The sequence below is a fragment of the Phyllobacterium sp. RCAM01083 genome, assembly GCF_055685835.1.
On the sequence record NZ_JBVFZN010000005.1, the window covers coordinates 229,587 to 1,134,644 of the forward strand.

859 protein-coding genes, 12 tRNA genes, 2 other RNA genes, 3 pseudogenes and 5 riboswitches (2 of these 881 running past the window's edge) are annotated in these 905,058 nt (G+C 60.0%); of the genes and pseudogenes, 505 read left to right on the top strand and 371 right to left on the bottom strand.

Going from position 1 to position 905,058, the window contains the following annotated elements; genetic code table 11:
- The 4 genes in view from ACZ25R_RS07840 to ACZ25R_RS07855 are tightly spaced (at most 1 nt apart) and all read right to left on the bottom strand, a layout consistent with a single transcriptional unit that may run on beyond the window.
- Positions 1-747 carry the 5' end (the start) of a hypothetical protein gene (locus tag ACZ25R_RS07840; protein ID WP_472460645.1) on the bottom strand. The gene continues 1,335 nt to the left of window position 1, outside the view, so only the first 747 of its 2,082 coding nucleotides appear in the window; it begins with the start codon at positions 745-747; its stop codon lies off the left edge, out of view.
- A 1-nt stretch (position 748) separates the two neighbouring features.
- The gene (locus ACZ25R_RS07845; RefSeq protein WP_472460646.1) at positions 749-3,580 is read right to left on the bottom strand and encodes a DUF4159 domain-containing protein; all 2,832 of its coding nucleotides are present in this window, start codon (positions 3,578-3,580) and stop codon (positions 749-751) included.
- Entirely contained in the window at positions 3,580-4,494 is a 915-nt protein-coding gene (locus ACZ25R_RS07850) for a DUF58 domain-containing protein (protein ID WP_223612562.1), read from the bottom strand. The genes ACZ25R_RS07845 and ACZ25R_RS07850 overlap by 1 nt, the downstream gene beginning before the upstream one ends.
- A complete protein-coding gene (locus tag ACZ25R_RS07855; protein ID WP_472460647.1) occupies positions 4,494-5,501 on the bottom strand; it encodes an AAA family ATPase in 1,008 nt (335 codons plus the stop codon). Before ACZ25R_RS07855 ends, ACZ25R_RS07850 begins: the two co-directional genes overlap by 1 nt.
- Before the next feature lie 134 nt (positions 5,502-5,635).
- On the opposite strand from ACZ25R_RS07855, the gene ACZ25R_RS07860 reads away from it, so the two are divergent.
- The 3 genes from ACZ25R_RS07860 to ACZ25R_RS07870 are packed head-to-tail and all read left to right on the top strand — an operon-like array spanning position 5,636 to position 8,153.
- Entirely contained in the window at positions 5,636-6,244 is a 609-nt protein-coding gene (locus ACZ25R_RS07860) for a DUF1285 domain-containing protein (RefSeq protein ID WP_472460648.1), read from the top strand.
- Positions 6,241-6,882, top strand: a complete 642-nt coding sequence (locus ACZ25R_RS07865) for a CoA pyrophosphatase (RefSeq protein WP_472460649.1) — start codon at positions 6,241-6,243, stop codon at positions 6,880-6,882. The genes ACZ25R_RS07860 and ACZ25R_RS07865 overlap by 4 nt, the downstream gene beginning before the upstream one ends.
- Positions 6,883-6,884: 2 nt before the next feature.
- A complete protein-coding gene (locus ACZ25R_RS07870; RefSeq protein WP_472462456.1) occupies positions 6,885-8,153 on the top strand; it encodes a CCA tRNA nucleotidyltransferase in 1,269 nt (422 codons plus the stop codon).
- On the opposite strand, the gene ACZ25R_RS07875 is transcribed toward ACZ25R_RS07870, so the two are convergent.
- Together ACZ25R_RS07875 and hemF are read right to left on the bottom strand one after the other, a co-directional pair.
- Entirely contained in the window at positions 8,150-8,332 is a 183-nt protein-coding gene (locus ACZ25R_RS07875; RefSeq protein ID WP_105732019.1) for a DUF1059 domain-containing protein, read from the bottom strand. The two genes, ACZ25R_RS07870 and ACZ25R_RS07875, sit on opposite strands and share 4 nt — an antisense overlap.
- A gap of 124 nt (positions 8,333-8,456) precedes the next feature.
- Positions 8,457-9,371, bottom strand: a complete 915-nt coding sequence (gene hemF, locus ACZ25R_RS07880; protein WP_472460650.1) for an oxygen-dependent coproporphyrinogen oxidase — start codon at positions 9,369-9,371, stop codon at positions 8,457-8,459.
- Between the two features lie 147 nt (positions 9,372-9,518).
- On the opposite strand from hemF, the gene ACZ25R_RS07885 reads away from it, so the two are divergent.
- Both ACZ25R_RS07885 and ACZ25R_RS07890 read left to right on the top strand, forming a co-directional pair.
- Positions 9,519-9,791 (top strand): hypothetical protein, encoded by a 273-nt coding sequence (locus ACZ25R_RS07885; protein WP_223612567.1) that lies wholly within the window; start codon positions 9,519-9,521, stop codon positions 9,789-9,791.
- A 238-nt stretch (positions 9,792-10,029) separates the two neighbouring features.
- Positions 10,030-11,133: an ABC transporter substrate-binding protein gene (locus ACZ25R_RS07890; protein ID WP_288192683.1), complete on the top strand. Its 1,104-nt coding sequence runs from the start codon at positions 10,030-10,032 to the stop codon at positions 11,131-11,133.
- 48 nt (positions 11,134-11,181) lie between these two features.
- Here ACZ25R_RS07890 and ACZ25R_RS07895 read toward each other — a convergent pair whose 3' ends face one another.
- On the bottom strand, positions 11,182-11,655 hold the full coding sequence (locus ACZ25R_RS07895) for a tRNA (cytidine(34)-2'-O)-methyltransferase (RefSeq protein ID WP_288192695.1): 474 nt from the start codon (positions 11,653-11,655) through the stop codon (positions 11,182-11,184).
- A 410-nt stretch (positions 11,656-12,065) separates the two neighbouring features.
- Between ACZ25R_RS07895 and ACZ25R_RS07900 the strand changes: the two genes are divergently transcribed.
- From ACZ25R_RS07900 to ACZ25R_RS07925, 6 genes are all read left to right on the top strand, one after another.
- On the top strand, positions 12,066-13,916 hold the full coding sequence (locus ACZ25R_RS07900) for an ABC transporter ATP-binding protein (protein ID WP_472460651.1): 1,851 nt from the start codon (positions 12,066-12,068) through the stop codon (positions 13,914-13,916).
- 179 nt (positions 13,917-14,095) lie between these two features.
- A complete protein-coding gene (locus tag ACZ25R_RS07905) occupies positions 14,096-15,946 on the top strand; it encodes an ABC transporter ATP-binding protein (protein ID WP_472460652.1) in 1,851 nt (616 codons plus the stop codon).
- 235 nt (positions 15,947-16,181) lie between these two features.
- Positions 16,182-16,745, top strand: coding sequence for a ubiquinol-cytochrome c reductase iron-sulfur subunit (gene petA, locus ACZ25R_RS07910; protein ID WP_105732026.1), 564 nt, complete (start codon positions 16,182-16,184; stop codon positions 16,743-16,745).
- A gap of 21 nt (positions 16,746-16,766) precedes the next feature.
- On the top strand, positions 16,767-18,065 hold the full coding sequence (locus tag ACZ25R_RS07915) for a cytochrome b (protein WP_346306282.1): 1,299 nt from the start codon (positions 16,767-16,769) through the stop codon (positions 18,063-18,065).
- 20 nt (positions 18,066-18,085) lie between these two features.
- Entirely contained in the window at positions 18,086-18,955 is an 870-nt protein-coding gene (locus tag ACZ25R_RS07920) for a cytochrome c1 (protein WP_472460653.1), read from the top strand.
- Between the two features lie 113 nt (positions 18,956-19,068).
- Positions 19,069-19,614 (top strand): adenine phosphoribosyltransferase, encoded by a 546-nt coding sequence (locus ACZ25R_RS07925; protein ID WP_464661347.1) that lies wholly within the window; start codon positions 19,069-19,071, stop codon positions 19,612-19,614.
- Between the two features lie 20 nt (positions 19,615-19,634).
- Here ACZ25R_RS07925 and ACZ25R_RS07930 read toward each other — a convergent pair whose 3' ends face one another.
- The 5 genes from ACZ25R_RS07930 to ACZ25R_RS07950 all read right to left on the bottom strand — a co-directional run bounded on the left by ACZ25R_RS07930 (position 19,635) and on the right by ACZ25R_RS07950 (position 23,277).
- Positions 19,635-20,105: a MaoC family dehydratase gene (locus tag ACZ25R_RS07930; RefSeq protein WP_472460654.1), complete on the bottom strand. Its 471-nt coding sequence runs from the start codon at positions 20,103-20,105 to the stop codon at positions 19,635-19,637.
- The gene (locus ACZ25R_RS07935) at positions 20,102-20,572 is read right to left on the bottom strand and encodes a MaoC family dehydratase (RefSeq protein ID WP_464661345.1); all 471 of its coding nucleotides are present in this window, start codon (positions 20,570-20,572) and stop codon (positions 20,102-20,104) included. The genes ACZ25R_RS07930 and ACZ25R_RS07935 overlap by 4 nt, the downstream gene beginning before the upstream one ends.
- Before the next feature lie 210 nt (positions 20,573-20,782).
- The gene (ychF, locus tag ACZ25R_RS07940) at positions 20,783-21,886 is read right to left on the bottom strand and encodes a redox-regulated ATPase YchF (protein ID WP_288192688.1); all 1,104 of its coding nucleotides are present in this window, start codon (positions 21,884-21,886) and stop codon (positions 20,783-20,785) included.
- Between the two features lie 12 nt (positions 21,887-21,898).
- Complete coding sequence (pth, locus tag ACZ25R_RS07945) at positions 21,899-22,612, bottom strand: aminoacyl-tRNA hydrolase (RefSeq protein WP_472460655.1); 714 nt, start codon at positions 22,610-22,612, stop codon at positions 21,899-21,901.
- Positions 22,613-22,638: 26 nt separating this feature from the next.
- Entirely contained in the window at positions 22,639-23,277 is a 639-nt protein-coding gene (locus ACZ25R_RS07950) for a 50S ribosomal protein L25/general stress protein Ctc (protein ID WP_223612577.1), read from the bottom strand.
- A gap of 272 nt (positions 23,278-23,549) precedes the next feature.
- On the opposite strand from ACZ25R_RS07950, the gene chrA (ACZ25R_RS07955) reads away from it, so the two are divergent.
- Positions 23,550-24,857 (top strand): chromate efflux transporter, encoded by a 1,308-nt coding sequence (gene chrA, locus ACZ25R_RS07955; protein WP_472460656.1) that lies wholly within the window; start codon positions 23,550-23,552, stop codon positions 24,855-24,857.
- Here chrA (ACZ25R_RS07955) and ACZ25R_RS07960 read toward each other — a convergent pair.
- From ACZ25R_RS07960 to lgt, 6 genes are all read right to left on the bottom strand, one after another.
- Positions 24,854-25,786, bottom strand: coding sequence for a ribose-phosphate pyrophosphokinase (locus ACZ25R_RS07960; protein WP_223612579.1), 933 nt, complete (start codon positions 25,784-25,786; stop codon positions 24,854-24,856). The genes chrA (ACZ25R_RS07955) and ACZ25R_RS07960 overlap by 4 nt on opposite strands.
- 133 nt (positions 25,787-25,919) lie before the next feature.
- Positions 25,920-26,576: a hypothetical protein gene (locus tag ACZ25R_RS07965; protein WP_472460657.1), complete on the bottom strand. Its 657-nt coding sequence runs from the start codon at positions 26,574-26,576 to the stop codon at positions 25,920-25,922.
- 69 nt (positions 26,577-26,645) lie between these two features.
- On the bottom strand, positions 26,646-27,797 hold the full coding sequence (locus tag ACZ25R_RS07970) for a M24 family metallopeptidase (RefSeq protein WP_464663327.1): 1,152 nt from the start codon (positions 27,795-27,797) through the stop codon (positions 26,646-26,648).
- Complete coding sequence (gene pgeF, locus ACZ25R_RS07975) at positions 27,797-28,594, bottom strand: peptidoglycan editing factor PgeF (RefSeq protein WP_472460658.1); 798 nt, start codon at positions 28,592-28,594, stop codon at positions 27,797-27,799. Before pgeF ends, ACZ25R_RS07970 begins: the two co-directional genes overlap by 1 nt.
- A 66-nt stretch (positions 28,595-28,660) precedes the next feature.
- Positions 28,661-29,743, bottom strand: coding sequence for a class I SAM-dependent methyltransferase (locus ACZ25R_RS07980; RefSeq protein ID WP_472460659.1), 1,083 nt, complete (start codon positions 29,741-29,743; stop codon positions 28,661-28,663).
- Entirely contained in the window at positions 29,740-30,591 is an 852-nt protein-coding gene (lgt, locus tag ACZ25R_RS07985) for a prolipoprotein diacylglyceryl transferase (RefSeq protein ID WP_223612584.1), read from the bottom strand. The genes ACZ25R_RS07980 and lgt overlap by 4 nt, the downstream gene beginning before the upstream one ends.
- Before the next feature lie 162 nt (positions 30,592-30,753).
- Here lgt and ACZ25R_RS07990 point away from each other — a divergent pair, with 162 nt between their 5' ends.
- The 3 genes from ACZ25R_RS07990 (at position 30,754) to ACZ25R_RS08000 (ending at position 32,435) form a co-directional block, all read left to right on the top strand.
- The gene (locus ACZ25R_RS07990; protein ID WP_346304959.1) at positions 30,754-31,077 is read left to right on the top strand and encodes an accessory factor UbiK family protein; all 324 of its coding nucleotides are present in this window, start codon (positions 30,754-30,756) and stop codon (positions 31,075-31,077) included.
- Positions 31,078-31,564: 487 nt separating this feature from the next.
- Complete coding sequence (locus tag ACZ25R_RS07995) at positions 31,565-32,065, top strand: type III secretion system chaperone family protein (RefSeq protein ID WP_091877999.1); 501 nt, start codon at positions 31,565-31,567, stop codon at positions 32,063-32,065.
- Positions 32,066-32,099: 34 nt separating this feature from the next.
- Positions 32,100-32,435, top strand: coding sequence for a tRNA-binding protein (locus tag ACZ25R_RS08000; RefSeq protein WP_223612586.1), 336 nt, complete (start codon positions 32,100-32,102; stop codon positions 32,433-32,435).
- 72 nt (positions 32,436-32,507) lie between these two features.
- Here the strand turns inward: ACZ25R_RS08000 and ACZ25R_RS08005 are convergent, their stop codons facing one another.
- From ACZ25R_RS08005 to ACZ25R_RS08015, 3 genes are all read right to left on the bottom strand, one after another.
- Entirely contained in the window at positions 32,508-34,079 is a 1,572-nt protein-coding gene (locus ACZ25R_RS08005; RefSeq protein WP_464661338.1) for a GMC family oxidoreductase, read from the bottom strand.
- 48 nt (positions 34,080-34,127) lie between these two features.
- Positions 34,128-34,703 carry a gluconate 2-dehydrogenase subunit 3 family protein gene (locus tag ACZ25R_RS08010; protein WP_223612588.1) on the bottom strand — a complete coding sequence of 192 codons (576 nt, stop codon included), beginning with the start codon at positions 34,701-34,703 and terminating at the stop codon, positions 34,128-34,130.
- Between the two features lie 87 nt (positions 34,704-34,790).
- Complete coding sequence (locus ACZ25R_RS08015) at positions 34,791-35,186, bottom strand: VOC family protein (protein ID WP_472460660.1); 396 nt, start codon at positions 35,184-35,186, stop codon at positions 34,791-34,793.
- 230 nt (positions 35,187-35,416) lie between these two features.
- Between ACZ25R_RS08015 and ACZ25R_RS08020 the strand changes: the two genes are divergently transcribed.
- Positions 35,417-35,728 carry a ribbon-helix-helix domain-containing protein gene (locus ACZ25R_RS08020; protein WP_223612590.1) on the top strand — a complete coding sequence of 104 codons (312 nt, stop codon included), beginning with the start codon at positions 35,417-35,419 and terminating at the stop codon, positions 35,726-35,728.
- 3 nt (positions 35,729-35,731) lie between these two features.
- Here the strand turns inward: ACZ25R_RS08020 and ACZ25R_RS08025 are convergent, their stop codons facing one another.
- The 3 genes from ACZ25R_RS08025 to ACZ25R_RS08035 all read right to left on the bottom strand — a co-directional run bounded on the left by ACZ25R_RS08025 (position 35,732) and on the right by ACZ25R_RS08035 (position 38,479).
- Positions 35,732-37,027, bottom strand: coding sequence for a sensor histidine kinase (locus ACZ25R_RS08025; RefSeq protein WP_374042724.1), 1,296 nt, complete (start codon positions 37,025-37,027; stop codon positions 35,732-35,734).
- A 175-nt stretch (positions 37,028-37,202) separates the two neighbouring features.
- Entirely contained in the window at positions 37,203-37,913 is a 711-nt protein-coding gene (locus tag ACZ25R_RS08030) for a response regulator (protein ID WP_223612591.1), read from the bottom strand.
- A 62-nt stretch (positions 37,914-37,975) separates the two neighbouring features.
- Positions 37,976-38,479 carry a MarR family winged helix-turn-helix transcriptional regulator gene (locus ACZ25R_RS08035; protein WP_403183865.1) on the bottom strand — a complete coding sequence of 168 codons (504 nt, stop codon included), beginning with the start codon at positions 38,477-38,479 and terminating at the stop codon, positions 37,976-37,978.
- Between the two features lie 362 nt (positions 38,480-38,841).
- Here ACZ25R_RS08035 and ACZ25R_RS08040 point away from each other — a divergent pair, with 362 nt between their 5' ends.
- The 3 genes from ACZ25R_RS08040 (at position 38,842) to ACZ25R_RS08050 (ending at position 40,974) form a co-directional block, all read left to right on the top strand.
- Complete coding sequence (locus tag ACZ25R_RS08040) at positions 38,842-39,732, top strand: branched-chain amino acid aminotransferase (protein WP_464661336.1); 891 nt, start codon at positions 38,842-38,844, stop codon at positions 39,730-39,732.
- Positions 39,733-39,910: 178 nt separating this feature from the next.
- Positions 39,911-40,222, top strand: a complete 312-nt coding sequence (locus ACZ25R_RS08045) for a hypothetical protein (RefSeq protein WP_472460661.1) — start codon at positions 39,911-39,913, stop codon at positions 40,220-40,222.
- 107 nt (positions 40,223-40,329) lie between these two features.
- Positions 40,330-40,974, top strand: a complete 645-nt coding sequence (locus ACZ25R_RS08050) for an MBL fold metallo-hydrolase (RefSeq protein WP_403183863.1) — start codon at positions 40,330-40,332, stop codon at positions 40,972-40,974.
- Between the two features lie 56 nt (positions 40,975-41,030).
- Here the strand turns inward: ACZ25R_RS08050 and ACZ25R_RS08055 are convergent, their stop codons facing one another.
- The 4 genes from ACZ25R_RS08055 to ACZ25R_RS08070 form a co-directional block, all read right to left on the bottom strand.
- Positions 41,031-41,447 carry a BA14K family protein gene (locus tag ACZ25R_RS08055; RefSeq protein ID WP_223612596.1) on the bottom strand — a complete coding sequence of 139 codons (417 nt, stop codon included), beginning with the start codon at positions 41,445-41,447 and terminating at the stop codon, positions 41,031-41,033.
- A 365-nt stretch (positions 41,448-41,812) separates the two neighbouring features.
- The gene (locus tag ACZ25R_RS08060) at positions 41,813-42,028 is read right to left on the bottom strand and encodes a cold-shock protein (RefSeq protein ID WP_105732051.1); all 216 of its coding nucleotides are present in this window, start codon (positions 42,026-42,028) and stop codon (positions 41,813-41,815) included.
- Positions 42,029-42,456: 428 nt separating this feature from the next.
- The gene (locus tag ACZ25R_RS08065) at positions 42,457-43,284 is read right to left on the bottom strand and encodes a transglycosylase SLT domain-containing protein (protein WP_472462457.1); all 828 of its coding nucleotides are present in this window, start codon (positions 43,282-43,284) and stop codon (positions 42,457-42,459) included.
- Between the two features lie 124 nt (positions 43,285-43,408).
- Positions 43,409-44,308, bottom strand: a complete 900-nt coding sequence (locus tag ACZ25R_RS08070) for a lipid kinase (protein ID WP_472460662.1) — start codon at positions 44,306-44,308, stop codon at positions 43,409-43,411.
- A 149-nt stretch (positions 44,309-44,457) separates the two neighbouring features.
- Between ACZ25R_RS08070 and ACZ25R_RS08075 the strand changes: the two genes are divergently transcribed.
- Positions 44,458-45,156 (top strand): HAD family hydrolase, encoded by a 699-nt coding sequence (locus tag ACZ25R_RS08075; protein WP_223613453.1) that lies wholly within the window; start codon positions 44,458-44,460, stop codon positions 45,154-45,156.
- Here the strand turns inward: ACZ25R_RS08075 and ACZ25R_RS08080 are convergent, their stop codons facing one another.
- Together ACZ25R_RS08080 and ACZ25R_RS08085 are read right to left on the bottom strand one after the other, a co-directional pair.
- Positions 45,157-46,674: a helicase HerA domain-containing protein gene (locus ACZ25R_RS08080; protein WP_472460663.1), complete on the bottom strand. Its 1,518-nt coding sequence runs from the start codon at positions 46,672-46,674 to the stop codon at positions 45,157-45,159.
- Between the two features lie 72 nt (positions 46,675-46,746).
- Positions 46,747-47,811, bottom strand: a complete 1,065-nt coding sequence (locus ACZ25R_RS08085; protein ID WP_472460664.1) for a Rossmann-fold NAD(P)-binding domain-containing protein — start codon at positions 47,809-47,811, stop codon at positions 46,747-46,749.
- A gap of 107 nt (positions 47,812-47,918) precedes the next feature.
- Between ACZ25R_RS08085 and ACZ25R_RS08090 the strand changes: the two genes are divergently transcribed.
- Positions 47,919-48,506 carry a TetR/AcrR family transcriptional regulator gene (locus ACZ25R_RS08090; RefSeq protein WP_472460665.1) on the top strand — a complete coding sequence of 196 codons (588 nt, stop codon included), beginning with the start codon at positions 47,919-47,921 and terminating at the stop codon, positions 48,504-48,506.
- 175 nt (positions 48,507-48,681) lie between these two features.
- Here the strand turns inward: ACZ25R_RS08090 and ACZ25R_RS08095 are convergent, their stop codons facing one another.
- Positions 48,682-49,572 (bottom strand): alpha/beta fold hydrolase, encoded by an 891-nt coding sequence (locus ACZ25R_RS08095; RefSeq protein WP_472460666.1) that lies wholly within the window; start codon positions 49,570-49,572, stop codon positions 48,682-48,684.
- Positions 49,573-49,693: 121 nt separating this feature from the next.
- Here ACZ25R_RS08095 and ACZ25R_RS08100 point away from each other — a divergent pair, with 121 nt between their 5' ends.
- A complete protein-coding gene (locus tag ACZ25R_RS08100) occupies positions 49,694-50,248 on the top strand; it encodes a CGNR zinc finger domain-containing protein (RefSeq protein ID WP_472460667.1) in 555 nt (184 codons plus the stop codon).
- A gap of 3 nt (positions 50,249-50,251) precedes the next feature.
- Here ACZ25R_RS08100 and metE read toward each other — a convergent pair whose 3' ends face one another.
- On the bottom strand, positions 50,252-52,561 hold the full coding sequence (metE, locus tag ACZ25R_RS08105) for a 5-methyltetrahydropteroyltriglutamate--homocysteine S-methyltransferase (protein ID WP_472460668.1): 2,310 nt from the start codon (positions 52,559-52,561) through the stop codon (positions 50,252-50,254).
- 105 nt (positions 52,562-52,666) lie between these two features.
- Positions 52,667-52,883, bottom strand: a riboswitch (cobalamin riboswitch).
- Positions 52,884-52,945: 62 nt separating this feature from the next.
- Positions 52,946-54,250, bottom strand: coding sequence for an MFS transporter (locus ACZ25R_RS08110; RefSeq protein ID WP_472460669.1), 1,305 nt, complete (start codon positions 54,248-54,250; stop codon positions 52,946-52,948).
- A gap of 109 nt (positions 54,251-54,359) precedes the next feature.
- On the opposite strand from ACZ25R_RS08110, the gene ACZ25R_RS08115 reads away from it, so the two are divergent.
- Positions 54,360-54,938, top strand: a complete 579-nt coding sequence (locus tag ACZ25R_RS08115) for a TetR/AcrR family transcriptional regulator (protein ID WP_472460670.1) — start codon at positions 54,360-54,362, stop codon at positions 54,936-54,938.
- Positions 54,939-55,120: 182 nt separating this feature from the next.
- On the opposite strand, the gene uvrB is transcribed toward ACZ25R_RS08115, so the two are convergent.
- From uvrB to ACZ25R_RS08135, 4 genes are all read right to left on the bottom strand, one after another.
- Complete coding sequence (uvrB, locus tag ACZ25R_RS08120; RefSeq protein ID WP_472460671.1) at positions 55,121-57,880, bottom strand: excinuclease ABC subunit UvrB; 2,760 nt, start codon at positions 57,878-57,880, stop codon at positions 55,121-55,123.
- Positions 57,881-58,003: 123 nt separating this feature from the next.
- Positions 58,004-58,261, bottom strand: a complete 258-nt coding sequence (locus tag ACZ25R_RS08125; RefSeq protein WP_223612606.1) for a SemiSWEET family sugar transporter — start codon at positions 58,259-58,261, stop codon at positions 58,004-58,006.
- A gap of 139 nt (positions 58,262-58,400) precedes the next feature.
- Positions 58,401-59,570: an alpha/beta hydrolase gene (locus tag ACZ25R_RS08130; protein WP_346307430.1), complete on the bottom strand. Its 1,170-nt coding sequence runs from the start codon at positions 59,568-59,570 to the stop codon at positions 58,401-58,403.
- Between the two features lie 140 nt (positions 59,571-59,710).
- Positions 59,711-60,907, bottom strand: coding sequence for a mandelate racemase/muconate lactonizing enzyme family protein (locus tag ACZ25R_RS08135; RefSeq protein WP_472460672.1), 1,197 nt, complete (start codon positions 60,905-60,907; stop codon positions 59,711-59,713).
- Between the two features lie 226 nt (positions 60,908-61,133).
- Between ACZ25R_RS08135 and ACZ25R_RS08140 the strand changes: the two genes are divergently transcribed.
- Positions 61,134-61,478 (top strand): acyl-CoA thioesterase, encoded by a 345-nt coding sequence (locus ACZ25R_RS08140; protein WP_105733051.1) that lies wholly within the window; start codon positions 61,134-61,136, stop codon positions 61,476-61,478.
- 10 nt (positions 61,479-61,488) lie between these two features.
- Here ACZ25R_RS08140 and ACZ25R_RS08145 read toward each other — a convergent pair whose 3' ends face one another.
- Positions 61,489-61,905 carry a VOC family protein gene (locus tag ACZ25R_RS08145; protein ID WP_403183830.1) on the bottom strand — a complete coding sequence of 139 codons (417 nt, stop codon included), beginning with the start codon at positions 61,903-61,905 and terminating at the stop codon, positions 61,489-61,491.
- Positions 61,906-62,103: 198 nt separating this feature from the next.
- Between ACZ25R_RS08145 and ACZ25R_RS08150 the strand changes: the two genes are divergently transcribed.
- Positions 62,104-63,288, top strand: coding sequence for a low temperature requirement protein A (locus tag ACZ25R_RS08150; protein WP_472460673.1), 1,185 nt, complete (start codon positions 62,104-62,106; stop codon positions 63,286-63,288).
- Between the two features lie 6 nt (positions 63,289-63,294).
- On the opposite strand, the gene ACZ25R_RS08155 is transcribed toward ACZ25R_RS08150, so the two are convergent.
- Together ACZ25R_RS08155 and ACZ25R_RS08160 are read right to left on the bottom strand one after the other, a co-directional pair.
- Entirely contained in the window at positions 63,295-64,272 is a 978-nt protein-coding gene (locus ACZ25R_RS08155; protein WP_472460674.1) for an extensin-like domain-containing protein, read from the bottom strand.
- Between the two features lie 120 nt (positions 64,273-64,392).
- The gene (locus ACZ25R_RS08160; protein ID WP_223612612.1) at positions 64,393-65,280 is read right to left on the bottom strand and encodes a DMT family transporter; all 888 of its coding nucleotides are present in this window, start codon (positions 65,278-65,280) and stop codon (positions 64,393-64,395) included.
- Between the two features lie 288 nt (positions 65,281-65,568).
- Between ACZ25R_RS08160 and greA the strand changes: the two genes are divergently transcribed.
- From greA to ACZ25R_RS08175, 3 genes are read left to right on the top strand one after another with little or no spacing between them, the layout of a single operon-like run.
- Positions 65,569-66,042 carry a transcription elongation factor GreA gene (greA, locus tag ACZ25R_RS08165; RefSeq protein WP_112526015.1) on the top strand — a complete coding sequence of 158 codons (474 nt, stop codon included), beginning with the start codon at positions 65,569-65,571 and terminating at the stop codon, positions 66,040-66,042.
- The gene (locus tag ACZ25R_RS08170) at positions 66,014-67,114 is read left to right on the top strand and encodes a glycosyltransferase family 4 protein (protein WP_472460675.1); all 1,101 of its coding nucleotides are present in this window, start codon (positions 66,014-66,016) and stop codon (positions 67,112-67,114) included. The genes greA and ACZ25R_RS08170 overlap by 29 nt, the downstream gene beginning before the upstream one ends.
- Positions 67,111-67,839, top strand: coding sequence for a glycosyltransferase family 25 protein (locus tag ACZ25R_RS08175; protein WP_472460676.1), 729 nt, complete (start codon positions 67,111-67,113; stop codon positions 67,837-67,839). Before ACZ25R_RS08170 ends, ACZ25R_RS08175 begins: the two co-directional genes overlap by 4 nt.
- On the opposite strand, the gene ACZ25R_RS08180 is transcribed toward ACZ25R_RS08175, so the two are convergent.
- Together ACZ25R_RS08180 and ACZ25R_RS08185 are read right to left on the bottom strand one after the other, a co-directional pair.
- Positions 67,836-68,306: an Lrp/AsnC family transcriptional regulator gene (locus tag ACZ25R_RS08180; protein ID WP_223612615.1), complete on the bottom strand. Its 471-nt coding sequence runs from the start codon at positions 68,304-68,306 to the stop codon at positions 67,836-67,838. The genes ACZ25R_RS08175 and ACZ25R_RS08180 overlap by 4 nt on opposite strands.
- A gap of 113 nt (positions 68,307-68,419) precedes the next feature.
- On the bottom strand, positions 68,420-69,820 hold the full coding sequence (locus tag ACZ25R_RS08185; protein ID WP_464661315.1) for a TrkH family potassium uptake protein: 1,401 nt from the start codon (positions 69,818-69,820) through the stop codon (positions 68,420-68,422).
- A 277-nt stretch (positions 69,821-70,097) separates the two neighbouring features.
- Between ACZ25R_RS08185 and trxB the strand changes: the two genes are divergently transcribed.
- Together trxB and ACZ25R_RS08195 are read left to right on the top strand one after the other, a co-directional pair.
- The gene (trxB, locus tag ACZ25R_RS08190; RefSeq protein WP_346307438.1) at positions 70,098-71,072 is read left to right on the top strand and encodes a thioredoxin-disulfide reductase; all 975 of its coding nucleotides are present in this window, start codon (positions 70,098-70,100) and stop codon (positions 71,070-71,072) included.
- 60 nt (positions 71,073-71,132) lie between these two features.
- Positions 71,133-72,029: a LysR family transcriptional regulator gene (locus ACZ25R_RS08195; RefSeq protein ID WP_105732078.1), complete on the top strand. Its 897-nt coding sequence runs from the start codon at positions 71,133-71,135 to the stop codon at positions 72,027-72,029.
- 339 nt (positions 72,030-72,368) lie between these two features.
- Here ACZ25R_RS08195 and msrP read toward each other — a convergent pair whose 3' ends face one another.
- On the bottom strand, positions 72,369-73,349 hold the full coding sequence (msrP, locus tag ACZ25R_RS08200) for a protein-methionine-sulfoxide reductase catalytic subunit MsrP (RefSeq protein WP_472460677.1): 981 nt from the start codon (positions 73,347-73,349) through the stop codon (positions 72,369-72,371).
- 140 nt (positions 73,350-73,489) lie between these two features.
- A complete protein-coding gene (locus tag ACZ25R_RS08205; protein WP_288193566.1) occupies positions 73,490-74,692 on the bottom strand; it encodes a pyridoxal phosphate-dependent aminotransferase in 1,203 nt (400 codons plus the stop codon).
- Positions 74,693-74,929: 237 nt separating this feature from the next.
- Here ACZ25R_RS08205 and ACZ25R_RS08210 point away from each other — a divergent pair, with 237 nt between their 5' ends.
- Positions 74,930-75,556 (top strand): glutathione S-transferase family protein, encoded by a 627-nt coding sequence (locus tag ACZ25R_RS08210; RefSeq protein ID WP_472460678.1) that lies wholly within the window; start codon positions 74,930-74,932, stop codon positions 75,554-75,556.
- Here the strand turns inward: ACZ25R_RS08210 and ACZ25R_RS08215 are convergent.
- Positions 75,545-76,471 carry a LysR family transcriptional regulator gene (locus ACZ25R_RS08215; protein WP_472460679.1) on the bottom strand — a complete coding sequence of 309 codons (927 nt, stop codon included), beginning with the start codon at positions 76,469-76,471 and terminating at the stop codon, positions 75,545-75,547. The genes ACZ25R_RS08210 and ACZ25R_RS08215 overlap by 12 nt on opposite strands.
- 123 nt (positions 76,472-76,594) lie before the next feature.
- Between ACZ25R_RS08215 and ACZ25R_RS08220 the strand changes: the two genes are divergently transcribed.
- Complete coding sequence (locus ACZ25R_RS08220) at positions 76,595-77,626, top strand: zinc-dependent alcohol dehydrogenase family protein (RefSeq protein WP_472460680.1); 1,032 nt, start codon at positions 76,595-76,597, stop codon at positions 77,624-77,626.
- A 212-nt stretch (positions 77,627-77,838) separates the two neighbouring features.
- Positions 77,839-79,260 carry an amidohydrolase gene (locus ACZ25R_RS08225; RefSeq protein WP_472460681.1) on the top strand — a complete coding sequence of 474 codons (1,422 nt, stop codon included), beginning with the start codon at positions 77,839-77,841 and terminating at the stop codon, positions 79,258-79,260.
- Positions 79,261-79,349: 89 nt separating this feature from the next.
- Here the strand turns inward: ACZ25R_RS08225 and ACZ25R_RS08230 are convergent, their stop codons facing one another.
- Entirely contained in the window at positions 79,350-79,562 is a 213-nt protein-coding gene (locus ACZ25R_RS08230; protein WP_027233379.1) for a cold-shock protein, read from the bottom strand.
- A gap of 333 nt (positions 79,563-79,895) precedes the next feature.
- Here ACZ25R_RS08230 and ACZ25R_RS08235 point away from each other — a divergent pair, with 333 nt between their 5' ends.
- Complete coding sequence (locus ACZ25R_RS08235; RefSeq protein WP_472460682.1) at positions 79,896-81,680, top strand: ABC transporter ATP-binding protein/permease; 1,785 nt, start codon at positions 79,896-79,898, stop codon at positions 81,678-81,680.
- A 187-nt stretch (positions 81,681-81,867) separates the two neighbouring features.
- Here the strand turns inward: ACZ25R_RS08235 and ACZ25R_RS08240 are convergent, their stop codons facing one another.
- Positions 81,868-82,743: an NAD(P)H-binding protein gene (locus ACZ25R_RS08240; protein ID WP_472460683.1), complete on the bottom strand. Its 876-nt coding sequence runs from the start codon at positions 82,741-82,743 to the stop codon at positions 81,868-81,870.
- A 218-nt stretch (positions 82,744-82,961) separates the two neighbouring features.
- On the opposite strand from ACZ25R_RS08240, the gene ACZ25R_RS08245 reads away from it, so the two are divergent.
- Positions 82,962-83,309, top strand: a complete 348-nt coding sequence (locus ACZ25R_RS08245) for an ArsR/SmtB family transcription factor (RefSeq protein ID WP_223612626.1) — start codon at positions 82,962-82,964, stop codon at positions 83,307-83,309.
- Between the two features lie 46 nt (positions 83,310-83,355).
- On the opposite strand, the gene carB is transcribed toward ACZ25R_RS08245, so the two are convergent.
- Positions 83,356-86,838, bottom strand: a complete 3,483-nt coding sequence (carB, locus tag ACZ25R_RS08250; protein WP_472460684.1) for a carbamoyl-phosphate synthase large subunit — start codon at positions 86,836-86,838, stop codon at positions 83,356-83,358.
- Positions 86,839-87,207: 369 nt separating this feature from the next.
- Between carB and ypfJ the strand changes: the two genes are divergently transcribed.
- Positions 87,208-88,152 carry a KPN_02809 family neutral zinc metallopeptidase gene (ypfJ, locus tag ACZ25R_RS08255; RefSeq protein WP_403183775.1) on the top strand — a complete coding sequence of 315 codons (945 nt, stop codon included), beginning with the start codon at positions 87,208-87,210 and terminating at the stop codon, positions 88,150-88,152.
- 182 nt (positions 88,153-88,334) lie between these two features.
- Here ypfJ and ACZ25R_RS08260 read toward each other — a convergent pair whose 3' ends face one another.
- Complete coding sequence (locus ACZ25R_RS08260) at positions 88,335-89,057, bottom strand: aspartate/glutamate racemase family protein (RefSeq protein WP_472460685.1); 723 nt, start codon at positions 89,055-89,057, stop codon at positions 88,335-88,337.
- Between the two features lie 146 nt (positions 89,058-89,203).
- On the opposite strand from ACZ25R_RS08260, the gene ACZ25R_RS08265 reads away from it, so the two are divergent.
- Together ACZ25R_RS08265 and ACZ25R_RS08270 are read left to right on the top strand one after the other, a co-directional pair.
- Positions 89,204-89,668, top strand: coding sequence for an Lrp/AsnC family transcriptional regulator (locus ACZ25R_RS08265; RefSeq protein WP_223612630.1), 465 nt, complete (start codon positions 89,204-89,206; stop codon positions 89,666-89,668).
- A gap of 160 nt (positions 89,669-89,828) precedes the next feature.
- Positions 89,829-91,100, top strand: coding sequence for a TCR/Tet family MFS transporter (locus ACZ25R_RS08270; RefSeq protein ID WP_472460686.1), 1,272 nt, complete (start codon positions 89,829-89,831; stop codon positions 91,098-91,100).
- On the opposite strand, the gene ACZ25R_RS08275 is transcribed toward ACZ25R_RS08270, so the two are convergent.
- Both ACZ25R_RS08275 and ACZ25R_RS08280 read right to left on the bottom strand, forming a co-directional pair.
- Complete coding sequence (locus ACZ25R_RS08275) at positions 91,095-91,649, bottom strand: TetR/AcrR family transcriptional regulator (RefSeq protein ID WP_472460687.1); 555 nt, start codon at positions 91,647-91,649, stop codon at positions 91,095-91,097. The two genes, ACZ25R_RS08270 and ACZ25R_RS08275, sit on opposite strands and share 6 nt — an antisense overlap.
- A 2-nt stretch (positions 91,650-91,651) precedes the next feature.
- Positions 91,652-92,125, bottom strand: coding sequence for a nuclear transport factor 2 family protein (locus ACZ25R_RS08280; RefSeq protein ID WP_472460688.1), 474 nt, complete (start codon positions 92,123-92,125; stop codon positions 91,652-91,654).
- Between the two features lie 158 nt (positions 92,126-92,283).
- Between ACZ25R_RS08280 and ACZ25R_RS08285 the strand changes: the two genes are divergently transcribed.
- Positions 92,284-93,204: an aldo/keto reductase gene (locus ACZ25R_RS08285; RefSeq protein ID WP_472460689.1), complete on the top strand. Its 921-nt coding sequence runs from the start codon at positions 92,284-92,286 to the stop codon at positions 93,202-93,204.
- A gap of 130 nt (positions 93,205-93,334) precedes the next feature.
- On the opposite strand, the gene carA is transcribed toward ACZ25R_RS08285, so the two are convergent.
- Positions 93,335-94,573, bottom strand: a complete 1,239-nt coding sequence (gene carA, locus ACZ25R_RS08290) for a glutamine-hydrolyzing carbamoyl-phosphate synthase small subunit (RefSeq protein WP_472460690.1) — start codon at positions 94,571-94,573, stop codon at positions 93,335-93,337.
- 283 nt (positions 94,574-94,856) lie between these two features.
- Here carA and ACZ25R_RS08295 point away from each other — a divergent pair, with 283 nt between their 5' ends.
- Positions 94,857-95,306: a GatB/YqeY domain-containing protein gene (locus tag ACZ25R_RS08295; protein ID WP_223612634.1), complete on the top strand. Its 450-nt coding sequence runs from the start codon at positions 94,857-94,859 to the stop codon at positions 95,304-95,306.
- A 580-nt stretch (positions 95,307-95,886) separates the two neighbouring features.
- Here ACZ25R_RS08295 and ACZ25R_RS08300 read toward each other — a convergent pair.
- Positions 95,887-97,557 (bottom strand): Na/Pi cotransporter family protein, encoded by a 1,671-nt coding sequence (locus ACZ25R_RS08300; protein WP_288193545.1) that lies wholly within the window; start codon positions 97,555-97,557, stop codon positions 95,887-95,889.
- A gap of 383 nt (positions 97,558-97,940) precedes the next feature.
- On the opposite strand from ACZ25R_RS08300, the gene dnaG reads away from it, so the two are divergent.
- Entirely contained in the window at positions 97,941-99,911 is a 1,971-nt protein-coding gene (gene dnaG, locus ACZ25R_RS08305; RefSeq protein ID WP_346306725.1) for a DNA primase, read from the top strand.
- 305 nt (positions 99,912-100,216) lie between these two features.
- The gene (gene rpoD, locus ACZ25R_RS08310; protein ID WP_105732097.1) at positions 100,217-102,241 is read left to right on the top strand and encodes an RNA polymerase sigma factor RpoD; all 2,025 of its coding nucleotides are present in this window, start codon (positions 100,217-100,219) and stop codon (positions 102,239-102,241) included.
- A gap of 458 nt (positions 102,242-102,699) precedes the next feature.
- Here the strand turns inward: rpoD and ACZ25R_RS08315 are convergent, their stop codons facing one another.
- Together ACZ25R_RS08315 and ACZ25R_RS08320 are read right to left on the bottom strand one after the other, a co-directional pair.
- On the bottom strand, positions 102,700-103,224 hold the full coding sequence (locus ACZ25R_RS08315; RefSeq protein ID WP_403177294.1) for a TIGR00645 family protein: 525 nt from the start codon (positions 103,222-103,224) through the stop codon (positions 102,700-102,702).
- 130 nt (positions 103,225-103,354) lie between these two features.
- The gene (locus ACZ25R_RS08320; RefSeq protein ID WP_472460691.1) at positions 103,355-105,694 is read right to left on the bottom strand and encodes an OmpA family protein; all 2,340 of its coding nucleotides are present in this window, start codon (positions 105,692-105,694) and stop codon (positions 103,355-103,357) included.
- A 263-nt stretch (positions 105,695-105,957) separates the two neighbouring features.
- Between ACZ25R_RS08320 and ACZ25R_RS08325 the strand changes: the two genes are divergently transcribed.
- The 3 genes from ACZ25R_RS08325 to ACZ25R_RS08335 all read left to right on the top strand — a co-directional run bounded on the left by ACZ25R_RS08325 (position 105,958) and on the right by ACZ25R_RS08335 (position 107,736).
- Positions 105,958-106,422 (top strand): YcgN family cysteine cluster protein, encoded by a 465-nt coding sequence (locus ACZ25R_RS08325; protein WP_472460692.1) that lies wholly within the window; start codon positions 105,958-105,960, stop codon positions 106,420-106,422.
- A gap of 117 nt (positions 106,423-106,539) precedes the next feature.
- On the top strand, positions 106,540-106,893 hold the full coding sequence (locus ACZ25R_RS08330; RefSeq protein ID WP_346306722.1) for an antifreeze protein: 354 nt from the start codon (positions 106,540-106,542) through the stop codon (positions 106,891-106,893).
- 111 nt (positions 106,894-107,004) lie between these two features.
- Entirely contained in the window at positions 107,005-107,736 is a 732-nt protein-coding gene (locus ACZ25R_RS08335) for an SIMPL domain-containing protein (protein ID WP_404928101.1), read from the top strand.
- A gap of 70 nt (positions 107,737-107,806) precedes the next feature.
- On the opposite strand, the gene ACZ25R_RS08340 is transcribed toward ACZ25R_RS08335, so the two are convergent.
- Positions 107,807-108,478 carry an HAD family hydrolase gene (locus ACZ25R_RS08340; protein ID WP_472460693.1) on the bottom strand — a complete coding sequence of 224 codons (672 nt, stop codon included), beginning with the start codon at positions 108,476-108,478 and terminating at the stop codon, positions 107,807-107,809.
- Positions 108,479-108,654: 176 nt separating this feature from the next.
- On the opposite strand from ACZ25R_RS08340, the gene ACZ25R_RS08345 reads away from it, so the two are divergent.
- From ACZ25R_RS08345 to ACZ25R_RS08360, 4 genes are read left to right on the top strand one after another with little or no spacing between them, the layout of a single operon-like run.
- Entirely contained in the window at positions 108,655-109,974 is a 1,320-nt protein-coding gene (locus tag ACZ25R_RS08345; RefSeq protein WP_472460694.1) for an NAD(P)H-dependent oxidoreductase, read from the top strand.
- Between the two features lie 46 nt (positions 109,975-110,020).
- The gene (gene pdhA / locus ACZ25R_RS08350) at positions 110,021-111,046 is read left to right on the top strand and encodes a pyruvate dehydrogenase (acetyl-transferring) E1 component subunit alpha (RefSeq protein WP_223612645.1); all 1,026 of its coding nucleotides are present in this window, start codon (positions 110,021-110,023) and stop codon (positions 111,044-111,046) included.
- Positions 111,047-111,058: 12 nt separating this feature from the next.
- On the top strand, positions 111,059-112,057 hold the full coding sequence (locus tag ACZ25R_RS08355) for an alpha-ketoacid dehydrogenase subunit beta (protein ID WP_472460695.1): 999 nt from the start codon (positions 111,059-111,061) through the stop codon (positions 112,055-112,057).
- Positions 112,058-112,060: 3 nt separating this feature from the next.
- Positions 112,061-113,395 (top strand): acetoin dehydrogenase dihydrolipoyllysine-residue acetyltransferase subunit, encoded by a 1,335-nt coding sequence (locus ACZ25R_RS08360; RefSeq protein ID WP_472460696.1) that lies wholly within the window; start codon positions 112,061-112,063, stop codon positions 113,393-113,395.
- Here the strand turns inward: ACZ25R_RS08360 and ACZ25R_RS08365 are convergent.
- Entirely contained in the window at positions 113,376-114,026 is a 651-nt protein-coding gene (locus tag ACZ25R_RS08365) for a hypothetical protein (RefSeq protein WP_288194650.1), read from the bottom strand. The genes ACZ25R_RS08360 and ACZ25R_RS08365 overlap by 20 nt on opposite strands.
- Positions 114,027-114,197: 171 nt before the next feature.
- Between ACZ25R_RS08365 and ACZ25R_RS08370 the strand changes: the two genes are divergently transcribed.
- The 5 genes and pseudogenes from ACZ25R_RS08370 (at position 114,198) to ptsP (ending at position 118,915) form a co-directional block, all read left to right on the top strand.
- Positions 114,198-114,632: a transcriptional regulator GutM gene (locus ACZ25R_RS08370; protein WP_223612649.1), complete on the top strand. Its 435-nt coding sequence runs from the start codon at positions 114,198-114,200 to the stop codon at positions 114,630-114,632.
- Between the two features lie 55 nt (positions 114,633-114,687).
- The gene (gene srlA / locus ACZ25R_RS08375) at positions 114,688-115,446 is read left to right on the top strand and encodes a PTS glucitol/sorbitol transporter subunit IIC (protein WP_223612650.1); all 759 of its coding nucleotides are present in this window, start codon (positions 114,688-114,690) and stop codon (positions 115,444-115,446) included.
- Positions 115,447-115,468: 22 nt separating this feature from the next.
- Positions 115,469-116,485: a PTS glucitol/sorbitol transporter subunit IIB gene (gene srlE, locus ACZ25R_RS08380; protein WP_223612651.1), complete on the top strand. Its 1,017-nt coding sequence runs from the start codon at positions 115,469-115,471 to the stop codon at positions 116,483-116,485.
- 29 nt (positions 116,486-116,514) lie between these two features.
- Positions 116,515-116,892: a PTS glucitol/sorbitol transporter subunit IIA gene (locus ACZ25R_RS08385; RefSeq protein WP_472460697.1), complete on the top strand. Its 378-nt coding sequence runs from the start codon at positions 116,515-116,517 to the stop codon at positions 116,890-116,892.
- A gap of 51 nt (positions 116,893-116,943) precedes the next feature.
- Positions 116,944-118,915: pseudogene (ptsP, locus tag ACZ25R_RS08390) on the top strand (phosphoenolpyruvate--protein phosphotransferase).
- Here ptsP and ACZ25R_RS08395 read toward each other — a convergent pair.
- Entirely contained in the window at positions 118,912-119,673 is a 762-nt protein-coding gene (locus ACZ25R_RS08395; protein ID WP_472460698.1) for a hypothetical protein, read from the bottom strand. The pseudogene ptsP and the gene ACZ25R_RS08395 sit on opposite strands and share 4 nt — an antisense overlap.
- A gap of 158 nt (positions 119,674-119,831) precedes the next feature.
- On the opposite strand from ACZ25R_RS08395, the gene ACZ25R_RS08400 reads away from it, so the two are divergent.
- From ACZ25R_RS08400 to ACZ25R_RS08415, 4 genes are all read left to right on the top strand, one after another.
- Positions 119,832-120,860 carry a sugar-binding transcriptional regulator gene (locus ACZ25R_RS08400; RefSeq protein ID WP_463012064.1) on the top strand — a complete coding sequence of 343 codons (1,029 nt, stop codon included), beginning with the start codon at positions 119,832-119,834 and terminating at the stop codon, positions 120,858-120,860.
- Positions 120,861-121,023: 163 nt separating this feature from the next.
- A tRNA-Ile gene (locus ACZ25R_RS08405) sits at positions 121,024-121,100 on the top strand.
- A 65-nt stretch (positions 121,101-121,165) separates the two neighbouring features.
- The gene (locus tag ACZ25R_RS08410; protein ID WP_472460699.1) at positions 121,166-121,762 is read left to right on the top strand and encodes a DUF6538 domain-containing protein; all 597 of its coding nucleotides are present in this window, start codon (positions 121,166-121,168) and stop codon (positions 121,760-121,762) included.
- Positions 121,732-122,130, top strand: a complete 399-nt coding sequence (locus ACZ25R_RS08415; protein ID WP_472460700.1) for a hypothetical protein — start codon at positions 121,732-121,734, stop codon at positions 122,128-122,130. Before ACZ25R_RS08410 ends, ACZ25R_RS08415 begins: the two co-directional genes overlap by 31 nt.
- A 195-nt stretch (positions 122,131-122,325) precedes the next feature.
- Here ACZ25R_RS08415 and ACZ25R_RS08420 read toward each other — a convergent pair whose 3' ends face one another.
- Entirely contained in the window at positions 122,326-124,011 is a 1,686-nt protein-coding gene (locus tag ACZ25R_RS08420; RefSeq protein WP_472460701.1) for a DUF262 domain-containing protein, read from the bottom strand.
- A gap of 398 nt (positions 124,012-124,409) precedes the next feature.
- Between ACZ25R_RS08420 and ACZ25R_RS08425 the strand changes: the two genes are divergently transcribed.
- Positions 124,410-124,547, top strand: coding sequence for a hypothetical protein (locus ACZ25R_RS08425; RefSeq protein WP_464661284.1), 138 nt, complete (start codon positions 124,410-124,412; stop codon positions 124,545-124,547).
- Between the two features lie 83 nt (positions 124,548-124,630).
- Here ACZ25R_RS08425 and ACZ25R_RS08430 read toward each other — a convergent pair whose 3' ends face one another.
- Positions 124,631-124,846, bottom strand: coding sequence for a DUF4287 domain-containing protein (locus ACZ25R_RS08430; protein WP_223612656.1), 216 nt, complete (start codon positions 124,844-124,846; stop codon positions 124,631-124,633).
- 259 nt (positions 124,847-125,105) lie between these two features.
- Between ACZ25R_RS08430 and ACZ25R_RS08435 the strand changes: the two genes are divergently transcribed.
- A complete protein-coding gene (locus tag ACZ25R_RS08435; protein ID WP_472460702.1) occupies positions 125,106-125,747 on the top strand; it encodes a class I SAM-dependent methyltransferase in 642 nt (213 codons plus the stop codon).
- 199 nt (positions 125,748-125,946) lie between these two features.
- Here the strand turns inward: ACZ25R_RS08435 and ACZ25R_RS08440 are convergent, their stop codons facing one another.
- Together ACZ25R_RS08440 and ACZ25R_RS08445 are read right to left on the bottom strand one after the other, a co-directional pair.
- Positions 125,947-127,080 carry a porin gene (locus ACZ25R_RS08440; RefSeq protein ID WP_464661281.1) on the bottom strand — a complete coding sequence of 378 codons (1,134 nt, stop codon included), beginning with the start codon at positions 127,078-127,080 and terminating at the stop codon, positions 125,947-125,949.
- A 401-nt stretch (positions 127,081-127,481) separates the two neighbouring features.
- Entirely contained in the window at positions 127,482-127,694 is a 213-nt protein-coding gene (locus ACZ25R_RS08445; protein ID WP_472460703.1) for a hypothetical protein, read from the bottom strand.
- Positions 127,695-127,787: 93 nt separating this feature from the next.
- Here ACZ25R_RS08445 and ACZ25R_RS08450 point away from each other — a divergent pair, with 93 nt between their 5' ends.
- Positions 127,788-128,351 (top strand): TetR/AcrR family transcriptional regulator, encoded by a 564-nt coding sequence (locus ACZ25R_RS08450; RefSeq protein WP_472460704.1) that lies wholly within the window; start codon positions 127,788-127,790, stop codon positions 128,349-128,351.
- Positions 128,352-128,367: 16 nt separating this feature from the next.
- On the opposite strand, the gene ACZ25R_RS08455 is transcribed toward ACZ25R_RS08450, so the two are convergent.
- Entirely contained in the window at positions 128,368-129,123 is a 756-nt protein-coding gene (locus ACZ25R_RS08455) for a DeoR/GlpR family DNA-binding transcription regulator (protein WP_472460705.1), read from the bottom strand.
- A gap of 88 nt (positions 129,124-129,211) precedes the next feature.
- Between ACZ25R_RS08455 and ACZ25R_RS08460 the strand changes: the two genes are divergently transcribed.
- Entirely contained in the window at positions 129,212-129,796 is a 585-nt protein-coding gene (locus ACZ25R_RS08460; RefSeq protein WP_464661277.1) for an NUDIX domain-containing protein, read from the top strand.
- A gap of 26 nt (positions 129,797-129,822) precedes the next feature.
- Positions 129,823-130,197: a DUF4406 domain-containing protein gene (locus ACZ25R_RS08465; protein ID WP_223612663.1), complete on the top strand. Its 375-nt coding sequence runs from the start codon at positions 129,823-129,825 to the stop codon at positions 130,195-130,197.
- 3 nt (positions 130,198-130,200) lie between these two features.
- Here ACZ25R_RS08465 and ACZ25R_RS08470 read toward each other — a convergent pair whose 3' ends face one another.
- From ACZ25R_RS08470 to ACZ25R_RS08495, 6 genes are all read right to left on the bottom strand, one after another.
- The gene (locus ACZ25R_RS08470; RefSeq protein WP_472460706.1) at positions 130,201-131,421 is read right to left on the bottom strand and encodes an MFS transporter; all 1,221 of its coding nucleotides are present in this window, start codon (positions 131,419-131,421) and stop codon (positions 130,201-130,203) included.
- Positions 131,422-131,466: 45 nt separating this feature from the next.
- Positions 131,467-132,084, bottom strand: coding sequence for a TetR/AcrR family transcriptional regulator (locus ACZ25R_RS08475; protein ID WP_472460707.1), 618 nt, complete (start codon positions 132,082-132,084; stop codon positions 131,467-131,469).
- 64 nt (positions 132,085-132,148) lie between these two features.
- Entirely contained in the window at positions 132,149-133,447 is a 1,299-nt protein-coding gene (locus ACZ25R_RS08480) for a c-type cytochrome (RefSeq protein ID WP_472460708.1), read from the bottom strand.
- Positions 133,448-133,458: 11 nt separating this feature from the next.
- Positions 133,459-135,756, bottom strand: coding sequence for a xanthine dehydrogenase family protein molybdopterin-binding subunit (locus tag ACZ25R_RS08485; RefSeq protein ID WP_472460709.1), 2,298 nt, complete (start codon positions 135,754-135,756; stop codon positions 133,459-133,461).
- 19 nt (positions 135,757-135,775) lie between these two features.
- Entirely contained in the window at positions 135,776-136,228 is a 453-nt protein-coding gene (locus ACZ25R_RS08490; RefSeq protein ID WP_223612668.1) for a (2Fe-2S)-binding protein, read from the bottom strand.
- A 595-nt stretch (positions 136,229-136,823) separates the two neighbouring features.
- Positions 136,824-139,001, bottom strand: a complete 2,178-nt coding sequence (locus ACZ25R_RS08495) for a sensor histidine kinase (protein ID WP_464661272.1) — start codon at positions 138,999-139,001, stop codon at positions 136,824-136,826.
- Positions 139,002-139,171: 170 nt separating this feature from the next.
- Here ACZ25R_RS08495 and ACZ25R_RS08500 point away from each other — a divergent pair, with 170 nt between their 5' ends.
- Together ACZ25R_RS08500 and ACZ25R_RS08505 are read left to right on the top strand one after the other, a co-directional pair.
- Positions 139,172-139,678 (top strand): peptide deformylase, encoded by a 507-nt coding sequence (locus ACZ25R_RS08500; protein WP_472460710.1) that lies wholly within the window; start codon positions 139,172-139,174, stop codon positions 139,676-139,678.
- A gap of 145 nt (positions 139,679-139,823) precedes the next feature.
- The gene (locus ACZ25R_RS08505; protein ID WP_472460711.1) at positions 139,824-141,221 is read left to right on the top strand and encodes a sensor domain-containing diguanylate cyclase; all 1,398 of its coding nucleotides are present in this window, start codon (positions 139,824-139,826) and stop codon (positions 141,219-141,221) included.
- Between the two features lie 6 nt (positions 141,222-141,227).
- On the opposite strand, the gene ACZ25R_RS08510 is transcribed toward ACZ25R_RS08505, so the two are convergent.
- Positions 141,228-142,277 carry a LacI family DNA-binding transcriptional regulator gene (locus ACZ25R_RS08510; RefSeq protein WP_472460712.1) on the bottom strand — a complete coding sequence of 350 codons (1,050 nt, stop codon included), beginning with the start codon at positions 142,275-142,277 and terminating at the stop codon, positions 141,228-141,230.
- 165 nt (positions 142,278-142,442) lie between these two features.
- Between ACZ25R_RS08510 and ACZ25R_RS08515 the strand changes: the two genes are divergently transcribed.
- The 5 genes from ACZ25R_RS08515 (at position 142,443) to ACZ25R_RS08535 (ending at position 149,757) form a co-directional block, all read left to right on the top strand.
- Positions 142,443-143,471 (top strand): ABC transporter substrate-binding protein, encoded by a 1,029-nt coding sequence (locus ACZ25R_RS08515; RefSeq protein WP_472460713.1) that lies wholly within the window; start codon positions 142,443-142,445, stop codon positions 143,469-143,471.
- 86 nt (positions 143,472-143,557) lie between these two features.
- Positions 143,558-145,786, top strand: coding sequence for an ABC transporter permease (locus tag ACZ25R_RS08520; protein ID WP_472460714.1), 2,229 nt, complete (start codon positions 143,558-143,560; stop codon positions 145,784-145,786).
- Positions 145,783-146,844 carry an ABC transporter ATP-binding protein gene (locus ACZ25R_RS08525; RefSeq protein ID WP_288194058.1) on the top strand — a complete coding sequence of 354 codons (1,062 nt, stop codon included), beginning with the start codon at positions 145,783-145,785 and terminating at the stop codon, positions 146,842-146,844. Before ACZ25R_RS08520 ends, ACZ25R_RS08525 begins: the two co-directional genes overlap by 4 nt.
- 23 nt (positions 146,845-146,867) lie before the next feature.
- Entirely contained in the window at positions 146,868-147,668 is an 801-nt protein-coding gene (locus ACZ25R_RS08530) for an inositol monophosphatase family protein (protein ID WP_289015085.1), read from the top strand.
- A 292-nt stretch (positions 147,669-147,960) separates the two neighbouring features.
- Positions 147,961-149,757 (top strand): acyl-CoA thioesterase, encoded by a 1,797-nt coding sequence (locus tag ACZ25R_RS08535; RefSeq protein ID WP_403177145.1) that lies wholly within the window; start codon positions 147,961-147,963, stop codon positions 149,755-149,757.
- A 44-nt stretch (positions 149,758-149,801) separates the two neighbouring features.
- Here the strand turns inward: ACZ25R_RS08535 and ACZ25R_RS08540 are convergent, their stop codons facing one another.
- A complete protein-coding gene (locus ACZ25R_RS08540; protein ID WP_426136929.1) occupies positions 149,802-152,144 on the bottom strand; it encodes a putative bifunctional diguanylate cyclase/phosphodiesterase in 2,343 nt (780 codons plus the stop codon).
- A 346-nt stretch (positions 152,145-152,490) separates the two neighbouring features.
- The gene (locus ACZ25R_RS08545) at positions 152,491-152,793 is read right to left on the bottom strand and encodes an ArsR/SmtB family transcription factor (RefSeq protein ID WP_223612679.1); all 303 of its coding nucleotides are present in this window, start codon (positions 152,791-152,793) and stop codon (positions 152,491-152,493) included.
- A gap of 110 nt (positions 152,794-152,903) precedes the next feature.
- Between ACZ25R_RS08545 and ACZ25R_RS08550 the strand changes: the two genes are divergently transcribed.
- The 5 genes from ACZ25R_RS08550 to ACZ25R_RS08570 all read left to right on the top strand — a co-directional run bounded on the left by ACZ25R_RS08550 (position 152,904) and on the right by ACZ25R_RS08570 (position 159,176).
- Positions 152,904-154,001 (top strand): NADH:flavin oxidoreductase/NADH oxidase, encoded by a 1,098-nt coding sequence (locus ACZ25R_RS08550; RefSeq protein ID WP_472460716.1) that lies wholly within the window; start codon positions 152,904-152,906, stop codon positions 153,999-154,001.
- Between the two features lie 211 nt (positions 154,002-154,212).
- On the top strand, positions 154,213-155,520 hold the full coding sequence (locus ACZ25R_RS08555) for an O-acetylhomoserine aminocarboxypropyltransferase/cysteine synthase family protein (protein WP_472460717.1): 1,308 nt from the start codon (positions 154,213-154,215) through the stop codon (positions 155,518-155,520).
- Positions 155,521-156,666: 1,146 nt separating this feature from the next.
- Positions 156,667-157,707, top strand: coding sequence for a methionine ABC transporter ATP-binding protein (locus ACZ25R_RS08560; RefSeq protein ID WP_464663320.1), 1,041 nt, complete (start codon positions 156,667-156,669; stop codon positions 157,705-157,707).
- Positions 157,697-158,362, top strand: coding sequence for a methionine ABC transporter permease (locus ACZ25R_RS08565; RefSeq protein WP_472460718.1), 666 nt, complete (start codon positions 157,697-157,699; stop codon positions 158,360-158,362). Before ACZ25R_RS08560 ends, ACZ25R_RS08565 begins: the two co-directional genes overlap by 11 nt.
- A gap of 31 nt (positions 158,363-158,393) precedes the next feature.
- A complete protein-coding gene (locus ACZ25R_RS08570) occupies positions 158,394-159,176 on the top strand; it encodes a MetQ/NlpA family ABC transporter substrate-binding protein (protein ID WP_472460719.1) in 783 nt (260 codons plus the stop codon).
- Between the two features lie 58 nt (positions 159,177-159,234).
- Here the strand turns inward: ACZ25R_RS08570 and ACZ25R_RS08575 are convergent, their stop codons facing one another.
- From ACZ25R_RS08575 to ACZ25R_RS08615, 9 genes are all read right to left on the bottom strand, one after another.
- On the bottom strand, positions 159,235-160,305 hold the full coding sequence (locus ACZ25R_RS08575; RefSeq protein WP_464661263.1) for a sn-glycerol-3-phosphate import ATP-binding protein UgpC: 1,071 nt from the start codon (positions 160,303-160,305) through the stop codon (positions 159,235-159,237).
- A gap of 6 nt (positions 160,306-160,311) precedes the next feature.
- Positions 160,312-161,160 carry a sn-glycerol-3-phosphate ABC transporter permease UgpE gene (ugpE, locus tag ACZ25R_RS08580; protein ID WP_346305246.1) on the bottom strand — a complete coding sequence of 283 codons (849 nt, stop codon included), beginning with the start codon at positions 161,158-161,160 and terminating at the stop codon, positions 160,312-160,314.
- Positions 161,161-161,171: 11 nt separating this feature from the next.
- On the bottom strand, positions 161,172-162,062 hold the full coding sequence (ugpA, locus tag ACZ25R_RS08585; protein WP_464661262.1) for a sn-glycerol-3-phosphate ABC transporter permease UgpA: 891 nt from the start codon (positions 162,060-162,062) through the stop codon (positions 161,172-161,174).
- Positions 162,063-162,127: 65 nt separating this feature from the next.
- A complete protein-coding gene (ugpB, locus tag ACZ25R_RS08590; RefSeq protein WP_403177107.1) occupies positions 162,128-163,438 on the bottom strand; it encodes a sn-glycerol-3-phosphate ABC transporter substrate-binding protein UgpB in 1,311 nt (436 codons plus the stop codon).
- A gap of 162 nt (positions 163,439-163,600) precedes the next feature.
- On the bottom strand, positions 163,601-164,200 hold the full coding sequence (gene pncA, locus ACZ25R_RS08595) for a bifunctional nicotinamidase/pyrazinamidase (RefSeq protein WP_472460720.1): 600 nt from the start codon (positions 164,198-164,200) through the stop codon (positions 163,601-163,603).
- An 81-nt stretch (positions 164,201-164,281) separates the two neighbouring features.
- Positions 164,282-165,451, bottom strand: coding sequence for an N-acetylglucosamine-6-phosphate deacetylase (nagA, locus tag ACZ25R_RS08600; protein ID WP_472460721.1), 1,170 nt, complete (start codon positions 165,449-165,451; stop codon positions 164,282-164,284).
- Positions 165,448-166,458 (bottom strand): SIS domain-containing protein, encoded by a 1,011-nt coding sequence (locus tag ACZ25R_RS08605; protein WP_223612689.1) that lies wholly within the window; start codon positions 166,456-166,458, stop codon positions 165,448-165,450. Before ACZ25R_RS08605 ends, nagA begins: the two co-directional genes overlap by 4 nt.
- A gap of 17 nt (positions 166,459-166,475) precedes the next feature.
- Positions 166,476-167,264, bottom strand: coding sequence for a GntR family transcriptional regulator (locus ACZ25R_RS08610; RefSeq protein WP_223612690.1), 789 nt, complete (start codon positions 167,262-167,264; stop codon positions 166,476-166,478).
- Complete coding sequence (locus tag ACZ25R_RS08615; protein WP_472460722.1) at positions 167,257-168,150, bottom strand: glucosamine kinase nucleotide-binding domain-containing protein; 894 nt, start codon at positions 168,148-168,150, stop codon at positions 167,257-167,259. The genes ACZ25R_RS08610 and ACZ25R_RS08615 overlap by 8 nt, the downstream gene beginning before the upstream one ends.
- Before the next feature lie 191 nt (positions 168,151-168,341).
- Between ACZ25R_RS08615 and ACZ25R_RS08620 the strand changes: the two genes are divergently transcribed.
- The 8 genes from ACZ25R_RS08620 (at position 168,342) to ACZ25R_RS08655 (ending at position 177,358) form a co-directional block, all read left to right on the top strand.
- Positions 168,342-169,253 carry an N-acetylmuramic acid 6-phosphate etherase gene (locus ACZ25R_RS08620; RefSeq protein WP_472460723.1) on the top strand — a complete coding sequence of 304 codons (912 nt, stop codon included), beginning with the start codon at positions 168,342-168,344 and terminating at the stop codon, positions 169,251-169,253.
- Between the two features lie 34 nt (positions 169,254-169,287).
- A complete protein-coding gene (locus ACZ25R_RS08625; protein ID WP_472460724.1) occupies positions 169,288-170,547 on the top strand; it encodes an ABC transporter substrate-binding protein in 1,260 nt (419 codons plus the stop codon).
- A gap of 209 nt (positions 170,548-170,756) precedes the next feature.
- A complete protein-coding gene (locus ACZ25R_RS08630) occupies positions 170,757-171,707 on the top strand; it encodes a carbohydrate ABC transporter permease (RefSeq protein ID WP_223612693.1) in 951 nt (316 codons plus the stop codon).
- Positions 171,708-171,719: 12 nt separating this feature from the next.
- Entirely contained in the window at positions 171,720-172,559 is an 840-nt protein-coding gene (locus ACZ25R_RS08635; RefSeq protein WP_223612694.1) for a carbohydrate ABC transporter permease, read from the top strand.
- Entirely contained in the window at positions 172,556-173,623 is a 1,068-nt protein-coding gene (locus tag ACZ25R_RS08640; protein ID WP_472460725.1) for a Gfo/Idh/MocA family protein, read from the top strand. Before ACZ25R_RS08635 ends, ACZ25R_RS08640 begins: the two co-directional genes overlap by 4 nt.
- Before the next feature lie 28 nt (positions 173,624-173,651).
- Positions 173,652-174,653, top strand: coding sequence for an ABC transporter ATP-binding protein (locus ACZ25R_RS08645; RefSeq protein ID WP_346305241.1), 1,002 nt, complete (start codon positions 173,652-173,654; stop codon positions 174,651-174,653).
- A gap of 168 nt (positions 174,654-174,821) precedes the next feature.
- Positions 174,822-175,883: an L-glyceraldehyde 3-phosphate reductase gene (mgrA, locus tag ACZ25R_RS08650; protein ID WP_472460726.1), complete on the top strand. Its 1,062-nt coding sequence runs from the start codon at positions 174,822-174,824 to the stop codon at positions 175,881-175,883.
- A 155-nt stretch (positions 175,884-176,038) separates the two neighbouring features.
- Entirely contained in the window at positions 176,039-177,358 is a 1,320-nt protein-coding gene (locus tag ACZ25R_RS08655) for a UDP-glucose dehydrogenase family protein (protein WP_472460727.1), read from the top strand.
- Between the two features lie 153 nt (positions 177,359-177,511).
- On the opposite strand, the gene ACZ25R_RS08660 is transcribed toward ACZ25R_RS08655, so the two are convergent.
- The 6 genes from ACZ25R_RS08660 to ACZ25R_RS08685 all read right to left on the bottom strand — a co-directional run bounded on the left by ACZ25R_RS08660 (position 177,512) and on the right by ACZ25R_RS08685 (position 184,151).
- Positions 177,512-179,197, bottom strand: a complete 1,686-nt coding sequence (locus ACZ25R_RS08660; protein ID WP_472460728.1) for an ArnT family glycosyltransferase — start codon at positions 179,195-179,197, stop codon at positions 177,512-177,514.
- 25 nt (positions 179,198-179,222) lie between these two features.
- Positions 179,223-179,543: a lipid-A-disaccharide synthase N-terminal domain-containing protein gene (locus ACZ25R_RS08665; RefSeq protein ID WP_223612700.1), complete on the bottom strand. Its 321-nt coding sequence runs from the start codon at positions 179,541-179,543 to the stop codon at positions 179,223-179,225.
- Complete coding sequence (locus ACZ25R_RS08670) at positions 179,536-180,282, bottom strand: glycosyltransferase family 2 protein (protein ID WP_374042744.1); 747 nt, start codon at positions 180,280-180,282, stop codon at positions 179,536-179,538. The genes ACZ25R_RS08665 and ACZ25R_RS08670 overlap by 8 nt, the downstream gene beginning before the upstream one ends.
- Positions 180,283-180,356: 74 nt before the next feature.
- Positions 180,357-182,006, bottom strand: a complete 1,650-nt coding sequence (locus ACZ25R_RS08675) for a thiamine pyrophosphate-binding protein (RefSeq protein WP_472460729.1) — start codon at positions 182,004-182,006, stop codon at positions 180,357-180,359.
- Positions 181,990-183,177: a CaiB/BaiF CoA transferase family protein gene (locus ACZ25R_RS08680; RefSeq protein ID WP_464661252.1), complete on the bottom strand. Its 1,188-nt coding sequence runs from the start codon at positions 183,175-183,177 to the stop codon at positions 181,990-181,992. The genes ACZ25R_RS08675 and ACZ25R_RS08680 overlap by 17 nt, the downstream gene beginning before the upstream one ends.
- A 5-nt stretch (positions 183,178-183,182) precedes the next feature.
- Entirely contained in the window at positions 183,183-184,151 is a 969-nt protein-coding gene (locus ACZ25R_RS08685; protein WP_472460730.1) for an alpha/beta fold hydrolase, read from the bottom strand.
- Between the two features lie 681 nt (positions 184,152-184,832).
- Here ACZ25R_RS08685 and ettA point away from each other — a divergent pair.
- The 3 genes from ettA to bluB all read left to right on the top strand — a co-directional run bounded on the left by ettA (position 184,833) and on the right by bluB (position 188,232).
- Positions 184,833-186,482 carry an energy-dependent translational throttle protein EttA gene (ettA, locus tag ACZ25R_RS08690; RefSeq protein WP_346306675.1) on the top strand — a complete coding sequence of 550 codons (1,650 nt, stop codon included), beginning with the start codon at positions 184,833-184,835 and terminating at the stop codon, positions 186,480-186,482.
- 119 nt (positions 186,483-186,601) lie between these two features.
- Positions 186,602-187,210: an MOSC domain-containing protein gene (locus ACZ25R_RS08695; protein WP_472460731.1), complete on the top strand. Its 609-nt coding sequence runs from the start codon at positions 186,602-186,604 to the stop codon at positions 187,208-187,210.
- A gap of 26 nt (positions 187,211-187,236) precedes the next feature.
- Positions 187,237-187,412, top strand: a riboswitch (cobalamin riboswitch).
- Between the two features lie 67 nt (positions 187,413-187,479).
- Complete coding sequence (gene bluB, locus ACZ25R_RS08700; protein WP_472460732.1) at positions 187,480-188,232, top strand: 5,6-dimethylbenzimidazole synthase; 753 nt, start codon at positions 187,480-187,482, stop codon at positions 188,230-188,232.
- On the opposite strand, the gene ACZ25R_RS08705 is transcribed toward bluB, so the two are convergent.
- Positions 188,165-188,482, bottom strand: coding sequence for a DUF2293 domain-containing protein (locus tag ACZ25R_RS08705; RefSeq protein WP_472460733.1), 318 nt, complete (start codon positions 188,480-188,482; stop codon positions 188,165-188,167). The genes bluB and ACZ25R_RS08705 overlap by 68 nt on opposite strands.
- 142 nt (positions 188,483-188,624) lie before the next feature.
- Between ACZ25R_RS08705 and ACZ25R_RS08710 the strand changes: the two genes are divergently transcribed.
- Positions 188,625-189,632: an ArsR/SmtB family transcription factor gene (locus ACZ25R_RS08710; protein ID WP_223612709.1), complete on the top strand. Its 1,008-nt coding sequence runs from the start codon at positions 188,625-188,627 to the stop codon at positions 189,630-189,632.
- The gene (gene metF / locus ACZ25R_RS08715) at positions 189,632-190,555 is read left to right on the top strand and encodes a methylenetetrahydrofolate reductase [NAD(P)H] (RefSeq protein ID WP_346306672.1); all 924 of its coding nucleotides are present in this window, start codon (positions 189,632-189,634) and stop codon (positions 190,553-190,555) included. Before ACZ25R_RS08710 ends, metF begins: the two co-directional genes overlap by 1 nt.
- A gap of 777 nt (positions 190,556-191,332) precedes the next feature.
- Here metF and ACZ25R_RS08720 read toward each other — a convergent pair.
- The gene (locus tag ACZ25R_RS08720; protein WP_472462458.1) at positions 191,333-192,232 is read right to left on the bottom strand and encodes a DMT family transporter; all 900 of its coding nucleotides are present in this window, start codon (positions 192,230-192,232) and stop codon (positions 191,333-191,335) included.
- A 179-nt stretch (positions 192,233-192,411) separates the two neighbouring features.
- Between ACZ25R_RS08720 and ACZ25R_RS08725 the strand changes: the two genes are divergently transcribed.
- The gene (locus ACZ25R_RS08725; protein WP_472462459.1) at positions 192,412-193,650 is read left to right on the top strand and encodes an alanine racemase; all 1,239 of its coding nucleotides are present in this window, start codon (positions 192,412-192,414) and stop codon (positions 193,648-193,650) included.
- A gap of 273 nt (positions 193,651-193,923) precedes the next feature.
- Here the strand turns inward: ACZ25R_RS08725 and ACZ25R_RS08730 are convergent, their stop codons facing one another.
- Positions 193,924-195,018, bottom strand: coding sequence for a lytic murein transglycosylase (locus ACZ25R_RS08730; protein WP_403177755.1), 1,095 nt, complete (start codon positions 195,016-195,018; stop codon positions 193,924-193,926).
- Positions 195,019-195,255: 237 nt separating this feature from the next.
- Positions 195,256-196,083 (bottom strand): glycoside hydrolase family 25 protein, encoded by an 828-nt coding sequence (locus tag ACZ25R_RS08735; RefSeq protein WP_472460734.1) that lies wholly within the window; start codon positions 196,081-196,083, stop codon positions 195,256-195,258.
- Positions 196,084-196,329: 246 nt separating this feature from the next.
- On the opposite strand from ACZ25R_RS08735, the gene ACZ25R_RS08740 reads away from it, so the two are divergent.
- On the top strand, positions 196,330-197,352 hold the full coding sequence (locus tag ACZ25R_RS08740; RefSeq protein WP_472460735.1) for a Tle-like phospholipase domain-containing protein: 1,023 nt from the start codon (positions 196,330-196,332) through the stop codon (positions 197,350-197,352).
- A gap of 155 nt (positions 197,353-197,507) precedes the next feature.
- On the opposite strand, the gene ACZ25R_RS08745 is transcribed toward ACZ25R_RS08740, so the two are convergent.
- The 6 genes from ACZ25R_RS08745 to ACZ25R_RS08770 all read right to left on the bottom strand — a co-directional run bounded on the left by ACZ25R_RS08745 (position 197,508) and on the right by ACZ25R_RS08770 (position 203,359).
- Complete coding sequence (locus ACZ25R_RS08745; protein WP_472460736.1) at positions 197,508-198,164, bottom strand: class I SAM-dependent methyltransferase; 657 nt, start codon at positions 198,162-198,164, stop codon at positions 197,508-197,510.
- A 5-nt stretch (positions 198,165-198,169) separates the two neighbouring features.
- Positions 198,170-199,423: a BtaA family protein gene (locus tag ACZ25R_RS08750; protein WP_472460737.1), complete on the bottom strand. Its 1,254-nt coding sequence runs from the start codon at positions 199,421-199,423 to the stop codon at positions 198,170-198,172.
- Positions 199,424-199,570: 147 nt separating this feature from the next.
- Positions 199,571-200,608, bottom strand: coding sequence for an HlyD family secretion protein (locus ACZ25R_RS08755; RefSeq protein ID WP_472460738.1), 1,038 nt, complete (start codon positions 200,606-200,608; stop codon positions 199,571-199,573).
- Positions 200,609-200,612: 4 nt separating this feature from the next.
- Positions 200,613-202,304, bottom strand: a complete 1,692-nt coding sequence (locus ACZ25R_RS08760; protein WP_472460739.1) for an MFS transporter — start codon at positions 202,302-202,304, stop codon at positions 200,613-200,615.
- Positions 202,301-202,744: a MarR family winged helix-turn-helix transcriptional regulator gene (locus tag ACZ25R_RS08765; protein WP_223612719.1), complete on the bottom strand. Its 444-nt coding sequence runs from the start codon at positions 202,742-202,744 to the stop codon at positions 202,301-202,303. Before ACZ25R_RS08765 ends, ACZ25R_RS08760 begins: the two co-directional genes overlap by 4 nt.
- 108 nt (positions 202,745-202,852) lie before the next feature.
- Complete coding sequence (locus ACZ25R_RS08770; protein WP_472460740.1) at positions 202,853-203,359, bottom strand: GNAT family N-acetyltransferase; 507 nt, start codon at positions 203,357-203,359, stop codon at positions 202,853-202,855.
- Between the two features lie 212 nt (positions 203,360-203,571).
- Here ACZ25R_RS08770 and ACZ25R_RS08775 point away from each other — a divergent pair, with 212 nt between their 5' ends.
- The 22 genes from ACZ25R_RS08775 to lpxC all read left to right on the top strand — a co-directional run bounded on the left by ACZ25R_RS08775 (position 203,572) and on the right by lpxC (position 227,774).
- Positions 203,572-203,961: a hypothetical protein gene (locus tag ACZ25R_RS08775; RefSeq protein WP_288192394.1), complete on the top strand. Its 390-nt coding sequence runs from the start codon at positions 203,572-203,574 to the stop codon at positions 203,959-203,961.
- A 131-nt stretch (positions 203,962-204,092) separates the two neighbouring features.
- Positions 204,093-204,812 carry a J domain-containing protein gene (locus ACZ25R_RS08780; protein WP_223612722.1) on the top strand — a complete coding sequence of 240 codons (720 nt, stop codon included), beginning with the start codon at positions 204,093-204,095 and terminating at the stop codon, positions 204,810-204,812.
- Positions 204,799-205,563 (top strand): N-acetylmuramoyl-L-alanine amidase, encoded by a 765-nt coding sequence (locus tag ACZ25R_RS08785; protein WP_464661240.1) that lies wholly within the window; start codon positions 204,799-204,801, stop codon positions 205,561-205,563. The genes ACZ25R_RS08780 and ACZ25R_RS08785 overlap by 14 nt, the downstream gene beginning before the upstream one ends.
- Before the next feature lie 213 nt (positions 205,564-205,776).
- On the top strand, positions 205,777-206,499 hold the full coding sequence (locus ACZ25R_RS08790) for a lytic transglycosylase domain-containing protein (RefSeq protein WP_472460741.1): 723 nt from the start codon (positions 205,777-205,779) through the stop codon (positions 206,497-206,499).
- Between the two features lie 92 nt (positions 206,500-206,591).
- Positions 206,592-207,023, top strand: an RNA gene (rnpB, locus tag ACZ25R_RS08795) — RNase P RNA component class A.
- 507 nt (positions 207,024-207,530) lie between these two features.
- A complete protein-coding gene (gene mraZ, locus ACZ25R_RS08800; RefSeq protein ID WP_463012101.1) occupies positions 207,531-207,995 on the top strand; it encodes a division/cell wall cluster transcriptional repressor MraZ in 465 nt (154 codons plus the stop codon).
- Entirely contained in the window at positions 207,995-209,002 is a 1,008-nt protein-coding gene (gene rsmH / locus ACZ25R_RS08805; RefSeq protein WP_403176967.1) for a 16S rRNA (cytosine(1402)-N(4))-methyltransferase RsmH, read from the top strand. The genes mraZ and rsmH overlap by 1 nt, the downstream gene beginning before the upstream one ends.
- Before the next feature lie 3 nt (positions 209,003-209,005).
- Positions 209,006-209,446 (top strand): cell division protein FtsL, encoded by a 441-nt coding sequence (gene ftsL, locus ACZ25R_RS08810; RefSeq protein WP_288192400.1) that lies wholly within the window; start codon positions 209,006-209,008, stop codon positions 209,444-209,446.
- 64 nt (positions 209,447-209,510) lie between these two features.
- Positions 209,511-211,172: a peptidoglycan D,D-transpeptidase FtsI family protein gene (locus ACZ25R_RS08815; protein ID WP_288192470.1), complete on the top strand. Its 1,662-nt coding sequence runs from the start codon at positions 209,511-209,513 to the stop codon at positions 211,170-211,172.
- Between the two features lie 13 nt (positions 211,173-211,185).
- On the top strand, positions 211,186-212,655 hold the full coding sequence (locus ACZ25R_RS08820; RefSeq protein WP_403176960.1) for a UDP-N-acetylmuramoyl-L-alanyl-D-glutamate--2,6-diaminopimelate ligase: 1,470 nt from the start codon (positions 211,186-211,188) through the stop codon (positions 212,653-212,655).
- Complete coding sequence (locus tag ACZ25R_RS08825; protein WP_223612729.1) at positions 212,652-214,085, top strand: UDP-N-acetylmuramoylalanyl-D-glutamyl-2,6-diaminopimelate--D-alanyl-D-alanine ligase; 1,434 nt, start codon at positions 212,652-212,654, stop codon at positions 214,083-214,085. The genes ACZ25R_RS08820 and ACZ25R_RS08825 overlap by 4 nt, the downstream gene beginning before the upstream one ends.
- Before the next feature lie 25 nt (positions 214,086-214,110).
- On the top strand, positions 214,111-215,193 hold the full coding sequence (mraY, locus tag ACZ25R_RS08830) for a phospho-N-acetylmuramoyl-pentapeptide-transferase (RefSeq protein ID WP_105732193.1): 1,083 nt from the start codon (positions 214,111-214,113) through the stop codon (positions 215,191-215,193).
- Positions 215,194-215,203: 10 nt separating this feature from the next.
- Positions 215,204-216,604: a UDP-N-acetylmuramoyl-L-alanine--D-glutamate ligase gene (murD, locus tag ACZ25R_RS08835; RefSeq protein WP_472460742.1), complete on the top strand. Its 1,401-nt coding sequence runs from the start codon at positions 215,204-215,206 to the stop codon at positions 216,602-216,604.
- Entirely contained in the window at positions 216,604-217,761 is a 1,158-nt protein-coding gene (ftsW, locus tag ACZ25R_RS08840) for a putative lipid II flippase FtsW (RefSeq protein ID WP_105732195.1), read from the top strand. The genes murD and ftsW overlap by 1 nt, the downstream gene beginning before the upstream one ends.
- 7 nt (positions 217,762-217,768) lie before the next feature.
- A complete protein-coding gene (gene murG / locus ACZ25R_RS08845; protein ID WP_472460743.1) occupies positions 217,769-218,878 on the top strand; it encodes an undecaprenyldiphospho-muramoylpentapeptide beta-N-acetylglucosaminyltransferase in 1,110 nt (369 codons plus the stop codon).
- Between the two features lie 51 nt (positions 218,879-218,929).
- Positions 218,930-220,330: a UDP-N-acetylmuramate--L-alanine ligase gene (murC, locus tag ACZ25R_RS08850; RefSeq protein ID WP_464661236.1), complete on the top strand. Its 1,401-nt coding sequence runs from the start codon at positions 218,930-218,932 to the stop codon at positions 220,328-220,330.
- Positions 220,331-220,386: 56 nt separating this feature from the next.
- Positions 220,387-221,361 carry a UDP-N-acetylmuramate dehydrogenase gene (gene murB / locus ACZ25R_RS08855; protein ID WP_472460744.1) on the top strand — a complete coding sequence of 325 codons (975 nt, stop codon included), beginning with the start codon at positions 220,387-220,389 and terminating at the stop codon, positions 221,359-221,361.
- A 279-nt stretch (positions 221,362-221,640) separates the two neighbouring features.
- A complete protein-coding gene (locus ACZ25R_RS08860; protein WP_472460745.1) occupies positions 221,641-222,567 on the top strand; it encodes a D-alanine--D-alanine ligase in 927 nt (308 codons plus the stop codon).
- Entirely contained in the window at positions 222,555-223,496 is a 942-nt protein-coding gene (locus tag ACZ25R_RS08865; RefSeq protein WP_472460746.1) for a cell division protein FtsQ/DivIB, read from the top strand. Before ACZ25R_RS08860 ends, ACZ25R_RS08865 begins: the two co-directional genes overlap by 13 nt.
- Complete coding sequence (gene ftsA, locus ACZ25R_RS08870; protein ID WP_472460747.1) at positions 223,493-224,815, top strand: cell division protein FtsA; 1,323 nt, start codon at positions 223,493-223,495, stop codon at positions 224,813-224,815. The genes ACZ25R_RS08865 and ftsA overlap by 4 nt, the downstream gene beginning before the upstream one ends.
- Positions 224,816-224,881: 66 nt before the next feature.
- The gene (ftsZ, locus tag ACZ25R_RS08875) at positions 224,882-226,576 is read left to right on the top strand and encodes a cell division protein FtsZ (protein WP_472460748.1); all 1,695 of its coding nucleotides are present in this window, start codon (positions 224,882-224,884) and stop codon (positions 226,574-226,576) included.
- Positions 226,577-226,826: 250 nt separating this feature from the next.
- Complete coding sequence (gene lpxC / locus ACZ25R_RS08880) at positions 226,827-227,774, top strand: UDP-3-O-acyl-N-acetylglucosamine deacetylase (RefSeq protein ID WP_472460749.1); 948 nt, start codon at positions 226,827-226,829, stop codon at positions 227,772-227,774.
- A gap of 164 nt (positions 227,775-227,938) precedes the next feature.
- Here the strand turns inward: lpxC and ACZ25R_RS08885 are convergent, their stop codons facing one another.
- Entirely contained in the window at positions 227,939-228,841 is a 903-nt protein-coding gene (locus ACZ25R_RS08885; protein WP_472460750.1) for a LysR substrate-binding domain-containing protein, read from the bottom strand.
- Positions 228,842-228,980: 139 nt separating this feature from the next.
- On the opposite strand from ACZ25R_RS08885, the gene ACZ25R_RS08890 reads away from it, so the two are divergent.
- The 10 genes from ACZ25R_RS08890 (at position 228,981) to ACZ25R_RS08935 (ending at position 239,964) form a co-directional block, all read left to right on the top strand.
- Positions 228,981-229,370: a tautomerase family protein gene (locus ACZ25R_RS08890; RefSeq protein WP_464661230.1), complete on the top strand. Its 390-nt coding sequence runs from the start codon at positions 228,981-228,983 to the stop codon at positions 229,368-229,370.
- Between the two features lie 32 nt (positions 229,371-229,402).
- Positions 229,403-229,837 carry a cupin domain-containing protein gene (locus ACZ25R_RS08895; RefSeq protein WP_472460751.1) on the top strand — a complete coding sequence of 145 codons (435 nt, stop codon included), beginning with the start codon at positions 229,403-229,405 and terminating at the stop codon, positions 229,835-229,837.
- Positions 229,834-230,397: a DUF4865 family protein gene (locus tag ACZ25R_RS08900; RefSeq protein ID WP_472460753.1), complete on the top strand. Its 564-nt coding sequence runs from the start codon at positions 229,834-229,836 to the stop codon at positions 230,395-230,397. The genes ACZ25R_RS08895 and ACZ25R_RS08900 overlap by 4 nt, the downstream gene beginning before the upstream one ends.
- A 225-nt stretch (positions 230,398-230,622) precedes the next feature.
- Positions 230,623-231,492, top strand: coding sequence for an outer membrane protein assembly factor BamD (locus tag ACZ25R_RS08905; protein WP_223612741.1), 870 nt, complete (start codon positions 230,623-230,625; stop codon positions 231,490-231,492).
- Positions 231,493-231,515: 23 nt separating this feature from the next.
- The gene (recN, locus tag ACZ25R_RS08910) at positions 231,516-233,195 is read left to right on the top strand and encodes a DNA repair protein RecN (protein WP_472460754.1); all 1,680 of its coding nucleotides are present in this window, start codon (positions 231,516-231,518) and stop codon (positions 233,193-233,195) included.
- Between the two features lie 237 nt (positions 233,196-233,432).
- Entirely contained in the window at positions 233,433-235,577 is a 2,145-nt protein-coding gene (ligA, locus tag ACZ25R_RS08915; protein WP_472460755.1) for an NAD-dependent DNA ligase LigA, read from the top strand.
- Positions 235,574-236,278 carry a DUF2461 domain-containing protein gene (locus ACZ25R_RS08920; protein WP_463012113.1) on the top strand — a complete coding sequence of 235 codons (705 nt, stop codon included), beginning with the start codon at positions 235,574-235,576 and terminating at the stop codon, positions 236,276-236,278. The genes ligA and ACZ25R_RS08920 overlap by 4 nt, the downstream gene beginning before the upstream one ends.
- A 224-nt stretch (positions 236,279-236,502) precedes the next feature.
- Positions 236,503-238,767: a TonB-dependent hemoglobin/transferrin/lactoferrin family receptor gene (locus tag ACZ25R_RS08925; RefSeq protein WP_472460756.1), complete on the top strand. Its 2,265-nt coding sequence runs from the start codon at positions 236,503-236,505 to the stop codon at positions 238,765-238,767.
- Between the two features lie 152 nt (positions 238,768-238,919).
- The gene (locus ACZ25R_RS08930; RefSeq protein ID WP_472460757.1) at positions 238,920-239,666 is read left to right on the top strand and encodes an AzlC family ABC transporter permease; all 747 of its coding nucleotides are present in this window, start codon (positions 238,920-238,922) and stop codon (positions 239,664-239,666) included.
- 1 nt (position 239,667) lies between these two features.
- Entirely contained in the window at positions 239,668-239,964 is a 297-nt protein-coding gene (locus ACZ25R_RS08935) for an AzlD family protein (RefSeq protein WP_464661223.1), read from the top strand.
- Between the two features lies 1 nt (position 239,965).
- Here ACZ25R_RS08935 and ACZ25R_RS08940 read toward each other — a convergent pair whose 3' ends face one another.
- From ACZ25R_RS08940 to ACZ25R_RS08955, 4 genes are all read right to left on the bottom strand, one after another.
- Positions 239,966-241,792 carry an aminopeptidase P family protein gene (locus tag ACZ25R_RS08940; RefSeq protein WP_472460758.1) on the bottom strand — a complete coding sequence of 609 codons (1,827 nt, stop codon included), beginning with the start codon at positions 241,790-241,792 and terminating at the stop codon, positions 239,966-239,968.
- A gap of 167 nt (positions 241,793-241,959) precedes the next feature.
- Positions 241,960-242,841: a 50S ribosomal protein L11 methyltransferase gene (locus ACZ25R_RS08945; RefSeq protein ID WP_472460759.1), complete on the bottom strand. Its 882-nt coding sequence runs from the start codon at positions 242,839-242,841 to the stop codon at positions 241,960-241,962.
- 184 nt (positions 242,842-243,025) lie between these two features.
- The gene (locus ACZ25R_RS08950; RefSeq protein WP_223612749.1) at positions 243,026-243,619 is read right to left on the bottom strand and encodes an SCO family protein; all 594 of its coding nucleotides are present in this window, start codon (positions 243,617-243,619) and stop codon (positions 243,026-243,028) included.
- A 34-nt stretch (positions 243,620-243,653) separates the two neighbouring features.
- Entirely contained in the window at positions 243,654-243,815 is a 162-nt protein-coding gene (locus tag ACZ25R_RS08955; protein WP_223612750.1) for a hypothetical protein, read from the bottom strand.
- Positions 243,816-243,883: 68 nt separating this feature from the next.
- Between ACZ25R_RS08955 and ACZ25R_RS08960 the strand changes: the two genes are divergently transcribed.
- Both ACZ25R_RS08960 and ACZ25R_RS08965 read left to right on the top strand, forming a co-directional pair.
- A complete protein-coding gene (locus ACZ25R_RS08960; RefSeq protein ID WP_472460760.1) occupies positions 243,884-244,516 on the top strand; it encodes a DapH/DapD/GlmU-related protein in 633 nt (210 codons plus the stop codon).
- 83 nt (positions 244,517-244,599) lie between these two features.
- Positions 244,600-245,082, top strand: a complete 483-nt coding sequence (locus ACZ25R_RS08965) for a CreA family protein (RefSeq protein WP_403176842.1) — start codon at positions 244,600-244,602, stop codon at positions 245,080-245,082.
- A gap of 201 nt (positions 245,083-245,283) precedes the next feature.
- On the opposite strand, the gene ACZ25R_RS08970 is transcribed toward ACZ25R_RS08965, so the two are convergent.
- Positions 245,284-247,725, bottom strand: a complete 2,442-nt coding sequence (locus ACZ25R_RS08970; protein WP_472460761.1) for an ATP-dependent helicase — start codon at positions 247,723-247,725, stop codon at positions 245,284-245,286.
- Between the two features lie 243 nt (positions 247,726-247,968).
- Between ACZ25R_RS08970 and ACZ25R_RS08975 the strand changes: the two genes are divergently transcribed.
- The 7 genes from ACZ25R_RS08975 to ACZ25R_RS09005 all read left to right on the top strand — a co-directional run bounded on the left by ACZ25R_RS08975 (position 247,969) and on the right by ACZ25R_RS09005 (position 259,181).
- Entirely contained in the window at positions 247,969-250,299 is a 2,331-nt protein-coding gene (locus ACZ25R_RS08975) for a glucose/quinate/shikimate family membrane-bound PQQ-dependent dehydrogenase (protein ID WP_472460762.1), read from the top strand.
- Positions 250,300-250,542: 243 nt separating this feature from the next.
- Positions 250,543-251,082 carry a glyoxalase superfamily protein gene (locus ACZ25R_RS08980; protein WP_472460763.1) on the top strand — a complete coding sequence of 180 codons (540 nt, stop codon included), beginning with the start codon at positions 250,543-250,545 and terminating at the stop codon, positions 251,080-251,082.
- Positions 251,083-251,283: 201 nt separating this feature from the next.
- Positions 251,284-252,171, top strand: a complete 888-nt coding sequence (locus ACZ25R_RS08985) for a dienelactone hydrolase family protein (protein ID WP_472460764.1) — start codon at positions 251,284-251,286, stop codon at positions 252,169-252,171.
- A gap of 98 nt (positions 252,172-252,269) precedes the next feature.
- On the top strand, positions 252,270-253,223 hold the full coding sequence (locus ACZ25R_RS08990) for a hypothetical protein (protein ID WP_472460765.1): 954 nt from the start codon (positions 252,270-252,272) through the stop codon (positions 253,221-253,223).
- A gap of 8 nt (positions 253,224-253,231) precedes the next feature.
- Entirely contained in the window at positions 253,232-253,591 is a 360-nt protein-coding gene (locus tag ACZ25R_RS08995) for a DUF2185 domain-containing protein (protein ID WP_472460766.1), read from the top strand.
- 293 nt (positions 253,592-253,884) lie between these two features.
- Entirely contained in the window at positions 253,885-255,294 is a 1,410-nt protein-coding gene (locus ACZ25R_RS09000) for an FAD-binding oxidoreductase (RefSeq protein WP_464661213.1), read from the top strand.
- 62 nt (positions 255,295-255,356) lie between these two features.
- Positions 255,357-259,181: an AsmA family protein gene (locus tag ACZ25R_RS09005; RefSeq protein WP_472460767.1), complete on the top strand. Its 3,825-nt coding sequence runs from the start codon at positions 255,357-255,359 to the stop codon at positions 259,179-259,181.
- A 162-nt stretch (positions 259,182-259,343) separates the two neighbouring features.
- Here the strand turns inward: ACZ25R_RS09005 and ACZ25R_RS09010 are convergent, their stop codons facing one another.
- The 4 genes from ACZ25R_RS09010 to ACZ25R_RS09025 form a co-directional block, all read right to left on the bottom strand.
- Positions 259,344-259,574, bottom strand: coding sequence for a ribbon-helix-helix domain-containing protein (locus tag ACZ25R_RS09010; protein WP_472460768.1), 231 nt, complete (start codon positions 259,572-259,574; stop codon positions 259,344-259,346).
- Positions 259,571-259,777, bottom strand: a complete 207-nt coding sequence (locus ACZ25R_RS09015; protein WP_464661210.1) for a DUF4169 family protein — start codon at positions 259,775-259,777, stop codon at positions 259,571-259,573. Before ACZ25R_RS09015 ends, ACZ25R_RS09010 begins: the two co-directional genes overlap by 4 nt.
- Before the next feature lie 9 nt (positions 259,778-259,786).
- Positions 259,787-260,371, bottom strand: a complete 585-nt coding sequence (locus tag ACZ25R_RS09020; RefSeq protein ID WP_223612763.1) for an SspB family protein — start codon at positions 260,369-260,371, stop codon at positions 259,787-259,789.
- A 115-nt stretch (positions 260,372-260,486) separates the two neighbouring features.
- On the bottom strand, positions 260,487-261,197 hold the full coding sequence (locus ACZ25R_RS09025) for a TetR/AcrR family transcriptional regulator C-terminal domain-containing protein (protein WP_472460769.1): 711 nt from the start codon (positions 261,195-261,197) through the stop codon (positions 260,487-260,489).
- A 212-nt stretch (positions 261,198-261,409) separates the two neighbouring features.
- Between ACZ25R_RS09025 and ACZ25R_RS09030 the strand changes: the two genes are divergently transcribed.
- Complete coding sequence (locus tag ACZ25R_RS09030; protein ID WP_472460770.1) at positions 261,410-262,618, top strand: multidrug effflux MFS transporter; 1,209 nt, start codon at positions 261,410-261,412, stop codon at positions 262,616-262,618.
- 145 nt (positions 262,619-262,763) lie between these two features.
- Here ACZ25R_RS09030 and ssrA read toward each other — a convergent pair.
- Positions 262,764-263,121, bottom strand: a transfer-messenger RNA (tmRNA) gene (ssrA, locus tag ACZ25R_RS09035).
- A gap of 145 nt (positions 263,122-263,266) precedes the next feature.
- Between ssrA and ACZ25R_RS09040 the strand changes: the two genes are divergently transcribed.
- The 7 genes from ACZ25R_RS09040 to ACZ25R_RS09070 all read left to right on the top strand — a co-directional run bounded on the left by ACZ25R_RS09040 (position 263,267) and on the right by ACZ25R_RS09070 (position 269,159).
- Positions 263,267-263,578 carry a DUF2853 family protein gene (locus ACZ25R_RS09040; RefSeq protein WP_464661208.1) on the top strand — a complete coding sequence of 104 codons (312 nt, stop codon included), beginning with the start codon at positions 263,267-263,269 and terminating at the stop codon, positions 263,576-263,578.
- A 116-nt stretch (positions 263,579-263,694) separates the two neighbouring features.
- Complete coding sequence (locus ACZ25R_RS09045) at positions 263,695-264,489, top strand: thymidylate synthase (protein WP_223612767.1); 795 nt, start codon at positions 263,695-263,697, stop codon at positions 264,487-264,489.
- A 79-nt stretch (positions 264,490-264,568) separates the two neighbouring features.
- Positions 264,569-265,069, top strand: a complete 501-nt coding sequence (locus ACZ25R_RS09050) for a dihydrofolate reductase (protein WP_223612768.1) — start codon at positions 264,569-264,571, stop codon at positions 265,067-265,069.
- Positions 265,070-265,263: 194 nt separating this feature from the next.
- Positions 265,264-266,370, top strand: coding sequence for an FtsH protease activity modulator HflK (hflK, locus tag ACZ25R_RS09055; protein WP_105732232.1), 1,107 nt, complete (start codon positions 265,264-265,266; stop codon positions 266,368-266,370).
- Positions 266,370-267,296: a protease modulator HflC gene (gene hflC / locus ACZ25R_RS09060; protein WP_346306948.1), complete on the top strand. Its 927-nt coding sequence runs from the start codon at positions 266,370-266,372 to the stop codon at positions 267,294-267,296. Before hflK ends, hflC begins: the two co-directional genes overlap by 1 nt.
- Before the next feature lie 13 nt (positions 267,297-267,309).
- Entirely contained in the window at positions 267,310-267,495 is a 186-nt protein-coding gene (locus tag ACZ25R_RS09065) for a DUF2065 domain-containing protein (protein ID WP_223612770.1), read from the top strand.
- 134 nt (positions 267,496-267,629) lie between these two features.
- Positions 267,630-269,159 carry a DegQ family serine endoprotease gene (locus ACZ25R_RS09070; RefSeq protein ID WP_464661206.1) on the top strand — a complete coding sequence of 510 codons (1,530 nt, stop codon included), beginning with the start codon at positions 267,630-267,632 and terminating at the stop codon, positions 269,157-269,159.
- A gap of 59 nt (positions 269,160-269,218) precedes the next feature.
- On the opposite strand, the gene serB is transcribed toward ACZ25R_RS09070, so the two are convergent.
- Positions 269,219-270,106, bottom strand: coding sequence for a phosphoserine phosphatase SerB (gene serB / locus ACZ25R_RS09075; protein ID WP_472460771.1), 888 nt, complete (start codon positions 270,104-270,106; stop codon positions 269,219-269,221).
- Positions 270,107-270,126: 20 nt separating this feature from the next.
- On the opposite strand from serB, the gene miaA reads away from it, so the two are divergent.
- Complete coding sequence (gene miaA, locus ACZ25R_RS09080) at positions 270,127-271,023, top strand: tRNA (adenosine(37)-N6)-dimethylallyltransferase MiaA (RefSeq protein ID WP_472462460.1); 897 nt, start codon at positions 270,127-270,129, stop codon at positions 271,021-271,023.
- Here miaA and ACZ25R_RS09085 read toward each other — a convergent pair.
- The gene (locus tag ACZ25R_RS09085) at positions 271,020-272,900 is read right to left on the bottom strand and encodes an ATP-binding protein (protein WP_472460772.1); all 1,881 of its coding nucleotides are present in this window, start codon (positions 272,898-272,900) and stop codon (positions 271,020-271,022) included. The genes miaA and ACZ25R_RS09085 overlap by 4 nt on opposite strands.
- A gap of 365 nt (positions 272,901-273,265) precedes the next feature.
- Here ACZ25R_RS09085 and ACZ25R_RS09090 point away from each other — a divergent pair, with 365 nt between their 5' ends.
- The 10 genes from ACZ25R_RS09090 (at position 273,266) to ACZ25R_RS09135 (ending at position 280,863) form a co-directional block, all read left to right on the top strand.
- Positions 273,266-275,071, top strand: coding sequence for an acetolactate synthase 3 large subunit (locus tag ACZ25R_RS09090; protein WP_463012125.1), 1,806 nt, complete (start codon positions 273,266-273,268; stop codon positions 275,069-275,071).
- Between the two features lie 23 nt (positions 275,072-275,094).
- On the top strand, positions 275,095-275,667 hold the full coding sequence (gene ilvN / locus ACZ25R_RS09095) for an acetolactate synthase small subunit (protein WP_346306954.1): 573 nt from the start codon (positions 275,095-275,097) through the stop codon (positions 275,665-275,667).
- 112 nt (positions 275,668-275,779) lie between these two features.
- Entirely contained in the window at positions 275,780-276,373 is a 594-nt protein-coding gene (locus ACZ25R_RS09100) for a LysE family translocator (protein ID WP_346306955.1), read from the top strand.
- A 37-nt stretch (positions 276,374-276,410) separates the two neighbouring features.
- A complete protein-coding gene (nthA, locus tag ACZ25R_RS09105) occupies positions 276,411-277,028 on the top strand; it encodes a nitrile hydratase subunit alpha (RefSeq protein WP_472460773.1) in 618 nt (205 codons plus the stop codon).
- Complete coding sequence (gene nthB, locus ACZ25R_RS09110) at positions 277,025-277,684, top strand: nitrile hydratase subunit beta (RefSeq protein ID WP_472460774.1); 660 nt, start codon at positions 277,025-277,027, stop codon at positions 277,682-277,684. Before nthA ends, nthB begins: the two co-directional genes overlap by 4 nt.
- Positions 277,671-278,033: a nitrile hydratase accessory protein gene (locus tag ACZ25R_RS09115; RefSeq protein WP_463012129.1), complete on the top strand. Its 363-nt coding sequence runs from the start codon at positions 277,671-277,673 to the stop codon at positions 278,031-278,033. The genes nthB and ACZ25R_RS09115 overlap by 14 nt, the downstream gene beginning before the upstream one ends.
- The gene (locus ACZ25R_RS09120; protein ID WP_472460775.1) at positions 278,014-278,481 is read left to right on the top strand and encodes a hypothetical protein; all 468 of its coding nucleotides are present in this window, start codon (positions 278,014-278,016) and stop codon (positions 278,479-278,481) included. Before ACZ25R_RS09115 ends, ACZ25R_RS09120 begins: the two co-directional genes overlap by 20 nt.
- A 61-nt stretch (positions 278,482-278,542) precedes the next feature.
- Positions 278,543-279,670 (top strand): ATP-dependent DNA helicase, encoded by a 1,128-nt coding sequence (locus ACZ25R_RS09125; protein WP_403176746.1) that lies wholly within the window; start codon positions 278,543-278,545, stop codon positions 279,668-279,670.
- A 26-nt stretch (positions 279,671-279,696) separates the two neighbouring features.
- Complete coding sequence (locus ACZ25R_RS09130) at positions 279,697-280,098, top strand: GNAT family N-acetyltransferase (RefSeq protein WP_346306961.1); 402 nt, start codon at positions 279,697-279,699, stop codon at positions 280,096-280,098.
- A gap of 81 nt (positions 280,099-280,179) precedes the next feature.
- Positions 280,180-280,863: a DUF930 domain-containing protein gene (locus ACZ25R_RS09135; protein ID WP_472460776.1), complete on the top strand. Its 684-nt coding sequence runs from the start codon at positions 280,180-280,182 to the stop codon at positions 280,861-280,863.
- On the opposite strand, the gene ACZ25R_RS09140 is transcribed toward ACZ25R_RS09135, so the two are convergent.
- Complete coding sequence (locus ACZ25R_RS09140; protein ID WP_472460777.1) at positions 280,857-281,558, bottom strand: TenA family protein; 702 nt, start codon at positions 281,556-281,558, stop codon at positions 280,857-280,859. The genes ACZ25R_RS09135 and ACZ25R_RS09140 overlap by 7 nt on opposite strands.
- Before the next feature lie 140 nt (positions 281,559-281,698).
- On the opposite strand from ACZ25R_RS09140, the gene ACZ25R_RS09145 reads away from it, so the two are divergent.
- The 5 genes from ACZ25R_RS09145 to ilvC all read left to right on the top strand — a co-directional run bounded on the left by ACZ25R_RS09145 (position 281,699) and on the right by ilvC (position 287,612).
- Positions 281,699-282,439, top strand: a complete 741-nt coding sequence (locus tag ACZ25R_RS09145) for a pyridoxine 5'-phosphate synthase (RefSeq protein WP_223612783.1) — start codon at positions 281,699-281,701, stop codon at positions 282,437-282,439.
- Between the two features lie 142 nt (positions 282,440-282,581).
- Positions 282,582-284,507: a potassium transporter Kup gene (locus tag ACZ25R_RS09150; protein WP_464661197.1), complete on the top strand. Its 1,926-nt coding sequence runs from the start codon at positions 282,582-282,584 to the stop codon at positions 284,505-284,507.
- A 77-nt stretch (positions 284,508-284,584) separates the two neighbouring features.
- Positions 284,585-285,808, top strand: coding sequence for an FAD-dependent oxidoreductase (locus ACZ25R_RS09155; RefSeq protein ID WP_472460778.1), 1,224 nt, complete (start codon positions 284,585-284,587; stop codon positions 285,806-285,808).
- Positions 285,809-285,913: 105 nt separating this feature from the next.
- Positions 285,914-286,558: a TetR/AcrR family transcriptional regulator gene (locus ACZ25R_RS09160; RefSeq protein ID WP_472460779.1), complete on the top strand. Its 645-nt coding sequence runs from the start codon at positions 285,914-285,916 to the stop codon at positions 286,556-286,558.
- 34 nt (positions 286,559-286,592) lie between these two features.
- Positions 286,593-287,612, top strand: coding sequence for a ketol-acid reductoisomerase (gene ilvC / locus ACZ25R_RS09165; RefSeq protein ID WP_472460780.1), 1,020 nt, complete (start codon positions 286,593-286,595; stop codon positions 287,610-287,612).
- A gap of 53 nt (positions 287,613-287,665) precedes the next feature.
- Here ilvC and ACZ25R_RS09170 read toward each other — a convergent pair whose 3' ends face one another.
- Positions 287,666-288,022, bottom strand: a complete 357-nt coding sequence (locus tag ACZ25R_RS09170) for a BA14K family protein (RefSeq protein WP_472460781.1) — start codon at positions 288,020-288,022, stop codon at positions 287,666-287,668.
- A gap of 158 nt (positions 288,023-288,180) precedes the next feature.
- Here ACZ25R_RS09170 and ACZ25R_RS09175 point away from each other — a divergent pair, with 158 nt between their 5' ends.
- The 11 genes from ACZ25R_RS09175 to ACZ25R_RS09225 all read left to right on the top strand — a co-directional run bounded on the left by ACZ25R_RS09175 (position 288,181) and on the right by ACZ25R_RS09225 (position 297,156).
- Complete coding sequence (locus ACZ25R_RS09175; RefSeq protein WP_346306239.1) at positions 288,181-289,296, top strand: endonuclease/exonuclease/phosphatase family protein; 1,116 nt, start codon at positions 288,181-288,183, stop codon at positions 289,294-289,296.
- Between the two features lie 2 nt (positions 289,297-289,298).
- Positions 289,299-290,009, top strand: coding sequence for an NUDIX hydrolase (locus tag ACZ25R_RS09180; RefSeq protein ID WP_472460782.1), 711 nt, complete (start codon positions 289,299-289,301; stop codon positions 290,007-290,009).
- Positions 290,010-290,261: 252 nt separating this feature from the next.
- On the top strand, positions 290,262-291,179 hold the full coding sequence (locus tag ACZ25R_RS09185) for a PhzF family phenazine biosynthesis protein (protein ID WP_472460783.1): 918 nt from the start codon (positions 290,262-290,264) through the stop codon (positions 291,177-291,179).
- 103 nt (positions 291,180-291,282) lie between these two features.
- Positions 291,283-291,358 (top strand) — tRNA-Lys (locus ACZ25R_RS09190).
- Positions 291,359-291,443: 85 nt separating this feature from the next.
- On the top strand, positions 291,444-291,788 hold the full coding sequence (locus tag ACZ25R_RS09195) for a RidA family protein (RefSeq protein ID WP_105732256.1): 345 nt from the start codon (positions 291,444-291,446) through the stop codon (positions 291,786-291,788).
- 248 nt (positions 291,789-292,036) lie between these two features.
- On the top strand, positions 292,037-292,312 hold the full coding sequence (gene rpsU, locus ACZ25R_RS09200) for a 30S ribosomal protein S21 (protein ID WP_464661192.1): 276 nt from the start codon (positions 292,037-292,039) through the stop codon (positions 292,310-292,312).
- A gap of 208 nt (positions 292,313-292,520) precedes the next feature.
- A complete protein-coding gene (locus ACZ25R_RS09205; protein WP_223612793.1) occupies positions 292,521-293,090 on the top strand; it encodes an NADPH-dependent FMN reductase in 570 nt (189 codons plus the stop codon).
- A gap of 89 nt (positions 293,091-293,179) precedes the next feature.
- Positions 293,180-293,296: riboswitch (TPP riboswitch) on the top strand.
- A gap of 97 nt (positions 293,297-293,393) precedes the next feature.
- Positions 293,394-295,226, top strand: a complete 1,833-nt coding sequence (gene thiC, locus ACZ25R_RS09210) for a phosphomethylpyrimidine synthase ThiC (protein WP_472460784.1) — start codon at positions 293,394-293,396, stop codon at positions 295,224-295,226.
- Positions 295,226-296,179 (top strand): glycine oxidase ThiO, encoded by a 954-nt coding sequence (gene thiO / locus ACZ25R_RS09215; RefSeq protein WP_472460785.1) that lies wholly within the window; start codon positions 295,226-295,228, stop codon positions 296,177-296,179. Before thiC ends, thiO begins: the two co-directional genes overlap by 1 nt.
- A gap of 2 nt (positions 296,180-296,181) precedes the next feature.
- Positions 296,182-296,379, top strand: a complete 198-nt coding sequence (gene thiS, locus ACZ25R_RS09220) for a sulfur carrier protein ThiS (RefSeq protein WP_163365481.1) — start codon at positions 296,182-296,184, stop codon at positions 296,377-296,379.
- A 3-nt stretch (positions 296,380-296,382) separates the two neighbouring features.
- Positions 296,383-297,156 carry a thiazole synthase gene (locus ACZ25R_RS09225; RefSeq protein WP_472460786.1) on the top strand — a complete coding sequence of 258 codons (774 nt, stop codon included), beginning with the start codon at positions 296,383-296,385 and terminating at the stop codon, positions 297,154-297,156.
- Here the strand turns inward: ACZ25R_RS09225 and ACZ25R_RS09230 are convergent, their stop codons facing one another.
- Positions 297,157-297,756, bottom strand: a complete 600-nt coding sequence (locus ACZ25R_RS09230) for a class I SAM-dependent methyltransferase (protein WP_472460787.1) — start codon at positions 297,754-297,756, stop codon at positions 297,157-297,159.
- A 288-nt stretch (positions 297,757-298,044) separates the two neighbouring features.
- Positions 298,045-298,494, bottom strand: a complete 450-nt coding sequence (locus ACZ25R_RS09235; protein ID WP_223612798.1) for an RrF2 family transcriptional regulator — start codon at positions 298,492-298,494, stop codon at positions 298,045-298,047.
- 305 nt (positions 298,495-298,799) lie between these two features.
- Between ACZ25R_RS09235 and ACZ25R_RS09240 the strand changes: the two genes are divergently transcribed.
- The 4 genes from ACZ25R_RS09240 (at position 298,800) to cysW (ending at position 302,061) form a co-directional block, all read left to right on the top strand.
- The gene (locus ACZ25R_RS09240; protein WP_464661186.1) at positions 298,800-298,991 is read left to right on the top strand and encodes a hypothetical protein; all 192 of its coding nucleotides are present in this window, start codon (positions 298,800-298,802) and stop codon (positions 298,989-298,991) included.
- A gap of 274 nt (positions 298,992-299,265) precedes the next feature.
- The gene (locus tag ACZ25R_RS09245) at positions 299,266-300,270 is read left to right on the top strand and encodes a sulfate ABC transporter substrate-binding protein (protein ID WP_472460788.1); all 1,005 of its coding nucleotides are present in this window, start codon (positions 299,266-299,268) and stop codon (positions 300,268-300,270) included.
- A 101-nt stretch (positions 300,271-300,371) separates the two neighbouring features.
- The gene (gene cysT, locus ACZ25R_RS09250) at positions 300,372-301,214 is read left to right on the top strand and encodes a sulfate ABC transporter permease subunit CysT (protein WP_472460789.1); all 843 of its coding nucleotides are present in this window, start codon (positions 300,372-300,374) and stop codon (positions 301,212-301,214) included.
- A gap of 19 nt (positions 301,215-301,233) precedes the next feature.
- Positions 301,234-302,061: a sulfate ABC transporter permease subunit CysW gene (gene cysW / locus ACZ25R_RS09255; RefSeq protein WP_472462461.1), complete on the top strand. Its 828-nt coding sequence runs from the start codon at positions 301,234-301,236 to the stop codon at positions 302,059-302,061.
- Here cysW and ACZ25R_RS09260 read toward each other — a convergent pair.
- The 5 genes from ACZ25R_RS09260 to ACZ25R_RS09280 form a co-directional block, all read right to left on the bottom strand.
- The gene (locus tag ACZ25R_RS09260) at positions 302,058-302,618 is read right to left on the bottom strand and encodes an alpha/beta hydrolase (RefSeq protein WP_223612803.1); all 561 of its coding nucleotides are present in this window, start codon (positions 302,616-302,618) and stop codon (positions 302,058-302,060) included. The genes cysW and ACZ25R_RS09260 overlap by 4 nt on opposite strands.
- A 165-nt stretch (positions 302,619-302,783) precedes the next feature.
- Positions 302,784-303,734: a lysylphosphatidylglycerol synthase domain-containing protein gene (locus ACZ25R_RS09265; protein WP_464663308.1), complete on the bottom strand. Its 951-nt coding sequence runs from the start codon at positions 303,732-303,734 to the stop codon at positions 302,784-302,786.
- A gap of 60 nt (positions 303,735-303,794) precedes the next feature.
- Positions 303,795-305,552 carry a YbaL family putative K(+) efflux transporter gene (gene ybaL, locus ACZ25R_RS09270; RefSeq protein WP_223612804.1) on the bottom strand — a complete coding sequence of 586 codons (1,758 nt, stop codon included), beginning with the start codon at positions 305,550-305,552 and terminating at the stop codon, positions 303,795-303,797.
- Between the two features lie 187 nt (positions 305,553-305,739).
- A complete protein-coding gene (gene secD / locus ACZ25R_RS09275; RefSeq protein ID WP_223612805.1) occupies positions 305,740-308,274 on the bottom strand; it encodes a protein translocase subunit SecD in 2,535 nt (844 codons plus the stop codon).
- Positions 308,275-308,383: 109 nt separating this feature from the next.
- Positions 308,384-308,800, bottom strand: a complete 417-nt coding sequence (locus ACZ25R_RS09280; RefSeq protein ID WP_472460790.1) for a hypothetical protein — start codon at positions 308,798-308,800, stop codon at positions 308,384-308,386.
- Positions 308,801-309,080: 280 nt separating this feature from the next.
- Between ACZ25R_RS09280 and ACZ25R_RS09285 the strand changes: the two genes are divergently transcribed.
- The 3 genes from ACZ25R_RS09285 (at position 309,081) to guaD (ending at position 312,493) form a co-directional block, all read left to right on the top strand.
- Complete coding sequence (locus ACZ25R_RS09285) at positions 309,081-309,734, top strand: 2OG-Fe(II) oxygenase (protein ID WP_472462462.1); 654 nt, start codon at positions 309,081-309,083, stop codon at positions 309,732-309,734.
- A 216-nt stretch (positions 309,735-309,950) separates the two neighbouring features.
- The gene (locus ACZ25R_RS09290) at positions 309,951-311,180 is read left to right on the top strand and encodes a urate hydroxylase PuuD (protein WP_472460791.1); all 1,230 of its coding nucleotides are present in this window, start codon (positions 309,951-309,953) and stop codon (positions 311,178-311,180) included.
- Positions 311,177-312,493 (top strand): guanine deaminase, encoded by a 1,317-nt coding sequence (guaD, locus tag ACZ25R_RS09295; RefSeq protein ID WP_472460792.1) that lies wholly within the window; start codon positions 311,177-311,179, stop codon positions 312,491-312,493. Before ACZ25R_RS09290 ends, guaD begins: the two co-directional genes overlap by 4 nt.
- Positions 312,494-312,515: 22 nt before the next feature.
- Here the strand turns inward: guaD and ACZ25R_RS09300 are convergent, their stop codons facing one another.
- The 3 genes from ACZ25R_RS09300 to ACZ25R_RS09310 are packed head-to-tail and all read right to left on the bottom strand — an operon-like array spanning position 312,516 to position 316,370.
- A complete protein-coding gene (locus tag ACZ25R_RS09300; RefSeq protein ID WP_472460793.1) occupies positions 312,516-313,103 on the bottom strand; it encodes a sarcosine oxidase subunit gamma family protein in 588 nt (195 codons plus the stop codon).
- Positions 313,096-316,086, bottom strand: coding sequence for a sarcosine oxidase subunit alpha family protein (locus ACZ25R_RS09305; RefSeq protein ID WP_472460794.1), 2,991 nt, complete (start codon positions 316,084-316,086; stop codon positions 313,096-313,098). Before ACZ25R_RS09305 ends, ACZ25R_RS09300 begins: the two co-directional genes overlap by 8 nt.
- Complete coding sequence (locus ACZ25R_RS09310) at positions 316,083-316,370, bottom strand: sarcosine oxidase subunit delta (RefSeq protein ID WP_288192456.1); 288 nt, start codon at positions 316,368-316,370, stop codon at positions 316,083-316,085. Before ACZ25R_RS09310 ends, ACZ25R_RS09305 begins: the two co-directional genes overlap by 4 nt.
- 334 nt (positions 316,371-316,704) lie before the next feature.
- On the opposite strand from ACZ25R_RS09310, the gene ACZ25R_RS09315 reads away from it, so the two are divergent.
- The 3 genes from ACZ25R_RS09315 (at position 316,705) to ACZ25R_RS09325 (ending at position 322,452) form a co-directional block, all read left to right on the top strand.
- The gene (locus tag ACZ25R_RS09315) at positions 316,705-319,245 is read left to right on the top strand and encodes a mechanosensitive ion channel family protein (protein WP_472460795.1); all 2,541 of its coding nucleotides are present in this window, start codon (positions 316,705-316,707) and stop codon (positions 319,243-319,245) included.
- 154 nt (positions 319,246-319,399) lie between these two features.
- The gene (locus tag ACZ25R_RS09320) at positions 319,400-319,663 is read left to right on the top strand and encodes a hypothetical protein (protein WP_223612814.1); all 264 of its coding nucleotides are present in this window, start codon (positions 319,400-319,402) and stop codon (positions 319,661-319,663) included.
- A gap of 272 nt (positions 319,664-319,935) precedes the next feature.
- The gene (locus ACZ25R_RS09325) at positions 319,936-322,452 is read left to right on the top strand and encodes a GcvT family protein (RefSeq protein ID WP_472460796.1); all 2,517 of its coding nucleotides are present in this window, start codon (positions 319,936-319,938) and stop codon (positions 322,450-322,452) included.
- 212 nt (positions 322,453-322,664) lie between these two features.
- Here ACZ25R_RS09325 and ACZ25R_RS09330 read toward each other — a convergent pair whose 3' ends face one another.
- A complete protein-coding gene (locus ACZ25R_RS09330; protein ID WP_105732279.1) occupies positions 322,665-323,663 on the bottom strand; it encodes a GlxA family transcriptional regulator in 999 nt (332 codons plus the stop codon).
- A 219-nt stretch (positions 323,664-323,882) separates the two neighbouring features.
- The gene (locus tag ACZ25R_RS09335) at positions 323,883-324,143 is read right to left on the bottom strand and encodes a Coa1/Tim21 domain-containing protein (RefSeq protein ID WP_472460797.1); all 261 of its coding nucleotides are present in this window, start codon (positions 324,141-324,143) and stop codon (positions 323,883-323,885) included.
- A gap of 141 nt (positions 324,144-324,284) precedes the next feature.
- On the opposite strand from ACZ25R_RS09335, the gene ACZ25R_RS09340 reads away from it, so the two are divergent.
- Positions 324,285-325,187: a LysR family transcriptional regulator gene (locus tag ACZ25R_RS09340; protein WP_223612817.1), complete on the top strand. Its 903-nt coding sequence runs from the start codon at positions 324,285-324,287 to the stop codon at positions 325,185-325,187.
- A gap of 125 nt (positions 325,188-325,312) precedes the next feature.
- Here ACZ25R_RS09340 and ACZ25R_RS09345 read toward each other — a convergent pair whose 3' ends face one another.
- The 8 genes from ACZ25R_RS09345 to ACZ25R_RS09380 all read right to left on the bottom strand — a co-directional run bounded on the left by ACZ25R_RS09345 (position 325,313) and on the right by ACZ25R_RS09380 (position 332,828).
- Entirely contained in the window at positions 325,313-326,038 is a 726-nt protein-coding gene (locus tag ACZ25R_RS09345) for a copper homeostasis protein CutC (protein ID WP_472460798.1), read from the bottom strand.
- On the bottom strand, positions 326,035-326,949 hold the full coding sequence (locus ACZ25R_RS09350; protein ID WP_472460799.1) for an ROK family protein: 915 nt from the start codon (positions 326,947-326,949) through the stop codon (positions 326,035-326,037). The genes ACZ25R_RS09345 and ACZ25R_RS09350 overlap by 4 nt, the downstream gene beginning before the upstream one ends.
- Positions 326,950-327,027: 78 nt before the next feature.
- Entirely contained in the window at positions 327,028-329,055 is a 2,028-nt protein-coding gene (locus ACZ25R_RS09355) for an ASKHA domain-containing protein (protein ID WP_472462463.1), read from the bottom strand.
- Between the two features lie 139 nt (positions 329,056-329,194).
- Positions 329,195-330,157, bottom strand: coding sequence for a methyltetrahydrofolate cobalamin methyltransferase (locus ACZ25R_RS09360; protein ID WP_472460800.1), 963 nt, complete (start codon positions 330,155-330,157; stop codon positions 329,195-329,197).
- An 11-nt stretch (positions 330,158-330,168) separates the two neighbouring features.
- The gene (locus ACZ25R_RS09365) at positions 330,169-331,035 is read right to left on the bottom strand and encodes a methylenetetrahydrofolate reductase (protein ID WP_472460801.1); all 867 of its coding nucleotides are present in this window, start codon (positions 331,033-331,035) and stop codon (positions 330,169-330,171) included.
- Positions 331,036-331,051: 16 nt separating this feature from the next.
- Positions 331,052-331,354, bottom strand: a complete 303-nt coding sequence (locus ACZ25R_RS09370; protein ID WP_105732287.1) for a virulence factor — start codon at positions 331,352-331,354, stop codon at positions 331,052-331,054.
- 190 nt (positions 331,355-331,544) lie between these two features.
- On the bottom strand, positions 331,545-332,129 hold the full coding sequence (locus ACZ25R_RS09375; RefSeq protein WP_472460802.1) for a DUF4893 domain-containing protein: 585 nt from the start codon (positions 332,127-332,129) through the stop codon (positions 331,545-331,547).
- A 66-nt stretch (positions 332,130-332,195) separates the two neighbouring features.
- Positions 332,196-332,828, bottom strand: coding sequence for a DUF1638 domain-containing protein (locus ACZ25R_RS09380; RefSeq protein WP_472460803.1), 633 nt, complete (start codon positions 332,826-332,828; stop codon positions 332,196-332,198).
- 69 nt (positions 332,829-332,897) lie between these two features.
- Between ACZ25R_RS09380 and ACZ25R_RS09385 the strand changes: the two genes are divergently transcribed.
- Positions 332,898-333,053, top strand: coding sequence for an entericidin domain-containing protein (locus tag ACZ25R_RS09385; protein WP_223612824.1), 156 nt, complete (start codon positions 332,898-332,900; stop codon positions 333,051-333,053).
- 86 nt (positions 333,054-333,139) lie between these two features.
- Here ACZ25R_RS09385 and ACZ25R_RS09390 read toward each other — a convergent pair whose 3' ends face one another.
- Complete coding sequence (locus ACZ25R_RS09390; RefSeq protein WP_091877729.1) at positions 333,140-333,838, bottom strand: corrinoid protein; 699 nt, start codon at positions 333,836-333,838, stop codon at positions 333,140-333,142.
- Between the two features lie 253 nt (positions 333,839-334,091).
- Between ACZ25R_RS09390 and ACZ25R_RS09395 the strand changes: the two genes are divergently transcribed.
- The 4 genes from ACZ25R_RS09395 to ACZ25R_RS09410 all read left to right on the top strand — a co-directional run bounded on the left by ACZ25R_RS09395 (position 334,092) and on the right by ACZ25R_RS09410 (position 339,116).
- Entirely contained in the window at positions 334,092-335,678 is a 1,587-nt protein-coding gene (locus ACZ25R_RS09395; protein ID WP_346306714.1) for a trimethylamine methyltransferase family protein, read from the top strand.
- 86 nt (positions 335,679-335,764) lie between these two features.
- Positions 335,765-336,451, top strand: a complete 687-nt coding sequence (locus tag ACZ25R_RS09400; protein ID WP_472460804.1) for a hypothetical protein — start codon at positions 335,765-335,767, stop codon at positions 336,449-336,451.
- Positions 336,452-336,535: 84 nt separating this feature from the next.
- The gene (locus ACZ25R_RS09405) at positions 336,536-337,111 is read left to right on the top strand and encodes an RNA polymerase sigma factor (RefSeq protein ID WP_472460805.1); all 576 of its coding nucleotides are present in this window, start codon (positions 336,536-336,538) and stop codon (positions 337,109-337,111) included.
- 1 nt (position 337,112) lies between these two features.
- Complete coding sequence (locus ACZ25R_RS09410) at positions 337,113-339,116, top strand: vWA domain-containing protein (RefSeq protein WP_472460806.1); 2,004 nt, start codon at positions 337,113-337,115, stop codon at positions 339,114-339,116.
- A gap of 226 nt (positions 339,117-339,342) precedes the next feature.
- Here ACZ25R_RS09410 and bmt read toward each other — a convergent pair whose 3' ends face one another.
- Entirely contained in the window at positions 339,343-340,356 is a 1,014-nt protein-coding gene (gene bmt / locus ACZ25R_RS09415) for a betaine--homocysteine S-methyltransferase (protein WP_472460807.1), read from the bottom strand.
- An 86-nt stretch (positions 340,357-340,442) separates the two neighbouring features.
- The gene (locus ACZ25R_RS09420) at positions 340,443-341,279 is read right to left on the bottom strand and encodes a helix-turn-helix domain-containing protein (protein ID WP_464661166.1); all 837 of its coding nucleotides are present in this window, start codon (positions 341,277-341,279) and stop codon (positions 340,443-340,445) included.
- Positions 341,280-341,394: 115 nt separating this feature from the next.
- On the opposite strand from ACZ25R_RS09420, the gene ACZ25R_RS09425 reads away from it, so the two are divergent.
- Positions 341,395-342,429, top strand: coding sequence for a fatty acid desaturase (locus tag ACZ25R_RS09425; protein ID WP_472460808.1), 1,035 nt, complete (start codon positions 341,395-341,397; stop codon positions 342,427-342,429).
- 9 nt (positions 342,430-342,438) lie between these two features.
- Positions 342,439-343,197 (top strand): phosphate/phosphite/phosphonate ABC transporter substrate-binding protein, encoded by a 759-nt coding sequence (locus ACZ25R_RS09430; protein ID WP_472460809.1) that lies wholly within the window; start codon positions 342,439-342,441, stop codon positions 343,195-343,197.
- Positions 343,198-343,326: 129 nt separating this feature from the next.
- On the opposite strand, the gene ACZ25R_RS09435 is transcribed toward ACZ25R_RS09430, so the two are convergent.
- The 5 genes from ACZ25R_RS09435 to ACZ25R_RS09455 all read right to left on the bottom strand — a co-directional run bounded on the left by ACZ25R_RS09435 (position 343,327) and on the right by ACZ25R_RS09455 (position 351,378).
- Positions 343,327-345,903, bottom strand: coding sequence for a GcvT family protein (locus tag ACZ25R_RS09435; RefSeq protein ID WP_472460810.1), 2,577 nt, complete (start codon positions 345,901-345,903; stop codon positions 343,327-343,329).
- Positions 345,904-345,967: 64 nt separating this feature from the next.
- A complete protein-coding gene (locus ACZ25R_RS09440) occupies positions 345,968-347,548 on the bottom strand; it encodes a trimethylamine methyltransferase family protein (RefSeq protein WP_464661161.1) in 1,581 nt (526 codons plus the stop codon).
- A gap of 761 nt (positions 347,549-348,309) precedes the next feature.
- On the bottom strand, positions 348,310-349,380 hold the full coding sequence (locus ACZ25R_RS09445; protein ID WP_472460811.1) for a quaternary amine ABC transporter ATP-binding protein: 1,071 nt from the start codon (positions 349,378-349,380) through the stop codon (positions 348,310-348,312).
- The gene (locus ACZ25R_RS09450; protein ID WP_223612836.1) at positions 349,373-350,260 is read right to left on the bottom strand and encodes an ABC transporter permease; all 888 of its coding nucleotides are present in this window, start codon (positions 350,258-350,260) and stop codon (positions 349,373-349,375) included. The genes ACZ25R_RS09445 and ACZ25R_RS09450 overlap by 8 nt, the downstream gene beginning before the upstream one ends.
- A 116-nt stretch (positions 350,261-350,376) precedes the next feature.
- Positions 350,377-351,378: an ABC transporter substrate-binding protein gene (locus ACZ25R_RS09455; protein WP_464661158.1), complete on the bottom strand. Its 1,002-nt coding sequence runs from the start codon at positions 351,376-351,378 to the stop codon at positions 350,377-350,379.
- Between the two features lie 448 nt (positions 351,379-351,826).
- Here ACZ25R_RS09455 and ACZ25R_RS09460 point away from each other — a divergent pair, with 448 nt between their 5' ends.
- The 3 genes from ACZ25R_RS09460 to ACZ25R_RS09470 all read left to right on the top strand — a co-directional run bounded on the left by ACZ25R_RS09460 (position 351,827) and on the right by ACZ25R_RS09470 (position 352,958).
- On the top strand, positions 351,827-352,246 hold the full coding sequence (locus ACZ25R_RS09460) for a carboxymuconolactone decarboxylase family protein (protein WP_464661157.1): 420 nt from the start codon (positions 351,827-351,829) through the stop codon (positions 352,244-352,246).
- A complete protein-coding gene (locus ACZ25R_RS09465) occupies positions 352,243-352,590 on the top strand; it encodes a hypothetical protein (RefSeq protein WP_472460812.1) in 348 nt (115 codons plus the stop codon). Before ACZ25R_RS09460 ends, ACZ25R_RS09465 begins: the two co-directional genes overlap by 4 nt.
- Before the next feature lie 230 nt (positions 352,591-352,820).
- A complete protein-coding gene (locus tag ACZ25R_RS09470; protein ID WP_464661153.1) occupies positions 352,821-352,958 on the top strand; it encodes a hypothetical protein in 138 nt (45 codons plus the stop codon).
- A gap of 322 nt (positions 352,959-353,280) precedes the next feature.
- On the opposite strand, the gene mmsB is transcribed toward ACZ25R_RS09470, so the two are convergent.
- Positions 353,281-354,171 (bottom strand): 3-hydroxyisobutyrate dehydrogenase, encoded by an 891-nt coding sequence (gene mmsB / locus ACZ25R_RS09475; protein WP_472460813.1) that lies wholly within the window; start codon positions 354,169-354,171, stop codon positions 353,281-353,283.
- A gap of 48 nt (positions 354,172-354,219) precedes the next feature.
- Entirely contained in the window at positions 354,220-355,386 is a 1,167-nt protein-coding gene (locus ACZ25R_RS09480; protein ID WP_346307453.1) for an isobutyryl-CoA dehydrogenase, read from the bottom strand.
- A gap of 119 nt (positions 355,387-355,505) precedes the next feature.
- On the opposite strand from ACZ25R_RS09480, the gene ACZ25R_RS09485 reads away from it, so the two are divergent.
- The 5 genes from ACZ25R_RS09485 (at position 355,506) to cobO (ending at position 363,399) form a co-directional block, all read left to right on the top strand.
- Positions 355,506-356,963: a cobyric acid synthase gene (locus ACZ25R_RS09485; RefSeq protein WP_472460814.1), complete on the top strand. Its 1,458-nt coding sequence runs from the start codon at positions 355,506-355,508 to the stop codon at positions 356,961-356,963.
- Between the two features lie 44 nt (positions 356,964-357,007).
- Positions 357,008-357,241, top strand: a riboswitch (cobalamin riboswitch).
- 162 nt (positions 357,242-357,403) lie between these two features.
- Complete coding sequence (cobU, locus tag ACZ25R_RS09490) at positions 357,404-357,928, top strand: bifunctional adenosylcobinamide kinase/adenosylcobinamide-phosphate guanylyltransferase (protein WP_472460815.1); 525 nt, start codon at positions 357,404-357,406, stop codon at positions 357,926-357,928.
- A gap of 4 nt (positions 357,929-357,932) precedes the next feature.
- On the top strand, positions 357,933-358,988 hold the full coding sequence (gene cobW / locus ACZ25R_RS09495) for a cobalamin biosynthesis protein CobW (protein WP_472460816.1): 1,056 nt from the start codon (positions 357,933-357,935) through the stop codon (positions 358,986-358,988).
- A gap of 14 nt (positions 358,989-359,002) precedes the next feature.
- Positions 359,003-362,734 carry a cobaltochelatase subunit CobN gene (gene cobN / locus ACZ25R_RS09500; protein ID WP_472460817.1) on the top strand — a complete coding sequence of 1,244 codons (3,732 nt, stop codon included), beginning with the start codon at positions 359,003-359,005 and terminating at the stop codon, positions 362,732-362,734.
- A 26-nt stretch (positions 362,735-362,760) separates the two neighbouring features.
- Complete coding sequence (gene cobO / locus ACZ25R_RS09505; RefSeq protein WP_223612846.1) at positions 362,761-363,399, top strand: cob(I)yrinic acid a,c-diamide adenosyltransferase; 639 nt, start codon at positions 362,761-362,763, stop codon at positions 363,397-363,399.
- Positions 363,400-363,421: 22 nt separating this feature from the next.
- On the opposite strand, the gene ACZ25R_RS09510 is transcribed toward cobO, so the two are convergent.
- Entirely contained in the window at positions 363,422-364,213 is a 792-nt protein-coding gene (locus tag ACZ25R_RS09510; protein WP_223612847.1) for a TSUP family transporter, read from the bottom strand.
- Between the two features lie 174 nt (positions 364,214-364,387).
- Here ACZ25R_RS09510 and ACZ25R_RS09515 point away from each other — a divergent pair, with 174 nt between their 5' ends.
- Genes ACZ25R_RS09515 through cobM form a run of 3 tightly spaced genes read left to right on the top strand, consistent with a single transcriptional unit; the run spans position 364,388 to position 365,985 of the window.
- Positions 364,388-364,816, top strand: coding sequence for a tellurite resistance TerB family protein (locus tag ACZ25R_RS09515; protein ID WP_472460818.1), 429 nt, complete (start codon positions 364,388-364,390; stop codon positions 364,814-364,816).
- The gene (locus ACZ25R_RS09520; RefSeq protein ID WP_472460819.1) at positions 364,816-365,220 is read left to right on the top strand and encodes a cobalamin biosynthesis protein; all 405 of its coding nucleotides are present in this window, start codon (positions 364,816-364,818) and stop codon (positions 365,218-365,220) included. The genes ACZ25R_RS09515 and ACZ25R_RS09520 overlap by 1 nt, the downstream gene beginning before the upstream one ends.
- Positions 365,221-365,223: 3 nt before the next feature.
- Positions 365,224-365,985 (top strand): precorrin-4 C(11)-methyltransferase, encoded by a 762-nt coding sequence (gene cobM / locus ACZ25R_RS09525; RefSeq protein ID WP_472460820.1) that lies wholly within the window; start codon positions 365,224-365,226, stop codon positions 365,983-365,985.
- 166 nt (positions 365,986-366,151) lie between these two features.
- Here the strand turns inward: cobM and ACZ25R_RS09530 are convergent, their stop codons facing one another.
- Positions 366,152-366,898 carry a cobalt-precorrin-6A reductase gene (locus tag ACZ25R_RS09530; protein WP_472460821.1) on the bottom strand — a complete coding sequence of 249 codons (747 nt, stop codon included), beginning with the start codon at positions 366,896-366,898 and terminating at the stop codon, positions 366,152-366,154.
- Positions 366,885-368,000, bottom strand: a complete 1,116-nt coding sequence (locus ACZ25R_RS09535; RefSeq protein WP_472462464.1) for a cobalt-precorrin-5B (C(1))-methyltransferase — start codon at positions 367,998-368,000, stop codon at positions 366,885-366,887. Before ACZ25R_RS09535 ends, ACZ25R_RS09530 begins: the two co-directional genes overlap by 14 nt.
- Before the next feature lie 80 nt (positions 368,001-368,080).
- Between ACZ25R_RS09535 and cobA the strand changes: the two genes are divergently transcribed.
- From cobA to cbiB, 4 genes are read left to right on the top strand one after another with little or no spacing between them, the layout of a single operon-like run.
- Positions 368,081-368,950 carry a uroporphyrinogen-III C-methyltransferase gene (gene cobA, locus ACZ25R_RS09540; RefSeq protein WP_472460822.1) on the top strand — a complete coding sequence of 290 codons (870 nt, stop codon included), beginning with the start codon at positions 368,081-368,083 and terminating at the stop codon, positions 368,948-368,950.
- Entirely contained in the window at positions 368,947-370,245 is a 1,299-nt protein-coding gene (locus ACZ25R_RS09545; protein ID WP_472460823.1) for a cobyrinate a,c-diamide synthase, read from the top strand. The genes cobA and ACZ25R_RS09545 overlap by 4 nt, the downstream gene beginning before the upstream one ends.
- On the top strand, positions 370,245-371,255 hold the full coding sequence (cobD, locus tag ACZ25R_RS09550) for a threonine-phosphate decarboxylase CobD (RefSeq protein ID WP_472462465.1): 1,011 nt from the start codon (positions 370,245-370,247) through the stop codon (positions 371,253-371,255). Before ACZ25R_RS09545 ends, cobD begins: the two co-directional genes overlap by 1 nt.
- A 29-nt stretch (positions 371,256-371,284) precedes the next feature.
- Positions 371,285-372,262 carry an adenosylcobinamide-phosphate synthase CbiB gene (gene cbiB / locus ACZ25R_RS09555; protein WP_472460824.1) on the top strand — a complete coding sequence of 326 codons (978 nt, stop codon included), beginning with the start codon at positions 371,285-371,287 and terminating at the stop codon, positions 372,260-372,262.
- Here the strand turns inward: cbiB and ACZ25R_RS09560 are convergent.
- The 5 genes from ACZ25R_RS09560 to ACZ25R_RS09580 form a co-directional block, all read right to left on the bottom strand.
- On the bottom strand, positions 372,259-373,887 hold the full coding sequence (locus tag ACZ25R_RS09560; protein ID WP_464661132.1) for an ABC transporter ATP-binding protein: 1,629 nt from the start codon (positions 373,885-373,887) through the stop codon (positions 372,259-372,261). The two genes, cbiB and ACZ25R_RS09560, sit on opposite strands and share 4 nt — an antisense overlap.
- Complete coding sequence (locus ACZ25R_RS09565; protein ID WP_472460825.1) at positions 373,884-374,741, bottom strand: ABC transporter permease; 858 nt, start codon at positions 374,739-374,741, stop codon at positions 373,884-373,886. The genes ACZ25R_RS09560 and ACZ25R_RS09565 overlap by 4 nt, the downstream gene beginning before the upstream one ends.
- Positions 374,738-375,685 (bottom strand): ABC transporter permease, encoded by a 948-nt coding sequence (locus ACZ25R_RS09570; RefSeq protein WP_472460826.1) that lies wholly within the window; start codon positions 375,683-375,685, stop codon positions 374,738-374,740. The genes ACZ25R_RS09565 and ACZ25R_RS09570 overlap by 4 nt, the downstream gene beginning before the upstream one ends.
- A 28-nt stretch (positions 375,686-375,713) precedes the next feature.
- Positions 375,714-377,198, bottom strand: a complete 1,485-nt coding sequence (locus ACZ25R_RS09575) for an ABC transporter substrate-binding protein (RefSeq protein WP_472460827.1) — start codon at positions 377,196-377,198, stop codon at positions 375,714-375,716.
- 69 nt (positions 377,199-377,267) lie between these two features.
- Positions 377,268-378,539 carry an acetylornithine deacetylase/succinyl-diaminopimelate desuccinylase family protein gene (locus ACZ25R_RS09580; protein WP_472460828.1) on the bottom strand — a complete coding sequence of 424 codons (1,272 nt, stop codon included), beginning with the start codon at positions 378,537-378,539 and terminating at the stop codon, positions 377,268-377,270.
- Positions 378,540-378,693: 154 nt separating this feature from the next.
- Between ACZ25R_RS09580 and ACZ25R_RS09585 the strand changes: the two genes are divergently transcribed.
- From ACZ25R_RS09585 to ACZ25R_RS09595, 3 genes are read left to right on the top strand one after another with little or no spacing between them, the layout of a single operon-like run.
- A complete protein-coding gene (locus ACZ25R_RS09585; RefSeq protein WP_472460829.1) occupies positions 378,694-381,546 on the top strand; it encodes a molybdopterin oxidoreductase family protein in 2,853 nt (950 codons plus the stop codon).
- The gene (locus ACZ25R_RS09590; protein ID WP_472460830.1) at positions 381,543-382,310 is read left to right on the top strand and encodes a 4Fe-4S dicluster domain-containing protein; all 768 of its coding nucleotides are present in this window, start codon (positions 381,543-381,545) and stop codon (positions 382,308-382,310) included. Before ACZ25R_RS09585 ends, ACZ25R_RS09590 begins: the two co-directional genes overlap by 4 nt.
- Before the next feature lie 38 nt (positions 382,311-382,348).
- Complete coding sequence (locus ACZ25R_RS09595) at positions 382,349-383,251, top strand: dimethyl sulfoxide reductase anchor subunit family protein (RefSeq protein WP_472460831.1); 903 nt, start codon at positions 382,349-382,351, stop codon at positions 383,249-383,251.
- A 27-nt stretch (positions 383,252-383,278) separates the two neighbouring features.
- On the opposite strand, the gene ACZ25R_RS09600 is transcribed toward ACZ25R_RS09595, so the two are convergent.
- The 6 genes from ACZ25R_RS09600 to ACZ25R_RS09625 all read right to left on the bottom strand — a co-directional run bounded on the left by ACZ25R_RS09600 (position 383,279) and on the right by ACZ25R_RS09625 (position 388,851).
- Entirely contained in the window at positions 383,279-384,211 is a 933-nt protein-coding gene (locus tag ACZ25R_RS09600) for a lipid A biosynthesis lauroyl acyltransferase (protein ID WP_288192545.1), read from the bottom strand.
- A 7-nt stretch (positions 384,212-384,218) separates the two neighbouring features.
- Complete coding sequence (locus tag ACZ25R_RS09605; protein ID WP_105732330.1) at positions 384,219-385,247, bottom strand: zinc-binding dehydrogenase; 1,029 nt, start codon at positions 385,245-385,247, stop codon at positions 384,219-384,221.
- Positions 385,248-385,275: 28 nt separating this feature from the next.
- Positions 385,276-386,553 (bottom strand): beta-ketoacyl-ACP synthase, encoded by a 1,278-nt coding sequence (locus ACZ25R_RS09610; RefSeq protein WP_346305476.1) that lies wholly within the window; start codon positions 386,551-386,553, stop codon positions 385,276-385,278.
- Between the two features lie 11 nt (positions 386,554-386,564).
- Positions 386,565-387,749, bottom strand: coding sequence for a beta-ketoacyl-ACP synthase (locus tag ACZ25R_RS09615; protein ID WP_472460832.1), 1,185 nt, complete (start codon positions 387,747-387,749; stop codon positions 386,565-386,567).
- Positions 387,750-387,852: 103 nt separating this feature from the next.
- A complete protein-coding gene (locus tag ACZ25R_RS09620) occupies positions 387,853-388,134 on the bottom strand; it encodes an acyl carrier protein (protein WP_105732333.1) in 282 nt (93 codons plus the stop codon).
- Between the two features lie 129 nt (positions 388,135-388,263).
- The gene (locus ACZ25R_RS09625) at positions 388,264-388,851 is read right to left on the bottom strand and encodes a histidine phosphatase family protein (RefSeq protein WP_288192542.1); all 588 of its coding nucleotides are present in this window, start codon (positions 388,849-388,851) and stop codon (positions 388,264-388,266) included.
- Between the two features lie 102 nt (positions 388,852-388,953).
- Between ACZ25R_RS09625 and ACZ25R_RS09630 the strand changes: the two genes are divergently transcribed.
- The 3 genes from ACZ25R_RS09630 (at position 388,954) to ACZ25R_RS09640 (ending at position 392,530) form a co-directional block, all read left to right on the top strand.
- Positions 388,954-389,910, top strand: coding sequence for an AEC family transporter (locus ACZ25R_RS09630; RefSeq protein ID WP_472460833.1), 957 nt, complete (start codon positions 388,954-388,956; stop codon positions 389,908-389,910).
- Between the two features lie 131 nt (positions 389,911-390,041).
- The gene (locus ACZ25R_RS09635; protein WP_472460834.1) at positions 390,042-391,499 is read left to right on the top strand and encodes an NAD-dependent succinate-semialdehyde dehydrogenase; all 1,458 of its coding nucleotides are present in this window, start codon (positions 390,042-390,044) and stop codon (positions 391,497-391,499) included.
- Between the two features lie 5 nt (positions 391,500-391,504).
- The gene (locus ACZ25R_RS09640; RefSeq protein WP_472460835.1) at positions 391,505-392,530 is read left to right on the top strand and encodes an aldose epimerase family protein; all 1,026 of its coding nucleotides are present in this window, start codon (positions 391,505-391,507) and stop codon (positions 392,528-392,530) included.
- A gap of 147 nt (positions 392,531-392,677) precedes the next feature.
- Here the strand turns inward: ACZ25R_RS09640 and ACZ25R_RS09645 are convergent, their stop codons facing one another.
- A complete protein-coding gene (locus ACZ25R_RS09645; RefSeq protein ID WP_472460836.1) occupies positions 392,678-393,595 on the bottom strand; it encodes a sugar kinase in 918 nt (305 codons plus the stop codon).
- A gap of 144 nt (positions 393,596-393,739) precedes the next feature.
- On the opposite strand from ACZ25R_RS09645, the gene ACZ25R_RS09650 reads away from it, so the two are divergent.
- Genes ACZ25R_RS09650 through ACZ25R_RS09660 form a run of 3 tightly spaced genes read left to right on the top strand, consistent with a single transcriptional unit; the run spans position 393,740 to position 396,723 of the window.
- Complete coding sequence (locus tag ACZ25R_RS09650) at positions 393,740-394,357, top strand: pyridoxamine 5'-phosphate oxidase family protein (protein WP_472460837.1); 618 nt, start codon at positions 393,740-393,742, stop codon at positions 394,355-394,357.
- Between the two features lie 36 nt (positions 394,358-394,393).
- Positions 394,394-396,094, top strand: coding sequence for a SulP family inorganic anion transporter (locus ACZ25R_RS09655; protein ID WP_472462466.1), 1,701 nt, complete (start codon positions 394,394-394,396; stop codon positions 396,092-396,094).
- Positions 396,095-396,102: 8 nt separating this feature from the next.
- Positions 396,103-396,723: a ParB-like protein gene (locus ACZ25R_RS09660; RefSeq protein WP_464663291.1), complete on the top strand. Its 621-nt coding sequence runs from the start codon at positions 396,103-396,105 to the stop codon at positions 396,721-396,723.
- Positions 396,724-396,903: 180 nt separating this feature from the next.
- Here the strand turns inward: ACZ25R_RS09660 and phnF are convergent, their stop codons facing one another.
- A complete protein-coding gene (phnF, locus tag ACZ25R_RS09665; RefSeq protein WP_472460838.1) occupies positions 396,904-397,650 on the bottom strand; it encodes a phosphonate metabolism transcriptional regulator PhnF in 747 nt (248 codons plus the stop codon).
- Between the two features lie 84 nt (positions 397,651-397,734).
- Between phnF and phnG the strand changes: the two genes are divergently transcribed.
- The 14 genes from phnG (at position 397,735) to phnN (ending at position 409,773) form a co-directional block, all read left to right on the top strand.
- Positions 397,735-398,223 (top strand): phosphonate C-P lyase system protein PhnG, encoded by a 489-nt coding sequence (gene phnG, locus ACZ25R_RS09670; RefSeq protein WP_472460839.1) that lies wholly within the window; start codon positions 397,735-397,737, stop codon positions 398,221-398,223.
- A complete protein-coding gene (gene phnH / locus ACZ25R_RS09675) occupies positions 398,223-398,834 on the top strand; it encodes a phosphonate C-P lyase system protein PhnH (RefSeq protein ID WP_472460840.1) in 612 nt (203 codons plus the stop codon). The genes phnG and phnH overlap by 1 nt, the downstream gene beginning before the upstream one ends.
- Positions 398,835-398,837: 3 nt before the next feature.
- On the top strand, positions 398,838-399,944 hold the full coding sequence (locus tag ACZ25R_RS09680) for a carbon-phosphorus lyase complex subunit (RefSeq protein WP_472460841.1): 1,107 nt from the start codon (positions 398,838-398,840) through the stop codon (positions 399,942-399,944).
- The gene (locus tag ACZ25R_RS09685; protein ID WP_182549213.1) at positions 399,941-400,822 is read left to right on the top strand and encodes an alpha-D-ribose 1-methylphosphonate 5-phosphate C-P-lyase PhnJ; all 882 of its coding nucleotides are present in this window, start codon (positions 399,941-399,943) and stop codon (positions 400,820-400,822) included. Before ACZ25R_RS09680 ends, ACZ25R_RS09685 begins: the two co-directional genes overlap by 4 nt.
- A gap of 2 nt (positions 400,823-400,824) precedes the next feature.
- Positions 400,825-401,601 (top strand): phosphonate C-P lyase system protein PhnK, encoded by a 777-nt coding sequence (gene phnK / locus ACZ25R_RS09690; protein WP_091877674.1) that lies wholly within the window; start codon positions 400,825-400,827, stop codon positions 401,599-401,601.
- Positions 401,602-401,605: 4 nt separating this feature from the next.
- Positions 401,606-402,313 carry a phosphonate C-P lyase system protein PhnL gene (phnL, locus tag ACZ25R_RS09695; RefSeq protein ID WP_464661095.1) on the top strand — a complete coding sequence of 236 codons (708 nt, stop codon included), beginning with the start codon at positions 401,606-401,608 and terminating at the stop codon, positions 402,311-402,313.
- The gene (locus ACZ25R_RS09700; RefSeq protein WP_472460842.1) at positions 402,310-402,924 is read left to right on the top strand and encodes a DapH/DapD/GlmU-related protein; all 615 of its coding nucleotides are present in this window, start codon (positions 402,310-402,312) and stop codon (positions 402,922-402,924) included. Before phnL ends, ACZ25R_RS09700 begins: the two co-directional genes overlap by 4 nt.
- A 98-nt stretch (positions 402,925-403,022) precedes the next feature.
- Positions 403,023-403,856 carry a phosphonate ABC transporter ATP-binding protein gene (gene phnC / locus ACZ25R_RS09705; protein WP_223612877.1) on the top strand — a complete coding sequence of 278 codons (834 nt, stop codon included), beginning with the start codon at positions 403,023-403,025 and terminating at the stop codon, positions 403,854-403,856.
- 83 nt (positions 403,857-403,939) lie between these two features.
- Positions 403,940-404,851: a phosphonate ABC transporter substrate-binding protein gene (phnD, locus tag ACZ25R_RS09710; protein ID WP_223613473.1), complete on the top strand. Its 912-nt coding sequence runs from the start codon at positions 403,940-403,942 to the stop codon at positions 404,849-404,851.
- A 77-nt stretch (positions 404,852-404,928) separates the two neighbouring features.
- Complete coding sequence (gene phnE / locus ACZ25R_RS09715; RefSeq protein ID WP_223612878.1) at positions 404,929-405,888, top strand: phosphonate ABC transporter, permease protein PhnE; 960 nt, start codon at positions 404,929-404,931, stop codon at positions 405,886-405,888.
- 9 nt (positions 405,889-405,897) lie between these two features.
- Positions 405,898-407,232 carry a phosphonate ABC transporter, permease protein PhnE gene (phnE, locus tag ACZ25R_RS09720; protein ID WP_472460843.1) on the top strand — a complete coding sequence of 445 codons (1,335 nt, stop codon included), beginning with the start codon at positions 405,898-405,900 and terminating at the stop codon, positions 407,230-407,232.
- A 65-nt stretch (positions 407,233-407,297) separates the two neighbouring features.
- Positions 407,298-408,005 (top strand): DUF1045 domain-containing protein, encoded by a 708-nt coding sequence (locus ACZ25R_RS09725; protein ID WP_464661088.1) that lies wholly within the window; start codon positions 407,298-407,300, stop codon positions 408,003-408,005.
- A 2-nt stretch (positions 408,006-408,007) separates the two neighbouring features.
- Positions 408,008-409,147, top strand: coding sequence for an alpha-D-ribose 1-methylphosphonate 5-triphosphate diphosphatase (locus tag ACZ25R_RS09730; protein WP_472460844.1), 1,140 nt, complete (start codon positions 408,008-408,010; stop codon positions 409,145-409,147).
- Positions 409,144-409,773 (top strand): phosphonate metabolism protein/1,5-bisphosphokinase (PRPP-forming) PhnN, encoded by a 630-nt coding sequence (gene phnN / locus ACZ25R_RS09735; RefSeq protein WP_472462467.1) that lies wholly within the window; start codon positions 409,144-409,146, stop codon positions 409,771-409,773. The genes ACZ25R_RS09730 and phnN overlap by 4 nt, the downstream gene beginning before the upstream one ends.
- 66 nt (positions 409,774-409,839) lie before the next feature.
- On the opposite strand, the gene ACZ25R_RS09740 is transcribed toward phnN, so the two are convergent.
- Complete coding sequence (locus ACZ25R_RS09740; protein WP_464661085.1) at positions 409,840-410,907, bottom strand: porin; 1,068 nt, start codon at positions 410,905-410,907, stop codon at positions 409,840-409,842.
- A 309-nt stretch (positions 410,908-411,216) separates the two neighbouring features.
- Between ACZ25R_RS09740 and dusA the strand changes: the two genes are divergently transcribed.
- On the top strand, positions 411,217-412,227 hold the full coding sequence (dusA, locus tag ACZ25R_RS09745; RefSeq protein WP_472460845.1) for a tRNA dihydrouridine(20/20a) synthase DusA: 1,011 nt from the start codon (positions 411,217-411,219) through the stop codon (positions 412,225-412,227).
- A 5-nt stretch (positions 412,228-412,232) separates the two neighbouring features.
- Here dusA and ACZ25R_RS09750 read toward each other — a convergent pair whose 3' ends face one another.
- From ACZ25R_RS09750 to ACZ25R_RS09760, 3 genes are read right to left on the bottom strand one after another with little or no spacing between them, the layout of a single operon-like run.
- Positions 412,233-412,937, bottom strand: coding sequence for a TIGR02281 family clan AA aspartic protease (locus tag ACZ25R_RS09750; RefSeq protein WP_223612884.1), 705 nt, complete (start codon positions 412,935-412,937; stop codon positions 412,233-412,235).
- A complete protein-coding gene (locus ACZ25R_RS09755) occupies positions 412,937-413,170 on the bottom strand; it encodes a DUF1289 domain-containing protein (protein WP_472460846.1) in 234 nt (77 codons plus the stop codon). Before ACZ25R_RS09755 ends, ACZ25R_RS09750 begins: the two co-directional genes overlap by 1 nt.
- An 18-nt stretch (positions 413,171-413,188) precedes the next feature.
- Positions 413,189-413,962 carry an adenosylcobinamide-GDP ribazoletransferase gene (locus tag ACZ25R_RS09760; protein ID WP_346305451.1) on the bottom strand — a complete coding sequence of 258 codons (774 nt, stop codon included), beginning with the start codon at positions 413,960-413,962 and terminating at the stop codon, positions 413,189-413,191.
- A 133-nt stretch (positions 413,963-414,095) separates the two neighbouring features.
- On the opposite strand from ACZ25R_RS09760, the gene cobT reads away from it, so the two are divergent.
- On the top strand, positions 414,096-415,115 hold the full coding sequence (gene cobT / locus ACZ25R_RS09765) for a nicotinate-nucleotide--dimethylbenzimidazole phosphoribosyltransferase (RefSeq protein WP_472462468.1): 1,020 nt from the start codon (positions 414,096-414,098) through the stop codon (positions 415,113-415,115).
- Here cobT and ACZ25R_RS09770 read toward each other — a convergent pair.
- Positions 415,112-415,576, bottom strand: coding sequence for a MarR family winged helix-turn-helix transcriptional regulator (locus ACZ25R_RS09770; RefSeq protein WP_472460847.1), 465 nt, complete (start codon positions 415,574-415,576; stop codon positions 415,112-415,114). The two genes, cobT and ACZ25R_RS09770, sit on opposite strands and share 4 nt — an antisense overlap.
- A 99-nt stretch (positions 415,577-415,675) precedes the next feature.
- Here ACZ25R_RS09770 and ACZ25R_RS09775 point away from each other — a divergent pair, with 99 nt between their 5' ends.
- Entirely contained in the window at positions 415,676-416,029 is a 354-nt protein-coding gene (locus tag ACZ25R_RS09775; protein ID WP_463012194.1) for a hypothetical protein, read from the top strand.
- A 54-nt stretch (positions 416,030-416,083) separates the two neighbouring features.
- Here the strand turns inward: ACZ25R_RS09775 and ACZ25R_RS09780 are convergent, their stop codons facing one another.
- On the bottom strand, positions 416,084-416,530 hold the full coding sequence (locus tag ACZ25R_RS09780) for a DoxX family protein (RefSeq protein WP_472460848.1): 447 nt from the start codon (positions 416,528-416,530) through the stop codon (positions 416,084-416,086).
- Positions 416,531-416,620: 90 nt separating this feature from the next.
- The gene (locus tag ACZ25R_RS09785; protein ID WP_472460849.1) at positions 416,621-418,144 is read right to left on the bottom strand and encodes a sensor histidine kinase; all 1,524 of its coding nucleotides are present in this window, start codon (positions 418,142-418,144) and stop codon (positions 416,621-416,623) included.
- 134 nt (positions 418,145-418,278) lie between these two features.
- Between ACZ25R_RS09785 and ACZ25R_RS09790 the strand changes: the two genes are divergently transcribed.
- The 4 genes from ACZ25R_RS09790 (at position 418,279) to ACZ25R_RS09805 (ending at position 420,758) form a co-directional block, all read left to right on the top strand.
- Complete coding sequence (locus ACZ25R_RS09790) at positions 418,279-418,929, top strand: thermonuclease family protein (RefSeq protein ID WP_472460850.1); 651 nt, start codon at positions 418,279-418,281, stop codon at positions 418,927-418,929.
- A complete protein-coding gene (locus ACZ25R_RS09795) occupies positions 418,926-419,537 on the top strand; it encodes a glutathione S-transferase family protein (RefSeq protein WP_472460851.1) in 612 nt (203 codons plus the stop codon). The genes ACZ25R_RS09790 and ACZ25R_RS09795 overlap by 4 nt, the downstream gene beginning before the upstream one ends.
- A 10-nt stretch (positions 419,538-419,547) precedes the next feature.
- The gene (locus tag ACZ25R_RS09800; protein WP_472460852.1) at positions 419,548-420,168 is read left to right on the top strand and encodes a uracil-DNA glycosylase family protein; all 621 of its coding nucleotides are present in this window, start codon (positions 419,548-419,550) and stop codon (positions 420,166-420,168) included.
- A 110-nt stretch (positions 420,169-420,278) separates the two neighbouring features.
- Positions 420,279-420,758, top strand: coding sequence for an Lrp/AsnC family transcriptional regulator (locus ACZ25R_RS09805; RefSeq protein WP_472460853.1), 480 nt, complete (start codon positions 420,279-420,281; stop codon positions 420,756-420,758).
- A gap of 31 nt (positions 420,759-420,789) precedes the next feature.
- On the opposite strand, the gene ACZ25R_RS09810 is transcribed toward ACZ25R_RS09805, so the two are convergent.
- Positions 420,790-421,419 (bottom strand): TetR/AcrR family transcriptional regulator, encoded by a 630-nt coding sequence (locus ACZ25R_RS09810; protein WP_472460854.1) that lies wholly within the window; start codon positions 421,417-421,419, stop codon positions 420,790-420,792.
- Between the two features lie 132 nt (positions 421,420-421,551).
- Between ACZ25R_RS09810 and gap the strand changes: the two genes are divergently transcribed.
- A complete protein-coding gene (gene gap, locus ACZ25R_RS09815; protein ID WP_472460855.1) occupies positions 421,552-422,559 on the top strand; it encodes a type I glyceraldehyde-3-phosphate dehydrogenase in 1,008 nt (335 codons plus the stop codon).
- Positions 422,560-422,609: 50 nt separating this feature from the next.
- On the opposite strand, the gene ACZ25R_RS09820 is transcribed toward gap, so the two are convergent.
- Positions 422,610-423,479 (bottom strand): NAD(P)-dependent oxidoreductase, encoded by an 870-nt coding sequence (locus tag ACZ25R_RS09820; RefSeq protein ID WP_472460856.1) that lies wholly within the window; start codon positions 423,477-423,479, stop codon positions 422,610-422,612.
- A gap of 61 nt (positions 423,480-423,540) precedes the next feature.
- On the opposite strand from ACZ25R_RS09820, the gene ACZ25R_RS09825 reads away from it, so the two are divergent.
- Positions 423,541-425,997, top strand: a complete 2,457-nt coding sequence (locus ACZ25R_RS09825) for a penicillin acylase family protein (RefSeq protein WP_472460857.1) — start codon at positions 423,541-423,543, stop codon at positions 425,995-425,997.
- 5 nt (positions 425,998-426,002) lie between these two features.
- Here the strand turns inward: ACZ25R_RS09825 and ACZ25R_RS09830 are convergent, their stop codons facing one another.
- The 8 genes from ACZ25R_RS09830 to moaA all read right to left on the bottom strand — a co-directional run bounded on the left by ACZ25R_RS09830 (position 426,003) and on the right by moaA (position 432,542).
- The gene (locus ACZ25R_RS09830; RefSeq protein WP_472460858.1) at positions 426,003-426,623 is read right to left on the bottom strand and encodes a glutathione S-transferase family protein; all 621 of its coding nucleotides are present in this window, start codon (positions 426,621-426,623) and stop codon (positions 426,003-426,005) included.
- Between the two features lie 26 nt (positions 426,624-426,649).
- Positions 426,650-427,486: an ABC transporter permease gene (locus tag ACZ25R_RS09835; protein ID WP_346305437.1), complete on the bottom strand. Its 837-nt coding sequence runs from the start codon at positions 427,484-427,486 to the stop codon at positions 426,650-426,652.
- Positions 427,483-428,193: an ABC transporter permease gene (locus ACZ25R_RS09840; RefSeq protein ID WP_346305436.1), complete on the bottom strand. Its 711-nt coding sequence runs from the start codon at positions 428,191-428,193 to the stop codon at positions 427,483-427,485. Before ACZ25R_RS09840 ends, ACZ25R_RS09835 begins: the two co-directional genes overlap by 4 nt.
- A gap of 156 nt (positions 428,194-428,349) precedes the next feature.
- A complete protein-coding gene (locus tag ACZ25R_RS09845) occupies positions 428,350-429,141 on the bottom strand; it encodes an ABC transporter substrate-binding protein (protein ID WP_223612901.1) in 792 nt (263 codons plus the stop codon).
- A gap of 233 nt (positions 429,142-429,374) precedes the next feature.
- The gene (mobB, locus tag ACZ25R_RS09850) at positions 429,375-429,884 is read right to left on the bottom strand and encodes a molybdopterin-guanine dinucleotide biosynthesis protein B (protein ID WP_472460859.1); all 510 of its coding nucleotides are present in this window, start codon (positions 429,882-429,884) and stop codon (positions 429,375-429,377) included.
- Positions 429,881-430,528, bottom strand: a complete 648-nt coding sequence (gene mobA, locus ACZ25R_RS09855) for a molybdenum cofactor guanylyltransferase MobA (protein ID WP_472460860.1) — start codon at positions 430,526-430,528, stop codon at positions 429,881-429,883. The genes mobB and mobA overlap by 4 nt, the downstream gene beginning before the upstream one ends.
- A gap of 3 nt (positions 430,529-430,531) precedes the next feature.
- Positions 430,532-431,452 carry a DMT family transporter gene (locus ACZ25R_RS09860; RefSeq protein ID WP_223612904.1) on the bottom strand — a complete coding sequence of 307 codons (921 nt, stop codon included), beginning with the start codon at positions 431,450-431,452 and terminating at the stop codon, positions 430,532-430,534.
- A gap of 100 nt (positions 431,453-431,552) precedes the next feature.
- Entirely contained in the window at positions 431,553-432,542 is a 990-nt protein-coding gene (gene moaA / locus ACZ25R_RS09865; protein ID WP_223613476.1) for a GTP 3',8-cyclase MoaA, read from the bottom strand.
- Positions 432,543-432,724: 182 nt separating this feature from the next.
- Here moaA and ACZ25R_RS09870 point away from each other — a divergent pair, with 182 nt between their 5' ends.
- Entirely contained in the window at positions 432,725-433,105 is a 381-nt protein-coding gene (locus ACZ25R_RS09870; protein WP_346305433.1) for a gamma-butyrobetaine hydroxylase family protein, read from the top strand.
- A 276-nt stretch (positions 433,106-433,381) separates the two neighbouring features.
- Here ACZ25R_RS09870 and ACZ25R_RS09875 read toward each other — a convergent pair whose 3' ends face one another.
- On the bottom strand, positions 433,382-433,615 hold the full coding sequence (locus tag ACZ25R_RS09875) for a hypothetical protein (protein ID WP_472460861.1): 234 nt from the start codon (positions 433,613-433,615) through the stop codon (positions 433,382-433,384).
- Between ACZ25R_RS09875 and ACZ25R_RS09880 the strand changes: the two genes are divergently transcribed.
- The gene (locus tag ACZ25R_RS09880; RefSeq protein WP_472460862.1) at positions 433,596-435,470 is read left to right on the top strand and encodes a L,D-transpeptidase family protein; all 1,875 of its coding nucleotides are present in this window, start codon (positions 433,596-433,598) and stop codon (positions 435,468-435,470) included. The genes ACZ25R_RS09875 and ACZ25R_RS09880 overlap by 20 nt on opposite strands.
- A 197-nt stretch (positions 435,471-435,667) precedes the next feature.
- On the opposite strand, the gene ACZ25R_RS09885 is transcribed toward ACZ25R_RS09880, so the two are convergent.
- The 6 genes from ACZ25R_RS09885 to ACZ25R_RS09910 form a co-directional block, all read right to left on the bottom strand.
- Positions 435,668-436,399: a proteasome-type protease gene (locus ACZ25R_RS09885; protein WP_472460863.1), complete on the bottom strand. Its 732-nt coding sequence runs from the start codon at positions 436,397-436,399 to the stop codon at positions 435,668-435,670.
- A 31-nt stretch (positions 436,400-436,430) separates the two neighbouring features.
- Positions 436,431-437,228 (bottom strand): transglutaminase family protein, encoded by a 798-nt coding sequence (locus tag ACZ25R_RS09890; RefSeq protein WP_472460864.1) that lies wholly within the window; start codon positions 437,226-437,228, stop codon positions 436,431-436,433.
- 5 nt (positions 437,229-437,233) lie between these two features.
- Positions 437,234-438,175, bottom strand: coding sequence for an alpha-E domain-containing protein (locus ACZ25R_RS09895; RefSeq protein WP_472460865.1), 942 nt, complete (start codon positions 438,173-438,175; stop codon positions 437,234-437,236).
- Positions 438,176-438,247: 72 nt separating this feature from the next.
- Positions 438,248-439,660: a circularly permuted type 2 ATP-grasp protein gene (locus ACZ25R_RS09900; RefSeq protein WP_223612911.1), complete on the bottom strand. Its 1,413-nt coding sequence runs from the start codon at positions 439,658-439,660 to the stop codon at positions 438,248-438,250.
- A 226-nt stretch (positions 439,661-439,886) separates the two neighbouring features.
- Positions 439,887-440,390: a BA14K family protein gene (locus tag ACZ25R_RS09905; RefSeq protein ID WP_472460866.1), complete on the bottom strand. Its 504-nt coding sequence runs from the start codon at positions 440,388-440,390 to the stop codon at positions 439,887-439,889.
- A 185-nt stretch (positions 440,391-440,575) separates the two neighbouring features.
- A complete protein-coding gene (locus tag ACZ25R_RS09910; RefSeq protein WP_288192508.1) occupies positions 440,576-441,259 on the bottom strand; it encodes an HAD family hydrolase in 684 nt (227 codons plus the stop codon).
- Between the two features lie 243 nt (positions 441,260-441,502).
- Between ACZ25R_RS09910 and rpiA the strand changes: the two genes are divergently transcribed.
- From rpiA to gor, 3 genes are all read left to right on the top strand, one after another.
- Entirely contained in the window at positions 441,503-442,198 is a 696-nt protein-coding gene (rpiA, locus tag ACZ25R_RS09915) for a ribose-5-phosphate isomerase RpiA (protein ID WP_472460867.1), read from the top strand.
- Between the two features lie 36 nt (positions 442,199-442,234).
- A complete protein-coding gene (locus ACZ25R_RS09920; RefSeq protein WP_403176289.1) occupies positions 442,235-442,855 on the top strand; it encodes a DUF2059 domain-containing protein in 621 nt (206 codons plus the stop codon).
- A gap of 121 nt (positions 442,856-442,976) precedes the next feature.
- A complete protein-coding gene (gene gor / locus ACZ25R_RS09925) occupies positions 442,977-444,368 on the top strand; it encodes a glutathione-disulfide reductase (protein WP_472460868.1) in 1,392 nt (463 codons plus the stop codon).
- 41 nt (positions 444,369-444,409) lie between these two features.
- On the opposite strand, the gene ACZ25R_RS09930 is transcribed toward gor, so the two are convergent.
- Positions 444,410-445,909, bottom strand: coding sequence for an FAD-dependent oxidoreductase (locus ACZ25R_RS09930; RefSeq protein WP_472460869.1), 1,500 nt, complete (start codon positions 445,907-445,909; stop codon positions 444,410-444,412).
- Between the two features lie 105 nt (positions 445,910-446,014).
- On the opposite strand from ACZ25R_RS09930, the gene ACZ25R_RS09935 reads away from it, so the two are divergent.
- Positions 446,015-446,653 (top strand): TetR/AcrR family transcriptional regulator, encoded by a 639-nt coding sequence (locus ACZ25R_RS09935; protein WP_472460870.1) that lies wholly within the window; start codon positions 446,015-446,017, stop codon positions 446,651-446,653.
- 17 nt (positions 446,654-446,670) lie between these two features.
- On the opposite strand, the gene ACZ25R_RS09940 is transcribed toward ACZ25R_RS09935, so the two are convergent.
- Positions 446,671-447,555, bottom strand: a complete 885-nt coding sequence (locus ACZ25R_RS09940) for an alpha/beta hydrolase family protein (RefSeq protein WP_472460871.1) — start codon at positions 447,553-447,555, stop codon at positions 446,671-446,673.
- Between the two features lie 196 nt (positions 447,556-447,751).
- Here ACZ25R_RS09940 and ACZ25R_RS09945 point away from each other — a divergent pair, with 196 nt between their 5' ends.
- The 7 genes from ACZ25R_RS09945 (at position 447,752) to gltX (ending at position 457,084) form a co-directional block, all read left to right on the top strand.
- The gene (locus ACZ25R_RS09945) at positions 447,752-449,131 is read left to right on the top strand and encodes a class II 3-deoxy-7-phosphoheptulonate synthase (RefSeq protein WP_223612920.1); all 1,380 of its coding nucleotides are present in this window, start codon (positions 447,752-447,754) and stop codon (positions 449,129-449,131) included.
- A gap of 158 nt (positions 449,132-449,289) precedes the next feature.
- Positions 449,290-450,477, top strand: a complete 1,188-nt coding sequence (gene nhaA / locus ACZ25R_RS09950; RefSeq protein WP_472460872.1) for a Na+/H+ antiporter NhaA — start codon at positions 449,290-449,292, stop codon at positions 450,475-450,477.
- A gap of 77 nt (positions 450,478-450,554) precedes the next feature.
- The gene (locus tag ACZ25R_RS09955; protein WP_472460873.1) at positions 450,555-450,974 is read left to right on the top strand and encodes a GFA family protein; all 420 of its coding nucleotides are present in this window, start codon (positions 450,555-450,557) and stop codon (positions 450,972-450,974) included.
- A 78-nt stretch (positions 450,975-451,052) separates the two neighbouring features.
- Positions 451,053-451,403: a diacylglycerol kinase gene (locus ACZ25R_RS09960; RefSeq protein WP_223612923.1), complete on the top strand. Its 351-nt coding sequence runs from the start codon at positions 451,053-451,055 to the stop codon at positions 451,401-451,403.
- Positions 451,404-451,456: 53 nt separating this feature from the next.
- Entirely contained in the window at positions 451,457-453,130 is a 1,674-nt protein-coding gene (locus tag ACZ25R_RS09965) for an NAD+ synthase (RefSeq protein WP_472460874.1), read from the top strand.
- Positions 453,131-453,679: 549 nt separating this feature from the next.
- Positions 453,680-455,494 (top strand): ABC transporter ATP-binding protein, encoded by a 1,815-nt coding sequence (locus ACZ25R_RS09970; protein WP_472460875.1) that lies wholly within the window; start codon positions 453,680-453,682, stop codon positions 455,492-455,494.
- A 216-nt stretch (positions 455,495-455,710) separates the two neighbouring features.
- Positions 455,711-457,084 carry a glutamate--tRNA ligase gene (gene gltX / locus ACZ25R_RS09975; protein ID WP_472460876.1) on the top strand — a complete coding sequence of 458 codons (1,374 nt, stop codon included), beginning with the start codon at positions 455,711-455,713 and terminating at the stop codon, positions 457,082-457,084.
- Here the strand turns inward: gltX and ACZ25R_RS09980 are convergent.
- Both ACZ25R_RS09980 and ACZ25R_RS09985 read right to left on the bottom strand, forming a co-directional pair.
- Positions 457,002-458,018 (bottom strand): DUF2865 domain-containing protein, encoded by a 1,017-nt coding sequence (locus ACZ25R_RS09980; protein ID WP_472460877.1) that lies wholly within the window; start codon positions 458,016-458,018, stop codon positions 457,002-457,004. The genes gltX and ACZ25R_RS09980 overlap by 83 nt on opposite strands.
- A 92-nt stretch (positions 458,019-458,110) precedes the next feature.
- Positions 458,111-460,408 (bottom strand): NADP-dependent malic enzyme, encoded by a 2,298-nt coding sequence (locus ACZ25R_RS09985; protein ID WP_472460878.1) that lies wholly within the window; start codon positions 460,406-460,408, stop codon positions 458,111-458,113.
- A 227-nt stretch (positions 460,409-460,635) separates the two neighbouring features.
- Between ACZ25R_RS09985 and ACZ25R_RS09990 the strand changes: the two genes are divergently transcribed.
- Together ACZ25R_RS09990 and ACZ25R_RS09995 are read left to right on the top strand one after the other, a co-directional pair.
- Positions 460,636-461,457, top strand: a complete 822-nt coding sequence (locus ACZ25R_RS09990) for a UDP-2,3-diacylglucosamine diphosphatase (protein WP_223612928.1) — start codon at positions 460,636-460,638, stop codon at positions 461,455-461,457.
- A gap of 27 nt (positions 461,458-461,484) precedes the next feature.
- Positions 461,485-462,543, top strand: a complete 1,059-nt coding sequence (locus ACZ25R_RS09995; protein ID WP_472462469.1) for a glycosyltransferase family 4 protein — start codon at positions 461,485-461,487, stop codon at positions 462,541-462,543.
- Positions 462,544-462,560: 17 nt separating this feature from the next.
- Here ACZ25R_RS09995 and ACZ25R_RS10000 read toward each other — a convergent pair whose 3' ends face one another.
- The gene (locus ACZ25R_RS10000) at positions 462,561-463,301 is read right to left on the bottom strand and encodes an RDD family protein (RefSeq protein ID WP_472460879.1); all 741 of its coding nucleotides are present in this window, start codon (positions 463,299-463,301) and stop codon (positions 462,561-462,563) included.
- Between the two features lie 277 nt (positions 463,302-463,578).
- On the opposite strand from ACZ25R_RS10000, the gene ACZ25R_RS10005 reads away from it, so the two are divergent.
- Positions 463,579-464,781, top strand: a complete 1,203-nt coding sequence (locus ACZ25R_RS10005; RefSeq protein ID WP_463012216.1) for an MFS transporter — start codon at positions 463,579-463,581, stop codon at positions 464,779-464,781.
- Here ACZ25R_RS10005 and dgcA read toward each other — a convergent pair.
- Positions 464,778-465,761 (bottom strand): N-acetyl-D-Glu racemase DgcA, encoded by a 984-nt coding sequence (gene dgcA / locus ACZ25R_RS10010; protein ID WP_472460880.1) that lies wholly within the window; start codon positions 465,759-465,761, stop codon positions 464,778-464,780. The genes ACZ25R_RS10005 and dgcA overlap by 4 nt on opposite strands.
- A 188-nt stretch (positions 465,762-465,949) precedes the next feature.
- On the opposite strand from dgcA, the gene ACZ25R_RS10015 reads away from it, so the two are divergent.
- From ACZ25R_RS10015 to ACZ25R_RS10025, 3 genes are all read left to right on the top strand, one after another.
- Entirely contained in the window at positions 465,950-466,822 is an 873-nt protein-coding gene (locus tag ACZ25R_RS10015; protein WP_288192495.1) for an ABC transporter ATP-binding protein, read from the top strand.
- A gap of 12 nt (positions 466,823-466,834) precedes the next feature.
- Positions 466,835-467,827: an MlaD family protein gene (locus ACZ25R_RS10020; RefSeq protein ID WP_105732406.1), complete on the top strand. Its 993-nt coding sequence runs from the start codon at positions 466,835-466,837 to the stop codon at positions 467,825-467,827.
- A 103-nt stretch (positions 467,828-467,930) separates the two neighbouring features.
- A complete protein-coding gene (locus ACZ25R_RS10025) occupies positions 467,931-468,485 on the top strand; it encodes an ABC-type transport auxiliary lipoprotein family protein (protein ID WP_472462470.1) in 555 nt (184 codons plus the stop codon).
- Positions 468,486-468,494: 9 nt separating this feature from the next.
- Here the strand turns inward: ACZ25R_RS10025 and ACZ25R_RS10030 are convergent, their stop codons facing one another.
- A complete protein-coding gene (locus ACZ25R_RS10030) occupies positions 468,495-468,920 on the bottom strand; it encodes a rhodanese-like domain-containing protein (protein WP_464661012.1) in 426 nt (141 codons plus the stop codon).
- 85 nt (positions 468,921-469,005) lie between these two features.
- On the opposite strand from ACZ25R_RS10030, the gene ftrA reads away from it, so the two are divergent.
- Positions 469,006-470,007: a transcriptional regulator FtrA gene (ftrA, locus tag ACZ25R_RS10035; RefSeq protein WP_472462471.1), complete on the top strand. Its 1,002-nt coding sequence runs from the start codon at positions 469,006-469,008 to the stop codon at positions 470,005-470,007.
- A 163-nt stretch (positions 470,008-470,170) separates the two neighbouring features.
- Here ftrA and ACZ25R_RS10040 read toward each other — a convergent pair whose 3' ends face one another.
- Positions 470,171-471,703 (bottom strand): FAD-dependent monooxygenase, encoded by a 1,533-nt coding sequence (locus tag ACZ25R_RS10040; protein WP_472460881.1) that lies wholly within the window; start codon positions 471,701-471,703, stop codon positions 470,171-470,173.
- A gap of 320 nt (positions 471,704-472,023) precedes the next feature.
- A complete protein-coding gene (locus ACZ25R_RS10045; protein WP_472460882.1) occupies positions 472,024-477,252 on the bottom strand; it encodes an apolipoprotein A-IV repeat region-like domain-containing protein in 5,229 nt (1,742 codons plus the stop codon).
- Positions 477,253-477,553: 301 nt separating this feature from the next.
- Between ACZ25R_RS10045 and ACZ25R_RS10050 the strand changes: the two genes are divergently transcribed.
- The 3 genes from ACZ25R_RS10050 (at position 477,554) to ACZ25R_RS10060 (ending at position 479,489) form a co-directional block, all read left to right on the top strand.
- Positions 477,554-477,928, top strand: coding sequence for an Hpt domain-containing protein (locus ACZ25R_RS10050; protein WP_223612938.1), 375 nt, complete (start codon positions 477,554-477,556; stop codon positions 477,926-477,928).
- Positions 477,929-478,033: 105 nt separating this feature from the next.
- Positions 478,034-478,354 (top strand): 2Fe-2S iron-sulfur cluster-binding protein, encoded by a 321-nt coding sequence (locus tag ACZ25R_RS10055; protein ID WP_240370589.1) that lies wholly within the window; start codon positions 478,034-478,036, stop codon positions 478,352-478,354.
- Positions 478,355-478,463: 109 nt separating this feature from the next.
- The gene (locus tag ACZ25R_RS10060) at positions 478,464-479,489 is read left to right on the top strand and encodes an NAD(P)/FAD-dependent oxidoreductase (protein WP_472460883.1); all 1,026 of its coding nucleotides are present in this window, start codon (positions 478,464-478,466) and stop codon (positions 479,487-479,489) included.
- A gap of 31 nt (positions 479,490-479,520) precedes the next feature.
- Here ACZ25R_RS10060 and ACZ25R_RS10065 read toward each other — a convergent pair whose 3' ends face one another.
- Positions 479,521-480,141 carry a DUF922 domain-containing Zn-dependent protease gene (locus ACZ25R_RS10065; protein WP_403176209.1) on the bottom strand — a complete coding sequence of 207 codons (621 nt, stop codon included), beginning with the start codon at positions 480,139-480,141 and terminating at the stop codon, positions 479,521-479,523.
- Between the two features lie 138 nt (positions 480,142-480,279).
- Between ACZ25R_RS10065 and folP the strand changes: the two genes are divergently transcribed.
- Both folP and folK read left to right on the top strand, forming a co-directional pair.
- A complete protein-coding gene (folP, locus tag ACZ25R_RS10070; protein WP_472460884.1) occupies positions 480,280-481,119 on the top strand; it encodes a dihydropteroate synthase in 840 nt (279 codons plus the stop codon).
- The gene (gene folK, locus ACZ25R_RS10075; RefSeq protein WP_472460885.1) at positions 481,116-481,640 is read left to right on the top strand and encodes a 2-amino-4-hydroxy-6-hydroxymethyldihydropteridine diphosphokinase; all 525 of its coding nucleotides are present in this window, start codon (positions 481,116-481,118) and stop codon (positions 481,638-481,640) included. Before folP ends, folK begins: the two co-directional genes overlap by 4 nt.
- On the opposite strand, the gene ACZ25R_RS10080 is transcribed toward folK, so the two are convergent.
- The 4 genes from ACZ25R_RS10080 to ACZ25R_RS10095 all read right to left on the bottom strand — a co-directional run bounded on the left by ACZ25R_RS10080 (position 481,641) and on the right by ACZ25R_RS10095 (position 485,429).
- Positions 481,641-482,183: a hypothetical protein gene (locus ACZ25R_RS10080; RefSeq protein WP_464660996.1), complete on the bottom strand. Its 543-nt coding sequence runs from the start codon at positions 482,181-482,183 to the stop codon at positions 481,641-481,643.
- A 106-nt stretch (positions 482,184-482,289) separates the two neighbouring features.
- Positions 482,290-483,375 (bottom strand): YcjF family protein, encoded by a 1,086-nt coding sequence (locus ACZ25R_RS10085; protein WP_472460886.1) that lies wholly within the window; start codon positions 483,373-483,375, stop codon positions 482,290-482,292.
- Positions 483,372-484,835, bottom strand: coding sequence for a YcjX family GTP-binding protein (locus ACZ25R_RS10090; protein WP_472460887.1), 1,464 nt, complete (start codon positions 484,833-484,835; stop codon positions 483,372-483,374). The genes ACZ25R_RS10085 and ACZ25R_RS10090 overlap by 4 nt, the downstream gene beginning before the upstream one ends.
- Positions 484,836-484,913: 78 nt before the next feature.
- The gene (locus tag ACZ25R_RS10095; protein ID WP_472460888.1) at positions 484,914-485,429 is read right to left on the bottom strand and encodes a SixA phosphatase family protein; all 516 of its coding nucleotides are present in this window, start codon (positions 485,427-485,429) and stop codon (positions 484,914-484,916) included.
- Positions 485,430-486,067: 638 nt separating this feature from the next.
- On the opposite strand from ACZ25R_RS10095, the gene dksA reads away from it, so the two are divergent.
- Positions 486,068-486,484, top strand: coding sequence for an RNA polymerase-binding protein DksA (gene dksA / locus ACZ25R_RS10100; RefSeq protein WP_091877580.1), 417 nt, complete (start codon positions 486,068-486,070; stop codon positions 486,482-486,484).
- A gap of 72 nt (positions 486,485-486,556) precedes the next feature.
- Here dksA and ACZ25R_RS10105 read toward each other — a convergent pair whose 3' ends face one another.
- Positions 486,557-487,645 carry a hypothetical protein gene (locus tag ACZ25R_RS10105; protein ID WP_472460889.1) on the bottom strand — a complete coding sequence of 363 codons (1,089 nt, stop codon included), beginning with the start codon at positions 487,643-487,645 and terminating at the stop codon, positions 486,557-486,559.
- Positions 487,646-487,982: 337 nt separating this feature from the next.
- On the opposite strand from ACZ25R_RS10105, the gene cckA reads away from it, so the two are divergent.
- Both cckA and ACZ25R_RS10115 read left to right on the top strand, forming a co-directional pair.
- Positions 487,983-490,571, top strand: coding sequence for a cell cycle histidine kinase CckA (gene cckA, locus ACZ25R_RS10110; RefSeq protein ID WP_464660988.1), 2,589 nt, complete (start codon positions 487,983-487,985; stop codon positions 490,569-490,571).
- A gap of 88 nt (positions 490,572-490,659) precedes the next feature.
- Positions 490,660-491,355, top strand: a complete 696-nt coding sequence (locus ACZ25R_RS10115) for an ArsR/SmtB family transcription factor (RefSeq protein WP_472460890.1) — start codon at positions 490,660-490,662, stop codon at positions 491,353-491,355.
- Positions 491,356-491,535: 180 nt separating this feature from the next.
- Here ACZ25R_RS10115 and ACZ25R_RS10120 read toward each other — a convergent pair whose 3' ends face one another.
- The gene (locus ACZ25R_RS10120) at positions 491,536-492,249 is read right to left on the bottom strand and encodes an SDR family oxidoreductase (RefSeq protein ID WP_472460891.1); all 714 of its coding nucleotides are present in this window, start codon (positions 492,247-492,249) and stop codon (positions 491,536-491,538) included.
- Between the two features lie 322 nt (positions 492,250-492,571).
- Between ACZ25R_RS10120 and ACZ25R_RS10125 the strand changes: the two genes are divergently transcribed.
- The gene (locus ACZ25R_RS10125; protein WP_472460892.1) at positions 492,572-493,096 is read left to right on the top strand and encodes a GNAT family N-acetyltransferase; all 525 of its coding nucleotides are present in this window, start codon (positions 492,572-492,574) and stop codon (positions 493,094-493,096) included.
- A gap of 70 nt (positions 493,097-493,166) precedes the next feature.
- Positions 493,167-493,826: a YiaD family glycine zipper/OmpA-like lipoprotein gene (locus ACZ25R_RS10130; RefSeq protein ID WP_403176163.1), complete on the top strand. Its 660-nt coding sequence runs from the start codon at positions 493,167-493,169 to the stop codon at positions 493,824-493,826.
- On the opposite strand, the gene ACZ25R_RS10135 is transcribed toward ACZ25R_RS10130, so the two are convergent.
- Together ACZ25R_RS10135 and ACZ25R_RS10140 are read right to left on the bottom strand one after the other, a co-directional pair.
- Positions 493,819-494,748 (bottom strand): pseudouridine-5'-phosphate glycosidase, encoded by a 930-nt coding sequence (locus ACZ25R_RS10135; RefSeq protein ID WP_472460893.1) that lies wholly within the window; start codon positions 494,746-494,748, stop codon positions 493,819-493,821. The two genes, ACZ25R_RS10130 and ACZ25R_RS10135, sit on opposite strands and share 8 nt — an antisense overlap.
- 32 nt (positions 494,749-494,780) lie before the next feature.
- Positions 494,781-495,731 (bottom strand): carbohydrate kinase family protein, encoded by a 951-nt coding sequence (locus tag ACZ25R_RS10140; protein ID WP_472460894.1) that lies wholly within the window; start codon positions 495,729-495,731, stop codon positions 494,781-494,783.
- Between the two features lie 318 nt (positions 495,732-496,049).
- Here ACZ25R_RS10140 and recA point away from each other — a divergent pair, with 318 nt between their 5' ends.
- The 3 genes from recA to ACZ25R_RS10155 all read left to right on the top strand — a co-directional run bounded on the left by recA (position 496,050) and on the right by ACZ25R_RS10155 (position 500,871).
- A complete protein-coding gene (recA, locus tag ACZ25R_RS10145) occupies positions 496,050-497,144 on the top strand; it encodes a recombinase RecA (RefSeq protein WP_182549139.1) in 1,095 nt (364 codons plus the stop codon).
- Positions 497,145-497,492: 348 nt separating this feature from the next.
- Entirely contained in the window at positions 497,493-500,150 is a 2,658-nt protein-coding gene (gene alaS, locus ACZ25R_RS10150; protein ID WP_472460895.1) for an alanine--tRNA ligase, read from the top strand.
- A 247-nt stretch (positions 500,151-500,397) separates the two neighbouring features.
- Entirely contained in the window at positions 500,398-500,871 is a 474-nt protein-coding gene (locus ACZ25R_RS10155; protein WP_472460896.1) for a hypothetical protein, read from the top strand.
- 381 nt (positions 500,872-501,252) lie between these two features.
- Here ACZ25R_RS10155 and ACZ25R_RS10160 read toward each other — a convergent pair whose 3' ends face one another.
- Positions 501,253-502,467, bottom strand: coding sequence for an NADP-dependent isocitrate dehydrogenase (locus ACZ25R_RS10160; protein ID WP_472460897.1), 1,215 nt, complete (start codon positions 502,465-502,467; stop codon positions 501,253-501,255).
- A gap of 214 nt (positions 502,468-502,681) precedes the next feature.
- Here ACZ25R_RS10160 and ACZ25R_RS10165 point away from each other — a divergent pair, with 214 nt between their 5' ends.
- Positions 502,682-503,551: an RNA methyltransferase gene (locus ACZ25R_RS10165; RefSeq protein WP_472460898.1), complete on the top strand. Its 870-nt coding sequence runs from the start codon at positions 502,682-502,684 to the stop codon at positions 503,549-503,551.
- Complete coding sequence (murI, locus tag ACZ25R_RS10170; protein WP_288192477.1) at positions 503,544-504,344, top strand: glutamate racemase; 801 nt, start codon at positions 503,544-503,546, stop codon at positions 504,342-504,344. The genes ACZ25R_RS10165 and murI overlap by 8 nt, the downstream gene beginning before the upstream one ends.
- Before the next feature lie 43 nt (positions 504,345-504,387).
- On the opposite strand, the gene ACZ25R_RS10175 is transcribed toward murI, so the two are convergent.
- Together ACZ25R_RS10175 and ACZ25R_RS10180 are read right to left on the bottom strand one after the other, a co-directional pair.
- Entirely contained in the window at positions 504,388-505,452 is a 1,065-nt protein-coding gene (locus ACZ25R_RS10175; protein WP_472462472.1) for an LLM class flavin-dependent oxidoreductase, read from the bottom strand.
- Positions 505,453-505,727: 275 nt separating this feature from the next.
- Positions 505,728-506,369: an NAD(P)-dependent oxidoreductase gene (locus ACZ25R_RS10180; RefSeq protein ID WP_472460899.1), complete on the bottom strand. Its 642-nt coding sequence runs from the start codon at positions 506,367-506,369 to the stop codon at positions 505,728-505,730.
- Between the two features lie 149 nt (positions 506,370-506,518).
- Here ACZ25R_RS10180 and ACZ25R_RS10185 point away from each other — a divergent pair, with 149 nt between their 5' ends.
- A complete protein-coding gene (locus tag ACZ25R_RS10185) occupies positions 506,519-506,935 on the top strand; it encodes a winged helix-turn-helix transcriptional regulator (protein ID WP_472460900.1) in 417 nt (138 codons plus the stop codon).
- A gap of 178 nt (positions 506,936-507,113) precedes the next feature.
- Here the strand turns inward: ACZ25R_RS10185 and ACZ25R_RS10190 are convergent, their stop codons facing one another.
- On the bottom strand, positions 507,114-508,010 hold the full coding sequence (locus ACZ25R_RS10190; protein WP_472460901.1) for an extensin-like domain-containing protein: 897 nt from the start codon (positions 508,008-508,010) through the stop codon (positions 507,114-507,116).
- A 295-nt stretch (positions 508,011-508,305) separates the two neighbouring features.
- Between ACZ25R_RS10190 and rpsD the strand changes: the two genes are divergently transcribed.
- From rpsD to ACZ25R_RS10210, 4 genes are all read left to right on the top strand, one after another.
- Entirely contained in the window at positions 508,306-508,923 is a 618-nt protein-coding gene (rpsD, locus tag ACZ25R_RS10195; protein WP_105732437.1) for a 30S ribosomal protein S4, read from the top strand.
- A 76-nt stretch (positions 508,924-508,999) separates the two neighbouring features.
- Positions 509,000-509,929 (top strand): glutaminase, encoded by a 930-nt coding sequence (locus tag ACZ25R_RS10200; protein WP_472460902.1) that lies wholly within the window; start codon positions 509,000-509,002, stop codon positions 509,927-509,929.
- A gap of 235 nt (positions 509,930-510,164) precedes the next feature.
- Positions 510,165-511,028 carry a tRNA 2-thiocytidine(32) synthetase TtcA gene (gene ttcA, locus ACZ25R_RS10205; RefSeq protein ID WP_472460903.1) on the top strand — a complete coding sequence of 288 codons (864 nt, stop codon included), beginning with the start codon at positions 510,165-510,167 and terminating at the stop codon, positions 511,026-511,028.
- Positions 511,018-511,845 (top strand): inositol monophosphatase family protein, encoded by an 828-nt coding sequence (locus ACZ25R_RS10210; protein WP_472460904.1) that lies wholly within the window; start codon positions 511,018-511,020, stop codon positions 511,843-511,845. The genes ttcA and ACZ25R_RS10210 overlap by 11 nt, the downstream gene beginning before the upstream one ends.
- 9 nt (positions 511,846-511,854) lie before the next feature.
- Here the strand turns inward: ACZ25R_RS10210 and ACZ25R_RS10215 are convergent, their stop codons facing one another.
- Complete coding sequence (locus ACZ25R_RS10215) at positions 511,855-513,060, bottom strand: multidrug effflux MFS transporter (RefSeq protein ID WP_346305307.1); 1,206 nt, start codon at positions 513,058-513,060, stop codon at positions 511,855-511,857.
- Positions 513,061-513,200: 140 nt separating this feature from the next.
- Positions 513,201-513,533, bottom strand: coding sequence for a Grx4 family monothiol glutaredoxin (gene grxD, locus ACZ25R_RS10220; RefSeq protein ID WP_105732441.1), 333 nt, complete (start codon positions 513,531-513,533; stop codon positions 513,201-513,203).
- Positions 513,534-513,708: 175 nt separating this feature from the next.
- Between grxD and ACZ25R_RS10225 the strand changes: the two genes are divergently transcribed.
- Positions 513,709-514,452 (top strand): phosphodiester glycosidase family protein, encoded by a 744-nt coding sequence (locus ACZ25R_RS10225; protein ID WP_403176100.1) that lies wholly within the window; start codon positions 513,709-513,711, stop codon positions 514,450-514,452.
- A 13-nt stretch (positions 514,453-514,465) separates the two neighbouring features.
- Here ACZ25R_RS10225 and ACZ25R_RS10230 read toward each other — a convergent pair whose 3' ends face one another.
- The 3 genes from ACZ25R_RS10230 to ACZ25R_RS10240 all read right to left on the bottom strand — a co-directional run bounded on the left by ACZ25R_RS10230 (position 514,466) and on the right by ACZ25R_RS10240 (position 518,701).
- Positions 514,466-514,699, bottom strand: coding sequence for a BolA/IbaG family iron-sulfur metabolism protein (locus ACZ25R_RS10230; protein WP_223612969.1), 234 nt, complete (start codon positions 514,697-514,699; stop codon positions 514,466-514,468).
- 43 nt (positions 514,700-514,742) lie between these two features.
- Positions 514,743-516,974 carry a phosphoribosylformylglycinamidine synthase subunit PurL gene (purL, locus tag ACZ25R_RS10235; RefSeq protein WP_472462473.1) on the bottom strand — a complete coding sequence of 744 codons (2,232 nt, stop codon included), beginning with the start codon at positions 516,972-516,974 and terminating at the stop codon, positions 514,743-514,745.
- Positions 516,975-517,279: 305 nt separating this feature from the next.
- Entirely contained in the window at positions 517,280-518,701 is a 1,422-nt protein-coding gene (locus tag ACZ25R_RS10240; RefSeq protein WP_472460905.1) for an aminotransferase-like domain-containing protein, read from the bottom strand.
- A 93-nt stretch (positions 518,702-518,794) separates the two neighbouring features.
- On the opposite strand from ACZ25R_RS10240, the gene ACZ25R_RS10245 reads away from it, so the two are divergent.
- Both ACZ25R_RS10245 and ACZ25R_RS10250 read left to right on the top strand, forming a co-directional pair.
- On the top strand, positions 518,795-519,040 hold the full coding sequence (locus ACZ25R_RS10245) for a DUF1127 domain-containing protein (RefSeq protein ID WP_472460906.1): 246 nt from the start codon (positions 518,795-518,797) through the stop codon (positions 519,038-519,040).
- Between the two features lie 146 nt (positions 519,041-519,186).
- Positions 519,187-519,408 carry a DUF1127 domain-containing protein gene (locus ACZ25R_RS10250; protein ID WP_223612972.1) on the top strand — a complete coding sequence of 74 codons (222 nt, stop codon included), beginning with the start codon at positions 519,187-519,189 and terminating at the stop codon, positions 519,406-519,408.
- Between the two features lie 45 nt (positions 519,409-519,453).
- On the opposite strand, the gene ACZ25R_RS10255 is transcribed toward ACZ25R_RS10250, so the two are convergent.
- From ACZ25R_RS10255 to purC, 5 genes are all read right to left on the bottom strand, one after another.
- Complete coding sequence (locus tag ACZ25R_RS10255) at positions 519,454-519,870, bottom strand: hypothetical protein (protein ID WP_472460907.1); 417 nt, start codon at positions 519,868-519,870, stop codon at positions 519,454-519,456.
- 32 nt (positions 519,871-519,902) lie between these two features.
- Positions 519,903-520,562 (bottom strand): glutathione S-transferase family protein, encoded by a 660-nt coding sequence (locus tag ACZ25R_RS10260; protein WP_472460908.1) that lies wholly within the window; start codon positions 520,560-520,562, stop codon positions 519,903-519,905.
- Between the two features lie 77 nt (positions 520,563-520,639).
- Positions 520,640-521,308 carry a phosphoribosylformylglycinamidine synthase subunit PurQ gene (purQ, locus tag ACZ25R_RS10265; RefSeq protein WP_182549117.1) on the bottom strand — a complete coding sequence of 223 codons (669 nt, stop codon included), beginning with the start codon at positions 521,306-521,308 and terminating at the stop codon, positions 520,640-520,642.
- A 3-nt stretch (positions 521,309-521,311) separates the two neighbouring features.
- Positions 521,312-521,551 carry a phosphoribosylformylglycinamidine synthase subunit PurS gene (gene purS / locus ACZ25R_RS10270; RefSeq protein WP_105732450.1) on the bottom strand — a complete coding sequence of 80 codons (240 nt, stop codon included), beginning with the start codon at positions 521,549-521,551 and terminating at the stop codon, positions 521,312-521,314.
- Positions 521,552-521,584: 33 nt separating this feature from the next.
- Complete coding sequence (gene purC, locus ACZ25R_RS10275; RefSeq protein ID WP_105732451.1) at positions 521,585-522,349, bottom strand: phosphoribosylaminoimidazolesuccinocarboxamide synthase; 765 nt, start codon at positions 522,347-522,349, stop codon at positions 521,585-521,587.
- 580 nt (positions 522,350-522,929) lie between these two features.
- Here purC and ACZ25R_RS10280 point away from each other — a divergent pair.
- On the top strand, positions 522,930-523,247 hold the full coding sequence (locus ACZ25R_RS10280) for a DUF1476 domain-containing protein (protein WP_223612975.1): 318 nt from the start codon (positions 522,930-522,932) through the stop codon (positions 523,245-523,247).
- Between the two features lie 195 nt (positions 523,248-523,442).
- Positions 523,443-524,207: an HpcH/HpaI aldolase family protein gene (locus tag ACZ25R_RS10285; protein ID WP_472460909.1), complete on the top strand. Its 765-nt coding sequence runs from the start codon at positions 523,443-523,445 to the stop codon at positions 524,205-524,207.
- On the opposite strand, the gene ACZ25R_RS10290 is transcribed toward ACZ25R_RS10285, so the two are convergent.
- Entirely contained in the window at positions 524,202-524,750 is a 549-nt protein-coding gene (locus tag ACZ25R_RS10290) for an RBBP9/YdeN family alpha/beta hydrolase (protein ID WP_223612977.1), read from the bottom strand. The genes ACZ25R_RS10285 and ACZ25R_RS10290 overlap by 6 nt on opposite strands.
- Positions 524,751-524,922: 172 nt before the next feature.
- Here ACZ25R_RS10290 and ACZ25R_RS10295 point away from each other — a divergent pair, with 172 nt between their 5' ends.
- Complete coding sequence (locus ACZ25R_RS10295) at positions 524,923-525,822, top strand: VOC family protein (RefSeq protein WP_472460910.1); 900 nt, start codon at positions 524,923-524,925, stop codon at positions 525,820-525,822.
- Between the two features lie 63 nt (positions 525,823-525,885).
- Here the strand turns inward: ACZ25R_RS10295 and purB are convergent, their stop codons facing one another.
- From purB to ACZ25R_RS10320, 5 genes are all read right to left on the bottom strand, one after another.
- Positions 525,886-527,193, bottom strand: coding sequence for an adenylosuccinate lyase (gene purB / locus ACZ25R_RS10300; protein WP_223612979.1), 1,308 nt, complete (start codon positions 527,191-527,193; stop codon positions 525,886-525,888).
- 111 nt (positions 527,194-527,304) lie between these two features.
- Positions 527,305-528,042, bottom strand: coding sequence for a DUF2259 domain-containing protein (locus ACZ25R_RS10305; protein WP_472460911.1), 738 nt, complete (start codon positions 528,040-528,042; stop codon positions 527,305-527,307).
- The gene (gene rpe / locus ACZ25R_RS10310; RefSeq protein ID WP_472460912.1) at positions 528,042-528,716 is read right to left on the bottom strand and encodes a ribulose-phosphate 3-epimerase; all 675 of its coding nucleotides are present in this window, start codon (positions 528,714-528,716) and stop codon (positions 528,042-528,044) included. Before rpe ends, ACZ25R_RS10305 begins: the two co-directional genes overlap by 1 nt.
- Positions 528,717-528,784: 68 nt before the next feature.
- Positions 528,785-529,792, bottom strand: coding sequence for a P1 family peptidase (locus tag ACZ25R_RS10315; RefSeq protein ID WP_464660945.1), 1,008 nt, complete (start codon positions 529,790-529,792; stop codon positions 528,785-528,787).
- Complete coding sequence (locus tag ACZ25R_RS10320) at positions 529,792-530,865, bottom strand: branched-chain amino acid ABC transporter substrate-binding protein (protein WP_472460913.1); 1,074 nt, start codon at positions 530,863-530,865, stop codon at positions 529,792-529,794. Before ACZ25R_RS10320 ends, ACZ25R_RS10315 begins: the two co-directional genes overlap by 1 nt.
- 237 nt (positions 530,866-531,102) lie before the next feature.
- Here ACZ25R_RS10320 and ACZ25R_RS10325 point away from each other — a divergent pair, with 237 nt between their 5' ends.
- The 8 genes from ACZ25R_RS10325 (at position 531,103) to ACZ25R_RS10360 (ending at position 537,966) form a co-directional block, all read left to right on the top strand.
- Positions 531,103-531,603: a flavin reductase gene (locus tag ACZ25R_RS10325; RefSeq protein WP_374042771.1), complete on the top strand. Its 501-nt coding sequence runs from the start codon at positions 531,103-531,105 to the stop codon at positions 531,601-531,603.
- Between the two features lie 18 nt (positions 531,604-531,621).
- Positions 531,622-532,548: an AAA family ATPase gene (locus ACZ25R_RS10330; RefSeq protein WP_472460914.1), complete on the top strand. Its 927-nt coding sequence runs from the start codon at positions 531,622-531,624 to the stop codon at positions 532,546-532,548.
- 1 nt (position 532,549) lies between these two features.
- Positions 532,550-533,806 carry a vWA domain-containing protein gene (locus tag ACZ25R_RS10335; RefSeq protein ID WP_472460915.1) on the top strand — a complete coding sequence of 419 codons (1,257 nt, stop codon included), beginning with the start codon at positions 532,550-532,552 and terminating at the stop codon, positions 533,804-533,806.
- Positions 533,807-533,825: 19 nt separating this feature from the next.
- Positions 533,826-534,158, top strand: coding sequence for an XdhC family protein (locus tag ACZ25R_RS10340; RefSeq protein ID WP_472460916.1), 333 nt, complete (start codon positions 533,826-533,828; stop codon positions 534,156-534,158).
- A 9-nt stretch (positions 534,159-534,167) separates the two neighbouring features.
- A complete protein-coding gene (locus tag ACZ25R_RS10345) occupies positions 534,168-534,881 on the top strand; it encodes an XdhC family protein (RefSeq protein ID WP_472460917.1) in 714 nt (237 codons plus the stop codon).
- Positions 534,878-536,497, top strand: a complete 1,620-nt coding sequence (locus ACZ25R_RS10350; protein WP_472460918.1) for an NTP transferase domain-containing protein — start codon at positions 534,878-534,880, stop codon at positions 536,495-536,497. The genes ACZ25R_RS10345 and ACZ25R_RS10350 overlap by 4 nt, the downstream gene beginning before the upstream one ends.
- Positions 536,498-536,512: 15 nt before the next feature.
- Positions 536,513-537,391 (top strand): alpha/beta hydrolase family protein, encoded by an 879-nt coding sequence (locus tag ACZ25R_RS10355; RefSeq protein WP_472460919.1) that lies wholly within the window; start codon positions 536,513-536,515, stop codon positions 537,389-537,391.
- 128 nt (positions 537,392-537,519) lie between these two features.
- Positions 537,520-537,966: a hypothetical protein gene (locus tag ACZ25R_RS10360; protein ID WP_403176035.1), complete on the top strand. Its 447-nt coding sequence runs from the start codon at positions 537,520-537,522 to the stop codon at positions 537,964-537,966.
- A gap of 47 nt (positions 537,967-538,013) precedes the next feature.
- Here the strand turns inward: ACZ25R_RS10360 and ACZ25R_RS10365 are convergent, their stop codons facing one another.
- Positions 538,014-538,925 (bottom strand): diacylglycerol/lipid kinase family protein, encoded by a 912-nt coding sequence (locus ACZ25R_RS10365; RefSeq protein ID WP_472460920.1) that lies wholly within the window; start codon positions 538,923-538,925, stop codon positions 538,014-538,016.
- A 69-nt stretch (positions 538,926-538,994) separates the two neighbouring features.
- Positions 538,995-540,299 carry a glucoamylase family protein gene (locus ACZ25R_RS10370; RefSeq protein ID WP_472460921.1) on the bottom strand — a complete coding sequence of 435 codons (1,305 nt, stop codon included), beginning with the start codon at positions 540,297-540,299 and terminating at the stop codon, positions 538,995-538,997.
- 154 nt (positions 540,300-540,453) lie between these two features.
- On the opposite strand from ACZ25R_RS10370, the gene ACZ25R_RS10375 reads away from it, so the two are divergent.
- The 6 genes from ACZ25R_RS10375 to ACZ25R_RS10400 all read left to right on the top strand — a co-directional run bounded on the left by ACZ25R_RS10375 (position 540,454) and on the right by ACZ25R_RS10400 (position 548,447).
- Complete coding sequence (locus ACZ25R_RS10375; RefSeq protein ID WP_472460922.1) at positions 540,454-541,149, top strand: fumarylacetoacetate hydrolase family protein; 696 nt, start codon at positions 540,454-540,456, stop codon at positions 541,147-541,149.
- 316 nt (positions 541,150-541,465) lie between these two features.
- Positions 541,466-541,948, top strand: a complete 483-nt coding sequence (locus tag ACZ25R_RS10380; RefSeq protein ID WP_223612993.1) for a hypothetical protein — start codon at positions 541,466-541,468, stop codon at positions 541,946-541,948.
- Positions 541,949-542,245: 297 nt separating this feature from the next.
- Positions 542,246-544,777, top strand: coding sequence for a bifunctional lysylphosphatidylglycerol flippase/synthetase MprF (gene mprF / locus ACZ25R_RS10385; protein ID WP_472460923.1), 2,532 nt, complete (start codon positions 542,246-542,248; stop codon positions 544,775-544,777).
- Complete coding sequence (locus tag ACZ25R_RS10390) at positions 544,774-546,168, top strand: virulence factor family protein (RefSeq protein WP_472460924.1); 1,395 nt, start codon at positions 544,774-544,776, stop codon at positions 546,166-546,168. Before mprF ends, ACZ25R_RS10390 begins: the two co-directional genes overlap by 4 nt.
- A gap of 146 nt (positions 546,169-546,314) precedes the next feature.
- Positions 546,315-547,199, top strand: coding sequence for a LysR family transcriptional regulator (locus ACZ25R_RS10395; protein WP_472460925.1), 885 nt, complete (start codon positions 546,315-546,317; stop codon positions 547,197-547,199).
- 84 nt (positions 547,200-547,283) lie between these two features.
- The gene (locus ACZ25R_RS10400; RefSeq protein WP_472460926.1) at positions 547,284-548,447 is read left to right on the top strand and encodes a TDT family transporter; all 1,164 of its coding nucleotides are present in this window, start codon (positions 547,284-547,286) and stop codon (positions 548,445-548,447) included.
- On the opposite strand, the gene ACZ25R_RS10405 is transcribed toward ACZ25R_RS10400, so the two are convergent.
- The gene (locus ACZ25R_RS10405) at positions 548,444-549,463 is read right to left on the bottom strand and encodes a bile acid:sodium symporter family protein (RefSeq protein ID WP_464660918.1); all 1,020 of its coding nucleotides are present in this window, start codon (positions 549,461-549,463) and stop codon (positions 548,444-548,446) included. The genes ACZ25R_RS10400 and ACZ25R_RS10405 overlap by 4 nt on opposite strands.
- Before the next feature lie 92 nt (positions 549,464-549,555).
- On the opposite strand from ACZ25R_RS10405, the gene ACZ25R_RS10410 reads away from it, so the two are divergent.
- Positions 549,556-550,416: a LysR family transcriptional regulator gene (locus ACZ25R_RS10410; protein WP_472460927.1), complete on the top strand. Its 861-nt coding sequence runs from the start codon at positions 549,556-549,558 to the stop codon at positions 550,414-550,416.
- On the opposite strand, the gene ACZ25R_RS10415 is transcribed toward ACZ25R_RS10410, so the two are convergent.
- The 4 genes from ACZ25R_RS10415 to ACZ25R_RS10430 form a co-directional block, all read right to left on the bottom strand.
- Positions 550,413-552,212: a GGDEF domain-containing protein gene (locus tag ACZ25R_RS10415; protein ID WP_464660915.1), complete on the bottom strand. Its 1,800-nt coding sequence runs from the start codon at positions 552,210-552,212 to the stop codon at positions 550,413-550,415. The genes ACZ25R_RS10410 and ACZ25R_RS10415 overlap by 4 nt on opposite strands.
- Positions 552,213-552,359: 147 nt before the next feature.
- A complete protein-coding gene (locus ACZ25R_RS10420; protein ID WP_472460928.1) occupies positions 552,360-554,153 on the bottom strand; it encodes a chloride channel protein in 1,794 nt (597 codons plus the stop codon).
- A gap of 98 nt (positions 554,154-554,251) precedes the next feature.
- Positions 554,252-554,554, bottom strand: coding sequence for a hypothetical protein (locus ACZ25R_RS10425; protein WP_472460929.1), 303 nt, complete (start codon positions 554,552-554,554; stop codon positions 554,252-554,254).
- A 223-nt stretch (positions 554,555-554,777) separates the two neighbouring features.
- Entirely contained in the window at positions 554,778-555,398 is a 621-nt protein-coding gene (locus ACZ25R_RS10430; RefSeq protein ID WP_346307819.1) for a hypothetical protein, read from the bottom strand.
- A 294-nt stretch (positions 555,399-555,692) separates the two neighbouring features.
- Here ACZ25R_RS10430 and ACZ25R_RS10435 point away from each other — a divergent pair, with 294 nt between their 5' ends.
- A complete protein-coding gene (locus tag ACZ25R_RS10435; RefSeq protein WP_464660909.1) occupies positions 555,693-556,610 on the top strand; it encodes a GntR family transcriptional regulator in 918 nt (305 codons plus the stop codon).
- Here ACZ25R_RS10435 and ACZ25R_RS10440 read toward each other — a convergent pair.
- Both ACZ25R_RS10440 and ACZ25R_RS10445 read right to left on the bottom strand, forming a co-directional pair.
- Complete coding sequence (locus tag ACZ25R_RS10440) at positions 556,607-558,484, bottom strand: TRAP transporter large permease (protein WP_472460930.1); 1,878 nt, start codon at positions 558,482-558,484, stop codon at positions 556,607-556,609. The two genes, ACZ25R_RS10435 and ACZ25R_RS10440, sit on opposite strands and share 4 nt — an antisense overlap.
- 8 nt (positions 558,485-558,492) lie before the next feature.
- A complete protein-coding gene (locus tag ACZ25R_RS10445; RefSeq protein WP_472460931.1) occupies positions 558,493-559,506 on the bottom strand; it encodes a TRAP transporter substrate-binding protein in 1,014 nt (337 codons plus the stop codon).
- Between the two features lie 329 nt (positions 559,507-559,835).
- Between ACZ25R_RS10445 and ACZ25R_RS10450 the strand changes: the two genes are divergently transcribed.
- A complete protein-coding gene (locus ACZ25R_RS10450; protein WP_223613010.1) occupies positions 559,836-560,510 on the top strand; it encodes a GntR family transcriptional regulator in 675 nt (224 codons plus the stop codon).
- Positions 560,511-560,513: 3 nt separating this feature from the next.
- Here ACZ25R_RS10450 and ACZ25R_RS10455 read toward each other — a convergent pair whose 3' ends face one another.
- The 3 genes from ACZ25R_RS10455 to ACZ25R_RS10465 are packed head-to-tail and all read right to left on the bottom strand — an operon-like array spanning position 560,514 to position 562,374.
- A complete protein-coding gene (locus tag ACZ25R_RS10455; RefSeq protein WP_464660903.1) occupies positions 560,514-561,806 on the bottom strand; it encodes an MFS transporter in 1,293 nt (430 codons plus the stop codon).
- Positions 561,807-561,847: 41 nt separating this feature from the next.
- On the bottom strand, positions 561,848-561,973 hold the full coding sequence (locus tag ACZ25R_RS10460) for a hypothetical protein (RefSeq protein ID WP_472460932.1): 126 nt from the start codon (positions 561,971-561,973) through the stop codon (positions 561,848-561,850).
- The gene (locus tag ACZ25R_RS10465; RefSeq protein ID WP_472460933.1) at positions 561,970-562,374 is read right to left on the bottom strand and encodes a VOC family protein; all 405 of its coding nucleotides are present in this window, start codon (positions 562,372-562,374) and stop codon (positions 561,970-561,972) included. Before ACZ25R_RS10465 ends, ACZ25R_RS10460 begins: the two co-directional genes overlap by 4 nt.
- Positions 562,375-562,523: 149 nt before the next feature.
- Between ACZ25R_RS10465 and ACZ25R_RS10470 the strand changes: the two genes are divergently transcribed.
- A complete protein-coding gene (locus ACZ25R_RS10470) occupies positions 562,524-563,195 on the top strand; it encodes an HAD family hydrolase (RefSeq protein ID WP_472460934.1) in 672 nt (223 codons plus the stop codon).
- 169 nt (positions 563,196-563,364) lie between these two features.
- Here the strand turns inward: ACZ25R_RS10470 and ACZ25R_RS10475 are convergent, their stop codons facing one another.
- Positions 563,365-564,906: a malonate--CoA ligase gene (locus tag ACZ25R_RS10475; RefSeq protein WP_472460935.1), complete on the bottom strand. Its 1,542-nt coding sequence runs from the start codon at positions 564,904-564,906 to the stop codon at positions 563,365-563,367.
- 162 nt (positions 564,907-565,068) lie between these two features.
- Complete coding sequence (locus tag ACZ25R_RS10480) at positions 565,069-565,377, bottom strand: PsiF family protein (RefSeq protein WP_223613014.1); 309 nt, start codon at positions 565,375-565,377, stop codon at positions 565,069-565,071.
- A 437-nt stretch (positions 565,378-565,814) separates the two neighbouring features.
- Here ACZ25R_RS10480 and cml point away from each other — a divergent pair, with 437 nt between their 5' ends.
- Complete coding sequence (cml, locus tag ACZ25R_RS10485) at positions 565,815-567,020, top strand: CmlA/FloR family chloramphenicol efflux MFS transporter (protein ID WP_472460936.1); 1,206 nt, start codon at positions 565,815-565,817, stop codon at positions 567,018-567,020.
- A gap of 63 nt (positions 567,021-567,083) precedes the next feature.
- On the opposite strand, the gene ACZ25R_RS10490 is transcribed toward cml, so the two are convergent.
- Positions 567,084-567,605: a hypothetical protein gene (locus ACZ25R_RS10490; protein ID WP_472460937.1), complete on the bottom strand. Its 522-nt coding sequence runs from the start codon at positions 567,603-567,605 to the stop codon at positions 567,084-567,086.
- Between the two features lie 305 nt (positions 567,606-567,910).
- Here ACZ25R_RS10490 and ACZ25R_RS10495 point away from each other — a divergent pair, with 305 nt between their 5' ends.
- The 3 genes from ACZ25R_RS10495 (at position 567,911) to ACZ25R_RS10505 (ending at position 570,594) form a co-directional block, all read left to right on the top strand.
- A complete protein-coding gene (locus tag ACZ25R_RS10495; RefSeq protein WP_472460938.1) occupies positions 567,911-568,756 on the top strand; it encodes a MetQ/NlpA family lipoprotein in 846 nt (281 codons plus the stop codon).
- Positions 568,757-568,874: 118 nt separating this feature from the next.
- The gene (locus ACZ25R_RS10500) at positions 568,875-569,957 is read left to right on the top strand and encodes a methionine ABC transporter ATP-binding protein (protein ID WP_472460939.1); all 1,083 of its coding nucleotides are present in this window, start codon (positions 568,875-568,877) and stop codon (positions 569,955-569,957) included.
- On the top strand, positions 569,938-570,594 hold the full coding sequence (locus ACZ25R_RS10505) for a methionine ABC transporter permease (RefSeq protein WP_472460940.1): 657 nt from the start codon (positions 569,938-569,940) through the stop codon (positions 570,592-570,594). The genes ACZ25R_RS10500 and ACZ25R_RS10505 overlap by 20 nt, the downstream gene beginning before the upstream one ends.
- Here the strand turns inward: ACZ25R_RS10505 and ACZ25R_RS10510 are convergent.
- The 6 genes from ACZ25R_RS10510 to trhA all read right to left on the bottom strand — a co-directional run bounded on the left by ACZ25R_RS10510 (position 570,591) and on the right by trhA (position 576,673).
- Entirely contained in the window at positions 570,591-571,913 is a 1,323-nt protein-coding gene (locus tag ACZ25R_RS10510; RefSeq protein ID WP_472460941.1) for an LLM class flavin-dependent oxidoreductase, read from the bottom strand. The two genes, ACZ25R_RS10505 and ACZ25R_RS10510, sit on opposite strands and share 4 nt — an antisense overlap.
- 65 nt (positions 571,914-571,978) lie before the next feature.
- Positions 571,979-572,731 carry an ABC transporter permease gene (locus ACZ25R_RS10515; protein WP_472460942.1) on the bottom strand — a complete coding sequence of 251 codons (753 nt, stop codon included), beginning with the start codon at positions 572,729-572,731 and terminating at the stop codon, positions 571,979-571,981.
- Entirely contained in the window at positions 572,728-573,669 is a 942-nt protein-coding gene (locus ACZ25R_RS10520) for an ABC transporter ATP-binding protein (RefSeq protein ID WP_472460943.1), read from the bottom strand. The genes ACZ25R_RS10515 and ACZ25R_RS10520 overlap by 4 nt, the downstream gene beginning before the upstream one ends.
- Positions 573,666-574,823 (bottom strand): ABC transporter permease, encoded by a 1,158-nt coding sequence (locus tag ACZ25R_RS10525; protein WP_472460944.1) that lies wholly within the window; start codon positions 574,821-574,823, stop codon positions 573,666-573,668. The genes ACZ25R_RS10520 and ACZ25R_RS10525 overlap by 4 nt, the downstream gene beginning before the upstream one ends.
- A gap of 71 nt (positions 574,824-574,894) precedes the next feature.
- Positions 574,895-575,806, bottom strand: a complete 912-nt coding sequence (gene osmF / locus ACZ25R_RS10530) for a glycine betaine ABC transporter substrate-binding protein OsmF (RefSeq protein WP_288193157.1) — start codon at positions 575,804-575,806, stop codon at positions 574,895-574,897.
- Between the two features lie 210 nt (positions 575,807-576,016).
- On the bottom strand, positions 576,017-576,673 hold the full coding sequence (gene trhA / locus ACZ25R_RS10535) for a PAQR family membrane homeostasis protein TrhA (protein ID WP_472460945.1): 657 nt from the start codon (positions 576,671-576,673) through the stop codon (positions 576,017-576,019).
- Between the two features lie 447 nt (positions 576,674-577,120).
- Here trhA and ACZ25R_RS10540 point away from each other — a divergent pair, with 447 nt between their 5' ends.
- The gene (locus ACZ25R_RS10540; RefSeq protein ID WP_464660876.1) at positions 577,121-577,822 is read left to right on the top strand and encodes an antifreeze protein; all 702 of its coding nucleotides are present in this window, start codon (positions 577,121-577,123) and stop codon (positions 577,820-577,822) included.
- A gap of 56 nt (positions 577,823-577,878) precedes the next feature.
- Here ACZ25R_RS10540 and ACZ25R_RS10545 read toward each other — a convergent pair whose 3' ends face one another.
- From ACZ25R_RS10545 to ACZ25R_RS10565, 5 genes are all read right to left on the bottom strand, one after another.
- On the bottom strand, positions 577,879-578,184 hold the full coding sequence (locus tag ACZ25R_RS10545) for a hypothetical protein (protein WP_472460946.1): 306 nt from the start codon (positions 578,182-578,184) through the stop codon (positions 577,879-577,881).
- Between the two features lie 480 nt (positions 578,185-578,664).
- Positions 578,665-579,408 carry a GGDEF domain-containing protein gene (locus tag ACZ25R_RS10550; protein WP_472460947.1) on the bottom strand — a complete coding sequence of 248 codons (744 nt, stop codon included), beginning with the start codon at positions 579,406-579,408 and terminating at the stop codon, positions 578,665-578,667.
- A gap of 111 nt (positions 579,409-579,519) precedes the next feature.
- Entirely contained in the window at positions 579,520-580,755 is a 1,236-nt protein-coding gene (locus ACZ25R_RS10555) for a sensor histidine kinase (RefSeq protein WP_472460948.1), read from the bottom strand.
- A gap of 2 nt (positions 580,756-580,757) precedes the next feature.
- Positions 580,758-581,414, bottom strand: coding sequence for a hypothetical protein (locus ACZ25R_RS10560; protein WP_472460949.1), 657 nt, complete (start codon positions 581,412-581,414; stop codon positions 580,758-580,760).
- Entirely contained in the window at positions 581,414-582,061 is a 648-nt protein-coding gene (locus ACZ25R_RS10565) for a response regulator transcription factor (RefSeq protein ID WP_288193163.1), read from the bottom strand. The genes ACZ25R_RS10560 and ACZ25R_RS10565 overlap by 1 nt, the downstream gene beginning before the upstream one ends.
- 189 nt (positions 582,062-582,250) lie before the next feature.
- Here ACZ25R_RS10565 and ACZ25R_RS10570 point away from each other — a divergent pair, with 189 nt between their 5' ends.
- The 4 genes from ACZ25R_RS10570 to ACZ25R_RS10585 all read left to right on the top strand — a co-directional run bounded on the left by ACZ25R_RS10570 (position 582,251) and on the right by ACZ25R_RS10585 (position 584,167).
- Positions 582,251-582,625: a hypothetical protein gene (locus tag ACZ25R_RS10570; protein ID WP_223613031.1), complete on the top strand. Its 375-nt coding sequence runs from the start codon at positions 582,251-582,253 to the stop codon at positions 582,623-582,625.
- Between the two features lie 110 nt (positions 582,626-582,735).
- Positions 582,736-583,230, top strand: a complete 495-nt coding sequence (locus ACZ25R_RS10575) for a hypothetical protein (protein WP_472460950.1) — start codon at positions 582,736-582,738, stop codon at positions 583,228-583,230.
- Positions 583,231-583,347: 117 nt separating this feature from the next.
- The gene (locus tag ACZ25R_RS10580) at positions 583,348-583,938 is read left to right on the top strand and encodes a TetR/AcrR family transcriptional regulator (RefSeq protein ID WP_472460951.1); all 591 of its coding nucleotides are present in this window, start codon (positions 583,348-583,350) and stop codon (positions 583,936-583,938) included.
- A gap of 10 nt (positions 583,939-583,948) precedes the next feature.
- On the top strand, positions 583,949-584,167 hold the full coding sequence (locus ACZ25R_RS10585) for a YjiS-like domain-containing protein (protein ID WP_472460952.1): 219 nt from the start codon (positions 583,949-583,951) through the stop codon (positions 584,165-584,167).
- Between the two features lie 81 nt (positions 584,168-584,248).
- Here ACZ25R_RS10585 and ACZ25R_RS10590 read toward each other — a convergent pair whose 3' ends face one another.
- A complete protein-coding gene (locus tag ACZ25R_RS10590) occupies positions 584,249-584,890 on the bottom strand; it encodes a glutathione S-transferase family protein (RefSeq protein WP_472460953.1) in 642 nt (213 codons plus the stop codon).
- Between the two features lie 313 nt (positions 584,891-585,203).
- Between ACZ25R_RS10590 and ACZ25R_RS10595 the strand changes: the two genes are divergently transcribed.
- A complete protein-coding gene (locus ACZ25R_RS10595; protein WP_464660861.1) occupies positions 585,204-585,812 on the top strand; it encodes a PadR family transcriptional regulator in 609 nt (202 codons plus the stop codon).
- 57 nt (positions 585,813-585,869) lie between these two features.
- On the opposite strand, the gene ftsZ (ACZ25R_RS10600) is transcribed toward ACZ25R_RS10595, so the two are convergent.
- Positions 585,870-586,904 carry a cell division protein FtsZ gene (ftsZ, locus tag ACZ25R_RS10600; protein ID WP_223613037.1) on the bottom strand — a complete coding sequence of 345 codons (1,035 nt, stop codon included), beginning with the start codon at positions 586,902-586,904 and terminating at the stop codon, positions 585,870-585,872.
- Between the two features lie 307 nt (positions 586,905-587,211).
- On the opposite strand from ftsZ (ACZ25R_RS10600), the gene ACZ25R_RS10605 reads away from it, so the two are divergent.
- The 4 genes from ACZ25R_RS10605 (at position 587,212) to sugE (ending at position 589,741) form a co-directional block, all read left to right on the top strand.
- Positions 587,212-588,036, top strand: coding sequence for a mechanosensitive ion channel family protein (locus ACZ25R_RS10605; protein WP_472460954.1), 825 nt, complete (start codon positions 587,212-587,214; stop codon positions 588,034-588,036).
- Positions 588,037-588,109: 73 nt separating this feature from the next.
- Positions 588,110-588,424, top strand: coding sequence for a PepSY domain-containing protein (locus ACZ25R_RS10610; protein WP_288193173.1), 315 nt, complete (start codon positions 588,110-588,112; stop codon positions 588,422-588,424).
- Positions 588,425-588,645: 221 nt separating this feature from the next.
- Entirely contained in the window at positions 588,646-589,395 is a 750-nt protein-coding gene (locus ACZ25R_RS10615; RefSeq protein WP_472460955.1) for a F0F1 ATP synthase subunit A, read from the top strand.
- A gap of 28 nt (positions 589,396-589,423) precedes the next feature.
- Positions 589,424-589,741: a quaternary ammonium compound efflux SMR transporter SugE gene (gene sugE, locus ACZ25R_RS10620; protein WP_223613041.1), complete on the top strand. Its 318-nt coding sequence runs from the start codon at positions 589,424-589,426 to the stop codon at positions 589,739-589,741.
- Here the strand turns inward: sugE and ACZ25R_RS10625 are convergent.
- The gene (locus ACZ25R_RS10625) at positions 589,698-590,672 is read right to left on the bottom strand and encodes a DMT family transporter (RefSeq protein WP_472460956.1); all 975 of its coding nucleotides are present in this window, start codon (positions 590,670-590,672) and stop codon (positions 589,698-589,700) included. The two genes, sugE and ACZ25R_RS10625, sit on opposite strands and share 44 nt — an antisense overlap.
- A gap of 63 nt (positions 590,673-590,735) precedes the next feature.
- Between ACZ25R_RS10625 and ACZ25R_RS10630 the strand changes: the two genes are divergently transcribed.
- From ACZ25R_RS10630 to ACZ25R_RS10640, 3 genes are all read left to right on the top strand, one after another.
- Entirely contained in the window at positions 590,736-591,617 is an 882-nt protein-coding gene (locus tag ACZ25R_RS10630; protein ID WP_472460957.1) for a LysR substrate-binding domain-containing protein, read from the top strand.
- A gap of 72 nt (positions 591,618-591,689) precedes the next feature.
- Positions 591,690-592,532 (top strand): NAD(P)-dependent oxidoreductase, encoded by an 843-nt coding sequence (locus tag ACZ25R_RS10635; protein WP_472460958.1) that lies wholly within the window; start codon positions 591,690-591,692, stop codon positions 592,530-592,532.
- A gap of 146 nt (positions 592,533-592,678) precedes the next feature.
- Positions 592,679-593,527, top strand: a complete 849-nt coding sequence (locus ACZ25R_RS10640) for a universal stress protein (protein ID WP_464660849.1) — start codon at positions 592,679-592,681, stop codon at positions 593,525-593,527.
- 39 nt (positions 593,528-593,566) lie between these two features.
- Here ACZ25R_RS10640 and ACZ25R_RS10645 read toward each other — a convergent pair whose 3' ends face one another.
- The 5 genes from ACZ25R_RS10645 to ACZ25R_RS10665 form a co-directional block, all read right to left on the bottom strand.
- Positions 593,567-594,709: a PQQ-dependent sugar dehydrogenase gene (locus ACZ25R_RS10645; protein WP_472460959.1), complete on the bottom strand. Its 1,143-nt coding sequence runs from the start codon at positions 594,707-594,709 to the stop codon at positions 593,567-593,569.
- A gap of 99 nt (positions 594,710-594,808) precedes the next feature.
- Positions 594,809-595,219 carry a DUF2147 domain-containing protein gene (locus ACZ25R_RS10650; RefSeq protein ID WP_472460960.1) on the bottom strand — a complete coding sequence of 137 codons (411 nt, stop codon included), beginning with the start codon at positions 595,217-595,219 and terminating at the stop codon, positions 594,809-594,811.
- Between the two features lie 194 nt (positions 595,220-595,413).
- Entirely contained in the window at positions 595,414-598,527 is a 3,114-nt protein-coding gene (locus ACZ25R_RS10655) for an efflux RND transporter permease subunit (RefSeq protein ID WP_472460961.1), read from the bottom strand.
- Positions 598,524-599,762: an efflux RND transporter periplasmic adaptor subunit gene (locus ACZ25R_RS10660; RefSeq protein WP_472460962.1), complete on the bottom strand. Its 1,239-nt coding sequence runs from the start codon at positions 599,760-599,762 to the stop codon at positions 598,524-598,526. Before ACZ25R_RS10660 ends, ACZ25R_RS10655 begins: the two co-directional genes overlap by 4 nt.
- Positions 599,763-600,052: 290 nt before the next feature.
- Positions 600,053-600,754, bottom strand: coding sequence for a response regulator transcription factor (locus tag ACZ25R_RS10665; protein WP_464660843.1), 702 nt, complete (start codon positions 600,752-600,754; stop codon positions 600,053-600,055).
- Positions 600,755-600,885: 131 nt separating this feature from the next.
- On the opposite strand from ACZ25R_RS10665, the gene ACZ25R_RS10670 reads away from it, so the two are divergent.
- A complete protein-coding gene (locus ACZ25R_RS10670) occupies positions 600,886-601,569 on the top strand; it encodes a response regulator transcription factor (RefSeq protein WP_464660842.1) in 684 nt (227 codons plus the stop codon).
- A complete protein-coding gene (locus ACZ25R_RS10675; RefSeq protein WP_472460963.1) occupies positions 601,556-602,947 on the top strand; it encodes a sensor histidine kinase in 1,392 nt (463 codons plus the stop codon). Before ACZ25R_RS10670 ends, ACZ25R_RS10675 begins: the two co-directional genes overlap by 14 nt.
- Here the strand turns inward: ACZ25R_RS10675 and ACZ25R_RS10680 are convergent.
- From ACZ25R_RS10680 to ACZ25R_RS10700, 5 genes are all read right to left on the bottom strand, one after another.
- On the bottom strand, positions 602,932-603,672 hold the full coding sequence (locus ACZ25R_RS10680) for a polysaccharide deacetylase family protein (RefSeq protein WP_464660838.1): 741 nt from the start codon (positions 603,670-603,672) through the stop codon (positions 602,932-602,934). The two genes, ACZ25R_RS10675 and ACZ25R_RS10680, sit on opposite strands and share 16 nt — an antisense overlap.
- A gap of 120 nt (positions 603,673-603,792) precedes the next feature.
- A complete protein-coding gene (bamA, locus tag ACZ25R_RS10685) occupies positions 603,793-606,171 on the bottom strand; it encodes an outer membrane protein assembly factor BamA (RefSeq protein WP_472460964.1) in 2,379 nt (792 codons plus the stop codon).
- 212 nt (positions 606,172-606,383) lie between these two features.
- Complete coding sequence (locus ACZ25R_RS10690; RefSeq protein ID WP_472460965.1) at positions 606,384-606,941, bottom strand: invasion associated locus B family protein; 558 nt, start codon at positions 606,939-606,941, stop codon at positions 606,384-606,386.
- A 289-nt stretch (positions 606,942-607,230) separates the two neighbouring features.
- A complete protein-coding gene (locus ACZ25R_RS10695) occupies positions 607,231-608,484 on the bottom strand; it encodes an ATP-binding protein (RefSeq protein ID WP_472460966.1) in 1,254 nt (417 codons plus the stop codon).
- Positions 608,481-609,206, bottom strand: coding sequence for a response regulator (locus tag ACZ25R_RS10700; protein ID WP_472460967.1), 726 nt, complete (start codon positions 609,204-609,206; stop codon positions 608,481-608,483). Before ACZ25R_RS10700 ends, ACZ25R_RS10695 begins: the two co-directional genes overlap by 4 nt.
- Positions 609,207-609,423: 217 nt before the next feature.
- On the opposite strand from ACZ25R_RS10700, the gene ACZ25R_RS10705 reads away from it, so the two are divergent.
- Positions 609,424-610,062 (top strand): hypothetical protein, encoded by a 639-nt coding sequence (locus tag ACZ25R_RS10705; RefSeq protein ID WP_472460968.1) that lies wholly within the window; start codon positions 609,424-609,426, stop codon positions 610,060-610,062.
- 59 nt (positions 610,063-610,121) lie between these two features.
- Positions 610,122-610,280, top strand: coding sequence for a hypothetical protein (locus ACZ25R_RS10710; protein ID WP_472460969.1), 159 nt, complete (start codon positions 610,122-610,124; stop codon positions 610,278-610,280).
- A 26-nt stretch (positions 610,281-610,306) separates the two neighbouring features.
- Here ACZ25R_RS10710 and ACZ25R_RS10715 read toward each other — a convergent pair whose 3' ends face one another.
- Positions 610,307-610,780 (bottom strand): VOC family protein, encoded by a 474-nt coding sequence (locus ACZ25R_RS10715; RefSeq protein WP_472460970.1) that lies wholly within the window; start codon positions 610,778-610,780, stop codon positions 610,307-610,309.
- Between the two features lie 105 nt (positions 610,781-610,885).
- Here ACZ25R_RS10715 and ACZ25R_RS10720 point away from each other — a divergent pair, with 105 nt between their 5' ends.
- Complete coding sequence (locus ACZ25R_RS10720) at positions 610,886-611,623, top strand: pentapeptide repeat-containing protein (protein ID WP_472460971.1); 738 nt, start codon at positions 610,886-610,888, stop codon at positions 611,621-611,623.
- Between the two features lie 78 nt (positions 611,624-611,701).
- Here ACZ25R_RS10720 and ACZ25R_RS10725 read toward each other — a convergent pair whose 3' ends face one another.
- Positions 611,702-612,631 (bottom strand): LysR family transcriptional regulator, encoded by a 930-nt coding sequence (locus ACZ25R_RS10725; RefSeq protein ID WP_472460972.1) that lies wholly within the window; start codon positions 612,629-612,631, stop codon positions 611,702-611,704.
- 133 nt (positions 612,632-612,764) lie between these two features.
- Here ACZ25R_RS10725 and ACZ25R_RS10730 point away from each other — a divergent pair, with 133 nt between their 5' ends.
- From ACZ25R_RS10730 to ACZ25R_RS10770, 9 genes and pseudogenes are all read left to right on the top strand, one after another.
- Positions 612,765-613,280 (top strand): hypothetical protein, encoded by a 516-nt coding sequence (locus ACZ25R_RS10730; protein WP_472460973.1) that lies wholly within the window; start codon positions 612,765-612,767, stop codon positions 613,278-613,280.
- A gap of 32 nt (positions 613,281-613,312) precedes the next feature.
- Positions 613,313-613,591, top strand: a complete 279-nt coding sequence (locus tag ACZ25R_RS10735; RefSeq protein WP_463012302.1) for a metal-sensing transcriptional repressor — start codon at positions 613,313-613,315, stop codon at positions 613,589-613,591.
- A gap of 13 nt (positions 613,592-613,604) precedes the next feature.
- Entirely contained in the window at positions 613,605-614,924 is a 1,320-nt protein-coding gene (locus ACZ25R_RS10740) for an MFS transporter (protein WP_472460974.1), read from the top strand.
- 162 nt (positions 614,925-615,086) lie between these two features.
- Entirely contained in the window at positions 615,087-615,905 is an 819-nt protein-coding gene (locus ACZ25R_RS10745) for a chromate resistance protein ChrB domain-containing protein (protein WP_472460975.1), read from the top strand.
- 1 nt (position 615,906) lies between these two features.
- Positions 615,907-617,316 (top strand): annotated as a pseudogene (gene chrA, locus ACZ25R_RS10750) (chromate efflux transporter).
- Positions 617,317-617,502: 186 nt separating this feature from the next.
- Positions 617,503-618,954, top strand: a complete 1,452-nt coding sequence (locus ACZ25R_RS10755; RefSeq protein ID WP_472460976.1) for a metal-dependent hydrolase family protein — start codon at positions 617,503-617,505, stop codon at positions 618,952-618,954.
- Between the two features lie 41 nt (positions 618,955-618,995).
- The gene (locus ACZ25R_RS10760) at positions 618,996-619,811 is read left to right on the top strand and encodes a hypothetical protein (RefSeq protein WP_472462474.1); all 816 of its coding nucleotides are present in this window, start codon (positions 618,996-618,998) and stop codon (positions 619,809-619,811) included.
- An 86-nt stretch (positions 619,812-619,897) separates the two neighbouring features.
- A complete protein-coding gene (locus ACZ25R_RS10765) occupies positions 619,898-620,518 on the top strand; it encodes a 3'-5' exonuclease (RefSeq protein WP_472460977.1) in 621 nt (206 codons plus the stop codon).
- Between the two features lie 415 nt (positions 620,519-620,933).
- Positions 620,934-621,206: an usg protein gene (locus tag ACZ25R_RS10770; protein ID WP_346306607.1), complete on the top strand. Its 273-nt coding sequence runs from the start codon at positions 620,934-620,936 to the stop codon at positions 621,204-621,206.
- 104 nt (positions 621,207-621,310) lie between these two features.
- On the opposite strand, the gene ACZ25R_RS10775 is transcribed toward ACZ25R_RS10770, so the two are convergent.
- Positions 621,311-621,964, bottom strand: coding sequence for a hydrolase (locus ACZ25R_RS10775; RefSeq protein WP_464660808.1), 654 nt, complete (start codon positions 621,962-621,964; stop codon positions 621,311-621,313).
- A 154-nt stretch (positions 621,965-622,118) separates the two neighbouring features.
- On the opposite strand from ACZ25R_RS10775, the gene ACZ25R_RS10780 reads away from it, so the two are divergent.
- The gene (locus ACZ25R_RS10780; protein ID WP_472460978.1) at positions 622,119-623,006 is read left to right on the top strand and encodes a LysR family transcriptional regulator; all 888 of its coding nucleotides are present in this window, start codon (positions 622,119-622,121) and stop codon (positions 623,004-623,006) included.
- Between the two features lie 253 nt (positions 623,007-623,259).
- Here the strand turns inward: ACZ25R_RS10780 and ACZ25R_RS10785 are convergent, their stop codons facing one another.
- The 7 genes from ACZ25R_RS10785 to ACZ25R_RS10815 form a co-directional block, all read right to left on the bottom strand.
- Entirely contained in the window at positions 623,260-623,622 is a 363-nt protein-coding gene (locus ACZ25R_RS10785) for a ribbon-helix-helix domain-containing protein (protein ID WP_472460979.1), read from the bottom strand.
- 26 nt (positions 623,623-623,648) lie between these two features.
- Positions 623,649-624,206: a DJ-1/PfpI family protein gene (locus ACZ25R_RS10790; RefSeq protein ID WP_472460980.1), complete on the bottom strand. Its 558-nt coding sequence runs from the start codon at positions 624,204-624,206 to the stop codon at positions 623,649-623,651.
- Positions 624,207-624,547: 341 nt separating this feature from the next.
- Positions 624,548-625,111 carry a hypothetical protein gene (locus tag ACZ25R_RS10795; RefSeq protein ID WP_472460981.1) on the bottom strand — a complete coding sequence of 188 codons (564 nt, stop codon included), beginning with the start codon at positions 625,109-625,111 and terminating at the stop codon, positions 624,548-624,550.
- A 267-nt stretch (positions 625,112-625,378) separates the two neighbouring features.
- Positions 625,379-625,813 (bottom strand): Imm50 family immunity protein, encoded by a 435-nt coding sequence (locus ACZ25R_RS10800; RefSeq protein WP_472460982.1) that lies wholly within the window; start codon positions 625,811-625,813, stop codon positions 625,379-625,381.
- A 1,227-nt stretch (positions 625,814-627,040) separates the two neighbouring features.
- Positions 627,041-627,886, bottom strand: a complete 846-nt coding sequence (locus ACZ25R_RS10805) for an arylamine N-acetyltransferase family protein (RefSeq protein WP_472460983.1) — start codon at positions 627,884-627,886, stop codon at positions 627,041-627,043.
- A complete protein-coding gene (locus ACZ25R_RS10810) occupies positions 627,883-628,986 on the bottom strand; it encodes a glycosyltransferase (protein WP_472460984.1) in 1,104 nt (367 codons plus the stop codon). Before ACZ25R_RS10810 ends, ACZ25R_RS10805 begins: the two co-directional genes overlap by 4 nt.
- 264 nt (positions 628,987-629,250) lie before the next feature.
- Positions 629,251-629,847 (bottom strand): TetR/AcrR family transcriptional regulator, encoded by a 597-nt coding sequence (locus ACZ25R_RS10815; RefSeq protein ID WP_464660798.1) that lies wholly within the window; start codon positions 629,845-629,847, stop codon positions 629,251-629,253.
- 295 nt (positions 629,848-630,142) lie between these two features.
- Positions 630,143-630,238: riboswitch (yybP-ykoY riboswitch) on the top strand.
- A gap of 77 nt (positions 630,239-630,315) precedes the next feature.
- Here ACZ25R_RS10815 and ACZ25R_RS10820 point away from each other — a divergent pair.
- A complete protein-coding gene (locus tag ACZ25R_RS10820; protein ID WP_472460985.1) occupies positions 630,316-631,746 on the top strand; it encodes a cation diffusion facilitator family transporter in 1,431 nt (476 codons plus the stop codon).
- A 539-nt stretch (positions 631,747-632,285) separates the two neighbouring features.
- Here the strand turns inward: ACZ25R_RS10820 and ACZ25R_RS10825 are convergent.
- A complete protein-coding gene (locus ACZ25R_RS10825) occupies positions 632,286-632,549 on the bottom strand; it encodes a hypothetical protein (protein ID WP_472462549.1) in 264 nt (87 codons plus the stop codon).
- Here ACZ25R_RS10825 and ACZ25R_RS10830 point away from each other — a divergent pair.
- Positions 632,478-632,717 (top strand): multicopper oxidase domain-containing protein, encoded by a 240-nt coding sequence (locus ACZ25R_RS10830; protein ID WP_472462475.1) that lies wholly within the window; start codon positions 632,478-632,480, stop codon positions 632,715-632,717. The genes ACZ25R_RS10825 and ACZ25R_RS10830 overlap by 72 nt on opposite strands.
- Before the next feature lie 82 nt (positions 632,718-632,799).
- On the opposite strand, the pseudogene ACZ25R_RS10835 reads toward ACZ25R_RS10830, so the two are convergent.
- Positions 632,800-633,516, bottom strand: a pseudogene (locus ACZ25R_RS10835) (YoaK family protein); the annotation flags it as partial.
- On the opposite strand from ACZ25R_RS10835, the gene ACZ25R_RS10840 reads away from it, so the two are divergent.
- Positions 633,415-633,624, top strand: a complete 210-nt coding sequence (locus ACZ25R_RS10840; protein WP_472462550.1) for a hypothetical protein — start codon at positions 633,415-633,417, stop codon at positions 633,622-633,624. The pseudogene ACZ25R_RS10835 and the gene ACZ25R_RS10840 sit on opposite strands and share 102 nt — an antisense overlap.
- Here the strand turns inward: ACZ25R_RS10840 and ACZ25R_RS10845 are convergent.
- A complete protein-coding gene (locus ACZ25R_RS10845) occupies positions 633,621-633,884 on the bottom strand; it encodes a helix-turn-helix domain-containing protein (RefSeq protein WP_113095787.1) in 264 nt (87 codons plus the stop codon). The genes ACZ25R_RS10840 and ACZ25R_RS10845 overlap by 4 nt on opposite strands.
- Positions 633,885-633,967: 83 nt before the next feature.
- Here ACZ25R_RS10845 and ACZ25R_RS10850 point away from each other — a divergent pair, with 83 nt between their 5' ends.
- Both ACZ25R_RS10850 and ACZ25R_RS10855 read left to right on the top strand, forming a co-directional pair.
- Positions 633,968-634,219, top strand: a complete 252-nt coding sequence (locus ACZ25R_RS10850; protein ID WP_472460986.1) for a rhodanese-like domain-containing protein — start codon at positions 633,968-633,970, stop codon at positions 634,217-634,219.
- An 11-nt stretch (positions 634,220-634,230) separates the two neighbouring features.
- Positions 634,231-634,443 (top strand): hypothetical protein, encoded by a 213-nt coding sequence (locus ACZ25R_RS10855; RefSeq protein ID WP_472460987.1) that lies wholly within the window; start codon positions 634,231-634,233, stop codon positions 634,441-634,443.
- A 21-nt stretch (positions 634,444-634,464) separates the two neighbouring features.
- Here the strand turns inward: ACZ25R_RS10855 and ACZ25R_RS10860 are convergent, their stop codons facing one another.
- From ACZ25R_RS10860 to ACZ25R_RS10870, 3 genes are all read right to left on the bottom strand, one after another.
- Positions 634,465-634,587, bottom strand: a complete 123-nt coding sequence (locus ACZ25R_RS10860; protein WP_464660790.1) for a hypothetical protein — start codon at positions 634,585-634,587, stop codon at positions 634,465-634,467.
- Between the two features lie 104 nt (positions 634,588-634,691).
- The gene (locus ACZ25R_RS10865; protein WP_472460988.1) at positions 634,692-635,219 is read right to left on the bottom strand and encodes a GNAT family N-acetyltransferase; all 528 of its coding nucleotides are present in this window, start codon (positions 635,217-635,219) and stop codon (positions 634,692-634,694) included.
- Complete coding sequence (locus tag ACZ25R_RS10870; protein ID WP_472460989.1) at positions 635,216-635,611, bottom strand: DUF983 domain-containing protein; 396 nt, start codon at positions 635,609-635,611, stop codon at positions 635,216-635,218. The genes ACZ25R_RS10865 and ACZ25R_RS10870 overlap by 4 nt, the downstream gene beginning before the upstream one ends.
- Positions 635,612-635,785: 174 nt before the next feature.
- Between ACZ25R_RS10870 and ACZ25R_RS10875 the strand changes: the two genes are divergently transcribed.
- Positions 635,786-636,610 (top strand): spermidine synthase, encoded by an 825-nt coding sequence (locus ACZ25R_RS10875; RefSeq protein WP_472460990.1) that lies wholly within the window; start codon positions 635,786-635,788, stop codon positions 636,608-636,610.
- A gap of 190 nt (positions 636,611-636,800) precedes the next feature.
- Here the strand turns inward: ACZ25R_RS10875 and ACZ25R_RS10880 are convergent, their stop codons facing one another.
- From ACZ25R_RS10880 to ACZ25R_RS10890, 3 genes are read right to left on the bottom strand one after another with little or no spacing between them, the layout of a single operon-like run.
- Positions 636,801-637,949 carry a SphA family protein gene (locus ACZ25R_RS10880; protein ID WP_472460991.1) on the bottom strand — a complete coding sequence of 383 codons (1,149 nt, stop codon included), beginning with the start codon at positions 637,947-637,949 and terminating at the stop codon, positions 636,801-636,803.
- Between the two features lie 33 nt (positions 637,950-637,982).
- On the bottom strand, positions 637,983-638,993 hold the full coding sequence (locus ACZ25R_RS10885) for a DUF1214 domain-containing protein (protein ID WP_472460992.1): 1,011 nt from the start codon (positions 638,991-638,993) through the stop codon (positions 637,983-637,985).
- 14 nt (positions 638,994-639,007) lie between these two features.
- Positions 639,008-640,414, bottom strand: a complete 1,407-nt coding sequence (locus ACZ25R_RS10890) for a DUF1254 domain-containing protein (protein WP_472460993.1) — start codon at positions 640,412-640,414, stop codon at positions 639,008-639,010.
- Positions 640,415-641,487: 1,073 nt separating this feature from the next.
- On the opposite strand from ACZ25R_RS10890, the gene ACZ25R_RS10895 reads away from it, so the two are divergent.
- From ACZ25R_RS10895 to ACZ25R_RS10930, 8 genes are all read left to right on the top strand, one after another.
- Positions 641,488-641,868, top strand: a complete 381-nt coding sequence (locus ACZ25R_RS10895) for a hypothetical protein (protein ID WP_472460994.1) — start codon at positions 641,488-641,490, stop codon at positions 641,866-641,868.
- Between the two features lie 119 nt (positions 641,869-641,987).
- Positions 641,988-642,386 carry a FixH family protein gene (locus tag ACZ25R_RS10900; RefSeq protein WP_472460995.1) on the top strand — a complete coding sequence of 133 codons (399 nt, stop codon included), beginning with the start codon at positions 641,988-641,990 and terminating at the stop codon, positions 642,384-642,386.
- Entirely contained in the window at positions 642,383-643,816 is a 1,434-nt protein-coding gene (locus ACZ25R_RS10905; RefSeq protein ID WP_472460996.1) for an efflux RND transporter periplasmic adaptor subunit, read from the top strand. Before ACZ25R_RS10900 ends, ACZ25R_RS10905 begins: the two co-directional genes overlap by 4 nt.
- Complete coding sequence (locus ACZ25R_RS10910; protein WP_472460997.1) at positions 643,813-647,004, top strand: efflux RND transporter permease subunit; 3,192 nt, start codon at positions 643,813-643,815, stop codon at positions 647,002-647,004. Before ACZ25R_RS10905 ends, ACZ25R_RS10910 begins: the two co-directional genes overlap by 4 nt.
- 143 nt (positions 647,005-647,147) lie before the next feature.
- Positions 647,148-647,471 carry a DUF411 domain-containing protein gene (locus tag ACZ25R_RS10915; RefSeq protein ID WP_472460998.1) on the top strand — a complete coding sequence of 108 codons (324 nt, stop codon included), beginning with the start codon at positions 647,148-647,150 and terminating at the stop codon, positions 647,469-647,471.
- Positions 647,472-647,764: 293 nt separating this feature from the next.
- Positions 647,765-650,287, top strand: a complete 2,523-nt coding sequence (locus ACZ25R_RS10920) for a cation-translocating P-type ATPase (RefSeq protein ID WP_472460999.1) — start codon at positions 647,765-647,767, stop codon at positions 650,285-650,287.
- Positions 650,288-650,348: 61 nt separating this feature from the next.
- Positions 650,349-652,364: a bifunctional DedA family/phosphatase PAP2 family protein gene (locus tag ACZ25R_RS10925; RefSeq protein ID WP_472461000.1), complete on the top strand. Its 2,016-nt coding sequence runs from the start codon at positions 650,349-650,351 to the stop codon at positions 652,362-652,364.
- A gap of 31 nt (positions 652,365-652,395) precedes the next feature.
- The gene (locus ACZ25R_RS10930) at positions 652,396-652,962 is read left to right on the top strand and encodes a Chromate resistance protein ChrB (RefSeq protein WP_472461001.1); all 567 of its coding nucleotides are present in this window, start codon (positions 652,396-652,398) and stop codon (positions 652,960-652,962) included.
- Positions 652,963-653,364: 402 nt separating this feature from the next.
- On the opposite strand, the gene ACZ25R_RS10935 is transcribed toward ACZ25R_RS10930, so the two are convergent.
- The 7 genes from ACZ25R_RS10935 to ACZ25R_RS10965 all read right to left on the bottom strand — a co-directional run bounded on the left by ACZ25R_RS10935 (position 653,365) and on the right by ACZ25R_RS10965 (position 663,774).
- Positions 653,365-654,912: an arylsulfatase gene (locus tag ACZ25R_RS10935; protein ID WP_472462476.1), complete on the bottom strand. Its 1,548-nt coding sequence runs from the start codon at positions 654,910-654,912 to the stop codon at positions 653,365-653,367.
- Between the two features lie 692 nt (positions 654,913-655,604).
- Positions 655,605-659,387, bottom strand: a complete 3,783-nt coding sequence (locus ACZ25R_RS10940; RefSeq protein WP_288193219.1) for a vitamin B12-dependent ribonucleotide reductase — start codon at positions 659,385-659,387, stop codon at positions 655,605-655,607.
- Between the two features lie 597 nt (positions 659,388-659,984).
- Positions 659,985-660,584 (bottom strand): tetratricopeptide repeat protein, encoded by a 600-nt coding sequence (locus ACZ25R_RS10945; RefSeq protein ID WP_472461002.1) that lies wholly within the window; start codon positions 660,582-660,584, stop codon positions 659,985-659,987.
- Positions 660,585-660,601: 17 nt separating this feature from the next.
- Positions 660,602-661,036 (bottom strand): NUDIX hydrolase, encoded by a 435-nt coding sequence (locus ACZ25R_RS10950; RefSeq protein ID WP_472462477.1) that lies wholly within the window; start codon positions 661,034-661,036, stop codon positions 660,602-660,604.
- A gap of 359 nt (positions 661,037-661,395) precedes the next feature.
- Entirely contained in the window at positions 661,396-661,893 is a 498-nt protein-coding gene (gpt, locus tag ACZ25R_RS10955; RefSeq protein ID WP_223613101.1) for a xanthine phosphoribosyltransferase, read from the bottom strand.
- A 162-nt stretch (positions 661,894-662,055) separates the two neighbouring features.
- Positions 662,056-662,898 (bottom strand): universal stress protein, encoded by an 843-nt coding sequence (locus tag ACZ25R_RS10960; RefSeq protein ID WP_223613102.1) that lies wholly within the window; start codon positions 662,896-662,898, stop codon positions 662,056-662,058.
- 126 nt (positions 662,899-663,024) lie between these two features.
- Positions 663,025-663,774, bottom strand: a complete 750-nt coding sequence (locus tag ACZ25R_RS10965) for a competence/damage-inducible protein A (protein ID WP_472461003.1) — start codon at positions 663,772-663,774, stop codon at positions 663,025-663,027.
- A 174-nt stretch (positions 663,775-663,948) separates the two neighbouring features.
- On the opposite strand from ACZ25R_RS10965, the gene wrbA reads away from it, so the two are divergent.
- On the top strand, positions 663,949-664,548 hold the full coding sequence (gene wrbA, locus ACZ25R_RS10970) for an NAD(P)H:quinone oxidoreductase type IV (protein ID WP_223613104.1): 600 nt from the start codon (positions 663,949-663,951) through the stop codon (positions 664,546-664,548).
- A 5-nt stretch (positions 664,549-664,553) separates the two neighbouring features.
- On the opposite strand, the gene map (ACZ25R_RS10975) is transcribed toward wrbA, so the two are convergent.
- From map (ACZ25R_RS10975) to ACZ25R_RS10985, 3 genes are all read right to left on the bottom strand, one after another.
- Positions 664,554-665,348, bottom strand: coding sequence for a type I methionyl aminopeptidase (gene map / locus ACZ25R_RS10975; RefSeq protein WP_472461004.1), 795 nt, complete (start codon positions 665,346-665,348; stop codon positions 664,554-664,556).
- Positions 665,345-665,557 carry a ParD-like family protein gene (locus ACZ25R_RS10980; RefSeq protein ID WP_288193223.1) on the bottom strand — a complete coding sequence of 71 codons (213 nt, stop codon included), beginning with the start codon at positions 665,555-665,557 and terminating at the stop codon, positions 665,345-665,347. Before ACZ25R_RS10980 ends, map (ACZ25R_RS10975) begins: the two co-directional genes overlap by 4 nt.
- A gap of 106 nt (positions 665,558-665,663) precedes the next feature.
- Positions 665,664-665,749 (bottom strand) — tRNA-Leu (locus tag ACZ25R_RS10985).
- 640 nt (positions 665,750-666,389) lie between these two features.
- Here ACZ25R_RS10985 and ACZ25R_RS10990 point away from each other — a divergent pair.
- The 6 genes from ACZ25R_RS10990 (at position 666,390) to ACZ25R_RS11015 (ending at position 672,523) form a co-directional block, all read left to right on the top strand.
- Positions 666,390-667,886 (top strand): ArnT family glycosyltransferase, encoded by a 1,497-nt coding sequence (locus ACZ25R_RS10990; RefSeq protein WP_472461005.1) that lies wholly within the window; start codon positions 666,390-666,392, stop codon positions 667,884-667,886.
- Between the two features lie 152 nt (positions 667,887-668,038).
- Entirely contained in the window at positions 668,039-669,853 is a 1,815-nt protein-coding gene (gene ade / locus ACZ25R_RS10995; RefSeq protein WP_464660755.1) for an adenine deaminase, read from the top strand.
- Positions 669,850-671,109: a threonine ammonia-lyase IlvA gene (gene ilvA / locus ACZ25R_RS11000; RefSeq protein WP_472461006.1), complete on the top strand. Its 1,260-nt coding sequence runs from the start codon at positions 669,850-669,852 to the stop codon at positions 671,107-671,109. The genes ade and ilvA overlap by 4 nt, the downstream gene beginning before the upstream one ends.
- A gap of 77 nt (positions 671,110-671,186) precedes the next feature.
- Complete coding sequence (locus ACZ25R_RS11005; RefSeq protein ID WP_223613110.1) at positions 671,187-671,432, top strand: RDD family protein; 246 nt, start codon at positions 671,187-671,189, stop codon at positions 671,430-671,432.
- Positions 671,433-671,441: 9 nt separating this feature from the next.
- Positions 671,442-671,990 (top strand): DUF1697 domain-containing protein, encoded by a 549-nt coding sequence (locus ACZ25R_RS11010; RefSeq protein ID WP_472461007.1) that lies wholly within the window; start codon positions 671,442-671,444, stop codon positions 671,988-671,990.
- On the top strand, positions 671,987-672,523 hold the full coding sequence (locus tag ACZ25R_RS11015; protein WP_472461008.1) for a DUF1697 domain-containing protein: 537 nt from the start codon (positions 671,987-671,989) through the stop codon (positions 672,521-672,523). Before ACZ25R_RS11010 ends, ACZ25R_RS11015 begins: the two co-directional genes overlap by 4 nt.
- On the opposite strand, the gene ACZ25R_RS11020 is transcribed toward ACZ25R_RS11015, so the two are convergent.
- Entirely contained in the window at positions 672,491-673,915 is a 1,425-nt protein-coding gene (locus ACZ25R_RS11020) for an aminotransferase-like domain-containing protein (RefSeq protein ID WP_472461009.1), read from the bottom strand. The genes ACZ25R_RS11015 and ACZ25R_RS11020 overlap by 33 nt on opposite strands.
- Before the next feature lie 129 nt (positions 673,916-674,044).
- Here ACZ25R_RS11020 and ACZ25R_RS11025 point away from each other — a divergent pair, with 129 nt between their 5' ends.
- The 10 genes from ACZ25R_RS11025 (at position 674,045) to ACZ25R_RS11070 (ending at position 682,597) form a co-directional block, all read left to right on the top strand.
- Positions 674,045-674,908, top strand: coding sequence for a DMT family transporter (locus tag ACZ25R_RS11025; RefSeq protein WP_464660747.1), 864 nt, complete (start codon positions 674,045-674,047; stop codon positions 674,906-674,908).
- Positions 674,909-674,978: 70 nt separating this feature from the next.
- Entirely contained in the window at positions 674,979-675,257 is a 279-nt protein-coding gene (locus ACZ25R_RS11030; RefSeq protein ID WP_223613115.1) for a type II toxin-antitoxin system RelE/ParE family toxin, read from the top strand.
- 13 nt (positions 675,258-675,270) lie between these two features.
- Positions 675,271-675,561, top strand: coding sequence for a HigA family addiction module antitoxin (locus ACZ25R_RS11035; protein ID WP_223613116.1), 291 nt, complete (start codon positions 675,271-675,273; stop codon positions 675,559-675,561).
- Between the two features lie 141 nt (positions 675,562-675,702).
- Complete coding sequence (locus tag ACZ25R_RS11040; RefSeq protein ID WP_472462478.1) at positions 675,703-676,899, top strand: HPP family protein; 1,197 nt, start codon at positions 675,703-675,705, stop codon at positions 676,897-676,899.
- A 332-nt stretch (positions 676,900-677,231) separates the two neighbouring features.
- Positions 677,232-678,566, top strand: a complete 1,335-nt coding sequence (locus ACZ25R_RS11045; RefSeq protein WP_223613487.1) for a DEAD/DEAH box helicase — start codon at positions 677,232-677,234, stop codon at positions 678,564-678,566.
- A 190-nt stretch (positions 678,567-678,756) separates the two neighbouring features.
- A complete protein-coding gene (locus ACZ25R_RS11050; protein WP_472461010.1) occupies positions 678,757-679,791 on the top strand; it encodes a cysteine synthase A in 1,035 nt (344 codons plus the stop codon).
- A complete protein-coding gene (locus tag ACZ25R_RS11055; RefSeq protein ID WP_472461011.1) occupies positions 679,791-680,537 on the top strand; it encodes an alanyl-tRNA editing protein in 747 nt (248 codons plus the stop codon). Before ACZ25R_RS11050 ends, ACZ25R_RS11055 begins: the two co-directional genes overlap by 1 nt.
- A gap of 2 nt (positions 680,538-680,539) precedes the next feature.
- A complete protein-coding gene (gene sseA / locus ACZ25R_RS11060) occupies positions 680,540-681,397 on the top strand; it encodes a 3-mercaptopyruvate sulfurtransferase (protein ID WP_472461012.1) in 858 nt (285 codons plus the stop codon).
- Positions 681,394-681,930 (top strand): GNAT family N-acetyltransferase, encoded by a 537-nt coding sequence (locus ACZ25R_RS11065; protein WP_472461013.1) that lies wholly within the window; start codon positions 681,394-681,396, stop codon positions 681,928-681,930. Before sseA ends, ACZ25R_RS11065 begins: the two co-directional genes overlap by 4 nt.
- 109 nt (positions 681,931-682,039) lie before the next feature.
- Positions 682,040-682,597: an OmpA family protein gene (locus ACZ25R_RS11070; protein WP_403175546.1), complete on the top strand. Its 558-nt coding sequence runs from the start codon at positions 682,040-682,042 to the stop codon at positions 682,595-682,597.
- 89 nt (positions 682,598-682,686) lie between these two features.
- On the opposite strand, the gene ACZ25R_RS11075 is transcribed toward ACZ25R_RS11070, so the two are convergent.
- Positions 682,687-683,712 carry an AraC family transcriptional regulator gene (locus ACZ25R_RS11075; RefSeq protein ID WP_472461014.1) on the bottom strand — a complete coding sequence of 342 codons (1,026 nt, stop codon included), beginning with the start codon at positions 683,710-683,712 and terminating at the stop codon, positions 682,687-682,689.
- Positions 683,713-683,736: 24 nt separating this feature from the next.
- Here ACZ25R_RS11075 and ACZ25R_RS11080 point away from each other — a divergent pair, with 24 nt between their 5' ends.
- Together ACZ25R_RS11080 and ACZ25R_RS11085 are read left to right on the top strand one after the other, a co-directional pair.
- Positions 683,737-684,585 carry an SDR family NAD(P)-dependent oxidoreductase gene (locus ACZ25R_RS11080; protein WP_472461015.1) on the top strand — a complete coding sequence of 283 codons (849 nt, stop codon included), beginning with the start codon at positions 683,737-683,739 and terminating at the stop codon, positions 684,583-684,585.
- Between the two features lie 76 nt (positions 684,586-684,661).
- On the top strand, positions 684,662-685,153 hold the full coding sequence (locus tag ACZ25R_RS11085; protein ID WP_223613122.1) for a DUF1203 domain-containing protein: 492 nt from the start codon (positions 684,662-684,664) through the stop codon (positions 685,151-685,153).
- A 59-nt stretch (positions 685,154-685,212) separates the two neighbouring features.
- On the opposite strand, the gene ald is transcribed toward ACZ25R_RS11085, so the two are convergent.
- A complete protein-coding gene (gene ald / locus ACZ25R_RS11090) occupies positions 685,213-686,328 on the bottom strand; it encodes an alanine dehydrogenase (protein WP_223613123.1) in 1,116 nt (371 codons plus the stop codon).
- 154 nt (positions 686,329-686,482) lie between these two features.
- Between ald and ACZ25R_RS11095 the strand changes: the two genes are divergently transcribed.
- Positions 686,483-686,971, top strand: a complete 489-nt coding sequence (locus ACZ25R_RS11095; protein ID WP_223613124.1) for an Lrp/AsnC family transcriptional regulator — start codon at positions 686,483-686,485, stop codon at positions 686,969-686,971.
- Between the two features lie 95 nt (positions 686,972-687,066).
- Positions 687,067-689,043: a bifunctional 2',3'-cyclic-nucleotide 2'-phosphodiesterase/3'-nucleotidase gene (locus ACZ25R_RS11100; protein WP_464660735.1), complete on the top strand. Its 1,977-nt coding sequence runs from the start codon at positions 687,067-687,069 to the stop codon at positions 689,041-689,043.
- Here the strand turns inward: ACZ25R_RS11100 and ACZ25R_RS11105 are convergent.
- Complete coding sequence (locus tag ACZ25R_RS11105; RefSeq protein ID WP_472461016.1) at positions 689,033-689,395, bottom strand: MmcQ/YjbR family DNA-binding protein; 363 nt, start codon at positions 689,393-689,395, stop codon at positions 689,033-689,035. The genes ACZ25R_RS11100 and ACZ25R_RS11105 overlap by 11 nt on opposite strands.
- A complete protein-coding gene (locus ACZ25R_RS11110; protein WP_464660731.1) occupies positions 689,392-690,654 on the bottom strand; it encodes a class I SAM-dependent methyltransferase in 1,263 nt (420 codons plus the stop codon). The genes ACZ25R_RS11105 and ACZ25R_RS11110 overlap by 4 nt, the downstream gene beginning before the upstream one ends.
- 651 nt (positions 690,655-691,305) lie before the next feature.
- Here ACZ25R_RS11110 and ACZ25R_RS11115 point away from each other — a divergent pair.
- The 4 genes from ACZ25R_RS11115 (at position 691,306) to ACZ25R_RS11130 (ending at position 695,919) form a co-directional block, all read left to right on the top strand.
- Complete coding sequence (locus ACZ25R_RS11115) at positions 691,306-691,812, top strand: Csu type fimbrial protein (RefSeq protein WP_472461017.1); 507 nt, start codon at positions 691,306-691,308, stop codon at positions 691,810-691,812.
- A 24-nt stretch (positions 691,813-691,836) separates the two neighbouring features.
- Entirely contained in the window at positions 691,837-692,556 is a 720-nt protein-coding gene (locus tag ACZ25R_RS11120; RefSeq protein ID WP_472461018.1) for a fimbrial biogenesis chaperone, read from the top strand.
- 73 nt (positions 692,557-692,629) lie between these two features.
- A complete protein-coding gene (locus ACZ25R_RS11125; RefSeq protein ID WP_472461019.1) occupies positions 692,630-694,954 on the top strand; it encodes a fimbria/pilus outer membrane usher protein in 2,325 nt (774 codons plus the stop codon).
- Complete coding sequence (locus ACZ25R_RS11130) at positions 694,951-695,919, top strand: Csu type fimbrial protein (protein ID WP_472461020.1); 969 nt, start codon at positions 694,951-694,953, stop codon at positions 695,917-695,919. Before ACZ25R_RS11125 ends, ACZ25R_RS11130 begins: the two co-directional genes overlap by 4 nt.
- Before the next feature lie 361 nt (positions 695,920-696,280).
- Here ACZ25R_RS11130 and ACZ25R_RS11135 read toward each other — a convergent pair whose 3' ends face one another.
- The gene (locus tag ACZ25R_RS11135) at positions 696,281-697,771 is read right to left on the bottom strand and encodes an NAD(P)H-hydrate dehydratase (protein WP_472461021.1); all 1,491 of its coding nucleotides are present in this window, start codon (positions 697,769-697,771) and stop codon (positions 696,281-696,283) included.
- Positions 697,772-697,960: 189 nt separating this feature from the next.
- On the opposite strand from ACZ25R_RS11135, the gene ACZ25R_RS11140 reads away from it, so the two are divergent.
- On the top strand, positions 697,961-698,209 hold the full coding sequence (locus tag ACZ25R_RS11140) for a DUF2171 domain-containing protein (RefSeq protein WP_472461022.1): 249 nt from the start codon (positions 697,961-697,963) through the stop codon (positions 698,207-698,209).
- Between the two features lie 33 nt (positions 698,210-698,242).
- On the opposite strand, the gene ACZ25R_RS11145 is transcribed toward ACZ25R_RS11140, so the two are convergent.
- Both ACZ25R_RS11145 and ACZ25R_RS11150 read right to left on the bottom strand, forming a co-directional pair.
- Complete coding sequence (locus tag ACZ25R_RS11145; RefSeq protein WP_472461023.1) at positions 698,243-698,548, bottom strand: DUF6665 family protein; 306 nt, start codon at positions 698,546-698,548, stop codon at positions 698,243-698,245.
- A 63-nt stretch (positions 698,549-698,611) separates the two neighbouring features.
- Positions 698,612-698,848 (bottom strand): hypothetical protein, encoded by a 237-nt coding sequence (locus ACZ25R_RS11150; protein ID WP_472461024.1) that lies wholly within the window; start codon positions 698,846-698,848, stop codon positions 698,612-698,614.
- A 217-nt stretch (positions 698,849-699,065) separates the two neighbouring features.
- On the opposite strand from ACZ25R_RS11150, the gene bla reads away from it, so the two are divergent.
- The gene (bla, locus tag ACZ25R_RS11155; protein ID WP_472461025.1) at positions 699,066-700,064 is read left to right on the top strand and encodes a class A beta-lactamase; all 999 of its coding nucleotides are present in this window, start codon (positions 699,066-699,068) and stop codon (positions 700,062-700,064) included.
- Positions 700,065-700,083: 19 nt separating this feature from the next.
- Here bla and ACZ25R_RS11160 read toward each other — a convergent pair whose 3' ends face one another.
- On the bottom strand, positions 700,084-700,962 hold the full coding sequence (locus tag ACZ25R_RS11160; RefSeq protein ID WP_472461026.1) for a LysR substrate-binding domain-containing protein: 879 nt from the start codon (positions 700,960-700,962) through the stop codon (positions 700,084-700,086).
- A gap of 115 nt (positions 700,963-701,077) precedes the next feature.
- Here ACZ25R_RS11160 and ACZ25R_RS11165 point away from each other — a divergent pair, with 115 nt between their 5' ends.
- Positions 701,078-701,278 (top strand): hypothetical protein, encoded by a 201-nt coding sequence (locus ACZ25R_RS11165; RefSeq protein WP_472461027.1) that lies wholly within the window; start codon positions 701,078-701,080, stop codon positions 701,276-701,278.
- 118 nt (positions 701,279-701,396) lie between these two features.
- Entirely contained in the window at positions 701,397-701,657 is a 261-nt protein-coding gene (locus tag ACZ25R_RS11170) for a DUF982 domain-containing protein (RefSeq protein WP_472461028.1), read from the top strand.
- A 246-nt stretch (positions 701,658-701,903) separates the two neighbouring features.
- Here ACZ25R_RS11170 and ACZ25R_RS11175 read toward each other — a convergent pair whose 3' ends face one another.
- Both ACZ25R_RS11175 and ACZ25R_RS11180 read right to left on the bottom strand, forming a co-directional pair.
- Entirely contained in the window at positions 701,904-702,521 is a 618-nt protein-coding gene (locus ACZ25R_RS11175; RefSeq protein ID WP_472461029.1) for a LysE family transporter, read from the bottom strand.
- 154 nt (positions 702,522-702,675) lie between these two features.
- Positions 702,676-702,750: transfer RNA gene (locus ACZ25R_RS11180), tRNA-Asn, on the bottom strand.
- Positions 702,751-702,994: 244 nt separating this feature from the next.
- Between ACZ25R_RS11180 and ACZ25R_RS11185 the strand changes: the two genes are divergently transcribed.
- Positions 702,995-703,240 (top strand): hypothetical protein, encoded by a 246-nt coding sequence (locus ACZ25R_RS11185; protein WP_223613489.1) that lies wholly within the window; start codon positions 702,995-702,997, stop codon positions 703,238-703,240.
- A 37-nt stretch (positions 703,241-703,277) separates the two neighbouring features.
- On the opposite strand, the gene ACZ25R_RS11190 is transcribed toward ACZ25R_RS11185, so the two are convergent.
- Positions 703,278-704,174 (bottom strand): LysR family transcriptional regulator, encoded by an 897-nt coding sequence (locus ACZ25R_RS11190; protein WP_223613140.1) that lies wholly within the window; start codon positions 704,172-704,174, stop codon positions 703,278-703,280.
- Between the two features lie 309 nt (positions 704,175-704,483).
- Here ACZ25R_RS11190 and ACZ25R_RS11195 point away from each other — a divergent pair, with 309 nt between their 5' ends.
- Entirely contained in the window at positions 704,484-705,041 is a 558-nt protein-coding gene (locus ACZ25R_RS11195; RefSeq protein ID WP_472462479.1) for a GNAT family N-acetyltransferase, read from the top strand.
- A gap of 191 nt (positions 705,042-705,232) precedes the next feature.
- On the opposite strand, the gene ACZ25R_RS11200 is transcribed toward ACZ25R_RS11195, so the two are convergent.
- Both ACZ25R_RS11200 and ACZ25R_RS11205 read right to left on the bottom strand, forming a co-directional pair.
- A tRNA-Cys gene (locus tag ACZ25R_RS11200) sits at positions 705,233-705,306 on the bottom strand.
- 171 nt (positions 705,307-705,477) lie between these two features.
- Positions 705,478-706,023 carry a hypothetical protein gene (locus ACZ25R_RS11205; RefSeq protein ID WP_472461030.1) on the bottom strand — a complete coding sequence of 182 codons (546 nt, stop codon included), beginning with the start codon at positions 706,021-706,023 and terminating at the stop codon, positions 705,478-705,480.
- A gap of 116 nt (positions 706,024-706,139) precedes the next feature.
- On the opposite strand from ACZ25R_RS11205, the gene ACZ25R_RS11210 reads away from it, so the two are divergent.
- The 4 genes from ACZ25R_RS11210 to ACZ25R_RS11225 all read left to right on the top strand — a co-directional run bounded on the left by ACZ25R_RS11210 (position 706,140) and on the right by ACZ25R_RS11225 (position 708,234).
- Positions 706,140-706,211: transfer RNA gene (locus ACZ25R_RS11210), tRNA-Gln, on the top strand.
- Positions 706,198-707,247, top strand: coding sequence for an Ldh family oxidoreductase (locus ACZ25R_RS11215; protein WP_472461031.1), 1,050 nt, complete (start codon positions 706,198-706,200; stop codon positions 707,245-707,247). Before ACZ25R_RS11210 ends, ACZ25R_RS11215 begins: the two co-directional genes overlap by 14 nt.
- Positions 707,248-707,407: 160 nt before the next feature.
- Positions 707,408-707,746, top strand: a complete 339-nt coding sequence (locus tag ACZ25R_RS11220; RefSeq protein ID WP_404928127.1) for an ArsR/SmtB family transcription factor — start codon at positions 707,408-707,410, stop codon at positions 707,744-707,746.
- Entirely contained in the window at positions 707,743-708,234 is a 492-nt protein-coding gene (locus ACZ25R_RS11225) for an SRPBCC family protein (protein WP_472461032.1), read from the top strand. The genes ACZ25R_RS11220 and ACZ25R_RS11225 overlap by 4 nt, the downstream gene beginning before the upstream one ends.
- Positions 708,235-708,377: 143 nt before the next feature.
- On the opposite strand, the gene ACZ25R_RS11230 is transcribed toward ACZ25R_RS11225, so the two are convergent.
- The 4 genes from ACZ25R_RS11230 to ACZ25R_RS11245 all read right to left on the bottom strand — a co-directional run bounded on the left by ACZ25R_RS11230 (position 708,378) and on the right by ACZ25R_RS11245 (position 711,042).
- The gene (locus ACZ25R_RS11230; protein WP_472461033.1) at positions 708,378-709,127 is read right to left on the bottom strand and encodes an SDR family oxidoreductase; all 750 of its coding nucleotides are present in this window, start codon (positions 709,125-709,127) and stop codon (positions 708,378-708,380) included.
- Between the two features lie 503 nt (positions 709,128-709,630).
- Positions 709,631-709,792 (bottom strand): hypothetical protein, encoded by a 162-nt coding sequence (locus ACZ25R_RS11235; RefSeq protein WP_223613144.1) that lies wholly within the window; start codon positions 709,790-709,792, stop codon positions 709,631-709,633.
- 217 nt (positions 709,793-710,009) lie between these two features.
- Complete coding sequence (locus ACZ25R_RS11240; RefSeq protein WP_472461034.1) at positions 710,010-710,564, bottom strand: hypothetical protein; 555 nt, start codon at positions 710,562-710,564, stop codon at positions 710,010-710,012.
- Positions 710,491-711,042, bottom strand: a complete 552-nt coding sequence (locus ACZ25R_RS11245; RefSeq protein WP_223613146.1) for a GGDEF domain-containing protein — start codon at positions 711,040-711,042, stop codon at positions 710,491-710,493. The genes ACZ25R_RS11240 and ACZ25R_RS11245 overlap by 74 nt, the downstream gene beginning before the upstream one ends.
- Before the next feature lie 572 nt (positions 711,043-711,614).
- Here ACZ25R_RS11245 and ACZ25R_RS11250 point away from each other — a divergent pair.
- The 3 genes from ACZ25R_RS11250 (at position 711,615) to ACZ25R_RS11260 (ending at position 714,873) form a co-directional block, all read left to right on the top strand.
- Complete coding sequence (locus ACZ25R_RS11250) at positions 711,615-712,289, top strand: protein-L-isoaspartate O-methyltransferase family protein (RefSeq protein WP_472462480.1); 675 nt, start codon at positions 711,615-711,617, stop codon at positions 712,287-712,289.
- A 148-nt stretch (positions 712,290-712,437) separates the two neighbouring features.
- The gene (locus ACZ25R_RS11255) at positions 712,438-713,829 is read left to right on the top strand and encodes a TolC family outer membrane protein (protein WP_464660699.1); all 1,392 of its coding nucleotides are present in this window, start codon (positions 712,438-712,440) and stop codon (positions 713,827-713,829) included.
- A gap of 216 nt (positions 713,830-714,045) precedes the next feature.
- Positions 714,046-714,873 carry a PopZ family protein gene (locus ACZ25R_RS11260; RefSeq protein ID WP_472461035.1) on the top strand — a complete coding sequence of 276 codons (828 nt, stop codon included), beginning with the start codon at positions 714,046-714,048 and terminating at the stop codon, positions 714,871-714,873.
- Between the two features lie 14 nt (positions 714,874-714,887).
- Here ACZ25R_RS11260 and ACZ25R_RS11265 read toward each other — a convergent pair whose 3' ends face one another.
- Positions 714,888-715,229 (bottom strand): hypothetical protein, encoded by a 342-nt coding sequence (locus tag ACZ25R_RS11265; RefSeq protein ID WP_223613150.1) that lies wholly within the window; start codon positions 715,227-715,229, stop codon positions 714,888-714,890.
- 168 nt (positions 715,230-715,397) lie between these two features.
- On the opposite strand from ACZ25R_RS11265, the gene ACZ25R_RS11270 reads away from it, so the two are divergent.
- The 4 genes from ACZ25R_RS11270 to ACZ25R_RS11285 all read left to right on the top strand — a co-directional run bounded on the left by ACZ25R_RS11270 (position 715,398) and on the right by ACZ25R_RS11285 (position 721,255).
- Positions 715,398-718,184 (top strand): valine--tRNA ligase, encoded by a 2,787-nt coding sequence (locus tag ACZ25R_RS11270; RefSeq protein WP_464660695.1) that lies wholly within the window; start codon positions 715,398-715,400, stop codon positions 718,182-718,184.
- Positions 718,185-718,581: 397 nt separating this feature from the next.
- Positions 718,582-719,850, top strand: coding sequence for an OmpP1/FadL family transporter (locus ACZ25R_RS11275; RefSeq protein ID WP_464660693.1), 1,269 nt, complete (start codon positions 718,582-718,584; stop codon positions 719,848-719,850).
- Between the two features lie 234 nt (positions 719,851-720,084).
- Positions 720,085-720,474, top strand: a complete 390-nt coding sequence (locus tag ACZ25R_RS11280; protein WP_472461036.1) for a hypothetical protein — start codon at positions 720,085-720,087, stop codon at positions 720,472-720,474.
- On the top strand, positions 720,461-721,255 hold the full coding sequence (locus tag ACZ25R_RS11285) for a tetratricopeptide repeat protein (protein WP_105732580.1): 795 nt from the start codon (positions 720,461-720,463) through the stop codon (positions 721,253-721,255). Before ACZ25R_RS11280 ends, ACZ25R_RS11285 begins: the two co-directional genes overlap by 14 nt.
- A 48-nt stretch (positions 721,256-721,303) precedes the next feature.
- Here the strand turns inward: ACZ25R_RS11285 and xth are convergent, their stop codons facing one another.
- Both xth and erpA read right to left on the bottom strand, forming a co-directional pair.
- Positions 721,304-722,083 (bottom strand): exodeoxyribonuclease III, encoded by a 780-nt coding sequence (gene xth, locus ACZ25R_RS11290; RefSeq protein ID WP_403175380.1) that lies wholly within the window; start codon positions 722,081-722,083, stop codon positions 721,304-721,306.
- A gap of 50 nt (positions 722,084-722,133) precedes the next feature.
- Positions 722,134-722,469, bottom strand: coding sequence for an iron-sulfur cluster insertion protein ErpA (erpA, locus tag ACZ25R_RS11295; protein WP_162800193.1), 336 nt, complete (start codon positions 722,467-722,469; stop codon positions 722,134-722,136).
- A 159-nt stretch (positions 722,470-722,628) separates the two neighbouring features.
- On the opposite strand from erpA, the gene ACZ25R_RS11300 reads away from it, so the two are divergent.
- The 13 genes from ACZ25R_RS11300 to ACZ25R_RS11360 all read left to right on the top strand — a co-directional run bounded on the left by ACZ25R_RS11300 (position 722,629) and on the right by ACZ25R_RS11360 (position 737,283).
- Complete coding sequence (locus ACZ25R_RS11300) at positions 722,629-723,837, top strand: deoxyguanosinetriphosphate triphosphohydrolase (RefSeq protein ID WP_472461037.1); 1,209 nt, start codon at positions 722,629-722,631, stop codon at positions 723,835-723,837.
- Positions 723,838-723,900: 63 nt separating this feature from the next.
- Positions 723,901-725,658: an arginine--tRNA ligase gene (gene argS / locus ACZ25R_RS11305; RefSeq protein ID WP_288194484.1), complete on the top strand. Its 1,758-nt coding sequence runs from the start codon at positions 723,901-723,903 to the stop codon at positions 725,656-725,658.
- A gap of 186 nt (positions 725,659-725,844) precedes the next feature.
- The gene (locus ACZ25R_RS11310) at positions 725,845-728,364 is read left to right on the top strand and encodes an SPOR domain-containing protein (protein WP_472461038.1); all 2,520 of its coding nucleotides are present in this window, start codon (positions 725,845-725,847) and stop codon (positions 728,362-728,364) included.
- A 75-nt stretch (positions 728,365-728,439) separates the two neighbouring features.
- Positions 728,440-729,459, top strand: coding sequence for a beta-N-acetylhexosaminidase (nagZ, locus tag ACZ25R_RS11315; RefSeq protein ID WP_472461039.1), 1,020 nt, complete (start codon positions 728,440-728,442; stop codon positions 729,457-729,459).
- Positions 729,460-729,517: 58 nt separating this feature from the next.
- Positions 729,518-730,348 (top strand): segregation and condensation protein A, encoded by an 831-nt coding sequence (locus ACZ25R_RS11320; RefSeq protein ID WP_472462481.1) that lies wholly within the window; start codon positions 729,518-729,520, stop codon positions 730,346-730,348.
- Positions 730,341-731,072, top strand: coding sequence for an SMC-Scp complex subunit ScpB (gene scpB, locus ACZ25R_RS11325; protein ID WP_464660679.1), 732 nt, complete (start codon positions 730,341-730,343; stop codon positions 731,070-731,072). The genes ACZ25R_RS11320 and scpB overlap by 8 nt, the downstream gene beginning before the upstream one ends.
- Positions 731,073-731,262: 190 nt before the next feature.
- Positions 731,263-731,484, top strand: coding sequence for a twin-arginine translocase TatA/TatE family subunit (locus ACZ25R_RS11330; RefSeq protein WP_223613161.1), 222 nt, complete (start codon positions 731,263-731,265; stop codon positions 731,482-731,484).
- Between the two features lie 64 nt (positions 731,485-731,548).
- On the top strand, positions 731,549-732,199 hold the full coding sequence (tatB, locus tag ACZ25R_RS11335; RefSeq protein WP_472461040.1) for a Sec-independent protein translocase protein TatB: 651 nt from the start codon (positions 731,549-731,551) through the stop codon (positions 732,197-732,199).
- Positions 732,196-733,026, top strand: a complete 831-nt coding sequence (gene tatC / locus ACZ25R_RS11340; protein ID WP_403175326.1) for a twin-arginine translocase subunit TatC — start codon at positions 732,196-732,198, stop codon at positions 733,024-733,026. The genes tatB and tatC overlap by 4 nt, the downstream gene beginning before the upstream one ends.
- A gap of 69 nt (positions 733,027-733,095) precedes the next feature.
- Positions 733,096-734,379, top strand: a complete 1,284-nt coding sequence (gene serS, locus ACZ25R_RS11345) for a serine--tRNA ligase (RefSeq protein WP_472461041.1) — start codon at positions 733,096-733,098, stop codon at positions 734,377-734,379.
- A gap of 9 nt (positions 734,380-734,388) precedes the next feature.
- Positions 734,389-735,147: a 5'/3'-nucleotidase SurE gene (gene surE / locus ACZ25R_RS11350; protein ID WP_223613164.1), complete on the top strand. Its 759-nt coding sequence runs from the start codon at positions 734,389-734,391 to the stop codon at positions 735,145-735,147.
- Entirely contained in the window at positions 735,144-735,797 is a 654-nt protein-coding gene (locus ACZ25R_RS11355) for a protein-L-isoaspartate(D-aspartate) O-methyltransferase (RefSeq protein WP_472461042.1), read from the top strand. The genes surE and ACZ25R_RS11355 overlap by 4 nt, the downstream gene beginning before the upstream one ends.
- Before the next feature lie 145 nt (positions 735,798-735,942).
- Positions 735,943-737,283 carry a peptidoglycan DD-metalloendopeptidase family protein gene (locus ACZ25R_RS11360; protein WP_472461043.1) on the top strand — a complete coding sequence of 447 codons (1,341 nt, stop codon included), beginning with the start codon at positions 735,943-735,945 and terminating at the stop codon, positions 737,281-737,283.
- A gap of 56 nt (positions 737,284-737,339) precedes the next feature.
- Here the strand turns inward: ACZ25R_RS11360 and ACZ25R_RS11365 are convergent, their stop codons facing one another.
- Positions 737,340-738,203: an ATP-binding protein gene (locus ACZ25R_RS11365; protein ID WP_223613167.1), complete on the bottom strand. Its 864-nt coding sequence runs from the start codon at positions 738,201-738,203 to the stop codon at positions 737,340-737,342.
- Between the two features lie 163 nt (positions 738,204-738,366).
- On the opposite strand from ACZ25R_RS11365, the gene yajC reads away from it, so the two are divergent.
- The 4 genes from yajC to ACZ25R_RS11385 are packed head-to-tail and all read left to right on the top strand — an operon-like array spanning position 738,367 to position 742,281.
- On the top strand, positions 738,367-738,705 hold the full coding sequence (gene yajC / locus ACZ25R_RS11370) for a preprotein translocase subunit YajC (RefSeq protein ID WP_346307354.1): 339 nt from the start codon (positions 738,367-738,369) through the stop codon (positions 738,703-738,705).
- Between the two features lie 56 nt (positions 738,706-738,761).
- Positions 738,762-741,023: a protein translocase subunit SecD gene (gene secD / locus ACZ25R_RS11375; RefSeq protein WP_472461044.1), complete on the top strand. Its 2,262-nt coding sequence runs from the start codon at positions 738,762-738,764 to the stop codon at positions 741,021-741,023.
- A gap of 4 nt (positions 741,024-741,027) precedes the next feature.
- Positions 741,028-741,417: an Mth938-like domain-containing protein gene (locus tag ACZ25R_RS11380; protein WP_223613492.1), complete on the top strand. Its 390-nt coding sequence runs from the start codon at positions 741,028-741,030 to the stop codon at positions 741,415-741,417.
- 27 nt (positions 741,418-741,444) lie between these two features.
- The gene (locus ACZ25R_RS11385; RefSeq protein WP_472461045.1) at positions 741,445-742,281 is read left to right on the top strand and encodes a phytoene/squalene synthase family protein; all 837 of its coding nucleotides are present in this window, start codon (positions 741,445-741,447) and stop codon (positions 742,279-742,281) included.
- A gap of 134 nt (positions 742,282-742,415) precedes the next feature.
- On the opposite strand, the gene trmFO is transcribed toward ACZ25R_RS11385, so the two are convergent.
- The 3 genes from trmFO to ACZ25R_RS11400 form a co-directional block, all read right to left on the bottom strand.
- Positions 742,416-743,825, bottom strand: coding sequence for a methylenetetrahydrofolate--tRNA-(uracil(54)-C(5))-methyltransferase (FADH(2)-oxidizing) TrmFO (gene trmFO / locus ACZ25R_RS11390; protein WP_472461046.1), 1,410 nt, complete (start codon positions 743,823-743,825; stop codon positions 742,416-742,418).
- An 81-nt stretch (positions 743,826-743,906) separates the two neighbouring features.
- Complete coding sequence (locus ACZ25R_RS11395; protein WP_472461047.1) at positions 743,907-744,851, bottom strand: aldo/keto reductase; 945 nt, start codon at positions 744,849-744,851, stop codon at positions 743,907-743,909.
- 297 nt (positions 744,852-745,148) lie between these two features.
- Positions 745,149-745,295 carry a DUF1127 domain-containing protein gene (locus tag ACZ25R_RS11400; RefSeq protein ID WP_091878374.1) on the bottom strand — a complete coding sequence of 49 codons (147 nt, stop codon included), beginning with the start codon at positions 745,293-745,295 and terminating at the stop codon, positions 745,149-745,151.
- A 269-nt stretch (positions 745,296-745,564) separates the two neighbouring features.
- Between ACZ25R_RS11400 and ACZ25R_RS11405 the strand changes: the two genes are divergently transcribed.
- Positions 745,565-746,677 (top strand): DUF2157 domain-containing protein, encoded by a 1,113-nt coding sequence (locus tag ACZ25R_RS11405; RefSeq protein ID WP_472461048.1) that lies wholly within the window; start codon positions 745,565-745,567, stop codon positions 746,675-746,677.
- A complete protein-coding gene (locus ACZ25R_RS11410) occupies positions 746,674-747,231 on the top strand; it encodes a GDYXXLXY domain-containing protein (RefSeq protein WP_472461049.1) in 558 nt (185 codons plus the stop codon). The genes ACZ25R_RS11405 and ACZ25R_RS11410 overlap by 4 nt, the downstream gene beginning before the upstream one ends.
- A gap of 62 nt (positions 747,232-747,293) precedes the next feature.
- Here ACZ25R_RS11410 and ACZ25R_RS11415 read toward each other — a convergent pair.
- The 4 genes from ACZ25R_RS11415 to ACZ25R_RS11430 form a co-directional block, all read right to left on the bottom strand.
- Positions 747,294-747,376: transfer RNA gene (locus tag ACZ25R_RS11415), tRNA-Leu, on the bottom strand.
- Positions 747,377-747,465: 89 nt separating this feature from the next.
- Positions 747,466-749,547 (bottom strand): prolyl oligopeptidase family serine peptidase, encoded by a 2,082-nt coding sequence (locus tag ACZ25R_RS11420; protein ID WP_472461050.1) that lies wholly within the window; start codon positions 749,545-749,547, stop codon positions 747,466-747,468.
- A gap of 142 nt (positions 749,548-749,689) precedes the next feature.
- The gene (locus ACZ25R_RS11425) at positions 749,690-752,863 is read right to left on the bottom strand and encodes an efflux RND transporter permease subunit (RefSeq protein WP_472461051.1); all 3,174 of its coding nucleotides are present in this window, start codon (positions 752,861-752,863) and stop codon (positions 749,690-749,692) included.
- Positions 752,860-753,966: an efflux RND transporter periplasmic adaptor subunit gene (locus ACZ25R_RS11430; protein WP_403177650.1), complete on the bottom strand. Its 1,107-nt coding sequence runs from the start codon at positions 753,964-753,966 to the stop codon at positions 752,860-752,862. Before ACZ25R_RS11430 ends, ACZ25R_RS11425 begins: the two co-directional genes overlap by 4 nt.
- Positions 753,967-754,662: 696 nt before the next feature.
- Between ACZ25R_RS11430 and tig the strand changes: the two genes are divergently transcribed.
- The gene (gene tig / locus ACZ25R_RS11435) at positions 754,663-756,087 is read left to right on the top strand and encodes a trigger factor (protein ID WP_223613177.1); all 1,425 of its coding nucleotides are present in this window, start codon (positions 754,663-754,665) and stop codon (positions 756,085-756,087) included.
- A gap of 119 nt (positions 756,088-756,206) precedes the next feature.
- Positions 756,207-756,851 (top strand): HD domain-containing protein, encoded by a 645-nt coding sequence (locus tag ACZ25R_RS11440; RefSeq protein WP_472461052.1) that lies wholly within the window; start codon positions 756,207-756,209, stop codon positions 756,849-756,851.
- A gap of 6 nt (positions 756,852-756,857) precedes the next feature.
- On the opposite strand, the gene ACZ25R_RS11445 is transcribed toward ACZ25R_RS11440, so the two are convergent.
- The 9 genes from ACZ25R_RS11445 to phaC all read right to left on the bottom strand — a co-directional run bounded on the left by ACZ25R_RS11445 (position 756,858) and on the right by phaC (position 765,383).
- Positions 756,858-757,574, bottom strand: coding sequence for a 3-keto-5-aminohexanoate cleavage protein (locus tag ACZ25R_RS11445; protein ID WP_472461053.1), 717 nt, complete (start codon positions 757,572-757,574; stop codon positions 756,858-756,860).
- An 80-nt stretch (positions 757,575-757,654) separates the two neighbouring features.
- Positions 757,655-758,488: an AraC family transcriptional regulator gene (locus ACZ25R_RS11450; RefSeq protein WP_472461054.1), complete on the bottom strand. Its 834-nt coding sequence runs from the start codon at positions 758,486-758,488 to the stop codon at positions 757,655-757,657.
- Positions 758,489-758,572: 84 nt separating this feature from the next.
- A complete protein-coding gene (radC, locus tag ACZ25R_RS11455) occupies positions 758,573-759,364 on the bottom strand; it encodes a RadC family protein (RefSeq protein WP_463012365.1) in 792 nt (263 codons plus the stop codon).
- A 14-nt stretch (positions 759,365-759,378) separates the two neighbouring features.
- Positions 759,379-760,209: a type I methionyl aminopeptidase gene (gene map / locus ACZ25R_RS11460; protein WP_403175210.1), complete on the bottom strand. Its 831-nt coding sequence runs from the start codon at positions 760,207-760,209 to the stop codon at positions 759,379-759,381.
- An 18-nt stretch (positions 760,210-760,227) separates the two neighbouring features.
- Entirely contained in the window at positions 760,228-760,929 is a 702-nt protein-coding gene (gene sfsA, locus ACZ25R_RS11465) for a DNA/RNA nuclease SfsA (protein ID WP_472461055.1), read from the bottom strand.
- Positions 760,930-760,985: 56 nt separating this feature from the next.
- Positions 760,986-761,108 (bottom strand): hypothetical protein, encoded by a 123-nt coding sequence (locus ACZ25R_RS11470; RefSeq protein WP_264319114.1) that lies wholly within the window; start codon positions 761,106-761,108, stop codon positions 760,986-760,988.
- Between the two features lie 685 nt (positions 761,109-761,793).
- Positions 761,794-761,868: transfer RNA gene (locus ACZ25R_RS11475), tRNA-Glu, on the bottom strand.
- A gap of 145 nt (positions 761,869-762,013) precedes the next feature.
- A complete protein-coding gene (locus ACZ25R_RS11480; RefSeq protein ID WP_472461056.1) occupies positions 762,014-763,240 on the bottom strand; it encodes a YcbK family protein in 1,227 nt (408 codons plus the stop codon).
- A 322-nt stretch (positions 763,241-763,562) separates the two neighbouring features.
- The gene (gene phaC / locus ACZ25R_RS11485; protein ID WP_223613185.1) at positions 763,563-765,383 is read right to left on the bottom strand and encodes a class I poly(R)-hydroxyalkanoic acid synthase; all 1,821 of its coding nucleotides are present in this window, start codon (positions 765,381-765,383) and stop codon (positions 763,563-763,565) included.
- Between the two features lie 515 nt (positions 765,384-765,898).
- Here phaC and ACZ25R_RS11490 point away from each other — a divergent pair.
- From ACZ25R_RS11490 to ACZ25R_RS11520, 7 genes are all read left to right on the top strand, one after another.
- Positions 765,899-766,243, top strand: coding sequence for a flagellar basal body L-ring protein FlgH (locus tag ACZ25R_RS11490; RefSeq protein ID WP_223613186.1), 345 nt, complete (start codon positions 765,899-765,901; stop codon positions 766,241-766,243).
- 186 nt (positions 766,244-766,429) lie between these two features.
- Positions 766,430-767,647 (top strand): LL-diaminopimelate aminotransferase, encoded by a 1,218-nt coding sequence (locus ACZ25R_RS11495; protein ID WP_472461057.1) that lies wholly within the window; start codon positions 766,430-766,432, stop codon positions 767,645-767,647.
- A 75-nt stretch (positions 767,648-767,722) separates the two neighbouring features.
- A complete protein-coding gene (locus ACZ25R_RS11500; protein WP_472461058.1) occupies positions 767,723-769,039 on the top strand; it encodes a homoserine dehydrogenase in 1,317 nt (438 codons plus the stop codon).
- Between the two features lie 214 nt (positions 769,040-769,253).
- Positions 769,254-770,243 carry a class II fructose-bisphosphatase gene (glpX, locus tag ACZ25R_RS11505; protein WP_105732619.1) on the top strand — a complete coding sequence of 330 codons (990 nt, stop codon included), beginning with the start codon at positions 769,254-769,256 and terminating at the stop codon, positions 770,241-770,243.
- Positions 770,244-770,394: 151 nt separating this feature from the next.
- Positions 770,395-771,036: a hypothetical protein gene (locus tag ACZ25R_RS11510; RefSeq protein ID WP_472461059.1), complete on the top strand. Its 642-nt coding sequence runs from the start codon at positions 770,395-770,397 to the stop codon at positions 771,034-771,036.
- A gap of 71 nt (positions 771,037-771,107) precedes the next feature.
- Positions 771,108-772,898, top strand: coding sequence for a single-stranded-DNA-specific exonuclease RecJ (gene recJ, locus ACZ25R_RS11515; protein WP_472461060.1), 1,791 nt, complete (start codon positions 771,108-771,110; stop codon positions 772,896-772,898).
- Between the two features lie 98 nt (positions 772,899-772,996).
- A complete protein-coding gene (locus ACZ25R_RS11520) occupies positions 772,997-774,241 on the top strand; it encodes a Y-family DNA polymerase (protein ID WP_472461061.1) in 1,245 nt (414 codons plus the stop codon).
- A 237-nt stretch (positions 774,242-774,478) separates the two neighbouring features.
- Here ACZ25R_RS11520 and ACZ25R_RS11525 read toward each other — a convergent pair whose 3' ends face one another.
- Together ACZ25R_RS11525 and ACZ25R_RS11530 are read right to left on the bottom strand one after the other, a co-directional pair.
- The gene (locus ACZ25R_RS11525) at positions 774,479-774,736 is read right to left on the bottom strand and encodes a YjhX family toxin (protein ID WP_472461062.1); all 258 of its coding nucleotides are present in this window, start codon (positions 774,734-774,736) and stop codon (positions 774,479-774,481) included.
- Between the two features lie 212 nt (positions 774,737-774,948).
- Complete coding sequence (locus ACZ25R_RS11530) at positions 774,949-775,902, bottom strand: GlxA family transcriptional regulator (RefSeq protein WP_472461063.1); 954 nt, start codon at positions 775,900-775,902, stop codon at positions 774,949-774,951.
- Positions 775,903-776,016: 114 nt separating this feature from the next.
- On the opposite strand from ACZ25R_RS11530, the gene ACZ25R_RS11535 reads away from it, so the two are divergent.
- Positions 776,017-776,658 (top strand): HD domain-containing protein, encoded by a 642-nt coding sequence (locus ACZ25R_RS11535; RefSeq protein WP_464660607.1) that lies wholly within the window; start codon positions 776,017-776,019, stop codon positions 776,656-776,658.
- A gap of 9 nt (positions 776,659-776,667) precedes the next feature.
- Here the strand turns inward: ACZ25R_RS11535 and ACZ25R_RS11540 are convergent, their stop codons facing one another.
- From ACZ25R_RS11540 to ACZ25R_RS11560, 5 genes are all read right to left on the bottom strand, one after another.
- The gene (locus ACZ25R_RS11540; protein ID WP_472461064.1) at positions 776,668-777,291 is read right to left on the bottom strand and encodes an ATP-dependent Clp protease proteolytic subunit; all 624 of its coding nucleotides are present in this window, start codon (positions 777,289-777,291) and stop codon (positions 776,668-776,670) included.
- A 36-nt stretch (positions 777,292-777,327) separates the two neighbouring features.
- A complete protein-coding gene (locus tag ACZ25R_RS11545; protein WP_472461065.1) occupies positions 777,328-777,708 on the bottom strand; it encodes an SRPBCC family protein in 381 nt (126 codons plus the stop codon).
- Complete coding sequence (locus ACZ25R_RS11550) at positions 777,705-778,019, bottom strand: ArsR/SmtB family transcription factor (RefSeq protein ID WP_472461066.1); 315 nt, start codon at positions 778,017-778,019, stop codon at positions 777,705-777,707. Before ACZ25R_RS11550 ends, ACZ25R_RS11545 begins: the two co-directional genes overlap by 4 nt.
- Positions 778,020-778,151: 132 nt before the next feature.
- Entirely contained in the window at positions 778,152-778,637 is a 486-nt protein-coding gene (locus ACZ25R_RS11555; RefSeq protein ID WP_472461067.1) for an anthrone oxygenase family protein, read from the bottom strand.
- Between the two features lies 1 nt (position 778,638).
- Positions 778,639-779,499, bottom strand: a complete 861-nt coding sequence (locus ACZ25R_RS11560; protein ID WP_472461068.1) for an NAD(P)H-binding protein — start codon at positions 779,497-779,499, stop codon at positions 778,639-778,641.
- A 107-nt stretch (positions 779,500-779,606) separates the two neighbouring features.
- Between ACZ25R_RS11560 and ACZ25R_RS11565 the strand changes: the two genes are divergently transcribed.
- Positions 779,607-780,254: a TetR/AcrR family transcriptional regulator gene (locus ACZ25R_RS11565; RefSeq protein WP_472461069.1), complete on the top strand. Its 648-nt coding sequence runs from the start codon at positions 779,607-779,609 to the stop codon at positions 780,252-780,254.
- A gap of 623 nt (positions 780,255-780,877) precedes the next feature.
- Here the strand turns inward: ACZ25R_RS11565 and ACZ25R_RS11570 are convergent.
- Positions 780,878-781,513: a cysteine hydrolase family protein gene (locus ACZ25R_RS11570; RefSeq protein WP_472461070.1), complete on the bottom strand. Its 636-nt coding sequence runs from the start codon at positions 781,511-781,513 to the stop codon at positions 780,878-780,880.
- A gap of 201 nt (positions 781,514-781,714) precedes the next feature.
- Here ACZ25R_RS11570 and gatB point away from each other — a divergent pair, with 201 nt between their 5' ends.
- The 5 genes from gatB (at position 781,715) to ACZ25R_RS11595 (ending at position 785,206) form a co-directional block, all read left to right on the top strand.
- On the top strand, positions 781,715-783,217 hold the full coding sequence (gene gatB / locus ACZ25R_RS11575; protein WP_472461071.1) for an Asp-tRNA(Asn)/Glu-tRNA(Gln) amidotransferase subunit GatB: 1,503 nt from the start codon (positions 781,715-781,717) through the stop codon (positions 783,215-783,217).
- A gap of 3 nt (positions 783,218-783,220) precedes the next feature.
- Positions 783,221-783,730, top strand: a complete 510-nt coding sequence (locus ACZ25R_RS11580) for a GNAT family N-acetyltransferase (RefSeq protein WP_464660592.1) — start codon at positions 783,221-783,223, stop codon at positions 783,728-783,730.
- On the top strand, positions 783,727-784,215 hold the full coding sequence (locus tag ACZ25R_RS11585; RefSeq protein ID WP_472461072.1) for a GNAT family N-acetyltransferase: 489 nt from the start codon (positions 783,727-783,729) through the stop codon (positions 784,213-784,215). Before ACZ25R_RS11580 ends, ACZ25R_RS11585 begins: the two co-directional genes overlap by 4 nt.
- Before the next feature lie 70 nt (positions 784,216-784,285).
- Complete coding sequence (locus ACZ25R_RS11590) at positions 784,286-784,684, top strand: NADH:ubiquinone oxidoreductase subunit NDUFA12 (RefSeq protein WP_223613204.1); 399 nt, start codon at positions 784,286-784,288, stop codon at positions 784,682-784,684.
- An 84-nt stretch (positions 784,685-784,768) separates the two neighbouring features.
- A complete protein-coding gene (locus ACZ25R_RS11595) occupies positions 784,769-785,206 on the top strand; it encodes a DUF2155 domain-containing protein (protein ID WP_404928114.1) in 438 nt (145 codons plus the stop codon).
- A gap of 44 nt (positions 785,207-785,250) precedes the next feature.
- Here the strand turns inward: ACZ25R_RS11595 and ACZ25R_RS11600 are convergent, their stop codons facing one another.
- The 8 genes from ACZ25R_RS11600 to ACZ25R_RS11635 form a co-directional block, all read right to left on the bottom strand.
- Positions 785,251-785,658, bottom strand: coding sequence for a VOC family protein (locus tag ACZ25R_RS11600; protein ID WP_472461073.1), 408 nt, complete (start codon positions 785,656-785,658; stop codon positions 785,251-785,253).
- 159 nt (positions 785,659-785,817) lie between these two features.
- Complete coding sequence (gene aat / locus ACZ25R_RS11605) at positions 785,818-786,432, bottom strand: leucyl/phenylalanyl-tRNA--protein transferase (RefSeq protein WP_464660587.1); 615 nt, start codon at positions 786,430-786,432, stop codon at positions 785,818-785,820.
- Positions 786,429-787,793, bottom strand: a complete 1,365-nt coding sequence (gene accC / locus ACZ25R_RS11610; RefSeq protein ID WP_403175109.1) for an acetyl-CoA carboxylase biotin carboxylase subunit — start codon at positions 787,791-787,793, stop codon at positions 786,429-786,431. The genes aat and accC overlap by 4 nt, the downstream gene beginning before the upstream one ends.
- A gap of 12 nt (positions 787,794-787,805) precedes the next feature.
- On the bottom strand, positions 787,806-788,282 hold the full coding sequence (gene accB, locus ACZ25R_RS11615; RefSeq protein WP_346306235.1) for an acetyl-CoA carboxylase biotin carboxyl carrier protein: 477 nt from the start codon (positions 788,280-788,282) through the stop codon (positions 787,806-787,808).
- Between the two features lie 38 nt (positions 788,283-788,320).
- On the bottom strand, positions 788,321-788,764 hold the full coding sequence (aroQ, locus tag ACZ25R_RS11620; RefSeq protein ID WP_105732638.1) for a type II 3-dehydroquinate dehydratase: 444 nt from the start codon (positions 788,762-788,764) through the stop codon (positions 788,321-788,323).
- 239 nt (positions 788,765-789,003) lie between these two features.
- Complete coding sequence (locus ACZ25R_RS11625; RefSeq protein WP_223613208.1) at positions 789,004-789,792, bottom strand: DsbA family protein; 789 nt, start codon at positions 789,790-789,792, stop codon at positions 789,004-789,006.
- Between the two features lie 52 nt (positions 789,793-789,844).
- Positions 789,845-791,239, bottom strand: coding sequence for a M48 family metalloprotease (locus tag ACZ25R_RS11630; RefSeq protein WP_403177643.1), 1,395 nt, complete (start codon positions 791,237-791,239; stop codon positions 789,845-789,847).
- A 185-nt stretch (positions 791,240-791,424) separates the two neighbouring features.
- Complete coding sequence (locus ACZ25R_RS11635; protein WP_472461074.1) at positions 791,425-794,346, bottom strand: Rne/Rng family ribonuclease; 2,922 nt, start codon at positions 794,344-794,346, stop codon at positions 791,425-791,427.
- A gap of 767 nt (positions 794,347-795,113) precedes the next feature.
- Here ACZ25R_RS11635 and ACZ25R_RS11640 point away from each other — a divergent pair.
- From ACZ25R_RS11640 to ACZ25R_RS11660, 5 genes are all read left to right on the top strand, one after another.
- Entirely contained in the window at positions 795,114-796,382 is a 1,269-nt protein-coding gene (locus ACZ25R_RS11640; RefSeq protein ID WP_472461075.1) for an N-acetylmuramoyl-L-alanine amidase, read from the top strand.
- A gap of 289 nt (positions 796,383-796,671) precedes the next feature.
- The gene (locus tag ACZ25R_RS11645) at positions 796,672-799,131 is read left to right on the top strand and encodes a penicillin-binding protein 1A (RefSeq protein WP_472461076.1); all 2,460 of its coding nucleotides are present in this window, start codon (positions 796,672-796,674) and stop codon (positions 799,129-799,131) included.
- 113 nt (positions 799,132-799,244) lie between these two features.
- Positions 799,245-800,373 (top strand): peptide chain release factor 2 gene (gene prfB / locus ACZ25R_RS11650; protein WP_288191627.1). Its coding sequence is split into 2 segments (ribosomal slippage): positions 799,245-799,313 and positions 799,315-800,373, totalling 1,128 coding nucleotides; the frame shifts between segments, so codons are not numbered across the junction.
- A 247-nt stretch (positions 800,374-800,620) separates the two neighbouring features.
- Positions 800,621-801,064 carry a hypothetical protein gene (locus ACZ25R_RS11655; protein ID WP_223613214.1) on the top strand — a complete coding sequence of 148 codons (444 nt, stop codon included), beginning with the start codon at positions 800,621-800,623 and terminating at the stop codon, positions 801,062-801,064.
- Positions 801,065-801,227: 163 nt separating this feature from the next.
- Positions 801,228-801,794: a GNAT family N-acetyltransferase gene (locus ACZ25R_RS11660; protein ID WP_472461077.1), complete on the top strand. Its 567-nt coding sequence runs from the start codon at positions 801,228-801,230 to the stop codon at positions 801,792-801,794.
- On the opposite strand, the gene ACZ25R_RS11665 is transcribed toward ACZ25R_RS11660, so the two are convergent.
- The 3 genes from ACZ25R_RS11665 to bcp form a co-directional block, all read right to left on the bottom strand.
- On the bottom strand, positions 801,761-802,084 hold the full coding sequence (locus ACZ25R_RS11665; RefSeq protein ID WP_464663261.1) for a nucleoside triphosphate pyrophosphohydrolase family protein: 324 nt from the start codon (positions 802,082-802,084) through the stop codon (positions 801,761-801,763). The genes ACZ25R_RS11660 and ACZ25R_RS11665 overlap by 34 nt on opposite strands.
- 83 nt (positions 802,085-802,167) lie before the next feature.
- Entirely contained in the window at positions 802,168-803,460 is a 1,293-nt protein-coding gene (locus tag ACZ25R_RS11670) for a M23 family metallopeptidase (protein ID WP_464660577.1), read from the bottom strand.
- 106 nt (positions 803,461-803,566) lie between these two features.
- Positions 803,567-804,034, bottom strand: a complete 468-nt coding sequence (gene bcp / locus ACZ25R_RS11675; RefSeq protein WP_288191625.1) for a thioredoxin-dependent thiol peroxidase — start codon at positions 804,032-804,034, stop codon at positions 803,567-803,569.
- Between the two features lie 208 nt (positions 804,035-804,242).
- On the opposite strand from bcp, the gene ACZ25R_RS11680 reads away from it, so the two are divergent.
- Positions 804,243-807,581 (top strand): RNA-binding protein, encoded by a 3,339-nt coding sequence (locus ACZ25R_RS11680; protein WP_472462482.1) that lies wholly within the window; start codon positions 804,243-804,245, stop codon positions 807,579-807,581.
- Between the two features lie 165 nt (positions 807,582-807,746).
- Here ACZ25R_RS11680 and tyrS read toward each other — a convergent pair whose 3' ends face one another.
- Entirely contained in the window at positions 807,747-809,000 is a 1,254-nt protein-coding gene (gene tyrS / locus ACZ25R_RS11685; protein WP_472461078.1) for a tyrosine--tRNA ligase, read from the bottom strand.
- Positions 809,001-809,109: 109 nt separating this feature from the next.
- On the opposite strand from tyrS, the gene ACZ25R_RS11690 reads away from it, so the two are divergent.
- Entirely contained in the window at positions 809,110-810,288 is a 1,179-nt protein-coding gene (locus ACZ25R_RS11690) for an anhydro-N-acetylmuramic acid kinase (protein ID WP_472461079.1), read from the top strand.
- A gap of 117 nt (positions 810,289-810,405) precedes the next feature.
- Here ACZ25R_RS11690 and ACZ25R_RS11695 read toward each other — a convergent pair whose 3' ends face one another.
- Complete coding sequence (locus tag ACZ25R_RS11695; RefSeq protein WP_342588452.1) at positions 810,406-811,149, bottom strand: alpha/beta hydrolase; 744 nt, start codon at positions 811,147-811,149, stop codon at positions 810,406-810,408.
- A 138-nt stretch (positions 811,150-811,287) separates the two neighbouring features.
- Here ACZ25R_RS11695 and ACZ25R_RS11700 point away from each other — a divergent pair, with 138 nt between their 5' ends.
- From ACZ25R_RS11700 to ACZ25R_RS11730, 7 genes are all read left to right on the top strand, one after another.
- A complete protein-coding gene (locus ACZ25R_RS11700; protein ID WP_472461080.1) occupies positions 811,288-812,463 on the top strand; it encodes a cysteine desulfurase family protein in 1,176 nt (391 codons plus the stop codon).
- A 168-nt stretch (positions 812,464-812,631) separates the two neighbouring features.
- Positions 812,632-814,161 carry a Fe-S cluster assembly protein SufB gene (gene sufB, locus ACZ25R_RS11705; protein ID WP_223613223.1) on the top strand — a complete coding sequence of 510 codons (1,530 nt, stop codon included), beginning with the start codon at positions 812,632-812,634 and terminating at the stop codon, positions 814,159-814,161.
- Positions 814,162-814,254: 93 nt separating this feature from the next.
- On the top strand, positions 814,255-815,010 hold the full coding sequence (sufC, locus tag ACZ25R_RS11710) for a Fe-S cluster assembly ATPase SufC (RefSeq protein WP_223613224.1): 756 nt from the start codon (positions 814,255-814,257) through the stop codon (positions 815,008-815,010).
- Positions 815,011-815,021: 11 nt separating this feature from the next.
- Complete coding sequence (gene sufD / locus ACZ25R_RS11715) at positions 815,022-816,293, top strand: Fe-S cluster assembly protein SufD (RefSeq protein ID WP_472461081.1); 1,272 nt, start codon at positions 815,022-815,024, stop codon at positions 816,291-816,293.
- A 78-nt stretch (positions 816,294-816,371) separates the two neighbouring features.
- Positions 816,372-817,613, top strand: coding sequence for a cysteine desulfurase (locus tag ACZ25R_RS11720; protein WP_223613226.1), 1,242 nt, complete (start codon positions 816,372-816,374; stop codon positions 817,611-817,613).
- Positions 817,613-818,026, top strand: coding sequence for an SUF system Fe-S cluster assembly protein (locus ACZ25R_RS11725; protein WP_464660563.1), 414 nt, complete (start codon positions 817,613-817,615; stop codon positions 818,024-818,026). The genes ACZ25R_RS11720 and ACZ25R_RS11725 overlap by 1 nt, the downstream gene beginning before the upstream one ends.
- Before the next feature lie 144 nt (positions 818,027-818,170).
- Positions 818,171-818,425 (top strand): hypothetical protein, encoded by a 255-nt coding sequence (locus ACZ25R_RS11730; protein ID WP_223613228.1) that lies wholly within the window; start codon positions 818,171-818,173, stop codon positions 818,423-818,425.
- Between the two features lie 7 nt (positions 818,426-818,432).
- On the opposite strand, the gene ACZ25R_RS11735 is transcribed toward ACZ25R_RS11730, so the two are convergent.
- Positions 818,433-819,038 (bottom strand): hypothetical protein, encoded by a 606-nt coding sequence (locus ACZ25R_RS11735; RefSeq protein ID WP_472461082.1) that lies wholly within the window; start codon positions 819,036-819,038, stop codon positions 818,433-818,435.
- Between the two features lie 125 nt (positions 819,039-819,163).
- On the opposite strand from ACZ25R_RS11735, the gene sufA reads away from it, so the two are divergent.
- Positions 819,164-819,538, top strand: coding sequence for a Fe-S cluster assembly scaffold SufA (gene sufA / locus ACZ25R_RS11740; RefSeq protein ID WP_464660559.1), 375 nt, complete (start codon positions 819,164-819,166; stop codon positions 819,536-819,538).
- A 79-nt stretch (positions 819,539-819,617) separates the two neighbouring features.
- Positions 819,618-819,941: a TfoX/Sxy family protein gene (locus ACZ25R_RS11745; RefSeq protein ID WP_472461083.1), complete on the top strand. Its 324-nt coding sequence runs from the start codon at positions 819,618-819,620 to the stop codon at positions 819,939-819,941.
- A 37-nt stretch (positions 819,942-819,978) separates the two neighbouring features.
- Here ACZ25R_RS11745 and ACZ25R_RS11750 read toward each other — a convergent pair whose 3' ends face one another.
- The 3 genes from ACZ25R_RS11750 to ACZ25R_RS11760 all read right to left on the bottom strand — a co-directional run bounded on the left by ACZ25R_RS11750 (position 819,979) and on the right by ACZ25R_RS11760 (position 822,882).
- Positions 819,979-820,380, bottom strand: coding sequence for an NUDIX domain-containing protein (locus ACZ25R_RS11750; RefSeq protein WP_464660556.1), 402 nt, complete (start codon positions 820,378-820,380; stop codon positions 819,979-819,981).
- Positions 820,381-820,389: 9 nt separating this feature from the next.
- Entirely contained in the window at positions 820,390-821,919 is a 1,530-nt protein-coding gene (locus ACZ25R_RS11755) for a DEAD/DEAH box helicase (protein WP_472461084.1), read from the bottom strand.
- 189 nt (positions 821,920-822,108) lie between these two features.
- Positions 822,109-822,882: an NAD kinase gene (locus ACZ25R_RS11760; protein ID WP_223613234.1), complete on the bottom strand. Its 774-nt coding sequence runs from the start codon at positions 822,880-822,882 to the stop codon at positions 822,109-822,111.
- 155 nt (positions 822,883-823,037) lie between these two features.
- Between ACZ25R_RS11760 and ACZ25R_RS11765 the strand changes: the two genes are divergently transcribed.
- Together ACZ25R_RS11765 and ACZ25R_RS11770 are read left to right on the top strand one after the other, a co-directional pair.
- Positions 823,038-823,113: transfer RNA gene (locus ACZ25R_RS11765), tRNA-Thr, on the top strand.
- A gap of 514 nt (positions 823,114-823,627) precedes the next feature.
- On the top strand, positions 823,628-823,855 hold the full coding sequence (locus tag ACZ25R_RS11770; RefSeq protein WP_472461085.1) for a hypothetical protein: 228 nt from the start codon (positions 823,628-823,630) through the stop codon (positions 823,853-823,855).
- 51 nt (positions 823,856-823,906) lie between these two features.
- On the opposite strand, the gene ACZ25R_RS11775 is transcribed toward ACZ25R_RS11770, so the two are convergent.
- Entirely contained in the window at positions 823,907-825,214 is a 1,308-nt protein-coding gene (locus tag ACZ25R_RS11775) for an Nramp family divalent metal transporter (RefSeq protein ID WP_472462483.1), read from the bottom strand.
- Positions 825,215-825,380: 166 nt separating this feature from the next.
- Between ACZ25R_RS11775 and ACZ25R_RS11780 the strand changes: the two genes are divergently transcribed.
- On the top strand, positions 825,381-826,193 hold the full coding sequence (locus ACZ25R_RS11780; RefSeq protein WP_472461086.1) for a class I SAM-dependent methyltransferase: 813 nt from the start codon (positions 825,381-825,383) through the stop codon (positions 826,191-826,193).
- 285 nt (positions 826,194-826,478) lie between these two features.
- Here ACZ25R_RS11780 and ACZ25R_RS11785 read toward each other — a convergent pair whose 3' ends face one another.
- Positions 826,479-826,973, bottom strand: a complete 495-nt coding sequence (locus tag ACZ25R_RS11785; protein WP_472461087.1) for a class I SAM-dependent methyltransferase — start codon at positions 826,971-826,973, stop codon at positions 826,479-826,481.
- A gap of 234 nt (positions 826,974-827,207) precedes the next feature.
- Positions 827,208-827,738, bottom strand: a complete 531-nt coding sequence (locus tag ACZ25R_RS11790; RefSeq protein WP_472461088.1) for a cytochrome b — start codon at positions 827,736-827,738, stop codon at positions 827,208-827,210.
- Between the two features lie 238 nt (positions 827,739-827,976).
- On the opposite strand from ACZ25R_RS11790, the gene ACZ25R_RS11795 reads away from it, so the two are divergent.
- Both ACZ25R_RS11795 and ACZ25R_RS11800 read left to right on the top strand, forming a co-directional pair.
- Complete coding sequence (locus ACZ25R_RS11795; RefSeq protein WP_472461089.1) at positions 827,977-828,498, top strand: cupin domain-containing protein; 522 nt, start codon at positions 827,977-827,979, stop codon at positions 828,496-828,498.
- Between the two features lie 273 nt (positions 828,499-828,771).
- Positions 828,772-829,875 (top strand): ABC transporter substrate-binding protein, encoded by a 1,104-nt coding sequence (locus tag ACZ25R_RS11800; protein ID WP_472461090.1) that lies wholly within the window; start codon positions 828,772-828,774, stop codon positions 829,873-829,875.
- A gap of 96 nt (positions 829,876-829,971) precedes the next feature.
- On the opposite strand, the gene ACZ25R_RS11805 is transcribed toward ACZ25R_RS11800, so the two are convergent.
- Positions 829,972-830,547, bottom strand: coding sequence for a transglycosylase SLT domain-containing protein (locus ACZ25R_RS11805; protein ID WP_223613242.1), 576 nt, complete (start codon positions 830,545-830,547; stop codon positions 829,972-829,974).
- 288 nt (positions 830,548-830,835) lie between these two features.
- Here ACZ25R_RS11805 and ACZ25R_RS11810 point away from each other — a divergent pair, with 288 nt between their 5' ends.
- Complete coding sequence (locus tag ACZ25R_RS11810) at positions 830,836-831,840, top strand: alpha/beta hydrolase (RefSeq protein ID WP_288191608.1); 1,005 nt, start codon at positions 830,836-830,838, stop codon at positions 831,838-831,840.
- A gap of 376 nt (positions 831,841-832,216) precedes the next feature.
- On the top strand, positions 832,217-833,203 hold the full coding sequence (gene olsE / locus ACZ25R_RS11815; RefSeq protein WP_472461091.1) for an ornithine lipid hydroxylase OlsE: 987 nt from the start codon (positions 832,217-832,219) through the stop codon (positions 833,201-833,203).
- Between the two features lie 16 nt (positions 833,204-833,219).
- On the opposite strand, the gene ACZ25R_RS11820 is transcribed toward olsE, so the two are convergent.
- The 3 genes from ACZ25R_RS11820 to rlmB form a co-directional block, all read right to left on the bottom strand.
- Positions 833,220-833,813 (bottom strand): YceI family protein, encoded by a 594-nt coding sequence (locus ACZ25R_RS11820; protein WP_472461092.1) that lies wholly within the window; start codon positions 833,811-833,813, stop codon positions 833,220-833,222.
- Positions 833,810-834,424: a cytochrome b gene (locus tag ACZ25R_RS11825; protein WP_472461093.1), complete on the bottom strand. Its 615-nt coding sequence runs from the start codon at positions 834,422-834,424 to the stop codon at positions 833,810-833,812. Before ACZ25R_RS11825 ends, ACZ25R_RS11820 begins: the two co-directional genes overlap by 4 nt.
- Positions 834,425-834,537: 113 nt before the next feature.
- Complete coding sequence (gene rlmB / locus ACZ25R_RS11830) at positions 834,538-835,401, bottom strand: 23S rRNA (guanosine(2251)-2'-O)-methyltransferase RlmB (protein WP_472461094.1); 864 nt, start codon at positions 835,399-835,401, stop codon at positions 834,538-834,540.
- Between the two features lie 259 nt (positions 835,402-835,660).
- Here rlmB and ACZ25R_RS11835 point away from each other — a divergent pair.
- The 3 genes from ACZ25R_RS11835 (at position 835,661) to tuf (ACZ25R_RS11845) (ending at position 837,356) form a co-directional block, all read left to right on the top strand.
- Positions 835,661-835,745: transfer RNA gene (locus ACZ25R_RS11835), tRNA-Tyr, on the top strand.
- 122 nt (positions 835,746-835,867) lie between these two features.
- Positions 835,868-835,941: transfer RNA gene (locus ACZ25R_RS11840), tRNA-Gly, on the top strand.
- 239 nt (positions 835,942-836,180) lie between these two features.
- Positions 836,181-837,356 carry an elongation factor Tu gene (tuf, locus tag ACZ25R_RS11845; protein WP_105732669.1) on the top strand — a complete coding sequence of 392 codons (1,176 nt, stop codon included), beginning with the start codon at positions 836,181-836,183 and terminating at the stop codon, positions 837,354-837,356.
- A gap of 80 nt (positions 837,357-837,436) precedes the next feature.
- Here the strand turns inward: tuf (ACZ25R_RS11845) and ACZ25R_RS11850 are convergent, their stop codons facing one another.
- Positions 837,437-837,964 (bottom strand): STM3941 family protein, encoded by a 528-nt coding sequence (locus ACZ25R_RS11850; RefSeq protein WP_346306323.1) that lies wholly within the window; start codon positions 837,962-837,964, stop codon positions 837,437-837,439.
- A 342-nt stretch (positions 837,965-838,306) separates the two neighbouring features.
- Here ACZ25R_RS11850 and ACZ25R_RS11855 point away from each other — a divergent pair, with 342 nt between their 5' ends.
- From ACZ25R_RS11855 to rpoC, 11 genes are all read left to right on the top strand, one after another.
- Positions 838,307-839,254: a COG3904 family protein gene (locus ACZ25R_RS11855; protein WP_472461095.1), complete on the top strand. Its 948-nt coding sequence runs from the start codon at positions 838,307-838,309 to the stop codon at positions 839,252-839,254.
- A gap of 74 nt (positions 839,255-839,328) precedes the next feature.
- On the top strand, positions 839,329-840,615 hold the full coding sequence (locus tag ACZ25R_RS11860) for a hypothetical protein (RefSeq protein ID WP_472461096.1): 1,287 nt from the start codon (positions 839,329-839,331) through the stop codon (positions 840,613-840,615).
- Positions 840,616-840,759: 144 nt separating this feature from the next.
- A tRNA-Trp gene (locus tag ACZ25R_RS11865) sits at positions 840,760-840,835 on the top strand.
- 225 nt (positions 840,836-841,060) lie between these two features.
- On the top strand, positions 841,061-841,261 hold the full coding sequence (gene secE, locus ACZ25R_RS11870) for a preprotein translocase subunit SecE (protein WP_091886799.1): 201 nt from the start codon (positions 841,061-841,063) through the stop codon (positions 841,259-841,261).
- A gap of 23 nt (positions 841,262-841,284) precedes the next feature.
- Positions 841,285-841,815 (top strand): transcription termination/antitermination protein NusG, encoded by a 531-nt coding sequence (gene nusG / locus ACZ25R_RS11875; protein ID WP_223613252.1) that lies wholly within the window; start codon positions 841,285-841,287, stop codon positions 841,813-841,815.
- 138 nt (positions 841,816-841,953) lie between these two features.
- A complete protein-coding gene (gene rplK / locus ACZ25R_RS11880) occupies positions 841,954-842,382 on the top strand; it encodes a 50S ribosomal protein L11 (protein WP_105732673.1) in 429 nt (142 codons plus the stop codon).
- A gap of 4 nt (positions 842,383-842,386) precedes the next feature.
- Positions 842,387-843,085, top strand: a complete 699-nt coding sequence (gene rplA, locus ACZ25R_RS11885) for a 50S ribosomal protein L1 (protein ID WP_182552812.1) — start codon at positions 842,387-842,389, stop codon at positions 843,083-843,085.
- A 348-nt stretch (positions 843,086-843,433) separates the two neighbouring features.
- Positions 843,434-843,952 carry a 50S ribosomal protein L10 gene (gene rplJ / locus ACZ25R_RS11890; protein ID WP_105732675.1) on the top strand — a complete coding sequence of 173 codons (519 nt, stop codon included), beginning with the start codon at positions 843,434-843,436 and terminating at the stop codon, positions 843,950-843,952.
- Positions 843,953-843,999: 47 nt separating this feature from the next.
- Positions 844,000-844,377, top strand: coding sequence for a 50S ribosomal protein L7/L12 (rplL, locus tag ACZ25R_RS11895; RefSeq protein WP_105732676.1), 378 nt, complete (start codon positions 844,000-844,002; stop codon positions 844,375-844,377).
- Positions 844,378-844,570: 193 nt separating this feature from the next.
- Positions 844,571-848,722 (top strand): DNA-directed RNA polymerase subunit beta, encoded by a 4,152-nt coding sequence (rpoB, locus tag ACZ25R_RS11900; RefSeq protein ID WP_472461097.1) that lies wholly within the window; start codon positions 844,571-844,573, stop codon positions 848,720-848,722.
- Positions 848,723-848,865: 143 nt separating this feature from the next.
- A complete protein-coding gene (gene rpoC / locus ACZ25R_RS11905) occupies positions 848,866-853,074 on the top strand; it encodes a DNA-directed RNA polymerase subunit beta' (protein ID WP_223613256.1) in 4,209 nt (1,402 codons plus the stop codon).
- A gap of 110 nt (positions 853,075-853,184) precedes the next feature.
- Here the strand turns inward: rpoC and ACZ25R_RS11910 are convergent, their stop codons facing one another.
- Positions 853,185-853,466: a hypothetical protein gene (locus tag ACZ25R_RS11910; RefSeq protein WP_346306317.1), complete on the bottom strand. Its 282-nt coding sequence runs from the start codon at positions 853,464-853,466 to the stop codon at positions 853,185-853,187.
- A gap of 473 nt (positions 853,467-853,939) precedes the next feature.
- Between ACZ25R_RS11910 and rpsL the strand changes: the two genes are divergently transcribed.
- The 35 genes from rpsL to ACZ25R_RS12085 all read left to right on the top strand — a co-directional run bounded on the left by rpsL (position 853,940) and on the right by ACZ25R_RS12085 (position 876,438).
- Positions 853,940-854,311, top strand: a complete 372-nt coding sequence (gene rpsL / locus ACZ25R_RS11915; RefSeq protein ID WP_008121760.1) for a 30S ribosomal protein S12 — start codon at positions 853,940-853,942, stop codon at positions 854,309-854,311.
- A 60-nt stretch (positions 854,312-854,371) separates the two neighbouring features.
- Positions 854,372-854,842, top strand: a complete 471-nt coding sequence (gene rpsG / locus ACZ25R_RS11920; protein ID WP_105732683.1) for a 30S ribosomal protein S7 — start codon at positions 854,372-854,374, stop codon at positions 854,840-854,842.
- A 33-nt stretch (positions 854,843-854,875) separates the two neighbouring features.
- Positions 854,876-856,963, top strand: a complete 2,088-nt coding sequence (gene fusA / locus ACZ25R_RS11925; protein WP_403174869.1) for an elongation factor G — start codon at positions 854,876-854,878, stop codon at positions 856,961-856,963.
- A gap of 65 nt (positions 856,964-857,028) precedes the next feature.
- Complete coding sequence (gene tuf, locus ACZ25R_RS11930; protein WP_105732669.1) at positions 857,029-858,204, top strand: elongation factor Tu; 1,176 nt, start codon at positions 857,029-857,031, stop codon at positions 858,202-858,204.
- A 62-nt stretch (positions 858,205-858,266) separates the two neighbouring features.
- Positions 858,267-858,575 carry a 30S ribosomal protein S10 gene (gene rpsJ / locus ACZ25R_RS11935; protein WP_008124902.1) on the top strand — a complete coding sequence of 103 codons (309 nt, stop codon included), beginning with the start codon at positions 858,267-858,269 and terminating at the stop codon, positions 858,573-858,575.
- Positions 858,576-858,600: 25 nt separating this feature from the next.
- Positions 858,601-859,338 carry a 50S ribosomal protein L3 gene (gene rplC / locus ACZ25R_RS11940; RefSeq protein WP_105732685.1) on the top strand — a complete coding sequence of 246 codons (738 nt, stop codon included), beginning with the start codon at positions 858,601-858,603 and terminating at the stop codon, positions 859,336-859,338.
- On the top strand, positions 859,338-859,958 hold the full coding sequence (gene rplD / locus ACZ25R_RS11945; RefSeq protein WP_472461098.1) for a 50S ribosomal protein L4: 621 nt from the start codon (positions 859,338-859,340) through the stop codon (positions 859,956-859,958). Before rplC ends, rplD begins: the two co-directional genes overlap by 1 nt.
- The gene (locus tag ACZ25R_RS11950; protein ID WP_223613265.1) at positions 859,955-860,248 is read left to right on the top strand and encodes a 50S ribosomal protein L23; all 294 of its coding nucleotides are present in this window, start codon (positions 859,955-859,957) and stop codon (positions 860,246-860,248) included. The genes rplD and ACZ25R_RS11950 overlap by 4 nt, the downstream gene beginning before the upstream one ends.
- A gap of 20 nt (positions 860,249-860,268) precedes the next feature.
- Positions 860,269-861,102: a 50S ribosomal protein L2 gene (gene rplB / locus ACZ25R_RS11955; RefSeq protein ID WP_112526650.1), complete on the top strand. Its 834-nt coding sequence runs from the start codon at positions 860,269-860,271 to the stop codon at positions 861,100-861,102.
- A gap of 15 nt (positions 861,103-861,117) precedes the next feature.
- On the top strand, positions 861,118-861,396 hold the full coding sequence (gene rpsS, locus ACZ25R_RS11960) for a 30S ribosomal protein S19 (protein ID WP_008124912.1): 279 nt from the start codon (positions 861,118-861,120) through the stop codon (positions 861,394-861,396).
- A 2-nt stretch (positions 861,397-861,398) separates the two neighbouring features.
- On the top strand, positions 861,399-861,788 hold the full coding sequence (gene rplV, locus ACZ25R_RS11965; protein ID WP_008124914.1) for a 50S ribosomal protein L22: 390 nt from the start codon (positions 861,399-861,401) through the stop codon (positions 861,786-861,788).
- Positions 861,788-862,495, top strand: coding sequence for a 30S ribosomal protein S3 (rpsC, locus tag ACZ25R_RS11970; protein ID WP_105732689.1), 708 nt, complete (start codon positions 861,788-861,790; stop codon positions 862,493-862,495). Before rplV ends, rpsC begins: the two co-directional genes overlap by 1 nt.
- A 41-nt stretch (positions 862,496-862,536) precedes the next feature.
- The gene (gene rplP, locus ACZ25R_RS11975) at positions 862,537-862,950 is read left to right on the top strand and encodes a 50S ribosomal protein L16 (protein ID WP_091877000.1); all 414 of its coding nucleotides are present in this window, start codon (positions 862,537-862,539) and stop codon (positions 862,948-862,950) included.
- A gap of 12 nt (positions 862,951-862,962) precedes the next feature.
- Positions 862,963-863,163, top strand: a complete 201-nt coding sequence (gene rpmC / locus ACZ25R_RS11980; RefSeq protein WP_105732690.1) for a 50S ribosomal protein L29 — start codon at positions 862,963-862,965, stop codon at positions 863,161-863,163.
- 11 nt (positions 863,164-863,174) lie between these two features.
- On the top strand, positions 863,175-863,417 hold the full coding sequence (rpsQ, locus tag ACZ25R_RS11985) for a 30S ribosomal protein S17 (protein ID WP_099999158.1): 243 nt from the start codon (positions 863,175-863,177) through the stop codon (positions 863,415-863,417).
- Positions 863,418-863,502: 85 nt separating this feature from the next.
- The gene (gene rplN, locus ACZ25R_RS11990; protein WP_008124924.1) at positions 863,503-863,871 is read left to right on the top strand and encodes a 50S ribosomal protein L14; all 369 of its coding nucleotides are present in this window, start codon (positions 863,503-863,505) and stop codon (positions 863,869-863,871) included.
- Positions 863,872-863,882: 11 nt separating this feature from the next.
- Positions 863,883-864,197, top strand: a complete 315-nt coding sequence (rplX, locus tag ACZ25R_RS11995; RefSeq protein WP_105732691.1) for a 50S ribosomal protein L24 — start codon at positions 863,883-863,885, stop codon at positions 864,195-864,197.
- Positions 864,190-864,753 (top strand): 50S ribosomal protein L5, encoded by a 564-nt coding sequence (rplE, locus tag ACZ25R_RS12000; protein ID WP_223613267.1) that lies wholly within the window; start codon positions 864,190-864,192, stop codon positions 864,751-864,753. Before rplX ends, rplE begins: the two co-directional genes overlap by 8 nt.
- A 25-nt stretch (positions 864,754-864,778) precedes the next feature.
- Entirely contained in the window at positions 864,779-865,084 is a 306-nt protein-coding gene (gene rpsN, locus ACZ25R_RS12005) for a 30S ribosomal protein S14 (protein ID WP_223613268.1), read from the top strand.
- Positions 865,085-865,096: 12 nt separating this feature from the next.
- Complete coding sequence (gene rpsH / locus ACZ25R_RS12010) at positions 865,097-865,495, top strand: 30S ribosomal protein S8 (protein WP_091876988.1); 399 nt, start codon at positions 865,097-865,099, stop codon at positions 865,493-865,495.
- 25 nt (positions 865,496-865,520) lie between these two features.
- The gene (rplF, locus tag ACZ25R_RS12015; protein WP_105732694.1) at positions 865,521-866,054 is read left to right on the top strand and encodes a 50S ribosomal protein L6; all 534 of its coding nucleotides are present in this window, start codon (positions 865,521-865,523) and stop codon (positions 866,052-866,054) included.
- A gap of 12 nt (positions 866,055-866,066) precedes the next feature.
- Complete coding sequence (rplR, locus tag ACZ25R_RS12020; RefSeq protein WP_105732695.1) at positions 866,067-866,429, top strand: 50S ribosomal protein L18; 363 nt, start codon at positions 866,067-866,069, stop codon at positions 866,427-866,429.
- Positions 866,430-866,530: 101 nt separating this feature from the next.
- On the top strand, positions 866,531-867,094 hold the full coding sequence (rpsE, locus tag ACZ25R_RS12025) for a 30S ribosomal protein S5 (protein WP_105732696.1): 564 nt from the start codon (positions 866,531-866,533) through the stop codon (positions 867,092-867,094).
- Positions 867,095-867,160: 66 nt separating this feature from the next.
- Positions 867,161-867,361: a 50S ribosomal protein L30 gene (gene rpmD, locus ACZ25R_RS12030; RefSeq protein WP_105732697.1), complete on the top strand. Its 201-nt coding sequence runs from the start codon at positions 867,161-867,163 to the stop codon at positions 867,359-867,361.
- Between the two features lie 20 nt (positions 867,362-867,381).
- Positions 867,382-867,858 carry a 50S ribosomal protein L15 gene (gene rplO / locus ACZ25R_RS12035; protein WP_105732698.1) on the top strand — a complete coding sequence of 159 codons (477 nt, stop codon included), beginning with the start codon at positions 867,382-867,384 and terminating at the stop codon, positions 867,856-867,858.
- Positions 867,859-868,076: 218 nt separating this feature from the next.
- Complete coding sequence (gene secY, locus ACZ25R_RS12040; RefSeq protein ID WP_223613270.1) at positions 868,077-869,417, top strand: preprotein translocase subunit SecY; 1,341 nt, start codon at positions 868,077-868,079, stop codon at positions 869,415-869,417.
- The gene (locus tag ACZ25R_RS12045) at positions 869,414-870,064 is read left to right on the top strand and encodes an adenylate kinase (RefSeq protein ID WP_105732700.1); all 651 of its coding nucleotides are present in this window, start codon (positions 869,414-869,416) and stop codon (positions 870,062-870,064) included. Before secY ends, ACZ25R_RS12045 begins: the two co-directional genes overlap by 4 nt.
- 211 nt (positions 870,065-870,275) lie before the next feature.
- Positions 870,276-870,644 (top strand): 30S ribosomal protein S13, encoded by a 369-nt coding sequence (gene rpsM / locus ACZ25R_RS12050; protein WP_008124949.1) that lies wholly within the window; start codon positions 870,276-870,278, stop codon positions 870,642-870,644.
- A gap of 130 nt (positions 870,645-870,774) precedes the next feature.
- Positions 870,775-871,164: a 30S ribosomal protein S11 gene (gene rpsK, locus ACZ25R_RS12055; RefSeq protein ID WP_008124952.1), complete on the top strand. Its 390-nt coding sequence runs from the start codon at positions 870,775-870,777 to the stop codon at positions 871,162-871,164.
- A 109-nt stretch (positions 871,165-871,273) separates the two neighbouring features.
- Positions 871,274-872,287, top strand: coding sequence for a DNA-directed RNA polymerase subunit alpha (locus ACZ25R_RS12060; RefSeq protein ID WP_112526662.1), 1,014 nt, complete (start codon positions 871,274-871,276; stop codon positions 872,285-872,287).
- A gap of 67 nt (positions 872,288-872,354) precedes the next feature.
- Positions 872,355-872,783, top strand: coding sequence for a 50S ribosomal protein L17 (gene rplQ / locus ACZ25R_RS12065; protein ID WP_223613272.1), 429 nt, complete (start codon positions 872,355-872,357; stop codon positions 872,781-872,783).
- Between the two features lie 136 nt (positions 872,784-872,919).
- Positions 872,920-873,162, top strand: a complete 243-nt coding sequence (locus ACZ25R_RS12070) for a type II toxin-antitoxin system Phd/YefM family antitoxin (protein WP_472461099.1) — start codon at positions 872,920-872,922, stop codon at positions 873,160-873,162.
- Positions 873,162-873,584, top strand: coding sequence for a type II toxin-antitoxin system VapC family toxin (locus tag ACZ25R_RS12075; RefSeq protein WP_472461100.1), 423 nt, complete (start codon positions 873,162-873,164; stop codon positions 873,582-873,584). The genes ACZ25R_RS12070 and ACZ25R_RS12075 overlap by 1 nt, the downstream gene beginning before the upstream one ends.
- Positions 873,585-873,682: 98 nt before the next feature.
- Entirely contained in the window at positions 873,683-875,110 is a 1,428-nt protein-coding gene (locus ACZ25R_RS12080; protein WP_472461101.1) for a DegQ family serine endoprotease, read from the top strand.
- Positions 875,111-875,127: 17 nt separating this feature from the next.
- Positions 875,128-876,438, top strand: a complete 1,311-nt coding sequence (locus tag ACZ25R_RS12085; RefSeq protein ID WP_472461102.1) for a replication-associated recombination protein A — start codon at positions 875,128-875,130, stop codon at positions 876,436-876,438.
- Positions 876,439-876,529: 91 nt separating this feature from the next.
- On the opposite strand, the gene ACZ25R_RS12090 is transcribed toward ACZ25R_RS12085, so the two are convergent.
- On the bottom strand, positions 876,530-878,308 hold the full coding sequence (locus ACZ25R_RS12090; RefSeq protein WP_223613274.1) for a glucan ABC transporter ATP-binding protein/ permease: 1,779 nt from the start codon (positions 878,306-878,308) through the stop codon (positions 876,530-876,532).
- A 205-nt stretch (positions 878,309-878,513) separates the two neighbouring features.
- Here ACZ25R_RS12090 and crcB point away from each other — a divergent pair, with 205 nt between their 5' ends.
- From crcB to ACZ25R_RS12105, 3 genes are all read left to right on the top strand, one after another.
- Entirely contained in the window at positions 878,514-878,891 is a 378-nt protein-coding gene (gene crcB, locus ACZ25R_RS12095; protein ID WP_472461103.1) for a fluoride efflux transporter CrcB, read from the top strand.
- A 36-nt stretch (positions 878,892-878,927) separates the two neighbouring features.
- The gene (locus tag ACZ25R_RS12100) at positions 878,928-879,917 is read left to right on the top strand and encodes an RluA family pseudouridine synthase (RefSeq protein ID WP_403174733.1); all 990 of its coding nucleotides are present in this window, start codon (positions 878,928-878,930) and stop codon (positions 879,915-879,917) included.
- A gap of 81 nt (positions 879,918-879,998) precedes the next feature.
- Positions 879,999-880,793 carry an ATP12 family chaperone protein gene (locus tag ACZ25R_RS12105; protein WP_472461104.1) on the top strand — a complete coding sequence of 265 codons (795 nt, stop codon included), beginning with the start codon at positions 879,999-880,001 and terminating at the stop codon, positions 880,791-880,793.
- A gap of 440 nt (positions 880,794-881,233) precedes the next feature.
- On the opposite strand, the gene glnA is transcribed toward ACZ25R_RS12105, so the two are convergent.
- The 4 genes from glnA to uvrA form a co-directional block, all read right to left on the bottom strand.
- A complete protein-coding gene (gene glnA, locus ACZ25R_RS12110) occupies positions 881,234-882,643 on the bottom strand; it encodes a type I glutamate--ammonia ligase (protein ID WP_223613278.1) in 1,410 nt (469 codons plus the stop codon).
- Between the two features lie 73 nt (positions 882,644-882,716).
- Complete coding sequence (locus tag ACZ25R_RS12115) at positions 882,717-883,055, bottom strand: P-II family nitrogen regulator (RefSeq protein ID WP_008123000.1); 339 nt, start codon at positions 883,053-883,055, stop codon at positions 882,717-882,719.
- Between the two features lie 258 nt (positions 883,056-883,313).
- Positions 883,314-884,114, bottom strand: a complete 801-nt coding sequence (locus ACZ25R_RS12120) for a DUF72 domain-containing protein (protein ID WP_472461105.1) — start codon at positions 884,112-884,114, stop codon at positions 883,314-883,316.
- Between the two features lie 78 nt (positions 884,115-884,192).
- Complete coding sequence (uvrA, locus tag ACZ25R_RS12125) at positions 884,193-887,114, bottom strand: excinuclease ABC subunit UvrA (RefSeq protein WP_464660512.1); 2,922 nt, start codon at positions 887,112-887,114, stop codon at positions 884,193-884,195.
- 435 nt (positions 887,115-887,549) lie between these two features.
- Between uvrA and ACZ25R_RS12130 the strand changes: the two genes are divergently transcribed.
- Together ACZ25R_RS12130 and ACZ25R_RS12135 are read left to right on the top strand one after the other, a co-directional pair.
- Positions 887,550-888,077 (top strand): single-stranded DNA-binding protein, encoded by a 528-nt coding sequence (locus ACZ25R_RS12130; protein WP_464660510.1) that lies wholly within the window; start codon positions 887,550-887,552, stop codon positions 888,075-888,077.
- Positions 888,078-888,108: 31 nt separating this feature from the next.
- A complete protein-coding gene (locus tag ACZ25R_RS12135) occupies positions 888,109-888,546 on the top strand; it encodes a YqaA family protein (protein ID WP_472461106.1) in 438 nt (145 codons plus the stop codon).
- Between the two features lie 8 nt (positions 888,547-888,554).
- On the opposite strand, the gene ACZ25R_RS12140 is transcribed toward ACZ25R_RS12135, so the two are convergent.
- Positions 888,555-888,962, bottom strand: a complete 408-nt coding sequence (locus ACZ25R_RS12140; protein ID WP_472461107.1) for a DUF2000 family protein — start codon at positions 888,960-888,962, stop codon at positions 888,555-888,557.
- A gap of 19 nt (positions 888,963-888,981) precedes the next feature.
- Between ACZ25R_RS12140 and ACZ25R_RS12145 the strand changes: the two genes are divergently transcribed.
- Together ACZ25R_RS12145 and ACZ25R_RS12150 are read left to right on the top strand one after the other, a co-directional pair.
- Positions 888,982-889,875, top strand: coding sequence for an AraC family transcriptional regulator (locus tag ACZ25R_RS12145; RefSeq protein WP_472461108.1), 894 nt, complete (start codon positions 888,982-888,984; stop codon positions 889,873-889,875).
- 52 nt (positions 889,876-889,927) lie between these two features.
- Positions 889,928-891,223 (top strand): NAD(P)/FAD-dependent oxidoreductase, encoded by a 1,296-nt coding sequence (locus ACZ25R_RS12150; RefSeq protein ID WP_472461109.1) that lies wholly within the window; start codon positions 889,928-889,930, stop codon positions 891,221-891,223.
- A gap of 1 nt (position 891,224) precedes the next feature.
- Here the strand turns inward: ACZ25R_RS12150 and ACZ25R_RS12155 are convergent, their stop codons facing one another.
- Positions 891,225-891,854, bottom strand: coding sequence for a MarC family protein (locus tag ACZ25R_RS12155; RefSeq protein WP_105732717.1), 630 nt, complete (start codon positions 891,852-891,854; stop codon positions 891,225-891,227).
- A 229-nt stretch (positions 891,855-892,083) separates the two neighbouring features.
- Here ACZ25R_RS12155 and gyrA point away from each other — a divergent pair, with 229 nt between their 5' ends.
- Entirely contained in the window at positions 892,084-894,894 is a 2,811-nt protein-coding gene (gyrA, locus tag ACZ25R_RS12160) for a DNA gyrase subunit A (protein WP_472461110.1), read from the top strand.
- On the opposite strand, the gene ACZ25R_RS12165 is transcribed toward gyrA, so the two are convergent.
- A complete protein-coding gene (locus ACZ25R_RS12165; protein WP_271082476.1) occupies positions 894,891-895,046 on the bottom strand; it encodes a hypothetical protein in 156 nt (51 codons plus the stop codon). The two genes, gyrA and ACZ25R_RS12165, sit on opposite strands and share 4 nt — an antisense overlap.
- Before the next feature lie 197 nt (positions 895,047-895,243).
- Between ACZ25R_RS12165 and coaD the strand changes: the two genes are divergently transcribed.
- Genes coaD through tgt form a run of 5 tightly spaced genes read left to right on the top strand, consistent with a single transcriptional unit; the run spans position 895,244 to position 899,117 of the window.
- On the top strand, positions 895,244-895,735 hold the full coding sequence (gene coaD, locus ACZ25R_RS12170) for a pantetheine-phosphate adenylyltransferase (protein WP_472461111.1): 492 nt from the start codon (positions 895,244-895,246) through the stop codon (positions 895,733-895,735).
- 38 nt (positions 895,736-895,773) lie between these two features.
- Positions 895,774-896,358, top strand: coding sequence for a peptidylprolyl isomerase (locus ACZ25R_RS12175; RefSeq protein WP_472461112.1), 585 nt, complete (start codon positions 895,774-895,776; stop codon positions 896,356-896,358).
- Between the two features lie 22 nt (positions 896,359-896,380).
- Complete coding sequence (locus tag ACZ25R_RS12180) at positions 896,381-896,890, top strand: peptidylprolyl isomerase (protein WP_199537961.1); 510 nt, start codon at positions 896,381-896,383, stop codon at positions 896,888-896,890.
- Positions 896,891-896,907: 17 nt separating this feature from the next.
- Positions 896,908-897,987, top strand: coding sequence for a tRNA preQ1(34) S-adenosylmethionine ribosyltransferase-isomerase QueA (gene queA, locus ACZ25R_RS12185; RefSeq protein ID WP_472461113.1), 1,080 nt, complete (start codon positions 896,908-896,910; stop codon positions 897,985-897,987).
- Positions 897,984-899,117 carry a tRNA guanosine(34) transglycosylase Tgt gene (gene tgt, locus ACZ25R_RS12190; RefSeq protein ID WP_346305530.1) on the top strand — a complete coding sequence of 378 codons (1,134 nt, stop codon included), beginning with the start codon at positions 897,984-897,986 and terminating at the stop codon, positions 899,115-899,117. Before queA ends, tgt begins: the two co-directional genes overlap by 4 nt.
- On the opposite strand, the gene ACZ25R_RS12195 is transcribed toward tgt, so the two are convergent.
- Positions 899,118-899,696, bottom strand: coding sequence for a TetR/AcrR family transcriptional regulator (locus tag ACZ25R_RS12195; protein ID WP_472461114.1), 579 nt, complete (start codon positions 899,694-899,696; stop codon positions 899,118-899,120).
- 173 nt (positions 899,697-899,869) lie between these two features.
- Between ACZ25R_RS12195 and ACZ25R_RS12200 the strand changes: the two genes are divergently transcribed.
- Both ACZ25R_RS12200 and ACZ25R_RS12205 read left to right on the top strand, forming a co-directional pair.
- The gene (locus tag ACZ25R_RS12200; protein WP_464660492.1) at positions 899,870-901,093 is read left to right on the top strand and encodes an efflux RND transporter periplasmic adaptor subunit; all 1,224 of its coding nucleotides are present in this window, start codon (positions 899,870-899,872) and stop codon (positions 901,091-901,093) included.
- A complete protein-coding gene (locus tag ACZ25R_RS12205) occupies positions 901,090-904,173 on the top strand; it encodes an efflux RND transporter permease subunit (RefSeq protein WP_464660490.1) in 3,084 nt (1,027 codons plus the stop codon). Before ACZ25R_RS12200 ends, ACZ25R_RS12205 begins: the two co-directional genes overlap by 4 nt.
- Before the next feature lie 78 nt (positions 904,174-904,251).
- On the opposite strand, the gene ACZ25R_RS12210 is transcribed toward ACZ25R_RS12205, so the two are convergent.
- Together ACZ25R_RS12210 and ACZ25R_RS12215 are read right to left on the bottom strand one after the other, a co-directional pair.
- Positions 904,252-904,506, bottom strand: coding sequence for a GlsB/YeaQ/YmgE family stress response membrane protein (locus ACZ25R_RS12210; RefSeq protein WP_105732726.1), 255 nt, complete (start codon positions 904,504-904,506; stop codon positions 904,252-904,254).
- Positions 904,507-904,853: 347 nt separating this feature from the next.
- Positions 904,854-905,058 carry the 3' portion of a hypothetical protein gene (locus ACZ25R_RS12215; RefSeq protein WP_403174638.1) on the bottom strand. The gene runs 23 nt beyond the window's last position, so 205 of the gene's 228 nt are visible here — the last part of the coding sequence; its start codon lies beyond the right edge, outside the window — the gene reads right to left on this strand; it ends in the stop codon at positions 904,854-904,856.

Genomic DNA, 905,058 nt, shown 5'->3' on the forward strand with positions numbered 1-905,058 from the left:
GACGCCGGCGCGCGGCAGCGTCACCTCAAGCCGCATTTCCTGGCCGATGATGGCATCCTGCGACAACACCTCGTTGCCGTTTACCCGCACGGTGACGCGCGCCCGGCCGCCCTGGGGTTCACCCGCGGCCGTGACCTTGTACGTCATCTGCTGCGGTTTGCCGGTGATGCCGAAGCGCGGCGCCCGGACAAACTGGATGCGCCGGTCGATCTCGCCCGGCCGGCCGGTGATCAGGCCATGGATCGGCGCGTTGAAACCAAGCGCGGCAACATTGTTCGGGATATCGTGGATCTGCCCGTCGGTGATCATGATGGCGCCGCCGATGCGCGAGGGCGGAACATCGCGGAATGCACCGTTCATGGCCTGGAACAGCCGCGTGGCCGTGGCATCGTCGGTTTCGCTGGCGCGGTTGGTCTCGACGGTCCGCACCTCGAACTGCGGCAGGCGCGCCAGCGCGGCCTGGACCTGCTTGAGCGCCTCGGTCGTATCGGCAGTGCGGTCGCCGATATCCTGGCTTTGGCTGCGGTCGGCGATCAGGGCGACGACGCTTTTGAGCGGCTCGCGTTCCTCGTTGATGACAACGGGATTGAACAGCGCCATGGCGAGCGCGGCCACGGCCAGCAGGCGGATCACGCTGCCGCGCTGCCGCAGGTACAGGCCTGCCAGTGCTAGCGCCAGCAAAGGCAGGAGCAGCAATGCCAGAAGTGGGGTCGAGAGCAGGGGCTGGAAGTCGAGGGAGAGGTACATGTCAGTTCGCCAGCCGCTTCAGGAGATCGGGCACGTGCACCTGATCGGATTTGTAGTTGCCGGTCAGCATGTACATGACGATGTTGATGCCCGCGCGATAGGCGAGAACCCGCTGATCCGGATCATTGGGGATCGTCGGAAGCAGGGGTGCACCGCTGGCGTTGACGGCCCAGGCGCCCGCGAGATCATTGCCGGTTATCATGATGGGCGAAACACCGTCGCCGACCCGCACCGGGCGGTCCTTGTTGGCTTCGGGTGCCTGCGAGGCCTGCACCCAGAGCTGGCTGCCGCGGAACCGGCCGGGAAAATCCTGCAGGATATAGAAGGCCTTGGTCAGCACATGGTCATTGGGCACCGGTTCCAGCGCCGGTATGTTCATGCCGGAAAGAATGTCGCGCAGGCGCGCATTGGCCGGTGTCGAACTGTTGTCGAAGCTGATAGCGGCGGCATCCTGATCGCGCGTGTCGAACAGAACGGTTCCGCCCTGCTGCATATAGGCGTCGATCTTGGCAATCGCGGCCTGCGACGGCATTTTGGCCGCCGGGTCGACGGGCCAGTAGATCAGCGGAAAGAAGGCGAGCTCATCGGTTTCGGGGTTGACGCCTATGGGCTCGCCGGGCTCCAGCGCCGTGCTGTCGGCAAGTGCCCTGGAAAGCCCGAAAAGGCCCGCCTTGCTGATGTCGTCAACGGCACGATCCCCGGTGATGATATAGGCGAGGTGCGTGGCGTTGACCGCGTCCAGGATGGTCTGGTCGCCCGGTTTGCTGTCGTTCTGCTGGGCATGGGCTGGAGAGGGGGCGAATGCCAGGATGGCGGGAATGATGAGGATCGCCAGGGAGGCGGCTGCGGCCGTCTTGAAGCGGCGGCGCAAATGCCCGCCAAGCCAGAGAATGGCAAGCGCGTCGAGCGCCAGCAGCAGGGCGGCGAGCCCGAAGAGCGGGCCACGCAGCGGCACCGATTCATCGACGGCATAGCGTGCCGTGGTTACGGGAATGGCAAGCTCGGGACGGACCAGAGGCTTGATGCCGCTGTCCGGCTTGAAGAGGTTGAGGGCACTCATGGAATCCTCGACGCCGTAAAAGCCGGGCGGATTGTCAAAGCTCACGGTGCCGGTTTCGCCCGTTTTGAGGATAAGCGGCTTGGCATCCGCACCCGGAGGGGTCAAAGCCCCCTCGGCGTTCAATGTCAGATAGGGCGGAAAGGCGCGGGAAGCCCCAGCGCCATTGTCCTGCGGCGACGGTCCGGTGTTGCGCGACAGGGTGACGATGCGGTGCAGCATGTCGACAAAACTGCCGCTGATCGGCAGGTTCGACCATGTGGCTTCCGGCGTGACGTGGAAGAGGACAAGCTGGCCGCGCCCGCGGGTCTCGCCCGTCACCAGCGGCGTGCCGTCGGCAAGATTGGCCCAGCTCTTCTCGAAGAGGTCGATGGCGGGCTCTGCCAGAACCTGGCGGTTGACGGTGACATCGTGCGGCGTCGGCAGCCCGGCAAACGGACCCGTATCCGGGAACGCGGCAACCGGCTGGGACTCCTTCCACGACAGGGCACCGCCCAAAGAACGTTCGCCCTTGCGCAGGTTGACCGGCAGAAGCGGGTCGTGCTCGCTGTTGCCCGCAAGGCGCGGCCCGGCAAAACGGATCAGTGTCCCGCCCTTGGCAACCCAGTCCACCATGGCCTGTTCGGTCTCGCCGGGCAGTTTGCCGATATCGGCCATGATGATGACGGACGGCTTCTGCTCCAGAAGTTCGGGGATGGCCTTGATCAGCTCCGCATTGCGCGGCCGCAGGAGATCGGCGAAGGGCTCAAGCGCGCGCGATATGTAGTAGAGCGGCGACAGCAGGGGCTGCGACAGATCCGCTTCGGAACCGGACAGCAGGGCGACGCGCCGCCGCTTGTTGTTGTCGTCGACAAGGAACGTGGCGCCCGCATGCGGGGCGTTGTCGATGCGCAGGCTGTGAAAGTCGTTGCGCAGTTCGTAGGGCGCCGCGATGACGGCTTCGCCGGTCGCTTCATTGGCCCGGAAAACCAGTCCGGTTTCGGCTATGCGGCGGCCTTTTTCATCATAGGCGCCGATGGTGATGCCGCCCGAGGTACGGCTGTCATCGGAACGCACGGCGTGGACGGTGAGCCCGTTCGCATTGTTCTCCACCTGCCGAATGGCTGAAAGAGCTGAGATCGACGGCTGATACCAGATCACCGAGGCGATCCCGCTCCCCTCCATGGATTTGATGGCCGTCGCCGCCTGCGGGGTGTCGACACCGTCGTTGAGGTAGGCGACGCGCACGCCTTTGACATTAGCAAGGACGGCCTTCAGCCGGTCGAAGGCAGCGCTGCGGTTGACGGGAATCGGCCGGACATTCAGCGCACGCAGCCGCTCAAGCGCGGTTGCGGCATCGAACGGGCCGACATCGGCATTCAGTTTCTCGGCCGTACCCAGAATATAGATCAGCGCGCCGGAGGCATTGGCATCGGCGATGAGCCGTTCCGCCGTTTCCTTGCGCGCGGTCCATTCTTCATTGGAGGACCAGCCATTGTCGAGCACGATGGCGACCGGCTCCTTCCCGCTCAAAGTTTCGGCGCGCGGATTCCATACGGGTTCGGCGAGCGCGAGAATGACGAGCGCTGCCAGCACAAGCCGCAGCAGCGTCAGCCACCACGGGCTGCGGTCCGGCGTTTCCTCCTTCTTGAGGATCTGGGCCAGAATTTTCAGCGGCGGGAAGGATTCCCGGACCGGCCGCGGCGGCGTCGCCCGCAGCAGCCACCAGATGACGGGCAGGGCCAGAAGTCCCAGCAGAATTGCCGGTGCGCCGAGGGCAAGGGGAAAGGCACCCATCATAGGCCCGTCCTCTGATACCCGGCGTCGGCGGTCATGTTCAGGTGCACGGAAACCAGCGCTTCGGAGGCAAGGCGGTCGGTGCGGTTGGCGGTGTAGCTCCAGCCGATCCGGCGGCAATAGGCGCTGAGCGTTTCCCTGCGGGCAAGGAACAGGCGCTTGTATTCCTCGGCATAGTCCTGCGCCCGGCCGACGGTCAGCATCGCGCCGGATTCCGGATCGACGAATTCCGTGCGCCGCTTGTAGGGGAAATCCGCTTCGGCCGGATCGTAGATCTCGACCAGATGCGCGCGGGCGCCGCGCTGGGCAATCTGCTCGAGCAGGGCAAGCGTCTCGTTGACCGGTTCGAGAAAATCACTGACCAGCACGACATCGGAGAAGCGCCGGACCTTGCTGAAATCCGGCTGCTTCGGCAGATCGATCACATGCGACAACGCAACCGCCAATCGCTCCGCGCCATTGGCGGCGGAGGTCGGATCGGTCACGTCGGGGAAGGCGATGCGCTCGCCGCTGCGCGACAAAAGTTCGGCCAATGCCAGGATGAGCACGAGCGCGCGCGATTCCTTCGACACCTGCGCCATATCCGATTTGTAGAGCATGGAGGCCGAGGAATCGGCCCACAGCCAGACCGTATGGGCGGCTTCCCATTCCTGATCCCTGACATAGGTGCGGTCATCGCGCGCCGACCTGCGCCAGTCGATGCGCGCGATGGCTTCGCCGTCCGTGTAGGGCCGGAACTGCCAGAACGTCTCGCCGACGCCGCTCTTGCGGCGGCCATGCCAGCCGGTATTCGTGGTGTTGGCAATGCGGCGGGCTTCGACCAGAAGATCGGGCAACAGCGCGGCGCGCTGGCGTGCACGCGCCAGCGCCTCACGTGTCGCGGTCTTCTGGACCTGCGCGCCGATGGCTGCCATCAGAGTGCGGCCTTGGTCAGATTGGCAATGACCTCGCGCACGTTCATGCCGTCGGCGCGGGCGGCGAAGGTCAGTGCCATGCGGTGCTGCAGAACCGGCTCGGCCAGCGCCCGGACATCGTCAATCGACGGCGCGAGACGCCCGTCATAAAGCGCGCGGGCGCGGGCGCACAGCATCAGTGCCTGGCTGGCACGGGGGCCGGGGCCCCAGGCGATGAATCTTTGCGCGATATCGTTGTCCGCACCGGGGCGGGCCGAACGCACGAGCTTGAGGATGGCTTCGACAACGCCTTCCGCCACGGGAATCCGGCGGATCAGCTGCTGCATTTCGCGCAGGCGCTCGGCAGTGATGGTCTTGGCCGCCCGGGCTTCCGAGGTGCCGGTGGTTTCGAGAAGGACGCGACGCTCCGCCTCCAGTTCCGGATAAAGGATATCGATCTGCATGAGAAAGCGGTCAAGCTGTGCCTCGGGCAGGGGATAGGTGCCTTCCTGCTCCAGCGGATTTTGTGTCGCCAGCACGTGGAACGGCGACGGCAGGTCGTGCCGTTCACCGGCAACGGTCACATGATATTCCTGCATCGACTGCAGCAGGGCCGACTGGGTGCGCGGCGAGGCGCGGTTGATTTCGTCGGCCATCAGCAGCTGCGCGAAGATCGGGCCTTTGACATAGCGGAACGAGCGCTTGCCATGGTCATCCTGTTCCATGACTTCCGAGCCGATAATATCCGATGGCATGAGGTCGGGCGTGAACTGCACGCGGCGCTCGTCGAGGCCGAGCACGGTACCGAGGGTTTCGACCAGCTTGGTCTTGGCAAGGCCGGGAACGCCGACGAGAAGGGCATGGCCGCCGGCAAGCAGCGCGACGAGCGTGCGCTCGATCACGCTTTCCTGGCCGAAGATGACAGTACCGACGGCAGCGCGTACCCTGGAGATATCGGCCAGAGCCTTTTCGGCCTCTGCTATCATGGCCTTCGGATCGGACGGTTCCCCGGTTTTGATGATTGTCATGGTTTACCTCGTCTCTGGCCTGCGGAGCTGGTTTATGGTCAGCTTCTCACTTAAATGAGTCTAGATCACTATGACATGCAGACAAGCGGTTTAACGGTGACTATTTCGTGACGAATGAACAAAAAGGTCTTGGTATGGCACAGTCAGAGGGCACGTTGCGCGATGCGGCAGGGCTTGAAGCGCTGATTTCGCGCGCCGCGGCGCAAGGCAAGGGCCTGCCGCCGGTGGAAAAGTGGAACCCCGACTTCTGCGGCGATCTCGATATGGAGATCAAGGCGGATGGCACCTGGTTCTACATGGGAACACCCATCGGCCGCGCACCGCTGGTCCGGCTGTTCTCCACGGTTCTGCGCCGGGATGCCGATGGCAAGACCTATCTGGTCACGCCCGTTGAGAAAGTCGGTATCCGCGTCGAGGATGCGCCCTTCCTTGGTGTTGAGCTCAATGTATCCGGCGAGGGCGCCGATCAGGTCATGACGTTCCGCACCAATGTGGGTGATATCGTCGAGGCAAATGCCGCCAATCCCTTGCGCTTTGTCATCGATCCGGCCAATGGCGGGCTTAAGCCCTACGTGCTGGTGCGCGGACGGCTGGAAGCGCTGCTGGCCCGCCCGGTCATGTACGAACTGGTCGGCCATGGCGAAGATATCGTCATCGGCGGCAAATCCATGTTTGCCGTGCGTTCCGGCGGCACGGTCTTTCCGATCATGCCGTCGGGCGAGCTGGAAGAGCAAAGCCTATGAACCAGACAGTTTTGAGGGAAGACGGCTTTTCCGCCCGGGCCTTTGCGCAGCGCGTCGCGGCGAAGGGCCATGAGACGCTGAGCGTCGATCATGGCGACCACCTGCTCAATCCCGACCTCGATGCCCTGATCGCGGCGACCAAACTGCGCGAGGCGGCGGTGCTGATCCCTATCGTCGATCACGGGGATGAAGCGGGGGTCATTCTCACCCTGCGCAATGCCAACATGCGCAAGCATTCGGGCCAGGTAGCATTTCCCGGCGGCGCCATCGATCCGGAAGACGATTTCCAGCCGGAAAAGGCGGCGCTGCGGGAAGCGCATGAGGAGATCGGCCTGGAAGGGCGGCATGTCGAGCTGCTCGGCCGCCTGCCGCGCTATCTCACCACGACGGGCTATTCCATCACTCCGGTACTCGGGCTCGTTCATCCGCCATTCGACCTGACGCCCAATCCGGACGAGGTGGCCGATGTGTTCGAAGTGCCATTGTCCTTTTTGATGAATCCTGCCAACCACCGCAGGGAAAGCCGGATATGGCAGGACAAGGAACGTTTCTATTATACGATGCCGTTCGGCGACCGCTTTATCTGGGGCGTTACGGCGGGCATCATCCGCACACTTTATGAAAGGCTCTATTCTTGAGCATGACAGTATCGATTGCCGGCAAGGCCCCATGGCTGAAGAACGAGGCTTTGCAAAGGCTGCTCGCCGCCCTTTCCGCCGATGGCGAGGGCGCGCGCATCGTCGGCGGCGCGGTGCGCAATGCGCTTCTCGGGCAAGAGGTGTCCGATCTCGATATCGCAACCACCTGTGTGCCGGATGAAACGATTCACCGGGCGCAGGCGGCGGGGTTCAAGACCGTGCCGACCGGTATCAGCCATGGCACGGTGACCGTTGTCGCCGACAAGCGGCCGTTCGAGGTGACCACGCTGCGCGCCGATGTCGAGACCGACGGGCGCCATGCAGCCGTTGCCTTCGGCCGCGATTGGCAGGTGGATGCGGACCGGCGCGATTTCACCATCAATGCGCTCTACGTCGAAGCGGATGGCACGATCGTCGATCTGGTCGGCGGTCTTGCCGATATTGAAAGCCGGACCCTGCGCTTCATCGGCGATGCGGAACAGCGCATCCGCGAGGATTACCTGCGCATCCTGCGCTTCTTCCGGTTTTTTGCCTGGTATGGCCATGGCCGTCCCGAGAGCGAAGGTTTGAAGGCCTGCGCCCGCCTGAAGGACGGGCTGGCGCAGCTGTCGGCGGAGCGTATCTGGTCGGAGCTGAAGAAGATGCTGGCGGCGCCGGATCCTTCGCGCGCCCTGCTGTGGATGCGTCAGGCGGGCGTGCTGACGGCGGTTCTGCCGGAGAGCGAGAAATGGGGCATCGATGCGATCCATGGTCTCGTCAAAACGGAAAAGGAACTTGGCTGGCCGGCTGATCCGCTGCTGCGTCTTGCCAGCATGATCCCGCCCGATGCGGCGCGCATCCATGCCATGGCGGTGCGCCTGAAGCTTTCCAATCAGGAGCGCGAGCGGCTGGAAGCCTGGGCTGGTGCCGTCTTGCCCAATGCCGAAATTTCCGAGGCGGGTTTTGCCAAGCGGCTTTATCGCAGCGACCGGCAGGGCATGATGGACCGCCTGCGCCTTGCGCTGGTTTCAGCGCGCATGGAGGCTCTCAACGACAATGCCGCCATGATGCGTGCCGGTCATCTGTCAAAACTGCTGGAATTTGCCGGGCGGTACGAGAAGCCCAAATTCCCCGTTTCCGGCGGCGACCTCATCGCTGCCGGTCTGGAAAGGGGCCCCGATGTGGGCAAGCTGCAACGCGCGCTCGAGGATGCCTGGATTGACTCGGGCTTTACGCTGGACCGTGATGCGCTGCTTGCCAGAATTCCCGACCTGACTGGAAAGCCCGTCTAGGCAGCCTTGCCCTTTTCAGGCTGGATATTGGCCTTGATCGTTTCGAGCATGGCTTCGCGGATGGCCGTCTCGCCGTGGGTTTCGCGAAGGTGCTCGGTGGCGCGGCGGATGATCTCGGCTTCGGTGTCGTGACGGGTATGCCACTGGCAACCGGGAACGATGCAATGAAGTTCTTTCATGGCCTTTTCTCCCTGTTGTGGGCCCGCTGCGACGCGAGCCCTCTCCATCGAGATACGGCTTCAGATACCGTACCGGCAGCACCATAACGCATGAAAGCCGGTATTGATCCCTGAAAAAATCACATCACGGCCATTTGACCGTTGGCGGCATGGACGAAAGGATCGAATCCACGTTGCCGCCGGTCTTCAGGCCGAAGATCGTGCCGCGGTCGTAGAGCAGGTTGAATTCAACGTAGCGTCCGCGCCGGACCAGCTGTTCCTGCCGGTCTTCGGAACTCCAGTCCCTGTTGAAATTCTGCCGGACGAGATAGGGGTAGACCACCGAAAAGGCCCGGCCGACGTCGCGGGTGAAGGCAAAGTCGGCATCCCAGCCGCCATTCTCGTCGGAAGAATGCAGCCAGTCATAGAAAATGCCGCCCGTGCCGCGCGGCTCCTTGCGGTGCGGCAGATAAAAATACTCGTCGCACCAGTCCTTGAATTTCTCGTGGCTGGCAACCGCCGCATGCTTGTCGCAGACGAATTTCATCGCCTTGTGGAAGGCGGCGGTATCCGGGTCTTCCTGTGTCCGTTTGCGGTCGAGAACCGGCGTCAGGTCAGCGCCGCCGCCGAACCACTGGCGGGTGGTGACAACCATGCGCGTGTTCATGTGCACCGCCGAGACGAACGGGTTCTGCGGATGGGCAATCAGCGAAATGCCCGAGGCCCAGAAGCGCGGATCTTCATCCGCACCGGGTATCTGCTTGCGGAATTCCTGGGAAAATTCGCCATGGACGGTGGAGGTGTGAACCCCGACCTTCTCGAAGACCCGGCCATGCATGATGGACATGATCCCGCCGCCGCCATTGCCTTCGTCGCGCTGCCATGGCGTCTGCACGAAACGGCCCGCCGGCCGGTCGGAGAGGGGGCCTTCCAGATCGTCCTCGAGCTGCTCGAAACTGGCGCAGATCTTGTCGCGCAATTCGGCAAACCACGCGGTGGCGGCTGTCTTCTTGTCTTCAAGTGCTTCGGGCAGGATGGCGGGAATATCCGGGCGGTCCATATTAGCGATTCCTTCTTGCTGTGTACTTTATCACATCCGGGGCGCGGCAAAGGAAGGTGGTGTTTGGGCTATCCCAAAAAAATGACTCGTTTTCAGGGCGGGGTTTGATCTACTCTCTGCCGTACAGGGTTCAGGAAGGGATGCAAAATGGTCTCCAAAGTACCCAGGACACACTTTCCCAAGCCGCCGCTCGACGGCTTGCGCAAACAGCTGAAGGAAAGCCGGGGCGAAGCCCCCCGGCAGCGTGGCGCATTCATCCGTGAGAGCTTCCGCCTGCCGCGTCTCGCCGCCCGGGAGAAGGCGAAGGAGTGGTTCGACCAATACCCGAAAGCGGCCTACTGGACGGAAATCGAAAGCTGGTACGAACGGCCAGGCGACATCATCGAATTCACCATGCGCCGTTTGCCCAATGCCGACTAAAATCGGCTGAAAAGACCGCTGCGCGTGCGGAAATCTCGAATTTCCGGAAAAAACCGGCGTGAATTGTCAACAACCGAACACTTTTCTTCATAAATGGCATCAAATTATTTCAATGATGGATTCAGGATTGTCATGAATCGTGGCTGACAGCCTGCCATAAAGACAGTAGAACTTTTTGCAGCGCCGGAGAATCTTCCGGCCGCGCAATCCGCGCAATAAAAAATTCAAGGAGGACACTATGCGCTTATCGTTGATCTCTGGCGTGGCGTTGACGGCTGTCATGGCGATGACTTCGTTCGCCCGTGCTGACATCGTCATCGGCAACATCGCGCCTGTAACCGGCCCTGTGGCTGCCTATGGCATGCAGGTGAAGAACGGTGTTGCTGCGGCTGCGGAAGCCATCAATGCCGAAGGCGGCATCAAGGGCGAGAAGATCGTCATCAAACTTTTCGATGATGCCGGTGAGCCGAAGCAGGGTGTGTCGGTTGCCAACCAGGTGGTCGGCGAAGGCATCAAGTTCGTGGTCGGTCCGGTCACGTCAGGCGTTTCGATGCCGGTTTCCGACGTGCTGGCTGAAAACGGCATCCTGATGATCACCCCGACCTCCACCACGCCGGATCTGACGACGCGTGGCCTGGACACCGTGTTCCGCACCTGCGGCCGCGATGACCAGCAGGCCGAAGTCGCTGCCCAGTACATTCTCAAGCACTACAAGGACAAGCGCGTCGCGGTTGTCTATGACAAGAACACCTATGGCACGGGTCTGGCCAACAATCTGAAGGCAACGCTCAACAAGGGCGGCGTCAAGGAAGTTGTCGATCAGGGCATCAATGCCGGTGAAAAGGACTACAGCGCGCTCATTACCCGCCTGAAGTCGGAAAAAGCCGACGTGATCTATTTCGGCGGTTACCATCCGGAAGGCGGCCTGATTGCCCGCCAGCTGGCGGATCAGGGCATCAAGGCCCAGATCATCGGTGCCGAAGGCCTGTCGAACACGGAATATTGGGCCATTGGCGGCGCTGCCGCTGCCGGTACGCTGTTCACCAACAGTGCCGATCCGACAAAGAACCCGTCCGCTGCAAAGATCATGGAAGCTTTGAAGGCCAAGAACATTCCGGCTGAAGCCTTCACGCTCAATGCCTATGCGGCGCTGCAGGTCATCAAGGCCGGCATTGAAAAGGCTGGCTCCGCCGATCCGGCAGCGGTTGCTGCGGCACTGCATTCCGGCGCACCGGTTTCAACCGTCGTCGGCGACCTGACCTACGCAAAGACCGGCGATCTGACGACGCCGACCTTTGTTCTCTACAAGTGGGAAGACGGCAAGGCAGCTGAAGTCAAGTAAGCTCCCGTCAGGTGAATAAGGACGCCGGTCAGAAATGGCCGGCGTTTTTCATGCGGGCAGCGAGAACTGCCGCAAGGCTTCACCGGTGGCGATGGCCGCCGACAGCGCGAGGTTGAGTGACCGCGCCCCCGGCACCATCGGGATGATCAATCTGGCATCGGCCGACTGGTGCACCTCATCCGGCACGCCGGCCGATTCGCGTCCAAGCAGCAGGATGTCGCCCTGCCGAAAGGTGAATTGCGTGTAGGGCACGGCCGCCTTGGTGGAAAACAGCAGCAGGCGGCGCTGTTCGCCCTGGCGCCAGTTCTGGAAGTGCTGCCAGTCGGCATGGCGGGTGAGCGCGGCCTGTTCGAGGTAATCCATACCGGCGCGTTTGAGCGACCGGTCGGATACATCGAAGCCCGCGGGCTCGATGAGATCGACCCCGATCCCGAAACAGGCGGCCATGCGCAGGATCGTGCCGGTATTGCCCGGAATATCCGGCTGGTAGAGCGCGATGCGCAGGTCGGGTTTGTCTTCAATCACAACCGGTGGGCTCCGTTGGCAATATTTCGCTCAGGCTTATGGATTTCCTGAGAATAGGCTCTCGCTTTTTCCGTTCATAATAGGTATAGGGTTTCGACCGCAACGCTAACTTTGCCAACACAAACTTTGGAGGTGTCGATGACTGAATTTTTCCGACTTCTTCCAAACCGGATGGCTTCTCCCGATGAAGCCGTGCCCGGTGTCGTTGGCGGTCTTGTGTCTGTTCTTTCCGCGTAGTTTTCTTCTCTGACACAAGTCGCAATCGTCCCATGGTTGGCGTTTGCATGTTTGTCTTTCTCTGTTTCCATCATGCTCCGGCAACCCAAGCGCAGTAACCGCCACGCTGCGTCGGAATCATTTTCGTCTCGCATGTCATGCCGAGACCGTCGCCCGAAAGAGGTTTGATAATGTTTCGCTGGTTTGAAAAAAGGCTTGAGGCGTTTCCATCCGCCGAGCCCAGTGAGCCACCCAAGACACTGGTTGCATTCTGTTTGCACTACACGCGCGGCGTCTGGCCATGGCTCGCCGTCATGGCGGTATGCACGGCGTCGATCGCCGTCCTTGAAGTGTCGATGTATGCCTTCATGGGCAATGTCGTCGACTGGCTGTCCAACCAGTCCCGTGAAACCTTCATTGCGCAGGAAGGCTGGAAGCTGGCACTGCTTGCCGGTGTCGTGCTGATCGTCATGCCCGGCATCGTGCTGCTCGACTCGCTGGTCATTCACCAGACCCTGCTGAGCAATTACCCCATGCGCATCCGCTGGATGGTGCATCGCTATGTCGTCCGTCAGTCCATGACGTTCTTCCAAGACGAGTTTGCCGGGCGGATTTCCACCAAGCTGATGCAGACATCGCTCGCCGTGCGCGAGGCGGTGATGAAGCTGCTCGACGTCCTGAACTATGTGATCGTCTATTTCAGCGGCACGCTGATCATCGCCGCCGCTGCCGATCTGCGTCTCATGGTGCCGTTCCTGATGTGGCTGGCCGCCTATGTCGGGCTGATGTGGTATTTCATCCCGAAGCTGCAGGTGGCGTCCAAGGCGCAGGCGGATTCGCGCTCGTCGATGACGGGCCGTATCGTCGACAGTTACACGAACATCGCCACGGTCAAGCTCTTCTCCCATTCCAAGCGGGAAGAGAACTATGCCCGCGAGGGAATGGAGGAGTTCCTGTCCACCGCCTATACGCAGATGCGCATGGTGACGGGATTCCATGTCACGCTCTATGCGATGAACTGCCTCCTGTTGTTCTCGGTGAGCAGCATCGCGATCTGGCTGTGGCTCGGTTCGGCCATTTCCGTTGGCGCCGTGGCCGTGGGTATCGGCCTTGTGCTGCGTCTCAACGGCATGTCGCAATGGATCATGTGGGAAATGTCGGCGCTGTTCGAGAATATCGGAACGGTGGAAGACGGCATTACCTCCATCTCGCTGCCGCGCCTTGTCACGGATGTTCCCAATGCGCCGGAACTGGCCGTCAGCGCCGGTGCGATCCGCTTCGAGGCTATCGGTTTCCACTACGGCAAGGGTGCGGGCGTCATCGACAGGCTGTCCCTCGACATCCGTCCTGGCGAAAAGATCGGGCTGGTCGGACGGTCGGGTGCGGGCAAGTCGACGCTCGTCAACCTGCTCCTGCGGTTCTACGATCTGGAGAGCGGCCGTATCACCATCGATGGCCAGGATATCGCCAAGGTGAAGCAGGACTCGCTGCGCGAGCATATCGGCATGATCACGCAGGATACCTCGCTGCTGCACCGCTCCATCCGCGACAACGTGCTGTATGGCAGGCCCGATGCTTCGGAAGAGCTGATGCGCCAGGCCGTGCAGAATGCGCAGGCGGAGGCGTTCATCGAGGCGGCGTCCGATCCCAAGGGACGGCGCGGGTTCGATGCGCATGTGGGCGAGCGGGGCGTCAAGCTCTCGGGCGGCCAGCGCCAGCGTATCGCCATTGCCCGGGTCATGCTGAAGGACGCACCGATTCTCATCATGGACGAGGCAACCTCCGCGCTTGATTCGGAAGTGGAAGCGGCCATCCAGGACAATCTTTACCGGCTGATGCAGGGAAAGACGGTCATTGCCATCGCGCACCGCCTGTCCACCATTGCGGCGCTCGACCGCCTCGTGGTGATGGACAAGGGCAGGATCGTGGAAAGCGGCAGCCATGAGGAATTGATTGCCGCCGACGGCATCTACGCCAACCTCTGGGCCCGGCAGTCCGGTGGCTTCCTCGGGCTGGATGACGAGCAGGAAGCGGCGGAATAGCTGCCTTCAACAGTCCCGCTGCACCAATGCTTCCCGGTTCCGCCGGGGAGCATTTTTCTTTGCCGGGAAATATCTGAATGAACTTTAATTTGACCGGCGAGGGGACTCGCTCAAGAGTATTCTTTCAGTCGCGCGCTGCACGTCTGACCCTGAAAGGCTGCTGATCCGATGTGCACCGCATGAGAAATATCTTCCGTCTGTTCGAAAGCTGGATCGATCCTTATGCCGCACCGCCGGCGGATCATGTGCCGTCGCGGCCGTTCCCGTTCATCTGGTTCTATGTCCGGCAGGCCAAGGCCGCGTTCTTAGCGGTGCTGGTGCTGGGCGGGCTGGTCGCGCTGACGGAAGCGGGCCTGTTCTGGTTTCTCGGCGGGCTCGTCGATATTCTGGCATCGGTCAACCCGGCAAAGGGCTGGCAAGGCCTGATGCAGGATCACGGCACGCCGCTTCTGCTGATGCTGGCGGGTGTCCTGATCGCCCGGACGATCATCCTGACGCTGTCGGCGCTGGTCGAGGAGCAGACCGTCGTGCCGGGTTTCTTCAATCTGGTGCGCTGGCAGGCGCATCTGCACACCTATCGCCAGAGCCTCGCCTTCTTCCAGAATGACTTTTCAGGCCGCATCGTCACCAAGGTCTGGGCGACCGGGCAGGCGGTCGGCGATTTCATGATGACGCTTCTGCAGGCCATCTGGATCTGCATCGTCTACAGCGTCACCACCATCGCGCTGATCGGCGACCTTGACTGGCGGCTGGCGACGATCGTCATCGTCTGGCTCGCTGCGTTCAGCTTGATCGCCCGCTATTTCCTGCCGCGCGTGCGCCGGGCCGCGGCGGAAACAGCCGAAGCGAGTTCGGTCGTCACGGGTCGGCTCGTCGATGGTTACAGCAATATCCAGACGCTCAAGCTGTTCGGCAGTGCGGAACGCGACGACGCCTATATGCGGCAGGGCATGCAGCGCTGGCTCGATGCCATCATTCCGCTGACGCGCGGCCTGAGCGGCATCCGCATTGCGCTCGGCGCAACCAGCGGTGTGATGATCTGCGCCGTGGCGATTGTTTCCATCGATCTGTGGTTGAAGTCGGAGATATCACCCGGTGCAATCGCCTTCACCCTCGGCCTTGTCCTGCGGTTGAGCATGCTTTTGGGGCGGACCATGGCCAACCTCAATGGCCTTTTGCGCAATTACGGTACCATCCAGAATTCGATGGAACTGCTGGCGCGGCCGGTCACCGTTGTCGACAAACCCGGTGCAGCACAGCTTGCGGTACCTGCCGGCGCCATCCGTTTCGACAATGTGCAGTTTCACTATGATCGCTCGAAGCCGGTCTTCGACAATCTGTCGCTGAACATTCTTCCCGGCGAAAAGGTCGGGCTTGTCGGACGTTCCGGTGCGGGCAAGTCCACCCTTGTCAACCTGCTCCTGCGCTTTTACGACGTGCAGGCCGGGCGCATTCTGATCGACGGACAGGACATTGCGGAGGCAACGCAGGACTCGCTGCGCGCGCATATCGGCATGGTAACGCAAGACACCTCGCTGCTGCATCGCTCCGTGCGCGACAACATCCTGTACGGCCGTCCCGAGGCATCCGATGAACTGATGCGGCAGGCCGTGGAGAATGCGCAGGCCGACACCTTCATTGCCGCCTTGACCGATCCCAAGGGCAGGCGGGGCTTCGATGCCCATGTGGGCGAGCGCGGCGTCAAGCTGTCCGGCGGCCAGCGGCAGCGCATCGCCATCGCGCGGGTCATGCTGAAGGACGCACCGATTCTCATTCTCGACGAGGCGACGTCGGCGCTCGATTCGGAAGTGGAAGCGGCGATCCAGGACAATCTCTACCGGCTGATGCGCGGCAAAACCGTCATCGCCATCGCGCACCGCCTGTCGACCATCGCTGCGCTCGACCGGCTTGTGGTCATGGATGGCGGACGCATTGTCGAGAGCGGCAGCCACGACGCGCTGATCGCCGCCAATGGGCTCTACGCCGGACTTTGGGCGCGCCAATCCGGCGGCTTTATCGGGCGCCTGTGAGGCCGCTGCGAAAATGCAAACAGATTCATGGCCAAAGAGTGGAAAAGGTGTGGCGACTTATCCCTGCGACATCCTGCCCTTGTGGCTCTGTCAGGCTGGACAAGCTCATGCGACATGCTTAGAAACCACGCAATATGCTGGGGAATCCGCGAGGCTCATTCTATGGGCCAGTCGTGTATTGTGGTGACAAAGTGGACTCTCCTGCTGCGTTGTTATTCGGAAAGGAACAGGCCCCGTGAGCGCACACGATACGACCGAGCCGACACGGCGTGACTTCCTCTATATTGCGACAGGTATGGCCGGTGTGGTCGGAGCGGGAGCCTTTGCATGGCCCTTCATCGACCAGATGAGACCGGACGCATCCACGCTGGCAGTCTCGTCCATCGAAGTTGATGTTTCAGCGCTGACACCGGGCATGTCCCTGACGGTCAAATGGCGCGGTAAACCCGTTTTCATTCGCAATCGTACGCCGAAGGAAATCGAGGATGCCAAAAACGTCCAGCTGAGCCAGCTCAAGGATCCGATTGCGCGTAACGCCAATCTGCCGAGCGATGCCCAGGCGACCGATGCGGATCGCGGTGCAGGCAAAGGCAAGGAAAACTGGCTGGTCATGATCGGCGTGTGCACCCATCTGGGTTGCATTCCGCTCGGCCAGCAGGGGGATTTCGGCGGCTGGTTCTGCCCATGCCACGGCTCGCAATACGATACTGCCGGGCGCATCCGTTCCGGTCCCGCACCGGAAAACCTGCCCGTCCCGCCACTTTCATTCATTTCCGACACCGTCATCAAGATCGGCTAAGGTTCCAGGGGGAGACACGACATGAGCGGTGGACATTCATCCTATACGCCGAACACAGGTATCGAAAAATGGGTCGATGCGCGACTTCCGTTGCCGCGTCTGATCTATGATTCATTCGTTGCCTATCCTGTTCCGCGCAATCTCAACTACGCCTATGCCTTCGGTGGCATTCTGGCGATCATGCTGGTGGCGCAGATCATCACCGGTGTCGTTCTGGCCATGCATTATGCGGCTGAGACGGGACTGGCATTCAACTCCGTTGAAAAGATCATGCGCGACGTGAATTCGGGCTGGCTGCTGCGCTACCTGCATTCCAACGGCGCATCGATGTTCTTCCTTGCGGTCTGGGTGCATATTTTCCGCGGGCTCTACTACGGTTCCTACAAGGCGCCGCGCGAGCTGCTGTGGATTCTCGGCGTGATCATCCTTCTCCTGATGATGGCGACCGCCTTCATGGGCTACGTCCTGCCCTGGGGCCAGATGTCCTTCTGGGGTGCAACCGTCATCACCGGCTTCTTCACGGCGTTTCCGATCATCGGCGACCCGATCCAGCAGCTGCTGCTCGGCGGTTTTGCCGTGGATAATCCGACCCTCAACCGCTTCTTCTCGCTGCATTACCTGCTGCCCTTCATGATTGCCGGTGTTGTTATCCTGCACGTCTGGGCCCTGCACGTGACCGGCCAGACCAACCCGACCGGTATTGAAGTCAAGTCGAAGACGGACACGGTGGCGTTCACACCCTATGCAACCATCAAGGATGCATTTGCGCTGTCGCTCTTCCTGATCCTCTTTGCCTACTTCGTCTTCTACATGCCGAACTACATGGGCCATCCGGACAACTATATCCCGGCTGACTCGCTGAAGACGCCAGCCCACATCGTTCCTGAATGGTACTTCCTGCCGTTCTACGCGATGCTGCGCGCCATCACCTTCAACATCGGACCGATCAACTCGAAGCTCGGCGGCGTTCTGACCATGTTCGGTTCGATCGCGATCCTGTTCATCGTGCCATGGCTCGATACATCGAAGGTGCGTTCGGCCGTCTATCGTCCCTGGTACAAGCTGTTCTTCTGGATCTTCGTTGCCAATGCCATCATGCTCGGCTGGCTCGGTTCGCGTCCTGCCGAAGGCATCTACACGATCCTTTCGCAGCTCGGCACAGCCTTCTACTTCGGCTTCTTCATCATCATCATGCCGTTGCTCGGCCTGATCGAAACGCCGCGCCGCATACCAAACTCGATTACCGAAGCTGTGCTTGCCAAGACCAAGAGCGGCGGTCAGCCCGCGGGTGTTGCGGCAGCTCCGGAAACCAAAGGCTGAGAAACGTGAAGGACTCTCCGATGAAAAAAATCCTCCTCGGTCTCGCAGCTGCCGGTCTCGGTTCCATGCTGGCTTTCGGCGGCGGTGCGTTTGCGGAAGAAGCAGCCCACAATGCTGCTGAGCCGACGCACTTCCCGATCAAGCATCCGGAACAGATGAAGTGGTCCTTCGCCGGCCCCTTCGGCACCTATGACAAGCAGCAGCTTCAGCGCGGTCTGAAGATCTACAAGGAAGTCTGCTCCGCCTGCCATTCGATGAAGCTGGTAGCTTTCCGTTCGCTTTCGGAACTCGGTTACAGCGAAGCGCAGGTCAAGGCATTCGCCGCGGAATATGAAGTGAAGGACGGCCCCAATGCGGAAGGTGAGATGTTCACCCGTAAGGCTATTCCGGCTGATCATTTCCCGGCGCCGTTCGCCAATGAACAGGCAGCGGCTGCCGCCAACAATGGTGCCGCTCCGCCCGACTTCTCGCTGATCGCCAAGGCCCGTGCCGTCGAGCGCGGCTTCCCGCAGTTCCTGATCGACATCTTCTGGGGACAGTATCAGGAAGGCGGACCAGACTATATTCACGCGCTGCTGACCGGCTTCGGCGAAACACCGCCGGAAGGCATGAAGATCCCCGAGGGAACGCACTACAACCCTTACTTCATCGCCGCAAAGTCATTGGCCATGGCCCAGCCGTTGCAGGATGGCCAGGTGACCTATGATGACGGTTCGCCGCAGACACTGGCGCAGTATTCGAAGGACGTATCGGCATTCCTGATGTGGGCCGCTGAACCGCACCTGGAAGACCGCAAGAAGACCGGCTTCCGCGTCATGATCTTCCTTGTTCTGTTTGCGGGTCTCCTCTACGTCGCCAAGCGCCGTATCTGGGCCGACATCGAACATTGATCGGCTTCTGACTATATCTGATCCGGAAAGGGCGCCTTGCGCCCTTTTCTTTTGCGGTGGTGGTCTATTAAACTGCACCGCTGTGCGCCTTGCAGGCACAAAGGAGTGACGACATGGATTCAACGCTGAAGCAGACGCTGGTGAATGCCATTCGGAATATCCCCGATTATCCCAAACCCGGCGTCATGTTTCGCGACATCACGACCCTGCTTGGCGATGCACGCGCCTTTCGCCGGGCCGTCGATGAACTGGTCCATCCCTATGCGGGCGGCAAGGTCGACAAGGTTGCCGGTGTGGAAGCGCGCGGCTTCATCATCGGCGGCGCCATGGCGCACCAGCTGTCCTCCGGTTTCGTGCCGATCCGCAAGAAGGGCAAGCTGCCGCATGACACGGTGCGCATTGCCTACAGCCTGGAATATGGCGTCGATGAAATGGAGATGCACCGGGATGCCATCGTGCCGGGCGAGAAGGTCATTCTCGTCGATGACCTGATCGCAACGGGTGGCACGGCCGAAGCTGCGGTGAAACTGTTGCAGCAGATGGGCGCCGACATTGTCAGCGCCTGCTTCATCATCGATCTGCCTGATCTGGGCGGGCGCAGGAAGCTCGAAGCGCTCGGCGTCAACGTGCGCACGCTCGTTGCCTATGAAGGCCACTGAGGGCCTTCTGCGACCCTGTACTAGGCCAATCCAATCAACGCGGCGCTGTTGAACTCCAGGACCTTCTGTTCGTTCTGGTTATAGGCTGCGGATGACATCTGCATCATCGCCCAGCCGGGGCGGGATTGCAGCGCGCGAAAACCGTTCAGCGTCCGGGTGAAGCGGATCGTGTCCCCGGCATAAACAGGCTTCAGCCATTTCAGGTTTTCAAAGCCGGGCGAGGGGCCGAATTGCGGCGGCGTTTCGCCCCGCTCCATGGCCGCCTTGATCTGGCGTTTCATGTCCTCGACATTCAGCCGCATCCAAATGGCCGTCGTATGCCAGCCGGAGGCGCACAGTGCCCCGAAATTGCTGTGCCTGGCCGCTTCCGGATCGACGTGGAAACGCTGCGGATCGTACTTCCTGGCAAAGGTGACGATCTCTTCCGCGGTGAATGTGTGCGTGCCGAGATCGCGTTCGATCCCGATAAGGGCGGTGAGGGCTGCACTCATGCTGCGGCGGGCTCCCGCAATGTGAACATGCCCGTGTTCTGCAGTTCGCAGACCACTTCGCCATGCTGGTTGGAGATGGCGTGGTGCAGCACGATGAAGCCGAGGTCCGGCTTGGATTTGGATACGCGCCGTTCGATGACCGTGCTCTTGCCGGTCAGCGTGTCCCCGGCAAGAACCGGCTTTTTCCACTTGGCGTAGTCGATGCCCGGCGCACCCTGCGATGTGGAATCGAGGAGATAGGCATCACACATCATGCGCATGAACATGGAAACCGTGTGCCAGCCGGAGGCGGCAAGGCCGCCAAGGATGCTGGCTTTTCCGGCAGCCTCGTCCAGATGGAAGGGCTGGGGATCGAACTGGGTGGCGAAATCGATGATTTCACCGGCTTCGACGGATTTCGCGGGGAGCAGCCATTCGCTGCCGACCGTGAAATCCTCATAGGCATATCGGGGGGTGTAGTCGCTCATGCCACCATAATAGGCATGAGCGCTTTTGGTTCAAGAGGCCGATTGCATCTGCATCGTGCGTGGTTCGACAAGCTCACCATGAGGGATGTGGTTTGGCTGCAAACTCATGGGAGGCATTGCAGGATACAGCTCCCTGCAATCCTCACCCTCCCGCATGGTGAGCTTGTCGAACCACGCACCACAGTGGTGTCAGACTAACGAGTCTCGATTCTAGGTATTGAAACGGAACAGCATGATATCGCCGTCCTGCACCACATATTCCTTGCCTTCGTCGCGCGCCTTGCCGGCTTCCTTGGCGGCGACTTCGCCGCCGAGGGTGACATAGTCATTATAGGCGATGGTCTGCGCGCGGATGAAGCCGCGCTCGAAATCCGTGTGGATGACGCCGGCGGCCTGCGGTGCCTTGGAGCCGCGTTCAACGGTCCAGGCGCGGGCTTCCTTCGGTCCCACGGTAAAGTAGGTGATCAGGTGCAGCAGCTTGTAACCGGCACGGATCAGGCGATCGAGACCGGGCTCGTCCAGGTTCATCGCGTCCAGATATTCCTTGGCCTCTTCATCGGGCAACTGTGCAACCTCGGCTTCGATGGCAGCGGAGATCGTCACCGTCTCGGCGCCCTGGGCCGTTGCCATTTCCTCGACGGCTTCCGTGTGTTCGTTGCCGGTTGCCGCATCGCTTTCGGCGACGTTGCAGACGTAGAGCACGGGCTTTGAGGTGAGGAGATTGAGGCCCTGCAGAATGAGGAGGTCGTCAGGCGCAATGCCGTTCAGCATGAAGCGGACCGGCTTGCCGCCCTGCAGCAGGGAGAGTGCCTGCTCCATGACGGGTAGAACGGTGAGGGCTTCCTTGTCCTTGACGCTGGCGCGCTTGCGGAACTGCACGATGCGGCGTTCAAGACTGTCAAGGTCGGAAAGCATCAGTTCCGTCTCGACGGTTTCCGCGTCGGAGACGGGGTCGATCCGGCCTTCGACGTGGGTGATGTCGTCATCTTCAAAGCAGCGCAGGACGTGCACCACGGCGTCGACTTCGCGGATGTTGGCAAGGAACTGGTTGCCGAGGCCTTCACCCTTGGATGCGCCGCGCACGAGGCCGGCGATATCGACAAAGCTGATACGGGTCGGAACGATGTTGGCCGATTTGCCGATCTTGGCGATGGCCTGCAGGCGCGGATCAGGCACGGCAACTTCGCCGGTGTTCGGCTCGATGGTGCAGAACGGATAGTTTGCAGCCTGTGCGGCAGCTGTCTTGGTCAAGGCGTTGAAAAGCGTCGATTTGCCGACATTGGGCAAGCCAACGATGCCGCATTTGAAACCCATAATCTGCGATCCTTATTCTTTCTTGCCGAAGAGCTTGTTCAGCATGTCGGCCATCGGGCCGGTTTTTGGAATGTTGACGTTCGGCTTGGCCGGACGCGCCTGCCGGATATGGCTTTGACCCACCGGTTTTGCAACCGGATTCGGCTCGCTCCTGTGGCCGCTGCCGGTGGCGAGCGCCACACGGTTCATGAACCCGGCATCGTCCTGCTTAACGAGCAAACCCGTATTGTCGGCGATTGCCCCGAGAATGGGTTCGACCCATTCCCCGTCCGCCTTGGAAAAATTGCCGAGGACATGGTGTGTCACCATCTCCTTGACGCCGGGATGACCGATCCCGACACGAATGCGCCGGTAGTCCTTGCCGCAATGGGCATCGATGGACTTGATGCCGTTGTGCCCGCCCGAACCTCCGCCCGTCTTCACGCGCAGCTTGCCCGGCGGCAGATCCAGTTCGTCATAAATGACGACGAGATCGCCTAGCGCCAGCTTGTAGAAGCGCATGGCCTCGCCAACGGACTGGCCGGACAGATTCATGAACGTCTGGGGTTTGATCAGAATGACCTTTTCGCCGTCGATCGTGCCGTCGGCGATCAGGGCCTGGAACTTCTTGGTCCAGGGAGAAAAACGATGGCGACGGTGTATTTCATCCGCCGCCATGAAACCGATATTATGCCGGTTTGCAGCATATTGGGAGCCGGGATTGCCAAGACCTGCGATGAGCAGCACGGTGCCATAGCTCCCAATAGAGACGATTACTCGCCGTCTTTTTCTGCCGTTTCAGTGGTCTCGGCTGCTGCCTCAACGGTCTCGTCTTCTGCAGCGAGAACAGCCGGAGCGGCAATCGTGGCAATGGTGAAGTCACGATCGTGGATAACCGACGTTACGCCCTTCGGCAGTGTAACAGCGGAAATGTGGATCGAGTCACCGATCTGCAGGCCGGTCAGATCGATTTCGATCGCATCCGGGATTGCATTTGCCGGGGCATGCAGTTCGACATCGTGACGAACGATGTTGAGAACGCCGCCGCGCTTGATGCCTGGGGACAGTTCTTCGTTGAGGAAGTGAACAGGGACGTTCACGTTCACAACCGACTTTGCCGACACACGCAGGAAGTCAACATGCACTGGCTTGTCGCTGACCGGATCGAGCTGGAAGTCCTTGGGAAGGACCTGAATGGTCTTGCCATCCAGCTGGATGTTCGCGATCGTCGTCTTGAAGCCGCCGCCGTGAATCTTGTAGTAGAGTGTCTTGTAGTCGAGGGTAATCGAGATTGGTGCCTGCTTGTCACCATAGATGACTGCTGGCACTTTACCGTTGCGGCGAATTTCCCGGGAGGACCCCTTACCAACCCGTTCGCGCGCCTCGGCCTTGAGCTCGTATGCTTCGCTCATGGCATTTCCTTTCGAGGTTCAAATCTGGAGTGTTTTCCGGGTTGTCTGCAAAGAAAGCCCAAAAAACATGAAGCGGTCGCATGGCCATCCGGAACCGGATGAAATGACCGCCCCATTCCGCGTTGCCTCCAAGGGTGTCTACGCGGATGGCGGCTCTATAACGGAAAGAGACGCCATGTGCAAGTTTGTTGCTTGACCGGTATGCCGGGAAAGTCTGTCATTCCACCGTCATGGGCGCTGTTTAGGGCGGGACAACGGAACAGGGACGGGCAATGGCCGGGACAATAGCGCTGGAACAGCAAAAAATCGAGGCGCGCGACGCGTTTTATACCTTCGGCAAGATCGGCCTTCTGTCCTTCGGCGGTCCGGCCGGACAGATCGCGATGATGCACCGCGTGCTGGTCGATGAAAAGCAGTGGATCAGTGAGGAACGCTTCCTGCATGCGCTGAATTTCTGCATGCTGCTGCCCGGTCCCGAAGCGATGCAGCTTGCCACCTATCTCGGCTGGCTGTTTCACGGGGTGAGGGGCGGTGTTGTCGCCGGGCTTCTGTTTATCCTGCCGGGCGCGTGCGTGATGCTGGCGCTGTCGGCGCTTTATGTCAGTTTCGGGCAGGTTCCCGTCGTCGAAGGGCTGCTGTTCGGTCTGAAAGCGGCCGTGCTGGCGATTGTGCTCGAGGCCCTGATCAAGGTCGGCAAGCGCGCTCTGACCGACTATCCCGCCTATGGCATCGCCGTTTGCGCATTTGTCGCCATTGCCCTCATCAAGATGCCGTTCCCGCTGGTCATTCTGATCGCAGGGCTTTTCGGCTTTGCGCGCTATCGCCTGACCAACAGAGTGTCCCCTTTATTGCCGGACAGAACCATTGCCGAACCCGCGGCGCGCGGCGCTTTCCAGTCCGCCCTGGTGTGGACCATGCTCTGGCTGGGACCGCTTTTGTCCCTGGTGGCGGGGCTGGGACAAAACAATGTCTTTGCCGCCGAAGCAGCGTTCTTCTCCAAGATGGCCGTAGTCACCTTCGGCGGCGCCTATGCGGTACTGGCTTATGTGGCGCAGCAGGCGGTGGACTATTATGGCTGGCTCAAACCGGACGAAATGCTCACCGGGCTGGGGTTGGCTGAAACCACGCCCGGACCGCTCATCCTGGTGCTGGCCTTTGTCGGTTTCGTCGGCGGCGCGCGCCTGTCCGGCTTCGATCCGCTCACCGGCGGGCTGCTGGGTGGGCTGACGGCGCTGTGGTTCACCTTCGCACCATGTTTTCTGTGGATTTTTGCCGGTGCGCCGTTTGTCGAGCGGCTGCGCCATGTCGGCTGGCTGAAAGCCTCGCTGGCGGCGATCACCGCCGCCGTTGTCGGTGTCATCGCCAATCTTGCCGTATGGTTCGGCCTGCACGTGCTGTTTGGTGCGTTTCAGGATAGGCTGCTTGGCCCGCTGCATCTGCCGGTACTGGACCTCGCCGCCTTTGACTGGGCGGCGGCAGCCATAGCGTTGGGAGCGGCAGTCGCTCTGATTGCGCTGCGCTTCAACATGCTTGTTGTGCTGGGACTGGCAGCGCTGGCCGGAATTGCGCTCCGGCTCTAGTCGAACAGGCTGGAAACCGATTCTTCCGAGGCTGTGCGCGAAACCGCTTCACCGATCAGATCGGAAATCGACAGGACACGGATATTGTGCGCCGCTTCGATGGCCGGTGTCGGCTGGATGGAGTCGGTGATCACCAGTTCCTTCAGCTTCGAGCCGGCAATACGGGCGACCGCACCGCCGGAAAGCACGCCGTGGGTGATATAGGCGGTGACGCTGGTGGCACCCTTGGCAAGAAGCGCTTCGGCCGCGTTGCACAATGTGCCGCCGGAATCGACGATATCGTCGAACAGCAGGCAATCCTTGCCGGTGACTTCACCGATAACGTTCATGACTTCCGATTCACCGGGACGGTCGCGGCGCTTGTCGACGATGGCAAGCTGCGCGTCGATGCGCTTGGCCAGCGAACGGGCACGAACCACACCGCCGACGTCGGGCGAGACGACCATGACATTCGATGTGCCGTAATGGGCGCGGACATCGCGGGCGATGACCGGAACGGCATAGAGATTGTCGGTCGGAATATCGAAGAAGCCCTGGATCTGGCCGGCGTGCAGATCGAGCGTCAGCACGCGGTTTGCACCGGCTTCGGTGATCAGATTGGCAACCAGCTTGGCGGAGATCGGGGTGCGCGGACCGGGCTTGCGGTCCTGGCGGGCATAGCCGAAATAGGGAAGGACTGCGGTGATGCGCTTTGCCGAGGACCGGCGGAAGGCATCGATCATGATGAGCAGTTCCATCAGGTGATCATTGGCCGGGAAGGAGGTCGACTGCATGACGAAGACATCTTCGCCGCGCACGTTTTCCTGGATCTCGACAAATATCTCCTCGTCGGCGAAGCGCCGGACGCTGGCCTTTCCAAGCGGAATATTGAGATATTTGGCGACAGATTCAGCGAGAACGCGATTGGAATTGCCCGCGAATAGTTTCATGCCCGTATTTTCCCCGGTGCCAGCCAAGTGAAGGATATGCCGGGCCTTTTACTGTGCCTGACGCACATTGCAAGCGGGCAGGGCAGATTCATGCACAGTTCCTCGCTAATATCGCGTCAAACGCGTAAATATGTCACGTCTTGGCGCCGGATACCCATTTCAGATAGCCGTCGATTGCCTTGTCGGCGATTGATTCCATCACCTTCGGAGGCACGGTGCTCCAAGGGTCTGTTCCGTTGCCGGGGACGATTTCCTGTCCCTGGATACGGTGAAGCCGGGTTCCCGCAGGGTCGAGCACGTCCCAGACATAGATGATCGTCGTCTGGTTGCCGTCGGGAAGGGCGGAGAAGTAGCCCTTCATGATATGCGTGTTGTCGGTATCGGCGGCCGTACCCAGAACGATGCCCTTGGCCTTGGCCAGCGCCGAGAGCCGTTGTGACAAGGGTGTGGCGGCGGCAATCGGCGCGCCGACGATCGGGGCGAAACGCAATTTTGCCGTGCGGGACACACCCGTCTGCGCGGCGCCCGATGCAACGGCGGTGCCTGCGGGCGTGGCAGTTCCCGGTTGCGGCGTTGCTGCCGGTGTCCCTGGCGCCGTGGCCGTCGGTGTCGCGGTGGTCACCGTTGCCGGTGCTGTGCCCGGCGTGACCGTTCCCGGCGCTGCAGCTGTGCCTTGCGCTGCCGGAAGGTCTTTCTTTGTCACGCCCATCGGCGATTCGGCGCTGTTGCAGGCACTGAGGCCAAGAGCCGCCAGCGCCGCACAGGTATAGGTCAGTGATTTGCGAGACATCATCTTTGGTCTAACCCCATCATGAGCCATAGTTGTGCCATCTCGAAAAAACGAAAGCTGACAAAAGTTTTATTTTACGATCAAGTCAAGAGGTTGGCGCGAAAGTGGCTCGGCAGCGCCATTGGTCGTGAGGTAGGTCCGTCCCAATGTCATGGCCGTACCGCTGTCGGAATCCATGATGATCATATGGGCAAAAAGCGTCATGTCGGGCTGTATCCGCTCCGGATTGCCCGCGTAGAACATCGGCATGTCCATCCATGAGGGTGTGAAGCGCGCGCCTTGCGAATAGCCACAGGCATTGAGCCGGTGCCGCGTCAGGTCATGGGCCTCCATCACCCGGGAATGCGCGTCAAAGACATCACCGAAAGTTGATGCCGGAGTCATCGCCTCTTCAACCGCCTCGAGCGCCTCGCGGGCCGCGTCATAGAGCTCCAGATGGCGTTTCGACGCTTTGCCGGTCAGCACGGTGCGCATCATTGCCGCGTGGTAATGGCGATAGACACCGGCCCATTCCAGCGTGAGCTGGTCGTTTTTCGTGAGCTTGCGCCGCCCGGCCTTGTACCGGCACAGCAGGGCATCTTCGCCCGAACCGATGATGAATTCGTTGGCCGGGTAATCGCCGCCGCCGGCAAAGATGGCGCCCTGCATCGCCGCGAGGATATCGCCTTCGTCGGCACCGGCCTTGATGAGCTTCAACGCCGCATCCAGCGCCTCGTCGCCAAGTTCGGCCGCCTTGCGGCTATAGGCGATTTCTGCGGGGCTTTTCAGCACGCGCAGCCTGTCGACAAGACCGGATGCGTCGACGATCTGGCCAAAGGCGGCGAGTTGTTCATCGAGCTTGCGGCCATTGGCGGCGGTCAGGCCGTGGGTCTGGTATTCGACGCCGATGCGTTTGCCGAGCAGGTCGAGATCGTTGAGGAGTTCGCGCAAATCCGCTGCCGGATTGGCATTGTCGCGGTCGGCCCAGATCACGATGTTTTCGATGTTCGAGGTCTGGCGCGCCTGGCGCAAATCGGCCGAGCGGGTCATCAGCACCTGGCTGCCATCGGACTTGACGACGAGACACTGGAAGAAGCAGAAGCCGAACGTGTCATAGCCGGTCAGCCAGTACATGCTCTCCTGCGCGAAGAGCAGAATGGCATCCAGCTTCTGCTCGGCCATCACCATCATCAGGCGGTCGCGGCGTGCCGCAAATTCCTCGGGCTCGAAATGAAGGGCCATCATTGTTCCTCTAGAATGGTGATCGCCGAGATCTGGCGACCATAGTCCGGTTCCTTGCGATGGGTGGTGCGCCGGTAGGAGAAAAACTGGTCTTCCTCGGCATAGGTGCATTTCTCCAGTGCGGCGGCGTTCACCCCGGCATTGCGCAGCCGCATGGTGATGAAAGCCCAGAGATCGAACATCTTGTGGTTTTCTTTGACGGAGTCGCGGAAAAAACGGGTGTAGGACGGGTCGGTTCCGGTGAACTGATCATAGAATTCCGCGCCGACTTCGTAATTGTCGGGGCCGATCGTTGGTCCCAGCACCGCCTGGATGTTGTCGCGTTTCGCGCCGAGCGCAATCATCGCGTCGATGGTGTTCTCCAATACGCCGCCAAGGGCGCCGCGCCAGCCCGCATGGGCCGCGCCGATGACTTTCGCATCGCGGTCGGCAAATAGGATCGGGCCGCAATCGGCCGACAGCGCGCCGATGACAAGGCCGGGTGTCGCCGTCACCATGGCGTCGGCCTTGGGCCGCTCGCCGGTGAGCGGCGCCGTAACCGTGATGACATCCGGCGAATGCACCTGATGCACGGTGACGAGATGGGAGAGGTCGGCTCCCAGCGCGCTGGCCACGCGCCTGCGGTTTTCCCGGACATGGTCCTGATTGTCGTTGGAGCCGCTGCCGACGTTCAATCCGGCGTAGATACCTGTGGAAACGCCGCCGATACGGGTGAAGAACCCGTGAGCGATTCGATCTTTCTCGGGAGACCCCAGCAGGGAAGCGTGCAGCGCTACTGGTTTTTCAGACGTGATCATGCCGGATTGCTCTTTCTCAAGGCTGCGGATGGTGGTGGAGCATCGACGCGAAGTCAATTGCTTCCGTCATATGGATTCGAATGGAAACAAATGTGTGGCGGAGTCCGCGACGCAAAGCACCTTGAACAGCGTGCCCATCTGATCGGGGCCTGCCAACCGCTCGACATCGGCGCGGATCTCATCCTGGAACGCCGCCGGCTTGCCGCGGCCGAGGGCGCCGGCGCGGTCGAGCAAGCCCATGGCGATGAGAAAATCTCCCTGCGTCATGGCATTTGCCGTGCAGCCTTCAGAATGCGCGGCCTTTGCCAGCATGGCAAAATCCACATGGCTGGTCAGGTCGGCTTCACCCGGCGTGTCCAGCACGTCAACAGGCTTATGGCTGCGCAGCGCCTGCAGCGTATCGCCGAAACCCTGGCGCAGATGGCCATAATCGAAGAGCAGCGCAGCGCCGCGCGCGCGGTGCAGGCGTTCGGCGATATCCTGCATCAGCGCACTGCGTGCCGGGGCAATTTCGACAATACTGCCATCGGGTGCCGTGCTGTGTCCGGCGGGCAAAAGCGCCGTATCGATCGATCCACTTCCCGCCGCAAATGCCAGGTTGCCGCCGTCGTCGACGGTGACGATGCGGTCGACGAAACGCCCGCCCGATTTGACGTACTGGCGGACCGGAATGGCATCGAACAGCTCATTGGCCAGGAGAACCAGCGGACCGGATGGCAAATCGCCGAACTGCGCATGCCACCGGATTTCAAGACCGGAGGCGGCGAGTGTCTCTTTCTGGATCTGCGCGAGGCGCGGGCTGATCTCGACCATGCGGATCTGTGCCGCCGCGATGAAATCCGGGGCAAGCTTTAATGCCGTGCGCAGCACGTCCTGCATCAGCGTGCCGCGTCCGGGGCCCATCTCGCACAGGATGAATGCGGCGGGCGATCCCATCGCCTGCCAGGCGCTGACGCACCAGACGCCGGCAAGCTCGCCGAACATCTGGCTGACTTCCGGGGCGGTGATGAAATCGCCCTCGCGGCCGAATGGTTCGCGCGTCGTGTAATAGCCGGCATCCGGATCGAACAGGCACATCGCCATATAGTCGGCAACGCTGACTGGGCCCGTCAGCCCGATCTGCCGGATGATGCGTTGTTTCAGTGTCATCGTCCGGTGGAAACTTCCGGGTTGCGGGCGGTCAGCAGTGCCCACAGGCCGACGAGCACCATGGGAACGGACAGGATCATGCCCATCGTCAGCCAGCCGCCATAGAGGTAACCGAGCTGGGCATCCGGCTCGCGGAAGAACTCGACAAAGATGCGCGACAGGCCATAGCCGGTGATGAAGGCGCCGCCGATAAAGCGCGGGCTCTTCAGCTTGCGGCCGTAAAAGATCAGCAGCGCCAGCGTGGCGAACAGGACGATGCCTTCCAGCGCCGCCTCGTACAGCTGGCTCGGATGGCGGACGAACGGGCCTCCCGTCGGGAAGATCATGCCCCAGGGCACATCGGTGATGCGGCCCCAGAGTTCGCCATTGATGAAATTGGCGACACGGACCAGCCCAAGGCCGACGGGAACGCCCGCGGCGATGGTGTCGATCATGCTGAACACCTTGATCTTGCGCGAGCGGGCAAACAGAATCATCGCCAGCGTGGTGCCGATCAACCCGCCATGGAAGGACATGCCGCCTTCCCACACCTTGAAGATGTCGAAGGGGTGGCTGATGTAGCGGGCCAGATCGTAGAACAGGATATAGCCGATGCGTCCGCCCAGAACCACGCCGAGCGCAGCCCACAGGACGAAGTCATCGAGATCGTTGGGCTTCATCGGCGGCGTGTTGTTGGCCCACAGGCGCGGCTTGCTGATGAGTCTCTTGCCGTACCACCAGGCGAAGAGAATGCCGACGACGTAGCCGAGGCCATACCAGTGAACGGAGAACGGCCCGATGGAAAAGATCACCGGATCGATATTGGGAAATGCGATCGCGGCCATCGTCGGGACAAGTATTTCGCTCACAATAGGCACTCCGTCATCATCATGTTCATCGGCGCGGACCATGCGCGAGGGCAGGAACAGCGTCAAGCCGCCTGTCCGGTAACATTTGTGCAATTATGACCTTCGCTTGCAATCGCCTGCCGCGGCGATTATTTGATGGGGAAAGCAACAGAGGTATCTGCCATGACCAATGGATCAAACCGCGTTCTTGATGAACTGGCCAAGCTCGTGACCGACGCTGCCGGTGCAGCGCAGGGCGTCCGCCGCGAAGTCGAAACCGCTTTCCGTGGGCAGGCTGAACGGCTGCTCAACACCATGGATGTGGTACAGCGCGAGGACTTCGAAGCGGTGCGCGAAATGGCCATCCGTGCCCGTGCAGAAAACACGGCGCTGCTCGCCCGTATCGAAGCGCTGGAAGCGCTCGTCGGCCACAAGGAAAAGCCTGCCGCCGATGCGGCCAAACCGGCAAAGGCAGCAGCGTCCGGCACGCGCGCCAAGAAGGACTGACCGTTAAAAGAATCGCATTTTTGCAGGCCCATTGCCCGTGTCCGGGCAGTGGGCCTTTTGCATTTTTGACCGCTCCGGAATCACGGACACTCTCTGCGGGGCGCCCGGGTGCCGTTTCGCGGTGATTTATCCGGCATATTCGGGCTGTCCCCAAAATAAATCTTAAGAAATTATCAACAGGTGGAAATCGCCGAAAATCGTTTTCTTAGAGTCAGTTAAAGGCTGCTCGTGAATCATTTTCGTAACATCTGTCCACACCCATTCGCGCCATTTGGCCAAAAGGGGACTGGCGCTCGGACTCAGCATCAATACACTGAAATTACAGCATGATTCGTTTCAATGGTCATGCAGCGGGTAACAAGTTCATATCCGTGGTCCGGCTGGTGCGTACTGCCTGCCGGTGAGTTTTCAAGCGTTAGGTGTCCTTTGGGTGGGTGCGCTGTGCTCCCGCAGCGTCAGATGAGATTCGATTGAGCAGGTAATGGCGATGAGCCTTCTGGAAATAGAGATTGCGCGTGATTTGCATCCGGTCGATGTGATTGAACATGTGGCCCATGCCAATGAATGGGCTTTCGAGCGCACCGGGGACGACGAGATTGCCATTACGGTCGAGGGCAACTGGACCGATTACCAGATTTCCTTCTCGTGGATGGAAGATTTCGAGGCGCTGCATCTGGCCTGCGCCTTTGATATCGCGGTCAGCGAACCGCGCGTCAATGAAGTGATGCGCTTGCTGTCGCTGATCAACGAACAGCTGCTGATGGGGCATTTCGATCTGTGGCGCCAGGAAGGCGCGGTGATGTACCGCCAGTCGCTGCTTCTGTCCGGCGGTGCGGAACCGACGAGCAAACAGGTGGAAGTGCTTCTGTCCAGTGCGCTGGATGCCTGCGAGACCTATTTCCAGGCATTCCAGTTTGTTGTCTGGTCGGGCTCGACAGCACGGGAATCGCTCGATAGCATTCTGTTCGAGACGGTCGGTTCCGCCTGACCTGAAGCATGTCGGTTTGTTTGAGTTGAATGTGATGACCATCAGTTTTGATGATTTTGAGAAAGTGGATATCCGCGTCGGCACGATCGTCGAGGCGGAAACCTTCCCGGAAGCGCGCAAGCCGGCCTTCAAGCTCAAGATCGATTTCGGCCCGGAAATCGGGGTGAAGAAGTCCTCCGCGCAGATCACCAAGCACCATACGCTGGACGAGCTGAAAGGCCGCCAGGTGATGGCGGTGGTCAACTTCCCGCCGCGCCAGATCGGCCCGTTCATGTCGGAAGTGCTGACACTGGGTTTTCCGGACGAGGAGGGCGGCGTTGTTCTGGCCGCCATCAGCAAGCCGGTGCCGAACGGCGGCAAGCTGTTTTAAATACGAGCTCTTGATGAGATTCATGGGCGCAAAAGTCGGCTTTTGCGCCCAGAGCTTTTTCAGTTCCTAAAACTAAATCGTCTTCGCCGCCATCTCCTTGGCGATGTAGTCCGCCTGCCGGATGGCAAGCGTGACAATCGTCAATGTCGGGTTCTCCGCCCCGCCCGAGGTGAACTGGCTGCCGTCGGAGACGAAGAGATTCTTGATGTCGTGGCTCTGGCCGAACTTGTTGACCACGCCATCCTTCGGCTTCTCGCTCATGCGGTTGGTGCCGAGATTGTGCGTTGACGGGTAGGGCGGTGTCGGCAGGGTGCGGGTTGCGCCGACGGCCTTGTAGAGGGCCTGACCCTGTTTGTAGGCATGGTTGCGCATCGCGGTGTCGTTGGGGTGGTCGCTGAAGTTCACATTGGCGATGGGCAGGCCGTACTGGTCCTTCTCCTCCTTGTGCAGGGTGATGCGGTTGTTCTCCTGCGGCATGTCCTCGCCGACGATCCACAGGCCGGCCATGTTGGCATATTCATCGAGCGCCGAGGTGAAGGAACGGCCCCAGCCGCCCGGATCGAGAAACGCCGCCATGAAGGGCAGGCCGAGCGACAGCGTTTCCATTTCATAGCCGCCGACAAAGCCGCGCGCCGGATCATGCCGTGCCTCGTCGCGGATGATACCTGCCATGGTGGTGCCGCGATACATGTGCACGGGCTTTTCGAAGATGCCGTAGACCGAGCCGGTGGTGTGGCGCATGTAGTTGCGCCCGACCTGGCCGGAGGAGTTCGCCAGTCCATCCGGGAACATCGTCGAGGCGGAATTCAGCAGCAGGCGCGGACTTTCGATCGAATTGCCGGCAACGGCAACGATGCGGGCCTTCTGCACATGCTGCTTGCCGTCCTTGTCGACATAGAGGACGCCGGTCACCTTGCCGCTCTTGTCGTGCTCGATCTTCTGCACCATCGCATTGGGGCGGACTTCCAGCCTGCCGGTGGCTTCCCCCTTGGGGATTTCCGTATAGAGCGTCGACCATTTGGCGCCCCATTTGCACCCCTGGAAACAGAACCCTGTCTGCTGGCATGCCATGCGGTCATCCCGCTCGGCGGAGTTGATCGCCATGTTGCCGGTGTGGCATTCCTTGTAGCCGAGCTTGTCGGCTCCGGCCTTCAGCACCTTGAAGTTGTTGTTGCCCGGCAGGCCGGCAATGCCGTTGGTGCGGGTCACGCCCATCTTGTCCTCGGCCTTGGCGTAGTAGGGCTCGAGCTCCTTCAGGGTGAGAGGCCAGTCGAGCAGGTTGGCGCCCTCGAGCTTGCCGTAATGGCTCAGGGTGCGGAACTCGTGCTCCTGCAAACGCAGCGAGGCACCGGCCCAATGGGTGGTGGTGCCGCCAACCGATTTGACGATCCACGCGGGAAGGTTGGGAAAATCCTTGGCGACCCGCCAGTCGCCGGATGTGCTGCGTTTGTCGACCCAGGCAAGCTGGCCGAAACTGTCCCATTCGTCATTGATGAAGTCTTCATATTCATGCCGGGCGCCGGCTTCGAGTATGACGACGTCGATGCCCTTCTGCGCGAGTTCGTTGCCAAGCGTACCGCCGCCGGCGCCGGAACCGATGATGACGACAACGTGGTCGTCCTTGAGATCATAAGGTGCAGCCATGGTTTCCTCCCGATAGGCTGAAGAACAATGTGCGATGGCCGAGATGGCTCAAAGCCACTCGATGTCGCTGAAGCCGCGGGCGATATAGCCGCCCTTCGAGTAGGATTCGCCTTCATAGCCAAAGAGCGGCCACAGCTCCTTCTGGTTGTAGAGCCCGGTGACAAGACCACCTCGAATTGTCTGGAAGAACGGCGTGTCCTCGATCTGGCGCAGCAGTTTCAACCGGTGCTCTTCCCAGTCGAGACCCAGATAGCCGCCTTTGCCGGCCCGCCTGTCGAGGTCGGCGATGCCGGTCTCGATCAGCTCCTTCTGCTTGGGATCGGAACCCGCCTTGGCGTCGTAGGGTTTGACGGCAATGGCGTAGAAGCGGTCCGGAATGTTGTCATGCGGGTAGATATCGCGCGCCAGCTGGATCAGCGTCGCCATGGTCTCGGGCTTGAGATTGGATGTCTCGAGGCCCCAGGCCTGCTGCGGATGGATGATGGAATTGCCGCTGATGACCAACAGAGCGCCGAGGCTGGCCATGCCGCCCCGTTTGAGCAGTTCACGCCGCGACAGGCCCGCCTGCGTGGCGGAGCCGGATTTGCCCGGCTCCGCGGCCTTGCGGTTGAATATCGTTACCATGGATTTCCTCCCTTGCTTGCTATCGGCGCTCTCCCCCGAGCGCGCCCTTGCTGGCTGATGGCGTCCTCCAACGCCGTTCAGCCGGTTTCAGACGAACCGGCCCTGTCGTTGCAGGACTTCAATCTTGTAGCCGTCCGGGTCTTCGACGAAAAAGAACCGGGCCAGCAGCGCGCCCTCACGCTTGAATTCGACAATGTCACGGATTTTGAAATCGAGACCTTTCAGCCTGACATGCTGGGCGTCGAGATCATCGACGCTGACCGCGAGATGGCCGTAGCCGTCACCGAGATTGTAGGGTTCGGTGCGGCCCTTGTTGATTGTCAGTTCGAGCTCGAATGCCGTTTCGCTGTTCCGCAGATAGACGAGCGTGAAACTGTCGAAATCCAGCCGGTCGGCGACTTCGAGGCCGAATGCCTGTTGATAGAATGATACGGACCTGTCCTCATCGAGCACGCGGATCATGGAATGGATGGCTTTTGCCAAAAAGACCTCCTTTGACGTTGCGCCCCGCGGCAAAACTTCGGTTGCAGTTGCAGGGCATGTCGGCGATTATGGACCCGGGAAAACAGAATGGGTGGCAATCGGCTACCACACCGCCGGAAGAGCGGAATAATTTTCGCCGGCAACCGATCCGGTGCGCAAAATTTCACCTGCCGGGATGAAGCGCATCAAGGGGATGGCCAAGGGCGAAGCAGAAAAGGGAGGTTCGTTGGATGTGTAAGGTATTTGCAGAACAGGATCCGGAAGGCTACCGGCAGATCAACCGTTCTGTGCGCATTGCCGGGCATTCCACCAGCATCCAGCTGGAAGTCACGTTCTGGAAGCTGCTGGACGAGATCGCCGTCAGCCAGAACATGACGACGCCGCGCTTCATCTCGACGCTTTACGATGAGGCCCTGCAGGCCAATGGTGAGATTCCGAATTTCGCCTCGATGCTGCGCACCACCTGTGCGCTGTATTTGCGCGGTGTCCAGGCAACCGCCGAAACCTCCTGCGTGACGCCGATCGGCAACCGGGCCGCCTGACGATCAGGCGGGAATACGCACGACGGCGCGCAGGCCGCCCATGGGGCTTTCGTCCAGGGTGATATCGCCGCCATGGCTGCGGGCAATGTCAAGCGCGATGGCAAGCCCGAGCCCGGTGCCGCTGGCATCCTGATTGCGCGCCTCATCCAGCCGGAAGAATGGCTTGAACACCTCGTCGCGCATCTCCTTGGGGATGCCGGAGCCGTCATCGTCGATGGTGATGCTCAGCCAGCCGTCGCGGTGATCGGCGGTGACGACGACATTCTTGGCATAGCGGAACGAGTTCGATACCAGGTTGGAGATCAGCCGCGAGAAGGCATTGGGCCGGACCTGAATCTCCGGTTCGCCGCGAATGCTGGACTTGAAGCCGCGCTCCAGCAGGGTGCCTTCCTCTTTCAGTTTGGTGAAAAGGCGTTCCAGGTTGAAGGTGCCGGTTTCTTCCTCCGCCTCGCTGCGGGCAAAGGCGAGATAGCCCTCCAGCATGGACTGCATATCCTCGATGTCCTGCTCCATCGCTTCCGTATCGACCTTGTGGCCGACCAGCGCAAGCTGCAGCTTGAAGCGCGTGAGGATTGTCCGCAGGTCGTGACTGACGCCGCTCAGCATGGTGGTGCGCTGCTCGATCTGGCGTTCGATGCGCTCGCGCATGACGATGAAGGCCGCGCCTGCCCGCCGGACTTCCTCCGCGCCGCGCGGCTTGAAATCGGGCGGTGTCGCCCGGCCCTTGCCGAAACTGTCGGCGGCCGCGGCCAGCTGCTGGATCGGCTTGATCTGGTTGCGCAGGAACAGGATGGCGATGGCCAGCAGCACCAGCGCCGAGCCGGACATCCAGACCAGGAGAATCAGCGTGTTGGAGGCATAGGCCTGGCTGCGGCGGGCAAAGACCCGCAGGACCTTGCCTTCCAGCTGGATGCGGATTTCGACGAGATCGGAATCGCCTATTGTGTCGATCCAGAACGGCCGGTTGATCTGCTTGGTGATCTCGGCGCTCAGCGGTTCGTCAAGAATGGAAAAGAACGGCTTCGGACCGGGCGCAGGCAAGGGGTCGGGCGGCAGGATGGAGATGTTGAGCGACAATCTCTCGCGCGCAATGCGGATGAGGTTTTCATAGCCGGGGTCCTGCGGATAGGTGTCCATCAGGTCGATGATGCCGGAGATGTCGCGCACCACGGCCGTCGACAGGCGCTGGGTGACCGTCTGCCAGTAGCGCTCCATGAACACGAAGGCGATGACCGACTGCAGCAGCACCATGGGTGCGATGATGATGATCAGCGAGCGGGCATAGAGCCGTTTCGGCATCCACTGCGCCAGCCAGCGGGAAAACTTCCGCCAGGGGCCGAGCAGCGTGCTGCGGCGGCGGCGCCAATGCCGCTGCCTGACTGCCAATGCGCGTTTTGCACTGTCCGTTTGTGCCATATGATCGGTGCCCACTCGCGCATTGGTTATTGCGTCCTGATCCCGCGGATCGGGACGTTTACTCCACGCTCAATTTATAGCCGACGCCGCGCACCGTCTGCAACCAAACCGGATTGGCCGGATCGTTTTCTATCTTGCGGCGCAGACGGTTGATCTGCACGTCGATCGTCCGTTCGCCGACATCGCCTTCCTGGCCGGTCAGCTCATGCCGGGGCACGGTTTCACCGGCGCGGGCCGCAAAGATCGCCATGATATCCTGCTCGCGGTCGGTCAGGCGGATCAGTTCGCCCGAACGCTTCAACTCGCGCTTGGCGATGACGAAGGTATAGGGCCCGAAAACGATCTGCTCGATCTTGGCCTGCGATGCCGGGGCGCCGCGGCGCAGGATATTGTTGATGCGCAGGATCAGTTCGCGCGGGTCGAAGGGTTTCGGCAGATAATCATCTGCACCGGCCTCGAGACCGCTGATGCGGCTGTCGGTTTCCGACAGGGCCGTGAGCATCAGGATGGGAACGCTCTTTTCCTGGCGCAGGGACTGGGTGAGGGCCACGCCGCTTTCACCCGGCATCATCACATCGAGGATCAGCAGATCATAATCAATGCCGGCAAGCTTGCGCCTGGCCTCGTCCGCATTGGCAGCCACCGTAATGCGAAAGCCGCTGCCGGTCAGATATTGCGACAGCAAGTTTCGAATCCGGGTGTCGTCGTCGACAATGAGCAGGTGCGGCGCATCGTCTGAAAGCGGAAGTTCTTCACTCACCAAAATCATTCCTTCTCTCTCCGGGCATTGGCGCCCGCCCTTGGTCCCCGGACGTCCCTATCCGGCATAAACTAACCTGCCTGTGGCAGACTGTCGATCTGTTGCCTTTGGCCCGGATTGACCATCGCTTTGAGGAAATGTTCGATCACGGCCCGGTCAGCCAGACCGATTTGCTCCAATGCACTGCCAATGCGGCGTGATTGCGGTGCGGCAAGCTCAAGCGCGAGTTCTCTGCCCTTCATGGTGGGATAGAGTTCGCGCTGCCGCCGGTCGCGCGGGCCGGGTATTTGCACGACATGGCCCGTGTCGATCAGCTGCTTGAGAACACGGGCGAGACTCTGCTTGGTGATTTGCAGCACATCCAGCAGTTCCGCAACGGTCATGCCCGGCTTACGGTTGATGAAGTAGAGAACCCGGTGATGGGCGCGGCCGAAGGTCAGCTTTTCCAGAATCAGATCCGGGTCGGCGGTGAAGTCACGGTAGGCAAAGAAAAACAGCTCGATGAGGTCGAGTTCGCGCGCATCCGCCTTGGTCAGGGCTGTCTCAATATGCCGATCCGGTGTATAAGGTTTCATGCAGGGCTCCCGCTCTCATTCATGTGTCGCCGAATAATATGTCAGTCTTGTTGACTTAATTTTAGACTGCTGATAATTTTTGGCAAGCTGTTGGCCGCATTTTGAATGAAACGAAAAGCCAATAAGTGTTTCCGGGACATTTTTCCTCATCGAAACGCCTATTGCTGCCACGCATGGTCCCGAAAATCGGCACGATTTTCATCGGGGATCAGGCGTGAATTCGAAATGGACAGCGTTCTTTGCGCGTTCAAGAAGAACGCGCGGCGCTGTCGGGAGCCAAGGTTCACCAATTGTGAAACGGGAACAATTGGCGTCGTCTCAAACCCGTCAAACGATCAGGAATCAAACGCCTGGAGGAAAACATGGCATCCGTACCATTTGATCAGCTTGAAGGTTACATCTGGATGAATGGCGAATTCGTTCGCTGGGCAGATGCTAAGGTTCACGTGCTGACTCATGGCCTGCACTATGCAAGCTCGGTCTTTGAAGGTGAGCGCGCCTATGGCGGCGAAATCTTCAAGCTCAACGAACACACGGAGCGTCTGCACGAATCGGCGCGTATTCTTGGCTTCACCATTCCCTATTCGGTCGAAGAACTGAACGATGCCTGCCGCAAGCTTCTTGCCAAGCAGGGCTTTCAGGATGCCTATGTGCGCCCGATCGCCTGGCGCGGCAGCGAGTCGATGGGCGTTTCGGCCCAGAACAACAGGATCAACGTGGCCATCGCCATCTGGCAGTGGCCAAGCTATTTCGACCCGGCGCAGAAGCTCAAGGGTATCCGTCTGGATATGGCGGAATATCGCCGCCCGGATCCGAAGACGGCCCCGTCCAAGTCCAAGGCCGCCGGCCTGTACATGATCTGCACGATCTCCAAGCACGCCGCCGAAGCCAAGGGCTATGCGGACGCGCTGATGCTCGACTGGCGCGGCCAGGTGGCCGAAGCCACCGGCGCCAACGTGTTCTTCGTCAAGGACGGCGTCATTCACACGCCGAAGCCGGATTGCTTCCTCGACGGCATCACCCGCCGCACGGTCATCGAGCTGGCCAAGCGCCGCGGCTATGAGGTTGTCGAACGGGCGATCATGCCGGAAGAACTGGAAGGTTTCGAACAGTGCTTCCTGACGGGGACGGCTGCGGAAGTGACGCCGGTTTCGGAGGTCGGGCCATACCGCTTCACCGTTGGCGAGATCGCGATCAACCTGATGAACGATTACGCCGCCGAAGTAACACCGAAGAAAGCAGCAGCGGAATAACTCGCAGTATCAGAGCGCAAATAAGGCGCGCTCAGCCCGATACTGCAAGCTTGCTAACGAAAACAACCGGTTGATACCTCTTTATTGAGGCATCAACCGGTTTGACATTGCCCAAAACTTAGTCAACATGCCAGTGTCAGGCATGAGTCTGGCGCGAAACGTTGACGGGGTGTCAATTATGGGTGCACTTCTTCCTCTCATCATCCAACTGATCTCAGGGGCTGTCGGCGGCAATGTTGTCGGCGGTATTCTCAAGAACCTGACTCTTGGCCCGACTGGCAACACGATTGCCGGCGGCGTTGGTGGACTAGTGGGTGGCTACTTGACGCAATACCTTGGCGCCGGTGGTGCCCAGCTCGTGGCAAACGCAGCATCATCGTCGGGATTGGATCTCGGCTCAATCATCGGCAATGTTGCCGGTGGCGGTGTTGGCGGTCTTATCCTCACTGCAATCGTTGGTGCGATCAAGAACGCGCTGGCCAAATCCTGATCATCACAGGATGCAAGCGATTTTCAAGGGCGGTCCCATTGGCCGCCCTTTTTATTTGGGCTAAAGCCTGATGTACGAGATTTCTGAAAGCATAGGGTTGGAACAAAATGGGACAATTGCAGGCCGGTATCATCCCCGTGACGGCCTTTCAGCAGAACTGCACGATCCTCTTCGACAGCGATGACAAGCATGGCGTCCTGATCGATCCCGGCGGTGACAATGATCAGGTGCTCCATGCCATCCGCTCCAACGGCATCACCATCGACGCCATCTGGATCACCCATGGCCATATTGATCATGCGGCAGGCGCCATGGATATGAAGGAGGCGCTCGGCGTCGATATCATCGGTCCGCACGAGGCGGATAAATTCCTTCTGGATTCAATGGAGGAGAAGGCGGTCCAGTACGGCATCCAGGGCAGCGGCGTGCGCAACTGCACGCCGGACCGCTGGCTTGCGGATGGCGATACGGTGTCCTTCGGGTCGCATGTGTTCGAGGTGCTGCATTGTCCAGGCCATGCGCCGGGCCATGTGGTTTACTACAACCGGGCCGCCAAGTTCGCCCATGTCGGCGATGTCCTGTTCAACGGCTCGGTCGGCCGCACGGATTTGCCGGGTGGCGACCACGAGACCCTGATCAACTCGATCAAGAACAAGCTGTTTCCGCTTGGCGACGATATCGGCTTCATCTGCGGGCATGGCCCCGGCGGCCGTTTCGGCGAAGAGCGCCGCACCAATCCGTTCCTGACCTGACAAAAAGGCCGCCGGAGCGAACCTGCGGCCTTTTTTTCAATCCGGCTGATCAGCGATCAGTTGGCGTTGCAGAAATATGCACGTCCGTCATAGCCGCGGAACGTACCGGTTTCTGGATTGAAGGAGCGGTAGCGGTCGGCGCAATAGCGATACCAGGCGCGTGACCACGGCTGGGCGCTGCCATAATAGACCGGGCGCACTTCGCGATAGACGCGAACCGGCGCGGCGCGATAGACGGGACGATCATCGTAGTCGCGATAGATCACGTCGGGTTCGCGTGGCTGGGCGAGCGCGCCGCCGATGAGCGCACCTGCGGCAAGGCCGATAGCGCCGGCTGCGAGTGCATCGCCGCCGCCGCGATGATGATGACGGCGCCAGCCCCAATCATCAGCCGATGCTGACGAAGCAAGCGGAACGGCGATCGTTGCAAAAGCTGCCGTCGCAAGAATGGCAATCTTCATACCTTTAAACATCTGTGCCTCCTTTGAAGCATCCTTGGCGGAACTTTTGGAACCGCCTGATCGTGTTGGGCTGGACTTTCAGTGGGGGCGCCAGCCGTGATGTGTGTTTTAAACGTTCCAGAATGAATGCAAGCTGAACGGAAAGCGGGCACTTTCGTTCCCTGCATCCCATGCGGGAAAAGCACATCGACATCATAATATCAGCAAATCCATGGCAAGGAACGAGCGAAGGGTGCCGAAACTGGATAATTGGGGGGATTTCCACGCAAAGCATCCGCTTTGCGGACGCGCAGCCATCGCCGCGACCGGGGAGGTGGACTTTCAGGGAAAACCCCCGGGCGTGTCCGGGGGTCCCGAAGCGGCTTGCGCCGCCTGAATTATTCCGTAACCGTGATGTTGACGGCCTTGGGGCCCTTGCCACGACGGTCAGGCTCGGTATCGAAGGAAACCTTCTGATTGTCTGCGAGACCTGTGAGGCCGGATGCCTGAACGGCGGAGATATGGACAAAAATGTCCGCTGCGCCGTCATCCGGTTTGATAAAGCCAAAGCCTTTTTCACTGTTGAAGAATTTGACCGTACCGGTCTGTGCCATGCTCCGTTCCTTTTCCTTACTTACCGCGTTCCCCTCCGGGCTTGCGGGATTGGTAGTGCCGCCTTTTGTAAGATACATCCGGCGTAAATCATGCAGGCAGTTCTCGAATTCAGGAAAGGAGCCGATCATTGCCGGGATTTCCCCCGACCCGGTATTCTTGCGGTTCCGGCGCGCCGTTCTTCCAGTCTTCCAGTGTTCGCAGATGCCCGAACGCTTTGAGACTGCTAGAATAAGTGTTTTTTGGCAAGCAAAAGTTTTTCCATCGTTTAGGCGACTATATCGAACAGCTGTGCAGCCGACATACTTCGCCGCGCAAAATCGTTGCCTGCAACCCATGTATTAACCGCGCCGGCCACCGCAATTCGAGGTTGTACGTGGTAGTGATCCCGCATAAAACTGTCCAAATGGTCAAATTTTGGCTTCTAACCCTAGCGGTTGCGCAGAACAATACATGCGCCGCCGGCACCATGCAGCTTGGCGCAGATGGCATTGGCCTCGCCGCGCGTGTCGGCACCGATGCGCACGGCATAGATGCCGCGCCGGCCCATCGGCGTGCGATAGCGGCTGATGACCGGCTCGTGCTGGTTCAGGATGGCCGGAAAGGCGCGGCGCAGCCGTTCCATCTGGTTCACGGCGGCCGAGCGGCGGAAGTTTCCGGCAATCTGGATGCCCCAGGGTTTCGGCTTGATCTGGGCCATGGAGATCGTCGCCGAGCGGACAACCGGCAATTGGCGGCAGGCGGCATCGAAGCCCAGTTTGACATTGAGCGGCGCGGCGCCGATCTCCGCGCCCGCCGCAAAGTCATCGGCCGGACGCCCCGTGATATCAAGCACATAGTCCTCGGTTTCGAGCGGCAGAAAGCCGCCGCTCGACAGCCATTTCGCCACGCGTGTCGGTCCGGCATTGTAGGCGGCCGCTGCCAGTCCCCAATTGCCGAAGGTGGCGCGCAGGTCCTTGAGCAGCGCCGCCGATGCCGGAAGCGCCTGGGCGAAATCGAAGGGATTGGCCAGTTGCCGCTCCCGGGCGGTGCCCGGCATGAACTGGGCGATGCCTTGCGCGCCGACCGGGCTTTCCGCCTGATCGTCGAAGCGGCTTTCCTTCCAGATCAGGCGGGCAAAGAAGTCGCGCGGCACGCCGTGGCCGTCGGCCTGGGTGGCGATGGCGGCGCATATCTGGCTGACGGTCGGGGCGGGCGGCTGCGGCGGTGCCGGTACGGACGGGTTATCGGCCGCAAGCACGATCGATGCGGTCAGCATGGCGAGAGATGCACCCAGAGCGATCTTACAAAGCGCGTTCACCCAGCCCCCATTCGTCACGCATTCCACTGATGAGCATAAAGCACAGAGCAATTCCGGATGAAAGACTGGGATGGCTGCGCGTCTACATTTGGTCTGTTTGCGGCACAAAGACCCGGATTGCCTTCTCCCGGATGCGGAAATGTGCCGGGGTCCAGGCGGTGAGGTCGCCGTCGGTGTTCACGGGGCGCGGTTTGCTTGTTTTGATGGTGACTTGCGTGGTCTGGAAGGCCCGCACATCGTCCCAGCGGCCGTGGGTTCCCTTGCGCAGGCTGGGCAGGAGGCCAAGCAGCCGCCACCAGTGATCCACCTCCAGGCTGTAGAAATCCAGCCGTCCGTCATCGGCGGTCGCGGTTTCCTCCACGGTCATGCCGCCGCCATAGTGGCGGCCGTTGCCGACGGAAACCTGCATCGTCCTGATTGTTTCGACCGAGCCGTCATGCTCGACAGAGGCGGTGAACAGCCGGGAGCGGGCGAGGAGGCGGGCGGCAACAATGGCATAGCCGAGCTTGCCCCAGCGCTTCTTGGCCTTTTCCGTCAATTCCGCGGCCAGTTCGGCGCTGAAGCCGATGCTGGCGACATTGAAGAACAGGTTGCCGTTGACTTCGCCCAGATCAATGGGACGCGGTTTGCTGGAAAGGATCAGTTCCGCCGCCTTGAGCGGGACGGGCGGCAGGCCGATCGTCCGGGCGAAATCATTGGCCGTGCCCAATGGCAGGACACCCAGTGGCAGGCCGGTCTCGACAAGACCGGCAGCGGCGGCGTTCAGCGTGCCGTCACCGCCGCCGATGATCACCAGATCGCAGGCATCCTGCATGCGCCTGATCACGTCGGAGATGGATTCGTCCTTGTCCGGTGCCGCATCGACCAGCGTCAGTCCACCGGTTTCCAATGTCTTGCGGATGGGATCGATCGGCTTCCGGCCGCTGCGCGCATTGGGGTTGACGATGAACAGGGCGCGTCGTCGCGGTTTGGCTTGGGTCAACAGGTTGGTGCTCCGGTTTGCAGTCCGCCGCAGGTGGGGTTTGATTTGTGGCGAAACAAGGCAACGTCATGCCCCGGCTGGTGGATTTTGCCGGTGGCAAGCGCTACACAGCTGGGATCATCATTTCGGCAACGCATGAGAGTTCGAGAATGTCCTCCCTCACCACTATCGGTTTTGACGCAGACGATACGCTCTGGGAAAACGAACAGTTCTTCCGGCTGTCGGAAAAGCATTTCGAGACGCTGCTTGCTCCCCACACGGATGTGCCTGACCTGTCGGACCGGCTTCTGGAGGTGGAGCGGCGCAATCTCGATCTCTATGGCTTCGGCATCAAGGGGTTCACCCTGTCGCTGGTCGAGACGGCGCTGGAGGTGACGGATGGCAAGATACCGTCATCGGTTCTCGGCGAAATCCTGGCGGCGGGGCGGGACATGCTGCGCCATCCCATCGAAACTCTGCCGCATGTGCAGGACACGCTGGAACAGCTGGCCGGGCGCTACCGGCTGGTCCTGATCACCAAGGGTGACCTCTTCGATCAGGAGCGCAAGCTGGCGCAATCGGGCCTTGGCGATTTTTTTGATGCGGTTGAGATCGTCAGCAGCAAGGACCGGGCCACCTATGAGCGGATTTTCAGCCGCCATGGCGATGGCCCGGAGCACAGCATGATGATCGGCAATTCGCTGAAATCGGATGTGGTTCCGGCCATTCAGGCCGGCGGCTGGGGCATCTATGTCCCGCATGCGCTGACCTGGGTGCTCGAACATGTGGATGCACCGGTGGCGGAGCCGCGCTTCCGCCAGATCGACCATCTCGGCGATCTGGCTTCTTTGCTCGCCGATATCGGCTGATCATTCGGCGGCGTGCTGTTCCTGCGCACCGTCATCGGGACCGTTGGGATCGCCCGCCATTGTCTCGCAGCCGAGATCGGGGAAGGCGACGACGCGGTTTCCGGCAAAATCGGTGCGGACCACCACCAGTCCCTGTTCCTCGAAATAGGTCAGCAGCCGCCGGGCGCGCCGGGCGGAATGGGTGCCGTAGGCGCGGGCGAGCGTTGCATCGGACGGGCAGGGATTGCCGGTGACCGCCGCCTGCGCGACAATGAAGAACACACCCTGCACGTCGTCGGGCAGGCTCTTGGACAGTTCCAGCGCCTGCTGCCACGGCTCGCTCTGTGCAGTTTCGCCGTCGATACCGGCGCGCGCAACCGCCAGCTTGCGGCGGAAGGCTGGCAGCGACAGCGCGTCGCCGGGGACGCGGCGGATGCGGCAGCGCACCAGAAAATCCTGATAGAGCACCGCATCGGTGCGGAAACCGGCATCCGGATCGCCCAGCATTTCCTGCATGACCGCATCGATCAGCGCGCTGCGTTCGGCTTCGTCGATTTCCGGGAACAGCGTCAGGGCGGGTGCTTCCGCTTCGGCCATTGCCTTGGCTTGGGTCAACTGTGCCAGGATGTCGGCCGTTGGGGTGGGTGGCGGCGGTGTGGGCGCGCGCCGTACGACCGGGCGCCGCTCTTCAGGCGCCGGCGTGAAGATCAGTTCATGCGCATCGTCGGCCTGCTGCGGCAGCGGGGTCAGCTTCGGGCTGGATGAGCGGGCGGAGGTTTCAACCGGGCCGATGGTGACCGGCAGCGGGCGGCGCGACAGCGCGGGGCCAAGGGCAACGAAGTGTCCGCGCGCCAGATCGCGGAACTGTTCGGCCTGCCGACGCTCCATGCCGAGCAGGTCGGACGCGCGGGCCATGTCGATATCGAGGAAGGTGCGGCCCATCAGGAAGTTGGAGGCTTCGGCGGCAACGTTCTTGGCCAGCTTGGCCAGCCGCTGCGTGGCGATGACCCCGGCAAGTCCGCGCTTGCGGCCGCGGCACATCAGGTTGGTCATGGCCCCGAGCGACAGTTTGCGCGCCTCGTCGGAGACTTCGCCGGCAACCGCCGGGGCAAACAGCTGCGCCTCGTCGACCACGACAAGCATGGGATACCAGTAGTCGCGCTCGGCATCGAACAGGCCACCGAGAAAGGCTGCGGCGCAGCGCATCTGCTGTTCGACATCGAGGCCTTCGAGATCGAGCACCACGGACACCCGGTGCTGGCGGATGCGCGCGGCAATGCGGGTCAATTCATTCTCGGTGCGGGCGCCATCGACGACCACATGGCCGTATTTGTCGGCAAGGGTGACGAAGTCGCCTTCCGGGTCGATGACGCATTGCTGCACCCACTGGGCGCTCTGTTCGAGCAGGCGGCGCAGCAGATGGGATTTGCCCGAACCGGAATTGCCCTGCACCAGCAGGCGCGTGGCCAGAAGCTCTTCCAGGTCGAGCATGGCTTTTGCGCCTGCGGGCGCCGCTCCCATGTCGATGTCGACCTTCATTGCTTCTCCAGACCGGTGGTGATTCCGCGCACGGTCAAACGCGCGCGGACCTCCTTAGCATTCCTTTTCCGCTCATGCGCGAGCGATATGCCGCTTCTCCCCGGAAACCCACAGATGGTTTTCCGCATCGGTGCGGCGGAACACCGCGCCGAACTCCTGCATCCGCGCCACCACATAATCCGGCTCCATCAGCCCGTCGGGGAAATACAGCCCCGGCGCCACCTTTTCCCCGCCGGAAAGGCCGAGCAGGCGCTCGACTGCCAATGCCACATGCAGGGCGGTAAGGGGCGCCTGGCCCTGCGGATGGATGATATCCAGACGGGCTGTTGTCTGCTCGCCGGTGTTCAATTCGCCACTGATTTCAATGACGATCTCGGTGGAAAAGGGCTCGCCCCGGCGGCGGCTGGCCGATTCGCCATACGCCATGTCGAAGCGGATGGAGTGCGCACCGGTGGCAACGCCGAGGCTGAGGACATCGAGGGGGGAATAGGCGCTGGCTTCGATCTGCTTTCCATCAATATCCGTGAAACGGCGGTTGGCTTCCGCGCCCGTCACCCAGCGCCATTTGCCGTTCTTGAGCGCCAGCGGATTGGAGGCGGACCGGGTCAGCCGTTCGAAATCGGCAAAGGCGGCCGGCCCGCCCATGTCCTGCTCGTCCAGCACCACCGCAATGGTGATTTCGTCTATCCGGCGGAAGTCTCGGGCCGCCTGAAGCACGGGGAAGGTGGCCGACCCTGCCAGCCATGTACTGGCCATGAGAATCGCCGAACTGTTGGGTTTATGGATGTAATGCGCCATCTCGGGACCGACTTCGAACACCCCGCTGGAAACGCTGAGATAGGGCAGTCCGTGTGTCTGCGCATATTTCAGGCTGTTGAGCGTCTCGTCTTTCACGAACAGCACGACGGCGCTGAAGGCCTTGCCGGCGGGCTGGCCGAGATCGGCCCGGTCAAGATCAATGGAAACCGCCTCGGCATTGCCGAGAGACTTGGCAACTGATTCCGCCTTGGCCAGATCGCGTCCGCCAATGGCGATGGGCAGATCCGGGTGGAGCTTGCGCAGGGTTTGTGCCGCTTGCGAACCGACGATGCCGGATCCACCGATGATGAGGACAGGGGCTGCAATGGTCGTGGACATGGGAATTCCCTTTATGTTACTATAGGTAAGTTACGTTTAGTAATATGTGGGCGCGCGATTGCAAGTCAAGAGGCGGGATTGCTATTCTGATGAAAAAGGGAATCCGCATGAGCAAGACCGCAGCCGCCAAGAAAATGCCGAGAGCCCAGCGGCGGGAGCAGCTCATGGAAACGGCGCTGGGGATCATCCGCACACAGGGAACCGATGCGCTGACCCTCGGCTATCTGGCGGAGCGCGCGGGGGTGAGCAAGCCGATTGCCTATGAGCATTTCGGCACACGCTCCGGCCTTCTGATCGCGCTGTATCAGCAATTGGACCAGCAACAGGTCGATGATTTGCTGGCGGCGCTGGAACAGGCACCGAAGCAGCTGGCGAGTGTTGCCCGGCTGATGAGCGAGGCCTATATGGCCTGCTACCGCTCCATAGGCCCGGAATGGCACGCCATCTCCGCTGCGCTCAAGGGCGATGAGGAGATGGAAACATTTCAAAAAGCGCTGATCGACGGCTATGTCGATCTCTACCGCACCGCGCTGGCACCCTATTCGGCGCTTTCTGCGGGTGATCTGCGCTTGCGCTGTGTGGGCATCATCGGCGCTGCCGAGGCCATTTCACGGGAAATGACCTGCGGCTGCGTCGACGAGGCCACCGCATCCGCCGCCCTGGGATCGCTGATCCTGCAATGGGTGGCCAACTGATACCGGATTTGCATCGCGGTGTTGCGTGGTTCGCCCTTCGACAAGCTCAGGAAGCTCACCATGAGGGAGGTGGTTTGGTGCAAGGCAAATCACAATCGCTGCAGACTTATAACTCCCTGCAATCCTCAACATCCCTCATGGTGAGCTTGTCGAACCACGCACTACAGTTTTTGCTTTAGATGCTTACCGTCCGCCCAAGAAACTCCCGCATCAGCACGGCGACTTCTTCGGCATGGTCTTCCAGAAGAAAATGCCCGCCATCGAAAATATGCAGCTCAGCATCGGGCAGTTGTCCGGCATAGGCTCTGGCCCCGGCAAGCGCGAAGAACGGGTCATGCTTGCCCCAGGTGATCAGCATGGGCGGCTGGTGCTCGCGGAAATAGGCGTGAAAATGCGGGTACTGCTTGAGGTTTGACTGGTAATCATGGAGCAGGTCGAGCTGGGCCTCGGCAATGCCGGGACGGTCAAGGCCGTTCTGCGCGTGGGTCCAGGCATCGGGGCTGATGCGGGCCGGATCTTTCGCACCGAACAGGTATTGGCCTCTTGTGTCCTCGATCGAGAGGTGGCGGTGCATGGCGGCCTCCGTCTCCGCATTGCGGTCGGCCCACAGGCGGCGCGCGGCGGCAAAGCCGTCCGACAGGCCTTCTTCATGCGCCACGGCGTTCTGCACGACAATCGCCGTCACCCGTTCGGGGTGGCGGGAGGCGAGGCGGAAACCGACGGGGCCGCCGAAATCCTGCGCGTAAAGGGCGTAGCGCTTGAGGCCGAGCTTCCGGGTGAATGCGTCGATGATGTCGGCGAGATGGTCGAACGTATAGCGAAACGTCGTGTGGGACGGGGCGTCGCTGTAGCCCGAGCCGGGATAATCCGGCGCGACAACGTGGTAGCGGTCGGCCAGCAACGGAATGAGATCGCGGAACATATGCGACGAGGTGGGAAAGCCGTGCAGCAGGAGCAGCGTCGGCGCGTCCTTCGGCCCTGCTTCGCGATAGAAAATCTTGAGACCGTCGATCTCTTCGGTCCGGTAGCTGATCACCGGGCGTGCGTGTTCGTTCGATTGTGACATCGTTCCTGCTCCTGTTGGATGGGTATTTTCACCGTCTAAAGTACGTTTTGATGGTTACTCAAATAGAGTAACTTGTCAAATTGAATTTTGATGGTTACTTCTAGGGATGAAAGGACATGCGATGCCGTTCATTTTTCTGGGCAATGCCCTCTGGCTGGATTTCATCAACACGCAGATCATCGATGGCGCGCTCATCGATCTCATCGGCAATGACGGTGCGTTTCTGCAGTGGGCGAAGACGGCCGATCTTCAGGCTGACGAGGATGATGCGGCCACGTTCGACGCGGCCCTGACCGAGGCGCAGGCGTTCCGTGCGCACTTGCGCGGGGCGGCGGACAGTCTCGCGGCCGGGACGGCGCTCAATCCTGCCTTTGTCGCCGATATCAACCGGCGCATGGCTGAGCATCCGGTTGCGACGGTTCTGGAGCATTCAGGCAGCGGGTGGGCGACCAGCGCAAAGCCTGTCACCAGCGGGCCGCAAAGCGTATTGGCTGCAATCGCCACTGACTTTGCCCGGTTTGTTTCCACCGAAGCGACGAATGTCCGCCACTGCAGCAATGAGCGCTGCTGCATCGTGTTCTACGACACCAGCAAGAATCACACGCGCCGCTGGTGCAGCATGGAAACGTGCGGCAACCGGGCCAAAGCTGCCGGTCGCCGCGCGCGTGTTCACTGACGTCTATTGCTCAAGTCGCAGAAGCTTTGCGGCTTCGACCATGTTGACGAGGGCTGGTTTCACCTCTTCCCATTTGCGGGTTTTCAGGCCGCAATCGGGATTGACCCAAATCTGGTCGGGATCAAGATTCTTCCGGGCCTTGCGCAGCAGGCCAGCCATTTCATCCACCGGCGGGATGCGCGGTGAATGGATATCATAGACACCCGGCCCGATCTCGTTGGGATAATGGTAGGTCACGAACGCATCGAGCAGTTCCATTTTCGACCGTGATGTCTCGATGGAGATTACATCCGCATCCATGGCCGCAATGGAGTCGATGATATCGTTGAACTCCGAATAGCACATATGCGTGTGGATCTGCGTTTCGTCCTGAACGCCTGAAGCGGACAGGCGGAAACATTCGGTGGCCCAGTCGAGATAGGCAGCCCAATCGGCCCGGCGGATGGGCAGGCCTTCGCGGATGGCCGGTTCGTCGATCTGGATGATGCGGATTCCGGCTTTTTCCAGATCGCTCACTTCATCCCACAATGCCAGTCCGATCTGGCGGCAGACCTGATCGCGCGGAAGATCGTCGCGCACGAACGACCATTGCATCATGGTCACCGGCCCCGTCAGCATTCCCTTCATGGGCTTGTTCGTCAGCGACTGGGCGTAGGCTGCCCATTCGACCGTCATCGCCTGCGGGCGGCTGACATCGCCGAAAATGACTGGCGGGCGGACGCAGCGCGAGCCGTAGCTCTGCACCCAGCCATGCCGGGTGAAGGCAAAGCCCGACAGTTGTTCGCCGAAATACTGCACCATGTCATTGCGCTCGAATTCCCCGTGCACCAGCACATCGATGCCGATTTCCTCCTGCCAGCGGATGGAATTTTCCGTTTCCTTGCGCAGCAGGGCGGCATAGGCATTTGCGGTCAGCGCCCCCTTGCCATGTTCCGCCCGCGCCTTGCGCACCCCTTCCGTCTGCGGAAAGGAACCGATGGTGGTGGTCGGAAAATCCGGCAGCCCCAGCGATTTCTGCTTTTCCCGGCGGGCGGGATAGGGGCTTTGACGCCGCGACAGTTCCGCCGTCACCGCCTGCAGGCGCCGCTTGACCGCCGCATCATGAATTTTGCTCGACGTCCTGCGGGTTTGCACTGCCGTCGCGGCCGCTGCCAGTTCATCCCGGACGCTGTCCCGCCCGGTGTTGATCGCCCTGCCAAGGATCGACAATTCCTCAAGCTTCTGCGTGGCAAAGGCCAGCCAGCTCTTGAAGTCAGGGTCGATGTCCGTTTCAAGTTCGAGATCGACAGGCGTGTGCAGCAGCGAACAGGATGGGGCGAGAATGAGGTGATCTGTTCCCCGCTGGCTGATCACCGGTTCGATACGCCGCAGGACGGCCTCGAGATCGGCCCGCCAGACATTGCGGCCGTCGATGACGCCGAGCGACAGGACAAGTCCGGCAGGCGCTTGGGTTACGATCGTCTGGAGCTGCTGCGGTGCACGGCACAGGTCGAGATGCAGGCCGGCAACGGGCAGCCCGAGCGCCAGGTCGAGATTGTCGCCAAGCGCACCGAAATAGGGCGTCAGCAACAGTTTCAGGCGGGGAAGGGCGCGCGCGAAGAATTCATATGCCACGCGGAATGCCGTCTGCGTGCTTTCATCGAGATCGAGCACCAGTGCGGGCTCGTCGATCTGCACCCATTCGGCGCCGTTGGCGGAGAGGCGGCGCAGAATTTCCGTATAGACCGGCAGGAGACCCGGAAGGAGTGATAGGGGGTCGAGCTGTGCGTCCTTGCTCTTGGCCAGTTTGAGGAATGTAACCGGCCCGAGAATCACCGGGCGCGTGTCAAAGCCCTGCTCCTTCGCTTCGCGGTATTCGTCGACCGGCTTGTTGGAACCGAGGGTGAATTCCTGCCCCTTTGTCAGTTCGGGCACCATGAAATGATAGTTGGTATCGAACCACTTCGTCATTTCCTGTGCGGCCACCCCGTGGCGGGTGCAGGCGCCGTGATCATGGCCGCCCTGGCTGCCGCGCGCCATGGCGAAATAGGTTTCGGGCGAAACCGGTCCGCCTTGCCATTCGTAGCTCTGGGGCACTGCGCCCAGCATGACGCTTGTATCCAGCACGTGGTCATAGAGCGAGAAATCATTGCTGGGTATGTGATCGAGGCCGAGCTTCTGCTGCAAGGCCCAGTTCTCCTCACGCAACCCGGCGGCGATATCCTGCAGGGTGACGATATGGGACTGGCCCGACCAGAATTTTTCCAGCGCGAATTTCAGTTCGCGCCGTTTGCCGATCCGCGGAAAACCCAGATTGCTTGTGGTGATAGACATAGTTCTTTACCCCGATGGTTGAGGGCAAAGGTCAGGCGTACGCATGCAGGAAATACGGGCGCCCAAGACGTCCGCTTGCAAGCGACACACCGGACACCCCGCCCGTGGACGTTATCTATCGAGGCAGGTCTCCTGGCTTGCGGGTCGGTGCTCTCGTCAGGCCTTCCCGATCCGTCCTGGGATCAGTGACACGAAATTGACGAGAACTCGCCGCTTACAGTTGCGGGGGCAGCTCCGGATTGGACCGCTGGCAGCGATCGCACCGTATTCCCTCTTAGCTCTGCGCCCGAAGGCGCAGAGAACCACGATGCGGGGTATGGTAGGCGCGTGCCCGTAGGCTGTCAATAACACATAAAGACATATTTATATGGTTACATCTTCAGTTCAGTGCGCGATGGCGGGTTCGCCGACGCGGTCGTCCTTGCTGCTCTTGCGGATGGTCAGCGCCAGCAGCGCGGCGATCAGGCACAGGATGCCGGCGGTGAAGAAGGCCGGGAGGTAGCTCGCATATTCCGTACGGGCAAAACCGCCGCCATAGGCCGCCGACGCTGCGCCGAGCTGGTGACCGGCAAAGACCCAGCCGAACACCATGCCGGCCTTCTCCCGGCCAAACCGGTCCGTTGCCAGCTTGACCGTCGGCGGCACGGTGGCGATCCAGTCGAGGCCGTAGAACATGGCGAACAGCGACAGGCCGTAGATCGAGAAATTGCTGTAGGGCAGGAACAGCAGCGAGGCGCCGCGCAGGCCGTAATACCAGAACAGCAGCCAGCGGTTATCGACCCGGTCGGACAGCCAGCCGGAGCCGATCGTGCCGAAGAAATCGAAGAAACCCATCATGGCGAGCACGCTGGCGGCGGTGACGGCCGCAAGCCCGTAATCACCGCAGAGCGCGACGAAGTGGGTCTGGATGAGGCCGTTGGTGCTGGCGCCGCAGATGTAGAAGGTGGCAAATAGCACCCAGAACGTGCTGGTGCGGGATATTTCCTTGAGGGTGGCCAGCGGCAGGATGATGAGCGACAGCAGACCGCCGGTAATCGGTGCGGTCTTGGCCACGTCCTTCTCGCCATAGGCGGGCAGGCCGACATCGGATGGGCGGTCCCGCATCAGCAGGAAGACGGCGGCCGCTGCGACGGCGAGCAGGGCGCAGACCATCATGGTCGCCGCGCGCCAGCCGTAGTTTTCACTGATGGAGGCCATGAGCGGCATGAAAGCCAGCTGCCCGGTGGCCGAGCTTGCGGTCAGCATGCCCAGCACCAGCCCGCGCCGGTCGGTGAACCAGCGGGTGGCAACTGTCGCACCGAGCACCATGGCGGTCAGGCCGGTGCCGAAACCGATCACCACGCCCCACAGCAGGATGAGCTGCCAGATCTGCGTCATACCGAGGGACAGGAAGGAGCCGCCGGCGATCAGCGCAAGCGCCACGCACACGACCTTCCGCACGCCGAAATAGTTCATGAACGCCGCAGCGAATGGCCCCATCAGCCCGAACAGCAGCAGCCGGATGGAAAAGGCGGTGGCGATCTGTTCCGTCGTCCAGCCGAATTCCTTTTCCAGCGGCACGATGAGCACGCCCGGGGCGCCGACGGCCGCCGCCGTCACAAGCATGGTGAGGAAGGTGACGGATACGACGACCCAGCCATAGTGGACATTGCGCCGGGCGAGCGCGGCAGCGAGAGGCGATGAAATCATGTTCGTGTTCCCTGGAGGGTAATCGGCTTTTAGATGATGGTCATCATATTGACTATTGATGACGGTCATCATATAAATTGTCAATGCAGTTTTTTTGAAGGATTGTTTCATGCGCGTCAGCAGGGACCAGGCAGCACAGAACCGCGCCCGCATCATCGAGATCGCCGGACAGCAGTTCCGCGAAAAGGGTTTTGACGGCATCGGCGTCGCCGATGTGATGAAAAGCGCGGGGCTCACCCATGGCGGTTTCTATGGTCATTTCAATTCGAAGGATGACCTGATCGCCGAGGCCTGCGCGGCGGCCATGGCTTTGTCGGTCCGGCGGTGGACCAGCCTGTCCGAGGCGTCGCCTGACGATGCGCTCGGCGCGATCACCCAATCCTATCTGGCGGGTGATGCCCATGGCGAGGGACAGATGAGCGGCTGCATGATGGCCGCATTGGCGCCGGATATCGCCCGTCGCGGCGGTCCCGTCCGTTCGCGTTTCACCGAGGGCACCAAGGCGCTTCTCGATATTCTCGTTAACGCCGTGACCGGCCGCAGCAAAGCCCGGCAGCGCGAAAAGGCCATCGCCATCATGGCGGGGCTGGTGGGCACCGTGGTGCTGGCGCGCGCCGTGGACGACCCCGATTTTGCCAGGGAGATCAAACGGGTCGGTGCGGAGGTGTTCGGCAGGGATGCGGAGTAGGGAGGGGATTTACACCCCCCTCTGCCCTGCCGGGCATCTCCCCCACAAGGGGGGAGATCAGCTTTCAGAACCGTTCAGCCAATCTTCGGCATCGAAAAGAACGCGAAACCATTGATGCCGACGTGATCTCCCCCCTTGTGGGGGAGATGGGCGGCAGCCCAGAGGGGGGTGAGTATTCTGATCTACCGCCCCGGACGCCCCGTTTTGCCCGGCCGGCGTTTCTTGCGCGCATCGTTTGCGTCCTCATAGGAGCCGATGCCGCTGCGCTCGCGGCGAATGATGGTATCGTCATTCCGGTTCGTGCCGCCGGGACCGGCTGGTTTTTCCGGCACGGCGCCGCGCACGGGCTTTTCGGTCCGGCCGACAGTCATCTCGTCCAGCGTGTTCTTGCGGAACAGCGGCGAGTTCGGATCGCTGTTCTCGTCAGTGACCACGCGGTGCATGGCGCGGCCGGCATTGTGCCGGCCCTTGGTGCGGCCGCTGACCGGGCTTTCCAGTTCCACTTCGCGCGCCATCGGGTCGTCCGATATGGCCAGCTCCGTCTCGCGCAGCCGCTTGATTTCGTCGCGCAGCCGTGCCGCCACTTCGAAGTCGAGATCGTCGGCAGCCTCGCGCATCTGCTTTTCCAGATGTTCGAGGTGCGATTTGAGGTTGTTGCCCATCATCGCGCCGGACTCGGCAAAGCCGGAAATATCGGCCCGGACGTGATCGCGCTCGTACACGCTGTTGAGGATGTCGCCGATGTTCTTCTTGATGCTGGCGGGCGTGATCCCGTTGGCCGTGTTGTAGGCTTCCTGTTTCTCGCGGCGGCGGCTGGTTTCGGCCATGGCCCGTTCCATCGAACCGGTCACATGATCGGCATAAAGAACGACCTTGCCATCAACGTTGCGGGCGGCGCGGCCGATGGTCTGGATCAGCGATGTTTCCGAGCGCAGGAATCCTTCCTTGTCCGCATCGAGAATGGCGACGAACCCGCATTCGGGAATGTCTAGGCCCTCGCGCAGCAGGTTGATGCCGACGAGCACGTCGAAGGCGCCGAGCCGCAGGTCACGCAGGATTTCGATGCGCTCGAGCGTATCGATGTCCGAGTGCATGTAGCGCACGCGGATGCCCTGCTCGTGCAGATATTCCGTCAGATCTTCCGCCATGCGCTTGGTCAGGACAGTGACCAGCGTGCGGTAGCCCTTTGCCGATGTCTCGCGGATTTCGCCGAGAACGTCGTCGACCTGCGATTTGGCCGGACGCACTTCGACCGGCGGATCGATCAGGCCGGTCGGCCGGATGACTTGCTCGGCGAACACGCCGCCGGCTTCTTCCATTTCCCAATTGCTCGGGGTCGCCGAAACCGCAACGGTCTGCGGACGCATGGCGTCCCATTCCTCGAAACGCAGCGGACGGTTGTCCATGCACGAGGGCAGGCGGAAGCCGTACTCGGCCAGCGTTGCCTTGCGCCTGAAGTCGCCCTTGTACATCGCGCCGATCTGCGGAACGGTCACATGGCTTTCGTCGATGAAAACAAGCGCATTGTCGGGGATATATTCAAACAGCGTGGGTGGCGGCTCGCCCGGCTTGCGGCCGGTGAGGTAACGCGAATAGTTCTCGATGCCGGCGCAGGAACCGGTGGCCTCGAGCATTTCCAGGTCGAAAGTGCAGCGCTGCTCCAGCCGCTGCGCTTCGAGCAGGCGTCCCGCCTGGTTGAGTTCCACCAGCCGGTGCTTCAGCTCTTCCTTGATCGACTTGATCGCCTGGTTCAGCGTCGGGCGCGGCGTCACATAGTGCGAGTTCGCGTAAATCTTCACCTGGCTGAGGTCACCGGTCTTCTGCCCCGTCAGCGGGTCGAATTCCGTGATCGTCTCGATCTCGTCGCCGAACATGGAAATGCGCCAGGCCCGGTCCTCAAGGTGGGCCGGGAACAGTTCGATCGTGTCGCCGCGCACCCGGAACGAACCACGGGTGAAATCCATCTCGCGCCGCTTGTACTGCTGCGCCACCAGATCGGCGAGCAGCGCCCGCTGGTCGAGCCGGTCGCCGATCTTCATCTCGAAGGTCATGGCCGTATAGGTCTCGACCGATCCGATACCGTAGATGCAGGAGACGGAGGCGACGATGATCACGTCATCGCGTTCCAACAGCGAACGGGTGGCCGAGTGGCGCATCCGGTCGATCTGCTCGTTGATCGACGATTCCTTCTCGATGAACGTATCCGAGCGCGGCACATAGGCTTCCGGCTGGTAGTAATCGTAATAGGAAACGAAATACTCGACCGCATTGTTGGGGAAGAAGGATTTGAACTCGCCGTAGAGCTGCGCCGCCAGCGTCTTGTTGGGCGCGAGGATCAGGGCCGGGCGCTGGGTCTCCTCGATGACCTTGGCCATGGTGAAGGTCTTGCCCGAACCGGTGACACCCAAAAGCACCTGGGTCTTGTCATCGTCGGCAATGCCGGAGACGAGATCGCGGATGGCCGTCGGCTGGTCGCCCGAGGGCTGGAAATCGGTTTCCATGCGGATGGCAATGCCGCCTTCGGATTTCGAAGGGCGGGCAGGGCGGTGCGGCTGCCAGGCCGTGCCGTTCTTGAACAGCGGATTGCCGCTTTCGATCAGGGCGGAGAGCGCGGCAACGGTGGCGGTGGCGCCGCCTGCGGGCAGGTTGGCGGTGTCCTCCAACGCGATATCCAGGCCGGCGACCGGGTTCAGTCCGGCCGCGGCGCGCGTCTTCGGATCGCTCGATCCGCCGATGGAGGTGCCGCGCGAGGTCCTGGAACTGCTGGTTGACTTGGCCACTGCCTTCTTCGGCTTCGTCACCTTGGGCTGCGGCTTGGCCGTTTCCTCGGAAATCTGCTTGGCCCAATCGCTGATCGAACCGGAGAGCGGTGTGCCTTCCAGTTCCGATTGCGACGCTTCGCCGAAACCATCCGCGTTATATTTGTCAGGAGATTTAACCATGGGTTGAATATGGTGGGAGTCCGGCAAAATGGAAAGAGCCAAGTCCGCAAAAGTCGCCGGAAGCGGCAGGCTCCTGACATAAGGTTGTCAGGAGGATTGTCAGGGTGCGTCCTGTTCGGGGTATCAGCCGTAGCGCAGCTTGAGACCGAGAATGGTCAGGATCAGCAGCAGCGTCGTGGCGTTTGCCGCGATGACCGGCCAGGAACTGATCATGATACCGTAGAACAGCCAGAGCAACACGCCAAGTGCCAGCGAAGCATTGCTGATGAGCGAAATGCTGCCGGTTTCCCGGTGCCGAACGATCTTGATGATCTGCGGAACCCAGCACAGGGTGGTGATCAAGGCAGCAAGACTGCCAACGAGCTCGATATGGAGAGGCACGGACCGATCTTTCAGAAAAAGAGAGAATTGATATATGAGCGAATTCTTCAAAAAAATACAGCGGAATCATGACTTAACCAACAATCCGCGATAAAAATTTATGTCGCGGATTGTTGGTTTCGTGTCTCCCGCCGGCGGCCTACTGAACGGCGCCAAGAAGCCGGGCGGGAAGATAGATCACAAGCGACGCTGCGCCTGTTATGACGGAGGTGCCATCGGCGAGAACGGACTGCCCGGCGGGTGTCTCATCACCGGACAGCACTTTCTGCGACAATTGCCCGCTGCGCACCATGTTCATCAGCGTCGGCGAGCTTGCAAATACCCCATGCGACCCGCCGTCGAGGTCGGACGCATCGAGGACGACGATGCCGAGTTTCTGCAGCACGGCGATGCTGGAGCCGTCGCCGACGCGCGGGTGGCCGCCGGTAATCCGTCCTGACACGCTCAGGGCACTGTCGGCGCGGGAAACCAGCACGGTAAAGGGTTTTGGCAGTTCGCCGATATCCCGGACCTGTCCCTGGAACACGTCGATATCGATGTCCGGCGCCGCCAGCATGACGCCCGACAGGCGGCGGAACACGTCGCGATGGCCGGTCTGCGCCAGTTGGCTCAGGGCTTCCATGACCACGAACGAGCCCATGGAATGGCCGACCAGCAGGATTTTCGTCGCCTTCGTCGCCGCGGCCAGTTGCAGAAGTTCGGCAAGACCGTCGCGGCCATAGGTGGCGCTGTCGCGGTCGTAGACGTAAAGGCCGAGCGAACCCGCCGAGGGCCAGGAATAGTGGACGGAAACGGCGGGAAGGCCGTAATCATAGGCGAACTGCGCCTGCCGGAAGACGCTGTCGGCAAAATTGTTGTTGTAGCCGTGGACGAAAACAAACAGCTCGCGCTGGTTGGCGGGACGTTTGGCCAGTTCCGCGTTGATCTTCTCGACGAAGACCTGCTTGCTGCCGTAGGGCTGGAACGCCGTTGCGGCAAAATCCCGGGCCGGATTGGGTTTGCTGCTGCTCTTTTCCACTTCGCCGCGCTTGTGGTTCGGCGGGATGCCGACATCGACGCGGGCAAAATTGAGGGTTGGGGAGCGCTTGGCCGAATAGGGCAGGGAGAGATTGTCCGACCGCTCGCGGCTGGTCGCGACGAAGATCGGAATGACGGCCTTGGGTCCGGTCTTGTCGTTCAGCACCGGCGCGGGCACCGCCGCATTGGCCTTGACGACGTGTTGGGATGTGAGACCCAGCACAGCACGGCCACCGCACCCTGTCAGCACAAGCATCACGAGCAGAAAGGCCGACAAGCGGGATACGGTCATGAACACACTCCGGACAGCACTCCGGAAGTTAGAACCAGTATTTCGGCCGCACTGCAACTTAAAAGCACTGCCCGGCGGGCGGCAGGCACGCCGAACTGCCGCCGGCGTGACAATTTTTCAACAACCGGGTGCTGCGGCGATCAGACGATCAGCGGGTCGCGGCCCATGTTCAGATGCAGCTCGTGGCCATCATAGGCATGGGCTTCGGCCACCGCTTCGTCGAGTTCGACGCCAAGGCCCGGCGCCGTCGGCGGGATGACATAGCCGTTTTCCCATTGAAGCGGCGTCTTGAGCAGCTCGGCATGGAACCCGCCAAAGGCCTGGATGCATTCGAGAATGAGGAAATTCGGGCTGCAGGTGGAAAGCTGGATATTGGCCGCGCCGACGATCGGTCCGCAATAGAGATGCGGGGCGATCTGCGCATGAAACGTTTCAGCCATGCCGGCGATCTTCTTGGCCTCCAGAATGCCGCCGACACGACCCAGATCCATCTGCAGGATATTGGCGGCACGGTTTACCAGCACCCGCTGAAACTCATATTTCGTGGCGAGGCGTTCGCCCGTCGCCACGGGGATCGTGGTGTGCTGCTGCACATAGGCCATATTCTCCGGCATATCAGGCGGGACCGGTTCTTCGAACCACAAGGGATCGTAGGGCTCGAGCCGTCTGGCCAGCCGCACGGCGCTGGTCGGTGTCATCTGGCCATGGGTGCCGAACAGGATATCCGCCTTGGCGCCGACAGCCTCGCGCACAAGACGCACAAATTTTTCGCCGAGATCGAGTTCTTCGAGCGAGAGCTGGCGCGGGTCGAAGGAGGTGTAGGGCGCGACCGGATCGAATTTCACGGCGGTGTAGCCCTGCGCCACATACTCCGCGGCGCGCTCCGCCGAGGCTTCGGCATTCCAGTAGATCGCCGAGGTCTCGCCCAGCTCGGGTTTGGGATAGAGATAGGTGTAGCTGCGCAGCCGCTCGTGCACCCGCCCGCCCAGCAATTCGTAGACGGGCTTGTCGGCTTCCTTGCCGATGATATCCCAGCAGGCCATTTCCAGCGCCGATACGGCGCCCATGATGGTCACGTCAGGACGCTGGGTGAAGCCGCCGGAATAGGCGCGGCGGAAAAACCGCTCGATGTGGTGCGGGTCCTGGCCGATCAGCCAGCGCTCGGCGACGTCCTCGATCACCTTGCGCATGACCTGCGGGCTGACCGTCGAATTGTAGGCCTCGCCATAGCCGACGACACCGGAATCGGTGGTGAGCTTGACGAAGATGAACCACGTGCCTCCAAACGATGGCGGCGGGTTGCCGACGACGAAGGTTTTTACATCGGTGATTTTCATGGCCTGCTCCGGTGGTTCACTGTCCGCCCGACCCTAAGGGAGAGGGCGCGCATGTCAAAAACCGTGCAACGACCCCGCATGTCGGCTTTCTGACAGTTCTTGCACAGAAGGTCTTTCCATTGCCTCTATTGCACTGCATCATAAGCCCATATGCACATGCCTATGGAGACCGGACGTGAGTGAAGAAACCAAGCCGATCGGCGAACTGACCCTGCGCACGCTTGCCATGCCTGCGGATGCCAATGCCGCCGGCGATATTTTTGGCGGCTGGGTCATGGCACAGATGGACTTGTCCTGCGGTATCCGCGCGGCGGAACGGGCACGCGGCCGGGTGGTGACGGCGGCGGTGAAGGAAATGGCCTTCGCCAAGCCGGTCAAGATCGGCGATACGCTGTGCGTCTACACGCATATCGAACATGTCGGGCGCACCTCCATCACGCTGAAGGTGGAAGCATGGGCGCAACGCTACCTCTCCGACCTGATGGAGCGGGTCACCCATGCGGATTTCGTCATGGTGGCGCTTGATACATCGGGCAAGCCGACGCCGGTGCCGCCGGAAACCAAGGCCTGAGGTCCAGACCCTAGCCTCCGATCATATACTTGTCCCAGAAACCGGCCTGCGGTTCGCTCTGCTCGACAATGTCGATCCACAGGCCCGACGGATCGTGAAAACCGAAACGGCGCTGGCCGAAAGGCTCATCGGTCAGCGGATATTCCACCTGCAATCCGCTCGCGGTGACCTTTTCGAAAGCCGCCGCCGCGTCATCCACCTGCAGCTCGAAACACATGCCTTTGCCGCCAAAGCTTTCCGGGCCGGGCGGCGCCGACGGGTGGTCCGGCGTCATGAAGGCGATGGAGGCCGTATGGTCCTCGCCCGCGAGCCAGCAGAACCATGTGCTGTCAAAACCGCTGGTGAAGCCGAGATGCCGTATCCAGAAATCGCGGCAAGCCTCTTTTTTCTCGGTGACGATGATCGGATAGCGGTCCGTGAAGCGCATGGTAAGCCTTTCCCAATGGTGGTGATTTGCGGCATTAGAAGCAGTCGGCGTGGCGATGACAAGGGCGTTTTGTCAGTAGTCTTCACACGCCCGCTTGCGGGATACATGCACCATCCTGTGGTTAAGATCGCAAAAGGCTTGGATTGGCGGCATTAATCAGGCAGCGTTTTTTCAGGGTCTGATGTTGGAGGGCGATGCATGGCACTGTCTGGGGCAATCCGGAATTACGCGCGTATACGGGGCGGGAGCGACAGCGCGAAAGTCGATTTCGTCGAATTGTTCTTCGATCTCGTCTTCGTCTTTGCCGTCACCCAGATTTCGCACTTCCTGCTGCATGACCTCAGCCTCAAGGGGCTTGGCGAAAGCGCGCTGCTGCTCGCGGCGGTCTGGTGGGTGTGGGTCTACACGGCGTGGGTGACCAACTGGCTCGATCCGACGACGCCGCCGGTCCGGGTGATGCTGTTCGTGCTGATGCTGGCGGGGCTGGTGCTGTCAACGTCCATACCCACGGCCTTTGCCGGCCGCGGGCTGGTTTTTGCCCTGGCTTTCGTCACCATGCAGCTGGGCCGCTCGCTCTTCGTCATGTGGGCGATGCGCCACCACAACCGCTCCAACTACCTGAACTTCGTGCGCATCTCGATCTGGCTTGGCGTTTCCGCCGTGTTCTGGATCAGCGGCGGGCTGGCCGATCCGGAAAACCGGGTGTTTTTCTGGCTGGTTGCGCTGCTGATCGAACTGGCGGGTCCGGCGCTGGGCTTCCGCACCCCCGGCCTTGGCGCCTCGACGACGGCGGACTGGGACGTGGACGGCGACCATATGGCCGAGCGCGCCGCGCTGTTCATCATCATTGCGCTCGGCGAATCCATCCTTGTATCCGGGGCGACATTCGCCGAGCAGGAATGGACCTTCATTTCATTCTCGGCGTTTCTGACCACCTTCGTGGCTTCGGTGGCCATGTGGCTGATCTATTTCAACGTCGGGCAACTGCGCGCGCACCACAAGATCGCCTCGACCGACGATCCCGGCCGCATCGCCCGCGTCGCCTATACCTATATCCATGTGCTGCTGGTGGCCGGCATCATCGTGGTGGCCGTTTCCGATGAACTGGTGCTGGCGCATCCGCTCGGCCATTCCGCGCCCTCGGTGCTCTGGACCTCGATCGGCGGAACGGCGCTCTATCTCATCGGCAACCTGCTGTTCAAGGGCTATGTGGAGGGCAGGCCACCGCTGTCGCATATGGCGGGACTGGTCCTGTGCGCCGCTCTGGCCTTTGCGGGCGGTGCGCTCTCGCCGCTCGTGCTCGGTGCTGCAACCAGCCTGATCCTGATCGTGGTGACGATCTGGGAATATGTCGGCCGGATCAGGGAACCCGGCCACCATTAGGACGCGCTAGCGGCAGGCGCGATGGCCGTTGCGCCGCTGCATCAGGTCGAAGTGGAAATGGTCGCGGTGGAAAATATCGTAGCCGGGGCCGAGCACCGTGGTGAAGTAGTCGCAGGCATCGGAGCGGACATTGTTGAGCAGGCCGCGCTGCCGGAAGGCGAAGAACCCCGGCTTCTGCACCTTGATGTCGGTGCCGTTGTTCAGGGTGATCTTGGCGATGTCCAGCGCATTGCCCTTGGAATGTTCGGACATGTTGGCGCCCGGCCGGTTGCTCATGGTGCGGCAGGAATAGCTCGAGGCCTGATGAATAGTGTTGACGCCGGAGAGATAGCGCAGCCGCGTCGACGGCTGCAGGTCGCCCTTGACCCAGCGGGCAAAGGCAAGGGTCATCTGGCAGTTCAGCGTCGCACTGGGTTTCAGCCGGATCTGGCCGCTGGCGAAGCCGCTGACCGTCAGCGGGTTGTCGATACGGCACACGCCGCCATCATTGATCGGCGCGTGCTCCTGAAAGACGACGCCAAGCTGCTTGAGCTGGGTCCGGCAGGCGATCTCACCGGCGGGTATGGCGTAGCGGCTTTCGCTGCGCGCCATGGGATCGCGCAGACCGCCGCCGGCATAGCCGTAATTCTGTTCGCGGCTGGTCAGCGCGTGGTTTTCTTCCGTCATCACGGGCTCTGCCGCCGCCAGGTTCTGTTCCTGCGCCACCGGCTGGTCGGCTTCATTGTTGGCAATGCGGTTTTCTTCACCGGCCAGGGAATTGTCAGCCATTGAATTGTCGGGGGCAGCTGTGTCGGGCGTCACGTCCGCGGCGGGCGCCACCGCTATATAGTCGCCGGACTCCGCAGGGCTCGCGCCATGGCCGACATTGGCCTGCGGGCGGCGCACATCGCCCATGCCGCAGGCGCTGAGCGCGGTTGCCGTGCACAGGACAAAGATGGTCGCAAGGCGCCGCAAGGGCACGGCGGACGACAACGCAAAACTCATGTCACCACATCCTTTTCGCCTGAAACCAAGCGCAGAGATGGATAAAATAAGACCAAAGTGTAAAGGAAAGGTCAGCGGCGGTGGTAATGCCTGTGTCGGCAACAAGGCAGGAATTGCACCCTAGGCGGCATCCGTCCGGTTGCGCAGGGCGGGGACGATTTCAACCGTGATCATGGCGATGAAGATCAGCGCACAGCCGATCATGCCGTGGACCGTCATGCGCTCACCGAGGAGGATGGCACCGAAGAGCGCCGCGAACAGGGCTTCGGAGGAAAGCATGATGGCCGCCTGCGGCGCGCTGGTATAGCGCTGGCCGACCGCCTGCAAGGTGAAGGCAATGCCGCAGGAGAACACGCCGCCGAAGAGGATCGCCGGCCAGGACAGCATGACCGATGGCCAGTTGAACGGTTCCATGAATGCGGCGAGGGTAAAGCCGAACACGGCGCAGGTCAGGAACTGCACGAAGGAAAGCATGAACGGCCGGCCGTTTTCATGCGCGAGACGGTTGATGAAGATGATCTGCAGCGCCCAGAAGACGGCGCACAGGATGGTCAGCCAGTCGCCGGTCGTCAGGTTGTTGAGCTGCCCGCCCGACAGGAGATAGATGCCGCCCAGCGCCGTCAGCGCACAGGGCCAGACGATCGGGCTCGGCCAGCTCCAGAACAGCATGACGCCGAGGATCGGCACCATCACCACATAGAGGCCGGTGAGAAAGCCGGAATTGGTGACCGTTGTCGTGGCAAGGCCCATCTGCTGCAGAACCGAGCCGATGGACAGGAACAGGCCGATGAAGATGAAGCTGCCGTAGTCCCGGCGGGTGAGGCGGTGTTTCGCCAGCCGTGCTTCGCGCCATGCCAGCGGCGCAACGGTGAGGCTTGCCAGGGCAAAGCGCAGTCCGATGAACAGAAAGGCGCCGACATTGCCGACGGCACTCGCCTGCGCGACAAAACCGAGGCCCCAGATGGCGCCTGCGACAAGCAGCAACAGATTGGCACGGCCTTGCGTCATGATGAATCCACAGAATATCCGCGGTCATCCCTTGCCCGCAACCTGCTCTATCGATTGCCGTGATGGACTGCAAGAGCCCCTAAGGGAGCATTGCTCCCCGGCGGCACAGGGAAAACCGGCCGATCCGCGACATTTTCTACTTTCTTCGTGAAATCGCCGGAAAGAGTGCTATATTAAACGACGAATGACTGAACGGTTCCGAAGTCTTGAGCTTCGGTGACCGTTTTCTTTTTGTGTCGCGCGGCCCTGGCGGGGCGCATTTGACACTTGACTGCGAAAGGAGAGGGCATGGAAAAGGTCCCGATGACTCAAGGCGGATTTGACAAGCTCAAGGAAGAATTGCGCTGGCGCCAGCAGGAAGAGCGGCCCCGCATCATCCTGGCAATTTCGGAAGCGCGCGCCCATGGCGACCTCTCGGAAAATGCCGAGTATCATGCCGCCAAGGAAGCCCAGAGCCACAATGAAGGCCGCGTCAGCGAGCTCGAAGGCTATATCGGGCATGCCGAAATCATCGATATCTCGAAATTGTCCGGCGACAAGATCAAGTTCGGCGCCACCGTCCAGCTGATCGACGAAGATACGGAAGACAAGAAGATCTACCAGATCGTCGGCGATCAGGAAGCTGATCCGAAAGCCGGCCGCATTTCCATTTCCTCACCCATCGCCCGTGCCCTGATCGGCAAGAGCGAAGGCGACACGATCGAGGTCAATGCACCGGGCGGCGCCCGTTCGTATGAAATCGTCGGGTTCAAGTTCGCCTGATATCGTGCCGGAACCGGTAAGCAACGTCGAGGTGATCGCTCCGAATTTCAAGCGCAAGCTTTCCGGGGTCACCTCGACTATCGTGCAGCTCATTCCGCTGCAGCGGGCCAACGGCCTCAAAATCGTGGCCATGGGACCGGGTCTTCCCGACAACCTGCCGAAAATCGGGTGGCGTTCGCTGCCCGGTTTCTGGTTCAGGCCAAAGACCAGACCCTTCCGAATCTGGCATGCCCGCCGCAACAACGAGATGCTTGCGGGTATTCTGATGCGCCATGTCCTGCGCATGAAGCTGTCACTGCTCTTTACCTCGGCAGCGCAGCGCGACCACAAGCCCTTCACCAAATGGCTGATCCGGCGGATGAATGCCGTGATTGCCACCAGTGCCAAATCCGGCAGCTATCTGCAGGTGCCGCACACCGTGATCATGCACGGGGTGGATACGGACACGTTCCATCCGCCGGCAACGCCCGAGGATGCCTTTGCCGCCTCCGGCCTGCCGGGCACATATCTTGTCGGCTGTTCCGGGCGTATCCGCCATTCAAAGGGCACGGATCTTTTTGTCGATGCCATGATCAATCTCCTGCCGCGCTATCCCGAATGGACGGCCGTCATGACGGGCCGGACAACCGCCGAACACAAGGGGTTCGAGCAGGCGCTGCGTGAGAAGATTGCCGGGGCGGGATTGCAGGATCGCCTGCTCTTTCTGGGCGAAGTGCCTGACGTGAAACTCTGGTACCGCCGCATGACCCTTTATGTCGCGCCGTCGCGCAATGAGGGTTTCGGCCTGACGCCGCTGGAAGCCATGGCCTCGCAAACCGCCGTTGTGACCAGCGATGCCGGTGCCTATGCGGAGATGGTCGAGCGCGCCACGGGCACCGTTGTTCCGGCGGGTGACCGGCCGGCACTGGAAGAGGCCATCGAACGCTATCTCGCCGATCCGGCAAAATGCGAGGAAGCCGGAAAGGCCGGACTCGAACATGTGCGGGAAAATTTCCCGCTGCAGAACGAAGCGGCGAAAATCCTCACCGTCTACGAGCGCCTGTTCGCGGGCAGCATCCGGGCCGGATCATGAAGGTTGCCGCGTTCATCATTCACCTCAAGCGTGCTGAAAAACGCGGCGCGCATGTCAGGGCATTGATGCAGCGGCTGCCGGTCGCAGCGGAGATTATCGACGCCGTCGACGCGCAGCAGCTCAGCGAGGGTGAAATCACGGCGGTCTACAGCCGGACATCCCGGCATTTCCCGCCTTATCCCTTCCCGTTGCGCACCACCGAGATCGCCTGCTTTCTCTCGCATCGCAAGGCGTGGCAGGCGATTGTCGACGGCAATCTCGATGCGGGCCTGGTCATCGAGGACGATGTCGATATCGATCCGGGCTTTGCCGATCAGCTGAAGCTGGCGATGGAGACGGTGCGGCCCGGCGATTACATCCGCTTTCCGCGCTGGACGCGGGGCGAAAAGGGCGGCGATATTGCCCGCCAGGGTGGTAACGCCGTCATGCAGCCCGCATTGCCCGGCCTCGGCATGCAGATGCAGCTGATCGGCCGCGATGCCGCGGTTGCGCTGCTTGCAGCGACGAAGCGGTTCGACCGGCCGGTGGACACCACGCTGCAGATGCGCTGGCTGCACCCGGTGCGCATGCTGTCCGCCCGGCCCATCACCATTCGCGAGATCGATTTCAATCTCGGCGGCACGGTCGTCCAGGGCAAAAAGACTCTTTCGGACAAGCTGAAGCGCGAAGTGCTCCGGCCGTACTACCGTGTCTTGCTGTACTTCTATTCGAAAATTCGCGGTTAGAGCACCATCAATGGTTCGTTCTTGACCGCGCGGATGGTCAGCGAGGTGCGGACGGAATCGACATTCGGCGTCGATGTCAGGTCTTCGATGACGAAATTCTGGAAAATGCTGATATCGCTGGCCACGCAATGCAGGAGGAAGTCGGATTCGCCCGACACCATCCATGCCCGGCGCACGATGGTCCAGCTGTTGGTCTTTTCGGCAAAGCTCTTCAGGTCGGCGTCCGATTGCCGGTGCAGCCTGATCATGCAGAAGGCGACGATATCCTGGCCGAGGATCGAACCGTTCAGAATGGCCCGGTAGCCCTGGATGATGCCGCCTTCCTCGAGCTTGCGCACCCGGCGCAGGCAGGGCGGTGCCGATATGCCGACACGTTCGGCAAGCTCCACATTAGTGATGCGGCCATTGTCCTGAAGCTGTTTCAGGATTTTCCAGTCGATCTCGTCCAAGTCCGCCTTCAAAGGCATGGTCTGATTATATCCCTGTCAAAAAGGCGCTTACAGCGAGCACCATAGGCGATTCCTGCCGCTGTGTAATGCATTCGCATCCGGTTACAAACAGGTTCATAGCAGGAAAGCCTCTACCGGCTCCAGAAGCTGCGTGTAAACAGAATGACGACCGTGATGATTTCGAGCCGGCCCGCCAGCATGAGATAGCTCAGGAGCAGAAGCGAGGGGTCGCTGAGTGTCGAAAAGTTGCCGACCGGCCCGATCGTATCGCCGAAACCCGGCCCGACATTGGAAAGCGCCGTCAGTGCCCCGGTGATCGACGTGCCGAGATCGTTGCCGAGGATCGTCAGCGCCGTGGCCCCAACGATGAGGGACGACATGTAGAGAAAGATGAAGAGCAGTGCGGATTGCGCGACCTGCGGGCTGATTTCCGCGCGGCCATAGCGCATTTTGATGACGGCATTCGGCATGATCAGCCGCGTCAGACTGGCGGATGCCAATTGCCAGAGGATGATCAGGCGATTGAGCTTGATGCCGCCCGACGTCGACCCGGCACAGCCGCCGATGAACGTCACGATGAAGAAAATGCCGAGGGCTTCCGGGCCCCAGCGCGTATAGTCTTCGGTTGCAAAACCTGTGGTTGAGATAATCGAGACGAGATTGAACGCGGCGGCAATCAGGGCATCGCCAAACCCGATGCCGGTTTCCAGCGTGAGCCCCACCGCCAGAAAAAAGCTGAGGCCGATGATGATGATGAAGAACAGGGTCACCTGCGGGTCGGCGAGCGAGGTCAGGCGCTGCGGCATGACGGCCTTGATGTAGAGCACGAAGGGCAGGGCGCCGAGCACCATGAAGATGGTGGCGATGACGAGAATGGCCCGGTTGTGGGCATAGAAGCCCAGGGATGAATCATGCGTGGAAAAGCCGGCGGTGGCGACGGTCGTCATGCCGTGATTGACCGCATCGAACATGCCCATGCCGGCGGCGAAGTAAGACAGGGTGCACAGCACCGTCAGGCTGACATAGGCGATGATGATGCCGGTGGCGATCTGGTGGATGCGCGGCAGGATTTTCTCCGACTTGTCGGAGGATTCCATGTGCAGGAGCTGGATGCCGCCCACGCGCAGCGACGGCAGCAGCAACAGGCCGAGGCCGACGAAACCGAAACCGCCGAACCAGCACAGCAGCGAGCGCCAGAGCAGGATGCCGCGCGGCATGGCATCGAGCCCTGTCAGCACGGTGGCGCCCGTCGAGGTGATGCCGGACATGGATTCGAACAGCGCCTTGGCGAAACTGATCGGCAGCGTCGAGAAATAGAGGGGCAGGGACCCGAGCAGCGCCGCCGTGAGCCAGACGGAAACGATCAGGAGAAAGCCGAGGCGCGGGGTAAACCGGATATCGGGATTGTGGGTGGCGAGGGCGACAAGCCCGCAGAGCACACCGGTGAAAATCGCCGATTCCACGAAGGTGATCCAGTCCCGGTTGCCGATATGCAGATCAACAGCGGCGGGAATCAGCATGGCTGCCGCCATGACCAGACCAAATCGCGCGCAAATATTGATGATGGTGCGAAAAATGAGCGGACCTCAGAACGGGAAGAGAGACATGGGAATGTTTCATAACCGGTTCCGTCAGGCGCCACAATGCGCGCCAAACGGCAAAACACCGCGTACAAGCTGTGGCTAACCGGCCTATATCACGCGCAGACCTTGCAACGGAGGGGGCTGACCCACTACCTTATGGCATTGGAAATGATCATAAGTCTGCTCCCAACCCGTTCTGGCTGAACATCTGTTTATAGGTCTTGATATGTCACAGCGCCACGTGCCCGTCCTCATTATCGGTTCCGGTCCTGCCGGCTATACCGCAGCCATCTATGCGGCCCGCGCCAACCTGAAACCTGTGATCGTTGCCGGTCTGCAGCAGGGCGGCCAGCTGATGATCACCACGGATGTCGAGAACTATCCGGGCTATGCCGATCCGGTGCAGGGGCCATGGATGATGGACCAGATGCGCATTCAGGCCGAACATGTCGGCGCCGAGATCATTCACGATATCATCACGGAAGTGGACATTTCCGTCCGGCCGTTCCGCCTTGTCGGTGATGGCGGCACGCAGTACACCTGCGATGCGCTGATCATTGCGACGGGTGCGCAGGCGAAATGGCTTGGGATACCGACCGAACAGGCCTTCATGGGCTTCGGCGTTTCTGCCTGTGCCACATGCGACGGTTTCTTCTACCGCAACAAGGATGTCGTCGTTGTTGGCGGCGGCAATACGGCCGTCGAGGAAGCGCTCTATCTTGCCAATCTGGCAAAGTCCGTCACGGTCGTGCATCGCCGCGATCATTTCCGTGCGGAAAAAATTCTGCAGGACCGCCTGTTTGCCCGCGAAAATGTCAAAGTCGTCTGGGACAACGTCATCGACGAAATCACGGGTACGGAGGCAAAGCCGCCTATGGCAGCATCGGTTTCCGGTGTGCGCCTGAAAAATGTCAAGACAGGCGAGACGACGGACATTGCGACGGACGGTGTTTTTGTCGCCATCGGTCATGCGCCGGCAGTTGAACTGTTCAAGGGGAAACTCAAGCATAAGCCGAATGGCTATCTGTGGACCGCTGCGGATTCGACGGCGACCGATGTTCCCGGTGTTTTCGCCGCCGGCGATGTCACCGACGATATCTATCGTCAGGCCGTGACAGCGGCCGGAATGGGCTGCATGGCGGCCCTTGAGGCCGAACGCTGGCTGGCGGCACAGGAACCGGTGCGCCAGGCTGCCGAATAAGGGCGTTTGAGATAAGGCCGGTTGCGATATGCGGAACCGGAATGGGGGAGAGACTGCGCCATGTCGCTTGACTGGGACAAATTGCGAATATTCCATGCTGCGGCGGAGGCTGGGTCATTTACCCATGCCGCCGAGACGCTGCATCTGTCGCAATCGGCCATCTCCCGCCAGGTGAGCGCATTGGAGCAGGATGTCGGCGTTCCCCTGTTTCACCGGCACGCGCGCGGCCTGATCCTGACCGAGCAAGGCGAGGTGCTGTACCGCACGGCGCATGAAGTGCTGATGAAGCTGGAAAACGTCCGCTCGCGCCTCACCGAAAGCAAGGATCGCCCGTCGGGCAAGCTGCGCGTCACCACCACCGTTGGTCTCGGTTCCGGCTGGTTGATCGAGCGCGTGCAGGAATTCATCGAACTCTATCCGGAAGTGCAGCTGCAGCTGCTGCTCGACAACGAGGAGCTGGATCTGACGATGCGCCACGCGGATTGTGCGATCCGCCTGCGCCAGCCGCAGCAGCCTGACCTGATCCAGCGGCGGCTGTTCACGGTGCATATGCACGTCTACGCCTCGCCGGGCTACATCGCCAAATACGGCAAGATCGAAAACATCGATGAGATCGATTCCCATCGCATCGTCAGCTTCGGCGAGCCGGCACCGTCTTACCTGACCAATCTCAACTGGCTGGAAGGGATCGGCCGGTCCGACGGCAATCTGCGCCCCGCCGTTCTGCAGATCAACAACCTCCTGTCGATCAAGCGCGCCATCCAGAAGGGCGTCGGCCTCGGCGTGCTCCCCGATTACATGGTCGAGAAGGATTCGACCCTCGTGCGCCTGCTGCCGGAGATGGAGCTGCCATCCTTCGATACGTTCTTCTGTTATCCCGAGGGAATCAAGAACGCGGCGAAATTGCACGTGTTTCGAGATTTCCTTTTCTCGAAGGCGCGCACCTGGTCCTATTGATCGGCTGTTTTCGCATTTTTTGCGAAAAAATTTTCTTTCGCGAGCGGGCCGGTTCGGAGCATGATCTTGCCGGATTGCACCGCAAACACGCGCTCTCATTTCAAAAATGCCGATAAATTGTCGGTATGCATTTGGCGCATGGGTGCATTGCACAATTGGGGGATTGCAAGAAACGGTTAAAGGGCCCATATCCACATCACTAGCCGATGCGTCTCCTCCTCCCATTGCGCATCCGCTAGTGTTCCCCTCTGGAGGTTTTGCCAGAAATGGCATCCTTCAAAACTTAAGGCCGGGCAATTGTCCGGCCTCTTTTCTTTTCTGGGGTATGTTTCCAAAAAATCAGCGATAGAGCGTTTCGTTTTCGAGCCCCGTGTAGAGGGACGCGACCTGATCGCCATAACCATTGAACAACAGCGTCGGCACGGTTTCACCCGTGTGCAGCACGCGCTCCTGCGCCTGGCTCCAGCGCGGGTGTGCCACCGCCGGATTGACGTTGGCCCAGAAACCGTACTCGTTCGACGCCAGTTCCTCCCAGAAACTTACCGGCCGCTTGTCGGTGAAGGTGATCCTGCGGATCGACTTGATCGACTTGAACCCGTATTTCCACGGCAAAGCGAGGCGGATCGGCGCGCCGAACTGGTTGAGCAGGGGCTTGCCATAGGCGCCCGTCACCAGGAAGGCGAGCTCATTGGCCGCTTCCGCCATGGTGACACCTTCTACGTAAGGCCATGTATAGAGAAAGCCGTTCTGGCCGCTGGCCATGGACGGATCGTTGAAGGTCTCAAAGCGGATGTATGTGGCCGAGGCAAGCGGCTTTGCCATCTCAACCAGTCTGGACAGGGAAAAGCCGGTCCATGGGATGGTCATCGACCATGCCTCGACACAGCGATGGCGATAGAGACGCTCCTCCAGCGGGATTTTTGCTTCAAGATCGGCAAATTCGATGGTGAAAGGTTTTTCCACCATGCCATCGATGTTGATCGCCCAGGGATTGGTGATGAGGCTCTGCGCTTCCGCATAAATGCCCTTGTCCGATCCGAATTCGTAGAAATTGTTGTATGTCGCGTTGATCTCTTCCGGTGTCAGGCTGCGGTCGAGCGTATAGGCGTCATTGCGTCTGGCCGGATAGAGCGCCGGGTTGCCGGCGGGTTTATGCTCCGCTGCGGCGCGCGCTGCCTTTGGCAGTGCCGTGAGCGCAGCGGTTGCCAGCGCACCAAGCCCCCAGGCCTGCAGGATCGACCGCCGGTTGAGGAATGCCGCCTCCGGGGTTGCCAGGGCTTCGGCTATCGCCCAGGCGGGCTTGCGGTGAATGGCGGCCATAACTGTTCTTTCATCTCTGCGGCGTTGCGGTGGAAATATGCCATTTCCGTGCAAGAACGATCAACACAAAGCCGTGAAGCCTTTGCCGCAAAGAAAAAGGGGCCGATGGGCCCCTTTTTGTCTTCAATCCGGTTGTGCGATCAGCGCAGGCTGGCGCAGAAGCGCTGGATGCGCTTGCCGGCTTCCTCGAGCTTGGCATCCGACGTCGCATAGGAAATGCGCAGGTTCGGTCCAAGGCCGAACGCCGAGCCATGCACGGCGGCAACGGCTTCGCTCGACAGCAATTCGCTGACAAAATCCTCGTCGGTTTCGATCACCTTGCCCGACGGCGCTGTCTTGCCGATGGCGGCTGCGCAGGACGGGTAGACGTAGAAGGCGCCTTCCGGCTTGGGGCACTGCAGCAGCGGCGCCTGGTTCAGCATGGAAACGATGAGATCGCGGCGGCCTTCGAACGCCTTCTTGAACACCGGCAGGTGTTCCTGCGTACCATCCAGTGCCTCGACGGCGGCCCACTGCGAAATCGCGCTGGTGCCGGATGTCTGCTGACCCTGCACCATGTCCATGGCGTTGATCAGCGCCTGCGGTCCGGCGGCGTAGCCGATGCGCCAGCCGGTCATGGCATAGGCTTTCGACACGCCGTTCATGGTCAGCGTGCGGTCATAGAGGCTCGGCTCGACCTGTGCCGGGGTGACGAACTTGAAGTCGCCATAGGTCAGGTGTTCGTACATGTCGTCGGTGAGAACCCAGACATGCGGATGACGGACGAGAACGTCGGTGATCTTCTTCAGCTCATCCCAGCTGTAGGCGGCGCCCGAAGGATTGGACGGCGAATTGAGAATGACCCACTTGGTCTTCGGCGTGATGGCGCGTTCCAGATCTTCCGGCTGCAGCTTGAACTCATGCTGCTGCGTGGCCGAGACGATGACCGGCGTGCCGCCGCACAGCGCCACCATTTCCGGGTAGCTCACCCAGTATGGCGCAACGCAGATGACTTCGTCGCCGGGATTGAGCGTGGCGAGCAGCGCGTTGTAGATGACGTGCTTGCCGCCGGTGGAGACGATGGTCTGGCTCGGCTTGTATTCCAGCTCGTTCTCGCGCTTGAACTTGCGGGTGATCGCCTCGCGCAGCGGCACGATGCCGGAAACCGGGGTATACTTGGTTTCGCCGCGGCGGATGGCGGCAATGGCGGCTTCCTTGATGTTGTCGGGCGTATCAAAATCCGGTTCGCCAACGGAGAGCGAGATCACATCCCGGCCCTCGGCTTTCAGATCGCGTGCTTTCTGGGTGATCGCAATCGTTGCGGAAACCTTCACACGGGAAAGGGCGTCGGCGAGGAATGCCATGGTATCGTTCTCCTGAAGCGGGTGTTTGACAAGGGGTAGCCGGTGTGCGGGTCTGCTATGTCGCAACAGGCGCGGAATCGCAAGCAAAAGCGTGCGCAAAAGGCTTCACATCGCGCTGTTTCTATGCAGGGTGTGACATGAAACATTCAAAGCATCACCGCCGTTCATGCGATGTTTCACGCAAACCGATGAGACCGGACACCAGCGGCGATATTCGCCCGCCACAGGAGACCAGCCATGCCGATACTTTACTCGCAGCTCAGCTCCGGAAATTGCTACAAGCCGCGCCTGCTGATGGCGAAGCTCGGCCTGCCGTTCGAGCATGTGGCCATTTCATCGACGGACGGTTCGACGCGAAAACCGGAATTCACCGCCAAGAACCCCAATGGCAAGGTGCCGCTGCTGGAGCTTGACGATGGCCGGTTCCTGGCGGAGTCCAACGCCATCCTGCTCTATCTGGCCGAGGGAACCCGGTTTATCCCAGGCGATGCCTATGCGCGCGGCCTGATGTATCAATGGCTGTTCTTCGAACAATATACGCACGAACCCAATATCGCGGTGCGCCGCGCCCTGCTTGTCTATCCCGAACGGGCGAAGGATGCGACGCCGGAACGGCTGGCGGCCACGCTGGAAGGCGGCAACAAGGCGCTGCTCGTCATGGAACAGCAGCTGCAGAAGACGCCCTATTTCGCCGGTGACGCCATCAGCATCGCCGACATCGCGCTCTATGCCTATACCCACGAGGCCAACCAGGGCGGTTATGATCTCTCGGCCTATCCGTCCGTGGCGAAATGGCTGAGCCGGGTTGCCGGTGACGAGGGACACGTGCCGATCACCTGGCTGCCGGAGGCGTCAGGCGGCTGATTTGATTTCGCCGTCCGTGCCGGTCATGCCGGGCAGGCGGGAGGCGAGGGCGTCGATGAGCACCCGCATGCGCGCCGGCATGAAGGGCGCCCGCGGCCAGACGGCATAGGTGTCGAAAACCAGCGGTTCGACGTCGGGCAGAACCCGGACAAGGCTGCCGCTGTGCACCCGTTCGCGAATGAGCCAGCAGGGCAGCCAGGCGAGCCCCATGCCCGCGACCGCCATATCGGCGGCGGTATCCAGATCATCGAGGATCAGCCGGGTGCGGGCCGGGGCCGCATAAGTACCGCCCTTGCCATCGGGGAAAAGCCAGGGCCGGGTGTTGCCGTCGCGGCCATAGACGATGGAGTCGTGCCCGGCGATATCCCCGATGGTGCGCGGGGTTCCGCGTGCGGCGAGATAGGACGGCGCTGCACAGATGGTCATGCGCTGGCGTGCGATGCGGCGGGCGGTGAGGACGGCGCTGTCGGGCAGGACCGCGTTGCGGACGACGAGGTCATAGCCTTCCTCGATCAGGTCCACCGGCCGGTCGGTGAAAGACACGTCGAAGCGCAACGCCGCGTATTGGCGGGAGAGGTCGGCGATGACGGGCGCCACGCAGTAACGGCCGAATATCACGGGAACGCTGATGCGCAGGCGGCCAGCCGGTTGTTCCCTGTCGGAGGCCAGGGCACCTTCCGCTATGTCGAGTTCCGCCAGGATGCGCACGCAATGCGCGTAGAAGGCGTTGCCGTCGCTCGTCAGCGTGAACGCCCGCGTGGTGCGATGGCAGAGACGCACGCCAAGCCGCTCCTCCAGCCGGGCGACCGCCTTGCCGACGGCCGAGCGCGACAGGTGCAGTTTTTGCGCGGCGGCGGAAAAGCCGCCGGCATCCACCACCGTGACAAACTCCTGAATACCCGCAAGCCGGTCCATTCTTCGCTCCATTGTAGAATGGAACGATACAATAATGGGTGGAATGGGCGCAACTGCATCGTACTGCGATCATATAAAACGCTGTTCTCACCCCGGCTGACGGGGCATGCAAGGACAGAGATGATGACGAAGACGATGAAACGCTGGACGCTGAATGGGGCCGGACGCGACAATCTCAAACTGGTCGAGGCCGAAGTGCCAACGCCCGGGCCCGGTGAAATTCTGGTCAAGGCCGCGGCGGCTTCCCTCAACTACCGCGACAAGCTGCTGGTCGATCTCGGCTTTGGATTGCCGGCGCCCCAGACGGAACCGCTCACGCCGCTGTCGGATCTGTCCGGCACGGTTGCGGCGGTCGGCGCCGGTGTGACGCGCTTTGCCGCGGGTGACCGCGTCATCTCGACCTTCCTGCCCGACTGGATCGATGGCAGTGGTCCCGGCACGGCGCGCGATCCCAATGGCCGCACCCTTGGCGGGCCGATGCAGGGGGTTCTGGCCGAATATGTCGTGCTGCACGAGGACTGGGCGGTTCGGGCGCCGGACACGCTGACCGGTCTCCAGTCCAGCACGCTGCCCTGCGCCGGCCTCACCGCATGGACCGCCCTGGTCGAACGCGGCAGGCTCAGGGCCGGGCAGACCGTGGTTGTCATCGGAACCGGCGGCGTGTCGATCTTCGGCATGCAGATTGCGCTGATGCACGGGGCGAATGTTATCGTTGTCTCCGGCGACGACAAGAAACTCGCCTGGGCCAGGGAACTCGGTGCCCATCATGGGATCAACCGCCAGAAGGAGGATTGGGTCGAAGCCGTCTACCGGCTGACCGGCGATCGCGGCGCCGACCACATCCTTGAGACGATCGGCGGCGCCCATCTCGACAAGTCCCTGCGCGCGGCGGCGGTCGGCGGACGCATTTCGCTGATCGGGGTGATCGACGGCTTTGAGATATCCGGCGGCTTTGGCCCGTTTGCCCGCAAGCGCGTGGTTGTCGAGGGCATTCAGGTCGGGCACCGGCGGGCATTGGAGGATCTGGTTGCCGCGTTCGAACTGTCGGGTGTTACCCCCGTCGTCGATGCCGTTTACACCATGGCGGATTTTACCGACGCGCTCGATCATCTGGACCGCGGACCGTTCGGCAAGGTGGTCGTCGAGATCGGCTGAGGACGCCGAGATTCACAATCGGCAGGCTCGATCCGAGCCTGCCGATTGTGTGCGGTGAATATCTTGAACGAACGGTTGCAGGGGGATGGTTTCATTCTGCCAATGGCCAGGCTCCGTTCTTGACAGCGCCGCGGGTTGGGGTACCATCGTGTTTTATTGCATTTGAAACGAATTTTTATTGCCTCTCATTTTCAGCACGAAGGTCGATTGCCATGAAATTATTCACGCCCGCAAAGTCTTCTTCACCGCAGCGATTTGTAGCCGAAGCCATTGATGACGTGCTTGAGCGCCGTCAGTTCCTCAAGACCCTATGTGCCTGTTGCGGATTGTTCGCGCTGGGCGTCTCACCACTTCACGCCGCATTGAATATTGAGCCCGCCCCGGCTCGAAAGATCCATGGCGTCTTCGATACGCAGGCGCATGACATCGAAGAGCGGATGATTGCCTGGCGGCGCGATATCCATGAAAATCCGGAACTGGGCAACCAGGAGGTCCGCACCTCGGCGCTCGTGGCGCAGCACCTGAAGGCGCTTGGCTATGACGTCCGGGAGAAGGTCGCCACCACCGGCATTGTTGCGGTTTTGAAAGGTGAGGCGGGGGCGGGTCCGGTCATTGCCCTGCGTGCCGATATGGACGCCCTGCCTGTCGAAGAAAAGACCGATGTGTCGTTTGCATCCAAGGCGCGGGCAATCTGGGATGGTGATGACGTGCCTGTCATGCATGCCTGCGGTCATGATTGCCACGTGGCCATTCTGATGGCCGCCGCTGAAATCCTCGCGCGGAACAAGGCACATCTCAAGGGAGCGGTGAAGCTGCTGTTCCAGCCTGCCGAAGAGAAACTGCCCAGGGGTGAGATCGGCGGCGCTCGAAAGATGCTGGAAGAGGGCGCCTTCGCTGATCCGAAACCCGATGTTGTGTTTGGCCTGCATGTGGGCAGCAATCTTGCTGCCGGAATGGTTGGTTATTGTTCCGGTCCTGTCTCTGCAGGGTCCGATGCTTTTCGGCTGACGGTAAAAGGCAAGCAGACGCATGCCGGGTCTCCCTGGAGTGGTGTTGATCCCATCGTCATCGCATCGGAAATCGTGTCGTCCATGCAGACGCTGGTCAGCCGTGAAACCGATGTCGTGCGCGAGCCGGCGGTTCTCAGCGTTGGCGTGTTCAAAGGCGGGACACGCTACAACATCATCCCTGCCAAGGTGGAGCTGGCAGGCACGCTGCGCACCTCGGTCGAGCGGCAACGCCAACATATGATGGAGCGCTTCACCGAACTGGCGACGCTGGTCGCCAAGGGAATGGGGGGTGAGGCAGAGGTTATCTGGGAGGCGAACGGCTATCCGCCCGTCATCAACAACCCGGAGCTGACAACCAGGATGGCCCCGACGCTTGCCCGTGTTGCCGGGATAGACAACACGAAGCTGATCGAGCGCGGCATGGGTGGCGAGGACTTCTCCTATTTCGCGCAGGCCGTTCCCGGCTTTTTCTTCAGGGTCGGGATCACGGGCAAGGGGCGGGACCCGCGGGAAGCGCCGGCCAACCACTCCGATCTCTTCCTGGTCGATGAAAGCGGCCTCATCGTCGGTTTGCGCGCCATGCTGCAACTGGTGGCTGACTACTCCGAAAGCGATATCGTCTGAGCCAGCCCGGAAATGCAAAAAGGCGGGATCAAAATCCCGCCTTTCCAAATTTGTATATTCGAAAACCTGTCGATTTTCGCGTGCGGCGATTAGCCGGCAACGCTGAGGTTGTCAGCGGACGACTTGCCCGAACGACGATCCTGTACGATTTCGTAGTTGACCTTCTGGCCGTCATTGAGGCCGCGCAGTCCTGCGCGCTCAACAGCGGAGATGTGTACGAATACGTCTGCACCGCCGGTGTCAGGCTGGATGAAACCATAGCCCTTAGTGCTGTTGAACCATTTCACTGTTCCCGTAGCCATGGGAAATTCCTTTCAGAGATATAAGACAGGCAACATACAGCTATGCTGCCCAGGGAATCGAACCTATGCAATGGAGTTCATCAGGAAGCGCAACGGGTTACGCAGGTCGCAAAGTCACTCGACCGATAAATCGATGCGGGATACATAAGACAGAATCGGAGCCGAAACAAGCGGGATTCAAATCAGCCACATGTGCCCGTCACGCGCGCGCCGTTGACCGGGCGGAATTCAGCCTTACTTCCCTTGGGTAAATCCGGCGCTTTATCCGGTGCAATCCAACCAACAATGATAAAGTGGAGAGGCCGAATCACGGTCGTCCACGGGGGCTAGCTCATGGCGGAAGACAAACAGAGCAAGACGTCCGCCATCGCCGTTGCCGGCGAAGTACAGGCGGGCCTGCTTTCTCAGCTCCGCGTTATCTTGCATGTCTACTGGATATCACCCGTCCGCAACCGGCTCGTCCTGCTGCTGCTCAGCATGTTTGCCATCATCATCATCACCTCCGCCGGCCAGGTTCGTCTGGTGCAATGGAACGGGCGCTTTCTCGATGCGCTTTCCCATCGCGATTTCACCGCGTTTCTCAACGAATTGCTGGTTTTTCTGGGAATCGCCATCTGCCTGTTGATTCTGGCCGTCGGGCAGACCTGGTTCAATCAGATGACCCGCATGAAACTGCGCGAAGGTCTGACCCGCGATCTCATCGGCGAGTGGCTGGTTCCCCGGCGGGCCTTCAAGCTGTCGAATTCCGGGCCAATCGGCGTCAATCCCGATCAGCGTCTGCACGAGGATGCACGCCATCTCGCCGAAATGTCGACCGACCTCGGTTTCGGCCTGTTGCAGGCCTCCATTTTGATGATGAGCTTCATCGGCGTGCTCTGGGGGCTGTCCAGCGGCTTCATCTTCAACGTCTACGGCCACAGCTTTTCCATTCCGGGCTACATGGTGTGGGCGGCCATCCTCTATGCCGGTTCCGCTTCGTCCATCAGCTGGTTTGTCGGGCGCAAGCTGATCAAGCTCAATGCGGACCGCTACCAGCGTGAATCCGACCTGCGCTTTTCGCTGATGCGCGTCAACGAGCATATCGATGCGATTGCGCTCTACCGGGGCGAACAGGATGAAAAGGTCCGGCTTGGTCTGGATGTCGATTCGCTGCTCGCCGCGATCCGCCAGCTGGTAACGGCCTGGACGCAGCTCGTATGGGTGACCTCCGGCTATGGCTGGTTCACGCAGGTCGCCCCCTATCTGGTGGCCGCGCCCGTGTATTTTGCCGGTAACCTGTCATTCGGCGGTCTGATCATTGCCGTCGGCGCCTTCAATCAGGTCCAGGCATCGCTCAAATGGTTCGTCGACAATTTCAGCGCCATTGCCGACTGGCGCGCCACGCTCTTGCGCGTGACGTCATTCCGGCAGGCGGTCCAGTCGATGGACACGCTGAACAGCGTCGAGCAGCGCATCAAGTTTTCCCAGTCGGAAGGCAACCAGCTTGTTTTCGATACGCTCAAGATCACGGCACCGCTGGCAACCGTGCGCCTGAAGGAGAAAAAGGCGGTCGTCAATGCGGGCGAACGGGTGCTGATCACCAGCGAACCCGGCATAGACAGGACGCTGCTTTTCCGTGCGATTGCCGGTCTGTGGCCATGGGGTGCCGGCAATATTGCCCTGCCGAAAGACACGGCGATCCTCTATATGCCGCGCTCGCCCTATTTTCCGCCTGGCAGCCTGCGGGAGGTCATGTCCTATCCGCTTGGGAAGGGGGCCTTTCCCGACAGCGAGCTCATTTCAGCGCTGCATGAGCTCGGTCTGGACCGTCTCAAGACCATGCTCGACTTCCGCTCGCGCTGGGACCGCGAACTGAGCGACGACGAGCAGCAATCCCTGGCCTTTGCCCGCCTGATGCTGCACAAGCCGGACTGGGTGGTCATCGACGAGGCGCTGGATGCCATGGAAGCGGGCGCGCATGACCGGGTGATGGCCGTGCTGCGCGACAAGCTCGCCAAGTCCACCGTGGTGCATATCGGGCGCGAGGACATGAGCAACCACGTCTTTTCCAAGGTGCTGCACTTTGTCAGCGATCCCAGCGGCCACGGCATGGAAGCGGAAGGCCTGAGCGGCGTCTAGGCGCTTTACCGCTGCGCGATTTATAGCGCGTGGTTCGACAAGCTCACCATGAGGGACGTGGGCGGGCTGCAGGGAGCACCGTTCCGCAACGTTTGTGATTGATCTTGCACCAAACCACCTTCCTCATGGTGAGCTTGTCGAACCACGCACCAGGCACGCACCAATAACATGCCGTCTTGCCATTCCCTCACATGAACAGCGGGGCATGCTCCTTGACCCAGTGGCTGAAGCGGCGGGGCGGGCGGCCGATGACCTGCTGGACGCTTCCCGTGACGGCGCGCCCTTCCGGCGGCGGATTGCTGTTCCACGCCACCACATAGTCGATGACGTCTTCGCCAATGCCGAGTTCACGCATGGATTGCCGCGTGTGCTCCTCGCTCACCTCGACATAGCGGATCGGCTTGCCGGTGGCGGCGCTGATCGCCTTGATCTTGTCCGGTATGGTCAGGACTTCGCAGCCCGTCAGCTTGAGGGTCTTGCGGGCGTGGCCGCCATGGCTGAGAATCCGGGCGGCGACCGCTGCCACATCCGCCTCGTGGATGAGAGTTCTTGCCGTGCTGCCATAGGGCTCGCGCACGATATTGGCTGACTTGATGCTCTTGATCCAGCCGAGCGTGTTGGACATGAGATCGACGGGCTGCAGGATGGTCCATTCCAGATCACTCGTCCTGACGGCCTCCTCGACGCTTCCGGCCCGCCCGTCGCTGAGCACGCTGATGCGCTGCACGCCCTCCCAGCGCGCCAGCTGGACAATCTCGGCGCCGTTGTCGAGAGGCGTGTAATCGTCGCCGCCGATGGTAATGAGATGCATGCCCGCCACGCCGGCAAGCGCCCGTTCGAATGTTTCCGGCCGCGTCAGGTCGCCCTCGACCACCTCGACGCCTTCAGGCAGATTGGCGCGCTGCGCATCGCGGGTGAGCGCCCGCACGAGATAGCCGTTTTCCAGCAGCTCATTGACGACGTGCCGGCCGACATTGCCCGTCACGCCTGTCACAAGAAACCGTTTTGCCTGAAACAGCCGGAGAAACTGTGCGTCTGTAAGTCGTTCGATATCGGTCAACATGCGTGCTCCTGAGTGGATGGATTCCGGGCGGAGTGAAGCTTATAAAACCTGAACTTAAGTTGAGGTCAATCGCGGATGCAGGTCATTTTGTCTAAGCTCCGGCGGGTCTAGTTTCCGCTCTTTGCTGCCGTTACCATCGGCGTGCCGAATCTTGACAAGGCCCGGACTTTGCAATATTAAACTATTTAGTTATTTAACCAATAGGTAATGTAAAAAATATGACGCCTGACCGTCTCAGTGGCATTCTGGCCGCGCTCGCCGATCCGACGCGGCGCGCCATTCTGGCGCGACTTGCCGAAGGTGAAACCTCCGTCACCGAACTGGCGGCGCCGTTCGATATGAGCATGCCTGCGGTTTCAAAGCATCTGAAGGTGCTGGAGCGGGCCGGGCTGATTGCCCGCGGCCGCGCGGCGCAGTGGCGCCCCTGCCGCCTGGAAGCCGGGCCGTTGCGCGAAGTGTCGGACTGGCTCGACCATTACCGGCGTTTCTGGGACGAGAGCCTCGACCGGCTCGAGGATTATCTGCAGGCGCTGCAAAAGGGCGATCCTGAGGGAACGCCCAACTGAGTAAGGGAAAATCCGGTCACGGCATGGGCCGCGACCGGAGCAATTGTCAGAAATAATCCTGCAGCGGGCGCACTTCGAGCGAGCCTGCCTTGAGCGCCGCAATGGCTTCGGCCACCGCATCGGCACCCGACAGGGTGGTGTAGTAGGGCACCTTCTGCATCAGCGTGGCGCGGCGCAGCGATTTTGAGTCCGAGATCGCCTTGGCGCTGTCGGTGGTGTTGAACACCAGCTGCACCTGCCGGTTGCGGATGGCGTCCTCGACATGCGGACGGCCTTCCTGGACCTTGTTGATCTTCTGCGCAGCAACGCCGTTCTCCGCGAGGAAACGCGCCGTGCCGCCGGTTGCCAGGACCTTGAAGCCGAGATCCGCCAGCCGCTTGACCGGCGCAAGAATGCGCTGCTTGTCCTCGTCGCGCACCGAGACGAACAGGGTGCCGTCACGCGGCAGGTCGACACCGGCGCCGAGCTGTGCCTTGGCGAAAGCCAGCGCGTAGTCGTAGTCGAGGCCCATCACTTCGCCGGTCGAGCGCATTTCCGGTCCGAGCAGGATGTCGACGCCGGGGAAACGGGCGAAGGGGAAGACGGCTTCCTTGACGGCGATGTGCTTGCGCGCGGTGCCCGATGGCTTGCCGCCATAATTGGCCAACGCCTCGTCCAGCGTTTCACCGGCCATGATGCGCGCGGCGATCTTGGCGATCGGCTTGCCGATGGTCTTGGCAACGAAGGGTACCGTGCGCGAGGCGCGCGGGTTGACTTCAAGCACATAGATCGTGCCGTCCTTGATGGCGTACTGCACGTTCATCAGGCCGACGACGTTGAGCGATTTTGCCAGCGCGGCGGTTTCTGCCTCGAGCTGGGCGACGATCTCAGCCGAAAGCGAATGCACCGGCAGCGAGCAGGCGCTGTCGCCCGAGTGAATGCCGGCTTCCTCGATATGTTCCATGATGCCGGAAACCCAGGTGTTCTTGCCGTCGCACAGGCAATCCACATCGACTTCGATGGCTTCGCTGAGATAACGGTCGAACAGCAGCGGGTTCTTGCCGAGCAGGGTGTTGATCTGGCCCGTCTTGTCGTTCGGATATTTCTGCTTGATGTCTTCCGGCACGAGTTCGGGAACCGTGTCGAGCAGATAGCTCTGCAGGGCGCGCTCGTCATGGATGATCTGCATGGCGCGACCGCCCAGGACATAGGACGGGCGCACCACCAAGGGGAAACCGAGTTCACCGGCAATGGTGCGGGCCTGTTCGACGGAATAGGCGATGCCGTTCTTCGGCTGCGTCAGGTCGAGCTTGATCAGCAGCTTCTGGAAGCGGTCGCGATCCTCAGCCAGATCGATGGCATCCGGCGAGGTGCCGAGAATCGGGATACCGGCCTTCTCCAGCGCATCGGCGAGCTTGAGCGGTGTCTGGCCGCCGAACTGGACGATGACGCCGTGCAGTGTCCCGGCGGTCTGTTCGGCGCGCAGGATTTCCAGCACGTCTTCGGCGGTCAGCGGCTCGAAGTACAACCGGTCCGAGGTGTCATAGTCCGTCGATACCGTCTCGGGGTTGCAGTTGATCATGATGGCTTCGTAGCCGGCATCGCGCAGGGCGAAGGCGGCATGGCAGCAGCAATAATCGAACTCGATGCCCTGGCCGATACGGTTGGGGCCGCCGCCGAGGATGACGACTTTCTTGCGGTCGGAAACCTGGGCTTCCGAGGCGAGGGCACCGGCGAAGGGCACTTCATAGGTCGAGTACATATAGGCGGTCGGCGAGGCGAACTCGGCCGCGCAGGTATCGATGCGCTTGAAAACGGGGTGCACGTCAAGCTTCTTGCGCAGCTTGACCACCTCGTTGGGGTCGACCTTGGCCAGGCTGGCGAGGCGGGCATCGGAGAAGCCCATGCCCTTCAGCATGCGCAGGTTCTGTGCGTCCTGCGGCAGGCCGTGCTCGCGCACGCGCTCTTCCGTGGCGATGATTTCCGCCATCTGCTGCAGGAACCATGGGTCGATCTTGCAGCCCTCGTGCACTTCCTCGACGGAAAGGCCGAGGCGCAGCGCCTGGGCCACCATGCGCAGGCGGTCCGGCGTCGGTGTGCCGATGGCCGCGCGAATGGCATTGTTGTCGCTGCCTTCACCAAGGCCGGGAATGGCGATTTCATCGAGACCGGTGAGACCGGTTTCAAGGCCGCGCAGGGCTTTCTGCAGCGATTCCTTGAAGGTACGGCCGATGGCCATGACTTCGCCGACGGACTTCATCGCCGTTGTCAGCGTCGGTTCGGCGCCGGGGAATTTCTCGAAGGCAAAGCGCGGGATCTTGGTGACGACATAGTCGATGGACGGTTCGAACGAGGCCGGGGTGGCGCCGCCGGTGATGTCGTTTTCCAGTTCGTCCAGCGTGTAGCCGACGGCGAGCTTGGCCGCGATCTTGGCGATGGGAAAGCCGGTAGCCTTGGACGCCAGCGCCGAGGAGCGCGACACGCGCGGATTCATTTCAATGACGATCAGGCGACCGTTTTCCGGATTGACGGCGAACTGCACGTTCGAACCGCCGGTCTCGACGCCGATCTCGCGCAGCACCGCAATCGAGGCGTTGCGCATGATCTGGTATTCCTTGTCCGTCAGGGTCAAGGCCGGGGCAACGGTGATGGAGTCACCGGTATGGACGCCCATCGGATCGATGTTCTCGATGGAGCAGATGATGATGCAGTTGTCCGCCTTGTCGCGGACGACCTCCATTTCATATTCCTTCCAGCCGAGCACCGATTCCTCGATCAGCACTTCGGTGGTCGGCGAGGCATCGAGACCGCTGCCGATGATCTCGTAGAATTCAGTGCGGTTATAGGCAATGCCGCCGCCGGTGCCGCCCATGGTGAAGGAGGGGCGGATGATGGCGGGCAGGCCGACATGGTCGAGCGCCGCACCGGCCATGCCGAGCGCGTGCGAGACGTAGCGCTGCTTGCGGTCGCCTTCGCCCAGCTGCCATTCGGTTTCCAGCTTGTCGAGCGCCGCATCAAGTTCGGCGCCGGAATATTTGGCCTTGACGACTTCGCGCTGCTCCTTGTGCAGGCGGCGGTCGAGGTTTTTCACGTCGGTCGCATTGGCCAGCATGGATTTGGGTGTTTCCAGGCCGATCTTGGCCATGGCCTCGCGGAACAGCGCGCGGTCCTCGGCCTTGTCGATGGCTTCGGCATTGGCGCCGATCATTTCGACATTGTAGCGTTCGAGCACGCCCATGCGGCGCAGCGACAGGGCGGTGTTCAGCGCGGTCTGGCCGCCCATGGTCGGCAGCAGGGCGTCCGGACGCTCCTTGGCGATGATCTTGGCGACGACTTCCGGGGTGATCGGCTCGATGTAGGTGGCATCGGCCAGTTCCGGGTCGGTCATGATGGTGGCCGGGTTGGAATTGACGAGGATGACGCGGTAGCCTTCCTCCTTCAGGGCCTTGCAGGCCTGCGTGCCAGAATAATCGAACTCACATGCCTGACCGATGATGATCGGTCCTGCGCCGATGATCAGAATAGATTTGATGTCGGTGCGTTTTGGCATGGCTTCTTCCTATCAACAGCGTGCTGCACAAAAAACCGCACGGACTTGACCGTACGGGCAGACACAAAATTCCTAATGCGAGGCTAAGGCTGCCTTATAGGCAAAGCGATCGGATTACGTAACCCCAAAAACGCGCAAATCCATGCTTTTTCGCCGCAGTTTCGGATGGAAAAGGAATGCGGCGGTGCTTTGTGCTCATCCTGCTCCGAAACAACGGGCGGACTCTGCATTATTCGGTCATGAAAATTGATTGGGAATCCATTGCAGCCACCAGTTGAAAATAGCATCGTGCATGGAACAAATAAGGAGCTATACTGTTGATGTGCAACATATCAGCGGCATGGCCGAGGGTTCATCTGGAGGTGGGTAATGCGCTGGCAAGGCGGTAGGCAAAGTGACAATGTTGAAGACCGCCGCACCGATGGTGACGATGGCGGCACTCCCGGCGGCATGGGCAATGGCGGCGGCTTCCGCTTTCCCAGCGGCGGCGGCATACAGTCCGTGCGCGGCGGCGGCATATCCGGTATCCTTGTCCTTGCGGCCATTTTCCTGTTCCTGAAATTCTGCACCAATATCGATCCGATGCAGATTCTGGTGGATGGCGGCATGATGGATCAATCATCGCCGGGACAAAGCCAGAGCCAGTCGCCCGCCTCACGCCCGACGGCGCAGGCCAATGACCAGATGACGCAGTTCGTCAAGACCGTGCTGGCCGAGACCGAGGATGTCTGGACCGGCATTTTCCAGGCGGAGGGCAAGCAGTATCCGCCGCCCACCCTGGTGCTGTTCAGTGGACAGACCCGTTCGGCCTGCGGTTCCGCCAGCGCGGCGACAGGACCGTTCTATTGTCCGGGCGACCGCAAGGTCTATATCGATCTGAACTTCTACAACGAGCTGGACAAGAAGTTCGGCGCGTCGGGCGACTTTGCCCAGGCCTATGTGCTTGCCCATGAAGTGGGCCACCACGTGCAGAACCTGATCGGTGTCCTGCCGAAGTTCAACCAGATGCGCCAGAACATGAGCGAGGCCGACGCCAATGCCATGTCCGTGCGGGTCGAACTGCAGGCGGATTGCTTTGCCGGTATCTGGGGTCATTTCACCCAACAGAAGGGTATTCTGGAAGCGGGCGACCTGGAGGAAGCGCTGAATGCCGCCAAGCAGATCGGCGACGACACCTTGCAGCGCAAGATGCAGGGCTATGTGGTTCCCGAAAGCTTCAACCACGGCACGTCTGCCCAGCGCAGTTCGTGGTTCAAGCGCGGCTTCGACAGCGGCAAGCTCGACAGCTGCGATACGTTTAGCGGCGCGATCTGATAAGACGCGCGCTGCATGATGAGAGTGGTGCGTGGTTCGACAAGCTCACCATGAGGGAGGTCGAGAGTTGCAGGGAGCCTTATTCCGCGACGTTCGCGATTGGCATGCAGCTAACCCACTTCCCTCATGGTGAGCTTGTCGAACCACGAACCACGCACCTGCAAGCCTGAAATCACAAGAGGCTAAACGGCGGTCTGCTGATCCGTGAAATCCCGTCCCAGCGCCAGCGATACGGCGGCCTCGGAATGGATCGTGGTCGAATCGAACATCGGCAGGGCGACATTGTCGTCGGTGAGGGAGAGGCAGATTTCGGTGCAGCCGAGAATGACGCAGTCGGCTCCGGCTTCCCTGCCGCGCACGATGATCTTTTCCAGCGCCTGGCGGGACTCTTCCTTCACGATGCCGCAGCAGAGTTCGTCAAAGATCACCGCGTGGACTTTTGCCCGGTCGATTTCATTGGGAACCATAACCTCGATGCCGAATGCATTGCGCATATAGTCTGCGTAAAACCCGTGTTCCATGGTGTAGCGCGTCGCCAGCAGCAGCGGACGTTGCATGCCGGCGGCGGCAAGCACCCGGCCGGTTTCCTGCCGGATGTCGATCAGCGGAATGCTGACGGAACCTGCAACCTCGCTGGCAACGAGATGCATGGTGTTGGTGCAGATGAGAACGCAGTCGGCGCCGGCCGCTTCAAGCCGCCTGGCCGCATCCGACAACAGCGCCGCGGCATCGTCCCAGCGGTTGCTCTTTTGCAGGGCGACGACTTCGGAGAAATCCAGCGACTGCAAGGCGACCTTGGCGGAGGCAAGGCCGCCCAGCCGGGCGCGGACGGCTTCGTTGATCTGCCGGTAATAGACGGCAGTGCTTTCCCAGCTCATACCGCCAATCAGCCCAATCGTGCGCATTCTCATTCTCCCTTTGAAGTCATTGCGGGAATGATAATTCAGATGCCGCGCGAACGGTTCGCAAAGTTTGCGGATTAAACCTGTCTCCCTGCAAAAGATTGGCGTATATTCCGGCCGCAACGCCGAAATATTGCGCGGGAATGGATATGCTCGACCATCGTGACCGTAAGATCCTGGATTTGCTGCAAGCAGATTCGTCCATCGCCGTGTCGGATCTGGCCGACCGGGTCAGCCTGTCCGTCTCCGCCTGTTCCCGCCGCATCCAGCGTCTGGAGGAAGAGGGCTATATCGCCCGCCGCGTCGTTCTGCTCGACCGGCCGGTGATGGGGCTGCCGACGACGATGTTCGTCATTGTCCGCACCGCGCGCCATTCCGCCGACTGGCTGGAGCAGTTCCGCGCCGCGATCATCGATATCCCCGAAATCGTCGAGGTGCACCGGATGACCGGCACCTTCGACTATATCCTCAAGCTCGTTCTCCCGCGCGTCGAAGCCTATGACGGCATCTACAAGGCGCTGGTGGAAAAGGTCGAGTTTTTCGATATATCCGCTTCGGTTTCGATGGAGACGCTGAAGGCAACCACCGCGCTGCCGACCCGTTATGCCAGGTAGGGATGTGGCAGCATATGTCAGGAGATATTGATTCCTGAACATAATCGGCAAGCATTTTCTCAGATTTTCTGATCATGTTCACGTATTGTTTCGCTCGTGGAAATCGATTATGAGCATTTTCCGGATCAATTTCGTTCCGGAACGCCAAAAGTGAGTTTCGATGATTGATCCTGTCCTTGCCAAGCGCGGGCTGACTCTTGTCTTTGTCATGCTCCTTATGGATGTCATCGGCATCGCGATCATCGTGCCGGTCATGCCGGCCTATCTCGAACAGCTGACGGGATCGGATGTCAGTCACGCGGCGATAGACGGCGGCTGGCTGCTGTTCGTCTATGCCGCGATGCAGTTCGTTTTTGCCCCGCTGATCGGCAATCTGAGTGACCGTTTCGGCCGCCGTCCGGTGCTGCTTGCCTCGGTGTTCACCTTTGCCATCGACAATCTGATCTGCGCGCTCGCAACGAGTTTCGGCATGCTGTTCATCGGCCGCGTGCTGGCGGGCATCAGCGGCGCGAGCTTTTCCACCGCCTCCGCCTATATCGCCGATGTCAGCACGGACGAGAACCGCGCCAAGAATTTCGGCCTTCTCGGCATTGCCTTCGGCGTCGGCTTTATCCTCGGTCCGATCATCGGCGGCTTGCTCGGCGAGTTCGGTCCGCGCGTGCCGTTCTTCGGTGCGGCGCTGATCGCCTTCCTGAATTTTCTCGTGGCCTATTTCTTCCTGCCGGAAACGCTTGCAACGAAGAATCGCCGGACGTTCGACTGGAAGCGCGCCAATCCGCTCGGCGCTCTCAAACAGATGCGCGGCCATCGGGGAATCCTGTGGATCGGTCTCGTCTTCTTCATGCTCACCCTTGGCCACATGGCCTATCCCTCGGTGTGGTCGTTCGTCAGCGCCTATCGCTATGACTGGAACCAGCGGGACATCGGCCTGTCGCTCGGCGTGTTCGGCATGGGCGGCGCGCTGGTCATGGGTTTCATCCTGCCGCGCGTCGTCGCCCGCTTCGGCGAGTGGCGGACGGCGGTGATCGGGCTGGTTTTCACGGCGCTCGGTTTCTTCGGCTATGCCGCGGCGTGGCAGGGCTGGATGGTCTATGCGGTTATCGTCGCGACCTGCCTGGAAAGCCTGGCGGATCCAGCCATGCGCAGCATCGCCGCCGCCAAGGTTCCGCCGTCGGAGCAGGGCGAACTGCAGGGCGCCATGACCAGTCTGTTCAGCATCACCAATGTGATCGGGCCGCTGATTTTTACCCAGATTTTTGCGATGTTCACCGCGCCGGCGGCATCGGTGGCCTTCGGCGGCGCCCCCTATGTGCTCGGCGGGCTCTTCGTGGTGATCGCCGTCGCCGTCTTTGTCCTGCGGGTGGAAAAACCTGCTATTGCCGCGCATGAGCCGCTGGAACAGGCGGCGCTGGTCTCAGGCGAAGCCTCATAATAAGCGTTTTTCGATCCGCTGCATGGCCCGTTCGAACACGGCAGGATCATCCAGCGCGCGGGCCAGGACCAGTGCGCCCTGAATGTTGGCCACCGCTTCTTCCGCGAGGTCGATTGCCTGATCAGGGGCGTGGCCGGTCTTCTGCAGGGCTATCGCAAGCGCATTCCGCCATTCTGCGAAGTAGTCGAGGATAGCGCCGGCAAAGCGATCCCGAACATTGTCGAGGGCAAAAGCACCCACGACACAGATGCGGCATCCCGAATGAAAATAATCCGACACGGCCCGGCACATGGCACTTATGGCTGCGGGCGGATCGTCCGACTCGCGCAGAGGGTGATAGATCCGGTCTTCAAACCACGTATCGATATGGTGCAGGACCGCTGTTGCCATCTCTTCCTTGCCGCCGGGAAAGAAGTGGTAAAGGCTGCCGCGGCCGAGGCCGGTCTTGTCGCCGATGACTGCGAGGCTCGCCCCCTCAAAACCATATTCGCGAAAGATCTCGGCGAGAACGGGTACGATGTCGGCGCGCTCGGCGATGGTTTTGGCCATGTTCAGAGGCCGAGTTCCGACAGGCCCGGATGGTCAGCCGGGCGGGAGGCGGCGCGGTCCCAGAAAAACTTCCGCTCGGATTCCGCGATCGGCAGATCATTGATACAGGCAAAGCGCGTGCGCATCAGGCCATTCTCGTCAAACTCCCAGTTTTCGTTGCCATAGGCCCGGAACCAGTTGCCGGAATCATCATGGTATTCATAGGCAAATCGCACGGCGATGCGGTTGCCGGTGAAGGCCCACAGCTCCTTGATCAGGCGATAATCGAGCTCGCGGTTCCATTTGCGCGTGAGAAATGCGGCGATGGCATCACGGCCCTGGATGAACTCGGCCCGGTTGCGCCAGTAGCTGTCCACGCTATAGGCGAGCGCCACCCGTTCGGGATTGCGGCTGTTCCAGCCATCCTCGGCGGCCCTGACCTTCTGGATCGCAGTCTCGCGGGTGAAGGGAGGAAGTGGCGGGCGTTGTTCCGGCATGGTCATCTCCATGGATTGTACTGATTGGTAAAGTCTGTATCGATAGGTACAATCCCCGTGTATTGTTGTCAATGAGGATCGCAGATTCGCATGCGCACCTTTGACTGGCCGTCCCTTTGCGCTATGCAACGGGTCCACCCGCCGAAACGAGGTTTTCCATGTCCGCCCAAAACCGTATCCCGCTCAATTCCGAAGGTCTGTCGCTGTCCCGGCTGGTGCTGGGCGCGTGGCGGCTGCTCGATCAGGGCGCAAAGCCGTCCGCGGCCGAGGTGGCGCGCCTGATCGATGAGGCGATTGCGCTTGGCCTGACCAGTTTCGACCACGCCGATATCTACGGCAATTATGGTGTCGAGGCGGCTTTCGGTGCGGGCCTTGCCGGCTGGAGCGGCAAGCGCCAGTCGATCGAGCTGATCACCAAATGCGATATCATGCTGACATCGGACCAGCGCCCGGAAAACCGGGTGAAGCACTACGATACCAGCGCGGCGCATATCAAGGCGTCCGTCGACCGTTCGCTGCAGAACCTCAGGACCGATTATATCGACGTGCTGCTGCTGCACCGCCCCGATCCGCTGATGGATGCGGATGACACGGCGGCGGGATTGCAGGATGTGGTGAAGGCAGGAAAGGTGCGCGCCGTGGGCGTGTCGAATTTCACGCCGCCGCAGATCGATCTGCTGGCGTCACGCCTGCCATTTCCTGTTGTGACCAACCAGATCGAAATGTCGGTCACCTCAACGGTGCCGCTCACCGATGGCAGCCTCGATCACGCCCAGCGCCTGCGCTACGCGCCGATGATCTGGTCACCGCTTGGCGGCGGCAGCCTGTTTTCCGGCACGGGCGAGCAGGAGCAGCGCGTGCGTGCCGCGTTGCAGGCGGTGGGCGTTGAACTCGGTGTCGATGATATCGCGGCGATTGCCATTGCCTGGCTGCTGCGCCATCCGGCGCGGCTGGTTCCCGTGCTCGGCAGCCTGAAGCAGGAGCGCCTGGCGAAAATGGTGGCGGCGCTCGATATCACGCTCGAGCGCCAGCAATGGTTTGCCATTCTGAAAGCCAGTACCGGCCGGGATGTTGCTTAAGTTATAAGCTGCATTCCCGCTGTGCGTGGTTCGACAAGCTCACCATGAGGGAAGTTTGTGGGCTGCAATCAAACCACCTCCCTCATGGTGAGCTTGTCGAACCACGCACCATGGGGATGCAATATTTATCTTAGGCGGCCTGATCGCGCTCGGGCAGGGGCGCAAGACCCTGACGGGCGCGGATCAGGTTGGCGAAGCGGCGGAACAGGTAGTGCGAGTCCTGCGGGCCGGGCGAGGCTTCCGGATGGTGCTGCACCGAGAAGATGGCCTTGCCAGTGACGCGCAGGCCGCAATTGCTGCCGTCGAACAGCGAGACGTGGGTTTCTTCGACACCGTCGGGCAGGGAATCCGCATCGACGGCAAAGCCGTGGTTCATCGAAACGATCTCGACCTTGCCGGTGGTGTCGTCGCGCACCGGATGGTTGGCGCCATGGTGGCCCTGGTGCATCTTCTTGGTGTCGCCGCCGAGCGCCAGCGCCAGCATCTGGTGACCGAGGCAGATGCCGAACACGGGAATGTCGGTCTTGATCAGGTCCTGGATGGCCGGAACCGCATATTTGCCTGTGGCAGCGGGATCGCCGGGGCCGTTCGACAGGAAAATGCCGTCGGGCTTGTGGGCAAGCACGTCGTCCGCTGTTGCAGTGGCCGGAACGATGGTGACCTTGGCGCCAAGGCCGGCGATGAGGCGCAGGATGTTGCGCTTGATGCCGTAATCGATGGCAACAACGTGGAATTCCGGTGCGGTCTGCTCGTCAAAACCCTCGTTCCACACCCATGGCTTCTCGGTCCAGACCGCGCTTTGGCCTGACGTGACGTCCTTGGCCAGATCGAGGTCGAGCAGGCCGTGCCAGGCGGCAGCGCGTTTGGTCAGGGCAGGAATGTCGAAATTGCCGGCGGGATCGTGGGCGATGACGCCATTGGGCATGCCCTTTTCGCGGATGAGGGCGGTGAGCGCACGGGTATCGACGCCGGCAAGCGCGATCACGCCGCGCGCCTTCAGCCAATCGTCGAGATGTTCGGCGGCGCGGTAGCTCGAGGGTGCCGTGATGTCAGCCTTGAAGATGGCGCCGACTGCACCGGCGCGGTTGGCCGGGGTCAGGTCTTCAATGTCTTCCCGGTTGGTGCCGACATTGCCGATATGGGGGAAGGTGAAGGTGACGATCTGGCCGGCATAGGAAGGATCGGTGAGGATTTCCTCGTAGCCGGTCAGCGCGGTGTTGAAGCAGACTTCCGCCTCGCAGGCGCCGGTTGCACCCAGTCCCTTGCCCTCGATCACCGTTCCATCGGCCAGAACCAGCACCGCTGTCGGCTTGAATTCTGTCCAGGCTGCGGTCTTTGCACCTGCGTCTGTCGTTATCGGGGCGGTCATGCGGCACTCCTGCGTGGGCTTGCGTCGTCGTTCTTCATTGGGCATTGAAAAATGCCGTTCGGTATTCCATATGACATGGCTGAACGCGGTGGTCGATTGACCTTACCACCGCTGCAACAACCCAAAATGTCTGGCTAGGTCACGGACCTTAGAGAAAACCGCGCTTCCGGTCAATTGCGACACGACAACTCTTCGTGGAAATCGGTGCCGAACCGGTCCGCCGCGATGATTGATTTCGTTCGGACCCGCCGGTAGGCTGCGCGGACAACAGGAGAGTAAAGCCATGCGCGATACCATCGCCGGGGCACTGACAACCGCCATCAAGGCACAGGACAAGCGCCGCGTTTCCACGCTGCGCCTGATCATGGCCGCCATTCAGGATCGGGATATTCTCAATCGCGGATCGGGCAAGGACCCGGTCACGGGCGACGAGATCAGCGCGATTCTGGCCAAGATGATCAAGCAGCGCGAGGAATCCGCGAAGCTGTACGAGGACGGCAACCGGCTTGAACTTGCCGAGCAGGAGCGCAGCGAGATCGAGATCATCCGGGGCTTCCTGCCCAAGCAGCTGGGCGACGAGGATATCCGCCAGGCCTGCTCGCAGGTCATCGAGGAAATCGGCGCGGGCGGCCTGCGCGACATGGGCAAGTGCATGAATGCGCTGAAGGAAAAATACGCCGGCCAGATGGACTTCACCAAGGCCAGCGGCATCGTCAAGGAAATCCTGCAGTAAGCTGCTGACACGGCACGTGCAGCGGATGGGATGCGCCGGGCGCGGCATTGCCTTGCCACGCCCGCGATCGCATCTGGCCATTGCAAAAGCGGAAAGACGGGCGGTCCCTGGAACGCGGGTCTTGGGGTATGTGGTATGCGATGCTTGCGATCCTGGGACCACCCGCCCCGGCGATTTCAGGTCTTGCCTGTTCTGCCTTGTTTCCTCATCGGAAACGCGCACAGCGTCAGCGCAACCTCCTCATCCCGCAGGTTTTCCCTGCGGAACGAAGTGCCGGTCCTTTCCCGACTTTCGAAGGTTTCCGGAAGCATTCCCGCCGGAAAGGACAGGGATGAGAATATCTCGGGTTGGGATGTGGTGGATAAGTTGGCGTGATTTTTGTTTGATGGGTGGATGGCAGAGCCATTGTGCGTGGTTCGACAAGCTCACCATGAGGGAGGTGGAGGGCTGCAAGGCGTTACATCCTGCAACGTTTGTGATTGGCATTGCAACCAAATCACTTCCCTCATGGTGAGCTTGTCGAACCACGCACCGTGCTTCTGTCATCTCTGCAAACCAACAGCGCCCTATCGCCAATAAATCAGTTGTTCAGCGCGCGCAGGCGGGTGGTGTTGAGCAGGCCCTGTTCCTCCAGCACCGGATAGGCCATGGCGGCCAGCAGCGAGTTGATCTGCTTGAGGTCGCGGATGGTATCGAGGTGGATCGAGCTGGTCTCCAGGCTGCGCAGCGTCCCCTCGCGCAGGCGGCTGAAGTGGCGCTGGCTGCTCTGCTTTTCCAGATCGCGCAGAAGATCCTTTTCCAGCACCAGCTGGTGCGCCATTTCGCTGTCGCGCGACACCAGAACGTTGAACGCCATGCGCGCATTGGTCAGGACCTTTGCGTGGAAGTTGCTGAGTTCCAGCCAGCCCTCGTCGGTGAATTTCAGCTTGCGGTCCATCTTCTTCTGCACGAGCGCAAGCATGTTGCGCACGATGATGTCGCCGACCTGTTCGAGCTTGACGCAGGCGCCGAGCAGTTCCTGGGCGCGGCTGACTTCCTGCGGCGACAGGGCGCGCGTGGTCAGCTTGGCCAGGTAAAGCTTGATCGCGGCATGCTTGCGGTCGACCTTGTCATCGAGGCCCGACAATTCGTCGATGCGCGCCTGCTCGGGATTCTCGTAGAGCCCGATGATCCGCTGCAGCATGATTTCCACGGTTTCGCAGACGCGTACGGTCTCGCGGGTGGCATTGGCAAGGGCAAGGCTCGGTGCATCGAGCACGCTTTCATCCAGCGCGCTGAGCTCCGCCTGTTCCAGCGACGGGGCCTGCGGCGCCGGGGCATTGAGCGCGACGATGGCCTTGGTGGCCTTCAGGACAAGGCCCGACAGCGGCACGCCGGCAAGCAGGATGATGATGTTGAAAAGGATATGCGCATGGATGATCTGGTCGGCCGGGGCCGCACCAAGGAAGGCCACCGACGGCTTGAAGGTGAGGTAGGCGATGAGGATGACAAGGGAACCGGCGCCGCGCATCAACAGGTTGCCCATCGGCACGATCCGCGCCTGCGGCGCGGCATTGCGGGTCAGTAGCGGCGCGATGAAGGACGAGCCGAGATTGACGCCGAACACCATGACGACGCCGAGTTCCGGATCGATCAGCCCGCGCGAGGCAAAGGTGACGAGCAGCAGGATGGCCGCGATGCTGGAATGGAACAGCCAGGTCATCAGCGCCGCCAGCATGAAGGCGGTGACCGGGTCGGTGCTCAGATAGCTGACGATGACGGGCAGGAGGTCGCTGTTGCGCAGCGGCTCGGTGGCCTGGCCGGTCATCTCGAGCGACAGCACGAGAAGGCCGATGCCGACGAGAATGCGGCCGATCTGGCGCCAGTCGCCACGCTCGGTCGACATGAAGATGACGGTGCCGGCGAGCAGGCACAGAGGCACCAGCAGGGTCAGGTCGAAGCTCAGGATCAGCACGACGAGCGCCGAACCGACCTCGGCGCCGCGCACCGCCATCAGCCCGGAAATGCCGCTGACAATGCCGGAACCGACGAAGGAGCCGACGAGCAGGCTGACGGCCGTCGAGCTCTGCAGGGCGATGGACAGCATCGTACCCCAGAGGACGGCAAGGACGGGATTGTGCAGCACGCCGCGCAGGCTCTGGCGCATGCGCTCGCCATAGGCGCGCTCGACACCGGTGCGAACCATGCGCGTGGCCCACAAGAGAAGGGCCACCGCACCTGCGAGATGCAATAAAACTGTCGAACCGTTCACTTGAGCCAATCCTAACGAGGTGGAAAAATGCGGTATACAACCAGACCAATTCTAGTTGCCAATTATTAAGATAACATATCAATCCAAAAGGGGAAAAAATATGTTCCGGCTAAGAAAAATTATGTCGTTTTTGACAAAGTGTAACAGTTTTATGACAGTCTTTGGCCGTGCCGGTAATGATGAGCCGGCTTTTCAATATGCGATCTGATAATTAAATCAAAAAGATAGGATGAGCGGGGGATGACCGGCTTGCAGACCTTTCACCGCCCCCCGATATGATGCAATATGGAACCGGTTCTGCAGACAGCTGTTGAAACCGTGGAAAATGGAGGCATTCAGGGCGTGAGCCCCCGAATCGCCGGATGAAGTGAACGAAGAGCAGCATGCGATTTCCGCCATCCTTTCTCGATGAGATCAGGGAGCGTGTACCGATTTCCAGTGTGATCGGCACGCGGGTGTCGTTCGACCGGAAAAAAACCAACGCGCCGAAGGGTGATTTCTGGGCGTGCTGCCCGTTCCACGGCGAGAAATCGCCGAGTTTCCATTGCGAGGACCGCAAGGGCCGCTACCACTGCTTCGGCTGCGGGGTGACGGGCGACCATTTCAAGTTTCTCACCGAACTCGAGGGCCTGAGCTTTCCCGAGGCGGTGCAGCGCGTGGCAGATATGGCCGGTATTCCCATGCCGGCGCGCGATGCCGAGATGGAAATGCGCGAGGCCAAGCGCGCCACGCTTTATGACGTCATGGACATGGCGACGAAATTCTTCGAAGAGCAGCTGCAGTCGGCCGCGGGCGCCAAGGCGCGGGCTTATCTGCGCGATCGCGGCCTGTCGGCAACCACCCAGCATGCCTACCGGCTGGGTTATTCGCCGGAGAGCCGCAATGCGCTGAAGGAGCATCTGGCGCTGAAAGGCGCGACACGCGAACAGATCGAGGCCTGCGGCCTCGTGGTCTATGGCGACGACAAGCCGGTGTCCTATGACCGCTTCCGCGACCGCATCATGTTCCCGATCGAGGATCTGCGCGGGCGGGTCATCGCTTTCGGCGGCCGGGCGCTGACGCCCAATGCCCCGGCCAAATACCTCAATTCCAACGAAACCGAGCTGTTTCACAAGGGCAAGGTGCTGTTCAACGCCCTGCGCGCCCGGCGGGCCGCGCAGCCGCAGGCGGGGCAGGCCGCCAAGGCCGTGATCGCGGTCGAAGGCTATATGGATGTGATTGCGCTGGCGCAGGCGGGCTTTGGCCAGGCGGTCGCGCCGCTCGGCACGGCGCTGACGGAAGACCAGCTCGATCTGCTCTGGCGCATGTCGCCCGAACCGGTGCTGTGTTTCGACGGCGATCAGGCTGGGATCAAGGCGGCCTACCGCGCCATCGATCTCGCCATGCCGGCGCTGAAGCCGGGGCGGTCGCTGCGCTTTGCCGTGCTGCCGGAAGGCAAGGACCCGGACGACCTGGTCAAGGCCTCCGGCCCGCAGGCGTTTCAGGCGGTGCTGGACGATGCCCGGCCGCTCGCCGACATGCTGTGGACGCGCGAGACCAGCGGCGGGGTTTTCGACACGCCGGAGCGGCGCGCCGAACTGGAATCCCGGCTCAAGCAGATGACGGCGCTGATCGCCGACGAGAATGTGCGCCGCCATTATGCGCAGGATGTGCGCGACCGCATCCAGCAGTTCTTCGGCTCGAACCAGCGCAGCAACAACAACCGGCGCGACGGCGACCAGCGCGGCAATGGCCAGAATGGCTATGGCAACCAGAACGGCTACGGCCAGCGGGGCAGGGGTGCGGCCTCGGGGCGGCTCGCCGTTTCCGACAGTCTTGCCCGCTCGGTGCTGGTCAAGACCACGTCGGCGGCGCCGCCCCTGCGCGAGACGGCCATCCTGATGACCCTGTTCAACCATCCCCGGCTGATCGAAGAGGATTTCGAAACGGTGGTGCGGCTGGAGTTCAGCCACCCGGACCTGAAGCGCTTTCATTCCGCCATGCTCAATGCCCTGGCCGAGCACCACGTGGTGGACGGGCTGGAAATGCGCAAGGCCATGGCCGAGGCCGGACACGGCACGCTGATCGAGGCGCTCGAGGCCCTCGTGCGGCGCGCCCGCATGTGGACGGCGACGGCGGAAGCGGCGGAAGAGGATGCGCTCGAAGCATTGCGGCAGGCCGTTCACTTGCATCAGCGCGCAAGCACACTACATAAAGAGCTGAAAGTAGCTGAAACCGCGTTGGCGACGGAAACGACCGACGAAAACCTCAACCGGCTGCTCGATATTCAGAACGACATCCGCAACGCCCAGGCGACGGAAGCACTGATCGAGGGCTTTGGAATCCCCTCCGGACGGTCCGGAAAGGGTTTTTGACGAAATTGATTCGCTTTTTTGCCGCGAATCAGTTGAGTCGGGGTTGACGTGGGTCAATAATGACGGAATCAGATTGCGCGGAATTGAAAATATTGGGTTGATGTTTGTAGGTTTGGCTGAAAAACCGGCAAATACGGCAAATATACAATGTGCTCGCCATCGGAATAACAAGGTTAATCCGGCATTAACGGGATTTCGGCTAGTCGATCATTTATTACCTTGACGCTGCAGGGAAACCGGTGCGCCACCGCACTCGTTAGTTCCCATGCATGAACAAAGCGAAACGTCGCTTGGAGACATAGAATATGGCAACGAAAGCAAAGGAAAACGAAGAAGTAGAAGTCGAGCGCGAAGGCGCGCCGGACGGACCGCTTCTCGACCTTTCCGATGACGCTGTCAAGAAGATGATCAAGCTCGCCAAAAAGCGCGGCTATGTGACGATGGACGAGCTCAATGCCGTTCTGCCGTCCGAAGAGGTCACTTCCGAACAGATCGAAGACACGATGGCCATGCTCAGTGACATGGGTATCAACGTTGTCGAAGACGACGAGCAGGATGCGGACGCCGAAGAAGCTGACAACAGCGACGACGAGAGCGATGCCCGCGAGCTTGCCGACGCAACCGGCACCGCCGTTGCACCGACCACGACCAAGAAAGAGCCGACCGACCGCACCGACGACCCCGTGCGCATGTATCTGCGCGAGATGGGCACTGTCGAGCTTCTGTCGCGCGAAGGCGAAATCGCCATCGCCAAGCGGATCGAGGCCGGGCGCGAGACGATGATTTCCGGGCTGTGCGAAAGCCCGCTGACCTTCCAGGCGATCATCATCTGGCGCGATGCCTTGAACGACTCGCAGATTCTGCTGCGCGAAATCATCGACCTTGAAACCACCTATGCCGGCCCCGAGGCCAAGCAGGCTCCGGTGATCGAGCGCGTCGAGGAAGAAAAGCCGGCCGCCGGCAATGACCGTTCGCGCAGCCGCCGCGACGACGACGACATCACCAATGTCGGCGGCGATACGCCCGTTGAAGACGATGATGACGAGGATGATGAAGCCAATCTGTCGCTCGCCGCGATGGAAGCCGAGCTGCGTCCGCAGGTCATGGAAACGCTCGACGTTATCGCCGACACCTACAAGAAGCTGCGCAAGCTGCAGGACCAGCAGGTGGAAAACCGCCTCGCTGCCTCCGGTTCGCTGTCGCCAAGCCAGGAACGCCGCTACAAGGAACTGAAGGATCAGCTGATCAAGGCGGTGAAGTCGCTGTCGCTGAACCAGAACCGTATCGAAGCGCTGGTTGCCCAGCTCTACGACATCAACAAGCGTCTGGTGCAGAACGAAGGCCGTCTGCTGCGTCTTGCCGAATCCTATGGCGTGCGCCGCGAGGACTTCCTCAAGGAATATCAGGGCAACGAGCTTGACCCGAACTGGCTGAAGGCCGTTTCCAACCTCACCACGCGCGGCTGGAAAGAGTTCACCAAGAACGAAAAAGACACGATCAAGAACCTGCGCACGGAAATCCAGAACATGGCGCAGGAAACTGCGATCTCGATTTCGGAATTCCGCCGCATCGTCAACCAGGTGCAGAAGGGCGAGCGCGAAGCAGCTCTCGCCAAGAAGGAAATGGTCGAGGCAAACCTGCGTCTCGTGATTTCCATCGCCAAGAAGTACACGAACCGCGGTCTGCAGTTCCTCGATCTCATTCAGGAAGGCAATATCGGCCTGATGAAGGCGGTCGACAAGTTCGAGTACCGCCGCGGCTACAAGTTCTCGACCTACGCGACATGGTGGATCCGTCAGGCGATCACCCGTTCGATCGCCGATCAGGCGCGCACCATCCGTATTCCAGTGCACATGATCGAGACGATCAACAAGATCGTCCGGACATCGCGCCAGATGCTGCATGAAATCGGCCGTGAACCGACGCCGGAAGAACTGGCGGAAAAGCTGGCCATGCCGCTGGAAAAAGTGCGCAAGGTGCTGAAGATCGCCAAGGAACCGATTTCGCTGGAAACCCCGGTCGGTGACGAAGAGGATTCGCACCTCGGCGATTTCATCGAGGACAAGAACGCGCTGCTGCCGATCGATGCGGCCATCCAGGCCAATCTGCGCGACACGACGACCCGCGTTCTCGCTTCGCTGACCCCGCGCGAGGAACGCGTCCTGCGCATGCGCTTCGGCATCGGCATGAACACCGACCACACGCTGGAAGAAGTCGGCCAGCAGTTCTCGGTGACGCGCGAGCGTATCCGCCAGATCGAAGCCAAGGCGCTACGCAAACTCAAGCATCCGAGCCGCTCGCGCAAGCTGCGCAGCTTCCTCGACAGCTAAACCGCAGACAATACGTTGGAAATGCAGACGGGATGGGTGAAAACCCATCCCGTTTTGCTTGATCGGGTGAGTGGTACAATCAGCCAACAGCTGCATCGACATAGTGCGTGGTTCGACAAGCTCACCATGAGGGAGAGTGGTGCTGCAAGGCTAAAGGGAAACATTGCAGTCTGAACAGTCTCGCAGAATACGGCTCCCTGCAATCCTCCGTCTCCCTCATGGTGAGCTTGTCGAACCACGCACTATGTCGATGCAACTATTTGAAACTCAGGCAAAAAGCGGTGCAGGAGCCACCACTGTTACCCTCCTTCTTGGGGGGGCGTGCACTCATTGCGCATCACGTGCTGCGCCGTCCATCGCGCGTGACTTGGTGGCCTTTTCAATATGATCGAGCCTGTGATTTTATGCGGGCAGACAAGAAAAAGCCCGGAAAATCCGGGCTCTTTGTTTCATTCGGTTCAGATCGACGGCTCGTTCGATTTCTTCGCGCCTTTGTCCTTGGCCATGATCTTGTCGATATAGGCAAGGAACAGCGCGGAGAAGACGAAGGCGAGGTGGATCACCGTGAACCACGTCAGCTGTTCCGTCGTGTATTTCGTCAGGTTGAGGAACACCTGCAGAAGATGGATCGACGAGATGGCGACGATGGTCGATGCCACCTTGATCTTGAGCGAACCGGCATCGATCGTGCCGAGCCAGTGCACGTCGTCGGCCTGGTCAAAGCGGCTGACGAAGTTTTCATAGCCGGAGATGATGACCATCACCACGAGGCTGGCGACCAGCGCCGCATCGATCAATCCCAGCATTTTCAGGATCGTTTCGGTTTCGTCGAGGCTCGTCACCTTCATGACGAAATCCAGCAGCTTTCCGGCAAAGGAAAAGGCATAGATGGCAAGCGCAACGGCAAGCCCAAGGTAGAAAACAACAAGCAGCCAGCGCGACGCCAGGATGATGTTTTCGATGAATATTTCGATACGTTTCATAAACAGCAGGGTCCGATTGATCTCATGCATCAGATAGCGATGCGGACGGCGAACTCAAGCCAAAACCACCGGCCGTCACAAAAAACCCGGACCGAAGTCCGGGTTTTCGCATGACAGCCTGCGGATCAGGCTATTTGCTGGCCAGCGGCTGCACCAGCGGGGTGATGCGGCGGATGGCGACGCGGCGGTTCTGCTGTTCGGGACCGTCGGTCTTGATCTTCAGGTAGCGTTCGCCGTAGCCCTGCGTCGCCATGTTTTCCGGCGGGATGCCGAAGACATTGGTCAGCGCCTGGGCAACCGATTCCGCCCGCTTGTCCGACAGCACGAGGTTGGCCTGATCGGAACCGACGGCGTCCGTATGGCCTTCGATGAGGAAGGTTTCCGCCGGGTTCTTCTTCAGGATCTCGGCCATCGCCTTGGCAACGCTGTCGAGATGCGGGATCTGGTCTTCGGTGATATCAGCCGAACCGAACTTGAAGGTGATGGTGTCCAGATCGATGCGGCGGACCTTGTCGCGGATACGGGCCGAGCGCTTGACCTCATCGACCGAATAGATGCGTTCGACGCGTTCCACCGGCGGGCGGGAGAAGAAGTCATAGACATCGGCTTCCGGCACCTGATCGGCATCGAGGATGTAGTCGGCAATCGGGATATCGAGCACCAGCGGCGGCAGGTCAAGGCCGGGATCGCGCCACTGATAGCGTTCCTCGCGATCGTAATCCGGCGTGTAGCTCAGGAGAACCTCACGCCCGTCGGGCATGACGCGCGACCGCTGGATCACATCGCCATATCGGTTGCGGATCGTGACGACCTGGACGCCATTGTCGCGCACGATGGTTTCACGGGTGCGGTTGCGCGGCAGGTTCTCGTAATAGACATCCTGCGCATCGCGCGACATGCGCGGACGGTCGGAGCTTTCCACGAAGATGTTGTTGTTGACTTCGACGATCGTGCGGTTGTCGATCTGCTTGATCACCTGCACGTCGGCCGGGCGCTCCTCGCGCGGCGCCTGCTTGATGCGGGTGCCTTCCTCGGTGCGGATGGGCTCGATCCTGACCGGGACAAGCGCCTTCTGCACGTCCGCATCGTTCTTCGGCGGCGGTGCGGGCGGCGTGGCCGGGGCCTGAACGGCGGGCTGCTGGACAACCGGCGTTGCTCCGGCCGGCTTGCCGGCGGCCTGGCCGCCCGTGCCCTTGGCCGGCGGCGCGGGTTTCTGGCTGTCAAGCACCGGCGCGGCATTTTCCGGCAGCGGCGATGGTTCCTTCGGTGCGGGTTTTCCAGCCTCGACAGGGGTTGCGGGCTTTTCGCCTGCTGCGGGGTCGGTGACCGGCGCGGGTTTTTCAGCGGCGGGTTTTGCCGTGGCAGGCTGTTCGGCAGCCGGCTTCTGGGCTTCGACAGGTTTGGCCGGCTTTTCGCCTGCTGCGGGTTCGGTGACCGGCGCGGGTTTTTCAACGGCAGGTTTTGCCGTGGCAGGCTGTTCGACAGCCGGCTTCTGGGCTTCGACGGGTTTGGCCGGCTTTTCGCCTGCTGCGGGTTCGGTGACCGGCGCGGGTTTTTCAACGGCAGGTTTTGCCGTGGCAGGCTGTTCGGCAGCCGGCTTCTGGGCTTCGACGGGTTTGGCCGGTTTTTCGCCCGCTGCGGGTTCGGTGACCGGCGCGGGTTTTTCAGCGGCAGGTTTTGCCGTGGCAGGCTGTTCGGCAGCCGGCTTCTGCGGCTTGGGCTGTGCCGGTTTTTCGGCAGGCTGTTCGGCGGCCGGGGCTTCCTTGGCGGCCTTGTCGGCTGCCTTCTGGGCGGCGTCGGCCTTCTTGCGCGTCTCGTCTTCTGCAGCCTTCTTGGCCTGTTCAGCTTCTTGCGCAGCAGCAGCCTTGGCAGCCTGCGCGTCCGCAGCGGCCTTTTGCTTGGCCTCCGCTTCCACGGCTTTCTGCTGTTCGGCGGCTTTCTGTGCCTCGGCCTGGGTGGCGCGCTTGGCCTGTTCGGCTTCCTGGGCGGCGGCCTTTTCGGCGGCCTTGGCAGCCTGTGCTTCCTCAGCCGCTTTCTGCTTGGCCTGGGCTTCTACGGCCTTCTGCTGCTCGGCCGCCTTCTGCGCTTCTTCCTGGGCGGCACGCTTGGCCTCCTGGGCGCGTTCGGCTGCCTGCGCTTCGGCGGCGTGCGCAGCCTCATCGGCGCGCTTCTTGGCCTGTTCCTCCGCCTGCTGCTGGGCGTGGGCGGCGGCGGCAGCCTCTTTTTCAGCGCGTTGCTTTGCCTCTTCGGCGCGGGCGGCGGCTTCGTGCTCCGCTGCCTTTTGCGCTTCTTCCTGCTGCTTCTTCGCCAGCTCTGCAGCCGGATCCGCTGCGGCCTGGGCCATCAGCAGCGGTGCTTCATTGGTGTTGGAGGAGATGTAGGGGCGAGGGAGAGGCGATTGCTCCGCCATCGCCGAGGGCGAGGAGAACAGGATTGCTGTCGAAGCAAAAAAGAGCGCTGTACGTTTCATTGTCATCCCTGTCTTGCGTTTCCTTCCTTGGAAACACGTCAAATGTTTGTGACCGGAGGTTGTGCCAGCTTTGTGGCAGCCGATTGTCCATCGCGGTCTTCTCACCAGATTCCTTGAGCCTCACACCGGTACATGTGTGATCCTGCCTGAATCCGATTACAGCAAGATTGCACGGGCGCGCCTGTATCCGATGTGAAGGCACCGTTCATCTTGCGTTCATGCAAAACTCTGGACGCGGCGTCGCGGCCGATGTATTGCAGCGCATGCCCAAAGAACCATTCTGGAAAACCAAGACGCTCGACGAGCTGAACCGCTCGGAGTGGGAGAGCCTGTGTGACGGCTGCGGCCGCTGCTGCCTGCACAAGCTCGAGGACGAAGACACGGAAGAAATCTATTTCACCACGGTGGCCTGCACCCTGCTCGATGCGGGGACCTGCCAGTGCTCGGACTATGTGCACCGCAAGAAGAAAGTTCCCGATTGCGTCTTCCTGACCCCGGAGATCGTGCGCGAGGTGGATTGGCTGCCCGATACCTGCGGCTATCGTCTGATCGACGAGGGAAAAGACCTGTACTGGTGGCATCCGCTGGTTTCGGGCAGCGCGGACACCGTGCACGAGGCGGGCATTTCGGTGCGCGGCAAGATCACCGCCTATGATCATGACCTGAAAACGGACGAAGATTATTTCGAGCATATGATGATGGCGCCATCGTCTTCTTCGGAAAATTAATCCTACTGAACGGGAGATGAACGGCGCGTTGAAGCTTTGTTCAGGTGAATAGTGGAACAAACGATCACCTTCCGGACTTTCCCGTCCGGAGCTACAACCAACAAAGGAGAAACGCCCATGTCCCGCATGTCCATCAAGATGCTCGCTGTGACCGCCGCTCTCGGGCTCGGTTCGGTGTTCGGCGTGAGTGCCGCCTCGGCAGCACCGGTGGCATCGTCCATGGCTGATGCCGCCGGTCCGGTGTCCAATGTCGTCAAGGTCGATCATCGCTACGGTCACCGCTATCATGGCGGCTATCGTCCCGTCCGCGCCTGCAGCGTCAACCAGGCCCTGAACAAGGCAAGCCGCATGGGTATCCGCAACCCGCGCGCGGTTGTGAACCGCAATGCGGTCCGCGTCACCGGCTGGCGCTATGGCCATCGCTCGGCGGTTGTCTTTGCCCGCGCACCGGGCTGCCCGATCATCCGCTGATTTCATCCGCACACGTAATGCACGCTTAGGGCGAAAGTTGTATCTTTCGCCCTATTGCGCCCATAATCGGCTGCGACGCAGCTGTGTCACTTCATCTTGGGGAGATCATCCATGACACCAAAATTTCTAGCCGTGGCTTTTGCCGCAACCGCAATGATGGCCGTTCCTTTCGCTGCCATGGCAGAGGAAGCTCCGCGCCCGCGCATTACGGTGACCGGGGAAGGCGAAGCCACTGCCGCGCCTGACATGGCTATCGTTTCACTCGTCGTGCTGCAGGAAAAGCCGACCGCACGGGAAGCTTTGACCGCCAACAACGAGACCATGGCCAAGGTTCTCGACGCAATGAAGAAGGCCGGAATCGCCGAGCGCGACCTGCAGACATCGGGTTTCAACATTGATCCGCGCTATGTCTATCCGGACAACAAGCAGGGCCAGCCGCCGCAGGCACCGAAGATCGTCGGCTATGCCGTCTCCAATTCGCTGTCGGTGCGGGTGCGTGACCTGAAGAAGGTCGGCGAGATTCTCGATCAGTCCGTCACATTGGGCGTCAACCAGGGCGGCAACCTGACATTCACCAATGACAAGCCGGAGGCAATCGTCGAGGAAGCGCGCAAGAAGGCCGTGGCCAATGCCATTGCCAAGGCGAAAACCCTGACGGCGGCGGCCGGCGTTGAAGTCGGCAAGGTTATCGAGATCAGCGAACAGACGTTCCAGCCGCGCCCCTATGGCGGTGCACCGCGCGCCAAGATGATGGCGGCCGAAGCATCTGATTCGGTCCCGGTGGCTGCCGGCGAGAACAGCTACAATGTCACGGTCAATGTGACGTTCGAGCTGAAGAACTAGGATTGGTCTAAGACCAAGCGAAAAGGGTGCCGTAAGGCACCCTTTTTTGTTTGTGCATGCAGGCTGCCGATCAGTCGTTGGCGGCGCGCATCCAGTAGGAAATATCCTTCCAGTCGGCGAAGACGGCGCTGGCGCCCTTGTCGAGCAGGGTCTGGGCGTGGGCCGTGTAGGTGTGGCCGCCGCCGGTATAGCCGATTGCCGTCATGCCTGCCGCCACGGCGCCTTCGACACCATAGGGCGAATCCTCGATGACAACGCAGGCCGATGGTTCGTGACCCATCTCGCTCGCGGCATGCAGGAACAGGTCCGGGGCGGGCTTGCCGCGCTTGACCATGGACGAGCTGTAGATCGCTTCGCCAAAATATCCGGCAAGGTCCGTGGTTTTCAGGCTGAAGTGAATGCGCTCCAGCGACGATGACGAGGCAACGCAGCGGGGCGTTTCCAAGTCCGCGAGCAGGGCGGCAATGCCGGCGGTCGGCTGCAGGAACCGGCTGAAGACCTGTTTTGTCTCGGGCCACAGCCCGGCTTCGCCCGCGTCGGACAGGTGAAAGCCGGTCAGCTCGCCGATTCGCCGGATGATATCGGCCTGCTTCATGCCGACGCACTGGGCAATGGTGCCTGCGGGCAGGTCCATTCCGTGGCTGGCATAGACGTTGTGATAGGCCAGTTCCGCCAGCGGCTCGCTGTCCACAAGCACGCCATCGCAATCAAAAACTATCAGATCGAACCTGTTTTGCGGCATTTCCATCTCTCTTCAAAGCCTGCGTTCCATGGGTCGACGCAGTAGTTACGGGATCATCGTTATCATCCTTATAATGCACATAGGTCTTGACTAAAATACAAATGTTCAATATTCGATTGGCAGGATGAGAACGGTTTCCGGCATCGCATCGGAAGTCTTTTGAGGAGCGTTTTGGTATGGCGAGCAATGTGGCATTGACGGGATTGGCGCGGGACATGCAGGCGCGGGCGGATGCGGGGCGCCCGATCCGCATCGGGCTGATCGGCTCGGGCGAGATGGGCACGGACATCGTCACGCGGGTGGCGCATATGCCCGGCGTCGAGATCGGCGCGATTTCCGAACTGAACCTGCCCAATGCGCTCAAAGCCGTCGATATCGCCTACCGGGAACCCGGGCATGCGCAGGAAGTGACCACCGGCTCGGCTCTGACCGCGGCGATGGAGGGCGGCCGGATCGCCGTCACCGACAATGCCGACCTCATCCTCGAAAATGACCTGATCGACGTGGTGATCGATGCGACGGGCGTTCCGGCCGTCGGGGCCGAGATCGGCCTCAGAGCCATGGAGCACGGCAAGCACCTCGTCATGATGAATGTCGAGGCGGATGTGACCATCGGCGCGTATCTGAAAAGCGAGGCGGACCGCCTCGGCGTCACCTATTCGCTGGGCGCCGGCGACGAGCCGTCCTCCTGCATGGAGCTGATCGAGTTCGTCTCGGCCATGGGCCATCCGATCGTTGCCGCCGGCAAGGGCAAGAACAACCCGCTCAACATCGACGCCATTCCCGACGATTACGCGGAAGAGGCGGCACGGCGCCACATGAATGTGCGCATGCTGGTGGAATTCGTCGACGGCTCGAAGACCATGGTGGAAATGGCGGCGATCGCCAATGCCACGGGGCTTGTCCCCGACAAGGCGGGCATGCACGGCCCCGCCGCCACGCTGGACCAGCTCAACAAGACGCTGATCCCGCAAAAGGATGGCGGGCTGTTGTCGCGCGTCGGCGTGGTCGACTATTCCATCGGCAAGGGCGTGGCGCCGGGCGTGTTCGTGGTCGCCGACATGTCGCATCCGCGCATTTCGGAGCGGATGGAGGATCTGAAGATGGGCAAGGGCCCGTATTTCACCTTCCACCGGCCCTATCACCTGACCTCGCTGGAAGTGCCGCTGACCTGCGCGCGCGTCGTGCTCTACGGCAAGGCGGACATGGTGCCTTTGGCGAAGCCCGTGGCGGAAGTCTGCGCGGTGGCGAAGAAGGACCTGAAGGTCGGCGACACACTCGATGCGATCGGCGAATATTGCTACCGCGCCTGGATCATGACGGCGCCGGAGGCACGTGCCGCCGGAGCCATTCCCTGCGGCCTGTTGCAGGGCGGCACGGTGACGGCACCCATCGCCAAGGGTGCACTCATCACCAGCGCCAATGCCGCCCCCATCCCCGGCTCGAAGATCGTCGAGCTCAGACAGCGGCAGGACAAGCTCGTCTATGGCGCGTGACGTCCGGCAACCAGAATTCAGGGCAAACAGCTAAGGAGTGCCAAGCATGGCTCCCGCCACAAACGCCAAATTCAAGGACGATGGCAGCAATCTTCCTTTCGCGTTCCGGCACTATTCTCCGGAGCAGCTGAAGGAAGCCCTGCGCAAGATGTATCTCATCCGCCGCTTCGAAGAGGGCGCGGAAGAATCCTACACGCGCGGGCTCATCCACGGCACGATGCACCTGTCCATCGGGCAGGAAGCCAGCGCCGTCGGCATATCCATGCCGCTGCACGACAATGACATGATCACCTCGACTCATCGCGGTCACGGCCATTGCATCGCCAAGGGCGCGGAAGTGTCAAAAATGTTTGCCGAGTTCTTCGGCAAGGAAACCGGCTATTGCAAGGGCCGCGGCGGCTCCATGCACATCGCCGATGTGTCCAAGGGCAATCTCGGCGCGAATGGCATTGTCGGCGGCGGTATTCCGATTGCCGTGGGCGCCGCGCTTTCCGCAAAGAAGCAGAAGAACGGCAAGGTCGTCATTTCCTATTTCGGTGACGGCGCCAACAATGAAGGCGCCTTTCACGAGGCGCTGAATATTGCCGCGATCTGGAAACTGCCGGTGGTTTTCGTCTGCGAGAACAATGGCTACGGCATGTCCACCTCGACCAAGCGGTCGACGGCGGTGCCGAACGTGGCGGATCGCGCCGCCGGCTACAACATGCCGGGCGTGATCGTCGACGGCAACAACCTGTCGGATGTCGCCGAAGCTTCCAACGAGGCTGTCGAGCGGGCGCGGCGCGGCGAGGGCCCGACGCTGATCGAGTGCAAGACCTATCGCCATCGCGGCCATTCCAAGAGCGACCGCAACCGCTACCGCACCAAGGAAGAGATCGAGGACTGGATTGCCAACCGCGATCCCATCGACCTGTTCGAGACCCAGCTGAAGGAATTCGGCTTCGTCACCGATGGGGATATCGAAGCCATCCGCGCGGATGTGGAGAAGGAGATCGCCGAGGCGATCGAATTTGCCAGGAACAGCCCATCTCCCGATCTGAACAATCTCACGCGCGACGTGTACACGGACTGAAAGACTTTCCAGATGAATGAGACAATCCGCGAGCTGAGCTATTCGCAGGCTATCCAGGAAGCCATGGCGCTTGCCATGGAGGCCGATGACCGGGTGTTCCTGATGGGCGAGGATATCGGCGTCTATGGCGGCGCCTTCCAGGTCACGGGCGATCTCGTGCACCGCTTCGGCGAGGACCGGGTGATGGACACACCGATTTCCGAGCTTGGCGGTGCGGGCGTTGCCGTCGGCGCGGCGCTGACCGGCATGCGGCCGATCTTCGAATTCCAGTTCTCCGATTTTGCAGCGCTGGCCATGGAGCAGATCGTCAACCAGGCGGCCAAAATCCGCTACATGCTGGGCGGTGCCGTTTCGGTGCCGCTGGTCATGCGCTTTCCCGCCGGTTCCGGCACGGGCGCGGCGGCACAGCACAGCCAGAGCCTCGAAGCCTGGCTCGGCCACGTTCCCGGCCTGAAGGTCATCCAGCCGTCCACGCCCTACGATGCCAAGGGCATGCTGCTGGCGGCCATCGAAGATCCGGACCCGGTGATGATCTTCGAGCACAAGCTGCTCTACAAGATGAAGGGGCCGGTGCCCGAAGGCTATTACACCGTGCCGATCGGCAAGGCGGCCGTCGTGCGCGAAGGCAAGGACCTGACCATCGTTGCTTCGGCCATCATGGTGCACAAGGCGCTGGAAGCGGCCAGGGAGCTGGAAAAGGAAGGGATCAACGTCGAAGTCGTTGATTTGAGGACCGTCCGGCCGATGGACAAGGACACGATCATTGCCAGCGTCAAGAAGACGTCGAAGCTGATGTGCGTCTATGAGGGCGTGAAAACCCTCGGTGTCGGCGCGGAAGTCAGCGCCATGATCGCCGAAAGCGAGGCCTTCGATTATCTCGACGCGCCGATTGTACGGCTGGGCGGGGCGGAAACACCGATCCCCTATAATCCAGAGCTGGAAAAGGCCACCGTGCCGCAGGTGCCGGGCATTCTCGCCAGCGCCCGCGATCTCGTGAAGGGGGTGCGATAGCTCATGCCTACCGAAGTCATCCTGCCCAAGGTCGACATGGATATGGAGACCGGCCAGATCTCGCGCTGGTACGCCAAGGAAGGCGACAGCGTTTCCAAGGGCCAGCTGCTGTTCGAAATCGAGACCGACAAGGCTGCCATGGAAGTGGATGCGCCAGCCTCCGGCATCCTGCGTGACGTCAAGGCCGCGGAAGGCGCCGTCGTGCCCGTCGGCCAGTGCGTCGCGTGGATTTATGCGGAAGGCGAAACCTATGCCGCACCGGCAAACGAGCCGGATGTCGTGGAAACCGCCATCCCCAGCGCGCCGCTGGATGCCGCCATCGCCTCGCCGGTTGCCGTGGTTGCGGAAACCCTGCCTGTTGCAGCGGCTGCCGTAGCGGATGGTGTCCGCGCGACGCCATTGGCGCGGCGGATCGCAAGGGAAAGCGGGATCGACCTCACGTCCGTTGCGGGCTCCGGTCCCAAGGGCCGGATTCAGCGCAGGGACGTCGAAGCCAATGTTCCGCAGGCGCGGCCGGCGGCGGCTCAACCGGCTGTCACTGTTTCCGTGCAGGCCAGGACCGGTGAGGCGCCGCTGCATGCGGTCTGGCTGCGGCAGGGCAATGATGCGACGCTCGCGCCGCTGGTGCTGATCCACGGCTTCGGTTCCGATCTCAACAGCTGGCGGCCGATGCTGGCCGGGACAACGCTGGATAGCCCGATCCTGGCCATTGATCTGCCGGGGCATGGCGAATCACCGCGCGACATTCCGGCGGACATTGATTCCATTGCCGCGCTGGTGGAGCGGACGATTGCCGCCCATCATGCGGGGCCGGTCGTGGTGGCGGCGCATTCCTTCGGCGCGGCGATTGCGGCGAAGGTCGCAGCGCGCGGCAACCTCGATATCCGCGCCCTGACGCTGATCGCGCCAGCCGGGCTCGGTCCTGAGATCAACGGGGCGTTCCTGCAGGGGTTCGTCCGCGCAAGGGCGGAAGCCAGTCTCGTCGCCTGGATGAAACTGCTGGTGCAGGACGAGAGCCTCCTCACCAAATCCTTCGTCAAGGCAACGCTTGCCCAGTCGCAGGACGAAGGGTTGCGCGCGGCGCAAACGCTGGTGGCCGACCGCTTCTTTGCCGATGGCACGCAGGTCTTCGATATCCGCAGAAACCTTGCCGGGTTGGCCATGCCGGTCCGGGTGATTGTCGGCGCGGCAGACCGGATCATTCCGGCAACCCATGCCGCAGGCCTGCCCGGCGAGATCGCCGTCCATGTCTTTGCCGGGACGGGGCACATGCCTCAGCTGGAGCAACGGGAAAAAGTCGTGCGGATCCTGCGGGAAATCAGCCGGTCGGCGGGGTAGTCGCGGTCAGGCGGCTGCCGCCCTTCGACGCGACGAGGGCGCGCTGGATGGCGCTGCGGGCGGATGCCAGGTTGGGCATGACCCAGTTTGGCTCCGCACCGAGGAACTTGTCGAGAAAGGCCACGGCGTAGCCCGGCATTTCCGTGACATTTTCCTTGTAGGACCACCAGGTTCGCAGGTCGTTGGCGCAGCTGGCGATTTGCGGCGCCGTGCCGAATTCCTGTTCGTAGATGGCGGCAATCGTGCCGACGCAGAAGTTGGTGTAGAGAAACCCTTCCGGCCAGAAGGCGATGATATCGGCCATTTCGGTCGCGTCGGCATTGGTCTGCGGCGTATGCCCCTGGACCTTGGCGGGCGCCTCGGTGATGAGTTCCTTCAGCACCAGACCGGCGGCGAAGATGATGAAGTCCTTGCGGTCGATGCGGGCGAAGGATTTCTGCTGCTCGACGGTTTCGATCCAGTTGAGGAAAGCGGCGGTCAGCTTCGTTTCGTCAATGACAAAGCGATAGCCATAATGCTCGGCAATCAGCGCGACATTCTTGCGAAAGGCCATGCGGAACCAGCGCAGCCGCCGCAGGCGGTGGCGCAGGTCGGGCGTATTCACCAGCTCATCGCGAAACAGAAAATCCATGCCGTATCTCTCTGATCAGTTCCATCAATGTCTTACGCTTCAATGCAGAGGAAGCCAAGTTTTCAATGATACAGGAAATCATACATATTGACATTGCAAAAAACAAATGTTCTATATTTTTCCGTTCCGGCATAGCATATGTTTATGACTGGACAATGGGAGGTTGAAGACATGGCGATGTGGCAATGGGGATTGCTTGCCCTTGGAGTTCTCTGGGCTTTGCAGTCGCTGGGCGTCTGGTACCAGATGCGCCATTATGGCGATGTGATGAAGGGAATTACGTCGAAATACAACGACGGATATGTCGGTGCAGGCAATGTGCGCGGACGTTTCGGCAAAGGCGTCATCGCTCTCGTGGTGGTGACGCCGGATCTCGTGGTGCAGCGCTTCCTGGTGATGCGCGGCCGTTCGGTTTTCGCGAAGTTTGCGCGGCGGACCGAATTCGAGGGAATCACGCTGAACGCCCTGCGCGCCGATCCGCTCCTATCCGGCGTGGAAGACCCGGCCCTGGCCAAGGCAGCGGAGCGCGCCATCGAGCAGATCGATCGTGCGCGTGCCGAGCCGAAGCGGCCGGGCCTGGCAGGAATCAAGACAGTCAACGCATAGGGGCAAGCCCGGGGGTGGCCGTACCCAAGCAAATGGCCGATAAGGAGGAGGGAACATGTCAATTCTAACAATGTTGGCACAGCACGCCGACGTCACCATGCACCATCTGTCGGTGGCAGGGTCGATGGTCTCGGATGCTGCGCTGCACGGCAAACAGGCTATCCACCACGCGGGCAATGACCTCGTGGTGCTGGCGCAATCCAGCGGCGATATTTCCGTCGAGGAATTCAAGAACAAGCTGCAGAACGTGCAGAAGGAAGAGCAGCTCGGCTGGCTCACCAGCGCCGGTAAATATTTTATCGGTATTTTCCAGAAGGGCGGCGAAGTCTTTGCCGGTTTCGTCACCGGTATCATCCCGACGCTCGTCGTGCTGATGACCGCCTTCTACGCGCTGACCGAACTGGTCGGCGAAGAGCGTGTCCATGGCATCGCGCGCGGCGCGGGCCGTATCGCCCTGACCCGTTACACGGTGCTGCCATTGCTCTCCGTGTTCTTCCTGACCAATCCGATGGCCTATACGTTCGGCTCGTTCCTCGAGGAAAAGCACAAGCCGGCGTTTTATGATGCTGCCGTGTCCTATGTGCATCCGCCGCTCGGCCTGTTCCCGCATATCAATCCCGGCGAGTATTTCGTCTGGGGCGGCATTCTGGTGGCCCTGCTCGAACTGGAAAAGAAGGGTCTTGTTCCCGCCGGTTATCACATCCGGGTGGCGATCTGGTACGCCATTGTCGGTCTCGTGGTCATCCTCCTCAAAGGCATGCTGACCGAGCGCATCACCGCCATCATGGCGCGGCGCCAGGGCATCGAGCTTTAAGTCAGGGGTGGGGAGAAAAACAATGTCGAAGACCTATAAACCAGTCAAAATATCCAAGGGCTCCAACGGTTGGGGCGGCCCGTTGACCATCCAGCTGACACCGCAGCGCAACAAGGTTGTGTCCGTCACGGGCGGCGGGATTCATCCCGTGGCACGCCGGATCGCCGAACTCACCGGCGGTGAAGCCGTCGATGGCTTCAAGTCGCCGCCGGTCGAAGGCGAAATGGGCGTTGTCGTCGTCGATTGCGGCGGTACCGCACGCTGCGGCGTCTATCCGCGCAAGCGCATTCCAACCGTCAATCTGACGCCTGTCGGCCAGTCCGGCCCGCTGGCCCAGTTCATCACCGAGGACATCTATGTCTCCGGCGTCAAGGAAGCCAATATCGAGCTTGCCGACGGATCGCAGGAAGCCACGGTGGCGGGGGCGGCTGCCACGCCGACACCGGCCGAAATGGCCGCTGCCATGTCCAGCCGCACGGATACGGCATCGGACAACGGCGAGGGCGGCCTGATCGGGCTGATCAGTTCGGTTGGCCGGGTCATGGGCCGCGTCGTCGGCATTTTCTTCAATGCCGGCCGCCGCACGATCGATCAGGTCATCCGCAACGTCCTGCCGTTCATGGCCTTCGTGACCATGCTCATCGGCTTCATCCTCTACACGGGGATCGGCGATGTGCTGGCCCAGCCGATGGGTCCGCTGGCCAACAACATCGTCGGCCTTCTGATCATCTCGGCCATTTGCGGCCTGCCGTTCCTGTCACCCATCCTGGGACCGGGCGCGGTGATTGCCCAGGTCATCGGCGTGGCCATCATCGGTCCGCAGATCGCCAATGGCACGATTTCGCCGGCAATGGCCCTGCCTGCGCTGTTTGCCTACAACACGCAGGTTGGTTGTGATTTCGTGCCGGTCGGACTGGCGCTGGGTGAAGCCAAGCCCAAGACGATCGAGATCGGTGTCCCGGCGGTTCTGATCAGCCGCCAGATCATGGGTCCCGTCTCGGTGCTGATCGCCTGGGTTGTCAGCCTGATCGTATTCTAAACCCGATTAACAAGAAGAGGTTCGCCATCATGTCAGTTCTTTTGAAAACACGGGTAACAGCCGTGGGTCCCGAGGTGGCGGACCTCGCAGAGGGAGGCGTTGTCATCCTGTTTGCCGATGGCGCGCCGCCGGAACTTGCCGAAGTTTCGATCCTGCATCTGGTCGACGGCACGCCGTCGGAAGCAACGCCGCCGGTCGGTTCGGTGATCCGCATCGGCGATCTCTCGGCCAGGATAACCGGCATCGGCGACTATGCCTGGCAGAAAGTCCGGGACATCGGCCATGTTGTCATCACATTCAACGGGTCCGATCATGTTGACCGTCCCGGTGAAATCTGTGCATCGGAAGTGGATACCGGCGAACTGGTTTCAACCCTCAAGGTGGGTGCGACCATCACCATCGGATAGGGTTCAGGACTGACAGGCCGAAACAGAACGAAATACCAAAGAGAGTAAAGCATGGAACGCTCGACGATTGTGCGGGTGCATGACGGATTGCATGCGCGGCCAGCCACCCGGTTTGTCAAACTCGCCAAGAGTTTCGAATCGGATATCGAGCTGGTCAAGGATGACAGGTCGGTCAGCGCCAAGAGTTCGGTCAAACTCATGCTGCTTGGCGTCAAGGAAAACGAGGAAATCACCGTCCGCGCAACCGGCGCCGATGCCATCGAAGCCATCGAGGCGCTGATCGGCTACCTCGAAAACCCGCATGCGGGGATCGAAGATGACGGCGCGGTCCAGCCGCCGAAGCCGGATGCGGGGGAAGCCCGCCGCGAACAGGCCTGCGCATGGTCCTGCCGCCGATGGTGCCCTGCGCGGTGTCGCTGCAAGCGAAGGCGTGGCCGTCGGCCCCGTCTACGGGTTTTTTCCCGCAGAGATCAAGCATGAGAACCGCCCGCTGGCGGCCAACGCCATTGCCGACGAGGTTTTGCGGCTGAAGCAGGCCATTGCCACCGTACAGAAGCGCATGGACGCCTCGCTGTCGGAAGCGGGATTGGCGGATAGTGACCGCGGTATTGTCGCGGCGCTGAAGGATATCGCCAATGACGACGAACTGACCGGCGGGGCGATTGCCATTGTTGAAGGCGGGATCGACGCGGTTTCGGCAGTGATCGGGGCGACATCGAAGATCGCCTCCGATTTCGCCACCATGGACGATCCCTATCTCAACGCCCGCGCCGACGATGTGAATGCGGTCGGTCGGCAGATATGCCTGGCCCTGCTGGGGCAGGAAGACGTCAACCTTGACACCATCGCCGAGGGTTCGATCCTGGTTGCCGAGGATATCGGCGCCTGGGATCTCGCCCGCGCGCCGTTGAAGCGCATTGCCGGGGTGATCTGCGGCCATGGCGGTGCCACCTCGCATGTCGCCATCATCGCCCGTGCCCATGGCATTCCCGCGGTGCTTGGCCTTGGCCGCGCCGTGCTCGATTTGAAGGACGCCAGGACCGTTGCGCTCGACGGCGACAGCGGTGCGGTTTTCGCCGATCCAGATACGGCTGTCGCCGATCGTTTTCAGGCGGCCATTGCCAAGGCTGAAGAGGAAAAGCGCGCGCTGACCGCCTATAAGGACGTTACGCCCCGGCGCGCCGACGGCACGGTCATCGACATTGCCGCCAATATCGGTTCGCTCGAGGAAATCGATGCGGCGAAGGAAGCGGGCGCCATGGGCGTCGGCCTGTTCCGCACCGAACTCCTGTTCATGCGGCATATCCACCTGCCGTCGGAAGATCTGCAGGCGGAAACCTATTCCAGCCTCGCCAAGGCCTTTGCGCCGCACACGGTGATCGTGCGGACGCTCGACATCGGCGGCGACAAGCCGATCGCCGGGGTCGACTTTCCCGATGAGGAAAACCCGTTCCTCGGCTGGCGCGGCATCCGCATGTGCCTGGACCGGCCGGATATCTTCAAGCCGCAACTGCGGGCGCTGCTGCGCGCCGCCGTCCACGGCAACATCAAGGTGATGCTGCCGATGATTTCGGGCGTCGGCGAGGTGCAGGCAACGAAGGCGCTGATCGAGGAGTGCGCGGGAGAACTGGCCGCCGCAGGCACGCCATTTGCGCATTTCGATCTCGGTGTGATGATCGAGACACCGGCCGCCGTGCTGATTGCCCCGGCACTGGCCAGGGAAGTCGCGTTCTTTTCCATCGGCACCAACGACCTGACGCAGTACATCATGGCCGCCGACCGGCTCAACCCGACGGTGGCCAAGCTCAATGACGTGACCCACCCCGCCGTCATGGCCGCCATTGAACTGACGGCAAAAGCCGGGGTCGATGCGGGCATCATGGTCGGGATGTGCGGTGAAGCCGCCGGACGCCCGGACCTGATCCCGGCTTTCATCGCCATGGGGCTGACCGAGCTGAGCATGAGCCCGTCATCGATCCAGCGCGCCAAGAAGTGCGTTCTGGACGGCTCTAAAAACGCTTAAGGCAGGACCGGAATCAGGAAGGCGAAAAGACCGGACAGCGCATCCGTCCGGTTTTTGCCCTGCGTGGCCTCGATGAGGCTGGTGTGGCGGGCTTTCAGTGCCAGCAGCGCACTCTCCACCAGCTTTTCGTCGCCCGGCTCTTCATTGTCGCTGTAGCTGGCAAGGCCGATGGCAAGCGCAATGGCGGAGAAGCACAGGAACCGGGTTGCCATGTCCGGGCCGTTGTCACCCGGCATATGCGGCGGCAGCGGCTGGGCCTGGTGGCTGGACTGCAGTTCAAAGGTCAGGACCGCGCAGGCGTCCGATATCTCGGTCAAGCCGTTCGTGCGGGTTGCCGCCTTGATCCGGTCGGCATGCCGGCGAATCATGATCGCATGGACGGAGGCAAAGGTCGCCTCGTGAACCACCGGGTTTTCACTGCCGAGAACGGTAAAGATACGTTTCGCCAGATAATAGACATCGCGGCGGAACAAGGCTTCGCCCTTGGCGCTGTCGGCGGGAAAATAGGCATGCAGGCTGCGCGCCTCGATGGTGGCCGAATGGGCCTTCGGGTCCTGCGACACCAGCGAAATCGAGATTTTTTCGGCCACGGTCAGCGCCTTGTCGACGACGCGGGCGGCATGACCCAGCAAAGCTTCCGGACCTTCAGGGGCGGCCGTCCTGATCTTGTCGCTGCGGCTGGCCCGGATCATGTGCCGGACATCGCGCAACCGGTCCTTGAGGCCGACGACGATCTCGTTTGAAATATCCCTGATCATGTGGCAGACCTCGACTTGCAAAGTGGATAATGCTTTGTATCTGCTTTTGGTGACTTGCTAAACAATATTCTGCCGGAGTGTACTGTGCACGGCGTTGTTTTGTCAGCACACAAATCTGGCACCGGCAGGAAACGGATACGAGCAATAGGGGGTGTAAAGTGACCGATCGACGCAAGCGGGCGACTAGCGCGCCGAACACTCCGAAAAAGGCACCCCTGGATATCGGGCAGCCCGATACGAAAATCAGCCGCATGCGCATGCGCGCCGCCTGGATGTATTACATCGAGCAGATGACCCAGAACGAGATTGCCGAAGTGCTCGGCGTCGGCCGCGTGACCATCGTGCGCATGCTGGCCGAGGCGCGCGCCCGCAACGAGGTCAAGATCGGCATCCAGGGCTATCTGTCGGACCTGATTGCGCTGGAGCGGCAGGTCGAACAGCAGTTCGGGCTGGAGAAGGTGATCATCGCCCCGTTGTCGCAGGCCGACAACGATCCGATACCCGCCATCAGTGCCGCCACCGGCGATTATCTCTCGGGCGTGGTGGCCAACGGCATGCGCATCGGCGTCGGCTGGGGGCGTACCCTGCTCAGCACGCTGTCCTATCTGGAAGCGCGCGCGCTTGACGATTTTACCGTGATTTCGCTGCTTGGCGGCATCAGCCAGCCGCGCCGCTTCAACCCGGCGGAATTCGCCTGGCAGTTCGCCCAGCTGTTTCAGGGCAACGGCTATCTCATTCCGGCCCCGGCGCTGGTGGACAGCGTCGAGACCCGAACGGCGCTGATCGAGCGCTGCGGCCTGAAGAGCGTGTTCGAGATGGCCGAGGATCTCGACCTCGTGCTGCTCAGCGTCGGCGCCATCGAAACGGCATCCAGCACGCCCTACCGCATCGGCTTCCTCAATGAGGAACACCAGTCATCCCTGGCCGAACGCGGCGCGGTCGGCGATATCCTGTTCCACTTCTACGACCAGCAGGGGCGCCTCGTCGATCACCCGATTCATGATCTCGTCATGTCGGTGGGCATCGAGACCCTGCAGAAGGTTCCGGTGCGCGTTTTGACATCCGGCGGCAAGGAAAAGATCAACGCCCTGCTTGGCGCGATGAAACTGATCCGCCCGACGGTTTTCATCACCGACGAGGAAAGCGCGCGCCAGCTGCTGGTGCTGGCCGGGCAGGAACAGCGCTGACCCGTCCGCGCAAGCGCATGAAAATCCACAGGAGTTGTGGATTTTCAGCCCGAAATTGCCCTATCGGGCGATGAGATCAAATCGGGCATTGCATTCGTGATTTTTCCCGCTATTGATCGCGGGGAAGACGGGCGGCAGCCATAGGGTTTGCCGCTTTCAGGTGGGGCCTGTAGCTCAATTGGTTAGAGCCGGCGGCTCATAACCGCTTGGTTGGGGGTTCGAGTCCCTCCGGGCCCACCATTCTTTTTAAAATCAAAGGCTTAGGAAGCGTAATTTCTTGGTGAGACATCCAAGGGAGACATCGCTTGTTCAATCCGGCCTATCTCGTGAAGTCACCACACGGTATCTTCTATTTGCGTTGGCCGATACCGAAGCAGCTACATCCGCAGAAAAAAGCTTCGACGCTCAAACTTTCTCTACAGACCCGCAATCCACGAAAAGCATTGCGCTTGTCCCGTTCGTTGAGCCAGATAGGCGCAAGTTTGAACGAACACGGAATTGAATACAGAATGCGGTACGACGAACTACGGGCTTTGCTTACAAACCATTTTCGAGAGTTTCTTGAACAAGCTAAAACTGAGATGGACGCTACGGGCCCGCTGAGCGAATTTGAACGACAGGTTCACCAGACAAGCAAGCGGATTGCCAAACAGGCGAGCAAAACAGATACGCCGCTTTCCTTCGTGAAATCAGACGACGACTTGCTCGCTCGCTTCATCGACAAGTACGCTCTTGAGATCCAGAAGGGCAGTGTCCAATACAGTTGGTTGGGCCGGGAGTTGAAAAACTCCTACCGTGACTATCTGAAGGCGGTTTTGGCGTATGACAAGTCACTACAGAGCTACGACTTCGAAGACAACAGACACCTCTCATGGGTGAGCCTGTCAAGGTTGCGAAGCTAGCAGGAATGTCGATTGCCGAAGTCGCCGCTGCCTACACTAAGGAAAGGCAAGTCGGGAAAGCGTGGGCGGCAAAGACCACCATTGAAAAGGCTGACCATATTAGGCTCTTGGAAGAAATACTTGGAAGCGACACTGACGTTCGGAGGCTTACGGCGACAGAAGCAAAGCAGGTTAAGGACACATTGCTTGCTTATCCACGCAATCGGGCCAAGAACCCGCTCACCCGAGGCAAGCCACTTGCTACGGTACTGGGCGTCCCGAACGTTGAAAGGATATCCCCTGCCGCTGGCCGGGTTCAAGTAATTCACGGCTTTAAGAGGATGGTGGACGCTCTCTCACCGCCCATACTATCTCAACCCATAATGTAACGCCGTTCCAGATACGCGATAACCTCTCTCGAAGAACTGCAAGATCCCAGACAGAGTTTGAAAGCAAATTAAGTATCTATGTGGTGGCATGAGATGGGATTTCCGGAATATGTCAATCGGATGCGTTGCATACCAAGACTGCGCCCAAACGGGAGACCGTGTTCCGCCGTTGTTCCAGTGCTGTACTATTGATGGTTATCGCCATTCGTTGAGTACAAACTGATGGATTTCGTGGGTGCGCGATGACACCGCCCCTCCGTCCCAAGCGCCGTGCTCTTCAATCGCTCGAGCCACAGCAATAGTCCCAAGAAGGCCGGAAGTAAGATAGGTTTCAGCCTTTAACGTGGGCTCCAGCGCCTGTAGTGACGAGTTCACGCGAGGCGGCAGCATTGTAAGGTTGCCAAGTTCATGCGTGTAGCCAACGCCAGCGCTTTGAGGCGTAATATGTTCGATTGATCGGGCGGGTTCATCAAGCCAAATTTTGTTCCACTGATGCACGCTTAATGGCTGGCCCGCAGCTTGCGCTAAGTGTTCGTCGTAACGAAAAAGGAGGTAACGGAGCTCCTCTGTCCAGCCCTCATAGCAGTTCGACCAGAAGTCCAGGCCCGAAACTAGCGCATCTATTTCGTAGTCGCTTCCAATTGCTGCAAGTTCAGCTTCAATTTCCTCAGGAGCTAGTTGCTGTGAATAGATGCGGTAACCAAGTTCAACATACTCTCCGACCTTATGTCGTGCATCGGCCCCGCCCAAACCGAAGATGCGGAAGGTGAGGCGTTCCCATTTTCCTAGTAGGTGGTGCTCAGTTTTTGGATCGAACTTTCGTAACAAGATTGCTGTGGCGACAAAGCGAGCATGCAATATTCGGGTAACCGCCCTTAGCCGCATGTTCTCGTTGAGCTTGCCCACAGCTTCAACGGCAGATTTCAAATCTGCCCCAACAGACGCAATCGTGTTGATCTTAGTGCTTGCCTCCTTGATTAGTTCAACAACTGCGTCCTCCTGTCCGAGAATGCGCCTTGGCTGCCACGCAAGTGACCACGTGCCAGTAAAGCGAAGTGCTTCATCTCCTAGGTCTCCCCGTTGCCCGAGTGTGCGGTATATGTCTCGCCAATATCCTTGCATCTCCTGTACAGCTTCTGGTCTCGATGCTTCATCAACATGCTCGAATAGGAGAGCCATCAGTTGGCTTTTTAGTTTGTCGATCCATTTCACATCAAGGCCACGGCTGTTCAGGACTTCGAACACCCTGTACACCGTAGCCTCGTCCGGTATCTCGTGATAAATGAGCGATAGTTGATTTCGTATGATAGCAACAAGCTCAATGAGCGAGCCGGATTGCTTCCAATCTTCCACGAACGCTTCGCATTCAACGGTCGCATCGACAACGTTCATATCAGCTGCGGTGTTTGCTTGATCGCGGTTTACATTGCCTTTTCGTATATAGTTTGGGAATACATTGCTGCTGTCATGATTAGTTTGAAGCAGCACGAGTGAGTGTTCATCATCTTTAACAAGCAGTTCAGATATCTCTCTCTTTATCCTCAGTTCAGATCGGTCATTCGCATCAAGGGCTTTTTCAATGGCTTTCAAGAGGATTACCAACGTAGTGATACGCTGTTGACCGTCAACGATCTCCACAGTTGTAAACTCGTCTGCACCGATTAAGCGCTTGTCACGTCCAAGAGCGACTACTGTCGCCATAAAGTGCTCTCTCCCAGTATGTTTGACACCCAGAATGTCATTGAAAAGATCAGTTCTTTGGCGTGAGCCCCAAGCGTAGGCGCGTTGATACTCTGGTATGCGGAAGAGCCGACCGGTCAGGAGCGAAGAAATCTTCAAATGCTTGGGGCTTAAGTTCATAGGGAGTGGGGAGGGCTGCATAGATTTCCTCTGCGCTTGGCGTGAATGAGCATTGGTTGCAGCTGGCGTTTTAAACCGCTAGGGGATGCATCCGTATTCCACAGGTACTTGCGTGGCCTATACGCAGCAAAGTCTTGCGCCTATTTGAACTTGGGAGTAATTGGTACATCGAAGTGGGACATTGTGTACCACTCTCTGCCTCGAAATGCTTAGGTACTGGGCCTCTGACAGTATGGTAGGCGCTCCCTCCGGGCCCACCATTCTTCCAAATCATGCAACAAAATCAATATATTCATGCCGCGCGCTTCGATTGGCCTGGCGGTTGGCCATCACTCTTTGTTGCAGTCATGATTTTGGCCGGCATCGCTGCTATCATGGCTCGGGCCGGGCTTTGACGGCAACGAGGAGGCGCTGGCGGAATGGTGCAAATATTGGAAGAAAGCTGGATTCTGATTATTGTCATTCTGGCCGCCGTTCTGACGACGGGTCTGGTCTTGACGGTGAAGAAACTGGAACGCGACGATAAGCGCTGGCCGCGCAAAGGCCCGGATAAATAGGCAGCAATCGCCGCCCGGATCGCAAGCGCCTCGCTGCCCTTCGGGTGGAGGCGCTTCGATAGGCTGGCCGGGCAATGGCGCAATCAGCTTCCGGTCTGGGCCCGAAAATGCGCAACCAGGGCGTTGGCGTGCCCGTGCCCCATATTGTGCTGGGTTTTCAGGACGGCGACCATCGCCATATGTTTCTGATCCGGCACGCCTGCCAAAACCGTCAACCAGTGGTCGATGGGTTTGCCATAGGTCTTTTCGATGGATGGAAAATAGGAAGCGGGTCCTTTTACCGTGTTGTCTCCAGTCATCGCGTGATCTCCCTGTTCGCCTGTCATGGATATAGCCACAGGACGAACGGCACGGCCCCATTCCGACACTGTTGCAAACTTTTTGTGCCATTCCCGCCCTGTTCAATCAATGGCGCGTGCCTTGAACAACGGCAAATGTGCGTTAGAACTGAAGACGTCAGGAGAAACGCCGGCTATTGCGTTCGGATCAAACCCGGAATGGACTGCATGCAACCTGCTATCGACCCGTTCCCGCATGTGAAAGGCAGAGGAATCCGCCATGAGCACAGCCAGTGATGCCCGTTTCTGGGACCGGACGTCGCGCAAATATGCCAGGGGTGCGATTGCTGACCCGGCCGGCTATGAGCGCACGCTGGAGCAGACCCGCGCGCTGTTGGCACCGCACGGCCGGGTGCTCGAACTCGGCTGCGGAACGGGAACAACGGCGCTCCGGCTGGCGGGCGATGTGCAAAGCTATCTTGCCGTGGATATTTCCGCGGGCATGATCGCCATTGCCGGGGAGAAACAGACCGCCGGCCCCGCCATCCCGGCGCTTGCCTTCCGCACGGCGACCGCCGAGGATTTGGCGCCCGGCGTGGAAGAATTCGACGCGATCCTCGGATTCAACTATCTGCATCTGGTCCGTGACCTGCCCGGTACGCTGCGCCGCATCCACGCCCTGCTTGCGGCGGAGGGCCTGTTCATTTCCAAGACACCCTGCGTCGGTGAGATGAACCCGCTCATCCGGCTCGCCCTGTTGCCCGCAATGCGCGCATTGCGGCTGGCACCCTATGCGGGCGTGTTCCGCGCTGCGGAGCTGGCTGAGCTCATATCTGCCGCGGGCTTCGACATTCTCGCCGCCGAAAACCACGCAACGGGAGGCAACGACAACCGGCCCTATATCGTAGCGCGCAAGCGATGACGGCAATCTCCGCCAAACGCCAAAAAACGGCGGGCTTGCGGCCCACCGTTCCAAGGTAATGACGTGACTGGAGATCTCATCATCGAGACCCGGACATGCAGTCCTTCTACATGGCCAGGTACAATTGATAAATGCTTTTTGGGCCGTGGCCGTATAACCCGGGGGCGAGCCCCCGGGGATCTCTCCAAATCGCAGCGGATTAGAAGTTGCGCTGGAAGCGGATCATGCCGCCGAACGCATCGTCGTTGCCGCCATTGGCGATCGAGGCAGCTTTACGCAGGCCATCGAACTTGGTGTATGTGACTTCCGGAGTGATCGTGAAGCCAGGAACCAGTTCGTAAGCAAGGTTCAAAGTACCCGAGTATGTGCCTTCGGATTCGTAAGCGAGCTGTGCGTTGACGGTTGCCTTGTCGGAAACCTTGGCGGACAGGCCACCCCAAACAGCCCAGTCACCGGTCCATGTACCGAACCAGTTCTGGTTCCTGCCGGAGTCATCAAAGTTCGACTGATAGCCGCCCATGACGAATGCCTTGACAGTGTCGGTGAACTTCACGTCCAAACGGAGCTTGCCAGCCCATTCTTCGATAACGGAGTCATAACCGACGACGCCCGAAATACCGCCCCAAGCCTGTTCATACTTCGCACCGGCGAGAACATGCGGCATGTAATCGTCGATCTGGTAGGACCGGACGGTTCCTGCAATCGGAAGGCCCGTTACAGGATCAATGGCGGCATAGCCGCCCGAACCCTGTTCAGCAGCGATGATTGCCGAGAAGCCGTTGCCAGCTGTGAAAGTGTAGCTGACCTGGTTGGACTGACCGGACTGGTAGTTGATCACGTCGTCGTTCAGCACGTCGCCGGCATAACCGGTCCACGAACCGAAGACTTCATCCGTCGTACCGATGCGGAAGCCGCCGAGTTCGATATAGGCGTGAGGAATCGACGCGCCCTTGTTGACGCCGTTGTCGTAGTTGAACTGTGTTTCAATGTACGAACGCAGCGTGCCGAGTTCGGTTTCCGAACGGGCATCGAAACGCACGACAGCGCGCGAGCGCTTGAAATAGGTGCCATCGCCATTGGGATCGCTACCATTATTCACGTGACCGCCGGAGTACACGTCATCGCCGCCCTTGGCGTCGTAACGGACATAGCCGCCGATCTTCAGGCAGGTCTCGGTGCCTGGAATGTAGAAGAAGCCTTTGCCGTATGCATCGCAAACGCGAACATATTCGACAGCTTCCGGCTCGGCGACAACAACTGCGTCAGCAGCGCGGGCGCCGGATACTGCAACGAGAGCTGCAGCTGAGCCCAGTAGAATACTTCTGATAGTCATATTGGTCCCCCAAAAGGTCTTGATTGACCTATACTGCTTAGTGCAGTTTTACCGAGGACAGCAACTGCCAACTCCAAGTTGTATAACGGTTGGACTCGCGTCGTTGCAATTATGTCACAAATTTGACGTCAATTCATTGGTTGCAACATTAAACCATTGTAAAATAAATGGAAATAATTGGTGGTATTTGATGATTCCGTCAAAACTATCGCTTATCACCGATATATCTGACCGAATCACGATATATTCGGTTTCATATTACAACTTATAATGGCGTATAAAACTAAGAATATACTTTGTCCTTGTATTTTACCCGGTATAAATTCGGGAAAAACTTGGGGGATAAGGCTTTGCGGCTTGGCTTGTGGCCTTTCCGGACAATTCTGGTTTCTTCTTGCTACTCAGTCCTCGCCGCACTGCCATCCCCGCAGAAGATCGAATGGTTCCAGGCCGTCCCAGCCTTGCGGCATCCTCGTCTCCGGCTTGCGCCCGCCAAGGCTGCGCAGGGCGGAATAGCCGCTGAGATCAAGCAATCGTTGCCACAACCGGGGAGCAGGAGAAGGTGTGAAGGCCGCTTCACTCCCGGTCAATTTGAGTTCGCGCTGGTCAGGCATCGGCATTCTCCCGGATTGTGCCATACGTTCTATGGCAATCGCCATAGAACGTAGCACTAGACCGATCGCCATACAACATGCATAATACGGCCCATGCCACGTCCATCAGATGCAAAGACCCGCTTTATCGATACTGCCGTCGTCCTGTTCCAGGCGCACGGCTATCACGGTGTGGGATTGACCGAGATCATCGCCAAGGCAAAGGCTCCGAAGGGATCCTTCTATTTCCACTTTCCCGGCGGCAAGGAAGAACTGGCCGAGCACGCGGTGCGCAGTGCCGGCGGCTACATCATTCACGTCCTGAACAAGAGTTTTCGCGATGCGCCGACGTTCCGGGCCGGGGCGGAACTGATGATCGCGCGTCTCTACGATTCATTCGAGGCCTCCGGCTGGACCCTCGGCTGTCCCATCACAAGCGTGCTTCTGGATACCACGCCAAAATCCGAGCGGTTGTCGCTGGCGATCAAGGACGTCATGGAAGGCTGGATCAGCAGTTTCGCCGAACAGATCGCGCGGTTCCACCCTGACAAGGACGCACGGGCATTCGCCATGAAAATTCTGGTGTCGCTGGAAGGTGCCTGGATATTGGCGCGGATGCTGCGCTCGCGCGAGCCGTTTGACCAGGTGATGAACGTCATTGCCTTGAACGAGGAATAGCGTCCGGTTGGCCGTTCTAGGCCACCGTCACGCTCACCCCGGCCGCACGATAGGCCGCCATGGTTTCGTCCCTTGTGCCGCGTTCGATGATCAATCCCTGAACGCCGTTCAGCGGCACCACCACGTAAGGCGATGCGGCCCCCAGTTTTTCGGAAGAGGCGAGAACGATGGTTTCCGCCGCATGGCGGGATAGTGCCCGCTTGATGACAGCTTCTTCGGAATCGCCTGTCGTCAGGCCGATTTCCGGGTGAATGCCGGTAACGCCCATAAAATAGATGTCGGCGCGGTATCGGGCGATGGATTCGATGGCCGATGCACCCACGGCGACGACAGAATGCTTGAACAGCCGCCCGCCGATCATCTCCACCGTCATGCCGGGATGCGCAACGAGCTCGACGGCGATGCTGGGGCTGTGGGTGACGATGGTTGCCTCGAGCCCCGGCGGCAAATGGCGGACGAGCTGCACGGCCGTCGTGCCGCCGTCGACGAACACAACTTGTCCCGGCCGGATCATGGCTGCCGCGGCGCGGCCGATGGCTTTCTTTCCATCGGTGGCAATGGCCTGGCGTCCCGAAAAATCGGCAAGGGCAGGCGAGGCGGGCAGAGCGCCGCCATGCACCCGCTGCAGCAGTCCCTCCGCCGCCAGCTCGCGCAGATCCCGGCGGATCGTATCTTCCGACAGGTTGAGTTGCTCGCTCAGGGTCTTGGCGACGACCTGTCCTGTATCCTTCAGAACCGCGAGAATATGCGCCTTGCGCTGTTGGGTCAGCATGTGGTCCTCAAAATATTACACGATATTTCTTGACTCTGCACGAAGTTGCACGTTTTATCAAGCCAATCCTATCCCATGGTGGTGCCCAATGACCAAGCTTGCCGACCGTGTCCGTGTCCGGACCGTGAAAATTCTTGCCGATGACTGGTTCGTGCTGAAAAAGACGACATTCGATTATCTGCGCCGCGATGGCACGTGGCAGACGCAGAACCGGGAAACCTATGATCGCGGCAATGGCGCGGTGATCCTGCTCTATGACAGGGCGCGGCGCACGGTCATCCTGACGCGCCAGTTCCGCTACCCCGCCTTCGTCAATGGCTGCAGCGAGCTGTTGATCGAGGCACCTGCCGGGCTGCTCGACAATATCTCGCCGGAGGAGCGCATCCGCAAGGAAGCGGAGGAGGAGACCGGCTATCGCGTGCAGCATGTGCGCAAAGTCTTCGAAGCCTTCATGAGTCCGGGGTCGGTGACCGAAAAGCTCTACTTCTTTGTCGGGGAATACGCTTCGTCGGACCAGGTTTCGGATGGCGGCGGCGAAGCAGCCGAGGGTGAGGATATCGATGTCCTCGAACTGCCCTTTGCCCAGGCATTGGCCATGATCGGCAGCGGCGCCATTCAGGACGGCAAGACAATCATGCTGCTGCAGCACGCCGCCCTGCACATTTTCGCTTGATCCTCACAACACATACGGAGAAGAACATGCTTATTCTGATCGCCGGGCCATACCGGTCCGGAACCAATGACGATGCCGGCAAGATGGCTGACAATCTCAAGCGGCTGGAGGAGGTGTCCTGGCCGCTGTTTCAGGCCGGACATCTGCCGATGATCGGCGAATGGGTGGCCTTGCCCGTATGGCATGCGGCGGGCGGCAAGACGATCGGCGATGCGCTCTACGACCAGATATTCCATCCGGCGGCCGGGCGGCTGATCGCGCTGTGCGATGCGATCCTGCGCCTGCCCGGCGATTCAAAGGGGGCGGACAATGATGTCCGCCTTGCCAATGAGCGGGGTATCCCGGTCTATTATCGGCTGGAGGACGTGCCGGGCTGCGGGGCTTTGGCGGCCCCGCACTGAGTTTCATGTGGCGGGCACCAGCACGGCGCGCTTTTCCGTGGTGAAATAGAGAAGCGCCAGCACCGGAAGGGCAAAGCCGATCCAGGAGGTCAGCCACCAGCCGCCATGGGCAAAGGCCCAGCCGCCGACGGCCGAACCGATGGCGCCGCCGGCAAAGAATGTCGCCATGTAAAGCCCGTTCAGGCGGTTGCGGTATTCCGGTCCGAGCGAGAAGATCGCCCGCTGTCCCAGCACGAGATTGGTGGTGACGCCAAAGTCGAGCAGGATGGCGGCTGCCGTGAGCAGGCCGAGCGCCAGTGCCGAGCCATGCGGCGCCAGATGCGTCATCAGAAACGATGCCGATACCAGCAGCAAGGCAAAGATCGTTGCCGGGCGCGTCAGGCCGCGATCGGCCCAGCGTCCGGCAATGGGGGCCGCAATGGCGCCGGCAACACCCGCCAGCGCAAACAGGGCAATGCCACCCTGCGACAGGCCGAATTCCGGTCCGGCCAGCAGCAGCGGTGTCGTGGTCCAGAACACACTGAAGGCTCCGAACATGCTGGCCTGATACAGCGCGCGGCGCTGCAGGATCGGCGTTGTCACCGCCAGACGGCCCATGGAAGACAGCAGGTGGCGGTAGGCGAGTTTCGAGGCGGGAACCCGCTTCGGCAGGGCCAATGCCAGCACGACCATCAGGACGATCATCGCGGCGGAGGAGAGGTAGAACACCACGTGCCACGAGGAAAACTGCGCGATGAAGCTGGAGGCGGGGCGCGCCAGCATGATGCCCAGCATCAGGCCGCTGACGACATTGCCGACAACCTTGCCGCGTGCGGCTTCCGGAGCCATGTGGGCGGCATAGGGGACGAGGATCTGTACGGCGACCGAGCCGAGCCCGATGAAGAGGGCGGCGGCGAGGAACGGCAGGGGATGGGTGACCAGTCCGGCAGCGAGCAGCGCGGCGGCGCCGGCGAAAATGACGGTCAGGATCAGGCGGCGGTTTTCGAAGAGATCGCCCAGCGGCACGATCAGCAGCAGGCCGAGGCCGTAGCCGATCTGCGTCAGCGTGACGATGAGGCCGGCGGCTGCCGGTGACATGCCAAGTTCCGCGCTGATGGGCCCGGCCAGCGGCTGGCCGTAATAGAGATTGGCGGCAATCAGCCCGCAGGCGGTCGCCAGCAGCAGTGTCAGCCACGGGGAAATGGCCGGATGATCAGACGGGGTGTCTGAATGGGGGGACGACATGGGTAACTCCTTGGGAGGGAATTGAGCGTTTATTGATGGATGCGATCAGGTCAGGGTCTTCATGGCCACGGTCACGGCGGCCAGCATTTCTTCGCGTGTACGGCCGGTTTTTCCGACAACGCGCATGCCCTGCACCAGACAGAGCAGCAGCCGCGCCGTCGCCTTGCCATCGACATGGGCAGGCACCGAGCCGTCGTTCCGGCCCAGCTCGATCAGGTCCCGCAGCACGGCTTCATTGCTATCCATAGCAGCCGCGACTTTTTTCGCGACCTCCGGATCGAACGTTGCCAGCTCGCTGGCGCAACTGACGACAAGGCAGCCCAATTTCCCTGTCTGGCCATGCGAGACATCGGCATAAAGGGTCAAGGCGTCGCGGATGCGTTCGTAGCCGGTCTTGTCCGTATCGACGACGGCGCGCAGCTTGCCGCTGCGCACGGTCCGGTACCGGTCAAAGGCGGCTAGAAACACGCCGCGCTTGTCCTTGAACGCCTTGTAGACGCTGCCTGAAGCCAATTGCATGGCGTCGGTCAGATTGCCGATCGAGGTGGCGTGGTAGCCGCGTTCGCTGAAGACGCGCAAAGCCTTGTCGAGCGCTTCGTTCATATCGAATTCGCGGGGGCGGCCACGGCCGCGCATGGTGTCAGATGCGGTGGTTTCGGTCATGCCCTAATATAGGGAAAGATCATTCCCTAAATCAAGTGATATCTCGATTATGCTGCCCTACTGTCTATTGCGTGCGCGCCTTGGCCACATCCGCGGGCGTAATGGCTGATTGCTTGCCGCCGAAATGCCCCAGCACGTAGTTGCTCAACGCCGCGATCTCGACATCCGAATAGGCATTGGCGAAGGCCGGCATGGACTGTCTGCCTTGCGGCGTGGTCATATGCGCGCCCTTGAGGATAACCTGGATCAGGTTGGTACCGTCGGGATCGTTGACGGTCCGGCTGCCTTTCAGCGCGGCATAGGGCGTTTGCAGACCCTCGCCGTTCCAGCCGTGACAGCTGGCGCAGGCACCCTGGAAAAGTTTGAGCCCAAGCCCATCCTGCGCGTCCGCAGCAGGGGCATAGGCGGTGGATGCGGTGAGCGTAGCCGGTTCGGCCTCGACGATCGCATTGTCAGCGGATGTCTGGGGCGGCACCGATTTCACATAGGTGACGATGGCCTTGATGTCTTCCGGCGTCAGATGACGCAGGCTGAAGTCGACGGCTTCCCCCATGCTGCCGGTGGCGGCGCCGCGCCCCTCCGCATGGCCTTTCGAGAGGTAGTCGAAGAGCTGCTGGTCGCTCCAGCCGCCGATGCCGGTGCGCTTGTCCGAGCTGATATTGTAGGCTTTCCAGCCCTGCAGTTCGGCCCCTGCGAATTTTCTGCCATTGTCGACGGCGTAAAACACGTTGCGCGGGGTGTGGCACTCGCCGCAATGAGCCATGGCTTCGACCAGATAGGCGCCGCGATTCCATTCAGCCGTCTGTGCCGGGGCAGGCTGCAGCGGGCCGCTCGGCACGAAAAGCAGGTTCCAGAAGCGCATGACATAGCGCTGGTTGAAGGGGAAACCCAGTTCGTTCTTCGGCGCGTCGGCCTTGATCGGCGGCAGGCTGAAGAGATAGGCCTTGATCGCCAGTGCATCTTCCGTCGTCATCTGGGCATAGGCGGCATAGGAAAAGGCGGGGTAGAGATTCTGCCCGTCCCTGTCGATGCCCTGATGCAGCGCGCGCACGAATTCCGCATCGCTCCAATTGCCGATGCCGGTATCCTTGTCCGCCGTGATGTTGGGCGAATAGATCGTGCCGAACGGCAGTTTGAACGCGAGCCCTCCGGCGTAGGGCTTGCCGCCGGCGGTGGTGTGGCAGGCAACGCAGTCGGCGGCGCGGGTGAGATATTCACCGCGATCGATCAGCGCCTGTCCTGTCGGCAGCTTCGCCTGCGCCGCGGAAACATCCGGCAAGGAGGCCGGCTTGAACAGGAAGATCGCGACGCCTGCCGCAATGACAACCACGGCGGCGAGCAGGAGGAGGCCGAGTCTTTTCATGATTCAGGGTCTCACAGCTTTTCGAGTTCGGTATCGGCCGGTTTTGCGCTCGCCAATGCTGCCGCCAGAGGGGCCGCGAGCGGTGGAATCATCGACACGCTTTTCTTGTCGGTGCCGTCGGTTTTCAAGTCGTCGCGGTTGAAGGGGAGCGTGCGCAGGCGCTTGCCGGTGGCCGCGAAGATGGCATTGGCAAGGGCGGGCGCTGCCGAAACCGTTGCGGTCTCGCCGATACCGCCAGGGGATTCGCTGCTCTTGACGTGGTGGATTTCGATCTTCGGCGCTTCATTGTTGCGCAGGATGCGGTAGTCGTGGAAATTGCTCTGGTCGACGCGGCCATCGGTGAAGGTGATGCCGCTGTAGAGCGCGGCGGAAAGACCGAAGATCAGCCCGCCTTCGATCTGGGCTTCCACCGTGTTGGGGTTGATGGTGATGCCGCAATCGACGGCCACGACGGCGCGGTGCAGCGTGATTTCGCCCGCCGGAGAAACCGAGATTTCCAGCACCGCGGCCATGTAGCTGCCAAAGGCATCGTGCAGGGAGATGCCCCGGCCCATGCCGGCGGCAAGCGGCGTTCCCCAGCCGGATTTCTCGGCGACAAGTTCAAGCACGCCCGCCGCACGCGGCTGGTTCCTGGTCAGGGCGCGGCGGTATTCCACCGGGTCCTTGCCCGCCGCATGGGCGAGTTCATCCATGAAGCTTTCAACCACGAAGACATTGTGCGTGGGGCCGACCCCGCGCCACCAGGTGATGGGAACGGGCGGGTCCTCGCGCACCCAGTCGACCTGAATGACCGGCAGGTCGTAGGGCGGCTTGGCCGCGCCTTCGACCGCGTCATCGTCAAGCTTGTCCTCGGGCCAGCCGCCCGGAATGTAGTTTCCGAGCACCGAACCGCCGGCCACATGGTCGACCCAGACGGCCGGCAATCCGTCGGCACCCAGCCCGGCGGCTATGCGGTCGTAATAGGCGGGGCGGTAGAGGTCGTGCTGGATGTCCTCTTCCCGGGTCCAGATGATTTTGACGGGATAGCTCACCTGCCTGGCGATGGCGACAGCCTGCGCCACGGATTCCGCCACGAGACGCCGGCCAAAGCCGCCGCCGATGAGCTGGTTGTGCAGGATGACTTTCTCCAGGGGAAAGCCGGTTACTTTTGCAGCAAGCCCTTGTGCGATAGCCGGGACCTGCGTGCCGACCCAGATTTCGCACTCATCGGGCCGCACATGCACGACACAGTTGATCGGCTCCATCGGGGCATGGGCGAGGAATGGCAGCTCGTAGGTCGCCTCGACCTTCGTGGCGGCGGCTTTCATCCTGCCGTCCACATCGCCTTCCTGGCGCGCCATGATCGGCTTCTTGCGCTCGGATGCGGCTTTCAGCGCCGCCATGATGTTGGCACTGGCAAGGTTGGCGTTCGCCCCTTCGACCCAGGTGATATCGAGGGCTTCCAGGCCCTTTTTCGCCGCCCAGAAATGATCGCCGATCACGGCAACGGCGTTGTCCAGCCGGACGACATCGCGCACGCCGGGAATGGCGCGCGCGGCCTTGTCGTCGACATCCCCGAGCTTGCCGCCGAGGACAGGGCAGGCCGCGACGGTTGCCACCTTCATGTCAGGCACGCGGATATCGATCCCGTATTTCACGGCGCCGTTGACCTTGCCCGGCGTGTCCAGCCTGCGGCTCGACTTGCCGATCAGCTGGAAATCCTTCTGGTCCTTCAGTTTTACCTCGGCCGGCACGGGTTGCCTGGCTGCCGCGTCGGCAAGCGCGCCATAGGCAAGCTGGCGTCCGGTTGGCTGGTGGGTCACCACGCCAAGCCTGGCTACGCATTCGCTCACGGGCACCGACCATTCCGCGGCGGCTGCGGCAACCAGCATCATCCGCGCGGTTGCGCCGGCCTTGCGCAGGGGTTCCCACGTGGCACGCATGGAGGTGGAGCCGCCGGTCGCCTGTCCGCCCAAGGCTGCCGTGGCGTAGAGCTTGTCGTTCGGCGGCGCATCGACGGCCTTCACCTGATCGAGGCTGACTTCCAGTTCCTCGGCAATCAGCGTCGCTTCGCCGGTATGGGTGCCCTGGCCCATTTCGATATTGGGAAGGATGAGGGTGATCAGCCCGTCCGTGCCGATGCGGATGAAGGCATCGGGCGCAAAGGCGGCGGTGACATCGCCGTCAACCGGCTGTGCGGTGCTCGCCGCAAGCACCGGTTTGATGCCTGCGCCGAACAATGCAAATCCCAGCAGCAGTCCGCTGCCCTGCAGGAAGGCGCGGCGCGAGGTGGCTGTTTTCGGGGAGGGGGAGGAGGATGGCTTGCTCATGCTGGCTATCTCCATTTCCTCAGGCCTTCGCGGCCTGTTTTATCGCCGCTCGTATCCGGGTATAGGTACCGCACCGGCAGATATTGCCGGACATGGCCGCATCGATATCCCGGTCGCTGGGGTCGGGATTGCGATCGAGCAGGGCCGAGGCAGACATGATCTGCCCGGACTGGCAGTAGCCGCACTGAATGACCTCCAGATCAAGCCAGGCGTCCTGTATCTTCTTGCCTGCGGGCGTGGCGCCGATGGCCTCGATCGTCGTGACCTTGCGGGCGCCGACGGAGGCGACAGGCAGGACGCAGGAGCGCACGGGCCGCCCGTCCAGCTGCACGGTGCAGGCGCCGCACTGGGCAATGCCGCAGCCGAACTTGGTGCCGGTCAGGCCAATCACGTCACGCAGCACCCAGAGCAGAGGCATATCCTCCGGCACGTCCACATTGCGCTCTTCGCCGTTTATATTCAGGGCTATCATTCGGCCGCTCCTCGGTTATCCGCATCCCGTGGGACAGGTGTCAAAGTCAACGCAGCATAGGCGATTGTTGGCACAGAAAAGCGGTGCTTACCAGAGGTAGTAACGGGAAGGTGATCGCACCGGCCGCAAGTGCGATGTCACGGGGTGGAAGGGTGCGCCGGCAAAACAGCAAGCAAAGGCGATACGCTCGCTCGCGTATCGCCGGAGATTGATCTGCGATGTTTATCGGATGATCAGATTGCAAGGATAACCGCAGTCACCATCAGTGCGCCGAACAAAATGACCGAGCACGTCATCCAATTGGATAAATCGCCATTTTCCTTAACGTGTCGCATCGCCTGCCTCCTGTTGAGCGTAGCCGGATAATCCGGCGCGTTCTCAAGGATCACGAACACCCGCCGCTGACTCTGATGGCCAACGATCGTTTTTGCTCGGAGTGATTCATGTCCTGCTGCCGGAGCGTGCGGAACGGGTGTTCAGCCATCCGGATAACAGCAAGCCGACAATAGCACTTTTGGATGTGCCGCTCAATTTGTTGTCCGCCACAGAATCATCACATTTGATATCGGAGTCGTGAAATTGCGTTAACTTTTCGTTAAACGACCACTCTTGGAAAGACCATTCGGACAAGGGCACCGCGCCCCGCATGGAAACTGGCCGGTGCGTCGTGCATTTCCAGTTGCCCGCCGTGATCCTCGACAATCTTCTTGACGATGGCCAGGCCAAGTCCCGTTCCCTTTTCGCGGGTGGTCACGTAGGGCTCCAGCAGCTGGTGGCGGTTCTCAGCCGGCAGGCCCTTGCCGTTGTCCAGCACCTCGGCAACGATGGAAGGACCGGCTGCCATGGCCCGCACCAATATATGGCCTTCGCTGATGACGCCCGACTGCAGCACCGCATCGATGGATTCCGACGCGTTCTTGATGATGTTGCCGAATGCCTGCCCCAAAAGGCGGCTGTCGAAATTGCCGATCAGCGGTTCGTCGGCGAATTCGTGGGCGAATTTGATCTGGCTGTTGCTGATTTCGACAAGGAAGGATGCATCGCGCAGCACATCGCGGATGTCGGTCGCCGCCAGTTGCGGCTTGGGCATGCGGGCAAATTCGGAAAACTCGTCCACCATGCGGCCGATATCCCCGACCTGCCGGATGATGGTCTCGGTGCACTGGTCGAAAACCTCGCGGTCCTCGGTGATCACCTTGCCATAGCGGCGGCGCAGCCGTTCGGCGGAAAGCTGAATGGGCGTCAGCGGGTTCTTGATCTCATGGGCGATGCGCCGGGCCACGTCGGCCCAGGCGGAGGAGCGGTGCGCGGCCACCAGATCGGTGATGTCGTCGACGGTCACCACGTAGGATGTGTTGTGCGTGTCCGCATCTTCCCGGGTGATCTGGACGTTGAAGGAGCGGGCGACGCCGTTGCGGGTCATGGCGATCTGCTTGCGGCTCGAGGAGCGGCCGCTGTCACGCGCCGTGGTGAACACTTCGCCGAATTCCGGCAGGAGCTCCGTCAGGTTGCTGCCGATGGTGGAGACGTGATCACCCAGCAGCATGGTTTCCGCCGGCCGGTTGATGACGGCAATGTCGCCTTCCGTGTTGACGCTGATCACCCCGGCGGTCACCCCCGAAAGCACGGCTTCGGTAAAGCGCCGGCGCTCGTCGATCTGCTCCTTGGCGGAAATCAGGTCGGTGTGCTGGGTCTTCAGCTGCTGCACCATATTGTTGAAGGTGAGGGACAGCGAGCCGATGTCGCCATCGGAGCCGCGCACGGGAACCGAGACGTCGAAATCGCCGGTTGCCACTTCTTCCGCCGCCCCGATCAGCAGGCGGATCGGCTGGACCACGCGGTTGGCTACCGCGATGCCCGTCCAGACGGCGGTGAGCAGCAGCAGCAGCGTCAGTTCGATGTAAAGCAGCGCATAGGCGATCTGCGTGTTCTTGCGGTTGCTGGCCAGCGATTGGTACTCGCTGTTGTTGTCCGTCATGATCCGCATGTTGTTGAGGGCCGAGGGATCGATCGTGCGCACGGTGTAGAGATAGAGATCGGGCAGGGCCTGGGTCTTGATCACCGCGCCGACGAGATTGGTGGCGCCCGGCGGGATCAGCACCGGCCGGTCGCCGGCGGCGCCGCGCAGGGCCGACAGGGGCACCGGCGGCAAGGTATGGTCGTTGATGAGGCTGGCGCTGACGACGGGCGTGCCGCTCGAATCGACCAGGGATGCGCCCAAAAGGTTGTTGCGGCCGGCATCATAGGTCAGCCAGTCGGAAAAGGCGCCGCGATCCAGGCTGAAAAGCATGCGCCGCTGGTCGAGCTCGATGACCATGGACAGAGTCGTGGTCAAAAGGTTTTGCGCATTGTCCTCGGTATAGGACTGCGCGGCCTTGATGGACATGTCGATGATCTTGTTGTTGTCGACGTTGATCCAGGAGTTCAGCCGGTTGTCGAGGATGATCAGGGAAAAACAGGCCACGATGATCGACGGAATCGATGCGATGAGTGCAAAGATGAAGGCAATGTTGGTGTGCAGGTCATTGTGCTTTTCCTTGTTCTTGAACAGGAAGAGTTTGCGCACCGTCGCATAGGACAGATAGACCAGCAGCAGGATCGAAACGGTGTTGGCCGCGATGATGAGCTGGGTTATCTCTTTCGTCGGCGAGATGCTGGTGATGCCCATCATGACGATGAACGAGGCAATCGTCGTGGCCAAAGCCAGCAGCGTCATATACAGCGCGCCCTTGGGCAGAACCTGTTGCTTGATCTCGGTTTCGCTGGAGGACATGCATCAGCCTCGTTGGGTCAGTCCGTCGGATAACGAAGACCGCAGTATTCTCCTGTGGATTATCGGGCGGGGTGCCGCTTGTAAAGCAAGCTTGCATTCAGGCACCGGTTTGAGGCAACAGGAAGCCGGTGCGTTGCTGATCTGCCACGCGGCCCGGCTGGAGTATCGATATGACGATCCGCAGGATTCTGAAATTTCCCCATCCCGATCTGCGGGCGAGGGCAGACATTGTCACCGTATTCGATGACGGTTTGCAGCATCTCGTTGCCGATCTTCTCGACACGATGCGCGATGCGCCGGGCATCGGCATAACCGCGCCGCATATCGGTGTTCTCAAACGTGTCGTTGTCATCGAGCTTGCGGATGGTCAGGGTGTGCGGTCCTACATCAATCCGGTGATCGAATGGTCATCGGATGTGCTGGTCAGGAACATGGAGGGCAGCGTGTCGATGCCCGGCATGAATGACGAGGTCGAACGCCCGGCGGCAATCCGCATCCGCTATCAGGATATATCCGGCACGGCGCAGACGCAGGAAGCGGACGGGCTGCTTGCGGTTTGCCTGCAGCACGAGATCGATCAGCTCGACGGCATTTTCTGGCTGTACCGGCTGTCGAGGCTCAAGCGCGACCGGTTGATCAAGCGGTTCGAGAAGCAGCAGCGCATCCAGATCGCTTAGCCCACTGCTTTCTCGGCCAGTAACAAGGTTGAACAGGTGAATGATAATTAACCTTAGATTGCAGTATTTAACTTGACGCTCCGGCTCTCCCGTCGCCAAAGTAGACGTATGCGGTGGGTGACTGCAGAGGAGCGAAGATTGCGTAATGCCATCGAGTAAGTCGCGAAACTCACCGTTCGACACCCAGAATGAGCGTGGTGGCGACCGCTTGCTCCAGATTGAAGCCGTCTATGACAAGGTCCCGGTCGGGCTTTGCTATCTCAATCGCGACGGCATCTTTGTCACGGTCAACGATCAGCTTTCCCGGATGCTTGATGTCAGCAGCGATCTTGCGGTTGGCCGGTCGGTGGAGGATGTGGTGCCCGACCATGCCGCCTTGCTGCGCGCCAGCCTGATCGCTGCCCTGAAGGAAAAGCCCATTCCCGATCACACGATGCAGCGGGGGGCTGAAACACTGATGATTTCCGCCGCTCCGGTGACCAATGATCTGGGGGAAGTGGCGGGAATTTCGGTGGCCTACACCAATATCACCACCATGACCAAGATTTCCGAGCGATTGGCCGAAATCGAGCAGCGCACGACCTATGCGCTCGAGAGTGCCGGGCAGTGGATATGGGATATGAATATTGCGACGAACCGGGTCTGGCGTTCGCCGCAATACCGGACCCTGCTCGGGCTGGACCCGGCCAGCCCGGCGGCGGAGAACGTGGCCTGGGACATCGTGCATCCCGATGACAAGGCCCGCACGATCCAGGCATTCGAAGATGTTGTCAGCGGCCGGAAACCGCATTTCGAAGCGGTTTACCGGGTGCCGCGCGGCAATGGCGGTGAAGCGTGGATACTCAGCCGCGGCAAGATCGTCGAATATGGTCCCGACGGATCGCCGCTGCGGCTGCTGGCAACCAGCGTCGACATCAGCAGCCAGAAACAGATTGAAGAAGAGTTGTCCTCAACCGTGCGGTTGCGGATGGAGCTGGAGCAGAAGCTGCTCGAAGCCAACCGGAAGCTGAAAAAGCTGTCGGAAAGCGATCATCTGACCAGCCTGCCGAACCGGCGCAAGTTCAGCCGCCTGCTCAAGCGGGAATATGAGCGGGCGAGTGATCACGGGCAGCCGCTGGCCTTGCTGATGATCGATATCGACTACTTCAAGGCCTATAATGATGTGTATGGCCATCTGGCCGGGGACCGGTGCCTCGTGCAGGTGGGGCGTGTCCTCAGCAAGGTGATCGGGAAGGGCACCGGCGTTGTCGCGCGTTTCGGCGGTGAAGAGTTTGCGGCGCTGCTGCCGGGCGCCAGCATCGATGAGGCGGCGGACATTGCCGCGACCCTGCTGGAGGCCGTCGCCAGCCTGCATCTGGATCAAGAGGATGTTCCGGCCGGCCGGACATCGGTCAGTATCGGCATCAGCGCGCTCGCACAGTTGCCCGCCGCCACGCAGGACGGCGCCGATGCATTGGTGAACCTGGCAGACCGGGCTCTCTACGAAGCAAAGCGCGCCGGACGCGGCAGGGTGCGTGTCTGGGGCAGTTTTTCCACGGATTAGCCGGTTCTATCGGCCCGGCGTGCGGATGGTTTTGCGCCAGACCATCGATGCGTGCAGGCTGACGGAGCGGTTGTCCAATCCGGACTCGTCGGCGTCATTGGTCAGCCACTCCACACTGGTGCTGACGATGTCCTCGACCGGCTGGGCAAATGTTGTCAGCGCGTAGGACGACCAGTCGGCCTGGGGGATGTCGTCGAAACCGGTGACGCAAAGCTCGTCCGGAATGCGCAGGCCAAAATCGTGGCGTGCGCTGTCCATCAGCCCGAACGCCATGAGATCGTTGACGCAGAACACTGCATCGGGCCGGGTCGGCTGGGTGAACAGCATCCGGGCAATGTGCTGCCCGCTCTCATAGACCGTGTTGCCGTGGCGGATCACCGTCACCTCCAGTCCGAATTCGGCGGCGGCGGCAATGAAACCATGCTCGCGCGCCATCAGGCTTGGCGTGCCGACGGCCGAATTGGCAAAGGCCAGACGGCGGCAGCCGGCACGCAGGAAGGCATTGACGGCCGCCCGCGCGGCGCGCCTGTCATCGAGATTGATGCGGAACGGCCCTTCGATCTCGTCATCCCGGTTGATCAGGACAATGCGCTGCCCGCTGTCGAGGCAGAGTTTGGTGATCGCCTTGTCGGGGAGGCCGGAGAGCAGGATCGACGCGTCCGCCCGGTAATTGAGCGTCTGCCGCAGGGCGGCATCGACGCTGCCGTCAGAGCGGTCGGTGTTGATGATCATGCACACCTTGCCGGCCTTCTGCAGCGCATGGGACAGTTCCCGCACCAGCCGGGCGCGATAGGGCGTGTCCATCTCCGAGGCAACGAGACAGACGATGCCGCTTTCGCTGCGCATCAGGCCGCGGGCAAGCTGGTTGACGTGATAGCCGAGAGCGTCCGCTGCTTCGATGACGCGCCGGCGCGTCTCGTCGGACACGCTGGCGCCGGGGGTGAACGTGCGTGAAACCGCCGAGCGCGACACACCGGCTCTTTTTGCAACGTCTTCGGCGCTGATGAATGACTTGTTCAACGAGATTTCCACCCGGGCAACATTCGGTTTTTCCATAGATTGCACACGATTGCTCTTCTTCGCAAGGCAAGCATATTCAAATTTAATCGGACAAAATCAATAAGCCGGCTTGACATGAACTGTTCGCATGTGAAACTTTTGCACACGCTTGCAAAACAAGCAGCGGCATGGAGGTGCCGTTTTTTCAGGGAGGAGAAATTCATGCGTTCAGTCTTTGCCATTGCTGCTGCTTTTGTCGCCGGTATCCAGATGATGCCGATGGAGGCGCGTGCGGCGGACAATCTCAATCTGATCTGCTCGGCCGATGTCGTCATCTGCGAGCTGATGAAGGGCATGTTTGAGAAGGATACGGGCATTCAGGTCAACATGGTGCGCCTGTCATCGGGCGAAACCTATGCAAAAATCCGCGCCGAGGCGCGCAACCCCAAGACCGATATCTGGTGGGCGGGCACGGGCGATCCGCATCTGCAGGCCGCGTCCGAGGGCCTGACACAGGAATATAAATCGCCGCTGCTCGACCAATTGCAGGATTGGGCCAAGAAGCAGGCGGAAAGTTCCGGCTACAAGACCGTCGGCGTCTATGCCGGGGCGCTGGGATGGGGCTACAACACCGATATCGTCAAGAAAAAGGGCATGAAGGAAGCCAAGTGCTGGGCCGATCTGCTCGATCCGTCCTTCAAGGGCGAGATCCAGATGGCCAATCCGAACTCGTCGGGAACAGCCTATACGGCGCTCGCATCGCTGGTGCAGATCATGGGCGAGGATAAGGCCTATGACTATCTGAAGAAGCTCAATGCCAATGTCTCGCAGTACACGAAGTCCGGTTCCGCTCCGGTGAAGGCCGCGGCGCGCGGTGAAACGGCGCTCGGTATCGTCTTCATGCATGACTCGGTGGCCCAGACCGTCGAAGGCTTCCCGGTGAAAACCGTCGCGCCATGCGAAGGCACGGGCTACGAAATCGGCTCCATGTCGATCGTCAAGGGCGCGCGCAATCTCGATGCGGCGAAGAAATGGTATGACTGGGCGCTGTCTGCCGAGGTGCAGTCGCACATGAAGGAAGCGAAATCCTTCCAGCTGCCATCAAACAAGGCGGCGGTTGTTCCGCCGGAAGCGCCGAAGTTCGAAGACATCAAGCTCATCGATTATGACTTCAAGACCTATGGCGATCCGGCCAAGCGCAAGGAACTGCTTGACCGCTGGGACAAGGAAATCGGCGCAAGCGCCAATTGATCTGAGCTCCGCAGTTTCGCGTGCCCGCTATTTCCATGCGGGCACGCCAGCCATTTCCATCATTGAAGACAGTATTGGGTAGCACAATGGAACGTAGCGACCGGAGATTGAACATTGCTCTCGGTATAGGCCTTGCCGGGTTTGCCCTTGTGCCGTGGTACAGGATCGAAAGCGGATTCTACGGCCTTGGCTGGCTGGGCAAGTTCCCGTCCGGTGCGGCGGAAGCGCCCGGCCTTGTGCAGATCGCCAGCCATGGCCGCTGGTCGCTGGCCATCATCGCGCTGTTGTTCGCGCTGGGACTGGCTGCACGGGCGTTCAAGGTATCGCCGCTGCGGGCCAATCTGCTCATCGGGGCAGGGGCTGCCGGCATTGTCTTTCTGGTTCTGCAGGGGCTTGCCATCGGTTTCACCGGCTGGAGCTGGGCGATCAGCGAAATGCTGTTCGGGCCGCTCGCCGACGGGCAGCCGTCCATGGGGGCGGGCGCCGGTCTGGTTGCGCTGTCCTTCGTCCTGATGTTTTCCTTCGGGCTGGCCGAACGCGGCGTGCTGCGCGGCGACGCCTTTGTCGTCGCGTCGATTGCGCTCCTCATCTTCCTCGTTGCCATCTTCGTGTTCTATCCCGTCGGCAGCATGCTCATCGGCTCGGTCCAGGGCGTTGACGGTTCGTTCGACCCTTCCGGGTTCGTGCGCAATATCCAGGACCCGTCGATCTGGAGTCTCGATTGCGTGGTCGGCGGCACCCGCTGCGGCATTGCCTGGCGCACGCTGTTCCTCGCCATTCTCGCCGCGTCGGGTTCCACCCTCCTTGGCCTGTGCTTTGCGCTGGTCGCCACCCGCACCCGGTTCCCGTTCAAGAAGGGCCTGCGCCTTCTGACGATCCTGCCGATCATCACGCCGCCCTTCGTCATCGGTCTGGCGCTGATCCTTTTGTTCGGCCGCGCCGGCGTGGTGACGCAGCAATTGTCCGAGCTTTTCGGCATTGAGCCCGGCCGCTGGCTCTACGGCCTGACCGGCATATGGATCGCGCAGGTCCTGTCATTCACGCCAATCTCGTTCCTCGTCCTGATCGGCGTAGTCGAGGGCGTCAGCCCGTCGATGGAAGAGGCATCGCAGACTTTGCGCGCCGACCGCTGGCGCACCTTCTGGCGGGTTTCCCTGCCTCTGATGAAACCCGGTCTCGCCAATGCGTTTCTCATCGGCTTCATCGAAAGCATGGCGGATTTCGGCAACCCGCTGGTGCTCGGCGGCAGCCACGGCGTTTTGTCGACGGAAATCTTCTTCGCCGTCGTCGGTTCGCAGAACGATCCGTCGCGGGCAGCGGTGCTTGCGATTATCCTGTTGTTCTTCACGCTCTCGGCGTTTCTCGCCCAGCGCGTCTGGCTGGCAGGCAAAAGCTTTGCCACAGTCACCGGCAAGGGCGATTCCGGCGCGCATATCGCCCTGCCGCGCTCCCTGTCGATCGGTGTCCACGCCATTGTCATTCCGTGGATCCTGTTCACGCTCGTCATCTACGGCATGATCCTGTTCGGCGGCTTCGTGCGCACCTGGGGTCTCGACAACACCCTAACGCTGGAACATTACCAGCGGGCATTCTCCTTCAGCTTCAGCAATGGCGCCATTGCCTGGACCGGCGTTGCCTGGAACTCGTTCTGGACGACAATCAAGATCGCGCTGATTTCAGCGCCGCTGACCGCAGCCGTCGGCCTGCTCACGGCTTATCTCATCGTGCGCCAGCGCTTTGTCGGCCGCAATGTCTTCGAGTTTGCCCTGATGATGAGTTTTGCCATTCCCGGCACGGTCATCGGCATCAGCTACATCATGGCCTTCAACCTGCCGCCGCTGGAGATGACCGGGACGGCGCTGATCCTGATCGCCTGTTTCGTCTTCCGCAACATGCCGGTTGGCGTGCGCGGCGGGGTGGCGGCGATGAGCCAGCTCGACAAGAGTCTCGACGAAGCCTCGCTGACGCTGCGGGCGACGAGTTTCCGCACCATCCGCAAGGTAATCCTGCCGCTGCTGCGCCCGGCCATCGTGGCCGCGCTGGTCTATTCCTTCGTGCGCGCCATCACCTCGATCAGCGCTGTCATATTCCTTGTAAGTGCCGAATATAATATGGCGACTTCCTATATTGTCGGGCTCGTCGAAAACGGCGAGTACGGCGTGGCGGTGGCCTACTCCTCGATGCTGATCGTCGTCATGATCGTCATCATCACCTGTTTCCAGCTTCTGGTGGGCGAACGAAAACTGCGCCGCGAAAACCGCGTTGCGACAGCTTTCGTTCCCTCCGCCGCTCCACAAGAAAAGGCCGCATCATGACCACCCATCGCACCGGCTCCGTCGTTTTCTCCAATGTCAAAAAGCAGTTCGGCAATTTCACGGCCATTCACGATCTCTCGCTGACGATCGAGCCCGGCACGCTGGTCACGCTGCTCGGCCCGTCCGGTTGCGGCAAGACCACGACCCTGCGCATGCTGGCGGGGCTTGAGCACCCGTCCGCCGGCCGTATCCTGATCGGCGGCAAGGATGTCACCATGCTGCCCGCCAATGAGCGCGACGTCTCGATGGTGTTCCAGTCCTATGCGCTGTTTCCGCATATGTCGGTGGCGGAAAATGTCGCCTATGGCCTTGAATCCTCGGGCATGAAGAAATCCGACGCGCGGGAAAAGGCGGAAGAAGGGCTCAAGCAGGTTGGCCTTTCCGGCTACGGCCAGCGCCTTCCGGCGGAATTGTCCGGCGGCCAGCAGCAGCGTGTTGCTGTCGCGCGGGCGCTTGTTCTGGAGCCACAGGTGCTGCTGCTGGACGAACCCCTGTCCAATCTCGATGCGCGGTTGCGCCGCCGCGTGCGCACCGAAATCCGCGAGCTGCAGCAGCGGCTGGGATTCACGGCGGTCTATGTCACGCATGATCAGGAAGAGGCGCTTGCGGTATCCGACCAGATCATCGTCATGCAGGACGGGGTCATCGCCCAGCAGGGTTCGCCGCGCGAGCTTTACGAAGCACCGGCTTCATCCTTCATTGCGGATTTCATCGGCGAGGCCAATGTGGTGCCGTGTGAAGTGCTGCGCAGCGACGGCGGCAACGCCATCATCCGTGTCGGCACGCTGGAACACGCCGTGCCGGGCCGCAACGCCCGGCCGGGACCGGCGAAGCTCGCCGTGCGTCCCAATGCGATCACGCTGGAAGCGGGTGGGAACGGTGCCTTCGCCGGAAGCATCCGGCACGCCGCCTATCTCGGCGATCACGTCGAATATGAAGTGGAAACCGCGTCCGGAACGCTCTTCGTGGTCGATCCGGCCGTAGACCGCAATCTTCCTCCCGCAACCAGTGTCAGCATCGGCTTCCACCATCGCGGCATCGCCATCATCAACAACTGAAACTGCATTTTCAAAGGACTATCATGACATCGCATGCCGAAGCCGAGTTGCAGGGCCGTTTCGCTCTTGCCCAGAAAATGGCTGTCGAAGCCGGCGCCGTGGCGCTGGCGCATTTCAATGCGCGCGAGCGGCTGGTCATCGAGACCAAGGCCGATCCGCAGGATGTAGTCTCGATTGCCGACCGGGAAGTGGAAGAACTGATCCGCGCCCGCATCGCGGCGGCCTTTCCCGGCGATGCGGTGCTTGGCGAAGAATATGGCGTCAGCGCGGGAACCTCCGAGTTCACCTGGGTGATCGATCCGATCGACGGCACCAGCCCGTTCGTCAATGGCATGCCGACCTGGTGCATTTCCATTGCGGCACTGCGCGGCGAAGAGATCGTCGTCGGGGTCATCTATGTCCCGTGCAATGAGGAGCTCTATGCGTCGGCGCTCGGCATGGGCGCGACCCTGAACGGCAAGGCGCTCTCCATCGATCCGAGCAAGACCATTCGCAATGCGGTGACGGGTATCGGCGCCAATCACCACGTTACCCCGGCAGTGGTCGCATCACTGGTGGAAAAGCTGCTGGAAGCCGGCGGCAATTTCATCCGCAACGGATCGGGCGCGCTCATGCTGGCCTATGTCGCGGCTGGCCGTCTTGTCGGCTATTACGAGCCCTACATGCATGCGTGGGACTGCATGGCCGGTTACTGCCTCGTCAAGGAAGCGGGCGGCTGGCACCATCCATTCCCGGCAAAGGGCGAGGCGTTGACCCGGGGCGCACCGGTTCTTGCCGCCGGTACGGGCGCAGTGGACGACCTGAGAAAGATCGCGGGCCTCTGATCCCGCCCGTGTACCGCCGGCGCATCTGCGCTGGCGGGCTTGATACCATCTCAACCAGATTTTATGAGTGTACGACCTCGTTCCCGCAGTATTTCGCGTGCTTCTCTGGGTAAAAATCCCGATAAAGGCTGCTTGCATTCGCAACGGGAAAGAAAGCAAAAATCTTGAAACTTTCCGCAACTGCTAAGAGCAGATCATTGACTTATTACAGCGAATAACGTGGATTAAAGTTGGTGTTGTCGATCACCGACTCTCGTAAAGCTGGATAGACATGACGTTCGTGCGAAATCTTATGTGGGCGCCTACAATTGGCCTATCCTGGCTGTGGGGTCTGGGTTTTTTCTATTCCATCCACGTCACCCTGACCTATGGCTGGCTTGGTTTCTTCGGTTTCGCGATCTCGAACGTTGGCGGTCTCTGGTTGTTCGGCTTCATTCTCGGCCGCAGCAAGCGGACGCCGGACCAGATCATGAAGGACATCGAAAACCGCTATGTCGGCGTCTTTCTGCTGTTCCAGATGGCGGCGCTCGTGGTGACTGTTTTCGGCTTCGTTGCCTATTTGTGGCAGCCGATTGTGGGCGAGGGCGCAACAATAGGCGTTGCTTTCCTGCTTCTGGCTTCCTGTGCCATCGGCCATGCGCTTTCACTGGAGCAGATCAAGAAGCTGCATATCCTCTATACGGTGATCGGCGTTGCCGCAGGGCTCGTGCTGCTTTCCGGCCTGCGGCAGACGTCGGATTATCCCGGTGTCCCGCTCCAGCAGTTCGATGCACGGTTTTACGGCCTTGTCATGCCGACGGTGATCGGCTTCCTGCTCGGCCCGTGGCTCGATATCCAGCATTGGCAGCGGGCGGTCTATATCAAGCGCGAGGGCGGGTCGGTCGGGATCGCCTATGGCGCCGGTGCCTTGCTGTTCTTCGGTTTTCTCCTGCTCAATGCTTCCATCGCGTCGACGGTCGGCCCCATCGGCAGCATCATTTCCATTGACGGCCTGCCGAGCGCGCAAGGGTCGGTTTCCGCAGCGGTTGTCCTGGCGGCGGAAAATGGTGCGCCCTACCTGGCGATTGCCTTTGCGATCTGGACGATTGCGGCGCTCACATCGACGGTCGACAGTTTTTATTGCGCGACGAACTGGTATCTGCGCGGCAAGAACATGCGCAGCAACAGTCCGCTGCTGGCGCTTATTCCCGATGGTATTGCCTCGTCGCCGCTGTGGCTGCTGATCGGCGCGACCTGGGTTGCCTATGCCGCGGTGCCGGCAAACTTTTCGCTCATGTATTTCATGATGCCCTTCGCCACGCTGTTCGTCAGCGCGTCCGCCAATCTGGTTTGCGAGGCATTGGGCGCGAAGCCGAAATTCGATCCGGTGCTGAGCTTCCTGATCGGCTGCGGATCGTCGCTGATCTTCGTTCTCGGCTATATCCAGCCGGTACCCGGCTTCCTGTTCCTGTCGCCGTTCATCGGCTTGATCGGCGCTTTGCCGGTCATCATCGAACTGGTGGGACCCCGCTCGAAGGCGATCCCGGTTGAAATCGTCGACCAGCCCATTCGGATGATGAGCACTGCCCCGCTGACAAACACGTCGGGCGGCGAGGAAATATCGCAATCGCATGGTTTCGATGGCGAGTGGTTCGTCATGCATCTCACCCCGACCTATGACGACACCAATTCGGTCGGGAACGTCTACTTCGCCAATTATGTGCGCTGGGTCGGCAAGGCGCGCGAATTGTTCTTCAATGTCTGCATGCCGGATTTCGATCTGGCGACGACGCGGTTCTATATCCTCACGCGTTCCTTCACCCATGATTACCGGCGGGAATCGAAAGAGTTCGAGCAGATCAGCGTTCGTATCAAGATCGCCCGGCACAACCGCAAATTCGTCACGCTGCAGCACGAAATCCACAGCGCGGCGCAGGGCCTGCTCGGCCATGGCGAACAGTCCCTGATGTTCGTGGACAGGGATCAGTACAATCCGCTCGATATTCCCGGCGAAGTCATCAAGGGCTTCCTGGCCTACTGGCCAAAGGATTCGCGGCTGTCACCCAGCTATCGTCCAACTGTTCAGGACAAGACGAAGCGGCAGGCGTGAGCCGCCGGGCTGCTTCCTCTCTTCGTCGGGTTTGAGAACGCGCCTCAGCTGGCGACTTCGTAGCGGTCGCGGTCGAAGGACATGAGGTCGGCTGTCTTGTCAAACGGTTCCGCCGGGCTGAACAGGAAGCCCTGCACCTGGTCACAGCCTTCCTTTTGCAGGCAGGCCAGCTGTTCACGGGTTTCAACGCCTTCCGCGGTGATCTTCATGCCCATGCTCGCGCCGAGGCCCATCACCGCACGGATAATGGCAAGGCTTCCCCTGTTGTGCGGGAGGTCGCGCACAAAGGACTGATCGATCTTGATCTTGTCGAACGGCATCTTGCGCAGATAGCTCAGGCTGGAATAGCCGGTGCCGAAATCGTCAAGCGCAATGCTTACACCCATTGCCCGGAACTGCCGCAGCAGGGAAATCGCCGCGACATTGGCTTCGAGGAACACCGATTCGGTGATTTCGAGTTCCAGGCGGTTGGGCTTCAGCTTGTTGGTCGTCAGCGCATCGCGAACGATGGAGGCGAGATCCGAATGACGGAACTGGATCGCGGAAATATTGATCGCCACATGGATGTCGTCGGGCCAGGACACCGCCGTTTTGCAAGCCTCCTGGATGATCCATTCGCCGAGGGGGATGATATTGCCGGTCTCTTCCGCAATCGGAATGAAGATGGCCGGAGAAATATACCCGTGCACCGGATGCTTCCAGCGCAGGAGGGTTTCAAACCCGACGGTCTTGAGCGTGATGGCCGACACGATCGGCTGGAAATGCAGGATGAACTCCTGCCGCGCCAAAGCGCCGCGCAAATCCATCGCCAGAGCGCGCTTGGCCTCGATCCGCGCATCCATTTCGACTTCGTAGAAGCGATAGCTGTTCCGGCCCTCGTTCTTGGTGCGGTACAGCGCAAGGTCGGCGCAGCGCATGATGTCGCTGACGCTATCCATGGGGGCAAGCGCGATGCCGATGCTGATATGGATATTGATCTGGATGCCATCGATCCAGAATGGCTGTGAGATGCGCCGCACGAGATCTTCCGCCAGTGCCGTCGCTTCGGGCTGGCCGGCGCCAGGGGCCAAGATGGCAAATTCGTCGCCGGAGAGACGCGCCACGATGTAGCGGGCAGGGGATGTGCCGCGCAAACGCTCGGCGACCTGCTTCAGCAACTGGTCGCCGATGCCGTGGCCGAAGCTGTCATTGACGGTCTTGAATTCGTCGAGGTCGATGCAGAACACGGCAAAGCCGGCAAGGCCGGTTTCCAGTTCCTTGGTTGCTTCGGCGAGCTGATCGGTGAACAGGGTTCTGTTCGGCAGATCGGTGAGCACGTCGTAGCGGGCGAGATAGGACAGCTTGTCTTCCGACTGCTTTGCCGCTGTCACGTCGGAACCAACCCCGCGATAACCGCAGAACTGCCCGGCATTGTCAAATATGGCCTTGCCGGTCAGTGACCACCAGCGGGTTTCGCCCTTTATATTGATCGGCAATATATGGTTGCGGAAGGTCGTGCGGTTTTCAATGGCCTGCCAGATCGACCCCACTTTCACCGCCTCTTCGGCATGTGACTGGTCGACCTTGAACAGTTGCGCGAAAGGCATTCCCTGCAATTGCTTGGTGGTTTTCTCGGCGATCTGTGCCAGGCGCGGCGAGGTGTGCTGGAGCTTCAGGTCGGCATCGGTTTCCCAGATCCAGTCGCTGGCATTTTCTTCGAAATCATAGAGAAGCAGGCTGATAACCTCCTTCTGCTGCTCGACCTTGATCTGGTCGAGCGTGCGCATGACGATCAGGTTGCTCATGTGCACGATGGTGAACAGGATGAACAGCGCATAGATGGCCAGCAAGATCGCAATGAAAAGAAAGAAATCCTCGCCGGTTGAGGCGAGGGCAAAGAACGAGCCGGTGATGATCGCGCCTGAAAAGGCAATGGCTGCCAGCGGAACCACGGCCACGCCGATGCCGGTCGCCATGAGGCCGGCCGCCGTGCAGGCGATCAGCAGCCTGTGGTAGGCGTCGGCTTCCAGAAAAAGCATGAGCGGAATGCTGGCCAGGCACAGGCCGTAACATGCGGATATGATGATCAGGTATTTGATGCCGGCGAAGCCAAGCTCCTTGACCTTTGGCACCTTGTACCATTGCCAGCAGGCAAACAGCGATGCGGCGGTCATGACGGTGACGATGGTCGCCAGACTGCCCAGATACAGGCTATGTCCCTGATCCCAGAAGACAAACGCCACCACGAACACGACGCTCATGGCCACGATGACGGTAAAGGGCGCCAGTCGCAGCGCCACATCCATCTGTTCAGCATAGACCCGCCGCTTGACGGCAGGATTTATCGTTCCCCGCATGCCGAACATGGAACGGATAGCGTCAGGCGTATGGAAATTCGACAGTTGCACTCACGGACCTCAGAAAGGCGAGTTCATATTTCCCTATGCTATTTTTATTACGTTCGGCATTGGTTAATTTGCTTACCATTTTTTATAATAGTTACCAATGTCTTTATGGTTGTATGGTTTATGCCTGAGTAATATGAGGTTATTTGCAAGAAGTTTTATAATTTCTCCGCTGGAAATGCGAATTGAATATGAATATTCAAATATAAAAGAGAATATCGATGTCTTGTAGTATTAAATTCATGTAAAAATCAAAGTCGCGTCCATGTATAAGGCGGGCGCGTTCACCGCCTGCGCGGCGGATCATTCAAGCGGTCCGCCTTGCCGCGTTGTTCTAGGGGGCCGGACCCTAGCCCCGGACTGCGAGAATTGCCGGCAGCAGGCCCGGAAAAATCTCGGCCAGTTCATTGTCGCGCAATTCGTTGATCCGCGAGGTGCCGTCGTTGCGGGTCTTGATGATCCCCGCTTCCCGCAGCACGCGGAAATGATGTGACACACTGGATTTCGGGCGTCCGTTCTCAAGCGCAGCGCAGGTTGCCTCACCTTCGCGGGCCAATTGCCGGACAATCGACAGGCGAATGGGGTCGCTCAGCGCGTAAAGCACGGATTCGAGCTGCACTTCGGTGATCTGGGGATGGCGATATTCTCTCATGCACATGTCCTAGCACAAAATTTTGTGTATTGCTATTGTTCGAATAATATCGAACTATGGAAATATCAGCGGACCCGAATGTCTGCAGCATCCCACCTTGGAGTAAACATATGGCCTCTCTTTTCGACCCCTTCACCTTGAAGGATGTGACATTGCGCAACCGAATCGCCGTTTCCCCCATGTGCCAGTATTCGGCAAATGACGGCGTGATCAATGACTGGCATCACGTTCATCTCGGCGGATTGGCGCGTGGCGGTTCCGGACTGGTGATTGTCGAGGCAACCGCCGTGTCGCCGGAAGGCCGGATCACGCCGGGTTGCGCGGGGTTGTGGAATGATAAACAGGCGAAGGCATTCGCACCGGCGGTTCAGACCATCAAGGATGCGGGCGCCGTTCCCGGCATCCAGATTGGCCATGCGGGGCGCAAGGCTAGCGCGAACCGGCCGTGGGAAGGGGATGACCATATTGCGGACGATGATCCGCGCGGCTGGGAAACGATTGCCCCTTCAGCCATTGCCTATGGCGGCGGGCTGTCGAAGGTTCCACGCGCAATGACCAAGGCCGATATCGAGCGGGTGAAGCAGGCATTCGTCGACAGCGCCAAGCGGGCACTTTCCGTCGGCTTCGAATGGCTCGAACTGCATTTTGCCCATGGCTATCTCGCGCAGAGTTTTCTGTCCGAGCATTCCAACACGCGCACCGACGACTATGGCGGCAGTTTTGAGAACCGCAGCCGCTTCCTCATCGAAACGGTGCAGGCCGTGCGGGCCGTCTGGCCGGAAAACCTGCCGCTCACTGCGCGTCTCGGTGTCATCGAGTATGACGGGCAGGACGAAAAAACCCTCAGCGAAGCCATAGAACTTGTCAAACAGTTGAAGGCCAATGGCCTCGACTTCATCGATGTCAGCATGGGCTTCTCGCTGGGCAAGACCAATATTCCGTGGGGCCCGGCATTCCTGGGGTCCGTTGCGGAGCGTGTCCGCCGCGAAACCGGCCTGCCAGCCTCGACATCCTGGTACATCAGCACGCCGCAGGAAGCCGACGGTCTTGTCCGTGATGAAAAGGTCGATCTTGTCATGCTGGCGCGTCCGCTGCTAACTGATCCGCACTGGCCGTTCCGCGCCGCCAAGGAGCTGGGCGTCGAGAAGGCGGCCTGGGTTCTGCCTTCACCCTACGCCCATTGGCTGGAACGTTATCGGGCCGCTTGAGCCCTATGGGTAGATAACATGGAGCCGGGAATGGAATTCTCCATACCCGGTTTCACGGATGCGCGATTGGCATAAAGTGGGGCGTTGCGCCCCGCTTTTAGTATGGGATTTCCCGAACGCGCCGAAATAAGCAACGGCCTGCGTGTTCCCCCATTGCAACTTCTCCTAGTGTTTCGGGTGATCATTCCGCACCAACACGAGGACGAAAACCATGGCAGTCCATTTGCACCCCGAGACCATCGCCCTGCATGCCGGCTGGCGGGCTGATCCCGCAACCGGCGCCGTGGCCGTGCCGATCTACCAGACGACCTCGTACCAGTTCCGTGACACGGAGCACGCGGCCAATCTCTTCGCGTTGAAGGAACTCGGCAATATCTATACGCGTATCGGCAACCCGACCACCGATGTCCTGGAGAAGCGTGTTGCCGCGCTCGACGGCGGTATTGCTGCGCTCGCGGTTTCTTCGGGGCAGGCGGCGTCAGCCCTTGCCATCCAGAACCTTGCGCGGGCCGGTGACAATATCGTCAGTTCCACCGATCTCTATGGCGGCACATGGAACCTGTTTGCCAATACGCAGAAGGATCAGGGTATCGAGGTGCGCTTTGTCGATCCCCGGGACCCCGAAGCGTTTCGTCGGGCTACGGATGAGCGGACCCGTGCTTATTACGCGGAAACACTGCCCAATCCGAAACTCACCGTATTTCCGATTGCCGAAGTCGCCGCCATCGGGCGCGAATATGGCATTCCGCTGATCGTCGACAATACGGCAGCGCCGTTGATCGCGCGGCCCCTGCAGCACGGCGCCGCCATTGTCGTCTACTCCACCACCAAATATCTTGGCGGGCACGGCACTTCCATTGGCGGCATCATTGTCGATGGCGGCCAGTTCGACTGGGAGAAATTCCCGGAGCGGCAGCCAGCGCTGAACACACCCGATCCAAGCTATCACGGCGCAGTCTGGACGGAGGCGGTCAAACCCATCGGACCCGTCGCCTATATCATCAAGGCGCGGGTCACGCTTTTGCGCGATCTTGGCGCGGCGCTATCCCCCTTCAATGCGTTCCAGACCATCCAAGGCATCGAGACGCTGTCGCTGCGTCTCGAGCGCCACGTCGAGAATGCGCAGAAGGTTGCCGAGTTCCTGGCCAAGCGGCCGGAGATCGCCAAGGTCATCCATCCATCGCAGCAGAGCGGTCTCGATCGCGAGCGGGCGGAGAAATATCTCTCTGGCAGTTTCGGAGGGCTGGTCGGCTTCGAGCTCAAGGGTGGCCTGCAGGCAGGGCGCAAATTTATCGAAGCGCTCGAACTCTTCTATCACGTGGCCAACATCGGCGATGTCCGCAGCCTCGCCATCCATCCGGCAACGACCACGCATTCCCAGCTCTCGCCGGAAGAACAGCGGGCGAGCGGCGTTTCGGAAGGGTATATCCGGCTCTCGGTCGGCATCGAACATATCGATGATATTCTTGGCGATTTGGAACGCGGCCTGAACGCATCGAAACTTGCACTCGCTGCCTGAAACCTCTGGTTGGTTGGAATTACGGACAGGATATTGTAATGTTCTGGAGTGAGGGATGGGCTTTCACCCACCCCTCGCTTCTAGAGTGTAAATCGAACCCGGACTATCAGCATCCAGCCGGTCCGGGTTCTTTTCACCTCTAGCGTGACGCTAAACGGTAATTTCCGCATAGATCACCTCCAGTTTTGAGAGCAAGGCCATTGCTGTGGTCGGGAGGCCCGTCTTCCCGATGCACCGGCTGGCTCGGTGTATCTGCTTCGCCCTCAAATGGATCGCGTGTAAAACGCCTGTTCAATCCATTGCCCGTTTTCACGCAGCATCGCTAGAAATTCACAGTTGAATCATTTGAGGTAAGCGGTTGTTTTTGATGGGTATTTGGAACTATTGTTGAATGATCCTCGCGTTCTTCCCGAAGAATGGTTCTGGCCATTGACTTATGAAAGCAGAGTTTCCCGATGATCTGGAGCGTAGCCTGAACGCATCGAAACTTGCACTCGCCGCTTGAAACCTCTGGTTGGTTGGAAACATCGATCAAATGTTGTAAGTTCTGGAGTGAGAGGCGGGCTTTCACCCGCCTCTCATGGTCTAGTTCGAGAATTGAATCCGGACTATCAGCTGCCAGCCGGTCCGGGTTCTTTTCACGACTAGTGTGATACTAAACGGCAAATTCCGCATAGATCACCTCCAGTTTCGAGAGCAAGGCCATTGCCGTGGTCGGGAGGCCCGTCTTCCCGATGCACCGGCTGGCGCGGTGTGTCTGCTTCGCTCTCAAATGGATCGCGTGTAAAACGCCTGTTCAATCCATTGCCCGTTTTCACAAAGCATCGCTAGAAATGCAGAGTTGAATCATTTGAGGTAAGCGGTTGTTTCGAATGGGAATTTTCAACTATAGTCGAGTGCGCCTGGCGTGATCTTGACGCATAGTTCCGGCCGCCGGCCGATGAACCCACGATTTCCAGCATCGAAAATGTTCATGCTTGCCCGTAAGCCCTATCGAAAAGTCGACCGGATCGGTATAGACGGTCGCAAACAGACAACAGGGCGGCTGCACAGGCAGCGCAAATGATGATGACGGTTGTAACACGGAAGACGGGAGAAGCGGCGGGAACGGCTGCGGGTGATGGATTGACCGCGGCGGCTGATCCGATGGTGGCGTTTGAAGACGTTTCCAAGCGCTTTGCGGCAGGACGTACCAGTGCGGAAGTGACGGCGCTCGACGGTGTCGATCTGATTGTCCCGCGCGGCTCCGTCACCGGCATTATCGGCCGTTCCGGCGCGGGCAAGTCCACCCTGATCCGCCTGGTCAACGGGCTGGAAAAGCCGACAAGCGGCCGCGTCGTTGTCGACGGGGTGAATATTGCCGAGCTTGATGAAAAGAGGCTGCGCGACCTGCGCCGCTCCATCGGCATGATCTTCCAGCATTTCAATCTGCTTTCGTCGCGCACGGCTTTCGACAATATCGCCCTGCCGCTCGAAATCGCCGGTGTCGACAGACAGACCATCGAAAAGCGGGTGACACCACTGCTCGATCTGGTGGGGCTGTCGGACAAGCGCAATCGCTATCCCTCCGAACTGTCCGGCGGGCAGAAGCAGCGCATCGGCATCGCGCGGGCTCTGGCAACGGAACCAAAACTGCTCCTCTCGGACGAAGCGACATCGGCACTTGATCCTGAAACAACCCGGTCGATTCTTGCCCTGCTCAAGACCATCAACAAGGAGCTTGGCCTCACGGTGCTGCTGATCACCCACGAGATGGAAGTGATCAAGACCATTGCCGATCACGTGGCGGTTATCGATGGCGGACGCATCGTCGAACAGGGCCCGACTTTCGATGTGTTCACCGGTCATACCCATGCGACGACCCGGTCGCTGCTGGGTGGATTGGCAGGGCTGCATCTGCCGGAGTTTTTGACGCGGCAGATGGTCGAGAAGCCGGAGCCGGGCTTGCGGACGATCCTGCGCATCATCTTCAAGGGCGAGAATGCGACGGAGCCCATGCTGGCGCGGCTCGGCAGCGATCTCGGTATCGAGGTCAATATCATGGCCGGTGCGGTCGACGAGATTGCCGGGCGCCCCTTCGGCATGCTGGTTGTTTCCCTGCTCGCCGATGAGGCAAAGATAGTCCAAGCCCGAAGCTTTCTTGCCGATCACGGCCTGTCATCGGAGGTTGTCGGCTATGTCCGCTGATATTTTTGCACTGCTGGTGAAGTCCACCGGCCAGACGCTGTACATGGTCGCCGTGGCGGGCCTGATCGGCTCGTTGTTCGGCATTCCGCTCGGTGTTTTTCTGGCGACCAGCGGCCGCGGCGAGCTTTTTGCTGCGCCTTCGGTCAACAAGGTGCTCGGGCTTGTCGTCAATGCGGCCCGCTCGACGCCCTTCATCATTCTGGTCGTCGCCATCATTCCCTTCACCCGCATCATTGCCGGGACCTCCATCGGAACCACCGCGGCGATCGTACCGCTGACCATTGCAACCATTCCCTTCATTGCGCGGCTGGTTGAATCGGCAATCCGCGAGGTCGACCCGGGGCTGACCGAGGCTGCCCGTGCGATGGGTGCCAGTCCCGCCCAGATCGTGTTCAAGGTTCTGCTGGCCGAAGCGCGTCCCGGCATCACATCGGCCCTGACACTCACCATCGTCAGCCTGATCGGTTATTCCGCCATGGTCGGTGCCGTCGGCGGCGGCGGGCTCGGCGATCTCGGCATTCGCTACGGCTATCAGCGCTTCATGCCGGATGTGATGGCCATCGTGGTTCTGGTGCTGATCGTGCTGGTTCAGCTTGTGCAGAGCGCCGGTGACCGGCTGGCACGGCGGTTCGACAAACGCATCCGCCCCCGCTGAAAACGCGTTTACGTTAAAACAGGAGAGTACAATGTTGAAGAAAATCCTCGTCACCGCTGCGGTGGCGGCAATGCTCAGCGCGACGGGCGCTCTGGCCGAAACGATCAAGATCGGCGTGACGCCGGGCGAACACGCGCAGATCATGGAGAAGGTCAAGGAAATCGCCAAGCCGAAGGGCCTCGACATCGAGATCTTCGAATTTTCCGACTATGTCGTGCCAAACCAGGCGCTGAACGACGGCGAGCTTGATGCCAACTCATTCCAGCACAAGCCTTATCTCGACAACCAGATTGCCGACCGCAAGTTCGATCTCGTTGATGTCGCCAACACAGTGAATTTTCCGATGGGCGTCTATTCGAAGAAGGTGAAGAGCTTCGATGCACTGGCCGATGGCGCGACGATTGCCATTCCGAACGATCCGACCAATGGCGGCCGCGCGCTGCTGATCCTTGCCGACAAGGGCGTGATCAAGCTGAAGGAAGGTTCAGGCCTCAAGGTGACGCTCGCCGATATCACCGAGAACACGAAGAACTTCAAGTTCGTCGAACTGGATGCTGCCCAGCTGCCGCGTTCCATCGACGATGTGGATGCCGCTGCCATCAACACCAATTACGCGCTTGAAGCCGGCCTTGATCCGATGAAGGACCCGATCCTGAAGGAAGGCGAAAAGGCGCCCTACGTCAACCTGATCGCCGTGCGCAAGTCCGACAAGGACAAGCCCTGGGTCAAGACGCTGATCGAATCCTACCATTCCGATCCGGTCAAGCAGTTCATCCTCGACAAGTACAAGGGTGCGGCTGTTCCAGCCTGGTAATCGACACTTTCACTCCCCTTCGCCGATGGGTGGAGGGGAGTGGTTTGCTTTAATGTCTTCAGATGCGCTTGCCGTTGCCGCCGAAAAGATGCAGCTTTTCCTTGGGGATGATCACCCTGAGATGATCGTCAGGCTGTGACACGGAGCGGCCAGCAACCCGCACGACAACCCGCTCACCCCCAATGATGCCATAGACATAGCTTTCCGCGCCGACCGGCTCGACACCGAGCACCTTAAGGTCGAGCAGCAGGCCGCCAATGTGGTTTTCCGTGCCGGTGGCAACCTCCAGATCTTCCGGACGGAACCCGATCACCGCATCCTTGTCGGATACGGCAAGCCCCTCGGCGCCGATCCGCGTGCCGTCCCTCAGGATCAGGCCGGATTCGCCGGCGGTCACCGGAATGAGGTTCATCGGCGGTGCGCCGATGAAGCTGGCGACGAATGTGCTGGCGGGTTTTTCGTAGATATCCAGCGGCGCGCCGATCTGTTCAACCGCACCGGCATTCATCACCACGAGAATATCGGCGAGCGTCATGGCCTCCAGCTGGTCGTGGGTGACATAAACGCTGGTCACGCCGAGCTGGCGCTGCAGGTTCTTGATTTCTACCCGCATCTGGCCGCGCAGCTTGGCGTCAAGGTTGGACAGCGGCTCGTCGAAGAGGAACACTTTCGGGTTGCGCACGATGGCGCGGCCCATGGCGACGCGCTGCCGCTGGCCGCCTGAAAGCTCGCGCGGACGCCGTTCGAGCAGATGTGCCAGCTCCAGCGTTGCCGCTGCTTCACGTACGCGCTTGTCGATCTGGTCCTTCGGCATGCCGCGGTTGCGCAGGCCGTAGGCCATGTTGTCGTAGACCTTCATATGTGGATAGAGCGCATAGTTCTGGAAGACCATGGCGATGTCGCGTTCGGCGGGGCCGAGATCGTTGACAACCTTGTCGTCGATCTTGACCGTGCCGTCGGTAATGGATTCCAGCCCCGCGATCATGCGCAGGAGGGTCGATTTTCCGCAGCCCGACGGGCCGACAAGCACGCACAAGGCGCCGTCCTTGATGTCTATGTCGACGCCTTTGACCGCCTCGACGCCGCCGGCATAGACCTTGCGGACATTGGTGAGTTCAACACTTGCCATATGGGATCATTTCTCCGTTTCGACCAGACCGCGCACGAACCAGCGTTGCATCAGCACAACGACGAGGATCGGGGGGAGGATGGCCAGAATGCAGGTCACCATCACGAGATGCCATTCGGTGTCGGCATCGGCGAAGGAAATCATTTTGCGCAGACCGATGACGATGGTCGTCATGTCATTACGGTTCGTCATCAGCAGCGGCCAGAGATACTGGGTCCAGCCGTAGATAAAGAGGATGACGAACAGCGCTGCGATGTTGGTTTTGGACAGGGGCAGCAGGATGTCCTTGAAGAAGCGCCATGGGCCTGCACCGTCGACGCGCGCCGCTTCCACCAGCTCGCCCGGTATGGTCATGAAGAACTGCCGGAACAGGAGGGTTGCCGTTGCCGATGCCATGAGGGGAACCGTCAGGCCCGTATAGGTATCGATGAGGCCGAGATCGACCATGACCTTGTAGGTCGGCAGGATGCGGACTTCGACCGGCAGCATCAGGGTGATGAAGATCAGCCAGAAGAAGACCATGCGGCCGGGAAAGCGGAAGAAGACGATGGCATAGGCCGACAGGATCGAAATGATGATTTTGCCGACGGCAATCGCCAGCGCCATGATCGTGCTGTTGATGAGCAGGCGGCCGACACTCACGCCGCCGATGCGGCCGATACCGCCGAAAAGCGCCGTCGTGTAGTTTTCCCAGAAATGCCCGCCGGGCAGCAGGGACAGCGGCGGCCGCATGATATCCTGCAGCGACTGGGTTGACGCGATGAAAGCGTAGTAGATCGGGAACGCCACGATCAGGATGCCGACAATCAGGATGATGTGGGCGACGAGACGGCCGATGGGATTGTTCTGGATCATCTCTGCGCTCCTCAGCCGTAATGCACTTTGCGCTCGACATAACGGAACTGGATCGCCGTCAGGCCGATGACGATGACCATCAGGATCACCGATTGCGCCGCGGAGTCGCCAAGGATCAGGTTGACGAAGCCGTCATTGTAAACCTTGTAGACCAGTGTCTCCGTCGCCTTGCCGGGGCCGCCGCCGGTGACGGCATGAATGATGCCGAACGTGTCGAAGAAGGCGTAGACGGTGTTGACGACCAGCAGGAAGAACGTCGTCGGGGCAAGCAGCGGGAAAACGATGGTCCAGAAGCGCTTGGTTTCGCCGGCGCCGTCAATGGCGGCGGCTTCGATCAACGATTTGGGAATGGACTGCAGCCCGGCAACGAAGAACAGGAAATTGTAGCTGATCTGCTTCCACGCGGCGGCGGCAACCACCAGCAGCATGGCCTGGTTGCTGTTGAGCAGCGGGTCCCAATTGTAGCCAGCGGAGCGGATCATATAGGCGAATGTGCCCATCGAGGGATTGAACAGGAACAGCCAGAGCATGCCGGCAATGGCCGGGGCCACGGCGTAGGGCCAGATCATCAGGGTGCGGTAGACACCTTTGCCGCGAATGACCTTGTCGGCCATGACGGCAAACAGCAGCGCGAAGCCCATGGCAATGACTGCCGTGGCGATGGAGAAGATGACCGTGACCTGCAGCGAGTTCAGGTAGTTGGGGTCACTCAGGATGCGCTTGAAATTGCCGAGGCCGACGAACTGTGTCGACAGGCCGAACGGATCCTCGCGCAGCACCGACTGGCGGATGGCCTGGGACGCGGGCCAGTAGAAAAAGACAATCGTGATGGCAAGCTGCGGCGCCAGCAGCAGATATGGCAGGACCTTGTTCGGAAAAGTGACACGCGTTGACGATGCCATGATTGCCCCTCTTGAAAAGAGCCCCGTCCGCAAGACATGCGGACGGGGCGTTCATGAACCGGCTCTTACTGGCCGTTCGCCTGTTTGATGGCTGCATTGCCGCGCTTGACGGCATTGTCGAGCGCCTGCTGGGCGGTCTGCTTGCCGGAGAGCATGTTCTCGAACTCTTCGTTCTCGATATCACGCACCTGCGGCAGGTTCGGCAGGCGGACGCCCTTGGAGTTTTCCGTCGGCGCCTTGCCCATCATCTGCTTGATCGGAATTTCGCGGGCGGGGTTCTTGTCGTAGAAACCGGACTTCTTGGTGTCCTCATAGGCGGCAAGGGTCACCGGCAGATAGCCGGATACCTGGTGCAGGCGGGCCTGGATGTCGGTGCGCGACAGGAAGGTGAAGAAGGCGGCAACGCCCTTGTATTCCGCGTCGGACTTGCCGGCGAACACCCAGAGGCTGGCGCCGCCCGGTGTCGTGTTCTGCGGTGCACCCTTGGCATCGGGGTCATAGGGAAGCTGGCCGGTGCCGTAGTTCATGCCCGACTTGACCACATCGCCCAGGCCGCCGGAGGATTCGGTGAAGATGCCGCATTCGCCCGACAGGAACAGCGGCTTGGCTTCGGATGTGCGCCCGCCGTAACGGAAGGTGCCATCCTTGGCGAGGTCGGCCAGTTCCTGGAAATGTTTGACATAGATCGGCGCGTTGATCTTCAGTTCGACATCGGTTCCGGCAATGCCGTTTTCATTGGTGCCGTAGGAGACATTGTTCCAGGCGGCAAAGTTTTCCGTGTGGATCCATGTCAGCCATGTCGAGGTATAGCCGCATTTGGCAGCGCCGCTGGTCTTGATCTTCTTGGCTGCATCCCAGACTTCCGGCCAGGTTTTTGGCGGGTTGTTTTCATCCAGCCCGGCCTTCTTGAAGATATCCTTGTTGTAGTAAAGGATCGGCGAGGAGCTGTTGTAGGGGAAGGACAGCATCGTGCCGTCCGGCTTGGAATAATAGGCGACGATGCCCGGCAGATAGAGGCTCTTGTCGAACTTTGCGCCGCCCATCGAGAGAATGTCGGCCACCGGTTTGATGGCGCCCTCGGCGCCCATCATGACGCCGGTTCCGGCGTCGAATACCTGCATGATATGCGGGGCCTGCTTGGCACGGAACGCGGCAATGCCGGCGTTCAACGTTTCCGGATAGGTCCCCTTGAACACTGGAACGACCTTGTAGTCGCTCTGGCTTTCGTTGAATTCCTTCGACAGGGTTTCAACAACCTCGTTGTTGGCACCAGTCATGGCGTGCCACCAGCTGATTTCGGTGACGGCAAAGGATGAGGTGGACGATGCGAGGATAAGTCCAAGCGCAAGGCTGAGCGAAGTGCCGCGAAATGTCATGTATGTCTCCCATAATGAGGCGTCGTTAGGAACACGCTTATTGGATGCGCTTATGGGCACTATCCTCATTATGTGACAGAGAAACAACAGTTTTATGACTTTGGTCGAATGTCTGGGTTAACGCCTGTGGAAAAAATGCTCAGCTGTTCACTTTTGTGCCGGTCAGATGAGGGTGACGCCGGCCTTGCGCATATTCGTGACCATGGCGGCCAGTGAGCCGCCCATGTCGATGGCGCGGCAGGCATCGAGCAGCACATCGGCGGTAAAACCGTGCGCCACCGCATCCAGCGCGGAGTAGGCGACGCAATAGTCCGTTGCCAGCCCGACAAAGGTCACATTGGTGATGCCGCGCTCGCGCAGGTAGCCGGCAAGGCCGGTCGGGGTCTTGCGGTCGTTCTCGAAAAACGCCGAGTAGCTGTCGATGTGGGGACGGAAGCCCTTGCGGATGATCAGTTCGGCCTTGGTCCACTGCAGATCCGCATGGAAATCGGCGCCCGGCGTGCCCTGAATGCAATGGTCCGGCCACAGCGTCTGGTCGCCGTAGGGCATTTTCACCGTGTCGAAGGGCGCCTTGCCGGGATGGGAGAAAGCGAAGCTCGAATGGCCGGCCGGGTGCCAGTCCTGCGTCAGGATGACGTGATCGAACCGGATGATCAGTTTGTTGATGATCGGGACGATTTCGCTTCCGCCATCCACGGCCAGTGTACCGCCCGGGCAAAAATCGTTCTGCACATCGATGACGACAAGCGCATCCCCAGCCATTTCATTTCTCCGATTGTCCGGTGGTCCGAATGTCAAATTCGTTCCACTAGGGATGGCAGTATGGACAATCGGAGAAAGTCGTCAACTCGGGTTTCGGGCGTAATGCAGATCGCCGTCGATCCAGACGTGATCGACCTCAAGCGCATCATCGAGATGCACGATATTGGCGACATATCCGGTGCCGATGCGCCCGTAGCGATGATCGATCCGGATGCTCTCGGCGGGATAGAGCGAGGCCATCCGCAGGGCTTCCTCCAGGTCCAGCCCAAGCTCGCGATGGACGAAGCGGACTGCCGAAATCATGTCGAGATCGGCTCCCGCCAACGTGCCGTCTTCGAGCGTCAGGCGGCCGTCATGCCGCCGGATCGTCCGTCCGTTCAGCGTGAAGGTGGTGATATCCGTGCCGATGGTCGACATGGCGTCGGTCACGAGAAAAATCCTGGCCGGACCCTGCTTGGCACGCAGGGCAATCGCCATCGAGGCCTTGCTGACGTGGAAACCGTCGGCAATCAGCCCTGCCGACAGTTCGCCGGTTTCAAGGATGGCGCCGACAACGCCGGGGCTGCGGTTCCCGAGCTGGCTCATGGCATTGAAAAGATGGGTTGCCATGGACGCGCCGGCGTCCTTGGCCGCGACCGCCATTTCATAAGTTGCGCCGCTGTGGCCGATGCTGACGATGACGCCCGCATCGACCATGGCCTTGATCTTGTCGACGGGAACGGTCTCCGGGGCGACGGTGGTGAGCAGTACCGGCAGTGCCTGCACGGCTTCCACGATCGCCACGAGATCGCTGTCCTCCATCGGGCGGATAAGCGCGGGATCGTGCGTGCCCTTGTGCGAGACGGAAAGGTGCGGCCCTTCGAGATGCAGGCCGATAAATCCGGTGACTTTTTCCAGCGCCGCCGCCTTGCCGGCGGCAATCGCCGCATTGGTGATGGCGGGGGTGTCGGTGATCAGGGTTGGCAGGAGGGCCGTCGTGCCGAAGGCGAAATGCGCCTGGCAGATGGTCCTGATCGCCTCGACGCTCGGGCCGTCGTTCAGAAGAACGCCGCCGCCGCCATTCACCTGCACGTCGATGAAACCGGGCACAAGCTTGCCGCCGTTGAGCGCGACCCGGCGAACATCCGCAGGGATGTCCGCCTGGGCAACGATACCGGTGATGGCGCCCGCATCGACGAGAATTGCCGAACCGGCATGCCAGGTTTCGCCGTCAAAAATGTCGGCGCCGGTCAGTGCATAGACAGTGCTCATATTGTTTCAGTCACTTTTCTCAAATGCGGTGGCTCGTCTGGATTCAATCCGCGGCTGCGGGCGAAATCTTCCACGAAAGCATAGAATGATACCAGCAGAGTGAGCGGGTCCGTCAATGGGTGCGACGTCGCGATGAACGGCAATGCGGTGGCTTTCGACGGCTTCGCCGAGGTCAGGAAGACAGCGGCTTCCTGTTCGGCAAGGCGATCGGCAGCCTGCACGATTGAATCCTCGGCCGCATCGCGCGCTGCAAGCACCAGCACTGGGAAATCCTTGCCGACGATGGCCTTGGGTCCGTGCATGACTTCGGCGGCGCTGTAGGATTCCGCGTGCATGGCGCTGGTTTCCTTGAATTTCAGCGCCACTTCGTTGGCAATGGCAAGGGATGGTCCGCGTCCAAGCACGAAAAGCGAGTTTTCGCCCTTCATGGCGGCGCCGAACGGCGACCAGTCGCAGCGGATGGCCGCGGCAAGGGCCTTGGGCAGTTCATCGATGGCGGCAAGCAGTTCTTTGTTCTGCGTCCAGTGGCCGATCATGGCGAGCCCGGCGACCGCCGAGCTGACAAAGGTCTTGGTGGCGGCGACGCTGCGTTCCTGTCCCGCCAGGATATCGATGGCGAGATCGCTGGCATAGGCGAGATCGGAATTGATTTCATTGGTGATGGCGAGCGTCAGCGCGCCGCTTTCGCGTGCCGCCTTGGTCATGCTGACAATGTCGGGGCTCTTGCCGGACTGGGAAATGGAGAGCGTTGCGGCGCTCTCGAGTTTCAGGGTGATGCCATAGATCGAGGCGACGGACGGTCCAAGCGAGGCGACGGGAATGCCTGCGGTCAGTTCCGTCGCGTATTTCAGATAGGCTGTCACATGGTCCGATGAACCGCGGGCAATGGAGGCCAGGAAGGGCGGGTTCTTCTCGCGCAGTCTTGCTCCGGCATTGGCCAGCGTATCGCGGGAAGCGTCGAGAAACCGCGCGGTTACATCGGGGATGGAGCGAATTTCTTCGCGCATGAGAGTTCCGTTGGTGGTCAAAGTACTGCTCCTGAAATTTCCGAGGAGTCGCCGAGCTTCAGCTCCGCGACAAATTCATAGGCATCCGCCCGATAGATCGACCGGGTAAATTCGATCACTTTTCCCGATTCGAGATAGGATATGCGCTCGATGTTGAGGCTGGCGGAACCCGCGGGCACCTCGAGCAATTTGGCATCGGCCTCCTTCAGGATTGCCGCCGAAATGCGCTGAATGGCGCGGGCCGGGCGATTGCCGCCCTCCGCCAGCACCGCATAGAGCGACAGCGTGACCAGTTCCGGATTGGGCAGCACCTGAATGGACAGGGCGGCGCGTTCAATCGCCATGGGCGTGTCATTGGCAACGCGCAAGCGGCTGATGCGGGCAACTTTCTCGCCCGAGGAAAGACCGAGCGTGACCATTTCTTCCGGCGAGGGCGGATAGATGCCGCGATCGAGCCATGTGGACCGCACGATCATGCCGCGCCGCGCCATGTCCTCGGTAAACGAGGTCAGATGCGACAGCGATTGCTCGACCCGCTCCGAACGGGGCGCGACAAAGGTGCCGGAGCCATGCCGCTGCACGAGCAGGCCGGTGTTGACCAGCCCCTGAACCGCCTTGCGCACGGTGACACGCGAAATATCGGCAATGGTGGCAAGTTCCCGTTCGGGCGGCAAGGCATCGCCAGGCTGCAGCATGCCGTCGCGGACAGCCGTTTCAATCAGCCGCTGCAGCTTGACGTAGAGCGGGCCGCCGCTGGCGGAACCGTCGTTCAGGGAAGGCAGGATATCGATCAACCCGTCAGCCATGCACGGCCTCCTTGCGCGCCGGCGCGAAGTTTTTCACCGCCAGTTGCACCGCGCCCGTCAGCGCGTCATGCAGCGGCTTTTGCAGCTTTGCCCGGTAGGGGGGCGAAAGACGCCGTTCGAACAATGGCCCCAGTCCGCCGATCAATGACAGGCGTTCCTGCGCGGATGGCATGATGGCGTCGAGCCCCTCTTCGATCTGTGCCGCCGCCCTGTTCACAATCGCCAGTGCCACGGCATCGTTGCGGGCAGCATACTCAAAAACCAGCGGCGTAAGCGTACCGAAATCGCTGGGGCGTGCCGCATGGGCAAACTCGACGATCCGGTGAGGATTGTTTTCAAAGCGTTGGAGGACGGCCTCTGTCAGGGGTGACGAAGGGTGAAACCGGTCATGGGCCAGCAGGGCCTCTTCCAGGAGATCGCGGCCGATTCGCGCGCCGCCGCCAAGATCACCCACCTTGAAGCCCCATCCGCCGGCAAACCGGATGTCATCGCCTTCGCGTGTGACGAACAGGGTGCCTGTGCCGATGATGACCACGGTTCCATCATTGTCGCCGAGCGCACCCTGCAGGGCGATCGTGCCATCGGATGTCACCAGGGAATGCTGAAAGGGCAGGGTCGTCCGCAGCTTCTCGCCATTGCCGCCGACCATGGCGCCAGCGAGCCCAAGAACCGCCGCGGTCGCGGGAATCATTGCGGCGTCGATCCCGGCTTCGGCAAAGGCTGCATTTGTCGCGCCGAGAATATTCAGGCGCGCGTTTTCCATGTCGGTCATGATGTTGGCCGAACCGCTTTTGCCGATGCCCAGAACATGGCCTGTCATATCGGCCACGGCTGCCCTGCAGCCTGTTCCACCACCATCAATTCCCAGGAGATATGTCACACTCATTGCCCTCCGAAAATAGAATACCAATAAAATACCAATAGCCAAGCGTTAATTCCAGGTTTTTTCCACTTTTATTCATCATGCTGATTTTATTGAATAATTTAACTTGTATGAAAAACAGTGCATGATTTTTTTAAGAACCTCTGGACAAGTGGTATTTTTTTGGCATTAATTATCGCAACGAGGAGAGGCGAGTGGTGGTAACCCGTACCGAGCAACGCAACGACAAGGCATCCGGATTGGACGAGCGATCGCCAGCCGATGTTTTGCGTTTGCTGCACGAGGCGCAGATCGAGGCAGCGGCTTCGGTGGCGCGGGCGACGGATTCCATTGCCGAGGCCGCGCTGCTCGCCGCCGAAACCCTGGCCGCGGGCGGGCGTATCGCCTATGCCGCCGCCGGCAGCTCCGGCCTGATGGCACTTGCCGATGCACTCGAACTGCCCGGCACCTATGGCATCGCGCCGGACCGCGTGGTGATCCTTCTGGCGGGTGGTGTCGAAAGTCTTGTTCGCCTTGCCGGCGGGTATGAAGATGATGTCGAGCAGGCCGCCCGCGATATCGCTGGCGCCGGCCTTGGGCAGGGCGATTGCCTGATTGCCATTTCCGCCAGCGGCACGACGCCCTATGCGGTGGCGGCCATCGATGAAGCCAGGCGGCGCGGGCTGAAGATCATCGCCATTGCCAACAATCCGGCTGTACCGCTGTTCAGGCATGCAGACGTGGCGATCACGCTGGAAACACCGCCGGAAATCGTCGCCGGTTCGACACGCATGGGGGCAGGGACCGCGCAGAAAATTGCGCTCAATCTTCTCTCCACGCTCATGGCCGTGCATCTGGGCCACGTGCATGACGGCTACATGGTCAATCTTGTTGCCGACAACGAAAAGCTGCGCGAACGCGCCGCTCTCATCGTTTCGGCTATCGCCGCCTGCGACATCGCCGATGCGAAACAGCATCTGGCTTCAACCGATGGATCAGTAAAGCGCGCAATCCTGCTGGCAGCGGGTGCAACCGACGCAAAACAGGCATCACACATTCTCGAAAGCAATCAACAGAGGCTACGCCCGTCGCTTTCGACACTGAAAGGGAGCCTCGGCTCTCGTTAACGGCACTGCTCAAAGGGTGCAACAGGAGACTAAAATGGGAAGCACGACTTTAAAATCACTGCTCATGGCAACGAGCATCCTGGCTTCGGCCGGCTTTGCTCATGCCGCCGATACAACGCTGACAATCGAAAGCTGGCGTACGGACGATCTTGCCATCTGGCAGGAAAAGCTCATTCCGGCCTTTGAAGCGAAGAATCCCGGGATCAAGGTCAAGTTCGCTCCGACACCACCGACCGAATATGATGCCGCTCTTGGCGCCCGCTTCGATGCCGGCAGCGCCGGTGACATCATCACTTGCCGTCCGTTCGACAAGTCGCTGGAACAGTTCAAGCGCGGCAACCTGTCGAGCCTGAAGAGCCTTCCGGGCATCGAAAACTTCACGCCTGTAGCCAAGGCAGCATGGAGCACCGATGACGGTTCCGACACGTTCTGCGTGCCGATGGCATCGGTCATTCACGGCTTCATCTACAACAAGGATGCCTTTGACAAGCTGGGCATTGCAGTTCCAACGACCGAAGCCGAGTTCTTCGCCGCTCTCGACAAGATCAAGAAGGACGGCACCTACATTCCGCTCGCTATGGGCACGAAGGATCTCTGGGAAGCCGCAACCATGGGCTACCAGAACATCGGACCGAACTACTGGAAGGGTGAAGAAGGCCGTACCGCGCTGATAAAGGGTACGCAGAAGCTTACCGATGCCGATTGGGTTGCGCCTTACAAGACGCTTGCCAAGTGGAAGGATTATCTCGGCGACGGTTTCGAAGCCCAGACCTATCCGGACAGCCAGAACCTGTTCACGCTCGGCCGTGCGGCGATCTATCCCGCCGGTTCGTGGGAAATCTCGCTGTTCAACACGCAGGCACAGTTCAAGATGGGCGCGTTCCTGCCACCGGTGCAGAAGGCCGGCGACACCTGCTACATCTCCGACCATGCCGATCTTGGCGCAGCGATGAATGCCAAGAGCAAGAATCCGGAAGCGGCCAAGAAGTTCCTCAGCTGGGTTGCTTCGCCAGAATTCGCCGACATCTATGCCAATGCGCTGCCGGGCTTCTTCAGCCTGTCGTCGACACCGGTCAAGATGAAGGACCCGCTGGCGCAGGAATTCGTGTCCTGGCGCGAAAAGTGCAAGCCGACGATCCGTTCGACCTATCAGATCCTGTCGCGCGGCAAGCCGAACCTGGAAAACGAAACCTGGGTTGAATCGGCCAATGTGATCAACGGCACCGATACGCCCGAAGTTGCAGCCAAGAAGCTGCAGGACGGTCTCGACAGCTGGTACAAGCCTGCGAAGTAAGCAATTGAATGCCGGGGCGGTTCGCGCCGCTCCGGCATTTCGCTTATTCCGAGCAAATTTTGTTTATGCGAAACCAAGGCCGATGTATTTGGGCCCAAACAAAACGTGCTCAGAAGTGGCAATCATTGCCGCTGCATTCGTTTGACGAACGGCAGTCGTGGACCGGTTTTCCATGACCAACAAATCAATAAGCAGGGGTTTGCGAGTTAATGAGCACGGCCGACTATTCCCAGTCTGACAGCGGTCAGGACAAACGCGCACGGCGCTGGCACATCCTTGTGTTCCTGCTGCCGGCGGTGATCGTCTATACGGCGATCATGATCCTGCCCTTGATCGAAACGCTACGCCTGTCACTGTTCAACGTGGTTGACGGGCAGAGCGTGTTTGTCGGTTTCGGCAATTTCCAGACCCTGTTCGGCGAACCGCGCTGGTCGGCGAGTTTCTGGAACGCGCTGCGCAACAATTTCGTGTTCTTCCTGATCCATATGCTGGTGCAGAACCCGATCGGCGTCGCCCTGGCTGCGCTGTTGTCGGTGCCGAAGCTGCGCTTTGGCGCCTTTTACCGCACGGCGCTGTTCCTGCCGACCCTGTTGTCCTTCGTGATCGTCGGTTTCATCTGGAAGCTGATCCTGTCGCCGATCTGGGGCGTATCGCCCTACCTGCTTGATCTCGTCGGCCTGAAATCACTGTTCGCGCCCTGGCTGGGCCGGCCGGACACGGCGCTGATCACCGTATCGCTTATCTCGGTCTGGCAGAATGTCGGCATTCCGACGATGCTGATCTACGCATCGATGCTGAGCATTCCCGAAGAAGTTCTCGAAGCGGCGGAATGCGACGGCATTACCGGCTGGAGCCAGTTCTGGAAGATCAAGCTGCCGCTGATCTTGCCCTCCATCGGCATCATTTCCATCCTGACCTTTGTCGGCAATTTCAACGCCTTCGACCTTGTCTATACGGTGCAGGGCGCGCTTGCCGGCCCCGACGGGTCGACCGATATTCTGGGAACGCTGCTGTACCGCACCTTCTTCGGCTTCCAGCTGCAGATCGGCGACAAATCCATGGGTGCGACCATTGCCACGGTGATGTTCCTGATCATCCTCACGGGTGTGTGCATCTATCTCTTTGCCATCCAGCGGCGCATGCGCCGGTACCAGTTCTAGGAAGGTCCCGTCATGGCAAAAGCCCGTACATCACCCCTCCGCTCCGGCTTCGTTCACGTCGCCCTGATCATCTACACGCTGATCGCGCTGTTTCCGGTGTTCCTGATCATCATCAATTCGTTCAAGGACCGGGCGTCGATCTTCCGCAACCCGCTTGGCCTGCCGAATGCATCCAGCTTCAGTCTGGTCGGTTACAACTCGGTGCTGACACAGGGTGATTTCACCCTGTATTTCCAGAACAGCCTGATCGTCACCTCCGTGTCGATCTTCTTCGTGCTGCTGTTCGGCGCCATGGCGGCCTTCGCCCTGTCGGAATACCGCTTCCGCGGCAATTCGCTGATGGGGCTTTATCTCGCCCTCGGCATCATGATCCCGATCCGCCTTGGAACGGTCGCGATTCTGCAGGGCATGGTTGCGACGGGCCTCGTCAACACCCTGACCGCGCTGATCCTCGTCTACACCGCGCAGGGTCTGCCGCTCGCCGTGTTCATTCTCACCGAATTCATGCGCACCGTGTCGGATGACCTGAAGAATGCCGGCCGCATCGACGGTCTGACGGAATATTCGATCTTTTTCCGGCTGGTGCTGCCGCTGGTCAAGCCTGCCATGGCGACGGTCGCCGTGTTCACGATGATCCCGATCTGGAACGATCTGTGGTTCCCGCTGATCCTGGCGCCAAGCGATGCCACCAAAACTGTCACGCTCGGCTCGCAGGTATTCATCGGCCAGTTCGTCACCAACTGGAATGCCGTTCTGGCGGCGCTGACCCTCGCCATCCTGCCGGTACTCGTCCTTTACTTCTTGTTCTCGCGGCAACTGATCCGCGGCATTACATCGGGAGCAGTCAAATGAGCGCCAATACGCAAAAGCCCGTGCGGGTTCTGGTTGCCGGGCTTGGCAATATGGGCCGGAGCCACGCGCTCGCCTATCACAACAATCCCGGCTTCGAGATTGTCGGGCTGGTCAACCGCTCCGTCGTGCCGCTGGCCAGGGAATTGCAGGGCTACACGATCCATCCCTCTTTCGAACAGGCGCTGGCCGACCTCAAGCCGGAGCTGGTTTCGATCAACACCTACTCCGACAGCCATGCGGACTATGCCGTTGCCGCCATGGCGGCGGGTGCCGACGTCTTTGTCGAGAAACCACTGGCCACCACCGTCGCCGATGCGCAGCGTGTGGTCGCTGCGGCCAAGCAGTATGGCCGCAAGCTGGTGATCGGTTACATCCTGCGCCACCATCCGTCATGGGTGCGGCTGATTGAGGAAGCCCGCAAGCTTGGCGGCCCCTATGTCTTCCGCATGAACCTCAATCAGCAGTCGAGCGGCGCGACATGGGAAACCCACAAGGCGCTGATGCAGACCACATCGCCCATCGTCGACTGCGGCGTGCATTATCTCGATGTGATGCTGCAGATCACCGACGCCACGCCGGTTCAGGTGCGCGGCATGGGCGTGCGGCTTTCCGACGAGATCGATGCGAAGATGTACAATTACGGTCATCTGCAGGTTCTCTTCGACGACAATTCCGTCGGCTGGTACGAGGCGGGCTGGGGGCCGATGATTTCGGAAACGGCTTTCTTCGTGAAGGACGTGATCTCGCCCAATGGCTGTGTGTCCATCGTCATGGACCAGAACGCCAAGTCGGATGATATCGACTCGCACACCAAGACATCGACCATCCGGCTGCATTCGGCCGGGACAGGTGCGGACGGGCGTTTTGCTAAGCCGGACGAACTGCTCAACATGGCGGGCGAACCCGGCCATCAGGAGCTTTGTGACCTGGAGCAGGCCTTTGTTCTCAAAGCCATCCGCGAGGATCTCGACCTGGGCCGCCACATGCAGGATGCCGTGCGGTCGCTCAGTGTCTGCCTTGCGGCGGATGAAAGCGTGCGCACCGGCAAGCCGGTAGACCTGTAATTAAAAGTTTGAAGACGGGAACAAGACATTGGGTTCTTTGAAGATAGAAAATATTCGCAAGTCTTTCGGCCAAGTGGACGTGCTGAAAGGCATCGATCTCGAGGTGCGGGATGGCGAGTTCGTGATTTTTGTCGGGCCGTCCGGCTGCGGGAAGTCGACCTTGCTGCGCGTGATCGCCGGTCTTGAGGATGCGACCTCTGGCGAGATCCTGATCGACGGCAAAAAGGTCAACAATACGCCGCCGGCAAAACGCGGCATCGCCATGGTGTTCCAGACCTATGCGCTTTATCCGCACCTGTCGGTGCGCGACAATATGGGCCTTGGCCTGAAGCAGGCCGGCAAGCCCGCCGAGGAAATCAAGGAGCGCACGAAGATCGCTTCGGCCATGCTGTCGCTCGATGATTATCTGGAGCGACGCCCGGCCGAACTGTCCGGCGGCCAACGCCAGCGCGTGGCCATCGGCCGCGCAATCGTGCGTGAGCCGCAGCTCTTCCTGTTCGACGAACCCTTGTCGAACCTCGATGCGGCGCTGCGCGTCAACACGCGGCTGGAGATTGCCCGCCTGCACCGGCAGCTGAAGGCGACGATGATCTACGTGACGCACGATCAGGTGGAAGCCATGACACTTGCCGACAAGATCGTCGTCATGAACAAGGGCAGGATCGAGCAGGTCGGTTCGCCCATGGAACTCTATAATTCACCGCAGACGCTGTTCGTCGCGGGCTTCATCGGCTCGCCGCAGATGAACCTCGTCGAGGGCGCAAAGCTCGGCGACCCCGCGGCAAAGACCGTCGGGATTCGCCCGGAGCACATCCAGGTCAGCAATACATCAGGCACCTGGAAGGGGTCGGTCATCCACGTGGAGCATCTGGGCGCTGATACGATCATCTATCTGCAGACGGATTTCGGTCCGCTGACGGTCCGCCTCTTTGGCGAACACCAGTACGAGGTCGATCAGGTGCTCTATGCGACGCCGGATGCCGGACGCACCTACCGTTTCGATGCCAACGACCAGATCATCAAGGCGTGATGCGGGTGGAGTGCAAAATACGTATTTTACGTAGAATACGTATTTTGCCAAAGCGACTTACGCATTTCCCGTCATGACATCCCCATGACTTTCGTTCATAGTCCGGCGCGCTGAAACGGGAATCGTCCGGCTCGGCGCCGAGGCAAGACGACAGGGAAGAGATCGATCATGAAATGGACTGCGGACTCCAAACGCTACGACACGATGAAGTACAATCGCTGCGGCAAGAGCGGCCTCAAGCTGCCGGCGATTTCCCTGGGGTTGTGGCACAATTTCGGACACGACACGCCGCACCAGACCAAGCAGGCCATCTGCCGGCAGGCCTTTGATCTCGGCATCACCCATTTCGATCTCGCCAACAATTACGGCCCGCCGCCCGGTTCCGCCGAAGAAGCATTCGGCGAAATCCTGCGCACGGATTTCCAGGGATATCGTGATGAGCTGATCATTTCCTCCAAGGCGGGTTACGGTATGTGGCCCGGCCCTTACGGGGAGTGGGGCAGCCGCAAATATATCATCGCCAGCTGCGACCAGAGCCTGAAGCGGCTGGGTCTCGATTATGTCGATATCTTCTATTCGCACCGCTTCGATCCGGATACGCCTCTCGAAGAGACCATGATGGCGCTCGACCACATCGTCCGTTCCGGCCGCGCGCAATATGTCGGCATCTCGTCCTACAACTCGCATCGCACCCGCGAAGCGGCGGCCATACTGGAAGAACTCGGCACGCCGTGCCTCATTCATCAGCCAAGCTATTCCATGATCAACCGCTGGATCGAGGATGATGGTCTCGTCGACACGCTGGAAGAACTCGGCATCGGCTCCATCGTGTTCTCGCCGCTGTCGCAGGGCATGCTGACCGACAAGTACCTCAAGGGTGTACCCGAGGAGAGCCGCGCGGCGCAGGGCAAGTCGCTCAATCCGGCCTTCCTCAGCGAACAGAACCTTGCCAATATCCGGGCATTGAACGCGATTGCGGCAAAGCGCGGCCAGACTCTGGCGCAGATGGCGCTTGCCTGGGTGCTGCGGCGCGGCCGGATCACCACCGCGCTCATCGGCGCGAGCAAGCCGCAGCAGGTCATCGATTGCGTCAAGTCTCTGGAAAATCTCGATTTTACCGATGCGGAGCTTGCCGAAATCGACGTTTATGCCAATGATGCGAACATCAATCTCTGGGCCGCGTCGGCCGAGCGCCGGGGACCGGAGCGCACCCCGCCGAAACCGGCTTGAACCCGCGTTGAAACGCTTTAGATAAAAGACATCGAAAACGCTGGCTGCGATCCCGTGGCTGGCGTTTTTTGAATGGGATGCAACCCGCAATTGGCAGCGCCGCGCGAATATGCGACATGTCTGCGCGAAATTGACGTCACGAATGGGATAGTGCGATGAAGATTGCGATGATCGGGACTGGCTATGTCGGTCTGGTTTCTGGTGTGTGCTTTGCCGAATTCGGTTTTCAGGTCACCTGCGTCGACAAGAACCCGGCCATTATCGAGCGCCTGCAGGCCGGGGAAGTGACGATCTACGAACCCGGTCTGGATGAACTCCTGACCCGCAACGCCCGTGACGGGCGCCTGGTCTTTACGACGGAGCTGGCATCGACGGTCGCTGACGCGGATGTGATTTTCATCGCCGTCGGCACGCCGTCGCGTCGCGGCGACGGGGAAGCCGACCTGCAATATATCTATGCCGCTGCGGACGAGATCGCCGCCGCCATGAAGCCGGGCGCGGTGATCGTGATCAAGTCGACGGTTGTGGTCGGCACCAATGCCGATGTGCGCGCGCATATTGCCAAGGCGCGGCCGGATGTGCCGTTCTCGATGGTATCCAATCCGGAATTCCTGCGCGAGGGCTCGGCCGTCGAGGATTTCCTGCGGCCCGACCGCGTTGTGGTCGGCGTGCATGACGAGCCCGGTTCCAATGCCATGAAGCGCGTCTACCGGCCGCTTTACCTGCGCGAAACGCCGATGATCGTGACGACGCTGGAAAATGCCGAGATCATCAAATATGCCGCCAACGCCTTTCTGGCGATGAAGGTCACGTTCATCAACGAGGTGGCTGACCTGTGCGAAAAGACCGGCGGCAATGTGCAGGACGTGGCGCGCGCCATCGGCATGGACAACCGCATCGGCTCGAAATTCCTGCATGCGGGGCCCGGTTTCGGCGGCTCCTGCTTTCCCAAGGATACCCGCGCCTATGCGGCGACCGGGCGCAAGATGAATGCACCGCAGACCCTGATCGAGCAGGTCGTTGCGGTCAACGAGCAGCGCAAGCACTCCATGGCCGCACGGGTCATCGCCGCAGCTGCCAGAAGCGGCGCAAAAACCGTTGCGGCGCTTGGCATCGCTTTCAAACCGAACACCGACGATATTCGCGAGTCACCGGCGCTCGATATCATCCCGGCCCTGCAGAAGGCCGGCCTGACCGTGCGCGCGCATGATCCGGAAGCGCGCTCGGCTGCCGAACCGGTGCTGCCGGGCGTCGTCTGGTGCAAGTCGGCCTACGAGGCCGTGGAAGGTGCCGAAATCACCGTGCTCCTGACCGAATGGAACGCCTATCGCGCGCTCGATCTGAAGAAGGTTGCCAGCCTGATGAAGGGCAATCTCCTGTTCGATCTGCGCAACGTCTATGGCGAGCAGGACATCGACGGCACGGGGCTGGAATACCACTCCATCGGCCGCCCGGGCCTGGGGCAGGGCGTTTAAAACAACATTTGCATCGTGGTGGTGCGTGGTTCGACAAGCTCACCATGAGGGCGGTGGTTTATCACCATGAGGACCGTGGTTTGATTGCAGCCCGCAAGCTTTCCTCATGGTGAGCTTGTCGAACCACGCACGGCAGATATGCCATCGGATGGATTACTGCGCAGCCCTGTACAGCGTTATGGTTGTCTTGCGGCCCTTGCTGTAGTTGATGCCTGAAACACTGCCGGCCACGACGACGGATTTTTCCCCCTGCGGCAGGTTTTGCAGAAATTCCGCCCGGCTGCCCTCGTCGACGGCAGAAATCGCGCAGGCGGGATTGTCGAGCAGATACTTTGCCGCGCCCGCACCACTGGTCAGGATGGTCTTTGTGCCCGCCAGAAAAACCAGGCTCGGCTCGGCATAGCCCGCCGATGCCAACACGCTGCTCGCACAGGGTTTTGCCGCGTTGAAGGCATTGTTGATGGCTGGGCTCATCCAGATCGGCGTGATGGCCGGAGCCACGCCCCATGTGAGTAGAGCCAGCGTGGCAATGGCAAAGGTTGCGGTCACCTGTATGGCACGCGTCAGATTATCCCTGAGCACGAGGCCGCTGGCAAAGATACCCGCCGCCGCTGCGGTGAAGAAGGCAATGATCCCCGGAATGGGAAGCGTGTGGGCCATGACAAAGGGCAGGACGGTGCCTGCGCCCATCAGCGCCAGCGTGGCGATGGCCAGACCCAGCAGCGTCAGCCGTTCAAGCCAGATCTGCCAGCGCCCGCGATAGGGCTGGCTGGCAATGCCGCTGTCCACAGCCCAGGCCATCATCAGCAGAAGTGCGGGATAGGCGGGCAGGATATAGTGCGGCAGCTTGGTCGGGATCATCTCCGTCACCAGCCAGTAGGGAATGTACCAGGCGGTCAGGAAGGCGAGACGCGGATCGGTGCGGAAACGGCCGAGCGCCTGCAGGCCGCCGCGTATGGCCATGACGCCGAAGGGCCAGAGGAACAGCACGAAAATCAGAGCGAAATAGCCGGGCGGTGCGCCATGGCTTTCCTGCCCGTCGCCGACCTTGGACAACAGGTCATTGCCGACGGATTCGTTGAAGAAGGCGCCGCCGCTCTTCAGCGTGATCAGGACGAGCCAGGGCAGGACAATGACCAGCAGAATGGCGATGCCGCTCAGGGGTTTCAGCCGCTTCAGCCATTGCCATTCACGGTAGAAGAGACAGAGCGCGGCGGCGGTGAGCACGCTGACGAAGGGCGTGATCGGCCCTTTGATCAAGACGCCTATGGCCGTTGCGATCCAGAAGACAAGGGCGGGCGCCCATTTTGCCGGGGTGTTGTTGCGGCTGGCCATCCATATCCACGCCAGCGCGCCCTGGGCAAACACCACGGTGGCGAGCAGGGTGGCATCGGTTTTCGCCACGCGGGCTTCGAAGCCGAGCATGACAATGGCCGCAAGCGCCATGCCTGTGAGCAGCCCGGCGCTCTGGCCGAACAGGAATGCACCGAGCGCCGCCGTGGCGAGCACCGCCAGCGTTGCGCCGCCGACCGAGACGAGCCGGTAAACCCAGACCGGGGCCGTCTGGTCATAGCCGGTGGCCTTCAGCACGGCGCTCTGGAGCCAGTAGATGCCGACGGGTTTCTTGTAGCGCGAGGCATCCTGAAAGCGGACGTCGACGTAATCGCCGGTTTCCGCCATCTGGTGCGTGGCCTGGATATAACGCGCTTCATCCCGGTCGAGCGGCGGAATCGCGGCGATTCCGGGCACGAACGACACAAGGCAGATAAAAATGAGCAGCAGGTAGTGGCTGAAGCGGAGTTTTGCGGTGCCCGCAGACGCAGGGTCAGAATGGGTCATGATCGTGCCTTGCGGTGCCTTCGGCTCAGCTGTCCTGCGTCATTGCCTTTTTCTCATTGGCGATCAGCCACAGATTGCGGATGTAGACGACAAGGCCCAAACCCTGGCCGGCGATGAACACCGGGTCCTTGCGCACGATCGCGTAGATGAAGAGCAAAACACCGCCGAACAGCGAGAAGAACCAGAACGTCACCGGAACAACGCTGCGCTTGGCCTTTTCCGAAGCGATCCACTGTACGACGAAGCGCATGGTGAAGCAGCCCTGTGCGAAAAAGCCGAGAAGAATCCAAGCGTCAAACTGGGCGACAAAGACCGAGTGCAGCCAATTGCTAAATGCGTCAGCCATGGCTGATCTCCGTGATGGTTGGAACGGTCTTGCGGCGCTTTCTCAGCCACCACACGCCGTAAAGATCGAGAATACCGCGCAGGCCGCGGTCGAGAATACCGTAATTGGATTTGCCGTGGCGGCGTTCGCGGTCCACCACGTCCACATGCACGACGCCGTAACCCTCGCGGATCACCAGCGCGGGGAGGTAGCGGTGCCAGCCGTCGAAGAACGGCAGTTCGCGAAAAAGCTGGGTGTGCACCGCCTTCAACCCGCAGCCGGAATCGCGCGTGTTGTCCTTCAGGATGGCGCCGCGCAGTTTGTTGGCGAGTTTTGACGAGATCTGCTTCAGCTTGGTGTCGGTGCGCTTCAGGCGCTGGCCGGCGGCAATACCCACGGCAGGTCCCGCCTGGATCAGCGCATCGGCAAGCTTGGGCAGATAGGCCGGATCGTTCTGGCCATCGCCATCCATCGTCACGACGACTTTGCCCCTCGCGGCGAAAACGCCGGAACGGACCGCAGCGCTCTGGCCGGCGGATTTATCATGCCGGACATGGCGCAGCGGCTTGCCGGCGCGGATGCGTTCGGCCAGGGCGTCGCCCGTTCCATCGGTCGAACCGTCATCGACCACCACCACTTCGTAGCTGCGGCCTTCCATGGCTGCATCCACTTCATCGAGAAGGAAGGCCAGGTTTGCGGCCTCGTTTCGGCATGGAATTACGATTGTGATTGCCGGATTGCTCAATGTGCAGGCTTTCATATTGTCTGGTCAGGCGCGCTCCTTAACACTGAAAGAGCCGCCTTTCCATCCTCAAATCATTCAACAGGGAATGATCAACGCTTATTGCGGATGTCCGTCAAGGTTTTCGCCGGCGTGATTGCTTCGGGGTCGAGCCGGATTTCGATGATCGACGGTTTGCCGCTTTGCACCGCGCGTTGCCATGCACCTTCGAAATCAGCCGTCTTCTCGACCGTCTCTCCATGTCCGCCATAGGCGCGGGCCAGCATGGCAAAATCAGGGTTGGTCAGGTCCGTTGCCGACACACGGCCGGGATATTCCCGCTCCTGATGCATGCGGATGGTACCGTAGATATTGTTGTTGATGACGAGCACGATGATCGGCAACCCGTATTTCACCGCGGTCGCAAAATCCTGACCATTCATCAGGAAGCAGCCGTCACCGGCAAAGCAGACCACGGTTCGCTCGGGATAAAGCCGTTTCGCCGCGACAGCGGCGGGAAGGCCGTAACCCATCGAGCCCGATGTCGGCGCGGCCTGCGTGCCGAACCGGCGAAAGCGATGGAAACGGTGCAGCCAGGTGGCGTAATTGCCCGCGCCATTGGTCATGATGGCGTCTTCCGGCAGCACGCTTTCCAGATAGGTCATGATCGGGCCCATGGCGACATTGCCGGGTCCGGTCTGCGGCGGGGTCGACCACTTGAGGTAGGCGGCGTGTGCAACCTCCGCCTCGCCGGGCCAGTTGATGTGCGAGGGCGGCGCCAGATGGTCGACTGCCGCGGCGAAGGCATCCGGTGCGGCGTTGATGGCAAGAGCGGGGCGATAGACGCGGCCAAGCTCATCGGCATCGGGATGCACGTGGATCAGTGTCTGCCTGGGGTAGGGGCTGTCCATCAGCGTATAGCCCGAGGACGGCATTTCGCCGAAACGCCCGCCGACGAGCAGCAGCACGTCAGCCTCCTTGACGCGCGTGGCAAGTGCCGGGTTGATGCCGATGCCGACGTCGCCGGCATAATTCGGATGCAGATGATCGAACAGCATCTGGCGGCGGAAGGAACAGCCGACCGGCAGGTGCCACTTCTCGGCAAAGCGGGTGATGGAGCGCACGGCCGCTTCGTCCCAGCGCGAGCCGCCGAGGATCATGAACGGTTTTTTGGCGCCCTGTAAAAGGTCGGCGAGTTTCTCGATGCTGGCGGGCGACGGGCCTGTCTCGACCGGCTGCCAGCCCTGTGCGGCCACCGCTTCAACCTTGTCGGTCAGCATGTCTTCCGGCAGGGCAAGCACGACAGGCCCCGGGCGGCCCGAGGTGGCGACGGAGAAGGCGCGGGTGACGAATTCCGGGATACGGCGGGCATCGTCGATTTCGGCTACCCATTTGGCAGTGTCGGCAAAGAAGCGGCGGTATTCCACTTCCTGGAAGGCTTCGCGCTCGCGCGCATCGCGCTGCACCTGGCCGATGAACAGGATCAGCGGGGTCGAATCCTGCATGGCGATGTGGAGGCCGGGCGAGGCGTTGGTTGCGCCGGGGCCGCGGGTGACGAAGCAGATGCCGGGCTTGCCGGTCAGTTTGCCCCAGGCTTCGGCCATCATCGCCGCACCGCCTTCGGCCCGGCAGACGGTCACGCCCACATCGGCATCCACCAGCGCGTCCAGCACGGCGAGGTAGCTTTCGCCGGGAACGCAGAACAGCTGTTCCGCGCCATTGGCTTTCAGGGCTTCTACGATCAATTCACCGCCGGTTTTCATCGGATGCGTCCTTCAATTCCTGGAGAATGTCTGCACTGTGTTCGCCAAGGCGTGGCGAGGGTCTGTTGTAGGTAAGAGGTGTCTTCGACATGACGATCGGCGTGCGCACCGAGGGGATGCTGCTGCCATGGGCATCGTCAAGGTCGAGACGCAACTGCCGGGAGACGATCTGCGGATCGTCGAACATCTCGCCGATGCGGTTGATCGGCCCGGCAGGCACGGCATTCTGCGCGCAGGCGGCGAGCAGGTCGGCGCGTGTGCGCTTCTGCGTTTCGGCCCGGATGATTGCGGTCAGTGCGGCCCGGTTTTCCAACCGGGCCCGGTTGGTGAGAAAGCGCGGATCGGCGCTGAGACCGTCCAGCCCCATGATCGCGCAGAAACGGGCGAACTGCCCGTCATTGCCGACGGCAAGAATGAGATGGCCGTCGGAGGTGGGCACGACCTCGTAGGGCGAAATGTTGGGATGGGCGTTGCCCATGCGGTTCGGGCTGTTGCCGGTGGCGAGATAATTCATCGCCTGATTGGCCATGACGGCGGACTGCACGTCGAACAATGCCATATCCACCAGCTGGCCTTCGCCGGTCTTCGCCGCATGGGCCAGTGCCGCCTGAATGGCAATGACCGAGTAAAGCCCCGTGAACACATCGGCGACGGCAAGGCCGACTTTCTGCGGCTCGCGGTCCGGCTCGCCGGTGACCGACATCAGCCCGGACATGCCTTGAATGATGAAATCATAGCCGGCCTGGCTGGCATAGGGGCCGGTCTGGCCGAAACCAGTGATGGAGCAGTAGACGAGGCGCGGATTGTCGGCACTCAATGTTTCATAGTCGAGACCATATTTCTTCAGGCCGCCGACCTTGAAGTTTTCCAGCACGACATCCGCCGTGCGGCAGAGTGCCCGCACCGTCTCCTGGCCTTCGGGCGAGGTGAAATCGACGGTGATCGAGCGCTTGCCGCGGTTGCAGGAATGAAAATAGGCGGCAGAGAGGTTTTCGCCTTCCTTGCTGGTGATGAAGGGCGGGCCCCACCCACGGGTTTCGTCGCCGCCGGCGGGATTCTCCACCTTGATCACATCGGCACCAAGATCGGCCAGAATCTGTCCGGCCCATGGTCCGGCGAGGACGCGGGCGAGTTCGATGACACGCACGCCTTTGAGGGGAGCTTCAGTCATGGTTGTTAAAGTGGCTCCAAATTCAGTGTTTGTTTCGGGGCTTGTTGCTGAACGACTCGAACCGCCCAATCGGTGAAGTCACGCATGATTACGTCGCGGTTGATTTCGTTCAAGCCTTCGTGGCGGGTGTCGGCATAAACTTTGGTCGTGACATCGCTGAAGCCGAGCCGTTGCATCCGCTTGCCGAGATGCGTCACGGCGCTGCCTCCGGCCGTGGCGGGATCTTCCGCCCCGCCGGCGAGATTGAAGGGCAGGGTGCGCCGTACCTTGGCAAGGCGGCTGTTGTCGGCTCCGGCAAAGGTGAAGCCGAAGACATCGCGCCACATGCCGACCGAGGCATCCCAGCCGCACAGGGGATCGGCGATATAGGCGTCCACTTCGTCGGGGTCGCGTGACAGCCAGTCAAACGGGGTGCGGGCATCCCTGATGCCGCGCGCCCAGGTCTGAAAGGTCAGTTTCGGCAGAAGCATGCTCGGCACATCGGAGCCAAGCAGCATGCGTTCGGCCCGCAGGATGCCCTGCGCCAGCCGTCCGGCAAGGCCGACCGAGAAATTGGCGTTCCAGATGGCGGCGGCATCGACCTTTTCCTGATAGTCCAGCACGTAATTGAGGCCGATCAGGCCGCCCATGGAGTGGCCGAAGAGGACAAGTGGCAGGCCGGGGTGGCGGACGCGGGCCGCGGCGTTGACCGCGTCCTTGTCTTCGAGCACCAGGCGCATGCCGTCCCGCTCGGCGAAACGGCCGGGCGGGGCACCATCGGCTTTGGTATAGCCGTGGCCGCGATGGTCGTGGGCATAGACATGAAAACCGTGCCTGTTGAGATGTTCGGCAAAACGGCCATAGCGCAGGCAGTGTTCGGCAAGGCCGTGGCTGATCTGGACAATGGCTATGCCGCTGCCTGCGGCGGGTGAAAAGCGCATGGCAAGCGCTGCACCCGTCGGCGACCGGACCGTTTCGATGTCTGCAAAACCCATTCATGCCTCCCACGATCAATTGAAAGGGTGGCGCGTGATTAGTCAATCCACAATAAATTCTGCGTAAATTCGGGTATCTCCATGGGTTTTTGCACAATAAATAATCACGCACTGTGCACTGCAATTTTATTTTGCAAAACCTCTTGCAAACGACAAAAACTTGCCGCAAAACTTCTTTCCGAAAGAGATTGGATCCTGTGTCTTCTCTCGATCGTCCCCGGCTTTCATGGCTGAAAGAACGCTGATTTGCGGCGTCGGGGGGATGATTGTCCGGACCGGGATATCCAGGCACTTGCCAGTTACATGGCCGTTCCGGGGGGAAGAGGACGCTCCCCAAATGCGGCACCAGAGGGGAAACCGGGTGACGGAAATATCCGCACCCGGTTTCGCTCGTTTTGGAGGACGGTTTTCATTTCCGTTGTGCGTGGTTCGACAAGCTCACCATGAGGGAAGTGGTAGCTGCAATGCTAATCGGAAACATTGCAGGATATGGCTCCCTGCAATTCTCACTCTCCCTCATGGTGAGCTTGTCGAACCACGCACGACAGGAATGCAAACATCCTGCAAAACGCCCGGTCATCCCGAAATAAACAGCGCGTGCATTGCCACCCGCGCCCCTTTCGCCTACATACGGCGCAAATTCATGTCCCAAAAATCCCGAACATCGGAGTGACGCGCGTTATGGCACGCCAATTCATTTACCATATGGCCGGCCTGAACAAGGCATACGGAACCAAGAAGGTTCTCGAAAACATCCATCTTTCCTTCTATCCCGATGCCAAGATCGGTATTCTCGGACCGAACGGTGCGGGTAAGTCGACGATCCTCAAGATCATGGCCGGCATGGACAAGGAATATACCGGCGAAGCCTGGCTGGCCGACGGTGCCACGGTCGGCTACCTCGCGCAGGAACCCTATCTCGATCCCACCAAGGACGTGATGGGCAACGTCATGGATGGCGTCGCGGACAAGAAGGCCGTTCTCGACCGCTACAACGAACTGATGATGAACTATTCCGACGAAACCGCCGATGAAGGCGCCAAACTGCAGGACATCATCGACGCCAAGAACCTCTGGGATCTGGAATCCCAGGTGGAAATGGCCATGGAAGCGCTGCGCTGCCCGCCCGGTGATTCCGGCGTGGAAAAGCTGTCCGGCGGTGAGCGCCGCCGTGTGGCACTGTGCCGCCTGCTCCTCTCGCAGCCCGATCTTCTGCTCCTCGATGAGCCGACCAACCACCTTGACGCCGAAACCACCGCCTGGCTGGAAAAGCACCTGCGCGAATATGCCGGCTCCGTCCTGCTGATCACGCACGATCGCTACTTCCTCGACAATGTGACCGGCTGGATTCTCGAGCTCGACCGCGGCCGCGGCATCCCCTACGAAGGCAATTACTCCGCCTATCTCGGTGCGAAGGCCAAGCGCATGCAGCAGGAAGGCCGCGAGGACGACTCGCGCCAGAAGGCTCTGGAGCGCGAGCGCGAGTGGATTTCCGCCAGCCCCAAGGCACGTCAGGCCAAGTCGAAAGCCCGTATCAAGGCCTATGACGCGCTGGTCGATGCCGCCAATGAGCAGCGTCCCGGCGATGCGCAGATCATCATCCCGGCAGGCGAACGGCTGGGGCAGGTGGTTATCGAAGCCGAGAACCTCACCAAGTCCTTCGGCGACCGCGTTCTCATCGAAAACCTGACCTTCAAGCTGCCGCCCGGCGGCATTGTCGGCATCATCGGTCCGAACGGTGCGGGTAAGACCACGCTGTTCAAGATGATCACCGGACAGGAAAAGCCGGATTCCGGCTCGATCCGCGTCGGTGAAACGGTTCATCTCGGTTATGTCGACCAGAGCCGCGATCACCTCGCGGCGGAGAAGAATGTCTGGGAAGAAATCTCCGGCGGCAATGAAATCATCAAGATCGGCAAGAACGAGATGAATTCGCGCGCCTATGTCTCGGCGTTCAACTTCAAGGGCGGCGACCAGCAGCAGAAGGTCGGCAATCTCTCCGGCGGTCAGCGTAACCGCGTGCATCTTGCCAAGATGCTGCAGTCCGGCGGCAATGTCCTGCTGCTCGACGAACCGACCAACGATCTTGACACCGAAACGCTGGCGGCTCTGGAAGACGCGCTGGAAAAATACGCCGGCTGCGCCGTTATCATCAGCCACGACCGCATGTTCCTCGACCGGCTGGCGACGCACATCCTGGCCTTCGAAGGCGACAGCCACGTCGAATGGTTCGAAGGCAACTTCCAGGACTATGAGAACGACAAGATCCGTCGTCTCGGACCGGACAGCGTCAATCCGAAGCGTCCGAGCTACAAGCCTCTGACACGCTGATGCGACCGGGAGGGCGGCAACGCCCTCCCATCACCAATTTTGACGTTTCCATCAGTGATATTGGCTGGTTTTAACAAGCAATTTTCCTAAGATGCGGCTGATTTCACCGGAGTGCCGTCATGACAGATCTTTTCGCAACCAGAACGGACATCCTTCCGGCCCGCAAGATTGTTGGGCGGGTGAGCGGCCTGTTCCAGGCGCCGAAAGACAGTTTTGTCACCGCTGCCACGGACACGCTCGATCTCACCTTTGAAGGCATCCGCGGCGATTATCATGCCGGCCTGACGCGCCGGTCCGGCGGACGAGAACCTTGGTATCCGCGCGGAACGGAGATGCGCAACGAACGGCATATTTCCGTTCTGGCGGCCGACGAGCTTGCAATGATTGCCAGCGCCATGGGCCTTGCGGAAGTCAAACCCGAATGGATCGGTGCCAACATGGTTGTCGATGGCATTCCCTCGCTTTCCATGCTGCCGCCGCGCACGCTGCTGTTCTTCGAAGGCGGAGTGACGCTGAAGGTCGACGGGCAGAACGCGCCGTGCAAGGTCGCCGGCCGTTCCATCGCCGAGCGGGCGCAGACGGCGGATCACACCGCGACGGCGCTTGACTTCGTCAAGGCGTCGAAGCGGCTGCGTGGCATCGTCGTCTGGGTTGAAGTACCGGGAATCATCCGTTCCGGCGAAAAAATCGATGCGCGCCTGCCGGAGCAATGGATTTATCCCGGCTGACGCTTGCGTCCTTCGCCGATCTGTGGCGAATGGAATGCAGGTCCGGTGCCTGCATGCAGGAGAATCGGGAAGCCGGTGCAAATCCGGCACGTGCCCAACGCTGTATAGGGGATGGGCCGCGCAGTTTGCCACGGGGAAACCCGGAAGGCGCGCGGTTCAGGTGAACCTCAGTCAGAAGACCGGCCGGACCGGATAGCCGAAACCGCACGGACAGCGGGGAGGTGTCAGGGGTCAGGGCAATCTGGCCCTCGCATTGTTGGGAGCAAACGATGCACGACTCTGCCTGTGGTCCCGTGGCCGCCGCCGATTTTTCCGCGGACGAGCGCGCCGCCGTCTACAAAGCCATCCATACCCGCCGCGATGTGCGCGACCAGTTCCTGCCAAGGCCCGTCGACGACGATGTGCTGCTGCGGCTGCTCGATGCCGCCCATCACGCGCCGTCGGTGGGGTTCATGCAGCCGTGGAATTTCATTCTCATCCGCGATGCGGCACGCAAGGCCGAGGTGCATCAGGCCTTTACCCGCGCCAATGCCGAAGCAAAGGCCATGTTCACCGACGAGCGCCAGGCGCTCTACGCGTCGCTGAAGCTTGAGGGCATCGTGAAGGCGCCGGTCAATCTGTGCATCACCTGCGACCGGACACGCGGCGGCGATGTCGTTCTGGGGCGCACCCATAACCGGCAGATGGATGTCTACAGCACCGTCTGTGCCGTGCAGAACCTGTGGCTGGCGGCGCGGGCGGAAGGCATCGGCGTCGGCTGGGTCAGCATCTACCACGACCGGGACATGCGCCGCATTCTGGCCATCCCCGATCATGTCGAGATCATCGCCTATCTCTGCATCGGCTATGTCGACCAGCTCTACGATCAGCCGGAGCTGCAAAAGCGCGGCTGGCGCGAACGGCTGCCGCTGGACCAGCTCATCTATGAAGATCAGTGGAATGCCGGCGCCGAAGTCAGCTCGGATCGTCCTCGTCCGGATCCAGCAGCCGCGTCGCCCGCCATTCCGTCAATTTCCGGTTGATCGCCTCGAGCACGAAGAAGCGGGCCGACTCCTTGTCATAGCCCTCGTCGCGCAGCGCATCGTAGTCCGTGTGCAGATGGCGGACATGGGCGACCGTGGCCAGCCACACCGCAATGGGTGGCGGCAGGCTTTTCATGTGCGGTGCCGTGGCGGCAGCGCGTATGGGCTCGGAATCCGAATAGGGCACGGCCGGCAAAAGCAGCGTCAGCGCCTTGCCGATGGCCCTTTGGCGGTTGGTTCCTGAACTCATTGCACTGTCTTCCCGCCGATTCGCTGATCGATATACCAGCCTATTTCAGACGCGACAAAATTTGCCGTCAACGGAAAAACAAAACTTGCCAAATCTGTATTTCTCACATAAACATATCTTTATATCTTTTGAGGATACCTTGATGGACAAACGTGATCTCAATCTTGACCTGATGGTCGATACGCTGAAAGCAGCGGCGGAACCCAGCCGCCTGCGCATTCTGGCGCTGTTGTCCCGGGGGGATCTGACGGTTTCCGATCTGACCTCCATCCTCGGGCAGTCGCAGCCGCGCGTCTCCCGCCATCTCAAGCTGCTGTTCGAAGCCAATCTGATCAACCGTTATCAGGAGGGGTCCTGGGCCTATTTCCGCCTCGCTGAATCCCTGGTGGTTGGCGATATCGCCCGAATCCTGCTTGATCGTCTTGATGTGTCCGATCCATTGCTGGAGCGTGATATCGAGCGGCTCGGCTCGGTGAAGCTGCAGCGCCGTGAGCGGGCCGCCGCCTATTTCAGTGCCAATGCCACCAGCTGGGACGCTATCCGTTCGCTGCATGTGCCGGATGGCGCGGTGGAAGCCGCGCTGACGAAGATCATCGGGCGCACGCCGTTCCAGGCGATGCTTGACGTGGGCACCGGCACCGGCCGTCTTCTTGAACTGTTTGCCCCGCTTTACGTGCGCGGTGTCGGCATCGATATCAATCGCGACATGCTGACCATTGCCCGCTCCAATCTTGACCGGTCGGGCATCACCAATGCGCAGGTCCGCCAGGGCGATGTCTATTCGCTGCCGGTTGACCGGGAGTCCTTCGATCTGGTGACCGTTCATCAGGTGCTGCACTTCCTCGACAATCCTGCCGAGGCCATTCGCGAGGCCGCACGCGCCTTGCGTGCGGGCGGGCGCATGCTGATCGTCGATTTCGCCCCGCACGATCTTGAATTCCTGCGGGACAGCCATGCGCATATACGGCTTGGCTTCAACGACAACCAGATGCGTGACTGGCTGACCGAGGCCGGGCTGGCGCTGGAAAACAGCATCGAACTCGAACCAAAAGACAAAGACAAACTGACCGTCAAACTGTGGTTGGCACGCGACCCACGCCTGCTGATCGCTGATCCCGCTTTAACCTCCCGCGTAACGGAGAGTGTCTGATGAGCTTTTTCCGCCAATCCCGCCGTGCCGACCTTGGAACCAATATCAAGGTTTCCTTTGAATTCTTCCCGCCGAAGACCGAGGTGATGGAAGAGCGCCTGTGGGAAACCGTGACGCGTCTTGCGCCGCTCAATCCCGAATTCGTGTCGGTAACCTACGGCGCCGGCGGTTCCACCCGCGAGCGCACGGCCCGCACGATCAAGCGCATCCTGACCGAAACGGACGTGAACGCCGCCGCGCACCTGACCTGCGTCGATGCGACGAAGGAAGAGGTTGATACCGTGGTGCGCGAATTTGCGGCCATGGGCGTGAAACGCTTCGTTGCCCTGCGCGGCGATCCGGCCGGCGGCGTCGGTGCCCACTACAAGCCGACACCCGGCGGTTATGAAAACGGTGCCGATCTCGTCGCCGGGCTGAAGGCCTTTGCCGATTTCGACATTTCCGTTTCCGCCTATCCGGAAAAGCATCCGGAAAGCCCGGATTTCGCCACCGATATCGACATGCTCAAGCGCAAGGTCGACAATGGCGCGACGCGGGCGATCACGCAGTTCTTCTTCGAGAACGATCTCTACGAGCGTTATGTCGAAAAGGTCCGTCGCGCCGGTATCTATATTCCGATCCTGCCGGGCATCCTGCCGATCCATAATTTCACGCAGGTCACCAATTTCTGCTCGAAGGCCGGGACCCATATTCCGGCATGGCTGGCCGAGCGATTCGAGGGGCTGGAAAACGATCCGCAGACCCATGCGCTGGTTTCATCGGCTGTGGCTGCCGAGCAGGTTCTCGATCTGGTCGAGCGCGGCATTCAGGATTTCCATTTCTACACGATGAACCGGGCCGACCTTGCCTTCGCCATCTGCCATCTCATCGGCATCCGCCCTGCCAGTGCGCCGCTGGAACCGGCATTGGCCGGCGCCGCCTGATATCGCGCTCCAATGTTGAATTGGAAATGGCCCGGTTGCTGCAACCGGGCCATCCAAATTTGTCTGTCACCTTCTTAGAGCAACAAATGCCCAAATGGCACCGTTCTGCCGAAGGGAATTTGGTTCAAGGTCGAGGGGGGTGGCGAGACCGATGTCTTTCCATCGGGCGACGCCAAAGCCCGATGGAATTGGGCCAAATTCACTCGGCCCTTCGGGTTTCCGGCTGGCGGACAACCACTTTGTCAGGCAGCTTCGTCCGATGGAAAAACATCGGTCTTGCTACCTTCCTAGTGGATTGTCTCGCCATCCGAGAAACAGAACTGGTGCCCTTTGAGCAGTTGTTGCTCTCCGGTCAGAGACCATCTCCACGGCGCTCTTTTTTTCAATCAGGGTATGAGTCCTACGACCATTGCACCGATAAATGCGAACGCTGCACAGATCATGAGGACGTTCATCGAACGCGTAAGTCCCATTGTTTGTCTCCTGCAGTTAACCGTCTTAGCATAGCGGAAAATTGCCACAGAAAAAGCGGAAATGTTACCGCGGTGTGACATGATCTGTAGAAATTTTTTGCTCTGCAATGGTAAGTTTCTGAAATGAAACACATTTACGGGAATGAAAAATCGTCAATTCACGATAAAATGACCGGGAATTTGGTTTATTTTTGCATTGCACCAAAACGCGACGCGCGTGTTTTCCCGCCGATTTATGACACAGTTGCGCCGCAATCCCGACCGGGAAATGCCAAGCCGTGCCCGTTAGGATTTGTTGAAAACTCTATCTTTTTCGCGGTTTTTGCAACGCTGCAAGCAGCCTGCCGTCAATGGTCAGAAGGCCAAGGGCGATGAGCGCCATGCCGGCAAAATCCTTCAAACCCAGTTCCTCCCCGAGAAAAACTGTTCCAAGCAGGATCGCGCTGACGGGAACCACCAGCGTGACCAGCGAGGCATTGGTGGCGCCGCCGGCCCGGACGATGGAAAAGAACAGGATGTAGGCGAAGGCGGTGGAGAGCAGGCCGAGGCTGAACACGGCCGCCCAGACGCCCTGATCGGGTGCGGCAAAATCCGGCATGCCGCCGGAGAGAAGCACGACGGGGATCATGATCAGCGTCGAGGCCGTCATCTGGCCGGTTGCCGTCACCGTTGGCGGAATGCCCTTGAACCGCTTGGCGAGGATGCTGGCGAAGGCATAGGAGAGGGTGGCGGTGAGCACGGCGATTTCCGCCCACAGCGGTCCGCCCAACCCGGAGAGCACGCCGGGCCCGATCATCACCACCGTGCCGAAGACGCCGAGAAGGATGCCGGCGATCTTGTTGGCGCTGATCTTTTCATCGACGGTAAGGAATGTGGCGATGATCACCGTCCAGATCGGTGTCGTGGCGTTGAGGATGGATTCCAGCCCGGCACCGAGCGCCGTCTGCCCGATGAACAGCAGCGAAAAGGGAATGACGTTGTTCAGGAGCCCCAGTCCGGCAAAGCCGAGGGCGTGCCGGCGATAGTCCCAGAACCGGATGCCGCGGCTCAGGAGATAGATGTGCAGGGCAACGGCGGCGATGGCGACGCGAAACAGCACGAGCGTCAGCGGCGGGATCACGTGCACCGCGATTTTGGCGAAGAAGAACGAACCGCCCCATATGGCCCCCAGCAGCAGCAGTTGCAGCCAGACAAAACCGGTCATGGCAAGCGGATTGGCTGATGTTGTCTGGTTTACGGCCACGGATAATCCCCCGATTCGGATCTGCACCGGATATTTCTAGGCGCGCGCCGGCAAATTGCCACCCGTTTCTTGCATGGAGAAAGCGACTTTCGTCCGTCATCTGCTCTTGCTAAGAGTTATGCATGGAGCAGAAGATCAAGATGCAACGATTCGCCACGGCCCGCGATGCAGCACTTACCCTGCGGCCCGATCAACCCGTCTATTGCTTTCGGCCGGATGTGCTGGTCGAAGACGCGCACCAGTTCATGCAGATGTTTCCCGGCGAGACTGCCTATGCGGTCAAGACCAATGGCGAAAATCTGGTCCTGGAAACGCTGGCGCGCAACGGCATCAACACATTCGATGTGGCATCGCCGGGCGAGTTCGCCGCGGTACGCAAGGTCGCCCCGAATGCGCATATGCTCTACATGCATCCCATCAAGGCCCAGTCGGATATCCGTCTTGCGCTTGAAACCTACGGCATCCGCACCCTTGCCGTCGACCACGAGGACGAGATCGCCAAGATAACCCGCATCGTGCGTGCACTCGATATCGATCCGGGCAGTATCACCCTTTACGTGCGGCTGCAGACCAAGGGCCATGCGGCCTACGAGCTGTCCAAGAAATTCGGTGCAACACCGGCCCACGCGGTCGAGCTTCTGCAGCGGCTGCACAAGATCGGCTACAAGGTCGGCATCTGCTTCCATGTCGGCAGCCAGATCGAGGATCCCGATACCTATGAACGCGCCCTGCGGTCAGCCGACTGGGTGCGCAACCGTGCGGGCGTGCCGCTGGCCGGGCTCGATGTCGGCGGCGGTTTCCCGGCCGAATACGGCCATGATCCCAAGCGCAAGCATGTGGAGATGCCGTCGCTCGGGCAATTGATGTCGCGCCTGCGCGGCGACATCAAGGAATGGGGGTTTGACGATCTGCCGCTGGTGGCGGAACCGGGCCGGGTGATCGTGGCGCGCGCCTTCTCGCTGATCGTGCGCGTGCTCCTGCGCAAGGGCAGGCGGCTTTACATCAATGACGGTATCTGGGCGTCGCTGTCGGATTCGTGGACCGGCAAGATCACCCTGCCGGCGCGGTTCATACCCGACCCCGCGCACAAGCATCGCAGTGGCAATGTCCGGGAGATCGTGCCGTTCCGCGTCTGCGGCGCAACCTGCGATTCCGTCGATATCCTGTCACGGCCATTCTGGCTGCCGGAGACGGTCGCCACCGGCGACTGGATCGAAATCGGCAATATCGGCGCCTATTCCCTGTCGCTGCGCACCCGTTTCAACGGTTTCTACCCTGATACATTCGTCGAGGTGGAAACACCGTTCGACGAGGGCGAGCGGCCGGAAGGGTTTGCTTCGCTTGAGACAATGGCTCCCACCGAACACCGGGGGGACTAGGGTCAGGACCCATTAATATGATCGAAATGGCGCCTGAAACGGCAAGAAGATGCGAGGAGAGATGCGAAGGGCGGGGTCTTCCCCCCGACCGAGCAGCTCGACGCTGCAGCTTGCAGCCGTTTCGGCGTCCGTAGGATACGGTCCATTTGCCCGGCTACATCGTCGCAAAGGACTTGAGAATGGATAAACATTCCCATCGCCTTTGCTCCTTGTATCCAAACAAATGGCCGCGTACCATTTCGACCAGATCAATAGGTCCTGACCCTAGCTCTCTCAGAGCTTGCTGAGCAATTCCGGGGTGGGCCAGGCGTCAGCAGGCAGGCCGAGGCGCATCTGTTCGTCGCGCACGGCATCGCGGGTCAGGATGCCGAACACGCCGTCAATCTTCGGGCCCATATCATGGCCGCGGGCGGCGAGCTTGGTCTGCAGTTCCTTCATCTGTTCCTGCGTGAGGCCCGTCTCCGGCGTGGTCGGCTCAAGCGGACCGGCACCGGCAAGGCGCGCCGCGAAATAGGCCGCGGTTGTCGCGTAGATGATGGACTTGTTCCATTCGACGAAAACGTCGAAATTGGCGTAGGACAGGAATGCCGGTCCTTTGCGGCCCATCGGCAGCAGGAGGGATGCATCGCCATTGTCGGGACCGAGCGGTCCCTTCATGCCCATCACACCCCATTCGGCCCATTTGGAATGGGGGAGGCGGTTTGTCCGCAATGCGTTTTCCCAGGGCAGATCCCGGGTCAGCTTGACTTCCTCCAGCCAGGGCTCGCCCTTGCGCCAGCCGAGATCGTGCAGGACGCGGGCCGCCGTCATGATGGCGTCCGGCGCGCTGTTCTTGAGGTCGACCTTGCCGTCCCCGTCACCATCGACACCGCGCTCCAGATAATCGGTCGGCAGCATCTGCATCTGGCCGATCTCGCCCGCCCATGCGCCGGTGGTCTTGGAATCGACCACGCCCTTGTCGAACAGCTTGAGCAGGGCGATCAGCTGCGGCCGGAACAACTCCGGACGGCGGCAATCGAAGGAGAGGGTGAGCAGAGCGTTCAGCGTGTCAAAATCGCCCTGCACCGCACCGAAATCGGTTTCCAGCCCCCAGAATGCGGCAATCACCGGGCCCGGCACGCCATATTCGGACTCTGCCCTGGCAAAGGTGTCGGCATATTTCTTCAGGTTGGCTGCGCCCTGCTTGAGGCGGTAATCCGACACCATGCGGGTCGAGAATGTCAGGAAGGTCTGGCTGAACACGCCCTGGGCGCGGTCGCGCTGCAGAACCTTGTCATCAAGCGATGCCTTGAGAAGTTCGCCGAGGCCCTTGTCGGTCACGCCTGCCGCTTTTGCTTCGGCGATAAGGCCGTTGAACCAGGGTTCCATCTCGCCGCCACAGGCAGGTTTTACAGCTGCCGGTTGCTGGTGGTTGATCTGGTCCAGTGCATAAGCTGAACTTGTCGCAGAAAGGAGTGCGGCGGCAAGAGCAATCGATAGTTTGTTCATCAGGGAAATCTCGTTGGTAACAGGGGGCGCCAGCAGGCGCGCGAGCTTGTCCTGCTAATGCACGATTATGTCCCCCTCGTGAAGTCACAGAATTGCGAGAAGAGGTCCGGTGTGACTTTATCGCACCTTGTTGCGCACAAGCCACTGCTTCCAGGCGGTTTCGTCACCGGCAAACACATTGATATCCGCATCGCCGCGAATGCCGGGGATGGAGCCGGTTCCGGTATACTGCCAGAACGTCCAGGGATGCGGCCCGTATTTTTCATCGGGATGACCTGCAACCGAGCGCAACCAGAACGGATAGCCGGCCAGTTGCCGCAGGTCGTTGTCGTCGAAGAAGTCGACGGTGGTGTAGATGATCGGCCGCTTGCCGTAATGGCGTTCGAGAATGTCGATGAAGACGCGCATTTCGCTGCGCACCACCGCGGCATTGGGGCGCAGCTTGCAGGTCGGCGATGCGGCGTTCCATTCCATGTCGAGCACCGGCGGCAGGGCTCCGGGATCGTTCGGCACGCTGCGGATGAACCACTGCGCCTGTTCCTTGGCGGTACGGCAGAAATAATAGAAGTGATAAGCGCCGCGCGGAATGCCCGCGGCGCGTGCGGCCTGCCAGTTGTCGGCGAGTCGGTCATCGACCCGGTCCGCCCCTTCCGTGGCCTTGATGAAAACAAACGAGATGCGATTGCCGCGCACGGCCGCCCAATCGATGGTCGATTGGTATTTGGAGACGTCCGTTCCGTGCACCGGGTAGTGCCAGGGCGTTCTGCCTTTCCAGTCGTGCGGATTGCTGTCGTTGAAACGCGGCGCATTGATCTTGCCCGCGGGCGCAGCGATCTGTTGCAGCGGGGCAGGCGCGGTTCGCTTCTTTGCATCGGAAAAATCGTAGTCGACCGTCGTGCAACCGGCGAGAAGAAGGGTCAATAATCCAGCAGCAAGTCGCTTCATCAATGGCGGTCCGTACTCGAATCGTGAAGGGGCATTCCTTATTTTTCCACTCATGCGGCATTATGCTTAACAGATCATGACCGGCGGAGATTATGGTTGATGGTAGTATGCCTTTCCTTTGTCATGATTTTTCAATGTGATATCTGTATGAGAGTTGCGGGGTATGATGGGTCACATCTTCGTGTTTGATATAACAGGCGGCAAACGTTCTGGCAGCACGGCCATTTGACCGGTCCGGGGAAGCGTATGATCAGGAAAATTGGCTGGGCTGTACTTATTATCTGCGTCATTGGCCTTGCCAATGCGACGATGGCTGCATGGGTGACGATCGACCGGCCCGAGCTGGGGATCGGCAACAGCCATGCGGAACACTGCGTTCGTCCCACCGTGCCGAGCTTCTGGAGGAACTATCGCGGTTATCCCGGCTACAACAACGAGCTGATTTCGGATTATTTCGGTGTCTACGCCGCCTATGCGTCGAACGTTTACAAGCCGATCGCACGGCATCATTTCGACCTGAAGACCGAATATTTCGGCTGGGAGCCGTTTGGCGACCCCATCGCCAGGGCAGGCGGGTTTTACGCGGAAGTGTATCGCCGCCGCAGTTCGGACCGGATGTCCTACATGGTCGTGTTCCGCGGTGCCGACGGTCTGGCTGGCGTTCCGGGGTTCATCAGCGAGCTGAGCTATTTCACCCAGATCATCAATCCATGGGATCAGTATCGCACCGCACGCAAGGAGTTTGCCAAGATCAGGGCGGAGGCGCAGAAGAATTCAGACGGCTTGCCCATCGACTATATCGCCGTTGGACATGAGCTGGGCGGCGGCCTGGCCCGGCACATGGCCGCGGCGTTTCCGTGCACGGCGGCAATTACCTTCAACTCGACGTTCGTGTCGAATAATTTCCGGCTGACCGAGCCCTACGATGGCCAGGTTGTCGATCTTTTCGCCGACAACGACCTGTTGTCGCGGCTCGCCATCCTGTCGAACCCGCGTTCATTCTACCGCATTTCCCGCACGCACCAGTGGTATCGCGTGCACAATACAGGTGCCATGGACGGCAGGCGCGGCATGTTCAAGACAGCGACGGCGATGGCACGTATCCCGGTCATGTGCCTGCTGCGCAGCGATTGCGAGCTGCTGCAATCGCAAAGCGGCGATGAACTGGACCCTAATCCGCTCGGCGAGCGCACGGCCTCCAATATCACCAAACTCTACTGCCTCGCCGCACCGAGCTCGGTTGTCGCCAAGGGCGATCTCTGCAAATAGGGGGACAATCCTGTTGTGCGTGGTTCGACAAGCTCACCATGAGGGATGTGGTTTGGCGGCAATGCCAATCTGATAGGTTGCAGAATATGGCTCCCTGCAATCCTCAATCTCCCTCATGGTGAGCTTGTCGAACCACGCACGGCGGGATGATTGCCTCAGCCCGGGCGGCTGATGATCGAAATCCAAGCAAAGCCGCGATAGAGCCGTTGCGCTTCGGCGTGCGCGCCCGTGGCGGCTGCGATGTCCTGCGCAACCTCGAACAGGTTGTCGCGCGGCGTGACGTGATACCATTCGAGCCATTTGTAGAGGGCGGTTTTCGCGGCTCCGGGCAAGTCCGTGAGATCGCCGAAATCGACAATGTGCAGCTGGCCGCCGGGAGCCAGATGGTTGACCGCTTCGCGCATGACGCTTTCCCACTGCGGGATCATCGACACCGCATAGGAGATGAAAATCCGGTCAAACTGGGCGCGGCCGAACAGGGCGGACGGATCGAATTTCGCCGCATCGGCATAGGCAAGTTCGGTGCGCTCGCCCAGGCCGGCAGCCATCACCTTCTTGCGGGCTGTCGTCAGCATTTCGTTGGAAATGTCGATGCCATAGAGCTTTGTCGTGGGATAGGCGGCTCCGGCCATGACCAGATTGCGCCCGGTGCCGCAGCCGATCTCCAGGATGCTGCCATTGGCCGGCGGCATCAGGCCTGCGATCATCGGATCGCGTCCGAGCAGATAATACTTGCGCGTGGCGTCATAGAAGTGGCGCTGGTGCCGGTAGACGCGATCCATCAGCGGTCCATGTTCGATCTTGGCAAACATCGGCATCAATCCTTGAGCAGATAGAGATGGAAGCCGCCATAGATGGACGACCGGTCGCGGGCATGCAGGTCGAGAGACTGTTCCTCCCGGTAATCCCAGCGCGCAAGCAGGGCGTCATCGATGCGGCCCGGCAGGATGGTCGGCTCGGCCGCGGTGCGGAAAATGACGCGCGCGCCGGCAGCGGCCGTTCGGGTGATTTCGTGCCAGAGTTCATTCAGCTGCTTGTCGTTCATCCAGTCCTGCGCGTCGAGCAGGATGAAGCGGTCGACGGAACCTGCGGGCTTGGCCGCGAGGAACTCCGTCAACGATGCGTTGACGACGCTCATGCGCTCGGCGCGGTCGCGCACATTCTCGAAATTGTTGCGCGATAGATAGGGCGGCAGCGGGCCGGTTTCGGCATTGTCGCTGTAACCGCGCCCGAAGGCCTGCCAGGCGAAATAGTTTTCCGACAGCGGGAAGCCGCAGGCGAGTTTTTCCAGGCGGCGGCGCAGCACCAGCGCCATGTTGCCGTCGCCTGCCGTTGCCAGTGCATCATATTGCTGCGGCGGGATGCCAAGGCCAAACAGCGAGGATTTGCGCTTCGTTGCCCAGCGCACCATCCGCTTGTCGAAAAGCGGGGCGAGGGCGCGGTCGAAATAGGCGCGTTGCTCTTCGATCGTCGCAGCCTTGAGGATGTCGCGGGGGTCGATACCATAGAGTTTTGCAACGCGGTGACCCATGCCGATGAACAGCCCGAGCAGGCCATGCCGGTAGAGGTCACGCGAAAAGATGGTGATGCGCCGGCGGCCGGACAGCATCCGTTTTTCCCAATAGGCGCGGCTGGTGCCGTCGAGATGCGGCTGGATGAAGCGTTCATAGGCGGCAAGGTTCGCCTTGTCGTCCGCCGTGCCGTAGAAGCGGTAGAAGGCATCGTAGTTGGGCAGGCGGGTGACGGCGGCGAGCTTCAGGCGATTGAACGCCACGTGGGCCGTGTTCAGATCGACCGCCTCGACGCTGGCTGGATCGGCGGTAAGGTACGACATAGCATTGCAGCCGCCCGACGCGATGGTAACGATCCGATGGCCGGAATGGATCTGCAGCGCCTCCATGTCGACCTCCGGGTCTTCCCATATCTGGGGATAGACGAGGCCCTTGAAGACATGGGCAAACAGCCGTTCGGAAAGTCCGGCTTTTGACAGGAGCCTGTTCTGGCGTACGGCGTTCTGAACTTTTTCATGCCGCGGCGCCGTGGCGCTGTCGGACTGTTTCGCAAACGGCATCGGATCGAATCCCCTTTGTTGGAAATTCCTCTCCGCCTAACATTCCGATGTAACAAAGCCGTGACGGTTTTGAATCACATCCCTGCCGGATTGATTCAGCTTATGCGGCTAAACCCCCGTGGCATCGGAAAAAAACACGGCGCAAATCTATTTTTCCAGCTCGGTTCGCACCACGACCGACATGCCGGGCGCCAGATACTGCGCCAGGTCCTGGCCGGAATCGACGGAGATGCGCACGGAAATGCGCTGGGCAACCTTGGTGAAATTGCCGGTCGCATTGTCGGGCTTGAGCACGCTGAATTCCGAACCGGTGGCCGGCGCGAAGCGCTCGACATGGCCGTTCAGGCGCTTGCGGTTCAGTGCGTCCACCGTGAACGTCACGGGCTGGCCGATCCTGATGTCGCTGAGCTGGGTTTCCTTGAAGTTGGCAATGATCCAGACATCCGGTGGCACCACGGCCATCAGCTGCGTTCCTGCGGTCACGTACTGCCCGAGTTTCGCACCCACTTCGCCCACCGTGCCGTCGCGCGGGGCGAGGACTTTTGTGTTGGTCATGTCGATCTCGGCGAGATTGACGGCTGCCACGGCCCCGCCGACGGCGGCTTCCAGCGAGCCGCGGCTCACCTTGATGGTCTCCAGGTCCTGCTTGGAAACTTCCAGCGCTGCCTGCGCCTGGGTGACGGCCGACTGCGCCTGTTCCAGTGCGGTTTCGGCCTGATCGGCATCACTCTTCGTCATGACGCCCTTGATGGCTAGCGGTTCGATGCGGGCCCAGTTGGCCTGCGTGCGCCGCAGGCCCGAATTGGCACTGTCGAGCTGTGCCTGGCTGGAACCGATACGCGCTTCCGCCGCCCGTTCCAGCTGGGTCGAGTTGCTGAGGGCTGCCTGCTGGCTTGCCAGTGTCGCCTTGGCCTGTTCGAGCTTCTGCGCATAGATGCGGTCGTCGATCCGCACCAGCAGTTGTCCTTCCTTGACCTGCTGATAGTCCTGTACCGGCACGTCGACGATATATCCGCTGAGCTGCGGGCTGATGAGTGTCACGTAGCCTTTGACATAGGCATTCTCGGTGATCTCGACATTGCTGTTGAAGGGCGGCAGCCGCCATGCATAGAGAACCAGCACGAGGCCGAGCAGGCCGAGAAGAATGGCGGTGAGGGTGGCGGTGTTGCGGAGCAATCGGGACATGATCTTATGAACTTGGTTGGGCGATTTCGCCGGTCACGCGCGGAGCCATGAATTTTCCGGCGGCATAGCGAAAGCCGACATGGGTGAGAAGAGCGACGAGGGCAAAGAACGAGATCGCCGCAATGAGGAAGAATGCGTCGTTATAGGCAAGGATATTGGCTTCACGCGTCGTCTGCAGCGACAGGAGCGCGATCCCTTCGGCATTGAGCAGTGCCTTGTCGGTGATGACCCGGCCATAGCCGTTCGCCAGTTGCGTGACACGCTGGGCGACGAGCGGGTCGGACAGGACGATATGTTCCGCCAGCACGTTGGAGTGGAATTTCTCGCGGATCGTGACGAAGCTGCCGAAGACGGCGCTTCCGAGCAGTCCGCCGAGGCTTTGTGTCGCCAGGAACACGATGATGAAATTGAGGATATAGCTCGGGCCCCGTTTCAGGGCGGAGGTGAGGCCGGCCGACATGGCGGGCGGCAGGAATATAGCCGTGGCCGCCGCGATCAGCGCCTGGCTCAGATACATGTTGTCGGGGCGCGTCAGGTTTGTCGCCTGGCTGTCCATGTAGGAACCGACGATCAGGAAGACCAGTGCCACCGCATGGATGGCAGGGCCGCGTTCCGGCTTCATCACCGCGGCGCAGCACAGGCCTGCCACGATCATCGACACCATCATCACCCCATAGAGCGCGGCGATCTGCTCGTTCAGCAATCCCAGGTTCTGGAAGAAATTGGTGGCGACGGTGGATTGCTCGGAAACGATCAGCCGGAACAGCAGGATCGTCCCCGCCAGATGCAGCATTTCCCGGCTGGCGATCCAGCGGATGTCGAGCAGGGGCTTTTCCCGGTTGAGTTCGATGACGACCGCCGTGGTGACCGTGATGACGGCAATGGCGAGAAGAATGCCGAGCCATGGCGCTTCCGCCCACCAGTAGAGGCGCCCGGTCACGAGCACGACGGCGGTACAGCCAAAGCCGATGGCAATCAGCAGATAGCTCACGATGTCGAGCTTTTCGATGACTTTGGCGCGCGGCACGGGTGTGAGCGGCAGCAGGTAGATCGTGGCGAAGGCGATGAAGGCAAGCGATATCTCGAACATGTAGAGACCCTGCCATTGGCCGAATTCCAAAAGGGTGGGCGACAGCAGGCGGGCGAGCGGCGAGGCGAGCGAGATGTTGGTGAGGACGAGGCACACGGCGACGGTGAGTTTGCGCGCCGGCGGAAAGGCCTCCAGCATGTAGAGGAAAGCGAGGCTCGACATGGGCGATGCGGCAACGCCGCCGAAAAAGCGGATGATGATGGCCGATTGCAGGTCGGTGACGAACAGGTGCATCAGCGAGACGAGAACGAAACCGGCAATGCTCAGTTCGGCAAAGTTGCGCAAGCCATACTGGTTGCGGATTTTGATCAGTGCGACGGAAAGGCTGACATTCGGCGCCATGTAGGCGGCGATCAGCCATGTGGTTTCGGTATTGGTTGCGCCGAGATAGCCCTGGATCTGCGCCACATTGGTGGCGATGAGGTTCATGCCCAGCCCCTGCGTGAGGGAGAGCAGCGTCGAGGCGGCGATATAGATGGCGGAGCGGTAAGGGCTGATGGCGGGCGGTGGGGCTGGCGGCGTTGCAGCGGGCAGCACCGCTTCCTCCGGCGGTTCCGGTTGCAGCTTCAGCGGGTCATACCCGACGAATTCTGCCTCGCGGATCATCCGTTCTGATCCTTGTCCATGTCGCCGATGTTGCGGTTGATGGCACGCATGACCTCAAGTCCGGCAACAAGCGCCGTCTCGTCCACGCCATTCAGAAACTCTGCGCGCAGTTCCTGCGCCAGCTGGCTGACCTCGCTGGCCAGTTCCGCACCCAGCGGTGTCATGACGATCTGCTTGGCACGGCGGTCGCCGTCCACGGAGCGCCGTTCGATAAAGCCCTGCTTTTCCAGGCCGTCGAGCAGCCGCACCATAGTGGGCGTTTCGATTTCCAATTCCTCCGCCAGATCCTTCTGGCTGAGAATTTCCATGCGGTCGAGCAGCATCATGGTCCGGGCGCGCGCAAAGGTAAGACCGCGCTGCTTGACCCGCGCATCGAACAATGTGCGGATCTTGCGGCTGACTTTCGAAAGCTCGTCAATATAGGTATCGCGGGGCGTCATCGGGGTCATATCATAGCCAGACAATAAGTAGTGTGCTAATTATTATCTAGCGACATAAACCAAATCCGTTTCATTTTCAAGATGGCGTGACGATTTTTGCCGGCGGTGTCAGCGCAAATCGAGCCGCAGCAATTCATCATCGTAGGATTGGCCGTCGATGCGCAGGGCATCCTTTTCCAAGCCGAAAACCGTGAAGCCCAATCCAAGATAGAGTGTGCGGGCGGGCAGGTTGGCTGCCATGACCGTTGCGTGCAGCGTGTCGACCTGATCCCGGGCATGGCAGATGACCGCCAGGGTCAGCTTCCTGCCAAGATCGTGGCCGCGCCAGTCCGCATGAACGAAAACGCCCCACAAGAGGCCCTTGTGCTTCTGTTTGACCTTGGCCGTCGTCGCGAAGCCTGCCATGCCGACCAGTTCGGTCCCGGCAAAGGCACCGAACACGGCATTGGGCCTGCCGTCGAGCATGCGCTCAATCTCGGCGGGCGTGCGGCCGACCTCATCCTCGTAGCTCGAGCCGAAACTTTCGGGTGTGCTCTGAAGGCCATGCAGGCGCAGGGCCTGGAAGGCGGCGGCATCGTGCGCCGTCAGGACACGAATCAAAGGGGAAGGGGACATGCGGGGCACTCTGGTGGCGTGGGATCGGATAGGGCAAGTTTTGCAAAAGAACAGGCTTGGCACAACCCGCCGGAAACGCCGGGTTTCCTGCCCGTTTTGCTGCTCTCCGATGAAAAGTTAACCGAACTTTAAAACAAGACCCAACTTTGCCTCAATTGAGGTAAGATAACTGCGTGAGGGACGTATTTGGTTGAAACGGAGAGGGTATACCCATGAACAGCAAATTACTTATTTCACTTGGTATGGTTTCGCTTCTTGCACTGACCGCTTGCGGCAAGAAGGAAGAGGAAAAGAAGGCTCCGGCAGCGACCGAACAGCCTGCTGCAACACCGGCCAAGCCTGCCGCTCCGGCAACGCCGTCCACAACGCAGGCTCCGGCAACACCCGCAGCGCCAGCAGCGCCGATGAATGCGGCGGATACTCTGAAGAAGCTGAAAGAGCAGGCTGCGACCATGACGGCTGAGCAGAAACAGGCTGCTGTCGCGACCGCCCGCAAGGCTGCCGAAGATGCGGCCAAGGCTGCCGGCCAGACGGCCGACCAGATCAAGGCCGCTGCGGATGCTGCAGAAAAAGTCATGAAGGACACGCTCGGCGTTCAGTAAGAGCCGCTATCCCCGATAAGAATGGCCGGCTTCGCGCCGGCCATTCCATTTTGACAGGTGCGGCAACCGGTCTGCCCGGCTTGTTCCAGATGGCTCTCGCAATTGCGAAAGAATTTGAATAAAACAGTACCATGTCAATCTGGCGCCGTATCAGCGACTTCATTACCAGCACTGCCATCGATGCTTTCTCCAGCATCATCGAAGCCGTGCGCACGGCCTTCGAGGGAGACCCCGAAACCCGCAGGCGTGTCGCGTTCTCCATCGCCATGATTGCGCTTTCGGCCAAAATGGCCAAGGCCGACGGTGTCGTCACCGAAGTCGAGGTCAAGGCATTTCACGAGATCTTCCATGTTCCGCCCCGCTACCAGGATCAGGTGACCCGGCTCTACAATCTCGCCAAGCAGGATGTGGCGGGTTACGAGACCTATGCGGCGCAACTGGCCTCCCTGTGCGGCACCGGCAAGCCGAACTGCAAGATGCTGGAAGATATTCTCGATGGCCTTTTCCACATCGCCAAGGCTGACGGCTCGCTGCATGACAAGGAACTGATCTTCCTGGGCACGGTCGCCGAGATTTTCGCGCTCGATGAAGAGCAGTTCGACAGCATTCTGGCGCGGCATGTCGGGCGGGGACAGGCGGACCCGTTTGTGGTTCTCGGTCTGGCGCGGGATGTCAGTTTCGAAGACGCACGCAAGCGCTACAGGGCGCTGGTGCGGGAAAATCATCCGGACATGCTGATCGCCCGCGGCGTGCCGGAGGAATTCGTCGCTATTGCCAATCAGCGCATTGCCGCTATCAATGCGGCCTGGGAAAAAGTCGAAAAAGATTTGAAGGCATATGAACGCGTTTAAACCGGACCATTTACGCGCGGAAGTGCATCCCTCACCGAATTTTGGCCCGCGCAAGGACGGCAAGCATCCGTCCTATCTCGTCCTGCATTATACCGGCATGGAAACCGGGGAGGCGGCCGAGGGCTGGCTGACCAATCCGCAAAGCGAAGTTTCCGCCCACTACGTCGTGCACGAGGACGGGCGCATCGTTCAGCTCGTGCCGGAAAGCCAGCGCGCCTGGCATGCCGGACAAAGCTCCTGGAAGGGCGAGACGGATATCAATTCCCGCTCCATCGGCATCGAGATCGTCAATGGCGGACCGCTGCTGAATTTCCCCGATTTCGGCGATGCGCAGATCGATGCGGTGATCGACCTGTGCAAGGGGATCGTGTCGCGCCACAAGATGCGCCCGGAAAACGTGCTTGCCCACTCCGATATCGCGCCCGCGCGCAAGATCGATCCCGGTGAAAAATTCCCGTGGCCCGTTCTCTACAATTCCGGCGTGGGGCACTGGGTACAGCCATCACCGATCCGCGGCGGACGCTTCTTTTCCCTCGGCGACCAGGGCCAGCCGGTCGAGGCATTGCAGAGCATGCTGGCGCTCTACGGCTATGATGTGCCTATCGACAGTGTGTTCGGACGGTCGACAGAATTAGGCATTTTAGCGTTCCAGCGCCATTTTCGCCCGGAAAAAGTCGACGGAGTCGCCGACATGTCAACCATCGAAACCCTGCATCGGGTACTTTCCGCACTTCCCGCGCTTCATGCTTAACTCTCTGTAAAAAAACGCTTTCCCGGCGTTTATTTGTGCACTGCAACCTATATATTTCAATGTGTTACACTTTGTTATTTGGCCGACCCATATTCGGCTGCATTGGACCGTCACATCCTTGGACATTGTTCCGGTAATGCCCTTTTAGATTTTTGGCGCGGAACGGGGTCCGGCAGTGCGCTCGTATTGCCCAAGCGATTTAGACGGAAAACGATGACAAAAAAATTTGGTATGATTCTCGCCCTTGTTGGGGCGACGGCCTTCTTTGGCGCAAATTCAGCATACAGCAGTCCGGCAGAGCCGACAAACCTGATGGACTACCTCAAGGCCAAGCGGGCCGCAGCGGAAAAGGATAAAGAAGGCGGGAAATCCGCCAAGACTGCCCAGACAGCAAGCAAGGGTAAAAAGAGCGTCGTAAAGACCCATGCCAGCAGGAAGACCCTGGCGTCATCCAAGCGTCCGGTTGTCGAAACCAAGGTCCGGCTCAGAACCAAGGTGCGCCACAGGAATCTCGCCAATGTCGACACGATGACGACGGGCAGCATCCCCTCCGCCGCCGGATCGATGAAGTATACGACGATCATCAATTCCTACGCCGCGTCCTACGGTGTCCCGGCTTCCCTCGCCAATGCCGTGGTCCGGGTGGAAAGCAACTACCGCGCCGACATGACTGGCAGCGCCGGCGAAATCGGCCTGATGCAGATCAAGCTCGAAACGGCGCGCGGCCTTGGCTATACCGGCACCCGCCAGGCGCTCTACAATCCCGAAACCAATATCCGCTGGGGCATGAAATATCTGGCCGGGGCACACAAGCTCGGCAACGGCACGACCTGCGGTACCATCCTGCGCTACAATGCCGGCCATGGCGCAACGCGCATGAACCCGGTCTCGGCCAACTACTGCGCCAAGGTGAAGATGGAAATGGCTTCCAACTAAACCGTTGGAGATCGTTACAAAGATGAGGGCCGGATAACCAATCCGGCCTTTTTCATTTGCGTTTTTGCTGCGAAACCCTTTTATACGCTTCGTCAGCTGGCCGGGCAGCCGCGCATGTCAGAAGCCGAAAGGCGGCATGTGAGGAAAGTCCGGGCTCCAGGGAAACACGGTGCCGGATAACGTCCGGCGGGGGCGACCCCAGGGAAAGTGCCACAGAAAGGAAACCGCCCCGTCTTTCGTTGCGCCGGATCATTGCCGGTTGGGCGCAAGGAATGACGGGGTAAGGGTGAAAGGGTGGGGTAAGAGCCCACCGCGTTGCTGGTAACAGGAACGGCAAGGTAAACCCCACCGGGAGCAAAACCGAATAGGGACGGCGTGTCAGGCGAAAGCCTGGCGATCAGTTTCCGGTCAGTCGTCCGGGTAGGTTGCAGGAGGCGGATGGCAACATCCGTCCAAGATGAATGGCTGCCGCGCCGGATGCAAGTCCGGCCATACAGAACCCGGCTTACAGGCCAGCTGACACTTCATCCTTCTTACGGTTGCACGCGACTGCAGATGCATCGTGCGTGGTTCGACAAGCTCACCATGAGGAAAGATGAGGATTGCAGGAAGCCAAGTTCTGCGATCTTTCCGATTGGGCTTGTCACCAAATCACTTCCCTCATGGTGCGCTTGTCGAACCACGCACGACGCCTCCGCAAAGGCTTCAATCATACCGCCCAACCGGTTTCCTAACCGTTCATTAAGCTTAATGAGCCATAAATTCAGAATCGCCGGAAGTGCGTCTGATTGCAGGCTTGCTCCCACCATGTGTTCTCTAATCCCATTGACGCCCATAGTGCCCCATGATATCGATTGGTTTCATCAGTAGCGTTCAGTCGACACGGTGTTTCCCGACATTGGATTTGGCATGCCAGGGCTTGCATTCGGCCCGTTCGGCCAATGCTTCCGCGGCTATTGATGGGGCTCCCAGGGGTGGAGCAGGGGTAGAAATGAAACAGGCCTTCGTGGCGGAAACGGCGGTGTTGCGTTTTGAACCGGTTCCTCGGACATGTAACGAACAGGATCGATGCGAAGGGACGGGTTTCCGTACCGGCGCATTTCCGTTCGATCATCCAGCAGGCCGGCCACACGGAACTGTACGCCCTGCGTTCGCTGCATTTTCCTGCCCTCGATGCGGGCGGACCGGATCTGCTGACGCGCTTCGACAAGCGGCTGGAGAGCGAGGATCCCTTCGCCGAAATGGCAGACGATATGTCTTTCTACCTGCATGCGGATGGCGGCTTTCTCAAGCTGGACGCGGATGGACGGATCACGGTGACGGATTTCCTGCGCGAGCATACGGGCATCACGACCGATGTGACCTTTGCGGGGGCGAACACGCATTTTCAGATGTGGCAGCCGGAGCAGTTCGAAACGCATCGGGCAAAGGTACGTCAACGCCTGATGGAGCGGCGGCGGCTGGAAAATCTGGACAATCAGACAGGAAACAGGTGATGGCGGGTGCGGGCGGTCAGGATGAAGCGCGCCACATACCCGTCTTGCTCGATGAAGTCATCGCCGCACTGAAGCCTGGTCCCGGTCAATTGATTATCGACGGTACGTTCGGTGCAGGTGGTTATACCCGCCGTATTCTCGATACCGGCGCATCGGTGACGGCTATCGACCGCGATCCCTCGGCCATCGAAGCCGGGCGGGCGCTGGAAAAGGCCCATGCGGGCCGCCTCACGCTCGTGCAGGGCACTTTCTCGACACTGGATCAGGTTGCATTGCTGGGTGCTCCCGATGGCATCGTGCTCGACATCGGCGTGTCCTCCATGCAGATCGACGAGGCCGAGCGCGGCTTTTCCTTCCAGAAGGACGGTCCGCTCGACATGCGCATGTCAAGTTCAGGGCCAAGCGCCGCCGACGTGGTCAACCGCCTCAAGACGGGCGATCTTGCCCGCATCTTCAATTTCCTCGGCGAGGAGCGCCATGCGGGCCGCATCGCGCGCATGATCGAAAAGCGCCGCACCACCGAGCCGTTTCACCGCACCCGCGATCTGGCCAATGCCATCGAGGCGCTGGTCGGGCGCAATCCGAAGATTCCGATCCATCCGGCGACGCGCGTGTTTCAGGCGCTGCGCATTTTCGTCAATGACGAACTGGGCGAACTGGTCCGCGCGCTGCATGCGGCCGAGCGGGCGCTCAAGCCGGGCGGCCGCCTGGTTGTCGTGACCTTCCATTCGCTCGAGGACCGCATCGTCAAGCGCTTCTTCAACGACCGCGCCGGTTCGAGCGGCGGTTCGCGCCATCTGCCGCAGGTGCAGGTGCGTCTGGCAAGCTTCACCCCCATCGGCAAGGGCGTGGTTGCGCCGACCGAGGCGGAGACGGAAAGCAATCCGCGTGCGCGCTCGGCCAAGCTGCGTGCTGCGATCCGCACCGAAAACCCGCCGCTGGCTGAAGATCATTCGATCTACGGCCTGCCCAATCTTCCGCATTTTCATGAAACGGCGAGGAGCTGATCCATGCTGCGCACCTTCGACATCATATTGATCGGGCTGATGATCGCAGCGGCCGGCATCACCTATAAAATCAAGCACGATGCTGAAAAGCAGATGACGGAAGTGCACAAGATCCAGCGGATGATCGCCGACGAGAAGGATACGATTGACCTCCTGAAGGCCGACTGGAGCCTGCTGACGCAGCCCAACCGCCTGCAGAAGCTGGTTGCCTCCTTCCAGGGCCAGCTCAACCTGCAGCCGGTCGAGGCGCAGCAGATCGCCAACATCAACGAGATTCCGAAAGCCAAGCCCGCCGCCGAAAAGATCGATGACGTCGCCAACCTCATCACCGAAGCCGATGCGGGGCCTGCCGTGAAAAAGACCGATACGATCAAGACCGGCAGCGTGCGCAGGGCAACCGTTGCGGCCGTCCCCGGCGCGAAACCGAAGGGGGCTGCGCATTAAGATGGGCATCTGGATCAAGCGGAAAACAGCGCAGCTGGAAAACGGAACGGCACCGGCATTCGAAATGGATGCGCGCAAGAAGAAGACGGGCAATCGCGCACGCAACCGCGTGATGATGGCCATGATCTGCTTTATCGGCATTTATGGCGTCATCAGCGGACGTCTGATTTTCTACGGGATGCAGGAAGATACCACCGGCTATAACGGTCCGACCGGCACCGTTCTGGCCTCGCGTCCGGATATTCTCGACCGCAACGGCGAAGTGCTGGCAACCGATATCAAGACCGCATCGCTCTATGCCGAGCCGCGCAAGATCATCGATCCCGATGAGGCCTATGAACTGCTGTCGACCGTCCTGCCGGATCTCAACTTCGAACAGACCTACAGCCGCCTGAAGAGCGGCGCAGGCTTTGCCTGGCTGAAGCGCGGCCTGACACCGCAGCAGAAGAGCCAGATCATGGCGCTCGGCATTCCCGGCATCGGCTTCCGCACGGAGAAATCACGCTTCTATCCCGGTGGCCCAACGGCGTCGCATATCCTTGGTCTCGTCAATATCGACAATCAGGGCATTGCCGGCATGGAGAAGTACATCGACTCGCAGGGGCTGTCGGACCTGCGCGATGTCGGCCTAGCCGACGGCCGTTCGCTGGCGCCGGTGCGCCTGTCGATCGATCTGCGCGTCCAGCACGTGGTGCGCGACGTCGTGGTCAATGCGATGCAGAAATACCGCGCCATTGCGGCGGGTGCCGTTGTTCTCAACGTCAATACCGGCGAAGTGATGGCCATGGCCTCGGCGCCGGATTTTGATCCGAACAACCCGTTCAATGCGCTCGACAAGGACCACCTCAACCGCATGTCCGCCGGTCTCTACGAGATGGGCTCGACGATCAAGAGCTTCACCACCGCCATGTCGCTCGACCATGGGGCGACGCTGAACACGACCTATGATGCGACACGCCCGATCACCATCGGCCGCCAGACGATCCACGATTTCCACGGCAAAGCGCGTGTGCTGACCCTGCCGGAAGTTTTTGTCTTCTCCTCCAACATCGGCTCAGCACGGGAAGCCGATGCGGTGGGCATCGAAAATCACCGGGCGTTCCTGACGCGTCTCGGCCTGCTCGATCCGATGAAGACGGAACTGCCGGAGGTCGCCAAGCCCTATTCGCCGAAAGTGTGGAAGAAGGTGAATTCGATCACGATCTCCTTCGGCCACGGCATGGCCACGACACCGCTGCAGACGGCGGTCGGCGCCGCGGCGCTGGTCAATGGCGGCAGGCTGATCGAACCGACTTTCCTGCCGCGTACGCTGGAACAGGCACAGACCATGGCCGAACAGGTCATCAAGCCGAAAACCAGCGATGACATGCGCTATCTCTACAAGCTCAACGGCGATACCGGCTCGGGCCGCAACGCCAACGTCAAGGGCTACCGCGTTGGCGGCAAGACGGGTACGGCGGACAAGGTCGTCAATGGCCGCTATGCCAAGGATCTGCGGTTCAACGCCTTCGTGGCGGCCTTTCCGATCGAAAAACCGGAATATGTCGTTTTGACCATTATCGACGAACCAAAGCCTGCCGAAGGGCAGAGCAGCGGTATCGCAGCCTTCAACGCGGCACCCATGGTGGCGGAAATTATCCGCAGATCCGCATCGTTTCTCGGGGTAAAGCCCGATTTCGGCCAACAAGTCGCGCCATTGCAGGTTTCCTACGACAGTGATGAGTAAAGCAGATTCGGTCATGAAACTGAAAGAATTGAACGGCATACCTGCCCTGGCAATCTCCGAATTCGGGGAAACGACGATCAATGGCCTGACTTCCGATTCGCGTGAGGTCAAGCCCGGTTTCCTCTTCGCGGCCCTGAAAGGCTCGAAGGCGGACGGCAGCGTTTATGCTGCGGACGCGGCAAAACGCGGCGCTGCGATCATCGTTGCCGCCAGCGATTCCAAGCTGAGCAACGTCTCCGCCCCGATCATCTATGTGGACGATCCGCGCCGTGCGCTCGCGCTTGCGGCTGCCAGCTTCTACCGGGTGCAGCCCGATGTGATGGTCGCCATCACCGGCACCAGCGGCAAGACATCGGTGGCATCCTTCACCCGCCAGATCTGGGCCAATGCCGGTTTCGCCTCGGCCAGCATCGGCACGACAGGCGTGGTTTCGCCGACGCGCAATGATTACGGTTCATTGACCACGCCTGATCCCGTCGAACTGCACAAGCTGCTGAGCGAACTGGTCGAAGAGGGTGTCACCCATGCGGCCATGGAAGCCTCGTCGCATGGCCTTGACCAGCGCCGCCTCGATGGTGTGAAGCTGTCGGCCGGTGCTTTCACCAATCTTGGCCGCGACCACATGGATTATCATCCGACGGTTGAGGAATATCACGCCGCCAAACTGCGTCTGTTCAGGGAACTGCTGCCGAAGGGCGCGCCTGCCGTCATTTTTGCTGACGATCCCTTTTCCAAGCCGACCATTGCGGCGGCCACCGAAGCCGGTTGCAAGGTGCTGACGGTCGGCCGCAAGGGCGAATTCATCACGCTGAAGCGTGTTGAGCATGAGCGGTTCCGCCAGCATGTGGAAGTGCAGATTGCCGGCGAGATCTTTGAGATCACCCTGCCGCTGGCGGGCGATTTTCAGGTGGCCAATGGTCTTGTGGCCGCGGGGCTTGCGATTGCAACAGGCGTTCCCGCCGCTGCGGCCATGCGCGGCCTCGAGCGGCTGAAGGGCGCGCCTGGACGGCTCGATCTTGTCGGTGCGACGGAAGAGGGGGCGCCCGCCTATGTCGATTACGCCCACAAGCCCGATGCGCTGGAGAATGTGCTCACCTCGGTCCGTCCCTTCACGACAGGTCGCGTCATCGTGGTGTTCGGCTGCGGCGGCGACCGCGACAAGGGCAAGCGCCCGATGATGGGCGAAATCGCTACCCGCCTTGCCGATGTCGTCATCGTGACCGATGACAACCCGCGCTCGGAAGTTCCCGCCACCATCCGCGCTGAAATTCTCGCCGCCGCTCCCGGCGCGCAGGAGATCGGCGACCGGCATGAGGCGATCCGCGTGGCGGTTGCCATGATGAAATCCGGCGATACGCTGATTGTCGCGGGCAAGGGCCACGAAGAAGGCCAGACCGTCGGGACCGTCGTGCTGCCGTTCTCCGATCACACGGAAGTTGCCCAGGCCCTGAAGGACCGTCTGGCCCGGGAGCGCAATCCATGAGTTTGCTCTGGACCTCCGAAGCCATGATTGAGGCCATGAACGGCCGTCCGGTTGGCGCGCTGCCCGAAGGCATTACCGGGATTTCCATCGATACGCGCACCCTGCGCAAGGGTGAGGCGTTTTTCGCCATCAAGGGCGATGCACTCGACGGGCATGATTTTGCCACGGCGGCGGTGGCTGCCGGTGCGGCGCTGCTCGTGGTTGCGGAAGTGAAGCTGCCCGCGCTCGGCAAACTCAAGACCCCAATGATCGTAGTCGATGACGTGCTGGCAGCCATGACGCGGCTCGGCCTTGCGGCGCGCGAACGCTCCCATGCCCAGATCATCGCCGTGACCGGTTCCGTCGGCAAGACGACCACCAAGGAAGCGCTGCGGCACGTCCTGGCGGATTCGGGCAAGGTTCATGCATCGGTTGCCTCGTTCAATAATCACTGGGGTGTGCCGCTGACGCTCGCCCGCATGCCCGAGGACACGGATTACGGCGTTTTTGAAATCGGCATGAACCATGCGGACGAGATTCGTCCGCTGGTGAAAATGGTTCGCCCGCATGTGGCGATCGTCACGCTGATCGCTCCGGCGCATCTTGGCCATTTCAAGAACCTGCAGGAAATCGCGACGGCAAAAGCCGAGATTTTTGAAGGGCTTGTGCCCGGCGGCTATGCCTTGCTCAATCGCGACGACAAGCACTACAAGCTTCTGGAAACGCTGGCGCGCAATGCCGGCGTCGAGCACATCAAGAGTTTTGGTGAGAATGCCCGGGCGGATTATCGCCTGCGCGCGCTCAAGCTGCACGATGCCTGCTCCTGCATGACCGTGCGGCTCGCTGGTTCCGAAGCCGTCGTCAAGGTCGGCGCGCCGGGCAGGCACATCGTGCAGAACGTGCTGGCGGTGCTCGGCGCGGCGCATCTGACAGGCGCCGACATGACCAAGGTCACGCTGGCGCTGGCATCGCTGCGGCCGGAAAGCGGGCGCGGTGCACGCCACCTGCTCGAAATCGGCAATGGCACGTTCACGCTCATCGATGAGAGCTACAACGCCAATCCGGCTTCGGTGCGCGCGTCGATAGAGCTTCTGGCTGCCGCCGTGCCCACGGGCAAGGGGCGCCGCATTGCCGTGCTCGGCGACATGCTGGAACTCGGCAAGCAGGCGCCGAAGCTGCATGCGGACCTGGCACCGGTGATCACGGCCAATCATATCAACATGGTTTTTCTCGGCGGACCTGAAATGGCGGCGCTTAAAGCGGCCTTGCCGGTTGAATTTCACGCCGAATACAGGCAGAGCGTCGACGAATTGCAGTCAAATCTGCTGAACACGATCAGGGCCGGTGATGTGATCATGATCAAATCATCGAAAGGAATCGGTTTTGTCCGGATCGTCAAGGCAATCCTACAGAAGTACAACGCCGTGGAGCCCGCCGGTCCTGCCGAGTGAGCTTACGGGGATGGGGACATAGTCTATGCTTTATTATCTGGCCGGTCTGGCGGAACATATCCAATTTCTGAACGTGTTCCGCTACATCACGTTCAGGACCGGCGGCGCGCTGATCACCTCGGCGCTGATCGTGTTTCTGTTCGGTCCCCGCATCATCGACTCCCTGCGCGTCCGGCAGGGCCGCGGCCAGCCGATCCGCGCGGACGGCCCGCAAACCCACTTCAAGAAGGCCGGGACGCCGACCATGGGCGGCCTGATGATCATGACCGGTATCCTGATCTCGTCGCTGCTCTGGGCCAACTGGTCCAACATCTATGTCTGGGTCGTGCTTCTGGTTGCCGTGAGCTTCGGGGCCATCGGCTTTTACGATGATTATCTCAAGGTCAGCAAACAGTCGTTCAAGGGCTTTTCCGCCCGCGCGCGCCTCGGCATCGAGTTCCTCGTCGCCGCGCTGGCCGGTCTTGCCATCATGTGGGCGGGGCAGGAACCGTTCTCTTCGTCCTTGACCTTCCCCTTTGCCAAGCAGCTGATCCTCAATCTCGGCATTTTCTTCGTTCCCTTTGCCGCTTTCGTCATGGTCGGCGCGGGCAATGCCGTCAATTTCACCGACGGTCTCGATGGTCTTGCCACCGTTCCGGTGATGATCGCCGCCGCCTCGTTCGGGGTGATCGCCTATCTCGCGGGTAATGCGATCTTTGCCGATTACCTGCAGATCCATTTCACACCCGGCACGGGTGAACTTGCCGTGGTTCTCGGCGCTGTCATTGGCGCGGGTCTCGGTTTTCTCTGGTTCAACGCGCCGCCCGCCGCCATTTTCATGGGTGATACCGGGTCGCTGGCGCTGGGCGGCCTCATCGGTGCCGTCGCCGTTGCCACCAAGCACGAAATCGTTCTGGCCATCATCGGCGGCGTCTTCGTCATGGAAGCCATGTCGGTCATCATCCAGGTCACCTCGTTCAAGCTGACGGGAAAACGCGTGTTCCTGATGGCGCCGATCCACCATCATTTCGAAAAGAAGGGCTGGACCGAGAGCCAGGTCGTGATCCGTTTCTGGATCATCGCCGTCATTCTCGCGCTGATCGGCCTTTCCACACTCAAGCTCAGATAAGGCCAGTTGCATGATCGCTGCCCACTCCATGCAGGACAAGACCGTCGCGCTCTTCGGGCTCGGCGGTTCGGGTATTGCGACGGCAAAGGCGATTGTCGCTGGCGGGGCGCGGGTCATTGCCTGGGACGATAATCCTGAAAGCGTTGCGCGGGCGCAAGGCGCCGGCATCGAAACCAGTGACCTGCGTCTCGTCGACTGGAAGCAGTTTTCCTCCTTCGTTCTGTCGCCCGGCGTGCCGCTGACCCATCCGCGTCCGCACTGGACGGTGGATCTGGCCCGCGCCGCGGGCGTTGAAATCATCGGCGATGTCGAACTCTTCGTGCGCGAGCGCAATCTGGCGGGAAAGAACAGCCCGTTCATCGCCATCACCGGCACCAACGGCAAGTCGACGACGACGGCGCTGATCGCGCATATCATCAGGGCGTCGGGCCGTGACATGCAGCTGGGCGGTAATATCGGCACCGCCGTCATGACGCTGGAACCGCCGGCGGATGGGCGCCACTATGTCGTGGAATGCTCGTCCTACCAGATCGATCTTGCACCGTCGATCAATCCGACCGCCGGTATCCTTCTGAACCTGACGCCGGATCATCTCGACCGGCATGGCACCATGCAGCACTATGCCGAGATCAAGGAACGGCTGGTGGCGGGCAGCGAGACGGCGATTGTCGGTGTCGATGACAGTTTCTGCGCGGCGATTGCCGACCGGCTGGAGCGTGCGGGCAAACCGGTGATCCGCATTTCCAAGCGCCTGCCTATCCCGAACGGCTATTTCGCCGACGGCGCGACGCTGTATCTCGCTGAAAGCGGCGCGAAAACTGCCGTCGCCTCGCTGCAGGGCATCGGGTCGCTGCGCGGCGAACACAATGCGCAGAACGCGTTGGCAGCCTTTGCCGCCTGCCGTTCCGTCGGCCTCTCGGCGGATGAGATCAATGCGGGCCTCAAAACCTTTCCCGGCCTCGCGCACCGCATGGAGCAGGTGGCGCGGCAGGGCAGGACGCTGTTCGTCAACGATTCCAAGGCGACCAATGCGGATGCGGCCGCGCCCGCGCTGTCGTCCTTCCCGCGCATCTACTGGATTGCCGGCGGCCTGCCCAAGGAAGGTGGCATTGCCTCGCTAGCCGGGTTTTTCCCGCGTATCGCCAAGGCCTATCTGATCGGCGAGGCGGCACCGCAGTTTGCGGCAACGCTGGGCGAGGCGGCGCCGTATGAAATTTCAGGCACGATCGCCGCCGCTGTGGAACACGCCGCGCGCGATGCGGCCGGCGACGGATCGCAGGAAGCTGTGGTCCTGCTGTCGCCTGCCTGTGCCAGTTTCGACCAGTTTCAGAATTTTGAAAAACGCGGCGAGGCCTTCCGCTCCGCCGTATTGGCGCTTGCGGGCGCATCACCTATCCAGGGAGCGAATTGATGGTAAGCCGCATTGACCGTGGACCCGTAGCCGACTGGTGGTGGACGATTGATCGTTTCCTTTTGGCAGCCTGTCTCAGCCTGATGGGACTGGGCATCCTGCTTTCGTTTGCCGCAAGCCCCGCCGTTGCCGAGCGCATCGGCCTTGAGAGTTTTTACTTCGTCAAGCACCAGTCGATGTTCATGGTGCCTGCAGTGTTCGTCATGTTCGCCGTGTCGTTCATGGCACCACGCACCATCCGGCGCTTTGCCATCATCCTGCTCGGTCTTTCCATGCTGGCGATGGTTGGCGCCCTGTTCTTCGGCATCGAAGTCAAGGGCGCGCGCCGCTGGGTGTCGCTGGCGGGCATCTCCATCCAGCCATCCGAATTCATGAAACCGGCTTTCGTCATTGTCTGCGCCTGGCTGTTTTCCGAGAATGAGCGGCGCAAGGATATTCCCGGCAACTTCTTCTCCATGGTGCTGTTCGGCGTTGTCGCGGCACTGCTGGTGGCACAGCCCGACCTTGGCCAGACCATTCTGACCGCCATCACCTGGGGTGCCATGTTCTTCATGGCCGGTGTGCCGTGGCTGTGGATCATCAGCCTTGGCGTTCTCGGCGTTGCCGGTTTCTTCGGCGCCTACACGATCTTCCCGCACGTGGCGGGCCGCATCGACCGTTTCATGACCGGCGAAGGCGATACGTTCCAGGTGGATGCCGGGCGCGAGGCGATCATTCGCGGCGGCTGGCTCGGGCAGGGTCCGGGCGAAGGCACCATCAAGCGCATCATCCCCGACAGCCACACGGACTTCATCTTCTCGGTGACCGCCGAGGAGTATGGCATCGCGCTCTGCCTGCTGATCGTGCTGATCTTCGCCTTCATCGTCATTCGCGGCCTGTCGATCGCGCTGAAGGAGCGGGACGATTTCACCCGCCTTGCCGTCTCCGGCCTCGTCATCCTGTTCGGCTTCCAGTCGATCATCAACATTTCGGTGAACCTGCACCTGATGCCCGCAAAGGGCATGACGCTGCCGTTCATCTCCTATGGCGGCTCGTCGCTCATCTCGGTGGCAATTTCGACGGGACTGCTGCTGGCGCTGACAAGGCGCAGACCCGAGGGCAGGCGGTCGGCGACGCTGGCAAACACGAAAACGCCGTCACTGGCCAACGCTATCTGAGGGACTGATGTCGAAGGGGATTATTGTTCTGTGTGCCGGGGGCACGGGCGGGCACCTGTTTCCGGCGGAAGCGCTGGCGCATGCGCTGATCGAACGCGGCTGGGATATCCATCTGGCAACCGATGACCGCGCCGAACGGTTCGCCGGGAGCTTTCCGGCCAAGGAAATCCATGTGGTGCGCTCGGCCACCATCGGCGGACGCAACCCGATTTCTCTCGTCCGCACCTTCTGGACGCTTTGGCAGGGCAATCTCGATTCCCGCAAACTGTTCCGGCGCCTGAAGCCGAAAATGGTGGCGGGCTTCGGCGGCTACCCCACGCTGCCGCCGCTTTATGCGGCGACGGCGCTGAAAATCCCGACGCTCATCCACGAACAGAATGCCGTGATGGGCCGTGCCAACAAGGCGCTTGCTGCCCGCGTCAATGCCATTGCCGGCGGGTTCCTGCCGCAGGGCGAAGGCCCCTATGCCGGCAAGATCGTGGTGACGGGCAATCCGGTCCGCCCGGCCGTGCTGGCGGAAGTCGGCAAGGCCTACAAGGCGTCGCAGGCGCACCAGCCGTTTCATTTTCTGGTGTTCGGCGGCAGTCAGGGCGCCTCGTACTTTTCAACTGCCATCCCCGCTGCCATCCAGCTTCTGTCGCCGGAGGACCGGGCCCGTCTGGTGCTGACGCAGCAGGCCCGCGCCGAGGACGAGGCACAGGTGCGCGCCGCCTATCAGGCCATGGGTGTGAAGGCCGAGGTCGCGCCGTTCTTCAAGGATATGCCGCGGCGCATTTCCGATGCGCATTTCGTCATGTCGCGTTCCGGCGCCTCGACCGTGTCGGAAATCGCCGCCATCGGCCGCCCGGCCATTTTGGTTCCCTTCCCGCATGCGCTTGACCATGATCAGGCGGCCAATGCCGCTGCCTTGCAGGCCGCGGGCGGAGCCGATGTCATCAAGCAGTCGGAATTGTCGCCGGAGCGGATCGCCCATATCCTGACCAGCGCCATGCACGAACCAACGCGGCTGGCATTTATTGCGGAAAAAGCCCGCTCGACGGGCAAGCCGGACGCTGCAAGGTTGCTTGCCGACCTCACAGAGGCTATTGCATCCGGCCAATCCCTTACGGTGAGATGAGTTCGCTATGACCTCGTCTCCTTCTGAAGTTTTCAAAAAAGGAGTGCGTCCATGAAGATGCCGCTCAACATCGGCCTTGTTCATTTCATCGGTATCGGCGGTATCGGCATGAGCGGCATTGCCGAAGTCCTGCACAATCTCGGCTACAAGGTCCAGGGTTCCGATCAGGCGGACAGCGCCAATGTGCAGCGTCTGCGTGACAAGGGGATCGAGGTCTTTGTCGGACACGATGCGGACAATCTCGGTGACGCCGAGGTTATCGTGGTGTCGACAGCGATCAAGAAGAGCAATCCGGAACTCGTTGCCGCGCGCGAAAAACTTTTGCCCATCGTGCGCCGGGCGGAAATGCTGGCGGAACTCATGCGCTTCCGTCAGGCGGTCGCCATTGGCGGCACGCACGGCAAGACCACGACCACCTCGATGGTGGCAACGCTGCTCGATGCGGGCAATCTCGATCCGACCGTCATCAATGGCGGCATCATCAATGCCTATGGCACCAATGCCCGCATGGGCGCGGGCGAATGGATGGTGGTGGAAGCCGACGAGAGCGACGGCACCTTCCTGAAGCTGCCTGCCGATATCGCCGTGGTCACCAATATCGATCCGGAGCATCTCGATCACTACGGTACGTTCGACCGGGTGCGCGAAGCCTTCCGGCAGTTCGTCGAGAACGTGCCGTTCTACGGCTTCGGCGTCATGTGCCTCGACCATCCGGAAGTGCAGTCGCTGGTGTCGCGCATCGAGGACCGCCGCGTTATCACCTATGGTGAAAACCCGCAGGCGGACGTGCGTTTCGTCAATCTCGTGGTCGATGGTCCGACCTCGCAGTTCGACGTGCAGATTGCCAAGCGCAAGACCGGCGAGACCACCGAGATCAAGGGCCTGCGGCTGCCGATGCCCGGCAGGCACAACGTGTCGAACGCGACAGCGGCGATTGCCGTGGCGCATGAACTCGGCATTTCCGCCGAGGATATCAAGAAGGGCTTGTCGTCTTTCGGCGGCGTGAAGCGGCGCTTTACCCATACCGGTTCGTGGAAGGGCGTCGATGTGTTCGACGATTACGGCCACCATCCGGTCGAGATCAAGGCCGTGCTGAAGGCCGCGCGCGATTCCGCCAAGGGCCGGGTGATCGCCATCGTCCAGCCGCATCGCTTTACCCGTCTGGCGAGCCTCTTTGACGAGTTTGCTGCGTGCTTCAACGATGCCGATACCGTGATCGTCGCGCCGGTCTATACCGCTGGCGAAGACCCGATCGAGGGCGTCACATCGGAAGCGCTGGTGTCCCGCATCAGGACGGCGGCGCACCGCGACGCGCGCTATATCCAGGGTCCGCAGGACATCGCGCCCTTGATCGCCACCATCGCCAAGCCCGACGATTTCGTGGTTTTCCTGGGTGCCGGCAACATCACCCAATGGGCATATGCCTTGCCAAAGGAGCTGGCAGCGCTTTAGATTTTGCGGTTGCGTGACGCTGCTGTGCTTCACGCCAAGACTGCTGGAAGGATATCATGTCTTCAAGGATTGACGGCGAGGCCCTGCTTGGCAAGCTGGGGGATCGTTTCTCGGGGCTGCGCGGGCGGCTGACGCCCAATATGGGCATGGAAAAGGTGACCTGGTTCCGCGCCGGCGGCCCGGCGGAAGTCATGTTCCAGCCTGCCGACGAGGAAGACCTCGCAGCCTTCCTGCAGGCCGTTCCCGAAGAATATCCGATCCTTGTCGTGGGCATCGGTTCCAACCTTCTGGTGCGTGACGGCGGCGTGCCCGGTTTTGTCGTGCGCCTCTCCGCCAAGGGCTTCGGCGATGTCGAGCGCGTCGGCGATACGCAGTTGCGGGCCGGTGCCGCGACGCCGGACAAGCGGCTTGCCGCAGCGGCGCTCGAGGCGAAGATCGCCGGTTTCCATTTCTACCACGGCATTCCCGGCGGGCTGGGCGGCGCGCTGCGCATGAACGCCGGTGCCAACGGGGTCGAGACGCGTGAGCGGGTGGTCGAGGTGCGGGCGCTCGACCGCAGGGGCAATGTGCATATCCTGTCCAATGCCGACATGGGTTATGCCTATCGCCATTGCGGCGCAGCCGGCGACCTGATCTTCACCTCCGCATTGCTGGAGGGAACACCCGGCGAAACCCATGCCATTCAGGCGGCGATGCATGCGGTGCAGCAGCATCGCGAAACCGTGCAGCCGATCCGCGAGAAGACCGGCGGCTCGACCTTCAAGAACCCGGAAGGCACATCCGCCTGGAAGGAAATCGACGCGGCGGGCGGTCGCGGCCTGATGATCGGCGGTGCACAGATGTCGCCGATGCACTGCAATTTCATGATCAATACCGGCACGGCCAGCGGTCATGACCTTGAAACCCTCGGCGAGACGATCCGCTCGCTCGTGCTGCAAAACTCCGGCATCCATCTGCACTGGGAAATCAAGCGTCTGGGGCTTTTCCGTCCCGGCCAGGAAGTGCAGGAGTATATGGGGCAGCTTTTGTAGCAAAAACCGAAATTTTTTTACGTTGAATCAGAGGCGCGTTTGCCTCTGATTTTGTTTCCGAAATCGAATCGCAAACACTTTTTTTTACGCCAAATTTCATTGTTGAATCAAAGGGGACTTGTCACGGAATCAACTCTCTGATTCTTTAGGGGCAAGCGTTAACTGATTTGAGTCGGCTGATTTGGTCAGCCTCGGGTGCCTGCGGTCTTGATCGCCGGGCGTGCGGAGACTCATGTCGTTTTTCGGCTTTGATGGGGATGTGTACAAGGGGTTGCCTTCATGGCGAAAAAGCATGTTGCGGTGCTGATGGGCGGATTTTCATCGGAGCGTCCGGTGAGTCTCTCCTCGGGCAATGCCTGCGCCGATGCTTTGGAGGCCGAGGGCTATCCGGTCACTCGCGTTGACGTGACCCGGGACATCGCCAGCGTGCTGGCTGAGCTGCGCCCCGATGTAGTGTTCAATGCGCTGCATGGTCCTTTCGGCGAGGACGGTACGATCCAGGGCGTCCTCGAATATCTGGAAATTCCCTATACCCATTCCGGCGTGCTCGCGTCGGCGCTGGCCATGGACAAGGAGCAGGCGAAGACCATCGCCAGGGCTGCCGGTGTTCCCGTGGCTGAAGCCAAGGTGATGAACCGTTTCGATTTCACCGCGAAACATCCGATGAAGCCGCCCTATGTGGTCAAGCCCGTCAATGAGGGGTCGAGCTTCGGTGTCGTCATCGTCAAGGAGGATCAGTCGCATCCGCCGCAGGTGATCACCTCGCCGGAATGGAAATATGGCAACACCGTCATGGTCGAACGCTACATCCATGGGCGCGAACTGACATGCGCCGTGATGGGCGATGTAGCCATCGGGGTGTGTGAAATCATTCCCGTGGGTCATCAGTTCTACGATTATGATTCAAAATATGTTGCAGGCGGATCAAATCATGTGTGTCCGGCTAAAATTTCACTAAAAATTTACCAAAAAATACAAACACTAGCACTCAAGGCGCATCAGGCAATTGGATGTAAAGGGATTAGCCGGTCGGACTTCCGTTACGACGACCGTTTTTCCGAAGATGGCGAACTGATTTGGCTGGAGATAAACACCCAGCCGGGCATGACTCCAACATCTCTTGTACCTGATATCGCCAAAGCCGCAGGGCATACCTTCGGTGAATTGTTGAGTTGGATGGTGGAGGACGCATCGTGTTTGCGTTGAAGGGCAAAAAAGTGCACCCCCGGGGTGTGGCGCCAGTGTCTTCGGACAGGATGGCGGCTTTTGGCCGTTTCCGCTTCGTCCTGCCGAAATTCCTGCGCAAGCCTGTGCGCGTCTTCACCCGCATGGTCGAAGGGGAGGTTCATATCCCCAATCATACGGGAACCCTCGGCGCTGTCGTCTTTCTGGCGCTGACCGGCGCTTACGGTGCCATTCTTGGCGGCCATGCTCCCGAGGTGGTCAAGGTAACGACATCGACCTTCGGTTTTGCCATCGAAGACGTGAAGGTGGTCGGCAACAAGGAAACTTCCGAGATCGACGTGCTCGGCGCGCTTGGCCTCGATGGCGAGACCTCGCTGGTCGGCCTGAGTGCCGCCGATGCGCAGAAGGCCGTGGCAACGCTGCCGTGGGTTGAATCCGTCGATGTGTTCAAGGTCTATCCGAACACGATCCAGATTTCGATTCACGAGCGCTCCGCCCTGGCTGTCTGGCAGAACGGCGATGATCTCTCGATCATCGACGAGGATGGCCGCGTGATCGTTCCCTATTCGTCCGGCCGCCATTCGGCGCTGCCGCTGATCATGGGCGCGGGTGCCGACAAGCAGGCGAAAATGCTGTTCGCGCAGATTGCAGCGTTTCCGGATGTCGTATCGCAGGTCCGGGCCTATGCCCGCATCGGCGACCGGCGCTGGGATCTGATCCTGAAGAACGGCGTGACGGTGATGCTGCCGGAATTCCGTATCGATCAGGCACTGGCCGATATCGTGAAGATGGACCGGAAGGACGGGCTGTTGTCCCGGGCGATCGCGTCGGTCGACATGCGGCTTGCCGACCGGGTTGTTTTGAAGCTGACGCCAGATGCGATGGTGCAGCGCGTAGAGTTTTTGAAGGCGCGAGACAAGGCGCCTAAGCGTTCGGAGAAGCGTATATGAGTATTCTGAACGGAAAGAGCACGTCGACTGGAGCTGCTTCCGCAAAACGGACGCGGTCTTTGACGGTTCTTGACATCGGTTCAAGCAAGGTGTGCTGCATCATCGCCCGGCTGCGTCCGCGCGAGGAAAGCGCGCATCTGCCCGGCCGCACCCATCGCATCGAGGTGCTCGGCATCGGCCACCAGAAATCGCGCGGCATCAAATCAGGCGTCATCGTCAATCTCGACGCGGCCGAGCAGGCCATCCGCCTGGCGGTCGATGCGGCCGAACGCATGGCTGGCCTGACCGTCGATTCGATGATCGTCAACATTTCCGCCGGGCGCCTGAAGAGCGAAAGCTTTTCCGCCAGCATCAATCTGGGCGGCCATGAAGTCGACCAGTCCGATATCCGCCGCGTGCTGGCCGCCGGTGCCAAGCAGGCGCTGGCAACGGAACGCCATCTCGTGCATTCGCTGCCCATCGGTTATGCGCTCGATGGCGAAAGGGGTATCCGCGATCCGCTGGGCATGATCGGCGATACGCTTGGGGTCGAGATGCATGTGCTGACCGCCGATGCGGCGCCGCTGCGCAACCTCGAACTCTGCGTCAACCGCTGCCACCTCTCGGTGGAGGCGATGATTGCAACCCCTTACGCCAGCGGCCTTTCGGCGCTCGTCGACGACGAAGCGGAAATGGGCGCGGCCTGCATCGACATGGGCGGCGGCACCACCACCATTTCCGTGTTCTCCGAAGGCAAGTTCATCCATGCGGATGCCATCGCCATCGGCGGCAATCACGTGACGATGGATGTGGCGCGCGGTCTTTCCGCCCATATGGACGACGCGGAACGGCTGAAGGTCATGCACGGATCGGCCCTGCCAAGCGCTGCCGATGACCGCGATCTCATCAGCGTCTCGCCGCTCGGCAATGACGGCCGCGACGTTCCCAACCAATATCCGCGCGCGGTGCTGACACGCATCATCCGGGCGCGCGTTGAAGAAACACTGGAATTGGCACGCGACCGCCTCAACCAGTCCGGCTACGGCCAGATTGTCGGCAAGCGTGTTGTCCTGACAGGCGGGGCCAGCCAGTTGGCGGGTTTGCCTGAAGTGGCGCGCCGTATTCTGGCCCGCAACGTACGTATTGGCCGTCCTCTGGGTGTGACGGGGCTTCCCGAAGCAGCCAAGGGGCCAGCTTTCTCCGCAGCGGTGGGTCTGTTGATCTATCCGCAGGTGGCAGGAATTGAGGAGCGTTCTGTAAAGGCCGGTTCATCATCGCTGATGACGGGTACGGGTGGGCGTTTTCAGCGTATCGGCCAGTGGCTGAAAGAGAGTTTTTGATCAATCCGGGGAAACCCAAAAGAGATACCGCGGCGGCGAAGCGGTAAAGGAAAAAGGAACAAACAAATGAGCATCAATCTGCAAAAGCCGGACATTACCGAGCTTAAGCCCCGGATCACCGTGTTTGGTGTTGGCGGTGGCGGTGGCAACGCGGTCAATAACATGATCAATGCCGGTTTGCGCGGTGTTGAGTTTGTTGTGGCCAATACGGATGCGCAGGCCCTCTCGCAGTCGAAGGCTGAACGTCTCATTCAGCTTGGTGCTGCGGTAACCGAAGGTCTGGGCGCCGGTTCGCAGCCGGAAGTCGGCCGCGCCGCCGCTGAAGAATGCATCGATGAAATCAACGATCACCTGCAGGGCACGCACATGTGCTTCGTCACCGCCGGCATGGGTGGCGGCACCGGTACCGGTGCTGCGCCCGTTGTTGCCCGCGCCGCCCGCGAAAAAGGCATCCTGACCGTGGGTGTCGTCACCAAGCCTTTCCATTTCGAAGGCCAGCGCCGCATGCGCACCGCCGATATGGGCATCGAGGACCTGCAGAAGAATGTCGACACACTGATCGTCATTCCGAACCAGAACCTCTTCCGCATCGCCAATGACAAGACGACCTTTGCCGATGCCTTCGCCATGGCGGACCAGGTTCTCTACTCCGGTGTTGCCTGCATCACCGACCTGATGGTCAAGGAAGGCCTGATCAACCTCGACTTCGCCGACGTGCGTTCGGTGATGCGCGAGATGGGCAAGGCGATGATGGGTACGGGCGAAGCATCCGGCGATGGCCGCGCCATGGCCGCTGCCGAAGCTGCCATTGCCAACCCGCTGCTCGACGAAACCTCGATGCGCGGCGCCAAGGGCCTGCTGATCTCGATCACCGGCGGCCGTGACATGACGCTGTTCGAAGTCGACGAAGCGGCAACGCGCATTCGCGAAGAAGTCGACCAGGATGCCAACATCATCCTCGGCGCGACCTTCGACGAAAGCCTCGAAGGCATCATCCGCGTTTCGGTCGTGGCAACGGGTATCGACAAGCAACTGGGAGAGTCGGCCCCTGCGCCGATCGAATTTCGCCAGCCGATGAAGCCGATTGCCAAGCCGGTCCAGCAGCCGGCCGCACGGGTCGAGACTGTTGCGCCGCGCCCTGTCGTGCAGCAGCCGGCAGCCCGCCTTGCCGATCCGGTCGCCGACGCCATCCGCGCCGCCGAAATGGAAATGCCGCTGCGCGCACCGCAGCCGGCGGAACAGGAATTCCGTCCGCAGAGCCGCATTTTCCAGGCACCTGCGCCGGAAGTGTTCGACGCACCGGTTGCCGCAGCACCGCAGCAGCCTGTCCATCAGCCGGCGCCGCAGCCGCAGGTCCAGATGCAGGCGGCGCCCGTCGCGCAGCCCGCACCGGCACCGCGCATGCCAAACGTGTCCGACTTCCCGCCGGTTGTTCAGGCGGAACTCAACGCGCGTGATCACGGCCGCGACCAGGCATCCTATGACAGCCACGAAGACCGTGGCCCGATGGGTCTGCTGAAGCGCCTCACCGCCGGCCTGACCCGCCGCGAAGACGACACTGCACGGCTTGAACCGGCACAGCCGCGCGAACCGGCCATGCGTCCGGCAGAGCCGCGCCGCCCGCTGTCGCAGGATGCATCGATCTATGCACCGCGCCGCGGACAGCTCGACGAACAGGGCCGTGTTCAGCCCCAGTCGCGCCAGTCGTCGGAAGATGATCAGCTGGAAATCCCGGCATTCCTGCGCCGCCAGGCCAACTGATCCGATCACGTATTGTTAAGAAATATGAAACCCGCCATTGTCTCAATGGCGGGTTTTTTCGTTCAAACTATTGAAAAACCTCGAAAACGACCTAGTTCTTGTCCGTGCAGGACCTTTGCGGGACTGCCGAAACCGTGATTTTGCCTGACGCCGCGTCAATTGTATCGTCCCGCGCAAAATAGCTGCGGTTCACCTTGATTCTGGCAGAACGGCACAGATTGATTTTACGATGATATGGGCAGAGCAGGGCATGGGGTCTCAGTTGCGCGACTATCAAACGACCATTGCAGAGCGGGTTTCGCTGTCCGGCGTTGGCGTCCACAGCGGCGCACCCGTCACGATGACCTTCGTGCCGTCTGCCGCCGATACGGGCATCGTCTTTCACCGGCGGGATGGCGAAGGGCGCAGCCATGCCATCAAGGCGCTGGTCTCGGAAGTCGGCACGACGGATCTCAGCACCACGCTGGGCAAGCGGAGCGGCGCGACCGTCAGCACCGTGGAACATGTGATGGCCGCGATATCCGGGGCAGGGATCGACAATCTGATCATCGAGATCGACGCGCCGGAAGTGCCGATCGTCGACGGCACATCGGCCGCCTTCCTCGTGGCCTTCGATGAGGCTGGGCTGGTCCAGCAGACCGCCCGGCGGCGCTATATCCGCGTGCTCAAACCGTCGCGCATCGAAGCCGGTGCCTCCTGGGCGGAGTTCGTCCCCCATGACGTCACACGCTACGAGGTGGAGATCGATTTCGACACGCCCGTCATCGGCAGGCAGATCTTTGCCGCAGATATGAGCGAGGCGGTGTTCCGCGACGAGATTGCATCCGCCCGCACCTTCGGGTTCATGCGCGATGTGGAAAAGCTCTGGGCTGCCGGGTTGGCGCTCGGTTCGTCATTGGATAATTCGCTTGTCATCGGCGATGACCATACGGTGATCAATCCCGGCGGCCTGCGCTTTCCCGATGAGTTCGTGCGCCACAAGACATTGGATGCCATTGGTGATCTTGCCCTGGCAGGGGCGCCGTTCATCGGCTGCTTCCGTTCCTATCGCGGCGGCCACCGCCTGAACGCCATGGCGCTGCGGGCACTGCTGTCCGATCACTCTGCGTTCGAGATTGTCGAAACGGCGGGCATCCCGGGGCGCGGGGCGTCCCTCGTCGCGGTCCATGCACCGGTGTTTGCACCCTGGGCTGTCTAGCCAGTCTTGCAATTGATGTCATGCGTGGTTCGACAAGCCCACCATGAGGGATTTGGGTGGGCTGCAATGCCAATCTCGCCGAGGTTGCAGAGTTATAGCTCCCTGCAATCCCCATCCTCCCTCATGGTGAGCTTGTCGAACCACGCACCACCCGTTCAACCCCTCTAAGCGGCCTTTGCTCCCACACGCACTGACTCGTGCAATGCCTGCAGGATGATCGATGCCAGCCGGGCCGTGACCGGCGACGGTTCCGCATCGGCCCGGTAAAGGTCCAATCCCAGATTTGGCAGCAGGGGCAGCCCGTTTTCCCCGGGCGGTATCGCCTGCACCGTTCCCGGCAAGCCGATCGGCGTGCGGATGGTGAGGCCGAGCCCCGCCGCCGTTGCGGCCCACAGGCCACCCAGGCTTGGACTGATGAACGCCAGGCGCCAGGCGATGCCGGCGCGATCCAGCGCATTGATGGCGGCGGTGCGCAACAGACAGGGCGCTTCGAGAGCGGCCAGCGGCAGGGGTTCGCTGCCGGACTTCTGCCACGCCATGTCGGGATTGATGGAGCCGACCCAGCACATGGGAACCTCCATGACGCGTTCGCTGTTGGACAGCGGTGCGCTGTTGTTCCAGGCCAGCGCGAGATCGAGGCGGCCGGATGCGACGCGCTCAAGCAGCTCCGCATTGCGGGCCACCCGCGCTTCGATGCGCACCTTGGGATGGGCCCGCGCAAACTGCCCGAGAATATTGGGCAGCAGGGTTTCGCCGAAATCCTCCTGCAGGCCGAGCCGTACCCAGCCTTCCAGTTCGATGCCGTGAATGGCGCTCGCCGCTTCGTCGTTGAGGTCGAGCAGGCGCCTTGCATAGGCGAGCATCGTCTCGCCCGCGTCGGTCAGGGCAAGGCCGCGCCCGGATTTCTGGAAGATCGGCGTTCCCGCCTGCTGCTCCAGCTTTTTCAGCTGGGCGCTGACAGCAGAGGTCGACCGGCCGAGCCTGTCGGCTGCCTTGGCAAAACTGCCAAGGTCGACGCCCGTCGTGAGGGTTCGCAGAACATCCAGGTCGAATATGGTCCGGCGCATATTTATCGTCCAATTTTTCAGGATCATCGATCCATATATTTCTGATTATCAGGATGATTGTGCGGTGCTAGAACCGTTCCGTCAAGTTCAATTGCGCTTCACACCATGTGCCGGGGCGCCAGACGAAGAGGATCGTTCCATGCCGTTCGCCCGTATTTCCCTCATGCAGGGCAAGTCTGATGATTATCTGAAAGCCGTGTCGGACAGCCTGTATCAGGCGATGATCGAGACGTTCAATGTTCCGCAGAACGATCTTTTCCAGGTCATCCACCAGCACCGCCCGAACGAGTTCATTTTCGACCGCCATTATCTCGGCGGCCCGCGCTCCAACGATTTCATCATCTTTGCCATTACCATCGGCAAACCGCGCGATACGGCGACGAAGAAGGCGTTCTACGAGCGGCTTGTCGAGAAGCTCGCGGTCTCTCCTGGCGTGCGCCCCGAGGATGTCATGATTATCATCAGCACGTCCTCGCGCGATGAATGGTCCTTCAGCAATGGCGGCATGCAGATGCTCGACGTCGCCTGACCCGGCTTTCTCTCAGTACAGGAAATCAGTCCATGAACGACATAACCACGAAACCAAAGGCCTGTCCGGCGGAAATGACGATACGGCGGGCAGGGACGGCAATCGGACGCGCGCCGGAGGGCATATCCTCCGCGCCGTTCTGGGCGGAAATGCTTTTGGAAAGCGAAAGCGAAGGTGAGAACACCGTGATGCGTGCCACCGTCGACCCATCGGTCATCACCCATTGGCACACCCATCCGCGCGGACAGTTTCTCTATGTCCTGTCCGGCGTCGGCCTTGCCCAGAGGGACGGCGGACCGGTTGAAGAACTGCGGGCCGGGGATTGCGTCTGGTTCGCTCCGGATGAACGCCATTGGCATGGCGCCAGCGCTGACAGCGCGTTCTCCTATGTCAGCATTCAGGCCGTGCAAGACGGCAAGTCGGTGCATTGGCTTGAACCCGTCATACGACAAGGAGAACGATCATGATTGCGATGCAGTACAGTTTCACCCTGCCTGCCGATTATGACATGGGGATCATCGACCGGCGGATCGCCGAGAAGGGGCATCTGCTCGACAACTATCCGCATCTGCGCTTCAAGGCCTATCTGTCGGCCCGCCGCACGGATGCGACCCGCAGCCGTGACAACCTCTATGCGCCGTTTTATCTGTGGGACGATGTGGAGGGTTTGAACAATTTTCTCGGCGGGGACGGGTTTGCCGGCGTGTCGGGCGCATTCGGCCGGCCGCAGGTAAAGTCCTGGTTTGTCTGGCAGGCCTTCGTGTCGCCCGACGTGTCGCAGGCGGCGTTTGCGACGCGGGAGATTGTGCCGGTCGACGCCTCCACGCCCCTGGGCGAAAGACGCAAACAGGAAAGCGGGCGGGTGCTGCGGGATGGCGAACACAACGGTATTCTTGCATCCGTGGCGGGTTTCGAGCCGACCACATGGACGGTGGTGCGTTTCCGGCTGTGGGCTGCGGCGCAGCCGGAACAGGCCGATGAGGCGACCCGGATTTACCGGGTAGGGCATATGTCGCTGCCGAAATAAGGGAATATGTTCTTTTCTCAACTCATTTCTGCCTCCGCCACAAATTTGGACGAATAGATGGCAATAAGATTGCTGATTCTGTTGGCTTGTGGTTTAAGAACGCGCAACTGACAGTGAGTTTGACAGTATCTAGAGCATGATGCGCAAACGTGATATCGGATTTGCGCAGAATGCTCTAATTTCTTGAATGGGGCCTAAGACAGAATGGCGAGTTGCAGAATGTCGATGAGTGCAGGGTTTGGCAGCAAGGCCCGGTTGGCCCTTCTTATGGCGTCCGTTGCCGGTGCAACAGCCATTTCCGGTTGTGCTTCGAATGACAAGGATCTCGACCTGTCGGCCTATGTCGACACAATCGAGCCCGCCGATGTGCTCTACAACCAGGCTCTCGCCAATCTGAATGCCGGGCGCCTCGACGAGGCCGCCAAGAAGTTCGATGCCGTCGATCGCCAGCATCCCTATTCCGAATTCGCCCGCAAGGCGCTGGTGATGGGGGCTTTCGCCAATTACCGTGCAGGCAAGTATGACGACTCGCTCGCCATGACCAAGCGCTACATCGCGCTGTATCCGACGCAGCCGGAAGCCGCCTACGCCTATTACATCACCGGCCTGTGCTATTACCGCCAGATTCCGGACGTGACGCGCGAACAGACCATGACACGCCGCTCCATCACGGCGTTCAATGAAGTCGTCGAGCGTTTCCCGCAGTCGGAATATGTCGACGATTCTAAGGAAAAGATCCGTTTCGGCCGCGACCAGCTCGCCGGCAAGGAAATGCAGGTCGGCCGCTATTATCTGGAACGCAAGGAATATCTGGCGTCGATCAAGCGCTTCCGCGGCGTTGTCGAACAGTATTCCAACACCCGCCATGTCGAAGAAGCACTGGCACGCCTGACCGAAGCCTATTATGCGCTGGGTCTGACCAGCGAGGCGCAGTCGGCCGCAGCGGTGCTCGGACAGAACTACCCGGACAGCCAGTGGTACAAGGACAGCTACAAGCTGCTGCAGAGCGGTGGTCTGGAGCCGCGCCAGAATGCCGGTTCCTGGCTGTCACAGGCTGCCCAGACGATCGTGGGCAGCAAGAAAAATGGCGCCTGATCCACTATTAACCTGAGCGATTCATGCTTTCGCACCTGTCGATCCGCGATATTGTTCTGATTGAACGGCTCGACATTGAGTTTCGCGATGGCTTGTCGGTACTCACCGGCGAGACCGGCGCCGGAAAATCCATCCTTCTCGATGCCTTGTCGCTCGCCCTCGGCGCGCGCGGCGATGCCTCGCTGGTGCGCCACGGCGCGGAGCAGGGGCAGGTAACGGCCGTGTTCGACGTGGCGGGTGCCCATCCTGCCCGCGAACTCCTGCGCGACAACGACATCAGCGATGACGGCGACATCATCCTGCGCCGCGTGCAGACATCGGATGGCCGCAGCCGTGTCTTCATCAACGACCAGGCGGCAAGCGTCACGCTGTTGAAGGAGCTCGGCCGGCGACTGGTCGAAATCCATGGCCAGCACGATGACCGCGCACTGATCGATATCGATATTCACCGTACACTGCTCGACGCTTTCGGTTCGCTGGAAACCAAGGCGGCAACGGTCCGCTCATTGCACAAGACCTGGCGGGATGCGGAAAACACGCTGGTGCGGCACCGCGCCAAGGTTGAGGCGGCGACGCGCGAGGCGGATTATCTGCGCGCCTCCGTCGACGAGCTGACAAAGCTTGATCCGGAACCGCTGGAAGAAGAGGCGCTGGCCACCAGGCGCACCGAAATGATGCGCTCGGAAAAGATCGCTGGCGATGTCAACGATGCCAACGAGGTGCTGTCGGGCTCGGGTTCCCCGGTGCCGTCGCTGGCGAGCCTGGTGCGGCGGCTGGAGCGCAAGGTGCCGGAAGCGCCACAGTTGCTGGAGCCGGTGGTCAAGGCCATCGACGAGGCGCTCAACGCCCTGACGGAAGCGCAAAACGGCATTGAACAGGCCATCCGTGCCATTGATTTCGATCCGCGTGTTCTCGAGCAGACCGAAGAGCGGCTTTTCGCCCTGCGCGGTGCGGCGCGCAAATATTCCGTACCGGTGGATGATCTCGCCGGCCTGCGCGACAAGATGGATGCGGATCTCGCGGATATCGATGCGGGCACCGAGCGGCTCGGCGCGCTGGAAAAGGAAGCTGTCGCGGCGCGGGCCGCCTATGACGAAGCGGCGGCGATGCTGTCACGGGAGCGGCACGAAACCGCCGGTCACCTCAAGGCAGCCGTCATGGCCGAGCTTCCGGCGCTGAAGCTGGAACGGGCCGAATTCATCGTCGAGATGGCGGCGGACCCGGAAAACCGCCTGCCCGAGGGCATCGATACAGTCGAATACTGGGTGCGGACCAATCCCGGCACCCGGGCGGGGCCGATGATGAAGGTGGCGTCAGGCGGTGAGCTGTCGCGCTTCCTGCTGGCGTTGAAGGTGGCGCTGGCGGACCGCGGTTCGGCGCCGACACTGGTGTTCGACGAAATCGACACGGGCGTTGGCGGTGCCGTGGCCGATGCCATCGGCCAGCGGCTGCGCCGCCTGTCGGACCGGGTGCAGGTGCTGTCGGTCACCCATGCGCCGCAGGTGGCGGCACGCGCGCAGACGCATTTTCTCATCGCCAAATCCGCCAGGGGCGATGACCGTGTTGCCACGTCCATCCATGCCATGGAAACGGGTGACCGCCAGGAAGAAATTGCCCGGATGCTGGCCGGTGCCAGCGTCACGGACGAAGCACGTGCCGCCGCGGTGCGGCTTCTGCGTGAGAACAGCGCCGCTGCCTCCTGAGCGGGTTGCACGCCTGCGCTGCGTGGTTCGACAAGCTCACCATGAGGGAACTTGGCGTCCTGCAGAATACAAACCTCCCTCATGGTGAGCTTGTCGAACCACGCACCATCTTCATGCAGAGCGGGTTGTGGCAGGAGCTGACTGCAACCTGCCGATCCCGCCGATTTTGAACGGTGCATTTGCGCGCCGCTTCAGTTAATCTCCCGCCGAATCCGTATTTTCAGCGTCGGACAGGCCATGGCAGACATTCCCGTAGAAGAATTGAGCGAAGCAGAAGCGGCAGAGGAACTCGGCCGCCTGGCGGCGGAGATTGCCCAGCACGACTACCGCTACAACACGGAAGATGCGCCGACGATATCCGATGGCGAATATGACGCCCTGCGACGGCGCAACCTTGCCATCGAGCAGCGTTTCCCGCACCTGAAGCGCGAGGATTCACCCTCGAACAAGGTGGGTGCGACGGTCTCGGAAAAATTCGGCAAGGTCACGCATTCCATCCCGATGCTGTCGCTGGACAATGCCTTTTCCGATCAGGACGTGCAGGATTTTGTCGACCGCATCCGCCGCTTCCTCAAGCTGGGCGCCAGCGCGCCGGTTGAAATCACCGCCGAACCGAAGATCGACGGGCTGTCCCTGTCGCTGCGCTATGAGATGGGCCGCCTGGTCACCGCCGCCACCCGCGGCGACGGCACGACGGGTGAAAACGTCACGCTCAACGCGCGTACTGTCGCGAGTATTCCGAATGTATTGAACGGCAATCCGCCCGAGGTGCTGGAGGTGCGCGGCGAGGTCTATATGAGCCATGCGGATTTTGCCGCGTTGAACGAGCGCCAGACGCAGGATGGCAAGCCGGTTTTCGCCAATCCGCGCAATGCGGCGGCGGGATCGCTGCGCCAGCTCGACGCGACGATCACCGCATCGCGGCCGCTGCAGTTTTTCGCCTATGCCTGGGGCGAGGTCAGCGCCATGCCTGCGGCAACGCAGATGGGCATGGTGGAGGCCTTCAAGTCCTACGGTTTTCGCGTCAATCCGCTGATGCAGAAGTTCGAGACGGTGGATGGCCTGGTCAGGCATTATCACCAGATCGAGGAACAGCGCGCGACGCTGGGCTATGATATCGATGGCGTTGTCTACAAGGTTGACGATCTCGCTCTGCAGCAGCGGCTGGGCTTTGTCTCCCGCAGCCCGCGCTGGGCCATTGCCCACAAATTCCCGGCGGAACAGGCGATCACCATCCTGCGGGGCATCGACATTCAGGTCGGGCGGACCGGGGCGCTGACGCCTGTGGCACGGCTCGAGCCGGTGACGGTCGGCGGTGTCGTCGTTACCAATGTGACCCTGCACAACGAGGACTACATCAAAGGCATCGGCCAGAACGGCCAGCCGGTCCGCGAGGGGCGGGACCTGCGCGTCGGCGATACCGTCGTGGTGCAGCGGGCGGGCGACGTCATTCCGCAGATCGTCGATATCGTCGCGGACAAGCCGCGCGGCCCGTCCGCCTATACCTTCCCGGATACCTGCCCGGCCTGCGGCTCGCATGCGGTGCGCGAGGAGGGGGAAGTGGTCCGGCGCTGCACCGGCGGGCTGATCTGCCCGGCGCAGGCGGTGGAGCGCATCCGGCATTTCGTCTCGCGCAATGCCTTCGACATTGAGGGGCTTGGCGAAAAGCAGGTCGAGTTCTTCTTCAAATCCGACGATCCGGCCCTGCATATCGGCACGCCTGCGGATATTTTCACGCTGAAGAAAAGGCAGGCGGCATCGCTGGCCAAGCTGGAAAACATCGATGGTTTCGGCGCTGTCTCCGTCAAGAAACTCTATGACGCGATCGATGACCGGCGACAGGTGGCGCTGAGCCGCTTCATCTATGGTCTGGGCATTCGCCATGTCGGCGAGGTCAATGCCAAGCGGCTGGCCAAGGCCTATCGCTCCTACGCGGCGCTGGCAGCCGTTGCGCAGGCGGCGGCCCTGCCGGCGGACAAGTCCGACAAGGGCAACGACGCCTGGCGCGAGCTCAATGATGTCGAGGGCATCGGCAGCATCGTGGCGGAAGCACTCGTCGATTTCTATGCGGAAGAGCACAACCGGACGGCGCTGGCTGCCCTGCTTGATGAAGTGACGCCGCTGGACGAAGAGGTGCGCACCGTCAGCAATTCGCCGGTTGTCGGCAAGACCATTGTCTTCACCGGTTCGCTGGAGCGCATGTCGCGGGATGAAGCGAAAGCCATGGCCGAACGCTACGGCGCCAAGACGGCCGGGTCCGTCTCGAAAAAGACCGATCTGGTGGTGGCCGGGCCGGGGGCCGGTTCCAAGCTGACGCAGGCACAGTCCCTTGGCATCGAAGTCATCGATGAAGATGCCTGGTTTACCCTGGTGGGCGCATGAGCGAGACGGTTTTCAAGGGGTTTGGCGACAAGGCGCTGCCCTTTCTCAAGGCGCTGGATTTTCACCAGAACCGCGAATGGTTCGTTGAGAACAAGGATCTGTTCGAAGCCCACCTGCACGAGCCGCTGGGCGACCTTATCGATGATCTGATCGCCCGGTTTGAAAAGGCCGGATTGCCGTTCAAGGGTGACCGCAAGAAATCGCAGTTCCGCATCAAGCGGGATACGCGCTTTGCCAAGGACAAGAGCCCCTACAACCGGCATCTCTCCGCACTGCTTTCGCCCGATGGCAGCAAATGGGCCGAATCGGGCTGTTTCTACGTCTGCGTCGGTCTGGAGGACTACAAGGGCTGCTACGCCGCCGTCGCGTGGTGGCAGCAGAAGCCGGAGCTTCTCGCAGCCATGCGCAAGGCCATCGTCGACAAGCCGGAGAACTACCGCGCCATGGTGGCCGCGTTGAAAAAGGGTGGCCTGACCTTAAGCGATTACGACCGCCTGAAGCGCACGCCGCGCGGCTTCGAAACGGTGACCGATCCCGACCTCGTCGAAGCCCTGCGCAACCGGCATTTCGTCGTGCGCCATCCCATTGATCCGGACGGCATCACGTCGCCGGCGCTTGCCGACGAACTCTTCGCCTTTGCATTGAAGGCCAAGCCGCTGATCGACTGGGGAAAAAAGATCGAGGGAACGCTGGTTTCCTGATGTGCCGACGGGACAAATGTGGTGCTGCGGCAACACCGTTCCGGCCAATAAATCGGCCTGAAATAATCGGTGTATTTAATATTGACTTTTATAGTCATGTTTTTGTACTGAACAAATGTACAGCGTGAATACACGCAGATAATTTCCGCTCAGCAAGCCATGAACACGGCGCGGTCTTCGCGCTCAACGTTAAGCCAGCCAAGCATTCTCTCGGGGGTTTGGATATGGTTTTGACACGGAACATGCTTGCGCGCCTGATGTGCGGTAGCGCGGGTACCCTGCTGGTTGTGGGATTGGGCACGGGCGCAGCGTTTGCCCAAAGCGCACCGGCAACGGGCGAAACAATCGAGCTGGCGCCCATTGTGCTCAAGCGCAATCAGAGCGGCACGGAGGCGACGCCGCTGACGGCGACGACCGAGCGCGAAACCATCCAGAAGCGGATGGTCGATAATTTCCAGGATCTGGGGCGCCGGGTTGATGCGGGCGTCAATTTCAACTCCACCTCGAAGAGTATCAATCTGCGCGGTCTCGACCAGGACCGGGTGTTGACGACGATCGATGGCATCCGTGTGCCGTGGATTTCCGATCCGCGCGGAACGCAGGGCGGTCTCGACGGTTTTGATTTCGACGGGCTCTCCAAGATTGACATCACCAAGGGCGCCGACTCAAGCCGTTACGGTTCTGGCGCGCTGGGCGGGGTTGTCCAGATGCGCACGCTCGACCCGTCCGATGTCATCAGCGATGGGCGCAACTGGGGCGTTCTGACCAAAGGTACCTATGACAGCGGCGATCGCAGCTGGCGCAGCAATGCGGCGGTTGCGGCGCGCGCCGGCAACACCGAATTCCTCGTGCAGGGCGGGTATCGCCAGGGGCACGAAAAAGATACCCCCGGTGATATCGGCGGTTATGGCACTGGACGCACAGAGGCCAATCCACTCGATTACGATCAGGGCAATGTGCTGGTAAAACTCTACCAGAATGTCGAGGGCGGCCATCGTTTCGGCCTGACCGGCGAAATCTTCAAGAAGGATTCCGATTCGGACAATTTTATCGGAACGACATCGGCCTATGTGCCCGACAGTTTCAAGTCCGGCGAGAACTATGAGCGCAAGCGCATTTCCGGCAGCTATGACTACATCGCCCCGGACAAGGGCGGCTGGGTGGACGAGGCGCACGCCGTTGCCTACTGGACGCAGCAGACCCTGACCAATACGACCGATGCCATCCGCTTGCCGGATGCCAGGGCGCGGATCATTCGCGGCGACCCGTTCCGCTATGGCTTCCCCTCGGGCGTGTACAAGCGCGACAACGAGCTGAACCTCGATGCCTATGGCTTTACCGGCTATGTGGTCAAGGAAGCCGAGATCGGCGACATCCGGCACAAGTTCCGCATCGGTACGGAAATCTACCGGCAGAACATGCATCAGTACGCGGCGGGCGTCGACAATTGCCCGAGTGTCGACTGGAGCAAGCTGCCCCAGCCCTTCGGCCCGCAGACCTGCCGCATGCTGCATGCCAACAGTTCCGACATGCCCGACGTGCAGTCGACCGGATTCGGCATCTATGCCGAGGATGATATCGAGCTTCTGAATGGCCGTCTGACCCTGACTCCGGGCGGGCGTTTCGACTGGTACGAGCACAATCCGCAGTCGACCGCAGCCTATGAGCATGGCCCCAACTTCAACGGGACATTGCCGGCGTCCAACAGCGACTCGCGCTTTACGCCGAAGCTGCGGGCGACCTATCACGCCACCAGCGAACTTGATTTCTATGTGCAGTGGGCGCAGGGCTTCCGCGCGCCGTCCGCGCAGGAACTGTTCCAGAACTACGGCGCGCCCGGTTCCTATGCCCGTGTCGGCAATCCCGGCCTGAAGGCTGAGACCAGCAATGGTTTCGAGGTTGGCGCCAAGTATGAGAGCGACAGATATGCGCTGTCGGCCAGCGTCTTCAACAATTACTACCGCAACTTCATCGACAACGTGACCATTGCTCCGCCCGGCGGCGAGTATCCGGTTGGCGGCATCACCGGTTATGCCAATCTCAATCGCGTGCAGATCTACGGTGCCGAACTCAATGGCCGCGTCAATTTCGCCGAGAACTGGGTGACATGGGCATCGGTTGCCGTCTCGCAGGGCAAGAACACCGAAACCCAGGAATATCTGAACTCCATCCCGCCGATCCGCGCGATTGTCGGCCTCGGCTATAACGCCGACAGCTGGGGTGCCGACGTGTCGCTGACGATGGCCGCAGCGCGCGACAAGGTCAGTGGCGGCGGTTTCGTTGCTCCAGGCTATGGCATCGTCGATACGACAGCCTATTGGGAGCCGAAGTTTGCCAAGGGCATGAAGCTCCAGGCCGGTGTCTTCAACGTCTTCGACAAGAAATACTGGAATGCTACGGATGTCCCGAACGATATCAATCTCGCGGTGGCCGACCGCTACGCCGAAGTGGGCCGCAGCTTCCGCATTTCGCTGACCCAGAAGTTCTGAGTTCAGACGATTGCCGGGTCTGGTGTGCGTGTCGAACCACGCACACTATCGACGCAGTTGGCCAGGCTGTTCGACGCTGCAGCAACATTGATGATAGCAATCAACAATTCTCACGTGACAGGCTGGCCAACCTGCCTTAGACCACGCTCATCATGAGCGAACAAACATATCAAGACGAAACCACCGTTGCGCGGCGGGCAGGCTTTGGCGTGGAATTCTGGCAGGGGTTCCGTCGCGGGCTTCCCGTGATGATTGCCTCGGCGCCTTTCGGCCTGCTGTTCGGCGCGCTTGCCATCGACAACGGCTTTACCGTATTTGAAGCGGTGCTGATGAGCGCGGCGATTTTTGGCGGTGCGAGCCAGATGGTCGGCATCGAGCTGTTCGGCCACAATATTCCGGCCTGGCTGATCGTCTTTTCCATCTTCGCGGTCAACTTCCGCCACGTGCTGTATTCGGCTGCCGTCGGCCGCCGCATCGGCCATTTCACCATTCCCGAAAGCCTGCTGAGCTATTTCCTGCTGACCGATCCGCAATATGCCGAGACCGAAAAGCGGGCGGAGTCCGGCGTGCCCGTCACCTTTGCCTGGTATCTCGGCGTGGCGACGCCGATCTATGTGATGTGGGTGGTGGAAGCGTGGATTGGCGGGCTCTTCGGCAATCTGATCAAGGATCCGCACGCTCTGGGGATCGACATGCTGCTGCCCATCTATTTCCTCGGCCTGGTCATGGGTTTCCGCAAACGCTCCAACTGGGCGCCCATCGTCATTGCCAGCGGTATCGCATCGATAGTCGCGGCCAAGACCATCGGCTCGCCCTGGCATGTCAGCATCGGCGCGCTCGCCGGTATCCTGACCGCCGTGATCGTGGCGAAACCCGACAAAACTGCGGGGGAGAACTGAGATGTCGACGATCTTCTGGATTATTCTCGCCGGTGCCGTGCTGACGTTCCTGACCCGCATTGGCGGTCATCTCGTCCTGTCGCGCTTCGACCGCGTGCATCCGCGCGTCGAAGTGGCGCTCAATGCCGTGCCCGCCGCGGTTCTGACGACGCTGGTGGCGCCCGCCATCGCCACGGCGGACTGGCGCGGCGTGGTTGCGCTGGTGTTTGCCGGGCTGGTTTCCCTGCGGTTCAACGCGCTGACGATGTTTCTCGCCGGCGCAGCCATGATCATCCTGCTGCGCCAGCTTCACGTATAAGTTACCCGAGCGGTTCGGTTGCCTTGATCAGCCAGTCGCGGTCGGCAGCAACGGTGTGCGGCAGCAGAACCTCGCGCACCTTCGCGTGATAGGAATCGAGCCATACCAGTTCTTCCCGGATCAGCAGGCTGGTATCGATCAGGCGCTTGTCGATCGGGCAGAACGTGATCGTTTCGAAACCCATCATCGGGATATCGCCGCCCTCGGGTACGACAGGTTCCGTGACAATGAGCAGGTTTTCCGTGCGGATGCCGTAGCCGCCGGGCTTGTAGTAGCCGGGTTCGTTGGACAGGATCATGCCCGGCAGCAGTTCGTGCGTGCCGCGCTTGGAAATGCTCTGCGGACCCTCATGTACAGACAGGAACGAGCCGACCCCATGGCCGGTGCCGTGGCCGTAATCATAGCCCTGCTTCCACAGGGCGATACGGGCGAGCACGTCGATGTCCATGCCGCGCGTGCCCTTGGGGAAGCGCGCGGTGGTGATGGCGATGACGCCCTTGAGCACCAGCGTGAACTTGCGCTTCATGTCGTCCGTCGGTTTGCCGACGGGGAGGGTGCGGGTGATATCGGTCGTGCCGTCGCGGTACTGGCCGCCGCTGTCGATCAGATAGAGTTCGCCATCCTGCAACTTGCGGTTTGACTGGGTGTTGACGCGGTAATGGGCAAAGGCGCCATTCGGCCCCGCACCGGAAATGCTGTCGAACGAAAGGTTTTCCAGCGGCATCTGGAACCCTTCGGCCACGCTGCGGCGGGTTTCCTCCAGCTTCTTCGCCGCATTGATCTCGTCGATTGTGCCGGGTACCTGCGCGTCGACCCAGGCCAGGAACGACACCATGGCAATGCCGTCGCGCTCATGCGCTTTGCGCGCGCCAGCCAGTTCCGCCGGGTTCTTCAGGGCGCGGGGCAGGCGGGCGGGATCCGTACCTTCGACAATCCTGCCGCCGGCATGGTCGACCACGAGCCGCAGTTTTTCCGCCGCGAGCGCCGGGTCGAGCATCACGGTCTTGCCCTGTGCGCCGAGGCTGGCGACATCCGCTTCAAGGGCCGATGGCGGGCGCAGCGTTGAGAGCTGGGTCAGATAGGCCTCCGTCTCGATGGGCAGCTTGCGCTTGTCGATGAAGAGCAGCGGTTCTCCGGACACCGGGATGATGGCGAAGGACAGGGGCAGCGGCGTGTTGCTCACATCATTGCCGCGGATGTTGAAGGCCCAGGCGATGGAGGAGGGATCGGTCAAAACGGTTGCGTCAGCCTTGGCCTTTTCCACCGCTTCGGCCAGTTCCTTCAGCTTGTCGCTGGCGAGTTTCCCGGCATATTTTTCCGGCTGGATGGTCACGGCTTCGAGCGGCGGGGCAGGCTGGTTTTCCCAGACCAGATCGACCAGATTGTGCTCGACCGCCACCAGCGTGCCGCCATTGGCTTCCAGCGCTTCGCGCAGCGCCTTGGTTTCGGCAATGGTGTGCAGCCACGGGTCGAAGCCGATGGTCAGTTTGCGGCCGCTGTTGCGCAACCAGACCGGCGGCGGGGTTTCCACCAGGCTTTCCACGCTGAAAACAGCCGGGTCGGTCTGCTCGGCGGCCTGCAGGGTGTAGCGGCCGTCGACAAAGAGATGCGCCTGTTTCCTGAGGACAAGCACGACACCGGCAGAGCCGGTGAAGCCGGTCAGCCAGGCCAGGCGCTGGGCGCGCGGCGGTACATATTCGCCCTGGTGTTCGTCGGCACGGGGAACCAGAAAACCGTCAAGACCGAGGGATTCGAGTTCGGCGCGCAGCTTGGCAACGCGCGGGGCGCCGGTGGCCGGATTGCTGACGACCTCAAACGACTGGAACATGGTGATGCAAACCTCTGCTGTTGGGTGATGGAACCTATCTTTCGATCACGGCGGAGGCAATGGAGGCACGCGGTTTGCACCGGGTTTTTCAAGACGGCATGCGCCAAAGAACCGGGCACATGCCTACGCCGTCTCAAACAAAGGGCAGCGAAAGCTGCCCTTTTCATTCAGTAGGTGGATTTCGCCTTGAGGTGCAGGGTGACCCAGCCCTCGCGCCGCAGCGTTTTCTGGTGGAAAAGACCCTGTACGCGATAGGCCGCCAGCACCTTGTCACGCTGGGTTTCCAGAATGCCCGAGAGAATGAGCGATCCGCCCCAGGCCAGATGCTTGCGCATCTCCGGCGCGAGCTGCATCAGCGGGCGGGCGAGGATATTGGCGACGATCAGGTCGAACGGCGCGGCAAAGCGCATGGCCGGGTGATGGAAGCCCGTGGCCGTCTCCGTCTGGACGCGCGCAGCGACGCCGTTCTTCACCACATTGTCCTGTGCCACCGCGACGGCCACCGGATCGATATCCGTCGCCAGAACCGGAATGGGGGCAAGCTTGGCAATGCCGATGGCCAGCACGGCGCTGCCGGTGCCCAGATCCAGCGCATTGCGCGGATGTTCGCGGCGGATCACCTCGCCGATCATGTCGAGGCAGCCGGAGGTGGTGCCGTGGTGGCCGGTGCCGAAGGCAAGGCCGGCGTCGATCTCGATGCCGAGATCGTTGATGCGGCGCTTGTCGCGGTCGTGCGAGCCGTGCACGAAGAACCGTCCGGCACGCACCGGCGAGAGGCCTTCGAGCGAATGGGCGACCCAATCGATATCGGGTACCTGTTCGCGCTGCACGTCGAGGTTGACGGCATGGCTGCCCAGGATATCGCGGATGCGCGGCTCGATCTCGTCGGGCTCGAACGTATAGACCGAGACGTCGAAGATTTCCGCATCCTCGTCCACTTCGAAGGTGGAGATCGGCAGGCCATCCTCTTCAAAGGCGAGCTGCAGCAGATCGAACACGCGGTCGGCTTCGATCTTGCCAGCGGTGAGGAACAGGCGGGTCTGGGTCATCGGGTCGGATACTTTCGAAATGGCAGGTGGCTCTGCTTGGTCCTGAGTGCGTGGTTCGACAAGCTCACCATGAGGGAAGCCGAGTGTTGCAGGGAGTTCTATTCTGCAATGTTTCAGTTTGGCCTTGCAGCCAACACCTTCCCTCATGGTGAGCTTGTCGAACCACGCACCATTAGATAGTGCATCAGCTCTTGGCCAGACGTTTTAGCTTTGCCACAGCCGTATCAGGATTTTCGCCATAGGCAATGGTGCCGAAGAAACCGCCTTTGCTATCCAGAAGAAAGACCGAGGCGGTGTGGTCCATGGTGTAGTCGCTGCCTTGGGTGGGAACCTTGCGCGCATAGACGCTGTAGCCCTTGAGCATCGCCGCCATCTTGTCCGGATCGCCTGTTATGCCGGTGATGCGGTCCGAGACATTGCCGACATAGGTTTTCATGACGTCGGCGGTATCGCGTTCGGGATCGACGGTGACGAAATAGGCGTTGATATTCTGGCCTTCAGGCCCGAGCTGCTTCAGCCAGGCATCGAGTTCGAACAGGGTGGTCGGGCAGATTTCCGGGCAATGGGTGAAGCCGAAGAACACCGCTGACGGTTTTTGCCGGAACGCCGCCTCGGTGACCGGCTCGCCGTTCATGGTCACAAGCTGAAACGGTACGCCGAAGGGGCCGGCATTGGCGGAGCCCGGCTGATGGCGGTAGGACTGGAACGTGATCCATCCGGCCGCGGCGGCCAGCAGCATGATTGCCACGACAAGAAACGGCATCAGACGTCTGTTCATAAGTACATTTCCTCTGGGGGCTGTGTTGGTGCTTCTATATGCACCAGGAAAGACCAGCCTGGATCAGCGACAGGAAGATCGTATCGCCATGGTTGAACCATGCGGCAAAGGTTGCGCCCGTCGCCATGGCTGCAAAGAGTGCCAGTGTCGTGTAGAGCGTCAATCGCGATGGGCTGATGGAATAGGATGATTTCATGCGGGGATTATAGGATTTCACCGGCTTTTATGCAAAAGAATTGCCGCAACCTTATTTGAGAAAGCACGATGGCTGATCCCGACGACCTCCGCTTCCAGAATCCCGAACCGCGCATCCACCCGACGGCACAGCTCAAGGGCGTCAAGCTCGGCCGTTTCGCCGAGGTCAGCGAGCGGGTGATCCTGCGCGATGTGACGATGGGGGATTTTTCCTACATCGAACGCCACAGCGAAGGCATCTATGCGGATATCGGCCGCTTCTGCTCCATCGCGTCCAATGTGCGCATCAACGCGCTGGAACATCCGATGGAACGGCTGACCACCCACAAGGTGAGCTATCGCCCCAATGAGTTTTTCCGGTATCAGGGGGTCGATTTCGGGTTCCGTGCCCGGCGGCAGGCCAAGCGCGTCAGCATCGGCCACGATGTGTGGATCGGCCATGGCGCCGTCATCATGCCCGGCATCAGCATCGGCCACGGCGCGGTGATCGGCGCCAATGCGGTGGTGACCAAAAACGTGGCGCCCTACACCATCGTCGCGGGCAATCCGGCGCGCCTGATCCGTCCGCGTTTTCCCGCCGCCATTGCCGAGCGCCTGATGGCGCTGGCCTGGTGGGACTGGCCCGCGACGACGATTTTCGAGGCCATCCCCGATATCCAGTCGCTGGGCATCGAGGATTTTCTGGCGAAGTGGGAACGATAGGAGCAGCAGGCCGTTCTGCTTGCAATTCCGCAACGCCGTATCCAACTGTGTCTGGCAAGCCCAACCATTTCAGGAGATTCTCGATGAAGCATATGCTCGCTGCTCTGGCCCTTCTGGGCGCCGCCATCCTGCCGGCTCAGGCGGAGGAGGTCGGCAAGGTCGGCGTCGACTGGCTGGGCAATGACATCGTCATCGATGCGGTTGCCGACCCGAAGATCCAGGGCGTGACCTGCCATCTCGCCTCGTTCTCGCGCGGCGTGATCGACCGGCTGCAGAAGGGCAACTGGTTCGAGGATCCGTCCAATGCGTCGATCTCCTGCCAGCAGACCGGCCCGATCGTCATCGGCGACATCAAGCTGGGCGAGGGCGGTGAGCGGGTGTTTTCCGAGCGCACCAGCCTGATCTGGAAGAAGCTGAACATCACCCGCATCTACGACAAGCAGAACAATGCGCTGATCTATCTCGCCCATGCGAGCCAGGTGCAGGATGGATCGGCCAAAACCTCCATAGCCACGATTCCGCTGTTTGCCGGAAATGTCACCTGGACCAAGGGCAAGCCGGAATAGGTTTGGGGTGTTTCCGTTGGGTTTTTACCCCCCTCTGTCCTGCCGGACATCTCCCCCACAAGGGGGGAGATCAGCTTTCACAGCTGTTTCAGCTAATCTTCAACATTGAAAATTACGTAAAATCACTGATGTCGATGTGCTCTCCCCCCTTGTGGGGGAGATGGGCGGCAGCCCAGAGGGGGGTGAAAGAACCCAGTCCGCTCAGATCTGCTTCACAAAACTGTCGAGCACGCGTTTTTGCCCGGCCTTGTCGAAATCGATGGTCAGCTTGTTGCCTTCGATAGATGAGACGTTGCCGTTGCCGAACTTGATGTGGAACACCCGGTCGCCGACGTCGAAATTCGACGGGGTTTCGCTGACGGATTTGGCCACCAGTTCGCCGTCGATCATGCGGCCCTTGACCGAGCCGCGTCCGGCGCCGTGGCCGGAATCCGTCTCGCCATAGCCGATGCGCTCGACCTTTGCGCCGGAGCGCGAGCCCCAATTGTTGCGCGTGGCGTCGGAACGGTTCTGCTGGGCGCGCTGCCAGCCGGGCGTCGAATAGGTGTTCTCAAACGGATCGGCGCGGTCGAAGCGTGACTGGCCATAGCCGCCGCCGGAGCCGTATCCGCCATAGGAATTGCCCGTCGCAACAACTTCCACGTGCGCTTCCGGCAGTTCCTCGAGGAAACGGGAGGGGATGGTCGATTGCCAGAGGCCATGGATGCGCCGGTTGGAGACGAACCAGATATGCAGGTTCTTCTTGGCGCGGGTCAGGCCGACATAGGCAAGCCGCCGCTCTTCCTCAAGGCCGGAGCGGCCGCCCTCATCCAGCGCACGCTGATGCGGGAACAGGCCTTCCTCCCAGCCGGGCAGGAAGACAGTCTCGAATTCCAGCCCCTTGGCCGAATGCAGTGTCATGATGTTGACCGCATCGAGATTTTCATTCTGCTCGGCATCCATGACCAAAGCCACGTGCTCGAGGAAGGAGCGCAGGGACTCGTACTCCTCCATGGAGCGGATGAGTTCCTTCAGGTTTTCCAGCCGGCCCGGCGCTTCCGCCGAGCGGTCGGCGTGCCACATGGCGGTATAGCCGGATTCGTCGAGGATCATCTCGGCGAGCTGTGTATGCGGCGTTGAATCAATCAGAGATTGCCAGCGGTGGAAGTTTTCAACCACTTCGCGCAGGGCGGAACGGGGTTTGGGCTTCAGCTCTTCCGTCTGCACCAGATCGGCGGCGGCATCGAGCATGCCGATATCGCGGGCGCGGGCATAGTCATGCACCTGCCGCACGGCGGCTTCACCGAGGCCGCGCTTGGGCGTGTTGATGATGCGCTCCAGCGCAAGGTCATCGGACCCTTGAGCCACGACGCGGAAATAGGCGAGGGCATCGCGGATTTCGAGGCGCTCGTAAAACCGCGGGCCGCCAACGACGCGGTAATTCAGGCCGAGGGTGACGAAACGGTCTTCGAACTCGCGCATCTGGAAGGAGGCGCGCACGAGGATCGACATGTCATTGAGGTTGTGGCCCCGGCGCTGTGCCTGCTCGATTTCCTCGCCGACCGCGCGGGCTTCCTCTTCGGAATCCCAGGCGGCGTGGACATTGACCTTGGCGTCTTCGGCATTCGGCGCATCGGTGAACAGGGTTTTGCCGAGACGGCCCTCATTGTGGGAAATGAGGAACGACGCCGCGCCGAGAATATGCGCCGTCGAGCGGTAATTGCGCTCCAGGCGGATCACGACCGCGCCGGGAAAATCCTTCTCGAAGCGCAGGATATTGTCGACTTCCGCACCGCGCCAGCCATAGATCGACTGGTCGTCGTCACCAACGCAGCAGACATTCTTCGAGCCCTGCGCGATCAGGCGCAACCACATGTACTGGGCTGTGTTGGTGTCCTGATACTCGTCGACGAGGATGTAGCGGAATTTGGCGTGATATTCCTTCAGCACATCCGGATAGGCGCGGAACATGCGGATGGGGTGGCAGAGCAGGTCGCCGAAATCGCAGGCATTGAGCGTCTTCAGGCGGTTCTGATAGGCGGTATAGAGTTCGCGGCCCTTGCCATTGGCAAAGGCGCGGGCATCGCCCTCAGGGATTTCCGTAGGGCCGAGGCCCTTGTTCTTCCAGCCGTCGATCATCAGCGCGAACTGCTTGGCAGGCCAGCGTTTGTCGTCGAGCCCTTCGGCCTGAATGATCTGCTTGATCAGGCGGATGACATCATCCGTGTCGAGAATGGTGAAATCCGAGCGCAGGCCGACCAGTTCCGCATGGCGGCGCAGCAGCTTGACACCGATGGAGTGGAACGTGCCGAGCCAGGGCATGCCTTCCACGGCACCGCCGACGAGAACGCCGATGCGCTCCTTCATCTCGCGCGCCGCCTTGTTGGTGAAGGTCACCGCAAGAATCTGGCTGGGATAGGCCTTGCCGAGGGAGAGGATGTGGGCGATGCGCGATGTCAGCACCCGTGTCTTGCCGGTTCCGGCACCGGCGAGAACCAGTACCGGCCCTTCGGTGGTTTCAACCGCAAGTCGCTGTTCCGGGTTGAGGCCATTGAGATAGGGCGGCGCGCCGCGCGCCTGCATGGCGCGTGCGGCTATGCCCTGCGGCTGGCGAGGCGCATCAGGTTCATCGAAGAACGGTATATCGTCAGGCAATCCGGACATTTCACTCCAATGTAGTGATTCGGCATCGAAAAACCAGACCGATCCGATACAAAGCAAGAACATACAGCATTTAGCGCAGAGTTTCCCCTGAAACTTGCGATTGAAATTTGCAATCGTTGATATTGCGCCGTTCTGAATTAGGGCATACGCCTAGGTCAGAGAGGAATCTGGCAGCCGATGGCCCGTTCGCAGCCTCATGTCAGGACCATTCGATCTTGATTGAGCTTGGAAAGGATCCCTGCCATGGCAATCACTCTGACGGCTCTCCTTTTTCTGATCATCGCGGCTGCCCTGGGTGCGGGCGGCGTCTGGCTCGCCGTTCTCGGCGGCAGCTGGTACTACGTCATCGCCGCGCTCGCCTTTCTCGTCACATCCATTCTCCTCTTCCGGCGGCGCTCGGCCGCATTGTCGGTCTATGCGCTGCTGGTGATCGGCACGCTGGGCTGGGCCATCTGGGAAATCCGCTTCGATTGGTGGCAGCTGGCGCCGCGCGGCGGCGTGATCATCCTGCTCGGGCTCTGGCTCCTGACACCGTGGGTGCGCGGCCGGCTGACCCGTGCCGATGCCGGCTCTGCCTCCCTGGGGGCAGCGCCGCTCTGGCTGGCCGTTCTGGTGGCGCTCGGCGTCGCCGGCTATTCCATGAGCCGGGACCCGCTCGATCTTCCCGGCCAGCTGAGCCGGGAGGCGGTGACCGCCACGCCGGATATCGGCGGCGTATCCAATGACGACTGGCACTTCTATGGCCGCAGCCTCTACGGCCAGCGCTATTCGCCGCTGAAGCAGATCACGCCCGACAACGTCGCCAAGCTGCAGGTGGCCTGGACCTACCAGACCGGCGATGTGCGCCGCTCTACCGATATTCCGGAAACGACCTATCAGGTAACACCGCTCAAGGTGCGCGACACGCTCTATATCTGCACGCCGCACAACTTCGTCATTGCGCTCGATGCCGCCAGCGGCAAGGAAAAATGGCGCTTTGATCCGCAGGTGAAGGACAATGACAACCGGCAGCACCAGACCTGCCGCGGCGTGTCCTACTATGCCGATGCCACCGTCGCGGCCGGACAACCCTGCGCCGAGCGGGTCTATATGCCGACCGCCGATGCAAGGCTGATCGCGCTCGATGCGGCCAATGGCCAGGTCTGCCCGGCTTTTGGCGACAAGGGCACCATCCATCTGGAAACCGGCATGCCTTATAACCCCGCCGGATACTACTATTCGACCTCGCCGCCGGTCATTGCCGCGGGCAAGATCATTGTCGGCGGCGCTGTCAATGACAACTATTCGATCCACGAACAGTCCGGCGTCATCCGCGCCTTTGATATCAATACCGGCGCGCTGGTGTGGAACTGGGATTCCGGCAATCCCGATGTGACGACGCCGCTGCCGGAGGGACAGAAATACACCGCCAATTCCCCCAACAGCTGGTCGATTTCCAGCGCCGATGAAAAACTCGGGCTGCTCTATGTGCCGCTCGGCAACCAGACGCCGGACCAGCTTGGCGCCGGGCGGTCCGCCAATGTGGAGAAATTCTCGTCCTCCATCGTGGCGCTCGATCTCAACACCGGGCAGATGCGCTGGGTGCGCCAGACGGTGCACCACGATCTCTGGGACATGGACGTGCCCTCACAGCCAAGCCTTGTCGACATCAACACCGCAAGCGGAGCGGTTCCGGCACTGGTCGGCCCGACAAAGCAGGGCGATATCTACGTGCTCGACCGGCGTTCGGGCGAGCCGATCATCCCGGTCGAGGAGGTGCCTGCCCCCGGCGGTGCCATCGAGGGCGACCACACCTCGCCGACACAGCCGGTTTCCGGCCTGACATTCATACCGCGACCGCTGCAGGGCAAGGACATGTGGGGCGTGACGCTGTTCGACCAGCTCGCCTGCCGCATCCAATTCCTCAAGCTGCGCTATGAGGGGCGCTATACGCCGCCGTCACTGCAGGGCTCGCTGATCTATCCCGGCAATTTCGGCGTGTTCAACTGGGGCGGCGTGGCGGTCGATCCGGAGCGGCAGGTGATGTTCGGCATGCCGACCTATCTGGCCTTCACTTCACGGCTCGTGCCGCGCGCCGATGTGCCGGCACCGGGCGCGGGCACCAAGGGCAGCGAACAGGGGCTCAACCGCAATGAAGGCGCACCCTATGCGGTGGTGATGGGGCCGTTCGTCTCGCCGCTCGGCCTGCCATGCCAGACCCCGCCCTGGGGCTATGTGGCGGGGGCGGACCTGCGCACAGGCAAGATCGCCTGGAAGCACCGCAACGGCACGGTGTATGATTCCTCGCCGCTGCCCCTGCCGCTCAAGGTCGGGGTGCCGGGGCTGGGCGGCCCGATCATCACGGCGGGCGGCGTCGCATTCCTTGGTGCAACGGTTGACAATTATCTGCGTGCCTATGACGTGACCACCGGCAAGCAGCTGTGGGAAGGGCGTCTTCCCGCGGGCGGACAGTCCACACCCATGTCCTATGCGCTGCCCGACGGGCGGCAGTTCGTCGTCATCGTCGCCGGCGGCCACGGCTCGATCAACACCAAGGCCGGTGACTACGTCATCGCCTATACCCTGCCGAAATAGGCGGGGCGTACCATCGCACCCTCCCGGGTCGGCAGCCGGGAGGGTTTTTGTTGACTGTTTTAATCCAGTTGACGCGGCGCAAAACTGCTCATATCAATTCATCAGGCAGATACGGCCAGCCGCTCGCGGGGGTTCAACCCATGGTGAATGTATCGAACGATGCTGCGTTTCATCCTTTGCATGGTGAACGGGTCGGCAATGCGGGCACTGACTTTCCGCGTTCACCCCTATGAAGGATAGACGATGCGTACATTTCATGACGCCAAGGCGATGGCCAAATCGCTGCGACAGGCGCTTGCCGCCAAAAATATCGAGATTTCCCACAGCGACGGTCTGGAACTTGTTGCGGCCGGGTTCGGTCTCGACAACTGGAACGTGCTGGCGGCAAAGATCGCGGAGGACGGGCATGCGCCAAAGGGGGCCATCTCCTTTGGACCGGCCAACCCGATCCTGCGGATTTTCGACGTTGACAAGGCCAAGGAATTCTACCTGGACTATCTCGGTTTCACCCTCGACTGGGAGCACCGGTTCGAGGACAACACGCCGCTTTACTGTCAGGTGACGCGCTCCGGCCTGACGCTGCATCTGAGCGAACATTCCGGCGATGCCAGCCCCGGCGCCCGGGTTTTCGTGCGCATGACGGGCATCGAGGCGTTTCACAAGGAGCTTCATTCCAGGAACTACCGCTTCATGAACCCGGGGCTCGAAGAAGCGCCCTGGGGCCGCGAGGTGCATGTGATTGATCCGTTCAGCAACCGGATCAGCTTTTGCGAGGACAAGTAGATTTTGCGTGCGGGCAGTGCCGGGGCAATCCGGTGCTGCCCGCCTTGACGAGGCGGTCGGCGTCTGGGAAATTGGCGCCACAGTGATGACTGGACTCGGCGTTGCGCTCTCCACCGGTGTCCTTTCGCATCGCCTGCAAGGGCGATGGGAAACGGCGGGGGTTTGATGGCCCGGCAGTCCTTTTCGATGGAAAGAGCCACAATGGACAAGCCGAAGAAAACTCCGACGATCAGTCAGGCCATGGTCGATGCCTATGACGAATACACGCATCTGACCCTCGACCGCCGGTCCTTCATGGACAAGCTTGCCAAACTGGCGGGCTCCGGCGCCGCAGCCGCGGTCATTGCACCGATGCTGGCGGCAAATTCCGCACAGGCCGCAGTCGTCGCGTCCGACGATCCGCGGCTGCTCACCAAGGACGTCATTCATTCCGGCCCGGCGGGAGACATGAAAGGCTACAGCGTACGCCCGACCGACACGACGGCGAAACTGCCGGTGGTCGTGGTCATTCATGAGAATCGCGGTCTCAACAGGCATATCCGCGATATCGCCCGGCGCATGGCGCTGGAAGGCTTTACGGTTTTTGCGCCGGACTTCCTGTCGTCGGCCGGCGGCACGCCTTCGGACGAAGACAAGGCGCGCGACCTGATTGCCAATCTCGACCCCGAAAAGACCATTGCCGAAGGCGTCGAGACGATCGCCTATCTCAAATCGGTCAAGTATGCCAACGGCAAGGTCGGCGTGATGGGCTTTTGCTGGGGCGGCGGATTGGTCAATGATCTGGCCGTCAATTCGCCGGACCTCGACGCCGGGGTGGCCTATTACGGCCGCCAGCCCAAGGCCGAGGACGTTGCAAAAATCAAGGCGCCGCTGCTGCTCCACTATGCGGGGCTCGACACGCGGATCAATGCGGGCATCGACGGTTACAGGAAAGCGCTTGAGGACAACGGCAAGACGTTTGACATCGAGGTCTATGACGGCGTCAACCACGCGTTCAACAACGATACGTCCACCGCCCGCTACAGCAAGGAAGCCGCCGATCTCGCCTGGGGCCGCACGGTGGCGTTCTTCAAGAAATATCTGAGCTGACGGCACCACACATTTCCCGACCCCATGAAACCAATGGCTTGCCAGACCGTTCCGGGCACTGCTAGTCACAACAATGCAACGCGACGGGAAATGCCTTCATGCGCTCCATAACTGCTTTTCTGGTCTTCATGATGATGTCGCTTGCACATGTGCAGGCGGGCTTTGCGCAGGAGGCTGTTTTCCCGGAAGGGTCCAGCGTCGGCCTGGTCATTCCCCGGAACATGCAGCCTTCGTCGACGTTCAGCGGCTTTGAAGACCCGGCGATGGGCGCGACCATTGTGCTGACCGAGCTGCCGGTGGATGCCTATGCGCAAATCTCCGCCAAGTTCAATGCGGAAGGCCTGGCGCCCACGGGCATCGTTGTCAGCGGTGCCGCGCAGGACTGGCAGGTCAAGGGCGCGTCGGCGGCCAAATATATTCACGGCAGCCAGATTGCCTCCGGCATCAAGTACCGCAAATGGATTGTCCTGTCGCAGGCACCGACAACCACGACGATGGTCACCATGCAAATTCCCGACGGGGTTGCCGGTGCGCCATCGGATGCGGATGTCGAGGACACATTGCGCTCGATCGCGGTGCGCACGCCGCCAACCCTTGAGGAACAGATCGCCGCCCTGCCGTTCAAGGTGGGCGATCTCGCCGGATTTCGTCCGATCCGCGCCATTGCCGGGGCAACCTATCTCCTGACTGACGGACCGCAGGATGTACCCGCCAGCGCGGCGCAGCCGGTGATCATCATCGCGTCCAATCTCGGCAATGCGCCCGAGGCTGCCGCCCGCATGGACTTTGCCAGGAAGGCCTTTGCATCGCTGACCGGGATCAAGGATGTCCGCTCGGACAATGAAAGCAGCGCGCCGGCCGATGGCGGCGAATGGGTGGATATTGACGGCAGCGCCAAGGACGCGACCAGCGGAGATGCGCTTTACGTTGCCCAGGTCGCCCGGTTTGCCGGCGACCGCTACGTTCGCGCCATCCTGATCGTGCGGGGCAGCGAAAAGGATAAATTTGCCGACCGTTTCCGCAGACTCGCCAAGTCGCTGACGATCAATTAAAATCGGGCATGGATAAAACCTATCGACTCAGCAAAGACGAGATACGGCCATTGGTCCGCAATTACGGCGGCTGTATCGCAACCGATACGATCACAATTGACGGCTATCCCGTGCGCTTCATGTACCGCGAGGATCCCGACAACGCACTGGACAGCGGCTGGCGTTTTCTCTCGGGCTTCGAAAGCGACGACTATATGGAAGACCCGGAGAACAGCGGGATTTTCGACGTCAACACCATCGCCAATTACGATCCCAGCATCATCCCTTTGCTCGACTCGCCGGTCGGCAGCGTGTTTGAACGGACCGGCGAGCAGGAGCGCTTTGTCCGGGTTACCGACTGGGAACCCAGCGACGACGATGAGGAGTGAAGGGGTGCGTGGTTCGACAAGCTCACCATGAGGGAGGTTGTGGGCTTCCGGTTATTGCGTTCTGCAAGGTCTTCGATTGATGCTGCAACCAAACCACGTCCCTCATGGTGAGCTTGTCGAACCACGCACCACCACCAGCATCATCCCGCTGTGCTGATTGAGATTATCTCACGGACTTTCTTCCCCAACCCTTGCGGTTCTCTCACACAGAGTTACAACTGGACAAGTCGCGTGCAGTGACTGAAAATGCACGCGAATTGGACGAATCCTCGATTGGAATTCTGGAGACCGGAATGGCATTGGCTGATGCAGGAGCAATGGTGCGCAATGAAAATGGTATTGCGACCGTTGTTTCGATTCTTAGGAAAAGGTTTGGTGACAACGCGCAGACGGGCAAATCCATCCGCGAGCAGCATGGCCACACCACCAGTTATGTCCCCAACCAGGCCCCCGATCTCGTGGTTTTCGCCGAAACGACCGAAGACGTTCAGGAAGTGGTACGCCTCTGCGGCGAGTGGCAGGTGCCGGTCATCCCGTTCGGCACCGGCACATCGCTGGAAGGCCATGTGAATGCGCCGGCGGGCGGTGTGTCCATCGACCTGTCGCGGATGAACCGCATTCTCAAGGTCTATACCGAAGACCTCAATGTCGTGGTCGAGCCGGGCATCACCCGCAAGGAACTCAACGAATATCTGCGCGATACCGGCCTGTTCTTCCCGATCGATCCCGGCGCCAATGCCAGCCTTGGCGGCATGGCCGCCACGCGTGCCTCGGGCACCAATGCCGTGCGCTACGGCACCATGCGCGAAAACGTGCTGGCGCTGAAGGCCGTCATGCCGGATGGCCGCCTGATCAGCACGGCAAAGCGGGTGAAGAAAACGTCTGCCGGTTATGACCTGACCCGGCTGCTCGTCGGCTCCGAAGGCACGCTCGGCATCATCACTGAACTGACGCTGAAGCTCTACGGCATTCCGCAGGCGATCTCCGGCGGCATCTGCGCGTTTCCGGATCTTGAAAGCGCCTGCAACGCGGTGATCGAGACCATCCAGATGGGCATTCCCGTGGCGCGTATCGAGCTGGTCAACAGCCTGCAGATGCAGGCGATGATCAATTATTCCAAGCTTGATTATCCGGTTGCCCCCTATCTCTTTGTCGAATTCCACGGCAGCGATGCGGGTGTGGCCGAACAGGCGGAACTCTTCGGCGAGATTGCCGCGGCCAATGGCGGTGGCCCGTTCAAATGGACGGCCAATCTGGAAGAGCGCGAAAAGCTGTGGTCGGCGCGGCACAATTCCTACTTCGCCTGCATGACGCTGGCGCCAGGGAAGCAATCGCTGTCGACGGATGTGTGCGTGCCGATTTCGCGCCTGGCCGAATGCATTGTCGCAACGGAGAAGGATATTGCGGCGAGCGGGCTGATCGCGCCGATTGTCGGTCATGCGGGCGACGGCAATTTCCATGTGCTGATCCTGTTCGACGACAAGAATCCGGAGGAAATCCAGAACGTGGAGGCCTTTGTCGAGCGCCTCAATCTCAGGGCGATTGCCATGGACGGGACCTGCACGGGCGAGCACGGCATCGGCCAGGGCAAGATAAAATTCCTCCGGCTCGAGCTTGGCGGTGCGGTCGACGTGATGGAAACGATCAAGCGGGCTATCGATCCGGGTAATATCATGAATCCCGGCAAGATCTTACGTCTGTAACTTTGCACGTTGATTCCGCATCTTCGCCCAATTTGTGAACGGTGCGGTGTATACGGTGCCTAATGCGTAAGAATGGAGTTGAAACACTGGCGCGCCTTTTTGTTCTGATCGGCGGACTACTGGTACTGGTGCTCACCGCGGCACTGGTGGTGCCGTATTTTGTCGACTGGGCCGGCTACCGCTCCTCGTTTGAACGGGAGGCATCGGCGCTTCTCGGGCGGCCCGTCACGGTGGCCGGGACGGCCAGCGCCCGGCTCCTGCCGTTCCCATCGGTGACCTTCTCCGACGTCAGGGTGGGCGATCCCGGATCGGCGCCGGTCATGACCATCGACAAGTTTTCGATGGACGCGGAACTTGCGCCGTTCCTGCGCGGCGAGATTCTCATTTTCGACATGCGGCTGGAGAAGCCGACCGCGTCGGTCAATATCGACCGCAACGGCGTGGTCGACTGGGCCATCCGGCCGCAGACATCGTTCGGCTCGACGCAGGTCAAGCTGGAAAACGTGCGGATCACCAACGGCTCCGTGCTGGTGCGCGACGCCTCGACCGCGACAGTGCGCACGGTGAACGATCTCAATGCGACGGTGTCCGCGACCAAGCTGAGCGGTCCGTGGAAATTCGACGGCACATTGCTTTTCAACGGGGAGCGGACCAGCGTTTCCGCTTCCACCGGCCAGCTGAAGCCGGACGGCTCGCTCAACGTGCATGCACGCATTATCCCTGACGGCATTCCGGCGGTGCTCGAGACCGACGGCGGGGTGACGCTTGACAAGGGCGCGCTGAAATATGCCGGCAGCATCAACATCCGTTCGGCGGATGAGACAGCGCCCAAGGCGGCGGCGGGCAAGGGGACGCCGGCCGAGGACAAGCCGCTTCTCTCCAGCGTGCGGGTGACAGGGCGCTTCGAGGCCGATCATGCCAGCGTGACCATTCCGGAGTTCCGGATGGAGCAGGGGACAGTTGACGATCCCTATATCGTCAATGGCAACGCGCTTTTCGACTATGGCAGGAACCCGCGGTTTGAAGTCAAGGCGGATGGCCAGCAGGTCACGTTCGACAACCAGAACGAGGACAGCAAGGGCAGCAAGCCAACGCCGCACACGGCCGCGCAGCGGCTGGGCGTGTTCCGCCGGCTGATGGACCAGCTGCCCATTCCAACGGTTCCGGGCAGCATCGATCTGAAACTTCCGGCCATCGTGGCGGGCGATACCACCATCCGCTCGGTGCGGATCGACGCGGAGCCCTCGGGCGGCGCCTGGAAGATCAACCAGTTGCGCGCGGAACTGCCGGGACGAACCCAGTTCGAGGCCAGCGGCATGCTGCAGATCGGCAAGGATTTCGGCTTTGACGGCAAACTGCTTGTCGCATCGCGCCAGCCCTCGGGTCTGGCGGCATGGCTGACCGACACGGTGGATGAATCGATCCGGCGGCTGGCGGGCGCGGGTTTTTCCGGTGATGTGAAACTGCACGACGACCTGCAGCGCATCGACAATCTGGAAGTGGCGCTTGGCGGCGCCTCGCTCAAGGGATCGCTGATCCGCAGCGCCAAGGGCGAATCCGTGCCGCTGACCCAGCTGACACTGGATGGCGGCGCGCTGGATGGCGATGCGCTGGAAGCCTTTGCCGCCATCTTCGGCCGCAACACGCCATCGGAGGCGGGCAAGGGCGCGCCGCAACTGGCGGGTGAAGATCTCGATGTGCGGGTGAAAGCCGGGCCGGTCAGTCATGGCGGGCTGGTGGCGGAATCGCTCGACACCGGCTTTCGCCTGCGCGACGGCGTCTTCGATATCGACCGCCTGACCGTGGGCAATGTGTCCGGGGCAACCATTACCGCAACCGGCAAGATCGCGCCGTTCAAGGCCGAGCCTTCCGGTTCGCTGGATGCAACGGTTCTCTCGGATGACATGGCGCCGTTCGTTGCGGCGCTGGCGGCGCAGTTTCCCGACTTCCCGTTCCTTGCGGCGCTCAACGAGCATGCGGCCCGGTTTCCCGGACTGTTTGACGGGACGGAGCTGAGCATCATCGCCAATGCGCTGCATGGCAAGGATGCCGCCGACGAATTCTCGCTGAGCGCGGCGGGGAAAACCGGCGGCATGGATATCACGCTTTCCGGCACGACCAGCCAGGGCACCGACAAGTTCCGCGTGCTGGAACTGACGATGAATGCGCGCACGGATCACGGCGAGAACCTGATGGCCCTGATGGGACTTCCCGCGCTGCCGCTCGGCTTTGCCGGTGAGCTGGAGGCGGACCTTGCCTTGAAAGGCAATGGCAAGGACGGCATCCAGACACAGCTCGCGCTGAAAGCGCCGGATGGCCAGGCGCTCCTCGACGGCAGTCTGCGCAGCAGCAATGGCCTGCTGAACGGCGAAGGGCGCGCGTCGATCAAGGCCAGCGACCTGGAGCCGTATCTTGCGACAGCCGGCTATTCGCTGCCGGGATTTGGCAATGGCATGCCGGTCGACATGGCCAGCAGCTTCCAGCTTGCCAAGGGCCGGCTGGTGCTGCCGGATTTGAACGGCAAGGTGCATGATACCAAGATTGCCGGCCGTCTCGATCTCGGCGTGAACAACGGCACACCCGATATACAGGGCAATCTGGCGCTGGGCAGGATCGACCTTCCCGCCGTGGTGCAGTTCATGCTCGGCACCGGCGCCGTCGACGCGGGCGGGCAAACGCACTGGCCGAAAGAAACCTTTGCCAAGGCGCCGCTGTTCCCGGCCGATTTCAATCTCAAGATCAAGGCTGACGAGGCGGACGCCGGTGTTCTCGGACGGGTGGGCAAACTGCAGTCCACCGCATCGCTGAAGGACGGCTATCTGCGGCTCGATGAAACGCAGGGCGAGATTCTCGGCGGCACCGTCAAGGGCACGTTCGAGCTGCGCAACACGAGCGGTACCGGTCTGGCGGCCGGTCAGTTCACGCTGGAGCAGGCCTCCCTCGATGATCTCTACACGCCTGAAGACCATGAGCCGCTGATGGGCACAGCGAAGATCGTCGCTTCGGTCAATGCAACCGGCACAACCATCGCCGATATGATGGCGTCGGTCGCCGGTTCGGGCGTTGTTTCCGTGAATGATCTGGCCATCGATACCATCAATCCCGGCGCGCTCAAGCCTATCCTGGACGATGCCGACGGGCTGTCTGGTCCGATCACCGCCGCCAGCGTGAATGGCGTGATCGGCAAATATCTGCATGCCGGGCCGTTCAATGCGGGTGCGGCGGAGTTTGCCTTTACCATTGCCGGCGGCACGGCGCGGACATCGACATTCCAGCTGAAAAGCCCCGGTGCGTCGCTTAATGCCGATCTGCGGCTGAATTTCCCCGACATGACCATGGCCTCGCAGGGGCGCTATGCGTTCGATCCGGGCAAGCTGGTGGTTGCCGGTGCCGAGCCGGTTGTCGAGTTCAAGGGAGAGGGGCCGTGGCGCGCGCCGAAATGGACGCTGAACCGCCAGCCGCTGGAGCAGTTCCTGACGCAGCGCACGCTGGAGCGCGAGCAGCAGCGTGTCGAAACCATGCAGGCGTCGCTGGTTGAAAAGCAGCGGCTGCGCCGCGAGGCCCTGCTGTTCCAGAGCAAGGCCACGGAACGGCAGAGGCTTGCGGAAGAGGCCAGGTTGAAGGCGGAACAGGAAGCGGCGGCAAAGGCCGAGGCGGAACGGCAGGCGGCTGAAAGGGCTGCGGCCGAGAAAGCCGCTGCCGAGAAAGCGGCTGCTGAAAAGGTCGCCGCCGAGAAGCAGGCTGCGGAAGATGCGGCCCGGAAGGCCCGCGAGCAGCCGTCGCCTCCCAGTGGCGGGGCGCAGGTGCCGCCCCAGCAGGGCAGCGGCGCCCTCAACAAGCAGTCCGTGGATGATTTTCTGAAGACGCTCGGGCCAACGGTTCAGTAAAGCGAACGGCTGGCAAAACCATTGTGCGTGGTTCGACAAGCTCACCATGAGGGAATCCAGCGCTCTGCAGATTGCAACTTTCCTCATGGTGAGCTTGTCGAACCACGCATGACGGCGATGCAGAATACCGGTGAGTACAACACCACGAATCAAATCAGAATCTTAAGAAGCGGTTTTCATCCCTTTCATCACCCAGTCGAGCACGTAGATGCGCAGGGCCGAAGACAGGTTGGAGTCGCGGTCGCGGCCCTCGTCGATCTCGGCAATCAGGCGGGCGAGCGTGATCTTGCGGTCGTCCGCGATGGACGTGATGATCGCGTAGAAAGGGTCTTCAAGAGAAAAACTGGTGCGGTGCCCGCGGATTGTCACGGACCGTTTGCGGACAAGGCTCAAGGCTTGTCCTTGCCGGCTGGTGGTATGCGACCCTCAAGCCGGTTGCTGTCGAGAAACAGCTCGGTCTTGCGGCTGGCGTTCTTTTCAAACTGTTTCTCGGTCCCGGTGCGGCCAAACACAATCCGGTTCTCGGCCGCACTCTGCTCCTTCGCGTCCTTCGCCTTGCGCTTTTTGAACTGTCGCAGGTTGACGATGTCGGCCATGGGCGCGCGTTACTTCTTCTTCCGGAATGAATCCAGGGAAACGACCGATGCGGATGCCTTCTCGCCCGTTTCTTCGCGCGGAGCATCGGCTTTCTCGCCGCCTGCCTTGGCCGGCTTCTTGGCCGGTTTGGCTGCGGGTTTCGGCTTGGCGCCGGACGTTGCCGTCTTCGGCTTTTCGGCAGGCTGCACCGGTGCAATGCTGGTAACGCCCTGATCGTTGTCGCCGACGGTTTCTTCCACCTCGACGTCGAACTCCAGTTCGAAGTTGACGGAGGGATCGTAGAAGCCGCGAATGGCGGAGAACGGCACGACCAGACGTTCCGGCACGTCGCCGAAGGACAGGCCGACTTCAAACAGGGTATCGGTGACCTGCAGGTCCCAGAACTGGTGTTGCAGGACGATGGTCATCTGCTCGGGATATTTTTCGTGCAGACGCGTCGAAATGCGCACGCCCGCCGCACCGGTCAGGAACGTGACGAAAAAATGATGGTTGCCAGGAAGACCAGCCTTGGCAACTTCACCAAGGACTTTGCGGATAACGCCGCGCAGCGCTTCCTGGGCCAGTATATCGTAACGGATCATATCTTGTGGCATGCACTCTTATCCCATGGATTCGCCCCTCTCTGTCAAGCAGAGATGACAAACAGGTTTGAGCCATTATGGCGCATGGATAAAGGAATTGCGACTGGTTGTAAGCTCCAGGCTTAAATTAAGCTTGCCGTGCCTGTTTGGCCCCGCTGTCCGCACCCATTGCCGGATTGCCTGCGGGGGCAGAATAGGCCCGCAGGAAGGTGCGCACGGCGTTGCGCGCGGCATTGTCCAGCTGTTCCCCGGTCGGCGATTCGCCGAAGAGCGTAATCATTTGCAGATCGGCATTGACCAGGGCCAGGAACTGCCGGGCGGCGAGATCGAAATCATCCATCTGCAGGCCGCCGCCATGGGAGAGGCGGGCAAACAGCGCGGCGAGGGCGGTTCCGATCTTTCCGGGGCCGTGCCTGCGCCAGCCCTCGAACAGCTGCGGATAGCGCTCACCCTCGGACTGCACCAGTTTGCGCAGGAACTTTCCGTCCTGGTTGCACAGGCAATTCTGGGCGAGCCGCACCGCAAATGCGCTCAGATCGTCTTCCAGATTGTCGGGTTTGTCGGGAAATGTCGCCAATATCGAGAAGAGGCTGGCATTGGTGCGGTTCATCACATCTTCGACCACGGCGGTGAAGAGTGTTTCCTTTTCCCGGTAGTGGTTGTATATAGTCTGGCGCGAAACGCCCGCTTCCACTGCGATTTCGTCAATACTCGCTCCGGCAAAGCCTTCCCGGCAAAATACCTCGGCCGCTGCATCCAATATCGATAGACGTTTTGAACATTGACCACGTTGGGTATGGCCGGTCGCCCTGTGCGCTGCTTCTTTTGGATTTGTCATGAACCGAAGATAATGCGCATTGACGTTTTAGACAATAGTGTCTAATTTGACAGTTGTGTCTAAAAACATTGACACACTGTTTTGTGATGGAGAGAGCGTCCTCCCAAGCCGCGCCGCTCCATCGCAGGTGAAAAATTCTGAACCTCTCCTGAGAGCAATGCGGCGCAGAAGCCGATGAGCTTCGCGCTGCCGTTTTCTGAAAGATGAACACCATGACGACCTCTTTCTTTCGTACGGCCCTCATTCTTGGTCTCCTGTCGGCCATCGGGCCATTTGCGATCGACATGTATCTCCCGGCGCTGCCGTCCATCGGCAAGGATCTCAGCGCTGAAAACAATGTCGTGCAGATGAGCCTTCTGGCGTTCTTCATTTCCTTCGCCATCTTCCAGCTGATCTATGGGCCACTTTCCGACATGTGGGGCCGCAAGGCGCCGCTCTATATGGGCATCGGCCTGTTTGCCGTGGCCAGCGTCGGCTGCGCGCTGTCCAATGACATCGAAACGCTGATTGCCTTCCGCTTCCTGCAGGGCATTGGCGGTGCGGCCGGCATGGTCATTCCGCGCGCCATCGTTCGCGACATGCACACGGGTGTCCAGGCGGCGCGGCTGATGTCGTTGCTGATGCTGGTCTTCAGCATTTCGCCGATCCTTGCGCCGCTGACGGGCAGTGCCGTCATCAGCTTCTACGGCTGGCGCGGCGTGTTCTGGGCGGTGACGATTGCCGCCTTCATCGGGCTGATCCTCCTGTCGACGCAGCTGAAGGAAACCCGGCCCAAGGCCGCACGTGTGGAAAGCAGCCTTGGCAGTGCCATGGCGGCCTACCGCCTGCTGCTGAGCGACCGCAATTTTCTGACGCTGACTTTCATCGGCGGGCTGGGCATTTCGAGCTTTCTCGTTTACCTCGCCAACTCGCCCTTCGTGCTGATCGACCATTACGGCCTGACGCCGACGCAGTACAGCATCGCCTTCTCGATCAATGCGGTGTCGTTCTTCACGGTATCGCAGCTGACCGGCTGGCTCGGCGACCGTTTCGGCCTGGTGCGGGTGATGCGCATGGCCTTGACGGCCTTCTCGCTCACCATGGCGGCCATGGTTGTCGTCATGGCGCTGGGCTTCAACCAGCTGCCGGTCTTGGCGACATTCCTGTTCATCGGTTACGGCTTCCTCGGTCTGGTCATTCCGACGACCGCGGTGCTTGCCCTTGAAGATCATGGCGAGATTGCCGGTACGGCGTCAGCCCTGATGGGAACATTGCACTTCGTGACGGCAGCCGTTGCGATGGTAATCGCCGGTCTGTTCTTCAACGGCACGGCACTGCCGATGGCGGCGGGTATCGGCCTGTGCGCCGTGGCTGCCTTCATTCTGACGCAGCTGACAATCGCGCGCCGCCGCGTTGTCGAAGCAGAAGCCGCTGCGGAGTAGGCAGCCTCGCTCAACCACTTAGACGAAGGCCCGGAACCACGGTTCCGGGCCTTCTGCATTTCTGCAGAGGACTAGGATTGACGCAACAGGGTGCGCAAAGCCTGAAGACGGCTTGCGGCATGGCGGATTTTCAAAAAGGGGGGAAGGTGGAGGTTTCTGTTGCCAGGTACCTCCGAACCCCGCCTAGAAGTGCGAACCCCTAGGACTTAATTTGAAGCGATCACACCGCAATTAAGCAGCGAGACGTGCTTCCGCATAGTTGTCGTTTGCAACTACTGAGTTAGCCCGATAACGGTGGTACTATGCCGGGCAAAAGAGCGATTTTTACACCCTTGTCGATCCTATTTCGCCCCCGCCACAATGCAGTCTCGCAACTGCACTCTGGTGGAGGCGCCGGGTACCGCCCCCGGGTCCAATAGGCTTATTGTATCGTCCGTTTATCACCATAGCTGGCCGAAACCAGCAGGACCTATATAGGTGGTGTCGCGGCGAAATGAAAGAGCGGCATTGACAGGTTCCTGTAGCTGGGGAATGTTTCCTGTGTCTAACGAGTCATCGCGTTATGCAGCTGCCGGTTGTGCGGTGTCTTTTGTGTCAGGGAGGGTTTTGGTGCCTGGGCATTGAAACCAACAATCAGGGGATTTTTTCATGAGTGACTATCTAGCAGATGTACGTCATTACGATGCGGGTGCGGACGAGGCGATTGTCACAAAAATCGTCAAACATCTCGGAATTGCCCTGCGCAACCGGGATTCTTCGCTGGTTTCCTGCTCGGATCCGGAAGAATTGGCCCGTGTTCGTACCAGTTGGGTTGGCAAGAAGCTCGGCGTCACCGATGCAGCCAAGGCCGATGCAGCCATTCACGCCGTCTGCGAAAAGATGAAAGATCACCGTGCCAAGGGCCGGGTCACCTTCTATTATCTGACGGCAAAAGAACTCGGACTGCTCGGCAGCCTCTGAGCGTTTGCTGGGCTGAACAGGGTCCCCGGTGATTCGCCGGGGATTTTTGCCGCCTGTGCTTGTGGATCACACAGAAGTTTTACTGCTTCGTGAAACGAATCTGCTAAAGAGAAGCCATGCGCGCTTATCTTGATCTTCTCCAGCATGTGCTCGATACCGGCGTCGACCGCGGCGACCGTACCGGGACAGGCACACGTTCCGTTTTCGGCTACCAGATGCGATTCGATCTGTCGGCGGGTTTTCCCGCCCTGACGACCAAGAAACTGCATCTCAAATCCATCATCCACGAGCTGCTGTGGTTCCTGAAAGGCGAAACGAACATCGCCTATCTCAAGGAAAACGGCGTGACAATCTGGGATGAATGGGCCGACGAGAACGGCGATCTCGGGCCGGTCTATGGCTATCAGTGGCGCTCCTGGCCTGCGCCCGACGGCCGGCATATCGACCAGATTGCGAATCTTGTCAGTGCGATAAAGCAAAATCCCTATTCGCGGCGTCTGATCGTTTCCGCATGGAATCCGGCGCTCGTCGATGAAATGGCGCTGCCGCCCTGCCACTGCCTGTTTCAGTTCTACGTGGCCGACGGAAAACTTTCCTGCCAGCTCTACCAGCGCTCCGCCGATATTTTCCTCGGCGTGCCGTTCAATATCGCATCCTATGCCCTGCTGACCCTCATGGTGGCGCAGGTCACGGGTCTGCAGCCGGGTGATTTCGTCCACACGCTGGGCGATGCGCATCTCTATGCCAACCATTTCGAGCAGGCGCGGCTGCAATTGAGCCGCACGCCGGGTCCTTTGCCGGTCATGCGCCTTAATCCCGACGTGAAAGACCTCTTTGCTTTCACATTCGACGATTTCAGTCTTGAGAACTATGTGGCCGAAGCGAGCATCAAGGCGCCGATCGCCGTCTAGAGTCAGGACCCGTTGATCTGGTCGAATTGCTCGCGCTCTTCGGTTTACGCTGTCTGCTTTCCCGGAAGGAATAGGTCCAATGATCAGTTTTGTTGTTGCCGTCGCGCAGAACGGGGTTATCGGCCGTGACAATGGCCTGCCGTGGCGCCTGTCTTCTGATCTCAAGCGGTTCAAGGCGGTCACCATGGGCAAGCCCATCATCATGGGGCGCAAGACCTGGGATACGCTCGGCAAGCCGCTGCCGGGACGCACCAACATCGTCATCACCCGCGATCCCGCCTTTGCCGTGGACGGTGTCATTGCCGTCCGTTCCGTGGATGAGGCGCTGATGATTGCCGGCAGCCATGCGGCGGCGGACAAGGTGGATGAAATCTGCGTTATCGGCGGCGGCGAGATTTATCGCCAGCTCCTGGATCGGGCGCACCGTCTTCACATCACCTGGGTTCTGGCCAATATCGAGGGCGACGCGTTTTTCCCTCCCATCGATCCGAAGAACTGGAACGAAGTGTTTCAGGAAGAATTCCCGGCGGGTGAAAAAGACAATTATCCGACCCGCTACACGATTTACGAACGGCGCTAGAATTTGCCGCTTATCCGGCAATCAATATGAAAATTTCGTGATAAGCGGTCATAATCGTTCGACTTTTTACCAAATTAGCATGAAAAACCGCGCTGCGCGTTGAAAGCGCGCCTTGCGATCCCTATAAACGGGATATCGGGTTAGCGGGACGTTGCCATGGGGTGGCGAATCTCGTTCCAAAACATGAGGTAGGAATGCCCTGGAGTAATCAGAACGGTGGCGGCGGCCCTTGGGGTGGCGGCGGTAACAACAATGGCGGCGGCGGTGGTCCATGGGGCCAGAAGCCGCAAGGCGGAGGTCCCGGAGGCAATCCGCCCGACCTTGAAGATATTATCCGCCGTGGCCAGGACCGTCTGCGCCAGGCACTTCCCGGCGGCACCGGCAGCAGCTCGACGATCTTCGGATTGGCGGCGCTTGCCCTGGTTGCCTTCTGGCTTTTCCAGTCGATCTACACGGTCCAGCCGGATGAACGCGCTGTCGAACTGCGCTTCGGCAAGCCGAAGGCGGATATTTCCGAGCCCGGCCTGCACTTCCATCTCTGGCCCATCGAGACCTATGAAAAGGTCCAGATCGTCGAGAAGCAGAAGAACATCGGCGGGCAGGGCGTATCGGGCGCCAAGGAAGGCCTGATGCTGACCGGCGACCAGAACATCGTGAATGTTCAGTTCTCCATTCTTTACCGCGTTTCCGACCCGGTTGCTTACCTCTTCCATGTGCAGAGTCCGGAAAACATGGTCCAGCAGGTCTCCGAGAGCGCCATGCGTGAAATCGTTGGCCGCAGCCCCGCACAGGACATTTTCCGCGACAATCGTGCGGGCATCGCCAATGACGTGCGCGGCATCATCCAGAAGACACTGGATGATTACGGCGCCGGTGTTCAGGTCAATGCCGTCTCCATCGAGGATGCGTCGCCGCCGCGTGAAGTGGCCGATGCCTTCGATGAAGTGCAGCGTGCTGAACAGGACGAAGACCGCTTCGTCGAGGAGTCGAACCAATATTCCAACCAGAAACTCGGTCAGGCCCGCGGTGAAGGCGCACAGATCCGCGAAGATGCGGCCGCCTACAAGAACCGCATCGTGCAGGAAGCACAGGGTGAGGCCCAGCGCTTCACATCGGTCTATGACCAGTATGTGAAGGCGCCGGAAGTGACCCGCAAGCGTCTTTTCCTCGAAACGATGGAACGTGTGCTGAAGGACTCGAACAAGGTGATTGTCGACCAGAAGAACGGTCAGGGGGTCGTGCCCTACCTGCCCTTGTCGGAGATCACAAAGCAGCAGCGCCCGACTGAGGGGACAAAGTAATGAGCCAGAACCGTCTTCCTCTTATTGCGGGTCTCATCGCATTCATCGCCCTTTTGGTTTATTCCTCGGTTTTCGTCGTCAATGAACGCCAGCAGGCCATTGTCCTGCGCTTCGGCCAGATCGTCGATGTGAAGACCCAGCCCGGTATCTATTTCAAGCTGCCGTTCGGCTTTCTTGAAGCCGACAATGTCCAGATGATCGAAGATCGTCTGCTGAGCTTTGAGCTGGACAATATCCGTGTTCAGGTTTCGGGCGGCAAGTTCTACGAAGTCGATGCCTTCCTGGTCTACCGGATCACCGATCCGCGCAAGTTCCGCCAGACGGTGTCGGGCGATGTGGAATTCGCACAGGCCCGTTTGCGCACGCGTCTCGATGCATCCTTGCGTAGCGTTTACGGTCTGCGTGGATTTGAAGCTGCGCTTTCCGACGAGCGTGCCGGCATGATGCGTGAAGTGCGCGAACAGCTGCGTCCGGATGCGGAATCGCTGGGTCTCGAGATTGCGGACGTGCGCGTTCGCCGGACCGACCTGACCCAGGAAGTGTCGCAGCAGACGTTCGAGCGCATGAAGGCCGAGCGTCTTGCGCAGGCTGAATTCCTGCGCGCCCGCGGCCGTGAAGCTGCCCAGCGCATCAAGGCGATTGCCGATCGCCAGGTGGTAGAGATCATTGCGGAAGCCCGCAAGGAATCTGAAATCGCCCGCGGTGAGGGTGAAGGCGAGCGCAGCCGGATCTTTGCCGATGCCTTCTCCAAGGATCCGGATTTCTTCGCGTTCTACCGGTCCATGGCTGCCTATGGCACAGCCCTCGACAATGCCGGAACAACGATGGTGCTTTCGCCCAATTCCGAGTTCTTCCGGTATTTCCAGGATGCCAATGGTGGCGCTGTTCCGCCAGCGCCGGCCGCTGCAAAACCTGCCCCGCAATAGGGGCAGGCCAGGCATGATCGACTTTCTGGATGCCGTAGGGCTGTTCCTCGTCTTCGAGGGGCTGCTCTACGGCTGTTTCCCGCTGATCGCAAAGCGCGTCGCGCGGGATGTCAGCGGACAGCCGGATGGCTTTCTGCGCATGGCCGGTGTCGCGTCGGTTGCCATCGGCGTGGGTATCGTCTGGCTCGCACGGGGGTAATGGCGGGCCCCGCCATTACCAAACTTGATCAGACTTGCAGTCTGACGGCCATATTTTCGTCTACTCTCGCGGCTCTGTTGTAATTCATCGCTATTTATTTTTTAATCCGAGTACACTGACAAAGGCCCGAACGCATGGTTTTCACTCCTGGTCGCCCGATTTTCCGTTCTGCCACCGCGGCAATCGCGCTGATTGCCCTGTCCGCCACGAGCGTGACACCCGCCTTTGTGACCATCGCGGCAGCACAATCGGCGCAGCCGAAAGCCCAGGGCCCGGCGTCCGTCGCCGATCTCGCCGAGGGTCTGCTGGATGCGGTGGTCAATATTTCGACATCGCAGACCGTCAAGGGGCAGGATGGCGATTCCGGACCGGTTCCCATGCCGAAAGTCCCGGAGGGATCGCCGTTCCAGGAGTTCTTCGACGAGTATTTCGGCAAGCAGAAGCCGGGTGAGAACAATCCGTCCCGCAAGGTTCAGTCATTGGGCTCCGGCTTTGTCATCGATGCGGAACAGGGCATCGTCGTGACCAACAATCATGTGATTGCCGATGCGGACGATATCGAGGTGAATTTCACCGATGGGTCGAAGCTGAAGGCGGAACTGGTCGGCAAGGACACCAAGACCGATCTGGCGGTGCTCAAGGTCGACCCGAAAAAGCACAAGCTGGTCGCGGTCAAGTTCGGCGATTCCTCAAAAGCCCGTATCGGCGATTGGGTCATGGCCATCGGCAACCCCTTCGGTCTTGGCGGCACCGTGACGGTGGGTATCGTTTCCGCCCGCAACCGCGACATCAATTCCGGCCCCTATGACAATTTCATCCAGACGGATGCGGCGATCAACCGGGGCAATTCCGGCGGCCCGCTGTTCGACATGTACGGGCAGGTGATCGGCATCAACACGGCGATCATTTCGCCGACCGGCGGATCGATCGGCATCGGCTTTGCCATTCCGGCGGACCTCGCTGCCGGTGTGATCCAGCAATTGCGCGACCATGGCGAAGTGCAGCGCGGCTGGCTTGGCGTGCGCATCCAGCCGGTCACCGACGATATCGCCGAAAGCCTGGGGATGACCTCAAGCAAGGGTGCGCTGGTTGCCGGTATCATTGACGGCGGTCCCGTGGCCAACGGCTCCATCCTGCCCGGTGACGTCATCACCAAGTTCGACGGCAAGCCGGTGAACAATGTCAAGGATCTGCCGCGCGCCGTGGCGGAAAGCCCTGTCGGCAAGGAAGTCGATGTCGTCGTGGTGCGTAAGGGCAAGGAACAGACGGTCAAGGTCACGCTCGGCCGGCTGGAAGATACGACCGACGCCAAGACCAAGGAGAAATCCCAGTCGCAGACCGACCAGGATGAAGACGCCGCGCAGGATGTGGATGTCCTCGGCATGACGCTCGGCGTGCTCGACGATGACAGCAGAAAGACATTCGGCATTGCCAAGGAGGTCGAGGGCGTTCTGATCACCGAAGTGCAGGCCCAATCGATTGCCGCGAACAAGCGGATCGAAGCGGGCGACGTGATCGTCGATATTGCCCAGGAAGCCGTCAAGACGCCGGAAGACGTGGCTGCCCGCATCGAGAAGCTGCGCGATGAAGGCCGCAAGAATGCCCTTTTGATGCTGGCATCCAAGACGGGCGAATTGCGCTTCGTGACTTTGCAGATGAATTGACGTCTCGACGACCTCAGCAAAAAGGCGGCCAATGGCCGCCTTTTTTGTTTCCGGCGCTGTCAGACGACAAAGTCGGTCTTGCGATAGCCCTGGATGTAGAGCAGCGCGGTGAGATCGCCATGATCCACCCGGACCTTTGCCTGCGCCGCGACCGACGGCTTGGCGTGCAATGCGACACCTGTGCCGGCAAGCTGCAGCATGCCGAGATCATTGGCGCCGTCGCCGACGGCAAGAGCCTCGTCCGGCGCAAGATTGAAGCGTTCGCAGATGGACAGGAGCGCAGCGACCTTGGCTTCGCGGCCGAGGATGGGTTCGGTGACTTCGCCGGTGAGCGTCTCACCATTGTCGATGAGCGTATTGGCGCTGTTCTCGTGAAAGCCGATCATGGCGGCGATGCGCTGGGTGAAGACGGTAAAGCCGCCCGAAACCAGCGCTGTATAGGCGCCGTGCTTCTTCATGGTGCGGACAAGTTCCGGTCCGCCGGGCATGAGGGTGATGCGGCTGGCGATGACCTTGTCGATGACGGAATAGGGCAGGCCCTTGAGCAGTGCCACCCGTTCGCGCAGGGCGGGCTCGAAGGCGATCTCGCCATTCATGGCGCGGGCGGTGATGGCCGCCACCTTGTCGCGCAGGCCAGCCTCTTCGGCCAGTTCGTCGATGCATTCCTGCTGGATCATGGTGGAATCCATGTCGGCGATCAGGATTTTCTTGCGCCGTGTATCCTGTTCCTGCACGACGATGTCGATGGGCTCGCCATCGACGATCCGCGCCAGCTCCGCATGGGCCTCCACCGGGTCCGAGCCTGTGCGCAGGGCGAGATCGCAGGCAATTCCGTCGGCCAGCCAGTAAAGTCCTGTTGCATTGAGTGCCGCTGAGGCTTTAATCCCGAGCGATGCGCTGAGACGGGGTGAAGCCGGATTGGCGATAAGCGTGGCCATCAAGGGCATGAGCATTTCCCGATTGGACGATTGGTGTGACGAGAAGACAGACAATCCTGATAGCCGGACCGACGGCAAGCGGCAAGTCGGCATTGGCGCTGCGCTATGCCGAAGAGACCGGCGGCTGGATCGTCAATACCGATTCCATGCAGGTCTACGGCGTGCTCGATGTGCTCACCGCACGGCCGGGGCCGGATGATCTTCTGCAAGCGCCGCATTGCCTCTATGGCCATGTCCCGCCGTCCGAGGCCTATTCCACCGGCCGCTGGTTCACCGATGTCGAACATTTGCTGAAAACCGAAGCTGCGGGTGACCGCCCGCTGATCTTTGTCGGCGGCACCGGGCTTTATTTCCGCGCGCTGCTCGGCGGCCTCTCGGCCATGCCTGATATACCCGATGATGTGCGGGCCTATTGGCGCGCACAGGACGCGCAGGTCGGAGCGCAGCAGCTGCACGCCATTTTGAGCGAAAAAGACCCGCAGGCGGCAGCAGTGCTGCGCCCGACCGACAGCCAGCGCGTCGTGCGGGCGCTGGAAGTGATCGATGCATCGGGACGGTCGATCATCGATTGGCAGAAGCAAACCGGCACGCCTTTGATCGATGCGGCCTCGGCCCGCAAGATCGTCATCGACCCGGACCGGGCCTGGCTTGGCGAACGGATCGCGCTGCGGTTTGCAACCATGCTGGAGAAGGGAGCGGCCGGGGAGGTCAAAGCCCTGCTGGCGCTCGGACTGTCCTCCGATCTGCCCGCCATGCGAGCCATCGGGGTCGGTGAAATCACCAGGATGCTGGCAGGCACGATCACGCCTGCACAGGCAGCCGAGCTGTCAACCATTGCGACGCGGCAATATGCCAAGCGGCAAATGACCTGGTTCCGCAACCAGCTCGGCGACGACTGGGAGCGGATCGCCTATCCCGGCCCTTAAGTCTTGTCGGTGCGGAAGCTGCGGATGAGGTCGCTGGCGCGGAAACCGTCTGTCTCCGATCGCGCCGGTTTGCGCGGCTCTTCGATGATCGGGGCGGATTCGGCCGCGCGCCACTGGCTCCGGACCGGTTCCGGCGGGATGGGTGCCGCGGGGCGCTGGACCATCGCCGGTTTTTCCGGGGCCTGAAAACCGGCCGATGCATTTTCGGTCGTGGTGCTGTCGGCCGCATTGAGCTGGCGCATCCGGTTGAGGATCATGTCGAGCGACACGTGGCTGTCACCGCTGCGCACGGCTTCCTGCTGCTGCGTCATATGCGCGGCGGGCAGATGTTCCGGCGCAATGGTTTCGAACATCATGCGCATCGGCGTCGGCACGGCCTCGCCGAAGGCGATCGCCTCGCGGTTGGCGATCGACGACAGGAAGCCGACGGCGCTTTGCGACGCGCCGCTGATGGCGCCGCGGACGATTTCCTGGTCGCGCTCATTGCCGAGCCGCATGGCGAAAACCGTGCTGCACTGGGAGAGGATCGTCGGGTCGAGCTCGCCCGGACGCTGGGTAATGACGGAGAGATAGACGCCGTATTTGCGGCCTTCCTTGGCGATGCGTGCAATGGCCTGGCGCGTCGGCCAGAACCCGGCGCTGGTATCGGCGGGGATATAACGGTGTGCTTCCTCGCACACGACGAGCGTCTGCACATTGCCATCGCTGGAAACGGCGAGGTCAAAGGCCATCCGGCAGAGAACCGAGGCCACGGAATTCACCACTTCCGACGGCAATCCCGCCAGTTGAAAGACGCAGATGGGCCGGTCGTTTTTCGGCACGCGGAAAATGTGGCCGACGGTCTGGCGCATCGTATCGAGCGTTGCCGGGGCCGAGAACATGAAGCGGTAGCGCGGGTCGGCGACCAGTGCCTGCAGGCGGTAGCGCAGCGCCTTCATGGTCGGCCGGTCCGTCTTGCCGTCGAGCTGGCCGATGCGCTCCTCCAGCAGCTTGATCAGATCCGCCATCCGGTAGGGCGTCGGCGTATCGGCGGTCATCGAGGCAAAGTCACGTTCTTTCCTGAGGAGGGACGACGTGGCGGCCGCTTCAACATTGGCGAAACGTTCTTTGGCGAGCGGAATGAGATCGCGCAGAATATCGATTTCAGCCGCGATTTGCGGGCGTCCGCGAAACACGGCTTCGCCGAATTCCTCCAGCTTGAACATCCAGTACGGCAAATCGAAGGTGCTGTAGTCGATGGAGATGGCGAGATCGGGAAACGCGCTGGCAAATTCGTTATGCGGATCAAGAATGAGGATACGCAGATCGGGACGCTGCGAAATGATTTTGCGCAAAAGCAGGGTCACGGCGCTGGATTTGCCGACGCCCGTGCTGCCCAGCACGGCGAAATGGCGGGAGATCAGGCTGTCGACCGAGATCAGCGCCGGAATGTCGGCATTCTGCGAGAGGTGGCCGATGGAAACCGTGTTCTTCAGCGACGTGGTGTAGATGGTGGCCAGATCGGCGGCGCGGATGCGATGGGCGATGGCGCCCATATGCGGATAGGTGGTGATGCCCGAGGAGAAGCGCAATTTGCCGTCGATATGCGCATCGACCTGGCCGACGAGTTCCACATGGATATGGATGCTTTGATCGACATCCTGCTGCCATTCGGCATTGGGCAGCTCAACCTTGTAGACAAGACCGACCACGCGGCTGTCGGCAACCTGAATGGAGATAAGCTGGCCGACAGACCAGTAATCGTCCGATGCCGTGATCGACGGGCCGGTCTTGGCGTGGATGATGGCCTTGTCGCCGTTGCATTCGATGACGTGCCCATCGGTCCGGTTGCGGACCATCGGTCTTGATTGTGCAGAGGGCAGGGCTTCGGCGCTCATGGGTCGTGGTCAATCCTGGGACTTGGCAACGGGATTGAACCTTAAGCGCAAGGCATTGAGAATATCTTAGCGATGCATTTCACATTTGAAGGATGTTGCGCCAAAGCATTGCTTTGTTTGCGAACATTTCAATTTCCTGAATTTTGCCGTTGACGGATAGAATTTGCTTAATTATCGTCCGCGACCATGAAAACAGTTCTTATCGTCGTGGGACCGCGCATGGGCAGGGTGTTGTAAGCACCCGGCGGAAGCTCCCATGCGCGAAACACAGGCTCCTTCGGGGGCCTTTTTTATTTCCAAACCTTACGCTAAACGAAAACACCTTCTGGAAGGCCGAGAGCCGCAGAATACACGGGAAGAGATCGATGACCGCAGACAAGCAGGATAGTGACAACCACACATCGCAACGACGGGAGATGACCGGTGCCGAAATGGTCATTCAGGCACTCATCGATCAGGGCGTGACGGACATTTTCGGATATCCGGGTGGTGCGGTCCTTCCCATTTATGACGAGCTGCATCAGCAGGACAAGATCAATCACGTGCTGGTTCGCCATGAGCAGGGCGCCGGTCACGCGGCGGAGGGCTATGCCCGTTCCACCGGCAAGGTCGGCGTGATGCTGGTCACATCCGGCCCCGGTGCGACCAATGCGGTGACGCCGCTGCAGGATGCCTTGATGGACTCCATCCCGCTGGTCTGCATCAGCGGCCAGGTTCCGACCACGCTCATCGGCTCGGATGCGTTTCAGGAATGCGATACGATCGGTATCACGCGTCCCTGCACCAAGCACAACTGGCTGGTGAAGGACGTCAACGATCTCGCGCGCATCCTGCACGAAGCCTTCCACGTGGCGCGTACCGGCCGTCCGGGTCCGGTTCTCGTCGACGTGCCGAAGGACGTGCAGTTCGCCACCGGCTTCTATACGCCGCCGGAAACCGCGCCGCGCACCAGCTACCGGCCGAAGGTCGAGGGCGATATCGAGGCGATCAAGCAGGCTGTTGCCCTGATGGCGACGGCCAAGCGTCCGGTCATCTATTCCGGCGGCGGTGTCATCAACTCCGGCCCGCAGGCCAGCCATCTGCTGCGCGAACTGGTGGAGCTGACCAATTTCCCGATCACCTCGACCCTGATGGGCCTCGGCGCCTATCCGGCATCGGGCAAGAACTGGCTGGGCATGCTGGGCATGCACGGCACCTACGAGGCCAACATGACGATGCATGATTGCGACGTCATGGTCTGCATCGGTGCGCGCTTCGACGACCGCATCACCGGGCGCCTCAATGGCTTCTCGCCCAACTCGAAGAAAATCCACATCGATATCGACCCGTCATCGATCAACAAGGCGGTTCGCGTCGACATTCCCGTGGTTGGCGACGTCGGCCGGGTTCTGGAAGACATGGTCCGGCTGTGGCGCGCTTCGTCCGAAAAACCTGAAAAGAAGGCGATCGGCGAATGGTGGGCGCAGATCGACAAATGGCGGTCGCGCAAGTCCCTGTCCTATACACGCAACAAGGACGTGATCATGCCGCAATATGCCTTGGAGCGGCTCTATGCGCTGACCAAGGATCGCGACACCTTCATCACGACGGAAGTCGGCCAGCATCAGATGTGGGCGGCACAGTTCTATGGTTTTGAAAAACCCAACCGCTGGATGACCTCCGGCGGCCTCGGCACCATGGGTTACGGCCTGCCGGCGGCATTGGGCGTGCAGATTGCCCATCCCAATTCGCTGGTCATCGACATTGCCGGCGATGCCTCGGTGCAGATGACCATGCAGGAAATGAGCGCGGCGGTGCAGTACGAAGCGCCGATCAAGATCTTCATCCTGAACAACCAGTATATGGGCATGGTGCGCCAGTGGCAGCAATTGCTGCATGGCAACCGCCTATCGCACTCCTATACGGAGGCCTTGCCCGATTTCGTCAAGCTGGCGGAAGCCTATGGCGGCCATGGCATCCGCTGTGAAAAGCCGGGCGATCTCGACGATGCCATTCAGGAAATGATCGACGTGAAGAAACCGGTTCTGTTCGATTGCCGCGTGGCCAATCTGGCAAACTGCTTCCCGATGATTCCGTCAGGGAAGGCGCATAATGAAATGCTCCTGCCTGACGAAGCGACGGATGAAGCCGTTGCCAATGCCATCGATGCCAAGGGACGGCAGCTCGTTTAAGAAACCGGAGAGGAAACACTGTAATGAACGCTCAAAATCTAGCCTCCGGCTCGGCATATTTCATTGCCAAGGAGACGGAGCTACCGATCACCACGGTGCTATCGGTTCTCGTTGACAACGAACCCGGCGTCCTTGCCCGGGTGATCGGCCTGTTTTCCGGCCGCGGCTACAACATTGAAAGCCTGACCGTCTCGGAAACCGAGCACGAGCAGCACCTGTCGCGCATCACCATCGTGACGCGCGGCACCCCGCATGTGCTCGACCAGATCCGTCACCAGCTCGAACGCATCGTGCCGGTGCACCGCGTGGTCGATCTGTCGGTGCGCGCCGACGAACTCGGCAATGAAAAGCCGATCCAGCGCGAGCTGGCGCTGGTCAAGGTGGCGGGGCTCGGCGAGAACCGCAACGAAGCGCTGCGTCTTGCCGATGCGTTCCACGCCAAGGTGGCGGATGCCACGACGGAACATTTCATCTTTGAAATCACCGGCAAGGGGTCGAAGCTCGACCAGTTCATCGCCATCATGAAGCCGCTCGGCCTCGTCGAGATCTGCCGGACCGGTGTCGCCGCCATGAACCGCGGCCCGCAGGGCATGTAGGCTTCAGCGGCAATCGGACTCAGGGATACGCAATTGTATCCCTGACAAGATTGCGATTGAGCGGCATGAACCCGAAGCTTAAATCTTCCCCACGCATCAGATCCGGTTTGTCATGTCGCTCGAAATCTTTTTCACGCTCCTCGTTTTTGCCTTCGTCACGTCGATCACGCCGGGACCCAACAATCTGATGCTGCTCGCGTCCGGGGTGAATTTCGGCTTCCGACGCACCATTCCGCATATGCTGGGCATCGGCAGCGGCTTCTTTTCGCTGCTGATCGGCGTCGGTCTTGGCCTGGGCGCCCTGATCCAGACCATTCCGCTGGTCTACACGATCCTCAAATTCGCCGGCGGCGCCTATCTGGTCTATCTCGCCTACAAGATCGCGACGTCACGCTCGCTCGGAACTGTCGATGGCAATGCCCGTCCCATGACGTTCCTTGAGGCTGCAGCCTTCCAGTGGGTCAACCCCAAGGCCTGGGTGATGGCGGTGACGGCGATGGCTACCTATACCGCGCCGCAGGCCTATCTCGTCACAGTGCTGATTGTCGGCATCGCCTTCGCCCTGGTCAATGTGCCCTCGGTATCGAGCTGGGCGGCCTTCGGCCAGTTCATGCGCGGCTGGCTGTCGGATCCGGCGCGGTTGAAATGGTTCAATATCAGCATGGCGGCCTTGCTTGTCGCCAGTCTCTGGCCGATGCTGCGCTGATCTTGCACGAAATGCGGGAGGCGCATAAGTTTCCACCATGTCCCATGATCACGATCACCACCACGACAATGAACTCGATCCCATGGCCGCACGGGTGCGGGCACTCGAAACGATCCTGACTGAAAAAGGTCTTGTCGATCCCGAGGCGATCCATGCCATTGTCGAGACCTATGAGACCAAAGTCGGCCCCCGCAATGGTGCGAAGGTTGTGGCCAAGGCGTGGGTCGATCCGGAATTCAATGCCTGGTTGAGACGCGATGCAACCGCAGCCATCGCGTCGCTGAGCTATACCGGCCGGCAGGGCGAGCACATGCAGGCGGTGTTCAATACGCCGGAAACCCACAATCTCGTCGTGTGCACGCTGTGTTCCTGCTACCCATGGTCGGTGCTCGGCTTGCCGCCCGTCTGGTACAAGTCGCCGCCTTACCGCTCGCGTGCCGTCATCGATCCGCGCGGTGTGCTGGCGGAGTTTGATCTGGTTCTACCCGATACCACCAGCATCCGTGTGTGGGATTCGACCGCGGAACTGCGCTATCTGATCATCCCGCTGCGCCCGGAAGGCACTGATGGCTGGAGCGAGGAACAGCTTGCCGCGCTGGTGACGCGCGATTCGATGATTGGCACGGGGCTCGCCCGTGTGCCGGAGGTGGCATGAACGGGCCGCAGGATCTTGGCGGGCAGATGGGCTTCGGCCCGGTCAATCCGGAGAAGGACGAGCCCTATTTCCATGCGGCGTGGGAAAAGCGGGCGCTGGGTCTGACGCTCGCCGCCGGAGCCATGGGGCACTGGAACATCGACGAAAGCCGCCATGCGCGCGAAAGCCTGCATCCCGCCGACTACTATTCCTCCAGCTATTACGCAATCTGGACCAAGGCGCTGGAAGTGCTGCTGAAGCGCCATGGATTCGTGACCGATGCGGAGTTGGTGCAGGGGCACTCCCTTGGAAAGGGAGCTGAGCCCAAGCGCGTCCTGCGAGCGGAGAACGTTGCCGCCGTTCTGGCGAAGGGCGGTCCCTGCGACCGTCCGGTCGGACAGGCGCCGCGTTTCCAGGCGGGGAACCGCGTCAGAACCCGCAATTTCAACCCGCAGACACATACGCGGCTGCCGCGCTACGCCCGCGGGAAAACCGGCATGGTGGAAGCCGTGCGCGAGGGCTTCGTCTTCCCGGACACCAATGCGCATGGGCAAGGCGAGCACCCGCAATATGTCTACACTGTCGTGTTCACGGCGGCGGAGATCTGGGGCGAGGGCGCCGATCCGACCCTGACTGTCAGCATCGACGCCTGGGAGAGCTATCTTGAGCCTGCGTGAGCTGATCGCGCATTCGCAAGGGCTGGGCGATGGGATCGATGCGCCGGTTTTTGCCGAGCCGTGGCAGGCGGAAGCCTTCGCCATGGTGCTGGCCCTGCACAGCCGGGGACTGTTCGGCTGGGATGAGTGGGCACAGGCGCTCTCCACCGAACTGAAACGGCCCGGTGCGCTGGAGGATGGCAGTGATTACTACCATCGCTGGGTCGCGGCACTGGAATCCCTCGTTGCGGCCAAGAACGTGGCAAAGTCGACGGATGTTGATGATCTCGCCGCTTCATGGCAACGTGCGGCCCACGCAACCCCGCACGGTCAGCCGATCAGGCTGGAAAATGATCCGGAAAGGTCTTGAGATGCATGGAGCTTTGACGGTCCGCCGCGCAGCGATTGCATGGATGCTTGTGGCAGCGGCCAGTTTTTCCGCGCCTGTCCGGGCGCAGGACGCGCCCTGGCCCGCAACCACCGAACAGGACCTGCGTAAGCTCTTGACCGGCGCGACCATCACCGGCGAAGTCAAGGCGCAGCCGCCGTTCAACTTCACCGAGTTTCTGGGTACAGACGGCAAATCGCGCGGCAAGCTGATCGAATGCTGCAAGCCGGACAAGGTGCTGACCAACGGCATGGCCTATGCGGGCGAGTGGACGCTGGAGAACGACACGCTCTGCCTGCTCTACGAGGGCGAGGAGCAGAAGGTCTGCTGGCGTCTGCAGGTGAAGGGCGACGAATTCCGCATGACCGACACGGAAACCGGCTATTCCGGCGCGGGTAAAATCCGGCCGGGAAACCCGGATAATCTATAGTATAAGACTGCATTCACCCATTTTCCTTGCCCTTTGCGGGCGAATCCTGTCAGTCAGGGCCATGCAATTATCACCACAACAGGATGAGGCGCTCAGCGCCGTTTCCAAATGGCTGAAAGACGGGCGCAGCCCGCTTTTTCGGCTTTTCGGCTATGCCGGTACCGGCAAGACGACGCTGGCCCGCTATTTCGCCGAGCATATCGACGGGGACGTGCAGTTCGCCGCTTTCACCGGCAAGGCCGCGCAGGTCCTGCGCTCGAAGGGCGCTGCCAATGCGCGGACGCTGCATTCGCTGATCTATCGCCCGCGCGGCGAAGAGGCTGTCGAGGATGAAACCACCGGCAAGACCAGCATCGCCCCGACTTTCTCGCTCAACCGGCAAAGCCCGGTTGCCAAGGCCAAGCTGATCGTCGTCGACGAGTGCTCGATGGTGGACGAACAGCTCGGCCGCGATCTCATGAGCTTCGGCACGCCCATTCTGGTGCTGGGCGACCCCGGCCAGCTGCCGCCCATATCCGGCGGCGGCTTCTTCACCGAACACGAGCCGGATTTCCTGCTCAGCGAAATCCACCGGCAGGCGCGCGACAACCCGATCCTGCGCCTGGCGCTCGACGTGCGCGAGGGACGTGAATTCGGCTATGGCGATTTCGGTGCTGCCAAGGTCATCTCCAAGAACGAGGTGACACAGGATCTGGTGCTCGGCGCCGATCAGGTGCTGGTGGGTACGAACCGCACCCGCCGCCGCTACAATCAGCGCCTGCGCGAGCTCAAAGGTTTTTCCGCTTCCTTTCCGCAGGCGGGCGACAAGCTGGTGTGTCTGCGCAACGATCCGGCCAAGGGGCTGCTCAACGGCTCGCTGTGGAAGGTCATGACCTCCTCGCGGGAGACGGTCAAACCCGGCATCAACCTGCTGGTGGCGCCGGAAGATGAAGAACCGGGCAGGGGCGTTGCCAAGATCAAGCTGCTCAAGGCGCAGTTCGAGGATCCCGATACGGAAATTCCGTGGCAGACCAAGAAGCGCTACGACGATTTCGACTATGGCTACGCGCTGACGACCCACAAGGCGCAGGGCTCGCAGTGGAATGAAGTCGTGTTGTTCGACGAGAGCTTTGCTTTCCGCGATACGCGCGACCGCTGGCTCTACACGGCCATCACCCGCGCGGCCGAACGGCTGACGGTGGTGCGCTAAGGTCTTGTCTGCCGGGAGGGGCGAATATGGATTTGCAGTGGATCGACCGGATAGAAGGCCCCCACCGGCAGGAGCTTCACGCACTCTACCGGAATGAATGGTGGACCAAGAACCGGCAGTTCGACGATGTCGTGCGCATGCTGGATCACTGCGACATTGTCATCGGTTGCTGCGCCGAGGGCAAGCTGGTGGGTTTTGCCCGCGTTCTGACCGACTATGTCTACAAGGCCATGATCTTCGACGTGATTGTTGATGAAAAATTCCGCGGGACAGGATTGGGGCAAAAGATCATGGAGCGCATCAAAGGCCATGAGAAGCTCCAGTCCATGGCAAGCTTCGAGCTTTACTGCCCGGATCGCCTCATCCCTTTCTACGAGAAAATGGGTTTCGCCGCAGGCACATCCTCCCTGCTGCGGCATCAACCCTGACTCCAATCGCGCGTTGCGTTCACTTGAAGAGCGTGTCTTTGTTCTGTGTGATGTGAACAGTCGGCCGGGAGAGTGAGTTCGGTGAGCTTGGTGGCAGGCGAAACCTTTGCGAATGCCCCATTGAGGGAGGCAAGCACCAGCGGCGCCATTGTCTCTGCTGTGCTGCACCTTTTGCTTGTACTGGCTCTCATCGCCTTGGCGAGGCCATTTCGCTTCAATGCGCCCTTGGAAGAGACCATCGATCTTCAGATCGTACCGGCGGCGGCTCCGGAAACAAAACCCGCCGATCTGCCTGTTCTCCCTCCTGTATCCGCGCCGCTTCCCGATGCTCTGCCGGCGCCAAGGCAGGAAGCGGCCTCCGCTGCAATGGAGCAGCCGGCCATGCACAAAGCGACGACCATGCTGTCGGCGGTTGTGCTGGCCGATCCACGCAGCCGGCAGACGCGCGAAGCGCTGCCAACGCTGGAACTTGGCACGAGGCTTGAACAGATCTGCAATCTGGAAGCCATGGCGCAAGTGGCGAAATGGGACAAAAGCTTCAAGCCGGATCGGGTCATCGCCTATGCCATGGCCGCTACGAAGGTCAAATCCGGTGTCATAACCGCCACGGGTGCAGCCATGCGCAGTGGTGGAAACTGGTACAACCTGGCGTTCAACTGCGGAATATCGCCGGAGACGCAGCAGGTTCAATCCTTTGAATTCACAGTAGGCAAGCCCATTCCCCGCGAGGAATGGGCCGATCATGCGCTTGCCCCGGTTTATTGAGCAAGGGCCGCTCCTCGCATTCCCATCGACCAGAATCCGGCCTCCAGCCGGGTCGCCACACGGAAACGGCGGTTGAGCGTCTTCCAGCGCCCGGACGTTTGCGGTGACGGGCCGAGCCGGGCATGGACACTGCTTTTGATGAGCCGTCCGACCGCATGGCAGGCCTCCTGATAGTCCTTGCCCGCATAGGTATCAATCCACGGTTGATAGGGATTGCCTGCCGATGGGGTGGCTGCAAGACGCGCGCCGATTTCGCCATAACCCATGACGCAGGGCGCAAGAGCCGCGATGAGATCAAGGAAGTCACCCGACAACCCGGCATCGATGACGTAGCGGGTATAGGAGAGGTTCTCCGGTTCCTCGTCGGTCTGCAGCAGCGTCTCGCGCGGAATCCCGGCCTTCGCGCATATCTCGATATGCAGCGGCATTTCATGGTTGACCAGTGCATGGACCGTTGCCGATGCCAGCTCCAGTTCCTCATGGCTTTCCGCCTTCAGGACAGCCATGCCCCAGGCCCGCGAGAAGTGGAACAGAAAGATGTAATCCTGGACGAGATAGTGCAGAAAAGCCGTTTCGGGCAGGGAGCCGTCGCCGAGGCCGCGCACAAAGGCGTGGTCGACATAGGCAGACCAGTCGGATGCGGCATGCGCGCGCCATTGGGCAAAAACCGGCGAGGAAAAATCGGATGGGCTCATCAAACCGTACTCTTTGCGGGCAAGAACTTGCGAGGCGAGGGGCCGGCCTGCGAACATCTTTCGGGTCGGGCCAGATTCCAATGTTTAATGTTCGTTTTCTGCTGTAAAGATCAGGACAAGAAAAAACATTGGACTTCAGCATGACAGCTTCCCTTTCCGTGAACCTCAATGCAATCGCCATGTTGCGCAATCGCCGCGACCTGCCCTGGCCCAGTGTGATCGGGCTTGGCCGCGTGGCCTTGGCCGGCGGTGCTGCGGGCCTGACCGTGCATCCGCGTCCGGACGAGCGGCATATCCGCTTCTCCGACCTGCCGGAGATCCGCGCCCTGATCGATGACGAGTTTCCGCAGGCCGAATTCAACATCGAAGGGTATCCGACGGCGCAATTCCTCGATCTTGTCGCCAAGAACGAGCCCGAGCAGGTCACGCTGGTGCCGGACGATCCGGCGCAGGCCACCTCCGATCACGGCTGGGACCTGACGAAGGACGGCGATTTCCTGGCGCCGATCATCCGGCAGTTGAAACACCGGTCGGCGCGGGTATCCCTGTTCATCGATGCCGACCCGGCTGCACCGGCGCTCGCCAAGGCGCTCGGGGCGGATCGCGTCGAACTCTATACCGGCCCCTATGGCGGTGCGCATGACGATCCGCGCCGCGAGGCGCTGGAGCTGGACAGGCTGGCGAAGACTGCGGAAGCGGCGGCGAAGGCGGGCGTTGCCGTCAATGCCGGGCATGATCTGACGGTCGCCAATCTGCCTGCTCTGGTCAAAAGAGTGCCAAATCTGGTGGAGGTTTCCATTGGTCACGGGCTGACAGCCGATGCTTTGACGCACGGTATGTCGCGGGCTGTGGAAAGATTCATGAATGCGCTTCAAGTCTAGTACGTTGATTCGCGTGCAGGATTTGCGTTGCCATGCGTTTTTGCATAACGTGGGATGACAGCTATGTTAAAATGGCGATTGATATTGCGGTGCAACACGACTAACTCGTCCGCCCACGCTGTCGGAGCGAGGGAAAACCTGTATGAGTGACCAGCAAGTTGGCGACGAGAACTGTTTAAACGGTACCGCCGCCTATGAACCGGAACCGCATCACAAAGAAGCATTTCCGGTTCTTGTGCTAGGCGCCCTCGGCGTTGTCTATGGCGACATCGGGACAAGCCCGATCTACGCCTTCCGCGAAGCGCTTCATGCCGCATCGCTCGATGGAGTCCTCAGCCGGACCGATATTCTCGGTGTTGTCTCCATGATCTTCTGGGCGCTGACCCTGATCGTCACCATCAAATATGTTTTTTTCGTGCTGCGCGCCGACAATGACGGCGAGGGCGGTATCCTGTCGCTGATGGCGCTGGCGCGGTCGAGTTTCAAATCCCGGCCACAGCTCATTCTCGGTCTCGGCATTGTCGGTGCGTCGCTGTTTTACGGCGATGCGGTGATCACCCCGGCCATTTCGGTGCTGTCGGCGGTCGAAGGTCTGGAGATCGTCACTCCGTCGCTGGAGCCCTTCGTGGTGCCCATCACGCTGGTCATCCTGCTGACGCTGTTTTCCGTCCAGCGTTTCGGGACGGCGCGCGTTGCCACGATTTTCGGTCCGATCACCCTGTTGTGGTTTCTGGCCATCGGCTTTTTCGGCGCATGGCACCTGTTCGACGACATCAGCATTTTTGCCGCCGCCAACCCGTATTATGCGGTGGATTATATCCTCGAGAACCCGGCAACGGCGTTCCCGACCATCGGCACGGTGTTCCTGGCGGTGACCGGTGCGGAAGCGCTCTATGCGGATCTCGGCCATTTCGGCCGCAAGCCGATTGCCACGGCCTGGGTCTGGGTCGTCTTCCCCTGTCTGCTCCTGAACTATTTCGGTCAGGGCGCCTTCATCCTGGCGCATGGCGAGTCGGCCAAAAACCCGTTCTTCGAGATGTTCCCGCATTGGGCATTGCTGCCGATGGTGCTTCTGGCCACGGCCGCCACCGTCATCGCCAGTCAGGCGGTTATCTCGGGCGCCTATTCGCTGTCGCGCCAGGCGGTGCAGCTCAATCTTCTGCCGCGCCTCAACATCGAACACACCTCCGAGAAGCAGTCCGGCCAGGTTTACCTGCCGCGGGTCAACATGCTGCTCGGCCTCGTGGTTGTCCTGCTCGTCCTTGGCTTCGAGCGCTCGACCAACCTGGCCTCGGCCTACGGCATTGCCGTGACCGGCAACATGCTGGTGACGACGATCCTGCTGTTCATCGTCATGAGCCGCATCTGGAAGTGGCGCCTCTGGGTGGCCGTCAGCCTGACCGTCGGCTTCATCATCGTTGATCTGACATTCGTCAGCGCCAACCTGATCAAGGTTGTCGATGGCGGCTGGGCTTCCCTCGTGGTGGCATTCCTCATCATCCTGGTGATGTTCACCTGGGTCCGCGGCAGCCGTCAGCTGTTCGAAAAGACCCGCAAGGGCGAGGTGCCGCTCGATCTGATCTCGAAGAAGATGGCGCAGAACCCGCCGCCGCTGGTGCCGGGAACCGCCGTGTTCCTGACGGGCGATCCCAAGAGCACCCCGACAGCCCTGATGCACAGCCTGAAACATTACAAGGTGCTGCACCAGAACAATGTGATCCTGACGGTCATCACCGCGCCGTCGCCGCTGGTCAAGAAGAGCGAACGGGTCAAGATCGAGCCGATCAACGATCTGTTCATGCGCGTCACGCTGACCTTCGGCTATATGGAGCGCCCGAACATTCCGCGCACGCTGGCGATCTGCCGCAAGCAGGGCTGGAAGTTCGACATCATGACCACGTCCTTCTTCCTGTCGCGCCGCTCGCTGAAGGCATCGGCCCGTTCGGAAATGCCGCATTGGCAGGATCGCCTGTTCATCGCGCTGGCGCGCACCGCCAGCGATGCCACGGAGTATTTCCAGATTCCGACCGGCCGCGTCGTCGAAATCGGCACACAGGTGAATATCTGAACCGGCGAGACGCGATATCGGGTTGAAAGACTCGCATCGCGTCTGTATGCCCGTAGCAGCAAACGGGCAGGGTCAGATTGAAAAAACAGCGGATTGCCATTGTGGGTGCGGGCCCGGCGGGCCTTGCCGCCGCGCTCTATCTTCATCGCGCCGGGCATGATGTCAAACTGCTCGAACGGTTTGCCGCCCCTTCGCCCCTCGGCTCCGGCCTCATCCTGCAACCCACCGGCCTGACGGTGCTCAGCGATCTCGGGCTGTTCGACAGCATTTCCGGGCTCGGCAACCGCATCGACCGGCTCTACGGCGCAGATGCCCTGTCCGGACGGGCGGTGCTGGATGTCCGGTATGCTGCGCTGAAAAGCGGACGCTACGGCATTGCCGTGCATCGCGCCGCCCTGTTCGATGTGCTGTATCAGGCGGTGCAGCAGGCGCGTATCGATATCAAGACCAATGTCGACGTCGTCACGCTGGACACGGGCAACGGCCGGGCATGGCTGATGACCAGTACCGGCCGCAGCATCGGCACCTTCGATCTGGTCGTCGATGCCAGCGGCTCGCGCTCGCGGCTCAAGCAGTTTGCCATCCATCCCTGCGAACCGGAGCCCCTGACGTACGGCGCCTTCTGGACATCGCTGAAATGGCGCGGGGAGGGGTTTGACACGCGCTCGCTGCTGCAGCGCTATCGCAAGGCCGGCGTGATGATCGGCGTTCTGCCGATTGGCAGGACCGATGTGGCTGGCGATGACATGGCGGCATTCTTCTGGAGCACAAAGCCGGATGAAGCGGAGGCTCTGCGCGCTGCGGGGATCGAAAGCTGGAAGGACCGGGTGCTGTCGCTCTGGCCGGAATGCTCGGCCTATACCGATCAGATCGGCGGTTTTGACGATATGACGCTGGCGCGTTATGGCCACCACACGCTGGCCATGCCCGCCGGGCGTCATCTCGCCGTCATCGGCGATGCGGCCCATTCGACCAGCCCGCAGCTGGGGCAGGGCGCCAACATGGCGCTGCTGGATGCGCGGGCGCTTGCCCATGCCCTTGCCACCTCCACGGAGCTCGATGCGGCGCTGTCCGCCTATGCCGCCTCCCGCCGGACGCATGTGCGCGGCTTCCAGGCCCTGTCGCGGGCTTTCACCCCGTTCTACCAGTCGGATTCGACCCTGCTGCCCTTTGCACGCGACTGGGTGGTTCCAACCGTGGCGCGTATTCCGCCGGCGCCGCAGCTTCTGGCATCCATGGTATCGGGTACCCTGATCGACCCGTTCCGGCCAATCGGTTTGCGGGAAAAAGCCTGGATTTAGGATTCTTTTTCAAGCCCACTTGCCAAATGATTTTCACCGCACTAGAACCGAACCGTAACGTACGGTACGGCATATGAAGCCGTGAAAGCGAATGGAAGAAGCCTCGTGCAATCTGCTGCGGAAGCCAGTGACAGCCCATTGACAGAGCGTCAGCGCGACGTTCTCGATGCGGCGCTCGGCCTGCTGGTGGAAGCGGGGGACGCGCTGACGATGACCAGCGTGGCGCGCCGCGCCAGCTGTTCCAAGGAAACCCTCTACAAATGGTTTGGCGACCGGGACGGGCTCCTGACCGCGACGGTCCAGTGGCAGGCGTCGAAGGTGCGCGGCGTCACGGTCAGGCGCGACGGACTTGATCTGCCGTCGCTGACAAGCGGGCTGGAACGCTTTGCGTCGGACTGGCTGCGCGTTCTCTCCGGCAAGATTTCCGTGGCGCTCAACCGCGTGGCCGTCAGCCATGCGGGCAGCGACAAGCGCGATCTCGGCGCCATCGTCCTGGAGAACGGGCCGTTTGCCATGGCGCGCCGCCTGATGCCGCTGCTCGAGGTCGGGCGTGAAGCCGGACTGCTGGCATTCGACGATACGGAAGAAGCATTTCGCACCTTTTTCGGACTGGTCGTCCGGGATGTGCAAATCCGGTTGCTGCTTGGCGACCGGTTCGAGTTGACTGATGTGGCAATCGACGGCGAGGCCCGGCGCGCGACACAGCAGTTTTTCGCTCTGTACGGAGCTCATACCAACGGGGCCGCTTAAGGCCGCTGTACGCAACGCTGAAGGGAAGAAATCAATGCGCGTATATTATGACCGCGATGCAGACATCAACCTGATCAAGTCGAAGAAGGTTGCCATTATCGGATACGGTTCGCAGGGCCGCGCCCATGCGCTGAACCTGAAGGACTCCGGTGCCAAGGACGTGCGCATTGCCCTGCGTCCGGGCTCTGCCACCGCCAAGAAGGCCGAAGCCGACGGCTTCCAGGTCGTCAGCGTTGCCGAAGCGGCAAAATGGGCCGACCTGATGATGATGGCGACGCCGGACGAACTGCAGGCCGACATCTACAGGGAGCACATCGCCGACAACATCCGCGACGGCGCTGCCATCGCCTTTGCTCACGGCCTCAACGTGCATTTCGGCCTCATCGAGCCGAAGAAGACGGTTGACGTTGTCATGATCGCGCCGAAGGGCCCGGGCCACACGGTTCGCGGCGAATACCAGAAGGGCGGCGGCGTTCCCTGCCTCATCGCCATCCATCAGGATGCCTCGGGCAATGCGCATGACCTCGCGCTGTCCTATGCCTGCGGCGTCGGCGGCGGCCGTTCGGGCGTCATCGAAACCAATTTCCGCGAAGAGTGCGAAACCGATCTGTTCGGTGAGCAGGTTGTTCTGTGCGGTGGTCTCGTTGAACTGATCCGCGCCGGTTTCGAAACGCTGGTTGAAGGCGGCTATGCGCCTGAAATGGCCTATTTCGAATGCCTGCACGAAGTGAAGCTGATCGTCGACCTGATCTATGAAGGCGGCATCGCCAACATGAACTACTCGATCTCCAACACGGCCGAGTGGGGCGAATATGTCTCCGGTCCGCGCATCATCACTGCCGAAACAAAGGCCGAGATGAAGCGCGTCCTGACCGACATCCAGACCGGCAAGTTCACCTCCGACTGGATGCAGGAATACAAGGCCGGCGCATCGCGCTTCAAGGCTATCCGCCGCAACAACGACAAGCACCAGATCGAAGAAGTCGGTGAAAAGCTGCGCGGCATGATGCCATGGATCGGCAGCAACAAGCTGGTCGACAAGGCCAAGAACTAAGGTCTCCAACCTTTCCGGGAATCAGGCCGATAGAGCGATCTATCGGCCTTTTTTCATTGCAGCGTGCAGGTGCGGCGCGGCCCGCTCAGGGGCTGGTAGGTATTGTCGAAGGCACGGTAGGATTGATAGCGGTCCTGGCAGATCTGCGCCTGGGTGCGGGTCGTCGGCGAGATGATGGGCCGGCGGGTGCGGAAATCGTTGCACCGCGCCGAGCCTGTGCAGTTGGGCCCGGCAAGGTTGGCCGGGCTGTCGGTGCCGAGAATCAGCGGCTGCAGTGGCACCGGATCATTGCCGCGCGGGGCCGGACGATAGGGCTGGACCTGTGCAGACGCGGCGCCAAGACCGAGGGTCAGGGCAAGGCCAAAGGCGGCGAGGGCTGTGATCAGGGTCTTCATCATCGTCGTGTCCATGCTGTTTTCCCTAATATAGGCCTTTGTATTCCCTATCGCTACCGCCAAGCGGAAATCCCCGCGGTAACGGTTTCGGCACTGGTTGTCGTGGGGCAATCAGGCTAGGTTCACAACAACGTCCTGCTTCGACTGTCGGTTTCATAATTCAGGGTCTGTGAATGTCTGTACGCATCGCCACGTTCAACGTCGAAAATCTGATGAACAGGTTCGATTTCTCCGGCTTCAAGAACAATCTGAACAAGGACCGGACGCTGCAGCTGTTCCAGATCAATGACGAGGAACAGTACCGGCAGCTGGAACAGGCGCGGGCCATCGCCCATGCGGACGACACGCGCCAGTTGACGGCGCTTGCCATCGCCGAAACCCATGCGGATATTCTCTGCCTGCAGGAAGTCGACAATATCGGTGCGCTGAATGCCTTCGAGTTCGGCTATCTCTTCAAGATGGTCGGCGAGGGCTACCGGCACAAATACATGCTGGAAGGCAATGACAGCCGCGGCATCGACGTGGCGGTGCTGATGCGTGACCAGACCCGGCACGGCGAGCCGATCGAATTCATCGAAATGACCAGCCATGCCCACGTCACCTACAATGATTTCGGTCTGTACAACGCCGAGATTGCGGCGCTCGGGCTTGAGCCGCATGAGCGCATTTTCAAGCGCGACTGCCTGGAGATCGACGTGCGCATCGGCGGGCGGCCGCTGACGCTGTTTGTCAGCCATTTCAAATCCATGGGGCCGCCGCGCAACGGGCTGGACGGGCGCACGGCCTCCATGCCGGTGCGCGTGGCCGAAGCCAAGGCGGTGCGGCGGATCATCGAGGACCGGTTTGCCGATAGCGGCGGTTCGGCCAGCAAGCATTGGGTGATCTGCGGCGATTTCAACGATTATCGCGAACGCATCGTCATTGGCGGCGATTCGCTGGCCGGATACACGTTTGAGCCGGTGCGCGAGGCGACGAGCAGCGTCGACGTGCTGCTGGACGGCGGGTTCTGCGAAAATCTGGTGGAACGCCGTCCGGTGATGGATCGCTGGACGCTGTACCATACGCGCGGCCCGGAGGAGCGCCACCTGTGCCAGCTCGATTACATCCTCGCGTCGCCCGCATTGGCCAGGACCAACAGCAAGGTTGTGCCCGACATCATCCGGCGCGGCCAGCCATACCGCACGATTTTCCCGCCGGACCAGAAGGTCGAGCTGTTTCCCAGGATCGGCTGGGACCGCCCCAAGGCAAGCGATCACTGCCCCGTTGCCGTCACGTTCAACGTCATCTGACCATGCACACCATTCCCGAAGCAGCCGTCATCCCGATCCGTCAGGCCATTGTGCGCGTGGAGGAGGGGCCTCTCGCCTACGATGTTCAGCATCGCACTGACATAGCCGCAAACTGGACACGCGAACTGGCGGCCAATCCCACGCTGTTCGACGGCTCGTTCTTCCTGGCTGAACAGGCCGGGATCGATGCCGGTATTTTCCGCGCGGCCTACAGGCGCACCACCTTTGCCACGATGATGCACTGGAAGCGCAACCGCACGGCTGCAAAGCCTTGGCACATCTTCAGCGTCGGGGTCATGGTATCGGCGGATAACAGGCTGATTGCCGGGCAGATGGGCGCCACAACATCGGCGGCGGGACGGGTGTATTTCCCGGCTGGCTCGTTCGATGCGGGCGACCTGGTGGGCGATCAGGTGGATTTCGACGGCAATGCCCAGCGCGAGGTGGCCGAGGAAACCGGCATCGATCTTGGCACCGCATCGCACCGGGACGACATGGCCTATCTCGTCAGGGTGGAGCGGAGCATTGCCGTGTTCCGGCGTTACTATTTCCGGCAGACCGGAGATGAACTGCTCACATCCATTCGCGCCACCATTGCCGCCCAAGCCGATCCGGAGCTGGACGGGGTCTGTGCCATTTCGGCCGCCGGCGAGATGGGGGAGGCGACGCCGCGTACCTTCGCCACCTTTGGCGACTGGCACTTCAGGTCATGAACCGAGAGAGGCAATGTTGCATTTCTGCCGTGCGTGGTTCGACAAGCTCACCATGAGGGTGAGTGAGGATTGCAGGGCGTTCTATTCTGCTACGTTTGTGATTGAACTTGCAGTCAACCACCTCCCTCATGGTGAGCTTGTCGAACCACGCACCAGATGGCCTGCAGGCTGGAATGTCACCGTCACAAGGTTTATCTTGAACAGCTCTCTCCAGTGTCTACTTTCGCCGAGGGTTTGACGAGGAGTATGCAAATGAGCAGCCGGCACTATCAAGTCTATGATGTTTTCACCGACAAGGTCCTGACGGGCAATCCCCTTGCGGTTGTGCACGATGCAGCCGGGCTGGACGATGCCGCCATGCAGCGGATTGCCGGGCAATTCAATCTGTCAGAGACGGTGTTCGTCCTGCCGGCGCACAATCCCGCCCATACGGCCCAGATCAGGATTTTTACGCCCGATTATGAAATGCCTTTCGCCGGTCATCCGACTGTCGGGTCCGCCATTGCCCTGGCGCAAAGCCGCTTTCCCGATGTGGCGGGCGATCAGGAAACGCTGATCATCCTGGAAGAGAAGATCGGCCCCGTCCGCTGCGGCGTGAAACTCAGCAAGGCGGGAGCGTTTGCCGAATTCGATCTTCCCAAGCTGCCGGAACAGGTGCCGTATAATTCCGACAGGATCGCGCTGGCCAATGCCCTGCGTCTCGAACCCAAGGAGATCGGCTTCGAGAATCACGTTCCGACCATCTGGGATGCCGGCGTGCCCTACCTGCTGATCCCGATTCACGGGCTGGCGGCTGCCGGTCGGATTCGAATCAACCAGGACGCCATGAAAATGGCGGCACCGGTCATCGACGGGCGCCAGCTGCCCGTCTATGTCTATTGCCGCGAAACGACGCTGCACGACAGTAATTTTCATGCGCGGATGTTTGTCAGCGACGAAGGCACCTACGAGGACCCGGCAACGGGTTCCGCCACGGCGGCCTTTGCCGGGGCCATCCAGCATTTTGACCAGCCGCTCGACGGATTGTTGCGGCTGTGGCTGGAACAGGGCCAGGAAATGGGCCGTCCATCGCGATTGCGGCTGGAACTGGATATCGCCGACCAGAAGCTTGCCGGCGGGCGTATCGGCGGTTCGGCGGTCAAGACGGCGGAGGGACAGCTTTTTGTTTAAACAACTTATTGTTCAAAGCTGACATAAAGTTTTCAAGAAGGGCTGGACAGGCCGGTTTTGCCCCGTTATAGAGCCCCCACCTTCGGTCGTCAAAGCGGCTGACGGGCACATAGCTCAGTTGGTAGAGCAGCTGACTCTTAATCAGCGGGTCGTAGGTTCGATCCCTACTGTGCCCACCATTTCTTTGAAAAAAGGGCCGTATGGCCCTTTTTTCTTATATGCCTGTCCAGTATCGATCTACCCAAACTGCTAGAGGAGCTTTCCATGAGCATTCGTCGTATTGAAGTCGGTCCACGCATGAGCCAGGCCGTTATCCATGGCAACACGGTTTATCTCGCAGGGCAGGTAGGCACACCGGGCAAGAGCGTCACCGAGCAGACCAAGGATGTCCTGGCTTCGGTCGAGCGCCTGTTGAAGGAAGCCGGTTCCGACAAGTCCAAGATCCTGCAGGCGATCATCTGGATGGCCGACATGAAGGACTTTGCCGAAATGAATGCGGTTTGGGATGCCTGGGTCGATCCGGCCAACACGCCTGCGCGCGCCACCGGCGAAGCCAAGCTGGCGACCCCGGACTACCTCGTCGAAATCATCATCACCGCTGCCATCTGATTCCCTGCCAAATCCGCCCGACACGGCGGATTTGGCAGGGCGGCAGGTTCATCCCGGCGGAAATATTGAATTTGCCGGGATGAAATGAAGTGGATGTCAGTAAAACTGCTCCTGTGCACTGGATTTTTAGCGCGGGAATGAATAAAGTCCGCGCTTCTCGGGATTGCCGTTGTGGTAATTCATCAAACGCTTGTCTGATTGTGACGCTTACGCCCGCAAGACGAGACAAGCATGGGTAAGGAAAACGATTGCAAGTTCTCGTCCGTGACAACAATGTTGAACAGGCCCTCCGGGTCCTGAAAAAGAAGATGCAGCGCGAAGGTCTCTTTCGCGAAATGAAGGCGCGCCAGGCTTTTGAAAAGCCGTCCGAGCGCCGTGTCCGTGAAAAGGCTGAAGCCGTCAGCCGCGCCCGCAAGGCAGCGCGCAAGCAGGCACAGCGTGAAGGTCTGCTTCCTGGTCCGAAGAAGAAAGAACGCGTTGCCCGTCCAGGTGCCGCTACCAGCGATTTCAGCAACAACCGATAATCAATGACCGGAGTTTCCGGTCCTTGCAAAACGCGACAGAACCCGCACAGCGAGCCATGCTGGAGCGGGTTTCGTTTTGTGAAGACTCCGCCATAACTATCGTCTTCACATCGATATTACCCGGTTTCAAAAAAGTGCCTTCTTGTGCGCCGCATCACGCCGCGCCTATGCATGCTCCATGATATTCAAGCCTTATGGAGACCTTTCAATGGCACCCAAGCTCAACATCGTCCACGTCAGCACCCGTCCGGGCCGCGCCGGTCAGCCGGTTGCCAAATGGTTCCATGATTTTGCCAGCCAGGACGGCCAGTTCGAGCCGGTTCTGATTGACCTGGCGGATCTCAACCTGCCGGTTTTCGACGAACCCAACCACCCGCGTGCCCGGAAGTATGAACATGCGCACACGAAAAAGTGGAGCGCGCTGATCGAAGCGGGTGATGCGATCGTGTTCGTGACGCCGGAATATGACTATTTCGCTCCGCCGTCCCTGACCAATGCGATCATTTATCTCTGGCAGGAATGGAACTACAAGCCGGTCGGTTTCGTCAGCTATGGCGGCGTGTCGGGCGGCCTGCGCTCGGTCGAATCGGTCAAGGGCCTCATCGCAGGGCTGCGGATGGTTCCCATTCCCGAAGGCGTTCCCGTTCCGGCGTACCAGCAGTTCATCAACGATGAAGGCGTCTTCCAGGCCAATGAACTGGTGACGGCGAGCGCTAACACCATGATTGGCGAATTGCTCAAGTGGAGCAATGCGTTGAAGCCGCTGCGCGCGTCCTGATCCGGTCAAGGTGCCCGGAATCGACGGGGCGCCACACACACGATTTTACCGATTCGCTTGACAAATGGCGGATCGGGCGTTCAATTCAAGACATTCACCAGGGGGGTCCCGACAAGGGGCTGAGATTCTGCTGGCTTTTGCAGCGCAGTGACCCGTTGAACCTGATCCAGTTCATACTGGCGTAGGGACGGTGCGAAAGTCATGCGAGTCAGCCTCGGCACATCCGTATCCGGATTCGCAATCTCTTTTCATCCTTCCGGCACAGAACTGGGTTTCCACGCTTGATTGCTTAGGAGCCTGATGATGACCGTAATTACCCCAACCGTTTCGGCAGGACCGCTGCCGGCCTCGATCAAAATTTACAAACCCGGCCATATCCATCCGGATATCCGCGTGCCGTTGCGCCAGATATCGGTGCATCCGACAGCGGGCGAGCCGCCGGTGACGGTGTACGACGCGTCCGGGCCGTATACGGATGCCAACGCTGCGATTGACATCGCCAAGGGCCTGCCGCGCATCCGCGCAAGCTGGCTTGCCGGCCATGCCGACCTTGCCGCCTATGACGGCCGCCACGTCAAGCTGGAGGACAATGGCTTCGTCACCGGTGAACGGCTGACCCCGGAGTTCCCGGTGCGCAACCGGCCACTGCGGGCGAAGGGCGATAAAGCCGTGACGCAGCTCGCCTATGCCCGGGCGGGAATCATCACGCCTGAGATGGAATATGTGGCGATCCGCGAAAATCTCGGCCGCGACGCGGCGCGGGCGCAGCTGGAGCGCGACGGCAATTCCTTCGGCGCGTCGGTGCCGGATTATGTCACACCGGAATTCGTGCGCGAGGAGATTGCCCGGGGCAGGGCGATCATTCCGGCCAATGTCAACCATCCCGAACTCGAGCCGATGATCATCGGCCGCAACTTCCTGGTCAAGATCAACGCCAATATCGGCAATTCCGCAGTGACCTCCTCCATGGCGGAGGAAGTGGAAAAAATGGTCTGGGCCATCCGCTGGGGTGCCGACACGGTGATGGACCTGTCGACCGGCCGCAACATCCACAATATCCGCGAATGGATCATCCGCAACGCCCCCGTGCCGATCGGCACCGTGCCGCTCTATCAGGCGCTGGAAAAGGTCGGCGGCATTGCCGAAGACCTGACCTGGGAGGTCTATCGCGACACGCTGATCGAACAGGCGGAGCAGGGCGTCGATTATTTCACCATCCATGCGGGTGTTCGGTTGCATTACATCCCGCTGACCGTCGACCGCGTCACCGGCATCGTGTCGCGCGGCGGCTCGATCATGGCCAAGTGGTGCCTGCATCATCACCGGGAAAGTTTCCTCTACGAGCATTTCGAGGAAATCTGCGATATCTGCCGTGCCTATGATGTCAGCTTCTCGCTGGGGGACGGGCTGCGGCCGGGTTCCATTGCCGATGCGAACGATGCGGCGCAGTTTGCCGAGCTGGAGACGCTGGGGGAGCTGACGCAGATTGCCTGGGCCAAGGGCTGCCAGGTGATGATCGAGGGCCCCGGCCACGTGCCGATGCACAAGATCAAGGCGAACATGGACAAGCAGCTTGCCGTCTGCGGCGAGGCGCCGTTCTACACATTGGGACCGCTCACCACCGATATCGCGCCCGGTTATGATCACATCACGTCGGGCATCGGTGCGGCGATGATCGGCTGGTTCGGCACCGCCATGCTTTGCTATGTCACGCCGAAGGAACATCTCGGCCTGCCCAACCGCGACGATGTGAAGATCGGGGTGATCACCTACAAGATCGCCGCCCATGCGGCGGACCTTGCCAAGGGCCATCCGGCGGCGCAGGTGCGGGACGATGCCTTGTCGCGGGCGCGTTTCGAGTTCCGCTGGGAAGACCAGTTCAACCTGTCGCTCGATCCCGAAACGGCGCGGCTGTTCCACGACGAGACATTGCCGAAGGAGGCGCACAAGGTGGCGCATTTCTGCTCGATGTGCGGGCCGAAATTCTGTTCGATGCGGATTTCCCACGATATCCGCGCCGAAGCGCAGAAGGAGGGCATGTCAGCCATGGCGGAAAAATTCCGGCAGGGCGGCGATCTCTACATGCCGCTGACGTCCGCGGCTGTGCCCATTCCGGTCGGGGGTGACGATTTCTGATGCGCATTCTTGTCAAAGGCGCTGGCGTGGCCGGGCTCACCGCCGCACATGAACTGATGGCGCGGGGCGCAGACGTAACCGTCTTCGACCCGCGCCGCGACACGTCATCGACCGCCTCCTGGTATGCGGGCGGCATGCTTGCGCCGTATTGCGAGCGGGAAAGTGCCGATGAACAGGTGCTGGAACTCGGATTGAAGGCTGCCTCCTGGTGGGAGGCGGCCCTGCCGGGGCGTGTCGTGCGCAACGGCACGCTGGTGCTGGCGCCAGCGCGTGATGCCGGGGAATTGGACCGTTTCGCCTCGCGCACCTCGGGTTTTGCCGGCGTAGACGCGCAGGAACTGGGCAGTCTCGAACCCGACCTTGCGGGGCGGTTCCGCCGGGGGCTGTTTTTCCGGGACGAAGCGCATCTCGATCCGCGCCGCGCCCTGACGGCGCTGGCGGCCAAGCTGGCCGCATCCGGCGTTCGCTTTGAGAACGAGCGGGACGAGGGCAAATTCGACCGCATTGTCGACTGCACCGGTTATTCCACGGCCAAGCCGGATCTGCGCGGGGTGCGCGGTGAAATGCTGATCCTGCAAACCCGCGACATCGCGCTGGCCCGGCCGGTCCGGCTGATCCATCCGCGTTTTCCCGTCTACATCGTCCCGCGCGCCGATCACCTCTTCATGGTCGGCGCGACGATGATCGAAAGCGATGCGACGGGGCCGGTTACTGCCCGGTCGATGATGGAACTGCTCAATGCCGCCTACAGCCTGCATCCGGCCTTCGGCGAGGCAGCGATCATCGAGACCGGTGTCGGCGTGCGCCCGGCCTATGCGGACAATTTTCCGCGCGTCGAGCGCGATGGCCGGGTGATCAGCATCAACGGATTGTACCGGCACGGATTTCTGCTGGCGCCTGCCATGGCGATGCAGGCGGCGGCGATGGCTTTTGACTCGGAGAAGGTAGTTTGATCATGAGACTGATCGTCAATGGAGAGCCGCACGAGGTTGCGGCCAAAACACTGGCCGATTTGCTCGGCGAACTTGAGTATGAGGGCGAATGGCTGGCGACCGCGCTCAACGGCGAGCTGGTGCGGGCGACCGCGCGCGCTGCCGTGGCGCTGAATGAAGGCGACCGGGTGGAAATCCTCACCCCCCGGCAGGGAGGCTGAGCCATGCTGACCCTTTATGGCACCGAACTGTCCTCGCGCCTCCTGCTTGGCACCGCGCAATATCCGTCACCGGCGATCCTGATGGATGCGGTGAAGGCATCGGAAACCAGGATCGTCACGGTGTCGCTGCGGCGCGAAATGGCGGGCGGCAAGTCGGGCGACAGGTTCTGGTCGCTGATCCAGTCGCTCGGCGTGCATGTGCTGCCCAACACGGCGGGCTGCCACACGGTCAAGGAAGCGGTGCTGACCGCCCAGATGGCCCGGGATATTTTTGCCACCGACTGGATCAAGCTCGAAGTCATCGGCAATCACGACACGCTGCAGCCGGATGTGTTTGCGCTGGTGGAAGCAGCGCGGATCCTGACAGCGGACGGCTTCAAGGTGTTTCCCTATACGACGGACGATCTGGTCGTGGCGGAGCGCCTGCTCGAGGCGGGGTGCGAGGTGCTGATGCCGTGGTGCGCGCCCATCGGCTCGGCGCTTGGCCCGCTCAATCTGCATGCCCTGCGTGCCCTGCGCGGGCATTTCCCCGAGGTGCCGCTCATCGTCGATGCCGGTCTTGGCCGGCCGTCCCATGCCGCTACGGTGATGGAACTCGGCTTTGATGCCATCCTGCTCAATACTGCCGTTGCCAAGGCTGCCGACCCTATCGCCATGGCGACCGCCTTCGCCAAGGCGGTGGATGCCGGGCACATGGCCTTTCACGCGGGCATGCTAGAGCCGCGCGATGTGGCGGTGCCGTCAACGCCGGTTATCGGAAAAGCCGTCTTTACCTGATCAGGGCTGCTTGGTGGCGATGACGTGCAGCCATTGCGTCGGCTCACGGTCATAGCCGCTGCCCATCAGCACAGCGATATCGATGCCATGCCAGCGATCTTCGCCATAGGCCTGGCGCAGCCATTGCGGCGAGGGGTAGTTGAAGTAGCGGCCGAAGCGGTCACGGCCTTCGGCCGTACCGGCCTTGAAACTGGCAAAGAACCGTCCGCCGGGTTTGAGGGCGCGGTTGATGTGGCTGATGATATCGGGCAGGCCGGCGCGCGGCACGTGCAGCAGGCAGGCACTGGCCCAGACGCCGTCATAGGCATTGTCCGCGGCAATATGCTCGAACTGCAAGACATCGACGGCAATGCCAAGCCGCTTCTGCGCTTCGGCGGCGATCTCGGGCGAGCCATCCGTCGGCACCACGTCAAAGCCGCGGGCAAGCATATGCGCCGTGTCGTCACCGCCGCCGCAGCCGAGTTCCAGTATTCTGGCGCCGGGAGACAGCAGGACGAGGTAGGCGTCGAGATGGTCAAACGCGCGCGCCTGCGACTGGTTGGCGTAACGCACGGCTTCATCGGCGTAAAAGGCCAGTGTTTCCGGATCGTTGGCAGTCATGGTGTTTCCCGAGGGGTTAGAGCGGTTTGCGGCCATATTGGATCAGTTCTGTTTCCCGGATGGCGAGACAATCCACGCGGAAGGTAGCAAGGCCGATGTTTATCCATCGGACGAAGCTGCCTGACAAAGTGGGTGTCCGCCAGCCGGAAACCCGAAGGGCCGGGTGAATTTGGCCCAATTCCTGCGGGTTTTGACTTCGTCCGATGGAGAACATCGGTCTCGTCAAACCCCTTGACCTTGTCCGCAAATTCCCGCCGGCAGAACGATTCAATATGGCCGCAAACTGCTCTAACTGTCGAGCACGGCTGCCAGCTTGCCGCCATCGCCATAGGCGAGGCAATCGGCAATCGTGGTCTTATCAAGCACACCGCGCGTGACATTGGCGACTTCGCTGAAGACATGGCGGATTTCGCACTTGTCCTCGCTGTCGCAATCTTCGCAGCGCCGGTAGGCAATCTTGCTGAGGCATGGCAGGGGCGCAATCGGCCCGTCGATCAGCCTGAGGACCTCGCCGAAGGTGATGTCTTGTGCCTGCTTGAGCAGGAGATAGCCGCCCATCTTGCCGCGGCGGCTCATGACGATGCCCTGATGTTTCAGGTCGAGCAGGATTTGTTCCAGGAACTTCTTCGGAATGTTCTGTTCTTCCGCGATGTCCGAAATGAAAAGGGCCTTTTCGGCATCGGCTCTGGCGAGAACGACAAGCGCCCGGAGCGCATATTTGGCTTTCTGCGAAATCATGATTGTTGCCTGACCACCCTGTGAGATGCAGTCATAGTCCCTCGCGTGACATTTTCTAGTGCTAAAGTGTTAAAAAATGGAGTTTTTTCATGGCGGCCAAATGTCTTAAAAATGGCTGTTAAGGCTCTGAAAAATAATCATTCATTAAGAATTAAGCGCCCGAAAAGTTGCGAAAGCGTTAAAATCGATACACGATTAAACCGGTAGTGATTGTTGACAAATTTTTACAACCGGTCATCATCGGGTATCGGTTGTCTCCTGGAGGCAGCTGCACTCTGCAACCCAATTGTTCCCTGGAGGTCGCAATGTACAGTGAAGTATCAGGCATCTTTAATCGGGCAGAACGCCTGTGGCGCGAGGTATTCGCCTCGGAAACACTCGACACCGATGCACGGGATGCGAAGAAGCGGGACAGCGACGAGGCCTCGGCCAAGCGTCATCGCAACTGGACCGAGGAGGATTTCCTCTGGTGCTGGCAGCATCGCGGCTTCTGGTAAGCCGCGCTTTTGTTCACGACGCTGCCTCGCGGCATCGCGGGGTGGAAGCGGATTGCGGAACCGGCCCGGATAGACCGGGCGAATATTTCGTTTTAGTCATTTCTTGGAATAAAGTTTTAAGAAGCAAGGTATTGTTGGAATTCCAATTCTTCCGCTCCCGGAGATTTGGCGGCATTCTCAGAAAAAATATCCGTTCTCCTATGACATCGCTGGGTTGGATGGGGCTGGGTTCATTTCGACAGCACGATCCGTGCTGGCTGCTTGGGAGAATGCAATGAAAAAACTGTTCGTCTATGCCACGGTCGCTCTGGCGCTTGGCCTCGGGCCGGTGAATGCCGCGGAGCCCACCGGAATCCTCAACGTATCCTACGACATTTCGCGCGAGCTTTACGAGCAGGTCAACAAGGCCTTTACGGCGGCCTACAAGAAAGAGGCCGGCAAGGATATCACCGTCAGCCAGTCGCATGCGGGGTCGTCAAAACAGGCCCGCTCGATCCTGGAAGGGCTTGAAGCCGATGTCGTGACGTTCAATCAGGTCACCGACGTGCAGGTTCTGCATGACAAGGGCAATTTCATTCCCGCCGACTGGCAGTCGCGCCTGCCGAACAATTCCTCGCCCTATTATTCCCTGCCGGCCTTTCTGGTGCGTGCGGGCAATCCGAAGCACATCAAGAACTGGGATGATCTCGTCCGCGACGATGTGAAGGTGATTTTCCCCAATCCGAAAACCTCCGGCAATGCGCGCTACACCTATCTGGCCGCCTATGCCTATGCGCTTGAGGCCAACAACAAGGACCAGGCCAAGGCGCAGGATTTCGTCAAGAAACTCTTTGCCAACGTGCCGGTGTTCGACACGGGCGGGCGTGCCGCAACCACGACCTTTGCCGAGCGCGGCATCGGCGATGTGCTGATCACGTTCGAAGCCGAAGTTCTGGGCACGCGCAAGCAGCTGGGCGAAGACAAGTATGAGGCGGTGGTGCCGCCGGTCAGCCTGCTGGCGGAGTTTCCCGTCACCGTCGTCGACAAGGTCGTCGACAAGCGCGGATCGCGGGCAATTGCCGAAACCTATCTGAAATTCCTCTATACGCCGGAAGGGCAGGACATTCTCGCCCAGAACTTCAACCGCGTGCATGACGAGACCATCAAGGCGAAATATGCGGCGCAGTTCCCCGAGACGCGTCTGGTGACCGTGGAGGACGTTTTCGGCGGCTGGGACAAGCTCTCCAAGGAGCATTTCGCCGAGGGCGGCATCCTCGACAAGGTTTTCACCAAGCGCTGATCAGCGGCTGACGAACCCGAAGGCGGCATGGCCTTGGCTGTGCCGCCGCATTCTTTGCAACCCCTGCTTGCTTTCGCACGAACAGGCTTTAGAACCCGAGCATGCCGTTGTTTTCAAAATCCAGCCAGCGCGGATTGTTGCCGGGGTTCAGCCTGACCCTCGGCGTGACGCTGCTGTACTTCGCCATCATCGTGGCGCTGCCCCTGCTGGCGATGCTGTACAAGTCGGTCAATCTCGGCTGGCCGGATTTCTGGACCATCATTTCCTCCGAGCGCGCCGTTGCAACCTACAAGATAACTGTCGGGGCGGCGCTGCTTGCCACGTTGTTCAATGCGCTGTTCGGCCTGCTGCTTGCCTGGGTGCTGGTGCGCTACGAATTTCCGGGGCGGCGGCTGCTGGATGCGGTGGTCGACCTGCCGTTCGCCCTGCCGACCGCCGTTGCCGGCCTTGCGCTTGTCACCGTGTTTTCCGCCAATGGCTGGTTCGGCCGCTATCTCGAACCGCTGGGGGTGAAGATCGCCTATGCGCCGCTCGGCATCGCCATCGCCATGATGTTCACCAGCATTCCCTTTGTCATCCGCACGGTGCAGCCGGTGCTGGAGGATGTGGCTGTTGATGTCGAGGAAGCGGCGCGGTCGCTGGGAGCGACCAACTGGCAGATTTTTGCGCGGGTGATCTGGCCCGCGATTTTCCCGGCATTCATCGCCGGATGCAGCCTGTCCTTTGCCCGCAGCCTCGGCGAATTCGGCGCCATCGTCTTCATTTCCGGCAATCTGCCGTTCGAGACCGAGGTGATGTCGCTGCTCGTGTTCATCCGCCTTGACGAATATGACTATCCCGCCGCGGCGGCCATTGCCACCGTGATGCTGGTGCTGGCGTTCCTCATGCTCTTTGTCACCAATTCCATTCAAGCCTGGCAGCTCCGTTATGCAGACCGCAGCTGATCTCGCCGCCCCGGCCAAAATGCAGTCGTCGCGGCGGCATGGCCAGCGCCCGGCACGCACGGCGCACTGGCTGCTGATCCTCGCCGCCATGGCCCTGTCGGCGCTGTTCATCGGCGTGCCGATCGCGGTGATTTTTACCTATGCGCTGCGCGAGGGCATCTCCGTCTATATCGCGCAGATCACTCAGCCCGCGACATTGCATGCGATCTGGCTGACTGTGCTGACGGCCATCGTCGTGGTGCCGATCAACATGGTCTTCGGCATCTGCGTCGCCTGGCTGGTCACGCGTTTCCGCTTTCCCGGCCGCCGGCTGCTGATCACCTTCATCGAGATTCCGTTCTCCGTCTCGCCGATTGTCGCGGGTGTGACCTATCTCTTCCTCTACGGCAGCCAGGGGCTGCTTGGTCCGCTGCTGGAGAGCCACGACATCAAGATCATGTTCACCGTCCCGGCGATCTTTCTGGTCAGCCTGTTTGTCACCAGTCCGTTCGTCGCACGCGAACTCATTCCGCTCATGCAGGCGCAGGGCAGCGAGGACGAAGAAGCGGCCATCACCCTCGGGGCAACAGGACTGCAGACATTCTTCTATGTCACGCTGCCGAATATCCGCTGGGCGCTGCTTTATGGCGCGGTGCTGTGCAATGCACGCGTCATGGGTGAATTCGGTGCCGTGTCGGTGGTATCCGGCGCCATTCGCGGCCAGACCAACACGCTGCCGCTGCAGATCGAACTGCTGTTCAACGACTACAACGTCACCGGGGCCTTTGCCGCCTCATCGACGCTGGCGCTGATCGCGGTGGTCACGCTCATCCTCAAATATCTTCTCGAGCGCAAGCAGGCGGGCTAGGCTGCCCGCCTGGTGCGAAGGGCATCGTCCGGCCGCCGCATGGACTGCGCCAGGATATAACCTTCCGGCCATGCGCCGAAACCGCTGGCAACATTGATGTGGCCGGCATGGCGCATGTCGACAAATCCCGAGCCCCAGATATCAGCCAGTGCCTGCGCCTTGTTGAAGGACATGTATGGATCGTCGCGGCTGGCGGCGACGATGGAGGGAAAGCCAAAATCGTGACGCGGCAGCGGGGCAAAGCTGCGGAATTTCGGGTCCTGCACTGCCATGCGCTCGGCATCGGCGGGTGCCACCAGCACGGCGCCTGCCACATGGGCGGCGGAGGGGCGGCTGGCCAGATGGGCGACAAGCACGCAGCCCAGGCTGTGGGCAACGAGAATGGCGCCGGGTGTTTCCGAGATCGCCGCCTCGAGCACGTGCAGCCACTGCGACAGAACCGGATTTTCCCAGTCATCCTGTTCGACAAGGCGGGCGGTATCGTCATCGGCCAGCCACTGCCGCTGCCAATGGCCTTTCTCGGAGCCGAGATATCCGGGAATGATCAATGTTGTCATCAGGCACCTATCCTTCCAGCTTGGGGAGGAAACGTTGAAATCACAGCCTGAAAATAGGTGCCGGCCCCCATTCTTTGAAGGAATGGGGGTCTAAAGTCGGGGTGTATTGGAAAAAAATTCCAATGCGAAAATCCGGAATCGTGAAATCGGCCCGGCGTTGACTGCTCAGGTCTCGCTGTCCTTCTTGTACCAGCGCAGCAGCAACTGCGAACGCTCGAAGAACAGGACGACAAGCAGCGACAGGGCAAAGGGGATCAGCAGGTAGAACAGGCGGAAGATGATCAGCGCGGCCAGCACGTCGGCCTGGTTCATGTCGGGTAGCCCGGTCAGGAAGACCAGTTCCAGCACGCCGAGGCCACCCGGCGCATGGGAAATCAGGGCGGCGGAAAACGAGATGAGGAAAATCCCGAGCACGATGAGAAAGCCGGGATTGCCGGCTTCGGGCAGGGTGAAATAGATGATGGCAGCGGCGCCGATCAGTTCCAGCGGTCCGACAATCAGCTGCTGGGCGACAACGGTCAGACGCGGATATTCGAGCGTGAACTTGCGGATGCGCAGCGGGCGCAGCTGCAGCCAGCTGCCGAAGACATAGAGCAGCACGAAGGCGAGGGCGCCGAAGCCGAGGAGATAGCTGAGGGAAAGCGGCAGCTCATTGTTGAAGCGCTGCAATATTTCCGGTTCGATCAGAAGCACGAATGCGCTCAGGGTGATCGTGCCCAGCATGAAGGTGAAGGAGCAGAAGGCAATGAGCAGGGCGATTTCCGCCGCGCTCATCCCTTGCGAGGAATAGGCGCGATAGCGCACCACCGCACCCGAGATCACTGACGCGCCGATATTGTGCGAGAGCGCGTAGGTGGTGAAGGAGCACAGCGTGATGAACAGCCAGGAAATCTTGCGGCGCAGATGCAGGAGGGCAATCCGGTCATAGCCCGCAAGGGCGGCATAGGCGAGCAGGGAGGCAAGGGCGGCCAGAATCCAGCGATGGGTCGGAATCGCATAGAGACTGTGGATCACATCCTCAAGCGATATGCTCCGCAACTCCCGGTAGAGGAGCCACGCGGAGACAGCAACAGCGGCCAACCCGATCACCGGCCATATATAATCCTTTAACTTCATACCCATTCCCGTCCAATCATTCTCACCTGGCTTGCGCCGCGAACCCCGTTTTTTCTTTGGTTATGCCGATAAGGGCTCCTCCGGCTTCGGTTTGTCGAGATCGAGAATATGCGCGACAATCCCCCGGGCAATTTCCCGCTCGCCCATGATCACCGCGTCGGCACCCAGATCCTGCAGATGCTGAACCTCGGCGTCCGAATGCGCCCGCGCCAGGATGCTGATGGCCGGGTTGGCGGCGCGCGCCTTGACGACGATCTGCCCGGCTTCGAAGGCATTCGGAATGGCGATGATCAGCTGCCGGGCTTCGGCAAGGTTGGCCGCGGCCAGCACATCGCCATTGGCGGCATTGCCGACGATGGTTTCCACATCGTCATCGCGCAGCTTTGCCACGGTCTTGTCGGCATCTTCGATCACCAGAAACGGCTTGCCGACTTCCTTCAGCGCATCGCCCACCAGACTGCCGACACGGCCGTAACCGATCAGCACCGCGTGGTTGGTGAGGGTGGTCGGCTGCAGCTCTTCCACGTCGGGTTCCTCGACGACCGTCGTCTCGGGGCTGGCTTCCGTTGCCGAGGCGGAGCGTTTTTCCAGCCACGGTTTCAGATATCCCACCCCGGCAAAGACGACCGGATTGAGCAGGATCGACAGGATGGCGCCGCCGAGAATGAGATCGCGCCCTTCCTGCGGCAGCATGCCGAGCCCGACACCCAGCTCCGCCAGAATGAACGAGAACTCGCCGATCTGCGCCAGACTGGCCGAAATGATCAGGGCGGTCCCGGTGGGATAACCGAACGCCAGCACGATGAAGAAGGCTGCCAGCGACTTGCCCACCACGATGATCGCAAGCGTTGCCAGAAGCGGCAGCGGATCGTTGATGATGGTCATCGGGTCGAACAGCATGCCGACGGAGACGAAGAACAGCACGGCGAAGGCGTCGCGCAGCGGCAGGGATTCCTCCGCCGCCCGGTGGCTGAGTTCGGATTCGCTCATGATCATGCCGGCGAAGAAGGCGCCGAGCGCCAGCGATACGCCGAACAGTTTCGACGCGCCGAAAGCCACGCCCAGCGCAATGGCCAGCACCGCGAGCCGGAACAGTTCGCGCGAGCCGGTATGGGCAATGGCATGCAGTGTCCACGGGATGACACGGCGGCCGACGATCAGCATCACGGCGACGAAGGCGGCAACCTTGCCGAGCGTCAGCCCGATGATGCCGCCGATGCCGAGATTGAAATAGGCGACGATGGGGTCGCTGGCGATATGGGCAGCGGCCTCGACCGCCGGGTTCTTGCCGTTGACGGCGTCGGCAATGGCGGGCAGCAGCACCAGTGCCAGAACCATGGCCAGGTCTTCGACGATCAGCCAGCCGACGGCGATGCGCCCGCGCTCCGTCTCGATCAGGCGGCGCTCCTGCATGGCGCGCAAGAGCACGACGGTACTGGCAACGGACAAAGCGAGACCGAAGACGAATCCCGCCTGCATGCTCCAGCCGAGAATCCAGGCAAGCCCGGCGCCCAGCAGGGTTGCCACGACGATCTGGACGATTGCACCGGGAATGGCGATGGCCCGGACCGACAGCAGATCCTTCAGGGAGAAATGCAGCCCGACGCCGAACATCAGCAGAATGACGCCGATCTCGGCAAGCTCGGCCGCCAGTTCCTGATCGGCGACAAAACCGGGTGTATGGGAGCCGGCAAGGACACCGGCAAGCAGGTAACCGACAAGGGGAGGAACGCGCAGACGGTTGGCAATCGCACCGAAGATGAAGGCCACCACAAGGCCCACAACGATTGTCGCAATCAGCGGCGTTTCATGAGGCATATGTCGGTGTCTCCCCCTGGGTCGTGATGAAAAATAATAGAGTCAATCTGTCTGCAGCCAATGACTGCCTCAGTATTGCGTACACATGATGTCTTGCAAACAACTTTTGTCGTTCTGCGGCGCATGAAATGCAATTTTTTTCATACGCCGCAGATATTTAGCCTGGAGAGCTCAGATCAGGCTCGGCTCAGCTCTTCACGGCCGGTGTCTCGCTCGATCCGATGCGGTGCTGGTGGTTCTTTTCCCACCAGGTTCCCAGAAGCAGCAGGATCGGCGCGGCGATGAAGATCGACGAACTCGTGGCGATCACGACACCGAAAAGCATCGGCAGCGCGAAGTTTTCCACGGCCTTGCCACCCCAGATTGCCATGGGCAGCATGGCAAGGAAGATGGTGACGGAGGTGTAGATACAACGGGCCAGCGTCTGGTTGATACTCATGTCGATGATCTGGCGCAGCGGCATCTTCTTGTGAATGCGCAGGTTCTCGCGCATGCGGTCATAGACCACCACCTTGTCGTTGACGGAGTAGCCGATCATCGTCAGAAGCGCGGCGATGGCGGTGAGGTTGAAGTCCAGCCCCATCAGGGCGAAGAAGCCAACCGTCTTCGTCGTGTCGAGAATGAGCGTGGCAATCGCGCCGAGGGCAAAGTGCCACTCGAACCGCCACCAGATATAGAGCAGCATGGCGATACTGGCGAGGATGACCGCCAGGACACCCGAGCGCGCCAGTTCCTGGCTGACCTTCGGTCCGACGACTTCCGAGCTTTCGATCTTCACGCCGGCATCGAGCTGTTCGACCGCGGCCTTGACCTTGGTCACGGCAGCCGTCTGGGCTTCTTCGCCGCCATCCTGGCGCTGGACGCGAATCAGGACCTGATTGTCGCCGCCGGCCTGCTGCAGCACGACCTCTCCGAGGCCGAGTGCTTCCAGCGAGCTGCGCATGGTGGCGAGATCGGCCGGTTTCGACGTGGTGACGGCAACCTGAATGCCGCCCTTGAAGTCGATGCCGTAATTGAGGCCGGGATGGATGAACAGGATCACCGAGGCGATCGACAGGAAGATCGAGACGCCGATACCGAAGAAGCGGGCGTTCATGAAGGAGATTTTCGTGGTCTCCGGAACCAGCTTGACCACGTGCTCGATGTGGATGGTCTTCATCTTGCGGCGGCGGACGATGGCCGTCATGACGATGCGCACGACGGTCACGGCGGTGAACATCGAAATCAGCGTGCCGATGACCATGGTGACCGCGAAGCCGCGGATCGGGCCGGTGCCGAACAGGAACAGCAGCAGCGTGGAAATCAGGTGCGTGACGTTCGCATCGACGATGGTGGCATAGGCGTGCTTGAAGCCGCGGTCGACGGCGGCCATGGCGCCGATGCCCTTGCGGGCTTCTTCGCGGATACGCTCGTTGATGAGAATGTTCGCATCCACCGCAAAGCCGATGCCAAGGATGATGGCGGCGATGCCGGGCAGGGTGAGCGTGGCGCCGATAAGGCTGAGGACACCGAATGTCAGGATGACATTGAGCGCCAGCGCCAGGTTGGCGATGAAGCCCCACGTGCCGTAGAGCACGAAGATGAAGCCGACGACGAGGGCGAAGCCGACAAGACCGGTCAGGATGCCCATCTTGATGACGTCGCCGCCGAGATCAGGGCCAACCGTGCGTTCTTCGATGACCGTCAATGGCGCGGGCAGGGCACCGGCGCGCAGCAGGGCGGCGGTTGTCACCGTATCCTGCACCGTGAAATTGCCGGTGATCTGGCCGGAACCGCCGGTGATCGGCACCTGGATGACCGGCGCGGTCAGCACCTTGCCGTCGAGAACGATGGCGAAGGGACGGCCGACATTCTGGCTGGTGATTTCAGCAAACTGACGCGCACCGACATTGTCGAAGCGGAACGAGATGATCGGCTGGTTGGTCTGCGGGTCGAAGGCGGCGCGGGCATCGGTCAGGCGTTCGCCGCTGAGCGCAACACGGTCCTCGACGGGATAGGTCTGGCCGGGATTCTTGGCATCCGGCAGGATGGAAATGCCGGGCGGCGGTGTATCGCCGAAATTGCGGTCGGCGACCATGTGGAACGTCATCTTCGCCGTGCTGCCGAGCAGCGCGCGCAGCTGGGACGGATCCTGCAGGCCGGGAAGCTGGACGACGATACGGTCGGAGCCGACGCGCTGGATGGAGGGTTCGGCCACGCCGACCTGATCGACGCGGCGGCGAACGATTTCAAGGCTCTGCTGCAGGGCGTTGTCGAGCCTGTCCTTCATGCCGGCATCCGTCAGGGTGAGACGGATCGTGTTGTCGGCTGAGGTGATGTCGATGTCGCTGACCGGGGCGGCGAAGCCGACCTGCGCAACCTGGGCCGTCAGTTCCTTCAGAACCGTCACGGCGCGGTCGCGCTGTGCCTGGTCGGCAATGGTCACGATGACGGAATCCCCGGCGATGCGGACTGACTGCGCCTGAATGCGTTCGGTGCGCAGCTTGTTGCGCGCATCGTCCAGCATGGCGCGGACGCGGTCCTTCTTCAGGGCTGCGGCGTCCACTTCGAGAACGAGATAGGAACCGCCGCGAAGATCGAGACCAAGCGAAATCTGCTTCTTGGGCAGCCAGTTGGGCAAGGCATCAAGCTGTGCCTTGGTGAAAATATTGGGCAGTGCGAGGATGATGCCCGCAATAATGATGAAAATATAGGTTCCAAGAACCCATTTCGAAGTGCGCATATCAGTGTTCCGTCATGAATTGCGGCGAGGCTGCCGGGAAATGGTCGCGTCTGTTCCGGGCGGCTGCCGATGGTGTTGCGTTGGAACCGTTGCCGAGCAACGGATTGCCTCAGGCAAGCGCGGCGGGGGGAGCCCGGGCGCTGAAAACGCTGATGCGGTCAAGCGCCAGGCTTGAACCGGTTTCGGAGGGTGTGGCTGGCTGTGCGCCGGCCAGAATCAGGGCATTCCCGTCCGGAACGATGCCGTCATGGGAATTCGTATCCGCGCGCACGCCGCTCTTGATTTTCAGGTGCAGGGCTTCCAGCGCAGCGATGCGCATGGAGTTCTGCACGGGGGCGGAGCGATTGTCGCTCTCATGGGCGAGGCGGGCATCGTCGCGCACCGGTGCGCTGGCCCGGTTGTTGCGCAGGTCCGTTTCGGGAGCGGCGATATAGACGGCTCCCAGGGTGGCAATGAGCCAGAAGATAGAAATCAGCAGCGGAGCGGATCCACGCCTTTCTGATTTGCCATTTCTGTTCAAGCCCATATGCGTTTCCAACAGTTCCCGTTCGCGGTCTGCCAGACCCCGTTGCGACTCTATTTATGAAGTCCGGCAAGCCGAGTCACTTAAAATCGTCGTGTGCCCGGCCTCATGGACAAAAAAACCGTCGTTTTTGTGAAGCGCAGGCCCTTTCATCGTGCCCTGTGCAGGAAACGGGTGGTTGATCGGCTATAACTGCGGTTTCCTGTGCAGGAATTTCTGCGTGAGTAAGGATGCCGCAATGCCAGAGCTGAGCCCGATCGATTGGACCGCCGCACAAACGGAGATGGAGGCTTTCGGCTGCACCATCCTGCGCAATGTCCTGTCGCGCGCCGAATGTACGGCGCTGGCGGATAGCTATCCCGATGATACGATTTTCCGCAAGCGCATCGTCATGGCGCGGCACGGCTTCGGGCAGGGAGAGTACAAGTATCTCTCCTATCCGCTCCCCGAAATTGTCCATGGGTTGCGTGAAGCGCTCTATCCGCCGCTGGCCCGCATCGCCAACCGCTGGAACGAGCAGATGGGCATCGATATCCGCTATCCCGATGCGCACCCGGCATTCATCGAGCGTTGCCATGCCGCCGGGCAGGACCGGCCGACGCCGCTGCTGCTGGAATATGGCGCGGGCGACTACAACTGCCTGCATCAGGATATCTATGGTATTCACGTGTTCCCGCTGCAGGTGGCGTTTCTGCTGAAAGAGCCCGGAGCGGATTTCACCGGCGGCGAATTTGTCCTGACCGAGCAGCGTCCGCGCATGCAGTCGCGGGCGGAGGTGGTGCCGCTGCGGCAGGGCGACGGCGTGGTCTTTCCGGTCAGCCAGCGCCCCGTCAAGGGATCGCGCGGCTATTACCGGGTCAACATGCGCCATGGTGTGAGCCGCGTGCGCAGCGGCCGGCGCCATACACTCGGGATTATCTTTCACGATTCCAAATAGATGGCAGCATTGCATGATTTGGGGTGCGTGGTTCGACAGGCTCACCATGAGGGAACTGGGCGGGCTGCAACACCATCCTGGACGTTGCAGAATGGTGCTCCCTGCAATCCCCAACCTCCCTCATGGTGAGCCTGTCGAACCACGCATTGATCTTGCAGCCATCACCTTGCATCGGGCCGCGAACACACGCATTGTGATGCTTTGCATGAGGCCCCGATGGATTACCTTATTTTCTGGGAATGGCTCAGCTTTGCCGCCCGCTGGTTGCATGTGATCACTGCAATCGCCTGGATCGGCTCATCCTTCTATTTCATCGCGCTTGATCTGGGGCTGCGCCGCCATCAGGGCCTGCCGCAGGGGGTGAACGGCGAGGAGTGGCAGGTGCACGGCGGCGGCTTCTATCACATCCAGAAATACATGGTCGCGCCGCCGCACATGCCGGAACATCTGATCTGGTTCAAATGGGAGTCCTATGCCACCTGGCTCTCGGGCTTCGCGCTTCTGTGCATCGTCTACTACGCCGGTGCCGACCTTTATCTCATCGACCGCAATGTTCTTGACGTCTCGACACCGGTCGCCATCCTGATCTCGCTGACGTCGATCGGCCTCGGCTGGCTGATCTACGATCTCCTGTGCAAGTCGCCGCTGGCGAACAATGACACGGCGCTGATGCTCATTCTCTATGCGGTCATCGTCGTCATGGCGTGGGGCTATACGCATCTGTTCACCGGCCGCGCCGCCTTCCTGCATCTTGGCGCATTCACCGCCACGATCATGTCCGGCAACGTGTTCCTTTTGATCATTCCGAACCAGAAGAAGGTCGTGGCCGATCTGATTGCCGGCAAGACGCCCGATCCGAAGCTCGGCAAGCAGGCCAAGCAGCGCTCGACCCACAACAACTACCTGACGCTGCCCGTCATTTTCCTGATGCTGTCCAACCATTATCCGCTGGCGAGTTCGACGGAATTCAACTGGGTCATCGCCGCGCTGATTTTCATCATCGGCGTGCTCATCCGCCACTATTTCAACTCGAAACATGCCGGAACCGGCAATCCGCACTGGACATGGCTGGCCTCGGTCGTGCTGTTCATTGTCATCATCTGGCTGTCGACCGTGCCGAAGATCCTGCAGGGACCGGAAAAAGTTTCGAGCGCCGCCGCGCCCTTTCTCGCCGCGCAGAACTTTCAGGAGGTGCGCGACACTGTCATGGGACGCTGTTCCATGTGTCATGCGGCGGAGCCGTCCTTTGAGGGCATCATGCACGCGCCCAAGGGAATTCGCCTCGATACCGACGAACTGATTGCGACTCATGCCAGCCAGGTCTATCTGTTCGCCGGTGCCAGCCACGCCATGCCACCGGGAAACCTGACGCAGATGACAGATGCCGAGCGGTCCCGGATCGTGGCGTGGTATCGTTCTGCGGTATCGGGAAAATCCACGCAATGACCGAACTTCTGTTACGCGGACGTCTGCTGACGTTTCACGACGAGCCGCTGGCTAGCGACGCCAGCCCGGACGCTTTCACCTATATCGAGGATGGCGGACTGCTGATCCGCGACGGCAAGATCTGGGCCATTGACGACTATGCCCGCCTGCGCGCCGGCGAAGGCAGAAATGTCGAGGTCATCGACCATCGCCCGCATTTGATCATGCCGGGCTTCATCGATACCCACATCCATTACCCGCAGATGCAGGTTGTCGCCTCCTATGCGGGCGAACTGATGGAATGGCTGAACAAATACACGTTTGTCGAGGAACAGAAATTCTCCAATCAGGGGCATCCGCTGCGCATCGCCTCGGCCTTCTTCGATGAGCTGATCCGCCATGGCACCACCACGGCCGCCGCCTATTGCACCGTGCACAAGGCATCGGTCGAGGCATTCTTCACCGAGGCGGACCGGCGCAACATGCGCATGATCGCGGGCAAGGTGATGATGGACCGCAACGCGCCGCCCGGTCTTCTCGACACGGCCCAGTCGGGCTATGACGACAGCAAGGAGCTGATCGGCAAATGGCACGGAACCGGGCGCCAGCTCTATGCCATCACGCCGCGCTTTGCACCGACATCGACGCCGGAACAGCTGGAGATGAGCGGGGTGCTGGCCCGCGAATACCCCGATCTGCACGTGCAGACGCATCTGTGTGAAAACACCGCCGAAATTGCCTTCGTGGCGGAGCTGTTTCCGTGGAGCCGGGATTATACGCAGGTCTATGAGCATTACGGCCTGCTTGGCCCCAAGACGCTGCTTGGCCATTGCATCCACCTGACCGATGCGGAAATTGCCGCCATCGCCAACAGCGGGTCCGTCGCGGTTTTCTGCCCGACCTCGAACCTGTTCATCGGCAGCGGCCTGTTCAATCTGGCGCGCCTCAAGGCGTCCCATCCGCCGGTGCGCCATGCGATTGCCACGGACATCGGCGGCGGCACATCCTATTCCATGCTGCGCACGCTGGATGAGGGCTACAAGATCCTGAACATTCAGGGCCAGCGCTATCACCCGCTGCGCTCGTATTATCAGGCGACACTGGGCAATGCCCGTGCACTGTCGCTGCAGGGCATCATCGGCTCGTTCACGCCGGGCGCGGAGGCGGACTGCATCGTGCTCAATGCCCGCTCCACCCCGGCCATGCGCCTGCGCATGGAAACGGTGGAAACGCTCGTCGAAGAGCTGTTCCTGATGCAGACCATGGGCGACGACCGCACCATTGCGGAAGTCTATATCGCGGGAAAACCGGCGAAGAGCCTGCTCGCGTCATAGCAAGCGACAAGCCGGAAGCAGATCATTCGACGCGGTAGCCGACTTCCGCGGCCGCATGCCCCAGCGTCTGCCAGAACGAACGGGCAAAGGTGCGGAACACGTAGAGGTCGAAGGTCTCCGCGTCGATCCGCTGGATATTGGCGTGGATATCGTGGTGCAGCGTGGCGCGGCCAAAGCCGACGGGAAAGCCGTGTTCGGAAAAATCGATGGCAAACAGCTTCGACAGCACCCATTCCGACCACGGGCCCTTGACGCGGATGGCGGTGCGGCCATGGGTCAGATCGATGATCGTGCCGGTTTCCAGCGGTATGGCCTTGCGCAGGCGGTCTTCCAGATCAGCGGACGGGCTCACGACGAAATAGCGTCCGGGCGCGAAACCGAAGGCGGATTTTTCGCCCGCACTGCGCCCGGCGCCGGGTTTGTCCGCGACATTCAATCCGGTCACATCACCGATAGCGGTCAGGATTGCGGGAATGGTCCCGCGCCATGCGGTCACCTGCACGATGGAAACGTCGTTGCGCTCGGTCAGGACGAGGCCGATACCCCCGGCGGAGTTGCCATGGTCACCCGGAACAAAGACGTGGCCGAGGGGTGATTGTGGTTCAGCCATGCATCCGGCTCCCCTCTGGATCAAACATGTGGTGACTGACGATTTCGACCGCGCCGTGCTTGCCGCGCAGAAGGTCCGTCGCATAGGCGCGGTTGCCGATCATCGACGTGCCGTGCTTGACCAGCGCCAGCGCGATGTATTTGCCAAGCGCCGGGGAATAGCAGGCCGCAGTGACGTGGCCGAAACTGTCGGCGGGTTCGCGCGGCGCCGCATCGCTGACGATATGGCTGCCGCCATTGATCGACTGGTTGTCGAGCGAAATCAGCCCGACCAGCGACAGGCGGTTTTCATCGTTCAATCCCGCGCGGTCCTTCATGCCGGAGCCGATATAGGGCTTCTTCTTCGACAGCATCCAGTCGAGATGCAGATCGTGCGCGGTGGTGCGGCCATCGATTTCAGCGCCGGTGACGTGGCCCTTCTCGATGCGCAGCGTGCCCAGCGCTTCCAGCCCGTAGGGCATGATGTCAAAAGGCTTGCCGGCTTCGAGCAGCGCTTCCCAGACCTGTGTGCCGAAACCGGCGCCGCAATAGACTTCATAGGCCAGCTCGCCCGAGAAGGAGAGGCGGCAGATCATGACGGGCACATCGCCGATAAAGCCGTGCACGATGCCCATGAAAGGCAGGGTTGTGTTGTCGACGCCGGTTCCCGTGACGCAGGCTTCCAGAACGGCACGGGCTTTCGGGCCCGACACGGCCGTCCCGGCCCAGACATCGGTGACCGAGGTCAGGTGCACGCGCAGGTCCGGCCAGACGCAATCCAGATAGAACTCCAGATGCTGCATGACATTTCCGGCATTGGCCGTTGTGGTCGTCATCAGGAACTGTGTTTCACTGAGGCGCCAGGTGGTGCCGTCATCGTAGACAATGCCGTCCTCGCGCAGCATCAGGCCGTAGCGCGCCTTGCCGACCGGCAGGGTGGAAAACATGTTGGTGTAGACACGGTCGAGGAATGCAGCCGCGTCGGGGCCCTGAATGTCGATCTTCCCGAGCGTCGAGACATCGACAATCCCGACGCTCTGGCGTACCGCGCGCGCTTCACGCACATAGGCCTGTTCGACGGTTTCGCCGTGGCTGCCATAGATCATCGGGCGGTGCCACAGGCCTGCCTCGTAGGTCCTGGCGCTGTTGGCGAGATGCCAGTCATGCATCGGGGTCAGCCGGTGTGGCCGCAGGTCGCCATAGCGCTCACCGGCGATAGCACCGAAGGACACCGGGGTGAAGGGCGGGCGGAAGCGGGTGGTGCCTGCCTCCGGAATGGTGATGCCGCGCACATCGGCCATGATGGCAAGGCCGGGGATATTCGATGTCTTGCCCTGATCCGTCGCCATGCCGAGCGTGGTGTAGCGCTTCAGGTGCTCGACCGAATGGAAGCCTTCGCGGTAGGCGAGGCGGATATCGTCCGCGGTGACATCATGCTGGAAGTCGACGAATGCCTTCTGCGATTTGGCCGCTGGCTCGATTTCAAACACGGGGGCGGGCGATGCATCGAACATCGGAGCATCGACCGCAGGCAGCTTCGGCTTGGTCTTGGAGGAGGTGCCCTTGGTCGCGCCATCGGAGAACACGCTGACCGTATCCATGTACCCGGCTGCCGATCCTGCCGTTACCCAGTTCTGGTTGGCTTCCGGCGGCAGGAAGGCCTGCAAATCCTCGTCCCACTCCGGCTTGCCGCCCGCCTGGCTGGCGAGGTGGATCGCCGGGGACCAGCCGCCGGATACGCCGAGGCAATCGGTCTTGATTTCCCGCGCCGCGCCGGAGACATGGCCGGTCTGCGCATTGAAATGCTGCACGGTGATGGAGCTGAGCGTCTTGCCCGCATGGGTGCCGGTGACGGCGTGGCCGAGAACCAGTTCTGCCCCCGCCGCCGAGGCAATCTCGATGCAGGCGCCGGATACATCCGCGCGCACATCGACGATGGCAACGATATTGACGCCCGCCTGCGCCATGGCGCGGGCTGCCTCATAGGCGCTGTCATTGTTGGTGAACAGCGTCACATTGGTTCCCGCAGCCACACCATATTCGACCGCATAGCGCCTGACCGCATCGGCCAGCATGACGCCGGGGCAGTCATTGCCGGGAAACACGATCGGGCGCTCGAACGCACCCGTTGCCAGAATGGTCTTGCCGGTGCGGATGACCCAATGGCGCTGGCGCGGCTGCCCCTTGGTGCGGTTCGGCTTGAAATCAGAGACATGCTCGATGGCGGTCAGGACATTGCCGTCATAATAGCCCCAGACGGAGGTCCGGGTGAGAAAACGCACATTGGCGCGGCCCGCGAGCGCTGCCGCCTTTTCCCGCGCCCAGACGGCGGCGTTGCGCCCGTCGATCAGTTCCGCCGATGCAAGCAAAGCGCCGCCGGCAACCGGCCGTTCCTCGGCGATGATCACCTGCGCGCCGGTTTCTGCTGCGGCTTCCGCAGCCAATAGTCCGGCGGGGCCGGTGCCCACCACCAGCACGTCGCAGAAGGCGTTCATGCGCTCGTAATGGTCGGGATCGGCGGCAATGCCCGCCCTGCCGAGACCGGCGGCGCGGCGGATGAATTTTTCGAAGAACATCCAGACCTTGGTGCTGCGCAGCGGGCCGATGGCCGGGCCCATGAAGGTCTTGTAGTAGAAGCCCGCCGACAATATCGGCCCGGCCAGCTGGTTGATGGCCATGACATCGTGTTCGAGCGAGGGAAAGCGGTTCTGGCTTTCGGTGACGAGGCCGTCATGGATTTCCAGTTCCGTGGCGCGGACATTGGGTTCGCGCACATCGCCGTTGAGAACGGTGACGAGCGCATTGGGCTCGTCGCTGCCCGCCGCAAAGACACCGCGCGGCCGGTGATATTTGAACGAGCGGCCGAACAGCGTCACGCCATTGGCGAGGAGGGCCGAGGCCAGCGTGTCGCCGGGATGGCCGCTATAGGCCTTGCCGTCGAAGGTGAACCGCACCGTCCTGGCGCGGTCGATCCGTCCACCCTTGGGGAGCCGTGACGCGGTCATGGGCGATCACCGCCTTTCCCGGCGGCAACGGCATCCCGGGCAAAGCCCACGGACGAAATGACATGGGTCGCCATGTCGCGCGTGACGATCAGATGCTGGCGGCAGCCGCCGCTGTGCAGCCAGAACTCACGGTGCGCGCCCATGGGATTGGCCCGCTCATAGACATAGGCGTTCCATGCGGCCTGATCGGATGAGGCCGGGTCCGGGCGCTGGCGTGTCGCGTCGCCCTGATAGGTGAATTCGATGACGTCGCGCGGGCCGCAATAGGGGCATTTGATGATCATGGTCTTCTGGTCTCGAAAGCGAATCTGTTGCGGTTGGACGTTTGTTTCCCGATTGTGCCAGTCAACAGTGTGCATCTGTACTGGTCAAGATGAGCGCGAGGCGAAGGCGAGCAAAATTGTGACTTTGGCAAGTTTCCGGCCTGCCGCAGGTGTGACGATGCATGATTACCCCAACATTATGCTACTGTCGCATTGCTGGAATGGTCATCACGATAGCGGCGAGCACTGTCAACAAGCCGACCAGCCGCGAGAATGAAAGCAGAAAGTGCCTTGATTGTGCCGACATGAACGGGCAAATCGACGAAGCAAACTGTTCATAAATGGATCTGAACCCGTGATCTCATCTTTCCTTCGGCAGATTCTTCTGACGATTGCCGCCGTTCTGTTTCTGGCGGCCCCGGTGCAACTGGCTTTGGCGCAGACCCCGGCGCCAGCCCCGGCAGCCACATCGCCCGCGCCAGCCCCGGCACCGGAGCCTGCGCCCGCCGCAGCGGAGCCGGCACCCGTGGCGCCAGCGCCTGCGCCCGCCGTCAAGTCGAACATCGTCGCCGAACAGCGCCCGGCCATCGACGCGCTGAAGAAGCAGATCTCGGCCTATGAACAGAAATTCAAGCAGAAGGCCGATGCCGACGCGGCGCTTGCCAATCTGCGCCTCGATCTGGAAGCGAGCGCCAAGAAACTGCTGGATATCGGCGTTTCGTTCCGGCCGCGCATCACCGAGATCAATGCCCGCCTGGAACAGCTGGGCGCACCGCCCGCGCAGGGGCAGCCGGCCGAAGCGAAGATCGTCACGGATGAACGCACCCGCCTGACGACGGAAAAGGCGGAGATCAACGCGGTTCTCGGCGAAACCGAAGACCAGCTGCTCGAAGTCAACAAGATGATCGATGCGATCGGCGATGCCCGGCGCGAGCTTTTTGCCAATACGTTGTCGCAGCGCGTCGACATCAACTATTCCCTCGGCAGCGAAGTCATCGACGCCTATGGCCGGGAAATGGGCACGATGAACCAGCTCATTTCGTCCTGGTGGCGCTTCGTCATCACGTTCAAATGGCAGTCCCTGCTGGCTGCCGCCTTCTTTGCCGCGATAACCGCCCTGGTGCTTCTCATCGGCGGCCAGCGGTTGCTGGGGCATCTCTATCTGCGCGATCCGGCGGTTGAAGAACCCTCTTATCTGAGCCGCCTGGCGGTTGCCTTCTGGTCGACCCTGATGCGGTCGGTGACCGTCGGCGTATTCCTGGCCACGACCTACTTTTTCCTCGGCTATTTCAATGTGCTGCGCCCGGATATCGCGTCGCTGATCTACACGCTGTTTTCGGTGATCGGCATCGTCTATTTCGTGCATGCGCTGGCCCAGGCCGTCATTTGCCCGGGCGCGCCCAACTGGCGTCTGGTGCGCGTTGCACCGCGTCCGGGCCGCATTCTCATGGTTCTGGTCACGGCCACGGCGACGATCACCGGGCTCGATTATCTCGCCAACACGGTCAACCAGATTGCATCCTCACCCCTGTCGCTCACGGTGGCCAAGAGCCTGTTTGCAACGGTTCTGGTTGGGCTGCTGATCCTCGCCATGGCATTTCTCAACCCCCTGGAGAACGAGGAGACCGGAGAAGCCCGGCGCTGGCCAAGGCCGCTGCGGCTGTTCCTTTACGCCATCGGCCTCATTCCGATCATCGCCGCGCTGCTGGGCTATATCGGTTTTGCCCGTTTCGTCTCGCAGCAGATCGTCATCAATGGCGCCGTACTCGTGACGATGTATCTGGGCTTCCTCACGGCGCGCGCGGTGGCCGACGAGAATGCATTGGGCGGCACGGTGCTCGGCAGCACGGTGCAGAAGCGCTTCGGCATCGATGACTCGACACTCGATCAGCTTGGCCTGATCGCCAGCATCATCATCAATATTTTCGTGCTTCTCCTCGGTATTCCGGTGATCCTGCTGCTCTGGGGTTTCCAGTGGAGCGAGATGACGGTCTGGTTCCTCACCATAGCCACCGGTTTCCAGATCGGTTCGGTGACGATCTCGCTGGTGGCCATTGCCGTCGGCATCCTGTTGTTCGCGCTGTTCTACTTCTTCACCCGCTGGTTCCAGGGCTGGCTGGATGTGCGGGTGATGGCGCGCGGCAAGCTGGATTCGGGCGTGCGCAACTCGATCCGCACGGCGGTCGGCTATCTCGGCCTCGGCATGGCCGGGCTCATCGGCATCTCGGCGGCGGGCATCAATCTCTCCAGCCTCGCGCTGGTGGCCGGCGGTCTGTCGCTCGGTATCGGTTTCGGCATGCAGGCGATCGTCTCCAACTTCGTCTCCGGTCTGATCCTTCTGGCCGAGCGGCCCTTCAAGGTCGGCGACTGGATCGAAACCAGCGGCGTCGGCGGCATCGTCAAGAAGATCAGCGTGCGCGCGACCGAGGTGGAAACCTTCCAGCGCCAGTCGATCATCATTCCCAACTCGTCCTTCATCAACGGCAATGTCGGCAACTGGACCCACCGCAACAAGCTGGGGCGCGTCGAAATTCCGATTGGCGTTTCCTACAAGGTCGATCCGCGCCGCGTGCACGCCATCCTGATGGACATTGCCCGCAGCCATCCGCTTGTCCTGAAAAATCCGGAGCCTTTCGTGCAGTTCAAGGCGCTGGGCGATTCCAGAATGGATTTCGAGATGCGGGTGCATCTGGCTGACCTGTCGAATTCCGGTACGGTGCAGAATGAAATCCGCTTTGCGCTGGTCGACCGGTTTGCCGAGGAGGGGATCGAAATTCCATTCCCGCAGCGCGACGTCAATATCCACCTCGATGACGCGGATGCCATCGTGCAGATGATCACGGAGCGGGTGAAGGCGGAGCTGAAAGCACCGGTGAAGAAGACGGCCAAGACTTGAGGCGTTTTGGGACGGACCGGCCCTGTACTTTCGTCTAAATCACGGAAAAATAACGGGGCGTTCAGTTGCCGTTCAGTTTCACCCCGTTATAACTGGTGTCGAAAAGGGCCGGTTGAGCCCGAGGCAACAGGGGCGGTGGAAGCACCGGGGTGATATGAACAAGTTTGCAGTTGTCATTCTTACGAGCACTATTCTGGCCGGACCTGCATTTGCTGCCAGCCTGAAGAACAGCGATGCCAGCGCTCAGACCATCGTCGTGACCGAAGGGTCGAGCAAGACCCAGCTGCAGGTTGCGGCCGGAGACACGGTTGAATTTTGCAGCGGCGGCTGTTTCGTCACCTTTCCCAACGGTGACCGCGAAGCCCTGACCGGTGCGGAAACCATCGAAATCAAGGGCGGCAAGGTTTCGATCAAGTAACCCGGCCACCGCCGATTGCTGAGATAAAGGCCCGGACTGTGCAAAACAGTTCGGGCCTGTTCGTTTTCAGGGTGTCGCTCCCATGCGCGATGTCCCGCATCATTCCATTCCGCTGATCGGAAATTCGCACAAACCGCAGCCAGTTTGCCGCGCGTCGCGGCATGTTTTGGCCATGTCGCAAACAGGCCTTAGCAATGGACAGTGCGAACGGCATAGTGCAGAAAATGGCGCGTGCCGCCTGACCACCGATTGATATCAGAGGATAGAATGAAATGAAGACCCAAGCGCGTGTAGTTGTGATCGGCGGTGGTGTGGTGGGTGTGTCGACACTCTATCATCTGGCCAAGAAGGGCTGGAGCGATGTCGTGCTCATCGAGCGCAAGGAACTGACCTCCGGTTCGACATGGCATGCGGCCGGGCTGCTGCCGCTGTTCAACATGAGCTATTCCGTCGGTCAGATTCACAAATACTCCGTGAAATTCTATCAGGAGCTGCAAGAGGAAACCGGCATGAATGTCGGCTTCACCAATTGCAGCAACATCCGTCTCGCCCGCACCAAGGACCGCTGGGACGAATACATGTATTATGCCGGTGTCGCCGAGACGATCGGCGTGCCGGTCAAGCTTTTGACGCCGGAACAGGTCAAGGAAATCTGGCCGCTGGCGGAAATGGACGGCGTTCTCGGCGCCATCCAGCATCCGGAAGACGGCTATATCCAGCCGGCTGACCTGACGCAGGCGCTTGCCAAGGGCGCGCGCGATCGCGGTGCAACCATCTATCGCTACACCACGGTTCTCGGTATCGAGCAACTGCCCTCGGGCGAGTGGCTCGTCAAGACCGACAAGGGCGACATCACAGCCGAACACGTCGTCTCGGCAACCGGCAATTTTGCCCGCAAGACCGGCAAGATGGTCGGCCTCGACGTGCCGGTCATTCCGGTTGAACACCAGTACATCGTCACCGAGCCGCATCCGGCCATCCTCGAGCGCAAGGCCAAGGGCCTGCCGGAGATGGGCGTGCTGCGCGAAAGCGATTCCTCCTGGTACATGCGTGAGGAAAACGGCGGTCTGCTGCTCGGACCGTATGAAAAGGGCGCGCCTATCTGCTATGTCGACGGTCCGTCCGATGCCAGCGAATACGAGCTGTTCCAGGAGGACCTCGACCGGCTCGAACCCTATATCGAAACTGCCATTGCCCGCGTTCCCGCTTTTGGCGAAGTCGGCATCAAGAAGGTCTATAACGGCGCCATCGCCTATACGCCGGATGGCTCGCCCATCATCGGCCCGGCGCCGCGCCTGAAGAATTTCTGGCTCAATGAAGGCCATTCCTTCGGCGTCACCGCCGCTGGCGGCGCTGGATGGCAACTGGCCGAATGGATTGTCGAGGGCGAGCCCTCCATCGACATGATGGGCGTCGATCCGCGCCGCTTCGGCCCCTATGCGACCGAAGGCTACCTGAAGGAAAAGAACGAGGAAGCCTATGCCGAGGTGTTCTCGGTGCACTACCCGGATGAAGAGCGCGGCGCCGCCCGTCCGCTCAAGCGTTCGCCGTCCTATGACCGCCAGAAGGCACTCGGCGCCGTGTTCGGCACCGTTTATGGCTGGGAGCGTGCCAACTGGTTCGCGCCGCAGGGCTATGGCCTTGAGGTTGCAAAACTCGACAAGCCGGATGTGCTGCTCAACCACAACCATCCGAAGCCGGACAAGGACGGCAAGGTGAAGGAACTCTGGTCCTTCCATCGTTCGAACTACTTTGAACATGTCGGCAACGAGATCAAGAACGTCACCAGCAATGTCGGCCTGCTCGACATGTCGGCCTTCGCCAAGATGGAAGTAACGGGTCCCGGCGCGCGCGAATGGCTCGATTCCATTCTGGCCAACCGCATTCCCAAGAAGCAGGGCCGCATTGCGCTGTGCCACCTCCTGACCAAGCAGGGCGGGGTGCGCTCCGAATTCACGGTCTATGAATGGGCGCCCGGCAAGTTCTATCTGGTATCCGCCGGTGCCTACGAGAACCATGACCATGATTATCTCGTCAAGCTGTTGCCGACGGACGGCTCGGTAAGCCTTCGCCCGATCACGCAGATGTATGGCGTGCTGGTGCTGGCAGGCCCCAAGAGCCGCGACGTTCTGCAGAAGATCACCCGTGCGGACCTGTCCAACGAAGCCTTCCCCTGGCTGTCGGGCAAGGAAATCAGCGTCGGCACGGCAACGGCCCATGCGCTGCGTGTCAACTTTGTCGGTGAGCTCGGCTGGGAACTGCATCACCCCATTGAACAGCAGAACACCATCTATGACCTGCTGCTCGAAGCCGGTGCGGAATTCGGCATCAAGCCGTTCGGCATTCGTGCGATGACGGCGATGGCGGTGGAAAAATCCTATCGCCTGATCCCGCGCGAACTGTCGATCGAATACAATGCCTTCGAAAGCGGCCTCGACCGTTTCGTCCATCCCAACAAGGGTGATTTCATCGGCCGCGATGCCGTTGTGAAGGCCCGCGAGGATGGCCTGAAGTGGAATTTCGTGACGCTCGAAGTCCATGTCCCCGGCGTGTCAGATGTCGATGCGCGCGGCAGCGAGCCGATCTACGCCAATGGCCAGCTCATCGGCCGTGCGACGCATGGCGGTTATGGCTGGCGCCTGGGCAAGAGCCTGGCGCTCGCCATGGTCAAGCCGGATTATTCGGCGCTGGGCACGCAGCTGGAGATCAAGATTCTCGGCAAGACGCACAAGGCGACGGTCATTCCAGAAGCGCCGTTCGATACGGAGAACGAGCGCCTGAGAGCATAAAGCAGTTCCGCTTGCATGCAGAAATGAAAATGGCGCCTGAACGGGCGCCATTTCTTTTGGGTGGTGCGTGGTTCGACAAGCTCACTATGAGGGAGGTGGTTTGGTGCAAGATCAATCACAAACCTTGCAGAATAGTGCTCACTGCAATCCTCCATTTTCCTCATGGTGAGCTTGTCGAACCACGCACCGCAGAGTTGCAGTCTATCCCGCTCCTAAGCGGCCATCAGCTGCTTGCGGTCGGCCCGTTCCTGCTGCGGCGAGCGGCCATAGAGCTCGCGGTAGCATTTGGAAAAATGCGAGGCCGAGACGAACCCGCAGGCGACCGCCACTTCAACGATGGGCATGGACGACTGGATCAGCAGGTGGCGGGCACGGTCGAGCCGGATCTCCAGATAGTAGCGCGCCGGGGAGCGGCCCATTTCCTGGCGGAACAGGCGCTCGATCTGGCGGCGCGACAGGCCGACATGGTCGGCAATCTCGATCAGCGACAGCGGTTCGGAAAGCCGGGCCTCCATCAGTTCGATGATGGTCAGGACCTTGGAATTCTGCACGCCGAGACGGGCGCGCAAGGGAAGGCGCTGGCGGTCATGCGGGCTGCGGACACGGTCGGTCAGCGCCTGTTCGCAGACGCGGTTGACGATGTTGTCGCCAAAATCGTCGCCGATCAGCTTCAGCATCATGTCCAGCGCTGCAGTGCCGCCGGCGCAGGTATAGATGTTGCCGTCGACCTCGAAGAGGTCGGCATAGACATCGGCCTTCGGAAACGCTTCGGCAAAACCGGGCAGGTTTTCCCAATGGATCGCACAGCGCTTGCCCGAGAGCAGCCCGGCGGCGGCGAGGATATGCGCGCCGGTGCACAGGCCGCCGACGGCCACGCCGCGGTTGAACTCTTCGCGCAGCCACGCATAGACGGACTTGTTCTGGAATTTTTCCACATGCACGCCGGAGCAGACGAACACCATGGACGGGCGGTCTTCGCCGGTCAGGAAGCGGCGTTCATCCTCAAGCGAGGAATTGGCGGCGCATTCGACGCCGTTGGATGCGGTGACGGGCTTGCCGTCCACCGACGCGAGGCGCCAGCGATAGGCCTCGTAGCCGAGCATGCGATTGGCAATGCGGAGCGGTTCGATGGCCGTCGCAAAAGCGATCATCGAAAAGTTCGGCACGAGGAAAAAAACAAAAGACCGCTTGTTGAGGCCCGTCTGGTTCATGATGTCTCTAGGTTCCCGTTTTTTACTACGAGGCCATGTCGCACCTGAAGTAGAGTCTTCAAATTACAGGCGTGGTCTCTTAAGCTTTTTTTCTGATAGAACCATAGAATTATTCTAAAGGGAAGGGTGCCTGCCTGTGTCGCAAAAGCGCAGGTAGGGCGCATGGGAAAGGGAGCAGACGTGGCCCGGTCTGCTCCCTTACACTTGTATTTTCATGATTTATTGGTGCGTACGGTTGATGTCATTGCCCGGCGCGATCTGACGTTCATACAGATCCGGCCAGCCAATATCGAAACGGATATTTTCCGGCAGGCTGTCCAGCGCGGCTTCCGTCGCCCGCAGACGCCGCTGCCGGACAATGGTGTTGCGCGAGGCTTCGGCGATTGATGCCACGGTTCCGGCCGTGCGGCTTACGGCGGCGAACAGACGTTCGCTCAAGCTGGCCCGATGTTCGATGTAATGGTCATTGCAGGCACTCATTTTGTTGCTCCTTTTGCTTCAGGCGGCTGTTTTCTGCGGCCTGCCCGTTCTGTGATCTTGACTATCTTCCCAAGTTGATGTTCAATCAAACGAAATTAGAGAACACTATAGTTCAGAAAAATTGATCAAGGAGACGCCGCAATGTCCGCACCGATGCAGCACCCCATTCCCATCCTCGATCTCGATGTCCTGCGCACCTTTGCCATGATTGCCGAAACCGGCAGCTTTTCCAGCGCCGCCAATGCGGTGTTCCGCACGCCCTCGGCGGTATCCATGCAGATCAAGAAACTGGAGGAGACGCTGGGTCACGTGCTGCTCGAGCGTGACGCGCGGTCGGTCAAGCTGACGCCGAGCGGCGAGCTTCTGCTGGGTTATGCCCGCCGCATGCTGGCGCTCAACCGCGAAACCGTTGCCAAGTTCATTACGCCGACGGTATCGGGCGTTGTCCGCCTCGGTGCGCCCGACGATATCGGCGAAAAGGTGCTGCCCTTCGTGCTCAAGCGCTTTGCCGAATCGCATCCGGATGTGACGGTGGATGTGGTCATCGACCAGAGCAACAGCCTGCGCAAGCGGCTCGACGAGCAGAGGCTCGATGTGACGCTGGTCAATGTCAATGAAACGCTGGCCAAGCTCGACGAGGTCGAAGTTCTGATGACCGAGGATATCATCTGGGCCGGGGCGAAATGCGGCACGGCGCATGAGCGCAATCCCTTGCCGCTGTCCATGTGGGAAGAAGGCTGCATCTGGCGCGCCAATGCCATCAGCGCGCTGGAAAGCGCGGGCAGGGACTATCGCGTTGCCTATATGAGCGCCCATACGATGGGGCAGCGCGCCGCCATCGTGGCCGATCTGGCCGTGGCACCGTTTTCAAAATTCCTGCTGGAGGACAACATGGTCGAACTCGGCGCTGAACACGGCCTGCCGCCGCTCGGCGAATCGAAGCTCGGCATGCTGGTGGCCAAGAATGCGGGCGCGCATGTCAAAGCCGTCGCCCAGCATCTCCGGGTGTATTTTGAAGGCTATGAGCGGACGGGCAAGCTTTAGGGCGTGGTTTGCATGATTGTGGTGCGTGGTTCGACAGGCTCACCATGAGGGAATCCAGTGTTTTGCAAAATGCAACTTCCCTCATGGTGAGCCTGTCGAACCACGCACTTTGCTAATGCAACACCTCAACGCGTCAGGCAAAATGCTTTCAACGCCCTGACCAGCTCCACGCTGGTGCGTTTTTGCGTGAGGGTTTCGAATCCGAGCCGCTGGGCGGCGGCGCTGACCGGTTCTGCCGGAACCGCGCAGGACGAATGGATTTCCCGGAACGGAATGCGCTGCAGGAGTGCGTCCGCATTGCCGATATTCACGCCGGAGCCGGGCATGATTTTGATCCGCCCGGCGGCGAAAGCGAAGGTCGTTTCCAGATCGCCGATCCCCTGCGCCGAGGTCGGCATCCGGCCGGATGTGAGAATGCGCTCGAAACCCAGTCCGACAGCGGTTTCAACGGCTTCGCCGAGGTCGGGCACGAGATCGAAGGCCCGGTGCAGCGTCACGCCCAGCCCGTCGCAATTGCGCATGAGGCGTTCCAGCGTGGCATGGTCGAGGCTGCCATTGGCGTGGTTCGCACCCAAGACGACACCGGCGAGGCCCGCACTGCGGATCATGTCGATTTCCCGCAGCATGGCATCGATATCGGCTTCACCGAAAACGAAATTGCCGGGGCGCGGGCGGATCATCGCATAGATCGGAATGGGTGAGGCAATCGCCTGGCCGATCAGGCCCGGTGTTGGCGTCAATCCGCCGAGTTCCAGCGCCGAACACAGTTCCACCCGGTCGGCGCCGCCCGTTATGGCAGCGGCAAGGCCGTTGGAATCATCGACGCAGACTTCCAGGAGAATGCCGCTCATCGTGTTTCGCCCATCAATCCGAGAACGCCGGCACCGATCAGGCCGGGTTCGATTTTCAATTCGCCGGGAATGACCAGCGGCTTGCCGGTCTTCCACAGGATGCGGTCACGCACCGCCCGGTCCAGCCGCTCGATCAGCGGAACGGCATTGGCGAGGCCGCCGCCGACGGGTACAACCGATGCGCCGACGACGTTGAGCGTCATGGCCAGCGGGCCGCTGACGATGTCGATGTAGCAGTCGATGGTGCGCTCGGCCGCCGCGTCGCCCTTGTTCCAGGCGGCGATGATTTCGGTGCTCGGCAGGTCGACGCCGTGGATATGGGCATGCAGCCGCTCCATGCCGCGCGCTGCGCCGACCGCGTCGACACAGCCCACCTGGCCGCAGCCGCAGGCATAGCGCGGAATGGCGATGGGCGGATTGCCGGCCCAGGTCGCGGAAATCGGGCCATGGCCCCATTCCCCGGCAAAACCGCCGGCACCTTCATGGATCTTGCCGTTGATGACCAGCCCGCCGCCGACGCCGGTGCCGAGAATGATGCCGAACACCACGCGGTGGCCGCGTCCCGCGCCGACAACGGCTTCCGACAGGGCAAAGCAGTCGGCATCATTGGCGACAAGCACCGGGCGGCCCAGTTTCTCGCTGAGGTCCTTTACCAGCGGACGGTTATGGATGCAGGGAATATTGGCGCAGGTGATCCGGCCGCTGTCGGCGTCGACCACCCCGGCGATGGAAATCGAGATCAGCGATGTCGGATCGGCGCCGCCATCCGCCGCGATTTTTTCGATGGCACCGGCAAAGGCGTCGAAATCATGCAGGGGCGTCGGCACTTTGGGCAGCGGCCGTATGTCTTCGGGCGCATAGGCCATTGCACCCTTGATGGCCGAGCCACCGATGTCAAAGCAGGCAATCATGGGAAAACAGGTCCGGAATCAATCATGGTGGACGTTGATAGCGGAATTTCCCCGCGCGGCAAACTCAAGTGAATGGATTTATTCACGCGACCGGCGGGCGGCCCTGTCCTCGCGTGAGCGGCGGCGCGGCGTAGCATCGCCCGCCTGGCCATCCTCGCCGACATTCTTGCGCGGCGGCAGGGTGACGGCCAGCGACAGCTTGGGGAAGGGGTCGATCTTGTTGGGCATGGCCATGGCATAGACGAAGTGCTCCTGGAATTTTGGCTCCAGCGCCGTCTCGATCTTTTCGATGCGGGTAACGGTGTCTTCAATCTCGCGGCGGTAGTCGCGGTTGAGCAGTGCCATACGCGCGCCCGTACCCGCCGCATTGCCGACGGCCTTCACCTTGTCGAGGTCGCAATCTGGGATGAGCCCGAGCACCATGGCGTATTTCGGATCGATGAAGGAGCCGAAGGCCCCGGCAAAGCGGATCTGGTCGACATGGTCGATGCCCTGCTTGTCCATCAGCAGCTTGACGCCGGCATAGAGCGCGGCCTTGGCCAGCTGGATCGCCCGCACATCGTTCTGCGTGATGATGATGGTCGGCGACCCCTCATGCAGCAGATAGGAGAAGGTACGGCCCGTTGGCCGGATGCGCGGTGATTTGGCGGCAAGGCTGCCATCCACCACGCCATCTTCGGAAATGATGCCGGAAAGGTACATTTCCGCAACGACTTCGATGATGGCCGAGCCGCAGATGCCGGTGATGCCGCTGGCCTGTACCGCTTCGGCAAAGCCTGCCTCATCGGACCATTGTTCCGTGCCGATGACGCGGAAGCGCGGCTCCAGCGTCAGGGGATCGATGCGCACGCGTTCGATGGCACCGGGCGCGGCGCGCTGGCCGCCGGAAATTTCGGCGCCTTCGAAGGCGGGGCCGGTCGGGGAGGAGGCGGCAACGGTGCGCTGGCGGTTGCCGAGCACGATTTCGGCATTGGTGCCGACATCGACGAGCAGCATCATCTCGTCCTGCCGGTGCGGGCCTTCCGCGAGCGTCGCTGCAGCGGCGTCGGCGCCGACATGGCCGGCGATGCACGGCAGCATGTAGACCCGCGAGCCGGGATTCATGGCAAGGCCGATTTCACTGGCTTTCAGATGCACCGCGCCGGACACGGCAAGCGCAAAGGGTGCGCCGCCCAGTTCGGTGGGGTCAATGCCGAGGAAGAGGTGGTGCATGATCGGATTGCCGACAAAGACCGCGTCGAGAATGTCTTCGCGCGCCACATTGCCCTCGGCGCAGACCCTGCCGATCAGTTCATTGATGGCTTCGCGCACCGCATTGGTCATGCCTTCGCGGCCGTCCGGGTTCATCATGACGTAGGAGACGCGGCTCATCAGGTCTTCGCCGAAGCGGATCTGCGGGTTGGACGTTCCGGCCGAGGCAATGGTGCGCACCGACAACAGGGACGACAGGTGCATGGCGATGGTGGTGGAACCGATATCGCAGGCGATGCCATAGGCTTCGTTCTTCAGGCCCGGCCACAGGCCGATCATCACCGGCCGCGATGTTTCCTCGTCGTGGTGGATGGCGGCGGTAACCGACCATTCGCCCTTGCGCAGGATCTTTTGGATCTGCGGCAGGAGATAGGCGTCCACGTCGAGATTGCGGATACCCCATTCCTTTTCCAGCGCCGCCTTCAGGCGATCGAGATCGCCGAGCGGCTTGTGCATGTCGGGCTCTTCCACCTCGACATAGCACATGTGCACGGCGGGATTGCGCTCGATGATGCGCGTATCGGCATCCTTGCGCACGACCTGCGCATTGACCTGCACGTCCTGCGGCACGTCGACGACGAGATCGCCCAGAATGGTCGCCGAGCAGGAAAGGCGGCGTCCGTCCTTCAGGTCGCGCTTTTCGGCATAGCGCTTTTCCTTCGGGCCGAATTCGGAGATGTGGTCGTTGGAGGAGGTGATGCCGTGCTTGGCGAAGCGGCCTTCCTGCACGTCGATCTGGCAGCGGCCGCAGATGCCGCGCCCGCCGCACACGCTTTCCACATAGACACCCAGGGTCCGCGCCGCTTCCAGCACGGTCGTGCCGACGGGAAAATGCCCGCGCTTGCCCGACGGCATGAACAGGACAAGTGCGTCCTTTGCCGATGCTTCACTGTCTTTCACGGGTGCGTCCACGATCAATGCTCCAAGACTTCAAGGCGAGGGGCATTCACGCCCGCCGCCTTTCTATGCCGAGCGGTTGGCCCGGTGCAAACAGTCAGCCTGCGGCGCCGCGCCGCGCTTCACGGCCACCACGCCGCCGCGCGCCGCCATTGGCATCGGCTGGCACCGAAACAGCAGGCGATGCCCCGGCCGCGGCCGGCTGGTGGTCGCGATATTTCTTGATCCAGTAGGTGCAGTTGGCGTCGGTGCCGTTGAGGACGTTGGCGGCGTGCACCGCTTCCATTTCCTGCGGACGGCAGGGATTCATGATCGCCGATGTCATGCCGGCGCCGATCACCATGGGAATGAACCCGGCATTGATGCCGTGGCGATGCGGCAGGCCGAAGGAGATGTTGGAAAGGCCGCAGGTGGTGTTGACCTTCAGTTCCTCGCGCAGGCGGCGCAGCAATGCGAAAACCTGACGGCCCGCATCGCCGAGAGCGCCGATGGGCATGACCAGTGGATCGACAACGATGTCATGCGCCGGAATGCCGAAATCGGCGGCGCGCTGCACGATCTTCTTGGCAACGGCGAAACGTACGTCCGGGTCCATGGAAATGCCGGTCTCGTCGTTCGAGATGGCGACGACGGGAACGTTGTATTTCTTGATCAGCGGCAGGATGGCTTCAAGCTTTTCCTCTTCACCGGTGACGGAATTGACCAGCGGGCGGCCCTTGGCAACCTTCAGTGCAGCTTCAATGGCGGCGGTGACGGAACTGTCGATGGACAGGGGAACGTCGACGAGGTTCTGCACGATTTCCAGGGTCTTGACGAGAAGGCCCGGTTCCGTCGCATTGGGATCGACGGCGGTGACGCCCGCATTGACGTCGAGCATCGTTGCGCCGGCAGCAACCTGCTCCAGCGCGTCCTTGATGACCGTGTCGAAATTGCCTTCGATCATCTCGGCCGCGAGTTTCTTGCGGCCGGTCGGATTGATGCGCTCGCCGATCACGCAGAAAGGCTGATCAAATCCGATGATGATTTCTCTGGTCGCCGAGGCAACGATGGTGCGGGTCATTCAGGCAATCCTTAATTCGCTGCTGCGGATGCGTAGTGGCCGGTTGCGACGTTCCAGGAGCCGCGATCGACCAGCCATTCGGAGGACTTCTTCAGGCCGCCGAACGGGAAAATGTGGATCTGCTTGATGGCGGAGGCCGGGCTGTTGATGACATGCTGCTCGATCGGGCCGACCACGCCTTCCGGCGAATGGCTGGTGGCGAGCGCTGTCAGCGACAGGGCGTTCTTCTTCAGGAAGCTGATCGAGTTGCCGACGCCGCACATGGCGGCATATTTGATCAGCGTGGTGATCTTGGCGGGACCGGCAACGCCCAGATGCACCGGCAGATCAACGCCATGTTCGCGCAGGGATTCGGCATAGCGCATGAAACGCTCGGCGTCGAAACCGAACTGCGTGACGACGCGCAGACGGGCGCCGGTGCGCTCGCCGAAATTCTTCTTCAGGCGCAGGGCTTCCAGCGCCACGGCCTCGGAAAACTCCGGGCTGCCTTCGGGATGGCCGGCAACACCCATCTCGGTGATGCCGTATTTGTCGAAAAAGCCGGTTTCCAGCACTTCCATGGTGGAGGAGAACTCGCCGACCTGCCGTTCGAGGCCGCCGCCGATGACCAGCACGTCGGTCACGCCGGCTTCTTCAGCGGCGCGGCGGATGCGGGTTTCGAGGGCTGCCCGTGTTCCAAGGCGGCGGGAGGCGAAATGCGGCACGGGCTTGTAGCCGAGATCATGAATGCGCTTGGCGGCAGCGGTGAGCGTGTCCACGCCATCGGTGCCCATGTCGGTGATGTAAACACGCGTCCCTTCCGGAAACAGACCCGGCAGGTCCTGTGAGTCAATCGCCTGGCGCGCGGCCACTTCGATGGATGCTGCGATCTTTGTCATTGGCTTTGCTTTCAATTCATGAATTGTCATGTCCGCCTGCCTTTACCAGCGCTACAAGGCGCTCCCGATGATATTCGCTGTCGATACGGGCGAGGGCTGCATCAGCCTCCGCGTCCAGATCATCACTCACCGGCACCGGTGTTCCCCGGCGCCATTCTGCCAGATAGGCGTCCGAATCCTTGGCGCCTATGCGCATCGCACACATGTCGATGGCCTCAGTAAATCGAAGAGGAAGTTCACGTTTTGCGGCCTGGCGTCCCTTTTTGACGGTCACCTGAGCAGGAATGTCCCGCCAATAAACGACAATGAGATCGGCCATGCACTTTATCCTCCAACGAGGACCGTTTTGCCGGAAAATCAGGGGTTAAGCTTGCTATCTCACGACGTGCGCGCCCTCAAATGCGACGTGCACCATTGTTGCTTTTGCGACAGGGATTTTAGCGGGATATCTGTCTTCAACCCCGGTCCCCCATGGATGGCCGGGGTGACATTGCAATCACGCGTCGTCTTCAGCGCTTGAATTCCATGATGTTGAGCACGGATTCGTAGTAGGGCGCCGGGAATTCGATGCGGAAGGCGTTCTTGCCGGTGCGGTAGGCATAACCGGCTTCGTCGGTTTTCGGACCTGCGCCGTATTTCACCGGTTTCTGATCCGCGACATAGCCGGTGCCGAGATAGGTCAGGCGCGTGTCGCTTTCGGTGTAGAACCGGCCCTTGGTGCGCTGCGAGCCCGTCACCTTTTCCAGCGCCCAGCCCGAACCGTCATCGGTGACCTTGCACTTGAACCAGCCATAGACGACGAGCGCCGGGGCCGTGCCGCCAAGCTTGATCGTCCGGCACTGCCAGTTGCCGGTCATGTCGAAATCCTGGCTGAACGGCAGGCCGGGCCGCTTCAAGAGGTCATCGACTAGGCGCACATCCGCCGCAGTCCCGCTCACCCTGGCCTGCGTCAGGGCCCTGGCCTTTGTCTGCTCGTACTGTTCGAGACGCTTGCTGTCAGACGCGGTGATTATCCTGGTGATTGCGCCATCCGCATGGGCGGCAGTCAGCATGCTCAGGCCGATCATGACGGCAAAAAGGCTTCGAGACACCATGGAACTGTCCTTTGTATTCGATTCCGTTGGAGGCAACATGCCGATTTGGGGACAGAAAGGAAAGCGTCAAGGCGCGGCGGGTGCCGCCGCCCGTGTCAGGGCGGGGACCAGATCGCCAAAGGCGGTAAAGCGCCGCTCATAGGCGAGGCCGAGAAATTCCGCCGCCCGTTCCGCATTGGCATCGAGTTTGGGGTCGTCGGTCTGGGCGAGGTAGATCATCTTGGTGTAATTGCCGAAATACATGTCGCGCAGTTCCGGATGCCGGTCGAGGCCAAGCGGCTTGACCATGAAGGCCTGGAAATGCCGGGCGAGGAAGTCGGTCATGAAAAACGACGTCATGTCGTCCTCCCATCGGGAGGCAAAGGCGTCGTTGCCGACATAGAACGAGAAGCAATGCGGCCCTTCGATTCGCTCCACGCCATGCTTCGCGCAGACCTGATCGAGCAGGCCGCCGGTGCCGCAATCGGCATAGCCGACGAAGATGCGCTTGATGCCTTCAGCCTTGGCCCGTACAATGGCCCGGTCAACCGATGGGGCGATTTTCTGGGGGTAATGGTGATAAACGGCGGGCAGGCACTTCAGTTCGATATGATCGAGGCCGAATTGCTCGCGGATGGCCAGTATTTCGCGGGCAATCATGCCACAGGCGATCACCCGGACCTTTTCCGGCGTATTATTCGAGTTCCGGCTTATATTCATGGAACTGATTTCGCTCCATCGCGTTATGCGAACGTTGATTAAATTCTATCAGAACGGGAGACCCTGTCCATGAAACTATCACGCGTTGTACCAATTGCCGCTGTTCTTGCTGTCGTCGCTCTTGCCGGCTGCGCCAACACCATCCGCGGCATGGGTGCAGATACAGCCAATACCGTGAATGCGACCCAGTCCGCTGGTCACAGGGTTGTAAAAGCTGCCAACTGATCCCCAGGTCTGAGAAGGCCGATTTCAGCAAACCCATATTATGTTTGAAAAACGGCCGCATTTGGATGCGGCCGTTTTGTTCCGGTTCAGGCGCCGGACATCTGATTGTGCTTGCGCTTCATGTAGTCCTTGGCGGTTTCCACCGCGACGGCCGCATCGCGGCAATAGGCGTCGGCACCGACGGCCTTGCCGAATTCCTCGTTGAGCGGAGCACCGCCGACCAGCACGACGTAATCGTCGCGAATGCCCTTTTCCTTCATCGTGTCGATGACGACCTTCATGTAGGGCATCGTCGTCGTCAGCAGGGCGGACATGCCGAGAATGTCTGGCTTGTGCTCTTCGATGGCGGCGAGATAGTTCTCGACCGGGTTGTTGATGCCAAGGTCAATGACGTCGAAGCCCGCGCCTTCCATCATCATGCCGACGAGATTCTTGCCGATGTCGTGGATGTCGCCTTTGACGGTGCCGATGACGAGCTTGCCCTGTTTCGGCGCGCCGGTGGCGGCAAGGAGAGGGCGCAGGATGAACATGCCGGCTTTCATCGCATTGGCCGACAACAGGACTTCCGGCACGAAGAGGATGCCGTCGCGGAAATCCTCGCCGACGATGCGCATGCCTTCGACGAGCGCTTCGGTCAAAACCCTGTAGGGGACCCAGCCGCGCTCGAGCAGGATATTGGTGCCTTCCTCGATTTCTTCCTTCAATCCGTCGTACAGATCGTCGTGCATTTGTTCGACGAGTTCGTCGTCCGAAAGCTCCGAAAGAATGATTTCATCGTCGGCCATGGGTGTTCTTCCTCTCAAGCGTTATGCACAGCTTTGTACCGGTACTGGCATTCCCTTAACATATCGGGCAAGTTGCTGAAAACGCATTGCTTAAATGCGACCTCGTAAATGACGAAAACGACTGTCTGTTTGTCTTCCATGCGCCATTGTTTGACGCACACGGGAACGCCCCGATATGTGTCGCGGGTAGGATTTGGGTGTTGAGGTCATGACCGAAGAACCAATCCGCGCATCAAGCGCCTGGAGAGAGAAAATGAATCAGGAAACGCCAGCCGACGCACCCGTGGACACTGCAGAAAGCGGCGGACGCCGCGGGCGCGGTGCCGGTGCAGGCGCTGCTGCACGCCGTGCCGCCCGTTCCGGCGGCGGCCCGGGCAAGTCGCTCACCTTTATCACGCGCAAGATTCGCGAATATGAAGTGCTGGATGAGGAAGGGCTGGCGCTGATCGAAGCCAATGCCGATACCGTGCTTGAAGAAGTCGGCATCGAGTTCCGCGACGATGCGGAAGCCCTGCAGCTCTGGCGCGAAGCCGGTGCCGATGTCAAAGGCGAGCGGGTGCATTTCCCCAAGGGGCTTCCCCGGTCGCTTTTGAAAACCGCGCCTTCGGTCTACACGCAGTATGCGCGCAATCCCGAACGGTCCGTACAGATCGGCGGCAAGGCCACGGTGTTCGCACCGGTCTACGGTCCGCCCTTCGTGCGCGATCTCGACGGCAACCGCCGCTACGCGACCATCGAGGACTTCAACAATTTCGTGAAGCTCGCCTATATGGCGCCGTCGATCCACCATTCCGGCGGAACCGTGTGCGAGCCGGTGGATGTGCCCGTCAACAAGCGCCATCTCGACATGATCTATGCGCACATCAAATATTCCGACAAGCCGTTCATGGGTTCGGTCACCGCGCCCGAGCGCGCGGAAGACACGATTGCCATGTGCAAGCTGGTGTTCGGCGAGGACTATCTCGACCAGAACACGGTCCTGACCAGCCTGATCAATGCGAACTCGCCGATGGTCTTCGACGAGACGATGGTCGGTGCGCTGAAGGTCTATGCCCGCAACAACCAGGCCTGCATCGTCACGCCGTTCATTCTCGCCGGTGCGATGAGCCCGGTGACCGTCGCCGGCACGCTGACGCAGGTTCTGGCGGAGGTGCTGGCCGGTGCGTCCTTCACCCAGCTCATCCGTCCCGGCGCTCCGGTAATTTTCGGCACCTTTGCCTCGTCGATCTCGATGCAGTCGGGCGCGCCGACATTCGGCACGCCGGAACCCTCGCTCGTCTCCTACGGCGCGGCACAGCTGGCACGGCGTCTCGGACTGCCGTTCCGCACCGGCGGTTCGCTTTGCGCCTCGAAGGTTTCCGATGCGCAGGCGGCCTATGAAAGCGCCAATACGCTGAACTCGACACTGCTGGCCGGGACGAATTTCGTGCTGCATTCGGCCGGCTGGCTCGAAGGCGGTCTCGTGTCCTCCTATGAAAAGTTCATGATGGACATCGATCAGCTCGGCATGGCGCAGAAATTCGCCGAAGGCGTCGACCTCTCGGAGAACGGCCAGGCCATGGACGCGATCCGCCAGGTGGGCCCGGGCAGCCATTATCTCGGCTGCGACCACACGCAGGCGAATTTCCAGACGGCGTTCTACCGCTCGAACATTGCCGACAACAATTCCTACGAGCAGTGGCTGGCCGAAGGCGAAAAACGTGCCGACCAGCGCGGCAACGAGCTGGCACGGCGCTGGCTTGAAAGCTACGAGGCGCCGTATCTCGATCCGGCCATCGACGAATCGCTGAAGGAATTCATCGCCAAGAAGAAGGCGTCGATGCCCGACGCATTCACCTGAAAGAAGCCCGAGGACGGCCGGGCTAAAGTGGCCAATCTGATCCATCAGGAAGTCTGGGCCTCTGCTGTCAAAGGTCCGGGCCCCGGATGATCTTTGCCGATCCGTTCCTTGACCAGATCACCGCCGCGCTGGAACCGCATGGTCTCGTTCCGCGCGGCGGTTTCGTGTTTGGACCCGATGAGGCAGCGCCCGGCCTGCACCACGGCGCTGCAGCGCGCAGTGTGGTGCTCATCGGCCATTTCGGCTCATCGATCTGGCCGCATTTTACACGGTGGCGGCAGTCGCACGGCGATCAGCCCGCTCCGCTGGATGCATGGTCCAAGGCGGTGCTGACGCATGTTGCGGTCGAACTGGACGGGCAGGCGGTGTTTCCGTCGGACAGGCCTTATCTGCCCTTCCAGCAATGGGCGAAGCGGGCGGAAGGTCTGTCTGCTTCGCCGCTGGGGCTGCTGATCCATCCCGGATATGGGCTCTGGCAAGCGTTTCGCGGGGCGCTGCTATTTGACAGGGCAATCGGTTTTCCCGCTGTCCCGTTGAACAACCATCCCTGCGATACCTGCATCGAAAAGCCCTGCCTGCATGCCTGTCCGGTCGATGCTTTCGACGGTGCGCGCTTCGCCGTGGACCGCTGCCGCAGTCATCTGGCAGTCCCGGAAGGCGCGCTTTGCATGGACGGCGGGTGTCTTGCCCGGCTGGCCTGTCCCGTGGGCCGTGCACACGCCTATACGGCGGACCAGCAGCGCTTTCACATGGCGGCATTTGCAGCGGCCTAACGTCAGCCAAAAAATATTTTGATTGATTGCATTTTTTCACCCAAGGATTGACGCCGTCGCATCGTCAAAGCTGCGATGAACAGGGTGACAGGCATTTTGGATATTTCCGGTTTGACGGATGACACGGCGGATAGTTCAACCCTTGTGGCGCAGGCGCGGGCAGGGAACCGCAGCGCATTCGGGCTCCTGATCGAGCAGAACTACGATTTCATCCACCGCATCGCCTGGCGCTGGTCGGGCAACCGCAACGATGCGGAGGATATTGCGCAGGATGTCTGCATCAAGCTCGGCAGCGCCATCCGGCAATGGCGCGGCGAGGGGCACTTGCGCACCTGGCTCTACCGGATGACGCTGAATGCCGCGCGTGATCACCTGCGCCGCCATGCGCGCGAGAAGCGCAAGGCCGAGGCCTATCACCGCGAATTGCTGAGTGACGCTCCGCCTCCCGATGCCGGGGATGATGACGTCACCGCCCTGTGGGCGGCGGTCAAGACATTGCCTGACAAGACCGCGGATGCCGTCCTGCTGGTCTATGGGGAGGGCTTGAATCATGCGCACGCAGCCGAAGTGCTCGATTGCGCCGAAGCCACGGTTTCGTGGCACATCCACGATGCCAAGAAACGGCTGAAGCGCATCCTGCGCGCGCCGGAGGGCTTTTGACATGACCGACGATCAGGACCTGAACCAGCTCGGCCGCATGACGCCGCCAACGCCATCCGATGCGGCCAGGCGCGCCGCCCTGCAGGCGGCCATGCAGGCGTTCGACAATGCCGATGCAAAGAAAACCGCAGTGCAGACCCAAGGAAGCGGATTCGTCCGGCGTCTCAGTTCCATCGCAACCCAATTGTGGAGTGAAACGATGGAAAAGAAATTGCTGCTGACGACATCGGCCCTCGGCGGCCTGCTGATCCTGCCGGTCGCGGGTTATGTCTCCTGGACCATGATGCACGACCCGCGCATGCTGGCGGGGGATCAGCAGGCTCCCGTCACGATAGAGGCGCAGCCGCCGCAGGTCGACGAGCCGAAACCCGTGCAGCCGCAACCCCTGCCAATGGTCGAGCCGGCGGCGCGAAGCCAGCCAGCCGTCAAGCAGGCGCCGCTTGCCAGGCAGATCGAGGCACTCAGCAGTTCGAAAACCGTGGGGCAGGCAAGTCCGGCCGCCGAAAAGCCGGTGGCGATGGTGCCCATGCCCGCGCCCGCCGTGGAAATGGCGCAGGACAGCATTGCCCCGCTACAACCCTCGGGCGACCGGGTCCAGCGGTTCGACGCCAATCCGGTCAAGCGCGTGGCCGATGATCCGGTATCGACATTTTCGATCGACGTGGACACGGCATCCTACGCCATGGTGCGCCGCGCGCTGAAGGACGGCGCCTTGCCCGATCCCGACAGCGTGCGCGTCGAGGAGATGATCAATTATTTCCCCTATGACTGGAAAGGGCCGCAGAGCCGCGAGACGCCGTTCAACACCACGATCACCGTGACGCCGACGCCGTGGAACCAGAACACCAAGCTGATGCATATCGGCATCAAGGGCTATGATGTCGTCCCGGCGGAAAAGCCGCGCGCCAACCTGGTGTTCCTGATCGATGTCTCGGGATCGATGGATGAGCCGGACAAGCTGCCGCTGCTGAAATCCGCCTTCCACATGCTGGTGGGCAAGCTCGATCCCAAGGACAAGGTGTCCATCGTCACCTATGCGGGCAATGCCGGGACCGTGCTGGAACCGACGGAGGTAAAGGACAAGGCAAAAATCTTTGATGCATTGAACCGGCTGGAGGCGGGCGGATCGACGGCGGGCGAAGCGGGTATCAAGGAGGCTTATCGCCTCGCCAAGGCCAATTTCGTCAAGGACAGCGTCAACCGCGTGATGCTGGCCACCGATGGCGATTTCAACGTCGGCCAGTCCAGCGACGATGAACTGAAGACACTGATCGAGGACGAGCGCAAATCCGGCGTGTTCCTGTCGGTCTTCGGGTTCGGCGAGGGCAATTACAACGACCGGATGATGCAGGTCCTGGCGCAGAACGGCAACGGTACTGCCGCCTATATCGATACGCTGGCCGAAGCGGAGAAGACGCTGGTGCAGGAAGCAACCTCGACGCTGTTTCCGATTGCCAAGGATGTGAAAATCCAGGTCGAGTTCAATCCGGCGACCGTCGCGGAATACCGGCTGATCGGCTATGAAACCCGTGCTCTCAAGCGCGAGGATTTCAACAATGACCGCATCGATGCCGGTGAAATCGGCTCGGGGCATACGGTGACGGCCATCTACGAGATCACGCCGAAGAACAGTCCGGCAGTGCTGACCGACGACCTGCGCTACGCCAAGCCGAATGCAGCGGCTGCCGATGCGAAAGCGGGATCGGACGAATATGCCTTCTTCAAGATCCGCTACAAGCTGCCGAACGGGGACGTCAGCAAGCTGATCACGACGCCCGTGACCAAGGCCAATGAGGTTTCGGCAGCCGCATCGGACGATGTGCGGTTCTCCACGGCTGTTGCCGCCTTCGGTCAGAAGCTGCGCGGGACGGACAGCCTGGCGAGCTACAGCTATGCCGATATCGCCAGGCTCGGCGCGGGATCGCGCGGCGATGACGCCTTCGGCTATCGCAGCGAGTTCCTGTCGCTGGTGCGGCTGGCCGATGCGCTGGAAGCTAAGAAATAGGTTTGTTGCATTGTTGAAAAGCAAATGGCCGGGATTTCCCGGCCATTTTTGTCTCGAAGGATTGCAGGATCACCGTGCGTGGTTCGACAAGCTCACCATGAGGGGAGGTGAGGATTGCAGGGAGCCATATTGTGCAACGCTTGCGATTGGCATTGCGACCAAACCACTCCCCTCATGGTGAGCTTGTCGAACCACGCACCACGACATTGCCTCAAATGGCGCGATTTCAGCCCCGGCGGCCGCGGCGCTCGCGCTTGGGCAGGTCATCGGCATGGGCGGACAGCTTGTTGCGCATCGGCCCGATGGTTTCGATGATGGTCTCTACCGTCGGCCTGATGCCGCTGACATGGTTGTCGAGCGCCTTGCGCATGGCGGCCAGATGCACGAACGAGGTGCCGCAGCAGCCGCCGATGATTTTTGCGCCGCCGTCAATTGCCATATGGGCATAATTGGCCATGAGCTCCGGCGTGCCGGAATAGAAAATCTCCGCGCCGCGGAATTCCGGAATGCCGCAATTGCCCTTGATGACGATGGTGGCCTGCGGATCGGCCTCCGACATGTCGAGTAGCGACGCAAGAATATCCGAGGCGCCGACACCGCAATTGGCGCCGACGGCGACAGGGCGCGCGGCAAGTCCATCGACGACGGCGTGAATATCCTTCGGCGGCAGGCCCATCATGGTCTTCCCCGCCGTATCGAACGAGCCGGTATAGACATAGGGCAGGCCGACCTTGACGGCCGCTTCGGCAGCGGCACGGATTTCACCGGGCGCGGACATGGTTTCGATCCAGGCCACATCGACGCCGCCGGCCTTCAGGCCTTCCAGCTGTTCGGTGAAGGCGGCAACGGCGTCCTCTTCGGTCAGTGCGCCAAGCGGCACCAGCAGTTCGCCCGTCGGCCCGACCGATCCGGCGACGATCACCTTGCGCCCGGCCTTGTCGGCGATGGCGCGCGCGAGTTCAGCGGCCTTTTTGTTCAGCTCGAACACACGATCCTGCGCGTGATGCAGTTTCAGGCGATGCCGCGTGCCGCCGAAGGAATTGGTGAGGATGATGTCAGCGCCGGCATCGACAAAGCCCTGATGCAGGGCAAGAATCTTTTCCGGCTGGGCTTCATTCCACAGTTCCGGGGCTTCACCAGCCTCAAGACCCGATGCGAACAGGTTCGTGCCCGTCGCGCCATCAGCCAAAAGGACACCTTTTTCAGCAAGAAGTTCGGCAAGCGGATTGGCTGTGGTCATGGCGCGTTCCTATGGTGCTATTTAGATAACGATATAAGGAAGTCTTTATATGTGGTCAATCTTCATTTGCGACAAGTGCTGCCGCATCATTCGGCCTTGAGCGTGGAAATATAGGCGGCGACCTCGTGCGCGTTGATCTTTGCCACACGGATCAGCCCGTCGAAATGCCGCTGCATGGTCAGGACCGCTTCCGTGGTGTTGAGGACAAGATACATCTCGCCGACGAAGATCGCGGCGCGGTAGGGGCCGAAGACCGTATAGGGCACCGAGAAGCGCTCGCGCCCGTCGAACAGATAGAGCCGGAAGGACGGGTAGAGCTCGTCGATCAGCACGCTCATCCGTTGCAGCTGTTCTTCCCGGATATCGCGGGACAGGTCGCCCCAGATGCCGCCGCCCTTGGCGAAATCGCGCAGGGTCTGGTAGGGCATGCACACTTCCATGTCCGTGCCGGGCTGGCGGTTGTAGTCCAGCCGGAACGCGGTTTCGGCGATCTGGGTGACGGGGTCGCGGTGCACCAGCGATGTCTCGTAGGCGATCACCGCCTGGGTGCGCAGAAGATCGGGAATGCGGGCCGGGACGTAGCGGATCTTGCTGCCCGAGGCCTCCGCATGCCAGCGCACCAGCAGTGTCCGCTCAAAGCCGTCGACACCCTCTTCGATCTCCATGCTGGCGCGCAGTTCGCCGATGATGCCCTCGTCCTGGCTGAGGCCCAGCAGCCAGTCCAGCGAAACGGCATAACGTTCGGCAATGTTGAGCAGCGTTTCCACGCGCGGCAGGCGGGTGGACTGGCCGGACAGGAGCTGGGAGAGGGCGGAGCGGTCGATGCCGACCGCCGCTGCGAAGGACGACTGGTTGTCGCCGCTGCGGTTGAGCAGGCTCCTGATCCGCTCCTGAAACAGGCGCGACAGATCGCGTTTGTCCATTTTTCGGCCTCTTTGTTTACTGAGTACAACAAATGCAAGATTTGGTGCGCAAAATCAACGGTTTCTCACAATAATATCATTGCTGACAGTTTTGGACAGTGAGACCATGAAAATCATGGAATCAGAAGCACATACAGCAGAACCAACTGACAAAACCGTCCGGGAACGCAAACACCCCGGCATCGAATGGCCAACCATTGGCTTGATGCTCGTCTGCTACGGACTGTGGTTCGTAGCCGGAGCATACCTCTATCCCGCCATGCCGTTCGCGGCCCTGGCGCTGATGGCGGTGGCGGTGGCGTTTCACTCCTCGCTGCAGCACGAAGCCCTGCACGGACATCCCACACGCAGCGGTTGGCTGAACGAGCTTCTCGTCTCCCTGCCGCTCGGCCTGTTCTATCCCTATCGCCGCTACAAGCATCTGCACCTGAAGCACCATGCGGATGAACGGCTGACCGATCCCTATGACGATCCGGAGAGCTATTACCGGGCGCTGGGCGACTGGGATAAACTGCCGGGTGCTCTGAAAACCCTGCTGCGCTGGAACAATACGCTCATTGGCCGGGTTGTCATCGGGCCGGTCCTCATGGTGATCGGCTTTCTTATCAGCGAGGCCAGGCTGATTTCGGGCGGCGACCGCAAGGTCCGCAATGCATGGTTGTCGCACGCCGCCGGGCTGGCCGTTCTGGTTGCGCTGTTGCTGGCGTTCGGCATTCCGCTCTGGCTCTATGCCGTGACATCGGCCTATGCGGGGTTGTCGATCATCGCCATCCGCACCTATTGCGAGCATCAATGGTCCGAGCGTCCGGATGGCCGCACGATCATTGTCGAGAAATCGCCGCTGGCGCTGCTGTTCCTCAACAACAACCTGCATTTCGTCCATCACAAGCGGCCGACCGTTCCGTGGTATAAGCTGCCGAAGCTCTACAGCGAGCAGCGTGAAGAGTGGAAAGCCATGAATGGCGGCTACGTCTTCCGCAACTATTTCGAGATCCTGCGCGCCTATGCCTTCCGCAGCAAGGAGGAGGTTGCGCACCCGGTGCTGCGCCGCGAACCGGCAACGGCCCGGGCTTTCCATCCGCGCCGCCACGGCATTTCCCTGCAGGGCGGCACCAGCGTGCCTATTCCCGCCGAGCCTCCGACAGAGTAACATTTCCGCATGATCCCTATTGCAGCTTTGCCGATGTATGATTGGCCGGAACGCCGCGCCGAAGTGGATGCGCAGTGGCTTGTCCTGCGCGACAGGCTGCGGGCCAAAGGTTTTGACGCACCGGATTACCTGACGCGGCGCAATGGCGACCTGCCGCCCGTTCCCGGCGGTATCCGCGATGCCTCGGGCGCGGTGATTGCGCCCGATCCCGCGACGCTGCCGCCCGATGAACTCGATCTGCCGACGCTGTGGCGCCATCCGGCGCTCCTGCTCGCCCAGACGTGCTGGGGACCGATGGAACTCGGCCTTGCCGCCCATGTGCATGTGGCGGGGCAGGACGACTATTCCGGCGTGGCGGGCGGCGACGAGGCGCTTTATTCCAGCGCGCTTGTCATGCGCCGGGGCGAAGGGCTGGCGGTTCCGGCACCGCGCGGCGGCGAACCCATCCTGCCGGTGGATCGCCTGCGCGGCAAGCGTCTTGCCTTCAACAGCCCTGATTCCATGTCGGGCTATCTCGCCATCGAGCGCGACCTGGCGCTGCGGGGCGAGGGGTTCAACCTGTTCGCGCGGCTTGTCGAGACCGGCGGCCACCGCCTGTCCATCGGGGCGGTGGCGTCAGGCCGGGCCGACGTCGCAGCGATCGACTGCAAATCGTGGGCGCTCGCCCAGCGTCACCATGAGGCCGCCAGTGCTCTCATCGTCGTGGGCTGGACGGGCAGGCGCAAGGGCCTGCCCTTTGTCTCGGCGTTTGAGGGTGTGGCTGTTTAGATCCACATTGCATGTCTATCGTGCGTGGTTCGACAAGCTCACCATGAGGGAACTGGGTGGGCTGCAATCCTCAACCTCCCTCATGGTGAGCTTGTCGAACCACGCACCACACATTCTCCAGCGATCCGATCACCCGCGCATTTTGGCACCGGATGGATCGAAGGGCGGCTCGATGTTGATGCGGGCGGCGCGGCGAAGACCCAAAATCTCGACCTCGAACAGCCCGGCATTCTCGTTGTCGGCAAGCTCGGCGGGCACATAGCCCTGCGCCATGGAATGGCCGACATGATGGGCATAGCCACCCGACGTGACCCAGCCGACCACGCGCCATTCACCCTGCACCGCACCCTTGTCGCCCTCGAAGGACACGACCGCGCCCGCATCGTTGAAGCGCGGTGCGCCGATGCCATGCCCGGCCTCGACGACGCCGTAATCCTTGTTGACCCTGGCCCAGATCGGCTCGTCGCCCATGACATCGGCAGCGCCATTGCCATGCGGCACGTCGATGATCAGCGAGACGCGCCGCAGCTTCCTGCTGGTCCCGGCATCGAATTCGGCCTTTTCCTGCGCTGCCGCCTCGCGGCCGATGAAGTCGTTTTTGCCAAGCTTGATAAAACGATCCATCGAGCCTTCATAAACGCCGTAGATCGGGCGCAGTTCGCGGAACCAGGTCGGGAAATTCTTCTCAAGCCGCATGGAGAGCAGCGCACGCATGCCGAAATCGACGATGCCGAATTCTTCGCCCGCAGCCTTGATGGCGGTATAGACCAGCCGCTGATAGGCCGGCTCCATCCAGATTTCGTAGCCGAGATCGCCGGTATAGGAAATGCGGTTGACCTTGCAGGGCGCACCGCCGACGGCCATTTCGCGGAAATCCATGAACCGGAAGGCAGCGTTCGACACGTCCTCGTCGACGAGTTTGGCGAGAAGGTCACGTGCTTTCGGTCCGGCGATGGACAGGCCGACCAGCGTCTGGTCGAAGCGGTGGATATGCACCGACCCGTCTTTCGGCTGGTGCCGCTGGAACCAGCGCATGTGATAGCGCTGGGCGGCGGACGAACCCCAGATGAGGAAACGGTCTTCGGCTGCCTTGGCGATGGTGAAATCGCCGATCAGCTTGCCCTTCTCGTTCAGCATGGGGGTGAGGACCAGACGCCCGGCTTTCGGCATCGTGTTGGTCATCAGGCGCGACAGGAAGGCTTCCGCACCGCTGCCGGTGACTTCGTATTTGGCGAAGTTGGCGATTTCGGTGACGCCGACCCGCTCACGCGTGGCGCGGACCTCATTGCCGATATGCTCGAAATCGTTGGAGCGGTGATAGGAGACGATATCTTTGGCTTCGGTGCCCTTGGGTGCGAACCAGAGCGGGGTTTCAAGACCCCAGGAATCGCCCATGACGGCGTTCTGGGCCAGCATTGTGTCATAGAGCGGCGTGGTCTGCTGCGGCCGTGCGGCGGGCAGTTCCTCGTTGGGGAAGCGGATGGAGAAGCGGCGCGAATAGTTTTCACGCACTTTTGCGTTGGTATAGCGCAGCGTGGCCCATTCGCCGAAGCGCGCGACATCCATGCCCCAGACGTCGAAGCCGGGTTCGCCGTGCACCATCCAGTTGGAAAGGGCAAGGCCGACGCCGCCGCCCTGGCTGAACCCGGCCATGACGGCGCAGGCGGTCCAGTAATTGGTCAGGCCGGGGACGGGGCCGACGAGCGGATTGCCATCCGGCGCGAAGGTGAAGGGGCCGTTGATGATCTGCTTGATGCCGGCCTTTTCGATGCCAGGGAAATGCTTGAAACCGACTTCGAGGGAAGGGGCGATACGGTCGATATCCGGAGCCAGCAGTTCATGGCCGAAATCCCACGGCGTGTTGACCGGCGACCACGGCTTGGCCGCCTTCTCATAGGTGCCGAGCAGGATGCCGTTGCGTTCCTGCCGCGTGTAGATCTCGCCCTTGAAATCCATGACGCCGATCAGCTCGCGTCCGGTCGACTGGTTGAACTCCATCACTTCCGGAACGTCTTCCGTGAGGAGATACATGTGCTCCATCGCCAGAACCGGCAGTTCGAGGCCGACCATGCGCCCGACTTCGCGCGCCCACAGGCCGCCGCAATTGACCACATGTTCGGCCTTCACTGTTCCCTGTTCGGTGACGACGTTCCAGGTGCCGTCGACCTCCTGCGTCAGTTCGACGACGCGGTTGCGCAGGGAGATTTCAGCACCCAGCTTGCGGGCGGCCTTGGCATAGGCGTGGGTGGTGCCGGATGGATCGAGGTGGCCTTCGACCGGGTCCCACATGGCGCCGACGAAATTGGTTTCGTCCATCAGCGGGAACATGGCCTTGGCTTCGGAAGGGGTGATCAGCTCCGTATCCATGCCGAGATAGCGGCCCCGCGCATGGGCAAGGCGCAGGAAGTCCATGCGCTCTGGACTGTCGGCCATCATCACGCCGCCGGTCAGGTGCAGGCCGCAGGACTGGCCGGAGAGTTCCTCGATTTCCTTGTAGAGGCTGACCGTATAGGCCTGCAGCTTGGCGACGTTCGGATCGCCGTTCAGCGTGTGGAAACCGCCCGCCGCGTGCCAGGACGATCCCGATGTCAGCTCCGAGCGTTCGATCAGCAGGACATCGGTCCAGCCGGCGCGGGCGAGATGGTAAAGGACCGAACATCCGACTACGCCGCCGCCAATGACTACTGCTTTAACGTGCGATTTCATTCACTTATGCCTCTTGTATGGAAATGTGATTCAACGTGTTGTGCGTTTGATTCCGGTGCGGCGGTCAGAAGTCGGTCGGCGCGCCGCCCTCGGCCTTGCGCCGGGCAACGAAGGCATTGATCTCTTCTTCGATGGCCGGGTCGATGGCTGGCTTCTCATAGGTGGCCAGCCGCTCCTTCCAGACCCGGTTGGCGCGTTCGATGGCCGTGGGTGAACCCGCCTCCTGCCACGTCTCGTAATTGCGCCAGTCGGAAATGATCGGGGCGTAGAAGGCCGTCTTGTAGCGCGATTGGGTGTGGGCGGTGCCGAAGAAATGGCCGCCCGGTCCGACATCGCGCATGGCTTCGATGCCGAGCGCGTCGTCCGACAGGTCGAGCGGGGTCAAAAATTCCGCTACCATCTGCAGCAGGTCGAAATCGAGGATCATCTTTTCGTAGGAGCAGCAGAGGCCACCCTCCAGCCAGCCGGCGGAATGCAGCATGAAATTGCCGCCGCCCTGGATCGCGCCCCACAGCGAGAAGACGGATTCGTAGGCCGCCTGCGCATCGACCGTATTGGCGGCGCAGACATTGGAGGTGCGGTAGGGGATCTTGTAGCGGCGGGCAAGCTGGCCGCCGACCATCTGCGCCTTCATGTATTCCGGCGTGCCGAAGGCGGGTGCCCCGGATTTCATGTCGACATTGGAGGTGAAGCCGCCATAGCCGACCGGCGCACCCTTCCTGACCATCTGGGTGAAGGAGATGCCGGCGAGCGCTTCGGCATTCTGCTGCACCAGCGCCCCGGCAATGGTCACCGGCGCCATGGCGCCCGCCAGCGTGAACGGCGTGACGATGACGATCTGGCCGTTGCCCGACATATGGATGATGCCCTCCATCATCGGCACGTCGAGCTTCAGCGGCGAATTGGTGTTGATGATGGTGTAGCAGGAGGCCTCGTTCTGCAGCTGCTCCTGGCTGATGCCGCGGGCAAGACGGGCGATCTCGATGCCATCCAGATTGCGCTCCTTGCCGAGCGAATAGATGTGGAAGGCCTTGTCGGACAGAGTCGCGAGATCGCGGATGCATTCGAGGTGGCGCACCGAGGGATGGATGTCGATCGGCTCGACGGGATAACCGCCCGTGGTGTTGATGATGTTGTGCATCTGCGCCAGTTTGACGAAGTTGCGGAAATCCGCCTGGTTGCCGGAGCGGCGGCCATTGTCCGTGTCGGAGCAATTGGGCGCCGAACCCATCTGCGCGAAAATCAGGTTGTTGCCGCCGAAGCGCACATTGTGCGCGGGATTGCGGGCATGCAGGGTGAATTCCGACGGCGCATAGCCGACATATTCAAGAATCATGTCCTTGTCGAAATGCACGCGCTGCGAGCCGGGGCGCACATCGGCGCCTGCCGTCTTCATGATCTCGCGCGCACCGTCATGCAGCACGTCGACGCCGATCTCCTGCAGGACGCGCAGCGAGGCATTGTGGATCGATTCCAGCTCGTCGTCGGAGATGATCTTGGTCGGCGTGAACGGGATTTTCAGCTGCCGGAACGGCGGCTGGTCGAAAGCGCCGCTCTCAACGCTGCGGGGGCGGGAGCGTCCGCCACGCCGGCCATGATCGCGTGCCGTTGCGGGGATTTCGATGTCTGCTGCCGGTTCACTCATAGCTCATGCCCTTCACTTGCGATGGTGCCACTATCGCCAGAGACGGGGCAATCGTGCGCGGCCTGAGCGACGCCGAGCGCAAGGGAAGCGACATGGGTGGTGGAGGGGTGAAATGGGCGGGTTGCGTGGTTTACAGTGCGTGGTGCGTGGTTCGACAGGCTCACCATGAGTGCGGTGGGTTGGCTGCATGCCAATCGCAAAAGTTGCGAGAATAGTGCTCCTTGCAATCCTCAACTTTCCTCATGGTGAGCCTGTCGAACCACGCAGGATTGTTCTGCAACGCTCTTCTCCCTTGCCACGCCCGCAATCGCGTCTGGCTGTTGAAAGGTGGGAAAGACGGGCGGTCCCTGGAACGCGGGTCTTGGGGTATGTGGTATGCAATGCTTGCGATCCTGGGGACCACCCGCCCCGGCGTTTTCAGGCCTCACCCAATGCGCATCCATTGAGCCAAACCTCCCCGGCCGCACAGGTTTTTCCCTCGTGAAGCCGAAGCGCCGATCCTTTCCCGACTTTCGAAAGTTTCCGGAAGCATTCCCGCCGGAAAGGACAGGGATGAGAATAACGTGGGTTGGGAAGTGGTGGATAAGTTGGCGTGGTTTTTATTTGGGGCGGCAAAACTGCGGTGCGTGGTTCGACAGGCTCACCATGAGGCAGGTTGCATTTTGCAGAGCACTGGATTCCCTCATGGTGAGCCTGTCGAACCACGCACGACTATTCCTGCAGCCACTTCTGGAACAAGAGGGCAAAACCTACCCGCCAGCCTACTCCGCCGCCTGATGGGTCAGATGGCTGATGGGTGTGACCATCGCCTGGATCAGGTTGTTCATGCTGATGACGCCGAGCGGCTTGCCGGCCTCATCAACAACCGTTGCGTGCTGCTGGTTGGCGTCGGTCATGGTCTTGGCCGCTTCCTCGAGGATCGTCCCGGTCATAACCGTCACGCCGCCCGCATTGGTCGAACCGTCGCCCTTGGTCGAGATGGTGTCGACCATGATCACCCGGCCGCGGTTCACTTCCTTGACGAAGCTCGAGATGTATTCGTCGGCCGGTTTCAGCACGATATCCTGTCCCGTGCCCTGCTGGACCACCTCGCCATCGCGCAGGATGGCGATCCGGTCGCCGAGCCGCAGTGCTTCGTCGAGATCGTGGGTGATGAACACCACGGTCTTCTTGATTTCCTTCTGCAGGTCGAGCAGCACGGACTGCATGTCCATGCGGATGAGCGGATCCAGAGCGGAAAAGGCTTCGTCCATGAGCAGGATCGGTGCGTCATTGGTCAGCGCACGGGCAAGACCCACACGCTGCTGCATGCCGCCCGAAAGCTGATTGGGATAATTCTCCTCAAAGCCTTTCAGGCCGACGCGCTCGATCCAGCGGCGGGCCTGTTCTTCCTGCTTTGCCCGGCTCAGGCCCTGGATTTCCAGGCCATAGACCGTGTTGTCGAGCACCGTGCGGTGGGGAAGCAGCGCAAACTTCTGGAAAACCATCGCTGTCTTGTGGCGGCGAAACTCGCGAAGGTCGTTCTGGTTCATCTTGCACACATCGGCGTTGCCGATGATGACCTCGCCGACCGTCGGATCGATCAGCCGGTTGATATGGCGGATCAGCGTCGATTTGCCCGAACCCGAGAGGCCCATGACCACCTGGATGCAGCCGGCGGGCATATCGATATTGATATCGCGCAGGCCGAGCACGTGGTTGTATTTTTCGTTGAGCTCGGTCTTGGTCATGCCTTTCTTGACGGCATCGACGTAAGCTCCCGGTTTCTGGCCGAAAATCTTGTAGAGATTCTTGATCTGGATACCGGCGCCCTGAACGGAACGATCAGCCATGAACCACCTCCTGGTGCTTTTGAAGGCGCATGCCATAGGCCTGGCTGACGCGGTCAAAAATGATGGCAATGCCGACAATGGCAAGACCGTTGAAAAGTCCGAGCGAGAAGAACTGGCCGTTGACCGAACGCAGAACCGGCTGGCCGAGGCCCTGGACGCCGATCATCGAGGCGATGACCACCATGGCGAGCGCCATCATGATCGTCTGGTTGATACCGGCCATGATGGTGGGCAGGGCGAGGGGGATCTGCACGTTCTTCAGGCGTTGCCAGCTCGATGAGCCGAAGGCATCGGCCGCCTCGAGCACATCCTTGTCGACGAGCCGGATGCCGAGATTGGTCAGGCGGATCATCGGCGGAATGGCGTAGATCACCACGGCGATGAGGCCGGGCACCTTGCCGATGCCGAGCAGCATGACCACCGGAATGAGGTAGACGAAGCTCGGCATGGTCTGCATGACGTCAAGGATGGGGTTGACGATGCGCTGGAAACCGTCGGAACGGGCCATGATGATGCCGATGGGAATGCCGACGACGACCGAAACGACGGTGCCGACGAAAATCATCGCGATGGTCTTCATCGCATCGCTCCACATGTCGAAATAGCCGATCAGGAGCAGGGTGATGACCGTTCCGGCCACGATCTTCCAGTTGCGGCTGGCGAGCCAGGCAATGCCGGCGATCAGCAGGACCATGATCGGCCAGGGCGTCGTCGTCATGAATTTTTCGGCCTGGATCAGGAAGTATTGCAGCGGCTGGAAAAATGACTCGATCACATCGCCGTAACTGCGGGTGAAGGCCTTGAAGCCCTCATCCATGGTTTTTTTCAAATTGCGGAGTGTCTCGTCATTCATTTTCGGGAATGAGTAGAACCAATCCATATGGTGCGTCCCCTTCTTTGTGGGTCATCAAATGACCATCGCGACCGGACGCGGCAACGTTCGGCCCATTCGGGATGGTGCGATGCGGCGGAGAAGATCTCCGCCGCATCCATCGGTTACTTGACCGCGGCCTTGATCTTTTCAGCGGCTTCCGGAGAAACCCACTTCGACCACGTGGCTTCGTTGTTCTTCAGGTAATACTTGGCACCGTCTTCGCCGGTCGCCTGATTGTCGACCATCCAGGCGAGGAGCTTGTTGGCTTCCTCGTTGGAAATCTGGCGCTTCTTCAGGTACTCGAAGGCCGGACCCGCTGCGTCAGCAAATTTCTTGGTGACGATCGTGTAGATGTCCGCCTTCGGCCAGCCGTTCGGCTTCGGATCGGGGCAATCGGCAACGACGTTGCAGCGCTTCCATTCCTTTTCTTCCCACGGCACGCCATTGTCGAGCTTGACCATGGGGTACTTGCCGAGAATGGCCGTCGGACCCCAGTAATAACCGAGCCAGGCTTCCTTGCGCTCATAGGCCTTGGCAATCGAGCCATCGAGACCTGCGGCCGATCCCGTATCGACGAGGGTAAAGCCGTGTTTCTCGGCTTCATAGGCCTTGAAGAAATTGCCGGTGGTGATCTGGCACGCCCAGCCCGACGGGCAGTTGAACACGGCGCCCTTCTTGGGGTCTTCCGGCGAAGGGAAGAGTTCGGGGTGCTTCATGGCATCGGCGATCGTCTTGATATCCGGATGCGCATCGGCAAAGTATTTGGGTACCCACCAGCTTTCCGTACCGCCTTCGGTGATGGCAGGCGCTGCATAGACCAGCTTGCCTTCCTTGACCGCCTTGTCCAGCGGTTCCTTGACGGCGTTGAGCCAGCCTTCCGGCGCGATATCAGGCTGTCCCTTTTCGATCATCGACGTGAAGGTTGGAACCGTATCGCCTGCGACCAGTTCGGCATCGCAGCCATAGCCTACACTGAGTATAAGCTTGTCGAGATTAGCCAGCGCTTCCGCTGACTGCCAGTTCATGTTGGCGATGGTGACGGACCCGCACCCCGCCGCCGAAGCAGCTCCGGCAAAGCCGAAAAGCCCTGCGGCCAGTAAAGTTGAAGCAAGCAGCTTCTTCATCAGTTTTGTCTCCCACTCGTTTTGACAGTTCACCCGGTACGAATCTTAACTTGGTACTGCCTTACCCAGTCGTTCGCTTATGTGCCATTTGGCATCCTTATCGCATCAGAATGCAATGGTTTCATTGAATTAATGAGGTATATCGCGACAGCACCTGTCGATATAACGACGCGGGAAAACCTATTGTGAAGCCGAATGTCACAATGTTCATGGGGGTAGTGTAACAAGCCGGATGATGAAAGATCAATGCTTTAGGCGATTTTTCTTCATTAATTCATTCACTGCGGTGCGGTTTTTCCCGGTTTTACTGGCTCTAAGCGCCGGATTTTCCCGTGAAGGAATTCCAATGGACTTTCCCCGGTTTTCCGCCGCAATCTGGGTTTCAACCGCCCGCCATCCGGCGTTTCCGGATGGCTGTTTGCCAGGCTCCAACGCACGGGAAAGCACGATGACCGACCCAACCATTGTTCCGATGATCGAGTATGAACAGGCCGATGCCGCCGTGCGGGCGGTCTATGACGACATCATGCACACGCGCGGGACGGACTGGATCAACAATTTCTGGAAGGTGCTGGCCAATGACCCGAAACTGCTCAAGCGCACGTGGGAGAGCCTGAAGGAAGTCATGGCGCCCGGTGCGCTCGATCCGCTGGTCAAGGAGATGATCTATATCGCCGTTTCCGCCACCAACAATTGCGACTATTGCAGCTGGTCGCACACGGCCTCCGCCCGCGCCAAGGGCATGACGGATCCGCAGCTGATGGAACTTCTTGCGGTTGTCGGCATGGCCAATGAAACCAATCGGCTCGCCAATGGTTTAAAACCACCGGTCGATGCCGCGTTCAAACCAAAAGGGTCCAAAGCATGAAATCTCCGACGAAGCGCCGTACACCCGTTCACGACATGCAGATGGCATCCATGGTCATCGCCATGCGCCTGCCGATGATGATGCTGGAGGGGATGACAGAGACGTCTTCCAAGCCGGAATCCACCCGGGCCGTGTCCGAAAAAATGGCGGCGGTGACGGACGGTGTCGTCGCGGCGCAGCTGTCGGTGATCAATTCGGCAGCGACCTTCTGGCTGGATGTGTGGAGCGGCAAGTCGCCCGCCGCCATCGCCAAGGCCACCGTCGATAAAGCGACACAGGCGGCGCTCCGGCCAGGCCGCAAAACACTGCGGGCCAATTACAAGCGTTTGAGCGGCACAGGCTGAATTAAGGCAGGTTTTCGGCTTTTCTATCCGCGCCATCGTTGATTTTGCTGGTGTTTCCGTGAGAACACCAGCAATTGCGGCAACAGGGATGCGGTTTCAGCATGGCTGCCATGCAAATTTGCACGGGTCGTTGCTGTAAATGCGACACGCCATGGCGAAAAAACGTGATCAAACTTTAGGCAAAAAGCGCATTTGAGCGGCAACAAATGTTTTTACCCTCAGGTGCCCAAATGCTTTACATCTTCAATCGCAACAATCGCGTCCACATTGCCTGGAATGCCACGGAAAAGCGCAATGCGCCATCCGGCAATGCCAAGAGCGGCATCGCGTCGGCGGTTTCGTTCATCTGGACCCGTTCGGCCGGCTGATCGTCCACGCATCGGACTATTCCGGAAACCGCTGTCCTGTCGGGGCGGCGGTTTTTCTTTGTGCTGTTCTCTGATGAAGACCCAAGTCAAAAACCGCCCTGTCCGTGAGGAACAGTGCGGTTTTTTGCCAAGTGACGCATGGCTTTCTGCCGTACGATACGCTGGCAGAAATTACAGCTCCGGTACGCAGTACCTGATCCGGAGCATGGAGCAGGGTCTTGTCCGCTCCATGCAAAGTTTTAACCGGACATCGTTACCGCGAGGTTAGCGAGACCTTAAGCAAATCTAAATTTTGAAAATTTCCCGGCTTTTCCCGGCGCGGTCAGCCTTCACGCGTGGCCTCGCGCAGATAATTGATGATGCCGGAGAAGTCAGAACCTTCGTTCCCGGCGGCGCCGAAGGCCGCATAGATTTCTTCCGCGTGCTGCCCGAGCGGTGTCGCGGCACCGACACTTTTGGCGGCTTCCTGTGACAGCTTCAGATCCTTCAGCATCAGGGCGGCGGCAAAGCCCGGCTTGTAGCTGTTGTTGGCTGGCGATGTCGGCACGGGGCCGGGGACCGGGCAATAGGTGGTCAGCGACCAGCACTGGCCCGACGAGGTCGAGGCGACGTCGAACAGCGCCTGATGCGACAGCCCCAGTTTTTCAGCGAGCGTGAAGGCTTCGCTGACGCCGATCATGGAAATGCCGAGGATCATGTTGTTGCAGATCTTGGCGGCCTGACCGGCGCCGGGCTCGCCGCAATGGACGATGCGGCCGGCCATGGGTTTCAGGATTGGCTCGGCGACAGCAAAGGCGTCGCTGGCGCCGCCCACCATGAACGTCAGGGTTCCCGCCGCCGCACCGCCGATGCCGCCGGAGACCGGAGCGTCGACCGAGAGCAGGCCATGGGCCTTGGCGATGCCGTGCGCCTTGCGGGCGGAATCCACATCGATGGTCGAGGAATCGATGAGCAGCGCACCCGGTTTGGCTTTTCCGGCAATCTCCGCATAGACGGACAGGACGTGCTTGCCTGCTGGCAGCATGGTGATGACGACATCGGCATCCGCAACGGCGGCAAGCGCGCTCTCAGCAATGGTCACGCCATTGATTTTGGCGGTTGCCAGATTGTCCGGCAGGAGGTCAAAACCCAGTACCCCATGGCCTGCCTTGACCAGATTGGCGGCCATGGGGTTGCCCATATGGCCAAGACCGATAAAAGCGACTGTCGTCATCGCAGCATTCTCCCTGATAGTGTTCCCGTGTGTCGGATGCGGTGTGGTTCAGCGGCCCATCATCGAGCGGGAAATGATCACCCGCATGATTTCATTGGTGCCTTCCAGAATCTGATGGACGCGCAGGTCGCGCACCAGCTTCTCCACGCCGTAATCGTGCAGGTAGCCGTAGCCGCCATGAATCTGCAACGCATCATTGGCGACGTTGAAGCCGGTATCGGTGACGAAGCGCTTGGCCATGGCCGACCATTTCGACGCATCATGCGCCTTGCGGTCGAGTTTTGACGCGGCGGTGTAAAGCAGGACGCGGGCGGCGGACAGTTCCGTTTCCATATCCGCCAGCTTGAACTGAAGGGCCTGGAACTGGTTGATCGCCTTGCCGAACGCCTTGCGCTCGGACGCATAGCCGACCGCCTTGTCGAGGGCGGACTGGGCACCGCCGAGCGAGCAGGCGGCAATGTTGAGGCGTCCGCCATCAAGCCCGCCCATGGCGATCTTGAAGCCATCGCCTTCCGCCCCGAGGCGGTTTTCCACGGGAACGCGGCAATTGTCGAAAATCACCTGCCGGGTGGACTGGGCATTCCAGCCCATCTTGTGTTCATTGGCACCGAAGGACAGGCCGGGCGCATCCTTCGGGATGATCAGGGTCGAAATGCCCTTCGGGCCATCTTCGCCGGTACGCACCATGGTGACGTAAAGGTCGGTATCGCCTGCGCCTGATATGAACTGCTTGGCGCCGTTGAGGACATAGTGGTCGCCGTCCCGGACCGCGCGGGTCTTGAGGGCGGCGGCATCCGAGCCGGAATTGGGCTCGGTCAGGCAATAGCTCGCCAGCCATTCCATCGAGGTCAGCTGCGGCACGAAGCGCTGGCGCTGTTCGTCATTGCCGTAGAGATCGATCATCCATGTCGCCATGTTATGGATCGAGATGAAGGCGGAGAAGGCCGGGCAGGCGGCAGACAGGGCTTCGAAGATCAGCACCGCATCAAGGCGTTTCAATCCCGAACCGCCGAATTCTTCCTTGGTGTAGATGCCGCCCATGCCGAGCGGGCCGGTCTCGCGAATCACGTCGGCGGGGAAATGCTTGTCCCGGTCCCAGGCCAGCGCGTTCGGTGCCACGCGGTCCGCCGCGAAGGCGCGCGCCATGTCCTGAATCGCCAGCTGATCCTCGTTGAGTTCGAACTGGCCGGACGCCGTATCAACGACCGCATCCATGATAACCTCCCTGTATTCCTCTTGATTTCCACTCTATCGCAAGCGCGGGGCCGCGCAACGATTCAGATAGGTTTTGCCGGGGGCTAGGAAGAGAAAGACATATCCGCTACTCAAAGCCCATGACGCACGCAATCATGTTGCAGGGAACAGGGTCAGATGTTGGTAAATCCGTCCTGGTGGCCGGACTTTGCCGGCTTGCGCGCAACCGCGGATTAAAGGTTCGGCCGTTCAAACCGCAGAACATGTCGAACAATGCGGCGGTCAGCGACGATGGCGGCGAGATCGGGCGGGCGCAGTGGCTGCAGGCCGTCGCCTGCGGCGTACCATCCTCGGTACATATGAACCCGGTGCTCTTGAAACCGCAATCGGAGACCGGCAGCCAGATCATCGTGCAGGGCAAAGTCTGGGGCCAGGCCAAGGGGCGCGACTACCAGACATTCAAGGCGCAGCTGCTCGATGCGGTCATGGCGTCGTGGGACATTGTCCGTGAGGGCGCCGATCTGGTCATCGTCGAGGGGGCGGGGTCTCCCGCCGAAATCAACCTGCGGGCGGGCGATATCGCCAATATGGGCTTTGCCATCCGCGCCAATGTGCCTGTCGTTCTGGTTGGCGATATCGATCGCGGCGGAGTGATCGCCTCGCTCGTCGGCACCCATGCGATCCTGCAGCGGGAAGACCGCGAGATGATCGCCGGCTATATCATCAACAAGTTTCGCGGCGACGTCTCGCTGTTCGATGACGGTCTGAAAGCCATAACGCAGTTCACCGGCTGGCCGTCATTCGGCGTGGTGCCGTGGCTGAAGGACGCGGCGCGGCTGCCGGCCGAGGATTCCGTCGTGCTGGAGCGTCTGGTGAAGGGCGAGGGCCGGGCGCTGAAGATCGCCGTGCCGGTGCTCGACCGCATCGCCAATTTCGATGATTTCGACCCGCTGATGGCCGAACCGCAGGTGGATGTGGTGATGGTGCGCAGCGGCGAGCGGCTGCCTGCCGATGCGGGACTGGTCATCATTCCGGGGTCCAAATCCACCATCGGCGACCTCCTGCGCTTCCGCGAGAACGGCTGGGACAGGGATCTCGACCTGCACCGGCGGCGCGGCGGCCACATCATCGGCATATGTGGCGGTTTCCAGATGCTTGGCCGGACCGTTCGCGATCCCGACGGCATCGAGGGCAGCGTGACGGAGACGGCAGGGCTCGGGCATCTCGATATCGACACGGTGATGGAGCCGGAAAAGACCGTGCGCAACGTGGCGGCGCAGTCGCTGCCGTTCGACCTGCCGCTCGATGGCTACGAGATTCATCTGGGCCGGACGACCGGCCCGGACTGTTCGCGCCCGGCCGTGCGCATCAATGGCGTCAACGACGGCGCCATATCGGCGGACGGCAAGGTTTTCGGCACCTATCTGCACGGGCTTTTCGGGGCGGACCGGTTTCGCGCCGCGCTGCTGGGCACGATGGGCATTGCCGCTGAAGCATTCGACTACAAGGCCGGGGTGGACGCCGCGCTGGATAGTATCGCCGCCGAGCTTGAAACAGTGCTGGATGTGGACGCGCTGCTCGCATGTGCCGCTGCCTGAGCAAACCGCGCAGATTCCATTGACATTTCCCGTGGGGGGTGAATAACGTCCCAGCCATGATTGGTTCCCATATTGGCCAAAGGCCAAGGGATCAAAAGGGAATGCGACGGTTGTACCCTCAAGGGCGACCCCACCGCAGCCGACCCCGCGACTGTAGAGCGGCGAGGATCAATGCAAAGCCTGACGCATATGCAGAAGGCAGCCACTGGGAAACCGGGAAGGCGGCATTCATCCTGTGACCCGCGAGCCAGGAGACCTGCCAGTCATAGAGCGTTTCCCAGGAAACGCTCGGGGCAATCCTGCCCAAGAACCGAAGGGTCGTGTCCCTTCAGGCCCAGCACGGAGGTTGTTATGGCTGCTCGCATTGTATACGCGCTCGTTTCCCCGCCCGCATTCCGCTTGATCGTACCTGACGGATCATCGCGATTGCAGTGACGGCGATGCCCCAGCTGAATCACGGTGTAACGTTCATTCTCGGCGGTGCCCGCTCGGGCAAGTCCAGCTTTGCCGAAGGCCTGATCATGGCTTCCGGCCTTGACCCCGTCTATCTCGCAACCGGCAGGTCCTGGGATGAGGAAATGTCAGTCCGCATCGACCTGCACAAGGCGCAGCGCGGTTCATCCTGGCACACCATCGAAGAGCCGCTCGATCTGGTGGACACCCTGCAGGGGGTTGCTGCCGAGGGAAAAGCGATCCTCGTCGATTGCCTGACGCTCTGGCTGACCAATCTGATGATGGCCGAGCGCGATATCACCGCCGAGACACGGCAGCTCGTGCAAGTGCTGCCGAAACTTCCGGGCTCGATCGTTCTGGTTTCGAACGAAGTGGGTCTCGGCATTGTACCGGAGAACCGCATGGCGCGCGATTTTCGCGACCATGCCGGACGTCTCCATCAGGCCGTGGCACAGGCCGCGGCAACAGTCTATTTCGTGGCAGCCGGGCTGCCGCTCACCATGAAGGGATAGGAATATGCAGGGTCAGAAGATTCCAGCAACGGTCATCACCGGTTTTCTCGGTTCGGGTAAAACCACGATGATCCGCAATCTGCTCGAAAATGCCAATGGCAAGCGCATCGCGCTCATCATCAACGAGTTCGGCGATCTCGGTGTCGATGGCGGCCTGCTGAAGGGCTGCGGCATCGAAGCCTGCCGGGACGAGGATGTGATCGAGCTGAACAATGGCTGCATCTGCTGCACCGTCGCCGATGATTTCATCCCGACCATGACCAAGCTGCTCGACCGTCCCGACCGTCCGGATCATATCGTCATCGAGACTTCGGGCCTCGCGCTGCCGCAGCCTCTGGTTGCAGCCTTCAACTGGCCGGAGATCAAGACGCAGGTGACGGTTGACGGTGTCGTCACCGTGATCGACGCTTCCGCCGTGTCCGAAGGCCGTTTTGCCGATGACCACGACAAGGTCGATGCCCAGCGCATCCAGGACGAATCGCTCGACCATGACAGCCCGCTTGAAGAACTGTTCGAGGACCAGATCCGTGCCGCCGACCTGATCGTGCTGAACAAGAGCGACCTGATCAGCGACAAGCAGCTCGACGGCGTGCGCGGCGATGTGCAGAGCCGCTCGTCGCGCTCGCTCAACATGGTATCGGCCAGCTTCGGCAAGCTCAGCAATGAACTGCTGCTCGGTCTCGGCGTCGGCACCGAAGAGGACATTGCCAACCGCAAGTCGCACCATGAAATGGACCATGAAGCGGGCGAAGAGCACGACCATGACGAGTTCGAAAGCTTTGTTGTCGGGCTTGGTCCGGTGGCCGAACCCAAAAACTTTGTCGAGAAGCTGAAGGCCGTGATTGCCGATCACGACATCCTGCGCCTGAAAGGCTTTGCCGATGTTCCCGGCAAGCCCATGCGGCTGGTGGTGCAGGCCGTCGGCACGCGCATCGAGCATTACTTCGACCGCGCGTGGAACCCGGGCGAGGAACGGCAGACCCGTCTCGTCGTCATCGGACTGCACGATATCGACAACGATGCCATCACATCGGCGGTCACCGCCGCTGCCGCTGCCTGACGATAGGATATTGAATGCATCTCCTGCTTGCCCAGAAAGGCACCATCGCTGAAGGCACCGAGGCCATCGACCTCGGCCAGACGCCGGGAGATGTGCTGTTCCTGTCCGCCGCCGATACGGAACTGGCGAGCCTTGCCGCCGCACGGCGGCAGGGCGACGGCGCGGTTTCGCTGCGCCTTGCCAATATGATGAGCCTGTCGCACCCGATGTCCGTCGATGCCTATGTCGAGCGGACGGCGCGCCATGCCAGGCTGATCGTCGTCCGGGTGATCGGCGGCGAGAGCTACTGGCCCTATGGCCTCGAAGCGCTGCATGCCTGCGCGGTCAATCACAAGGTGCAGCTTGCGGTGCTGCCGGGGGATGACAAGCCCGATCCGGGGCTCGACCGGTTTTCGACCGTCGCCCGGCATGATCGCGATGCGCTCTGGCATTATCTGCTGGAGGGTGGGGCGCAGAATGCCCAGCGCTTCCTCGACTATTGCGCGGCGTTGATGTCTTCCGGCGAGAAGCCGCAGGAGGCTGCGCCCCTGCTCAAGGCCGGGTTATGGTGGCCCGGCAATTCAGCACCCTCGCTGGACGCGATGCGCCGTGACTGGACGGACGGCGCGCCTGTCATTGCCATCTGCTTCTACCGGGCGCTGGTGCAGAGCGGCCAGACCCAGCCTGTGGCGGCTTTGCTTGATGCGTTGCGCGCTAAGGGGCTCAATCCGCTGCCGGTGTTCGTCTCCAGCCTGAAGGATCCGGTTTCCATCGCCACGCTGGAGAGCATCTTTGACGAAGCGCCGCCCGCCGTGGTGTTGAATGCCACGGGGTTTGCCGTGTCTGCACCCGGTTCCGCGCGCAAGCCGACCGTGCTTGAACATGACGGCGCGATGGTGCTGCAGGTCATCTTCTCCGGCTCCAGCGCCGAGCAGTGGCGCCAGTCGGATCAGGGGCTTTCCGCCCGCGATCTGGCGATGAATGTTGCCCTGCCTGAGGTGGATGGCCGGGTGCTGTCGCGTGCGGTCTCATTCAAGTCGGCGCAGCATTTCGACGAGGCGGTGCAGGCCAATATCGTCATGCATGAACCGCAGGCCGACCGTGTCGCCTTCGTTGCCGATCTCGCGGCGAACTGGGCACGCCTGCGCACGGGCAAACCGGACGAGCGCCGCGTTGCGCTCGTCATGGCCAACTATCCCAACCGGGACGGGCGGCTTGGCAATGGCGTCGGGCTCGACACCCCTGCGGGTACATGGCAGGTGCTGAAATCCATGCGCGATGCCGGATACGATATCGCCGATATGCCCGCCGATGGCGAAGCGCTGATCAACCATCTGATGGCGGGCCCGACCAATGCGGCCAGCGACGGGCGCGCCATCCGTGAGACGATTTCGCTGAATCAATACAACAGCTTCTTTCAATCGCTTCCCCAAGTGATTCAGGAAAAGGTGACGGCGCGCTGGGGTGCGCCGGATGCTGATCCGTTCTTCCTCGATGCGGCGCGCGGCTTTGCGCTGCCGCTCAGCCGGTTCGGCGCGGTGCTGGTCGGCATCCAGCCGGCACGCGGCTACAATATCGATCCGAAGGACACCTATCATTCGCCCGATCTGGTGCCGCCGCATGGCTATCTCGCCTTCTATGCCTATCTGCGCGGTGTCTACGATGCGCATGCCATCGTGCATGTGGGCAAGCACGGCAATCTCGAATGGCTGCCGGGCAAGGCGCTGGCGCTGTCGGAAACCTGTTTCCCCGAGGCGGTGCTGGGGCCGGTGCCGCATATCTATCCGTTCATCGTCAACGATCCGGGCGAGGGCACGCAGGCAAAACGCCGCTCCGCCGCCGTCATCATCGATCATCTGACGCCGCCGCTGACCCGGGCCGAGAGCTACGGGCCGCTGAAGGACCTCGAAGCGCTGGTCGACGAATATTACGAAGCCTCCGGCGTCGATCCGCGCCGCCTTGTGCGCCTCAAGGTGCAGATTCTTGATCTCGTCCGCGATATCGGTCTCGACAGCGATGCGGGCATTCACGATCACGATCCTGACGATCTCGCCCTGCAGAAACTCGACGCCTATCTCTGCGACCTCAAGGAAATGCAGATCCGCGACGGCCTGCATATTTTCGGTCTGTCGCCGGAGGGGCGCCTGCTCACCGATTTGGTGGTCGCGCTGGCGCGCGTGCCGCGCGGTTCGGGTGTTGGCGCCGATCAGAGCCTGCAGCGCGCCATCGCCGCTGATCTCGGCTTTGCCGGTTTCGATCCGCTGGATTGCGACATGGCCGCGCCCTGGAGTGCGGAACGGCCCGAAATTCTGAACGCCGTCACCAGCGAGCCATGGCGCATTGCGGGCGATACGGTGGAGCGCATCGAGTTGCTGGCGGCCCGGCTGGTGGCCGGTGAAACCGCTTGCCCCAGGGATTGGCAGGCAACGCAAACGGTTCTGGACGGTATCCGCACGACCCTGCATCCGGCTGTGATGGCCTGCGGCGCAGCCGAAATGGCAGGGCTCATGACGGCGCTGAACGGACGCTTTGTGGCGCCGGGACCCTCCGGCGCGCCGACACGCGGCCGCCCGGACGTTCTGCCGACCGGTCGCAATTTCTTTTCCGTCGACAGCCGCGCCGTACCGACACCCGCCGCATGGGAACTCGGGCAGAAATCGGCTGAACTGCTGATCCGCCGCTACACGCAGGATCATGGCGAATGGCCGACCTCGCTGGGGCTGACCGCGTGGGGCACATCGAACATGCGCACCGGCGGCGATGACATTGCACAGGCGCTGGCCCTGATCGGCGTCAAGCCGGTCTGGGACATGGCTTCGCGGCGCGTCACCGGATATGAGATCATCCCGCCCGCCGTGCTTGGCCGTCCGCGTGTCGACGTGACCTTGCGCATCTCCGGCTTTTTCCGCGATGCTTTTCCCGACCAGATTGCACTGTTCGACACGGCGGTGCGGGCGGTCGGCGCTTTGCCCGAAGACGCGGAAGACAATCCCATTGCCCTGCGCATGCGCAGCGAGCAGGCGCGGCTTGTGGCGGAGGGTGCCGACGAGAAGACGGCAAAGCAGCGGGCGGGTTTTCGTGTGTTCGGGTCGAAGCCGGGTGCCTATGGTGCCGGCCTGCAGACGCTGATCGACGAAAAAGCCTGGGACAAGCGCGACGACCTTGCCGAGGCGTGGCTGGTCTGGGGCGGTTATGCCTATGGCGCGGGTGAGGAGGGCAAGGCCGAGCGCGGCCTGCTCGAAGAGCGCCTGCGCACCGTCGAGGCCGTGGTGCAGAATCAGGACAACCGCGAGCACGATCTGCTCGACTCCGACGATTACTACCAGTTCGAGGGCGGGATGTCGGCGGCAGTCGAGCAATTGTCGGGCGACCGTCCGACCATCTACCACAATGATCATTCGCGTCCCGAAAAGCCTGTGATCCGCACGCTCGAAGAAGAGATCGGGCGAACCGTGCGCGGCCGCGTGACCAACCCGAAATGGATCGCCGGGGTGATGCGCCATGGCTATAAGGGCGCCTTCGAGATGGCGGCAACGGTCGACTATCTCTTCGCCTTCGCCGCCACGACGGGTGCCGTGCGCACGCACCATTTCGAGGCGGTCTATCAGGCGTTCCTGATGGACGAGGATGTGCGGACATTCCTGAAAGACAAGAACCCGCATGCGCTGCGGGATATCGCCGAAAAGCTGGAGGAGGCCGTGCAACGCGGCTTCTGGACCCCGCGGTCGAACTCGGCGCGCTATGAACTCGGCATGCTTGCCGCCTGAGACAATGATTCGGAAGGAGACGCCAAATGGCTGAAAAATCACAGAAACTGTTGAACCTGACCGAAGAGGAAGTCAACGCGCGCCACGCCGACAAGATGCGCAAGAAGAAGGCCGTGCGCGACAAGATCCTTGCCACCAAGACCGATGAAAAGGGCCTGGTCATCGTCAATACCGGCAAGGGCAAGGGCAAGTCGACCGCCGGTTTCGGCGTCGTCTTCCGCGCACTCGGCCACGGCATGAAGATCGGCGTGATCCAGTTCGTCAAGGGTTCGTGGGATACCGGCGAGCGCTGGGTTCTGGAGAAATTTCCCGAACAGGTGACCATCTCGGCCATGGGCGAGGGGTTCACCTGGGAAACCCAGGACCGTGCCCGCGATATCGCCATGGCCCGGGATGCCTGGGAACAGGCGAAGACAATGATCCTCGATGACGAAACCGATCTTGTCCTGTGCGATGAGCTGAACATCGCGCTGCGCTACGACTATCTGCCGGTGGAGGAAATCATCGATGTGCTCAAGCAGAAGCCGCATATGAAGCATGTCATCATCACCGGGCGCAATGCCAAGGACGAACTGATCGAGTTTGCCGATCTCGTCACCGAAATGGAAATGATCAAGCATCCGTTCCGTTCCGGTATCAAGGCGCAGAAGGGCATCGAGTTTTAGAGGGGATGTTCATGCCACGCTGCTAAAACAGCGTGGCGAGCCACAGGCGGATCGGATTGCTCGGGTCCAGAAGCAGCTTTGTCGCCAGCGCCAGGCAGACGATCACCAGCAGCGGCTTGATGATTTTTGCGCCGTTCTTCATCGCCAGCCCCGCGCCGACCCGCGCGCCGATGAACTGGGCGACACCCATGCACAGGCCGACCTTCCAGTTGATGACGCCGAGAAAGGCGAAGGTGGTGAAGCCGCCGAGATTGGAGGCAAGGTTGAGCAGTTTCGTGTGGGCCGTTGCCTTCAGCAGGCCGTAACCGGCCAGCGAGACAAAACTGAGCATGAAGAACGAACCGGCGCCAGGTCCGAACACGCCGTCGTAAAATCCGATTAAGGGAACGATGGCCAGGCCGAACAGGAACGGCGTCATCCGGTGGGCGCGGTCGATATCGCCCATGTTGGGCTTCAGGGCAAAATACAGCGCGATGGTGATCAATAGGACCGGCAGGAAGGCGCGCAGGAGATCGCCGGGCAGAAAGCCGGCGAGGAGGGCACCCGCCACCGCACCGAGGAATGACATGAACGCCGATGGAAGCTGCTTCTTCAGGTTCACGTGGCCCTTTTGGGCATAGGCTATGGTTGCCGAGGTGGAACCGAACAGCGATTGCAGCTTGTTGGTCCCCAGCGATTCCACCGGCGAGAGGCCGGCCAGAAGCAGGGCCGGAACGGTGATCAGGCCGCCGCCTCCGGCAATGGAATCGATGAAACCGGCGGCAAAGCCGGCAAGGATCAGAAGTACGGGAACATTGTCGAAGAAGGCGGGCATGGCGGGAGACTCTTTGAGAATGCGCCGGACCATAGAGGGAATTTCGGCTTTGGCGAGAGCATTTGTGCGCGCAGTCAATCGATGTGTGCGAATAGCACCGTAGTGTGTTGTTTGCGCACTTGAATTCAGCCGCCGGGGCTGCGATCTATCGCGTGAAGACAGTTTGGGGGTACAATGAGCGAGAGCATCTTTGATCGCATCACCGCATTTCTTGGTGCAAAGAGTGCCGTGCAGAAGGTTGCCGATGACCCGGTCCTGACGGCGGAACTCCTGCTTCTGATGCATGTGGCGCTGGCTGACGGCAAGACCGAAAAGTCGGAATATGCGGCGATCCTGCGCATTGCCTCCAATGATTTTGGCATTGCTCCCGAAGAATTCGGCGAAGTGGCCGACTATCTGAAGGATTTCGGCTACGAGACCTCCAGCGAGCAGGCGGCGCTGGCTTTTGCCGATGTGCCGTTCGAGCGCAAGGTCATGCTGCTGCGGCACCTGCTGACGATCGCCAATGCCGATGACGATCTCGATCCGAAGGAAGCCAATCTCATCCGCCGCACGGCCGATCTGTTGGGCGTGACGCCGGAAGAGCTTCACAAGCACCATTGATGGTTGATAGGCCGGAGAGCGCAGCCCGTTACACGCTGGGCCTTGGATGCGAGCGGGGATGCGATCCGGCGGAATTGCGCGGCCTTGCCGAGTCCGTGCTGCATGCGGGCGGAGTAAAACCCGGCGATCTTGCGGGCATCTATTCCCTCGATGCGCGCGCGGGTGAACCGGCAATGGTTGCGCTTGCCGTGCTTTGGCAATTGCCGTTCCTGTGCTTCGATGCGGCAACCCTGGAGCGGGAAACGCCCCGCCTTGCCAACCCCTCCCGGCGCGTCTTCGAACTGACAGGCAGCCACGGCGTCGCGGAAGCGGCAGCGCTCGCCGCTGCAGGACCGGACGGCGCGCTGGTGATCGGTAAGACAAAATCCGCCCATGCAACGGCTGCATTGGCAAGAAAGAGATAGACAATGACGGTTCATTTTATTGGTGCCGGGCCCGGCGCCCCCGATCTCATCACCGTGCGCGGCCTGAAACTGATCCAGTCCTGCCCGGTCTGCCTCTATGCGGGGTCGCTGGTGCCGCCGGAAATGGTGGCCGAAGTGCCGGAGGGCGCGCGCGTTGTCGATACCTCGTCGCTGACGCTGGACGAGATCATCGCCGAATTCGAGCGGGCGCATGCGGAAGGCAAGGATGTGGCGCGGGTGCATTCCGGCGATCCCTCCATCTATGGCGCGGTGGCCGAGCAGATGCGCCGCCTCGATGCGCTCGGCATCGACTATGACGTGACGCCGGGGGTTCCGGCCTTTGCCGCCGCCGCCGCTGCGCTGAAAAAGGAACTGACGGTTCCCGAAGTGTGCCAGACCATCATTCTCACCCGCACCTCGATGAAGTCCTCGGCCATGCCGGAAGGCGAGGATCTCGTGACATTGGGCAAATCCGGCGCGACGCTTGTCATTCACCTCTCCATCCGCAATCTCCAGCGGATCGAGACCGATCTTGTGCCGCTCTACGGCGCCGATTGTCCTGTTATCGTGGCCTACCGTGTCGGCTGGCCGGACGAGCAGTTCATTCACGGCACGCTGGCGGATATTGCCGGGAAAGTGCGGGAGTCGGGCCTGACGCGCTCGGCCATGATCTTTGTCGGCAAGGGCCTGTCGGCGGATGCGTTCCGCGATTCCGCGCTTTACCACAAGGATCACAACCACACTTTGCGGTCACGCTCGGAATAGTTGGCTTTCCGGTGGGTGCGTGGTTCGACAAGCTCACCATGAGGGAGATGGTTGCCTGCAAGGCGAATCGCAGACTTTGCAGAACATGGCTCCCTGCAGCCCACTCCATCCCTCATGGTGAGCTTGTCGAACCACGCACCACAAGCCATGCCCAACACCTTTGCCGCTAGCCCAGCGTTTCCTCAATAAACCGCAGAACGCCTGATGTGTCGGGCAGGGTGTGACCGGCGGGGCGGTGCGGCCGCTCGATCATGATGACCGGCAAGCCAAGTTCGCGCGCCGCGGCGATCTTGGCATAGGATGCCGCGCCGCCGGAGTTGCGGCAGACGATATGGGTGAGGCGCTTGCGGGTGAGAAACGCGGCTTCCTCATCCTTCTTGCCCGGCTTGGACAGTTCCAGCTCGAAATCATGCAGGTCGAGCGGCGTTTCCGGCGGATCGATCATGCGCACGACGAAGTACACGTCGCTTCGTCTGGAGAAGGGTGCGATGTGCTGGCGGCCGAGCGCCAGCAATATCCGGGCCTTGGCGGGAATGGCGGAAACCGCTTCTTCAAGGCTTGTGACGCTGGTCCAGGCATCCCCAGGCTTGCGCTGCCAGTCCGGCCGCTCCAACCGGACGAAGGGAACGCCCGTGGCATCCGCCGCCGCGCGTGCATTGTCCGATATCTGCGTGGCGAAGGGGTGGGTCGCATCGACGAGCAGGGCTATGTTTTCCCTGCGGATATGGGCGGCAAGGCCGTCCGCGCCGCCAAAGCCGCCGGTGCGCACGTCGCCGTCGATCCTGCCGGGATTGCTGGTGCGGCCGGCGAGCGATGAGATTGTCCGATAGCCAAGGGCGACAAGCGCGGCAGCAAGCTTGACCGCTTCCGCCGTGCCGCCAAGGATGAGCACAGGACGATCAGAGGCGGGCAAGGATTGTCCCCTTGCGGTCGGTTACGATTATTTCCACCTCGACAGGCGCACCCCTGAGGGTGGCAAGCGCCACGGCCTTGGCTTTTCCGGCGATGGATTTCGGCAGGTCGATGCCCAGCCCTTGAGTCATTTCAAGCACTTCCTGCGCGGTGTTGGCATTCAGAATCCGCTCCCTCATATCCTTGTCGAAACCAAGCTTTTCCGCTTCATCGGCCAGAAATGCCATGCTGACCTGGCTGCGGGCGGAGTGCAGGTCGAGCGCGCCCTGTGCCAGCTTGGTCAGCTTGGCGAAGCCGCCCGCGATGGTCAGCCGGTCGATGGGGTGGACCCGCAGATATTTGAGGAGCCCCCCGGCGAAATCGCCCATGTCGAGCAGCGCGATATCAGGCAGATTGTAGATCGCCTGCGCCGCATCCTCCGAGGTCGAACCGGTTGCCGCCAGCACATGGGTGAGCCCGGCCGCGCGGGATACGTCGATGCCGCGATGGATCGAGTGTATCCATGCCGCGCAGGAAAACGGGTGGACGATGCCTGTGGTGCCGAGAATGGAGATGCCGCCGACAATGCCGAGACGCGGGTTCCAGGTTTTCTTGGCCAGTTCCTCGCCTTCCGGTACGGAGATGGTCACGACAAGATCGGCGGGCAGGTCGTACTGGGCGCAGATTTCCTCGCAGATGGCGGTCATCATGGCGCGCGGCACGGGGTTGATGGCCGCTTCACCCGGCGGAATCGGCAGGCCCGCCAGGGTGACGGTGCCAACGCCTTCGCCTGCGACAAACTGGATACCGCTGCCGGGAGCGGCGGGATGGACCGTGGAGATGATGGTGGCGCCGTGGGTGACATCGGGGTCATCGCCGGCATCCTTGACGATCCCGGCGATGGCATAGCCGTCGCCGATTGATTCGAGCGCCAGCGGAAAATGCGGGACCTCGCCCTTCGGCAGGATAATGGCGACCGGATCGGGAAATTCACCCGTGATCAGGGCAATCAGCGCGGCCTTGGTTGCGGCGGTCGCACAGGCGCCCGTGGTCCAGCCCCGGCGCAGGGGAGCAGGTTTGGCATCGTCTGGTTTTCGCAATCCGGCATCGGGTTCGTCGCTCATGCGCGTCTTATAGACCAGCTTGGGATAGAGTTGCATGATTTTTCCGATAAGTTCATGCTTGCGATGCGGAAAATTATGCTATGCGCGATGCAACAGATACGGGGAGCGCGATGAGCGCAGTGACGTCAAAATTGCCGAAGTTCGAAACGGGTCATGTCTGGCTTGTCGGGGCCGGGCCGGGTGATCCCGGGCTCTTGACGCTGCATGCGGTCAATGCGCTCGAACAGGCCGATGCCATTGTCTATGACGCGCTGGTCAACGAGGAATGCCTTTCCTTTGCCCGGGCGGACGCGGAACTCGAATATGCCGGAAAGCGCGGCGGCAAGCCTTCGCCGCAGCAGCGCGATATCTCATTGCGTCTGGTGGAACTGGCCAAGGCCGGCAAGCGGGTGTTGCGCCTGAAGGGCGGTGATCCCTTCGTCTTCGGCCGGGGCGGCGAGGAAGCGCTGACGCTGGTCGAACACGGCATTCCCTTCCGAATCGTGCCGGGAATCACCGCCGGTATCGGCGGGCTCGCCTATGCGGGCATTCCGGTGACCCACCGCGAGACCAACCAGAGCGTGACCTTCCTGACCGGCCACGACGCAACCGGCCTCATTCCCGATACGATGGACTGGGCGAGCATCGCCAAGGGTTCCTCCGTCATCGTCATGTACATGGCGATGAAGCATATCGGCGTCATCGCCGCCAAGCTGATGGCGGCGGGCCGCGCGAAGGACGAACCCATGGCCTTTGTCTGCAATGCCACGACGGGCGCGCAGACAGTGCTGGAAACAACCCTTGTGCAGGCCGAGAACGCTGTGGAACAGGCGGGACTGCGCCCGCCCGCCATCGTTGTCATCGGCGAGGTGGTGCGCCTGCGCAATGCGCTCGACTGGCTGGGGGCGCTGGACGGGCGTGTGCTGCAGGTCGATCCGCTGGGAACACGCCGCGAAAAGGATGCGGGATGAAGGGCTTTGTCATCGCCGCCCCGGCATCGGGAAGCGGCAAGACCACGGTAACGCTGGGTTTGCTGCGCGCGCTGCGCGATGACGGCGTGAAAATCGCGCCGGCCAAGGCGGGTCCCGACTATATCGATCCGGCCTATCACAGCGTGGCCAGCGGTGTGCCCTGCATCAATCTTGATCCCTGGGCCATGCGGCCCGACCTGATCAGCGCCCTGGCATCGCGTCATGCGGAAGGCGGCAAGACGCTGGTGGTCGAGGGCATGATGGGGCTTTTCGACGGTGCGCTGGACGGCAAGGGATCCGCTGCCGATCTCGCCGTGCGTCTGTCGCTGCCGGTCATTCTGGTGCTCGACTGCGCAAAGCAGTCGCATTCGATTGCCGCCGTGGTCAGCGGCTTCCGGGATTTCCGCCGCACGCTGATGATCGCCGGGCTGGTGCTCAACCGCGTCGGCAGCGCCCGGCACGAGGCCATGCTGCGCGCCGCGTTGCAGCCGGTCGGCATTCCGGTTCTCGGCGCCATTGCGCGCGACCCGAGGCTGCATCTGCCGGAGCGTCACCTCGGGCTGGTGCAGGCGGGGGAGCATTGCGCGCTCGATGCGTTCATGGCCCATGCGGGTGAGGTCATGGGGAGGCAGATCGACCTTGCCGCGCTGCAGCAGATCGCCGGGCGTCTGGGTCCCGTCGCCTCCATGGCCAATATTGCGCGCGTGCCGCCGCTCGGCCAGCACATTGCCGTGGCGCGCGACAATGCCTTTGCCTTTTCCTACCTGCATCTGCTCGATGGCTGGCGCCGCCGCGGTGCGCAGATCAGTTTCTTTTCGCCGCTGAACGACGAAACCCCGGCAGCGGACAGCGATGCGGTCTATCTGCCCGGCGGCTATCCCGAACTTTATGCGGAACAGCTGGCTGCGGCTGCCAATTTTACCGCCGGTATCCGCCAGGCGGCGCAGCGCGGCATCCCGGTCTACGGGGAATGCGGCGGCTACATGGTGCTGGGCGAAAGCATCGAGGATGCCGCCGGAAAAGCCCATGGCATGCTCGGCCTGCTGCCGCTGCAGACCAGCTTTGCCGAGCGCCGGATGCATCTGGGCTACCGGCGGATCGAGCCGCTGGCCGCTTCGCCGTTTCCGTTTCCCTTCACCGCGCATGAATTCCACTATGCCAGCATTGTGCGCGAAGGGGACGCCGCGCGGCTGTTTCGCGTCCGCGATGCGCTGGGCGAGGATCTGGGCGAGGCGGGCCTGCGGGTCGGCTCGGTATCGGGTTCCTACATGCACATGATCGATATGGCCGGATGATGCAGATTGAGCATGGCGGCGCGCTTGATCGTGCCATAAGCCGGTTTGGCGGGCGGCGCGAAGACTGGATCGACCTGTCCACCGGCATCAACCCGGAGGTCTTTCCGCTGCCGTCCATTCATCCGGACGCGTGGAACCGTTTGCCCGATGAAAACCTGCTGGCAGCGGCGCTCGGGGCAGCCCGTGTTTACTACGGCGCCTCGGCGGGTGCAGGCATTGCCGCGGCGCCGGGCACGCAGGCGCTGATCCAGATCATGCCGGATCTGACGGATCGCGGCGAGGTAGCGATCGTCGGTCCGACCTATCAGGAACACCAGTCCTCGTTCGAGCGCGCAGGCTGGATGGTGACACCGTGCGCCGACGTCTCCGGCATTCCGCATTCCGCCAAGGTCGCCGTCATCGTCAATCCCAACAATCCGGATGGCCGCATTGTTGCGAAGGACACGCTGATTGCGCTTGCCGGGGCATTGCAGGCGCGCGGCGGTTTCCTGATCGTCGATGAAGCCTTTGCCGACCCGCATCCCGAAACGAGCATTGCCGCGCAGTGCGGGCGCGATGGCCTGATCGTGCTCAAATCCTTCGGCAAGTTCTTCGGCCTTGCCGGCCTGCGGCTCGGTTTTGCCCTGACCAGCCCGCCGCTTGCGGCGAAGCTGACGGAGCGCATGGGGCCGTGGGCCGTCTCCGGTCCGGCGCTGGCGATTGCCCGGCACGCCTTTGCCGACGCGTCAGCGCTTGCCGCTTTCAGCGCCCGGCTGACCCGGCGGCGCAAGGTCCTCTCGGCGGTTTTTTCGGGGGTCGGCCTGAAGGAAATCGCCGGTACCGATCTGTTTGCGCTGGTCGAGCACGGGCGCGCCCATGCCCTGTTCGAGGCCTTGTGCGCGCAGCACGTGCTGGTGCGCAAATTCGCCTATGCGCCGCAGTGGTTGCGCTTTGGCCTGCCACTGGATGAGAATGACGCAGAGACATTCCGGCAGCGTGCCGTTATAGCCATGGACGCTGTGCGAAGCTGAGATTTTGAATCAACGGGATCGAATCATCCATGGAAATCAACCTTTTGATTCTGTTTCTTGCCCTCCTGGCGGACCGTTATGTCGGCGATCCCGACTGGCTGTGGCAGCGGGTGCCGCATCCCGTCGTGCTGTTCGGCAACGCCATCGCCTTCATCGACAAGCGTTTCAACAGGGCTGGATATACCGAGGCGGAAAAGCGCCGCAACGGTTTTCTTTCCATGCTCGTCCTCCTGCTTGCCGCCGCTGGTATCGGCGTGCTGATCCATTGGGCGCTGACGATGATTCCGCCGTTCGGCGGGCTGATCGAAGCCCTGATCGTCGCGGTATTCCTGGCACAGAAGAGCCTGGGCGAGCACGTCGCACGGGTTGCCGATGCGCTGCGCAATGACGGGCTGGTGGGTGCGCGCCGCGCCGTGTCGATGATTGTCGGGCGCGATCCGCAGGTGCTCGACGAGGCGGCCATCACGCGCGCTGCGATTGAAAGCCTTGCCGAAAACACGTCAGACGGGATCATTGCCCCGGCCTTCTGGTTTGCGCTGCTCGGCCTGCCGGGGCTTCTCGCCTACAAGATGCTGAACACGGCGGATTCGATGATCGGCCATCTCAATGACCGGCATCGCGACTTTGGCCGGTTCGCCGCCAAGCTGGATGATGTCGCCAACTGGATTCCGGCACGCCTGACCGGATTGCTGATCGCCGCGGCCGCGTGGATCGTGCATGGCGGAAAAGCCGCAGCCCGTTCGTTCGACGTGATGATGCGCGATGCGCGGCTGCATCGCTCGCCCAATGCCGGTTGGCCAGAGGCGGCCATGGCCGGGGCCATCGATGTCGCGCTTGCCGGACCGCGCATCTACGGCGGCGTGGTTGCCAACGAGCCGATGCTCAACGGATCAGGCCATCGCGATGCCGGTGCCGCGCACATCGATGCGGCGCTGCGCGTCTACAGCGCCGCGACAGCGCTTTTCATGGGCGTGCTGCTGGTCCTGTTTTTCCTTGGACTGTTTTAGCCCTGTTCGGTGATCCGGCGGGCGAGGGCCTTGTGCAGGTCGGGTGAGGCGCGGACCAGTGCCCGGCCGGCTTCCGACAGCGGCTGGCGCAGGATTTCCTCGGTCTTGCCGCGCTCGACAATCTTGCCCTCGGACATCACCATGACCGTATCGGTAATGGCCCGCGCCACGGCAAGATCGTGGGTGATGAACAGATAGGCGATGCCCAGCCGGTCGTTGAGGTCGGCGAAGAGATCGAGAATCTGCGCGCGGATCGACACGTCGAGAGCGGATACCGGCTCGTCGGCGACGATGAGTTTCGGCTCGGTGATGATGGCGCGGGCAATGGCGAGCCGCTGCCGCTGGCCGCCGGAAAACTCGTGCGGATATTTGTCCTTGTCGGCGCGCGGGATGCCGACTCGCTCCAGCGCGCGGTGCACCCGGTCGCGCCGCTCGCCGTCGGACAATTCACGGTCGAGCAGATAGAGCGGCTCCGCGATCAGACGCTCGGCCTTGTGGCGCGGATTGAAGGAGCCGTAGGGGTCCTGAAACACCACCTGCATGTTGCGCCGCACCGGGCGCAGATCGTCCGGCGTCAGCTTGTCGATGCGTCGCCCGGCGAAATGAATCTGGCCGTCGGTCGGCCGGTCAAGCGCCAGAACCATGCGGGCGAGGGTGGACTTGCCGCAGCCGGACCGCCCGACAAGGGCCGTGGACTGCCCCGGCTTGATATCGAAGGTGACGTCGTCCACCGCCCGGAAATCCGGATCGCGGCCGAACAGTCCCTTGCGGCGGCCCGGATAGGTGCGCGTGAGGTTGCGGATCGCCAGCAACGGGCCATCCGGGGTTGCCAGGGTGAGGTGATGCGCCGTGCGCTCCGGTACATGCATCGAGGCCTGTGCCAGCTGGCGCGTGTAGGGATGCGTCTGCTCGCTCAGGATCTGCGTGGTTTCGCCGGTGTCCATGACCTCGCCATGCCGCAGCACGGTGATCGAATGGGCCATGCCCGCGACCACGGCGAGGTCGTGGCTGATCAGCAGCAGACCCATCCGTTCCTCGTCGACGAGGCTCTGCAGGAGGTCGAGAATCTGCGCCTGCAGGACGACGTCGAGCGCGGTGGTGGGTTCGTCGGCAATCAGCAGGCGCGGTTTGAGTGCGCAGGCAATGGCGATCACCACGCGCTGGCGCTGGCCGCCGGACAGTTCGTGCGGATAGCGGCTGAGCGGGAATTGGGTTGAGGGAAGACCGACACGATCCAGAATAGCACGCGTCTGTTCCTCGGCGATGGCGCGGGTTGCGCCGGTGTGCAGCCTGATGCCTTCGGCCACCTGTTCGCCGATTGTCTTGACCGGGTTGAGGGCGGTCATCGGCTCCTGAAACACCATGCCGATCTCGTTGCCGCGCAGGCGGCACATCTCCGCTTCGCTGGCTGTGAGCAGATCCTTGCCGCCGAAGTTGATTTGCCCGCCGGTCCGCGCGCCGCCCGGCAGCAGCTTCATGATGCTCAGCGCCGTCATGGATTTGCCCGAACCGGATTCGCCGACAAGCGCGCGGATTTCGCCTGTCCTCACCGAAAGGTCGATGCCTTTCAGGGCTTCGAACGCGCCGATGCGCAGGGTCAGCTTGCTGATTTCAAGTAGGTTCATGACCGCTCCCGCCGCATTTTCGGGTCGAGAACATCGCGCAGGCCATCGCCGAGAAGATTGAGCCCGAGCACGGTGATGACGATGGCGAGGCCGGGATAGAGCGCCATGTGCGGCGCCAGGCCGATCATGGTCTGCGCCTCGAACAGCATCCGCCCCCAGCTCGGCATGGGCGGCTGCGAGCCGAGGCCGACATAGGACAGGCCCGCTTCCGCCAGAATGCCGAGGGAGAACTGGATGGTGCCCTGCACCACAAGAATGTTCATCATGTTGGGCAGGATGTGCTCGACGGTGATGAGCAGGCTGCTCTTGCCCGCTGCGCGGGCAGCCAGAATATATTCGCGCGGCCACAGCGACAGCGCCGCACCACGGGCGACGCGGGCGAAGACCGGAATGTTGAAGATACCGATGGCGATGATGGCGTTGATCGCGCCGGGGCCGAACACGGCCGTGATCATGACGGCAGAGAGGAGGGCCGGAAAGGCGAAGACGAGATCGTTGAAGCGCATCAGGGCTTCATCGATCATGCCGCCGCGGGCCGCTGCCCACAGGCCGAGCGGCACGCCGATGCCTGCGCCGATGACGACGGAGACAAAGGCAACGGCGATGGAATTGCGGCTGCCGACCATGATCATCGACAGGATATCGCGGCCGAAATGGTCCGTGCCGAGCCAATGGGCCGAGGACGACGGTTTCAGCTTGCCGAGAATGTCGAAGGAGCCGACGGCATAGGGTGTCCAGACGAAGGACAGCGCCGCCATCAATGCCAGCAGGACCGTGATCGTCAGGCCGATGACGAAGGACCGGTTGGAAAAGGCCTTCGAGATGTTGGCCTGCCATTCCGTGGGCGCGCTCATGAGCGGCCCCGCAGGCGTGGATCGACCAGCGCATAGGAGAGATCGACCAGAAGATTGACGACGATGACGGTGGCGACCAGCAGCATGACGACGCCCTGGACCACGATGAGATCGCGCTGGGTGATCGCCTGGAACACCAGACGGCCGAGGCCGGGCAGATAGAAGACATTCTCGATGATGATCGTACCGGCCAGCAGAAAGGCGAACTGCAGGCCGAGAATGGTCAGAACCGGGATCAGGGCGTTGCGCAGGGCGTGCCGGTACAGCACCTTGCGGCGGGTCAGGCCCTTGGCCCGCGCCGTGCGGATGTAATCCTCGCCAAGCACGTCGAGCAGCGCGGAACGGGTGACGCGGGCAAGGATGGCGGCCTGCGGCAGGCCAAGCGCGATGGAGGGCAGGATCAGTGATTTGAACCCGGCCCAGACACCGGCATTCCAGCCGGGAAAGCCACCGGCGGGAACGAGGCGCAGGCTGACGGCGAAAACATAGACCAGCAGCAGCGCGAACCAGAAATTGGGAATGGCAACGCCGACCTGCGCAATCGCCATCGTGCCGCTGTCAGCCATCGTGCCGCGCCGCGACGCGGAAAACAGGCCGACGGGAATGGCAATGATTGTCGACAGGAACAGCGAAATCAGCGCCAGCGGCAGGGAAACGGCGATGCGTTCGGTGATGAGGTTCAGGACGGGAACCGAATAGGTATAGGATTTGCCGAAATCGCCGACGAGGAGCCCGCCGATCCAGCTGGCATAGCGGACGAGCAGGGGCTGGTCGAGCCCCATCTGCTGCTGCAAGGCCCGCACGGCTTCCTCGGTGGCGTTCATGCCGAGCATCAGCCGCGCCGGATCGCCCGGCACGACGTCCAGCACGATGAACACGACGACGGAAGCGGCCAGCAGCGTCAGGATGCCGATCAGAATCCGCTTCGACACGTAGTTCAGCATGGAAGTACTGATGTGGTTTTTTGATGGATCATTCCGCCCATTTCACTGCCGTCAGGTCATTGGCCGGGATGGGGCCGTTTTCCCACAGTCCTTCGATCTTGGCATCCCAGATGCCGGTTTTCGGCAGCTGGAAAAGAAAGGCGACCGGGGCGTCGGCAGCCAGAATTTTTTGCGCCTGCTGGTAGAGTTCGGTGCGCTTGGCCGTATCGGAGGTCGCCTCGATCTGCTTGATCACCTCGCGGAAGGCCGGGCTGGTGTAGTTGAAATAGTAATTGTCGCGGGCGAAGATGTTGAGGTCGTTCGGCTCGGTGTGCGACACGATGGTCATGTCGTAATCCCTGCCTTTGAACACTTGCTCCAGCCACTGCGCCCATTCCACCGGAATGATTTCCGCTTCGATGCCGATTTCGCGCAATTCCGCGGCAATGATCTCGCCGCCGCGGCGGGCATAGACGGGAGGCGGCAGTTTCAGCGTGGTCTTGAAGCCGTCGGGATGACCGGCCTCCGCCAGCAGTTTCTTTGACAGTGCCGGATCGTAGGCGGACTCGGCCGTCAGGTCGATATAGGCGGGATGGTGCGGCGGGAAAAACGAGCCGATGGGCGTTCCCAGGCCGAACATGGCGCCGTCGATCAGGGTCTTGCGGTCGATGGCGTGGCCGATCGCCTGCCGGACCTTGAGATTGTCGAAGGGCGGCTTCTGGTTGTTCATGCCAAGGACGGTCTCGCCCTCCGTGGTGCCGATGACCACCTTGAAGCGCGGATCGGCCTGGAACTGCGGCACGGCCTCATAACTCGGGAACACAGGGAACGCCTGCACGTCGCCGGCAAGCAGCGCTGCCGTTGCGGCGGCCGGATCGGGGATGATGCGGAACGTCGCCTTGTCAAGGGCAGCGGGTGTGCCCCAGTAGGCGGGGTTTTTCGAAATGACGATCTGCGAGCCCTTGGCCCAGGTATCGAACTTGAAAGGCCCGGTGCCGACGGGCTTTTCCTTGTTGGTATCGGCGCTTTCCGGCGCGACGATGACTGCGGCGGCCCAACCCATATTGTAGAGGAAATCGCCATTGGGCTGTTTGAGCGTGACCTTGACGGTCAGCGGATCGACGACCTCCACCGTGTCGATGGCCGCGAACAGCGGCTTTTGCGGGTTGACGGATTTTTCATCGCGCGCCCGGTCGAGCGAGAATTTGACATCCTGAGCGTCAAAGGCCGTGCCATCGTGAAATTTCACGTCCTTGTGCAGCTTGAAGGTGTAGATCTTGCCGTCGTCCGACACGGTCCAGCTCTCGGCGAGGGCGGGCAGAACCGCGCCCTTGGCATTGATGCGTGTCAGCCCCTCGAACACATTGGCGTAGACCACTTCACCAATCGCCGTGGCTGCACCGGCGGTCGGATCGAGGTGCGGCGGTTCCAGGACGACGCCCAGCACGAGGTCGGTTTTGGCGGCAAGGGATGCGGTGGCGGAAAGCAGGACAAGCGCGCTGGCCGCAAGGGCCGACTTCCAGAATTTGTTCATTCAACGTCTCCCAAGGACTTTGCCGTAAACCCCGTGCAGATCAGCACATTTTTGTTTTGAGAACCATGCCTAGATTGAGCCGGACAGCAGAACTTTCAGGCCGAGCGCCATGACCTTTGCCGACTCGACCATGTCCTCGATGCCCACATATTCGTCGGGCCGGTGGGCGAGGTCGAGAATACCCGGCCCGTAGGCGATACAGTCATGCAGCAGGCCGATGCGGGCGATGTGCTTCTGGTCATAGGTGCCCGGCGAAATGACATATTCCGGCTCCTTGCCGAAGACGTCGCGGATGCCCTGCGCCACGGCGGTGACCACGGGCGCATCGCGCTCGGTCATCAATGGCTGCACCTCCATGATGTCGCGGATGTTGTAGTGGAATTTCGGCCGCTCCCATTGCAGCCGGTCGAGGATCGACGTCACCTCGCGCTTCACCTCGGCCAGGTCTTCCTCAAGCAGGAAACGCCGGTCGATGGTCAGGCGGCAGGAATCCGGCACATTGGGCGAGGGCAGGCCGGAGTAATCATCGGTCTGGCCGCCATGGATGGAGTTGATGTTCATGGTGGAGCGTTTTGCGCCCTCGGGCACCACGGGCATGCGGGTCTGCTTCCTGTCGAGCGCCGGAAACAGTTCCTTTTCGAAGGCGTCGAGAATCGCGCCCATGTGGCGCACGGCGCAATCGCCGAGAAACGGCATGGAGCCATGGGCAATCTCGCCCTTGGTCTCGATCTCGGCCCACCAGACGCCGCGATGGCCGAGGCAGATGCGGTCCTTGTTCAGCGGCTCGGGAATGATGACGTGGTCGACGCGCGGTTTTGAGAAAAAGCCCTTGCTGGCGAGATAGGCGACGCCGCCGAAACCGCCGGATTCCTCGTCCACCGTGCCTGAAATCTCGATGGAACCGGCAAAGTCGGGGTAGACTTCAAGAAAGGCCTCGGCGGCGATGATCGAAGCGGCAAGCCCGCCCTTCATGTCGCAGGCGCCGCGCCCGTAGACTTTCCCGTCTTTTACCACGCCCTCGAACGGATCGACTGTCCAGCCTTCGCCCGCATCGACCACGTCGATATGCGAATTGAAATGCACGGTCTGGCCATGTGTCCGGCCGTCAAAGCGCGCGACGATATTGGTGCGCGGATAGCGGTCCGTATCGCCGGGTGTGCCTTCGCCGCGAATCAGCTGGGTCTCGAAACCGCTCTTCTTCAACCGTTGCGCGATAAATTCGGCGCAGGGCGTATAGGCTTCACCCGGCGGATTGACCGTGGGAAAGCGTATGAGATCACGGGTCAGCGCGACAAGATCGTCACGGCGTTTTTCAATGGCACGGGAGAGTTTTTCATCCATTGGTATATCAAATCAGGCCATGTCCTGATTTGGCAAGTAGCAACTTGTTGCAATCACAAATGCCGTTTTCCTTGTGCAATGTCGCTTGTGTGTTTGGTGGATTGGAATTGTTCTTATAAAACAGGGATTCTGTGACAAGCGAGGCAATCACCCCATGCAAACCGAACCGTACATTGCCCTGTCGGCGCCGGTGGGTGACACAATCGCCAAGACAACCTGCTACATGTGCGCCTGCCGCTGCGGCATCAATGTGCATCTGAAGGACGGCAAGGTCCGCTATATCGAAGGCAACCGCGATCACCCGATCAACAAGGGGGTGCTGTGCGCCAAGGGTTCGGCCGGAATCATGCAGCATTATTCGCCGGCGCGGCTGCGGGCGCCGCTGTTGCGGACCGGCCCGCGCGGATCGGGCGAATTCAAGGAAATCAGCTGGGAGGAGGCGCTGTCGCTTGCCGTCGACTGGCTGCAGCCGATTCGTCAGACCGCGCCGCAGAAGCTGGCCTTCTTCACCGGCCGCGACCAGTCGCAGGCCCTGACCAGTTTCTGGGCGCAGAATTTCGGCACGCCCAACTACGCCGCCCATGGCGGGTTCTGTTCGGTCAATATGGCGGCGGCGGGCATCTACACGATCGGTGGCGCGTTCTGGGAATTCGGGGCGCCCGACTGGGACAAGACAAAGCTGTTCGTGCTGTTCGGCGTGGCCGAGGATCATGATTCCAACCCGATCAAGATGGGTATTTCCAAGCTGAAACAGAACGGCGCGCGGTTCGTTTCGGTCAACCCGGTGCGCACGGGCTATTCCGCGGTGGCCGACAATTGGATCGGGATCCGTCCCGGTACGGACGGGCTGCTGATCCTGGCGATCATTCATGAACTGTTCCGCAACGGCCAGATCGATCTCGATTATCTCCAACGCTACACCAATGCGCCGTGGCTGGTGATTGACGACGAGGGCAAGGAGGATCACGGACTGTTCCTGCGTGACGATCTTGGCAAGGCGCTGGTACGCGACCGCAAGACGGGTGCGCTGGTGCGTTTTGACGAGCCGGGACATGTTGCCGATCTCAACGCCGATTTCACCACGGATGACGGCCGCAAGGTGCGCAGCGTCCTGCGGCTGATGGCGGAAAAGTACCTTGATCCGCAATATGCGCCCGATGCCGTCGCTGCTGAAACTGGCGTATCGGCAGCCACCATTCGCGGCCTTGCGGCGGAAATCGCGCGGGTGGCGTTCGAGGAGGAGATCATCCTCGAGCAGCCATGGACCGACATGAAGGGTGAGCAGCACGAGGTCATGATCGGCCGCCCGGTGACTTTTCATGCCATGCGCGGCATCTCGGCCCATTCCAACGGCTTTCAGTCGGCGCGGGCGCTGCATGTGCTGCAGACGATCATCGGCTCCATCGATTGCCCCGGCGGCTATCGTTACAAGCCGCCCTATCCGAAACCGGCCACGGCACATCCGCGCCCGCACGGCCGGGCGGAACATGTGACGCCGGGCAAGCCGCTGGCCGGGCCGCATCTCGGCTATCCCCTTGGGCCGGAAGACCTGCTGGTCGATGCGGATGGCAAGCCGCAGCGCATCGACAAGGCCTTTTCGTGGGAAGCGCCGCTGTCCGCGCATGGCATGATGCATATGGTGATCGCCAATGCCCATGCGGGCGATCCCTATCCGGTGGACGTGCTGTTCCTCTACATGGCGAACATGGCGTGGAATTCGTCGATGAACACGCGCGGCACCATCAAAATGCTGGAAGCACGCGACGAGGCGACGGGTGAGTACAAAATTCCGAAGATCATCTATTCCGACGCCTATTCCTCGGAGATGGTCGCCTATGCCGATCTGGTGCTGCCCGACACGACCTATCTTGAGCGGCACGACTGCATCTCGCTGCTCGACCGGCCGATTTCCGAGCCGGAAGCCGCCTGCGATGCCATCCGCTGGCCGGTGCTGGAGCCTGACCGCGATGTGCGCGGTTTCCAGTCGGTGCTGATCGATCTCGGTGCGCGGCTGAAATTGCCGGGTTTCGTCAATGAACAGGGCGGCGCGCTCTACAAGGATTACGCCGACTACATCGTCAATCACCAACGCAAGCCGGGCATCGGTCCGCTGTCGGGCTGGCGCGATGCGGATGGGGCGGGCGAGGGGCGCGGAACGCCGAACCCGGACCAGCTGAAGAACTATATCGGCAACGGCGCTTTCTGGATGAAGCACATCCCGGAGGAGGCGCTGTATTTCAAGCACCACAATGCCGCCTACCAGCAGTTCGCCATCGATACCGGCTTTTTCGATACGCCGCAGCCGGTGACGATTCAGCTCTATGTGGAGACGCTGCAAAAATTCCGCCTGTCGGCGCTGGGCACCCGCAAGCCGGTTGCGCCGGAACAATACCGGGAGAGGCTGCTCGAATGCTTCGATCCGCTGCCCCTGTGGTACCGGCCGTTCGAGGAACAGGGTGTCGATACCGAGGCTTTCCCGTACCACGCGATCACGCAGCGCCCCATGGCGATGTATCACTCCTGGGGCTCGCAGAATGCCTGGCTGCGGCAGATCCACACCAAGAACTCGCTCTATGTGCCCGGCGGCATTTGCGACGAACTGGGGCTGAAGGATGGTGACTGGGTGTGGGTAACGTCGCATCATGGCCGCATCAAATGTGAGATCGCGCGCACCGAGGCGGTGAACGGCAGGACCATGTGGACCTGGAATGCCATCGGCAAGCGCAGCGGCGCCTGGGCGCTCGACAAGAATGCGCCGGAGGCGACCAAGGGCTTTCTGCTCAACCATCTCATCCATGAACTGCTGCCGTCGAAAGCCGATGGCATGCGCTGGTCGAATTCCGATCCGATTACCGGGCAGGCGGCCTGGTACGATTTGCGCGTGCGCATCGAGAAGGCGGAGGCGGGTGAGGCGGTGAGCGAGCCGCATTTTTCAACGCTGCACCGGCCCGGCAGCCAGCCGGAACCGGTGGACCAGCTACGTTACGGACAGGAGTGGACGGCATGACCAGCCTGCCGCAAACCCGCAGTGCCAAGAAGCTTGGCCTTGTCATTGATCTCGATGTCTGTGTCGGCTGCCATGCCTGCGTCATCAGCTGCAAGGAATGGAACACCGGCGCTTATGGCAATGCGCTGTCGGACCAGCATCCCTATGGCGACGATGTTTCCGGCACCTTTCTTAACCGCATTCACAGCTTTGAGGTGGTGCCGGACGGCGGACAGGTGATCGGCGAGGCGGGCGATGCGCGAGTGGTGCATTTTCCGAAATCCTGCCTACATTGCGAAGATGCGCCCTGCGTCACCGTCTGTCCGACCGGTGCCTCCTACAAACGCGCCGAGGATGGCATCGTGCTTGTCGACGAGGACAAGTGCATCGGCTGCGGTCTGTGTGCCTGGTCCTGCGCCTATGGGGCACGCGAGATGGACCTGGCGGCAGGTGTCATGAAGAAATGCACGCTGTGCGTCGACCGCATCTACAATGAAACCCTGCAGCAGGAGGACCGGGTGCCGTCCTGCGTGCGCACGTGCCCGGCCAATGCCCGCCATTACGGCGATCTCGGCGATCCTACATCCGAGGTGTCGGTGATGGTGGCGGAACGGGGCGGTTTTGACCTGATGCCGGAGCAGGAGACGCGGCCGACCAACAAATATCTGCCGCCACGCGCCCGCACATCGTTGGCCAGCGCCGCGCCGATGATCCCTTTGGCTGAAAACACTGACGGCGCGCGCGGCTTCTTTGCCTGGCTCGACAAAACGCTGGACCGGATTTGAACATGCATTTGTTTTTTGACACCCCGAGGATGCGCTGAATGCATCCGGCCTATTCGATCATCATCTTCACCACGCTGTCGGGCCTTGGCTATGGCCTTGCGGTCATGCTGGGGCTGGGGTTCCTCGACCCGTCGGCAGTGCCGACCAAGATTGCCTATCTCGCAGCCCTCGCGCTGATCAGCATCGGGCTCCTGGCATCGCTCCTGCATCTCGGCAACCCGCAGCGGGCATGGCGGGCGCTGAGCCAATGGCGGTCAAGCTGGCTGTCGCGCGAAGGCGTGATGGCGATTGCCACCTTCGTTCCGCTGACGTCGAATGCCGCTCTGTGTCTGTTCATGAACCGGCAGGATGGCATTCTCGGCCTGATCACGGTGCTCGGTGCGCTGATCACGGTCTATTGCACCTCGATGATCTATGCATCGCTGAAAACCGTGGAATCCTGGCACACCCGGCTGACACCGCTCTGCTTCATCCTGTTTTCCCTGGCGGGCGGGGCGCTGCTGGCGGCTTTTTTCGCTGGGCCGCGCGGATTACCGCTGCAACTCCTGGCATTGCTGCTTCTGCTATTGGCACTTGTGGCAAAGATGGTCTGGCGCACGCGGGCAAGGACGCTGGTTCCGCAGTCGACGCCGGAAAGCGCCACCGGGTTGGGCGGTATCGGCAAAGTGCGGCTGCTCGAACGCCCGCATGCGCTGGACAATTATCTCACCCGGGAAATGGGATTTCGCGTTGCGCGCAAACACGCTGAAAAACTCTGGGCCATCGCCTTTGTCAGCGGCATTCTGCTGCCGGTTTTGGCGCTGCTGACGGCAATGGCCGTTGGCGGTGTGCCTGGCCTGTTTCTGATGGTCTTTGCTGTTCTTGCGCACCTGCTCGGGCTGTTTGTTGAGCGCTGGCTGTTTTTCGCCGAGGCGAAACACGCGGTGATGAATTATTACTGATGGGTGCGAGCGGCGGGGGCCGTCCGCTTAGGCGTTCCAGCGCTTGTGGAACCACATCCATTGGCCGGGATATTCCCGCACCCAGGTCTCGACTTTGTCATTGACCAGCTGAACCGTGCGGGCGATATCGACCGCGCCGGTTTCATCGCGCGGCAGTTCCATCTTCTCTTCCAGTTCCAGCCGGAAACGGCCGCCGGGCAGGCGGACGCAGCGCGCCGGGTAGACATCGCAATCATACTGCCGTGCCAGCTTGGCCAGAAGCGGATTGGTCTTGCAGGGGCGGTTGAAGAAGGTCGAGGCAACACCGCGGTGGAATTTCTGGTCGACCAGCATGCCGACATTGCCGTTGGTGTTGAGAACGCTGGCCAGCGACCAGGCGGCACCGGCCTTGGACGGCACGAGGTGGCCCATATTGGTGCGGCGCGCGCTGAGGATTTTCTTCGCGACATAGGGATTGTTCGGCGGGCGGAACAGCGCGGTGACGTTGAGATCGAACGTCGCGGCGCAGATCGGCAGCAGTTCGAAATTGCCGGAATGGGCCGTGAAGAAGATATGCGGACGGTCGCTCTCGTCGCGGATGCGTTCAAAGATTTCGCGGCCCTGCACTTCGATCAGGCCCGGCGTGTCGCTGTGCGGGTCATAATCGAAGATTGCATCGAGAAAGACATATTCCGCGGTGAGGCGGGCCATGCTGCTCCACATGTCGCGGGCGATCAGCTGCAGTTCTTCTTCGGATTTTTCCGGATAGGCCATGCGCAGATTGGTCATGGCGACGCGATGACGCCCCATCAGCGGGCCTATGCGGCGTGCCGAAGCATCGATGAAATTCGTTGCCGCCTTTGCCGGCAGCAGCCGCAGGAGGAACAGCACGCCGAAAATCGCATGCGCCGACAGCCAGTAGTTGAATGTCTTCAACTTCTGGCCCCAGCGGAACAGGGCAAGTTTGAATTTCAGATTCATGCGCGGCTCAGTTGACGCGCAGGATGATCTTGCCGAAGACGTCCCGGCCTTCCATCCGCTTCAATGCCGTATCGATGTCGTCGAAACCGACTTCCGTGTCGATGACCGGATGGACCAGACCGCGCGCCATCTTCTGCATGGCATCGGCCATGTTTTCCATGCGGCAGCCGAAGGAGCCGAGCAGCTTCAGCTGCTGCTGGAACAGCATCATCAGGTTCATGCTGGTGGAAACGCCCGAAGTCGAGCCGCAGGTGACGAGCCTTCCGCCGCGCCGCAGCGACAGCATGGACCCGGCCCAGGTATCGGCACCGACATGTTCGAAGACGACGTCAACGCCCTTCTTCTTGGTCAGCTTGCGCACCACGCCTTCAAAGCGGTCTTCGCGGTAGTTGATGACATGATCGGCGCCGAGCGCCTTGGCCCTTTCGATCTTTTCGTCGGAACCGACGGTGGTGATGACCGTGCAGCCGATTTTTTTGGCCAGCTGGATCGCCGCCGAACCGATGCCGGAACCGCCCGCATGCACGAGAATGGTCTCGCCGGGCTCCAACTTGGCGTTGTCGAACAGCATGTGCTCGACCGTGCCGAACGTGACGGGGGCAACGGCCGCGCCGATCTCGTCGACACCGGGAGGGGCGGGAACCAGCAGGCGGGCCTTGAGGTTCACCTTTTCCTGGGCAAAGCCATCGAGATGGAAGCCGTGTACGCCGGAGACATGCTCGCAGAGATTGTCGCGGCCTTCGCGGCAGGGACGGCACAGTCCGCAGGTCTGCGCACCATAGATCGACACGAGCTGGCCGGGCAGGAGGTTGGCAACGCCGGGGCCGATGGCATCGACCACGCCGGATGCTTCGGCACCGATGGTCAGCGGCATCTTGCGCTTGGCGAAAGCCATGCCGCGCCAGCCCCAGACGTCGATGTGGTTGAGAGCGACAGCCCTGATATTGACCGTTACTTCACCGGGACCGGGCGGGGGCGGGGGTGCAATGTCGACAATCTCGAGCTTGCGGTCTTCGATCAGCTGTAATGCGCGCATATTATCCGTTTTCCTTTTCGGAGAGGGATTAGTGCGGTTCTGCCGTCATGACAAGACACGTATTTTGCCCGCCGAAGCCAAAAGAGCTGGAAAGCACGGCGGAGACGCTGGCTTCACGCTTCACATTGGGCACCACATCGAGCACGATGGCGGGATCCGGATTGTCATAGTTGATCGTCGGCGGGATGGTTCCTGTCCCGATGGTCAGCATCGAGAACACGGCTTCAATCGCACCGGCAGCCGTCAGCGTATGGCCGATCATCGACTTGTTGGACGAGAGCGGCAGCGTGGAAATGCGCTCGCCGAAGACCGTCGAGAGCGCGAGATATTCCATCTTGTCGTTCTCGGGCGTCGAGGTGCCATGCGCGTTGATGTAGTTGATCGCGTCTTCCTTGATACCCGCATCGTCAAGCGCGGCACGCACCGCGCCGATGGCCGGCGAGCCGTCGGGTTTCGACCGGGTGCGGTGGAAATCGTCGGCCTTTTCGCCGCAGCCGCGCATGATGCCGAGAATCTTGGCGCCGCGTGCGACGGCTGATTCCAGCGATTCCATCACCAGCGCGCCGGAGCCTTCGGCCATGACAAAACCATCACGATCCTTCGAGAAGGGTTTTGCCGCCTTGTGGGCCGGATTGTTCTGGGTGGACAGCGCCGACAGCAGGGAGAAGCGGACCAGCGCTTCGGCCGAAACCGAACCGTCCGTGCCGATGGACAGAACCCGGTCGCTTTCACCGCGCCGGATGGCCTCGACGCCGAGCTGAATGGCGGTGGCGCCCGATGCACAGGCGGTCGACAGGGTGATCGGCAGGCCGCGTGTGCCGAACGTGTCGGCAAGGCGCTCGGCGATGTAGCCGAATTCGGTTGTATGGAACATGGCCTCCTGCGTTCCGCGGCGGCAGGCGGCGAGAAGCAGGTCATAGCCCGGCTCGCCCTCGCTCTTCACCAGTGCGTCGAGCGCGAAGCGGTTGCGCCATTCGAGTTCCACTGGCGGCGCGGCGAGGAACAGCGGTCCGCCGAAATTCTCCGTGTCGAAACCGGCCTGCGCGATGGCTTCCTCGGCGGCAAGCGAGGCCAGTTTTTCCGACAGCGCCGACGCGCCTTCGTCGCTCTCCTTGAGGAAATCCACGGTACCGGCGATCTGCGTGCGCAGATTGTCGAGGGCAAAGCGGGTGATGGTGTGAATGCCCGATGTGCCCGAAGTCAGTGCAGCCCAGTTATCCTGCTTGCCCTGTCCGAGCGAGGAGACAACGCCAAGACCGGTGACGGCAACGAGGGGGCGGCCTAGATGGTCAGTATATTTGGACATGTGCCAGTCTCTCAAACTTTGACGAGGCGAGCGACGCCTTCGCCACGGGTTGCGCCGATCGAGGTCGCCAGCGCCGTATCGAGACCGCCGGAAGCGGCCTTTTCATGCTTTGCATCGATGGGCGGGAACGCCGCACCATGAAACAGGCTGAGGGCTGCGAGGCCGACGGCGAGCGGGAATTGTGCTTCGCGCAGATGCCCGATCCTGCCGGCAACGCCGCGCACAGCGGCGGAGGCGAACACATCGAGCGCGGCCTTTTCCGTTGCTGTGATGCCGTGCGCACCGGTTGCGCCGGATACAATCAGCCCGGCGGGCTTGTCGGCGCTGGCCGCGCCCACCAGCTTGGCGATGGTTTCCTTCAGGTCTTCGCGCTTGCGGCGGATCTGCGCGCTGTAGATGCCTTCGATGGCGGCATAGACGCGGGCGCCGCGCTTGGCCGCATGGTCGGCGCTTTCGAGAACAAGGAATGCGCCGCCGGAACCGGTGACAACGCCGCCGCCAGGCGTGCCTTCACGCTGCCAGAGCGGTGCCCAGCCATCGGTCTTCAGCATGCCGTTGAGCTCGTAGCCGAGCAGCATGTCGGGGTGTTCGGAATTGTACGAGCCGCCGACGAGCGCATGCGTGCTCTGGCCGGAGCGGATGCGCGCGGCAGCCGTATCGAGGGCGGAAATGCCGGCGCCTTCTTCGCCCATGAATGTGCGCGACGAGCCGGTCACTTTATGAACGATTGAAATATTGCCGGCGAGCAGGTTGGACAGCTGCGCCAGGAACAGCGTGGGGCGCAGTTCCGTCGTCAGCTTTTCATTGAGCATGGTGCCGAGATCGTTGCGCACGCGCGCTTCGGCCAGAATCTGGGTGTCGACGGTGACATCGCGCTCGCCGCCACCGGCGGCAACGACCATGTCCATGGTCGAGCAGAGCGCTTCGTTGTCCTTGATCCCGGCATCCTGCAGGGCGAGGCCGGCGGCATAGGTTCCCAGGCGCTGCCAGGTCTCCATCTGCCGCTGATCGCCACGCTTCGGGATCTGGTTGTTCCAGTCGACCTCACCGAGCGGGTGAACCGTATAGGGCTTGAACGTCTCGCTATCGACGCGCGGACCGGCGGAACCGTTCAGTGCCTGCCAATGGGCATCGGCGCCTTCACCCAGGGATGAAATCAGTCCGATGCCAGTGATAACGACGGTGTTGTTCTGCATTGTCTCGCAACACCGCTTATACGGTGCACCCGGTTAGGTGGATGGGATCAGTCTAGTGGAACGAAAATGTCAGAATCGGACCACCGGAATGGATATCCGGAAATCAGGCCTTCTTGGCGGCGACGAGTTCGTCGATCTTGGCGCACAGGTTCTTCAACACGAAATATTCCTCGGTAGGAACCTTGCCGTCATTGACTTCCTGCGTCCACTGTTCGAGCGGGATCTTGATACCGAAGGCCTTGTCGATGGCAAAAACGATGTCGAGGAAGTCAAGGCTATCGATGCCGAGATCATCAATCGTGTGGCTTTCCGGCGTGATGGAATCGCGGTCGATTTCACTGGTTTCAGCGATGATATCGGCGACCTTGTCGAATGTTGAGGTCAATTCAGTTTCCTTTTGCTTCCGGTGCCCTCGTAAAGGCACTGATGTCTGATGACGCGGTATCTAGCGTTTTTCACGGCCAAGGGAAAGACCGAATTGCCCTATCCCTTGTTACTCCAGCATATTCCGCCGTCAGTCGAAAATGATCCTGCCCGCAATATGAACCGTTTCACCCGCTTCGGGAGGCGAGACCACCACCGCTTCCGTCGGGCGCGGAACAATGCCGGTCAGTGCGGTTATATTGGCACGGTCGGTCATCATTACCAGATTGCCGGAACTTTTGAATTCCGCAATCATGGCGCGAATCTGGTCAATCTGCGATTGTTTCCCCGCGTCGTCATCCGCCAAAGGTCCAAGCGCGCTGACAATTTCCATTGGCGCTGCGCCGAAGGCCAGCCGGGCGGTTTCCTGCGCGTTGCAGACGGGGCTGCTCAGAACCTTGTCGATTCGCACCGACTTTGCGGCAAAGCGGGCGCCGAGCTTCTGCGCCAGCTGGTGACCGCGGTCGGACAGCGTGCGGACCTGCGTGCAGTCGGTGGAAGTGTCCGTGGAGGGGCTCAAACTGCCCGACGCATCGGCGCCCTGCAGCAGGACGGTATAGCCGCCGCGTGTCAGCCTGGCCCAGGCCGCATCGGTCGCCAATGCCGTTGGAATGGATAGGAATACGCCCAGAACGAGCGAGAGTGCCGGAAGGACGTAAAATCGCGAATGCTTCAACATTCAATCTCCTTAGCAGCGCAGATGGGGTTTTGGCCAAAAAAAATAAAGTGAAGAACTTCGATTGCCTTGCGCAGGCACTGCCGCGGGCCTATTGCGGAGACAATGGGTCTCGTTCAAACAATCATCGTGGTTTTTGGAGTGATTGCCGTGGCTTATGCCGCGGCCCACTTCAAGCTGCTCGATGAACGGGTGGGCGACGGGCTTTCCGAATTTGTTTTCATGATCGCCGCTCCCCTGCTGCTGTTCCGCACCATGGTGACGGCGGATTTTCACGGTTCGGCCCCGTGGGGCCTGTGGGCCGCCTATTTCATCGGGCTTGCCGTCGCCTGGGCGCTGTCCGATCTGGCGATTAAGGTGATCTTTGGCCGGGATAATCGCGCCGGTGTCGTTGCCGGGGTTTCCGGCGCCTTTTCCAATCTCGTATTCCTCGGCATGCCGCTCATGCTCGGGGTTTACGGTCAGGACGGGTTTGCCATCCTGTCGCTGATCGTTGCCGTTCACATGCCGAGTGTCATGGCCGCCTCGATCACCCTGCATGAGATCGCGCTGCGGCGGGACGGCGTGTTCCAGGGAGAGGGCAGCCTGCGCACGGTCATCGTGTCGTTTTTCCGCAGCCTCCTGCGCAATCCCTTTGTTCTCGGCATTCTGGCGGGGTGGCTGTGGCGCTCGACGGGCCTGCACCTGCCATCCGTCGTCGATTCCCTGGTGCAGCTCCTGGGGAGCGTCGCCGGACCTGTGGCGCTGTTCGCCATGGGCATGGGCTTGAAGAAGTTCGGCATATCCGGCCATCTCGCCGCGTCGCTGGTCATCGCGACGATCAAGCTCTTCGTCATGCCTGCGGTCGTGCTGGGGGTCGCGCTGGCCATCGGCCTGCCGCCGTTCACCGCCAAGATCGCCGTGGTGTCGGCAGCATTGCCGGCAGGCGTGAATTCGTACCTCATAGCAACAAAATTCCGGACCGCCGAGGCCCTGGCTTCCAACTCGATGGTCATTGCCACGGCACTGTCGGCGGTGACAATGGTGTTCTGGGTCACGATAGCGACGCACTTTTTCGGATAGGGGAAGGTTGTTGCAGCTTTGACGAAAAAGGAGCAGGGTGACGGCCACGGGCGCCACTCCGGGCCGCCGCTCACGGAACTCACAAAATCAGTGGACCAAACGCTCCGCCTTACATTTCAGGGAGAAACATGATGTTGCAGAAATCCAGCCAGTTCATGAAACAGGCCAATCTGATCAATGGCGAATGGGTGGCCGCAGATTCCGGCAAGACGATTGACGTCATCAACCCTGCAACCGGCCTGAAGATCGGCACCGTCCCCAATTCCGGCAAGGCGGAAACGCGACGCGCCATCGACGCCGCCGCCGAAGCCTTCAAGACATGGCGCAAGACATCCGTGCTCGAACGCTCCAAGCTGATGCGCAAGCTGCACGATGCCATTCTCGACAATCAGGATGCGCTGGCCGAGCTTCTGACGCTGGAGCAGGGCAAGTCGCTGACCGAAGCCAAGGGCGAGATCGGCATGTCGGCCGCCTATATCCTCTGGTATGCGGAAGAGGCACGGCGCACCTATGGCGACGTGGTGCCATCCCCGTGGGCCGACCGGCGCATTCTCGTGACGAAAGAACCGCTCGGCGTCATCGGCGCGATCACGCCGTGGAATTTCCCGTCCTCGATGCTTGCCCGCAAGATCGGTCCGGCGCTGGCGTCCGGCTGCACGGCCGTGGTCAAGCCGGCCACGCAGACACCCTATTCCGGCCTGGTCTGGGGCGCGCTGTGCGAAGAGGTCGGCATTCCCAAGGGTGTCGTGAACATTCTCACCGGTTCGGCCTCGGAAATCGGCGGCGAGATCACCAGCAATCCGCTGGTGCGCAAGATCACCTTCACCGGATCGACGGAAATCGGCAAGATCCTGATCAAGCAGGCGGCCGACACCGTGAAGAAGGTGTCGATGGAACTGGGCGGCAATGCGCCGTTCATCGTGTTCAACGATGCGGATCTGAACCGCGCCGTGGACGGTGCCATCGCGGCCAAATTCCGCAATTCCGGCCAGACCTGCGTGTGCACCAACCGGTTCCTCGTGCAGTCCGGCATCTACGATGCCTTCGTCGAGAAATTCGCGGCGGCCACGGACAAGCTGAAAGTCGGCAACGGTCTCGACGCGGGGACGCAGCAGGGACCGCTGATCGACGACAAGGCCGTTGCCAAGGTCGAGGAATTCATTGCCGACGCCAAGGAAAAGGGTGGCAGGATTGTCACCGGCGGCAAGCGCCATGCGCTCGGCGGCAGCTTCTTCGAACCGACGGTGATCGGCGATGCCACGCCCGACATGCTCTTCACCACGGAAGAGATTTTCGGCCCCGTCGCGCCGATCTACAAATTCGAGACGGAACAGGAAGCGATCGATCTGGCCAACAACACCCAGTTCGGCCTTGCCTCCTACTTCTACACGCAGGACCTTGGACGGGTGTTCCGGGTTTCGGAAGGCCTGAAATACGGCATGGTCGGCGTCAATGAAGGCATGATCACCACGGTGGAAGCACCGTTTGGCGGCCTGAAGGAATCCGGTCTCGGCAAGGAAGGCGGACATCAGGGTATCGAAGACTATCTCGACACCAAATATATCTGCGTCGGCGGTCTGGGGCTGTAAGTCTGATGCATACGGAAATTTTCGGCCATACGCCCGATGGCGAGGCAGTTCACCGCATCACTATCTCGGGCGGCGGGCTGACCGCCAAAATCCTGACCTGGGGCGCAGTCATCCAGGATTTGCGCCTCAAGGATCACGATCACCCGCTGGTTCTCGGCTATCAGGACTTTGCCGACTATCCCGCGCATTCGCCCTATCTCGGGGCGACCATCGGGCGGACGGTCAACCGCATCCGCGATGGCGAACTCGTCATTGACGGCCAGACCTTTGCCCTGCAGCGCAATTTCCATGGCATCCACAACATCCATGGCGGCGATGCCGGGGCGGGACGACGCACCTGGAACGTCGTGGCCGTCGGCCCCGATTATGTCACGCTGACGATCATGCTTGGCGACGGCGAGATGGGTTTTCCCGGCAATCTCACCATCACCTGCACCTATATGCTGGAATCCAAGGGGACGCTGGCCATCCGCCTCGATGCGGTGACCGACAAGCCGACGATCTGCAATCTGGCGCATCACAGCTATTTCAATCTCGACGATGGCGGCCTGACCGACGTGCTGGATCATCAGGTCAAGATCGGCGCCGAGGCTTACCTTGCCGTCAATGGCGATCTGCTTCCGGACGGGCGCGTCCTGCCTGTTGCGGGAACGGCGCATGATTTCCGCGAATACCGGACGATTCGGCGGGAAGAGGACGGCAAGCAGGTTGTCTATGACAACAATTTCTGCGTTTCCAGCCAGCGCCGCCCCCTGCAGTGGGTGGCATCCGCCAAGGGTGCGCGCAGCAACATCGAGATGCAGGTGCTGACCACGGAGCCGGGTGTGCAGTTCTACGCGGCCAATACGCTGGGCGGGCGACCGCCGCTCGGCCTGACGGGGCAGACCTATGCCGATTATGCCGGGTTCTGCTTTGAAGCGCAGAACTGGCCGGATTCGACGCATTTCCCTTACTTTCCGCAGTCGATCCTGCGTCCGGACGAGACATACAGCCAGATGACCCGCTACACCTTCAAGAAGCACAAGGTTTAGATCGTGGTGCGTGGTTCGACAAGCTCACCATGAGGGAGGGTGAGGATTGCAGGGAGCTAGATTCTGCAGCGTCTAAGATTAGCTTTGCAGCCCGCCCAGTCCCCTCATGGTGAGCTTGTCGAACCACGCGTGACAGTGCTGCCGCTTCTAGCGGCTGAAGGCCTTGCGCGCTTCCCCCATCGGCGCCAGTGCGCCATGGAACTCAACGACCCGCGCCGCGACCCGGTGGGCGCGGGCGGCGGCGTCAACGGGCTCAAGACCGGCCAGACGCGACGCAATGTAACCGCCGTTGAAACTGTCGCCGGCCCCCGTCGTGTCCACGGCGTTGGCGCGGACGGCGGGGACGCGGCTTTGCCGGTCGTCCACAACCACGAGCGCCGGGTCGGTGCCGTCCTTCACCACGATTTCCCGCACGCCGTAGCTGGCGATGCGCGCGGCGGTTTCTTCCGGCGTGGCATCGCCGAACAGGGCATTTTCATCGGGGAAGGTCGGCAGGGCGATGTCGGCGACGTGGTAGGCATCGATCAGCGCCTGCTTGGCCGTCTCGGCGTTTTCCCACAGGCGCGGCCGGTAATTGGCGTCGAAGGCGACGAGCGTGCCCTGACGGCGCGCATTGCTGACGGCGTTCAGCACGTTCTGGCGGCTCTTCGGGCTCAAGATGCCCATGGTGATGCCGGAGAAATAGATGATCTTGCGCCCATCGAGGCTGAGCGCCAGGGCTTGCGGATCGTCGCCGAGATGGCGGGCGGCGGAATCGTTGCGCCAATAGGTGAAGGAGCGTTCGACACCCGTCAGCGTGATGGCGTAAAGGCCGGGGCGTGCACCTGTTATAACCGGGCTATGGGCGGTGTTGATGCCGTTTTCCGCGAGGAACGCCCGCTGCTTGAGCGAGAACGGATCGTCGCCGAAGGCCGTGACGTAATCGACGGCAAAATCGGCGTCGGTGAGGGCGCGCACATACCAGCTGGTGTTGAGCGTATCGCCGGCAAATCCCATGCGCCACTGGTCGCCATTGGCTCCCGACAGCTCAATCATACACTCGCCGATGGCTGCAAACCCGCCCATGAAAACCTCCTCAACATGCATCCGGTGCGACTGATATACGAGTGCGATGCCGCTGTCATTTGTTAAAAATACCGGCTGTCATCAAGACTTAAACATGCGATGTTAGACGGCAAACGCATTTGCACGACACAGAAGGAGGTTGCGTTGTCCCGCGTTACGACAATTGATGAACTTGAGGTCATTTACGGCAATGGCGCGATAGCGGAAGCATCGACCGCCAAGGTGGCGGACCGCATCATTCCGGAATACCGGCAGCTGATCGAAGGTTCGCCCTTTGTGGCGCTAGCAACGAGCGGGCCGGAGGGGCTCGATTGCTCGCCGCGCGGCGATCTGGCCGGGTTCATCCGCATCCATGACGAGCGCACGCTGATGATGCCCGACCGGCGCGGCAACAACCGCATCGATTCGCTGCGCAATATCGTGCGCGATCCGCGCGTCGCCCTGCTGTTCCTCATTCCCGGTCTCAACACGACCTTCCGTGTGAACGGCCGTGCGTTTATCGATACGGATCAGGCGCTGCTGGACAGCTTCCTCATGGATGGCAAGGCGCCGCGCTCCGTGCTCGTCATGGAAGTCGAGGAAGCCTATTTCCAGTGCGCGCGGGCACTCATCCGCTCGGAATTGTGGAACCCGGAGAAATTCCGCTCGCCGAAGGAATTCCCGACGCCGGGCCAGATGCTGGCGGCGCTGAGCGAAAACCGCGTGGGCGGTGAAACCTACGACAATGAATGGGCCGCACGCGCGGCCAAAACCATGTGGTAGACTGCATCAATCCAATGGAGGCGTTCGGTGAAACAGGTGAGTGCTTCCAATCCGGTGACCGGAGGTAGGAACTGGCTGCCGTTCCGCTCGCTTGCGGGATGGAGGCTGTCGGATCTCAACGGCGATGTCATTGCCGGCCTGACGCTGGCGGCCATCGCCATCCCAGAACAGATGGCGACGGCACGCCTCGGCGGTTTTGCCCCCGAGATCGGATTTTTTGCCTTCATTGCGGGTTCGCTGGCCTTTGCCATCTTCGGCGCCAGCCGCCATCTCTCCGCCGGAGCCGATTCAACCATCACGCCGATCTTTGCCGGCAGCCTTGCACTGCTGGCCACCAGCGGCTCACCCGAATTCGGTCTGCTGGCGGCGGCGCTCGGCCTGATTGTGGGGCTGATCGTTGTGACAAGCGGCATCTTCCGGCTCGGCTGGATTGCCGATCTTCTGTCGGTGCCTGTCACGACGGGCTTTCTCGCCGGTATTTCCATCCACATCATCATCTCGCAATTGCCCGGCCTTCTGGGCATCGCCGCGCAGTCGGGCGATGTGTTTCAGCGTGTCTCTGCAACCATTGCCAGCGCCGGACAGATCAACGCGTACAGCGTTGCCATCGGGGCGGGTGTGTTCCTGATCGTGTTCCTGTCCGAGCGGATCAATGCGCGGATACCCGGCGCCCTGCTGGGGCTTGTCGTCTCCACCCTTGCAGTGGTGCTGCTCGGCCTGCAAAGCCGCGGCGTGACGGTTCTCGGCCCGCTTCCCAACAGCCTGCCGCATGCTGCCCTGCCGCAGATCGGTTTTGAGCAATTGCGCAGCCTGCTGCCCCTCGCATTGCTGGTCGCCGTGGTGGTGATGGTGCAAACGGCCGCCACGACACGGTCTTTCGTGTCCAAGAATGGCGCCGCGCCCGACGTCAACCGCGATTTTGTCGGCGTGGGGGCAGGCAGCATCCTGTCGGGGCTGTTTGGCGCCTTTCCGGTCAATGCCAGCCCGCCGCGCACGGCGATTGTCACCGAGACCGGCGGGACGTCGCAGATCAGCGGCCTGATCGCAGCGGCGATTGTCCTGGCGCTGGTGGCGTTCGGCGGCCAGCTGCTGGCGAGCGTGCCGCACGCTGCCCTGGCGGGCATCCTGCTCTTTGTCGCCCAGAGGATCATCCGCTGGCCGACGATTATTGCCGTTTACCGCGAGGCGCGGGGCGAATTCGGCCTGATCCTCATCACCATGGCGGCCATCGTCGCCTTGCCCATCGAATCGGGGGTGACCATCGGCATCGGGCTGTCGCTGCTGCATGGCCTGTGGGCCGTAATGCGCGCCCGCCCCATCGAGTTCGAAAAAGTGCCCGGCAGTTCGATCTGGTGGCCGCCGAGCGCCGCCAAGGACGGCGAGAAGATACCCGGTGTCCTGGTCGTGGCGTTCCAGGCGCCGCTTTCCTTTGTCAACGCCGATGATTTCAAGCGCGGTCTGTGCAGCACCATCGATGCGAGCGGGCCGGCGCTCAACCTTGTTGTCCTCGAAGCCAGCAGCATTATCGAGATCGATTACACGGCATCGCAGGCCCTGACGGACGTGATAAACTACTGCCGGAACGCCGATGTGAAATTCGCCATAGCCCGGCTGGAATCGGTCCGGGCGCAGAATGCCCTGTCCCGGTTCGGGCTTATCGCCTCGCTCGGGCCGGACAACATCTTTCACAGTGTCGATGATGCCATCCGAAAACTGGCACCAAAACGAGGGGAATGATCATGCAGATATCCGGAACAAGAGAACCCATTGTAACGCCGGTTGCGATCAAGGATCTGCGGCCGACCCAGATCACCGTCGGCATGCGCGAAGTGGACGAAAAGCGCAAGAAATGGCGCCAGCAGAAGGGCGCGAAGGGCGGCAAGTTTCTCGGCGAACATATGATCCCGGTGGTGCTTGGACCGAACAGGCGCAATTACGTCATCGACCATCACCATCTTGCGCGCGCGCTGCACGAGGAGGGGGTAAAACACATTCTTGTCACTGTCGTCAGCGACCTGTCATCGCTGGAGAAGGATGCGTTCATGGTGGTTCTCGACAATCGCGGCTGGATGCATCCCTTTGATGCCGAGGGCAAACGCCGTGACTATGCGGCCATTCCCAAGGCGATCAAGGATCTCGACGACGATCCGTTCCGCAGCCTTGCGGGCGAACTGCGCCGTGCCGGCGGCTATGCCAAGGATACCACGCCGTTCAGCGAATTCCTCTGGGCGGATTTTCTGCGGCGCCGGATAGGCCGCAAGGCCGTGGAATCTGATTTTGATGCCGCTCTCAACCGCGCCCTCAAGGAAGCCAAGGGCGATGCCGCCGGTTATCTGCCGGGCTGGTGCGGGTCGGTGACGGATTAGGAATGAATTGACGCTTGGCATTCCCATCGTGCGTGGTTCGACAAGCTCGCCATGAGGGAGGTGGTTTGGCTGCATGCCAATCGCGAACGTCGCAGAATAAGGCTCCCTGCAACTCTCGGCCTCCCTCATGGTGAGCTTGTCGAACCACGCACCACGCGCGATGCAATCGACTGCCGATAACTAGACCATCGACTTGCCGTCGATTGCGATCTCTATCCGGTCGGCGGCAAAGCGGCTTCTGGCGTATTCAATGGGATGGCCGTCCATATCGACATTGATCGCCGTGGAGACGAGAACGATGGCGCCCGGCGATAGGCGCAGGTGCCGCAAATCCTCCGCATCCGCGTGGCGCGCGGCGATGATGGTCGATTTGCGCAGATAATCGTCAATGCCGGCCGCCTTCAGGGCGGCGGTGATGGAACCTGACACCCGGTAATCCTCGACCACGTTGGGCACGCGCGCCGCATCGAACCATGCGGTGGCGCAGGAAACGGGATTGCCGTCCGCCGTGTGCATGGAATCGATCCTGATCACCTGACCGCCCGTCATGCCGAGGGCTGCAGCGACTTCTCCCGCCGCGTCCTCGATACGGTGACCCAGCAATATGCCTCTGGTCTCGCGCACCTGCGTCGCCAGGATTTCGGAAAACCGCGTCCGTTCGCCGATGCGGTAGGTCAGCTTCTTGCTGTTGGCGACGAAGGTGCCGCGGCCCTGTTCGGCGCGCAGCACGCCTTCCTTGGTCAGGGCGGCAATGGCGCTGCGGATGGTGTGGCGGTTGACCGCGAAGCGTTCGGCCAGGGTTACCTCCGGCGGCAGCCTGGCGCCGCTCGGCATTTTCCCCGCCGTGATGTCGCCGCGGATCTGGTCGGCAATCTGCCGCCAGATGGCAACGCCGCTGTTGCGGGTGATGAATCGCGCGGATTTCACGTTTTGTCATGCTCCTGTCATTGACGGGATTTATAGGTGTGTTTATTGTCTAGTTGTATAGATAAATAGACAAATCTGAGCGAGATGTCAATGATCAAAGAAAATATACAGTCCACGGAAACCGGCGGCGCGCCGGATCTGCAGCGCAAGGCCGCCATGGCCCTGCTGGCGCAGGCGACCGCGCCTGAAATAGCGGCCCTGTGGGCCGGATGGGGCGACAAGCCCGAGATAGAGACCCTGCGCGGCCCGGAAACCGGCCTCGTCATGCTGCGCGGCCGCATCGGCGGCGGCGGCGCGCCGTTCAACCTGGGGGAGGCGACCGTGACGCGCGCAACGGTGCGGCTCGGCAATGGTGCCGTCGGCCATGCCTATGCGCTCGGCCGGCACCGCGAGAAGGTGCGGCTTGCCGCCGTCTTCGATGCGCTGTGGCAGCAGCCGGAGTGCCGCGATGCGGTGGAGCGCGCGGTGCTTGCGCCGATTGCCGATCGTCTCGAACGCGACCGCACGTCGAAGCGCGCCGAGACCGCTGCGACCAAGGTCGATTTTTTCACAATGGTACGGGGTGACGACTGATGCATTCGGACACACAAATCTTCGAGGGCGGTTTCAGCGACAGCGTGCTGAACGCGCAAACCGTTTTCCGGGCACTCATGGACGCCATGGCCAATCCCGGCAGGATCGTGGACGTGAGCGATCTCGCCGTGCCGCCTGCGCCGCTGACGTCTCTGGCCGCGTCGATTGCTGCAACCCTGTTCGATCACGACGCAACCGTGTGGTGCGACAGGGCGATCTCCGGTTCGGCGGCATGCACGGGATGGCTGAAATTCCATACCGGCCTCGAATTGACGGATGAAACGGCGGAAGCCGATTTTGCCCTGATCAGCGATGTGGCAACGATGCCCTCGCTTGAATCCTTCTGCCGCGGCACGTCGGAATACCCTGATCGTTCGACGACGCTGATCCTGCAGATCGATGGTTTCGACGGTGCGGATGCGCTCGTTCTCGAGGGGCCGGGGATCAAGGATTCCATGGCGTTCTCACCCAGCCAGCTGCCGAAAATGTTTATCGATCAATGGATCGCCAACCGCGCCGCCTTCCCGCGCGGTGTCGACCTGATCTTCGCCGGCAAGGGTGCGCTTGCCGCGCTGCCCCGCACCACGCGCATCAAGAAGACGGAGGCCTGAACCATGTATGTTGCAGTCAAGGGCGGTGAAGCCGCCATCCGCAATGCGCACAAGCTTCTGGCCGACCGGCGCCGCGGCGACCGGGATGTGGCGCCCATCCAGCTCGATCAGATCGTCGAGCAGATGTCGCTGGCCGTCGACCGGGTCATGGCCGAGGGCTCGCTCTACGATCCCGAACTTGCGGCGCTCGCCATCAAGCAGGCGCGCGGCGATCTGATCGAGGCAATTTTTCTCGTGCGTGCCTACCGCACCACATTGCCCCGTTTCGGCTATACCAAGGCGCTGGAAACGGCGCAGATGCAGATCGAGCGGCGCATTTCCGCCACGTTCAAGGATCTTCCCGGCGGGCAGCTTTTGGGCCCGACATTCGATTACACGCACCGTCTGCTCGATCCTGAGCTTGCCGTGGATGCACCGATTGAAGCGCCGGACCGGCGCGACGAGCCGGAGGTTTTCACACCGCGGGTCACCGACATCCTCGGCCATGACGGCATGATCGAGGAAGATGGCGACCTGCCGGAAGGTGCAGTTGCGGGCGATTTGACCCGCGAACCGCTGACCTTTCCGCTGGAACGCGATCTGCGCCTGCAGGCGCTGGCACGCGGCGATGAAGGTTTCCTGCTCGGGCTCGCCTATTCGACGCAGCGCGGTTATGCCCGCAGCCATCCCTTTGTCGGTGAAATCCGTATCGGCGAGGTCGAGGTTGAACTTGAGGTGGCAGAGCTGGATTTCCCGCTGACGCTCGGCACCATCCGGGTCACCGAATGCCAGATGGTCAACCAGTTCAAGGGATCGGCAAAGCAGCCGCCGCAGTTCACGCGCGGCTATGGCCTGGTGTTCGGCCAGAGCGAGCGCAAGGCCATGTCGATGTCGCTGTGCGACCGTGCCCTGCGGGCAAGGGAGCTGGGCGAAGATATCACCGCCACGGCGCAGGACGAGGAATTCGTCATTTCCCACAGTGACAATGTGCAGTCGACGGGCTTCGTCGAGCACCTGAAATTGCCGCACTACGTGGATTTTCAGGCCGAACTCGATCTGATCCGGCGCATGCGCGCCGAGCATGAGCGCAACCGGCTGGACGGCGTCGAAACCAAAGAGGCAGCAGAATGACCGATCTAGCGACCTATAATTTCGCCTATCTGGATGAACAGACCAAGCGGATGATCCGCCGCGCCATCCTGAAAGCCATTGCGATTCCGGGTTATCAGGTGCCGTTCGCCTCGCGCGAAATGCCGATGCCCTATGGCTGGGGCACCGGCGGCGTGCAGGTGACCGCCGCCGTTCTTGGACCGGACGATACGTTGAAAGTGATCGACCAGGGCGCCGATGACACGACCAATGCCGTGTCGATCCGGGCTTTCTTCCAGAAAGTCGCCAATGTCCGCGTGACCACGAAAACCGCGGATGCCACGATCATCCAGACGCGCCACCGCATTCCCGAAGCACAGCTGCAGGCCGGGCAAATCCTCGTCTATCAGGTGCCGATCCCCGAGCCGTTGCGGTTCCTGGAGCCGCGCGAGACCGAAACACGCAAGATGCATGCGCTCGAAGAATACGGCCTGATGCACGTCAAGCTCTATGAGGACATTGCCCGCCACGGCCATATCGCCACCACCTATGCCTATCCGGTGAAGGTCGAGGGGCGTTATGTGATGGACCCGTCGCCGACGCCGAAGTTTGACAATCCGAAGATGCATATGTCCCCGGCATTGCAGCTTTTCGGGGCAGGGCGCGAAAAGCGCATCTATGCGGTTCCGCCCTATACGGAAGTCGTCAGTCTCGATTTCGAGGATCATCCCTTTGAAATCCAGACATTTTCCCAGCCTTGCGCCCTGTGCGGGGCGAAGGGCAGCTATCTGGACGAGGTCATCCTCGACGACAAGGGCGGCAGCATGTTCGTCTGTTCGGATACGGATTTTTGTGAAGACCGGCAGGCCAAGGGGCACCGCGGTGCGCTGGCGGCAGATACGGCAGAGGCAGCGGAATAATCATGAGCGATACACCTCTCTTGAAGGTCAAGGACCTCTCCAAATTCTACGGCAGCCGCATTGGCTGCCAGAATGTCTCGTTCGAGCTGTGGCCGGGTGAAGTGCTGGCGATTGTCGGCGAATCCGGCTCCGGCAAGACGACATTGCTCAACTGCCTGGCGACACGTCTTGCCCCGTCGGCGGGCTCGGTGGAATACCGCATGCGCGACGGCCAGTTCCGCGATCTCTACCGGCTGAGCGAGGCGGAACGCCGCTTTCTCATGCGCACCGATTGGGGTTTCGTGCATCAGAATCCGGCCGATGGGCTGCGGATGACCGTTTCCGCCGGTGCCAATGTCGGCGAGAGGCTGATGGCCATCGGCGACCGGCATTATGGCAATATCCGCGCGACGGCCACCGACTGGCTGGGCCGGGTGGAAATCGCCTCCGACCGTATCGACGACCAGCCGCGCGCCTTTTCCGGCGGCATGCGCCAGCGTCTGCAGATTGCCCGCAACCTCGTCACCAATCCCCGGCTTGTCTTCATGGATGAGCCGACAGGCGGTCTCGACGTGTCGGTGCAGGCGCGTCTGCTCGATCTGTTGCGCGGGCTGGTGAGCGATCTCGGGCTTGCGGCCATCGTCGTGACCCACGATCTCGCCGTCGCCCGGCTGCTGTCGCACCGGATGATGGTGATGAAGGATGGCCATATCGTTGAAACCGGTCTGACCGACCGGGTGCTTGACGATCCGCAGGCGCCTTACACCCAGCTTCTCGTTTCCTCCATCCTGCAGGTCTAGCATCATGCCAACACCTCTCGTTGTTTCCGATGTCGCCAAAAGCTTCACCATGCATCTGCGCGACGGCATCCGTCTGCCCGTGGTGGCGAACGTCTCGTTTTCCATCAAGGCGGGTGAATGCGCCGTGCTCGGCGGTCCATCCGGCGCGGGCAAAAGCTCGATCCTCAAAATGGTCTATGGCAATTATGCCGTCGACCGCGGCCAGATCATCGTGCCCTATGGCGACCGGCTGGTCGATCTTGCCAGCGCCGATCCGCGCACGGTTCTGGGCGTGCGCCGCGACATGATCGGCTATGTCAGCCAGTTCCTGCGCACCGTGCCGCGCGTGTCGGCGCTCGATGTTGTTGCCGAACCGCTGGTGGCGCGCGGCATCGACCGCACCGAAGCGCGCGACAAGGCCGCAGCCCTGCTTGCCGGGCTCAATCTGCCCGAGCGGCTCTGGTCACTGCCGCCTGCTACCTTCTCTGGCGGTGAACAGCAGCGCGTCAATATTGCGCGCGGTTTCATCACCGATCACCCGATCCTGCTTCTGGATGAGCCCACGGCTTCGCTCGATGCGAAAAACCGCGAAGTGGTCGTTTCGATGATCCGCAGCAAAAAGGAAGCGGGTATCGCCATGCTCGGGATCTTCCACGACGAGGATGTGCGCGAGGCCGTGGCCGACCGCATCATCGACGTGACCGCATTTGCCGTGCAGAGCGAGGCAGCATGACCCGGCTTTCCCCAACACCGCTCATTCACGCGACAGCGCATGTCGAGGACAGCGAACTCGGCCGCTACACGGAGATTTCCGAGCGCTGCCGCATCAGTGAAACCAAACTCGACGATTATTCCTACATCATGCAGGACGGTGCGGTCTGGTGCGCCACGATCGGCAAGTTCGCCAACATCGCGGCGAGCGTGCGGATCAACGCGACCAACCATCCGACCTGGCGGCCAACGCTGCATCACTTCACCTATCGCGCCGGTGACTACTGGGACGATGCGGGTCCGGAAGAGTCGTTTTTCGAATGGCGCCGGACCAATCAGGTGCGTATCGGCCATGACGTCTGGATTGGCCATGGCGCGACGGTTCTGCCCGGCGTTACGGTCGGCGATGGCGCCGTGATCGGGGCAGGGGCGGTGGTCTCACGCGATGTTGATCCCTATACGATTGTCGGCGGTGTTCCCGCCCGCAAAATCCGCGACCGTTTCGACAAAAAGACGGCGGAACGCCTGCAAACACTGGCGTGGTGGGACTGGGACCATGCCCGCCTGCGTGGTGCTCTGGATGATTTTCGCGCCCTCGATATCGAGGCATTTCTGGAAAAACATTCAGGCTGACTTCTGCTATCCCCAGTTGTCACGTAAGTGCAATAAAAGTGCCATCGCACCTTCACACTAGGGCTTTAGGACAGGGCAATACCAACAAGGATTGGCCTATGCTGAAGATTGAAAACGTGACGCGTCGTTTTGGCAGCAATATTGCCATCGACAATGTCAATGTTGAAATTCCGCAGGGGCAGATGGTCGGAGTCATCGGTCGCTCGGGTGCAGGCAAGTCGACGCTGCTGCGCATGATCAACCGCCTGATCGACCCGTCCGAAGGGTCGATCATCTTCGACGGCAAGGATGTGGCCAAGCTCAACGGCTCGGCGCTGCGAACCTGGCAACGCGATTGCGCGATGATCTTTCAGCAATTCAACCTTGTTCCCCGCCTCGATGTCCTGACCAATGTCCTCCTTGGACGCCTGAACCACCGATCCACCATCAAAAGCCTTCTCGGCATATTCTCACGCGAAGAACGTGCCATGGCAATTGCCGCCCTCGAGCGGCTCGATATTGCCAAAACCGCCCTGCAGCGGGCCGGAACACTCTCCGGCGGACAGCAGCAGCGGGTCGCCATCGCCCGGGCGCTGATGCAGAACCCCAAAGTCATTCTCGCCGACGAACCCATCGCTTCGCTTGATCCGCGCAATGCGCAGGTGGTGATGGAATCCTTGCGTGACATCAATGAAAAAGAGGGCCTCACCGTCATCACCAACCTGCATACGCTCGATACCGCGCGGCATTTCTGCGAGCGCATCATCGGCATGCAGGGTGGCAAGGTGGTTTTCGATGGTACGCCCGACGATCTGACCGAGGCTGCCGCCCGCCGCATCTATGGTGCGGATGGCCTGAAGGATGCTTTCTCGGAAGCCATCACATCGACAAGCATTGCGCGTCATGCGCCGACACCAATCCCCGAATTAGAGGCCATACTGGCCGCGCGTTGAGCGCAAACGGATCGGCTTGCCCACGTAACGGGCTCAAGTCCACATAAAAAACTCTGGAAGCTTTGACAGGAGAGATAGTCATGTTGCTTAAGAAAGCCCTTATGGGTGCGATTGCAATCAGCGCCGTGTTTGCAGGCTCGATGGCTCGTGCCGAAAACCTTGAGACCTTTCGCGTCGGTATCATCGGCGGTGAAAACGAAGCAGACCGCCTGCGCAACTACCAGTGCATCGTCGACAAGCTGCCAAAGGTTCTCGGCGTCAAGGACGTCAAGCTGTTCCCGGCGACGGATTATGATGGCGTCATCCAGGGCCTGCTCGGCGGCACCCTCGACTATGCGGAACTGGGCGCTTCTGGCTTTGCCAAGATCTATCTGACCAATCCGAAGGCTGTCGAGCCGATCCTGACCACCGTCCAGACCGACGGTGCGACCGGTTACTACTCGATCATGGTTGCCCGCAAGGACAGCGGCATCAAGACACTGGCCGACATGAAGGGCAAGAAGCTCGGCTTTGCCGATCCAGACTCCACATCCGGTTACCTGATCCCCGTTACCTCGCTGCCGAAGGACATCAAGACCTCGGTCAAGGAATACTTCTCCGAAACCGGTTTCGGCGGCGGTCATGAAAACCTCGTTCTGGCCGTCAAGGACGGCAAGTTCGATGCCGGCACGACATTCGGCTCCGGCGTCGGCAAGTTCGACGAAGGCTACACCTCCGGCAATCTGCGCAAGATGGTCGACAAGGGCCTGATCGACATGAAGGATTTCGTCGAACTCTGGAAGTCGCCGCTGATCCCGAACGGCCCGATCGTTATCCGCACCTCGCTGGATGCCGACCTGAAGAACAAGTTCAAGGCCTTCATGCTCGATCTGCCGAAGAGCGATCCTGCCTGCTTCGCAGCCACCATGGGCGGCGATTTCAAGAGCTATACTGAGGTCAACACCCAGTTCTATCAGCCCATCATCGACGCCCGCAAAGCGCAGATCGGCGGATAAGCCAGACACACATCATCACGGCCAGTTCTGCGGATCTGGCCGTGATTTTGTTTGCGGCACCTTGAAGGATGTTTGCAATGAGCAGAACCGCTTCCCCTGAGTTGTCGTCCGACGGCATCCAGATCGAACGGCACTGGCAGGAGCTTGCCGGACGCCGCCGTGCCTATAGCTGGATCATCGCCATAGGACTGCTGGTCACCATTGCCGGATCCCTGTGGTTTGCCAATGAATCCAATGCGGGCAAGTTCTTCGACCGTTTGCCGCATCTCTTCGATTTTGCCGGTGATCTGGTTCCGCGCGACGGATGGGAAGTGTGGCGCGCCATGTTCGATCTGCCGTCGCCCTATTTCGACGGAAGCCTGAAATATGACTACCCCGAAGGGCGGGTCTATCTCTTCGGCGGGTTCTACATGCCCGAATATTTCTACAAGATGCTGGAAACGCTCAATATCGCGATCCTGGCGACACTCGCCGGTTTCATTTTCGGTTTCATGATCTGCTTTCTCGCGGCCAAGAATCTCGTGAAGAACCGGTTCATCCGGTTTGCCGCCCGCCGTTACATGGAAATCCTGCGTGCCTTTCCGGAAATCGTCATTGCCGGTTTCTTCGCGGCCATCCTGTCGCTGGGGCCGATCCCCGCCATGTTCGCCGTCGGCATCCACACGATCGGCGCTCTGGGCAAATTGTTCTTCGAAGTCGTCGAGAATGCCGATATGAAGGCAGACGAGGGGTTGCGCGCTGTCGGTGCCAACTGGTTCGAGCGCGTCGGCTTCGGCATCGTGCCGCAGGTCATGCCGAATTTCATGTCCTATGCGCTGCTGCGGCTTGAGATCAACGTGCGCGCCTCGACCATCATCGGCGCCGTTGGCGGCGGCGGTATCGGCGAGGAGCTGCGCCTGTCCATCGGACGCGGGCATCAGGCCAAGACGCTGGCGATCATCCTGCTTCTCTTCGTTACGATCATTGCCGTGGATCAGTTTTCCGCATGGCTGCGCCGCCGCCTCGTGGGCGAGCAGGCCTTCACTGTCGGTGGTTAGGATACTATCATGAGCGCTATCACAGCCGACACCATTGCCGATTTCGAGACGCGGTATCCCGCCGTTTTCAATCCGCCGTTCTGGCGCCGTTTCATGCCTGTGCTGATTGCCGCGGGCATCGTGGCCTATGTGTTCTATTGCTGGTGGTTCTTTTCCATCGGCACCGTGCTTGCCGGCGGCCAGTGGCAGCGTGCCGAACTCTATGCCCGCGATTGGGTGTCCTATGCCATCAAGACCACGGTTCGGCCGGGGCCAACGGGCGCGACCGTCAGCTATCCCCGGTTTTCCGAGCTGGGCGACAATCCGAACCCGAGCTGGGTGGTGAAGGACGGCAACAATGTCGCCATCCTCTTCGGTTCGGACAAGAAGCTCGACATCAACGATCAGCGCGTGATCGTCACGCGGGGCGGCGAGACCCTGACGGTGCTGCTGGCGGCAGACGGCGCCAAGCCGCAGGGGCCGCTGCCGGGCTGGGCAACCCTGAAGGAAGACCAGGTGACGGTGAGTTTCGGCTTTGCCGGGCAGGCCGACATCATTCCGCAGCGGGTCGTGGTGAGCCGCCGGTTCCTCGGCTGGGCGAATTTCGTCTTCGATACGAGTTCGCCGTTCTGGGGCAAGTCCTTTGGCGAGGTGGCCTCGCTGATCGTCAGCGGCGAGCGCATCAAGCCTGAGATGTCGAATGCGTCGCTTGCCTTCGACAATATCTGGTTCAACTCCTCATGGCAGCACGGCGATGTCTGGACAAAACTGCTGCAGACCATCGTCATGGCCTTCATGGGCACGCTGATGGCGTCGCTGCTGTCGTTTCCGCTGGCCTTCATTGCCGCGCGCAACATCACGCCGAATGTCTTTGCCAACCAGATCACCAAGCGCTTCTTCGACTTCCTGCGCTCGGTTGATATGCTGATCTGGGCGCTGTTCTTCACCCGCGCCTTCGGCCCGGGACCGCTGGCGGGTATTTCGGCGATCTTCTTCACCGACACCGGCACGCTGGGCAAGGTCTATTCGGAAACGCTTGAAAACATCGACGACAAGCAGCGCGAGGGCGTCAAGTCCGTCGGCGCGTCGCCGGCCAATGTGCAGCGCTATGGTGTCCTGCCGCAGGTGCTGCCGGTTTTCGCCAGCCAGGCGCTGTATTTCTGGGAATCCAACACCCGCTCGGCCACCATCATCGGTGCCATGGGGGCGGGCGGCATCGGCCTGAAATTGTGGGAAGCGATGCGCACCAACACCAACTGGCACAATGTCGCCTATATGGTCGTCCTCATCCTCGTTGTGATATTCATTTTTGACGGCATATCCAACGCCCTGCGCTCCCGTTTGAGCGGGAAGACACAACATTAAGTCTCGACGTTCAAAGGCTTGTCATATTTGAAGCGTAACGCGAGACTGTTCCAGAGGAATCATCCATGCGCTATGCAATCTATTTCACGCCGCCATCGGCCGACCCGCTATTGAAAGTGGCGGCAAACTGGCTTGGCCGCAACGCCTTCACCGGCCAGCCGGTGCGGCCGCCGCAGATCCGCGATCTGGCGCACGAGGATTTTGCCCAGCTGACCGAGTCGGCGCGCCGCTACGGTTTCCATGCGACGCTGAAGGCGCCGTTCCATCTGGCTGACGGGATCGAAGAGCGCGAGCTTCTCTCGGCCCTCATGCATTTTGCCTCCTCCATCGAACCCGTCGAAATTCCCAAGCTGACGATCGCCAATCTTGACGGGTTTTTCGCCCTCGTGCCGGAGGAACCGGTGGACAGGCTGAACCAGCTGGCCAATGACGTGACCGTGGCCTTCGACCGTTTCCGCGCGCCGCCGAGCGAAGCGGAGATCAAGCGGCGCAACCCGGAAAACCTGTCGCCGGCCCAGCGCCGCAATCTGGAACAATGGGGCTATCCCTATGTTTTTGAGGATTTCCGCTTCCATATGACCCTGACAGGTCCGGTTCCCGAGCGTGACCGGCCCAAAATCGAACGTATTCTGAGTGAATTCCTGGAGCCAGTCCTCGAAGAGCCAGTCGAAATCAACAATCTCGCTTTGTTTACGGAAGCCGAGCCGGGCTTCCCCTTTGAAATTCACTCGCTGCATCCGCTGGCCGGAACCAACCGTAGAAAGACTGCCTGATCATGTCCGCCGAATTGATCCTGAACAACGCGCAAATCGTTCTCGAAGATGACGTCATCAAGGGATCTGTCCTGATCCGTGACGGCAAGATTGCCGATATTTCAACCGGGACAGCATCGGGCGGCGAGGATTTTGACGGCGACTATCTCATTCCGGGGCTTGTCGAACTGCACACGGACCATCTGGAAGGCCACTATGCGCCGCGTCCGCGCGTGCGCTGGAACCCGATTGCAGCCGTGCTTGCGCATGATGCGCAGATTGCCTCATCCGGTATCACCACGGTTCTCGATGCGCTGCGCATCGGCCTTGACCGCGATGCGGATATGTCCGCCCAGGAAATCCGCAAGCTGGCCGACGCCATCGAAGACAGCGTGCAGCAGGATCGCCTGCGTGCAGATCACTATTTCCATCTGCGCTGCGAAGTGTCGGTCGCCGACTGCCTCGACGGGTTCCATTATTTCGACAATGACAGCCGCGTGCGCCTGGCCTCGCTGATGGATCATGCGCCGGGCCAGCGTCAGTTCGTCGATCTCGAAACCTATGCCTATTACTACCAGCGCAAGCTGAAGCTGTCCGACCTCGAATTCAACGTGTTCTGCGAGCAGCGCATGGAGGAATCAGCCCGCCATTCCGCACCGCACCGGAAGGCCATTTCCGATCTGTGCCGCGAGCGCGGTATCGTGCTGGCCAGCCATGACGACGCGACGACAGCCCATGTGGATGAAGCTGTGGAGCAGGGCATCCACGTGGCGGAATTCCCGACCACGCTGGAAGCGGCAGCGGCCTCGAAGCAGGCGGGCCTTGCCGTGCTGATGGGCGCGCCGAACGTCGTTCGCGGCGGTTCGCATTCCGGCAATGTTTCGGCGCGTGAGCTGGTCGAACATGGCCACCTCGACATCCTGTCCTCCGATTATATTCCGTTCAGCCTGATCCAGTCGACCTTCTTCCTGAGCGACGTGGTCGAGGGGATCACCCTGCCGGATGCGGTGCGGCTGGTGACCAAGAACCCGGCTGAGGCGGTCGGTTTCGACGACCGCGGTGTCATCGAAGTCGGCAAGCGCGCCGATCTGGTGCGGGTCCGGGTTGACGAGCACATTCCGGTCGTCCGTACGGTGTGGCGCGAAGGCCGCCGGGTGGTCTGATGGCAGCGGCAACGATCGAACGCGCACTCAATCCGGCATCGGCGCCGTTGCGCAACGGTGTGTTTGTCGCCGTTGTCGGCCCGAGCGGGGCGGGCAAGGACACGATCATGGATTTTGCCCGCGACGCATTGCGCGGCCAGCCGGATTTCCATTTCGTGCGCCGGGTGGTGACACGGCCATCGACGGTCGATGCGGAAGACCATGACAGCCTGGGTGAGGAAGAGTTTCTGGCCGCGCAGCGGGCAGGGGCGTTCTGCCATTGCTGGGAGGCCCACGGTTTGCGCTACGGCTTGCCCGTCTCGGTGGACCAGCAGGTTGAGCAGGGCGCGGTGGCCATTGCCAATGTGTCGCGCGGTGTCCTGCCGGCGTTGCGCCAGTCCTATGCCAATTTCATTGTCGTGCACATTACCGCGTCGCCCGAGGTCCTGGCGCAGCGACTGGCCGCACGCGGCCGCGAGGATGCCGAGGAGATCAAACGCCGCCTGATGCGGGCAGCGCCAAACCCGTGCGATCCCTCCGATGCCGTCATGATCGACAATTCCGGCGAGGTTGCGATCGCAGGCCGTGCTTTTGTCGCTGTTCTCAGGAAATCATCGGCCTTTGCCGCCGTTTCCGAGCAGATATGAACCAGCCTTATCCGGACATGCAAAAACCGGGGGCAAGCCCCCGGTTTTGTTTATTCTTCAGTCGTTTTAGAAATTGCGCTGGAAGCGGATCGTACCGCCGAAAGCATCGTCGTTGCCGCCATTGGCAAGCGAGGTGTCCTTCCGGTCGCCGTCAAACTTGGTGTAGTTCACTTCCGGCGTGATGGTGAAGCCGGGGACGAGCTCGTAAGCAACGTTCAAAGCCGCAGCAACGGTACCTTCCGATTCATAGCCGACGAGACCGTTGATGGTTGCCTTGTCGGAAACCTTGGCGGCCAGTCCGCCCCAGGCCGCCCAGTCGCCATGCCATGGCGCGAGGAAGTTGCGGTTGACGCGGGTGGTGTCGTAGCCGGACTGATAGCCGCCCATGACGAAAGCGGAGAACGTATCGGTGAACTTCAGGTCGAAGCGCAACTTGCCGGCGAATTCTTCGACGTTGGAGTCATAACCGCCGATTGCACTGACACCGCCCCAACCCTGCTCGAACTTCACGCCGCCCATCAGGTGCGGCAGGTAGCTGTCGATGACATAGCCGGAATAGCCGTCATTGGTCGAACCCTGTTCGGCAGCGACGATGACCGAGAAGCCATTGCCCGCGGCATAGGTATAGCTGACCTGATTGCTTGCCCAGCTGTTGTAGTTGATCACATCGTCATTGATGATGTTGCCGGCGTAATTGGTCCATGAGCCGAAGATTTCGTCGGCAACACCGATGCGGAAGCCGCCAAGCTCAATGAAGGCCTGCGGAATGGTGCCGCCGCTGTTTACGCCATTGGTGTATTCGAAGCGGGTCTGGATGTAGGAACGCAACGTGCCGAGTTCGGTTTCCGACCGGGCATCGAAGCGGATTTCCGTGCGCAGATGCTTGTTCCAGGTGCCGAACTCGCCGCCGCGGTAGACATTGTCACCCGCGCCGACATCGTAGCGCAGATAGCCGCCGATCTTCAGGCAGGTTTCAGTACCGGGGATATAGAAGAAGCCCTTGCCATAAGCATCGCAGACGCGAACATACTCAACCGGTTCCGGCTGCGCCACCACGATAGCATCCGCTGCGCGGGCGCCAGTAACGGCAACCAACGCCGCCGCCGAGCCAAGAAGAATAGCTTTGATGTTCATCGGGAACCTCCATGCAAATCGATGAATCTGTTTTAGGCCGGTTTTTATGACGGTGTAAAACTGAAAAATGCCGAACCGGCGGTTCGATAGACTTTGTTGCGGTTTTATCACGCTACTGAATGTATCATGTCAGGCCGGGGCATTGCGGCGCGAAAGCCATGCTCCGGTGGACAAAACGGCCGCCGCGCATTATGAGGAGCGGCGCAATCTGTGGCGAAGGCCGGGCAAATTCGGCCGTTTGACCGTCACGTTGCCGATCACGAATTGTGCAAACGCGCCAACATCAATCGAAAGCATCCGGACGTGGCAATGACGGCTGAACAGAACAATGGCTACACGCACAACCGCTTTGCGGTTGCGCCGATGATCGATTGGACCGATCGCCATTGCCGGACGCTGCACCGCCAGTTCACGCGCCATGCCTTGCTCTACACGGAAATGATCGTGGCGGATGCGGCCATCCACGGCAATCGCGACCGCCTGCTGGGTTTTTCCAGCGCCGAGCACCCCGTTGCCCTGCAGCTCGGCGGCTCCGATCCGGCCAAGCTCGCCGAAGCGGCGCGGGTAGGGGAAACCTTCGGTTACCGCGAGATCAACCTGAATGTCGGCTGCCCGTCGGACCGCGTGCAGTCCGGCACGTTCGGTGCCTGCCTGATGAAAACGCCCGGCCTGGTGGCCGACTGCGTCGCGGCGATGAAGCGGTCGGTGTCGATCCCCGTCACGGTCAAATGCCGGATCGGCGTCGATGATCAGGATATCGAACCGGCGCTCGACGATCTCGCTGGCGGCGTGTTCGCGGCGGGGGCCGATGCGTTGTGGGTGCATGCGCGCAAAGCCTGGCTCAAGGGGCTTTCACCGAAGGAGAACCGGGATATTCCGCCGCTGGATTATGACCGCGTCTACCGGCTCAAGCGGCAAAACCCGAGTCAATTCATCGGGATCAATGGCGGTATTCAGACGCTCGATGAAGCGCTTCAGCATTTGAATCATGTGGATGGTGTCATGCTCGGCCGCGCCGCCTACAACAATCCCATGTTGCTCGCCGATGTGGACAGGGCGATCTATGGCGATGCCCGTCCGGCAGCATCGGTCGATGCGATCATCGACCATATGTGCGCCTATGCGGATGAGCATGTGCGGCAGGGCGGGCGCGTCTCGCACATAGCCCGCCACATGGTCGGCATGTTCCACGGTGCAGCCGGTGCGCGGCGCTGGCGCCAGATTCTGTCCACGGAAGCCAACAGGCCGGATGCGGACAGCAGCGTCATCCGCCGTGCCTACCAAGCCGTGCAGGCCGGATCGGCCGACCAGGCTGCCTGAACCGTCTAATCCGACAGGATCAGGCGATCGCCGCGCACGGAAAAACCGCTGAGGGTGTTGAGGAAATTCATGCCGAGCAGGCTGCCGTCCATGCGGCCCTCCTGCGCGACCATGGCACGGATATTGCGCCGGAGGATGGCGCCGATCCTGATTTCGTCCAGCATCACGATCGCGGCAGTGGCTGCGCCGTTCGCCGTCATGATCGGCGTCCTGTAGGCCAGCTTGTCCGGATTGAGGCCCGCCCGCCGTGCATCGTCATAGGAGAGCACGATGGACGATGCGCCGGTATCGACCATGAAGCCGATCGAGGCATTGTTGACCGAGCCCTTGACCTCGAAATGACCGTTTTCGGCCTTGGCCAGCGTTACTGTCACGCCGCCATCGCCATCCCTTGCGGAAATCGGGCTGCCGGGAACGAGCCCCGCCGTGACGCGATGACCGATGTCCTGCAGCTCATAGCGATACTGGTAACCGGCAACCAGAGCCATCAGAATAACCAGCCACATCGCCATGTTGCGCAGGAAGTGGCTGAGCGGGATGCCGGAGCCGAGCAGGCCTGCCGCAATCACGATGCCCCAGATGCTCATATAGGCAAGGCGGGCGAACTGGTCATTGGCCAGACCCAGCGTCGTGCCGCTGCCATTGTTGGCGATGAGGAGGAGGGTTGTTCCGGCGATGAGGGCGACGATGATCCAGAACAGGCGGGGCATCAGATCTCCTGTTCCTTTTCACGGGCCATGCGGGTGCGCCGGGTTTCGCGGCGCGGGCGGCGTTCGATGCTGTCGAGACGGGCGGCAAGGCCGGCCATGATCGTCCGGCGATTGTCCGGCGTCATCGTCAGCCACGCACCGATTTCCTCGCGCGTGCGCCCGCAGCCGAAACAATAGCCGGTCTTCATATCGATGGCGCAGACGAGGATGCAGGGTGACTCGATGATGCTCATATCCCAGATTTGGTACAGTTAGACCGCAATCACAAGCCCGAGCAAAAGCGAAATCGTTGCCAGTTGCTGCATGGCGCCCAATGTATCGCCGGTCTGTCCGCCGATTTTGTCGCGGCAGAGGGCTGCAAAGCCATAAAACACCAATCCCGCCAGACAGGCGGGTACGATCACGGCAAAAGGTCCCCCGGCTGCGCCATAGCCGATCACGAGGATGACCGCACCGATGATCAGGCTGAAATTCGCGGCGTCTTCCGTCGGCGTGCCCGCGCTGTCGGCAACGCCGCCGGAGCGGGCGGAGGGGAGCATCTGCCAGAATTTGACCAGGATGGCCCGGCTTGCCGCCTCCGTCGCCACGAGAACGGCGATGGAGGCAATGGGGCTGAGATCGCTGAGAATGTCCATGTAGAAGGCAATGCGCAGCAGCACGGAGAGGATCAGCGCCAGCGTTCCGTAGGAGCCGATGGCCGAATCCTTCATGATCTCAAGCCGCCGCGCGCTGGTTTTCCCGCCGTAGAAGCCATCGGCAGCGTCGGCAAGGCCGTCCTCGTGCAGGGCGCCGGTGACAATGATCGAGGTGGTGACCAGCAGCAGCGCGGTCACGAATTCCGGCAGGTCGAGGGTGTGTCCGACAAGGATGACCACCGCGGCGGGCACGGCGATCAGGATGCCCGCGAGCGGAAAGCCGCGCACCGTGTCGTGCAGCGAGCCCTGATAATCCTCGAACCATTGCGGCGATACCGGCCAGCGCGACAGAAAGGCCAGCGCGCGCATCGTTTCCTTCAGCAGTTCCATGACCTGTTCCCGTTCAGCAAAGCCGGCGGCCGGGGCGCGACATTCAATGCCGCCCGATGGCCTTTGCGTTTTGTCTGCCAAAGCTTATAGGACGTGCATCGATAATTTGCCATGAAGACTTGGTTCAAGGAACATCATGACCACTGGCCTGCCATTTGACGATTTTCGCACTCTCATCGAAACCCTGCCCGGACCGGACGAGACCGCTGTCGCCGCCGTGCGCAAGCGCGATTCGACCCTGACCAAGCCGCCGGGCGCGCTCGGCCGCATGGAAGAGATCGTCGAGTGGCTGGCCGCCTGGACAGGCCGTTCGCGTCCGCAGGTGACGCGGCCTCTGGTCGCGGTTTTCGCCGGCAATCACGGCGTCACCGCCAAGGGTGTTTCGCCCTATCCGTCATCGGTGACGGCGCAGATGGTGGAAAATTTCGCGGCGGGCGGCGCGGCGATCAACCAGATCTGCATCGCCAATGATCTCGGCCTGAAAATCTTCGATCTGGCGCTGGAATATCCCACCGCCGATATCACCGAAGAAGCGGCCATGGACGAAAAGACCTGCGCCGCCACCATGGCTTTCGGCATGGAGTCCATCGCGGGTGGTACGGATCTTCTGTGCATCGGCGAGATGGGTATCGGCAACACCACCATTGCGGCGGCGATTTTCCATGCCCTCTATGGCGGAACGGCGGAGGAATGGGTCGGACCCGGCACGGGCGCGACCAGTGACGGCATGAAGCGCAAGGCCGATGCGGTGCGCACCGCTGTGGCGCTGCATGGCTCACACCTGAAGGATCCGCTGGAAGTATTGCGCCGTCTGGGCGGGCGTGAGATCGCGGCGATGGCCGGCGCCATCCTGGCGACCCGCGTTGAACGCATTCCCGTCATCATCGACGGCTATGTCGCCACCTCTGCCGCCGCAATCCTGCATGCGGCAAACCCGGAAGCCATCGATCATTGCCTGTTCGGCCATGTCTCGGCGGAACCCGGCCACCGCAAGGTTCTGGAACGGCTGGGCAAGAAGCCATTGCTCGACCTTGGCATGCGGCTGGGCGAGGGCACCGGTGCGGCGCTCGCCGCCGGTATCGTCAAAGCTGCAGCGCTCTGCCACAGCGGCATGGCGACATTCGACCAGGCAGGCGTCAGCAACCGGGACTAAGATTCTTGCGCAGCAGCCCCCGGCCAATCATCCGGGGGCCGGATTGGCGTTGCCGCCAGCCGCTCCAGCAAATCCCGCACCATGTCCAGCTCCGCTTCCGTAAAGCCGGAACGCAGTCGCGCGTCGTAGGCCATGGCGACACGCCGCAGGCGATGAAACATTGCGCGCCCGCCATCGGTCAGCTCGATCCGGTGGATACGCCGGTTGTCCGGTTCCCTTTTGCGCAGCAAAAGACCTGCATCCTCCATGCCATTCAAGTGATGCGTCAGCGTCGGGCCCTGGATGCCGACCTCATCGGCCAGCTCCGATTGCATCCGGTGGCCGCCACGCATCAGCGCCAGCAGGATAAGCCAGACCGATACGGAGCCGCCCTCGACGGCCAGAGCATCATCGAAGGCACGGCTGACAGCTTTGGCCGTGCGCGCGAGCAGCAATCCGATGGGTGGGTGTACGGGTTCCATCATATTCCTTTGACATCGAACAGTTAGATATCTATGTATTATCCGATCGTATCGATCAAGATACCAATTCGCGTCAATACGCCAACAGGGAGGTTCATCATGCCAGTCTTTCTGATGATTTTGCTCGCCATTCACGTCTTGTCATCAATATTCTGGGCGGGATCGACGTTTACGCTTGCCCGGACGGGCGGTGCGGGAAGCCAGCAGTTCTTCCGGCCGCAAATGGGGGCTGCGACTGTGGCCTTTCTGAGCGGTGCCACGCTGATGGGGCTTTACCACGGCAGCTGGCTGTCGGGCTCCGAGACGGTTCTCGGGATCGGCATAGTCACCGCCATCGCCGCAGCGGGGGTGCAGGGTGCGTTGCGGAAAAAACCGGAAATATCCCACCGCATCGCAGCGGGTCTGCTGGCGGTCACCGCCGTCTGCATGGTGATCGCCCGATTTGCTGCCTGAGCGGGCAGGTGATACCACCGGCACGCGGGGCGCGTGCCGGTGGTGCAATGCTGGCTAGAATTCCTTGCCGATTTTTGCGTCGATCGAATGGTTGCTGGCGCCGCGGATGACAAAGAAGAACAGGATCGCCGCCCACAGGATGGATTTTTCCGAACCTGCCCAGCCCTGACCCTGCGCGATCCAGTGGAAATAGATCGTCACGGCCAGCACGATGGTGGTGGCAAAGGCTGCCGGGCGCGTCAGGAAGCCGAGCGCCAGCAGGATGCCGCCGAAAAACTCCGTTGCCGCCAACAGCGGCGACCAGAACACGCCGGGATAAAAGCCCAGGCCCTCGACCATTTCGATGGCGCCGAACGGATTGGCGATCTTGCCCGCGCCGTGCACGACCAGTGCACCGCCGGCAATGACGCGCAGAAGCGTTTCCGAAAATTGTGCGAGGCCGGTGTAGATGCCGCCAAGGGCCGGAATGATCAGAGGACGGTTGTTTCCATTTGCGTTCATGAAGCTTCCCCATATGAACCTGTTGCAATGGGCCAGCAATGGCGGGGTGCCGCATAACGCGCAAATGACAATAAATTGAACCTGAGTATTCTAGGCAACTTTTTTGGCGGTGGCGGATTTCGTGGCGGAATCCATATTTTGCAGGACCCGCGCCCGCGGGAAAACCGCAAGCGCTTCCGTGCCTTCGCGCAATTTGGAGAAGAGGTGGAACTCGCCGTCATGCATGTGCACGAGGGCCTGCACGATGGGCAGGCCAAGGCCCGTGCCCTGTTCGGCATTCTTGATGGCGATGGAGCCTTGGCCGAAGGCGGACAGGACCACCGGGATTTCCTCCGGCGGGATGCCCGGGCCATTGTCGCGCACCGAGACATACTGCCCGCCGCCCGCCGTCCAGCCGACCTTGATGTCGATGCGGCCGTTCTGCGGCGTGAATTTCACCGCATTGGCCAGAAGGTTGAGGACGATCTGCCGTATGGAGCGCTCGTCGGCCTGCATCGGCCACATGCCGGTTTCGAACTGGGGCAGCAGCCGTATCCCCTTGTTGCGGGCCTTCAGATCCATCATGTGGATGCATTCTTCGGCGATGTCGGTCAGCAGCAGCGGCTCTTCGTTGATGGAGTAGCGCCCGGCTTCGATCCGGCTCAGATCGAGGATCTCGTTGATGAGGTTGAGCAGATGGACGCCGGAGGCATGGATATCCCCGGCATATTCGCGATAGGTGCTGTTCTGTATCGGCCCGAGCACTTCCTTGGCCATGACTTCGGAAAAGCCGAGGATGGCGTTGAGCGGCGTGCGCAGTTCGTGGCTCATGGAGGCGAGAAAACGGGATTTGGCCAGATTGGCTTCCTCGGCGCGGCGGCGGCCTTCGTCGGACATGGCGTTGGCCGTTTCCAGCTCGGCGATCAAGGCATCCTTCTCCGCCTGCAGGGCAAGGGAGACGGATACCGAACGGTTGAGCCGCGTCGCCACAAGATAGAAGAAGGCCAGCCCCGCAAACAGCATGATGACCATCGTCGCCTGTATCGGGCTCTGCAGATGGCTGGTGGCGAGGATCGTGTAGGTGATGACCGGCACGGTGAATGCCGCGAGGATGGCCGCGCGCAGGGCCGAACAGATGATGGCGGTAATCGCCATGGCCAGGATCAGGACAACCGCCTGAATGACCGGGAACAGGCTGATGCCGCAGGTGGCGCAGCTCAGAAAGGAAAAATACGCCCATCCCATGCTGGTGAGAAAATGGCCGCCGAGATAGATGATCTGCCAGTTCTTGACCTGTTCGTTGGTGATGCCGATTTTTTCCAGGCGGCGGGCGAGAAGGCCGAGCACCATATAGAGGCCGATCGTGATGCCGGCCCAGACGACCATGTCCCGGCCAAATCCGGCGAGGACGCCGGCCACGGCGATCAGGGCGATGAACAGCGGCAGCATTGCCGCGTTGACGATCAGCGCGCGGGTGTGCATGAACAGCAGTTCGCGTTCGAAGTGCCTGATGCCGGCATGTTCCATCAGGCGGTCGCGGGCGCGGCGAACCACAACGGACAAATCCTTGTTGCGCGGCAGTTTTCGCCGGTCAACAATGTTTTTGTCTGCACTGATTGCGTCGAGTAATGCCATGCGCCCCGTTCCAGATCGCCGTTTTGTCTGCACTCCGGCAGCATTGCATCGCAAGCCTATTCATAAATGATTAAAAGACTTTCAAATCTGCCCAATCGGCGAGGAGAATCAACCGGCATGGACGGGACGTCGCAATGAACGGGCGGTTTGGCCGCTATCGCCGGCGCTGGCAGCGTCCCGCGGCGGCGCCGCGTTCGCTCGCAGGGAAACTGGCCGACTATCTGCTGATGCTGGTGTTCTTCGCTCTGGTTGCGCTGCTGGCGGCACGGTTGTCGGTGCCGCGCGAGGTGCGGGAGATAACGGGCAAGGCCTATGTCATCGATGGCGATACGGTGGTCGTGACGGGGCAGCATGTCCGCCTCAAGGGGATCGATGCGCCGGAACTCGCCCAGCGTTGCGGCGAAGGGCAGGGCGACTATGCCTGCGGGCAGGAGGCGCGGCAGGCGCTGGTCAGGCTGATCGGTGGCCGGCCGGTCCGCTGTGAAACGAGCGGGCGGGACAAGTACAAGCGCGATCTCGGTACCTGTTTTACAGGCGATGCCGATCTCAACCGCGCCATGGTCGAGACCGGACAGGCCGTCGCCTATGGCGACTACCGCGACGCGGAAATGCAGGCGCGGACGGAACGAAAGGGGCTGTGGAAAAGTTCTTTCGACAGGCCGCAGGATTGGCGGAAGCTGCACCAGCAGGACGCTGAAACAGCGCCGGAGGCGCGGAACCGGCTGGCCGATATCGTCAATGGCGTCTATGACTGGGTGCGTCAGAAACTGGGAGAGAGCTGGTGAAACTATATGATGGAGGACGGGCGCCAAACCCGCGGCGCGTGCGCATATTTTTGGCGGAGAAGGGTGTCGAGGTGCCGCTCGTGCCTGTCGACATGGGGGCAATGGGGCATCGCTCGGCCGAAGTGACCGCGCTCAATCCCATGCAGCGCCTGCCCGTGCTTGAACTCAATGACGGAACTGTGATCACCGAGTCCGTGGCGATCTCCCGCTATTTCGAGGAAATCTACCCCGAACCCGCCCTGTTCGGCCGGGGTGCGGTTGGCAAGGCGCTGGTGGAAATGTGGCAGCGGCGGGTCGAACTGCACCTGTTTGCATGTGTGGCTGCTGCCTTCCGCCATATCCACCCGGCGATGATCGAATGGGAGGTGCCGCAAATTCCCGCATGGGGCGAGGCAAACAAGCCAAAGGCCGTGGCATTCCTGGATATTCTCGACACGCAGCTTGCAACCAACGCCTTCATCGCGGGCGACGACTATTCCATCGCCGATATTACCGGGCTTGTGGCCATCGACTTCTTCAAGCCTGCCCGGATCGAGATGCCCGGCCATGTCACGCATGTGAAGCGCTGGTACGACGCCGTCGCAAGCCGGCCGAGTGCCAAGGCATGAGGCGCTGACCATGCCAGCCCCGGCGCTTGACGTCCTGGCCGCGCAGATCAAGGCATGCCGCCTGTGCCGGGACGCGCCACATTATCTGCCGCCTTTGCCGCATGAGCCCAATCCGGTCTGCGTGCTGTCGCAGACCGCGCGCATCGTCATCTGCGGGCAGGCGCCCGGCATCCGCGTTCACAACAGCGGCCTGCCGTTCAACGACCCGTCTGGCGACCGGCTGCGCGACTGGCTCGGGGTTGATCGCACAGCATTTTACGATCCGGACAAGTTTGCCATCGTGCCGATGGGATTCTGTTTCCCCGGCTATGATGCGCATGGCGGCGATCTGCCGCCGCGCAGGGAGTGCCGTCACATCTGGCACGACCAGGTTTTCGCCGCCATGCGCCAAGTCGAGCTTATCCTGACAATCGGCCAGTATGCGCAGGCCTACCATCTGGGAAAGCGCCGCCGTGCCAGCATGACCGATACGGTCTTTCACTGGCAGGATTATTTCGATGCGGCGTCCGGACCCTCGATTCTGCCCCTGCCGCACCCGTCCTGGCGCAACAGCGGCTGGCTGCGCCGGAATCCATGGTTCGAGCAGAACGTTCTCCCTGTGCTCCGGCAGAAGGTCAGGATTCTAATTTGACCGGTTTACGGATGAAATTTTTTTCAGATTTATAAAGTTTAGAATATTTTTCTTGTACGGTGGGGGAATTACGGACCATAAAGTATCCCATTCCAAAGGGACAAGAGATCATGGACAGACTCGACCGAAAAATTCTTCGCCTCCTGCAGGAGGATGCAACACTTGCGGTGGCTGATGTCGCCAAGAAGGTAGGGTTGTCGACGACGCCGTGCTGGCGCCGTATCCAGAAACTGGAAGAGGATGGCGTGATCCAGCGCCGCGTTGCCATCCTTGATCCTGTCCGCGTCAATACGCGTGTCACGGTGTTCGTGTCGATCCGCACCGGGGCGCACAACAATGAATGGCTGAAGCGTTTTTCCGAAGTGGTGCAGGAATTTCCCGAAGTGGTCGAGTTCTACCGCATGAGCGGCGATGTCGATTATCTCCTGCGGGTCGTCGTGCCTGATATTGCCGCCTATGATGCCGTGTACAAACGCCTGATCGCCAAGATCGACATTCGCGACGTGTCCTCGGCCTTCGCCATGGAGCAGATCAAGTACACGACGGAACTGCCGCTTGATTACATGAGCATCGAAAAGGAAACGGCCTGATCGCCTCGGGCGTTCAGACCCGCCATGGCGCCTACGGCGCGGTGGTCGCGCCTGCGGCTTTGAGGATCAGTGCAATACTATTGCGCGCGATGCGCTCAAGGTCAGTCCGGGCCGTACCGGCGCGGGCGCGCTGCGCAAGGCTGTGCTGCAGGGCGGCAAGCATGTCGGCGACGGCATCGATGTCGGTCGCGGGCGGCAGTTGGGCGTCATCGCGCGCCGCAGCGATCCGCTCGCGGAAGCGCGCGTCCGTGCGTCCGAGAGCGGCAAACAGTTCGGCGCCGATCAATGGGTCGGCTGTCGCCTCCCCGGTGATGACGCTGAGCACGGGGCAGCCGAGCGGGCGGTCGTCCCCTTCCGAATAGATGGCAACAATCATCAAAAAATAGTCATTGAGCGCCTTTGCCAGCGAGGGTTCGCCAAACAGGGCGCGGTTCCAGCGCTCGGCACTGTCCTCGGCGTAATGGGCGACGGCCTGCAGGTAGATCGCGCGCTTGTTGCCGAAGGCGGCATAAAGGCTCGGCCGTGCCATTTTCGTCGCCTCCGACAGGTGGTCGAGCGATGTGGCGGTATAGCCGCGACGCCGGAATTCGAGGAGTGCGGCACCGAGCGCAGCCTTGGCATCGTATTGGCGCGGACGGCCGCGGGTGGGTTGTTCTTTCATTTTTGTACCGTATCGCAATAAATTCGTTGCAAAAATTTTTATGCGAAGTAGTCTAAAATTCAGCGGCACGGAAAGCAATCCCTCTCGAAGAAGAGGCGCGCCATTTCTCCGCCTGGACAAAAAGGACAATCGATGACTGACAAAATCCGTATCGGCATCAACGGGTTCGGCCGCATTGGCCGGACGGTTCTGCGGGCCGCGATGGCGCGCAACGACGTCGAGATCGTGGCGATCAACGACCTGCTGCCAACCGATCATCTCGCTTATCTTCTCAAATATGACAGCGTGCATGGCGGTTTCCGGGGCAGCGTTGGTGCCTCAGACAGCGCGCTCGATATCAATGATCGCAGGGTCAGTGCCTTCAGCGAACGGGAGCCGGACGCAATCGGTTGGGGCGAGGCGGGTGTCGATGTGGTCATCGAGGCGACCGGCCGGTTTCTGACGCAGGCTGCCGCGGAAGGACACCTTTCCGCCGGCGCCGGCAAGGTTCTGCTCTCGGCGCCGCCGGAGGACGACACGCCCGTCTTCGTCATGGGCGTCAACGCGACCGGCTATGCCGGCCAGAGCATTGTCTCGAACGCCTCGTGCACGACCAATTGTGTCGCGCCGCTCGCCAAGGCGGTGAACGACGCTTTCGGCCTCGAAGAAGCGCTGATGCTGACGGTTCACGCCACGACATCGAGCCAGAACACGGTCGACGGCGTGGCGCGCAAGGACTGGCGTTTCGGGCGCGGTATCCTCGAGAACATCATCCCGGCGACAACAGGCGCGGCGCGCATGGTCGGCAAGGTGGTGCCCGAATTGAATGGGCGGATCAACGGCATGGCGGTGCGCGTGCCGGTCTCTGACGTATCGATGATCGATCTCACATGCCGTCTCAGGGAAAACGTGTCCTACAAGGACATCTGCGCGATGATCCGCACGCAGGCGGCGAACGCGATGGCCGGAATTCTCGCCTATTGCGACGAACCCGTCGTCTCGACCGACATGCGCGGCAATCCGCATTCGTCGATCTTCGACGCGCTCGCCGGCATGCAGATTGAAGGCGGGTTGACCAAGCTTGTTGCCTGGTACGACAACGAATGGGGCTATGCCTGCCGTTGTCTTGACCTGGCGGCGCACATTTCGCGCGCCCGGTAGGCGTTGCTGGGACATCGGCCTGATCGTCTCAGGCCGATGTCCCGGTCCGGTTATTTCTCCAGCCGTGCCAGCAGGGATGACGTATCCCAGCGGTTCCCGCCCATGGTCTGCACCTGCTTGTAGAACTGGTCGACCAATGCCGTGACGGGCAGCTGTGCGCCGTTGCGGTCGGCCTCGTCGAGGCAGATACCCAGATCCTTGCGCATCCAGTCGACGGCAAAGCCGAAATCGTATTTTCCGGCGTTCATGGTCTTGTGGCGGTTTTCCATCTGCCACGAGCCTGCGGCGCCCTTGGAAATGACCTCGATGACCTTCTCGATATCAAGGCCAGCCTTCTTGCCGAAGTGAATGCCTTCGGCCAGCCCCTGCACCAGACCGGCAATGCAGATCTGGTTGATCATCTTGGTGAGTTGGCCCGCACCGGCGGGGCCCATGAGGCCGACCATTTTGGCAAAGGATTCGATGACCGGCTTTGCCCGGTCGAAGGCTTCCGATTCGCCGCCGACCATGACGGTGAGGACACCATTTTCGGCACCGGCCTGGCCGCCGGAAACCGGCGCATCGAGAAAATGGAAGCCGCGCTTCCGCGCTTCCGCATCGAGTTCACGCGCCACTTCCGCCGACGCGGTGGTGTGATCGACGAAAATCGCGCCTTTCTTCATCGTATGAAAAGCGCCGTTTTCGCCGATGGTGACAGCCCGCAGATCGTCATCATTTCCGACGCAGCAGAAGACAAAATCCTTATCCGCAGCGGCTTCTCCGGGGGTCGGTGCATGCTTGCCGTGAAACGCATCAGCCCACTTTTTCGCCTTTTCGCCATTGCGGTTGAAGACAGTGACGTCATGGCCCCCACGAGTCTTCAGGTGACCCGCCATCGGATAACCCATTACACCAAGACCGATAAATGTGACTGTTGCCATTCCGTAATTTCCTCTGTCAGATAGGCTATGTGTTCGAAGGATTGCGGGAGAGGTTAGGACAATGCGGCGGATCATCAAAGGCCTATTGTGGATTGTTTTTTCCCTCATTCCGCTCGCTCTGATCGCAGGAGGCGCCGGTTACGTCTGGCTGGCCCGCTCGGTGGCCCCGGCCACCGGCGAGATGGTGCTGGCGGACCTTGCGGCGCCCGTCACGGTGACGCGGGACAAGAACGCGGTGCCGCATATCGTCGGCAGCAATGTCGAGGATGTCCTGACCGCTCTCGGTTTTGTCCACGCGCAGGAACGCCTGTGGCAGATGGAGGTCACCCGCATGGCCGGGCAGGGGCGCCTGTCCGAAATGTTCGGCGACAAGACGGTTTCCACGGACCGGTTTCTGCGCTCGCTCGGTGTTTATGAATCCGCCGTCGCGTCGGCCGCTTCGCTCGATCCGGCGGACCGCAAGCGCATCGATGCCTATGTGCGCGGCATCAACGCCTTCATCAACAGCAAAGGACGCCCCTTCGCATCGAAATATTCGCCTGAATTTGTCGTCCTCGGCTACAAGCCGGATGAATGGACGGCCGCCGATGTGATCGTGACGCTGAAGATGATGTCCGTGACCTTGGCGGCCAATATCGATCAGGAAGTGTTGCGTCTCAAATTTGCCCGGCTGGGAATGACGGATGCGGAAATCGCCGATCTCCTGCCGCCCGTGGCCGATGACACACCGCCGCCGCTGCCGGACCTGAAGCAGCTTCTGGGCTTGCCAAGCGGACCGATCAGGACCGGTGCGTTGCAAGCCGAACAGCGGTTTGCCGCGCTCAATGCCGTCATGTCGACCGGCGCATCGAACAACTGGGTGGTGGGCGGGGCGAAAACCGAAACGGGCAAGCCCATCCTGGAGAACGATCCGCACCTCGGGCTGACGGCGCCTGCCGTCTGGTACCTGGCGCATCTGGAAGTGAAGAACGCCGATGGCAGCAGCAAGAATCTCGTCGGGGTGACGCTTCCGGGCGTGCCTTTGGTGCTGCTCGGGCGCAATGATCGCATTGCCTGGGGTTTCACCAATACCGGCTCTGACGTTCAGGATATTTTTGTCGAACGGATCAATCCGGCCAATCGGAATGAATATCAGACGCCAGAGGGCTTTGCGCCGTTCCGCAAGCAGCCTGTCACCATCAAGGTCAAGGGCGGCAGTGACGTGACCTTTGACCGGCTGGTCACGCGGCATGGGCCGGTGCTGCCTGCGGACTATCGTGGTCTTGATCATTATCTGCCTGACAACACGGTTGCAGCGCTGGCATGGACCGCACTTGCCGGTGACGACAGAACCATATCGGCTGGCCTGAAACTCTGGGATTTTGCCAGTGTGGCGGATTTCCAGAACGGGATGCGCGATTTCGTCACGCCCATGCAATCGATTGTGATTGCCGATGTCGACGGCAATATCGGGCTGATTGCACCGGGCAGGGTGCCGGTCCGCGATCCGGCCAACCGGATCATGGGACGTGCACCGTCGCCGGGCTGGGATGCAACCTACGATTGGAAGGGCACCATTCCCTATGAGGAACTGCCCCGCAGCTATAACCCTCCGGAAAATGTCATCGGCACGGCCAACACCAAGATGGTGGATGCGGCCTATCCGCATTTCCTGACATTCGACTGGGACGAGACATGGCGGTTGGACCGGATCAAGGCGCTGATCTATGGCGCGGACCGGCAATCGATGGAGAGCAACCGCAAGGCGCAGGGCGATGCCTATTCCAACGCCTATGCGGTGCTGGGACCGGTGATGCTCAAGCTGATCGAAGGACGAAAAGACATCGATCAGGCCGCGTTCAAGCAGTTGAGCCAATGGGATTATGTGGAAGACCGCAACCGCATCGAGCCCTTGCTGTTCAATGCCTGGCTGCGCGCGGCCACCAAACGGATCGTCGAGGATGATCTCGGCGAGGCGTTCCCAACCTACTGGCAGGTCCGTGTGTCGGCGATGCTGCGCTGGCTCGGACCCAATCCGGCGCGCGACTGGTGTGATGACCGACGGACACCGGAGAAGGAAAGCTGCGGCGACGTGCTTGCCCTGGCGCTGGCCGATGCCCTGAAGGATCTCGACGGGCGCCTCGGGGCGGACCGCTCGAAATGGAACTGGGGCGCGCTGCATTATGCCTATGGGGCGCACCGACCGTTCGCGCAGGTCAGCCCGCTCGACCGCATCTTCAATGTGGATGTACCGGCCTCCGGCGGAGCTTTCACGCTCGACCGGGCCAAATCGCAGCTCACGGATGAAAGCAATCCGTACCGTGCCACGCACGGCAGCAGCTATCGCGGCCTGTTCGATCTGGCCGATCTCAACCGGTCGATCTATATCCAGACGACCGGCCAGTCCGGCAATGTGTTTTCAGCCAATTATCGCGATTTTGCGCAGAAATGGGCCGATACGCAGGGAATTACCATCCCGACGGACGAAAAGGCCTATCAGGACGGCTTGTTGGGGGTCTGGCGGTTGAAGCCGCAGTAAGTCTGTCAGGTGAGCGGCGTCATCACGGCCTTCCGGTAGGCCGGGCGGCTCTTGAGGCGTTCATACCATGCGAGCAGATGCGGGTGGTCGGGGCGCTTGATCGGCATCTCGAACCACGCATAGGCAAAGCAGCCAAGCGGGATGTCGCCGACACCGAAGTCTGCACCGGAGAGATAGGGCTGGGAGGCCAGCGCCGCATCGGCAATGGCAAACATCGCGCCGCATTCCGCCAGACCCTTGTCCCTGGCGGCGTGATCCTGCTGGTCCGGTGCGAGGCGCACCGTGTTCCAGAACACGTCGCGGAAGGGGATGGCGATGCTTGACGTTGCCCAATCCATCCATTTTTCCGCGCTGGCACGCGCCGCGGCATCTTCGATATGCAAGGTCGACTTGCCGTATTTCGCCGCGAGATAGCGCACGATCGTGTTGCTCTCCCAGAGCGCGAAGCCGTCGTCTTCAATGGCGGGCACGCGGCTGTTGGGGTTGATGGCGCGATATTCCGGGCTGGCAACGATGCCATAGGCACCGCCGGCGGGAATATTTTCATAGGGAATGGACAGTTCTTCGGCCGCCCAAAGTGCCTTCTTGACATTGGTCGAGTTACCGCGACCCCAGATTTTCAGCATCGTTTGTTTCTTTTCGGTCAGTTGAATCAGCGTATCAGATGCCGGGTGATGCGGCGTTCCATCCAGTCCCAGATGTGACGCAGTATTTCCACCAGCAGCAGATAGATGATAGCGGCCCAGAGATAGGCCTGGAAATCGAAAGTCCGTGAATAGGCGAGTTTGGTGTAGCCCATGAGATCGTAGACGGTGATCAGGGCGACGATGGCCGACCCCTTGATCATCAGGATGACCTCGTTGCCGTAGGGGCGCAGGGCAACGATCAGCGCCTGCGGCAGGATGACCTTGCGGAATGTGACGAATTTGGAGATGCCGAGGGAGGCTGCGCCTTCCCATTGCCCGAGCGACACGCTCTGGATGGCACCCCGCAATATTTCCGCCTGATAGGCCGCCGTATTGAGCGCGAAGGCCAGGAAGCCGCAATACCAGGCTTCACGGAAGAACCACCACAGCCCGATTGTTTCGAGGAAGCCGCGAAACTCGCTGACGCCGTAATACATCAGGAAGACCTGGGCGATCAGCGGCGTGCCGCGGAAGAAATAGACGTAGCCATAGGCGATCGCCGCGCCGATCTTGTTCTTGGTCATTCGGCCATAGGCTACGGGGACCGACAGGATGGCCCCGAAAATAATGGAGCTGAATACCAGCGTCAGGGTGGTGACCAGGCCCTGCCAGTATTTCGGGCCATAGGTCTGGATGAGAACGATATCCCAGGCGGCATAGAGATCGAGCAGGAGCCCGATGATCAGGGCGGCCCAGAACGCGACGAGCACATGGCCGATAATCCGCGTCCTGGTCCAGCGTTTCGCCGGTGCGGGCGGACGGCTTATCGCGGCTGTACGGGCATTGAGGAAGCTTTCGGTCATCGCCGCACTCCGCTGGCTGTCGTGCGCCGTTCAATGGCATGGATCACGAAGGACGAGAGAATGGCGAGCACCAGATAGATCAGGCAGGCCGTACCGTAGAACAGAAAGGCATGTTTGGTGACGCGCGCCGCAACGCCGGTCTGGCGCAGGATATCCGCCAGCCCGATCGCGGACACCAGCGCCGTATCCTTGAGCAGGATCATCCACAGATTGGAAAGGCCGGGCAGGGCGACGCGGATCAGTTGCGGCAGGACCACTTTCCACATTGTCTGGCCGTAGGAGAGGCCGATGGCATAGCCGCCCTCATACTGGCCGCGCGGGATGGCGCGGAATGCGGAGAGAAAGACTTCGCTGGCGTAGGACGAAAACACGGCGCCCATGGCGAACATGCCGGCCAGAAACGAGTTGATTTCGATGGTTCCGGAAAAACCCAGCAGGACGCCGAGCTTCTGGATGCCGATCTGTGCACCGAAATAGACGAGAAACAGGGTGAGCAGCTCGGGCAAGCCACGAAAGATCGTGGTGTACATATTGGCAGCAAGCCGGATGGACGGTTCTTCGGCCTGTTTGCCGAGAGCGACGAAAAATCCGATGAGCAGTCCGACAGGCAATGTCGCAAGCGCAAGAGTGACAGTCACAAGAATGCCGCTTGCTATGCTCAGGCCCCAGCCGCCTTCACCAAATCCCAATAACGCAATTGAGCCCATAGGCTTCTTTCATTCTTTTGCAGGCCATTCCCCAGTGCCCGATTTTTCGGGCCGGCCCGTCATTTTTGAATTTAAAGTTCAGGTTCGAATTTGGAGTTCAGGAAGGGATGGCGGAACAGATCCGCCATCCCCCTTGGTCAATTCACAAGGCTAAAATCAATTTTCGGCGCCATAAACGTCAAGCTTGAAGTACTTGTCGTTGATCTGCTTGTATTTGCCGTTCTTGCGGATCGCAGCGATGGCAGCGGAGAACTTGTCAGCCAGGGCCGTGTTGCCCTTCTTGACAGTGACGCCAGCGCCCGGACCGTGGATGACCGGATCCGGCGTGATGGTGCCGAGGAGCTTGCAGCACTTGCCGGCATCGCTGTCGAGCCACTGGCCCAAAACGACGGAGTCGTCCATGGCAGCGTCGATGCGGCCATTGGCCAGATCGAGCTTATATTCGTCGGCGGTCGGATACATCTTGATGTCGGCGCCGCTGTATTTGGCTTCGGCAAAGTTGGAGTGGCTGGTCGATGCCTGCACGCCCAGTGTCTTGCCCTTCAGGGATTCCGGCGTGACGTCCTTCAGCTTGGAATCCTTCGGTACGGCAATGCCCGGAGGCGTGTTGTAGTACTTCTTGGAGAAATCGACCTTCTTCAGGCGCTCATCCGTGATGGACATGGATGCGATGATGGCATCGAACTTGCCGGCCTGCAGGGCGGGAATCATGCCATCCCAATCCTGGGTAACGAAGGTGCACTGCGCCTTCATCTCTTCGCAAAGCGCCTTGCCGATATCGATGTCAAAGCCTTCCAGCTTGCCGTCCGGCGTCAGGTTGTTGAAGGGCGGGTAGGCTCCCTCTGAAGCGATGGTCAGCTTCAGGGCGTCCTCTGCATGGGCCGCTCCCATGGACAATGCAAAGGCAACGGCAGCAACGCCGAGTGCGAGACGCTTGGTGATACGCATTATTCAACCTCTCTTTTGTGGCCCGGCTGTTCCCCTGTTCTTTTGGACAGCCTTCCGGGCAAGGTCGCAGTTTTTTCACTGCTCCTGACCGGCGATATTCCCACTAGTTTTCTGATAAAAGCAACCGGGAATCTTTTACCGGGCGGCGATTCAGGACGGCAAAACCACATAATTGTTTGAGGATTATATTTTTCTTGCGCAGCGTCCGCGCGAAACGTCATTTCCTGACCCGCCTAGCGGGCAAGCCCCATCTCATGCTCGATAAAGTCGGCCAATCCTGTCGTGTTATCCAGGTCGAAGACGGGAATCTGCTCGTCCGTCACTGGAAAATCGCTGGCGATGGCGACGATGCCGGGATCATTTTGCGCCAGGCTCCCGCCGGGCCGTCCCTCCAGCCGCCGCGTCTCGATCTTCTTGTGGCCTTCGCGCTTGTAGCCCTCGACCAGAACGAGATCGCACGGGGCGAGCCGCGCGACAATCTCTTCGAGGGAAGGTTCCGCCTCATCCGCCAGTTCATGCATGAGCGCCCAGCGGCGGTCGGAAACAATGGCCACTTCTCCGGCGCCCGCTTTGCGGTGGCGGAAGGAATCCGTGCCTTCCTTGTCGATGTCGAAATCATGATGGGCGTGTTTGACGGTTGAAATCCTCCAGCCGCGCCGCGTCAGTTCCGTTACGAGCTTGACCGTCAGCGTTGTTTTGCCCGAGTTCTTCCAGCCGGTGATGCCAAAGATGCGGTGGGTCATGACCATGTCTTCCAATTGCGTGATTCTGCAATCATCGACCGGGCCCGGCCGAGATCGTCCGGGCGATTGATATTGAAGAACGGATCGAATGAATCGCCTGATTGCGCCGTCATCAGCGGAAAATCCACCGTGCGGTGCGCGTGGTCTCCGATCCAGGTACGGACCCGCCGGTTATGCGGATCGCGCAGCCATTGCTTCAGGGCGTCTTTCATCGCAACCGGCCAGAGCCCGAACACCGGGTGCCATGTCCCATCGGAGACAGCGACGGCGATGTGATCCGGGGCATCGGCGATGGCCCCGCCAAGTCTGGAGGCGAGATCCTGGGGAAAGAAGGGCGTGTCCGTGGCGACGGTCAGGATATGGGTGAGGGGAAGCGCGCTGCCTGCGGCCCATTCCATGCCGGCAACGATACCGGCGAGAGGGCCGGCGAATCCCGAGATGCTGTCGGCGACAACGGGCAGGTGCAGATCGGCGAGGGGCGCAGGATCGCCATTGCTGTTGATGGCCAGGGTTTCCAGCTGAAGCGACAGGCGCGCGACGATGAAATCGATCAGCCGCGCCGTACCGAACGGCAACAGCGCCTTGTCATGCCCGTCCATGCGGCTCGACCGGCCGCCGGCCAGAATGATCCCTGCAATGCGCACCGCTTACACTCCATCGGGCGAAGAACCGGCCGCCACAGCCGTTGCGGCGGGCAGCCTCCGTCCCACAATCCGCTCACGGTAAAGCGTATAGAGGCCGCTGCCAATAACGATCATCGCGCCGATGATCATGGGAAGATCGGGCAGGTCGCCGAAGAACAGGAAGCCCAGAAGAATGGCCCAGACGAGGCTTGTGTAGCGGAACGGTGCGACGAAGGAAATCTCGCCCTCGCGCATGGCGAGAATGATGAAATGGTAGGCGACGATCACGCAGCAGGAGGCGAAGAACAGGAGGCCGGTGTTCAGCCAGGTCATCGGCGTCCAGCCGCCCAGCGGGCCGATCAGGCCGATGCCGGCCAGCGATACGCCCGCCGATGTCAGGGCGGATATCATCAGCACCGGGATGGTTTTGGGCACGCGCCGCGTGGCGAGATCGCGCATCGCGGCGAAGATCACGGTTACGGCGATCAGCAGGACGTAGGGACTGACGCCCTCGTAACCCGGGCGAACAATGATGAGGACACCGCAGAAGCCGACGGCGATGGCGATCCAGCGCCGCCAACCCACGGGTTCGCCGAGGAACATCGCCGCACCCAGCGTGACGGCCAGCGGCAGGGCCTGCAGAATGGCCGAGGTGAGGGCGAGGGGAACATGAACAAGCGCGATCAGAAAACTCACGGTTCCCACGACTTCGCCGACGGCGCGCAGGATGGTCATGCGGTGCAGGGCGTGGCGCAGCGGTATCAGCATGCCCTGCCGCCAGGCGAGCAGCAGGATGAGCGTGGTCGCCATCACGCCGCGCACCAGCATCACCTGACCCATGTTCATATGCGCACCAACCAGTTTGACCGTCGCGTCATTGAAGGTGAAACTGGCCATGCCGATGGCCATGTACAGGCTGCCGCGAAGATTGGGCGTAAGCGCCAAGGCGTTCATCCGAATGAGAGCAGGCGATTCTCCCCCGGAATCGCTCCGTTTGATATATCAAGCGGCGAGGCTTCGTGCATCCGGAATATTGGAAAATGCTCTAGCCGCCGGTCACGCTCATATGGCGCGAGACCGCAGGGCGGTTGTGGCGGCGATCGATGATGAAATCATGGCCCTTCGGCTTGCGGCCGATGGCTTCGTCGATGGCCTCGTTCAAGAGGTCATTGCCTTCCGAGGCGCGCAGCGGCGCGCGCAGGTCGGCGGCGTCTTCCTGTCCAAGGCACATATAGAGTGTGCCGGTGCAGGTCAGGCGAACGCGATTGCAGCTTTCGCAGAAATTGTGCGTCATCGGCGTGATGAAGCCGATGCGCCCGCCCGTTTCGCGAATATGCGCATAACGTGCCGGGCCGCCGGTCTTGTAGGGAATGTCATCCAGCGTGAATTGCCGGGCAAGGTCGGCCCTGACCATGGACAGCGGCAGGTACTGATCGGTCCGGTCCAGATCGATTTCGCCCATCGGCATGGTTTCGATCAGCGTCAGGTCCATGTCGCGGCCATGGGCCCAGCGGATCATCTCCGGGATTTCCAGGTCGTTGAACCCCTTGAGGGCAACGGCATTCAGCTTGACCCGGATGCCGGCAGCCTGCGCCGCGTCGATGCCTTCCATCACCCGCGCCAGATCGCCCCAGCGGGTGATCGCGTGGAATTTTTCCGGATCGAGCGTATCGAGCGATACATTGATGCGTTTGACGCCGTGCTCGGCCAGTTCCGCCGCATGGCGGGCGAGCTGCGAGCCATTCGTGGTCAAGGTCAATTCTTCGAGAGCACCGCTGCGCAAATGGCGCGACAGCTCACCGATCAGATGCATGATGTTCTTGCGCACCAGCGGTTCGCCGCCGGTCAGCCGCAGTTTTTTGACGCCTTTTCCGATGAAGGCGGTGCACAGGCGGTCCAGCTCTTCCAGCGTCAGAAGGTCTTTTTTGGGCAGGAAGGTCATGTGCTCGGACATGCAGTAGGTGCAACGGAAGTCGCAGCGGTCGGTGACGGACACACGCAAATAGCTGATCGTCCTGCCGAAAGGGTCAACCATCGGTGTTTGTACAGCCGTTTTCTCGAGCAATGCGACGTGGTCCAAGCAAGCCTCCTTGAGAAGAGATAGGGTGGCGGCCCCGGCTTGTCCAGTCTCTATAGGATTCCGCATGCGGACGATTGTTCACTTGCGACCAAATGTCGGGGCGCATAGAGAAGAGTGCGCATAAAGGAGCATCTGCCATGACCACTGCCTGGCCCAAGGAACTGCGGGTAAGCAAGGATCGCCGTTCCCTGACGATCGCATTCGATACCGGCGAAACCTACATGTTGAGTGCGGAACTGCTGCGCGTGGCTTCGCCATCGGCGGAAGTGCAGGGGCATTCGCCGGAACAGCGTGTGACGGTTCCGGGCAAGATGAATGTCGAAATCGCCAAGATGGACCCCGTCGGCAATTATGCGGTGCGCATCACCTTCGACGACATGCACGATACCGGCCTTTTCAGCTGGGATTACCTGATCGACCTCGGCCGCAACCGCGACGAGCGCTGGCAGGCCTATCTCGATGAACTGGCGGCGAAAGGTTTGAGCCGCGAGCCCGTCGTGACCCGTCACCGCCACTGATCCCTGCCGCGGAGCAATAGTACCGCTATCCGCGCGGGCTTTCCCCTGAGAAATATTTTCTTCAGAAGACTATAACCTGCTTAGGCGGGCGTTCTCAAAGTACTTATCAATGCTATAATGAACAACAGTAAGGTTACTTGGAAATATTTGTGCGCCGAAGAGCGCAATTCAAGTTTCGCGTCACTTGAGCTGTGACATTATTGCATGTTCTGCAAAAGAATTGATTGGGTCAGGGGCGTGATGCGCGAATCGTTGTGAAAGCTGCGGTGAATTGCGTTAAATGAGCCGATAGCCATCATCACGGTGCTCGAGCGGTGCGCGCGAATATAAATCGAAGGGGCGGGTTATTGTTAAAAGATTGTAAATAGGATGCGGCGAAACTGGCTGTGAATCACCATTCGTGGCCTGCATCCGTTGCGGGCGTGACTGTACCATCTGGGCGAGCATTATGAATTCCAATTCGAAAAAGCATGCGATTTTTGTAGCTGCCATGTTGTCGGCCACAGCCATTTCCATGTCTCCGGCACTGGCCGCCGACAATTTGATGGATTTCCTGTTTGGCAGCCGCCGCGTCCAGGCACAGCCGGTCTATGCGCCGAAGCCTGAACTGCCGCGGCAGCAGCCCGTTGCCCGGGCAGCGCCCGTCAAGCGCGTGACGGTGACCGCGCCGAAGAATTACGATTACAAACCCGATGGGCTGGTGCGGGTGGATTTTTCCAAGATCGACCTGCAACTGACGGCATCGGCCAATCAGAACCGGGATGCCGCACCGCAGATTCCACTGGAACAGTTCGGCCTGAAGTTCGAGCAGATCAGGGAAGCCCATATTCTGGCGGAAAAGGACATAGCGGACGCTATCGTTGCCTATTATGCCCTGAAGCAGCAGCCCATCTGGACGTCCTCCTATGATGTTTCCGCCAAGGCCAAGGCGGTTGCGGCGGTGTTCAACGCGGCGGGCGCCGACGGGCTTGATCCAAAGGATTATGCGGTCAAGCTGCCGAGCGATGATTATGACCGGGCCAACATTCCGGCGCGGCTGAAGGAACTGGCGGATTTCGAACTGACCATGTCGGCGCGGGCGCTGCGCTATGCGATGGACCAGGGTGACGGGCGCATCAATCCGAACCGGCTGAGCGGGTTCCATGATTTCGCCGTTGACCGGGTCAAGCCGCGTGCGGTGATCGAGCAGCTTGCGTCGACCAATGATGCCGCTGCGCTGCTCAAGAGTTTTGAACCGCAGAACAAATGGTATGCGGAGCTGAAGCAGAATCTGCATGAGCTTGGCGGGACCAGCGCCGAGCCGACGGTGCGCGTTGCGCCCGGCACCATGATCCGTCCCGGCGAGGAAAACCCGGAAATCCGCAACGTGGTCGCCTTGATCAAGGCGAAGGCGCCGAAGGATTTTCTCGCCAAGCATGAAGCCGTGCTGCAGGAACATGAGAATGCGACGGTTTACGACCCGAGCCTGGTCGAGGCGATCAAGGATTTCCAGACCAGCCAGGGCAAGAAGCCCGATGGCGTGATCGGGCGCGGCACCATCAGTTCGCTGCAGGGCGAGACCAATAGTTCCAAGCGCGACCGCATTCTCTACTCCATGGAGCGCCTGCGCTGGCTGCCGCACGATTTCGGCAAGCGCTACGTCTTCATCAACCAGCCTGCCTATCGCGCGCAGTATTTTGACGACAACGCGGAAAAGCTGGCGATGAACATCGTGGTGGGTTCGCCGACCAACCAGACCTACTTTTTCGACAACACGATTCAGACCGTGGTGTTCAACCCGTCCTGGGGCGTGCCGCGGTCGATCATTCTCAATGAGATGATGCCGAAAATTCTCAATAACCCCTCTTATCTCGAGAACAGCGGTTACGAGGTCTACGACAAGTCCGGCCGTGTGATTCCATCAAGTGCGGTGGACTGGGCGCAGGTCGCATCCAGCGGCGGCGGTGTCGGCATCCGCCAGAAGCCAAGCCTCGACAATGCGCTGGGCGAGCTGAAGATCCTGTTCCCCAACAGCCATGACATCTACATGCACGACACGCCGGCAAAGTCCTACTTCAAGCGGGATATGCGGGCGCTCAGCCACGGCTGCATCCGTCTGGAACGTCCGCGCGACATGGCTGCTGCCGTGCTCGGCGTGCCGGTCGAGGAGCTGAACCAGTATTTCGGCAAGAACGAGCGCAGCGTCCGGGTCAAGGACCCGCTGCCGGTCTACGTCTCGTATTTCACCGCGTGGCCGGATGCCAGGACCGGCGCCATCCAGTATTTCGACGACGTCTATCAGCGCGATCTCTACATGGAGAAGGCCATCGTCAAGACGACGGCGGTGCGCCAGGCGGACGTTCCGCAGACGACGGCAAAGCTGTAAGCTACCGGTTTGCGGGTGGTGGTGCGTGGTTCGTGGTTCGCCCTTCGACAAGCTCAGGAAGCTCACCATGAGGGACGTGGCGGGTTGCAATGCCAATCGCAATGGTTGCAGAAATAGCTCCATACAACCCGCCACGTCCCTCATGGTGAGCTTCCTGAGCTTGTCGAAGGGCGAACCACGCACCCAAGATTTTGCAGCTAATCGATCCTGAATGTCGGCAGGCTCTGGAACGCCAGTTTGAGAGCCTGCGACCAACCGTCGGAAATGGCCTCGTAATAGGGGTCATTGCGCTCGATGCGCTTTTCAAAGCCCAGTTTGAGGCTGTCCGCCGCGTAAAACTGCATGTCCAGGGGCAGGCCGACCGACAGGTTGGATTTCAGGGTGGAATCGAAGGACACCAGCAGCAGTTTGGTTGCTTCCTCGAATGTCATGGCCGGATCGTAGGAACGCACGATGATCGGCTTGCCGTATTTGTGCTCGCCGATCTGGAAGAACGGCGTGTCGGGTGAGGATTCAATGAAGTTGCCTTCGGGATAGATCAGGAACAGGCGCGGCTCGCCGCCCTTGATCTGCCCGCCCAGAATGATCGAGGCGCCGAAGGAATCCGCACGCTGGCCATTGGAATCCACATCGTGGATCACATTCTTGATCGTATCGCCCACCAGCTTCGCCGTCTGGAACATCGAGGGCATGTCGAAGATCGACGGCGCCCGCTCGGATGGAATCTTGGTGCGTTCGTTGAGAATGCTGATGACGGTCTGCGTCGTGGCAAGATTGCCTGCGGACAGAAGCGTGATGACACGGTCACCGGGCTTTGCCCATGTGTACATCTTCTTGAACGTGGAGATGTTGTCGACGCCGGCATTTGTTCTGGTGTCCGACATGAACACAAGACCACGATCCAATTTAAGCCCGACGCAATAGGTCATAGCGAATCCCGAATTTAAAAAATCCCGGCGATTACTGCTCTACATTGAGGTCCACGGCAAGCGATTCCATGCCCGGGCCGAAGCGCATGCCGGAAATGGGCGACGCTTCATTGTAGTCAAGGCCGCAGGCGATGCGCACATAATGCTCGTTCGGGCAGATGTTGTTGGCGGCATCGAAACCAACCCAGCCGAGCCCGTCAATATGGGCTTCCGCCCAGGCATGGGTGGCGGTCTGTTCGATACTGTCGAGCATCATGAGATAGCCCGAGACATAGCGGGCAGGAATTTTCAGGACACGGGCGACGGCGAGGAAAACATGGGTGTGGTCCTGGCAGACACCCGTTCCCAGTGTCAGCGCCTCTTCGGCTGTCGTGGCGATGTCGGTGGTGCCCGGCGTATAGGCGACGGCATTGTGCAGCGTGTCCATCAGCTCATGCATGAGCGCCAGCTTGTCGTCCTTGACGTTCAGGCTGGCTGCAAGCTGGCGGACGGCATCCCCCGGCTTCGTCAGTGCGGTTTCACGCTCATAGAGCCAGATCGGCATGAAATTATAGACCTTGCCGAGCACGCCGGAGCGGTCTTCCGTCTCCACCTGGCCCGCAGCCTCGATGACCAGTTCCCTCGCATCGCGGTCAAGCCGCACGAGCTGCGTCCGGTTGCCGTAACCGTCGCGGTAATTCGCTTCCTGCTCGGCGCCGTGAACAGTCACGGTCCAGTCGATGACCTTCTGGCCGGGCGAGCTTGAGGGGTGCAGGCGCAAACGCTGGACAGCATACTGCACCGGGAAATCATACTGGTAGCGCGAGGTGTGTTTGATGGTCAGGAGCATGGCGTTCAATCGAAATTGTAGGCTTCGGCAATTTTGCTGCCCAGGCCGTATGTCTGATAGATCAGGTCACTGAGAAACTCATGCAGGCCGTTGTCGAAGATGGTGCGGATGTCGTTGTTTTCGAGCCGTGTCATGATGCTTTCCGCCATGTCGTGGCACTCGTGCCGCTTGCCGTAATCATTGGCGAGAAACGTGAGATTGTCGACGATATTCGAGTAACAGAAATTCAGCGAGCGCGGCATGCGCGAATTGAGGATCAGGTAATCGGCGATGTTCACCGGATTGTATTCGACATCGTAGACCCAGCGATAGGAGCGGTGGGCCGAGACCGAGCGCAGGATCGACTCCCACTGAAAATTGTCGAGTGTCGTGCCGACATAGGAAATCGACGGCAGCAGCACGTAATATTTCACGTCGAGAATGCGCGCCGTGTTGTCGGCCCGTTCGATGAACGTGCCGATGCGGGCGAAATTGAAAATCTCGTTGCGCAGCATCGTGCCGTGGAAGGCACCGCGGATGATGGCGGTTTCACGCTTGATCTGGTCGAGGACGCGCGGAAGATCCGTTTCGGGAACCGCGTCGGCGAGTGTCGATTTGAGGATCATCCAGGTTTCATTGACGCTTTCCCAGGCTTCGCGGGTGAGGGCCGTGCGCACCATGCGGGCATTGGAGCGGGCTGTTTCGATGCAGGACATCACGCTGGACGGATTGCCGAGGTCGCGCAGCAGAAAATCCGAGACCAGGCTGGCGTTGTATTCGCCGTATTTCGCGTCGTAGCCGATTTTCACCCCGGCGCTCATCAGCACGGAGGACCATTCCTCCGGCGCATCGGAGGTTTTCGTCAAAGCCATCCGCAAACCGGCATCGATCAGGCGTGCCATATTCTCTGCCCGCTCGATATAGCGGAACATCCAGTAGAGACCATTCGCGGTGCGACCAAGAAGCATGTTTTGGTTGTATCCCTCTTTTATTTCTTGATGGGGCCGTCTGTGGCAGCCCTCATTCCCCATTCAGAGTGGTCAGTCGTCGAGAACCCAGGTGTCCTTTGTCCCGCCTCCCTGGCTGGAATTGACAACGAGCGAGCCTTCCTTCAGCGCCACGCGGGTCAGGCCGCCCGGCGTGATGCGGATGCGGTCGGATACGAGAACGAAAGGGCGCAGATCGACGTGGCGTGGCGCCAGGCCCTTTTCCGTCATAATCGGCGTCGTCGACAGGGCAAGCGTCGGCTGGGCGATGTAGTTTTTCGGATTGGCCTTGAGTTTCAGCGCGAAATCCTCGCGTTCCTGCTTGGTGGCCGCCGGCCCGACCAGCATGCCGTAGCCGCCGGAGCCGTGAACCTCCTTGACGACAAGATCGGCAAGGTTTTCCAGGACATATTTCAGCGTATCCGGTTCCGAACAGCGGTGCGTCGGCACATTCTCTAGGATTGCCTTGCGTCCGGTATAGAACTCGACGATCTCCGGCATATAGGAATAGAGCGCCTTGTCGTCGGCGATGCCTGTGCCGGGGGCATTGGCGATGGTGATGTTGCCGGAGCGGTAGACATCCATGATGCCGGCAACACCGAGCGCGGAATCGCGGCGGAAGGTGAGGGGATCGAGGAAGGAGTCATCGACACGCCGGTACAGCACGTCGATGGCGCGGTTGCCTTCCGTGGTCCGCATCACCACCTTGCCATTCTCGATCTTGAGGTCGCTGCCCTCGACGAGCTCGACCCCCATCTGGTCGGCCAGGAAGGCGTGTTCGAAATAGGCTGAGTTGTAGATGCCGGGGGTCAGGACGGCGATGGTCGGCGTGCCGTTGCAGCCGGGCGGCGCGACGGCCGCCAGGGACTGGCGCAACTGCTTGGGATAGGTTTCGACGGGCCGTACCTTGATCTGCTGGAACAGCTCCGGAAACAGCTGCATCATCGTTTCGCGGTTTTCCAGCATGTAGGAAACGCCTGATGGCGTGCGGGCATTGTCTTCGAGAACGTAGAACTGGTTTTCTTCGGTCCGGACGATGTCGACGCCGATAATGTGGGTATAGACATTGCCGGGCGGGCGGAAGCCGACCATCTCCGGCAGGAAGGCATCGTTGTGGGTGAACAATTCCCGCGGGATGCGGCCCGCGCGGATGATCTCCTGGCGGTGGTAGATGTCGTCGAGAAAGGCGTTGAGGGCCATCACACGCTGTTCGATGCCCTGCGACAGGCGGCGCCATTCATTGCCGGTGATGATGCGCGGGATGATATCGAAGGGGATCAGGCGTTCTGCCGCTTCCTCATCGCCGTAGACGGCGAAGGTGATCCCGGTTTTGCGGAAGACATTTTCTGCATCGCGCGCCTTCTGCGCAAACCTTTCCGGGTTCTGGGTATTAAGCCAGCATTGCAGTTGTTCATATGGCGGGCGTACCTGACCGCCGGTTTTGATCATCTCATCAAATGGCTTCACTCATAATCCCCTTCACACACGATCATTCAAGCGCGTTGGGAAAAAAATGCAAGCACATTCCGCTATTTACGCTGCAACGCGGATAATCGCCCAAAAAATGGGCAATGGTTGCGAATTTGAGGCAAATTGGCTGCTACTTCCGTCTAAAGCATAGGCGGCAATGCATCAGTACGACCCCGGTCACAACGGTGACCGGGGTCGTGAATCAAGCGCGTTCTGTTCCGCCTTATGGCGAAACACACTGGCGGCGCGGGCCATTGTTGGGCTGGTATGTATTGTCATACGCCCGGTAGGACCGGTAGCGATTGTAGCACCAGCGTGTGTGATAGCTCGAGCCGCGTCTGACAACGCGGTCATTGTTGACGGCGTTGCCGATGATCACACCGCCCGCAAAGGCAGCCAGCGGGAACCATGCGCCGTTATAGTACCGATAGCCGGGACGGTAGTCGCGATATCCGCGATGGCCTCTGTACCAGTAGCGGTCGCCGCGATATCCCCGGTTGCCGTGCCAGCCGCGATTACCATGCCAGCCGCGATTGCCGCGCCAATGACCGCCGCCGCGCCAGCCATGGCGCTTATGCCAGTTGCCGCGATCCCGTACTTCCTTGACGGGACTCGAGCCTTCGATGGACAAGGGCACCATCGGGGCGGAATAACTGGCCACGGAGCTTGCGGAAACCATGCCGATCGACATGACGGCCGCAGTGAACAACGAAACAAGCTTTCTCATATTTCCTCCTGAAATCCCGAAGATGCACATCTTCGTTGTCATGAATGCGCGAATACGCTGCGGATACTACACCCATGGGCGTGGTATCGACCAAAATATGCAACGCATGATTGCAGACTTTGTTCCATCCCGGATCTTCGGGCACGTGCCGTCGGGAAAGCTAAGCCTTTCCGATTCAAGCCAAATCAGGCATTGACCGCGTTGATCAGACGTTCGGCGAGGTCGAGGTTCAATTCACGATAGTGTGAAATGACCTTGCTTGGTTCGTAGCTCGACACGTGCAGGTCGGAATAACCGAAATCCACCGCAATCACGGGAATGCCCGCGGCTTTGGCCGTGTCGATGTCCGTCCGGCTGTCGCCGATCATCAGGGCGCGGTCGCGGTCGCCGCCCGCCTTGGCGATGGTCTCGAAGAGATGGCGGGGATCGGGTTTGCGGAACGCGAACGTATCGGATCCGCATATGGCGGCAAAGCGCTGCTGCTGGCCGAGCGCCGTCAGCAGGCTGACGGACAGGCCCTCGAACTTGTTCGTGCACACGGCAAGGAGGTAGCCGGCCTTGGCAAGATTGTTCATCACATCTTCCACGCCGTCGTAAAGCGCGGAGTGGCCGGGCATGTTCTTGCCGTAGTGCTCAAGGAAAAGACCGACCAGCCAGTCGAGCTGTTCCGGGCTGAGAATTTTCTGCTGTGCCTCGAACGCCCGTTCGATCATCACGCGGCCGCCTTGCCCGACATAACGGCGCAGCGCAACCGGGTCTACTTTCTGCATGCCGGCCGCTTCGAGGCAGTGGTTGAGACTGTCGAGCAAGTCCGGGGCGGTATCGACCAGGGTGCCATCGAGATCGAAAACAACAATAGGTTTGGACATTCTGTGCACCTGCGATTTTAAGGTTCGGATGAGGAGTTCCGCGATTTATGCATTTCAGGCGTGGTACGATCCGCTTATGTATAGGGCGAAATCATGTATCGAGCCTTGACCCGTCTGTCTGACGTGTTAGGGAGCCAAGTGGAACGAATGTGACATTCGCATCCCATTTGACATCACGCGCCATATGCGAATGTCAGAATAGGACCACTAGTGTCAAGTCAAAGCAGGGAGAGGGCGCCAAGGATGGATGCCAGGACACTGAAGATCAAGGCGGCTGCCGAAGCGCTGACCTATGTCAAAGATGGCATGCGCCTGGGCATCGGCACCGGCTCCACGGCCGAAGAATTTGTGCGCCTTCTGGCGGAAAAAGTCGCCGCGGGCCTTGATGTCATCGGTGTGCCGACGTCGGAACGCACGGCTGCGCTGTGCCAGGAGCTTGGCGTCAGGCTGACCACACTGGAAGAAACGCCGGAGCTGGACCTGACCATTGACGGCGCCGACGAGATCGGCCCGGAACTTGCCTTGATCAAGGGCGGCGGCGGCGCACTGCTGCGTGAAAAGATCGTGGCTGCCGCGTCGGCGCAAATGCTGGTGATTGCGGATGAGTCGAAGAATGTCGAGGTGCTCGGCAGGTTCCCGTTGCCGATTGAAGTGAACCGTTTCGGCCTTGCGGCAACGCAGATCGCCATCGAAAAAGCTGCTGCGGCGCTTGATCTGTCCGGTTCCGTTACATTGAGGATGACGGGAGGCGAAGCATTTGTTACAGACGGCGGGCATTTGATCCTGGATGCATCTTTTGGCCGCATTCCGGATACAAGAGCGTTATCAAACGCTCTGCACGCCATACCGGGCGTTGTGGAGCATGGACTATTTCTAGGGCTGGCGCGCGTGGCTATTCTGGCCGGTGCTGACGGCATACGAACACGAACACAGCCTTGACAGGCAAAGTCTTGAGAAAAACGGAGCAATAAATCCATGAACCGAGCAACTGGCTTTCGCCGTTTGATTGCACCTCTGTCTATCGCGATCATGCTGGGCAGTCTTTGTACCGCGCAGGCGCAGGAAATCACCGCATCACATCTTGCTGCCGCTCGCGCTGCAATTGCAGCGATGAAGAAGACGGATATGTTTGACGGGATTTTGCCAGATGCGGCACAGAACTTGAAAGTTCAGCTGATCGATAAGGATCCCAATCTTGAGTCCATCATCAGCTCCACCGTGGACGAGCAGGCATTGGCCCTGGCGGCGCGTCGCGCTGATCTCGAAAACGAAGCTGCCCGTGCTTATGCCGTGTCGTTTTCGGAAGAAGAGCTGAACGCCATCACCGGCTTTTACAATTCTCCTGCCGGCAAGAAATTCCTGTCTGAAGACCCAATCGCAATGCGCGAAGTGTTGAAGGCCGCCAGCATCTGGCGCGCCGGTATTGCCCGCGATCTCGCGCAGGCTGTGGCCGAAAAGGTCGTTGCGGCCGCCGCGGCGACAGCACCGGTAACGCCGGCACCCGCGCCTGAAGCACCGGCTGCGCCGGAAGCGCCTGCCAAAGCCCCGGCAAAGGCTCCGGCCAAGCCGGCAGCGCCTGCCAAGCCGAAGCCCTGATCCTTTCCGCTTCCTGACTGTTTGCAAAGCCCGGTGTCCAAGCCGGGCTTTGTTCTTTTAAAGCGACGCTATAAACCCATATAAGGTGATCAGCAGCGGAACAGATTCGGAGTGAGTGCAAATGGCGACCTATGACTATGACCTCTTTGTCATCGGCGGCGGGTCCGGCGGCGTGCGCGCGGGACGCCTGGCGGGTGCCATGGGCAAGCGGGTCGGGCTGGCGGAGGAATACCGCATGGGCGGCACATGCGTCATTCGCGGCTGCGTGCCCAAAAAGCTCTTCGTCTATGCCTCGCAATTCCAGGAACATTTCGATGCGGCGGCGGGCTATGGCTGGACCGTTGGCAAGAGCACCTTTGACTGGCCGACGCTGATCGCCAACAAGGACCGCGAGATCGCCCGTCTGGAAGGGCTTTATCGCAAGGGGCTGGAAAACTCCGACGTGGAGATTTTCGAGAGCCGCGCCCTGCTGATCGACGATCATACGATCGAAATTCTCAAGACCGGCAAGCGGGTGACCGCTGACCAGATCCTGATCGCCGTCGGCGGTCACCCAAGCCCGCATCCCTCGCTGCCGGGCAATGAATTCTGCATCAGCTCGAATGAAGCGTTTCATCTGGATACGCTGCCGAAAGCCATTGTCATCGAAGGCGGCGGCTATATCGCGGTGGAATTCGCCAATATTTTCCATGGCCTTGGCGTCGACACCACGCTTGTCTATCGCGGCAAGGAGATATTGTCGCGCTTCGATCAGGATCTGCGCCACATGCTGCATGCGGCCATGGCGGAAAAGGGCATTCATATCCGTTGCGCGGAAATCATCACCAGGGTCGAACGCCAGGATGATGGCCGCAAACGGGTGCATCTGTCCGGCGGCGATGCGATTGTTGCCGATCAGGTGATGCTGGCCATCGGCCGCGTACCGAACACGGCATCGCTCGGTCTCGAAGCGGCCGGTGTTGCCGTGGATGAGACGGGTGCGATCAAGGTGGATGGCTATTCCCGCACGAGCAGGGAAAACATCTGGGCGGTCGGCGATGTCACCAACCGGGTGCAATTGACGCCTGTCGCCATTCACGAAGCCATGTGCTTCCTTGAGACCGCCTTCAAGAACAATCCGACGAAGCCGGACCACGCGCTGATTGCAACGGCGGTGTTTTCGCAGCCGGAGATCGGTACTGTCGGCCTGACCGAGCAGGATGCGGCGCGCACATTCAAAGCGGTCGAGGTGTACCGGGCGGTGTTCCGCCCGATGCGCAATACGCTGTCCGGCAGCACGGAAAAGATGCTGATGAAGCTGATTGTCGATGCAGACAGCCGGAAAGTTGTCGGCGCGCACATTCTCGGGCCCGATGCGGGCGAAATGGCACAGCTCCTGGCCATTCCCATGAAGGCTGGATGCACCAAGGAAGATTTCGACAGGACGATGGCTGTGCATCCGACTGCCGCCGAGGAACTTGTGACGATGTACAAGCCGACATACCGGATCGTCGACGGCGTGCGCATCGACTGATATCGAGCCTTTGCTGCTGTAAAGGCTCGAACCGGGCGGGATCACGGTAGCGATGGCGCGAACCAGCGCCGGAGTGCCTGCTCCAAACCGTCCGTGCTGTCGTCGTCACCCGCCCAGGCAATGCAGGCATCCGGACGGATCAGCAGGGAAGGTCCTGCATCGACGGCGACGCACCGCACCCTTCCTGTGCGGGCGGCAACGAAGCTGGAAGCCTTCCCTCCGGCGGAGGCATCGAGAAGAACACCCATGCCATCCTGCATCAGATCGTAGAGCGAGGTCCCGGCATCGCCGGGGCCGACCGGCCGGTCGCCCGTCAGACGGCCAACCGCGTCCCGTTCCGAGCCGAGATCGTAGCGGATGGAGAGGCCGCTCATCATCTCGCCAATGAAGCGGTTGACGTCATCGAACTGCATGAGGTTGACGATGATGTCCCGCATCGCGCCCGCCTGCGGATCGGGCCGCATGATGGCCATCTGGGCAAGCGTGTTTGCCAGAACGGCTTCGGCAACGGGGCGCCGCTCGTCCGTATAGGTATCGAGCAGGCTTTCCGGCATCTCGCCGCGAATGACGGCGGCGAGCTTCCAGCCGAGATTGGTGGCATCCATGAGCCCGAGGCTCAAACCCTGGCCGCCGAACGGCGTATGGATATGCGCCGCATCGCCGGCCAGCAGCACCCGGCCTTTGCGGTAGGTGTCGACAAGCCGCGTGTTGTCAGTCCACCGGCTGCCGCTTTCGAGCGCCTTGACGCGGACATCGGCGCCGCTGACACGGCGCAGAACCGCTTCGATCTCCTCCGGTGTGACCGGCGCCTGCCGGTCCTGCGGCGTACCGGTGAATTCGATCATCACCAGCCGGCCGGGGAACGGCCCGTAGGAGAAGATACCGCCCGATGTGCGCCGCCAACCCATCGGTGCGAGGCGGTCGGGATGATCGATATCGGCAACGGCCTGGTAGAAGGTTGATGAGGGCGGCGTGCCGGGGAAATCGAAACCGGCCATCTTGCGGATCGAACTGCGTCCCCCGTCGCAACCGACGAGATAGGCGCAGCGAACACGATCCGTGCCTGCCGGAGATGTCCATTCCACGTCAATGTCATGCGTCTGCGAGGTGAAGCCGGTGACATCGCAGCCGCGGCGGACCTCGATCCCAAGCGCGCGTGCGCGGTCGGCCAGCATGGCTTCGAGGGCCTGCTGGTCCACGGGGCGGGCGCGCCGTTCCGGCTCTGTCTGCGCATCCTTCCGGATCAGGGAGAGGCCGGCGAAATGGCCGCTGTATTTCGATCCTTTGGCCCGCGGGTCCCGGCCGAACTGCGCCATCGCCGCGAAACTGCTCGCCTCAGCTGCGGCGACGGCGGCCGTCATGCCGCGCCGCTGCAACGTCTCAAGCCCCAATGGTCCGAGCCCGCCGGCCTTCATTTCCAGGCTCGGCGCGGCGAGGCGCTCCAGCACCAGAACGCGCGCACCGCCCAAAGTCAGTTCAATGGCGGTGAGGAGCCCGACGGGGCCGGCTCCCACGACCACGATATCAATGTCATTTATCATATACTTGATCCTAATATGTACTCAGTACATTTATATGGGATTATCCGGCACTTCGTGTCAATACAAAATTGTACTCAGTATATAAATCGTGCTATCAGCGATGACATGACAGTGCCATCCGACCGCCGATCCCGTAAGCGCCTCGCCACCCGGCAAAGCATCTCCATCGCCGCCACCCGGCTTTTCATGCAGCGTGGCTTCGATCATGTGACGGTGGACGAGATTGCGTCCGCCGCCGATGTCGGGCGGATGACGGTGTTCAATCATTTTCCCCGCAAGGAGGACATGTTCTTCGATCGCGAGGAAGAGGGACGCGAGATGCTGCGCGACGCGTTGCAGCGGCGCGAGCCCGGCGTCACCCCGGTCGAGACATTGCGCCTGCTGGCACACCGGCTGGCTGCGGAGGACGTTCCCTATCTCAGGTTTTCGGTCAGGAGCCAGGCCTTCATGGCGACGATCGAGGGCAGTGAAACCCTGAAAGCCCGGGCGAGAGCGATCCGTGACGAGCTTGCGCAGACCATCAGTCTGGCCCTGTCCGAAAGCGCGGGGCGGGAACCAGCCGATCCTGATGCCGATCTGGCCGCCGGGCTGCTTCTGGCGACATGGACGACGGCCTTTATCCAGGCGCACCGCTCCTTCCGGCTGAAACAGGATGCACGGGAAGCGACAGCCGTCTTTCTCAGGCTTGTTGACCAGGGAACCCTCGGCCTGAAAGCCGCGATGGCGGGCACGCCCTACGCCTGAGACATCAAGGCATTCCTTCAGGCAACGCGTTGTTCGGCGCGGTGCGTTGCGCCGTGCGGCACCTTCCCGTGCAGCAGCCAGTCGATGACGGGCGGCCACAGCGTGGCCGTATGGTGTTTGCGGAAAAAGCCGAGGTGGCCGATTGCGCCGCCTGTCGATTGTTGCGGGGATAGCCACAGCTGGTTTGTCGGCGCATTGCAGTAATGGGTCAAAAGGTGATCGATTGCCTTCGGCGTACCCCAGGGATCATCGGTCAATCCGACGGCGAGGAGGGGCGTGCGCACCGACTGAAAATGCTTCGACTCCGGTGTTTTGGCGTCCCCGAAAAGGAAATTGGGATTGCGGCACCAGCGTGCCCAGTCCTGGAAGACACTGCCGGGAAGTTCCTCGCCGATACCGCTCCATTTGGGCACGCGTCCGAGCGAGAGCGCCAGGGGCAGGGCAAGGAAGTTCATCTTGGCAAAGACGGAAAACGGTTCGGCCGTATAGCGGTAATAGCCGGAGAGCGAGGCAAGCGATGTATAGCGGGCAAAGTCGGAAGACCGGTTGCTGAGGCCAAGCGCCAGGCCGCCATAGGAATGGCCGATGCCCACCAGCGGCCTGTCACCCGCCGCGCGCCGGAGAATATCGACTGCCGCGGGAAAATCAAGCACGCCCCAGTCTTTCATGCCGAGGCGCGTGGTCCATCCCTTCGGCGTTCCGGATTTCGCGACGCCGCGATAATCGTAGGTGAGCACCGTGGAGGCGCCGCAATCGAGCAGCTGACGGGCAAAGTGCCGGTAGAATGTGTTGGGAACGGCGGCGGCGGAGGAGATCAGGACCGCCGGCCCGGTGCCTTTTCCGTCAAACATGGTGCCATGCAGGGGAAAGCCATCAGAGGCTTGAAAAGCAATGTCGCGCATCGGCCGCTCCAACTTTGACTTTAACGTTAACGTAAATCAAAATGCCGCCTGCGACAATCTCGATTTCGTGTTTCCGCCACAAACCTTAACGGGACTGGTATAATAGGGATATTTCCACTATATGAGCGCCTTCCGGAGCAACCGGAAAACGCAAACCACCGCTACCCAGTGCGGACAATAGAAAACAGGTGCAATAATGACGAAGAACTGGACACCGACTTCCTGGAGAGGCAAGCCAATCAAGCAGGCGCCTTTTTATCCGGACGCTCAGGCTGTGAGCGATGTCGAGGGCCGTCTTCGTACCTATCCACCGCTGGTTTTTGCAGGTGAGGCGCGAAAGCTGAAGCGCCAGCTCGCAGCCGTGTCCAAAGGGCAGGGTTTTCTGTTGCAGGGCGGCGACTGTGCCGAGAGCTTTGCCGAGCATGGCGCGGACAACATCCGCGACTTTTTCCGCGTGTTCCTGCAGATGGCGGTTGTCCTGACCTTCGGCGCATCGCAGCCGGTCGTGAAAATCGGCCGCATTGCCGGTCAGTTCGCCAAGCCGCGCTCTGCCGATACGGAAACCAAGGACGGTATCGAGCTGCCGGTCTACCGCGGTGACATCATCAATGGCATGGAGTTCACCGAGGCTGCCCGCATCCCCGATCCGAACCGCCAGGAAATGGTCTATCGCCAGTCGGCCGCAACGCTGAACCTTCTGCGCGCTTTTGCCCAGGGCGGCTATGCCAACCTCGAGAACGTGCACCAGTGGATGCTCGGTTTCGTGTCGGACAGCCCGCAGGGCGAGCGCTATGAGTCACTCGCCCGTACGATTTCCGATACGATGGACTTCATGCGTGCCGTCGGCATCACGTCGGAAACCAACCACACGCTGCGCGAGACGGATTTCTACACCAGCCACGAGGCCTTGCTGCTTGGCTATGAGGAAGCTTTGACCCGCGTGGATTCCACCTCCGGTGACTGGTATGGCACGTCGGGCCACATGATCTGGATCGGCGACCGTACGCGCCAGCCGGACCATGCCCATGTGGAATACTGCCGTGGCATCAAGAACCCGCTTGGCCTCAAGTGCGGCCCATCGCTGGAGCCCGATGGTCTGATCAGGCTGATCGACCTGCTCAACCCGGAAAACGAACCCGGCCGCCTGACCCTCATTGCCCGTTTCGGCCATGACAAGGTGGGCGACCATCTGCCCAAGCTGATCCGCGCCGTGCAGAAGGAAGGCCGCGATGTGGTCTGGTCCTGTGACCCGATGCATGGTAACACGATCACGGCCAATGGCTACAAGACACGGCCCTTCGACCGCATCCTGAAGGAAGTCGAAGGCTTCTTTGCCGTTCATCATGCGGAAGGCACCTATCCCGGTGGCATCCACATCGAAATGACCGGCAAGAACGTGACGGAATGCACGGGCGGTGCACGGGCGATTTCGGCGGAAGATCTGTCGGACCGCTACCACACCCATTGCGATCCGCGCCTCAACGCCGACCAGGCGCTGGAGCTGGCGTTCCTCGTTGCAGAACTTCTCAAGAAGGAGCGCAACGCGCATCCGCAGAAGATCGCCGTCAACGGCTGATCCGTCTGAACAACAGGCATGAACGGCAAGGGCGGCCCTTTCGAGGCCGCCCTTTGTTTTGGTCGATCAGGGTAACAGCCCTGACCTGATCACGCATCTGTCAGAACGCCGGGCCGTTTTGGCTGGAAATTTATGTCTTTGGATTCTATCAAGGTTCCATGACAATAAAACCTTCGCGCCGAATCCGCCTGACAGCGTCTTTCCGTTCCTTCATCGAGAGCGAAGCCTCCGGTGGCATCATCCTGATGGTGGTGGCCGCGCTGGCGCTGATCATTGCCAATTCACCGCTCAGTGACGGTTATTTCGGCCTTCTGAAGACCTATGTCGGCGGCCTGAGTATTCTTCACTGGGTGAATGATGCGCTGATGGCGATCTTCTTCCTGCTGGTCGGGCTGGAAATCAAACGTGAAATGATCAGCGGCCAGTTGTCCAGCTGGTCGCGGCGCGCATTGCCGGGCTTCGCCGCCGTCGGCGGCATGGTCGTTCCGGCGGCCATCTTCCTTGCCTTCAATGCCGGCACCGAAACGGCGCGGGGCTGGGCCATCCCGTCGGCAACGGATATCGCCTTCTCGCTCGGTGTCTTGTCCCTGCTTGGTTCGCGCGTGCCTTTGTCCCTGAAGGTTTTCCTGACGGCGCTTGCCATTATCGACGATCTGGGCGCGGTCCTCATCATCGCGCTGTTCTATTCGGACGGGCTGAATATTCCCGCCGTTGCCGGTGCCGCCGGTGTTTTCGTCATCCTGATGGCCATGAACCGTCTCGGCATGGTGCGGCTCTGGGCCTACCTCGTCCTCGGCGTCATTCTGTGGATTCTTGTGCTCAAATCGGGCGTGCATGCCACGGTGGCCGGTGTCCTTTTGGCGCTGACCATTCCGATGCGCGGGGCCAAGGACGGGCAGGGGGCAACCGAATCGCCGCTGCTCAAGCTGGAGCATGCCATCCAGCCCTGGGTCGGCTTTGCCATCGTGCCGATCTTCGGTTTTGCCAATGCGGGGGTGTCCTTCAGTGGCGTCTCGCTGTCCAACCTTGCCGACCCCGTCCCCCTTGGCGTGGCGGCCGGCCTGTTCGTCGGCAAGCAGATCGGCGTGTTTGCCTTTGCACTGCTGGCGATAAAGTTGCGGCTGGCGGAACGCCCGGCGGGAGCAAGCTGGTTCCAGATCTATGGGGTTTCGATGTTGTGCGGCATCGGCTTCACCATGAGCCTGTTCATTGGCCTTCTCGCCTACGCGAATTCGCCCCTGCTGCAGGATGAAACAAAGCTGGGCGTGCTGCTCGGATCGCTCCTGTCGGCGGTGATTGGCGCCGCGCTTCTGCGCGTGTCGCTGGTGCGGGCGCCGAAGACGTGATTGCGCAAGGCACCGCCCGGCGCCGGGCCTAGGGTCCGGACCCTGATCTTTTTCTGTGTTGAGCGGAGGCTGTCCTGATGTCGGAATTGCATAGTGGATCGTGTCTGTGCGGAGGCATCCGCTTCAAGGCGCATGGCAAGCTGCGCGGGATCGTCTATTGCCATTGCTCGCAGTGCCGCAAGCAATCCGGCCATTTCTATGCGGCGACGAATGTCCAGAAGGATGCCATCACCATCACCGGTGAGGAAAACATCAAATGGTATGCCGCCAGCGAATATGCGGCGCGCGGTTTCTGCCGCAATTGCGGATCGGTGATGTTCTGGAAACACCATGATCTCGACTACATCTCGGTGATGGCCGGATCGTTCGACAAGCCGACCAGTCTCAAGGGCGAAGTGCATATTTTTGTCGGCGACAAGGGCGACTATTACGAAATCGGCGACGATCTGCCGAAATATGTGGCGAGCGGCGGCGGTATCGTCGTGGCAGTCGACTGAGGGGCCGGGAACGCGTGAAGGATTGACGCCGCCCGATCTGGCTTTATAGCTGCCGTTACGGACGGACGGGAGCAAACCATGCAGCGGCTAATACTGGCATTCGTCAATTCCATGCGCGCGCTCAGGCACCTGGCGGTGCATGAAAAGGCGGTTCAGCAGGAACTCATCCTTTTCATCCTGTCGATTCCCGTCGCGGCGGCGATCGCGCCATCCGTGCTGGTTTTCCTGGTTCTGACCGGCTCGGTGCTTATCCTGATCATGATCGAGGTGCTGAACACCGGTATTGAAGCTGCGTGCAATGCCGTGTCGCGGGATTTCCAGCGCGATATCCAGATCGCCAAGGATTGCGGATCTCTGGCCGTGCTGATCTCGGTTGTTCTCGTCGCCATCGTCTGGTTCTATACGCTCTGGCACGTATTTTTTTCCTGAAACCGCGTGTGAGTCGCATTGTTTAATCTCCAGCGAAATGATATATGTTCAATATGAGCAAAAATCCCGACATCCTCCGTATCGCCATCGCCCAGCTCAATCCTGTCCTGGGTGACATCAAGGGTAATCTGGCAAAAGCGCGTGAAGCACGGGCCGACGCCGCGCGGCAGGGCGCCGATCTCATCCTGTTCACGGAGCTGTTTATCTCAGGCTATCCGCCGGAAGATCTGGTGCTGAAGACAGCCTTCATCGAAGCCTGCGAAAAGGCGGCAATAGAATTTGCGGCCGATACATCCGACGGCGGACCGGGGGTGATTATCGGCACGCCGCTGCGGCGCGACAGCGGCCTGCACAATTCGGTCATGGTGCTGGACGGCGGCAAGGTGATTGCGGAACGCTTCAAGGTCGACCTGCCCAACTATGGCGAGTTTGACGAGAAGCGGGTGTTCCAGCAGGGGCCGATGCCCGGACCGGTGAATTTCCGCGGTATCCGCATCGGCATTCCGATCTGCGAGGATATCTGGGGCGACCTTGGCGTGTGTGAAACGCTGGCGGAGAGCGGCGCGGAGATACTCTGCGTGCCCAATGGCTCGCCCTATTACAACGGCAAGGTGGATGTGCGCCATCAGGTGGTGCTGCGCCAGGTGATTGAAACCGGTTTGCCGCTGATTTTCGCCAACCAGCTCGGCGGTCAGGACGATCTGATTTTTGACGGCGCGTCGTTTGCGTTCAATCCGGACAAAAACATCGCGTTCCAGATGTCGCAGTTCGAGGAACAGCTTGTTGTCACCACGTGGCGGCGCGGCGCGGGCGGATGGTCCTGCTCGGAAGGCCCCATGTCGAAAATCCCCGAAGGCGAGGAGGCGCAGTATCGCGCCTGCATGCTGGGCCTGCGCGACTACGTCAACAAGAACGGCTTCAAGGATGTGGTGCTCGGTCTTTCCGGCGGCATTGACTCGGCGATCTGTGCGGCGCTGGCTGTCGACGCGCTGGGCGAGGAGCGGCTGCGCGCCGTGATGATGCCGTATACCTATACATCGAAGGACTCACTGAAGGATGCGGAAGACTGCGCCAAGGCGCTGGGGTGCCGCTACGACATCGTGCCGATCTTCGAGCCGGTGGAAGGCTTTCTGAAAGCGCTCGGGCCGACATTCGAAGGTACGAAAGAGGGCATCACCGAAGAAAACCTGCAAAGCCGGGCCCGTGGCACGATCCTGATGGCAATCTCCAACAAGTTCGGCTCGATGGTGGTCACGACGGGCAACAAGTCGGAAATGTCGGTGGGCTATGCCACGCTCTATGGCGACATGAACGGCGGCTACAATCCGATCAAGGACATCTACAAGATGCAGGTCTACGCCATGTCGGAATGGCGCAACAGGAACGTGCCCGCCGGCGGCCTCGGTCCATCGGGTATCGTCATCCCGGAAAACATCATCAGCAAGGCGCCTTCCGCCGAATTGCGTGAGAACCAGACGGATCAGGATTCGCTGCCTCCCTATCCGGTGCTCGATGACATTCTCGAATGCCTCGTCGAGAACGAGATGGGCGTGGACGAGATCGTCGAGCGCGGCCATGAGCGCAAGACGGTCGAGCGGATCGAACACCTGCTCTATCTCGCTGAATACAAGCGCCGGCAGTCGGCGCCGGGTGTGAAGGTGACGCGGAAGAATTTCGGCCGCGACCGGCGCTATCCCATCACCAACAAGTTCCGCGATCGGGGGTAGGACCGATTGCATGTGCCGGGTGCGTGGTTCGACAAGCTCACCATGAGGGAGGTGATCTGGCTGCAATGCCAATCGCAAAGGTTGCAGAATATAACACGCTGCAATCCTCACTCTCCCTCATGGTGAGCTTGTCGAACCACGCACTGATCGCCCTGCAACCGTCGTTTTTGACTACGACTAAAGTCTAGTGTTGCAATCGCGCCTCACTTTATTTCGAAAAGCGGCTGCACAAAAAATAGGCGCTTGGCGCGTGATTGCGATTCACCTATAAGCCATCTCTCCGGCAATCAAGCCCGGGAGGTTTAGAATGGCAGCTGTTTCAATGTCCCCTCGGGGCGGCGTCCGTTCCTGACATGTGATGATGAAAAGCCCCAGGGCTTTTCAATTGACTTCACCGGTCAAGAACACTCATCGCCGATATTGGCCTTTCCTGTATTCAGGCAAGTCGCCAAGCCAATTGTGCCGCATTGATTCCCTCGTTCTGTTGCGCGGCATTCTCGTCTGAAATTCATATTTGAGGCCGGTGCGTTTTGGCACCGGACGATCGTCATGGCATTTTTACGTAACGCCTTGCGCGGCGGAGCCTTCCGCAGCGTTCTCGGATTCACCTGGATTCACTGGCAGAAGCAGCCGGTGCGTCTGGCTATCATTCTTGGTGCAGTGCTGCTCTCGACACTGGCCGACGTGCTGACGCCGCTCTATTCGGGGCGGCTGGTCGACGCGGTGGTCAACGGCGCGGCAACGGATGCCATCGCCTGGGATGCGGCGATGGCTGCGTTCTGGACCCTGATGGCCCTGTCGCTCGGCGCTATCATCCTGCGGCACGTCACCTTCATGACGATCGTCAAGCTGACGCTGAAAATGATGTCGGAGATTGCTTCCGGCGCCTTTTTCCGTGTCCAGCGTTTCTCGACGGACTGGCATGCGAACAGCTTTGCCGGCTCGACGGTGCGCAAGATCACGCGCGGCATGTGGGCGCTTGACCTGCTGAACGATACGCTGCTGGTGGCCCTGTTTCCGTCCATGGTCATGCTTGTCGGCTCGACCGTGCTGATGGCCTGGTACTGGCCCATGATGGGCGTCATCATCGGCCTGGGATCCCTCGTGTTCGTCGGCGTGACGGTGGCGATGTCGCTCGGCTATGTCGCGCCGATGGCGAGCCTTGCCAATCGCTGGGATACCAAGCTCGGCGGTTCGCTGGCCGATGCGGTCAGCTGCAACATGGTGGTGAAGGGTTTCGGCGCGGAAAAGCGCGAGGACGCACGACTGCTGAAAGTTCTTGCCAAGTGGCAGGACCGGACGCGGCGCACGTGGATCCGCGGTACCCGCAACGGCACGACGCAGGGCTCGCTGCTGCTCATCCTGCGGGCATCGGTCATCGGCTTTGCCCTGTGGCTGTGGTCCAGGGGGCAGGCGAGTGCGGGTGACATCACCTTCGTGCTGACGTCGTTCTTCATCCTGCAGGGGTACCTGCGGGAAGTCGGCATGCACATCCGCAATTTGCAGCGTTCGATCAACGATATGGAAGAGCTTGTTGACATCCAGAGTCAGCCGCTCGGCATTGATGACCGGCCCGGTGCCAAGCCGATCCAGATCACCAATGGCAAGATCGTGTTCGACAATGTGACGTTCCACTATGGGGCGCACCGGGCACCGCTCTATGACCGGTTCTCGGTGGCGATCCGGGCGGGTGAGCGCGTCGGCCTTGTCGGCCACTCCGGTTCGGGCAAGACGACGTTCGTCAAGCTGATCCAGCGCCTGCACGACGTGAAGGCGGGGCACATCCTGATCGACGGTCAGGATATTTCCACCGTCACCCAGGCATCGCTGCGCCAGCAGATTGCCATCGTGCAGCAGGAGCCCATCCTGTTCCACCGGACGCTGGCCGAGAACATCGCCTATGCGCGGCCGACAGCCACGCAGGGCGAGGTCGAGGAAGCGGCCCGGCAGGCCAGCGCGCATGACTTCATCATGGCCCTGCCGAAGGGCTATGGCACGCTGGTGGGTGAACGCGGTGTGAAGCTGTCCGGCGGCGAGCGTCAGCGCGTCGCCATTGCCCGGGCTTTCCTCGCGGATGCGCCGGTTCTGATCCTGGACGAGGCAACGTCGAGCCTCGATTCGGAATCGGAAGTGCTGATCCAGCAGGCCATGGAACGGCTGATGCTGGGCCGGACGACCCTGGTGATCGCGCACCGGCTGTCGACGGTGCGGGCCCTCGACCGGCTGCTGGTCTTCGACCATGGCCGGATCGCGGAAGAGGGCAACCACGAAGCCCTGATCCGCCTGAACGGCGGCATCTACCGCAGCCTGTTCGAACGGCAGGCGCTGGAACTGACCAAGGGTCTTGTTCTCAATGACGGCTAGAATGCCGGCGTGATCATTGTGCGTGGTTCGACAGGCTCACCATGAGGGAGGCTGGAGATTTGCAGGGAGCGGAGGTTTTGTGACTTTCGTCAATTGCCTTGCAACCCTTCCGTCTCCCTCATCCTGAGCTTGTCGAAGGACGCATGACGGTCTTGCAACGTACCTCCTCATGGTCCGCATATTGATCTTCACGCGTCGTTCCGATATGCCCGACGCATGACCATCACCGTCCGTTTTGCACCATCTCCGACCGGCTATATCCACATCGGCAACACGCGCACAGCCCTGTTCAACTGGCTGTTCGCGCTGAAACACAATGGCCAACTGATCCTGCGCTTCGATGACACCGACGTGGAGCGCTCGAAGACCGAATATGCCGAAGCGACCGCCGCTGATATTGATTGGCTTGGCATCAAGCCGGTGCGGGTCGAATACCAGTCGAAACGCTTTGCCTTCTACGATGCCGCCGTTGAAAAGCTGAAAGCCGCCGGCGTGCTTTATCCCTGCTACGAGACCCCGGAAGAGCTCGAACGCAAGCGCAAGCTGCGGCTCGCGCGCCGCCTGCCGCCGGTCTATGGCCGCGATGCGCTGAAACTGACGGCAGGGGATCGCGCCAAGCTCGAAGCCGAGGGTCATCGCCCGCACTGGCGTTTCCTGCTGCCGAACTTCAAGGACGATCCGTTCGCGCCCGCGCGCACGATTGTCCACTGGGATGATATCGTGCGCGGCGAAGAGACCGTCGATCTCGCTTCGCTTTCCGATCCGGTGCTGGTGCGCGAAGACGGCACCTATCTCTACACGCTGACCTCCGTGGTCGACGATATCGACATGGGCATCACGCACATCATCCGCGGCGATGATCACGTCACCAACAGCGGCGTGCAGATTTCCATTTTCGAAGCGCTGGGTGCGAAGGCGCCGGCGCTTGGCCATCACAACCTGCTGACGACGGTGTCGGGCGAGGGCTTGTCCAAGCGCACCGGCGCCCTGTCCGTCGGCAGCCTGCGCCGCGACGGTTATGAGCCGATGGCCGTGGTCAGCCTCGCCGTGCTGACGGGAACGTCGGAGAATGTGGTCGCCATGCCTGACATGGCATCGCTCGCCGCAATCTTCGATCCGAAGGCAACATCGAAATCATCCTCGAAATTCGATCCGGCGGAACTCGATACGCTGAACCGCACGCTGATCCACGCCATGCCGTTCGACGTGGCTGAAGAACGCCTGCGCGACATGGGGATCACCGGCGACAAGGCCGAAGCCTTCTGGCTTGCCGTGCGCGGCAATCTCACGCGCGTGGCCGATGCGGCGCTGTGGTGGAAGATCGTTCAGGACGGTCCCGTCAGTGACGAAGTCCTTGCTGAAGAGGACCGCGATTTCGTAGCGGCGGCTTTTGACGTGTTGCCGCAGGAGCCGTGGAGCCGCGAGACCTGGAAGCAGTGGACGGAAGCGGTGAAGGTTCAGAGCGGACGCAAGGGCAAGCCGTTGTTCATGCCCCTGCGCATTGCCCTTACCGGGTTGGCTTCTGGTCCGGAGCTCGCAGATTTACTGCCCCTTCTTGGTCGGGAAGGAACGTTGGCCCGACGACCCTGACCTTGCGGTTGGGATCGATCGGCTTGTCTGGCGACAGCGGTTTCGGTTGTTCCGCTTCGACTTTCGGCACGGCGGGTGTCCCCAGCTGAATAATCGATGACGGTTTTTTCTCCGGCTCTACCACAGGCGCAGCCGGTTCGGGGTTTTTCGCCGGCTCTGCCGATGGCAATGGCTCGGCCTTGACAGGCTCGACAGGTTTGATCGGTTCCGCCGGTTTGAGTGCTGGCTGTGTTTGTGCTGGCGCCGGTTTCGTCGCGGGTGCAGTCGCCGCCGGTTGCCGGGCTATTTCCTTGGGATTTCCAAGCGTGGTGTAATTGCCCGCCGTGCGCTGGCAGGAACATTGCGGCGTGCCATTGGCGCCGACTTTCCTGAATTTGAACGCGTTGGGCATATCCGTATAGGCCTGGCCGCGCAGGGAAATCATCTGATCCACGGTTTCACCGTTGGTCGAATGATAGAACAGTTTCGCGCCCGGGCATTGCGCCTGGCACTGCGCTTCGTCGCGGTGGAAATTCTCCGCGCCGGTCGCGTAGGAAATGGGGAAATAATAGCCGTCGCAGGTGCGCACGCAGAGCGTCTGATATTGTCCGCCGTAAACCGGCGCGGTGCTTTCCAGCGGCTCGTTGTCAACGGGCCGCTGGCCTCCGAGGACTTCATAGGGGCGGCGCCGGGGCTCCCCGTCGCGCGGTTCGATTTCGCGCGGCAAGACTTCGCGGTCTGGCTCATAGGATGCCGAGCAATTGTTGGCGTCCATGGCAGCTTCCACCCGGTCGCGGCGCAGGTTCAGCTCATACTCATCCGTGACGAAATCATTGTCGAGTTCGCGCAGGCGTTGTTCCATGCGGCTGCAAACGTCCGACTGGGCCGCTGCCAGCTGGGTTGACAACAGCAGCGTGCCCATGGCGAGTGCCGCGAAGTGTATGAACCGTTTCATATGGTCTAGTCCTGCAAAGTCACGCGCAGCCCACCTGGCTGACTGCGCCTGAACCATCCATGAACGTGCGGCAGCAATAAGACGGCAGCGCGCTATTCCAGGCGCTGTGACGCCTCAACCACTGCCAGAGCTGTCATGTTGACGATACCGCGCGATGTCACCGACGGCGTCAGAATATGCACAGGCTTGGCGGCGCCGAGCAGAATGGGCCCGACATGCAGTGCATCGGTGACCGTCTTGACGACGTTGAGCGTGATGTTGGCTGCGTCGAGATTGGGGAAGACCAGAAGGTTGGCTTCGCCGCTCAGGCGGGAATGCGGCAGCACACGCTCACGCAGGATTTCCGACAGGGCGGAATCGCCATGCATTTCGCCATCCTGCTCCAAATCTGGTGCCTTGGAGCGCAGGATTTCCGAAGCGGCGCGCATCTTGGCCGCACTTTCGGAATCGCGCGAACCGAAGTTGGAATGCGAAAGCAGGGCTGCCTTGGGTTCGATGCCGAAGCGGCGGATTTCGTTGGCGGCCAGAACCGTCTTTTCCGCAATCTCTTCGGCTGTCGGATCGATGCTGACATAGGTATCGGTCAGGAACAGCACGCCGCGCTGTGAAATCAGCAGGCTGAGTGCGGAAAAATTGCGGATGCCCTCAAGCTTGCCGATGATCTGGTCGACATTGCGCAGATGACGCTCGAAACGGCCTTCCAGGCCGCAGATCATGGCATCGGCTTCGCCGCGCATGATGGCCAGCGCCGCAATCACCGTGCCGCTGGCGCGGACCATGGTGCGTGCCACCTCCGGCGTGGTGCCGCGCCGGCCGGTAAGGTTCACCAAAAGGTCGACATAGTCGCGGTAGCGCGGATCGTCTTCCGGGTTGATGATGTCAAAATCAGTGCCGAGCTTGATCTTCAGGCCGTAGCGCTTGAGACGCGTCTCGATGACCTGCGGGCGGCCGATCAGCGTCGGGATCGCCGTGCCTTCCTCAAGCACCACCTGTGCCGCGCGCAGGACGCGCTCGTCTTCGCCGTCGGAATAGATCACCCGCTTCTTCTCGGCAGTCCGCGCTGCGGTGAAGATCGGCTTCATGATCAGGCCGGAGCGGAAGACAAAGCGGTTCAGCTTGTCGAGATAGACCTCGAAATCCTCGATGGGGCGGTCGGCGACGCCGGTTTCCATGGCCGCCTTGGCCACAGCTGGGGCGATGCGCAGGATCAGGCGCGGATCGAACGGCGAAGGAATGAGATAATTGGGGCCGAAGGTCGGCGTTTCGCCGGAATAGGCGCGGGCCGCCACATCCGATGGCTCCTCGCGGGCAAGTGCCGCGATGGCCTTGACCGCCGCCATCTTCATTTCCTCATTGATCGCCCGTGCGCCGCAATCCAGCGCGCCGCGGAAAATATAGGGGAAGCAGAGGACGTTGTTGACCTGGTTGGGGAAATCGGAGCGTCCGGTGCAGATCATGGCGTCGGGGCGTGCGGCACGTGCTTCCTCCGGCATGATTTCCGGATTGGGATTGGCCAGCGCCATGATCAGCGGGTTCGGCGCCATCTGCTTCAAAAGTTCCGGCTTCAGGACACCTGCGGCGGACAGGCCGAGGAACACGTCGGCACCGCCGATGACATCGGCCAGCACGCGTGCGTCAGTCTTCTGGGCATAGACGGATTTCCAGCGGTCCATCAACGTGTTGCGGCCGTCATAGACGACGCCGTCGAGATCGCAGACCCAGATGTTCTTGCGGTTGGCGCCGAGCTTGACCAGGAGGTTGAGGCAGGCGAGCGCTGCAGCACCGGCGCCGGACGCCACGATCTTGACCTTGGACAGATCCTTGCCGGCCAGCTCCATGCCGTTGAGGATGGCTGCGGCGACGATGATCGCCGTGCCGTGCTGGTCGTCATGGAACACGGGAATGTTCATCCTGGCACGGAGGATTTCCTCCACGTCAAAGCATTCCGGCGCCTTGATGTCCTCAAGGTTGATGCCGCCAAAGGTGGGTTCGAGCGCGGCAACGACATCGACGATCTTGTTGATCTCCTGCGCGTCGATCTCGATGTCGAAGACGTCGATGTCGGCGAATTTCTTGAAGAGAACCGCCTTGCCTTCCATCACCGGCTTGGAGGCGAGGGGGCCGATATTGCCAAGGCCAAGGACGGCGGTGCCATTGGAGATGACCGCTACAAGATTGGCACGGCTGGTATAATCGGCTGCTGTGGCGGGGTTTTCATGAATGGCCAGGCAGGGTGCGGCGACACCGGGGGAATAGGCAAGGGCAAGGTCGCGCTGATTTCCAAGCGGCTTCGTCGCCTGGATTTCCAGTTTACCCGGCTGAGGAAAGCGGTGGTAAAACAGGGCGCTTTCTTCGAGGTCGGACTGGTTGGGCGAATTGTCCTTGGCCATGGATAATATCCTCCGGAAATTGGCTGGTCGCAACTTGGGATTTGCGATTCAATCTTTTTAGCATGCATAAATGACACGAAGAGCCATAAATGAAGTCCATTTTGTTACAAGTGTTTATCGCAGGAAACCATAGACTTTTTAGCGGCGTCATAAGACTGTGACATGAATCAGGTTTCTGTCAGACCAGAGGTACCGATGCGTACCGGCGCTGAACGGAGATCAGCCTCATGGTTGAGCCAGAGACACGTAAGTTTCGCACGCTCTTTTTGTCCGATGTGCATCTTGGTTCCAAAGGCGCCAAGGCGACCTTCCTCCTGGACTTTCTAAAGTATCACGATGCGGATACGATCTATCTGGTCGGCGATATCGTCGATGGATGGCGTCTGCGCCGCAGCTGGCACTGGCCGCAGGAGCACAACGACATCGTGCAGAAACTCCTGCGCAAGAGCCGCAAGGGCGCGCGCATCCTCTACATCGCCGGCAACCACGATGAATTCCTGCGCGATTTCCAGGGCACGCATTTCGGCGGCATCGAGGTCATGGACCGCACGATGCACGAAACCGCTGACGGCCGCAAATTCCTCGTGATCCATGGCGACCAGTTCGACGTCGTCGTGCGCAATGCCCGCCACATCGCCTATCTCGGCGACTGGGCCTATGATGCGGCGCTGGCCATCAACACCATCATGAACAAGGTGCGGCGCATGCTCGGGCTGCGCTACTGGTCATTCTCCGCCTGGGCGAAATTCCGGGTGAAGAAGGCCGTTAACTTCATCGGTTCCTTCCAGACCGTCGTCTCCGACGAGGCCCGGCGCATCGGCGCCGACGGCGTCATCTGCGGCCATATCCACCACGCCACCATCGAAGAAATCGACGGCATCGAATACATCAACACCGGCGACTGGGTTGAAAGCTGCACAGCCATCGTCGAGCATCACGACGGCAAGATGGAACTCATCTCCTGGACGCATCTGATCGGGGAGAAGGCAGGCTTTGCGCCTGTCGTCAAACTCGAGGACAAGCGTCCCAAGGCGGCGAATGCGGCCTGAATGGCTTCTCCTGCAGAGATCGATCCGATGAAGCGGCTGGTCATCGTCTCCGATGCCTGGCATCCGCAGGTCAATGGCGTGGTGCGCACCCTGACCCAATTGCGCGAGCAGATGGAGGCGCGGGGCGTCGAGGTGACGATCATCTCGCCCGCGGACTATCCCTCGGCGCCATGTCCCACCTATCCGGAAATCCGGCTGGCACTGACCTATCCCGCGGCGGTGAAAGCCCGGATCGAGGCGTTGCAGCCCGCCTTCGTGCATATCGCCACGGAAGGCCCGCTCGGCATCATGGCGCGGCGTGCCTGCCTGAAAAACAAGTGGCGCTTCACCACCAGCTTTCATACGCGTTTTCCCGAATATCTGCGCGAGCGTCTGCCCATTCCGTTGGCCTGGACCTATGGCTTTCTGCGCCGGTTCCACAATGCTGCCGAGACCTGCCTTGTCCCGACGCAGTCCATCTACGAGGAATTGAGCGAGCGCGGCTTCGACACGTTGCGCGTGTGGACGCGCGGTGTCGACCGCGATCTGTTCCGCCCGCAGGCGGATGTCGATCTCGGCCTCGCGCATCCCGTCTTTCTCTGCGTCGGCCGCGTTGCGCCGGAAAAGAATCTTGAAGCCTTTCTGGCGCTTGATCTGCCGGGAACAAAACTTGTCGTCGGCGACGGGCCGGATATGGATGAGCTGAAGCGCAAATTCCCTGACGCCGTGTTCGCCGGCAAGAAGGAGGGCGAGGAACTCGCCCGCCACTATGCGGGTGCCGATGTGTTTGTTTTTCCCAGCCGCACCGACACGTTCGGCCTGGTGCTGCTGGAGGCGATTGCCTGCGGGCTTCCGGTCGCGGCCTATCCGGTGGCCGGCCCGAAGGATGTCATCGGTGCGACGGGCGCTGGCGTTCTGTCAACCGACCTGCAGGAGGCTGCGCTGGGCGCACTTGCCATGGGGCGCGTCGATCCCGATGCCACCCTGCAGGGATTCAGCTGGGAAGCCTGCGCCGATATATTCGAGGATATTCTCACGGCGATTGCCGGTGCCAAGCCGCAGCTCGGCCACGAAGCGAACGCGGCGCGGGCGGTGTCGGCGAGCTAGATGGTTCCTGGCTATGGCTATATCCGTACCACTGCTGTTCCCACCAGTCGGTCGTAGATCGGGTCATTTTTTTGCGAAGCTGAAATTATGATCCACAGTACCCACGCCAATTGGATTATGCTGCCAATTACAAGCCATGGTACCAGATCCGAAACGCTGGGTTCTGGCCGCATGCTTCTAACAATCAAGATTAGCCCAATCACAATGCCCGGTACGGACCCGATCCACATCGCCAAATTGCGCAACAGTGCCTTGCGAAAGGGCAATCCAGTTCTTGGTATTTCATTGCTATCGACAGCGCGAATTTTTACAGCACGTTTTCCAAGGGTAGCGCCGTGCCAATATTCCATCAAAACGAGGTACACCAATAGGATTAATATTGCTGGACCATCTGCAGGGAATCCGGAACGCGGAACTCCATCTGGGCCGAGCCCATAGGCACGAAATTCTGTCGTCGTTACAGCGCCGTCCTTTGTGCTTTTGCTGGCAAGAAGCCACCGGGACATGTCAAAGCCAAGTAGTCCACGGTGGCAATCGGCAAACGAGTTGAAATCTGCTGGCGGTGGAGGATCAAGTTTGAAGCCCTCCGGCAGTGCTGATACTTCATAACAACTTGTGGTGGTGAAACCAAACGTTCCCTGAACAGCACCGTTCGTTTGTGCGAAGAGGACTATCACTATTATCTGCAACGGGATCAATATAATGATGGCGTCCAGCAAAAGTGCGCCGAAACGACGCCAGAAACCGGCGCGATTCATGAGAGAGTCATAATAGACAGGCACCATTTTCGATCTTGCCCCCGCTTGATCAGACTGAGGCGATCTTGATGGGGTTGATGACGAAGTACAACTTGGGTTTTAAAATAAGCTGTGGACTGTTGTTGTTAGCGCGTCAGCTTATTGTGGTTTGTCTCGGAAACAATTTGATGCGAAAAAACCTTCAGCGTTTCTAGGCAGTTGGGCCAAATCATGGTATTTCGGAATACGGCTATTCATATATTCGTGCGCCGTTCCTCGATCCTCCGAAAGTTCCTCCATGACAGCCGCCACTGCGGACACTTTTCACGACAAGCCATCTCGGTTCGAGTTTCGGCTGGCTCTGGCTTATTTCGCGATTTTCATCTCAAGCGGCCTGCATCTGCCCTATTTTCCCCTGTGGCTGGAATTCCGTTCGCTGTCGCCGACGGAAATATCGATCGTCCTGTCCATGCCGCTGTTCGTGCGCGTCATCGCCGCGCCGCTGGTTTCCATTCTGGCTGATCAATCCAGCGACCGTGCGCATATCCTGACCATTGCCACCATTCTGGCGGTGATCGTCGCGGCCTTCTACTTTCTGCCGTTCAATTTCTTCGGCATTCTGGTTGTGTCGCTGGTGCTTGCCGCACCGTGGACATCGCAGGTTCCGCTGGCCGATACGATTGCGCTTTCGGGCGTGCGCCGCTACGGGGCGGATTTTGCCAGGATGCGCGTCTGGGGGTCCATCGCGTTCCTGCTGGCCTCCTTTGCCGGCGGCGTGCTGATCCAGCACACGGGTGAATGGATCATCCCGACGGTGCTGCTAGGGGCGCTGGTAGCCGCATGCGGTATGAGTTTCGTGGTGCCGCGCATCGGCAAGCCGCGCCGCCTGTCGCCGCTGTCGGATATCGACATGGCGGATGCGGGCAGGGCGCTGCGCCGCCCGGCCTTCGTGACCTTCCTGATCGCCACGGGGATCACGCAGGCAAGCCACGCCTATGGCTACAGTTTTTCAGCCATCTACTGGAAGTCCATCGGCATTGAAGAGACGGTGATCGGGGCGCTCTGGTCCATCGCCGTGGTGGCCGAGGTGATCATGTTCACCTGCTTTCGCCGGGTTTTCGGACGCCTGCATCCGGCCAGGGTGCTGATGATCGGCTCAGCCGTCGCCATATTCCGCTGGACCGTCTTCCCGCTGATCGTGCCCGCCGGTCTCGGCGTGGCTGGCTTTTTCGTCGTGCAGAGCCTGCATGCCTTCTCCTTCGCCCTGTCCTTCCTCGGCATGCAGAAAATGATCGCCATGACCATTCCCGAGGAGAAGGGTGGAACGGCGCAGGGCATATCCACCTTCTTCATCGGCACGTCGCTGGCCATCGTCACCATGGTGTCCGGACCGCTCTACAGCGCCACCGGCATCTATGGCTTCTATGCCATGGTGGCGCTGGCGGCAGTCGGGCTTGTCCTGGCCAATGTTTCGCTTCGATTGGAGCAGCGCGAGCGCTAGCCCCAAAGCTCCGATTGCGGCGGCGAGACGCGGCTGCCTTCAAAGACGAGGCCGGGCTGGCGGTCTTCCCTGAGGATCAGCGGACCGTCGAGATCGACGAAGTCGGCGTCCTGCGCGACGAGGATGGCAGGCGCCATGGCCAGGGACGTGCCCACCATGCAGCCGACCATGATGCCGAACCCGAGTTCGCGCGCCCGTTTCTGCATGCGCAGGGCCTCGGTCAGCCCGCCCGTCTTGTCGAGCTTGATGTTGATGCTGTCGTAGCGGCCAAGGAGCGTATGCAGATCGTCCGTACCGTGGGCGCTCTCGTCGGCACACAGGGGGACGGGGTGGGGGATTGTCGAGAGAATGCCGTCCTTGCCAGCCGGGAGCGGCTGCTCGATGAGCACGACCCCGGCCTTTGCGGCGGCCAGCATGTGCCGGACGATGTTCCGGTCGGTCCAGCCCTCATTGGCATCGAGAATGATGCGGCTGTCGGGTGCAGCTTCCGCTACGGCCCGAATGCGATCTTCGTCATCCTCGCCGCCCACCTTGACCTTGATGACCGGACGATCGGACAGGGCACGGGCCGAGGCAGCCATGGTCTGTGCGTCGCCGAAGGAAACGGTGACGGCCGTGGTGAGGGCGTTGAGCGGCGGCAAGCCGATGATATCGGCAACGCGCCGGCCGGCCCGTTTGGCTTCGAGATCCCAGAGCGCGCAATCGACGGCATTGCGGGCCGCGCCGGCGCCGATGAGGCCGGGCAAATCCTGCCGGTTGGCCCCTGCGGCGAGCACGCTGCGCAGTTTTTCGATTTCGGCACAGACGGAATCGAGACTTTCGCCATAGCGGGCATAGGGAACGCATTCGCCGCGCCCCGTGTGCAGTCCGTCGCGCAGGGTACAAACCACCACGGCTGCTTCCGTCTTGGAACCCCGCGAGATTGTAAACGTTCCGGCAATGGGCCAGCGTTCAACGGTAATCTCCATATTAACAGTCATTATGTGCGCCTTAATTGCTACAGTGACATCAAGTCCGAGACTCGATATGTGTGGGGGATGTTGACCGATAGAGCAAACAATTCAAGTGCTTCTGCTGTCACGGGACGCCATTTCTATGCGGCATGGATGGCAACAAGGCCCGCAGAGCTTTATGTACTGATTTTCAGACCCAGGGACGCCCGAGGCGAATGAATTCGACAGACAACGGCCAGAGCAGAGAGCAGGAGCCCAGCGATATCATCCTTTCGGTCAAGGATGTCAGCGTGTCCTTCGGCCGTTCATCGGTGCTGGAGCACCTGAATCTCGACGTCTATCGCGGCGAGATACTGGGATTTGTCGGCGCATCGGGGACGGGCAAGTCCGTCCTCATGCGGACGATCCTCGGGCTCAATCAGAAACAGCACGGCAATATCAGCATTTTCGGCCATGACATCGATCATGCGACGGAACAGGAAAAACTCAGCGTCGACATGCGCATGGGTGTCCTGTTCCAGCACGGTGCGTTGTTCTCGTCGCTGACGGTTCTGGAGAACATTCAGGTGCCGATGCGCGAATATCTCGACATTCCGCACAGCCTGATGGACGAACTGGCGCGCCTCAAGATCGATCTGGTCGGATTGAAACCGGATACGGCGGAGAAATTTCCGTCGGAACTGTCCGGCGGCATGATCAAGCGTGCGGCGCTCGCCCGCGCTTTATCACTCGACCCGGACATCGTCTTTCTCGATGAGCCGACATCGGGGCTCGATCCCATCGGTGCCGCGGATTTCGATGAACTGATCGCAAATCTGCGCGATACCATGGGTTTGACGGTCTATATGGTCACGCACGATCTCGACAGCCTGTTCGCCGTTTGCGACCGAATCGCGGTATTGGGTAAGAAAAGGGTTCTTGTGGAAGGAACCATCGACGACATGCTGACGTTTGATGACCCGTGGGTTCAGGAATATTTTCATGGCAAGCGCGCGCGTCAGATCGTGCCGAACGGCAGCAGCAGGCGAAAGTCTGATCGTGTGCAAAGCGCCCGGCAATCCGGGCCGTTGCTGAAGGAACAGGGTTAGGTGGAATAATCGATGGAGACCAAAGCCAACTACGTTCTGGTCGGGATTTTCACGCTTGCGGTTTGCGTCGCGGCGTTCGTCTTCGTGTACTGGATCGCCCGTTATGGCGACCGGCAGGAAATGACGACGCTGGAAATCCGCATCGCCGGTTCGGTCACCGGCCTGGCCGAGGGCAGCCAGGTGCTGTTCAACGGCATCAAGGTCGGCACCGTGCGGCGCCTGAATATCGACAAGACCAATCCTGACGCGGTGATCGCCACCGCGGAAATTGACAGCACGACACCGATCACCCGCTCGACCCAGGCAACCCTCGGCTTTACTGGCCTGACCGGTCTGGCCTTCGTGGAGCTCAAGGGCGGCAAGGTCTATGAGCCCAATCTGCTTGAAGAAGCCGACAAGGATGGCGCCGTCGCGCGTATCGATGCCGACCCGTCGGTGGTCAACAACCTTCTGCAGAAGGCGCAGGACATTCTCGAACGCGTCAACACGGCGATGAGCTCCATCGAGAGTTTCATCACCGAAGTGAAGGGGCCGCTGGTCGATACGGTCAACAACACGAAGAAGTTCACCGATGCGCTGGCCAAGAACTCCGATGTGATCGACAAGTTCAGCCAGAGCGCCGAAGACGTGCAGTCGGTGGTGCGCGAGGCGCGTGAAATGATGACGCGCCTGAATGCCGCTTCCGCCCGGGTCGATGGCGTCCTGGCCAAGGTCGACAATCTGGTGTCCGACGGGGATGGCAGCGTTGTGGCCGAAGCGCGGAACACGCTCAAATCCTATCGTGCGGTTGCCGACAATCTGAACACCAAGCTCGGCCCGATCACGGACAACCTCAACCGCTTCTCCGGACAGGGCCTGCGCGACGTGCAGGCGCTCGTCACCGAGAGCCGCCAGTCGGTCCAGCGCATCGAGCGGGCGATCAGCGATCTTGAGAAGAATCCGCAGCGGGTGATTTTCGGCGGCAGCGGCAATGTGCCGGAGTATGACGGCCGCACGCGCCGTTGACTTTGACAAAGCTGCATCGCATGAAGGTTAATGAATCGTGAAGCTTTGCGTGACAGGGATGATACCATTGGTGAATTCAAGAACGACAATTGCCGCTCTGCTGATGGCTTTGTCCGTTTCCGCCTGCGCCGGAACCAAGAAGCTTGATACATTCGATCTGTCCGGCCCGTCGCTGTCCGACCCTTCATCCAGAAAACATGGCAGCCGCCAGATCCTGATCGCCGCGCCATCGGCCCTCAAAGCGCTTGACGGCGAGAATGTCGTTGTCCGCTCCGGACCGAACGCCATTTCGTTCCTGAAGGGCGCGCAGTGGTCCGACCGCCTGCCGAACATCGTGCAGACGCGGCTTGTGCAGGCCTTCGAGAGTTCGGGCCGCTTCGGCGGTGTCGGCCGTCCCGGCGAAGGCCTTGCCATCGATTATCAGGTGATCAGCAATATCCGCACGTTCGATATCGATGCCTCGGGCAAGGAAACGGCCGTCGTCGAAATCGCCATCAAGATCCTCAATGACAAGAACGGCACCGTGCGCGCCACCCGCGTGTTCCGCTCGACATCGCCGGTCAGCGGCCAGGGCAATGCGGCCTATGTCACCGCGCTGAACCATGCGTTTGACAGCGCCGCAGGCGATATCGTCACCTGGACGCTGTCCGTTATCTAAACCGGAAACTCAGGCGACCTTTTTCAGTTCGCCCGCTGCCGGACCGGTGGCGAAGGGGAGTTCTTCGTCGGCCCAGCCGGTGATGCCGCCGATCATGATCTTGACCGGACGTCCCAGTCTTGCGAGCTTCAGTGCCGCCTGATCGGCGCCATTGCAGTGAGGGCCGGCGCAATAGGCGACGAACAGCGTATCGTCCGGCCAGCCCGCCATCCGCTCGGCGGTGATCTCGCGATGCGGCAGATGGATGGCTCCCGGCACGTGACGGCGTTCATAGGCCGCCGGTGTTCCCACCACGTGCAGGAGGACAAAGTCCTGTTCGCCCGCCTTCAGCGATGCAGCCACATCGGCACAATCGGTCTCAAGCGCGAGACGCCGGGAAAAATGCTCGATGACAATCTGCGGTGCGGCGGCAGGGGTTTCGGTAACGTAGCTCATGGGGTTCTCCTGTGTTGCTGCCCAATTCGTAAGGCAAGCAACAAGGCACTGGTAGTTGGCAAGATTGCCATATATCGTCGATATCATGTCAAACGCATCCCTTGCCCCCCGCTTTGAGAATCCGCTGGTTGTTGCCGTTGCCTATGACGGGCTCTGCACGTTCGAGTTCGGCCTTGTCGTCGAAATGTTCGGACTGCCGCGCCCGGAAATGGGCGATGACTGGTACAAATTTGCCGTCGCCAGTATCGAGGTGGGCGAGCTGCGCGCTACGGGCGGCGTGCGCATTCTGGCCGATGGCGGGCTTGACCTGTTCGAACAGGCGGGCACCATCATCATGCCGGGCTGGCGCGGCGTCGAGCATGCAGTGCCGGACGCTTTGGCACAGGCCCTTCGGCGGGCACATGCCAATGGCGCCCGGATTCTCTCCATCTGCTCCGGCGTGTTCGTCCTGGCGGCCGCCGGTCTCCTGGCCGGTCGCAGGGCGACGACGCACTGGCGTTATGCCGATCTCCTGGCAGAGCGCTATCCGGATATCGCGGTTGAGCCCAACGTGCTTTACGTGGATGAAGGCAGCGTCCTGACCTCTGCCGGGAGCGCGGCGGGCATTGACCTCTGCCTGCATCTGATCCGCCGGGATTTTGGTACCGAGGCCGCCAACAAGGTGGCGCGCCGGCTTGTGGTGGCGCCGCACCGTGAAGGCGGGCAGGCGCAGTTCGTCGAACGGGCCGTGCCGCCCCCGCATGAGGGGATACGCCTGTCGCCGCTGCTCGAGCGGATGCGCACCGAGCTCAGGCAGGATTTTTCCATTGCAACGCTGGCCAAGGCGGCGGGCATGAGCCCGCGCACCTTCTTGCGCCGCTTCGAGGCCGCGACGGGCACGACACCGGCCAAATGGCTGCTGTCGGAACGGCTGGCCAAGGCACGGGAACTGCTCGAGCAGTCCGCGCTTTCGGTCGAGATCATCGCCGAGACCACCGGGTTCGGCACGGCTGCCACCCTGCGGCATCATTTTCGCCAGCAGCTGGCAACCACGCCCACCGCCTACCGCGAGATGTTCGGCGGAGAGAAGGCCTTGCAGACGGCGTGAGGACAACGGCAGGGAACATCGTGCGTGGTTCGACAAGCTCACCATGAGGGATGACGTGGGCTGCAGGGAGTCATGTTCTGCAACGCCTGTGACTGGCTTTGCAACCAAACCACTTTCCTCATGGTGAGCTTGTCGAACCACGCACCACGTATCGTTCACCTACCTATTCAGGCTCGTCGAACCATTGCGCCGCGATCTGCGCAAGGTCCTCCATGTCAGAGGCGTTTGCACCGGCCCAGGCGACGATGCCATCCGGGCGTATGAGCACCGCGCGCAGGCCAAGCCGGTTTCTGGCATCCCGTGCGAGATAGCCGATCCGGCCGCCCCAGCGGCGTGCCAGCGCCTGAAGCGGTGCCGTGGCGTCAAAGTCCAGGAGGAGGCCTTTCCCGCTTCCAAGATGCCCGCCAAGGAACGTCCCGTCGGCCAGCTCGAAGTCGGGCGCACTGCGGCCGACCAGCGGGTGGCTGCCCCCAAGATCGTAGCGGAGAGACACGCCCCAGACGCGTTCGGCGAAGTAGGTTGCACCATCGCGTGTGCTGATGAGATCGCGCATAATGGCTTCGAGCGCACGGGAACTGCGGCTCGGCCGCATGAGCGCAACCTGGGCGCGCGACCAGTCAAGCACCTGCGCTCCGACCGGATGCCGTTCCCTCTCATAACTGTCGAGCAGGCCGGACGGCGCGGTGCCGCGGATCGTTGATGCAAGCTTCCATCCCAGGTTCATCGCGTCGCCAAGCCCGAGATTCAATCCCTGTCCGCCGAGCGGGGAATGGATGTGTGCGGCGTCACCGGCGAGCAGCACCCGTCCGTTGCGGTAGGCGGTGGCCTGACAGGCGCGATCCGTCCACGTGGTGGCAAGCGTGAGCGCCGTCACCGTGATGCCGGTGCCGGAGACGCGGCGCAGCACCGCCTGCACGTGGTCGAGCGTGATCGGCCGGGTCCGGTGGTAAACGCCGCCGTCGAAATCGACCATCGCGATGGTTCCGGGCTTCTGGTAGGTGTACATGCCCGTCGGCGTATAGTGACGGCCGGGGGCAAGCATGTCCGGATCGGTCATCTCGACCTCAACGGAATAGCCGGTGAATTCGGGATCGGTGCCGGCGAACGTAAAACCGCCAGCCTTGCGCACGGTGCTGCGCCCGCCGTCGCAGCCGACGAGCCAGCGTCCGTGAAAGGCGGTACCGCCGGCATGAACGGTCACGCCATCATCCGACTGCTCGAAACCTTCCACGCCGAGGCCGCGCCTGATCTCGACGCCCATCGCGTCAGCCCGGGCGGCAAGAACGGATTCCACCTGCTGCATGGTGGTGGCCAGGTTGGCGGCGGCAGGGCCGGGCAGGCGATAGGGCCATTTTGAGGTGTCGATCGTGTCCTGGAAAAACTGGATGCCGGCGAAATGGCCGCCCGGGCGGCGCGGCTGTTGCACCCAATGCGCGGCAGCCGGTGTCCTATCCGATGGTTCTTTTTGCTGGGCCGAGATGTCATCCAGCAGGCCGCGGCGGTAAAAGGCTTCGACGGTGGGGGCGGAAAGGCCGCGCATGCCGAACGGCAGCCCTTTCAGGGGGGAGTGCGGGTTTTCGGCTTGCTCCAGCACCAGGACCGAGAGGCCGGCGAGGCGCAGCTCGCAGGCGAGAAACAGGCCGACAGGACCTGCACCGGCAATCACAACATCATAAATCCTGGGAAAATCGGGCATGAACTACTCCTTTGTGGTCGTTCGACCGGAGCGGTTCATCGTTCTGCGAACCACACGGACGAACAAGAAACGCTTGGACAGCGTTGGCTGTTCGTCGAGGGGAACACATGCGCGAGGCAGGGACAGAGCTTCCGTTTCCGAAAGGACTTGGGCTTACCAAACCAAGTCTGCCTTTTCCGACGCGGCATATATAGCGCCGGAGCAACCGGCCTGCAACGGGCGATGTTCCATTTGCTGCAGGCCTGTGTCCGGCGCTGATGCGCGGGCAACAAAAAACGCGGCCCCGAGGCCGCGTTTTTCAGTTCTGACAGGACACCGCCTTAGCGCAGGCGGTTACTCGCATGGGCCAGCATGGTGTAGACCTTGCCGGTATCCGACGTCAGGTAGTTCTGGGTCAGGACATTGTCGCGATCGTTGCGGGCAACGTCTTCCAGCAGGCGTTCGAAGTCGTCCATGTAGCGGTCGACGGCACGGCGAAATTCGCTGTCTGCCTGGTACTTGCGCTTGATCTCGTCAAACGTCTGCTGACCCTTCAGCGTATAGAGGCGACGGGTGAACACATTGCGCTCACCGGCGCGGTAACGCTGCCACAGTTCAACCGAAGCCTCGTGGTCGATGGCGCGCGTGATATCGACCGAAAGCGAGTTCAGAGATTCAACCACCTGACCGGGCGAACGTGCCTCGGGCGCCTTTGCCTTTGGCTCGGCCGGAGCTTCATCGCTGGATGCACGACGGAGCAGGTCGGAAACCCAGCCATTGCCCTGCTTGGGCTGTTCCGGGTTGCCGCGCACGTCGAGGCTGCCGCGCATGGCCGGAGCCGGAGCAGTGGGTGCCGCAGCAACGGCGCGTGGTGCTGCAACCGGTTCGCTGCGCTGCGGTTGCGGAGCCTGTGCAACGGCTGCTGCCGTACGGGCAGGAGCAGGGGCGCGGGCTGCCCGGGCTTCGCCGACGTCGGTCAGGCGTCCGGACTTCTGCACGATTTCCGACAGTTCCTTCAGCGCATTGATCTGCTCGGAAACAGCCTTGCGCATCTGCGCTGTCGACTGCTTGGCTTCTTCCGGCATGTCCATGACGCCGCGCTGCAGTTCGGAGCGGGTCTCTTCGAGTTCCGCACGGATGGCAGCGGAGGAGCGGCGGATTTCGTCCGTCGCATTGGCGAACTTCTGCGATGCCTGTTCGACAACTTCCGCGATCGAATTGCGGATCTGTTCGGTTGTCTGCGTGGCACGGCCTTCGGCCCGGTCGAAGGCGGAGGAGACGAGGGATTCGAACGACCGCATGGTCTTTTCGATGTGCTCGGATTTCTCCACCAGACCGGTTGCCAGATTCTGCAGGGCGGCCTGACGTTCGTCGAAGGTCGAAGCGAGGTTCGACTGCGACGAGTTGATCAGTTCCGATGCAGCACCCAGCATCTTGCCATGCTCGTCGAAACGCTTGGCGATGGAAGCAATGTCGACGAGTGTCGTGTTCGACAGCTGCGAGAGTTTGCCGATATTGCCGTCGATCAGGCGTGTCGAGGACTGGAAGGACTCGGCAGCACGCGTTGCATTTTCAGCAAAGGTGGTTGTCGTGTCGAGCAGGCGGCCGTCGATGTCGCCAAGGTTCTTGGTGGCCATGTCGATCAGCTCGCCCAGCTTCGCATTGGAAGAGGAGAGGCGGTCGATCAGGTTGCTGACGTCGTCGGTCAGGCCTGCCTTGGCTTCCTGGACTGCGGTGATGGTTTCCGCAGTGCGGCTGGCGATGGCATTGATCAGGGCCGCATTTTCCACGCGCAGGCGTTCTGTCGCCGCCGTGGTGGCTTCGACAAGCTGCGAAGCGAGCGTACGGCCATTGTCAGCAAGGCTCTCGACGAGCGGCTGCGCCGTGTTGTCGAGGATGCTGATGATTTCCTGCGAGCGGGCTGCCAGCACTTCGTTGAGTTCGCGGGTGCTTTCCGCCAGCTTGGAGGCGGTGGAATCCGTGGCCGCGGTGAAGCGGGCTTCCAGTGCTTCCAGATTGGCGGCGGCTTCCGTTGCCCGCTGACCAAGACGCTTCTCGGTTTCAGCCAGGCTTTCGTTCATGCGCTGGCTGAATGCCTCGCCGTGACCGTCGAGCGCTTCACCGGCCTTCTGTGCTTCACCGGTGAGGGTGGAAGCGGCTTCGGTGATCTTGTCGCGCAGGGTGCGGGCAACGACCGAGGCGCTCTGTTCAAGCGACTTGCGGACATTATCGACACCCATGGCAAGCGCGCTCTGCATGGTCGTCGTGCGTTCGTCGATGGTGCCGCCATGGGTTTCGAAGGCCTTGGCGAGCACTTCGGCGCTGTCGTGCAGAACGGCCTGCAGGGCAACGGTACGATCGCTGATGGCGCTGGCCTGACCGTCGAGGGTCTGGCTGAGCGTTGTATTGCCATGTTCCATCGCCGCGCGAATACCGCTGATACGGTCGTCGAGCACGCTGGCATGGGTGTTGAGTGTCTCACCAATGCGGGCATCGCTGTCGGCGAGGCTTGCCGCGATGGCCGCGGCCCGCTCGTCGATCGTACCAACATGGGCGGCAAGCGTATCGCTGATACCGGCATTGCTGTTGGCAAGCGTTGCCTGGATGGCTGCCGCGCGCTCATCGAGCGTGTTGACGTGCGAGGCAAGTGTGCTGCCGATCTTGGCGGTGCTGTTGGCAAGCGTCGACGTGATCGTCGCAGCCCGCTCGTCAATGGCGCCGACATGCGAGGCGAGCGTATCATCGATGCGTGCACTGCTGTTCGAAAGCGCTGCCGAGATTGCGGCTGCCCGTTCGTCAATCGCATTGACATGCGAGGCAAGCGTATCGCCGAACTGGGCGTTGCTGTCGTTGAGCGTTGCCCGGATTCCGGCGGCACGTTCGTCGATGGCGGTAACGTGCGAGGTGAGCACATTGCCGATCTGGGCATTGCTGCTGTCGAGAACAGAGCGGATGCCGGCAGTGCGTTCGTCGATGATCGATGCATGACCGGCCAGGGTCTGGCCGATTTGCGCATGGGTGTTTTCAAGCGCCGCCTGGATGGCCGCCGTGCGCTCATCCAATGCCGAGGCATGGGAAGAAAGCGTGTTGCCGATGCGTGTATCGCTGTTGGCGAGCGCCTGTTCGATACCGGCGGTGCGGTCCTCAATGGCGCTGGCATGCGACGCCAGAACATTGCTGATGCGCTCGTCACTGCTGGTCAGGGCGCTTTCAATGCGGCTTGTACGGCCATCAACGGATTCAATGAAGCCGCTGAGCGTGCCGTCGATGCGCGCACCGCTGTTGAGCAGGGTCGACTGGATCTCCGCGTTGCGGGCGTCAATGGCCTGCGTGTGGGCGGCCAGCGTCTCGTCAAGCTTGGCGTCGCTGCCAGCCAGAGCGAGCTGGATGTCCTGATTGCGTTCGTCCAGGCTCTTGGCGTGATGGTCAAGAGTCTGGGCAATCTTGGCGTGCGTGTCGACAAAGGCGGCGCGCATACCGGACGTGCGGTCGTCCATGATCTTGGCATGGGCTTCGAGCGTCTGGCCGATGCGGGCATCGCCAGCCAGGATCGCGGCTTCAACGCCGGCACTGCGGGCATCGATGCTGCGCGCATGTTCGTCCAGGGTCTGGCGGATCTTTTCATCCGTGTCGGAGAATGCAGCGTGCATGCCCGACGTACGGTCCTCGATGGCCTTGGCATGGGAATCGAGCGTCGCGCCGATGCGGGCATCATTGTCAGCCAGTGCTGCACGCAGACCGGAGGTGCGGTCATCGATCGATGCGGTGTGACCGTCGATGATCTGGCCGATGGCTGCCGTGCTGGTTTCGAGAACGGAACGCAGGGTCGACGTATGGTCGCCAAGCTGTCCGGCCTGATCGCGAATGATCGAGGCAGCCCGTTCTGTTTCGCCGGAAAGGGTCGCAGCGAGGGCTTCGCGGCTTTCGGCCAGCCTGTCGGCAAAGAGCGTCGTATTGGTGGATAGCAGGCTTCCAACCGATTCGGAAAGGCTCGACAGGTCGTTGCCGATCTTTGCCTTCGTCTCGTCGACGATACCGTCAATCGAAGCGCGGCCGTCAGTGAAGGTCTTGGCGATGTCGCGGGTACGTTCGATCAACTGTTCATTGATCTGGCGCGCACGGGCTTCCAGCGCGGAATTCAGGCGTTCGGTGCTGGCATCCAGCGACTGGGCGCGGGTTTCGAATTCAGCGAGCAGGGAGCGGCCGCGCTCGTTGATTGTCGTGTCGAGCCCGGCGAGACGCGTATCGAATTCGCCGACCAGGGTCTGGGTGGCGTTGCCCAGCAGCGACAGCATGCTGTTGGTGCGGCCATCCAGCGTATCGGCCAGCTTCATCGTCACCGAATCGGTCTGTTCGGACAGCGCTGCAATCCGCATTTCCAGAAGATTTGCAAAGGCTTCGCCCGAAGTGGTGATCTTGGCCGAGATGTCGTCGGAGCGTGAGCCGATCGATTCGGCAATTGTGTGCCCGCTCTGGGTCAGGCGATCGATGAGCGTATCGCCGGACTGGTTGATCGACATGGTCAGGTTGGTCGAGGCATTGAGCAGATTGTCGCGCAGCGAATCGCCAGCCAGGGACAGTTCATCCTTCAGCTGTTCATGTGCGCTGGATATCGAAGCACGAACCCGTTCGGCATGGCCGATGACCGATTCGCGTTCACCGCCAAGACGGTCGACCAGCGTGCGGATGCGGTGTTCGTTGTCCGTATAGACGCGTTCCAGCTGGTTGACCTCGGTCTGCACCAGGGTTTCCAGCTCAACGGCACGGGCGAGGGTGCGTTCGACACCTTCGCTCATCGCGGCGACTTCACGGCGAACGGCCTGGCCCAGCGAGGCCACGCGGTCGGACGAGAGCATTTCCGGCTCGGAAAGACGCATGGCGGCTTCGGCCATGGAGCGGGCGGCATACTGCATTTCCTGCGCGCGGCGCACCATCAGGGCAAAGGCCCAGAACAGCATGATCGGAACGATGATCGCGACGGCGAGGGCAATCGCATAGGGCGCAGCGGCAAAATCGGCGAAGGACCGAATCGACCACAGGGACGAGCCGTAGAGCGCCTGACCAAGCGCAAGAACGCCGGCGGCCCAGAGCACGCTGACGATTGCGGTGACCAGTCCATAGGAGCGCGGCGCCTGGTTTGAAACCGGCGAACGGGTCGTTTGGGTATTCTGCAGCAAATCGTCATTTGCCGGCTTGAATGTCTGCGGCGGCACGGCGGGCGCCTTTGGCGGCGCGGGCGGAGCAGCGGGAATCGGGTTGGCAGCCTGGATCTGCGGCTTGGGCGCCGGCAGCGGAATCGTGTTCTCCGCGGCAAGGCTTTCCTTGATTTCCACGGGCTTTACGGGTTCCGGAATGACGGGCGGATTGTGTTTTTCCGCTGCCAGTTCCTGCGCTGCCTGGGAAATCTGCGCTTCGAGATCGTTGAAAGAGATCAGATCGTCATCGACTGGCGAAAGATCCATATCCATGCCGAGTGTCGACTCATCGAAATCAATTTCTAGAGCCTTTTCAAGAGCTTCACCAAGTTCATCCTCGGCTTTCGCTGCTTTGTTCTTCGGGGCTGTGGCCATGTTTACCTCGCAATATTGGGCAGTGACCACATGTGGAGTCGACTGCGCCATACTCTTTACGCCTTAAGTCTATCGTACTGGCACATGGATTGGAAAGAAACAATGGATTCGGGAAATGCTTAAAAGTTTAAACACAAGGTTAATTTTTTTGGCCCGAACCAAATTTTGCCGGAATGCCTGAATTAACCCTTCGTTCACCACATCGGGCCAATTCGGGGGGTAGCGGCCACGCTTTAACCCAGAATATCCGGCATTTGATTAAACTTGTGCATTCATTTGAGTCTGAGTTCAGGAGAGTATCATGGCACTGCCACAACAAGCGTCAATGGCTTTTGCGCTGCCGGGCGGCGAAACGTCCAAACCATCGCGCAAACGGCCGATCGATCTTGTGCATCTTACCCGCGAGACATTCGGCAACCGGGCACTCGAGACCGAAATCCTCAGCCTGTTCTCCCGGCAGATCTCCGGAATCGTCAACCGGCTGAGCCAGGCGAACGCGGATGAACGGGTTCGTCTCGCCAAATCGCTCAAGGGTTCGGCGCGCGCCGTCGGTGCCTTTCGTGTGGCCGATCTGGCCGAATCGATTGAACAGTCGCCCGGCAACACGAAGCTGTTGAGTGAACTTCATCCAGAAATCGACGATGTGCGTGATTATATAGCGGCGATCACGCGCTAGGGCCTCAGTCCGGGGGCGGCCCCTCAGGCTGCGTCAGGGAGTGCAATTGACTTCCCTGCCCAAATCCCTATCTCAGCGGTAACTTTTCTGCTTGGGGCTTTTTTCATGGCAAAGATCACGTTTGTCACTTTCGATGGCGTCCGGATTGAAACGGAAGCCGAGAACGGCTCGACCGTGATGGAAAGTGCCATCCGCAACGCCGTGCCGGGCATCGACGCGGAATGCGGCGGTGCCTGCGCCTGCGCGACCTGCCATGTCTATGTCGACGGCGCATGGAAGGACGCGGCCGGAGAGCCGGAAGCCATGGAAGAAGACATGCTGGACTTCGCCTATGACGTGCGTCCGAGCTCGCGCCTGTCCTGCCAGATTCGCGTTTCCGATGAACTGGACGGGCTTGTCGTGCATGTTCCGGAACGTCAGGCCTGACATTCCGCATATTTTGCCTGATATTTTCTCACCGACCGATTAGAATTGCTCCATTCCAGACCGCGGGCGGGTATGAAATACTGCACTGGTTTGTCATGAGGAATTGTCGATGAGTGAAATAACCAAAACGGACGTTGTGATCATTGGTGCCGGGCCTGTCGGCCTCTTTGCCGTGTTCGAACTCGGCCTTTACGATCTCAAATGCCATCTGATCGATATTCTCGACCGTCCCGGCGGCCAATGCGCCGAGCTCTACCCGGAAAAGCCGATCTATGACATTCCCGCCTGGCCCGAGATCAGCGGGCAGGGTCTGACGGACAAGCTGTTGGAGCAGATCAAGCCGTTCGCGCCGCAATTTCATTTCAACCGCATGGTCACCCGGCTGGAACGCCAGCCCGATGGCCAGTTCCACGTGGAAACGGACGAAGGCGAGATTTTTGAGACCAAAGTGGTGGTGATCGCCGCCGGCGGCGGCTCCTTCCAGCCAAAGCGCCCACCGGTTCCCGGCATCGAAGCCTTCGAGGGCAAGAGCGTCTTTTATTCGGTGCGCCGCATGGAAGAGTTCCGTGACGAAGACGTGCTGATTGTCGGCGGCGGCGATTCGGCGCTGGACTGGGCGCTGAACCTGCAGCCCATCGCCCGCAGTTTGACCGTGGTGCATCGCCGTGCCGAATTCCGCGCGGCACCCGACAGCGTCAAGAAAATGTTCGAACTGGTCGAGCGTGGCAGCGTGCGGTTCGAGCTTGGACAGGTTTCCGGCCTGACGGGTACCGACGGGCAGCTGTCCAGCGCCACGATCAAGGCTGCGGAGGGAGAGACGGAGATTCCGGTCACCCGCCTGCTGCCGTTCTTCGGTTTGACGATGAAACTCGGCCCGATTGCCGATTGGGGGCTGAACCTGCATGAGAATCTCATACCGGTGAATGTCGAAACCTTCGAAACCTCTGAACCGGGGATTTTCGCCATCGGCGACATCAACTGGTATCCCGGCAAGCTGAAGCTGATCCTGTCCGGTTTCCACGAGGCCGCGCTGATGACCCAGGCGGCCAAGCGCATCGTCAGCCCCGGCGAGCGGGTGGTGTTCCAGTATACGACCTCATCGACCAGCCTGCAGAAGAAGCTGGGCGTCGCTTGAAAGATGAACCGGCGCGTCAGCGCCGGTCACACTATCCCTTTTTCTTTTCCATCTCACGCTGGATGCGGAATATGAGCAGCCGTTCGAAGCGGCGCTCAAAATTCTTTCCCTCCACGCGGTCAAACTGAATCTGCGCAGCGTCCTGCTCCTTCATCAGCTTGACCATGAGCTTGGCCGCATCGGCTTTCATCTCTTCGCAATTGCTGCGCCAGGGCAGGGCCTTCATCGCCCGTTCCATATCGCCGGCGGCGGTGCGGGCGATCACGATATGGCTCTCTTCATGACGTTTGATATCGGCCGACAGCGTATCCCAGATCATGGCGAGATCGGGCTTGGCCGAAGCGCGCTGTTTCCAGCGCGGCAGGTGGACCTGGGCGTGAATGGTGATGTTTGCCTCGACAACCCGGCAGCTCTTGCCGTCGGAGCCGTATTTGACCTTGGTGTTGAACCGCATCTGTGTCGCGCCGGGATGGCGAGGCCCGGTCTTGTGCAGTTGCGGCCCACGCCGGCTCAACTCGCGGTCGAGATCGGCGGCGGTCGTGCCGGACAGGGTGAAATACTTGTAATTGCGCAGGACCACGGCCGCATTGGCGCTTTCTGTCGCGAGCAGGCATGCGAGTGCGAGAGCCGCCGTTCTGACAATCGTTTTCATGGGGACTGGTCCTTCATTTCGGCCAAAGCCTGCCTGTGCTCCCGATACTGTAGCGCCAAAAACGTTGCGGATGAATTGACGTGACGGCCGTTCTGTTCAAAAACAACTGCAGCAGTACAGTCTTGAAAGGAGCATCCCATGCAAAGAGAGTGGCGTCTGGCGCATGGGCGATCCCTCACCCTCGGGCCGGTGTCTGTCATCATGGGTGTTCTCAATGTCACGCCGGATTCGTTTTCCGATGGCGGCGTGCATCTGGCGCTGGACAAGGCCATCGAGGGGGCGAGGGCGATGATTGCCGAGGGGGCAACCATCATCGATGTCGGCGGCGAGTCGACCCGTCCCGGCGCAACCCGCGTCGATCCCCGGACCGAACAAGCGCGGGTACTTCCGGTGATTGAAGCCCTGGCCGGGCAAACCGATGTGCTCATTTCCGTCGATACCTATCGCGAGGAAACCGCGCGGCTGGCCGTTGCCGCCGGTGCGCATATCGTCAATGACGTGTGGGGTGTCCAGCGCGAACCGGCGATTGCCGATCTTGCGGCGGAAACCGGTGCAGGGCTTGTCATCATGCATACGGGCCGGGAGCGGGAGCGCGATCCGGATGTCATCGTTGACCAATTCGCTTTCCTCAACCGGTCGCTGGAGATCGCCAGGCTGGCCGGCGTGGCGCGCGAGCAGATCGTGCTCGATCCGGGATTCGGCTTTGCCAAGGAAACCGAGGAGAACCTTGCTTTGATGCGGCGGTTCGGCGAGCTGCAGGCCTTTGGCTATCCTTTCCTGGCGGGTACGTCGCGCAAGCGTTTCCTCGGCGCGGTGACGGAGCGCGATGCGGACCAGCGCGACGTGGTCACGGCCGCGACATCCGCGATCCTGCGGCTGGCCGGTGCGGATGTGTTTCGCGTGCATGATGTCAGGATGAACCGGGATGCGCTGGCCATTGCCGATGCCATGCTTGCAACCCGGAGTGCCGGGACATGAGCCCCGTGCACAAGGCGTGGCTGGGACTGGGCGGCAATATCGGCGAACCCGTGCAGTCGATGGCGGAAGCCCTGCAGGCCCTCGACCGCCGCGATGATACGCGGGTTGCTGCCGTTTCGCCGGTTTACCGGACGCCGCCGTGGGGAAAGATCGATCAGGCGTGGTTTCACAATGCCTGTGCCTGTGTCGAAACATCCCTCGAACCGGAAGCTTTGCTGGCGGCCACGCTGGATATCGAGCGCCGGATGAAACGGGAGCGGATCGAACGCTGGGGACCGCGCATCATCGACATCGACCTTTTGGCCTATGAGGGCACGGAGCGCTTTGAAAGCCCGACGCTGACACTGCCGCATCCGCGCATGACGGAACGGGCCTTCGTGCTGGTGCCGCTCGGCGATATCGCGCCGGACCTTGTGGTCAGCGGCAAAAGCATTGCCGGATGGGCTGTCCTGTGTGACCGTTCCGGCATAGAAAAAGCCCGCGACGAGGCGGGCTGGTGGCGCGACAACCGAACGGATTGATCAGTTCTTGGCGATGCTGCTGACCGCGGTGTTGTCCACCCGCTTCAGGGTCATGCCGACAACCGGGATCAGCGTATCTTCCAGCCGCACGGATATGGTGACGTTCAGCGTGTTGTCGCCGGTAAACTTGGCCAGCATTGCGCCGGTCAGCTGTTTGCGGGTGATGTTCAGGACAACCCGGTCGCCGGCAACGCTGCCGCCGGTGATATCAAGGCCCTTGCCCGCCGCACCGTCGAGGAACGTGCCCTTGTAGGTGCCGCCGGAACGGGCGATGGTTGCCTTCATCGGCTGGTTGAAAATGCCGACACGGCAATTGCCGTCCAGTGTCATGCCTGCGGTCTCATCGGGCGTTGAACCGTCGAGCGTGCAGGTGAATTTCGTGCCTTTGTACTTGCCGGCAACGATCTCGCCGGGACCAACCCACTGGCCTTCGACGGTCTGAAAGAACTCGGTGTCCTTGTCTTTGTCCTTGGCTTGTGCGGAAAACGCGAAGAGCGCGCATGCGAACAAAGATATGGTAGCGGCAGCTGCGCGTGTTTTCATTGGGGTTACTCAACACAAATCATTGAAATGACGATGACCGATCATCGGTTGGAATGGTTAACGGATGGTTGCCATTCCTGCCGAAATTGCAACCCCGTCCACAGGATTATTGTTTTTTCCCGCCGCCGATACGGGCAAGATCCCCAATAAAATCGCTGATCCCCGGGCGTTTTTCCGCATTGAACGGAAACGGGCGGACCAGATCCATTGCGGAAATGCCGATGCGCGCGGTCATCAGGCCGTTGATGACGCCTTCGCCCAGCCGCGCCGAGAGCTTTGCGGCGAGCCCGTGGCCGACAAGCTGCTGGACGATGCTGTCGCCCATGGCCACGGTGCCGGTGACGGTGAGATGGGCGATCACGTTGCGGGTCAGCTTGAGGAAGCCCAGCGTGCCGGGGCGTCCGCCATAGAGTTCCGACAGGCGGCGGATCAGCCGGGCCGACTCGAAAATCACGTAGCCGATATCGACGAGGGCGCGCGGACTGACGGCGGTGACAACCGAAACGCGCTTTGCAGCGGCGAGAATGAGTTCGCGCGCCTGCCGATCGAGTGGGCGCAGCAATTCGGTTTCCGTCAGGCGGATGAGATCGCGTCCGTCGATCACGTCGTCGCGCAGGTCGTGCAGCAGGGCACGGCCCTTGGCGGTCGCCGGCATGGTCTCGGCGATGGTAACCAGCCGCGCGACGGCGGTCTTGGCCTGCCGTGCGTCATTATCGGCCGCCGCCTTGGCCGCTTCGTCGCGCAGCGATTGTACGGACGCGAGGCGGCGCAGGGCAAGGGTTTCGCGGATGACGATGGCCAGTAGCGAAAGGGCGGCGACGATGCCGACGGCAAGCGCCGCCCAGCCAAGCCAGGGCGCGCGCTCGAACAGGGTACGGATGAGATTGTCGGCCCATAGCCCGACGGCGAGCGATACCAATACGCCGAGGGAGCCGGTCAGCACGGACGCAAAGGAGAACCGTTTCTTGCGCGGCAGGGCTGGGGGCGGGGTCAAGGCATCCAGTTCATCTGCCGTTGCGGCATCGAGGTCGAACACATCAACGGGTGCCGGTGTGATCACCGCGATATCCCTGATTGCGGTGGGCCTGCGGGCTTCGGCGGGTTTGTGCGTCGTTTCCGTCCTGGCGCGCGCGGTTGCCTCTGGCGGGGCCATGCGGAAGGCTGCAGGTTTGCGTGGGGTGCTGTCGGTCATGCGAGGCGGTCTCCGATCAGGAACTGAAGCGCGCGATCAAGCCGGATATGCGGCAGTGAGAGTGTAAACCCTTCTGCGGTCTTTTCGAGTACCGGCGGACGGAAACGGACGAAGCGAATGGCCGGATCTTCAGAAACCGATTCCGGTCCTTCGAAAATTGAATCCGGTCTTTCCGGTAAGTCACCGGGAAATATGGCTGTTTCCGTCTTGCCGTCGAAGTGTTCGCCGTCGATCGCTTCGCCCTTCAGCGGCGTTCCGACGATGACGGGGAGGATTTCCTTGCCCTGGGTGACGGTTGCCTCGCGCGTGGTGCGCACCGCGGCCATGGCCAGCACGTCGACATTCGCGCCGGAAAAGTCAGCACGGCCGACGGCCCGGTCCACCAAGCGGCGGACGATGGCCTGCAGCCGGTCATGGCTTTCATGGTGCAGATGATCGGCCTTGGTTGCGGCTATGAGAATACGGCCGATGCGCCGCTGGACAAGCCCGGTGAGGAAATTGGTGCTGCCGGGACGAAAGCAGGAGAGGATTTCCGTCAGGGCACGCTCGAGATCGGCAATGGCGGACGATCCAGCATTCATCGCCTGCATGGCATCGACCAGCACGATCTGCCGGTCGAGCCGGGCAATGTGCTCGCGGAAAAACGGTTTGACCACATGGGTCTTGTAGGCCTCGTAGCGGCGCTCCATCATGGCGGCCAGCGAGCCGGGGCGGAACTTGCCGGATTTGAGATTGGGCAGAGGGGCGAAGGTGAGGGCGGGCGAGCCGTCGAGATCGCCGGGCATCAGAAAACGGCCGGGCGGCAGCGTCGACAATGCGCGCTCGTCTGCCTTTCCCGCTTTGAGGTAGCCGGTGAAACTGCGCGCAAGTCGCTGCGCCGTTACTTCGTCGGCCTGCGCATCGGCATCAATGGCATCCGCCACGGCAAGCCACTCGCTTGCGAGCTCGCGGCGGCTTTCAAGGCGCGCCAGATCGAAGGAGTCGCTGGAGAATTCGGCAAAGGACTTGTTGAGGAGCGGCAGGTCGAGCAGCCATTCGCCGGGATAATCGACAATATCGAGGGAAAGCTTGCCGCCGGAAAACACGCGGTTCCACATCGACGCGGATTCGTATTCGATGGTCAGCCGCAGTTCCGAAATGGCCCGGGTGGAATCCGGCCAGATACGGTCCTCGATGAGCGCCTTGAGGTGGTCCTCATACTGGAAGCGCGGTACGGCGTCGTCCGGCTGCTCCTCCAGATAGGCCTTGGCGATCCGGCCGGATTTCTGCGCTTCGAACATCGGCAGCCTGCCGCCGTGGATGAGGTTGTGCACCAGCGCAGTGATGAAAACGGTCTTGCCCGCCCGGGAAAGGCCGGTCACACCAAGCCGGAGCGAGGGCGAAACCAGTCCCGCGGTCCGATCCGCCAGGGTATCGAGGGCGATCTTTGCCTCGTCGGTCAGTGTTGTCAGTGTTCCCAAGTCAATCGTCCTGCACTTTCGCCCGTTCTCGGCCCGGATATAGGGGTGACACGTCTAATGACAAGACGTTGGCTTTTTTCAGAGGTGCTCGGACGGCGACAGGAACGTGCTCAGCGTCCCGGTTCCATGGCGGATTTCCGCCAGGGGAGCGGCAAAATCAATGACGGCGAGCCCCGCCGTGGGAAAACCGGCTGCGAAGGTGGGGTGAGCGGGCGGATCGCCGCGCCCGGCAAGGGCAATGGCCACATCCTCCATCATCGGATTATGGCCGACCAGCATGACGGAATGGGCATTTTCATGCTCAAGCCCCGCCATGCGGATGGCTGTCAGATAGTTGTCGGCGCTGCCGGAATAGAGTTTTTCCAGATCTTCCAGAATGAAGGAGGGTTGCAGGGCGATATGCTCCAGTGTCTGCCTTGCCCGAACGGCGGTCGAGCAGAGGACGATGTCCGGCCGCAGCCCGAACCGCTTCATCTCTTCGCCGAGAACGGTTGCCGATTGAATCCCGACGGAATCCAAAGTCCGGTCAAAGTCTTTTTGCCCGGGAGATGGCCAGACTGCTTTGGCATGGCGGAGTAAATAGACCTGGCTCATCTTTAGGGTCCGGACCCGTTAATCTGGTCGAAATGGTATGAGGCTTTTCGTTCGGATACAAGGAGCAAAGGCGATGGCAATGTGGTTCATTTTCAAGCCTTTGCGACGACGTAGCCGGGCGAAAAGACCATATCCTCCGGACGCCGAAACGGCTGCAAGCTGCAGTGTCGAGCCGCTCGGTCGGGGGAAAGGCCTCGCCCTTCACGCCTCTCCTCGCATCTTCTTGCCGTTTCAGGCGCCCTTTCGATCAGATTAATGGGTCTGGACCCTTAACCCCACAGTGTTTTGGTTCTTTTAGGACACAATGAATGGATAAACCTCCGCGGCAAATGACACAATTCTCAAATAATTGTGCAAAACCGGCCTGTCCTATTTATGGGCGGCCTGCATTTCTGCGAGGCATTGGTTAAACAGCGCCAGCGGATACTGGCGGCCAAAACCGGGATTTTGCCGTATTTTCGGCTGGAATATCGCATTTTATGTCGAGATGACCCGCATTTGGCGGATTGTTTGCCGATTATTTAAGCAAAATCGCTTTGTTCGAATCCCTTAACAGCCTGTCGTTTTGCAGTTGTGCGGCTTTGTGACACGACCTATATAGGCCTCCTCGCGTCTCATAGGTGCAGGGTGATTCAAAGATGAATAAACTTATCGATCTTGACTATAAGCCCACGGATGACGAGCCTTTCATGAGTGATCGGCAGAAATCCTATTTTCGTGAAAAACTAATCAACTGGAAGAACGACATTCTGCGGGAAGCGCGTGAAACGCTTGAGATCCTGCAGCAGGAAAATGCGAACCTGCCAGATATCGCTGATCGTGCATCGTCCGAAACGGACCGTGCGATCGAGTTGCGGGCGCGTGACCGGCAGCGCAAACTGATCTCAAAGATCGATGCAGCCTTGCAGCGCATTGATGACGGAACATACGGGTTTTGCGAGGAGACCGGTGATCCGATCAGCTTGAAGCGTCTGGATGCACGGCCGATAGCTACACTTTCCATTGAGGCGCAGGAACGTCACGAACGACGCGAGAAAGTCTACCGCGACGATTGATGCGACCTTGATGAACCAATAAAAAAGCCCGGATCGTTCCGGGCTTTTTTATTGGAGAAGTCTCTCTGAAGACTAACGCTTTTCCGGCCTGGACAGATCGCCGAGCAGGCGCTCCATTTCGTCCTCGATGCTGCCGGTCTCCTTGCGCACTTCCTCATCGGGCGTGATGTGGAGTTCGCCTTCGAGATCCGACTCGAACGCATCGCCGAAATCAAGGTCCGCCAGATTGATGTCCGGTTCCTTCGCCTTGGCCGGGCCGAGAATTTCCAGCGACGAATCTTCGTGGATGGACCTTACGCCTTCACTCTGCACGGCGAAGGGGAACGCCGCCGCCGTGGTGGTTCTGGTTTCCACAGGCGTCTTGGTTTCCGGATGTGTCTCGTCAAAATGCGGCAGGGCATCGATGTGCGGTTCACTGCGCTGGCTTGCACCAAAGGACGGCGAGGCCGTCCGCTGCCAGCCATTGTCCCTATGCGGCGCCTCGATATGGGGTGTCCCGGCAGGCTGCTGCGCGGCTGCGGGTGGCGATACGGCATCGGGCGCACTGGCGATCGGAGGAATGGGCGCCATGGGTGGAACGGGCGGCAGCGGCGTTGCTGCCGTGATGGGGCGCTGTGGTTCGGGCTGCACCGTTTCGCGTTGCGCAGCCGCCGCTTGAACCGGAGCGGCCGGACGAACCGGCGCGGGCGGTGTTGCGGGCTGCACCGGCGCTGCAGGCCGGCTGACCGGAGTGACGGGCGGTGAAACGCGCGCCGGAGCCACGGGCTGCGGGCGGGGTGCCTCAACCGGCCGCGCCTCGGCTTTCGGCTCGGCATCCGCCGGAGCGATGGTGGCCGCGGGTTCGACGCGGGACTGCGGCTTGGCAAACTGACGGATATTCTGCTCGATCACCAAATCGCTGGGACCGCCGATCAGGATCAGGTGTTCCACGTCGTCGCGCCGCACCAGAACCAGGCGGCGGCGATTATCGACAGCGGCGGCATCGGTCACCGACAGGCGGACCTGACGGTTGCGCCCGCCGGCGACGAAGGTTCCGCCGGTGACGCGCCGCAGAACGGCAAAGACGAGCAGCAGGAGGACAATGACCAGTGCGAAAAGAAGGATGAACCCGACAATCGGGGCAGCGGTTTCGCCGACGACAGCGACCAGCCAATTATGCATGACGAACTCTCCTATACATTCTCCGGGTCAAAACGCACGTCCCCCGACATGGAACCCGGAGCAATAATCTGTGTGACACTAGTGCGAGCCTTTGCCTGCTGCAACCCTGACGCATCGTCTGGCCTGTGGCTATCGGCTGGTCCCGCCGATCTTGTGCCGCAATTGCCGTGCGAAACCGTGGAATAATGGCTGGTTCTGCACGCTTGGGGTTTATACGGCATCAAAGATATGATCCAAACGATTCGGAACCAGCATTGGTCATACGGACCTCAGCCGGTTCAAAATATTGTGGCCTGCCCGGGCAGCTTCCGCGATGAAAAGAAGGGGTTTGAGACGGATGTCTCAAGAGACGAACAACGATCTTTATCCAGAACCGATCATTGCCAACACAAAGTCGATCAAGGCGGCCTTGCGTCTTGTCATTCTCGGCATTGTGCTGGTCGGCGTTTCCATCCTTTATTTCATCTACCGCGACCAGCTGGGGCAGCAGTTTCTGCTGGGACTGCTCGGCACGCTGGCCATGACCGGCGTGTTCTATCTCTTCGGTTCGGCCATCAATGTCATCCAGTTCACACCGCGCGGCACCAGCGATGAACTGACGCGCGCCTTTGTCGATACGTTTCCCGAGGGCACCGTTGTCACCGACCAGAAGGGCCGTATCGTCTACGCCAACCGGGCCTATGCCCAGTTGACGGGCGTGACCAATTCCAGCGATGTCCGGGCGATAGAGCACATACTTTCCAGTGAAAGCGCCGCTTCCGATCCGATCTACCGGCTGGCCAATGCGGTGCGGGACGGTATTTCCGGCCAGGAGGAGCTGCGCCTGTCGCGGCCGCTCGACCCCGCGCGCGCGCCGATACCGACCTGGTATCGCGTCAAGGCCCGTGCCGTTGCGGGTATTCCCGGTCAGACGGCGCCGGTTTTTGCGTGGCAGATTGCCGATATTTCCGCCGAGCGCGCCGAGCAGGAGCGCTATTTCCAGGATATTCAGGAGGCCATCGATCACCTCGACCATGCCCCGGCGGGCTTTTTCTCCGCCGACCCTGACGGGCGCATCACCTATATCAATGCGACACTGGCCGAATGGCTCGGGATTGACCTGACCAAGTTCACGCCGGGTTCCATGACGGTCCGCGATATCGTCGCGGGCAACGGCATGGCGCTGATCAATGCCGTGAAGACAGAACCGGGTACCAGCCGCAACACGGTGATCGATCTCGATCTGGCCAAGGCGAACGGCCAGAGCCTCGCCGTGCGCTTCTATCACCGCGTGCAGGCGCAGCGCGACGGCAAGAGGGGCCCGACCCGCACAATCGTGCTCAACCGTGCCGAAGGCGAAGACAATTCCGCCGCCCTGCGCGCCGCCGAAGTGCGGTTCACCCGCTTCTTCAACTCGGCGTCCATGGCGATTGCCGCCGTCGACGCGTCCGGCAAGATTTTGCGCACCAATGCGCGGTTCCTCGGCCTGTTCTCGCCCGTGGTGGACCGCGATGCCATCGACCGGCGCGCGCCGCTGGAAACCGTCGTGCATGAGCGCGACAGGGAAGCTTTCGACCGGGCGCTGGCCGCTGCCTTTGCCGGCAAGGCGGAGATTTCGCCGGTCGATACGGTCATTCCCGGGCATGAGGAGCGCCATCTGCGCTTCTACATCAGTCCGGTCTTCGATGCCGGCTCGGAAGAGGGCGCCGAGGAGGCGGCCATCGTTTCCGTCGTGGAAACCACGGAGCAAAAGGCGCTGGAAGCCACCATGGCGCAGAGCCAGAAGATGCAGGCCGTCGGCCAGCTCGCGGGCGGTATCGCCCACGACTTCAACAATGTGCTGACGGCAATCATCATGTCGTCCGATCTGCTGCTCACCAATCACCGGGCGTCCGATCCGTCCTTTGCCGACATCATGAACATCAAGCAGAACGCCAACCGCGCGGCATCGCTGGTGCGGCAGCTCCTGGCATTCTCGCGGCGCCAGACCCTGCGTCCGGAAGTGCTTGACCTGACCGATGTCATCGCTGATGTGCGCATGCTGCTGACGCGGCTTGCGGGAACGCAGGTCAACCTCAAGATCGAACACGGCCGCGACCTGTGGCCGGTGCGCGCCGATCTCGGCCAGTTCGAGCAGGTGGTGGTCAATCTGACCGTCAATGCGCGCGATGCCATGCCGGAAGGCGGCGATCTGACCATCCGCACCCGCAATATCGGCGAGAGCGAAAGCGCGGCGCTGAACTACCGCGATCTCCTGCCGGGCGACTATGTCCTGGTCGAGGTGCAGGACAGCGGCACGGGCATGCCGCCCGAGGTCATCGAGAAGATTTTCGAACCGTTCTTCACCACCAAGGAAGTCGGCAAGGGCACCGGTCTCGGGCTTTCCATGGTCTACGGCATCATCAAGCAGACCGGCGGTTCGATCCATTGCGAGTCCGAACTTGGCAAGGGCACCACATTCCGCATCTTCCTGCCGCGCCATGTGGAGGCTCCGGTCCTCAACGCGGCGGGTGAAGTGATTGCGGTTGAAGCGCCGAAGAAGGAAAAGAAGGTCGAGAAGGCCACCGATCTTTCCGGCTCCGCAACGGTTCTCCTGGTCGAGGACGAGGATGCGGTGCGCATGGGCGGTGTCCGGGCCCTGCAGTCGCGCGGTTATACGGTGCACGAGGCGTCCAGCGGTGTCGAAGCGCTTGAAGTGATGAAGGAACTGGGCGGCAAGGTCGATATCATCGTGTCCGACGTGGTGATGCCGGAGATGGACGGCCCGACACTGCTGCGCGAACTGCGCAAGGAATACGGGGATATCAAGTTCATCTTCGTGTCCGGCTATGCGGAAGACGCCTTTGCCCGCAACCTGCCGGAAGATGCCAAATTCGGCTTCCTGCCAAAACCCTTCTCGCTGAAGCAGCTGGCGACGTCGGTCAAGGAAATGCTGGAAAGCGAATAGAGGACGCACTTGATACTTCGAGCGTTTTCGAAGCATCCTTGCCGTGGATAGGCCAGTATCGGCCCGGAAGCAGCCACGGAAGAATGCCATGTCGAACACCGCCAGATTTGCCGAAATCGCCGCGCTGGCCGGAGATCCCGGCCGCGCCAGCATGCTCACGGGCCTGATGGATGGACGGGCGCTGACCGCGGGCGAACTGGCGCAGCTTGCCGGGATTACGGCGCAGACGGCCAGCAGCCATCTCACGCGCATGACGGAGGCCGGGCTTCTGCAGGTGGAAAAGCAGGGCAGGCACCGCTATCACCGGCTGGCATCACCAGCGGTTGCGCAAATGATCGAAAGCATCATGCAGATTGCAACACCCGGCACACCCAGCAAGACCGTGCGCACCGGGCCGCGCGATGCCGCATTGCGGGCCGGGCGCACCTGCTATGACCATCTGGCGGGAAAGCTCGGCGTGTCGATCACCGATGCGCTCGTCGGGGCCGGGCATCTGGAACTCGGGCTCGATGCGGGTGAACTGACGGATAGCGGCCTGTCGCTTTTCGACAGGCTGGGCATGGATGTCGGTGCGATCCATCAGAAGAAGGGCCGTGTCCTGTGCCGCCCCTGTCTCGACTGGAGCGAGCGGCGCCCGCATCTGGCCGGTGCCATCGGTGCCGCATTGTGCAGCCACTGCTTCGACAAGGGGTGGATCCGGCGCGTCGACGGCACGCGCGCCGTATCCGTGACGCCGAATGGCCAGCGGCATCTGCGTGAAGCCCTCGGCGTCAACCTGGTGTAGATCGGGATTAAGAGGTGCGTGGTTCGACAAGCTCACCATGAGGGAAGTGGTTTGGCTGCAAGGCTACTAGGAAACATTACAGGATTAGCTCCCTGCAACCTACTCCATCCCTCATGGTGAGCTTGTCGAACCACGCACCATATGGCAGGGCAGCCTTCGATGTGCTGCCCTTAACGCTGTCTAGACGTGTTTGGTGATCCCGCCATCCACGCGAATGTTCTGCCCCGTGATGTAGCCCGCATCGTCCGACAGCAGGAACGCGGTTGTCTTGGCGATCTCGTTCATGGTGCCGACGCGTTTCATCGGGATGCCGCTCTCGGTGCCCGGCTTGTGATCGAGACTGTCGATAAAGCCGGGAAGCACCGCATTCATGCGGATATTGTCGGCGGCGTAGCGATCCGCGTAAAGTTTTGTATAGGCGCCGACGGCGGCGCGATAGGCGCAGGACACCGGGAAGACGAGGCTGGGCTCGAAAGCGGCGAAGGTGGTGATGTTCACCCAGGCGCCTTTGCCCTGCTTGAGCATATAGGGTGTGACGAGCCGCGCCATGCGCACGACGCTCAGCACCATCAGATCATTGCCAAGCGCCCATTTCTCGTCGGTGATGTCGATGAGGTCACCCTTCGGCGGATGGCCCGTATGGTTGACCACGGCGTCGATGTGCCCATAGGCTTCCGCTGTCTTGGCGACGAGCGTTTCCAGATCCTTGGCTTCTCCGGCCGAACCCTTGATGCCGATTGCACCCAATTCCGCCGCCAGCTCGATGGCGCTGCCGGACGGCGACATCAGGCCGAGCCGGTAGCCTCTGGCGTGCAGCTCGCGCGCGATGCCTGCGCCCATGCCGCGTCCGCCGCCGGTGATGATTGCTACGGGTGATTGTGAGGTCTCAGTCATGCGAAATCCTGTCGGTGTCGTTTGGGTGCGTCGGAGCATGTTGGAATAAGACCGGCGGCGCAAACGAATTCCGCCCGGCATATCGGTCAAAATTTTTGAACCGGGATCAGGTTTTGAATCAGAAACTCTCTTGAAATCACTGATATTGTGGTGAAAGATGGCGGCATGATCCGTCGTTCGAATATCGTGATGCTGTACACCGCACTCCTTTTCAGGGGTGGTGGAGAGCTGTTGCGCTGACGTCGACGCGATCTTTCACCAGACCCTGCCACGAGGCGAGCAGGGTCTGACCTTCGCTCTCCTCGAACAAACGGAGAGCAAGATGCAAGACCAACCTTTATCACCACCCCACGATAGCGCATTCTCGATCCGGGCGGCGCGTGTCGCCGATTTTGAACAGATCAACGCATTGACCAATTTACCCGGTTTTCGTGCCGGTACTTTACGCCTGCCCTTTCAAAGTGCGGAGCAGACCCGCAAATGGCTCGAAAGTCTGGGCGCGGGGACGACAAGCATCGTTGCCGAGATCGATCAGCAGATCGTTGGCCACGCGGGCCTGCATCGCTCCGATGGCAGGCGGGCCCATACGGCGCATCTCGGGCTCGGCGTGCATGACGATTTCACCGGGCGCGGCATCGGCAAGGCGCTGCTGCTTGCCCTGATCGATGCGGCGGACAACTGGCTCAACATCCGGCGCCTGGAATTGACGGTCCATGCCGACAACATCAAAGCCATCGGTCTCTACGAAAAATGCGGCTTCGAGCGGGAAGGCGTGCACCGGGATTATGCCTTCAAGAACGGGCGGTTTGTCGATGCCCTGGCCATGGCGCGGCTACGGCTGATTTAGCCGTTTGCTTTCCATATTTTGCCGTATTCGATGCTACATTTCGCAACATTTCCAACGGGGACCTGATTCCATGATCAAGAAGTTTGCCATCGGCTGTCTTGCCGCGACGTTTTTGGCCGGTTGCACCACCACCGATCCCTATACCGGCGAGCAAAAAATATCGAATACGGCCGGTGGCGCGGCAATTGGCGCAGCGGTTGGTGCGCTGGGTGGCCTCGCCGTTGGCGGCGGTGGCAAATCCGGCCGCAACGCGGCGCTGATCGGTGCCGGTATCGGCGCCTTGGCCGGCGGTGCCGTCGGCAATTACATGGACCGCCAGGAATCGGAACTTCGGGCCCAGCTGCAGGGCACGGGCGTATCGGTGACCCGTAACGGCGACCAGATCATCCTGAACATGCCGTCGAACATCACGTTCGCTACCGACCAGGATGCGGTGAAGCCGCAGTTCTTTGCAACGCTGAATTCGGTTGCAGTGGTGCTGCGCAAGTTCGACCGGAGCATCATCGATGTCTATGGCCATACGGACAATGTCGGCGGCCAGCAGTACAACCAGCTCCTGTCCGAGCGCCGCGCGCTGTCCGTTTCGAACTACCTGACCCAGCAGGGCATCGACAACCGGCGTTTCTCCGTTCGCGGCTTGGGCATGGACCGGCCGATTGCTTCCAACAATTCGGAAGCCGGCCGGTCGCAGAATCGCCGCGTCGAACTGCAGATTTCGCCGCTTACCTGACCAGTGTCAGCGCGACAGCAATGCGCGCTGCAAGGCGTGCATTGTTTTCCACCAGGGCGATATTCGCCTTCAGGCTTTCGCCCTTGGTGATGTCGAGAATTTCCGAAAGAAGATATGGCGTTACGGCCTTGCCCGTGATGCCATTTTTTGTGGCGCGCGCCAGGGCTTCACGGATGTATCCGCCCATGATGTCGGCCGGAATTTCGCTTTCCAGCGGAATCGGGTTGGCGATCAGCATGCCGCCGTTGACGCCGATGGCGCTGCGCGTTGCCTGGAACCTGGCGATGGCTTCCGGCGTGTCGAGACGCAACGGGGCCTTGAGATGCGACTGGCGCGACCAGAAGGCCGGCAGAACGTCCGCCCCATGCACCACAACGGGTACGCCTTTGGTTTCAAGCACTTCCAGCGTCTTTTCAATATCCAGAATCGCCTTGGCGCCCGCCGAGACGACGATCACCGGGGTGCGGCCCAATTCTTCCAGATCGGCCGATATGTCGAAACTGGTCTCCGCGCCCATGTGCACGCCGCCGATGCCGCCCGTGGCAAACACCTTGATGCCGGCCATGTGTGCGGCCAGCATGGTGGCGGCAACGGTGGTGCCGCCGGTGCGGCCTTCCGACAGCGCAAACGCCAGATCGGCGCGCGACAGCTTCATGGCGCCCTTGACCTGCGCCAGCGCCTCGCGTTCCTCGGCCGAAATGCCGATCTTCAGGCGGCCATCGATAATGGCGATGGTCGCCGGGACAGCACCGCCATCGCGGATGATCGTCTCGACATCGGCGGCCATGCGGCTGTTGTCCGGGTAGGGCATGCCGTGGGTGATGATCGTGCTTTCCAGCGCCACCAACGGCTGCCCGGCGGCAAGTGCTTTCTGCACCTCCGGTGCAATGTCGGTGAACGGGTTGAGGGCTGTTGTGGTCATGGTTCTTTCCTTTGTCGTATCAGGCCGTTGGCTCATGCGAGCGGGATGGCCTCCGGTATGGTCGCGAGGGCCGCGTCGAAAATCCTGGATGTGAAGATCGGCGTTGCCGAATGGGTTTGCAGTGTCAGCGCCGAGGCGGCAAAGCCTTCGCGCACGGCTTGCGCGAGGGGAAGGCCGCGCATCAGCGCCGATATGGTGCCGCCGGCCAGCGCATCGCCCGCGCCGGTCACATCGGCAATACCGGTCAGCGCGGGCGGAAGCAGGGAGAATGCACCGCCGCTGGAATAGACCAGCGCAGCCTGCCCGCCATTGCTGACAACGGCAGTGTGCAGACCCTCTGCCGTCAGGGCGCGGTGCAGATCGGGCAGGCTGGCATCGGCGCCCAGTCCCGTCAGCGCAAAGGCTTCACGCCGGTTGAGGAACAGGCAAGCGAGATCGCCGAGAACCGGCCGCAACCGCACTGCCTTGGCCGGGGAAATCGCCAGCGCATAGAGCGGTTTGCCGCCGGCAAGCTCGGCCAGTTTCTGCAACGCTTCCGACGGCAGATTGGCATCGCCGAAAACCGCATCGGCGGCATCGATGGAATCGCGCACCTTGCGCCGCCTGAGCTGCCGGGGCAGGGCAATTTCATACAGCGCCATGTCGGCGATGGCCGCAACCACATCGCCCTGTTCATCGAGGATCGCCGTATAGCTCGGGGTTGCCCGGTCGATGAACACGGCGGAACTGTCCTTGATTCCGGCGGCCTCGAAGGCGGCGCCGATGACATCGCCAACCCGGTCGCCGCCGCGCACCGACAGCATTTCAGCCCGCACGCCGCGCCGCACGGCAAGGCGCAATGCATTGAACACGCCGCCACCGGGCTCTTCGCGCATGATGCCGGGGTTGGACGCGCCGGGAATGAAGGGAACGCTGCTCTGGCCGCGCCGGTCCATATGGGCGCCGCCGACAGCAAACAGCAGCGGTGTGTAATCCTGAGTCATGATTGGTGGCTTTTGCTGAACAAAATGATCGGTTGCAAGACACTTGGTCTTTTTCTTCTCTAGATGGCCTGCGGCCCTGACGCAATCGCCGCAACGATTCGAATCTGGCGGCCGCCGTTTTCCCGTTCCCGCTGTCCAGGCACGAGGAACATGTGGACAAGCGCAGGCGGGTCAATTGCGGAACATTTTAAGAACATTTTTGTGTTATTGTTGTTTTTCAATGGTTTGTGCATATTGCCAAATGAGAACAAAACAGATACAAATATCTTCAAAGGCCGGAGCATCCGGGCTTCATGGATAGCACAGGGGTAGTGTAACATGGCTCAAAATTCTTTGCGGTTAGTTGAGGGTAATTCGGTGGATAAAACGAAAGCGCTGGATGCGGCATTGTCACAGATCGAGAGAGCCTTTGGTAAGGGTTCGATCATGCGGCTTGGACGCAATGAGCAGGTGGTGGAAATCGAGACGGTGTCGACCGGCTCGCTTTCCCTGGATATAGCCCTTGGCGTTGGCGGTCTGCCGAAAGGCCGCATTGTCGAGATTTACGGGCCGGAAAGCTCCGGTAAGACAACCCTGGCGCTGCATACGATTGCCGAAGCCCAGAAGAAGGGCGGCATCTGCGCCTTTGTCGACGCCGAGCATGCGCTGGATCCGGTCTATGCCCGCAAGCTGGGCGTGGATCTGGAGAACCTTCTGATCTCGCAGCCCGATACCGGCGAGCAGGCGCTGGAGATCACCGATACGCTGGTGCGTTCCGGTGCGATCGATGTTCTGGTGGTCGATTCCGTTGCCGCCTTGACCCCGCGTGCGGAAATCGAAGGCGAGATGGGCGATTCTCTCCCCGGCCTGCAGGCCCGCCTGATGAGCCAGGCGCTGCGCAAGCTGACCGCATCCATTTCCCGCTCCAACTGCATGGTCATCTTCATCAACCAGATCCGCATGAAGATCGGCGTGATGTTCGGTTCGCCTGAAACCACGACGGGCGGCAATGCGCTGAAATTCTATGCTTCGGTGCGTCTCGATATCCGCCGCATTGGTGCGCTGAAGGAACGTGACGAGGTGGTCGGCAACCAGACCCGCGTCAAGGTGGTCAAGAACAAGCTTGCGCCCCCCTTCAAGCAGGTCGAATTCGACATCATGTATGGCGAAGGCGTATCCAAGACCGGTGAACTGGTCGATCTCGGCGTCAAGGCGGGTATCGTTGAAAAGTCGGGTTCGTGGTTCTCCTACAATTCCCAGCGTCTGGGGCAGGGCCGCGACAATGCAAAACTCTTCCTCAAGGACAATCCCGAAGTTGCCAATGAGATTGAGCTGGTCCTGCGCCAGAATGCCGGTCTGATTGCCGAGCAGATGCTGGACAAGGGCCCGGACGATGTCGAGGACAATGACGGACCCGAGGCCGCCGAAGGCTGATCTCCCAGGACGGACCGTTCCGGTCTGCAATTCAAACCCGCATCCGGCCGCCGGATGCGGGTTTTTCTTTAAAATGCTCTCACGCGGTAAGACCGTCTTTCATATTGGGGCTAACTTCCCTCATGCTGAGCTTGTCGAAGCACGCACAACCGCTCTGCGTGCTTCGACAAGCTCAGCATGAGGGAGAGTGCACGCTTTCGAAGACTGTGCTGTTCATAAGCGGAGCCTATTATCACAGGGATTTTCTGGACAGGCCGCGGTCGCATCGCTACAAGCGTTGCGTTCCGCCCTTTGTTGCAGAAAGGGGCTATTTCGCTTTGGTTAGAGACAAGTCAGAAGGCAATGCACATGAGTGGCGTCAACGAAATCCGGTCGACATTTCTGAACTATTTCAAGAAGAACGGCCATGAGATCGTGGCGTCGAGCCCGCTGGTGCCGCGCAACGACCCGACGCTGATGTTCACCAATGCCGGCATGGTGCAGTTCAAGAACGTTTTCACCGGTCTGGAGCAGCGGCCCTACAGCCGCGCCACGACATCGCAGAAATGCGTGCGCGCCGGCGGCAAGCACAATGACCTGGACAATGTCGGCTATACCGCCCGGCACCATACGTTTTTTGAAATGCTCGGCAATTTCTCCTTTGGCGATTACTTCAAGGAAGAAGCGATCAGCCTGGCCTGGAACCTGATCACCAAGGAATATGGCCTCGACAGGAACAAGCTGCTCGTCACCGTCTACCACACGGACGATGCGGCTGCCGGATTCTGGAAGAAGATTGCCGGTCTGTCCGATGACCGCATCATCCGCATCGCCACCAGCGACAATTTCTGGGCGATGGGTGATACCGGCCCATGCGGCCCGTGCTCGGAAATTTTCTATGACCATGGCGAAGACATCTGGGGCGGCCCTCCCGGCAGCGCCAACGAGGATGGCGACCGCTTCATCGAGATCTGGAACCTCGTCTTCATGCAGTTCGAGCAGATCACCAAGGAACAGCGCATCGAGTTGCCGCGCCCGTCGATCGATACCGGCATGGGGCTGGAGCGCCTGGCTGCTGTGCTGCAGGGCGAACATGACAATTACGATATCGACCTGTTCCGGGCGCTTATCCGCGCGTCGGAAGATGCGACCGGCATCAAGGCGGAAGGAAAATTCCGCGCCAGCCACCGGGTGATCGCCGATCACCTGCGCTCGTCGAGCTTCCTGATTGCCGATGGCGTGCTGCCATCGAATGAGGGCCGCGGCTACGTGCTGCGCCGCATCATGCGCCGCGCCATGCGCCATGCGCAGCTGCTGGGTGCCAAGGAGCCGCTGATGTGGCGCCTGCTGCCGGCCCTGATCCGCGAGATGGGCCAGGCCTATCCGGAACTGATCCGTGCGGAGTCGCTGATTTCCGAAACGCTGAAGCTCGAGGAAACCCGCTTCCGCAAGACACTGGACCGCGGCCTTGGCCTGCTGAGCGATGCCACGGAAGGTCTTGGCGAAGGCGATCGTCTCGATGGCGAAACCGCGTTCAAGCTCTATGACACCTTCGGTTTCCCGCTGGATCTCACCCAGGATGCGCTGCGCCAGCGCGGTATCGCTGTCGATACCGATGCCTTTGCGGCAGCCATGGAGCGGCAGAAGGCGGAAGCCCGCGCCCATTGGTCCGGTTCCGGCGATGCAGCGACCGAAACGGTCTGGTTCGCGGTGCGCGACAGGGTCGGCGCCACCGAATTTCTCGGCTACGAGACGGAAAAGGCCGAAGGCGTCATCACCGCGCTGGTGCAGGACGGTGCGCAGGTGGACAGCGCCGGGGAAGGCGAGGCCATTGCCCTCGTGGTCAACCAGACGCCGTTCTATGCCGAGTCCGGCGGCCAGCAGGGCGATACCGGCATCATCTCCGGTGACGGCTTCACCGTTGTTGTCACCGACACGCAGAAGAAGAATGACGGCGTGTTCGTGCATCTGGGCAAGGTGCTCAAGGGCACGGTAAAGCTGGATGTCCCGGTGGAGCTGACGGTCGACAGCGGGCGCCGCACGCGTATCCGCTCCAACCATTCGGCGACGCACCTGCTGCATGAGGCGCTGCGCGAAACCCTTGGCACCCATGTCGCGCAGAAGGGCTCGCTCGTTGCGCCGGACCGGCTGCGTTTCGATTTTTCCCATCCGAAGCCGATTTCGGACAAGGAACTGGCCGTCATCGAAGACCTCGCCAACGAAATCGTCCTGCAGAACGCACCGGTCAGCACCCGCCTGATGGCGGTCGACGATGCCATCGCGGAAGGCGCCATGGCGCTGTTCGGTGAGAAGTATGGCGATGAAGTGCGCGTGGTTTCCATGGGAACGGCGCTGCATGGCGAGAAATCGGGCAAGAGCTATTCGACGGAATTGTGCGGCGGCACGCATGTGCGCGCCACCGGCGATATCGGCCTGATCCGCATTGTCTCGGAAAGCGCCGTGGCGGCGGGCGTGCGCCGCATGGAGGCGCTGACCGGCGAAGCCGCGCGCCGCTACCTCGAAGAACAGGACGACCGGGTCAAGGCGATTGCCGGTGCGTTGAAGTCCACGCCCGCCGACGCGCTGGCGCGCGTGACGGCGCTGCTGGATGAGCGCCGCAAACTGGAACGCGAACTCACCGAGGCGCGCAAGCAATTGGCGCTTGGCGGCTCCGGCAATGGCGCCGCGCAGTCCGAAACGGTCAATGGTGTCGGCTTCATCGGCAAGGTGGTCACCGGCGTCAATCCGCGTGACCTGAAGCCGCTGGCCGACGATGCCAAGAAGACCGTCGGCTCCGGCATCGTGACGTTCATCGGCGTTTCGGAAGACGGCAAGGCCAGCGCGGTCGTCGGCGTCACCGACGATCTCGTCGGCACGTTCAGCGCCGTCGATCTGGTCAAGATCGCGTCCGCCGCGCTCGGCGGCGCCGGCGGCGGCGGCCGTCCCGATATGGCGCAGGCCGGCGGTCCCGATGGCTCCAAGGCCGAGGCAGCCGTGGCTGCCGTGCGCGACGCGCTCGCCGGCTGACACCAGGCATCGTATTTCCGGCCGCAGCGTCATGCGGCCGGAAATGCCACCCGCTCATACTAATTGCTGGGTGGGCAAGAGATTGATTTTCCGGTATTTTTGCTACGTCGCAATTTTGTTTCGCATTTTCAAAAACTGTTTTTAGCAATTCATTTCGAGAACTGTCGTGAAGACAATATTGGCTCTTCTGTTCGCCGCGGTGCTGCTTGTTTCCTGCCAGACCTCGAGGGTCGTCAAGGATGTTCATATGCGCAGCGATACGGCCTTCGGGCCGGATGTCCTGGCCTATTTGGATCTGTTCATGTCGCTGAACGCGCAGCCCTACTATTCGACCACCGTGGGATATGGCTTCAAGACGCTTTATACCGGCCAGGGCAAAAGTCACCTCTCCCAGGCCTGGAGCTATGGCCGGCAGATGCGGTTCGAAAAGGGAGTGAGCAGACGGGCGGCCTGTTTCTTTCGGCCTTGCCTGCCCACACGCGAGGAAACCGGCGTGGTGGCCATGGATGAGGCCGATTTTGTTGCCGCCGCCACCAAGGGGCTCGACTTCGAACTGGCGGGCAAGGCCGGGAAAATTGTCGGCAGGATTCCGGCCCATGCCTTCCGCCGGGTATTGGATCTCAAATCGAGCATGAAGCTGCCGCCCACGGCCGCAAACAAGGCGCCACCGGCAAAAGCGCAGGCGCCTGCCGAAGAGGACGCGAATATTGACGACGTCTAGTGCTGCGTAAATCTCGGCTTGCGGTATCGCTTGGGGCAGTAAACAGAAGGCGATTTCGGCGGATGGGCGGCGAGGGCTGGGGAGATAAGGAGGCCGGCTGATCAGGATACCGGTGAAAGAAATTGCGGGATAACCGGATGATCGGATGATCGGATGATCGGATGATCGGATGAGGAATCTGGCAAGCCGGAGGGCCCGTGACAAGGGCTGCCGGATCGGCAAACCGCAGGAGAGGGCCCCGCCGGGAAAGCTGCCGGGGAAATGATCGGCCAGGAATCGAGGCCGGGAAGCCCCGCGGGGAAGGCCAGGCGATCAAAGAAAAGCCCCGGCGAACCGGGGCTTGTGTTGTTCGATGGCGATGCCTGATCAGGCAGCCCCAGATCAGACAGCCATGGCCTTGCGCAGGTTCTCGTCGATCTTGTCGAGGAAACCCGTGGTGGACAGCCAAGGCTGGTCCGGACCGATCAGCAGCGCCAGATCCTTGGTCATGTAACCGGATTCAACCGTATCGACGCAGACTTTTTCCAGCGTGTTGGCAAAGCGGTCGAGTTCGGTATTGCCGTCGAGCTTGGCGCGGTGGGCAAGGCCACGCGTCCAGGCGAAGATCGAGGCGATGGAGTTGGTCGAGGTTTCCTCGCCCTTCTGGTGCTGGCGGTAGTGGCGTGTCACGGTGCCGTGGGCGGCTTCCGCTTCCACCGTCTGGCCATCCGGTGTCATCAGCACGGAGGTCATCAGGCCGAGCGAGCCAAAGCCCTGTGCCACGATGTCGGACTGCACGTCGCCGTCATAGTTCTTGCAGGCCCAGACATAGCCGCCGGACCACTTCAGCGCCGAGGCAACCATGTCATCGATCAGGCGATGCTCATAGGTGATCTTCTTCTCGGCGAACTTGTCCTTGAACTCGGCGTCGAACACATCCTGGAAAATGTCCTTGAAGCGGCCGTCATAGGCCTTGAGGATGGTGTTCTTGGTCGAGAGATAGCAGGGGACGCCGCGGTTATAGGCATAGTTCAGCGAGGCGCGGGCAAAGTCGCGGATGGAATCATCCAGATTGTACATGGCCATGGCAACGCCGGCGCTTGGCGCATCATAGACATCGTGTTCGATGGTCTTGCCGTCTTCGCCGACAAACTTGATCGACAGCTTGCCCTTGCCGGGGAACCGGAAATCGGTGGCGCGGTACTGATCGCCGAAGGCATGGCGGCCGACGATGATCGGCTGGGTCCAGCCGGGAACCAGACGGGGAACGTTCTTGGCAATGATCGGTTCGCGGAAGATAACGCCGCCGAGAATGTTGCGGATCGTGCCGTTGGGCGACTTCCACATCTTCTTCAGGCCGAATTCCTCAACGCGCTGCTCGTCCGGGGTGATGGTGGCGCACTTGACGCCGACGCCATACTGCTTGATTGCATTGGCCGCATCGATGGTCACCTGATCGTCGGTCGCATCGCGATGTTCGATGCCCAGATCGTAATATTTCAGGTCGATGTCGAGATAGGGATGGATCAGCTTGTCTTTGATATACTGCCAGATGATGCGGGTCATCTCGTCGCCGTCAAGTTCGACGACCGGGTTTGCAACCTTGATCTTTGCCATGAATAGTCAGCCTCTTTATTACTGGTCTGGGAATGCCAGCATCGGTTTTCATTGAGGGTTCGCGCCCCTATAGCACTCGCAAACCAGAACGCAAAGACTGGCTTTAAGTGTTTAATCGCAATCTTGGCGGAATATGAGCCGGGCACAGGCCCGATGCACGATTGCCCGCTGAAAAAACGCGTTGTATGAGGGCGGCATTCACAATGGATTGATCATGGCAGGTACAGACAGACAGCGCACACTCATTGCCGAAGGGCCGGCGATCATCCTGGTCGAGCCGCAATTGCCGGAGAATATCGGCATGGTGGCGCGGGCCATGGCCAATTTCGGGCTGGCGGAACTGCGCCTCGTCAAGCCGCGCGAGGAGTTTCCCAACGACAAGGCACGCTCCGCCGCAAGCCGTGCCGACCACATCATCGACGGGGCGAAGGTCTATGACGATCTGCCGTCGGCTATCGAGGATCTGCATTTCGTCTACGCGACGACGGCGCGGGAACGCGATGCCTTCAAGCAGGTGCGCGGACCCGTCGAGGCGGGGCAGACACTGCGCCAGCGCTTCAACCGGGGCGAGAAAACCGGGATTCTTTTCGGGCGTGAGCGCTTCGGCCTCAATAATGACGAAGTCAGCCTCGCCGATGAGCTGGTGACATTTCCGGTCAACCCGGCATTTTCGTCGCTGAACATCGCACAGGCGGTTTTGCTCATGTCCTATGAGTGGATGAAGTCAGGGTTGGAGAAGGAAACGGACACGGCTTTCCGCGGTCCAGAACTCGAGCCCGCGCCAAAGGAACAGCTGCAGGGCTTTTTCAACCATCTGGAAGACGCGCTGCAGGCGCGCGGCTATTTCCGGCCCATGGCCCGCAAGGAAATCATGGTCAACAATCTGCGCGGCGTTTTGACCCGTGCCGGTTTTTCCGACTCGGAACTGAGGCTCCTGCGCGGTGTCGTTGTCTCGCTGGATTATTTCAGCCCGAAGACGCCGCGCGGCTCCGGTGCACCGGAAGGGCGCAAGCGGGAAAAACCGGCGGCCAGGAAAACGGCCGCCAAGCCAGCGGGGCGCGAGGACATACCAGGCGATGAATGACACAGCGGACCGGCCGATCATTGCGTTTGACAGCGGCATTGGCGGCTTGACCGTCCTGCGCGAGGCGCGGGTGCTCATCCCGGACCGGCGCTTTGTCTATATCGCCGACGATGCCGGTTTCCCCTATGGCGACTGGGATGAAGAGCCGCTGCGCGCCCGCATTCTCGGCCTGTTCGAGGGCTTCATTGCCACATACGATCCGGAGATCGTGATCATTCCCTGCAATACGGCGTCGACGCTGGTGCTGGATGATCTGCGCCGGGCCTTTCCGGCGGTGCCTTTTGTCGGCACTGTTCCCGCCATCAAACCGGCGGCAGAGCGCACCTCGTCCGGCCTCATCACCGTTCTGGCAACGCCGGGCACCGTCAAGCGCGCCTATACGCGCGATCTCATCCAGTCGTTTGCCACGAAATGCCATGTGCGGCTCGTCGGCAGCCAGAACCTGGCGCGCATGGCGGAAGCGCATATCCGCGGCGATCATCTCGACGATGCGGCGATAGAGGCGGAAATCGCGCCATGCTTTGTCGAAATGGATGGCAAGCGCACCGATATCGTCGTTCTGGCCTGCACGCATTATCCGTTTCTGGCCAATGTGTTCCGCCGCCTTGCGCCGTGGCCGGTGGATTGGCTCGATCCGGCCGAAGCGATCGCCCGCCGCGCCTTGTCGCTGCTCAAGCCGAACGGTGCGGGCAGCGAACCGGAGCATGGCGACGACATCGCCGTGTTCACCTCGGGCAATCCCGACTTTTCCACCCGGCGCCTGATGCAGGGTTTCGGGCTCGCCATGGCTTGATTTTCAGTGAACGGCGGGACCGGAAGCCCCGCCGTCATTGGCTCTAAGCCAATGCCGTTTCTTCCGCCTTCACGGGCTGGCCAAGCTCCTTGCGGATGGCCGGGGCAACCTTTGTTCCGAACAGCTCGATGGCCTTCAGCGTGTTCCTGTGCGGCAGGCTGCCCAGATCGATCTGCAGCAGGAAGCGATCATGCTTGAAGTAGCTGTGCTGCAGCATGATCTTGTCGATGACCTCCTGCGGCGAGCCGACCAGAAGGGCACCGCGCGGCGTGCGGCCTGCTTCGAACTGCGCCCGGTTGCTTGGCGGCCAGCCGCGTTCGCGGCCGATCTTGTTCATCACCACCTCATAGGACGGCCAGTAGCCATCCGCTGCGGTCTGCGATGTCTCGGCGACGTAGCCATGCGAGTTGATGCTGACCTTCAGCGTCTCCTGCGCATGACCGGCCTTAGCCCCGGCTTCACGGTAGAGATCGACCAGCGGAGCAAAGCGATGCGGTTCGCCGCCGATGATGGCAATGGCGAGCGGCAGGCCGAGCGTGCCCGCACGGATGACCGAAGCAGGGGTGCCGCCAACGGCAATCCATACGGGCAGCGGGTTCTGCAGCGGGCGCGGATAAACGCCGAGATTGCTGATCGGCGCACGCAGATTGCCTTTCCAGGTCACGCGTTCGCTGGCGCGCAGTTTCAACAGGAGATCGAGCTTTTCCGTGAACAGATCGTCGTAGTCGTTGAGGTCATAGCCGAACAGGGGGAAGGACTCGATGAACGAGCCGCGCCCCGCCATGATTTCCGCACGGCCCGAGGAGATCAGGTCGAGCGTCGCATATTCCTGGAACACGCGAACGGGGTCTTCCGAGCTCAAGACGGTCACGGCGCTGGTCAGCCGGATATTCCTGGTGCGTGCAGCACCCGCCGCCAGAACCACGGCCGGCGTGGAAATGACGAAATCCGGGCGGTGATGCTCGCCGATGCCGAACACGTCGAGGCCAACCTGATCCGCCAGCTCCATCTCTTCCAGCAGGTTCTGCATGCGCTGGTGCGCATCGATGGCAACGCCGCTCGTCGGGTCAGGGCTCATGCCCGCAAATGTATAGATGCCGAGTTCCATGATCTTCACCTTCATGTCTTGTGTTGCTGCTTAGGTAAGCACAGCCCGGTTGCTTGTGAAGAACGCACATTGGGGTTGCCGAGGCACCAAAAGGAAACCGCCCCGGATGGGGCGGTCTGCATAATGTTACGGTGCGTGGTTCGACAAGCTCACCATGAGGGAGTGGGAGGATTGCAGGGAGCCAGATTCTGCAACGTTCATGATTGTCATTCCAGCCAAATCACCTCCCTCATGGTGAGCTTGTCGAACCACGCACCATGATCGTGCAATCGATATCAGTATCCGACGGTGAAACGCTGCCTGACGTGTTTTGGCGTCCCGGCTTCATCGAGAATGGCGACGGCAAGGTCAGCCACGCTGACGGTGCTGTGGCCTTCGGCGTTGACTACGGGATTGTCCTTGCCAAGCCGGTAGGCGCCGGTGCGTGGGCCGGGCACGAGAGCGAATGGCGGAGAGACAAAGCTCCAGTCCAGACCGTTTTCCGTCTTCAGGTCGTTCAGGGCCTGCCGGGCACCGAGGGCGCCTTCACGATATTCGGCAGGAAAATCAGGGCCATCGACAAATTGCTTGCCTTCCTGATTCAACAGGCTGCCAGCGCCGCCAACGACGATCAGGCGCTTGACGCCCGCCTGCTTGGCGGCTTCGGTGATTGCCTTGCTCGCCTTGATATGAATGGCCTGAATATCAGGCTCGCCCCAGCCCGGATTGTAGGCCGAGAGTACGATGTCGTGGCCCTTCAGCTTTTCAGTGAGGTCAGCGACATCGAGCACATCCGCCTTGACGGCCTTGACGCCCTCGCGCTTCTCAACCTTGTCGGCATTGCGAACGAGCGCTGTCACGCTATGGCCGCGCGAGACAGCTTCCGGCAGAAGTTCCTTGCCAATGAAGCCGGTGGCGCCGATCAGTGCGATTTTCATTTTGATCTCCTGGGTGCTTGGGTACGGTTTGTTTTCTGGTTACTATTGATAACCATCTATGCTAGAAGTTGCTTCCTGTGAAGAACGCACTTTTTCCGTTTCAGGGAACACGGAAGTAACCTGCCTGGAGACACTGGAGATTTTATCCGATGAGTATACATGCGAAACCCGATGGCGATGTGCCTCTGCTGTCAACCTCGGCCGCGATGGTCGCCGACAGTGCAGGCAGATGTCCGATGCGGGAAGTGCTCGACATTGTCGGCGACAGCTGGAGCCTTCTGGTGATCATCAATCTTCAGGACGGTCCGCGCCGCTTCAATGTGCTGCGCCGCATGGTAGAGGGGATTTCGCAGCGCATGCTGACGGTCACGCTGCGTTCGCTGGAGCGTGACGGTCTGGTATTGCGCACCGTCAAGCCGACGTCGCCGCCGGAGGTCACCTATGCGCTGACCCCGATCGGCCATTCGATTGCCGTTCCCATCGGTGCGCTGGGCGACTGGGCGGTGAAAAATCGTGATCATTTGCGGCAAGCCCGCACGGTTTTCGACGAGGCGCAGCAGAGCTAGAGGGGCAGTTAAACCCGTGCGTGGTTCGACAAGCTCACCATGAGGGAGAGTGTGGATTGCAGGGAGTTATTTCTGCAATGTTCGCGATTGGCGTTGCAACGCACTCTTTCCCTCATGGTGAGCTTGTCGAACCACGCATAGTATTTTTGCAGATTGCCATCCCCAAACCCTCCCGCCTCTACTGGCAGATGCGCGCCTTGCATGCCTTGCCGTGGCAGCCGAGATCAAGATGCAGATTGCCCTGATGCGCGGCGTCACCCTCCGGTCCGATCACGGTCATGAACCGCTCGCAACTCGTCTTGTGGATCGAGCGCCAGAAGTCCTGCTCCTCCGGCGTGCCTTTCCAGCCGGAGCCGAGTTCCGTGGTTTTGCCGTTGGTGAACTTGAATGACACGATATCGAGCGCATTGGCAAAAGCGTGTTCCGATACGCGGCCCTTATTGCCGTTGTTGACCTTGCGGCACTGGTAGTCGGAACCGGTTGCAATGCTTGCGATCCCCGCGCCGAAGGATGCCTGCGCGGCTTTCTCCACATCGCCGATCCAGCCGGCGAGCGTTCCGGCCATGGTGCAGTTGGTGGTGATGGGCGCGGCAAACTTTACAGGATTGTCCTTGCCGATGGCGGTGATCCTGAGCGGCGAGCGTTCGCCGCAGGTGCCTTCGGCAAGCGGCGGGACGATTTCGCCCTGGACATCGCCGTTCATCAGCGCGGGACAGGCATTCTGGTATACCCGGTCGGGAGATGTTGCGGGATCGGCTTTCTCCGCCGTGTCCTCGTCATCCGGCTTTGAATCAGCCTTGGCATCCGCCGGACGATCCGGGCCGAACTGTTCCGCCGGTTTTACCTCGGGTTTTTCTTCCGGTTTGGGCGTTTCTTGCGCAGGTTCGCTGCCCGGTTTGCTTTGCGGGACCGGTGGTACAACGGGTAGCGCGGGCCGGCTGGTCGCATTGTGATGCCGCCGCTGGCGCGCATCGGCAATGTCAGCCGTGCCGAGCAAAGCCGTTGTTGCAAAACATGCGATGAGGGATAAAAGGATCAATGTCGAGCAGCGCGACTGCTGTAAGGATAGGGTCATTTCCGGCTCCACTCCTGTTAAGCGTCTAGCCTAACGTCTGATGCGCCGGATCGGTTTCAAACTTTATAAACCCGTGAAATGCGCCGTCTCGCTTGACATCGCGAAACCTTCACACTAGAAGCCACCCCAGCGCAGGGCTTAACAGCTCTGCGTTTCATTTGACGTGTCCCGTGAGTGATTTCGCAAAGCGTGCGTGAATCATTCTGTCAGTCTTCAAAAACAGGAGGCAGAGGAGGGCGCGTTTCCTTGAATCGGGGCGCAAGCTTCGATTTGTGTTTGGTTGAAAGGAAATGCGATGAGCAAGCGCGAATCGTCCAAGTATAAAATTGATCGCCGTATGGGCGAAAACATCTGGGGCCGTCCGAAGTCCCCGGTTAACCGTCGTGAATATGGTCCCGGCCAGCACGGCCAGCGCCGCAAGAGCAAGCTTTCCGATTTCGGCGTACAGCTGCGCGCCAAGCAGAAGCTCAAGGGCTTCTACGGCGACATCTCGGAAAAGCAGTTCCGCAAGACCTACGAAGAAGCCGCCCGCCGCAAGGGCGATACCGGCGAACAGCTGATCGGCCTGCTCGAGTCGCGCCTGGATGCAGTGGTGTACCGCGCCAAGTTCGTTCCGACGATCTTCGCTGCGCGCCAGTTCGTCAACCACGGCCACGTCAACGTCAACGGCCGCCGCGTCAACATCCAGTCCTACATCTGCAAGGCAGGTGACGTGATTGAAGTGCGCGAAAAGTCGAAGCAGCTCGTGATCGTTCTGGAAGCCGTTCAGCTTGCTGAGCGTGACGTTCCTGAATATCTCGAAGTTGATCACAACAAGATGGTTGCCAAGTACACCCGCGTTCCGGCCTTCTCCGATGTGCCATACGCCGTACAGATGGAACCGAACCTGGTTGTCGAATTCTATTCGCGTTAATCAGTTCTGAGTTTAAGAAAAGCCGCCCCGAGAAATCCGGGCGGCTTTTTTTGTCTTATCCCTTGCCGGAGCGCGCATGACCGATCTTCAGGATGTCGTCGACAGTGTCTACCAGGATCTTGCCAGCCGCATCGGCGAGGGCAAGCTGGCGGATTATATTCCGGAACTGGCCACGGTCGATCCGAAACAGTTCGGGCTGGCCCTGTGCACCGTCGATGGTCAGGTGCATACAGCAGGCGATGCGGATACGTCCTTTTCCATCCAGAGTATTTCCAAGGTGTTCACGCTGACGCTGGCGCTCGGCAAGATCGGCGACGGGTTGTGGAAGCGCGTTGGCCGCGAGCCCTCGGGCAATGCCTTCAATTCCATCGTCCAGCTGGAGCAGGAGAAGGGCAAGCCGCGCAATCCGTTCATCAATGCCGGGGCGATCGCCGTGGCCGATGTCGTCCTGGCCGGACACCTGCCGAAGGAGGCAATCGGTGAAATCGTCCAGTTCATCCGCTATCTCGCCGATGACGAGACCATCGCCATCGATCACGATGTCGCGCGGTCGGAGACCAATACGGGTTACCGCAATGTGGCGCTGGCCAATTTCATGCGCTCCTTCGGCAATCTCAACCATCCGGCCGAACACGTGCTTGGCGTCTACTTCCATCACTGCGCCATCGCCATGTCCTGCCGGCAACTGGCCCATGCGGGGCTGTATCTGGCCTCGGCTGGCCGCAATCCGCTGAGCGGCGGCAGTGTGGTGTCATCCGGCCGGGCACGCCGCATCAATGCGCTGATGCTGATGTGCGGGCACTATGACGGCTCGGGCGATTTCGCCTATCGCGTCGGCCTGCCCGGCAAGAGCGGCGTTGGCGGCGGAATTCTCGCCATTGCGCCGGGCAAAGCATCGATTGCCGTCTGGTCGCCGGGGCTGAACGAGAACGGCAATTCGCTGCTTGGTTCGGCTGCACTGGAACTGCTGGCGCAAAGGACGGGCTGGTCGGTGTTCGGGCATTAGGGTGGTTTTCACCCCCTCTGTCCTGCCGGACATCTCTCCCACAAGGGGGGAGATCACATCGGCATTGGGGATATCGCGTCATTTTCAGCGTTGAAGATTAACTGAAACAGCAATGAAGGCTGATCTCCCCCCTTGTGGGGGAGATGGGTGGCAACCCAGAGGGGGGTGATTGAGCCGCAATCATCCCTTGCCTTCGCCTTCAAGCCAAGGCAATGAAGGCGCCAGAGGTGTTACGATGACCATTCACGATCAGGAATTGACCGATGCCGCCGGTTGCCACCCGATGTTTCTCGGGGTGCCGTCCAGCGTCGAGTTCAACAAGCTGCGCAAGCGCCTGTTGCGCAATACGCGGCAGGCCATCGACGATTTCGCCATGGTCAAGCCCGGCGAACGCTGGCTGATCGGGCTTTCCGGCGGCAAGGATTCGTACGGGCTCCTCGCATTGCTGCTCGATCTGAAATGGCGGGGCCTGCTGCCGGTGGAACTGCTGGCCTGCAACCTCGATCAGGGACAGCCGAATTTCCCCAAGCATATCCTGCCTGAATTCCTTGAAAAGAACGGCATTGAACACCGCATCGAGTACAAGGACACCTATTCGATCGTCACGGACAAGGTGCAGGAAAACCAGACCTATTGCTCGCTTTGTTCGCGTCTGCGGCGCGGCCATCTCTACCGTGTGGCGCGGGAAGAGGGCTGTTCGGCGCTGGTGCTCGGCCATCACCGCGAGGATATTCTCGAAACCTTCTTCATGAACCTCTTCCATGGCGGCAGGCTGGCAGCGATGCCGCCGAAACTTTTGAATGACGAGGGTGATGTCATGGTGCTGCGGCCGCTCAGCTACTGCGCCGAGGACGACCTGGAAAAATTTGCCGCGGCGATGCAGTTTCCGATCATCCCCTGCGATCTCTGCGGTAGTCAGGACGGCCTGCAGCGCAACATGATGAAGGCAATGCTGAGCGATATCGAAAAGCGCATGCCGGGCCGCAAGGAAATCATGATCCGCGCGCTTGCCAATACGCGACCGAGCCATCTTCTCGACCGGAGCATCTTTGACTTTGCCGGTCTTGCCACACACGGAGCCGAAGCCAGTGCAGTTTAATGACAATGACATCGATTGGTTGAGTGATCTGCTTGCCGCCGTTGCGGTTCAGGAAATCATGCCGCGCTTTCGCCAGCTCGGCACCGGCGATATCAAGCAGAAGACCTCGGCGCTTGATCTGGTGACCGAAGCCGACACCAGCGCCGAACGGGTGATCACGGCGCGGCTGCGCGAGCGTTATCCCGATGCCTTCGTGCTGGGGGAGGAAGCCTGCGAACTCGATGCATCGCTGCTCGGCAAGCTGAAGGACGCGCCGCTGGCTTTCATCATCGACCCCGTCGACGGCACCTATAATTTTGCCACCGGCGTGCCGCTGTTTGGCGTGATGCTTGCGGTCGTGGTCAATGGCGAGACGGTGGCCGGGATCATTCACGATCCCGTCGGCAAGGACTGGATCATCGGCGTCAAAGGGGCGGGCAGCCACATCCGCTCGGCCTTTGATATCAGGCAGAAAGTGTCTGTCGCGCCGCCAGCAGCGGTCAACGAGATGCTGGGTGCGATTTCATGGCAGTTCCTGGCCGATCCCCTGCGGTCGATGCTGGCGCGCAACCATGCCAAGTGCAAGGCATCGTTCGGTTTCCGCTGTGCCGCGCATGAATACCGGCTGATCGCCTCGGGCAATGCGCACTTCGCTGTCTTCAACAAGCTGATGCCGTGGGATCATCTGGCCGGTGTTCTCATCCATCAGGAAGCGGGCGGCCATGCGGCCCGCTTCGATGGTTCTGCCTATCTTCCAAGGCATCTGGACGGCGGCCTGCTGATTGCGCCCGACAAGGCGAACTGGCAGGATTTGCGCCGGACTCTTTGGTCTGAATAATCCGCGGATCTAAACCCGCGGATTGTGGGGATGGAAGAGCTTGCCCTTCTCGGCAATCAGCACGAACATCAGGCCGATCACCGAAACAACGAAGAAACCCATGACCAGCGGCAGGGTTGTCCCGTCATAGGACTGGCCGATGATGGCGCCGATGGCGCCGCCGCCTGCCGTTCCCATAAACCCAAGCACTGACGACGCCGTCCCGGCGACGTGGCCGAGCGGCTCCATGGCAAGCGCATTGAAGTTGGAGCCGATCCAGCCGAACTGGAACATCGCCATGGCAAAGAGCAGGAGATAGATCGGGAACGGTGTCGGATGCGGACCGAATATGGTCAAGAGCAGCCAGACCGTGTTGATCGTCAGGAAGCCCATCAGCGCACCGTGCGACAGGCGGCGCATGCCGAACCGGCCGACAAAGCGCGAGTTCACGAAGGACGAAAACGCCATCATGATCGCGATGGATGAAAACGCCACCGGGAACCAGATGCCGAGATCATAGATGCCGATATAGATCTGCTGGGCCGAGTTGATGAAACCGAACAGCGAACCGAACAGGAAGGCGCTGGCCAGCGTATAGCAAAGCGCCACCCGGTTGGTCAGAACGATCTTGAAGCCCTGCGCAACCGATGCCAGCGTAAATGGACGCCGGTCGGCGGGATCAAAGGTTTCCGGCAGGCGGAAATACATCCAGACGGTCACAGCAGCCGCCACGACAGCCATGAACATGAAGATTAGGTGCCAGTCGCCGAACAGCATGACGGCCTGACCCGTGCCCGGTGCGATAACCGGTACGATCATGAACACCATCATGATCAGCGACATGACTTCGGCCATCTGCCGCCCGCCATAGACGTCACGGACGATGGAAATGGTGATGACGCGGGTGGCGGCCGAACCGATACCCTGGATCAGGCGGAAGAGGAGCAGGGAGGCAAAGCTTGGCACGAAGGCCGCGCTGGCTGCGGCGATGACGTAGACAACCAGACCGAACAGAAGCGGCTTGCGGCGGCCGAAGCGATCGGACAGCGGACCATAGAACAGCTGCGATACCGAGAAGCCCAGCAGATAGGCTGAAATCACGTATTGCCGGTGGTTTTCATTCGTTACGCCAAGGCTTGCGCCGATCTGCTGCAAGCCGGGCAGCATGATGTCGATGGCAAGCGCGTTGATCGCCATGAGCATGGCCATCATTCCGATGAATTCGACCTTGCCCATGCCCATCAGGCGCGGCGCTGTCGTTTGTGTGGTGGTATCCATTATGAGACCTGTAAAACAAAGACAAAGGCGTCGGAATAGCCGACGCCTTGAGAAAATGATTCCGGATTTCCCCGGAACCGATTGAAACTGTTGCGTAGTCAGGCCGCCTTGGTGGCGATGCCTTTTTCGCTGAGCAGGGTTTGTAGCTCGCCTGCCTGGAACATTTCACGGATGATATCACAACCGCCGACGAATTCGCCCTTCACATAAAGCTGCGGGATGGTCGGCCAGTTGGAATAATCCTTGATACCCTGACGCAGTTCATTGGATGTCAGAATATTCACGCCTTTGTAATCGACGCCGATGTAGTCAAGAATTTGCACGACCTGGCCCGAAAAGCCGCACTGCGGAAAGCCCGGCGTTCCCTTCATGAAAAGGACGACGTCGTTGCTCTTGACCTCATTGTCGATAAATTCATTGATACCGCTCATTTCGGCAACCTTTCATACCAAATGACAACGAATCGTCATCAATGGTCCAAATTGATCTCGTTTAAACAAATAGCGCTTCAAATCTGGCAAAACAAGGCTGGTCACTGTGTCATCTCGTATCATTATAGCGGTCAGCTTCGTCGTTCTGGCAATTTTGGGAGGAATTTTCTGGTTCATGCGCCCGGTATCACCGCCCAAGCCTGCCCCCAACCCGCCGATCAATATCTCCGATGGCGATCTGCCCGACATTTGCCGGAAGATGACCTTCGAGGATGTCGATTCCATCGTCTGCGAGATCGACCTGCGCTCGCATCGCATCGATCTGGTGCGCACGGGAACCGACGGCGAACCCTACGGATCGCTGAAGACGTTCATGGAATCCCGTCTGCTGGACACACGCCCGATCCTGGCGATGAATGCAGGCATGTATGAAAAGGACCTTTCTCCGGTCGGCCTCTATGTCGAGGATGGCAAGGAGACATCGGAACTGCAGACCGATGACGGCGACGGCAATTTCTACATGAAACCGAACGGGGTTTTCTTCATCGGGAAGGACGGTTCCGCCGGGATTCTGGAAACAGCGGCGTTTGATGCCGCAAAGCCCGATGTCCGCATAGCCACCCAGTCGGGGCCAATGCTGGTCATCAACGGGCAGGTGCATCCGCGGTTCGAGCCGAACGGAACATCACGCCTGATCCGCAACGCCGTCGGCGTTCGCGACGCCAACACGGTCATTCTGGCAATATCCATCGAGCCGGTGAGTCTGGGAAGTTTCGCCCGTCTGTTCAGGGACGGGCTGAATTGCGCCAACGCGCTCTTTCTCGACGGTACGATCTCGGCAGTCGCCAATAACCGCAAGACCCTGATTGGCGGGATCGACCCCGTGGGGCCGATTCTCGCCGTGTTCGCAAAGAAGTGATTATTCGAAGTGATTATTCCGGGGCGCTGGTCTGCAGGGCGAGGGCGTGCAGGACGCCCCCCATATTGCCCTTGAGCGCATCGTAGACCATCTGGTGCTGCTGAACGCGCGACTTGCCGCGAAAACTCTCGGCGACGACTTCCGCGGCATAGTGATCACCATCGCCTGCCAGATCGCGAATGGTCACCTGCGCGTCAGGAATCGCGTCCTTGATCATTTTCTCGATGTCGCGCGCGTCCATAGCCATGTTCTGTCTCCCAAACTTTCGCCTGTCCTTTATCGGGACAGGATCATGCGGCCTGTGTTTCTTCGCCGTCCTGACCGCTCATGTAGTCAGGGAACCACGATTCGTGTGCTTTTGTCAGGTCTGCTACTGATATGGAGGCGAGGCCCTCGATCGTCAATGTGCTGCCGCCGACCGTGCCCAGCTTGCGGAACGGAACGCCCGACCCCTCGGCATTGAGCGTGACGAAGTTGGCCATGTCAGGCGCAACGGCAATGAGATAACGCGCCTGATCTTCACCAAAAAGCAGGGCATGTGCCGGGCCTTCACCGACGGTGACCTTGGCGCCCTTGGCCGCAGCCATGCACATCTCGGCGAGCGCAATGCCAAGCCCGCCATCGGACAGGTCATGGCAGGCGGTGATCTGGCCGTTGCGGATGGCCGAGCGGACAAAATTGCCGTTGCGCTTCTCGATGTTGAGGTCGACCGGCGGGGGCGGGCCGTCGGCACGGCCATGCAGGTCGCGCAGGTAGACCGACTGGCCGAGATGCGTGCCGTCGCCGCCGATGAGGATCAGCACGTCACGCTCGTGCATGCCGCCGATCTTGGCTGTCTTGGACCAGTCAGGGATCAGTCCGACACCGGCAATGGTGGGTGTCGGCAGGATCGCCTGGCCGTTGGTTTCGTTATAGAGCGACACGTTGCCGGAAACGATGGGGAAGGCAAGCGCGCGGCAGGCATCGCCGATGCCGCCAATGGCCTTGACCAGCTGTCCCATGATTTCAGGACGTTCCGGATTGCCGAAATTGAGATTGTCGGTGGCAGCGAGCGGTTCAGCGCCGACAGCCGTCAGGTTGCGCCAGCATTCGGCGACAGCCTGCTTGCCGCCCTCATAGGGATCGGCTTCGCAGTAGCGCGGGGTGACGTCGGAGGAGAAGGCAAGCGCCTTGCTGCGGTGACCTTCGACACGCACCACACCGGCATCGCCGCCGGGAACCTGCAGCGAATTGCCCTGAATCAGCGTGTCGTACTGTTCGTAGACCCAGCGGCGCGACGACAGGTCGGGTGAGCCGATCAGCTTCAGCAGTGCGGCGGCGTAATCGTCGACATCGGGAACGCTGGCGGCGGGCAGCGGTGCATGCTTGCCGGGTTCCATCCATGGACGGTCATATTCGGGCGCCTGATCGCCAAGATCCTTGATCGGCAGATTGGCGACTTCCTCACCCTGATGGATGACGCGGAAGCGCAGATCGTCCGTGGTGTAGCCGACGATGGCGAAATCCAGGCCCCACTTCTTGAAGATGGCCTCGGCTTCCGCTTCCTTTTCCGGGCGCAGAACCATGAGCATGCGCTCCTGGCTTTCCGACAGCATCATTTCATAGGCGGTCATGCGCTCTTCGCGCACCGGCACGTCATCGAGGTTGAGCCGGATGCCGAGATTGCCCTTGGCGCCCATTTCCACTGCGGAGCAGGTGAGACCCGCAGCGCCCATGTCCTGAATGGCGATGACGGCACCCGATGCCATCAGTTCCAGCGAGGCTTCGAGCAGGCATTTTTCCGTGAAGGGATCGCCGACCTGAACGGTCGGGCGCTTCTCTTCGATCGATTCATCGAATTCCGCCGATGCCATCGTGGCACCGCCAACGCCATCGCGGCCGGTCTTGGCACCGAGATAGACAACGGGAAGGCCGACGCCCTTGGCTTCGGACAGGAAGATCGCATTGGTCTTGGCAAGGCCGGCGGCAAAAGCGTTGACCAGGATGTTGCCGTTGTAGCGGGCATCGAAATTGACTTCACCGCCCACGGTCGGAACGCCGAAGGAATTGCCGTAACCGCCGACGCCTTCGACCACGCCCGATACGAGGTGGCGCGTCTTCGGGTGCGATGGAGCGCCGAAGCGCAGCGCGTTCATGGCCGCGATGGGCCGGGCACCCATGGTGAACACATCGCGCAGGATACCGCCGACACCGGTCGCCGCACCCTGATAGGGCTCGATATAGGACGGGTGGTTGTGGCTCTCCATCTTGAAGACAACGCAGTCGCCATCGCCGATATCGACAACACCGGCGTTTTCGCCGGGACCCTGAATGACCTGCGGTCCGGTTGTCGGCAGGGTACGCAGCCATTTCTTCGAGGATTTGTAGGAGCAATGCTCGTTCCACATGGCCGAGAAGATGCCGAGCTCGGTAAAGCTGGGTTCACGTCCGATCAGGTCGAGAATGCGTTGATATTCGTCCGGCTTGAGCCCGTGCGAAGCAACGAGTTCCGGCGTGATCTGGATTGTGTTGGAGAGAACCATCGGTAATACCAATTCCATTGCGCTTTTCTTGGGTTCTCTTAGAGCAATTTGCGAGGGGAATACACCGTCTAACGCGGAAAAATTGTCGCTTGCCGCGTTTCGTCAACAGGTGGTGTCAGATGGTAAATCGTATCAGCCTTGCATGGCGCTTGGTACGTGGTTCGACAAGCTCACCATGAGGGGAGTGGTTTGGCTGCAATGCCAATCGCAAAGGTTGCAGAATATAACTCCTTGCAATCCTGACCCTCCCTCATGGTGAGCTTGTCGAACCACGCACAATGCTTACGCAATAGCCTTCAGAGCACTCACGAATAGCTGTCATAGCTCGCATTGTCGGTTTCCATCAGACGGCGCAGGATGGACAGGCCGTTTTCCACTTCACCGCGCGTTGCAGGCACCGAATAGCCAAACCGCACCCGGTGGAAGGTCTTTTCCGTCCGGCCTGGCTTGAATTCGTCCTCGTCGTCAATGAGGACACCCTCATTGAGCGCCGCGCTCTTGAAGGTCGCCGACAGCCATGGTTCCGGCAGTTTCACCCAGATAAACGGCGAATAGGGATGCGAGTTGATATCGAAACCGGCAAAGATCGATCGCGCCAGTGCTTCCCGCTCGGTGGTTTCTTCCCGGACCTTGACCCGGATAGCGTCGGCCTCGCCGGAATTAACCAGTTGCGCCCCGAGTTCCGCCATGAGGAACGGCATGCCGCCGGTGACCATCTTGTGGGCCGTCAGCACGCGCGATGCCAGATGCGGCGGGCAGGCAACCCAGCCACCGCGCACACCCGCCGCAACGGATTTCGACAGGCCGCCAATGTGGAAGGTTCGCTCCGGCGCCAGTTCGGCAAGCTTGACGTGATCAAGGCAGAGCAGCGATCCGTAAATCTCGTCCTCGATGATCCAGACATTGTAACGCCGGGCAATCTCTACAACGGCGCGGCGGTGTTCCTCGGAGAGGGTTGTGGCCGTCGGATTCTGCAGCGACGGCATCAGAAACACGAGTTTCGGGTGCTGCTGGGCGCAGAGCCGTTCAAAGTCATCCGGTGTGGCGCTGCCGTTCTCGGTGTTCATGATGATGCTGCGCCGCCCCATCAGATTGACGCTGCGCGCGGCGGAACAATAGGTCAAATCCTCGAAGGCGATACGGTCACCCGGTGTGGTAACCGCTGCAATGATCGCCAGAATGGCGGAATGCGCCCCGAGCGTCGGTACAATCGAAGCGGCATCGGGCCGCCATTCCGCCGACCCGAGCCAGCGGCTTCCCGCCAATTGCCATGACGGGGGCAGGGTGCGGGAATAGCTGGCGATTTCGCCGGGATAGGACCGGGTGATATCCCGCAGAAAGCGGTCCATCACAACCGATTGCCCGACGTCGATTGCCGCCGTGCTGTCGAGCCGGATATTGCCGGGCGCAATGACGGCGCTGCGCGTACCGCCGAAGGGTTCGGAGTGCTGGGCGGGTGGAAGCTGGATCAGCTTCGTCTCCTTGTGGTCAATGACATAGGTGCCCCGACCCACTTCGCCGCTGACAAGACCGCGCTCGCGGATGAGATTGTACGCCCGACCGACTGTGCCGATTGTCACCCCGATATCGAAGGCGAGATTGCGCTGCGGAGGCAATTTCGTGCCCGGTGCAAGCACGCCGCCGGCAATGTCCGATTCAATCCGCTCCGCCAGCTGCAGATAAAGCGGGCCTTTGCCGTGTTTCAGTTCCGGAAGCCAATTTGTCATGGTGACAATTATGTATATTGCGATTCCAATTGAGTCAATCCATTACAATTAGCGATACAATTCGAGTCAATTCGGCTTGATAGGATGGTTATGATGAGTACAATTGGTGCAATCAGAAGAAAATCCGCCGGTGTAAGCAATGCGCGCGGTATTGCTTTGCCCAAATTGTCCCGGAGTAGGGCGGTAGTCCTGCGTCAAATTCTGGGCTGGATGTTGCATGCTACCGCCAAACGGCGCAGCCGCGTGCATTTGAGCGAACTCAGCGATGAGCAATTGCTGGATATCGGTGTATCGCCAGCGCAGGCACGGCAGGAATCCAAGCGATTTTTCTGGGATTGAACATCCGGTATGGCCGACTGCTTCTTGAATTAAGCAACCGCCGTCGCTGCCAATGAGAATTACTGATACCCGCCCTCAGTAATATTGAATGAATCTTTTGTGATTTACCTATATATTGCATATTCAATCGTTTCAGGGAGGCGCATATGGGTACGACTTTTGTAGAACCTAACCGTCCCGCTATCCGGGGGCTGACCTATGCTTCACAGCCGGACTTCCTGTCACAGTTTGCCGGCTGGGTGGAAAGCGCCCTGATGAAACGGCGCACGCGGCTTCAGCTCGGCAAGCTGAGCGACGAAGGGCTCAAGGATCTTGCCTTGACCCGCGATCACGTCGAAGCCGATCTCGACCGTTATCTGTCGATGTGATGCCTCAAGCCGGCGCGTGACCGCACCGGCTTGCGTTTCCATTTATCAGCCGCGCGCGGTGCAGGACGGTTGCCCTGCTGCCCAGCGGCGTATGTCGGATTCAATGCGATTTCCCATGGAATGTCCCATCAGCGGGCCGAAGGCCTCGACCTTGGCCGGGTTGCCTTCAGCGTGAACAACCAGCAGCGGACGGCCGCCGGGATTGCCCGCCGGGACGACCAGGATGCGCGGGCGGCCGGAATAGGAATTCAGCTCCGGCGCGAGATGGTAGGGCTTGAACGCCGAATCCTTCGACTTGAACCAGCAATTATTGGCGGCAAGGGCCACCCTCTCCATGGTAGCGAGGGCGGCCTTGTCCGAACCGAAGGCCAGAGAGCCAGGCCCCGGCTTGCTGGGTGATTGGCATCCGGCGAGCGCCACGAGCGAAGTCATCATGGCAACGCCAATCGTCTGCATTTTCATCCAGCTATCTCCAATGATACAAGGGCGGTTGATCAGCTTGCCTCAAGTTCCCCGAGGAACACTTTCAAGGCATCCGTCATCTCGAACCAGACCAGCGATAGCACCGGATCCTGAACAATCAGTTGCTCATAGGCATCGAATTTCGGAAATGGCTCGAGCAGGCGCGAGCGGCGCGTCATCACCCGGAAATGGTTGAACAGGAAGCGGATCGGCGTCAGCCAGGCATCCGCCATGGTCATCTGCTTGCCCAGCGCATAGGGGCCATCTCCCATGCGGTGTTCGATTTCACGCAAACCGGCTTCCAGCCGGGCAAAAAGCTTGGTGATCCGCGTATCGTCCTTGGATTTGGTGTGAACGAGCTCAAAAAGTTCCATGACGGGAACGAGGATTTCCAGCTCGGCGATACGGGCAGCCATGCGCACCACGGCGCGGTCACGCGAATCCGCCGGCAGCAGAACCGGTTCGGGAAAATGTTCTTCGAGATATTCGGAGATAACCGTGGCTTCGATGATGGTCAGGCCCGAGCCTGTAATCAGCACCGGAATACGGTTGAACGGGGAAATGCTGCGGAACTCTTCGGGTATCGGAAAACCCGGCGGCGGCGCTACGACCTTGATGGGTGCCTTCTTGTAGTAGGCGATGCAACGAACAATCGAGGAGTAGGGGGAGAGCGGCCGCGAATACAGTTTCATTCTCAATTCCTCCGTTTGAGTGCCGTTCCGGCCCATGGCGGGCCGGAACGGCATTGCTCAAGCGTATAGAATTTTACTCAGGCGGCAATCCCAAGAATGCCCGCAAACAGGGCGCGGCCATCGGAGCCGCCATGGGCAGCCTCAATCAGGTTCTCCGGATGCGGCATCATACCGAGAACATTGCCTTTTTCACTGATGATACCGGCGATGTCATTCATCGCGCCGTTCGGGTTTGTACCCTCCGCATAGCGGAAAACCACCTGGCCTTCGCCTTCGATGCGGGCCAAAGTCGTTTCGTCAGCGAAGAAATTGCCGTCATGATGGGCAACCGGGCAGCGGACGATCTGGCCATGCGAATAACCGCGGGTGAAGGCGGTGTTGGCATTGGTCACTTCCAGCTTCACTTCACGGCAGACGAATTTCAGCGACGCGTTGCGCATCAGGGCGCCGGGCAGCAGGCCCGCTTCCTGCAAAATCTGGAAGCCGTTGCACACGCCCATGACCATGACACCCTTGTCGGCCTTCTCGCGGATCGCCTGCATGACGGGCATGCGCGCGGCAATGGCTCCGCAGCGCAGATAGTCGCCATAGGAGAACCCGCCGGGAATGACGATCAGATCGACATCAGGAATTTCGGTGTCCGTCTGCCAGACCGTCTGCGGTGCATGGCCGGAGATTTTCGTCAGCGCCGCAATCATGTCACGGTCGCGATTGAGGCCCGGGAGAAGAACGACAGCTGATTTCATTTTTTAAACGAGCTCCACCGCGTAATCTTCGATGACCGTATTGGCGAGCAGCTTTTCGCACATCGCCTTGACGTTGGCTTCGGCAACGGCGCGGTCCTTGGTGTCGATCTCCACATCAAAGATCTTGCCCTGGCGTACGGATGCAACGCCATCGAAACCAAGACTGCCCAGCGCGCCGACAATTGCCTTGCCCTGGGGGTCAAGAACGCCATTCTTCAAGGTTACAGTGACACGTGCCTTCATCGATCGTCTTCTCCGAGATTGTTCAATCAGCGATTATTTAACGAGAACCGGCCCGGTTGGCCGCAACTGTTCATTTTCATTCATGATGCCCAGGCGGCGGGCGACTTCCTGATAGGCCTCGATCAGACCGCCCATATCACGACGGAACCGGTCCTTGTCCAGCTTTTCGCTGGTCTGGCTGTCCCACAGGCGGGCGGAATCGGGGGAAAACTCGTCGGCGACGACAATACGCATCATGTCGCCTTCCCACAAACGGCCGCATTCGATCTTGAAATCGACGAGCTGGATACCGACGCCGAGGAACAGGCCGCTGAGGAAGTCGTTGACGCGAATGGCCAGTGCCATGATGTCATCGATTTCCTGAGGCGCAGCCCAGCCAAAGGCCGTGATGTGCTCTTCGGAGACCATAGGATCGTCCAGAACGTCGTTTTTGTAGTAAAATTCGATGATCGAGCGCGGCAGAACCGTGCCCTCTTCGATTCCAAGACGTTTTGCCAGCGAACCCGCCGCAATGTTGCGGACGACCACCTGCAGGGGAATGATTTCGACTTCCTTGATCAGCTGCTCACGCATGTTGAGGCGGCGGATGAAGTGCGTCGGAATACCCATGCGGTTGAGCTGGGTGAAAATGTACTCGGAAATCCGGTTGTTCAAAACACCTTTGCCATCAATGACTTCGTGCTTCTTTGGATGCAGCACGGTGGTGTCGTCTTTGAAATGTTGGACAAGCGTTCCTGGCTCGGGTCCTTCGTAAAGGATTTTGGCTTTGCCTTCGTAGACACGGCGGCGACGGTTCATTGCAGGTCTCTGGTATTGGAGTTATCGGTCGGCCTTGGTCACAGCCGTCATGTTGGCGCGCTAACTATCGTAAAAGCAAGCATTCTACAATGATACTTTAGGGATCGGCACCATTAATATGATCGAAATGGCGCCAGAAACGGCAAGAAGATGCGAGGAGAGGTGCGAAGGGCGGGGTCTTTCCCCCGGCCGAGCGGCTCGACACTGCAGCTTGCAGCCGTTTCGGCGTCCGAAGGATATGGTCCATTTGCCCGGCTCCATCGTCGCAAAGGACTTGAGAATGGATAAACATTCCCATCGCCTTTGCTCCTCGGATCCGAACAAATGGCCGCGTACCATTTCGACCAGATTAATGGTGCCGATCCCTTAGTAGGTCCCCGGATTTACGGGTTATATGGGCTTTTTACGACAATGTGACCCATGTTTGCCTGAAGAGTTTCATTTCAGACTTCCGATTTCGTGCAGAATGGTTATATGAACCTAAGAAACAATGCCTATCAGGGACTTGCCCTAAAAACGCCAAGACCGGGGAGGCATCTTTCACCGGAATGACCAATTCATTTTGCGGGAGCAAGAGAGGATGACAATGGAAGATCGCGAAAATGCCTTTGAAAGCAAATATGCGCATGACGCGGAGGTTCGCTTTCGGGCAGAGGCACGGCGCAACAAGCTGATTGGCCTTTGGGCAGCGGAAAAGCTGGGCAAGACCGGCGAAGAAGCGGAAGCCTATGCGCTTGAAGTCATCAAGGCGGATTTCCAGGAAGCCGGTGATGACGACGTTTTCCGCAAGATCCGCGCCGATTTCGATGCGGCAGGTGTCGACAAATCCGACCACCGCATCCGCCGTACAATGGATGAAATGCTGGAAGAAGCCATCCGCCAGATCCAGGGATCCTGATCTGTCCGGATCGGTCTTCGTAAAAACCGCCCTTCCAGGGCGGTTTTTTGTTGGCACTATCCCGTTGTTTTTGCTTCGCCCCCAATGGTCCTTTGATTCTGACATTTGCCTGAGCGGCTTGTATCAAAAGGGGGCAAATGTCAGAATCGGACTACAAGCCGAGTCGGCCATCAGCAACAATTTCCGGGAGAGATCATGTCGCTAGCATCACGTCTGAGGGCGGGAGAAACGGTTTTTTCCGCCTGGTGCAACCTGCCTCATCCGCTGGTCATGGAAACCCTGTGCCGGACGGATTTCACCGCCTTCATGCTCGACATGCAGCACGGCCCGTTCGATACGGAATCGGTTCTGCAAAGCATCGGTATCATCCAGAGCGCAGGCAAGCATACGGTGGTGCGCATTCCCGTCGACCGGTTCGACATGGCAAGCCGGGCACTGGACTTCGGCGCCGAGGGCATTATCGCCCCGATGATCAATTCGGTTGAAGACGCGCGGCGTTTTGCTGCTTCCATGAAATACCCGCCGGTCGGTGAGCGGTCGTGGGGGCAGTTGCGCGGGCGTCCGGCAAGCTATGGCGCCAGCGGTTCCGGCGGCTATCTGACTGAGGTCAATGCCAAGACGCTGGCTTTCGCCATGATCGAGACACGTGCCGCCTTTGCCGCGCTGGACGGTATTCTGGCCATCGATGGTATCGACGGCGTTTTTGTCGGCCCTGCGGATTTCTCAATCGGCTGGAGCAACGGAGCCGAGGTGGATGCCGGATCGCAGGCGATCATTGAGCCGCTGCGGGAAATCGCCACCAAGGCACGCGCCGCAGGCAAACTCTGCGGCATCTACGCGCCCAATGCCGAACTGGCAAAACGGTTCACCGGTCTCGGTTTCACCTATGTGCCGATCTCCGTCGACACGGCCTATCTGCAACTGGGCGTGCAGACATTGCTGGCAGCGATTAAATCATAGTTGCGAAATAAATTTCGCAAAGACCATCGTGCCTTCCGGCCAGGGTCCATGGCCGGATTCGGCATTGAGGTGGCCTGATTCACCGGCATCGATGAACAGGGATCCCCAGGCCGCCGCCAGGTCTTCTGCAACGGCATATTCGCAATAGTGATCATTGCGGCTGGCAACGACGATGGATGGAAATGTGAACGGCTCGCGCGGGTAGGGGCCGAATGTCATCAGGTGCTTCGGCCGGATTTTCGGGTTTGACACATCAGGCGGCGTCACCAGGAAAGCGCCTTTGATCTTGCTGCCGATCTGCGGCAATGCGTGCACAAAGGTCGGCACCCCCAGGGAATGCGCGACAACGACAACGGGCAGAGTCGCTTCGTTGACGGACTTGACCACTTCCGCCACCCAGTCCGCAAGCACAGGCTTCGACCATTCCTTCTGCTCGACGCGCCGTGCCGTGGAAAGCTTGGCCTCCCAGCGTGTCTGCCAGTGATCGGGACCGGAATTGGTGTAACCGGGAATGATGAGGATATCAGCGTCTTTGACTTTCATGCTCCCCATTTAGGAAAAATATCGGGGAACCGCAACGCCACAAGATTGTAAACAATCCGGATTTGATGGTTCGCGAATGGTGAACATGCTGTTCGCCGCTGCGCGGCTTGTATCTGTTGATGTAACGACCGACTTTAGATGCAATGTAACAGGTGGATCGCCGGGAGTGCACATGAAGGTCACACGCAGAGATGTCGCCGGCGGTGCCGGTATGCTGGCTTTCCAGGCGATTGCGGGATCAGCCCGCGCGGAGACAGATATGAACAGTGTTCCCTTTGCAGCAACGGCCCCGACCCATGTGTCAAAAGTTGGCATCAAGGCGAGGGATGCCGATCAGCTGGCGAAATATTACAGCGAGGTTGTCGGCTTGCGGGAACTCTCCCGCAAGGGGCAGACGATCATCCTTGGAGCAGGTGAGACGCCTTTGCTCGAAATCGAGCAGGCGGCGGCGATCCGTGCCGACGATCCGCACAGCGCTGGCCTTTATCACACGGCTTTTCTGCTGCCGCGCCGGGTCGATCTTGCCCGGTGGGCGCGGCGCGCCATCGACCAGCGCACGCCGATTGTCGGCGCATCGGACCATATTGTCAGCGAGGCCATCTATCTGACGGACCCGGAAGGCAATGGCATCGAGATTTACGCGGATCGCCCGCATGAGAACTGGAAATGGAACGGTTCATCCGTCGAGATGGGCACCGCTGCGCTGGATGTCGGTAATCTGCTTGGCGCGCTGAAGCCGGATACGGCGGAATGGAATGGCGCGCCCGATGGCGCCATGGTTGGCCATCTGCATCTGCGGGTCGGCAATGCCGGGGACGCGGAGGCATGGTGGCATCGTGAGCTCGGCATGCAGACTGTTGCCGGTTTCGGCGGCAGTGCCGTGTTCCTGTCCACCGGCGGCTACCATCACCATGTTGCTGCCAATTCCTGGCAGAGCAAGGGTGCGGGCAAGCGGGACAATGACCGTTCCGGTCTCGCCTGGGCCGAATTCGTGTCGAGCGATGCCCGGGACGAGCGGGAAATCGTCGATCCCTGGGGCAATGTCATGCGCATCGTACCGGCAAAGGCCTGACCGCTTTCTGCCAATAAAAAGCCCGCGAAACCGCGGGCTTTTCTTTTGATCAATGCGACGCGTTCAAGCTTCGCCGAACACGCGCCTGAAAATCGTGTCGACATGCTTGGTATGATAGCCAAGGTCGAATTTCTCGCGGATGGTCTGTTCCGGCAGCGCGGCGCGGACGTCCGCGTCGGCCAGCAGCTCCTCGAGGAAATCCTTGCCCTGTTCCCAGACCTTCATCGCGTTGCGCTGAACGAGGCGGTAGGAATCCTCGCGGGACACACCGGCCTGCGTGAGGGCAAGCAGAACGCGCTGGGAGTGGATCAGGCCACGGAACTTGTTCATGTTTTTCAGCATGTTGTCGGGATAGACCAGCAGCTTGTCGATGACGCCGGTCATGCGGGCAAGGGCGAAATCAAGCGTGATCGTCGCGTCCGGGCCGATCATGCGCTCGACGGATGAATGCGAAATGTCGCGTTCGTGCCAGAGCGCCACATTTTCCATGGCGGGCAGGGCAAAGGCGCGCACCATGCGGGCGAGGCCGGTCATGTTTTCCGTCAGCACCGGATTGCGTTTGTGCGGCATGGCGGACGAACCCTTCTGGCCGGGGGAGAAATATTCCTCCGCTTCCAGAACTTCCGTGCGCTGCAGGTGGCGAATTTCAACGGAAAGGCGCTCGATGGACGAGGCGATGACGCCGAGCGTGGCGAAGTACATGGCGTGGCGGTCACGCGGGATGACCTGCGTGGAGACCGGTTCCGGCTCCATGCCCAGCGACTTGGCCACATGCTCTTCGACATAGGGATCGATATTGGCGAATGTGCCGACAGCGCCGGAAATGGCGCAGGTGGCGATCTCGGCGCGTGCGGCCACGAGACGGGTGCGGCAGCGCTCGAATTCGGCATAGGCCTGTGCCAGCTTGACGCCGAACGTGGTCGGCTCGGCATGGATACCGTGGCTGCGGCCGATGGTGACCGTGTCCTTGTGCTCGAAGGCACGCTTCTTGAGTGCTGCCAGCAGCTTGTCGAGGTCAGCCAGCAGGATGTCGCTGGCCCGCATCAGCTGGACGTTGAAACAGGTATCGAGCACGTCGGACGAGGTCATGCCCTGATGGACAAAGCGCGCGTCGGGGCCGACGATCTCAGCCAGATGCGTCAGGAAGGCGATGACGTCGTGCTTGGTCTCACGCTCGATCTCGTCGATGCGGTCGATATCGAATGTCGCGGCGCCGCCTTTTTCCCAGATTGTCGCAGCAGCTTCCTTGGGAATGACGCCGAGTTCCGCCAGCGCATCGCAGGCATAGGCCTCGATTTCGAACCAGATGCGGAATTTCGTTTCCGGGGACCAGATGGCGACCATTTCGGGCCGCGAATAACGCGGGATCATTGTGTGTTCCTATAGGCAATCGATGGGCGGATGAGTGTGAGACCTGCTCTAACAGACCAAGCCGCCGTACTCAACGTGGCTTTTCAGCCTGCACAGCTATATGGCCGTGAATCACTGTTGCGTGGTGACCGCCAGCCAGCGGTAATCGGGGCCTTCAAAGCCGATTGAACGGACTGCGATCAGAATGGCAAGGGCAGGTTTGCCATCCGGCAGATAGAAGGTCTGGACGGCGCCGATGCTGTAGCCTTGCGGGCAATTGCGGCTCGACGGAATGGATTTGTCTTCGTGCAGCGTCCTGATATCGGTGGATGCGCCCTGCTGGATCGTCAGGCGAAACCCTTTGTACATCTCCGGTTCCGGGCATTTGTCCGGGCGCGGGACATCGATTTCCTGCAGTTGCACCGTCAGCGGCTCGTCCATGGGAGGGAAAACCGGGCGCGGATTGAACGTTGTCTTGAACTTGTCGGCCGACAGTTCGGTGATCGGGTTGGCTGCGACCGTATCGCCTGCATTGGCGCGCAGTTCCGTGTCGGCAAGCCCGGTCAGCCCCTGCGCATCCCGGCCAGCCTTTTCGCGGGCATCGGTGAGAGAGGCCTTTTCATCGTCGAGGCGCACCCGCACCGGTGTCTTGGGAAGAAAGGCGTCGGTTGCCGTGTCGATATAATAGCGGTTGGCGTAGGGAAAACCGGAACCATCCTGGACGCCGTATTCCTCGAAGGCAAAAACCTTGCCGTCTTTGGAAAAGCCAAGAATGTCAAGTTTTGCAACATCTCCTGCCCGTGCCGCCACTGGCGAAAAACCCACGACCAGAACGGTGAGGGCGGCGCGAAGCAGGAGGGAAAGGCGCATCACGAGCCCTTGATGGTTGCGTTGCGGATCAGCTCGATATTGGCGCGGTAGCTTGCTTCCGATCCGCCCTTGAACACGGCAGAACCGGCAACCAGCGCATTGGCGCCTGCCTGTGTTGCCAATCCGGCGGTGTCGGCGGTAATTCCGCCATCCACTTCCAGATCGATCGGGCGGTCGCCGATCATCGTCTTGACCTTGCGGATCTTCTCAAGAGTCTCGGAAATGAATTTCTGGCCGCCAAAGCCGGGATTGACGGTCATGACCAGCACCAGATCCACGTCGCTCAGGACATATTCGATGGCAGATTCCGGCGTCCCCGGATTGATGGCGATGCCGGCCTTCTTGCCAAGGGCGCGAATGGCCTGCAGCGAGCGGTGGACGTGCGGTCCGGCCTCGGCATGAATGGTGATGATGTCCGATCCCGCCTTGGCAAAGGCTTCGAGATAGGGATCGCACGGCGCAATCATCAGATGGGTGTCGAAAACCGCGGAGGTCAGCGGGCGGATTGCCTTGACCACTTCGGGGCCGAAGGTGATGTTCGGCACGAAATGGCCGTCCATGACGTCGATATGCACCCAGTCAGCACCCGCCTTGAGCACGGTGGTGACTTCCGAACCGAGCTTCGAAAAGTCGGAAGCGAGAATGGACGGGGCGATGACAAGCGGGCGGCTCATGGCGTTCTCCGGTAGAAATGTTGTGCGCGCCCGTTACCACGCGCGTCCGGACCGCACAATGAAAACCGTCAGGGCCGGGTGTTCCACACAGGAAACAGGTCGTTTGGAGCCGCTGTTGCCGCAAACACGCCGCGCGCGACGGCCCGTGCCATGGTGGAAGCCGCTGCTGCGCACAATTCGATGAATTCGTCGATCTCGGGCGCGCGGCCGGCGGTGCCGGTTGCAAGGGCAAACACCAGATCGCCGTCGAATGGCGTATGCGAGGGCCATATGGCGCGGGCAAAGCCGTCATGCGCCGCAATGGCGAGACGTTTGGCCTGTGCCTTGGTCAATTGCAGGTCCGTGGCGATGACACCGATGGTCGTGTTGGTGTCCGTTGCCGCTTCCTTGAATTTTGTCTTGATCTCCGCCGCGTCGGCGGGAAGCGGATGCGGCAGGCCAAGTCCGCCGAACTCGTCACCAATCTCGAAGGGAGCGGCCCAGAAGTGGCGGCTGCGCCCGACTGTGACCGATCCCAGCGCATTGACGGCCACCAGCGCGCCCATTGTCGCGCCATTCGGCAGGATGGATGAGGCCGAACCGAGCCCGCCCTTCAGGCCGGTCACCAGCGCGCCCGTACCGGCGCCGGTGCTGCCGAGGGCAAAATCGCGCGATGCGGATTGCACGGCCTGATAGCCAAGCTCGCGATAGGGCGGATAAAGGCCCCAATCCTTGTCGCCGCCATTGATCAGGTCAAACAGGATGGCGGCAGGGACGATCGGAATGCGCTGGCCGCCAACCTTGAATCCGATGCGCTTTTCGCGCAGCGCCGCCTGCACGCCCGATGCGGCATCGAGGCCAAAGGCGGAACCGCCTGACAGAACCAGTGCATTGATGGTTTCAACCGTGTTGTGCGGCTCGAGCAGATCGGTTTCCCGGGTGCCGGGCGCGCCGCCAAGAACCTGTACGGCGGCCGTCGCGGGTTCATCGCAGAGGATGACGGTGGTTCCCGATTTGATGGTTGCATCCGCGGCATTGCCGATGCTCAGACCAGCGACATCGGTGATGAGATTGCGCGGCCCCGTCTTCAGCGGCATCAGTTGGTCTCCTGCACGAACTGTTTTCCATCATAGCGCTGCAGGCGAAACGTATCGGCAATGCGCTCGCCGCGGGCGTCGAACTGCACGGGGCCGATGGCGGTTTCAAAGACGTTTTTCCTGAGAAGATCGGATAGGGAAGCGGCCTGGGCCTGCGCGGTTGTCAGCAGCTGGACGGCAACTTCCGCTGCGGCGTAGGCGGGAATGGCATAACCTTCGGGCACTTTGCCGGCGAGTTCCATGGCGTTGCTGGCATTGCGGGCGCTTTCGAGGGTCTCCGGATCGCGCGGTGCAATCATCAGCGTTCCCACGGACAGATCGCCGCCGCTGGCGGTCGCTTTCAGCGATTCACCACCGATGATCGTCAGGGGATAGTTGAGCACGACGGCGCTGCGGCCGATGGCAGCGACGTCATCCCGTTCGCCGCCGACGAAAACCTGTGTCGCTCCGGCCCGCTTCAGGCGCCCGACCAGCGCGTTCTGATTGTCGAGGCCGGGGCGATAGGTATCGGCAAACACAGGCTTCAGTCCCTTTTCCTCGAGGCGCCCCCGCACCGTGGCGGCGATCTCACGGCCGAAAATCGTGCCGTCGTCGATGATGGCGAAGGGTGTTGCCCGCCAGAGGTTCACCAGTATGTCGCCGGTCTCACGGGCGGCATTGCGTTCGGAGGAGGCAATGCGGAACACCGGATAGGGCGTATCTGCGCGCATTTCGGTCAGGGTCAAATCCCGAACCCCGGGTGTAATGACGGCAATGCCTTTCTGCCCGAGGATGGGCAGGGCGGCTTCAAGCGATTCCGTGCAGAGAAAGCCGACCACAATCGTCGCATTGGCCAGCACCATTTCCCGGGCGGCGGCGGCCCCGCCTGCCGCATCGCATTTGTCGTCGGCGGTCACAACGCTGATGTCCTGCCCCTGCTTGTTGCCGGCAACCGCGGCATTGGCACCGTCGACCAACTGATTGCCAAGCCGCGCAAAGGAACCGGAGAGCGGTGCAACGACGCCGATCTTGTCCTGTGCATAGGCGACGCTGCCGAACAACAGGCACAGACCAAGCGTCGCGGCTCGTATCATGGGATTCATTGCGATATTGCCGTACCTTCGAGATGGCGGATGACGAAACTTTCGATTTGGGTAACTGTTTCCTTCACTCTGTGCAATCCGGCTCTATATAAAAGGGTAAGCATAGCGCGATAATATTGGCTCGTTCCGCCGGAAAGAGTCCAAGCCGCAGAAAAAATATTCTACAGCTATAGTTCGGGCGCGTGTTGCGTTAGTGATGATTTGGACAACGGAAATAAAACTGTGCTCATCGCCAAGGACCAGAAAATAGAACCTCTCGCATTCCGCAATGCCATGAGTCATTTTGCGGAAGCAGTCCACGTCATTACCACCGATGGACCGGCGGGCAGACGCGGGGTGACCATTTCTGCCGCATGTTCCGTGTCCGACAATCCGGCCACCATTCTTGTCTGTTTGAACCGGCAGCACGAATTCAATCATCTCTTCATCGAAAACCAGGTTTTCGCGCTGAACGTGCTTTCGGCGGACCAGCGGGCGATTTCCGAGGCCTTTTCCGGCAAGGGGGATTTGCCGCAGGAAGACCGGTTCGCCCTCGGGCAGTGGCAAACGCTGCAGACCGGCGCACCGGTGCTGATGAATGCACTTGCCAGTTTTGATTGCCGCATCATTGCCACCCATGAGGTTGCCACGCATTATGTCATCTATGGCAAGGTCACCGCGCTCAACACCGGGGAGCGCGGCCAGTCGCTTGTCTATCTCAACCGCTCCTATCATGGTGTAGGGGAATAGGTCCAAAACGGAGATTTCATGGCCGACCAGACTGTTTCATCATTGCCGCAATCGATCGACGCGACGCTGGCACTGCTTGAAACCGGCGGCTATGTGGCGGACCGGGCGCTGGCGACGGTGCTGTTTCTCAGCCTGCGGATGAAACGGCCGTTGTTTCTCGAAGGCGAAGCCGGTGTCGGCAAGACCGAGATTGCCAAGGTTCTTGCGTCGACGCTGGATCGGCCGCTGATCCGCCTGCAATGCTATGAAGGCCTCGATATCTCCTCGGCCGTGTATGAATGGAATTACGCCGCACAGATGATCGAGATCAGGCTGGATGAGGCGACAGGCATAGCCGACAAGGCAGCCATCGAACGCAATGTCTTTTCCGAGAAATTCCTGATCCGGCGGCCGGTTCTGCAGGCGCTTTCGGGCCAACCTGGCCGGGCGCCGGTGTTTCTGATCGATGAGCTGGACCGGACCGATGAGGCCTTCGAGGCTTTTCTGCTGGAAGTTCTGTCGGACTATCAGGTGACGGTGCCGGAACTCGGCACCATTGTCGCCGCCGAACCGCCGATTGTCATCATCACCACCAACCGCACGCGGGAAATCCACGACGCCCTGAAGCGCCGCTGTCTCTATCACTGGGTGGATTATCCCTCGGCGGAACGGGAGCTGGAAATCGTCCGGCGCAAGGTGCCTGCCGCCAATGAGCGGCTGTCGGCGGAAATTGTCCGCTACGTGCAGAAATTGCGCGACATGGACCTTTTCAAGCTGCCCGGCGTCGCCGAAACCATCGACTGGGCGGGTGCCTTGACCGAAATGGACAAGCTGGCGCTCGATCCGGAAACCATCTCCGACACCATCGGTGTGCTGCTAAAATATCAGGACGATATTGCGCGCATCGCAACGGGCGAAGGGCGGCGCATTCTCGATGAGGTCAAGGCAGAATTGAACGCGGCTTGATATGGAGACATTCGCTTCTTCCCCACAAACGCCCCGGCAGGACAGCCGGCTGGCGGACAATATCGTCTATTTTGCCAGGACCCTGCGCAAGGCAGGTTTGCGGGTCGGCCCGGCAGCGGTCAAGGATGCCATCGAGGCGGTGCTTGCCGGCGGCATCGGTTCGCGCGACGATTTTTACTGGACGCTGCACAGCGTGCTTGTCACCAGGCGCGAGGATCACGCCACCTTTGACGAGGCATTCCGGCTGTACTGGCGCTCGCGCGAACTGATCGAGAAAATGCTGGCAATGTTCTCGCCGGTTGCCGTGGCACGGGAACGGCCGAAGCCGAAGGCGGCGGAAGCGCGTGTTGCCGAAGCGCTGTTCAAGGGCACGGCCCGCAATGCGCCGCAAGAGCGGCCGCCGGACATCGATATCGATGCGCGTTTCACCTTTTCCGGCAGGGAAGTGCTGCGGTCGAAGGATTTCGCCCAGATGACCGCCGATGAACTGGCGCAGGCGCGGCGTGCCATGGATCAGCTCCGCCTGCCGGTCGATGAAGTGCCGACGCGTCGTTTCCGGGCTGATCCGAAGGGCCCACGCATCGATCCCAGGGCGATGATGCGATCGAGCCTGAAAACCGGCGGCGACCTCATCCTGCCGAAATTCCGGTCGCGGCGGGAAATTCACCCGCCCTTGGTGGTTCTTGCGGATATTTCCGGCTCGATGAGCCAGTATACCCGCATTTTCCTGCATTTCATGCATGCGATGATGGCCAAGCGCCGCCGCGTGCATTGTTTTGTCTTCGGAACGCGCCTCAGCAACATCACCCGCCCGCTGCGTTACCGCGACCCGGACGATGCGATTGCGCACTGCACCGGCGCCGTGCACGACTGGTCGGGCGGAACGCGCATCGGCGAGACGCTGCGTGTGTTCAATCGCCAATGGTCGCGCCGGGTGCTTGGGCAGGGGGCGGTGGTTCTGCTGATTACCGATGGCCTTGAGCGCGAGGAAACCAGCGGGCTTGAAGCGGAGATGGAACGGCTGGCAAAATCCTGCCGCCGCCTGATCTGGCTGAACCCGCTGCTGCGCTTTGAAGGTTTCGAGCCGCGCGCCCGCGGCGTCAGGGCCATGCTGCCCTATGTCGATGATTTTCGCGCCGTGCACAATCTCGATGCGCTGGAGGATTTGTGCGAGATATTGAGCCGCCCATCGGAAAAGCGCGATGATCCCAAGCGCTGGTTGCAAAGTTCTTCCCAGCAACCCAGCTTATACGCATAATGGTGCGGGAGGCATGGTCATGACACAACAAAGCACAAGTGAACACGATCCGCTGCTCGTTGCCGAGCACTGGATGTCCGGCGGGCGTGACGTTGCTATTGCCACGGTCATCGAAACCTGGGGATCGGCGCCGCGTCCGGTCGGCAGTCACCTTGTCATTGACGAAAAGGGCAATTTTGAAGGCTCGGTTTCCGGCGGCTGTGTCGAGGGTTCGGTGATCGCCGAGGCCATGGACGTGATCACCACGGGCGAACCCCGGCTGCTGGAGTTTGGTGTTGCCGATGAAACGGCCTGGCAGGTCGGGCTGTCCTGCGGCGGCCGCATCAAAGTCTATGTTGAACGGCTTGGCTGAGATCGCATCATGGATCCCTATTGCCTCAAGAAACTGAATATTGAACGCCGGGCCCGCAGGGCGGCGCTGCTGTTGACCGACCTCGGCGACGGCCGCGACCGGGTCATCAGGGAGGGCGATCCCGTCGCCGGGCAACTCGGCGAAGTGATCGCGAAGGCATTCCTGTCCGGACAGTCCGGTGTCGCCGCGGTGGACGGCCGGTCGTTCTTTCTCAACGTTCACCTGCCGCCGCCGCGTCTCGTGGTGATCGGTGCCGTGCATATCAGCCAGGCGCTGGCGCCGATGGCACGGCTGGCGGGCTACGACATGGAGATCATCGATCCGCGCACGGCCTTCGCCACGCCGGACCGTTTTCCCGATGTGCGGCTTCTGGCCGAATGGCCGCAGGATGCGCTGAAAGCCCGCCCGCTTGATGCCTATACGGCTGTTGCCGTGGTGACCCACGACCCGAAGATTGACGATTATGCGCTGGAACATGCCGTGAAGGCCGGATGCTTCTATATCGGTGCGCTCGGCAGCCGCAAAACCCATGCCAAGCGGGTGGAGCGGTTGCAGGCACTCGGCCTGGACGAGCAAAGCATTGCCGCCATCCATGCGCCGATCGGCCTCGACATCGGTGCGGCAAGTCCGGCGGAAATTGCCGTCGCTGTGCTGGCTGAAGTCATCAAGGCCTTCCGGGCACGCCGGCTGCGTACGGCCCAAACACTGGAAAAGACCGCATGATTTTCGGCGATATACCTCTCGATCAGGCCATCGGTGCCATTCTCGCCCATTCCACCCATGCGGGCGCGGTGAAGCTGAAGAAGGGCCATGTCCTTACGGGGGACGATATCGCGCAATTGCGCGGTGCCGGTGTTACCCATGTCACGGCGGCGCGCCTTGATGCCGGTGACGTCGAGGAAAATGCCGCCGCCCGGCAGATAACCGCTGCCCTGCAGTGCTTCGGCATTCAGGCCGGCCCTGCCTCCACCGGACGGGTGAACTGCTACGCGCAGACCGCCGGGCTTTTTACGGTGGATGCCGACCTGATCAATGCGATCAATTCGGTGGATGCGTCGGTCACGATAGCCACGCTCAAACCATTCGAGCGGGTGGAGCCGGGGCAGATGGTTGTCACCATCAAGATCATCCCGTTTGCCGTATCGAGGGCCGTTCTCGATGAAATCGCCACGCTTGCACACCAGCGTGATGCTTTTGGTGTTCATGCCTTTTCCGGTGTCCGCGTCGGCCTGATCCAGACGACGCTTGCGTCGGTGAAACCCTCCGTGCTCGACAAGACCATGCGGGTTGTCGATGCGCGCGTGAGCGCCAGCGGCGGGAGCCTGATCGGAGAATTGCGCCCGGTCCACGAGACAGGGGCGCTAGCGGCATCCATCCGGCAGATGCACCGCAACAGCGATATGGTGATCATTTTCGGCGCGTCCGCCGTGGTCGACAGGGATGACGTGGTTCCCGCAGCCATTCGGGACGTGGGGGGCATTGTTCATCATGTCGGCATGCCCGTCGATCCCGGCAACCTGCTGGTGCTGGGCGAACTCGGCGGCAAGCCGGTTATCGGCGCGCCCGGCTGTGCCCGAAGCCCGAAGGAAAATGGATTTGACTGGGTGATCGACCGGCTCCTGGCCGATATTCCGGTCACCAAGGCGGATATTGTCGGTATGGGCGTTGGCGGCCTGCTGATGGAAATTCCGACCCGACCACAGCCAAGAGACCCCAGGCCGCCGCTGCCAAGGCCGGCGGTCGCCATAGCCGTTCTCGCCGCCGGGCGGTCGAGCCGCATGGGCGGCGCCAACAAATTGTTGGCCACGTTCGACGGCGTGCCGCTGATCCGCCGGTCGGCGGAACTGGCAGTCCAGGCCGGAGGCGAGCCGGTGATTGCCGTACTCGGCTACATGGCGCAGGAATGCAGCGCCGCGCTGGACGGGCTACCCGTGAACATCGTGCTCAACACAGATCATGCCAGCGGGCTTGCCTCGTCATTGCACGCGGCCATCCGTCACGCTCCGGCATCCTCGGACGGCGTCATGATCATGCTTGCGGATATGCCTGCCTTGTCCGCATCCGATCTGCAAACCATGATCCGGCAATTCCAGGGTGTCGGCGGGCAAACGGTCGTCCGCGCAACCTTCAAGGGCAAACGCGGCAATCCCGTCATCCTGCCGCGCTTCCTCTTCGACGAGGTTTTTACGCTGGCCGGCGATGTCGGCGCACGGCATCTGGTGGAGCGTGGCGATATTCCGGTCATTGATGTAGAGCTTGGCGAAGCGGCGGCCATTGACGTCGACACGCCCGATATGCTTCGGCTGGCCGGCGGCACCATCGTGGCAGCGGCACGATAATCAGAGGATTTGCATTTGTTCAGGACTATTTTTCTTGGCGCGCTGGCTGCCATCGGTCTTTCCAGCGCGACACTTGCCGCGCAGCTTGCGCCTTTCAAGGATGACTTGTTTGCCTATCCCGGCATCATGAAGACAGCCGATGGCGGCGACTATACCGTGGTCGATTACAATGAGATGCGCGATATCAATGGCCGCGACGATGTGCCGGAACTGCGGGTGAAGCGCCGGTATATCGATCTTGCCGCCAAGCGGATGCAGAAGGATCTGGTGGTGACCACCGCCAGCGGGCCGGTCAAGGTGATGGCTGCCGGGAAAATCGACCCCGGCGCATCCGTGATCACGATCTATCTGCACGGGCAGGGCGGCAACCGCCAGCAGGGCATGAATGATTTTACCTTCGGCGGTAATTTCAACCGCATCAAGAACCTGATGGTTCTCAATGGCGGGCTCTATCTCACGCCCGATTTCCGCGACTTTGGCGACAAAGGTGTGGCGCAGGTTGCCGGGCTTATTGCCTACTTCAAGTCGCAATCGCCGCAGGCAAAGCTGTTCGTTGCCTGCGGTTCCATGGGCGGCTCGCTGTGCTGGGGACTGGCGCAGGATGCGGAAGCAGCGAAAAACATTGCCGGATTGGTGATGCTGGGTTCCCTGTGGGAGGACAAGTTCATCGGTTCGCCCGCCTATAAGCGGCGCATACCGGTTTTCTTCGGTCACGGCAGCCGCGATCCGGTGTTCGCGATCGACAATCAGGAAGCGTTTTACCAGAAAATACGCAGTACCACGAAAGGTTATCCGGTGCGGTTCGTCCGTTTCGAGACAGGCAACCACGGAACGCCCATCCGCATGTCGGATTGGCGCGGCGTTCTGAACTGGATGCTTAACGTTTCACCTTAGGGAGCGATCTGGGGATTGTGGCAATAAAGTCCCATTGTGGCGATTGTGCCACTAGACAAATGGGTAAAAGCGAATAGTTTCCGGCCTAAACAGACATCATCCTGCGACGAGACTTTGCGGAGAAAGCCATGCGCCTGCCTACCTCTATTCTAAGCCGGATTGCCCCCCTGGCAGTTCTCATTCCCCTTGCCGCATGTTCCACAACCGGCGAGCCGAGTGCAGGCCCGACATTCGCAACATTCTCTCCCGTCCGCCCGCCCGTCAGTTCGGAACTCGCAGCGCCGTGCATTGCTGCCGCGGCGAGCAAATATGTGCTTTCGGCGAGCAATATCAAGGCCGTCGATGAACGCGCTGTCGGTGGTGGCGTCAACGAAGTCTCCCTGAAAGTCGATATCCGCAATGCGCTGTGCACCGTCACCGACAAGGGCAAAGTCCGCTCCGTCGTCGACACCATGCCGAAGAGCGCCGACCAGGTTGCCGCGGAAGAGGCGGCTGCTGCCAAGAAAGCCGCTGGCGGCACGGCAGCTCCAACCAAGAAGTCGAAGAAGAAGCAGGCACAGCAGCAGGAAGGCTGATTGCCTCCAGCTTTCGTTCAAACGGCGTGGCGAGAGTCACGCCGTTTTCATTTGGGCGAAGGCTCTGCCGGAACCAGCACCCGCAACGCGCCCGCATGCACCTTGATGACGACGTCGCGTTCCAGCGGGACGAGCTCGCCATCAATGGTGGCTCTTTTACGGCCATGAAGATGCGGAAAGTGCAGATCGACTTCCCCGGCCAATATCTCGTCCACGTCGTTGTTGTTGCGCCATGACCCCATCAGGACGGTGGCAGCCAATTTGGCGAGGGATGAAAGCGATATCCGGTCGGCGATGTACACACCGAGCTTCCCCTGATCCAGGCTGTCGGCGATCGGCAGCAAGCCCCGGCCATAGGGGTTGTTGGAGACGGAAATCGCCGAGACTGTCCGTTCGGTTGGTACGCCGTCGATGGTCAGCCGGACGGCGAAGCGGGGCGGGCGCCCTATCACCTTGGCAAATGCCCGCATGCTGGCCAGGCGCTTTCCCCACTGGGAACTGTATTCCAGCGTGTTGCGCAGCTTGATCATCCGCGGTTGAAAGCCGATGGCGAACTGGTGCACGAAAGCGCGCTCATTGGCGGTCGAGATATCGGCTGCGGTTATCACACCGCTGGCGAGGCTCTCGAGCGCCGCATTCAACTCAAGCGGTATTTTCAGCGACCGGGCGAAGAGGTTCATGGTTCCGGCGGGCAGCACTGCCAGTGGAATTCCGGTCTTCCAGGCGACCGCTGCAGCGGCGGAGATGGTTCCATCGCCGCCACCGGCCATCAGCACACCGTCCCGATCCCTCGCGGCCGCATTCTCGAGCGCCTTCACGATATCCTTGCCGGCCACGATATCGCTTTGGAAGGCATGCCCGTGCTGTTCGAAGATTTCTTTCGCCTTCAGGGCGAATGCCGCAATGTCGAGGGTGCGAAAGGTGCCGCCATCGCGGTTGAAAACGGCATGAACCTGCATGAATACTCCCCGATGGCTGCCGCGATCCGGCAGAATGTGGCCGCCCGCTCCGCTTGTGGCAATGCACAATCAGCCCAATGGTTCCAAAATTTCCTGCCGGGCAGCGGCGAGATGCGGGCTGGAAAAACCGAGTTTGCGCAACCCGTCCTGAATTTCCGGGGCGCTCATGAACAGGTTCCACAACAGGCCGGTGCGATGGTTCTCGATCATGGCGACCACGGGTCCCTGATCGATACCGAGATAGGTACGAGCAAACCATCCGCTGGTCTGTGAAAACGCATCGACAAAGCCAAAGCGCCCCCACATCTTTGCCCGGGGAAGCTGAAAAAAGTGCCGCAAGGCATTCATGGCCTCCTCGGGCAGATAGGGCAGGCTGCAAAGGGCGGCCGTGGGCGCGATCAGGCCGAAATCCGAGGCCGGAGAGCTGACGACATAGCCGGTGGGGCCGTGGCTCGAGGTCAGGCCCCAGCTGTCCGGGCCATAACCGCGATACCCATGCGGGTTCTCGACGCAGTGCTGGTAATTGATGCGGGCATGGTTGCAGTTCTGCTGCCAGTAATCGGCATAGCGGTCGGAAAGCCCGCGCGGATCGAGGCCGCAGAACGAATAATGGGCGAAGAACAGCGGCCCGCCATAGTCGGGGCCGAGCGGCAGGGTGATGCCGTAATAATCCTGCCCGTTGATGAACTGGCTGCCGGTGGCAAAGCCCTCATGATAGATATCGGCATCAATGCCGTGCCTGGGGGCACCTGCCGCCAGGACATAGGCGATCAGCGCTTCATTCCAGCCGCGGATCGGTACATTGCGGGCGAAGTGATAGCGGGGGCTGTGATGCCAGTACAGGACCTTTTCGTCATGCTTGATGTGCGCTGTCCACTCGACGGCGTGCCAGAGATGGTTGATCCGGTCGCGCAGCGCCGTCTCTTCCGGGGCCGGCGCGGCAAAATACTGCCGCACGCAGATCAGACCCTGCAGCAGGAATGCGGTTTCGACCAGATCGCCGCCATCATCGCGCATGGAAAAGGGGATGGTGGACCCGTCGCCGCCATGGAAGAAATGCGGAAACACGCCGTGATAGCGTTTGGTCTGTTCCAGCGCCGTCAGCATTGTGGCGATCCGGCCGATAGCCGCCTGCCGCTCGATCCAGCCGCGTTCGATGGCCACCAGAATGGCCATGAAACCAAACCCGCTCGCCCCTGCGGCAACGAGATCGTTGTTCGGGTCGGCAGTTTTACCGGTGCGGTCGCGGGCCAGCCCGCTTCGGGGATGAGCACCGTCCCAGAAATACTGGAAGCTCGCGTGCTGGACCCGGTCCAGCAACCCCGCGTCATCGTCGGTGACGCCTGTTCTTTCATGCACGAATCTTTGATCCATAAAGGCTGAACATTCCTGCTACAGGGCACAATGACGCTGCATTTGCCGGATTGCATTGGACGATTGTCTGACTTCTATACCATGTGTAGCGTGCCAAACAGCTTGCCAAGATCGAATCCGATCACGGTCATCAATCTCATGTGAAGGGCCCATAATGCCGAACGATCAATTTGTTTTCCAGCCCGTTTCCCAGCCGGTTTTGCAGGTGACCGGTTCGGAAAAGCTGTTCCCCGTGCACCGGATTTACTGTGTCGGGCGAAACTACGCCGATCACGCCATCGAAATGGGTCATGATCCGAACCGCGAGCCGCCGTTCTTCTTCCAGAAGAATCCGGATGCGCTGGTCACCGGCAATGGCGATTTTCCCTATCCCAGCGGCTCAAGCGATGTTCACTATGAGATGGAAATGGTCATCGCACTGGGGAAGGGCGGAACCGACATCGCCGTCGACAGCGCACTCGATCACGTCTTCGGCTACGCGGTCGGCCTCGATATGACCCGGCGCGACTTGCAGGGGGAAGCCAAGAAACTGGGGCGCCCGTGGGACGTGGCCAAGGCATTCGAGGCTTCCGCACCCTGTTCCGCCATCGTTCCGGCTGCAAACATCGGCCATCCGTCGTCCGGTGCCATCTGGCTCAAGGTGAACGGTCAGGAACGCCAGCGTGGCGATCTCAGGCAACTGATCTGGAACGTCCCGGAAACCATCGCCTATCTCTCGACATTGTTCACGCTTAAGGCGGGCGACCTGATCTTTTCCGGAACGCCTGCCGGTGTGGGCGCCATCGTCCGCGGCGATGAAATGCATGGCGGCGTCGATGGCATCGGCGAGATTCGGGCGCGGGTCGTCTGATCTCAAGAGCCGTTGCGCTGAATTTTGCCAGCGAAGGGAAGTGTTTTCGCCATGTCAGCAGCGAAAACGTGAAAAATAAATTTTGACGCTGGTCTGCGGGGATGTCTCGATCCGTTTTATGCGGGTCAGCGTCAAACCGGTCCAAAATGGACCGGCAGGCGCTCAAGTTTGACAGTTTTGTGTCTATACGCTGATGGTGTTCCGGCTAAACAAATCCGTATAACATTTTTGTTAGAAACGCGCCTGTTGTCTTTGAAATCAAATGGTCTATTGAAGATTCTGATTTCCTCGAACCAGAACTCCAGAGCACCCGTTTATGAACCACCGCATTCTCTTTGGCTCCTATCCGATCCCGCGCTTTGCCGGGATTGCGAGCCATAATTTTGTGGTGTGGACCGACGAGACGGGCAGGCCGCTTTATGAGATCAACGGCGGCGCAGCCAATGCGGACGGCAGTTTCAACTACTGCGCCATTCGCGGCCGGTTGACAGCTGTGGTAACCGACTATTCCAAGCGCGACCTGATCTACTGCCCCGAGTTCTATGTGCGCCCGACATCGCGCACCACACTGCTGCTCGAAGGAAATTATACGGCCATCGCCACAAAATGGCGTGCAGCGGTGGATGTGGCGTCGCGCATCCGCGCATCCGGTCTGGGCTATTCGTTTCTGATCCAGAACAGCAACTCGGTGGCAACGGCCATTGCCGAAGGGATGGGGCTTGCTCCGCCATCCGCAGCTGTCGGAAGAGTACGGGCTCCGGGCTCGTACCGCCACCTTGCACTGGATCAGGCGGCCTAGCGCAGCAAATCCGACTCCCAGTAGCGCAATTCATCAGAATGCAATAACTAGCACACAATAGTGCACTCGATTTTGGCCCGGCCAAAATCGAGCGTTTGTGTTGTGGCATACTGCCGCCATTATTACATAGCTTATCACGCCTGGCCAAAGTCATGGGGATTTTGGCGCCATTGGAAAGACGACGCATTGATTTCTGACCCCGCCACGTCTCCGGTTCATAGCAACGAGAAAGCGCTGCAGCGAATTAACGCGCGCTCGCAGCTCAAATTGCCGTGGGGAAAACGGACGAAATCGGCGATGTTCGCCTTCTTCGGCGTCGGCGTGGCTGTCCTCAGCCTGCTGGTCCTGACGCATTTGTCCAGCGAGATTTCGTTCAAGGCCGTCAAGCATTCGATCCATGCGATACCGAACAGCACATTGCTGCTGGCGCTGTTCTTTACCTTTGTCAGTTTTGCCGCGGTTGCGCTCTATGATGTGGTGGCGGTGGAAACCATCGCGCCCAAGCGTGTGCCCTACTATATCTCCGCCATGGCCGGCGGCGCCGGATATGCCATTTCCAACGCGCTCGGATTCTCGCTGCTGACCGGCGGCGCGCTGCGTTACCGGGTCTATGCCGCCGAAGGCATCAATGTGGCCGATATCGGCCGGATCATCGGCACGTCATGGCTGGCGATCTGGTTTGCCTTCACCATCATGATTGCCGTTGCGCTGGTGATCGACCCCACGCGCATTCCCTGGATTGTGTCGTTCGGTCCGGCGATCGACCAGATGATCGGTGCGTCCGTTCTTCTCGCGGTCGCGGTGCTACTCTTCTGGCTGTCGCGCCGCGAGCGGACGCTGCGTATCGGCCGTGTTTCCGTGCGCCTGCCGTCGTCGCAGGGCGCCATGCTGCAGATCATTGCGGGATTGATCGACGTGGCCGCAGCGGCGGCAACCCTCTATGTCCTGATGCCCCACGGGGCCGTGCCCAGCATCGCCGCCTTTGCGCTGATCTACGTGGTCGCCGTGGCCCTCGGCATCATCAGCCATGCGCCGGGCGGTATCGGCGCGTTTGAAGCCACGATGATTGCCGGTCTGGGGATTGGCACAAATCCCGACGCGATTGCTGCGTTGCTGGCGTACCGGGCGATCTATACCCTCATTCCGTTCCTTGTCGCCATCATCGGCTTTGTCATCTCGGAAATACTGCGCCGCCGTCACCTTATTGCCGGGCCGACCATGCTGGCCGTGCGGGTGTTCGAAACGCTGATACCGCCGCTTTCCGCCGGTATCGCCTTTCTCGGCGGCATTGTCCTGCTGATTTCCTCGGTCACGCCGGACTTCACCCGCCGCCTGGAGGTGCTCTCCGATTTCGTGCCGATGCCGTTCCTGGAAATGTCGCATCTCGGTGCGAGCTTCGTCGGTCTGGCGCTGCTCATCGTGGCGCGGGGACTGGCGCGGCGGCTCTGGCGCGCCTGGGTGATGGCCGTTGTTCTCTTCAGCCTTGGAGCGGTGTTCTCCCTGGCAAAGGGGCTCGACTGGGAAGAAGCACTGGCCCTGACCCTGATGGCAGGTGTCCTCCTGCTGTTCGGCGATTCCTTTTACCGCAAGCCTATGGGGGAAAGCTTCAAGCTGACCTGGGGCTGGCTCGCCAGTATCGGCACGACGGCATTCGCCGTGCTGTGGCTCGGCTTCTTCGCCTATCGCCATGTGGAATATGCCAACCAGCTCTGGTGGGAATTTGCCTGGGATGCGCAGGCATCCCGCTTCCTGCGCGGCAGCGTGCTTCTGCTGACCCTGCTGGCGGCGATCACCATCAACACCGTGATCAATGGTGTCGGGCGCGGTAAATTGCGTGCCCAACCCATTCCGGAAGATGTGCCCGATCTGGTGGCGCAGTCACCGCGTGCCTCCGATGCGCTGGCGCTTCTGGGCGACAAACGGTTTTTGATGGACGGCAAGGGGCGTGGCTTTGTGATGTTCGCCCGCTCCGGTGGCAGCCTGGTATCGATGGGCGAACCGGTTGGCGGGGATGACGGGGTCGTCGGGGGGCTTGCCTGGGCATTTCGCGACATGGCGGACCGCACCGGCGCCCGTACGGTCTTCTATGGCGTTGGACCGGAACGCCTGCCATTGTTCCTCGACATGGGCCTGACGGCGCTCAAGCTGGGCGAAGTTGCGCGCGTCGAACTGCGCGATTTTTCGCTGGAGGGTTCAAAACGCCAGCCGCTGCGCTATGCGGCGAGACGGCTGGAAAAGGAAGGCATTTCCTTTGAAATCCTGCCCAAGGAGCAGACACCGGCGGTCATGGATGAATTGCGCGAGGTGTCCGATGCCTGGCTGGAAATGAAATCAGGTTCCGAAAAGCGTTTCTCGCTCGGCTCGTTCGAAGTGGCGTACCTCTCGCATTTCGACATTGCGGTCCTGCGCAAGGACGGCGCGATTGTCGCCTTTGCCAATGTCTGGCGCGGTGCTGGGCAGAAGGAAATTGCGGTTGACCTGATGCGGCACCGGCCCGATGCGTCGAGCGTGATCATGGATGGCCTGTTTGCCAATCTGCTGATGGCGGCGAAGGCAGAGGGCTATGAGTGGTTCAATCTTGGTGCGGCGCCCTTGTCCGGCCTTTCCGACAGCCATCTTGCGTCCCGCTGGAACCGCATCGGTTCGTTCATCTACCGGCGCGGTGCTGAATTTTATCGATTTGACGGATTGCGCGCGTTCAAGGATAAGTTCGGTCCGAAATGGACACCCTATTATCTGATTTGCCCCCCAGGCCTTGCCACACCACGTTCCCTGATCGATGCAACCAATTTGGTGAGCGGCAGCCCCTTCGAGGTCTTTAAACGATGAAATTTCTACGCAGGCCTTATCTGTATCTTGTTGCTGCGCTTGTGATCATCAGCATCATTCTTTCCGTCACCTATCGCTATGTGCCAAGGCTTACTTTCTGGACATCCGGACGCATTCTGGTCACGTCCGAACGCCTGAGCGAAGTCCCGCTGCTGCAGCCGAGCATGAAACCAACCGGTATTGCCATCCTCGTGTCGCAGACCGGCGGTATCCGTGCCGATGACGAGGCGCTGTCCAAGCTGCTGCTTGATCGCGGTTTCCTCGTCCTGACGGTCGATCTGGAAAGATGGCGTCAGCAACTCAATCAGGATACGGGCGAATGCACCTATTTCGTCTCCGATCTTGAGGGCCTTGCGAAGGAAGCTCAGCGCATGATTTCTCTTGATACCTATATGCATCCTGTGATGATCGGCATTGGTGAAGGCGGCGTGATGTCCTACGCCTCGGTCGCCAATTCACCGGCGGCAACCCTTGCGGGGGCTGTCGCGCTCGATCCGACCGTTGCGCTCAACACCAAGCTGCCATCCTGCGAAGGTGCGGATTTCGAGCCTGTTGCCGGACAAGGCTACAGCTATTCCTATGATGCTGACCTGCCCAATCCAGCGGTCATCGTGCGGGAAAAGGCCGATCCGGCGCCGTCCGGCCCGCCGACCCCCGGTTATTTCAAGGCGCAGGAGAAGCTGGCCGCAGGCAAGCCTGAGCGCATGCAGATGGCGGCTGATGCGGCGGTGGAAATTGCCAAGGAAGATGCCTCCGCCGACACCCTGCCGATCGTCGATATTCCGAGCAGCAACGGTCCGGCGAAATATCTCGCCGTGTTCTTCTCGGGCGATGGCGGCTGGCGCGATATCGACAAATCCGTCGGCGATATCATCGCCAAGGAGGGCGTGCACGTCGTCGGCGTCGATTCCCTGCGCTATTACTGGTCGGTGCGCAAGCCGGAAGACATCGCCAAGGATATCGGCCGCATCATCAAGAAAGCCGATCCGACAGGCAAGCTGCCCGTGGTCCTTCTCGGCTATTCCTTCGGGGCGAACACGGTGCCTTTCGCCTGGCCGTTCATTCCCGAGCATCTGCAGCAGCGCATCGCCATGGTCGGTCTGATCGGCACGGAGGAAACCACGCCGTTCCAGGTTTCGGTCGGTGCGTGGCTCGGTCTCGGCGGCGACAACGAGGTGGCACCCGCCGTTGCCAAACTGCCGCCGGCAAAGGTGCTGTGCGTCTATGGCACGCAGGAGGATGACACCGCCTGCAACGACCCGTCGCTCAGCACGGTGCAAAAGATACAGCTGCAGGGCGATCATCATTACGATGAAAAATATGACACCCTGGCTGCCAAGCTGATGGAAGCCATTGCGTCCCGCGTGCAGGCACAGCCGGCCGCGCAGTAATAGGCGGGCCGGGCTGGACGAAACAGGGGCTGCACGGTGTGCGGCCCCTTTGTTTTGTCTGCCGTCCGGAAATTTAGGCCCCGCGCGGCTTGGCAATATGTGTAATCTGGCAAAGCTGTTGCCGAATCCTTGCTGAGAGATTGTTTATGACGCTGGACCAGTTGCGCATCTTCATCGCGGTTGCCGAGCGCGAGCACATCACCCATGCGGCGGCGGCTCTCAACATGACGCAGTCGGCGGTGAGTGCAGCCATTACCGCGCTTGAGACCAGACATGGCGTCACCCTGTTCGACCGGATCGGACGTTCCATCGTTCTCAACCAGACCGGGCGTGTGTTTCTGAAGGAAGCTGTCGCCGTGGTTGCGCGGGCCAAGGCGGCGGAAACCGCATTGACCGACCTGGCCGGTCTGATGCGCGGTGAGCTCTCGATCATGGCAAGCCAGACGATTGCCGGATACTGGCTGCCGGACATGCTTGCCGCCTACAGGAAACGTTATCCCGGCATTACGCTCGATATCCGCATCGGCAACACCCGGCAGGTTGCGGCGGCTGTGGAAGCGGGCGAGGCGGAACTGGGGCTGGTGGAGGGCAGGGTCGAGCATGCGCTGCTGTCGACCAGGGTCGTGGCGACGGATGACATGGTGATCGTGGTTGCTGCCGGTCAGCCCTGGGCTGCGCACCGCACTGTCGACGTAAGGGATTTCCGCGATGTCGCCTGGGTCCTGCGCGAAAAAGGCTCCGGCACCCGCTCGGCTTTTGAACAGTTGCTTGGCGCAGTGAACATGGACGTGACCATGCTTGATATCGCGATGGTGCTGCCGGGCAACGAGGCAGTGATCGGAGCGGTCGAGGCCGGTGCGGGGGCGACGCTGATATCGCGCAGCGTTGCCTCATCCAAGCTTCGCGCCAAGCTGTTGCGGGAAATTGCCTATCCGACCATGCCGCGGCCGTTCTATCTCCTGCATCACCGCGAGCGCTATCGCAGCAAGGCTGCGGATGCCTTTGTTTCCCTTGCGGAAGAGCGGGCATAAGCGATCATTCGATTTTATCGATTTGTTTGACAAGTTTAATGCGTTGGAATTGATGAGTTAGCGCTTGCTAAGGATGTTCTGCCAATGACGCAGAGATTCATCATGACCACGCTCGATACATCCACACGCTCCGTTCCCCGTTCGATTGCGCCTAAAAGACTGGGTATTGTCCGCCAGTTCACGCCCAACTGGTTTGCAACGACGATGGGGACGGGCATTCTTTCCATTGCCTTGGGGCAATTCCCCGGCCAGCCCGCGATCTTTGCCTTGGGTGAGGCGCTGTGGCTGGGCAATATGCTGCTCTTCGCTGCCTGCAGCCTGGCCTATGTCACCCGTTGGCTCCGCTATCGCCAAGAGGCGAAGCGGGTGTTCGATCATCCCGTCATGTCGATGTTCTTCGGCTGCATTCCCATGGGGCTTGCGACCATCGTCAACGGTTTTCTGGTCTTCGGTATTGCCCGGCTGGGTGAAAGTGCCGTTGCCATTGCCTATGCGCTCTGGTGGCTTGACGTGATCCTTTCCGTGGGAATCGGGCTTGCCATACCGTTCATGATGTTCACCCGGCAATCCCACGCGATGGAGCAGATGACGTCCGTCTGGCTTCTGCCGGTGGTTGCCAGCGAAGTGGCGGCGGTCAGTGGCGGCCTGCTCCTGCCGCACATTGCCGATGCTTCCACGCAGCTCTCCGTCCTTCTTGCCAGCTATGTGCTCTGGGCCCTGTCCGTGCCGCTGGCGATGTGCATTCTCGTTGTGCTGTTCCTGCGCATGGCGCTGCACAAGCTGCCGGCGCCGAACATGGCCGCATCGAGCTGGCTTGCCCTCGGACCGATCGGGACCGGCGCGCTCGGCATGTTCGTGCTCAGCACCAATGCGCCCGACATCCTCACCGCCCATGGATTGGGTGCTGTCGCCAGTGCTGTCTCCGGCGCGAGCCTGCTTGCCGGCGTGTTCCTCTGGGGCTACGGCCTGTGGTGGCTGGTCATGGCCGTGATGATCACCATCCGGTATTTCCGTGACGGCATTCCATTCAACATGGGCTGGTGGGGCTATACATTCCCGCTGGGCGTCTATGCCGTGGCAACCCTGCGTCTGAGCCATATTTTACCGGTTGCCAGCATCGGCCTGTTTGCGGAAGTGCTGGTCATCACCCTTGCCATGGTCTGGCTCGTTGTCAGTGCGCGCACGCTTCGCGGCGTCTGGCTCGGTCAGGTCTTTGCCGATCCGAGCCTGGAAACCCGCGCTGCCTAACCGGCAGCGCTGGTTGCAGCCTTTTTATCCCCGGCGGATTGGACCGCGGATGCCTGCTTCTTGCGGGCATCCGCATAGCGCTGGGCAATGACGGCACAGGCCATCAGCTGGATCTGGTGAAAGAGCATCAGCGGCAGCACGATGCTGCCGATGTTCTGTCCGGCGAAGATCACCGTGGCGATGGGTACGCCGCTGGCAAGGCTCTTCTTCGAACCGCAGAAGGTGATGGCGATCTCGTCCTCCTTGGAGAAACCCAGCCAGCGGCTGCCATACATGGTCGTGAGCAGCACAAGCGCCAGAAGCACGATGTTGACGGCAATGACCACGCCGAGATCGCGCAGCGACATGGTCTTCCACAGGCCTTCATTCACCGACTCGCTGAAGGCGAGATAGACCACCATCAGAATGGAGCCGCGATCCACCGGCATCAGGATTTTCTTCTTGCTGCGGATGAAATCGCCGATCCATGGCTGCAGCACCTGTCCGAGAATGAAGGGCGCCAGCAATTGCAGCAAAATGGATTGCAGCGCATCCAGCGAAAACCCGGCGTGGCCACTGGCGGAAAACAATACGCCGGCCAGAAGCGGCGTCAGGAACATGCCGAAAATATTCGAGGCGGATGCCGAGCAGATGGCGGCCGGTACATTGCCTCCGGCAATCGATGTAAAGGCGATGGACGACTGCACCGTCGAAGGCAGCACGCACAGAAACAGGATGCCCGTGTAGAAGGCAGGCGGCAGGATTGTCGGAACAAGCACACCGGCAGCCAGGCCGAAAATCGGGAACAGCACGAAGGTGGCAGCGAGAATCGTCAGATGCAGCTTCCAGTGCAGAAACCCGGCAATGACCACATCCCGCGACAGGCGCGCGCCGTGCAGGAAGAACAGAAGCCCGATGGCCACTTTCGTCGCCAGACCGAAATAATCGGCGGCGACGCCGCTGACAGGAAAAAACGATGCCAGCACGACGGTCGCAACAAGCATCAGGGTGAAATTGTCAGGCAAAAAACGGGACATGGCTGTTATTCCGGTACGATAGATTTGCGGCAGCATCCACTATCATGATATAGGATGCAAGGAATAACACTTATCATGATTCAGGATTTCAAATGCTTGATCTCATGCAATTGCGCAGTTTCGTCGCCCTGGAGCAGATGGGCAGCTTTTCCATGGCGGCGAAAAAGCTGGGGCTGGGGCAGTCCACGGTCAGCCAGCACATCCAAAGGTTGGAGACGCAGCTCGGCCGCAGTCTGGTGCAGCGCGATACGCATCGTCTTGCCCTGACGCCGGATGGCGAGGCGCTGCTTGCCCACGCGCGGACCATGCTGACGATCAATGGCGAAGTGCAGGCGCTTTTCGCCGAGAACAGCTTGCGCGGCCATCTGCGCCTTGGCGTCTCCGAGGATTTTGTCACCAGCCGTTTGCCTGACGTGCTGGAGGATTTCGGCCGGGCGCACCCGTCCGTCGACCTGGAACTCACGGTATCCTTGAGCGGTGTCCTCTACGAGATGCTGGACCGGGGCGAGATCGACCTGGTGCTGGCCAAGCGCCGCCTTGGCGATCCGCGTGGTGAGCTGGTCTATCGCGAGCCGCTGGTCTGGCTGGCGCGCGATCCGGCGCGTCTTGGCGGAAAGCAGAAGGCGCTGCCGCTGATCGCCTTTCCGCCGCCGAGCATCACCCGCCGCGTGGCGCTGGAAACCCTGGAAAAGCACCAGATTCCCTGGCGCATCGTCTGCACCTGCGGCAGCCTCAGCGGGCTGATTGCGGCAGCGAGAGCCGGCATGGGTGTTCTGGTGCAACCGCGCAGCATGGTTCCGGCAGGCTTGCAGGAGCTTCCCGCGGGCCGGTTGCCCACACTCGAGGACGTGGAATTCGTGCTGGTTCCGCGCAAGGGCGCCGACGGCGAACTGATCGCGGCGCTGTCGAAGGAAATCCTGTCAAATGTCCGCAATTTCCAGAATGCCGGCTAAACCTCGGTAAGGCTGCTGAACACCAGTCCCGACGGATTGGCCTTGGCTGAAGCCTTGATCGCCGCGATGGATGCGCTGACCCGATTGACATCCGCATGCATGAGGCCTTCGGCGATCTCCAGCACGGCAATGCTGCAGCGCATGAGCGGGAAGTGGCGCTCGCCGCCGGATCGGTCGTGGGCGCGGATCGCACCGGCGGCGCGGTCTTCCGGCGTATAGAGATCGAGCACATTGGTCTGGAAATCGCTCAAGAGCGCGGTCAGCCGTTCCTCGATTTCCGCTCGGCTGCCGCCGCTCATGCCGATGAAGAAGTCGTCACCGCCGACATGGCCGAGGAACTTGTCTTCCCCGACAAAATGATGGCGGAGCAGTGAGGCAAACAGGCCGATGGCCAGATCGCCCTTCTGGAAGCCGTAATGGTCGTTGAACGGCTTGAAATTGTCGAAGTCGCAATAGCAGAAGAAGCGGGTCACCGAACTGTCCCGCATGATGTCCTGCACGTAGTCGCGGATGGAGCGATTGCCCGGCAGGCCGGTCAGAGGGTTCTGGTCCTGTGCCGTCTTCAGCTGCTTTTCGTTGATGATTTTCAGCAGGGAGGAGGCGGAGAGTACACCGGCATAGCGCAGATTCTCGGTGAGGATCACGCAGTCGCTGCCGTCGATCCCGGCAAAAATCTTGAGCATCTGCTCGGCGGGCGTATCGAGATCGGCGATGGGGGTGCCGGTGACGAAATGCGAGATGCCGCGCTGATAAATGCGGTTCTTCAGGAGATCGCGGCCGAAGGGATGATAGATCATCGCCTTGACGTGGTATTCGTGCAAAACACCGCGCGGCTCGTCATTGGCGCTGAGCACCGGAAAAAAGCTCTGCTGCGGGTTTTTGCGGAACAGTTCGAAGACATTGTCGAGATCGTCGTTCTCGCGCACGGCGGGAAGGCGCTGCACCTGCGCCCGGATGAGAATGCTGTCGAGCGTCGTGGTTTGGCGGCGCCCGCTACCGGCCTGTTCCAGATGGGGATAGATATCCTGCAGCTCCCCGACATTGGTGGTGGGGCGCGCGATGTAATATCCCTGGACGAGATCGCAGCCGAGATCGCGGCAGACAATATATTCCGCTTCGGTCTCCACGCCTTCAGCGATGACGCGTGCACCAAGCATATGCCCCATCTGGACAATCTGCTTGACGATGTGGCGTTTGCGCGGGCTGGCATCGAGGCCCGAGATGAAGTGGCGGTCGATCTTCACATAGTCGGTCGGATAATCGCAAAGCAGTTTCAGCCCGTTGAACCCGACGCCGAAATCATCGATGGCAAGCTTGAAGCCGCCATGGCGCAGCTTGTTGATCAGCGCGGTGAACGCCGCATCCTTGGTGTTGTCGAAGCGCTCGGACAGTTCGAAACAGATGGAGGAGGGGCGGATGCCGGCCTTGATCAGCTGCTGGGTCAGACGTTCGATGAAATTGGTGCCCAGGCTGATCAGGCGTGCATCGATGTTGATGAACAGCATGCGGTGGGTGAAGCCGGGCAGGCCGGAAAACCCGGCAAAGGCCCGGCCATTGATCATCTGTTCCAGTTCGGCCAGCTGGCCGACATCATGCGCCTTGTCGAGCAGTTCAGGCGGCGAACCGAAACCCAGCCGGTCAAACCCGCGCATGAGCGATTCATAGCCGAAGGTCGCTCCCGTTGCCGCCTCGACGATGGGCTGGAAAGCGGTTTCTATGGCCAGCTTGGCGAGGGTCACGAGCTGATCGTCACCAAAACGGCGCAGGACCAGCATTTCGGCAGGTTGGAAGGACATGAGGTACTCCGGCATGGATGCAAATTGCCGCCGGATAATTTCCGCCTATCCTTGAATATTCCGTTTCTGCCAGATGACAGTTTTATGAAGTTTGCCGCAGGTATCGGGCCGGGGCGTGCCGGTGGTGGTTTCAGCGCGTTTCCGGCCTCACAGTTCACCCGAAATCTCCCGCCGCCGCTGGTCGAGTTCTTCGCTGTAGCGGCGCAGCGTATGGCTTTCCGTAAGAAGCCCGACGACGTTGCGTTCGATGAGGTTGTCGATGACGGCCAGCGCTTCGCTTTCCGTCTTGTCGAAGATGCCGACCGCCTGCTTGGCATTCATCTGCGGATGCAGATAATCGCTCTGGTATTTCATCAGGCTGCCGATTTCCTGGGTACGGGCCGATTCATCGACAATTTCCGAATGGGCTTCGGGTACGAGAACAATACCGGCATATTTGCCCGCATCGTCGAGAACCACGACTCGCTGGGTGGAGCCGAGGGGAAAATCGTGGCGGAAATCGGCGATGGTCATATGCGTCGATGCGGTGCGCACATCCCGGCGCATCAGACGGTCGACGGTGAGATTGCGGATCCAGCCGACATCGTGTGCGCTGCGGATGCTTTCCCCGCGCAGATGAAAGCGCCACGTGGCGAAGGAATAACCAAAAGTATTGCGCACGGTCAGCGATGCGGTGATGACGGCGGCAAGAACCAGCGCGGTGATCGGAAAATCCCCGGTGATTTCCAGAGCCAGGAAGGTCATGGTCAATGGTCCGCCGATGACGGCGACCGCAAGGGAACTCATGCCGACCACGGCGTAGATCACCGGTGTCAGCGTGGCATGGGCGAAAATGAAGGGCGCGGAATAGGCGAATATCTTGCCGAGCAATGCCCCCATGAACAGCGACGCGAAAAACAGACCGCCGCGAAAGCCAGAACCGATGGACACTGCCGAAGCCGTCGATTTGAGCAGGAGGATGCCAAGCAGCGAGGCAATGGTTGCGGTATGACCGAGATTGAGGTGCAGGGCGCCATGGCCGCCGGACAGAACCTGCGGTGAAATCAATGCAAGCGCGCCCACCACAGCCCCGCCGATCGCCGGACGTATGGACGAGGGAACCGAGCTTTTGCGGGCGAGTTCCTCGACAAAGGAGACGCCCTTCATCAGCAGGATGCCTGCACCGGCACAGAGAATGCCGAGCAGCAGGGCCGGCACATAATCGGCGGGAACGACGGTGCCGAAACTGCCGACGTCAATCATGAAATCGCTGCCGACGAGGGCGCGCGCGACAATGGTCGAGACGAGGGCGGACACGACAACTGGCGCGAGGCTGGTGATGGTGTAGGAGCCGATGATCAGCTCGAAGGCGTAGAACGATCCGGTCAGCGGCGCGTTGAAGGCGGCGGAAATGGCGCCCGCTGCGCCGCATCCAACGAGAATGCGCAGTTCAGCCCGGCGCAGCTGCAGCGACAGGCCAAGTTTCGAGGCCAGGCCCGATGCCAGCTGGGTATAGCCGGCTTCCAATCCCACGGATGCGCCAAAACCATTGGAAATGACATTCTGCACGGCGACAATGATGCTGTCGTTGAGGGAAAGGCGGCCGCCATGCAAGGCATTGGCTTCGATGGGATCGACCATGGGGCGCTTGCGCCAGCGGGCCAGGATCAGCACCAGAATTCCGAGCAGAATGCCTCCAGCGAGCGGAGCGGAAAAAACGATCATCTGATCCAGCGCGCTCATGGAACTCAGGCGTTCGCCTTCTTCGATCTTGAAAATGAGCTGATGCATTTCCTGGGTGATCAGGCTCATGCCCGTGACCACGACACCCGCAATCAGGCCGATCAGCGCTGCGGCCAGAACAAGCCCGAGCTCGCTGCCGCGCGCAAAGGCCCGGAGCCGGCTGGGTGCCAGAAGAATGGAAAGGACACCGAGGCGGCGAATGTTGAATTTTCGGAGCATTTTAGACTGCAGGGATGAGGAAAGTTGCCCGTGCAGGTTTATACCCAAGGCGCTGCCACGTCAAAACAAGAGGCACGCCAAGCGACCGGATTTTGGCTTCAGCCGCGTGTGTAGCCGGGCCGGTACGGCGCGCTGGGCCCCGGCTTCGGCAGGGCAGCCTTGCGTGCCGCCGCCTCGGCCTGTTCGCGGCGCAGCTGATGGGCTCTTGCAGCATCGAGCGTCAGGCGCAGTTCAAAATTCTTGCGGACCGCACGGTCAAGCGAAAGCGCGGCAAGCCGCGTCACATCCGATACACCTGACGTATAGATCTGCAGGATGATGAGAGAGATTTCCTGCGCATAGACCTTTGAGCGCGGGCCAAGATCCAGCGTGCGGAAAGCTTCAGCATAAGCCTTTCGCATGATTGCCAGGTCTTGCGGCGAGTAGACCGGTCCCGCTGAATCGCAAAAAATCATTTTTACCCCCGAAACGGCACGCAAAGCATGCCGTCACAACCCAATCAGCCCGTCACCAAACTATTGGTAATAGGCGCGGAGAACAACTGGAAATTGCGCTGAGGCATGCAGCCCATTGCAACGACCGGTGATGGGCTGATGCGATGGCGTGAATTCGACGCCTGTGCCGTCAGTGCGGGCAGGTCTGCGGCTGTCCGTTCAAACCCTGATGCTTGATTTCGAACGTCGATTTTGACGTTTCGCCGTTTCGGGTGATCGTGACGACATAGATGCTGTCAAAATCATCTTTCTGCCATTTCGGCACAGCTCCGGCGTCGCCATTGTTGGCTTCGAGAAGGTCGCTGACGATATTGTCGATTTTCTTGTGTTCCCAGGCGACCAGAATGCGGGCATTGCGCAATTTTTGCTTGCTCAGGGCCTTGGTAAGGTCCTTGCGCTCCGACACGCCGATGCTTGCGTTGACCGGCAGGCCGAACGAGATGGCCGTCGGCTCGATCGTGGCCAGAGGGCGGATGTAGTCATAGTTCTCGCCGCCATCTTCCTTCTGATCGGAGGGGTTCGGTGCGAAAATATAATCGGGTTTGCCCAGTGTCCTGGCAATCACCGGGGGAAGGGCGAGGGCGCGATTCAATCCCTGGCAATTGAGCTGGCCCAGGCCTTTTTCCGGCTTTTCACCATGCCTGATAAAGGCAATCGTCTGGACGCTGTCGCTGCTCCAGGCGGGCGCCGTGCCGGCTGTCAAAGCCAGCATGGCAATTGCGGTGAGTGATCCGAATAAGCGTAGAGCCATGGTTGATTCCTTCCTTTGCCAATTCCTATTCCGGCTAACATGGAAGCGCTACAGGATTCTTCGAGCGGCAACCCGTCAGGGGCATGCAGGCTGGGACATGGGCCAACGCCATGATCCGGATGGATGAATGGCGTAGCGCCAGCCTGGAGATATCCCCATTGCGGTCCGCAATTGAACAAATGTGATGATTTGAAGCAGAAAAGTGCGTTTTTATGTTGGAAATGACCGTATAAGGATTGATAAAAGTTCTTTGTTGGGAAAAAGTACAATTATTATTACAAGGGGTATTGGAACTTGACCAAGCACACACCACTTCAGACACGGATTCGCGATCAATTGCAACGACGGTTCGGTGAGGACCTGCATGTCGGCGACCGGGTGAACGAGGCGGAAATTGCCGATGCCCTGGGGATTTCACGCACGCCCGTGCGCAAGGTGCTCTGGCAGCTGCAGAATGAAGGTGTCGTCAGCTACGAGCAGCACCGCGGGTTTCGCCTCGCGGATGCAAGCGCCGACGTGTTTGATACGGATGCCGAGAAGAATGAGCTGTTGGATGAGAGGGTGATGCGCGACATGGCGCTCGGTCAGCTCGGCAGCGTGATCAGCGAGCGGGCGCTGATGCAGAAATATGCGGTCCCGCACGGCATTCTTATGTCGACCCTGCGCCGCCTGATGCGCGACCAGCTGGTCGAGCCTTCTGTCGGTCACGGATGGATTTTTGCCGACGTCAGTGCCACCGCCCTGGAGAGCGGATACAAGTTCCGCCAGATTCTTGAACCGGCCACCATTCTGGCCGATCCCTACTTTGTTGATGTCGAGGCCTTTCAGGCGATTGACCGCGACCATGCCAATACAATCGCCAATATCGAAAAGGTTGATCAGCGCCGGCTTTTCGATCTGGATGCCAAATTTCACCGGCTGATCGCGCTCGGCGCCAAGTCTGCGCATCTGGTTGACGCCATCGAGCGCCAGAACAATATCCGGCGGGTCAACGAATATATCGGATTTGTCCGGCTCGACCGCATCCGTGACTCCCTCGGTGAGCACCGCAACATCATCGCAGCCCTGCTGCGCGGCGAGAGGCAGGTGGCTGCGGCCCTGATGCGGCTGCATCTGCAAATTTCCAGGGATGAGACATTCAAGTACATCGAGGACGATCTGGAGCGGGTCCGGGCAGGCGCTCGAACGCTGGCATCCGGTGGTCCCGGCTAATGCACAAAGCCCATATGGCGCGGCAGCGACAATGTGATGTCCGGGATGAACGCGATCAGCAGGAGGCATATGAACAGGATCGCCAGATATTTGGCGATTGGCTTGACCGTCGCTTCCAGGGACACGCCGCCCACCGCACAACTCGTGTAGAGCCCGAGCCCCAATGGCGGCGCGAACAGGCCGAGCCCCATCGCGACGATGAGCACAATGCCGTAGTGCAGGGGATGGATGCCAAAACTCTGCGCCACCGGAATGAGCAGCGGGCCGAAGATGATCAGGGCCGGAGCGCCTTCCAGTGCCGCCCCCATGACGATGAGGATCAGGATGGAGGCGACGATGAACGCCCAGGAGCCCGCGCCGTGGCTGAGGTTGATCATGGCTTCCGCCAGCATGTGGGGGACCTGGTCGATGGTCAGCGAGAAGGCAACAGTCTGGGACGCCGCCACCACGAACAGGATCATGCCGGCAAGCGTCGCGGAGCGGATGAACAGGTGTACCGTGCTGCGCCATGTCAGCTCCCGGAACACGAGGCGCCCGACCAGCAGCGCATAGGCCACGGCGAAGGCGCCGATTTCAGTCGCCGTTGCAAAGCCGGAGCGGTAGCCGCCGAAAATGATGACGATGACACCAAGGCTGACGGCACCGCTCCACAGGAGATTGTTGAGGCTGCGGCCCGATGTTTCCACCGGGGCGGGTGGCGCTTTCTTGGAGAAGATGATGACGCCAAGGATCAGGGCGCCGGCCATCAGGATCGCCGGATAAATGCCTGCGGCAAACAGGCCGCCGATGGACAGGTTGGCCACATAGCCGAGAATGATCAGGTTGATGCAGGGCGGGATGGTTTCCGCCATGACGGCGCTGGCCGCCAGGAGGGCCACGCCTTCCGACGGATCATGGCCCGATCGGCGCATGGCCGGGATCATGACCGTACCGACGGCGGTCACATCCGCCAGCTTCGAGCCGGAAATGCCTGAAAACAACACCATGCTGAGAATGGTGACGATGTTGAGCCCGCCCTTGCGCTCGCCGACACCCCGGCGCAGCAACTCGATCAGCCGCACCGACATGCCGTTCACTTCCATGGCAAGGCCGGTCAGGACAAAGAACGGTACGGCAAGCAGCACGAAATTGTCGATACCGCTGGATGCCTGCTGGGCAAAGACCGCGAATGGAATGAAGCCATCGCCGAGAATATAGAGCAGGGCGCCGACGCACAGTGAAAAGGCAATGGGAATGCCGCTGGACAGGCAAATGGCAAACCCGCCGAGCATGAGAACGAGCGGGCTGGGCGCATGATCAGGCAGAAGCGTAGTCCAGAGCGTCACCACACCCGCCAGAACAAGAAGCCCGGCCAGGCCCATTGCGATATCCGCCCTGGGATAGGCCAGCAGCCGTGCTGCGGTGAAAATGGCCATGCAGAAGCCGCCGACAATGAGCGGATACATGAAGAGGTTTTGCGGCAGCCCGGTTGAGGTGACCTGCGTGGAGGCAGACTCGCAATACTCGATGGCGAAAACCGCCACGGCGAGCGTCACGCCGAGTTCGATCCACAAGCCGGCCGCTTCCACGCGGGATGCATGCTGCGGCGCCAGCTTGTCCCGCAGGATACGGATACCGACATGATTGCCCTTGGCGACCGCTGCAGCGCCACCCAGGAAGGCGACGGTGATAAGCAGCATGCGTGCGACTTCATCGGCCCACAGAATGGTGTCGTTGAAGACAAAGCGCCAGAGGACGGCGATGATGACCAGCGCGAGATCGGCGGCCAGGGCGATGGCAGCAAGAATTTCGACGATGCGCAGGAGAGCGCCGACAAACGGCGCCCCCCTGACAGCTGGCTCGTGGGCGGTGGGCAAGGCGGCCTCGACTGACATGGGCGACCTCAGGCCTTGGTGATGGATTCAAGCACGGGCTTGGTGCTTGGGTAGGCCTTGGCGAACTCGTCCCAGAGCGGCATGACGAGCTGCTTGAAGGCGGCACGGTCGACCTCGTGCGTCGTCACGCCATTGCCGCGCAGTTTTGCCAGCGCGCTGGCTTCGATCTCGTTTGCCTTGCTGCGCTGGAAGGCGGAGGCTTCCGCCGCGGCCTCGCGGAAGGCGGGCAGGTGCTCCGCCGGTATTTTGGACAGGGCGCGCCTGCCGATGACGATGGTCTGCGGATTGCAGATATGCTGGGTGAGGGAAATGTGCTTGGCCACCTCGTAGCACTTCAGCGCCAGGACGGTCGGCGCATCGTGCTCCAGTCCGTCAATGACGCCCGTCTGCAGGGCGGTGTAGACCTCGCCCAGCGACATTGGCGTGGGTGAAGCCCCCATCGCCTTCAGCGTCGCGACGAAATTGGCGACCGGAAGGACGCGAATCTTCTGTCCCTTCAGCAGTTCGGGCGTGTTGGCGGGCTGGCGCGCCGTCACATTGCGCCCGCCAAGACTATAGGCCCAGCTGACCACCTCGACGCCAATCTTGTCGGCAAAAATGCCGTTCAGCACCTTGCCCGCGCTGCCGTCGAGTACCGGTCCGGCCGCGTCCATCGAATTGAAGAGATAGCCGAGATCGAGAACACCGATTTCCGGCGCGAGCGTGCCCCAGATGGAGGAGCCGGAGATCATCATGTCGACAATGCCGAGCTTCACCTGGCCGACAATGTCGGCTTCTTTGCCAAGCTGATTGTCGGGGAAATATTTGATCTCGACGGCATCGCCGACCTTGTTCTTCAGGCTGCTCTGGAAGCGGTCATACCACAGCCAGTGCGCCGAGTTCGGATCGGCGGGCAGGGACGACGACATGCGCAGGCTCACCGGGGCGGCTTCGGCGCGTGTTGCGCGGCCAAGAATGGCAAATGTTCCGGCACCGGCAAGGCCAAAGCCAAATGCACGGCGTGTCAGGCGAAAATCCTTCATAGTCTCTCCTCCACATCGGCCACTCCCCGTGGCCTTGATTGTTCCCGACGCCAGACATGATCGGCGTCACCCCATGCTGCCGTTCTTCCTCAGGACGGCTTCGGACACGATGGCGGACTCCTCAATCCGCCTGCCGTGTTGCAGGCTCTATGCAGGCTTTGCTTGGTTCAGGCGGATTCCTGTGCGAAACAGCATGGGTGCCATGTTTATCCGGCACCGGATTCTGGTTCACAAACAGGCCGTCGCTTGACCGCGGCTGGCACGGCATATACTAGTATGGTAGTATGATATGGTAATCGATGCAATGCAAGCGGATTGGAGGAGCAGGTTTGACGATTGATCTCAGCCGTGGTGGCTCAACGGCGCACCGGCTCGAAAAGGAGCTGCTCAGGGCCATTGTTTCGCTGGAGTTATATCCCGGCGTGCGCTTGTCGGAGCAGGAGATTGCCGAGCGCTACGGCGTTTCGCGCCAGCCCGTGCGCGAAGCCCTGATCGCGCTCAGCAAACAGCAGTTTGTCGAAGTGCTGCCGCAGCGGGGCACGATGGTGGTCAAGATTTCCATTGCCAAGATGCGCGAGGCACGGTTTCTGCGCGAGGTGATCGAAAGCGCCGTCGTGCGCCGCGCCTGTGAAGCGTTTGATCCGGCAAGCCGGGAAAAGATCGACGAGGCGCTTGAAGCGCAGGCGCGTGCGGCCGCCCGCACCGACCACAGCGCTTTCCAGAGATTTGACGAGCAGTTCCACATTGCGCTTGCGGAAGGCGCGGGCTGTCCGATGGCGTGGTCGGTTGTCGGCAACCTCAAGGCGCATATGGATCGGGCCTGTCAGCTTACCCTGCTGAATGCGGCAGCCATGCAGCTTCTCATCCAGCAGCATCAGGCAATCGTCACCGCCATCGATGCGGCCGATCCGGAAGCGGCGGAAGCGGCCATGCGCCACCACCTCACCGAAATATTGCGGGCTCTGCCGGAGGTGGAGAAAAACCATCCGGATCTGTTCGAATAAGGGTCAGCTTATCGCATCGTGCCGGCTCGACTTCAGCTCCCGGCCGAGAAACAGGACCATGACTGCCGCTGCCGCAAGGCAGCAGGCAAGCACGCCCATACCGATCTGGAAACTGCCGGTGCTCTGCTTGATCCAGCCGACGAGATAGGGGCCGACGAAACCGCCGAGATTGCCGACAGAATTGATCAGCGCGATGCCGCCGGCCGCCGCCGTTCCCTGCAGGAAAACCGGCGGCATGGCCCAGAAGGGTCCGAGGCTCGCATAGATGCCGACGGAGGCGATGCCAAGACAGAGCAGGGCCACCAGATTGGACTGGAGATAGACGCTGCCGATGAAACCGATGGCGCTGACCGCCGCGGCAATGGCGACATGCCAGACCCGCTCGCCGGTTTTGTCGCTGTGCCTGCCCCAGAGCAGCATGGCGATGGCGCTGACGAGATAGGGGAGCGCGGTGATGAAGCCGACCTGCGTGTTGGTAAAACCCATTGCCTTGATCATTTGCGGCAGCCACAGGCCGATGCCGTAGAGCCCGATCACGATGCCGAAATAGACAAGGCCGAGGAGCAGCACCCGCCTGTCGACCAGGGCAGGCCAGAGCCTGTGCTGGGCGCGGCCGGAATGGGCAAGGTGATCCTTGTCCAGTCTCTCCTGGACGATGCGGCGTTCGGTCAGTGTCAGCCATGGCGCCTGCGCCGGGCCGTTGGGCAGCAGGCGCAGCACCGCAAGGCCGAGCAGGCAGGACGGGATGCCCTCGATGATGAACAGCCACTGCCAGCCTTTCAGCCCCCAGGCGTGCTCGATCCCGATGATCAGGCTGGAAAGCGGTGCGCCGACGGCGCTGGCCAGCGGCACCGCCGCCATGAACAGGCCGATGAATTTCGCCCGCTGCGCCGCCGGAAACCAGTAGGTGAGGTAAAGGATCATGCCGGGAAGAAAGCCTGCCTCGGCAAGGCCGAGCAGAAAGCGCAGGATGAAGAAACTCCATGGCCCCTGCACAAACGCCATGGCGGCGGAAACAAGCCCCCAGGTGATCATGATGCGGGCGATCCACAGCCGCGCCCCGACCTTTTCGAGAATGACGTTGCTGGGCACTTCAAACAGGAAATAGCCGAGAAAGAAGATGCCCGCACCCCATCCATAGACATAGGGTGTCAGGCCGACATCGTCGTTCATGGTGAGGGCAGCAAAGCTGATATTCACCCGGTCGAGAAATGCGACGAGATAGAGCACCATCATGAAAGGAATGATGCGCAGGCTTATTTTACGGTACGGATCTACCGTTTCGTTCAGTGACATGCGTGCCTCCCAACCCACTGTCGTGATCTGCCGCTTCTTTGTCAGGCCAGATCGATCGTCTTGTTCTTGAATTCCTGCAGAATCATCTCATTGATATCAGAAATGATGGCGATCCGGCCATTGTTAGGATCACCGATCCAGAACTGCGCCAGACGCGCGATGCTCATGCGGGCAGCGCTGGCGCATCGTGGTGGCAAACACAGATTTTGTTGCCGTCCGGATCGCGGAAATAGGCGCCGTAATAATGCGCGTGGTAATGCGGCCGAACGCCGGGCGGGCCCTCGCAACGGCCGCCGCTGGCCAGAGCCAGGGCATGGATGCAGTCGACACTTGCCCGGTCCGGCGCAAGAAATGCCGTCATCTGGCCGTTGCCGGATTGGGCAGGTTCCCCGTCAAAAGGCGTTCCGATGAGAAAGAGCGGGCGCCCGCCATTCCGCGGCTGCCAGCCCGCCCACGGTTTCTGCGGATCGGAAAAGCGCAGCCGATTGCCCAATATCTCCATGATCGGGGTGTAGAAGGCGACCGCGCGCGCGAAATCATTGGTGCCGACGTAAACATGCGAAAACATGGATGTCCCCCTTGGTCGCCCTGCGCTCCGGTTGTGGGGCTGCACAGCACCCTCAGATTCGGATTTGCGCCGGAAATTAGCACGGCGGGCGTTGCGGGCAAGCGCTGCAATTGTGTATCGGTGGTTTTGCCCATGAAAGGAAATTCAAATTGTCTCCAACCACTTCCGCCGTTTTCAGCAAGCCATTTGCGGCACTGCTTTTCGACATGGATGGCACGATCCTCAATTCGCTGGCTTCCGCCGAGCGCATATGGGGCAACTGGGCACGCCGCCGGGGCCTTGATGTGGAAACGTTCCTGCCAACCATGCACGGCGTTCGCGGTGTCGACACGATCCGCCGGCTGGCTTTGCCGGGGGTGGACCCGGAAGCGGAGGCAGCGGAGATCGAGCGGGAGGAAATCGACGATGTCGAAGGCATCGTCGCGATTGCCGGGGCCGTGGCTTTTCTGAACTCCCTGCCGCCGCAGAGCTGGGCGATCGTGACCTCAGCGCCCCTTGCACTGGCACAGCGGCGGCTGGAGGCTGCAGGCATTGCCGTACCCCGGACCATGGTGACGGCCGAGGATGTGTCGGTCGGCAAGCCGAATCCGGAATGCTATCTGCTCGGTGCCGAAAAACTCGGGGTGGATATTGCGGACTGCCTGGTTTTTGAAGACGCGCCAGCCGGTATTCAAGCCGGTGAGGCGGCCGGTGCCGAGGTCATCGTGGTGACGGCGACACAGGTGCACGCGATTGCGACCGCTCACCCGACAATCGCCAGCTACGACACCATCGCCGCCAGTGTCGGCGCTGACGGAAAAATCTCCATCGTCAGCCGGTAGGGCGAACGGGACCGGGCGTTCAGGCGTTCGCCCGGCTAGTGGAACGAATTTGACATTCGCATCCCATTTCACATGACGCGCAGCATGCGAATGTCAAATTCAAAGTTCCACTAGAATCTTATCGCTGCTAGTGGTCCTTTGATTCTGACATTTGCCTGAACGGCCTGTATCAACGGGATGCAAATGTCAGAATCGGACCACTTGCATAGAGATTGCCATACTGTTCGCGCAGCACGTTCTTCTGCACCTTGCCCATGGTGTTGCGCGGCAGGTCATCGACGAAAATGATCCGTTTGGGCTGCTTGTAGCGCGCAAGGCGATCCTGCAGCGCGTCGAGAATGGCTTTCTCATCGATGTCGGCGCCGGGGTGCCTGACCACGACGGCGGTCACGCCCTCGCCGAAATCCGGATGGGCAACGCCGATCACCGCGCTTTCCACGACGCCCGGCAGTTGATCGATTTCGGTTTCCACTTCCTTGGGATAGATGTTGTAGCCGCCCGATATCACCAGATCCTTGCCGCGGCCGACAATGTGCACATAGCCACCCGCATCGATCTTGCCGAGATCGCCGGTGATGAAGAAGCCGTCATCGCGGAACTCCGCCTTGGTCTTCTCCGGCATGCGCCAGTACCCCTTGAACACATTCGGCCCCTTGACCTCGATCATGCCGGTTGCATCGGCCGGGAGCATCGCGCCGGTTTCCGGATGGGTGATACGCACGGCAACGCCTGGAAGCGGGAAGCCGACCGTTCCGGCAATCCGCTCGCCGTCATAGGGATTGGAGGTATTCATATTGGTTTCCGTCATGCCGTAACGTTCCAGAATGGCATGGCCGGTGCGCTGCTGGAATGCGCGGTGCGTATCGGCAAGCAGAGGCGCCGAGCCGGAGATGAACAGCCGCATTCCCCGGACGGCATCGCGGGTCAGTCCCTCATTCTGCAAAAGCCTGACATAAAAGGTGGGAACGCCCATCATGGTGGTGGCGCGCGGCATCAGCGATAGGATTTCCGCCGGGTCAAACTTCGGCAAGAGGAACATTGATGCGCCGGACATCAGGATGACGTTGGTGGCGACGAAAAGCCCGTGGGTGTGAAAGATCGGCAGGGCATGGATCAGGCGATCCTTGGCTGTAAACTGCCAGTAGGCCCGCAATGTCAGGGCATTCGACAGGAGATTGTCATGGGTCAGCATCGCGCCTTTGGAACGGCCTGTGGTGCCCGATGTGTAGAGGATGGCGGCGAGGTCGTCCGGTGCTCTTGGACTGTCGGGAAAATCCGCCGGTTGACCGCTTGCGATATGCATGAGCGAGCCGCCGCCGTGGTCATCGAGCGTCTCAACCAATGCTCCATATTTCGATGCCACGGCCTTGATGCCATCGGCTGCCTGCGGCGTTGCCACGACGAGACGCGGTTCGGCGTCACCGATGAAGTAGTCAAGTTCAGCGAGGGTGTAGGCGGTGTTCAACGGCAGATAGACCGCACCGCAGCGGATGCAGGCGAGATAGAGCATCAACGCTTCGGCGCTTTTTTCCACCTGAACGGCCACCCGGTCGCCGGGCACAACGCCCAGGTCGCTGAGGGCGCCCGCAAACTGGCCGGAGCAGCGCAGCATGTCGCCATAGGTCCATGTGCGGCCGTTGCCTGTTTCAATGAACACCGTGTTGCCGGCGGGAATGGTATGCCGGATGGCGTCAAACAGGTGGTTGCTCATGAACTCAGTTCCTCGTCGTTTGCTGTGTTTTTGCCGCGGCGCAAACGACTGTAGCAGAACGCAAACGATACCGCCCAAGCGATATCGGGCTGAAAGCCTGACAGGCGGGTATAAATTGGCGGGAGGCGGATTTGCCGCTCCCGCCAGCAGAGAGATCAGGCGTTAGCTCTTGCCGCCGTTCTTCTTGCATTCGGCGCGGAACTTGTGGCGTTCCTTGCCGTGCAGGCCCTTGGCATCAGCCTGAGCCGAGCAAGCCTTTGAGATGGCTGTCTTGGCCGGAGTGGTGGTTGCTGTGGCAGCCGGGGCAGTAGCGGGCTTCTTGGCCATGGAATTGGCCGGCGGCTTCATCGTGGTTGCCGGTGCGGTTGTGGTCGCTGGCGCTGTCGTTGCGGGGGCTGCAGTCTGTGCCATTGCGCTTGTGCCGACAAAGGCAAGGATCGCGGTGGCGGTAAGGGTGGCAACTAGTCTCATGGTCGTTTCCTTTGAGTTACAAACCCGTTTTGTAGCGCGTCATGACGCGAAGTTTTCTCGCGCTACGGTTGCACCTGAGCACTGCTTGCATTTCGCCAAGCCCTTGCAAATCAATGAGATGCGCGGCGCTATACGTCATGCCAACATTGCTCGAGTCACAGAATATTGATCGACCGTGTTTTCTTTGTGTGCATCAACATTAATTTTTTTCCATGAAACGGCCATGTTTGCGGTTGCTTGACGCTCGAACATCACGGCTCTATATCGGCGCTTCAACCGAGAGCTGCACCGACGATGAAAGCCACCACGCTCGCAACCCGCTAGGCCGTAACAACCGTTTTCAACCGTTGTTGCGGCATTCAAAGCTCTCACCATGCTTCTTGCGTTGGGATCAATGATCGCCGCCGAACTTTCCTGTTCGCGTGGGATTTTTTGTTATGCTTTACCCCAAAATTTGGACTTATTCGCTGCCGGCGGCCTTGCTGCTGATGGCTCCCTTTGACCTGCTCGCTTCGCTGGGCATGGACATCTATCTGCCCGTCGTCGTCCGCATGCCCGCGGTTCTTCGAACCACACCGGCAACAATCCAGCTTACACTCAGCCTGTACATGATCGTTCTTGGCTGCGGGCAATTGCTGTTCGGCCCGCTGGCCGACCGAATCGGGCGCAGGCCCGTCCTGCTCGGCGGGGCGCTTCTGTTCGCACTTGCCTCCGCCGGATTGGCCATGACCAGTTCGGCCGGCGTTTTCATAGCGCTGCGTGTTCTCCAGTCGGCGGGCGGGGCGGCGGCCCTGGTGGCAACCTTTGCCACTGTCCGCGACGTCTATGCGGCGCGGCCGGAAGGCGCCATCATCTATGGCCTGTTCGGCTCCATGCTGGCCTTCGTCCCGGCTTTCGCACCCATGATCGGCGCGCTGGTTGACCATATGTTCGGTTGGCGGGCCGTTTTCTGGCTGCTCGCCGGCCTTGCTGTTATGTCCGGGCTGCATGCGTTTCTGCGTTGGCCCGAAACATGTCCGGTACAGACACATCCCGCGACACTCCAAGGCAGTTTTGGCAGGGTGTTCTCCAGCGTCACGTTCTGGACCTATACAATGGGTTTCAGCACGGCCATGGGGACATTCTTCACCTATTTCTCGACGGCGCCGCGCATTCTCATGCAGGCGCTTGGCCTGTCCTCGACCATGTTCAGCCTCGTCTTTGCAACCGTTGCCCTTGTCATGATCGTGTGCAGCCGCTTCGGCGGTGCATTCGTCCGGCGTTGGGGGCAGCAGGGATGTCTGGTCAGGGGCATGGCATTGTTCCTGGCCGGCGCGGTGTTGCTGATTGCGGGGCAGATGGTCCTGCCAATCTCCGTTGCGGCGTTCATGGTGCCGATGTGGATCATGGCGTGCGCCATATCATTGACATCTGCCGTTGCGGCAAACGGGGCCTTGCACGACTTTGGCGATATAGCGGGAACGGCGACAGCCATCTACTATTTCATCCAAAGTGTGATTGTCGGGGCTGCTGGGACGCTGGCTGTGGTCCTGCTTCCAGAGGCGAGCTTTTGGCCTGTTGCGGTGTTTGCAGCCGTCGCGGCCGTTGCCACGCTTGGCCTGGCAGGCCTGTGCGGACCTGATGAAAAGCATGTAACCCTTTAATCGCACTGCATCATTTGCGATCCCGACCAGATGACGGCCGGGGTCGCGGATATGGCAATCCGCTCATGCCCTGTAGGAATGCAGTTCCGGATCGAGCTCCACCTCCACCACATTGGTGAAGACCGCCGTGGCGATCATGATGCCGGCAAAGGCGACCAGGTTGACCAGCGTCGGCTCGTCATAACGCGCGGCCAATTTGCTCCACAGCCTCTCGGGTACCGCATTGGCATCGGCAACGACGGCCTTGCCGAAGTCCATCAGCACCGTTTCATCCGCATCCGGGACGATGGCCTCGGGCTGCAGGCCGGAATCGATCAGGGCGCGGCGGAAAAAGGTAACGGGCACATCCGCATGGCTTGCCTGCGCGATGGCGAGCGACAGAAGCCAGATGGCGCGATCCGGCAGGGCCGGGCGCAGCAGATCCCGCAAGGTGAACCATTCGGCATAGATGCGGTGGGCGACGGGTGAATGCAGCATGATGCGCTTCATATTGGTCATGCGTCCGCGCAACTGCAGCTCCCGGTCATGCTCCGCGCGAACATCCGGTGCAGCGTGTTCATAAACGATCGGGGAAATGCGGCTCATGGGAAATATCCCTCTGTAATAGGTTTGCGGGGGGTAGCGGGGCAGGATGCTCAAAGGCATATATTTTCTGGCGGCGGTGCGCCATGCAAAACCCGCTGGCAGATTCATTTCGCGGCAAAACCCGGATGTATTCCACATTGTGGAAAATTCTAGCTCCGGTTGCGGCAATTGTTGAAAGGTTTTTCGCCTGCTGCTCTGCACAAAAGATAGCCATCCCTCGCTCAATCCGTGTGCATTCGCGAATATCCGGGACGAAACAAGACGTTTCTCTTTTCGCTATTCACACTGCCTACGGGGGCCAGCACATGACAAAAACCATAGAAAATCTCGGAAACAACGGGAAAATCACGCGGCGCGCCGGCCTGTTTGCGCTGGTGGCTTCGGCCATCGCCATTGCCAGCTTCATCGCGCCACAGCCATCCCAGGCGGCTGACAAGGCCATCAAGGTCGGCATCATCAGCGGTGAGGACGAAGATGTCTGGAAAGTCGTGACGGCGGAAGCCGCCAAGAACGGCCTGAAAATCCAGACAGTCGTTTTCAATGACTATACCCAGCCGAACGAAGCGCTGGAACGTGGCGATCTCGATGCCAATGCATTCCAGCACAAGCCCTATCTCGACAATCAGATCAAGACGCAGGGCTACCACATTGTTCCGGTCGGCTATACCGGCGTCTGGCCCATCGGCCTTTATTCCAAGAAGTTCAGCAAAATCGCCGAACTGCCGCAAGGCGCCGTGATCGGTGTGCCGAATGATCCATCGAATGAAGGCCGCGCCCTGCGGGTGCTGGAAGACCAGGGCGTCATCAAGCTCAAGCCCGGCACGGGCATTCTCGCTACCATCGCCGACATTGCCGAGAATCCGAAGAAGGTGAAAATCAAGGAACTCGACGCCGGTATCGTCGGCCGTTCGGTCGAAGATCTCGACGCAGCCGTGGTCAATACGGATTGGGCGCTGAAGAGCGGTCTGACACCGGCAAACCGTATCGCCCAGGAAAAGATTGCCGACAATCCTTACCGCAACTTCATTGCCGTGAAGGCCGGGCAGGAGAAGGAGCCTTGGGTGAAAACCCTCGTGTCCTCCTATCAGAACGACAAGGTCAAGGCTGAATTCGACAAGGTGTACAAGGGAACAGGTATCAGCGCTTACTGATAACCGGTTGATCTTACAAGCAATCACGACAAAGCGGTTCGCAGCATCGATATATGCCGCGGGCCGCTTTCCCGGTTGAGGCGGGTGTCGTTGCGGCATCCCTCCAAGAGGAAAACAGATGAACTCGCATGTCTCCGTTCCCGGCCAGACGGGTGCAATCATGGCCGACACGCCGCTTGCCGACGCTGTCGTGCGGCTTGAGAATGTCAGACGGCATTTTGGGGACACACCGGCTTTGGACGGTGTGTCGCTGACCGTCCGCAAAGGTGAAATCCTCGGCATCATCGGCCGCAGCGGCGCGGGGAAGTCGACGCTGATCCGCTGCCTCAACGGGCTGGAACGGCCGGAATCCGGCGCCATTTTCGTCGAAGGCAGGCAGATCACCGGGCTCAGCGAGCGGGAGCTGCAGCCCTTCCGCCGCCGTATCGGCATGATCTTCCAGCACTTCAACCTGCTGTCGGCCAAGACGGTGGAAGAAAATGTGGCGCTGCCGCTGAAGATCGAGGGCCGGCCGAGGGCGGAACGTCTCAACCGGGCGCGCGCGCTGCTCGATCTTGTCGGCCTTTCCGACAAGGCAAAGGCCTATCCATCCTCCCTGTCCGGCGGGCAAAAGCAGCGCGTCGGCATTGCGCGGGCGCTGGCGGCACGCCCGGCGTTGCTGCTTTCGGACGAAGCGACATCCGCGCTTGATCCCGAGACAACCCGTTCGATTCTTGCGCTGCTGAAGGATATCAACCGCAAGCTTGGCCTCACCATTCTGCTGATTACGCATGAGATGGAAGTGGTCCGCTCCATCGGGGACCGCGTGGCGGTCATCGACGCCGGAAAGATCGTTGAGGAGGGACCCGTCTGGTCGGTGTTCGCCGATCCGCAGACGGATATCACCAAAAGCCTGCTGGCGGGTATTCGCCCGCAGCTTCCGGCGCATATCGCCGATGCCCTATCGCCGGAACCCGGCGGCGAAGCCGTGCTGGGCGTCGATCTCGCCGGTGCGGCGGCGCAGGGCACCTTGCTGGCCGAGCTGCCACGGCCGTTCCGCCTGCTGCACGGCGGTGTCGATCATGTGCAGGACCAGGCGGTCGCCCGGCTTTATCTTGCGGTTCCGGCAGCGCCCGCCGGTGCCGTCCAGACATTCATTCAATTTCTCGAGGCCCGTTCGGCCCGTGTGGAGGTGCTCGGCTATGTCACCGGTCATGCTTGATCTTCTCGTTCAATCCATCTGGGAAACGCTTGTCACGACCGGCGCCTCCGGTCTGATCTCGCTGGCCGCCGGTTTGCCGCTGGGCCTCGCTCTCGTGGCAACGGACCGTGGCGGCATTGCACCCAATCCCTGGGTCAACAGCGTGCTCGGTGCTGTCGTCAACGCCTTCCGGTCCGTGCCCTTCATCATCCTGCTGGTGGCGCTGATCCCGGTGACGCGGCTCATCGTCGGAACGTCCATCGGCACGTGGGCGGCCATCGTGCCGCTGTCCATCGGCGCGACGCCCTATTATGCCCGCATTGCCGAGGTGTCGCTGCGGGAAGTCGATCGCGGGCTGATCGAGGCGGCACGCGCCATGGGCGGCAACCGCTGGACGATCATCCGCGAAGTGCTGGTGCCCGAAGCGCTGCCGGGCATCGTTGCCGGGTTCACGGTAACGCTGGTCACCCTGATCGGCGCATCGGCCATGGCCGGTGCCATCGGTGCCGGTGGTCTAGGTGATCTGGCCATCCGCTACGGTTACCAGCGCTTTGAAACCTCGATCATGATTGCCGTGGTGATCGTGCTGATTGTCCTTGTCTGCGGCATCCAGTGGGTGGGCGACAGGCTGGTCAAGCGGCTCGATCACCGCATTTAGAAAAAGCGGTTGGCGGGGCGCTGCAGGCCAAGATTGTCGCGCAGCGTCCTGCCTTCATACTCAGTGCGGAAAATGCCGCGCCGCTGCAGTTCCGGCACGACCTTTTCGACGAAATCATCAAGACCTTCCGGCAGATAGGGAAACATGACGTTGAAACCGTCGGAGCCTTCCTCCTCAAGCCATTGCTGCATCTCGTCGGCGATGGTTTCCGGCGTGCCGACAAAGGCGAGACCGGCATAGCCGCCCAGCCGCTGCGCCAGCTGGCGCACCGTCAGGTTCTCCCGCCGCGCCAGATTGACCGCGCGTTCGAGGCTGCTCTTGCTGGCATTGGTGTCGATGATCTCGGGCAACGGCCCATCGGGATCGAAACCTGAGGCATCATGGCCAAGCGCAATCGACAGGGAGCCGACGGCATTGGCATAGTGCACGAGGCTGTCGAGATGCGCGCGCTTTGCCTTGGCTTCCTCAACCGTATCGCCCACCACGACAAAGGCAGCGGGGAGAATTTTCAACTGATCGCGCGGGCGTCCGATTTTATCCATGCGGGCCCTGATATCGGCATAGAGGCTTTGACCATCGGCAAGACGGGCTGGCGCGGCAAAGACCAGTTCGGCGGTTTCGGCCGCAAGCTGGCGCCCCGGCTCCGATGAGCCCGCCTGCACGATGACCGGCCAGCCCTGCACAGGACGGGCGATGTTGAGCGGGCCGCGCACCGACAGGAATTCGCCCTTGTGGTCGAGCACATGCATGCGCTCCGGGTCGAAATAGATGCCGCTCTCCGCATCGCGGATAAAGGCATCATCGGCAAAACTGTCCCACAGCCCCGTAACCACATCGAAGAATTCCCGGGCGCGGCGGTAGCGCTCATCATGCTCCATGTGATCCTCCAGCCCGAAATTGAGCGCGGCATCGGGATTGGAGGTGGTGACGATGTTCCAGCCAGCACGTCCGCCGCTGATATGGTCGAGCGAGGCGAAGCGGCGGGCGATGTGATAGGGCTCGTCAAAGGTCGTCGAAGCGGTGGCGATCAGCCCGATATGCTCGGTGGCGCCCGCCAACGCGGACAGCAGGGTGAACGGTTCGAAGGATGTCACGGTGTGGCTGCGCTTCAGCGCTTCCACCGGCATGTTCAAGACGGCCAGATGGTCGGCCATGAAGAAGGCGTCGAACTTGCCGCGCTCCAAGGTCTGGGCGAAACGTTTGAGGTGGGTGAAATTGAAGTTGGCATCGGCATAGGCACCGGGATACCGCCATGCGCCGGTATGGATGCTGACGGGCCGCATGAAGGCGCCAAGATGCAGCTTGCGTGTCGTGCTCATCGCATGTCCTTTTACAATCCTGCCTGTGAGGGGAACAGTCTGTGGCTCGTTTGCATATGGGGTGGTCAGCTTTGCTGGAGAAGGCCCATGCGCCGCGAAATGAAACGTTCCATCGCCGACAATCCGTCATAGATCATGACGGCGAGAACACCGACGATCAGGCCGCCCTGCAGGACAAAGGAAAGGTTGTTGGATTGCAGCCCGGCAATGATCACTTCGCCCAGCGTTTTGGCGGCAACCGTTGAGCCGATGGTGGCCGTCGCCAGATTGATCGTCACGGAGAGGCGTATGCCGGCAAGAATGATCGGCATCGCCAGCGGCAGCTCTACTTTGACAAGCCGCTGCCAGCCGGTCATGCCGACGCCGCGCGCCGCATCGGTGACGGTCGGCGGCAGGGTGGTCAGGCCGGTCAGCGAATTTTCGAAGATCGGCAGTAATCCATAGAGAAACAGCGCGATCAGCGTGGGCTTTTCACCAAAGCCGACGGCGGGGACGGCAAGCGCGAGCACGGCCACAGGCGGAAATGTCTGGCCGATGTTCACCAGACTGCGGGACAGCGGCAGAAACTCCGCGCCGAAAGGGCGCGTGACCAGAATGGCCAACGCGACGGCCACAATGGTCGCGCCCGTCGTTGCAATGGCAACGGTGCGCAGGTGGAGCAGCGTCAGGGTCAGCAGGCTGCCCTGATTGTAGATCACCGGAGCGTTGTTCTGCGTCAGCGGGCGAAAGATGGGTTCAAACCAATCGGGCCGCAGGAGAAACACGATCAGCAGCACCAGAATGCCGATGCGCAGAATGGTGGGCAGGCGCAGTTTCATGCGGCGGGCCTTGATGCCCGCTTGACCAGGCCATCGACGGTGACCCGGCCGATGGCTTTTCCGGCCTCGTTGACGACAGGCAAAGCGGGGCGGCCCGACCAGAGAAGCTCGGCCAGGGCATCGCGCTGGGTGGCGGAGGCCGGAATGGCTTCGCCCTCGGCTGTGCCGGGTTCCACCGCATCACCCGCAGGGCTTAGAGACAGAAAGCGGAACGGCCGGTCGCCGGTGCCGACCAGCGTCGCGACGAAATCCGTTGCGGGATTGGCGAGAATTTCGGCTGGCGTCGCATATTGCAGCAGATTGCCGCCATCCATCACCGCGATCCTGTGGCCGAGATGGATCGCTTCCTCCATGTCATGCGTGACGAGAATGATCGTGGTGCCGAAGCGCTTCTGGATGGCGAGCAGGTCCTCCTGCGCCTTCGATCGTATGACGGGATCGAGCGCGCCGAAGGGCTCGTCCATCAGCAGGACATTGGGTTCGGCTGCCAGCGCCCGGGCAACGCCGATGCGCTGCTGCTGGCCGCCGGAGAGTTCATGCGGATAGCGCGGGCCGAATGTTTCCGGGTCGAGCTGGAACAGGGCAAGCAGTTCACGCACGCGGGCATCGATCCTGGCCTTGTCCCAGCCGAGAAGCTCGGGAACGACGGCGATGTTCTGCGCCACGGTGCGGTGCGGGAAAAGGCCATGCCCCTGAATGGCGTAACCGATGCGGCGGCGCAGTTCGTATCCGGGGAGGGTGCGGTTGTCCTCGCCATCGAGCTTGATCACCCCCGCTGTCGGTTCGACCAGCCTGTTGATCATGCGCATCAGCGTTGTCTTGCCCGAGCCCGACGTGCCGACGATAACGGTGATCGTTCGCGGCTGGACGACCAGCGAGACGTCGTTGACGACCGTTGCAGCACCATAGCGCTTGGTGATGTTCTCGATTTCAATCATGCGGATGTCCTCGAGTGAAAGGGGGAACTGAGTTCGACCGCCGCGTCGAGAATGATGGCTGCGGCAAAGGCGAGAAGCACGGTGGGAACGGCCCCGAGCAGAACCAGGTCCATGGCGGTCTGGCCGATGCCCTGAAACACGAAGACGCCGAAACCGCCGCCGCCAATCAGCGCGGCGATGGTGGCAAGGCCGATGTTCTGCACAAGGACGATGCGCACTCCGGTCAGGATGACGGGAAAGGCCAGGGGAAATTCCACCCGGAACAGGCGCTGCCATTCCGTCATGCCGACACCACGCGCGGCATCATTGGCCTGTGGCGGCACGCCGGCCAGACCGACCACGGTGTTGGCCACCACCGGCAGCAGGGAATAGAGAAACAGCGCGACGAAGGCGGGCGCCATGCCGATGCCCTTGATGCCGATTTCCGCTGCACCCGGCACGTGTGCAGCGATCCAGCCGAGCGGGGCGATCAAAATGCCGAACAGAGCGATGGACGGGATCGTCTGGACGATATTGAGAACGTTCAAAACGACAGCGCGCAGCTTCTGCACCCGGTGACACAGGACGCCAAGCGGTATGCCGACGATCACGGCAGCGGCGAGCGAGCCGAGTGCCAGCGTCACGTGCTTGCTGGCCTCCGCCCAGAAACTGTCGGCGCGGGCGCTGTATTCCTTGAGAATCGACAACTTGTCCCAGCTGCCGGTGAACAGGACAAAACCGAGGAAGGCTCCGGCCAGGACCAGGACGAGGATGCGGAACGGCGGTGTCGGGCGCAGACGCGTCAGGGCATCCGCCGCAAGCAGGGCGAAGGCAAAGAGCAGCAGCCAGAAGCCCGATGCGGGAGACACGCGCGCATAGGTGTTGCCGGGCGGTGTCAGGTGGTCGGCCGCCGTGCCGATCAACAGGAGGAGGGCGGCCAAGGCGGCAAAGCTGGCTGCCAGCCGCAGTGTCGAGGGCGTGCGGAACAATCCAACGAGAACGGCTGCTGCAATGACCGCCAGAAGCGTGGGGCCCGCCCAGGAGGGCAAGGCCGCCAACAGCGTTTGCGGTTCACCGGCGACGATCCGGTTGGCACGGAACGTGGCGAAGGGTGCCGCCGCCACGGCATATCCGGCGATCAGGGCAATCGCGACACCGAGTTTGTCCAGACGCACCGCATGGCCTCCTTTTCACCGGAACAGGGTGAGATTCCGATTGGCGCACCCTCTTCCGGCAAAGAGCGGATTTACTTGAGGAAGCCGTTTTTCTTCAGAAAGTCTTCCGCAACGGCCTTTGCCGGTTCACCGCCGACCTGTACGCGGCCGTTGAGTTCCTGCAGCGTGACAAGATCGAGCTTTTCGAACACCGGCTTCAGCAGGGCTTCGATCTGCGGATGTTCCTTCAGAACCGCTTCGCGAATGATCGGCGCCGGCTGGTAGACCGGTTGAACACCCTTGTCATCCTGAAGAACCACCAGCCCGGACGGCGCAATGCCGCCATCGGTGCCGTAAACCATTGCCGCATTGGCACCGTTGGTCTTGTTGGCCGCAGCGGCAATGGTCGCGGCGGTATCGCCTCCGGAGAGAGTGATCAATTGTTCGGGTTTCAGTTTGAAGCCATAGGTTGTCTGGAACGCCGGCAGGGCTGCAGCCGAATTGACGAATTCGGAGGAGGCGGCAAGCACCACCGTTCCGCCCTTGGTGACATATTTGCCGAAGTCGGAAAGGGTTGCCAACTTTTCCGCGTCCGCCACTTCCTTGCGCAGGGCAATGGCCCAGGTATTGTTGGCGGGCGAGGGTGTCAGCCAGACGATCTTGTTGGCATCGTAGTCGAGTTTCTTGGCGGTCTGATAGGCCTTGGCCGCGTCTTTCCAGGCTGGATCATCGGCCTTCTCGAAGAAGAACGCGGCATTGCCGGTATATTCGGGATAGATGTCGATTTCCTTGGCCGTGATCGCCTTGCGCACGATCGGGGTGGCGCCCAGTTGGATGCGATCGGTGGTTGGAATCTTATTTGCGTTGAGAACGGCCAGGATAATGTTGCCGAGGACACCGCCTTCGGTATCGATCTTGGAAGAAACAACGACCTGCGCACTGGCAGATCCGAGAGAAAGCGCCAGAGCAAGCGCCACGCCGAGAAAGGTTTTGCTGGTAGACATTCTTTTCGTTCCCTTTGCATATCCCGAGTTGAGGCGACCTTTTAATCACGATTACAGTGATCGGTCCGGGCATTTATTTTCGCGAAAAGATCATGCAACGAAAAATTTGCAGCTTTTCGTTCGCCCGTGAGCTTGTCCTATTTCAGGCGATGTCTCAAGCCTGATATGTCAGCATTTATCGCCGGAATGGCAGGAGTGTGCCGGGCGGATTCAGGCGACCGCCGTGCATATGGCGGCAAAGTGAATGCTTGCCGCCGTCAGAACGAAGCCGTGCCATATCGCATTGTGAAAGGGCAGCCGTTCCAGCACATGAAAGATGACGCCGAAGGAGTAGACGAGGCCGCCGGCGAGGATCAGCCACAAGACCGTGGCGGACAGGGCAATCGTCAGTTCCTGATAGGCGGCAACGCCGCTCCATCCCAGGGCGAGATAGAGAACAATGGAAAGCCTGTCGAACCTGTTGGGCATCAACAGCTTCAACAGGACGCCGGCTATGGCAATCGACCAGACGATGGACAGGAGCCACCATGTGCCGCTCTTGGCCATGAGAGGGGTATAGGTACCGGCGATCAGCAGATAGATGGCCGAATGGTCAAAGCGCCGCAGAAACCCCTTGGTCGGGGAAATCGGCCATATGTTGTACATCGCCGACAGAGCCATGGAGAGAACAAGCGTCGCCAGATAGATGGCGGTCGCCGCATAGGCGCCGGCGGTTGCTTCCTCCGGAACAAAGGCAAGCAGTAGAATCGATCCGACGATTGCCAGCGTGACACCCGCTATGTGGACGACGCCATCGGCCCACAATTCTGCCACGCTATAGTTGCGGAAGGTGAAAACCGGCAGCGGGCGGGGCGAGGTGGTGGGCAATGCGGCGTCCTTGATGAAACAGTTTTTCCGGAGATTAGGCGTTTATCCCATATAACAACGAAAGACCGTGCTGCGTAAATGCCGCATAAATGTGTCTTGGCGGCAAGGATCCATTCAGCAACTGCAGATTGATCTGCGCACCTGCGGACGGTTATTCGCAGGCGATTCTTTCGATCTGGTCCGATTGCTTTTTCTCCGGCCATTTTCTTGTTATTTGCCGGACATGTTTGATAAAGTAGTATTTTAACAAAACTCGTTCGTAATCATTTGAAATCTTGTAATAATTTGTCATGTTTGGTGAATATTTTCCCCGAACGATTCTGGTTGGTTACTTCTCCAATTTAAGCCATAATCATTTCATCACATGGGAAGACTATGGGTTCTGGGGAAACCTGTAGTTGGTGACAGTTTCTGAATCTGCACTGTTGAAATTGAGGGAGTTCAAAAATGACTATCACTCGGAATCTCATACTCGCCGGAATTATTGGCGCGGCATCATTTACGGTTGTGCCAGCCTACGCACTGACCGCAAAGGAATGCAGTGTCAAATATCAGGCGGCCAAAACAGCCGGTACGCTCGGCAACGTGAAGTGGAACGACTTCCGTAAGACCCAGTGCGCCGATGCTTCACCGGCCGCTGCAGCAGCGCCGGCGGCTCCTGCTGCCACGACCAAGCCCGCTGCCAAGGCGACAGCCGCAGCACCCAAGGCCGCCGCGCCAGCCGCTGCAGCCGCACCGGCTGCGACAGCCACGGGCCTGAGCATGAAGGACTGCAGTGCCAAGTATCAGGCTGCGAAAACCGCCGGTACACTTGGCGGCATGAAGTGGAATGATTTCCGCAAGGCACAGTGCGCCGCCGGTGCAACAGCTGCCGCTGCTCCTGCTGCTGCCGATGAGACGGCACCAACACCGCAGACGGCGACCTACAAGGATGAACCGCCGGCAGCCACGACCGCTGCTCCAAAGGGCGTTGTTTTCCCGAGCGCCGTTTCCAGCAAATATTCCACCGAAAGCGCCGGCAAGGCCCGTATGCAGACGTGCCTTGAACAGTATTACGCCAACAAGCAGAACAACACGCTTGGCGGCCTCAAGTGGATCCAGAAGGGCGGCGGCTATTACAGCCTCTGCAATTCCCGCCTGAAGGGCTGATTACGGCAAACCAAAACAAAAAGCGGGATGAATATCCCGCTTTTTCCTTTTGAGCGCTATCGGGTGAAGTCTTTCGCTTTTTCCGTGCCTGCCGGATCGGGCAGGAGCAGTGCGGGACTTTCCCCCGCGCCCGGACCATGCCGGAGAATGTGAACGCGGTTATCCGCATCGCGGTGGATGGAATAGACAAGCTCGCCGTCAAAACGTCTTTCCACCTTCCTGCTCTCAATCCGGAAGCGCAGCGTCAAGGCGACGAGCGCCAGCACGAAGGCGGGCGGAACGATCAGCCACAGAATTTTGAGCCAGTCGGATAGCGACTGGTACGTATCGAACAAATCCTGCCAGAAATTGTAATTGTCCATGTTCACTCCCTTGTCTCGCGAGGAAAGTGGTCACCCGAGGTTTGGCCTCTGGTGACCGGGAGGTTCGTAAGCCGCCGCAAGACGACCGCCACGGCCTTTAAGCCGAAGCTCTGGACATACGCCGGGGCCCCCCCGGCCATAGGGCTGAGGAGGTGCCTTTGCGGTCGACACCGACCGCTTGCGGAGGGGTTACGAGCCCCAAGACCGATCCGTTTCGACCGGTCTCATCGCGGACCATAGTGGGAAAGTTCTGCAGGTGAAAGGGGTTAGGGTGCCAGTTTGTGTTGATGGCTGCAAAACCTCTGGTGCGTGGTTCGACAAGCTCACCATGAGGGAGTTGGGTGGGCTGCAATGCCAATCGCAAAGGTTGCAGAGTATAACTCCCTGCAATCCTCACCCTCCCTCATGGTGAGCTTGTCGAACCACGAACCACGCACCAAAAAATGTGCAACGGGAACACCTGAACCGGACGAAAATGCCCTAGCCGTAAACCACGCGGTTGCGGCCCTGATGCTTGGCTGAATAGAGATATTTGTCCGCCACCGCCAAGGTTTCCTCGAGCGATTGTCCGGGTTCATGCAGGGCAATGCCGATGCTGACGGTGGTTGACGTTCTGTCGAGTTCCAGTTCCCGGCCGATGGTGCGGGCGGCTATGAGGATTTTATGCGAGATCCAGTTGGCCCGGCCAAGATCCGCATCGGTCAGAAATACGGTAAATTCCTCGCCGCCGATCCGCGCCGCCAAATCCCGTCCGCCGATGTTCGCCTTGATCACCTGGCCGATCTCATGGATGACCTCGTCGCCGGTGGCATGGCCAAACCGGTCGTTGATTGCCTTGAAATGATCGGCGTCGATGTAGAGGAGGGCCCCGGCACTGTCCATGGGCCTTGACGCGAGAAACAAGCGCTGCGTCTGCAGATAGAATTCCGCCCGGTTGAGAAGCCCGGTCAGATCGTCACGGCGGGATTCCAGATCAAGCTGCGCGGCCAGCTGCTTCAGCTTGAAGTTCAGGCCGATAAGGAATGCGCCAAGCGGGAGGCTGACCAGCACAACGATGACGGTGGTGACGCCGACAACGCGATAGGGCGTCTGCAGGCCAATCACGAAAAAGGCCAGGGCAGCCAGAATATCTGATGATATGGTGGCCATGCCAACCATGATCGCGACCTGTCTCAAGGGCGAGAGCGCGCCGAATTTGGTCATCCATAGAGTGTAGATGTTCATCTGATTTGCCGGGCCGGTTGAAAGCACCGGTATTCAAGCCCGAAACAAATGAAGAAAGCCATGCCCGCTTGTGTTTAATTCGAATTATTCTGTTCGGAAATGGCCAGCACCCTAACTGTCCAGGGCGTAACTGATGCGCACGGTGGTTCCGACATCGGGCGTCGAGGTGATTTTGAACTTGCCGGCCATGGTTTTCACCAGTTCCATGCAGTTGGTCAGTCCGAGACCAAGATGAACGCCTGCCTTGGTTGAAAAGAACGGCTCCTTGGCCTTGGCAAGCGTCGACGGGCTCATGCCGATGCCGTTGTCGGCAACGACCAGTATCAGCCGCGGGCGCTGCAGAAAGCGCCGGTGGATACTGGCCTTGATGGCAATGACGGGGGTGGCGCGGGTGGCGACGGCGTTGATCGCATTGCGGACAAGTTCGTCGATGATCAGGTGGAACTGCGACGCCGGAATAAGCGAATTGCGCGCGGCCTGATCGATGTCCAGCTGCAGGTTGACCGCGCTCTTCGACACGATGTCCGCAAGCAATTCGCCCAATGGCACCTTGCGGAACTGCGTCTTGGAATGCCCGATCATCATCAATCCCTCATTGATGCTTTCAAGCTCGGCAATGGTGTTGCGGGCCGCCGCGGTCATTTCAGAGGACGGAATGGCGTTGTTGCCGACATAGCCGAGAAAAAGGCGCAGGGCGGCAATCCGCGTCCGGGTCATGTGGGCAAACAGGGTGGAGAAAGAGCGGATATGCTGATCCTTGCGCCGCGCCAGAAGGCTGCGCTGATGCATGAGCAATCCCACCAGGATAAGTGCGCCGGCGGCGCCCAGGAGCTTGTTTCTGGCGACGTCCGCGGCAATTGTCGCGGTTCCCTGAAGGGTGATGCTGTGAGCCAGCGTCGAACCGGCAGTGCGAAAAATGTCCGTTTCGATTGTCTGTATGGTTTTCAGCGCCTTGTCGAACTGGTTTCCCGCCTTGATCTGCGGAACCAGTACGGTATCCACCGTCGAGATCGTCTTTTGCAGAGCCGCAATATCGGGTGCATCGAGGAACCGGTCGGCATAGTCCAGCTGCTGCAGCGATTTGAGGTTGAAGTTCATGAGCGTGACCTCCGACAGCAGGCGCGGCTCGACTTCACCTGTCCGGGTTGCCAGCGTCAGGTAACCCTTGATGCTGGCAATCTTTTCGCGCGCCTGCGAAGCCCGGACCTGGACCTCGAAGCTCTGGCTCATGATTTCGTTTGACTGGATACGATACGTGTCCGCCCGGATGAATGACCAGCAACACACCAAAGCTGCGCTGATCAGAATGATGTAGAAGAGCGGATTGAGGTACTTATCCAGCTTCATGTTCAGTCAACCGGACGGATCGAGGTAACAAACCAAACCCATATGGTGTTGCGTGCGGGGACGTAAGCTTTCGGAAGCTTGGAGAGTGGCCAGACAATATAAAACGGGCCGCCATCATCGAGCGACAACGGTCTGAAATCCTGATCCTTGGTACAGGCCCCGCTTTGCTTGTCGGCATCGGTACAAGCTCTCTCGATTGCGATGATGGGCGCAAATTCAACAACTTCTTCCATCGTGACTTTTACAATGAAATTGTCGAATGCAGCAACTTCGAGATTGGCTTTGTCGCCGATTTTGTATTTCGCAATCATTTCCTGCAGGGAAGGGCCGCGAAAATGCACCTTTGCCCCGTTGGTCCAAGGCGTTTCCGTGACCAGATCATGCATGGGAAACTGCTGCCTCAGCTGCTCCTGGGTAAAGGTCCCCAGAGGCTTGCCTGACGTATCCTGCATTTGAATGACCGCAGGGTCGTCATTGGCGGATGCCGTGCCGTACCAGAGCGGCGAACCGATCCACAGTGCCGCGAAAAAGAATGCAAGATATTTCCAGGCGCGCGATGCGCCTTTGTCTTCGTTGGAGATGGCGGCAGGGAAGGGTTCTTCCGACACTGCCTTTGCCATCGATTCTTCAGTTTTTTTAATGTCCAGAGCCAACCCCATTATAACCCCTTTGGTAGGAGCCCGGTTTTTAAAAGCTTTGCGCGTGCTCGCTTGTAGTATTTTTCTGCGGATGCCGCGTCTATATCAAAGCGTTCCCCAAGCTGTTCGTATATTTCCTTGCGGCTGATCCCCGACGGTCTTTGTCGCATCCAGCCGAGTATTTCCTGTTCACGCGGCGTGAGGCCAGAATGGTAAAATTCCGGTGGAGCCGTTGTTTCGTTGGACAACCTCACGCTGTAGCCCCGTTCTGCAACCTCCTGCAGAACGTCTACGAGGGCTCCGGGCCTTATATTGTTCTTGGCGAGGTAGCCAACCACGCCAAGTTTCTGACAATGCTCCCATTCTTCATCCGTATCGGAACCCGTGACGACAAAATGGATTGCGTCCGGTGAAAGATCGAGGATGACTTGTACAACGTCCAAGCGGTCGTCCTGCGATTTGGGGTCATAGCCGGGCATGCCGGGGTCAATGACCACAAGGTCGAACTGATGCGACTCCAGCAGGTCCAGTGCAATGGTGACATTGGCCGCGCCGTGAACAATGGATGCCGGCAATGCTGCCTGCAATTCATGGATCAGGGCCAGCCTCATGAGGTGTTGATCTTCAATGACCAGCACATGTGTATGCTTGGACGTTTGTTCCGACATCGCTCTCACGCGTACCAACAGTTGCGCGCCACTCTGTTCAAATTACAGCAGTTGCGTCTACAGAGTAGTGCGATTTATGCAAAGCGCAAAATAGGGACAGGGTTGTCCCTATTTTTCTGGACATAACCGCATAGTGTTCCGACCGAAACGCGAAACGGTGCATTGAGTTGCATTGAGAGGGTATGCGGCGTGACTTTGGCTATCATTACCATCGATGGTGTCCGGGTTGATCCGACCGAACGCGTTGCTTCGATTGCAACTGTGCTTGAATGGCACAGGCATTCCAGACGTGAATTGCAATGGATTGTCCGGACATGCACCGATCGTGCGGACTCCGAACAGGACAACGCATCGTCAGACCGGCGCCTGGCGGCGGCAACCGACGCGGAACATCGCGCGCGCGTTGCCATGTTGCGGTATCCGGCAAAAACGCTGGAAGAATTTGCGGCGAAGGCACAGCATATCTGTTCTCTTCTGCTGGAGGACGATGACAGTTTGGACAAGTACGAACTGTTTTCAATCCTGCAGAGGCTGATCGCACAACCACAGTCGGAATGCCAGTAAATCGAACCGGTACATGCGGTGAAATTCTGGTCCTGCACGCGTGACAGGACTTCGCATCGCATAGGAAAACGCCTCCTCAAGTGCCTCCATTTTCGAGGGAATCGACCACTATGCCGAGCAATTGGGATAAATCCCAACCTATAGATGCCCATCCGGAAACCGCAAAACTGATCCAGGGTGCGGAAGCGGTCATTCAACAGGAGATCGGACCGCTGGCCGCGCTCTGCGATGCGTTGCGCCTGCGTCTGGATTCGTACCACAGTGCCGCCAATGCGGCTGAGCGTCTCGAGCGATGGCGGCTAGCGGTCGCCCTGCACAGCGAGATCATGGAAGTCTGGAAATCGGCGTTTCTGAATGCGCGGGCCGCCGTGGACGCCTATCTCGCCAACTGTGATCTGGGCACTTTTTTCTCCTGCCGCGAAATTCTGGTGGCATCCCTGCATGGGCGCTGCAAACCCTCCGTCGGCATTGCATTGTCGGTGATGCAATTTGAAAGCGAGCGCAACCTGCGCAGATTGGCAGATGCTTCGCCCGACACGGTGACGCACAGCGAGCCTGTCGACCGGCGGTTCCTTCGGGCGGCGGCTGCGGGCCGGCATCGGTAATTTTCGCCCCGTTTTCCACGAGGGGTGCACAAGGCCTGCCGTCCGGCAGGCCTTTTTGCTTTTATGCGCATCATCCGGGTGTTTGACTTTACTAGACGACTGGTCTATTCTGCCGGAATGGCAAAGACTGACACACGTACCGTGCTGATTGAGGAAGGGCTGAAAGCCCTGCTTTCGCATGGCTATGAAGGGGCGGGCATCGGCCCCGTGCTCAAATCGGCTGGGGTGCCGAAGGGCTCGTTCTATCATTTCTTCGCCAGCAAGGAGGAATTTGCCTCCGCGGTCCTCGGCTTTTATACCGAGGGCAACCAGATTGTCCGGACGCGGATCCTGGGCGATGAAAGCCAGACGCCGCTCAAACGCCTGCGTGCCTATTTCGAATATTACGAGCAGGAATTCGCCCGGGAGAATCCGATTGGCGGCTGCCTGCTCGGCAATCTCGCCCAATCGATTGCCGCCCACAGCGACGTTCTCAGGCAGGAACTGCACCGGGCTTTTGCCGCGTGGCAGCGCGATTTCCAGACGGTTCTGCGGCAGGCGCGCGCGCAGGGCGAATTGCCCGCGCATCTCGATCCCGACGAGACGGCAGCCTTTCTGATCGATGCCTATGAAGGGGCGCTGGTCCGCATGAAGACCGAAGGCAGCATCGCACCGCTCAAGCGGTTCACGACCATGACGCTCGATTGCTTGCTCACAAACCATCCATAGGAGATTTATCATGTCCCACATAGAGACGACTGGTCTACTAGAAGAGCGTAGCGGCAGAGGGTTTGCGGCATTCGTCAAAACCGCCACGACGGCTATCTGGAACATCCATCTGCGTTATCGCGGAGAGCGGGCGGGCGATCCGCGGGTCAGCAAGCTCAGCGATCATCTGCTCGACGATATCGGGATAACGCGGGAGCAAGCGCGGGAAATTGATCGTCGTCGCCGCTGATTGGGCCGCAGACGCATGTGTGTGACGCGGTCACCGATACGCCGCGGCACGCCTCTTCATCGGCTCAGGGGGCAAGTGGCACTACAACGTCGGTGATCGCTCCGCCCAAGCTTTGGTTGCTTGGCAGATATCCATCGCTCGGGCGTATGCCGGGCGTGCTGTCGTGCGGGCGAGATAGGCACGCTCGACTGAACCCGGGGTATAGTTGCCGGTGCGCAGACCAAGCAGGAGAGCGTAGCTCACTGAAATGTCAGCAGCGGTGAACTGGTCTCCGGCGAGAAACGGGCGATCTGCGAGACGCCGGATGACCAATCCCAGCCGGCTGTGAAAGGTCTCCAGGGCCCAGTTTGTGACCCTGGCATTTCGCTCCGCTTCGGGCGCGAGCGCACGACCTACGAAGACGGCGTTCATTGGTTCAGCGAGCCCAGCCTCTCCCAAATGGAGGAATTGCAGATAGGCGGCAAAGGCCGGATCATCCGGGGCAACGGCGAGCGGGCTCGGGCCATGGCGGGCGAGCAGGTATTCGAGGATCGCGATCGATTCGACCATGACCGTCTCGCCGTCCTGTAGCGCCGGGATAAAGCCGGCGGGGTTGATGGCAAGAAAATCGGGATCATTCCCGACCGTGAGCAGATCGACCGGGCGCAGCCGATACGCCACTCCCAATTCCTCAAGCAGCCAAACGACACGGAACCCACGACCTTCGCCATAGACAGTGAGCATACTTGAGCGTCCTTACGTTGGCTTAAGCGCTTCATTCGCAGGAGCGAGATTTCCGCATATACTGCTATCGCCCGGCCGCGATATGCGCAAGGCTCGTCACACACGCGCCATCATGCGGCGCCGGTCCTCCGTTCACGGCCTAGCCTGTTTTTGCGGTTTCCGGGCCATTTTGCCGGTTCGCACTGCAATTTTTTCCTCAGCACAATCATGCACGTAGCTCTTCCAACGGAGCAAACGCCCGATGCATATTGAAGTTTGTATTTACAGATAGGCTCAAAAGATATATCGTTTGTGCATGAAAGGAGAATTTGCAATGTTTGGAAATTGTCATCACGAACGGCACGAACGCGATGAGCGTTTTGTCATGTACGGCATGGGACGCGGCTTTGGCCGCCACGGCGGCGGTCACGATGGCCCCGGCGGCGGCGGACGTTTCGGCCGCAGGGGCGGCGGAGGCAGGGTGTTCGCATCGGGCGACCTGCGTCTGGTTCTGCTGGCACTGGTCGCCGAGCGGCCGCGCCATGGTTATGAGCTGATCAAGGACATCGAAGAGCTGTTCGGCGGCGCCTATGCGCCGAGCCCCGGTTCCGTCTATCCGTCCCTGACTTTCCTCGAGGAAATCGGACAGGTAACGGCTGCGGCGAGCGAAGGCTCGAAAAAGCTTTATACCATCACGGAGGAGGGGCTTGCCTATCTCGCCGAGAACAAGAACCTGGTGGATGCGGTCCGCACGCGGATGGGCATGGTTGCCCGTTCCATGGCCGGACAGCGCGCACCGGAGGCCATCGCCCACGCGATGGACACGCTGCGCACCGCGCTCCACCTGCACAGTCACGGCTGGGATGCGGAAGAGGCGGACCGGGTTCGCAAGATCCTCGAGCAGGCGGCGCTGGATATAGAATCAGGCAAGAAAAAAGACTGATGTCTAAACCCATACGGCGCCGGAAACGGCGCCGTATGGGAGTTCATGCAAGGGAATTCAGGCCTGGCGTCTTGTCATCGACAGGACGGAGCCGGGTGTACCTGCATCAGACAGTGCGGCAGCGCGGGCAACATCGATGCCGGTTGCAACCACCGATACCCGGAATACGCCTTCCAGCGCATCGTCAAACGTCGCACCGAGAATGATGTTGGCCTGATCGTCGACTTCTTCGCGGATACGGGTTGCGGCTTCGTCGACCTCGAACAGGGTCATGTCGCGTCCGCCGGAAATCGATACCAGGACGCCCTTGGCACCCTTCATCGATTCCACGTCGAGAAGCGGATTGGCGATTGCAGCTTCGGCGGCCGCCTGTGCGCGGCCTTCGCCGGTGCCTTCGCCCGTTCCCATCATGGCGCGGCCCATGTCGCGCATGACCGAGCGCACGTCGGCAAAATCCAGATTGATCAGGCCTTCGCGGACCATCAGATCCGTGATGCAGGCAACACCGGAATAGAGAACGCGGTCGGCCGTGGCAAAGGCATCGGCAAAGGTCGTGGACGCATTGGCGACGCGGAAAAGGTTCTGGTTGGGGATGACGATCAGCGTATCGGCGCTGTCGCGCAGTTCTTCCAGACCTTCTTCAGCCATGCGCATGCGGCGCGTGCCTTCGAACGAGAATGGTTTTGTGACGACGCCAACCGTCAGGATGCCGGCCGAGCGGGCTGCGCGGGCAATGACCGGCGCTGCGCCGGTTCCGGTGCCGCCGCCCATGCCTGCCGTCACGAAGCACATGTGTGTGCCGGCAAGGTGATCCATGATTTCGTCGATGCTTTCTTCCGCAGCAGCCCGTCCGATTTCCGGATGGGAGCCTGCGCCAAGCCCCTGCGTCACATTGGCGCCAAGCTGGATCAGCCGGCTTGCCTTGGACATGGCCAGTGCCTGGGCATCCGTATTGGCCACAATGAACTGCGTGCCCTGCAGGTTTTCACGGATCATGTTGTTAACCGCATTGCCGCCGCCGCCGCCGACACCGAACACGGTGATATTCGGCTTCATCTCGGAAATTTCCGGCTTCTTGAGGTTAATTGACATCGTGCAATCCTTATTCCCGGCCGATGGTCTGTATCGGCGTGCAGGTACGTAATGTTATGACGGAGCTCACTCGGAGAATCAAAGCCTCTCCGTACCCCAATGTCCGGCAAAGAATCAGACAGCGGGTTTCGGCGCAAGCCCTGAAATGGCATATCGCCCGGATGGGTTGTCAAAAGTATGTCCGGAACGACGGGCGAAAGGACATCGCGGATGCAATGTCCTTGAGATTGACGCAATAGTTCACGAAGGAACCATCCCGGCACTCTGATGTTTCCCACCCACAGTTTCTGATCAGGAGAATTGGCCCATGGAACTTGATCCCCAAAACGCTGTCACCGCCATACAGACCGGTATTCACCAGGCAAGCGCGCTTGTTGTCACCTATTCATTCTCGGTCCTTGGCGCCATATTGCTGCTGGTGATCGGCTACATCGTCGCCGGACTGGTGGAACGCTGGCTTTATGCCGGATTGGGGAAGGTCGGCGGCTTCGACCTGACACTGCGCCGCTTCTTTTCAAAAATCGCCCGCTATGCGGTTTTGGGACTGGTAGCGGTCATGGTACTCGGCCAGTTCGGCATTCAGACCGCGTCGGTCATTGCCGCCATCGGCGCTGTCGGCCTGGCCATCGGCCTTGCCCTGCAGGGGACCCTGCAGAATATTGCGGCCGGCATCATGCTCCTCGCCTTGCGGCCGCTGCGTATCGGGGAATATGTCGAAGTCGGCAGCATTTCCGGCACGGTGGAGGAAATCGGGCTGTTTGCCACCCGCTTGCGGGCTGCAGACGGCGTCTATGTCCTCGCGCCCAATTCAACCCTTTGGACCCAGCCTGTCAAAAACTACACGCGCAACGGTGTCCGCCGCAATGACATCACGCTCGGGGCCGATCATGGCGAGGATATCGACCGGATACGCAAGAGCCTGGTGGCGCTGACCGCCAATGACAAGCGCATTTTGCGGGATCCGGCGCCGCAGGTCTTCGCCTCGGATCTCACGGATGAATCCATGGCCATCACCCTGCGATACTGGACATCGGCCAGCGACTTTGCCGCGGTGAAAGCCGATTTGACCATGGGAACGGGAGAACTGTTCTACGACAAGAAGCCGGCAGATCAGCAAGCCTCGGGCATTTGAACGGAACAACATCCCTCGCTTGGCGTTTCCCTTGGTGACCATGCATTTCAACAATGTTCTTTGGGAGGCTATCATGTTTAAACATTTTGCTATTGCAGCCATTGCGGCGGCGACAGTCCTGTCGGCGGCCCCGTCTTTCGCGCAATCACTCGAAATCGGGCCGGGCGGTGTGCGTCTTGTCGAACCAGGTGCCGAGCGGCCCATGCGGCGCGGCATGGATATCAGCGAGCGTGAAGCAGTGCGGATCGCCCGCGCCGAAGGTTTGCGCAACGTGGACAATATAGACCGGACGAGGTCCCGTTTCATCGTGGAGGGGACAGACCGGCGCGGCAATGATGTTCGCGTCAGCGTCGACCGGCGCACGGGCGAAGTGATTTCCGTCGACTAGCCGGCCCTTCGATCCGTATCTGACGATTTGTTGACTTGAATTGTTGCCGGTTGGCGGCTAGGACAGCCATGCACAGGACGACCTGTGTCATGGTTGCGCATGGGGACGGCCCCGTTATCTCGATTGAAGGAGATGATGGTGTCCCACACCGGACTGAATTTTTCCTATTTGACTGTCGCCGTTCCAGCCAGCTCCCATCGTCAGACCGGGCGAGGTCTGTAATGGCTGGCCCTATCGAACAATTCGAAATCAAGCCGCTGGTCCGCCTGGCCGAGATCGCGGGCCATGAGATCAGCTTCACCAACGCGTCCGCCTATATGGTCCTGACCGTCGCTGTCTCCAGTGCGTTCCTGATGATGTCCATACGCAAACGCAGGCTCAATCCGGGGCGTCTGCAGTCCACGACGGAGATGCTGTACGAGTTCGTCGCCGGCCTGCTCCGGCAGAATGCGGGCGAACAGGGGATGCGGTTCTTTCCGTTTGTCTTCTCGCTGTTCGTGTTCATCCTCGTGGCAAACCTGATCGGCATGTTTCCCTATGCCTTTACGGTGACCAGCCAGATCATTGTCACCTTTGCCCTGGCAATCCTCGTTTTCCTCACGGTCACCATTTGCGGCTTCCGGCGGCATGGCTTGAAATTCCTGCGGCTGTTCATGCCGGCTGGCGTGCCGGTTGTGCTCGCACCGGTGATTATCCCCATCGAGATCATCTCCTACCTGTCACGCCCGCTCAGTCATTCGGTGCGCCTGTTTGCGGTGATGCTGGCAGGACACATCACCCTGAAAGTGTTTTCCGGCTTTGTGGCTGATCTGGTTGATGCGGGCGGCGTCGGACTTCTGGCCGCCGTTCTGCCGCTGGCCATGGCCGTCGCCCTGACCGGTCTTGAACTGCTGATGTCTTTCATCCAGGCCTACGTCTTCGCCATGCTGACATGCATGTATCTGAACGACGCGCTTCATCCCGGCCACTGAAACCAACACCCCTGTGAAAGGAACGATCATGGCATGGATCTATCTTGCCCTTGCTGGCCTGTTTGAGGTGATTTGGGCTTCCACAATGAAACAGTCCGATGGTTTCACGCGGCTTGTGCCGAGTGTCATCACCATCGTCACGATGATCATCAGCTTCGGCTTGCTCGCCGTGGCGATGAAATCCCTGCCGCTCGGCACCGCCTATGCCATCTGGACCGGTATCGGAGCGGTTGGCGCATTCCTCGTCGGCATATTCTTCCTCGGTGAAGCGGTCACGCTTTTCCGGCTTGCAAGCGTCGGCTTCATCGTTGCGGGACTGATTGGTCTGAAACTATCGACGCTGTAGGCAATGTTGCGGTATCGGTCGCCGGCGTTTCGGTGCGGACCTCAACCGGTGTCTGCACCGTCTTGCCGCGCATGTTCACGATCACAACCCCGGCCAGGATGAGCATGCCGCCAAGGACCGTGCTCATTTTCGGCGGTTCGCCGGCAATGAGCCAGGCGATCAGCATGGCGATGGGGGCAATGAGGTAGAGAAAGTTTCCGGCCCGGGCGACGCCGAACGTGCCGAGCGCATATGCCCAGCAAACCAGACCGATTGCCGTGGGAAAAATGCCGAGGAAGCCGATCCAGCCCCGCACGGCAAGCGATGCATTGCCGGTTTGCGCGATGGCCTGCGACAGCCACGGCGAAAGCGCGAGCGCAGCTGATATAAACATGATGGCCGCCACATGCAGGGCACCATAACGCGAAACCAGCTGGCGCTGCACCGTGAAGCCCGTTGCCGAGCACAACGCAGCGCCGAGCACAAAGGCGGCACCTGAGTTCAGGGTCAGCCCGCCAGCCTGTGCGCTGGCTATCAAGCCAATGCCGATAATGCACAACAGGGTTCCGCCCCAGGCAATGGGCGGAAACCGCTCCTTCAGGAGCACGACGGCGAATGTCGCCATCCAGAGCGATTCAGTCTTGATGAGGAAACTTGCTGCGCCCGCCGCTACGGTTTGCTGTCCGATATTCAGGAGAACGCTGTAACCGGCGCCGCCCACAATGCCACAGCCGGCACAGAGCAGGAGATGCGGCAGCGGCATGCGGGCAGGGCGCTTCCAGACCAGCCATATCGCCGCCAGCAGTGCGGCGATGGCATAGCGGATCGATGCGAGTGGCAAGGGCTCCAGCTGTGTGAGCGCAAGCTTGATTGCGGGAAAAGCTGTCGCCCAGACGAGAATGGTCGTGGAGATAGCCAGGATCGGTAAAAGTGTGGGGCGGGATGAGGTCATGGGGAGACTGTAAAACAGGTTCCAGACTTGACATAGAGTACTGATGTGGCGTGAGCTGTGAGAATGAAGCACAGCTCAGATCTTCCTTCCTTCGATGCCATACAGGCGGTTCTATCGTCCAATCGCACCGGCTCGTTCTCCGGCGCCGCCGATGAACTCGATTTGACGCATGGGGCTATCAGCCGGCGCGTCGCCATTGTCGAGGCATGGGCCGGGACGGCATTGTTCGAACGGCATGGGCGCGGGGTTCGCCTGACGATCGAAGGGCAACGGCTTGTGCGGCTGTTCGAACAGGCGCTTGACCTGATCGATAGCGGGGCGGCCGAATGGCGGGAGAACCGCCAGCCCGAAACCGTCAGGATCAGTGTCCTGCCGTCCTTCGCGCGGCTGTGGATTTTGCCGAACCTTGGCAAACTGGAAGGCTCTCCACCCGATCTGCGGATCGAACTGGAGCTTGACCGCCGGTATGCGCCGCTCGGCGAGGTCGACGTGGCGATACGCTATGGCCGCGGTGACTGGAGCGATGGTGTGGCCATGCCGCTCTTCGATGAAGTCCTCCTTCCCGTCGTATCGCCCGAACTGGCCCTCGTCTTGGGACATGAACCTGAGCCAGCCGATATTCTCCGCCATCCCCTTATTCACGACGCTTATCCCGATGCGTGGCGTATCTGGCTGGCCGAGCGTGGGCACCGGTATCGCCCGCGTCCGCAGGATCGCCGCTATCCGGACTATGATCTGGGTTTGCATGCGGCGGCTGCGGGAAGCGGTGTGGCCCTCCTGCGCGCGCCCTATGGCGAGATATTTATCCAAAACGGCAGCCTTGTGCCGATTTCCAGCGCTCCGGTAGCCAGCCAATTGAAATTCCATGCCATCACGGAACGGGGGAGCCAACGGCGTGCCGTCCGCACGCTGCTGGAGCGCATCCGGCGGCTTTCGGCGTCATGATTGCGCCGTTGACAATCGAACGGTGCTTGGCGAGGCTTGGCCGGAGTGTTCAGATCATGCAAGGACGAACCCATGCCGACAACCATCGCCATCATCGGAGCCGGGGCCATGGGCAGCGCCGTCGGGCAACGCCTGATACAGGGCGGAGCCCGCGTCCTTTCCTTCACCGAAGGGCGAAGCCAGCGGACACTGGACCGCGTCCGGGCGGCGGGCATTGAACCGGCAGCCATCGCCGATATCGCCGGGGCCGAGCTGATATTTTCCATTGTTCCACCGGCGGAGGCGGTCGGCGTCGCGCACGGGTTCGCACCGGTTTTGTCGGCAGCGGGTGCCAAAGGCACCTTCATCGATTTCAACGCGATCAATCCGCATTCGATGCGCGAAGTCGCATCAGTTCTGTCCGGGACGGGGTGGGATATACTCGACGGCGCCATTATCGGCCCGCCGCCGAAACCCGATAATGCAGGACCGAAATTCTATGTGAGCGGCGGTGACGATGGGATTGTCAACCGTCTCAAGGCGCTCGGCCTGCGGACGCACCGCGTCGACGGTTCGATCGGTGCCGCCTCCGCCCTGAAGATGGTCTATGCCGGCATCAACAAGGGACTGGTCGGGCTTGGAACGACCATGCTGCTGGCCGCAGCCGGATCGGGTTCCGCGGCAAGCCTGCACGCCGAGATGGCGGAGAGCATGCCGGAGCTTCTCGCCCGTTTTCAACGCTCAATACCCGATATGTATCCCAAGGCCTATCGATGGGTTGCCGAGATGGAAGAGATTGCCGAGTTCCTTGGGCCTGACGAACCCGGCGCGGCGCTTTTTCAGGCCATGGCTGAGGTTTTTGCCAGGATCGCCGGCGATCAGAACGGCGATGGACGTCTCGCTTCAACGCTGGATGGTGTGCTTGCCGGGAAGTAAGCCGCAAGGCGAATGACACCTGACGGACAGGTGGTCAAGCATTTCAACCATATCGACAATTTAACACGCCGCACGCCCCATGATGGGTGACAAACGGAAATCCCGATACCATATCTTGAGAAGGACATGGTTCAAGGAGTATTCCGATGCTTTCCGTGTGGCGTGATATCGTCGTTTTCCTGGATGCCTCTCTCCCCGGCGAGAAAGTTGGTGCGCACGCGGCGCGCCTCGCCAAGAAGCATGGGGCTTATCTCGTCGGTGTTTACGGTTTGACGCGGGCCGCCTACGGCTCGGCATCCGAAAATTTTGCGCGCGGGTCGGAAGCAATCCGACAGGTGATCGTTCGCCAAAGAAGCGCTGACGAGAACAAACTGATCAGGTCGGGCCGGCACTTCGCCCGGATAACCGAAGCCGAGGGCGTCGGTTCCGAGTTTCGCGTTGCATGGCAGGACAGGCTTGATGACCAGAACATGGTCCGCGGCCTGAATGCGGACCTGATCGTTGCCGCACAACCGCCGCTGGGTGATCTTCCGATGAGCTGGTCGGCCGAACAATTGCTCCTTGCAACGGGAATTCCCGTTCTAGTTGTTCCGCGGGAGTGGGATGGAGGGACTATCGGTGACAAGGTGGTCATTGCCTGGAATGGCAGCCGGGAAGCGCGCCGGGCCGTTTACGATGCCATGCCATTTATCGTGACGGCAAAGCAGGTCACGATACTGGTCATCGAAAACGGTCGCGCTGCGGCCGATTACAATCATGAGCCGGGCGCGGATCTCCTGAGTCATCTGGCTAAGCACGATGTGCCGGCAACCGTTCTCGTCGTTTCGTCAAATGAACCGGTTGCCCACACGATTGTGCGGGAAGCGCGTGGGGTAGGGGCAAATCTGCTGGTCATCGGCGCCTATAGTCACCCGCGCTCCACCGAAATCCTGTTTGGCGGCGTGACGCGATCGCTGTTGTCCAACACCGAACTGCCGATGCTCATATCGCGGTGAGCATTGCGTCAAAGCAATGGCGCTGAAGATGCCATTCTCCTATTTCGGCGTCAGCCGCAGCAGGCGGCCGTTGCTTTCGTCTTCGATCAGCCAGAGCGCGCCGTCCGGTGCCACGGCGACATCGCGGATGCGATGGCCAAGCACCCATCGGTCCGCTTCCCTGGCGCCGCCATTGGCGTCGAAGCTGATCCGCACGAAGCCCTTCTCGACCAATCCGCCGATAAAGGCCGAGCCTTTCCATTGCGGGAAGAGGTCGCCCTGGTAAAATGCAAGACCGGCGGGAGCGATGACCGGCGTCCAGTAGACAAGAGGAGCTTCGAATTCCGGGCGGGTATCATGGCGCGGGATGGGCGTTCCATTGTAATTGTCGCCATTGGAGACAATCGGCCAGCCATAATTCCGTCCCGGCTTCAGGAGGTTGAGTTCATCGCCGCCCTTCGGACCCATTTCATCCAGCCAGAGCCTGCCCTTGGCATCAAAGGCAAGGCCGTAGGGGTTGCGATGCCCCAGGGTCCAGATCTGTGCTCTGATACCGCCTTGCTTGGCCCAGGGATTGTCGGGAGGGGTCGATCCGTCGAGATTGAGCCGCAGCACTTTTCCCAGCGCCTGATCGGGGTCTTGGGCGGTGTCTGGCCGCATGCGATCCCCCGATGTGAGGAACAGGTGCCGACCGTCAGGGGAGAACGCGATGATTCCGCCCGGCTGGCCACCGCTGCCCTTCGGCATCTGCCGCCAGATGACGTCGAGCCCCTTCAATGCGGCGGTCTTTCCGGCCAGCGAGAGTTCGGCGCGGGCGAGGGCGAGACTGCTGCCGCCGGCGCCCGGTTCCACATAGGTCAGGTAAATGACGGGTTTCTTTGCAAAATCCGGCGCGACCGCCACGTCGAGCAGGCCGTTCTGGCCGCTATAGGCCACTTTGGGAACGCCGCTAATCTCTGTCTTGCTTCCCTCGCGGCTAACCAGAAAAAGCCGGCCGGGCTTTTCCGTAACAAGCATGCGGCTATCGGGGAGGAAGGCTATGGCCCACGGCGTATCAAAATGCGCGACGGTCGTTGCCGTAAATGGGGTTGTGGTGCTCGGCGCATTCCTGCCCGCATTGACCGATGGGGCAGCCCATGCAATCGAGCTTGAACCGGCAATGCCAAGGATTGCAAGGACGACAGCTGCAGCACGACGACTCATGAAAGCCCTCCAGGAATGCCGGTTAATGCCTCACGTTGCACATAGGTGTGCTGTCGGCGGCATGCAAGCGCTGGCCAGCGGATAGAGGTTGGCGGCGGCTCAATCGGCGCGGCGCCAGACCGAGACCTTGCAGATCAATCCGCCAAGGACGCAGCCGGACAGTTCTATGCCCTGGTCCGAAACCTTTGCCTTGCCCGTATAGGTCTGGCCATTTTCGGTGTTGTAGAGGGTTCCGGAATAGGTTCCTTCGCCGTTTGGCTTCAACGTTACGGCCTGAATGCCGACAACAGGCCGGTTGCGCTTGGACGCATCGGGATTTTTCACGTCGTTGACGGGCGCGCTCATCCAGACGACCGTGCCGCAAATCCCGGCGCCGCAGTCGCTGAGCCGAACCTTCGTGCGGCCGGTATCATTGACATAGGTTCCGGCGATATCCTGTGTCTCGGCGACGGACTGGCCAGTCAGCGCCGCAAGAAAAAGACACGAGAAAACAGCGTTTCGCACAGTCATCAATGGGTATCTCCTGGCCATCACGGGCCGTTGGGTTTGCAAGCCGGTTAATAACCGTAACCTGCGCACCCTTACAGGACAAGTATGGCATTCCTGTGCACACAGGGCGCGCGGCCGCCGCCACGCGGAGAACAAAAACAATCAGGCGTGCTCTCCGGTCATCCCGGGAGCGCCGCCTGAAAATATATTCTGTATCAATGGGTTAGAACTGGTCCTTTACCAGGAATCATATCAGGCGTTGTATCGTCCAGCGCATAATCCTTTTTGCCCGAACCGCCGAGCGCCAGATATATGACAGGCGTCGTAAAGAGCGTGAGGATCTGCGAGACCACAAGTCCGCCGACGATGGCAATGCCAAGCGGCGTGCGCAGTTCCGCGCCGGGGCCGGTGCCGAGCGCCAGGGGCAATGCGCCGAGGAGAGCGGCCATGGTCGTCATCATGATCGGCCGGAAGCGCAGCAGGCAGGCCTGATGGATCGCCTCGGCCGGGGCCAGACCCTGATGGCGCTCGGCTTCCAGGGCAAAGTCGATCATCATGATCGCATTCTTCTTCACGATCCCGATCAGGAGAATGATGCCGATCATCCCGACGATGGACAGGTCCTGGCCGAACAGCAGCAGGGCCAGCAAGGCGCCGAGACCGGCCGAGGGCAGGGTGGATATGATCGTCAGCGGGTGAATGGCACTTTCATAGAGAACGCCGAGCACGATGTAGACCGCTATGACCGCCGCCAGGATGAGCCATGGCTGGGTGCTCAGGGAACTCTGGAAGGCCTGTGCCGTACCCTGGAACGTGCCGGTGACGGTGATCGGGAGCCCCGCCTTCAACTCCGCGGTGTGGATGGCCGTCACCGCGTCGCCGAGGGCTATGTTGGGCTTCAGATTGAAGGAGAGTGTTGTTGCGGGCATCGACCCCTGATGATTGATCGTCACCGGCGACACGGTTGTTTTCACCGATGCCAGCAGGCTCAGCGGAACGAGCTGGTTCAGCGTCGACGAGCGCACGAACAGATGATTGAGTGCATCGGTGGACAGGCTGTAGCGCGGGTCGACCTCGAGCACGATGTGGTTCTGGCTGACCTGCGTGAACTGGGTTGCGACCTGACGTTGTCCGAAGGCATCGTAGAGCGTGTCATCGATGGCCTGAACACTCACGCCGAGACGCGATGCGGTGGCACGGTCGATGTTCAGTGTTGCGCTCGTGGCTTCGTTCTGCTTGTCGGAGATCACGTCCTGGACCTCGGGCAATGAACTGAGGGCCTTGGACATGACGGCGGCCCATTTGGTCAGTTCGTCCGTGTCCTGAGCCTGAAGCGTATACTGGTATTGCGATGCCGATGAGCGGCCGCCGACCTGAATATCCTGACGTATCCGCATGCCGAGGGTCAGCCCCTCCATGCCCGCGACGGCTTTCTTGAGGCGCGCCATGACCGCCTGGGCGGTGCTGCGCTGGCCGAACGGCTTCAGATTGATCTGGACCTGTCCCACGGCGGTGGAAGGGCTGGGGTTGATCCAGTAAGCCACATTGTCGACCGCCGGATCACGCATGATGATGTCGCCAAGATCCTGCATTTTAACAGACATCGCATCGAAGGAAATATCTGTTGCGGCCTGTGCCTGCGCCTGAATGAAACCCGTATCCTGTTCGGGCAGGAATCCCTTGGGGACGATAACGTAGAGCCACACCGTCAATACGAGGGTGATGCAGGTGACGACGAGCGTGATGTTGTGATGCCGGAGAACGAAATCCAGTCCACGGCCATAGGCGCGCGTGATCGAATTGAACAGTCGTTCGGACCAGTTGAAGATGCGCCCGTGCGATGTGTGTTTCTCGTCGCGGATCAGCCAGGCGCACAACATCGGCGTGACGGTCAGGGATATCAGGCCGGACATCAGGATCGCGACGCTGACGGTAACGGCAAATTCGCGGAACAGGCGCCCGACAATACCACCCATCAGCAGGATGGGGATGAAAACGGCGACAAGCGATATGGTCATCGAGATGATCGTGAAATTGACTTCACGCGCGCCTTCGATGGCAGCCTGCAGCTTGGATTTTCCGTTTTCGAGGTGGCGCACAATGTTTTCGATGACGACGATGGCATCGTCCACGACAAAGCCGACGGCAATTGTCAGTCCCATCAGCGACAGATTATCCAGACTGTAGCCGAGAAGGTACATGACGCAAAACGTGCCGAGCAGCGACAGCGGGATCGTTATGCTCGGAATGAGCGTTGCCCAAAAGTTTCGCAGAAACGAAAAGATGACCATGACGACGAGCGCGACGGTGATCAGCATCGTGATCTGCACGTCGAACACCGATGCGTCGATGATCTGCGTGCGGTCGCCGACGACTGACAGTTTGACGCCAGCTGGCAGCCCGGCTTCCAGTGCGGGCAACCTGGCCTTTATGTTGCTGATGGTTTCGAGAATGTTCGATCCGGCCATTTTGTGAACGTCGATCATGACCGAGCGTTTCGTCTGCAGCCATGCGGCCTGCTTGTTGTCTTCAGGCCCCGCGATCACCTTGCCCACATCCTTGAGGTAGATCGGAGCGCCGTTGCGGTAGGCGATGATGGTGTTGCGGTAGGTCGGAACATCGACGATCTGGTCCGTGGCATCGAGAACCGTGGTGCGGCCGTCGCCGCTGATCGAGCCTTTGGGTGTATTCACTGTCTGGCTGCCAACGATGCTGCGGACATCCTCCAGAGTGAGCCCACGTGCGGCCAGTCTGTCCGGGTCGATCTGAATGCGCACAGAGGGACGCTGCGGTCCGTGAAAATCCACGAGCCCCACGCCGTTCATCTGCGATACCTGCTGGGCAACGATGTCTTCAGCGTAGTGGTCGAGTTCGGTGAGCGGAAGGCGGTCGGAGGTCAAGGCCAGCGTGAGCACCGTGGCTTCGGCGGGATTGGATTTGTGATAGGTGGGGGGGCTTGGCAGGCTCTTGGGCAGGCTGCCAGCCGCCGCGCCGATGGCCGCCTGGATATCCTGCGCTGCGGCGTTGATGTCCCGCGACAGATCGAATTCAATCGTGATGTTGGTTCGGCCGGAAGAACTGGTCGAGGTCATCTGATTGACCCCGGAAACATTGGAGAGCTGGTTTTCCAGTGGCGTGGCGACCGACGTGGCCATGGTGTTGGCACTGGCGCCGGGAAGGGTGGCTTCCACCTGAATGGTTGGAAAGTCCACCTGGGGCAGCGAGGCGACGGGAAGCATGAAGTAGGCGACCGCGCCAAGAAGCATCATTCCCAGTGCAAGCAGACATGTTCCCACGCGGCGGCGGATGAATACCTCGGAGATGCTCATGGCTTTGTCTCCGCTGCGCTTGCAACATTCGGCTTGGCGTTCTTTGCCGAAATCGAAGCGCCGTCGCTCAGGCGGGATTGTCCGCTGACGACGATGTCCTGTTCCGGCCCGAGACCGGACTTCAAGGCGGTAAATCCGCCCGCAGTCACACCCGCTTCGACGGAAACGGTCGCCACCTTGTTGTCGGGCTTCACAACGAAGACGTACGGTCCGCTCTGCCCGTTCTGGATCGCCGAGGCGGGAGCGGCGACAACGTTGCGGTCCGTTCGTGTCACCACCCGCGCCGTCACCAGCTCGCCGGGCCACAGGCTCAGGTTTTCGTTGGGAAAGGTGGCCTTCAGCTTGATCATGCCGGTATTCTGGTCCACCTGGCTGTCAATGGCGGTGATCTTGCCGTCAGCAAGATGCTGCCGTCCGTCACGGCTGTCGACGGCGACCGTCAGCTCGCCGCTGTTCTGGCTGGCCAGGAGGTCGGGAAGGTCGTCCTGCTGCAGTGAGAACTGGACTGCAATCGGTTTCATCTTGGTGATGGTCACGAGACCCGCGGCGTCCGATACATGAAGCATCGAGCCTTCGTCGACCAGCTTCAGGCCGGTGCGGCCGCTCACCGGTGCAGTGATCGTCGCAAATTCCAGATTGAGTTTGGCGGCATCGATGGCGGCCTGATCGCCGGCAATCGTTGCTTCCAGAATAGCCACCTGACCTTTGGCGGTATCGGCGATCTGGACTGCACCATAGCCCGAACTCGATAGCTTGGACGCGCGGTCATAATCGGCCTTTGCAACGATCAGCTGGGCACTGTCCTTGGCCAGCGTGGATTGGGCACGGGCGAGTTCGGCTTCATAAGGGCGCGGATCAATCCGGGCCAGCACGTCGCCGGCTTTGACATCCTGACCTTCCTGAACGGCCAGATTGAGCAGCTGGCCGTCGACCTTGGTTCGCACCGTCACGGTGGACAGCGCTGTCACGGTGCCAAGGGCGGAACGCTCAATCGATAGATCGCGAATGTCGGTTTTCCCAGTGGTGACGGGGATAGCAGTCGGCGCGGAAGCTGATTTTACCGGGTGACCGTTCAGGGACGGCCAATAGTGCTGTCCGGCGAAACCGGCTGCGGCCAGCATGACAAGGCCGCCGATCACAAAAAACCGGCGGCTGCGGCCACCCGGCTTCGGCTCGGCGGGCTCGTTCAGATGACCATCGTCCTGACGGAATTCATTGGGGCCGCGGTTCAGCATGGGCACGCACCAAGATAGGCAACGGCGCAATCAACCGATAGCGAGCGTGCCGCGTGAGGAACAGATGACGGCCCATGGGGTCGTTTTCGGCCAGCGTGCCCGATAGGCCAGAACCGGCAAGGGTTCTGTACAGAAACAACAGCGTCTAATTCCATCTTTGGCACCACCGAGGCAAGAAAATGCGGCAATCAATTTTGCTGCTGCCCCGATAATGGATGCCTGGTCATGCTCTCGACTTCGCGCGAACATGAAATGTATTTTAGAAAGTGCGCACCGGGTACCGTGCGAGGTCAATCGCCGCCGAGCGCCTGGTCTTCCGGCATCCGCCCGATGAGATAACCGGCACCGGCGATGGTATGCAGAATGGACTCTTCGAAACCGGAGTTCAGCTTCTTCCGCAACCGGTGAATATGCATGTCGACGATGTTGCCCTTCGGCTCGAAATCATAATCCCACGCCGCCTCGAGCAGCATGGACCGGGTGACGACCGCATTGGCATGCTGCATGAGCGTGCGCAGAAGAAGAAATTCGCGGTTCTGCAGGTCAATGGGGGAACCGGCGCGCGCGGCCTGCCGCTTCTTCACGTCCAGCGTCAAATCTCCGACGCTCAGTATATCGGCCCCAGCGGTCCGGTCGTTTCGTCGCTGCAATGCCTGGACGCGGGCAAGAATTTCCGAAAATGCATAGGGCTTGCCGAGATAGTCATCGCAACCGCTGCGCAATCCCTCAATTCTGTCCTTGGCGGTGGCGATGCCGCTGAGCATCAGCACCGGCAGGTTGATCTTCAGCCGGCGCAGTTCCGCAACGACGGCCAGGCCGTCCAGGCCCGGAAGGATGCGGTCGATGATGGCAACGTCATAAATGCCCTCCATTGCAAGGGTCAGCCCGAGTTCGCCGCCCGCTGCATGATCGGCCACGTGGCCGCTTTCGTTCAGGCCGCGCGTCAGGAAGCGCGCCGTCTTTTTGTCATCTTCGACGATCAGTATTCGCATGGATGACGTTTCCATTTATAAAATGCATTTAATGTTTTGGCGAAGTCGCATCAGGGTCGCACCAATTATGGTGTATAGCAAAGGCCCGCCTCTCAGATTCAATCTCAATTGGGCGTTTTCATGGAGGTGACGTGTCGACAATTCTTGTAATCGAGGATGATGTCCGGACAGCGTCCGAAATCGAAGCGGCGCTGATCGACAATGGCTGTGCTGTCAAAATAGCCGCCGATGGCCGAGCGGGGCTGCTCGAAGCCGTGACAGGCAAATATGATGCCATCGTTCTTGACCGCATGCTGCCGGGAGAACTGGATGGGCTGGGCGTCCTGTCGACCCTGAGAGCTGCCGGCATCCACACGCCGGTGCTGATCCTGAGTGCGCTTTCCGCCGTGGACGAGCGGGTCAGGGGATTGAAGGCAGGGGGCGATGACTACCTGACCAAGCCGTTCGAGTTCCTGGAGTTGACGGCACGCATCGACGTGCTGGCACGGCGGCGGTCGGTCGCCATGCCGGAAACGTCGCTTCGCGCCGGTGATCTGGAAGCCGATCTCCTGACCCACACCGTGAAGCGGGCCGGAAAACTCATTGATCTTCTGCCAAGAGAGTACCGGTTGCTGGAATACATGATGCGCCATGCGGGCCAGATCGTGACCCGTACAATGCTGTTTGAAGAAGTCTGGCACTATCGTTATGACGAGCCGACGAATGTCATCGACGTCCATGTCAGCAAGCTTCGCAAGAAGATCGAAGCCACCGGAGCAGTGGCGGTGATCAGAACAGTCCGCGGCTCGGGATATGTGCTTGATGCGCCTGATTGAACTCGTACACACAACAAGTTTCCGGCTGGCTATCGCTTTTCTGGTTCTCTTCGCTGTCGCGTCGGGGGCGCTGTTTGCCTTTCTTTCATGGGAAACCCGCGACTTTCTGACAGACCGCACGGATGAGTGGCTGCTGCGGGAGGTCACTACCTTTTCCCCGCTCGACGATCAGGCCATCACGTCGCGATTGGCGACGAGGGAATCTGTCAACGCTGTCAAGGAACGCCCGATTTCCTTGTTCGACCCGCACGGTGTGCTTCTTGCAGGCAGCCCGATGACTTTGCCTGCAGCGGACAAGACCAAACCAGATCCCCACAATTTCGCGACATTGAGGGCTGGCAAACGTGCGCATTTCCGGGGGGTTATGAGGTCATTGCCATCCGGCAACACGCTTCTCATTGCGCAGGATGTCGGGGAGCTGCGCGAATTCAATGATGTCCTCACCAACGCCATGATCCTGGGCGCTGCCGTAACGGCAGCCCTGGGCTTGCTTGGCGCGGCGTTTATCGGTGCCGGTTCCGTCAGGCAGATCCACACGATTTCAGATGCGACCCGCACCATCATGAGCGGAGATCTGACACAGCGGCTGCCCGCCCTGGGCGGCAGCGGCGATGTCCGCCGGCTGGTGAAGGTCGTCAATTCGATGCTCGATGAGATCGAGCGGCTGATGCACGAAGTGAAAGGGGTTTGTGACAATATCGCGCACGATATGCGGACCCCGCTGACGCGCATGCTGGCGGGACTTGAGCGCGCCCGCCGCAGGGCGGTTACGGCGGATGAATATGCCGAATATGTCGATGGCGCGATTGTGGAAACGCAATCAATGTTGAAGACGTTCAGCGCGCTCCTGCGTATTTCGGAGATTGAAGACGGTGCGCGCCGGGCAGGGTTTGTGCCGGTGGATATGAAAACCGTCGTATCGGATGCGGTGGATCTGTACGAGCCGCTTGCCGAGGAGCGCGGGGTCGAACTGTCCGTTGATTTCGGTACGGTTCCCCTCAGCATTCTCGGCGATCCAAGCCTGCTGTTTGAAGCCGTGGGCAATCTTGTCGACAACGCCATCAAATTCACGCCGCGTGGCGGTGCCGTCAAAGTCACCCTCGACGGACATCTGAAGCGGCCACGGCTTTCAGTGGAAGACACCGGCCCCGGCATTCCCCCACAGGAAAAGGAACTGGTGCTGCAGCGGTTTCACCGGGGTGAAAGAAGCCGCCATGAACCGGGCAACGGGCTTGGCTTGAGCCTCGTGGCGGCGATCGCGCGCCTGCATGGCATCGACTTGAGCCTTGGGGAGCAGAAAACCGGCTGCAACGTCATACTGGAGTTCAACAGCCATGAGCAGGGGCGCACGCCAGGGCAGGTTCAGCCGGCGTCATAATCCTTGATCCGGCCAAAGCTATAACCCCGGACCTTCAGTCCTGTAATCAGCGCTTTCAGATTGTCCGCACCGTTGAACGTGTCCTGAAACATCTCGTCATGCATCAGAAGTATCAGCTTGTTGGGCTGGGCCAGTTTGCCGAAGCCGAAGAGGTGATCGATTTCACCAAGCAAATGATCGACGGTCTGGACGGGTTTGCCGCTGTTCTCATGCACCCATTCGTGGTCCCAACCGTAGAGAAAATAACCGCTCGCCGCGACAAATTCGAAGTCCGGTTCTTCACGCCGGTCTTCCGGCTTGCCAATGGATAGATCGTCCGATGACAGGTCGGGAAGGCGGAAGACATTGCGTCCCGGCAAGCGCGCATGGATTGGGTTGCCGGTCAGCCCCAGCGCCGTGTTGGCGCGCGCCAGATCGGCCAGCAACTCCTCAACGGAGGAATAGAAAAGGCGGTAGTGATTGTTCGCATGGGTGTAGCTGTGGTTGCCCACAGTGATGAAGGGTATCGACTTGGCCTTTGTCACCAATGCTGCCCGCTCGCTGCTCGCGTCGGCATGCAAGCCCACCATGAACATCGTGGCCGGAACGTTTTGCGCTTGAATGACGTCCAGGATGTTCGACGTTCCTTCAAGCGGGCCATCGTCGAAGGTAAGGTATATCGTTCGTTGTGCGAAAGCAGCGGACGAGAATATGCATAGGATCAGGCACAGAAATACGGTCCGCATGGGTTTCTCTGAAACGGCAGCAAAGTACAATGTGATTGCTTTCAGCAATCGGTACGCGGATTTGTTTCATGCGGGGCGGGAGACTGTCAAGCGAGACACCGGCGCATATCAAACGAGCCGTCAGAACTTGCTCGACATGTTGAAGCTGAAGTTCTGCACCTGGTCTCCATCGACTTTCAGCACCGGAATGGCGTAGTCAAACCGGAGGGGCCCGAATGGCGATGCCCACATGATACCGGCGCCAACGGAAGCACGCCATTGCATGTCCGTGTTGGTGGCATAGGCATTGTCGCTGCCGAACAGGGTGGCGACATCGGAAAAGACAGCGCCCCTGATTCCAACGCTTTCGGGTATCAAAGGCACGGGGAATTGGGTTTCGGCGGTTGCATTGACGTAGGTCGTGCCGCCGACGAAACTGCCGTCCGCATCGGTAACGCGGGAGTCGCGGGGGCCGATTCCGGCATAGCTGAAGCCGCGGATCATGTCGCTGCTGCTCTGGAACGTATCAAAGACGCTCAGCCCGTTGTTGCCGAGCTCCTTGATGTAACCGCCGCCGACGCGAACCAGGCCGACAATATCCTGTTGTGCCGACAGCGTCTTGTAGAAGCTGCTTTTGAAGGTGGTTTTGAGAAAGCTGGCATCGCCGCCAAGCCCGGCCGCCTCCTGTTCGAATTTCGCGTAGAGGCCGTCATGCGGGTTTTTTCCGTCATCGATGGTGTTGTAGACAAGTGACCAGCTGACCGACGACTTGATCCACGTTCCCTGACTGGCGGCATCGATATAGGCCTGCGACACCAGTGTCGGGTCAGGAACGCCGCTTGCGGTCAGGGCCGCATCGTCAATCGTTATTTTCTGCTGCGACAGGTTGTATGCCACGCCGGCGGTGAGATCCGTGCTGATCGGCAGGCCGAACCGGATCGATCCGCCCGTTGTGTCCGTCAGGTATTTGTCGGTTACACCCGATTGCCGCTTGTAGATATCAAAGCCGGCTGAAATGCGCTGGCCGAGGAAATAGGGCTCGGTGAAGGACAGGGCATAGGACTGATAATTCTGGCTGTTGAAGAGCGTTGTGCCAGCCGACAGACGCAGATACTGACCGCGCCCGAGAAAGTTCTTCTCGGTGATCGAGCCCTCAACCGAGGGACCGGACTGATCCCCGCTGGTGGTGTAGCCGCCGCCGATCGAAAAATCGCCGGATGATTTTTCGACGACATCGACGATGAGCACGACCTGATCGGGCTGTGAGCCGGGTGTCGTCGAGATATTGACGCTCTGGAAAAAGTCGAGCCGCTCCAGGCGCTTCTTGGCGCGCTGGATCAGAACCTGATTGAACGCGTCGCCTTCGCTCACATCGAATTCACGGCGGATGACGTAATCCCGGGTTTTCGCGTTACCGCGGATTTCGATACGTTCGAGATAGGCGCGCGGACCCTGGTCGATGTTGTAGACGACCGAAATCGTGTGGTTCTGGAAGTTGCGATCACCGCGAGGGTCGATCTTGGCAAAGGCATATCCCTGGCCGGCGACCTGCTCTGACAACTTGCTGACGGAATCCTCGACTTCCCTAGCGTTGTAGGTCTCACCCTCCGCTGTGCGTACCAAACCGCCAAGTTTCGATGTATCGACACCGTCGACCGAACTCTGGATCTCGACACCGCCGAACGTGTACTTCTCGCCTTCGTCGACCGTAACGGTGATCGTATATTCATTGGTTGCCGCATCGAGATTGGCCGTCGATGAAATCACGCGGAAATCCGCATAGCCGTGCTCGTAGTAGAACCGCTGCAGGATTTCTTCATCCGCCCGCATGCGCTCTTCGCTGTAGACGTCATTGCGCGTCAGCCAGGACAGGAAATTGGATCGGCGTGTCGTCATCAAATCGCGCAACCGGCGCGTGTTGAAAGCGCGGTTGCCGACAAACACGATGTTGGCGATCTTGGTGCGGTCGCCTTCGTTGATGTCGAAGACAACGTTGACGCGGCCGCCATCCAGATTCATGAGGCGTGAACTGACCGTCGCGTTATTGCGGCCGATAGTGTGATAAGCGGCGCGGACGGCCTCGGTGTCGGCATCGAGCGTCTGCTGATCAAACGGGCTGCGCGGCTTCAGCTTTACCGCTTGGGCAAGCTGCGTATCCTTGATTTTCTTGTTGCCCTGAAAAATGACCTGATTGACAATCTGGTGTTCAGACACCGTCACAATCAGCGCACCGCCGGACTGGGTGATGCGCACATCGCTGAACAGGCCGGTATTGAACAGCCGTTTGGTTGCCGCATCGATATCGGTGCTGGAGAATGGCTTGCCCGGCGTGATGCCGAGATTGTCTTTGACCGTTTGAGCATCCACCTGGGCATTCCCGCGCACGTCGATGCGGCTGACGGTTGCCGCCTGCGCCGCCGTCGTCCCCGCGACCGTCGCAACGATCGCTGCCGAATTTATCAGAACCGCTGAAATGGCGAGCGCCGACGCTGCACCAGTGAATTTTGAACTTGCCGCCATCAACTATCCAAACTCTGTCTTGTCATTCCGGGAAGGGCACTCAAGAATTGCGGCAACCGGATGCGCGCGTTGGGCTTGAGATTCCCTGCGGGCGATGTCCAAAATCAGTCCGTATTGTCTCGAACTTTTGCTGCGGGCGGCCGTTTTGTAATCGAACATTGCTGGTGGTCAGGCTGAACCGGAAACAGTGTTGGCGCGGTGCAGCGAAAATCCTATGGACGGATGGCCGCGCTCATCTTCTGGAATGCCGATTGAAACCCCTGCAGTGCGAACGGGAAATGCATGGCTTCGCCGGATCTGAGTATGATCGCGATGTCGACCTGTGCGCTGGTTTGCAGCAGCGCCAATTGCTGCTGGTTGAAACGGATATCGGCAACGCACCCTTCCGGTATGCACGACATCAGGGGAAACCGCAGGGATGCTGCGCCAATGCGGATGGTGATGCCTCCCTGCAGCAGGAAGCCGGATGGCAGCATCACGTGTCCGCGCACGCCGTTTTCATCGATGCCGTTGATCTGCAACAGTATTTTGCCGTCAGGCACCCGATTGTCCACAAGGGTCTGCGACAGGAAACAATCATTCCCGGCATCCATTGCCTGGCAAAGCAGCGACCAGTTCTGGAACGTTTCCTCCTGCGACGGCGACAACAACTTGACGGTAAGCGGATCCTGCGGGCTCGCGTGGGCCTGTCTGGGTCCCGATGCCTGCCTGCGCTCGCTGAGCACCTGATCAAGCAGGGGTTTGTTGTCGACACCCGCTTGAGCGGACATTGGCAACAGTCCGGCAAGGGCGAAGACGAGGCAGGCGCCGCGCATGAATCTCGCACTGTTCCGGCATGGATGATCTGGCGTCATGGCGTTCCGCAAATCGCTTTGCGCCGCATTCGAGCGGCCCGTTTAACCTGTACGGGCAACGGCTGGACCCTGTCGGTCCAACGGTGGCCTGCCGGTCAAAAGTTGCAGGATACGATGTTGAGAATGCGTTCAGCCGGTTTCAGAAGATTTCTGGCCATCGCGGTTTCGTTAACCAGTGTTTCCCGTGCCGCCGGCCAACCTAAGCCTACGGACGCGTTTCGACGGTGAACAGGATGGTCTGGAGAAGACCCGACGGTTCGCGGTTGGCAATGGTGACCGTACCGCCGAAACGCTCGATGATCTCCTTGGCGATCGCCAGCCCGAGACCGGCGCCAAGCACGGTCTTGCGCCGTGAACGGTCCGCACGGAAAAATGGTTCAAACACCTTGTCCAGGAGTTCGGACGGAATTCCGGGCCCATTGTCGCTGATGGTGATCACAGCCGCTTGCTGCCGCTGTTCCATGGCGATGTCAGCACCGTTGCCATGGGTTGCGCCGTTGATGATGAGATTGCGCAAGGCCCGCTTCAGCGCCAGCGGGCTCGCCGCAATCGACAGCGGCGCAAGGTTCTGGACATTCACCTTCATGTCCAGAGCGGAAAGTTCGTCGGCTATCTCCTGCAGGGTCAGATCGAGCCGCGTGCTTGCGAATGTATCCCGGACTGTTTCCTCGCGAACAAGACTGATCGCGCTGTCGGCGATATTGCTGAGTTCCTCCAGGTCATTCAGCCATTTCTGGCGATCGGGATCATCCGGCAGGAATTCGGCGCGCAGCCGCATGCGGGTCATCGGGGTGCGCATGTCGTGACCGGCCGCCGCAATCAGCCTCATGCGGCTTTCCGTGGCGGTTTTCAGCCTCTCCGACAAACGGTTGATCGTCTGTGCCGTGGCGCGGACTTCCTGCGAACCGGTCTCCGGAACATGGGGCAGGGTCCCGTCAGCGCTGACCGCCGTCACCGCATTGTCCAGGAGCAGAAGCGGCTTGGTGATTTTCGATGCGGCAAAGATGGATACGGCGGTGCTGCCCAGGGTGATGAGGGTTATCCATGCCGTCAGTATCCACCACATGCGCGGTGTCATATCCGGAACATCGACAACCAGCCACATGCCTGTCCGCAGCCTGACCGAAGCGGCAAGGCCCTGCTGCCCGGCATTGCGGGTGACGATGACTGTCCGGGTAAGCCCGGCTTGGGCAAGCTCGCGCATGAACATGCCGGACAACCGCCTGTCGTCAAAGCCGGGGGCCTGCATGGGTTGTATTGCAAATTCCTGCGACGCAGCACTGGCCGGATTTGCCTCGATCATGCGGATGACGGGACTGATCTTCTGGATGACCGGCGACAGCACGGCTTCGGGCGGAGGCCCGCGCAGCACGGTCACAGCTGTCAGCGTGGCCAGAAGCACCACGGTGACAATCGCCAGAAACAGCAGAAGGGCGATCCGGTTGCGCAGGGAGTTCATGGTTCGGCGGCAATGCGTTTGACGGGAACAGTCAGTTGATAACCGCCGTTGCGCACGGTCTTGAACAAGGGACGCTGCTCGCAGTCGCCAAGTTTCTTGCGCAGGCGGCTCATCAGGACATCGATGGACCGGTCGAGCGGATCGCGGTCACGTCCCTGCGTCAGATCAAGCAGCTGGTCGCGGGACAGCAGTTTTCCCGCTCTTTCCAGGAAAACCTTCAGGAGGTCGAATTCCGCGCCGGTCAGATCGACCGCACTATCCGACGGACCGAGCACCCGGCGCAATCGCGGCTCGACGACAAAGCCGGCAAATTCGAACGTGCTGATTTCTTCCGTGGCGGGCTTGTCACCGTTTGACCGGCGCAGCACTGCCTTGATCCGGGCGGTCAGCTCACGCGGGTTGAATGGTTTGCTCATGTAATCATCGGCACCGATTTCGAGACCGATGATCCGATCGACGTCTTCCTTGAGCGCGGTCAGCAGGATGATCGGAACCTGCTGCCTCTGGCTGCGCATGACCCGGCAGATATCGAGACCGGACCCATCCGGCAGCAGGACATCGAGCACAAGCAGGTCCGGGTTGCGCTCGGCGAAGAGCGCATCGAACTCGCGCCGGTTGGCGGCCACTGAGACGCGGAAACCCTGCTCCCTCAGATAGCGCCCGAGAAGCGAACGGATTTCGGCATCGTCATCGACGACCATGATATGGGCTGCAGTTTGCATCGCTCAACGCATTTCTAATCGCATCGCCGTTCCTAACGGCTTTTCCAAAGGCCCGGCAGAACAATTTTGTAACGAAACATTGCCGGGTATGCGCCCGTTTACGTTCGGTTACAAAAATAAGGCCGCGAGCAAGTTTCCGAAATGATTGAGACGGATTTCCGACGCCCGCACGTTTCATGTTCCAGCAGCAAGACTTTCCCCTGATGCGAGGTGACGAATGACACATACGGTTCTGACTGCGGGATTGGCCGCAGCGATGATACTTGGCCTTTCAACGGGCTCGAGCGGGGCGGGCCCGATGGCTCGTCCGGATAATGTGATCCCGGATAAAACCGTTGCCCGCATATCCTTCACACAGCTCGCCCGGTCCATTCTCGGCGACGATGACGATTACAACGGCGAGAACGCCTGCGGCGGGGAGCCGGCAGACAAGTCCGCTGCCCCTCAGCACAATCGCGAGCGGCATGTGGGGCCGCCGAAGGATGGCGCCTTTCCCCTGGCAAGCTGGCTGTCGGCCCAGGAGACCATCGTCGGCATCCAGAGTGCACAACTGGATGCCTGGAGACGCTATACGTCGATGCTCCTGGCGTTTGTCGATCGGCCGCCGTCTGGTCGCGGCACTGAATCCTCGCCGGAAAAACCAAGAGACGAACCCGGCAAGCCGCATGAAAGGCCACCATTGACGGCGGATCGCATGGCGGACCTTGCGATAGAGCGTGGTGCCAAAGCGCAAACGTTCAAGCAAGCCAGAACGGCGTTGCTCGAGGTGTTGACGCCGGATCAACAGGCGATGTTTCTCGATTCCGAGCGGAAATACCCGTGGGCGCCGCATTGTGTGCCGCCGCGGGCGCCATGAGCCGTTTTTCCCGGGGCAGCGCCCGATTTTCATAGGATGTTTGCAAATGGACGGCACAGATGGACGCTAATCTGATTTTGACGTTTTGCGGTCTGGCGATTGCCTTTCTTAAAACGGCGTGCGCGCCCTATGTCCGGTCGAGGCTGGTTGTCTTGCGCATCCGCAGCAAGCGCGCGGATGCGGAGCTCGGCACCGGGACATCCAAAGTCAGGACATAGGCGTCCTTGGCGGTCGCGTTGCAGCGTCAACCACGCCGCGCTGCCTCGATCGCCGCGACGTCGATTTTCTTCATGCCCATCATTGCGTCGAACGCGCGCTTTGCTTCGCCGCCGCCAGCCACCAGCGCGTCGGTCAGCACGCGCGGCGTAATCTGCCAGGAAATCCCCCACTTGTCTTTGCACCAGCCGCAGGCGCTTTCCTCGCCGCCATTGCCAACGATGGCATTCCAGTAGCGGTCGGTTTCCTCCTGATCGTCGGTGGCGATCTGGAACGAGAAGGCTTCGTTGTGCTTGAACACAGGGCCCCCGTTGAGACCGAGACAAGGAATGCCGGCCACCGTGAAATCGACCGTCAACACGTCGCCCTGTTTGCCGGATGGGTAGTCGCTGGGTGAACGAAACACGGCACGCACCGCGCTGTCGGGAAACACCCCGGCGTAGAAGCGGGCGGCTTCCTCGGCATCCTTATCGAACCAGAGACAAATCGTATTCTTTGCCATTGCGTGATCCTTTCGCTGTGGAACTAAGTTTCCGTCTTGTTTGAGCCTTCCATGCGCATAAAAGAGAAGCAGATTTCGTAACGCGGAGCCAAGGGCGCGAATAAAATGACCAATGAAGCTTTAGAGACCGCGTTGCAATCAGCCGGCTTGATCGAAAATCTGAGCTTCAATGGTGATGACGTGAGTGAATATCACATCGTAGAAGCGCAATTCCGCAATTGTCACTTCAAGAATTGCAATTTTGACCTGAGTAAAATCCATTCGTCCGAATTTATCAATTGCCGTTTTGTTCATTGTTCATTTCGCGAGGCCGAATTTCAAAACTGTTCATTCTACGATGAGGTCGACCAAACGGGATCCCAATGGTCGTTTTGCAATCTGACCGAGGCCAAGTTTTCACGCAGCAATTTAAGCCTGAACAAGCTTGATAAATGCGACGCTTATCTCCTCGAGTGCATGGAATGCGCAGCCAGCGGCATGTCATTGGAAATTGGGGTCCATCGAGAGGTCGGCAAACGGATACTGACCGGGGGCGTGCGCTTTTCCGATTGCAAAATGCAGTATGCGGTTTTTGTGCCTGGAAACTACGAGGAGAGCAGGTTTGAACATTGCGATCTCCGCGATGTCTCCCTCGCTGGAAGCAACCTGACCCGAACAAGTTTTATCGGTTCCAGCATCAACAATATCGATCTATCGGGGGCTACGCTCGACAATGCGGTTCTTGCAAACGCAACTTTCGATGAGATCGACCTCGCGTCGATGTTTTCCTATAAGGCAATGGTGGTGAGCCGCGACCAGCACGAGAATATTCTGGCGTCGATTGGCATCGTGACGCTCAACTGACACCGGGATTGCCGCTTCCTCGGGAAACCGGCCCCATGTCTGCGCATTGTCATCTCGCTTGTTGGCTTGTCGTCCCTATCACTGCGGCTTGTTGCCGGCACCCGGGCGGCTCTTCACGTGATCGATGAAAGCGCGCAGTTTCGGCAGCATTTGATGGCGGCTGGGATAGTAGAGATAGACACCGGGCATCATCGGCGCGAACCGCTCGAGCACCCCGATGAGTTTGCCCGCTTTCACCGCGCTGGAGGCGACGGGCCCGGGCACCTGCGCGAGCCCCAATCCTTCCACCGCCGCGCCGAGCACCGTCGGCATGTCGTTGGCGATAAAAGGTCCGGAAACCATGACGTCGACCGGCTCGTTGCCGCTGACAAAGGACCAGGGAGCGATCGACCCGTTCGAGCGGCGCATGCGTATGCAGGCATGATGGCGCAGATCATCGATGCGCTCCGGCCGTCCCCGCCGGTACAGATAGTCGGGGCTGCCGACCACGGCCAGCGGGAGCGATGGCGTCAGCTGCACCGCGATCATATCGGCCTGGATGAACTGGCCGAGCCGGATGCCGGCGTCAAATCCCTCCGCAGCGATGTCGACCAGCTCCGCGCCCGTGGCGATCTCCACCTCGACATCGGGATAGGCTTGGCAGAAGGAAGCGATCAGCGGCTCCAGCAGGATCGGCACCACGGCCCGGGGGGCCGCAAGCCGCAGCAGTCCGGCCGGCCGCCGCCCCAGATCGCGTGCAATCTCGCTTGCCGCGACAAGCTCCTCGAAGGCGGGTTTTGCGCGCGAGAGGAACCGTTCGCCGACTTCGGTCAAGCCGACACTGCGCGTCGTGCGGATGAAGAGTGCCGCGCCAAGACGCGACTCAAGCGTACGCACCGCCTGGCTGATCGCAGACGGCGTCACCGCAAGATCCGCAGCCGCCTTGCGGAAATTGCGGTGCTGCGCGACGCTCAGGAACGCCTCGACGCCGTCGAGTGCGCCCTGCCTGACTGTGAAGTTCCGTTTCATAACCCGTCAACATTATCGCGAATAGTCGATCGCGGGAAGCGATCCTATATCGGTATGCAGGTCAGGGCATCACGCAGCGGCCGGCCTTGGCCGCCATGTCACCTGACATCCGGCAGAATCGATAGGAACCCAAATGTCCCCGGCATTCATCTTCAATGTGCATCTGGTTCTCGGTTACATCCCGTGGCTGCTTTGCTTTGGCGCCTATGTCTGGCCCAGGCTCAAGTCCACGGACCAGGCCGAGGCGCAACGCGCCATCGCCACGCTGCACAGTTTTCGCTTCTTCGGTCTCGTCTTCATGATTCCGGGCGTTGTTGGCCCCAATCTGCCCTCCGACTTCGCAACAGTTGCCGCCTATGGCGACTTTGCCACCGGTTTGTTGGCCATGCTGGCTCTTCTCAGCGTCAGGACGCGCCCGCTCTTCCAGCTGTTTGTCGTTGCATTCAATTTGGTGGGGGCGGCCGACATCCTCATTGACTATTATCACGGCATCCAGCTCGGTCTTCCCGCGCTCGCGGGGCAGTTGGCCGGCGCGTACTGGATTCCGATCATCTATGTCCCCCTGCTGATGATCACACATGTCGCCGCACTGTACTTGCTGGTGCGTTCTCAGCTCAGCGTCGTCGGATATCCTGAGTCTCGCACTTGACCATATCCCCCCAGGGGGGATATGAATGGCGGATGAACATCGATCAAAAGCATTCCCACCACAGAGAAATAGCTCTTCGCCTGAAGCGGGCGGATGGCCATTTGAAGAAAGTCATCGAGATGATCGAGACGGGCCGAGCCTGTGTCGACATCGCCCAGCAGTTGCATGCTGTCGAAAAGGCCATCAGCCAGGCCAAAAAGACACTGATTCAGGACCACATCGATCATTGTCTGGAAGATGCCGTCAGTTCGATTTCGGCTGAACAGCGCGGTTCGATTGATGAGTTCAAGACCATCACCAAATATCTGTAAGGCGTGATCGACGATGCTTTTCGTTCTCTATAACCGGACATACCGGCATTTGTTCGCGGCACAGGTCATTGCCCTTATCGGTACGGGGCTGGCGACGGTTGCCCTCGGACTACTCGCTTATGACCTTGCTGGAAAAGACGCGGGCGCCGTTCTTGGTACCGCCCTGGCCATCAAGATGATTGCCTATGTGGGGGTTGCGCCGATTGCTGCCGCGTTTGCCGAGCGGTTGCCAAGACGTGCCATGCTTGTCAGTCTTGATCTGGTCCGCGCTGCCGTTGCGATGGCCTTGCCGTTTGTCAGCGAGATTTGGCAGGTCTATGTGCTGATTTTCGTGCTTCAGTCGGCGTCGGCCGCCTTCACGCCGACATTCCAGGCAACGATCCCCGATGTTCTGCCCGAAGAGAAGGACTACACCCGGGCACTCTCGCTGTCGCGGCTCGCCTATGACATGGAAAGTCTTGTCAGTCCGTTGCTGGCGGCGGCGCTTCTGACGGTCATCAGTTTCCATAGCCTGTTTGCCGGCACGGTTATCGGGTTTCTGTTTTCGGCTGCACTTGTTGTCTCCGTCACGCTGCCCAGCCCGAAACCATCTGAACGGCGTGGCATCTATGACCGTACAACACGCGGGATGCGCATTTACATGGCAACACCACGCTTGCGTGGACTGCTTGCCATGAATCTGGGTGTTGCTGCTGCCGGGGCGATGGTCATTGTCAACACGGTCGTCATCATCCAATCCGAGTTTGGTCTGACACAGCGGTCGACTGCGCTGGCGCTTGCAGCCTTTGGCGGCGGTTCCATGCTTGCCGCGCTTCTTCTGCCTCGTCTGCTTGAGACAGTTCCGGATCGCAGGGCGATGCTGGCGGGTGTTGTCGTCTTGTTCGCCGGGCTGCTTGCCGGTGTGGTGATGCCGTCATTTGTGCCACTATTGGTGTTGTGGTTTTTGCTCGGTCTTGGCTACTCGGTTGCGCAGACACCATCGGGCCGCCTGCTCAGGCGCTCCGCACATGCCGAGGACAGGCCAGCACTGTTTGCAGCGCAGTTTGCCCTTTCCCACGCGTGCTGGTTGATCACTTATCCCCTGGCAGGATGGCTTGGAGCGGAATTCGGGCTTTCATTCACATTCGTCGTACTGGCAGGCATCGCTGGCTTCTCTCTCCTGCTGGCCGCCCTGGTTTGGCCCGCAGGCGATCCCGATGTCGTTGAGCACAGTCATGCTGGTCTTGCGCATGATCATCCGCACTGGGAGGAGGGAACCGGCAGAAGGGGTTTCAAACACGCACATGCCTTTGTTATAGACCGTTATCATGATGTGTGGCCGCGTGATTTCTGAGCTTGCCACGGTGTGCCTATCCCCGAAACATATGTCCGTTCGGTTATACTTGACATAATTCCGGTTCGTGCCAATTTAATATGCATGGGGATTGCGATCTCCCCACGAGGCGTCAGCCCAAGTATCGCGTCCAAGAAACCCGATTTGACGGAAGGACGCGACATGTCTTCGACCACAACTATTACACATGATAAATTGGCACGGCTGATCGGAACACCCGGCAGCCCGGTTCTCATTGACGTGCGGATCGATGAGGACTTTGACCTTGACCCGCGATTGATCCCCGGCGCGCGCCGGCGATCCCACAGGAACGTCGACACCTGGGCCAATGAGCTTGAGGGCAAACGGTCAATCATCATCTGCCAGCAGGGCAAGAAACTGAGCGAGGGCACCGCAGCCCGCTTGCGGTATCACGGTGTCGCTGCGGAAAATCTGGTCGGCGGCCATGAAGCCTGGAGCAATGCCGGGCTTCCTCTCGTTCCCGTGGCAAAATTGCCTGCTCTCGACCCGAAGGGAAGGACGGTATGGGTGACGCGGGCACGGCCGAAGGTGGACAGGATTGCCTGCCCCTGGCTGATCCGGCGTTTTGTTGATCCGGATGCGGTTTTCCTTTTTGTCACGCCTGCGGAAGTGGAAGCGGTTGCCGACCGGTTCAACGCGGCACCCTTCGACATCGAGAATGTCTTCTGGAGCCATCGTGGCGCGCTGTGCACCTTCGATGTCATGATCGAAGAATTCGGATTGGACGCCGAGCCGCTGTCGCGGCTGGCGGCCATTGTGCGGGGTGCCGATACGGCCCGTCCCGATCTTGCACCGGAAGCACCGGGGCTGCTGGCAGCATCACTGGGTCTGTCGCGCATGTACTCCGACGATCTGGAGCAGCTTGAAGCCGGCATGATACTCTACGACGCGTTTTACCGATGGTGCCGGGATGCCACCGACGAAACACATAACTGGCCCAACAGAAGGCCGGGAGCGTGAGATGGTCCAGATTGTCGGCGCTGAAAGGGAGGTTGCTTCGGCAACCTCCGGGAACCACGATATTTCCTTTGCTGAAGCTGTCCGTGTCTGGGTGCGTATTGCCGCATTGAGCTTTGGCGGGCCAGCCGGGCAGATAGCGGTGATGCACCGCATCCTTGTCGATGAGAAACGATGGATCGGCGAGGGCCGGTTTCTGCATGCGCTCAACTACTGCATGCTGTTGCCCGGGCCTGAAGCCCATCAGCTTGCCATCTACATCGGATGGCTTCTGCACAAGACCAGGGGTGGCCTTGTCGCAGGCATTCTATTTGTGCTGCCGGGTTTCCTGTCGATACTTGCCCTAAGCTACGTCTATGTCCTCTTTGGCAGTGTCGGAGTCATCGAGGGATTGTTCTTCGGCCTGAAGGCAGCTGTCCTTGCCGTCGTGTTGCAGGCGGTCGCAAGGATCGGCAGGCGAGCGCTCAAGAATAGGGTGATGGTGCTTATTGCCGTCGCGGCGTTCTTGGCAATATTCGCATTCCGTGTGCCGTTCCCGCTCATCATTCTGACCGCTGCAATCATTGGATATTCTGGCGGGCGTGCGGGGTCGCCATTGTTTCAGGTGGGCGGCGGACATGGACGTTCGGGTCCCGGACTTGCGGATCGGGATTCTGCCCTTGGCGAGGAGACGCCGGCCCACGCGCGTCCAAACCTTCTCTGGTCGTTGCAGATATCGGCCGCCTTCCTGCTCCTGTGGCTCATCCCTGTGGCAGCCCTTCTACTGATCCTCGGGCCGGATAACGTGTTCAGCCAGATTGGTATCTTTTTCAGCAAGATGGCGATGGTGACCTTCGGCGGCGCTTATGCGGTGCTGTCCTATGTGGCACAGGAAGTCGTTCAGAATTACGGCTGGCTCAAGCCGGGCGAAATGCTCGACGGCCTTGGTATGGCTGAAACCACGCCGGGGCCTTTAATACAGGTTGTGCAATTTGTCGGTTTCATCGGCGCATTTCGTGATCCGGGTGTGCTGTCTCCGCTGACCGCTGCCACACTGGCGTCGATCCTGACGACCTGGGTGACCTTTGTTCCGTGCTTTCTCTGGATATTTCTTGGAGCCCCCTTCATCGAAGGCTTGCGCAACAACAATGCGCTGACGGGAGCCATGTCGGCTATCACGGCGGCAGTTGTTGGTGTGATCATGAACCTGGCAATCTGGTTTGCCCTTCACCTGCTGTTCAGCGAAATCATCCACTAGCAGGCATATGGCATCAATCTGGATGTTCCCGTGGCGCGTTCAATCAATGTGCCATCGTTGCTGCTAACGCTTGCTTCCGTCGTTGCCATCTTCCGCTTCAAGCTTGGGATGATCCCGACGCTTCTGATTTCGTCAGCGGCGGGGATTGGGTGGTATTTTGTCATGGCTTATATTTGAGCACTGATAGGAAGATGGAAGACAAACGTCGGCTTGAATCGCAAAATGGCCGCCTTTCATTCCGTAGAGCAAAGTATTTACCACCACATACTGGAAGGTCTCCTTGTTAAAGGAAGTCAAATCGGCTTAATTGCCTTATCGATCATCGACCAGGCTTGAGCCTGGGACCGGATGGGAGTGTATCGCTTGCTGTTTTGGCTGGGCCAGAAATACCAGCATTTGACCCATGACGGGGGCTGCGCCTGCCACAGCCCGCGAGCGCAGCAGCTATTTGCACGCGTCGACAAGGGACTGTCGCGCCGCTCCGTTTTGAAAGGTGTCGCAGCGAGCCTTGCCGCTCCTGTGCTTGGAATGGTCAGCCCTGGCTTCGCGCAGACTCCTGCCAAACCGATCCTGCTCACCAATGTGAATATTTTCGACGGGACAAGCGGAAAACTTGTCGAAGGTCAGGGTGTCCTGGTCGAAGGTAAATTCATCAAGGCCCTGGTCACGTCCGCAGATACGGTTGCCGATGCCGACGTCGTTGACTGCGGCGGACGGACGCTGATGCCGGGCATGATCGACGCGCACTGGCATTCGATCCTGGCGGGCATTTCACAGATTGCGGCCATGACCGCCGATATCCCTTACGTCCATCTTGTCGCTGCACAAGAGGCAGGGCGCACGGTGCTGCGTGGCTTCACCACGGTCCGCGACGTGGGCGGTCCCTCATTCGCCCTGAAACGCGCCATCGACGAGGGGCGCATTGCGGGGCCGCGCATCTATCCTTCCGGCGCCATGATCTCGCAGACATCCGGGCACGGCGACTTTCGCATGCGCACGGATCTGCCGCGAACGGCGCAAAGCGATCTCAGCGTGGCCGAGCAGGCGGGCATTTCGGCTATCGCCGACGGAGAAGCGGAAGTGCTGCGCCGGGTGCGCGAGCAACTGATGCTGGGCGCCAGCCAGATCAAGATCATGGGCGGCGGCGGCGTTGCTTCTGCCTACGACCCGATTGATGCGCTCCAGTATACCGAAGCCGAGATGAGGGCGGCAGTGTCCGCGGCGACGGACTGGGGCACCTATGTGTGCATCCACGCCTACACGTCCGCCGCCGTTCAGCGCGCCCTCGCATGCGGTGTCCAATCCATCGAGCACGGCCAACTTGCCGACGAGGACACTGTCAGGCGCATTGCGGATGCGGGTGCATGGTGGAGCATCCAGCCATTTCTGGCCGATGAAGATGCCAACACCTACGCGTCGCCCGAACAGCGCGCACAGCAGCAGAGGATCGCAGACGGAACGGCCCGGGCGGTCGAACTGGGGCGCAAGCACAAGGTACGGATGGCGCTTGGCACCGACATATTGTTCAACCCGAAGGGCACCGCCACGCAGGGCAAGCAGCTTGCCAAGTTCGCCCGGTGGTATGACAATGCCGACGTGTTGCGGCTTCTGACCAGCGGCAATGCCGAGCTCGCGGGTCTTTCCGGACCGCGCAATCCCTATCCGGGAAAGCTCGGCCGGATCGAGCCCGGTGCCTATGCCGATATTCTCGTGATCAACGGCGATCCGCTCAAAGACATCGCCTTGATCGCCGATCCTGAGCGAACGATGCAGCTCATCATGAAGGACGGGCGCATCCACAAGAATACACTGTAAGCGTGGAGGGGGCCTTGAATAGATTTGCCGTTGCCATTGTCCTGGGTCTGTGCGGCGTTCAGGCTGCATTTGCCGCCGATGTGCTTCCGAGCCAACCAGAAGAAGCGGCGCCGATGCCCGTCGAACGTGCGAACTGGGCCTTGCAGATTTCTCCATATATGTGGGCGGCCGGTCTGAACGGAAACGTATCGCCGTTCCGTCGCGGCCCGACCATCGGCGTCGAGAAGTCATTCTCGGACGTTTTGGACAACTTCAACATCGGCGGCTTTGTCAATGTATGGGGGCGCTATGATCGGTTCGTCTTCTCCGGCGACATCATGTATGTCGATACGACCGACAGCCACGGTGCCGGGCCGTTGCCCTCGTTTCAGCTTCCCGGTGGCATTGTCGTGCCTGCCGGAACAAACATCGATGCGACGGTCGACACGAAGCAGTTCATGGCGACATTGCAGGGAGGCTACCGTGTCGTTGACAGGCCGAGCTTCACGCTTGACGCGCTCGCCGGCGCGCGTTTCTGGCACATCTCCAACGATGTGACGCTCACCGTAGGCCTTGGCGGCGGCAGTGTGACCCGCAGCTATGGCGAGAGTTTCGGCTGGGTGGATCCGGTGATCGGCGCGCGGGCATTCTTTCCGGTGACGGACAAGCTCTCCGTGCAGGCTCAGGCGGATATCGGCGGCTTTGGCGCAGGGTCGAAGCTCACATGGTCGGCGCTCGCGACGGTCAACTACCTCGTCAACGATCACCTGTCCGCATCGGCAGGCTATAAAGTGCTTGATGTCGACTACGAGCACGGCGGGCATGTCTATGACACGCGGTTGTCCGGGCCAGTTCTGGGCTTGACGTACCGGTTTTGAGACGAGGCCACGGCCCACGGCGGCTGCAAGGAGATGAATGGGATGCTGTCAGCCGCCGTGACAATTTTAACCGGGAAACGCTGACCATGCAGACTGCCATCATTTTCGATTGCGAGTTTCTTTGCCGCGAAGGATCCCAGCGTCGATTCTGGTGTGCGGCTGATGATCCTGATCCGGTAATTGCACAAATCGGGGCGGTGAAACTGGGGCTGGAGGGAGATTTCCCTCTTTTGGGCACGTACCGATCTCACGTTCTACCAGTCGACCGATTTGGCAACATGTATGCACTCGATCCGTTTTTCACCAAGCTGACGGGGATCACCGATGAAACCATGGAAGCGGAAGGCGTATCGTTGCAGGATGCACTGGCAGGCGTCGATCGCTTCTCAAATGGTGCGCGATTCTGGTCGTGGGGGAAGGATGAGTTGAACATGGTTGCCATCAGTTGCTATGTCGCCGGCATTCAGCCACCCATTCCGGCTGGCCGGTTCGACAATGCGGTAAAGCTGCTGATTGCGGCTGGGATGCCGCTTGAGGATTTGGCCAAGACACCCAGCAACAGGCTCGCTGATTACTATCGTGTGAAACATCCCCCGTTGCAGGGACACGATGCACTCGATGATGCCCTTTCCGTGGCATACACGCTCCAATATCTGTTGAAATCTGGGAAATTGCAGCCAGACTTTTTCGATCACAGCGAGCCTTGAAAGTCAGCCGCTTGGTGCCCAATCGCATGCGTCAGCTCACGATAGAGACAGGTGGGAGCGCGATCTGTTATGGACGGCCAAGGAATGACCGGATTGGCTGGGCATCACAGACCCGAGCCTCGATATAGCCGCCGCCACCGAGAGAGGTTTGCCTTGCGGGCAAGCCGTGGATAGCAACAATCCGTCTGATACCCGGCAGGGTGAAGACCTGGCCGCGGCATGGAGATTTGACACGTGAATTGCCATTCACCGGGATAGGCACACAGGTGGCATTCTCGAGACATTAGCAGTCACCGTCGATCGCTGCTAATATATTGTATTCTAATGGTTATTATGTGTATCCCATCGATTTTTCATTGAAGTCGGCGAACAAGTGCGGCATCATATTTCCAATGTGAGAACAACGGAGATTGCGATGCACTTTTCGTCAGAGATGGAACGCCAGCTGAAGGGCTACGGTATCACAACTGCTCATATTCTATACCGCATTCCCCATTTTCAATCCGTTCTGCAGACCTATATCTGGCAGGACTACGATCTTGCTCCGGAATTTCCCGAGATGAGGAAATTCCTGGACTTCTGGCAAAGAAAACTGGATGGCCCGCTGCATTCCGTTCGCTACTGCCATCGACGCCTCATTGGCCCCAGTGAGTGGCGTCATGTCGATGGTGAATTCAAGTTGAACTGAGTGACCTGACGATCTGCTGGGCACGGAACGGGGATGACGCAGTTCGATAGGCAGTCTGCGTGTTGGCGCTGGATCGCTCAAGCCTTTCGTCATCCCCGCCCAAATCAACCCGCGGTGCGCGGTACCGGCGTGTTGAGCAGCTGCTGCTCCCATAGATAAGCGATGCCGCTGCCGCCGGCGTGCTGCTTGAGAACTTCGGTCAGCTCTGCGGCGTGCTCCGTCCTGGCCCAGTCACGTTGCCACTCCGAGGCCACCGCCAACCACGTCATCATGTTCGCGCCCGCGCGGAGCATGCGCTGGATCGCCACCTCGTGGGCCTCAACCGAAGTGCCACCCGACGCATCCGTGACCACCGTCACATCCCAGCCTTCGCCCAGCGCCTGGATCGTCGGCATCGCAACACAGATCTCGGTCCACAGGCCGGCGATGATCAGTTGCTTGCGGCCCGTCGCCTTGACCGCATCGACGACCTTCCGATCCTCCCAGGTGTTGATGAAGGTCCGGTCAATCACCTCCTGGCCGGGGAACACGTCAGTGATGTGCGGAAAGATCAGACCGCCGCGCGCCGCGATCACGCTGGTCAGGATGGTGGGGACGCCGAAGGCCTTGGCGGCCTTCGCCAGGGCGGTCGTGTTGTTCACCACGGCCTGCGGGTCGTGGCTGTTCAGATTGGCGAGCTGGTAGGGCTGGTGGTCGATAAGAACGAGTACGGAATCTTCGGGACGTAGAAGAGAATCAAGGCCGTTACGAAAGGTCATTATTGCTTCCTTATGCTGCCGTTGTTGGTGAGGTTGGTTTGCGGGAAGACATGCGCCAGCGGCGACGTTGCCTGAAAGGGACATTGCCGTTCCCGGACGCGATGCGGTAGTGTCCCTTTAAGGCAAGCTGTGTCGCGAAATGGGGAACGCTGAATTGGATATCGAAGAGCTGGAGACATTCGTCGAAGTTGCTGACGCTGGGGGCGTTTCGCCCGCTGCGCTGCGTCTCGGCGTCTCCAAGTCGATTGTCAGTCGTCGGCTCGTCCGGCTTGAAGCGGAACTTGGTGTCCAGCTTCTTGCACGAACCACCCGCGGGGCTGCTCTGACAGAAGCCGGGGCCACGTTCCGAGACTATGCAGCAAGAGTGTGCGCCGAGGTCGACGCGGCCAAGGAAGCGATCCTACCCGCCGGTGACCTTCGCGGCCGCTTGCGGGTTGCTGTGCCGCTTTCTTTCGGATCGACGCATTTTGCTCCCATCCTTACGGAAATGGCGCGACGCCATCCCCAGCTCCAAATCCACACCTGCTACAGTGATCGCTTCGTCGATCTCATCACAGAAGGTTACGATTGTGCGATTCGGGTTGGCTATCTTCAGGACTCCAACTTGATCGCAAGACGCGTCGGACCGATCCATGGGAAGTTCGTCGCCAGCCCGGACTATATCAAGGCGCATGGGTCGCCGGAAACGCCGGAGGAACTCGTCGCCCACGAGGCCCTCATGCAGGGCACCGAAGCCTGGCAGCTCTTGGATGGCGACAAGATCATCACGGTTCGTCCGCAGGGGCGCTTTAAAGCCGACAACGGCATTGCTCTGGTCGCCGCCGCAGCGGCAGGACTCGGGATCGCTTACCTGCCCGATTGCCTTACCCATGAGTATATAGCCTCCGGCGCGCTTGTGCCGGTCATGACGCATTATCCGCCGCCTCCGGCAGGTGCCTATGTCATTCGCCCGCCAGGTCAGCATCCCGCACGGAAGATACGGGTCCTCACCGAATTGCTGATTGAGTATTGCGACCCTGCTCAGCAGCCCGCGGGTGAATGACACAGGCACCTGCCGGCGGGGTGCATCGACCATGGCGGTCTGGATTACGAAGGGGATGACGAATGCCGAGCAAGAAGCATTGGCTGTCTGGCCGCTTCCCGCCAGTTCAAATCATGTAGGCGGAAACTGGTTCCCCGATGGCAGAGGTCAGCGACTTAAGACAATTGGTGACAAGCTGTCCGCGCGCATTTCCTGCTCTTGGCTGCGGCGCTACCAGCCCCATGCCGCAATCGGCAAGCGTGTCGCAACGAGTTCAATTCATGGTGGTATTGCGCCGGGCCGTTTCACGGGCAAGGATTTCACGGGCGGCGTGGTCAGCAATTGGGATGTTGAGGTCTTGTGAGATTTCGCCAGCGGCGATCAGGGCATGGTAACGCGCACAGCATACGCGCAGGAACGATGTGAAGTTGCCGAGGTCGTGGTCAGCGTCCATCGCCTCATGCCAGAGCCGCGTGATGAGTTGCGCGACGGTCATGCCGTCGCGCTGGCCGATCTCGGTGAGCGTATCCCAGAAATGGTTTTCGATCCGGATCGACGTGGCGACCCCATCAATGCGCAGGCTGTGCGTACGGCTCTGCCATTGACTGGCATCGGCCTTGATGAAGAGCTCGCACATCGTAAGGGCCTCCCGTCTTCTGGATGTCAGAGGATCGCCAGAAACTGCTTCAGCCATGCCGGATGGGCAGGCCACGCAGGTGCTGTCACCAGATTGCCATCAGTGACAGCCTCTGTCACCGGGATATCGGCAAAGGTGCCGCCTGATGCCGTCACCTCGTACGCGCAGGCAGGATAGGCCGAGCAGGTCCGCCCCTTCAGAACGCCGGCAGCGGCGAGCAATTGCGCACCATGGCAGATGGCGGCAACGGGTTTCCCGGCTTCGAAGAAGTGCTGCACCATCTTGATGACGTCCGGGTTCATGCGCAGATATTCCGGCGCGCGGCCGCCGGGAACGACCAGCGCATCATAACTTGCGGGGTCGACGGCATCGAAATCCGCGTTCAGTGCGAAATTGTGGCCGGGTTTTTCCGAATAGGTCTGGTCACCCTCGAAGTCATGGATAGCGGTCTTGACCGTATCGCCGGCCTTCTTGCCGGGGCAAACCGCAGCAACGCTGTGGCCGGTTGCAAGCAGCGTCTGGAACGGAACCATGGTTTCATAGTCCTCGGTGAAATCGCCGGTGATCATCAGGATCTTCGCCATCGCATATCCTCCCTTGCTGATGGATGAGGCGGCAAGGATAGGCCGTAAGGTGAGAAGGCAGGTGTTAACCCGATACTACGGGAACACTCGACATGTCGCTCTCGGCCATTACTGTTGGGCCTCACTGGGCTGAACATGCGATTTTGGTCATTTGAAAGAACAGATGGCGCGCTCCCCGCTATTGGATCACGCGTCGCCAGCAGCGGTACATTTATCGCACCAAATTGAGCAGCAGTATGATGCGGTGGGTAATCCCTTCCTGTCCCGAAGTCACCATTCCTCGCGGTCTGATGTCTTGCCACATTGTACAATTCCACAATTTCAGGCCCGATGATTCGAAATTATGACTTGATGAGATGAAAGGTCGACACATGGACACCCATGCTGGTTCCACGGCCCTCGACAATGATCCGCATGTGCGGATTAAAACTCCGTCTCACGTCATCTGAAATGCCACAAAGACGGTCGAACATAAATGGCAGACCTTGGAGTTCAATCGGTGTTCGGCACCCCCTGTTGCTGTGACCGTCCGCTCGGACGACTTCGTACGGGAGTTCGATGTGACGACCTGCGACCATAGAGACGATCATTGGTGCGCCGACAGCTATAGGGGTACTCCCCAAAAAATACCCAATGAATGGCGCGAACAAAATTGCGCCGATCTTTCTCAGTTCTCCTTTGTTGGTGTCGATCGCCTTGATAGAAAATATCAAAAGTATGACAGCCATGCCTAGACCGATGGCAAGCCGATAGGGTTTGGTCGTATCCATCCAATCCGTGGACGGCAAATAATTGTAGCCAAACGTTTGGAAAAACATGGGCAGGAAAGCAAGCAAGATCCAAGTTATGCCTACAAGGGCGGTCACTCCAACGATCCATCGGACTGTTTTTGTTGCCTCGTTCATCAATCAATACCGTTTCAGTGCAGAAATGCTGCAGACATCATGCCGAGATATATCGCAACGTGTGCGACGGAGCCAAACGCCAGAGCAGTCTTAAGTATGTTTATCCATATACAGGTGTTGCAGATTGTGTAGCAATTATTATACCGGCATATGAGCAACACTGGGGGACAGAATGCTCAAATCACTCTTTTTGGTCAGCTACTTTCTCTTAGCACTCTATCTGTTTGTACCGATCTTACGGCGATCATGGAAGATTGGCGCAGAGCATCATTCTCCGTCAATCGGTCGGCTTGGGACGACCGATATTGTGACCTTCTTTGCTCTAATAAAGCCGTACAATCCGTAGCAAGGTAGAAGTTCGACCTCGACGTCAAGATCATCCTCCGGCATCGGATAGTAGGCTGAACGGCCTCGGTCTGTCGCACGTTGAAGGATGAGGCCCGCGACTACATTCTGAGCGCCAAAGCCATCTAGTTGAAGGTCCAAAATCCCTTCAAATTTGAAGGTGATGACGGCGTGCTTGTCGAGCACAATATGCCCATCCGGATCGACACTGTCGGTCATGATCCAGCCGTGTATCTGCAGTTCGCTTGCTCCAGCTCGGTTAAGCGACAAACTGACAATCTCAGCATCGTGGAAAGTTGGCACCTCTCCAAACCATGCCAATAACTCATCTCCTCCAGGCACCTCTGGATAGATCATACGTTGCCCCATGCAAAATTCGGCGGTTACTCACCATAGCAACCTGAAGGAGTTTAGCAACGCGCTCAACCATTCAAAAAGATCAGCTAAATCGCCGCCTGATCGTCAGGCACGCGTTACGCCACCGGGTAAGTTCCAAGGAAGGCGTTCGTCGATCCGGGCCGCTTCTATCCTTTAGGTCCGTCGGCATTCGATGGATTCTCCAAAGTCGCTATGTAGTGGACGCGGCTACAGCTGGAGTACATGGTGTGGCTCATATTGCCAAAGCGGTCGTTTTTGGTCGTTAGCGACGTAGTGTAGGGCGAGTAGTCCCTTATCGCTGGTATCTTGGGACTGGGTGGGCAGTGGCTCTTTGCCAAATTACCAAGGAGCATCATCAGATCCCCTATCGTCACCTGGTTCTCAGGGATGATTTTTTCCCAAGGTTCCTCTGAGCCGTGCCGAACAATCTTCCAAACTCGCGGCATCTTGCCCCCTATGCGTGCCGGAAAAGATAAATGAGTTCGGCGGCTGATGCATTCATCCACACATCCAGTTCTCTGTCGTTCGTAGGATGAGTGACATTGCCTGAAAGCCGGTGGTCATTCCGAAAGGGGTACATGCACTTGTCCACGCCGTTCATTTCCTAGGGGGCCAGACTTGCTGCGCGTACTTCCCGGGCTACCATTTGTTGTTCGGACATCATCGTTTCGATCAACTCAAGGAATTCACCAACTTCATAGTTGGAACTATATGAGATTTCGCCGTCTCTCCATTTAACGTTGACATATCTGTACGATGTATTGGTCTGCTGTAGAAGGGTCGCTGTTATATTGCCAGTGAACAAGCCCGTAAGGCTAAACCGCAGAACAATTTTAGATTCCGTCAATGCTAGTTTTATCGATCTCCAAACACTAACTGGCAATCTGAACTCCTAAGGCAACTTGCATGTTTGTTTGATGATAGTTGATCGTCCCGCGTTCACAAGATAGCTGCTACGAGCAGGTCGTAACCTAGAATTTGGGAATTCGTTCGCATGAGCGTGTTTCTTCAAAGCGCATTCTCTGGCGGAAGGGGAATTTCCTCCACAACATCCGGCGTATTGTTCCTTGGCTTGCCGACTTTTGAGGACACCGGCCACATGGTCATCAGCTTCGCGGGGAGTGGCTCCAACAGGTCACTCGGATCAGGTTCGATGTTTGCGATCCAGCGCTGATAATCTTCGGGATGCAGGATAACGGTGTCGCGTCAGCCGCTCTTATCGCGGCCGATCGTCTGGATCTTGTCCCAGATATTTGCGGGCTTGGGAACGTCCAGGCTGAAAATCGTTTCGAACGTGTCAGCAAGATGATCCGCGCTCGTGATGCGCTGTTCGCTGACGCCCTCTGCCGTCACGCGGCACAGGCAATCGTTCTTCAGGGCGAGATAGCCATCCGCGGTATGCCGCAGGATCGCCAGCGCGTTCGTGAACGGCGAGCCGGGATCTTGCGTCAGCCAGCCAAGCGTGGCGGCGATGGCGGCCTCGTCGCTGTGATCGGGCCGGAAATCGAAGCTGTGCGCCATGCCGCGCGCATGGTTCCTGAAACGCAGCCAGCCGTCGTTTGTCGGCATGATCGAAAAATCGAAGCCGCGCTGGCTGATCGGCCCGATGGCAAGCGGTACAGGCTCGACGATGGCGTCCGCCAGGCCGACCTCGGCAAGGTACGGGCGGTCGAGATCGACACGCAGTGTCAGATGGTTGCCGACGGCGTTGTCGCCCAGCGTTTCACGATTGACGCCGCCACACAGGCGGGTCACGCGGAATCCGAGCGCGGCGAGCGCCGCACCGAACAGGCCATTCATCTCGTAGCACCAGCCGCCGCGCTTGCCCTCCACCATCTTGGCGAAGGCGGCGGCCGGGACGAGCGAGGACGGCCATCCCATGAAAGCATCCAGTGCCTCCCAGGTGAAGGCCAAGAGATGGGCGCGGTGAAGTTTCGACAGGCTGGCGACGTCGGGAGAAGACGGCCGTTCGACCCCGATCCTTGTAAGATAGGCGTCCAGTTGGCCGGACGTCAGGATCATTCCACTTTCGCTTGAAGAGGCGTGCGTCATGCTTCAGTTTCCTTCCTATGGACGGGTCGAGCTCTGTGTGAAGACCCCGCTGCGAAGTTCTCGATTTCTGCCACGAGACGTGCGGGTCCCGGGCCTTCCTCGGCGATGGCACGCCCAAGTGCCAACGCCCGCTCGGCAAAGCTCGGCTCGCAAAGGACGCGCCGTACGGCCTCGCCGAGCATTTGCGCAGGTGCCGAAGGGGCGAGGCGCAGGCCTGCGCCGTGATAGTCCACACGCGCGGCGTTGTCGTTCTGATCGCGCCCCATCGGAAGAACGACGAGGGGGACGCCATGGCGCAGCGATCGCATGATCGTGCCGTGTCCGCCGTGGGTGACGACGGCGCGGGCCTTGGTCAAAATGTCGTCATGCGCTGCATTGGCAAGAATGGTGACATTCGCCGGCGATTGAAGGCGAAGTCCCTCAAGTGCTTTGCCGAGGGTGAGGACCACCTCGACCGGCTCCCCGGCCAGACCGGATATCACCCGCTGGAGCACGTCGGCCTGCCCCTGATTGGTGGTGCTGAACGATACGAGCACGAGTGGCCGTATCTCGCCCGCTGATGGGGCCGTCCAGCGTTCGTGCGCCCAGCTCGGCATCTCCAGAAGCGGCCCCACATAGCGCACACGGTCCGGCAGGCGCTCGGTGGGGAAATCGAAGCTGGCGCTGGTGGCAAGGAGATGGCGGCCGGCGCTCAAGCGCTGTTCGTGGACATGGGCCAGCGGCGCGACGCCGAAATGAGCACGGGCAGCGTTGAGGCAAGGCAGGAAGCCGTCCCATACTTGCTCGACCCTTGCCGAAACCTCGGTGTCGCGCGCTCTGTCCGCCGCCGACCGGGCAGGCTGAAAGCCCGGACCGAACGGCGGATGTCCGGGGAGAGGCCAGAGCGAGATGTTGCTTGCGAGCAGAGCCGTCGGAACCTTCGCAACTTCGCCCGCGAGCATGCTGCCGAACAGCAGATCTGAGCCGAGAAGGATGTCGGATGGCTCCGTTGCCAGTGCTTCGAGAATATCCTCGGCATAGGATTGCGCTGGTCCGACGAAGATCCGTTCGCACCCTCTTTGGAAGCCGGCCAAGGGATCGGCGGTTTCCCAATCACGCACGAAGCAGCTCTCTGGTGAGCGATCAGGACGGTTCGGCGCGCGCGTCCATCGGAGGAAGCGAGCTCCCGCCTCGATCGCCTCCGCTCTCACCGTGTCGTCGGCGATGAGGCGCAAGTCGTGGCCCCGGCCAGCGAGCGCGCGTACGGCCCCGAGCGTCGGCGGCACGTTGCCGCCGCCTTCCCAGCAGACTGCAAGGATACGCAGATGGGCTTCCGCAACTGTCGTCTTCATCATTGCCTTGCTCCTTTCTCGATGAAGACCGGATCAGTTCGTCTTATCCTCACGCAGCAGGCGCTCGATCGCCTGCGTCATGAGCCGGTGTGTCTGCGCGGCCGAATGCCCTTGCGCCCGGCGCAGCAGATGCCAGATCCAAACATCGGTCAGGGCCAACAACTGCGCGAGCCGATCCGCGCGGGGCTGGCCGTCGAGCTTGTCGAGCCAGCCCTTGAACATGTCTTCGATCCACTCGCGATGACCTTTGCGTCCGCGATCGAGGACGGCGGCGAACTCGGGAGTGCGCGCTTCCTGCCCAAGCGTCCGCACGATTATGTCTCCCGTGCGTTCATAATCGTCCATCAGGAGTGCGACGATGTCCGCCTCGCTTTGGGCCGGCGTGCTCCAGCGTTGGTCCCGGATCGAGACATCCATCTGGGCCGCCATGGCGCTGAGCACGCCGGTCTTGCCGCCGAACCGCCGTATCACAGTTTGACGGGTGGTGCCTGCCGCGGCAGCGATGTCGTCGAGAGTGATCTCGTCGAACCAGCATTCTCCGAGGAGTGCAATCAAGGCGTCGACGATCTGTTGCTCGGTATCCTGAACAGCGTTGGCGCGCGCCGACTGGCGATAGGCTCGTGGAGACATGGTTGTCGCCCTCAATTTCATGTTACATAGAGTAACTCTAAATTAAAGGAGATGTCAACGGCGGTTGGCAACGCGCGCAGTTGCGACTTTGCGTGGTCTGTTGCCCGCCAGCACCACTTCGCCCTTCAGATGCATCGAGCGCGATGTTCGGCTCGGTCATCGCTGTAGTCCTCGACCTTGCATAAAGCATCTTGGTCAAGGTGTGAGCTGTCTTTGGCTGCACCTATCTGCAAATGAATATCACATGCATCTAACTAATTGATTTTACTTTGACTTTTTATTCATTGTCAACTAGATGGGTGCCATCGGGGAGTAGCTACCGTCCATTGGGCGGGGTCGCGTCAACACACTTGCGCAAAGGCGCGTGGTGCGATCAGCCGATCTGTCGGCCAAGCAAGACCGTGGCGAATGCACCAGACGAGCGGGGTGTGTCTTCGCCCGGTCCAAGGCTCGACTGGAGCAAATTCCATGTCCCGAAATCATAGCGATACTCAGATCTCCAACGACAATGCGGCACGCAAAGAACGCGTGGCCTTGTTATCGATCCTGGCCAGCGCCGCGATTGCGATTGGCAAGTTCGTCGCCGGTATTCTTTCCGGATCGCTTGCGCTGATATCGGAAGCAGCACACGCACTTGTCGATACGGGCGCGACGATCATTACCTATTTCGCCGTGCGCACAGCCAACAAGCCCGCCGACGAAGAACATCATTACGGGCATGGCAAGTTCGAAAGCCTTGCGGCGCTGGCCGAGACCGTCATCCTGTTCATCCTGGCGACGGTCGTCATCATGCATGCCTATGATCGCCTGATGCAGGGCGGCGGTGAATTTGAGCCGACCATTCTGGCCTTCTCCGTGCTGATCGTCTCGATCATTATCGATATCAACCGTGTCTATACGTTGCGCAAAGTGGCACGCGAAACCGGAAGTCAGGCACTTGCGGCCGATGCGCTGCATTTTGCATCCGATCTGGCCGGGTCGACACTGGTGCTTCTCGGACTCGTCGCTGCACTTTTCGGCTTCAAATATGGCGATGCGCTTGCCGCAATCGGTGTTGCGCTGTTCGTCGCCATTGCGGGTTGGCGTCTTGGCCGCAGCACGATCGACACCCTTCTCGATACCGCTCCGAAAGGCATGGCCGAACGGGTCCGGGCAATCGTGAATGACGTGCCAGGTGTTGTCGAGGTTGCCGGTGTCCGGTTGCGCCCGGGAGGAACCGGGAACTTCGGCGAGATTGCTGTAGCAATCTCACGGACACTGCCGCTGGAGAGGGTGGTCGCGATCAAGGAGCGCATTACCAAAGCGGTCCGGGACGAGTTCGCCGACACAACCCTGACGGTGACCACCGAACCAAGAGCCCTCGACGATGAAACGGTGCTTGATCGCGTCTTGATTGCGGCCGCCAAGCGGCGATTGCTGGTGCATCATATCACTGTTCAAGAGGTGGAAAACCGCCTGTCGATCAGTCTCGATCTGGAGGTCGACGGGCGATTGAGCCTTGGCGCGGCCCACATCGAAGCAACCAGGCTCGAAATCGCTATCCGGGACGAACTGGGGCCGGAGACGGAGGTCGAGACCCATATTGAACCCTTGGAAGTCTCACATCTCTCCGGTCTGGATGTGCCCCAAAGTGAAGCATCTGAAGTCAGCGGTATTTTGGAAGCGACCGCTGCCAAGATACCAGCCATCGAGAGTATTCATGATGTGCGTGTACGGCGTACCCCGGCCGGGCTCGTGGTCAACTATCATTGCTATTTCGATGACGCGCTTGACGTAGCCACCATGCACAAGAACGTCGACCTGCTCGAACGCCGTTTCAGAAGGCAGTATCCGGGAGTGGTCCGGGTGGTCGGTCATGCCGAGCCGCGCTTGGCGACAATCCTGTCCCAAGAGTCATGATCGCAACCGTTCGCATTTGATCTTGTCCTCCTGGGGAGGGTATCGGTAACCGATGAACAGCGATCAAAAGCATTCCCACCACAGAGAAATAGCTCTTCGCCTCAAACGGATGGACGGCCATTCGACGACCATCCGCTTTGCTTCGTTGCTGATTGCATCCTGATCGTAACGACGATGCCCGTGCGCCTCAATTCAATCGTCGTCTTCGTCGCGGTGCCTCCACTTGTGCTTGTACCAACCCTTGTGTCGGCCGTTGTCGTAACGCCAGTCATCCCAGCGATGCCACCGCGGGGGCGGGGGCCCCCAACCCCAGAAAGGCGGTGGGGGCGGGCGGTAGTAGCGGCGCACGCAGTAGCCCCTCTGTGACAAATACGCGCCCGGACCGCACCAATAATCGGCACGCTGCACCAAAACACCATGATCCGAGGGGTTTAGCGGGATGCGAGGAGAGGCTTCGGCACCAAAGGAAAAGGCAGACAATGCTGCTGCCAGGGATAGTACGAACGCTCTCATATCCGTCACTCCTTTCATATTGCTTGCTAACAATAGCCTTGCAACTTCAGGCGGAGAAAATACGCAACGGCAATTGCATGGCACAAAACTTGAGCCTCGAAGATGTCGAATTGCTCCAGTGTCCCGCCTGTGAGGCCTGTAATACAGACATCTCGATAACGAAAAATGGTGGTCTTTTCATGATTACCCCATTGCTTCAATTCTGTATTTCTCATTGGATGCCGGTCGTTTTCCCTGATGGGCATGCCGGCACGGCGTCGCTGCTCACGCTTCAACGCGGGCGTAGTCATATTCTGACGATCCGGAATGAGACGGCTTGGTGGCACCCGATGCATTGCCACGGACACACCCTCAAGGCGCTGAGCGAAATGGCTTGCCCGTCCCGCACCACCAATGGAGCGACACCATTCTGTTCGCTCCAAAGGGCACAGTCGAGTAAATCGTGTCGGGTTTCCTGAAAAATGTTTGGGATGAGCACTGATGGGAGAATGGGGCTCGCAAAAGTGTAATTCAGTCGAGTCCAAGACCAAGCTTGCTCCACCTGTTTTTAAGATCATCAAGCACAGGCACAATCGCCAATACGAGAAGGATGGCTGCAAGCGCAAGCGATGCGGCAAAACCGAGATGCTTGAAACCGATTGCGCCGGCGATACCGCCAACAAGAAACAGCGCGACAAGGGACGCCAGCAGCTTGAGCTTTTTGCGGTCAGCCTTGACGAAAGGCGTATCGGGGCTGCTGGGTGATGCATTCCGGTAGAAGAGCTTGCCCAATTCGATGCCCATGTCGGTCACAAGGCCCGTCACATGGGTTGTCCTTATGCGTGCGCCGGAGAGTTTGGTGATGATGGCGTTCTGCAGGCCCATGATAAAACACAAGAGCATGACTGTTGCCGGAACGAACAGCCATTCACGGTGCTCCAGGTTGCGGCCGAGCAGTCCAAAGCAGATCAGCAGTATGGCTTCAAACATAAGCGGCAGAGCGTATTCGCTCTGGAGTCTTTTCCGCCGCGCCCAATTGACCAGTATGGCTGAGCAGGCGGCTCCGGCCACAAAGGAGAGAAAGGCAGCGAGGCCTGCAAGCAGCAGACTTGTGTCACCGAGCACCAGATTATCGGCCATGGCAGAGACAATCCCTGACATATGAGAGGTGTATTGATGAACGGCCAGAAAGCCTCCGGCATTTGCAGCTCCAGCCACAAAAGTCAGGAACTGCGCAAGATGCCGATCGGTCTTTTCAAACCGTTCTCTCCCGGCAATCTTGCGCAAATAGGGGATCATCAATCAACAGCGACAGGAATTGAGTTGCACAGGTATGTTGTGAAAGTCTTGCCGCTGCACGGTGCATCCCACAGCATCGGCATTTAGTTGAACTTTTGCGACGGTTGACGGTACCTTACGCCTCTGCCACCCGTTTCGCTGCGCGCATGTTCGCCAATCAGCTCAATACCTGCGCGATCAAGGGCGTTGACGACCTTCATCAGGCTGTCGACGATGCCGCGCACATCGCCTTCACTGGCTTCCATCCGTTGAATGGTCGGCAGGGAAACACCCGACATTTCCGCGAGGGCTTTCTGATCGATACCGAGAAGTGCTCGCGCTGCCCGCATTTGGTTTGCAGTAATCAAAATCGTATCCACTTTTATCATTGAGTAGTTAGCTGCATCACCTTACCACTGATGTATAAAACATCAATATGAAGCGATAAAATATGCGCGCCCTCTTGGCAGGAATGAAAGTGGGCGTTATTCTCATCTTTATGACTCAACGTTACAAACCACAGCAAGATCTCAATGATACCTGGACGATCATCGACGCGCGCACGGCACGGGCGGCCGAGATGGGCAGCCGTACCATTATTGGCATGAACCGGCGGGATGCCGAGGAACTTGCCGAGCTTTTGAATAGGCTGGAAGCGCAAAAGCCGGTAACCCAGCGTGATCAAGGCAGCGGCTGCGACTGAAGGGGATGAACATGGCGATCAATGAAACGTCGGTCGAGATCAAAGCGTCCGCAGCCTCGTCCGTGGGCATCGTTGTGGCGACGGGTCTTCATTACGTGCAAGTCAATGACCGCGGCGTAAAGCATGAACTCATTGGGCCGTTTAGAACCCGTGAACAAGCGCAGGCTGAAGTCGCAAAATGGGTTGACCGCTTCAGAGCGGAACTGGAACCACAATCCTGTTGATCGCAATCGGCCGATGCGCGGTTACATCCGCAAGACGAAGAACACCAGCAAGGCAATTGGTGTCGCGATGCTCAATGCCAGAAGAGTGTCATAACCGATCGTTTCCCAGTCCCTCTGACGATCATCCCTGTCCAGATAGGCCATCTCCGTAACCTCCGGTGAAAGGCGCTGAATTTAGCACGGCGGCGCTCGAAAATCCCGTTGATCGGGAGGATTGCATCGACAATTCGGACGCGCCAATCTGACTATCATGCCGTTTTGATGCGCTTGCTCATGTTGATACCAGTCGTCCGGAATCCCCCGGCCTGGTAGACGTGCTGGGCGCGCGTGTTGTCCGCGGCGACGCGCAGCCGGATCTGCTCAAATCCTTCCCTGGCGAGCGCACTTTCCAGAGTATGTAACGCTTTCTTGCCATGGCCGTTACCCTGATAGGCAGGAAGGATATGAAAATCACTGATGAACACTATCTTGGAATCCGTATCGGCGCGGTACCAAAGATAACCAATGGTTTCGGCATTTTCTCTTTTGCCATCCGTTATGCAGAGCAAGACCTGTCCGAATGTATCGGGACCGTTGGGCAGGTCTTTGGCGATTTCGCGTTTCGCCTGCACCACTGCTTCTGGATTGGACAGGCCGTAATTTGCCGAGATCTCCGCAGCATAGTCAGGGATGAAATAATCGAGATAGCCTGAAAACTCGTCTTGGCGCATGGGTCTGAAGCCAATCATCGGCTGTATTCCTTTTGGGGCATCTGTATCATCTGGATGCGACATCATTCGGATTTTGCCGAGCGGTCGATCTGCCCTTCGGCCGCATTGTGCTTGTATTGGAGCGCAATGAGAATTCCCTTCATTGTGCGCAGCGCCGCGAGGCACAGAGCAAGCGCAAGGGGTATCCACAGAATGAAATGCAGCCACAGGGGCGGGGCGAGCGTTACTTCCATCCAAAGGGCAAGGCCGACAACAATGAAGCCGACGAGCAGCATCACCAGGACTGCGGGCCCTTCGCCCGTGTCGACAAAGGAATAATCAAGGCCACAATTCGTGCAGTGTTTGGGCAGCTTAATGAAGCCGTCAAACATTTTGCCCTGGCCGCAGCGTGGACAGCGGCCCTTGATCCCCGCGGAGACGGGATCAACTGGCGGATAGAGCGCTTTATCTTCACTCATGATTTGTCCTTGCTGTTTCTCAAACGGCACTGAGGTTTCTGCACCTATGCTACGCCCGTGCGGTTTATCGCGGATGGAAATTGATTTTTGCCAGTTGCAGCATATATAGGAACGTTTTATAGTCAATTAGTGATGTTTTATACATCATAATTGATTCCAAGTGCTGAGATCAGATTGTTTGCTGAATTGACGCATGCGCGGGGTCTCCGGCCGAGGCCGGTCGATGGCAAGATTATTGAGGTTGACGGCATAATGATCCGGCTGGCGAAGTTTCATTCCGAATTTGGCAAAATCGAAGTATTGCGAGCCAAGAACACCGGCTCGGTTATTTACCGCCAGGGCGGTTTCTACCAATCCGAAAGCGACATAAACGGAGTCAGTGTCGCGCCCTATATTCATGCGATTTTTGGCCTTCTTGCTCAAACACAGGCCAGGAATGTCCTGATGATCGGCTGTGGCGGCGGCAGCCTGGGTACGATGCTTGACAAGACGGGTGTTCGGGTGACGATCGTGGACATCAATCCCACCGCCTTCTTCATCGCCCGGAAATATTTCAACTTACCGCGCAACGTAGAATGTTATGTCGCGGATGGCTTGAACTTTCTGCATGCTGTTCGCCATCGCTATGATGCGATCATTTTGGATGCCTATACGGGAGGGGATATCCCTGATCACCTATGCACCGAAACCTTTTTTGAACTCGCGCATGCACGTCTTGACGAAACCAACGGTTGTTTGATCAGCAATATCTGGGCGCACAATGATCGCGACCTGTTTCCCAAACGGATGGCGGCAAAACTCAGCAATTTCTGGGCGGACGTGCGCCTTCTGGATACCCCTGGCCTGTGGGATCGTAACACCCTGCTCGTGGCGGGGCAGGTTGAGCATTTCGACGAGCCAACGCTTTTAATGCCGCCAACAGAGGTGGCAGATGATGTTGCACGTGATCTTGAGCGTTTCAGGTTTATCCCCTGGCAGCAACCTGAACAGTTGGTGTAGAAGTCTTTGGGCGGTTTCAACCGTCAACACAACAGCATTGCGTCGGCTGCAAACCTTGTTGCCTCATCCTTGTTGTCGGGTGCAATGGCGTTCTGGAGCTTGGCAACGAATTCCGCGTGGTCCTCGTGCGAGCCCAGCGGGAAAGTTCGGTGAGATAGCAACTCATAGAGCGACTATCCACCGCGTTCGGTTAGAATTTGCCGCTGATGTCGAAGAAGACCGCGTCGCCTTTCATCCGGTTCTCGACCTCGACCTCATGCGCCCAGCGCAGGCCGAAATCGACCTCTGTTGTCTTGCCGAATTTGGCTTTGTATTTCACGAATGGACCAATCGCGATGGAACGCCCGCGGAACCCGTCATGGGCGTCGGCGAAGGTGCCACGATCATCCTGGATCTGATGCAGAAAGCCGGCGAGGCCGCCCACCGAAAAATTCTCGCTCAGGCTTTTGGTGACCGCCAGGTCCAGATGGGCCACGGCCCCGCTATAGTAATCGGTGTCGTTGTTTTTGGTGTTGATGTCGACGCCGAGCTTGGCTGAGAGGTCCAGGCCGTATTCGGGCAGCAGCCGTGTGTACGCGACCGCTGGCGTGAACGTCCAATAATTGAGGCCGATGAAGGCAAGGTCGCCTTCCTTCCATTCGCCGGTTGGCGCGGTGACCGTCAGTGAAGCCGAGAAGAACGTGTTCAACGCATCATTATGCCAGCCGAGCACGACGGGAGCGAACGATATGTCGCCCAAGGCTCCGACCTCCTGCTCAGTCCCGAACCGCCCCAGTGTCGCCTGCGCCCTTGTCCAGCCGATCGGGATGACGGCTTGGACCGCATAGGTCCAGTTACCGGGAAGATGCAGGTCGGGAACATAGACCGCCGCCAAGGCGGTGGTCCAGATATCGGCCTCGAGCCCGACTGCGACCGAATTCCTGCCGATCGGCACGTCGCCGCCTGCCTTGCCATGATAATAGATGTTCGAAATGCCCCAATAGACGCCTGGAACGGGCGGGACGACACCTTCTCCAGGCCCGGCGTAGACGCCGGGAATGTAGCGGCCCGCCACGGCCTCGGTGGCACGCGCATCCCCTGCCCAAACAGTCGCCGCAGCGGCCATGGCTGCCATACCGAATATGCGTGACATCGCTCTTGAAATCATCCCCACGTTCCCCTGCTTAAAATTCACCAGCGTAATGCCTGACTCTATGTTTGCGCCGTAAGGCCGATCCGAACCCATCCCAATGCCCGGCCGTACATGGGTGTTGATTTCCTCTGAGAAATGACCCGGCATGTCCACCGAGATTTGACCCGCCTTGTATGATGTTTCGGGTCTGGTGTTGTGGTCTAGCACCTGCTTTTCTCCATTGCGTTTTTCGGCTGCGGGCTATTGTTCGGCAACGGGGAAAGTCCAGCTTCCATCGAGTATCGGCTGTTGGGGGCGATAAAGCCGGACCATGTAGTTCCACCCCTTCATGACCGGCAGGCAATTCGGCACTTTTCCGTCGCAACCGCCGAAATGAACGATGATGGACCCGTCGCCTTCCTTCTTCGCGGTGATGTCGTTAAGCGAGTAGGCGTCGTACTCGTTCTTAACGTAATAGCCGTTCTCGTCGTAAAGGCTGATCGACCAGAAGCCATCTACCGGAACGTGCTTGACCTGCAACGTGTAGTTTGTCTTCCCATCATTCTTTGGGGGGACGACGTTGAGATAGATTGCGTCGCGAGGCGGATTCGCGCCCCAAGCCGAAGCGGCACCGATCAGGTATTGCACCGGATCGACTTCCTCCCGCGTTCCAAAAGCCTTGCGGGTATCGGTGACGGTGCCGGCCAGAACCAGCAGTGCCTCTCTCACTTTTTTCTGGCTTTCCTTATCCCAGTTCGGAACCTCGAACTGTCCGGGGCCACCAGGCTGATCAACCTTTATGGCGTCCTGTAGCGCGTGGACCCGTCCGAGATCATCGGGATCGTTCGGATCGACGAGCGTCCGGACGCCGACCAGCGCGTACCGGGTGCCGATCTTCTCCCTGTCAAGCTTGTGCGCCCCAGCTCCGTATTCCGTGGTCGTGTATTGATCCTCGCTGATGATTTGCATCGACATAAAGCGCTTCCCGGCATCTGGAAGCGTCACCGTCACGGGCCCGGCGTCAAGATCGAACACCCGCGTCGAGTAGAGCGTGTCCCTGTTGCCGCGGATCACGGTCTGCTTGTCGATCGGCAGGAGTTCGCGGATGTGATGCCATCCTCCAAATCCTCCTCCTTTGACGGAGTTGGTGAAGTAGAGGTCTGTTTCTGCCCGAACGAAGTTGTCGACCGTGACGGGAACCGGCGTCTCCGCCAATACTGCCGGCGAGAACAGTAGTGCCGCCGCGAAGGCAATCAAGGTTCTGATTTGCATGGTCTCCCTCGCCACTACCTTGCTGACATTTTTTCGATGTCCGGGAGCCGCCATGTCTTCTCGAAGAGCGGCTTCTTCGGCCCGTAGAACCGGAAAATGATCTCCCAGCCGGAACCGTCCTTCGTCGGCACCCAGTTCATTTCCTTACCTTCCGGGGCTTTGGGCCCGAAATAGACGTCCACCGATCCGTCCGCATTCTTCTGGAGGCCGGGCGTGTTGGAGCCACGGCTCGACCAATTCTGGTCTCGGATGAGGCCGTGGGTCTCGCGATCGTAGACGGTGCCTGACCAGTAGAGCGATACGGGCGCGTCCGCAGGCACCGTCAGGCGATAAGTGCTGCCGCCATCAAGAGCGTTGCCATCCTTGTCCTTGATCGTCACCAGATAAAACTGCCCGGTGCCGAGATGCTTGATGCTGGAAAAGGCGAACGAGAAGAACGTGCCGCGGCTGTCGAGGGGATAGACGCCCGGCGTGCTGAACAGGTTGGACAGGCCCTCGCTCAGGTCGTGAGGGACCGGCAGCGCCCATTGAGCGCCTTCATAGAAGGGTGGCTGGAACAGGGCTTCGTACTGCTTCTCCAGCAGTCCGTGAGCCTCGACCGCTGACCGCTCCAAGGTTTTGCTGGCGTCTCCGTCCGGAGCGAACGGCTTTCCCTGCTCGATGCCGACCGATTTGAGTTGGTCGATCATCGCTTTGTCTCGTTCGAGCCAGGGTTCACGCTGCACGAAACGGTCAAGTGCCTGGAAGAAGCGCAGATCGTAGGGGATCGTGCTGTCGAAGACGGTGTCAGCGGCGTCCACGAACGTGGTTGCGGGAGGCTTCCCAGCCTGTGACAGCGGATAGAGCTTGATCTTGCGGGCATAGTCGACCGCCTTGGCGACATCGGCCGCGCTGCCGCTGCCAACATTGGAGCGCAAAAGCGCGTAGGCCATGTTGGTGTCGGAACGAAGTGGAATGTAGCCCTTCAAAACCTTGCCCGAGTAGCCCGGAGGCAGGATCAGGTATTTGCCGCCACGGCCCTTGTCGACACCCGCTGGTCCGACGTCTTCGAGCGCGGCCTGCCAGGCGTCCATGATCGTGCCGGTGATTTCGCCGTCCTTCGCTGCAGGAATCTCCAGAACCATTGGCCCGACGTTCTTCGTATCGATGAAAGGCATCAGATAGATGGTGCTGGGGTTCGGCGTGAGTGTCTGATTTCGCCAGTCCGGTATCCTTGACCAAAGAACGATCTGGTTCTCCTTGCCGCCCGCCTTTGTCATCGCCTGGAACATCAGGTTAAAGTTGACTGCGGGCATGCCCCAGACGACCGCTTCGATCGCCCGGCTTGCGCGCTGCTTGCCCTCTGAGCCTTCTGCTGCGATTCCCGAATGTGGAAGGAAAAATACGACGCCTGCCAGGAGCGCCACCGCAAACGCTTTCATCTTGTCCTCCGATAGGCCAGAAATGGAACACAAGTCCGAGGATCGGGCCATGCTTGACGATGCCGTTGGTCAGGCTGCCGTTGGAGTAGTTCACGCCAAGGGCGCGATAGCCGATCACAGCCGAAACCGTTTCCTTCCATTTGTACCCGACGCCTCCCACGAGCGTGCATCCTATGCCCAGCATAGCGGCAATCTTCGCTCCCCCCCGAAAGCATCTTGGTCAAGGTGCGACCGGGACACCGCGTACGGTTCACATCGAAGTGCTGGTGGTATGATTTGAATATGCAAACGGCCGAGGGAGGAAGTACGTAACTGTTACATACGTTGCAGGATCGTTGTTTGGGGGCTGTCCGTCAGGATCTGCCAACTCCACATGATAGAACGGGCCAGGGCGCGCCTGTACTCCTCTATATCTGCGCGATCATTCGAGCGTTTTCTTTGGCGTCGATCCTCAGGGTAACAATTTCGGTGTCATAGGGCCCGATGTCAAAACCAAGATCGCGGGCTTCCGGGTGGCCAGTGTACTCGACTGGAACATGCCCGCACCGGCAGGCCGTCCGCTTCCATCAGATTCAAACACGCGTAGTTGTGACAACACTTAACGAAGGAGACTAGAAATGAGAAATTCCATGCGTTTCCTCGGCCTGGCGATGGCCCTGACATTCAGCGTCGCCAACGTATCCCCCATTCTTGCTGCGCCCCATCCCGAAATGAACGGTTGATGGATGACCCTGGTCCGATGACGGCCTTTCTGCTGTCATCGGACAGCCGGCATCCTGTTGATAAATGAAAGGTTTTTGCGATGATGATGAACGGGATGTCTGAAGGAATGGGTTGGGCCATGGGAGCCCTTGGTGTCCTGTTTCTTGTCGTTTTGCTTCTCTTGGCCGCAGCCCTCGTCAAATATCTCCTGCGTCATTGAGAGGGCCGCGTCGAATTCTAGGTTTGGTATCAATGCCAAGTGCTTCACGGTGCATGGCAACAAGTGGGCGCTGGATGGTCCGTGCGGCAAATTACATCAACTTCCGGTGAGCACCTGTTCAGGTCGAGACGCTTGTGTCAGATAGAGATCAATGACGAGATATTCTGCCATCCGTATGCTCATGTTTGCTTTCGCTTTGCTGGGGCTTCTGCTCGGGCCGATGGCGGTTTTCGTGAGCGGTGCGGCTATGGCTGACCAGAACATGCCCATCACGATGGGCATGGGCGACAAGGTCGAAACGGCAAGCATGCCAGTCGACATGTCGTGCTGTCCGGAAAAGCAGGTCAAGATTCCCGACTGTTCCAAGGACTGCCCGCTGAATGTTCTGTGTGTCACCGGTTTCTCCAGCCTGTCGACAGTCGATGTCGATACCTTTTCGATCTTCGGGCAAAAGAACCTCTTTCATCTCGCTGTCTTTGAAGCATTGGCGTCACGCATAGGCGATCCGCCGCACCGACCCCCAAGCCTCTGATTGTCATCGACGCGTGAGCGTCGTTCCGCCGAGTGGTACCACCGCTCGTCACGTTGCGTAGCGTTTGCTGCGCTGACCGCCGTGCACACCACGGTTCATGACAATCGGAATTTGAAACTATGAAAATCAACCGTTCTGCTTTTGCGGGCCTCGCGCTCGCCTCTCTCTTCACGGCCGTAACTATGGCCCATGCCGCCCCGTCCGACTACGAGTTCAAGCTGGTCACCAGCGAAATCCAGAAGAACGACGCGGCCACTATTGCCGTCAAGCTGATCGACAAACGCTCGGGAAAACCTGTCGAAAATGCCGTCATTTCGGCAACCCGCATCGACATGCAGCCCGATGGCATGGAAATGATGACCACGCCGGCCAAGGCCATGCCAACGACGGAAGCGGGCGTCTATTCCTTCAAGACGAACCTGTCGATGGCGGGAAACTGGCGCTTCTCGGTCGCTGCCAAGGTGCAGGGTGAAGAGGGCACTGTCGAAAACAAGCTTGTTTTCAAAGTCGTGCAGTGAAACGCACAACGTCCGCACTCGTTCTGGTCGCCGTCGTCACGGCGGTCGGAATGGGCGGCTATTGGGTAGGCCAACATGGCCTGCCCACGGCCGTTGTTGCTCTCCTGCCGAAAACCGTCATGCCGGAAACCGCTCTGGCCGAAACTGCCGGGCCAATTCCGGCGTCCGGTCCGGTCATCTATTACCGTCATCCCGATGGATTGCCGGAATATTCCGGCACTCCGGCCAAAACACCGGATGGGCGGGCATTCCGCCCGGTCCTTGCCAGCGAAGATGTAAGTTTCGACGATGCAAAACCGGCCGCTGGGAAAATGCCGGATAAGCCCGGTGAACGCAAAGTGCTCTATTACCGCAATCCGATGGGACTGCCCGATACATCGCCGCTGCCGAAAAAGGACTCCATGGGAATGGACTACATTGCCGTTTTCGACGGCGAAGACACCAATGATGGTTCGGTAACGATATCGCCGGGTAAACTGCAACGATCGGGCGTGAGAACGGCGGTTGCCGAGATGGGCACGATCATCCGGCCCGTGCGGGTTCCCGGAACCGTCCAGTTGGACGAGCGCCGCGTCAGCGTGGTTTCCACCCGCACGGAGGCCTTCGTTGAAAAGGTCGCCAATGTTACGACAGGGGATGTCATCGCCGAAGGAGCGCCGCTCGTCAGTTTTTATGCCCGTGAGATCGCAACGGCGGGCGCGCAGTACATCACCGATCTTAGAGCCGATAATTCTGGTTCGAATGGCGGCAGCAGGTTGCGCCTCGAAAACCTCGGTGTTCCCGTCCAGGTGATTGCCGATATCAGGGACAATCGGAAAGTGCCGTCGTCGATCACGTTGACTGCGCCTCGTCGTGGCGTCGTTCTCGAACGCTCGGCCGTTGAAGGCATGATGGCTGCACCCGGAGCTGTGCTGTTCAGGATCGCCGACATTTCACATGTCTGGGTCATGGCTGATGTGCCCGAATATGAACTTGGGTCGGTGCGGATTGGTGCTGACGTGACGGTCAGGGTCCGCAGCCTTCCCGGCAGTGAGTTCAAGGGAAAGGTCGATCTGATCTATCCGGATATTCAGGCGCAGACGCGTACCGCCCGCGTCCGGATCGAGTTATCCAACCCGGACGGGATATTGCGGACCAATATGTATGCGGACGTTGAAATCGCCTCCGGCAACGGCGATCCGGTTGTCACCGTTCCCGACAGTGCCGTTATCGACAGCGGTGATCGTCAGGTGGTGATCCTCGACCGGGGAGACGGCAAGTTCGAACCGCGCAAGGTCAAGGTCGGCAAGCGCGGCGACGGTATGGCCGAAATCAGTGATGGAATCAGCGCCGGAGACAAAGTCGTCGCGTCGGCAAACTTCCTGATCGATGCCGAAAGCAACCTGAAGTCAGCGCTCAATACCCTCGCGCCTGCGGAGGCAAAGCCATGATCGCGCGTATCATTGACTGGTCAGCCCGCAATCTCATCATTATCTTCTTTGCTTCCATCATGGCGGTTGGTGCAGGCATTTACGCCATCCGCACTCTGCCGCTGGACGCGATCCCGGACCTTTCCGACGTTCAGGTTATCGTCTTTACCGATTATCCCGGCAAGGCACCGCAGGTTGTCGAGGATCAGGTGACCTATCCGCTGACGACATCGATGCTGACGGTGCCGAAGTCCAAAGTCGTCCGCGGCTTCTCCTTTTTCGGTGTGTCGTTCGTCTATGTGATCTTTGAAGACGGAACGGACATGTATTGGGCACGCAGCAGGGTGCTCGAATATCTGAATGCCGCCGCAAGCCGTCTGCCGGCAGGCGTTACGCCGACACTCGGGCCCGACGCGACAGGTGTCGGCTGGGTCTATCAGTATGCGCTTGTTGCCAAGGAACAGTCGCTTGCCGAGCTGCGCTCGATGCAGGACTGGATCGTCCGTTTCGGCGCATCGAAGGCCGAAGGCGTATCGGAAATTGCCGGGCTCGGCGGCTTCGTCAAGCAATACTCCATCGTCGTCGATCCCGCACGACTGAAGTCGCAGGGCGTCACTCTGGACGAGGTTGGCGCAGCAGTCCGTGCCAGCAACATGGATACAGGTGGCCGGACGGTAGAACTGTCTGAATTCGAGTTCATGGTGCGCGGGCGCGGTTATCTCAAGAACGTCTCAGACATCGAGAATATCGTTTTGAAAACGCAGAATGGCGTTCCGCTCAGGCTTTCGGATGTTGCTGCCGTGGAAATCGTCCCTGACGAGCGGCGCGGCATTGCCGAAATGGACGGGACTGGCGAGGTCGCCAGCGGCATCGTGCTTCAGCGCGTCGGCTCCAATGCGCTGACGGTCATCGACAATGCCAAGACAAGTCTCGCGGAAATCAAGAACAGCCTGCCGGCAGGCACCGATATCGTTCCGGTCTACGACCGTTCGACACTGATCAATTCTGCGATTGAAACGTTGAAGAGAACATTAGTGGAGGAAAGCATTGTCGTTGCGCTGGTAACGATCATTTTTCTGCTTCATGTCAGAAGTGCGCTCGTAGCCATCATCATGCTGCCCGTTGGTATTCTCATGGCCTTCATTGCCATGAAATGGCTGGGGCTGGGGGCCAACATCATGAGTCTCGGCGGTATTGCCATTGCCATCGGGGCAATGATCGATGCGGCTATCGTCATGATTGAAAACGCCCATAAACATCTGGAGCGTGCGCCGCCCGGCAAACCCCGGGTCGAAATACTGATCGAGGCGGCGGGGGAGGTTGGACCGGCCCTGTTCTTCAGCCTGCTGATCATCACAGTGTCGTTCATTCCGATCTTCACACTCGAAGGTCAGGAGGGCAAACTGTTCGGGCCGCTGGCATTCACCAAGACGTTCTCGATGGCTGCTGCGGCGCTTCTCTCGGTTACTCTGGTGCCTGCACTGATGGTTCTGTTCGTGCGCGGCCGGATTATTGCCGAGCACAAGAACCCGGTGAACCGCTTTCTGATCGCCATCTACCGACCACTGATCACAATGGTTCTGAAGGCAAAGTACCTCACCATCCTGATCGCACTTGCCGCTCTTGTCGTGACGATTTGGCCTGCGCGCCAGCTTGGCAGCGAGTTCATGCCCAACCTCGACGAAGGCACGCTGATGTATATGCCCACGACGTTGCCGGGAATATCCGTCACCAAGGCCGCCGAATTGCTGCAGACACAGGACAGGATCATCAAGTCGTTTCCGGAAGTCGAATCCGTCTTTGGCAAATCGGGAAGGGCGGATACGGCGACCGATCCAGCCCCGACTGAAATGTTCGAAACCATCATCAACCTGAAACCGAAGTCGGAGTGGCGGCCGGGCGTCACCGCCGACAGTCTGAAGAACGAAATGGATGCTGCCTTGCAGTTTCCAGGTGTTTCGAATGCCTGGACCATGCCGATCAGGGCGCGCACCGACATGCTGTCGACGGGTATCCGCACACCTGTTGGCGTCAAAGTGTACGGTACGGACCTTGCTCAAATGGAAGGGGTGGCAAGACAGATCGAGCGGGTGCTGAAATCCGTACCGGGGACGTCGAGCGCCTATGCCGAGCGGGTCATCGGTGGATATTTCCTCGATATTGTTCCGGACAGGGTGGCGCTCGGACGTTACGGCCTGTCGATCCAGAATGTTCAGGATGTCATCTCCATGGCTCTGGGCGCGCAGCAAATCACCCAGACAGTGGAAGGACGGGAACGTTACGGCGTCACCATCCGTTATCCCCGGTCGCAGCGCAGTGATCCGCAAGCCATCGCCCGTGATGTGCAGATTGCTTTGCCGGGCGGTGGAACGGTTCCGCTCGGTGAAGTCGCCAAGGTCGAATTGACCCGCGGCGCAACCTCCATCCGCACGGAAAACGGCCAACTGGTGGTCTATATCTTTGTCGATATCACGGGCCGGGATCTTGGCGGCTATGTTCATGAGGCCAAGCTGGCTGTGGCCGATCAAGTCAAATTGCCGGCGGGCTACTCCGTCGCCTGGAGCGGTCAGTTTGAATACCTTGAGCGGGCCGAAGCCAAGCTGAAGATCGTGGTACCGCTGACGCTGGCGATCATCTTCCTGCTGCTCTACCTCAACTTCAAGGCCCTCACGGAAACCCTGATCGTCATGCTGTCGCTGCCATTCGCCCTGGTGGGCGGCATTTGGCTGATGTGGTGGCTCGGCTTCAACACGTCGGTCGCCGTGGCGGTCGGCTTCATTGCGCTGGCAGGGGTGGCAGCCGAGACGGGCGTGATCATGCTGATCTACCTTGATCAGGCGTTGAAGGAAGTGCAGGCAAGACGGGCGGCAAGCGGCGGCGTGTTCACACGAGCCGATCTCAATGAAGCCATCATGATGGGAGCGGTCGAACGTGTCCGGCCGAAGATGATGACCGTCGTTGCCATCATGGCAGGGCTTCTGCCTATCCTGTGGAGTACGGGAACGGGATCGGAAGTCATGCAGCGCATTGCCGTGCCGATGATCGGCGGCATGATCTCATCGACACTGCTGACGCTTATTGTCATTCCTGCCGTCTATGGCATCGTCAAAGGATGGAAGTTGAGGGTGGCAGGTGTGGTGGAAGCGCACGACACAGGCACACTGCCGATACCGGCGGCAATGAATCCGCAAGCTGGAGGTACACACTGATGAAGAGACGCGTATTCTTATGTACAGGCATCGGGGCAGCTTTTGTTGCCCTGACCGTTAGCAAGGCCAAAGCTGCAACGCCATCGGTGATGACAATATACAAGGACCCAAACTGCGGATGCTGCAATCTCTGGGCGAAGTCGATGGAGACCGAAGGCTTCAAGGTCGAACGCGTGAACACGGACGACCTGCCGGGCATCAAGAAGCGCTTCGGCGTTCCGGCAGAGGTTGAAGGGTGCCACACGGCAACCGTCGAGGGCTATTTCCTCGACGGGCACGTGCCGTTGGAGGCGGTCAGAAAACTTCTTGCGGAAAAACCTGTCATCGCCGGGCTGGCGGTGCCAGGCATGCCCGCCGGGTCTCTCGGCATGGGCAATGACCCCAGTGCCAGTTATGATGTCTTTGCTGTTGCCAAAGGGCCGGATCGGAAGGTGTCGGTTTATTACGAGGTCAGGCCAAAGAGTTAGGGGAAGGCTACTGCTCGGACTTTTCATCGCGTTCGCATGAGCGTGTTTCTTCGTGTCTTATTGGATTCCCAGTTTTCGGGCAGAGATGTATTTTGACTTCTGGAAATCGATTAGCATCCGGATTGCCACCCAAGCCATGATTGCCCACATGCTATTCGACAGTTGCTCGAACTGAGAAGTTTCCGCAACGCGTATTTTCTTACAGATTCGTAAGCTTTGAGAGTCGGCGTAGACGGGTCTGGTAATTAGGATTATGTAACGGCCGTAACATTCATATAGTCAGAGTTCGTTCCATGATCGATGATATCCGCGGTGCGCAAGCGACTGTTCCAATGGAGAGACATGGCCTGACAAGCCGCGATGCCCGTCGCCGCCTCGGCGAGGCCGGTCCCAATCGGGCTTCGGTACGCAAGCAGGAGACATTTCTGGACGAGTTGCTGGAATCGTTGCGGGAGCCCCTTGTGCTGCTTCTGCTGATCATCGGGGTTCTCTATTTCATCTTGGGAAACCCCGGCGATGCCTTCATCATCTTTGGCGTCATCATTGCCGTTGCCCTGGCGGAAACAGCGATCGAGTGGCGGGCAGGGCGTGCGGTTGAAGCACTGGCGGCCATGGCGGAACCCAAGGTTCTGGTGTGGCGTGACGGTGAAGTGGTTGAGCGCCCGGTGGAAGAAATTGTGCCGCAGGATGTCGTGGAATTGCGCGCGGGTTCGCAGATACCAGCCGATGGGCGTCTGTTGGATGCCGAGGATTTTGCGGTAGACGAGTCCATCGTCACCGGGGAATCCGAACCTGTATCGCATCCAAAGAACGCCTATCTGCTAGGGGGCACGCTCGTCGTCCGTGGTCGCGGTCGCGTCCTGATCACCAAAACGGGCCCGGAATCGACAATCGGTACGATCGCCGAACTGGTCGCCGGCACCCGCGAGCCGAAAACGCCGATGCAGCTGCGCATGGCAAGCCTTGCCAAGGTACTGCTGTGGGTGGCCGTTGGCGTGAGCGGGGTCATTCCCCTGATCGGTTACTTCGCCGGCAGACCAGGCGACGAAATGATCCTGACGGGATTGTCACTGGCATTTGCCACGGTCCCGGAAGAACTGCCGGTGTTGATTGTGGTCGTGCTTGGCCTCGGCGGGCTGCGCTTGGCGCAACGCGGCGCGATCGTGCGCCGGCTCAGGGCGGCCGAGACCCTTGGTGCCGTCACCATCATCTGCACCGACAAGACGGGAACGCTGACCCATAACAAAATGACGGTCGCGGGAATTATCAGCCCGAACCAGCTGCTGGGTCAGCGTCCCGATCCGGAGGCGAATGAACCCGTGTTGGCGGCCGCCAGCCTTGCCAGCGAACCGCACCGCGGCGATCTTAAACTGTTTGATCCGGTGGAAAGGGCAATCGAGGATGCCTGTTATCACTGGCAGGTGCCAAATGCTGCCCCGACCCATAATTACCCGTTTGACCGTACCCGCCGCATATCGTCAGGCTATTTTCAAACGGGTGCGTTTGTTGAGATCGGTGCGAAGGGCGCGGCGGAAGCCATTGTTGCACTTGCCGTTTCTTTCCGCGACAAGACACAGGCCGTACCACTGGACGAGACGACCCGCGCAAGGCTGCTGGCAAAGGCCGCGGACTATGGCAAGGCCGGGCGTATCCTGGCCGTTGCCTCCAGGCAATTACGACAAGGCGGCGACGTCTCCCGGCAAGACTGCGAGACCGATTTGGTATTTGAAGGTCTGTTGATCCTTCAGGATCCGATCCGGGCGGACGTGAAGGAGGCGATCGCCGCGCTGGATACAGCCGGTGTGCACATCTCGGTGATCACGGGTGATCAGGCGAGCACCGCACACGCCGTCGCAGAAGCAGCCGGGATCGAAAACCACGTGACGATCAATGCGTCCGAGCTTGAGGAAATGGACGACTCGGCAATCGCCGCGATGATGAGCAAAGGCGCGGTGGTTGCCCGCTCGCAACCCGTCGACAAGCTCAGGATCGTGCAGGCGCTATCGGCCTTTGGTCATGTTGTCATGGTCACGGGCGACGGCGTCAATGACGCCCCGGCGCTGAGGGCCGCCGCTGTTGGTGTTGCCATGGGGCGCGCCGGCAGTGATGTGGCGCGTCAGGCGGCCGATGTCGTGTTGACCAATGACAGCTTTGCCACGCTGGTGGAATCCATTCGGGAAGGCCGACGACTGATTGCCAATTTCAACAAGGCCATTTGCTTCTACCTCGCAGTCAAGCTGGCTTTGATCCTGGTCAGTGCCGCGGCTGCCATTCTGGGACATCCCTTGCCGTTCACCCCGGTCCAGATCGTTATTCTGGAACTGTTCATGGATCTGGGGGCTGCGCTTGCCTTTGTCAGCCAGCCGGCTGACGAAGACGTCATGCGCATACCGCCGCGTGACCCCAACGCGCCGTTTTTCACGAGGCCGCTCATCCAGGGTATCGTGTGCGGCGGCTTCACGCTGGCGCTGTTGGTCTTTGCGGTGTTTCAGTATGGCTTGACGCATTTTGGTCTGGATTCAGCGCGTACGCTCGCGCTCATCAGCTGGTTTGTCGGGCATGCCGTCATCGGTCTTACAATGGCAGGCGGTCAGGGTGTAACCAACCTGAAACACATCCTCGCCAATCGCGTCTTGCTGATCTGGTTCGGTACCAGTGTGATGTTTGCTGCGCTGATCGCCGTCGTCGAAACGATCAGCACCTTTCTTGGCGGCGAAGCCGTTCCGCTCACCGTGGCGGCGGCGTGTGCATTGGTGTCGTTGATTGTGCCCCTGTGGTTGAATGTCTTCAGGCTTGGCAATGGTGTTGCGAGGTGAACATGCGAGCGGATCAACGTGCAAACAGCCCTGCCAGTCAAAAGCCAAGGGATGACATTTGATGTCATTTGTCAGCAGCATCATCGAATTCATTTCAGCGCACCCCGGACTTGCCTATGCGGCGGTTTTCCTGCTGGCTTTGTCCGAGGCCATCCCGGTTATCGGCGCAATTGTTCCCGGTTCCGCCATCATCATTGGCATCAGTGCATTGGTGCCGACCGGCGCAGTCACCGTCTGGCCGCTCCTGATCACCGCCATTACGGGTGCGATTGCGGGTGACGGCATCTCCTATTGGTTTGGCCGGCAGTACCACCAGGCCATTCTCAGCCGCTGGCCTCTCAATCGGCAACCGGGACTGCTTGCCAAAGGCGAGCGCTTTATCGAGCTGCACGGCGGCAAGAGTATCTTTCTGTCGCGATTCACCCCCGCCCGGGCCTTCGTTCCGCTTATTGCTGGTATTCTGCGCATGCCGGTTCGAAGATTTTACGTCGCCAATATCGTCTCGGCATTCGTCTGGGCACCAGCGCACGTCATACCGGGTCTGCTTGTCGGCGCAAGCTTAAGCCTTGCCGGAGATGAAGCGGGCCGCCTCGCGGTTCTGCTGATTGCTCTCATCATTCTGGTCTGGATGATCATCTGGTTTGTCCGCCTGACAATCCGCTACGGCGTTCCCAGGCTCGCCGCCGGCCAGCAAAAGCTCTGGCAATGGACGCAGACAAAGGAGGGCTGGATCGCAGAGGTGATCAAGCCGCTGATCGATCCATCCCGTTCCGAAACACGGGTCCTGACCCTTTGGGCAATCGCCATTATCGCCGCCGCATGGCTGTTCCTCGGGATACTCGAAGACGTGGTGACCGGGGATACCCTGGTGACGGTCGATGCCGCTATCTATGCCATGCTGCAGCAGCTGCGAACATCCGTGGGTGACCGTCTCCTCATCGGTGTGACGGAACTGGGCGACACGGTCGTCGTGCTTTGTGTTGCGATAAGTGTGTTTCTCGCGCTGCTCTGGCAGCGCGCCTGGCGCACTGCCGCATACTGGATCGCGGCAATCGGATTTGCGGGCGCACTCAACACCGGAATCAAGTTCGCGATCCACAGGGCTCGCCCCGGTGAAATGGCCTATACGGGCGTGAGCGAGTTTTCCTTTCCGAGCGGACACACCACGGTCAATGCCGTGATGTATGGTTTCCTGGCGTTCATCATCGCCCGCCAATACCGGGCAATCGTACAAATTCCGGTTTTTGCCGCTGCCCTGTCATTCATCGTTCTCATCGCTTTTTCGCGCATCTATCTCGGCGCGCATTGGTTTTCCGATGTATCGGCAAGCCTGACATTTGCCGCGATGTGGCTGATCGTCATGGGCCTTGCCTATCACTATCACGTCGGGGAAATTAACGTCCGGCCCCTTGCATTCGTGGCTATCGCGGCATTGATCACGGCAGGCAGCATCAACATTTACTGGCGCTATCCGACCGATGTCGTCCGTTATTCGATCCAGCGGGAAATCACGACCATTCCCGCGGATGAATGGTGGCGTGGCAGTTATCATCTGCCCGCCCAAAATCGTCTGGATATCGAAGGCGAACGCCAGGAACCCATGACCGTGCAATGGAGCGGCAGCCTTCAGTCGCTGCAGGCACAACTGGGAGCGGCGGGCTGGAAACAACCTGTTCCCTGGTCGCTGGCGAGCACCATGGCCTGGACAACGGCGACAACCGATCCTGCCTTGTTGCCCGTCCTGCCCTTCATGAATTCCGGCCGGTTGCCGTCACTGGTTCTGATCAGGCCTGCCGGGGAGGGTGGGAGCGCTCCATCGCGCTCCGTCCTGCGGCTCTGGCGCGTGGACACGCAAGTAACGGCCAGCGTCAACGAACCGCTATGGATCGGCTCCGTGGTTGCGGAACAGCTGAGTTTCCCCTATGCGCGAGCAACCCTTGTCTCGGAAAAGCCGAACTACAATGAGCCCCGGGACGCTGTTGCCAGTGCCCTTGCGGGTTCCAAGCTCTTGCCGCTGAACAAGCCCTATAGTGATGGCAAATGGGATGGACGGGTGCTGCTGGCCAAGGAATATTGACCGGCGACGGCTGCAACATGAGGACTGAAACATGACTTCCTTGTCCTGGATATTGTTAACATACAAAGTTCCCGCAGAGCCTGCGAAGAAACGCATTTGGCTGTGGCGGAAGATCAAGGGAATGGGGGCGGTTTATCTGCAGAACGGCGTGTGTCTCCTGCCCAAGACCGATGAGCATCTGCGCCGTCTCAAAGTGCTCGAGCATGAGATTGCGGAAATGGAGGGCGAGGCGGTTCTGCTGGAGACGACGGGTCTCGATCGTGCCCAGGAGGAAAAAGTCGTCGCCCGCTTCAATGCCGATCGTGACGAGGCCTATCAGGAGTTCTTTGAACGCTGCCGCGACTTCCATGCCGAGATCGATCGGGAGTCGGCAGCCGATAAGTTCACCTATGCCGAACTTGAAGAAAACGACGAGGACCTTGAGAAGCTTCGCACCTGGCTTGGAAAGATAAGGGCGCTCGATTTCTATCAATCGCCAAAGGGGGCAGACGCTTCCACAAAGCTCAACGAGTGCGAAGCGCGGCTCGAATCCTTCGCACAACAGGTATTTGCGGCGCAGGACGAGAATAAATCCAGCCCAACACTGCCTTCCCCATGATGCAGATGTAGGGGAGTAACATACTTCGTCGATTGGAGGGGTCACTTTCAGGATTCTTCGTCAGTATGGCCATTGCGCCAGTTCGAACAACGCACGGAAATATACTAAACAGGAGCACTGGTTGAGGTCGACGGATATTGAACAGGTCTATTAGCTTTGATCTCGCTGCTCGCACTTCTTGAGCAATTGGAATGGCCATTCACTTGAAAAGAACTTGCGACTGAAACAATGTGTGTGGTCCACCATCTGTCTCGAGACAATGAGTGGGCGTGGCGGACATCGCGATCCATGCTGGAATTCGGCACGATGGAGGTCTCGATGCCCGAGAACGCACGTTCTCCACTGTGATCCTCGTATCCAATCCGGCCAAAGGCTTTTCTTTGGCCGGATGCTACCGCATCGCTATTTTGCGATGTCGAAACTCCGCTGTAACTTCTCGACCATTTGATCGATGCTGAAGCTCGATGGGCGCTGACTGGGGGGATATTCCTTGAAGGTCGCCAGAAACGCACCGACGATGGGTGGTGCGGCCAGGAAAATCCCCGCGCCGTCCGACATGAGCCAGTCGTAATAGGTGTTTGACGTGACATCGGCGCGTTCATAGGGGTCGGATCGCAGATTGAATAGTTTTGGGACACGCAGGGGCGTGAACGGCTCGGCCCAGATTCGTAACGTGCCCTCGACGCGCTGTTCCTCGAACACGACCTTCCAGTTCTCGAACCGCAGCGCTACGACCGCGCCATCATCATTGAAATAGATAAATTCCTTGCGAGCCCCGCGTTCCTCTTTGCCCGTGAGGTAGGGGAGCTGGTTATAGCCGTCGAGATGCACCTTGAAGGTTTTGTTTCCGGCCTGATGGCCTTTGAGCAGCTTGTCCTTGATGTCGGGATCGCCCGCCGCTGCCATCAAGGTCGGCAGCCAGTCAAGCCCGCTGATCATCTCGTTGGAGACCGAGCCGGGTTTGATCCGTCCCGGCCAGCGGATCATGCAAGGCACCCGGAATGCACCTTCCCAGTTGGTGTTCTTCTCGCTGCGGAACGGCGTCGTCCCGGCATCCGGCCAGGAGTTCTGATGCGGGCCGTTGTCGGTGGTATAGATGACGATGGTGTCGTTGCCGATGCCGAGATCGTCCACTGCCTTGAGAACCTGGCCGATGGTCGCATCGTGCTCGATCATGCCGTCGGCGTATTCCGTTCTCGAATTGAGGCCCGGCTTGTCGCGATGCGATTCGCGCACATGTGTGCGAAAGTGCATGCGCGTCGAGTTGAACCAGCAGAAGAACGGCTGGTCCGCCTTCGCCTTGCGTTGCATGAAATCAATGGCGGCGGCCGACGTCTCGTCGTCAATCGTCTCCATGCGTTTTTTCGTCAGCGGCCCGGTGTCCTCGATCTTGCCATCGGCGGATGCTTTGAGCACGCCGCGGGGACCGAACCTTTTGCGGAATTCCGGGTCCTGAGGATAGAAGTGGTTCTCCGGATCCTCCTCGGCATTAAGGTGGTAAAGATTGCCAAAGAACTCGTCGAAGCCGTGATTGGTCGGCAGATATTCATCTTTATCGCCCAAATGGTTCTTGCCGAACTGCCCGGTGGCATAACCCAGCGGCTTGAGCAGTTCCGCGAGGGTCGCATCTCTCGCTTGCAAACCCACGCTCGCGCCGGGCAGACCCACCTTTGACAGTCCGGTGCGCAGGGTGCATTGGCCCGTGATGAAGGTCGAACGGCCCGCCGTGCAGCTCTGCTCCGCATAGTAATCGGTGAACATCATGCCTTCGCGGGCGACGCGATCAATGTTGGGCGTCGGATATCCCATCAAGCCGAACGAATAGGCACTGAGGTTGGTCTGGCCGATATCGTCGCCAAAGATGACGAGAATATTCGGCTTTTTGCCGCTCGGGGTCGCGGGCTGCTGTTGAGCCTGTGCGGTGTCGACTGACGGGCTTGACGCCATCATCGATGCGGCTGCGAGTGCCGTGCCGCCCATGAGAAGTCTGCGGCGACTGAGATTGAGTGGAGAGATGTCTGTCTCAGATGTAGGGGAGGTCTCGTGGACGTCGTCAGCCGCGCTCATGGCATGTTCTCCTTGGTTCAGACCGTTGGCCGGACAAATTGGAAATTCAGCATCCGGATAGTGATCGACGAAACCCAGGAAACAAGTACGTTACTGTTAATGTTGCCCTTCAACATGGCTCGGGCGAAGAGGGCAGCCTGTCAACGAAATTTGGAGGCTCGCGTGTCGCGCTGCGTAACCGAAGCTCAATGCGTCAAACCGATCATAGAATTCGATAAGGCTGATGCCAGTTTATCAATCAGACAGATATGGTCTTTGACCTCGGCTTAGCACCAAACTTGACGGACACCACGCGGAGTGAAATTGCTCCGTGAGGAGATTCCTTGCCATTTGTGGCGTTGATGTTGCCCAATCCAACGCGGCCTTAGTTGGGGACGCCAGGAACGTCATTCAAAAGGAAAAAGCCCGAACTCATGAGTTCGGGCTTTTCGCTTTCTTGAGTTCCCCAACCCTTGGGAAACCCGTTTTCTCCGGAAACATTCTTTCGGCGAAGCCTTTGATTTCGTTGATAGCAGAACGGAACATTGGGTCCTAAATACAGAACTTTGGGTCTCCCACCAAACAACTCGGCTGGTTTAGCTGCAGCCGGACGTGCTTCCGCATGTATCGCACTTCAGGCAGGTGCCGTTGCGCACCATGGTGAAGTTCGAGCATTCCGAGCAGCTGTCGCCGGTATAGCCCTGCATCATCGACTTGATGCGGCGGTCGGACATCACCTTCTTTGCTTCGGCCTTGGCTTCTTCCGCCGCGGCTTCGGCGCTGGCATCCCCAAACAGGGCGGAGGCAGCGGATGTGTCTTCTTCCAGCTGGTCCTTGGCGCGTTCCTCGTAGTCACGCTTGAAGCCCGTGGCCTCGTCCTGCGCCTGGGCAATGACCGGCTTGGTCGCGATGGCAACGGCGGAGCGGGTCGCAAGGGCCGTGACGTTCGACGCCATGACGGCCTTCGGTGCACCCGAACCGAAACCCTTGGGATCGGGAGCGCCGGGGCTGACCATCTTCAGGACGGCGCCGCGGGTCAGACCCTTGGATACCGGCTCGGTCTTGCCTTCGGAGATGCCGCGGCCCAGCGATGTGTTGGAGAAATCGGACTGATCGACATGGGCAAGATCGTGGCGGTCGAGATAGGAGACAGCCAGCTCACGGAACACATAGTCGAGGATCGACGTGGCGTTCTTGATCGCGTCATTGCCCTGAACCATGCCGGCCGGTTCGAATTTGGTGAAGGTGAATGCCTCCACATATTCTTCCAGCGGCACGCCATATTGCAGGCCGAGCGAGATGGCGATGGCAAAGTTGTTCATCATCGCCCGGAAGGCAGCGCCTTCCTTGTGCATGTCGATGAAGATCTCGCCGAGACGGCCATCGTCGAACTCACCGGTGCGCAGGTAGACCTTGTGGCCGCCGACGACGGCTTTCTGGGTGTACCCCTTGCGGCGGTTCGGCAGTTTCTCGCGGTCGTGGATATATTTCTCGACGATGCGCTCGACGATCTTTTCGGTGACCTGCACCGCGCGGGCGGCGGCAGGCGCCTCGATCAGCGCCTCGATGGCATCGTCCTCGTCGTCGTCCACATCGGCGAGCAGCGAGGAGTTCAGCGGCTGCGACAGTTTCGAGCCATCGCGGTAGAGCGCATTGGCCTTTAGCGCCAGTTTCCATGACAGCATGTAGGCCGACTTGCAGTCGTCGACGGTTGCTTCATTGGCCATGTTGATCGTCTTGGAGATCGCGCCGGAGATGAAGGGCTGGGCGGCGGCCATCATGCGGATGTGGCTGTCGACCGAGAGATAGCGCTTGCCGATCTTGCCGCACGGATTGGCGCAATCGAAAACCGGATAATGCTCTTCCTTCAGGAAGGGCGCGCCTTCCAGTGTCATCGCACCGCAGATGTGGATGTTGGCGGCTTCGATTTCCTTCTTGGAGAAGCCGAGTGCCGGCAGCATTTCGAAGGAGAAGTCGTTGAGCTGTTCATCGGTGAAGCCGAGAACATTCTTGGCGAAGTCTTCGCCGACCGTCCATTTGTTGACTGCAAACTTGATGTCGAAGGCCGACTTCAATGCCGTGTTCAGCGTGGCGATGATCTCGTCCGTAAAGCCCTTGGCCTTCAGCGAACCCGGGTTGATGGCGGGTGCCTGGTTGAGATTGCCGTGACCGACGGCATAGGCCTCGATTTCGGCAATCTGGCTTTCGGAATAACCGAGCGTGCGCAGGGCTTCCGGCACGGCGCGGTTGATGATCTTGAAGTAACCGCCACCGGCGAGCTTCTTGAACTTGACCAGAGCGAAATCCGGCTCGATGCCCGTGGTATCGCAGTCCATGACGAGACCGATCGTGCCGGTCGGCGCGATGACGGTGGCCTGCGCATTGCGGTAGCCATGCTTTTCGCCGAGTTCCAGCGCCTTGTCCCAGGCCGAACGGGCATGGGCGATCAGGTCCTGGTCCGGGCAGTCGGAAGCGATCAGCGCAACCGGGTTGACGGCGAGGCCTTCATAACCCTGGGTTTCGCCATGGGCAGCGCGGCGATGGTTGCGGATGACGCGCAGCATGTTGGCGGCGTTCGGCGCATAACCGTTGAAAGCACCCAGCTCCTTGGCCATTTCGGCCGAGGTCGCATAGGAAATGCCGGTCATGATGGCGGTGAGGGCGCCGCCGATGGCGCGGCCTTCGGCGCTGTCATAGGGAATGCCCGAGGTCATCAGCAGGCCGCCGATATTGGCGTAGCCGAGACCGAGCGTGCGGTATTCATAGGAGAGGCGGGCGATTTCCTTGGACGGGAACTGCGCCATCATCACGGAGATTTCGAGGACGATGGTCCACAGGCGGGCCGTGTGCTCGTAGCCCGTCACGTCGAATTTGCCGTCCTTGCCGCGATAGGTGAGGAGGTTGATCGATGCGAGGTTGCAGGCCGTGTCGTCGAGGAACATGTATTCCGAGCACGGGTTGGAGGCGCGGATCGGGCCGGCCGCCGGGCAGGTGTGCCAGTCGTTCATCGTGGTGTTGAAATGCAGGCCCGGATCAGCGGACGCCCAGGCGGCGTAACCGATCTTTTCCCAGAGGTCGCGGGCTTTCAGGGTTTTCATGACCTTGCCGTCCTTGCGAGCGGTCAGGCTCCAGTCGCCATCATTCTCGACGGCGCGCAGGAATTCATCCTTGAGCGACACGGAATTGTTGGAATTCTGGCCGGCAACGGTGAGATAGGCTTCCGAATCCCAGTCGGTGTCGTAGGTCTTGAAATCGATATCCGTGTAGCCCTGCTTGGCGAACTGGATAACCCGGTAAATGTAGTTTTCCGGAACCTGGTTCTTCTTGGCCGCCTTGATCTCGCGCTTCAGCGCCGGGTTTTTGGCGGGCTCGTAGCAATCACCATTGTCGGCTTCGCAGTTGACGCAGGCCTTCATGATGGCAGCCAGATGCTGTTTGACGATCTTGGAACCGGTAACGAGAGCGGCAACCTTCTGCTCTTCCTTCACCTTCCAGTCGATATATTCCTCGATATCGGGGTGATCGACATCAACCACCACCATCTTGGCGGCGCGGCGGGTCGTGCCGCCTGACTTGATGGCGCCGGCAGCGCGGTCACCGATCTTGAGGAAGGACATCAGGCCGGAGGAGCGTCCGCCGCCGGAAAGCTTTTCGCCTTCGCCGCGCAGGAACGAGAAATTGGAGCCGGTGCCGGAGCCGTACTTGAACAGGCGGGCTTCGCGAACCCACAGGTCCATGATGCCGCCTTCATTGACCAGATCGTCGGCGACGGACTGGATGAAGCAGGCATGCGGCTGCGGATGTTCATAGGACGATTTTGACTTCGTCAGCTTGCCGGTATCCGGGTCGACGTAATAGTGGCCCTGGCCGGGGCCGTCGATGCCATAGGCCCAATGCAGGCCTGTGTTGAACCATTGCGGGGAATTGGGGGCGACGCGCTGGGTGGCGAGCATGTAGGCGAGCTCATCGCGGAAGGCGAGGGCGTCTTTCTCCGAATCGAAATATTTGCCCTTCCAGCCCCAGTAGGTCCAGGTGCCGGCAAGGCGATCGAAAACCTGACGCGCATCCATTTCCGAGCCATAGCGTGCGTCGGCTGGCAGCGCTGCCAAAGCTTCCTCATCGGCAACCGAACGCCACAGCCATGAAGGGACGGAATTTTCCTCAACCTTCTTCAGCTTGGCCGGTACGCCTGCCTTACGGAAATATTTCTGCGCGAGAATGTCGGCCGCGACCTGACTGAACTGGGCCGGCACATCGATATTCTCCAGACGGAACACAACAGAGCCGTCGGGATTCTTGATCTCGCTCGTCGCTACGCGGAATTCGATGTCCGCATAGGCTGATTGATTCTCTTTGGTAAAACGCCGTTCGATCCGCATCTGCTTCGTCCTTGTCTCTATATATAGTGTTCGTTGGGCGCCATGTGAAGAGCTACGCGCATCAAGAACACAAACCCGTCCTATCCGGATTCAGGAGCTGAATCCGGTGCTGTCGCCGCGACCCGTCCTCGATGCGGTTTTCACCGCTTCAGTCCTGGGCCCGGCGGCCCTTTTTTGACGCCTGTTTTGTGACTCGCCCCAAATGAGAATGTCACATTATCTGGTGTCCAACATACCTGTAAACACTAAATATTGTGTTAAGACGCCATTTACCCAACAAATATTTCTCTGTGCACAATGGTATTCTTCCGGCTGCAGACACAGGTCATCACCGGCGTGCGCCATAGGGCGCAAGCTGTGAAAAACACTGCATAAACTGGGAAAAAGACCGGTCACATTACTCCCCGGTCACGCCACAAACGCAACGACTGCCCTATAAAAAGTGACTCGGGGTCGAGCGTCAAGAATTAGTTTTTTACATATTTGTGACCGCAACATCTTGTGTGTCACATATGTGGATAACGGGGAGAACTTTCGCTTGTTTTTCCGGTAGCTGGCTACGGATGGAAACGTGGCGCCAATGGCGTCCAACACCACCTATTGTGGGTTCTTGTCCTTCAGGCGCTCATATTCGAGGGCGTCGCGCGTGGCATTTTCCGTATCGCCCTTGGCGTTGTAGGCGATGGCACGGTTGTAAAAGGCGGTGGGATAGTCCGGTTTGAGGCGGATAACGGCGGTGTAACCGGCAATCGCCGCGTCGAGATCGCCTTTCTTTTGAGAGGCATAGGCTTTGCCATACAGGCTGTCGATGTCTTCGGGGGCCAGTTTGAGCGCCGTGTCGTAGTCCTCGATCGCCTGATCGTAATGGCCCAGGTCGTGCCTGGCATAACCCCGGCTGTACCAGGCATCCTTGAAGTCCGGCTTCAGGGTGATGGCATGGGAATAATCGGCAACCGCAAGATCAAGCTTCTGGACATCCAGATAGGCGTTGCCCCTGTCATAATAGGCCTTGGCGCGCAGCTTATCCGGCGCGCTGTCAATCCAGTTGTTGCAGTTGCTGATTCGCTCTTCCGGCGATGATGATGCGGTCTCGTCGATGCAGCCATGCTCGATCTTCTGCAATTGCGTATTGTCGAGAGCAAGGGCAGGGCTGGAAAGGATGGCGATGATGGCGAGCGAAAGATTGAGGCGGATCATATCGCTCGTCCCGACCATCAGCGCGGGGTGACGAGCGCCGGATCAAAACTCGCAATGAGGGCCTTCAGTTCCGGTTCTTCGACCCGGCGGGCGCATTCTTCGACGCTGACCCATTCGAGGCGGCGTTCGCCGCGTTCGGGCCAGCTCTTTTCCTGATGGGAAAAATGCATGGGAAAGACGTCGACGACGAAATCACCGCATTCGCCTTCCGACATGTCGTGCTTTTCATAGCGGTAGACACCGATGGAGAAGGGGGCGATATCACCGCGCGCACCGGCTTCCTCATAGGCCTCGGTCTTGGCCGAATGGGCGAAGGTCTTGCCAATCTGCGGCCAGCCCTTGGGCAGCACCCATCGCCCCGTGCCGCGACTGGTGATCAGAAGAATCTCTGTCTGGTGTTTTTTGACCCGGTAAACGAGAGCGGCAACCTGGCGGATTCTGCCGTCCGGCATTTCAATCCGCTTTTCCGTCACGATCTCGTTGGTGTAATTTAAGTTCAATGCTCCGCTCTTTTTTTGCGATTTGTTTCAATGATTGTGAACCGATTCTTGCAAATCGCAATCACTCTCAGGCTACTGTTCCTAGCTTATATGCGACTTGTGTCGATTTTTTGAACAGCAGTGCAAAAAAACCACAGCGGATCCCGCAGAGGCAATATCACTTCGAAGGCAGGGAATCCATTCTACGGAAGAATGAGAGGCAGCCGGAATGAACGGCGCCGATCAGGATATACCATGGCCTCCAGCGAGGTCATGGTTCCATTCGTGTTTGGGCGGAGGCGGTTCGGGCTACCCCCGCAGAAAATGGCTGGTTAGCCCCGATGTCCCTTGGTGATCGGTTCCTGATAGGTCAGGCCCATATCCCAGGGGAAATAGATCCAGGTGTCCTGCGAGACTTCCGTGACGAACGTATCGATCAGCGGGCGGCCCTTCGGCTTGGCGTAGACCGTGGCAAAATGCGCCTTGGGCATCATGGCGCGCACGACGGCAGCGGTTTTTCCCGTATCGGTCAGGTCGTCGATGACGAGAATGCCCTCGCCACCATCTTGCAGAAGGCGCGGATCGACGTCCTTCAATACCTTGAGTTCGCCCTGTTCCTCATAGTCGTGGTAGGAGGCGATGCAGACCGTCTCGATCATGCGGATGCCGAGCTCGCGGCAGATGATTGCCGCCGGCACGAGGCCGCCGCGGGTGATGGCAACCATGGCGCGCCATTCGCGCTGCATGCCCGCTACACGCCAGGCAAGGGCACGGGCATCCCGATGGAACTGGTCCCAGGACACCGGAAAAGCTTTATCGGGAAGAGACATGGCGCACTCCATCAAGAAAACACAAAACAGGCGGAGCTAATAATCCGCTAGGGAATGCGTCTCGCAATAGCGGGAAATGCCTGCCCATGGCAAGCCGCTTGCGCGGCCTGTCCTTTGCAAGGGGGCAGAAACATGTGATTTACGGCTTTATCCGCTCAATCGTCAGCGTGACATCAGCGTCAGGCAGGGCATGTCCGATATGAACGAGCTCGTCACACCGCCGAATACCCATTCCTTGAGGCGCGACTGGCTATAGGCACCCATGACGATCAGATCCACCTTGTCGTCGGCAATCTTGCGGCGCAGGATCTTGTCGGCGGCCTCGCCATTGGATTCAATCGTGAAAGGATTGACGTTGACGCCGTGGCGGCGCAGGGCGTCCGAGAGCGGGGTGCCCGGAATATCCATGTTCGGGTCGGTGGTTTTCTTCGGATCGATCCAGACGACGTCCGTGCGCTCGGCCTTGATCAGGAAGGGCAGGGAATCGAACGCTGCCCGCGAAGCCTCGCGCTTGCCGTTGAAGGCGACAAGCACGCGGTTGATTTTCGTGGGGAGTTCGATCTTGTAGGGGACAAACAGCACGGGACGCCCGCTTTCCATGACAAGCGGGTCGGTGACATCGTTGACGCTGTCCGGATCATCCGGGTCCGGTTGCCCGGCCACGATGATATCCGCACGCAGGGCGCTTTGGGTGACACCGGCCGACGGGCTGCTGCTCTCCGAGCGGACGATGCGGAACTCGTGGGAAATCCTGCCCTTGCCCATTTCCTTGTTGAACAGCGCAGAGATCGCCTCCGAATTCTCCTTGTGGCGCTGTTCATGCGCCTCGAACAGGGTCGTATCGGCAAAACCGGTGGGATCTGCGTAAACGATGGGAGAGGGGATGGTGTAGAGGCCGATGATGTGGGTTCGTTCGCTTGAAGAGGCGATCAGCTTTGCCGCGCCCATAACCCTTGGCGCCTCGCGCTCGCTGCGGATAAAAGCGATGATCGTGCGAAATGCCATGCGGGCCTCCATCGGTTGACAGGTCGATCTTGCTATTCAGAGCATTATACGCTCCGAACGCAAGACCGGCGCGTGTGATTTTATCGCAGGTGCGAACCGGAACGTTGGCCGCAGGCCTATGGTTCCTCAGATTTGCTTGGCCGATGCGAGTTGGTCCACCATGGCGCGCACAGCCTGTTCCGCGGCGGCAAGCTTGTCCTCGTCACGGGCGCGGACAACCAATTCCGTTGAAAACCTGTTGTTTTCGTACTTCGGATAGGAGCCGATGATCGTATCGGGGTGCGCCGCCTGGATATCGCGCAGCGGTATGGCAATCGTGCCTTCGCCGAACGGGCAATTGACCGAACGGGAAAGCAGTTGCTTGCCGACCCTCAGCGTGGGAATCACGTTGTCGAGCATCGCCTGAAAAATCGAGGGAACACCTGCCATCACGTAGACATTGCCGATGTTGAACCCGGGCGCGGTCGAGACGGGATTGTCGATATGCACGGAACCGCGCGGCATGCGCGCCATGCGCTGGCGGCTTTCGGTGAACTCCATGCCGCGCGCCGCGTAATTGTCGCCCATCAGTTGCATGGCCTTGGCGTCATGCTCGCAAGGCACGCCAAATGCCTTGGAAACGGCGTCCGCCGTAATGTCGTCGTGGGTCGGGCCGATGCCGCCTGAGGTGAAGACATAATCATAGGCGCCGCGCAGGGCATTCAACGCGTCAACGATGCGGTCTTCCTCATCCGGAACAATCCGCACTTCCTTCAGATCAATGCCGATCGCCGTCAGAATATCGGCGAGATGGCCTATGTTCTTGTCCTTGGTCCGGCCGGACAGCAACTCGTCGCCAATGGCAAGCATGGCAGCGCTCACGACTTCATTCGTCATCTGGATTCTCCTATCGCGGGGGCGACCGTAATGGGCGCAAACAGCCGCCGCAAGCCATTTCAAATGGTGAACAGTTTGTCGCGACAATGTCTGTTTTAACGAACAGCGAAAAGCTTAACCTGTGGGACATGGCGGCATTTTTCCGTCCAACCGATGTCAACGATGGAGACGATCATGGCCAAGGTGTTGGTGCTTTATTATTCAAGCTGGGGACATATGGAGCAGATGGCCTATGCCGCTGCGGACGGCGCACGGGAAGCCGGCGCCGAGGTCACTGTCCGGCGGGTGCCGGAACTGGTTCCGCTCGATGTGGCGAAGGCCTATCACTACAAGCTCGACCAGAAGGCAGAGATTGCCACGGTGGACGAGCTGGAAACCTATGACGCGATCATTGTCGGCGTATCCTCGCGCTTTGGCTCGATGTCCGCGCAGATGAAGAATTTTTTCGACCAGACCGGCGGTCTCTGGGTCAAGGGCGCGCTGATCAACAAGGTCGGCTCGGTCATGGCGTCTTCCGCCACCCAGCATGGCGGCCAGGAACTGGCGCTGGTTTCCACCCAGTGGCAGATGCAGCACCATGGCATGATCATCGTGCCACTCTCCTATGCCTATCAGGCGCAGATGGGCAATGACGTCGTGCGCGGCGGAGCGCCCTACGGCATGACCACGACGGCCGATGGCGACGGCTCGCGGCAGCCTTCGGCGCAGGAACTGGAAGGCGCAAAATTCCAGGGCAAGCGCGTTGCCGAGATCACCATCAAGTTGCACGGCTGATTGAATCAGCCAGCCGGCGCAAGCCGCCTGAGCGGTCCTGCCGTCCATTCGTCAGGACGCAGCGTCAGCACGGACACACCGGAGGCTGTAACGGCAACGGTGTGTTCAAACTGTGCGGAAAGTGACCCGTCTCTCGTCACGACAGTCCAGCCGTCGGCTTGTGTTTTTACGGTCCGGCGGCCCTGATTGAGCATCGGCTCGATGGTGAAAACCATGCCCTCACGCAGGGTGAGGCCGGTTCCCGGTTTTCCGAAGTGCAGGATCTGTGGTTCCTCATGCATTTCCCGGCCGATGCCGTGGCCGCAATATTCATGCACCACGGAATAGCCATGGCGCTTGGCATGGCGTTCGATTGCCCAGCCGATGTCGCCAAGCCGCGCACCCGGTCGAACGGCGCGGATACCCATCCACATGGCTTCGTAAGTGGTGTGGACCAGCCGCCTGGCGGCCGGATTGACGCTGCCAACGAGATAGGTCTTGCTGGAATCTGCGATATAGCCGTTCTTCTCCAGCGTGATGTCGAAATTGACGATGTCGCCGTCCCTAAGCACCTCCGATTGGGACGGGACGCCATGGCAGACCACATCGTTCACCGAAGAATTCAGCACAAAACCATAGCCGTACTGGCCTTTGCTCGCAGGGCGGGCCTGAAGATCATGGATGATGAACCGCTCGGCCATTTCATTGACCTGAAGTGTCGACATGCCGATCAGCGAGGTTCGATCCAGCAGCCCGAACACGGACGCCAGCAGCCGGCCGGATTCGGCCAGCAATGCCAGTTCCTGGGGCTGCTTCGTCATGCTTCGCTCGCGGCCAGCGGTTGCGCGGAAACGCCGGCGGAACTGAGCTCGCGCTCGATGATCGCGGTGAAACTGAGCGTCGGATTGGTCTCGCAGAGCATGCCGATCTTGATCCAATAGGCGGCCTGCGCATTGATTGAGCGGCACGATACTTTGCTCGCCCTGCGCAGCTGATCGTGCAGATCGTCATCTATGCTCACAATACCCATGGGTATCTCCATATATGGTTCGTATATGAATCGTATATAGTATGGATATGAAAAGGCCAAGGGCAACGTTGCACAGCAGCATGATGAAACGTGCGGCGATGGGAAATGGTGCGGACGGCGGGGGTCGAACCCGCATGACCTATGGCCGAGGGATTTTAAGTCCCTTGCGTCTACCAGTTTCGCCACGTCCGCGCGCCTATGCTTTTCAACGGTTCGGACGATTCCGTCAACAGCCGTTCGCCGGAAAATCGGGGCTCGATCACGTTCCCACGCCCATGGTCCAATGACCGGGCCCCGAAAGCCGGAAGCAACCGGCATGACAGAGACGGATGAAGGACACGGAAATTTAGTTGAAAGTTCAGATTAATTTTTGGCGCTATTGTCTTCACAAGAAAGCGCAAAAGGAAAGGGCGGGATACTGACCGATCCCGCCCCTTCACCCCACCCCAGGAATTGTTCTTGTTTTGGTGAGGCTTGAATATTCGTGTGAGATTTGCTGTTCAGATGCCGCCGTCAATCTTGCATTCCAAGCGCACGAAGTACTCAGCGCTCTGTCGTTTCACCACTCACAGGCTGCCGACCGCATTAATCGTAGACGTTATGCTCGATCTCTCCCTGAACATTGCAACTACAGTTAGCGACATTAGCCACTTGCATAGACTTGAAAAGGGACGCTGCTGTCCCTTTTTGAAATATGCCCGTTGCGCCGACCCAAACGTGCGCGAAGCATTTCATGCAACGGGATGTGCGGCACGATCATCGACTGCACGTACTGGTGGATTTCCACATCCAGTTGGACTAGAAGCGGCTTATCCAAAAGTATGAGAGAACAATGTCCGCTATTCCGCTTCAATCTCCATTGCGCAGTGTCAGACAGCTGGCGTCGGAGAATCCGGGGCTGCTGTTTGTTCTGCTGTATTTCGCCTTTCAGGTGGTGTTCCTGACGATCATTTCCAACGGCGCCGGTGTCGACGATGCCGAGCAGCTGGCCTATGTCGGCGCGCTGCAATGGGGCTATGGCGGTTCGCAGCCACCGCTTTATACCTGGATAAACAGTGTGGCGGGGGATATCCTCGGCATCCGCATGTCGACCGTCTTCCTGGTGAAGTTCGGCATGCTGGCGAGCCTCTTTGTCAGCGTTTATGCCGGCGCCCGGCTGCTGGGAATGCGCAAAGCCGTCGCGGCTGCCGGCATGGTCGGCGTGTTTCTCCTGCCGCAGATCGCGTGGGAATCGCAGCGAACCCTGACGCACTCCGTCGGCGCGACCACCGGTTGCGCCTGGGCATTCCTTGCCTTCGCCTGGCACATGAAATCGCGCTCCTGGCTGTCTGCCGCCTTGCTGGGGCTGGGCATCGCGGCCGGACTTCTCGGAAAATTCAATGCGGGCTTTTTTCTCGTCGGCTTGATCCTGGCCGGGCTTTCTGTTCCGGCCTACCGGGCCGTTCTTCTGTCGTCCAAGTCCATTCTGACACTCGTTGCCTTTTTTGCCGCCGTGACCCCGACTGCCCTTTGGGCGCTCTCCCACATGGACAACCTTCTGGCGCGCTCGCACAAGTTCCAGATCAACGAGGGCGGGCAGTTCATCGCCAGCCGGTTGCACGGCGAATGGAAACTGTTCCTCAATGGCGTCCTCTTCTCCGGCGTCGCGCTGGTATTCTTTGCCGTCGCCTGGTGGCGGAGCCGGGCGCAGCAGGTCACGCCGAAGGCAGGTTTGAGCGACGGCGAAACCTTTCTCGGCCGTGTTCTGTTTTTCGCCCTGGCGGCCGTCTTTGTCGGCGTGCTCGTGAGCGGTGCCGCCGAGGTCAAGGATCGCTGGCTGCAACCGGTGCTTTTTCTGTCGCCGCTTTATCTGGCAATGCTGCTTGGCCGTTACATCGCGTCGGATCTGCCGCTGAAACGCTTCGCCATTGTCGGTGCGCTGTGCGGACTTGCGGTCATTCCGATACTGGCCGTCAATATCCTCTATGCCTATGAGGGCGGCGCTCCGTCCATCGGCCAGCTGGACTATGGCAAGCTCTACGCGGCGACGCGAGCCGACGGACATTATGTGACTGTCGTTTCCGACGGTCCGCAATTGCCGGGCAATCTGCGTCTTTACGATCAGTCCTTGAGCCCGATCCACTGGGAAATGCCCAATGCGGCGGCCCGTATCCGTTTTCCCGCGCTGTTTGTCTGGTTCGGCGAAGCTCCGAACCCGGTGGTGCAGGGGCTGATGCAGGGCGCCGGCATGACCAACCCGCCCACGGACATCAAGCACATAACGCTCGGTTACAAATACTATCCCGATCAGACCAAGGTTGTGAGCTACGTGGTTGTTCCGGCGCGTTGACAAGCAGACGGATAGGCATGCCGCCCTTATCGTCTGACGCCGTGCGGCGATTGCCCCAAGATTTCAGGTTTTTTTCAACGATTGCGCTGGAATCACGGTTGCAGGCGTCTTTTTCGTATATGGATTATATTCGTAATGAGTGAGGTGATGAGATGAGCAGACAGGCGAGAACCAGCAACAAGCCGCAGGCATGGACAGAAGCAGCGCCCTTGCTGGTGGATGTCGCCATGGGCCGCAGTCATGCCGATCTTGTCGTGCGCAACGGCCGCCTTGTCAGCGTGTATTCCGGCGAGATTATTGCGGGCATCGATATCGCCGTTGTTGCCGGGCGGTTTGCCTTTGTCGGTCATGGTGCGGAACATTGCATCGGGCCCAAAACCAAGGTGATCGATGCAGGCGGCCGCTACCTCGTGCCGGGCCTGTGCGATGCGCATATGCATGTGGAAAGCGGGATGGTCACCGTCACCGAATTCACCCGCGCCGTCATCCCGCATGGCACGACGTCCATGTTCATCGATCCGCATGAAATCGCCAATGTGCTTGGTCTGGAGGGCGTTCGGCTGATGCATGACGAGGCGCTGGCCATGCCGATCAACGTGCATGTGCAGATGCCGAGCTGTGTCCCCTCGGCGCCGGGTCTTGAGAATGCCGGCGCGGCCATCAGCCCGGCCGATGTGGCGGAGGCCATGACGTGGCCGAACATTGTCGGGCTTGGCGAGGTGATGAATTTCCCCGGTGTCGCCAACAATGATGCGACCATGCGCGGTGGTATCGATGCGACGGTCAAGGCGGGCAAGACCGTGGGCGGGCATTTTGCCTCGCCGGAACTCGGGCGCGCCTTCCATGGCTATGTGGCGGGCGGGCCGGAGGACGATCACGAGGGCACGCGCATGGAAGATGCGATTGCCCGCGTGCGCCAGGGCATGCGCGCCATGCTGCGCCTCGGCTCGGCCTGGTACGATGTCGCCAGCCAGATCAAGGCGGTGACGGAGCAGGGGATCGACCCGCGCAACTTCATCCTGTGCACCGACGACAGCCATTCCGGCACGCTGGTCAATGACGGTCACATGGACCGGGTGGTTCGTCACGCGATCGCACAGGGATTGAAGCCGGTGACGGCGATCCAGATGGCGACGCTCAACACCGCCCAGCATTTCCGGATGGAGCGCGAGATCGGGTCGATCACGCCCGGCCGCCTTGCCGATTTCCTGATTGTTTCGGATCTCGCCAATCTGACCATCGACCGGGTCTATGGCCGCGGCGTGCTCCTGGCGGAAAAGGGCAAGCTTGCCGCCGACATTCCGGCCTACGACTATCCGGCCTTTGCCAAGAATACGATCAAGCTCGGCAAGAAACTGAATGCCAGGGATTTCGACATCAAGGCGCCGAAACCCGGCAAGCAGGTGACGGCGCGGGTGATCGGCGTCATCGAGAACCAGGCGCCGACAAAGGCGCTGGAGGCGGAACTGCCGGTGTCCGACGGCATCGTGCAGATGGACCGGCGCAATGATGTGTGCCAGATTGCTCTGGTGGAGCGGCATCGCGGCACCGGTGCCGTGGTCAACGGCTTTGTCTCCGGTTTCGGCTATACGCTGGATTGCGCCATGGCGTCGACAGTTGCCCATGACAGCCACCACATGATCGTTGTCGGCACCAACAAGGATGACATGGCGAAAGCCGCCAACCGCCTCGGCGAAGTCGGCGGTGGCGTGGTGCTGTTCTCCAAGGGACGCGAACTGGCGCTGGTCGAAATGCCGATTGCCGGACTGATGTCGGACCAGCGGGCGGAAGTCGTTGCAGCCAAGGCGGACAAGCTGGTGAATGCCATGCGCGCCATGGGATGCAGCCTGAACAACGCCTATATGCAGCATTCGCTGCTGGCGCTGGTGGTCATTCCCGAATTGCGTATTTCCGATGTCGGCATTATCGATGTCAGAACATTCGAGAAGGTTGACCTGTTCCTATGACTGCATTCATCAAGGCTGTGGACCGCGCGACGGAAAAAATGCGCGCGCTGTTCCCGGAAACACCGCTGCAACTCAATCATTATCTTTCGCAAAAATATGGCGCGCAGATCTGGCTGAAACGCGAGGATCTGTCGCCGGTGCGCTCCTACAAGATTCGCGGTGCCTTCAATTTCATTGCGCACTATTTGAACGAGCACAAAACGGAAGATGCGACCTTTGTGTGCGCTTCGGCCGGCAATCACGCGCAGGGTTTTGCCTTCATCTGCCGCCATTTCGGCAAGCACGGCGTGGTCTTCATGCCGGTGACAACCCCGCAGCAGAAGATCGACAAGACCCGGACATTCGGCGGCGAGTTCATCGAAATCCGCCTCGTCGGCGACATTTTCGACCAGTGTTACGCGGCGGCGCAGGATTTTGCCGCTGACAACAGTGCGGTCATGGTGCCGCCTTTCGACCATACGGATATCATCACCGGGCAGGCGACCGTCGCGCACGAGATCGCGGCGCAGCTTCCCGACAAGCGCAAGCCGGACCTGATCATCCTGCCGGTGGGCGGCGGCGGACTTTCTGCCGGTGTGACGCGCTATCTCACCGATCTTGGCTGGGAAACCCGGTTCCGCTTTGTCGAGCCTGCGGGTGCGCCCAGTCTCAAGCGCAGTCTGGAAGCGGGAAAACGCGTCAAGCTCGATACGGTCGACAACTTTGTCGACGGCGCTGCCGTTGCGGAGATCGGCCGGGAAAACTTCAAGCTTCTCAAGGAGTTCACCGCGGATTCTGTGATGTTGATTCCGGAAAACCGCTTGAGTTCGACCATTATCGAAATGCTGAACATCGAAGGCATCGTTGTCGAACCCGCCGGGGCGCTCGCCATCGATGCCCTCAAGGATTTCAGGAAGAGCGACCTGAAAGGCAAGCGCATCATCCTGGTGATCTCAGGCAGCAATTTCGATTTCGAACGCCTGCCGGAACTGAAGGAACGTTCGCTGCGCTATGAGGGATTGAAGAAGTATTTCATCTTCCGTTTCCCGCAGCGTCCGGGTGCGCTGCGGTCATTCCTCGATCTGCTCGGTCCGGAAGACGATGTGGCGCGCTTCGAATATCTCAAGAAATCGGCCCGCAATTTCGGTTCGGTGCTGATCGGTATCGAAACCAAGAACAAGGCGAACTTCGACGCCTTGTTCAAGCGCTTTGACGAAGCGGGTTGGGCCTATCAGGACATCACCGACAACGAAACGATCGCCGGGTTGATTATTTAAGCTACTTATAGTTGCAGTTCGTTTTATCGAATGTCAGACTATTCACTGGGGCGATAATCCAACGGGGCATATTTCAAATGACTGATATTCAACAGAAGCCAACATCGCATTGGCGCATCATTCTTGCTTTTATTCTTGATTTCATCACGGCCTTTGCCGTCCTCGGCTATGTCGTGGCGAGTTTTCTGGGTGGAAAGACCGAAAACGGCTTTTCTCTCAATGGATGGCCGGCGCTGGTCTTTTTCGCATTGATGATTGCCTATTTCGTTGTGGGAAAACGGGTCGGCGGGACGCTGTGGAAGCGCATTCTCGGCGTCAGGTAATGAGGCTGTATGGGGCGCAGAACGACCTACATCATTCTGTTTCGCGGCGTCGGCGGTGCAACATCGCTGCCGGTGCAGCCGTTGAAGGCCGCGCTTCTCGCCGACGGTTTCGAGAAGGTTGCCACCTATATCAATACCGGTAACGTGGTTCTGGTTTCGGACCGGACGCCAAAGCAGATCGTCGCAAGAGTCGCGGCTATCGCTTTGGAAAAATTTGCTTTTTCCAAATCCATCATGATCGTCAGCAAGACTGCATGGAAGAAGCTGATTGCGGGCAATCCGTTTCCTGACGGCGAAGGCAACAAATTGCACGCCTATGTTCTGGAGAAGCATCCCGGCCGGGAGGCCGTGGAAGCCCTGGAGCGGAAAAATGCCGGGCCGGAGCAGTTCGCCATCGATGGCACGGTGCTCTATTATTATCCGCCGCAGGGTGCCCCGGAATCGAAACTTTTCAGCAAGATCGAGACAACGCTCAAAGTCGCCGCGACGGCACGCAACTGGAATACGGTGCTGAAACTCGCGCAACTGGCGGAACAAATCGACAGGGGAGCAGAATGACGAAATATGTGGTGCTGTTCAGGGGGATCAATGTCGGTGGCAACAAGATCGTTAAAATGGAGACCTTGCGGACCGTCCTGGCCGTGGCGGGATTTGGCGATGTCAAAACCTACGTGCAGAGCGGCAATGTGATTTTATCGTCGGATCAGACCGCGCGTCGCGTTGCCGAAATCATCGGAGAAATCTTCCCGCGTACCTTCGGCTTTTCATCGCGCGTAACGATCCGCACCGTGGACGAGTGGAACGCCATGGTCAGCAAGAATGCCTATCCGGAGGCGCTCGACAATCCGAAAAACCTGCATGCGGTGATCATGGACGATGATCCGACGGATGCGGCGCTGGTGGAGCTCGCCAGCCGGGCCGCTGCAACCGAGGAGTTCACCGTGCGCAACAGGGTGCTCTATCTCTACACGCCCGATGGTTTTGGCAGGTCGAAAATGGCCGAGGCGCTCGACAAGGTACTGAAAGTACCGCTTACGGCGCGTAACTGGCGGACGGTTCTAACGCTGCAGAGCATGCTCGCGGCCATTTAGCGCTGTTTCCAGCACGCGCAGGATGCGCGGATCTGCGCACTGGGCGACGTTGAAGCGCATGTAATTGTTGGCCGACTGCGTCTGGCTGAACACGTTGCCGGGCGCAAAAACGATCTTTTCCCTCAGGCCTGTCTGCGCGACTTTTCCGGCGTCGATGCCCTCCGGCAGTTTGCACCAGAGAAACATGCCACCGCGCGGTTCGATCCATGGCATCACGCCGAGCGCTTTGAGTTTGACGCTGGTTTCACCCATGCTGTGGGCGAGGCGAGCCCGCAGATGGTCCATGTGCTTGCGGTAGGTGCCATCCTTCAGCATTAGCAGAACGAGTTCCGACGACAGGCGGCCGCCGCCGAAGGAGGTGGCAATGCGCAGGTCGACCAGGCCGTCGATCCAGTCGCGGCGGGCGGCAATGAAGCCGCAGCGCACGGAGGCCGACAGGGATTTGGAAAAGCTGCCCATGTGAATAACGCGCTCCAACCCGTCGAACGCGGCAAGACGCGGCGCTGGTTCATGTTCGAAGTCGGCAAAAATATCGTCCTCGACGATGGTCAGGTCGTGCTGTTCCGCCAGCTTGAGCAGGCGGTGGGCGATGACGGGTGACAGCACCGCGCCGGTCGGATTGTGCAGGGCCGAGTTTGTGATGTAGAGGCGCGGGCGATGTTCCGCCAGGGCCTCGGCAAACCGCTCGAGGTCAGGTCCATGCGGCGTATAGGGAACGCTGATGATCTTGACCCGGTGCGCCCGCAGCAGGGCGTGGAAATTGAAATAGCAGGGGTCGTCAACAATGACCGCGTCACCCGGTCCGACGAGGGAGCGGCACAGGAGATCGATGGCTTGCGTGCCGGATTCGGTGATCATGATCTGGTCCGGGGCTGCCTCGATCCCATGTTCGGCCATGCGCCGCGACAGAAGCTGACGCAGCGGCTTCAATCCGAGGGGTGTCGCATAGTCGGTCAACAGGGCGTCGTCGGCGCGCGCCAGTGTCCGCAGCGCGCGGCGTACGCCAGCCTCCGGCATCCACGACGCCGGCAGCCAGCCGCATCCGGGTTTGGGCATGCCGTCATCTGCATCCAGCGACAGGCGCGAAACCCACAAGGGGTCGATGGCGTGATCAAGCCGCGGGCCGATCTCCGCCAGGGACAGCGGCGGCATGTGCCCGGCAACATAAAAGCCGGAGCCGCGGCGCGACTGGATCGTGCCTTCTGCTGCCAGCCGGTCATAGGCTTCGACAATGGTGGATTTCGATACCTGCATCGTTGCGGCAAAGCTGCGGATCGAGGGCAGGCGCGCGCCGGGGCCGAGCGTGCGTGCGGCAATCCGCTGACGAATGGCCTGCATCACTTGCTCGACAAGCGTCGCGTCACGTCCGGCAATTTCGGTTTTTTCATCCATCTGTATCGCTCAATATACCATGACAGTTTTTCTATATTGTACTGTACCGTCTCTGGAAAATCCATGGCTGTGAGGTATCGGCTGGTGACTGTTCGGACAAGGGTGTTTCGGGCAAAACGAGGTGTACTGATGGACAAGATGACGAGCGGCTGGATCAACGGATTCGTCGGAATGGTGATTTTCAGCGGTTCGCTGCCCGCAACGCGCGTGGCGGTCGCCGATTTCGATCCGGTGTTCCTGACGGTCGCCCGTGCTACGATTGCCGCTTTGCTCGGACTGGCCATGCTGCTGGCGTTTCGCGAGAAGCGCCCGGCCAAGGCGGATCTCATGTCCTTGCTGGTGGTGGCGCTCGGTGTCGTCGTCGGCTTTCCCCTGTTGACGGCGTTGGCCCTGCGTCATGTCACGTCAGCCCATTCCATCGTGTTCATCGGTCTTCTGCCATTGTCGACGGCGATCTTCGGCGTGCTGCGCGGCGGCGAACGTCCGCGCCCGGTCTTCTGGGTTTTTTCCTGTCTCGGCAGTCTGTGTGTTGTCGGTTTTGCCGTTTATCAGGGGGGCTCAGCCTCGCTGACCGGCGATCTCCTGATGTTCGCGGCCATTATTGTCTGCGGCCTTGGCTACGCGGAAGGCGCGCGGCTGTCGCGCAGGCTCGGCGGCTGGCAGGTCATCTCCTGGGCCCTTGTCGTGTCATTGCCGCTGATGCTGCCGCTGACACTCTACATCATGCCGCATGACTGGAGCGTGATCGGGCAGGGCGCCTGGCTTGGCCTTGCCTATGTCTCGCTGTTTTCCATGCTGATCGGCTTCATCTTCTGGTATCGCGGTCTGGCGCAGGGCGGCATTGCCGCCGTAGGGCAGCTGCAGCTGCTGCAGCCCTTCTTCGGACTGGTTCTGGCAGCCACGCTGCTGCACGAGACCGTGGGCTGGTCGATGATCCTGGTGACAATGGCCGTCATCCTGTGCGTCGCCGGCGCAAAGCATTTCGCCCGGTAAACGCTGGGGTGAAGCGCAGGATTTCAACCGATCCCCTTGCAAAGTGTATCGTTACAGTTTACAAAAACCTATGATCTTGCGCTTTCGACACAAGGGACTGGAAACTTTCTACCGCACAGGATCGACCCGAGGTATACAACCGGCCCATGCGCCAAAGTTGCTGCGTGTTCTATACGCTCTCGAGAACGCTGTTCGCCCGGAAGAATTGAACTTGCCTGCTTACCGGCTGCACCCGCTAAAGGGCGCATTGAAAGGCCACTGGTCGATTTGGATCAATGGCAATTGGCGCGTGACATTCCGTTTTGATGGAAACGACGTGGAACTCGTGGATTATCTGGACTACCACTGAGAGGATGCTGCAAATGATCAAGACACCACCTCATCCCGGCGAATTGCTCCGCGAAGATGTCTTGGCACCACTCGGCATGAACGTTACCGAGGCGGCGAGCCGGCTTGCCATTTCGCGCGTTACGCTTTCGCGCATTCTGAACGGAAAGGCTGGAATAAGCCCGGATCTTGCTGTTCGGCTGGAGCGGGCGGGTGTCAGTACAGCGCGCTTTTGGCTGACACTGCAGACCAGCTATGAACTCGCCAAGGCTCTGCAGCACGAGCAGCCTCCCGTCAAAGCCATTCAGGTGCCGGACGCTGCTTGACGGAAATCAGGCCCTGTCCAAGGTCTCACGCCAGCCAGTCGTGGTCATTTTTTCTGTTTTTCCGCCGTTTTCAAGAAAATCATTCTTTGCCAGCGCGCGTGTCAGGCGGTATGCGCTGAAGCGCAACGTCGAGAACGCATGATGAAAGCACTCCTGTCCAATCTGAAGCGATTCCTGCCCGCGCTGGCGCCGGTCAGCACCATGGAACGCCTGCGCGCCTGTTTCGGCGCTCTGCTGGGCGTCTTTGTCACCGGTGTCGTCAGCGAGCAGGCGCTGGGCGCGACAACGGCTGTGCCGCTGCTGATCGCGCCGATGGGCGCTTCGGCTGTTCTGCTGTTTGCCGTTCCTTCGAGCCCGCTGGCCCAACCCTGGTCAATCATGGTTGGCAATACCATCGCAGCGCTGATCGGCGTGACCTGCGCAATCTGGATTCCTGATCTCGTCATCGCCTCGGCGGTTGGCGTGTCTCTGGCAATCCTCGCCATGATCGCCACCCGTTCGCTGCACCCGCCAAGCGGGGCTGTCGCCCTGACGGCCGTCCTCGGCGGCCCTGTCGTGCATAATCTCGGTTATGGCTTTGTGCTGTGGCCGGTCGGGCTCAACTCGCTGCTTCTGCTGATTGCAGCTCTGGCCTATAACAATCTCACCGGCCGCCGCTATCCGCACATCGTGCCCGTTCCGGCCGCCAATGTGCACAAGACGGCCGATCCGCTGCCGACGCGCCGCATCGGTTTTACCCCCGCAGATCTCGATACGGTGCTGCGGCAGTATGACGAAGTGCTCAACATCAGCCCGGATGATCTCGATGCCATCCTGCACAAGACCGAGATGCAGGCCTATCGCAGGCGTTTTGGTGAAGTGCGCTGCGAGCAGATCATGTCCACCGACCTTGCCACGGTGAAAGCCGACACACCATTGCATCTCGCCTGGGCCCTGCTGGTCAAGCATCGCATCAAGGCATTGCCTGTCGTGAATGCCCACCGCAACATCATCGGCATCGTCACCCAGACCGACTTCATGGAAAATGCCAACTGGGATCGGGATGGCGATCTGCATATCGGTCTGGCACGCCGCCTCCGCCGCGCCGTCAAGCTGGATCGCCGGGCGCACCGCACGGTCGCCGATATCATGACGAGCGAGGTGCAGTTCGTCCGTCCGCAGACACTGGTGACGGACCTCGTGCCGGCCATGGCGGACAGGGGGCTGCATCATTTGCCTGTTGCCGACGACAATGACAAACTTGTCGGCATGGTCACCCAGTCCGATCTCATTGCCGCGCTCTACAGCGGCAACCTGACTGCCGGGCGCCCGGACGAGCCACTGACTTTGGCCGGATGAATCGTTTCACCGAAAGCGCTATTTTGCGGCGCACAATAAAATCGTTTGCTTTTTTGCCCAAGAGGGCCCATATGCCAGTCAGGCGCTTGGACCGGACACTCCGGTCTTCCGATTGCGGACTTCGTGGCGTCTAAGACCTGCTGGCACACTGTCACAGGCACGGCTGCGCAAGTCGCATGGAACCGAAGGGTTCCCCGCGTCTCGTCGTTCATCCCGAATATGTTACATGCAGGTTGCGCCCTGTGATGTGTTTATGGCCCGTGATTCCCATCGCGTCTGGCCAATGAAAGAAGATTGAATTGGAAAATATTGAAAACACCGGCTTTGCCGCCATGGGTCTGAATGCCATCCTGCTGAAAGCAGTCGAGGCAGCTGGAATGGCTACTCCCAAGCCCATCCAGCAACAGGCTATCCCGGCACAGCTCGCCGGTCAGGACATTCTCGGCATCGCCCAGACGGGCTCCGGCAAGACGGCGGCGTTCAGCCTGCCGATCCTGCAGAAGATCCTGACCATCGGCGACAAGCGCAAGGGCAAGACTGCCCGTGCGCTTATCCTCGCACCCACCCGTGAACTTGCCGTGCAGATCGAAGAAACGGTCCGCAAGCTCTCGAAGGGCGCGCATATTTCAACCGCGCTCGTGCTCGGCGGCGTGTCGCGCGTGGCGCAGATCAACAAGATGCAGGGCGGCGTTGACGTTCTCATCGCCACACCCGGCCGCCTGACCGATCTGGTGCGCGACAACCGCATTGACCTGTCGGAAACACGCTGGCTTGTGCTTGATGAGGCCGACCGCATGCTCGACATGGGCTTCATCAATGATGTGAAGCGCATTGCCAAGGGTACGCACAAGGACCGCCAGACCGCGCTGTTCTCCGCAACCATGCCGAAGGAAGTGGCAACGCTGGCTGAAAGCCTGCTGCGCAACCCGATCCGCGTGGAAGTGGCGCCGCAGGGCACCACCGCTGCCGAGATCAAGCAGGTCGTGCACATGATCCCGACCAAGCAGAAGAAGCAGGTCCTGTCGGCCATGCTGAAGGACGAAACGCTGTCTTCGGTCATCGTCTTCACCCGTACCAAGCATGGTGCCGATGCCGTCACCCGTGTTCTGGAGAAGGACGGCTATGATGTGGCTGCCATTCACGGCAACAAGTCGCAGAACGCCCGCCAGCGCGCCCTCAACGGTTTCAAGGACGGTTCGGTTCGTGTTCTGGTTGCTACCGACATTGCCGCGCGCGGCATCGATGTCGTCGGCATCAGCCACGTGATCAATTTCGACCTGCCGGATGAGCCGGAAAGCTATGTGCACCGTATCGGCCGCACCGGCCGCAACGGCGCATCGGGCAATGCGATCACCCTTTACGATCCGGCTGAAGAAGCATCCAAGTTCAAGGCCGTCGAGCGCGTCACACGCATGCGTCTGCCGCTTGCCGATTCGCCGATTGATCTGTCGAGCCTGCCGGCACGTGTTGCCAGCAATGATCAGCGTCCGGCACGCCGCGAAGGCGGCAATGGCGCACCGGCCAAGAAGCCGCATCGCGGTCAGGCACCCGGCAAGCCACGCGAACCGCGCGGCGAAAAGGTCTGGAGCAATGATGGCGGCGCCCCGGCGCAGAAACGCCCGATGCGCCGCAACAAGCGCAAGAGCTTCGGCGCCAAGGCAGCCTAAACCTCGCGACAAAGAATCAATCAGGCCGCCGGTACATCGTACCGGCGGCCTTTTTGTTGGCATCGGCTTGCCGTGATGCGGCAATGCCGGGAAATAAAGACCTGCATTTGCATGACTTTCTGCCATTCGGTGCTTGAATGGTGTGCTGCGGGCAAATAGGTTCAGGCCAAGCAGAATGAGGACTTGGCCCATGTTGAATTCAGTGATCGATGCCATCGGCAACACGCCGCTTATCCGCCTGAGCAAGGCATCGGCTTTGACCGAGTGCGATATTTACGGCAAGGCCGAATTTCTGAACCCGGGACAGTCGGTCAAGGACAGGGCGGCGCTCTATATCATCCGCGATGCGGAAAATCGCGGCCTGCTGCGTCCGGGCGGCGTCATCGTCGAGGGCACGGCGGGCAATACGGGCATCGGCCTGACCATGGTCGCCAAGACCCTGGGTTACCGCACGGTCATCGTTATCCCGGAGACACAAAGCCAGGAAAAGAAGGACGCCCTGCGGCTGCTCGGGGCTGAACTGGTCGAGGTTCCCGCTGTCCCTTACAGGAACCCCGACAATTATGTGAAAGTCTCCGGCCGCCTTGCCGAACAGATGGCAAAGACCGAGCCGAATGGTGCGGTCTGGGCCAACCAGTTCGACAATGTTGCCAATCGTTTGGCGCATGTGGAAACGACCGCGCCGGAAATCTGGCGCGATACCAATGGCAAGGTCGACGGCTTCATCTGCGCCGTTGGTTCCGGCGGAACCCTCGCGGGAACGGCAGCCGGGCTCAAGGCGCGCAACAAGGACATCAAGATCGGTCTTGCCGATCCGCTGGGGGCAGCGCTTCATTCCTACTACACATCGGGCGAGTTCAAGGCCGAAGGCAGCTCGATCACGGAAGGTATCGGGCAGGGCCGCGTGACCGCCAATCTGGAAGGTTTTACCCCGGACTTTTCCTATCAGATACCCGATGCGGATGCGCTGGATGTGGTGTTTGATCTGGTGACGGAAGAGGGGCTTTGCCTGGGCGGTTCGTCCGGAATCAATATTGCCGGTGCTATCCGTCTGGCGCGCGACCTTGGTCCGGGCCACACCATCGTCACGATCCTCTGCGACTACGGCAATCGCTACCAGTCAAAAATGTTCAATCCTGAATTCCTGCGTTCCAAAGATCTGCCGGTACCGCGCTGGATGGAAGCGAAGACGGCCATATCCGTTCCGTTTGAAGGCAATCACTGATGGCATACGATACGACGATACTTTTCCGCGACGATTCCTATCTGAAGGAAATCGAGGCGACTGTCCTCGCGATCAATGAGCGCGGCGGCATTCTCACGGACCAGACGATTTTCTATGCCACGTCAGGCGGGCAGCCCGGCGATACCGGCGTGTTCGTGCGGGCCGACGGCAGCACGATTGCCATTGCCGCGACAGTGACGGGCGAAAGCAAGGAAGAAATCATCCACGTGCCAGCGCCAGAGCAGCCGGTGCCTGCCATCGGCGAAAAGCTCGCCCTGCGTATCGACTGGGAGCGGCGTTACAAGCTCATGCGCATGCACGCCGCCTGCCATCTGCTCAGCGTTGTCTGCCCGTTCCCGATCACCGGTGCTTCCGTTGCCGAGGATGACAGCCGGGTTGACTTCGACCTGCCGGATGCCGGGGTGACCAAGGAGGACGTGACGAAAAAACTGATGGAACTGGTCAATGCCAACCATCCGATTTTTACGCGCTGGATTACCGATGAAGAGCTTGCGGCCAATCCGGGTCTGATCAAGTCGAAGAACGTGCGCCCGCCGACAGGCACCGGGCGCATCCGCTTTGTCTGCATCGGCAAGGATGCATCCATCGACTCGCAGCCTTGCGGCGGAACGCATGTGGCAACAACAGGCGAAGTCGGCGTGATCCATATCGGAAAGATAGAAAAGAAGGGCAAGGAAAACCGGCGGTTCCGTATCCGCTTCGGTGCCTCGCCGGAAGGAGAATGACCGTGGCTGACAAGAGCGCTTTTGTGGTTTCACCCGACTGGTTGCAGGAGCGGTTGGGCCAGCCGGGCCTGAGCATTCTCGATGCGTCGTGGTATTTCCCGTTTCTCAACCGCGACGCGGAGGGCGAGTACAAGACCGCGCATATTCCCGGCGCGGTGTTCTTCGATCATGAAAAACTGTCGGATCCGGAATCGTCCCTGCCACACACGTTGCCAAAGCCGGAAGCTTTCGCGGCGGCGGTCAGCAGCATGGGCATCACCAACAGCGATACGATCGTCGTCTATGATGGGCCCGGCATGAACACGTCACCGCGCGTCTGGTGGATGCTGCGCGTCATGGGCGCAAAGAATGTCTTTGTCCTGGATGGCGGCTTCGATAACTGGAAGACGGATGGCCGGCCGGTCACCAGCGGCGTCACAAAGATCGCGCCATCGGCTTTCATCGCGGATTTTCAGGCGGACAAGGTCGCGAGTTTTGCCGACATGCGCACGATCGTCGATACGGGATCACGCCAGATTGCCGATGCGCGGGCGGCAGGCCGCTTTGTCGGCACGGACCCGGAGCCGCGCGCAGGGCTTCGCTCCGGCCATATGCCGGGTGCGCGCAACGTGCCGTCCTCGACATTGGCGGACAAGGGTTATCTGAAGGATATCGCCGGTCTGCGGCAGGTTCTGGATGATGCGGGTGTCGATCTTTCGCGTCCCATTGTCACCAGTTGCGGCTCAGGCATCACGGCCGCCGTGATCACGCTGGCGCTTGAATCCCTCGGGCACAAGGACAATATCCTCTACGACGGATCGTGGAGCGAGTGGGGTGCACACAAGGATACGCCGGTTGCAACCGGTGAAGCAGAGCGATGACCGAGGCCGCAAAGCCCAAAATACTGAAGACGCGCGTGACCCTGCTGGAAATGACCAACCGGCCGGTCTATTCCATTCCGACGCCAGCCAGCTTCAAACTGGCGATCATGTCGGCCAAGCGGATATCCCTGCCGTTTTATCGCTTTCTTTACGAGCAGGTCGGCAAACCGCATCACTGGTTTGTGCACCGGAACCTCAGCGATGAAGCATTGGCTGCCGCCATTCACCGGGATTCGGTTGAAATCCATGTGTTTTATGTGGACGGCTCGCCTGCCGGCTTTTTTGAGCTGGTGCTCAATCAGGAGCCGGGTGTGGCGGAAATCCTTTATTTCGGCCTTGTGCCGGAGTTTCAGGGGCGGGGTCTTGCAAAATTCTTCCTGAGCGAAGCCATCGTCACGGCGTGGATGAGCAGCCCGGAAAAGGTCATCATCGAGACCAACACGCTCGACAGTCCGCGTGCCCTGCAAATGTATCAGCGCATGGGGTTCAATCCCGTCGGCTTCGCCGATGCGGAAATCGAGGCCTGGCTGTAACGTTGAACTTCGGCACGACCCGTTCATGTACGCTTCATTTTTACTGCGCTATCTCTCCTTCGATAATTGATGCCGTGCAAACTGCCGGTCTGGAAAGGAGAATACACCCATGATCAATCGCCGTGGCCTGCTGCTCGGTCTTGTCGCCGCAACCGTTGCCGCGCCCGCATTGGCGCAATCACGCCAGATGCCGAGTGCAGCCGAGATCGAGCGGCGGCTGGAAGCTGCCCCGCGCATGCGTGTGCCGGAAGAGCGCCGGGTGACGGTGCGGGAGTTCAAGCGCCGGCCGGAACTGCGCCGCTATGCGCCGTCCATCGATATCCAGTCGATCAATTTTGCCTTTGGCTCTGCTGTCATTCCCCGTTCGGAGCGTGACAAGGTGGAGCGCATTGCCGACGGTCTGCAACGGGTGCTGCGCCGTCGTCGCGGCGAAGTTTTCCTCATCGAAGGCCATACGGACGCCGTGGGCTCGTACGAATCCAATCAGATCCTGTCCGAGCAGCGGGCCGAATCCCTTAAGCGCGATCTGGTGCGTTATTTCGGCATTCCGCCGCGCGCGCTTGAAACGGTGGGATATGGCGAAGAATATCTTCTGGTTCAAACGGAATATGAGGACTGGCGCAATCGCCGGGTCACCATCCGCCGCGTTACCGATTTCATTCGTTAAGTTGCCGTAGAAACCGAGTGCTTCGACGACTGCACGTTCAAAATCACAGTTATACAATAGTCGGCAGATTGGCGGGTTCTCGCACCCGCCTATGCCAGACCGGTCTCGGGGGGAGAGACGGATCGCAACCGCGTGGTGTCCTTACCCGGCGGCACCCCGAACAGTCGGCGGTATTCCCGGCTGAACTGCGACGGGCTGTCATAGCCGACAGCGAAGCCGACAGAGGCAACGTCGCGTGATTCCGCCACCAGCCAGGCGCGGGCCTGCTGCAGGCGGATCTGCTTTTGATACTGCAGCGGGCTCATGGCCGTGATTGCCCGGAAATGCCGGTGAAAGGACGAGGCGCTCATCCCGGCGATCCCTGCGAGGTCTTCTATGTGGAAAATCTCGGCATAGTGGGTCCGTATCCAGCGGATGGCCCGGTTGATCTGGGAAAGACGGCTGTCGGCAAGGCCAATCTGGCGCACGCTGCTGCCCTGTTCCCCGGTGAGGAGACGCCAGAGAATTTCCCGCTCCAGCATCGGCCAAAGAACGGCGAGATCGCCGGGCCTGTCAAGCAGCCGTAACAGCCGCGCAACCGGATCAATGATCTCGGGCGGCGCTGTACTGACTGCAAGCCCCTGGGCCACGCTGCCAGTGTGATTGCCAGCCGACGCCTCAAGCAGAAGCGCGGCGATCACTGCCGGATTGAGGCTTAACCGGAAGGCGAGATACGGCTCTTCATGGCTTGCTTTGATGACATGGCCGGCAATGGGCAGGCCAAGCGAGACAACAAGATATTGGCCAGCACCATATTCAAACACTCTGTTGCCCACCATCGTCCGCTTTGCTCCTTGCGCGACCAGGGCAAAGGCCGGCTCATAAAAGCCGTTGATGGGTTCAGTTGGAATGCTGGAACTGAGCAGCCGGATGCCGGGAAGCGGCATGGCTTGGCCATCTCGACCGGTATGGCGAGCGATGAGGGCACTGATTTCGGCAAGCGGCTCCATGCCCCATTCAAGCAATGCACAGGCGCTGATGCAAGCGTGCGACGCACAATCCGCTCTGGATTGAGAGGATCGTGCAAGAAGATGCGCGCATTGATCTACCGGGTTTTGGCGGCGGCGTGGTTCCATCCGATGCAATCAATGGAGACCAAAATGCAGAAAACATGGTTTATCACAGGTGCCACGCGCGGTTTGGGTGTCGAGATCGCCAAGGCGGCGTTACGGGCGGGAGACCGCGTGGTTGCATCAGGCCGCAGAAAAAGCGCTGTCATCGAGGCGCTCGGACCGGAGCGTGAACAGATGCTGCCGGTTGAGCTGGATGTCACAAACGCCGGTCAGGCGCACAGCGCCGTACAGGCGGCACTGGCGCGCTTCGGATTGATTGACGTGCTCGTCAATAATGCGGGATACGGCCAGCTCGGGTTTTTCGAGGAGAACACCGCCGAAACGGTGAACACGCAGTTTGCGACAAACGTGCATGGGGTGTTCAATGTCATCTGGGCCGTGCTGCCGGTGATGCGTGCCGCCCGCAAGGGCCACATCTTCAACATTTCCTCGATCGCAGGACTGCGTGGCGGCGAATTTGGCTCGCTTTACAGTGCAAGCAAGTTCGCTCTTGAAGGCTTTTCGGAATCGCTGGCGCTTGAAATTGCGCCGTTCGGCCTGTTTGTAACCATCGTCGAGCCGGGGCCTTTCCGCACGGATTTTCTCACCGGCGATTCACTGCGCATCGGCGACGCCAATGCGATTGCCGATTATGATGACCGGCGGGCCAGCCAGCGGGCGGCCTTCGAAAGCCGCAACGGCTCGCAGCCGGGCGATCCGGCCAAGCTTGCCGACGCCATGGTGCTGCTGACCAATGAAGCCAAGCCGCCACTGCGCTTTGCCGCTGGCGCAATGGCAGTCAACGCAGCCGCCGTGAAGTTTGCCAGCCTGCAGGCGGAACTGGAACTCTGGCGGCACTTGTCGCTGAACACCGATGGGCCCGATGGCAGCTGGTGAGTGCTGACACCGGCAGGAATCGGGTGGTTCGCAGGCAGATTTGGGTGTTTGCTTCGGGTCAACGAAGGAGATTCCCATGAGCACGATCCGCTTTATTGCAATGCCGACGACACTGGCCCGCCACTATCAGGCGGGCGGTGCGGATGCGAACGGCCAGACACCGGAGACGCATGTTTCCGATGGCGACGGCACGCCGTGCCGCCACTGCCTGCAGAACGTGAAAGCCGGCGACAAATATCTCATCCTGTCGCACAGGCCGTTCCCCGCACCGCAACCCTACGCGGAAACGGGGCCGATCTTCCTGCATGCGGAAGCATGCGAACGCTATGCGGAGACAGCGGATATGCCCGATATGTTCCGCAAGACGCGCGACTACATCCTGCGCGGCTATTCCCGTCAGGACCGGATTGTCTATGGCACCGGCGGCGTGATCCCCACCGATACTATTCCCGCGCGGGCGGCCGAACTGCTGCAGCGGGATGACGTGGCCTATGTGCACATGCGGTCGGCAAGGAACAATTGCTTCCAGTGCCGCATCGAGATGCACGAAGCCGACTGGGTTGTCTGAATACTGCTCAAGAAAAAGCCCGGGCAAAACCCGGGCTTTTCTTTTTTGCGATGCCAGCTTCAGGCCGCGAGAACGGCCTTGGCTTCCACCATTTCGAGGCCAAGCGCTTCGGCGACGGCCTGGTTGGTGATGCGGCCCTTGTGAACGTTCAGACCGTTGCGCAGATGCGGATTGTCGACCAATGCCTTGACGCCGCGGTCCGCCAGCTGCAGGCCATATTGCAGCGTGGCGTTGTTCAGCGCATGCGCCGAGGTGACCGGGACTGCGCCCGGCATGTTGGCCACGCAATAGTGGATGATGCCGTCGACTTCGTAGGTCGGCTCGGAATGCGTCGTGGCATGGGATGTTTCGAAGCAGCCACCCTGATCGATGGCGACATCGACGATCACGGCGCCCTTTTTCATGCCGGACAGCATTTCGCGGGTGACCAGTTTGGGGGCCGCTGCGCCAGGGATGAGGACCGCGCCCACCACGATATCGGCGGAGAACACTTCCTCGTCGAGCGCTTCGATGGTGGAATAGCGGGTGTGGATGCGGCCATGGAACAGATCGTCGAGCTGGCGCAGGCGCGGGATCGAGCGATCGAGAATGGTTACATCGGCGCCGAGACCGGCAGCCATCTGTGCCGCATTGATGCCGACAACACCGCCGCCGATGATGGTGACCTTGCCAGGCAGAACGCCGGGCACGCCGCCGAGCAGCACGCCGCGTCCGCCATTGGCCTTCTGCAGCGCTGTGGCGCCTGCCTGAATGGCAAGACGTCCGGCCACTTCCGACATGGGCGCGAGCAGCGGCAGGCCGCCGCGATCATCCGTGACGGTTTCATAGGCAATGGCGGTGACGCCGGAAGCCAGCAGGCCTTTGGTCTGTTCGGGATCGGGGGCGAGGTGGAGATAGGTGTAGAGGAGCTGGCCTTCGCGCAGCTGCGCCCATTCGGACGGCTGGGGCTCCTTCACTTTCACAATCATGTCCGATTGCTGAAAGACTTCTTCGGCGGTTTTGACGATCTTGGCGCCAGCCGCCTGATAGGCTCCGTCGTCGGCGCCTATTCCTGCTCCAGCTCCGGACTGGATAATGACCGTATGGCCGTGGGCGATGTATTCGCGTACGGCCCCCGGAGTGAGACCGACGCGATATTCATGGTTTTTGATTTCTTTCGGGCAGCCTACACGCATTTGCGCCTCCTCTAGAGTCTACTCAAAGTTCCCTTTTGCGGTGCGTATGACATCATGAATCGCTTCGCATGTCCTTGCTAAGCAATATCGACGGCATGCAATTTTTCGAATATTCTTGCGCCAAATTGGTTCTTTGTCGAAGAAAGATCGAACAATGTCGCTGGACAGGATTGATATCGCTATCCTTGATTGCCTGCAAAAGGATGGCCGCATGTCGAATGCAACGCTGGCGGAAAAGGTCGGGCTGTCACAGTCCGCCTGTTCACGCCGCTTGGATATTCTGGAGAAGACGGGTGTCATCCGCGGCTACCACGCACGTCTCTCCAACAAGATGCTCGGTCACCCGGTTACGGTGATCGTCAATATATCCCTCTCGGGCCAGGCCGACAAACAATTGCGCGAATTCGAGACGGCTGTGCGCCGCTGCCCCAATGTGCTTGTCTGCTACCTCATGTCGGGCGAGTACGATTATCTCCTGCGTATTGCAGCCAAGGATCTCGAGGATTACGAACGGATCCACAAGTTCTGGCTTTCGGCGATGCCGCACGTCACCAAGATCAATTCATCCTTTGCCTTGCGCGAGGTGGCGGACCGCACCGGTCTCGGTGTCGAGACCGCGCTCATTGAAATCGCCGGAAGCTGATTGCTGACCGCGAAAGGCCGTGACAAACTCATCATAATTCGGTGATCCTCGCCCGCTAAAAAGCCGCTCATCATCCCTTGCCCTGGAGCCTCGTCATGCAAGAATCGTCATCCGCTCTCACCCGCCGTTCCTTCCTGGCAAGCACGGCCGCAGCCGGGGCCGTGGCAATCCTCCACCCGTTTTCGGCCATGGCAGCGGCTTCGCAGGCGCATCTGCGCATCGTGGCGACCACCGATCTGCATGTGAACGTCTACCCCTATGATTATTATGCCGACAAGGCGAACGACACGATGGGGCTCGCCCGCACGGCATCGATCATCGCAAAAATCCGCGCCGAATCGACCAATTCGATTGTCGTGGACAATGGCGATTTCCTACAGGGCAATCCGATGGGGGATTACATCGCCTATGAAAAGGGTATGAAGGCCGGTGACGTCCATCCGATCATCAAGGCGATGAACACCATCGGCTACGAAGTGGGAACGCTGGGCAATCACGAGTTCAATTACGGTCTCGATTACATGGACAAGGTTCTGGCGGGGGCCGGATATCCCTATGTCTGCGCCAATCTGGTCAAGGGCGAACTGGCGGCAACGCCAACCGACGATCCGCTCTACATGAAGCCTTACCTGATCAAGCAGTACGAGATTGCCGACGGAGCCGGGCAGAAACTGCCTGTGAAGGTCGGGTTTATCGGCTTTGTCCCGCCGCAGATCACGCTGTGGGATGCGCAGAACCTCAAGGGCAAGGTTGTGACGCGCGATATCGTCGAGGCCGCCAAAGCCTGGGTACCGAAGATGAAAGCCGAGGGCGCCGATATCATCGTTGCGCTGTCGCATTCCGGCATTGCGGCGGGTCAGAGCAGCGGCATGGAAAATGCCTCGCTCTATGTGGCGGGCGTTGACGGCATCGATGCCGTCGTCACCGGGCACCAGCATCTGGTCTTCCCTGATCCGAAGGACTTTGCCGGTATTGAGGGCGTCGACGTCAAGAAGGGGACGCTGCAGGGCAAGCCCGCTGTCATGGCCGGGTTCTGGGGCTCGCATATGGGGCTGATCGACCTTCTGCTCGAGCGTGACGGCGACAAGTGGAAAGTTGCCGATTTCACCACCGAGGCGCGCCCGATCTACGAGCGTGTTGAAAAGGCGGTCAAGCCGCTGGTCGAAAGCCGTCCGGACGTTCTGGAAGCCGCGAAGGCCGACCATGAGGCAACGCTCGCCTATGTCCGCCGCCCGGTGGGCAAGACCTCCGCACCGCTTTATTCCTACTTTGCGCTGGTCGCCGATGATCCGTCGGTGCAGATCGTCTCCAATGCGCAGACCTGGTACATCAAGGACATGCTGAAAGACACGCAGTGGAAGGATTGGCCGGTGCTGTCCGCAGCCGCACCCTTCAAGGCGGGTGGTCGCGGCGGTGCCGACTATTATACGGATGTGCCGGCCGGCGATATCGCCATCAAGAATGTCTCGGATCTCTACCTCTACCCCAACACGGTGCGTGCGGTTGCCATCACCGGGGCGGATGTGAAGGAATGGCTGGAAATGTCATCGGGCATTTTCAAGACCATCGAGCCGGGCAAGCCGGACCAGCCGCTGATCGACACCAGTTTCCCTTCTTACAATTTCGACGTCATCGACGGCGTGTCCTATCAGATCGATTTGTCGCAGCCGGCGAAATATGGCGCGAAGGGTGAACTCGCACATGCGCAGAGCAACCGCATCGTCAACCTGACCTTCGATGGAAAACCGATTGATCCGGCGCAGAAATTTGTCGTGGTGACGAATAACTACCGGGCAGGCGGTGGCGGCAATTTCCCCGGCATCAACGAGAGCAAGGTCATCTTCGTTGCGCCTGACACCAATCGCGACGTGATCGTGCGCTACATCATCGACCAGAAAACCATCAACCCATCGGCTGATGACAACTGGAAATTCGCTCCGGTGAAGGGTGCCTCAGTGGTGTTCGAATCCGGTCCGAAGGGCAAGAATTTCCTCGCCGATGTGAAAGCCGTGAAAATCGAGGACGCGGGCGACGGGGAAAACGGTTTCACCCGCTACCGCATCACGCTGTAGATTCGACGAGCCTTTTGAGCTTGGCTGGCGCTTTTGCCAGCCAGGCGAGCCGGATGCGGTGCGCAAGTTCCGCGTCGGAAATGGTATCGAGATGGATCAGAATATATGGCCAGCCCTTGTAGTGATCGGTCTCGAAATAGATGTTCGGCGCGCTTTCCATCAGGAGCGGCTTTTCCTCCAGCGGACAATGGATGGCGAATGTGTCCACATCCCGGAGCCGCCCCAGGAACGCATTCCTGGCTTTCAGCGACGGTGTGCCGTGGTGGGTGCTCTGGGTCAATTCCGGCAGGTGCAATGCATCCGCCAGCGCCCAGATGCGCTCGAAAATTTCATTGAGCGAGATCTCTGTCATGATCTGTAAAACACCTGTCGTACGTCGATATATTCCGATCTGAAACCCGCTTCGCAATAGAAGAGGTAAAACTCCCATAGCTTTTTGAAGCGGACGTCGAAGCCAAGATGCTTGAGTTTGTCCCATGAGTCCCAGAAGCGCGCGCGCCATTCGGCAAGCGTGCGGGCATAATCCTGCGGAAAGATGGTCTCGCGATAGAGGTTGAGGCCGAAATCCTTGCCAAGCGTCTTCAAACGGGCCGGTGTCGGCAGCATGCCGCCGGGAAATACATAGCGCTGGATGAAATCGGGACGCTTGCGATAGCGTTCGAACGAGTTCTCGTTGATCGTGATGATCTGCATGCCGGCACTGCCGCCGGGGGCGAGGCATTCCTTCACCTTGCCGAAAAAGACCGGCCAGTATTTCTCGCCGACGGCCTCGAACATTTCGATCGAGGCGATATGATCGTATTGGCCGGTCTCGTCGCGGTAGTCCTGGAACTTGATTTCAACCCTGTCGGAAAGGCCGGCCTTGCGCATCCGTTCCGTCGCAAAATCGAACTGTTCGCGGCTGATGGTCAGACCAGTGACACGGGCGCCGATCTCGCGCGCCGCAAACTCGGCAAAACCGCCCCAGCCGCAGCCGATTTCGAGCACCCTGCTGTCCCTGGTGATGCCGATATTGCGGGCAAGCGCGCGATACTTCGCGGTCTGCCCACTTTCAAGGTCATTGGCCCCTTCGGCAAACAATGCGGAGGAATAGGTCATCGTCGGGTCCAGCCATTCGCGATAGAAGGCGTTGCCGAGATCATAGTGCGCAGAGATATTCTTGCGCGAGCGCGAGCGCGTGTTCTCGTTCAGCCAGTGACGCAATCGCTGCACGGTGTTGGCGAACCAGTTCGCTCCGCCGGCAATGTGTTCGCCGATCTGCTGGTTGATGACAAACAGCTCGAGGAACGTGGTCACATCGGGGCTTTCCCAGTCGCCGTCCATGTAGGATTCCGCCACGCCGATCGTCCCGGCCGAAAAGGCCCGGCGCGGCAAATTCCAGTTGTGCAGCACCAATGCCGCATCGGGACCGGAGCCTTTGCCGCCCACCTTGAACACCCGTTGGTCGGGGGTGGTGATGGTCAGCGTGCCGCGGGGGAGGTGCGCTGCGGCTCTGAGAGCGGCCTGAACCTTCAAAGGCAGGCCCTTGAGCGCCGCGCCGACATTTTCCGGTGTCAGCCATTTCAGCTGTGCCAGAGGGTCGGATGACGTGGGTATTCCTTGCTGTGCCATGTCGCGGTCTTTCATGCTTCCGGCGCAATCTTTGCCGCCAAAAAACAAATGTTCAAGAGCAATTCATCACGATGCAGTATAGCGCTGCAATTGGGCGGCGAAACGGAGTTTTACGCCGACGTCCCGCATTGCCGGCGATGGATCATTTCAGCGGATGAACTGCGACGGCAGCAGAACACGCGTATTTATCTGGACCACCAAAAGTAAATTTCCGGGTAATTTTGATTCTATCGATTTCACCGTCAAGACAATCATTTCGCGACGCGCGACCGCAATGATGACGCGGGAAATGAAAATATCATGACGCTTATGTTGCAGAATATATCATGTACATTTGTTGCTTGCTGTATTCATAAGAAATTACTTCGATAGCGAAATAAAATGCAATAGACGGAAATATGTAATTTTATCAATGAATAAACCTAATCTTTTGATGCAACGTAAAATCACAACTTTTTGGAAATAAAGTGTCGCTTTTTGCATGATAGTACAAATTGCGACAGATGCTGCGAAAGATGAGCAATGTTGTCGACTGTTCGATAAGTTCTTTTAAAGATGTAATACTTAAGTATTATGGGGTTGAGAGCTACTGAGTCATTTATAGAGAATCGGAGGTGCTTGCCGGCGGCAAGCAAACCTTGAGGAGGATGAATGAGTTTCGGATATTCGGTGCGCAATTTCACGACAGTCGGGCTAGCCGCTTTGCTTGGCCTTTCCAATCCGGCATTGGCCGCCACGGCAACGGGAAGTTTCACGGTCCAGATCACCATTCAGGCATCCTGTGTTTTTGTCAGTGCCACCACATTGACCTTCACTGCCGTGGGTGTGATCGCGGCGAATGACGATGCGTCCACCACGCTTTCCGTACAGTGTACCAACACGACGCCTTACAATATCGGGTTGAGTGCCGGATTGGGCACCGGTGCAACGGTCGCTTCGCGCAAGATGACGGGGACCGGCGGCGCGCTGGTCAACTATACCCTCTATTCCGATACCAACAGAACCACCGTGTGGGGGCAGACCGTCGGTACCGATACGGTTTCAGCGTCAGGTAGCGGCGCGGCGCAATCCTATACGGTCTATGGGCGGGTTCCCGTCCAGACAACACCGGCGCCCGGCGCCTACACCGATACGATCACGGTGACGGTCACTTACTGAGAATAACATATGGAGGTGGACAGGATGCGATCCATGCTTAAAGGCATAGGAGCGATGGGGCTCCTTGTGCTGTTTTGCGGTAGCGCCACAGCGACTTCGCTGCGTGTGGCCCCGACTAATCTGGAAATGATAGCGCCGGGAAGCGCGGCCGTGCTGACGCTGACAAACGAGGCAAAACGGCCGATCAACGTGCAGATACGGGTCTTTCGCTGGACGCAGACAAACGGCGTCGAGCAGCTCGAACCCACCAACGATGTGGTTGTCAGTCCGCCATCGACGGCTTTGTCCGCCAACAAGGATTATCTCGTTCGGGTTATCCGGGTCAGTAAAAAGCCGGTCACGCGGGAGGAAAGTTACCGGGTCATCGTGGATGAATTGCCCGATCCTGCCCGCCGCAAGTCCGGCACGGTCACTCTGGTCGTGCGCTATTCCATTCCGGTGTTCTTCAAGGGACCCGATGCTTCCGCGCCCAAAGTGGCCTGGACAATCAAGCGCTCCGGCAACGGGCTTGTCCTTGCCGCCCGCAACAATGGCGATACGCGACTACGCCTCTCCGAGCTGCAATTGATCCAAAACGGCCGTGAAATCGCGATGAGGAAGGGGTTGGTTGGTTATGTCCTGGGCGGCGCTTCCATGGAATGGCCGGTTGGCGGCGGCAAGTCCGTATCATCCGGTGCTGTTTCCATGAAGGCGCAAAGCGATTCTGGACCGCTTGATGTCAACGTTGCGGTCAACGGCCGCTAGTCTTGTTGTGGCACTCTGCATAGGCCCGTGTATTCTTACCTCTGGACGGGCACAGGAAACCAATGCTCAAGACGTGGAGCAGACCGCGCCACAGCCCGGTATCCCCCAGGATCTCTATCTCGAGGTCTTCATCAATGATGAGCCGACCGGTCTGGTCGGCGCCTTCCACCAGCTGGAGGATGGAGGCCTCGCGGTAAGCCCGCAGGAACTGACGGATGTGGGACTGAAGCCGGTGGCCAAAGCGAAGGCCGCGGATGGCTCGATCCGGGTTGATCGCCTGCCGAATGTGCAGTATCGCGTCGATGCGGAAAATCAGCGGCTTTACATCACCACCGATGACAATGCGCGCGCGGCCAAAGTGGTTGATCTCAATCCAAAGTCCGACGAGGACCGTCCCAAGCCGCAATCCAGTTACGGCGCAGTCCTGAACTACTCGCTTTTTGCCAGCAGCGACAATCTATTCAAGGGCAATGCAAAGCCGTTTCAGGGCATTTCCGGCGGTTTCGATGCCCGCTTTTTCAGCCCGTTCGGCACGCTGACGCAATCCTTCACATCAAGTGCGAGCGACACGGATTTTCAGGGGTTCAAGCGTCTCAACACGACCTACACCTACTCCGACGCGGAGCGGCTGATCACCTACCGGGCGGGTGATTTCATTTCCGGCGGTCTGCAGTGGACGCGGCCGGTCTATCTGGGCGGCCTGCAGGTACAGCGCAATTTCCACCTGCGTTCGGATCTGGTCACCATCCCCATACCGGTCATATCCGGGTCTGCCGCGGTTCCCTCGACGCTCGAGGTCTACACCCAGAACGTCAAGACCTATAGCGGTACGGTACCGTCGGGTCCGTTTCAGGTGACGAATTTTCCGGTGTTTACCGGCGCGGGACAAGCGCAGGTGGTGGTGCGCGATACGCTTGGCCGCGAGACAAAGACCACCTTGCCGTTCTATTCATCCAATTTGCTGCTGCAGAAGGGACTGCTGGATTTTTCTGCCGAAGCGGGTTTTCCGCGGCGGAATTTCGGTACGGAATCCGATGATTATGTCGGCGACGCGATGGGGTTTGCCACGGCCCGCTACGGTGTCGCCGACTGGCTGACGCTGGAAGGGCATTTTGAAGGCGGCGTCGATCTGCTGAATGGCGGCGTCGGCATGGCGTTTCCCATCGGCGGCTATGGCGTCAGTTCGCTGGCTGTTGCCGGCAGCAGTCATGCCGGCGACACGGGCTTTCTTATCAACGGCTCGGTGGAACTCAGCTATCACAGCTATACGGTTTTCGCCCGGATGCAGCAGGCTTTCGGCAACTATGACGATGCCGCCTCGGTTTCCGCCGATACGCGGCAACTGGCGGTTTTCGATCCGACAGGCGTTGCGATTTTCAGCCCGCGTGTGCCGCGCTCGCTGGCCCAGGTGACCGTGTCGGGGCCGGGGCCGTTCGACCGTTCCAATCTCAATCTGTCCTTCACGCAGATTGAATCGGCCAATGGCGATCGGAACCGCATCGTCGGAGCCTCGTATACCCAGTCGATTTTCAAGAACAGTTCATTCTATGCGACGGCCTTTACCGATCTGGAAAACAGCGACAGTTTTGGCGTCTTTGCCGGACTGACGATTCCCTTCGACAACAACATCACGGTTTCAACCGGCGTCGAGCAGACTGCGGATGGTGTCTCCGGCGTTGTCGATGTCGCCAAATCGGAGCAGCTTGAAGAGGGCAGCTACGGTTGGCGGCTGAGGACCCGGGAAGGCAACAATCCTGACCGGTTGGCCTCCGCGAGCTACCGCGGACGCTATGCACGGGTGCAGGGGGATGTCGAACAGTTTGATGGCAATACCCGCGCGAGCGTCCAGATTGACGGTGCTCTTGCCGCGGCAGCCGGCGGCGTATTCGCCACCAACCGTATCAACGATGCCTTTGCCGTGGTCGATGTCGGCGCACCGGATGTCGAGGTTCTGTCGGAAAACCGGCCGGTCGGCAAGACCAATCGCAGTGGCAAAATCCTGGTGCCGGACCTGAATTCCTACGAGCCCAACACGGTTGCCATCGACCCCAAAAACCTGCCGGTCGATGCCAGCATCGGATCGACACGCAACATCATTGTACCCGCCGACCGCAGCGGCGTTGTGGTGGATTTCCATGTCAGCAAGACATCGGCTTCGGCCGTCGTTGATCTGGTCGATAGCGGCGGCAAGCCGCTGGAGGCGGGGCTGCGCGGGCATCTGGACGGTTCACCGGATGAATTTGTCATCGGTTATGACGGCGAAGCCTTCATCGACAAGCTGCGGGCCCGGAACAGCATCAGCGTCGATCTTCTGGATGGACGCAGTTGCAAGGCGCAGTTCCCCTACCGGCCGCAGCCGGGAACGCAGGTGAAGCTAGGCAAGGTGGTGTGCTCATGAGAAACTGGCTGGTCTGCTTCATCTGGCTTGTCGGATCTGTACTCCTGCCAGGCACCGCCTGGGGGCAAACCTGCTCCTTCTCTGTTCCCAGTATGGTTTTTGCCGGAAGCACCATTCCGGGAAGTGCAATCAACAGCATGACATCCGTGACGGCGAATTGCTCTGGCCTGCTTTCGCTTGGCCAGAAAGTGCTGATTTGCCCGAACCTCAATGAAGGCAGCGGCGGCGCAACGGCAAGTGCACGCATCATGGTGAATGGTGCGAATTCGCTCAATTACCAGCTGTATCAGGATGCCGCCCGCTCCATCGTCTGGGGCTCGGCAACCTGGCCCTATGCGGCGCGGCCGCCCGGATTTCTTGTCGCCTTCACGACGATTCTCGGTCCTTTGCTCGGCAGCGGCTCGACAACAATTACGTTGTACGGGCAGGTGCTGGCCAATCAGGCAACGGCGCCGGCCGGACCCTACACCTCAACCTTCACCGGAGCGAGTGCGACGTTCAATTACCGTTATGATGATGGCAACGGCTGCACCACGGCTGCGGGCGCAACAGCGTCTCCTCCAGCCTTCACGGTGCAGATTACGCTTGCCAATGACTGCGCAGTGACGGCGCAGAATATCGACTTTGGTCCCAATGGATTGTTGAATGCGAATATCGATCAGACAGGCCAGGTGCGCGTAACCTGCACGCCAACGGTGCCGTACTCGGTTTCGCTCAGCCTCGGCAACACAGGAACAAGCCCAACGGCCCGCAAGATGGTCAATGGCGCGCAATCGATTACCTATGGTCTCTACCAGGATTCAAATCGAACTGTGCCATGGGGAAATACAATACCGACCAATACGGTTGCGCGCACCGGCGATGGAACGGCGCAGGGTATCACTGTCTATGGCCGGGTCCCGCCACAAGCCACACCGTCGCCGGGTACTTACAGCGATACGATCATTGTGACGGTCACGTATTAGATCGCAGCCATCGCAGTATTTGATGGGATCGCGGAAAAGAAAAAGAGTTCTGAAAAAGCAAAAGGCCGGGAGCTACCCGACCTTCCTAAACTTGCCTCAACACCAGTGCCAGTACATCCGTGGTCAAAAATGGAAACAAGCTATTCGCTACACGAGAAGCATTACCCTGACATTGCGACAGAATAATGACGCCCGTAAATTAAGGAAGCGCGTACGCAGTACAAATCGCGCTTGAACTCAAGGTGCCCCATCAAGGTAAAGACAGGGTTAATTCAAACCGGAAATTTAAAAAACCTGACGAGCGGTCTACGTACCGGTAACGCAAGCGCTCAATAGTGTCTCATGCGCAGGCGGCTTGCCGTCAGATGCGATGCAATTGTCCGATCACTTTTGCGGCAGCTGCGGGAAGATCCTCGGCAATCAGGCCGAAACCAAGGTCGTTGGCTGCCGCCGCGTGGACATGGACCGCCGCGCAGGCTGCCTCGAAGGGCGGCATGCCTTGCGCCATCAGGCCCGCCGTTACGCCCGAAAGCACGTCACCCGATCCGGCGGTTGCCAAAAGCGGGGTGCCATTGCTGTTGATCACGGCCCGGCCGTCCGGCGCGGCGATGACGGTGTCGGCACCCTTGTAGATGATGACCGCATGGGCCTGCCTGGCGGCGGCGCGGGCGCGTTCGAGTTTTGACGGTGTATTCCCGTCGCCGATCCCGGGGAACAGCCTCCGGAACTCTCCTTCATGCGGCGTCAGCACGAGCCGGGTTTCCGGGGTGCCACGCGCCGAGGCGAAAAGCGCAGCGCTGTTGTCTTCAAATGAGGTGATCGCGTCGGCATCCAATACCAGATGGAGCTCCTCCTTGAGCAGCAGGAGCGCAATGTCCCGTGCGCGGGCGCCTATGCCAAAGCCGGGGCCGAGCACCATGGCCGAGGGTTTGCGTTTGCTCAGGAATGCCCGCAGCTCGCGGTCGGTTTCGCAGCGGCTCAGCATGATCGACGTCAGATGTGCCGCATTGACGGCAAGGGATTCCGCCGGAGAGAGCAGGGTAACGGCACCCGCGCCACTGCGCGCGGCTGCCAGCGCGGAAAGCCGGGACGCGCCTGTCGCGGTCGCACCCCCGGAAAACACGGCGACGTGGCCGCGCGTGTATTTGTGCGTCTCCACGCCGGGCGAGGGCAGCAGCGCGCGCCAATAGTCCGGCGTGTTCTCGAAACAGGCGGGCTTGATCATCGACAGAACGTCGGCACGGATGCCGATATCAGCGACGACAATCCGGCCGCACAGGCCGCGTCCCGGATAAAGCAGATGGGCCGGTTTCTTGCGAAAGAATGTGATGGTGCAATCGGCCTCGAATACCGCGCCAAGTGCCATGCCCGTCGCCCCGTCAAGGCCGGAAGGCACATCGATGGCGATGCGCGTGACCGCAGCCGCATTGCTCCGCTCAACGGCTGCGGCGGCCTTGCCGGCCAAGGGCTTGTTCAATCCTGCCCCGAACAGTGCGTCGATGACGACGCTGCCGGCCCCCGGTTTGAAGCCGGAAAGTGCGGCCGGTTCGACGCTGCAATCGCGCCGGGCGATTGCCGCGTCGGAATGGGCGCGCGGCTTGTCATCACTCCACACATGAACATTGCCGCCGCTTTCAGCCAAAAGGCTGGCAACGACATAGCCGTCGCCGCCATTGTTGCCCGGACCGCACAGAACGTGAAAGGCCGGTGCATCGCCGTGGTGGTCCAGTACGTGGCGCGCGACGGCATAACCCGCCCGCAGCATCAGCCCGTATCCGTCGATCGATCCCCCGGCGATGGTCAACCGGTCGGCCTCGCTCATTTCCGCCGGGGTGAGAATTTCATCAGTCATGTCGAACAATGCTTTCCCGATATGCGCTTTTCCGTGAAATGGTAGGGGCCCGCCGGGCGGGACACAAGCGGCAATTCCCGTGCTTGCCGGGATGCGGTGACGGGCGCGGCGCTGATCGACAATTCTTGTCCGCCGATGCATCCAAAGCCTGGTTCATGCGTTCCTGCTTGGCAAACATTGGAGAAGATCATGCCTGCAACACGCATCAAGGAACATATGGAAGTCATCGGCGCCGATGGTGTTCATGTCGGAACAGTCGATCACGTGGACGGTGCCCGTATCAAGCTGACGAAAAAGGACAGCGGCGAGGGCTCTCATCGGGGCCATCATCATTACATCTCGACAGCGCTCGTTGCCGAGGTCGAGGGCAACAAGGTGCGGCTGTCGGCAAATGCCGATGTCGCCATCATGTTTGAGGAAGAATCCTCAGGCAAGTAGGAAACAGGCCGTTTCCGGCGATGTTTTCAGGGATCAGCTCGCGCCGAGCCGTATCAGCACGGCGCGCGGAATATTGTAATCCACGATAGCCGCATCGTGATTCCTCAAGCCGCACAGTTCGCGCTGGATAAAGTAGGCGTGAACGGCCCGTGCCGCTGCCCTTAACTGCATATCCCGTTCCGGCATGGCGGCAGCGGCCAGTTGTGCCAATGTCTGTTCGACTTTCTCACCGGCCCGGCCGAGCGATGCCGCCATTTCACCCATGATTTCATAATCAAGGGCGCTGGGCGCACTGTCCCCAAAATGGGATGTCAGGTTTTGCGGCGGGCGAAGCGACATGGCAGAACATCAGGTTTGCTTGCATATCCCGGAATTTCAGCACAGGAAGCCCGTACAAACAAGTCATTCGACGGTCTTTGCTGACCGCAGCAGATACTTGCCTTGGCTATAGGCGGCGATCCCGGCGGAAGCAGTCACGCCGACAAGGATGTCGTAAAAGGTCTGGGGTATGCTTGCTGGCTGCAACCACGTGAAAATGAGCCAGCTGATCCAGAACGGGTCGATGCGCAGATAATCATGGCCCCACCCATATCCACATGGCCGCCGCGACAAGACAGGCGCCCAATGCCACCAGACCATATCCCAACACTGCCCGCATGCTGTTCCCCGACGCCGCCGCTGTTGATGTTAAGCGCGCCACTGCTGATCGTGCAAGGATGATCCTTGTCTTATCGGTAAGGTGGCAGCAACGCTGGTGTAATCTTCATTCGGTATGAAGGAAGCATGCATGGCCTTTCCAAAGGAGCGTTTTGGGCACTATCCTTTTGTGAAGAGCGCCCAACAGGGATATCTGATCATGAAATCAGCTGGTTTTCTCGTCGCTTTTGTCTGCCTGTTCGGCATGCCAGCCGTGTCGCATGCGGGTGCGATTGCCGATCCGGTGGCACTCAAGCAACGCCTGGAAGCGCTGGTCAAGGGCAAGGATGGGCGTGTCGGCATTTGCGCGCAGGACCAGAGCGGCACGATGGTCTGTATCCGGGGTGAGGAGCGATTCTCATTGCAAAGCGTCGTCAAGCTGATCGTGGGAGCTGCAGTTCTCGACGCTGCGGATCGGGGGCTTGCAGACATCAAGGAACCGATTGTTGTCAAACCGGAAAACCTGAGCTTATCCGTACAGCCCCTCGCCAAGATCGTGGAAAGGGAGGGCGTCTTTCAAACCAATGCCGACGACCTTGTCCGCCGCGCCATTGTCGACAGCGACAGTGCTGCGGTGGATATCCTGATCGAACGGCTTGGCGGTCCGGCCAAGGTCGATCAGTTTGCCGAGGGAAAGGGCATACTGGGTATCCGGATTGACCGCGACGAACGGCATCTGCAGACCGAAACCGTCGGCCTGCGCTGGAAGCCGGAGTATGTGGATGCGAAAGTGCTGCAAAAGGCCATGAAGGCGGTTCCCGAGGCCGAGCGGGATGCGGCATTCGAGGCTTATCAGAAAGATCCGCGCGACACGGCAACGCCGCGGGCGATGACCGCATTTCTTGCCGCCCTGATGAATGGCAAACTCCTCGCCGCGGGGTCGACACAGCGGCTTCTGGCCATCATGGGCGAGACGGTGACATTTCCCGACAGGTTGCGCGCCGGGACAGGCGCTGGATGGTCCGTTGCCCACAAGACCGGTACGAGCCGGACATGGAAAGGCGTCAATGCCGCAACGAACGATGTGGGGATTTTGACCGCGCCCGACGGCGGAAAAATCGCCGTCGCCGTGTTTGTCGCCGATTCCCGCGAAACGCCGACCCAGCGCTCCGCCATCATCGCCGGTGCGGCACAGGCCATGACGGAAGCCTACCACTGACGCATGGTAGAAACCGAGATCAGGCGCCCGCCTGTTCCAGTATCCAGTCGCGGAACAGGCGCAGTTTCGGTGAAAGCTGCCGGCCTTCGGGATAAACGAGGTGATAGTCCCATCCGGTCGAGGCGCAGGTGTCGAACAGTTGAACAAGCCTGCCTGAATCGATTTCCGTCTGGAATATCCCCACTGAAACCAGCGCAACGCCGCCACCCGAAAGCGCGAGATTGGCGATGATCTGCTGCGTATCGATCCCGAAGCCGGGTTTGGTCATGACCAACGGCCCTTCCACGCCCGCCTGGCGGAACCAGACCTGCCACCAGTCGTCGTCCGGCGTGATCAGGTGGTAGTTGAGCAGATCGGCCGGCTTTTGCGGGCGGCCGTATTTTTCAAGGTATGCGGGGCTGGCAAGCGGCGTGAAGCCGCCGGGAAGCAGCAGATGCGACTTCAGGCCGGGCCAATGCCCGATACCCATCCGCACCCCGCAGTCGATCCCTTCGGCGGCAAAATCCACCAGACGCGACGTGATGTCGAACCGCACGGAAATATCGGGAAACCGGGTCTGGAAGTCGACAATGCGCGGGGTCAGCCAGTTGCTGGCAAAGGTGTGTATGACAGAGACGACCAGGACGGAGTTTTGTTCCTCGCGGATCGCGCGGAACGTTTCGCCCAGTTCAGCCAGAGACCGGCGGATGACCGGCGCGACCAGTTCGCCCTTGCCGGTCAATGAAACCCCGCGGGCATGCCGGTGAAACAACGGCGCGCCGGCAAATTCCTCCAGCAGTTTGATCTGATAGCTCACCGCCGACTGGGTCATGTTCAGTTCCTCCGCAGCCTTGGTGAAGTTTTGCAAACGGGCAACGGAGTCGAAAACGCGGATAGCTGGCAGTGGCAGGGAGGACATGATTTATCCATTAAATGGCTTGATGGCTAATGCCGTATTTTACGTTGGTTCTCCTATAAATAAACAATTATTTATCCAGACATAGAAATGAGATTGATGACTTTAGGAGTCTGAAATGACCGAAGTGCGATATCTGGGCCTGAACCTGTCACGCGTGCCGCCCGAGCGGAAAAAGCAGGAAGCCGGACCCGTCGGCCGGCTGGCCGACCTTAACGAACATCTGCTTTGCGATATCGATCTGAGCCCCGCCATGCGCGCACGGCTGAAGCAGCCGGACAGAGACCACCGCTGGCTGGATTTCCGCCAGCCCGTCTAGCCCGCCGGGATTGCCCGCACATGGTCGTGATCGGGCGCAGCGAATGCTGCTCCATCGCAATTTTGCCACAGGCGCTTTTCAGATTGGAACCAGTCTGAATGATCGGCGTTTCTAGGCCATGAAAGATGCTAAGTTCAAACCGGTGACTGTCGAGTCACTTCATTCCTTCAAGCTGCGGAACATCGGTTCGGTCGCGGAAGCGGCTGAGTTTTTGTCCCGCGACTGGCCGGGGGAGCGGGGAAGAATTTACCTGCTCGCCCGGATGGCCTGCAATGAGGCGATGGAAGGCCATGCTTCGCCTGCCATGGCCCGCTCGGTTTTCGTCCAGGCAACCATGGACGCTGATATCTATGTGGAGAACACCACCTGGGTGCGCTAGCCCGGGGTTTTCCGGATTGCCGCCGTCAGCGCACGGAGCAGAGTGCATGCAGTATTGTTTCAGTCAAATCGCGGAAACAGGAAGCACGCCAGCCACGTGGCAATGACGCATAAAGTGGTGATTGCAAAAACAGACATGATGTCATCTCCAAGCCGTGTGACTAACATGGAGATTTCGAACTTTCAATTCAACTAAAGTACAGAAGTTCAGATCAATGCCGTTGCTTCACCGCCTGCCGAGCTCCGCTCAGCGGTCGGACAGTGCCAGCTTCAGGCCGAAACCAATGAAGATTGCCCCGGCAAAGGCGTCGATTGCGCGCCGTGCCCGTTGATAAGCACCCGCGACCGTGCGGTGGCTGAGCGCTGCAACCAGGCCCGCATACCAGATGGCCGATATGGTCACCATCACCATGACGGCCGCAGCGCCGTGGGTCCATGGCGTGCCCGGCGCCATGGTGGCGGCAAACAGGCTGGCGACAAACAACGCCGATTTCGGATTGGCAAGATTCGTGGCAAGCCCGAGGCGCCACGCGCCCAGCGGTGTCAGCCTGACCTTGCTCGCGGGGATGGTCATGTCGCCCGCCGGCTGGCGCAACTGCCACAGCAGCCGCAGGCCCAGCCAGAGGAGATAGATGCCGCCCGCTATCTTCAGGCCCATATAGGCAATCGGGGCGGCCATGAACAATGACCCGACGCCAAGCCAGCCGGCAAGGCCCCAGCACAGGGTGCCCGTGAGGGTGCCTGCCGCCGCCGAGATGGCGATCTTGCGCGAACCGGTGAGGGTGCAACGCACGATCAGGAAGAAATTCGGCCCCGGCGTCAGCGCAGCAATGGTCCAGATGGCGGCAACGGTGAGCAGGAACATGATGTCTCCACGGGGATGTTTGGCTTGGCTATTCATAGCACTGATTGGCTTCCGGCCGTAAGAGCATTGGCAGCGCTGGCGCACGATGACCACAGGCGGGAAGGCAGAAAAGCAAAAGGCTCAGCAGCGTCAGCTGCTAAGCCTTTGAGGTGACTGGCTCCCCGGGCCGGATTCGAACCAGCGACCAACCGGTTAACAGCCGGTTGCTCTACCACTGAGCTACCGGGGAAGAGCTACTCAGTCATCAGCGAAGTGGCCTATAGCAAAAGGGTTTCGCTTTTGCAAAGGACCATTTCGTTTTTTTTCATCTAATGTGCACAACAAATGATGACATGCCGCTTTTGCGTTCCTACATCCGGGGTCTGTTGAACACGGAAAGGACGAGCAACCGCGTGACCGAACGCCCCGAAAACGCCAGTAATCATGGGCCTAATGCTGCCCACGAGCATTCCGCCACGCCAAAGCGCCGGCATATGCGCATCTTTGGCCGCCATGTGCCCATTCCACAATCGGTGGCAATGCGTCGCACGCTCGGCGGCGCGCTTATTGCCGGGGGAACACTCGGTTTTCTGCCGATTCTGGGTTTTTGGATGATTCCGCTGGGGCTTGTGGTGCTGTCGCATGATTCTGCGCTGGTCCGGCGCAAGCGCCGGCAGCTGGAAGTGAAGTTTGGCCGCCGCTGGAAAGGCAGCCGGGCTGCGGCGAACAGCAAGGCCTGATTCGCCTGGAACCGGCACGCCCTTGCAATGCTGTCCCTTAGAGGCGCCGGCGCGTCCCGGCTTCGGTGATGGCGGCGATCAATGCGCGCAGGCCTCGTGTGACCGTTTTGTCCTGGCGAATGATCAGCGCGAGTTCCCGGTGCAGGTGAGGCATCAGCGGGCGCACGGTAAAAGGCCGCCGCTGTTCCGGGTCACGCACCGACATGGCGGGCAAGATGGCCCATCCCAGTCCCGCGCGCACCAGTTCCTTGATGGCCTCGACGCTGCCCAGCGACATGACCGGCTGCAGGCTTACGCCACTTTGTTCGAACCAGCGGTCGATGATCCGCCGGGTATTGCCTGACGGTTCAAACAGAATCAGCGGATTCTTCGACAGTTCCGCCGCCGTCACCTCCGGCGGCATGACCACACCGGCAGGGGCGACGGCAACGAATTCGTCGCGCAGGATCGATTTTATTTCCAGCATCCGGCCGGAGGCGGGCATCGTCACCAGCGCAATGTCGAGCACATTGTCTTCCACCGCCTTGACCATGTCCGGCGTGTTGCCGGTGCTGACAGTGATATCCAGCGACGGAAACCCTTGCCGCAGGCTGCGCAGGAGCGGCGGGAGCAGATAGATGCAGGCCGTGGCGCCGGTTCCCAGCCGTACCCGCCCGATGGTCTCGGTCGTGTATCTGGCCATGGCATCCAGGGCGCCCGAAACCTCCCTGTTGATACGCCCCGCATGGGCAAGAAGCTCGGTACCGGCGGCGGTGGGGGTGGCTTTGCGGCCGATTCGTTCGATCAGGCGGACGCCAAGCCGCTTTTCCAGCTGGCGCACCTGCAGGCTCACGGCCGGCTGGCTGATGTTCAACCGGTCGGCGGCGGCGGAAAAGCTGCCGAGCTCGATGACTTCGACGAAGGTGGCCAGTTGATCGAGGCTGAGGGAAGACACAAAGCTTTCCTTATAGTTCGTATAGGCGTTCAAAGCTTCTTTTATATCTCCTGTGATGCAGAATGCCACCGGGTTCCTTGGCTAACAGGGGCAAAAACCAGGCGCGGGAGACAGCGTGTGAGCATTCGAGCAGGCAGAATCCGCACATTGTTACATCAGGTGGATTGCTATCTCACCGCCGCGCCGCAATCGCGCCACCATCAGCTCGAGGCGCTGCGGGAGCTCGAACCCCGCTTGCTGCTGGATATCGGCCTGACGCCGACCGATGTCCGGCGCGGAAAACCGGAGAAACATTCATTGGATAATCAATTGCTTGCAGAAAAAACCTCGCCTCTTGATTCCGCCTGCGTACAGGTGCGCACTGCGGAAGACCGCGATATGAACCCGATACAGGCGATCTATGCCTATCACGTGCTCAATGGCATCGCTTCCTTTGAACTGGAGGTGCCTGCGGTGGGCGAGATGGCGGCGCGCAGGGCGGGCGCGCTCGCTGCGGGGCTGCCATATCTGGTGGCCGAGGCGAACGGACGCGTCGTGGGGTACTGCTATGCAACGCTCTACCGGCCACGCCCCGCCTACCGTTTCACGGTGGAGGATTCGGTTTATATTGCCAACGGCATGGCCGGCCGCGGGATAGGGTCGCTGCTGCTCGGCGAACTGATCCGGCGGTGCGAGGCGGGCAACTGGCGGCAGATGGTGGCCGTCATCGGCAACAGCGGCAATACGGGGTCGCTGAAGCTGCACGAGCGGCTTGGGTTCGAGCCGGTCGGCACGCTGCGCTCCGCCGGCTTCAAGTTCGGCCAGTGGGTCGATACGGTGTTGATGCAAAGGCCGCTGGGGCAGGGTGACGGGACTTTCCCGGCTTAGAAGGGGCGTTGTCGATGCGGGTGCCGATGAACCGTATTGGGGCTTGATCGAACTTGCTTATGCCCGATACGCCTGTCCCACCAGCGCACCGCCCGCACCTGTGCACGGCAAATTTCCAGTCGGATCACGCAACCGGCCGTGCGCCATCCGCTGACGCATTGACGTCGGGATATACAGTTTGAAGGATAATTTGGAGGCCTCGCCCGGAATCGAACCGGGGTGCAAGGATTTGCAGTCCTCTGCGTAACCACTCCGCCACGAGGCCTCGTCACTGGAGACAATACACAAGACACAAGCCTGTGAATCTCCGGTGCCGTTGTCTATGAGACGAAGTCGGCGGCGTCAAGTCATTCCAGACAAAATCCTTCCGCTACCGCCATATGGCCGCGATCAGCCAAAACGGCAATGCTGTCGCCGCATGCCCGGCCACGCCAGATCAATCGCTATTGGTATGGGGGCGGTTCAGCCTTTCGAGCGTGGTCTTGAATGGTACGGAAAAGGATAGGTGTTCTATAGTGGTGTCTGGCCGATAGAACGCACCGACCTGTACGCCACCCTTGAACCAGTAATCCCAATCGATTTCGTCGTCGTCCTGTTCCGTGTGATACGGAACTCCAAATTCGCGCAGTGCATCGGAACGGTTGCGAAGGGGGCCGCGGGTGAAGGGAACAGGGCCATTATAGGCCTTTCGATCCTTCTTGGCTTTGTCATAGGCAAAGACACCCGACAGAACCGCCTTTCCTTCATCCTCTGGTTTTCCATAGGTCTCTTTGTAATCGGTGTGAAAATGGAAGGCGAGTTCGATGCCGAGGGGCTTGAGTTCAAGATGCCCGACACCGTGCCCACGCTGCACGCGGCCCTGCATCTGGGCAACATCAAACCCGGCAGATAAGAGAAGACTGGAGAGCCCAGCGCTTTGCTCGGTATGTCCAAGAAACGGCAAAATTTCACTCACGTTCATCGCGTCAAGGGTTCCTGCCATCTGTTCCCCCGACTGGATCACAGATTATGGTCAAGTTCAATTATACATGCGCTCAGAACACAGCGCTTCGACTGCTTTACAGGTAAGGGTTCACACAGTACCAATCGGTCATAATCCCGCCTCTTCTAATGGCAGGACACCGCCCTTTGAAGGCGGGAATCGTGGCTCGAGCCCATGAGCGCGAACCATCTATGGGTGGATTTCAAGCCGGTAATTCGAATCCAGCGGAGAGGAAGCCAATTGGAAATAACGATTGACGATGCGAAAGCGCTTGCCCGGCGGGCCTGTATTTCCGTAGGGGCAAGCAGTGCAAACGCAAATGCACTTGCAGATGCAACCGTTGCCGCTGAATGCAACGGACGCAGCGCCGTGGGGTTTCGGCATCTTCTGGATTATCTGGCCGCATATTCGGAGGGGCGCATCAACGGCAATGCCGAACCGGAGGTTGCATTTCCAGCACCTGCACTTATTCGCGTTGATGCCGCGGGGGGAATAGCGCATCTTGGATTTGATCTTGTGATCGATGAATTGGTCACGCGGTCGCGTACATTTGGGCTCGCGGCGCTCGCTCTACACAACAGTTATACAACAGGTGAGCTGGGGTATTACGTCAGACGTCTCGCGGACGCTGGACTGGTCGCATTCGCAGCGACGAATAGTCCTGCGTTGATGGCTTCGGGAAAGAGCCGCGAGGCAGTGTTTGGCACCAATCCTCTAGCCTTTGCCGCGCCAACCGAGAATTCGCGTCCGCTTGTGATTGATCAAGCTTCCAGCGCCACGGCTTTCGTCAACGTAAGGCAATTTGCCGAACAGGGAGAACAGATACCTGAGGGATGGGCCATAGACGCCAAAGGCAGTCCTACGACAGATGCGGGTGAAGCGATAAGGGGCGCACTCCTTGCCTTTGGCGGCACGCGAGGTGCGAATATTGCGCTGATGGTTGAAACGCTTGCCGCAGGATTGACTGGTTCCAATTGGTCTCTTGATGCACCATCCTTTTCGCAAGGCGCTCTTTCGCCAGGGGTAGGGTTGTTTGTTTTTGCCATACAACCCAATTTGCTTGCTCCAGATTTCCCGGCACGTCTTGCCGCCCAGCTGGACCGGCTGCACAGCAAAGGCATTCATATTCCGGGTCGCGCGCCTGTCCTGCCATCGATTGATCTGCCGGTTGATCTGCTCAACGCTTTGGAGGCCTTTAGCCTTCGTTCGCTCGCCCGGGATTGAATGCCTGCGGAAACGGTCCGCGGTCGTCGGGCAATACTAAGGGATTGACCTAAGTTTTGATCCGACCTATAACCCGTTTCCATTCAGATGGACACGGGTGCTTTCAAAGGAGGGGGCCATGATACCACAGACCGGCGGCGGCATGCCGCCACGCCAGCCCATGCCCGATCCGGCGGTCGTGGATCATATTTTCCGCGCGCTGTCCGACGCGACGCGGCGCGATGTGCTCGAACGGCTTACCGTCCGCCCCGCTTCGGTATCCGAGCTCGCAGCACCCTACGGCATGGCGCTGCCGTCCTTCGTCGAGCACCTGAAAGTGCTGGAGGGAAGTGGCCTGGTACGGTCACACAAGACCGGACGCGTCCGGACCTACGAACTCGAGGCGGAACGGCTCAAGCTTGCGGAAGACTGGCTTGGGCGCCAGCGCGTGCTGTGGAAACGCCGCCTCGATCAACTGGACAGTTATCTCATGAAACTCAAGGAGGAAGAATCCAAATGAAGCTACCCGACATCACGATCAATCCCAAACTCGATCTCGTGCTTGAACGCGACCTCGACGTCCCGGTGGAGCTTGTATGGCGCGCCTGGACGACACCGGAGCATCTGCGCCAGTGGTTCGCGCCAAAACCGTGGACGATCACGGCCTGTGACATTGACCTGCGGCCCGGCGGGACAGTCAATTTCACGATGCGCTCGCCCGATGGCCAGGAGTATCCCAATACCCATTGCTATCTCGAAGTGAAACCGCACGAACGCCTGGTCATCACCGACGCGCTGATCGGCGGTTACCGGCCGTCAGCCAATCCGTTCTTCACAGCCACACTGGACCTGGCGCGCAACGGAAACGGCACGCTCTACCGTGCGATCGCCATTCATGGCGATGAAGCCAACCGCAAGAAGCATGAAGAGATGGGGTTTCACGAAGGCTGGGGCACCGTGGTCAGCCAGATGGTGGAATACATCAAGACCGGACGCATGCACTCCTGAGGGCGTTTTGACCATATCGGCGTTCAACGTATCCGGCGCGTTGCCGGTTGCGTTGAACACCGGAAGCGTGGCGTTCACAGGGCCGCGCGCGGCCCGGCTTTCATGAGATGCCGGGCCTTTCGTTTCAATGTCGTGCAGCTGCTTTAAGACGGGTTCATTGCGGCAAAAGTCTCCTCGTAGCGGCCCTCCCGCTCCGCCGAGCGCCGGGCGCGGTCGCGCTCGACCAGAACTTCGCCTCTCGGATGGTTTTCCGCCTCCAGCAATTGCATGACCTCGGCTACATAGGCGGCAACCGGCATGGCGCGGGGATCGGATGCCTGCCGGTCGCCGGTCAATTCCGTCTGAACATAAGGCGGTGCCAGCTCAAGCACGCCGACCGGAATATGGCGGAGTTGGTGACGCAGCGACTGCAGCCACGAGTGCAGGAAGGCCTTGCTGGCGCAATAGGTCGGAAAGTCGGCGCGGGGAATGAAGGCGAGGTTTGAACTGGTCGCGAGGATCGTCGCGCCGGGCCGGGCTTTAAGCAGTGGCAGGAACGCCGCCGTCACGCGCAGCACGCCCAGGATGTTCGTCTCGACGATGGACTGAGCGGCGGAAATGTCCCAGTCATCCGTCGTCATGTCCTCCGGCCGCGAGATGCCGGCATTCGCGATGAGCATGTTAAGCGCGGGAAAGCGTGTGCGAACCTCGCTGACAAGATGAGCCAACGAGTCCGGATCACTGAGATCAAGCGGGAGTCCCACCAGACCCGGCCGGGCGGCTGCGATCTCTTCAAGCAGGGATGTGCGCCGTCCCGTGATGATGACGCGGTTGCCGCGGTCGTGGAACGCTTCAGCCAGTGCGCGCCCGATGCCGCTGGTGCCGCCGGTGATGAGGATCGTATTGCCGGTCATTTGCATATCATGTTGCTCCTTGGTTTCAATCCGGACGTGAGGCCGACGGTCTGACCGTGTCCCGGCCTCTGTCTCGAGGTGTTGGCGCCAATGGGAGAAAGGGTTTTGCCGAACGGCTCCCCGTTGCTCGGGCCGCACGACATTGCGCCGCAGCATGCCCGATGCCGGGAACACAGCTGGAGCCGTCGAACGGCCGGAAATGGGAGGTGGGGAAAACAATGTCATACCATAAGCGCCTCTTGGATCGAGAACTCCCTGCTGGGATCCTCTCGACAAAGGACGCGTTGGATGACGGTAACGCCTACGACAGCTGGCTGCACGCGCAACTGTAATTTTGCCAACTAGGCCCGCATGCCGTGCTTGTCAAGACGCTGCTGGAAGCCTGGCATGCGGATGCTCGCTCCCCGCGGATAGCACATTGCGGTGTCTGGCCCGTATGCCGGCAAAGCAAAACCCGCACGGCCATTGCTGTAGGCCATGCGGGTTCGAATCAACAGACGGGGTTATTGAGGGAAGGCGCCGGGAACCAGATCTGCGGGGCGGCTGGACGCAGCGATCGGTTGGGATTCGCTTGCGGATTTGTTCTTGGCCAAAGCCTCGCGAAGCAGCTGCCATTCGCGTTCGTGGCGCTGGTAGACTTCCTGTGGAACGGTCTTGATCGTCATTCTCTCATGCTCCGAATTGAATTGCCGGACGTGATAACGATCCAAATAGGCAAGAGTTCCGCAGTTCAAATCAACAATTGCGACGGTCTATTACAAAATTAGCGGAGATGACGGAGATTTTAATTTCAATTTTCAACAAGTGATGTGATGCCATTTGCACTCCACTGCAAAATGGTCAGTAAAATCGATTTAAAGTATTGTTACTGCTCCGCTTATTTCAGTTTTTATCATCTGATGAGAGCGCATTGCGGATATTTTCCGCCTCTGAATCTTTGAACGCCGGGAATATATCATTCCCGATCAGGCTGTGGATTTCGCGCAGATACGGGCGCGCAGTCGCGGTCTGGCCGAGGGCGAGATAAGACCGCGCGATGGAAAGCGATGCCAGCGGTTGTCCGTGGCCGAGGCACCATTGACGGGCAATTTCGGATGTTGCGATGCTTTCGTCATATTGATCGACGTCGAAGAGCGCAGCGCCATAGCCGCTTTTGATCCAGAAGTTGATATCCGTCCCTTGCAGGTGCTCGTCCGCGATGCGCGAAGCCTTTTCCCAGTGTTTGACCGCGTGCAGATGGTCGCCGGCTGCGCCGAGACGAATGCCTTCATTGGCCTGATCGAAAGCTTCCCGTTTCCTCGGGTGCATGGAGTGGGTCATTGCAGGAGCACCCCTATGAAAGCTGCCGGGCCGGTGCGCACAACTAACTGGAGCGGCGTTCGGAATAGCGGCGATAGACGCCTCTGCCGGCGTTCTTGGCGATGTAGAGCGCCGCATCGCCACACCAGAGCAGGCTCTCCGGCGTCTGTCCGTCACGCGGGGCCAGAGCCGCGCCGATCGTTGCGGTTATCCGGATCGGTGCATCGCCACCCAAATCATAGGGCTGCGAGATCGATCCGATGATCCGGTCGGCAACGCGGGCAGTTTCTTCAGACGTTACCTGGACCAGCACAATTGCAAACTCGTCGCCACCAAGACGATACACAACATCGTTCTTGCGCAGACAGGACTGAAGCCGGTCAGCAACCAGTTTTAGAAGATTATCGCCTTCGCTGCGGCCATGTTGTTCATTGATGATCTTGAAGTTGTCAATATCGATGCAGAGAATGGCAAATTCAATGCGGTCAACGAAGTCACTTTCGCCGTACGATGCGCAAAGACTATCAAGATGTTCTTCGAGCGCATCCCTGTCGGCCAGTCCGGTGAGTTCGTCGTGACTGACGGGGAAATCGCCTAGTCCTTTGAAATCAATCATTTACGCATAATTCCTATCGCCGCTTACCGATTCCTTCTGCCTGCTTGTGACAATGGCAGGTGCTTGCTGTCAGTTCAATAACAGAATTGGGTGCATGCGTGAGCGGAAAACAATGGCAAGGTAAATAAAAGTGACTTTACTTTCGCTACTTTACCACGAATTTTCGATCAATTCGACACCTCTTTCTTGCGCTGCAACAGAACACCCGCTTTCAATGCCGCGCGGGGCCAATCCAGCGGTTGCCGGGCCTTCTGCCGGGGTATCCGTTGTTGCGAATCTCATGTCAGCCACGGTGAAAGAATCGCCTGATTACAGGCTGTTGCCGGTGATTTGCCCGTGAAAAAATGCGACAAGAGTTGCACAAAGATTACGCTGCGCGAGAAAGATGCGATATTTGCATGCAAATGGCCCGTGTGTTGCCTCACCACGGCAGACATTGATTGACGGTGGCTTAATTTTTTGCCACATCCTGTCCTAAATTATTGCTTCTGCTGAAATCACCCGGCAGGAGCCAGTTACGCGCTTGCAAGCGCTCTGTGTTGCAAGTGCCTTGCCAGGAAAGCTTGTGGACCATGACGCTGAACTTTGAAGATCTTCGCATCAAGATGGTCGACAATCAGTTGCGTACGACTGATGTGACCGACAAAACGTTGCTTCAGGCCTTCCTCGATGTTCCCCGCGAAAAATTCGTGCCAAGCGTCCGTCAGCCACTCGCCTATATCGACGAGGATGTTCTGGTGTTGGGTGCAACCGCGGAATCGGGTGCGCGTTACCTGATGCAGCCTTCGCCTTTCGCCAAGCTTGTGCAATTGGCCAATGTCCAGCCCGAGGATGTGGTTCTCGATGTCGGTTGCGCAACCGGGTACTCGGCCGGGGTGCTTTCGCGCATCGCCGGATCGGTGATCGCGATTGAAAACGACCAGACTCTTGCCGAGCAGGCGACTGCCACATTGGGGCAGCTTGGTTATGATAATGTGGTGGTGGTTAGCACGCCGCTGCAAAAAGGGTATGCTGCGGAAGCGCCCTATGATGTGATTCTGTTTGAGGGTGGCATTGATCATGTTCCTGGTCCATTGTTTGACCAGCTGAAGGATGGGGGACGCCTCGTTGCCGTTGAAGGCGCGGGCAATTCCGGTCAGGCCATGATTTATGTCAAGAATGACGGGGTAGTATCGGGCCGTCCTGCTTTCAACTCTGCCGTGAAGCCGCTTCCCGGTTTTGAGAGGGTGCCTGAGTTCGAGTTTTGAGTGTCGCACATGAGACAAAAGTGCAACGGTTGACCACTTTGTTCGCATATCGAAAAATGTGCCGGTGGGTCATCTTGCAAATTGAAAGCGAATGAACGACATGTGGTCGAACCAATCGGTTCGGTCTGGGGTTTCCAAGTTTTAGAGAATGAAGGGGTTTATGGTGTTCATACCGGGTAAGCGAGTACTCACCGCAGCACTGCTGTCGGCGACGGTCTTGACCTCTGCGCCTTCAATGGCAGAAACGATCTTTGGCGCGATGTCCAAGGCGTATGACAACAATTCGACCCTCAATGCTGATCGCGCCGGTGTGCGGGTGACGGATGAGGGCGTTGCGATCGCCAAATCCGGCTATCGCCCGACTGTTTCGGCGACAGCCGGTTTGACGGCTTCTTCACGCCGGATTGATGGGGGCAGCACCAGCAACTCGAATGTCGGTACATTCGGCATCTCCCTCAATCAGACGCTGTTTGACGGTTTCCAGACCAAGAACAACGTTGCGTCGGCCAAGACCCAGGTTCTGGCCGCCCGTGAAAATCTGCGCAACAACACACAGAATCTGCTGTTCAGTGCTGCACAGGCCTACATGGATGTGTACATGTTCCGGCAGATCGTGGTTCTGCGTCAGAAGAACCTGGAGTTTCTTGACGAACAGCTGCGCGCCGCCCGTGCGCGTTTCGATGTCGGTGAAGGCACCCGCACGGACGTTGCCCAGGCCGAAGCACAGAAGGCGTCGGCAGTGGCCACGTTAAACGTCGCCCGTTCAGACGTCAAAACCGCTGAAGCCACCTATATCCAGATTGTCGGTGCAGCGCCGACAGGGCTGAAGCCTGCGAGCATTGCCTCAAAGCACCTGCCGAAATCGATGGACTCGGCCTTTGCCATTGCAGCAAAGGATCATCCGGGAATTCTCGCAACGCAGTACGCTCTTGACGCCGCGGGCTATTCGGTGAAGTCGAATGAAGGCGCCTTGCTGCCGCAGATCGGCCTGAGCGGCGGTGTGACCCGCACGGATGTGTTTTCGGGCAATGACTCGTCGCAGAACGACGGAACTGCAGCATCGGCCGGCATTACGCTGACCATTCCAATCTACAGCGGCGGCCGTACACCGGCACTCGTCCGTCAGGCCAAGGAAACCGCCGCGCAGCGCCGGATCGAAGTGGATGTGACCCGCGACAGCGTGCGTCAGGCGATTGCCAAGGCATGGTCGCAGCTGGAAGCCGCCAAGGCATCCATTGTTGCGCAGAAGGCCGTGATCTCGGCTGCCCAGCTCGCCTTGAACGGCGTTATCGAGGAACGCAAGGTTGGTCAGCGCACCACGCTCGATGTCTTGAACCAGCAGGCTCAGGTTTTGTCCGGGCAGATTGCCTTGGCTCAGGCTGAACATGACAGTGTTGTCACAAGCTATGCCGTTCTGCTTGCAGTCGGCCGCCTGCTGCCGGAACAGATCGGCCTGCAGGTCGCCCAGTACAAGCCGGAAGAGCATTACGACGCCGTCAAGGACAAGTGGTTCGGATTGCGTACACCGGACGGCCGCTAGGCCCCGAACCTGTTGTTGGAACTATTCCCGTGCCGCCGGTGTCAGCACGCCGGCGGCATTTTCACGGGCGGATGGCCGGTTGCGTGCCGTTCCAGAAAAGTCTGTGGGTTAGGCCGTATTCTCCGCCGCAGGGATTCTCAAAGACAATGTAAGCCTCTACACTGAATGCAGATTCGTTGCTCGGCAGCGAAACAAGATGTAGTAGGCGAGAGTATCATGGCACAATCCTCCAGCGTGGCGCGTGAACCTTCTATGGAAGAGATTCTCGCCTCGATCCGTCGTATCATTGAAGAGAGTGATACAACACGGACAGAGGCTGGTGTGCCGATGCCGGTCAATTCCGATGTTCCCGTTCCTGCCAGCGCAATCCAGACGCCGCTTCACCCCTATGATGCAAGCGAGGAGGAGGCGGAATTGCCGCCGCGCGAAGGCATTGCCGTTTCGCATCCGCTGCCGCACGCCTACGAAGCGCCATTGGGCAGGCCGTTCTCGCCGCTGCAGTCCAAGCTTGTCGAGCGCGAAGCGGTCGTAGTGCCGCCGGAGCCTCAGCCGGAAGTATTGAAGGCCCCGGTTGCCCCCGAGCCCGTCATTGACGAACCGGCGGATTATGCCGTGCCGGAGCCCGAGGCTTTTGCAGCGCCTGAACCTATGATTGAAATTCAAACGCCTGTTGTCCCCGTGCCGCCGCAGATACCGGTTGTCGAACGGGAGGCTCAGGCCGAAGCATTGGATCAGGCGCCGGAAGTCGAACCGGTTGCACCGGCACCTGAAGCATCCGAGGCTGCCATCGGCGACGAGGTTTCTCTCGATCTCGAGCGTGCGCTGGAGCCGATCCTGTCGGAAGCGACGGAACGTCAGGTCAGCGCCGCTTTCAATGACCTTTCCTTTGCCGTTCAGCATGAGCAGCGCCGGTCCTTCGATGACATCGCGCAGGAAATCATGCGGCCCTTGCTGCAGGACTGGCTCGACAACAATCTTCCCAATCTGGTCGAGCGGCTGGTGCGCGAGGAAATCGAGCGCGTGGCGCGTGGCGCCAAGCGCTGATCTCATTCCAGCGGCTATCTGCCCTGAATCACCTTGAACGCACCCGGCGTAAGGTTGCCATTGCTCACGGAATTGACGTCAGCACGGGTGAGCTTGCCGCTGACAATGCCTTGAACCAGTCGTTTGCACAGGATCGTTGGCATGCTCGAAACGCTCAGTCCTGATATGACGGCTATGTTCTGGCGACTTTTCATCGGCATGTTGCCGAACATATTGGAGCAGTGTCCTATTTCGGCTTTTTGCCTCTCGGGTTTTGCCAGGAGGCCTTGTACTTCCTTATACCGGCCTTCAGATACCCCGCAGCCAGCCAGAATTGTCACAGCAGTGCATGCTGCGATGAGCTTGTAAAATTTCATGCTTTCCCCCTGAACAGTCGGCGATGTGCGACAGTTCATTCGGTAGCGTCCCGATCTTCTAAGTCAAGATTGCATCGTCGACATTCGGCAAGTCATCATTGACTTATGTCCAGCCATTCGGTTTACACCGTAGCTAACCTTTTTCCGCAAAAATGACGGACTATTCGCATGCTTGAGAAGACCTATGATGCCGCGGCCATAGAGCCGAAGATCGCAGAACGCTGGGATGACGCTGGCGCATTCAAGGCCGGAGCCGGTTCGAAGCCCGGCGCGGATCCCTTCGCCATCGTCATTCCGCCGCCGAACGTGACCGGCTCGCTGCACATGGGCCATGCGCTGAACAACACGATTCAGGACATCCTCGTGCGCTTCGAGCGCATGCGCGGCAAGAACGTGCTGTGGCAGCCGGGCATGGACCACGCGGGCATTGCGACGCAGATGGTCGTCGAGCGCCAGTTGATGGAGCGCCAGCAGCCGGGCCGCCGCGCCATGGGCCGCGAGAAGTTCGTGGAGCGGGTGTGGGAATGGAAATCCGAGTCCGGCGGCATCATTGCCGGCCAGTTGAAGCGTCTGGGCGCGTCCTGCGACTGGTCGCGCGAACGCTTCACTATGGACGAGGGGCTGTCGAAGGCGGTTCTGGAAGTTTTCGTGACGCTCTACAAGCAGGGGCTGATCTACAAGGACAAGCGGCTGGTCAATTGGGACCCGAAGCTGCTGACGGCGATTTCGGACATTGAAGTCGAGCAGCGCGAAATCAAGGGCCATCTCTGGCATTTCCGCTATCCGCTCGAGAATGTGGCTTTCGATCCGGAAAACCCGCATACCTATATCGTTGTTGCGACCACCCGGCCGGAAACCATGCTGGGCGATACGGGCGTTGCCGTTAATCCGGCCGATGAGCGCTATCATGCTGTCCTCGACAACAATGTCCTGCTGCCGCTGGTTGGCCGTCTCATCCCCATCGTTGCCGATGACTACGCTGATCCGGAAGCCGGGTCCGGCGCGGTCAAGATCACACCCGCGCATGACTTCAACGATGCGGAAGTCGGCAAGCGCAACGATCTTCGGCAGATCAATATTCTCAATACCGATGCTTCGATTTTCTTGAAGGATAACAACGACTTCCTCGAAGGACTGGAGAAATCGAGTCATCTCGATCAGCTGATTCATGCGCTCGATGGCAAGGATCGCTTTGCTGCGCGCAAGCTGATTGTCACGATGATGGAAGAGGGCGGCTATCTCGAAAAGATCGAAGATCACACGCATATGGTCCCGCATGGCGACCGCGGTGACGTGCCGATCGAGCCTTATCTCACCGACCAGTGGTATGTGAACGCGGCGGAACTCGCCAAACCAGCCATTGCCAGCGTGCGCGAAGGCCGCACCAATTTTGTACCGAAGAACTGGGAAAAGACCTATTTCGAGTGGATGGAAAACATCCAGCCCTGGACGATTTCCCGCCAGCTCTGGTGGGGGCATCAGATTCCGGCGTGGTATGGCCCGGATGGCCAGGTCTTTGTTGAAAAAACTGAGGAAGAAGCGCTCAGCGCCGCGATTCAGCATTATCTGGCGCATGAGGGGCCGATGAAGGCTCACGTGCAGAACCTGCTCGAAGACCTGAAGCCCGGCGATATTCTCACGCGCGACGAAGACGTGCTCGACACCTGGTTCTCGTCGGCGCTGTGGCCGTTCTCGACGCTGGGCTGGCCGGACAAGACACCGGAGCTTGCCACCTATTATCAGACCGATGTGCTGGTCACCGGTTTTGACATCATCTTCTTCTGGGTCGCCCGCATGATGATGATGGGCCTGCATTTCATGAACGAGGAGCCGTTCCACACCGTCTATGTCCACGCGCTGGTGCGCGACAAGAACGGCGCCAAGATGTCGAAGTCGAAAGGCAACGTCATCGATCCGCTGGATCTGATCGACGAATATGGCGCCGATGCCCTGCGGTTCACGCTTGCCATCATGGCGGCACAGGGCCGCGACGTGAAGCTCGATCCGAGCCGCATCGCCGGATATCGCAATTTCGGGACAAAACTCTGGAATTCGACGCGTTTCGCCGAGATGAACGGCGTTGCGCGCAATCCGGCTTTCCGGCCGCAGGACGCAAAGCTCACGGTCAACCGCTGGATATTGACGGAGCTGACCAATGCGGTGCGCGACGTCACCGACGGCATCACGAGCTATCGCTTCAATGAAGCCGCCGGTGCGGCATACCGGTTCGTCTGGAACCAGTTCTGCGACTGGTACATTGAATTGCTGAAGCCGGTGTTCAATGGCGAGGATGCGGAAGCCAAGGCGGAAGCACAGGCCTGCGCCGCCTATGTCCTCGATGAAATCTACAAGCTGCTGCATCCGTTCATGCCGTTCATGACGGAAGAGCTCTGGGCGCACACGGCCGGCGAGGGACAGATGCGCGATACCCTGCTCTGCCATGCCGGCTGGCCGGAGCCGGATTTCCTCGACGGGGAAGCTGCGGCGGATATCAACTGGCTGATCGATCTGGTGACGGGCATCCGTTCGGTCCGGGCGGAAATGAATGTTCCTGCCTCTGCCACGGCACCGCTGGTGGTCGTCGGGGCGCGTGACGTGACCAAGGAACGATTGGTGCGCCATGAAGCTTCGATCAAATGGCGCGCGCGTGTTGAAACGATCGAGCTCGCCGATGAAGCCCCCAAGGGCTCGGCGCAGTTTGTTATCGGCGAGGCGACGGCATGCCTGCCGCTTGGCAGCCTGATCGACGTGAAGGCGGAAGTTGCCCGCCTTGGCAAGGAAGCCGGGAAGATCAACGAGGAAATCGACAAGATCGGCAAGAAGCTTGGCAATGAAAAATTTGTTGCCAATGCAAAGCCGGAAATTGTCGAGGCGGAGCGTGAGCGGCTGGTCGAGCTACAGGCATCCATCGAAAAGATTACAACGGCTATACGCCGCGTCAGCGAAGCCGGCTGATCAAACTAATCATTTTGGGCTAATTGATTCTCAATTTGATTGAATTATTCTGTGCTCCCCTTGAATGACGGGGGAGCACACCCCATTTTCGACAGTCATTCGCCCCAATTCGGTCATTTTTGACGGCCGTTGCATTTGAGCAACATTGCCGTTTTTTCGCTGAAAATCAGCTGTTTCCGGCCTCAGGCAAGGGTCTGCCGCTGAAAAAATCAGGGAAACCCTGACGAAAAATCACGAAATTTCGATGTTTTGAAAATTCGGGCTTCGACCCTGTTCACACACCTTCTCGCAAACAAGTTGCACGATTCGCCCGCTTTGTTACCTATTACGTATTGGTAACAATTTTGCTGGACTTTGATCGCGGGTTCAGAGGTTTTCAGGTCTCGGGGAGGACTTAATGACTAAGACTATTTCCACAATCATCGGCAGCGCGCTTCTTTTGACAAGTGTTGCTACTGCTGCACAGGCGGGGGGCCTTGAACGCGGTGGTTACAACTGGGACCTTCTTTTCAGCGAAGAGCGTTTTGTGACCGAAGGTGGCGTGATCTACGTTATGCCTGATCGCAAGATCAAGAATGCCAAGGACACCAATCCTCTCGATGGAAATGAGAACTTCAAGAAGTCCTCAACGAGCGAGACACCTGACTATTCCGTCTACAAATTTGGCGCGAAGGTCGGCATCACGCCTGATCTGGACTGCCTGGGTTCCTACAGCCAGCCTTGGGGTGTTCATACCAAGCCCGGTTCCAATTGGGCTGGCGACAACTCGAACATTGAAACCAAGATTTCATCGGATGACTGGGGCCTGACCTGCTCCTACAAGTTCCATGTTACGGACAAGGGCTCGCTGCGTTTCATCGGTGGCGTTTCCTATCAGGAACTCGAAGGCTTCAAGACACGCATGGTCAACGGCTTTGTTCCGTTGCTGACACACGGTGCGCTCGATGGCACCGGCAGGCTGAACCTGAGCGCGGACGGCGTCGGCTGGCGCGTTGGTGCCGCTTATGAAATCCCTGAAATCGCGTTCCGTGCCAGCCTTATGTACAATGCGGCTGTTGACCTCGGCGAAATCGGCGGCACGCTCGATCTGACCCAGCTGCCTAAAACGCCTGCGAACCCGCTTTCCGGCCGGATCACGGACGTTTATGGCACTGCCGAAATGCCACAGTCCGTCGAATTCAAGCTTCAGACCGGTATTGCACCGAACTGGCTGGCCTATGGCTCGGTCAAGTGGGTCGACTGGAGCGTTCTCGACGTTATCGCCTTCTGCCCGACAGCAACCAAGGGCAAGGTTGCCTGCGGACCATCGTCTCCGGCCCGCGCAACGTCGCTTGACCTGATGTTTCAGGACGGCTGGACGGTTACAGGCGGTGTTGGTCACAAGTTCAACGATCAGTGGAGCGGTCAGCTGCAGGTCAGCTGGGACAAGGGCACGACAACCGGCCTGACCACGCAGACTGACACCTACCTCCTGTCTGGCGGTCTCGCATACTCGCCGAACAAGAATGTTGAACTTCGTCTGGGCGGTGCCATCGGCATCCTCAAGTCCGGATCCTACGGCCCGACCAAGTGCACGGGCAACGTCGCCTGCGGCGCCGATGCCACCTATGACTTCGGCAACGATCTCGTCACCGCCGTATCGCTTTCCGGCAAGATGAAATTCTGATCCGACCAGGACCGAACAGAAAAGCCCGGTATTCGTACCAGGCTTTTTCAGTATTTGGACGTTGGTTTATTGTGCACTGCAATGCCGGCAATCCGAAAGTAAGAGTTTCTCCATTACGTTTTGTGACGATTCAGCAACACTTCTGAGCGATGATTTGCAAGGTGGAGGCAAGGGGCAATTTTGCCCATTTTGCGCCACAAACCCGGAGCACCTCGATAGGGCGGCGACCGATAAGTGGTTGAAGAAATGTCGTGCAATGGTGCCGATGTTCCGCCCGGGGCAATGATGGACGCAAAACCGATCTTACTGGCTTACACCAACAGCCTTTATGCGATGTCGGAACTGACGCGCTGCCCCGATGATTCCATTTTTGCAGGCACATCCCATTCCCTGATATCTGGCCGTACTATTGCCGGAAAGCGGTCAAACGATCGCTGGAATGATGCGTCACATTCATCGTCAAGAACATCCGCAGCGCAAATGTTACGCGCTCAAAAAGGGGTGGCAGGCGGCGTATTCGCCGGTGTCGCCGTCAATCGTGTCCTGACAGGGGGTGCCGGGCGCAGCAAGGCTGCGACGCATCCGGTCCGGGCAAAGGAAGTGTATTGCCATGCTCATTGTTGATCGCTTCGCCGCTCCGTTTTTCGGGATCGGGCTTGCTTTGAGTGTCATGACGCTGCCGTGCCATGCGTTCGACACCAGCAATGAGATGAATGAGGATTCCAGCCCCTTCGCTCTCTTCAAGTTCGGATTTTCCGCCTATAAGAAGGGCGACAAGGATGAAGCCGTCAAGGCATTGAGATTTGCCGCGGAAAAGGGCCATCAGGGCGCCAACTGGAAGCTCGGCCGCATGTATGCGGATGGCGACGGCGTCAAGGAAGACGACTACGAAGCCTACAAGATGTTCGAGCAGGTCGTGCATGAAGGTGCCGAACAGGGCACGCAGAACGAGAGTTATGTTGCCGATGCGCTCGTGGCCCTTGCCGGTTATGTGAAGCGCGGCATCCCGAACTCACCGATCAAGTCCAATCCGAGCGCCGCGCGCGATCTCTATCTGCAGGCCGCCTCGAATTTCGGCGACTCTGACGCACAGTTCGAACTCGGCAAGATGTTGATGAAGGGCGAGGGCGGCCAGCCGAATCCCAATCAGGCGGCCCGATGGTTCCGCCTTTCGGCCCAGAAGGGCCATGCCGGTGCGCAGGCCATGCTGGGCAATCTTCTGTTCCAGGCCGGAAAGACCGTGCGCGGGCTGGCCATGATGACAGCCGCATTCGAGCGGGCATCCAAACAGGATCGCGTCTGGATCGGCGATATTCAGGAACAGGCGTTTTCCATTGCCAACGAGGCCGACCGCCGGACGGCCATCGTGCTTGCCGAAGACATCATCAAAACCGGCGATTTCTGATCGGGAAGAGCCAGCCTGAGCTGACCCGATAGGGCCTTCAGCCGCAAATCATGCCAAGGCGATTGCAACAGGCACGTGATCCGACGGCTTTTCCCAGGCGCGGACATGTTTTTCAATGCTGGCGGAGGTGAGACGGTTGGCGGCCTCCGGCGACAGCATCAGGTAGTCGATGCGAATGCCATTGTTCTTCTGCCAGGCTCCTGCCTGATAATCCCAGAATGTATATGTCCCAGCCTCATCCGTGACGGCACGGGTCGCATCGGTGAAGCCGAGGTTTTCGAGCCGGCGCAATGCCTGGCGCGATTCCGGCTGGAACAGCGCGTCATTCAGCCATGCTTCGGGGTGTTTGGCGTCTTTCGGCTGGGCAATGACGTTGTAGTCGCCCGCCAGGACAAGCGGTTCTTCCAGGGCAAGCCGGTCTTCCGCCCAGCGTTCCAGACGCTCCATCCAGCGCAGCTTGTAGGGGAATTTTTCCGTATCGATGGGATTGCCGTTGGGCAGATACAGCGAAACAACGCGAATGGCGCCGGTTTCCGTCGAAAATACCGCTTCGATGAAGCGCGATTGCTCATCGGTATCCTCGCCGGGCAGGCCGCGGATTACTTCGTCCGGGCTCTTCTTCGACAGGATGGCAACGCCATTGAAGCCCTTCTGGCCGTGGGTTTCGACGTGATAGCCGAGGGCTTCGATTTCACCTCGCGGAAACTGCTCGTCGACGGACTTGATTTCCTGCAGGCAGACGATGTCCGGATTGGATTCCCGCAGCCACGCTGTCAGAACTTCGATCCGCGCTTTCACACCATTGATGTTCCAGGTGACAATTTTCATGGGAAACACGACTTTGCTGAGTTTTGATTGCGCGAAATCTGAAACGCCGGTCAGACGGAAAAACTGGTTCCGCAGCCGCAGGACGAGGTGGCGTTGGGATTGCGGATCTGGAAAGACTGTCCCATCAGGTCGTCGACAAAGTCGATTTCAGAACCGCCGATATAGGGCAGGGATATCGAATCGATCAGCACCTTTGCGCCGAGTTTCTCGATGACGATGTCATCGGCGTCCTGCGCATCGACCAGATCATATTTGTAGGAAAAGCCCGAGCAGCCGCCGCCTTCGACGGAAATGCGCAGGGCGGTCTTCTCGGGATCGGACTTCAGAATTGCCGAAATGCGCTTGGCAGCAGCATCGGATACGGAAACATTCATTGCATCGCTCATTTCTTCACGCTCCAAATGCGAACCAGTTCGCAGCGCTCCGGCTTAAGTTGACATTGCCATGTCACACCTTGCCATTCATCATACACCATAGCTAAGAATTGGCGACCGCGAAGTCAACGACCGGCGCGGCCGCAAAGTGGGAAGGCATTCAATTCAATCATGTCGATGCAGGGAATTGGCTTCGGATACAGGGAAAGGGCGCCCTATGCCTGCGATCCGCAACGCAGTCGCGGCCGCCTCGTGCCGGAAAACGAGAGTCCGACGCGCACGGTTTTCCAGCGTGATCGCGACCGTATCATCCATTCCACCGCCTTTCGGCGCCTGAAGCACAAGACACAGGTGTTCATCGCCCATGAGGGGGACCACTACCGCACCCGGCTGACCCACACGATCGAAGTGGCGCAGATTGCCCGGGCATTGGCACGGTCGATGCGGCTCGATGAAGATCTGGCCGAGGCGATTGCCCTGGTGCATGACTTCGGTCACACGCCGTTTGGCCATACGGGCGAAGATGCGCTCAACGAAAAAATGAAGGCGTTTGGCGGGTTCGACCACAATGCCCAGTCATTGCGGATCGTGACCAGCCTTGAAAGGCGCTATGCGGAGTTCGACGGGCTGAACCTGACCTGGGAGACGCTTGAAGGGCTGGTGAAGCACAACGGTCCGCTGACGGGAGCGGATGGCCAGGGACTGAAGCACCCCGTGCCGGCCGCCATTGTCGAGTATAACAGCCAATATGACCTCGAACTCAGCCGTTATGCCTCGCTGGAGGCGCAGTGCGCGGCAATTGCCGATGATATCGCCTACAACGCGCATGATATAGACGATGGCCTGCGTTCCGGGCTGCTGTCGCTGGAGGCATTGGAGGAGGTTCCGCTGACGGGCGACATCCTGCGCGCAGTGCGGCAGAAATATCCAGTTCTCGACGACGTCCGTACATCACACGAAATCGTGCGGCGGCAGATCACCATCATGGTCGAAGACGTTATCCGCACGGCCCAAACCAATATCGACGCGCTGCAACCGCAATGCGTGGACGATATTCACAATGCCGGACGCATGCTGATCGGGTTTTCCGCTGCCATGCGTGACAAGGAAAAACTGCTGAAATCATTCCTTTACAAGAATCTCTATTTCCACGAGAGCGTCATCCGCATCAGAAAGTCCGCCGACCAGATCGTGCGCGATTTGTTCGATGCCTATATGGCCGACGAGCAGACCATGCCGGAAGGCTGGCGCGAGGGGCCGAAACACGACGGTTTGGCGGCGCGCGCACGGCTTGTGGCGGATTTCCTAGCGGGCATGACCGACACTTATGCTGTGCGCGAGCATCGCCGCTTGTTTGACCATACGCCCGAATTGGCTTAAGCGAAGGGCCAATCGCGGTCACACGACCGCACCAACGTGAAAAACCCGATCGAGTATAACGTCATGAACATCTTCGCCGATTTCGATGCGCGGATTAAAAAAGCCCTGCAAGCGCTTGAATTGAAAACCATTGATGGCGCCGATGTGGATCTGTCCCGCGTTGGCGTTGAGCCGCCGCGCGATCCGAGCCACGGTGATATCGCAACGAATGCAGCGATGGTTCTGTCGAAAGCCGTTGGCCAAAACCCGCGCGAACTGGCGATCCGGATCGGCGACGCGCTGAAAAATGACCCGGATGTCGGCTCTGTTGACGTTGCCGGACCGGGTTTTATCAACCTGCGCTTGAAGGATACGTACTGGCACGGGCAACTGGCCGGCATGCTGGGCGCCGGTCTCGACTATGGCCGGTCGAAGCTGGGCTATGGCCACAGGGTCAATGTTGAGTTCGTTTCGGCCAATCCGACCGGGCCGATGCATGTCGGGCATTGCCGGGGCGCCGTTGTCGGCGATGCTCTGGCCAATCTCCTGTCCTTTGCCGGTTACGATGTGACCAAGGAATATTACATCAACGATGCGGGCGCGCAGATCGATGTGCTCGCCAATTCGGTGATGCTGCGTTACCGCGAAGCGCTGGGTGAGCATATCGGCGAGATTCCGGCTGGCCTTTATCCCGGCGACTATCTCGTTCCGGTCGGGCAGGCGCTTGCCGCCGATTACGGCACGAAACTTCTGGCAATGCCGGAAGAAGAAGCGACCGCGATCATCAAGGACCGGACCATCGATGCCATGATGGTGATGATCCGCGACGATCTTGCCTCGCTCAACGTGCATCACGACGTGTTTTTCTCCGAGCGGACGCTGCATGCGGACAACGCCAAGCAGATCAGGTCGGCGATCAATGACCTGACGCTGAAGGGACACGTGTACAAGGGCAAGCTGCCGCCGCCCAAGGGCCAGCTGCCGGAGGACTGGGAAGATCGCGAGCAGACCCTGTTCCGTTCGACCGATGTGGGTGACGATATCGACCGGCCTCTGGTGAAGTCCGACGGGCAGTTCACCTATTTTGCCGCTGACGTTGCCTATTTCAAGGACAAGTATGACCGGCACTTCGATGAGATGATCTATGTGCTCGGGGCCGATCATGGCGGGTATGTCAAGCGGCTTGAATCGTTGGCACGCGCTGTTTCCGGCGGTACGGCCAAGCTGACGGTTCTCATCTGCCAGCTCGTCAAGCTCTATCGCAATGGCGAGCCGGTGCGCATGTCGAAACGCTCGGGCGAGTTCGTCACCCTGCGCGATGTGGTGGAAGAAGTCGGTCGCGATCCCGTCCGGTTCATGATGCTGTACCGGAAGAATGACGCGCCGCTGGATTTTGACTTCGCCAAGGTCACCGAACATTCCAAGGACAATCCGGTCTTCTACGTCCAGTATGCCTCCGCGCGGTGCCATTCCGTGTTCCGGCAGGCGATCGAACAGCTTGGGCTGGGTGAAGAATCACTGGCGGCCAGTGCCCAGCACTTCGGTTTGCTGACGGACGAAAGCGAAATTGCGCTCATCCGCAAGCTCGCCGAATACCCGCGTTTGATTGAAACGGCGGCCGTCCATCAGGAGCCGCACCGCCTTGCTTTCTACCTCTACGACCTGGCAAGTTCGCTGCACGCGCAGTGGAATAAGGGGACCGAAAACGCGGACTTACGTTTTATTAAGGTTAACGATCCAAACTTGTCCCAAGCCAGGCTAGGGCTGGTGCAGGTTGTTTCTAAGGTTTTGGCGTCCGGATTGTCTATCATTGGTGCGGACGCCCCAACCGAAATGCGCTGAAAGGCGCGGAAATCCTGTCAACTTTTGCCCACATTGCGCTGGTATGGCCAATGCGTGACGTCTTTTGACGTCCATAGTTGAGAGTACAGGATTAACGCCATGGCGGACAACTATCTTCAGCGTTCTCACCGGCAGGATGATTCGCGATTCGGTAATGACGACCCTCTGATGGAGCTTTCCCGTATCATGGGAACGCCTGTCGAAGAGGAGCACACGGCAACCGGATCGGGCGAGGATCTTGCTATGGATCTGGAGCGCGAGCTCATGGGCGATTTTGAGGAGCATCCTCAGCGTGCCGCCCCGGCGGCAGCCCCGGAGCCCGTGCACAGTCATGCTGAGCCGGATCGGTTTGCTCACTTCGATATTCAGGATGCGGTGGAACGGGAATTGATGTCGAATGCGGATTATGCGCATGCCGCAGCCGAGCCCGTCGCGATCTATGAGGAACCCGACTACGCCGATTACGAGCCGGACGCCGTTTATGCCGACGGTGAAACGGGCGAGGGGCGCGATGGGCACGAGCCTGTCAGCTTTGTACCCGAACCGGCGCAGCCGGAACGCGCTGTCGTTGCGGCGCCGTCCTTAAGCCTTGAAGATGAACTTGAGACGCTTCTTGCCGGTGCGGCGAAGCCTGTGGTTCAGCGCTCGGCAAACGCTTCCTGGGGTTATGGTTCGCAAGCGCCGGTCATCGGCCGTACGGAAGCTGCTCCCATTATCAGCCGCGCAACCTCCTATGCGCCGTCCGTCACCCAGCCGGTGGCCGAGGCGAAGCCGGCCTATGCGCCGGAACCTGCCGCCTATCAGGCCGCGCCTGTCCCGGCATCGGCTGCCTACGCGCCGGTTCCTGTGCACGAAGAGGCCGCAGCGGCCCAGGGCGATCCGCTGGAGGATTTCGACACGGAAGAACTGATGGCCGCCTTCGATGATTTCGAAGTGCCGCTGGATGTGGAAGACGAAGCTGTTCCGGCGCACACGCTGGACGCAGAGCTGCCCCGTTACCAGAGCCCAGTGCATTCCTATGCGGCCGTTCGCGAGCCGGAGCTTGCTCCCGTTGCGCCCTTGGCTGCCGCTGAAACCCACCATCTGCCGGAGCCGCAGGATTTGAGCGGCTATGCGGATGAGCTGGATCGCGCGGCCTCGTCAATCTCCTCTGCGCCCGATGTTCACACCGTGGCGGTCACCGAGAACCGGGTCGAGTACACGGAGTCGCTCGATCTGCCTGAAGTGCACTACGAAGGCGATGTTCCCCAGCACAATGGCCTGGGCGAACTTGAAACCGAGTTTGCCGAAGTCTTCGGCTCGATCGAGGCGGATGATACCCGTGCGGCCTATACGGCGCCGCAGGAGGAGCCACAGCAGCCGGCGCCGGCCGCGAAGGATGAATATGCCGATATTTTTGCCGATGTCTTCGGCAATGAGGCGGAGCAGGGACATTATACCCCGGCAAACTATGCGGCTGCCGGAGCCGGTGTCGCCGCAGCGGCGGCTGTCGGAGTAGCTGCTGCCAGCGCGCATCAGTCCCGTCCGGTTGCCAGCAGCTACAGCAACGGTCCTGAAGACGACATGGATTTTGGCTACGATCCAAAGCGCGACGATGTCGGTATGGCTGCAACGACCTATGCCCAGCCGATGAGCCGCAAACGCAGCTTCGTTGTGCCGGGTGCCGTAGCGGCAGCCGTTCTTCTCGCGGTGTCCGGTGCCGTTGCCTATAAATGGACCAGCGGATCGGGCGGCGCGCCTGTGGTGATCATGGCCGACAAGAGCCCGATCAAGGTTCAGCCGGAAAGCACGGCGAACACGACAGCGCCCGTCCAGGACAAGATCGTTTATGAAAAGGGTGCGACGGCGGATACATCGCCGCCAAAGCAGCAGCAGCTTGTCACGACCCAGGAAAAACCGGTCGATCTGACCGCCGATACGGATGAGGATATTGCCGGAACCAAGGCAGAGGAGCGGGTCGATCCCGCCGCTGCGAACATGGCTTCGAGCGAGGAGCAGGCTCAGCCGAATGGCGCCATCGCACCGCGCAAGGTTCAGACTATGGTCGTGAAGCCCGATGGTACCATGGTAGCCGCCATTCCGCAGGCTGCCGATCCCGTCGCTTCGGGTCCTGCCGCCGCGCCCATGGCGCGTCCGGCACCGGCGGCCCCGGCGCCGGTCAGCGCGATGCCCGACGGCAACGATCAGATCGGCTCGCTTGCGGCGGCCAGCAATCCTGCAACGCCAAAACCGGCGGTTGAGCCCCTGGTTGCCAAGCCACAGGCTCCGGCAACCGGCAAGCTGCCGGCCAAGGCGGTCGAGACGAAGAAGATCACGGCAGAGACGGTTGCCTCCGTTGCGCCGAAGAATGTCCCGATTGTCGACTCCCGTCCGGCCGACCAGCCCTTGAACGTTGTTGATCGCGTCGCGCCGCAAAAGCCGGCCGGTCAGCCGCAGCAGCAGGTTGCTTCTGCCGTGGCACCGGGCACCTATCTGATCCAGGTTGCTTCGCAGCCGACGGCGGAAGGTGCGCAGAAGACCTATGCCTCGCTCGCCCAGCGCTATCCCGGCGTGATTGCCGGTCGCGGTGTCGATATCAAGCAGGCCGAGATTGCCGGCAAGGGCACATTCTACCGTGTTCGTATCCCGGCCGGTACAAAGGACGCTGCCGTCAATCTGTGCACCAAGTTCAAATCGGCAGGCGGCAGCTGCTTCGTGACGCAGTAAGCCCGCCACATAACCAGACAAAGGCGGCCAATGGCCGCCTTTTCCTTTTTTGCATCACCGCAGTAGACTTTACCCATGAGCGAATCAAAAGCATGGATTGCCGGCACGTCCGGCCTGAAACTGACCCCCGACGAAATCGCGTTCTTCCGCGATGAACGCCCGTGGGGTTTTATCTTGTTTGCCCGCAATGTCAGCGAAGCGGCACAAGTCGAGGATCTGACCGCGCATCTGCGTGATCTGGTGCGGCGTGACGAAGCCCCGGTGCTGATCGATCAGGAAGGCGGGCGGGTGCAGCGTCTGCGGCCGCCGCTGGCGCCCAATTATCCCGCCGGATCGGCGCTGGGTGCCCTATTCAAGCAGGACGAGGAGGCGGGATTGCGCGCGGCCTGGCTGCTTTCGCGCCTTCACGCGTTCGATCTCATGAAACTCGGCGTCAATGTCGATTGTCTTCCGGTTCTCGATGTTCCGGTTGAGGGCGCCAACGAGGTCATCGGCAGCCGTGCCTACGGCAAGCATCCGGAAATCGTCACGGCGATGGGCAGGGCTGCGGCGGAAGGTCTTCTGGCGGGCGGCATGCTGCCTGTGATGAAGCACATTCCAGGCCATGGCCGCGCATTTGCCGACACCCATCACGAATTGCCGACCGTGACGACGCCGCTCGACGAATTGGCGGAACACGATTTTGCCCCGTTCCGGGCTCTGGCGCATCTGCCCATGGCGATGAGCGCCCATGTCATCTTCTCGGCCATCGACCCGAAGCATCCGGCAACGACATCCGGCAAGGTTGTGGAAGAGATCATTCGCGGACATATCGGCTTTGACGGGCTGCTGATGAGCGATGACGTGTCGATGAACGCACTTTCTGGGGATTATTTTGACCGGACCAAAGCAATCTTTGCGGCAGGCCTCGATATCGTGCTTCACTGTCACGGCATTATGGAACAGATGACGGCGGTTGCTTCCTGCACACCCGAACTGAGCGGCAAGGCGTTGGAGCGGGCACAGCGGGCGATCCAATATGCGAGAAAGCCGGATGCTTCGGATGAAGCGGAAATCCGGGAAGAATTCCAGCGTTTCTTCGAAGCGGTGGCATAGAAGCGAGAGAGAGTTGACGGCGACGGAACAGAAAACGAATGGCAAGACCGCGGCACCCATGGAGGCGCTGTGGGAAAGTGCATCCGATCGTGGTGTCAGCGAGCCATCGCTTCTGATCGACATCAAGGGTTTTGAAGGCCCGCTCGATCTGCTTCTGCATCTGGCGCGCAACCAGCGGGTCGATCTGGCCCGCATTTCCGTGCTTGCCCTTGTCGAGCAGTATCTGATCTTCATCCGCCAGGCCCAAGCGCTGCGGCTGGAGCTTGCCGCCGATTATCTGGTCATGGCGGCCTGGCTGACCTACCTCAAGTCCAAGCTGCTGATCCCGAAGACCCCCGGCGACGAGGGCGAGAGCGGCGAGGAGCTGGCGGCGACGCTGCAATTCCGCCTGAAGCGGCTGGAAGCCATGCGCGATGCGGCCACGAAGCTGGTCAACCGCAATCGCCTTGGCCGCGATATCTTTGCCCGCGGCATGCCCGAAGCCGTCATTGTCGATCAGACCAACATCTATTCGGCAACGCTGTACGAACTCCTGACCGCTTATGCCTCGCAACGGCAGAAGCAGGCGATTTCCCATGTGCAGATCGCGCGCCGCAGCGTCTGGTCACTGAAGGAAGCACGTACCATTCTCATGCGCCTTGTCGGCGAGATGAAAGACTGGACCGCGCTGGATCAATACCTCCTCGACTTCATCGCGTCGCCCAGCGAGCGCGCCACCGTGCTTGCCAGCTCCTTTGCCGCCAGCCTTGAAATGGTGCGGGAGGGGCATATGGAAATCCAGCAGACCGGCGCGTTCAAGCCGATTTTCCTGCGGGATCGTCCGCCGAGGCCGGCTGAAAAGACGGATCAGCCGCCGCTGACAACGATGAGGGACGTGGTCAATGGCTGAAACCGGTCCCCTGCATATCCAGCCTGACAACGATGAAAGCGACAACCGCGAGGCGGACTGGAAATCGACGATTTCCGTAGCCGATGCGTTGCGCATGGCCGAGGCCATCCTGTTTGCCTCCGCCGAGCCGGTAACGGTGCGGGCGCTGGAAGAGCGTCTTCCCTCCGGGATCGACGTTCCGGCGCTGCTTGGCGAGTTGCAGTCGGTATATTCCAAGCGCGGCATCAATCTCCTGCAGGTTGGCGGCGCATGGGCCTTCCGCACCGCAGCCGATCTTGCCTTCCTGATGAACCGCGAGGCGGTGCAGCAGAAGAAGCTTTCGCGCGCCGCACTCGAAGTGCTCGCCGTGATTGCGTATCACCAGCCGGTGACGCGGGCGGAGCTTGAAGATATTCGTGGCGTGGAGACGTCAAAGGGCACGCTGGATGTGCTGATGGAGACGGGCTGGATCAAGTTCCGCGGGCGCCGGCGCACGCCGGGGCGGCCGATCACCTATGGCACGACATCCTCGTTCCTCGATCATTTCGGCCTGCAGGAAGTGCGCGATCTGCCGGGGATCGACGAACTGCGCGGCGCCGGACTGTTGTCCGCGCGCATGCCCGCCAATTTCGCCATTCCCATCCCGGTCAATGATCCCGATGAATTGACCGAAGACGAAGATCCGTTGACCGATATCGATCTGGAAGAACTTGGACTTCTGACGCCGCGTGTAGAACACGATTGAATTTTTATTTGCCATATTTGTGCGCAATGGTGGCGCAGACGATGCCGGTTCGGAAAATTCGTGCTGAAGATTTCAATTCGCACTTGCGCCGAACTTACATGAATGTGAAACAACAATATGCACTTGTGTTTGAAAAGCACGGGGAAAAGGCATAGATGAGCTCAAACTGTTGAGCGAATGCGAGGGTAAAATGGGTAGTTTTTCAATCTGGCACTGGCTGATCGTATTGGCGATCGTGCTTCTGGTTTTTGGTCGCGGCAAGATTCCCGAACTGATGGGCGACGTTGCCAAGGGTATCAAGAACTTCAAGAGCGGCATGGCCGATGATGATGCGGCTGACAATTCCAAGACGATCGATAATCAGCCGAACCAGCCGGTAAATTCCGTCAAGGAAAAGACAACGAAGTCCTGAGCGGCTTGATTTAGTTTTTTCCTGCGCGGGGCTTTGCTGTCTCGCTGCGGCCGGAGCATGATGAATGTTTGATGTTGGTTGGTCGGAAATCCTGGTGATCGTGATCGTTGTGATCGTGGTGGTCGGGCCAAAAGATTTGCCGAAAATGCTGCGCGCCTTTGGCAAGGCGACGGCCAAATTTCGCGCGACTGCGGGTGAATTCCGGCGTCAATTCGATGAAGCCCTCAAAGAGGCCGAGCTCGATGACGTGCGCGATATCATCAACGATGCCAAAAGCCTCGATCCGCGCAACGATATCCGCAAGGTTTTCGATCCCGTCCGCACGATTGGCGAGGAAATCCGCTCAAGCCTGAAGGATGGCGGTACGGCCGGCAAAGACAACATTGCCGTACCCGATCCCTCCGCTCCCGGCGCGACGCAGCTGCAGCCGCAGACGCTGGAGCCCGTCGCTCCGCTGATGACGGCCGCAGCGCCAAAGAAAACCCGCCGGGCCAGCAAGCCCAAGGCTGCGGCTGAAACACCGGCTTCCGCCGCTGTATCCGGGAAGGTGGCACCAGCCAAGGCAACGGCCAAGGCCGCTGCGCCTGCCAAAGTTGCGGCCAAGCCATCTGCCGCCAAAACACCGGCAGAAACGCCTGCACAGACTGCACCAGCAAAAAGAACGGCCAAGCCGCGTGCCAAGGCCAAAGCTGGCGATACGGGGACAAAATCTTGAGCAAGACCGACGACGACATTGATAAGAGCTCGGCCCCGCTGATCGAACACCTCATCGAATTGCGCCGCCGGCTGATCTGGGCATTGGTGGCGTTTTTCGTGGCTTTCCTGGTTTGCTTCCATTTTGGCCGGCAGTTGTTCAACGTTCTGGTCATCCCGTATCAGTGGGCCGTGTCCTGGGCCGGCTTTGATCCGGCAAAGGCGCAATTGATCTATACGGCGCCGCAGGAGTTTTTCTTCACGCAGGTCAAGATCGCCATGTTCGGCGGCATTGTTCTGGCCTTTCCCGTCATTGCCTCGCAGATTTACAAGTTTGTCGCGCCGGGTCTGTACAAGAATGAACGGATGGCATTTCTGCCTTTCCTGATCGCGTCGCCGGTGCTGTTCCTGATGGGCGGCGCACTGGTGTTCTTCTTTTTCACCCCGATGGTGATGTGGTTCTTCCTTGCCATGCAGCAGACAGGCGGCGCTGGCGAAGTGCAGATTTCGCTTCTGCCCAAGGTTTCGGAATATCTGAGCCTGATCATGACGCTGATTTTCGCGTTTGGCCTGGTGTTCCAGTTGCCGGTGGTGACATCGCTGCTCGCGCGGGTTGGGCTTGTCAGCTATGAAGGCCTGCGCTCGAAGCGCAAATACGCCATCGTCATTGCCTTTATCGTCGCGGCGGTAATCACACCGCCGGACCCCCTCAGCCAAATCGGTCTTGCACTCCCGACGATCCTTCTCTACGAGGTTTCCATCTGGATGGCGCGTCTGATCGAGAAAAAGCGTGAGGCAGCTGAAGCCGAAGCACAATCAGGGTCCAGCGATAGCGATATCTCGTCCTGACGCAGCTCCAGCTTTCGCCGGACAATCACGTCCTCAATCCAACGAACACTTCAAGACGGCTTTATTACCATGCTCGACATCAAATGGATCCGCGAGAATCCTCAGGCGCTTGACGCAGCTTTGGCGAAACGGAGCGTCGAGCCGCAGTCGTCCCGCCTGATCGAGCTGGACGAGAAGCGCCGTCAGCATATTGCCAAACTGCAGGACGCGCAGGAACGCCGCAACGCCGCCTCCAAGGAGATCGGCAAGGCCATGGGCGCCAAGGACCAGGCCACGGCCGACCGTCTGAAGGCCGAAGTCGCCGAAATCAAGGTCTTCCTGCAGAGTGCTGAAGAAGAAGAGCGTCAGCTTGACCGTGCGTTGAACGATGCGCTGGCCGTGCTTCCCAATCTTCCCCTCGACAGTGTCCCGGTCGGCAAGGACGAGGGCGGCAATGTCGAAACGCGCCGCGTCGGTCATCTCAAGAACTTCTCCTTTGAACCCAAGGAGCATTTCGAGATCGGCGAAAACCTTGGCTACATGGATTTCGAGCGTGCAGCGAAGCTGTCCGGTAGCCGGTTTACCGTCCTGAAGAGCCAGCTGGCGCGGCTGGAGCGCGCGCTCGGCCAGTTCATGATCGATCTGCACACGACCGAGCATGGCTATACCGAGGTCAATCCGCCGCTTCTGGTCAATGCGGACGTGCTTTACGGCACCGGCCAGCTGCCGAAGTTCGAAGAGGATCTCTTCAAGACAACCGATGGCCGCTATCTCATTCCAACGGCCGAAGTGCCGCTGACCAACCTCGTGCGCGAAGAAATCCTCGACATTCGCGATCTGCCGATCCGGATGACGGCGCTGACAGCCTGCTTCCGCTCCGAGGCCGGTTCGGCCGGCCGCGACACGCGCGGCATGCTGCGCCAGCACCAGTTCATGAAGGTCGAGCTTGTGTCGGTGACCGATGTCGAGAGCTCCATTGCCGAGCACGAGCGCATGACCGCCTGCGCCGAGGAAGTGCTGAAGCGCCTCGACCTGTCGTTCCGTACGATGACGCTGTGCACGGGCGACATGGGCTTTGGCGCGCAGAAGACCTACGATCTGGAAGTCTGGCTTCCCGGCCAGAAGGCCTATCGCGAAATCTCCAGCTGCTCCGTCTGCGGCGATTTCCAGGCGCGCCGCATGAATGCGCGCTACCGGCCGGAAGGGGAGAAATCGACGCGTTTCGTCCACACGCTCAACGGTTCCGGTACCGCAGTCGGGCGTGCACTGATTGCTGTTGTCGAAAATTATCAGAACGAGGACGGCAGTGTCACAGTTCCTGAAGCACTTGTGCCTTACATGGGTGGACTGAAACGAATCGAAAAAGCTGCATAGGAGAGGGCGATGCGCATTCTGCTGACCAACGATGATGGTATTCATGCGGAAGGTCTGGCTGTTCTGGAACGTATCGCCCGCCAGCTTTCCGACGATGTCTGGGTGATCGCGCCCGAAACCGACCAAAGCGGTCTGGCCCATTCGCTGACGCTGTCGACGCCGCTGCGGCTGCGCGAGATCGATGACCGGCACTACGCCGTTCGCGGTACGCCGACGGACTGCGTGATCATGGGCGTCAAGCATCTGATGCCCGAGCCGCCCGACCTGATCCTGTCGGGTGTCAATTCCGGCTCGAATACCGCCGATGATGTCACCTATTCCGGCACCGTTGCCGCGGCCATCGAAGGCACGCTCCTTGGCATCAACTCCATTGCCCTGTCGCAGGAATACAATCTCGATGGCGGGACACGTGTTCTGCCATGGGACATCGTTGAACAGCGCGCACCGGCTCTCCTGAAAAAGCTTCTGGCTGTCACGCTGGCCAAGGGTGTGCTTCTCAATGTGAATTTCCCGAGCTGCAGCGGCGGGGAACTGGCCGGTGTCCGCGTCACGGCGCAGGGCAAGCTTTCCCATGGATTGACCATTGAGGAGCGGCAGGATGGACGCGGCCTGCCATATTACTGGCTGCGCTATGGCCGCGGCAAGGATGAGCCGGCGGAAAACAGCGATGTTGCCGCCATCCGCAAAAACTACATCTCCGTGACGCCGCTTCAACTCGATCTGACAGCGCACGAGATGCGCCAGACCCTGGAGGATGCGTTCGCATGAAGCCTGCGCTTTCAGAACGGGAGGGCTTTGCCGCCTTCGTCCTGCGGATGCGGTCTTTGGGAATGACGGACCAGCGGCTCATGACGGCTTTTGAGGCGACGTCCCGCATGGCCTTTGTTTCCGGCAATCTGGGAACGCTGGCCTATGGCGACCGGATGCTGCCGATCGAATGCGGTGAGTTCATGGAAGGGCTCGACCTGCAGGCGCGCCTGATCAAGGCCCTCGATCTTGAGCCGGCGCACCGGGTTCTGGAAATCGGCACGGGCACCGGCTTTACCGCTGCCATCATGGCCCGGCTGGCCGGCCGGGTCCTGTCCATCGAGCGCTATCGCACTCTGGTTGAACTTGCGCAGCAGCGCCACCAGACATTGAAGATCGAAAATATCTTCATCAAACATGCCGATGGCAAGCTTGGCCTGACCCATGACGGGCCGTTTGACCGCATTGTCGTCTGGGCGGCCTTTGAAAGCATGCCGCGCCAGTTCGTCGAGCTTCTGTCGTCCAATGGCGTCGTGATTGCGCCGATCGGTCCGGTTGACGGCAAGCAGGTGGTGTCGCGCCTGTCGAAGATCGGGAGCCGTTTCGAGCGCGAGGATATGATGCCCGCGCGCTTTTTGCCGCTGCTTGACGGTGTTGCCACAGCCCTTTGACACGGACGTTCTGCCGCAGGGCAGGCGCAACCCTTTACGGGTTTGGTGAATCTTTTACAAATTTTCTGCTCGTTTTAACGGTCGGGTAACATTAACGCGGTTTAATAGCCCCATATTCTTGTATTGAGTACGGGCGGGATAAGCGATGCGTTTGAGTGTACTAGACAAAGCGTCACGGCGGCTGGCACTGAATGCCAGCATTCTCATGATTGCCGGTTTGGCTGCAGGCTGCAGCTCCGGAGTATCGCGCTTTACCAGTGCTGACTTCAGCTCCGGCTATAGCGACAACCAGCGTGCAATCATTCAACCGCAGAATGCGGGTGCAAGCGGTTACACGCCTCCAGTCGATGCAAGCTATACGGCGTCGGTCAACCGCAATGCGGTGCCAGCGGCGGGCGGTGTCCAGCGCGGTGCCTTGCCGCCGGTTGGTGCGGTCAGCGCCTCGACACTGCCGCCGGTCTCCTCGCAGCCGGCACGTCAGCTCGCCAACACCGCGCCCGTCCGCCAGCAGGTGGCATCGGTCCAGCCCGCGGGCAATGTGCAGGCTCCGCCGCTTGCCGCGCCAGCCGGAACGCTGAAGACGCCGGATGGCCGCGAAGCGCGCATGCCGACCAAGCCGGCGACACCGGGACAGGCATCGGCCAACACGGCAGCCATTCTTCCGCAGGCCCCGCAGGTCAAAGACCGGAACGGCGCGGCAACGACGACGGCAAACAATACCACGCCACCCAGCCATTCCGGCTCCTACACGGTTCAGGGCGGCGACACGCTGCATGCCATTGCCCGCAAGACGGGCACCAATGTCGAGGCCATCAAGCAGGCCAACAACATGAAAGAGGGTACCGTTCGGGTCGGCCAGTCGCTGGTCATTCCGGCATCGAGTTCCTCGCTGGCGCAGAATGTCGCCAACAACATGAAGTCGAAGGGTTCCGTCGATCAGGTGAAGACCGCCGCGACGCCGCCAGTCGAACAGCCAAAGGTTGTTGCAAGCACGGCACCGACTGCAGCGATTGCTGCGCCGCAAGCCGACGGTCAGACAAAGCCTTACACGCCGCCGCAGGCGAGCGAAAAGGTGATCAACGATGCGGAGAAGGATGTTGCATCGGCACCGTCCGCCACCGGTGCGTCGCAGATGCGCTGGCCGGTTCGCGGCCGCGTTGTCGCCAATTACGGCAAGGGCAATGACGGTATCGACATTTCGGTTCCCGAGGGCACGCCGATCAAGGCCGCTGAAAACGGCGTGGTCATCTACTCCGGCGATGGCCTGAAGGAGTTCGGCAACACCGTTCTCGTGCGCCACGACAATGGTCTGGTCACGGTTTACGGCAATGCGAGCAAGCTGAACGTGCAGCGCGGCCAGAAGGTGAAGCGCGGCGAGGAACTGGGCCGGTCGGGCATGACAGGCAATGCGACATCGCCAAAGCTGCACTTCGAAGTGCGCAAGAACTCGACCCCGGTCGATCCGTCGAAATATCTCGAATCCTGATCAGCTCAGGTTTGAATCAGAAGGCCCGCGCAGCGATGCGCGGGCCTTTTCGTTTGTCAGAGCTTCTTGCCGAGCCGTCCGGCCAGGTCCTGCGTGAACTGCCACGCGACGCGGCCGGAGCGCGAACCGCGGGTGGTCGACCATTCCAGCGCTTCCGCATGCAGCTGTTCCTTCTGCATCGGCAGATCGAAATGCGCGGCATAGCCGTCGATCATCGAGAGATAATCGTCCTGGCTGCATTTGTGGAAACCCAGCCACAGGCCGAAACGATCCGACAGGGACACTTTTTCCTCAACGGCTTCGGATGGATTGATGGCCGTCGAGCGCTCATTCTCGATCATGTCGCGCGGCAAGAGATGCCGGCGGTTCGAGGTGGCGTAGAAGATGACGTTGTCGGGGCGGCCTTCGACGCCGCCTTCCAGCGCTGCCTTCAAGGACTTGTAGGACGTATCGTCATGGTCGAAGGAAAGATCGTCGCAGAACAGGATGAAACGATATTTCGTGTCCTTGATGGCCGCCATCAGGGAGGGGAGGCTGTCGATGTCCTCGCGATGGATCTCGACCAGCTTGAGCGTACCGGTATCGTCGGGCGCGGCAATGTTGACGGAGGCATGGACGGCCTTCACCAGGGATGACTTGCCCATGCCGCGCGCGCCCCACAGAAGCACGTTGTTGGCCTGCAATCCATCGGCAAAGCGCTTGGTGTTGTCGAAGAGAATATCGCGGACGCGATCAACCCCGCGAATGAGCGAAATATCGACCCGGTTGACCTTTCTGACGGGGTCGAAGGCAAGCTTGTCCGGGTTCCAGACAAAGCAATCCGCCGCGTCGAGATCAACGGGTTGCGGTTTTGGCGGTGCCATGCGCTCCAGCACTGCAATCAGACGGTCAAGTTTATCTGTCAGCAATTCCTCGGACATTCTTATCAAGCCTTTGTTTTTTCTGCGTTCAAGCCACTATCATGTTGATGGGAAATCGAAAAGCGCGGTACGGGATTTTGCACGGTTGCTTTTCCCATTCCAAACATTGTATTGCGCAGGCTCTATAAACTTTCAAACACGTATTACTCTGGAGATTGTCTCTATGTTCGTAACTCCCGCATATGCACAGACAACAGGTATCGGTGGTGCGCCGGAAATGCTGATGAGCATCCTGCCATTCATCCTGATTTTCGTGATCATGTACTTCCTGATCATCCGCCCGCAGCGCACGCAGATGAAGAAGCGCGAAGAGCAACTCAAGAACATCCGTCGCGGTGACACGATCATCACCGGCGGTTTCGTTGCCAAGGTGACGAAGGTGTTCGAAGACAGCGGTGAACTCGAGGTCGAAATCGGCGAGGGCGTCAAGGCCCGCGTCATCCGCGCATTGGTGTCCGACGTGCGCATCAAAGGTGAACCGGTTGCCGATAACAAGAAATAAGTCATAGTGACAGGGCGGCATCAGGCCGCCCTGTTGATTCTTGAGGTCGGGATTGCATGCTCTATTTTAGCCGCTGGAAGACACTTCTCATCTGGGCCGTTGTTCTGGTCGGCGTGATCCTGGCTCTGCCAAATCTCTTTACCCCCATCCAGTTGGCGAACCTGCCCAACTGGCTGCCGAAGAAGCAGCTCGCCCTCGGACTGGATCTGGAAGGCGGCTCGCGCATCCGGCTGCAGGTCGACAAGGACAAGCTGGCGCAGACCGGCGCGGCCATCGAGGTGATGAACCGCCGTCTCAGCGAGCTCGGCTACACCAATCCGAATGTGGAGAGCCAGAGAAGCGGGCGTGTACTGGTCGAGGTTTCGGGTCTGTATGACTCGCAGCTGCTCAAGGATATTCTGAGCCTGACCGGCCAGCTGAGCTTCCGCATGATCGATACGTCCGTGCCGGTACAGCAGGCGATTGACGGCACGCCGCCGGAAGGCGCTGATGTTGTCTATTCCTTTGACGATCCGCCCGTGGCCTACCTCGTCAAGAAGGAGGCCATCGTCACCAACCAGAATTTTGTCGGGGCGCAGGCGGGTGTCGATACGGCCACCCAGCAGCCCGTCATCACCTTCAAGCTGGACGGCGCGGGCGCGGAACGGTTCTCCCAGGCGACCAAGGAAAACATCGGAAAGTCCTTTGCCATCGTGCTTGACGATCAGGTGCTGTCGGCACCGGTGATCAGCGAAGCCATTCCCGGCGATACGGGCCAGATCACCGGCAATTTCGACCTGTCCGGCGCCAGCAACCTTGCCATCGTCATGCGTGCCGGCGCACTGCCTGCACCTGTCACCGTGATTGAAGAGCGTTCTGTCGGTACCGACCTTGGCGCCGCTGCCGTGGCCGCGGGCAAGATCGCTGCGCTCATCGGCGCCGGTCTCGTCATCCTGTTCATGCTGCTGACCTATGGCCTGCTGGGCGTGATTGCGAGCATCGCGCTTGTTGTCAACATCGTCCTGATCCTGGCGGTTCTGACTATATTCGGCGTGCCGCTGAGCCTTGCCGGCGTTGCCGGTATCGTCCTGACCATCGGCATGGCGGTGGACTCCAACGTTCTGATCTACGAGCGCATTCGCGAAGACCGGCGTGCCGGCTTTTCGGTCATCCAGGCCATCGATTCCGGATTTGCCCGGGCGCAGGCCACGATCGTCGATGCCAATGTGACAACGCTGATCGCCGCGCTCGTCCTGTTCATCCTGGGTACCGGGCCCGTGCATGGCTTTGCCGTGACCGTCACCATCGGTATCGTCACCACGCTGTTCACCACATTCACGCTGACGCGCTGGATGGTGTCCGCCTGGGTGCAGTGGTCGAAGCCCAAGGAAGTGCCGCGTGCACCGCTGAAGCTCATTCCCAACAACGCCAGGATTCCGTTCATGCGGCTGCGGGGGCTGACGCTGGGTTTCTCCGCGCTGTCGAGCATTGCCGTCATCGCGCTGTTCCTTGTCGTCGGCATGAATTTCGGCATCGATTTCAAGGGCGGCACGATGGTCGAGATCGCCTCCAATGAAGGGCCGATCGATCTGGACGATGTCTATAGCCGGCTGGATGACCTGAACATCGGCGATGTGAAGATCGAGCCGTTCAAATCGGACAGCCGGGCGCTGATTACGGTCGGCAGCCAGCGCGAGGGCGAAAACGCCGAGCAGACCGTCGGTGTCAAAATCCGCGGCGAGCTTGATCAGGATTATGAATTCCGCCGGGTGGATGTCATTGGTCCGACCGTATCGGGCGAGCTTGCCAAGGCCGGCGGACTGGCGGTCGCGCTCTCCCTGGTGGCGATCTTCGCCTATGTCTGGTTCCGCTTCGAATGGCACTTTGCCCTTGGCGCGATCATCGCGACCATCCATGACGTGGTGCTGCTGCTCGGCATGTTCATTGTCTTCCAGATGGAGTTCAATCTGTGGAGCATTGCGGCGCTTCTGGCCATTGTCGGTTATTCGCTCAACGATACGGTGGTGATTTACGACCGCGTCCGGGAAAACCTGCGGCGGCATGGCAACAGCGTTTCGCTGTCGGCGGTTCTCGATGCCTCGATCAACCAGACATTGTCGCGCACCATCCTGACGTCGCTGGCCACCTTCCTCGCGCTGGTCGTGCTCTATGCCTATGGCGGCGATGATGTCCGCTCCTTTGCGCTGACCATCGCAGTCGGCATTGTCGTTGCGACCTATTCGTCGATCTTCGTTGCCGGACCCTTGCTGATGCTGTTCGGGCTCAAGGGACGCGATGTGATTGACGATGCTCATCCCGCCAGGCAGAGCGGAGCATAGCGCCGTGGCCAAGGGGATAGAAATCCGCGACGCGCATTTTCCGGGCCGTGCACCCATCGACGCCTATGGCAATGGCGGGTTCCGGTTTGCCGACATGTCGCATCGCGGATCGATCCTGTGCCTGCCATCGGGTATCCATGGCTGGGCGCCGAAGATCGAGACCGCGCTGACGGCGGAGGATCTGGCGCTTGTGCTCGAACAGGCGGCCGATATCGAGATTCTGCTGGTGGGAACGGGCACCGAATTGCGCCGTCTGCCGCAGGCCCTGCGTGACGTGCTGCGCGAGCATCGCATTTCCTCCGATCCCATGAGCACCGGCGCGGCCGTGCGCACCTACAATGTTCTGCTGGCGGAAGACCGCGCCGTCGCTGCGGCACTGATTGCAGTGGATTAAACCGGCGGTTCTCTGTATCTCAGCCCCATGAACGCGAACCAGACCCACTGCCTAAAATTGCTGCGCGATGCCGATCCCGACCGCTACCTCTCGGTGCTTTATGCGCCGGAGGACAAACGAGGTGCCTTGGCCGCCCTTTACGCCTTCAATGTCGAGATCGCCCGCATCCGTGATCTGATCCACGATCCGCTGCCGGGCGAGGTGCGTCTGCAGTGGTGGCGTGACCTGATCAACGGTACCGAGCATGGCGAGGCCGTCGGCAATCCGGTGGCGGCGGCCCTGCTGGAGGCGATCAAGGCGCATAATCTGCCGCGCGCCGCCTTCGACAATTACTGCGAAGCCCGCATTTTCGATCTCTATGACGATCCCATGCCCAGCCGCAACGATCTTGAGGGCTATTGTGGCGAGACGGCCTCGGCCTTGATCCAGCTTGCCTCTCTTGCGCTTGATGCGGAAAAGGCGCCGGCCCATGCGGATATGGCGGGCCATGCGGGGGTTGCCCAGGCAATTACCGGCCTTCTGCGTCTCCTGCCGCTGCACCGCCGGCGCGGACAGGTTTATATCCCGGCAGATATTCTGGCAGCGGTCGGCTGCAGTGCCGAAACGGTGCTTGAGGGCGCCGACAAGGACGCGGTCAAGCGCGCCATCGATGCGATGACGGCCCTGGCGGAAGATCATCTCGGGAAATATGAAGCCGGCGCAAAATCGCTCCCCGCCGCTTTGCGTCCGGCCTATCTGCCGGTAAGCCTGACCAGAACCTATCTGAAGGGGATCAGGGCCAGTGGCGCCGCAGCAGCCGATGAAACAGCGGTAATTTCACCGTTGAAGCGCCAGTGGGTGATGCTGCGGGCATCGATGCGCTAGCCTTGGATGGCATTAGCCTTGTGCGTGGTTCGACAAGCTCACCATGAGGGATGTTGCATTCTGCAACGCACCGGATTCCCTCATGGTGAGCTTGTCGAACCACGCACACAATGGAATGCAACAAGCTGTGCTCGTTACTCCGCAGCCTCGGCCACCGCGGGCAGGCCCAGCCATGCCCGGCAATCCGCAAGCGCACGCGCGCTCATGGCGCGTTTCTTGGCGTTGGTCTTTTCCTTGCCGCGCAGCCGTTTGCCTTCCGACTTCGGCGCCTCAATCGGCGGGAACAGGCCGAAATTGACATTCATCGGCTGGAAGGAGCGCTTGCCGGGTTCTTCATCACTGACGATGTGACCGCCGGTGATGTGTCCGAGCAGCGCGCCAAAGGCCGTGGTGAGCGGCGGCGGTGTCAAAACATGTCCGAGACGCTCGGCGGCGGCGAAACGTCCCGCAAGCAGGCCGATGGCTGCCGATTCCACATAGCCTTCACAACCGGTGATCTGCCCGGCAAAGCGCAGGCCCGGGCGGGATTTCAGCTGCAGCGTCGGGTCGAGCAGGATGGGCGAATTCAGGTAGGTGTTGCGGTGCAGGCCGCCCAGCCGTGCGAATTCCGCGTTCTCAAGGCCGGGGATCATCCGGAAAATCTCGGTCTGCGCCCCGTATTTCAGCTTCGTCTGGAAGCCGACCATGTTGTAGAGCGTGCCGAGCGCATTGTCCTGCCGCAGCTGCACGACGGCATAGGCTTTGACCGTCGGGTTGTGCTCATTGGTCAGACCCATCGGCTTCATCGGGCCGTGGCGCAGGGTTTCCACACCGCGTTCGGCCATGACTTCGATGGGCAGGCAGCCGTCGAAATAGGGCGTGCCTTCCCACTGCTTGAATTCCGTCTTGTCGCCGGCAATCAGCGCCTGCACGAAAGCCTCATACTGCTCCTTGGTCATGGGGCAGTTGATATAATCCTTGCCGGTGCCGCCGGGGCCAACCTTGTCGTAGCGCGACTGGAACCAGCAGGTGTTCATGTCGATGCTGTCGAAATGCACGATGGGTGCAATGGCATCGAAGAAGGCGAGCGCATCGGCGCCGGTCTGCCTGCCGATGGCTTCGGCCAGCGACGGTGCCGTCAACGGCCCGGTGGCGATGATGACCTTGTCCCATTCTGCCGGGGGCAGGCCGGTGATCTCTTCGCGCTCGATGGTGATCAGCGGGTGGGCTTCCAGCCTGACCGTCACAGCCTGCGCAAAACCGTCGCGGTCGACGGCGAGCGCGCCGCCTGCGGGAACCTGATGGGAATCGGCCGATGCCATGATCAGCGAATTGGCGAGGCGCATCTCCGCATGCAGCACGCCGACGGCATTGGTTTGCGCATCGTCGGAGCGGAAGGAATTGGAGCAGACGAGCTCGGCGAGATCCTGCGTCTTGTGCGCGTCCGTGCCGCGAACCGGACGCATCTCGTGCAGGATGACGGGAATGCCTGCCTCGGCGAGTTGCCATGCAGCTTCGGAACCGGCGAGACCGCCGCCAATGATATGTACGGGTGTGTTTGACATAGCACCCCAATAAACCGTTTGGCGTCCGGCTTCAATGGTGCAAACGCCGCTGCGGATGATCCGCAGCGGCTTGCCGGTGTGTCAGGCGCTGGCTTTGTCGAGTTCGGCGATGTCCGCCGTGTCGAGCGTCAGGGATGCCGCCTTGATCAGGCTTTCCAGTTGCTGCAGCGATGTGGCGCTGGCGATGGGGGCGGTGACGCCCTGGCGTGCGATAATCCAGGCCAGGGCAACCTCGGCCTGCTTGGCGCCATGCTTGGCCGCAACCGCGTCCAGCGCTTCCAGAATGCGGTAGCCGCGCGCATTGAGATAGGCTTTGACACCGCCGCCGCGCTGGCTCTGCCCAAGATCAGCTTCGCTGCGGTATTTGCCCGAGAGAAACCCGCGCGCAAGGCTGAAATAGGTGATGACGCCGATGTCCTCGGCCATGCACAGGTCGCGCAGCGCGCCGTCATAGCCGGCGCGGTCATAGAGATTGTATTCCGGCTGGAGCACGTCATAGCGCGGCAGGCCATCCGCCTTGGCGGTGTCAAGCGCCGCGCGCAGCTGGTTTGCATCGTAATTGGACGCGCCGATGGCTTTGACCTTGCCGGCTTTCAGCAGCTTGTCATAGGCGGCCAGCGATTCCGCGTGGGGTGTGTCCGGATCCGGCCAATGCGAGAGGTAGAGGTCGATGGCGTCCACCTGCAGGCGCTTCAGCGATGCTTCGACGGCCTCGGCGATATTGGCGGCCTGAAGGTTCTTGCCCTTGCCCATGTCGCCGCCGACCTTGGTGATGATGATCATCCTGTCGCGCGTGCCGCGGGATTTCATCCACTCGCCGATGATGGTTTCCGATTCGCCGCCGCTGTTTCCCGGAACCCAGCTTGAATAGACATTGGCCGTATCGACCGTGTTGAGGCCCGCATCGGCAAAGCGGTCAAGCAGGTCAAAGGAGGTTTTCTTGTCTGCGGTCCAGCCGAAGACGTTGCCGCCGAAAACCAGCGGAGCAATCGACAGGCCTGTGCGGCCAAGAGGGCGTTTTTGCATGGTAAGTCTCCCGGGGAGGATGTGAAGGGGGACTCGGACTGTAGAACTCCAGGGTGCATGTTTCCAGCCCGGCTTTGACCCGAATGGTCGCAGGCATGGATCGCAACGGGAGTCGATTTGAAAAGGGAGGCGGTGAGCTGATGTCTCGAACCGCATACCCCCGAAACAACAACACCCACCGCGGGAGGAGGTGCGGTGGGTGCCGTTTTGTAAAGACCGGCTGGGAGGAGGAGTGCCGGCCTTCGATCGCGGGGGCTCTGGGAGGAGGATGAACCCCGGCGATATTCTGTTATGCGATTAGCGTACTGCGGACTTCTTGGCGACGAACGGGATGTCCGAGCGGGAGATGCCCAGGTCGTTCAGTTCGCGGGTCGACAGACGGTTCAGCTCGGAAACCGTGTCACGATAACGGCGCCAGTTGCTGTAGGAGCGGATAAGGTTCATTTCATTCACCATTCGGTTCAGTTGTTTCGTTGATCACTCTTGATCGTTGACCTGAAGATAGTGGATGCCTTGGCGAATGTGCAGAGCCAAGTTTGCAGATCAGCTATGCGTATGTTGCATTGCATCATTAATCGATTTTAATTGCTGCGTCGCACAAACGTCATCTTCATGGCCTTCGGCCCGAATCCGGCTGCAATTGCGTTTTCAATGTGGCTGGCCTTATCAGGGGCGGAGCCCTAATCTTACAGCTCGAGTCGGGAGCAGAATGCATGATAGTCGGTTTTACCCTGCGCAAGCACATTGCACGGTGGCAGCGTGACGGGTTGATCGATGACGCCACGGCGGACCGCCTGCGCGCCGATATCGCCGGGCAGGGCCCGGGTTTCGGGCTGGGGAATGTCCTGGCCATACTGGGCGTCATTCTCCTCGGCGCGGCGCTGCTGTCGCTGATTGCCGCCAATTGGGAAGCCATGCCGCGCCTTGTTCGCGTCGGCTTGATCTTTGCCGTGCTCTGGTGCGGCTATCTCGGCGGCGCGTGGCGGGCGAACAAGGGCGACAGGATTTTCAGTGAGGCGCTCTATCTCCTGGGCGCCATCGCCTTTGGTGCCGGGATCGCACTGGTCGGCCAGATGTATCATCTGTCGGGTGATGTGGCGTCCGCTGCGCTGCTCTGGGCGGGCGGGACGGTTGTCGCCGCGCTGCTGTTGCGCTCGTCGACACTCGTCTCCACCAGCATCGTGATTGCCGGTTTCTATCTCGTGGCCAGCCTGGAACCGGAAACGGCCTCGCGCCTGTCCTATGTCTGGATCATCCCGGTCTTTGCAGTGATTGCGGCAGGCCTGATCTGGTATGCGGGCGCGCAGGTGGCCCGGCATTTCCTCGCCGTTCTTGTGCTGCTCTTTGTCTGTATCGTTCACTTCGACCGGGACGCCGGCGTCGTGCTGTGGATGACGCTGATTGCCGGGCTCGGCCTGTTTCTGCTGGACGCACTGCATCCGGCTGTGCTGGACCGCGCGACCGGATGGAGCATCAGTCTCGGCGCCTACGGATTTCTGGCGGTGCAGATGGTGCTGCTGATCTTCCAGTTCAACGACCACATCTTTGCCCAGACTCGCGATGTCATGACGGGTATTGTCATCCTTGCCGTGGCGATCGCCGGTCTGGCTTTGTCCGGGCATCGCAATCTTGCCATACGGTGGAGCGCCTATGGGCTGTTTTCGCTGGAGGTTCTCTATATCGCGTTCGAGACCATCGGCACGATGATCGGTACCGCTGGCTTCTTCCTGACCGTCGGCGTGCTCGTTCTGCTGCTTGCGGTGTTCGTTATCCGTATGGAACGCCGTCTTCACAGGAAGAGTCTGGTGAAGGGTGCAGCATCATGAAAACAAAGTATTTTTTGCTGCCGGCTTTGATCGTTGCGCTCCTGCAGTCAGGCGCGCTTTATGCCATGATAGAAAAGCACGCGATGATTTTGCGCCACGGCACAATGATTACGCTGGCCACGCAACCGGTTGATCCGCGCGACCTGTTGCGCGGCGAATATGTGCGGCTTGGCTACGGGATTTCTTCGGTCGAAGCCGACAAGGTGAGCGGCACGAAGCCGGACACGGCAGGCCTTGCCGACATCTATGTCACGCTGAAAGAGGGCACGGATGGCCGGTGGGGTTTCACCGGGGCCTCCTGGCAGAAACGCCGGGATCTGGCGGCAGGCGAAGTCCAGATGCATGGCCAGACGATGATGGGCGCCATGGGCGTCTTTGCGGTGCAGTACGGCATCGAACGCTATTATCTCCCCGAAGGATGGGGCCGTGCGGTCGAGAAGGTGCAGAGTGAGCGCGGGGTCGATGCGGTGATTGCCGTCTCCAGCGCGGGCGAAGCTCAGATTCGTTCGCTCAAGTACAATGGACGCCTGCTTTACCAGGAACCGGCCTACTGAACAGCCGTCATCGCGCAGCTTTGAAAAAGCCCGTCAACCTATTGAAATATGTGTGGAAAGAGTGGTGCGGATAGAGGGACTCGAACCCCCACGGTCTCCCGCCAGAACCTAAATCTGGTGCGTCTACCAATTTCGCCATATCCGCAGATGAGGGCCGTATCCAGCCCTAAAGCGCCGGTCTCTATATCACCCTCTTCTCAGGGGTCAAAGGAAAAAGCCGCCGCCTGAACAGGATTACGCCGGCGTCCAGCCGATTGCATCCCGCAGGAAGGCGTAGCCGAGCGCAATGAAGCTGGCGCGCTCCCTGTTGTCCTTGCCATAGCCATGTCCGCCCGCCTCGGGTTCATAGAAAGAGGCGGTGTAGCCGAGTTCCTGCAGCTTTGCCGCCATCTTGCGGGCGTGTCCGGGGTGCACGCGATCATCCCTGCGGGTTGTGGCAATGAGAATTGGCGGATAGGGCCGGCCGGGCACAGCCGCGTGATAGGCCGACATTTCCTTCAGAAAAGCCCAGTCCTCCGGCTTGTTGGGGTCGCCATACTCGTCGACCCAGCTCGCCCCGGCGAGAAGCTTGTTGTAGCGGCGCATGTCGATCAGCGGAATGGTGCAGAACAGGGCGCCGAAGCGTTCGGGATAACGCGTCAGCATGTTGGAAATCAGCAGGCCGCCATTGGAACCGCCTTCCGCCGCGATACGGCCCGGCCGCGTGACGCCGCGCCGCACCAGATCGGCGGCAATGGCGGCAAAATCATCATGCGAGAGCTTTTTGCCTGCCCGGCGCCCCGCGTCGTGCCATGCGGTGCCGAATTCGCCGCCGCCGCGCAGATTGGCGACCACGCTTGTGCCGCCGCGCTCGAGCCACAACTTGCCAACGGATGCACTGTAATAGGGCTCCATCGACACGCCAAATCCGCCGTAACCGGTCATGTGCACCGGTGCATCGCCGGTTTCACCCTTGGGTCCGATCTGCGTATAGGGGATCGACTCGCCATCGCTGGAGATCGCCTCATGCCGCGTGACGACAAGCCCGGTCGCATCGAAGACCGCAGGGCTTTGTTTGAGCAGCGTGGGGGCAGCCAGTGTGTTGGGCTCGGCAATGTCGAGAAGCAGGACCTGCGCCGGGGTTATCGGGTCCTGCGCGGCGACGAGCAGTTCGCCATTGGCGTGGATGTCCTCGACATCCAGCGACCAGATATGAACGATGCCCTCGGTTGGCACGACCGAAATGGGCTTTTTTGCCCATTTGCCAAGTGCAGGCTCGAAAATCTCGAAGCGTGGCGCAAGATTGTCGAGATAGGAGACGACCAGCTTCTTGTCGTTCCAGAAGAACCCTTGCAGGGCGCGGCGCGGACCCGGTTCGAACAGAACCTGAAAATCACGCTCGCCAGCAAGAAATGCCTGGAGCGAAATGCCGAGGAGCGTGTCGGCGGGGTAGGTGACGCCGGCGACTGTCCAGTCTTCCCTCGGCTTGACCGTCAGCCACTGGTCGTAGGAATTCCACCATGCCGTTGCGGGCACGTCCACGCGCTGCCCGGGGCCACTGCGATCGCCCAGCCAGCCAGCGGTTTCAAAGAAGGAATGCTGCTCGACAAACCAGAGGCGCTCGCTGCCGCTGCTGTGATCAATGTCGACACCGGCGGCCATGGAATCCGCGGCGCATTCGAAAATCACCGGCGCAGCCAGCGGATCGGTCCCGCGTCGCCACAGGCGGACGGTGCGCGCATAGCCGGATTGCGTGGCCATGCCTTCGCCAAGGGCGCTCGATATCAGCACCGTATCGCGGTCGAGCCAGCCGAGGCCGCCCTTCGCTTCGGGAAGATTGAAGCCGTTTTCGATGAACTGCAGCGTGTCCAGGTCGAACTCGCGGTTGACAACCGCATCGCTGCCGCCGCGCGACAGGGAGAGAATGGCCCGCTGTCGCTTCTCCGGTTCAATCTGCGCGCCCGCCCAGATCCAGTCGTCATTTTCGGCTGTGGCCAAGGCATCGATATCGAGCAGAAGTTCCCATTCCGGCTCGGGCGTCTTGTAGGATGTCATGGTGGTCCGGCGCCACAGGCCGCGCGGGTTCTTCTCATCCTGCCAGAGGTTGTAGAGATAATCGCCGCGCCGTCCGACCATCGGGATCTTGTCCGGCCGGTTTAAAATGGCGGTCAGGACATCGCGGTCATGCTCGAACTGCCGGCCGCCGAAGCGCTGCATGGTTGCGGCGGATTGCTTCTCCACCCATGCGAGCGGCTGTGCGCCGTCGATCTCTTCGAGCCAGATGCGCGGATCGTCATCGGGAGCATCGATGGTCGGGCGAATATCCTGATTGGTCATGAGCGTCACTTTCCCTTGGAATCTGCCGCGCAGTTTCTTGAAAGCGCAGTGTTTTGCAATGCCTCACACCATCAAATTCGGCATCCATGAAAAATCGCGCCGGTGATGAGCCGGCGCGATCCTTGTGTCGGGCGCTTCAAGCCTAGTGGGCCGGGGCTTCTTCCGCCGGCTTTTCAACCGGTGCTTTCCTGCGTCCGAATGAACGGAGCGCGACGTAGAACACCGGCGTCAGGAACAGGCCGAAGAAGGTCACGCCAAGCATGCCGGAGAACACAGCCGTGCCGAGTGACTGGCGCATTTCCGCGCCGGGGCCCTGGGCAATCATCAGCGGCACGACACCGAAGATGAAGGCAAAGGCGGTCATCAGGATCGGGCGAAGCCGCAGGCGGCTGGCTTCGATGGCGGCTTCGACAGGCGTTGCACCTTCCGCCTGATGCTGGCGGGCGAATTCCACGATCAGGATCGCGTTCTTCGCCGCCAGGCCGATCAGGACGACAAGGCCGATCTGCGTCAGGATGTTGTTGTCCATCCCGCGCAGGAACACGCCGATCAGCGCGGCCAGAACCGCCAGCGGCACGATCAGGATGATCGCCAGCGGCAGCACCCAGCTTTCGTACTGTGCGGCAAGGGCGAGGAAGACGAACACCACGGACAGTCCGAAGATCAGGATCGCCGTGTTTCCGGTCTGCCGTTCCTGAAGCGCCAGTTCCGTCCACTGGAATGTCGTTCCGCTGGGCAGTGTCTTGGTGGCAAGGGCCTCCATCTTGTCGAGCGCCGTACCGGTGGAAACCCCGGGCGCGGCATTACCCTGCAGCGGCACCGATACGTACATGTTGTATCGCTGCACCAGCGAGGGGCCGTTGGTGTCCTTGATGTTGATCAGCGTGCCCAACGGAACCAGCGCACCCGTTGCCGAGCGTACTTTCAGGGCAAGGATGTCGGTTCGATCGAGCCGGTATTGCTGGTCGGCCTGTGCCCGCACCTGATAGACGCGGCCGAAGGCATTGAAGTCATTGACATAGGAGGTGCCGAGGTTGGTTGAAAGCGCCTCGAAAATATTGGGAATGGGCACGTTCAATGCCTGTGCCTTGTCACGGTCCACCTCCAGGAAATATTGCGGGCTGTTGGCGGAGAACGTGGTGTAGACGCCGGTCAGGCCGGGGGTCTGGTTGGCTTCACCCATCATCTGATAGGCCAATCCCAGGACGCGGCGCATATCGGAGCTGTCGCGGTCGAGGAGCTGCATCTTGAAGCCGCCGGCATTGCCGACACCGCGGATCGGCGGCGGCGGCACGGCGATGATGAAGGCCTCCTGGATGCTTTGCAGGCTGCCATAGACCTTGCCGATGATGGACGTGGCCGTTTGTCCGTTCTTGATCCGCTCTGCGAACGGCTGGAACGGAACGAACACCACGCCGGAATTCGACGCATTGGTGAACGTCGCACCGTTGAACCCGGCAAAGGCAATGGCGTTGCGCACGCCCGGAATGCCCTTGATGATCTTCGATGCCTTTTCGATCACCGCGTCCGTACGGGCGAGCGAAGCACCGTCGGGAAGCTGGATGACGACGATGGCATAGCCCTGATCCATCGGCGGCACAAAGCCGCGCGGGATCGTGACCGCCATGAACCAGGTGGCGACCAGCAACCCCGCGAACACCAGCAGGGAGGCGAGGAGGCCGATGGTCGATCCGACGAGATGCCGGACGATCCAGGAATAGCCATTCGCCATCTTGTCGAAGCCGGTATTGAAGCCATTGGCCAAGGCCCGGCCAGCCCGCGCCAGAGGGTTTCTGGAGACCGCGTGGTCGTGCGGACGCAACACAATTGCCGCCAGCGCAGGAGAGAGCGTCAGCGAGTTGATGGCCGAAATGGCTGTTGCTGCCGAGATGGTCACGGCGAACTGGATGTAGAACTGGCCCGATATGCCGGGAATGAATGCCGTTGGGGCAAACACCGCGATCAGCACCAGTGAAATGGCGATAACGGCGGTTCCCACCTCGTCCATGGTCGTGTGCGAGGCTTGTTTCGGGCTCATGCCCGCCGCAAGGTTTCGCTCGACGTTCTCCACCACCACGATGGCGTCGTCCACCACGATACCGATGGCGAGGACCAGGCCGAACAGGGTGAGCATGTTCAGCGAAAAGCCGAAGGCCGAGAGGATGGCGAAGGTGCCGATCAATGAGACCGGGATGGCCACGATCGGGATGATCGCCGTCCGCCAGGATTGCAGGAAGACGAGAACGACCAGCGCGACGAGAATCACGGCTTCGAAGATCGTCTTGTAAACGTCGGAGATCGATTCCGCGATGAACTCCGTCGGATCATAGACGATGTCGTATTTCAGACCCGGAGGGAAATCCTTGGAGAGTTCCTCCATGGTGGACCGGATGGATGCGGCGGCGGCAAGGGCATTGGTGCCCGGACGGCTGAAGATACCCAGCGCAACGGCAGGACTGCCATCGAGATAACTGTTGGTCACATAATCCTTGGCGCCAAGTTCGATGCGGGCGACGTCCTGCAACTGTACCAGACGGCCATCGCCGCTTGTCTTGACGATGACATAACGGAATTGCCGCGCATCGCTGAACCGGCCCTGCATGGTGACCGTGTACTGGAAGGCGCTTGTGCCCGGTGTGGGCGGCCCGCCAATGGCACCGCCATTGACCTGCACGTTCTGGTCGCGCAGCGCCTGAACCACATCAGCCGATGTCATGGAGTAGGCGGCGAGTTTCTGCGGATCGAGCCAGATGCGCATGGAATACTGCCGCTCGCCGAAGATGGTGACTTCGCCAACGCCGTCGAGCCGCAACAGCACGTCGCGGATGCGGGTGTTGGCGTAGTTGGACGCATAGAGCTGGTCGTAACGGTTGTCGGGCGAAAGCACGTGCACGACCATCATCAGGTCGGGCGAACTTTTCGTCGTGGTGATGCCGTTACGCTGCACGTCCTGCGGCAATTGCGGTACGGCAATGGCGACGCGGTTCTGTACCAGAACCTGTGCCTTGTCGAGATCGGTGCCGAGCTTGAAGGTGATGGTCAGCGCCATCGAACCATCGGCGGTCGAGTAGGAAGACATATAGAGCATGTCCTCGACACCGTTGATCTGCTGTTCGATGGGGGTGGCGACCGTGTTGGCAATGGTTTCGGCATCGGCGCCGGGATAGGCGGTGCGCACGACAATGGTAGGCGGCGCGATTTCCGGATACTGGGCGACGGGGAGCTGGGTGTAGGCGATCCCGCCGACAATCAGCAGCACAATCGACAGGACGGATGCGAAGATCGGCCTGTCGATGAAAAAATGCGCAAATCTCATTGGCCTGCCTCCGCAGCCTTCACCTCCGGCGGAAGCTGGATAACGTCGGCCTTGACCTTGATGCCCGGGCGAATCCGCATCAGGCCGTTGACCACGATGGTCTCGTCACCGGTCAGGCCGCTGCGGATCACCCGATAACCGTAGAGTTTGGGGCCGAGACGCACGGGCTTGGTCGTGACCGAGTTGTCCGCATTGAGGACATAGACAACCCGCTCGTTCTGATCGGAGCCAACCGCTTCGTCGGGCACCAGAATACCCTTATAGGTGTTGGAGGCGGCCACTTCGACCCGGCCGAACAATCCGGGCTGCAACACGAAATCCGGATTGTTGAAGCGGGCACGCACCCGCATCGTTCCGGTGGCATCATCAAGCCGGTTCTCGGCAAAATCGAGCTTGCCCTTGAACGGTGGCTGGTTGGAATCGGTCAGCCGCACGGTCACCTCGAGGCCGCCGCCGCCTTCCTGCAGATTGCTGCCGTTTTCACGGGCGGTCTTGGCATAGGACAGGAGGTTGCGCTCATCCACGTCGAAATAGAAATCGATCGGATCAAGCGAAACGATGGTCGTCAGGATGGTGTTGTTGGCATTGACGAGATTGCCGACGGAAATGAGCCTGCGGTCGATGCGGCCATCCTGCGGTGCCGTGATCTGCGTGTAGTTCAGATTGAGCTGGGCAGCGTCAACAGCGGCCTGTGCGCCAACGACGTTGGCTTGACCGGCGAGATAGGCGCGGCGCTGGTCATCCAGCGTCGACACGGACAGCGTGCCGCTGCCGGTCAGTGACTGGGTGCGCTTGAACTGGGCTTCCGCATAGGTTTCCGTTGTTTTGGCCACTTCCAGCGCGGACTGGGCCTGCGCTAGAGCGGATATGTAGGGGCGCTGGTCGATGGTGAAGAGCGGATCGCCCTTCTTGACCAACGAGCCGTCCTTGAAATGCACCGTATCGAGGTAGCCGTCGATGCGCGAGCGCACCGAGACCTGGTCGACAGCTTCGAAGCGGCCGATGAACTCATCGCTGTCGATCACGTCGCGGACGACAGGCTTGGCTGCCGTGACGGTTGGAGGCGGGGGCGCATTCTGCGCCAGCGCCGGAGAGGCTGCCATGAGCGCGATTGCAAAGCCGATTTTGAAGGTAGAGAGAGAATTCCGTGACAAGGGCAGGCCTCCATGACGATCAGACTTCCAGACGTATCGGGAATGCCTGGGCATTGCCGTCAGCGCTGGTGATTCATCGTACGGCTACGGGTCAGGTGATGCGCTGACCAGAACAGCTGGAATGCTGGCGCCGCAGACAAACAAGTCAATTTCTCAGATTGTATCGATTTAGTATTTAGTTTCGATAGGGACCAGCGCAAGGGCAGTTCCAAATTCCGTTGAGGCATATTTCCAGTTGGCTATCGATGGTCCCCACACCGGGAAGATTTGCACAGTTGCACATCGTTGTCATCAGGCAAATATTTCACCTGTTGTTGTGATCATGAAAGTGCCTGACTTGCCGTGCAGAAGTTTGCCCGACCCTGAGGCTGTGCCATTGATTTTTGTACGCAGTGCAAGTAAATGGAGCCACCAATCGGTAAGGGTGCAATTTCTTGCGCGGCTTTGTGACGGGTTCTGTGATATGAATTGTGTCACAAAAAATGAGCTGAAAGAGAAATAAAGCAATAAAATCAACGTGGATGGTGAGGGCATGGCTCGCCCCATCTGCACCAGAAGCCACGATGGCAGACAGTTTTTCTCCCGCAATTTGGCTCACAGGCCGGCGACGGCGGGACAAATGTTAAAAAAAGTGAAGGTTTGGACATGCAGGTTACTGAAACGCTCAATGAAGGGCTGAAGCGCGAGATCAAGGTCGTCGTTCCGGCCAAGGATCTGGAAGCAAAGCTTTCCGAACGCCTCCAAGGTGCCAGCGCCAAGGCGCGCATCAATGGCTTCCGCCCCGGCAAAGTGCCGCTCAATCACCTGCGCAAGATGTACGGCAAGTCGTTCATGGCTGAAGTCGTCAACGAGATTCTCAGCGATTCCTCGCGCACGATCCTTGCGGAGCGCAACGAAAAGTCGGCGACCCAGCCGGAAGTTGCGATGACGGAAGACGAGAAGGAAGCGGACAAGGTTCTGAACGGCGAAGCCGATTTCGAATTCACGCTGAACTACGAAGTCCTGCCGGTTATCGAACTCAAGGACGCTTCCAAGATCAGCGTCACGCGCGAAGTGGTCGATGTGACCGACGCGGAAGTTGAAGAGCAGGTCAAGCGCGTTGCCAGCTCCGCCCAGACGTTCGAGCCCAAGAAGGGCAAGGCCGAATCCGGCGACCGCGTCACCATGGACTATCTCGGCAAGATCGACGGCGTGCCGTTCGATGGCGGCGCTGATACCGATGCGACCCTGATCCTCGGTTCCGGCCAGTTCATTCCCGGCTTCGAAGATCAGCTGATCGGCACCAAGGCTGGCGACGAGAAGCAGATCAAGGTGACGTTCCCGGCTGAATACGGTGCAGCGCACCTCGCCGGCAAGGATGCGACCTTCGACATCACCGTCAAGGAAATCGGCAAGCCCGGCGAACTCGAAATCAACGACGAAACGGCGAAGAAGCTCGGCATCGAGAGCGCCGACCGTCTGCGTCAGGTTATCCGTGAGCAGATCGAAAGCCAGTACGGCTCGTTCACCCGCCAGAAGGTCAAGCGCCAGATTCTCGATGCGCTCGACGGCGAGTACAAGTTCGAATCGCCGGAACGCCTGATCAATGCCGAGTTCAACAACATCTGGGCACAGATCGGCCAGGACCTCGCACAGGCCGGCAAGACGTTCGAAGACGAAGAGACCACGGAAGAAGAAGCACGCGAAGAATATCGCAAGCTGGCTGAACGCCGCGTTCGTCTTGGCCTCGTTCTCTCCGAAATCGGCAACAAGGCCGGCATCGAAGTGACCGAAGAGGAACTGCAGCGCGCCGTTTACGATCAGGTTCGCCAGTATCCGGGTCAGGAACAGCAGATCTATGAATTCTTCCGCAAGACTCCGGAAGCGATCAACAATCTGCGCGCTCCGATCTTCGAAGAAAAGGTTGTCGATCACCTTCTCACCTCCATCAACGTCACCGACAAGAAGGTGACGAAGGAAGAGCTGATGGCTGAAGACGAGTCGGATGAAAAGTCCGGCGAAGCCAAGAAGCCTGCCAAGAAGGCAGCGCCGAAGAAGGCCGCCAAGAAGAAGACCGAAGACGAAGCGTAAGCTTCTTACATCTCACATTGGAAAAGGCCGCTTTCGAGCGGCCTTTTTCATTTCTGGTGCGCGGTAATCGCGGGGCAGAGTAAGCTGCGGGTCAAACTGATTCCGCAGAGATTTCGCCGATGTCCATTGCTGCCTTTGCGCCGTTCGAGGCGCTTGCCGAACACCTTCTGCCTCAAGCAACCGATGGGACGAGTGATGGGTCGCATGACCTGTCTCATCTCTTGCGTGTGTGGAAAAATGCAACAGCAATTCATGACGAGGAGGGTGGGGACCTTGAAATACTGGCCGCAGCGACAATCCTGCATGACTGCGTTGCCGTCGAAAAGAATTCACCGCATCGCGCGCAGGCCTCGCGGTTGGCTGCTGAAAAGGCATCGAAGCTTCTTGCCGATATTGGCTGGCAATCCTCGCGCGTTGCTGCCACAGCGCACGCCATCGAAGCACACAGCTTTTCGGCAAACATCCCTCCACGCACCTTGGAGGCGAAAATCCTGCAGGATGCGGATCGTCTGGATGCCATTGGCATGGTTGGCGCTGCACGATGTTTCTACATCGCAGGCCGTATGGGGAGTGGGCTTTATGATCCCTTGGATCCCAGGGCAATCGATCGTAAACTCGATGACAAGAGTTTTGCCATCGATCATTTTGAGGTCAAGCTTTTCAAGTTGACTGCGGGGTTCAACACGGTCAGGGGTGCGCAGATCGCCAAGGTGCGACAGGAGCGACTCCGCCGGTTCCTGGGCGAGTTTCTTGATGAGATATAAGCGATCTCAGCGAGACATCAGGTCGAGCGCGGCGCGGATCAGATCGGCATTGCCCTGAGCCATTTGTCCCGACGGCAGGAGATTGCCGTCTTCAAGGCCGATACGGCTGTCAAAGCCCTTGGCCATGGCTTCGCCGTAGATGGGCCAGACACTGGCTTCATCGCCGTGCATGAGGATAGGCAGTGTATTGCCTGCCTTGCGCAGAACCGCCTGAATACCATCGGCGGCCCGCAATCCCTCATCGATGTCCTGCTCGTTGATTTCGATCAGCACGCGCAAGCATTTTGCCGCATCCTTCAGGCCGACAAAGCGCTCCGCATCGCTGACGGACCAGAGCCCCGCTTCGACGCCGATACCCCTGCCGAGAATGTGCGCAATCAAATCCTCCGCATCCTCTTCGATCAGATTGATCGAAACGTAGTCGGGCAAGGTCGTCCAGCGGTGGATGGGTTCCTGCCGCGAAAGGCCGCCGGGAGGGATGCGCCAATGGGTGGAAAGGCCGACGGGAATGCCCGGCACGGCCGAACGAACCGCCTGCAGGGTCTCGGCGATATGGTCCGGCTCCAGCGTTTCCATTCCATCCGGTCCGCGCGGGTGGATATGCAGCTCGCGGGCGCCAGCCGCCACGGCAAGCGCGGCGTCTCTGGCAATTTCCGAGGCTGTAAAGGGGAGCGCAGGGTGAAAATCCCGCATGCGCCCGCCATTCAGGCATGCCTGCAACATGGTGGTGTCTCCGCTATGACGGCTCCATCATAGCGGATTTCCTCCTGACAGCACCCCGTCAGTATGGATTCGATGCCGGTTCAGGCCTTGATCGGAATCCATATCTCCATTCCGCCATTGCCGGTCCGCGGGTCGAATTCCGGACCATAACGTTCGAAATTGGGTGCATCGGCCAGGACATGGCCGGATTCCGGCAGCCATTTGCCCCAGATGGTCATGATCGTGCTGCGAATGGTCGAAATATGGTCGCGATGCGAAAACACCAGATAGGTCTGTGCTGGAACGCGCAGCCGAGCGAACTCCTGCGGGATGTCGGAGAAATCGGCAACCTCGGTGCCCGCGATGTAATCGAAATTCTGGGCGTCATCGCTGTTGCAGCAGACGCCGTAGGCCACATCGCCGATCTGGCCGCTGATATGGCCGAAATAGGGGTTGAAACGCTGCCATTGCGCCGGAATGCCGCTGCTGGTTTGGCAGGTGTATCGTTCGCCTATGCCGGCCACCAGCATTGGTTTGCCGTTTGCGATGCGCGGCTCTTCGATATCGGTGATAAACTTTTCGTCCATTTTCATCGGCTCCACCAATGGGATGTTACGGGTATGGTGCTGTGCACGGACCTGTTCGGGTGTCAGGCCGAACTGATCGCGGAACGCCCGCGTGAATGCCTCATGGGAGCTGTAGCCGGCATCGAGCGCGACGCTGAGAATATCCGGAGCACCTTCGCACAGGGATTTTGCTGCCTCGGTCAACCGGCGGCCACGGATGTGGCTGCTGACCGAGCGGCCGGCAAAGATGCCGAAGGCGCGGGACATGTGAAACCGTGACAGGCCCGCCACATCGGCGATATCGTCGAGGGTGATCTCCTCGGCGAAATGACCCTCCACATACCAGATCGCTTTCTCAACCGAATTCATGCAACTCTCCATTGGGGCACGGCATACCAATACACATCGTCGGCGGCGTGCATTTGATCGCGATTGCGGTTCGGCCCTCCAGGGTTAGAAGAGTTTCATGCCCTTCAGGCTCGCATGGCCGTTCTTGCCGATGATGATGTGGTCATGAACGATGATTCCCATCTGTCCGCCGATGCCGGCAATGGTTTTTGTCATCTCGACATCCGCCTTGGATGGCGTCGGGTCGCCCGAGGGATGGTTGTGGACGAGAATGAGCGCGCTCGCGGACAATTGCAGGGCCCGGGCAATCACCTCGCGCGGGTAGACCGGCGTGTGGTCGACGGTGCCGACCTGCTGCACCTCGTCGGCGATCAGCATGTTTTTCTTGTCGAGAAAGAGGATACGCAGCTGCTCGCGCGGCTCGTGCGCCATGGCCGCGGTGCAGTAGTCGATCAGTTTGCTCCATGAGCCCAACATCGTGCGTTCGCCAATGCCGCTGCGCATGGCCCTGTGGGCAAGGGCGGCGATGAATTTGAGATCAAAGGCCACGGTCGGGCCGCAGCCCTTTACCTCCTGCAGGAGATGTTCCGGCGCGCCCAGGACTTCCGCCAGACTGCCGAAGCGGGCCAGAAGTGCCTTGGCCAGTGGCTTGGTGTCGCCTTGCCGTATGGGGCGGTACAGCAGCATTTCCAGCATTTCATAGTCAGCAAAGCCCTGGTGGCCGACTTTCTGGAAACGCTCCTTCATGCGCTCGCGGTGGCCGGTGTAATGCGGTTCCGCGGCTTGGCTGGCAGCGTTGGCTGTATCGGCGGTTTTCTCAACACCAGGTTGTTTCTGCAGCGATTTTGGTGAGGGCTCTTTGAGGAAGAAAGTCTTGGGTGGCTCGTCTTCGCTCATGGGCCCCTGCGTTCCTAATCGAGTTTCAAACCCGGAGCGAACAGGCCTGCGGGTGAAAGGGTGAAGACTTCGCAACCATCCTTGGTGACGCCGACCGTATGTTCATACTGCGCTGTCAGCGAACGGTCGCGGGTGACGGCTGTCCAGCCATCGGCGAGGACTTTCACATGCGGGCGGCCGAGATTGATCATCGGCTCGATGGTGAAGATCATGCCTTCGCGCAGTTCAACGCCCTCATTGGGCGTGCCGTAGTGCAGAATGTTCGGTGCGTCGTGGAAAAGCTGGCCGACGCCGTGGCCGCAGAAGTCGCGAACGACGGAGCAGCGCTCCGCTTCGGCATAGTTCTGGATGGCGGCGCCGATGGCGCCGGTCCGGGCGCCGGGGCGAACGGCCGCAATGCCGCGCATCAGGCTTTCATGCGTCACTTCCATCAGGCGCTCGGCGGCGCGCTTGATTTCGCCCACGGGATACATGCGGCTGGAATCGCCGTGCCAGCCGTCCAGTATGTAGGTGACATCGATATTGACGATATCGCCCTCGCGCAGCGGCTTGTCATCAGGGATACCATGGCAGACGACGTGATTGATCGACGTGCAGGATGATTTCGTGTAGCCGCGATAGTTGAGGGTTGCGGGCAGGGCACCGTGATCGGCGCCGAATTCGAAGACAAAGCGGTCGATGGTGTTGGTGGTCACACCCGGTTCAACCAGACTGGCGAGCTCATCCAGGCAACGTGCCGTGAGCTGGCAGGCCTTGCGCATGGCGGCGAAACCTTCGGGGCCGTGAAGCCTGATCTGTCCGGTGTTCTTCAGGGGCGCTGTCTGCGCATCGAGATAGGTGACCATGGTGCTTTCCACTTGGCGTCAATCAATAATGGGTATCGCAGTTGTTGCAGCAATGCCCGAAGGCGTGATGTGGCATCTTATTGCGTAAGCTTCAACCCCGCGGCGCATTGCCTGCTCGAACGCCCTTGCGTAAACCGGGTCTAGGTCGCCGCAGATTCGCAAGCGGTCGCAGTCGTCGCGCTGGATCACGTAAAGCATGACACCACGGTGACCATTCTCAACCATGTTGCCAAGCTCGTCCAGATGTTTTGCGCCGCGGGCGGTCGGAGAATCGGGAAATTCCGCCAGATTTGCCGTGCGGGAGAAGTGCACGTTCTTCACTTCGACATAGGCCGACGGCCGTTCCGGATCGGTCAGCAAAATGTCGATGCGGGAATTCGCGCCATATTTCTGCTCGCGCTTGAGCGCGCCATAACCGCCGAGGGCGGGCAGGAGCCCCGCCACGATGGCTTCCTCGGCGATCCGGTTGGGCAGGCCTGTATTGATGCCGACCAGCGTGCCCTGCGCTTCGACGATCTGCAGCGTGTGGGCATATTTGCGCTTGGCGTCATCGGACAGGGACAGCCAGACGCGGATGCCGGGATCGGTCAGCCCGAGCATGGAGCCGGTATTGGGTACGGAACTGGTGATCGGGCTGCCGTCATCGAGGATGATATCGGCAAGAAAGCGCTTGTAACGCTGGACCAGTCGGCCGGTGACGAGAGGGGCAGGGAAAATCATCCGCGAGATCTACCCGGCCGGGGAAGGCCGGACAATCGCAAATCGCGCCTGAAACGTCAGGACAGGCCCTGAACCGTCCTGATCACATCGGCCAGGGACAGATTGGCCATGAGCATGGCAGCCGTCGCAGCAAGGCCGGCCAGAAAGAACGTCACTGTTATCTTCGTTTGTCTGCTCATGAATATGTTTTCCTGCATGGTGACATAGGATGGGAAAAACATGCTTAGATTGTGGCTCGTCTGTGCCTATTCGCAGGCACTGAACTGAGACCGAAGGCGGCGGACAGGTCAGGCCGCAGACAAAAAAGGCCTGCCTTGGGAAAGGCAGGCAAATTTGCTCTGGGGTGGGAGAATTCGGGTCGGTTTGGAGGTTAAACCGAACCCTACTGCCAGAGATCGGAATCTCAGCAGTGATTGATGATAGGTCAGGTCAGGTATGGAGCCTCATAACTTTCTTTAACAGCCGGTGACAAAGCTTGAACATGCAGGTCTGTTCTCATCGTCTGTGCTGTCTCATCCTGTATGTGCCTGCCCACGGCGGGTGAAACGCATAGGAGGAGACATGATGAACTGTAAGTTTCTCGTACCCGTTCTAGCGGTCGCTGCGTTCACATTGGCAGCTTGCGACAACAAGCCATCTGAGGGCGGCAGCAAGCCGCCTGCGACCACCCAGGAGCCCGCAAAACCCGGCGCAGCTCCAACCACTCCGGCACCGGAACCGGCAAAGCCGGCCCCTGCCAACTAGCTGCAAGGACCAAAGACAGCGCGGCCGGCTCTTGCGGGGGCTGGCCGTTTTGCATGAAAGGATAAAGCGCAGGCGTATGAGCCGGCTTCAACAATATACTGATTTTACAGGGAGAAAGCCTGGTACGCCCAAGGGGAATCGAACCCCTGTTTGCGCCGTGAAAGGGCGCCGTCCTAACCGCTAGACGATGGGCGCCTGCAGGTAAGCGGCTTATAGTGAAACAGTTTTTCGACTGCAACCCCATATTTCATTCTTTTTTGGGAAAAGTGAAAATTCTTCGCGGGGCTGTGCACAAATGCAGTGCGCATGGGCGGCCGCGAACGGCCGCAATCGATCCGGATCAGCCGCGACGGCTGCCGCAGCGCCAGTTCCAGTCGCGAGTCGGGCCAATATCGACGTGAACTGATTCGGTATAGCAATAGGTGCCAACGCCGCCGCGACCCGGCATTGTCCGGGCAAAATTCGCCAGATCCCATTTGGAAACGCCGGGAACCTGGATATCCGCCGCCGCGCAGGACATATGAAGCGAGGCCTTGGCGCCGTTGACGAGCCGGTTGTAAGGCGGGCTGCGATAGCCTGACGTCACGATCACCGATTTGCCGAAGCGGCGTTCGATCGTTTTCAGCATGCCGACCAGTTGCGGTTTCAGGCAGGCGACATCCACGCTTTCGCGCTGAACCTTGAGCCCATTGGGGGCCAGCCGTGCAAGTCCGGCCGCCGAAGCCAGAATCACCGGCGCGGCGGCTGATTCGTCGTCGTCCTGATAGAGACTGTCGCGCTGCATGATCTGGATGCCGCCATTGGGGCGCACACCGGGCAGGGACGACAGATGTTCGGTCGGCCGGTAGTTCGACGGCGATGGCAATCCGGCGGCGCTGGCCACCTGTACCGGCGCGTTGCCGCTGAGGGCCTTGAGCTGCGCCTGCGCCTTGGGCTGAATGACGGCCACCTGACGTTTCGACGCGGCAGCTCCTGCATTGTTGGCAAAGAGCCGCACCAGCAGGCCATTGTCCTTGCCGGGTGCCGGTGCATGCGCTGCCGGTTTGGCTTCGGGAACGGTGATTGTCTGCCCGGCACCGGCTGATGCAACCTGTGCCGCCTTGGCTTCCGCGTCCGCCTTGGTCGGCTTTGCGCCGGTTTCCGGAGCGGCATGCGATTCGGCTGCTTGCGGTTGCTCGACCGTTTCAGGCGCGGCACTTCCGAACAGCGATGTCTTTACCGGCGGCTTTACCACCGCGGGCGCGAAGGCTGTAACGTGCTGCCCGGTTTCCATAGTCGCTTTGGCTGCGGCCTCAGCGGCGGCCGCCTCCTTCGGTGATCGCGGATGGGCGGCAACCGTTTTGCCCTGTTCCGCCGACGCGGCGGCCTGGTTGGCTGCTTTGGCGGCGTTTGTCTCTGCGCCGCCCGCAAGAGCCAGTGCTTCGGGTGATGCTTTTTCCGATCCGGCCGCCGGAATCGCATTCGCATTGGCGCTGGCTGTCGCGGTGCTTGTGGTGGCTGAGGCGACGTTGAGGACGGAGCCGGCAGTCGGTGCCGATCCTGTCGACGTGCAGGACGCTGTCGCCATCGCAAAAATCGTTACGAAGCAAATAGCGGTGCTCGCCCGGAAGGCTGCTACTGAGGCTGACAGCTTGTTCAACGATTCCCCCGTCTCGTCTTTTCCGGCTCTTGCAATGGTTCAGTCCAATCCGCTTTGAGATGAGCAGGATGCTCGCGAAGTTTAGTTGAAGTGCAAAAACACCGGCAGAGAGAGCGCAAAGTTAACGATTTTTAAACGTCTCCACAAGCTCCGGGCTATAGCCAGAATGAGGCGAAAACGTGATTGGCCACCTTCCTGCCATGGTTTTCACGACCAGGATAGGCTCAAAAGCCAGCAAAACAGCGAATTTTCACACGCGGATGCGCACGTAGGTTCCCGGCGCCTCGCCGAGAATTTCCGAACCATTTTCACCGGGCTGGCGTGCGGGAACGCGCGCGTCGTCCTGCGATTCGATCCATTTCTGCCAATGATTCCACCAGGAGCCGGGATGTTCCGACGTGTTGGTGAGCCATTCGTCGAACGCGCCGACGGGCGAACCGCCGGTCCAATACTGGTACTTGTTCTTGGCGGGCGGATTGACCACGCCGGCGATATGTCCGGAGCCGGCCAGGACATAGGTGACGTCGCCGCCGAAATATTTGCAGCCGGTGAAAACCGACAGTGCCGGCGCAATATGGTCTTCCTTGGCGGCGAGATTGTAGATGGGGATTTTGACATCGCCCAGTGACAGGTTTTGCCCGGCGAGCTTCATCATCCCGCGCACCAGATTGTTGTCGAGATAGCAGTTGCGCAGGTAGTAGGAGTGGTTGGCCGCACTCATCCGCGTGGCATCGGCATTCCAGTAGAGAAGGTCGAATGGGACAGGATCGCGGCCGCGCATGTAATTGTTGACGACATAGGGCCAGATCAGGTCGCCGGAACGCAGCATGTTGAAGGCCGTCGCCATGCGCGTGCCGTCCAGATAGCCTTCGGCGGACATGGCGGCTTCCAGGGCGCGAATCTGATCCTCGTCGACGAAAACTTTGAGATCGCCCGCATAGGTGAAATCGACCTGCGTGGTGAAAAGGGTCGCGCTCCTGATCCTGTTTTCACCTTCCTGGGCAAAAAGGGCGAGGGCGGCGCTCAGAAGCGTTCCGCCGACGCAATAGCCGATGGCATTGACGGCTTTTTCGCCCGTTGCGTTCTCGATGGTGTCGAGGCCGAAGCGCAGGCCCTCATTGATGTAGGCGGTCCAATCCTTCATGGCGTGACGGTGGTCCGGATTGACCCAGGAGATCACGAACACGGTGTGCCCCTGGTCGATGGCCCATTTGATGAAGGATTTTTCCGCGTTCAGATCGAGAATGTAGAATTTGTTGATCCACGGCGGGCAGATCAGCAGCGGGCGTTTCAACACATCCGGCGTCGAGGGTTCATACTGGATGATTTCAGCGACATCGCTGCGCGCGATAACCTTGCCGGGGGTGGTCGCGACATTTTCACCGAGGGCGAACTTGGTCATATCCGATTGCCGCAGGCGCAGGTCGCCGCCGCCGGCAACGATGTCTTCCGCCAGCATCTTCATGCCCTTGACCAGGTTTTCGCCATTGCTGGCGACCGTTTCCTTGTAGAGTTCCGGATTGGTCAGCAGGAAGTTGCTGGGCGATATCGCCGTGGTCAGCTGCTTGACATAGAACGCCGCCTTGTGGCGCGTGTGATCGTCGAGGCCTTCGGCATGGGTGACCAGTTCACCGGCCCAGTTTGCCGTGACGAGATAGGCCTGCTTGAGGAAGTCGAAGAAAGCGTTCCTGCCCCAGTCCTCGTCGGCGAAGCGCTTGTCGCCCTTGTCGGGCTTGACGACGTCATCGACCTGTTCACCGCTCATGCGGCGGATGGAATTGGACCAGATGGCCATATAGCTGGCGAACAGCTTGGTCTGCGCCTCCAGCGCGCGCCCCGGTTCGGACAGCCAGTATTCGGAAACACGCGAGAGGGTTTTCACCACATCGGTGACGGGATCGGCGATCGTGTCGCGCTTCAAGCCCTTTTCACGCGGCTCGACCCAGGCGGAGGCGGCCTTGCCGGCCTGTTCGATCATATGGGCGACATTGCGCGCGAAAGCTTCCGGATCCTTGATGACATATTTGTCGAGGTTCGGCGTTTTTGCACTCTTGTCGCCTGGATTATCCATATATTCGTTCCCTCCCGCTAGGTCGTGCACTCACAAATCTGGTCGAAATGGCGCCTGAAACGGCAAGAAGATGCGAGGAGAAGCGCGAAGGGCGGGGTCTTTCCCCCGACCGAGCGGTTCGACACTGCAGCTTGCAGCCGTTTCGGCGTCCGAAGGATATGGTCCATTTGCCCGGCTACTTCGTCGCAAAGCCTCAAAAATGAACCACATTTCCCTCGTCTTTGTTCCTCGTATCCGAACAAATGGCCTCATACCATTTCAACCGGATTTATGAGTGTACGACCTCATCCTCCCGATCAGCATAATAGATATGATACCACAAGTCAGAGCAACGGACATTCAATTGCGGTCATTGTGCAGGAAAGATCACGGCCTTGTCACCATCTTCGCAGATTGTATTTCCATGGGAGAAACGGAATTGAACCCATTTGAATGTCGGTTGCTCTAATGCTATCCCTCTAACGTGCATTTCATATCACTATGATGAATATCGATTCCGGCAGTCAGGACAAACAATGAATATCTCGGTCAAAACCATCATCCGCTTCTCGGTTGGCGCCGTTCTGATTGCCGGTTTGAGCGCCTGCGCGAACACGCCGCCCGAGCCCATGTCGAATTCGCCCCTGACCGGTCCTGTCAACACCGGCACCTTTCCGGTTTTCACGCCCGATCCGAAGGGCGAGACCGCACAGCTGACGCCGCAGCAGAAGGACGATCTGCAGAAGAAGCTCGTCGCGGCCAAAGGCGGGCAGGGCAATGCCACCGCCGATCCGGCAGCCGTTGCCCGGCGCCAGGCCGAGATGAAGAAGCTGGTCCAGCAGCAGCAGGACGATTTGAAGGCTATTGAAAGCGGGCAATAGCCCATTGCCGGCAAGGTCATGAAGACACCACGAATGGGTGTCTTGCTCAGGAGAATCCCGGGCTGGATGGCATGATGGTGATTGACCCGACGCACGGCGCGCGGTGTCAATGATCGCTCGACCGCCGTACAGTTTGGGTGTATAGCGCACCCGCACATTGAACCCATTTTTACCGGACCCAAACCTATGGAAGAATTTCATAAAGTTCGCCGCCTGCCACCTTACGTTTTTGAACAGGTCAATCGCCTGAAGGCGAGCGCGCGAGCGGCCGGTGCGGACATTATCGATCTGGGTATGGGCAATCCTGACCTGCCGACGCCGCAGGGCATTGTCGACAAGCTGTGCGAGGCCGTCCAGGATCCGCGCACCCACCGCTATTCGTCGTCGAAGGGCATTCCCGGTCTGCGCCGTGCCCAGGCCGCCTATTACGAGCGGCGTTTCGGCGTGAAGCTCAATCCCGACACGCAGGTCGTGGCGACCCTTGGCTCCAAGGAAGGTTTTGCCAACATGGCGCAGGCGATCACCGCGCCCGGCGATGTCGTGCTGTGCCCTGATCCGACCTATCCGATCCATGCGTTCGGCTTCATCATGTCGGGCGGCGTCATCCGTTCGATTCCGGCCATGCCCGATGACCAGTTCATTCCGGCGCTGGAACGCGGTATCCGCCATTCCATTCCGAAGCCATTGGCGCTGATCCTCAACTACCCCTCCAATCCGACCGCCCACGTGGCATCGCTGGATTTCTACAAGGATGTGGTTGCCTTTGCCCGCAAGAATGAAATCATCATTCTGTCGGATCTGGCCTATTCCGAGATTTATTTCGACGACGCGCCGCCTCCGTCCGTCCTGCAGGTGCCGGGTGCGATCGATGTTGCCGTGGAGTTTACCTCCATGTCGAAGACATTCTCGATGCCGGGCTGGCGCATGGGCTTTGCCGTCGGCAATGAACGCCTGATCTCGGCGCTCACCCGGGTCAAGTCCTATCTCGATTATGGCGCGTTCACGCCCATTCAGGTTGCCGCCGCAGCCGCTCTGAATGGCGACAGTTCCGACATTGCGGAAGTGCGTGCGGTCTACAAGCATCGCCGTGATGTTCTGGTCGACAGTTTCGCCCGCGCCGGATGGGATATTCCGTCACCGGCGGCGACGATGTTTGCCTGGGCGCCGATCCCGGAAAAGTTCCGCGCCCTCGGTTCGCTGGAATTCTCCAAGCTGCTGATCGAGCACGCGGATGTCGCCGTGGCGCCCGGCATCGGCTTCGGCGAGCATGGCGATGACTATATCCGCATCGCGCTGGTCGAGAACGAACATCGCATTCGTCAGGCAGCCCGCAACCTCAAGCGGTTCCTTGCAACGGCGGATGAAAAGCTGCACAACGTCATTCCGTTGAACGCGCGCCGCTGACGCGGCGTGCCGACACCGGAACTCGCGGCGCCGCCGGGCGCCGCTTCAGGCTAAAACACTTCAGGGAAATGAACGATGAGTGATGCGCTGCGCGTGGGAATCGCCGGACTGGGCACTGTTGGTGCCTCGGTCCTGAAAATTTTGCGGGACAAGGGCGACATGCTCACCCGTCAGTGCGGCAAGGAAATCATCGTCACCGCCGTGTCCGCCCGCGATGCCAAGCGGGATCGCGGCGTGGATTTCTCGTCGGCCACCTGGTTCGACGATCCGGTTGCCCTGGCCAAGTCGAACAATATCGACGTGTTCATCGAGCTGATCGGCGGCGACGAAGGTCCGGCGCGCGCTGCCGTCGAGGCGGCGCTCAAGTCGGGACGACATGTGGTCACCGCCAACAAGGCGCTTCTGGCCAAGCACGGTGTTTCTCTCGCCAAGATCGCCGAGGAGAAGGGCGTCCTGCTCAACTTCGAAGCGGCGGTGGCTGGCGGTATTCCCGTTATCAAGGCCCTGCGCGAATCCCTGACCGGCAATACCGTGTCGCGCGTCTACGGCATCATGAACGGCACCTGCAACTACATCCTGACGCGGATGTGGGACGAGGGTATTTCCTTCGAGGATTGCCTCGCCGACGCTCAGCGCCTCGGCTATGCGGAAGCCGATCCGACATTCGATATCGAGGGCAACGACACCGCGCACAAGCTGGCGATCCTGACCAGCCTTGCCTTCGGCACGCAGATTGCCGCCGATGACATCTATCTCGAAGGGATCAGCAATATCTCGCTGGCCGACATCAAGGCCGCCGATGAACTTGGCTACCGCATCAAGCTGCTTGGCGTTGCGCTGAAGACAGACAGCGGCATCGAACAGCGCGTGCATCCGACCATGGTGCCGGTCGAATCGGTGATTGCGCAGGTGCATGGCGTAACCAATGCGGTTGCCATCGAAACCGATCTTCTCGGCGAATTGCTGTTGTCGGGTCCGGGCGCCGGTGGTGCCGCCACGGCATCCGCCGTCATCGGTGATCTCGCTGATATCGCCAAGAGCCGTCCGGGCTTCCAGCACGGCCCCGTCTTCGGCACGCCGGCAAAATCGCTGGCTCCGTACAAACGCGCCAAAATGCGCTCGCACGAGGGCGGATACTTCATCCGCCTGACCGTGCATGACCGCGCGGGTGTCTTTGCAGCCATCGCCAAGCGTATGGCCGACAATGATATTTCGCTGGAATCCATCGTCCAGCGTCAGAGTGCGGAAAGCCACCCGGATGCGACCAAGACAGTCATCCTCGTCACGCACGAAACCACCGAGGCGGCTGTCAAGAAGGCGCTTGAGGGCATCGTGAAGGATGGTCATTCCACGGACAAGCCGCAGATGATCCGCATCGAACGCGCCGGCTGACACAGCCGGCCCATGACCGTTTGTAAAAGGCTTGTATTGCTTCGTGAACGGCCGCTACCCCGTTTAATCGATTAGCTTTTTCGGTGAAGGCACTTTCCTGCCGGCGGGGTCTTGCCGCTGCTCTGCGACTTTGACAAAAGGTTTGCACAGCAATGCTAGGAAGTGCCCTGTTGATCCGCAAAAGGGTAATTCCCACACGAACGCAGGATAGATTATGCCGAAAACTTCTGACCAGACTTCGATGGGCCTCGACCGCATTTTGACCCTTGAGCTCGTCCGCGTGACCGAGCGTGCCGCCGTGGCCGCTGCCCGTCTGCGCGGGCGCGGCGATGAAATGGCTGCCGATCAGGCTGCCGTGGATGCCATGCGTCAGGAACTCAATCGTCTTCCCATCAGCGGTACCGTTGTCATCGGCGAGGGCGAGCGCGACGAAGCGCCGATGCTCTACATCGGTGAAGAAGTCGGCACGCGCACAGGCCCCGAGGTCGATATCGCGCTCGATCCGCTTGAAGGCACCACCATCTGCGCCAAGAACCTGCCCAACTCACTCGCCGTGATCGCGATTGCCGAAAAGGGCAACCTGCTTTACGCACCCGACGTCTACATGGAAAAGATTGCCGTCGGACCGGGCTATCCCGCCGGCATCATCCAACTCGATGCGCCTGCGGCGGAGAACATCGCTGCTGTGGCCAAGGCCAAGGGCGTTCCGGTCAATGAGATCACCGCCTGCATCATGGACCGCCCGCGCCATGCGCGCCTGATCGAGGAAGTGCGTGCAACCGGCGCTTCCATCCGCCTCATCGGTGACGGTGACGTCGCCGGGGTGATCCACACGACCGATCCCGATGAAACCGGCATCGATATCTACATCGGCATCGGCGGTGCGCCGGAAGGCGTTCTTGCCGCAGCGGCTCTGCGCTGCATCGGCGGCCAGATGCAGGGCCGGTTGCAGCTCAACAGCGACGACAAGATTGCCCGCGCCGCCAAGATGGGCATCAGCGATCCGAAGAAGATCTACACCATGGAAGAAATGGCCAAGGGCGACGTGCTGTTCGCGGCCACGGGTGTCACCGACGGCAATATGCTGTCCGGCGTGAAATTCGCCCGCGACTATATCCAGACCCACACGATTGTCATGCGTTCGCATTCGCAGACCGTGCGCGAGATCAAGGCGAAACACCAGGACATGACAAAATTCCAGTAAGAACTGGTATTTGAAACACTTTTTGCCCTGCAGTTCCTTCGGGCTGCAGGGCATTTTGTTAACTGCGTTGATGGCTCAATAGGAAATGCCCTATTGAGGCCATGCTTTTTGAGGTATTTTCAGAGCGGGAGTTCAGATCGGTGGAACAGCCATGAATATCCGAACGAAAATAACCGGTTGCCTCGTATCAACGCTCGTTCTTCTGGGCTCGCTGAACGGTGCTTTTGCGCAGGACCCTTACCTTGATCTCATTCAAGGCTATCGCTCCAATTCGATTGCCGACCGGTTTCCGCAGATGGTCGGACCCTTTACCCTCGTCAAACACAGCGTCAATCCGCAGGATTTCAGCGTGACGGCGGAATATGAAGCCGTTGACGCCAGGGCGACGGTGACAATGGCTGGCGTCAGGGCCAGCAACAAGGATGCCGCCTATCCGATCAAGGACGGTCCCGACGATCCCGTTGTGCGCGATCTCTTTGAAAAGGCCACCCAGTACCATTCGACCCAGCCCGGCGAAATCGCGGTGCAGACAACGCTGCCCTACAGCGTCGGCCGGGCAATGCCGTGCGTGACGGCGGATGCGGCACAGGAGAAGCACGCCTTTCTGGTCTGCGTGATCGGCATGCACAGCCGCTATCTGCTGATCCAGCCCGTTGCCAATTACGCCAAGGGCAGCAAGGATGCGGCCGAGCGCAGCCTTGCCGATTTCGCGACCTCGATTGCCACGACGATGAATGATCTGGGGGCACCCGCGGTCAATGGTCAGGTCGCACCCGCGACAGCCCCGCAGTAATTGCGGGTTTGTGCACCGGATTGATCGTTCGAAGCATTGCATTCGGCGCAGCCGGATGATTGAACCCTTGCATGGCACCAGAACGGCTTTTCCTCGGCATTGAACATTCTGCAACCGGTCTGAAATGGGTTGACCGGCTGGGGCCGCGTGAAGCCAATATTGCGCTCGCCATGGCGCAGAACCATGGTTTTCCCGATCTCGTCACCCGCGTTCTCGCCGGGCGCGGCGTCGGGGTGGACGATGCGCCCGCTTTCATGGACCCGACCATCAAGGGCCTGATGCCCGATCCCGCATCGCTGACCGATATGGAAAAGGCGGCCGCTCGTATCGCGCAGGCCATCGGCAAACACGAGAAGGTGGCGATTTTCGGCGATTACGATGTGGATGGCGCCTGTTCATCGGCCATTCTCTCGCGTTTTCTCAGCCATTACGGCGTTGCCAACCATATCTATATCCCCGACCGGATTTTCGAGGGGTACGGGCCCAATCCGCAGGCCATGCGCGAATTGGCGCAAAATGGCGCTTCCCTGATCGTGACCGTGGATTGCGGCATCAACAGTGCGGTGGCCATCGAGGCTGCGCGCGAGGCGGGTGCCGACGTGGTTGTCCTCGACCATCATCAGGTCGGCGGCGAATTGCCGGCTGCCGCCACGGCGGTGGTCAATCCCAACCGCGAGGACGATCTGTCCGGGCAGGGCCATCTTTGCGCGGCAGGGGTGGTGTTCCTCACCCTGGTGCAGGTTCTGCGCACGTTGCGCGCGCAGCGCATTGCGACGGGAACGCTGGCGCCTGATCTGTTGTCGATGCTCGATCTGGTGGCGCTTGCCACCGTGTGCGATGTGGTGCCGCTGAAGGAGCTGAACCGCGCCTTCGTGGTCAAGGGGCTGCTCGTCGCGCGGGCGCAGCAGAATGCCGGGCTTGCCGCCCTGGCGCGGGTGTCGCGCATCGGCGAACCGCTCAGCGCCTTTCATTTCGGCTATCTCATCGGTCCGCGCATCAATGCGGGCGGGCGCATCGGCGATGCCGGGCTTGGCGCGCGGCTGCTGACACTGGACGATCCGAACGAGGCGGCGCGGATTGCCGCCGAGCTTGACCGGCTCAACACCGAGCGGCAGGCGATGGAAACCGTGATGCTGGAGCAGGCGGAAGCCGAAGCCATGCTGGAAATGTCGAGCGGTGGCGGACCCGCCGTTCTGGTGACGGCCAGCGACGACTGGCACCCGGGCATTGTCGGCCTGATCGCGGCCCGGCTGAAGGAGCGGGCCCGGCGCCCGGTCTTTGCCATCGCCTTCAATGTCAACGGCACCGGCAGCGGGTCCGGCCGTTCGATCAGCGGGTTTGATCTGGGAAAACTGGTGCGCAGTGCTGTCGACGCGGGATTGCTGGTCAAAGGCGGCGGCCATGCCATGGCGGCTGGTATCACGGTGGAGCGCGGCAAGATGGGCGCGCTACGGGCCTTTTTCGAGGAGCAGGCGGCCGAAATGGTCGGCCAGCTGCGCGAGAACCAGTCATTGGCCATTGACGGTGCGCTCAGCGCATCCGGCGCAACGGTGCCGCTCTACGAGACCATGGAACGGGCCGGGCCGTTTGGTTCCGGCCATCCGCAGCCGGTGCTGGTGCTGCCGCACCACCGGCTTGTCGATGCCCGCACCGTCGGGACGAACCATGTCAAGGCGACGCTGGCGGGCGCAGACGGCAAACGTATCAACGCGATTGCCTTTCGTGCAACGGGCGGGCCGCTGGGCGATTTTTTGTTCGGCAATCTCGGCCAGTCCATGCATGTGGCGGGTAATCTGGCCTTGAACCACTGGAACGGCTCGACAACCACCCAGTTCCGCATCATGGATGCCGCGCGGGCCTGATCATCTGTCAGCAGGGATAGCGGCATTTCCCGATTCAGTTTGCATTGAACGGTTGCATGTTCTATTTTTGTTCTCATTCTGCAGCGAGAACAGAACCCATGCGTAAACCGACCCATCTGGAAAAGCTCTACCTGGATTTCGACAGCTTTTTTGCCAGCGCCGAGCAACAGCTCGATCCGGCGCTGCGCGATCGGCCCATCGCGGTGGTGCCGCTGGATTCGCCCCATACAAGCGTCATTGCCGCCAGCCGCGAGGCAAAACCCTTCGGCATCAAGACGGGCACCTCTGTGCGCGACGCCCGTGCGCTCTGCCCGGATATCGTGTTTCTCGAAGCGCGGCCCGATGTCTATGTGAAGATGCACAACCGGATTCTGTCGACCATCGAGACCTGCGTGCCGATTGCCGCCGTGCGCTCGATTGACGAGGTGGCGTGCACGCTGCTGGCTTCCGAAGCCAGGGATCCGCAGGGGTTGGCGGCGCGCATCAAGCGGGCGCTGCACGATGAAATGGGCGCGGTGCTGACCTGTTCGATCGGCGTTTCCCTCAACGAGCTTCTTGCCAAGATCGCCGCTGAAATGGACAAGCCCGACGGCTGTGTCGTGCTCGGCCATGACGACCTGCCGGGACGGCTGTTCGACCTCCGGCTGAAGGATCTGCCCGGTATCTCCAAGGGAATGGAACAGCGCCTGGGGCAGTCCGGCGTGAACGATGTGCGTGGTCTCTGGGCGCTGGCGCCCAAACATGCCCGTGCGATCTGGAACAGTGTCGAGGGCGAGCGTTTCGTCGCGGCGCTGCATGGCTATGCCGTGGAAAAGCCGGAGACCGTCAAGCGCATGTTCGGTCACGGCCGCAATCTGCCGCCGGATTGGCGGGCGCCGGACAAGGTGCTGCAATGCGCGCGGCTGCTATGCCTCAGCGCTGCGCGCCGTTTGCGCCGATCGCATTACCGTGCCGGAGCGCTCAGCTACACCGTCGGGACACGCTGGGATAGCCGCGTGACGGTGGAAGGCCAGTTCCGCCCGGCGCGGGATGATCACAGTTTTCTTAATTGTCTCAATGATTTGCATGAGAAATTGATCAAGGCAGGTGAAATGAAGAAGGTCAATTCGGTCACCGTCGTGCTGCATGATCTTTCCGGCGAGACGGAAGCAAGCCTTGATCTGTTCGACACGCGGGGGATGACCGAGCAGCGCGGCCAATGGGAACGCGTTTCGGACCTGCTCGACAGGGTGCGCGTGCGCCATGGCTCCAAGGCGCTCAATCTCGGGCTGACGACCGGGCCCGGCAATTACATCGGCTCCAAGATTGCCTTTGGCCGGATTCCGGAACCGGAAGATTTTTGAGGAGAGATACGAGCCATATTTGCATCAGCATTGTGCGTGGTTCGACAAGCTCACCATGAGGGAGAGTGAGGATTGCAGGGAGCTAAGTTCTGCAACGTTTGTGATTGATCTTGCACCAAACCACTTCCCTCATGGTGAGCTTGTCGAACCACGCACGATATGGCTCTGCAAACGCATGGTTTGTGGAAACTCGTTGCATAAAACCGGCGGCGTGTTTCCACGCCGCCGGCCATGCCATTACCGGTTGTCCAGTTCTGCGCGCACCAGTTGCAGGCCGCGCCGGGTCACCCGGTAGGGGCCGCCGCCTGACGAGGCGATGGCCTTTTTCTGTTTGAGCTTGCGGAAGAGCCTGAGGTCGCAGGCGGTGTAACGGGCACCATCGCGGGTCAGGCAGATGATATCCGTGATGGCCTTGCGCTCATCTTTTTCAAGCAAGATTTTGCCGCCCTGGGCGAGCAGGTGAAGTATGCGCTGTTCGTCGCGCGAAATGTCCATTGATCCAAGTCCTGGGAAAACGGGCAAAAGCCCATGAGAACACGTCCGCTGCCAAAGAACTTTGGCGCGGGGCTCCTGTTTTCACGCCCCAACCTTCAAAGAAGCTGGGGCTTTAGCGGGACTCAGGCTGATTAGACATAAACACTCCATCGGTGTGGACGAGCCGTATAAAAGAAGAAAACGGCGATGTCAAAGCGCGGGGCGCAGCACCGCTACAGATACCGGCGCCTGTACTCCGCTGGCGTCACGCCGACATGGCGCACGAAAGCACGGCGCAGCGTATCGGCATCGGCAAAGCCGCATTCGGCCGCGACCTGCTTCGGCAGCCGGTGGCTGGTTTCCAGAAGCTGGCGAGCGGTGTTGATGCGTGCCGTTTCCACCCACGCCGCGGGTGTAACGCCGACTTCCTGCTGGAAGATGCGGGCAAAATGGCGGGGGCTGAGACCCGTACGCTGTGCCAGGCTGGCGACGGAGTGATCTTCCGAAGGATTGGCGGCAACCCAGCGCTGTACCTCCTGCAAGGCGGAGCGCCCGCCCGGTTCCGCTTCGCCGCGGCGGCTGAACTGCATCTGTCCGCCGGGCCGCTTGAAGAACATCACCAGTTGCGCGGCGACTTTCAGGGCGATATCCCGGCCAAGATCTTCTTCGACAAGAGCGAGCGCCATATCGAGACCGGCGGTGACACCAGCCGCCGTGCGCACAGGACCATCGCGCACATGCAATGCATCAGCGTCCACATGAAGCGTGGGGTAGGTTGCTGCGAGCGCATCCGCCACGGCCCAATGCGTGGTCACCCGCCTGCCATCGAGAAGCCCGGCAGTCGCAAGAAGGAAAGCGCCGCTGCACACCGAACCGAAACGCCGCGCCTGAAGGCAGGAGGTTCGCAGCCATTGCCGCTGCTCCGCGGTCAGGCGGATGTCGGCTGCATGCGGGCAACCGGCAACCAGCACCGTATCGCTGATATCGGTTTGAATATCCGTCGTGACGCGGTCCGGCAGCAGACGTACCCCGGACGAACTGCGGATCGGTCCGGCTTCCACGCCGACCACCTGCAGTTGATATTCCGTGCGTCCAGCCTGCACATTGGCCTCGGCGAAGACGTCCATCGGCCCGGAGACGTCGAGAAGCTGGACGCCGGGCATGGCCAGAAGGGTAATGGTTCGCATGTCTCGCTCCATGGCATCGGAGGTCGTATATTGGCAGAATATGACGTGTCCAGTCAATTGCTGCCATAAAGTGTACCCCGTAGATTGAGGCTCCCAAGACAAGGAGAAATTCATATGTCCCTCTCTATCGGCGGTATCGCCATTCCCGACACAAAACTGGCGCGCGGCGTGACCGAACTGGTGCGTGACACCGCCTCCGAACTGCTCTTCAACCATTCGAGCCGCGTCTATTATTTCGGTGCGATTGCCGGGCAGCAGAAAGGCCTGAAATTCGATGCCGAGCTGCTCTATACGGGTGCCATGTTCCACGACATGGGACTGACCCATCAGCACAGCAGTGCCGACGAGCGGTTCGAAGTCGATGGTGCCAATGCCGCGCGAGATTTTCTGCGCAGCCACGGCATTGCACAGGCTGATATCGACACGGTGTGGACGGCGATTGCGCTGCATACGACGCCGGGTATTCCGCAGCACATGCATCCGGTGGTGGCGCTGGTGACCGCCGGGGTGGAAATGGACGTGCTGGGCCTGACCTACAAGCAGTACAGCGATGCGGAGCGCGAGGCGGTGGTCAAGGCTTTCCCGCGCAGCGCGCATTTCAAGGAGGATATCATTCAGGCCTTCTATGACGGCATCAAGCACAAGCCGCAGACGACGTTCGGCAACGTCAAGGCCGATGTGCTGGCGGACAAGGATCCGCATTTCCATCGCGGCAATTTCTGCGATGTGATCCGCTGCTCGCACTGGAAGGCCTGAACGGTTTCGTCAGTCCTTGGTGAGTTGCAGCGGATGACCGTCGCGTTTGCTGATGATCGTGTCGACAAGGCCCCAGTCGAGGCCTTCCTGCGCGGTCATGAAATGGTCGCGGTCGAGGGTTTTCTCGACCTCTTCCACGGTGCGCCCGCAATGCTCGGCATAGAGCCGGGTCATACGCTGCTTGACCACCGCCATTTCCTGCGCCTGAATGAAAATATCCGAGGCCTGTCCCTGAAACCCACCGAGCGGCTGGTGCACATGCAGGCTCGAATTGGGCAGGGCGGCGCGGTGGCCGGGTTCGCCCGCCATCAGCAGGAATGAACCCATGGAGCGCGCCGTGCCCATGCACAACGTGGCGACCGGGCAGGTGATGAACTGCATGGTGTCATAGATGGCAAGGCCCGCCGTGATGACGCCGCCGGGCGAGTTGATATACATGGAAATGGGCTTTTTCGGATTTTCGGACTCGAGAAACAGCAGCTGCGCGCAGATCAGCGCGGCCATGCCGTCCTCCACCTGTCCGTTCAAAAAGACGATCCGTTCGCGCAGCAGGCGGGAAAAAATATCGAATGACCGTTCACCACGGCTGGATTGTTCCACGACCATAGGGACGAGCTGCATCATGTCGCGCATGGCGAACACTCCTTCATCAGTTGTATTTCTGTGTGTTTAAGCGGCGAGGCGCATGGTGGTCGGCGGCGCGTTGCCATTGGCCGCGGTGCGACCCTGCGGCATCACGGCGACAACAGGTTCATGCACGATGCTGAAAATGGTCCCGCCTGATCCATTGGGATTGAGCCGGAAGGTGACGATACTGTCAGCCACGGCATCATCCTCTTCGTGCATGGAATAACGGACGAAACGCTCGGTGTCGGCTTCGATCATTTCAAGCGAAATGCGCGGTGGCTCCTGCGGCGCCTGCGGATCGGGCAGCAGCCAGCGAGCAACGAATTCCGGCACGGTCAGCGCGCGCCAGACTTTTGAAGGCGCGGCATCCAGATCATATTCATAACGCAGTGCGGTATCGGCTTCCGCTGTTTCGCTGGTCATTGATCCATTTCCTTCAAAAGCTGTTTCAACTCATCGACACGCTGCGGCCAGAAGGCGCGGTAGCGGTGGAGCCATTGATGCAGTTGCGCCAGGCCGTCGGGATTGACCCGGTAATGAACGTGGCGGCCCAACTTCTGCTCGGCGACAAGGCCGGCGGAACGCAGGACGGACAGATGCTGCGACATGGCGGGCTGTGAAAGGGAAAAACCCTCGCGCAGCTCGGTCGCATTCTTTTCGCCATCGGCCAGCCGTTCGAACACGGCGCGGCGGGTGGGGTCGGCAAGGGCCTTGAATATATCGACTTCGGACATGCCGATACATAAGCATAGACTTATGTGAGTCGCAAGCGTGATTTTTTGCGGGTGCGGGAAATGAAAACCCGGCCGTGGGGACGGCCGGGTTCGATGGCATAGGAGCGGGTGAATGCTTGAGGCAGCCAGTGCCTAAGCCTGCGATTGCTGGGCGAAAGCGAAGATGAAGGCGGCGAGGGCTGCGAAATTTGCCATTGTCCGCACATGGTTCCACGGCAGCCAGTCATTCAGATAGGTTGTCCATGCACTCGCGCCTTCGGCGCTTGTCGGGCTGATTGCAGCCAGCGTGTCATTGAGCGGCACGTTGAACACCATGGTGACGATGATGGTGCCAACAAGGAAAAGCACGCTGCCGGCCAGCAGCGCCAGCGACCCGGATTCGCCCCAGCGCATGACACTGACCACGCCGAGGACGACACAGATCGCCGCCGTGCCGAAAAACGCCAGGGAGAATGAGAAATTGAGGATGGTCACGTTGATCGAATTCATCGCGGCGATACCCTGTTCGGCTGGCAGTTTGGCCAGCGCGGTCATGACGAAGCTTGAAAAGGCGAAGAACAACCCTGCCATCAGGCCGCTTCCCAGGGCGGCCAAAAGGGTGAGAATGGGTAGCCACATGTTACTGTCCCTCCGAAATATCCGACCAGATGCCGGTCGCTGCTGTTTCCTGAACGTAGTGCGAGAAGTCACGCGGGGCGCGGCCCAGCGCCCGTTGCACGCCATCGGCGAGATATTCGTTGCGCCCGTCAAGCACCTGGGTGAAGAGCTCGTTGAGCAGGCCGACGATCTCGGGCGGAAGCTGTTCCTGCGCCAACCCCTGCGCGAACTGTTCCGGCGTGATCGTCACATAGCGGATATCGCGTTTGACGGCGCTGGCGATTTCTTCCGTCGCTTGCGCAAAAGTCAAGAGACGCGGCCCCGTGACCTCATAAAGCTCACCGATATGACGGTCGTCGGTCAGCGCTGCCGCCACCACATCGGCAATATCGTTCGCATCGATGAACGGCTCGCCCACATCGCCGACCGGCAGGGCGAGTTCGCCGGCAAGAATGGAGGCCAGCATGACGTTCTCGCTGAAATTCTGGGCAAACCAGCTGGCGCGGACGATGGTCCAGTCGGCGCCGGACTGCTGAAATGCCTTTTCGGCGCGCTGGGCTTCGTGTTCGCCGCGTCCCGACAGGAGCACGAGCCGTTTCACGCCATTGTCCACGGCAAGCCGCGCGAACGCCTCGACGGTTTGTGTCGCACCGGGAATGGCAATGTCCGGATAATAGGTGATGTAGGCGGCTTTGGCGCCGTCAAGCACGGGAAGCCAGGTACTGCGGTCTTCCCAGTCAAAGGCCGGATTGCCGCTGCGCGAACCGATGCGCACGGGCACATTCTGCGCCGTGAGCCGTTCCGCCACACGGCGTCCGGTCTTGCCCGTACCGCCGACGATGAGAATGGGTTTTGCTGTCGATATGCTGTTGCTGCTGGTCATGGTGATCTCCCTTGTGTAAATATGAGTAATACTCACATTTGCAATATGTGATAAATCCTCATATTCTGCGAGTCAAGCGGAATTTGAGAACCTTGGAGATCCTGCCCATGAACGAGATTGCGTCTGTTGTGCCTGCCTCCGGCGACAGGGAAGCCACCATGCCGCGCAAGGAGCCGACGCAGCGGCGCAGCAGGGAGAGGGTGGAGCGTATTCTGTCCTGTGCCTCGACGCTCATCGCCACGGGTGGCAGCGACGCCATGCGCATGAGCGATGTGGCGCAGATGGCGGAAATATCGATCGGGTCGCTCTACCAGTATTTTCCGGACAAGGGATCGATCATCCGGACGCTGGCGGAAAGGTACAATGCACTGGGGCGCGAATGCATTGCGGACGCGCTGCAAAACGTCAGTGATATGAAGGGCTTGCAGTCATCTTTTGCAGAACTGATCGATACCTATCACGCGATGTTTCTGGCCGAACCCGTCATGCGCGACATCTGGTCGGGAACCCAGGCGGACAAGGCGCTGCGCGATATCGATCTGCATGACAGCCGCCTGAATGGCGCCGTGCTTGCCGAGGCGCGTTTGCGCATCAACCCGGCGGCGGACAGGGCGACGCTCGAAAGCTCCAGCTTCCTGATCATGCATCTGGGCCAAGCCACCATGCATCTGGCGATTTCCGTTGAGCGCGGGGAAGGCGATGCGCTGGTCGAAACGTTCAAGCGGATGGTGCTGCGGGAAATGCTGGCGGGCTAGGCGATTTGGAGGGCATTTGCATTGTTCGTGGTGCGTGGTTCGACAAGCTCACCATGAGGGAAGTTTGTGGGCTGCAATCAAACCACCTCCCTCATGGTGAGCTTGTCGAACCACGCACCACAGTTTTGCTGCCCCAAATAAAAATCACGCCAACTTATCCACCACGTCCCATCCGCGCTTATTCTTCTCGTGTCCTTTCCGGCGGGAATGCTTCCGGAAACCTTCGAAAGTCGGGAAAGGATCGGCGCTTCGGCTTCACAGGGAGGAAACCTATGCGGCCGGGGAGGTTTGGCCCGGTGGTGGACCCATTGGGTAAAACGCTCAAAAACGCCGGGGCGGGTGGTCCCCAGGATCGCAAGCATTGCATACCAGAATACCCAAGACCCGCGTTCCAGGGACCGCCCGTCTTTCCCACCTTTCAACAGCCAGACGCGAAAGCGGGCGTGGCAACGGAGAAGAGCGCTGCAGAACAATCCCGCGTGGTTCGACAGGCTCACCATGAGGAAAATTGAGGATTGCAGGGAGCACTATTCTCGCAACTTTTGCGATTGGCACTGCAACCAAACCACCTCCCTCATGGTGAGCCTGTCGAACCACGCACCACGCACTTGATATCCCTTGGTCTATCGAACCGCTGCTGAGAGTTCCTCGACCGTGCACAGCATCGCGTCGCCCATATAGGCCAGGTTGGCCATTGACCGCTCCGCCGCTTCCGCGTGGCCGCCGCCGCAGGCATCGGTCAGGACGACGGGGATGAAGCCAAGATCGGCGCCGTGACGAACCGTCGGATCAATGCCGATTTCCGTGGCGATGCCGCAGATGATGAAGCTTTTGAGACCGCAGTCGCGCATGGCGATGGCCAGCGGCGTGCCTTCGAACGCCGAGAAGGTGATCTTGTCGAGAATGGCTTCGTCGTCGCGGACGGCCAGTTCCGGGGCGAGTGCAAAGCCGGGACTGTCGCGCAGGAACCATGGCTCGACATTTTGAGCGGATGATTGGCGCTGCCACGCCATCATCTGCCTGTATTGAAATACGCCAGCCATTTTCTTGGGCAGGGACATATGGCGCATGAAAAAGATGCGGATACCGGCGGACCGGGCGATATCGAGGGTTTGCAGCACCTTTTCCAGAATGGCGCCGCCGTCCTGCATCTGCCGCAATATGCCGACCTGCATGTCATAGACGACCAGCGCCGTTGTCTCGGGCCTGACCGTCTCGGCAAGGGTTTCGGGTATGGCAAGGCCATAAATGTTCTGCATCGGTGTCCTCCGAATGTGTCGGGCGATCCTCTCCCGATCACCGCTGCCTGGAAACGAGCCTAGCATTGCTGCGCCGGAAAAACAGGCCGAAGCGGCGCATTTCCGCAATCGCGCGGCTTCGGGATGGAGAAACACTTGCCTCACGGGGCTGTTTCGACTAGCCAGTAGACAGACAAATTTAGCCAGGAATGACAGCCCAGCATGACTCTCGTTGATACCCGTACGCCCGAACCCAAGCGTTTCATTTCCGGTGCCACAGGCGACTGGGAAATTGTCGTTGGCATGGAAGTGCATGCGCAGGTCACATCCAATTCGAAGCTGTTCTCCGGCGCTTCCACGACATTCGGGGCCGAACCCAACGAAAATGTATCGCTGGTCGATGCCGCCATGCCTGGCATGCTGCCTGTCATCAACGAATGGTGCGTGCGCCAGGCGATTCGCACCGGTCTGGGCCTGAAGGCGCAGATCAACCTGAAATCGGTTTTTGACCGGAAGAACTATTTTTATCCGGATCTGCCGCAGGGTTACCAGATTTCGCAGTTCAAGCAGCCCATCGTCGGCGAAGGCACGATGATCATTTCGGTCGGCCCCGACAACAAGGGCCAGTTCGAGGATATCGAGATCGGCATCGAGCGTCTGCATCTGGAACAGGATGCCGGAAAATCCCTGCATGACCAGAACCCGACCATGTCCTACGTGGACCTCAACCGGTCCGGCGTGGCGCTGATGGAAATCGTCTCCAAGCCGGACATGCGCTCGGCCGACGAAGCCAAGGCGTACCTCACCAAGATGCGCACCATCGTGCGCTATCTCGGCACCTGCGACGGCAACATGGACGAAGGCTCCATGCGTGCCGACGTCAACGTCTCGGTGCGCAAGCCGGGCGGGGAATTCGGAACGCGGTGCGAGATCAAGAACGTCAACTCCATCCGCTTTGTCGGCCAGGCGATCGACTATGAAGCCCGCCGGCAGGTTGCCATTCTGGAAGACGGCGGATCGATCGATCAGGAAACACGCCTGTTCGACCCGGTGAAGGGTGAGACGCGCTCCATGCGCTCCAAGGAAGAAGCGCATGACTATCGCTATTTCCCGGATCCCGACCTTTTGCCCCTCGAATTCGAGCAGTCTTATGTCGATGAGCTGCGGGCCGATCTTCCGGAGCTGCCGGATGACAAGAAGGCGCGGCTTGTTTCAGTGCTCGGCCTTTCCGTCTACGACGCCTCCATTCTGGTGACGGAAAAGGCGATTGCCGATTATTTCGAAGCGGTGGCTGAAGGCCGCGACGGCAAGCTTGCCGCAAACTGGGTGATCAACGATCTGCTCGGCGCGCTGAACAAGGCCGGCAAGGGCATCGAGGAATCCCCCGTGTCGCCGGATCAGCTCGGCGGTATTATCGACCTGATCAGGGAAGGCACGATTTCCGGCAAGATCGCCAAGGACCTGTTTGAGCTTGTCTGGAACGAGGGCGGCGATCCGCGCGCGCTGGTCGAAGAGCGCGGCATGAAGCAGGTAACCGATACTGGCGCCATCGAGAAAGCTGTCGATGATGTCATTGCTGCGAATCCTGATAAGGTCGAGCAGGCGAAGGCAAAGCCCACCATGGCCGGCTGGTTTGTCGGGCAGGTGATGAAGTCCACTGGTGGCAAGGCAAATCCGCAGGCTGTCAGCGATCTGGTCAAGGCAAAACTCGGGATTGTCGATTAAAGCATGTGGATTCGAAGCGCGACGAAGGACGATCTGGCAACTGTCCGTGAATTGCTCGTAGAGACTTGGCACGCCACCTATGACGATGTCTACGGCGTCGAAAAGGTCAATGCGGTCACCAATCGCTACCACTCGCTGGATGCCTTGAAAAAGCAGCTGGCAAAACCCTATTCCGAGTTCATTCTTGCCGATGATGGCGCCGACCTCTACGGCATGGCCTATGCCTCGCAGAGGGATCACAAGCTGGCGCTGCTCAACCAGCTCTATGTGCACCCGGAAAAGCAGAGCAACGGCGTGGGTTCGCTGCTTTTGGCTGAAGTGGAAAGCGCTTTCCCCGGCGTGTTCATGCTGCAGCTTGAGGTAATCGAATCGAACCAGAAGGCCCGCCGCTTCTATGCAAGCCGGGGCTTTGATCTGACAGGCGCGCGGACGGACAATTGGGGGGAAGCCAATTCCGGCATTTCCGTGCTGGTCATGGAAAAATCCCTGTCAGGCTATGAGCTTGCGCCGTGACCTCTGCCGCTGAGCCCATTTTTCGCCGCGCCGAGCGCGCGGACTTGCCGGCGCTGATTGCAATTTTCGCCGAGGATGTGCTCGGCGGCCATGGCGACACGACGGATCCCGAATTTTTCCCGCGTTATGAGCGCGCCTTCGATGCGATCGAAGCCAGCAATTGCGACGAGCTGATTGTCGGCGTGCTGGAGGGGGACGTGGTTGCCACGGCGCAGGTGACGTTCACCACGACATTGCCCAGCCGCGGCACCACCAACATGACCATCGGCGCGGTGCAGACGCGCAGCGACCTGCGCGGCAAGGGGATCGGCGCCAAGCTGATCCAGCATTGCGTTGCGCTGGGCAAGGCGCGCGGCGTGGGGCTGATCCAGCTGATGTCGAACGCCAAGCGCGTGGACGCGCATCGGTTCTATGAAAGGCTGGGGTTCAAGAAGAGCCACGCCGGTTTCAAAATGCTCGTGGAAGCCGTGCCAGCGGCAACTTGACCCTTGCTATCCCCTGGCGATACGGCCATAACCCGAAGAGTTGAACGACATAGTTCGAAGCAGGATTGCAATGAAGACCTTCCTTTTACAGTTTTTCACCTGGTGGAACAGTCAGACGATCGGTACGCGCGTCTTTACCTGGCGCAAGGGTACGAAAGTCGGTGAGGACGAGTTCGGCAATGTCTATTACGAAGGCACGCAGGACTCCGAAGGCCGCACGCGCCGCTGGGTGATCTACAAGGGCTATGCGGAAGCGTCGGCCATTCCTGCAGGCTGGCACGGCTGGATCCATCATCGCGCCGAAACGCCGCCATCGCGTGAAACCTACAAGGCGCATGCCTGGGAAAAGACCCACCAGCCGAACCTGACCGGTTCCGCCGCTGCCTACCGTCCGAAGGGCTCCATTGCCCATGGCGACAATCGTCCTGCAGTAACGGGCGATTATGATGCGTGGACACCGGGATCCTGAGCGGATTTTCTTCTGCCACAATTGGCGATTATCGACGGGCTGGTATGAAACTGTCCCGTCAGCCTGAACACAGCCGGAATTGAAATGATCCGTCCCAACTTGTCCTTTCTGTTCCAGAACAAAGCCCGTCTTCTCGCGGCCGGTTTGATGGCCGTCGGCCTTTGCGCACCGGCGCATGCCGCCGACGACAAGATTTCCAATCCGATCGCTGTTTTTTCCGGGCTCGACAAGATCACCGGACGAATCACCTCGTTTGACGTCTATATCGACGAGACGGTGCAGTTCGGTGCGCTGCAGCTGACGCCGCGCGTTTGCTACACGCGTCCGGATACGGAAACACCGAAAACCGATACCTTTGTCGAAGTGGATGAAATCACCCTCGACCGCAAGATCCGCAAGATCTTCTCCGGCTGGATGTTTGCCGACAGCCCCGGTCTCAATGCCGTCGAGCATCCGGTGTATGACGTCTGGCTCAAAGGCTGCAAACAGTCCTCGGACGTTCCCGCGCCAGCCAAAAGCTGATCGATCCCGGCACTTGAGCACCGGGATCAACTGCCCAGACCAGATTACATCGGTTTGGCGTGGTTGATGATCCAGGGTGTGCCGAAACGGTCCACCAGCATGCCGAAGCGTACCGCCCAGGAGGTTTCGCCGATAGGCATGGTGACGTTGCCGCCCTCGCTCAATGCGCCGTAGATCCTGTCGGCTTCTTCCGGGGAGTCGAGATGAAGGGCAACCTGCATACCCTGCATTTTCTGGAAGTATGGTGGCGGTGAATCTGAACCCATCAACGAATTGTCGCCGACAGTCATATGGACGTGCATGATCAGATGTTCCGACCCGGGCATCTGGGCCCCTTCCGGCATATCGCCGAAGCGGCCCATGAACTGGATCTTGCCGTTCAGGACCTTCTCGTAGAATTTGAATGCTTCTTCGCATTGTCCGTCAAAATTCAGATAGGCATTGATTTTCATAACAGTTCTCCTCACATGGATTGGGTCTTCCCGTCCAAGGACGTATGGAGAGATCGCAACCCGACACTGTTCATCAGAAAAATATTCGGCCGGTCTGCTCCCGTCGACAGTTGCGGCCAAGGGCACAATACTACAGATTCATCCGAGGACTATGACGTTTCAAAACTCTGCTGACTGCGCCAGGGCATTGTCGAGCATCTTCTGGTATTGCCGGCGGGGAACTTCGACTGCGCCGAAGCTTTCCAGATGGGTTGTGGTGAACTGGGTGTCCAGCAGGGTAAAGCCCTTTTCGATCAAATGGCTGACCAGATGAACGAGGCAGACTTTCGATGCATCGCGCTGGCGCGAGAACATGCTTTCGCCGAAAAATGCCGATCCCAGCGAGATGCCGTAGAGACCGCCGACAAGCCGATCCTCCTGCCACGCTTCGACCGTATGGCAGTGGCCGAGGGCAAACAGCTTGCCGTAGGCTTCGCGGATGGGTTGGTTGATCCAGGTGCGGGCACGTTCGCCGCTGCCGCTGGCGCAGCCGTCGATCACGCCGGTAAAGTCCGTATCGAAACGGATATCGAAGCGCCCCTGGCGGATGGTTTTGCGCAGACTGTGCGAAACGTGAAAATTCTCGAAGGGGATGATGCCGCGCCGTTCCGGACGAACCCAGAAGATTTCCGGGTTGTCAGCCTCTTCGGCCATGGGAAAGACCCCGGTTGCATAGGCGCGCAGCAGCAACTCGGGGTCTATTTTGAAGGTCTCTGCCGGGTCCTTGCCCGTCATGCCTCTTCTTCGGCAATAGCGGTATCGCCGGCCAGATATTTTTCGAGCCAATGGATATCGTAGTCGCCGTTGGCGATATCAGGATTGTTGATCAGGTCCTGAAACAGCGGCAGCGTCGTCTTGATGCCATCCACCACGAATTCATCCAGCGCCCGGCGCAGACGCATCAGGCATTCCACGCGGTTGCGGCCATGCACGATCAGCTTGCCGATGAGGCTGTCGTAATAGGGCGGAATCTTGTAGCCGGTGTAGACGCCGGAATCGACACGGATGCCGAGGCCGCCTGGCGTGTGGTAATGGGTGATCTTGCCGGGCGAGGGCGCAAAGGTGCGGGGGTCTTCCGCATTGATGCGGCACTCGATGGCATGGCCATGGAAGCGGATATCGTCCTGGGTGACGGAGAGACCGCCGCCGGAGGCAACACGGATCTGTTCATGCACGAGATCGATGCCGGTGATGGCTTCGGTGACCGGATGCTCCACCTGCAGACGGGTGTTCATTTCGATGAAATAGAACTCGCCGTTTTCGTAGAGGAATTCGATCGTACCCGCGCCGCGATAACCCATATCGGCCATGGCGTTGGCGCAGATCATGCCGATGCGGTCGCGCGCATCCGCATTCAGAGCGGGGGAGTTGGCCTCTTCCCAGACCTTCTGGTGGCGGCGCTGCAACGAGCAGTCGCGTTCGCCCAGATGCACGGCCTTGCCCATGCCGTCGCCCATCACCTGAACTTCGATATGGCGTGGCTTCTGCAGGTATTTTTCGATGTAAACGGCGTCGTCGCCAAAGGCCGCGCCGGCTTCGGAGCGGGCGGTCGAGAGGGCGATGGACAATTCGTCTTCGCTCAGCGCCACCTTCATGCCGCGTCCGCCACCACCGGCCGAAGCCTTGATGATCACGGGATAGCCGATTTCGGCGGCGATGCGCGCGGCTTCCTTGTCATCGGTCACGCCGCCATCGGAGCCGGGCACCACGGGGATGCCCAGGCGCTTTGCGGTGCGCTTGGCTTCGATCTTGTCACCCATGATGCGGATATGCGCCGCGGTGGGGCCGATGAAGGTGATGCCGTGCGCTTCGAGGATTTCCGCGAACTTGGCGTTCTCGGACAGGAAGCCGTAGCCGGGATGGATGGCATCGGCGCCGGTGATTTCGCAGGCGGCAACGATCTGGTGAATATTCAGATAGCTTTCGCGCGAAGGGGGCGGTCCAATGCAGACGCTTTCATCCGCCAGGCGGACATGCATGGCGTCGGCGTCGGCGGTCGAATGGACCGCGACAGTCTGAATGCCGAGCTCCTTGCAGGCGCGCAGGACGCGCAGGGCAATTTCGCCGCGGTTGGCTATGAGAATTTTCTGAAACATCACGCTCTCGATTTATTCGATCACAACTAGCAATTCGCCGTATTCGACCGGCTGGCTGTCCTCGATGAGAATGGCCGTGACGGTTCCGGCGCGCGGCGATGGAATCTGGTTCATCGTCTTCATGGCCTCGATGATCATCAGTGTCTGGCCTTCCTTGACCTTCGAACCGACTTCGATGAAGGCGCGGGCGCCCGGCGCCGGGGAGAGGTAGGCCGTGCCGACCATCGGCGAGGGAACCGCATTCTTTGACGGATCACCGGCAGGCTTGGCGGCATCGGCCGGTGCCGCGGAGGCGGCTGGGGCAGCGATGGCGGCGGGAGCCTGCGCATAGACGGCCTGCGGTGCTGCAGCCTGCATCGTGATCTGCCGCGATACGCGAATACGCAGGTCGCCCTGTTCGATCTCGATATCGGTAAGATCCGTCTCGTTCAGAATTTCTGCGAGATCGCGGATCATGACCTTGTCGATCCCGTTGTTTCTGCTAGCCATGCTTTTTCAAGCCCCTTATTTCTGTTCGGCAGCCCTTGTTATTGCGGTGCCGCTGCTTTGACGAGTGCGCGCAAGCCCATCACATAGCCATCCACTCCGAAGCCACATATCACCCCTTTGGCCAAAGGGGAAACGTAGGAGTGATGGCGGAATGACTCGCGCGCGTGAATATTGGACAGATGAACTTCCACCAGCGTGACGGCAGCCGCGCGGATGGCATCATGCAATGCGATTGATGTATGCGTATAGGCAGCCGGATTGATCAGGACAGCGGCGTTTTTCTCGCCTGCCTCCTGAATCCACGAGACCAGATCACCCTCATGATTGGACTGGCGGAATTCGATCCCGGCGCCCAGCTTTTCCGCCTCGGCACGGCAGAGAGCCTCGATATCGCTCAACGTGGAAGCGCCATAGATTCCCGGCTCACGCTTTCCCAGCATGTTCAGGTTCGGGCCATTGAGGACAAAGATCAGCTGTTTCATACCATACCGGACATAGTGACGGGTTTCGGAACCCGATGACGGGTCCCATATAGAGCAATGGATAGCCAAATGGAACTAGTTCTCTTTTCCGGATGGCGAAGCAATCCACAAGGAAGGTAGCAGGTCCGATGTTTCTCCACCGGACGAAACTGCCTGACAAAGCGGGTGTTCGCCAGCCGAAAAATCACGCGATTGCCTGTCCGCAAATGGTTTCTGCAGTCATTGGCATGAATGCAGTGCTATTTGTTGCGAATATGGCTGATTTTTTCCGCCAGTGCATCGGCACCGAGGGCACCCGGAACCACCTCGTTGCCGATGATGTAGGACGGTGTGCCATTGATGTTCAGGGCGTTGGCGAGGTCGTAGTTCTGCTGGAAGGCCTGGGCAATATCGGGTGACTTCATCTTTTCGCGGATCGCTTTCTCGTTGCCGCCAAGCTTGACCGCAATCTGCATCGCCGCGTCTTCCGTGGCGCGGCCGTCACGGCCGAGGAGGTCGCGGTGGAATTCCAGATATTTTTCCGGCATCAGGGCCTTGAACGCCTTGGCGACAATGTGGGCCTTGGTGGAGTCAGGTCCCAGAATCGGGAATTCCTTCATCACGAAGCGCAGCTTCGGGTCGCTCTTGAGCAGGGCGTCCATGTCGGGCAGGGCGCGCTTGCAGTAGCCGCAATTGTAGTCGAAGAACTCGACGACGGTGACATCGCCCTTGGGATTGCCGAAGACGGCGTCGAGCGACGAGTTGAACAGCTTGTCGTGGTTCTGGCTGATGACCTGACCCTGCGCCTGCTGCTGCGAGGCTTCCTGCTTGGCGCTGAGTGCCGCCTGCGCTTCAAGCAGCACTTCCGGGTTCTTGATCAGGTAGTCCTTGATAATGGCCTCAACTTCGGCGCGGTTGACGGTGGAGGACATGGCAGGCTGCGGCGTTGCAGCCGTGCTGGTCTGTGCCATGACAGCCTGTTGGCTGAAACCGAGTGCGGCCAGGACCGCGAGGCCTGCGGATGCACTTACCAGAGCGACTTTTTTCATAACGTCATGTCCTTGTTTGTATCGGTGTTGGCAAAAAGCAGGATGATCATGCTCAATTGCGCTTGGAATTGATGATGTCCTGGGCGCGAACCCAGTCCGGCGATCCCTTTGCAAGGGCGCGCTGGGCCCGTATGGCGAAGATCTGTGCGTCCTGGATCTTGCCGGAATAGTATTTTTCCTCAGCTGCCGCGAGATCCGAACGCGGTCCGTCGCCAAGCTGGCCATAGGCCTGCGCCAGATAGCCGTAGCCGTCGGGGAATTCGCGGTCCCGGTCGATCCCGGCCTGAATTTCCTTGATCGAAGCCTTCAGGTTGGCGGGCGTGCCGCTCAGCATCAGCGCGCGGCCATAGGCCATGCGGATCAGGCCCGATTTGCGCGGATCAAGCGTGCTGGCCTTCTGGTAGGCCGCCGCCGCCTCCATCACCTTGTTCTGCTTCAGGAGGATTTCGCCGCGCATTTCGTGAAAGTAGGGGTTCTTCGGCTGCTCGCGGATGAGCGCATCGATCTTTCCGAGTGCTTCCTGCGACGAGCCGTTGAGGTAGGTGGCGATGGCATTGCCATAGCGGGCGCCGATATTGTTCGGGTCCTTGCGGAAGTTCTGCAGCACGCTGGCGCCGCCGCCGGTATAGGCGGCGATCTTGCCGCGCATCAGATCATGACGCTGCTGCAGCGCAGGACTGTCCGTCTTGTCGAAATAGGGGCTGGCGCGGGCGAGCGTTTCCAGATTGGCAATGCGCTCGCGCGGCATGGGATGGCTGATGCGGTAGGGATCGGTGCGCGTGCCGCTGAGCGACAGGGCATTGGAGAAACGCTCGAATGTCGTCAGCATGCCCTTCGCCGATTGCCCGGTATTGGCGAGATAGGTGATTGCCGAGCGATCCGCTGCCATTTCTTCCGTGCGCTGATAGCTGAGCAGGCTGCGCATGGCCATCTCCGTACCGCCCATGGCCACGCCTGTCCCTGCCTGCGCCATGCCGCCTTGCTTGGTCGCGGCCCCCGCAACGGCTGCACCGAGGCCAACCAGCCCGGCAACAACCGCCATGGTCTTGGCGTGCGCCATCTGCTCGCGCAACTGGAACTGGTGCCCGCCCGCCAGGTGCCCGGTTTCATGGGCCAGCACCCCGATGATCTCATTGGGTGTTTCGGCCTGCAGCAGCGCCCCGGTGTTGATGAAAATACGCCGGCCATCCACAAACGCGTTGAAACTGCTGTTGTTGACGAGAACGATGCGAATGGCGCGTTTGCCCAGACCCGCCGTGTTGATGATCGGCGTGGCGTAGTCGGTTACAAGCGCTTCGATTTCAGCATCGCGGACGATGGGAACGTTGGACTGTGCCGCAGCAATGCTCGTCTGGACCAGGCTGACAGCGCCCGCAACGAGAGCCGCGACCGTGCTGCGCGCCATGGCAGTCAACGATTGACGGGAAATGATCTGTCGAACTGTCATCATGGCTTATTCGTATCGAAGTCGGTCTTTGAAGGAAAGAGAAGCAAACCGTGTTCTCTTCTTTGTGAGATGGCGGATTATTCCGGCAAATCTGAGGCCCGGCTTAAGGATAGCTTGGGCCTTGATAAAGAAGAACCGGCAAAGATGCCGGTTCTCCAGTTCAGTTATCCACGCGTTTCTGGCTCTCAGAAGAAACCCTTCTTCTGCCACCAGCCGCGCTTCGGCGATGCTTCGCCGTCCTTCTTGTCCTTGGGAGAGGTGGACGTGACGACTGGCGTGCTGTTTTCCACCTTTGCCGGTTCCGCCTTTGCGGGGGCAGCGGGCTCCGGCTGGATTTCCGCCGGAGCGGCAGCTGGCGCCTCCGCCTCGACCGCCGGTGCAGGCTCGGCAACCGTTTCCTCGGCAACCGCCTTCTTGGCGGTCTTGCGCGGTGCGCGTTTCGGCTTGGCTGGAGCCTCGGCTTCGACGGGCGCAGCCTCGGCTGTGGCTTCTGCGACCGGCTCGGCTTCGGCCTTGGCGCGCGGCTTGCGGCGGGAAGGCTTCTTGGCCGGTGCGTCTTCGGCAACCGCCGGTTCCGCTTCAACCACGATGTCTGCAACGACAACCGTCTCTTCAACCGCAGTCGCCTTGGTTTCAACGGCCGCTGGCTTGCTGAAATCCGGCAGAGGGATGGTCACGAAGACCGGTTCCGCATCGGGCACGGATCTGGCAGCGATCTCCTGATCATCGCCATCTTCCGGACGACGGTTCTTGCGTCCGCCGCGACGGCCGCGCCGGCGCTTCTTGCGGCGTTCGTTCTCTTCCTCGCGGGCTTTGGCTGCTGCTGCATCCTCGCCTTCGACGGCTGGAACATCCGCATCATCACCATCGGTGTCACCGCGCACGGCCTGGCCTGGCTCGCCGGCTGCCGCTTCCTGGCGGTCACGACCGCCGCGCCGCCGCCGCTTGCGCCGGCGTTTGCGGGATGATTCGTCCTGATCGCCCGTGCGGGCGGTTTCACCGGGCTGTGCTTCGCTGTCGGCGTCTTCGTCGATCTCCTCGATCACCGGATCGGTCTCGTCGAAGTCGTCGACAATGCCAAGGGCCGGCGTTTCCGTCAGCGGGACAATCGGACCAAGCGCAATGGAACCCTTGTCGATGGCGAAATGCTGCGCACCCACGCTCTCGTCGGCCTCGATGCTGATCGTCAGGCCAAAACGCGCTTCCAGATCGGCAAGGTTCTGACGCTTGTGGTTGAGCACATAGAGTGCCGTTGCAACCGTGGTGCGAACGATGATGTTGTTCTGCGAATGACGCAGCAGATATTCCTCGATCGAACGCATGACATGCAGTGCGATGGAGGAGGCGGAGCGCACATGGCCGGTGCCGCCGCAATGCGAGCAGATCTGCGTGGTGCTTTCCAGCACGCTGGCGCGGATGCGCTGGCGCGACATTTCCAGCAGGCCGAAGTGGGAAATGCGGCCGACCTGAATGCGGGCGCGATCGTCTTTCAGGCAATCCTTCAGGCGCTTTTCCACCGCACGGTTGTTGCGGTTTTCTTCCATGTCGATGAAGTCGATGACGATCAGACCGGCAAGATCGCGCAACCGCAGCTGGCGCGCGACTTCATCTGCCGCTTCAAGATTCGTCTGCAAGGCCGTATCTTCAATCGAATGTTCGCGTGTCGACCGTCCGGAGTTGACGTCGATCGCCACCAGAGCTTCCGTCTGGTTGATGATGATGTAACCACCGGATTTCAACGTCACCTGCGGCTGCAGCATGCGGTCGAGCTGCGCTTCGATGCCGTTGCGCGCAAAGATCGGCGTCAATTCGCGATAGGGCTGGACCACCTTGGCATGGCTCGGCATGAGCATGCGCATGAAGTCCTTGGCCTCGCGGTAACCGTTTTCACCGGCGACGAGCACTTCCGTGATGTCCTTGTTGTAGAGATCGCGGATGGAGCGCTTGATCAGGCTGCCTTCCTCATAGACGAGGGTCGGCGCGCTGGAGGCGAGGGTGAGGCTGCGGACATTTTCCCACAGGCGCATCAGATATTCGTAATCGCGCTTCACTTCCGGCTTGGTGCGCATCGCACCGGCCGTGCGCAGGATCACACCCATGCCCTTGGGCACTTCGAGATCCTTGACGATATCCTTCAGGCGCTTGCGGTCCTGGATGCTGGTGATCTTGCGCGAAATGCCGCCGCCACGGGCGGTGTTCGGCATCAGGACCGAATAGCGGCCGGCGAGCGAGAGATATGTGGTCAGGGCCGCGCCCTTGTTGCCGCGTTCTTCCTTGACAACCTGAACCAGCAGGATCTGCCGGCGCTTGATCACGTCCTGGATGTTGTACTGGCGGCGCTGGAAGCGCTGATGCGTCGGAACTTCTTCCATGGCATCTTCGGCACCGATGGAATCGACTTCGTCGAGCTCGTCATGCGGCTCTTCCTTGTCGTCCTGCGACCGGCGCTTCGACCGGCGCGGCTGGTGGTCGCCGTCGTCAGCCCTTTCAGCGGCATCCGTGGCAGCGTCAGCCGCATCGTTGGTGTCAACGACAACGGCTTCCGAAATGACATCGGCATCGATGGCGGCGGCAAGTGTCTGCCCGCCATTGTTTTCGGAAGAGGGGTTTTCATCCGATGCAGCCTGCTCCGATGATTCGTGGCTGTCGCCAGCTTCATCGGTGGCAGCATTCTCGTCATCCGCCGAATCGAGCTTGACCGATTCGTCGCCCTGGCGCGTGCCGCGACGGCTGCGGCGGCGATTGCGCTGTCCGCGATCGTTGCGATCGCGGGTGCGCTGCTCGCCGGCTGCTTCCTCGTGGTCTTCGTCCTGGCTGGCTGCCTCGGCTTCCGCGTCGATCAGGGCCTGACGATCCGCCATCGGAATCTGATAGTAGTCAGGATGGATTTCGCTGAACGCGAGAAAGCCATGGCGATTGCCGCCATATTCAACGAAAGCTGCCTGAAGCGATGGTTCTACACGTGTGACACGCGCGAGATAGATATTGCCTTTGATCTGTTTCTTGTGTTCCGACTCAAAGTCAAATTCTTCAATCCGGTTGCCGCGAACCACGACAACGCGCGTTTCCTCCTGGTGGGAGGCGTCGATTAGCATTTTGTCCGACATTATGATTCTTCTCCCCGGCTGAAACGCTCAAAACGCGGGACAACCGGGACGCCCATAGGGGTGCCGGAGCCGCGGTTTCACATTTGCCGGATATATTAAGGTTCGCAGAAACAGACAGACACGGCATCACGCGGTGTTGCTTTTCAGCACCCGCGGCTTTCAAGCCGGTAATAGTCACGCCTGTGTCAAACATTTCTGTTCCTGACGAAACGACCTCTACGAATGGCATGCTCTGAAGCATTGCCGACCCGTTACTGCGCCGTGCGTCTTTTCGGACGCACAGAGGCGCAGTAACAACTAAGATTGCGCATAATCCTTATCCAAAAATCGAAAATGATCTTTGGGGTTATGCGGTAACACCCTCGAAAGGGCTGGCTCGACGCGCCTTGTCTGCGCCATCTGCCGTTCACACAAAGCGCAGCCGACATTCCCTGTCTGCTCACGCCAAATTCTTTTCCGGTTACCACAGCGATGCTTCGCTTCTGCCACTCCGTGTCTCTGCCTTCAGTGTCAGCCGGCCAATTGCCGTGACATAGCGAGCATGATTCCGGATGGCGGAAAGTAACCCACCTTTGCTTTTAGGAGGTGTGTCGCGTTATGACAAGGCCTTCTTCATAATCGTGTCATCGCTATGGCACAGAAGTGGCGGTCACGATAACAGCGGGATAACGGGGATAGGCGGTTAATAAGATTAAATTAACCACGACGAGTTACCTATCATTCACATATAATGTGGCTCCGTCTGATACGAAATAGCACCAGAGGGGATGATTGCCCGGCACGCGCCGGCGTCCATCTGCAATGACATGAATGTGATCTGCCGGTTTTTGGTAACAGTCTTTCTGGTCTCGGTTGCTGTCGCGCAATCCGGCCAGGGCGCGTTTGCGGCCGATGAACTGGCGGCGCTGACCTATCAGGCGGCTGGCGACGAACTGCGCACCCGCGTCGTGATCAATTTCGACCATGAGCCTGAGGTGTCGACGCTGCTGCTGGGCGAGCCGCATCGCCTGGTGATCGATTTGCCGAAAGCCGTCTTTGCCTTTGACAAGAAATCGCTGGAGCCGCGCGGACTGATCGACAATGTGCGTTACGGGATGATCAGCGATGCCCGTTCGCGGCTGATCTTTACCATGAAGGGCCCGTTCAGCGTCGAACGCGTCGATGTGCTCAAGAATGACAACAGTCCGGGCTATCGCCTTGTTGCCGATCTTGTCGCCTCGTCGGACCGGCAGTTCGCCGATGTCCTCAAAAACCAGAATGCACCCACCGCATCCACGCAGGTTGGCCCCAAGGGCGACCGCGTTGCCAGTGCGGCGCCGGTGGAAGTCAGCAAGGCGCCCAAGCCGTTTACCGTTGTCGTGGATGCGGGGCATGGCGGCATAGACAGCGGTGCGGAAAGCACCGGCGGCATCATGGAAAAAGATGTCACCCTGATGTTCGCACGCGAGCTGCGCGATCAGCTGAGCAAGATTCCCGGCCTGCGGATCGAGATGACGCGTGACAGCGACGAATTCCTGCGCCTGCCGGAACGCGTGCGCATCGCCCGGCAATATGAGGCTGATCTGTTCATCTCGGTGCACGCCGATACGATCAACCAGCGCAACATTCGCGGCGCGACGGTCTATACGGTCTCCGACAAGGCGTCCGATGCCGCATCGCGCGCCATGGCCGACCGCGAAAACAAGGCCGATGCGGTGGCGGGCGTTGCCTTTGACAATGAGACGCCGGAAATTGCCGATATTCTCATGGATCTGACCCGGCGCGAGACGCATACATTCTCGCTCAGTTTCGCCAAGGGCGTGGTGCGGGCCCTTAAGGGCGATGTGAACATGATCAACAATCCGCACCGTTTCGCCGGGTTCCAGGTGTTGCGGGCACCGGATGTGCCGTCCGTGCTGGTTGAAATCGGCTATTTGTCCAATGACGAAGACGCAAAACTGATGCTCGACCCGGCATGGCGGACCCATGTGGCTGAACGGCTTGCTGCAGCCGTTGGCGAATTTTCAGGAAAAAAGACAGCAGGCGCATCGAATTGACAGTTTCCGACAGCGTTTATGCAACGATTGACCATCAGACAGTTCGCGGAGCCTAATATACTTGTCTGTGCGTTGCCGAAACTCCACAATTGGTATTTAAATTGTGCGCAGAACCGGGTTGTCCTTGCCTTTGTCACATTTGTCGCTCAATTGCGTCACTGAATTTGCCGGGCGTTGTGTATTCCGGTTGGAGTACCGGGAAACTGCTTCCCGGAGTGCGATTTGCATTGACCAAGATCGTGCATCGATTATCGACATGCCAAATGGATGAAACGGGTTCCGGATACAAATGATACGCTTGATCGGATATTTTTTCGGAATCGGTACCGTCGTCGCGCTGCTGGCCGCGGGCGGTGCAGCGCTCTATGTGGTCAAAGTATCCAAAGACCTGCCCGATTATGAAGTTCTGGCCAAATACGAGCCGCCTGTCATGACGCGCATTCACGCGTCCGATGGAGCGCTGATGGCCGAGTTCGCCCGGCAGCGCCGCCTCTATCTGCCGATCCAGGCCATTCCGGACCGGGTGAAGGCCGCCTTCGTGTCGGCGGAAGATAAGAACTTCTATCAGCATCCGGGTATCGACATCAGCGGTCTTGCCCGCGCCGTTATCGTCAACGTGCAGAATTGGGGCTCGCGCCGCCCGGTTGGTGCGTCCACCATCACCCAGCAGGTGGCAAAGAACTTCCTCCTGTCGTCCGACCAGACGATGGGCCGCAAGGTGAAGGAAGCCATCCTGTCCTTCCGCATCGAGCAGGCCTATTCGAAGGACCGCATTCTCGAACTTTACCTCAACGAAATTTTCTTCGGTCTCAATTCCTACGGTATCGCCGGTGCGGCGCTGACCTATTACAACAAGTCGGTCAATGAGCTTACCATCGCCGAGGCGGCCTATCTGGCGGCGCTGCCCAAGGGACCGTCCAATTATCATCCGTTCCGCCAGACGGAGCGGGCGCTCGAACGCCGCAACTGGGTGATCGACCGCATGGCCGAGAACGGCTACATCACGACGGACGAAGCCAAAACGGCCAAGACCGAACCGCTCGGTGTTACGCCGCGCCATACCGGCAACTACCTGTTCGCGTCTGAATATTTCACGGAAGAGGTCCGTCGCCAGATCATCGGCAAGTATGGTGAAAACGCGCTCTATGAGGGCGGGTTGTCCGTGCGCACCACACTTGACCCCAAGATGCAGGTGCAGGCCCGCGCCGCCCTGCAGCACGGGCTGTTCAAGTATGACGAGGCCAAGGGCTATCGCGGTCCGTACAAGACGATTTCCACCATCGGCGACTGGGGTATTCCTCTGGCCGAGATCAAGCCATTTTCCGATGTTCCGGACTGGCAGCTCGCGGTCATTCTCGAGGTGACGCCGACACAGGCCGTCATTGGCCTGCAGCCCGAGCGCAACGATGCCAACAGCCTGGTTACCGCGCGCAAGAAGGGCACGATTGCCGCTGCCGATATCAAATGGGCCATGAATCTCTACAAGGATGGCAGGCGCACGTCGGTGAAATCACTGGAGGGCGTGTTCAAGCCCGGTGACGTGGTGTTCGTGCAGAAGAAGGAAGGCAGCGATACGGCCTTCGATCTGCACCAGGTGCCGGGAATCGAAGGCGCGATGGTTGCCATGGATCCGCATACCGGCCGTGTGCTCGCGATGGTCGGCGGCTTCTCCTTCGCCGAATCGGAATTCAACCGCGCCACGCAGGCCATGCGCCAGCCGGGTTCCTCCTTCAAGCCGTTCGTCTATTCGGCCGCGCTGGACAATGGCTACACCCCGGCATCGGTGGTGCTGGATGGCCCGATCTCGATCGACCAGGGCGGCAGTCTCGGCATTTGGGCACCGAAGAATTATGGCGGCAAGTTTGCCGGCCCGTCCACCCTGCGCTACGGCATCGAGCAGTCGCGCAACCTGATGACGGTGCGTCTGGCGCAGGACATGGGCATGAAGCTCGTTGCCGAATATGCCGAACGGTTCGGCATCTATGACAAGATGCTGCCGGTTCTGGCCATGGCGCTCGGGTCGGGCGAAACCACCGTGATGCGCATGGTGACGGGCTATTCGATCATCGCCAATGGCGGACGCAAGATCACGCCATCGATCATCGACCGCGTGCAGGACCGTTACGGCAAGACCATTTTCAAGCACGATGAGCGCAAATGCGACAACTGCTCTGCCGAGGACTGGAAGAACCAGCCGGAGCCGGAGCTGGTCGACGACCGCGATCAGGTGCTCGATCCGATGACCGCCTATCAGATCACGTCGATGATGGAAGGCGTCATCCAGCGCGGTACGGCAACCATCCTGAAGAGCCTCAACCGTCCGATCGCCGGCAAGACCGGTACGACGAACGACGAGAAGGACGCCTGGTTCATCGGCTTCACGCCGGACCTCGTTGTCGGCCTCTATCTCGGCTACGACACGCCGACGCCCATGGGCCATGGCGGCACCGGCGGCGGCCTTGCGACCCCGGTCTTCAAGGATTTCATGGATGCTGCCTTGAAGGGCCAGCGTTCGGTTGACTTCCGTGTGCCGGAAGGCATGACCGTTGTGGCGATTGACCGCAAGACCGGCATGCGCGCCACCGAAGGCCAGCCGAATGTGATCATGGAAGCCTTCAAGCCGGGCACAGGCCCTGCGGACAGCTATTCCGTCATTGGCGCGAATTCCTTCTCCGAAGGCGCGCCCATGGAGGTGCAGTCTCCGAACGTCAACAGGGTCATTCAGGGCGGCGGCGGCGGACTTTTCTGACCGATCGAGCCGGTGAACTTTCGTAAAGTCTGAAGACTTTACATCGCGCGGACCAGTGAATATGGTCCGCCGCAATTCGAAAACAATGAAAAAGCAGAAGGAACGGACAGCCAATGCGCGCTGAAATCGAGACGCTGGTCGACGAGATCAAGCAGGCCATAAGCCTGCTGAGGAGGCATCTTTGACTGGGATACGTCAATCAAACGCCTTGGCTATCTGAACCAGCTTGCCGAAGATCCCGCACTGTGGAATGACGCGCAGGAAGCCCAGAAGCTCATGCGCGAGCGCCAGCAGCTGGAAGACGGTATCAACTCCATCCGCACGCTCAGCCAGTCGCTCGAAGACAATATCGAGCTGATCGCCATGGGCGACGAAGAGGGCGACAAGTCCATCGTCACCGAGGCGGAAGAAGCCATTCGCGCCATCAAGGTGGAAGTGGACCGGCGCCAGATCGATACGCTGCTGTCGGGCGAAGCCGACGCCAATGACACCTATGTCGAAGTGCATTCGGGCGCAGGCGGCACGGAAAGCCAGGACTGGGCATCGATGCTGCTGCGCATGTACACGCGCTGGGCCGACCGCAAGGGCATGAAGGTGGAGCTGCTCGAAATCCACGACGGCGAAGAAGCGGGCATCAAGTCGGCCACCATCCTGATCAAGGGCCACAATGCCTATGGTCTGATGAAGACCGAATCGGGCGTGCACCGGCTGGTGCGCATCTCGCCGTACGATTCCAATGCGCGGCGCCATACATCCTTCTCCAGCATCTGGGTCTATCCCGTCGTCGATGACAATATCGAGATTGCGGTGACGGAATCGGATGTGCGCATCGATACCTATCGCGCGTCGGGTGCCGGCGGTCAGCACGTCAACACGACTGACTCGGCGGTGCGCATCACGCATATCGCAACCGGTATCGTCGTGCAGTGCCAGGCGGAACGCTCGCAGCACAAGAACCGTGCCACGGCATGGTCGATGCTGCGCGCGCGGCTCTACGAAGCGGAACTGGAAAAGCGCGAGCAGGCGGCCGATGCCATCTCCGCCTCCAAGACCGATATCGGCTGGGGCCACCAGATCCGCTCCTACGTCCTGCAGCCCTATCAGCTGGTCAAGGATTTGCGTACCGGCGTCGAAAGCACCAGCCCGCAGGATGTGCTCGACGGCGACGTCGACATGTTCATGGAAGCGGCTCTCGCGCACCGCGTGCACGGCAGCGATGTGGAAGTGCAGGATATCGCCTAAGTCCAGGCGCGTATTGTCTGAACAAAAATCCCCGGCTGGAGATGTCCTGCCGGGGATTTTTTATGGGCCAACCAATTTTTCCCGATATTTTGTTCAGGTTATTTGTTTCGAAATCTTTCTTCAGGTTTTGAAAATATTTGTATAATTTCGATTTGAGTTTTAATTACAATAATTTGGATATTGCTGTTGAGTATCTTCCTATATAGCTTCGCCGCGTCCGGGGTGGACTGTATTACTTGGGGGGAATATGAAACGGATTGCTGTCGGTCTTATGTCGTTGTTTGTCACCGCATGTGCGACAACGAGCGAAATGCCATTGGCACAGAATATGGTGCGGCTTGACACGCAGGCAAGCGGACTGCTGTTTGTAGGCAGTGCTCCCGCCATAACCATGAAGAAGGCCGCTGAAGCGACCTTAAGACGGGGGTATACCCATTTCCGCTTGGAACAAGCTTCAACGTCACAAGGTGAAAGACTAGCCGGAATACAGACTTGGGGTTCGGGCACCGCCAACGCAAATCTGTACGGCAACACCGCCTATGGCACCTACACGAGACAGGGATTTGCAACACCAGTCTATGCGCCAACGGCAAATGTTGGGGTTACCGTCGTTATGTTTCGAGCGAAAGAAGCAGGTGCACGTGGCGCATTTGACGCCAATGATGTTCTGAAAAAGCAAGGTAAGTTGTAGGGCAAACTTTGCAGTACAAAACCCGCTATCTGCGGGTTTTGTACTTTCAGGGCGTGAATACGAGACGTGGCGACAGTCAGGTTGCTCATAGCTACCGGATAGCAACGATGAAACTGTCACGGACCTTTGGTAGGAACCGGGTGAACAAGCCGGGACAGACTTCGTGATCACTTTTGACAACGTACATCTGCGCGCCTTCCGATACGATGAGGTTGAAACGCTGCGGGCCATCGAACGGGTCGCCCGCTCGCGCTATGCACAACTCGACGGTTTTGCAGCCGTCGTGCAGGCGCCGCCGATAGCGCCGGAACGCTTTCTAAGCGGGGAGACCGTGGTCGCTGAAGCCACTGGCAAAGCTTGCGGGTATGTGTTGATGCAGCCGCTCGATGGAATGATGTACATTGCCAACATCATGGTCGAGCCTGCGGCCTCCGGCAGAGGCGTGGGAGCAGGGCTCTTGGCGGCGGTTCACAGCCGAGCAATGGAACTGAACCTTTCCGGAATCGCGCTCACAACGTTTAAATCGCCCCGCTGGAATGGTCCGTGGTTTCGCAAGGCTGGTTTTATATCCATGCCAGACGACCGGATCGGGGATGGATTAACCGCGATCCTTTCGCGCCATGCCACGTTTCTGGACATGAGCAAGCGCGAGACGCTGTGGAAGAAGCTTGGCGACAAACATCCGGGCGGCTTGGCTCAATCCCTGCCGTCTGCTTTGTCCCAAGGATAAAACTGCCATTTTCGTTTGATCGCGGCGTGCAGGTCGAGCCCGTTCTGATCGGTAAAGAGGATGATATGGCCGAACAGATCAGCAGCTTCATCGGCAAGGTCCTGCCGGAGTTCTGCTTCTGATCGGCCCTTGTGTCGCGCACGCCCGTGGAGCCTGTTCCAGACCTGGGTCAGTTCGCCGATTTCCTCGTGCATCTTGAGAACGAACCAGTCGCGGTCTCTCTTGATGCCATTCAACTCCGCATAGCTTGCGGACGCTCTTTCAAATTGCGCTGCCAGTGATCGAAGCATCATTTTCCTCATCGTAGACGTATATGTTCACGATATGTTCGATGCTTTTCCATGTCAATTTTGAAAACTCAAAGCAGGCGATTTTAAAGTTCCGCGGCGACCTCGCGGCCGATGGTCAGGAAACCCGCAGGATTGACGGCGCTGCCGTTCCGGCGCACCTCGTAATGGAGATGCGGGCCGGTCGAGCGCCCGGTGCTGCCGACCTTGCCGACGACGTCGCCGATCTTGATTTTCTGGCCGGGGGTGACGAGAATCTGGCTCATATGGCCGTAGCGCGTGGAGAGGCCGTTGCCGTGGTCGACCTCCACCATATTGCCGTAGCCGCCATTGTAGCCCGCTTCGGTGACCGTGCCGTTGGCTGTGGCGCGCACCGACGAGCCGCTCATGGCGCGAAAATCGATGCCGGAGTGAAACGCCATCGAGCCGATGATCGGGTCCTTGCGCACGCCGAACGTGCTGGAAACCGGCATGCCGGGGACCGGATTGGAGATCGGGATGGATTTGGCAAGGGCCTTGGCGCCTTCCAGCCGTTCGAGCGCCTGATCAAGATCGTTCAGCTTGGCGTCAAAAGGGGCAATGCTGCCGGCGGGAATGAACGGGCCGCCCGTATCCGACTTTTCATCCAGAACGGGTTTCACCCCGGTTGCGGCAAGCGCTTCCATGATCTTGTCGGCATTCTCGTAGGCGGTATTGGACAGCGCCTGCATCTGGGCGATCTGTTTGGTCTCGATATCCGTCAGCGATGTATTGACCGATTTCAGCAGCAGTTCGGCCTTGTCGACACTCTTGCGCGGCTTGTCATCGCGCGGTGCCGGTTTGCGGGTCACGCTGGTCGGACCGGTGATGATCGGATCGATGCCATAGAAAGCGTCATCATCGTTCGACTTGACGATATCCTGGCCGTTGCTGTCCATCGGCGCATTGCTGTCCGCCTCGGGCGGAATGGCAGCGCCGGCATGTTCTGCCCGCTGCAGCATGGGCGCAAGCTTGGCGTGGCGTTCGGTAAGGGACTTCTGCCGCTGGATGAGTTCGGCGACCTTGCCTTCCATCGCCTGCTGGTCGAGCAGCTGGCGGCTGGTGACCTGGTCGAGCTGGGTGCGCAGGCTGGCGATGCGGTCTTCATAGGCCTGTTGCAGCCGGGCCTGACGCGCGACGCTGCCATTGATCAGGTCGTCGCGGAAAACCAGATAGGAGGTGGCAATGAGGTAGGTGCCGGCCAGCGCAAAGGCCAGTGTGCCGCCAAGAATGGCGGCCCAGGGGCGCAGGGTGAAATGACGGATCGTTTCGCCCCGCGCGATGATGATCGTGTGGGGTTCCTGCTGGTTGCTGAAGATGGGGGAGTGTTTTGCCTTCTTCATGGCCGCTTCGCTCGTCATTTTGCAGCTTCAATTTATAGAAGGCATTACACCCCGTTATGGTTAACAAATCCTGACGGAGCGCCGATTTTCCATCAATTTCAGGTAGAAAGCGGTTGAGTTCGGTCTAGAGAGCCCTGGTTGCTTCGAGAACTTCGGCCGCGTGATTGGGAACCTTCACCTTGTTCCATATTTTTGCGATCCTGCCGTTCGAATCGATCAGGAAGGTGGTGCGTTCAACGCCCATATATTTGCGGCCGTACATGCTTTTTTCGGCCCACACGCCATAGGCTTCCAGAATGGTCTTCTGCTCGTCGGCGACGAGATCCACCTTGAGATCGTACTTCGTCTTGAACTTGTCGTGCTTCTTGGTCGGATCGGGCGACATGCCGATGACCTTGGCTCCCAGTTTGTCGAATTCAGGTTTCAGCCCGGAAAACTCGATGGCTTCCTGGGTGCAGCCGCTCGTATCGTCCTTGGGATAGAAATAGAGAACGACCGGTTTCCCGCGCAATTCAGCCAGGGAAAGCGTTCCGCCGCCATCGCGGGGAAGGGTGAAATCCGGGGCGGAACTGCCGATATCGAGCGTTGTCATAGGAAAGCCTTTCTTTCATCATTGAATGCGCGCCTCAGTTAGGCAACTATAAGAGAGGCACGGGAATCGTCTACGGTTTCCCACATGATTCCTCAATTGGCTTGGGAATTTGACAGAGAAACCGAAAAGAGTCCGTTTTACAAAGCGGGACTTTCTAAAATTTCATCATTACCCCTCTGCGGTCGAGCAAGGCGAGGTGCCCGTGGCCATGCCCGCGCGCCGCTCGCGGTTTCGTTTCGCCTGCGGGGCACTTGCGTCATTCCTGATTCTCCTTGTGGTTCTGGCCGGAATAGCTTTTGTCGTCCTGCGGGTGGGTATCGGCGGCGAGGCCCTGACCCAGCGCGCGCAGACCGCGCTCAAATCCGTTGTCGGTCCCGATACCGATGCGACGATCCAGTCGGCGCAAATTTCCCTCGACCAGCGCAAGCACGTCGCGCTTGAGGCGCGCAACGTCAATATTTCGGACGTCAAGCGCGGGGTGGAGATCAAGAACATCCGTTCCGTGCGCATCGGTCTCGCCACCCTGCCGCTGCTGCAGGGCGACGTCAAAGTGCAGAGCCTCGAACTCACCGGCGCGCAGATCACGGTTGGTGCCAGTCAGGAGCCGTTCGACTTCATGTCGATCCTGCCGCAGGATGATCGCGGCCTGGTCAACCTCGACGGCGTGTCCCAACTCATTTTCACCGGATTGCAAAATGCCGTTTCGCTGCTGGATCAGCGGGAAACCCGTGACATCACGGTTGCCGATACACGCTTTGATTTCACCGTTGCGGGCCGGCCGGAAAACCTGCGCATCATCCATCTGGAACTGACGGAAACCGGCGGCCCCGTTGCCATCAAGGGCACGGTGGAATGGCGGGGAAAGGTCATCGACGTCTCGGCACAGGTCAAGCGCGCGGCCCTTGGCGCCAGGATTGATTCGTTCTCTTTGGCGATCAGCAGGATCCCGCTGATCGGCAAACAGGGCGAAGCACCTGTTCCCGATGCCGATGGCATAAAGCCGGATACATCCTATCTCGCCTATAACAATGAAGCTGAAATCCGGCTGGACGGGGTTGCGGGGGCGGACACCATACCCATGCGGATTTCCGGTTCGCTCAATGTGAGCGAAGGACCGGTGAGCATCGGCAATGTGGAGGATATGGGTGCCGGTGCCCAGATCAATTTCGAGCATGTTTTCGGTACGGAAAAGGTCGAGATTACGCCGTCAGCCATCCATTTCGGCGGTTTCAAAGGGGTTGTCGAGGGGGCGGTCGGACCCGAACCGCTGCCGGAGGACGCGACGGCTGTCGCAGCCGTTGCCAATCCCGGCTATCGTTTTGAACTGATCACGCAGGAAGCCGTTTCCGCTCCGGCGGATTCGAGCGAGCCGCCGCTCGCCTTCAATGCCCGCATTGCCGGCCGGTTTGCGCCTGGGGAGGCCAAGCTGGACATTTCCGAGATTGCCGTGCGCGCCGATGGCGAAAGCGAACTTTACGGGCAGGGCAGTGTGGTGTTCGGCAAGGGTTCGCCAGCCATGACATTGGCGCTGCGTATACCGAAAATGCCCACCGCACAGGTGAAGCAGCTCTGGCCGATCTGGGTGGCGACCGGCGCGCGCCGCTGGGTGCTCGACAATCTGTTCGGCGGCGATGTCAGGGACAGCCGGGTGGATGTGATGTTTGCCGCCGGCCGTTTCGACGGTCCGGGCAAGCCGCCACCGCTGACGGCGGACGAAGTGCAGGTCGATTTCAATGTGCAGAACACGCGTTTCGATATTGTCGGCGATCTGCCGCCCATTCGCGATGCGGATGGTGCAATCAGCGTGCGCGGCGCCTATACCACGATCAAATTGCTGAAGGGCTCGGCGTTTACGCCCGGCAACCGGGAAGCGCATATTGTGGACGGCACGCTGATCATCCCGTGGGGCCCGCAGCGTCCGGTGCTGTCGGAGCTTGATCTGAATATTGCCGGCGACGCCTCGGCCATTGCCGAAATCGCCGGTTTCAAACCGATCAATGCGGTGAAAGGCGTGCCCTTTGCACCGGCTGATATCAGCGGCGATGTGAAAACCCATGTCCTCGTGACATTTCCGGTCACCCGTCATGCACCGGAGGGAAGCCTGCAATGGTCGGCGGAGATCGCCCTGAACGGCGTCAACCTTGCCAAAAAGGTCGATGGCCAGACCATTACCAATGCCAACGGGACGCTGAACGTCAACGACACTGAGGCGAATATCGATGTCAAAGCGCAGCTGAATGGCGTGCCGGCCGATATCACCATGTTCGAGCCGCTCGGCAGCAATCCGGCCAAGCGCAAACAGTCGGTTTCCCTGCAGCTGGACGACAAGACGCGCAACACGCTGTTCCCAAGTCTCGATCCGTTCATATCCGGCCCGATCAGCATCAATATCGACAAGTCGGCGGATGGTTCGCAGGTCGCTGTCGCGGATTTGTCCAAGGCCGAGGTCAAGCTGGCGCAACTCGGCTGGACCAAGGGCGCAGGGGTGAAGGCCACCGCCAAATTCGGCCTGCAGCAGGATGCGGACAATATCAGCATCCGCAATCTCGATATCGCCGGAGAGACGTTCCGGCTGCGCGGGGACATCTCCGTGGTCAAGGGCGATCTGGTGTCCGCCGATTTCAGCCAGGTCAGTCTCAACCGGACGGATGACATCGCCGTCAAAATATCACGCACCGGCTATGGCTACCGGGCCGACGTGAAGGGGAAATCCTTCGATGCGCGTTCGCTGCTCAACCAGGTGACCGACAAGAAGCAGGCAGGCGACAGCAATGACAAGAAGCGCATTCTGGTCAATGCCGATATCGACGATGTCCAGGGCTTCTATTCCGAAAGTTTCGGCAATGTCTCGCTGTCCTATGAGGGCGTCGGTTCGCATGTCTCGGGCCTTGCCTTCAACGCCGTGACCAAATCCGGCCAGAAAGTGATCGCAACGGACAGTTCGGAAAGCGGTGCCCGTTCCGTCAGCCTGCAGTCGAAGGATGCGGGTGCGGTCCTGCGTTTCACCGGCTTTTATGACAAGATGCAGGGCGGCAGCATTCTTGTCGCACTGGATTCGAAGGGGGATGGCCCCTTGCGCGGGCAGATCGATGCACGCGACTTCACCCTCGTCAACGAGCCCAGGCTGGCCAGTCTCGTGTCATCGTCGCCGAATGGCACGAGCCTCAACGATGCGGTGAAAAAGAACATCGATGTGTCGGTGGTGACCTTCGAGCGCGGCTTTTCGCAAATCGAGAAGGGCAAGAACTACATCAATCTTGCCAATGGCGTGGTCCGCGGTTCGACCATCGGTACCACCTTCCAGGGCGTGCTCAGCGATCCCCAGGGCAACATGGCACTGACGGGCACCTTCATGCCCGCCTATGGCATCAACCGCATCTTTGGCGAATTGCCCGTCCTCGGCCTTCTGCTTGGCAATGGACGGGATCGCGGCCTGATCGGCATCACCTACAAGTTGCAGGGGCCGATCAAGCAGCCGCAGATCATCGTCAATCCGATTTCGGTGATCGCACCGGGTATTTTCCGGTCGATTTTCGAGTTTCAGTGAGAAGTGCTAAGCAAAACCATTGTGCGTGGTTCGACAAGCTCACCATGAGGGAAGTGGTTTGGTGCAGGTCAATCACAAACGCTGCAGAATAGTGCTCCCTGCAGCCCACTCCATTCCTCATGGTGAGCTTGTCGAACCACGCACAACCGCGCTGTCGGTCCGGTCTTAGACCGGACGAACGAGAATGTGCTTCTTCTTGCCCAGCGACAGCTTGACGATGCCGTCGCCTGTCACGTCAGCGGTCGAAACCTGCGCCTTATCGTCGGAAACACCGGCGTCGTTCACCCGGACAGCGCCGCCCTGAATATGGCGGCGGGCCTCGCCATTCGAACCGGCGAGACCGGCCTTGACCAGCAGTGTCAGGATGCCGATGCCGCCCTCAAGCTCGCTCGTCGCGATGTCGATGGATGGCAGGTTGGCAGCCAGCGCGCCTTCCTCGAAGGTCGTGCGCGCGGTTTCTGCGGCCATGGCGGCGGCTTCGCGGCCATGAACGATGGCGGTGGCTTCGGTCGCGAGGATTTTCTTCGCCTCGTTGATTTCCGAACCGCCAAGCGCTTCCAGCCGGGCAATTTCATCGAGCGGCAGGCGCGTGAAGATTTTCAGGAAGCGGCCGACATCGGCATCTTCCGTGTTGCGCCAGTACTGCCAGAAATCATAGGGGCTGAAGACGTCTTCGTTGAGCCAGACCGCGCCGGTGGCCGATTTGCCCATCTTGGCGCCGGAGCTGGTGGTCAAAAGCGGCGTCGTCAGGGCGTAGAGCTGCGGCGTTCCCATGCGGTGGCCGAGATCAACGCCGTTGATGATGTTGCCCCACTGGTCCGAACCGCCCATCTGCAACACGCAGCCATGGCGGCGGTTGAGTTCAACGAAATCATAGCCCTGCATGATCATGTAGTTGAATTCGAGGAAGGAGAGGGACTGCTCCCGGTCCAGCCGCAATTTGACGCTGTCGAAGGACAGCATGCGGTTGACGGAGAAGTGGCGGCCGACCTCGCGCAGGAATTCGACATAGCCAAGGCCCATCAGCCAATCGGCATTGTTGACGAGGAATGCGTCCGTCGGGCCATCGCCGAAGCGCAGGATGCGGGCAAAAATCCGCTTGATGCCTTCGATGTTGGTGTTGATGGCTTCGGGTGTCAGCAGCTTGCGCTGTTCATCGCGGAAAGAGGGGTCGCCCACCATCGAGGTGCCGCCGCCCATCAGCGCAATCGGCCGGTGGCCGGTTTCCTGCAGCCAGTACAGCATGGTCGCTGATATGAGGTTGCCGATGTGCAGGCTCGTCGCCGTCGCATCATAGCCGACATAGGCTGTCACTGTCTCCTTGGCGAAAAGCGCATCCAGACCGGCCTCGTCGGAGATCTGATGGATGAAGCCGCGCGTGGAAAGCGTGTGCAGAAAGTCGGATTTGAAGGCAGACATGAGTTTTTCCTGAAACTTTACGTAGGGAAGCGTCCGGCATGAAGAACGTGCCGAACAAGACGTGGCCGTTTAACATCATTCGGGGCCGAATCACAAGAAAGGGTGTGACGTGACAGCGACAAGGCGGGCAATTGGCCTGATGAGCGGAACATCCATGGATGGAATCGACATCGCGCTCATCGAAACCGACGGCGGAAACGCGGTGCAGCGCGGACCTTCGGGCTTCGTCGCCTATGACCCGGCATTCCGGCGGCTTATCGAGGCAGGGCTCGAGGATGCCAAATCCATCCGCAAGCGCGATCAGCGCCCCGGCGCTCTTGCCGCCATCGAACAGGAACTGACGCGGCGCCATGGCGAGGCGGTGCTCGGCTTCCTATCGGATTATAAGTTAAGCGCCGATACCATTGATATTATTGGTTTTCATGGTCAGACCGTTCTGCATCGCCCGCGGGAACAGCTGACCGTCCAGCTGGGTGACGGGCGGTTGCTGGCTGATATGACAGGCATTCCCGTTGTCCATGACATGCGCGCCAATGACATGGTGCATGGCGGGCAAGGGGCACCGCTGGTGCCGGTCTATCATCAGGCACTCGCGGCAAGGGTTCCGGTCGAGCTTGGCAGGGGCAAGCCGGTCGTCTTCGTCAATATTGGCGGTATTTCCAATGTCACGATCGTTTCTGCAACAGGAGATCCGATTGCCTTCGATACCGGGCCCGGTAACACGCTGATCGACCAGTGGGTCGCCGACAGAGCGGGAATCGCCTATGATGCGGGCGGTATGATTGCCAGCGAGGGCCAGGTGCTGGCCGGCGCCGTGGCGCGCTACATGGCAAAGCCGTTTTTCGCGCTGAAGCCGCCGAAATCGCTCGACCGCAATGATTTCACGCTTGAGGACCTTGGAAATCCGGAACTGGCCGATGGCGCCCGCACGCTCGCCAGGGTGACGGCCGATGCCATTCTCCAGGCCGGCGCCTATGCGCCGGAACAACCGGCGCTCTGGGTGATCTGCGGCGGCGGGCGTAAGAATGCGACCGTCATGGCTGATCTTGTCGAGGGCGCCGCCAAATCGGGTGCTGTTGTGATTGCTGCCGAGGAATTGGGCCTGAACGGCGATTCGATGGAGGCGGAGGCTTGGGCCTATCTCGCCGTGCGGGCCCTCGATGGCCTGCCGCTGACATTTCCGACCACGACGGGTTGCGATGCGGCGGTTTCGGGCGGGGTGGTGGGGAAGCCTAACCCGCAGGAGGCTGGCAGGAACATTGTGCGTGGTTCGACAAACTCACCATGAGGGATATGGAGGGTTGCAGAAAGCCATTTCTGCAACCTCTGAGACTATCATTGCAGGCCATGCCTCTCCTCATGGTGAGCTTGTCGAACCACGCACAATTCCAGTGCAGCGCGTTTTTTAACGCAGACGTTTAGGCTTGGCTTCGACCAGTTCGCCGTTCAGGCGGCGGTCGAGATATTCGGAGCATTCGCCGATGACTTCATCGGTCATCCCCGTGAAGAAGTGATTGGCGCCGACCATCGTCTTCTGCGTGATGGTGATGCCCTTCTGGGTCTTCAGCTTGTCGACCAGTCCCTGCACATCCTTGGCCGGTGCAACCTTGTCCTGATCGCCATGAATGATCAGGCCGGATGAGGGGCAGGGTGCGAGGAACGAGAAATCATAAGTGTTCGGCTGTGGCGCGACCGAGATGAACCCTTCGATTTCCGGACGGCGCATCAGGAGCTGCATGCCGATCCACGCGCCGAAGGAATAGCCGGCGACCCAGCAGGTCTTGGAATCCGGATGCAGCGACTGCACCCAGTCAAGCGCGCCAGCCGCGTCGGACAATTCACCCGAGCCATGGTCGAATTCGCCCTGGCTGCGGCCAATGCCACGGAAGTTGAACCGCAATGTCGTGAAGCCGCGCTGCTGGAACATGTAGAACAGATCGTAGACGATCTTGTTGTTCATGGTGCCGCCAAACTGCGGATGCGGGTGCAGGACAATCGCTATCGGTGCATTTTTTTCCATCGAAGGCTGATAACGGCCCTCAAGACGTCCCGCAGGTCCATTGAAAATTACTTCAGGCATGTGTACTCCACTCTTCGCCACAGGGCGTCTGTCGATCAGCCGGACTTGACGGCGATCAACAGCACCCATAAAACCAGTTTAGAACCGTTCAAAACTGGTGTAGGATTTTGTCTCGAAGCGGCTTCATAGGCCGGTCCGAGGTTGAATTTCAAGAAAATTGCGCTTTTTGCCGGCGCTGAGTTCAAAAGAACAGGAATCACGACAGGTATGGCCCAAAAACGCGCCTATCTCGACTACAACGCCAGTGCGCCGCTTCTTGCGGCAGCGCGCGATGCTGTCGTCGATGCTTTGGCGCAAACGGGCAATCCATCGTCTGTTCATCAGGAAGGCCGTGCTTCAAAAGCCATTCTCGAACGCGCCCGCCGCGACGTGGCCGCTCTTGTGAATGCCAAACCTGATCATGTGTTCTTTACATCGGGTGCCACCGAGGCTGCTTCAACCCTGCTGACGCCACATTATATGATGGGACGGGCGCCTGTGCGGCTGTCGCGGCTTTATGTCAGCGCCAGCGAGCACCCTTGCGTGCTGGCGGGCGGGCAGTTTGCGGCCGAGCAGATCGATACGGTTCCGGTGGATCGCAACGGACTGCTCGACCTTGAGCGGCTGCGTGCGCTGCTGGCGGCCCACGACAAGGGCGAAGGTCTGCCGCTGGTCGCCGTGCAGGCCGCCAATAACGAGACCGGCGTGTTGCAGCCGATCGATGAAATCGGCAGGCTTGTCAAAGCGTTCGGCGGCTTTCTTGTCGTCGATGCGGTGCAGGCGGCCGGGCGGATTCCTCTCGATATTGCAACGGCTTGCGCTGATTACCTCATTCTCTCGTCGCACAAGATCGGCGGTCCGAAGGGCGTCGGCGCCATCATTGCGGTGTCCGATCTGGTCATGCCGAAGGCGCTGGTGCGCGGCGGCGGACAGGAAAAGGGCCATCGCGCCGGGACGGAAGCCTTGCCTGTTATAGCGGGTTTCGGCGCTGCGGCGCGGGTTGCCCGCGAACAGCTGCTGGCTGGCGGCTGGGGGCTTGCCAACCGGCAGCGGATCGAGGACGGCATCCTGGCGATTGCACCCGATGCGGTGATTTATGGCGATGCTGTCGAACGGCTCGCCAATACGACCTTCTTCAGCCTGACGGATATGAAGGCGGAAACCGTGCAAATCGCTTTCGATCTGGCGGGAATTGCGCTATCGGCAGGCTCTGCCTGTTCTTCGGGAAAAGTCGGGCCAAGCCATGTGCTTGCGGCCATGGGATTTGGTGATGGAACCGGGGGCCTGCGGGTCTCCACAACGCCGGAAACCACGCAGGACGAAATTGTGCTTTTCCTTGAGGCGCTGACAAAAATTGTCGCGCGGCGGGACCGGACGAAGCCGGTTTCTGCCGATGCGGCGTGAAATATCGCAGATATCGACAATAAATAGTCGATAAATGCAAAAGAATCCGGTGAATACCGGTGTTAAATCGTGCGATTGCACACTACATTGAGGCAAATATTCAAGACGACACACGCCTTGACGTTTGCAACTGCGGGACCTTGAATCCCGCGAGGATGGAGAACGCCAATGCCTGCCGTGCAGGAAACTATTGATCAGGTCCGCACCCTGGACGTGGACCAGTACAAGTATGGCTTTGAGACCCTTATCGAAATGGATAAGGCGCCAAAGGGCCTCAGCGAAGACATTATCCGCTTTATTTCGGCCAAGAAGAACGAGCCGGAATGGATGCTGGAATGGCGTCTGAAAGCCTATGAACGCTGGCTGACGATGGAAGAGCCCACATGGGCGCGGGTGAACTACCCGAAAATCGATTTCCAGGACATGGTCTATTATGCCGGGCCGAAGAATCAGACCGGACCGACATCGCTTGCCGAGGTCGATCCCGAGCTGCTGCGCACCTATGAGAAGCTGGGAATTCCGCTGAAAGAGCAGGAAATCCTTGCGGGCGTGCGCAAGATGGGCGAGCCGAGCCCTTCCGACGAAGACGAAGAAGCCAGCGACAACGTCTACAAGTCCGGCCGCGTGGCGGTGGATGCCGTGTTCGACAGCGTGTCCGTGGTTACGACCTTCAAGGCGGAACTGGCCAAGGCCGGCGTCATTTTCTGCTCGATCTCCGAAGCGATCCGCGAACATCCGGAACTGGTCAAGAAGTACCTGGCGTCCGTGGTGCCGGTTTCCGACAACTTCTATGCGACGCTGAATTCGGCTGTCTTCACGGACGGCTCCTTCGTCTACGTGCCGAAGGGTGTCCGCTGCCCGATGGAACTGTCGACCTATTTCCGCATCAACGAGCGGGATACCGGTCAGTTCGAACGCACGCTGATCATTGCCGAAGAGGGCGCCTATGTGTCGTACCTCGAAGGCTGCACCGCGCCGCAGCGCGATGAAAACCAGCTGCACGCGGCCGTCGTGGAGCTGATTGCCCTGGACGATGCCGAGATCAAGTACTCGACCGTGCAGAACTGGTTCCCCGGCGATGCGGAAGGCAAGGGCGGCATCTACAATTTCGTCACCAAGCGTGGCGATTGCCGCGGCGTCAATTCCAAGATCTCCTGGACGCAGGTCGAAACCGGTTCGGCGATCACCTGGAAATATCCGTCGGTGATCCTGCGCGGCGACAATTCCCGCGGCGAATTCTATTCCATCGCCGTTTCGAATGGTCATCAGCAGATCGACAGCGGCACCAAGATGCTGCACCTCGGCAAGAACACGTCGAGCCGCATCATCTCCAAGGGTATTTCGGCGGGCAAGTCGAACAACACCTATCGCGGACAGGTTTCGGCGCACCGCAAGGCGGAGAACGCGCGCAACTTCACGCAGTGCGACTCGCTGCTGATCGGCAATGATTGCGGTGCGCATACGGTGCCTTACATCGAGGCGAAGAACGCCACGGCCCAGTTCGAGCACGAAGCCACCACCTCCAAGATTTCCGAAGATGCGCTGTTCTACGTGATGCAGCGCGGCATTCCGGAAGAGGAGGCGATTGCGCTGATCGTCAACGGCTTCGTCAAGGAAGTCATTCAGGAACTGCCGATGGAATTTGCCGTGGAAGCGCAGAAACTGATCGGCATCAGCCTTGAAGGCTCAGTCGGATAGCCATGGGACGGCCATCATCGGCCCGTCACTCGCCAAACAAGATTATTGTTGGGATCGCCGAGGCTGATCCCGAGGAATTCAAAGGGTAATAGAATGCTGGAAATCAGAAACCTTCATGCGAAGATCGCAGATACGGACACCGAAATCATTCGCGGCCTGAACCTCACGGTCAAGGCGGGCGAAGTGGCGGCCATCATGGGACCGAACGGTTCGGGCAAGTCGACACTGTCCTATATTCTTGCGGGCCGCGAAGATTACGAAGTCACCGCGGGTGACATCCTTTACAACGGCGAGTCCATTCTCGAGCTCGACCCGTCGGAGCGCGCGGCCAAGGGCATCTTCCTGGCATTCCAGTACCCGATGGAAATACCCGGCGTTGCCACGATGGAATTTTTGAAAGTGGCGATGAACTCGCAGCGCAAGGCGCGCGGCGAAGAACCGCTGAAAATCCCGGAATTCATCGCCCGGGTGAAGACGGCGGCGGCCTCGCTCGACATGGATATCGCCATGCTGAAGCGTCCGCTCAATGTCGGTTTCTCCGGCGGTGAGAAGAAGCGTGCGGAAATCCTGCAGATGAAACTGCTGGAGCCGAAGCTTTGCGTGCTGGATGAAACAGATTCGGGCCTCGACATCGACGCGCTGAAGATCGTTTCCGATGGTGTGAATGCACTGCGTTCGCCTGACCGTGCCGTGATCGTCATCACCCACTATCAGCGCCTGCTCGACTATATCGTTCCGGACAGCGTGCACGTTCTCTACAAAGGACAGGTCATCAAGTCAGGCGACAAGAACCTTGCCCTCCATCTCGAAGAGAACGGCTACGCCGATATCATCGGCGAGGCAGCCTGAGGAGCGACGTCATGAATGTTCATACAGGACGCCAGCCGACAACCGCAGAAGCGGCGCTGGTCGACTCCTTCGTCGACCGGATGGGCGAACTGCCCGGCGATGCGGAAATCGTCAGCGCGCGTGACAACGCCATTGAGGCGTTGAAGACGCAGGGCCTGCCGTCACGCCGCGTCGAAGCCTGGCACTATACCGATCTGCGCACGCTTCTGCGCAGTGTCGCTGCCTATGATGGCACGGCGGGCACCAATGCCTTGCCGGCAGTCATCCCGGGATCGGCGGTTGCAACGGTTTCCAACGGTGTGGCGCTGACATCTCCGCGGGTCGCGGGTGTCGAATTCGCCAAGTACAGCGACAGACTGGCTGACGGATCGGTGATCCGCGATCTCGCCATTCGTGGCGGTGATGATGCGATCGGCCAGATCAACGCAGCCTACGTGACCGACGGCTGGGCCGTCTCCATTGCCGATGGAACGGAGCTTCAGGCGCCGCTGGAACTGCAGAATGCGCAGGCGCGCGGACAGGGCCACGTGCGGTTTGCCGTCAAATTCGGCAAGGGCAGCAAGGCGACCGTGATCGAACGCCAGACAGGCGGCGCGGGCGAGGGCTTCTCGACCAGTGTCAGCAACGTCACCGTTGCCGACGATGCTGAGATCGTCTGGATCATCCTGCGCGAGCAGGGTGTCGACGCAACGCAGCTTGCCCAGTTCACCGCGACCATCGGCACCAATGCCAGGCTGACGCTCTATATCGTCAATGCCGGCGGCAAGCTGGTGCGGCAGGAAGTGCATGTGCTGTCGAAGGGCGAAGGCTCCGACTTCCAGTTGCGCGGCGTCAACCTGCTCGGCGGTGACAGCCACACGGACGTGACGATGACGCTCGGCCACCTCGTCGAGAACACCACGTCGGTGCAGATCATCCGCAATGTGGTGACGGACCGCGCGCGCGGCGTTTTCCAGGGGCAGATCAAGGTCAACAAGATCGCCCAGAAGACCGATGCGCGCATGGCCTGCAACACGCTGCTCCTGTCGGATGACGGCGAATTCGATGCCAAGCCGGAACTGGAAATCTTTGCCGACGACGTGGCCTGCGGCCACGGGGCGACGGTGACCGAGATCGACGGAAACCACCTGTTCTATCTGCAGGCGCGCGGTATCCCGGAAAGCGAGGCACGCGGCCTGCTGATCAAGGCATTCGTGGCCGAGATCGTCGAAGAACTGGAAAGCGAACCACTGGTCGAGGCTCTGGAAGCCATTCTCGACAAGTGGCTGGCGGCGCATGTCTGATCGTTGGCCTGCCGGCTGGTCCGGCGGGCACTATTTCAGGTGAAACACCCGACTGAAACGCAGGAAAGCGCGGGCAACATGGATACGAAGATCATTCGAAGCGGTTATGATGTCGAGGCGATCCGCCGCGATTTCCCCATCCTGTCGCGCGAAGTCTACGGCAAACCGCTGGTTTATCTCGACAACGGTGCCTCCGCGCAGAAACCGCAGGCGGTGATCGACGCGATCACCCATACCTATTCGAACGAATATGCCAATGTGCATCGCGGCCTGCATTTCCTGTCGAACGCGGCCACCGATGCCTATGAAAAGGCCCGCGAAAACGTTCGCCGCTTTCTGAACGCCGGTTCGGTCGACGAGATCGTCTTCACCAAATCGGCCACCGAGGCGATCAATACGGTTGCCTATGGCTATGGCATGCCGCATATCGGCGAGGGCGACGAGATCGTCCTGTCGATCATGGAGCACCATTCCAACATCGTTCCCTGGCATTTCATCCGGGAACGGCAGGGCGCCAAGCTGGTCTGGGTTCCGGTCGACGAGCAGGGCGCGTTCCATATCGAGGAATTCGAGGCACGGCTGACGGAGCGCACCAAGCTGGTGGCCATCACCCATATGTCGAATGTGCTCGGCACCGTGACGCCGATCAAGGACATCGTCCGCATTGCCCATGCGCGCGGCATTCCGGTGCTTGTGGACGGCAGCCAGGGTGCCGTGCATCTGCCGGTTGACGTGCAGGATCTCGGCTGTGACTGGTACATTTTCACCGGGCACAAGATCTATGGTCCATCCGGTATCGGTGTTCTCTATGGCCGCAAGGAAAAGCTGGAAGCGATGCGCCCGTTCCAGGGCGGCGGCGAGATGATCGAAGAGGTGACGGAGGATATCGTTACCTACAATCACCCGCCGCACCGTTTCGAGGCGGGCACGCCGCCGATTGCCCAGGCGATCGGGCTTGGTGCTGCCATCGAATACGTCGAAAAGATCGGCCGCGCCGCCATTCTCGCGCATGAGGAAGATTTGCGCGATTACGCGCATGAGCGGCTGCGTGAGATCAATTCCCTGCGCATTTTTGGCGATGCCAAGGGCAAGGGCGCGATCATCTCCTTCGAGCTCGAAGGCATCCATGCGCACGATGTGTCCATGGTGATCGACCGGGCCGGTGTTGCCGTGCGCGCGGGCACACATTGTGCCCAGCCGCTCTTGAAACGGTTCGGTGTGACGTCCACATGCCGTGCATCGTTTGCGATGTATAATACGAGAGACGAGATCGATGTTCTCGCCGATGCGCTGGAGAAGGCGCGGAAATTCTTTGGGTGATGACGATGACCGACAAAGTCGAAACGCTGGAAAAAGACGAGACGCTGAAGCCGGAGGCTTCCGCGGTAAGCGGCGCAGTTTCCGCCTCCGCCATTCCAGCCGATGAACTCGCCCGCATGACCGATGATATCATCGGCGCGCTGAAGACGGTCTATGATCCGGAAATTCCGGCGGATATCTATGAGCTTGGCCTCGTCTACAAGATCGACATCGAAGACGACCGCTCCGTGAAGATCGAGATGACCCTGACGGCACCCGGCTGCCCGGTTGCCGGTGAAATGCCGGGCTGGGTACAGGATGCGGTCAGCTCGGTCGAGGGCGTCAGCTTTGTCGACGTGACGATGACCTTCGATCCGCCCTGGACGCCCGACCGCATGTCGGAAGAGGCGCAGGTCGCCGTCGGCTGGTACTGATCCGTTCCGGGTGCATTGCGCTTTCGGCTGATATCTTCTCCTAATGTCTAATTGTCAGGTACGTCGCGGCTCGTCACTGTGGGGTGTCCCATGCCGCAGCGTGTGGGCCGCCGATTAACGGAACAGCCCCTCAGGAGGTCCGCGATGAGTGCTTTCTGGATCGTGCGCCTCGGTATGGCAGGCGTGATCTTCTTTGCGCTCAAAGCCGCCTGGCATTGGCAGGCATCGACTGTCGTTTTGACGCGCGCGGATATTGCCGGGCTGCTCGACGCCCGGTCGGCCATGGGTGTCGTTGCCGAGTCCGCGCTGGAACAGGCGCGGCAGAACGCGCGGGGTTCCAGGGCCGCCGCCTGGGCGGGCGTGCTGGCGGCCATCGTCGGCATCGCCAGCTGGTTTTGAAGCGCCCTCAGGGCGCTTCGCAGCCTTCCGGAACGCTTTGATCCAGCGGCTTTTCGAATTTCTGCAACGTGCCGTCGAGAATGGACAAGGGAACAAAGGGAACGCCCTGGATGGCGGCATTCGCCAGCCGGAGGCGGTAGCAACCGTTGTAGACGGCGTGTTTCCCGTCCTTCTGCGTCGATTCGATCGCCAGAGGCAGGCTCCAATAGGTGGAACCAGCCGCGCCCTCGCTTTCGGATTTGCCAAGGCGCAATTCCACCGAGACGGTGTTCTCGTACCCGGCCTGGAACTGCGGAAACGGCTGGCTATGGCCTTCCTCGGCATAGTAGCTGTAGGCGCGCGCATATTCCTGGCGGTTGATGGCATTGTAATAGGATTTGACCAGTTGCTCCGGCGTGCTGCGGTCGTCGAGATAGTCCGGTACGGACTGATTGGGCGCTTGAGCCGATTCCTTGGGGGCAGGTGCTTCCGGGGCGGCCTCGGCGGGCGCTGCTGCCGGCTTCGTTCCGGTTTCCTGCTTCGGCTCGGGCTTCTTGGTCTCCTGAGCAAGTGCAGGCGTCAGGTTCAGCGCCATACCGGCAAGGCTGGTGAGAATGAGATGGCGGTAATTCATGATTTCTGCCTTCTGCGTGCGGGTTTTTGGGACGGGACGAGTTTGAACACTTGCGGTGACGGTTGTGTAACACTAACTATGGTACAGACGGATCATTACACGATCCGAACCAAGAGAGATGAGAAATGGGTCGTTTTTCTGTCATGACGTTGACTGACGCTGCCGCTGCCCGCGTAAGCGAGATCGTGGCGGCGCGCGAGAATGCGCTCGGCATTCGCGTCGGCATCAAGAAGGGCGGCTGCGCCGGTATGGAATATACCATCGACCTCGTCACCGAGGCCAAGCCTGGCGACGATATCGTTGAAAAGGAAGGCTCCAAGGTCTTCGTTGCGCCGGAAGCGGTGCTGTATCTCCTGGGAACGCAGATGGACTTCGAGGTCACGACCCTGCGCACGGGCTTTGTCTTCAACAATCCCAACCAGACGTCCGCCTGCGGCTGTGGTGAGTCGGTCGAACTGACACCGGCCAAGCCGGAAGCCTTGGCACCTGCCGCTTCCTGATTTTTCAGAAATCGCTATCCGGGACGGACGGAACGCTTTTTGGGCGTGACGTCTTCCTGCGCGCCTGCAATAATCGGCCATGGACAATGACGCGATTCACGATCTGTTTTCCGGGCTGGGGCCTGTCACCATCAAACGCATGTTTGGCGGCAAGGGCATCTATCACAACGGTCTGATCATTGCGCTTGAGGTGGCCGACGAAATCCTGCTCAAGGCCGATGCGATTTCCGCGCCCGACTTCGAAGCGGCAGGCTGCCGGCGCTGGACTTACGAAGGCAAGTCAAAGATCGTCGATATGCCGTACTGGTCCATTCCCGCCGATGCGTTCGATGATCCCGATGTTATGACCGAATGGGCGCGCAGGGCCTATGAGGCCTCGCTGCGCGTGGCGAGGCAAGCATAGACGTCGAGAACCGCGCTGTCGGGCTTCTACGGGCCTGTCAGGCCATCTGACGGATCAGGTCCAGGGCATGAACGGTGGGGAGTGTCAGTCTGTCCGGCAGGTTATCGAGGGAAAACCAGTCGATACCGCCGTGTTTGTCCGGTTCAAGCAGTTGCATTTCGCCGGAAAAGCTTTCCGCTTGAAACAGAACGCCGAACCAATGCTGCTTTTCATCATGAAAAAGCTGTTCGCTGAGGCCCAGCAACTTGATATCACCGGCTTCCAGCCCGGTTTCCTCAAGCGCCTCGCGCCGGATCGCCTGTTCGGCGGTTTCCAGGAAATCGATCTTGCCGCCGGGAATGCCCCAGGCACCGGTCTCCGGGCTTTTCTTGCGCTGCAGCAAGAGGATGTGGCCGTCTCTTATGAAAACGATTCCGCATCCAACGCCCGGCGAATCCACACCAAAACCTCAGATTTTCGTGTCGATCAGCATGAAGGCAGGAATGTCATCGCCAAAGCCGACCGGCGACGGTTCATTATCGCCCCGGTCGCGGCGGTATTCGCGCTCACGTTCGCGCCGTGGTTGTTCCTGCTGAGCGGCAGGGCGAGCGCGGCGCTGTTCATTGTCAGCCTTGATTGCAGCCTTTTGCGGCTTCTCGGCCGTCTTTTTGACGGGCGCTTCGGCGACAACCGGCTGTTCGCCGGTTTCCTTAGCGCGCTCGGCGGCGGCAATGATGTCGATTTCCGATTGCGGGCGTTCGCGCTCGCGGCCCTCATTGCGCGGCTTGCGCTTGCTTTCGCTCTTGCCGCGGGCATTGCGGCCACGGCGCGGCGCTTCGTCGGTTTCTTCCGAAACGGGCAGGGTGGAGAGATCTCCGTCATACCAGTTGATGTCTTCGCCGATCAGCTTTTCAATGGAGGCGAGATGTTTGACATCGGATGGCGTTACCAGCGTGAAAGCCTTGCCCGAGCGTCCGGCGCGGCCCGTGCGGCCGATGCGGTGGACGTAATCTTCCGAATGGATCGGCACGTCGAAATTGAAGACGTGGCTGACATCGGGGATATCGAGGCCGCGGGCAGCCACATCGGAGGCAACGAGGATCTTGAGCTTGCCGTCCTTGAAATTGGCCAGCATCGTCGTGCGGGCGCGCTGATCCATATCCCCGTGCAGGGCACCGGCATCGAATTCATGCTTGACCAGCGAGCGGAACAGCTCCGAAACATCCTTTTTGCGGTTGCAGAAGATGATCGCGTTCTTCAGGCCATCCTCTTCGGCGCGGATGAGATCGCGCAGCTTGGCGCGCTTTTCCCAATCCTTCTTGCCCGATTTGACCAGCTGCTGCTCGACGGTCTTGGCCGTCGTCGCCGCCTTGGCGACTTCAACACGCACCGGCGCATGCAGGAACTGTTCGGTCAGCTTGGTGATCTCAGGCGGCATGGTGGCCGAGAAGAACAGCGTCTGGCGGGTGAACGGGATGAGTTTGCAGATGCGCTCGATATCGGGGATGAAGCCCATGTCGAGCATGCGGTCGGCTTCGTCGATGACGAGAATGTCGACGCCGGTCAGGAGCAGTTTCCCGCGCTCGAAATGATCGAGCAGGCGGCCGGGCGTGGCGATCAGAACATCGGCACCGCGTTCCAGCTTGCGCAGCTGGTCGTCAAAGGAGACGCCGCCGATCAGCAGCGCAACGTTGAGGCGATGGTTCTTGCCGTATTTGACGAAGTTTTCCTCGACCTGCGCCGCGAGTTCGCGTGTCGGCTCCAGAATGAGCGTGCGCGGCATGCGGGCACGGGCACGGCCCTGTTCCAGCAGCGTCAGCATCGGCAGCACGAAGGAGGCTGTCTTGCCGGTCCCTGTCTGGGCAATGCCGAGCACGTCCTTGCGCTGCAGCGCATGCGGGATGGCGCCTGCCTGGATCGGAGTGGGGATTGTGTATCCTGCTGCTTCGACAGCGTCGAGCACTTTCGGCGAAAGGCCCAGATCAGCGAACGTGGTCAATGGAGGTTTAACTTTCTATCTGCAGTCGATGCCGCACATGTCCGTCATTTTTGCCAATGGAATGGGTGCTTTGTATTGCACATTGTCTTGCAGGAATGGCGTTAGGGCTCATGCCAGCAAAAGTCAACTCTCGCATCCCGTGAGATTTAAGAGTCTGTTACAATTGTGCATCACTTTAATCTAATGTTGTCAATAAAGGAACTGTTCTTTGAGAATTCGTTCATTCCATGAATGGTTCTTGTCGAACAGGATGGTTGCACGCAGTTGCGAGGCTTCTTCGATGGTGACCGAAAGAACCGACTTCACTTCCGTGTGATCGGCGACCGCATTGACCGGCCGCTTCTCCGGCTCGAGGATATCAAGCCGCACCGTGACCTTGTTCGACAGGAGCGCACCGCGCCAGCGGCGCGGGCGGAAGGGTGAGACCGGGGTGAGGGCCAGCAAACGGGCATCGAGCGGCAGGATCGGCCCTTGCGCCGAGAGATTGTAGGCGGTTGAACCAGCTGGTGTTGCCACCATCACGCCATCGCAGATCAGTTCCTCGAGCCGCACCTGGTCGTCGACGGTGATCCTGATCTTCGCGGCCTGATAGGACTGGCGCAGCAGATAGACATCGTTGAGCGCAAAGGAGGTTACGGTGCCTTCCTCCAGCGATTCCGCCACCATCTTGAGCGGGCGGATGGTTTCGGCCTGCGCCGCCTCCACACGTTCCTTCAGGCCGGTCTCGCTGTACTCGTTCATGAGAAACCCGACGGAGCCGCGATTCATGCCATAGGTCATCTTGCCCTGGTTCATGTGGTTCTGCAGCGTCTGGAGCATGAAGCCATCGCCGCCGAGCGCAATGATGACGTCGGCATCCTTGGGGGCCGTCTGCCCGTAGACATTGACGAGAGACGCCATGGCCTCGTCGGATTCCGGTGTTCCGGAGGAAAGAAAAGCAAAGGTTTCAATATTCCGGGTCATGGCTGCCTGCGTGTCCGAGCATGTCGAGGATGTATCGCCTAGCACGGCGCGCTTGATCTGGCAAAATGCGGTGCAGGCAAAAAAACCGGAAAAAATGCGCCAAGTGCTGTTTTTTCATTTTACATCGGGGAGGTTTATGCTAATCGGACGCCGCTGCCCTTGTAGCTCAGTTGGTAGAGCATCTGATTTGTAATCAGAGGGTCGGGAGTTCGAGTCTCTCCGGGGGCACCACCTGTTTTTCCTTCATTTTCAAGTGGTTGTTTGTCCGGCATCTTTTTCAAGGTGCGGGGCCGGGATTTGTGGCGCGGGTCAAAGACGGCATTTCAGCCACCTTCCGGTCTGGGCTATATGGCCTTGTCCCCACCAATGGCTGTACGCGAACGCTGCAAGAGCCAGCGCAGCCAGAGCCCAAACCAGCAGAATGAATGCGAGACCCGCCTTGCTCGCGCCACGACATCGCGCTTTATCCGCCGCGCCCATTGTTTGATATCTTTTGTCCAAGCCATCAGAGCAATTAACAACGAATTTCAGTCAATAGCTGGTCCATTCGGGCCATTCGCGGCATGGCCCGAGCAGAAGCGCAGATCATCGGATGGTGGTTCGGCGCTTCGCGCTGCGATGCAATGCGGCAGCGACCAAACTGGGATCAAGCGAAACGTTGATCACCGTATCGCAATGCGGGCAGACAAACATCCCGCCGCGCAAATGCTTCGTGCCATCCACCAGATCAACCTGTTGAACAGTGATGGACGTCAGTTCACGTGCACACTTTGGGCATTTCCCGCTTGTCATTCGTTCTTCCCGTCTTTGGACGGATTTTGACACAACTCTGGCAAAAGCAAACTTATCCGATGAGGTGAAGACCTACATCGTTCAGGCACTGCCGGGCCATGCCGGCTCCAGTCTGGTGCCCAAGTGGAAAACGACGTCTGAAGAGACCTTTGTAGCCTTGTTTCCGTCCGGGGATGTCTGAAAGTTTCGCAGCAATGACTGTTTAGCCGGGAAAGCTGTCGTCGATCCGTGCTTACAGGAGTGACGTCACGATCATGCCGATCACGGCAGCAGCCATAACGGCCGTGGCGAGCCAGCCGATCCAGCAAAGCGGACCCTTTACGGTGTTCTTCTTCATGATGTCGGTTCTGGCCGTCATCAACATCATCATCACCATGACCGGGACGGATACGATGCCATTGATGACAGCACTCCAGAACAATGCCTTGATGGGGTCGATGGGCGAAAAATCAACGAGAATGCCAATGAGTGTCGCCGCTGCAATGGTTGCGTAAAACGCCTTTGCTTCCTTCGGCTTGCGCGCGAGGCCGATCGGCCATTTGCGGGCTTCACCGAGGGCATAGGCAGCCGATCCCGCCAGCACAGGAATGGCAAGCAGACCGGTTCCTATGATGCCCAGCGCAAAGATCGTGAAGGCAAACTGGCCGGCAATCGGTTTGAGTGCCTCTGCTGCCTCAGCCGATGTCTGTATGTCGGTTTTTCCCGCCACATGCAGCGTTGCTGCAGTCGTCACCATGATGGCCAGGGCGACCAGGCTCGAGAAGCCCATGCCGACATAGGTATCCCAGCGAATGCGATGGATGGCAGCCTTGGACTGTTCCGGTGCATCAACGAGAGGCTGGCGGGACGCGCTCTCCTTTTCGTCTTCCACCTCCTGCGAGGCCTGCCAGAAGAAAAGATAGGGGCTGATGGTTGTGCCCAGAATGGCCACGACCGTCGTCCAGAACGCCGTGTCTGCCGAAAAGGTGGGAATAAAAAGCCCGCGCGCCAGCTCTGGGTAGGGGATTTTCACGACCATAACCGTCCCGAAATAGGCGAACAGCGAGAATGTCAGCCATTTCAACACGGAGACATAGCGGGCGTACTGCAGGAATATCTGCAGGCAGGCGCTAAAAATCGCAAACAGGACCACATAAAGTGCGACCCTGCCGCCGATGAGCAATGCGACCGCATCGCCCATCGCCCCGAGATCGGCACCGATGTTGATCGTATTGGCGATGAAGAGCAGGGCGACGATCGCCGGCAAAATCCAGGGAGGATAATATGTCCGCAGATTTGTCGCGATGCCATGGCCCGTCGTGCGTCCTATCCGGGCGCTGATTTCCTGAATGGCGGCCATCAGCGGATAGCTGAACAGCATGGTCCATGTTATCGCAAATCCGAATTGCGCGCCGGCCTGGGAATAGGTGGCGATACCGCTGGGATCGTCATCCGCCGCACCCGTAATAAGACCGGGCCCCAGAGCGCTCAAAAGCTTCGGTTTCGATGTTGCCACCGCTGGATCCTTTTCCGGATCCCTAGTTTTCTTCGCCACGACGATATCCTCCCAAAATGGCCGCTGCAACGGCACACAGCAACGGGCAGAACAGGAATTCGTTCCTTGACGGGGTGGGGGACGCATGGTTGCTGATGGCATCGGAAGCCCGGCCGATGTATAGTTCTAATTGTTGGCCATCGAAGCCTGAGGCGCGACAGGATCATCACCTATGCCTGCCATGGACAAGCTGTTCGCGGGATCCATCCCGGAGATGTACGACACCTGTCTGGTGCCTCTCATCTTTCAGGCCTATGCCACTGACCTGGCCCGGCGGGTCGCAGGCGCGGCGCCTGCCCAGGTTCTGGAAACGGCGGCGGGAACCGGCGTCGTCACGCGTGCGCTGGCTCCGCTTCTCGGCGCGAGAGCCAGTTATATCGTTAGCGATCTCAACCAGCCGATGCTCGACAGAGCGGCCATCCGGCAGGGAGCGGACGGGCGCATCACCTGGCGACAGGCGGACGCGCTTTGCCTGCCCTTCGAGCAGGACAGTTTCGATGCGGTTGTCTGTCAGTTTGGCGCGATGTTCTTCCCCGACAGGGTCTCCGGTTATCGGGAGGCGCTTCGCGTCCTCAAACCTGGCGGCCGCTTTGTCTTCAACGTGTGGGATCGCATCGAGGAAAACGATTTCGCCCGCATCGTCACGGATGCTGCATCCGCCGTTTTCCCAAGCGATCCGCCCCGGTTCCTTGCCCGAACGCCGCACGGTTATCACGATGTCGGGCTAATCGAAGCAGAATTGCGCACGGCCGGCTTCACGGCCATCGAGATCATGACGCTCCAACACCGAAGCGATGCGCCAAGTGCGCGCAGCGCGGCGATTGCCTACTGCCAAGGCACGCCATTGCGCAACGAAATCGAAGCCCGCGACCCGAAGGCGCTGCAGACCGTTACCGACCGTGCCGCTGAAGCGATTGCGAAGCAGTATGGCGATGGTCCGGTTTCCGGAAAAATCCAGGCGCATATCGTTGTTGCACGGGCCTAGCGGATCGAGACACAGCACTTGCCGCAGCTTTTCGTCACTGGCGCGTCACGCCGGATTTGCTTTTGTCGGTCCTGGAGTGGACAGACATGATCGTCTCAAGAACGGAAGAATAGGGGATCATGCTCCGGTCCACTGTCGAGAATGTGGTGCATTGATCTGACGATGAAGCAAAGTGCTGGAAAAGCGCATGCTGGAATAAACTAGGGCCCTCGTGTGTCTCCAGACGCGAGGGCTTTTTATCTTTCAGGGTCGGGGTGCCGGCAAACACCGTTGATTCCGGTTGAACTAGATCGGTGTGCCGATCTGCGGAGCAAATTTTTCTCCGGTTCGACCCTTCTCAAAGACCGCGCAGCTATCATAAAAATGCATCGAAAGCGTCCCCCTTGAAAAGTCGCTTTCCTGAATCGCTCCGCGTGTATGTTCGGCGTTCAATTCGTCGATCATGTCCTTGCAATGCTCAATGAACGATCCGGGCCGCTTGTATCCGCCGGAATATTCTTCCCAATAGGCGGTGTGCAGATCCTCGACGAAATAGACGCCGTCCCTCGCCATGCGCGGATAGAGGAATTGAAACGTTGCCGACAGGTGCTCCATGACATGGCTTCCGTCATCGAGCACCACGTCAGGTGCGCCAAACTCCGCCAGAACGGAAGCCAGGAAACCGGTGTCCGACTGATCCCCGATCCTGATGTGGATCTGGTCTTCCTCGAAGTTTGCACATTCGGCCCTGACATCGATGCCGACAATCGTCGCAAGAGGGCCCAGATACTGCTTCCACATTTGCAGTGACCCGCCTTCGCCACAACCGATTTCAAGAAATATTACGGGGCGATTGATGTATCTGGAAAAGTGCCGTTCATAGCTGGGGAAATAGTGTTTCCATTTATGAATGATGCGGCCCTGATTATTCAGGAACAATGGCCAAAGTGACATGTCAAACCCCGTCGTTCTGATATCGAACAGGTATTTTATGATCCCTGAAATAGCAAGGTTCGGGTGATCCGCCCTGGCGGATCACGGCAGCATTCTCTGCATCACCTCATCCCGGCGGATGAAGTGATGCCAAAGTGCGGCCAGGGCATGAATGCCGGCCAGGATGAGTATTCCGTTGGCGCAAAGGCTGTGCAGTTCCCTGATCGATCGCGCAGTTTCCCTGTTGGGGACAAATGGCGCGGGAATGGTGAAGAGGCCGAAGAAGCTCAAGGCGTCGCCTCTGAACCAGGTGAGCAATATGCCAAGGACGGGAATGGCGATCAGCAAGGCGTAGAGCAAAAGATGCCCGACCTTTGCCAACGGACGCTCGAGGCCGGTCATCGAAGGCGGAAGGTCCGGGGCGCCGCGCGCGACACGCAAAGTCACCCGCCAGAACACGAGTGCGGCGAGCAGCAAGCCGAATGAGATATGCAGCCACCACGCCAGGGCCCTGTTGGGATCACCTCTCGGAAAGAGATCGTTGCCATAGGTCAGCGCATAAATGAGCAGAACCAGAACGAACAGCGACCAGTGCAGGGTCTTCTGCACCGGTGAATATCCATTGACCGCCATGGGAGGCACTCCACTTTATAATCATTCTAATGTTTCCACATTGGCGCGAAACGCGGCACGGCGGCAACGGTTTTTTTCTTAACGATTCGTAAGGTTCCGGACTGTGGTTTCCCGGCGAGGTGCATGCGCGTCCTCCCATCGCCGGACGGCTTGAAACCGGATCACCGGTCCCATACCATTCCGCTTGGATTCGTGAACACACGACCGTTTGCGCCGTTTGTTCCATCGGGAGTTTGACATGACAACGAAAGACCGGCCGTCCTGTGTTGCGCATTGGTCCGAGATCGAAGGGACTGATGAAAACCACTACAAGGGTGATGACGAATTGCTCGCCATCAACGCGGCTTTCGGCCGGCATTTCGGGCTCGGCAGGATCGGCATTCATCACCAGCGCCTCCTGCCGGGGCGGCGGACATCTTTCCCGCATGCCGAGAGCGCGGAAGAGGAGTTCGTCTACGTCATCGAGGGCACGCCCGATGTCTGGCTGGACGGCGAACTCTGCCGGTTGAAGGCGGGCGATGCGGTTGGTTTTCCGGCGGGCACCGGAATTGCCCATAGTTTTCTCAACAATACCGAGGAGGAAGTCCGTCTTCTCGTGGTTGGTGAAACACCGAAGCCGGAGAATCTGATCTATTATCCGCGCCATCCCGAGCGGAAGGCATTGCGTTCGGACTGGTGGGACAATCCGCCCGAGCGCCCGCTCGGCGACCACGACGGCATGACGGACAAAGTCCGTATCTGGAAAGCGCGGAACGTGTAGACAGGCTCCACGACCGCGGGAAGAAGAGAACGCAAAGCACGTTCCTGCGGAAGTACTTGCTGATCATGGGGATTTGCGGAAAAACGCGTGAAATCCGCAGTCGGCATACGCCCGGAAAGCCGCTGTATTGTTCCGATAAACCGGGCCAGATTTTTCATACGAAATGAGCATTGGCGGGACGTGGCATTTCATTTTTACTTATAGTACGGTTCGCTCGTCCTTGCGGACCATTGAAGAAAAATGAGGGGAAAAACCATGTCTTTGAAGAGAATAATGCAGGCTGCGTTACTGAGCGTTGCTTTGGGCGCTCCAGTCGCCTTGGCCGATGATCTGAAGATCGCGGTCGCAGGCCCGATGACCGGCCAGCTTGCCAATATCGGTGACCAGTTCAAGCAGGGCGCACAGGCCGCAGCCGCCGCGATCAACGAAAAGGGCGGCATCAAGGGACGGCAGATCAAACTGGTGTTCGAAGATGACGTCTGCGATCCGAAGCAGGCCGTTTCGATTGCCAATCGTATTGTCGGCGAAGGGATCAAGTTCGTCGATGGTCATGCATGCTCGGGTTCCAGCATTCCCGCGTCGGCGGTTTATGCCGAGGCTGGCGTGCTGATGATGACACCGGCGTCGTCCAACCCCGACCTGACCGATGCCGCAGCGAAAAAGGGCTGGTCGACGATCATGCGCCTCTATACGCGCGACGATGGCCAGGGTGAATTTGTCGGTCCATGGATCGCCAAGACCTACAAGGGCAAGCGCGTCGTGATCCTGCATGACAAGGGCGCCTATGGTAAGGGCCTCGCCGACGCGGTGAAAGCCAAGATGAACGAGAGCGGGCTGAAGGAAGTGCTGTATGACGGCATCAACGCCGGCGACAAGGATTATTCGGCGCTCATCACCAAGCTGAAGGAAGCAAAGGCTGATTTCGTCTATTTCGGCGGCTATCATCCCGAAGCGGGCCTTATCCTGCGTCAGGCGGCCGACCAGAACTTCAAGTTCCAGCTGATGATGGGCGATGCGATTGCCTCGCCGGAATTCTGGGCGGTGGCAGGCCCTGCAGGCGAGGGTGTGATGTTCACATTCCCGGCCAACCCGCAGGCCCGGCCGGAGGCGAAAGCTGCTGTTGAGAAGATCAAGGCCAGCGGCTTCACACCCGATGGTTTCACGCTGTTCTCCTACGCGGTTGTTGAAGCTTTCGCACAGGGCATCGATCGTGCCGGCAGCGATGATCCGGTCAAGGTTGCCGCGGCGCTCAAGGATGGAAAGCCGGTCAATACCGTCATTGGCCCGGTGGTTTTCGATGAGAAGGGCGATATCAAGGACGCCAAATATGACATCAATATCTGGCACAACGGTGCTTACTCGGCGATGAAGCCGTAAGACAGCAAGGGGCAGGCGGTCGTTTCGTCCACCTGTACCGGTCAAAATGAAACGGGCGCCTCGGGCGCCCGTTTTTCTTGGCCAACAACCCGTATTCTACAGTCCACAACTCTGCATCTGCGCGGCGTACCGGCTTGCCATGGCGGCCGTGCGCCGCGCTGCCCGGTCGACACCCGGCCTGTTGCGCCATGTTCCGCGCGCATATTCCTTGGGACCAGCGTAATAGGCGGCGTAGAGATTGTAGGCGTCGTTAAGCGGGATGCCGTTCTTCTTGTTGCTTTGCGCGTGATACCAGCCGACGAAATACACCGCGTCGGCAAAACTGGTGCGGCCGCTGCCATAACGTCCGGTGCTGCGCTGGAATTCCGCCCAGGTGCCGTCGAGCGCCTGCGAATAGCCGTAGGCGCTGGAGGGACGCGTCCAGGGAATGAAGCCGAGCAATTTGGTGCGTGGCGGCCTTGCCCGGGCCTGAAAGCCGGATTCGGTGTTGATCGTGGCCATGAGAATGGGAACCGGCACGCCATATTGCGCTTCCGCGCCCTTGGCGTAGGAATACCAGTTGTTGAAGAAGCCGTCCTTTTGATCGAATACGGCGCAAACATTGCTGGTCTGGGTGGGCGCCGAGGCGCAGCCTGCCAGCAACAACAAGGGTATCATCATGATGCGGCGCATGGGCAAGTCCTTTGTCTTGCCCAACCAACTAGTCCTCAATTCCTAACGGAATCTTACCAAATGGCCTCGGGGGCCGATCACATTCGATCAAATTTGATGTGACAATTTATTGTTTCTTAAACGCTGCTTGCCGCCGCGCGAACAGGATCGGCGCGGGGGCGAGGCGGTGCCCCGATGTATCCCGGCGAGAAAGAGACTTGCCTTCGTGCCGCAGCGGGATCACGTTTGGCCCGGCGAATCCGTTCCGTGCAATGGAGGTCGCCGGTCACCATTCCAGAGGTTTTCCCCATGCGTGCCACCCATCATCCCGCCGGAACCGTGCATCGACTGATCATCGACGGAGTTTCCCTTCGCAACAATCTGCTGGGCGATCCGACCGCTCGCGTGGTCGATGTTTATGTGCCCGCCGGGCATGATGGCACCGGTCTGCCGCTGCTTGTCGATCTCGTGGGGTTCACCGCCGGCGGTCCCGCGCACACCAACTGGAAGGGTTTTGGCGAGAACGTTCCGGAACGGCTTGACCGGCTGATCGGTTCGGGCGCCATGCCTCCGGTCGTCGTGGCCTTCCCGGACTGCTTTACCCGGCTCGGCGGCAACCAGTACATCAACAGCGCGGCAATGGGCAATTGGGAGGATTTTCTCATCGACGAGATGCTGCCGGCGGTCGAAGGGCGCTTCCGCTGCGGCGGTGACGGCAAGCGCGGGGTTTTCGGCAAGAGTTCAGGCGGCTATGGCACGCATGTGCATGCCATGCGGCGGTCCGATATCTGGTCTGCGGCGGCAAGCCATTCCGGCGATGCGGGGTTTGAACAGCTTTATCTGCCTGAATTTCCCGGCGTGCTGCGGGCGCTCGCCGAACATGATCTCTCGATTGAAGCATGGATGAAGGCTTTCGAGGCGAAACCGAAAAAGAGCGACAGCGACACGCTGGTCATCATGATTTTGGCCCAGGCGGCAACATTCGATCCGGATCCGCAGGCCTTCCTGGGGCTGCGGCTGCCTGTCGATCTGGAAACCTGCGAACTGATCGAGGAGCGGTGGGCGAACTGGCTGGCCTGGGATCCGGCGCGGCTGGCGGAAACGCATGGGCACAATCTGGCGAAACTGAAAGCAGTTTATTTCGATTGCGGGACCAAGGACCAGTACAACATTCTCTACGGGTCGCGCCGGGTGCACCGCACGCTTGACCGGCTTGGCGTCGTTCACCGTTATGACGAGTTCGACGACAATCATTCGGCTGTCGATTATCGCATGGATGTCAGCCTGCCTTTTCTTGCCAAGGCCTTGAGCTGAGGCATCCGGCGACCCAGATAGGGTAGGCCCGACCGGGCAACCAGCATGGAGAGCAGGTATCCCGGTCAGGCCCTTGTGCTGGAGGGCAGCGCCAAGGCAACGCCGCCACGGAACGAAAGTTCCGGTTGGCAATCGGACAAATGGGGTTTTATGCAATGTTCTTGCAATCTAATGTGGTGACAACCCGATTGCGGCAGCAACCCGGTTTGATCTGCTGATCAGAATTGACCGATGCCTCGCAACCTGCTTTTCAGATGAAGCCGCATCCTGCGGGCGCCAGAAATTGAGCCGATGAAAAACCACGTGAACCCATTATGACTGCGACAAACATCGAATACAGGTTGATAGCAATGATTCATGCCGGGGGGATAATCCTATGCTGATCCCCAGGAATTCATGGCTCTACGCAGCACTCTCCTATTCATTGTGGCCCTTGTTTTATTGCGTCGGTCTCGCCGGAACCTATGCGGCGTTTCAGACGCAAGCGCCGCTTCTGTGGTTCAATGTGGTGTATTTTTCGGTTGTGGCGCTCATTGCCGTCTTCGAACGGATCATGCCGTACGAGGAAACCTGGCTGAAACGCGACGGCGAAACCTTCAATGACATCGCCCATACGTTGCTGACAAAGGGCGCCGTGCAGATCGCCGCGGCCATTGGCGCATCGTTTCCCATGCTTGTGGCCATCGTCGCCCAGCCGGTGCTCAGCACGTCGGCCCATATCTGGCCGAGCGCGTGGCCCTTGGCGATCCAGGTCGTCCTCGGACTGATCATCGCCGAATTCGGGCTGTATATCGCGCACCGGCTGGCCCATGAAAAACTGGCGCTCTGGCGGTTTCACGCCTTGCATCACAGTGTCGAGCGATTGTGGGTGGTCAACACGGGCCGCTTCCATGTGATCGATTCGCTGTTCAAGATCGCGCTCAGCCAGATACCGCTCTATCTGCTCGGCGCACCGCTGCCGGTGTTCCTGTGGATCAGCGCCGTGACCGCGTTTACCGGGCTTTTGACCCATTGCAATGTTGACGTGCGCACCGGGCCGCTCGACTGGATTCTCAGCACGCCACGGTTGCATCGCTGGCACCATTCCAAGGAATTGTCGGAAGGCAACACCAATTACGGTGAGAATCTGGTGCTGTGGGACCAGATTCTGGGGACCTATTTCAATCCGCCGCGGCCATCGCCAGTCGATATCGGCATCAGCGGCAAGGTGGCCAAGAGCTTTCTCGGCCAGCTGGCGCAACCCTTCTCGTCCAGAGGTGTCCGGCAGATTCTCGGTTATGCCCCGAAGAAGAGCGATGAGGCCGGAGCTTCATCGGTCGCGGCGAAAGTGCTCGCCGGCGACAAGGCCGGCGACAAGGATTGAGGCAGCAATCGCGCATTCATCCGCGCTGGCCGTGGATGATCATGTTGAACTGCACGACATTCGAATAGATCGGCGTGCCGACATCCATGCCGTATCTGGAGCGCATCACCTTGCCTTCGACATGAAAGACGATGGCGTTGCGGTCATGGGTGGCAAGGCTGGCCTGGAAACTGGCCGGGCTGCTCTTGCCGCGGGCGGTCAATATTCCGTCGATTGTCGCGGTGTTGGGGCTGGTCTGGGTGATATGCGTTGACTTGAAGGTAACGGTCGGAAAGTTCTGCGCGTCGAACACCGCGTCGGAACGCAGGAAACTTTCGATCCGCGACTGGCCGGTGTTGACGCTTTCGGGAAACAGCGTGAACTCAATGCTCGACCGGCTGATATCGCCATTGTTCAGGGAAAACACGCCCGAGAACTTCTTGAAGTCGCCCGATATGCCCCCGCCGCCGATTTGCTCGACGACGAAGCCGATGCGGGACGATGCATCGATCTTGTAACGGCCTGCCACATCGGCCAGCGTGTCGGCATTTGCCAGTGCAGGCGCTATGGCAAGCAGAAGTGGTATGACGGCCTTGAGAACGGCGCTGATGCAAGCCCGGGCGATTTTCATGATCGAGTATCCTTGTTTGCAATACGCAGGGGATCGGCACGCGACCGAACTGGGGCCGGGCGGCGTGCGCCGAGCATGCGCAGGAGGACAGTGTCCTTTTTCCAGAAGTGATGGTGCAAGGCTGCCAGAATGTGCGCGGCAGCGACAATGGCGGAGAGATAGGCGAGCCAGGCGTGGCTGGCTGTCCAGAATGCTTCGGCCTGATCCGAGATTGTCAGAGGCAGTGGCGGTATCACCACCAGATTGAAGGCATAGGTCGGTATCTGCAAAGGCGAACTGGAGGCGAGCGCCCATCCGGTCAACGGAATGACAAAGAGGGCGACGTAGAGGAACGCGTGCGCGACATGCGCCGCGGCGCGTTCGATCCGGCTCATGCTGTCGGGCGCACGCGGCCGCGGATTTGCCATCCGCCAGAGAAGCCGCACGCCCGAGAGCAGCAGAATGAGAAAGCCCAGGGATTTGTGCCACTGGAAAAGGCTGAACTGCAGGGCGTAATTGCCGGTGCGGACCATCATATAGCCCAGCAGAATCTGTCCAAGGAAAATGGCGGCAATGATCCAATGGAAGAGGATCGTCACCACGCCATAGGATTCCGCATCATTTCGTAGCATCGGTACACTCCATCGCACAAGCAGCCCCTGGGGAGGGGCTACCCTGATGTGGAATGAACACCGCAGCGGTGAAAATTATTCGGCCTGCCGATTCTTTTGTTCGGCGGCGCGGATTATCCGGCTTTTGTGCTCAGAAACCGCTGCGCCGCATACAGCGATATGGCTGCGGCATTCGAAACATTGAGCGATTTGATCGCGCCGGGCATGTCGAGACGGGCGAGGTGGGTTACCGTTTCACGGGTCTTCTGCCGCAATCCCTTGCCTTCGGCGCCCAGAACCAGCGCGATGCGGTCGTGCGCCATGGTTTTTTCGAGTTCGAGCGGGCCTTCCGAATCAAGACCGATGGTGGCAAAGCCGAGCTCATGCAGTTCGTGGATGGCGTCGGCGAGGTTGCGCACCTCGATATGCGGAATGAGTTCAAGCGCGCCCGATGCGGCCTTGGCCAAAACGCCCGATTCCTGCGGGCTGTGGCGGGCGGTGGTCACGATGGCACCGGCACCGAAGGCAACGGCGGACCGCATGATCGCGCCGACATTGTGCGGATCGGTGACCTGGTCGAGAATCAGCAGGAGCTGGCTGTCTTTCAAAGCCTTCAGCGACTGGGTCTTCAGCGGCTTGACTTCGATCATGACGCCCTGATGCACGGCTTCGGAGCCGGTTTCCCGATCAATCGCACGCGGATCGACAACATCGACATCGAAGGGCAGGGCGGACGAATCAGCGATCTCCAGCCGGTCGAGGGCATTCTTTGTCACCAGCATGCGCTTGATCTGGCGCTGGGGGTTGTCCAGCGCGGCGCGCACCGTGTGCAGGCCGTACAGGCGCACGAGCCCTTCGGGCGCCTGTGTGCCTTCGACAGCGGACCGAGTCGCGCGCTGGGCCTGCGGCGGCCCTCCGGCCTTCTTGTCGCGAAACTGGCGGCGCAGCGTGGCGTAGTGGGAATCTTTGGGTGTACGGGATGGTTTTTCTTCGCTCATGCCGCAACCTATAACCCTTCATGCCGCCCGGCGATATATGCTTCTTGGCGAAAATGCAGATGCTCCCGCTTTGATCGCTTTGGCCGTGCCGGCGAACGGCCCGGGACAATGATTTTCACAGGACCCGTCATTTTCTTCCGCAGACTGTTGACACCACGAAAGCTAGTCGGCATAAGGCCACCCGCAAGCCGCCGCTGGAAAACAAATCCGGCAGCTGGTTTGCAGAGTGCCTGATGGCGCGGTTCTATCGGTAGTGACCGGAGGAGTGCCCGAGTGGTTAAAGGGGACGGACTGTAAATCCGTTAGCTTGGCTTACGTTGGTTCGAATCCAACCTCCTCCACCACTGCCGGAACCGAGCGCCTGATGCACAAGCCAAAACCGGAACTGGTTTTGGTATGGCTTGTGCGCCGTTTAAAATGTTACGGTGGTTCCAGTGCGTTTCGCACGCACGGCACTGTAATATGTGCGGGTATAGCTCAGTGGTAGAGCAGCAGCCTTCCAAGCTGAATATGCGGGTTCGATTCCCGCTACCCGCTCCAGATTTGCAAGAGCACCGCGTGCACGCGTGAGCGCGCAGAGGTGCTCTTCGATTTTTGTCTTGAGCATTGCACGCCGCTCATGTGTCCCCATATGAACGAGCATGAACAAGACGAAACCAATCCGATCCGGTTGATCAGACCGGGCGGGCGACTGAGCTGACGGACGGCTTGCTGTCTCGTCTGAGCTACAAACATGGTACCGGCCCTAGACCGGTTGTGATGACGAGAGAACGACAGCTATGGCTAAGAGCAAGTTTGAACGTAACAAGCCGCACGTCAACATCGGCACGATTGGTCACGTTGACCATGGCAAGACATCGTTGACGGCAGCGATTACGAAGTATTTCGGAGAGTTCAAGGCGTACGACCAGATCGACGCGGCACCGGAAGAAAAGGCGCGCGGCATCACCATTTCGACGGCACACGTCGAGTACGAGACGGCAGCGCGCCACTACGCGCACGTCGATTGCCCCGGCCACGCCGACTATGTGAAGAACATGATCACCGGTGCGGCGCAGATGGACGGCGCGATCCTGGTTGTATCGGCAGCCGACGGCCCGATGCCGCAGACGCGCGAGCACATCCTGCTGGCCCGTCAGGTTGGCGTTCCGGCGATCGTGGTTTTCCTGAACAAGGTCGACCAGGTTGACGATGCCGAGCTTCTGGAACTGGTTGAACTGGAAGTGCGCGAGCTTCTGTCGAAGTACGACTTCCCGGGCGACGATGTGCCGATCGTCAAGGGTTCGGCGCTGGCTGCACTGGAAGATTCCAACAAGGAAATCGGCGAAGACGCGGTGCGCGCGCTGATGGCGGAAGTCGACAAGTACATCCCGACGCCGGAGCGTCCGGTTGACCAGCCGTTCCTGATGCCGATCGAAGACGTGTTCTCGATCTCGGGTCGTGGTACGGTTGTGACGGGCCGCGTTGAACGCGGTATCGTCAAGGTCGGTGAAGAAGTTGAAATCATCGGCATCAAGCCGACGACGAAGACGACGGTGACCGGCGTTGAAATGTTCCGCAAGCTGCTCGACCAGGGCCAGGCCGGCGACAACATCGGCGCGCTGATCCGCGGCGTTGGCCGTGAAGACGTCGAGCGCGGCCAGATCCTTGCCAAGCCAGGTTCGGTCAAGCCGCACACGAAGTTCAAGGCAGAAGCCTACATCCTGACGAAGGACGAAGGTGGCCGTCATACGCCATTCTTCTCCAACTACCGTCCGCAGTTCTACTTCCGCACGACCGACGTGACGGGCGTGGTGACGCTGCCGGAAGGCACGGAAATGGTCATGCCCGGCGACAACATCTCGGTTGATGTGACGCTGATCGTGCCGATCGCAATGGAAGAGAAGCTGCGCTTCGCTATCCGTGAAGGTGGCCGCACCGTCGGTGCAGGCATCGTCGCTTCGATCATCGAGTAATTGTCGCAAGACAAGTTGAATACGGAAAAGGCGGCCAGTGGCCGCCTTTTTTGTTTGCCTGCAGCTATTGCCTGATGAAATCAGACGGATTTCGGTTTGCCGTAGGTGCGATGGTAAGCGGCAACGAGTTCGAACAGGCGATCGAAGTCGATCGACAGGACCCGGCCATCGATGTAGATGCCCTTCGGCATGCGGAACAGCGATGCCCGGACGATCCTCGATTTGATGCCCCGGCCGAGCTGATCCACCTGATGGGGATCGATACCCAGCACGATTGTCTGTTCGCGGTTGTCATTCCATGACGCCACGTCGTTGATGTTCTTCCAGGGAATGGTCTCGTCGGCCAGGCGCCTGTCGCACAGTCCTTCCGGCGAGATGGTGATCGCATCGCGGGTCTTGAGCAGCCGCCAGACCAGGCGGCCCGTCAGAAGCGGGAAAACCACGGAACCGGCACAGGCGATGTACTCGATCAGGTTTTCCGGCTCACTGCCGAGCAATTCATAGATAACGACCCCGATTGAATAGAATGACAGCATGCTCGTCATGGCAATATGCTGCAATGGCTTCGAGAACGAGGATTTGATTTTGATCGTTTGGCGCGCGTCCATTTTGATCTCTTTCGTCAATCCCCGTGACGGGCCGGTCGATGCCGGGCCCGGTCGCGGGAAGGGACAGGTTGAATTCACGAAAATGTGATGACGTAAATGCATGACGTGAGCATGACAATCCTATGACGCGTCAATTCACACTTTATTGCAATTGTACACTTATCGAGAGCCTGCGCTTCAACACGCTGCTGCCGTGGGCAATGCGCCCCTGCGGCGAAAGGGCAGGTGCTTTCTGTTTACCCTTCCGAACCCTTGGTCTATCCTTGCCACAACAGAGCATATTCGGCTCCAAGGATACCGCAGCGATCCGGCAGCGGGCAATTGGTAGTTATCGGGATTGACATGTTTGGTTATCGTTTGGCCGGATGCAGCGTTCTTTCAGGCATGGCTGCCTGTGTTCTCCTGGCATTGTTGCTCCAACTGGCGCTTGTCGCGCCCGTTCTGGCGGGAAAGAAGCAGGCCGGGGCACCCGTCCTGCAGTCTATGCGCTTTGCCATTGTCCGCAGCGCGGTGCCCAGCTGCGAGCCCGCCTGCCCGGAATGGATATGGGCCTCCGGCACCATATTGGACGACACGCCGGCCAAGCTGCGCAAAATTCTGAAGGTCATGGGCAAACGGCGCCTGCCGATCATCATGGAATCGAATGGCGGCAATGTGGATGCGGCCATGCAGGTCGGCCGCATGATCCGCAAACGCGGCCTCGACATTGCCATCGGCAGGACCCGCTTTGAAGGATGCAGCCCCGACCAGAAGTGCAAGCCCGACCGTTATGCCGATGGAGCCTATGCCGGGTTTCCCTATCCGGCGGGCGCCTATTGCCTCTCCGCCTGTCCCTATATCTTCGCGGCGGGTGAAAAGCGTTTTGTCGGCCCCTGGGCCCTGATCGGCGTGCACCAGATCACGCAGGTCTATACGCAGACACGCATCACCTATGAGACGCGCTACCGGATGGTGAACGGGAAGAAGAAGATTCTTGATACCAAGATCGTCGGGCGCAAGCCTGCCGGCTCCTATGAACGCACCGATCTCAGCAAGGGATATCGCCAGAAACTGCTCGCCTATTTTACCGGCATGGGCATCGACCCGGCCATTGTCGACCGGATGCTGTCGATTCCGGCCAAGGATATCTCGGTTCTGACGCAGGATGAGCTGGTTGCGTTCAAGCTCGTGTCGGGAACGGGGGATGTCAGCGATCTCGCGGCCACGCGCATCTGCGAGCAGGAGCCCAAGGCCGTGAACTGCGTCGAGCTCAAATCTGCCGGTTCCAAGATTGTTTCGAGAATGGACTGATATTTCTGACACCCCATTGATAGCGAAGCCGTTCCGCTTATAGATGGGCAGGGGAATGGCTTGTGGGGAAGAGCATGGCGTTGACGAAAGTTGCGTTCGATGATTGCCGGTTGCGCTGCCACGATGGCTTTTTCCGTTTATTGATTGTTCTCAGCCTCGCTTTTGCTCTGTTTGCAGGTTTGACAACGGCGCTGCTTGCCGCGGATACCGAACGGCCCGCATTGCCCGGCCCAGGCGCGACCAGCCAGCCATATGTTCCACCACCGCTCGGCCTTGCCTCGGGACCGGCAACAACGGTGCAGCCGATCCTGCGCGATGCTGACCTAACCGGACCGTCCTATAGCTCTCCAGGGCAATCGGCGCCCAGCACCGGCCCCTTCTGCGATATGTCATGCCCGGCCTGGACGCCGGATCGCGCGTCCATTTGCAACCCGACGAGGAATTGTGTGGCGGGCGTGCCCGCCTATGCTCCGCTTTTTTCGCCGCAGGCGGGAAATATCCCCAGACCAGAACCGATCCAACCACTGCCAGACACGTATCAGTCGAATCTTCTCGTGGCTGATAGTCCCATGGCGTTTGCGATTGTGCGCGCCGACGTTGAGGTTTGCAGACCGAATTGCCCGGAATGGATTGCGGCTACGGGGACGATCAAGCCCGATACGCCTGCAAAGCTGCGGAAAATCCTGAACCAGGCCGGCAAGCGGCGGCTGCCGCTCGTGATCGACTCGAGGGGAGGTGCCGTGAATGCCGCCATCGAGATGGGGCGGATCATCCGCAAGCGCGGTCTGGACGTTGCCATCGGCAAGACGATGTATTTGGGGTGCACGCCGGGCCCGAAGAGTTGCAAACCCGATTTTGCCGATGGGGCTTATGCCGGTTATGCTTTTCCAGGCGGCGGAATTTGCCTGTCCGCCTGTCCGTTTTTTGCCGCGGGCGGCCTAAAGCGATTGGCCGGATATGAGGCGCGGGTCGGGATACACCAGATCACCACCACGGTCACAAATCTCATGATTACCTATCAGACGCGCTACCGGATCGTGAACGGCAAGAAGAAAATCATTGATCGGAAAGTTGTCAGCCGGAAACCAACCGGGACGTATGAAACCACGGAGGTGCGTAAAGGCTATCGCAAGCAACTCGTTGCCTATTTCGTGGAAATGGGCGTCAAACCCAGCCTCGTCGACCGGATGCTTGCCGTTTCCGCCAGCGATATCTACATACTGCAGTATAACGAGTTGTCGGATTTCAAATTTGCGACGGACGAGGGTGATTCTCGTGCATTCACTGCCGGCAGGATTTGCAACCGTGATCCAAAGCCCGGCAACTGTGTGGAACTGAAGCCTGTCCCACCGAAAGTCTGAGAAAAGGCAGCGGCTTTCATCCCTGCCGGCACGGGAAAACCGTCAAATCTGCGCGTCACGCGACGAATTTCTCATAAAGCGGCGCGCGGCGGGAATAGGGGCTTGAAAAGCGCAGCGCTTTGTGGAATGTACGCCCCGGACTGTAGGGGAGTAGCTCAGTTGGTAGAGCGGCGGTCTCCAAAACCGTAGGTCGCAGGTTCGAATCCTGTCTCCCCTGCCACTCATAGTCTGCCCGCACACGATTGGATGGTGTGCTGACAGATGTTTGGAAAGAAACGAAACCGGGGACTTGTGTTTTACCGGAATCGGTTCTATGTAACATCAACAGACACGCGGTGCGTGGAGCTGAACGATCAGCTTTACGGGCCGTAATGGTGTGAACAAAGCGTGTTGTTACCATGGCAACATATTGAGTTTACAGCAACATGACACGCACGAGCGGTAAATGGCATCCAAGACAAACCCGATAAGTTTTTTTCAGCAAGTGCGCGCGGAAACGGCAAAGGTCACCTGGCCTTCACGCCGTGAGACGCTCATTTCCACCGCTATGGTGATGGTGATGGCGTTTTTTGCTGCGATTTTCTTCTTCGCAGCTGATCAGTTGATGGCCTTCGGGATTGATCTCGTTCTCGGTCTTGGTCGTTAACGCAGGCTGACAAGGAAATTTGAATGACCGCGCGCTGGTATATCGTTCACGCCTATTCGAACTTTGAAAAGAAGGTCGCCGAGTCGATCGAAGAAAAGGCGAGGCAGAAGGGTCTGTCGCATCTTTTCGAGAAGATCCTCGTGCCGACCGAAAAGGTGGTTGAAGTGCGCCGCGGCCGCAAGGTTGATGCTGAGCGCAAGTTCTTCCCGGGTTATGTCCTTGTTCGCGCCGATCTGACGGATGATGCGTATCATCTGATCAAGAACACGCCGAAAGTGACGGGTTTCCTCGGTTCCGACAACAAGCCGGTTGCGATTTCCGACAAGGAAGCCGACCGGATCCTGATGCAGGTTCAGGAAGGTGTCGAGCGTCCGAAGGCTTCGATCTCGTTCGAGATCGGCGAAAGCGTTCGTGTTGCCGACGGTCCGTTTGCTTCGTTCAACGGTGTCGTTCAGGAAGTCGACGAAGAGCGTTCGCGCCTCAAGGTGGAAGTTTCGATTTTCGGCCGCGCTACGCCGGTCGATCTGGAATTTGGTCAGGTCGAAAAGATCTGATCAATCGGCTGCCCGACGGGCGGCCAGCCACGTCAGTGGCCAATGGTGGGAGGTGAGGCGGCCTTTAGCCGGGTCTTCAATCCGTACCACCAAACTGCAACCGCCGGTTTTCCGGCATAATGATAAGGCAGAGAAGTTATGGCTAAGAAAATTGCAGGCCAGCTCAAGCTGCAGGTTTCGGCAGGATCGGCAACACCGTCTCCTCCCATCGGACCGGCACTTGGTCAGCGTGGCATCAACATCATGGAATTCTGCAAGGCCTTCAATGCGGCCACGCAGGAACTGGAAAAGGGTTCGCCCATTCCGGTCGTGATCACATACTATCAGGACAAGTCCTTCACTTTTGTGATGAAGACGCCGCCGGTGTCTTACTTCCTCAAGAAGGCTGCAAACCTGAAGTCCGGTTCCAAGGAGCCAGGCAAGGTGGTTGCTGGCAAGATCTCGCGCGACAAGGTCCGTGAAATCGCGCAGGCGAAGATGAAGGACCTGAACGCAGCGGATGTCGAATCCGCCATGCGCATGGTCGAAGGTTCTGCCCGTTCGATGGGCCTGGAAGTGGTGGGCTGAGACGATGGCAAAAGTATCAAAGCGTGTAGCCAAGGTTCGTGAAGGCGTTGACCGCGAGAAGCTCTATGATCTGACTTCGGCTGTTGCCATGGTCAAGGAACGTGCCATTGCCAAGTTCGACGAGACGATCGAAGTATCGATGAACCTCGGCGTTGATCCCCGCCATGCGGACCAGATGGTTCGCGGCGTTGTCAATCTGCCAAACGGCACAGGCCGTACGGTTCGCGTTGCTGTTTTCGCTCGCGGCGACAAGGCTGAAGAAGCCAAGAAGGCCGGTGCTGACATTGTTGGCGCGGAAGATCTGTTCGAGATCGTCAATGGCGGCAAGATCGATTTCGATCGCTGCATTGCCACTCCGGACATGATGCCGCTCGTCGGCCGTCTCGGTAAGGTTCTCGGCCCGCGCGGCATGATGCCGAACCCGAAGGTCGGCACCGTAACGACGGATGTTACGGCGGCGGTCAAGGCTTCCAAGGGCGGCGCTGTCGAGTTCCGCGTCGAGAAGGCCGGTATCGTTCACGCCGGCGTTGGCAAGGCATCGTTCGATGTCAAGGCGCTGGAAGAAAACATCAAGGCATTCACCGATGCCGTCACCAAGGCAAAGCCGGCAGGCGCCAAGGGTGAATACGTCAAGCGCGTCGCGATTTCTTCGACGATGGGCGTTGGCGTCAAGGTTGATCCGTCGACTGTACGCCCTGCGTAACAGCTGATGTGAAAACTCGGGCCTAACGGCTTGAGTTCTAAAGAATTCCAGGCCTTTCGGGGCCTGGATAACCGGATGAAAGTCCGGTTATCCTGTCCGAGATTGCAGGTGGCTCGCCTTAATTGTCATGAGCCTGCATGAGACGTGGAACAGCTTTGTTAGGGTGGAAAAATCCACCGAGACAAGGTTCGAACCGTAGTTGCCTTTCGCTTGCAGCCGGATTTCCGGCGAAGCAGGGGGGACAGGATCCTCAAGTGTTGTTTGGTTTCAGTTTTCGGATTGAAGCCTTGCAACAAAAGGCAACCCGGCAGGGACGCACCGTGCGTTTCTGCCAAATGGAGAGAGACAGTGGAAAAAGCGGAAAAGCGCGAATTTGTCACTTGGCTGAACGGCGTCTTCAAGGACTCCGGTTCAGTTGTCGTGGCCCACTATACCGGTCTCACCGTTGCGCAGCTGAGCGATCTTCGCTCCAAGATGCGTGATGCTGGTGGCACCGTTAAAGTCGCGAAGAACCGCCTTGCCAAGATCGCTCTTCAGGGCACGGAATCGGAAGGCATTTCTGACCTGTTCACAGGTCAGACACTTGTTGCCTATTCGAATGATCCGATTACGGCACCAAAGATCGCCATCGAATTTGCCAAGGGTAACGAGAAGCTCGTCATCCTCGGTGGCTCGATGGGAGCAACAACTCTCGACGCTGATGGCGTGAAGGCTCTTGCCGCACTGCCGTCACTCGACGAGTTGCGTGCAAAGCTGGTTGGTATGATCCAGACACCAGCAACGCGCATCGCTCAGATCGTCAACGCACCGGCAGGCCAGCTTGCCCGCGTTTTCGGCGCCTATGCCCGGAAGGACGAAGCGGCATAAGGCCGTTCTCGCTGTCAATATATCGAACCTTGTAAAGGAAAACCAAAATGACTGATCTCGCAAAGATCGTAGACGACCTGTCCAACCTGACTGTTCTGGAAGCTGCTGAACTTTCCAAGCTTCTTGAAGAGAAGTGGGGCGTTTCTGCTGCTGCTCCTGTTGCTGTTGCTGCTGCCGCTGGCGGCGGTGCAGCTGCTGCAGCCGTTGAAGAAAAGACTGAATTCGACGTCGTTCTGACCGATGCCGGCGCTAACAAGATCAACGTGATCAAGGAAGTCCGCGCAATCACCGGTCTCGGCCTCAAGGAAGCCAAGGACCTCGTTGAAGCTGCTCCCAAGCCAGTCAAGGAAGCTGCTACCAAGGACGAAGCTGACAAGATCAAGGCACAGCTCGAAGCAGCTGGCGCCAAGGTTGAACTCAAGTAAGTCCAACATTTTTGGCGGGCAGGGCGACAAGCCCTGTCCGCTGATCTGCCCTTTTGGGCAACCCGGTACTGAACCCTTTTCCTGACGGCAATTCCGATGCTTTCAGGAAACGGGTTTTGTCCCGTTCACGGGGCCGCAAAAGCGGTTTTAAGAAACATGCCAGTTTCCGCTGGCGCAAAGACGAGGAGCGACGATGGCTCAGACCCATACTTTTAACGGTCGTAGGCGCGTACGCAAGTTTTTCGGTAAGATCCCTGAAGTCGCAGAGATGCCGAACCTCATCGAGGTTCAGAAGGCTTCCTACGATCAGTTCCTCATGGTTGAGGAGCCGAAAGGCGGGCGTCTTGATGAAGGTCTGCAGGCTGTGTTCAAGTCTGTGTTCCCGATCCAGGATTTCTCCGGCGCTTCCATGCTTGAATTCGTCAAGTATGAATTTGAAGCTCCAAAATTCGACGTTGACGAATGCCGTCAGCGCGATCTGACCTATGCTGCACCGCTGAAAGTCACGCTGCGCCTGATCGTGTTCGATATTGACGAGGATACGGGCGCCAAGTCGATCAAGGACATCAAGGAACAGGACGTTTACATGGGCGACATGCCGCTCATGACCGATAACGGCACGTTCATCGTCAACGGTACCGAACGCGTCATCGTTTCGCAGATGCACCGTTCGCCGGGCGTTTTCTTCGATCACGACAAGGGCAAGACCCATTCGTCGGGCAAGCTGCTGTTTGCTGCGCGCGTCATTCCTTACCGCGGTTCCTGGCTTGACATCGAGTTCGATGCCAAGGACGTGGTCTATGCGCGTATCGACCGCCGCCGCAAGATTCCTGCGACATCGCTGCTGATGGCGCTGGGCATGGACAGCGAAGAAATCCTGTCGACGTTCTACAATTCGCTGATGTTCAGCCGTGACGGCGACACCTGGCGCATTCCGTTCTCCGTCGATCGTTTCCGCGGTTTCAAGGCGACAACCGACGTTGTCGATGCCGATACCGGTGAAGTCATTCTCGAGTCCGGCAAGAAGCTGACAGCCCGTGCTGCCAAGCAGCTTGCTGAGAAGGGCCTGAAGTTCATCAAGGCAACGGAAGACGACCTGTTCGGCATGTATCTTGCCGAAGACATCGTCAACATGGAAACCGGTGAAGTCTATCTCGAAGCCGGTGACGAACTGGACGAGAAGACGCTCAAGGTTCTGCTCGACACAGGCGTTGCCGAGATCAACGTTCTCGATATCGACCATGTCAATATCGGACCGTATATCCGCAACACGCTTGCTGTTGACAAGAACGAGAGCCGTCAGGACGCCCTGTTCGACATCTATCGCGTCATGCGTCCCGGTGAGCCGCCGACAATCGACTCGGCTGAAGCCATGTTCAAGTCGCTGTTCTTCGATAGCGAGCGTTATGATCTCTCGGCTGTTGGCCGCGTGAAGATGAACATGCGTCTCGACCTGAATGCGGAAGACACAGTCCGCATCCTGCGCAAGGAAGATATCCTTGCCGTGGTCAAGATGCTGGTCGATCTGCGCGACGGTCGCGGTGAAATCGACGACATCGACAATCTCGGCAACCGCCGCGTGCGTTCGGTTGGCGAATTGATGGAAAACCAGTACCGCGTTGGCCTGCTCCGCATGGAGCGCGCCATCAAGGAACGCATGTCGTCCATCGAAATCGACACCGTGATGCCGCAGGACCTGATCAATGCGAAGCCGGCAGCTGCTGCCGTTCGCGAATTCTTCGGCTCCTCGCAGCTGTCGCAGTTCATGGATCAGACCAACCCGCTTTCGGAAATCACCCACAAGCGCCGTCTTTCGGCACTTGGACCTGGTGGTCTGACCCGCGAGCGTGCCGGCTTCGAAGTCCGCGACGTGCACCCGACGCATTACGGCCGTATCTGCCCGATTGAAACGCCGGAAGGCCCGAACATCGGTCTGATCAACTCGCTCGCAACCTTTGCCCGGGTCAACAAGTACGGCTTCATCGAAAGCCCGTACCGCCGGATCGTTGACGGCAAGGTCACGGACGACGTCGTCTATCTCTCGGCGATGGAAGAAGCCAAGTATCACGTGGCGCAGGCCAATGTGGAACTCGACGCTTCCGGTGCCTTCACGGACGAATTCGTTGTCTGCCGTCACGCGGGTGAAGTTCTGATGGCTCCGCGTGAAAACGTGGATCTGATGGACGTGTCGCCGAAGCAGCTCGTATCGGTTGCCGCAGCGCTCATTCCGTTCCTGGAAAACGACGACGCCAACCGCGCTCTGATGGGCTCGAACATGCAGCGTCAGGCCGTACCTCTGGTTCGTGCCGAGGCACCGTTCGTCGGTACCGGCATGGAGCCGATCGTTGCCCGTGACTCCGGCGCCGCCATCGGTGCACGCCGCACAGGTATCGTCGATCAGGTCGATGCGACGCGTATCGTTATCCGTGCGACGGAAGACCTCGTACCGGGCAAATCAGGCGTCGATATCTACCGCCTGATGAAGTTCCAGCGTTCGAACCAGAACACCTGCATCAATCAGCGTCCGCTGGTTCGTGTTGGCGACCGGATCGAAAAGGGTGACATCATTGCCGACGGTCCTTCGACGGACCTGGGCGATCTGGCGCTCGGCCGCAACGTGCTGGTCGCGTTCATGCCTTGGAACGGCTACAACTACGAAGACTCCATCCTTCTGTCTGAAAAGATCGTTTCGGATGACGTCTTCACCTCGATCCACATCGAGGAGTTCGAAGTCATGGCCCGCGATACGAAGCTCGGACCGGAAGAAATCACGCGCGACATTCCGAACGTTTCGGAAGAAGCCCTGAAGAACCTGGACGAAGCCGGTATCGTTTACATCGGTGCGGAAGTTCAGCCCGGCGACATTCTCGTCGGCAAGATCACGCCGAAGGGCGAAAGCCCGATGACGCCGGAAGAGAAGCTTCTGCGCGCCATCTTCGGTGAAAAGGCTTCCGATGTCCGTGACACCTCGATGCGCATGCCGCCCGGGACTTACGGCACGGTTGTGGAAGTTCGCGTTTTCAACCGCCACGGCGTTGAAAAGGACGAACGCGCCATGGCGATCGAACGCGAGGAAATCGAGCGTTTGGCCAAGGACCGCGACGACGAACAGGCTATTCTTGACCGCAACGTCTATGGCCGTCTGGCTGACGTTCTCAATGGCAAGCCTGCCGTTGCCGGACCGAAGTCGTTCAAGAAGGGCACTGTTGTCACGACGGAAGTCATGGGTGAACACCCGCGTTCCCAGTGGTGGCAGTTCGCCGTCGAGGACGAAAAGCTTCAGGGCGAAATCGAAGCTCTGCGCAACCAGTACGACGACTCCAAGAAGCTGCTCGAACAGCGCTTCATGGACAAGGTCGAAAAGGTACAGCGCGGCGACGAGATGCCTCCGGGCGTCATGAAGATGGTCAAGGTCTTTGTTGCTGTGAAGCGCAAGATCCAGCCAGGCGACAAGATGGCCGGCCGTCACGGCAACAAGGGTGTTGTCTCGCGTATTGCCGCCGTTGAAGATATGCCGTTCCTCGAAGACGGAACGCATGTCGACATCGTGCTCAATCCGCTTGGCGTGCCAAGCCGCATGAACGTTGGCCAGATTCTGGAAACGCATCTGGGCTGGGCCTGCGCCGGAATGGGCAAGAAGATCGGCGATCTGATCGAAGCCTACAAGGCGCAGTATGCGGCCAGTGGTCAGGGCGATATCCAGCCGCTGCGGGCGACGATCGAGTCGATCATCCCCGACAACGACCGGAACGAGCCAGTCCGCAACTATGACGACGAGAGCATCGTGCGTCTTGGTGAGCAGATGAAGCGCGGCGTGTCGATTGCAACGCCGGTGTTTGACGGTGCGCATGAGCCGGACATCAATGTGATGCTGGAGCAGGCGGGTCTGAAGGCTTCCGGTCAGTCGACGCTCTATGACGGACGTACGGGTGAAACTTTCGATCGTCAGGTGACTGTCGGCTACATCTACATGCTGAAGCTGCACCACCTGGTCGACGACAAGATCCATGCCCGTTCGATCGGACCATACTCGCTCGTGACGCAGCAGCCCCTGGGCGGCAAGGCCCAGTTCGGCGGTCAGCGTTTCGGTGAAATGGAGGTCTGGGCCCTGGAAGCATACGGTGCGGCCTACACGCTGCAGGAAATGCTCACGGTCAAGTCCGATGACGTCGCCGGCCGTACCAAGGTCTATGAAGCGATCGTCCGCGGTGACGATACGTTCGAGGCCGGTATTCCGGAGAGCTTCAACGTTCTCGTCAAGGAAATGCGTTCGCTCGGTCTCAATGTCGAGCTGGACGATACACGCCAGCAAGAGCAGCAGGCTTTGCCTGACGCGGCAGAGTAAAAAAGTTGGGGTGCGCGGTTTGCCGCGCACCCGACCATTTTGTTTCGAGCCGCTGCAGAAGCGGCATTTGATCTAGATGGACCCGCGACGGCGGATCATTCCATCGCAAGCAGAGGGCAATTTTTGCCCCATGGAGAAACGGCATGAACCAAGAGGTCATGAATCTTTTCAATCCTCAGGTGCCTGTACAGGCATTCGATTCCATCCGGATTTCGATTGCCAGCCCTGAGAAGATTCTGTCCTGGTCATACGGTGAGATCAAGAAGCCGGAGACGATCAACTACCGCACATTCAAGCCTGAGCGGGATGGTCTCTTCTGTGCTCGGATCTTCGGGCCGATCAAGGACTATGAATGCTTGTGCGGCAAGTACAAGCGTATGAAATACAAGGGCATCATCTGCGAAAAGTGCGGCGTGGAAGTAACGCTGTCGCGCGTTCGCCGTGAGCGCATGGGCCATATCGAACTCGCAGCCCCGGTTGCGCACATCTGGTTCCTGAAGTCTCTGCCAAGCCGTATCGGCACATTGCTCGACATGACCCTCAAGGGCATCGAGCGCGTTCTCTATTTCGAGAACTACATCGTGACCGAGCCCGGCCTGACATCCCTGAAAGAGCATCAGCTGCTTTCAGAGGAAGAATACATGATCGCTGTCGATGAGTTCGGTGAAGATTCCTTCACGGCACTGATCGGCGCGGAAGCTATCCATGAGCTTCTGGCTTCCATGGATCTGGAGAAGATTGCCGGCGATCTGCGTGAAGAGCTGGCGACAACGACTTCGGATCTGAAGCAGAAGAAGCTGATGAAGCGTCTGAAGATCGTCGAAAACTTCCTGGAATCGGGTAACCGTCCGGAATGGATGATCATGAAGATCGTTCCGGTCATTCCGCCGGACCTGCGCCCGCTTGTTCCGCTGGATGGCGGCCGCTTTGCGACGTCCGATCTCAACGACCTCTATCGTCGTGTGATCAACCGTAACAACCGTCTGAAGCGCCTGATCGAACTGCGCGCACCTGGCATCATCATCCGCAACGAGAAGCGCATGCTTCAGGAATCGGTTGATGCACTGTTCGACAACGGCCGTCGCGGCCGCGTGATCACCGGTGCCAACAAGCGTCCGCTGAAGTCGCTGTCCGACATGCTCAAGGGCAAGCAGGGCCGCTTCCGTCAGAACCTGCTCGGCAAGCGCGTCGACTATTCCGGCCGTTCGGTCATCGTGACCGGTCCGGAACTGAAGCTGCACCAGTGCGGTCTGCCGAAGAAGATGGCGCTCGAACTGTTCAAGCCGTTCATCTATGCCCGTCTCGACGCCAAGGGTTATTCCTCGACCGTCAAGCAGGCGAAGAAGCTGGTTGAAAAGGAAAAGCCGGAAGTCTGGGACATCCTTGACGAGGTCATCCGCGAGCACCCGGTTCTTCTGAACCGTGCGCCGACGCTGCACCGTCTTGGCATCCAGGCGTTCGAACCCATCCTGATCGAAGGCAAGGCTATCCAGCTGCATCCGCTCGTCTGTACCGCATTCAACGCGGACTTCGACGGTGACCAGATGGCTGTTCACGTTCCGCTTTCCCTGGAAGCGCAGCTTGAAGCCCGCGTTCTGATGATGTCGACGAACAACATCCTGCACCCTGCAAACGGTCTGCCGGTTATCGTTCCGTCACAGGACATGGTTCTGGGCCTGTACTATCTGTCGATCGTTGCGGCGAAAGAGCCGGGCGAAGGCATGGCTTTTGCCGATATCGGTGAACTGCATCACGCCATTGGCAGCGGTGCTGTCACCCTGCACACCAAGATCAAGGGCCGCTTCAAGAGCATTGATGCGGACGGCAAGCCGACGTCGAAGATTTTCGACACGACGCCTGGCCGCATGATCATCGGTGAGCTGCTGCCGAAGCACCACAACGTGCCTTTCGACATCTGCAACCAGGAAATGACCAAGAAGAACATCTCCAAGATGATCGACACGGTCTATCGCCATTGCGGACAGAAAGAGACGGTCATTTTCTGCGATCGTATCATGCAGCTCGGTTTCAGCCACGCCTGCCGTGCCGGTATTTCCTTCGGCAAGGACGACATGGTCATTCCGGAAACCAAGGCGAAGCTCGTTGCCGAGACCGAAGCTTTGGCGACCGAATACGAACAGCAGTACAATGACGGCCTGATCACCCAGGGCGAGAAGTACAACAAGGTCGTCGACGCTTGGGGCAAGTGCACCGAGAAGGTCGCTGACGAAATGATGGCCCGCATTAAGGCTGTCGAGTTCGATCCTGTCACTGGCCGCCAGAAGCAGATGAACTCGATCTACATGATGTCGCACTCGGGTGCCCGTGGTTCGCCGAACCAGATGCGCCAGCTGGGCGGCATGCGCGGACTGATGGCCAAACCTTCGGGCGAAATCATCGAAACGCCGATCATTTCGAACTTCAAGGAAGGCCTGACCGTGAACGAGTACTTCAACTCGACCCACGGTGCCCGTAAGGGTCTTGCCGATACCGCCTTGAAGACGGCCAACTCCGGTTACCTGACACGCCGTCTCGTCGACGTCGCGCAGGATTGCATCGTCATCTCCGTGGATTGCGGCACGACAACGGGCCTCACCATGCAGCCGATCGTTGATGCCGGTCAGGTCGTTGCGACCATTGGCCAGCGTGTTCTCGGCCGTACGGCGCTCGAAGACATCCTGCATCCGTTGACGGGTGACGTTCTGGTTACCGGCGGCAACATCATCGACGAGTTCGATATCGATGCCATCGAAAAGGCGGGCGTTCAGTCCATCCGCATCCGTTCGGCTCTCACCTGTGAGACCCGTGGCGGCATCTGCGCCAAGTGCTACGGCCGCGATCTGGCCCGTGGTACGCCTGTGAATCAGGGTGAAGCTGTCGGCGTTATCGCCGCTCAGTCGATCGGTGAGCCAGGCACGCAGCTGACGATGCGTACGTTCCACCTTGGTGGTACGGCGCAGGTTGTGGATCAGTCGTTCCTCGAAGCCAGCTATGAAGGCACGGTACAGATCCGTAACCGCAACGTGGTTCGCAACTCCGACGGCCATCTGGTTGTCATGGGCCGTAACATGGCTGTTGTCATTCTTGATGCGACAGGCAAGGAACGGGCGACACACCGCGTCACCTACGGTTCGCGCATCTATGTCGATGACGGCGATACGGTTAAGCGCGGCCAGCGCGTTGCCGAGTGGGATCCTTATACCCGCCCGGTCATGACGGAAGTCGAAGGTCATGTCGAATTCGAAGACATGGTCGACGGTCTCTCCGTTTCGGAAACGACGGACGAGTCCACCGGTATCACCAAGCGCGTGGTCATCGACTGGCGTTCGACACCGCGCGGTTCGGACCTGAAGCCTTGCATCGTTGTCAAGGACAAGGCCGGCAAGGTTCTGAAACTGGCAAAGGGCGGCGATGCACGCTTCCAGCTGTCGGTTGAATCGATCCTGTCGGTTGAGCCCGGCTCGCACGTGAAGGCGGGTGACGTTCTTGCTCGTATCCCGATGGAAAGCGCCAAGACCAAGGACATCACCGGTGGTCTGCCGCGCGTTGCGGAACTGTTCGAAGCACGCCGTCCGAAGGACCATGCGATCATCGCCGAAATCGATGGTACGGTTCGTTTTGGCCGCGACTACAAGAACAAGCGCCGCATCGTCATCGAACCGAACGACGAGACGCTCGAGCCAGTTGAGTATCTGATCCCCAAGGGCAAGCCTTTCCATCTTCAGGATGGCGATGCGATCGAAAAGGGCGATTACATCCTCGACGGCAACCCGGCACCGCATGACATTCTGGCCATCAAGGGCGTGGAAGCACTCGCTTCGTATCTCGTCAATGAAATCCAGGAAGTCTATCGTCTGCAGGGCGTTCTGATCAACGACAAGCACATCGAAGTGATTGTCCGCCAGATGCTGCAGAAGGTCGAAATCACCGAATCCGGTGACACTGGCTTCATCGCCGGTGACCATGTCGACCGGATCGAGCTGGACGAGATCAACGAACGTCTCGAGGAAGATGGCAAGAAGCCAGGTTACGGTACTCCGGTTCTCCTGGGTATCACCAAGGCTTCGCTGCAGACGCCGTCCTTCATCTCGGCTGCGTCCTTCCAGGAAACGACACGCGTCCTCACGGAAGCTGCCGTCGCCGGCAAGATGGATGCGCTGCAGGGCCTGAAGGAAAACGTCATCGTTGGCCGTCTGATCCCGGCTGGTACGGGTGGAACGGTCAAGCAGATCCGCCGCATTGCCGGTGCCCGCGACGAGCTGATCATCGACGAGCGCCGCAAGGAAAGCGGAGCCGGTGCTGCCAAGGTCGACGCCATGCTGACCGACATGACAGGCACCCCGGCCGAATAAGCCGGTTGCACACGACGACATTGAAAAGGCCGCCTTTCGGGGCGGCCTTTTTGTTTGAGCTATGAGGTGAATGCTGATGGGCAGGCGAGCGTAATGCCAGCCCCTCTAGTTCATTGGTCAAACTCGATCAGCGCGGCCTGGCCGGTGAGGGCGGTCTTCCAGGCGGAGAGGTGGGGTTCTTCCTCCGGCTCGCTTGTCAGCGTGCCGATCTCCAGGAGTTCAGCCTCTTCATAGCCTTCATTGGCCAGAATCTGCAGGGCGGTTTCAACCAGCCCGTCGGCATCGTCGTTCATCAGGAGAACATGCACCTGCAGCGGCTCTTCCTCGCCTTTCTTCCAGACGTCGGCAACGATGAGGTGGACCGGCTTTGAGTCGGCAGGGGCAGTGGACATGTTAATGATTCCCGAATCTGTGTGTTACAAGCCATAAGACTAGCCAAAATGGCCGCAGGCGTCTCGCCAAAGCCTTAAATCTCTGTGCACGATGCGAAAGATTGCTTGAATTCGCGCTCTTTACGCGAAACAATCTTACCATCAGGCCGCAAAGCGCCCCAAAACGCTCCAAACCTTAATAAAATTTGGTGTTCAGGCTTGACGTGGAGCAGGGGACAAAGTATCAGCAGCACATCTGAGCCGATGTGAGATTGGCTGTTTCGGAGCGACACGCTCTGGAGTTCATCTCAAACAGGGTTCGTTTTACGATCGAAATGCAATTTGCCGCTCGCATGAAGCTCTTAAGGCTTCCTCTGCTTTTATTCGGGCAACCACCCTCGCGGTGGTTTAGTTGCCCGAATTCGTGCATGAGCATGGCGCTGAAACGGCCCTGACGGGCGAAGATACGAGATTTGTGAAAGAGGGAAGGTTGAATGCCTACCGTAAACCAGTTGATCCGCAAGCCGCGCACTGCGCCGGTAAAGCGCAATAAAGTTCCTGCCTTGCAGGAAAACCCGCAGAAGCGCGGCGTTTGCACCCGCGTCTATACGACGACCCCGAAGAAGCCGAACTCGGCTCTGCGTAAGGTTGCCAAGGTGCGTCTGACGAATGGCTTCGAAGTTATCGGATACATTCCGGGTGAAGGCCACAACCTTCAGGAACACTCTGTCGTGATGATCCGCGGCGGCCGTGTCAAGGATTTGCCGGGCGTTCGTTACCACATCATCCGTGGTGTTCTCGATACGCAGGGCGTCAAGAACCGTAAGCAGCGCCGTTCCAAGTACGGTGCAAAGCGTCCGAAGTAAGATTTTCCGGGACTTTGGCCACCAGGTAGGTCAACCCGATGCAGATAAGAGACAAAAAGTATGTCCAGACGCCATAGTGCAGAAAAGCGTGAGATTAACCCGGATCCAAAGTTCGGCGATCTCGTTCTGACGAAATTCATGAATGCAGTCATGCATCATGGCAAGAAGTCGATCGCTGAGCGTATCGTTTACGGTGCGCTTGAGTCGGTTGAAGCCAAGAGCAAGCAGGAGCCGGTTGCCCTGTTCCATCAGGCCCTCGACAATGTTGCGCCGCACGTTGAAGTGCGCTCGCGCCGTGTTGGTGGTGCAACATACCAGGTTCCGGTCGATGTTCGTCCAGAGCGTCGTCAGGCTCTTGCCATCCGTTGGCTGATCAATGCTGCTCGCGGTCGCAATGAGACCACGATGATTGATCGCCTGTCCGGCGAACTCCTGGATGCGGCAAACAACCGTGGCTCGGCTGTGAAGAAGCGTGAAGACACGCATCGCATGGCAGAAGCCAACCGCGCATTCTCGCATTACCGCTGGTAATCGTCGAAACCCTATTCTTGAAGGCACCATATCATGGCCCGCGAATATAAAATCGAAGACTACCGTAATTTCGGTATTATGGCGCACATCGACGCCGGCAAGACGACGACGACCGAGCGTATTCTTTATTACACCGGCAAGTCGCACAAAATCGGTGAAGTCCATGATGGCGCTGCAACCATGGATTGGATGGAGCAGGAGCAGGAGCGTGGCATCACGATCACGTCCGCTGCAACCACCACCTACTGGACAGGCCGTGATGGCAAGAAGCGTCGCTTCAACATCATCGACACGCCAGGCCACGTCGACTTCACGATTGAAGTCGAGCGCTCGCTGCGCGTTCTCGACGGTGCGATTGCACTGCTCGATGCCAATGCCGGCGTAGAGCCGCAGACGGAAACCGTTTGGCGTCAGGCTGAGAAGTATCATGTTCCGCGCATGATCTTCGTCAACAAGATGGACAAGACCGGCGCCGATTTCGATCGCTGCGTTGAAATGGTCAAGACCCGTCTTGGTGCCAAGGCTGTTGTCATGCAGCTGCCGATCGGTGCAGAGACAGAATTCAAGGGCGTCGTCGATCTGATCGAAATGAAGGCTCTGGTCTGGCGTGATGAGCAGCTGGGTGCGCAGTGGGATGTCGTTGAGATCCCTGCTGATCTGCAAGCCAAGGCTGAAGAATACCGCGAAAAGCTGATCGAAGCTGCCGTTGAAGTCGATGAAGCTGCGATGGAAGCGTATCTGGAAGGCAACATGCCTGACAACGACGCTCTGCGCGCTCTGATCCGCACCGGTACCTGCCGTGTTGAATTCCATCCGGTATTCTGCGGTTCGGCCTTCAAGAACAAGGGCGTACAGCCTCTGCTTGATGGTGTTGTTGAATACCTGCCTTCGCCGGTTGACGTTCCTTCGATCAAGGGTATCGACCCGAAGACCGATGGCGAAACAACCCGCAAGTCTTCGGATGAAGAGCCTCTGTCGATGCTCGCATTCAAGATCATGAACGATCCGTTCGTTGGTTCGCTGACTTTCTGCCGCATCTATTCCGGCAAGCTGACCAAGGGCGTTTCGCTCGACAACACAGTCAAGAACAAGCGCGAACGTATCGGCCGTATGCTGCAGATGCATTCCAACTCGCGTGAAGACATTGAAGAAGCGTTTGCCGGCGACATCGTTGCTCTGGCAGGCCTGAAAGAAACAACGACAGGTGACACGCTCTGCGATCCGCTGAAGCCGGTTATCCTGGAACGCATGGAATTCCCCGATCCGGTTATCGAAATCGCGATCGAACCGAAGACCAAGGCCGACCAGGAAAAGATGGGCATTGCGCTGAACCGTCTTGCTGCTGAAGATCCTTCATTCCGCGTCAAGTCGGATGAAGAGTCGGGTCAGACAATCATCGCCGGCATGGGCGAACTTCATCTCGACATTCTCGTTGACCGTATGCGTCGCGAGTTCAAGGTCGAGGCGAATGTTGGTCAGCCGCAGGTTGCCTACCGCGAATCGATCACACGCAAGAAGGAACAGGACTACACCCACAAGAAGCAGTCGGGTGGTTCGGGTCAGTTCGCTCGCGTCAAGATCATCTTCGAACCCCACGATGGCGACGATTTCATCTTCGAATCGAAGATCGTCGGCGGCTCTGTACCGAAGGAATACATTCCGGGCGTTCAGAAGGGTATTGAAAGCGTCATGGGTGCGGGTCCGCTCGCAGGCTTCCCGATGCTCGGCGTGAAAGCCACGCTGATCGACGGTGCCTACCATGATGTCGACTCGTCGGTTCTGGCATTCGAAATCGCAGGCCGTGCGGCATTCCGCGAAGCTGCCCGCGAAGCCGGTGCTCAACTGCTCGAGCCGATCATGAAGGTCGAAGTTGTAACGCCTGAAGATTATGTCGGTGACGTAATCGGCGATCTGAATTCACGTCGTGGTCAGATTTCGGGTACCGAAGCCCGTGGCATTGCTACGGTCGTCAATGCAAACGTGCCGCTGGCCAACATGTTTGGTTATGTGAACACGCTGCGTTCGATGAGCCAGGGTCGTGCACAGTACACGATGCAGTTTGATCACTACGAACCTGTTCCGACAGCAGTCGCACAGGAAATTCAGAAGAAGTTTGCGTAACCCTGACGGTTGCGCGTGACAGTTGAGTTAAGCCTGAGCAGGCGAACATATAACGGAGAGCTCAGATGGCTAAGAGCAAGTTTGAACGTAACAAGCCGCACGTCAACATCGGCACGATTGGTCACGTTGACCATGGCAAGACATCGTTGACGGCAGCGATTACGAAGTATTTCGGAGAGTTCAAGGCGTACGACCAGATCGACGCGGCACCGGAAGAAAAGGCGCGCGGCATCACCATTTCGACGGCACACGTCGAGTACGAGACGGCAGCGCGCCACTACGCGCACGTCGATTGCCCCGGCCACGCCGACTATGTGAAGAACATGATCACCGGTGCGGCGCAGATGGACGGCGCGATCCTGGTTGTATCGGCAGCCGACGGCCCGATGCCGCAGACGCGCGAGCACATCCTGCTGGCCCGTCAGGTTGGCGTTCCGGCGATCGTGGTTTTCCTGAACAAGGTCGACCAGGTTGACGATGCCGAGCTTCTGGAACTGGTTGAACTGGAAGTGCGCGAGCTTCTGTCGAAGTACGACTTCCCGGGCGACGATGTGCCGATCGTCAAGGGTTCGGCGCTGGCTGCACTGGAAGATTCCAACAAGGAAATCGGCGAAGACGCGGTGCGCGCGCTGATGGCGGAAGTCGACAAGTACATCCCGACGCCGGAGCGTCCGGTTGACCAGCCGTTCCTGATGCCGATCGAAGACGTGTTCTCGATCTCGGGTCGTGGTACGGTTGTGACGGGCCGCGTTGAACGCGGTATCGTCAAGGTCGGTGAAGAAGTTGAAATCATCGGCATCAAGCCGACGACGAAGACGACGGTGACCGGCGTTGAAATGTTCCGCAAGCTGCTCGACCAGGGCCAGGCCGGCGACAACATCGGCGCGCTGATCCGCGGCGTTGGCCGTGAAGACGTCGAGCGCGGCCAGATCCTTGCCAAGCCAGGTTCGGTCAAGCCGCACACGAAGTTCAAGGCAGAAGCCTACATCCTGACGAAGGACGAAGGTGGCCGTCATACGCCATTCTTCTCCAACTACCGTCCGCAGTTCTACTTCCGCACGACCGACGTGACGGGCGTGGTGACGCTGCCGGAAGGCACGGAAATGGTCATGCCCGGCGACAACATCTCGGTTGATGTGACGCTGATCGTGCCGATCGCAATGGAAGAGAAGCTGCGCTTCGCTATCCGTGAAGGTGGCCGCACCGTCGGTGCAGGCATCGTCGCTTCGATCATTGAATAATATTAAGGTTTTATGCAGAGGCGCCTGCTATAGGCGTCTCCGCTAAACAAGGAAAAGATGAAATGAACGGTCAAAACATCCGCATTCGCCTCAAGGCGTTTGATCATCGGATCCTTGACGATTCGACGCGGGAAATCGTGTCGACTGCCAAGCGTACCGGTGCCAATGTGCGCGGACCGATCCCGCTTCCTACACGGATCGAGAAGTTCACAGTAAACCGCTCGCCGCACATCGACAAGAAGAGCCGCGAACAGTTCGAGATGCGCACTCATAAGCGTCTTCTCGATATCGTAGACCCAACCCCGCAGACAGTAGACGCGCTGATGAAGCTCGATCTTTCCGCTGGTGTTGATGTCGAGATCAAGCTGTAAGGCTTGAGGACGGAAGGACGAACCGATGCGTTCAGGTGTAATTGCACAGAAGCTGGGCATGACTCGCGTCTACAATGACGCAGGTGAGCATGTACCTGTGACAGTTCTTCGTATGGAGAATTGCCATGTCGTGGCTCAGCGTACAGTCGAGAAGAATGGCTACACAGCTGTTCAGCTCGGTGTTGGACTGGCCAAAGTAAAGAATACAACGCAGGCATTGCGCGGTCATTTCGCGAAGGCCTCCGTTGAGCCAAAGGCGAAAGTGGCTGAGTTCCGCGTTTCTGCCGACAACCTCTTGGATGTCGGTGTTGAGATCACGGCCGAACATTTCGTTGCTGGTCAGAAGGTTGATGTGACGGGTACGTCGATCGGTAAAGGTTTTGCCGGTTCGATGAAGCGCCACAACTTCGGTGGTCACCGCGCCACACACGGTAACTCGGTAACACACCGCGCTCACGGTTCGACCGGTCAGCGTCAGGACCCGGGTAAAGTGTTCAAGGGCAAGAAGATGGCCGGTCACATGGGTCAGACCCGCGTGACGACCCAGAACATCGAAGTCGTTTCGACGGATCTGGATCGTGGTCTTATTCTCGTTCGTGGTGCTGTTCCTGGCTCCAAGGGTGCATGGATCCTGGTACGCGATGCCGTCAAGGTAGCGCTGCCGGCAACTGCCCCCAAGCCAGCTGGTGTTCGCCAGGCCGCAAACGCCGCAGCAGCTGTGTCTGATGCAGAAGTAGCTCAGACGACTGAGGGAGCCGTATAATGGATCTCACAATTACAACACTTGAAGGCAAAGACGCCGGCAAGGTGAAGCTCTCGGAAGAGATTTTCGGCCTTGAGCCACGCGACGATATCCTTCAGCGCATGGTCCGTTACCAGCTCGCCCGCAAGCAGCAGGGAACACATAAGGCAAAGGGTCGTTCGGAAATCGCACGCACCGGCGCCAAGATGTACAAGCAGAAGGGTACGGGCCGCGCCCGTCACCATTCTGCACGTGCTCCGCAGTTCCGCGGCGGTGGTAAGGCGCATGGTCCGGTTGTTCACAGCCACGAACATGACCTGCCGAAGAAGGTACGCGCTCTTGCGCTCCGTCATGCCCTGTCTGCCAAGGTAAAGGCTTCCGAGCTCATCATCATCGATGAGCTGGCCGCTGCCGATGCCAAGACAAAGGTACTTGTTTCGCAGTTCGCCAAGCTGGGCTTCGAAAATGCGCTTCTCATCGGCGGTGCCGAGATTGATGCGAATTTCCGTCGCGCTGCTTCGAACATCCCGAACATCGATGTTCTGCCAATTCAGGGCATCAATGTTTATGACATCCTGCGTCGCGGCAAGCTCGTGCTTTCCAAGGCTGCAGTTGAAGCTCTCGAGGAGCGTTTCAAATGACCGATCTTCGCCATTACGACGTGATCGTCAGCCCGGTTATCACCGAAAAGTCGACCCTGGTTTCCGAACATAACCAGGTCGTCTTCAACGTGGCCCGCAAGGCAACGAAGCCGGAAATCAAGGCCGCAGTCGAAGCGCTGTTTCGCGTGAAGGTAACTGCAGTCAATACAGCTGTGCGCAAAGGCAAGGTGAAGCGGTTCCGCGGCATCGTCGGGCGCCAGAGTGATGTCAAGAAAGCTATCGTGACGCTTGCCGAAGGGCAGTCGATCGATGTTTCGACTGGTCTCTGAGGGGCCGTGGAGTAAAGACAATGGCACTCAAACATTATAATCCAACCACACCAAGCCAGCGTCAGCTGGTCATCGTGGACCGCTCGGAGCTCTACAAGGGCAAGCCCGTCAAGGCTCTGACCGAAGGTCTTCATTCAAAGGGTGGTCGTAACAACTCCGGTCGCGTCACTGCACGCTACCAGGGTGGTGGTCACAAGCGCACATACCGCTTTGTAGATTTCAAGCGCCGCAAGCATGACGTGGCTGCCAAGGTTGAACGCCTTGAATACGATCCGAACCGGACCGCATTCATTGCTCTCATCCGCTACGAAGACGGTGAGCTGAGCTACATCCTGGCTCCGCAGCGTCTGGCTGTCGGCGACAGCGTTATCGCTGGCGCACAGACGGACGTGAAGCCAGGCAATGCGATGCCATTGTCGTCGATCCCGGTCGGCACCATCATCCACAATGTGGAGATGAAGCCAGGCAAGGGCGGTCAGATCGCCCGTTCCGCCGGTACCTATGCGCAGCTCGTCGGCCGCGACCAGGGCATGGCAATCCTTCGCCTGAATTCGGGTGAACAGCGCCTCGTCCACGGTTCGTGCTTCGCCACGGTCGGTGCAGTATCCAATCCTGACCATGGCAACATCAGCCTTGGTAAGGCCGGCCGCAGCCGTTGGCTTGGCAAGCGCCCGCACGTTCGCGGTGTTGCCATGAACCCGGTTGATCACCCGCACGGTGGTGGTGAAGGTCGTACGTCAGGTGGTCGTCATCCTGTTTCTCCGTGGGGCAAGCCCACGAAGGGCAAGAAGACGCGCTCCAACAAGTCGACGGACAAGTTCATCGCTCGTTCGCGTCATCAGCGCAAGAAGTAAGAGAGGTAGTCTGAAATGGCTCGTTCAGTTTGGAAAGGCCCGTTCATCGATGGCTATCTTCTCAAGAAGGCTGAGAAGGTACGTGAGGGCGGTCGCAGTGAAGTTATCAAGATCTGGAGCCGTCGCTCCACGATCCTGCCACAGTTCGTCGGTCTGACCTTCGGTGTGTACAACGGTAACAAGCATGTGCCGGTTTCGGTCAACGAAGAGATGATCGGACACAAGTTTGGTGAATTCGCTCCGACGCGTACCTATTACGGTCACGGCGCGGACAAGAAAGCGAAGAGGAAATAAAGATGGGCAAGGCTAAGGCTCCGCGCCAGCTTAAGGACAACGAGGCGAAAGCCGTTGCCCGTACGCTCCGTATCAGCCCTCAGAAGCTAAATCTGGTGGCTGCTTTGATCCGTGGCAAGAAGGTTAACGCCGCTCTTGCCGATCTGGAATTTTCGCGCAAGCGGATTGCAGGGACGGTGAAAAAGACTCTCGAATCAGCTATCGCCAACGCAGAGAACAACCATGACCTGGATGTTGATGCTCTGGTTGTTGCTGAAGCCTACGTTGGCAAGTCAATCGTGATGAAGCGTTTCCATGTTCGTGGTCGCGGTCGTGCAAGCCGGATCGAGAAGCCATTCTCGCATCTGACGATCGTTGTCCGCGAAGCTGAGGAAAAAGGGGAGGCCGCATAATGGGCCAGAAGATTAATCCGGTTGGCTTCCGCCTTGGCATCAACCGGACCTGGGACTCGCGTTGGTACGCGAACACAGGTGAATACGGCAAGCTGCTGCATGAAGACCTGAAGATCCGCAAGTATCTGATGGACGAGCTGAAGCAGGCTGCCATTTCCAAGGTGGTGATCGAGCGTCCGCACAAGAAGTGCCGCGTGACGATCCATGCTGCCCGTCCGGGTCTGATCATCGGCAAGAAGGGCGCCGATATCGAGAAGCTGCGCCGCAAGCTGTCAGAAATGACAAACGCGGAAACAGCGCTCAATATCGTTGAAGTCCGCAAGCCGGAAACAGATGCAGTCCTGGTTGCGCAGTCCATCGCTCAGCAGCTGGAACGCCGTGTTGCATTCCGCCGTGCCATGAAGCGTGCCGTTCAGTCGGCCATGCGTCTTGGTGCAGAAGGCATTCGTATCAATTGCTCGGGTCGTCTCGGCGGCGCGGAAATTGCGCGTATGGAATGGTACCGCGAAGGTCGCGTGCCTTTGCATACACTTCGTGCCGATATCGACTACGGAACTGCTGAAGCACACACCGCCTACGGCATCTGCGGCGTCAAGGTCTGGGTATTCAAGGGCGAGATCCTTGAGCATGACCCAATGGCCTCCGAACGTCGCGCTGTTGAAGGTGATGGTCATCAGGGTCAGAACCGTCGCCGCGAAAACGCTTAAAATAGCGTCTTTCCGGAAAGAGAATTTTGGAGTAGAGAACAATGCTGCAGCCTAAGCGCACAAAGTTCCGCAAGCAGTTCAAGGGCCGTATCCACGGCGCGTCGAAAGGCGGCACGGATCTTAATTTTGGTGCTTTCGGCCTGAAGGCCCTCGAGCCGAACCGCGTTACCGCGCGTGAGATCGAAGCCGCTCGCCGTGCAATTACCCGTCACATGAAACGTGCCGGCCGTGTGTGGATCCGGATTTTCCCGGATGTGCCCGTAACATCGAAGCCTACCGAAGTCCGCATGGGTAAAGGTAAGGGTTCCGTGGACTACTGGGCATCTCGTGTAGCACCAGGCCGCGTCATGTTTGAACTCGACGGCGTTCCGGAAGATGTGGCTCGTGAGGCTCTTCGCCTTGGTGCTGCCAAGCTTTCGGTCAAGACGCGCTTTATTCAGCGCATCGCAGAATAAGGGGTGGATGCTATGAAATCCGCAGAAGTCCGGGCCTTGAGCCTCGATCAGTTGAATGAAGAGTTGGCTACGCTGAAGAAAGAGCAGTTCAACCTGCGCTTCCAGAAGGCGACTGGCCAGTTGGAAAAAACCGCACGTGTCCGGCAGATCCGCCGTGATATCGCGCGCATCAAGACAGTCGCCCGCCAGAAAGCGGTCGAGAGCAAGGCTTAAGGAAGAAAACCATGCCTAAACGCATTCTGCAGGGCGTTGTCGTCAGCGACAAAAACGACAAGACCGTCGTGGTCAAGGTCGAGCGGCGCTATTCGCACCCGCTCCTCCAGAAGACTGTGCGCCAGTCCAAGAAGTACAAGGCGCACGACGAGAATAACCAGTTCAAAGTCGGCGATGCCGTTTCCATCCAGGAATCGAAGCCGATTTCGAAAGACAAGCGTTGGGTTGTCGTTACAGACGCCCCAGCAAGTTAATATTAATTATCTGTATGTAAGTACGCAACAATCGCGAGGGGCAAGGAAAGCCCAGTCCGGTTGAACAAGAAGAAGGCGGCTAGTCATGATTCAGATGCAAACAAACCTCGACGTCGCGGATAATTCCGGCGCACGTCGTGTCATGTGCATCAAGGTGCTGGGCGGCTCGAAGCGGAAATATGCTTCGGTCGGCGACATTATTGTCGTTTCGATCAAGGAAGCAATTCCGCGCGGCCGTGTTAAAAAAGGTGACGTGATGAAGGCGGTGGTTGTTCGTACCGCCAAGGATATCCGTCGCGCGGATGGGAGCGTTATTCGTTTCGACAAGAACGCCGCCGTCCTGATCGACAACAAGAAAGAGCCTATCGGCACGCGTATCTTCGGACCGGTTCCGCGCGAACTCCGCGCAAAGAGCCATATGAAGATCATCTCGCTGGCTCCAGAAGTACTCTAAAGGAGCAGACGATGCAGAAGATCCGTAAAGGCGACCGCGTTGTCGTTCTTGCTGGTAAGGACAAGGGCCGTACCGGCGAAGTAATCAAAGTTTTGCCGAAGGACGAGCAGGCGCTCGTTCGCGGCGTTAATGTTGTCAAGCGTCACCAGAAGCAGACACAGACCCAGGAAGCCGGCATCATTTCGAAAGAAGCGCCGCTCCATCTGTCGAACCTCGCGATCGCCGACCCCAAGGATGGCAAGCCGACCCGCGTTGGCTTCAAGGTTCTTGAAGACGGCAAGAAGGTACGTGTAGCAAAGCGCTCAGGAGACCTGATCGATGGCTAATACCAGTGCAAAGATCGAACCACGCTTGAAGAAGCAGTACCTGGAAGTGGTACGTAAAGACCTTCTCGAGCAGTTCAAATATGACAACGAGATGCAGATTCCCCGCATCACCAAAGTTGTTCTCAACATGGGCGTTGGCGAAGCTACGGCTGATTCCAAGAAGCCAACTGTCGCAGCTGAAGATCTGGCATTGATTGCTGGTCAGAAGCCGGTTATTACCCGGGCGCGTAATTCGATCGCTACCTTCAAGGTACGTGAGAATATGCCGATCGGCACGAAGGTTACCCTTCGTAAAGAGCGCATGTATGAATTCCTGGATCGCCTGATCACGATCGCGCTGCCGCGCGTTCGAGATTTCCGTGGTCTGAACCCGAAGAGCTTTGACGGTCGTGGCAACTTCGCCATGGGCATCAAGGAACACATCGTGTTCCCGGAGATCAACTACGATAAGGTTGATCAGATCTGGGGCATGGACATCATCGTTTGCACGACTGCAAAGACGGATGATGAAGCCCGCGCTCTCCTGCGCGCCTTCAACTTCCCCTTCCGGCAGTAACGGCAAGCGTAGCGAGGTATTTGAAATGGCAAAGACTAGCGCAGTCGAAAAGAACAAGCGCCGTGGTTTGCTCGTCAAGCAGTATGCTGCAAAGCGTGCCCGTTTGAAGGCAATCGTGATGAACCAGTCGCTTCCGCTGGATGAGCGCTTCCGCGCGACAATCCAGCTGGCAGAACTGCCACGGAATTCGACCAAGGTTCGCATTCGCAATCGTTGCGAAGTATCCGGTCGTCCACGCGGTTATTACCGCAAACTGAAAATGTCGCGTATCGCATTGCGCCAGCTGGGTTCGCTCGGCCAGGTGCCCGGCGTCGTGAAGTCGAGCTGGTAAGGGAGAAGACGGATGTCTATGACAGATCCTCTCGGCGATATGCTGACACGTATCCGCAACGCCATCATGCGCAAAAAGGGCAAGGTTTCCACACCTGCCTCCAAGCTGCGCGCACGCGTTCTGGATGTTCTGCAGTCTGAAGGTTATATCCGCGGATACAGCCAGGTAGATTTTGAAAACGGCAAGTCCGAGATCGAAATCGAGCTGAAGTATTTTGAGAACGTACCTGTAATCCGTGAGATTACCCGTATTTCGAAGCCAGGCCGTCGCGTTTACGTTTCGGTCAAGTCGATTCCGCAGGTTGCTAACGGTCTTGGTATTTCGATCCTGTCGACGCCGAAGGGCGTGATGGCAGACCACGAGGCACGTGAACAGAATGTCGGCGGCGAACTGCTCTGCCGTATATTCTAACCGCTGGCTTGAAAAGGTTTGAAAAATGTCTCGTATCGGTAAAAAACCAGTGGCAGTCCCGCCAGGCGTAACAGCCAGCGTTGACGGCCAGACCATTAAGGCCAAGGGCCCCAAAGGTGAACTGAGCTTTGTCGCCAACGACGAAGTTCTGGTCAAGTTCGAAGATAATGCCGTTCGCGTTGATCCGCGTGACAGCAGCAAGACCGCCCGGTCGAAGTGGGGCATGAGCCGCACGATGATCGTCAACATCTTCACAGGTGTTAAGGACGGTTTTGAAAAGCGCCTTGAGATCAACGGCGTTGGTTATCGTGCGGCCATGCAGGGCAAGAACCTGCAGCTGTCGCTCGGTTTCAGCCACGAAGTGATCTATGACGTACCAGCTGGCATCACAGTTGCTGTACCGAAGCCGACGGAAATCGTCGTCACGGGCATCGACAAGCAGCAGGTCGGCCAGGTCGCCGCTGAGATCCGCGAATATCGTGGTCCAGAACCCTACAAGGGCAAGGGCGTTAAATATGCGGGCGAGAAGATCGTTCGCAAAGAAGGTAAGAAGAAGTAAGGAATTCGTGTCATGGCATCGCCGAAAGAAATTATTCAGCGTCGCGCTGCGCGTGTTCGCCGCCAGCTCAAGGCGGTTGCCGGTGACCGTCCGCGGCTCAGCGTCCACCGTTCTTCAAAGAATATCTATGCGCAGATCATCGATGATGCGCGTGGACATACAATTGCATCCGCATCGACACTTGATCTTGACCTGAAGGGTCAGCTCAAGACCGGTGCAGACCAGGGTGCAGCAGCACTCGTCGGCAAGCTCGTTGCAGAGCGTGCTGTCAAGGCTGGCATCAAGGAAGTTGTCTTCGATCGTGGCGCCTACATTTACCATGGCCGCGTAAAGGCGCTTGCTGAAGCTGCTCGCGAAGCTGGTCTCAGCTTCTAAGGCAAGACATCCGAAATCCGGAACTGCAGGAGCTTGTCTCCTGCAAGCCGGATTTCGTTACTATCATTCGTGCTACCGGAAAAGAAAAAGGAATTAGGAGCATGGCACAGGAAAAACGGAACCGCGAGGATCGCGGCCGCAACGAAGAGCGCGATAGCGAATTCGTTGACAAGCTTGTTCACATCAACCGCGTCGCCAAGGTCGTCAAGGGCGGCCGGCGTTTTGGTTTCGCAGCTCTCGTCGTCGTTGGCGACCAGAAGGGTCGCGTTGGTTTCGGTCATGGCAAGGCGCGCGAAGTGCCGGAAGCCATCCGCAAGGCAACCGAATCCGCCAAGCGCGAAATGATTTTCGTACCGCTGCGTTCGGGCCGTACCCTTCACCACGATGTTGAAGGCCGTCATGGCGCCGGCAAGGTTCTGCTTCGTGCAGCCACAGCTGGTACAGGTATCATCGCCGGCGGTCCAATGCGCGCTGTCTTCGAGACACTGGGCGTACAGGACGTTGTTGCCAAGTCGCTCGGCTCGTCGAACCCATACAACATGGTTCGTGCGACATTCGATGCCTTGAAGCACCAGATGCACCCCAAGGACATCGCTGCCCAGCGCGGTATCAAGTACTCCACACTGCAGGCTCGTCGCCGCGACGTGGTCGGTTCGGAAGAATAGGCCAGAAGCTGGCGCAGCAGGGCAGGGATCTCGGTCCCGCTAGCTGTAGACTAAAGGATATAAGTCATGGTTGAGAAGAAGAAGGGTAAGACGGTTACGGTCGAACAGATCGGCAGCCCTATCCGCCGTCCGGCAGAACAGCGCGCAACGCTGATCGGCCTGGGCCTCAATAAGATGCATCGTCGCCGGGTTCTGGAAGATACGCCTTCCGTCCGTGGCATGATTGCGAAAGTTCAGCATCTCGTCCGCGTTGTGGACGAGGCTTAAGAACTCCGGAGATTGATCAAATGAAACTCAATGATCTGAGTGAAAACCCAGGCGCCACCAAAGCGCGCAAGCGCGTTGGCCGTGGTATCGGTTCCGGCTCCGGCAAGACTGCCGGTCGCGGTGTGAAGGGCCAGAAGTCGCGTTCCGGCGTTGCTATCAACGGCTTCGAAGGCGGCCAGATGCCGGTTTACCGTCGCTTGCCAAAGCGCGGCTTTACCAACATCTTCATGAAGAACTTCAATGAAGTATCCGTTGGCCGTATCCAGACTGCCATCGATGCCAAGAAGCTCGATGCCAAGGTTGCGATCACGATTGAAACCCTGAAGGCTGCCGGTGTTATCCGCCGCGCCAAGGACGGCGTTCGTCTGCTTTCCGGTGGTGATATCACAACTGCGGTAACGATCGAAGTTGCCGGTGCCTCCAAGGCCGCGATCGAAAAGATCGAAAAGGCTGGCGGTTCGGTCAAGCTTCCTGCTGTTGCAGCGGCTGCAGAATAATTCTATTGAATGAGCGGCGGCCCTCCGGGTCGCCGCTTGTATCTTGTCTTCCCCGATCATATTTACCAAAACAATCCCGCATCATTCTTTTGGTAAATATGATGGGTAAATCTTAGTGTTGATGCATTCCCTGCACGTTTTGGGAAAGCACGGCGCAGTAACGGCACATATCTGGGTAGGACCGTCAGTGCCTGACGGGCGCAGACCGGAGACTACTTATGGCATCAGCCGCTGAACAGCTCGCCTCCAATCTTAATTTCTCTGCTTTTTCCAAAGCTGAAGAGCTTAAAAAGCGCATCTGGTTTACACTTGGGGCATTGCTGGTTTACCGGCTTGGCACCTATATCCCGCTTCCGGGTATCAATCTCGGCGCCTATGCCCAGGCCTTCAACCATCAGGCGCAGGGCATCCTCGGCATGTTCAACATGTTCGCCGGCGGTGCCGTGGCCCGCATGGCGATTTTTGCCCTGGGCATCATGCCCTACATCTCCGCATCGATCATTGTTCAGCTGATGACCTCGGTCATCCCGGCTCTGGAACAGCTGAAGAAGGACGGAGAGCAGGGCCGCAAGGTCATCAATCAGTATACGCGCTATGGCACGGTGCTTCTGGCAACGGTGCAGGCCTATGCGATTGCCGTCGGCCTGCAGGGAAGTCAGGGTATTGTCACCAATCCCGGACCGTTCTTCCTGTTTTCCACCGTTATCACGCTCGTCGGCGGAACCATGTTCCTGATGTGGCTGGGCGAACAGATCACGGCGCGCGGTATCGGCAACGGTATTTCGCTGATCATCTTCTCCGGAATTGTCGCCAACCTGCCGCAGGCCATTTCCGGCACGCTGGAACTCGGCCGTACCGGCGCTCTGTCGACTCCGGTCATTCTGGCGATCATCATCCTGACCATTGCCGTCATCGGTATCATCGTCTTCGTCGAACGCGCACAGCGCCGCCTGCTGATCCAGTATCCGAAGCGCCAGGTCGGCAACCGCATGTTCCAGGGCGATACGTCACACCTGCCGCTGAAGCTCAATACAGCGGGTGTTATTCCTCCGATCTTCGCGTCGTCGCTGCTGCTGTTGCCTGCGACCATTGCCGGCTTCGCCAAGAGTGAAGGTCTTCCCGGCTGGGCGACGACGATCCTTTCCTCGCTCGGCCATGGCCAGCCGCTCTATATGGCGTCCTATGCCGCGATGATCGTGTTCTTTGCCTTCTTCTACACGGCGCTCGTCTTCAATCCGAAGGATACGGCCGACCAGCTGAAGAAGCATTCCGGCTTTATTCCCGGCATTCGCCCCGGCGAACGCACAGCCGAATATATCGACTACGTTCTGACCCGCATTACAGTTCTTGGCGCAGCCTATCTCGTGTTGATCTGCATGCTGCCGGAGTTCCTGATTTCCTGGGCTGGCGTTCCTTTCTATCTCGGCGGTACATCGCTGCTGATTGTCGTGAGCGTTACGCTCGATACGGTTGCACAGATCCAGGGTCACCTGATCGCGCATCAATATGAGGGGCTTATCAAGAAGTCTAAGCTCCGTGGAGGGAAGCGGAACAGATGAGATTAATACTTCTCGGACCACCGGGGGCAGGTAAGGGAACTCAGTCTCAGCGCTTGGTAGAAAAACTAGGGATACCGCAGCTCTCCACCGGGGACATGTTGCGGGACGCAGTCAAAGCCGGAACCGATGTCGGTTTGCGCGCCAAGGCTGTGATGGATGCCGGCAAGCTGGTATCCGACGAAATCGTCAATGCGATCGTTTCAGAGCGCATTGATCAGCCCGATGCAGCCAATGGCTTCATTCTCGATGGTTATCCGCGGACACTTGTCCAGGCGGATGCGGTCGAGCAGATGTTGTCGGACAAGGGATTTGAGCTGGACTGCGTCATCGAGCTCGAGGTCGACGACAATGTGCTCGTCGAGCGGATCTCGGGTCGATACACCTGTGCCAAGTGCGGTACCGGTTATCACGACACCAACAAGCAGCCCAAGGTACCGGGCGTATGCGACAAATGCGGTTCGACGGAATTCAAGCGGCGTCCCGATGACAATGCTGAAACGGTCCGCACGCGGCTCGAGGCTTACTACAAGCAAACTTCGCCTCTGATCGGCTATTACTACGCCAAGGGCAAGTTGAAGAAGGTCGATGGCATGGCGGACTTCGAAGAAGTCACCAAATCGATCGAAAAGATTTTGGCGGAACTTTAGTTTCCGACAAAAATGTACGGGAGGAGTTGACTTTTCGAAGCGATTCCTTCAAAGACGGCGGAAATTCGCTTGGATATGAAGCGATCGGCGCCGATCCGGTAAAGCAGGTTCGGGGCTGATCGTTTGTGTTTGTCCCGGATATCATTTTCATCCCGTCATCTGGCCGGTCGCGTTGACTGCCCAGCTCTGCCGGTTAACAAGGAGAACAGACGTGGCTCGTATTGCTGGCGTCAACATCCCGACGAACAAGCGCGTTGTTATCGCGCTTCAGTACATTCACGGGATTGGTCAAAAGTTTGCACAGGAAATCGTCGAGAAAGTCGGCATTCCTGCGGAGCGTCGTGTCAATCAGTTGACCGATGCCGAAGTCTTGCAGATTCGTGAAACGATCGACCGCGATTACCACGTTGAGGGTGATCTGCGTCGTGAAGTTTCGATGAACATCAAGCGTCTGATGGATCTGGGCTGCTACCGCGGTCTGCGTCATCGCCGCTCCCTGCCGGTTCGCGGCCAGCGTACGCATACCAATGCGCGTACCCGCAAGGGTCCTGCCAAGGCAATCGCCGGCAAGAAGAAGTAAGATCACGCCGGCGCGGTTCGCTGCGCCGGTTCTGCTGTTGCAGAGACAAGTGCTGGTTTCGCACTTTAACTGAAACCATGGTGGAGCCTCTGGAAATACGGAGGCGTCGAGATCAACTGAAAGGACTACTATGGCCAAGGAAGCCACACGCGTTCGCCGCCGCGAGCGTAAAAATATTTCGTCGGGCGTTGCCCACGTTAATTCGACATTCAACAACACGATGATCACCATCACGGATGCGCAGGGCAATGCGATTGCCTGGTCCTCCGCCGGTGCGCAGGGCTTCAAGGGTTCGCGTAAATCCACGCCTTTCGCTGCACAGATGGCTGCTGAAGATTGTGCCAAGAAGGCACAGGAACATGGCATGCGTTCGCTCGAAGTTGAAGTTTGCGGACCGGGCTCCGGCCGTGAATCGGCTCTGCGCGCGCTCCAGGCTGCTGGTTTCACGATCACGTCGATCCGCGATGTGACCCCGATCCCGCACAATGGCTGCCGCCCGCGCAAGCGTCGCCGCGTCTAATCTGTTTCGACAAGATTTGGCCGCATGAGCTGACATTCAGCTCCTCTGCGGTTTCCACGCTTCATTGCCACGATTGGATGGTGGCAAGGCAAGGATAGGGAAAAACTAGATGATCCAGAAAAACTGGCAAGAACTGATCAAGCCGAACAAGGTCGAGTTTCAGACCTCCGGCTCGAAGACAAAGGCAACGGTCGTCGCCGAGCCGCTTGAACGCGGCTTCGGCTTGACGCTCGGCAATGCTCTGCGCCGTGTGCTTCTGTCTTCGCTGCGCGGCGCTGCCGTGACTGCCGTACAGATCGATGGCGTTCTGCATGAATTCTCGTCGATCCCCGGCGTTCGTGAAGATGTGACGGACATCGTCTTGAACATCAAGGAAATCGCGATCCACATGGAAAGCGACGGTCCCAAGCGCATGGTCGTCCGCAAGGAAGGCCCAGGCGTTGTGACGGCTGGCGACATTCAGACGGTTGGCGATATCGAAATCCTCAATCCGGAACACGTTATCTGCACGCTGGACGAAGGCGCTGAAATCCGCATGGAATTCACCGTCAACACCGGCAAGGGCTACGTTCCGGCTGACCGCAACCGTGCAGAAGATGCGCCAATCGGCCTGATCCCGGTTGACAGCCTCTACTCACCGGTTCGCAAAGTATCGTACAAGATCGAAAACACCCGCGAGGGACAGGTTCTCGATTATGACAAGCTGATCCTTTCCATCGAGACCGATGGTTCGATCTCCGGCGAAGATGCCGTTGCCTACGCAGCACGCATCCTGCAGGACCAGCTGGCGATCTTCGTCAACTTTGACGAGCCGCAGAAGGAAGTACAGCAGGAACAGGTCACTGAACTTGCGTTCAATCCGGCTCTGCTCAAGAAGGTCGACGAACTCGAACTTTCCGTACGCTCGGCAAACTGCCTGAAGAATGATAACATCGTCTATATCGGCGATCTTATTCAGAAGACAGAAGCAGAAATGCTGCGCACACCGAACTTTGGTCGCAAGTCGCTGAACGAAATCAAGGAAGTTCTGGCTTCCATGGGTCTCCATCTCGGTATGGAAGTCCCATCCTGGCCGCCAGAAAACATTGAAGATCTCGCGAAGCGTTACGAAGACCAGTATTAATCCGGGCTCTGCCCGACAACCAAGCCCGGGCAATGAGCCCGAACTGAGAAATTGAAGGAGAAGGCTCATGCGCCACGGTAATTCAGGCCGCAAGCTTAACCGGACTGCCAGCCATCGTAAGGCGATGTTTGCCAATATGGCTGCATCATTGATTGAGCATGAGCAGATCGTTACAACGCTGCCCAAGGCCAAGGAAATTCGTCCAATCGTTGAAAAGCTTGTCACGCTCGGCAAGCGCGGTGATCTGCACGCTCGTCGTCAGGCCATTTCGGCGATCCGCGATGCCAAGCTCGTAGCAAAGCTGTTTGACACGCTTGCTCCGCGCTACGGTCAGCGCAACGGCGGTTACATCCGCATCATGAAGGCAGGCTTCCGCACCGGTGACAATGCACCGCTCGCCGTTGTCGAATTCGTTGATCGCGATGTCAGCGCCAAGGGTTCCAAGGATTTGGCCCGCGTTGCTGCCGAACAGGCAAACGAAGCCGAAGCCGCATAATCCAGCGCTTCCGCATCGATGATTTTGGGACAGGGGCCTTTGCAGGCCCCTTTTCTGTTTTTGCTCGACTTTCGCATCGTTGAAATCGGACTGTATTGACGCTATATATGACTAGTTAAATGGTCAGGAGAGCCCGATGGGTACAGTCAATCTTGTTGAAGCGAAAGCGCATCTCAGCGAATTGATCGATCAGGTCGAAGCGGGAGAGACCGTGCAGATTTTGCGCCGGGGTAAACTGGTAGCCCAACTGGTGCCAGCCGGCGCGCCGCGCAAACCGATCGATATAGCGGCATTGCGACAGCTCACGGAAAATATGCCGGAACAGCCGGTCTCGGGTGGTGACTTTGTCCGCGAGATGCGTGATCAAGACCGCTATTGATGCTTTACCTCGACACATCCGTTCTCGTCGCTGCGTTGACATCAGAAAGCCAGACAGCACGCGTGCTTGACTGGCTTGCAAGCCAGCACAACGAAAAAATGGCTGTGAGCGATTGGACAATCACCGAGTTCTCGTCAGCCTTGTCTCTCAAGGTGCGGACCGGGCAACTGCAGGTGCAGCATCGCAACAGTTCTCTTGCCGCCTTTCATCGTCTCGTGAGCGAATCCTTTGAAACATTGCCAATCACGGCATTGATGTTTCGGTCTGCTGCTCAGATCGCAGATCGCTATGTGTCAGGGGTAAGAGCGGGTGATGCGCTCCATCTGGCGGTTGCTATTCATCACGGCGCCACCATCTATACCCTGGACCGCAAATTTGCTGAAGCGGGCGAGAATATGGGCGCAATGACGAAGCTGCTTTGAATGTCTCAAATTTGCTTTGTTTCATGGCTGGTATCCGCGTTGAAATTCAGCACATTGGATTAACACGTTTTACTGATTCATCAGTTCGGGAGATCGACATGAGTTGTTCCAAAATCGCGCAATCGGCCCGGGCGCTGCTCGTCACCTCCGCACTCGTTTCCGCCATGATCGTCCCGGTGCATGCGCAGACGGCGGCTGATACGACAAAGCAGGTTCCGGCATCACGTGTGGATACACAATTGTCGTTTGCGCCGCTCGTCAAGCAGACTGCCGGAGCGGTCGTCAACGTCTATGCGGCGCGGGAAGTGCAGCAGCGTTCGCCCTTCGCCGGTGATCCGTTTTTCGAGCAGTTCTTTGGCGGCCAGTTCAATGGCCCGCCGCGCATCCAGTCATCGCTCGGTTCCGGCGTTATCGTCGACGCCTCGGGCATCGTGGTCACCAACAACCACGTCATCCGCGATGCGGAAACGGTCAAGATTGCCCTCTCCGATGGCCGCGAGTTTGAATCGCGCATTCTCCTGAAGGATGAATCGACGGATCTCGCCATCCTCAAGATCGAGGCCGGAGAGCAATTGCCGATCCTGCAGCTGGCGGATTCGGACAAGGTTGAAGTGGGTGATCTGGTTCTTGCCATCGGCAATCCCTTTGGCGTGGGCCAGACCGTCACCAGCGGCATCGTCTCGGCGCAGGCGCGTACCCGAGTGGGGATTTCGGATTTCGATTTCTTCATCCAGACGGATGCGGCGATTAATCCCGGCAATTCCGGCGGTGCGCTCATCGGCATGGATGGCAAGCTTGTCGGCATCAACACGGCGATCTTTTCCCGCTCCGGCGGTTCGGTGGGGATCGGCTTCGCCATTCCGTCGAACATGGTGCGGGCCGTGGTTGAAACGGCAAAGCAGGGCGGCGACAAGTTCGAGCGCCCCTATATCGGCGCGACCTTCCAGAACGTGACGTCCGATGTGGCCGAAGGCCTGGGCATGAAGCAGCCCTATGGCGCGCTCGTCACGAATGTTGCCAAGGATGGACCGGCTGAGAAAGGCGGACTGCAGGTTGGTGACGTGATTCTGGCGGTTGATGATTTCCGCATCGAGAATTTCGACGGCCTGGGCTACCGCCTGTCGACTGCCGGGATCGGCAAGACCGTCAAGCTCAATGTCTTGAGCCGGTCGAAGGAGAAGGTGATTTCCCTCGTTCTGGAAAAGCCGCGGCCGGACGATCCTGCCAACAAGACGGTGATCCAGGGCAAGAATCCGCTTTCCGGCGCGCAGGTCATCACACTCACGCCCAGCAGCGCGACAAGACTGCACCTGTCGGCGGAAACGACCGGCGTTGCGGTGGAGAAGATTTTTGCCAATACACCGGCAGCACGGATCGGCTTGCAGCCCGGCGATATCGTGCGCAAGGTCAATGGTCGCGATATTGCGACCGCCGCCGATCTGGCGACGGTGATGGCAACCAAGCCGGTCCTGTGGCGCTTTGAATTCGAGCGGGATGGTGCAATCATCCGGCAGATCATCCGATAGATGAGGCAGATGGGACAATGACGGATCTGTTTGCAGCAAAGGAGGATCCGGCTTCGGACCGGAGCAGGCCGCTTGCTGACCGTTTGCGTCCGCGCTCGCTTGGCGAAGTCACCGGTCAGGAGCACCTGACCGGACCGGAAGGCGCGCTGACGCGCATGATCGAATCCGGCTCGCTCGGTTCGATGATTTTCTGGGGACCGCCCGGAACGGGTAAAACCACCGTGGCGCGGTTGCTTGCGGGTGAGACCAATCTTGTCTTCGAACAGATATCGGCCATTTTTTCCGGTGTTGCCGACCTGAAGAAGGTTTTTGACATGGCCCGCGCCCGCAAAATGTCGGGCCGCCAGACCCTGTTGTTCGTCGACGAGATTCATCGATTCAACCGTGCCCAGCAGGATTCCTTTCTGCCTGTCATGGAAGACGGGACGATTGTGCTCGTCGGTGCGACCACGGAAAACCCGTCCTTCGAACTCAACGCCGCTCTCTTGTCCCGTGCGCGCGTCCTTGTGTTCCATCCGCACGACGAAGCCAGCCTGATGGCGCTGATGCAGCGCGCCGAGGAACATGAAGGCAAGCCGCTGCCACTGGACGAGGAGGCGCGGGCGAGCCTGGTGCGCATGGCGGACGGCGATGGCCGGGCGATCCTGACGCTGGCCGAGGAAGTCTGGCGCGCGGCCCGCACCGGCGAAATCTTCAATGTCGAGCGCGTTCAGCAGATCGTGCAGCGCCGCGCCCCCGTCTATGACAAGGGGCAGGACGGGCACTACAATCTGATCTCCGCCCTCCACAAATCCGTGCGCGGTTCCGATCCCGATGCGGCGCTGTATTATCTCTGCCGCATGTTCGATGCGGGAGAAGACCCGCTGTTTATCGGCAGGCGTCTGGTGCGGATGGCGAGTGAGGATATCGGGCTCGCCGATCCGCAGGCTCTGGTCATCTGCAATGCGGCCAAGGATGCCTATGACTATCTCGGTTCACCCGAGGGTGAACTCGCCCTGGCGCAGGCCTGCGTCTATCTGGCGACGGCTCCCAAATCGAACGCGGTCTATACGGCGTTTGCTGCGGCCATGCGCACGGCCAAGGAAAACGGCTCGCTTGTGCCGCCCAAGCACATTCTGAATGCGCCGACCAAGCTGATGAAGGGTGAGGGCTACGGCAAGGGGTATGCCTACGACCACGACCAGCCGGATGCATTTTCCGGGCAGAACTATTTTCCCGACGCGCTTGGCCGCCAGACCTTTTACAATCCGCCCGAGCGCGGCTTCGAACGCGAAATCCGCAAACGGATCGAATACTGGAACCGGCTGAGGGTCGAGCGCGGCGAATAGGCCGCGCCTGGCGTTTTCCGGTCCGGCTGGAATCAAGAAAAAGGCCGCTTCATTTGAAGCGGCCTTTTTATCGGGTTGATCATCTTCAGGCTTACGCGGCTTCCGGCGGCTTGCGCGGGAAGGGCGTGACGTTTGCCGTGTCATCATCCAGCTTCAGGCCGCCGGCCTTGAGCAGCGCCGTGAAGCGGCCGTTCTGGTGTGCCAGCTCGTCAAAGCTGCCGGACTCGACGATCTCGCCGTGATCCATGAAGAGCACGATGTCAGCGTCGCGAACCGTCGACAGGCGGTGGGCGATGATGAAGGTCGTGCGGTTCTGACACAGCTTGTCGACCGCCGCCTTGACGCGTGCCTCAGTTTCGACGTCAAGCGCACTGGTTGCCTCGTCGAGAACGAGGATCGGTGCATCCTTCAGGATGGCGCGGGCAATGGCAACACGCTGGCGTTCACCGCCGGAAAGCTGCGAACCGCGTTCACCAACCATCGTGTCGAAACCGGCTGACTTCGACAGGATGAAGTCGCTGGCATCGGCTGCTGCTGCCGCTGCCGCAACATCCTCGTCCGAAGCCTTCGGACGGCCGACGCGGATGTTTTCCTCGATGCTGCGGTTGAACATGCCTGCATCCTGAAACACCGTGGCGATTGCATTGCGCAACGAGCGGCGGCTGATCGTGCGGGTATCGATGCCATCGACAAGCACACGGCCTTCCTTGGGATCGTAGACGCGCTGCAGCACGTTGATCAGCGTCGTCTTGCCTGCGCCTGTCGGACCGACGATGGCGACCGTCTGGCCGGCTTTTGCCTTGAACGATACATTCTTCAGGCCCTGCGTGGACTTTGCAAATTCGAACGACACGTTCTGGAATTCGACTTCGCCGCTGATGTTGTCGAGGTCATGCACGGCCTTCGGTTCGGCCTGGTAGGCGGCGGAATCTTCCATTTCGTAGAAGTCTTCCAGCTTGGCGCGGGCAGCAAAGATCTGGTTCACAAAGGCGCTGAGCTGGTCGAGACGGCCGATGAGCAGGGCGGCGAAGCCGGTGAAGGCAACAACCTGGCCGACATTCATCTGGTTGTGCATGACGAAATAGGAGCCGAGGAACAGGATGACGACCATCGAAATGATGGAGGCCATGCGGTTGATACCGGCGGCCAGGGCCCACCAGTTGAGAACCGGATACTGAGAGTCCAGCAACTGCTTTGTATAGGACTGCAAGGCACGGGTTTCTTCGTCGATGCGGTTATAACTCTGCAGGACGGAGATATTGCCCATGGAGTCGGTCACGTGGCTGAATGCCTTGATATGATGACGCTCGACCTGAGCCTGACCGTCTTTGGTCTTGGCCGTGACAACGCGGCTGACGATGACATAGATGACGCCAAGCACGGCCAGAACCGAAGCGAGGCGCCAATCCTGGGCCAAAGCCAGCGGAACAAGCCCGACCAGAGCAACGGTGGTGGCAAGGTGCGTGCGCATGAATTCAAGCCAGAGGCTGAACAGGGTTTCAATCGCGCGCAGAAGGGTGTGCATGGCGTTGGATGTGCCGCGCTGATGATGCCATGCGAGCGGCATGCTGATCACGCGGTTGTACGATTCCGTCAGCACCGACAGTTTGCGGCGATGCGCAAGCCGGTCCGCTTCACGCGAAACCAGAACATTGGCGACGATATGGAACAAACCAACACCAGCGAGCTGGCTCAGAGGCGGCCATATGGCTGTCTTGGTCGAGATGGCCTGAATGACGCGGCCCACAAGTACGGGCTCAAACAGCATGGTCAGGGCCAACGCAACGTTGACCAGGCAGATAAACGTGGTTGCACGCTTTTCCGCCCCAAGATATTGGAGAGATTTCCAATAGATCTGTATCAATGACACTTTGCCACTCCGCTCGTTATGCCCGCTTCTGCGCACATTCCTCAATTTTTGACTCTGCATGAGGTGCTTGTGCGCTGCAATATTCAATGCTCTAAAGTTGTGTCAGTTCCGCGTCTGTTCAAGGAACATTTTTCTACGTTTGTTAACGTCCCGTGATGAGTCAAATATTTGACTTCATAGAATAAACTGCCGGAGGTGAGGCAAAGTGAACGCAATATTACTGGTTGCATCAGGCGGAGCTATCGGTTCGGTTGCCCGATATCTCGTCGGCGTGCTGATGACCCGGATTTTTGGCATGGCTTTTCCCTGGGGAACGCTGACCGTGAATGTGGCTGGCGGATTGCTGATGGGCCTGTTCATTGAGCTTCTGGCCCGGCGTTTCAACGGTTCCACCGAGCTGCGCCTGTTTGTTGCGGTTGGCATTATGGGAGGCTTCACCACCTTTTCCTCATTCTCGCTCGATGTTGCGCTGCTGTGGAACCGCGGAGAAGCACTTTTCACGCTGATTTATGTGCTTGCGAGCGTCATCTTGAGCATTGGGGCGTTGTTTTTCGGATTATGGCTCGCAAGAGCGTTCGCTTAGTGCTAAGCGCATGCCTGATTAGACAAGGTATGACTTATGGCAGTGGTAGAGCAGAAGACAGTTGACACCGGCGAAGCGGAAATGCGCCTCGACCGATGGTTCAAGGTACATTATCCGGGATTGGGCTTCGGACACCTGCAGAAATTGCTGCGGTCCGGGCAGATCCGGGTGGATGGCTCGCGCGCCAAGTCCGATACGCGGCTGCAGGCTGGCCAGACTGTGCGCATTCCGCCATTGCAGGTGGACGCCAAGGCCGAAGGCCAGCATCTGACCGGCAAAAGCATTCGCGGCCGGGAAGATGGTGACGTCCTCTCCCAGATGCTGCTCTACGAAGATCCCAAGGTTTTCGTGTTCAACAAGCCGGCTGGCTTGGCGGTGCAGGGCGGTTCCGGCGTCAATCGCCATGTGGACGACATGCTCGAAGCCTGGCGCAACAAGAAGGGTGAAAAACCCAGGCTTGTGCACCGGCTTGACCGCGATACGTCGGGCGTTCTCGTGGTTGCGCGCACGCGCGGTGCCGCGCAGGCTTTGACCGCGGCGTTCCGCGAGCGCGAAACCAAGAAAACCTACTGGGCACTGGTCAAGGGTATTCCACGCAAGCGCGAGGACAAGATCACGACCTGGCTGGTCAAGGAAACAACGCCCGATGGCGACCGGATGCGCGTTGCCCAGCACGGGGAGCCGGACTCCGATCATGCGGTTTCCTATTACCGGGTGATCGAATCTGCCGGGCAGGTGCTGACCTGGCTGGAAATGGAGCCCTATACGGGCCGCACGCATCAGTTGCGCGTCCACGCCGCCCATATCGGCTGCCCGATCATCGGCGATCCCAAATATTTCGAGGCCGACACCAACTGGTCTTTCCCCGGCGGCATCCAGAACCGCCTGCATCTGCACGCGCGCCGCATCCGCATTCCCAATCCGTCGGGCGGGATCATCGATGTCACGGCACCACTGCCACCGCATATGGTGCAGACGTGGAACCTTCTGGGTCTCGACGAAAGTGACGGCGACGAAGAGAATTAGAACAGGCCGATTGCAAGGTGTGACTGTCGGCCGGGAAAATCGGCGGTTGCAGCAATCCGGCAAGGCATACGGACGATGACGATGAACAATGACCTTTTCAACATGGACACGCCGGACGGTCCGTCGGATGCAGATCCGGTGCGCCGGGCGCAGGTCCAGTCGAACCTGCCGTTTCCCAAACGGTTTTACAACGCAGTCGCGGTTGTCGAGCGGGATGGTCAGTTTGCCGTTGAACTGGACGGCAAACGCGTCAAGACGCCGGCACGGCAGGATCTGCTGCTGCCAGACCGCGCTTTGGCACAGATGATTGCCGATGAATTCGCCGCGCAGGACAAGGATATCGTCCCGGCGCGCATGCCTGCCACTCGTCTGGCCAACACAGCGATCGATGGCATTGTCAGCGATCCCCAGGTCGTGCTGGAGGACGTGCTGCGTTTCGCCTCTTCGGACATGCTGTGCTACCGCGCGGGTTCGCCCGAACGGCTGGTCAAGCGCCAGACGGAACTCTGGGATCCCATTATCGATTGGGCCGCCTCCGATCTCGGCGCACGTTTCGTCCTTGCCGAGGGCGTCATGCATGTGGAACAGCCGCGCGAGACGCTAGCCGCGCTCGGCGTGCATCTCGGACAATTCAGGGATGCCTTTACCGTTGCCGCCCTGCACACGATCACGACTCTGACCGGATCAGCCATTCTGGCGCTTGCCGTGGCAAAGGGCCGTATTACCGGCGACGAAGCCTGGACATTGGCGCATGTCGATGAAGACTGGACCATCGAGCAGTGGGGCGAAGATGCGGAAGCATCAGCCCGGCGGGCTTTGCGTGAGCGCGAGATGATCGCCGCCGTGAAGGTGCTTCAGGCGCTCTCCGGCTCTTAATCAAAGAAGCCGAATTTTCATCCAAGATCTATCAGAACTTTCCCGTATCGCGTTGATTCAACTGTACGTTTATTGCTTTCACCAGACCTGAGCGCAATAATTTCAATACAGGGTTTCAAGGGCGAAGCAGCAAGCACTGAGCAAGCAGTGCATCGAGAAGACGGGCCTCTCGACCATGGCAATGGCCTTGCCTTTGAACTTGGAGGTGAAGCGATGTGGTTTAAACCGCTTGTCATCACCCTGGAAATGAAAAGAACCCGGACAGGCTTGCAAATCTTGCTCCGGGTTCGATTCATAATCTAGGAAAGGGAGGCGGGCGAAAGCTCGCCTCTCACTCCAAGGCAAATATATCATTCTTCCGCGAATTTTAAAGACCATACCTTGGTCTAATGAAAAACCCCGGGCATGCCCGGGGTTTCCCTGTCGACAGACCGGTCCCGTCAGACCGAGTAGTACATGTCGTATTCGACGGGATGCGGGGTCATTTCGTAGCGCATCACTTCGGCCATCTTCAGCTCGATGAAGCTGTCGATCTGGTCATCGTCGAACACGCCGCCGGCCTTGAGGAAGCCGCGATCCTTGTCGAGGCTCTGGAGCGCTTCACGCAGCGAACCGCAGACGGTCGGGATCTTCTTGAGTTCCTTGGCAGGAAGATCATAGAGATCCTTGTCCATCGGCTGGCCGGGATGGATCTTGTTCTTGATGCCGTCGAGGCCGGCCATCAGCATCGCGGCAAAGCCGAGATAGGGGTTGGCTGTCGGATCCGGAAAGCGGATTTCAACGCGCTTCGACTTCGGCGAGGAGCCGAACGGAATACGGCAGGACGCCGAACGGTTGCGGGCGGAGTAAGCCAGCAGTACCGGAGCTTCGTAACCTGGGACCAGACGCTTGTAGGAGTTGGTCGACGGGTTGGTGAAGGCATTGATGGCCTTGGCATGCTTGATGATGCCGCCGATGAAGAACAGGCAGTTTTCCGACAGACCGGCATATTCATTGCCGGCGAAGGTTGGCTTGCCATCCTTCCAGATCGACATATGCACGTGCATGCCCGAGCCGTTGTCACCGAAAATCGGCTTCGGCATGAAGGTGGCTGTCTTGCCATAGGCATTGGCAACCTGGTGCACGACGTACTTGTAGATCAGCATCTTGTCGGCGTTGCGGGTGAGGGCGTCGAACTTGATGCCCAGCTCGTGCTGTGCCGCCGCCACTTCGTGGTGATGCTTTTCAACGCGAACGCCCATTTCGGTCAGAACCGTGAGCATTTCCGAGCGCATGTCCTGGCAGGAATCGACCGGAGGAACCGGGAAATAACCGCCCTTGACGCGCGGGCGGTGGCCAAGGTTGCCGGTTTCGTAGTCGGTATCATCGTTGGACGGCAGTTCGGTGGAGTCGAGCTTGAAGCCTGTGTTGTACGGATCGGCCTTGTACTTCACGTCGTCGAAGACGAAGAATTCAGCTTCCGGGCCAACGAAGATGGTGTCGCCGACGCCTTCCGCCTTCATGTAGGCTTCGGCTTTCTTGGCGGTGCCGCGCGGGTCGCGGTTGTAGGCTTCGCCGGAAATCGGGTCGAGAATGTCGCAGAGAATGACCATGGTCGACTGCGCGAAGAACGGGTCCATGTGCACTGTGTCGGTGTCAGGCATGAGAACCATGTCGGATTCGTTGATGGCCTTCCAGCCGGCAATGGAGGAACCGTCAAACATGACGCCATCGGCAAACATGTCTTCGTCGACTTCGGCAACATCCATCGTCACGTGCTGCAGCTTGCCCTTCGGATCCGTGAAGCGAAGGTCAAGGAATTTTACATCATTGTCTTTGATCTGTTTGAGAATGTCTTTTGCGGTCGTCATGTCAATTTTCCTTGTTCAGCGACGATGATAGCGGATGGGCCGGTGCGGGAGCACCGGCAATGGGATAGCAGGACTAGATGGCGTCGATACCGGATTCACCGGTACGGATACGCACGACTTCCTCGATGTTGGAAACGAATATCTTTCCATCGCCGATACGGCCGGTCTGTGCGGCCTTGCGGATCGCCTCGATGGCTGCTTCGACAGACTCGTCGCCCAGAACGATCTCGACTTTCACCTTTGGCAGGAAGTCGACGACATATTCAGCGCCGCGATACAGTTCCGTATGGCCTTTCTGGCGGCCAAAACCCTTGGCTTCCGTCACGGTAATGCCCTGAAGCCCCACTTCCTGCAGTGCCTCTTTCACCTCATCCAGCTTGAATGGTTTGATGATGGCTTCAATTTTCTTCATCAGAGAATAAACTCCCTATGTATGGCGAGCGGACCTCTTGCCCGCTTGCACAACAAAAAGCAGGAAGCATGCCAAGTCGACCCCTAAAGCGAATTTATTCGAGGAATGGGATTTTACCGATGACAGAGCGGGGAGTTTTCTGAACTCCCTATGATTTAGCGATGACAACAAACATTCAGAAAAAGGCAGCTCTGATTAAATTATAATCAATCTGCCTGTTTTTTATGCTGCATGGCCTTCGACTTGACCTGCCTCTCGTCAGAGACGGTCCTTCAGCGCCTGGGCTGCCTGCGGCGCGCGCACTTTGCCCTCATGGATGAAATAGGCAAAAACATCGCGTGGCTGCTTGTCCGGTTTGACCAAGGGAGCGGCTAGGGGCAGGTCATCCGGCGCATCGCCCTTTGCCCAAAGTTTAACCCGCTCTGCCCACTGATCGAGCTCCTTGGCCGGATAGGCGGTCTCGACGGCATCGTCGCCCTTCTGCAGGCGGGCATAGACGAAATCGGCAGTCACATCGGCGATCTCGGGATAGTCGAAATGATGGGCATAGACCACGGCGACGTTCTTCTGGCGCAGGAGCATGATGAAATCGGGATCGATGAACGAGGGATGGCGCACCTCGACCGCGTGACGCAGCGCAATACCGCCTTCCTTCTCCGGCAGGAGATCAAGGAAGGCGCCAAAATCTTCGGCATCGAATTTCTTGGTCGGGGCAAACTGCCAGAGCAGCGGCCCCAGCCGGTCGGCGAGTTCGGCGATGCCGGACTTGATGAAACGTTCCATCGACTCTCCAGCCTCCGCCAGAACGCGGCGATTGGTGACGAACCGGTTGCCTTTGACCGAGAAAATAAAACCGTTCGGCACCGAGCTTGCCCATTTGGCAAAGGTTTCCGGCTTCTGGGTGCCGTAATAGGTGCTGTTGATCTCGATCGTGCTCAGGTGCTGCCCGGCATATTCGAGCTCCTTGGCCTTCGACAGGCCCTTGGGATAGAAGGTGCCGCGCCAGGGTTCGAAAATCCAGCCGCCGATACCTGTTCTGATCGTTCCGCTTGCGGTCATGATGGTGTCCTCCCGTCAATCCGTATTCATTCAAACCGGCCCATAAACAAAACCCGCCGTTTCCGGCGGGTTTGTCTGTTATTCCGCCGCCGCCTGGGCGCGATTGCCGGGTCGCCGTTGCAGCAGTTCCTTCAGGAACCTGCCGGTATAGGAACGCGGCTCGGCCACGATATCCTCGGGACGCCCGACGGCAACGATTTCGCCGCCGCCATCGCCGCCTTCGGGGCCAAGATCGATGACCCAGTCCGCCGTCTTGATGACTTCAAGATTGTGCTCGATCACCACCACGGTATTGCCCTGGTCGACGAGCTCATGCAGCACTTCAAGAAGCTTGGCCACATCATGGAAATGCAAGCCGGTTGTCGGCTCGTCGAGGATGTAAAGCGTGCGTCCGGTTGCCTTGCGCGACAATTCCTTGGCGAGCTTGATGCGCTGGGCCTCACCGCCGGACAGCGTGTTGGCCTGCTGGCCGACATGGATGTAGCCAAGGCCGACTTTTGCCAGCGTCTGCAGTTTGTCGCGTACCGCCGGAACGGCCGCGAAGAACTCCGCGCCTTCCTCGACCGTCATGTCGAGCACATCGGCAATCGATTTGCCCTTGAACAGCACTTCCAGTGTTTCGCGGTTGTAGCGCTTGCCGTGGCACACGTCGCAGGTGACATAGACATCGGGCAGGAAGTGCATCTCGATCTTGATCACGCCGTCGCCCTGGCAGGCTTCGCAGCGGCCGCCCTTGACGTTGAACGAGAACCGGCCCGGCTGATAGCCGCGCGCCTTGGCCTCCGGCAGACCGGCAAACCAGTCGCGGATCGGGGTGAAGGCGCCGGTATAGGTGGCCGGGTTGGAACGCGGCGTGCGGCCGATTGGCGACTGGTCGATATCGATGACCTTGTCGAGGAATTCCAGGCCGTCGATCCGGTCGTGGTCTGCCGGTTGCTCGCGCGACCCCATGATGCGGCGCGACGCCGACTTGAACAGGGTTTCGATCAGGAAGGTGGATTTGCCGCCGCCGGAAACACCGGTCACGGCCGTAAAGGTGCCAAGAGGAATTTCCGCCGACACGTTCTTCAGGTTGTTGCCGCGCGCGCCGACAATCTTGATGCGCTTCTTGTTCAGCTTGCGCCGTTCGGACGGCACGGCCACCTCGATGGCGCCGGACAGATATTTGCCGGTCAGCGACTTCGGGCTTGCCATGATATCGGCTGGCGTCCCGGAAGCGATGATTTCACCGCCATGGATGCCGGCAGCCGGTCCGATATCGACGACATAGTCGGCGGTGAGGATCGCGTCCTCGTCGTGTTCGACCACGATCACGGTGTTGCCGAGATCGCGCAGGTGCCGCAACGTCTTCAGAAGCTGCTCGTTGTCGCGCTGATGCAGGCCGATGGACGGCTCATCCAGAACGTAGAGCACGCCGGTCAACCCGGAGCCGATCTGCGACGCCAGCCGGATGCGCTGGCTCTCGCCGCCCGATAGCGTGCCGGAGTTGCGCGACAGAGCGAGATAATCCAGGCCAACATCGTTCAGAAAGCGCAGGCGCTCGCGGATTTCCTTGAGGATGCGTGCCGCGATTTCCGTCTGTTTGTCGTTAAAGCTCTTGTCGATGTCACTGAACCAGGCATCCGCATGGCGGATCGACTTTTCCGTGATCTGGCCGATATGCAGGCCGCCGATCTTCACGGCCAGTGCTTCCGGCTTCAGGCGATAGCCGCCGCAGGCCGGGCAGGGCGTGCCGGACATGAAGCGCTCGATTTCCTCGCGCGACCAGGCCGAATCCGTTTCCTTCCAGCGGCGCTCCAGATTGGGAATGACGCCTTCGAACGGTTTCGTCGTCTTGTAGGAGCGCAAGCCGTCATCATAGGAAAAATGCACCTCGCGGCTGCCGGTGCCGTAGAGAATGGCCTTTTGCGCGTCTTCATTGATGTCGCGCCAGCGATCGCCCAGCTTGAAGCCGTAGCTGCTGCCCAGGGCGTCCAATGTCTGGTTGTAGTAGGGCGAGCTCGACTTCGACCACGGGGCAATGGCGCCATTCTTCAGTGTCAGGCTTTCATCGGGCACGATAAGGTTGGGATCGATGGCCTTCTGGGTGCCGAGACCATCGCAGGTCGGACAGGCGCCGAACGGATTGTTGAACGAGAACAGGCGCGGTTCGATTTCGGCAATGGTGAAGCCGGAAACCGGGCAGGCAAACTTTTCCGAGAACATCAAACGCACATGCGTTTCGTTCTTGGATTTGTTGGCGGATTCCCCGGATGTCTCGTCGGCGGGCAGTGGCTTGTCGGCGAACTCCGCCAGGGCAATGCCATCGGCAAGCTTGAGCGCGGTTTCAAGGCTGTCCGCCAGACGTGCGGAGATATCCGGGCGGACGACAACGCGGTCGACGACCACATCGATGTCGTGCTTGTATTTCTTGTCGAGGGCCGGAACGTCGGCGATCTCGTAGAATATCCCGTCGACCTTCACGCGCTGGAAGCCGCGCTTCTGCAGATCGGCCAGTTCCTTGCGGTATTCGCCTTTGCGGCCGCGCACGATGGGGGCGAGAATGAACAGGCGGGTGCCTTCATCCTGCGCCAGAACACGGTCCACCATCTGGCTGACGGTCTGGCTTTCAATCGGCAGGCCGGTTGCCGGTGAATAGGGGATGCCGACGCGCGCATAGAGCAGGCGCAGATAATCGTAGATTTCCGTGACGGTGCCGACGGTGGAGCGCGGGTTGCGGCTCGTCGTCTTCTGCTCGATGGATATGGCCGGAGACAGGCCATCGATCTGGTCTACATCGGGCTTCTGCATCATCTCCAGAAACTGCCGGGCATAGGCCGACAGGCTCTCGACATAACGCCGCTGGCCTTCCGCATAGATGGTATCGAAGGCAAGCGAAGATTTGCCCGATCCCGACAGGCCGGTCATGACAATCAGCTTGTCGCGCGGCAGATCGAGGTCGATGTTCTTCAAATTGTGTTCGCGGGCACCACGAATGGATATAAATTTCTGATCGCTCATGACTGTCACGCCGTTATGGGGGAGGAACTGGCTCGCTGGCCGGAGTCTTTCCCTTATTTAGAAAGTCTCCAGCAGATTGCGAGGCCGTACCTGGGTTGGAATCACCATAGCCATGTTGACATCCATAGAGCAAGTGATAGAACAAAAAAAGAACAAATATTGCAGGCGGGGTAAAACCGGCGTAAAATCCGGGAGTTCCGTGCCTGACAAGCCAGACTGATACGGGATAAGGGCAGTGAACGGATAAGTACGCGTGCAAGCCTACTGACAGATTTGTCAGGAGAGTGTCAGTTGCCACTGAATTGTCAGGAGGCTGGCGGCATTGGAGGTCGAGGCGAGCAGTATTTTGTGGATAGAGCCAGACAGTTGCCCGCGCAATGAGCGGCTTCTGTATGATGGCGCCAAATCGAAAAGCTAATTTTGTGGAGTATTTTTATGGCTGGCAGTGTCAACAAGGTAATTTTGGTCGGTAATCTTGGCGCTGATCCGGAAGTCCGGCGTCTCGGTTCAGGCGATCCGGTGGTCAATCTGCGCATTGCCACCTCGGAAAGCTGGCGCGACAAGAACAGCGGCGAGCGCAAGGAAAAGACCGAATGGCACAGTGTCGTCATTTTCAACGACAACCTGGCCAAGGTGGCTGAACAGTACCTCAAGAAGGGCATGAAGGTTTATCTGGAAGGCGCGCTGCAGACCCGCAAGTGGCAGGACCAGACGGGCAATGACCGTTATTCGACGGAAATCGTCCTGCAGAAGTTCCGCGGTGAATTGCAGATGCTTGATTCACGCGGCGAGGGTGCCGGTTCTGGCGGCGGCCGCTCGTTCGACAATTCGAGCCGGGGCCAGGTCTCCGACAATGGCGATTATGGTTCGGATTTCGGCCGTTCCAGCGCTTCGCCGTCCAGCGGCGGCAGCAATGCAGGTGGCAATTTCTCGCGCGATCTCGACGACGAGATTCCGTTCTGAGCCTGTTCTGTAAGTCATTGCCGGTTTGATCATGCTTGTTGATCTGAGCGTGTATGCCGGATTGTTCGCGGCCGCTTTTGCGGCCGCAACCATTTTGCCGATGCAGTCGGAGGCGCTGCTTGCCGGACTGCTGCTCTCGCATTCCTATCCGGCCGTCGCATTGATCGCCGTTGCCAGCGTGGGCAATGTCCTTGGCTCGGTGGTCAATTGGCTGCTCGGGCGCGGGATCGATCAGTTCCGCCACAGCAAATGGTTCCCGGCCAGCGAGGCACAGCTCGACCGTGCCACGGGCTGGTACCAGCGCTATGGCAAGTGGACCCTGCTGTTGAGCTGGGCACCCGTGATCGGCGATCCGCTGACGCTGATTGCCGGGGTGTTGCGCGAGCCGCTCTGGAGTTTTGTGCTCTTGGTCTCCATTGCCAAGACTGTGCGGTATCTCGTTGTATTCGCGCTTGTATCCGGCTGGTAGCGCCGGTGCTACGGGTGCATCCTGGCGCCCTTGGTGATCTTGTCGACGATCTTCTTCTCCGCGTGCAGCGCAATGCCGACAACCCTCGCATCATCCGGTGCAAACCGGGCAAACACGGCGCGATTGGCCTGATCATATCCGGTTGAAAACATCTCCTCGATATACAGGCAGGATTTGACCTCGCGTTCGAGCGAGCGGCGGTGGATGGCCGACAGGGTTGCCTGATCCGCCGTGAGCACGATCATCGGCTGGATGGGCAAGGGATGATAGTGATGGCCGGCCCGATCCATATAGGGGGCGCCGATCAATCCGGGGGACTGGGCGACAATGCCGCTTGCCAGGAACGACGAGACGTTGAGTTTCTGCCATGTCGCAAGATCGTCACGTACGACAATTGTAATTTTCGTATCAAACACCAAATCTAGGTCTCCATTCATGGATCGAGTCTGCCGGATGCCGGGTGAAAATCTAAAAGAGGAAGTGCTGCGCGGTCTTGGACGTTTGTGCGAGCGTCCGGCGCACGATGCCATCCTGTCGGCGCCATCCAATCCGGGTGTCGAGCGCATGGAAGCGCGTTTCACCGGCGATGCCTTCGAACCGCACCGGCACGATACCTATGCCATCGGCGTAACGCTGCACGGCGTCCAGACATTCCGCTATCGCGGGGAAAAGCGGCAAAGCCTTCCAGGCAACATCATGGTTCTGCATCCCGACGAGGTGCATGATGGCGGGGCAGGCACCGAGGACGGCCTGCGTTACCGGATGATCTATCTCGAACCGGCCCTGGCAATCGACGCGCTTGACGGCAATCATGCCGCGCTGCCTTTCGTGCGGGAGCCGGTTTTTTCCGATGCGCCGCTTGTCTCGGCCATATCCGCCGCGTTCGGCAATCCCGATGCGGAAATGGATGAACTGCTGGTGGATGACATCGTATCGCGGCTGACGCTGGGATTGGCGCGCCACGCGAAGCAGCCGTTGAAACCGATGGGCAGGCCCGCAGTGCGGCAGGCGGGCATGGCCCGCGACTATCTTGCGGACAATGCCCTGCGGCTGGTGCGCTCGCGGGAGTTGGAGGCCGTCAGCGGCCTTGACCGTTATGCGCTGTCGCGGCACTTCCGCGCCCTCTATGCCACGAGCCCGCACCGCTTCCTGCTGATGCGCCGCCTGCAGCGCGCGAAGGATCTGATGAAACTGGGCGTGCCGCTGGCGGAAATCGCGGTGGAAACCGGATTTACCGACCAGAGCCATCTCAACCGGCAGTTCAAGAAGGCCTATGGCGTCACACCCGGACGGTGGGCCGCGCTGACCACGGCGAGCCGGCAGCTTTGACCTTTGCGTCAATCATGGTAGGTGATCAGCACATGTGCTCAAGGAGCCTGCCATGACAGACACCATGACATCATCGAACGCTTTGCACCGGGTGGTTATCGTCGGTGCCGGATTCGGCGGGCTGGAAGCCGCCAATTCCCTGCGCAATGCGGATGTCGCCGTCACCGTGGTCGACCAGCGCAATCACCACCTTTTCCAGCCGCTGCTCTATCAGGTCGCCACATCGACGCTGGCGACGTCGGAAATTGCCTGGCCTATCCGGCATCTCCTGCGCAAATACAGCAATATCAAGACATTGCTTGGAACTGTTGAAAGCGTGGATACGGCTGCGCGGACCATTTCGACCGCCGATGGCGAGGTCATTCCCTATGACACGCTGGTGCTGGCGACAGGAGCCCGCCATGCCTATTTCGGCCATGACGACTGGGAGCCCTTTGCGCCGGGATTGAAGACGCTTGAAGATGCCACGACGATCCGCAGGCGTATTCTGACCGCCTTTGAAAAGGCCGAACGCGAGCCCGATCCGGCACGCCGGGCGGCATTGCTGACCTTCGTCATCATCGGCGCTGGGCCGACGGGTGTGGAAATCGCCGGAACCATTGCCGACCTGGCAAGGGATACGCTGAAAGGTGAATTCCGGGTGATTGACCCCGCCACGGCGCGGGTGATCCTGATCGAAGGCGGAGCGCGCGTGCTTGGCGCCTTCGCGCCTGACCTTTCCGCCTATGCGCAGCGGGCGCTCGAAAAGCTCGGCGTGCAGGTGCATCTGGGCAATCCGGTGACAAGCTGCACGGCGGATGGCGTGGAATATGCCGGGCAATTTGTCGGCGCGGCGACGATCATCTGGGCCGCGGGTGTCCAGGCCTCTCCGGCGGCAAAATGGCTCGACGTGGCGGCGGACCGGGCAGGGCGTGTTGCCGTCAACGACGATCTGACCGCTCCGGGGCATCCGGATATCTTTGTCATCGGCGATACGGCAACGGTCAAAAATGGCGGCAAGGGCATGGTTCCCGGCATTGCGCCAGCTGCCAAGCAGCAGGGAATCCATGTGGCAAAAACCATCAGGGCGCGTTTGGCCGGCGATGCCGCGCCAAAGCCTTTCCGCTATCGCCATGCGGGCGATCTTGCAACGATCGGCAAGCGCGCGGCGGTGACGGATTTCGGCTGGATCAAGCTCAAGGGCTATGTCGCCTGGTGGCTATGGGGACTTGCTCATATCTACTTCCTCATCGGCGTGCGCAACCGTCTTGCCGTGGCCATGAGCTGGCTGTGGATTTCCGTCAGCGGCACGCGCAGCGCCCGCCTGATCACACAGAAGGACGCGGCTGAGGAAGATCACCTGAAATGATTCATGTGGTGATGAAAGTCTTGATGCCGTCGGCCACGAATTGCACCGCCAATGCCGCGAGGATGACCCCCAGAAGGCGTGTCAGGATCGAGCGGCCTGTTTCACCCAGAAAGCGGTCGACGCGCTCAGCGAGGAAAAACACGACATAGGATGCGGCGATGCAGATCAGGATGATGCCGATCAGCGCCAGCCGCGATGTCGGCTCGGACAAGGTGCCGGCCAGCAGGATGGTCGCGGAGATAGCGCCGGGACCGGCAATCAGCGGAATGGCGAGCGGAAAGGCGGCGATGTTACGGATATGATCCTTGGTGATGGCAACGGTGGCGCTCTTCTCGTGCCGCTCCTGGCGTTTTTCGAAAATCATCTCGAAGGCGATCCAGAACAGGAGCAGGCCGCCGGCAATCCGGAAGGCGCCGATGGTGATGCCGAACAGCGCCAGGATCTGTGCGCCCGCTATGGCGAAGATCGTCAGCACGACAAAGGCGGTGATGCTGGCGCGCAGGGCAACCTGGCCGCGCTCCTTGCGATTCATGCCCCTGGTCAGCGCCAGAAACAGCGGCGCCAGTCCCGGTGGATCGATCGTCACCATGAGGGTAACGAGCGCATTGAGCAGGGTGTCATAAAGCGCCACGATTTTGCTTTTCTTCTCTGATTGAAGCTGAGCCAGAGTAGCGGATTCGGGGTTAAGCGTCGATAAAGTTGGGATTTTGCAACCAAGTTTTTCACCGATTGAAATGAACTGTTGTATCCTATTGAAAACAAAGGGTTTTCATCTGTGTACTGTGGTGCCGCCGGTTGGCTTTTACGTTGAAAAGCCGCTATAAGATGAAGATTGATTCTATACGAAAGATGAGTGCCTCGTGTCTGAACTAACCCCACCATCCGGCCCAGAAGACGATAAACCAGGCGGAAATTTCGGCATTGAGCCAATTTCCATTATCGAGGAGATGCAAAGCTCCTATCTCTCCTATGCCATGAGCGTGATTGTCAGCCGCGCACTGCCTGACGTGCGTGATGGTCTGAAGCCAGTGCACCGGCGCATCCTGCACGCGATGAACGAAATGGGCCTGTCCTGGAACAGATCCTACCGTAAGTCCGCCGGTGTGGTCGGTGAGGTCATGGGTAAATACCATCCCCACGGCGACGCCTCGATCTACGATGCTTTGGTGCGCATGGCGCAGGACTGGTCGCTGCGCGATCCGCTGGTCGACGGGCAGGGCAATTTCGGCTCCATCGACGGCGATTCTCCTGCGGCAATGCGTTACACCGAGTGCCGTCTCGAAAAAGTGACGGAATCCCTGCTTGAGGATATCGACAAGGAAACGGTCGATTTCCAGGATAATTATGACGGTCGTGAGCAGGAACCGGTGGTTCTTCCCGCCCGCTTCCCCAACCTTCTGGTCAATGGCTCCGGCGGTATTGCCGTGGGTATGGCGACCAATGTTCCGCCGCACAATCTGGCCGAGGTCATCAATGGCTGCATTGCCCTGATCGACAATCCGGCCATCGACCTGCCGGAACTGATGGAAATCATTCCGGGCCCGGATTTCCCGACGGGCGGCATTGTTCTCGGCCGTTCCGGCATTCATTCCGCCTACAGCACCGGCCGCGGCTCGATCCTGATGCGCGGCAAGGTCGCCATCGAAGCCATGCGCGGCGACCGCGAAGCCATCATCATCACGGAAGTGCCCTATCAGGTGAACAAGGCGACGATGATCGAAAAGATGGCCGATCTTGTGCGCGAAAAGCGCATCGAGGGCATTTCGGACATCCGCGACGAATCCGACCGCGACGGTTACCGCGTGGTCGTCGAGCTGAAGCGCGATGCCGTTGCCGATGTCATCGTCAACCAGCTCTATCGCTTTACCCCGCTGCAATCGTCGTTCGGCGCCAATATGGTGGCGCTCAACGGCGGCAAGCCGGGCCTGCTGAACCTGATGGACATTCTGCGCGCCTTTGTCGCCTTCCGCGAGGAAGTCGTCAGCCGCCGCACGAAATTCCTGCTGCGCAAGGCGCGTGACCGCGCGCATGTGTTGGTCGGTCTGGCGATTGCCGTTGCCAATATCGACGAGATCATCGCGCTGATCCGCCAGGCGCCGGATCCGGCAACGGCGCGCGATCAGTTGATGGAGCGCCGCTGGCCGGCCAACGACGTGGCACCGCTGATCACGCTGATCGCCGATCCGCGCCACACGCTCAATGACGACAACACCTACAATCTGTCGGAAGAGCAGGCACGCGCCATTCTCGATCTGCGCCTGCAGCGCCTGACCGCCCTCGGACGCGATGAAATCGCCGACGAACTCAACAGGATCGGCGTTGAAATCAAGGATTATCTCGAAATCCTCGCATCGCGCCTGCGCATCATGACCATCGTCAAGGACGAACTTGCCGCCATCCGCGACGAGTTCGGCACGCCCCGCCGCACGGAACTGACCGATGGCGGCGCGGATATGGATGACGAGGACCTGATCGCCCGGGAAGACATGGTCGTGACCGTCAGCCATGCGGGTTACATCAAGCGCGTGCCATTGACGACCTATCGCGCGCAGCGCCGCGGCGGCAAGGGCCGGTCCGGCGTGACCATGAAGGACGAGGATTTCGTCACGCGGCTGTTCGTGGCCAATACCCACACGCCGATGCTGTTCTTCTCCTCGCGCGGCATTGTTTATAAGGAAAAGGTCTGGCGCCTGCCGATCGGCACGCCGCAGTCCCGCGGCAAGGCACTGATCAACATGCTGCCGCTGGAACAGGGCGAGCGCATCACGACGATCATGCCGCTGCCCGAAGACGAGGCAAGCTGGACCAATCTCGACGTCATGTTTGCCACGACGCGCGGCACCGTGCGCCGTAACAAGCTCTCTGACTTCGTTCAGGTCAATCGCAACGGCAAGATTGCGATGAAGCTGGAAGAAGAGGGCGATGAAATCCTGGGCGTCGATACCTGTGACGAGTTTGACGATGTGCTTTTGACCGCTGCCGGCGGACAGTGCATCCGTTTCCCCGTCACCGATGTCCGTGTCTTTGCCGGCCGTAATTCGATCGGCGTGCGCGGCATTACGTTGGCTAAGGGCGATACGCTGATTTCAATGGCAATTCTCGCCCACGTGGATGCAAGCCCGGCTGAACGCTCCGCTTATCTCAAGCAGGCAGCGGCTGACCGGCGTGCACAGGGTGCGGATGACGTTGAGGAAGTGGCACTGGTGGGCGAAGAAGCCACGGAAGTGGCTGATCTCAATGCCGAGCGTTATGCCGAATTGCGCGACCGCGAGCAGACGGTTCTGACCGTCAGTGAGTTCGGTTATGGCAAGCGGTCGTCATCCTACGAATTCCGTGTCTCGGGACGTGGCGGCAAGGGTATCCGCGCAACGGATACGTCGAAGACCGATGAAATCGGCAAGCTTGTGTCGCTGTTCCCGGTCGAGGCCTCGGATCAGATCCTGCTCGTCTCTGATCGCGGTCAGCTGATCCGCGTTCCGGTCAACGGCATTCGCATCGCCGGACGCTCCACAAAGGGCGTGACGATCTTCAATACAGCCGATGGCGAGAAGGTTGTGTCGGTCGAGCGGATTTCGGAAACCGATAGCGATGACGAAGAGCTCGAGGCGATTGTGCCGACCGAGGGCGGGGCGGATATAGTCGCTCCCGAGAGCGGTTCTGACGAGAGTTAGAACCGCGGGCGGTCGTTCTGACCGTTCATGGGATAAACACCGAAGCGGGATGTCTTAACTTTGGCTTCCCGCTTTTTGTTTTCTTCCAGCATCATGACGACGGCGGAAACCATCATCGCGATCATCATGCCTACACTCAGAAGTACAAACATTCATTTATCCCTTCAATCTTCAGCTTTCCTGTGATTAACAACGCAATAGGGGCCGAAAGGTTTCATTTTCTGCGTTCTTTATAGTTGGCGGGAACTGAATGCTTGCTGATGTGCCCGTTCATCTTCCGTTCATTTATCATGAAGGGAGGACTCTTTCCGGCCATTGAAAGCGCCCGATAAAACGGCTAGGAGACGGTATGACAATCGCAATTTACGCCGGATCCTTCGACCCGATCACCGATGGACATATGGATGTCCTGCAGGGCTCGTTGCGCCTTGCTGACAAGGTATTCGTGGCCATTGGCATTCATCCGGGCAAGGCGCCGCTGTTTTCCTTCGACGAGCGCGTGGACCTGATCAAACGGGTTGCTGCGGATGTTTTCGGCAAGGACAGCCAGCGGCTCGAGGTGGTGTCCTTCGATGGTCTGCTGATTGATGCCGCCCGCAAACACGGCGCTTCGCTGATGGTGCGCGGCCTGCGGGACGGCACGGATCTCGATTACGAGATGCAGATGGCCGGCATGAACGGCACGATGGCGCCGGAGCTGCAAACCGTGTTCCTGCCGGCTGATCCTTCGGTCCGCACGATTACTGCCACATTGGTCCGCCAGATTGCGGCCATGGGCGGCGACGTCCGGCATTTTGCTCCCGCTCTTGTCGCCGAGGCGCTCAGGGCCAAATTCAAATAGGGCTTTCTTCTCATCCCCATCCGTTGGAGACTTTCTGTATGTCCGTAATTCGCACTGCGCTTCTTGTGGCAGCCGTTTCTTCCCTGTCTTTTGCTGCATTGACCCCAAGCTGGGCCGATGACCAGAACACCATGACGATCAAGCTGAAGGACGGCGACGTCAAGATCGAGCTGCGTCCCGACCTTGCGCCGAAACATGTCGAGCAGATCAAGGCGCTGGCCAAGGAAGGTGCCTACAACAATGTCGTGTTCCACCGCGTCATTCCCGGCTTCATGGCCCAGACCGGTGACGTGCAGTATGGCAATACCGAAAAGGGCTACAATCAGGCCGCCGCTGGAACCGGCGGGTCGAAGCGTCCGGACCTGCCTGCCGAGTTCTCGAAGGAACCCTTCGTGCGCGGCACTGTCGGCATGGCACGTTCCTCCAACCCGAATTCCGCCAATTCGCAGTTTTTCATCATGTTCGACAAGGGCGCATTCCTGAACGGCCAGTATACGGTCGTCGGCAAGGTGACGAGCGGCATGGAAGCCGTCGACAAGATCAAAAAAGGCAATGAAGCGCAGAATGGCGCCGTTGAAAGTCCGGACAAGATGATCAAGGTCACTGTCGGTCCGGCAAAATAATCTAACAAAGGAGATGCCGGAAATGGCTTACAAAGATCCAGAAAACACGATCCTGCTCGAAACCACCAAGGGCAATGTCGTCATCGAACTTTACCCCGATCTCGCACCCGGCCATGTCGAGCGCATCAAGGAACTGGCACGCGAAGGCGCCTATGACGGCGTCGTCTTTCACCGCGTCATCGATGGTTTCATGGCCCAGACCGGCGACGTGAAGTTCGGCAAGAAGGGCGGTTCGTCCTTCAATCCGTCACGTGCGGGCATGGGCGGTTCGGAAAAGCCGGACCTGAAGGCAGAGTTCTCCAACGCCAATCACGGCCGCGGCGCTTGCTCGATGGCCCGTTCGCAGAACCCGAATTCGGCCAATTCCCAGTTCTTCATCTGCTTCGACGATGCGGGCTTCCTCAATCGCCAGTACACGGTTTGGGGCCAGGTCATCGAAGGCATGGACAATGTCGACAAGATCAAGCGCGGCGAGCCTGTGCAGGATCCGGATTCGATCGTTTCCATGCGCGTTGCCGCAGACGCCGAATAAGATCGCATTGACAGACCATGCGTGTTGATCTTTTCGATTTTGATCTGCCGGAAGAAAACATCGCATTGAGACCTGCAGAGCCGCGCGATTCAGCGCGGCTTTTGCTTGTGAAAGCGGACAGTTCCGGATTTGACGACAGTACCGTTCGCAATCTCGGCGATTTTCTGCGCCCTGGCGATGCTCTTGTTTTCAATGATACCAAGGTGATACCCGCACAGCTTGAAGGGTTTCGCGAGCGCGAGGGTGTAAAGGCTCAGATCAGTGCGACGCTGCACATGCGGACGGGACCGGATCGCTGGAAAGCCTTCCTGCGCCCGGCAAAACGCATCAGGCAGGGCGAGCGGATTGACTTCGGTCACGGCAACAATGCCTGCCTGCTCGGGTCGTTGCAGGCCACTGTCGCCGAAAAGGGCGACGCGGGCGAAGTCCTGCTGGTGTTTGATTTCAGCGGCGCCGATCTTGATCAGGCCATTGCGGCGGTCGGGCATATCCCGCTGCCGCCCTACATCGCCTCCAAGCGGGCGGAAGATGGCCGCGACAAGGAGGATTACCAGACCGTCTATGCCCGCGAGGAAGGTGCCGTTGCCGCACCCACGGCGGGACTGCATTTTACCCCTGATTTGCTGGACGATCTGAAGAAGCGTGGCATCGAAGAGCACTTCGTCACGCTGCATGTGGGCGCGGGCACATTCCTGCCGGTCAAGGCGGACGATACGGCAGACCACAAGATGCATGCGGAAATCGGCCATGTGGACCAGAAGACGGCGGATGCACTCAACGCCGTGAAGGCGCGGGGCGGTCGTATCGTCAGCGTCGGCACGACCTCGCTGCGTCTGCTCGAAAGCGCGACGGGCGAAGACGGCGTCATCCGGGCATGGTCGGGCCCGACGGATATTTTCATCACGCCGGGCTACAGGTTCCGGGCGGTTGACCTGCTGATGACCAATTTCCACCTGCCGAAATCGACACTGTTCATGCTGGTGTCGGCCTTCAGCGGCTTCGAGCGCATGCATGCGGCCTATGCCCATGCGATCAAAAATCACTACCGCTTCTATTCCTATGGCGATGCAAGCCTGTTATGGCGATCCGCATCATGACAGAAAATTTTGAATTCAAACTGATCGCAACCGATGGCAAGGCCCGGCGCGGTGAAATCACCATGCCGCGCGGCACTGTCCGCACGCCCGCCTTCATGCCGGTCGGCACGGCGGGCACGGTCAAGGCCATGTATATGGACCAGGTTGCCGAGCTCGGCGCCGATATCATTCTCGGCAACACCTATCACCTGATGCTGCGCCCGAGCGCCGAACGGATTGCAAAACTCGGCGGGCTGCACGATTTTGCCCGCTGGCCTGGGCCAATCCTGACGGATTCCGGCGGTTTCCAGGTCATGTCGCTGGCGCAACTGCGCAAGCTCGACGAAAAGGGCGTGACTTTCCGCTCGCATATCGACGGGCGTGCCCATGAGATGAGCCCGGAACGCTCGATTGAAATCCAGGGGCTGCTCGACTCCGATATCCAGATGCAGCTGGATGAATGCGTTGCCCTGCCTTCAACACCGAAAGACATCCAGCGCGCCATGGAACTGTCGCTGCGCTGGGCGGAACGCTGCAAGACGGCGTTCGGCAACCAGCCGGGGAAAGCCATGTTCGGCATCGTGCAGGGCGGCGATGTGCCGGATCTGCGCATCCGCTCGGCGCAGGCTTTGAAGGCGATGGATCTGAAGGGATATGCCGTCGGCGGTCTCGCGGTCGGCGAACCGCAGGAGGTCATGCTCGACATGCTGGATGTGACCTGTCCCGAGCTTCCAGAGGAAAAGCCGCGCTATCTGATGGGTGTGGGCACGCCCGACGACATCCTGAAATCCGTGGCGCGCGGCATCGACATGTTCGATTGCGTGATGCCGACACGGGCTGGGCGGCATGGCCTGGCGTTTACCCGCCGCGGCAAGGTCAATCTGCGCAATGCGCGCCATGCGGATGATCCGCGTCCGCTGGATGAGGAATCCTCATGCCCGGCCGCACGCGATTACAGCCGCGCCTATCTGCATCATCTGGTCAAATCGGGTGAAGCGCTGGGCGGCATGCTGCTGACATGGAACAATCTGGCCTATTACCAGCAGCATATGCAGGGTATCCGCGATGCCATCGAAGCAAAGCGCTTTGATGCTTTCAGCGCGGAAACCCAGGCCGCATGGGCCGAGGGCGACATCAAGCCCTATGCCTGATCAGACGGTAGCCGGCTGGGACGGCTTGTCGGGGTCGCACGGCGCGAACAGCTGACGCAGGCCGTCAATGGCCGCGATCTGGTCTTCGTGGGTGAGGGTGTCCATATCCAGCAGTTTCAAACTGCGCAAACCCTCGATGGTCAGGAACGCGATGAGGGCCATGGTCGGGTCCTCCGAGTTCTCCTTCATGCGATCCAGCAATTGCTTGTTGTAGCGGCGGATCGGATCAATGAAGCTTGGATCATTGGCAATGGCTGCCAGAATGCCTGAAGGCTCCGGCTCGTTGAGCACAAATTCAGCGCGATAGACCTCGATGCAGGCCTGAACGACACTGTTCACCTTGTGGTTGCGGCGTGCTTCCTGCATGCGCAGGGATTCGTCGAATTCAGCGACGTGATGTTCAACCAGTGCTTCCAGAAGCTTGGCTTTGGTCGGGAAGGTGTAGAGCAGGCCGCCCTTCGACAGCCCGGCGCGCCGTGCGACGGCATCAAGGGAGAGATGGACCGGACCAACCTCCATGGCAATTTCCGCAGCAGCCTGCAGAATCTTATCTTTGGTGGTGAGAGTGGCCGCCCGCATTCCGTTCCTTTTTCTACAACTTTGCGTCCATAAGGGATTCCGCTTCTATTGACTTTACCGTCCGGACGGTACAGTAAAGTGCGCGTGGCAATCAAGTCCACATCACGTTATTCTCATTTGACAGGCTAGCAACAAACTTTGCTGGCCATTGTTTTGTTGCGGAGCGGTTCCTGATGATTAAGCGCTACATTCTACCCGTGATCATTCTCATTTTGGTCGTGGTGCTTGCCGGAGGGCTGGTCTGGTTCAACTTTTTCCGCGACGGAATGATCAAGCAGTTCTTCGCGACCATGCAGCAGCCGGCGCAATCCGTCTCGACCTATACGGTCGAGCCCGCCGTCTGGACGCCGAATATCGAAGCCATCGGTACGGTCAGCGCCATTCAGGGCGTCGAGCTGGCCGTGGAAGTTGCGGGTATCGTCAAGGACATCCCGTTCACAGCCAACGATATCGTCGAGAAGGGCGCACCGCTGCTGCAGCTGGATGACGCCATCGAAAAGGCCGATATCGTCGCCGCCAAGGCGCAGGATGTGCTGAACGACCAGACATTGGCGCGTGCCCGCACCCTGAATACACGCGGTGTCGGCGCGGAATCCAATGTGGATACGGCCCAGGCCGCATCGCTGGCCAAGAAGGCTGAAATTGCCAAACTGGAAGCTGTCATGGAGCAGAAGCTGCTCAAGGCACCGTTCAAGGGCACAGTCGGTATTCCGCGCATCGAGCTCGGCCAGTATCTGTCGCCGGGCACGGTCGTCGTTTCGCTGCAGGATCTGTCCACAATGCGTGTGGATTTCACCGTCAACGAACAGAATCTCAATCTGATCAAGATGGGCCAGCTGATCAAGCTGAGCCTTTCGGATGCCGATCAGCCGTATGAAGGCCAGATCACGGCGATCGAACCGCGTATTGATCCGTCGACGCGTCTGGTGTCGGTGCGGGCGAAAGTCGATAATCCCGAAGGCAAGTTGCGGCCCGGCCAGTTCGCGCAGGTTCGTGTCGAGCTTCCCAAGGAAGAAGGCGTATTCACCTTGCCGCAGACGGCGCTCGTCTCCAGCCTTTACGGCGACTATATCTATGTCGTTCGCCCGGCACCCGATGCAGCCAAGCCGGCAGATGCGGCAAAGCCCGCAGCGGATGCGGCAAAGCCTGCCGATGCGGCGAAGCCTGCTGCCGCTGGCGCGACTGCAGAGAAGAAAGAGCCCAAGCTTGTCGTTGCACAGGTTTTCGTCAAGCCCGGCCGCCGCTCCGGCCTTCTGGTTGAAATCACCAAGGGTCTGAAACAGGGCGATATCGTTGTGACAGCCGGTCAGAACCGCCTCAATGCCGGTTCGGTGGTCACAATCGCCAATGACGTGAACCCAGCAAATACAACCGATTCAGGACTGCCCAAGAAATGAATTTTTCAGAAGTTTTCATTCGCCGCCCCGTTCTATCGACGGTTGTCGCTTTGATGATCATTCTGCTTGGCGCGCAGGGTTTGACGAATCTTTCGATTCGCCAATACCCGAAGGTCGAGGAAACGGCCATCACCGTGACAACGGCCTATGCTGGGGCAAGTGCCGATCTTATTCAGGGATTCATCTCTGCGCCCATCGCCAATGCGGTGACCACCACGGAAAACATCGACTACGTGACGTCATCGTCGTCACCGTCGTCGAGCACCGTCACCGTTCACATGAAGCTTGGCTCCAATCCTGATGCGGCTTTGACCGAGGTCATTTCCAAGGTCAACCAGGTGCGCGGCAATCTGCCCAAGGAGGCGGACGACCCTGTCATCACCAAGGGCACGGGGCAGAATTTTGCGACGATGTACCTCGCCGTGCAGAACCCGAACATGACGAGCGAGCAGATCACCGAATATCTGCAGCGCGTCATCCAGCCGCGCATGTCGACCATTCAGGGCGTTGCCAACGCGCAGATCCTGGGCGGTCAGGTTTTCTCGATGCGCGTCTGGATCGACCCGGTCAAGATGGCGGCGCATACGACGACGGCTTCGGAAGTATTGGCTGCCATCAATCAGTCCAACTTCCTGTCGGCGCCGGGCAAGGTGCAGAACCTGTACACGGCTTCGCCGATCACGTTGAAGACCACATTGCAGACGCCAGAGGCATTCGGTGCCCTGCCGATCAAATCCGACGCCAAGAGCATCGTGCGGTTGCGCGATATCGCGCGGATCGAGCTTGGCGCGGTGAGCACGGATACGCGCGTGACCTTCAACGGCTCGAGCGGTACGTTTATCGGTATTTTCCCGACACCTTCGGCGAACCCGCTGGATATGACGGCGGCCGTGCGCAAGGAATTGCCGGCGATCCAGGCAACTCTGCCCGAGGGCATGACCATGATCATGCTTTACGATTCGACGGAACAGATCAGTTCGTCGGTCGATGAAGTGTACAAGACCATCGGTGAAGCCGTGCTCATCGTTGTTCTGGTGATCCTTCTCTTCCTTGGTTCGTTCCGCTCCGTCATCATTCCGGTCGTCACGATTCCGATTTCGCTGGTCGGCGTGTGCTTCTTCCTGTTCCTGCTGGGCTATTCGATCAACCTTCTCTCCCTGCTGGCGATGGTTCTGGCCATCGGTCTCGTGGTGGACGACGCGATCGTTGTTCTGGAAAACATCCATCGCCACATCGAAGAGGGGCTGAAGCCGCTCGATGCCTCGCTCAAGGGCATGAAGGAAATCACCGGGCCGATCGTCGCGATGACGATCACGCTCGCTGCCGTGTTCGCACCGCTCGGTTTTACCGCCGGTCTTACCGGGGCGCTGTTCCGCGAGTTCGCCTTTACGCTCGCCGGTGCGGTTATCATTTCCGGTGTCGCGGCTTTGACGGTTTCGCCGATGATGTGCGCGCTGCTGCTGAAACCCGGCAATCACAGCCGTTTCCAGCGCATCGTGGACAGAAGCTTCGGCTGGCTTGAAGGTGTCTATGAACGGCGCGTTGCCGGGTCGTTGGCCTTCCGGCCGGTGACATTGCTGATCGTTATCATTCTGGTGGCTTTGACAGGATTTCTGTTTACCAAAACGGCATCCGAACTGGCACCGGAAGAAGATGGCGGCTTCCTGGTCTCGCTGGTCAATGCTCCACAATATGCAACGACCGACTATACGCTGCTCTATGCCAATCAGATCGATGCGCTGACGAAGGATCTGCCGGAGCTCAAGGCCCGCTTCAACATTGCCGGCCTTGGCACGACGAATTCCGCCTTCGCCATCTGGGTCTTCAAGGATTGGTCACAGCGCACCAAGTCGCAGAAGCAGCTTCAGCAGGAACTGCAGAAGATGATTGCTCCGGTAGCGGGTGCGCAGGCCTATATCTTTGCCCTGCCGACCCTTCCGGGCAGCGGCGGCGGCTTGCCGATCTCCGTGGTTCTTCAATCGACCGGTCCGTCGGACAAGGTGTTTGAAATCGCCGAAGAGGTAAAGCGGCAGGCTCAGGCGTCCGGCAAGTTCATTGTCGTGCAGAATTCCCTGTCCTTCAATGCACCGCAGACGACGGTAACGATCGATCGTGACCGTGCGGCGGCTCTTGGCGTGCCGGTGAGTGACATCGGCCAGACGCTTGGATTGCTGGTCGGCGGCGGCAAGATCGCCAAGTTCGACCGCGATTCCAACAGCTATGACATCATTCCGCAGGTGCCGCAGGATTTCAGATCGAATCCTGAAAACCTCGGTCAGTATTTTGTCAAAAGCGCCTCGGGTGACATGGTGCCTTTGTCGGCCGTGGTCAAAATCGTGCAGAACGCGGCTCCGGCAGCCATCGAGCAGTTCAACCAGTTGAATTCTGCGACGATCAGTGCCTTGCCGATGCCGGGCGTCTCCACAGGTGAAGGCCTGCAGACGGTCATCAATACGGCACGTCCCTTGATGCCGGATGGGTTCTTCCTCGATTACATCGGCCAGTCGCGTCTGGAAATCACCCAGGGCAACACGATCCTCATTGCCTTCATTCTGGCGGTTGTCGTGATTTACCTGGTGCTTGCGGCGCAGTTCGAAAGCTTCCGCGATCCGTTCATCATCATGATGTCGGTGCCCTTGTCGATCTTCGGTGCGATTGTTCCGCTGAACATGGGGCTGGGAACGCTGAACATCTACACGCAGGTGGGACTGATCACACTGGTCGGGCTGATTACCAAGCACGGTATTCTCATGGTGGAATTTGCCAACCAGCAGCGGGAACTGCATGGGATATCGCGGCATGATGCGATCATTCTGGCTGCCAAGACCCGTCTTCGCCCGATCCTGATGACGACGGCCGCCATGGCACTCGGCGTTATCCCGCTGATCACGGCGACCGGTGCGGGTGCGGCAGCCCGTTATTCCATCGGCCTGGTGATTTTCTCCGGCATTCTGGTCGGCACGATCTTCACGCTCTTCGTGGTGCCGATGTTCTACACCTTCATTTCGCACAGGGATCACACGGCTGAGCCAGCCGCGGCGCCTGTGCCGAACGGGGATGCGCAATTCGGCCGTACCTGACCGGTTGAACGCTGCACAACAAAAAGCCTCCGAACCTTGCCGGTTCGGAGGCTTTGTCGTTTTCAATAGCTGGTATCGTCAGGCTCGCTTAACCGCGCGAAGAATGATGAGGAGGATGACGGCGCCGATTGTCGCCGAAATAACGGCGCCCAGAATTCCGGCACCCAGCGATATGCCCAGACGCGGCAGGAGATATCCCGCTATGAATGCGCCGATAACGCCGATGATCAGATCGCCGATGAGGCCAAAGCCGCCCCCACTGACAAGCTGACTCGCCAGCCACCCAGCGATCAGTCCCACTAACAGGAAAATAAGAAGTGATTCTCCACCCATAGTCGTCTCTCCACATGCCGGTTGCGTTACGATGGTCCTGCAGACCGTGGATGCCGCTCTTCATGGGCGATCCGGGATCGGCCGTAGAATCATCACAAGGATTTTACGATGGGAAATCTGTTTTGGATAATAAAACTTGTATGGATGGCGATCAAACACCGCAATATATAGTGCATTGAAGCAATCTGACGGGCACCCAAGGCACTATCACCCGGAAATCATTGCGCTTCTTGCGGTCTCAGCAAAATTTGGGAAGAAGCGGAGGAACGCACGAAAAAGCTATGCCGGCTATGGTTTCCCACGACCGGCATAGTTGCAGGCAATTCAAGAATTGCGGGCCAGGAAGATTACATTTTCTTGGCAGGGGCCTTCTTGGCAGCGGCCTTCTTGTGGGTCTTGTGCTTGTGGGTCTTCTTAACAGCATGCTTCTTTGCAGTGTGCTTGGTAGCAGCTGGTGCTGCTGCGGCTGCCGGTGCGGCAGCAGTGGCTGCGTTGGCGCTGGAAGCTGTCAGAACCGGAGCCGAAACAGCGAGAGCAACAGCAAGGCCGAGA

Coding starts and splice junctions, on each gene's coding strand:
- ACZ25R_RS07845 (WP_472460646.1), bottom strand. CDS start 3,580: ATGGGTGCCTTTCCCCTTGCCCTCGGCGCACCGGCAATTCTGCTGGGA.
- ACZ25R_RS07850 (WP_223612562.1), bottom strand. CDS start 4,494: ATGGCAGCCATCGGCGCGCAGGTCCAGAAGACCGCGACACGTGAGGCG.
- ACZ25R_RS07855 (WP_472460647.1), bottom strand. CDS start 5,501: ATGACAATCATCAAAACCGGGGAACCGTCCGATCCGAAGGCCATGATA.
- ACZ25R_RS07860 (WP_472460648.1), top strand. CDS start 5,636: ATGGCACAGTCAGAGGGCACGTTGCGCGATGCGGCAGGGCTTGAAGCG.
- ACZ25R_RS07865 (WP_472460649.1), top strand. CDS start 6,241: ATGAACCAGACAGTTTTGAGGGAAGACGGCTTTTCCGCCCGGGCCTTT.
- ACZ25R_RS07870 (WP_472462456.1), top strand. CDS start 6,885: ATGACAGTATCGATTGCCGGCAAGGCCCCATGGCTGAAGAACGAGGCT.
- ACZ25R_RS07875 (WP_105732019.1), bottom strand. CDS start 8,332: ATGAAAGAACTTCATTGCATCGTTCCCGGTTGCCAGTGGCATACCCGT.
- hemF (WP_472460650.1), bottom strand. CDS start 9,371: ATGGACCGCCCGGATATTCCCGCCATCCTGCCCGAAGCACTTGAAGAC.
- ACZ25R_RS07885 (WP_223612567.1), top strand. CDS start 9,519: ATGGTCTCCAAAGTACCCAGGACACACTTTCCCAAGCCGCCGCTCGAC.
- ACZ25R_RS07890 (WP_288192683.1), top strand. CDS start 10,030: ATGCGCTTATCGTTGATCTCTGGCGTGGCGTTGACGGCTGTCATGGCG.
- ACZ25R_RS07900 (WP_472460651.1), top strand. CDS start 12,066: ATGTTTCGCTGGTTTGAAAAAAGGCTTGAGGCGTTTCCATCCGCCGAG.
- ACZ25R_RS07905 (WP_472460652.1), top strand. CDS start 14,096: ATGAGAAATATCTTCCGTCTGTTCGAAAGCTGGATCGATCCTTATGCC.
- ACZ25R_RS07915 (WP_346306282.1), top strand. CDS start 16,767: ATGAGCGGTGGACATTCATCCTATACGCCGAACACAGGTATCGAAAAA.
- ACZ25R_RS07920 (WP_472460653.1), top strand. CDS start 18,086: ATGAAAAAAATCCTCCTCGGTCTCGCAGCTGCCGGTCTCGGTTCCATG.
- ACZ25R_RS07925 (WP_464661347.1), top strand. CDS start 19,069: ATGGATTCAACGCTGAAGCAGACGCTGGTGAATGCCATTCGGAATATC.
- ACZ25R_RS07930 (WP_472460654.1), bottom strand. CDS start 20,105: ATGAGTGCAGCCCTCACCGCCCTTATCGGGATCGAACGCGATCTCGGC.
- ACZ25R_RS07935 (WP_464661345.1), bottom strand. CDS start 20,572: ATGAGCGACTACACCCCCCGATATGCCTATGAGGATTTCACGGTCGGC.
- ychF (WP_288192688.1), bottom strand. CDS start 21,886: ATGGGTTTCAAATGCGGCATCGTTGGCTTGCCCAATGTCGGCAAATCG.
- ACZ25R_RS07950 (WP_223612577.1), bottom strand. CDS start 23,277: ATGAGCGAAGCATACGAGCTCAAGGCCGAGGCGCGCGAACGGGTTGGT.
- chrA (WP_472460656.1), top strand. CDS start 23,550: ATGGCCGGGACAATAGCGCTGGAACAGCAAAAAATCGAGGCGCGCGAC.
- ACZ25R_RS07960 (WP_223612579.1), bottom strand. CDS start 25,786: ATGAAACTATTCGCGGGCAATTCCAATCGCGTTCTCGCTGAATCTGTC.
- ACZ25R_RS07965 (WP_472460657.1), bottom strand. CDS start 26,576: ATGTCTCGCAAATCACTGACCTATACCTGTGCGGCGCTGGCGGCTCTT.
- ACZ25R_RS07970 (WP_464663327.1), bottom strand. CDS start 27,797: ATGGCCCTTCATTTCGAGCCCGAGGAATTTGCGGCACGCCGCGACCGC.
- pgeF (WP_472460658.1), bottom strand. CDS start 28,594: ATGATCACGTCTGAAAAACCAGTAGCGCTGCACGCTTCCCTGCTGGGG.
- ACZ25R_RS07980 (WP_472460659.1), bottom strand. CDS start 29,743: ATGACACTGAAACAACGCATCATCCGGCAGATCGGGCTGACGGGCCCA.
- ACZ25R_RS07990 (WP_346304959.1), top strand. CDS start 30,754: ATGACCAATGGATCAAACCGCGTTCTTGATGAACTGGCCAAGCTCGTG.
- ACZ25R_RS07995 (WP_091877999.1), top strand. CDS start 31,565: ATGAGCCTTCTGGAAATAGAGATTGCGCGTGATTTGCATCCGGTCGAT.
- ACZ25R_RS08000 (WP_223612586.1), top strand. CDS start 32,100: ATGACCATCAGTTTTGATGATTTTGAGAAAGTGGATATCCGCGTCGGC.
- ACZ25R_RS08005 (WP_464661338.1), bottom strand. CDS start 34,079: ATGGCTGCACCTTATGATCTCAAGGACGACCACGTTGTCGTCATCATC.
- ACZ25R_RS08010 (WP_223612588.1), bottom strand. CDS start 34,703: ATGGTAACGATATTCAACCGCAAGGCCGCGGAGCCGGGCAAATCCGGC.
- ACZ25R_RS08020 (WP_223612590.1), top strand. CDS start 35,417: ATGTGTAAGGTATTTGCAGAACAGGATCCGGAAGGCTACCGGCAGATC.
- ACZ25R_RS08025 (WP_374042724.1), bottom strand. CDS start 37,027: ATGCCGAAACGGCTCTATGCCCGCTCGCTGATCATCATCATCGCACCC.
- ACZ25R_RS08030 (WP_223612591.1), bottom strand. CDS start 37,913: ATGATTTTGGTGAGTGAAGAACTTCCGCTTTCAGACGATGCGCCGCAC.
- ACZ25R_RS08035 (WP_403183865.1), bottom strand. CDS start 38,479: ATGAAACCTTATACACCGGATCGGCATATTGAGACAGCCCTGACCAAG.
- ACZ25R_RS08040 (WP_464661336.1), top strand. CDS start 38,842: ATGGCATCCGTACCATTTGATCAGCTTGAAGGTTACATCTGGATGAAT.
- ACZ25R_RS08045 (WP_472460661.1), top strand. CDS start 39,911: ATGGGTGCACTTCTTCCTCTCATCATCCAACTGATCTCAGGGGCTGTC.
- ACZ25R_RS08050 (WP_403183863.1), top strand. CDS start 40,330: ATGGGACAATTGCAGGCCGGTATCATCCCCGTGACGGCCTTTCAGCAG.
- ACZ25R_RS08055 (WP_223612596.1), bottom strand. CDS start 41,447: ATGTTTAAAGGTATGAAGATTGCCATTCTTGCGACGGCAGCTTTTGCA.
- ACZ25R_RS08060 (WP_105732051.1), bottom strand. CDS start 42,028: ATGGCACAGACCGGTACGGTCAAATTCTTCAACAGTGAAAAAGGCTTT.
- ACZ25R_RS08065 (WP_472462457.1), bottom strand. CDS start 43,284: ATGCTGACCGCATCGATCGTGCTTGCGGCCGATAACCCGTCCGTACCG.
- ACZ25R_RS08075 (WP_223613453.1), top strand. CDS start 44,458: ATGTCCTCCCTCACCACTATCGGTTTTGACGCAGACGATACGCTCTGG.
- ACZ25R_RS08080 (WP_472460663.1), bottom strand. CDS start 46,674: ATGAAGGTCGACATCGACATGGGAGCGGCGCCCGCAGGCGCAAAAGCC.
- ACZ25R_RS08085 (WP_472460664.1), bottom strand. CDS start 47,811: ATGTCCACGACCATTGCAGCCCCTGTCCTCATCATCGGTGGATCCGGC.
- ACZ25R_RS08090 (WP_472460665.1), top strand. CDS start 47,919: ATGAGCAAGACCGCAGCCGCCAAGAAAATGCCGAGAGCCCAGCGGCGG.
- ACZ25R_RS08095 (WP_472460666.1), bottom strand. CDS start 49,572: ATGTCACAATCGAACGAACACGCACGCCCGGTGATCAGCTACCGGACC.
- ACZ25R_RS08100 (WP_472460667.1), top strand. CDS start 49,694: ATGCCGTTCATTTTTCTGGGCAATGCCCTCTGGCTGGATTTCATCAAC.
- metE (WP_472460668.1), bottom strand. CDS start 52,561: ATGTCTATCACCACAAGCAATCTGGGTTTTCCGCGGATCGGCAAACGG.
- ACZ25R_RS08110 (WP_472460669.1), bottom strand. CDS start 54,250: ATGATTTCATCGCCTCTCGCTGCCGCGCTCGCCCGGCGCAATGTCCAC.
- ACZ25R_RS08115 (WP_472460670.1), top strand. CDS start 54,360: ATGCGCGTCAGCAGGGACCAGGCAGCACAGAACCGCGCCCGCATCATC.
- uvrB (WP_472460671.1), bottom strand. CDS start 57,880: ATGGTTAAATCTCCTGACAAATATAACGCGGATGGTTTCGGCGAAGCG.
- ACZ25R_RS08130 (WP_346307430.1), bottom strand. CDS start 59,570: ATGACCGTATCCCGCTTGTCGGCCTTTCTGCTCGTGATGCTTGTGCTG.
- ACZ25R_RS08135 (WP_472460672.1), bottom strand. CDS start 60,907: ATGAAAATCACCGATGTAAAAACCTTCGTCGTCGGCAACCCGCCGCCA.
- ACZ25R_RS08140 (WP_105733051.1), top strand. CDS start 61,134: ATGCCTGCGGATGCCAATGCCGCCGGCGATATTTTTGGCGGCTGGGTC.
- ACZ25R_RS08145 (WP_403183830.1), bottom strand. CDS start 61,905: ATGCGCTTCACGGACCGCTATCCGATCATCGTCACCGAGAAAAAAGAG.
- ACZ25R_RS08150 (WP_472460673.1), top strand. CDS start 62,104: ATGGCACTGTCTGGGGCAATCCGGAATTACGCGCGTATACGGGGCGGG.
- ACZ25R_RS08155 (WP_472460674.1), bottom strand. CDS start 64,272: ATGAGTTTTGCGTTGTCGTCCGCCGTGCCCTTGCGGCGCCTTGCGACC.
- ACZ25R_RS08160 (WP_223612612.1), bottom strand. CDS start 65,280: ATGACGCAAGGCCGTGCCAATCTGTTGCTGCTTGTCGCAGGCGCCATC.
- greA (WP_112526015.1), top strand. CDS start 65,569: ATGGAAAAGGTCCCGATGACTCAAGGCGGATTTGACAAGCTCAAGGAA.
- ACZ25R_RS08170 (WP_472460675.1), top strand. CDS start 66,014: ATGAAATCGTCGGGTTCAAGTTCGCCTGATATCGTGCCGGAACCGGTA.
- ACZ25R_RS08175 (WP_472460676.1), top strand. CDS start 67,111: ATGAAGGTTGCCGCGTTCATCATTCACCTCAAGCGTGCTGAAAAACGC.
- ACZ25R_RS08180 (WP_223612615.1), bottom strand. CDS start 68,306: ATGCCTTTGAAGGCGGACTTGGACGAGATCGACTGGAAAATCCTGAAA.
- ACZ25R_RS08185 (WP_464661315.1), bottom strand. CDS start 69,820: ATGGCGGCAGCCATGCTGATTCCCGCCGCTGTTGATCTGCATATCGGC.
- trxB (WP_346307438.1), top strand. CDS start 70,098: ATGTCACAGCGCCACGTGCCCGTCCTCATTATCGGTTCCGGTCCTGCC.
- ACZ25R_RS08195 (WP_105732078.1), top strand. CDS start 71,133: ATGTCGCTTGACTGGGACAAATTGCGAATATTCCATGCTGCGGCGGAG.
- msrP (WP_472460677.1), bottom strand. CDS start 73,349: ATGGCCGCCATTCACCGCAAGCCCGCCTGGGCGATAGCCGAAGCCCTG.
- ACZ25R_RS08205 (WP_288193566.1), bottom strand. CDS start 74,692: ATGGCATTCCTCGCCGACGCCCTTTCCCGTGTGAAGGTTTCCGCAACG.
- ACZ25R_RS08210 (WP_472460678.1), top strand. CDS start 74,930: ATGCCGATACTTTACTCGCAGCTCAGCTCCGGAAATTGCTACAAGCCG.
- ACZ25R_RS08215 (WP_472460679.1), bottom strand. CDS start 76,471: ATGGACCGGCTTGCGGGTATTCAGGAGTTTGTCACGGTGGTGGATGCC.
- ACZ25R_RS08220 (WP_472460680.1), top strand. CDS start 76,595: ATGACGAAGACGATGAAACGCTGGACGCTGAATGGGGCCGGACGCGAC.
- ACZ25R_RS08225 (WP_472460681.1), top strand. CDS start 77,839: ATGAAATTATTCACGCCCGCAAAGTCTTCTTCACCGCAGCGATTTGTA.
- ACZ25R_RS08230 (WP_027233379.1), bottom strand. CDS start 79,562: ATGGCTACGGGAACAGTGAAATGGTTCAACAGCACTAAGGGCTATGGT.
- ACZ25R_RS08235 (WP_472460682.1), top strand. CDS start 79,896: ATGGCGGAAGACAAACAGAGCAAGACGTCCGCCATCGCCGTTGCCGGC.
- ACZ25R_RS08240 (WP_472460683.1), bottom strand. CDS start 82,743: ATGTTGACCGATATCGAACGACTTACAGACGCACAGTTTCTCCGGCTG.
- ACZ25R_RS08245 (WP_223612626.1), top strand. CDS start 82,962: ATGACGCCTGACCGTCTCAGTGGCATTCTGGCCGCGCTCGCCGATCCG.
- carB (WP_472460684.1), bottom strand. CDS start 86,838: ATGCCAAAACGCACCGACATCAAATCTATTCTGATCATCGGCGCAGGA.
- ypfJ (WP_403183775.1), top strand. CDS start 87,208: ATGCGCTGGCAAGGCGGTAGGCAAAGTGACAATGTTGAAGACCGCCGC.
- ACZ25R_RS08260 (WP_472460685.1), bottom strand. CDS start 89,057: ATGCGCACGATTGGGCTGATTGGCGGTATGAGCTGGGAAAGCACTGCC.
- ACZ25R_RS08265 (WP_223612630.1), top strand. CDS start 89,204: ATGCTCGACCATCGTGACCGTAAGATCCTGGATTTGCTGCAAGCAGAT.
- ACZ25R_RS08270 (WP_472460686.1), top strand. CDS start 89,829: ATGATTGATCCTGTCCTTGCCAAGCGCGGGCTGACTCTTGTCTTTGTC.
- ACZ25R_RS08275 (WP_472460687.1), bottom strand. CDS start 91,649: ATGGCCAAAACCATCGCCGAGCGCGCCGACATCGTACCCGTTCTCGCC.
- ACZ25R_RS08280 (WP_472460688.1), bottom strand. CDS start 92,125: ATGCCGGAACAACGCCCGCCACTTCCTCCCTTCACCCGCGAGACTGCG.
- ACZ25R_RS08285 (WP_472460689.1), top strand. CDS start 92,284: ATGTCCGCCCAAAACCGTATCCCGCTCAATTCCGAAGGTCTGTCGCTG.
- carA (WP_472460690.1), bottom strand. CDS start 94,573: ATGACCGCCCCGATAACGACAGACGCAGGTGCAAAGACCGCAGCCTGG.
- ACZ25R_RS08295 (WP_223612634.1), top strand. CDS start 94,857: ATGCGCGATACCATCGCCGGGGCACTGACAACCGCCATCAAGGCACAG.
- dnaG (WP_346306725.1), top strand. CDS start 97,941: ATGCGATTTCCGCCATCCTTTCTCGATGAGATCAGGGAGCGTGTACCG.
- rpoD (WP_105732097.1), top strand. CDS start 100,217: ATGGCAACGAAAGCAAAGGAAAACGAAGAAGTAGAAGTCGAGCGCGAA.
- ACZ25R_RS08315 (WP_403177294.1), bottom strand. CDS start 103,224: ATGAAACGTATCGAAATATTCATCGAAAACATCATCCTGGCGTCGCGC.
- ACZ25R_RS08320 (WP_472460691.1), bottom strand. CDS start 105,694: ATGAAACGTACAGCGCTCTTTTTTGCTTCGACAGCAATCCTGTTCTCC.
- ACZ25R_RS08325 (WP_472460692.1), top strand. CDS start 105,958: ATGCCCAAAGAACCATTCTGGAAAACCAAGACGCTCGACGAGCTGAAC.
- ACZ25R_RS08330 (WP_346306722.1), top strand. CDS start 106,540: ATGTCCCGCATGTCCATCAAGATGCTCGCTGTGACCGCCGCTCTCGGG.
- ACZ25R_RS08335 (WP_404928101.1), top strand. CDS start 107,005: ATGACACCAAAATTTCTAGCCGTGGCTTTTGCCGCAACCGCAATGATG.
- ACZ25R_RS08340 (WP_472460693.1), bottom strand. CDS start 108,478: ATGCCGCAAAACAGGTTCGATCTGATAGTTTTTGATTGCGATGGCGTG.
- ACZ25R_RS08345 (WP_472460694.1), top strand. CDS start 108,655: ATGGCGAGCAATGTGGCATTGACGGGATTGGCGCGGGACATGCAGGCG.
- pdhA (WP_223612645.1), top strand. CDS start 110,021: ATGGCTCCCGCCACAAACGCCAAATTCAAGGACGATGGCAGCAATCTT.
- ACZ25R_RS08355 (WP_472460695.1), top strand. CDS start 111,059: ATGAATGAGACAATCCGCGAGCTGAGCTATTCGCAGGCTATCCAGGAA.
- ACZ25R_RS08360 (WP_472460696.1), top strand. CDS start 112,061: ATGCCTACCGAAGTCATCCTGCCCAAGGTCGACATGGATATGGAGACC.
- ACZ25R_RS08365 (WP_288194650.1), bottom strand. CDS start 114,026: ATGGATTTTCTGTTTCGCGATGAGCTGGTGAATACGCCCGACCTGCGC.
- ACZ25R_RS08370 (WP_223612649.1), top strand. CDS start 114,198: ATGGCGATGTGGCAATGGGGATTGCTTGCCCTTGGAGTTCTCTGGGCT.
- srlA (WP_223612650.1), top strand. CDS start 114,688: ATGTCAATTCTAACAATGTTGGCACAGCACGCCGACGTCACCATGCAC.
- srlE (WP_223612651.1), top strand. CDS start 115,469: ATGTCGAAGACCTATAAACCAGTCAAAATATCCAAGGGCTCCAACGGT.
- ACZ25R_RS08385 (WP_472460697.1), top strand. CDS start 116,515: ATGTCAGTTCTTTTGAAAACACGGGTAACAGCCGTGGGTCCCGAGGTG.
- ACZ25R_RS08395 (WP_472460698.1), bottom strand. CDS start 119,673: ATGATCAGGGATATTTCAAACGAGATCGTCGTCGGCCTCAAGGACCGG.
- ACZ25R_RS08415 (WP_472460700.1), top strand. CDS start 121,732: ATGGGTGAGCCTGTCAAGGTTGCGAAGCTAGCAGGAATGTCGATTGCC.
- ACZ25R_RS08420 (WP_472460701.1), bottom strand. CDS start 124,011: ATGCAGCCCTCCCCACTCCCTATGAACTTAAGCCCCAAGCATTTGAAG.
- ACZ25R_RS08425 (WP_464661284.1), top strand. CDS start 124,410: ATGGTGCAAATATTGGAAGAAAGCTGGATTCTGATTATTGTCATTCTG.
- ACZ25R_RS08430 (WP_223612656.1), bottom strand. CDS start 124,846: ATGACTGGAGACAACACGGTAAAAGGACCCGCTTCCTATTTTCCATCC.
- ACZ25R_RS08435 (WP_472460702.1), top strand. CDS start 125,106: ATGAGCACAGCCAGTGATGCCCGTTTCTGGGACCGGACGTCGCGCAAA.
- ACZ25R_RS08440 (WP_464661281.1), bottom strand. CDS start 127,080: ATGACTATCAGAAGTATTCTACTGGGCTCAGCTGCAGCTCTCGTTGCA.
- ACZ25R_RS08445 (WP_472460703.1), bottom strand. CDS start 127,694: ATGCCTGACCAGCGCGAACTCAAATTGACCGGGAGTGAAGCGGCCTTC.
- ACZ25R_RS08450 (WP_472460704.1), top strand. CDS start 127,788: ATGCCACGTCCATCAGATGCAAAGACCCGCTTTATCGATACTGCCGTC.
- ACZ25R_RS08455 (WP_472460705.1), bottom strand. CDS start 129,123: ATGCTGACCCAACAGCGCAAGGCGCATATTCTCGCGGTTCTGAAGGAT.
- ACZ25R_RS08460 (WP_464661277.1), top strand. CDS start 129,212: ATGACCAAGCTTGCCGACCGTGTCCGTGTCCGGACCGTGAAAATTCTT.
- ACZ25R_RS08465 (WP_223612663.1), top strand. CDS start 129,823: ATGCTTATTCTGATCGCCGGGCCATACCGGTCCGGAACCAATGACGAT.
- ACZ25R_RS08470 (WP_472460706.1), bottom strand. CDS start 131,421: ATGTCGTCCCCCCATTCAGACACCCCGTCTGATCATCCGGCCATTTCC.
- ACZ25R_RS08475 (WP_472460707.1), bottom strand. CDS start 132,084: ATGACCGAAACCACCGCATCTGACACCATGCGCGGCCGTGGCCGCCCC.
- ACZ25R_RS08480 (WP_472460708.1), bottom strand. CDS start 133,447: ATGAAAAGACTCGGCCTCCTCCTGCTCGCCGCCGTGGTTGTCATTGCG.
- ACZ25R_RS08485 (WP_472460709.1), bottom strand. CDS start 135,756: ATGAGCAAGCCATCCTCCTCCCCCTCCCCGAAAACAGCCACCTCGCGC.
- ACZ25R_RS08490 (WP_223612668.1), bottom strand. CDS start 136,228: ATGATAGCCCTGAATATAAACGGCGAAGAGCGCAATGTGGACGTGCCG.
- ACZ25R_RS08495 (WP_464661272.1), bottom strand. CDS start 139,001: ATGTCCTCCAGCGAAACCGAGATCAAGCAACAGGTTCTGCCCAAGGGC.
- ACZ25R_RS08500 (WP_472460710.1), top strand. CDS start 139,172: ATGACGATCCGCAGGATTCTGAAATTTCCCCATCCCGATCTGCGGGCG.
- ACZ25R_RS08505 (WP_472460711.1), top strand. CDS start 139,824: ATGCCATCGAGTAAGTCGCGAAACTCACCGTTCGACACCCAGAATGAG.
- ACZ25R_RS08510 (WP_472460712.1), bottom strand. CDS start 142,277: ATGGAAAAACCGAATGTTGCCCGGGTGGAAATCTCGTTGAACAAGTCA.
- ACZ25R_RS08515 (WP_472460713.1), top strand. CDS start 142,443: ATGCGTTCAGTCTTTGCCATTGCTGCTGCTTTTGTCGCCGGTATCCAG.
- ACZ25R_RS08520 (WP_472460714.1), top strand. CDS start 143,558: ATGGAACGTAGCGACCGGAGATTGAACATTGCTCTCGGTATAGGCCTT.
- ACZ25R_RS08525 (WP_288194058.1), top strand. CDS start 145,783: ATGACCACCCATCGCACCGGCTCCGTCGTTTTCTCCAATGTCAAAAAG.
- ACZ25R_RS08530 (WP_289015085.1), top strand. CDS start 146,868: ATGACATCGCATGCCGAAGCCGAGTTGCAGGGCCGTTTCGCTCTTGCC.
- ACZ25R_RS08535 (WP_403177145.1), top strand. CDS start 147,961: ATGTGGGCGCCTACAATTGGCCTATCCTGGCTGTGGGGTCTGGGTTTT.
- ACZ25R_RS08545 (WP_223612679.1), bottom strand. CDS start 152,793: ATGAGAGAATATCGCCATCCCCAGATCACCGAAGTGCAGCTCGAATCC.
- ACZ25R_RS08550 (WP_472460716.1), top strand. CDS start 152,904: ATGGCCTCTCTTTTCGACCCCTTCACCTTGAAGGATGTGACATTGCGC.
- ACZ25R_RS08555 (WP_472460717.1), top strand. CDS start 154,213: ATGGCAGTCCATTTGCACCCCGAGACCATCGCCCTGCATGCCGGCTGG.
- ACZ25R_RS08560 (WP_464663320.1), top strand. CDS start 156,667: ATGGTGGCGTTTGAAGACGTTTCCAAGCGCTTTGCGGCAGGACGTACC.
- ACZ25R_RS08565 (WP_472460718.1), top strand. CDS start 157,697: ATGTCCGCTGATATTTTTGCACTGCTGGTGAAGTCCACCGGCCAGACG.
- ACZ25R_RS08570 (WP_472460719.1), top strand. CDS start 158,394: ATGTTGAAGAAAATCCTCGTCACCGCTGCGGTGGCGGCAATGCTCAGC.
- ACZ25R_RS08575 (WP_464661263.1), bottom strand. CDS start 160,305: ATGGCAAGTGTTGAACTCACCAATGTCCGCAAGGTCTATGCCGGCGGC.
- ugpE (WP_346305246.1), bottom strand. CDS start 161,160: ATGATCCAGAACAATCCCATCGGCCGTCTCGTCGCCCACATCATCCTG.
- ugpA (WP_464661262.1), bottom strand. CDS start 162,062: ATGGCATCGTCAACGCGTGTCACTTTTCCGAACAAGGTCCTGCCATAT.
- ugpB (WP_403177107.1), bottom strand. CDS start 163,438: ATGACATTTCGCGGCACTTCGCTCAGCCTTGCGCTTGGACTTATCCTC.
- pncA (WP_472460720.1), bottom strand. CDS start 164,200: ATGGCTGGGGATGCGCTTGTCGTCATCGATGTGCAGAACGATTTTTGC.
- nagA (WP_472460721.1), bottom strand. CDS start 165,451: ATGAGCACTGTCTATGCACTGACCGGCGCCGACATTTTTGACGGCGAA.
- ACZ25R_RS08605 (WP_223612689.1), bottom strand. CDS start 166,458: ATGCGCGAAGAAATTCGCTCCATCCCCGATGTAACCGCGCGGTTTCTC.
- ACZ25R_RS08610 (WP_223612690.1), bottom strand. CDS start 167,264: ATGGCTGACGGGTTGATCGATATCCTGCCTTCCCTGAACGACGGTTCC.
- ACZ25R_RS08615 (WP_472460722.1), bottom strand. CDS start 168,150: ATGAGTGTGACATATCTCCTGGGAATTGATGGTGGTGGAACAGGCTGC.
- ACZ25R_RS08625 (WP_472460724.1), top strand. CDS start 169,288: ATGGGAAGCACGACTTTAAAATCACTGCTCATGGCAACGAGCATCCTG.
- ACZ25R_RS08630 (WP_223612693.1), top strand. CDS start 170,757: ATGAGCACGGCCGACTATTCCCAGTCTGACAGCGGTCAGGACAAACGC.
- ACZ25R_RS08635 (WP_223612694.1), top strand. CDS start 171,720: ATGGCAAAAGCCCGTACATCACCCCTCCGCTCCGGCTTCGTTCACGTC.
- ACZ25R_RS08640 (WP_472460725.1), top strand. CDS start 172,556: ATGAGCGCCAATACGCAAAAGCCCGTGCGGGTTCTGGTTGCCGGGCTT.
- mgrA (WP_472460726.1), top strand. CDS start 174,822: ATGAAATGGACTGCGGACTCCAAACGCTACGACACGATGAAGTACAAT.
- ACZ25R_RS08655 (WP_472460727.1), top strand. CDS start 176,039: ATGAAGATTGCGATGATCGGGACTGGCTATGTCGGTCTGGTTTCTGGT.
- ACZ25R_RS08660 (WP_472460728.1), bottom strand. CDS start 179,197: ATGACCCATTCTGACCCTGCGTCTGCGGGCACCGCAAAACTCCGCTTC.
- ACZ25R_RS08665 (WP_223612700.1), bottom strand. CDS start 179,543: ATGGCTGACGCATTTAGCAATTGGCTGCACTCGGTCTTTGTCGCCCAG.
- ACZ25R_RS08670 (WP_374042744.1), bottom strand. CDS start 180,282: ATGAAAGCCTGCACATTGAGCAATCCGGCAATCACAATCGTAATTCCA.
- ACZ25R_RS08675 (WP_472460729.1), bottom strand. CDS start 182,006: ATGAAAACCGGCGGTGAATTGATCGTAGAAGCCCTGAAAGCCAATGGC.
- ACZ25R_RS08680 (WP_464661252.1), bottom strand. CDS start 183,177: ATGACTGAAGCTCCCCTCAAAGGCGTGCGTGTCATCGAACTCGCCCGC.
- ACZ25R_RS08685 (WP_472460730.1), bottom strand. CDS start 184,151: ATGGGTTTTGCAGACATCGAAACGGTCCGGTCGCCGACGGGTGCAGCG.
- ettA (WP_346306675.1), top strand. CDS start 184,833: ATGGCACGCCAATTCATTTACCATATGGCCGGCCTGAACAAGGCATAC.
- ACZ25R_RS08695 (WP_472460731.1), top strand. CDS start 186,602: ATGACAGATCTTTTCGCAACCAGAACGGACATCCTTCCGGCCCGCAAG.
- bluB (WP_472460732.1), top strand. CDS start 187,480: ATGCACGACTCTGCCTGTGGTCCCGTGGCCGCCGCCGATTTTTCCGCG.
- ACZ25R_RS08705 (WP_472460733.1), bottom strand. CDS start 188,482: ATGAGTTCAGGAACCAACCGCCAAAGGGCCATCGGCAAGGCGCTGACG.
- ACZ25R_RS08710 (WP_223612709.1), top strand. CDS start 188,625: ATGGACAAACGTGATCTCAATCTTGACCTGATGGTCGATACGCTGAAA.
- metF (WP_346306672.1), top strand. CDS start 189,632: ATGAGCTTTTTCCGCCAATCCCGCCGTGCCGACCTTGGAACCAATATC.
- ACZ25R_RS08720 (WP_472462458.1), bottom strand. CDS start 192,232: ATGACCGGTTTTGTCTGGCTGCAACTGCTGCTGCTGGGGGCCATATGG.
- ACZ25R_RS08725 (WP_472462459.1), top strand. CDS start 192,412: ATGCAACGATTCGCCACGGCCCGCGATGCAGCACTTACCCTGCGGCCC.
- ACZ25R_RS08730 (WP_403177755.1), bottom strand. CDS start 195,018: ATGGAACCCTGGTTCAACGGCCTTATCGCCGAAGCAAAAGCGGCAGGC.
- ACZ25R_RS08735 (WP_472460734.1), bottom strand. CDS start 196,083: ATGAAGCGACTTGCTGCTGGATTATTGACCCTTCTTCTCGCCGGTTGC.
- ACZ25R_RS08740 (WP_472460735.1), top strand. CDS start 196,330: ATGATCAGGAAAATTGGCTGGGCTGTACTTATTATCTGCGTCATTGGC.
- ACZ25R_RS08745 (WP_472460736.1), bottom strand. CDS start 198,164: ATGTTTGCCAAGATCGAACATGGACCGCTGATGGATCGCGTCTACCGG.
- ACZ25R_RS08750 (WP_472460737.1), bottom strand. CDS start 199,423: ATGCCGTTTGCGAAACAGTCCGACAGCGCCACGGCGCCGCGGCATGAA.
- ACZ25R_RS08755 (WP_472460738.1), bottom strand. CDS start 200,608: ATGTCCCGATTGCTCCGCAACACCGCCACCCTCACCGCCATTCTTCTC.
- ACZ25R_RS08760 (WP_472460739.1), bottom strand. CDS start 202,304: ATGATCCGCGAGGCAGAATTCGTCGGGTATGACCCGCTGAAGCTGCAA.
- ACZ25R_RS08765 (WP_223612719.1), bottom strand. CDS start 202,744: ATGACGCCCCGCGATACCTATATTGACGAGCTTTCGAAAGTCAGCCGC.
- ACZ25R_RS08770 (WP_472460740.1), bottom strand. CDS start 203,359: ATGTCCCCTTCCCCTTTGATTCGTGTCCTGACGGCGCACGATGCCGCC.
- ACZ25R_RS08775 (WP_288192394.1), top strand. CDS start 203,572: ATGAACAGCAAATTACTTATTTCACTTGGTATGGTTTCGCTTCTTGCA.
- ACZ25R_RS08780 (WP_223612722.1), top strand. CDS start 204,093: ATGTCAATCTGGCGCCGTATCAGCGACTTCATTACCAGCACTGCCATC.
- ACZ25R_RS08785 (WP_464661240.1), top strand. CDS start 204,799: ATGAACGCGTTTAAACCGGACCATTTACGCGCGGAAGTGCATCCCTCA.
- ACZ25R_RS08790 (WP_472460741.1), top strand. CDS start 205,777: ATGACAAAAAAATTTGGTATGATTCTCGCCCTTGTTGGGGCGACGGCC.
- rsmH (WP_403176967.1), top strand. CDS start 207,995: ATGGCGGGTGCGGGCGGTCAGGATGAAGCGCGCCACATACCCGTCTTG.
- ftsL (WP_288192400.1), top strand. CDS start 209,006: ATGCTGCGCACCTTCGACATCATATTGATCGGGCTGATGATCGCAGCG.
- ACZ25R_RS08815 (WP_288192470.1), top strand. CDS start 209,511: ATGGATGCGCGCAAGAAGAAGACGGGCAATCGCGCACGCAACCGCGTG.
- ACZ25R_RS08820 (WP_403176960.1), top strand. CDS start 211,186: ATGAAACTGAAAGAATTGAACGGCATACCTGCCCTGGCAATCTCCGAA.
- ACZ25R_RS08825 (WP_223612729.1), top strand. CDS start 212,652: ATGAGTTTGCTCTGGACCTCCGAAGCCATGATTGAGGCCATGAACGGC.
- mraY (WP_105732193.1), top strand. CDS start 214,111: ATGCTTTATTATCTGGCCGGTCTGGCGGAACATATCCAATTTCTGAAC.
- murD (WP_472460742.1), top strand. CDS start 215,204: ATGATCGCTGCCCACTCCATGCAGGACAAGACCGTCGCGCTCTTCGGG.
- ftsW (WP_105732195.1), top strand. CDS start 216,604: ATGGTAAGCCGCATTGACCGTGGACCCGTAGCCGACTGGTGGTGGACG.
- murG (WP_472460743.1), top strand. CDS start 217,769: ATGTCGAAGGGGATTATTGTTCTGTGTGCCGGGGGCACGGGCGGGCAC.
- murC (WP_464661236.1), top strand. CDS start 218,930: ATGAAGATGCCGCTCAACATCGGCCTTGTTCATTTCATCGGTATCGGC.
- murB (WP_472460744.1), top strand. CDS start 220,387: ATGTCTTCAAGGATTGACGGCGAGGCCCTGCTTGGCAAGCTGGGGGAT.
- ACZ25R_RS08860 (WP_472460745.1), top strand. CDS start 221,641: ATGGCGAAAAAGCATGTTGCGGTGCTGATGGGCGGATTTTCATCGGAG.
- ftsA (WP_472460747.1), top strand. CDS start 223,493: ATGAGTATTCTGAACGGAAAGAGCACGTCGACTGGAGCTGCTTCCGCA.
- ftsZ (WP_472460748.1), top strand. CDS start 224,882: ATGAGCATCAATCTGCAAAAGCCGGACATTACCGAGCTTAAGCCCCGG.
- lpxC (WP_472460749.1), top strand. CDS start 226,827: ATGGGGTCTCAGTTGCGCGACTATCAAACGACCATTGCAGAGCGGGTT.
- ACZ25R_RS08885 (WP_472460750.1), bottom strand. CDS start 228,841: ATGCGCCGGACCATATTCGACCTGGATGTTCTGCGAACCCTCACGACG.
- ACZ25R_RS08890 (WP_464661230.1), top strand. CDS start 228,981: ATGCCGTTCGCCCGTATTTCCCTCATGCAGGGCAAGTCTGATGATTAT.
- ACZ25R_RS08895 (WP_472460751.1), top strand. CDS start 229,403: ATGAACGACATAACCACGAAACCAAAGGCCTGTCCGGCGGAAATGACG.
- ACZ25R_RS08900 (WP_472460753.1), top strand. CDS start 229,834: ATGATTGCGATGCAGTACAGTTTCACCCTGCCTGCCGATTATGACATG.
- ACZ25R_RS08905 (WP_223612741.1), top strand. CDS start 230,623: ATGAGTGCAGGGTTTGGCAGCAAGGCCCGGTTGGCCCTTCTTATGGCG.
- recN (WP_472460754.1), top strand. CDS start 231,516: ATGCTTTCGCACCTGTCGATCCGCGATATTGTTCTGATTGAACGGCTC.
- ligA (WP_472460755.1), top strand. CDS start 233,433: ATGGCAGACATTCCCGTAGAAGAATTGAGCGAAGCAGAAGCGGCAGAG.
- ACZ25R_RS08920 (WP_463012113.1), top strand. CDS start 235,574: ATGAGCGAGACGGTTTTCAAGGGGTTTGGCGACAAGGCGCTGCCCTTT.
- ACZ25R_RS08925 (WP_472460756.1), top strand. CDS start 236,503: ATGGTTTTGACACGGAACATGCTTGCGCGCCTGATGTGCGGTAGCGCG.
- ACZ25R_RS08930 (WP_472460757.1), top strand. CDS start 238,920: ATGAGCGAACAAACATATCAAGACGAAACCACCGTTGCGCGGCGGGCA.
- ACZ25R_RS08935 (WP_464661223.1), top strand. CDS start 239,668: ATGTCGACGATCTTCTGGATTATTCTCGCCGGTGCCGTGCTGACGTTC.
- ACZ25R_RS08940 (WP_472460758.1), bottom strand. CDS start 241,792: ATGTTCCAGTCGTTTGAGGTCGTCAGCAATCCGGCCACCGGCGCCCCG.
- ACZ25R_RS08945 (WP_472460759.1), bottom strand. CDS start 242,841: ATGACCCAGACCCGCCTGTTCCTCACCGCTGGCAAGATCGAAGCCGAC.
- ACZ25R_RS08950 (WP_223612749.1), bottom strand. CDS start 243,619: ATGAACAGACGTCTGATGCCGTTTCTTGTCGTGGCAATCATGCTGCTG.
- ACZ25R_RS08955 (WP_223612750.1), bottom strand. CDS start 243,815: ATGAAATCATCCTATTCCATCAGCCCATCGCGATTGACGCTCTACACG.
- ACZ25R_RS08960 (WP_472460760.1), top strand. CDS start 243,884: ATGGCTGATCCCGACGACCTCCGCTTCCAGAATCCCGAACCGCGCATC.
- ACZ25R_RS08965 (WP_403176842.1), top strand. CDS start 244,600: ATGAAGCATATGCTCGCTGCTCTGGCCCTTCTGGGCGCCGCCATCCTG.
- ACZ25R_RS08970 (WP_472460761.1), bottom strand. CDS start 247,725: ATGTCCGGATTGCCTGACGATATACCGTTCTTCGATGAACCTGATGCG.
- ACZ25R_RS08975 (WP_472460762.1), top strand. CDS start 247,969: ATGGCAATCACTCTGACGGCTCTCCTTTTTCTGATCATCGCGGCTGCC.
- ACZ25R_RS08980 (WP_472460763.1), top strand. CDS start 250,543: ATGCGTACATTTCATGACGCCAAGGCGATGGCCAAATCGCTGCGACAG.
- ACZ25R_RS08985 (WP_472460764.1), top strand. CDS start 251,284: ATGGACAAGCCGAAGAAAACTCCGACGATCAGTCAGGCCATGGTCGAT.
- ACZ25R_RS08990 (WP_472460765.1), top strand. CDS start 252,270: ATGCGCTCCATAACTGCTTTTCTGGTCTTCATGATGATGTCGCTTGCA.
- ACZ25R_RS08995 (WP_472460766.1), top strand. CDS start 253,232: ATGGATAAAACCTATCGACTCAGCAAAGACGAGATACGGCCATTGGTC.
- ACZ25R_RS09000 (WP_464661213.1), top strand. CDS start 253,885: ATGGCATTGGCTGATGCAGGAGCAATGGTGCGCAATGAAAATGGTATT.
- ACZ25R_RS09005 (WP_472460767.1), top strand. CDS start 255,357: ATGCGTAAGAATGGAGTTGAAACACTGGCGCGCCTTTTTGTTCTGATC.
- ACZ25R_RS09015 (WP_464661210.1), bottom strand. CDS start 259,777: ATGGCCGACATCGTCAACCTGCGACAGTTCAAAAAGCGCAAGGCGAAG.
- ACZ25R_RS09020 (WP_223612763.1), bottom strand. CDS start 260,371: ATGCCACAAGATATGATCCGTTACGATATACTGGCCCAGGAAGCGCTG.
- ACZ25R_RS09025 (WP_472460769.1), bottom strand. CDS start 261,197: ATGACAAATCCAAAAGAAGCAGCGCACAGGGCGACCGGCCATACCCAA.
- ACZ25R_RS09030 (WP_472460770.1), top strand. CDS start 261,410: ATGACGACCTCTTTCTTTCGTACGGCCCTCATTCTTGGTCTCCTGTCG.
- ACZ25R_RS09040 (WP_464661208.1), top strand. CDS start 263,267: ATGAGTGACTATCTAGCAGATGTACGTCATTACGATGCGGGTGCGGAC.
- ACZ25R_RS09045 (WP_223612767.1), top strand. CDS start 263,695: ATGCGCGCTTATCTTGATCTTCTCCAGCATGTGCTCGATACCGGCGTC.
- ACZ25R_RS09050 (WP_223612768.1), top strand. CDS start 264,569: ATGATCAGTTTTGTTGTTGCCGTCGCGCAGAACGGGGTTATCGGCCGT.
- hflK (WP_105732232.1), top strand. CDS start 265,264: ATGCCCTGGAGTAATCAGAACGGTGGCGGCGGCCCTTGGGGTGGCGGC.
- hflC (WP_346306948.1), top strand. CDS start 266,370: ATGAGCCAGAACCGTCTTCCTCTTATTGCGGGTCTCATCGCATTCATC.
- ACZ25R_RS09065 (WP_223612770.1), top strand. CDS start 267,310: ATGATCGACTTTCTGGATGCCGTAGGGCTGTTCCTCGTCTTCGAGGGG.
- ACZ25R_RS09070 (WP_464661206.1), top strand. CDS start 267,630: ATGGTTTTCACTCCTGGTCGCCCGATTTTCCGTTCTGCCACCGCGGCA.
- serB (WP_472460771.1), bottom strand. CDS start 270,106: ATGCCCTTGATGGCCACGCTTATCGCCAATCCGGCTTCACCCCGTCTC.
- ACZ25R_RS09085 (WP_472460772.1), bottom strand. CDS start 272,900: ATGAGCGCCGAAGCCCTGCCCTCTGCACAATCAAGACCGATGGTCCGC.
- ACZ25R_RS09090 (WP_463012125.1), top strand. CDS start 273,266: ATGACCGCAGACAAGCAGGATAGTGACAACCACACATCGCAACGACGG.
- ilvN (WP_346306954.1), top strand. CDS start 275,095: ATGAACGCTCAAAATCTAGCCTCCGGCTCGGCATATTTCATTGCCAAG.
- ACZ25R_RS09100 (WP_346306955.1), top strand. CDS start 275,780: ATGTCGCTCGAAATCTTTTTCACGCTCCTCGTTTTTGCCTTCGTCACG.
- nthA (WP_472460773.1), top strand. CDS start 276,411: ATGTCCCATGATCACGATCACCACCACGACAATGAACTCGATCCCATG.
- nthB (WP_472460774.1), top strand. CDS start 277,025: ATGAACGGGCCGCAGGATCTTGGCGGGCAGATGGGCTTCGGCCCGGTC.
- ACZ25R_RS09120 (WP_472460775.1), top strand. CDS start 278,014: ATGATCCGGAAAGGTCTTGAGATGCATGGAGCTTTGACGGTCCGCCGC.
- ACZ25R_RS09125 (WP_403176746.1), top strand. CDS start 278,543: ATGCAATTATCACCACAACAGGATGAGGCGCTCAGCGCCGTTTCCAAA.
- ACZ25R_RS09130 (WP_346306961.1), top strand. CDS start 279,697: ATGGATTTGCAGTGGATCGACCGGATAGAAGGCCCCCACCGGCAGGAG.
- ACZ25R_RS09140 (WP_472460777.1), bottom strand. CDS start 281,558: ATGAGCCCATCCGATTTTTCCTCGCCGGTTTTTGCCCAATGGCGCGCG.
- ACZ25R_RS09145 (WP_223612783.1), top strand. CDS start 281,699: ATGACAGCTTCCCTTTCCGTGAACCTCAATGCAATCGCCATGTTGCGC.
- ACZ25R_RS09150 (WP_464661197.1), top strand. CDS start 282,582: ATGAGTGACCAGCAAGTTGGCGACGAGAACTGTTTAAACGGTACCGCC.
- ilvC (WP_472460780.1), top strand. CDS start 286,593: ATGCGCGTATATTATGACCGCGATGCAGACATCAACCTGATCAAGTCG.
- ACZ25R_RS09170 (WP_472460781.1), bottom strand. CDS start 288,022: ATGGACACGACGATGATGAAGACCCTGATCACAGCCCTCGCCGCCTTT.
- ACZ25R_RS09175 (WP_346306239.1), top strand. CDS start 288,181: ATGTCTGTACGCATCGCCACGTTCAACGTCGAAAATCTGATGAACAGG.
- ACZ25R_RS09180 (WP_472460782.1), top strand. CDS start 289,299: ATGCACACCATTCCCGAAGCAGCCGTCATCCCGATCCGTCAGGCCATT.
- ACZ25R_RS09185 (WP_472460783.1), top strand. CDS start 290,262: ATGAGCAGCCGGCACTATCAAGTCTATGATGTTTTCACCGACAAGGTC.
- ACZ25R_RS09195 (WP_105732256.1), top strand. CDS start 291,444: ATGAGCATTCGTCGTATTGAAGTCGGTCCACGCATGAGCCAGGCCGTT.
- ACZ25R_RS09205 (WP_223612793.1), top strand. CDS start 292,521: ATGGCACCCAAGCTCAACATCGTCCACGTCAGCACCCGTCCGGGCCGC.
- thiC (WP_472460784.1), top strand. CDS start 293,394: ATGACCGTAATTACCCCAACCGTTTCGGCAGGACCGCTGCCGGCCTCG.
- thiO (WP_472460785.1), top strand. CDS start 295,226: ATGCGCATTCTTGTCAAAGGCGCTGGCGTGGCCGGGCTCACCGCCGCA.
- thiS (WP_163365481.1), top strand. CDS start 296,182: ATGAGACTGATCGTCAATGGAGAGCCGCACGAGGTTGCGGCCAAAACA.
- ACZ25R_RS09225 (WP_472460786.1), top strand. CDS start 296,383: ATGCTGACCCTTTATGGCACCGAACTGTCCTCGCGCCTCCTGCTTGGC.
- ACZ25R_RS09230 (WP_472460787.1), bottom strand. CDS start 297,756: ATGACTGCCAACGATCCGGAAACACTGGCCTTTTACGCCGATGAAGCC.
- ACZ25R_RS09235 (WP_223612798.1), bottom strand. CDS start 298,494: ATGATTTCGCAGAAAGCCAAATATGCGCTCCGGGCGCTTGTCGTTCTC.
- ACZ25R_RS09240 (WP_464661186.1), top strand. CDS start 298,800: ATGTACAGTGAAGTATCAGGCATCTTTAATCGGGCAGAACGCCTGTGG.
- ACZ25R_RS09245 (WP_472460788.1), top strand. CDS start 299,266: ATGAAAAAACTGTTCGTCTATGCCACGGTCGCTCTGGCGCTTGGCCTC.
- cysT (WP_472460789.1), top strand. CDS start 300,372: ATGCCGTTGTTTTCAAAATCCAGCCAGCGCGGATTGTTGCCGGGGTTC.
- cysW (WP_472462461.1), top strand. CDS start 301,234: ATGCAGTCGTCGCGGCGGCATGGCCAGCGCCCGGCACGCACGGCGCAC.
- ACZ25R_RS09260 (WP_223612803.1), bottom strand. CDS start 302,618: ATGACAACATTGATCATTCCCGGATATCTCGGCTCCGAGAAAGGCCAT.
- ACZ25R_RS09265 (WP_464663308.1), bottom strand. CDS start 303,734: ATGAAGTTAAAGGATTATATATGGCCGGTGATCGGGTTGGCCGCTGTT.
- ybaL (WP_223612804.1), bottom strand. CDS start 305,552: ATGCCTCATGAAACGCCGCTGATTGCGACAATCGTTGTGGGCCTTGTG.
- secD (WP_223612805.1), bottom strand. CDS start 308,274: ATGCGCACTTCGAAATGGGTTCTTGGAACCTATATTTTCATCATTATT.
- ACZ25R_RS09280 (WP_472460790.1), bottom strand. CDS start 308,800: ATGGGCTTGAACAGAAATGGCAAATCAGAAAGGCGTGGATCCGCTCCG.
- ACZ25R_RS09285 (WP_472462462.1), top strand. CDS start 309,081: ATGGAGGCTTTCGGCTGCACCATCCTGCGCAATGTCCTGTCGCGCGCC.
- ACZ25R_RS09290 (WP_472460791.1), top strand. CDS start 309,951: ATGGATTACCTTATTTTCTGGGAATGGCTCAGCTTTGCCGCCCGCTGG.
- guaD (WP_472460792.1), top strand. CDS start 311,177: ATGACCGAACTTCTGTTACGCGGACGTCTGCTGACGTTTCACGACGAG.
- ACZ25R_RS09300 (WP_472460793.1), bottom strand. CDS start 313,103: ATGGCTGAACCACAATCACCCCTCGGCCACGTCTTTGTTCCGGGTGAC.
- ACZ25R_RS09305 (WP_472460794.1), bottom strand. CDS start 316,086: ATGACCGCGTCACGGCTCCCCAAGGGTGGACGGATCGACCGCGCCAGG.
- ACZ25R_RS09310 (WP_288192456.1), bottom strand. CDS start 316,370: ATGATCATCAAATGCCCCTATTGCGGCCCGCGCGACGTCATCGAATTC.
- ACZ25R_RS09320 (WP_223612814.1), top strand. CDS start 319,400: ATGAACAAGTTTGCAGTTGTCATTCTTACGAGCACTATTCTGGCCGGA.
- ACZ25R_RS09325 (WP_472460796.1), top strand. CDS start 319,936: ATGAAGACCCAAGCGCGTGTAGTTGTGATCGGCGGTGGTGTGGTGGGT.
- ACZ25R_RS09330 (WP_105732279.1), bottom strand. CDS start 323,663: ATGAACCAGACGGGCCTCAACAAGCGGTCTTTTGTTTTTTTCCTCGTG.
- ACZ25R_RS09335 (WP_472460797.1), bottom strand. CDS start 324,143: ATGAGTGCCTGCAATGACCATTACATCGAACATCGGGCCAGCTTGAGC.
- ACZ25R_RS09340 (WP_223612817.1), top strand. CDS start 324,285: ATGTCCGCACCGATGCAGCACCCCATTCCCATCCTCGATCTCGATGTC.
- ACZ25R_RS09345 (WP_472460798.1), bottom strand. CDS start 326,038: ATGAGCGGCATTCTCCTGGAAGTCTGCGTCGATGATTCCAACGGCCTT.
- ACZ25R_RS09350 (WP_472460799.1), bottom strand. CDS start 326,949: ATGATTGCCTGCTTTGACATCGGTGGCTCGGCCATCAAGGGTGCAATG.
- ACZ25R_RS09355 (WP_472462463.1), bottom strand. CDS start 329,055: ATGCCGTCGGGCAAGCGCGGGCATTTTCCCGTCGGCACGACCGTGCTG.
- ACZ25R_RS09360 (WP_472460800.1), bottom strand. CDS start 330,157: ATGACCCGCACCATCGTTGCCTCGGCGACCAGAGAAATCATCATCGGA.
- ACZ25R_RS09365 (WP_472460801.1), bottom strand. CDS start 331,035: ATGACAAAGATCGCAGCATCCATCGAAGTGGCCGCGCGCCAGGCGATT.
- ACZ25R_RS09370 (WP_105732287.1), bottom strand. CDS start 331,354: ATGGCCGATCTCATTGTCGTTTATTGGCGGGACATTCCTGCTCAGGTG.
- ACZ25R_RS09375 (WP_472460802.1), bottom strand. CDS start 332,129: ATGGTGTCTCGAAGCCTTTTTGCCGTCATGATCGGCCTGAGCATGCTG.
- ACZ25R_RS09380 (WP_472460803.1), bottom strand. CDS start 332,828: ATGAATATAAGCCGGAACTCGAATAATACGCCGGAAAAGGTCCGGGTG.
- ACZ25R_RS09385 (WP_223612824.1), top strand. CDS start 332,898: ATGAAACTATCACGCGTTGTACCAATTGCCGCTGTTCTTGCTGTCGTC.
- ACZ25R_RS09390 (WP_091877729.1), bottom strand. CDS start 333,838: ATGGCCGACGATGAAATCATTCTTTCGGAGCTTTCGGACGACGAACTC.
- ACZ25R_RS09395 (WP_346306714.1), top strand. CDS start 334,092: ATGAATCAGGAAACGCCAGCCGACGCACCCGTGGACACTGCAGAAAGC.
- ACZ25R_RS09400 (WP_472460804.1), top strand. CDS start 335,765: ATGATCTTTGCCGATCCGTTCCTTGACCAGATCACCGCCGCGCTGGAA.
- ACZ25R_RS09410 (WP_472460806.1), top strand. CDS start 337,113: ATGACCGACGATCAGGACCTGAACCAGCTCGGCCGCATGACGCCGCCA.
- bmt (WP_472460807.1), bottom strand. CDS start 340,356: ATGACCACAGCCAATCCGCTTGCCGAACTTCTTGCTGAAAAAGGTGTC.
- ACZ25R_RS09420 (WP_464661166.1), bottom strand. CDS start 341,279: ATGGACAAACGCGATCTGTCGCGCCTGTTTCAGGAGCGGATCAGGAGC.
- ACZ25R_RS09425 (WP_472460808.1), top strand. CDS start 341,395: ATGGAATCAGAAGCACATACAGCAGAACCAACTGACAAAACCGTCCGG.
- ACZ25R_RS09430 (WP_472460809.1), top strand. CDS start 342,439: ATGATCCCTATTGCAGCTTTGCCGATGTATGATTGGCCGGAACGCCGC.
- ACZ25R_RS09435 (WP_472460810.1), bottom strand. CDS start 345,903: ATGAAATCGCACGTTAAAGCAGTAGTCATTGGCGGCGGCGTAGTCGGA.
- ACZ25R_RS09440 (WP_464661161.1), bottom strand. CDS start 347,548: ATGAGTGAACCGGCAGCAGACATCGAAATCCCCGCAACGGCACGCGAT.
- ACZ25R_RS09445 (WP_472460811.1), bottom strand. CDS start 349,380: ATGGCTGATCGTTCCGTTCAGGGCGCCGGTATCCAGATCAAGAATCTC.
- ACZ25R_RS09450 (WP_223612836.1), bottom strand. CDS start 350,260: ATGGATTGGTTCTACTCATTCCCGAAAATGAATGACGAGACACTCCGC.
- ACZ25R_RS09455 (WP_464661158.1), bottom strand. CDS start 351,378: ATGAAGAAGCTGCTTGCTTCAACTTTACTGGCCGCAGGGCTTTTCGGC.
- ACZ25R_RS09460 (WP_464661157.1), top strand. CDS start 351,827: ATGACCGACCCAACCATTGTTCCGATGATCGAGTATGAACAGGCCGAT.
- ACZ25R_RS09465 (WP_472460812.1), top strand. CDS start 352,243: ATGAAATCTCCGACGAAGCGCCGTACACCCGTTCACGACATGCAGATG.
- ACZ25R_RS09470 (WP_464661153.1), top strand. CDS start 352,821: ATGCTTTACATCTTCAATCGCAACAATCGCGTCCACATTGCCTGGAAT.
- mmsB (WP_472460813.1), bottom strand. CDS start 354,171: ATGACGACAGTCGCTTTTATCGGTCTTGGCCATATGGGCAACCCCATG.
- ACZ25R_RS09480 (WP_346307453.1), bottom strand. CDS start 355,386: ATGGATGCGGTCGTTGATACGGCGTCCGGCCAGTTCGAACTCAACGAG.
- ACZ25R_RS09485 (WP_472460814.1), top strand. CDS start 355,506: ATGACGCACGCAATCATGTTGCAGGGAACAGGGTCAGATGTTGGTAAA.
- cobU (WP_472460815.1), top strand. CDS start 357,404: ATGCCCCAGCTGAATCACGGTGTAACGTTCATTCTCGGCGGTGCCCGC.
- cobW (WP_472460816.1), top strand. CDS start 357,933: ATGCAGGGTCAGAAGATTCCAGCAACGGTCATCACCGGTTTTCTCGGT.
- cobN (WP_472460817.1), top strand. CDS start 359,003: ATGCATCTCCTGCTTGCCCAGAAAGGCACCATCGCTGAAGGCACCGAG.
- cobO (WP_223612846.1), top strand. CDS start 362,761: ATGGCTGAAAAATCACAGAAACTGTTGAACCTGACCGAAGAGGAAGTC.
- ACZ25R_RS09510 (WP_223612847.1), bottom strand. CDS start 364,213: ATGCCCGCCTTCTTCGACAATGTTCCCGTACTTCTGATCCTTGCCGGC.
- ACZ25R_RS09515 (WP_472460818.1), top strand. CDS start 364,388: ATGAGCGAGAGCATCTTTGATCGCATCACCGCATTTCTTGGTGCAAAG.
- ACZ25R_RS09520 (WP_472460819.1), top strand. CDS start 364,816: ATGGTTGATAGGCCGGAGAGCGCAGCCCGTTACACGCTGGGCCTTGGA.
- cobM (WP_472460820.1), top strand. CDS start 365,224: ATGACGGTTCATTTTATTGGTGCCGGGCCCGGCGCCCCCGATCTCATC.
- ACZ25R_RS09535 (WP_472462464.1), bottom strand. CDS start 368,000: ATGAGCGACGAACCCGATGCCGGATTGCGAAAACCAGACGATGCCAAA.
- cobA (WP_472460822.1), top strand. CDS start 368,081: ATGCGCGATGCAACAGATACGGGGAGCGCGATGAGCGCAGTGACGTCA.
- ACZ25R_RS09545 (WP_472460823.1), top strand. CDS start 368,947: ATGAAGGGCTTTGTCATCGCCGCCCCGGCATCGGGAAGCGGCAAGACC.
- cobD (WP_472462465.1), top strand. CDS start 370,245: ATGCAGATTGAGCATGGCGGCGCGCTTGATCGTGCCATAAGCCGGTTT.
- cbiB (WP_472460824.1), top strand. CDS start 371,285: ATGGAAATCAACCTTTTGATTCTGTTTCTTGCCCTCCTGGCGGACCGT.
- ACZ25R_RS09560 (WP_464661132.1), bottom strand. CDS start 373,887: ATGAACCTACTTGAAATCAGCAAGCTGACCCTGCGCATCGGCGCGTTC.
- ACZ25R_RS09565 (WP_472460825.1), bottom strand. CDS start 374,741: ATGAGCGCGCCCACGGAATGGCAGGCCAACATCTCGAAGGCCTTTTCC.
- ACZ25R_RS09570 (WP_472460826.1), bottom strand. CDS start 375,685: ATGCTGAACTACGTGTCGAAGCGGATTCTGATCGGCATCCTGACGCTG.
- ACZ25R_RS09575 (WP_472460827.1), bottom strand. CDS start 377,198: ATGAACAAATTCTGGAAGTCGGCCCTTGCGGCCAGCGCGCTTGTCCTG.
- ACZ25R_RS09580 (WP_472460828.1), bottom strand. CDS start 378,539: ATGGATGAAAAACTCTCCCGTGCCATTGAAAAACGCCGTGACGATCTT.
- ACZ25R_RS09585 (WP_472460829.1), top strand. CDS start 378,694: ATGCAAACCGAACCGTACATTGCCCTGTCGGCGCCGGTGGGTGACACA.
- ACZ25R_RS09590 (WP_472460830.1), top strand. CDS start 381,543: ATGACCAGCCTGCCGCAAACCCGCAGTGCCAAGAAGCTTGGCCTTGTC.
- ACZ25R_RS09595 (WP_472460831.1), top strand. CDS start 382,349: ATGCATCCGGCCTATTCGATCATCATCTTCACCACGCTGTCGGGCCTT.
- ACZ25R_RS09600 (WP_288192545.1), bottom strand. CDS start 384,211: ATGAATCTGAAATTCAAACTTGCCCTGTTCCGCTGGGGCCAGAAGTTG.
- ACZ25R_RS09605 (WP_105732330.1), bottom strand. CDS start 385,247: ATGCGCGCATTACAGCTGATCGAAGACCGCAAGCTCGAGATTGTCGAC.
- ACZ25R_RS09610 (WP_346305476.1), bottom strand. CDS start 386,553: ATGTCCAAATATACTGACCATCTAGGCCGCCCCCTCGTTGCCGTCACC.
- ACZ25R_RS09615 (WP_472460832.1), bottom strand. CDS start 387,749: ATGCAGAACAACACCGTCGTTATCACTGGCATCGGACTGATTTCATCC.
- ACZ25R_RS09625 (WP_288192542.1), bottom strand. CDS start 388,851: ATGTTGAAGCATTCGCGATTTTACGTCCTTCCGGCACTCTCGCTCGTT.
- ACZ25R_RS09630 (WP_472460833.1), top strand. CDS start 388,954: ATGGGTCTCGTTCAAACAATCATCGTGGTTTTTGGAGTGATTGCCGTG.
- ACZ25R_RS09635 (WP_472460834.1), top strand. CDS start 390,042: ATGTTGCAGAAATCCAGCCAGTTCATGAAACAGGCCAATCTGATCAAT.
- ACZ25R_RS09640 (WP_472460835.1), top strand. CDS start 391,505: ATGCATACGGAAATTTTCGGCCATACGCCCGATGGCGAGGCAGTTCAC.
- ACZ25R_RS09645 (WP_472460836.1), bottom strand. CDS start 393,595: ATGGGCGGGTTTGCAGCCATCGGCGAGTGTATGATTGAGCTGTCGGGA.
- phnG (WP_472460839.1), top strand. CDS start 397,735: ATGTCAATGATCAAAGAAAATATACAGTCCACGGAAACCGGCGGCGCG.
- phnH (WP_472460840.1), top strand. CDS start 398,223: ATGCATTCGGACACACAAATCTTCGAGGGCGGTTTCAGCGACAGCGTG.
- ACZ25R_RS09680 (WP_472460841.1), top strand. CDS start 398,838: ATGTATGTTGCAGTCAAGGGCGGTGAAGCCGCCATCCGCAATGCGCAC.
- ACZ25R_RS09685 (WP_182549213.1), top strand. CDS start 399,941: ATGACCGATCTAGCGACCTATAATTTCGCCTATCTGGATGAACAGACC.
- phnK (WP_091877674.1), top strand. CDS start 400,825: ATGAGCGATACACCTCTCTTGAAGGTCAAGGACCTCTCCAAATTCTAC.
- phnL (WP_464661095.1), top strand. CDS start 401,606: ATGCCAACACCTCTCGTTGTTTCCGATGTCGCCAAAAGCTTCACCATG.
- ACZ25R_RS09700 (WP_472460842.1), top strand. CDS start 402,310: ATGACCCGGCTTTCCCCAACACCGCTCATTCACGCGACAGCGCATGTC.
- phnC (WP_223612877.1), top strand. CDS start 403,023: ATGCTGAAGATTGAAAACGTGACGCGTCGTTTTGGCAGCAATATTGCC.
- phnE (WP_223612878.1), top strand. CDS start 404,929: ATGAGCAGAACCGCTTCCCCTGAGTTGTCGTCCGACGGCATCCAGATC.
- phnE (WP_472460843.1), top strand. CDS start 405,898: ATGAGCGCTATCACAGCCGACACCATTGCCGATTTCGAGACGCGGTAT.
- ACZ25R_RS09725 (WP_464661088.1), top strand. CDS start 407,298: ATGCGCTATGCAATCTATTTCACGCCGCCATCGGCCGACCCGCTATTG.
- ACZ25R_RS09730 (WP_472460844.1), top strand. CDS start 408,008: ATGTCCGCCGAATTGATCCTGAACAACGCGCAAATCGTTCTCGAAGAT.
- ACZ25R_RS09740 (WP_464661085.1), bottom strand. CDS start 410,907: ATGAACATCAAAGCTATTCTTCTTGGCTCGGCGGCGGCGTTGGTTGCC.
- dusA (WP_472460845.1), top strand. CDS start 411,217: ATGACGGCTGAACAGAACAATGGCTACACGCACAACCGCTTTGCGGTT.
- ACZ25R_RS09750 (WP_223612884.1), bottom strand. CDS start 412,937: ATGCCCCGCCTGTTCTGGATCATCGTCGCCCTCATCGCCGGAACAACC.
- ACZ25R_RS09755 (WP_472460846.1), bottom strand. CDS start 413,170: ATGAGCATCATCGAGTCACCCTGCATCCTCGTCTGCGCCATCGATATG.
- ACZ25R_RS09760 (WP_346305451.1), bottom strand. CDS start 413,962: ATGGAACTGCTGAAGGAAACGATGCGCGCGCTGGCCTTTCTGTCGCGC.
- ACZ25R_RS09770 (WP_472460847.1), bottom strand. CDS start 415,576: ATGGAACCCGTACACCCACCCATCGGATTGCTGCTCGCGCGCACGGCC.
- ACZ25R_RS09775 (WP_463012194.1), top strand. CDS start 415,676: ATGCCAGTCTTTCTGATGATTTTGCTCGCCATTCACGTCTTGTCATCA.
- ACZ25R_RS09780 (WP_472460848.1), bottom strand. CDS start 416,530: ATGAACGCAAATGGAAACAACCGTCCTCTGATCATTCCGGCCCTTGGC.
- ACZ25R_RS09785 (WP_472460849.1), bottom strand. CDS start 418,144: ATGGCATTACTCGACGCAATCAGTGCAGACAAAAACATTGTTGACCGG.
- ACZ25R_RS09790 (WP_472460850.1), top strand. CDS start 418,279: ATGAACGGGCGGTTTGGCCGCTATCGCCGGCGCTGGCAGCGTCCCGCG.
- ACZ25R_RS09800 (WP_472460852.1), top strand. CDS start 419,548: ATGCCAGCCCCGGCGCTTGACGTCCTGGCCGCGCAGATCAAGGCATGC.
- ACZ25R_RS09805 (WP_472460853.1), top strand. CDS start 420,279: ATGGACAGACTCGACCGAAAAATTCTTCGCCTCCTGCAGGAGGATGCA.
- ACZ25R_RS09810 (WP_472460854.1), bottom strand. CDS start 421,419: ATGAAAGAACAACCCACCCGCGGCCGTCCGCGCCAATACGATGCCAAG.
- gap (WP_472460855.1), top strand. CDS start 421,552: ATGACTGACAAAATCCGTATCGGCATCAACGGGTTCGGCCGCATTGGC.
- ACZ25R_RS09820 (WP_472460856.1), bottom strand. CDS start 423,479: ATGGCAACAGTCACATTTATCGGTCTTGGTGTAATGGGTTATCCGATG.
- ACZ25R_RS09825 (WP_472460857.1), top strand. CDS start 423,541: ATGCGGCGGATCATCAAAGGCCTATTGTGGATTGTTTTTTCCCTCATT.
- ACZ25R_RS09830 (WP_472460858.1), bottom strand. CDS start 426,623: ATGCTGAAAATCTGGGGTCGCGGTAACTCGACCAATGTCAAGAAGGCA.
- ACZ25R_RS09835 (WP_346305437.1), bottom strand. CDS start 427,486: ATGACCGAAAGCTTCCTCAATGCCCGTACAGCCGCGATAAGCCGTCCG.
- ACZ25R_RS09840 (WP_346305436.1), bottom strand. CDS start 428,193: ATGGGCTCAATTGCGTTATTGGGATTTGGTGAAGGCGGCTGGGGCCTG.
- ACZ25R_RS09845 (WP_223612901.1), bottom strand. CDS start 429,141: ATGCGTATCACCAAGCGTCTCGCACTCGGCGTTGCTGCCGTTGCCTTT.
- mobB (WP_472460859.1), bottom strand. CDS start 429,884: ATGACCCACCGCATCTTTGGCATCACCGGCTGGAAGAACTCGGGCAAA.
- moaA (WP_223613476.1), bottom strand. CDS start 432,542: ATGGTTGACCCTTTCGGCAGGACGATCAGCTATTTGCGTGTGTCCGTC.
- ACZ25R_RS09870 (WP_346305433.1), top strand. CDS start 432,725: ATGACCACTGCCTGGCCCAAGGAACTGCGGGTAAGCAAGGATCGCCGT.
- ACZ25R_RS09880 (WP_472460862.1), top strand. CDS start 433,596: ATGTTGTCGGCCACAGCCATTTCCATGTCTCCGGCACTGGCCGCCGAC.
- ACZ25R_RS09875 (WP_472460861.1), bottom strand. CDS start 433,615: ATGGCTGTGGCCGACAACATGGCAGCTACAAAAATCGCATGCTTTTTC.
- ACZ25R_RS09885 (WP_472460863.1), bottom strand. CDS start 436,399: ATGACCTATTGCGTCGGGCTTAAATTGGATCGTGGTCTTGTGTTCATG.
- ACZ25R_RS09890 (WP_472460864.1), bottom strand. CDS start 437,228: ATGCTCCTGACCATCAAACACACCTCGCGCTACCAGTATGATTTCCCG.
- ACZ25R_RS09895 (WP_472460865.1), bottom strand. CDS start 438,175: ATGCTTCTTGGTCGCACCGCGAATGGTCTCTACTGGATGTTCCGCTAT.
- ACZ25R_RS09905 (WP_472460866.1), bottom strand. CDS start 440,390: ATGAGAAAGCTTGTTTCGTTGTTCACTGCGGCCGTCATGTCGATCGGC.
- ACZ25R_RS09910 (WP_288192508.1), bottom strand. CDS start 441,259: ATGTCCAAACCTATTGTTGTTTTCGATCTCGATGGCACCCTGGTCGAT.
- rpiA (WP_472460867.1), top strand. CDS start 441,503: ATGGATGCCAGGACACTGAAGATCAAGGCGGCTGCCGAAGCGCTGACC.
- ACZ25R_RS09920 (WP_403176289.1), top strand. CDS start 442,235: ATGAACCGAGCAACTGGCTTTCGCCGTTTGATTGCACCTCTGTCTATC.
- gor (WP_472460868.1), top strand. CDS start 442,977: ATGGCGACCTATGACTATGACCTCTTTGTCATCGGCGGCGGGTCCGGC.
- ACZ25R_RS09930 (WP_472460869.1), bottom strand. CDS start 445,909: ATGATAAATGACATTGATATCGTGGTCGTGGGAGCCGGCCCCGTCGGG.
- ACZ25R_RS09935 (WP_472460870.1), top strand. CDS start 446,015: ATGACAGTGCCATCCGACCGCCGATCCCGTAAGCGCCTCGCCACCCGG.
- ACZ25R_RS09940 (WP_472460871.1), bottom strand. CDS start 447,555: ATGCGCGACATTGCTTTTCAAGCCTCTGATGGCTTTCCCCTGCATGGC.
- ACZ25R_RS09945 (WP_223612920.1), top strand. CDS start 447,752: ATGACGAAGAACTGGACACCGACTTCCTGGAGAGGCAAGCCAATCAAG.
- nhaA (WP_472460872.1), top strand. CDS start 449,290: ATGACAATAAAACCTTCGCGCCGAATCCGCCTGACAGCGTCTTTCCGT.
- ACZ25R_RS09955 (WP_472460873.1), top strand. CDS start 450,555: ATGTCGGAATTGCATAGTGGATCGTGTCTGTGCGGAGGCATCCGCTTC.
- ACZ25R_RS09960 (WP_223612923.1), top strand. CDS start 451,053: ATGCAGCGGCTAATACTGGCATTCGTCAATTCCATGCGCGCGCTCAGG.
- ACZ25R_RS09965 (WP_472460874.1), top strand. CDS start 451,457: ATGAGCAAAAATCCCGACATCCTCCGTATCGCCATCGCCCAGCTCAAT.
- ACZ25R_RS09970 (WP_472460875.1), top strand. CDS start 453,680: ATGGCATTTTTACGTAACGCCTTGCGCGGCGGAGCCTTCCGCAGCGTT.
- gltX (WP_472460876.1), top strand. CDS start 455,711: ATGACCATCACCGTCCGTTTTGCACCATCTCCGACCGGCTATATCCAC.
- ACZ25R_RS09980 (WP_472460877.1), bottom strand. CDS start 458,018: ATGAAACGGTTCATACACTTCGCGGCACTCGCCATGGGCACGCTGCTG.
- ACZ25R_RS09985 (WP_472460878.1), bottom strand. CDS start 460,408: ATGGCCAAGGACAATTCGCCCAACCAGTCCGACCTCGAAGAAAGCGCC.
- ACZ25R_RS09990 (WP_223612928.1), top strand. CDS start 460,636: ATGGTTGAGCCAGAGACACGTAAGTTTCGCACGCTCTTTTTGTCCGAT.
- ACZ25R_RS09995 (WP_472462469.1), top strand. CDS start 461,485: ATGAAGCGGCTGGTCATCGTCTCCGATGCCTGGCATCCGCAGGTCAAT.
- ACZ25R_RS10000 (WP_472460879.1), bottom strand. CDS start 463,301: ATGAATCGCGCCGGTTTCTGGCGTCGTTTCGGCGCACTTTTGCTGGAC.
- ACZ25R_RS10005 (WP_463012216.1), top strand. CDS start 463,579: ATGACAGCCGCCACTGCGGACACTTTTCACGACAAGCCATCTCGGTTC.
- dgcA (WP_472460880.1), bottom strand. CDS start 465,761: ATGACTGTTAATATGGAGATTACCGTTGAACGCTGGCCCATTGCCGGA.
- ACZ25R_RS10015 (WP_288192495.1), top strand. CDS start 465,950: ATGAATTCGACAGACAACGGCCAGAGCAGAGAGCAGGAGCCCAGCGAT.
- ACZ25R_RS10020 (WP_105732406.1), top strand. CDS start 466,835: ATGGAGACCAAAGCCAACTACGTTCTGGTCGGGATTTTCACGCTTGCG.
- ACZ25R_RS10025 (WP_472462470.1), top strand. CDS start 467,931: ATGGCTTTGTCCGTTTCCGCCTGCGCCGGAACCAAGAAGCTTGATACA.
- ACZ25R_RS10030 (WP_464661012.1), bottom strand. CDS start 468,920: ATGAGCTACGTTACCGAAACCCCTGCCGCCGCACCGCAGATTGTCATC.
- ftrA (WP_472462471.1), top strand. CDS start 469,006: ATGTCAAACGCATCCCTTGCCCCCCGCTTTGAGAATCCGCTGGTTGTT.
- ACZ25R_RS10040 (WP_472460881.1), bottom strand. CDS start 471,703: ATGCCCGATTTTCCCAGGATTTATGATGTTGTGATTGCCGGTGCAGGT.
- ACZ25R_RS10045 (WP_472460882.1), bottom strand. CDS start 477,252: ATGGCCACAGCCCCGAAGAACAAAGCAGCGAAAGCCGAGGATGAACTT.
- ACZ25R_RS10050 (WP_223612938.1), top strand. CDS start 477,554: ATGGCACTGCCACAACAAGCGTCAATGGCTTTTGCGCTGCCGGGCGGC.
- ACZ25R_RS10055 (WP_240370589.1), top strand. CDS start 478,034: ATGGCAAAGATCACGTTTGTCACTTTCGATGGCGTCCGGATTGAAACG.
- ACZ25R_RS10060 (WP_472460883.1), top strand. CDS start 478,464: ATGAGTGAAATAACCAAAACGGACGTTGTGATCATTGGTGCCGGGCCT.
- ACZ25R_RS10065 (WP_403176209.1), bottom strand. CDS start 480,141: ATGAAAACGATTGTCAGAACGGCGGCTCTCGCACTCGCATGCCTGCTC.
- folP (WP_472460884.1), top strand. CDS start 480,280: ATGCAAAGAGAGTGGCGTCTGGCGCATGGGCGATCCCTCACCCTCGGG.
- folK (WP_472460885.1), top strand. CDS start 481,116: ATGAGCCCCGTGCACAAGGCGTGGCTGGGACTGGGCGGCAATATCGGC.
- ACZ25R_RS10080 (WP_464660996.1), bottom strand. CDS start 482,183: ATGAAAACACGCGCAGCTGCCGCTACCATATCTTTGTTCGCATGCGCG.
- ACZ25R_RS10085 (WP_472460886.1), bottom strand. CDS start 483,375: ATGACCGACAGCACCCCACGCAAACCTGCAGCCTTCCGCATGGCCCCG.
- ACZ25R_RS10095 (WP_472460888.1), bottom strand. CDS start 485,429: ATGAGCCAGGTCTATTTACTCCGCCATGCCAAAGCAGTCTGGCCATCT.
- dksA (WP_091877580.1), top strand. CDS start 486,068: ATGAATAAACTTATCGATCTTGACTATAAGCCCACGGATGACGAGCCT.
- ACZ25R_RS10105 (WP_472460889.1), bottom strand. CDS start 487,645: ATGCATAATTGGCTGGTCGCTGTCGTCGGCGAAACCGCTGCCCCGATT.
- cckA (WP_464660988.1), top strand. CDS start 487,983: ATGTCTCAAGAGACGAACAACGATCTTTATCCAGAACCGATCATTGCC.
- ACZ25R_RS10115 (WP_472460890.1), top strand. CDS start 490,660: ATGTCGAACACCGCCAGATTTGCCGAAATCGCCGCGCTGGCCGGAGAT.
- ACZ25R_RS10120 (WP_472460891.1), bottom strand. CDS start 492,249: ATGACTGAGACCTCACAATCACCCGTAGCAATCATCACCGGCGGCGGA.
- ACZ25R_RS10125 (WP_472460892.1), top strand. CDS start 492,572: ATGCAAGACCAACCTTTATCACCACCCCACGATAGCGCATTCTCGATC.
- ACZ25R_RS10130 (WP_403176163.1), top strand. CDS start 493,167: ATGATCAAGAAGTTTGCCATCGGCTGTCTTGCCGCGACGTTTTTGGCC.
- ACZ25R_RS10135 (WP_472460893.1), bottom strand. CDS start 494,748: ATGACCACAACAGCCCTCAACCCGTTCACCGACATTGCACCGGAGGTG.
- ACZ25R_RS10140 (WP_472460894.1), bottom strand. CDS start 495,731: ATGACTCAGGATTACACACCGCTGCTGTTTGCTGTCGGCGGCGCCCAT.
- recA (WP_182549139.1), top strand. CDS start 496,050: ATGGCTCAAAATTCTTTGCGGTTAGTTGAGGGTAATTCGGTGGATAAA.
- alaS (WP_472460895.1), top strand. CDS start 497,493: ATGAGTGGCGTCAACGAAATCCGGTCGACATTTCTGAACTATTTCAAG.
- ACZ25R_RS10155 (WP_472460896.1), top strand. CDS start 500,398: ATGCGCAGCGATACGGCCTTCGGGCCGGATGTCCTGGCCTATTTGGAT.
- ACZ25R_RS10160 (WP_472460897.1), bottom strand. CDS start 502,467: ATGGCAAAGATCAAGGTTGCAAACCCGGTCGTCGAACTTGACGGCGAC.
- ACZ25R_RS10165 (WP_472460898.1), top strand. CDS start 502,682: ATGGCAGGTACAGACAGACAGCGCACACTCATTGCCGAAGGGCCGGCG.
- murI (WP_288192477.1), top strand. CDS start 503,544: ATGAATGACACAGCGGACCGGCCGATCATTGCGTTTGACAGCGGCATT.
- ACZ25R_RS10175 (WP_472462472.1), bottom strand. CDS start 505,452: ATGGAACTCGGCATCTATACATTTGCGGGCATGAGCCCTGACCCGACG.
- ACZ25R_RS10180 (WP_472460899.1), bottom strand. CDS start 506,369: ATGAAAATCGCACTGATCGGCGCCACCGGCTTCATTGGCAAGGAACTT.
- ACZ25R_RS10185 (WP_472460900.1), top strand. CDS start 506,519: ATGAGTATACATGCGAAACCCGATGGCGATGTGCCTCTGCTGTCAACC.
- ACZ25R_RS10190 (WP_472460901.1), bottom strand. CDS start 508,010: ATGACCCTATCCTTACAGCAGTCGCGCTGCTCGACATTGATCCTTTTA.
- rpsD (WP_105732437.1), top strand. CDS start 508,306: ATGAGCAAGCGCGAATCGTCCAAGTATAAAATTGATCGCCGTATGGGC.
- ACZ25R_RS10200 (WP_472460902.1), top strand. CDS start 509,000: ATGACCGATCTTCAGGATGTCGTCGACAGTGTCTACCAGGATCTTGCC.
- ttcA (WP_472460903.1), top strand. CDS start 510,165: ATGACCATTCACGATCAGGAATTGACCGATGCCGCCGGTTGCCACCCG.
- ACZ25R_RS10215 (WP_346305307.1), bottom strand. CDS start 513,060: ATGGGCAAGGTCGAATTCATCGGAATGATGGCCATGCTCATGGCGATC.
- grxD (WP_105732441.1), bottom strand. CDS start 513,533: ATGAGCGGTATCAATGAATTTATCGACAATGAGGTCAAGAGCAACGAC.
- ACZ25R_RS10225 (WP_403176100.1), top strand. CDS start 513,709: ATGCGCCCGGTATCACCGCCCAAGCCTGCCCCCAACCCGCCGATCAAT.
- ACZ25R_RS10230 (WP_223612969.1), bottom strand. CDS start 514,699: ATGGCTATGGACGCGCGCGACATCGAGAAAATGATCAAGGACGCGATT.
- purL (WP_472462473.1), bottom strand. CDS start 516,974: ATGGTTCTCTCCAACACAATCCAGATCACGCCGGAACTCGTTGCTTCG.
- ACZ25R_RS10240 (WP_472460905.1), bottom strand. CDS start 518,701: ATGACAAATTGGCTTCCGGAACTGAAACACGGCAAAGGCCCGCTTTAT.
- ACZ25R_RS10245 (WP_472460906.1), top strand. CDS start 518,795: ATGAGTACAATTGGTGCAATCAGAAGAAAATCCGCCGGTGTAAGCAAT.
- ACZ25R_RS10250 (WP_223612972.1), top strand. CDS start 519,187: ATGGGTACGACTTTTGTAGAACCTAACCGTCCCGCTATCCGGGGGCTG.
- ACZ25R_RS10255 (WP_472460907.1), bottom strand. CDS start 519,870: ATGAAAATGCAGACGATTGGCGTTGCCATGATGACTTCGCTCGTGGCG.
- ACZ25R_RS10260 (WP_472460908.1), bottom strand. CDS start 520,562: ATGAAACTGTATTCGCGGCCGCTCTCCCCCTACTCCTCGATTGTTCGT.
- purQ (WP_182549117.1), bottom strand. CDS start 521,308: ATGAAATCAGCTGTCGTTCTTCTCCCGGGCCTCAATCGCGACCGTGAC.
- purS (WP_105732450.1), bottom strand. CDS start 521,551: ATGAAGGCACGTGTCACTGTAACCTTGAAGAATGGCGTTCTTGACCCC.
- purC (WP_105732451.1), bottom strand. CDS start 522,349: ATGAACCGTCGCCGCCGTGTCTACGAAGGCAAAGCCAAAATCCTTTAC.
- ACZ25R_RS10280 (WP_223612975.1), top strand. CDS start 522,930: ATGACAATGGAAGATCGCGAAAATGCCTTTGAAAGCAAATATGCGCAT.
- ACZ25R_RS10285 (WP_472460909.1), top strand. CDS start 523,443: ATGTCGCTAGCATCACGTCTGAGGGCGGGAGAAACGGTTTTTTCCGCC.
- ACZ25R_RS10290 (WP_223612977.1), bottom strand. CDS start 524,750: ATGAAAGTCAAAGACGCTGATATCCTCATCATTCCCGGTTACACCAAT.
- ACZ25R_RS10295 (WP_472460910.1), top strand. CDS start 524,923: ATGAAGGTCACACGCAGAGATGTCGCCGGCGGTGCCGGTATGCTGGCT.
- purB (WP_223612979.1), bottom strand. CDS start 527,193: ATGATCCCGCGTTATTCGCGGCCCGAAATGGTCGCCATCTGGTCCCCG.
- ACZ25R_RS10305 (WP_472460911.1), bottom strand. CDS start 528,042: ATGCGCCTTTCCCTCCTGCTTCGCGCCGCCCTCACCGTTCTGGTCGTG.
- rpe (WP_472460912.1), bottom strand. CDS start 528,716: ATGAGCCGCCCGCTTGTCATCGCCCCGTCCATTCTCGCTTCCGACTTT.
- ACZ25R_RS10315 (WP_464660945.1), bottom strand. CDS start 529,792: ATGCCGCTGAAGACGGGGCCGCGCAATCTCATCACCGATGTCGCTGGT.
- ACZ25R_RS10320 (WP_472460913.1), bottom strand. CDS start 530,865: ATGATACGAGCCGCGACGCTTGGTCTGTGCCTGTTGTTCGGCAGCGTC.
- ACZ25R_RS10330 (WP_472460914.1), top strand. CDS start 531,622: ATGGCCGACCAGACTGTTTCATCATTGCCGCAATCGATCGACGCGACG.
- ACZ25R_RS10335 (WP_472460915.1), top strand. CDS start 532,550: ATGGAGACATTCGCTTCTTCCCCACAAACGCCCCGGCAGGACAGCCGG.
- ACZ25R_RS10340 (WP_472460916.1), top strand. CDS start 533,826: ATGACACAACAAAGCACAAGTGAACACGATCCGCTGCTCGTTGCCGAG.
- ACZ25R_RS10345 (WP_472460917.1), top strand. CDS start 534,168: ATGGATCCCTATTGCCTCAAGAAACTGAATATTGAACGCCGGGCCCGC.
- ACZ25R_RS10350 (WP_472460918.1), top strand. CDS start 534,878: ATGATTTTCGGCGATATACCTCTCGATCAGGCCATCGGTGCCATTCTC.
- ACZ25R_RS10360 (WP_403176035.1), top strand. CDS start 537,520: ATGCGCCTGCCTACCTCTATTCTAAGCCGGATTGCCCCCCTGGCAGTT.
- ACZ25R_RS10365 (WP_472460920.1), bottom strand. CDS start 538,925: ATGCAGGTTCATGCCGTTTTCAACCGCGATGGCGGCACCTTTCGCACC.
- ACZ25R_RS10370 (WP_472460921.1), bottom strand. CDS start 540,299: ATGGATCAAAGATTCGTGCATGAAAGAACAGGCGTCACCGACGATGAC.
- ACZ25R_RS10375 (WP_472460922.1), top strand. CDS start 540,454: ATGCCGAACGATCAATTTGTTTTCCAGCCCGTTTCCCAGCCGGTTTTG.
- ACZ25R_RS10380 (WP_223612993.1), top strand. CDS start 541,466: ATGAACCACCGCATTCTCTTTGGCTCCTATCCGATCCCGCGCTTTGCC.
- mprF (WP_472460923.1), top strand. CDS start 542,246: ATGTTCGCCTTCTTCGGCGTCGGCGTGGCTGTCCTCAGCCTGCTGGTC.
- ACZ25R_RS10390 (WP_472460924.1), top strand. CDS start 544,774: ATGAAATTTCTACGCAGGCCTTATCTGTATCTTGTTGCTGCGCTTGTG.
- ACZ25R_RS10395 (WP_472460925.1), top strand. CDS start 546,315: ATGACGCTGGACCAGTTGCGCATCTTCATCGCGGTTGCCGAGCGCGAG.
- ACZ25R_RS10400 (WP_472460926.1), top strand. CDS start 547,284: ATGACGCAGAGATTCATCATGACCACGCTCGATACATCCACACGCTCC.
- ACZ25R_RS10405 (WP_464660918.1), bottom strand. CDS start 549,463: ATGTCCCGTTTTTTGCCTGACAATTTCACCCTGATGCTTGTTGCGACC.
- ACZ25R_RS10410 (WP_472460927.1), top strand. CDS start 549,556: ATGCTTGATCTCATGCAATTGCGCAGTTTCGTCGCCCTGGAGCAGATG.
- ACZ25R_RS10415 (WP_464660915.1), bottom strand. CDS start 552,212: ATGTCCTTCCAACCTGCCGAAATGCTGGTCCTGCGCCGTTTTGGTGAC.
- ACZ25R_RS10420 (WP_472460928.1), bottom strand. CDS start 554,153: ATGCTCCGAAAATTCAACATTCGCCGCCTCGGTGTCCTTTCCATTCTT.
- ACZ25R_RS10425 (WP_472460929.1), bottom strand. CDS start 554,554: ATGCGAAAGGCTTATGCTGAAGCTTTCCGCACGCTGGATCTTGGCCCG.
- ACZ25R_RS10430 (WP_346307819.1), bottom strand. CDS start 555,398: ATGGCTCTACGCTTATTCGGATCACTCACCGCAATTGCCATGCTGGCT.
- ACZ25R_RS10440 (WP_472460930.1), bottom strand. CDS start 558,484: ATGTCAGTCGAGGCCGCCTTGCCCACCGCCCACGAGCCAGCTGTCAGG.
- ACZ25R_RS10445 (WP_472460931.1), bottom strand. CDS start 559,506: ATGAAGGATTTTCGCCTGACACGCCGTGCATTTGGCTTTGGCCTTGCC.
- ACZ25R_RS10455 (WP_464660903.1), bottom strand. CDS start 561,806: ATGTCACTGAACGAAACGGTAGATCCGTACCGTAAAATAAGCCTGCGC.
- ACZ25R_RS10460 (WP_472460932.1), bottom strand. CDS start 561,973: ATGAGCATCGCGCGTCTGGCGCAGTTCTGGATCGGTGATCCTAACAAT.
- ACZ25R_RS10465 (WP_472460933.1), bottom strand. CDS start 562,374: ATGTTTTCGCATGTTTACGTCGGCACCAATGATTTCGCGCGCGCGGTC.
- ACZ25R_RS10475 (WP_472460935.1), bottom strand. CDS start 564,906: ATGAGCAACCACCTGTTTGACGCCATCCGGCATACCATTCCCGCCGGC.
- ACZ25R_RS10480 (WP_223613014.1), bottom strand. CDS start 565,377: ATGAGACTAGTTGCCACCCTTACCGCCACCGCGATCCTTGCCTTTGTC.
- cml (WP_472460936.1), top strand. CDS start 565,815: ATGCTTTACCCCAAAATTTGGACTTATTCGCTGCCGGCGGCCTTGCTG.
- ACZ25R_RS10490 (WP_472460937.1), bottom strand. CDS start 567,605: ATGAGCCGCATTTCCCCGATCGTTTATGAACACGCTGCACCGGATGTT.
- ACZ25R_RS10495 (WP_472460938.1), top strand. CDS start 567,911: ATGACAAAAACCATAGAAAATCTCGGAAACAACGGGAAAATCACGCGG.
- ACZ25R_RS10500 (WP_472460939.1), top strand. CDS start 568,875: ATGAACTCGCATGTCTCCGTTCCCGGCCAGACGGGTGCAATCATGGCC.
- ACZ25R_RS10505 (WP_472460940.1), top strand. CDS start 569,938: ATGTCACCGGTCATGCTTGATCTTCTCGTTCAATCCATCTGGGAAACG.
- ACZ25R_RS10510 (WP_472460941.1), bottom strand. CDS start 571,913: ATGAGCACGACACGCAAGCTGCATCTTGGCGCCTTCATGCGGCCCGTC.
- ACZ25R_RS10515 (WP_472460942.1), bottom strand. CDS start 572,731: ATGAAACTGCGCCTGCCCACCATTCTGCGCATCGGCATTCTGGTGCTG.
- ACZ25R_RS10520 (WP_472460943.1), bottom strand. CDS start 573,669: ATGATTGAAATCGAGAACATCACCAAGCGCTATGGTGCTGCAACGGTC.
- osmF (WP_288193157.1), bottom strand. CDS start 575,806: ATGTCTACCAGCAAAACCTTTCTCGGCGTGGCGCTTGCTCTGGCGCTT.
- ACZ25R_RS10540 (WP_464660876.1), top strand. CDS start 577,121: ATGACTATCACTCGGAATCTCATACTCGCCGGAATTATTGGCGCGGCA.
- ACZ25R_RS10545 (WP_472460946.1), bottom strand. CDS start 578,184: ATGGACAATTACAATTTCTGGCAGGATTTGTTCGATACGTACCAGTCG.
- ACZ25R_RS10550 (WP_472460947.1), bottom strand. CDS start 579,408: ATGAACATCTACACTCTATGGATGACCAAATTCGGCGCGCTCTCGCCC.
- ACZ25R_RS10555 (WP_472460948.1), bottom strand. CDS start 580,755: ATGAAGCTGGATAAGTACCTCAATCCGCTCTTCTACATCATTCTGATC.
- ACZ25R_RS10560 (WP_472460949.1), bottom strand. CDS start 581,414: ATGGGGTTGGCTCTGGACATTAAAAAAACTGAAGAATCGATGGCAAAG.
- ACZ25R_RS10565 (WP_288193163.1), bottom strand. CDS start 582,061: ATGTCGGAACAAACGTCCAAGCATACACATGTGCTGGTCATTGAAGAT.
- ACZ25R_RS10575 (WP_472460950.1), top strand. CDS start 582,736: ATGCCGAGCAATTGGGATAAATCCCAACCTATAGATGCCCATCCGGAA.
- ACZ25R_RS10580 (WP_472460951.1), top strand. CDS start 583,348: ATGGCAAAGACTGACACACGTACCGTGCTGATTGAGGAAGGGCTGAAA.
- ACZ25R_RS10585 (WP_472460952.1), top strand. CDS start 583,949: ATGTCCCACATAGAGACGACTGGTCTACTAGAAGAGCGTAGCGGCAGA.
- ACZ25R_RS10590 (WP_472460953.1), bottom strand. CDS start 584,890: ATGCTCACTGTCTATGGCGAAGGTCGTGGGTTCCGTGTCGTTTGGCTG.
- ACZ25R_RS10595 (WP_464660861.1), top strand. CDS start 585,204: ATGTTTGGAAATTGTCATCACGAACGGCACGAACGCGATGAGCGTTTT.
- ftsZ (WP_223613037.1), bottom strand. CDS start 586,904: ATGTCAATTAACCTCAAGAAGCCGGAAATTTCCGAGATGAAGCCGAAT.
- ACZ25R_RS10605 (WP_472460954.1), top strand. CDS start 587,212: ATGGAACTTGATCCCCAAAACGCTGTCACCGCCATACAGACCGGTATT.
- ACZ25R_RS10610 (WP_288193173.1), top strand. CDS start 588,110: ATGTTTAAACATTTTGCTATTGCAGCCATTGCGGCGGCGACAGTCCTG.
- ACZ25R_RS10615 (WP_472460955.1), top strand. CDS start 588,646: ATGGCTGGCCCTATCGAACAATTCGAAATCAAGCCGCTGGTCCGCCTG.
- sugE (WP_223613041.1), top strand. CDS start 589,424: ATGGCATGGATCTATCTTGCCCTTGCTGGCCTGTTTGAGGTGATTTGG.
- ACZ25R_RS10625 (WP_472460956.1), bottom strand. CDS start 590,672: ATGACCTCATCCCGCCCCACACTTTTACCGATCCTGGCTATCTCCACG.
- ACZ25R_RS10630 (WP_472460957.1), top strand. CDS start 590,736: ATGAAGCACAGCTCAGATCTTCCTTCCTTCGATGCCATACAGGCGGTT.
- ACZ25R_RS10635 (WP_472460958.1), top strand. CDS start 591,690: ATGCCGACAACCATCGCCATCATCGGAGCCGGGGCCATGGGCAGCGCC.
- ACZ25R_RS10640 (WP_464660849.1), top strand. CDS start 592,679: ATGCTTTCCGTGTGGCGTGATATCGTCGTTTTCCTGGATGCCTCTCTC.
- ACZ25R_RS10645 (WP_472460959.1), bottom strand. CDS start 594,709: ATGAGTCGTCGTGCTGCAGCTGTCGTCCTTGCAATCCTTGGCATTGCC.
- ACZ25R_RS10650 (WP_472460960.1), bottom strand. CDS start 595,219: ATGACTGTGCGAAACGCTGTTTTCTCGTGTCTTTTTCTTGCGGCGCTG.
- ACZ25R_RS10655 (WP_472460961.1), bottom strand. CDS start 598,527: ATGAGCATCTCCGAGGTATTCATCCGCCGCCGCGTGGGAACATGTCTG.
- ACZ25R_RS10660 (WP_472460962.1), bottom strand. CDS start 599,762: ATGCTGAACCGCGGCCCCAATGAATTCCGTCAGGACGATGGTCATCTG.
- ACZ25R_RS10665 (WP_464660843.1), bottom strand. CDS start 600,754: ATGCGAATACTGATCGTCGAAGATGACAAAAAGACGGCGCGCTTCCTG.
- ACZ25R_RS10675 (WP_472460963.1), top strand. CDS start 601,556: ATGCGCCTGATTGAACTCGTACACACAACAAGTTTCCGGCTGGCTATC.
- ACZ25R_RS10680 (WP_464660838.1), bottom strand. CDS start 603,672: ATGCGGACCGTATTTCTGTGCCTGATCCTATGCATATTCTCGTCCGCT.
- bamA (WP_472460964.1), bottom strand. CDS start 606,171: ATGGCGGCAAGTTCAAAATTCACTGGTGCAGCGTCGGCGCTCGCCATT.
- ACZ25R_RS10690 (WP_472460965.1), bottom strand. CDS start 606,941: ATGTCCGCTCAAGCGGGTGTCGACAACAAACCCCTGCTTGATCAGGTG.
- ACZ25R_RS10695 (WP_472460966.1), bottom strand. CDS start 608,484: ATGAACTCCCTGCGCAACCGGATCGCCCTTCTGCTGTTTCTGGCGATT.
- ACZ25R_RS10700 (WP_472460967.1), bottom strand. CDS start 609,206: ATGCAAACTGCAGCCCATATCATGGTCGTCGATGACGATGCCGAAATC.
- ACZ25R_RS10705 (WP_472460968.1), top strand. CDS start 609,424: ATGACACATACGGTTCTGACTGCGGGATTGGCCGCAGCGATGATACTT.
- ACZ25R_RS10710 (WP_472460969.1), top strand. CDS start 610,122: ATGGACGCTAATCTGATTTTGACGTTTTGCGGTCTGGCGATTGCCTTT.
- ACZ25R_RS10715 (WP_472460970.1), bottom strand. CDS start 610,780: ATGGCAAAGAATACGATTTGTCTCTGGTTCGATAAGGATGCCGAGGAA.
- ACZ25R_RS10720 (WP_472460971.1), top strand. CDS start 610,886: ATGACCAATGAAGCTTTAGAGACCGCGTTGCAATCAGCCGGCTTGATC.
- ACZ25R_RS10725 (WP_472460972.1), bottom strand. CDS start 612,631: ATGAAACGGAACTTCACAGTCAGGCAGGGCGCACTCGACGGCGTCGAG.
- ACZ25R_RS10730 (WP_472460973.1), top strand. CDS start 612,765: ATGTCCCCGGCATTCATCTTCAATGTGCATCTGGTTCTCGGTTACATC.
- ACZ25R_RS10735 (WP_463012302.1), top strand. CDS start 613,313: ATGAACATCGATCAAAAGCATTCCCACCACAGAGAAATAGCTCTTCGC.
- ACZ25R_RS10740 (WP_472460974.1), top strand. CDS start 613,605: ATGCTTTTCGTTCTCTATAACCGGACATACCGGCATTTGTTCGCGGCA.
- ACZ25R_RS10745 (WP_472460975.1), top strand. CDS start 615,087: ATGTCTTCGACCACAACTATTACACATGATAAATTGGCACGGCTGATC.
- ACZ25R_RS10765 (WP_472460977.1), top strand. CDS start 619,898: ATGCAGACTGCCATCATTTTCGATTGCGAGTTTCTTTGCCGCGAAGGA.
- ACZ25R_RS10770 (WP_346306607.1), top strand. CDS start 620,934: ATGCACTTTTCGTCAGAGATGGAACGCCAGCTGAAGGGCTACGGTATC.
- ACZ25R_RS10775 (WP_464660808.1), bottom strand. CDS start 621,964: ATGACCTTTCGTAACGGCCTTGATTCTCTTCTACGTCCCGAAGATTCC.
- ACZ25R_RS10785 (WP_472460979.1), bottom strand. CDS start 623,622: ATGTGCGAGCTCTTCATCAAGGCCGATGCCAGTCAATGGCAGAGCCGT.
- ACZ25R_RS10790 (WP_472460980.1), bottom strand. CDS start 624,206: ATGGCGAAGATCCTGATGATCACCGGCGATTTCACCGAGGACTATGAA.
- ACZ25R_RS10795 (WP_472460981.1), bottom strand. CDS start 625,111: ATGAACGAGGCAACAAAAACAGTCCGATGGATCGTTGGAGTGACCGCC.
- ACZ25R_RS10800 (WP_472460982.1), bottom strand. CDS start 625,813: ATGATCTATCCAGAGGTGCCTGGAGGAGATGAGTTATTGGCATGGTTT.
- ACZ25R_RS10805 (WP_472460983.1), bottom strand. CDS start 627,886: ATGACGCACGCCTCTTCAAGCGAAAGTGGAATGATCCTGACGTCCGGC.
- ACZ25R_RS10815 (WP_464660798.1), bottom strand. CDS start 629,847: ATGTCTCCACGAGCCTATCGCCAGTCGGCGCGCGCCAACGCTGTTCAG.
- ACZ25R_RS10820 (WP_472460985.1), top strand. CDS start 630,316: ATGTCCCGAAATCATAGCGATACTCAGATCTCCAACGACAATGCGGCA.
- ACZ25R_RS10830 (WP_472462475.1), top strand. CDS start 632,478: ATGCCGGTCGTTTTCCCTGATGGGCATGCCGGCACGGCGTCGCTGCTC.
- ACZ25R_RS10825 (WP_472462549.1), bottom strand. CDS start 632,549: ATGACTACGCCCGCGTTGAAGCGTGAGCAGCGACGCCGTGCCGGCATG.
- ACZ25R_RS10840 (WP_472462550.1), top strand. CDS start 633,415: ATGAACGGCCAGAAAGCCTCCGGCATTTGCAGCTCCAGCCACAAAAGT.
- ACZ25R_RS10850 (WP_472460986.1), top strand. CDS start 633,968: ATGCGCGCCCTCTTGGCAGGAATGAAAGTGGGCGTTATTCTCATCTTT.
- ACZ25R_RS10855 (WP_472460987.1), top strand. CDS start 634,231: ATGGCGATCAATGAAACGTCGGTCGAGATCAAAGCGTCCGCAGCCTCG.
- ACZ25R_RS10860 (WP_464660790.1), bottom strand. CDS start 634,587: ATGGCCTATCTGGACAGGGATGATCGTCAGAGGGACTGGGAAACGATC.
- ACZ25R_RS10865 (WP_472460988.1), bottom strand. CDS start 635,219: ATGATGTCGCATCCAGATGATACAGATGCCCCAAAAGGAATACAGCCG.
- ACZ25R_RS10870 (WP_472460989.1), bottom strand. CDS start 635,611: ATGAGTGAAGATAAAGCGCTCTATCCGCCAGTTGATCCCGTCTCCGCG.
- ACZ25R_RS10885 (WP_472460992.1), bottom strand. CDS start 638,993: ATGCAAATCAGAACCTTGATTGCCTTCGCGGCGGCACTACTGTTCTCG.
- ACZ25R_RS10890 (WP_472460993.1), bottom strand. CDS start 640,414: ATGAAAGCGTTTGCGGTGGCGCTCCTGGCAGGCGTCGTATTTTTCCTT.
- ACZ25R_RS10895 (WP_472460994.1), top strand. CDS start 641,488: ATGACGAGATATTCTGCCATCCGTATGCTCATGTTTGCTTTCGCTTTG.
- ACZ25R_RS10900 (WP_472460995.1), top strand. CDS start 641,988: ATGAAAATCAACCGTTCTGCTTTTGCGGGCCTCGCGCTCGCCTCTCTC.
- ACZ25R_RS10910 (WP_472460997.1), top strand. CDS start 643,813: ATGATCGCGCGTATCATTGACTGGTCAGCCCGCAATCTCATCATTATC.
- ACZ25R_RS10915 (WP_472460998.1), top strand. CDS start 647,148: ATGGAGACCGAAGGCTTCAAGGTCGAACGCGTGAACACGGACGACCTG.
- ACZ25R_RS10920 (WP_472460999.1), top strand. CDS start 647,765: ATGATCGATGATATCCGCGGTGCGCAAGCGACTGTTCCAATGGAGAGA.
- ACZ25R_RS10925 (WP_472461000.1), top strand. CDS start 650,349: ATGTCATTTGTCAGCAGCATCATCGAATTCATTTCAGCGCACCCCGGA.
- ACZ25R_RS10930 (WP_472461001.1), top strand. CDS start 652,396: ATGACTTCCTTGTCCTGGATATTGTTAACATACAAAGTTCCCGCAGAG.
- ACZ25R_RS10935 (WP_472462476.1), bottom strand. CDS start 654,912: ATGATGGCGTCAAGCCCGTCAGTCGACACCGCACAGGCTCAACAGCAG.
- ACZ25R_RS10940 (WP_288193219.1), bottom strand. CDS start 659,387: ATGCGGATCGAACGGCGTTTTACCAAAGAGAATCAATCAGCCTATGCG.
- ACZ25R_RS10945 (WP_472461002.1), bottom strand. CDS start 660,584: ATGATCCGCCTCAATCTTTCGCTCGCCATCATCGCCATCCTTTCCAGC.
- ACZ25R_RS10950 (WP_472462477.1), bottom strand. CDS start 661,036: ATGCCGGACGGCAGAATCCGCCAGGTTGCCGCTCTCGTTTACCGGGTC.
- gpt (WP_223613101.1), bottom strand. CDS start 661,893: ATGTCTCTTCCCGATAAAGCTTTTCCGGTGTCCTGGGACCAGTTCCAT.
- ACZ25R_RS10960 (WP_223613102.1), bottom strand. CDS start 662,898: ATGGCATTTCGCACGATCATCGCTTTTATCCGCAGCGAGCGCGAGGCG.
- ACZ25R_RS10965 (WP_472461003.1), bottom strand. CDS start 663,774: ATGACGAATGAAGTCGTGAGCGCTGCCATGCTTGCCATTGGCGACGAG.
- wrbA (WP_223613104.1), top strand. CDS start 663,949: ATGGCCAAGGTGTTGGTGCTTTATTATTCAAGCTGGGGACATATGGAG.
- map (WP_472461004.1), bottom strand. CDS start 665,348: ATGACGAAGCAGCCCCAGGAACTGGCATTGCTGGCCGAATCCGGCCGG.
- ACZ25R_RS10980 (WP_288193223.1), bottom strand. CDS start 665,557: ATGGGTATTGTGAGCATAGATGACGATCTGCACGATCAGCTGCGCAGG.
- ACZ25R_RS10990 (WP_472461005.1), top strand. CDS start 666,390: ATGTCCGCTATTCCGCTTCAATCTCCATTGCGCAGTGTCAGACAGCTG.
- ade (WP_464660755.1), top strand. CDS start 668,039: ATGAGCAGACAGGCGAGAACCAGCAACAAGCCGCAGGCATGGACAGAA.
- ilvA (WP_472461006.1), top strand. CDS start 669,850: ATGACTGCATTCATCAAGGCTGTGGACCGCGCGACGGAAAAAATGCGC.
- ACZ25R_RS11005 (WP_223613110.1), top strand. CDS start 671,187: ATGACTGATATTCAACAGAAGCCAACATCGCATTGGCGCATCATTCTT.
- ACZ25R_RS11010 (WP_472461007.1), top strand. CDS start 671,442: ATGGGGCGCAGAACGACCTACATCATTCTGTTTCGCGGCGTCGGCGGT.
- ACZ25R_RS11015 (WP_472461008.1), top strand. CDS start 671,987: ATGACGAAATATGTGGTGCTGTTCAGGGGGATCAATGTCGGTGGCAAC.
- ACZ25R_RS11020 (WP_472461009.1), bottom strand. CDS start 673,915: ATGGATGAAAAAACCGAAATTGCCGGACGTGACGCGACGCTTGTCGAG.
- ACZ25R_RS11025 (WP_464660747.1), top strand. CDS start 674,045: ATGGACAAGATGACGAGCGGCTGGATCAACGGATTCGTCGGAATGGTG.
- ACZ25R_RS11030 (WP_223613115.1), top strand. CDS start 674,979: ATGATCTTGCGCTTTCGACACAAGGGACTGGAAACTTTCTACCGCACA.
- ACZ25R_RS11035 (WP_223613116.1), top strand. CDS start 675,271: ATGATCAAGACACCACCTCATCCCGGCGAATTGCTCCGCGAAGATGTC.
- ACZ25R_RS11040 (WP_472462478.1), top strand. CDS start 675,703: ATGAAAGCACTCCTGTCCAATCTGAAGCGATTCCTGCCCGCGCTGGCG.
- ACZ25R_RS11045 (WP_223613487.1), top strand. CDS start 677,232: ATGGGTCTGAATGCCATCCTGCTGAAAGCAGTCGAGGCAGCTGGAATG.
- ACZ25R_RS11050 (WP_472461010.1), top strand. CDS start 678,757: ATGTTGAATTCAGTGATCGATGCCATCGGCAACACGCCGCTTATCCGC.
- ACZ25R_RS11055 (WP_472461011.1), top strand. CDS start 679,791: ATGGCATACGATACGACGATACTTTTCCGCGACGATTCCTATCTGAAG.
- ACZ25R_RS11065 (WP_472461013.1), top strand. CDS start 681,394: ATGACCGAGGCCGCAAAGCCCAAAATACTGAAGACGCGCGTGACCCTG.
- ACZ25R_RS11070 (WP_403175546.1), top strand. CDS start 682,040: ATGATCAATCGCCGTGGCCTGCTGCTCGGTCTTGTCGCCGCAACCGTT.
- ACZ25R_RS11075 (WP_472461014.1), bottom strand. CDS start 683,712: ATGGAACCACGCCGCCGCCAAAACCCGGTAGATCAATGCGCGCATCTT.
- ACZ25R_RS11080 (WP_472461015.1), top strand. CDS start 683,737: ATGCAGAAAACATGGTTTATCACAGGTGCCACGCGCGGTTTGGGTGTC.
- ACZ25R_RS11085 (WP_223613122.1), top strand. CDS start 684,662: ATGAGCACGATCCGCTTTATTGCAATGCCGACGACACTGGCCCGCCAC.
- ald (WP_223613123.1), bottom strand. CDS start 686,328: ATGCGTGTAGGCTGCCCGAAAGAAATCAAAAACCATGAATATCGCGTC.
- ACZ25R_RS11095 (WP_223613124.1), top strand. CDS start 686,483: ATGTCGCTGGACAGGATTGATATCGCTATCCTTGATTGCCTGCAAAAG.
- ACZ25R_RS11100 (WP_464660735.1), top strand. CDS start 687,067: ATGCAAGAATCGTCATCCGCTCTCACCCGCCGTTCCTTCCTGGCAAGC.
- ACZ25R_RS11105 (WP_472461016.1), bottom strand. CDS start 689,395: ATGACAGAGATCTCGCTCAATGAAATTTTCGAGCGCATCTGGGCGCTG.
- ACZ25R_RS11110 (WP_464660731.1), bottom strand. CDS start 690,654: ATGGCACAGCAAGGAATACCCACGTCATCCGACCCTCTGGCACAGCTG.
- ACZ25R_RS11115 (WP_472461017.1), top strand. CDS start 691,306: ATGAGTTTCGGATATTCGGTGCGCAATTTCACGACAGTCGGGCTAGCC.
- ACZ25R_RS11120 (WP_472461018.1), top strand. CDS start 691,837: ATGCGATCCATGCTTAAAGGCATAGGAGCGATGGGGCTCCTTGTGCTG.
- ACZ25R_RS11130 (WP_472461020.1), top strand. CDS start 694,951: ATGAGAAACTGGCTGGTCTGCTTCATCTGGCTTGTCGGATCTGTACTC.
- ACZ25R_RS11135 (WP_472461021.1), bottom strand. CDS start 697,771: ATGACTGATGAAATTCTCACCCCGGCGGAAATGAGCGAGGCCGACCGG.
- ACZ25R_RS11140 (WP_472461022.1), top strand. CDS start 697,961: ATGCCTGCAACACGCATCAAGGAACATATGGAAGTCATCGGCGCCGAT.
- ACZ25R_RS11145 (WP_472461023.1), bottom strand. CDS start 698,548: ATGTCGCTTCGCCCGCCGCAAAACCTGACATCCCATTTTGGGGACAGT.
- ACZ25R_RS11150 (WP_472461024.1), bottom strand. CDS start 698,848: ATGGTCTGGTGGCATTGGGCGCCTGTCTTGTCGCGGCGGCCATGTGGA.
- bla (WP_472461025.1), top strand. CDS start 699,066: ATGAAATCAGCTGGTTTTCTCGTCGCTTTTGTCTGCCTGTTCGGCATG.
- ACZ25R_RS11160 (WP_472461026.1), bottom strand. CDS start 700,962: ATGTCCTCCCTGCCACTGCCAGCTATCCGCGTTTTCGACTCCGTTGCC.
- ACZ25R_RS11165 (WP_472461027.1), top strand. CDS start 701,078: ATGACCGAAGTGCGATATCTGGGCCTGAACCTGTCACGCGTGCCGCCC.
- ACZ25R_RS11170 (WP_472461028.1), top strand. CDS start 701,397: ATGAAAGATGCTAAGTTCAAACCGGTGACTGTCGAGTCACTTCATTCC.
- ACZ25R_RS11175 (WP_472461029.1), bottom strand. CDS start 702,521: ATGTTCCTGCTCACCGTTGCCGCCATCTGGACCATTGCTGCGCTGACG.
- ACZ25R_RS11185 (WP_223613489.1), top strand. CDS start 702,995: ATGCGCATCTTTGGCCGCCATGTGCCCATTCCACAATCGGTGGCAATG.
- ACZ25R_RS11205 (WP_472461030.1), bottom strand. CDS start 706,023: ATGGCAGGAACCCTTGACGCGATGAACGTGAGTGAAATTTTGCCGTTT.
- ACZ25R_RS11215 (WP_472461031.1), top strand. CDS start 706,198: ATGAGCGCGAACCATCTATGGGTGGATTTCAAGCCGGTAATTCGAATC.
- ACZ25R_RS11220 (WP_404928127.1), top strand. CDS start 707,408: ATGCCCGATCCGGCGGTCGTGGATCATATTTTCCGCGCGCTGTCCGAC.
- ACZ25R_RS11225 (WP_472461032.1), top strand. CDS start 707,743: ATGAAGCTACCCGACATCACGATCAATCCCAAACTCGATCTCGTGCTT.
- ACZ25R_RS11230 (WP_472461033.1), bottom strand. CDS start 709,127: ATGACCGGCAATACGATCCTCATCACCGGCGGCACCAGCGGCATCGGG.
- ACZ25R_RS11235 (WP_223613144.1), bottom strand. CDS start 709,792: ATGACGATCAAGACCGTTCCACAGGAAGTCTACCAGCGCCACGAACGC.
- ACZ25R_RS11240 (WP_472461034.1), bottom strand. CDS start 710,564: ATGCGGCGCTCTACATCGCCAAGAACGCCGGCAGAGGCGTCTATCGCC.
- ACZ25R_RS11245 (WP_223613146.1), bottom strand. CDS start 711,042: ATGATTGATTTCAAAGGACTAGGCGATTTCCCCGTCAGTCACGACGAA.
- ACZ25R_RS11250 (WP_472462480.1), top strand. CDS start 711,615: ATGACGCTGAACTTTGAAGATCTTCGCATCAAGATGGTCGACAATCAG.
- ACZ25R_RS11255 (WP_464660699.1), top strand. CDS start 712,438: ATGAAGGGGTTTATGGTGTTCATACCGGGTAAGCGAGTACTCACCGCA.
- ACZ25R_RS11260 (WP_472461035.1), top strand. CDS start 714,046: ATGGCACAATCCTCCAGCGTGGCGCGTGAACCTTCTATGGAAGAGATT.
- ACZ25R_RS11265 (WP_223613150.1), bottom strand. CDS start 715,229: ATGAAATTTTACAAGCTCATCGCAGCATGCACTGCTGTGACAATTCTG.
- ACZ25R_RS11270 (WP_464660695.1), top strand. CDS start 715,398: ATGCTTGAGAAGACCTATGATGCCGCGGCCATAGAGCCGAAGATCGCA.
- ACZ25R_RS11275 (WP_464660693.1), top strand. CDS start 718,582: ATGACTAAGACTATTTCCACAATCATCGGCAGCGCGCTTCTTTTGACA.
- ACZ25R_RS11285 (WP_105732580.1), top strand. CDS start 720,461: ATGCTCATTGTTGATCGCTTCGCCGCTCCGTTTTTCGGGATCGGGCTT.
- xth (WP_403175380.1), bottom strand. CDS start 722,083: ATGAAAATTGTCACCTGGAACATCAATGGTGTGAAAGCGCGGATCGAA.
- erpA (WP_162800193.1), bottom strand. CDS start 722,469: ATGAGCGATGCAATGAATGTTTCCGTATCCGATGCTGCTGCCAAGCGC.
- ACZ25R_RS11300 (WP_472461037.1), top strand. CDS start 722,629: ATGTCGATGCAGGGAATTGGCTTCGGATACAGGGAAAGGGCGCCCTAT.
- argS (WP_288194484.1), top strand. CDS start 723,901: ATGAACATCTTCGCCGATTTCGATGCGCGGATTAAAAAAGCCCTGCAA.
- ACZ25R_RS11310 (WP_472461038.1), top strand. CDS start 725,845: ATGGGAACGCCTGTCGAAGAGGAGCACACGGCAACCGGATCGGGCGAG.
- nagZ (WP_472461039.1), top strand. CDS start 728,440: ATGAGCGAATCAAAAGCATGGATTGCCGGCACGTCCGGCCTGAAACTG.
- ACZ25R_RS11320 (WP_472462481.1), top strand. CDS start 729,518: ATGGAGGCGCTGTGGGAAAGTGCATCCGATCGTGGTGTCAGCGAGCCA.
- scpB (WP_464660679.1), top strand. CDS start 730,341: ATGGCTGAAACCGGTCCCCTGCATATCCAGCCTGACAACGATGAAAGC.
- ACZ25R_RS11330 (WP_223613161.1), top strand. CDS start 731,263: ATGGGTAGTTTTTCAATCTGGCACTGGCTGATCGTATTGGCGATCGTG.
- tatB (WP_472461040.1), top strand. CDS start 731,549: ATGTTTGATGTTGGTTGGTCGGAAATCCTGGTGATCGTGATCGTTGTG.
- serS (WP_472461041.1), top strand. CDS start 733,096: ATGCTCGACATCAAATGGATCCGCGAGAATCCTCAGGCGCTTGACGCA.
- surE (WP_223613164.1), top strand. CDS start 734,389: ATGCGCATTCTGCTGACCAACGATGATGGTATTCATGCGGAAGGTCTG.
- ACZ25R_RS11355 (WP_472461042.1), top strand. CDS start 735,144: ATGAAGCCTGCGCTTTCAGAACGGGAGGGCTTTGCCGCCTTCGTCCTG.
- ACZ25R_RS11360 (WP_472461043.1), top strand. CDS start 735,943: ATGCGTTTGAGTGTACTAGACAAAGCGTCACGGCGGCTGGCACTGAAT.
- ACZ25R_RS11365 (WP_223613167.1), bottom strand. CDS start 738,203: ATGTCCGAGGAATTGCTGACAGATAAACTTGACCGTCTGATTGCAGTG.
- yajC (WP_346307354.1), top strand. CDS start 738,367: ATGTTCGTAACTCCCGCATATGCACAGACAACAGGTATCGGTGGTGCG.
- secD (WP_472461044.1), top strand. CDS start 738,762: ATGCTCTATTTTAGCCGCTGGAAGACACTTCTCATCTGGGCCGTTGTT.
- ACZ25R_RS11385 (WP_472461045.1), top strand. CDS start 741,445: ATGAACGCGAACCAGACCCACTGCCTAAAATTGCTGCGCGATGCCGAT.
- trmFO (WP_472461046.1), bottom strand. CDS start 743,825: ATGTCAAACACACCCGTACATATCATTGGCGGCGGTCTCGCCGGTTCC.
- ACZ25R_RS11395 (WP_472461047.1), bottom strand. CDS start 744,851: ATGCAAAAACGCCCTCTTGGCCGCACAGGCCTGTCGATTGCTCCGCTG.
- ACZ25R_RS11400 (WP_091878374.1), bottom strand. CDS start 745,295: ATGAACCTTATCCGCTCCTACAGCAACTGGCGCCGTTATCGTGACACG.
- ACZ25R_RS11405 (WP_472461048.1), top strand. CDS start 745,565: ATGATAGTCGGTTTTACCCTGCGCAAGCACATTGCACGGTGGCAGCGT.
- ACZ25R_RS11410 (WP_472461049.1), top strand. CDS start 746,674: ATGAAAACAAAGTATTTTTTGCTGCCGGCTTTGATCGTTGCGCTCCTG.
- ACZ25R_RS11420 (WP_472461050.1), bottom strand. CDS start 749,547: ATGACCAATCAGGATATTCGCCCGACCATCGATGCTCCCGATGACGAT.
- ACZ25R_RS11425 (WP_472461051.1), bottom strand. CDS start 752,863: ATGAGATTTGCGCATTTTTTCATCGACAGGCCGATCTTCGCATCCGTC.
- ACZ25R_RS11430 (WP_403177650.1), bottom strand. CDS start 753,966: ATGGCAGCCTCTCCGGCGCTGGCGCAGAATGCGCCCCCGCCTCCAACC.
- tig (WP_223613177.1), top strand. CDS start 754,663: ATGCAGGTTACTGAAACGCTCAATGAAGGGCTGAAGCGCGAGATCAAG.
- ACZ25R_RS11440 (WP_472461052.1), top strand. CDS start 756,207: ATGTCCATTGCTGCCTTTGCGCCGTTCGAGGCGCTTGCCGAACACCTT.
- ACZ25R_RS11445 (WP_472461053.1), bottom strand. CDS start 757,574: ATGTTGCAGGCATGCCTGAATGGCGGGCGCATGCGGGATTTTCACCCT.
- ACZ25R_RS11450 (WP_472461054.1), bottom strand. CDS start 758,488: ATGAATTCGGTTGAGAAAGCGATCTGGTATGTGGAGGGTCATTTCGCC.
- radC (WP_463012365.1), bottom strand. CDS start 759,364: ATGAGCGAAGACGAGCCACCCAAGACTTTCTTCCTCAAAGAGCCCTCA.
- map (WP_403175210.1), bottom strand. CDS start 760,209: ATGGTCACCTATCTCGATGCGCAGACAGCGCCCCTGAAGAACACCGGA.
- sfsA (WP_472461055.1), bottom strand. CDS start 760,929: ATGATTTTCCCTGCCCCTCTCGTCACCGGCCGACTGGTCCAGCGTTAC.
- ACZ25R_RS11470 (WP_264319114.1), bottom strand. CDS start 761,108: ATGAGCAGACAAACGAAGATAACAGTGACGTTCTTTCTGGCCGGCCTT.
- ACZ25R_RS11480 (WP_472461056.1), bottom strand. CDS start 763,240: ATGGCGACAGCGTCCTGCACGTCGACAGGATCGGCACCGACTGCCGGC.
- phaC (WP_223613185.1), bottom strand. CDS start 765,383: ATGGATAATCCAGGCGACAAGAGTGCAAAAACGCCGAACCTCGACAAA.
- ACZ25R_RS11490 (WP_223613186.1), top strand. CDS start 765,899: ATGAATATCTCGGTCAAAACCATCATCCGCTTCTCGGTTGGCGCCGTT.
- ACZ25R_RS11495 (WP_472461057.1), top strand. CDS start 766,430: ATGGAAGAATTTCATAAAGTTCGCCGCCTGCCACCTTACGTTTTTGAA.
- ACZ25R_RS11500 (WP_472461058.1), top strand. CDS start 767,723: ATGAGTGATGCGCTGCGCGTGGGAATCGCCGGACTGGGCACTGTTGGT.
- glpX (WP_105732619.1), top strand. CDS start 769,254: ATGCCGAAAACTTCTGACCAGACTTCGATGGGCCTCGACCGCATTTTG.
- ACZ25R_RS11510 (WP_472461059.1), top strand. CDS start 770,395: ATGAATATCCGAACGAAAATAACCGGTTGCCTCGTATCAACGCTCGTT.
- recJ (WP_472461060.1), top strand. CDS start 771,108: ATGGCACCAGAACGGCTTTTCCTCGGCATTGAACATTCTGCAACCGGT.
- ACZ25R_RS11520 (WP_472461061.1), top strand. CDS start 772,997: ATGCGTAAACCGACCCATCTGGAAAAGCTCTACCTGGATTTCGACAGC.
- ACZ25R_RS11525 (WP_472461062.1), bottom strand. CDS start 774,736: ATGGACATTTCGCGCGACGAACAGCGCATACTTCACCTGCTCGCCCAG.
- ACZ25R_RS11530 (WP_472461063.1), bottom strand. CDS start 775,902: ATGCGAACCATTACCCTTCTGGCCATGCCCGGCGTCCAGCTTCTCGAC.
- ACZ25R_RS11535 (WP_464660607.1), top strand. CDS start 776,017: ATGTCCCTCTCTATCGGCGGTATCGCCATTCCCGACACAAAACTGGCG.
- ACZ25R_RS11540 (WP_472461064.1), bottom strand. CDS start 777,291: ATGCGCGACATGATGCAGCTCGTCCCTATGGTCGTGGAACAATCCAGC.
- ACZ25R_RS11545 (WP_472461065.1), bottom strand. CDS start 777,708: ATGACCAGCGAAACAGCGGAAGCCGATACCGCACTGCGTTATGAATAT.
- ACZ25R_RS11550 (WP_472461066.1), bottom strand. CDS start 778,019: ATGTCCGAAGTCGATATATTCAAGGCCCTTGCCGACCCCACCCGCCGC.
- ACZ25R_RS11555 (WP_472461067.1), bottom strand. CDS start 778,637: ATGTGGCTACCCATTCTCACCCTTTTGGCCGCCCTGGGAAGCGGCCTG.
- ACZ25R_RS11560 (WP_472461068.1), bottom strand. CDS start 779,499: ATGACCAGCAGCAACAGCATATCGACAGCAAAACCCATTCTCATCGTC.
- ACZ25R_RS11565 (WP_472461069.1), top strand. CDS start 779,607: ATGAACGAGATTGCGTCTGTTGTGCCTGCCTCCGGCGACAGGGAAGCC.
- ACZ25R_RS11570 (WP_472461070.1), bottom strand. CDS start 781,513: ATGCAGAACATTTATGGCCTTGCCATACCCGAAACCCTTGCCGAGACG.
- gatB (WP_472461071.1), top strand. CDS start 781,715: ATGACTCTCGTTGATACCCGTACGCCCGAACCCAAGCGTTTCATTTCC.
- ACZ25R_RS11580 (WP_464660592.1), top strand. CDS start 783,221: ATGTGGATTCGAAGCGCGACGAAGGACGATCTGGCAACTGTCCGTGAA.
- ACZ25R_RS11590 (WP_223613204.1), top strand. CDS start 784,286: ATGAAGACCTTCCTTTTACAGTTTTTCACCTGGTGGAACAGTCAGACG.
- ACZ25R_RS11595 (WP_404928114.1), top strand. CDS start 784,769: ATGATCCGTCCCAACTTGTCCTTTCTGTTCCAGAACAAAGCCCGTCTT.
- ACZ25R_RS11600 (WP_472461073.1), bottom strand. CDS start 785,658: ATGAAAATCAATGCCTATCTGAATTTTGACGGACAATGCGAAGAAGCA.
- aat (WP_464660587.1), bottom strand. CDS start 786,432: ATGACGGGCAAGGACCCGGCAGAGACCTTCAAAATAGACCCCGAGTTG.
- accC (WP_403175109.1), bottom strand. CDS start 787,793: ATGTTTCAGAAAATTCTCATAGCCAACCGCGGCGAAATTGCCCTGCGC.
- accB (WP_346306235.1), bottom strand. CDS start 788,282: ATGGCTAGCAGAAACAACGGGATCGACAAGGTCATGATCCGCGATCTC.
- aroQ (WP_105732638.1), bottom strand. CDS start 788,764: ATGAAACAGCTGATCTTTGTCCTCAATGGCCCGAACCTGAACATGCTG.
- ACZ25R_RS11625 (WP_223613208.1), bottom strand. CDS start 789,792: ATGAAAAAAGTCGCTCTGGTAAGTGCATCCGCAGGCCTCGCGGTCCTG.
- ACZ25R_RS11630 (WP_403177643.1), bottom strand. CDS start 791,239: ATGACAGTTCGACAGATCATTTCCCGTCAATCGTTGACTGCCATGGCG.
- ACZ25R_RS11635 (WP_472461074.1), bottom strand. CDS start 794,346: ATGTCGGACAAAATGCTAATCGACGCCTCCCACCAGGAGGAAACGCGC.
- ACZ25R_RS11640 (WP_472461075.1), top strand. CDS start 795,114: ATGATTGCCCGGCACGCGCCGGCGTCCATCTGCAATGACATGAATGTG.
- ACZ25R_RS11645 (WP_472461076.1), top strand. CDS start 796,672: ATGATACGCTTGATCGGATATTTTTTCGGAATCGGTACCGTCGTCGCG.
- ACZ25R_RS11655 (WP_223613214.1), top strand. CDS start 800,621: ATGAAACGGATTGCTGTCGGTCTTATGTCGTTGTTTGTCACCGCATGT.
- ACZ25R_RS11665 (WP_464663261.1), bottom strand. CDS start 802,084: ATGCTTCGATCACTGGCAGCGCAATTTGAAAGAGCGTCCGCAAGCTAT.
- ACZ25R_RS11670 (WP_464660577.1), bottom strand. CDS start 803,460: ATGACGAGCGAAGCGGCCATGAAGAAGGCAAAACACTCCCCCATCTTC.
- bcp (WP_288191625.1), bottom strand. CDS start 804,034: ATGACAACGCTCGATATCGGCAGTTCCGCCCCGGATTTCACCCTTCCC.
- ACZ25R_RS11680 (WP_472462482.1), top strand. CDS start 804,243: ATGCCCGCGCGCCGCTCGCGGTTTCGTTTCGCCTGCGGGGCACTTGCG.
- tyrS (WP_472461078.1), bottom strand. CDS start 809,000: ATGTCTGCCTTCAAATCCGACTTTCTGCACACGCTTTCCACGCGCGGC.
- ACZ25R_RS11695 (WP_342588452.1), bottom strand. CDS start 811,149: ATGGGTGCTGTTGATCGCCGTCAAGTCCGGCTGATCGACAGACGCCCT.
- ACZ25R_RS11700 (WP_472461080.1), top strand. CDS start 811,288: ATGGCCCAAAAACGCGCCTATCTCGACTACAACGCCAGTGCGCCGCTT.
- sufB (WP_223613223.1), top strand. CDS start 812,632: ATGCCTGCCGTGCAGGAAACTATTGATCAGGTCCGCACCCTGGACGTG.
- sufC (WP_223613224.1), top strand. CDS start 814,255: ATGCTGGAAATCAGAAACCTTCATGCGAAGATCGCAGATACGGACACC.
- sufD (WP_472461081.1), top strand. CDS start 815,022: ATGAATGTTCATACAGGACGCCAGCCGACAACCGCAGAAGCGGCGCTG.
- ACZ25R_RS11720 (WP_223613226.1), top strand. CDS start 816,372: ATGGATACGAAGATCATTCGAAGCGGTTATGATGTCGAGGCGATCCGC.
- ACZ25R_RS11725 (WP_464660563.1), top strand. CDS start 817,613: ATGACGATGACCGACAAAGTCGAAACGCTGGAAAAAGACGAGACGCTG.
- ACZ25R_RS11730 (WP_223613228.1), top strand. CDS start 818,171: ATGAGTGCTTTCTGGATCGTGCGCCTCGGTATGGCAGGCGTGATCTTC.
- ACZ25R_RS11735 (WP_472461082.1), bottom strand. CDS start 819,038: ATGAATTACCGCCATCTCATTCTCACCAGCCTTGCCGGTATGGCGCTG.
- sufA (WP_464660559.1), top strand. CDS start 819,164: ATGGGTCGTTTTTCTGTCATGACGTTGACTGACGCTGCCGCTGCCCGC.
- ACZ25R_RS11745 (WP_472461083.1), top strand. CDS start 819,618: ATGGACAATGACGCGATTCACGATCTGTTTTCCGGGCTGGGGCCTGTC.
- ACZ25R_RS11760 (WP_223613234.1), bottom strand. CDS start 822,882: ATGACCCGGAATATTGAAACCTTTGCTTTTCTTTCCTCCGGAACACCG.
- ACZ25R_RS11770 (WP_472461085.1), top strand. CDS start 823,628: ATGGACGTCAGTTCACGTGCACACTTTGGGCATTTCCCGCTTGTCATT.
- ACZ25R_RS11780 (WP_472461086.1), top strand. CDS start 825,381: ATGCCTGCCATGGACAAGCTGTTCGCGGGATCCATCCCGGAGATGTAC.
- ACZ25R_RS11785 (WP_472461087.1), bottom strand. CDS start 826,973: ATGTGGAAGCAGTATCTGGGCCCTCTTGCGACGATTGTCGGCATCGAT.
- ACZ25R_RS11790 (WP_472461088.1), bottom strand. CDS start 827,738: ATGGCGGTCAATGGATATTCACCGGTGCAGAAGACCCTGCACTGGTCG.
- ACZ25R_RS11795 (WP_472461089.1), top strand. CDS start 827,977: ATGACAACGAAAGACCGGCCGTCCTGTGTTGCGCATTGGTCCGAGATC.
- ACZ25R_RS11800 (WP_472461090.1), top strand. CDS start 828,772: ATGCAGGCTGCGTTACTGAGCGTTGCTTTGGGCGCTCCAGTCGCCTTG.
- ACZ25R_RS11805 (WP_223613242.1), bottom strand. CDS start 830,547: ATGCGCCGCATCATGATGATACCCTTGTTGTTGCTGGCAGGCTGCGCC.
- ACZ25R_RS11810 (WP_288191608.1), top strand. CDS start 830,836: ATGCGTGCCACCCATCATCCCGCCGGAACCGTGCATCGACTGATCATC.
- olsE (WP_472461091.1), top strand. CDS start 832,217: ATGCTGATCCCCAGGAATTCATGGCTCTACGCAGCACTCTCCTATTCA.
- ACZ25R_RS11820 (WP_472461092.1), bottom strand. CDS start 833,813: ATGAAAATCGCCCGGGCTTGCATCAGCGCCGTTCTCAAGGCCGTCATA.
- ACZ25R_RS11825 (WP_472461093.1), bottom strand. CDS start 834,424: ATGCTACGAAATGATGCGGAATCCTATGGCGTGGTGACGATCCTCTTC.
- rlmB (WP_472461094.1), bottom strand. CDS start 835,401: ATGAGCGAAGAAAAACCATCCCGTACACCCAAAGATTCCCACTACGCC.
- tuf (WP_105732669.1), top strand. CDS start 836,181: ATGGCTAAGAGCAAGTTTGAACGTAACAAGCCGCACGTCAACATCGGC.
- ACZ25R_RS11850 (WP_346306323.1), bottom strand. CDS start 837,964: ATGGACGCGCGCCAAACGATCAAAATCAAATCCTCGTTCTCGAAGCCA.
- ACZ25R_RS11855 (WP_472461095.1), top strand. CDS start 838,307: ATGTTTGGTTATCGTTTGGCCGGATGCAGCGTTCTTTCAGGCATGGCT.
- ACZ25R_RS11860 (WP_472461096.1), top strand. CDS start 839,329: ATGGCGTTGACGAAAGTTGCGTTCGATGATTGCCGGTTGCGCTGCCAC.
- secE (WP_091886799.1), top strand. CDS start 841,061: ATGGCATCCAAGACAAACCCGATAAGTTTTTTTCAGCAAGTGCGCGCG.
- nusG (WP_223613252.1), top strand. CDS start 841,285: ATGACCGCGCGCTGGTATATCGTTCACGCCTATTCGAACTTTGAAAAG.
- rplK (WP_105732673.1), top strand. CDS start 841,954: ATGGCTAAGAAAATTGCAGGCCAGCTCAAGCTGCAGGTTTCGGCAGGA.
- rplA (WP_182552812.1), top strand. CDS start 842,387: ATGGCAAAAGTATCAAAGCGTGTAGCCAAGGTTCGTGAAGGCGTTGAC.
- rplL (WP_105732676.1), top strand. CDS start 844,000: ATGACTGATCTCGCAAAGATCGTAGACGACCTGTCCAACCTGACTGTT.
- rpoB (WP_472461097.1), top strand. CDS start 844,571: ATGGCTCAGACCCATACTTTTAACGGTCGTAGGCGCGTACGCAAGTTT.
- rpoC (WP_223613256.1), top strand. CDS start 848,866: ATGAACCAAGAGGTCATGAATCTTTTCAATCCTCAGGTGCCTGTACAG.
- ACZ25R_RS11910 (WP_346306317.1), bottom strand. CDS start 853,466: ATGTCCACTGCCCCTGCCGACTCAAAGCCGGTCCACCTCATCGTTGCC.
- rpsL (WP_008121760.1), top strand. CDS start 853,940: ATGCCTACCGTAAACCAGTTGATCCGCAAGCCGCGCACTGCGCCGGTA.
- rpsG (WP_105732683.1), top strand. CDS start 854,372: ATGTCCAGACGCCATAGTGCAGAAAAGCGTGAGATTAACCCGGATCCA.
- fusA (WP_403174869.1), top strand. CDS start 854,876: ATGGCCCGCGAATATAAAATCGAAGACTACCGTAATTTCGGTATTATG.
- tuf (WP_105732669.1), top strand. CDS start 857,029: ATGGCTAAGAGCAAGTTTGAACGTAACAAGCCGCACGTCAACATCGGC.
- rpsJ (WP_008124902.1), top strand. CDS start 858,267: ATGAACGGTCAAAACATCCGCATTCGCCTCAAGGCGTTTGATCATCGG.
- rplC (WP_105732685.1), top strand. CDS start 858,601: ATGCGTTCAGGTGTAATTGCACAGAAGCTGGGCATGACTCGCGTCTAC.
- rplD (WP_472461098.1), top strand. CDS start 859,338: ATGGATCTCACAATTACAACACTTGAAGGCAAAGACGCCGGCAAGGTG.
- ACZ25R_RS11950 (WP_223613265.1), top strand. CDS start 859,955: ATGACCGATCTTCGCCATTACGACGTGATCGTCAGCCCGGTTATCACC.
- rplB (WP_112526650.1), top strand. CDS start 860,269: ATGGCACTCAAACATTATAATCCAACCACACCAAGCCAGCGTCAGCTG.
- rpsS (WP_008124912.1), top strand. CDS start 861,118: ATGGCTCGTTCAGTTTGGAAAGGCCCGTTCATCGATGGCTATCTTCTC.
- rplV (WP_008124914.1), top strand. CDS start 861,399: ATGGGCAAGGCTAAGGCTCCGCGCCAGCTTAAGGACAACGAGGCGAAA.
- rpsC (WP_105732689.1), top strand. CDS start 861,788: ATGGGCCAGAAGATTAATCCGGTTGGCTTCCGCCTTGGCATCAACCGG.
- rplP (WP_091877000.1), top strand. CDS start 862,537: ATGCTGCAGCCTAAGCGCACAAAGTTCCGCAAGCAGTTCAAGGGCCGT.
- rpmC (WP_105732690.1), top strand. CDS start 862,963: ATGAAATCCGCAGAAGTCCGGGCCTTGAGCCTCGATCAGTTGAATGAA.
- rpsQ (WP_099999158.1), top strand. CDS start 863,175: ATGCCTAAACGCATTCTGCAGGGCGTTGTCGTCAGCGACAAAAACGAC.
- rplN (WP_008124924.1), top strand. CDS start 863,503: ATGATTCAGATGCAAACAAACCTCGACGTCGCGGATAATTCCGGCGCA.
- rplX (WP_105732691.1), top strand. CDS start 863,883: ATGCAGAAGATCCGTAAAGGCGACCGCGTTGTCGTTCTTGCTGGTAAG.
- rplE (WP_223613267.1), top strand. CDS start 864,190: ATGGCTAATACCAGTGCAAAGATCGAACCACGCTTGAAGAAGCAGTAC.
- rpsN (WP_223613268.1), top strand. CDS start 864,779: ATGGCAAAGACTAGCGCAGTCGAAAAGAACAAGCGCCGTGGTTTGCTC.
- rpsH (WP_091876988.1), top strand. CDS start 865,097: ATGTCTATGACAGATCCTCTCGGCGATATGCTGACACGTATCCGCAAC.
- rplF (WP_105732694.1), top strand. CDS start 865,521: ATGTCTCGTATCGGTAAAAAACCAGTGGCAGTCCCGCCAGGCGTAACA.
- rplR (WP_105732695.1), top strand. CDS start 866,067: ATGGCATCGCCGAAAGAAATTATTCAGCGTCGCGCTGCGCGTGTTCGC.
- rpsE (WP_105732696.1), top strand. CDS start 866,531: ATGGCACAGGAAAAACGGAACCGCGAGGATCGCGGCCGCAACGAAGAG.
- rpmD (WP_105732697.1), top strand. CDS start 867,161: ATGGTTGAGAAGAAGAAGGGTAAGACGGTTACGGTCGAACAGATCGGC.
- rplO (WP_105732698.1), top strand. CDS start 867,382: ATGAAACTCAATGATCTGAGTGAAAACCCAGGCGCCACCAAAGCGCGC.
- secY (WP_223613270.1), top strand. CDS start 868,077: ATGGCATCAGCCGCTGAACAGCTCGCCTCCAATCTTAATTTCTCTGCT.
- ACZ25R_RS12045 (WP_105732700.1), top strand. CDS start 869,414: ATGAGATTAATACTTCTCGGACCACCGGGGGCAGGTAAGGGAACTCAG.
- rpsK (WP_008124952.1), top strand. CDS start 870,775: ATGGCCAAGGAAGCCACACGCGTTCGCCGCCGCGAGCGTAAAAATATT.
- ACZ25R_RS12060 (WP_112526662.1), top strand. CDS start 871,274: ATGATCCAGAAAAACTGGCAAGAACTGATCAAGCCGAACAAGGTCGAG.
- rplQ (WP_223613272.1), top strand. CDS start 872,355: ATGCGCCACGGTAATTCAGGCCGCAAGCTTAACCGGACTGCCAGCCAT.
- ACZ25R_RS12070 (WP_472461099.1), top strand. CDS start 872,920: ATGGGTACAGTCAATCTTGTTGAAGCGAAAGCGCATCTCAGCGAATTG.
- ACZ25R_RS12075 (WP_472461100.1), top strand. CDS start 873,162: ATGCTTTACCTCGACACATCCGTTCTCGTCGCTGCGTTGACATCAGAA.
- ACZ25R_RS12080 (WP_472461101.1), top strand. CDS start 873,683: ATGAGTTGTTCCAAAATCGCGCAATCGGCCCGGGCGCTGCTCGTCACC.
- ACZ25R_RS12085 (WP_472461102.1), top strand. CDS start 875,128: ATGACGGATCTGTTTGCAGCAAAGGAGGATCCGGCTTCGGACCGGAGC.
- ACZ25R_RS12100 (WP_403174733.1), top strand. CDS start 878,928: ATGGCAGTGGTAGAGCAGAAGACAGTTGACACCGGCGAAGCGGAAATG.
- ACZ25R_RS12105 (WP_472461104.1), top strand. CDS start 879,999: ATGAACAATGACCTTTTCAACATGGACACGCCGGACGGTCCGTCGGAT.
- glnA (WP_223613278.1), bottom strand. CDS start 882,643: ATGACGACCGCAAAAGACATTCTCAAACAGATCAAAGACAATGATGTA.
- ACZ25R_RS12115 (WP_008123000.1), bottom strand. CDS start 883,055: ATGAAGAAAATTGAAGCCATCATCAAACCATTCAAGCTGGATGAGGTG.
- ACZ25R_RS12120 (WP_472461105.1), bottom strand. CDS start 884,114: ATGACCGCAAGCGGAACGATCAGAACAGGTATCGGCGGCTGGATTTTC.
- uvrA (WP_464660512.1), bottom strand. CDS start 887,114: ATGAGCGATCAGAAATTTATATCCATTCGTGGTGCCCGCGAACACAAT.
- ACZ25R_RS12130 (WP_464660510.1), top strand. CDS start 887,550: ATGGCTGGCAGTGTCAACAAGGTAATTTTGGTCGGTAATCTTGGCGCT.
- ACZ25R_RS12135 (WP_472461106.1), top strand. CDS start 888,109: ATGCTTGTTGATCTGAGCGTGTATGCCGGATTGTTCGCGGCCGCTTTT.
- ACZ25R_RS12145 (WP_472461108.1), top strand. CDS start 888,982: ATGGATCGAGTCTGCCGGATGCCGGGTGAAAATCTAAAAGAGGAAGTG.
- ACZ25R_RS12150 (WP_472461109.1), top strand. CDS start 889,928: ATGACAGACACCATGACATCATCGAACGCTTTGCACCGGGTGGTTATC.
- ACZ25R_RS12165 (WP_271082476.1), bottom strand. CDS start 895,046: ATGTTTGTACTTCTGAGTGTAGGCATGATGATCGCGATGATGGTTTCC.
- coaD (WP_472461111.1), top strand. CDS start 895,244: ATGACAATCGCAATTTACGCCGGATCCTTCGACCCGATCACCGATGGA.
- ACZ25R_RS12175 (WP_472461112.1), top strand. CDS start 895,774: ATGTCCGTAATTCGCACTGCGCTTCTTGTGGCAGCCGTTTCTTCCCTG.
- ACZ25R_RS12180 (WP_199537961.1), top strand. CDS start 896,381: ATGGCTTACAAAGATCCAGAAAACACGATCCTGCTCGAAACCACCAAG.
- queA (WP_472461113.1), top strand. CDS start 896,908: ATGCGTGTTGATCTTTTCGATTTTGATCTGCCGGAAGAAAACATCGCA.
- tgt (WP_346305530.1), top strand. CDS start 897,984: ATGACAGAAAATTTTGAATTCAAACTGATCGCAACCGATGGCAAGGCC.
- ACZ25R_RS12195 (WP_472461114.1), bottom strand. CDS start 899,696: ATGCGGGCGGCCACTCTCACCACCAAAGATAAGATTCTGCAGGCTGCT.
- ACZ25R_RS12200 (WP_464660492.1), top strand. CDS start 899,870: ATGATTAAGCGCTACATTCTACCCGTGATCATTCTCATTTTGGTCGTG.
- ACZ25R_RS12205 (WP_464660490.1), top strand. CDS start 901,090: ATGAATTTTTCAGAAGTTTTCATTCGCCGCCCCGTTCTATCGACGGTT.
- ACZ25R_RS12210 (WP_105732726.1), bottom strand. CDS start 904,506: ATGGGTGGAGAATCACTTCTTATTTTCCTGTTAGTGGGACTGATCGCT.